The sequence below is a fragment of the Methylotenera sp. 1P/1 genome, assembly GCF_000384355.1.
GTDB lineage: Bacteria > Pseudomonadota > Gammaproteobacteria > Burkholderiales > Methylophilaceae > Methylophilus.
In genome coordinates, this window is sequence record NZ_ARWC01000001.1 from 979,282 (window position 1) to 1,902,027 (window position 922,746).

General features: G+C 46.0%; 865 protein-coding genes, 11 tRNA genes, 1 other RNA gene, 2 pseudogenes and 1 riboswitch (2 of these 880 cut by a window edge). Of the genes and pseudogenes, 352 read left to right on the forward strand and 527 right to left on the reverse strand.

Features of this window, described 5'->3' with window-relative positions; translation table 11 throughout:
- On the forward strand, positions 1-635 hold the 3' portion of the coding sequence (locus tag A3Q3_RS0104660; RefSeq protein WP_020182411.1) for a pentapeptide repeat-containing protein. It extends 394 nt beyond the left edge of the window; 635 of the gene's 1,029 nt are visible here — the last part of the coding sequence; its start codon lies beyond the left edge, outside the window; its stop codon occupies positions 633-635.
- Here A3Q3_RS0104660 and A3Q3_RS0104665 read toward each other — a convergent pair.
- Both A3Q3_RS0104665 and A3Q3_RS0104670 read right to left on the reverse strand, forming a co-directional pair.
- Positions 632-1,300: a Crp/Fnr family transcriptional regulator gene (locus A3Q3_RS0104665; RefSeq protein WP_020182412.1), complete on the reverse strand. Its 669-nt coding sequence runs from the start codon at positions 1,298-1,300 to the stop codon at positions 632-634. The two genes, A3Q3_RS0104660 and A3Q3_RS0104665, sit on opposite strands and share 4 nt — an antisense overlap.
- Positions 1,301-1,378: 78 nt before the next feature.
- Positions 1,379-2,080, reverse strand: a complete 702-nt coding sequence (locus tag A3Q3_RS0104670; protein WP_020182413.1) for an MBL fold metallo-hydrolase — start codon at positions 2,078-2,080, stop codon at positions 1,379-1,381.
- A gap of 63 nt (positions 2,081-2,143) precedes the next feature.
- Here A3Q3_RS0104670 and A3Q3_RS0104675 point away from each other — a divergent pair, with 63 nt between their 5' ends.
- The 4 genes from A3Q3_RS0104675 to A3Q3_RS0104690 are packed head-to-tail and all read left to right on the forward strand — an operon-like array spanning position 2,144 to position 5,035.
- Positions 2,144-2,479, forward strand: a complete 336-nt coding sequence (locus A3Q3_RS0104675; protein ID WP_020182414.1) for a metalloregulator ArsR/SmtB family transcription factor — start codon at positions 2,144-2,146, stop codon at positions 2,477-2,479.
- Positions 2,480-2,499: 20 nt separating this feature from the next.
- The gene (locus A3Q3_RS13650) at positions 2,500-2,943 is read left to right on the forward strand and encodes a TIGR01244 family sulfur transferase (protein WP_020182415.1); all 444 of its coding nucleotides are present in this window, start codon (positions 2,500-2,502) and stop codon (positions 2,941-2,943) included.
- A 40-nt stretch (positions 2,944-2,983) separates the two neighbouring features.
- Positions 2,984-4,216 (forward strand): FAD/NAD(P)-binding oxidoreductase, encoded by a 1,233-nt coding sequence (locus A3Q3_RS0104685; RefSeq protein WP_020182416.1) that lies wholly within the window; start codon positions 2,984-2,986, stop codon positions 4,214-4,216.
- 6 nt (positions 4,217-4,222) lie between these two features.
- A complete protein-coding gene (locus A3Q3_RS0104690) occupies positions 4,223-5,035 on the forward strand; it encodes a sulfite exporter TauE/SafE family protein (protein WP_081623266.1) in 813 nt (270 codons plus the stop codon).
- A gap of 8 nt (positions 5,036-5,043) precedes the next feature.
- On the opposite strand, the gene A3Q3_RS0104695 is transcribed toward A3Q3_RS0104690, so the two are convergent.
- On the reverse strand, positions 5,044-6,498 hold the full coding sequence (locus A3Q3_RS0104695) for a leucyl aminopeptidase family protein (RefSeq protein ID WP_020182418.1): 1,455 nt from the start codon (positions 6,496-6,498) through the stop codon (positions 5,044-5,046).
- Between the two features lie 266 nt (positions 6,499-6,764).
- Here A3Q3_RS0104695 and aceE point away from each other — a divergent pair, with 266 nt between their 5' ends.
- From aceE to A3Q3_RS0104720, 5 genes are all read left to right on the forward strand, one after another.
- Entirely contained in the window at positions 6,765-9,437 is a 2,673-nt protein-coding gene (aceE, locus tag A3Q3_RS0104700; RefSeq protein WP_020182419.1) for a pyruvate dehydrogenase (acetyl-transferring), homodimeric type, read from the forward strand.
- Positions 9,438-9,553: 116 nt separating this feature from the next.
- Positions 9,554-10,276, forward strand: coding sequence for a hypothetical protein (locus A3Q3_RS0104705; RefSeq protein WP_020182420.1), 723 nt, complete (start codon positions 9,554-9,556; stop codon positions 10,274-10,276).
- Between the two features lie 125 nt (positions 10,277-10,401).
- The gene (gene aceF / locus A3Q3_RS0104710; protein WP_020182421.1) at positions 10,402-11,739 is read left to right on the forward strand and encodes a dihydrolipoyllysine-residue acetyltransferase; all 1,338 of its coding nucleotides are present in this window, start codon (positions 10,402-10,404) and stop codon (positions 11,737-11,739) included.
- A gap of 11 nt (positions 11,740-11,750) precedes the next feature.
- Entirely contained in the window at positions 11,751-13,505 is a 1,755-nt protein-coding gene (gene lpdA / locus A3Q3_RS0104715; RefSeq protein WP_020182422.1) for a dihydrolipoyl dehydrogenase, read from the forward strand.
- A gap of 17 nt (positions 13,506-13,522) precedes the next feature.
- On the forward strand, positions 13,523-14,917 hold the full coding sequence (locus tag A3Q3_RS0104720) for an FAD-binding oxidoreductase (RefSeq protein WP_020182423.1): 1,395 nt from the start codon (positions 13,523-13,525) through the stop codon (positions 14,915-14,917).
- Positions 14,918-14,936: 19 nt separating this feature from the next.
- On the opposite strand, the gene A3Q3_RS0104725 is transcribed toward A3Q3_RS0104720, so the two are convergent.
- From A3Q3_RS0104725 to A3Q3_RS0104735, 3 genes are read right to left on the reverse strand one after another with little or no spacing between them, the layout of a single operon-like run.
- Positions 14,937-15,626, reverse strand: a complete 690-nt coding sequence (locus tag A3Q3_RS0104725) for an SPOR domain-containing protein (RefSeq protein WP_020182424.1) — start codon at positions 15,624-15,626, stop codon at positions 14,937-14,939.
- Positions 15,623-16,378 carry a type III pantothenate kinase gene (locus A3Q3_RS0104730; RefSeq protein WP_020182425.1) on the reverse strand — a complete coding sequence of 252 codons (756 nt, stop codon included), beginning with the start codon at positions 16,376-16,378 and terminating at the stop codon, positions 15,623-15,625. Before A3Q3_RS0104730 ends, A3Q3_RS0104725 begins: the two co-directional genes overlap by 4 nt.
- A complete protein-coding gene (locus tag A3Q3_RS0104735) occupies positions 16,375-17,352 on the reverse strand; it encodes a biotin--[acetyl-CoA-carboxylase] ligase (RefSeq protein WP_020182426.1) in 978 nt (325 codons plus the stop codon). The genes A3Q3_RS0104730 and A3Q3_RS0104735 overlap by 4 nt, the downstream gene beginning before the upstream one ends.
- 154 nt (positions 17,353-17,506) lie before the next feature.
- Between A3Q3_RS0104735 and A3Q3_RS0104745 the strand changes: the two genes are divergently transcribed.
- From A3Q3_RS0104745 to corA, 4 genes are read left to right on the forward strand one after another with little or no spacing between them, the layout of a single operon-like run.
- Entirely contained in the window at positions 17,507-19,273 is a 1,767-nt protein-coding gene (locus tag A3Q3_RS0104745) for a glutamine--tRNA ligase/YqeY domain fusion protein (RefSeq protein WP_020182428.1), read from the forward strand.
- Complete coding sequence (locus A3Q3_RS0104750) at positions 19,273-20,112, forward strand: putative phage abortive infection protein (protein ID WP_020182429.1); 840 nt, start codon at positions 19,273-19,275, stop codon at positions 20,110-20,112. Before A3Q3_RS0104745 ends, A3Q3_RS0104750 begins: the two co-directional genes overlap by 1 nt.
- Positions 20,109-20,696 (forward strand): flavin reductase family protein, encoded by a 588-nt coding sequence (locus A3Q3_RS0104755; RefSeq protein ID WP_020182430.1) that lies wholly within the window; start codon positions 20,109-20,111, stop codon positions 20,694-20,696. Before A3Q3_RS0104750 ends, A3Q3_RS0104755 begins: the two co-directional genes overlap by 4 nt.
- A gap of 18 nt (positions 20,697-20,714) precedes the next feature.
- A complete protein-coding gene (gene corA, locus A3Q3_RS0104760; protein WP_020182431.1) occupies positions 20,715-21,836 on the forward strand; it encodes a magnesium/cobalt transporter CorA in 1,122 nt (373 codons plus the stop codon).
- 11 nt (positions 21,837-21,847) lie between these two features.
- Here corA and msrA read toward each other — a convergent pair whose 3' ends face one another.
- Positions 21,848-22,384, reverse strand: coding sequence for a peptide-methionine (S)-S-oxide reductase MsrA (msrA, locus tag A3Q3_RS0104765; RefSeq protein WP_026361761.1), 537 nt, complete (start codon positions 22,382-22,384; stop codon positions 21,848-21,850).
- A 92-nt stretch (positions 22,385-22,476) separates the two neighbouring features.
- Here msrA and A3Q3_RS0104770 point away from each other — a divergent pair, with 92 nt between their 5' ends.
- A complete protein-coding gene (locus tag A3Q3_RS0104770; RefSeq protein WP_020182433.1) occupies positions 22,477-23,703 on the forward strand; it encodes a DNA-directed DNA polymerase in 1,227 nt (408 codons plus the stop codon).
- A gap of 2 nt (positions 23,704-23,705) precedes the next feature.
- Here A3Q3_RS0104770 and A3Q3_RS13655 read toward each other — a convergent pair whose 3' ends face one another.
- The 25 genes from A3Q3_RS13655 to A3Q3_RS0104895 all read right to left on the reverse strand — a co-directional run bounded on the left by A3Q3_RS13655 (position 23,706) and on the right by A3Q3_RS0104895 (position 60,381).
- The gene (locus tag A3Q3_RS13655) at positions 23,706-24,197 is read right to left on the reverse strand and encodes a hypothetical protein (protein ID WP_020182434.1); all 492 of its coding nucleotides are present in this window, start codon (positions 24,195-24,197) and stop codon (positions 23,706-23,708) included.
- Between the two features lie 127 nt (positions 24,198-24,324).
- The gene (locus tag A3Q3_RS0104780; RefSeq protein ID WP_020182435.1) at positions 24,325-24,816 is read right to left on the reverse strand and encodes a hypothetical protein; all 492 of its coding nucleotides are present in this window, start codon (positions 24,814-24,816) and stop codon (positions 24,325-24,327) included.
- Positions 24,803-25,189: a type II secretion system protein gene (locus A3Q3_RS0104785; protein ID WP_020182436.1), complete on the reverse strand. Its 387-nt coding sequence runs from the start codon at positions 25,187-25,189 to the stop codon at positions 24,803-24,805. The genes A3Q3_RS0104780 and A3Q3_RS0104785 overlap by 14 nt, the downstream gene beginning before the upstream one ends.
- Positions 25,183-25,674, reverse strand: coding sequence for a prepilin-type N-terminal cleavage/methylation domain-containing protein (locus A3Q3_RS0104790; protein ID WP_020182437.1), 492 nt, complete (start codon positions 25,672-25,674; stop codon positions 25,183-25,185). The genes A3Q3_RS0104785 and A3Q3_RS0104790 overlap by 7 nt, the downstream gene beginning before the upstream one ends.
- Positions 25,674-27,599 (reverse strand): type II and III secretion system protein, encoded by a 1,926-nt coding sequence (locus tag A3Q3_RS0104795; RefSeq protein ID WP_232418363.1) that lies wholly within the window; start codon positions 27,597-27,599, stop codon positions 25,674-25,676. Before A3Q3_RS0104795 ends, A3Q3_RS0104790 begins: the two co-directional genes overlap by 1 nt.
- 81 nt (positions 27,600-27,680) lie before the next feature.
- Positions 27,681-28,166 (reverse strand): hypothetical protein, encoded by a 486-nt coding sequence (locus tag A3Q3_RS0104800; protein WP_020182439.1) that lies wholly within the window; start codon positions 28,164-28,166, stop codon positions 27,681-27,683.
- Positions 28,166-28,711, reverse strand: a complete 546-nt coding sequence (locus A3Q3_RS0104805) for a hypothetical protein (RefSeq protein ID WP_020182440.1) — start codon at positions 28,709-28,711, stop codon at positions 28,166-28,168. The genes A3Q3_RS0104800 and A3Q3_RS0104805 overlap by 1 nt, the downstream gene beginning before the upstream one ends.
- Positions 28,699-29,205 (reverse strand): hypothetical protein, encoded by a 507-nt coding sequence (locus A3Q3_RS0104810; RefSeq protein WP_033424937.1) that lies wholly within the window; start codon positions 29,203-29,205, stop codon positions 28,699-28,701. Before A3Q3_RS0104810 ends, A3Q3_RS0104805 begins: the two co-directional genes overlap by 13 nt.
- 2 nt (positions 29,206-29,207) lie before the next feature.
- Entirely contained in the window at positions 29,208-30,095 is an 888-nt protein-coding gene (locus A3Q3_RS0104815) for a hypothetical protein (RefSeq protein WP_157355049.1), read from the reverse strand.
- A complete protein-coding gene (locus A3Q3_RS0104820; protein WP_051086441.1) occupies positions 30,076-31,809 on the reverse strand; it encodes a GspE/PulE family protein in 1,734 nt (577 codons plus the stop codon). Before A3Q3_RS0104820 ends, A3Q3_RS0104815 begins: the two co-directional genes overlap by 20 nt.
- 20 nt (positions 31,810-31,829) lie before the next feature.
- Positions 31,830-33,026 carry a type II secretion system F family protein gene (locus A3Q3_RS0104825; RefSeq protein ID WP_020182444.1) on the reverse strand — a complete coding sequence of 399 codons (1,197 nt, stop codon included), beginning with the start codon at positions 33,024-33,026 and terminating at the stop codon, positions 31,830-31,832.
- A 21-nt stretch (positions 33,027-33,047) separates the two neighbouring features.
- On the reverse strand, positions 33,048-33,476 hold the full coding sequence (gspG, locus tag A3Q3_RS0104830; RefSeq protein WP_020182445.1) for a type II secretion system major pseudopilin GspG: 429 nt from the start codon (positions 33,474-33,476) through the stop codon (positions 33,048-33,050).
- Positions 33,451-34,818: a TolC family outer membrane protein gene (locus tag A3Q3_RS0104835; protein WP_020182446.1), complete on the reverse strand. Its 1,368-nt coding sequence runs from the start codon at positions 34,816-34,818 to the stop codon at positions 33,451-33,453. Before A3Q3_RS0104835 ends, gspG begins: the two co-directional genes overlap by 26 nt.
- Before the next feature lie 2 nt (positions 34,819-34,820).
- A complete protein-coding gene (locus A3Q3_RS0104840; RefSeq protein ID WP_232418365.1) occupies positions 34,821-36,215 on the reverse strand; it encodes an HlyD family type I secretion periplasmic adaptor subunit in 1,395 nt (464 codons plus the stop codon).
- Positions 36,216-36,219: 4 nt separating this feature from the next.
- Positions 36,220-37,968, reverse strand: coding sequence for a type I secretion system permease/ATPase (locus tag A3Q3_RS0104845; RefSeq protein WP_020182448.1), 1,749 nt, complete (start codon positions 37,966-37,968; stop codon positions 36,220-36,222).
- Positions 37,965-39,671, reverse strand: coding sequence for a type I secretion system permease/ATPase (locus tag A3Q3_RS13660; RefSeq protein WP_020182449.1), 1,707 nt, complete (start codon positions 39,669-39,671; stop codon positions 37,965-37,967). Before A3Q3_RS13660 ends, A3Q3_RS0104845 begins: the two co-directional genes overlap by 4 nt.
- Before the next feature lie 65 nt (positions 39,672-39,736).
- Entirely contained in the window at positions 39,737-41,890 is a 2,154-nt protein-coding gene (locus tag A3Q3_RS0104855) for a calcium-binding protein (protein WP_020182450.1), read from the reverse strand.
- A gap of 84 nt (positions 41,891-41,974) precedes the next feature.
- Entirely contained in the window at positions 41,975-42,994 is a 1,020-nt protein-coding gene (locus A3Q3_RS14135; RefSeq protein ID WP_157355052.1) for a hypothetical protein, read from the reverse strand.
- Positions 42,995-43,130: 136 nt separating this feature from the next.
- Positions 43,131-43,757 carry a hypothetical protein gene (locus A3Q3_RS14510; RefSeq protein ID WP_232418367.1) on the reverse strand — a complete coding sequence of 209 codons (627 nt, stop codon included), beginning with the start codon at positions 43,755-43,757 and terminating at the stop codon, positions 43,131-43,133.
- Between the two features lie 581 nt (positions 43,758-44,338).
- Positions 44,339-47,905 (reverse strand): TonB-dependent receptor domain-containing protein, encoded by a 3,567-nt coding sequence (locus tag A3Q3_RS0104870; RefSeq protein WP_020182453.1) that lies wholly within the window; start codon positions 47,903-47,905, stop codon positions 44,339-44,341.
- Between the two features lie 238 nt (positions 47,906-48,143).
- Entirely contained in the window at positions 48,144-49,142 is a 999-nt protein-coding gene (locus A3Q3_RS0104875) for a FecR domain-containing protein (RefSeq protein WP_020182454.1), read from the reverse strand.
- Between the two features lie 7 nt (positions 49,143-49,149).
- Complete coding sequence (locus tag A3Q3_RS0104880) at positions 49,150-49,650, reverse strand: RNA polymerase sigma factor (protein WP_020182455.1); 501 nt, start codon at positions 49,648-49,650, stop codon at positions 49,150-49,152.
- 301 nt (positions 49,651-49,951) lie between these two features.
- A tRNA-Leu gene (locus A3Q3_RS0104885) sits at positions 49,952-50,038 on the reverse strand.
- A gap of 208 nt (positions 50,039-50,246) precedes the next feature.
- A complete protein-coding gene (locus A3Q3_RS14030) occupies positions 50,247-52,157 on the reverse strand; it encodes a TolC family outer membrane protein (RefSeq protein ID WP_020182456.1) in 1,911 nt (636 codons plus the stop codon).
- Positions 52,158-52,314: 157 nt separating this feature from the next.
- Positions 52,315-60,381 (reverse strand): retention module-containing protein, encoded by an 8,067-nt coding sequence (locus A3Q3_RS0104895; protein WP_020182457.1) that lies wholly within the window; start codon positions 60,379-60,381, stop codon positions 52,315-52,317.
- Positions 60,382-60,683: 302 nt separating this feature from the next.
- On the opposite strand from A3Q3_RS0104895, the gene A3Q3_RS0104900 reads away from it, so the two are divergent.
- Both A3Q3_RS0104900 and A3Q3_RS0104905 read left to right on the forward strand, forming a co-directional pair.
- Positions 60,684-61,334: a transglutaminase-like cysteine peptidase gene (locus A3Q3_RS0104900; RefSeq protein WP_051086444.1), complete on the forward strand. Its 651-nt coding sequence runs from the start codon at positions 60,684-60,686 to the stop codon at positions 61,332-61,334.
- 19 nt (positions 61,335-61,353) lie between these two features.
- Complete coding sequence (locus A3Q3_RS0104905; RefSeq protein WP_020182459.1) at positions 61,354-63,276, forward strand: EAL domain-containing protein; 1,923 nt, start codon at positions 61,354-61,356, stop codon at positions 63,274-63,276.
- A 70-nt stretch (positions 63,277-63,346) separates the two neighbouring features.
- Here A3Q3_RS0104905 and A3Q3_RS0104910 read toward each other — a convergent pair whose 3' ends face one another.
- The 10 genes from A3Q3_RS0104910 to A3Q3_RS13670 form a co-directional block, all read right to left on the reverse strand.
- The gene (locus A3Q3_RS0104910; RefSeq protein ID WP_020182460.1) at positions 63,347-63,964 is read right to left on the reverse strand and encodes a response regulator transcription factor; all 618 of its coding nucleotides are present in this window, start codon (positions 63,962-63,964) and stop codon (positions 63,347-63,349) included.
- An 18-nt stretch (positions 63,965-63,982) separates the two neighbouring features.
- Entirely contained in the window at positions 63,983-65,395 is a 1,413-nt protein-coding gene (locus tag A3Q3_RS0104915) for an HlyD family type I secretion periplasmic adaptor subunit (RefSeq protein WP_020182461.1), read from the reverse strand.
- A 12-nt stretch (positions 65,396-65,407) separates the two neighbouring features.
- Positions 65,408-67,558: a type I secretion system permease/ATPase gene (locus A3Q3_RS0104920; protein ID WP_025224624.1), complete on the reverse strand. Its 2,151-nt coding sequence runs from the start codon at positions 67,556-67,558 to the stop codon at positions 65,408-65,410.
- Between the two features lie 194 nt (positions 67,559-67,752).
- Positions 67,753-67,826 (reverse strand) — tRNA-Cys (locus A3Q3_RS0104925).
- A gap of 75 nt (positions 67,827-67,901) precedes the next feature.
- Positions 67,902-67,977: transfer RNA gene (locus A3Q3_RS0104930), tRNA-Gly, on the reverse strand.
- A gap of 117 nt (positions 67,978-68,094) precedes the next feature.
- On the reverse strand, positions 68,095-68,682 hold the full coding sequence (pgsA, locus tag A3Q3_RS0104935; RefSeq protein WP_020182463.1) for a CDP-diacylglycerol--glycerol-3-phosphate 3-phosphatidyltransferase: 588 nt from the start codon (positions 68,680-68,682) through the stop codon (positions 68,095-68,097).
- Between the two features lie 12 nt (positions 68,683-68,694).
- Positions 68,695-70,512 carry an excinuclease ABC subunit UvrC gene (uvrC, locus tag A3Q3_RS0104940; protein WP_020182464.1) on the reverse strand — a complete coding sequence of 606 codons (1,818 nt, stop codon included), beginning with the start codon at positions 70,510-70,512 and terminating at the stop codon, positions 68,695-68,697.
- A gap of 68 nt (positions 70,513-70,580) precedes the next feature.
- Positions 70,581-70,763: a 4-oxalocrotonate tautomerase family protein gene (locus A3Q3_RS0104945; protein ID WP_020182465.1), complete on the reverse strand. Its 183-nt coding sequence runs from the start codon at positions 70,761-70,763 to the stop codon at positions 70,581-70,583.
- A 70-nt stretch (positions 70,764-70,833) separates the two neighbouring features.
- Entirely contained in the window at positions 70,834-71,550 is a 717-nt protein-coding gene (locus A3Q3_RS0104950; protein WP_020182466.1) for a cation diffusion facilitator family transporter, read from the reverse strand.
- A gap of 95 nt (positions 71,551-71,645) precedes the next feature.
- A complete protein-coding gene (locus A3Q3_RS13670) occupies positions 71,646-71,960 on the reverse strand; it encodes a hypothetical protein (protein WP_020182467.1) in 315 nt (104 codons plus the stop codon).
- 131 nt (positions 71,961-72,091) lie between these two features.
- Between A3Q3_RS13670 and A3Q3_RS0104960 the strand changes: the two genes are divergently transcribed.
- Positions 72,092-72,937, forward strand: coding sequence for a 23S rRNA (adenine(2030)-N(6))-methyltransferase RlmJ (locus A3Q3_RS0104960; protein ID WP_020182468.1), 846 nt, complete (start codon positions 72,092-72,094; stop codon positions 72,935-72,937).
- Between the two features lie 49 nt (positions 72,938-72,986).
- A complete protein-coding gene (locus A3Q3_RS0104965) occupies positions 72,987-73,532 on the forward strand; it encodes a TIGR00645 family protein (protein WP_020182469.1) in 546 nt (181 codons plus the stop codon).
- Here A3Q3_RS0104965 and A3Q3_RS0104970 read toward each other — a convergent pair.
- Positions 73,529-74,590 (reverse strand): DUF2914 domain-containing protein, encoded by a 1,062-nt coding sequence (locus tag A3Q3_RS0104970; protein ID WP_020182470.1) that lies wholly within the window; start codon positions 74,588-74,590, stop codon positions 73,529-73,531. The genes A3Q3_RS0104965 and A3Q3_RS0104970 overlap by 4 nt on opposite strands.
- 25 nt (positions 74,591-74,615) lie before the next feature.
- Entirely contained in the window at positions 74,616-75,491 is an 876-nt protein-coding gene (locus tag A3Q3_RS0104975) for a cyclopropane-fatty-acyl-phospholipid synthase family protein (RefSeq protein WP_020182471.1), read from the reverse strand.
- Between the two features lie 563 nt (positions 75,492-76,054).
- On the opposite strand from A3Q3_RS0104975, the gene A3Q3_RS0104980 reads away from it, so the two are divergent.
- Complete coding sequence (locus A3Q3_RS0104980; protein WP_198288904.1) at positions 76,055-77,971, forward strand: ATP-binding protein; 1,917 nt, start codon at positions 76,055-76,057, stop codon at positions 77,969-77,971.
- A 30-nt stretch (positions 77,972-78,001) separates the two neighbouring features.
- Here A3Q3_RS0104980 and A3Q3_RS0104985 read toward each other — a convergent pair whose 3' ends face one another.
- A complete protein-coding gene (locus A3Q3_RS0104985) occupies positions 78,002-78,931 on the reverse strand; it encodes a crotonase/enoyl-CoA hydratase family protein (RefSeq protein ID WP_020182473.1) in 930 nt (309 codons plus the stop codon).
- Between the two features lie 98 nt (positions 78,932-79,029).
- Here A3Q3_RS0104985 and A3Q3_RS0104990 point away from each other — a divergent pair, with 98 nt between their 5' ends.
- Positions 79,030-79,290, forward strand: a complete 261-nt coding sequence (locus A3Q3_RS0104990; RefSeq protein WP_020182474.1) for an acyl carrier protein — start codon at positions 79,030-79,032, stop codon at positions 79,288-79,290.
- Positions 79,291-79,299: 9 nt separating this feature from the next.
- On the forward strand, positions 79,300-80,550 hold the full coding sequence (locus A3Q3_RS0104995; RefSeq protein WP_020182475.1) for a beta-ketoacyl synthase: 1,251 nt from the start codon (positions 79,300-79,302) through the stop codon (positions 80,548-80,550).
- Here A3Q3_RS0104995 and A3Q3_RS0105000 read toward each other — a convergent pair.
- From A3Q3_RS0105000 to A3Q3_RS0105020, 5 genes are all read right to left on the reverse strand, one after another.
- A complete protein-coding gene (locus A3Q3_RS0105000) occupies positions 80,536-80,961 on the reverse strand; it encodes a hypothetical protein (protein WP_020182476.1) in 426 nt (141 codons plus the stop codon). The two genes, A3Q3_RS0104995 and A3Q3_RS0105000, sit on opposite strands and share 15 nt — an antisense overlap.
- Positions 80,962-83,544, reverse strand: a complete 2,583-nt coding sequence (gene acnB, locus A3Q3_RS0105005) for a bifunctional aconitate hydratase 2/2-methylisocitrate dehydratase (protein WP_020182477.1) — start codon at positions 83,542-83,544, stop codon at positions 80,962-80,964.
- A 106-nt stretch (positions 83,545-83,650) separates the two neighbouring features.
- Positions 83,651-83,971, reverse strand: a complete 321-nt coding sequence (locus tag A3Q3_RS0105010; protein WP_020182478.1) for a hypothetical protein — start codon at positions 83,969-83,971, stop codon at positions 83,651-83,653.
- Between the two features lie 93 nt (positions 83,972-84,064).
- Complete coding sequence (locus A3Q3_RS0105015; protein WP_020182479.1) at positions 84,065-85,582, reverse strand: fumarate hydratase; 1,518 nt, start codon at positions 85,580-85,582, stop codon at positions 84,065-84,067.
- Positions 85,579-87,228, reverse strand: coding sequence for an acyl-CoA synthetase (locus tag A3Q3_RS0105020; RefSeq protein ID WP_020182480.1), 1,650 nt, complete (start codon positions 87,226-87,228; stop codon positions 85,579-85,581). The genes A3Q3_RS0105015 and A3Q3_RS0105020 overlap by 4 nt, the downstream gene beginning before the upstream one ends.
- Between A3Q3_RS0105020 and A3Q3_RS14395 the strand changes: the two genes are divergently transcribed.
- Entirely contained in the window at positions 87,227-87,370 is a 144-nt protein-coding gene (locus A3Q3_RS14395) for a hypothetical protein (protein WP_020182481.1), read from the forward strand. The genes A3Q3_RS0105020 and A3Q3_RS14395 overlap by 2 nt on opposite strands.
- 55 nt (positions 87,371-87,425) lie before the next feature.
- Here A3Q3_RS14395 and A3Q3_RS0105030 read toward each other — a convergent pair whose 3' ends face one another.
- The 8 genes from A3Q3_RS0105030 to A3Q3_RS0105065 all read right to left on the reverse strand — a co-directional run bounded on the left by A3Q3_RS0105030 (position 87,426) and on the right by A3Q3_RS0105065 (position 94,213).
- Entirely contained in the window at positions 87,426-88,556 is a 1,131-nt protein-coding gene (locus A3Q3_RS0105030) for a CoA ester lyase (RefSeq protein ID WP_020182482.1), read from the reverse strand.
- Positions 88,553-88,840 carry a succinate dehydrogenase assembly factor 2 gene (locus A3Q3_RS0105035; protein WP_020182483.1) on the reverse strand — a complete coding sequence of 96 codons (288 nt, stop codon included), beginning with the start codon at positions 88,838-88,840 and terminating at the stop codon, positions 88,553-88,555. Before A3Q3_RS0105035 ends, A3Q3_RS0105030 begins: the two co-directional genes overlap by 4 nt.
- A 37-nt stretch (positions 88,841-88,877) precedes the next feature.
- A complete protein-coding gene (locus tag A3Q3_RS0105040) occupies positions 88,878-89,630 on the reverse strand; it encodes a succinate dehydrogenase iron-sulfur subunit (protein ID WP_020182484.1) in 753 nt (250 codons plus the stop codon).
- 1 nt (position 89,631) lies between these two features.
- Positions 89,632-91,392 carry a succinate dehydrogenase flavoprotein subunit gene (sdhA, locus tag A3Q3_RS0105045; RefSeq protein ID WP_025224637.1) on the reverse strand — a complete coding sequence of 587 codons (1,761 nt, stop codon included), beginning with the start codon at positions 91,390-91,392 and terminating at the stop codon, positions 89,632-89,634.
- 5 nt (positions 91,393-91,397) lie between these two features.
- A complete protein-coding gene (gene sdhD, locus A3Q3_RS0105050; protein WP_020182486.1) occupies positions 91,398-91,748 on the reverse strand; it encodes a succinate dehydrogenase, hydrophobic membrane anchor protein in 351 nt (116 codons plus the stop codon).
- 6 nt (positions 91,749-91,754) lie between these two features.
- On the reverse strand, positions 91,755-92,144 hold the full coding sequence (sdhC, locus tag A3Q3_RS0105055) for a succinate dehydrogenase, cytochrome b556 subunit (protein WP_020182487.1): 390 nt from the start codon (positions 92,142-92,144) through the stop codon (positions 91,755-91,757).
- The gene (locus tag A3Q3_RS0105060; RefSeq protein ID WP_020182488.1) at positions 92,141-93,334 is read right to left on the reverse strand and encodes a malic enzyme-like NAD(P)-binding protein; all 1,194 of its coding nucleotides are present in this window, start codon (positions 93,332-93,334) and stop codon (positions 92,141-92,143) included. The genes sdhC and A3Q3_RS0105060 overlap by 4 nt, the downstream gene beginning before the upstream one ends.
- 144 nt (positions 93,335-93,478) lie before the next feature.
- On the reverse strand, positions 93,479-94,213 hold the full coding sequence (locus A3Q3_RS0105065; RefSeq protein ID WP_020182489.1) for a GntR family transcriptional regulator: 735 nt from the start codon (positions 94,211-94,213) through the stop codon (positions 93,479-93,481).
- Positions 94,214-94,473: 260 nt separating this feature from the next.
- Between A3Q3_RS0105065 and A3Q3_RS0105070 the strand changes: the two genes are divergently transcribed.
- The 6 genes from A3Q3_RS0105070 (at position 94,474) to A3Q3_RS0105095 (ending at position 101,151) form a co-directional block, all read left to right on the forward strand.
- Positions 94,474-95,355, forward strand: a complete 882-nt coding sequence (locus A3Q3_RS0105070; RefSeq protein WP_025224640.1) for a CoA ester lyase — start codon at positions 94,474-94,476, stop codon at positions 95,353-95,355.
- Positions 95,355-96,422, forward strand: a complete 1,068-nt coding sequence (locus A3Q3_RS0105075; protein ID WP_020182491.1) for a MaoC family dehydratase — start codon at positions 95,355-95,357, stop codon at positions 96,420-96,422. The genes A3Q3_RS0105070 and A3Q3_RS0105075 overlap by 1 nt, the downstream gene beginning before the upstream one ends.
- A 1-nt stretch (position 96,423) precedes the next feature.
- Positions 96,424-97,422: a CoA ester lyase gene (locus A3Q3_RS0105080; RefSeq protein WP_020182492.1), complete on the forward strand. Its 999-nt coding sequence runs from the start codon at positions 96,424-96,426 to the stop codon at positions 97,420-97,422.
- A 38-nt stretch (positions 97,423-97,460) separates the two neighbouring features.
- The gene (prpB, locus tag A3Q3_RS0105085) at positions 97,461-98,339 is read left to right on the forward strand and encodes a methylisocitrate lyase (RefSeq protein WP_020182493.1); all 879 of its coding nucleotides are present in this window, start codon (positions 97,461-97,463) and stop codon (positions 98,337-98,339) included.
- Between the two features lie 10 nt (positions 98,340-98,349).
- Positions 98,350-99,516 (forward strand): 2-methylcitrate synthase, encoded by a 1,167-nt coding sequence (prpC, locus tag A3Q3_RS0105090; RefSeq protein WP_020182494.1) that lies wholly within the window; start codon positions 98,350-98,352, stop codon positions 99,514-99,516.
- Between the two features lie 174 nt (positions 99,517-99,690).
- Positions 99,691-101,151, forward strand: coding sequence for a bifunctional 2-methylcitrate dehydratase/aconitate hydratase (locus tag A3Q3_RS0105095; protein WP_020182495.1), 1,461 nt, complete (start codon positions 99,691-99,693; stop codon positions 101,149-101,151).
- 90 nt (positions 101,152-101,241) lie between these two features.
- On the opposite strand, the gene A3Q3_RS0105100 is transcribed toward A3Q3_RS0105095, so the two are convergent.
- Positions 101,242-101,802, reverse strand: coding sequence for a hypothetical protein (locus A3Q3_RS0105100; RefSeq protein ID WP_020182496.1), 561 nt, complete (start codon positions 101,800-101,802; stop codon positions 101,242-101,244).
- 319 nt (positions 101,803-102,121) lie between these two features.
- Here A3Q3_RS0105100 and A3Q3_RS0105105 point away from each other — a divergent pair, with 319 nt between their 5' ends.
- From A3Q3_RS0105105 to A3Q3_RS0105120, 3 genes are all read left to right on the forward strand, one after another.
- A complete protein-coding gene (locus tag A3Q3_RS0105105; protein ID WP_020182497.1) occupies positions 102,122-105,829 on the forward strand; it encodes a PAS domain S-box protein in 3,708 nt (1,235 codons plus the stop codon).
- Positions 105,829-106,824: an HD domain-containing phosphohydrolase gene (locus tag A3Q3_RS0105110; protein ID WP_020182498.1), complete on the forward strand. Its 996-nt coding sequence runs from the start codon at positions 105,829-105,831 to the stop codon at positions 106,822-106,824. Before A3Q3_RS0105105 ends, A3Q3_RS0105110 begins: the two co-directional genes overlap by 1 nt.
- A 264-nt stretch (positions 106,825-107,088) precedes the next feature.
- Entirely contained in the window at positions 107,089-108,501 is a 1,413-nt protein-coding gene (locus A3Q3_RS0105120; RefSeq protein WP_020182500.1) for an SPFH domain-containing protein, read from the forward strand.
- Between the two features lie 111 nt (positions 108,502-108,612).
- Here the strand turns inward: A3Q3_RS0105120 and A3Q3_RS0105125 are convergent, their stop codons facing one another.
- Entirely contained in the window at positions 108,613-109,353 is a 741-nt protein-coding gene (locus A3Q3_RS0105125; RefSeq protein WP_020182501.1) for an SDR family oxidoreductase, read from the reverse strand.
- A 122-nt stretch (positions 109,354-109,475) separates the two neighbouring features.
- Here A3Q3_RS0105125 and A3Q3_RS0105130 point away from each other — a divergent pair, with 122 nt between their 5' ends.
- The 12 genes from A3Q3_RS0105130 to A3Q3_RS0105185 all read left to right on the forward strand — a co-directional run bounded on the left by A3Q3_RS0105130 (position 109,476) and on the right by A3Q3_RS0105185 (position 122,104).
- Positions 109,476-110,096 (forward strand): TetR/AcrR family transcriptional regulator, encoded by a 621-nt coding sequence (locus tag A3Q3_RS0105130; protein ID WP_020182502.1) that lies wholly within the window; start codon positions 109,476-109,478, stop codon positions 110,094-110,096.
- 88 nt (positions 110,097-110,184) lie between these two features.
- Complete coding sequence (gene purB, locus A3Q3_RS0105135) at positions 110,185-111,555, forward strand: adenylosuccinate lyase (RefSeq protein WP_020182503.1); 1,371 nt, start codon at positions 110,185-110,187, stop codon at positions 111,553-111,555.
- Positions 111,555-112,283, forward strand: a complete 729-nt coding sequence (locus A3Q3_RS0105140; protein ID WP_020182504.1) for an NYN domain-containing protein — start codon at positions 111,555-111,557, stop codon at positions 112,281-112,283. Before purB ends, A3Q3_RS0105140 begins: the two co-directional genes overlap by 1 nt.
- 33 nt (positions 112,284-112,316) lie before the next feature.
- Positions 112,317-114,173, forward strand: a complete 1,857-nt coding sequence (locus tag A3Q3_RS0105145; protein ID WP_020182505.1) for an autotransporter assembly complex family protein — start codon at positions 112,317-112,319, stop codon at positions 114,171-114,173.
- A gap of 3 nt (positions 114,174-114,176) precedes the next feature.
- Positions 114,177-117,488, forward strand: a complete 3,312-nt coding sequence (locus tag A3Q3_RS0105150; protein ID WP_020182506.1) for a translocation/assembly module TamB domain-containing protein — start codon at positions 114,177-114,179, stop codon at positions 117,486-117,488.
- A 48-nt stretch (positions 117,489-117,536) separates the two neighbouring features.
- A complete protein-coding gene (wrbA, locus tag A3Q3_RS0105155; protein ID WP_020182507.1) occupies positions 117,537-118,127 on the forward strand; it encodes an NAD(P)H:quinone oxidoreductase in 591 nt (196 codons plus the stop codon).
- A 7-nt stretch (positions 118,128-118,134) separates the two neighbouring features.
- Positions 118,135-118,842, forward strand: coding sequence for a HugZ family protein (locus tag A3Q3_RS0105160; RefSeq protein ID WP_020182508.1), 708 nt, complete (start codon positions 118,135-118,137; stop codon positions 118,840-118,842).
- Positions 118,839-119,204, forward strand: a complete 366-nt coding sequence (locus tag A3Q3_RS0105165) for a DUF2069 domain-containing protein (RefSeq protein WP_026361768.1) — start codon at positions 118,839-118,841, stop codon at positions 119,202-119,204. The genes A3Q3_RS0105160 and A3Q3_RS0105165 overlap by 4 nt, the downstream gene beginning before the upstream one ends.
- 176 nt (positions 119,205-119,380) lie before the next feature.
- The gene (gene surE, locus A3Q3_RS0105170) at positions 119,381-120,124 is read left to right on the forward strand and encodes a 5'/3'-nucleotidase SurE (protein WP_020182510.1); all 744 of its coding nucleotides are present in this window, start codon (positions 119,381-119,383) and stop codon (positions 120,122-120,124) included.
- Between the two features lie 5 nt (positions 120,125-120,129).
- Positions 120,130-120,801, forward strand: coding sequence for a protein-L-isoaspartate(D-aspartate) O-methyltransferase (locus A3Q3_RS0105175; RefSeq protein ID WP_025224654.1), 672 nt, complete (start codon positions 120,130-120,132; stop codon positions 120,799-120,801).
- Positions 120,802-120,807: 6 nt separating this feature from the next.
- Positions 120,808-121,731: a peptidoglycan DD-metalloendopeptidase family protein gene (locus A3Q3_RS0105180; protein WP_020182512.1), complete on the forward strand. Its 924-nt coding sequence runs from the start codon at positions 120,808-120,810 to the stop codon at positions 121,729-121,731.
- Between the two features lie 25 nt (positions 121,732-121,756).
- On the forward strand, positions 121,757-122,104 hold the full coding sequence (locus A3Q3_RS0105185; RefSeq protein WP_020182513.1) for a hypothetical protein: 348 nt from the start codon (positions 121,757-121,759) through the stop codon (positions 122,102-122,104).
- A gap of 62 nt (positions 122,105-122,166) precedes the next feature.
- Here A3Q3_RS0105185 and A3Q3_RS0105190 read toward each other — a convergent pair whose 3' ends face one another.
- From A3Q3_RS0105190 to A3Q3_RS0105210, 4 genes are all read right to left on the reverse strand, one after another.
- On the reverse strand, positions 122,167-122,529 hold the full coding sequence (locus tag A3Q3_RS0105190) for a co-chaperone YbbN (protein ID WP_020182514.1): 363 nt from the start codon (positions 122,527-122,529) through the stop codon (positions 122,167-122,169).
- A 174-nt stretch (positions 122,530-122,703) separates the two neighbouring features.
- Positions 122,704-123,303 (reverse strand): nitroreductase family protein, encoded by a 600-nt coding sequence (locus tag A3Q3_RS0105200; RefSeq protein WP_020182515.1) that lies wholly within the window; start codon positions 123,301-123,303, stop codon positions 122,704-122,706.
- Positions 123,304-123,313: 10 nt separating this feature from the next.
- Complete coding sequence (gene mutS / locus A3Q3_RS0105205; RefSeq protein WP_033425056.1) at positions 123,314-125,842, reverse strand: DNA mismatch repair protein MutS; 2,529 nt, start codon at positions 125,840-125,842, stop codon at positions 123,314-123,316.
- 86 nt (positions 125,843-125,928) lie between these two features.
- The gene (locus A3Q3_RS0105210; protein WP_020182517.1) at positions 125,929-126,741 is read right to left on the reverse strand and encodes an inositol monophosphatase family protein; all 813 of its coding nucleotides are present in this window, start codon (positions 126,739-126,741) and stop codon (positions 125,929-125,931) included.
- A gap of 102 nt (positions 126,742-126,843) precedes the next feature.
- Between A3Q3_RS0105210 and A3Q3_RS0105215 the strand changes: the two genes are divergently transcribed.
- The 10 genes from A3Q3_RS0105215 (at position 126,844) to fdx (ending at position 135,234) form a co-directional block, all read left to right on the forward strand.
- The gene (locus tag A3Q3_RS0105215; protein ID WP_025224658.1) at positions 126,844-127,599 is read left to right on the forward strand and encodes an RNA methyltransferase; all 756 of its coding nucleotides are present in this window, start codon (positions 126,844-126,846) and stop codon (positions 127,597-127,599) included.
- 78 nt (positions 127,600-127,677) lie between these two features.
- The gene (gene cysE, locus A3Q3_RS0105220; protein WP_020182519.1) at positions 127,678-128,421 is read left to right on the forward strand and encodes a serine O-acetyltransferase; all 744 of its coding nucleotides are present in this window, start codon (positions 127,678-127,680) and stop codon (positions 128,419-128,421) included.
- A gap of 108 nt (positions 128,422-128,529) precedes the next feature.
- Positions 128,530-129,006: an Rrf2 family transcriptional regulator gene (locus A3Q3_RS0105225; protein ID WP_025224660.1), complete on the forward strand. Its 477-nt coding sequence runs from the start codon at positions 128,530-128,532 to the stop codon at positions 129,004-129,006.
- Complete coding sequence (locus tag A3Q3_RS0105230) at positions 129,006-130,154, forward strand: cysteine desulfurase family protein (protein WP_020182521.1); 1,149 nt, start codon at positions 129,006-129,008, stop codon at positions 130,152-130,154. Before A3Q3_RS0105225 ends, A3Q3_RS0105230 begins: the two co-directional genes overlap by 1 nt.
- Before the next feature lie 64 nt (positions 130,155-130,218).
- Complete coding sequence (locus tag A3Q3_RS0105235; RefSeq protein ID WP_020182522.1) at positions 130,219-131,436, forward strand: IscS subfamily cysteine desulfurase; 1,218 nt, start codon at positions 130,219-130,221, stop codon at positions 131,434-131,436.
- 245 nt (positions 131,437-131,681) lie between these two features.
- Positions 131,682-132,080, forward strand: a complete 399-nt coding sequence (gene iscU, locus A3Q3_RS0105240) for a Fe-S cluster assembly scaffold IscU (RefSeq protein ID WP_020182523.1) — start codon at positions 131,682-131,684, stop codon at positions 132,078-132,080.
- Positions 132,081-132,082: 2 nt separating this feature from the next.
- Positions 132,083-132,406, forward strand: coding sequence for an iron-sulfur cluster assembly protein IscA (gene iscA, locus A3Q3_RS0105245; protein ID WP_020182524.1), 324 nt, complete (start codon positions 132,083-132,085; stop codon positions 132,404-132,406).
- A 40-nt stretch (positions 132,407-132,446) separates the two neighbouring features.
- The gene (hscB, locus tag A3Q3_RS0105250; RefSeq protein WP_020182525.1) at positions 132,447-132,971 is read left to right on the forward strand and encodes a Fe-S protein assembly co-chaperone HscB; all 525 of its coding nucleotides are present in this window, start codon (positions 132,447-132,449) and stop codon (positions 132,969-132,971) included.
- Between the two features lie 14 nt (positions 132,972-132,985).
- Complete coding sequence (gene hscA, locus A3Q3_RS0105255) at positions 132,986-134,878, forward strand: Fe-S protein assembly chaperone HscA (protein WP_020182526.1); 1,893 nt, start codon at positions 132,986-132,988, stop codon at positions 134,876-134,878.
- 14 nt (positions 134,879-134,892) lie between these two features.
- The gene (gene fdx / locus A3Q3_RS0105260) at positions 134,893-135,234 is read left to right on the forward strand and encodes an ISC system 2Fe-2S type ferredoxin (protein WP_020182527.1); all 342 of its coding nucleotides are present in this window, start codon (positions 134,893-134,895) and stop codon (positions 135,232-135,234) included.
- A 75-nt stretch (positions 135,235-135,309) separates the two neighbouring features.
- On the opposite strand, the gene A3Q3_RS0105265 is transcribed toward fdx, so the two are convergent.
- From A3Q3_RS0105265 to A3Q3_RS0105280, 4 genes are all read right to left on the reverse strand, one after another.
- Positions 135,310-135,951, reverse strand: coding sequence for a carbonic anhydrase (locus A3Q3_RS0105265; protein WP_020182528.1), 642 nt, complete (start codon positions 135,949-135,951; stop codon positions 135,310-135,312).
- 64 nt (positions 135,952-136,015) lie between these two features.
- Positions 136,016-137,596 carry a SulP family inorganic anion transporter gene (locus A3Q3_RS0105270; RefSeq protein ID WP_020182529.1) on the reverse strand — a complete coding sequence of 527 codons (1,581 nt, stop codon included), beginning with the start codon at positions 137,594-137,596 and terminating at the stop codon, positions 136,016-136,018.
- Between the two features lie 239 nt (positions 137,597-137,835).
- Positions 137,836-138,135 carry a hypothetical protein gene (locus tag A3Q3_RS0105275; RefSeq protein ID WP_020182530.1) on the reverse strand — a complete coding sequence of 100 codons (300 nt, stop codon included), beginning with the start codon at positions 138,133-138,135 and terminating at the stop codon, positions 137,836-137,838.
- Positions 138,136-138,173: 38 nt separating this feature from the next.
- Positions 138,174-138,446: a hypothetical protein gene (locus A3Q3_RS0105280; protein ID WP_020182531.1), complete on the reverse strand. Its 273-nt coding sequence runs from the start codon at positions 138,444-138,446 to the stop codon at positions 138,174-138,176.
- A 126-nt stretch (positions 138,447-138,572) separates the two neighbouring features.
- Between A3Q3_RS0105280 and A3Q3_RS0105285 the strand changes: the two genes are divergently transcribed.
- From A3Q3_RS0105285 to A3Q3_RS0105295, 3 genes are read left to right on the forward strand one after another with little or no spacing between them, the layout of a single operon-like run.
- Positions 138,573-139,367 carry a response regulator transcription factor gene (locus A3Q3_RS0105285; RefSeq protein WP_020182532.1) on the forward strand — a complete coding sequence of 265 codons (795 nt, stop codon included), beginning with the start codon at positions 138,573-138,575 and terminating at the stop codon, positions 139,365-139,367.
- Positions 139,368-139,381: 14 nt separating this feature from the next.
- Complete coding sequence (locus A3Q3_RS0105290) at positions 139,382-141,343, forward strand: ATP-binding protein (protein ID WP_020182533.1); 1,962 nt, start codon at positions 139,382-139,384, stop codon at positions 141,341-141,343.
- A gap of 43 nt (positions 141,344-141,386) precedes the next feature.
- A complete protein-coding gene (locus A3Q3_RS0105295) occupies positions 141,387-141,863 on the forward strand; it encodes a response regulator (protein ID WP_020182534.1) in 477 nt (158 codons plus the stop codon).
- A gap of 36 nt (positions 141,864-141,899) precedes the next feature.
- Here the strand turns inward: A3Q3_RS0105295 and A3Q3_RS0105300 are convergent, their stop codons facing one another.
- From A3Q3_RS0105300 to lysS, 3 genes are all read right to left on the reverse strand, one after another.
- A complete protein-coding gene (locus A3Q3_RS0105300) occupies positions 141,900-142,877 on the reverse strand; it encodes a trypsin-like peptidase domain-containing protein (RefSeq protein ID WP_020182535.1) in 978 nt (325 codons plus the stop codon).
- Between the two features lie 343 nt (positions 142,878-143,220).
- A complete protein-coding gene (locus A3Q3_RS0105305) occupies positions 143,221-144,624 on the reverse strand; it encodes a porin (RefSeq protein WP_020182536.1) in 1,404 nt (467 codons plus the stop codon).
- A gap of 181 nt (positions 144,625-144,805) precedes the next feature.
- Entirely contained in the window at positions 144,806-146,356 is a 1,551-nt protein-coding gene (gene lysS / locus A3Q3_RS0105310) for a lysine--tRNA ligase (RefSeq protein WP_020182537.1), read from the reverse strand.
- 261 nt (positions 146,357-146,617) lie between these two features.
- Here lysS and ppc point away from each other — a divergent pair, with 261 nt between their 5' ends.
- Complete coding sequence (gene ppc, locus A3Q3_RS0105315) at positions 146,618-149,395, forward strand: phosphoenolpyruvate carboxylase (protein WP_020182538.1); 2,778 nt, start codon at positions 146,618-146,620, stop codon at positions 149,393-149,395.
- A 12-nt stretch (positions 149,396-149,407) separates the two neighbouring features.
- On the opposite strand, the gene prfB is transcribed toward ppc, so the two are convergent.
- Together prfB and A3Q3_RS14515 are read right to left on the reverse strand one after the other, a co-directional pair.
- Positions 149,408-150,512, reverse strand: a protein-coding gene (gene prfB / locus A3Q3_RS14035; RefSeq protein ID WP_152604056.1) for a peptide chain release factor 2 whose coding sequence is annotated in 2 segments (ribosomal slippage) — positions 149,408-150,430 and positions 150,432-150,512 — 1,104 coding nt in all. Because the reading frame shifts where the segments join, the coding sequence is not laid out codon by codon here.
- A gap of 88 nt (positions 150,513-150,600) precedes the next feature.
- A pseudogene (locus A3Q3_RS14515) lies at positions 150,601-150,933 on the reverse strand (arsenate reductase).
- 168 nt (positions 150,934-151,101) lie between these two features.
- Here A3Q3_RS14515 and A3Q3_RS0105330 point away from each other — a divergent pair.
- The 5 genes from A3Q3_RS0105330 (at position 151,102) to pstB (ending at position 156,187) form a co-directional block, all read left to right on the forward strand.
- Positions 151,102-152,100, forward strand: coding sequence for a PstS family phosphate ABC transporter substrate-binding protein (locus tag A3Q3_RS0105330; protein WP_020182541.1), 999 nt, complete (start codon positions 151,102-151,104; stop codon positions 152,098-152,100).
- Between the two features lie 182 nt (positions 152,101-152,282).
- Positions 152,283-153,308 (forward strand): PstS family phosphate ABC transporter substrate-binding protein, encoded by a 1,026-nt coding sequence (locus A3Q3_RS0105335; RefSeq protein WP_020182542.1) that lies wholly within the window; start codon positions 152,283-152,285, stop codon positions 153,306-153,308.
- Positions 153,309-153,487: 179 nt separating this feature from the next.
- The gene (gene pstC / locus A3Q3_RS0105340; RefSeq protein WP_020182543.1) at positions 153,488-154,435 is read left to right on the forward strand and encodes a phosphate ABC transporter permease subunit PstC; all 948 of its coding nucleotides are present in this window, start codon (positions 153,488-153,490) and stop codon (positions 154,433-154,435) included.
- Entirely contained in the window at positions 154,435-155,385 is a 951-nt protein-coding gene (pstA, locus tag A3Q3_RS0105345) for a phosphate ABC transporter permease PstA (protein WP_020182544.1), read from the forward strand. Before pstC ends, pstA begins: the two co-directional genes overlap by 1 nt.
- A 22-nt stretch (positions 155,386-155,407) precedes the next feature.
- Positions 155,408-156,187: a phosphate ABC transporter ATP-binding protein PstB gene (gene pstB / locus A3Q3_RS0105350; RefSeq protein ID WP_020182545.1), complete on the forward strand. Its 780-nt coding sequence runs from the start codon at positions 155,408-155,410 to the stop codon at positions 156,185-156,187.
- A 90-nt stretch (positions 156,188-156,277) separates the two neighbouring features.
- On the opposite strand, the gene A3Q3_RS0105355 is transcribed toward pstB, so the two are convergent.
- Complete coding sequence (locus tag A3Q3_RS0105355) at positions 156,278-157,483, reverse strand: glycosyltransferase (RefSeq protein WP_020182546.1); 1,206 nt, start codon at positions 157,481-157,483, stop codon at positions 156,278-156,280.
- Positions 157,484-157,631: 148 nt separating this feature from the next.
- On the opposite strand from A3Q3_RS0105355, the gene A3Q3_RS0105360 reads away from it, so the two are divergent.
- Positions 157,632-158,495 (forward strand): zinc dependent phospholipase C family protein, encoded by an 864-nt coding sequence (locus A3Q3_RS0105360; RefSeq protein WP_026361772.1) that lies wholly within the window; start codon positions 157,632-157,634, stop codon positions 158,493-158,495.
- Between the two features lie 138 nt (positions 158,496-158,633).
- Here A3Q3_RS0105360 and A3Q3_RS0105365 read toward each other — a convergent pair whose 3' ends face one another.
- From A3Q3_RS0105365 to rlmE, 5 genes are all read right to left on the reverse strand, one after another.
- Positions 158,634-159,170, reverse strand: a complete 537-nt coding sequence (locus tag A3Q3_RS0105365) for a phosphatase PAP2 family protein (RefSeq protein WP_020182548.1) — start codon at positions 159,168-159,170, stop codon at positions 158,634-158,636.
- A gap of 120 nt (positions 159,171-159,290) precedes the next feature.
- On the reverse strand, positions 159,291-160,643 hold the full coding sequence (gene glmM, locus A3Q3_RS0105370; protein WP_020182549.1) for a phosphoglucosamine mutase: 1,353 nt from the start codon (positions 160,641-160,643) through the stop codon (positions 159,291-159,293).
- A gap of 118 nt (positions 160,644-160,761) precedes the next feature.
- On the reverse strand, positions 160,762-161,583 hold the full coding sequence (gene folP, locus A3Q3_RS0105375) for a dihydropteroate synthase (RefSeq protein WP_026361773.1): 822 nt from the start codon (positions 161,581-161,583) through the stop codon (positions 160,762-160,764).
- Between the two features lie 60 nt (positions 161,584-161,643).
- Positions 161,644-163,536 (reverse strand): ATP-dependent zinc metalloprotease FtsH, encoded by a 1,893-nt coding sequence (gene ftsH / locus A3Q3_RS0105380; protein ID WP_020182551.1) that lies wholly within the window; start codon positions 163,534-163,536, stop codon positions 161,644-161,646.
- 88 nt (positions 163,537-163,624) lie between these two features.
- Positions 163,625-164,242, reverse strand: a complete 618-nt coding sequence (gene rlmE / locus A3Q3_RS0105385; RefSeq protein WP_025224677.1) for a 23S rRNA (uridine(2552)-2'-O)-methyltransferase RlmE — start codon at positions 164,240-164,242, stop codon at positions 163,625-163,627.
- A gap of 54 nt (positions 164,243-164,296) precedes the next feature.
- Between rlmE and yhbY the strand changes: the two genes are divergently transcribed.
- Positions 164,297-164,605, forward strand: a complete 309-nt coding sequence (gene yhbY, locus A3Q3_RS0105390; protein WP_025224678.1) for a ribosome assembly RNA-binding protein YhbY — start codon at positions 164,297-164,299, stop codon at positions 164,603-164,605.
- A gap of 15 nt (positions 164,606-164,620) precedes the next feature.
- Here yhbY and A3Q3_RS0105395 read toward each other — a convergent pair whose 3' ends face one another.
- The 6 genes from A3Q3_RS0105395 to bamE form a co-directional block, all read right to left on the reverse strand.
- Complete coding sequence (locus A3Q3_RS0105395; RefSeq protein WP_020182554.1) at positions 164,621-165,058, reverse strand: DUF4149 domain-containing protein; 438 nt, start codon at positions 165,056-165,058, stop codon at positions 164,621-164,623.
- 1 nt (position 165,059) lies between these two features.
- The gene (greA, locus tag A3Q3_RS0105400) at positions 165,060-165,542 is read right to left on the reverse strand and encodes a transcription elongation factor GreA (protein ID WP_020182555.1); all 483 of its coding nucleotides are present in this window, start codon (positions 165,540-165,542) and stop codon (positions 165,060-165,062) included.
- A 91-nt stretch (positions 165,543-165,633) separates the two neighbouring features.
- A complete protein-coding gene (gene carB, locus A3Q3_RS0105405; protein WP_020182556.1) occupies positions 165,634-168,837 on the reverse strand; it encodes a carbamoyl-phosphate synthase large subunit in 3,204 nt (1,067 codons plus the stop codon).
- Positions 168,837-169,973, reverse strand: a complete 1,137-nt coding sequence (carA, locus tag A3Q3_RS0105410; protein ID WP_020182557.1) for a glutamine-hydrolyzing carbamoyl-phosphate synthase small subunit — start codon at positions 169,971-169,973, stop codon at positions 168,837-168,839. The genes carB and carA overlap by 1 nt, the downstream gene beginning before the upstream one ends.
- A 157-nt stretch (positions 169,974-170,130) precedes the next feature.
- Positions 170,131-170,931, reverse strand: a complete 801-nt coding sequence (gene dapB / locus A3Q3_RS0105415; protein ID WP_020182558.1) for a 4-hydroxy-tetrahydrodipicolinate reductase — start codon at positions 170,929-170,931, stop codon at positions 170,131-170,133.
- Between the two features lie 56 nt (positions 170,932-170,987).
- On the reverse strand, positions 170,988-172,160 hold the full coding sequence (gene bamE, locus A3Q3_RS14140) for an outer membrane protein assembly factor BamE (RefSeq protein ID WP_232418369.1): 1,173 nt from the start codon (positions 172,158-172,160) through the stop codon (positions 170,988-170,990).
- A 199-nt stretch (positions 172,161-172,359) separates the two neighbouring features.
- Here bamE and fur point away from each other — a divergent pair, with 199 nt between their 5' ends.
- Positions 172,360-172,785, forward strand: coding sequence for a ferric iron uptake transcriptional regulator (fur, locus tag A3Q3_RS0105425; protein ID WP_025224683.1), 426 nt, complete (start codon positions 172,360-172,362; stop codon positions 172,783-172,785).
- Positions 172,786-172,840: 55 nt separating this feature from the next.
- Here the strand turns inward: fur and recN are convergent, their stop codons facing one another.
- Together recN and A3Q3_RS0105435 are read right to left on the reverse strand one after the other, a co-directional pair.
- Positions 172,841-174,490 carry a DNA repair protein RecN gene (recN, locus tag A3Q3_RS0105430; protein ID WP_020182561.1) on the reverse strand — a complete coding sequence of 550 codons (1,650 nt, stop codon included), beginning with the start codon at positions 174,488-174,490 and terminating at the stop codon, positions 172,841-172,843.
- A 47-nt stretch (positions 174,491-174,537) separates the two neighbouring features.
- On the reverse strand, positions 174,538-175,419 hold the full coding sequence (locus A3Q3_RS0105435) for an NAD(+) kinase (RefSeq protein ID WP_020182562.1): 882 nt from the start codon (positions 175,417-175,419) through the stop codon (positions 174,538-174,540).
- Between the two features lie 90 nt (positions 175,420-175,509).
- On the opposite strand from A3Q3_RS0105435, the gene hrcA reads away from it, so the two are divergent.
- Genes hrcA through waaF form a run of 7 tightly spaced genes read left to right on the forward strand, consistent with a single transcriptional unit; the run spans position 175,510 to position 182,102 of the window.
- Positions 175,510-176,538, forward strand: coding sequence for a heat-inducible transcriptional repressor HrcA (gene hrcA, locus A3Q3_RS0105440; RefSeq protein ID WP_020182563.1), 1,029 nt, complete (start codon positions 175,510-175,512; stop codon positions 176,536-176,538).
- 21 nt (positions 176,539-176,559) lie between these two features.
- Positions 176,560-176,889 carry a hypothetical protein gene (locus tag A3Q3_RS0105445; protein WP_157355055.1) on the forward strand — a complete coding sequence of 110 codons (330 nt, stop codon included), beginning with the start codon at positions 176,560-176,562 and terminating at the stop codon, positions 176,887-176,889.
- A gap of 25 nt (positions 176,890-176,914) precedes the next feature.
- A complete protein-coding gene (gene hemH / locus A3Q3_RS0105450; RefSeq protein ID WP_020182565.1) occupies positions 176,915-178,024 on the forward strand; it encodes a ferrochelatase in 1,110 nt (369 codons plus the stop codon).
- 36 nt (positions 178,025-178,060) lie between these two features.
- Complete coding sequence (gene rfaD / locus A3Q3_RS0105455; RefSeq protein ID WP_020182566.1) at positions 178,061-179,050, forward strand: ADP-glyceromanno-heptose 6-epimerase; 990 nt, start codon at positions 178,061-178,063, stop codon at positions 179,048-179,050.
- Complete coding sequence (locus A3Q3_RS0105460) at positions 179,050-179,613, forward strand: SIS domain-containing protein (RefSeq protein WP_020182567.1); 564 nt, start codon at positions 179,050-179,052, stop codon at positions 179,611-179,613. Before rfaD ends, A3Q3_RS0105460 begins: the two co-directional genes overlap by 1 nt.
- Positions 179,613-181,070: a bifunctional D-glycero-beta-D-manno-heptose-7-phosphate kinase/D-glycero-beta-D-manno-heptose 1-phosphate adenylyltransferase HldE gene (gene hldE / locus A3Q3_RS0105465; protein ID WP_020182568.1), complete on the forward strand. Its 1,458-nt coding sequence runs from the start codon at positions 179,613-179,615 to the stop codon at positions 181,068-181,070. Before A3Q3_RS0105460 ends, hldE begins: the two co-directional genes overlap by 1 nt.
- Positions 181,071-181,085: 15 nt before the next feature.
- Complete coding sequence (waaF, locus tag A3Q3_RS0105470) at positions 181,086-182,102, forward strand: lipopolysaccharide heptosyltransferase II (protein ID WP_020182569.1); 1,017 nt, start codon at positions 181,086-181,088, stop codon at positions 182,100-182,102.
- Here the strand turns inward: waaF and A3Q3_RS0105475 are convergent.
- The 11 genes from A3Q3_RS0105475 to A3Q3_RS0105525 form a co-directional block, all read right to left on the reverse strand.
- Positions 182,071-183,033, reverse strand: coding sequence for a glycosyltransferase family 2 protein (locus tag A3Q3_RS0105475; RefSeq protein WP_020182570.1), 963 nt, complete (start codon positions 183,031-183,033; stop codon positions 182,071-182,073). The two genes, waaF and A3Q3_RS0105475, sit on opposite strands and share 32 nt — an antisense overlap.
- Position 183,034: 1 nt before the next feature.
- On the reverse strand, positions 183,035-184,243 hold the full coding sequence (locus tag A3Q3_RS0105480; protein ID WP_020182571.1) for an O-antigen ligase: 1,209 nt from the start codon (positions 184,241-184,243) through the stop codon (positions 183,035-183,037).
- Positions 184,244-184,245: 2 nt separating this feature from the next.
- On the reverse strand, positions 184,246-184,941 hold the full coding sequence (locus A3Q3_RS13685) for a hypothetical protein (protein ID WP_020182572.1): 696 nt from the start codon (positions 184,939-184,941) through the stop codon (positions 184,246-184,248).
- A 14-nt stretch (positions 184,942-184,955) separates the two neighbouring features.
- Positions 184,956-185,639 carry an HAD family hydrolase gene (locus A3Q3_RS0105490; RefSeq protein ID WP_020182573.1) on the reverse strand — a complete coding sequence of 228 codons (684 nt, stop codon included), beginning with the start codon at positions 185,637-185,639 and terminating at the stop codon, positions 184,956-184,958.
- A gap of 69 nt (positions 185,640-185,708) precedes the next feature.
- Entirely contained in the window at positions 185,709-186,335 is a 627-nt protein-coding gene (eda, locus tag A3Q3_RS0105495; RefSeq protein WP_020182574.1) for a bifunctional 4-hydroxy-2-oxoglutarate aldolase/2-dehydro-3-deoxy-phosphogluconate aldolase, read from the reverse strand.
- Positions 186,336-186,502: 167 nt separating this feature from the next.
- On the reverse strand, positions 186,503-188,317 hold the full coding sequence (gene edd, locus A3Q3_RS0105500) for a phosphogluconate dehydratase (RefSeq protein WP_020182575.1): 1,815 nt from the start codon (positions 188,315-188,317) through the stop codon (positions 186,503-186,505).
- A gap of 177 nt (positions 188,318-188,494) precedes the next feature.
- Positions 188,495-190,213, reverse strand: coding sequence for a carbamoyltransferase (locus A3Q3_RS0105505; RefSeq protein ID WP_020182576.1), 1,719 nt, complete (start codon positions 190,211-190,213; stop codon positions 188,495-188,497).
- A gap of 23 nt (positions 190,214-190,236) precedes the next feature.
- A complete protein-coding gene (locus A3Q3_RS0105510) occupies positions 190,237-191,721 on the reverse strand; it encodes a lipopolysaccharide kinase InaA family protein (RefSeq protein ID WP_020182577.1) in 1,485 nt (494 codons plus the stop codon).
- Positions 191,722-191,754: 33 nt separating this feature from the next.
- Positions 191,755-192,627, reverse strand: coding sequence for a 2OG-Fe(II) oxygenase (locus A3Q3_RS0105515; protein ID WP_020182578.1), 873 nt, complete (start codon positions 192,625-192,627; stop codon positions 191,755-191,757).
- Positions 192,628-192,648: 21 nt separating this feature from the next.
- Positions 192,649-193,440, reverse strand: coding sequence for a glycosyltransferase family 2 protein (locus tag A3Q3_RS0105520; protein WP_020182579.1), 792 nt, complete (start codon positions 193,438-193,440; stop codon positions 192,649-192,651).
- Between the two features lie 22 nt (positions 193,441-193,462).
- Positions 193,463-194,260 (reverse strand): lipopolysaccharide kinase InaA family protein, encoded by a 798-nt coding sequence (locus tag A3Q3_RS0105525; protein WP_232418371.1) that lies wholly within the window; start codon positions 194,258-194,260, stop codon positions 193,463-193,465.
- A 120-nt stretch (positions 194,261-194,380) separates the two neighbouring features.
- On the opposite strand from A3Q3_RS0105525, the gene A3Q3_RS0105530 reads away from it, so the two are divergent.
- Complete coding sequence (locus A3Q3_RS0105530; RefSeq protein WP_232418373.1) at positions 194,381-195,229, forward strand: lysophospholipid acyltransferase family protein; 849 nt, start codon at positions 194,381-194,383, stop codon at positions 195,227-195,229.
- Positions 195,230-195,250: 21 nt separating this feature from the next.
- Here A3Q3_RS0105530 and A3Q3_RS0105535 read toward each other — a convergent pair whose 3' ends face one another.
- The 8 genes from A3Q3_RS0105535 to A3Q3_RS0105575 form a co-directional block, all read right to left on the reverse strand.
- Positions 195,251-199,072, reverse strand: coding sequence for a TonB-dependent receptor domain-containing protein (locus A3Q3_RS0105535; RefSeq protein ID WP_020182582.1), 3,822 nt, complete (start codon positions 199,070-199,072; stop codon positions 195,251-195,253).
- Between the two features lie 77 nt (positions 199,073-199,149).
- On the reverse strand, positions 199,150-200,136 hold the full coding sequence (locus tag A3Q3_RS0105540) for a FecR domain-containing protein (RefSeq protein ID WP_020182583.1): 987 nt from the start codon (positions 200,134-200,136) through the stop codon (positions 199,150-199,152).
- Positions 200,137-200,140: 4 nt separating this feature from the next.
- Positions 200,141-200,659 carry an RNA polymerase sigma factor gene (locus A3Q3_RS0105545; RefSeq protein WP_020182584.1) on the reverse strand — a complete coding sequence of 173 codons (519 nt, stop codon included), beginning with the start codon at positions 200,657-200,659 and terminating at the stop codon, positions 200,141-200,143.
- A gap of 367 nt (positions 200,660-201,026) precedes the next feature.
- Positions 201,027-204,584 carry a TonB-dependent receptor domain-containing protein gene (locus A3Q3_RS0105555; RefSeq protein WP_020182586.1) on the reverse strand — a complete coding sequence of 1,186 codons (3,558 nt, stop codon included), beginning with the start codon at positions 204,582-204,584 and terminating at the stop codon, positions 201,027-201,029.
- A 225-nt stretch (positions 204,585-204,809) separates the two neighbouring features.
- Positions 204,810-205,847, reverse strand: a complete 1,038-nt coding sequence (locus A3Q3_RS0105560; RefSeq protein ID WP_020182587.1) for a FecR domain-containing protein — start codon at positions 205,845-205,847, stop codon at positions 204,810-204,812.
- Between the two features lie 3 nt (positions 205,848-205,850).
- A complete protein-coding gene (locus tag A3Q3_RS0105565) occupies positions 205,851-206,348 on the reverse strand; it encodes a sigma-70 family RNA polymerase sigma factor (RefSeq protein WP_026361777.1) in 498 nt (165 codons plus the stop codon).
- A 218-nt stretch (positions 206,349-206,566) separates the two neighbouring features.
- Positions 206,567-207,382 (reverse strand): lipopolysaccharide core heptose(I) kinase RfaP, encoded by an 816-nt coding sequence (rfaP, locus tag A3Q3_RS0105570; RefSeq protein WP_020182589.1) that lies wholly within the window; start codon positions 207,380-207,382, stop codon positions 206,567-206,569.
- Positions 207,379-208,554 carry a glycosyltransferase family 4 protein gene (locus A3Q3_RS0105575; protein WP_232418374.1) on the reverse strand — a complete coding sequence of 392 codons (1,176 nt, stop codon included), beginning with the start codon at positions 208,552-208,554 and terminating at the stop codon, positions 207,379-207,381. The genes rfaP and A3Q3_RS0105575 overlap by 4 nt, the downstream gene beginning before the upstream one ends.
- Here A3Q3_RS0105575 and waaC point away from each other — a divergent pair.
- The 5 genes from waaC to A3Q3_RS0105600 all read left to right on the forward strand — a co-directional run bounded on the left by waaC (position 208,544) and on the right by A3Q3_RS0105600 (position 214,026).
- Positions 208,544-209,530, forward strand: coding sequence for a lipopolysaccharide heptosyltransferase I (gene waaC / locus A3Q3_RS0105580; protein WP_020182591.1), 987 nt, complete (start codon positions 208,544-208,546; stop codon positions 209,528-209,530). The genes A3Q3_RS0105575 and waaC overlap by 11 nt on opposite strands.
- Before the next feature lie 87 nt (positions 209,531-209,617).
- Positions 209,618-210,142 (forward strand): nucleotide exchange factor GrpE, encoded by a 525-nt coding sequence (grpE, locus tag A3Q3_RS0105585; RefSeq protein WP_020182592.1) that lies wholly within the window; start codon positions 209,618-209,620, stop codon positions 210,140-210,142.
- Positions 210,143-210,268: 126 nt separating this feature from the next.
- Positions 210,269-212,185, forward strand: coding sequence for a molecular chaperone DnaK (dnaK, locus tag A3Q3_RS0105590; protein WP_020182593.1), 1,917 nt, complete (start codon positions 210,269-210,271; stop codon positions 212,183-212,185).
- 138 nt (positions 212,186-212,323) lie between these two features.
- The gene (gene dnaJ, locus A3Q3_RS0105595; protein WP_020182594.1) at positions 212,324-213,457 is read left to right on the forward strand and encodes a molecular chaperone DnaJ; all 1,134 of its coding nucleotides are present in this window, start codon (positions 212,324-212,326) and stop codon (positions 213,455-213,457) included.
- Between the two features lie 209 nt (positions 213,458-213,666).
- On the forward strand, positions 213,667-214,026 hold the full coding sequence (locus A3Q3_RS0105600) for a hypothetical protein (RefSeq protein ID WP_020182595.1): 360 nt from the start codon (positions 213,667-213,669) through the stop codon (positions 214,024-214,026).
- A 168-nt stretch (positions 214,027-214,194) separates the two neighbouring features.
- On the opposite strand, the gene A3Q3_RS0105605 is transcribed toward A3Q3_RS0105600, so the two are convergent.
- The 7 genes from A3Q3_RS0105605 to A3Q3_RS0105635 all read right to left on the reverse strand — a co-directional run bounded on the left by A3Q3_RS0105605 (position 214,195) and on the right by A3Q3_RS0105635 (position 219,055).
- Entirely contained in the window at positions 214,195-214,437 is a 243-nt protein-coding gene (locus A3Q3_RS0105605; RefSeq protein WP_020182596.1) for a hypothetical protein, read from the reverse strand.
- Positions 214,438-214,464: 27 nt separating this feature from the next.
- Positions 214,465-214,866, reverse strand: a complete 402-nt coding sequence (gloA, locus tag A3Q3_RS0105610) for a lactoylglutathione lyase (RefSeq protein ID WP_020182597.1) — start codon at positions 214,864-214,866, stop codon at positions 214,465-214,467.
- 9 nt (positions 214,867-214,875) lie between these two features.
- Entirely contained in the window at positions 214,876-215,124 is a 249-nt protein-coding gene (locus A3Q3_RS0105615; RefSeq protein WP_025224712.1) for a YfhL family 4Fe-4S dicluster ferredoxin, read from the reverse strand.
- Between the two features lie 7 nt (positions 215,125-215,131).
- Positions 215,132-215,626 carry a pantetheine-phosphate adenylyltransferase gene (coaD, locus tag A3Q3_RS0105620; RefSeq protein ID WP_020182599.1) on the reverse strand — a complete coding sequence of 165 codons (495 nt, stop codon included), beginning with the start codon at positions 215,624-215,626 and terminating at the stop codon, positions 215,132-215,134.
- 28 nt (positions 215,627-215,654) lie between these two features.
- The gene (gene rsmD, locus A3Q3_RS0105625; protein WP_020182600.1) at positions 215,655-216,215 is read right to left on the reverse strand and encodes a 16S rRNA (guanine(966)-N(2))-methyltransferase RsmD; all 561 of its coding nucleotides are present in this window, start codon (positions 216,213-216,215) and stop codon (positions 215,655-215,657) included.
- Positions 216,216-216,339: 124 nt separating this feature from the next.
- The gene (locus A3Q3_RS0105630) at positions 216,340-217,632 is read right to left on the reverse strand and encodes a pitrilysin family protein (RefSeq protein WP_020182601.1); all 1,293 of its coding nucleotides are present in this window, start codon (positions 217,630-217,632) and stop codon (positions 216,340-216,342) included.
- A 58-nt stretch (positions 217,633-217,690) separates the two neighbouring features.
- Positions 217,691-219,055 carry a pitrilysin family protein gene (locus A3Q3_RS0105635; protein ID WP_020182602.1) on the reverse strand — a complete coding sequence of 455 codons (1,365 nt, stop codon included), beginning with the start codon at positions 219,053-219,055 and terminating at the stop codon, positions 217,691-217,693.
- Between the two features lie 208 nt (positions 219,056-219,263).
- Here A3Q3_RS0105635 and ftsY point away from each other — a divergent pair, with 208 nt between their 5' ends.
- From ftsY to A3Q3_RS0105660, 5 genes are all read left to right on the forward strand, one after another.
- A complete protein-coding gene (gene ftsY, locus A3Q3_RS0105640; protein ID WP_020182603.1) occupies positions 219,264-220,277 on the forward strand; it encodes a signal recognition particle-docking protein FtsY in 1,014 nt (337 codons plus the stop codon).
- Positions 220,278-220,327: 50 nt separating this feature from the next.
- The gene (ftsE, locus tag A3Q3_RS0105645; RefSeq protein ID WP_020182604.1) at positions 220,328-220,996 is read left to right on the forward strand and encodes a cell division ATP-binding protein FtsE; all 669 of its coding nucleotides are present in this window, start codon (positions 220,328-220,330) and stop codon (positions 220,994-220,996) included.
- Positions 220,989-221,888 (forward strand): permease-like cell division protein FtsX, encoded by a 900-nt coding sequence (gene ftsX / locus A3Q3_RS0105650; RefSeq protein ID WP_020182605.1) that lies wholly within the window; start codon positions 220,989-220,991, stop codon positions 221,886-221,888. Before ftsE ends, ftsX begins: the two co-directional genes overlap by 8 nt.
- 261 nt (positions 221,889-222,149) lie before the next feature.
- Positions 222,150-222,225: transfer RNA gene (locus A3Q3_RS0105655), tRNA-Val, on the forward strand.
- A 61-nt stretch (positions 222,226-222,286) separates the two neighbouring features.
- A tRNA-Asp gene (locus A3Q3_RS0105660) sits at positions 222,287-222,363 on the forward strand.
- A 64-nt stretch (positions 222,364-222,427) separates the two neighbouring features.
- Here the strand turns inward: A3Q3_RS0105660 and A3Q3_RS0105665 are convergent.
- A complete protein-coding gene (locus tag A3Q3_RS0105665) occupies positions 222,428-222,952 on the reverse strand; it encodes a hypothetical protein (protein WP_020182606.1) in 525 nt (174 codons plus the stop codon).
- Positions 222,953-223,232: 280 nt separating this feature from the next.
- On the opposite strand from A3Q3_RS0105665, the gene A3Q3_RS0105675 reads away from it, so the two are divergent.
- From A3Q3_RS0105675 to rpoH, 3 genes are all read left to right on the forward strand, one after another.
- Positions 223,233-225,455, forward strand: coding sequence for a bifunctional (p)ppGpp synthetase/guanosine-3',5'-bis(diphosphate) 3'-pyrophosphohydrolase (locus A3Q3_RS0105675; RefSeq protein WP_020182608.1), 2,223 nt, complete (start codon positions 223,233-223,235; stop codon positions 225,453-225,455).
- A gap of 291 nt (positions 225,456-225,746) precedes the next feature.
- Positions 225,747-226,184: a hypothetical protein gene (locus A3Q3_RS0105680; protein ID WP_152604057.1), complete on the forward strand. Its 438-nt coding sequence runs from the start codon at positions 225,747-225,749 to the stop codon at positions 226,182-226,184.
- A 169-nt stretch (positions 226,185-226,353) separates the two neighbouring features.
- Positions 226,354-227,205 carry an RNA polymerase sigma factor RpoH gene (gene rpoH, locus A3Q3_RS0105685; protein ID WP_020182610.1) on the forward strand — a complete coding sequence of 284 codons (852 nt, stop codon included), beginning with the start codon at positions 226,354-226,356 and terminating at the stop codon, positions 227,203-227,205.
- A gap of 108 nt (positions 227,206-227,313) precedes the next feature.
- Here rpoH and A3Q3_RS0105690 read toward each other — a convergent pair whose 3' ends face one another.
- Positions 227,314-229,275 carry a dynamin family protein gene (locus A3Q3_RS0105690; protein WP_020182611.1) on the reverse strand — a complete coding sequence of 654 codons (1,962 nt, stop codon included), beginning with the start codon at positions 229,273-229,275 and terminating at the stop codon, positions 227,314-227,316.
- 235 nt (positions 229,276-229,510) lie between these two features.
- Here A3Q3_RS0105690 and A3Q3_RS0105695 point away from each other — a divergent pair, with 235 nt between their 5' ends.
- The 8 genes from A3Q3_RS0105695 to A3Q3_RS0105730 all read left to right on the forward strand — a co-directional run bounded on the left by A3Q3_RS0105695 (position 229,511) and on the right by A3Q3_RS0105730 (position 235,888).
- Positions 229,511-229,891, forward strand: coding sequence for a gamma-butyrobetaine hydroxylase-like domain-containing protein (locus A3Q3_RS0105695; protein WP_020182612.1), 381 nt, complete (start codon positions 229,511-229,513; stop codon positions 229,889-229,891).
- Positions 229,892-229,902: 11 nt separating this feature from the next.
- Entirely contained in the window at positions 229,903-230,667 is a 765-nt protein-coding gene (gene ubiE, locus A3Q3_RS0105700; RefSeq protein ID WP_020182613.1) for a bifunctional demethylmenaquinone methyltransferase/2-methoxy-6-polyprenyl-1,4-benzoquinol methylase UbiE, read from the forward strand.
- Positions 230,664-231,329 (forward strand): SCP2 domain-containing protein, encoded by a 666-nt coding sequence (locus tag A3Q3_RS0105705; RefSeq protein ID WP_020182614.1) that lies wholly within the window; start codon positions 230,664-230,666, stop codon positions 231,327-231,329. The genes ubiE and A3Q3_RS0105705 overlap by 4 nt, the downstream gene beginning before the upstream one ends.
- Positions 231,330-231,336: 7 nt before the next feature.
- Complete coding sequence (gene ubiB / locus A3Q3_RS0105710; protein ID WP_020182615.1) at positions 231,337-232,893, forward strand: ubiquinone biosynthesis regulatory protein kinase UbiB; 1,557 nt, start codon at positions 231,337-231,339, stop codon at positions 232,891-232,893.
- Positions 232,894-232,928: 35 nt separating this feature from the next.
- Complete coding sequence (locus tag A3Q3_RS0105715) at positions 232,929-233,372, forward strand: DUF2147 domain-containing protein (RefSeq protein WP_020182616.1); 444 nt, start codon at positions 232,929-232,931, stop codon at positions 233,370-233,372.
- Between the two features lie 33 nt (positions 233,373-233,405).
- On the forward strand, positions 233,406-234,875 hold the full coding sequence (locus tag A3Q3_RS0105720) for a sodium:solute symporter family protein (protein WP_020182617.1): 1,470 nt from the start codon (positions 233,406-233,408) through the stop codon (positions 234,873-234,875).
- Between the two features lie 162 nt (positions 234,876-235,037).
- On the forward strand, positions 235,038-235,439 hold the full coding sequence (locus A3Q3_RS14280; protein ID WP_081623268.1) for a GFA family protein: 402 nt from the start codon (positions 235,038-235,040) through the stop codon (positions 235,437-235,439).
- A gap of 68 nt (positions 235,440-235,507) precedes the next feature.
- The gene (locus A3Q3_RS0105730; protein WP_020182619.1) at positions 235,508-235,888 is read left to right on the forward strand and encodes a DUF5329 domain-containing protein; all 381 of its coding nucleotides are present in this window, start codon (positions 235,508-235,510) and stop codon (positions 235,886-235,888) included.
- A 27-nt stretch (positions 235,889-235,915) separates the two neighbouring features.
- Here the strand turns inward: A3Q3_RS0105730 and mutM are convergent, their stop codons facing one another.
- The 5 genes from mutM to A3Q3_RS0105755 are packed head-to-tail and all read right to left on the reverse strand — an operon-like array spanning position 235,916 to position 240,783.
- Positions 235,916-236,761, reverse strand: coding sequence for a bifunctional DNA-formamidopyrimidine glycosylase/DNA-(apurinic or apyrimidinic site) lyase (gene mutM, locus A3Q3_RS0105735; protein WP_020182620.1), 846 nt, complete (start codon positions 236,759-236,761; stop codon positions 235,916-235,918).
- A 3-nt stretch (positions 236,762-236,764) separates the two neighbouring features.
- Positions 236,765-237,661: a DUF4340 domain-containing protein gene (locus tag A3Q3_RS0105740; protein WP_020182621.1), complete on the reverse strand. Its 897-nt coding sequence runs from the start codon at positions 237,659-237,661 to the stop codon at positions 236,765-236,767.
- A 19-nt stretch (positions 237,662-237,680) separates the two neighbouring features.
- Positions 237,681-239,066: a GldG family protein gene (locus A3Q3_RS0105745; protein ID WP_020182622.1), complete on the reverse strand. Its 1,386-nt coding sequence runs from the start codon at positions 239,064-239,066 to the stop codon at positions 237,681-237,683.
- A 13-nt stretch (positions 239,067-239,079) separates the two neighbouring features.
- Positions 239,080-239,826, reverse strand: a complete 747-nt coding sequence (locus tag A3Q3_RS0105750) for an ABC transporter permease (protein ID WP_020182623.1) — start codon at positions 239,824-239,826, stop codon at positions 239,080-239,082.
- Positions 239,827-239,835: 9 nt separating this feature from the next.
- Positions 239,836-240,783, reverse strand: a complete 948-nt coding sequence (locus A3Q3_RS0105755) for an ATP-binding cassette domain-containing protein (RefSeq protein WP_020182624.1) — start codon at positions 240,781-240,783, stop codon at positions 239,836-239,838.
- A 256-nt stretch (positions 240,784-241,039) separates the two neighbouring features.
- On the opposite strand from A3Q3_RS0105755, the gene A3Q3_RS0105760 reads away from it, so the two are divergent.
- The 8 genes from A3Q3_RS0105760 (at position 241,040) to pth (ending at position 248,365) form a co-directional block, all read left to right on the forward strand.
- Entirely contained in the window at positions 241,040-242,734 is a 1,695-nt protein-coding gene (locus A3Q3_RS0105760) for a lipopolysaccharide assembly protein LapB (protein WP_020182625.1), read from the forward strand.
- A gap of 57 nt (positions 242,735-242,791) precedes the next feature.
- A complete protein-coding gene (lolB, locus tag A3Q3_RS0105765) occupies positions 242,792-243,382 on the forward strand; it encodes a lipoprotein insertase outer membrane protein LolB (protein WP_020182626.1) in 591 nt (196 codons plus the stop codon).
- A gap of 92 nt (positions 243,383-243,474) precedes the next feature.
- The gene (locus A3Q3_RS0105770; RefSeq protein ID WP_020182627.1) at positions 243,475-244,791 is read left to right on the forward strand and encodes a carbonic anhydrase; all 1,317 of its coding nucleotides are present in this window, start codon (positions 243,475-243,477) and stop codon (positions 244,789-244,791) included.
- Between the two features lie 87 nt (positions 244,792-244,878).
- Complete coding sequence (ispE, locus tag A3Q3_RS0105775) at positions 244,879-245,742, forward strand: 4-(cytidine 5'-diphospho)-2-C-methyl-D-erythritol kinase (protein WP_020182628.1); 864 nt, start codon at positions 244,879-244,881, stop codon at positions 245,740-245,742.
- An 8-nt stretch (positions 245,743-245,750) separates the two neighbouring features.
- Positions 245,751-245,827: transfer RNA gene (locus tag A3Q3_RS0105780), tRNA-Gln, on the forward strand.
- A gap of 104 nt (positions 245,828-245,931) precedes the next feature.
- Positions 245,932-246,867: a ribose-phosphate pyrophosphokinase gene (locus A3Q3_RS0105785; RefSeq protein WP_020182629.1), complete on the forward strand. Its 936-nt coding sequence runs from the start codon at positions 245,932-245,934 to the stop codon at positions 246,865-246,867.
- A gap of 196 nt (positions 246,868-247,063) precedes the next feature.
- On the forward strand, positions 247,064-247,681 hold the full coding sequence (locus tag A3Q3_RS0105790) for a 50S ribosomal protein L25/general stress protein Ctc (RefSeq protein ID WP_020182630.1): 618 nt from the start codon (positions 247,064-247,066) through the stop codon (positions 247,679-247,681).
- A gap of 108 nt (positions 247,682-247,789) precedes the next feature.
- On the forward strand, positions 247,790-248,365 hold the full coding sequence (pth, locus tag A3Q3_RS0105795) for an aminoacyl-tRNA hydrolase (RefSeq protein WP_026361778.1): 576 nt from the start codon (positions 247,790-247,792) through the stop codon (positions 248,363-248,365).
- Positions 248,366-248,418: 53 nt separating this feature from the next.
- Here the strand turns inward: pth and A3Q3_RS13690 are convergent, their stop codons facing one another.
- A complete protein-coding gene (locus A3Q3_RS13690; RefSeq protein WP_232418376.1) occupies positions 248,419-251,178 on the reverse strand; it encodes an EAL domain-containing protein in 2,760 nt (919 codons plus the stop codon).
- 256 nt (positions 251,179-251,434) lie between these two features.
- On the opposite strand from A3Q3_RS13690, the gene ychF reads away from it, so the two are divergent.
- Positions 251,435-252,520 carry a redox-regulated ATPase YchF gene (gene ychF / locus A3Q3_RS0105805; RefSeq protein WP_020182633.1) on the forward strand — a complete coding sequence of 362 codons (1,086 nt, stop codon included), beginning with the start codon at positions 251,435-251,437 and terminating at the stop codon, positions 252,518-252,520.
- A gap of 120 nt (positions 252,521-252,640) precedes the next feature.
- Positions 252,641-252,717, forward strand: a tRNA-Met gene (locus tag A3Q3_RS0105810).
- A 245-nt stretch (positions 252,718-252,962) separates the two neighbouring features.
- Here A3Q3_RS0105810 and A3Q3_RS0105815 read toward each other — a convergent pair.
- A complete protein-coding gene (locus A3Q3_RS0105815) occupies positions 252,963-254,813 on the reverse strand; it encodes an ATP-binding protein (RefSeq protein WP_020182634.1) in 1,851 nt (616 codons plus the stop codon).
- 281 nt (positions 254,814-255,094) lie between these two features.
- On the opposite strand from A3Q3_RS0105815, the gene A3Q3_RS0105820 reads away from it, so the two are divergent.
- The 5 genes from A3Q3_RS0105820 to A3Q3_RS14145 all read left to right on the forward strand — a co-directional run bounded on the left by A3Q3_RS0105820 (position 255,095) and on the right by A3Q3_RS14145 (position 260,836).
- A complete protein-coding gene (locus tag A3Q3_RS0105820; protein WP_020182635.1) occupies positions 255,095-256,030 on the forward strand; it encodes a retron St85 family effector protein in 936 nt (311 codons plus the stop codon).
- Positions 256,027-256,953: a retron St85 family RNA-directed DNA polymerase gene (locus A3Q3_RS0105825; RefSeq protein WP_020182636.1), complete on the forward strand. Its 927-nt coding sequence runs from the start codon at positions 256,027-256,029 to the stop codon at positions 256,951-256,953. Before A3Q3_RS0105820 ends, A3Q3_RS0105825 begins: the two co-directional genes overlap by 4 nt.
- 539 nt (positions 256,954-257,492) lie before the next feature.
- Positions 257,493-258,476, forward strand: a complete 984-nt coding sequence (locus tag A3Q3_RS13695; protein ID WP_020182637.1) for an integrase arm-type DNA-binding domain-containing protein — start codon at positions 257,493-257,495, stop codon at positions 258,474-258,476.
- 43 nt (positions 258,477-258,519) lie between these two features.
- Positions 258,520-259,670 (forward strand): IS3 family transposase gene (locus A3Q3_RS0105840; protein WP_369751682.1). Its coding sequence is split into 2 segments (ribosomal slippage): positions 258,520-258,757 and positions 258,757-259,670, totalling 1,152 coding nucleotides; the frame shifts between segments, so codons are not numbered across the junction.
- Positions 259,671-259,924: 254 nt separating this feature from the next.
- Positions 259,925-260,836 carry a hypothetical protein gene (locus A3Q3_RS14145; RefSeq protein ID WP_020182640.1) on the forward strand — a complete coding sequence of 304 codons (912 nt, stop codon included), beginning with the start codon at positions 259,925-259,927 and terminating at the stop codon, positions 260,834-260,836.
- Between the two features lie 15 nt (positions 260,837-260,851).
- Here the strand turns inward: A3Q3_RS14145 and A3Q3_RS0105850 are convergent, their stop codons facing one another.
- Positions 260,852-261,742 carry a nucleoside triphosphate pyrophosphohydrolase family protein gene (locus A3Q3_RS0105850; RefSeq protein WP_020182641.1) on the reverse strand — a complete coding sequence of 297 codons (891 nt, stop codon included), beginning with the start codon at positions 261,740-261,742 and terminating at the stop codon, positions 260,852-260,854.
- Positions 261,743-261,778: 36 nt separating this feature from the next.
- Positions 261,779-262,783 (reverse strand): nucleotide kinase domain-containing protein, encoded by a 1,005-nt coding sequence (locus A3Q3_RS0105855; protein ID WP_020182642.1) that lies wholly within the window; start codon positions 262,781-262,783, stop codon positions 261,779-261,781.
- Between the two features lie 189 nt (positions 262,784-262,972).
- Here A3Q3_RS0105855 and A3Q3_RS0105860 point away from each other — a divergent pair, with 189 nt between their 5' ends.
- Positions 262,973-265,447, forward strand: a complete 2,475-nt coding sequence (locus tag A3Q3_RS0105860) for a patatin-like phospholipase family protein (protein ID WP_157355058.1) — start codon at positions 262,973-262,975, stop codon at positions 265,445-265,447.
- Here A3Q3_RS0105860 and A3Q3_RS0105865 read toward each other — a convergent pair.
- The 5 genes from A3Q3_RS0105865 to A3Q3_RS14660 all read right to left on the reverse strand — a co-directional run bounded on the left by A3Q3_RS0105865 (position 265,444) and on the right by A3Q3_RS14660 (position 267,737).
- Positions 265,444-266,085, reverse strand: coding sequence for a hypothetical protein (locus A3Q3_RS0105865; RefSeq protein WP_020182644.1), 642 nt, complete (start codon positions 266,083-266,085; stop codon positions 265,444-265,446). The genes A3Q3_RS0105860 and A3Q3_RS0105865 overlap by 4 nt on opposite strands.
- Positions 266,086-266,087: 2 nt before the next feature.
- Positions 266,088-266,579 carry a TIR domain-containing protein gene (locus A3Q3_RS0105870; protein WP_020182645.1) on the reverse strand — a complete coding sequence of 164 codons (492 nt, stop codon included), beginning with the start codon at positions 266,577-266,579 and terminating at the stop codon, positions 266,088-266,090.
- Positions 266,580-266,665: 86 nt separating this feature from the next.
- Positions 266,666-267,259 (reverse strand): TIR domain-containing protein, encoded by a 594-nt coding sequence (locus A3Q3_RS13705; RefSeq protein ID WP_020182646.1) that lies wholly within the window; start codon positions 267,257-267,259, stop codon positions 266,666-266,668.
- 44 nt (positions 267,260-267,303) lie between these two features.
- Complete coding sequence (locus A3Q3_RS14655; RefSeq protein ID WP_198288906.1) at positions 267,304-267,588, reverse strand: hypothetical protein; 285 nt, start codon at positions 267,586-267,588, stop codon at positions 267,304-267,306.
- Positions 267,588-267,737, reverse strand: a complete 150-nt coding sequence (locus A3Q3_RS14660; protein WP_198288907.1) for a hypothetical protein — start codon at positions 267,735-267,737, stop codon at positions 267,588-267,590. Before A3Q3_RS14660 ends, A3Q3_RS14655 begins: the two co-directional genes overlap by 1 nt.
- Before the next feature lie 40 nt (positions 267,738-267,777).
- On the opposite strand from A3Q3_RS14660, the gene A3Q3_RS0105880 reads away from it, so the two are divergent.
- From A3Q3_RS0105880 to A3Q3_RS0105895, 3 genes are all read left to right on the forward strand, one after another.
- Entirely contained in the window at positions 267,778-268,173 is a 396-nt protein-coding gene (locus tag A3Q3_RS0105880; protein ID WP_020182647.1) for a DNA cytosine methyltransferase, read from the forward strand.
- Positions 268,174-268,206: 33 nt separating this feature from the next.
- A protein-coding gene (locus tag A3Q3_RS13710; protein ID WP_088177900.1) for an IS3 family transposase occupies positions 268,207-269,300 on the forward strand; the annotation gives its coding sequence in 2 pieces (ribosomal slippage) (positions 268,207-268,468 and positions 268,468-269,300; 1,095 coding nt in all).
- A gap of 228 nt (positions 269,301-269,528) precedes the next feature.
- On the forward strand, positions 269,529-269,966 hold the full coding sequence (locus A3Q3_RS0105895) for a hypothetical protein (RefSeq protein ID WP_020182650.1): 438 nt from the start codon (positions 269,529-269,531) through the stop codon (positions 269,964-269,966).
- Between the two features lie 500 nt (positions 269,967-270,466).
- Here the strand turns inward: A3Q3_RS0105895 and A3Q3_RS0105900 are convergent, their stop codons facing one another.
- Positions 270,467-271,954 carry a PLP-dependent aminotransferase family protein gene (locus tag A3Q3_RS0105900; protein ID WP_020182651.1) on the reverse strand — a complete coding sequence of 496 codons (1,488 nt, stop codon included), beginning with the start codon at positions 271,952-271,954 and terminating at the stop codon, positions 270,467-270,469.
- A 387-nt stretch (positions 271,955-272,341) separates the two neighbouring features.
- Between A3Q3_RS0105900 and A3Q3_RS0105905 the strand changes: the two genes are divergently transcribed.
- Positions 272,342-274,213 carry a PQQ-binding-like beta-propeller repeat protein gene (locus A3Q3_RS0105905; RefSeq protein WP_020182652.1) on the forward strand — a complete coding sequence of 624 codons (1,872 nt, stop codon included), beginning with the start codon at positions 272,342-272,344 and terminating at the stop codon, positions 274,211-274,213.
- A 56-nt stretch (positions 274,214-274,269) separates the two neighbouring features.
- Here the strand turns inward: A3Q3_RS0105905 and A3Q3_RS0105910 are convergent, their stop codons facing one another.
- Positions 274,270-274,596: a hypothetical protein gene (locus A3Q3_RS0105910; RefSeq protein ID WP_020182653.1), complete on the reverse strand. Its 327-nt coding sequence runs from the start codon at positions 274,594-274,596 to the stop codon at positions 274,270-274,272.
- Positions 274,597-274,808: 212 nt separating this feature from the next.
- Here A3Q3_RS0105910 and A3Q3_RS0105915 point away from each other — a divergent pair, with 212 nt between their 5' ends.
- Positions 274,809-275,330 carry an SRPBCC family protein gene (locus tag A3Q3_RS0105915; protein ID WP_020182654.1) on the forward strand — a complete coding sequence of 174 codons (522 nt, stop codon included), beginning with the start codon at positions 274,809-274,811 and terminating at the stop codon, positions 275,328-275,330.
- Positions 275,331-275,388: 58 nt separating this feature from the next.
- Here A3Q3_RS0105915 and A3Q3_RS0105920 read toward each other — a convergent pair whose 3' ends face one another.
- The 21 genes from A3Q3_RS0105920 to A3Q3_RS0106015 form a co-directional block, all read right to left on the reverse strand.
- Positions 275,389-276,300 carry an SdiA-regulated domain-containing protein gene (locus tag A3Q3_RS0105920; protein WP_020182655.1) on the reverse strand — a complete coding sequence of 304 codons (912 nt, stop codon included), beginning with the start codon at positions 276,298-276,300 and terminating at the stop codon, positions 275,389-275,391.
- A gap of 7 nt (positions 276,301-276,307) precedes the next feature.
- Complete coding sequence (locus A3Q3_RS0105925; RefSeq protein WP_020182656.1) at positions 276,308-276,652, reverse strand: hypothetical protein; 345 nt, start codon at positions 276,650-276,652, stop codon at positions 276,308-276,310.
- 230 nt (positions 276,653-276,882) lie between these two features.
- Positions 276,883-276,954 (reverse strand): pyrroloquinoline quinone precursor peptide PqqA, encoded by a 72-nt coding sequence (gene pqqA, locus A3Q3_RS14615; RefSeq protein WP_012777389.1) that lies wholly within the window; start codon positions 276,952-276,954, stop codon positions 276,883-276,885.
- Between the two features lie 146 nt (positions 276,955-277,100).
- A complete protein-coding gene (locus tag A3Q3_RS0105930; protein ID WP_020182657.1) occupies positions 277,101-278,030 on the reverse strand; it encodes a response regulator transcription factor in 930 nt (309 codons plus the stop codon).
- A complete protein-coding gene (locus tag A3Q3_RS0105935) occupies positions 278,027-281,458 on the reverse strand; it encodes an ATP-binding protein (RefSeq protein WP_020182658.1) in 3,432 nt (1,143 codons plus the stop codon). Before A3Q3_RS0105935 ends, A3Q3_RS0105930 begins: the two co-directional genes overlap by 4 nt.
- 201 nt (positions 281,459-281,659) lie before the next feature.
- Complete coding sequence (locus tag A3Q3_RS0105940) at positions 281,660-282,244, reverse strand: HupE/UreJ family protein (RefSeq protein WP_020182659.1); 585 nt, start codon at positions 282,242-282,244, stop codon at positions 281,660-281,662.
- 6 nt (positions 282,245-282,250) lie between these two features.
- Entirely contained in the window at positions 282,251-282,895 is a 645-nt protein-coding gene (ureG, locus tag A3Q3_RS0105945; RefSeq protein WP_020182660.1) for an urease accessory protein UreG, read from the reverse strand.
- A gap of 22 nt (positions 282,896-282,917) precedes the next feature.
- Entirely contained in the window at positions 282,918-283,628 is a 711-nt protein-coding gene (locus tag A3Q3_RS0105950) for an urease accessory protein UreF (protein ID WP_020182661.1), read from the reverse strand.
- A complete protein-coding gene (gene ureE / locus A3Q3_RS0105955; RefSeq protein ID WP_020182662.1) occupies positions 283,621-284,136 on the reverse strand; it encodes an urease accessory protein UreE in 516 nt (171 codons plus the stop codon). Before ureE ends, A3Q3_RS0105950 begins: the two co-directional genes overlap by 8 nt.
- A gap of 2 nt (positions 284,137-284,138) precedes the next feature.
- On the reverse strand, positions 284,139-285,842 hold the full coding sequence (gene ureC / locus A3Q3_RS0105960) for an urease subunit alpha (protein ID WP_020182663.1): 1,704 nt from the start codon (positions 285,840-285,842) through the stop codon (positions 284,139-284,141).
- 136 nt (positions 285,843-285,978) lie between these two features.
- Positions 285,979-286,290, reverse strand: coding sequence for an urease subunit beta (locus A3Q3_RS0105965; protein WP_020182664.1), 312 nt, complete (start codon positions 286,288-286,290; stop codon positions 285,979-285,981).
- 136 nt (positions 286,291-286,426) lie between these two features.
- A complete protein-coding gene (gene ureA / locus A3Q3_RS0105970; RefSeq protein WP_020182665.1) occupies positions 286,427-286,729 on the reverse strand; it encodes an urease subunit gamma in 303 nt (100 codons plus the stop codon).
- A gap of 45 nt (positions 286,730-286,774) precedes the next feature.
- Entirely contained in the window at positions 286,775-287,701 is a 927-nt protein-coding gene (locus tag A3Q3_RS0105975; RefSeq protein WP_020182666.1) for an urease accessory protein UreD, read from the reverse strand.
- Positions 287,702-287,760: 59 nt separating this feature from the next.
- On the reverse strand, positions 287,761-288,450 hold the full coding sequence (gene urtE / locus A3Q3_RS0105980; protein ID WP_020182667.1) for an urea ABC transporter ATP-binding subunit UrtE: 690 nt from the start codon (positions 288,448-288,450) through the stop codon (positions 287,761-287,763).
- Positions 288,451-288,475: 25 nt separating this feature from the next.
- The gene (gene urtD, locus A3Q3_RS0105985; RefSeq protein WP_020182668.1) at positions 288,476-289,219 is read right to left on the reverse strand and encodes an urea ABC transporter ATP-binding protein UrtD; all 744 of its coding nucleotides are present in this window, start codon (positions 289,217-289,219) and stop codon (positions 288,476-288,478) included.
- Positions 289,216-290,433 carry an urea ABC transporter permease subunit UrtC gene (gene urtC, locus A3Q3_RS0105990; protein ID WP_020182669.1) on the reverse strand — a complete coding sequence of 406 codons (1,218 nt, stop codon included), beginning with the start codon at positions 290,431-290,433 and terminating at the stop codon, positions 289,216-289,218. The genes urtD and urtC overlap by 4 nt, the downstream gene beginning before the upstream one ends.
- An 87-nt stretch (positions 290,434-290,520) precedes the next feature.
- Positions 290,521-291,438, reverse strand: a complete 918-nt coding sequence (gene urtB, locus A3Q3_RS0105995) for an urea ABC transporter permease subunit UrtB (protein ID WP_020182670.1) — start codon at positions 291,436-291,438, stop codon at positions 290,521-290,523.
- Between the two features lie 149 nt (positions 291,439-291,587).
- The gene (gene urtA, locus A3Q3_RS0106000) at positions 291,588-292,832 is read right to left on the reverse strand and encodes an urea ABC transporter substrate-binding protein (RefSeq protein ID WP_025224757.1); all 1,245 of its coding nucleotides are present in this window, start codon (positions 292,830-292,832) and stop codon (positions 291,588-291,590) included.
- Positions 292,833-292,928: 96 nt separating this feature from the next.
- On the reverse strand, positions 292,929-293,267 hold the full coding sequence (locus A3Q3_RS0106005) for an FmdB family zinc ribbon protein (RefSeq protein WP_020182672.1): 339 nt from the start codon (positions 293,265-293,267) through the stop codon (positions 292,929-292,931).
- Positions 293,268-293,278: 11 nt separating this feature from the next.
- Positions 293,279-294,502, reverse strand: coding sequence for a formamidase (gene fmdA, locus A3Q3_RS0106010; protein ID WP_020182673.1), 1,224 nt, complete (start codon positions 294,500-294,502; stop codon positions 293,279-293,281).
- A 47-nt stretch (positions 294,503-294,549) separates the two neighbouring features.
- Entirely contained in the window at positions 294,550-295,683 is a 1,134-nt protein-coding gene (locus tag A3Q3_RS0106015) for a hypothetical protein (protein WP_020182674.1), read from the reverse strand.
- A gap of 197 nt (positions 295,684-295,880) precedes the next feature.
- Between A3Q3_RS0106015 and A3Q3_RS0106020 the strand changes: the two genes are divergently transcribed.
- Entirely contained in the window at positions 295,881-296,543 is a 663-nt protein-coding gene (locus A3Q3_RS0106020) for a hypothetical protein (protein WP_020182675.1), read from the forward strand.
- A 50-nt stretch (positions 296,544-296,593) separates the two neighbouring features.
- On the opposite strand, the gene phoB is transcribed toward A3Q3_RS0106020, so the two are convergent.
- Entirely contained in the window at positions 296,594-297,298 is a 705-nt protein-coding gene (gene phoB, locus A3Q3_RS0106025; RefSeq protein WP_020182676.1) for a phosphate regulon transcriptional regulator PhoB, read from the reverse strand.
- 173 nt (positions 297,299-297,471) lie between these two features.
- Between phoB and A3Q3_RS0106030 the strand changes: the two genes are divergently transcribed.
- From A3Q3_RS0106030 to A3Q3_RS0106060, 7 genes are all read left to right on the forward strand, one after another.
- Complete coding sequence (locus A3Q3_RS0106030) at positions 297,472-299,142, forward strand: OFA family MFS transporter (protein WP_020182677.1); 1,671 nt, start codon at positions 297,472-297,474, stop codon at positions 299,140-299,142.
- A gap of 84 nt (positions 299,143-299,226) precedes the next feature.
- A complete protein-coding gene (ribH, locus tag A3Q3_RS0106035; RefSeq protein WP_020182678.1) occupies positions 299,227-299,676 on the forward strand; it encodes a 6,7-dimethyl-8-ribityllumazine synthase in 450 nt (149 codons plus the stop codon).
- The gene (gene nusB / locus A3Q3_RS0106040; RefSeq protein ID WP_020182679.1) at positions 299,673-300,140 is read left to right on the forward strand and encodes a transcription antitermination factor NusB; all 468 of its coding nucleotides are present in this window, start codon (positions 299,673-299,675) and stop codon (positions 300,138-300,140) included. The genes ribH and nusB overlap by 4 nt, the downstream gene beginning before the upstream one ends.
- 61 nt (positions 300,141-300,201) lie before the next feature.
- Positions 300,202-302,721 (forward strand): serine/threonine-protein kinase, encoded by a 2,520-nt coding sequence (locus A3Q3_RS0106045; RefSeq protein ID WP_026361784.1) that lies wholly within the window; start codon positions 300,202-300,204, stop codon positions 302,719-302,721.
- Entirely contained in the window at positions 302,718-303,554 is an 837-nt protein-coding gene (locus tag A3Q3_RS0106050) for a Stp1/IreP family PP2C-type Ser/Thr phosphatase (protein ID WP_020182681.1), read from the forward strand. Before A3Q3_RS0106045 ends, A3Q3_RS0106050 begins: the two co-directional genes overlap by 4 nt.
- Positions 303,555-303,558: 4 nt before the next feature.
- Positions 303,559-304,311, forward strand: a complete 753-nt coding sequence (locus A3Q3_RS0106055; protein ID WP_020182682.1) for an FHA domain-containing protein — start codon at positions 303,559-303,561, stop codon at positions 304,309-304,311.
- A 35-nt stretch (positions 304,312-304,346) separates the two neighbouring features.
- A complete protein-coding gene (locus A3Q3_RS0106060) occupies positions 304,347-305,972 on the forward strand; it encodes an HD family phosphohydrolase (protein ID WP_020182683.1) in 1,626 nt (541 codons plus the stop codon).
- A gap of 22 nt (positions 305,973-305,994) precedes the next feature.
- On the opposite strand, the gene A3Q3_RS0106065 is transcribed toward A3Q3_RS0106060, so the two are convergent.
- From A3Q3_RS0106065 to A3Q3_RS0106090, 6 genes are all read right to left on the reverse strand, one after another.
- Entirely contained in the window at positions 305,995-306,264 is a 270-nt protein-coding gene (locus A3Q3_RS0106065; protein ID WP_020182684.1) for a (2Fe-2S) ferredoxin domain-containing protein, read from the reverse strand.
- Positions 306,265-306,288: 24 nt separating this feature from the next.
- The gene (locus A3Q3_RS0106070) at positions 306,289-307,026 is read right to left on the reverse strand and encodes a UDP-2,3-diacylglucosamine diphosphatase (RefSeq protein ID WP_020182685.1); all 738 of its coding nucleotides are present in this window, start codon (positions 307,024-307,026) and stop codon (positions 306,289-306,291) included.
- A gap of 8 nt (positions 307,027-307,034) precedes the next feature.
- On the reverse strand, positions 307,035-307,526 hold the full coding sequence (locus A3Q3_RS0106075; RefSeq protein ID WP_020182686.1) for a peptidylprolyl isomerase: 492 nt from the start codon (positions 307,524-307,526) through the stop codon (positions 307,035-307,037).
- A 29-nt stretch (positions 307,527-307,555) separates the two neighbouring features.
- Positions 307,556-308,140, reverse strand: coding sequence for a peptidylprolyl isomerase (locus A3Q3_RS0106080; RefSeq protein WP_020182687.1), 585 nt, complete (start codon positions 308,138-308,140; stop codon positions 307,556-307,558).
- Positions 308,140-309,372 carry a murein L,D-transpeptidase family protein gene (locus A3Q3_RS0106085; RefSeq protein WP_020182688.1) on the reverse strand — a complete coding sequence of 411 codons (1,233 nt, stop codon included), beginning with the start codon at positions 309,370-309,372 and terminating at the stop codon, positions 308,140-308,142. Before A3Q3_RS0106085 ends, A3Q3_RS0106080 begins: the two co-directional genes overlap by 1 nt.
- 75 nt (positions 309,373-309,447) lie before the next feature.
- Entirely contained in the window at positions 309,448-310,482 is a 1,035-nt protein-coding gene (locus tag A3Q3_RS0106090; protein ID WP_026361785.1) for a tetratricopeptide repeat protein, read from the reverse strand.
- Positions 310,483-310,652: 170 nt separating this feature from the next.
- Here A3Q3_RS0106090 and cysS point away from each other — a divergent pair, with 170 nt between their 5' ends.
- Positions 310,653-312,059 carry a cysteine--tRNA ligase gene (cysS, locus tag A3Q3_RS0106095; RefSeq protein WP_020182690.1) on the forward strand — a complete coding sequence of 469 codons (1,407 nt, stop codon included), beginning with the start codon at positions 310,653-310,655 and terminating at the stop codon, positions 312,057-312,059.
- Between the two features lie 21 nt (positions 312,060-312,080).
- Here the strand turns inward: cysS and A3Q3_RS0106100 are convergent, their stop codons facing one another.
- Positions 312,081-313,187 (reverse strand): diguanylate cyclase, encoded by a 1,107-nt coding sequence (locus tag A3Q3_RS0106100; protein ID WP_020182691.1) that lies wholly within the window; start codon positions 313,185-313,187, stop codon positions 312,081-312,083.
- Between the two features lie 258 nt (positions 313,188-313,445).
- Between A3Q3_RS0106100 and argJ the strand changes: the two genes are divergently transcribed.
- The 3 genes from argJ to A3Q3_RS0106115 are packed head-to-tail and all read left to right on the forward strand — an operon-like array spanning position 313,446 to position 316,522.
- Positions 313,446-314,672 carry a bifunctional glutamate N-acetyltransferase/amino-acid acetyltransferase ArgJ gene (gene argJ, locus A3Q3_RS0106105; protein ID WP_020182692.1) on the forward strand — a complete coding sequence of 409 codons (1,227 nt, stop codon included), beginning with the start codon at positions 313,446-313,448 and terminating at the stop codon, positions 314,670-314,672.
- Between the two features lie 11 nt (positions 314,673-314,683).
- The gene (locus A3Q3_RS0106110) at positions 314,684-315,556 is read left to right on the forward strand and encodes an ATP-binding protein (RefSeq protein ID WP_020182693.1); all 873 of its coding nucleotides are present in this window, start codon (positions 314,684-314,686) and stop codon (positions 315,554-315,556) included.
- 6 nt (positions 315,557-315,562) lie between these two features.
- On the forward strand, positions 315,563-316,522 hold the full coding sequence (locus A3Q3_RS0106115; RefSeq protein ID WP_020182694.1) for a Nudix family hydrolase: 960 nt from the start codon (positions 315,563-315,565) through the stop codon (positions 316,520-316,522).
- Positions 316,523-316,538: 16 nt separating this feature from the next.
- Here A3Q3_RS0106115 and A3Q3_RS0106120 read toward each other — a convergent pair whose 3' ends face one another.
- The 5 genes from A3Q3_RS0106120 to A3Q3_RS0106140 form a co-directional block, all read right to left on the reverse strand.
- Positions 316,539-316,943 carry a copper chaperone PCu(A)C gene (locus A3Q3_RS0106120; RefSeq protein WP_020182695.1) on the reverse strand — a complete coding sequence of 135 codons (405 nt, stop codon included), beginning with the start codon at positions 316,941-316,943 and terminating at the stop codon, positions 316,539-316,541.
- A 103-nt stretch (positions 316,944-317,046) separates the two neighbouring features.
- Complete coding sequence (locus A3Q3_RS0106125; protein ID WP_020182696.1) at positions 317,047-317,244, reverse strand: DNA gyrase inhibitor YacG; 198 nt, start codon at positions 317,242-317,244, stop codon at positions 317,047-317,049.
- A gap of 24 nt (positions 317,245-317,268) precedes the next feature.
- Positions 317,269-318,024: a cell division protein ZapD gene (gene zapD / locus A3Q3_RS0106130; RefSeq protein ID WP_025224774.1), complete on the reverse strand. Its 756-nt coding sequence runs from the start codon at positions 318,022-318,024 to the stop codon at positions 317,269-317,271.
- A gap of 55 nt (positions 318,025-318,079) precedes the next feature.
- Entirely contained in the window at positions 318,080-318,688 is a 609-nt protein-coding gene (gene coaE, locus A3Q3_RS0106135; protein ID WP_020182698.1) for a dephospho-CoA kinase, read from the reverse strand.
- Positions 318,689-318,713: 25 nt separating this feature from the next.
- Entirely contained in the window at positions 318,714-319,586 is an 873-nt protein-coding gene (locus tag A3Q3_RS0106140) for an A24 family peptidase (protein ID WP_026361787.1), read from the reverse strand.
- Between the two features lie 168 nt (positions 319,587-319,754).
- Between A3Q3_RS0106140 and A3Q3_RS0106145 the strand changes: the two genes are divergently transcribed.
- Positions 319,755-320,162 (forward strand): hypothetical protein, encoded by a 408-nt coding sequence (locus A3Q3_RS0106145; protein ID WP_020182700.1) that lies wholly within the window; start codon positions 319,755-319,757, stop codon positions 320,160-320,162.
- A 63-nt stretch (positions 320,163-320,225) separates the two neighbouring features.
- Here the strand turns inward: A3Q3_RS0106145 and A3Q3_RS0106150 are convergent, their stop codons facing one another.
- A complete protein-coding gene (locus A3Q3_RS0106150) occupies positions 320,226-321,155 on the reverse strand; it encodes a polyprenyl synthetase family protein (RefSeq protein WP_020182701.1) in 930 nt (309 codons plus the stop codon).
- Between the two features lie 301 nt (positions 321,156-321,456).
- Here A3Q3_RS0106150 and A3Q3_RS0106155 point away from each other — a divergent pair, with 301 nt between their 5' ends.
- Positions 321,457-321,678, forward strand: coding sequence for a hypothetical protein (locus A3Q3_RS0106155; protein ID WP_020182702.1), 222 nt, complete (start codon positions 321,457-321,459; stop codon positions 321,676-321,678).
- Positions 321,679-321,728: 50 nt separating this feature from the next.
- On the opposite strand, the gene A3Q3_RS0106160 is transcribed toward A3Q3_RS0106155, so the two are convergent.
- The 5 genes from A3Q3_RS0106160 to A3Q3_RS0106180 form a co-directional block, all read right to left on the reverse strand.
- A complete protein-coding gene (locus A3Q3_RS0106160; RefSeq protein ID WP_020182703.1) occupies positions 321,729-322,790 on the reverse strand; it encodes a sulfate/molybdate ABC transporter ATP-binding protein in 1,062 nt (353 codons plus the stop codon).
- A 68-nt stretch (positions 322,791-322,858) separates the two neighbouring features.
- Entirely contained in the window at positions 322,859-323,758 is a 900-nt protein-coding gene (gene cysW / locus A3Q3_RS0106165; RefSeq protein ID WP_020182704.1) for a sulfate ABC transporter permease subunit CysW, read from the reverse strand.
- An 8-nt stretch (positions 323,759-323,766) separates the two neighbouring features.
- Complete coding sequence (cysT, locus tag A3Q3_RS0106170) at positions 323,767-324,600, reverse strand: sulfate ABC transporter permease subunit CysT (RefSeq protein ID WP_025224778.1); 834 nt, start codon at positions 324,598-324,600, stop codon at positions 323,767-323,769.
- A gap of 103 nt (positions 324,601-324,703) precedes the next feature.
- Positions 324,704-325,603 carry an EAL domain-containing protein gene (locus A3Q3_RS0106175; protein WP_020182706.1) on the reverse strand — a complete coding sequence of 300 codons (900 nt, stop codon included), beginning with the start codon at positions 325,601-325,603 and terminating at the stop codon, positions 324,704-324,706.
- A gap of 39 nt (positions 325,604-325,642) precedes the next feature.
- Complete coding sequence (locus A3Q3_RS0106180; RefSeq protein WP_026361788.1) at positions 325,643-326,623, reverse strand: sulfate ABC transporter substrate-binding protein; 981 nt, start codon at positions 326,621-326,623, stop codon at positions 325,643-325,645.
- A 261-nt stretch (positions 326,624-326,884) separates the two neighbouring features.
- Here A3Q3_RS0106180 and epsC point away from each other — a divergent pair, with 261 nt between their 5' ends.
- From epsC to A3Q3_RS0106195, 3 genes are all read left to right on the forward strand, one after another.
- The gene (epsC, locus tag A3Q3_RS0106185; protein WP_020182708.1) at positions 326,885-327,820 is read left to right on the forward strand and encodes a serine O-acetyltransferase EpsC; all 936 of its coding nucleotides are present in this window, start codon (positions 326,885-326,887) and stop codon (positions 327,818-327,820) included.
- A gap of 69 nt (positions 327,821-327,889) precedes the next feature.
- Positions 327,890-328,807 (forward strand): family 2A encapsulin nanocompartment shell protein, encoded by a 918-nt coding sequence (locus A3Q3_RS0106190; protein WP_020182709.1) that lies wholly within the window; start codon positions 327,890-327,892, stop codon positions 328,805-328,807.
- Positions 328,794-330,689: a family 2A encapsulin nanocompartment cargo protein cysteine desulfurase gene (locus A3Q3_RS0106195; RefSeq protein WP_020182710.1), complete on the forward strand. Its 1,896-nt coding sequence runs from the start codon at positions 328,794-328,796 to the stop codon at positions 330,687-330,689. Before A3Q3_RS0106190 ends, A3Q3_RS0106195 begins: the two co-directional genes overlap by 14 nt.
- A 65-nt stretch (positions 330,690-330,754) precedes the next feature.
- Here A3Q3_RS0106195 and A3Q3_RS0106200 read toward each other — a convergent pair whose 3' ends face one another.
- The 5 genes from A3Q3_RS0106200 to A3Q3_RS0106220 all read right to left on the reverse strand — a co-directional run bounded on the left by A3Q3_RS0106200 (position 330,755) and on the right by A3Q3_RS0106220 (position 334,815).
- Positions 330,755-331,249: a hypothetical protein gene (locus tag A3Q3_RS0106200; RefSeq protein ID WP_020182711.1), complete on the reverse strand. Its 495-nt coding sequence runs from the start codon at positions 331,247-331,249 to the stop codon at positions 330,755-330,757.
- Positions 331,250-331,310: 61 nt separating this feature from the next.
- Positions 331,311-331,649, reverse strand: a complete 339-nt coding sequence (locus tag A3Q3_RS13715; protein ID WP_020182712.1) for a DUF2325 domain-containing protein — start codon at positions 331,647-331,649, stop codon at positions 331,311-331,313.
- 111 nt (positions 331,650-331,760) lie between these two features.
- Entirely contained in the window at positions 331,761-332,768 is a 1,008-nt protein-coding gene (locus A3Q3_RS0106210; RefSeq protein WP_020182713.1) for a sulfate ABC transporter substrate-binding protein, read from the reverse strand.
- 41 nt (positions 332,769-332,809) lie between these two features.
- Complete coding sequence (locus tag A3Q3_RS0106215) at positions 332,810-334,540, reverse strand: alginate export family protein (protein ID WP_020182714.1); 1,731 nt, start codon at positions 334,538-334,540, stop codon at positions 332,810-332,812.
- 77 nt (positions 334,541-334,617) lie between these two features.
- Complete coding sequence (locus tag A3Q3_RS0106220; RefSeq protein WP_020182715.1) at positions 334,618-334,815, reverse strand: YezD family protein; 198 nt, start codon at positions 334,813-334,815, stop codon at positions 334,618-334,620.
- Between the two features lie 365 nt (positions 334,816-335,180).
- Here A3Q3_RS0106220 and katG point away from each other — a divergent pair, with 365 nt between their 5' ends.
- Positions 335,181-337,382 carry a catalase/peroxidase HPI gene (katG, locus tag A3Q3_RS0106225; RefSeq protein ID WP_020182716.1) on the forward strand — a complete coding sequence of 734 codons (2,202 nt, stop codon included), beginning with the start codon at positions 335,181-335,183 and terminating at the stop codon, positions 337,380-337,382.
- 84 nt (positions 337,383-337,466) lie between these two features.
- On the opposite strand, the gene A3Q3_RS0106230 is transcribed toward katG, so the two are convergent.
- Positions 337,467-338,225 carry an SDR family NAD(P)-dependent oxidoreductase gene (locus A3Q3_RS0106230; protein WP_020182717.1) on the reverse strand — a complete coding sequence of 253 codons (759 nt, stop codon included), beginning with the start codon at positions 338,223-338,225 and terminating at the stop codon, positions 337,467-337,469.
- Between the two features lie 118 nt (positions 338,226-338,343).
- Here A3Q3_RS0106230 and A3Q3_RS0106235 point away from each other — a divergent pair, with 118 nt between their 5' ends.
- The 8 genes from A3Q3_RS0106235 (at position 338,344) to A3Q3_RS0106270 (ending at position 349,750) form a co-directional block, all read left to right on the forward strand.
- Positions 338,344-339,240, forward strand: a complete 897-nt coding sequence (locus A3Q3_RS0106235; RefSeq protein WP_020182718.1) for a LysR family transcriptional regulator — start codon at positions 338,344-338,346, stop codon at positions 339,238-339,240.
- 147 nt (positions 339,241-339,387) lie between these two features.
- Positions 339,388-340,044, forward strand: a complete 657-nt coding sequence (locus tag A3Q3_RS0106240; protein ID WP_020182719.1) for a CerR family C-terminal domain-containing protein — start codon at positions 339,388-339,390, stop codon at positions 340,042-340,044.
- The gene (locus tag A3Q3_RS13720) at positions 340,029-341,579 is read left to right on the forward strand and encodes an efflux transporter outer membrane subunit (RefSeq protein WP_020182720.1); all 1,551 of its coding nucleotides are present in this window, start codon (positions 340,029-340,031) and stop codon (positions 341,577-341,579) included. Before A3Q3_RS0106240 ends, A3Q3_RS13720 begins: the two co-directional genes overlap by 16 nt.
- Entirely contained in the window at positions 341,576-342,712 is a 1,137-nt protein-coding gene (locus A3Q3_RS0106250) for an efflux RND transporter periplasmic adaptor subunit (RefSeq protein WP_020182721.1), read from the forward strand. Before A3Q3_RS13720 ends, A3Q3_RS0106250 begins: the two co-directional genes overlap by 4 nt.
- Positions 342,713-342,748: 36 nt before the next feature.
- Positions 342,749-345,865, forward strand: a complete 3,117-nt coding sequence (locus tag A3Q3_RS0106255; protein WP_020182722.1) for an efflux RND transporter permease subunit — start codon at positions 342,749-342,751, stop codon at positions 345,863-345,865.
- A 98-nt stretch (positions 345,866-345,963) separates the two neighbouring features.
- Positions 345,964-346,389, forward strand: coding sequence for a DUF2946 domain-containing protein (locus A3Q3_RS13725; RefSeq protein WP_020182723.1), 426 nt, complete (start codon positions 345,964-345,966; stop codon positions 346,387-346,389).
- A gap of 58 nt (positions 346,390-346,447) precedes the next feature.
- The gene (locus A3Q3_RS13730) at positions 346,448-348,523 is read left to right on the forward strand and encodes a TonB-dependent siderophore receptor (protein ID WP_020182724.1); all 2,076 of its coding nucleotides are present in this window, start codon (positions 346,448-346,450) and stop codon (positions 348,521-348,523) included.
- A gap of 12 nt (positions 348,524-348,535) precedes the next feature.
- Complete coding sequence (locus A3Q3_RS0106270) at positions 348,536-349,750, forward strand: PepSY domain-containing protein (protein WP_026361792.1); 1,215 nt, start codon at positions 348,536-348,538, stop codon at positions 349,748-349,750.
- 161 nt (positions 349,751-349,911) lie between these two features.
- On the opposite strand, the gene A3Q3_RS0106275 is transcribed toward A3Q3_RS0106270, so the two are convergent.
- Genes A3Q3_RS0106275 through A3Q3_RS0106290 form a run of 4 tightly spaced genes read right to left on the reverse strand, consistent with a single transcriptional unit; the run spans position 349,912 to position 352,536 of the window.
- Positions 349,912-350,217 (reverse strand): putative quinol monooxygenase, encoded by a 306-nt coding sequence (locus tag A3Q3_RS0106275; RefSeq protein ID WP_020182726.1) that lies wholly within the window; start codon positions 350,215-350,217, stop codon positions 349,912-349,914.
- A gap of 10 nt (positions 350,218-350,227) precedes the next feature.
- Positions 350,228-350,929, reverse strand: coding sequence for an NAD(P)H-dependent oxidoreductase (locus A3Q3_RS0106280; protein ID WP_026361793.1), 702 nt, complete (start codon positions 350,927-350,929; stop codon positions 350,228-350,230).
- Between the two features lie 21 nt (positions 350,930-350,950).
- Complete coding sequence (locus tag A3Q3_RS0106285) at positions 350,951-351,700, reverse strand: SDR family NAD(P)-dependent oxidoreductase (RefSeq protein ID WP_020182728.1); 750 nt, start codon at positions 351,698-351,700, stop codon at positions 350,951-350,953.
- Positions 351,697-352,536: an oxidoreductase gene (locus A3Q3_RS0106290; protein ID WP_020182729.1), complete on the reverse strand. Its 840-nt coding sequence runs from the start codon at positions 352,534-352,536 to the stop codon at positions 351,697-351,699. The genes A3Q3_RS0106285 and A3Q3_RS0106290 overlap by 4 nt, the downstream gene beginning before the upstream one ends.
- Before the next feature lie 120 nt (positions 352,537-352,656).
- On the opposite strand from A3Q3_RS0106290, the gene A3Q3_RS0106295 reads away from it, so the two are divergent.
- Positions 352,657-353,550, forward strand: a complete 894-nt coding sequence (locus A3Q3_RS0106295; RefSeq protein WP_232418380.1) for a LysR family transcriptional regulator — start codon at positions 352,657-352,659, stop codon at positions 353,548-353,550.
- A gap of 62 nt (positions 353,551-353,612) precedes the next feature.
- Here the strand turns inward: A3Q3_RS0106295 and A3Q3_RS0106300 are convergent, their stop codons facing one another.
- From A3Q3_RS0106300 to A3Q3_RS0106355, 11 genes are all read right to left on the reverse strand, one after another.
- Positions 353,613-354,773: an IS30 family transposase gene (locus A3Q3_RS0106300; RefSeq protein WP_020181889.1), complete on the reverse strand. Its 1,161-nt coding sequence runs from the start codon at positions 354,771-354,773 to the stop codon at positions 353,613-353,615.
- A gap of 130 nt (positions 354,774-354,903) precedes the next feature.
- Positions 354,904-355,740, reverse strand: a complete 837-nt coding sequence (locus A3Q3_RS13735) for an energy transducer TonB (RefSeq protein WP_020182731.1) — start codon at positions 355,738-355,740, stop codon at positions 354,904-354,906.
- A gap of 8 nt (positions 355,741-355,748) precedes the next feature.
- Complete coding sequence (locus tag A3Q3_RS0106310; RefSeq protein ID WP_020182732.1) at positions 355,749-356,228, reverse strand: biopolymer transporter ExbD; 480 nt, start codon at positions 356,226-356,228, stop codon at positions 355,749-355,751.
- Between the two features lie 6 nt (positions 356,229-356,234).
- Positions 356,235-356,876: a MotA/TolQ/ExbB proton channel family protein gene (locus A3Q3_RS0106315; protein WP_020182733.1), complete on the reverse strand. Its 642-nt coding sequence runs from the start codon at positions 356,874-356,876 to the stop codon at positions 356,235-356,237.
- A 157-nt stretch (positions 356,877-357,033) separates the two neighbouring features.
- Positions 357,034-360,822: an autotransporter outer membrane beta-barrel domain-containing protein gene (locus A3Q3_RS0106320; protein ID WP_020182734.1), complete on the reverse strand. Its 3,789-nt coding sequence runs from the start codon at positions 360,820-360,822 to the stop codon at positions 357,034-357,036.
- The gene (locus A3Q3_RS0106325) at positions 360,822-364,973 is read right to left on the reverse strand and encodes a TonB-dependent receptor domain-containing protein (RefSeq protein ID WP_157355060.1); all 4,152 of its coding nucleotides are present in this window, start codon (positions 364,971-364,973) and stop codon (positions 360,822-360,824) included. Before A3Q3_RS0106325 ends, A3Q3_RS0106320 begins: the two co-directional genes overlap by 1 nt.
- An 82-nt stretch (positions 364,974-365,055) precedes the next feature.
- Positions 365,056-366,084: a FecR domain-containing protein gene (locus A3Q3_RS0106330; RefSeq protein WP_020182736.1), complete on the reverse strand. Its 1,029-nt coding sequence runs from the start codon at positions 366,082-366,084 to the stop codon at positions 365,056-365,058.
- A gap of 19 nt (positions 366,085-366,103) precedes the next feature.
- The gene (locus A3Q3_RS0106335) at positions 366,104-366,649 is read right to left on the reverse strand and encodes a sigma-70 family RNA polymerase sigma factor (protein ID WP_020182737.1); all 546 of its coding nucleotides are present in this window, start codon (positions 366,647-366,649) and stop codon (positions 366,104-366,106) included.
- 212 nt (positions 366,650-366,861) lie between these two features.
- Entirely contained in the window at positions 366,862-370,443 is a 3,582-nt protein-coding gene (locus tag A3Q3_RS0106340) for a TonB-dependent receptor domain-containing protein (RefSeq protein ID WP_020182738.1), read from the reverse strand.
- Positions 370,444-370,612: 169 nt separating this feature from the next.
- On the reverse strand, positions 370,613-371,617 hold the full coding sequence (locus A3Q3_RS0106350) for a FecR domain-containing protein (protein ID WP_026361796.1): 1,005 nt from the start codon (positions 371,615-371,617) through the stop codon (positions 370,613-370,615).
- Positions 371,614-372,171, reverse strand: a complete 558-nt coding sequence (locus tag A3Q3_RS0106355; protein ID WP_020182741.1) for an RNA polymerase sigma factor — start codon at positions 372,169-372,171, stop codon at positions 371,614-371,616. Before A3Q3_RS0106355 ends, A3Q3_RS0106350 begins: the two co-directional genes overlap by 4 nt.
- A 284-nt stretch (positions 372,172-372,455) precedes the next feature.
- On the opposite strand from A3Q3_RS0106355, the gene A3Q3_RS0106360 reads away from it, so the two are divergent.
- The 3 genes from A3Q3_RS0106360 to A3Q3_RS0106370 all read left to right on the forward strand — a co-directional run bounded on the left by A3Q3_RS0106360 (position 372,456) and on the right by A3Q3_RS0106370 (position 375,118).
- A complete protein-coding gene (locus A3Q3_RS0106360; RefSeq protein WP_020182742.1) occupies positions 372,456-372,854 on the forward strand; it encodes a hypothetical protein in 399 nt (132 codons plus the stop codon).
- Positions 372,855-373,059: 205 nt separating this feature from the next.
- Positions 373,060-374,253 (forward strand): DUF3047 domain-containing protein, encoded by a 1,194-nt coding sequence (locus A3Q3_RS0106365; protein WP_020182743.1) that lies wholly within the window; start codon positions 373,060-373,062, stop codon positions 374,251-374,253.
- An 88-nt stretch (positions 374,254-374,341) separates the two neighbouring features.
- On the forward strand, positions 374,342-375,118 hold the full coding sequence (locus tag A3Q3_RS0106370; protein WP_020182744.1) for a hypothetical protein: 777 nt from the start codon (positions 374,342-374,344) through the stop codon (positions 375,116-375,118).
- Positions 375,119-375,320: 202 nt separating this feature from the next.
- Here A3Q3_RS0106370 and A3Q3_RS0106375 read toward each other — a convergent pair whose 3' ends face one another.
- Both A3Q3_RS0106375 and A3Q3_RS0106380 read right to left on the reverse strand, forming a co-directional pair.
- Entirely contained in the window at positions 375,321-375,875 is a 555-nt protein-coding gene (locus tag A3Q3_RS0106375) for a TetR/AcrR family transcriptional regulator (protein ID WP_020182745.1), read from the reverse strand.
- A gap of 43 nt (positions 375,876-375,918) precedes the next feature.
- Positions 375,919-376,701 carry a hypothetical protein gene (locus A3Q3_RS0106380; protein WP_020182746.1) on the reverse strand — a complete coding sequence of 261 codons (783 nt, stop codon included), beginning with the start codon at positions 376,699-376,701 and terminating at the stop codon, positions 375,919-375,921.
- A 150-nt stretch (positions 376,702-376,851) separates the two neighbouring features.
- Between A3Q3_RS0106380 and A3Q3_RS0106385 the strand changes: the two genes are divergently transcribed.
- From A3Q3_RS0106385 to A3Q3_RS0106410, 6 genes are read left to right on the forward strand one after another with little or no spacing between them, the layout of a single operon-like run.
- Entirely contained in the window at positions 376,852-377,898 is a 1,047-nt protein-coding gene (locus A3Q3_RS0106385) for a MoxR family ATPase (RefSeq protein ID WP_020182747.1), read from the forward strand.
- On the forward strand, positions 377,895-378,755 hold the full coding sequence (locus A3Q3_RS0106390; RefSeq protein ID WP_020182748.1) for a DUF58 domain-containing protein: 861 nt from the start codon (positions 377,895-377,897) through the stop codon (positions 378,753-378,755). The genes A3Q3_RS0106385 and A3Q3_RS0106390 overlap by 4 nt, the downstream gene beginning before the upstream one ends.
- A gap of 31 nt (positions 378,756-378,786) precedes the next feature.
- Positions 378,787-379,692 (forward strand): hypothetical protein, encoded by a 906-nt coding sequence (locus tag A3Q3_RS0106395; RefSeq protein ID WP_020182749.1) that lies wholly within the window; start codon positions 378,787-378,789, stop codon positions 379,690-379,692.
- Positions 379,692-380,660: a VWA domain-containing protein gene (locus tag A3Q3_RS0106400; protein WP_020182750.1), complete on the forward strand. Its 969-nt coding sequence runs from the start codon at positions 379,692-379,694 to the stop codon at positions 380,658-380,660. The genes A3Q3_RS0106395 and A3Q3_RS0106400 overlap by 1 nt, the downstream gene beginning before the upstream one ends.
- Positions 380,657-381,193 (forward strand): hypothetical protein, encoded by a 537-nt coding sequence (locus tag A3Q3_RS0106405; RefSeq protein ID WP_020182751.1) that lies wholly within the window; start codon positions 380,657-380,659, stop codon positions 381,191-381,193. The genes A3Q3_RS0106400 and A3Q3_RS0106405 overlap by 4 nt, the downstream gene beginning before the upstream one ends.
- A complete protein-coding gene (locus tag A3Q3_RS0106410; RefSeq protein ID WP_020182752.1) occupies positions 381,190-382,161 on the forward strand; it encodes a vWA domain-containing protein in 972 nt (323 codons plus the stop codon). The genes A3Q3_RS0106405 and A3Q3_RS0106410 overlap by 4 nt, the downstream gene beginning before the upstream one ends.
- Before the next feature lie 47 nt (positions 382,162-382,208).
- Here the strand turns inward: A3Q3_RS0106410 and A3Q3_RS0106415 are convergent, their stop codons facing one another.
- From A3Q3_RS0106415 to A3Q3_RS0106430, 4 genes are all read right to left on the reverse strand, one after another.
- Positions 382,209-384,413, reverse strand: coding sequence for an OsmC domain/YcaO domain-containing protein (locus A3Q3_RS0106415; RefSeq protein WP_020182753.1), 2,205 nt, complete (start codon positions 384,411-384,413; stop codon positions 382,209-382,211).
- A gap of 169 nt (positions 384,414-384,582) precedes the next feature.
- Positions 384,583-385,251, reverse strand: a complete 669-nt coding sequence (locus A3Q3_RS0106420) for a DsbA family protein (RefSeq protein ID WP_020182754.1) — start codon at positions 385,249-385,251, stop codon at positions 384,583-384,585.
- 56 nt (positions 385,252-385,307) lie between these two features.
- Entirely contained in the window at positions 385,308-385,511 is a 204-nt protein-coding gene (locus tag A3Q3_RS0106425) for a 4-oxalocrotonate tautomerase family protein (RefSeq protein ID WP_020182755.1), read from the reverse strand.
- A gap of 31 nt (positions 385,512-385,542) precedes the next feature.
- Positions 385,543-386,274: an SDR family NAD(P)-dependent oxidoreductase gene (locus A3Q3_RS0106430; protein ID WP_020182756.1), complete on the reverse strand. Its 732-nt coding sequence runs from the start codon at positions 386,272-386,274 to the stop codon at positions 385,543-385,545.
- A 137-nt stretch (positions 386,275-386,411) separates the two neighbouring features.
- On the opposite strand from A3Q3_RS0106430, the gene A3Q3_RS0106435 reads away from it, so the two are divergent.
- Positions 386,412-387,323: a LysR family transcriptional regulator gene (locus tag A3Q3_RS0106435; RefSeq protein ID WP_020182757.1), complete on the forward strand. Its 912-nt coding sequence runs from the start codon at positions 386,412-386,414 to the stop codon at positions 387,321-387,323.
- Here A3Q3_RS0106435 and A3Q3_RS0106440 read toward each other — a convergent pair.
- Positions 387,320-388,231: a LysR family transcriptional regulator gene (locus tag A3Q3_RS0106440; RefSeq protein ID WP_020182758.1), complete on the reverse strand. Its 912-nt coding sequence runs from the start codon at positions 388,229-388,231 to the stop codon at positions 387,320-387,322. The genes A3Q3_RS0106435 and A3Q3_RS0106440 overlap by 4 nt on opposite strands.
- A 92-nt stretch (positions 388,232-388,323) precedes the next feature.
- Here A3Q3_RS0106440 and A3Q3_RS0106445 point away from each other — a divergent pair, with 92 nt between their 5' ends.
- Positions 388,324-388,692 (forward strand): nuclear transport factor 2 family protein, encoded by a 369-nt coding sequence (locus A3Q3_RS0106445; RefSeq protein ID WP_020182759.1) that lies wholly within the window; start codon positions 388,324-388,326, stop codon positions 388,690-388,692.
- Between the two features lie 30 nt (positions 388,693-388,722).
- Complete coding sequence (locus A3Q3_RS0106450; protein ID WP_020182760.1) at positions 388,723-389,376, forward strand: pyridoxamine 5'-phosphate oxidase family protein; 654 nt, start codon at positions 388,723-388,725, stop codon at positions 389,374-389,376.
- 183 nt (positions 389,377-389,559) lie between these two features.
- Here A3Q3_RS0106450 and A3Q3_RS0106455 read toward each other — a convergent pair whose 3' ends face one another.
- From A3Q3_RS0106455 to A3Q3_RS0106475, 5 genes are all read right to left on the reverse strand, one after another.
- The gene (locus A3Q3_RS0106455) at positions 389,560-390,036 is read right to left on the reverse strand and encodes a cupin domain-containing protein (RefSeq protein ID WP_020182761.1); all 477 of its coding nucleotides are present in this window, start codon (positions 390,034-390,036) and stop codon (positions 389,560-389,562) included.
- Positions 390,037-390,253: 217 nt separating this feature from the next.
- Positions 390,254-393,934, reverse strand: coding sequence for an autotransporter outer membrane beta-barrel domain-containing protein (locus tag A3Q3_RS0106460; protein WP_020182762.1), 3,681 nt, complete (start codon positions 393,932-393,934; stop codon positions 390,254-390,256).
- The gene (locus tag A3Q3_RS0106465; RefSeq protein ID WP_198288909.1) at positions 393,934-397,986 is read right to left on the reverse strand and encodes a TonB-dependent receptor domain-containing protein; all 4,053 of its coding nucleotides are present in this window, start codon (positions 397,984-397,986) and stop codon (positions 393,934-393,936) included. Before A3Q3_RS0106465 ends, A3Q3_RS0106460 begins: the two co-directional genes overlap by 1 nt.
- A gap of 214 nt (positions 397,987-398,200) precedes the next feature.
- The gene (locus A3Q3_RS0106470; protein ID WP_020182764.1) at positions 398,201-399,169 is read right to left on the reverse strand and encodes a FecR domain-containing protein; all 969 of its coding nucleotides are present in this window, start codon (positions 399,167-399,169) and stop codon (positions 398,201-398,203) included.
- Positions 399,163-399,678, reverse strand: coding sequence for a sigma-70 family RNA polymerase sigma factor (locus A3Q3_RS0106475; protein WP_020182765.1), 516 nt, complete (start codon positions 399,676-399,678; stop codon positions 399,163-399,165). Before A3Q3_RS0106475 ends, A3Q3_RS0106470 begins: the two co-directional genes overlap by 7 nt.
- Before the next feature lie 791 nt (positions 399,679-400,469).
- Here A3Q3_RS0106475 and A3Q3_RS0106480 point away from each other — a divergent pair.
- Positions 400,470-402,422 (forward strand): bifunctional diguanylate cyclase/phosphodiesterase, encoded by a 1,953-nt coding sequence (locus A3Q3_RS0106480; RefSeq protein WP_020182766.1) that lies wholly within the window; start codon positions 400,470-400,472, stop codon positions 402,420-402,422.
- 144 nt (positions 402,423-402,566) lie between these two features.
- On the opposite strand, the gene A3Q3_RS14295 is transcribed toward A3Q3_RS0106480, so the two are convergent.
- The gene (locus A3Q3_RS14295) at positions 402,567-402,740 is read right to left on the reverse strand and encodes a DUF1328 domain-containing protein (protein WP_020182767.1); all 174 of its coding nucleotides are present in this window, start codon (positions 402,738-402,740) and stop codon (positions 402,567-402,569) included.
- Positions 402,741-403,051: 311 nt separating this feature from the next.
- Here A3Q3_RS14295 and A3Q3_RS13740 point away from each other — a divergent pair, with 311 nt between their 5' ends.
- Positions 403,052-403,366 (forward strand): hypothetical protein, encoded by a 315-nt coding sequence (locus tag A3Q3_RS13740; protein WP_157355063.1) that lies wholly within the window; start codon positions 403,052-403,054, stop codon positions 403,364-403,366.
- Between the two features lie 180 nt (positions 403,367-403,546).
- On the opposite strand, the gene A3Q3_RS0106495 is transcribed toward A3Q3_RS13740, so the two are convergent.
- The 25 genes from A3Q3_RS0106495 to epsL form a co-directional block, all read right to left on the reverse strand.
- Positions 403,547-403,623: transfer RNA gene (locus tag A3Q3_RS0106495), tRNA-Arg, on the reverse strand.
- A 222-nt stretch (positions 403,624-403,845) separates the two neighbouring features.
- Positions 403,846-405,033, reverse strand: a complete 1,188-nt coding sequence (locus A3Q3_RS0106500) for a glycosyltransferase family 4 protein (RefSeq protein WP_198288910.1) — start codon at positions 405,031-405,033, stop codon at positions 403,846-403,848.
- Positions 405,034-405,490: 457 nt separating this feature from the next.
- On the reverse strand, positions 405,491-406,603 hold the full coding sequence (locus A3Q3_RS0106505) for a glycosyltransferase family 4 protein (RefSeq protein ID WP_020182770.1): 1,113 nt from the start codon (positions 406,601-406,603) through the stop codon (positions 405,491-405,493).
- Positions 406,600-407,787 (reverse strand): glycosyltransferase family 4 protein, encoded by a 1,188-nt coding sequence (locus A3Q3_RS0106510; RefSeq protein WP_020182771.1) that lies wholly within the window; start codon positions 407,785-407,787, stop codon positions 406,600-406,602. Before A3Q3_RS0106510 ends, A3Q3_RS0106505 begins: the two co-directional genes overlap by 4 nt.
- A gap of 44 nt (positions 407,788-407,831) precedes the next feature.
- The gene (locus A3Q3_RS0106515; RefSeq protein ID WP_020182772.1) at positions 407,832-408,920 is read right to left on the reverse strand and encodes a glycosyltransferase; all 1,089 of its coding nucleotides are present in this window, start codon (positions 408,918-408,920) and stop codon (positions 407,832-407,834) included.
- Positions 408,921-408,946: 26 nt separating this feature from the next.
- The gene (locus tag A3Q3_RS0106520; protein WP_020182773.1) at positions 408,947-410,536 is read right to left on the reverse strand and encodes a hypothetical protein; all 1,590 of its coding nucleotides are present in this window, start codon (positions 410,534-410,536) and stop codon (positions 408,947-408,949) included.
- Positions 410,533-411,561, reverse strand: a complete 1,029-nt coding sequence (locus A3Q3_RS0106525; protein ID WP_020182774.1) for a glycosyltransferase family 2 protein — start codon at positions 411,559-411,561, stop codon at positions 410,533-410,535. The genes A3Q3_RS0106520 and A3Q3_RS0106525 overlap by 4 nt, the downstream gene beginning before the upstream one ends.
- Positions 411,554-412,432, reverse strand: coding sequence for a hypothetical protein (locus A3Q3_RS0106530; protein WP_157355066.1), 879 nt, complete (start codon positions 412,430-412,432; stop codon positions 411,554-411,556). Before A3Q3_RS0106530 ends, A3Q3_RS0106525 begins: the two co-directional genes overlap by 8 nt.
- 56 nt (positions 412,433-412,488) lie before the next feature.
- Positions 412,489-414,021 (reverse strand): MBOAT family protein, encoded by a 1,533-nt coding sequence (locus tag A3Q3_RS0106535; RefSeq protein ID WP_020182776.1) that lies wholly within the window; start codon positions 414,019-414,021, stop codon positions 412,489-412,491.
- A gap of 46 nt (positions 414,022-414,067) precedes the next feature.
- Positions 414,068-415,576 (reverse strand): O-antigen ligase, encoded by a 1,509-nt coding sequence (locus tag A3Q3_RS0106540; RefSeq protein WP_033424945.1) that lies wholly within the window; start codon positions 415,574-415,576, stop codon positions 414,068-414,070.
- A 2-nt stretch (positions 415,577-415,578) separates the two neighbouring features.
- Complete coding sequence (locus A3Q3_RS0106545; protein WP_020182778.1) at positions 415,579-416,757, reverse strand: polysaccharide pyruvyl transferase family protein; 1,179 nt, start codon at positions 416,755-416,757, stop codon at positions 415,579-415,581.
- Complete coding sequence (locus A3Q3_RS0106550) at positions 416,754-417,872, reverse strand: Coenzyme F420 hydrogenase/dehydrogenase, beta subunit C-terminal domain (protein WP_157355069.1); 1,119 nt, start codon at positions 417,870-417,872, stop codon at positions 416,754-416,756. Before A3Q3_RS0106550 ends, A3Q3_RS0106545 begins: the two co-directional genes overlap by 4 nt.
- Positions 417,873-417,983: 111 nt before the next feature.
- Positions 417,984-418,580: a CatB-related O-acetyltransferase gene (locus A3Q3_RS14620; protein WP_020182780.1), complete on the reverse strand. Its 597-nt coding sequence runs from the start codon at positions 418,578-418,580 to the stop codon at positions 417,984-417,986.
- On the reverse strand, positions 418,573-419,862 hold the full coding sequence (locus A3Q3_RS0106560; protein WP_157355072.1) for an oligosaccharide flippase family protein: 1,290 nt from the start codon (positions 419,860-419,862) through the stop codon (positions 418,573-418,575). Before A3Q3_RS0106560 ends, A3Q3_RS14620 begins: the two co-directional genes overlap by 8 nt.
- A 101-nt stretch (positions 419,863-419,963) precedes the next feature.
- The gene (gene epsI / locus A3Q3_RS0106565) at positions 419,964-420,638 is read right to left on the reverse strand and encodes an exosortase-associated protein EpsI, B-type (protein WP_020182782.1); all 675 of its coding nucleotides are present in this window, start codon (positions 420,636-420,638) and stop codon (positions 419,964-419,966) included.
- Positions 420,638-421,555 (reverse strand): exosortase B, encoded by a 918-nt coding sequence (gene xrtB / locus A3Q3_RS0106570; RefSeq protein WP_020182783.1) that lies wholly within the window; start codon positions 421,553-421,555, stop codon positions 420,638-420,640. Before xrtB ends, epsI begins: the two co-directional genes overlap by 1 nt.
- Before the next feature lie 18 nt (positions 421,556-421,573).
- Positions 421,574-422,446: a chain length determinant protein tyrosine kinase EpsG gene (gene epsG, locus A3Q3_RS0106575; protein ID WP_020182784.1), complete on the reverse strand. Its 873-nt coding sequence runs from the start codon at positions 422,444-422,446 to the stop codon at positions 421,574-421,576.
- A 15-nt stretch (positions 422,447-422,461) separates the two neighbouring features.
- Positions 422,462-423,856: a chain length determinant protein EpsF gene (gene epsF, locus A3Q3_RS0106580; protein ID WP_020182785.1), complete on the reverse strand. Its 1,395-nt coding sequence runs from the start codon at positions 423,854-423,856 to the stop codon at positions 422,462-422,464.
- A gap of 11 nt (positions 423,857-423,867) precedes the next feature.
- A complete protein-coding gene (locus tag A3Q3_RS0106585; protein ID WP_020182786.1) occupies positions 423,868-424,878 on the reverse strand; it encodes an SLBB domain-containing protein in 1,011 nt (336 codons plus the stop codon).
- Between the two features lie 127 nt (positions 424,879-425,005).
- A complete protein-coding gene (locus A3Q3_RS0106590; protein WP_020182787.1) occupies positions 425,006-426,016 on the reverse strand; it encodes an EpsD family peptidyl-prolyl cis-trans isomerase in 1,011 nt (336 codons plus the stop codon).
- 396 nt (positions 426,017-426,412) lie between these two features.
- Positions 426,413-427,258, reverse strand: a complete 846-nt coding sequence (locus tag A3Q3_RS0106600; protein WP_020182789.1) for a PEP-CTERM sorting domain-containing protein — start codon at positions 427,256-427,258, stop codon at positions 426,413-426,415.
- Positions 427,259-427,326: 68 nt separating this feature from the next.
- The gene (locus A3Q3_RS0106605) at positions 427,327-428,187 is read right to left on the reverse strand and encodes an FxDxF family PEP-CTERM protein (RefSeq protein ID WP_020182790.1); all 861 of its coding nucleotides are present in this window, start codon (positions 428,185-428,187) and stop codon (positions 427,327-427,329) included.
- Positions 428,188-428,621: 434 nt separating this feature from the next.
- A complete protein-coding gene (locus tag A3Q3_RS0106610) occupies positions 428,622-431,336 on the reverse strand; it encodes a TonB-dependent receptor (RefSeq protein WP_232418383.1) in 2,715 nt (904 codons plus the stop codon).
- 394 nt (positions 431,337-431,730) lie between these two features.
- A complete protein-coding gene (locus A3Q3_RS0106615) occupies positions 431,731-432,771 on the reverse strand; it encodes a TIGR03790 family protein (RefSeq protein ID WP_020182792.1) in 1,041 nt (346 codons plus the stop codon).
- 29 nt (positions 432,772-432,800) lie between these two features.
- Positions 432,801-433,976 carry an XrtB/PEP-CTERM-associated polysaccharide biosynthesis outer membrane protein EpsL gene (gene epsL / locus A3Q3_RS0106620; RefSeq protein ID WP_020182793.1) on the reverse strand — a complete coding sequence of 392 codons (1,176 nt, stop codon included), beginning with the start codon at positions 433,974-433,976 and terminating at the stop codon, positions 432,801-432,803.
- Positions 433,977-434,223: 247 nt separating this feature from the next.
- Between epsL and A3Q3_RS0106625 the strand changes: the two genes are divergently transcribed.
- Positions 434,224-435,696: an undecaprenyl-phosphate glucose phosphotransferase gene (locus A3Q3_RS0106625; protein ID WP_020182794.1), complete on the forward strand. Its 1,473-nt coding sequence runs from the start codon at positions 434,224-434,226 to the stop codon at positions 435,694-435,696.
- A 171-nt stretch (positions 435,697-435,867) separates the two neighbouring features.
- On the opposite strand, the gene A3Q3_RS0106630 is transcribed toward A3Q3_RS0106625, so the two are convergent.
- From A3Q3_RS0106630 to recA, 5 genes are all read right to left on the reverse strand, one after another.
- Positions 435,868-435,961 (reverse strand) — tRNA-Ser (locus A3Q3_RS0106630).
- A 79-nt stretch (positions 435,962-436,040) separates the two neighbouring features.
- Positions 436,041-437,276: an aspartate kinase gene (locus A3Q3_RS0106635; RefSeq protein WP_020182795.1), complete on the reverse strand. Its 1,236-nt coding sequence runs from the start codon at positions 437,274-437,276 to the stop codon at positions 436,041-436,043.
- Between the two features lie 99 nt (positions 437,277-437,375).
- Entirely contained in the window at positions 437,376-440,012 is a 2,637-nt protein-coding gene (gene alaS / locus A3Q3_RS0106640) for an alanine--tRNA ligase (protein WP_020182796.1), read from the reverse strand.
- Positions 440,002-440,457 carry a recombination regulator RecX gene (gene recX / locus A3Q3_RS0106645; protein ID WP_020182797.1) on the reverse strand — a complete coding sequence of 152 codons (456 nt, stop codon included), beginning with the start codon at positions 440,455-440,457 and terminating at the stop codon, positions 440,002-440,004. The genes alaS and recX overlap by 11 nt, the downstream gene beginning before the upstream one ends.
- Positions 440,458-440,496: 39 nt before the next feature.
- A complete protein-coding gene (gene recA / locus A3Q3_RS0106650) occupies positions 440,497-441,525 on the reverse strand; it encodes a recombinase RecA (RefSeq protein ID WP_020182798.1) in 1,029 nt (342 codons plus the stop codon).
- A 205-nt stretch (positions 441,526-441,730) separates the two neighbouring features.
- On the opposite strand from recA, the gene A3Q3_RS13750 reads away from it, so the two are divergent.
- On the forward strand, positions 441,731-442,066 hold the full coding sequence (locus tag A3Q3_RS13750; protein ID WP_020182799.1) for a hypothetical protein: 336 nt from the start codon (positions 441,731-441,733) through the stop codon (positions 442,064-442,066).
- 7 nt (positions 442,067-442,073) lie between these two features.
- On the opposite strand, the gene A3Q3_RS0106660 is transcribed toward A3Q3_RS13750, so the two are convergent.
- From A3Q3_RS0106660 to mog, 5 genes are read right to left on the reverse strand one after another with little or no spacing between them, the layout of a single operon-like run.
- Positions 442,074-442,556, reverse strand: a complete 483-nt coding sequence (locus A3Q3_RS0106660) for a CinA family protein (RefSeq protein ID WP_020182800.1) — start codon at positions 442,554-442,556, stop codon at positions 442,074-442,076.
- A complete protein-coding gene (locus A3Q3_RS0106665) occupies positions 442,544-443,032 on the reverse strand; it encodes a phosphatidylglycerophosphatase A (protein ID WP_020182801.1) in 489 nt (162 codons plus the stop codon). The genes A3Q3_RS0106660 and A3Q3_RS0106665 overlap by 13 nt, the downstream gene beginning before the upstream one ends.
- Positions 443,016-443,990, reverse strand: a complete 975-nt coding sequence (gene thiL, locus A3Q3_RS0106670) for a thiamine-phosphate kinase (RefSeq protein ID WP_020182802.1) — start codon at positions 443,988-443,990, stop codon at positions 443,016-443,018. The genes A3Q3_RS0106665 and thiL overlap by 17 nt, the downstream gene beginning before the upstream one ends.
- Entirely contained in the window at positions 443,980-444,369 is a 390-nt protein-coding gene (locus A3Q3_RS0106675; protein WP_020182803.1) for a VanZ family protein, read from the reverse strand. The genes thiL and A3Q3_RS0106675 overlap by 11 nt, the downstream gene beginning before the upstream one ends.
- A gap of 1 nt (position 444,370) precedes the next feature.
- Positions 444,371-444,973, reverse strand: coding sequence for a molybdopterin adenylyltransferase (mog, locus tag A3Q3_RS0106680; RefSeq protein WP_020182804.1), 603 nt, complete (start codon positions 444,971-444,973; stop codon positions 444,371-444,373).
- Positions 444,974-445,034: 61 nt separating this feature from the next.
- On the opposite strand from mog, the gene A3Q3_RS0106685 reads away from it, so the two are divergent.
- Together A3Q3_RS0106685 and A3Q3_RS0106690 are read left to right on the forward strand one after the other, a co-directional pair.
- Complete coding sequence (locus A3Q3_RS0106685) at positions 445,035-445,871, forward strand: PDZ domain-containing protein (protein ID WP_020182805.1); 837 nt, start codon at positions 445,035-445,037, stop codon at positions 445,869-445,871.
- Between the two features lie 118 nt (positions 445,872-445,989).
- Positions 445,990-447,981: a site-specific recombinase gene (locus A3Q3_RS0106690; RefSeq protein WP_020182806.1), complete on the forward strand. Its 1,992-nt coding sequence runs from the start codon at positions 445,990-445,992 to the stop codon at positions 447,979-447,981.
- Positions 447,982-448,002: 21 nt separating this feature from the next.
- Here the strand turns inward: A3Q3_RS0106690 and A3Q3_RS0106695 are convergent, their stop codons facing one another.
- Positions 448,003-448,236, reverse strand: a complete 234-nt coding sequence (locus A3Q3_RS0106695; RefSeq protein ID WP_020182807.1) for a sulfurtransferase TusA family protein — start codon at positions 448,234-448,236, stop codon at positions 448,003-448,005.
- 29 nt (positions 448,237-448,265) lie between these two features.
- Positions 448,266-448,784, reverse strand: coding sequence for a ribosome biogenesis factor YjgA (gene yjgA / locus A3Q3_RS0106700; protein ID WP_026361804.1), 519 nt, complete (start codon positions 448,782-448,784; stop codon positions 448,266-448,268).
- A gap of 86 nt (positions 448,785-448,870) precedes the next feature.
- Between yjgA and pmbA the strand changes: the two genes are divergently transcribed.
- Positions 448,871-450,196, forward strand: coding sequence for a metalloprotease PmbA (gene pmbA / locus A3Q3_RS0106705; RefSeq protein ID WP_020182809.1), 1,326 nt, complete (start codon positions 448,871-448,873; stop codon positions 450,194-450,196).
- A gap of 81 nt (positions 450,197-450,277) precedes the next feature.
- Here pmbA and A3Q3_RS0106710 read toward each other — a convergent pair whose 3' ends face one another.
- From A3Q3_RS0106710 to A3Q3_RS0106780, 13 genes are all read right to left on the reverse strand, one after another.
- Positions 450,278-451,039 (reverse strand): VacJ family lipoprotein, encoded by a 762-nt coding sequence (locus tag A3Q3_RS0106710; RefSeq protein ID WP_020182810.1) that lies wholly within the window; start codon positions 451,037-451,039, stop codon positions 450,278-450,280.
- Positions 451,040-451,254: 215 nt separating this feature from the next.
- Positions 451,255-452,700 carry a deoxyribodipyrimidine photo-lyase gene (locus tag A3Q3_RS0106715; RefSeq protein WP_020182811.1) on the reverse strand — a complete coding sequence of 482 codons (1,446 nt, stop codon included), beginning with the start codon at positions 452,698-452,700 and terminating at the stop codon, positions 451,255-451,257.
- A gap of 60 nt (positions 452,701-452,760) precedes the next feature.
- Positions 452,761-453,039 (reverse strand): hypothetical protein, encoded by a 279-nt coding sequence (locus A3Q3_RS0106720; protein WP_020182812.1) that lies wholly within the window; start codon positions 453,037-453,039, stop codon positions 452,761-452,763.
- 104 nt (positions 453,040-453,143) lie between these two features.
- Positions 453,144-453,611: a 23S rRNA (pseudouridine(1915)-N(3))-methyltransferase RlmH gene (gene rlmH, locus A3Q3_RS0106725; RefSeq protein WP_020182813.1), complete on the reverse strand. Its 468-nt coding sequence runs from the start codon at positions 453,609-453,611 to the stop codon at positions 453,144-453,146.
- An 18-nt stretch (positions 453,612-453,629) separates the two neighbouring features.
- The gene (rsfS, locus tag A3Q3_RS0106730; protein WP_088178166.1) at positions 453,630-453,992 is read right to left on the reverse strand and encodes a ribosome silencing factor; all 363 of its coding nucleotides are present in this window, start codon (positions 453,990-453,992) and stop codon (positions 453,630-453,632) included.
- Between the two features lie 43 nt (positions 453,993-454,035).
- Positions 454,036-454,416 carry an aspartate 1-decarboxylase gene (gene panD / locus A3Q3_RS0106735; RefSeq protein WP_020182815.1) on the reverse strand — a complete coding sequence of 127 codons (381 nt, stop codon included), beginning with the start codon at positions 454,414-454,416 and terminating at the stop codon, positions 454,036-454,038.
- Positions 454,417-454,467: 51 nt separating this feature from the next.
- Positions 454,468-455,328 carry a pantoate--beta-alanine ligase gene (panC, locus tag A3Q3_RS0106740; protein ID WP_020182816.1) on the reverse strand — a complete coding sequence of 287 codons (861 nt, stop codon included), beginning with the start codon at positions 455,326-455,328 and terminating at the stop codon, positions 454,468-454,470.
- Between the two features lie 12 nt (positions 455,329-455,340).
- Positions 455,341-456,153 carry a 3-methyl-2-oxobutanoate hydroxymethyltransferase gene (panB, locus tag A3Q3_RS0106745; protein ID WP_020182817.1) on the reverse strand — a complete coding sequence of 271 codons (813 nt, stop codon included), beginning with the start codon at positions 456,151-456,153 and terminating at the stop codon, positions 455,341-455,343.
- A gap of 137 nt (positions 456,154-456,290) precedes the next feature.
- Positions 456,291-456,671, reverse strand: a complete 381-nt coding sequence (locus A3Q3_RS14525; protein WP_020182819.1) for a VPLPA-CTERM sorting domain-containing protein — start codon at positions 456,669-456,671, stop codon at positions 456,291-456,293.
- A gap of 128 nt (positions 456,672-456,799) precedes the next feature.
- Entirely contained in the window at positions 456,800-457,447 is a 648-nt protein-coding gene (locus A3Q3_RS0106765; protein WP_020182821.1) for a deoxynucleoside kinase, read from the reverse strand.
- Between the two features lies 1 nt (position 457,448).
- The gene (gene folK, locus A3Q3_RS0106770; RefSeq protein ID WP_020182822.1) at positions 457,449-457,940 is read right to left on the reverse strand and encodes a 2-amino-4-hydroxy-6-hydroxymethyldihydropteridine diphosphokinase; all 492 of its coding nucleotides are present in this window, start codon (positions 457,938-457,940) and stop codon (positions 457,449-457,451) included.
- Positions 457,941-457,942: 2 nt separating this feature from the next.
- Entirely contained in the window at positions 457,943-459,322 is a 1,380-nt protein-coding gene (gene pcnB / locus A3Q3_RS0106775) for a polynucleotide adenylyltransferase PcnB (RefSeq protein WP_020182823.1), read from the reverse strand.
- Positions 459,319-459,870, reverse strand: a complete 552-nt coding sequence (locus A3Q3_RS0106780) for a cob(I)yrinic acid a,c-diamide adenosyltransferase (RefSeq protein WP_020182824.1) — start codon at positions 459,868-459,870, stop codon at positions 459,319-459,321. The genes pcnB and A3Q3_RS0106780 overlap by 4 nt, the downstream gene beginning before the upstream one ends.
- Before the next feature lie 110 nt (positions 459,871-459,980).
- Between A3Q3_RS0106780 and murI the strand changes: the two genes are divergently transcribed.
- Positions 459,981-460,787, forward strand: coding sequence for a glutamate racemase (gene murI, locus A3Q3_RS0106785; protein WP_020182825.1), 807 nt, complete (start codon positions 459,981-459,983; stop codon positions 460,785-460,787).
- On the opposite strand, the gene A3Q3_RS0106790 is transcribed toward murI, so the two are convergent.
- The 4 genes from A3Q3_RS0106790 to A3Q3_RS0106805 are packed head-to-tail and all read right to left on the reverse strand — an operon-like array spanning position 460,749 to position 464,700.
- Positions 460,749-462,026, reverse strand: a complete 1,278-nt coding sequence (locus tag A3Q3_RS0106790; RefSeq protein WP_020182826.1) for a leucine-rich repeat-containing protein kinase family protein — start codon at positions 462,024-462,026, stop codon at positions 460,749-460,751. The genes murI and A3Q3_RS0106790 overlap by 39 nt on opposite strands.
- 14 nt (positions 462,027-462,040) lie before the next feature.
- A complete protein-coding gene (locus A3Q3_RS0106795; protein WP_020182827.1) occupies positions 462,041-462,244 on the reverse strand; it encodes a zinc-finger domain-containing protein in 204 nt (67 codons plus the stop codon).
- Positions 462,245-462,289: 45 nt separating this feature from the next.
- The gene (locus A3Q3_RS0106800; RefSeq protein ID WP_020182828.1) at positions 462,290-463,753 is read right to left on the reverse strand and encodes a glycosyltransferase family 87 protein; all 1,464 of its coding nucleotides are present in this window, start codon (positions 463,751-463,753) and stop codon (positions 462,290-462,292) included.
- A 32-nt stretch (positions 463,754-463,785) separates the two neighbouring features.
- Entirely contained in the window at positions 463,786-464,700 is a 915-nt protein-coding gene (locus tag A3Q3_RS0106805; RefSeq protein ID WP_020182829.1) for a branched-chain amino acid transaminase, read from the reverse strand.
- Positions 464,701-464,863: 163 nt separating this feature from the next.
- On the opposite strand from A3Q3_RS0106805, the gene A3Q3_RS0106810 reads away from it, so the two are divergent.
- Entirely contained in the window at positions 464,864-465,439 is a 576-nt protein-coding gene (locus A3Q3_RS0106810; protein WP_020182830.1) for an SCO family protein, read from the forward strand.
- Positions 465,440-465,446: 7 nt separating this feature from the next.
- Here A3Q3_RS0106810 and A3Q3_RS0106815 read toward each other — a convergent pair whose 3' ends face one another.
- The 7 genes from A3Q3_RS0106815 to lnt form a co-directional block, all read right to left on the reverse strand.
- The gene (locus A3Q3_RS0106815) at positions 465,447-466,157 is read right to left on the reverse strand and encodes a M48 family metallopeptidase (RefSeq protein WP_020182831.1); all 711 of its coding nucleotides are present in this window, start codon (positions 466,155-466,157) and stop codon (positions 465,447-465,449) included.
- Positions 466,154-466,858, reverse strand: a complete 705-nt coding sequence (locus A3Q3_RS0106820; RefSeq protein WP_081623269.1) for a lysophospholipid acyltransferase family protein — start codon at positions 466,856-466,858, stop codon at positions 466,154-466,156. Before A3Q3_RS0106820 ends, A3Q3_RS0106815 begins: the two co-directional genes overlap by 4 nt.
- Complete coding sequence (gene gmhB / locus A3Q3_RS0106825; RefSeq protein ID WP_020182833.1) at positions 466,859-467,395, reverse strand: D-glycero-beta-D-manno-heptose 1,7-bisphosphate 7-phosphatase; 537 nt, start codon at positions 467,393-467,395, stop codon at positions 466,859-466,861.
- A 17-nt stretch (positions 467,396-467,412) separates the two neighbouring features.
- Entirely contained in the window at positions 467,413-469,620 is a 2,208-nt protein-coding gene (gene glyS / locus A3Q3_RS0106830) for a glycine--tRNA ligase subunit beta (RefSeq protein WP_020182834.1), read from the reverse strand.
- Positions 469,621-469,656: 36 nt separating this feature from the next.
- The gene (locus A3Q3_RS0106835) at positions 469,657-469,947 is read right to left on the reverse strand and encodes a GIY-YIG nuclease family protein (RefSeq protein WP_020182835.1); all 291 of its coding nucleotides are present in this window, start codon (positions 469,945-469,947) and stop codon (positions 469,657-469,659) included.
- Between the two features lie 34 nt (positions 469,948-469,981).
- Positions 469,982-470,908 carry a glycine--tRNA ligase subunit alpha gene (gene glyQ / locus A3Q3_RS0106840; RefSeq protein ID WP_020182836.1) on the reverse strand — a complete coding sequence of 309 codons (927 nt, stop codon included), beginning with the start codon at positions 470,906-470,908 and terminating at the stop codon, positions 469,982-469,984.
- Positions 470,909-471,050: 142 nt separating this feature from the next.
- Complete coding sequence (gene lnt / locus A3Q3_RS0106845; RefSeq protein ID WP_020182837.1) at positions 471,051-472,535, reverse strand: apolipoprotein N-acyltransferase; 1,485 nt, start codon at positions 472,533-472,535, stop codon at positions 471,051-471,053.
- Between the two features lie 185 nt (positions 472,536-472,720).
- Here lnt and mscL point away from each other — a divergent pair, with 185 nt between their 5' ends.
- Positions 472,721-473,134 (forward strand): large conductance mechanosensitive channel protein MscL, encoded by a 414-nt coding sequence (mscL, locus tag A3Q3_RS0106850; protein ID WP_025224888.1) that lies wholly within the window; start codon positions 472,721-472,723, stop codon positions 473,132-473,134.
- A 94-nt stretch (positions 473,135-473,228) separates the two neighbouring features.
- Here mscL and A3Q3_RS0106855 read toward each other — a convergent pair whose 3' ends face one another.
- The 3 genes from A3Q3_RS0106855 to ybeY all read right to left on the reverse strand — a co-directional run bounded on the left by A3Q3_RS0106855 (position 473,229) and on the right by ybeY (position 475,034).
- A complete protein-coding gene (locus A3Q3_RS0106855) occupies positions 473,229-473,630 on the reverse strand; it encodes a hypothetical protein (protein ID WP_020182839.1) in 402 nt (133 codons plus the stop codon).
- An 84-nt stretch (positions 473,631-473,714) separates the two neighbouring features.
- Complete coding sequence (locus tag A3Q3_RS0106860) at positions 473,715-474,575, reverse strand: HlyC/CorC family transporter (RefSeq protein WP_020182840.1); 861 nt, start codon at positions 474,573-474,575, stop codon at positions 473,715-473,717.
- Between the two features lie 12 nt (positions 474,576-474,587).
- Positions 474,588-475,034, reverse strand: a complete 447-nt coding sequence (ybeY, locus tag A3Q3_RS0106865) for an rRNA maturation RNase YbeY (protein WP_026361809.1) — start codon at positions 475,032-475,034, stop codon at positions 474,588-474,590.
- A 170-nt stretch (positions 475,035-475,204) separates the two neighbouring features.
- On the opposite strand from ybeY, the gene A3Q3_RS0106870 reads away from it, so the two are divergent.
- The 5 genes from A3Q3_RS0106870 to A3Q3_RS0106890 all read left to right on the forward strand — a co-directional run bounded on the left by A3Q3_RS0106870 (position 475,205) and on the right by A3Q3_RS0106890 (position 479,315).
- Positions 475,205-476,209, forward strand: a complete 1,005-nt coding sequence (locus A3Q3_RS0106870) for a class 1 fructose-bisphosphatase (RefSeq protein WP_020182842.1) — start codon at positions 475,205-475,207, stop codon at positions 476,207-476,209.
- A gap of 153 nt (positions 476,210-476,362) precedes the next feature.
- Complete coding sequence (locus tag A3Q3_RS0106875) at positions 476,363-476,677, forward strand: hypothetical protein (protein ID WP_020182843.1); 315 nt, start codon at positions 476,363-476,365, stop codon at positions 476,675-476,677.
- A gap of 97 nt (positions 476,678-476,774) precedes the next feature.
- Positions 476,775-477,746, forward strand: a complete 972-nt coding sequence (locus tag A3Q3_RS0106880; protein WP_020182844.1) for a DUF2157 domain-containing protein — start codon at positions 476,775-476,777, stop codon at positions 477,744-477,746.
- On the forward strand, positions 477,743-478,801 hold the full coding sequence (locus A3Q3_RS0106885) for a DUF4401 domain-containing protein (protein ID WP_020182845.1): 1,059 nt from the start codon (positions 477,743-477,745) through the stop codon (positions 478,799-478,801). The genes A3Q3_RS0106880 and A3Q3_RS0106885 overlap by 4 nt, the downstream gene beginning before the upstream one ends.
- The gene (locus A3Q3_RS0106890; RefSeq protein WP_020182846.1) at positions 478,794-479,315 is read left to right on the forward strand and encodes a GDYXXLXY domain-containing protein; all 522 of its coding nucleotides are present in this window, start codon (positions 478,794-478,796) and stop codon (positions 479,313-479,315) included. Before A3Q3_RS0106885 ends, A3Q3_RS0106890 begins: the two co-directional genes overlap by 8 nt.
- A 160-nt stretch (positions 479,316-479,475) precedes the next feature.
- Here A3Q3_RS0106890 and fba read toward each other — a convergent pair whose 3' ends face one another.
- The 3 genes from fba to miaB form a co-directional block, all read right to left on the reverse strand.
- Entirely contained in the window at positions 479,476-480,540 is a 1,065-nt protein-coding gene (fba, locus tag A3Q3_RS0106895; protein WP_020182847.1) for a class II fructose-bisphosphate aldolase, read from the reverse strand.
- A gap of 126 nt (positions 480,541-480,666) precedes the next feature.
- A complete protein-coding gene (locus tag A3Q3_RS0106900) occupies positions 480,667-481,620 on the reverse strand; it encodes a PhoH family protein (protein WP_020182848.1) in 954 nt (317 codons plus the stop codon).
- An 11-nt stretch (positions 481,621-481,631) separates the two neighbouring features.
- Positions 481,632-482,960 carry a tRNA (N6-isopentenyl adenosine(37)-C2)-methylthiotransferase MiaB gene (gene miaB, locus A3Q3_RS0106905; protein WP_020182849.1) on the reverse strand — a complete coding sequence of 443 codons (1,329 nt, stop codon included), beginning with the start codon at positions 482,958-482,960 and terminating at the stop codon, positions 481,632-481,634.
- An 89-nt stretch (positions 482,961-483,049) separates the two neighbouring features.
- Here miaB and cysG point away from each other — a divergent pair, with 89 nt between their 5' ends.
- The gene (cysG, locus tag A3Q3_RS0106910) at positions 483,050-484,432 is read left to right on the forward strand and encodes a siroheme synthase CysG (protein ID WP_020182850.1); all 1,383 of its coding nucleotides are present in this window, start codon (positions 483,050-483,052) and stop codon (positions 484,430-484,432) included.
- A 39-nt stretch (positions 484,433-484,471) separates the two neighbouring features.
- Positions 484,472-485,779 carry a diguanylate cyclase gene (locus A3Q3_RS0106915; RefSeq protein WP_020182851.1) on the forward strand — a complete coding sequence of 436 codons (1,308 nt, stop codon included), beginning with the start codon at positions 484,472-484,474 and terminating at the stop codon, positions 485,777-485,779.
- On the opposite strand, the gene A3Q3_RS0106920 is transcribed toward A3Q3_RS0106915, so the two are convergent.
- Complete coding sequence (locus tag A3Q3_RS0106920; protein ID WP_025224899.1) at positions 485,776-487,086, reverse strand: ATP-binding protein; 1,311 nt, start codon at positions 487,084-487,086, stop codon at positions 485,776-485,778. The two genes, A3Q3_RS0106915 and A3Q3_RS0106920, sit on opposite strands and share 4 nt — an antisense overlap.
- Before the next feature lie 22 nt (positions 487,087-487,108).
- Positions 487,109-487,834: a two-component system response regulator OmpR gene (ompR, locus tag A3Q3_RS0106925; protein ID WP_020182853.1), complete on the reverse strand. Its 726-nt coding sequence runs from the start codon at positions 487,832-487,834 to the stop codon at positions 487,109-487,111.
- 273 nt (positions 487,835-488,107) lie between these two features.
- On the opposite strand from ompR, the gene A3Q3_RS0106930 reads away from it, so the two are divergent.
- Together A3Q3_RS0106930 and A3Q3_RS0106935 are read left to right on the forward strand one after the other, a co-directional pair.
- Complete coding sequence (locus tag A3Q3_RS0106930) at positions 488,108-488,689, forward strand: EF-hand domain-containing protein (protein WP_020182854.1); 582 nt, start codon at positions 488,108-488,110, stop codon at positions 488,687-488,689.
- Positions 488,690-488,793: 104 nt separating this feature from the next.
- A complete protein-coding gene (locus A3Q3_RS0106935) occupies positions 488,794-489,942 on the forward strand; it encodes a GNAT family N-acetyltransferase (RefSeq protein WP_020182855.1) in 1,149 nt (382 codons plus the stop codon).
- 14 nt (positions 489,943-489,956) lie between these two features.
- Here the strand turns inward: A3Q3_RS0106935 and A3Q3_RS0106940 are convergent, their stop codons facing one another.
- Positions 489,957-490,652 carry an SDR family oxidoreductase gene (locus tag A3Q3_RS0106940; protein WP_020182856.1) on the reverse strand — a complete coding sequence of 232 codons (696 nt, stop codon included), beginning with the start codon at positions 490,650-490,652 and terminating at the stop codon, positions 489,957-489,959.
- Between the two features lie 74 nt (positions 490,653-490,726).
- Between A3Q3_RS0106940 and A3Q3_RS0106945 the strand changes: the two genes are divergently transcribed.
- From A3Q3_RS0106945 to A3Q3_RS0106960, 4 genes are all read left to right on the forward strand, one after another.
- Positions 490,727-491,827 carry a TIGR03790 family protein gene (locus tag A3Q3_RS0106945; protein ID WP_051086420.1) on the forward strand — a complete coding sequence of 367 codons (1,101 nt, stop codon included), beginning with the start codon at positions 490,727-490,729 and terminating at the stop codon, positions 491,825-491,827.
- A 100-nt stretch (positions 491,828-491,927) separates the two neighbouring features.
- Positions 491,928-493,244 (forward strand): phosphate regulon sensor histidine kinase PhoR, encoded by a 1,317-nt coding sequence (phoR, locus tag A3Q3_RS0106950; protein WP_020182858.1) that lies wholly within the window; start codon positions 491,928-491,930, stop codon positions 493,242-493,244.
- Positions 493,241-493,963, forward strand: a complete 723-nt coding sequence (locus A3Q3_RS0106955) for a hypothetical protein (protein WP_026361811.1) — start codon at positions 493,241-493,243, stop codon at positions 493,961-493,963. The genes phoR and A3Q3_RS0106955 overlap by 4 nt, the downstream gene beginning before the upstream one ends.
- 200 nt (positions 493,964-494,163) lie before the next feature.
- Positions 494,164-495,339: a diguanylate cyclase domain-containing protein gene (locus A3Q3_RS0106960; RefSeq protein ID WP_020182860.1), complete on the forward strand. Its 1,176-nt coding sequence runs from the start codon at positions 494,164-494,166 to the stop codon at positions 495,337-495,339.
- An 80-nt stretch (positions 495,340-495,419) separates the two neighbouring features.
- Here A3Q3_RS0106960 and A3Q3_RS0106965 read toward each other — a convergent pair whose 3' ends face one another.
- The 4 genes from A3Q3_RS0106965 to A3Q3_RS0106980 all read right to left on the reverse strand — a co-directional run bounded on the left by A3Q3_RS0106965 (position 495,420) and on the right by A3Q3_RS0106980 (position 500,012).
- A complete protein-coding gene (locus A3Q3_RS0106965; protein WP_020182861.1) occupies positions 495,420-496,085 on the reverse strand; it encodes an OmpA family protein in 666 nt (221 codons plus the stop codon).
- 96 nt (positions 496,086-496,181) lie between these two features.
- Positions 496,182-496,316: an entericidin A/B family lipoprotein gene (locus A3Q3_RS14300; protein WP_020182862.1), complete on the reverse strand. Its 135-nt coding sequence runs from the start codon at positions 496,314-496,316 to the stop codon at positions 496,182-496,184.
- A 735-nt stretch (positions 496,317-497,051) separates the two neighbouring features.
- Complete coding sequence (locus tag A3Q3_RS0106975) at positions 497,052-497,819, reverse strand: type I restriction enzyme HsdR N-terminal domain-containing protein (RefSeq protein ID WP_020182863.1); 768 nt, start codon at positions 497,817-497,819, stop codon at positions 497,052-497,054.
- A 63-nt stretch (positions 497,820-497,882) separates the two neighbouring features.
- Positions 497,883-500,012, reverse strand: a complete 2,130-nt coding sequence (locus A3Q3_RS0106980) for a molybdopterin-dependent oxidoreductase (RefSeq protein ID WP_020182864.1) — start codon at positions 500,010-500,012, stop codon at positions 497,883-497,885.
- A 117-nt stretch (positions 500,013-500,129) separates the two neighbouring features.
- Here A3Q3_RS0106980 and A3Q3_RS0106985 point away from each other — a divergent pair, with 117 nt between their 5' ends.
- The 3 genes from A3Q3_RS0106985 to A3Q3_RS0106995 are packed head-to-tail and all read left to right on the forward strand — an operon-like array spanning position 500,130 to position 502,602.
- A complete protein-coding gene (locus A3Q3_RS0106985) occupies positions 500,130-501,287 on the forward strand; it encodes a cupin domain-containing protein (protein WP_020182865.1) in 1,158 nt (385 codons plus the stop codon).
- The gene (locus A3Q3_RS0106990) at positions 501,284-501,790 is read left to right on the forward strand and encodes a hypothetical protein (RefSeq protein ID WP_020182866.1); all 507 of its coding nucleotides are present in this window, start codon (positions 501,284-501,286) and stop codon (positions 501,788-501,790) included. Before A3Q3_RS0106985 ends, A3Q3_RS0106990 begins: the two co-directional genes overlap by 4 nt.
- Positions 501,791-501,798: 8 nt before the next feature.
- On the forward strand, positions 501,799-502,602 hold the full coding sequence (locus tag A3Q3_RS0106995; protein WP_020182867.1) for a secretin N-terminal domain-containing protein: 804 nt from the start codon (positions 501,799-501,801) through the stop codon (positions 502,600-502,602).
- Between the two features lie 228 nt (positions 502,603-502,830).
- On the opposite strand, the pseudogene A3Q3_RS14665 reads toward A3Q3_RS0106995, so the two are convergent.
- From A3Q3_RS14665 to dapA, 4 genes and pseudogenes are all read right to left on the reverse strand, one after another.
- Positions 502,831-502,941, reverse strand: a pseudogene (locus A3Q3_RS14665) (hypothetical protein); the annotation flags it as partial.
- 179 nt (positions 502,942-503,120) lie between these two features.
- Complete coding sequence (locus tag A3Q3_RS0107005; RefSeq protein ID WP_020182869.1) at positions 503,121-503,894, reverse strand: MBL fold metallo-hydrolase; 774 nt, start codon at positions 503,892-503,894, stop codon at positions 503,121-503,123.
- Between the two features lie 2 nt (positions 503,895-503,896).
- The gene (gene bamC, locus A3Q3_RS0107010; protein WP_020182870.1) at positions 503,897-505,156 is read right to left on the reverse strand and encodes an outer membrane protein assembly factor BamC; all 1,260 of its coding nucleotides are present in this window, start codon (positions 505,154-505,156) and stop codon (positions 503,897-503,899) included.
- A 59-nt stretch (positions 505,157-505,215) separates the two neighbouring features.
- Positions 505,216-506,091, reverse strand: coding sequence for a 4-hydroxy-tetrahydrodipicolinate synthase (gene dapA, locus A3Q3_RS0107015; protein ID WP_020182871.1), 876 nt, complete (start codon positions 506,089-506,091; stop codon positions 505,216-505,218).
- 206 nt (positions 506,092-506,297) lie between these two features.
- On the opposite strand from dapA, the gene rsxA reads away from it, so the two are divergent.
- Genes rsxA through A3Q3_RS0107085 form a run of 14 tightly spaced genes read left to right on the forward strand, consistent with a single transcriptional unit; the run spans position 506,298 to position 516,961 of the window.
- Positions 506,298-506,882, forward strand: a complete 585-nt coding sequence (gene rsxA / locus A3Q3_RS0107020) for an electron transport complex subunit RsxA (RefSeq protein WP_020182872.1) — start codon at positions 506,298-506,300, stop codon at positions 506,880-506,882.
- A gap of 4 nt (positions 506,883-506,886) precedes the next feature.
- Complete coding sequence (rsxB, locus tag A3Q3_RS0107025) at positions 506,887-507,447, forward strand: electron transport complex subunit RsxB (protein WP_020182873.1); 561 nt, start codon at positions 506,887-506,889, stop codon at positions 507,445-507,447.
- 10 nt (positions 507,448-507,457) lie between these two features.
- Positions 507,458-509,419 (forward strand): electron transport complex subunit RsxC, encoded by a 1,962-nt coding sequence (gene rsxC, locus A3Q3_RS0107030; RefSeq protein ID WP_020182874.1) that lies wholly within the window; start codon positions 507,458-507,460, stop codon positions 509,417-509,419.
- A gap of 15 nt (positions 509,420-509,434) precedes the next feature.
- Positions 509,435-510,454, forward strand: a complete 1,020-nt coding sequence (rsxD, locus tag A3Q3_RS0107035; protein WP_020182875.1) for an electron transport complex subunit RsxD — start codon at positions 509,435-509,437, stop codon at positions 510,452-510,454.
- A gap of 2 nt (positions 510,455-510,456) precedes the next feature.
- The gene (gene rsxG, locus A3Q3_RS0107040; protein WP_020182876.1) at positions 510,457-511,113 is read left to right on the forward strand and encodes an electron transport complex subunit RsxG; all 657 of its coding nucleotides are present in this window, start codon (positions 510,457-510,459) and stop codon (positions 511,111-511,113) included.
- Positions 511,110-511,787 (forward strand): electron transport complex subunit E, encoded by a 678-nt coding sequence (locus tag A3Q3_RS0107045; protein WP_020182877.1) that lies wholly within the window; start codon positions 511,110-511,112, stop codon positions 511,785-511,787. The genes rsxG and A3Q3_RS0107045 overlap by 4 nt, the downstream gene beginning before the upstream one ends.
- A 15-nt stretch (positions 511,788-511,802) precedes the next feature.
- Positions 511,803-512,495 carry an endonuclease III gene (nth, locus tag A3Q3_RS0107050; RefSeq protein WP_020182878.1) on the forward strand — a complete coding sequence of 231 codons (693 nt, stop codon included), beginning with the start codon at positions 511,803-511,805 and terminating at the stop codon, positions 512,493-512,495.
- A gap of 7 nt (positions 512,496-512,502) precedes the next feature.
- Positions 512,503-513,627: an FIST C-terminal domain-containing protein gene (locus tag A3Q3_RS0107055; protein ID WP_020182879.1), complete on the forward strand. Its 1,125-nt coding sequence runs from the start codon at positions 512,503-512,505 to the stop codon at positions 513,625-513,627.
- Complete coding sequence (locus A3Q3_RS0107060; protein WP_020182880.1) at positions 513,614-514,057, forward strand: DUF1841 family protein; 444 nt, start codon at positions 513,614-513,616, stop codon at positions 514,055-514,057. The genes A3Q3_RS0107055 and A3Q3_RS0107060 overlap by 14 nt, the downstream gene beginning before the upstream one ends.
- A gap of 28 nt (positions 514,058-514,085) precedes the next feature.
- Complete coding sequence (locus A3Q3_RS0107065; protein ID WP_025224922.1) at positions 514,086-514,640, forward strand: sigma-70 family RNA polymerase sigma factor; 555 nt, start codon at positions 514,086-514,088, stop codon at positions 514,638-514,640.
- 25 nt (positions 514,641-514,665) lie between these two features.
- Entirely contained in the window at positions 514,666-514,917 is a 252-nt protein-coding gene (locus tag A3Q3_RS0107070) for a zf-HC2 domain-containing protein (protein WP_020182882.1), read from the forward strand.
- Between the two features lie 51 nt (positions 514,918-514,968).
- Positions 514,969-515,289 carry a hypothetical protein gene (locus tag A3Q3_RS0107075; RefSeq protein WP_020182883.1) on the forward strand — a complete coding sequence of 107 codons (321 nt, stop codon included), beginning with the start codon at positions 514,969-514,971 and terminating at the stop codon, positions 515,287-515,289.
- A 14-nt stretch (positions 515,290-515,303) separates the two neighbouring features.
- A complete protein-coding gene (locus A3Q3_RS0107080; RefSeq protein WP_020182884.1) occupies positions 515,304-516,209 on the forward strand; it encodes a DUF692 domain-containing protein in 906 nt (301 codons plus the stop codon).
- Positions 516,209-516,961 carry a DUF2063 domain-containing protein gene (locus tag A3Q3_RS0107085; protein ID WP_020182885.1) on the forward strand — a complete coding sequence of 251 codons (753 nt, stop codon included), beginning with the start codon at positions 516,209-516,211 and terminating at the stop codon, positions 516,959-516,961. Before A3Q3_RS0107080 ends, A3Q3_RS0107085 begins: the two co-directional genes overlap by 1 nt.
- A gap of 71 nt (positions 516,962-517,032) precedes the next feature.
- Here A3Q3_RS0107085 and A3Q3_RS0107090 read toward each other — a convergent pair whose 3' ends face one another.
- From A3Q3_RS0107090 to A3Q3_RS0107100, 3 genes are all read right to left on the reverse strand, one after another.
- Complete coding sequence (locus A3Q3_RS0107090; RefSeq protein WP_232418385.1) at positions 517,033-517,221, reverse strand: DUF1289 domain-containing protein; 189 nt, start codon at positions 517,219-517,221, stop codon at positions 517,033-517,035.
- Between the two features lie 7 nt (positions 517,222-517,228).
- Positions 517,229-519,955 carry a preprotein translocase subunit SecA gene (secA, locus tag A3Q3_RS0107095; RefSeq protein WP_020182887.1) on the reverse strand — a complete coding sequence of 909 codons (2,727 nt, stop codon included), beginning with the start codon at positions 519,953-519,955 and terminating at the stop codon, positions 517,229-517,231.
- A 123-nt stretch (positions 519,956-520,078) separates the two neighbouring features.
- A complete protein-coding gene (locus A3Q3_RS0107100) occupies positions 520,079-520,981 on the reverse strand; it encodes a M23 family metallopeptidase (protein WP_025224928.1) in 903 nt (300 codons plus the stop codon).
- 25 nt (positions 520,982-521,006) lie between these two features.
- On the opposite strand from A3Q3_RS0107100, the gene A3Q3_RS13755 reads away from it, so the two are divergent.
- Together A3Q3_RS13755 and A3Q3_RS0107110 are read left to right on the forward strand one after the other, a co-directional pair.
- Positions 521,007-521,453 (forward strand): DciA family protein, encoded by a 447-nt coding sequence (locus tag A3Q3_RS13755; protein ID WP_020182889.1) that lies wholly within the window; start codon positions 521,007-521,009, stop codon positions 521,451-521,453.
- 218 nt (positions 521,454-521,671) lie between these two features.
- Positions 521,672-523,705, forward strand: a complete 2,034-nt coding sequence (locus A3Q3_RS0107110; RefSeq protein ID WP_020182890.1) for a sodium-translocating pyrophosphatase — start codon at positions 521,672-521,674, stop codon at positions 523,703-523,705.
- A gap of 76 nt (positions 523,706-523,781) precedes the next feature.
- On the opposite strand, the gene ppa is transcribed toward A3Q3_RS0107110, so the two are convergent.
- From ppa to pepN, 9 genes are all read right to left on the reverse strand, one after another.
- Positions 523,782-524,330 (reverse strand): inorganic diphosphatase, encoded by a 549-nt coding sequence (ppa, locus tag A3Q3_RS0107115; protein ID WP_020182891.1) that lies wholly within the window; start codon positions 524,328-524,330, stop codon positions 523,782-523,784.
- An 82-nt stretch (positions 524,331-524,412) separates the two neighbouring features.
- Positions 524,413-525,051 (reverse strand): VTT domain-containing protein, encoded by a 639-nt coding sequence (locus tag A3Q3_RS0107120; protein WP_020182892.1) that lies wholly within the window; start codon positions 525,049-525,051, stop codon positions 524,413-524,415.
- Between the two features lies 1 nt (position 525,052).
- Positions 525,053-525,322: a YkvA family protein gene (locus A3Q3_RS0107125; protein WP_020182893.1), complete on the reverse strand. Its 270-nt coding sequence runs from the start codon at positions 525,320-525,322 to the stop codon at positions 525,053-525,055.
- Positions 525,323-525,328: 6 nt separating this feature from the next.
- Positions 525,329-526,228: a phosphoribosylaminoimidazolesuccinocarboxamide synthase gene (locus A3Q3_RS0107130; RefSeq protein ID WP_020182894.1), complete on the reverse strand. Its 900-nt coding sequence runs from the start codon at positions 526,226-526,228 to the stop codon at positions 525,329-525,331.
- A 62-nt stretch (positions 526,229-526,290) separates the two neighbouring features.
- Positions 526,291-527,736, reverse strand: coding sequence for a pyruvate kinase (gene pyk, locus A3Q3_RS0107135; RefSeq protein WP_020182895.1), 1,446 nt, complete (start codon positions 527,734-527,736; stop codon positions 526,291-526,293).
- 153 nt (positions 527,737-527,889) lie between these two features.
- Positions 527,890-528,954, reverse strand: coding sequence for a type I glyceraldehyde-3-phosphate dehydrogenase (gene gap, locus A3Q3_RS0107140; protein ID WP_020182896.1), 1,065 nt, complete (start codon positions 528,952-528,954; stop codon positions 527,890-527,892).
- Positions 528,955-529,118: 164 nt separating this feature from the next.
- Positions 529,119-530,321, reverse strand: a complete 1,203-nt coding sequence (locus A3Q3_RS0107145; RefSeq protein ID WP_020182897.1) for a phosphoglycerate kinase — start codon at positions 530,319-530,321, stop codon at positions 529,119-529,121.
- Between the two features lie 98 nt (positions 530,322-530,419).
- Positions 530,420-531,427: a type I glyceraldehyde-3-phosphate dehydrogenase gene (gap, locus tag A3Q3_RS0107150; RefSeq protein ID WP_020182898.1), complete on the reverse strand. Its 1,008-nt coding sequence runs from the start codon at positions 531,425-531,427 to the stop codon at positions 530,420-530,422.
- A gap of 344 nt (positions 531,428-531,771) precedes the next feature.
- A complete protein-coding gene (gene pepN, locus A3Q3_RS0107155; protein WP_020182899.1) occupies positions 531,772-534,378 on the reverse strand; it encodes an aminopeptidase N in 2,607 nt (868 codons plus the stop codon).
- A 195-nt stretch (positions 534,379-534,573) separates the two neighbouring features.
- On the opposite strand from pepN, the gene A3Q3_RS0107160 reads away from it, so the two are divergent.
- Entirely contained in the window at positions 534,574-535,689 is a 1,116-nt protein-coding gene (locus A3Q3_RS0107160) for an ImmA/IrrE family metallo-endopeptidase (protein ID WP_020182900.1), read from the forward strand.
- Between the two features lie 11 nt (positions 535,690-535,700).
- Complete coding sequence (locus tag A3Q3_RS13760; RefSeq protein WP_020182901.1) at positions 535,701-536,219, forward strand: hypothetical protein; 519 nt, start codon at positions 535,701-535,703, stop codon at positions 536,217-536,219.
- Between the two features lie 175 nt (positions 536,220-536,394).
- Here A3Q3_RS13760 and tkt read toward each other — a convergent pair whose 3' ends face one another.
- Both tkt and A3Q3_RS0107175 read right to left on the reverse strand, forming a co-directional pair.
- Positions 536,395-538,380: a transketolase gene (gene tkt, locus A3Q3_RS0107170; protein ID WP_020182902.1), complete on the reverse strand. Its 1,986-nt coding sequence runs from the start codon at positions 538,378-538,380 to the stop codon at positions 536,395-536,397.
- Between the two features lie 259 nt (positions 538,381-538,639).
- Positions 538,640-539,428 (reverse strand): SDR family oxidoreductase, encoded by a 789-nt coding sequence (locus A3Q3_RS0107175; protein ID WP_020182903.1) that lies wholly within the window; start codon positions 539,426-539,428, stop codon positions 538,640-538,642.
- A 135-nt stretch (positions 539,429-539,563) separates the two neighbouring features.
- Between A3Q3_RS0107175 and A3Q3_RS0107180 the strand changes: the two genes are divergently transcribed.
- Together A3Q3_RS0107180 and A3Q3_RS0107185 are read left to right on the forward strand one after the other, a co-directional pair.
- Entirely contained in the window at positions 539,564-540,505 is a 942-nt protein-coding gene (locus tag A3Q3_RS0107180; protein ID WP_020182904.1) for a LysR family transcriptional regulator, read from the forward strand.
- A gap of 124 nt (positions 540,506-540,629) precedes the next feature.
- Positions 540,630-540,938, forward strand: a complete 309-nt coding sequence (locus tag A3Q3_RS0107185; RefSeq protein ID WP_020182905.1) for a BON domain-containing protein — start codon at positions 540,630-540,632, stop codon at positions 540,936-540,938.
- A gap of 87 nt (positions 540,939-541,025) precedes the next feature.
- Here the strand turns inward: A3Q3_RS0107185 and A3Q3_RS0107190 are convergent, their stop codons facing one another.
- From A3Q3_RS0107190 to A3Q3_RS0107200, 3 genes are all read right to left on the reverse strand, one after another.
- Positions 541,026-542,057 carry a Gfo/Idh/MocA family protein gene (locus tag A3Q3_RS0107190; protein ID WP_020182906.1) on the reverse strand — a complete coding sequence of 344 codons (1,032 nt, stop codon included), beginning with the start codon at positions 542,055-542,057 and terminating at the stop codon, positions 541,026-541,028.
- Positions 542,058-542,184: 127 nt separating this feature from the next.
- Positions 542,185-543,183, reverse strand: coding sequence for a HEAT repeat domain-containing protein (locus A3Q3_RS0107195; protein WP_020182907.1), 999 nt, complete (start codon positions 543,181-543,183; stop codon positions 542,185-542,187).
- Positions 543,184-543,409: 226 nt separating this feature from the next.
- Entirely contained in the window at positions 543,410-543,961 is a 552-nt protein-coding gene (locus A3Q3_RS0107200) for a thioredoxin family protein (RefSeq protein WP_020182908.1), read from the reverse strand.
- Positions 543,962-544,162: 201 nt separating this feature from the next.
- Here A3Q3_RS0107200 and A3Q3_RS0107205 point away from each other — a divergent pair, with 201 nt between their 5' ends.
- The 6 genes from A3Q3_RS0107205 (at position 544,163) to A3Q3_RS0107230 (ending at position 549,171) form a co-directional block, all read left to right on the forward strand.
- Complete coding sequence (locus tag A3Q3_RS0107205; RefSeq protein ID WP_020182909.1) at positions 544,163-544,897, forward strand: 16S rRNA (uracil(1498)-N(3))-methyltransferase; 735 nt, start codon at positions 544,163-544,165, stop codon at positions 544,895-544,897.
- Between the two features lie 88 nt (positions 544,898-544,985).
- Complete coding sequence (argA, locus tag A3Q3_RS0107210; RefSeq protein WP_020182910.1) at positions 544,986-546,572, forward strand: amino-acid N-acetyltransferase; 1,587 nt, start codon at positions 544,986-544,988, stop codon at positions 546,570-546,572.
- Between the two features lie 46 nt (positions 546,573-546,618).
- Positions 546,619-547,503, forward strand: a complete 885-nt coding sequence (argB, locus tag A3Q3_RS0107215) for an acetylglutamate kinase (RefSeq protein WP_020182911.1) — start codon at positions 546,619-546,621, stop codon at positions 547,501-547,503.
- A gap of 124 nt (positions 547,504-547,627) precedes the next feature.
- Positions 547,628-548,260, forward strand: a complete 633-nt coding sequence (locus A3Q3_RS0107220; RefSeq protein ID WP_020182912.1) for a pyrimidine 5'-nucleotidase — start codon at positions 547,628-547,630, stop codon at positions 548,258-548,260.
- A 64-nt stretch (positions 548,261-548,324) separates the two neighbouring features.
- Positions 548,325-548,903, forward strand: a complete 579-nt coding sequence (gene slmA, locus A3Q3_RS0107225) for a nucleoid occlusion factor SlmA (protein WP_020182913.1) — start codon at positions 548,325-548,327, stop codon at positions 548,901-548,903.
- A 43-nt stretch (positions 548,904-548,946) separates the two neighbouring features.
- A complete protein-coding gene (locus A3Q3_RS0107230; RefSeq protein WP_020182914.1) occupies positions 548,947-549,171 on the forward strand; it encodes a DUF2788 domain-containing protein in 225 nt (74 codons plus the stop codon).
- On the opposite strand, the gene A3Q3_RS0107235 is transcribed toward A3Q3_RS0107230, so the two are convergent.
- The 23 genes from A3Q3_RS0107235 to A3Q3_RS0107340 form a co-directional block, all read right to left on the reverse strand.
- Entirely contained in the window at positions 549,168-550,376 is a 1,209-nt protein-coding gene (locus tag A3Q3_RS0107235; RefSeq protein WP_020182915.1) for a multifunctional CCA addition/repair protein, read from the reverse strand. The two genes, A3Q3_RS0107230 and A3Q3_RS0107235, sit on opposite strands and share 4 nt — an antisense overlap.
- Before the next feature lie 24 nt (positions 550,377-550,400).
- Positions 550,401-551,360, reverse strand: a complete 960-nt coding sequence (locus A3Q3_RS0107240) for a complex I NDUFA9 subunit family protein (RefSeq protein ID WP_020182916.1) — start codon at positions 551,358-551,360, stop codon at positions 550,401-550,403.
- Positions 551,361-551,368: 8 nt separating this feature from the next.
- Complete coding sequence (locus A3Q3_RS0107245) at positions 551,369-553,267, reverse strand: lytic transglycosylase domain-containing protein (RefSeq protein ID WP_020182917.1); 1,899 nt, start codon at positions 553,265-553,267, stop codon at positions 551,369-551,371.
- A gap of 80 nt (positions 553,268-553,347) precedes the next feature.
- Positions 553,348-553,530, reverse strand: a complete 183-nt coding sequence (locus A3Q3_RS0107250; RefSeq protein ID WP_020182918.1) for a hypothetical protein — start codon at positions 553,528-553,530, stop codon at positions 553,348-553,350.
- Positions 553,531-553,572: 42 nt separating this feature from the next.
- A complete protein-coding gene (lpxC, locus tag A3Q3_RS0107255) occupies positions 553,573-554,514 on the reverse strand; it encodes a UDP-3-O-acyl-N-acetylglucosamine deacetylase (protein WP_020182919.1) in 942 nt (313 codons plus the stop codon).
- A gap of 112 nt (positions 554,515-554,626) precedes the next feature.
- Complete coding sequence (ftsZ, locus tag A3Q3_RS0107260) at positions 554,627-555,793, reverse strand: cell division protein FtsZ (protein WP_020182920.1); 1,167 nt, start codon at positions 555,791-555,793, stop codon at positions 554,627-554,629.
- Between the two features lie 98 nt (positions 555,794-555,891).
- Entirely contained in the window at positions 555,892-557,130 is a 1,239-nt protein-coding gene (gene ftsA / locus A3Q3_RS0107265) for a cell division protein FtsA (protein ID WP_020182921.1), read from the reverse strand.
- Between the two features lie 30 nt (positions 557,131-557,160).
- The gene (locus tag A3Q3_RS0107270; RefSeq protein WP_020182922.1) at positions 557,161-557,892 is read right to left on the reverse strand and encodes a cell division protein FtsQ/DivIB; all 732 of its coding nucleotides are present in this window, start codon (positions 557,890-557,892) and stop codon (positions 557,161-557,163) included.
- Positions 557,882-558,835 carry a D-alanine--D-alanine ligase gene (locus A3Q3_RS0107275; RefSeq protein WP_020182923.1) on the reverse strand — a complete coding sequence of 318 codons (954 nt, stop codon included), beginning with the start codon at positions 558,833-558,835 and terminating at the stop codon, positions 557,882-557,884. Before A3Q3_RS0107275 ends, A3Q3_RS0107270 begins: the two co-directional genes overlap by 11 nt.
- Positions 558,828-559,715: a UDP-N-acetylmuramate dehydrogenase gene (gene murB / locus A3Q3_RS0107280; RefSeq protein ID WP_020182924.1), complete on the reverse strand. Its 888-nt coding sequence runs from the start codon at positions 559,713-559,715 to the stop codon at positions 558,828-558,830. The genes A3Q3_RS0107275 and murB overlap by 8 nt, the downstream gene beginning before the upstream one ends.
- Positions 559,715-561,109: a UDP-N-acetylmuramate--L-alanine ligase gene (gene murC / locus A3Q3_RS0107285; RefSeq protein ID WP_020182925.1), complete on the reverse strand. Its 1,395-nt coding sequence runs from the start codon at positions 561,107-561,109 to the stop codon at positions 559,715-559,717. The genes murB and murC overlap by 1 nt, the downstream gene beginning before the upstream one ends.
- Positions 561,110-561,127: 18 nt before the next feature.
- Positions 561,128-562,231, reverse strand: coding sequence for an undecaprenyldiphospho-muramoylpentapeptide beta-N-acetylglucosaminyltransferase (gene murG / locus A3Q3_RS0107290; RefSeq protein ID WP_020182926.1), 1,104 nt, complete (start codon positions 562,229-562,231; stop codon positions 561,128-561,130).
- Positions 562,228-563,394 carry a putative lipid II flippase FtsW gene (gene ftsW / locus A3Q3_RS0107295; RefSeq protein WP_020182927.1) on the reverse strand — a complete coding sequence of 389 codons (1,167 nt, stop codon included), beginning with the start codon at positions 563,392-563,394 and terminating at the stop codon, positions 562,228-562,230. The genes murG and ftsW overlap by 4 nt, the downstream gene beginning before the upstream one ends.
- Complete coding sequence (gene murD / locus A3Q3_RS0107300; RefSeq protein ID WP_020182928.1) at positions 563,388-564,755, reverse strand: UDP-N-acetylmuramoyl-L-alanine--D-glutamate ligase; 1,368 nt, start codon at positions 564,753-564,755, stop codon at positions 563,388-563,390. Before murD ends, ftsW begins: the two co-directional genes overlap by 7 nt.
- A 14-nt stretch (positions 564,756-564,769) precedes the next feature.
- Complete coding sequence (gene mraY, locus A3Q3_RS0107305; protein ID WP_020182929.1) at positions 564,770-565,873, reverse strand: phospho-N-acetylmuramoyl-pentapeptide-transferase; 1,104 nt, start codon at positions 565,871-565,873, stop codon at positions 564,770-564,772.
- Positions 565,864-567,261, reverse strand: a complete 1,398-nt coding sequence (gene murF, locus A3Q3_RS0107310; protein ID WP_020182930.1) for a UDP-N-acetylmuramoyl-tripeptide--D-alanyl-D-alanine ligase — start codon at positions 567,259-567,261, stop codon at positions 565,864-565,866. Before murF ends, mraY begins: the two co-directional genes overlap by 10 nt.
- Positions 567,258-568,691, reverse strand: coding sequence for a UDP-N-acetylmuramoyl-L-alanyl-D-glutamate--2,6-diaminopimelate ligase (locus A3Q3_RS0107315; RefSeq protein ID WP_020182931.1), 1,434 nt, complete (start codon positions 568,689-568,691; stop codon positions 567,258-567,260). Before A3Q3_RS0107315 ends, murF begins: the two co-directional genes overlap by 4 nt.
- Entirely contained in the window at positions 568,688-570,415 is a 1,728-nt protein-coding gene (locus A3Q3_RS0107320) for a penicillin-binding protein 2 (protein WP_020182932.1), read from the reverse strand. The genes A3Q3_RS0107315 and A3Q3_RS0107320 overlap by 4 nt, the downstream gene beginning before the upstream one ends.
- 5 nt (positions 570,416-570,420) lie before the next feature.
- Entirely contained in the window at positions 570,421-570,693 is a 273-nt protein-coding gene (gene ftsL, locus A3Q3_RS0107325) for a cell division protein FtsL (RefSeq protein ID WP_020182933.1), read from the reverse strand.
- A 2-nt stretch (positions 570,694-570,695) separates the two neighbouring features.
- Positions 570,696-571,697, reverse strand: coding sequence for a 16S rRNA (cytosine(1402)-N(4))-methyltransferase RsmH (gene rsmH, locus A3Q3_RS0107330; protein ID WP_020182934.1), 1,002 nt, complete (start codon positions 571,695-571,697; stop codon positions 570,696-570,698).
- Complete coding sequence (gene mraZ, locus A3Q3_RS0107335) at positions 571,694-572,140, reverse strand: division/cell wall cluster transcriptional repressor MraZ (RefSeq protein WP_020182935.1); 447 nt, start codon at positions 572,138-572,140, stop codon at positions 571,694-571,696. The genes rsmH and mraZ overlap by 4 nt, the downstream gene beginning before the upstream one ends.
- A gap of 485 nt (positions 572,141-572,625) precedes the next feature.
- An RNA gene (gene rnpB / locus A3Q3_RS14235) (RNase P RNA component class A) lies at positions 572,626-572,946 on the reverse strand.
- A 113-nt stretch (positions 572,947-573,059) separates the two neighbouring features.
- Entirely contained in the window at positions 573,060-573,572 is a 513-nt protein-coding gene (locus A3Q3_RS0107340; RefSeq protein ID WP_020182936.1) for a BON domain-containing protein, read from the reverse strand.
- A gap of 186 nt (positions 573,573-573,758) precedes the next feature.
- On the opposite strand from A3Q3_RS0107340, the gene nhaA reads away from it, so the two are divergent.
- Positions 573,759-574,937 (forward strand): Na+/H+ antiporter NhaA, encoded by a 1,179-nt coding sequence (nhaA, locus tag A3Q3_RS0107345; RefSeq protein WP_020182937.1) that lies wholly within the window; start codon positions 573,759-573,761, stop codon positions 574,935-574,937.
- A 17-nt stretch (positions 574,938-574,954) separates the two neighbouring features.
- Here nhaA and pyrC read toward each other — a convergent pair whose 3' ends face one another.
- Positions 574,955-575,995 carry a dihydroorotase gene (gene pyrC / locus A3Q3_RS0107350; RefSeq protein ID WP_020182938.1) on the reverse strand — a complete coding sequence of 347 codons (1,041 nt, stop codon included), beginning with the start codon at positions 575,993-575,995 and terminating at the stop codon, positions 574,955-574,957.
- A gap of 80 nt (positions 575,996-576,075) precedes the next feature.
- Positions 576,076-576,921 carry a 16S rRNA (cytidine(1402)-2'-O)-methyltransferase gene (rsmI, locus tag A3Q3_RS0107355; RefSeq protein ID WP_020182939.1) on the reverse strand — a complete coding sequence of 282 codons (846 nt, stop codon included), beginning with the start codon at positions 576,919-576,921 and terminating at the stop codon, positions 576,076-576,078.
- A 50-nt stretch (positions 576,922-576,971) separates the two neighbouring features.
- On the opposite strand from rsmI, the gene A3Q3_RS0107360 reads away from it, so the two are divergent.
- The 3 genes from A3Q3_RS0107360 (at position 576,972) to A3Q3_RS0107370 (ending at position 578,307) form a co-directional block, all read left to right on the forward strand.
- Entirely contained in the window at positions 576,972-577,328 is a 357-nt protein-coding gene (locus A3Q3_RS0107360; protein ID WP_020182940.1) for a YraN family protein, read from the forward strand.
- Positions 577,329-577,419: 91 nt separating this feature from the next.
- Entirely contained in the window at positions 577,420-577,989 is a 570-nt protein-coding gene (locus A3Q3_RS0107365) for a BON domain-containing protein (protein WP_020182941.1), read from the forward strand.
- A 24-nt stretch (positions 577,990-578,013) separates the two neighbouring features.
- On the forward strand, positions 578,014-578,307 hold the full coding sequence (locus A3Q3_RS0107370) for a DUF3579 domain-containing protein (protein ID WP_020182942.1): 294 nt from the start codon (positions 578,014-578,016) through the stop codon (positions 578,305-578,307).
- Position 578,308: 1 nt separating this feature from the next.
- Here A3Q3_RS0107370 and A3Q3_RS0107375 read toward each other — a convergent pair whose 3' ends face one another.
- Entirely contained in the window at positions 578,309-578,755 is a 447-nt protein-coding gene (locus A3Q3_RS0107375; RefSeq protein WP_081623299.1) for a TlpA disulfide reductase family protein, read from the reverse strand.
- A gap of 122 nt (positions 578,756-578,877) precedes the next feature.
- On the opposite strand from A3Q3_RS0107375, the gene A3Q3_RS0107380 reads away from it, so the two are divergent.
- From A3Q3_RS0107380 to A3Q3_RS0107400, 5 genes are all read left to right on the forward strand, one after another.
- Positions 578,878-580,407 carry a hypothetical protein gene (locus A3Q3_RS0107380; protein WP_020182944.1) on the forward strand — a complete coding sequence of 510 codons (1,530 nt, stop codon included), beginning with the start codon at positions 578,878-578,880 and terminating at the stop codon, positions 580,405-580,407.
- Positions 580,408-580,502: 95 nt separating this feature from the next.
- Positions 580,503-580,829: a thioredoxin TrxA gene (gene trxA, locus A3Q3_RS0107385; protein ID WP_020182945.1), complete on the forward strand. Its 327-nt coding sequence runs from the start codon at positions 580,503-580,505 to the stop codon at positions 580,827-580,829.
- A gap of 97 nt (positions 580,830-580,926) precedes the next feature.
- On the forward strand, positions 580,927-582,186 hold the full coding sequence (rho, locus tag A3Q3_RS0107390; RefSeq protein ID WP_020182946.1) for a transcription termination factor Rho: 1,260 nt from the start codon (positions 580,927-580,929) through the stop codon (positions 582,184-582,186).
- Positions 582,187-582,327: 141 nt separating this feature from the next.
- Entirely contained in the window at positions 582,328-582,528 is a 201-nt protein-coding gene (gene rpmE, locus A3Q3_RS0107395) for a 50S ribosomal protein L31 (protein WP_020182947.1), read from the forward strand.
- Between the two features lie 118 nt (positions 582,529-582,646).
- Complete coding sequence (locus A3Q3_RS0107400; RefSeq protein ID WP_020182948.1) at positions 582,647-584,299, forward strand: glycosyltransferase family 39 protein; 1,653 nt, start codon at positions 582,647-582,649, stop codon at positions 584,297-584,299.
- Positions 584,300-584,330: 31 nt separating this feature from the next.
- Here A3Q3_RS0107400 and A3Q3_RS0107405 read toward each other — a convergent pair whose 3' ends face one another.
- Genes A3Q3_RS0107405 through A3Q3_RS0107425 form a run of 5 tightly spaced genes read right to left on the reverse strand, consistent with a single transcriptional unit; the run spans position 584,331 to position 590,376 of the window.
- Positions 584,331-584,546 carry a formate dehydrogenase subunit delta gene (locus A3Q3_RS0107405; RefSeq protein ID WP_020182949.1) on the reverse strand — a complete coding sequence of 72 codons (216 nt, stop codon included), beginning with the start codon at positions 584,544-584,546 and terminating at the stop codon, positions 584,331-584,333.
- Between the two features lie 35 nt (positions 584,547-584,581).
- The gene (gene fdhD, locus A3Q3_RS0107410; RefSeq protein ID WP_020182950.1) at positions 584,582-585,418 is read right to left on the reverse strand and encodes a formate dehydrogenase accessory sulfurtransferase FdhD; all 837 of its coding nucleotides are present in this window, start codon (positions 585,416-585,418) and stop codon (positions 584,582-584,584) included.
- A 34-nt stretch (positions 585,419-585,452) separates the two neighbouring features.
- Positions 585,453-588,320 carry a formate dehydrogenase subunit alpha gene (gene fdhF, locus A3Q3_RS0107415; RefSeq protein ID WP_020182951.1) on the reverse strand — a complete coding sequence of 956 codons (2,868 nt, stop codon included), beginning with the start codon at positions 588,318-588,320 and terminating at the stop codon, positions 585,453-585,455.
- Between the two features lie 26 nt (positions 588,321-588,346).
- Complete coding sequence (locus A3Q3_RS0107420) at positions 588,347-589,897, reverse strand: NADH-quinone oxidoreductase subunit NuoF (RefSeq protein ID WP_020182952.1); 1,551 nt, start codon at positions 589,895-589,897, stop codon at positions 588,347-588,349.
- Entirely contained in the window at positions 589,894-590,376 is a 483-nt protein-coding gene (locus A3Q3_RS0107425; RefSeq protein ID WP_020182953.1) for a formate dehydrogenase subunit gamma, read from the reverse strand. The genes A3Q3_RS0107420 and A3Q3_RS0107425 overlap by 4 nt, the downstream gene beginning before the upstream one ends.
- 139 nt (positions 590,377-590,515) lie before the next feature.
- Here A3Q3_RS0107425 and moaA point away from each other — a divergent pair, with 139 nt between their 5' ends.
- The 9 genes from moaA (at position 590,516) to lplT (ending at position 599,489) form a co-directional block, all read left to right on the forward strand.
- Complete coding sequence (moaA, locus tag A3Q3_RS0107430) at positions 590,516-591,526, forward strand: GTP 3',8-cyclase MoaA (RefSeq protein WP_026361818.1); 1,011 nt, start codon at positions 590,516-590,518, stop codon at positions 591,524-591,526.
- Positions 591,526-592,110 (forward strand): molybdenum cofactor guanylyltransferase MobA, encoded by a 585-nt coding sequence (mobA, locus tag A3Q3_RS0107435; protein ID WP_020182955.1) that lies wholly within the window; start codon positions 591,526-591,528, stop codon positions 592,108-592,110. The genes moaA and mobA overlap by 1 nt, the downstream gene beginning before the upstream one ends.
- The gene (gene mobB / locus A3Q3_RS0107440) at positions 592,100-592,657 is read left to right on the forward strand and encodes a molybdopterin-guanine dinucleotide biosynthesis protein B (protein ID WP_020182956.1); all 558 of its coding nucleotides are present in this window, start codon (positions 592,100-592,102) and stop codon (positions 592,655-592,657) included. Before mobA ends, mobB begins: the two co-directional genes overlap by 11 nt.
- Positions 592,654-593,928 carry a gephyrin-like molybdotransferase Glp gene (gene glp / locus A3Q3_RS0107445; protein ID WP_020182957.1) on the forward strand — a complete coding sequence of 425 codons (1,275 nt, stop codon included), beginning with the start codon at positions 592,654-592,656 and terminating at the stop codon, positions 593,926-593,928. Before mobB ends, glp begins: the two co-directional genes overlap by 4 nt.
- Positions 593,929-594,099: 171 nt before the next feature.
- Entirely contained in the window at positions 594,100-594,786 is a 687-nt protein-coding gene (locus tag A3Q3_RS0107450) for an energy transducer TonB (RefSeq protein ID WP_020182958.1), read from the forward strand.
- Between the two features lie 6 nt (positions 594,787-594,792).
- Complete coding sequence (locus A3Q3_RS0107455; protein WP_020182959.1) at positions 594,793-596,244, forward strand: ATP-binding protein; 1,452 nt, start codon at positions 594,793-594,795, stop codon at positions 596,242-596,244.
- 113 nt (positions 596,245-596,357) lie between these two features.
- The gene (locus A3Q3_RS0107460) at positions 596,358-596,819 is read left to right on the forward strand and encodes a peroxiredoxin (protein ID WP_020182960.1); all 462 of its coding nucleotides are present in this window, start codon (positions 596,358-596,360) and stop codon (positions 596,817-596,819) included.
- 7 nt (positions 596,820-596,826) lie between these two features.
- Positions 596,827-598,224, forward strand: coding sequence for a PhoH family protein (locus A3Q3_RS0107465; protein ID WP_020182961.1), 1,398 nt, complete (start codon positions 596,827-596,829; stop codon positions 598,222-598,224).
- 92 nt (positions 598,225-598,316) lie between these two features.
- Positions 598,317-599,489, forward strand: coding sequence for a lysophospholipid transporter LplT (gene lplT / locus A3Q3_RS0107470; RefSeq protein ID WP_020182962.1), 1,173 nt, complete (start codon positions 598,317-598,319; stop codon positions 599,487-599,489).
- A gap of 38 nt (positions 599,490-599,527) precedes the next feature.
- On the opposite strand, the gene A3Q3_RS0107475 is transcribed toward lplT, so the two are convergent.
- The 5 genes from A3Q3_RS0107475 to A3Q3_RS0107495 all read right to left on the reverse strand — a co-directional run bounded on the left by A3Q3_RS0107475 (position 599,528) and on the right by A3Q3_RS0107495 (position 605,339).
- A complete protein-coding gene (locus tag A3Q3_RS0107475; RefSeq protein WP_020182963.1) occupies positions 599,528-600,898 on the reverse strand; it encodes an NAD(P)/FAD-dependent oxidoreductase in 1,371 nt (456 codons plus the stop codon).
- 28 nt (positions 600,899-600,926) lie between these two features.
- Entirely contained in the window at positions 600,927-601,472 is a 546-nt protein-coding gene (locus tag A3Q3_RS0107480) for a cytochrome c (RefSeq protein ID WP_020182964.1), read from the reverse strand.
- 116 nt (positions 601,473-601,588) lie between these two features.
- Positions 601,589-602,119, reverse strand: coding sequence for a c-type cytochrome (locus A3Q3_RS0107485; protein ID WP_020182965.1), 531 nt, complete (start codon positions 602,117-602,119; stop codon positions 601,589-601,591).
- 187 nt (positions 602,120-602,306) lie between these two features.
- A complete protein-coding gene (locus A3Q3_RS0107490; RefSeq protein WP_026361820.1) occupies positions 602,307-603,209 on the reverse strand; it encodes a quinoprotein dehydrogenase-associated putative ABC transporter substrate-binding protein in 903 nt (300 codons plus the stop codon).
- A 255-nt stretch (positions 603,210-603,464) separates the two neighbouring features.
- Positions 603,465-605,339, reverse strand: a complete 1,875-nt coding sequence (locus tag A3Q3_RS0107495) for a PQQ-dependent dehydrogenase, methanol/ethanol family (RefSeq protein ID WP_020182967.1) — start codon at positions 605,337-605,339, stop codon at positions 603,465-603,467.
- Between the two features lie 266 nt (positions 605,340-605,605).
- Between A3Q3_RS0107495 and pip the strand changes: the two genes are divergently transcribed.
- The 5 genes from pip to A3Q3_RS0107520 all read left to right on the forward strand — a co-directional run bounded on the left by pip (position 605,606) and on the right by A3Q3_RS0107520 (position 612,043).
- Entirely contained in the window at positions 605,606-606,562 is a 957-nt protein-coding gene (pip, locus tag A3Q3_RS0107500; protein ID WP_020182968.1) for a prolyl aminopeptidase, read from the forward strand.
- Between the two features lie 37 nt (positions 606,563-606,599).
- Complete coding sequence (locus A3Q3_RS0107505; protein WP_020182969.1) at positions 606,600-607,874, forward strand: YhjD/YihY/BrkB family envelope integrity protein; 1,275 nt, start codon at positions 606,600-606,602, stop codon at positions 607,872-607,874.
- A 36-nt stretch (positions 607,875-607,910) separates the two neighbouring features.
- On the forward strand, positions 607,911-609,431 hold the full coding sequence (locus tag A3Q3_RS0107510; protein ID WP_020182970.1) for a tetratricopeptide repeat protein: 1,521 nt from the start codon (positions 607,911-607,913) through the stop codon (positions 609,429-609,431).
- 259 nt (positions 609,432-609,690) lie between these two features.
- On the forward strand, positions 609,691-610,752 hold the full coding sequence (locus A3Q3_RS0107515) for an HD domain-containing phosphohydrolase (RefSeq protein ID WP_020182971.1): 1,062 nt from the start codon (positions 609,691-609,693) through the stop codon (positions 610,750-610,752).
- A 52-nt stretch (positions 610,753-610,804) separates the two neighbouring features.
- On the forward strand, positions 610,805-612,043 hold the full coding sequence (locus A3Q3_RS0107520; protein WP_020182972.1) for an OmpP1/FadL family transporter: 1,239 nt from the start codon (positions 610,805-610,807) through the stop codon (positions 612,041-612,043).
- Positions 612,044-612,107: 64 nt separating this feature from the next.
- On the opposite strand, the gene A3Q3_RS0107525 is transcribed toward A3Q3_RS0107520, so the two are convergent.
- The gene (locus tag A3Q3_RS0107525; protein ID WP_232418387.1) at positions 612,108-613,490 is read right to left on the reverse strand and encodes a diguanylate cyclase domain-containing protein; all 1,383 of its coding nucleotides are present in this window, start codon (positions 613,488-613,490) and stop codon (positions 612,108-612,110) included.
- Positions 613,491-614,001: 511 nt separating this feature from the next.
- On the opposite strand from A3Q3_RS0107525, the gene A3Q3_RS0107530 reads away from it, so the two are divergent.
- Positions 614,002-614,412, forward strand: a complete 411-nt coding sequence (locus tag A3Q3_RS0107530; protein WP_020182974.1) for a hypothetical protein — start codon at positions 614,002-614,004, stop codon at positions 614,410-614,412.
- A gap of 50 nt (positions 614,413-614,462) precedes the next feature.
- Positions 614,463-614,996 (forward strand): cytochrome b, encoded by a 534-nt coding sequence (locus A3Q3_RS0107535; RefSeq protein ID WP_020182975.1) that lies wholly within the window; start codon positions 614,463-614,465, stop codon positions 614,994-614,996.
- A gap of 229 nt (positions 614,997-615,225) precedes the next feature.
- On the opposite strand, the gene A3Q3_RS0107540 is transcribed toward A3Q3_RS0107535, so the two are convergent.
- From A3Q3_RS0107540 to rpsU, 5 genes are all read right to left on the reverse strand, one after another.
- Positions 615,226-615,304 (reverse strand) — tRNA-Ile (locus A3Q3_RS0107540).
- A gap of 30 nt (positions 615,305-615,334) precedes the next feature.
- Positions 615,335-617,284 carry an RNA polymerase sigma factor RpoD gene (gene rpoD / locus A3Q3_RS0107545; protein WP_020182976.1) on the reverse strand — a complete coding sequence of 650 codons (1,950 nt, stop codon included), beginning with the start codon at positions 617,282-617,284 and terminating at the stop codon, positions 615,335-615,337.
- A 201-nt stretch (positions 617,285-617,485) separates the two neighbouring features.
- The gene (gene dnaG, locus A3Q3_RS0107550; protein ID WP_020182977.1) at positions 617,486-619,216 is read right to left on the reverse strand and encodes a DNA primase; all 1,731 of its coding nucleotides are present in this window, start codon (positions 619,214-619,216) and stop codon (positions 617,486-617,488) included.
- A gap of 91 nt (positions 619,217-619,307) precedes the next feature.
- Positions 619,308-619,751, reverse strand: coding sequence for a GatB/YqeY domain-containing protein (locus tag A3Q3_RS0107555; RefSeq protein WP_020182978.1), 444 nt, complete (start codon positions 619,749-619,751; stop codon positions 619,308-619,310).
- A 9-nt stretch (positions 619,752-619,760) separates the two neighbouring features.
- On the reverse strand, positions 619,761-619,973 hold the full coding sequence (gene rpsU, locus A3Q3_RS0107560) for a 30S ribosomal protein S21 (RefSeq protein ID WP_020167545.1): 213 nt from the start codon (positions 619,971-619,973) through the stop codon (positions 619,761-619,763).
- A 173-nt stretch (positions 619,974-620,146) separates the two neighbouring features.
- Here rpsU and tsaD point away from each other — a divergent pair, with 173 nt between their 5' ends.
- A complete protein-coding gene (gene tsaD, locus A3Q3_RS0107565; RefSeq protein ID WP_020182979.1) occupies positions 620,147-621,208 on the forward strand; it encodes a tRNA (adenosine(37)-N6)-threonylcarbamoyltransferase complex transferase subunit TsaD in 1,062 nt (353 codons plus the stop codon).
- Positions 621,209-621,211: 3 nt separating this feature from the next.
- Here tsaD and plsY read toward each other — a convergent pair whose 3' ends face one another.
- The gene (gene plsY / locus A3Q3_RS0107570; RefSeq protein ID WP_025224986.1) at positions 621,212-621,820 is read right to left on the reverse strand and encodes a glycerol-3-phosphate 1-O-acyltransferase PlsY; all 609 of its coding nucleotides are present in this window, start codon (positions 621,818-621,820) and stop codon (positions 621,212-621,214) included.
- 67 nt (positions 621,821-621,887) lie between these two features.
- Between plsY and folB the strand changes: the two genes are divergently transcribed.
- Entirely contained in the window at positions 621,888-622,250 is a 363-nt protein-coding gene (gene folB, locus A3Q3_RS0107575; protein ID WP_020182981.1) for a dihydroneopterin aldolase, read from the forward strand.
- A 175-nt stretch (positions 622,251-622,425) separates the two neighbouring features.
- Entirely contained in the window at positions 622,426-623,745 is a 1,320-nt protein-coding gene (locus A3Q3_RS13765) for a bifunctional diguanylate cyclase/phosphodiesterase (RefSeq protein ID WP_157355075.1), read from the forward strand.
- Between the two features lie 75 nt (positions 623,746-623,820).
- Here A3Q3_RS13765 and xerD read toward each other — a convergent pair whose 3' ends face one another.
- The 24 genes from xerD to A3Q3_RS0107700 form a co-directional block, all read right to left on the reverse strand.
- Positions 623,821-624,717: a site-specific tyrosine recombinase XerD gene (gene xerD, locus A3Q3_RS0107585; protein ID WP_020182983.1), complete on the reverse strand. Its 897-nt coding sequence runs from the start codon at positions 624,715-624,717 to the stop codon at positions 623,821-623,823.
- A gap of 11 nt (positions 624,718-624,728) precedes the next feature.
- The gene (locus tag A3Q3_RS0107590) at positions 624,729-625,250 is read right to left on the reverse strand and encodes a methylated-DNA--[protein]-cysteine S-methyltransferase (RefSeq protein WP_020182984.1); all 522 of its coding nucleotides are present in this window, start codon (positions 625,248-625,250) and stop codon (positions 624,729-624,731) included.
- Between the two features lie 95 nt (positions 625,251-625,345).
- The gene (rplS, locus tag A3Q3_RS0107595; RefSeq protein WP_020182985.1) at positions 625,346-625,732 is read right to left on the reverse strand and encodes a 50S ribosomal protein L19; all 387 of its coding nucleotides are present in this window, start codon (positions 625,730-625,732) and stop codon (positions 625,346-625,348) included.
- 16 nt (positions 625,733-625,748) lie between these two features.
- Positions 625,749-626,507, reverse strand: coding sequence for a tRNA (guanosine(37)-N1)-methyltransferase TrmD (gene trmD, locus A3Q3_RS0107600; RefSeq protein WP_026361822.1), 759 nt, complete (start codon positions 626,505-626,507; stop codon positions 625,749-625,751).
- A gap of 27 nt (positions 626,508-626,534) precedes the next feature.
- The gene (rimM, locus tag A3Q3_RS0107605) at positions 626,535-627,038 is read right to left on the reverse strand and encodes a ribosome maturation factor RimM (protein WP_020182987.1); all 504 of its coding nucleotides are present in this window, start codon (positions 627,036-627,038) and stop codon (positions 626,535-626,537) included.
- Between the two features lie 56 nt (positions 627,039-627,094).
- Positions 627,095-627,559, reverse strand: coding sequence for a 30S ribosomal protein S16 (rpsP, locus tag A3Q3_RS0107610; RefSeq protein ID WP_020182988.1), 465 nt, complete (start codon positions 627,557-627,559; stop codon positions 627,095-627,097).
- Positions 627,560-627,674: 115 nt separating this feature from the next.
- Positions 627,675-628,301, reverse strand: a complete 627-nt coding sequence (locus A3Q3_RS0107615; RefSeq protein WP_020182989.1) for a helix-turn-helix transcriptional regulator — start codon at positions 628,299-628,301, stop codon at positions 627,675-627,677.
- A gap of 185 nt (positions 628,302-628,486) precedes the next feature.
- Positions 628,487-629,176, reverse strand: a complete 690-nt coding sequence (gene queC, locus A3Q3_RS0107620; protein ID WP_020182990.1) for a 7-cyano-7-deazaguanine synthase QueC — start codon at positions 629,174-629,176, stop codon at positions 628,487-628,489.
- Positions 629,173-629,811, reverse strand: coding sequence for a 7-carboxy-7-deazaguanine synthase QueE (gene queE, locus A3Q3_RS0107625; protein ID WP_020182991.1), 639 nt, complete (start codon positions 629,809-629,811; stop codon positions 629,173-629,175). Before queE ends, queC begins: the two co-directional genes overlap by 4 nt.
- Before the next feature lie 101 nt (positions 629,812-629,912).
- Entirely contained in the window at positions 629,913-630,722 is an 810-nt protein-coding gene (locus tag A3Q3_RS0107630) for a YbgF trimerization domain-containing protein (RefSeq protein ID WP_020182992.1), read from the reverse strand.
- Between the two features lies 1 nt (position 630,723).
- Positions 630,724-631,278: a peptidoglycan-associated lipoprotein Pal gene (pal, locus tag A3Q3_RS0107635; RefSeq protein WP_020182993.1), complete on the reverse strand. Its 555-nt coding sequence runs from the start codon at positions 631,276-631,278 to the stop codon at positions 630,724-630,726.
- 59 nt (positions 631,279-631,337) lie between these two features.
- Positions 631,338-632,633 carry a Tol-Pal system beta propeller repeat protein TolB gene (tolB, locus tag A3Q3_RS0107640; RefSeq protein WP_020182994.1) on the reverse strand — a complete coding sequence of 432 codons (1,296 nt, stop codon included), beginning with the start codon at positions 632,631-632,633 and terminating at the stop codon, positions 631,338-631,340.
- Positions 632,634-632,756: 123 nt separating this feature from the next.
- The gene (locus tag A3Q3_RS0107645; RefSeq protein ID WP_020182995.1) at positions 632,757-633,575 is read right to left on the reverse strand and encodes an energy transducer TonB; all 819 of its coding nucleotides are present in this window, start codon (positions 633,573-633,575) and stop codon (positions 632,757-632,759) included.
- Positions 633,576-633,600: 25 nt separating this feature from the next.
- Entirely contained in the window at positions 633,601-633,993 is a 393-nt protein-coding gene (locus A3Q3_RS0107650) for a biopolymer transporter ExbD (protein WP_025224994.1), read from the reverse strand.
- 148 nt (positions 633,994-634,141) lie between these two features.
- Positions 634,142-634,816, reverse strand: a complete 675-nt coding sequence (gene tolQ, locus A3Q3_RS0107655; RefSeq protein WP_020182997.1) for a protein TolQ — start codon at positions 634,814-634,816, stop codon at positions 634,142-634,144.
- Complete coding sequence (gene ybgC / locus A3Q3_RS0107660) at positions 634,813-635,241, reverse strand: tol-pal system-associated acyl-CoA thioesterase (protein ID WP_020182998.1); 429 nt, start codon at positions 635,239-635,241, stop codon at positions 634,813-634,815. Before ybgC ends, tolQ begins: the two co-directional genes overlap by 4 nt.
- Positions 635,229-636,266 (reverse strand): Holliday junction branch migration DNA helicase RuvB, encoded by a 1,038-nt coding sequence (ruvB, locus tag A3Q3_RS0107665; RefSeq protein WP_020182999.1) that lies wholly within the window; start codon positions 636,264-636,266, stop codon positions 635,229-635,231. Before ruvB ends, ybgC begins: the two co-directional genes overlap by 13 nt.
- Positions 636,253-637,134 carry a DUF4349 domain-containing protein gene (locus tag A3Q3_RS0107670; RefSeq protein WP_020183000.1) on the reverse strand — a complete coding sequence of 294 codons (882 nt, stop codon included), beginning with the start codon at positions 637,132-637,134 and terminating at the stop codon, positions 636,253-636,255. The genes ruvB and A3Q3_RS0107670 overlap by 14 nt, the downstream gene beginning before the upstream one ends.
- Positions 637,135-637,143: 9 nt before the next feature.
- The gene (gene ruvA / locus A3Q3_RS0107675) at positions 637,144-637,719 is read right to left on the reverse strand and encodes a Holliday junction branch migration protein RuvA (RefSeq protein WP_020183001.1); all 576 of its coding nucleotides are present in this window, start codon (positions 637,717-637,719) and stop codon (positions 637,144-637,146) included.
- Entirely contained in the window at positions 637,716-638,279 is a 564-nt protein-coding gene (gene ruvC / locus A3Q3_RS0107680) for a crossover junction endodeoxyribonuclease RuvC (protein ID WP_020183002.1), read from the reverse strand. Before ruvC ends, ruvA begins: the two co-directional genes overlap by 4 nt.
- 9 nt (positions 638,280-638,288) lie before the next feature.
- A complete protein-coding gene (locus A3Q3_RS0107685; RefSeq protein ID WP_020183003.1) occupies positions 638,289-639,014 on the reverse strand; it encodes a YebC/PmpR family DNA-binding transcriptional regulator in 726 nt (241 codons plus the stop codon).
- Between the two features lie 78 nt (positions 639,015-639,092).
- Positions 639,093-640,013 (reverse strand): DMT family transporter, encoded by a 921-nt coding sequence (locus tag A3Q3_RS0107690; RefSeq protein WP_020183004.1) that lies wholly within the window; start codon positions 640,011-640,013, stop codon positions 639,093-639,095.
- 36 nt (positions 640,014-640,049) lie between these two features.
- Positions 640,050-640,427 (reverse strand): DUF4440 domain-containing protein, encoded by a 378-nt coding sequence (locus A3Q3_RS0107695; RefSeq protein ID WP_020183005.1) that lies wholly within the window; start codon positions 640,425-640,427, stop codon positions 640,050-640,052.
- A 38-nt stretch (positions 640,428-640,465) separates the two neighbouring features.
- Positions 640,466-640,969, reverse strand: coding sequence for a MarR family winged helix-turn-helix transcriptional regulator (locus A3Q3_RS0107700; protein WP_026361825.1), 504 nt, complete (start codon positions 640,967-640,969; stop codon positions 640,466-640,468).
- Positions 640,970-641,090: 121 nt separating this feature from the next.
- On the opposite strand from A3Q3_RS0107700, the gene A3Q3_RS0107705 reads away from it, so the two are divergent.
- A complete protein-coding gene (locus A3Q3_RS0107705) occupies positions 641,091-641,525 on the forward strand; it encodes a CBS domain-containing protein (RefSeq protein WP_020183007.1) in 435 nt (144 codons plus the stop codon).
- Between the two features lie 151 nt (positions 641,526-641,676).
- Positions 641,677-641,748: a pyrroloquinoline quinone precursor peptide PqqA gene (gene pqqA, locus A3Q3_RS14310; protein ID WP_019899917.1), complete on the forward strand. Its 72-nt coding sequence runs from the start codon at positions 641,677-641,679 to the stop codon at positions 641,746-641,748.
- 66 nt (positions 641,749-641,814) lie between these two features.
- On the opposite strand, the gene A3Q3_RS0107710 is transcribed toward pqqA (A3Q3_RS14310), so the two are convergent.
- The 7 genes from A3Q3_RS0107710 to A3Q3_RS0107740 form a co-directional block, all read right to left on the reverse strand.
- Complete coding sequence (locus A3Q3_RS0107710; RefSeq protein ID WP_020183008.1) at positions 641,815-642,234, reverse strand: secondary thiamine-phosphate synthase enzyme YjbQ; 420 nt, start codon at positions 642,232-642,234, stop codon at positions 641,815-641,817.
- Positions 642,235-642,334: 100 nt separating this feature from the next.
- Positions 642,335-643,138, reverse strand: a complete 804-nt coding sequence (locus tag A3Q3_RS0107715) for a quinoprotein dehydrogenase-associated SoxYZ-like carrier (RefSeq protein WP_020183009.1) — start codon at positions 643,136-643,138, stop codon at positions 642,335-642,337.
- Positions 643,139-643,285: 147 nt separating this feature from the next.
- Positions 643,286-643,717, reverse strand: coding sequence for a VOC family protein (locus tag A3Q3_RS0107720; protein ID WP_020183010.1), 432 nt, complete (start codon positions 643,715-643,717; stop codon positions 643,286-643,288).
- A 68-nt stretch (positions 643,718-643,785) separates the two neighbouring features.
- Positions 643,786-644,313 carry an adenine phosphoribosyltransferase gene (locus A3Q3_RS0107725; RefSeq protein WP_026361826.1) on the reverse strand — a complete coding sequence of 176 codons (528 nt, stop codon included), beginning with the start codon at positions 644,311-644,313 and terminating at the stop codon, positions 643,786-643,788.
- 124 nt (positions 644,314-644,437) lie between these two features.
- The gene (gene aspS / locus A3Q3_RS0107730) at positions 644,438-646,225 is read right to left on the reverse strand and encodes an aspartate--tRNA ligase (RefSeq protein ID WP_020183012.1); all 1,788 of its coding nucleotides are present in this window, start codon (positions 646,223-646,225) and stop codon (positions 644,438-644,440) included.
- A 23-nt stretch (positions 646,226-646,248) separates the two neighbouring features.
- Positions 646,249-646,872 carry a DUF502 domain-containing protein gene (locus tag A3Q3_RS0107735; RefSeq protein WP_025225003.1) on the reverse strand — a complete coding sequence of 208 codons (624 nt, stop codon included), beginning with the start codon at positions 646,870-646,872 and terminating at the stop codon, positions 646,249-646,251.
- Positions 646,873-646,884: 12 nt separating this feature from the next.
- Positions 646,885-647,157: an FmdB family zinc ribbon protein gene (locus tag A3Q3_RS0107740; protein ID WP_020183014.1), complete on the reverse strand. Its 273-nt coding sequence runs from the start codon at positions 647,155-647,157 to the stop codon at positions 646,885-646,887.
- A 204-nt stretch (positions 647,158-647,361) separates the two neighbouring features.
- Here A3Q3_RS0107740 and A3Q3_RS14150 point away from each other — a divergent pair, with 204 nt between their 5' ends.
- On the forward strand, positions 647,362-648,795 hold the full coding sequence (locus tag A3Q3_RS14150; RefSeq protein WP_020183015.1) for a FecR domain-containing protein: 1,434 nt from the start codon (positions 647,362-647,364) through the stop codon (positions 648,793-648,795).
- A gap of 55 nt (positions 648,796-648,850) precedes the next feature.
- On the opposite strand, the gene A3Q3_RS0107750 is transcribed toward A3Q3_RS14150, so the two are convergent.
- Entirely contained in the window at positions 648,851-649,342 is a 492-nt protein-coding gene (locus A3Q3_RS0107750) for a single-stranded DNA-binding protein (protein ID WP_020183016.1), read from the reverse strand.
- Positions 649,342-650,736, reverse strand: a complete 1,395-nt coding sequence (locus tag A3Q3_RS0107755) for an MFS transporter (protein ID WP_026361827.1) — start codon at positions 650,734-650,736, stop codon at positions 649,342-649,344. Before A3Q3_RS0107755 ends, A3Q3_RS0107750 begins: the two co-directional genes overlap by 1 nt.
- 67 nt (positions 650,737-650,803) lie before the next feature.
- On the opposite strand from A3Q3_RS0107755, the gene uvrA reads away from it, so the two are divergent.
- Positions 650,804-653,620, forward strand: coding sequence for an excinuclease ABC subunit UvrA (gene uvrA, locus A3Q3_RS0107760; protein WP_020183018.1), 2,817 nt, complete (start codon positions 650,804-650,806; stop codon positions 653,618-653,620).
- Positions 653,621-653,641: 21 nt separating this feature from the next.
- On the opposite strand, the gene A3Q3_RS0107765 is transcribed toward uvrA, so the two are convergent.
- The 4 genes from A3Q3_RS0107765 to A3Q3_RS0107780 form a co-directional block, all read right to left on the reverse strand.
- Positions 653,642-654,472 carry an HDOD domain-containing protein gene (locus tag A3Q3_RS0107765; protein WP_020183019.1) on the reverse strand — a complete coding sequence of 277 codons (831 nt, stop codon included), beginning with the start codon at positions 654,470-654,472 and terminating at the stop codon, positions 653,642-653,644.
- A 124-nt stretch (positions 654,473-654,596) separates the two neighbouring features.
- Positions 654,597-655,331 carry a monofunctional biosynthetic peptidoglycan transglycosylase gene (mtgA, locus tag A3Q3_RS0107770; RefSeq protein WP_020183020.1) on the reverse strand — a complete coding sequence of 245 codons (735 nt, stop codon included), beginning with the start codon at positions 655,329-655,331 and terminating at the stop codon, positions 654,597-654,599.
- A complete protein-coding gene (aroE, locus tag A3Q3_RS0107775; protein WP_020183021.1) occupies positions 655,328-656,146 on the reverse strand; it encodes a shikimate dehydrogenase in 819 nt (272 codons plus the stop codon). The genes mtgA and aroE overlap by 4 nt, the downstream gene beginning before the upstream one ends.
- A gap of 19 nt (positions 656,147-656,165) precedes the next feature.
- Positions 656,166-656,615 (reverse strand): rhodanese-like domain-containing protein, encoded by a 450-nt coding sequence (locus A3Q3_RS0107780; protein WP_020183022.1) that lies wholly within the window; start codon positions 656,613-656,615, stop codon positions 656,166-656,168.
- A gap of 288 nt (positions 656,616-656,903) precedes the next feature.
- Here A3Q3_RS0107780 and glnA point away from each other — a divergent pair, with 288 nt between their 5' ends.
- From glnA to ntrC, 4 genes are all read left to right on the forward strand, one after another.
- Positions 656,904-658,313 carry a type I glutamate--ammonia ligase gene (gene glnA, locus A3Q3_RS0107785; RefSeq protein ID WP_020183023.1) on the forward strand — a complete coding sequence of 470 codons (1,410 nt, stop codon included), beginning with the start codon at positions 656,904-656,906 and terminating at the stop codon, positions 658,311-658,313.
- Positions 658,314-658,459: 146 nt separating this feature from the next.
- Positions 658,460-658,978: a DUF4124 domain-containing protein gene (locus A3Q3_RS0107790; RefSeq protein ID WP_020183024.1), complete on the forward strand. Its 519-nt coding sequence runs from the start codon at positions 658,460-658,462 to the stop codon at positions 658,976-658,978.
- 96 nt (positions 658,979-659,074) lie between these two features.
- On the forward strand, positions 659,075-660,169 hold the full coding sequence (glnL, locus tag A3Q3_RS0107795) for a nitrogen regulation protein NR(II) (RefSeq protein WP_020183025.1): 1,095 nt from the start codon (positions 659,075-659,077) through the stop codon (positions 660,167-660,169).
- 50 nt (positions 660,170-660,219) lie between these two features.
- On the forward strand, positions 660,220-661,608 hold the full coding sequence (gene ntrC, locus A3Q3_RS0107800) for a nitrogen regulation protein NR(I) (RefSeq protein WP_020183026.1): 1,389 nt from the start codon (positions 660,220-660,222) through the stop codon (positions 661,606-661,608).
- Positions 661,609-661,634: 26 nt separating this feature from the next.
- Here ntrC and A3Q3_RS0107805 read toward each other — a convergent pair whose 3' ends face one another.
- The 10 genes from A3Q3_RS0107805 to A3Q3_RS0107850 form a co-directional block, all read right to left on the reverse strand.
- On the reverse strand, positions 661,635-662,309 hold the full coding sequence (locus A3Q3_RS0107805) for a DUF6445 family protein (protein WP_020183027.1): 675 nt from the start codon (positions 662,307-662,309) through the stop codon (positions 661,635-661,637).
- 130 nt (positions 662,310-662,439) lie between these two features.
- Complete coding sequence (locus A3Q3_RS0107810) at positions 662,440-663,717, reverse strand: porin (RefSeq protein WP_020183028.1); 1,278 nt, start codon at positions 663,715-663,717, stop codon at positions 662,440-662,442.
- A 255-nt stretch (positions 663,718-663,972) separates the two neighbouring features.
- On the reverse strand, positions 663,973-665,109 hold the full coding sequence (locus A3Q3_RS0107815) for a deoxyguanosinetriphosphate triphosphohydrolase (protein ID WP_020183029.1): 1,137 nt from the start codon (positions 665,107-665,109) through the stop codon (positions 663,973-663,975).
- Positions 665,109-666,191 carry a 3-dehydroquinate synthase gene (gene aroB, locus A3Q3_RS0107820; protein ID WP_025225016.1) on the reverse strand — a complete coding sequence of 361 codons (1,083 nt, stop codon included), beginning with the start codon at positions 666,189-666,191 and terminating at the stop codon, positions 665,109-665,111. Before aroB ends, A3Q3_RS0107815 begins: the two co-directional genes overlap by 1 nt.
- A 2-nt stretch (positions 666,192-666,193) precedes the next feature.
- Positions 666,194-666,715: a shikimate kinase gene (locus A3Q3_RS0107825; protein WP_025225017.1), complete on the reverse strand. Its 522-nt coding sequence runs from the start codon at positions 666,713-666,715 to the stop codon at positions 666,194-666,196.
- An 85-nt stretch (positions 666,716-666,800) separates the two neighbouring features.
- A complete protein-coding gene (gene pilQ / locus A3Q3_RS0107830; RefSeq protein ID WP_020183032.1) occupies positions 666,801-668,990 on the reverse strand; it encodes a type IV pilus secretin PilQ in 2,190 nt (729 codons plus the stop codon).
- Positions 668,991-669,000: 10 nt separating this feature from the next.
- The gene (locus tag A3Q3_RS0107835) at positions 669,001-669,510 is read right to left on the reverse strand and encodes a pilus assembly protein PilP (protein WP_020183033.1); all 510 of its coding nucleotides are present in this window, start codon (positions 669,508-669,510) and stop codon (positions 669,001-669,003) included.
- Positions 669,507-670,142 (reverse strand): type 4a pilus biogenesis protein PilO, encoded by a 636-nt coding sequence (locus A3Q3_RS0107840; RefSeq protein WP_020183034.1) that lies wholly within the window; start codon positions 670,140-670,142, stop codon positions 669,507-669,509. Before A3Q3_RS0107840 ends, A3Q3_RS0107835 begins: the two co-directional genes overlap by 4 nt.
- A complete protein-coding gene (locus A3Q3_RS0107845; RefSeq protein WP_020183035.1) occupies positions 670,139-670,732 on the reverse strand; it encodes a PilN domain-containing protein in 594 nt (197 codons plus the stop codon). Before A3Q3_RS0107845 ends, A3Q3_RS0107840 begins: the two co-directional genes overlap by 4 nt.
- Positions 670,732-671,802, reverse strand: a complete 1,071-nt coding sequence (locus tag A3Q3_RS0107850; RefSeq protein ID WP_025225019.1) for a pilus assembly protein PilM — start codon at positions 671,800-671,802, stop codon at positions 670,732-670,734. The genes A3Q3_RS0107845 and A3Q3_RS0107850 overlap by 1 nt, the downstream gene beginning before the upstream one ends.
- A gap of 216 nt (positions 671,803-672,018) precedes the next feature.
- Here A3Q3_RS0107850 and A3Q3_RS0107855 point away from each other — a divergent pair, with 216 nt between their 5' ends.
- The 3 genes from A3Q3_RS0107855 (at position 672,019) to ybaL (ending at position 677,022) form a co-directional block, all read left to right on the forward strand.
- A complete protein-coding gene (locus tag A3Q3_RS0107855; protein WP_020183037.1) occupies positions 672,019-674,505 on the forward strand; it encodes a penicillin-binding protein 1A in 2,487 nt (828 codons plus the stop codon).
- A gap of 2 nt (positions 674,506-674,507) precedes the next feature.
- Positions 674,508-675,140 (forward strand): hypothetical protein, encoded by a 633-nt coding sequence (locus A3Q3_RS0107860; protein WP_020183038.1) that lies wholly within the window; start codon positions 674,508-674,510, stop codon positions 675,138-675,140.
- A gap of 184 nt (positions 675,141-675,324) precedes the next feature.
- Positions 675,325-677,022: a YbaL family putative K(+) efflux transporter gene (gene ybaL / locus A3Q3_RS0107865; protein ID WP_020183039.1), complete on the forward strand. Its 1,698-nt coding sequence runs from the start codon at positions 675,325-675,327 to the stop codon at positions 677,020-677,022.
- A gap of 4 nt (positions 677,023-677,026) precedes the next feature.
- Here the strand turns inward: ybaL and A3Q3_RS0107870 are convergent, their stop codons facing one another.
- Positions 677,027-677,929, reverse strand: a complete 903-nt coding sequence (locus A3Q3_RS0107870) for a LysR family transcriptional regulator (protein ID WP_020183040.1) — start codon at positions 677,927-677,929, stop codon at positions 677,027-677,029.
- A 158-nt stretch (positions 677,930-678,087) separates the two neighbouring features.
- Between A3Q3_RS0107870 and A3Q3_RS0107875 the strand changes: the two genes are divergently transcribed.
- From A3Q3_RS0107875 to A3Q3_RS0107885, 3 genes are read left to right on the forward strand one after another with little or no spacing between them, the layout of a single operon-like run.
- A complete protein-coding gene (locus A3Q3_RS0107875; protein WP_020183041.1) occupies positions 678,088-678,546 on the forward strand; it encodes a (2Fe-2S)-binding protein in 459 nt (152 codons plus the stop codon).
- A 10-nt stretch (positions 678,547-678,556) separates the two neighbouring features.
- Complete coding sequence (locus A3Q3_RS0107880) at positions 678,557-680,734, forward strand: xanthine dehydrogenase family protein molybdopterin-binding subunit (protein ID WP_020183042.1); 2,178 nt, start codon at positions 678,557-678,559, stop codon at positions 680,732-680,734.
- A 4-nt stretch (positions 680,735-680,738) separates the two neighbouring features.
- Positions 680,739-681,722, forward strand: coding sequence for an XdhC family protein (locus A3Q3_RS0107885; RefSeq protein WP_026361829.1), 984 nt, complete (start codon positions 680,739-680,741; stop codon positions 681,720-681,722).
- Positions 681,723-681,728: 6 nt separating this feature from the next.
- On the opposite strand, the gene A3Q3_RS0107890 is transcribed toward A3Q3_RS0107885, so the two are convergent.
- The gene (locus A3Q3_RS0107890; protein WP_020183044.1) at positions 681,729-682,310 is read right to left on the reverse strand and encodes an NTP transferase domain-containing protein; all 582 of its coding nucleotides are present in this window, start codon (positions 682,308-682,310) and stop codon (positions 681,729-681,731) included.
- Between the two features lie 52 nt (positions 682,311-682,362).
- Positions 682,363-682,863: a hypothetical protein gene (locus tag A3Q3_RS0107895; protein WP_020183045.1), complete on the reverse strand. Its 501-nt coding sequence runs from the start codon at positions 682,861-682,863 to the stop codon at positions 682,363-682,365.
- Between the two features lie 153 nt (positions 682,864-683,016).
- Here A3Q3_RS0107895 and A3Q3_RS0107900 point away from each other — a divergent pair, with 153 nt between their 5' ends.
- Complete coding sequence (locus A3Q3_RS0107900; RefSeq protein ID WP_020183046.1) at positions 683,017-683,535, forward strand: SRPBCC family protein; 519 nt, start codon at positions 683,017-683,019, stop codon at positions 683,533-683,535.
- 24 nt (positions 683,536-683,559) lie between these two features.
- On the opposite strand, the gene A3Q3_RS0107905 is transcribed toward A3Q3_RS0107900, so the two are convergent.
- On the reverse strand, positions 683,560-684,987 hold the full coding sequence (locus tag A3Q3_RS0107905) for a DHA2 family efflux MFS transporter permease subunit (RefSeq protein WP_020183047.1): 1,428 nt from the start codon (positions 684,985-684,987) through the stop codon (positions 683,560-683,562).
- 187 nt (positions 684,988-685,174) lie between these two features.
- On the opposite strand from A3Q3_RS0107905, the gene A3Q3_RS0107910 reads away from it, so the two are divergent.
- Positions 685,175-685,876: a class I SAM-dependent methyltransferase gene (locus A3Q3_RS0107910; protein ID WP_020183048.1), complete on the forward strand. Its 702-nt coding sequence runs from the start codon at positions 685,175-685,177 to the stop codon at positions 685,874-685,876.
- A gap of 63 nt (positions 685,877-685,939) precedes the next feature.
- On the opposite strand, the gene A3Q3_RS0107915 is transcribed toward A3Q3_RS0107910, so the two are convergent.
- From A3Q3_RS0107915 to A3Q3_RS13780, 20 genes are all read right to left on the reverse strand, one after another.
- Positions 685,940-686,380, reverse strand: a complete 441-nt coding sequence (locus A3Q3_RS0107915; protein WP_020183049.1) for a hypothetical protein — start codon at positions 686,378-686,380, stop codon at positions 685,940-685,942.
- 48 nt (positions 686,381-686,428) lie between these two features.
- Positions 686,429-687,649, reverse strand: a complete 1,221-nt coding sequence (locus tag A3Q3_RS0107920; RefSeq protein WP_026361830.1) for a beta-ketoacyl synthase N-terminal-like domain-containing protein — start codon at positions 687,647-687,649, stop codon at positions 686,429-686,431.
- 29 nt (positions 687,650-687,678) lie between these two features.
- A complete protein-coding gene (locus tag A3Q3_RS0107925; RefSeq protein WP_020183051.1) occupies positions 687,679-688,098 on the reverse strand; it encodes a hypothetical protein in 420 nt (139 codons plus the stop codon).
- 110 nt (positions 688,099-688,208) lie between these two features.
- Positions 688,209-689,435, reverse strand: a complete 1,227-nt coding sequence (locus A3Q3_RS0107930; protein WP_020183052.1) for a beta-ketoacyl-ACP synthase — start codon at positions 689,433-689,435, stop codon at positions 688,209-688,211.
- Positions 689,435-690,163: a 3-ketoacyl-ACP reductase FabG2 gene (locus A3Q3_RS0107935; RefSeq protein WP_020183053.1), complete on the reverse strand. Its 729-nt coding sequence runs from the start codon at positions 690,161-690,163 to the stop codon at positions 689,435-689,437. The genes A3Q3_RS0107930 and A3Q3_RS0107935 overlap by 1 nt, the downstream gene beginning before the upstream one ends.
- Positions 690,160-690,651, reverse strand: a complete 492-nt coding sequence (locus tag A3Q3_RS0107940) for a hypothetical protein (protein ID WP_020183054.1) — start codon at positions 690,649-690,651, stop codon at positions 690,160-690,162. Before A3Q3_RS0107940 ends, A3Q3_RS0107935 begins: the two co-directional genes overlap by 4 nt.
- A 20-nt stretch (positions 690,652-690,671) precedes the next feature.
- The gene (locus tag A3Q3_RS0107945) at positions 690,672-691,886 is read right to left on the reverse strand and encodes a beta-ketoacyl-[acyl-carrier-protein] synthase family protein (protein WP_020183055.1); all 1,215 of its coding nucleotides are present in this window, start codon (positions 691,884-691,886) and stop codon (positions 690,672-690,674) included.
- A complete protein-coding gene (locus A3Q3_RS0107950) occupies positions 691,870-692,448 on the reverse strand; it encodes a DUF3261 domain-containing protein (protein WP_081623272.1) in 579 nt (192 codons plus the stop codon). Before A3Q3_RS0107950 ends, A3Q3_RS0107945 begins: the two co-directional genes overlap by 17 nt.
- 10 nt (positions 692,449-692,458) lie before the next feature.
- Positions 692,459-694,855, reverse strand: a complete 2,397-nt coding sequence (locus A3Q3_RS0107955) for an MMPL family transporter (protein ID WP_020183057.1) — start codon at positions 694,853-694,855, stop codon at positions 692,459-692,461.
- A 2-nt stretch (positions 694,856-694,857) separates the two neighbouring features.
- The gene (locus tag A3Q3_RS0107960) at positions 694,858-695,511 is read right to left on the reverse strand and encodes an outer membrane lipoprotein carrier protein LolA (RefSeq protein ID WP_020183058.1); all 654 of its coding nucleotides are present in this window, start codon (positions 695,509-695,511) and stop codon (positions 694,858-694,860) included.
- Positions 695,504-695,929, reverse strand: a complete 426-nt coding sequence (locus tag A3Q3_RS0107965; RefSeq protein WP_020183059.1) for a thioesterase family protein — start codon at positions 695,927-695,929, stop codon at positions 695,504-695,506. Before A3Q3_RS0107965 ends, A3Q3_RS0107960 begins: the two co-directional genes overlap by 8 nt.
- On the reverse strand, positions 695,916-697,508 hold the full coding sequence (gene hutH / locus A3Q3_RS0107970; protein ID WP_020183060.1) for a histidine ammonia-lyase: 1,593 nt from the start codon (positions 697,506-697,508) through the stop codon (positions 695,916-695,918). Before hutH ends, A3Q3_RS0107965 begins: the two co-directional genes overlap by 14 nt.
- On the reverse strand, positions 697,489-699,150 hold the full coding sequence (locus tag A3Q3_RS0107975) for a glycosyltransferase (RefSeq protein ID WP_020183061.1): 1,662 nt from the start codon (positions 699,148-699,150) through the stop codon (positions 697,489-697,491). The genes hutH and A3Q3_RS0107975 overlap by 20 nt, the downstream gene beginning before the upstream one ends.
- A complete protein-coding gene (locus tag A3Q3_RS13775) occupies positions 699,140-699,508 on the reverse strand; it encodes a hypothetical protein (RefSeq protein WP_020183062.1) in 369 nt (122 codons plus the stop codon). Before A3Q3_RS13775 ends, A3Q3_RS0107975 begins: the two co-directional genes overlap by 11 nt.
- A complete protein-coding gene (locus tag A3Q3_RS0107985; protein WP_020183063.1) occupies positions 699,495-700,934 on the reverse strand; it encodes a class I adenylate-forming enzyme family protein in 1,440 nt (479 codons plus the stop codon). Before A3Q3_RS0107985 ends, A3Q3_RS13775 begins: the two co-directional genes overlap by 14 nt.
- Before the next feature lie 2 nt (positions 700,935-700,936).
- Entirely contained in the window at positions 700,937-701,491 is a 555-nt protein-coding gene (locus tag A3Q3_RS0107990) for a hypothetical protein (RefSeq protein WP_020183064.1), read from the reverse strand.
- Positions 701,492-701,526: 35 nt separating this feature from the next.
- Positions 701,527-701,772: an acyl carrier protein gene (locus A3Q3_RS0107995; RefSeq protein WP_020183065.1), complete on the reverse strand. Its 246-nt coding sequence runs from the start codon at positions 701,770-701,772 to the stop codon at positions 701,527-701,529.
- Between the two features lie 40 nt (positions 701,773-701,812).
- A complete protein-coding gene (locus A3Q3_RS0108000) occupies positions 701,813-702,109 on the reverse strand; it encodes a phosphopantetheine-binding protein (protein WP_020183066.1) in 297 nt (98 codons plus the stop codon).
- Complete coding sequence (locus A3Q3_RS0108005; RefSeq protein WP_020183067.1) at positions 702,090-702,875, reverse strand: 1-acyl-sn-glycerol-3-phosphate acyltransferase; 786 nt, start codon at positions 702,873-702,875, stop codon at positions 702,090-702,092. Before A3Q3_RS0108005 ends, A3Q3_RS0108000 begins: the two co-directional genes overlap by 20 nt.
- Complete coding sequence (locus tag A3Q3_RS13780) at positions 702,865-703,590, reverse strand: beta-ketoacyl synthase chain length factor (RefSeq protein WP_020183068.1); 726 nt, start codon at positions 703,588-703,590, stop codon at positions 702,865-702,867. The genes A3Q3_RS0108005 and A3Q3_RS13780 overlap by 11 nt, the downstream gene beginning before the upstream one ends.
- Positions 703,591-703,915: 325 nt before the next feature.
- Here A3Q3_RS13780 and A3Q3_RS0108015 point away from each other — a divergent pair, with 325 nt between their 5' ends.
- The gene (locus tag A3Q3_RS0108015; RefSeq protein WP_020183069.1) at positions 703,916-704,440 is read left to right on the forward strand and encodes a DUF3617 domain-containing protein; all 525 of its coding nucleotides are present in this window, start codon (positions 703,916-703,918) and stop codon (positions 704,438-704,440) included.
- A 59-nt stretch (positions 704,441-704,499) separates the two neighbouring features.
- Here A3Q3_RS0108015 and A3Q3_RS0108020 read toward each other — a convergent pair whose 3' ends face one another.
- The 3 genes from A3Q3_RS0108020 to A3Q3_RS0108030 form a co-directional block, all read right to left on the reverse strand.
- Positions 704,500-705,522: a trypsin-like peptidase domain-containing protein gene (locus A3Q3_RS0108020; RefSeq protein WP_020183070.1), complete on the reverse strand. Its 1,023-nt coding sequence runs from the start codon at positions 705,520-705,522 to the stop codon at positions 704,500-704,502.
- Between the two features lie 113 nt (positions 705,523-705,635).
- A complete protein-coding gene (locus tag A3Q3_RS0108025; RefSeq protein ID WP_157355078.1) occupies positions 705,636-706,223 on the reverse strand; it encodes an antibiotic biosynthesis monooxygenase in 588 nt (195 codons plus the stop codon).
- 56 nt (positions 706,224-706,279) lie between these two features.
- A complete protein-coding gene (locus A3Q3_RS0108030; RefSeq protein ID WP_020183072.1) occupies positions 706,280-707,182 on the reverse strand; it encodes a LysR family transcriptional regulator in 903 nt (300 codons plus the stop codon).
- A gap of 114 nt (positions 707,183-707,296) precedes the next feature.
- Between A3Q3_RS0108030 and A3Q3_RS0108035 the strand changes: the two genes are divergently transcribed.
- The 3 genes from A3Q3_RS0108035 to A3Q3_RS0108045 all read left to right on the forward strand — a co-directional run bounded on the left by A3Q3_RS0108035 (position 707,297) and on the right by A3Q3_RS0108045 (position 709,354).
- Entirely contained in the window at positions 707,297-708,160 is an 864-nt protein-coding gene (locus A3Q3_RS0108035) for a pirin family protein (RefSeq protein WP_020183073.1), read from the forward strand.
- A 40-nt stretch (positions 708,161-708,200) separates the two neighbouring features.
- Positions 708,201-708,827 (forward strand): isochorismate family cysteine hydrolase YcaC, encoded by a 627-nt coding sequence (ycaC, locus tag A3Q3_RS0108040; protein WP_020183074.1) that lies wholly within the window; start codon positions 708,201-708,203, stop codon positions 708,825-708,827.
- 257 nt (positions 708,828-709,084) lie between these two features.
- The gene (locus A3Q3_RS0108045; protein WP_020183075.1) at positions 709,085-709,354 is read left to right on the forward strand and encodes a hypothetical protein; all 270 of its coding nucleotides are present in this window, start codon (positions 709,085-709,087) and stop codon (positions 709,352-709,354) included.
- A 57-nt stretch (positions 709,355-709,411) separates the two neighbouring features.
- Here A3Q3_RS0108045 and A3Q3_RS0108050 read toward each other — a convergent pair whose 3' ends face one another.
- Positions 709,412-710,329 carry an AEC family transporter gene (locus tag A3Q3_RS0108050; RefSeq protein WP_020183076.1) on the reverse strand — a complete coding sequence of 306 codons (918 nt, stop codon included), beginning with the start codon at positions 710,327-710,329 and terminating at the stop codon, positions 709,412-709,414.
- A gap of 194 nt (positions 710,330-710,523) precedes the next feature.
- Between A3Q3_RS0108050 and A3Q3_RS0108055 the strand changes: the two genes are divergently transcribed.
- The 7 genes from A3Q3_RS0108055 (at position 710,524) to A3Q3_RS14155 (ending at position 716,165) form a co-directional block, all read left to right on the forward strand.
- Positions 710,524-711,567, forward strand: coding sequence for an NAD(P)-dependent alcohol dehydrogenase (locus A3Q3_RS0108055; RefSeq protein WP_020183077.1), 1,044 nt, complete (start codon positions 710,524-710,526; stop codon positions 711,565-711,567).
- A gap of 98 nt (positions 711,568-711,665) precedes the next feature.
- Positions 711,666-711,845, forward strand: coding sequence for a hypothetical protein (locus A3Q3_RS0108060; protein WP_020183078.1), 180 nt, complete (start codon positions 711,666-711,668; stop codon positions 711,843-711,845).
- 190 nt (positions 711,846-712,035) lie between these two features.
- A complete protein-coding gene (locus A3Q3_RS0108065; protein WP_020183079.1) occupies positions 712,036-712,251 on the forward strand; it encodes a CsbD family protein in 216 nt (71 codons plus the stop codon).
- A 292-nt stretch (positions 712,252-712,543) separates the two neighbouring features.
- A complete protein-coding gene (locus A3Q3_RS13785; RefSeq protein WP_020183080.1) occupies positions 712,544-713,422 on the forward strand; it encodes a PA4780 family RIO1-like protein kinase in 879 nt (292 codons plus the stop codon).
- Positions 713,423-713,580: 158 nt separating this feature from the next.
- Positions 713,581-714,444 (forward strand): bestrophin family protein, encoded by an 864-nt coding sequence (locus A3Q3_RS0108075; RefSeq protein ID WP_025225051.1) that lies wholly within the window; start codon positions 713,581-713,583, stop codon positions 714,442-714,444.
- Between the two features lie 25 nt (positions 714,445-714,469).
- Positions 714,470-714,706, forward strand: coding sequence for a DUF2789 domain-containing protein (locus A3Q3_RS0108080; protein ID WP_020183082.1), 237 nt, complete (start codon positions 714,470-714,472; stop codon positions 714,704-714,706).
- 199 nt (positions 714,707-714,905) lie between these two features.
- Positions 714,906-716,165: an HD-GYP domain-containing protein gene (locus A3Q3_RS14155; RefSeq protein WP_020183083.1), complete on the forward strand. Its 1,260-nt coding sequence runs from the start codon at positions 714,906-714,908 to the stop codon at positions 716,163-716,165.
- Positions 716,166-716,199: 34 nt separating this feature from the next.
- Here the strand turns inward: A3Q3_RS14155 and A3Q3_RS0108090 are convergent, their stop codons facing one another.
- The 4 genes from A3Q3_RS0108090 to A3Q3_RS0108110 form a co-directional block, all read right to left on the reverse strand.
- Positions 716,200-716,439, reverse strand: a complete 240-nt coding sequence (locus A3Q3_RS0108090) for a VF530 family DNA-binding protein (protein ID WP_020183084.1) — start codon at positions 716,437-716,439, stop codon at positions 716,200-716,202.
- 431 nt (positions 716,440-716,870) lie between these two features.
- Positions 716,871-717,758 (reverse strand): hypothetical protein, encoded by an 888-nt coding sequence (locus tag A3Q3_RS0108095; protein WP_020183085.1) that lies wholly within the window; start codon positions 717,756-717,758, stop codon positions 716,871-716,873.
- 18 nt (positions 717,759-717,776) lie between these two features.
- Positions 717,777-718,469: an NrdJb gene (locus A3Q3_RS0108100; protein ID WP_020183086.1), complete on the reverse strand. Its 693-nt coding sequence runs from the start codon at positions 718,467-718,469 to the stop codon at positions 717,777-717,779.
- Positions 718,470-718,767: 298 nt separating this feature from the next.
- Positions 718,768-720,939, reverse strand: coding sequence for an adenosylcobalamin-dependent ribonucleoside-diphosphate reductase (locus A3Q3_RS0108110; protein WP_020183088.1), 2,172 nt, complete (start codon positions 720,937-720,939; stop codon positions 718,768-718,770).
- A gap of 442 nt (positions 720,940-721,381) precedes the next feature.
- On the opposite strand from A3Q3_RS0108110, the gene waaA reads away from it, so the two are divergent.
- Positions 721,382-722,647 (forward strand): lipid IV(A) 3-deoxy-D-manno-octulosonic acid transferase, encoded by a 1,266-nt coding sequence (gene waaA, locus A3Q3_RS0108120; RefSeq protein WP_020183090.1) that lies wholly within the window; start codon positions 721,382-721,384, stop codon positions 722,645-722,647.
- Between the two features lie 7 nt (positions 722,648-722,654).
- Here waaA and A3Q3_RS0108125 read toward each other — a convergent pair whose 3' ends face one another.
- The 12 genes from A3Q3_RS0108125 to A3Q3_RS0108180 form a co-directional block, all read right to left on the reverse strand.
- Positions 722,655-724,688: an EAL domain-containing protein gene (locus A3Q3_RS0108125; protein ID WP_020183091.1), complete on the reverse strand. Its 2,034-nt coding sequence runs from the start codon at positions 724,686-724,688 to the stop codon at positions 722,655-722,657.
- A 1-nt stretch (position 724,689) separates the two neighbouring features.
- Positions 724,690-725,163, reverse strand: coding sequence for a YfiR family protein (locus A3Q3_RS0108130; protein ID WP_157355081.1), 474 nt, complete (start codon positions 725,161-725,163; stop codon positions 724,690-724,692).
- A gap of 35 nt (positions 725,164-725,198) precedes the next feature.
- Positions 725,199-727,121 (reverse strand): TonB-dependent siderophore receptor, encoded by a 1,923-nt coding sequence (locus tag A3Q3_RS0108135; protein ID WP_232418391.1) that lies wholly within the window; start codon positions 727,119-727,121, stop codon positions 725,199-725,201.
- 253 nt (positions 727,122-727,374) lie between these two features.
- Positions 727,375-727,962: a hypothetical protein gene (locus tag A3Q3_RS0108140; protein WP_020183094.1), complete on the reverse strand. Its 588-nt coding sequence runs from the start codon at positions 727,960-727,962 to the stop codon at positions 727,375-727,377.
- Between the two features lie 3 nt (positions 727,963-727,965).
- Complete coding sequence (locus A3Q3_RS0108145; RefSeq protein ID WP_020183095.1) at positions 727,966-728,517, reverse strand: hydrolase; 552 nt, start codon at positions 728,515-728,517, stop codon at positions 727,966-727,968.
- A gap of 2 nt (positions 728,518-728,519) precedes the next feature.
- Positions 728,520-729,887: a TolC family outer membrane protein gene (locus A3Q3_RS0108150; RefSeq protein ID WP_020183096.1), complete on the reverse strand. Its 1,368-nt coding sequence runs from the start codon at positions 729,885-729,887 to the stop codon at positions 728,520-728,522.
- 8 nt (positions 729,888-729,895) lie between these two features.
- The gene (locus A3Q3_RS0108155) at positions 729,896-730,570 is read right to left on the reverse strand and encodes a protein-L-isoaspartate O-methyltransferase (RefSeq protein ID WP_020183097.1); all 675 of its coding nucleotides are present in this window, start codon (positions 730,568-730,570) and stop codon (positions 729,896-729,898) included.
- An 80-nt stretch (positions 730,571-730,650) separates the two neighbouring features.
- Positions 730,651-733,851 carry an efflux RND transporter permease subunit gene (locus A3Q3_RS0108160; protein ID WP_020183098.1) on the reverse strand — a complete coding sequence of 1,067 codons (3,201 nt, stop codon included), beginning with the start codon at positions 733,849-733,851 and terminating at the stop codon, positions 730,651-730,653.
- Positions 733,851-734,951: an efflux RND transporter periplasmic adaptor subunit gene (locus A3Q3_RS0108165; RefSeq protein ID WP_020183099.1), complete on the reverse strand. Its 1,101-nt coding sequence runs from the start codon at positions 734,949-734,951 to the stop codon at positions 733,851-733,853. Before A3Q3_RS0108165 ends, A3Q3_RS0108160 begins: the two co-directional genes overlap by 1 nt.
- The gene (locus tag A3Q3_RS0108170) at positions 734,944-735,534 is read right to left on the reverse strand and encodes a TetR/AcrR family transcriptional regulator (protein WP_232418393.1); all 591 of its coding nucleotides are present in this window, start codon (positions 735,532-735,534) and stop codon (positions 734,944-734,946) included. Before A3Q3_RS0108170 ends, A3Q3_RS0108165 begins: the two co-directional genes overlap by 8 nt.
- 172 nt (positions 735,535-735,706) lie before the next feature.
- A complete protein-coding gene (locus A3Q3_RS0108175; RefSeq protein WP_020183101.1) occupies positions 735,707-737,092 on the reverse strand; it encodes a sigma-54 dependent transcriptional regulator in 1,386 nt (461 codons plus the stop codon).
- Between the two features lie 70 nt (positions 737,093-737,162).
- On the reverse strand, positions 737,163-738,845 hold the full coding sequence (locus A3Q3_RS0108180) for a sensor histidine kinase (RefSeq protein ID WP_020183102.1): 1,683 nt from the start codon (positions 738,843-738,845) through the stop codon (positions 737,163-737,165).
- An 81-nt stretch (positions 738,846-738,926) separates the two neighbouring features.
- On the opposite strand from A3Q3_RS0108180, the gene A3Q3_RS0108185 reads away from it, so the two are divergent.
- Both A3Q3_RS0108185 and A3Q3_RS0108190 read left to right on the forward strand, forming a co-directional pair.
- Positions 738,927-739,919: a hypothetical protein gene (locus A3Q3_RS0108185; protein ID WP_020183103.1), complete on the forward strand. Its 993-nt coding sequence runs from the start codon at positions 738,927-738,929 to the stop codon at positions 739,917-739,919.
- Positions 739,919-740,422 carry a hypothetical protein gene (locus A3Q3_RS0108190; RefSeq protein ID WP_020183104.1) on the forward strand — a complete coding sequence of 168 codons (504 nt, stop codon included), beginning with the start codon at positions 739,919-739,921 and terminating at the stop codon, positions 740,420-740,422. The genes A3Q3_RS0108185 and A3Q3_RS0108190 overlap by 1 nt, the downstream gene beginning before the upstream one ends.
- Positions 740,423-740,442: 20 nt before the next feature.
- Here the strand turns inward: A3Q3_RS0108190 and A3Q3_RS0108195 are convergent, their stop codons facing one another.
- The 3 genes from A3Q3_RS0108195 to cptA are packed head-to-tail and all read right to left on the reverse strand — an operon-like array spanning position 740,443 to position 744,565.
- Positions 740,443-742,086 carry a phosphoethanolamine transferase gene (locus tag A3Q3_RS0108195; protein ID WP_020183105.1) on the reverse strand — a complete coding sequence of 548 codons (1,644 nt, stop codon included), beginning with the start codon at positions 742,084-742,086 and terminating at the stop codon, positions 740,443-740,445.
- Positions 742,087-742,092: 6 nt separating this feature from the next.
- Entirely contained in the window at positions 742,093-742,848 is a 756-nt protein-coding gene (locus tag A3Q3_RS13795; RefSeq protein ID WP_020183106.1) for a phosphatase PAP2 family protein, read from the reverse strand.
- Positions 742,835-744,565, reverse strand: coding sequence for a phosphoethanolamine transferase CptA (gene cptA, locus A3Q3_RS0108205; protein WP_020183107.1), 1,731 nt, complete (start codon positions 744,563-744,565; stop codon positions 742,835-742,837). Before cptA ends, A3Q3_RS13795 begins: the two co-directional genes overlap by 14 nt.
- Positions 744,566-744,947: 382 nt before the next feature.
- Between cptA and A3Q3_RS0108215 the strand changes: the two genes are divergently transcribed.
- The 4 genes from A3Q3_RS0108215 to A3Q3_RS0108230 are packed head-to-tail and all read left to right on the forward strand — an operon-like array spanning position 744,948 to position 748,624.
- The gene (locus tag A3Q3_RS0108215; protein ID WP_033425110.1) at positions 744,948-745,592 is read left to right on the forward strand and encodes a thermostable hemolysin; all 645 of its coding nucleotides are present in this window, start codon (positions 744,948-744,950) and stop codon (positions 745,590-745,592) included.
- A gap of 9 nt (positions 745,593-745,601) precedes the next feature.
- Positions 745,602-747,128 carry an AMP-binding protein gene (locus A3Q3_RS0108220; protein ID WP_020183109.1) on the forward strand — a complete coding sequence of 509 codons (1,527 nt, stop codon included), beginning with the start codon at positions 745,602-745,604 and terminating at the stop codon, positions 747,126-747,128.
- Positions 747,125-747,799, forward strand: a complete 675-nt coding sequence (locus A3Q3_RS0108225) for a TenA family transcriptional regulator (protein ID WP_020183110.1) — start codon at positions 747,125-747,127, stop codon at positions 747,797-747,799. Before A3Q3_RS0108220 ends, A3Q3_RS0108225 begins: the two co-directional genes overlap by 4 nt.
- An 18-nt stretch (positions 747,800-747,817) precedes the next feature.
- Positions 747,818-748,624 (forward strand): SDR family oxidoreductase, encoded by an 807-nt coding sequence (locus A3Q3_RS0108230; RefSeq protein ID WP_020183111.1) that lies wholly within the window; start codon positions 747,818-747,820, stop codon positions 748,622-748,624.
- Positions 748,625-748,780: 156 nt separating this feature from the next.
- Here A3Q3_RS0108230 and A3Q3_RS13800 read toward each other — a convergent pair whose 3' ends face one another.
- Positions 748,781-749,008: a hypothetical protein gene (locus tag A3Q3_RS13800; RefSeq protein ID WP_020183112.1), complete on the reverse strand. Its 228-nt coding sequence runs from the start codon at positions 749,006-749,008 to the stop codon at positions 748,781-748,783.
- Between the two features lie 66 nt (positions 749,009-749,074).
- A riboswitch (TPP riboswitch) is annotated at positions 749,075-749,186 on the forward strand.
- A gap of 26 nt (positions 749,187-749,212) precedes the next feature.
- Here A3Q3_RS13800 and thiC point away from each other — a divergent pair.
- Entirely contained in the window at positions 749,213-751,096 is a 1,884-nt protein-coding gene (gene thiC, locus A3Q3_RS0108240) for a phosphomethylpyrimidine synthase ThiC (RefSeq protein ID WP_020183113.1), read from the forward strand.
- 163 nt (positions 751,097-751,259) lie between these two features.
- Here the strand turns inward: thiC and A3Q3_RS0108245 are convergent, their stop codons facing one another.
- From A3Q3_RS0108245 to A3Q3_RS0108255, 3 genes are all read right to left on the reverse strand, one after another.
- Positions 751,260-751,568 (reverse strand): DUF5666 domain-containing protein, encoded by a 309-nt coding sequence (locus tag A3Q3_RS0108245; RefSeq protein ID WP_020183114.1) that lies wholly within the window; start codon positions 751,566-751,568, stop codon positions 751,260-751,262.
- A gap of 279 nt (positions 751,569-751,847) precedes the next feature.
- A complete protein-coding gene (locus A3Q3_RS0108250) occupies positions 751,848-753,764 on the reverse strand; it encodes an AAA family ATPase (protein ID WP_020183115.1) in 1,917 nt (638 codons plus the stop codon).
- Between the two features lie 130 nt (positions 753,765-753,894).
- The gene (locus A3Q3_RS0108255; protein ID WP_020183116.1) at positions 753,895-755,454 is read right to left on the reverse strand and encodes an FAD-dependent oxidoreductase; all 1,560 of its coding nucleotides are present in this window, start codon (positions 755,452-755,454) and stop codon (positions 753,895-753,897) included.
- Between the two features lie 181 nt (positions 755,455-755,635).
- Here A3Q3_RS0108255 and creB point away from each other — a divergent pair, with 181 nt between their 5' ends.
- From creB to A3Q3_RS0108325, 14 genes are all read left to right on the forward strand, one after another.
- Positions 755,636-756,346 (forward strand): two-component system response regulator CreB, encoded by a 711-nt coding sequence (gene creB / locus A3Q3_RS0108260; RefSeq protein ID WP_020183117.1) that lies wholly within the window; start codon positions 755,636-755,638, stop codon positions 756,344-756,346.
- 9 nt (positions 756,347-756,355) lie between these two features.
- Positions 756,356-757,795: a two-component system sensor histidine kinase CreC gene (gene creC / locus A3Q3_RS0108265; RefSeq protein WP_020183118.1), complete on the forward strand. Its 1,440-nt coding sequence runs from the start codon at positions 756,356-756,358 to the stop codon at positions 757,793-757,795.
- Between the two features lie 132 nt (positions 757,796-757,927).
- Positions 757,928-759,988 (forward strand): VIT domain-containing protein, encoded by a 2,061-nt coding sequence (locus A3Q3_RS0108270; protein ID WP_020183119.1) that lies wholly within the window; start codon positions 757,928-757,930, stop codon positions 759,986-759,988.
- Between the two features lie 34 nt (positions 759,989-760,022).
- The gene (locus tag A3Q3_RS0108275) at positions 760,023-760,820 is read left to right on the forward strand and encodes an archaeosortase/exosortase family protein (RefSeq protein WP_020183120.1); all 798 of its coding nucleotides are present in this window, start codon (positions 760,023-760,025) and stop codon (positions 760,818-760,820) included.
- The gene (locus tag A3Q3_RS0108280) at positions 760,817-761,356 is read left to right on the forward strand and encodes a hypothetical protein (protein WP_020183121.1); all 540 of its coding nucleotides are present in this window, start codon (positions 760,817-760,819) and stop codon (positions 761,354-761,356) included. Before A3Q3_RS0108275 ends, A3Q3_RS0108280 begins: the two co-directional genes overlap by 4 nt.
- Positions 761,357-761,375: 19 nt before the next feature.
- On the forward strand, positions 761,376-762,650 hold the full coding sequence (locus tag A3Q3_RS0108285) for a biosynthetic peptidoglycan transglycosylase (protein WP_020183122.1): 1,275 nt from the start codon (positions 761,376-761,378) through the stop codon (positions 762,648-762,650).
- A gap of 86 nt (positions 762,651-762,736) precedes the next feature.
- Positions 762,737-763,171, forward strand: a complete 435-nt coding sequence (locus A3Q3_RS0108290; protein WP_020183123.1) for a heme-binding protein — start codon at positions 762,737-762,739, stop codon at positions 763,169-763,171.
- Positions 763,172-763,364: 193 nt separating this feature from the next.
- On the forward strand, positions 763,365-764,624 hold the full coding sequence (locus A3Q3_RS0108295) for a pseudouridine synthase (RefSeq protein ID WP_020183124.1): 1,260 nt from the start codon (positions 763,365-763,367) through the stop codon (positions 764,622-764,624).
- A gap of 31 nt (positions 764,625-764,655) precedes the next feature.
- Positions 764,656-765,045 carry a YidB family protein gene (locus A3Q3_RS0108300; protein ID WP_020183125.1) on the forward strand — a complete coding sequence of 130 codons (390 nt, stop codon included), beginning with the start codon at positions 764,656-764,658 and terminating at the stop codon, positions 765,043-765,045.
- A 74-nt stretch (positions 765,046-765,119) separates the two neighbouring features.
- Complete coding sequence (locus A3Q3_RS0108305; RefSeq protein WP_020183126.1) at positions 765,120-765,947, forward strand: undecaprenyl-diphosphate phosphatase; 828 nt, start codon at positions 765,120-765,122, stop codon at positions 765,945-765,947.
- A gap of 26 nt (positions 765,948-765,973) precedes the next feature.
- Complete coding sequence (locus A3Q3_RS0108310) at positions 765,974-769,000, forward strand: AsmA family protein (RefSeq protein ID WP_020183127.1); 3,027 nt, start codon at positions 765,974-765,976, stop codon at positions 768,998-769,000.
- Positions 769,001-769,012: 12 nt separating this feature from the next.
- Positions 769,013-769,570, forward strand: coding sequence for a peroxiredoxin (locus A3Q3_RS0108315; RefSeq protein ID WP_020183128.1), 558 nt, complete (start codon positions 769,013-769,015; stop codon positions 769,568-769,570).
- Positions 769,563-770,603, forward strand: a complete 1,041-nt coding sequence (gene mutY, locus A3Q3_RS0108320) for an A/G-specific adenine glycosylase (RefSeq protein WP_020183129.1) — start codon at positions 769,563-769,565, stop codon at positions 770,601-770,603. The genes A3Q3_RS0108315 and mutY overlap by 8 nt, the downstream gene beginning before the upstream one ends.
- Positions 770,604-770,617: 14 nt before the next feature.
- A complete protein-coding gene (locus A3Q3_RS0108325; RefSeq protein WP_020183130.1) occupies positions 770,618-774,295 on the forward strand; it encodes a DUF748 domain-containing protein in 3,678 nt (1,225 codons plus the stop codon).
- A 54-nt stretch (positions 774,296-774,349) separates the two neighbouring features.
- On the opposite strand, the gene A3Q3_RS0108330 is transcribed toward A3Q3_RS0108325, so the two are convergent.
- The 3 genes from A3Q3_RS0108330 to A3Q3_RS0108340 form a co-directional block, all read right to left on the reverse strand.
- Positions 774,350-774,580 carry a hypothetical protein gene (locus tag A3Q3_RS0108330; RefSeq protein ID WP_020183131.1) on the reverse strand — a complete coding sequence of 77 codons (231 nt, stop codon included), beginning with the start codon at positions 774,578-774,580 and terminating at the stop codon, positions 774,350-774,352.
- Positions 774,581-774,656: 76 nt separating this feature from the next.
- Positions 774,657-775,199: a formaldehyde-activating enzyme gene (gene fae, locus A3Q3_RS0108335; RefSeq protein ID WP_020183132.1), complete on the reverse strand. Its 543-nt coding sequence runs from the start codon at positions 775,197-775,199 to the stop codon at positions 774,657-774,659.
- Between the two features lie 93 nt (positions 775,200-775,292).
- Positions 775,293-775,730, reverse strand: coding sequence for a GNAT family N-acetyltransferase (locus tag A3Q3_RS0108340; RefSeq protein ID WP_020183133.1), 438 nt, complete (start codon positions 775,728-775,730; stop codon positions 775,293-775,295).
- A gap of 95 nt (positions 775,731-775,825) precedes the next feature.
- On the opposite strand from A3Q3_RS0108340, the gene A3Q3_RS0108345 reads away from it, so the two are divergent.
- Entirely contained in the window at positions 775,826-776,206 is a 381-nt protein-coding gene (locus tag A3Q3_RS0108345; RefSeq protein WP_020183134.1) for a DoxX family protein, read from the forward strand.
- Positions 776,207-776,287: 81 nt separating this feature from the next.
- On the opposite strand, the gene A3Q3_RS0108350 is transcribed toward A3Q3_RS0108345, so the two are convergent.
- Positions 776,288-777,211 carry a quinoprotein relay system zinc metallohydrolase 2 gene (locus A3Q3_RS0108350; protein ID WP_020183135.1) on the reverse strand — a complete coding sequence of 308 codons (924 nt, stop codon included), beginning with the start codon at positions 777,209-777,211 and terminating at the stop codon, positions 776,288-776,290.
- A gap of 138 nt (positions 777,212-777,349) precedes the next feature.
- Here A3Q3_RS0108350 and A3Q3_RS0108355 point away from each other — a divergent pair, with 138 nt between their 5' ends.
- Complete coding sequence (locus A3Q3_RS0108355; RefSeq protein ID WP_020183136.1) at positions 777,350-777,946, forward strand: cytochrome b; 597 nt, start codon at positions 777,350-777,352, stop codon at positions 777,944-777,946.
- Between the two features lie 262 nt (positions 777,947-778,208).
- Here A3Q3_RS0108355 and A3Q3_RS0108360 read toward each other — a convergent pair whose 3' ends face one another.
- The 9 genes from A3Q3_RS0108360 to rpe all read right to left on the reverse strand — a co-directional run bounded on the left by A3Q3_RS0108360 (position 778,209) and on the right by rpe (position 785,822).
- A complete protein-coding gene (locus tag A3Q3_RS0108360; protein WP_020183137.1) occupies positions 778,209-778,784 on the reverse strand; it encodes a hypothetical protein in 576 nt (191 codons plus the stop codon).
- On the reverse strand, positions 778,769-779,764 hold the full coding sequence (gene hemB, locus A3Q3_RS0108365; protein WP_020183138.1) for a porphobilinogen synthase: 996 nt from the start codon (positions 779,762-779,764) through the stop codon (positions 778,769-778,771). Before hemB ends, A3Q3_RS0108360 begins: the two co-directional genes overlap by 16 nt.
- 9 nt (positions 779,765-779,773) lie before the next feature.
- Positions 779,774-780,562 carry an indole-3-glycerol phosphate synthase TrpC gene (gene trpC / locus A3Q3_RS0108370; RefSeq protein ID WP_020183139.1) on the reverse strand — a complete coding sequence of 263 codons (789 nt, stop codon included), beginning with the start codon at positions 780,560-780,562 and terminating at the stop codon, positions 779,774-779,776.
- 6 nt (positions 780,563-780,568) lie between these two features.
- Positions 780,569-781,078 (reverse strand): DUF3465 domain-containing protein, encoded by a 510-nt coding sequence (locus A3Q3_RS0108375; RefSeq protein ID WP_020183140.1) that lies wholly within the window; start codon positions 781,076-781,078, stop codon positions 780,569-780,571.
- The gene (gene trpD, locus A3Q3_RS0108380) at positions 781,075-782,112 is read right to left on the reverse strand and encodes an anthranilate phosphoribosyltransferase (RefSeq protein WP_020183141.1); all 1,038 of its coding nucleotides are present in this window, start codon (positions 782,110-782,112) and stop codon (positions 781,075-781,077) included. The genes A3Q3_RS0108375 and trpD overlap by 4 nt, the downstream gene beginning before the upstream one ends.
- The gene (locus A3Q3_RS0108385) at positions 782,112-782,678 is read right to left on the reverse strand and encodes an aminodeoxychorismate/anthranilate synthase component II (RefSeq protein ID WP_020183142.1); all 567 of its coding nucleotides are present in this window, start codon (positions 782,676-782,678) and stop codon (positions 782,112-782,114) included. The genes trpD and A3Q3_RS0108385 overlap by 1 nt, the downstream gene beginning before the upstream one ends.
- 2 nt (positions 782,679-782,680) lie before the next feature.
- Positions 782,681-784,168 carry an anthranilate synthase component I gene (gene trpE / locus A3Q3_RS0108390; RefSeq protein ID WP_020183143.1) on the reverse strand — a complete coding sequence of 496 codons (1,488 nt, stop codon included), beginning with the start codon at positions 784,166-784,168 and terminating at the stop codon, positions 782,681-782,683.
- Between the two features lie 228 nt (positions 784,169-784,396).
- On the reverse strand, positions 784,397-785,065 hold the full coding sequence (locus tag A3Q3_RS0108395; protein WP_020183144.1) for a phosphoglycolate phosphatase: 669 nt from the start codon (positions 785,063-785,065) through the stop codon (positions 784,397-784,399).
- 49 nt (positions 785,066-785,114) lie between these two features.
- Complete coding sequence (gene rpe / locus A3Q3_RS0108400) at positions 785,115-785,822, reverse strand: ribulose-phosphate 3-epimerase (protein WP_026361838.1); 708 nt, start codon at positions 785,820-785,822, stop codon at positions 785,115-785,117.
- Positions 785,823-786,099: 277 nt separating this feature from the next.
- Between rpe and hemA the strand changes: the two genes are divergently transcribed.
- The 5 genes from hemA to A3Q3_RS0108425 all read left to right on the forward strand — a co-directional run bounded on the left by hemA (position 786,100) and on the right by A3Q3_RS0108425 (position 790,882).
- Positions 786,100-787,359, forward strand: a complete 1,260-nt coding sequence (gene hemA, locus A3Q3_RS0108405) for a glutamyl-tRNA reductase (protein ID WP_020183146.1) — start codon at positions 786,100-786,102, stop codon at positions 787,357-787,359.
- Between the two features lie 10 nt (positions 787,360-787,369).
- Positions 787,370-788,452: a peptide chain release factor 1 gene (gene prfA / locus A3Q3_RS0108410; RefSeq protein WP_020183147.1), complete on the forward strand. Its 1,083-nt coding sequence runs from the start codon at positions 787,370-787,372 to the stop codon at positions 788,450-788,452.
- A gap of 2 nt (positions 788,453-788,454) precedes the next feature.
- Positions 788,455-789,102 carry a hypothetical protein gene (locus A3Q3_RS0108415; RefSeq protein ID WP_020183148.1) on the forward strand — a complete coding sequence of 216 codons (648 nt, stop codon included), beginning with the start codon at positions 788,455-788,457 and terminating at the stop codon, positions 789,100-789,102.
- 110 nt (positions 789,103-789,212) lie between these two features.
- Positions 789,213-790,058: a peptide chain release factor N(5)-glutamine methyltransferase gene (prmC, locus tag A3Q3_RS0108420; protein ID WP_020183149.1), complete on the forward strand. Its 846-nt coding sequence runs from the start codon at positions 789,213-789,215 to the stop codon at positions 790,056-790,058.
- Between the two features lie 41 nt (positions 790,059-790,099).
- Complete coding sequence (locus tag A3Q3_RS0108425; RefSeq protein ID WP_020183150.1) at positions 790,100-790,882, forward strand: TIGR01458 family HAD-type hydrolase; 783 nt, start codon at positions 790,100-790,102, stop codon at positions 790,880-790,882.
- Positions 790,883-790,884: 2 nt separating this feature from the next.
- Here A3Q3_RS0108425 and A3Q3_RS0108430 read toward each other — a convergent pair whose 3' ends face one another.
- Positions 790,885-791,427 (reverse strand): gamma carbonic anhydrase family protein, encoded by a 543-nt coding sequence (locus tag A3Q3_RS0108430; RefSeq protein ID WP_020183151.1) that lies wholly within the window; start codon positions 791,425-791,427, stop codon positions 790,885-790,887.
- 56 nt (positions 791,428-791,483) lie between these two features.
- Here A3Q3_RS0108430 and A3Q3_RS0108435 point away from each other — a divergent pair, with 56 nt between their 5' ends.
- The 4 genes from A3Q3_RS0108435 to A3Q3_RS0108450 are packed head-to-tail and all read left to right on the forward strand — an operon-like array spanning position 791,484 to position 795,331.
- Positions 791,484-792,611: a homoserine O-acetyltransferase gene (locus A3Q3_RS0108435; protein WP_020183152.1), complete on the forward strand. Its 1,128-nt coding sequence runs from the start codon at positions 791,484-791,486 to the stop codon at positions 792,609-792,611.
- Between the two features lie 6 nt (positions 792,612-792,617).
- On the forward strand, positions 792,618-793,235 hold the full coding sequence (metW, locus tag A3Q3_RS0108440) for a methionine biosynthesis protein MetW (protein ID WP_020183153.1): 618 nt from the start codon (positions 792,618-792,620) through the stop codon (positions 793,233-793,235).
- Positions 793,236-793,256: 21 nt separating this feature from the next.
- Positions 793,257-794,510 carry an AmpG family muropeptide MFS transporter gene (locus tag A3Q3_RS0108445; protein ID WP_020183154.1) on the forward strand — a complete coding sequence of 418 codons (1,254 nt, stop codon included), beginning with the start codon at positions 793,257-793,259 and terminating at the stop codon, positions 794,508-794,510.
- 50 nt (positions 794,511-794,560) lie between these two features.
- Entirely contained in the window at positions 794,561-795,331 is a 771-nt protein-coding gene (locus A3Q3_RS0108450; protein ID WP_020183155.1) for a thioredoxin family protein, read from the forward strand.
- Between the two features lie 12 nt (positions 795,332-795,343).
- Here A3Q3_RS0108450 and A3Q3_RS0108455 read toward each other — a convergent pair whose 3' ends face one another.
- The 5 genes from A3Q3_RS0108455 to A3Q3_RS0108475 all read right to left on the reverse strand — a co-directional run bounded on the left by A3Q3_RS0108455 (position 795,344) and on the right by A3Q3_RS0108475 (position 799,281).
- The gene (locus A3Q3_RS0108455; protein ID WP_020183156.1) at positions 795,344-796,129 is read right to left on the reverse strand and encodes a DNA-binding domain-containing protein; all 786 of its coding nucleotides are present in this window, start codon (positions 796,127-796,129) and stop codon (positions 795,344-795,346) included.
- A gap of 3 nt (positions 796,130-796,132) precedes the next feature.
- The gene (locus tag A3Q3_RS0108460) at positions 796,133-796,984 is read right to left on the reverse strand and encodes a DUF692 domain-containing protein (RefSeq protein ID WP_020183157.1); all 852 of its coding nucleotides are present in this window, start codon (positions 796,982-796,984) and stop codon (positions 796,133-796,135) included.
- Positions 796,985-797,118: 134 nt separating this feature from the next.
- Positions 797,119-797,463 (reverse strand): hypothetical protein, encoded by a 345-nt coding sequence (locus A3Q3_RS0108465; protein WP_020183158.1) that lies wholly within the window; start codon positions 797,461-797,463, stop codon positions 797,119-797,121.
- A gap of 129 nt (positions 797,464-797,592) precedes the next feature.
- Complete coding sequence (locus tag A3Q3_RS0108470; protein ID WP_020183159.1) at positions 797,593-798,435, reverse strand: M48 family metalloprotease; 843 nt, start codon at positions 798,433-798,435, stop codon at positions 797,593-797,595.
- Positions 798,436-798,477: 42 nt separating this feature from the next.
- Positions 798,478-799,281 (reverse strand): exodeoxyribonuclease III, encoded by an 804-nt coding sequence (locus tag A3Q3_RS0108475; protein ID WP_020183160.1) that lies wholly within the window; start codon positions 799,279-799,281, stop codon positions 798,478-798,480.
- Here A3Q3_RS0108475 and pyrE point away from each other — a divergent pair.
- Positions 799,274-799,945 carry an orotate phosphoribosyltransferase gene (gene pyrE, locus A3Q3_RS0108480; RefSeq protein ID WP_033424952.1) on the forward strand — a complete coding sequence of 224 codons (672 nt, stop codon included), beginning with the start codon at positions 799,274-799,276 and terminating at the stop codon, positions 799,943-799,945. The genes A3Q3_RS0108475 and pyrE overlap by 8 nt on opposite strands.
- Before the next feature lie 44 nt (positions 799,946-799,989).
- Entirely contained in the window at positions 799,990-800,580 is a 591-nt protein-coding gene (locus A3Q3_RS0108485; RefSeq protein ID WP_157355084.1) for a DUF4124 domain-containing protein, read from the forward strand.
- A 61-nt stretch (positions 800,581-800,641) separates the two neighbouring features.
- Here A3Q3_RS0108485 and gatB read toward each other — a convergent pair whose 3' ends face one another.
- The 3 genes from gatB to gatC are packed head-to-tail and all read right to left on the reverse strand — an operon-like array spanning position 800,642 to position 803,878.
- Positions 800,642-802,087 carry an Asp-tRNA(Asn)/Glu-tRNA(Gln) amidotransferase subunit GatB gene (gene gatB, locus A3Q3_RS0108490; protein ID WP_020183163.1) on the reverse strand — a complete coding sequence of 482 codons (1,446 nt, stop codon included), beginning with the start codon at positions 802,085-802,087 and terminating at the stop codon, positions 800,642-800,644.
- A gap of 1 nt (position 802,088) precedes the next feature.
- Positions 802,089-803,573: an Asp-tRNA(Asn)/Glu-tRNA(Gln) amidotransferase subunit GatA gene (gene gatA / locus A3Q3_RS0108495; RefSeq protein ID WP_026361840.1), complete on the reverse strand. Its 1,485-nt coding sequence runs from the start codon at positions 803,571-803,573 to the stop codon at positions 802,089-802,091.
- A 17-nt stretch (positions 803,574-803,590) separates the two neighbouring features.
- On the reverse strand, positions 803,591-803,878 hold the full coding sequence (gatC, locus tag A3Q3_RS0108500) for an Asp-tRNA(Asn)/Glu-tRNA(Gln) amidotransferase subunit GatC (RefSeq protein ID WP_020183165.1): 288 nt from the start codon (positions 803,876-803,878) through the stop codon (positions 803,591-803,593).
- A gap of 148 nt (positions 803,879-804,026) precedes the next feature.
- Here gatC and A3Q3_RS0108505 point away from each other — a divergent pair, with 148 nt between their 5' ends.
- The 15 genes from A3Q3_RS0108505 to A3Q3_RS0108575 all read left to right on the forward strand — a co-directional run bounded on the left by A3Q3_RS0108505 (position 804,027) and on the right by A3Q3_RS0108575 (position 818,043).
- The gene (locus A3Q3_RS0108505) at positions 804,027-805,070 is read left to right on the forward strand and encodes a rod shape-determining protein (protein ID WP_020183166.1); all 1,044 of its coding nucleotides are present in this window, start codon (positions 804,027-804,029) and stop codon (positions 805,068-805,070) included.
- Positions 805,071-805,114: 44 nt separating this feature from the next.
- Positions 805,115-806,095, forward strand: a complete 981-nt coding sequence (mreC, locus tag A3Q3_RS0108510) for a rod shape-determining protein MreC (protein WP_020183167.1) — start codon at positions 805,115-805,117, stop codon at positions 806,093-806,095.
- Positions 806,082-806,555 (forward strand): rod shape-determining protein MreD, encoded by a 474-nt coding sequence (mreD, locus tag A3Q3_RS0108515; RefSeq protein WP_020183168.1) that lies wholly within the window; start codon positions 806,082-806,084, stop codon positions 806,553-806,555. Before mreC ends, mreD begins: the two co-directional genes overlap by 14 nt.
- Positions 806,556-806,568: 13 nt before the next feature.
- The gene (mrdA, locus tag A3Q3_RS0108520; RefSeq protein ID WP_020183169.1) at positions 806,569-808,527 is read left to right on the forward strand and encodes a penicillin-binding protein 2; all 1,959 of its coding nucleotides are present in this window, start codon (positions 806,569-806,571) and stop codon (positions 808,525-808,527) included.
- On the forward strand, positions 808,520-809,617 hold the full coding sequence (rodA, locus tag A3Q3_RS0108525; protein ID WP_020183170.1) for a rod shape-determining protein RodA: 1,098 nt from the start codon (positions 808,520-808,522) through the stop codon (positions 809,615-809,617). Before mrdA ends, rodA begins: the two co-directional genes overlap by 8 nt.
- 70 nt (positions 809,618-809,687) lie before the next feature.
- The gene (locus A3Q3_RS0108530; RefSeq protein ID WP_020183171.1) at positions 809,688-810,644 is read left to right on the forward strand and encodes a septal ring lytic transglycosylase RlpA family protein; all 957 of its coding nucleotides are present in this window, start codon (positions 809,688-809,690) and stop codon (positions 810,642-810,644) included.
- Positions 810,645-810,656: 12 nt separating this feature from the next.
- On the forward strand, positions 810,657-811,796 hold the full coding sequence (locus A3Q3_RS0108535) for a serine hydrolase (protein WP_020183172.1): 1,140 nt from the start codon (positions 810,657-810,659) through the stop codon (positions 811,794-811,796).
- 1 nt (position 811,797) lies between these two features.
- A complete protein-coding gene (locus A3Q3_RS0108540) occupies positions 811,798-812,079 on the forward strand; it encodes a YbeD family protein (RefSeq protein ID WP_020183173.1) in 282 nt (93 codons plus the stop codon).
- Between the two features lie 39 nt (positions 812,080-812,118).
- Entirely contained in the window at positions 812,119-812,736 is a 618-nt protein-coding gene (gene lipB, locus A3Q3_RS0108545) for a lipoyl(octanoyl) transferase LipB (RefSeq protein ID WP_020183174.1), read from the forward strand.
- A complete protein-coding gene (lipA, locus tag A3Q3_RS0108550; RefSeq protein WP_020183175.1) occupies positions 812,721-813,689 on the forward strand; it encodes a lipoyl synthase in 969 nt (322 codons plus the stop codon). The genes lipB and lipA overlap by 16 nt, the downstream gene beginning before the upstream one ends.
- 93 nt (positions 813,690-813,782) lie before the next feature.
- Positions 813,783-815,093 carry a glutamate--cysteine ligase gene (gshA, locus tag A3Q3_RS0108555; RefSeq protein ID WP_020183176.1) on the forward strand — a complete coding sequence of 437 codons (1,311 nt, stop codon included), beginning with the start codon at positions 813,783-813,785 and terminating at the stop codon, positions 815,091-815,093.
- A gap of 28 nt (positions 815,094-815,121) precedes the next feature.
- On the forward strand, positions 815,122-816,075 hold the full coding sequence (gene gshB / locus A3Q3_RS0108560) for a glutathione synthase (RefSeq protein WP_020183177.1): 954 nt from the start codon (positions 815,122-815,124) through the stop codon (positions 816,073-816,075).
- Between the two features lie 39 nt (positions 816,076-816,114).
- The gene (locus A3Q3_RS0108565; RefSeq protein ID WP_020183178.1) at positions 816,115-817,155 is read left to right on the forward strand and encodes an FAD:protein FMN transferase; all 1,041 of its coding nucleotides are present in this window, start codon (positions 816,115-816,117) and stop codon (positions 817,153-817,155) included.
- The gene (locus A3Q3_RS0108570; protein ID WP_020183179.1) at positions 817,148-817,531 is read left to right on the forward strand and encodes a NusG domain II-containing protein; all 384 of its coding nucleotides are present in this window, start codon (positions 817,148-817,150) and stop codon (positions 817,529-817,531) included. Before A3Q3_RS0108565 ends, A3Q3_RS0108570 begins: the two co-directional genes overlap by 8 nt.
- Positions 817,531-818,043: a Gx transporter family protein gene (locus A3Q3_RS0108575; RefSeq protein ID WP_020183180.1), complete on the forward strand. Its 513-nt coding sequence runs from the start codon at positions 817,531-817,533 to the stop codon at positions 818,041-818,043. The genes A3Q3_RS0108570 and A3Q3_RS0108575 overlap by 1 nt, the downstream gene beginning before the upstream one ends.
- Before the next feature lie 48 nt (positions 818,044-818,091).
- Here the strand turns inward: A3Q3_RS0108575 and A3Q3_RS0108580 are convergent, their stop codons facing one another.
- Genes A3Q3_RS0108580 through A3Q3_RS0108605 form a run of 6 tightly spaced genes read right to left on the reverse strand, consistent with a single transcriptional unit; the run spans position 818,092 to position 825,251 of the window.
- Positions 818,092-822,132, reverse strand: a complete 4,041-nt coding sequence (locus A3Q3_RS0108580; protein WP_020183181.1) for a pilus assembly protein — start codon at positions 822,130-822,132, stop codon at positions 818,092-818,094.
- Positions 822,133-822,145: 13 nt separating this feature from the next.
- Positions 822,146-822,763, reverse strand: a complete 618-nt coding sequence (locus tag A3Q3_RS0108585) for a hypothetical protein (protein WP_020183182.1) — start codon at positions 822,761-822,763, stop codon at positions 822,146-822,148.
- The gene (locus A3Q3_RS13805) at positions 822,757-823,872 is read right to left on the reverse strand and encodes a PilW family protein (protein ID WP_020183183.1); all 1,116 of its coding nucleotides are present in this window, start codon (positions 823,870-823,872) and stop codon (positions 822,757-822,759) included. The genes A3Q3_RS0108585 and A3Q3_RS13805 overlap by 7 nt, the downstream gene beginning before the upstream one ends.
- Before the next feature lie 15 nt (positions 823,873-823,887).
- A complete protein-coding gene (locus tag A3Q3_RS0108595) occupies positions 823,888-824,268 on the reverse strand; it encodes a hypothetical protein (protein ID WP_020183184.1) in 381 nt (126 codons plus the stop codon).
- A 9-nt stretch (positions 824,269-824,277) separates the two neighbouring features.
- Positions 824,278-824,832 (reverse strand): GspH/FimT family pseudopilin, encoded by a 555-nt coding sequence (locus A3Q3_RS0108600; protein WP_026361843.1) that lies wholly within the window; start codon positions 824,830-824,832, stop codon positions 824,278-824,280.
- 2 nt (positions 824,833-824,834) lie between these two features.
- On the reverse strand, positions 824,835-825,251 hold the full coding sequence (locus tag A3Q3_RS0108605; RefSeq protein ID WP_025225137.1) for a type IV pilin protein: 417 nt from the start codon (positions 825,249-825,251) through the stop codon (positions 824,835-824,837).
- Between the two features lie 194 nt (positions 825,252-825,445).
- On the opposite strand from A3Q3_RS0108605, the gene A3Q3_RS14410 reads away from it, so the two are divergent.
- From A3Q3_RS14410 to A3Q3_RS14460, 3 genes are all read left to right on the forward strand, one after another.
- Entirely contained in the window at positions 825,446-825,610 is a 165-nt protein-coding gene (locus tag A3Q3_RS14410; RefSeq protein ID WP_020183187.1) for a lipoprotein, read from the forward strand.
- Between the two features lie 24 nt (positions 825,611-825,634).
- Entirely contained in the window at positions 825,635-826,897 is a 1,263-nt protein-coding gene (gene lysA / locus A3Q3_RS0108615; protein ID WP_020183188.1) for a diaminopimelate decarboxylase, read from the forward strand.
- Between the two features lie 103 nt (positions 826,898-827,000).
- Positions 827,001-827,141, forward strand: coding sequence for a hypothetical protein (locus A3Q3_RS14460; protein WP_020183189.1), 141 nt, complete (start codon positions 827,001-827,003; stop codon positions 827,139-827,141).
- A gap of 58 nt (positions 827,142-827,199) precedes the next feature.
- Here A3Q3_RS14460 and purU read toward each other — a convergent pair whose 3' ends face one another.
- Positions 827,200-828,054 carry a formyltetrahydrofolate deformylase gene (gene purU, locus A3Q3_RS0108625; protein WP_020183190.1) on the reverse strand — a complete coding sequence of 285 codons (855 nt, stop codon included), beginning with the start codon at positions 828,052-828,054 and terminating at the stop codon, positions 827,200-827,202.
- Between the two features lie 81 nt (positions 828,055-828,135).
- On the opposite strand from purU, the gene ispH reads away from it, so the two are divergent.
- From ispH to A3Q3_RS0108645, 4 genes are read left to right on the forward strand one after another with little or no spacing between them, the layout of a single operon-like run.
- A complete protein-coding gene (gene ispH / locus A3Q3_RS0108630; protein WP_020183191.1) occupies positions 828,136-829,140 on the forward strand; it encodes a 4-hydroxy-3-methylbut-2-enyl diphosphate reductase in 1,005 nt (334 codons plus the stop codon).
- Between the two features lie 5 nt (positions 829,141-829,145).
- Positions 829,146-829,592, forward strand: coding sequence for a dihydroneopterin triphosphate diphosphatase (nudB, locus tag A3Q3_RS0108635; RefSeq protein ID WP_020183192.1), 447 nt, complete (start codon positions 829,146-829,148; stop codon positions 829,590-829,592).
- A gap of 31 nt (positions 829,593-829,623) precedes the next feature.
- The gene (gene nadA, locus A3Q3_RS0108640) at positions 829,624-830,721 is read left to right on the forward strand and encodes a quinolinate synthase NadA (protein ID WP_020183193.1); all 1,098 of its coding nucleotides are present in this window, start codon (positions 829,624-829,626) and stop codon (positions 830,719-830,721) included.
- Position 830,722: 1 nt separating this feature from the next.
- Positions 830,723-831,151, forward strand: a complete 429-nt coding sequence (locus A3Q3_RS0108645) for an HIT family protein (protein ID WP_020183194.1) — start codon at positions 830,723-830,725, stop codon at positions 831,149-831,151.
- Positions 831,152-831,162: 11 nt separating this feature from the next.
- Here A3Q3_RS0108645 and A3Q3_RS0108650 read toward each other — a convergent pair whose 3' ends face one another.
- The 4 genes from A3Q3_RS0108650 to metH form a co-directional block, all read right to left on the reverse strand.
- Entirely contained in the window at positions 831,163-831,477 is a 315-nt protein-coding gene (locus A3Q3_RS0108650) for a ferredoxin (RefSeq protein WP_020183195.1), read from the reverse strand.
- Positions 831,478-831,641: 164 nt separating this feature from the next.
- The gene (locus A3Q3_RS0108655) at positions 831,642-832,625 is read right to left on the reverse strand and encodes an energy transducer TonB (protein ID WP_020183196.1); all 984 of its coding nucleotides are present in this window, start codon (positions 832,623-832,625) and stop codon (positions 831,642-831,644) included.
- Positions 832,626-832,631: 6 nt separating this feature from the next.
- Positions 832,632-834,005, reverse strand: coding sequence for a UDP-N-acetylmuramate:L-alanyl-gamma-D-glutamyl-meso-diaminopimelate ligase (mpl, locus tag A3Q3_RS0108660; protein ID WP_025225144.1), 1,374 nt, complete (start codon positions 834,003-834,005; stop codon positions 832,632-832,634).
- 52 nt (positions 834,006-834,057) lie between these two features.
- Positions 834,058-837,846 (reverse strand): methionine synthase, encoded by a 3,789-nt coding sequence (metH, locus tag A3Q3_RS0108665; protein ID WP_020183198.1) that lies wholly within the window; start codon positions 837,844-837,846, stop codon positions 834,058-834,060.
- Between the two features lie 204 nt (positions 837,847-838,050).
- Between metH and A3Q3_RS0108670 the strand changes: the two genes are divergently transcribed.
- Together A3Q3_RS0108670 and A3Q3_RS0108675 are read left to right on the forward strand one after the other, a co-directional pair.
- Positions 838,051-838,419, forward strand: coding sequence for a CidA/LrgA family protein (locus A3Q3_RS0108670; RefSeq protein WP_020183199.1), 369 nt, complete (start codon positions 838,051-838,053; stop codon positions 838,417-838,419).
- Positions 838,412-839,152, forward strand: coding sequence for an LrgB family protein (locus A3Q3_RS0108675; protein ID WP_020183200.1), 741 nt, complete (start codon positions 838,412-838,414; stop codon positions 839,150-839,152). The genes A3Q3_RS0108670 and A3Q3_RS0108675 overlap by 8 nt, the downstream gene beginning before the upstream one ends.
- A gap of 3 nt (positions 839,153-839,155) precedes the next feature.
- On the opposite strand, the gene A3Q3_RS0108680 is transcribed toward A3Q3_RS0108675, so the two are convergent.
- Together A3Q3_RS0108680 and A3Q3_RS0108685 are read right to left on the reverse strand one after the other, a co-directional pair.
- Positions 839,156-839,509 (reverse strand): DUF4186 domain-containing protein, encoded by a 354-nt coding sequence (locus A3Q3_RS0108680; protein WP_020183201.1) that lies wholly within the window; start codon positions 839,507-839,509, stop codon positions 839,156-839,158.
- Positions 839,510-839,512: 3 nt separating this feature from the next.
- Positions 839,513-840,748 carry an MFS transporter gene (locus A3Q3_RS0108685; RefSeq protein WP_020183202.1) on the reverse strand — a complete coding sequence of 412 codons (1,236 nt, stop codon included), beginning with the start codon at positions 840,746-840,748 and terminating at the stop codon, positions 839,513-839,515.
- A gap of 454 nt (positions 840,749-841,202) precedes the next feature.
- Between A3Q3_RS0108685 and A3Q3_RS0108690 the strand changes: the two genes are divergently transcribed.
- Positions 841,203-841,700 carry a fasciclin domain-containing protein gene (locus tag A3Q3_RS0108690; RefSeq protein ID WP_020183203.1) on the forward strand — a complete coding sequence of 166 codons (498 nt, stop codon included), beginning with the start codon at positions 841,203-841,205 and terminating at the stop codon, positions 841,698-841,700.
- An 84-nt stretch (positions 841,701-841,784) separates the two neighbouring features.
- On the opposite strand, the gene A3Q3_RS0108695 is transcribed toward A3Q3_RS0108690, so the two are convergent.
- Positions 841,785-842,393 carry a DNA-3-methyladenine glycosylase gene (locus tag A3Q3_RS0108695; RefSeq protein ID WP_020183204.1) on the reverse strand — a complete coding sequence of 203 codons (609 nt, stop codon included), beginning with the start codon at positions 842,391-842,393 and terminating at the stop codon, positions 841,785-841,787.
- A gap of 67 nt (positions 842,394-842,460) precedes the next feature.
- On the opposite strand from A3Q3_RS0108695, the gene alkB reads away from it, so the two are divergent.
- Entirely contained in the window at positions 842,461-843,099 is a 639-nt protein-coding gene (gene alkB, locus A3Q3_RS0108700; protein WP_020183205.1) for a DNA oxidative demethylase AlkB, read from the forward strand.
- Between the two features lie 15 nt (positions 843,100-843,114).
- On the opposite strand, the gene A3Q3_RS0108705 is transcribed toward alkB, so the two are convergent.
- Positions 843,115-843,441 (reverse strand): cupin domain-containing protein, encoded by a 327-nt coding sequence (locus A3Q3_RS0108705; protein ID WP_020183206.1) that lies wholly within the window; start codon positions 843,439-843,441, stop codon positions 843,115-843,117.
- A gap of 169 nt (positions 843,442-843,610) precedes the next feature.
- On the opposite strand from A3Q3_RS0108705, the gene fae (A3Q3_RS0108710) reads away from it, so the two are divergent.
- The 4 genes from fae (A3Q3_RS0108710) to A3Q3_RS0108725 all read left to right on the forward strand — a co-directional run bounded on the left by fae (A3Q3_RS0108710) (position 843,611) and on the right by A3Q3_RS0108725 (position 845,995).
- The gene (fae, locus tag A3Q3_RS0108710; protein WP_020183207.1) at positions 843,611-844,171 is read left to right on the forward strand and encodes a formaldehyde-activating enzyme; all 561 of its coding nucleotides are present in this window, start codon (positions 843,611-843,613) and stop codon (positions 844,169-844,171) included.
- A 77-nt stretch (positions 844,172-844,248) separates the two neighbouring features.
- The gene (locus A3Q3_RS0108715; protein ID WP_020183208.1) at positions 844,249-845,211 is read left to right on the forward strand and encodes an L-threonylcarbamoyladenylate synthase; all 963 of its coding nucleotides are present in this window, start codon (positions 844,249-844,251) and stop codon (positions 845,209-845,211) included.
- 92 nt (positions 845,212-845,303) lie between these two features.
- Entirely contained in the window at positions 845,304-845,660 is a 357-nt protein-coding gene (locus tag A3Q3_RS0108720) for a hypothetical protein (protein ID WP_020183209.1), read from the forward strand.
- A 116-nt stretch (positions 845,661-845,776) separates the two neighbouring features.
- On the forward strand, positions 845,777-845,995 hold the full coding sequence (locus tag A3Q3_RS0108725) for a hypothetical protein (RefSeq protein ID WP_020183210.1): 219 nt from the start codon (positions 845,777-845,779) through the stop codon (positions 845,993-845,995).
- On the opposite strand, the gene A3Q3_RS0108730 is transcribed toward A3Q3_RS0108725, so the two are convergent.
- Positions 845,989-846,996, reverse strand: coding sequence for a serine protease (locus tag A3Q3_RS0108730; protein WP_232418395.1), 1,008 nt, complete (start codon positions 846,994-846,996; stop codon positions 845,989-845,991). The genes A3Q3_RS0108725 and A3Q3_RS0108730 overlap by 7 nt on opposite strands.
- Before the next feature lie 179 nt (positions 846,997-847,175).
- Between A3Q3_RS0108730 and A3Q3_RS0108735 the strand changes: the two genes are divergently transcribed.
- Positions 847,176-847,910, forward strand: coding sequence for a dienelactone hydrolase family protein (locus A3Q3_RS0108735; protein ID WP_026361846.1), 735 nt, complete (start codon positions 847,176-847,178; stop codon positions 847,908-847,910).
- A 124-nt stretch (positions 847,911-848,034) separates the two neighbouring features.
- Entirely contained in the window at positions 848,035-849,552 is a 1,518-nt protein-coding gene (gene gndA / locus A3Q3_RS0108740) for an NADP-dependent phosphogluconate dehydrogenase (RefSeq protein ID WP_020183213.1), read from the forward strand.
- A 123-nt stretch (positions 849,553-849,675) separates the two neighbouring features.
- Here gndA and A3Q3_RS14415 read toward each other — a convergent pair whose 3' ends face one another.
- Positions 849,676-849,855: a hypothetical protein gene (locus A3Q3_RS14415; protein ID WP_155930901.1), complete on the reverse strand. Its 180-nt coding sequence runs from the start codon at positions 849,853-849,855 to the stop codon at positions 849,676-849,678.
- Positions 849,856-850,150: 295 nt separating this feature from the next.
- Between A3Q3_RS14415 and thiS the strand changes: the two genes are divergently transcribed.
- The 4 genes from thiS to A3Q3_RS0108765 are packed head-to-tail and all read left to right on the forward strand — an operon-like array spanning position 850,151 to position 852,806.
- Positions 850,151-850,354 carry a sulfur carrier protein ThiS gene (thiS, locus tag A3Q3_RS0108750; protein WP_020183215.1) on the forward strand — a complete coding sequence of 68 codons (204 nt, stop codon included), beginning with the start codon at positions 850,151-850,153 and terminating at the stop codon, positions 850,352-850,354.
- Positions 850,355-850,375: 21 nt separating this feature from the next.
- Positions 850,376-851,167, forward strand: a complete 792-nt coding sequence (locus tag A3Q3_RS0108755) for a thiazole synthase (protein ID WP_020183216.1) — start codon at positions 850,376-850,378, stop codon at positions 851,165-851,167.
- 5 nt (positions 851,168-851,172) lie between these two features.
- Positions 851,173-851,556 (forward strand): Co2+/Mg2+ efflux protein ApaG, encoded by a 384-nt coding sequence (gene apaG, locus A3Q3_RS0108760; protein WP_020183217.1) that lies wholly within the window; start codon positions 851,173-851,175, stop codon positions 851,554-851,556.
- Positions 851,556-852,806, forward strand: a complete 1,251-nt coding sequence (locus A3Q3_RS0108765; protein WP_020183218.1) for a murein transglycosylase A — start codon at positions 851,556-851,558, stop codon at positions 852,804-852,806. The genes apaG and A3Q3_RS0108765 overlap by 1 nt, the downstream gene beginning before the upstream one ends.
- 89 nt (positions 852,807-852,895) lie before the next feature.
- Here the strand turns inward: A3Q3_RS0108765 and pqqA (A3Q3_RS14585) are convergent, their stop codons facing one another.
- The 11 genes from pqqA (A3Q3_RS14585) to A3Q3_RS0108815 form a co-directional block, all read right to left on the reverse strand.
- Positions 852,896-852,967, reverse strand: coding sequence for a pyrroloquinoline quinone precursor peptide PqqA (pqqA, locus tag A3Q3_RS14585; protein ID WP_012777389.1), 72 nt, complete (start codon positions 852,965-852,967; stop codon positions 852,896-852,898).
- A gap of 142 nt (positions 852,968-853,109) precedes the next feature.
- Positions 853,110-855,389: a lipopolysaccharide kinase InaA family protein gene (locus A3Q3_RS0108770; protein WP_020183219.1), complete on the reverse strand. Its 2,280-nt coding sequence runs from the start codon at positions 855,387-855,389 to the stop codon at positions 853,110-853,112.
- Positions 855,389-857,380, reverse strand: a complete 1,992-nt coding sequence (locus tag A3Q3_RS0108775) for an LTA synthase family protein (RefSeq protein ID WP_020183220.1) — start codon at positions 857,378-857,380, stop codon at positions 855,389-855,391. Before A3Q3_RS0108775 ends, A3Q3_RS0108770 begins: the two co-directional genes overlap by 1 nt.
- 92 nt (positions 857,381-857,472) lie before the next feature.
- Entirely contained in the window at positions 857,473-858,795 is a 1,323-nt protein-coding gene (locus A3Q3_RS0108780) for an MFS transporter (protein WP_020183221.1), read from the reverse strand.
- A complete protein-coding gene (locus A3Q3_RS0108785; RefSeq protein ID WP_020183222.1) occupies positions 858,792-860,027 on the reverse strand; it encodes an amidohydrolase family protein in 1,236 nt (411 codons plus the stop codon). The genes A3Q3_RS0108780 and A3Q3_RS0108785 overlap by 4 nt, the downstream gene beginning before the upstream one ends.
- Positions 860,028-860,042: 15 nt before the next feature.
- Positions 860,043-861,590 carry a YiiX/YebB-like N1pC/P60 family cysteine hydrolase gene (locus A3Q3_RS0108790; RefSeq protein ID WP_020183223.1) on the reverse strand — a complete coding sequence of 516 codons (1,548 nt, stop codon included), beginning with the start codon at positions 861,588-861,590 and terminating at the stop codon, positions 860,043-860,045.
- Positions 861,590-863,722 (reverse strand): bifunctional acyl-ACP--phospholipid O-acyltransferase/long-chain-fatty-acid--ACP ligase, encoded by a 2,133-nt coding sequence (gene aas, locus A3Q3_RS0108795; protein ID WP_020183224.1) that lies wholly within the window; start codon positions 863,720-863,722, stop codon positions 861,590-861,592. Before aas ends, A3Q3_RS0108790 begins: the two co-directional genes overlap by 1 nt.
- A 24-nt stretch (positions 863,723-863,746) precedes the next feature.
- Positions 863,747-864,052 carry a helix-turn-helix transcriptional regulator gene (locus A3Q3_RS0108800; protein WP_020183225.1) on the reverse strand — a complete coding sequence of 102 codons (306 nt, stop codon included), beginning with the start codon at positions 864,050-864,052 and terminating at the stop codon, positions 863,747-863,749.
- 147 nt (positions 864,053-864,199) lie between these two features.
- Entirely contained in the window at positions 864,200-865,714 is a 1,515-nt protein-coding gene (locus A3Q3_RS0108805; protein WP_026361848.1) for an ammonium transporter, read from the reverse strand.
- Between the two features lie 13 nt (positions 865,715-865,727).
- The gene (gene glnK, locus A3Q3_RS0108810) at positions 865,728-866,066 is read right to left on the reverse strand and encodes a P-II family nitrogen regulator (protein ID WP_020183227.1); all 339 of its coding nucleotides are present in this window, start codon (positions 866,064-866,066) and stop codon (positions 865,728-865,730) included.
- A 77-nt stretch (positions 866,067-866,143) separates the two neighbouring features.
- Entirely contained in the window at positions 866,144-867,112 is a 969-nt protein-coding gene (locus A3Q3_RS0108815; protein WP_020183228.1) for a TorF family putative porin, read from the reverse strand.
- 249 nt (positions 867,113-867,361) lie between these two features.
- Between A3Q3_RS0108815 and A3Q3_RS0108820 the strand changes: the two genes are divergently transcribed.
- Together A3Q3_RS0108820 and A3Q3_RS0108825 are read left to right on the forward strand one after the other, a co-directional pair.
- Positions 867,362-867,610, forward strand: coding sequence for an accessory factor UbiK family protein (locus A3Q3_RS0108820; RefSeq protein ID WP_020183229.1), 249 nt, complete (start codon positions 867,362-867,364; stop codon positions 867,608-867,610).
- Positions 867,611-867,616: 6 nt separating this feature from the next.
- Positions 867,617-869,116 (forward strand): YifB family Mg chelatase-like AAA ATPase, encoded by a 1,500-nt coding sequence (locus A3Q3_RS0108825; protein WP_020183230.1) that lies wholly within the window; start codon positions 867,617-867,619, stop codon positions 869,114-869,116.
- Positions 869,117-869,124: 8 nt separating this feature from the next.
- Here the strand turns inward: A3Q3_RS0108825 and A3Q3_RS0108830 are convergent, their stop codons facing one another.
- On the reverse strand, positions 869,125-870,195 hold the full coding sequence (locus A3Q3_RS0108830; RefSeq protein ID WP_020183231.1) for a rhomboid family intramembrane serine protease: 1,071 nt from the start codon (positions 870,193-870,195) through the stop codon (positions 869,125-869,127).
- A gap of 176 nt (positions 870,196-870,371) precedes the next feature.
- On the opposite strand from A3Q3_RS0108830, the gene A3Q3_RS0108840 reads away from it, so the two are divergent.
- Positions 870,372-870,878 (forward strand): DUF1993 family protein, encoded by a 507-nt coding sequence (locus A3Q3_RS0108840; RefSeq protein WP_020183233.1) that lies wholly within the window; start codon positions 870,372-870,374, stop codon positions 870,876-870,878.
- A 102-nt stretch (positions 870,879-870,980) separates the two neighbouring features.
- Complete coding sequence (locus tag A3Q3_RS0108845) at positions 870,981-871,592, forward strand: ParA family protein (RefSeq protein WP_020183234.1); 612 nt, start codon at positions 870,981-870,983, stop codon at positions 871,590-871,592.
- Positions 871,593-871,616: 24 nt separating this feature from the next.
- Here A3Q3_RS0108845 and A3Q3_RS13810 read toward each other — a convergent pair whose 3' ends face one another.
- Positions 871,617-872,033 (reverse strand): hypothetical protein, encoded by a 417-nt coding sequence (locus A3Q3_RS13810; RefSeq protein WP_020183235.1) that lies wholly within the window; start codon positions 872,031-872,033, stop codon positions 871,617-871,619.
- Between the two features lie 188 nt (positions 872,034-872,221).
- Here A3Q3_RS13810 and A3Q3_RS13815 point away from each other — a divergent pair, with 188 nt between their 5' ends.
- Together A3Q3_RS13815 and A3Q3_RS14420 are read left to right on the forward strand one after the other, a co-directional pair.
- Positions 872,222-872,656 carry a hypothetical protein gene (locus tag A3Q3_RS13815; RefSeq protein ID WP_020183236.1) on the forward strand — a complete coding sequence of 145 codons (435 nt, stop codon included), beginning with the start codon at positions 872,222-872,224 and terminating at the stop codon, positions 872,654-872,656.
- 124 nt (positions 872,657-872,780) lie between these two features.
- Positions 872,781-872,930 (forward strand): hypothetical protein, encoded by a 150-nt coding sequence (locus tag A3Q3_RS14420; RefSeq protein ID WP_020183237.1) that lies wholly within the window; start codon positions 872,781-872,783, stop codon positions 872,928-872,930.
- Positions 872,931-872,945: 15 nt separating this feature from the next.
- Here the strand turns inward: A3Q3_RS14420 and A3Q3_RS0108865 are convergent, their stop codons facing one another.
- Positions 872,946-873,770, reverse strand: a complete 825-nt coding sequence (locus A3Q3_RS0108865) for a hypothetical protein (protein WP_020183238.1) — start codon at positions 873,768-873,770, stop codon at positions 872,946-872,948.
- 229 nt (positions 873,771-873,999) lie between these two features.
- Between A3Q3_RS0108865 and A3Q3_RS0108870 the strand changes: the two genes are divergently transcribed.
- Positions 874,000-874,413 carry a hypothetical protein gene (locus A3Q3_RS0108870; RefSeq protein WP_157355087.1) on the forward strand — a complete coding sequence of 138 codons (414 nt, stop codon included), beginning with the start codon at positions 874,000-874,002 and terminating at the stop codon, positions 874,411-874,413.
- A 45-nt stretch (positions 874,414-874,458) separates the two neighbouring features.
- On the opposite strand, the gene A3Q3_RS0108875 is transcribed toward A3Q3_RS0108870, so the two are convergent.
- Positions 874,459-875,493 (reverse strand): serine protease, encoded by a 1,035-nt coding sequence (locus A3Q3_RS0108875; RefSeq protein ID WP_026361850.1) that lies wholly within the window; start codon positions 875,491-875,493, stop codon positions 874,459-874,461.
- A 654-nt stretch (positions 875,494-876,147) separates the two neighbouring features.
- Here A3Q3_RS0108875 and A3Q3_RS0108880 point away from each other — a divergent pair.
- Positions 876,148-876,318 carry a glycine zipper 2TM domain-containing protein gene (locus tag A3Q3_RS0108880; RefSeq protein ID WP_152604085.1) on the forward strand — a complete coding sequence of 57 codons (171 nt, stop codon included), beginning with the start codon at positions 876,148-876,150 and terminating at the stop codon, positions 876,316-876,318.
- 107 nt (positions 876,319-876,425) lie between these two features.
- Here A3Q3_RS0108880 and A3Q3_RS0108885 read toward each other — a convergent pair whose 3' ends face one another.
- The 3 genes from A3Q3_RS0108885 to A3Q3_RS0108895 form a co-directional block, all read right to left on the reverse strand.
- On the reverse strand, positions 876,426-878,552 hold the full coding sequence (locus tag A3Q3_RS0108885; protein ID WP_020183242.1) for a PhoX family phosphatase: 2,127 nt from the start codon (positions 878,550-878,552) through the stop codon (positions 876,426-876,428).
- A 127-nt stretch (positions 878,553-878,679) separates the two neighbouring features.
- Complete coding sequence (locus A3Q3_RS0108890) at positions 878,680-879,612, reverse strand: sensor domain-containing diguanylate cyclase (RefSeq protein WP_020183243.1); 933 nt, start codon at positions 879,610-879,612, stop codon at positions 878,680-878,682.
- A 99-nt stretch (positions 879,613-879,711) separates the two neighbouring features.
- Positions 879,712-879,954 carry a DUF3820 family protein gene (locus A3Q3_RS0108895; RefSeq protein WP_020183244.1) on the reverse strand — a complete coding sequence of 81 codons (243 nt, stop codon included), beginning with the start codon at positions 879,952-879,954 and terminating at the stop codon, positions 879,712-879,714.
- A gap of 117 nt (positions 879,955-880,071) precedes the next feature.
- Between A3Q3_RS0108895 and A3Q3_RS0108900 the strand changes: the two genes are divergently transcribed.
- The gene (locus tag A3Q3_RS0108900; RefSeq protein WP_020183245.1) at positions 880,072-881,868 is read left to right on the forward strand and encodes an ABC transporter transmembrane domain-containing protein; all 1,797 of its coding nucleotides are present in this window, start codon (positions 880,072-880,074) and stop codon (positions 881,866-881,868) included.
- 55 nt (positions 881,869-881,923) lie between these two features.
- Here the strand turns inward: A3Q3_RS0108900 and hemE are convergent, their stop codons facing one another.
- The 3 genes from hemE to gltB form a co-directional block, all read right to left on the reverse strand.
- Positions 881,924-882,985 carry a uroporphyrinogen decarboxylase gene (gene hemE / locus A3Q3_RS0108905; RefSeq protein WP_020183246.1) on the reverse strand — a complete coding sequence of 354 codons (1,062 nt, stop codon included), beginning with the start codon at positions 882,983-882,985 and terminating at the stop codon, positions 881,924-881,926.
- Positions 882,986-883,076: 91 nt separating this feature from the next.
- Positions 883,077-884,504, reverse strand: a complete 1,428-nt coding sequence (locus tag A3Q3_RS0108910) for a glutamate synthase subunit beta (RefSeq protein WP_020183247.1) — start codon at positions 884,502-884,504, stop codon at positions 883,077-883,079.
- A gap of 27 nt (positions 884,505-884,531) precedes the next feature.
- Positions 884,532-889,148 (reverse strand): glutamate synthase large subunit, encoded by a 4,617-nt coding sequence (gene gltB, locus A3Q3_RS0108915; protein ID WP_232418463.1) that lies wholly within the window; start codon positions 889,146-889,148, stop codon positions 884,532-884,534.
- 257 nt (positions 889,149-889,405) lie between these two features.
- Here gltB and A3Q3_RS13820 point away from each other — a divergent pair, with 257 nt between their 5' ends.
- Positions 889,406-889,705 (forward strand): hypothetical protein, encoded by a 300-nt coding sequence (locus A3Q3_RS13820; protein ID WP_157355090.1) that lies wholly within the window; start codon positions 889,406-889,408, stop codon positions 889,703-889,705.
- 10 nt (positions 889,706-889,715) lie between these two features.
- On the opposite strand, the gene hemL is transcribed toward A3Q3_RS13820, so the two are convergent.
- The 4 genes from hemL to A3Q3_RS0108940 form a co-directional block, all read right to left on the reverse strand.
- Positions 889,716-891,002 carry a glutamate-1-semialdehyde 2,1-aminomutase gene (gene hemL, locus A3Q3_RS0108925; protein ID WP_020183250.1) on the reverse strand — a complete coding sequence of 429 codons (1,287 nt, stop codon included), beginning with the start codon at positions 891,000-891,002 and terminating at the stop codon, positions 889,716-889,718.
- 11 nt (positions 891,003-891,013) lie between these two features.
- On the reverse strand, positions 891,014-891,649 hold the full coding sequence (gene thiE, locus A3Q3_RS0108930) for a thiamine phosphate synthase (RefSeq protein WP_020183251.1): 636 nt from the start codon (positions 891,647-891,649) through the stop codon (positions 891,014-891,016).
- A complete protein-coding gene (locus A3Q3_RS0108935; RefSeq protein WP_025225179.1) occupies positions 891,621-892,484 on the reverse strand; it encodes a hydroxymethylpyrimidine/phosphomethylpyrimidine kinase in 864 nt (287 codons plus the stop codon). The genes thiE and A3Q3_RS0108935 overlap by 29 nt, the downstream gene beginning before the upstream one ends.
- A 127-nt stretch (positions 892,485-892,611) precedes the next feature.
- Entirely contained in the window at positions 892,612-893,385 is a 774-nt protein-coding gene (locus A3Q3_RS0108940; protein WP_020183253.1) for a TetR/AcrR family transcriptional regulator, read from the reverse strand.
- A gap of 386 nt (positions 893,386-893,771) precedes the next feature.
- Here A3Q3_RS0108940 and A3Q3_RS0108945 point away from each other — a divergent pair, with 386 nt between their 5' ends.
- Positions 893,772-894,155 carry a DUF192 domain-containing protein gene (locus A3Q3_RS0108945; protein WP_020183254.1) on the forward strand — a complete coding sequence of 128 codons (384 nt, stop codon included), beginning with the start codon at positions 893,772-893,774 and terminating at the stop codon, positions 894,153-894,155.
- A gap of 33 nt (positions 894,156-894,188) precedes the next feature.
- On the opposite strand, the gene A3Q3_RS0108950 is transcribed toward A3Q3_RS0108945, so the two are convergent.
- Positions 894,189-894,262: transfer RNA gene (locus A3Q3_RS0108950), tRNA-Gly, on the reverse strand.
- Between the two features lie 89 nt (positions 894,263-894,351).
- A complete protein-coding gene (locus tag A3Q3_RS0108955) occupies positions 894,352-896,580 on the reverse strand; it encodes a primosomal protein N' (protein WP_020183255.1) in 2,229 nt (742 codons plus the stop codon).
- A 129-nt stretch (positions 896,581-896,709) separates the two neighbouring features.
- On the opposite strand from A3Q3_RS0108955, the gene argS reads away from it, so the two are divergent.
- The 3 genes from argS to A3Q3_RS0108970 all read left to right on the forward strand — a co-directional run bounded on the left by argS (position 896,710) and on the right by A3Q3_RS0108970 (position 899,728).
- The gene (gene argS, locus A3Q3_RS0108960; protein WP_020183256.1) at positions 896,710-898,368 is read left to right on the forward strand and encodes an arginine--tRNA ligase; all 1,659 of its coding nucleotides are present in this window, start codon (positions 896,710-896,712) and stop codon (positions 898,366-898,368) included.
- 10 nt (positions 898,369-898,378) lie between these two features.
- A complete protein-coding gene (locus tag A3Q3_RS0108965; protein WP_020183257.1) occupies positions 898,379-898,978 on the forward strand; it encodes an SPOR domain-containing protein in 600 nt (199 codons plus the stop codon).
- Between the two features lie 105 nt (positions 898,979-899,083).
- Positions 899,084-899,728, forward strand: coding sequence for a thiol:disulfide interchange protein DsbA/DsbL (locus A3Q3_RS0108970; RefSeq protein ID WP_020183258.1), 645 nt, complete (start codon positions 899,084-899,086; stop codon positions 899,726-899,728).
- Positions 899,729-899,818: 90 nt separating this feature from the next.
- Here the strand turns inward: A3Q3_RS0108970 and A3Q3_RS0108975 are convergent, their stop codons facing one another.
- Both A3Q3_RS0108975 and A3Q3_RS0108980 read right to left on the reverse strand, forming a co-directional pair.
- Positions 899,819-901,480: a TrkA family potassium uptake protein gene (locus A3Q3_RS0108975; RefSeq protein WP_020183259.1), complete on the reverse strand. Its 1,662-nt coding sequence runs from the start codon at positions 901,478-901,480 to the stop codon at positions 899,819-899,821.
- Positions 901,481-901,545: 65 nt separating this feature from the next.
- Entirely contained in the window at positions 901,546-901,920 is a 375-nt protein-coding gene (locus tag A3Q3_RS0108980; RefSeq protein ID WP_020183260.1) for a DUF6394 family protein, read from the reverse strand.
- Between the two features lie 112 nt (positions 901,921-902,032).
- Here A3Q3_RS0108980 and A3Q3_RS0108985 point away from each other — a divergent pair, with 112 nt between their 5' ends.
- The 3 genes from A3Q3_RS0108985 to A3Q3_RS0109000 all read left to right on the forward strand — a co-directional run bounded on the left by A3Q3_RS0108985 (position 902,033) and on the right by A3Q3_RS0109000 (position 903,861).
- The gene (locus A3Q3_RS0108985) at positions 902,033-902,827 is read left to right on the forward strand and encodes an SDR family oxidoreductase (RefSeq protein WP_020183261.1); all 795 of its coding nucleotides are present in this window, start codon (positions 902,033-902,035) and stop codon (positions 902,825-902,827) included.
- 531 nt (positions 902,828-903,358) lie between these two features.
- Entirely contained in the window at positions 903,359-903,601 is a 243-nt protein-coding gene (locus tag A3Q3_RS0108995) for a type II toxin-antitoxin system Phd/YefM family antitoxin (RefSeq protein ID WP_020183263.1), read from the forward strand.
- Positions 903,577-903,861 carry a Txe/YoeB family addiction module toxin gene (locus A3Q3_RS0109000; protein WP_051086422.1) on the forward strand — a complete coding sequence of 95 codons (285 nt, stop codon included), beginning with the start codon at positions 903,577-903,579 and terminating at the stop codon, positions 903,859-903,861. Before A3Q3_RS0108995 ends, A3Q3_RS0109000 begins: the two co-directional genes overlap by 25 nt.
- 103 nt (positions 903,862-903,964) lie before the next feature.
- On the opposite strand, the gene ettA is transcribed toward A3Q3_RS0109000, so the two are convergent.
- The 3 genes from ettA to A3Q3_RS0109015 all read right to left on the reverse strand — a co-directional run bounded on the left by ettA (position 903,965) and on the right by A3Q3_RS0109015 (position 908,552).
- Positions 903,965-905,629 (reverse strand): energy-dependent translational throttle protein EttA, encoded by a 1,665-nt coding sequence (gene ettA / locus A3Q3_RS0109005; RefSeq protein ID WP_020183265.1) that lies wholly within the window; start codon positions 905,627-905,629, stop codon positions 903,965-903,967.
- A gap of 51 nt (positions 905,630-905,680) precedes the next feature.
- Positions 905,681-907,204, reverse strand: a complete 1,524-nt coding sequence (locus tag A3Q3_RS0109010; protein WP_026361853.1) for a sulfatase-like hydrolase/transferase — start codon at positions 907,202-907,204, stop codon at positions 905,681-905,683.
- A 133-nt stretch (positions 907,205-907,337) separates the two neighbouring features.
- Positions 907,338-908,552 (reverse strand): EAL and HDOD domain-containing protein, encoded by a 1,215-nt coding sequence (locus A3Q3_RS0109015; protein WP_026361854.1) that lies wholly within the window; start codon positions 908,550-908,552, stop codon positions 907,338-907,340.
- A gap of 205 nt (positions 908,553-908,757) precedes the next feature.
- Between A3Q3_RS0109015 and A3Q3_RS0109020 the strand changes: the two genes are divergently transcribed.
- Both A3Q3_RS0109020 and A3Q3_RS0109025 read left to right on the forward strand, forming a co-directional pair.
- Positions 908,758-909,303, forward strand: a complete 546-nt coding sequence (locus tag A3Q3_RS0109020) for a YaeQ family protein (RefSeq protein WP_020183268.1) — start codon at positions 908,758-908,760, stop codon at positions 909,301-909,303.
- Positions 909,304-909,432: 129 nt separating this feature from the next.
- Positions 909,433-909,669, forward strand: coding sequence for a DUF2171 domain-containing protein (locus A3Q3_RS0109025; RefSeq protein ID WP_020183269.1), 237 nt, complete (start codon positions 909,433-909,435; stop codon positions 909,667-909,669).
- An 81-nt stretch (positions 909,670-909,750) separates the two neighbouring features.
- Here A3Q3_RS0109025 and glmS read toward each other — a convergent pair whose 3' ends face one another.
- The 15 genes from glmS to mnmG all read right to left on the reverse strand — a co-directional run.
- Positions 909,751-911,592, reverse strand: coding sequence for a glutamine--fructose-6-phosphate transaminase (isomerizing) (gene glmS / locus A3Q3_RS0109030; protein WP_020183270.1), 1,842 nt, complete (start codon positions 911,590-911,592; stop codon positions 909,751-909,753).
- Between the two features lie 27 nt (positions 911,593-911,619).
- Positions 911,620-912,987, reverse strand: coding sequence for a bifunctional UDP-N-acetylglucosamine diphosphorylase/glucosamine-1-phosphate N-acetyltransferase GlmU (gene glmU, locus A3Q3_RS0109035; RefSeq protein WP_026361855.1), 1,368 nt, complete (start codon positions 912,985-912,987; stop codon positions 911,620-911,622).
- A 105-nt stretch (positions 912,988-913,092) separates the two neighbouring features.
- Entirely contained in the window at positions 913,093-913,518 is a 426-nt protein-coding gene (locus tag A3Q3_RS0109040) for a F0F1 ATP synthase subunit epsilon (RefSeq protein WP_020183272.1), read from the reverse strand.
- 49 nt (positions 913,519-913,567) lie between these two features.
- Positions 913,568-915,016, reverse strand: coding sequence for a F0F1 ATP synthase subunit beta (gene atpD, locus A3Q3_RS0109045; RefSeq protein WP_020183273.1), 1,449 nt, complete (start codon positions 915,014-915,016; stop codon positions 913,568-913,570).
- A gap of 53 nt (positions 915,017-915,069) precedes the next feature.
- Positions 915,070-915,936 carry a F0F1 ATP synthase subunit gamma gene (gene atpG, locus A3Q3_RS0109050; protein WP_020183274.1) on the reverse strand — a complete coding sequence of 289 codons (867 nt, stop codon included), beginning with the start codon at positions 915,934-915,936 and terminating at the stop codon, positions 915,070-915,072.
- 24 nt (positions 915,937-915,960) lie between these two features.
- Positions 915,961-917,502 carry a F0F1 ATP synthase subunit alpha gene (atpA, locus tag A3Q3_RS0109055; protein WP_020183275.1) on the reverse strand — a complete coding sequence of 514 codons (1,542 nt, stop codon included), beginning with the start codon at positions 917,500-917,502 and terminating at the stop codon, positions 915,961-915,963.
- A gap of 50 nt (positions 917,503-917,552) precedes the next feature.
- Positions 917,553-918,089 carry a F0F1 ATP synthase subunit delta gene (locus A3Q3_RS0109060; protein WP_020183276.1) on the reverse strand — a complete coding sequence of 179 codons (537 nt, stop codon included), beginning with the start codon at positions 918,087-918,089 and terminating at the stop codon, positions 917,553-917,555.
- A gap of 24 nt (positions 918,090-918,113) precedes the next feature.
- Entirely contained in the window at positions 918,114-918,584 is a 471-nt protein-coding gene (locus tag A3Q3_RS0109065) for a F0F1 ATP synthase subunit B (RefSeq protein ID WP_020183277.1), read from the reverse strand.
- An 84-nt stretch (positions 918,585-918,668) separates the two neighbouring features.
- Positions 918,669-918,944 (reverse strand): F0F1 ATP synthase subunit C, encoded by a 276-nt coding sequence (gene atpE / locus A3Q3_RS0109070; protein ID WP_020183278.1) that lies wholly within the window; start codon positions 918,942-918,944, stop codon positions 918,669-918,671.
- 72 nt (positions 918,945-919,016) lie between these two features.
- A complete protein-coding gene (atpB, locus tag A3Q3_RS0109075; RefSeq protein ID WP_020183279.1) occupies positions 919,017-919,841 on the reverse strand; it encodes a F0F1 ATP synthase subunit A in 825 nt (274 codons plus the stop codon).
- A gap of 41 nt (positions 919,842-919,882) precedes the next feature.
- The gene (locus tag A3Q3_RS0109080; RefSeq protein WP_020183280.1) at positions 919,883-920,275 is read right to left on the reverse strand and encodes an ATP synthase subunit I; all 393 of its coding nucleotides are present in this window, start codon (positions 920,273-920,275) and stop codon (positions 919,883-919,885) included.
- Between the two features lie 164 nt (positions 920,276-920,439).
- Entirely contained in the window at positions 920,440-921,288 is an 849-nt protein-coding gene (locus tag A3Q3_RS0109085) for a ParB/RepB/Spo0J family partition protein (protein ID WP_020183281.1), read from the reverse strand.
- 21 nt (positions 921,289-921,309) lie between these two features.
- Complete coding sequence (locus tag A3Q3_RS0109090; RefSeq protein WP_020183282.1) at positions 921,310-922,071, reverse strand: ParA family protein; 762 nt, start codon at positions 922,069-922,071, stop codon at positions 921,310-921,312.
- Positions 922,068-922,703, reverse strand: a complete 636-nt coding sequence (gene rsmG, locus A3Q3_RS0109095; RefSeq protein ID WP_020183283.1) for a 16S rRNA (guanine(527)-N(7))-methyltransferase RsmG — start codon at positions 922,701-922,703, stop codon at positions 922,068-922,070. Before rsmG ends, A3Q3_RS0109090 begins: the two co-directional genes overlap by 4 nt.
- Positions 922,700-922,746 carry the final stretch of a tRNA uridine-5-carboxymethylaminomethyl(34) synthesis enzyme MnmG gene (gene mnmG, locus A3Q3_RS0109100; RefSeq protein ID WP_026361857.1) on the reverse strand. It continues 1,867 nt past the right edge of the window, so only the last 47 of its 1,914 coding nucleotides appear in the window; the start codon falls outside the window, past its right edge — the gene reads right to left on this strand; its stop codon occupies positions 922,700-922,702. Before mnmG ends, rsmG begins: the two co-directional genes overlap by 4 nt.

Genomic DNA, 922,746 nt, shown 5'->3' on the forward strand with positions numbered 1-922,746 from the left:
TTGGTGCTGAACTCAAAGGCGCCAATTTAAGTGGGGCCAATTTATCTGGTGCGTACCTTAATTTGGCGCGCTTAGAAAACGCCAACTTTACCGGTGCCAATTTAAGCAATGCCATTATCTTTCAAGCCATTTTTAGTAAAACCAATTTTAGTCAGGCCAATTTAAGCAATGCCAGAATGATAGGCACCTTAGGCAATGTGGATATGCATGAAGCTAATATTAGCAAAGGTCGCTTTGGCCTAGACATGGGCAATCAACCGATGGGACAAATGAAGTTTGACTCTGTGGGCGGCAACTTTGCTGGTGCTAATTTTGAAGGGGCCGATTTAAATATTGCAGCCTTTGCTTTTGGCGATTTGCGTGGCGCCAATTTGCGCAATACTAATCTCTACCGTGGTGATTTAAATAAAGCGGATCTAACAGGTGCGGATCTTACCGGCGCTAACTTAACCGATGCCGAAGTAGATGGTGCTATATTTAAAGATGTCAAAGGCTTAGCCTCGGTTAAAGGCTTTGACACCACCAAAGGTAAATGTATTGATTGTAAAGTGACGCTATCAGAGAGCGAAGCGCCTGCGGTATCTAAAACAGCGCAACTACAAGCACAAGCTTGCGTGATGCAAATACAACATTAATGATTGGCCATATTCAATAACTGCGCGCGGTCTTGGATATTGACCTGACCGCGCCCCATGGCCACCCAACCTTTTTGCTCAAACCGTTTTAATTGTCGGCTGACCACTTCACGCGCGGTGCCTAACTCATCTGCAATTTGCTGATGGGTGCGCGATACATTATTGTTGCCTGCATCTAATAATAGCTTAGCCAAACGTGCATCCAAGGTATGAAATGCGACCTCGTCCAGCAACACGATTAAATCACTGATGAGCGCGCCATAATTGGTCATCACAAATGTTCGAAACACTCTAGAGTCAATCATAAGCTGATTGAATGCAGGTGCTGGAATAACAACATCACGAATTGCCTCTTCGACCACGGTAGATGCCGGGTAATTGCTGTTCCCCAGTAAACAGGTAGTGGTTATGACGCAGGTTTCGCCTGCATTGACGCGGTATAGCAAGATCTCGCGCCCGCTAGACGACATTTTGAACACACGGGATTGCCCAGCCAAGCGCATGACATAAGCACCACACGCCCCGCCTTCACGATAACCCACCGTACCAATCGGCGCTTCTACGATACGTGCATATTGAGCCAATAGCGCTTTTGCTGGAGATTCTAATGCCTCCAAGTCCGGGAACATCGTTAACCACTCAAGCGAAATTGGTGCGTTTTGCATCGTTGTCTCCTATGATTGACGTGCATTGTAACGCTAATGATTCAGCTTGTGCACTCATACTGTGCGCACAAACGAAGCTTACCCCTGCAGCAGAGTATCCTCATCTACGCCACATTTGCGATTAGCCGGTACGGCAATATCAATCATCTTTGGTTTTGGCAAATTAAGCTGTTGCATCAGTGCAATAAATGCCTCTCGCGTTTTGCCAGACAAACGCGGATTAATCGCTTTCTCTTGCGCGATGCAACTCACCCGCCTACCTTGATAATCATGCGCCGGATACACCAAAGTCTCATCAGGTAGTATGAATAAGCGCTGTGTAATACTGTCGTACAGTGTACCGGCATCCCCACCTTGAAAATCGGTACGGCCACAGCCATTAATCAACAGCGCATCTCCGGTAAATACTTTGTCTTGCCATACATAAGAGACGCTACCAGGGGTGTGACCAGGGGTCGCTATTACTTTGACAGATTGCTGCCCTAACTTAAGTACGTCGCCATCATTGAGTTGCAAATCTGCACTGGTGGCACCACATTGTTGGCTGACCGCAGTTTGGATGCCGAAGCGTTGACGCAGTTTGCCACTAGCGGTGACATGGTCTGCATGTACATGGGTTTCCAAAGCATACTTCAACGTCACGCTTAACTCTTCTAATAGCGCAACATACACCTCCATCTGACAATCGACCGGATCGATCAATGCGGCTTCTTTTGTTTGGTCATCCACAATCAGATAGGTAAATGTAGAAGACTCTCTATCCAACAATTGCTTAAACATATACACTCCGATTAAAATATTGAAAAACATTATATATTAAAATATAATATAAAAATATTAACCATGACGATAACTATCACACAATCTAATATTAACTTTGACGAACTCCGTGCTTCGGCCGACAAAGCCTGCAACTTGATGCGCGCCATGGCCAACACGGATAGACTGATGTTGCTTTGTCAGCTATCGCTAGGTGAAAAATCCGTGGGTGAATTAGAAAGTATCTTAGGCATACACCAGCCCACGCTCTCCCAACAGCTTACAGTATTAAGAGAGGCTGGTTTGGTGACCACACGGCGCGAAGGAAAAAGCATTATTTACAGTATCTCTAGCAAAGCCGCCATGGCGGTCATGCAAGTATTGCACCAGCAGATCTGTACACAATATACCAACCCTTAACGATTGAAGGAACACGCGTTATGGCACTTAGCATCACAAAAATCTCTGATGATTACAGCACGGCACCGCAAATTAGCCCGAGCGATGTTGTAGAAATCGCACAATTAGGGTTTAAGACCATCATTAACAATCGTCCGGATTTAGAAGGTGGTGCAGACCAGCCTAGCAGCGATGCAATTGCTGAAGCTGCAAAACAGCAAGGCATTCATTACGTCTATATTCCGGTGATCCCTAATCAAATTCAAGCGAGTCAAGTGGATGCTTTCAGTGCAGCGCTATCCGTCTCAGCAAAACCAGTACTCGGTTTTTGCCGCACAGGCAATCGTGCATCTCAGATGTATACGCGCGCCATGGCCCAACGCAATACCCAAACAAACACGCCATTTCAGGCCATGTGTGCTTGGATAAAAAGCAAATGTTTGATTACCCGCTTTGTACGCTGGGTAAAAGCCAAGCACGCATAGCATCACCGTCATTTTATAATTATTAGAAAGCCCAAAAAAAATGGACGCACAAACGAATACTTTTGAAGTTGTGATTGTTGGCGGCGGCTCTGCCGGTTGTGGCGTTGCGGCCAGTCTATTAAAGCGCGACCCCTCGCTCTCGATTGCTATTATTGAACCGTCCACACAACATTACTACCAGCCAGCTTGGACATTGGTAGGCGCTGGTGAATTTGAAGCCAACAAAACAGTACGTGATATGGCAGATTGCATCCCTAGTGGCGTGACTTGGTTAAAAGCAGCGGCCACGACGTTTGACCCAGCTAACCACCAAGTCCATACAGATCACTTAGGCGCTGTGACGTATCAGTACCTGATTGTATGCCCGGGCCTCACTCTGAATTGGGATGCGATTAAAGGCTTGAAAGAGTCTTTGGGCATGTATGGCGTCACATCCAATTACCGTTACGATTTAGCGCCATACACTTGGGAGCTTGTGAAAAAATTTCACTCTGGCACCGCCATCTTCACTCAGCCTGCCATGCCGATTAAATGCGCTGGCGCACCACAAAAAGCCATGTATTTATCTTGCTCACACTGGGAGCATAGAGGTTTGCTAAGCGGTATCAATGTCGATTTTCATAATGCAGGTGGCGTGTTATTTGGCGTAAAAGACTACGTTGAACCACTCATGCAGTATGTGCGACGCTATGGCGCGCATCTTAATTTCAATAGCACATTGATTGAGGTCGATGGCCCGAAAAAAACAGCCGTGTTTCAAATCAAAGATGCAGATGGCAACACGACTATCCAGAGCAAGAGATTTGATATGTTGCATGTAGTGCCGCCACAAACAGCGCCCGCATTCATTAAAGCAAGCCCGCTTGCCAATGCAGATGGCTGGGTCGAAGTCGATCAGCACACTTTGCAACATGTACGCTTCCCCAATATTTTTGGGCTGGGTGACGCAACCTCTACCCCCAATGCCAAAACACTGGCTGCGGTGCGTAAACAAGTAGTAATCGTGGCTGAAAATCTTTTAGCGCTTAAAGCTGGGCAAGCAATGCCTTCACGCTACGATGGCTATGGCTCTTGTCCGCTGACTGTAGAAAAAGGCAAAATCATTCTGGCGGAATTTGGCTATGGCGGCAAACTGGTGCCCACCTTTAATTGGGATTCCACCAAGCCGAGATGGTCTGCATGGATATTGAAAAAATATATTCTACCTACAGTGTATTGGCGCTTAATGCTCAAAGGGCGAGAGTGGCTTGCCCGTTGCGGCGCCTGCGGCTAACCCGTTTTGATATCAGAAATTAGCTTAATCAGCGCTGGTTTAGGCGCACTAGTCGGATGCATCTTGGCCCTCACAGGCGCAGGAGGCGCGATATTAGCGATACCATTACTTGCGTTTAGCTTAGGGCTTAACTTACAACAAGCTGCGCCCATTGCTTTACTCGCCATCTTTACCGCAGCATCCATTGGTACTTTACAAGGGTTAAGCCAAGGCTTAGTAAGGTATAAAACAGCATTGCTGATTGCATTGCTCGGTATCATTTGCGCGCCGTTAGGTGTGATGTTGGCACATTGGCTACCACTCCCTTTACTCAGCGGGCTGTTTGCTGGGATACTGATTAGCGTTGCACTACGTAGTTGGCAATACGCAAAATTTGAGCAAATCGATAATAAAGATACGCCACCGCCTGCATGCACCATCAACCCAGCCACATCTAGGTTATTCTGGACAGCACGCTGCACTTGGCGACTGCTGTCTACCGGCGCATTGGCAGGACTATTATCAGGATTGCTTGGGGTAGGCGGCGGATTTGTGATTGTGCCTAGCTTGCAGCGCGCCAGCAATTTCAAACCTCAGGTGATTGTCGCGACGACGCTAGCCGCCATCGCGATGATTACAGCCAGCAGCCTGGCTTTGCATGGCGTTAAGTCAACTATCCATTGGCAGATAGCCCTTCCATTCACATTCAGTGCAACGATAGTTATGCTTGCACTAGGTACATTCAGTGAAAAAATCCCCAACGCTATCCGCCAAAAAGGGTTTGCAATACTGTGTATCGTTGCAGCGTTTTACTTGGCGGCCAATGCGGTTATTCTTTGAAAAAGTGTCTAATCGGCAAAACGTTTAAGTAGCTCTAAACTTAAGCCAACGCCAAAACCATTGATATCCGACAATACAGCGCCCAACCCGCCTTTGCGATTGTAGGATGACAAATCAATATGCACCCACGGTACATCATGCTCAATAAACTTGCTTAAAAAGCGTGCTGCATGAATGTGATCCGCGCCACCTTCTAACGTACATTGCTTAATATCGGCAATATCGCTGTCCAAATCCACATCGTAGTCCTCATCAAAAGGAAAGGCGACAACGCGCTCACCCACTGCATCACCAACACCTACAGTCTTGCAAGCCAAGGCTGGGCGATTACTCATAATACCGCTCATGCGATCCCCCAGTGCGGTCATCATGCTCCCAGTCAGGGTAGCAAAATCAATGATCAGTTCGGGCTTAGCACGACTTGCTAAGGTAAGCGTATCTGCTAATACCATGCGCCCTTCTGCATCCGTATGCACAACCTCAATGCTCATGCCATTGAGTGCAATGACGACATCATTTTGTTTGTAAGCCAATGGGCTAATGTGGTTTTGTGCAATCGCCAGCCAGCAGTCAATCTTAATAGGGAGCGCCTGTTGTGTTGCAGCTAGCAGCGTACCCACAGCCACAGCACTGCCATTCATATCTTCGTGCATGCCTTGCATATACTTTGCAGGTTTCAGGTTATGGCCGCCGGTATCAAAGCATATGCCTTTACCCACCAAGGCAATATGTTGCTTTGCGTCATTCGGCGCATACGTGATGTGCACAATCGCCGCATCTAGCGGGTCAGACCCTTGCGCTACAGCAACAAAAGCACCAGCGCCGATTTTCTTGAGGGCTACCATGTCAAACTCTTCGTATTGCCAGCCATGGGTATTGGCTAGATCCAGCAGTTTTTTTCGGTAAAGTGCAGGCGTCAACTCATTAGGGGGCAATATGGTCAAGCTACGGCATAGCGCATTCCCCGCCACTCTCGCATTCACTCGCCCGTAAGCATGCTTTGCTTGATAGCCATAAATGGCAACCTCAGTTAACATATTGTTTTTTTGGTCTTTTTTGCGCGTAGGTAGTTGTACCGCATTCACTGTCACCACGTAATAACTTGCACAGGCATTGGCCTCGCGTACAACCTCATCTCCATAGACAGCAATCGCAATATTGGCAGGCGACTCATCTAGCAGTGGCTTCACCGCCTTTGCTAATAGTGCTTGTTTTTGAAATACCGTTAACGTAGGCAACACTATCACCACGCTGGCTATGCCGCCATTCATAAGCTCAATTTGCAAGGGCGTTTTCTGCAAATCTTTCCATTCCCCTGCTGTACGTGCAAGTTTGGAAGTAACAATTTGTAAAAACGGGCAATCATTTTGCGTTTCATCCCCCAAAACAATCAATATGTGTTTTTCTAACGATAGCGACTGTTCGCTACCGATAGGTGCATGTTGTGATAATTTTAACGACATTCAATCCCTTTGTACTCTTATATAAGATGTATAGAAAAGCTAGCAAAACCAATTTTAAATCCGCCATAAGTCACTGTTTTAACTTGACCAAATGGCATAAAAAAGCCACACTAATGCTTAAGAACAACCCAACTCACGTTAAGTAGCTACCCCATTGAACACATTATATGCCTAGCAACAATACTCTTGTTGTAGGCGCTTGTTATAGACGCGCACTATTGCGCCTTGTTTTTAGCGCACAATAGCGCGATGGAGAAATCTCACGCATGGCAACAAACCCGAGTAACAATCACTTACAAGAAACAGATCCGTTAGAAACTCAAGAATGGCTAGACGCACTCACCTCAGTGATTGAAACAGAAGGCACTGAACGTGCACACTTTCTGTTAGAAGCGATGATTGATAAAGCACGACGCTCTGGTAGCAACTTGCCTTACAACGCAACAACCGCCTATGTAAATACCATCCCAACCCATTTACAAGCAAAATTGCCGGGCGATCCGGAAATGGAACGCCGCGTACGTGCGCTGGTACGTTGGAACGCCATCATGACGGTATTGCGCGCCAATGAGAAATCGCCAGGTGTAGGTGGACACATTGCCAGCTTTCAATCTGCTGCTACTTTGTATGACACTGGGTTTAACTATTTTTTCCGCGCTGCCAATGAGAACTTTGGCGGCGATTGCGTCTACTTCCAAGGCCACTCCTCACCAGGCGTATATGCCCGCGCTTTCTTAGAAGGCCGCATTAACGAAGAGCAAATGGATAACTTCCGTCAAGAAACTGGCGGCAACGGCTTATCTAGCTACCCACATCCTTGGCTGATGCCGGATTTCTGGCAATTCCCAACCGTTTCAATGGGCTTAGGGCCATTGGCTGGAATCTATCAAGCACGCTTTTTAAAATACATTCACGACCGTGGCATCGCTGATACCAGCGACCGTAAAGTATGGGTATTCTGTGGTGATGGCGAAATGGACGAGCCTGAGTCATTAGGTGCGATTTCATTGGCTTCTCGCGAAAAATTAGACAATCTTATTTTCGTCATTAACTGTAACTTGCAACGCTTGGATGGTCCGGTACGTGGCAACGGTAAAATCATCCAAGAACTGGAATCCGACTTCCGTGGTTCTGGCTGGAACGTACTCAAAGTGATTTGGGGTTCTTATTGGGACCCACTGTTGGCCATGGATAAAGATGGTCTACTCAAAAAGCGCATGGAAGAATGTGTGGACGGCGAATACCAAAACTTTAAAGCCAAGGGCGGTGCATACACGCGCGAAAACTTCTTTGGCAAATACCCAGAACTGAAAGAAATGGTCGCCGCCATGTCCGATCAAGACATCTGGCGCCTGAATCGTGGCGGTCATGATCCACATAAAGTATTTGCTGCGTATCACGCTGCAGTCAACCATAAAGGTCAGCCTACAGTAATTTTAGCCAAAACCGTCAAAGGCTATGGCATGGGTGACGCAGGTGAGGGTCAAAATACAACCCATCAACAAAAGAGCATGGATATTGAGTCACTCAAAAAATTCCGCGATCGCTTCGACTTACCACTGACTGACGAGCAAGTCGAAAACCTATCATTCTACAAACCAGCAGATGACAGCCCAGAAATGAAGTACATGGCGGAACGCCGTACTGCAATGGGTGGTTTTGTACCGCAACGTCGCCGTAAAGGTAACGAACTTACCGTGCCTGAGCTATCAGCCTTTGAGAACATGCTAGGTGCGACCGGTGAGCGTGAAATCTCGACCACCATGGCGTTTGTGCGTATTTTGTCTACATTGGTACGTGACAAGCAAATTGGTAAATATGTGGTGCCAATTGTGCCAGACGAAGCACGTACTTTCGGTATGGAAGGTATGTTCCGTCAGCTCGGCATCTATTCATCAGTTGGCCAGCTATATGAGCCAATGGACTCTGACCAAGTCATGTATTACAAAGAGTCTAAAGATGGTCAGATTTTAGAGGAAGGCATCAACGAGGCCGGCTCATTCGCCAGCTGGTTAGCCGCTGCTACGTCTTACAGCGTGACCGGCACACAAATGATTCCGTTCTACATTTACTACTCTATGTTTGGTTTCCAACGTATTGGCGACTTTGCATGGGCAGCAGGTGATAGTCGTGCACGTGGCTTCTTATTAGGCGCTACCGCTGGCCGTACCACATTGAATGGTGAGGGTTTACAGCATGAAGATGGCCATAGCCATTTGATGTCTGCAACGATTCCTAACTGTGTCTCTTACGACCCAACATTCGCCTACGAATTAGCTGTAATTATTCAAGAAGGCTTACGTCGCATGGTACAAAATCAAGAAGATGTGTACTACTACATCACCTTGATGAACGAAAACTACAGCCACCCAGCCATGCCAGAAGGCAGCGCAGAAGGCATTCTCAAAGGCATGTATAGCTTTAGCAAATCCAAAACCAAAGGCCCTAAAGTGCAATTGATGGGTTCAGGCGTAATTCTGCGTGAAGTGATTGCCGCAGGTGAGTTGCTAGAAAAAGATTGGGGCGTATCGTCTGATATCTGGAGCGTCACCAGCTTTACAGAACTGCGCCGTGAAGGTATCGATGTAGAGCGCTGGAACTTGCTCAACCCGGATCAAAAGCAAAAAACCAGCTATGTTGGCCAGTTACTTGCCAAAGCAGAAGGTCCAGTCATCGCCTCTACCGATTACATGCGTTCATTTGCCGATCAAATTCGTAACTTTGTACCTAATCGCTTTGTGACTTTAGGCACCGATGGTTATGGCCGCTCAGACTCACGCGAAGCCTTGCGTGACTTCTTTGAGGTCGATCGCTACCATGTTGTGTTGGCTGCATTAAAAGCATTGGCTGACGATGGCAAATTACCTGCAAGCAAAGCGGCAGAAGCCATTAAGAAATATAACATTAATGTTAACCGCCCCAACCCTGCGACCATTTAACGTAGAGTTTGCGAGTGTCGCGCATCGAAGCAATTCTTGTGCGCGGCAACTTTACGCTACATATGATTGCCCAGAATGATTGAGTGCGCTGCATAGTGCATAAATTGGATCTGTTAATGAATCTGAAACATCGGTTAATACGTAAAAGAAACAAGTACTTGCTATTATTAATGCTAATAATAAATACCTTTAGCATTACCTCAGCATTTGCACAACAAAGCTTATTTAATGTTCCTTCAGTAGAAACGACAGAAAAAAACAAGTACTTTTTTCAAGAGCAGGTGGACTTATTTTCTAAAGGGGTCGCCAACACCACCTTAGACTATGGCTTAGGACAAGGATGGGAAACTGGCCTGACAATCCCTGGCGTCAACTTTTACTCAGGAGACCAAGCCGATCCGATGCTATTAGTGAATGTGCAAAAAGGATTTTATGTAAACGAATCTTGGAAAGTAGGCGTCGGTACGCAAACTGGCTATACCGTGCCATTCCATGATTCCAGCACAGAATTCGCTACTTTTAACTATTGGAACAATGCCTTTGATTTAAATGATTGGGGCAAATATTACTTAGGCGTCTATTCAGCCAATAAAGCCATTACGGGAAACAGCGCAAATACTAACTTTTTAGCTGGCGTAGAACTGCCTTTTACTCAGAACGTCCACATCATGGCAGATTATATTGGTGGCAAAAATGATATTGGCGCAACCGCTATTGGTCTTGTTTGGTATGCCTCCAAAAAATGGCAATTTTCAGCGGGTGGTCAGTTTTCTAACGACCATCATTCTAAAGACGCCTTCCAAGGCGCTATTGTCGAGTTTACTTTTGTAGAGCAATAAAAAGCGTAAAATTCACATGAAAGTTTTATATAATTAAGGGCTATGAAAGCGTAATGACAATGACAGAAAACCTACCCTCCTGTTGCTTTTTAGTCTTACGCTTTTAAAAAATAAAAAGGTACTTTATGAGTTTGAAAGAAATTTTAGTCCCGGATATCGGTAACTTTGACAGCGTGGATGTGATTGAAGTACTGGTCAAAGTGGGCGACACCATTGCAAAAGAAGACTCGCTCATTACTGTAGAGTCTGACAAGGCTTCCATGGACATCCCCTCCTCGCTCGCTGGCGTGGTGAAAGAAGTTAGCATTAAAGTGGGGGATAAAACCAAACAAGGCGCTTTGATTTTAACAGTGGACACCTCGGCGGAAGCCGCGCCAGCAGAGAAACCTGCTGCGCAACCAACCGCAACACCTGTCGTTTCTACAGTCAAAGTGGACGAGAAGCCTGTAGCCATTCCACAGCCTAGCCACCCTGTTGCCGAGCCACCAGCAGTGATCCAACCGAAAGCCACACCTAATCCGGTGGCGGCTTCTAGCGTAGCAGCTGACGGAAAATTGGCACACGCCAGTCCGTCTGTGCGTAAATTTGCACGAGAGTTAGGTGTGAATTTAGCATTAGTCAAAGCCTCTGGCCCCAAACACCGTATTTTACAAGCTGATGTACAAGCCTTTGTGAAAGGCGAGCTTGCCAAACCACGTACCGAGACCATGGGTAGCGGATTATCCACATTGCCTATGCCTGTGATTGATTTCAGTCAGTTTGGCGAGATTGAAACCAAACCGTTATCACGCATCAAAAAACTATCCGGTGCTAACTTGCATCGTAATTGGGTCACTGCTCCGCATGTGACACAGTTTGACGAGGCTGACATTACCGATTTGGAAGATTTCCGTAAATCCATGTTGGCGGATGCTGAAAAACGTGGCGTGAAATTAACCCTACTTGCTTTCTTGATGAAAGCCGTGGTCAATGCATTACGCACCTACCCTAACTTTAACGCATCACTTTCACCAGAAGGTGATAGCCTGATTTTGAAGCAGTATTATCACGTAGGCTTTGCTTGTGATACACCTGATGGTTTAGTGGTACCGGTAGTACGCAATGTCAACCAAAAAGACGTGATGGATATTGCCCGTGATTTAGCAGAGCTCTCTGCCAAAGCGCGCGAGCGCAAACTTAAAGTAGAAGAGATGCAAGGTGGCTGTTTTACTATTTCTAGCTTGGGTGGTATTGGCGGCACCATGTTTACCCCGATTATCAATTGCCCAGAAGTGGCGATTTTGGGTGTGTCTCGTGCGTCTATGCAGCCAGTCTACAATGCAGAAATGAAAGGCTTTGAACCAAGACTGGTCATGCCACTTTCACTCTCTTACGATCACCGTGTGATTGATGGTGCAGATGGGGCGCGCTTTACTAGCCACTTACGTATGATGTTAAGCGACGTTCGCCGTCTCTTGCTCTAACAGGAATTTTCATGAGTAATATTGTAGAAGTTTTAGTACCAGATATTGGTAATTTTGAATCTGTTGATGTCATTGAAGTGCACATCAAAGCGGGTGACACCATCGCCAAAGAAGACTCGCTCATCACCGTAGAGTCAGACAAAGCGTCGATGGACATCCCTTCCTCACATGCAGGGACAGTCAAAGAAGTCAAAATCAATGTCGGCGACAAAGTGGCCAAAGGTACCGTTGTTTTATTATTAGAAGCGGAAGCCGCAGCGAGTGCACCTGCAAAAGCAGAGGCTGCAGCGCCTATTGCGACACCAGCGCAAGTTGCAGCGCCAACACCGGCAGTACCTGCTGGCAATAACGATTTATCTGCCCAAGTGGTCGTGCTGGGCTCAGGCCCCGGCGGTTATACCGCAGCCTTCCGCGCTGCTGATTTAGGCCTAAAAGTGGTCTTGATTGAGCGCTACTCCACATTAGGTGGCGTATGTTTAAACGTAGGCTGTATTCCATCTAAAGCATTGTTACATACGGCAAAAGTCATTACAGAAGCAGAAGAAACTGCACACCACGGTGTCGCCTTTGGTAAACCGAATGTAGATCTAGAGCAATTGCGTAACTGGAAAGCCAATGACGTAGTAGGCAAGCTCACCGGTGGCTTAGCTGCCATGGCTAAACAGCGCGGTGTGACCGTGGTCAATGGTGTAGGCAAGTTCACTAGCTCGCATCAAATTGCCGTGACAGCAGCAGACGGCAAAGTGACTACAGTTGGTTTTGAAAACGCCATTATTGCAGCGGGTTCTCAAGCCACGAAATTCCCAGGCGCGCCAGAAGACGAACGCATCATGGACTCCACAGGTGCATTAGCTTTGGCTGATATTCCAAAACGCATGCTTGTCATCGGCGGCGGGATTATTGGTTTGGAAATGGGCACCGTGTACGACGCCCTTGGCACCAAAGTCAGCGTGGTTGAGTTTATGGATGGGCTGATTACCGGCTGTGACCGCGATTTAGTACGCCCATTGCAAAAACGCATGGAGAAGCGCTTTGAAAGCATCATGCTCTCCACCAAAGTATCTAAAATTGAAGCTAAGTCAGACGGCATTCACGTGAGTTTTGAGGGTGAAGAAGCGCCCAAAGAAACACAAGTATACGACCGTGTGTTGGTTTCCATTGGTCGTCGCCCAAATGGCAAAAATATCGGTGCGGAAAACGCTGGCGTTGCAGTAGATGACCGTGGTTTTATTGCCGTCGATAAGCAAATGCGCACCAACGTATCGCATATCTTTGCGATTGGTGACATTGTTGGTCAACCTATGCTGGCGCACAAAGCCACGCACGAAGCCAAAGTAGCGGCGGAAGTGATTGCCGGACATAAAGTAGAATTTATTGCCAGCGTGATTCCAAGCGTGGCTTATACAGACCCAGAAGTGGCTTGGGTAGGGTTAACAGAAACAGAAGCCAAAGCCAAAGGTATCGAGATTGAAAAAGCCAGCTTCCCATGGGCAGCAAGTGGCCGTGCGCTTTCTATTGCGCGAACCGAAGGCACTACCAAGCTAATTTTCGACAAAGAAACCCACCGCGTGATTGGGGCTGGCATTGTCGGCATCAATGCTGGTGAGTTATTGGCCGAAGCAGTATTAGCAATTGAAATGGGTGCCGATGCCCATGATTTAGGCCTGACCATCCATGCCCACCCTACACTTTCCGAGACGATTTGCTTTGCAGCCGAAGTCAAAGAAGGCACCATTACCGATATGTTGCCGCCCAAAAAACGCTGATATTCACTTAGCTAATTATGTCCAATGATCATTTTTCAGCACAGGACTTATTACTAAGCTTAGAAAAGTTACTCCCAGCAGACAGGGTCTATACTGACCCTGTCGATTGCTTCGCTTACGCATACGACAACTCCCGAAATTACCACAGCCCAATCGCTGTGGTATTTCCGCTTAGTGCAGAAGAAGTCTCTAGCGTTATTCTGTTATGCAATCAGCACCATGTACCTGTAATCCCAAGAGGCCGCGGCACTGGTACAGCCGGTGGTAGCGTGCCAGAGATAGGTGGCGTGGTCATGTCGTTAGAACGCATGACCAATATCCTCAGTGTCGATGGTGATAACCGTATGGCCATTGTTGAGCCCGGCGTGCTTAACCAGACCTTGCAAGACGCCGTGAAATCAGCCGGATTTTTCTGGCCGCCAGACCCTTCCAGCGCCGCGTATTGCAGCATCGGTGGCAATCTCGCCACTTGTGCTGCTGGACCACATGCAGTGAAGTATGGCGTCACACGCGACCACGTGCTAGGTTTAAAAGCAGTGACTGGCAAGGGTGATATCATCCGCACTGGTTGCTACACCAGTAAAGGCGTAGTGGGCTATGACTTGACCCGCCTGATTATTGGTTCCGAGGGCACTTTGGCGGTGGTGACAGAAGCCACGCTCAAACTCACCCCACTCCCCAAGCACACTGGCGGCATCACGGCAGAATTTGTGGACACCTACAGTTGCGCTAAAGCCATCGCAGCCATTATGGCGCAGCCGTATACCCCAAGCGCGTTAGAGTTTTTGGATAATGGCGCGCTGAACCTGATACGCAACAAACACAAAAACTTACTGCCAGAAAATGCCAAAGCCTATCTGATGATTGAAGTGGATGGCAGCCAACAAGAAATTATTGAAGCGACCGAAGCGATTTTACAAGCCTGCCAAGTCAATGGCCTGATTGAAGCAAAACCCGCGCATGACACCAAAGCGTTGTGGGCTGCGCGTAAAGCACTGTCACCCCTGCTGAAAGATATTGCACCTAAAAAAATCAATGAAGATATTGCAGTGCCAGTATCACACCTGCCTGAACTGCTGACTGAGTTGGAAAAACTGAGCAGCCAGTACCAAATCAGCAACGTCAATTTCGGCCACGCCGGCAATGGCAATATCCATGTGAATTTACTGGTAAACCCCGATAACCCGGAAGAAATGAAACGCGCCTACGCCTGCTTGGATGAGGTATTTAGCTTAGTGCTATCGCTGCAGGGCACACTCTCTGGCGAGCATGGCGTGGGTATGGCCAAACGCCCGTTTGTATCACGCGAGATTGACGCCGTGACCATGCAGTTGATGAAGCAAGTCAAACTGACATTTGACCCCAATAACATTTTGAACCCGGGCAAGTTATTCCCGGCAGACAACACTTAAGCAAATAGGCAAAGCCTAACTAAACACTAGGGCAAGTCGCCTCTTTAATCGCAGTACCAGGAAAGTCTGGCTGATTCTTTTTAAGCTGGCCTAATAAAGTACGCGTCACCCCTTCTAGCACCAGCGTAGAATGGCCATTACCTTGATTGCGTACCGATTTCACGACTTCACGCACACCACGATGGCGTAAATCATTCACCAGATTGGTCGCCAGTTGCTCATCCCTAAACACGCCAAATGAGATTGCATTGCGCCATTTTGGCTCTTGCACCACAAAAAAATCTTCTATCCCCAACGTCTTTAATTCGTCTGCTTTTTCTTGTGCAGCGGCATCGTTGGGTAATGGTGGTTTATATACCCAATAACGTACAGCCTCTTGCGAGGATTGTTGAATGACTTGATGCTTGATAGATAAAGCGTTGATGACCGTGACTACATCGTTTAATTTTGCCGGCTCAAAAATCCCCCACTCGTAGCATGCAGTAGATTCATTCACAATGACAGCAGGTGCGGTAGAGATTGGCGTTGCAGAAATGGCCTCTTGTCGTTTTGGCATGGCTTCCACCTCTTTTGGTGTGAGCAGTTTCATTTTTTCCGGCTGAATATCCGGTTTGATTGCAGAGGCTTGTGGTGGCGCAATGACATCGATATTGAAGTAAATAAAAGCCACTATATTCACTAGTAGCAAAGCCCAAACTAACACTCTCATGCCATTTCTCTTTCCATGCGCATCAATCCACGTAAAACCAAATTATCCACAATAATTGTCTTTTCTGCCAAGTCAGCTGGCAAATGTTTAGCCAACAACTCGGCATCTCCACCACTGAGTAAAATAGCTGGGGCTTGCTGATCAAGCGCCTGCAACAATTGCCACTGCCGCTGAACAACTCCAATCACAGCTGCCAAGCAGCCGGTATGCATCGCATCCTGTGTGTTGGTAGGGAAATCCATCACACTCCCGTCCATCACATTCAGCTGTGCCGTTTTTTCTGCCAATGTATTCAGCATCACACCTACTCCCGGCATAATCACACCTCCCATAAAATTAGCGTGGTCAGCAGCTTTAGGCACGCTGAGTGCATCAATGGTCACCGCCGTGCCAGCGTTAATGACTAAGCAGCTCGCTTTTTGTTTATCGTACGCAGCAATCAGCGATACCCAACGATCCACACCCAACGCTTGGGGGTAATCGTATCCATTACGCACACCACAGGCCTCATGGCTGGTCTGCACCATTGTCACTGGCGCATCTACAGCTTGCATCACTTCGGCTAGTGTTTGCGCCATAGCATCCCCTGCCACGTTGGCAATGCTCACCTTATGCACCACTTCAGCTAAGCTAGCAATTGTAGAACTGGCAACATCTTGATTCAAACAGACGTCAATTTCCGTCAACATGTGGTTATTTTCGGCCAATACCCATTTTGTGCGCGTATTCCCAACATCCACCAGTAAGATCATGATGCACTCCTCAAACTAATTTCACCCGCAGAAAAACGTTGCAAGCCAAACGCGGTTTCCACCAATAAGATACCATCTTCGGCAATCCCCTTCACCGTGCCTTGGGTCTCCACGCCATTGGGCATGAGCATACGCACCGCCTGATGCTGATAGGCATGATGCCGCAACCATTCATCACGCAAACCCAAAAACCCCTGCTGCTCAAACTGCTGTAAGCAATCACTGATATGTTTAAGCGCCAATCCCAGCATCTCACTTGGGCTAATTGGCGTATCGCGCAAGCTCGCCACGTCCGTCGCAGGCTGATCAATACTATTGAGCACGTGTTTAGGTAAGTTTAAATTAATCCCTACGCCAATCACAGCAGCGCTTGGCCCTTCCATATCGCCTTGCAGTTCAATCAAAATACCCGCCAGCTTCTTGCCATTCACTAATACATCATTTGGCCATTTCAATTGCACCTCAGTCAGACCTAATTGATGAAAGGTACGAATCAACGCCACGCCCACCGCCAAACTTAAGCCGGACAATGCAGAAGCGCCGCACTGAAAACGCCACAGCAGTGAGAAGGTTAAGCTAGCCCCCAGCTGCGAAACCCAAGTACGGCCGCGCCTACCTTTGCCCTGTGTTTGCATGTGCGCCGCCACACAAGTAACATGCGCAGCACCTTTGGCCGCTTGCTGCATCAAATAAGTGTTGGTCGAAGCCACCTCATCTAATATCACCACATGAAACCACTCACGCTGCTCACCAATGGATTGCAACACTTGCGCGTGGTCTAACAACACAACCGGGTGCGGTAGTTTATAGCCACGTCCACGTACTGAAAACAATGTGATCCCCAGCGATTGCGCATGCGCCAGTGCATTAAAAATGGTGGCACGCGAGACATTAAAATGCTGCGCCAAGGCCTCTCCCGAATGGAACTGTCCATCGGCCAAGCGCTGTAAAATGGGGAAAGTAAGTTTGCTCATATGGAATGCCTAGCAGTGTAGCACAGCCCTTTTTGTTTATACCCGGCGTGCATTTGGGTAAATTGCTGGCTTCAGCGTTTAATCTATATGCTGATTTTATTTAATGCATGCCTGCATGGGTGTAAAATAATTAAAAATTTAACTAGAAATCATTATGTCAGCAGAAAAAGAAAATATCCCGTCAGGTTCCAATTTTATCCGTGCCATTATCGAAAAAGATTTGGAGCAGCACAAATTTAATCACAAAAAATGGGCAGGTAGCCCAGGTGGTGCTGAACATCAAAAAGCTGGCCAAGTAGATACGGCCAAAATCCGCACGCGCTTTCCGCCAGAGCCCAATGGTTACTTACATATCGGCCATGCCAAAAGTATTTTTTTAAACTTTGGTTTGGCGCGCGATTACGAAGGCATTTGCCATCTACGCTTTGACGATACCAACCCGGAAAAAGAAAGCCAAGAATACGTAGATAGCATCTCCGAGATGGTGAGCTGGCTTGGGTTTGGCTGGGAGAATGGCAAAGAGAATAACCTCTACTTTGCCTCTGATTATTTTGATTTTATGTACCAATCGGCAGAAGCGCTGATTACGCACGGCCATGCCTATGTCGATGCACAAACTGCCGAAGAAATGCGTATTAACCGTGGCTCACTGACTGAAGCTGGTAAAGACTCACCATACCGTAACCGTAGTGTGGAGGAAAACTTAACACTGTTCCGCGAGATGCGTGACGGTAAGCACCCAGACGGCAGCTTGGTATTGCGCGCAAAAATTGATATGGCATCGCCCAATATCAATATGCGTGACCCAGCCATTTACCGCATTCGCCGTGCGCACCACCACAACACTGGCGATGCATGGTGCATTTACCCCATGTACACCTTTGCGCACCCGATTGAAGATGCGCTGGAACAAATCACACACTCCATCTGTACGCTGGAATTTGAAGACCAACGCCCGTTTTATGATTGGCTGATGGAACGCTTGGTGGAAGCAGGTTTGCTCAGTAACCCAGTGCCGCATCAATACGAATTTGCACGCTTAAACCTCACCTACGTGGTACTTTCTAAACGCAAACTGATTCAACTGGTAGAAGAAAAACACGTGAGCGGCTGGGATGACCCACGCTTACCTACGCTGGCAGGCGCGCGCCGCCGTGGCTACACGCCAGCAGGGTTTAAATTATTTACCGACCGTATTGGCGTGAGCAAGGCCGATTCTTGGATTGAATACACCATTTTGGAAGACTGCATGCGTGAGGTGTTGAATATAGACGCCGAGCGCCGCATTGCCGTACTCGACCCTATTAAACTGGTGATTGATAACTATGACGATAATAAGTCTGAAGATTGCTTTGCGCCTAACCACCCACTTAAACCAGAGTTAGGCAAACGCACTATTCAACTCTCCAAAGAGTTATGGATAGAGCGCGAAGACTTTATGGAAGTACCGAGCAAAGGCTTTTTCCGACTCACGCCCGATGGCATGGTGCGCTTGCGCTATGGCTATGTGGTGAAATGCACGGGCTGCGAAAAAGACGCACAAGGCAATGTCACTGTGGTGCATTGTGAATACCTACCCGATACCAAATCTGGCACACCAGGTTCAGATAGCGTGAAAGTCAAAGGCAATATCCATTGGGTGAGCGCCGCGCATGCGTATGAGGCTGACATTAGAATGTACGACCGCCTATTTAAAGAAGCTAATCCGGGTAGCGGTGATAGAGACTTTTTAGATGACATCAATCCAAACTCAGTCACCACCATCAAGGCACAGCTAGAACTCGCTTTAAAAGACGCCAATCCCGCCGAGAGCTTTCAATTTGAACGCCATGGCTACTTTGTGGCAGATAGAAAAGACAGCGTAGCAGGTAAACCAGTATTTAATAGAACGGTGACACTCAGAGATGCTTGGCAGAAGTAATGACTAAACCTGCTGACAAATTCGATAAGATAGTAGAAGCGTATATTAAATATGTGCCCTACTTCGGCGTAACATTTATCGTACTTGTACTGGCATTTTATATATACCCAAGAGGCGGCTATTCGATTGGCACTAATCCTGCTTTTTGGGGAGCGTTTGGTGATTACGTAGGAGGAATACTAAATCCTATATTCGGGTTTATTACTTTGCTTGGTTTAGTAATAACCGTAGGCTTACAAAAGCAAATACTCGATGTTCAAAAACAAGAATTAGCTGAAACTAAAAATGAACTAGCCAAATCTGCAAAAGCTTTAGAAATTCAAAACAAAACGATGCTTACTCAGAGTTTTGAAAATATCTTTTTCCAAATGCTTTCTAAACAGACTAATCTTTTAGATAAATTATACTTCTCAGGTCATGCGGGCTTGCCTTCATCAAGTGGTATCGATGCAGCAATAAACTTAGCTCATGCTATGACAGCTTCTATGCGTAAAACGCCTGATCACATAAATGCATATGAATATCTGTATAAAAGAGACAACGTAACTCTTGGGCCGTATTTCAGGAATCTATTCCATACATTAAAGTTAATTGATGAATCTCTGGTATTAAGTGAGGAAGAAAAACTAAAGTACTCGAGTTTGGCTAGAGCACAATTAACTAGCGCAGAATTAACATTAATTTTTTATAATTGCTTAACTTCATATGGTGTAGGACTCAGGCCATACGTAATTAAATATAGGCTTTTAAAGCATATTGACCCTGCTCAACTTTATTCACCTGACTGGATTGAAAACTTTAACTTTTATCCACCAGAAACTTTTCAAGCAAGAAATTGAATTCCGTTAATCTTAAAAACGCCTACCGCCTTCTCAACCACGGCCCCACCACGCTCATCACCTCTGCCCACAACGGCAAGCGCAATATCATGGCGGCCGCTTGGGCATGTGCGTTAGATTTTGACCCGCCCAAAGTGACGGTGGTGATTGATAAAAACACCTATACACGCGAGCTGATTGAGGCCTCTGGCACGTTTGCCATTAACCTGCCTTGTGTGGCGCAGATTGATTTAGTGCAGAAGCTAGGTAACAGCTCTGGCGGAGATTTACCCGATACAGATAAATTTGCAGTCCACAATTTAACTACCTTTGATGCACAGCAGATTACCGTACCACTACTTGAAGGCTGTGTGGCTTGGCTGGAATGCAAAATCATCCCCGAGCCACATAACCAAAATACGTATGATTTATTTATTGCGGAAGTGGTCTCAGCGTATGCGGATGAACGCGTGTTCTCTAACGGGCGTTGGCATTTTGAGGGGGATGACCAAGAAACTTTGGATAAGTTACGTACCATCCACCACGTAGCAGGCGGCGCTTTTTTTGCGACAGGCCAAGCCATACAAGCTGGTCAACCCGATTAATTTTGTTAGGCTATAGGCATGAAAAAAACGCGCGCGAATAAGCTAAAAAAGCTCTCTAAAAAAATTGGCATGCCTCCGGGCAGCCTGATGTACATTGGCGATGAAGATACAAAAGCCATCAAACCCACCATTACCAAAATGGTGTACACCGCTGATGAGTTGGTAGAGTGCCAGTTAGATGCTGCGACATTAGCCAGCTTTAAGCCTGACCCGAATAAAAAGCTGTGGCTGAATATGCATGGCGTGCACGATGCAGAACTCATTAAACAGGTAGGCAAGCTGTTTCAGCTACACCCACTGGTGATGGAAGATATTTTGAACACCGAGCAGCGCCCGAAACTGGATGAGTTTGAGGATTATCTGTTTTTGGAAACCCGCCATTTTCATTACGATAAAGAGGCAATGGCGGTGAACTCCGAGCAAATCAGCATGATACTAAGCAAAAATGTGTTGCTCACCTTTCAAGAGCGCCCTACCGGTGCATTTGAGCCTGTGCGTGAGCGTTTGCGCACCAGCAAATCGCAAATCCGCACTTTGGGCGTCGATTACCTGGCCTATGCTTTGTTAGATAGCGTGGTGGATAGGTACTTTCATGTGCTGGAGGATGTGAGTGAGGCCAGCGAGCATTTGGAGCAACAAATTCTGACCAAGCCGAGCAATACTGATTTACAAAACATTCACCAATTGAAGCATGTAAGTATTGAATTGCGACGTGCCGTGTGGCCGCTGAGAGAGGTGGTGAATGGTTTGATTCGCAATGAAAAGAACTTGTTTAATCAGGCAACCCTGCCGTATCTGCGCGATGTGTATGACCATACCATCAGTTTTATTGAGGCACTGGAATCGATACGCGATTCACTGGTGGGATTGATGGATATTTATATGGCCAGCATGAGCCAGCGTGTAAACCTTGAATTACGCGCACTGACAGTAGTGACCATGCTATTTATGCCAGCCACGCTAATTACCGGCATATTTGGGATGAACTTTGACAATATGCCGTTTATTAAAGACAAAGATGGCTTTTGGTTTGCCATTGGCATTATGCTGATTATTGCCTTTTTGATGCTGCTGATTTTCTGGCGCCGGCAATGGGTAAACCGTAGCATTTTCTCTGCCGATGACGTGAACAACCGTTAAAAAAACCGACGCTATTTAAGCCATTGCGCGTATTTTTGGCGTATTTTGGCTGCCTTAGGCGCAGCCACTGCCACACAGTATGGCTGCGTAGGGTTTTTGGCAAAGTAATACTGGTGATAATCTTCTGCCGGATAAAACGTGGTGGCGGGCACCACTTCCGTCACAATCGGCGCGCTGTATACATGCGCTTCATCAAACTCTTGAATGATCTGTAATGCACTTTCACGCTGCGCTTCATCCAAATAAAAAATCGCCGAACGATATTGGGTGCCTACATCTGCGCCTTGGCGGTTAGGTGTGGTGGGATCATGCGCAACCAAAAACACCTCTACTAATTGTCCGTAGCTAATCTCCGCCGCGTTAAAGTGAATTTGTATGCCTTCTGCATGGCCGGTATCGCCATTACAAATGGTTTTGTAGGTCGGGTTAGGTGTATGGCCGCCAATATAACCAGAAACCACTTTGCTAACGCCTTTTAACTGTGTAAATACAGGCTCTGTGCACCAGAAACAACCCCCGGCAAAAATAGCAATTTGTTCGTTACGCATATCCATTTACCCTTTAAAATAAATAACTCAATTCCGTATTGCTTAGTCTGTTTTGTAGTCAAATCATTGCATATCTTTTTAAAATAATTAGCATGACCTTAAACGCTCTATATGTCGATTTCAACTCTTATTTTGCTTCTGTAGAACAGCAGCTCCGACCAGAGCTGCGCGGTAAACCTATTGGCGTATTGGCAGTGCTGGCAGAAACCACCTGCTGTATTGCCGCCAGCAATGAAGCTAAGGCCTTTGGCGTTAAAACCGGCACGATGGTGCGTGATGCACGTAAGTTATGCAAAGACATTATTTTTGTGGAGGCACGCCCGCCGTTGTATGTGGAGCTTCACCACAAACTGATTGCAATAGTGGAAAGCTGCACACATGTAGAAAAAGTGTTATCGATTGATGAAATGGTGTGCAAACTAACCGGCAGCCAAAAAGTAACAGAAAACGCACTTGCGCTTGCCGCCAAAATAAAGCGCGCAGTTTATAAGCAATATCCTTACATTCTGTGCTCTATTGGCATTGCGCCCAATACATTCTTAGCCAAAACCGCATCCAATATGCAGAAGCCTAATGGTTGTGTGGTGATTGAAGCGAGTGACATTCCCCATAAGCTATATCCGCTTAAATTGCGCAGCTTAAATGGCATTGGCCGCCAAATGGAAGAACGGCTCCAGCGCTACAAAATTCATACGGTGGAGCAATTATATGCACTGAACCGCGACCAATTGCGTAGTGCTTGGGGCAGTATTGAAGGCGAGCGTTATTACGATAAGCTCCGCGGCATAGAGCCTTACTACGTAAAAAATGCGCGTAGCAGCTTAGGCCATTCTCACGTATTGCCGCCAGAACAGCGCAATATTGCGGGCGCAAAGGCGGTATTACATCGCTTATTGCAAAAAGCCGCCATGCGCATGCGCAGCTATGCCCTATTGACCACACGGATTAGCGTCAAAGTAAAGTTTAGAGATCACCCTAGCTTTTATGGCGAAAGCGGCATCTCCGCAACCGATAACACCTTATCGCTTATACAATCTTTAGAAACCTTATGGCAACGCTACCCGCAGCACCTGACAGAGCCAGTGGCGGTAGGGGTAAGTTTTAGCGGGCTATCTAACACCAACGAAGCCGCTTACGATTTATTTGCGGAAAAGCCTGCCGAGACAGAGACGAAGCTGAACAAAGCCATGGATATGCTCAACTTGAAGTATGGGAAAAACACCGTGTATTTTGCGGGCGCGCATCAGGCGCTGAAAAGCGCACCCATGCGCATTGCGTTCAACCATATCCCCGATGTGGTGGTTGAGGATGACGAATAACTTTAATTGCAGCGACTGAGCGGCTCAGTATCTTTACCGCGGCTCAAATCATCGTTAACTCTACGCATGCTCAAGTCTTTGGAGTAATCACCTCGTGTTAGCTCTGCCGTACGCTTGCCAAAAGACAAATCTGCGGTGTGAGCACCGCGCGATAGGTCATCTCTTTTTTTGCTGAACACCAAGTCTTGCGTATAAGCCCCACGGCTTAATACATCGTCATAGCGGCGCATCGATAAATCAGGAGAATACTGCCCATGTGTCAGCGGCACATTGATTTTACTAAAGGTTAAATCATCACGCCGATGACTCGCACTGAGCTCGTCTGTTTTACGGCCCATAGATAAATCATCCAGTACGCGGTTATAGCTAAGGTTGTCTTGCGGACATTTGCTATTGTGCGATGTGCATGCAACACAGGCCTGTAAGTCTGCATCGCCAGCATTTGCAAGCGGCTGTAGCAGTATACTTAAACAAAAAAACGTGATGACTCTCATCCGCTTATCTCCAGTGAGCGATAGTTGACTATACCGCGCACTTTTCGCAATTTCAAGTTTATCTCTGTTTAACACCTTGGTTAAGTGATTCGCTGTTGTACTTTAGCTGCTACCCTAGAGTGCTGTCCTAGGGCACAGCAATCGCTTCCGGGATGTATGCAAAATACCATTCGCCATAATATTTTTTATTATTCAGATGGCGCAGATGTGGGCGAAATCCGGCAATTTTAAAAGGTGGTTTATCTGACAAACTATATACGCCCATGATGCCGCCACTCGGTGCTTCCACAATACCCCAACCTTCGCGTTGGGTAATCGGGTCTGTATATAGCTTGCGTATATGTTTTCTAGGGGTGGGGAAACGGTTGTCGGATAATAAAGCTTCCAGATTGGGTGGGTATTCTTTAATCACACTGGGGCTTTGGTTATAGTAGCGTCCAATGGCCAACCGATAGGCCTCTCCTACTCGAATAAGCCCCTGCTCTCTTTCTCGTTGTACAGCATCACGCCACTTCACGCCCGCTTGTGCCAGCGCAATACCACTCATCATAATCAACAGCAGCAGGCCAATTAAAATAAACCCACTGGCTTGGTCTAGCGCTGGCTTACCATGTTGCATAGGCAGTACCATCCTCTGCAATCTCGGCCGAGCCACTATAAATATCCGCTACAGCCCCCTGCTCATTTGGATCCGCCGGCGGCGTAATGATCCAAGTTAAGCTGCTATCAGTGATAGGGTCTGGCGGGATACTCCGCAGATATTTGTATTGCACTAACTCTTCTAGTGTATTGGGGTAGGTATTTCTATCGCTGTAAAACTTATCAATCGCTTCACGCATGGTATTTAAATCGTGCTTGAGTGTCGTTTCTTTAGATTGCGTTAAGTAGTGAAAGAAGCGTGGCGACACCACGCTTAATAACGTGGCAATAATGGCCAGCACGACTAAAATCTCGACCAGAGTAAATGCTTTGAGATGTTTTTTGGTTACCATGTGTTATACGGCTGCTGATTAATACCCAACTGTGTTGAGCGTGAAGAAATATCATAGACATCTGTGGCAAGTTCGCCTTGCGTACCATCGTAGGCGCGCACCAGCCAGGTTTCCTCATTCGAGATTTCCGGATTTTCTGCAAAAGGGTCTCTTGGAATACGTCGCAAAAAAACCAACTTCTTCTTGGCTGGATCCTGACTGTTTTCAACCCCATTGGCCAATGCGCGCAGCGTAGGCGGATAACCATTGTCGTTCTGGTTTTTTTTGATCAAACCGTCATCCGCTGCCTGCTTGTAAGCGTCAACCGCATCCCGCATTTGCCACAACATTCTGCGTAACTCTTGCTCTTTTTGTCGCTTGGCATTGATCTGCACCATAGGGGTTGCCGCCGACACCAATAACGCCAGCAAGGCCAACGCCACCAGCAATTCCACCAAGGTAAACCCTTGATAACGGTGCGATTGATGTCTAAGGTATAGCATCATTATGGGTTAACTGGCGTGGTAGAAACGGCTGGGTTAAACAACTGATTGGCAAAGTCTGCATCGGTTCTTGCCTGCCCTGATTGCGTGGCTTGTGGTGTGGCGACAGGTGGTGGAGTGACCTCTACGCCAACCACAGCTGGTCTGGCCGAGTTCACGGTTGCGCTATGGTTCACACCAGAAGGGAATAAAGTATAGGTGGCGCTTGCCGGTAAAATATTGTGCAAAATCCGTGGCGTAATCAGCAGCACTATCTCGTTCTTGCGCTTGTCATTGCTATCGTTACTGAACAACTTACCAATGATAGGCAAGCTGCCTAAACCGGGTAACTTTCTTTTGGTTTTTTGCTCATCATCGCGAAATAAGCCCGCCAGTATCTGTGTCTCATTATTTTTCAATTGCAGGGTAGTATTGGCGTTGCGACTACCTATGGTATAAGCCAGTACGCCGTTATCGGTTCTCACTTGGTCGGTGATATTGCTGACCTCCATCCCCACTTTAATGCTGACCTGATCTTGCAGTTGCACCACAGGCTCTACATCTAGCTTAATGCCCACCTCAATGTAATTCACCGTTTGCGACACAAAGCCCTGTGCATTGGCAATACTGGTCAGCACCGGTATTTTGTCACCCACATGAATTTTTGCCCTGTCGCGATTTTTAACGCGAATCTTTGGGCTGGCGAGCAAATTGGTGTCGGTATCTTGATGCAATAAATTCAGCACGATGGCGGGATCGTTCACCGAGAACACGCCAAAATCCCCATTAAAATGACGCAACTCCGTCAGCGTTAATTTGCCAGCCTGAGGGATGACGCCGCCAGCATTGCCAATGGCATTGCCTTGTACACCTAATCCAATCTGGCTTGGATATTGGATGCCCAGCTGCTCCAGATTACGGCGATTAATTTCCATCACCTCTACTTCCAGCATCACTTCTGGCTCGTTCAAATCTTGCGAAGCAATCAGCTTTTCGGCAACCTTTACATTGTCCAATGTATCGCGCATCACTAGCGTATTCAGCTTTTCATCGATATACACATCTTTGGCCTTCAGCACCGTTTTTACCAAATTCAGCGCGCGTTTGGCATCCATATTGGCCAGATAAAAACTCCGCACAAATAGCTCTTCGTACTCTTGTGCGCGACTCAGTGGATAAATGAGCAAAGTATTTGCGTTTAATATTTTTTTACCTAACTGATGGCTGGTTAACATCACGTCAATCGCATCTTCAATCGGCGTATCACGTAAGAACAGGTTGACGCGTATCGCCTCGCTCAACTCTTGATCGTACGAAAAATTGAGATTTCCAGCTTTGCCGATATATTCAAATGCATTTTTAATGGGTGTGTTTTTCAACTCCAGCGAGATCGTTTTTTTAAACGATGACTGCATATTAGGCACCACGCCATGCTTACGGTTTTTATTTTGTTCCAACTGCTCATAAAGCGCTTTTGCCTCTTGGTGCAAAGAATTTTCTGCCAAAATCGTACGCAACAAATAGTCGGCCTTGGACATATCTTGAGCAGTGAAAGCAGCCTGCGCGCTACTCAACAAGGTGGCATGCTGATGGGCTAAACGTGTTTTCTGCAACCCTTCTGACGCGGCTTTGCTGGTAGGGTATTGTGCTAAGGCTTGCTGATAAGCCGCTTCCGCTTCTGTATATTGTTGCGCGGCATACAAAGCATCTGCGCGTTGAATCACGGTGGTCTCTTGCTTATCCTGCAAGATTTTGAGCCAGTTTTTATACTGAGGATTATCTGGGTTCTGCGCTACCAGCGTCGTCAAGTCTTGCACGGCCTGATCGTAACTGCCCTGTGCAATTAAACGTTTAACACCCTCGAACTGCGTATCGGGTTGCTGTACCCGCGGCATATCCGCGCAACTGACTAACAACAACCCCATTGCAACTACTGCATATTTATTCATTAAAACGCTACTCCACTGTTTGATCATTCATGTGTGATCACTCATTTGCCTAAATGCTAATTCGCCCGAATACTAGTTTGCTCAATTGCCTAAAGACTCATTTACCAATTTAAGTGTGTGCTGTATTTTTCCGTTCTGCAGCACAAGCAAACTTTCTGTCAAACGACGGACTTTCCAACCGTTCGCAAAGTGATCTCCTTCGCGTAACGAAAACTGGTTGGTGCCATCGGTTAAAAACACTACCCACTGCCTACCATCCAATACCCGGCCATCATAAGTGTATGGATTCACTGGTTCCGGAATGCTCACTGGCGCAGTAGCTGTATCCATTTGCATGGTCAGTGGGCTAAACAAATCCACCGGTGGCGAGGTGTCAGCCTGACGTAACAAGGGCTGGGGGCGCTGGGTGTCCTGCGCTGTTAATACCGTTGGTACTTTGTGAGCCAATACCGCATGAGTTGACCTAACATCGGCAACCGGAGAAGCCTCCTGCTCTTGTCGATCAACCCACCAGCAGGCAACCAATGTCAGTGCCAACCCCACCCAAACCATCAATTGTCTGGACATTACGGCTGACCCTTACGCAAATAAAGGGTGAACTCAATTTGCGATTCCACTTGGTCACGCGTTGCATCATCGCGCTGCAATTTAAATTCGGTCAGCGCCAGACTGGGGTACGCATTGAGTAATGTGTTTAAAAATTGACGAATCTGAATGTAGTTACCTTTTAAAGGCAGCTTGATGTGTTGCACCACCAAATGCGCGTCATCGACTGGAATAGACTTAAACTCAGCATGTTCAAATACCATGCCGAGGCTATCAGCCGACCGTAGTATTTGTGCGCTGATTGCATCTGCCTGACGCTCATCCGGTAGCAGGTTATAAAATTTCTGCGTCAGCGCTGATGGCTTCTCTTTTGCCGTACTAGGCGCTAATGTGGGCAATGGCTGGCTCAGTTCGCTTTGAAGCTTGGTATGGCTTTGTAACGCTACCAGCACAAATATCAATACTACAACAGCGGCAAAGAGCATGCCGATGCCCAATTTGGTGTAAGTGTCCGTGTAACGGATTTTGTAGATGGCCGATTGTAGCTTTAGCGCTAAATATCCCATAAGGCCTCCACTTCAAAAGCAACCACTGGCATCCCATTCAAATGGGTGGATTCACTCGACTTTAGCTTCACTTCTTTCATCATGCCGAGTTGGCGCAGCCCTTCCATATAAGCCCAAATAGCTTCACGGTTGGTGGCCAAGAGCCTCAATTGAATGAGTTTTCTTTTCCACTGCGGGTCAAGCGACATCAGCCTAATATCGTCTCTATGTATGGATTCCATGCCTTTGAGCAACCCCGACCAAGGCAGAATAATATGGAGAATGGCTTGCTGTGCAGCTGCGCTCTCAGGCTTATGCACCACCACCTCAGCTGCGGATACTTTCTGCCGCAACTGATCGGCACGTAGTGTTAATCTTGCTTGGAGCATGTCGTTTTCGGCCAGTATTTTCTGCTGCCAAACCAACGTCATCAATAAAGCAAGCAGACCTAAAGTTAATACCACATAGCCGCCTGGCGTCGCTTGATGGCTGCGAATATGATTGAGTTCGAGCATGTTCATAGCGCACGACTTACTAATGAAGTTTGTGGATAACGGGGTGATACCGCCTGTGGTGGATGCAAGTCAATCACGCGGTATTGCGGAAGCTTGATGTTGCTTGCTACTTCAACATTGCTATCAACAAACACCGGCATGTTTGCTGTGTCTGGCGCGATGACAGACTCCCGGACAATCCACTTTTCTATCTGAATCGCAGCGGATGACTCCATGGGCATGCTATGCACAGCACGCCATATACCAGCCTCCATGCGCGCAATGGTGAATCGTGTAGGCTCAAGGCAAACAATCCACCCATGTGCTGGCAAACGATGTTGATGCATATGCGCCAACGCTTTATTGGCAGTGAGCATGAATTGCGGATACACCGCCTGGAGCGGCATGTTGGCCTTAGCAAATGCACTTTCCAGCCCACTCAACAAGGTCTGGTGGATTGCGCTGGCTAATGCAGGCTGTCTGTAGCCCGCGTGATGCGCTGTCGTATGCCAATCTGCACTGGCATCACCATAACTTTGCCCAAACAAGTGCGTCATGTACGCCTGCATTTCTGGCCTAGTGTTGATGGCATCACTCCAAGGGATCACCAGATAGCGGCTAAACAGGTTAGCTAAAATTACAACCGGCACCACTGGCTTACCTTGGTATTTTTCCAAAATGCTTTCAAGCGCAGCAAAGAGCGTTGGAGATGCCTCCATACTTTCCACTGGGTTTAATAAATCCAGCTGTTCGTGGGCCACAATCTCCGGTTTAAACCCTTGCAGTATCGATCGCTTGATCAGGAACACTTCAATGCAGTCAGCGGACAGCACCACTCTGAGCTCTGGCCTGAATAGCATGGCAAGGCTAGCCGGGCAATTAAGAAATAGATCAGACCAAGGAAGTAACACGGTTCATCTCCTGTAGTGTGGTTTCGCCAGCCTTCACCATATCCATACCCGCTTCACGCATGCTACGTGTACCATTGGTTCTAGCCATTTCCTTCAACTTACTAATCGGTTCTTTAGCAACAATCAGCTCACGAATTTTGTCGTTAAAACATAACAGCTCGGCAATCCCTTTACGTCCTTTGTAGCCGCTGCCGTGGCACTGCCCACAACCCTGCCCTTTTTTAAATTGAAAATGGCGCACAGCATCAGGATCCAATCCTGATTTTTTCAGTAATAGTTCGTCCGGTTGGTCATCCACTTTGCAGTGCGGGCAAATCACTCTGACCAAACGCTGCGCCAATATGCCGTTAATGGCGGAGACAAAGCTATAGGCATCTACCCCCATATTGGTAAAACGCCCAATCACATCAAATACATTATTGGCATGCACGGTGGTGAGCACCAAGTGGCCAGTCAAAGCCGATTGCACTGCGATTTGTGCAGTTTCACCATCGCGAATCTCGCCGACCATGATTTTGTCAGGATCGTGACGCAAGATTGAACGCAGACCACGCGCGAAGGTAAGCCCTTTTTTCTCGTTCACGGGAATTTGCAGCACACCGGGCAATTGATACTCCACCGGGTCTTCAATGGTGATGATTTTGTCCTGCCCACTGTTGATTTCAGAAATAATGCCGTAGAGCGTGGTGGTTTTTCCGCTACCGGTAGGGCCAGTGACTAACAACATGCCATAAGGCTCTTCGGCCAATGTACGGATGCTTTCCAGCATATTGGGTGCAAAGCCTAGTACATCCAAGCTCAGGCCTTGTGCCTCATCGCTCAAGGCTTTTCTGTCAAGGACACGCAATACGGCGTCTTCCCCAAATACGCTGGGCATAATCGATACGCGCAAGTCAATTTCACGCGGCTTACTATCACCCAGCTTGGCCTGCACCTTAAAGCGGCCATCTTGTGGAATACGGCGCTCAGCAATGTCGAGTTCCGACATCACCTTGATTCTGGAAATCGCCTGTTCGGCTTGCGTTAAGCCAGCAATGCCGCCAACCTCAGTCAACACACCATCAATGCGGTATTTCACCTGTAGCCCCTGCGGGCTGGTTTCTAGATGGATATCACTGGCGCCTGCTTTCAGCGCATCGTAAAGGGTTGAGCGTACAAACTTGACAACTGGGCTAGTGTCTTCGCTAATGGACTTTAAAGAGAGCTCTTCAATAGATTCCCCATCTTCGCTTTGTGTTGCATGCACATGCGCGACATTATCCAGCGCGCGCATAGTGATTTCATGATGCTGCAAATAAGCGGCTATGTCGTCAGTATGTGCCAGCGCCCAACGTACAGGCTGTTTGATATAAGTATCTAGCTGCGTGGGTAGTAATGCATCAAATGGGTCGGCACATACAATAGTGAGTACACCATCTTGCGCACTCAGCAGAACACAATGCAATCGGCTAGCCTCAGTAAACGGCAAGAGGTTAAACTGCGGTTGCAGCGCATGCAAATCAAGCGCAGCAAGTACCGGATATTGCATCAGCCTGCCCAGCGCACGTACAAAACCATCGGCTGGTAAACCGCTTTGTTCCTCTAATACATTTAATAGCGGCCTACCGGTTTCACCCGCCATCCTCCGTGCATCTTGTAACTGCTGTGCAGTAATAGCGGCCGTCTCATCCTGCAAGGCTACATGGGGGAAAGTCACCACTTGCGCAGAAGGCATTTGCTTAATGTTGACCGAACTCACTCTATCCCTCCTGCCAGTTCAAAAATAGGCATGTACATCAGCACCACCACCAACCCAACAATCAACCCAATGACTACCATCAATGCAGGTTCAAGCAGCTTGCTCAGCCATTCCACTTTGCGTGCAGTTTCTTCATCATAAAATGCGCCAATACGTTCCAGCATCTCGTCCATACGGCCGGTGCGCTCACCTACCCGTAACATGCGATTAGAAATAGAGGTCGTCATGCCATGCTGCTCCATAGCCATGGATAATGGCTTGCCGTCTTTCACATCATGGATAGCCTTTTTAAGTGCGATTTGCAGATTGGCGAGCAATAACGATTGCACCATCTGCATGGCCGTGGTGAGCGGAATACCGCCTTGCAGTAGCATGCCCAATGTGCGGTAAAACCGTGCTAATTGATAAATACGGATGGCTTCACCCATGGTTGGGATTTGCCATATTTTTTTAGCTATCCAAGCCCGGACGGCTGATCGAGACAACAAGAACATCAGCCCGGCACTGCTTGCCAAGGTAACCATGAGCACTTCTGAGCCATGCGTTTGCAACAGTTGCCCCCACTTGAGCAACATCTGACTTGCCCAAGGTAAATTTTGCCCGGTATTCTCGTAAATGCCGCTGAATCTAGGAATCACATAGCCCAATAAAAACAGTACGACCAATCCGCCCACCACCATCAGCAACGATGGATAAATGGAAGCGGCAATGATTTTTTTACGCACCGCATCCACCTGTGTTTGATAAGCCACATGCCGGCGCAATGCCTGCGGCATATCGCCAGTGCGTTCACTAGCCCGGATCAGCGCCACATACAGTGCGGTAAATGTTTCTGGCAAGCGCTCTAGCGCCTGGGACAGCGGCAACCCTTCGTACAGCGCCACTTTCATTTGCTTAAAAACAGCCACCGATTGCACCTGCTGTTCTTTTTCAGACAATGCTTCAATGGCTTCCATCAGGCTCATGCCAGACTCCAGCAATGCCAGCAACTCTTGGCTAAACAACATGACATTGAAGGTATGTTTCTCAAATCGAAACGCTGTGATATCTGCCAACTTGAAGCCAGCGCGCTGAATGCTCAGAATCTGCAAACCCTGCGATTCAGCTAGTTGCTTTGCCGCACTGACATTTGGTGCCTCTAATGCCAACGCGCTGACCTGGCTGCCCTGCATGACTTTCAGCTCAAATTTCATGGCAATACCCGTATGGCATGATTACCAGTTCCCAACATCTGTATCCGCATCTAGGCCACCAGCCTGACCATCGTTACCCAAGGTCCAGACATCGTAATCGCCATGCTCGCCCGGGTATTTATATTGGTAAGCCCTACCCCAAGGGTCATTGGGGACCTTTTTAGCAAGATAAGGGCCGTGCCACTTATTTTCTCCACTAGGTGCGCTGGTAAGTGCGGCCAAGCCCTGCTCAATGGTTGGGTAATGCCCCATATCCAAACGATAGGTATCGAGCGCTTTTGCCAGCGCCTCGACTTGTGCTTTGGCAGCTTTGGTTTCAGATTTACCCAATTGCGCAAAATATTTAGGGCCAACATACCCTGCCAGCAAGCCAATAATGACCATGACCACCAATAGCTCTAGCAATGTGAACCCTAAATGATGGCTACTGGATACTGGCTTGTGTTTCATGTTGGTTCCTTGGGGTTGTGGTAATAAACATCGCACTAATTTTTGTCAGCTCGCCTTGATTCAACAAGCCGCTGCTAAACTTTAAATTGACCAGATCATTGATCAGGCTATATTGCGATTTAGTGAGCTCAAGCTGATTGCTGAATAATTTCTGTTGTGCATCCAGCACTTCAATATTGGTTTTAAACCCGGTAATGAATCCTTTTTGTGTACCTTCCATCGCCACACGGGATGATTTGACGGCTTGCTGATACGCATTGATGGTTTGAAACTGCGTTTCTACACTGTTGTAGTATTTGCGTACCTGATACTCCACCTCACGCGTTTTGGCGGTCAGGGATTCTTCGGCTGCTGTCAGCTTATTGGCGGCCTGCCGTACATTGGCACTCACATATCCACCAGCAAACAAAGGCACATTCATCTGTAAAGCCACAGTTGTTGTATCAAAGCGAGAGCCCAAGGTGTTGTTACTATCATTCTCGCTGTAAGAACGTGCACCCACCAGATCCAATGTTGGGTAATGCCCGGCACGCCTTTTTTCGAGCTCCTGTTTTGCTACTTCAAGCGTATGTGTCGCCGCCGATATTTCCGGGTTATGTTGGATTGCCATTTCCAGCCAATACGCTATGTTCTCTTCCTTGGGCAAACTGATAGGCAACTTAGAAACCATCAGCTCTGCCGATAACGGGCTGGTTTCTCCTGTGAGTATTTGCAGCGTATTCAAATGCTCGTTCAAGTCGTTTCCAGCCTGTATGGTTTCTACATTGGCAATATCCAGATTGGTTTGCGCTTCGTTGATTTCCACCACAGTACCGCTACCTTGTGTGTATCGCTTCTCTGCTTGGCGCAGTTGTTGGCTAACCGCTGCTACCTTGGCATTGAGCAAATTGACCTTGGCGCGGGCATACAATATCTCTAAATAAGTTGACGTGAGTTTGAGTATCAATTTTGCATTTTCTTGACGCAATAGTGACTCTTGCGCACTGACAAAAGACTTTGCGCCACCGTAAATAGCCCAAGTTTCTTTATTAAAAATGGGCTGGCGTACCGTCAATCCATAATTCTCTAATCGGTAATCTAAGTTAGTTTCTATCGCACCAATGGCGGTTTGCGTGGTTCTATCGGTAATACCACGACCACGTGAAAGCGCCATCTGCACTTTGGGGTAGAACAAGGCTTTGGCTTTATTCAACTCTTCCCTGTCGGCTTCGGTATTTACTAAGGCCGCACGGTAATCGGCATTGTGTTCCACCGCTTTTTGATACAGGCTGTTTAGGTCTTCTTCTGCCCACGCTTGCTGGCCAATACACCATAGCAATACCATGACACTGATTCGCCACATCGTTATTCTTCCTTCATCGAGGCAGCAATGCGCTTACTGAGGGGATGCATCAAATACGCAAACAACGTGCGTTCGCCGGTTTTAATCACCACCTGCACCGGCATGCCGGGTTGTAGTTGATGCCCTTTTAAATCCTGCATGCCTTTCGGTGTAATAGAAACGCGGGCTAGATAATAAGTCGTTCCGCCATCTAGCGTGCCGGCTGGTTTGGTGAGCAAGTCTTTAGAGATTGTCATCAGCTTGCCTTCGGCCAATAATTGCGGGCTATTAGCAAAGGTCGAAAACCTAACATCGGCCGCCAACCCCACTCTGATCTTGTCTATCAGGTGTGGCTGAATTTGCGCATCAATAATCAATGGCTCGCCCGATGGCACAATATCCATTAACTTTTGGCCAGCCTGAATGACCGCACCTACGGTATGTACTTGCAAGCCGACGACTTGGCCAGAAGCCGGTGCCCGAATCTCGGTACGTGCCAACTCCTCTTGTAACGACTTTACCTTTTGCGCATCAGACTCTACTTGCAACCGCACTTGCGCCATGTCGCCATCTGTCTCTTTTTTCTCTGTTTGGATGCGCGTAGTGATTTGCTGGTTAAGTTCTAAAATCGCTTTATTGGCGCGCAAGATATTGGCTTTGGTATTGGCAATGTCGCCATATACTGCGGCCACCTTTTGCTCAAGATCGTTCTGCTGATTACGTGGCGCAAACCCCTCTTTGGTGAGCTCTTTGATACCGTTTAGTTGGTCTTGCAATAGCGCCAGCTGCGCTTGCTGGCTGGTGAGCACCCCTTCATACCCTTCAATCAGCGCCTTCTGCCCAGCAATGGATTCGCGTCTTGCCGCAGTATCAGAGGCCAATGCGCTACGCCGCGCCATTAACAGTTGAGATTGATTCTGCATGTGTTGCTGTATCAGCGGGTCTGTCTGCTGTGCCTTTAAATCCGGATGAAACTGAATCGAGGTCAAGCCAGCTTTTTCTGCCTGCAAACGTCCCTCTTGCGCACGCAACCCAGCATAGCGCTGCCTAATTTCTTCGTAACGCGCTTTCGTACTGGTATCGTCCAGCTTAAACAGCAAATCGCCCTGATGTACCTCTTGCCCTTCTCGCACCCATAGCTGGCTGACCATGCCACCGTTCAAGTGCTGCACTACTTTGTGATTCGTTTCTACGCTCACCACACCTTCTGTCGGCACCCCTTCGTCCAACGGCGCCCATATTGCCCAAGCCAGAAACCCAAGCAACCCGATGAGCAACACCCATACGCCTCTGCGTGTATGGTGGTGTACTTGTACGTATTGCTCAATGGAATGCACATTTTGCGGAGCCTGCACGGTTTCTGAAGCTGATTTGGCTGAAGCTATGTTGGCTGAAGCTATACTGGATTGTGTAGTCATAGTGTTATGTTGCATTCGCGACTGAAATGGTTTGAAGTTGGTTGAGATACGCGATGCCCGCGTCTCTTGGCCCGCAATGTGCGACCTCGCCCTGTTTTAAAATCAACAGGTCATCGGTCACCTTTAATAAGCTGGAGCGATGTGAGATCAATACAATGGTTTTTTGCTTGGCCTTGAGCGTTTGCAGTGCCTGCATCAAGCTGGCTTCGCCAAACTCATCCAAGCTGGCATTGGGCTCATCCAGCACAATCAAAGCAGACTCTTTGTAAATGGCTCTTGCCAAGCCAATGAGCTGCCGTTGCCCACCAGACAATGGTGCACCATGCTCATCTAAGCGTGTGTCATAGCCTTGTGGCAGATGCAATATAGATTCATGCATGCCCACCGCTTTGCATGCGGCGATAATATGTTCTGTCTCCAGCAAGCCAAAGCGCGCAACGTTTTCTGCGATGGTGCCCTCCAACAATGACACCCGTTGTGGCAAATAGCCCACGCTTGTATAGGCTGAGAGCCCGGCCTGGGTCTGTATCAATTGTTTGCCAAGCAGATACTGCCCACTTTCCGGCGTGACCAGCCCAACCAAGGTACGCGCTAGCGTGCTTTTGCCAGAGCCGGATGGCCCCATGACATTTAAGATACGCCCCGGCACAATTGTCATTGAAATATGTTTAAGCACTTCAGCATCGCCCAACTTCACGCTTAACGCTTTCAGTTCGATGTGATTAGCCGAATCAGCATGTGGCGCAGACGTACTTGGATGTATCTGTAAGTGTTGGTCATGCAAATGCTGGCGCTGCCGAGCTAATAAATCGCTTAGATTGCCCGCTGCGGTTTTTGCCGTGATGTATTGCCGCCAAGTATGCACAATCACATCAAACGGTTGCAGCGCACGCGCAATCAATACGTTAGAGGCAATCATGGAACCCACACTAATCTCACCGCGGATAGTCAGCACAGCAGCAATGGCCAGCATGAGCGACTGCATGGTGTAGCGCACAAATTTGTTTATAAACTGGCTACGGTTTTGTATTTGTTGAACACGCGCGTCTTGCTCACCCAATTGACGGTTTAATGCTTGCCAACGTTGAAACAACGCATTGAACATACCCATGACATGGCTGGTTTGTAGATGGCGAATTTTGTGATGTAAAAACAGGTCCGTTTGTTGCTGCGCCGCTGCATAACCCTGCAATGGCACTTGGCTTTGCCGCTGATTCCATAACGCAAGCACACACTGAATCAGGCAAAACACTACGGCGGTGGCCCCTAATACCGGGCTCAAAATAAACAATACGGCAATGTAGATCACACTCCACGGCATATCAAAAAATGCAAACAAACCATTGCCCGTCATAAACTGCCTCACGGCAGTTAAGTCTTTTAAGGCTTGCGCCGGTGCTTGTAAAGTGTGTCCGGCCGTAGAAAATGCTGCACCAAACACTTGCTTGCCACAAGTCATATCAAAGCGTACACCGGCTTTAATCGCATGCATCGAGCGAATCCACTCGGCCAAGGCCATCAGCGCAATCAAAAACACGGTCATGCATGTCACCGCAATCAGCGTAAGCGTGTTGCGACTCACCATGACGCGATCGTAAAGTTGCAGCATATAAATGGTGGGTACCAACATCAGCATGTTGGTCAGCATGCTTAACCACGCCATGTGCACAAAGGTTTGCTTAAATGGCTTCAGTAGCAAACTTGCATCCACTTTACTGTCAGACTGAAATAGATACGCTAAGACCTTGCTCATTTGCTGGCCACCTTTCCGCTTGGCGTTTGAAAGCTGGTCAATACCTCTTTAGGTTTACCAAAGCGTATCATCTGCCCTTGCATCATCACTAGCATCCAATCCGCTACGCTCAAGATATGCTGCAGGTGGCTGATGACGACAAACGTAGTACCTTGTTGCTTCATGCTAGCAATAGCGTGATATAGCGCTTTCTCGCCAGCAGTGTCCAGATTTGCATTGGGCTCATCTAGCACGACCACTTTGGGCGCACCATACAATGCGCGCGCTAGGCCAATCAATTGACGCTCGCCACCTGAAAGATAAGCGGCTTCGTGCCCAATCACTGTGTCTAGGCCATTGGGGAACCGGCTCAGCAATTCATTCAAGCCCAATAAAGTCACGACGTCATGCATCGCCTGCTCGTGATGCGCACCAAACCTGCAAATATTCTCGGCAATCGTACCGTCGAACAAATCGACTTCTTGCGATAAATAGCCAATGTGTGGCCCTAGCGATTGCTTGTTCCAAGCATAGACATCGACGCCATCTAAACGCACACGACCGGAAGTGGGCGGCAATAAGCCCACCAGTAATTTACCCAGTGTAGTTTTGCCAGAGGCTGATGCACCTGCAATGACTAGCACATTGCCCGGTGCTAATTGAAATTGCACATTGCGGATAAATAACGCTTGCGACAAGCTATCTACTGCATAGCTCACGTTGTCCATTGTGACTTCACCGCTGGGGGCTGGCAATGTCATGCCTGTCATCTTGGCTTCTGCCCTAGCGAATAAGCTTTCTAGGCGGATATAGGATGCTTTGGCTTGTACCAGCATTTTCCAGTGGCTGACCAATTGCACCAAAGGCGCCAGCACGCGCGCAGCCAGAATGGAGGCCACAATCATCATCGCCCCACCATTGAGCAGTTCACCCGCAATCATCAGATAACACGCCACGCCTAAAATCACACTGCTTTGCAGCGTTTGTAAAAACTTGGAGACAGCCGCATTTTTACCAGCCAGCTCAGAAGCCTGTGCCTGATTCCATAAAAAGCCGTGTTGGCTTTGCAACCATTTTTGCTGAATAGGCGCCAGCATATCCATGACTGTCACAACATCGCTATGCTGTGTCACGCTACTAAAATAACGCTGGGATTCAATGGCATGCTCGTTCGCCAGTTTCATTTGCGGCTCTATATGCAATTGACTATTGAGCGTAATGAATAACTGAATCGCTAGGCCGAGTAGGGTTAACACACCTAATACCGGGTGAATTAAAAAGACCACCACTAAAAAAATCAAACAGAATGGTGCATCCATCAGGCCTAAAAACGCAGAAGAATTTAATGTGTTTTTAAGGCTGGAGAAATCGGAAAAGACTTGCTGGATAGGGAAAGCCGGATTGCTTAACTTTGCGGCAAAACTGCTTTCGAACAACCTAGCCTGAAGGCTTTGTTCAAAGGTGTTTGCTGCGGCCTGTAGCATTTTTCTGCGCTGCCATTCTAGTGCTTCCATCACCACATAAATAAAGGTGACCAGCACAGTGAGCATTGCTAACGTAGTGATATTGCGGCTGTTGATGACGCGGTCATACACCTCCAACATATACCAGGAGGGTGCCAGCACCATTAGGCTAGTAAAAAAGCCAAACACAAATACTTTGCGCCAAATAGGCCAAAGCAAAGGCAAGGTCTGCTTAATCGTCTGCGGTTGCGACAACATCATGTTCACGAGGGATAACTATTTAACATGTGGGTGCAGGCAAGTTGCCTTGCCCGCGCCCTATCGCATTAAGCAATAATAAAGTCAGAAGTAGACAAGGTGCTTACGCCTGTCAACACTGCAATATTCACTGCCGCTCCGGCACCATTACCATCCGCATCGTAACTCAGCGTTTTGCTCGTGGTGTTGTATACCAGATAGTCATTTGCATCTTGTGCAGTACCGCTTGCATTCACACGCAGCATGCTTGAGTTAAAGCCAGCCAATTGGCTGTACTGATCCAAATGCAATTCCAACTTATCCGTACCACGGGTAAAGTCAGTAATCGTATCTACACCTGTCAGGTTAAAAGCTGTGTTGGTATACGTTTGCACGCTGGTAGATGAACCAGTAACGACTTGCTCATACACTTTGCCAAATACAAACTTATCCGCACCGCCATTACCAGTCAGCGTATCGTTACCGCCATTGCCCACAAACACATCGGCTTTGCTGGTACCAATAAATTTCTGTGTATTAGCGTTACCTTCAAAACGTAAACCGTTAGTCGTTACACCAGAAGCATCGACAACTACGTTATTGATGGTGCCGCTGTTATTACCCAAGGTATTTGATAAGTCAGAAACAGAGCTATTGGCACGATGGTAATAGTGGTCATTCAATAATTGAAGCGCTGAATCTTCCACATTCAAACGACCAACCGTACCACCCACTTGTACCACTTCCATGGATTGGAAGTTAGCGTTATTGAGCACAATCGTACCATTGGCTTGTGTGTTAGCGCCAATGCCGGTAGTAATACGCAATGTATCTACACCTGCACCACCCACAATCAAATCATGGTTAGCACCGGTAGCAATCCACTCTTTATTGCCATCATCCGCTTTAGAAGTTGTGCCTTGTACGCCACTGCCAAAACCACCGATGAGGAAAATGTCGTCACCATCTTCACCATACAATTTATCGGCACCACCGTGACCCACTAACAAATCATTACCATCGTTTGCGTAGTAAGTGTCATCACCTAAGCGCATCGTTGCATTGTCTACGCCTTCACTACCATACACAGTCTCGCTGGCACCAGCTGATTCATTGGCACCATCAATGCGCGTATAGCTACCAGCTTCACCTTCGCTGGCATCGTAAATCATATCGACGTTATGGAATAAATTAGCGATTGAATAGTCATCAAACTCAAGCGCAGCAGCATCGTAAGTCACAGGTGTAGCACCTACAATGGTAGCGGCTGGCTCAAATGTGGTTTCTTCATACTCCAGCTCAACAGTGACGGTTTCGGCATCACCACCAGCAACACCGTAAATGTGTAAACCTGGATTGATAAATTCACGATCCAAAGACTCACCATTATTTTCTAATTGCTCAGCTGAAAGAGTAATGTTGACACCATCTGCCAATTCAATGCGTTCAATTCCAGAAAATTGGATTTCCTCATATTCACCACTTTCTGTAAATTCAATAGTGTCTACCGCGTTGTAACCGGCAATAGTCGTAGCGAATGTGCTAATCGCACTAGATCCAGGCCTTGTTACAATATTCAAACGAACATCAGTTTCGGTTTGTTCAGCAATTTCTTGGTCCTCAAGCTCGACGAATTCATTGTTGACGGTATCAAATACATAAAGCTCTTCTGTCTCTTCGTCTTCCTCAACTTCAACATAACGAGCTTCATCACCAGCATTATCAAATTCTGAAACACCGCCATCAATCACTATATTTTCGCCATCTTCGCCAATCACGAAAGTATCATTACCGTCACTGCCAATTAAGATATCGTTAGAAGTTGCTAAATACAAGTCGCCTACCACCGTCTCATCACCAAGTGAGCTTTCCGTGCCAGAAATGAAATCAAAGCCATCTCCGCCATTCATTACATCATCACCTTCGCCTCCATAAATAGCGTCGTCTCCAGCCCCACCAAGTAAAACATCATTACCGTCATCACCAAATAAATTGTCAATACCATCACCGCCGTACGCTACATCATTACCTTCGCCTAAAATAATATAGTCATCACCAGCCCCTCCGTAAACGGCATCATTGCCTTCACCACCAAGTATAAGGTCATTACCAGACCCACCCCAGATAGCATCATTTCCTTCAGCACCATCAATAAAGTTACCTAGATTATTACCAATAATTAAATCATCGCTAGACGTCCCTGTATATTCAGTTTCTGTCGCGTTAAATTGTTTATAAGCCATATCAATACTCCTAAAATTAATTTAATCCACAGCGAATTAATCGCTAATTCGCTGTGGTATTTTTTGTTCAATAATTAAGTACAACTATGGGACAATTGTTGCAGGTGCACTTGGTGGTACAAAGCCAGTCGTCGTGACTGAAATAAATGGCGACTTTTCTTGACCAGTTTGACGTACGCGGATTGCGTTCGGACGTGTAACTGGCGCTGCAGTAGTACAAGCTGCTTTGACATAAGTCATTGCAGAAGAAGCCTGCGAACTACCATCATCATCCACAGCATTTGCATCAAATGTAAAATCAATCCAAGCATCATTTACATCAGCGGCTTGCTGAGTTGCTGTTGGGTTTGCAAGACAAGCAGGAGGAACAAACGTGATAGGAGCAGTACCGGTGAAGCGGCTTACCCCGTTGATATCTGCTGTACTACCAAACCCTGGCAAAGCCAAATACCCTGTACCAGCAGTACTACCCCCAGCATCGCCACAAACTGGCGAGGTCGCTAAAGCCCTATGTTGTACAGAAGTGTAAGTACGACCAATGCGATACACTGGTGAAGCATTAGGCGTTGTAGCCGTAATTGCATATCCTGCATCTATCACCAAACCATCAAAACCTGCGCGGGCAAGGTCATTCACCTCAAAAGTTTGGGTGCCTCCGTTCACGGTATCGTAATCTGAACTGTTCATTACTGTTTTTGCGCCATAAATACATATAGGGGTTGCTGTTACGGGCGCTGTTGCAGCAGGTTTACGCCACACATATTCATTAACTGTACCCACAGTTTTATTGGTACCACCTGTTTGGGCATTGTTCACCACAATTGAGCGTGCAGCTGTTGTCACTAGCGTATACCCGGTTTCTGGTGATGTAGGATCAGTTGCAGGCGCTGGATAGTAAGCGCAAGTATCATTAGTTCCAGCACCCGGTGCTACAGGTGCGCCAGCACCACTACCCGAACCAAAGTTACCTGTGGTATTACAAAGTGTGTAGGCCGTTGTTCCAAAACCAGTGGTTGGTATATTTACCAAACCCGGCAATGCTAATGCATAGGTAGAACAACTTAAAACTCCAATAATTGCCAACTTCATTTTAACGTTTATCATAATAATTCCTTTTTACGTTACAATTAGCAGGCATTTGTGGCTGCCTGCAACACCAATTCACCTCAATCTGTGTTAGCGCCTCGTGAGTACTAATTTTGATTTCAGTTGAATTCTTTTAAGGTAGCTGCAAATGCCTTTAATTTGGGGGCGTAATCACTGCTGGCGCAGTAGGTGGTACAAATCCAGTTACTCCAACTGAAATAAATGGCGAGATTTCTTGACCTGTTTGGCGTAAACGAATAGCGTTTGTGCGTGTAAGCGGTGCTGCTGTTGTGCATCCAGTTTTTATATACGTCACTGGAGAGGAGGATTGTATACTTCCATCGTTATCTACTGCGTTAGCATCAAATGTAAAATCGATCCAAGAACCATTTCCAGCACCTGATGGGTTTACATTCGCAGATTGCTCAGTTGCTGTTGGATTTGCTAGACATGCAGGTGCTACAAAGGTAATAGGATACGTTCCTATAAAACGACTAACCCCTGCAATTGCAGCTGAATTACCAAATCCTGGTAAAGCTAGATAACCCGTACCTGCCACTGCGCCTCCCGAGTCGCCGCATACAGGCGAAGTGGCAAACGCTCTATGCTGTACTGACGTGTATGTACGACCAATGCGATACACTGGTGAAGCATTTGGAGTTGTAGCCGTAACAGCATAGCCTGCGTCTACCACTAAATTATCGAAACCACCACGCGCTAGATCAGTGAGCTGAAAAGTTTGAGTGCCAGCATTCACAATGTCATAATCAGTGTTATTCAATATTACTTGGGCTCCGTAAATACAAATGGGTGTTGAAGTGATTGGTGTTGTAGCAGCAGGCTTACGCCAAATCCATTCTGTTACTGTCCCAATATTTTTATTCGTATTGCCTGTTTGGGCGTTGTTAACTACTATGGAGCGTGCCGCAGAGTTAACTAATGCGTACCCAGTTTCGGGTGATGCAGCGCTAGTTACAGGGGCTGGATAGTAAGCACAAGTATCATTAGTGCCAGCTCCTGGGGCCACCGGAGCACTAGCACCGCTACCAGAGCCGAAGTTTCCAGTAGTGTTACAAAGTGTATATGCGCTTGTCGCAAATCCCGCCACGGGGATATTGACTAACCCAGGTGCCGCTGACAAAAGTGTGGAACAACTTAATGTACTTAATATAGTTAGTTTCAAACTAATGCTTCTCATAATATTTCCTTTGCACTAAAAACATAAGCAAGCATTTCTGGCTGCTTGAAACACCACTTATTACAATTTCATCTAACCTTCTGTCTTAACCAGAATTAAATTTTTGAGCTGTTTCGTGAAGATTGATAATGTTTCTTAATTGATCTCGATCAACTAAATCATTATTATTTTTTATTCGGATCAAATTGCCAATTCAAACTAAACCAAATGCCTCTTGGTGCTCCCGGGGCAATAAAATTAGTACTTAACCAGTCGCCCGAATTATAGTTGTAACCGCTTGGCCCAATTGCACCGTTAATACTGGGTGAAAATGGGTTTCTCCCCAAACGCCCGGCACTGAAATACTCTTTATCAAACAAATTGTTTACTAACATTGTGGCGGTCCATTCAGAGTTAAATTTATAACTAGTCTGGAAGTTAAAGGTGGCATAACCGGGTACCTTTCCTGGATTGTTACTTGGTTGACGCGGCACTATACGAGTTATGGGCTGACTAGGATTGCTTGGGTCAGGTACCTCGACTGTTATATATTGCGTTACACCCTTTCTGTGTTCATTGTTCTCATTGCCACGCACAATGCTTTCGCTATGGACTACTGCACTAATACCCATTTGCCACTTTGGTGTTAGCTCGTAGCTAAAGCTGGCATTCAGGTTATGTAATGGCACACCGGGCATACGATCACCAGGCTTCACTGTAATCAATCGAAGTGTTTCTGAGTCAAAAACTAGATTACTTCTAAATGCAACCGAGCTACTATTATTCTCAGATATTGTGTCAAAGGTATCTTGAAAAGTAGCATCCGTTAGCGCGTAATTTATTTTAAATTGTGCTTTTCCAGCGATGCCAGACACACCTGCCTCTATGCCTTGACGGCGAGTTTTGCCAATTGTATTGAAGAGACTATTGTTCCCCCCTACAGATACCAAATAAATGTCATCTTTAAGATTTGTACGGTATGCACCTAAATTCCACTCTAAAGCATCTGCACCTAGCAAGTTATTAAAACTTCCTCTTAACCCAATGTCATAAGTGGTCGCTTTAATCTGAGGTAAATAAGGATCCCCAGCAAGAGTGGTAGGGAGTGTGCAAGAACGATTTTCGGCCAGACTTCTTGGCACTGGAATTTGATTATTGCTTGTATCAACTGCAAAAAAACCTGATGGCCTGTTATCAAACGCACAACCCAACTCAATCACGCTGGGAGTACGAGTACCTTGTGAGAAATTACTATATAAGTTTAAATTTTCTTTGGCTTGCCAAGTTAACCCCAAAGATGGGTTGAGTGAGTAATAGTTAAATTTCTCGGTTTCTGCTGGTTTAAGAAACTCATTTCCTATTAATGGAGCATATCCAGTGGAAGGGCAATTATCAGGACCACCTAAACATAAACCATAATAATTGGGGAAAGCACGATATTTGGCTAGATCATAAAATGTAAAAGCGGTGCGCGTGGCTACTTTATTTTTAATATCGGTAGCATTGTAACGGGCTGAACCAGTAATGTTTAAAGTTTCAATTGGACTCCAGGTTTCGCTTACATAAATACTTTTTGTAGTGGAAGTACCTTTGAAATTATTATTTGCAATATCTACAGTAGCCGCTAAATATTCGTCACGAATTTGCTCTGGTGCTAGGTAAGCTTTACGGCTTTCATCTAACAAACCTAAGCGTTGGCTATTTTTGTAACTTGCACTGGCTATATCAATTGAAGCTCCAACCATGAATTTGTGCTTTTCAAAGTTCCAGTTAAGTTGCACTGACCCACCATCAACCATCTGCTCTATATTATTGTCCGTTAACAAAGCCACGGGCGTACCATCCACTACTCCAGGCTCATTGTTTAAAACACCATCAGGCAATATTCCTAGGTTAGGGTTAGTTGGATTAGGCACTTCCAAGGGCTTCGATGGATTTGGCGAAGTAGCAATTGCTGACAAACATTCATTTTTGTTTACAGGAGCAATCGTCATCACAAGATGCTTTACCCCATCTGGCGTATAAAAATAATTTAAACCCCCTTCCGAAAGAGGATCTACAGCTAGCACATTTAGTCTTGAGTTAGTCCAGTTCAAATAGTCAGGAAACGAAAATGAGGCTTCCCCGTTAGAGTAAGGAGTCACATCACCTACTAAAGGCAAAGGCAAATTGGCAGCATTAAATACAGGGCCATAAAAATTTTGATAATATAAAAATCCATTACGCGCACCAGCTGCATAGTCTGCTGGCAAATCTGCATTCTTAGCATTAGGTCCCAATAACGCTAAAGAAGCATCAAGGTCATATGCTGGGTCAGCACTGTTTGTAAAATAATCAACTATAAATGGATTGGAACTAAAATCGTTAGGGTCAGCTAGATCAATAACATAATAGTCAGGTAGACCATATCTGTTGGTGCTCACAAAATTACAGCTAAATTGCTCACCTGGGGCAAGATTACGTTGAATCGTTTGAGCGTCCCCAAATCCATCGGTGTAAGCATCTGCACCTAAGGACTTACGTTTACTGTTACGTCTATAAATTTGACCTGTGACCGTAAAATTATCAGTTACAAAATAACTGCCACTTAGCTGAAACTGGCTCAATCTATTTTTTGTGGTGTCTTCGGATGTAAATGAAGCGTTGCGGTCTTGTGCGTACATTTCACTAGGTAACAGGCCATTCCCCACCAGATCCGTCCCCACCCATAAGGTGCTCAGGTTAAGGTCTAGCTTGTCTCCCCTGTAACTTGCTTTTGTAAATAGTTGGTTGACCTTACTCGGGGAGTTCTCTCGCCAGCCATCTTCTAAAAAGAAGTTGCCTGCAGCAAATAAGCCAATGGTACCGTTGTTCCAACCCCCTTCCGCTTGGAGTTGTTTTCTACCGAATGATCCTGTGAGCACTTCTGCATCTACACCAGCATTGTTAAAGCCATCTTTAGTTTTAAGAGTAAAGGCGCCACCTAGTGTGTTAAGACCAAAGATGGGATTAGAGCCGGGGAATACATCAACGCCTGCTAGTGCATTCATGGGAATCATGTCCCAGTTGACGACATCACCAAAGGGTTCGTTTATACGGATACCGTCAAAGAAGACACTTAAGCCTTGAGGAGTGCCGATCTGCGGGCCTGCGGTAAAGCCACGGTATTGCACATCCATCTGAAACGGGTTGCCTTGGTAATCATTCACAGTGACAGACTGGAGTTTCTTGTTCATTAAGTCGGTAATGCTTAATGAGTGTGAGTCTTTGATCTCTTTGGCAGAGATGCTTTGTACGTTGCCGGGGATCTGGTCTTTGGTTAACCCTAATCCAGGTAGCGGGCCTACTTCATAAAAGCGTTTGGCGCGGACTTCGACTTTATCTAGCTGAATATTCTTGTCGTCTTTTGAGGCACGTTCTATATAAGCATTCCCCTCATCAATTTTAGCGGCTAGCCCACTGTTAGCCAGAATGCGTTGTAGCGCCTCTTTGCGAGACATACGACCTTTCACCGCAGGGGATGTTTTCCCCAATACCAAATCGCTAGGGAACGCGATATTGAGATTAGTACTTTTGCCTAACTGATTGAGCGCAGCCGCTAGTGGCTGGCTAGGGATATCAACTGTCACGGGCACAGCAAATACAGCGTCTTGATCAGCCGGCAATTTAGTATTCAGTTCTGCAGCTTCTACGTGAAACTGCACAAATATCCAACACACGCACACCACTACGATGGCTAATATGGTTTTGTGAACCGCGCCCAAGATATCCATTCTTCTTCCTCAAAAACTATATATTTTTCTATTTATCGTTTGAGGAAAGAAAACCCTGACGTGGATAATAAAAAATAATTACTTTTTTATTATTTATATAAAGTAGCTAGAGGTTTTTTGCTAGAGAATAGCCCAGCATTTTTCGCCATGTATGCAAATACAGCAGCTGGATAAAGGTTGAAACGTGATTACTATTAGGTAAGGGGTGGTTACAGCGTAGGGGCAATCTGACTAAAATCTAAAGCTTCGTGTTTGCGCTCTCAATGACAGTCTGTTTAGTTTGATTGTGCACAATTACCGGGGCAATATTGGGTAGCCCTTGTAAGAACTCTTCTGCATCTTGCACGCTGACAATAGCAGAAATATTATGAGAAGACTGTCCATCAGCCACCACAGGCCGTGCGCGGTAGCGCGACAAGGTGTCTGCAACCTCATAAGTATCCGCCCACTCAAATACTAGCTTACCGTTCACAAACGCAAAGGCATCTGCTGCACGGCGCTGCGTAATAACCGCCGTCTGATTAGGATAGACTTCTACTACTTGACCATTAGTTAGCAGTTTGGCGTTATCTGCAGCCTCTGACTTAGGCATAATGGGCTCAACACGCACGCTACCGTGATCTACGCTAATCCGCACCAGTTTGCTTAACTTGTTGACCGCAAAGCGCGTACCCAATACCGTTACTTTGGCCAGCTCAGTCTCTACTACAAAGGGGCGATTGGCATCTTTGGCAACATCAAAAATTGCTTCTCCGCGCATAAGGTGCACGTGCCGCTGATGCCGATAAAATTTGACTTCCATTTGGCTATTACCACTTAAGGTTACACGGCTGCCGTCATCTAACGTACGCGTGGCTATATTGCCTACCGGCGTATCTGCAACGATTTGGGCGGTAGGCTGTTGCAGCCATACCTCGTATTGTTTGTTTGCAAACAATGCAAACAATCCCACAGCACAGATTGCGACCACATGGGCAATGTGCTTGACCACTTTTTGGCGTTTGGCGGATTTTTCCAGAAATGCATTTTGCTCCATTGCATCAGCTAATTTTGCTAACGACTTGGGCGATGCCAATTGATCCATGGTACTGCAGATGCTTTCGTACTCAGCTTGATGCACAGGACTCGTCGTTAACCAGCGCTCAAACTCCCCCCGCTCGGGCGCATCCGGTTCTGCATCTCGCAAACGGATATACCAAAGCGCTGCGGCTTCGCTGGAGTGAATGGCTTTCGACATGGTTAAACTATAGCAGTTTTTGTTTGGCCGCGCGCAAATCCAACATGGCGCGAATCATATGCTTCTCTACCATATTGAGACTAATGCCAAGCTTGTCTGCAATCTCTTTTTGTTTCAGGCCATCCACATGAAACAGCCAAAACACTTGCCGACATTTTTCAGGTAGTAAATCAACGATACGTTGCAAATAGAAAAGTTTTTGCTTGGTTTCATACAACTGCTCTGGTGAATAATCCGTTGTACTTTCTTCTAGCGCCACTTCATCATAAGGCACAAACTTAACCTCTTGGCGATATTGATTCACCAATAAATTGTTCACAATGCCGTTTAGGTAGGCTTGTGGCTCAGTATCGCGGTACGGGCTTCTAGAAACCGCAAAATAGACAATGGCATCTTGCAAAATATCAAATGCTTTATGTTTGCAAAATGTATGCCTGCTGATTCGGTTCAGCACATCCGAATAAGCCCATTGAAGATCTAAACCACTCCAAGTAAGTGCTTCGCTCATATTCTTCTTCTATTAAAACTTAAGAGTGCTATATAAATAGCAAAAATCGCTCCCACGATCAGGCTAGATTCAAGCTACTGATTTACTTTAAGAAATTAAAAGGTACCGAGACAAGGGAAGCCAAACTGGTTATATACAACCACAAGTAAAGCAAATTGGTGGTTCCATGGATAAAAACATTCAGGTTATCTATGACTCTGCTTAGGCTGACCATCCAATGCAGACAACCGGCATCGTAAAGAGGTATGTAAAGGATACTAATGGGCGTAAAAAAAGCCTTGATATTCAAGGCTTTTGTATTTGGTGCCCGGGGCCGGAATCGAACCGGCACGACCTTGCGATCGAGAGATTTTAAGTCTCTTGTGTCTACCAATTTCACCACCCGGGCGGGTGATTACTGCTGAATTTGTTGCGGAGCGTATTCTATCACTGTATCGCGCATTTTTACCGTAATCGGGACGATTTTTTTAATAATTTTGTCATTTATTTTCATATAAGCAAGATACAGTACGTGATCAATAGAGATATGAAAGAGTGATAATTCTAGATACAAAAAAAGCACCCTAAACTGGGTGCTTTTTTAAGCGGGCGTATCTTTATGGATTGACTAACTCACGCAAAATCTTCCACTCGCCACTGGAGTGTTCCAACTCCAAAGTTTTATTCACGTTATCGGCAAAGCCTTTTGTAGCAATTCGCTTAGCATTACACACATCACAGCCTTGGCTATTCTTTTGTTTTAATAGCTTATAGTTGGTCACACTATATTCTTGGTGGAATGTTGCTTTTGCCTTATCGCCTTCGCAAGTCACTTGTACATTCGACAATGCTAGGTTAATTTTCCCAGGGGAAGACAAACGTTGCTTACGTTGCTGTTCCCACGCTGTTCTTGTAAGTGGGGGCTCCGGGTTGAATTTTTCTGAGTAAGTTTTGATATAGGCGTCATAGTCTTTTTGACGCCATGCAGTTGCCCAATTGTTCACTTGTGCGGTTACCACTTCCGGTGAACATGCACCGGCTGCGGCAGGCGCTAATGCAGTGGTTCTTTCTATTGGTTTAATGAGCTGGCGATTAGTGACGTTGAGCGGTTTAGCATCTGCCAAAATAGCGGCTTTATCAATTGTCACCGGTACGGCTGCAACAGCCTGACAAACAGTGGCGGCATCTACATAGTCTTCACGCTTTACTTCCGGCAAGCCTTGTCTGGCTGAGCCAATTCTATTGACCAGCTGACCTTGCCCAGCAAACAATCTCGCATAGGCATTCATCAAGTCATATTCGGTATTGGCATAGCTACGCTTTGCCTGAAAATACTCATTTTCTGTATCGAGCAAATCCAATAAGGTTCTTTGACCAATATCAAATTGCTTTTGGTAGGCTTCCCGTGCGTTTTCAATAGAAGCACGATGTTGATCGCGATAAGTGATTTGCTCTTTTAATTGGCGGATATCGTTATAAGCAATGGTGACGATTTGACGCGTATCGATACAGGCTTTATCACGCAAATCATTGGAGCGATTGAGTTTTTCCAATGTTTGGCTAACAGCCGCTTTATCAGAAAAGCCATTAAACAGGTTAAAGTTCATGGTCAACTCTAGTAAATCCGCTGCGCTGGTACTGTTCTCACCATCAGAGCTGGTACCCAAATTTTTACGCGCTTGCAAATCAAAGCGGGGCAAGTAGCGCGCCTCTTTGGTTTTCACTTCTTTTTGTGTGGCTTGAATATCTTCTATGGTCGAGAGTAAATCTGGATTGGAAAGATAAGCCACTTGCAATGCCTCTGTTGGGCTAGGTGCAATTTCACCTGCTACAAACGCTGGCATTTCTAGCGTTTCTGGTGGCAACTCCCCTAACAAGCGTTGTACTCTGGCAGTCACTTCATACAAATTAGTGGTTTCTGTCAGCAAGTTAGCCTCAGCTAATGCTAAACGACCTGACGCCTGCTCTAAATCCACACGTCTCGCTACGCCAGCATCTACACGCTCTTTGATTTTGTCATGATATTGCTTGTGAATGACGTAGTTGGTTTTTGCATATTCGGTGAGTTGGCGGTAGCGCAACGTATCGATATAAGAGCGCACAAATTCCAGCGTAGTATTTTGCATGGCACTTTGTAACTCGTAATACCGTACTCTTTGCGCATGTCCTAAGCGACTGACTTCATTTGGCGTTGCAAAACCATCAAAAATCATCTGTCTGAGGACTAGTTCGTTGTTGGATCTTGGAATAGCAGTACCATTACGGCGGCTAAAGCCACCATCCATGTCTTCTTGCCTACGGTAGCTGCTGACAATATCCGCTTTAGGTAGATAACCGCCCTTGACCACATCGCGTTCGTAGCCCGCACCAGTGTATTCATGGTACTTGACTTGTACTTCCGGATTGGCGGAGATGACTTGTTCAACCATCTCTTTGAGCGTCGTCAATGTTTGCGACTGAGCGCTGAACGAAAACCATGAGAGTGTTGCAAATACAATAAACGGTTTCAGACTACTTATTTTTTTCATCAAGTGAGTTCACGGATCTTTATAACATTATAGAAATCATTAGGTTAGTAAAAAAACCTGAACTGAATATACTATACATAACTTTCCAAGTAAAGAAAAAGGGAGCAGCCAAATCGCGCCGCCCCCTCTAAAAACCATCAAACAGTGTTAATAAATGTTAATCCACAACTAAAGCACCATTGGCCAACATACGTTGTAGCAAATCTGTTTCATTGCCAGCTGTTGCGCCGGTCGCGGTATACAGGTTAATGCCTTGCAAGACAATACGTTGATCCTCTTGCGCTGCACTATAAGTGCCGCCAGTGAATCCACCTGCCGAGCTAATTCGGATTTCGGTATTGCCGCCATTGATATTAATATCAATATAATTCAGCAAGTTACCAATATTAGGAACGCTTCCGGTATTCAACAAGGTAGAGGCTTCGCCTTGTAGTAAATCGCGTAAATCTAGCGCATCTACTCTTGTTGCATTAAAGTCGGTCACTGTCGCATTGCCAGATCCACCGTAACGGAAATCAGTCACAGTATCGATGGCCGGTACACCTAACGTGCCTTTATCAGCAAGATTCCATTCAAAAATATCTTTACCAAGCGCGCCATTGGCAGGAGTGCCAGTGTCGCCCGTCAGCGTATCATTGCCTGCCCCGCCGACAATGCGGTCATCGCCCAGCAAACCAATTAAGGTGTTATTGCCATCATTTCCGATGATTCGGTTATTAACAGCGTTACCTGTCACGTTGGTATTAAATGATCCGCTCAAAGTGACGTTCTCAAAGTTGGTAGCAATGGTATAGGTGCCGGGATTATAAGTAGCGGCAATCTCGATATTGTCAGTACCCTCATTCGCATTCTCGACAATCACATCGCCAGCACTGTCTATGCGATAGATATCATCGCCCAAACCACCAATCATGGTATCGTTGCCAGTGCCGCCAATCAGAATATCAGCCCCATCACCACCATTTAAGGTGTCATCGCCATCACCACCATCTAAGTAATCCGCACCGCCGTAACCATTCAAAATGTCGTTACCGCCAAACCCTTGAATATAGTCTCGCCCTTCTGCACCAATTAATGTATTAGTGTTGTTATCACCGTCTAACACTGAACCGGTACGCAATTCGTACTGCTGATTGACAGAGGTTTCTACCACGTCCTGAATACGTGTATCCGTAATGGTTGGCAGGTTAGCTGCTGAGAAGAAGGCAATACTATCTAGCGAGAATGAAATCCAAGTATTACTGTCTGTTAACTTGAACTCAAATTGCAAGTTTGCATTACCGCCTTGCTCCCAATACAACAACTCAATCGACGTGAAACCGGAAATCAAGTCAGACACTTCCACGTTAGTAAATGTACGTGTGGTGGGTGGTTGATTACCGTCAAACTCAATTAACGTCTCACCGCCAACTTTTAATCTAAAGCCATCATCGGCATACACTCTAAAGTCGTAGTTACCGCGCTCTAGATAGGCAAACCCCGTCATGCGAATAATTGCATCCGTGGTTGTACCTAAGCCAGTTTGCGTGCCTACTGTTGCACCCACTGGGGTGCCTGTTTGCACTACGGCCGTTGCTGCATCTGTATATAAGAAATTGGACAACTCTCTATTGGTCAACGTGTAGTCATAACCCGGTAAGCTAGAGCCCGCTGCAGTGTTAGGGTTAGTGCCCAAGCTACCATTCACAGCTCGATCATTGCCAAACTCGTCTGTCTGCAAATCATTACCATAATTTAAACTACGTACACTAAACCTTACATCGGCCGCATTGGTTGCAGCTGCGTTAGACGTCCCTACGATATTGCCAGGGCCACCCATAGCCAAGTTACGGCCATTGATAATCGCGGCAACATCTTCTATCGAATCAATATTAGTGCTTCCGAATACGGTTGCAGTACTATCATCAGCATGTACACGATTACCTGCAATGACAGTATCGTTATACCCATAATATTCACCCATGAGACCATCCGCAATAATGGGCACTGGCACTGGGGTAATGGCCGTCAAATCTAGGGTGCCGAGTATGGCTACTGAAATAGTGGCCGTATCAAAGCCTCCGTTATTATCGGTAATTTTATAGGTAAATACATCACTCACCGTTTGCCCGCCCAAGATGTTTTGCGTCTGAATGCGGCTGTTGTCCAAGGTGTAGGTATAAGTACCATTAGAGTTAATCACCAACGTGCCATAAATACCACTGACTGTGAGTGCAGAACCCAATGGCACTGCGCCCACCACGGCACCTGTACCTGCCACTGCCCCAGTGATAAACAGCGTATCGTTATTAGGATCAGCATCGGCTACATTGCCACTGCCACCCAATATCGCGTTGCCCGCCAACACTGAGTTCACAGTGTCTTCCTGCAAGTTGCTAACCGGTACATCGTTGATTGCATCCGGTGCATTATTGACGTCCGTAATGGTGGCTGTACCCACAGCAGAGGTATTGGTAGTAACGCCTACTGTTCTGGTCGCTGTCAGCGTAAAGGTTTCACTGACTTCAGTAATGTTGTCTTGCGTAATTGGTGTACGCACCAATACATAAGTACCATTGATTGGGATAGTCGCAGTAGTCGCATTGCTCCAAGTAGCGCCATTGTCTGTCGACACTTGAATATTGGTCGCACCTGCTGCACCATAATCTACGCCGCCGCCAGTGGCTGTGCCATTAGCAAGCGCCAAACTGAAGGTAGTTGCCACAGAAGACGGATTGCTGAGTGACACAACGAATTGCGCAAAGCCTGCAGTTTGATCTGACACAGTGAGGCTAGACACGGCTAATGTTGGCGTATCGTTATCCGTACCACCTGCCCCTGCACCATCATCGCGAATCGTACCTATACCGATACCATCAGCAATCGTCGCATTGGTTGCACCACTCAAATTGACTCTAAAGGTTTCACTGCCTTCATATATATTGTCGTTCAGAATAGGCACTGTAATGGTTTGCGTGGTGACGCCAGAGGCAAAAGTTAAGGTACCAGAACTGGCAGTATAGTCACTACCAGACAATGCTGTTTGGTTGACCATGCCGTAATTCACGGTCACCGTATTACCGCTTGCTGCACTTAAAGTCACTGTAAAGGTCATTGTGCCAGCAGCCTCATTCACGGTGACATCGTTGATCGTTAAGCTTGGGGTAGGATCATTATCGGTAATCGTACCTGTGCCTGTCACACCGCCAACCGTCAGCAACAATGTTTCATTTGGCTCATCCAACGTATCATTGACGGTAGGTATGGTTACAGTAAAACTAGTTGTTGCCGCTGGAATAGTCAGCACACCCGTGCTTGAATTATAAGTTACGCCGCCGCTAAAAGTGAGCGCACCGTAATCGGTCGGGGAAGCTGTACCACCTAGCTCTAGTGTTGTGGTGATGATAATTCCAGTATGGGTACTTACATTGACGGTGTAAACTAAATTTGCCCCTTCTGTAGCCGTTGGGCTAGACACTGTAATGGTGTCGTCAATGATTGTTGCTGTACCTACTGATGTAGTGGCTGTAGTAGAGCCAGTGGCTGTACCACTAGAAATGGTTGCAGTTAAATTAAATGTTTCAGTTTGTGCTTCCGTCATAGTATTTGCATTGATAGCGGTACGAACCAACACTGATGTTTGCCCTGGAGCAAAAGTCGCTGTGTTCACACCTGATGCTGACCAAGTTGCGCCACCATCTGTAGAAACCTGCATCAGTGTATTGTTGCCATAATCTGTGGTTGTATTGTTGGCAAAGTTTGTACCACCAATTGCCGTGCCACCACCAAAACTAAGTCCAACTGTAACCGCAGTACTACTTGGGTTAGACAAGCTCACAGTAAACACTGCGTTGATATTATCCACTTCCGCGACTGAAATATTATTCACAGTCAAGGTAGGTGCGGCGTCATCATCATTAATCGTACCCACACCGGTTACGCCACCTACTGTCAAATTGTAGGTTTCATTAGGTTCATCTATCGTATCTTGAATTGATGCGATTGTTGCGGTAAAGCTAGTAACGCCAGCTGGCACAGTTAATATGCCGCCACTTAAAGTGACACCATTAGAGAAGGTCACTGCGGCATTGTAATCTACGCCTGAGCTGGCTGTGCCGCCACCTAAACTATAAGCATAAGTAGTCGCTACGCTAGAACCATTACTCAACGTAATGGTATGTAGTAAGCTACCACCTTCCGTTGCACTTGCAGCACTCACACTTTGAATTGTTGGAACTGCATCATTATCAATAATGGTGCCTGCTCCTTGTGAGTCTGCAATCGTCGCATTGGTCGCACCGCTTAAATTGACAAAGAACGTTTCATTCGGCTCATCAATCGTGTCATTGTTAATAGGCACGGTAATGGTTCGTGTCGTTTGCCCTGGCGTAAATGTCACGGTGCCTGTGCTATTAGTATAATCAAGTCCTACTCCAGCCTGAGCCGTACCATCTGCAGTGGCATAATTTACGGTAACTGTTTGTCCTGATGCCGCTGATAAGGTCACAGTAAACGTCGCTGTACCCGCTGACTCATTCACGGTCACATCGTTAATGGTCAAGCTAGGTGTTGGATCGTTATCAGTAATCGTAGTGGTAACGCTACCATTTGTACCGCTCACAACAATGCTTTCTAAATTGCCGCCAGTTGCAGATGCAATGGTCACCGTAAAGTTTTCCAAAGCCTCATCTAACAAATCATCTATTGTCGCAATATTAAAGTTAGCAGAGCTGCTACCAGCGGGAATAGTCACTGTAGCAACGCCTGTATAGTCCGTTCCGTTTGCAGCTGTACCACTATAAGTTAAGTTTACAGTTACTGCCGTTGTCTGCGCAGGATTGGTCAGCGTAACCGTATACGAACCAGATGCGCCCTCCGTCACATTAGCGCTTCCAGAAATACTCACAGTGGTCGCATCCGCATCATCCACTACGGTGTTGTTGACGGTACCAGTGGTGGTGACCGCTTCGTAGTTAGCGCCTGTGGTGCCAGTAATGGCGACCGCAGGTAAGGTGGTGGTGCCTTGCGCGTAAGCGTCATCGGCACGCACCGCAACCGTGGTCGAGGCACTGGTGGCGTTCACCGGAATGGTGATGGTGGCGCCATTGCTTAAGGTCACGACCAATGGTGTGCCTGTCACCGGGTTAGACACGGTGGCGGTATAGGTGATGCTGCCGCCTTCGGCAATGGCGGTGCCATTGGTGGCAGAGCTTAGGGTCACGGTGGTCGCATCAATCGTATCCAACACGTTAGTTACCGCAGGTGTAGGATCAATCGAGCTTAAAATTCCACCGCCACTTAAGGCAGTAATCGTCGCACTAACGGTAGTAGGGTCAATATATGGGTCGTCCGATCCGGCAATCGATAGACTGACCGAGCCCATGGTTCCTCCAGCAGGAATAACGATGCTTTGTCCATTAGACAAAGTCACAGTCAAGTTACTGGTCGGCGGTTGAGTGATAGTGGCGGTGTAAGTGATGACACCTCCAGCTTCTGTGATGCTCGGCGTGGCTGACAATGTGACGGTTGCAACATCGTTGTCTAACAAGTTAGTGGTAACGCTGCCATTTGCTGCGCTGACTACAAGATTTTCAAAATTGCCACCACTAATAGCACCTATCCCCACCACGATCGTTTCGCTACCTTCTGCTGCAACGTCATCTGTAATAGGCAAAGTAAAACTGACACTGCTAGCGCCTGCCGGAATAGTGACGACGGCTATACCAGTGTAATCACTGCCATTACTGGCTGTGCCAGCATAGGTGATGTTGATAGTCAGTGCAGTCTGTGCTGGGTTGGTGAGCGATACCGTATAGCTGGCTGTACCCCCTTCTGTAGCACTTGCACTGCCTGTAATGCTGATGGTGGTGGTATTAATCGTGTCTGTCACGTTGGTGGTAGCTGGTGCCGGATTCACGTTCAATTGCTCAAAGTTGCCGCCACTGGCACTGCTGATGGTTTTGCTAACAGATCCAGCATCCACGTACACATCGTCTGTCGGCGCTGCCAAAGTGGTGGTGCCGGTAGTTGCACCAGCCGCAATATTAATCACTTCGCCAGTAGATAAAGTGACAGTCACTGCTGACTGTGCAGGATTGCTCAAAGTCGCGGTGTATATAATACTGCCGCCTTCAGCTACCGTAGGGGTTGCTGTTAATGTTACCGTTGTCGCATCTACGGTATCTGTAATCGTCGTCGTCGCGGGGGCAGCATTGACTACAAGGCTTTCAAAATTACCACCTGTTGCAGAAGTAATCGTGAGTGAGACAGTGCCTGTATCGACATAAACATCATCCGTCGGTGCTGAGATTGAAAGCGTACCCGTTGTTGCGCCATTGGGAATCGTAATCGTGCTGCCATTACTCAATGTCACAGTGACTGCACCTTGCGCCGGACTGGTCAATGTTGCTGTGTATACAATGCTGCCACCCTCAGCAACACTTGGCGTAGCAGACAAACTCACAGTTGTGACATCAATAGTATCTGTAATATTGGTCACTGCAGGTGTAGGATCAATCGAGCTGAGGATACCGCCGCCGCTTAGCGTAGTAATCGTAGCGCTTACGGTAGTAGGGTCTATATATACATCATCACTCCCTACCAACGTGTAATTGCCTGTGGCAGAGGTCGCGCCTGCCGGAATAGTAATAACAACCCCATTATCAAGCGTCACGGTGAGTGGGCTGGTAGGTGCTTGCGTGATGGTCGCAGTATAGACAATGGTGCCACCTGCTTCCGTAATGCTAGCAGTTGCAGTTAGGCTTACGGTAGCCACATCATTATCAAGCAAATTAGTTGTGACAGAGCCGTTGCTGCCACTCACCACTAGGTTCTCGAAATTACCGCCAGATACAGAGCCAATACCCACCACTAAGGTTTCGGAGCCTTCTGCCAATGCATCATCATTCATCACAATATTGAATGTTGCACTGCTCTGCCCTGCTAGGATCGTCACACTGGTGACCGCAGTATAGTCTGCACCATTCGCGGTGCCACTATAGACTAAGTTAATTGTAGTATTGGTTTGCGCTGGGCTGGTCAAGGAAACCGTATATGTTGCCGTACCATTCTCAAGGACAGAAGCCGTACCGGTAATACTCACTGTTGTGGTGTCAGCCGTATCCGTAATCGTTGTATTGACTGGCGTAGTATTCACAGCCAAGTTCTCAAAGTTACCGCCAGTTGCACTTGCAATAGACCGAGTCACGATAGAACTATCTAAATAGACATCGTCAGTTGGTGCCGGAATGCTGATAGAAGCCGATGTTGCACCCGCAGCAATGACAATAACCTCGCCAGTAGACAAAGTCACAGTGACTACTGTACCTGCCGGGTTACTTAAACTTACTGTGTATACAATCGCACCGCCCTCAGCTACGCTGGGGCTTGCAGTTAAGGTTAGCGCAGTGGTGTCCACTGTATCGGTAATTGTTGTGACTGCCGGCGTTGTGCTTACAGTCATTGGTTCAGTGCTACCAGCCACAGTCGTGATTGTCGTGCTGATCGTAGATTGGTCTAAATAAGGGTCGTCACTCGGTGCAACGGTATAGGTTGCAGTGCCAGTGCTGGCACCTGCTGGAATCAATACAGTTTGACCATTGGAAAGCAATATTGACATGGGAGCGGTGGCAGCACGGCTCAATGTCACGGTGTAAATAATATCGCCACCCGCCTCTGTCAGTGATGAGGTAGCACTTAAGCTCACGCCCAATGGCGGAAGTGAAGGCGTTGTCGTTAATCCGGTATTATTTAAATCAAGGTTCAACTCATCTTGCGTACGCGCACGAATCGGCTCATCTTGTAACTCACCATCAATATTGTATTCGTATGCAAAGCTGAATTGATTGAGCACATCATTGATGCGAAGCAAATTAACGAAGCCAAAACCGTAAGAATTTCTGCCGCCAGCATTGCCTGCCGCCGTTTCTTCCAGCACTTCGTTCACGTCTTGGCCAGACTCAATGGCTTTGACTACACTCTCAATGGTGGCCAAATCCACAGACCCATCTAATTTATCTTGCGCAAAAATTGTGGCTAAATCTTCGGTCAGCGCCACAATTTGATTGGCTGGAATATTAATATTTCGGCCATCGTTCATCGATAGCTCGACCAGCGCGCCAGACATGGTCTGGATGGTATCGCCCAACTCAACGGAGTCACCTAACTGAAGCTCTCTCTTTTCACCATTGTCTTTAGTGATGTAAGCGGTTCCTGTTAATGCAACAACTTTTCCGATGAGTGCCATGGTTTTATTCCAAATAATTAATTAAAAACAGCAAGTCAAATTGACCACACTGGCATTAAACACAAGTTTTTACCAAAAAAATATTGTACTAACGGCCAATACGCCTACTTTTTAGAACTACCCAATAAAAGCCAGTTTGATTGTGGCTTTCAAATACGTCTGCCACTGTAAAAATAGCGAAAATGGGTTTTCCTTATGGTTAAATAGGTGCATTCTCGCTTAAGCGGTGGTAGCACCTTGTTTTGGAGCAAGTTATTTCAACACCTGTGACCAGCATTGTTCATGTTATCGATCGCGCGCGCATGTTGATATGCATCATGCTCGGATTCTGCTGCGTCGCATACCTGTATGCCGGTGGCGTGCAATTTAATCGCTTAACCGAACTTGCCAAACAGCGCTATGGCGACCACGCCGTGCAAAGCATAGGAGAGCTCAACCAAGCACTCAATCGCGTCAGTAACGCATCTGACGAAGAAAAGCTTATTGCGATTAACGGCTTTTTTAATCGAAAACTTGAATTTGTTGACGATTTAAATTTATGGAAGCAATCCGATTACTGGGCAACCCCGCTTGAATCGATTGGCATGCAAGCCGGAGACTGCGAAGACTTTAGTATTGCCAAATACGTATTTTTAAAAGCGCTGAATATTTCCAATGAGAAATTACGCCTGACTTACGTACGCGCGCAACTGTATGATCAAGATGTAAAAGTCGTCAAAGCCCATATGGTGCTGAGTTATTACAAAACCCCCACGTCAGAACCCCTTATTCTGGACAATCTGATTCCGGATATTTTACCGGCATCACAGCGACCAGATTTAAACCCGATTTTTAGTTTTAACGATAAAGGCCTATGGGTAGGCGGCAGCACGCAACCCAAAGCCAGCTCACAACAACATTTATCAAAGTGGCGGGATGTGTTGTTACGCATTCGTGCAGATGGAATAGAATAAAAGAGTTAAGGAAAAGACCATGTCACTCATTCATCAAATTCGAATCGCATTATTTCTTGTCATTATCGCAACGGCGGGTGGCAGTTTGATTTTTAGTACACTCGACAGCAAGCAATACCTTGAGGAAGAGTTGCAGAAGAAAAATCTGGACAATGCCAACGTGCTGGCACTTGCTATGTCACAAATGGAAAAAGATGCCACGATGATTGATTTATTCATTTCGGCACAGTTTGATGCGGGTCATTATCGCTATATCGGTCTGTTTGACCCCAATGGCAAACTGATTACCGAGCGTGTCAACCCCAACAGCAGCACCATCGCCCCTGATTGGTTCACACGCTGTGTGCCGATTAACGTCACCCCAGGATTCTCGAACATTCAAACTGGCTGGACGCAATACGGCACGGTGCATGTGGAAAGTGATGTGAACTTTACCTATGACCGATTATGGCATGCGGTCAAAAACATGTTGATTTGGGTGTTATCCATTAGCTTAATTGCCTATATTGCTTGCGGACAGTTGTTAAGAAGGATTTTGAAACCGCTGGATGATGTGATTGGGCAGGCGCAAGCAATTGGCGAGCGTCGCTTTATTAATATTCAAGAGCCCAAAACGACAGAATTTAAAGCCGTGGTAAGAGAAATGAATCAGCTTTCCACACGCGTCAAAGAAAATCTGAACAAAGAATCTGAGCGCTTGGATGAGTTACGTTTAAGAATCAATTATGACGATGCCACCGGCTTAATGAATCACGATTACTTTATGAATACGGTTGATTCAAAACTGCATCAAGAAAGCTTTGGTGAAGGCGCGCTCATTATCATCCGCATTTGCAATCTTGCTGAGATTGACCGCGATATTGGTTACCATCAAACCAATTTAATGCTCAAAAAAATCAGCGGCGCCATCACCTCCATTTCCAGTCACCAAGAAGGCTTGATTGCAGGCCGTATTAGTGGGCGCGATATTGCAATATTTTGCGACCAACCCAAAGATGAGTTTGTATTAGCACAACACTTTAAGGAAAACTTACTGGATGCGATGACACTCGCGCATACCGAGCATCAAGCACCGCTATTTGCGTGTGTAGTCACTAAGACTAAATTTACGGATGAAAGCCAACACTTATTTAAAGCACTCGATTTTATTCTAGAGCTCTCGCATCTCAACAACGCACAAAACTTCCGTATCGTAAATGCAAACAGTATTGTGGCCACTAAACACCAATACCTCAATGAGTGGAAAACATTACTCGGCAATGCCATCACGCATCATCGAGTCAAACTAGAACATTACCCAGTGCTCACCATTCACGGCGAGCTCATTCATTACGAAAGCCCCGTCCGTTTGCAGCTAGAGGAAAATAGTAAATGGCTATCTGCTGGCGAGTTTATTGACTGGGCCATTCAACTCGACTTAATTCAATCGATTGACACGCTTGCCCTAGAAACCGCAATAGGCTTGCTAGCGCAACATAACCTGCCCATTTGCTTGAATATATCCGAAAGCACAATGCGTGACCCTACTTACCTTAAAACAGCGGAAAAACTGATTCAACAGCAAGGCATCAACACTGATTTATTGAGTTTTGAAGTCCCGGAAACCGCCGCCTTTAACCATCTGAATGAATTTAAAACCTTTACCCGTCAACTCAAAATGCTGGGTTGCCGTGTGGGTGTGGAGCATGTGAGTTTACGCATTTCACGCTTGGGTGAGTTACACGACCTCGGATTAGACTATGTGAAATTTGATGCCTCTCTCATCCGTGGCATTGATATCAACGAGAGTCATAAATCATTGTTACGTGGGTTATGTTTAATTGTGCACTCAATAGGTATCTACACCATTGCCGAAGGGGTAAATACAGAAGCCGAAATCGCAGCGTTAACAGAAGTGGGCATGGATGGCCTGACTGGGCCGGGCATTCGTATGGACGAGTAAGCATACGCGCGCCAGTTAGAAATACAGTGACTATGTATACGCCAGGTAGATTGGCGTAAAAGCTGGTGTATTAAATTTGATAATTTTGGTTGAGAATTAACGCCAAGTGCAACCTATCTTTGACTTTTAGTTGCTCAAAAATAGAAGCCAAATGCGCTTTCACCGTACGGTCCGTAATATTCAAAATACGGGCAATCTCTTTATTGCTTAGCCCTTTGGCGGCCTCTACCGCCACTTCTTTCTCGCGCTGCGTCAGCTGATTCAACAAGCTGTTGACATGCGAGTTATGGCTAGTGGTCATTCTGGTCGATACTTCAATCAACTTTTGTAATAGCGTATTCCCCAACCACAGTCCGCCGTGTGCAATGACAGTTTTGATTTCAGCCAAGGCTTCTGCGGTCGCGTAAGCATGGCTGTACCCTACTGCCCCCAAACTCAAAGCATATAAGGCCTCTGCCTGATCCGGCGCATTGGCCAACACCACGACTTTTGCATTGGGATAATGCGTGGTAATGCGTTTGATTGCGCCTTGCATCCAATGCTGGCGGTCTTCGTTCATGTGTAGCCAAAATACCAGTTGTGCTTGATTGGCAGTGGTTGAGACCTCACGCACACACTGGCAATCGGTAAAGGCTTGTTGCCAGCCAGGTAATGGCTGAGACAGTGTGGTAACAAAAATATCTTGCATAGTTGTAAGGGATTCTTTTTATCGCTCGCTGAACGCGTAAGACTTTGCTTTTAATACTGGTTTTAACAGATACGATAAGACCGTTTTTTTGCCCGTCAATATGTCCACCTGCGCCATCATGCCCGGAATGATCGGCAAACCTTTGCCAATGACAGATTGCTGGGTACGCACTTTCACAATGTAATAGGCATTGCCTTTATCATCCACGGTTGAATCCGCAGCAATGCTATCCACCACGCCGTTTACAGTACCATAAATGGTGTAATCATAAGCGGTGAGCTTAATAATGGCGGCCTGCTCGGGCCTGATAAACGCAATATCTTTGATTTGGACTTTGGTTTCTAAAATCAAACTATCATCCGTCGGCACCACTTCCATTACTTCTTTACCCGGCTGTATCACACCGCCCACCGTATTGAAAAACAAGCGGCTCACTTTACCATTCACTGGAGACTTCAACATGGACTGCTTTACTTTATCGGTAAGCGCCACACTGGTTTGGGTGAGACTATTCACCTTGGCCGAAGTGTCATTGAGCTCAGTTCGCACTTTACTTAAAAAAGATTGCTCGGCTTCGGCAATTTTACGTCTAGCCTCAGAAATAGAGACTTGGATACGGCTAATTTGCGCGCGCGCTTGGTCAATGTCTCCACGTGCTCGCGTTGCTTCCCGGTCTAATCTTAAAATATCGATTTCCGATACCGCGCCACTGGCCAGCAAGGGCTTGTTCGCAGCCAACTCTTTACTGGCCGACTCATAAGTCTTTTCTGCAATTTCTTTTTTAAACTGCACTTCTATCAATTCCTTTTCACGCTGTACCATTTGGTCGCGCGCAATATTCACGGTGGAATCCAACTCTTCGCGACTGGCCAAATATAAAGCACGCTCTTGCTCATAGACTTGAGGCATATCTTGCTGCACCTGTGCAGGTGGACTATAACTGGTGCCATTCGCCAGTGCTTTTAATCGTGCCTCTTTTGCTAACAGCGCTAAATACTGCCCCTGATTCTCTTTGAGTGAGGAAGCCGCGCGCGTTTCATCAATCTTAATCAGCGGCGTCCCTATCTTCACTATATCTCCAGCTTTGACTAAAATTTCCGAAACAATCCCACCATCGAGTGATTGGATTACCTGCACTTGACGTGACGGCACCACACGTCCTTCACCACGCGAAATTTCATCGACTTGTGCAAATGCTGCCCATACCAACAACGCCACCATCACAGCCAAAATGGTGTAGAGCAACTTTTTGGCTTTAAGCGGCGTTTGCTCAACAATGGCAATATCCGCTTCTTGATCCCAAGCCAAACTTTCTTGCGTTTCCGCTGGAATAACTTTATCAATCATCGAATGTATAGGCGTTGCCAGCCAATTACGGCCGCCAAATACACGGGTAAACGCCCCAATCTTTTTAAATAAACCCTCACTCATCTCAATTCCTCATCAATGGGCTTTACCCACTTTGCCTGCGCGTAACGCTTCGATGACATCTTGTTTCTTGCCATCTGCCACTACGCGGCCAGCATCAATCACAATGAGACGCGTGACCAAATCAAATAATCCCGAACGATGGCTAATCAACACCATCGTGTGCTGGTGGGTAGCCTCAGCCAGTCGTTTTTTCACTGCATCTTCGCCAGAATGGTCCATCGCGCTGGTTGGTTCATCTAACAACACAATCGAAGGCCGTGTAATAAACGCCCGGGCAATGCCTACGCCTTGTTTTTGTCCACCGGAGAGTGTCTCGCCACGCTCACCTACCAACAAATCAAAACCTTTGGGGTGTGCATTGGCAAACTCATCGATGCCGCCCACATGCGCTGCCGCCAGTACAGCAGCATCATTGCTATGTGGCGCACGCATGGCAATGTTGTCGCGCAATGAGCCATAAAACAAATGTGTATCTTGTTGTACGTATCCTATACTGCGGCGCAACTCGGCCGGGTCTATTTGTCTAGAATCAATACCATCAATCAAAATCGCGCCTTCTGTAGGTTTATACAGACCCAAAATCAGCTTATTGATGGTACTTTTGCCTGAGCCCATGCGCCCCAATAAAGCCACATGTTCACCGGCTTTAATTTTGAAAGACACTTTAGTCAACGCAAGCTCTTCTGCGCCCGGATATTGAAAACTGACTTCTCTAAACTCAATATCGCCACGGAACGATGGACGCGACAAAAAGTTAGCATTAGCAGGACGCTCCACTGATTTATGCATGATCTCGTCTAACGATTGCAAGGAGGTAGATGCTGTGTGATATTGACTCAACAAGCCAGCTGTTTGCGCAATGGGTGCCAATGCCCGAGAAGCCAGCATCGTAGTTGCGATCAAGCCCCCCATCGTCAAATCACCACTCGTGACCATATAGACGCCTAGCAACACCAGTACCACAGTCAATATCTGTTGAATGGCATTAGAGCCGTTATTAATGGAAGAAGCCAGTAAGCGCAATTTACTACCCACCTCAGTGAGATAGCGTGCACTATGCTCCCACTTGCGTTGCATATTGCCTTCAATACCTAAGGATTTAATAGTTTCTAAGCCCACCAAGCTTTCTATCAGCGTGGCATTACGAATAGCACCAGCGCGGTACATGGTTTCTGATAGCTCATGCATCTTGGTCTGCACACTCAAGGCATATACCAGCATGATGATGGCGCCGATCACAACGGGCAAGACCATGACCCAATTAATCCAGGCAATGACGACAATAAAAATAATGCCGAACGGCAAGTCAATTAAAGCGGTGATGGTGGCAGAGGTAATAAAGTCTCTGACGCTCTCAAAGGAACGTAGGTTAGAGGCAAAAGAGCCTACAGAGTTTGGCCGCTGATCCAAATGTAGCCCTAGCACTTGCTCCATGATGCGCGCGCTTAGCTTGACATCAATCCGTGCACTGGCCCAATCTAGGAAAAAAGCACGCATGGTACGCAAAATCAAATCACCCACCACAATGATGAGTACACCCAAGCCCATGACCCACATGGTTTCAATCGCGCGATTTGGCACAATTCTGTCGTATACGTTCATCGTAAATAAAGGCATGGCCAGCGCAAATATATTGACCAGAAGAGCAGCCAACATCACATCACGGTAAATGCGCTTATTCTCTGCCAACGTACCCCAGAACCAATGTCTCAAGCGCACCTTACCTACCTCTGGCGCGCGTTGATCAAACATATACTTGGGCTTGACTGTAATGAAATAGCCGGCATATTTGGCTTCTAATTCAGCCAAAGGCAAATGCGTTTCTGCGTCGCCCAACTCAGGAAAAATCACATAGGCGGTATTGGTGGCGTAATCGATGCGGGCAAGCTTACATGCCTCATCATTATGCAGCAGTAGTGTGACGGGTAAGAATTCTTTACGAATAGACTGTAGCGGCTTTTTAAGCACGGTGACCGAAAGTCCCAGCCGCTCAGCTGCGCGTTTAAAAATCGCTGGCGTCATTTTGCCATTAGGCAATGGCAAGCCAGCAATCACCGCATCTTTAGTAGTCGTAATATGATGGGTTCGGCAGGCCAGCATCAAACAGCCTAAGAGTGAATCAAAACTTGCATCTTGCTGATCTGCCAGATCTTCTAAGTGCATTTGACTGTTTTCCAAATTCATTCAAGTAACCTGTTTAGTACGAAAATTCGCGTTGTTATTCTTAAACACGCACTAATGTAACAACATTTCTGGGGGACTGCCAGTAAATTACTATTGCGTACGAGACAGGATACATAAACTGGCGCAACACCAAAGCATTGAATAACGAGGTATTTACTACGGACTTAGGTATTTGGAGGCGCGAGCCGGAGTCGAACCGGCCTAAACGGCTTTGCAGGCCGCGGCATAACCGCTTTGCTATCGCGCCGTGTCTTTCAAACAAAGCTGAAAGATTTAAGCTAAAAAGGGAAAGCTACTTGTTGTGCTTTCCCTTTTTAATATTTGGAGCGGGAAACGAGTCTCGAACTCGCGACCTCAACCTTGGCAAGGTTGCGCTCTACCAACTGAGCTATTCCCGCATGAATCATTACGTCGTGTGCCGTAAAGAAGCGAGCATTTTAGCGATTTTAAATTTAGTGTCAAGGCGCATTTGCAGGTTTTATGACAATATCCTGCGAATTATTTGTCTTGACAATTTATTTCATCGAATCTTTCATCACCGGCCATGCCGCTTTTAAATAATAAGCCATTGATACCAATGTTAAAATTGCTGCGATAATAATCAGCACTTGCCCAACGAACTTGGTGTTGAAGTGTCCAATATTGTCGTAATAAAGTAGTAATAAAATCGCTAGCATCTGTGCAGCGGTCTTCACTTTACCAATCATCGCCACTGCCACGTTGCTACTTTTGCCAATATTGGCCATCCATTCGCGCAAGGCACTAATGGCAATCTCCCGCCCAATGATAATTAATGCAATCACTGCGCCTATACGCTCAAACTCCACCAACACAATCAAGGCAGCAGCCACCATCAATTTATCGGCCACCGGATCTAAAAAAGCACCAAAGCCGGACATTTGATTAAACCTACGTGCCCAGTAGCCATCAAGCCAATCGGTAACGGCGGCCAACGCAAATACGATAGTAGCAGTGAAGTTTACCCAGTGCGCTGGAAACGCAGCCAGCGTCATGGCATCTTTAGGTAGATAAAAAATTCCTACGAATACAGGAATCAAGGCAATCCGCAACACCGTTAAAATATTTGGCACATTCCACAACATAGTTTTAATCACTTAATGAAATTGATCATAGATTTTTTCTGCAAGAGACTGGCTCACACCATCTACTTTTGCAAGTTCATCTATGCTAGCATTTTTTACGCCGTCTAAACCACCAAAACGGGTGAGTAGCGCTTTGCGGCGTTTAGCACCAACGCCTTCAATGTCTTCCAAACTAGAGGTGATACGCGCTTTGCCACGTTTGGCACGGTGCCCTGTAATGGCAAAACGGTGTGCCTCGTCACGGATACGTTGTAATAGATGCAAACCTTGATTGTCCTTTTCCAAGTTGAGCATTTCGCCGGTATCCGAGAAGATCATGGTTTCCAAGCCCGGCCTGCGCTCCTCGCCCTTGGCAATCCCCACCAGCAAAATATCGTCCAACCCAACCTCTTGCATGACCTCAATTGCAATGCCTAATTGCCCTTTACCACCATCAATAAACACCAAATCCGGGCGCTTACCTTCACCAGCGGCCACTTTCTTATAGCGTCGTGTCAGCACATCGCGCATCGCAGCATAATCATCCCCCGGTGTGATGCCTGTGATGTTGTAGCGGCGATATTCGCTGTTTTGCATATCACCTTTATCAAACACCACACAGCTGCCTACGGTCGCCTCACCCATGGTATGGCTAATATCAAAGCATTCAATGCGCTCTACGGTTTCGGATAAGTTTAATGCTTCACGCAAGGCAATCAATTTGGCTGCCTGATTGGCAGACGATGCAGCGCGCTGCGATAACGCTAGTTCCGCATTGGTATCTGCCATTTTTAACCAGACACGTTTATCGCCAATGGGATTGGTAATAATCTTAATTTTGCGTTGCGCTTGCTCGCTTAACACCTCTTCAAAATCTCTGGCTGCAATCTCCATGCCACAGACAATCATGGGGGGCGTATTTTGTGCGGTGTAATGCTGGGTAATAAACGCTTCTATCGTTTCACTCAGTTCAGCATCCTGACTATTTTTTGGGAAAAAGCTTTTATCCCCCAAGTGACGGCCACCACGAATCATCACCAAGTTAATGCAATGCTGCCCCTCTAATGCTTGGCAGGCAATGACATCAGCGTCAGACACAGTGAAATCGCTCACAAACTGCTTGGCCTGCACTTGCCGTAAGGCTTGCATACGGTCACGAAACACCGCAGCAGCTTCGTACTCCTGATTGGCGGCGGCTGTGTTCATTTTATCGCCTAGCACATCCATCACCTCACTGGTTTTGCCTTCCAGAAACAACGCCGCATGGTGCACATCTTGTGCATAGTTTTCTTGATTGATGTAATCCACACAGGGCGCGGTACAGCGCTCGATTTGGTATTGCAAGCAAGGACGTGACCGGTTAGCAAATACCGTATTTTCGCAAGTCCGTAACTTAAACACTTTTTGTAGCAGTTGTATGCTCTCACGCACCGCCACTGAGTTAGGGAAAGGGCCAAAGTATTGACTGCGCCCTGTAGACTTGGTGGCTTGGCGTTGCGTCCCGCGATGAAATGCCAGCCTTGGAAAAGCATCACCTGTCAGTGCAATATAAGGGTACGATTTATCGTCCCGGAACAGGACGTTATAGCGCGGCATTAAGCCTTTGATCAGATTGTTTTCCAGCAATAACGCTTCGGCTTCAGACCGCGTCACCGTGGTTTCAATCTTGGCGATTTGCGACACCATCATACGTGTACGCGGGCTAGGCAGATTTTTATTAAAATAGCTGGAAACGCGCTTTTTAATGTCTTTTGCTTTGCCTACATAAATCACCACTTCTTCCGCATTCATCATGCGGTATACCCCAGGCAGATTGGGCAGGTTTTTTAAAATAGGTTTAGGATCAAACATCCTTACATTTTAGCATTGGCTTGCCGAGTTAAGCGAAATCGGCGTAACGACTATTCAACGTAACATGCCTACTCGTCCAGCAGCTTGCCACCTATCGCCCAGTCTTCGTATTCCACTTCTTCAAAGGTAATGTAAGTGTAATTAGCGGGTTTATGCGCTACGCGCGCCAAGGTTTCGGTGATTTCTTTGGCAATCTCCGCTTTTTGTTCGCGGGTGACAGCGCCTGCAAGTTTAATATTGACGTATGGCATGGTTAACTCCTTGTGGTTTACTCAACGGTATTACTGCGACCTAATAGATAAGCAACACTGATAGTAGCCATCAATGATGGTGTTCATGGCTGTTGTGTTGGCTTTCGCCACGAATATCTAGCCAAATATCTTTGATTAAACTCATGGTCACCAACAACAAGAGCACAGAAATCACCAAAGAAAGTAATGGATCAATCGCCAGCCAACCAGTGTAATAGATCACAACACCAGCCATCAGTGCCGCCACCGAGCCCAACACATCGCCCATCACATGCAACAAAGCCGCGCGATGATTGAGATTATCCTTACCGCCATGATGATGGGCGTGATGGTGCAAGCGCTGGGCGACGATTAAATTAATCACCAGCCCAAAAAATGCGATCAGCATCACATAGCCACCGGCCACCACATACGGGTGCTGCAAGCGATCAAACGCCTCAATCACAATCCATACTACCACTATCACCATGAGCGCCGCATTTAAGATAGAAGCGATGATTTCGGCACGACTATGCTTAGCCTCGCGACGCGCCTTGGCTGTACGATGGGAGGCATACATGGCTAAGCCCAGCGCGAACACATCGGAAAACATATGCCAGGCATCGCCTAGCAAAGCCAGCGACCTTGTCCATATCCCACCGGAAAATTCGATGACTGCAAACACAGCAATTAGAATAAAGGGTATCAAAAACGGGTTAGCATGCTGGTGGTCTTCTGCATGTGTATTGTCTTGTGGATGTGCATGCGTGTGATGCATGTCGGCGTCATGGTTGTGCGGTGTAGTCATGCCAATATGCTACCCCATGGCCAGCAAAGTTCCAATAAAAAAGCAGCTTTTTTAAGAAGCTGCTTGATTCAAAACCTTGCGTGATTTAGATGAGGTTAACGTGCTTTTTGCGCACATTTATCATGTGCAGCTTGGCGATGTGCACGCCATTTTTCTTTCATCGCATTACGCTCTACATCATCAATAAAGCCATCGTTATTCGTATCTTGACGTTTAAAGCGTTCTTGCAAATGCTGATCGCGTACAGATTTAAACTCATCAAAGCTGATTTTTCCATCTTTGTTAATATCGGCTTTTAATGCATCTTGCGCTGTCTTTTGCTCGCCACCTTCTTGATGATTTGCGTAAATGCTCATGGTGGTGAATGCAAACCCGGCTGCCGCTGCAAGTATTAATAATGTCTTTTTCATGTTCATCCTTTGTGTATAAAAAGAAGCCCTACAGCTAACAAAACGCAACCGTGCATTATTTGTCGACAATCTCACGTAAAGATAACGGTTTAGTCTTTTATAATAGCCATCATTTAATCGTTGAATTTTTTATGCTGAGTTACCGACACGCATTCCATGCAGGCAATCACGCCGATGTTCTTAAACACTATGTGTTGAGCTTAGTGCTAGGCTATTTCAATCAAAAAGAAAAGCCTTATTGGGTCATCGATACGCACGCAGGCGCTGGTATGTATGCGCTTACAGATGGTTTTGCGCAAAAAAATAGAGAGTTTGAAACGGGCGTTGCCCGCTTAATGGCTTCAGACGCTTTACCTGAATTAGTGCAGCGCTACTTAGAAGCGGTAAACGCAGTCAATACAGAAGGTTCGCTTCAGCTTTATCCTGGATCACCACAGATTTCTGCGCATTTTTTGCGCGACCATGACAAGCTGCGTTTATTTGAGTTGCACCCAAATGACTTTAAGCTGTTGCAGCAGAATTTTGCGGGTAAGCATCGTCAAATTAAAGCCGAGATGGTCGATGGATTTCATGGTCTTAAAGCCTGTTTACCGCCACCCATCAAACGCGCCGTGGTATTGATTGACCCGCCTTACGAGCTGAAAGAAGACTATCAGCGTGTCGTGAGTAGCCTGCAAGATAGCCTCAAGCGATTTGCAACTGGCACGTATTTGGTTTGGTATCCGTTACTGCAACGCCCGGAACCCGGCGCGATGGTGCAGGCACTGCAACAACTGAACACGCAAAATTGGTTGGACATACGTTTACAAGTAGAACAACCGCATGCAGATGGCTTTGGCATGTACGGAAGTGGCATGTTTGTCATTAACCCACCTTGGCAACTACCGGAAATACTCAGCAGCAGCATGCCCAGCATTACTGAGCTATTGGGTTTGGACGCATCGGCACAGTTTAATCTCGAGTATGCCATCACATAGTCATACACTTCAGGTAAAATCCAACTTTTGATTTCGAGTACATCGCACCATGCAAGAAAACACCAACATTAGCCCAAGCCAGTACAAACAAAGCAACATCATGACCAACATTTTGTTTGGTAGCCGCTGGTTACAACTGCCTCTTTACTTAGGCTTAATCATTGCACAAGCCGTATATGTTTACTTTTTTGCAGTAGAACTTGTGCATTTGGTGGGCAAAACCGCCACCATCAGCGAAGCCGATATCATGTTGATTGTATTAGGCTTAATTGATGTAGTGATGATCTCAAACTTACTGATCATGGTCATTGTGGGTGGGTATGAAACCTTCGTATCGCGCTTAAACTTAAAAGGCCACCCGGATGAGCCAGACTGGTTATCCCACGTGAATGCCAACTTGCTTAAAGTCAAACTGGCTACCGCGATTATCGGCATTTCATCGATTCATCTGCTCAAAACCTTTATTAATGCTGCAAATTTGAGCAACGATGTCATGATGTGGCAAACCATTATCCACATGACGTTTGTGGCTTCAGCGGTTTCGATTGCTTATATCGACAAGCTGATGACACACGCGGATGACAATAAGCACTAATATTTATAGCGAATATGGCGAGGAGTTCCTGTCTCCTCGCTCACAGTAAACGATTGAACGGCAATGGTTTTTTCATTCTCCGTTTCAATCCTCACCCGCCACTCCCCTAACGATATATTTTGCTTGTAGGTATAGCCGCGATAGCCATTGTTACGCCCACCGTTCAAATCAAAGCCAATGCGCGATTGTGTTTGCCAACCGTTTTTCTTTGAATACAATTGCCAGCGATGATACAAACGCACCTCTAGCCCTGCTGGTGCAAATATGGGGGAAAAGCAATAGAGCCGCTGTCCGGGCACTACTTTCAGGTGGTTACTTGTCTTGCGCCAAAACTGCCATATCGGGCCACGCTGCTGGATAATAAAGTAGTTGCCGTCTTCTTTTTTCACGTCATAAGCAATAGCAACGTCGCGTGTCACCAATGGCACCGGAGGAATCATATCCGCCGCATAGGCCAGCATGAGCACTCCGGCAATCAGCCACACCGGCAGAATGCTACCCAGATTCTGCGGAGTCTTGGAATACAGATAAATCACCAAACTCGCACCCAAAATCGTACTGAGATAAAACCAAATCGGATGCACGCTCCCGAATAGAAACGGCAACAGAAAGTTAAACAGTAAAATGGCGCACAAGCCAAACAGCGCCCAGCTTAAAGTAAATCGACGATACGCATTTTCTAAGAACTCATTGGCAATGAGCAACACGCCAAGAAGAATTGAGGTGAGGAAAGCCAATGCATGATTAGCGCTTTTAAAATACAAAATAAACAGCGCACTCAACAAGCTACCATACAAAAACTGAAGCGCTAGATAAGGCCAACCTGTTGTAAAAAACCAATGCAAACGTTTGGGGATAGTCGTTTCGTCTACCAAAATAAAACTTGGACGGCTCATGATATACAGCAACATGCCCGCCGCAAATAAATACCCGGTAAAAATCAGCAAGTCAGATGTGGCTACGCTACGGCCAATGGTGAGTGCATCCCATATAAAGCCTGAAAAAAAGAAGATAGCAGGTAAGAAGCCTGCTATTTTCTTTAAAATTAAGTTCAGCATTTGGGTAGTAACGATTGAAAGCTAGTTAGCCTAAAAACACTCTAATCGGCTTTGCTCGTTTAAGCGAAATTTGATATAAATCCGTATACTCCGTCTCGAAGCAGCGCCTTGCTGCGTCAAGATAATGGATATGATGGTCGTATACATCCTGACCATAGCGCCCCAGTACATCTGAGCGAGCTGCTTCTAGATTGCGTTTCCACTCAACAAGCGTGCGAGCATAGTCCATCCCGATTCTCGTTGCTGACGAGATTTCATATTTATCAATAATTGCTGCTTGAATGTCACTAATAGACGATAGCGCAGAGCCAGGGAACACCTTTTCTAACAAAAAACGCGAATCTCTTAACTCCGTAATATTGTTAGGCGGCCTAGTAATAATGATTGTTTGAAGACCAATCTGCGCGTCATCAGTGGATACCTCTAAGCACCAATCGAAAAACGATTTGTAAATATCGCGCTGTAAACTCTTAGACTGATCTTCTACTGTTGCAAAATGCTCCAATGCACAAACAGAAACGATAGCATCAAATTTTGTATTTTTCGGTTGGTAATGCTCCCATGAACGCGTTTCTGCTGTTACATTTTTGACATTCTCGCTTAGTATATGCTGAGTTTGCTTAGGGCTTAAAGTGAGCCCATGTACCGTAGTATCTGCGTAGTTCTCGACTATGTATTTCATTAGCCCTCCCCAACCACAACCAACATCAACTACTCTGTCACCATTTTGTACATTTGCAAACTTGCAAATTCTAGCCAGCTTAGCCTCCTGTGCCTGTTGAAGGTTTGACGCATTTTCCCAAACGGCACAGGTATATACTCGATATTTCTCATCTAAAAAAAGTGAGAAAAAATCATTATCAACATCATAATGTGACTCAATATCTAGTTGCGTTGCCATTTAATACCTTTCAATTTCATTGATTCATACGCCGTGAATATATTAACTTACAATCGCGTCAATAACACCTTCATGGTGCTTGTTAAAAGTGACTAAATTTTGATATGCCGATTTTCCATCACTAGTGATAATTTTTTATCACATCCCGTACTTTAGCAACATCAAAATTAAACATAACAATATGATATATATATATAAAATATAAAAATTTCACTGGCATACGCTTTGCTTATTATTATAAAAATATAATTATTGTGAGGAGTTGCATGATGATATTGAAACAATACCTCTCAGGTGGCCTCTTTTTTTTAATACAAAAATTAGCATCAAATATTAAAAACTCATTCAAACGGATTGAGTTTAATCAGCGTGGCGATGAATATCAACAGGCAGTATGGCGCTTAGTTATTAACACGCTTACTGTGATATCCGTCACTACGGCCTACGATAATATTTCAACCATTGCCTCAACGGTAATGTCTGTTTACACAGTTTTTGCAATTGCGATATTTGTTCATATTCGTTTAAGCCCAAAACTTAATAAATTAAGACTGCTAATAGCAATGCTTACTGATGTCCTCGTAACATCAATAGCTAGCTACGTCACACATGATATCGGCGCTGTATATATTGGCATATATCTCTGGCTCATTATTGGCTACGGCTTTAGATTCGGCCGTCAATTTCTGATTGCAACCTACATTGCCAGCCTGACTGGGTTTGTCATTGCCAGCCTTAATAGCCCATATTGGCAATCGCACATGACCGGCTTTTATGGCTTGCTATTCACGCTTGTATCTATCCCCATGTACGCGTTGACTTTACTCAACCGATTAAAAGAAGCCACTTACAAGGCAGAGGCTGCCAGCCGTGCAAAAAGTGAGTTCCTTTCACATATCAGCCACGAGATCCGCACTCCGCTTAACGGGATTGTGGGTGCATGCAGCTTGTTAGAGGCCTCTAACCTAGATAAAAACAATGCAACGCTCTTTAACGTGATGAAGAACTCATCTAATGTATTGCTTGAACTTGTAAATAACGTGTTGGATTTATCAAAAATCGAGAGTGGCAAAGCCGTTGAGCACAAAGAGGATTTTTACTTACAAAACCTGATTCTGACTACTGTCAACTTATTCGAGACGCAAGCCAATCATAAAGGCATTGTCATTGACTATGACATTGCGCAGGACACCCCATTAAAATTGCACGGCAATTTATTGCATACCAAACAAGTGCTGATTAACTTAGTGGGTAATGCCGTTAAGTTTACCGAACAAGGCTCTGTCTACGTAAGGGTGACCGCTGCTAAACATTCACAAGGTAAAGTGATTGTCCGTTTTGAGGTCAAAGATACCGGTATCGGTATTTCTAAAGAATCCTTACCACATATTTTTGAGAGCTTTACGCAAGCCGAAGAATCTATTAAATACAAATTTGGCGGCACAGGGTTAGGCACCACTATCTCTAAAAAGCTGGTGGAATTAATGGATGGTGAAATTGGGATTGAGAGTGAGTTGGGTCAAGGCTCTACTTTCTGGTTTGAGATTCCACTAGACGTTGTCACCAATGAGGACACTGAAGGTCAGGTTTCATCTGAAATCATTTCCTTCAAAAAAGCCATGCAAGCCAGCAAGAGAAAACCTTGCCGCATTTTGGTGGCAGAAGACAACGAGACCAATATTCTTATCTTGTCACAAATGTTGGCACTAGGTCAGCATCAGTTTGATGTTGTTAAAAACGGCCAACAAGCGCTGGATAAACTCGAAGAGACTACTTACGACTTAATGATTTTAGACTACAACATGCCAGTAATGGGCGGTTTAGAGGCGTTACGTATTTACCAAGCCATTAATGTTGGCTTGCCACAAATACCTTCCATTATTTTGAGCGCCGATGCCACACATAACACCATTGCCGAATTCGATGAGTTGGGCGTTGCCGCTTACCTCACAAAACCTATCCAAATTGATGCGTTGAATCTTGCCATTGAAGAGGTGGTTGCAAAATCCAAACAAAAATCTTACCGCGATGCCGCACCTGTGGTCTCATTTGCCGCCAGCAAAGAGCAAGTGCTCAGCGAAGAACCAAGTGCAATCATTGCATCCTACACTGGCAATACCGCACTTAACTTGGCACGTTTGGCAGAGTTAGCTTCTATTAGTAAAAATGCAGGGTTTGTTGAAAGCTTGATTCTAGGCTTTATTGAAGATACCGATAGAAACTTGAGCGACTTGAAAGTGTATGTGCAAGCGTTAGATTTTGCGAATATTCATGACACGGCGCATGCGATTGCAGGGAGTGCGACCAACATTGGCGCTGAGGAACTCAGTCAGATTTGTGTAGAGTTAGATGACATTACACCAAATGAGATTTACAAGGTGCCTACATTGTTTGCGCAAGCTAACCATGCATACCAAAACACCAAGCTAGCGTTTGCAGATTACCTTGCGACGCATACGCAGCAAGCTTCAGCAAATTAGTAGTGCAGAAAAACAAAAATAATCAATGAATTATGAAGCTGCGCGTTTGATAGAAACAACATTGTCCGCCACTGGCGAGGTATGTGGCATCGGTGCAGTTAAGTATTGCTTTTCTTGGCTGTAGATAAAGCGATCCATGATGCTAAATTCACGCTCGCCTAGTTTTAAAGCGGTATCTACCCAAATTTTGGTGATATCCAACAGCTCGTCATAAGTAATAGGGTTGACTCTATTTTTGGCACGTTGCGCAGCCAAATAACCGTTAAAGTAGCGTTTGTTTTTTTCAATCCATTCATACACCGCTTTTTCACCTTGACCGTCATCGACCAGCACATCGACCAAACCAAGCTCAAACGCTTGTTCGGCTGTATATTGTTTGCCTTTGAGGATCATTTCGTCAGCGACTTTCATGCCTGCTTTACGTGCAACTAAGCTATATCCGCCCATACCAGGGAACATGTTGAACAAAATCTCAGGAAAGCCAAAATAGCTTTTGCGTTCAGCAATGATGACATCGCTGGCCAACGCACCTTCCAAACCGCCGCCCAAAGCCAAGCCCTGAACCAAAGTGATGTTGACGATAGAGGAGTTATTGAACCGTGACAGCCTGCTATGCAGAATATCAATGCCTTTAATTGCGTAATAAAGTAAAGCGTCTTTGTTTTTATTTAAGGCTAATTCACGAATCAAGGCAAGATGTCCGCCTAGGTTGAATACATTGGGTGTGAGCGATGCTGCAACAGAATACTTCACTTGAAAAACACGGTCATTGGAGTACAACACGCCCGCGGCTTTTTCAAGCTCTTGCTGGTGTTGGGTTAACTCGTGAATAATTTCATGGTTGGCACAAGGAATGATATTTTTCTGATTAAAGTAGGTCCATAAAACCTCATGGCTTTCATCATATTTTAACGATAACTGCTTAAAATGATTACTTAAACCAAATTCAGAAATATTCATTAAAATCTCGCACTTTAAACAAAGCTTTATGGCATTATATTCTAGTTATTTAAAAATAATATAGCCGAAAAGGCGAATTGTGATAAGGATACCGTTGAATGAGCAAAGAAGTTGTCAATAAAGACGAAATTAAAACGTTTTTAACTGAAATATTTACCAAAGAAAAAAATATCCCCGCAGAAAAGTTAACCGCAGAACAAGCTTTAAAGGATTTAGACATTGATTCTTTCGGCTTTCTTGAAGTGATTTTTAGTATTGAGCACCAATACAACATTTCTTTCCCTAAAAATTATGAGCATATTGTGACGGTACAAGATTTAGTCAACGTCACACATGACTTAATTGCAGCAAAAAACTAAGTTTTTAGTATGAAACACCAACGTCGTGTAGTGGTAACCGGCTTTGGTCTGGTGTCCCCCTTGGGCAACACCATCGATGAGTTATCCGCAAATGTATTTGCCGGAAAATCTGGTATTCAACAATTTGTCGGCCCATATTTAGATAAACTCTCCTGCAAAGTGGCTGCACAGGCGGACTTTGACCCTACCCAACACTTTGAGAAAAAAAGTGACTATTCCATTCTCGACAGAAATGGGCAAATGGCGCTACATGCCAGCAAAGAAGCGGTTAAACACGCAAAACTTGATACTGATAGGCTGAACAAATTACGCACTGGCGTGTATGTAGGTACTGGCATGGGGGGTATCCATTCGGTAGAAGATGGTTACCAGACGCTATTTGTGGAAGGTGAAAACCGCTTAAAGCCTTACACCGTATTGATGTGCATGTACAACAGCGCAGCGGCAGCTATTGCTACCCATTTTTCCATTTCTGGCCCTAACCTTACTTTCTCAACAGCATGTTCATCCTCAGCAGTTGCTATCGGCCAAGCGATGAAAGACATTCGTTATGGCGAAATAGATGTGGCATTGGCTGGTGGCACCGATGCGATTTTGGCCTACGCCAGTATTAAATCGTGGGAAGCGATTCGCACGCTGGCCGGAGAAGACAAAGAAGATATCAGTAAATCCTGCAAACCATTTTCCGCCAACCGTACTGGCTTGGTGATTGGCGAAGGTGCAGCGACGGTGATTCTAGAAGAGTTATCCCACGCACAAGCCAGAGGTGCGCATATTTATGCAGAGATTGTGGGGTATGGCGCAGCCAATGATTTTAAACATATTGCCGTGCCGTCGGTCGAGGGTCAGGCCGCAGCCATGCAAAAGGCTTTGGATGATTCCGGATTAAATCCTCAATCAATTCAATACATTAACGCACATGGCACCGGCACAAAATTCAACGACGAAACCGAGACCAACGCCATCAAGCAAATTTTTGGTGATCACGCTTACCAATTAGCAGTCAGCTCAACTAAATCCATGCATGGTCATTTGATGGGCGCAGCGGGTGTGCTAGAAAGCATCATCACTTTACTAGCTATGCAGCGTAACGAGTTACCGCCTACTATTAATTTGCAACAAGCAGACCCTAAGTGCGATTTGAATTACGTACCAAATCAATCACAACAGGTCGATGATTTAGAATACGCTATGTCGAACTCATTTGCGTTTGGCGGCACTGGAGCAACACTGATTTTTAAGAAATCAGTGTCCGGATAGCATACTCCCGAGTACAAACCCAATCACAATGCCGATAATCAGTGCGATGGTGAGTCCGCGGTAGGTTAATACATCTTGGCTGTAACCACGGCGAATGGCTACATAGGACACAATATAGCCAAGTGCATTGAGTAACCAGATAACCGAGAGGCTAAGCACTTTGACGACCAGCGGGCCAATGATCGGCACTAGTCCGACCATTCCTACCAGCCAAGCAAATACACCCGAGATGAGGCCAATCACCACTGCCCCACCAGCAATGATTTTATAATCAATGTGGTAGTGGTTACCCAAATAAATCAGGACGGCAAGTAATAGTAAGACTGGCAACATCATACGCCAGTCTTTCCATCTAAATTTGCCGAAGAGGTTACTTTCTTGTTGTTTCAAATGATTACTTTCCAAAGCCACTTATTCAACAGCAGCAGCGATTGCAATCACTTTTTTACCTGAGCTCAAGGTATCTAACGCCGCTTTATACTCTGTCATTTGGTGGAAATTCAAATACTTATAAATTTCTGCCGTATTGGCCAATTTATTACCGACCGTTTCCAAGTATTCAGCGTGGGTAGGCATGCGGCCCAACTTAGCACACACAGCTGCCAGCTCTGCCGAGCCCAAGTAGACACGCGCATCTTTACCCATACGGTTATCAAAGTTACGTGTACTGGTAGAGAATACTGTGGCTTTATCTGCCACGCGCGCTTGGTTACCCATACAGAGTGAACAGCCCGGCACCTCGGTACGCGCACCTGCAATACCAAAGGTGGAGTACACACCTTCGTCACGCAGTTGCGCTTCATCCATACGTGTTGGCGGCGCAATCCATAAGCGTGTTGGAATACCACCTGCGCCATCCAGCACTTTGGCTGCTGCACGGTAGTGGCCGATATTGGTCATACAGCTACCAATAAATACTTCATCAATTTTGTCGCCCACCACAGCCGTCAATGGCTTGATGTCGTCAGGATCGTTCGGACAAGCTACTAAAGGCTCTTTGATTTCATTCAGATCAATTTCAATGACGTGCGCATATTCTGCATCTGCGTCCGGTTGTAGTAGTTCTGGTTTAGCTAACCATGCCTGCATATTCTCAATCCGGCGTTGTAGCGTACGCGCATCTTGGTAACCATTTTCGATCATGTTTTGCATCAACACAATATTAGAGTTGAGAAACTCAATCACCGGCTCTTTATTCAACAATACGGTACAGCCATTGGCAGAGCGCTCTGCAGAGGCATCTGCAAACTCAAACGCTTGCTCCACTTTTAAATCTGGCAAGCCTTCAATTTCTAAAATACGGCCGTTGAATACATTTTTCTTACCTTGTTTGCCAACCGTCAATGTACCTTCTTGAATCGCCGCATAAGGAATCGCATTCACCAAATCACGCAGCGTAATGCCTGGCTGCATGGTGCCTTTAAAGCGCACCAGCACTGACTCCGGCATATCTAAAGGCATGGCACCAGTTGCGGCCGCAAACGCCACCAAACCAGAACCCGCCGGGAAGGAAATCCCAATCGGGAAACGCGTATGAGAGTCGCCACCTGTACCTACGGTATCAGGCAAAATCAAGCGGTTAAGCCATGAGTGAATGACGCCATCGCCCGGTTTTAAACTCACACCACCGCGGCTGGACATAAACTCTGGTAGCGAATGTTGTAATTTAATATCGACTGGTTTTGGATACGCAGCGGTATGACAGAAGCTTTGCATGACTAAATCGCTACTAAATCCCAAGCACGCCAGCTCTTTCAACTCGTCACGCGTCATGCCGCCAGTCGTATCTTGCGAACCGACCGTGGTGGCTTTTGGCTCACAATAAGTGCCGGGACGCACACCCGCCACACCACACGCTTTACCCACCATTTTTTGGGCCAGCGTGTAACCTTTGCCAGTGTCTTTGGCAGGGATTGCTGTAATAAACGTAGTCGGTAAGGGCAAGCCTAGCGCCTTGCGCGCATTGGTGGTCAACCCACGGCCAATAATCAATGGAATACGGCCGCCGGCACGTACTTCATCCGGCAAAGTAATCGGATTCATTTCAAATGTTGCAATCACTTCACCAGACTCAGACAACACTTTGCCTTCATACGGTTGAATAACAATCACATCGCCCGTTTTCATTTTGCTGACGTCGCATTGAATTGGCAATGCGCCAGAGTCTTCAGCGGTATTAAAGAAAATAGGGGCAATCTTGCTGCCTATCACTACACCACCAGTACGTTTATTGGGGATGTTGGGAATATCGTTACCCATAAACCATTGCACTGAGTTAATTGCAGATTTGCGTGAAGAACCTGTACCCACAACATCGCCCACATAGGCAAGCGGCAGGCCTTTCTGCTTAAGGGCTTCAATGGTGTTTAAGCCGTCTGGCATTTTGTTCACCAGCATGGCTTTGGCATGCAATGGAATATCCGGACGGCTCCAAGCCTCTTGTGCTGGGCTTAAGTCATCAGTATTGGTTTCGCCATCGACTTTAAACACGACGACCTTGATTGCATTGGCCAGCACCGGCTTGCTGGTGAACCATTCTGCATTGGCCCAAGAGGTAATCAGTGTTTTTGCGTGGGTATTCCCTGCCTTCATCTTGGCTTCCACGTCATGAAAAGCGTCAAACATGAGGATGGTATTAGAAAGCGCTTTGACGACCTGTGCCGCCATATTGCTATCCAACAACTCTACTAAAGCTTGCACGTTATAGCCGCCCAACATGGTACCTAGTAACTCCACCGCTTTATCTGCAGATACCAAGGGTGAGCTGGCTTTACCTTTTGCGATGTCAGCCAAGAAAGCTGCTTTGACATAGGCCGCTTGGTCTACGCCTGCAGGAATGCGATTGGCTAGTAATTCAAGCAGCAAAGCATCTTGCCCGGCTGGGGGTGACTTGAGTAAATCAACCAACGCGGCCACTTGTTCTGCATTCAGGGGTAATGGGGGTAATTGTTGTGCAGCACGTTCCTGCACGTGGGCTTCATACGCTTTTAACATGTGTGTAGACTCGTTTCTTAATGGATGAAATCATTATAAACCAGCCTAATCTTGCAAGCCGTTTCACATTTGTAAAAACGCTTAAATTTAGGTAGCTAAAATAAGGCTAGTTTGTTGTGTTCTGGTAAGTTTTATCTGAGTACAACTCTTTGGCAAATGGGGTACTGCAACTCTTGCCACTGGCAGAAGATTCCCATTTATCCAACAATTCTTTTTGGTAGCCAATGCCATGCTGCTTTTCCAAATAGGCACGCACTTCAAACACGTCTGCAAATCCGTTGTGGTCTTTATCCATCAACGCCACCTGATCCTCTACCGAAGGACCAATATACTTGCCATTGGCATCGGTCAGGTAATCCAGCATGCTCTCTGCCTGCACATTGGCAGAAGCGAGTAGCACGCACAAAAAGTATAAACGTTTTAACATGAGTTTCTTATCCGTCATTTTACTTATAAGACCCATATTAAAACAAATCGTGCGGGCAAGCTATGTGACTTTTAACACATTAAAAATCATGGTTTACACCGCCCGAATCGCTATTTTTTGCTGCCACTGCGCAGGGCCAGTTTTATGTACCGATTCACCTTGCGCACTGACTGCCACAGTGACTGGCATATCGACCACTTCAAATTCATAAATGGCTTCCATACCCAAATCTGCAAATGCGACTACGCGTGATTTTTTAATGGCCTTACTCACTAAATAAGCAGCCCCACCCACCGCCATCAAATACACGGATTGGTAGCGTGCCATCACCGCAAGCGCCTCATCTCCACGCTCTGCTTTGCCGATTGAGCCTAACAATCCAGTGTTCAGCATCATCTCAGTATAATCGTCCATACGGGTTGCGGTCGTCGGGCCAGCCGGACCAACCGCCTCATCACGCACCGCATCTACCGGGCCTACGTAATAAATAAAACGATTAGTGAAATCCACTGGCAATGCCTCACCGTTAGCCAGCATATTGGCAATGCGTTTATGTGCTGCATCACGCCCTGTTAGTATTTTACCTGTCAGCAATAGCGTCTCGCCCGCTTGCCAAGTCAGCGTCTCTGCCTTGCTGATTGTGTCTACATTGACACGCCTTGCCTGCGCGCTCGGCTTCCAGTGTACATCGGGGTAGATATCTAAATTGGGCGGTGCTAACTCTGCCACACCGGTACCATCCAACGTAAAGTGCACATGACGGGTGGCTGCGCAATTAGGGATAATCGCCACAGGCAAACTAGCGGCATGCGTTGGGTAATCCAAAATTTTTACATCCAGCACTGTCGTTAATCCGCCCAAGCCCTGTGCACCAATCCCTAGCGCATTCACCTTTTCATACAACTCCAAGCGCAACTCTTCGATACGAGACAGCTTTTCATTTTGCGCACCTTTGGCTTTTAACGCATGCATATCAATGGGTTGCATGAGCGATTCTTTGGCCAGTAACATGGCTTTTTCTGCACTGCCGCCTATGCCTATACCCAATATGCCAGGCGGACACCAGCCGGCTCCCATGGTAGGCACCACTTCCAGCACCCAATCGACAATACTGTCGTTAGGGTTCAACATCGCTAACTTAGCTTTATTTTCACTGCCACCACCTTTAGCGGCCACGGTGACCTCGACCGTATTGCCTTGCACCAACTCCACATGGGTAATCGCTGGGGTATTGTCTTTGGTATTTTTACGTCCACCAGCAGGGTCGTTCACAATACTGGCGCGCAACGTGTTATCCGGGTGTAAATAGGCACGGCGCACACCCTCATTCACCATGTCTTCTAGATTCAAATCAGTTTCAAACTGCACCTGCATGCCCACTTTAACAAACACCACCACAATGCCGGTATCCTGGCACAGTGGACGTTTGCCCTCTGCACACATGCGTGAGTTGGTTAAAATTTGGGCGATGGCATCTTTGGCGGCTGGCGACTCTTCAATCGCATACGCCTCACCCAAGGCTTGGATGTAGTCCTCTGGGTGATAGTAGGAAATATATTGCAACGCATCGGCGATGCTTTGAATAAAATCTTCTTGCTTAACGATAGTCATCTTGAGCTTTTGCTGGTTGCAATATTCGGGCTAATATCTTTACGTAAAATTTTACCATTTTTTGTGCGTGGAAAATCTTTTGCCAAATACACCGTTTTGGGTGATTTATAGGCTGCCAAGTGTTGTTTGCCATAGGTAAGCAAGTCATCCGGTGTCACTGCTGCATCTGGTTTAGGGATCACGTAAATCACCACTAGTAACTTGTCTTTTTCAAGCTCTTCACCTACTGCTGCACAATCCGCTACTGCAGGGTGCCCTTTGTAGACTCGCTCGATCTCATAAGGGGAGACGCGATAACCAAAGCTTTTGATGATGTCATCCTTACGACCTAAAAACCAAATGTAACCATCTGCATCGTATTTGGCGTAATCTCCGGTGAAAAAGTAGCCATCATGCTTGTATTTTGCAGTTTCTTCTTCTAAATTCCAGTAACTCAGAAATAAGCCTGGGTCATGATCTTTCACGCAAATCATGCCCTCTTCCCCCACAGTCACTGGTTGCATGGTTTCTGGATTCAGCAAATGAATCTCATGCCCTGGCTGCGGAAACCCCGCTGAACCCGGGCGAATTGGACGATACTTGCTCTGAGAAAGATAGTAAGAGAATTCACTCATGCCTACTGCTTCATAGATATCCAAGCCAAAACGATCACGCCACTGCGCAAGCACTTCATCGGAGAGGTGCTCACCTGCGCTCATGTAGTGCCGCAAACTCGGGATATCGGCTTGTGTTGCACTTGTTTTTTGAATGAGCTGACGGTAAATAGTAGGCACGCCAATAAAAATGGTGGCTTGATGCTTTTGAATCAAATCCAGCCATTTCTGCGCATCATTCTTACCTTCATGCACGATGACCGTTTTACCCAGATAAAGCGGATCCATCAAACCGGTGCCCAGCACATATGTCCAGTTAAATTTGCCGGAATGCATGATACGGTCTTGTATCTGCTCGCTATAATTAAACCAAAATTTTGCCGCTGGCTGACGCCCCAGCAAAGCACGGTGTGCATGCAGCACCCCTTTTGGGTAACCCGTGGTGCCAGAGGTATACACCAAATAAGCCGGATCATCGGCTTTGGTCGTATGCGCTGGTGCTATCTTATCAATCGCCAGCATGCAATCTTCCAAGCGCTGCACGTTAAGTGCCGCCGCTTTCACCTCTGTCACGTTTTCTAGCTGCGTGACCAGCACATGGTTAAGGTTGGCAATATCTGCCGCATTTTGTGTAATCTGCCCTGCCATCACATTCCAAGCAGCGGCATCTGTTACCAGCACTGTTGCGCCAGAATCTTTTGCCAGATACGCGACTTCTTCTGCGGTAAGCAAAGTGGAGGTAGGCACAGAAATCGCCCCCATCTTCATAGCACCTAAAAAGGCAATCGGATAATCCAAACTATTAGGTAGACGAATCAACACGCGATCGCCCACCTTAACCCCTAAGTTACGCAGCACTTGTGCAAACTGATCAGTACGCAGCGCCAACTCTGCAAACGTAATACTAGACGTGCCCAATGCATCATCTTCCACAATCATCGCCACGGTTTCAGCGCGTGCCGTATTCAGGTGCGTATCGGTACAAGCCACGCCAATATTGAAGTAGCCTGGAATGTTCCAAATCCATGGTGGAAAATCAGTGAATTTATGCATGTATGACCCCAAAATATCTTTTACTTATTTTTTCCCTAGTGCAAACAATCTACGTATTGGCGTTAACCCGCACCCCAAAAATTCAGAATTTACCGATGAAGCGCAAGGCGCACAGCGCTCAGAAAGCGGGATGTACATGTAGTACATGAGCATTTTGAGCTCTGCGCAACATAGCGATTCGCGGTAAAAATGCATTTTTATAAAAGCACGCCATAAGGCCAGTTCTGACGTACTACTTGTGCTGGCAATAATTGCAAGACATGTAGGGCAAATTCCATATCGCTGGTTTTAAGTGCGCGCAACGCATGCGCACGTAGCAGCGTTTGCAAGGCTTTACCAAACATAGGCGGATCCAGCATCTCCCCTTCAAATTTAATGGCACCGCCTAGTAGCGCATCTGCCTCAATCGCCGCTTTTAAAATACTGACTTTCTGTGTGATATCCGTCGGCGATGGGGTGTATGCGGTTTTACACAAATGAATGTGGCCTGGATGAATCACTTGTTTGCCTGTGAGCCCCATTGCAGCTTCTTTACACGCATGCTTGTACACCACACGTGATTCGTTATCGCCATGCAAATCCAGCCAGCGGCGGACATCATGTGGCTCTAAAAACTTCTCTGGCATGATGTTGCTGCCAATGAGGGTTTCCACTCCGCCAATCACTCCCTTACCTGCAATCCGTGCTTCAAATAGCAATTGGTTGATGAAGTAAAACAGCTCTTCAATCCAGTTTTCAGGGGTAATGTGTATCCCCATCGCTTTGGAAAAGTCATGGATACCAAACACCACATGTTTGACGGTGTTGTATTGCATTAAATCTGGTGCAATTTTGAGCGACTTTGGGTGCTCGATAATCGGCTGAATGGTGATGTTGGGATTAATGCTAATCAAAAAGCTAGATAAATCACGCACCTCGGCTGCACCATATGCTTCGCCTGCTTTCGCGAGCATCACCACATCAATATATTCGCCCATATCACGTACCAGCTTCATGTCTTCCTCGTACTCATCGGTACGGAAAGAGTTGGCACGAATGGCAATCGTCACGCGTTCATTGATTTTTCTGAGCTGTGGCAGCTCTTTGCGCAGTAACTCGCGGCTCATTTCCTTTTGGCGGCAACCATCTTCCAAGTCAAAAATCAGCGTATGCGCGTTGGTAAAATGCGCATGCTTTTTCATACGTGCCGAGGCTTGTTCCATGTCTTCATAAATACCCAAACTTGGGGCATATTTCACTGGCGGGTAATACAGTTGTATGCCAGGCCAGTAATCCCCCAAAGCGCGCGCATCCAGTGCAATAGGCTCTTCACCAATGTGCTGTATCATGCTTCCTCCTGTTGTTTTTGCGCACTGGCTAAGCTTAGTTTTTGCAACACACCTTCCAGTGCCGCCTCATGCTTTACCCGTCCAACGCTTTGAATCATGGCCCAAAAATCGCCATCCGGTAATTCCAGCATCTCATCAAACACTTCCATTTCTGCCAGTGTGAGACCGCCAAATTGCTCTTTTATAAAACGCTGCAAGACAATATCTAGCTCCAACATGCCGCGTCTGCAACGCCAAGCTAAGCGCCTTTGTTCTGCATCTTGCATAATTTCTGCATTTAACATCGTATCCACCTCCAACACATGACGCCTATATTTTTCTCTATAAGACTTTGATACCAAAAATCTTTTTACCGGTTTTAGACTTGGCTTCTTTGTTTTCTTTGGCACGCTCGATTTTTAAATCTTTAATTTTTGCAATGGCCGCATTCGGATTCAGCTTTTTCGGGCACACATCCACACAGTTCATGATGTTGTGGCAACGATACAAACGATACGGATCTTCCAGATTTTCCAAACGCTCTTCTTCTGCTTGATCGCGTGAATCTGCAATAAAACGATAGGCCTGCATCAATCCTGCTGGTCCAACAAACTTATCAGGGTTCCACCAAAAACTTGGGCAAGAAGTAGTACAAGCACCACACAAAATACATTCGTACAAACCATCTAATTTCGCACGGTCTTCTGGGCTTTGCAGACGCTCGGTTTCCGGCAGCGGATCGTTATTTTCCAAATAAGGTTTAACGGAGTTGTAATGATCAAAAAACTGCGTCATGTCCACCACCAAATCGCGAATCACTGGCAAGCCCGGCATAGGGCGCAACACAATGGGCTGCTCTAAATCCGCTAGCTTGGTAATACAGGCCAAACCATTTTTGCCATTGATATTCATCGAGTCACTGCCACACACCCCCTCGCGGCAAGATTTACGCAAACTTAAGGTGTCGTCTACTTGTTTGATACGCACCAAAGCATCCAGTAACATTTGGTCGCTGTCTTCCAATGCAATATCGTAGTCCTGCATATAAGGCTTTTTATCGACATCAGGGTTGTAGCGATAGATGGAGAATTTCATACTAATACACCCTTTTCTTCGGCTCAAACGATTCAACAGTCAGCGGCTTTAATCTCACTGGCTTGTATACCAAGCGATTGCCTTCTTTGTAATGCAATGAATGTGTGAGCCAGTTTGCATCGTCACGCTCTGCAAAGTCCTCACGCGCATGTGCACCGCGACTCTCCTTGCGATGTTCAGCCGCATGCATGGTGGCCACAGCCGCTTCCATCAAGTTATCTAGCTCCAAAGCCTCGATACGTGCGGTATTGAATACTTTACTTTTATCTTTGATTTGCAAATGCGGGATGCGCTTGGCTACCGCATCAATTGCGCTGACACCTGTTGTTAGCAGCTCGGGAAATCTAAATACGCCACAATGTTTTTGCATGGTTTTGCGCATATCGGCACCCACTTCGGCCACGCTCTCGCCATTCTGTTGACTTTCCAGACGCGCAATGCGTGCAAGGGTTTTGTCTGTGGCGTCACTGGGCAATGGTTTGTGCGCTTTGTTCTCACGAATTTCGCTCAACATTTTGTCGCCAGCCGCTTTGCCAAACACCACTAAATCCAGCAATGAATTGGAACCCAAGCGATTAGCGCCATGCACGGACACGCATGCACACTCACCTACTGCATACAACCCATTGACGATTTGCTCTGACTGTCCATCATGCAAGACCACTTGGCCATCTAAATTGGTGGGAATACCGCCCATCATGTAATGCGCAGTCGGCACAACGGGGATAGGGTCTTTAATAGGGTCTACATTGGCAAAGGTTTTCGCGATTTCGCGGATACCAGGCAGGCGCTTATTGATAACCTCTTCACCCAAGTGGTCTAGTTTTAGATATACGGCATCTTTGTATTTACCTACACCACGGCCTTCTTTGATTTCTGTCGCAGTTGCGCGCGAAATCACATCGCGACTGGCTAAATCTTTAGCATTTGGTGCATAACGCTCCATAAAGCGCTCACCTTCAGAATTCACCAAATAGCCACCTTCGCCACGTACGCCTTCCGTAATCAACACACCTGCATTGAGTACGCCTGTAGGGTGAAATTGCCAAAATTCCATGTCCTGCAACGGCAAGCCTGCACGTGCCGCCATGCCCAAACCATCGCCTGTATTAATAAACGCATTGGTGCTGGCCTGAAAAATACGGCCTGCGCCACCGGTAGCAAGTAAAGTGGATTTGGCGTGAATTAGATGCAAATCGCCAGTTTCGATTTCCAGCGCAATTACCCCTAATACATCGCCATCAGTATCGCGAATCAAATCTAGCGCAAACCATTCAATCAAAAATTGCGTATTGGCGCGCACATTGCGTTGATAGAGGGTATGCAACATGGCGTGGCCAGTTCTATCTGCCACCGCACAAGTGCGAGAGATCGGTTTTTCACCAAAGTTTTGTGTCATGCCGCCAAATGGGCGCTGAAAAATCCGCCCATTGTCTAAACGGTCGAATGGCATGCCAAAATGCTCTAACTCAATAATCGCTTTAGCCGCATTTCTACACATAAACTCAATGGCATCTTGGTCACCTAGATAGTCAGAGCCCTTGATGGTGTCATACATATGCCACAGCCATTTATCCTCGGCCACATTGCCTAATGCTGCAGCAATGCCGCCTTGCGCTGCCACAGTATGAGAGCGCGTTGGGAATACTTTGGATAGCACCGCCACCTTGGCACCAGCCTCAGCCAACTGTAGCGAGGCGCGTAAACCTGCGCCACCCCCGCCAATAATGACTGCATCAAATGTATGTTGTTGGATTGTCATCGCCACTAATTCATCTTTATCAAAATCGTTACCATCCAAATCAAATCTACAATCAGTGCTAGCTCTACCAGCAACTGCATATAAGACCTGACGACCACATTGAACACATAATCTTTCAGCACATCACGCACACCTAGCCAAGCATGCATGGTCAAACAAATCCAAAACAACAAGGTTGCCAACCGCCACCACCAAGGGCTAAAAAAAGCATGCCATTCTGCATAGTTGGCAGGCTGTTGAATCGCCGCCAGCAACACAAGCACCAAGGTGTATATCGCCATCGCCACTGCAGACAAGCGCTGTGTCAACCACTGACGCATGCCCGGATAGCGATCGGTAAGCAACTCAATCAACATAAGCTGCTACCAGATGCACCAAGCAAATACCAACACGGCCACACCGACCAAGCCCAATACCACACGGCTTGAAAAACGCGCTTTCTGCAAACTCGTCATCCAATGTACATCCATGGCCAAGTGACGGATTCCCGCAAAGAAATGATGAAAAAACGCCCAAGCCAAACCAATTAATATTAGTTTGAACGCCCAATGCTGTAAGCCGCTTGCAATCGTCAGGTATTGCGCTTCACTTGCCAGCGATTGTTGCAACACCCATAACACTGCAGGCAGCATTAAAAACAGCATCACCCCACTTGCGCGATGCATGATGGAAACCACAGCATTGATCGGCAAACGAATCGTCAACAGATTCAGATTTTTAGGCCGCTTTTTGATCGGCTTGTTTGCAATCATTCTGCCGCCTCTGCTACTGCCGTGGAGACATACTTCATCAATCGTGGGTCAAACGGTTTGGGGATAATGTAATCCTTGCCAAAACTCAGCGCGCTTAACTGGTAGGCTTTTAACACTTCTTCCGGCACCGGCTCACGTGCCAGCGCACTCAAGGCTTTTGCTGCGGCAATCTTCATGTTCTCTGTGATTTTTTTTGCCTTAGCGTCTAAGGCACCCCGGAACAAATAGGGAAAGCACAGCGCATTATTCACTTGGTTAGGAAAATCACTGCGGCCAGTCGCCATGATCAAATCATCGCGCACTGCGTGGGCTAAACTAGGCAACACTTCAGGGTCTGGATTTGCCAAAGCAAATACAATGGGATTGCTGGCCATGCCCTTAATCAACGCAGGATCCAGCGCATTTTTGGCAGATACCCCGATAAACACATCCGCATCGGGCATCACATCGGCTAACACTTTATTGTTAGAAGGCACTACAGCCAACTCACGATTGTTGTCGTGTAAATCTGGACGATTGGAATCCAATACACCACTTCTATCTACCATGGTGATATTGGTCGCACCCATTAACTTGAGCAGTTTTGCACAGGAACAACCCGCCGCGCCCGCGCCTAAAAACACAATCTTGACGCGGGCTAGCGTTTTGCCTTGGAGCTCTAACGCATTGAGCAGTGCAGCAGCCACAATGACTGCCGTGCCATGCTGATCATCATGAAATACCGGAATATCCAGCCGTTTTTTTAGTTCGTTTTCAATATAAAAACAGTGCGGCGCTGCAATATCTTCTAAATTAATACCGCCAAATGTAGGCGCAATATTCACCACGGTTTGAATAAACTCGTCTGGCGTTTTTGCATTGACTTCAATATCAAATACATCAATACCGGCGAATCGTTTGAACAACACCGCCTTGCCTTCCATCACCGGCTTACTGGCTAAGGGACCCATATCGCCCAAACCTAGTACCGCAGTACCGTCGGTAATCACCGCCACCAAATTACCTTTGTTGGTATATTTGTAGGCATTTGCAGGGTCAGCATGAATTTCACGTACTGGCTCCGCCACCCCTGGAGTATAGGCTAAAGACAAATCATCCTGCGTGGCACATGGCTTGCTGGAGTCCACGCTTAGTTTTCCCGGTGTCGGAAATTGGTGATAGTCCAAAGCGCGCTTTTTTAAATCGTCCATTGCTTATTCCAATTGGTAGATATTTTAATTTTCAACTATTCGACAATCAGTGCTTTTCAAAATTTACTGCAGCTAAGCGGATGAGCGCAGACAGTGCAACTGGCACGGCAAGCGAACTCAACAACGCTGATGAAGATTTTTCAATTACTCCAACTCACTCATGTAGTGATGATCATCGGTGAGGCATAATCCTAACCGCCACTCCATTGGCTTATCGCCATAAGTAAAAGACACTCGCTCTATACTTAATAACGGGTAGCCATCCTGCAAACCTAGCGCCTTAGCCACTTCTTTATCAGCACCCACTGCTTTCAAACGCTCTTCTGCGCGAATCATGCGAATACCAAATTGCGATTCGTACATGCTGTACATGGAGCCATTGCTTTCTTCCACTTTGGCGCTATTTAAGCCTTTAAATGGTGCAGCCGGCACAATAATGTGATCATAAATAAGCGGCCTACCGGAGAAAGTCAGCAAACGCTTGACTTCAATCGTTGCCGCCCCTGCTTTAATATCGAGCACTTTTGAAATATGTGCACTGGCTTTGGTCTTTTCACAAGATAAAAACTCATTTTGCAGTATTTCTTTTTGACCATTCTCTGCGGTCAGACGTAAAAATCGCAGTTTAATGTCGTCTTCTTTGTGTGTAGCAACAAACGTGCCCTTGCCTTGACGGCGAATCAAAATGTTTTCGGTAGCCAGGCTATCAATTGCCTTACGCACCGTGCCTTGACTCACTTTATAGCGTTGCGCTAAATCCACCTCACTGGGAATCATTTCACCTGGGCGCCATTCGCCACCTATTAGGCTTTGTGTAATGAGCACTTTAATTTGATCGTATAGCGGCCTATAGCTAGGGGAGTTAAATTGCTTATCCATATTAATCGTCCTGTGCATTAAATTTTCGTGACCCATATTCTTTAATTAACACCTTCATTTGCAATTCAAATTAACCACTTGCAACACCGCTCAAAACTGCACACCGTTGCTTAAGCGTATTTATATCACGCACAATGTCCGCTGTCTACTGTTTTATATCTTATATAAGACATAAGATATATGTTGACACATTTGGAATTAACTCTATATAATCAATTTCAATTAACAACTCACCTGTAACCTACTACTGGATAAACATGATGGAATACTGCCTACGCCCCAGACGTTCTATGCTGTATGTACCCGGTTGCAACACGCACTATTTAGAACGTGCACGAACACTGGCTGCTGATTCTGTGATTTTGGATTTAGGCGATCCCATCTTAATCGACGCAAAAATCCAATCTCGCGAGAATGTAGTGGCGGCCGTAAAAAAAGGTGGCTACGGCAAACGCGAGGTCGTCGTCCGCGTCAATGATTTGGATTCGATTTGGGGTGCCGATGACATTAAAGCAGTGGCCAATATTGGCGCCGATGCCATCTTGTTTCCCAATATAGAATCACGTGAAGATGTATTAAGGGCGCAGCAGGCTTTAGACGATGCAGGTGGCAGTCATATGCCTATCATGGTGATGATTGAAAGCCCGATTGCGGTGTTGAATGCAAAAGAAATTGCTTCTGCTTCAGATCGTATTATCTGTATTGTGATGGCCACTTCGGATTTAATCTCTCAGTTGCACGCACACGTGACACATGAGCGCTCAGCCATACTGACCTCACTATCGTTAGTGATTCTAGCTGCACGCGCTTACGGGCGATGCGTGATTGATGGCATCACCAGCGATTTTAAAAACATGCATTCTTTTGAGTATGCCTGCCGTTTAGGCAGAGACATGGGCTTAGATGGCAAATCGTTAGTGCATCCGGCACAAATCGCCTACTGTAATGATGCATATACGCCAAAAGCCACAGAAGTCGCGCATGCGCGCGAAATCATTAAAGCGTTAAAAGAAGCAAACGCTTCTGGTCAAGGTACGGTGGTGGTCAATGATAAATTGGTGGAACACCATCACATCAAGGCTGCGCAGCGTTTAATTCAGTTGCATGAGTCAATAGCCGAATTAGAAGAGGAGTTCATCTGATGACACACTCTAACAAAATACATCACGGGCGATATTTTGAAGACTTCACACTGAATGAAGTCATTCAGCACGCCACACCACGCACCATTACCCAAGGTGATACCGCTTTATATATTGCACTGACGGGTGAGCGTAACCCATTGTATTGCAGCGAGCCATTTGCACAGTCACTGGGTTACAAAACAACGCCAGTGGATGACTTGCTCGCATTTCATATTGCCTTTGGCAAAACGGTGCCAGATATATCTGTGAATGCAGTGGCCAATTTAGGCTATGCCGATGTGCGCTTTTTGCAACCCGTATTTGTCGGCGACACGTTAAGCACTTCTAGCCAAGTCATTGGTTTAAAACAAAACTCCAATGGCAATAGTGGCGTGGTCTGGGTACGTTCTACCAGTGTAAATCAAAACAACATGCCGGTAATAAGCTGGGTGCGCTGGGTAATGGTGCACAAAAAAAACGAACACGCACCGGCACCAGATACTGTGATACCAACGCTACCTGAATATGTGCCAGCAGACCAATTAAGCATACCTAATGACTTTTGTGCACATAATGAAATCAGCGTCGCCACAGGCGGCCAATACTTTTGGGAAGATTATCAAATAGGCGAACGCATCCATCACCCTTCTGGATTAACGATTAACGAAAGTGACCACACCCTGGCCACGCACTTATATCAGAACAATGCGCGCTTGCATTTTGATGCACATATGATGAAAGACTCCGTCATGGGTAAGCGATTGGTATATGGCGGTATCGTCATTTCGGCTTGTCGCGCCATGAGTTACGAAGGCCTAGAAAACGTATTAAGTGTGCTGGCCATTAACGGCGGCACGCATGCCAACCCATGCTTTGCTGGCGACACCATTTACACACTGACCGAAGTGCTCGACGCATGGGCGTTACCCAATCGTAGCGATGTCGGCGCTTTACGTTTACGCATGGTGGGCCTTAAAAACTGTGGCCCAGTCAGCTTTGAATACATCAAAAAAGACACTGGCTATCACACGCATGTGTTGTTAGACCTTGATTACACAGTGTTAATACCACGGAGAGAGCAATAACATGAGCAACTCAACCAAACCACATCCCAGCGAGGCTTTATTTGGTGGAGAAAAGCCATTTCCTTTAATACCCGCTTGCGAGCATTTTGCTGGTAGCGAGAAACTCATCCTCAAGGCGCTTAGTCTGCAAGAGAGCATCGGCCAAGTGTTTGATATTACTTGTGATTGTGAAGATGGCGCTGCCAGTGGACAAGAGCGAGAGCATGCAGAAATGATTGTGCGCGTGCTGAATTCCGAAGCCAACAAATACCACATGGCGGGTGCGCGTATTCACGATTACACCCACCCAGCTTGGAAACAAGACATTGACATTCTAGTGGGCGGTGCGGGCAAGGTCTTAAGCTACATCACCATTCCCAAATGTACCGATATCAGCCAAGCCAAAGAGATGATTGCCTATTTACAAAAAATGGCCACCTTTCACGGCATTGAGCGTGTGATCCCTGTGCATATTTTGATTGAAACGCATGGCGCGCTCAACCAAGTACATGAGATTGCCAAATTACCTTGGCTACAAGTATTGGATTTTGGCTTAATGGATTTTGTCAGTGCGCATCATGGGGCTATCCCGGCCAGTGCAATGCGCAGCCCCGGCCAGTTTGACCACCGCTTGCTGGCACGTGCCAAAACAGAAGTGGTTTCAGCGGCACTCGCCAATGGTGTGGTGCCTGCCCATAACGTTACGCTAGATTTAAAGAATGTAGAAACCACCTATAGCGACGCATCCCGTGCACGCAACGAATTTGGCTTTATGCGTATGTGGAGCATTTACCCAACGCAGATTCAAGCCATTGTGGATGCGATGAAACCCAATTTTGATGAAGTGGCCGATGCCGCCAATATTTTACTGACGGCACAAGCCGCCGATTGGGGTCCTATCCAATACGCCGGTGAACTGCATGACAGAGCCACTTATCGCTACTTCTGGGAAATTCTACAGAAAGCAAAACTCACCAATGTTGCGATATCGGAAGAGGCCACCGCCGCATTTTTTAATTAGCCGCTTTTATTAACTAAGTACTGATCGAGTGAATCATCATGACACAAACACTTTCTGCTGGTGCCCGTTTTAGAGCTGCCCTAGCTGCCGAAAAACCGCTACAAATCATCGGCGCCATCAATGCTTATCACGCCATGCTCGCCACACAATCTGGCTTTAAAGCGATCTACTTATCTGGCGGTGGCGTGGCAGCAGGCTCTCTTGGCTTGCCGGATTTAGGCATCTCCAGCCTTGAAGATGTACTGGTCGATGTGCGCCGTATTACCGATGCCGTGGACACTCCACTGCTTGTAGATATTGATACTGGCTTTGGCGGTGCATTCAATATTGCACGTACCATCAAAAGCGTGGCCAAAGCAGGTGCAGCCGCGGTGCATATTGAGGACCAAGTGACTGCCAAACGGTGTGGCCACCGCCCCAACAAAGCCATTGTGAGCTTGGATGAAATGGTAGACCGCGTAAAAGCAGCTGTGGATGCCAGAACAGATGCTGATTTTGTCATCATGGCACGCACCGATGCATTAGCAGTTGAAGGTTTGCAATCTGCCATCGACCGCGCCTGTGCTTGCGTTGAGGCCGGTGCCGATATGATTTTTCCAGAAGCCATGACAGAACTGGGCATGTACAAGCAGTTTGTAGATGCCGTGAAAGTACCCGTGCTCGCCAATATTACCGAATTTGGCGCTACGCCACTGTTTACAGTAGATGAGCTGGCTGGCGCGGACGTGAGCATGGTGCTGTACCCGTTGTCTGCATTCCGTGCTATGAACCAAGCTGCGCTGAATGTATACCAAGCCGTGAAAAAAGACGGTACGCAAAAGCATGTATTAGACACCATGCAAACACGCATGGACTTGTACGACCACTTGGGCTATCACGCCTTTGAACAAAAACTCGACGCTTTATATAAAAAGTAGGGAGACCGAGATGAATACTACTACAGACCTCATCACGACAACTGATGCACCCAAAAAGAAAAAAGGCGTAGCGCTTGCTGGTGTATCCGCTGGTAGCACTGCGATTTGTACAGTGGGTCACACCGGTAACGATTTGCACTATCGCGGTTACGATATTATCGAACTGGCAAAACATGCCACGTTTGAAGAAGTCGCTTATTTGCTGATTCACGGAGAGTTGCCTAATCAAGACCAACTCATCGCCTATCACCAAAAGCTCAAAAAGCTACGCGGCCTGCCCAATGCGCTTAAAACAGTATTGGAACAGATTCCAGCCAATGCGCATCCAATGGATGTCATGCGCACCGGCTGCTCTATGCTCGGCACATTAGAACCAGAAGCGGCCGACCGGAATACAGAAGCGGCCAAAACCTTAGGTGATCGACTGATTGCCTGCTTTGGTTCTATTTTGATTTACTGGTACCACTACAGCCATAAAGGCGTGCGTATTGAGGTGGAAACCGATGACGATTCTGTCGCCGCACATTTCCTACATTTATTACACGGCAAAAAACCATCTGCATTGCATATCAATGCCATGAATACCTCGTTAGTGCTGTATGCAGAACATGAATTCAATGCCTCTACCTTTACTGCGCGCGTCATCTCCGGCACCTTGTCCGATATGTATTCTTGCATTACGGGTGCAATTGGTGCATTGCGCGGCCCCAAACATGGCGGCGCCAATGAAGCGGCCATGGAAATCATCGAGCGCTATAAAACGGCAGATGAAGCAGAAGCCGACATCATGGCGCGTATGGCGCGCAAGGAAATCATCATTGGCTTTGGTCACCCGGTGTACACCATTGCAGACCCGCGTAATGAATCCATCAAAGCTGTCAGCCGCGCATTGTGTGAAGCTGCCGGCAACATGAAGTTATTTGATATTTCTGCACGCATTGAAGAAACCATGTGGCGTGAGAAAAAAATGTTCCCCAACCTAGATTGGTACAGCGCCTCTAGTTATCACATGATGGGCATTCCCACCGGCATGTTCACGCCTATTTTTGTGATCTCACGCACGACGGGCTGGATTGCACATGCGATTGAACAGCGCATTGATAACAAAATTATCCGCCCGAATGCGGAGTACACAGGGCCAGAAAATAGGTCATTTGTCCCACTGAATAAACGTTAATTAAATCGCGGTACTCACCAATTAAGTTGCCTTTAGCAGTCAAGGTTTTGAGTTATAGCGCAAGGCGATAGCCATGCAAAAACCGAGATAGTACAAGTAGTACAGCGAGGCCTTTTAAATGACGAGCAACACCGCAATACACTCAAACACTTATTGATAAAGGTAACTAGCATTATGTCAGCGCATATCTCTAACGTCCGTCCCGCTCCCGATCAAGTAATTGTGGATATCGCCAACTATGTAGCGGATTACGAAATCAACAGTGATGAAGCCTTTGATACCGCCCGCAACTGCTTGATGGACACACTGGGCTGTGGATTTGAAGCATTAGACTACCCTGCTTGCACCAAATTATTAGGCCCTGTGATTGCAGGTACCATAGTGCCGAATGGCGCAAAAGTACCGGGCACCAGCTACCAGCTTGACCCTATTTTAGCGGCCTTCAATATTGGCGCGATGATACGCTGGTTAGACTTTAACGATACTTGGCTGGCGGCCGAGTGGGGCCACCCTTCTGATAACTTAGGCGGCATTTTAGCTGTGGCTGACTATATATCACGCAAAAACATTGCTGAGGGCAAAGCACCACTCACCATTAAAGATGTGCTGACTGCCATGATTAAAGCGCATGAGATTCAAGGTATATTGGCATTAGAAAATAGCTTTAACCGCGTAGGTTTAGACCATGTGATTTTGGTAAAAATCGCCTCTACTGCTGTCGTCACCAAGTTACTGGGCGGCAATAAAGAAGATATTATCAACGCCGTATCTAACGCGTTTGTGGATGGACAAAGCTTACGCACTTATCGTCACAGCCCCAATACTGGCTCACGTAAATCATGGGCAGCGGGCGATGCCACCTCACGCGCAGTGCGTTTGGCTTGGATGACACTACAAGGTGAAATGGGCTACCCCTCTGCACTCACCGCTAAAACTTGGGGCTTTTATGATGTGTTATTTAAAGGCAATGCCTTTAAATTCCAACGCCCTTATGGCTCTTATGTGATGGAACAAGTACTCTTTAAAATCTCGTTCCCGGCCGAATTCCATGCACAAACCGCAGTGGAGTGTGCGTTCCAACTGAATGCAGAAGTCGGCAATAAACTGCAAACATTAGAACAAATCGCACAGATAGACAAAATTGTAATTACCACACATGAATCTGCCATTCGCATTATTGATAAAACCGGCCCATTAGACAACCCGGCTGACCGTGATCACTGTATTCAATACATGGCAGCAGTAGGTTTGTTAAAAGGCAGCCTCACTGCGCAAGATTACGAAGATGCTGCGGCTGCAGATCCACGTATTGATGCAGTGCGTGCCAAAATGGCCTGTGTGGAAAAAACAGAATACACGGCCGACTACCATAACCCGGAAAAACGCTCGATTGCCAATGCCATTCAAATCTTCTTTAAAGATGGCACCAGTTCCAGCAATATCGCTGTGGAGTATCCAATTGGTCACCGCCGTCGCCGTGGTGAAGGTATTCCAGAGTTGGTGAAAAAATTCAAAGTCAATTTAGCACGCCGTTTTGATGCTAAAAAACAGGCTGACGTATTGGCGCTATGCCTAGACCAACACAAACTGGAGCGTACGCCAGTGAATACATTTGTGGATATGCTAGTGGCTTAACACATACTTGTAAGTGGTTTTCTTAAACACCTTGTTTGAATAGTGATTTAACGGTAGGAAGTAAAATTGTTTTGCCTGCCGTTAATTTTGCTAATGACTAAACGCAATTCCGGTAAAGTTTTTGCGATAGTCATAATTATAAGTTGGGCACACCGCACCTCCAACACGCTTGTAATCTAGCCAATAGCATTTCCCATCACCATCTACTGATACTATTTCTAACACCTCTCCAAGTTGACCTGGAATAACTTGCGCTTTGACAAAAGGAACGTTTTTGTCATGCATAAATCCTACGTATCTCAATTTATCCAAATTTGGAAAGTCTTTTTTAACCAAAGAATTAATACCCGTAGCACCACCATCCTCATAACTAAATTTAGTCCACGTAGTCACCAAAACATAGTCTTCAATGTGAGTACATCTCGGATCTTTATTATCAATAACCTTTTTGCAGATAGATTCTAGGGGATTAATTTTCACACCATAAATATCAACAAACTCATCGGAAACAGTAGCATCAATAACACTAGAGCCATAGACAATTCCAGATTGATCTGTATTATTTACCATGTTCTTAATAGCGCTGCCGGTAGTTCCGCACCCTGAAATCATGCTAAGCATTAGCATCAAAACTACATTCTTTACTTTCATAATGACATCCACTTCAATAATTAATCTAACTATACTATTCGCATTGCCATGCTGTTATTAGTAGTATTTATAACCCACAACATTATATCGGGTTAATTACAAAACTTAAGTTCGTGTGATTTTATGTGCTTTTATCTTTTCAACGTCTATGATAAAGCTAAGAACGCTAGCCTCTAATACCAAATCAAAATTAGCACTGTGATTTATCAAAATAGACTAGAAATAGCCTTTTAATACGCCAATCAATTTGCGCACGCATCCTCTACCCTACTAGCTTCCCACAAAATCGTGGGGCGATTGCAAGTAAACAGGTAGATTGATGATAGAGATTCAACATTTTATTTATCGCGATGGCGATCCCACTCCGCTGCTTTATGGCACTTATGACCCTTGGTTGGTTGCGTTATCCGTGACCATTGCCATCGGCACATCGGTGCTAGGCATGCAGTTGGCGCGCGTTGCGCGCAAGCAAACTTCGCTATTGCTCAAACAGGCCTCTATCATTGCGGGCTCTATATCACTGGGTGCCGGCATTTGGGCCATGCATTTTATTGGCATGATGGCACTCAACCTTTGCACGCGTGTCGATTACGATACGTTCACCACCATACTTTCCATGGCGCCTGCGGTAGTGGCCTCTTGGTACGCGCTACATTTACTCTCGGGCGACAAACTCACTTACCAACGCTTATGGTTAGGTGGCACGTTGGTGGGCGCTGGCATTGGTGCGATGCACTACACCGGCATGCTGGCCATGCAAATGGCGCCTGTTTTAAAGTTTGATATCCAATGGGTACTTGTTTCTGTTGTAGTAGCCGTAGTACTAGCCACCAGTGCGCTGTGGACAGGCTTACACCTCAATCAACAAAAACGCCTGTCTTCTCTCTACTCGCTAGTGTTAAGTGGCAGCCTGATGGGCATTGCCATTGCCGCTATGCACTACACTGGCATGGCTTCTGCGCGTATTCTGGGCACTGCCGATCAGCAATATAACGCGCTCAACAACCACTCATCTTCATTATCGCTGGGCATCTTTCTGGTCACAACGCTCATTGCAATTCTGGCTGCGGCCATCAATGCGCTGATTCACTACAAACAAATGCTGCATTCGCTGCAATATAACCAATCGCGTTTACGCACTATTTTAGAGACGGCGGTAGATGGCATCATTACGATCGATATGAACGGACGTGTCCTGTCTTTCAACCATGCCGCGGAGCAGTTGTTTGGCTGGCAAAGTGAAGAAATGCTGGGTAAAGACACAACTATCCTGATGCCCAAAGCATACAGTGTGCGCCATAACCATTTTTTAAAAAATTTTGGTAAGAATGGACAAGCCAAAATCTTAGGGGTTGGACGCGAGGTTACCGGGGTACGCAAAGACGGTTCAACTTTCCCCATGCGCTTAGCAATTGGCAAAGCTGATATTCCTAGTGAAACGGTGATTGTTGGATTCATCACCGACTTAACACAACGTAATGCCATGAAAACCGCAGTGCGGGAACGTGACGAACAATTACGTTCATTGATGTCAAATATTCCCGGCGTTACCTTCCGCTGCCTGTATAACCAAGACTGGCAAATGTTGCTGATTAGCGAGTCAGTGAAAGATCTTACCGGTTGGACGGCTGAAGATTTCTTGAAAAACAAGCTGTCATTCAGTTCATTTACCCATTCTGATGATTCCACACGCATCGCCACAGAAGTAGAGGAAGCACTAGCCAAAGGCGAGCACTATGCCATCGAATATCGCATTCGTCACCGAGATGGCCGTGAAAAGTGGGTCTCTGAAGTGGGTTGTGCGATTCGTGATAAAACGGGTGCTGTGCAAATGCTGGATGGCGTGATTTTGGATGTGACCGAAAACAAACTCAAAAATGCAGAGTTTGAAAGTATCGCGCGTGCCATCAATCAATCGACCAGTGTCGCCGAATTTACGTTGGATGGCATGATCCTAGACGCTAATCCTAGGTTCTTAACGCTTTTAGGCTACGAAAAACACGAGATCATAGGCCGACACCACTCCATTTTTTGCTCTGCGCAAGATGCAGCGTCTGAACGCTATCGTAATAAATGGCAAGCGCTGAACAGAGGTGAATTTGTACAAGGCGAATTCAAACGCCTCGGTAAAAATGGCTCCGAGCTTTGGATTCATGCTTCCTACAGCCCAATTTTAAATGCGGATGGTAAGCCCAGCAAAGTATTGATGTTCATGATTGATATCAGTGCGCGTATCCGTATGGAAAACGACCTAAAAGAGGCCAAATACAAAGCCGAGCAAGCTGCTAGCGCCAAGGCCACTTTTCTAGCCAACATGAGCCATGAGATTCGCACCCCCATGAATGCAGTTATCGGTTTCAGCGAAATCATGATGGACACCAACATGCAAGATGAGCAACGACGGTACATGCATACCATTAACAGCTCGGCAAAATCATTGCTGCATTTACTCAACGATATTCTGGACAGTGCGAAGCTGGAAAAAGGCAAACTAGAGCTGGAAATCGTAGATTTCTCCCTACATGAGTTGCTCGATAGCATTATTTCTACGCTGTGGGTGCAAGCCCGACGTAAACATTTAGAGCTACAACTCGAGTTGGCCCCTAACGTTGCTCCATATTATGTGGGTGCCCCCGATCGTATCCGCCAGGTATTGATGAACCTGCTTGGCAATGCGATCAAGTTTACCGAACAAGGCCATGTTAAGCTGGTCGTCACCCAATTGGATCACCAGCAAGTATCGTTTTCCGTCATGGATAGCGGCATTGGCATTCCTCAAGATCGCTTAGATGTGATTTTTGAACCATTCACACAAGCAGACTCATCCATGAGCCGTAAATTTGGTGGCACAGGATTAGGGACCACCATCAGCAAACAGCTAGTGGAACTGATGGGCGGGCACTTAGTGGCAAAAAGCGAGATTGGCTCTGGCAGCTGTTTTACCATGATTCTGCCGTTGCAACTTGGCACAGTCCAAATAGAAAAAACAAAGCATCAAGCCTATGCATTGCCTGCCCTACGTATCCTTGTGGCGGACGACATTCGCCAAAACCTGGATTTGATCAGCATTTTGCTGGGCAGAGATGGTCATCACATTACAACCGCCAGCAATGGGATTGAAGCGGTGCAGTACTTTAATCAGCAACCATTCGATTTGATTCTGATGGATGTGCAAATGCCTCAGTTAGATGGCTTGGGTGCTGCAACACAGATCCGAACCATTGAAACGGCGCAGCAGCTTGCACGCACACCCATCATTGCACTGACAGCCAGCGTGTTGCAAGAAGACCGCACTGCCGCTTACAAGGCTGGCATGGATGGCTTTGCAAGCAAACCTGTTGATATTGATGCGCTTACCCGTGAGATGATACGCGTACTCAACGGACATACTTCCACTGGCGCGGATACTCCGCCAAGTCTACAACTGCATACAAAAAATGACACCATAGACTTGGAAAAAGGGCTGGCTTTATGGGGCAGTAAACCGCTTTATTTTCAAGAGTTAGCGCGCATCGTCGCCGACATTCCACTGCAAATGGCGCGTTTGGATAGCACGCTTGAGCAGCAGAACCCTCAGCAACTTGCTGGCTTGGCGCATGCAAGCAAAGGTATTTGCGGCAATCTGGCACTGCCCGCACTGTATGCACAATTCGCCATACTAGAAAAACAAGCCATGGCCGGAGATTTGGTCAGCGCAACCGATACGTTGCATCACATTTCTACGGCTTGGCACACATTGCACACATGGCTAGCGGCACAACCAGCAACAACTCCTGTAAGCATGATGCAAGCAGATGCAGCAGCCTATGATATCCCTATGCTGCAGACACAATTAACAGCGCTGGCACAAGCGGCTCAACTCGCTGAATTAGATGACAAACGCATGCAAGCAGTCTCCACAATGGCGCCGGCTATATACCAACCTACTATCCAACTTATTTTGAATGCCTTTAACGACTTTGAATTTGAACTGGCGGCAATACATATCGTGCAGTTGCAATCGCAAATTCAAAGCGGAGCACACTGATGACACATCCTGCAACACGCCAACCAAGAGTGCTGATCGTTGACGATGAGCCCACTAATCTCAAAGTACTGAAACAAGTATTACAGCAAGACTATCGCCTGAGTTTTGCCAAAAATGGCGCCGATGCACTTGAGCTTGCCGCGCGTGAATTGCCTGACCTGATTTTGCTAGATGTCATGATGCCGGAAATAACCGGTTATGAAGTCTGCCAACAACTGAAGTTAACCGCTAGCACCCAATCTATTCCAGTGATTTTTGTCACCGCACTGAAAGACGAAGTAGACGAAACCAAAGGCTTTGCGTGTGGTGCTGTGGATTACATTACCAAACCTATTACGCCGGCTATTGTGAAGGCACGCGTGCGCACCCATCTTTCGCTAGTCCGTGCCGAGGAACTGAAAAAGACACATCTGCAGCTCATTCAAAGGCTAGGACGCGCTGCCGAATATAAAGACAACGAAACCGGTATGCATGTAATGCGTATGAGCCATATATCAAAAATACTGGCACTGGCATTAGGCTTTAATGAAGACTTTGCCGATAAGTTATTACAAGCCGCACCCATGCATGACATTGGCAAAATCGGCATCCCCGACCATATCTTACTCAAGCCAGGTCGCTTAGATGACGAGGAGATGCGCATCATGCAGCAACACCCACTGATTGGTGCTGAAATTTTGGCGAATACAAACTCAGAGCTCATCAAACTCGCACATTCTGTCGCGTTGCATCACCATGAAAAATGGGATGGCACTGGCTACCCAGCCGGCATCAAAGGTGAAGCAATTCCTATCGAAGGCCGTATTGTGGCGGTGGCTGATGTGTTTGACGCACTAACCAACAAGCGCCCCTATAAAGAAGCGTGGCCTGTGGACAAAACCATGGATTTTTTCAAAGAACAGCGTGGCAAACATTTTGACCCAAGCATAGTAGATGCCTTGGTGCGCGAGTTAGACCACATTTTGCAGACTGTCTCACAATGGCAGGATACCTAGTCATCATATACATATGGCAATAGGCTTGCTTGCTCTGGATTGTCCATAACGCCTCAAGCTGTAGATAACGCTAACGTGAAACACCGAGTTTCTTGCCTACTTCAACTTTAGAAGCATCGAGTAACTGAGATGCTTTTTTTTCATAAATACTAGCCAAACTTTGTGCTACATTATTTTTACATACAGCATGTTGCAATGCTCAATGTAATGTCTAATTTTTAGATACAATCAAGCACAACTCAATCAATAATAAAAAGGAAAACCATGGACTTTTTCAGCAGCGGCGTTTTGTTTAGCATCGCAGGTGTCATCGCTTTTTTACTGATATTCAAAATCATTATTTGGATTATCAATCTCCGTAGAGTTGTCCCCACTAACGAAGTGCATATTGTGCAGTCAAGCAAATTCACCACATCCTATGGCAAGGATACCGAAAACGGTAATACTTACTATGAGTGGCCAGCTTGGTTACCTATTATTGGTATTACTAAAATCATACTACCCGTGTCTGTGTTTGATTTAGATTTAACTGATTACGAGGCATACGACATGGGAAGACTACCTTTCCGCGTAGATATTAAAGCGTTTTTTAGAATTGTAGACTCTAACTTAGCCGCTCAACGCGTAGCTTCATTTGAAGATTTAAACAATCAATTAAAGGCTATCGTACAAGGTTCTGTGCGTACTATTCTTGCATCAAATGGTATTGAAGAAATCATGCAGGGCCGTGCAACTTTCGGCGAACAATTTACCAAAGAAGTCGCAGAACAACTGACCAACTGGGGCGTTTCTGCAGTTAAAAATATCGAGCTTATGGATATTCGCGACGCCTCTGGCAGCCATGTGATCTCCAATATTATGGAAAAAAAGAAATCTCAAATTGAGATGGAGAGCCGTAGCGAAGTTGCAGAAAATATGAAGAAAGCACAAATCGCAGAAATTGAAGCAAAACGTGAAACCGACATCAAAGCACAAGAAGCGCTCAAACAAGTTGGCATTCAAACTGCAGCCAAAGACCGTGAAGTGGGCATTGCCAATGAAAAAGCTACGCAAGCGATTAAAGAAGAGCAAAAACTCACCACCGAAAAAGACTTAGCTGTGCAAAAAATTGCTGAGGTGACCAAGGCTGGTATTGATAAAGAAGTACAGATTGTGAAAGCTGAGCAAGAACGTGAAACCAAAGTGATTAATGCAAATGCAGACAAACAATCACAAGTAATCAAAGCTGAAGCAGAGAAAGAAATGCTCACGCTAACCGGGCAAGGCCAGTTAGCCAATAAAGAGTTTGAGGCAAAAGGTATTACCGCGGAGGGTCTAGCAAGAGCTGAAGCAGAAAAAGCGTTGCAGTTAGCGCCTGTACAAGCACAAATTACGCTTGCAAAAGAAATTGGCAGCAACACCTCATACCAAGATTACTTGATTAAAGTTGAGCAAATCAAAGCAAATCAGACTGTAGGAATTGAACAAGCAAAGGCGCTTGAAAAAGCAGATGTAAAGATTATCGCTAATACTGGTGGAGATGCTTCTACTGCGATGACTGGCCTAGGCTCTGTAATTAGCCCTAAAGGTGGCACTGCTATTGGCGGCATGCTGGAAGCGCTAGCCAATACAGAACAAGGCAAGGCGATTATTAATAAAATTACTGGTGGTGAAAACGATACAAAAAAACCGGACTAAGATTTAAATAAATGAGTATATCAACGCAATAGCACCGCAATAACACCGCAATAATATTGCGTCAGCATTAGGCTGGGGTTGTTTGTGCCCAGCCTAATTTTTATTAGCCTATTACCAAGGCAAGCCTTCACCTTGGTGAAAGAAGCCACCACTTGGGCCATCTGCTGCCAATAAGGCCAATGCAACGCTGGTTTTATAGCTGTCTTCTACTTCCATCGGTGCACTATCGCCACCCAGTTCTGTTTTCACCCAACCTGGATGCGCTGAATTGACTTTAATAGCCGTTCCTTTTAATGCGTGTGCCAAATGTACAGTATAAGCATTGAGCGCTGTTTTAGAGGCGTTGTATGCGAATGATTTAGCGGGATCAATTGGAGAGCTTTCCATGCTATGCAGTGTGAGTGAGCCTAAAATGCTGGATAAGTTAACAATACGTCCGGCGGCTGAGCGCTGTATCAATGGCAACAGTTTTTGCGTTAACGCAATCACCGCAAACAAATTCACATGAAAAGTATGCTGCAATACTGCTAGGCTAACTTTGCTACTGTTGTTATCGCCCATTAGTTGCTCTTCACTAATACCCGCATTATTCACCAAAATATCCAACTTGCCATAATGCTGTTGCAGATAGTCATGCACCGTATCAATGGTATGCGCCTGATCTGCATCATACTGCACCGCAGTTGCTTCGTATCCTAGCGCTTGCAACTGCTTTGCAGCAGCCAGCCCTTTTTCTACATCACGCGCACCCAACACTACTGTTACGCCAGATGCCGCCAAATTTTTAGCGGTTTCAAACCCAATGCCACGGTTAGCGCCAGAGATAAATGCTACTTTTTTTGTGTTTTCCATGTTCATATCCTATATTATTTACCAATCAGTAAATAAATAATGAATGAATTTCATTCGGGCGTCAACAAATATTTTTACCAAGTGGTACAATATAATAAATATGACAGTGGATATCCATTCAATTGAGCAATCAAACACAAGACAAAGTAAGCAAACCGCGCGGACGCCCGAGTGAGTTTAATCACGAGGTGGCTCTGGAAGCAGCATTGAATGTGTTCTGGGCGCAAGGGTATGAGGGTACTTCGATGACCGACCTGACAGTAGCGCTTGGCATTAATAAACCGAGCATCTACGCAGCGTTTGGCAATAAAGAGGCTCTGTTTAAAAAGGCATTAGGCAAATATGCGCAACAGCATGTGCGTGTATTGCCAGAAGCGTTAAATGCCCCAACTGCCAAACAAACCGTTGAAGCCTTCTTGACACATGCTGCCAGACTATTGACCAATCCAGATACACCTAAAGGCTGTTTGATCGTACAAGGCGCGCTGGCGTGTAGCGAAGATGCGAATACAATCCACGCACTGTTAGCCGACCATAGAAAAAATTTAGAAGCCGCCTTTGCCAAACGCTTTGATTTAGCCAAAGTGCAAGGCGATCTCAACATGCGTACAGACAGTACGGCGCTTGCTAAGTTGGTGACCACCGTACAACAAGGCATGTCGGTACAAGCCAAGAGCGGCGCGAGCAAAGACGAGCTGCTAGCGGTAGCTAAGCTGCTATTGCAATCCAATGTGTTTGGGTAATCCAGCGCGCAAGCATTTCTCTCATCCGACATGTTCAGTGGCAAATTCATGTAAAATAACGGTTTTCCGAAATCGTTAGTTACGTGTTATGTCACTCACCACTTTAAATGCACTCTCCCCACTTGATGGCCGTTATCAACCCAAATTAGACACTTTGCGCCCGTATTTTAGTGAATACGCACTCATTAAACATCGCACTTGGGTAGAAATTGCATGGCTCAAAGCCTTGAGTGCAACAGCAGCGCTTAAAGAGATTGCGCCATTTAGCGCTGATACCATCAAAGAGCTAGATGCTGCCATTGTAAACTTTAGCGAAGCAGATGCCGCACAAGTAAAGGCGATTGAAGCGCGCACCAACCACGATGTAAAAGCCCTAGAATATTGGCTCAAAGAAAAATTCGATGGCAATCCAGAAGTCAAAAAAGCCAGTGAATTTATTCACTTTGCCTGCACTTCAGAAGACATCAACAATCTATCGCACGGCTTAATGCTCAAACACGCACGCGATAGTGTGATGCTGCCGTTTTTAGACCAATTGATTACACGTTTGACTACATTGGCGAACGAATTAGCAGCAACCCCCATGCTCTCACGCACGCATGGCCAAACCGCTAGCCCAACTACACTTGGTAAAGAGTTAGCCAATGTGGTGTACCGATTAAAACGTCAGCAAACACAATTAAAAAACAACGAAATCTTAGGCAAAATCAATGGTGCTGTGGGTAACTTCAACGCACATTTATCCGCCTACCCTGAGTTTGACTGGGAAAGTTTTGCCAAACAATTTGTGGAGTCATTAGGATTGACCTATAACCCGCTGACCATTCAGATTGAACCGCATGACTATATGGCTGAGTTGTACGACACACTCGCCCGCATCAACACCATTTTGATTGATTTGAATCGCGACATTTGGGGTTACATTTCTGTAGGTTACTTTAAACAAAAAGTAAAAGCGGGAGAGATTGGTTCATCTACCATGCCGCACAAAGTTAACCCGATTGACTTTGAAAACTCCGAGGGCAACTTGGGGATGGCCAACGCCATTCTGCGCCATATGGCAGAAAAACTACCCATCTCGCGCTGGCAGCGTGACTTAACCGACTCGACCGTATTGAGAAATATGGGTGTGGGCTTTGGCTACACCTTACTCGGTTATGATTCTTGCCTACGCGGTTTAAACAAATTAGAGGTGAATATTCAACGCCTAGATGAAGACCTGAACAATAGCTGGGAAGTCTTGGCGGAACCTATCCAAACCGTGATGCGCCGTTACGGCATTGAGAATCCGTATGAGCAATTAAAAGAACTCACACGTGGTAAAGGCGGCATCAATCAAGCGTCATTACATGCATTTATTCAAACGCTCGACATTCCAGCAGAGGCAAAATCAAACTTATTGGCACTCACACCAGCCAACTACATAGGCAAAGCTACTGAGTTAGTAAAGAAAATGTAATGGCAATCATCACTGAAGCAAATGCTACGCTTGCTGTCCTTATTGATGCAGACAACGCACAGGCATCTATTATTGAGGGTTTGCTTTCAGAGATTGCAAAGTTTGGTGTTGCAAGCGTCAAGAGAATTTACGGGGATTGGACAACGCCGAATTTAGGTCAGTGGAAAACTGTTTTACTCAATCACTCTATCCAACCGATACAGCAGTTTAGGTACACAACAGGCAAAAATGCTACGGATAGTGCCATGATTATAGATGCCATGGATTTGTTGTACACCGAAAAGTTTGATGGCTTCTGTATTGTATCAAGCGACAGTGACTTTACGCGTTTAGCATCTCGCATTCGCGAATCAGGGAAGCGAGTGTACGGATTTGGCGAGAAGAAAACACCCATGCCATTCGTGGCTGCCTGCGATCGCTTCATCTACACAGAAGTGTTCTCGATTGCAGAAAGTGCGGAAAAAGAATCCACTAAAATACCTAGTCATAAATTACGTCAAGACCCTAAGCTGATTAACCTGTTCCAAGTTGCAATAGATGCGGCTTCAAACGAAGATGGATGGGCGAATCTTGGTGGGGTCGGCAGTAACATCATCAAAAATGCCCCGGATTTTGACCCACGCAATTATGGCTATGCAAAGCTGGCTGATTTAGCAAAAGCCATTGAACTGTTTGATATAGAAAAGCACCAAACCCATTTGCTGCTTAGAAATAAACAGAAAAAATAATCTGTTTCATAACTTCCTAATTGTTTTTAAGGTGTGAAGCCTATCGTTTTAATCACGCACATTCAGTATTTAAAGCATCGTTGGGCGCTATTACGTGCTGGCGTGCGATTACTGTTGTGCGTATTTTGCTTATGCAGCACATCCGTCAGCCTTGCTGACACCAGCACACTGCTGCACATCAAAAAAAACTCACCATACGCAACCACCTTCAAAATCTCACTGGCGCCTGACCAAACAATAGATACAGACGCCCTGCAAGACTTGCTCAAAACGCATTTGACGATTCATGAGGCATTAGAAAACACACGGTTAAATCAGGCGGAATGGCTGCGACTTGTGCAAGAAGCGCCTAAAGAGATCAAAGAGTTACTGGAAACAGAGGGATATTTTTCAGCAGAGGTAAACATCGAATCCTCGCCAACGCAAGATACGAATGAAGCGGTTTTTGTGATTACCCCCAACCCAAGAACACAGGTGCAAGAGGTTAGCCTGATATTCAAAGGTGAAATTGCGCATGCGCCGGCAGATCAATCCCCATCATCCACCACATTAACGCAAGGCTGGCGGCTGCCCAAAGGCACGCCATTCACACAGCAAGGTTGGTCAGAAGCCAAGCGCGCATTACTGACTGCCATGCTGGGAGAGCGCTACCCCAATGCCAAGATTGAATCTAGCCAAGCCATCATCGACCCAGAAACGCATCAAGCCAAACTCAATTTAACTGTCGATAGCGGTATTGGTATACGTTTGGGTGATTTGGTCATTGAAGGTCTTCACCATTATCCGGAATCGCTGGTGCGTAATCTCAATCCCATTGAGTCGGGCATGCCATATAGTCAAAGTACACTGCTCAAACTTCAAAACACCTTACAAGAAACCGGTAAGTTTAATCGGGTGACTGTCAGCGCAACCACTCAGAAGCCTAACCAAGATGGGTTAGCCGATGTGGTGGTGAATGTGCAAGAGCGCGAACAACAAAGTGTGAGCATTGGCGTGGGTGCAAGCACTAACACCGGTGCACGCGTGGTTTTAAACTACACAGACCGTAACTTATTTGAGCGCGGCTTATTGTGGGATACCTCATTGCGGCTTGAACAGCGGCTGCAAGCAGCCACTTCCAGCATCAAGCTCATGACGGATGCCAGTGGCTACCGCGACAGCATTAACAACAGCTTGGTACGTACCAATGTAGAAGGCCAAATCACAACGGCCGTTAATAATGGCGTCAAGCGTAGCTGGGGCGATCGTAACTTTGAGCAGTTTATCGGTGCCAACTTGCTGTACGAATTTCTGTCTATTGATGGTGAGTCTACAGAGTTTAACAAAGCCGCTACGTTTGCTTATGGCTTAAGCCTGCGGCGTTTAGACCATGACCTGATTCCGACCAAAGGGGTGATTTTTAGCTCGCAGTTTCAGGTGGCGCCAATCGAACGCTTATCTGATGGGCGATTCTTACAATCACAAGCCAAGTTACAAGGCTTTTATCCGCTGGGCCAAAATACACAGTTTTTAGGTCGGTTAGAGGTTGGCGTGGTCACAGGTTCTGACAGCGTACCTGCGACTTATTTGTTTCGTGCTGGTGGCGATCAATCCGTACGTGGCTATGCGTTCCAGGCATTGGGCGTAAAAGATGGTGATGCCATACTGGGCGGGCGCGTACTGCTTACCGGCAGCACCGAGCTAGTGCAGTGGTTTACCTCATCCTGGGGCGCCGCAGCGTTTGTGGATTTTGGTAATGCAGCCAACTCTTGGCACGATTACAGACCTGCGTATGGTTATGGCTTAGGGGTGCGCTGGAAAAGTCCGGTGGGCCCGGTGGGTGCCGATATCGCCTATGGTGAAGAAACCAAAGACTATCGTCTGCACTTTAATTTAGGTGTGAGTTTTTAATAGATGAATTTACGTATACCACACTTGCAATCGCGTTCGCGCTGGCCGGTTATGCTTTACGCGTTGTTGCGCACATGCAGCGTATTTGCGCTGTGCCTGTCGCTCATCATCACGCCACAAATGGTACTGGCAGCCAACTTACTGGTGTATTCAAACCTCAGTGCGCTTGAAATGGATTTGGGCAACGCTATTCTGCGAGTCGATCGTATCGACTCCAATCTATCAATCAGCTTAAACACTGCTGGCGAGCTCACGGTCTCGCGGTTTCATGCCAAACGCGCCAGTCTGACGTTTAAGCCATCACCTAAAGCAGCCAATCCATCAACCTCCAATACACTTCCTGCCAATATTGCATTGCCCTTACCTATTCAATTGCAACAGGGGCTGATCGATGAGTTGACGATTGTACAAGCGGACGAATCGCAAACACTCAAGCAGATTCAATTCAATCTACACGCTAACGACCAAACGCTTGCGCTTGAGTTACAAGTCTCAGAAAGCCCATGGGGGCAATTACATACCGCAGTAGACATGGTGAATAAAAAGCCGTTTGCACTCAATGGCTGGCTGAGTGCGCAGAACACACAAGCCAGCACGCCTTATCAGCTCAAAGCCAATATCAGCGGAGACTTAGCGCAAATTCACGTCACTGCACACCATCTTTACCAGCCCGAAAACAGTGGTTTTGCCATCGTTCCGGCCGATCTCAATCTGCATCATGACAATCTCATCAAACTGACTGCAGACATTAGCTTGCAGGATCAGATGCCAGCGCATTTAGAGGTTGCATTGCAAGCATTAAATGCCGCGCATATCCACCCGCAACTGAATGGCCAACTCAATCTTTCACTCACTGCGGATGGCATGTTGAGTGGTCAACAACCACTCAAAGTGTTATTGCAAGCACATGACAGCCAATTACAGCAGCATCCGCTCATCCTGAATGCAGAAGCGACGCTCGTGGATTTTGTACTTTCATCACTCAATCTTGATGCACAATTAGCCAGTAACACCCTGCATGTAGAAGGTGGTTTGAATGCCAATGACCCATCGCATAACACGCTGCGTTGGCAAGCCAACTGGCCGAGTCTCAGCCAAGTTATGACGGGTCTCTCCGGAAAAATCAGCAGTCAAGGCGAACTCACACACAGTGGTGATGACTATCAAACGCATTACCAGTTGCAGGCTGAAAAACTTCGTCTTCCAGATGCAATACAGATTGGCAGTGTGCAGGCGCAAGGTCAGTTCTCTACCATAGCGCAGGCGCCTTTAGACAACAAAATTACCATCACTGGGCTACACAAAGGCGCCTCAGCAGATGCAACAACCCATGCTATTAACGCGCAGATAACACTGAATGGCAGCTTGGCCAAACATACGCTAACACTCTCCACAGAGAATACAGACACGCAGCAAGCAACATTTGGTTTAGATAGCGTGATCGAAGGCGGAATATCAGCACAAGGTTGGCAAGGCACGTTAAGCAAGCTCACTAGTCGTGACCAAACCTCCATACGTCTAGCGCAGCCTGCGCCTATGCGTTATAGCGCAGAGACCGGCTTTGCAATGCAGCAAATGCAACTCAAAGTGCAAGAAGGCATGATACAGCTCGACGCTTTGCACTACCTTTCGGCGCAGACGGCAACAGCCAACAGTCCTGCCCTAAAAGCGCGCTTCAATACGCAGGGCCGCATTGAGCAACTGCCAGTCAAAGCATTACAAGATTACCTTGGGTTGACCAATCCCAATGTAGAACAAAGTCTGACGCTTAACGGGGCATGGAACGTTGATATTGCCGAACAAATCAACGCAGAAATGACGCTTACACGTGCAGATGGCGACATTACATTGCATGATGTAATTCAAAAAACCAAACAAAACTTAGGGTTGAGTACCATCCACCTACAATCCAAGATTGTGAATAATCAGCTCAATGCCAGCGCCACAATAGAATCACAGCATGCCGGGAACATTCAGGCCAGTGCCGCCACAACCTTCACTAGCACTGCGCATGGCTTTGCACTCAACCGAAATGCACCATTGGCATTGCATGTAGAGGCAAACTTACAGCACCTGAATTGGCTAGCCTTGCATGATGCGAGCACCACCTTGGATGGGCAGTTGAATTTGAAACTGGATGGCCATGGCACGTTAGCTGCGCCAGAATTAGACGGCTATTTGCGTGGCGAGCATTTAGCTGTACAAATCCCTAGCCAAGGGGTGTTACTTAACAACGGCACACTCAGTGCAAGCTTTGCCAAGGAAACACTCACCATCACCCAACTGGATTTCGAAGGTAAATCAGGCACATTACACGCGCAGGGGCAAGCCAATCTGTTCAAAAATCCAGCGCAGCTCAATCTGCAGGTTGAGGCCAATCGCTTTACTGCGTTATCGCGCACAGATCGCTTTATCGTGCTGAGTGGTGAAGGCGATATGCAATTGGCAAGTGGGCGTGCGCTGATTAGCGGGCAATTTAAAGTGCACAACGGGCTATTTGAATTGCCCAAAGCAGGCAAGCCTATCTTGGATGACGATATCATCATTTTAGGCAAACAAACCGAAGAGAATCCGACCAATATTGCACTTGTATTGGATGCGCTAAACATTGATTTTGGGCGTAAGCCAACTGCGCCCTACGATGAAGCACATCACTTTTTACTGCGGGGACAAGGGCTTAACGGCGCACTCAGCGGACAAGTGAAGCTCTCAGGCAATCTACAGCAATTACAGGCGTTTGGTGCGCTTGAAGTCAATGGCACCTACTTGGCTTACGGGCAATTATTAGACATTGAAACCGGGCAAATCAACTTCAGCGGCCCTATTTCCAACGCGGGCCTAAACATTGTAGCGATGCGCAATTTAGAGCCGACCAAAGTAGGCGTGAAGCTCACAGGCGATATCCAGTCTCCAGAACTGAAATTAGTCTCGGACCCGGAGACCAGTAACGATGACAAACTTTCACTCTTAGTGCTTGGCCGCCCCATGTCAGAAGCAGGCAGTAGCGAACTCGCGTTGCTTTCAGTGGCCGCAGGTGCACTCTTATCGCAAGGAGACTCAGTACCGTTACAATCCAAGATTGCAGGTATCGTTGGATTTGACAGCTTGGATGTCAAAGGCACCAACGCCACCAACTACAGTGTTAACATCGGTAAGCGCATTAATCGTAAATTAGTAATTGGTTATGAAAAGAGTTTGTTTGGCTTACTGAATGTGGCTAAACTCACTTATCAGCTGACGCGCAGAGTGGCCATAGAAACCAAAGCCGGCTCTGAAAACGCGCTGGATGTTGTGTATAGTTTCGACTTTGACTAACGCAATCCAAAAGTATCATAGAAAAAAGCATGATAGAAAGTAGTGTGCATGATAGAAATTCTAGTGTTGTATTACTCTCAAGGTGGCGCCGTACGTGACATGGCGCAGCTGATTGCCCGTGGCGTGGAAAGCGTTAACGGCGCAAAAGCGCGTGTACGCACGGTGCCTAAAGTATCTGCCAACCATGAAGCTACAGAGCCGGATATTCCTACCAGCGGTGCACCTTATGCTGAGCTAGCTGATCTGGAAGCTTGCGCAGGATTAGCACTAGGTAGCCCTACCCGCTTTGGCAATATGGCAGCGCCGATGAAATACTTTTTAGACGGCACTGCTGGCTTATGGCTAAAAGGCGCACTGATCGGCAAACCAGCCGCCGTATTCACCTCCAGCGGCTCTATGCATGGCGGCAATGAAACCACCTTAATCTCCATGATGTTGCCTTTACTACACCACGGTATGCTGATTACTGGTCTGCCTTATTCCGAGCCGCAACTCAGCACAACCACTACAGGTGGCACACCGTATGGTGCCAGCCATATTGGCGGCAGTATGGATGACCGCCCGATATCGGATGATGAACGTAAGTTGTGCATTGCGTTGGGTAAGCGTTTGGCCGAAACGGCGTTAAAACTGAGTTAGCCTATATATGTCACTCACCCTAGAAGCGCAGCGGTTTTTATTTAGCACCCACTCCGGCATTCTCTCTACGCATTCTGCCAAGTTTACAGGTTACCCTTTTGGCTCTGTTGCGCCATTTGTGCTCAATCACCAAGGCATGCCGACTATTTTGATTAGCAGTATTGCCGAGCACACCAAAAATATCTCGCACAATGCGCATGTTTCTTTGTTGGTATTTGCCGGCGCCGAAGACTTGCAAGCCAATGCACGCCTAACATTATTGGCCAAGGCGGAGCAAACCGATAAGCAGAACCCACTGATGCGTGAACGTTATTTACGCTATCTGCCGCAAGCTGAACAGTATTTTGATATGCATGACTTTACGTTTTATACGCTGTACATCATGCAAGCGCGCTATATTGCTAGCTTTGGCAAAATGGGCTGGATGCATGGAACTGACATGCAATTACCCACGCATCCACTGATGATTGAAGAGCAGAGCATTATTGAACACATGAACCACGACCACGCACACAACCTATTGGCCTATTGCCAGCACTACCATGGTGTTCACGCCAATGCAGCAGAGATGATTGGTATAGACACCTTTGGCTTTGATGTGCGGGCGCATACCAAAACCGCACAACGTTTACGCTTTGATTTTGAAACACCTATCACCCATGCAGAAGAAGCAAGAACTGCGCTGGTGGCCATGGCTAAAGCGTGCCGCACATGATACGCCTACTTCATCTAGGGGCGAGCGTCAGCTTAATCGCCCTAATTATGCTGTGTGTGGCTTGGGAGCTTTGGCTAGCGCCGCTAAAAACAGGCGGCAGCATGCTTGTGCTTAAAGTGCTGCCGCTCCTAGTACCTTTGTTTGGCATTTTGAGAGGCAAGCGCTATACCTTTCAATGGGCCAGCATGCTCATTTTGCTTTACTTTACCGAAGGCACCGTCAGAGCATGGTCAGAGCATGGCTTATCGGCAAAGCTGGCTGGTTTGGAGATCATTCTGAGTCTCGTTTTTTTTGGATGCGCTATTTTCTATGCAAAATGGATAAAAAACCATTCAAACAAAAGCTTAGGAAGCAAGAAATAACCGGCGAGCGGGGAAAGTGCAAGGCGCACGGAACGCAGAAACCGAGATAGTATGCAGTATACAGCGAGGTTGCGAGTAGCGTGCAACGCAGCAATTTACCCGCGCAGCCACTTATTTCTTGCTTCCTTAAGTGATTTGCCCGCTGACAAGCTGCTTAAAACCATTATAATTAATGCATGCGAATTTTAATTTCTAATGACGACGGCTACTTTGCGCCTGGCCTTAGCGTCCTTGCTTCACACCTAGCCAAGATTGCCGACATTACCGTAGTGGCTCCCGAGCGTAACCGCAGTGGTGCCAGCAATTCGCTGACCTTAGATCGCCCACTGAGTGTACGCAAAACCAGTCATAATTTTTACTACGTCAATGGCACCCCTACCGACTGTGTGCACATTGCCTTAACCGGCTTGATGGATGAGATGCCGGATATGGTCATCAGCGGCATCAATGATGGCGCCAATATGGGGGACGACACGATTTACTCCGGTACCGTCGCAGCCGCCATGGAAGGCTATTTGCTGGGCATTCCTTCTTTTGCCATTTCGATGTCGCAGCATAACGCTATCCACTTTGAAACAGCTGCACGCATTACAGTAGAACTGGTGCAGCATTATGCCAAGACACCACTGACTTCACCCACATTGCTTAACATCAATGTGCCGGATCTGCCTTATGATGAGATTAAAGGGCGTGTAATCACTCGCCTAGGCAAGCGCCATAAGGCTGAGCCAGTAATACAACTTAAAACACCACGTGGGGAAACTGTCTATTGGGTAGGCGCTGCCGGACAACCCAATGATGGTGGTGAAGGTACGGATTTTCACGCCATTGCACATCAGCAAGTGTCTATTTCGCCTATTCAAGTAGATTTAACCAAACATACGCAACTTGCAGCACTCAACGATTGGATACAGAAGTAATTACCATGGCATTACTCAGGCCTACAACTAAATCTGGCATTGGCATGACCTCATTGCGAACACGTGATCGCATGCTGACTCGCCTGCGTGAGCAAGGCATTAAAGATGAAGTCGTACTCTCGGCCATTGGTGAGATTCCAAGACATATTTTTGTGGATGAAGCCTTGTCTATCCGTGCGTATGAAGATGTTTCCTTGCCGATTGGTTTTGGTCAAACCATTTCACAACCTTATATTGTGGCGCGCATGACAGAGGTGCTACGCAATGGCGGGCCACTCAATAAAGTATTAGAGATTGGTACCGGATGTGGCTATCAAACTGCAGTGCTGTCCAAAGTATCCAATGAGGTATTTTCGCTGGAGCGTATTCGCCCATTGGTGATGAAAGCACGCAGTCATTTACGCACGCTCAAATGCACCAATGTCAAACTGGATCACGCGGACGGTAGTATCGGCCTCACTGACTATGCGCCATTCAATGGCATCATTGTCACCGCCGCCGCTAGCCATATCCCTGAAGAGTTATTGGCACAACTCGCCATGGGCGGCCGCTTGGTTATTCCTGTTGGCACCACCACGCAAACCCTTTACCTGATTGAACGCACCCCTACCGAATTTAAACAAACCAAACTAGAAGCGGTCAAATTTGTTCCCCTTCTAGGTGGTACAAGTACATAAAGTCTCATGCTACAGAAATCTCTACTCGTTATACTCACACTGACTTTAATCGCTTGTGCAGGCATTCCACCCGCACCCGTCATCGACCGTGACACCTCTGCCAATAAACCAAGCGCTCCCGTTGCAAAAGAGCCTGCCAGTAGTGATTGGCGCCCAAACAGTTACACTGTAAAAAAAGGCGACACCCTATATGCGATTGGGTTGGAGTTTGGTTACGACTATAAAGAAATTGCCAGCGCCAATAACTTGACACCACCTTACCCTATTAGAGTCGGTCAAAAATTGATCTTGCCGAGCAACGGCAATGCAGAGAAAAATGTGAGTACGACTGAAAATGGTGTAGTGGTCACCCCCATTAAAACTGAGCCGGTTGCCGAAACCAAACCAACAGCACCAGCGGTGACGCCTATCCTTAACCAACCCAAGGCGATGCGTGAACCGTATAGCATAGAAGCGCTTAATCGCGCCTCACCCAAAGGTACAGAGCCTGCGCCAGCTGTAAAACCCAGTGCCACTGACACAGCTGCAACCAAGCCTACCGAGAGCAAAGTAACGGGCGACGATGCAGTGACCTGGTCTTGGCCAACCAACGGCAAAGTGATAGCAAGTTTTAACGAAGCCTCTAATAAGGGCATTGATATTGCCGGTACTGCAGGCCAAGCCATTGTGGCAGCCAGCGGCGGCAAAGTGATTTATAGTGGCTCTGATTTACGCGGCTATGGCAAACTCATCATCATCAAACATAATAAAACCTTTTTATCGGTCTACGCGCATAATAATAAGCTGTTGGTAAAAGAAGGTCAGCAGGTGACCGCTGGCCAAAAAATTGCAGAAATGGGCAATACCGACAGTAATACGGTGAAGTTACACTTTGAAATTAGACAGCAGGGTAAATCCGTTGATCCTGCTAAGTATTTGGCGCAAAATTAACGTAAGACTTTGCTGAGGCACATCTATGGATCCGAACAAGTACGCTAAAAACGCCAAAATAAACCCGAATAGCAAAGTCGGCACAGCAGGTTCCATCATCTCATTTCTACTGATGGTGATTGGGCTGATAGGTCTTGGTATTGAGCTATTTAAAGATGGTAGTGTCGTCAAATCTTGGATCGGCAGCCTGTTTGAGTCAACCGTAGGCTTGTTGATGATCCCTGTGATTATTGCGGCAGCTTGGCTCTTTAATCGTTGGACTTCTTCTCCGTCTAAAACTGAAAAAACAAAAGCAGGCGACATTCCCATGTATATCATGATGGCGATTGGCGCTTTTTATGTGTTTCGCATCATCACAACTGGCGGATTCTAATTGTTGATATAAGAAAAAAGCCACGCAGTTGCGTGGCTTTTTTATTCACATGTATCCGTAGATTATTTTTGATTGGCCGCGTAATACTCACGTACCGGCGTCATGTCAAACTCACGTGCCCATTTGATAATTTCATCAAAAGCTGGCGCACCAATTTCACCTACTTGGGCATGAATGCCAGCTTGCTCACGAATCACTAAAATGCCTGGGATTTGATTCACTTCAAAATACTCAGAAATTTCAGGGTCAGTCTCAGTGTTTACCATACCAAAGACAATATCAGGGTTTTTCTCTGCAGCGGCTTCAAACGTTGGGGTAAAAGCCACACATGGATCACACCATGGTGCCCAGAAATCGACAATCACAAACGGATTGTTTTCGATGGTTGATTTAAAGTTTGCTTTATTGAGTGTGAGCACAGCCATACCAAAAACCCCTAATATTTCTTAAAATAATTGTCTATTTTAACAGAGACCTACACAGAAGTAGGCGAACGCAGCGTTGACAATGCGAAAAATGATGAAAATCGGCAGTTTATGTACTGAAAATGCAGGTTTTCAAAGTGGTTTTTTGCGCACCGTATACACAAAAACCATCTATTAGAGGATGGCTTTATCCCATGCCCCATTAAAAAATAACTCACCTAATGGGCGACGCTCTCTTGGTGCCAATTCACGTTCACGCAAATCTTCAGGCAAGCTATCTGCAGACCCTGCATATCCAATCGTGACCATAGACATCAGCGTAAATTGTTCTGGTACCGCAAAAGCCGTTTGCGCTTTCGCAACATCAAATCCACCCATCTGATGCGCAGCTAAGCCAAGTGCGGTTGCTTGTAGGCATAGATTTTCTGTTGCCGCACCTGTGTCATAAGGCGCCCAACGATTCGGTTTTTGGTTGTGTCCAAACAAGGTATTTGCACAAATCAGCAGCAATACTGGTGCGTGTTGTGCCCATGTTTGATTACTTGGCACCAAGCAATCAAGTGCCTTTTTCCAAGCGTCTGGGTTGGTGGTTTTATCGCACACCACAAAGCGCCAAGGTTGATCTCCAAAACAAGAAGGCGCCCAACGTGCAGCTTCTAACAAGCTAATAATTTGTGTTTGGGAAACTGGCTTATTGGCATCATATGCACGTGGACTCCAACGGTTAGCAAGCACATCGTGAATCGTCGTTTGTGTAATGGCTGGTTTGTTCATGGATATCCTTTTAATGTAATGATTTTTTGAGTTGATACAGCAATTCTAATGCTTGTTTAGGCGTCAGGTCATCTGGTTGTAGCGCTTCAATTTCCGCCACAATTGGATGCATAGCCGCAGGCATCGGTTCCTCAATAGTCGTAAACATATCGGGTTGATGCGCATTTTGTGCAATTTGATTATTCTCTAATTGTAAAAGTTTACGCTTCGCTAGCTGCACAACACTTTTAGGAATGCCCGCTAATTGCGCTACTTGAATACCATAGCTTTGATTCGCAGCGCCCTCTTCTACCTTATGTAAGAACACAATGCCTTGGCCATGCTCCACCGCATCCAGATGCACATTGGCCGCATGTTTGGCATCATCCACAATGCGCGTCAGCTCAAAATAATGCGTAGCAAACAAGGTGAGTGATTTATTTTTATCCAACAATTGTTTTGCCACTGCCCATGCCAAACTTAATCCATCAAACGTACTGGTACCGCGCCCAATTTCATCTAAGAGCACGAGGCTTTTTTCGGTAGCATTGTGCAGAATATTCGCCGTCTCGGTCATTTCCACCATAAAAGTAGAACGCCCGCCAGCGAGATCATCCGAAGCGCCAATACGGGTGAAAATACGATCAATCTCACCAATATTGGCCACACTGGCCGGTACAAAGCAGCCGCAATACGCCATCAATACAATCAACGCTGTTTGGCGCATAAATGTCGATTTACCGCCCATATTCGGCCCGGTAATCAGCAACAACTGTCGATATGGATTCAGCGTTACATCGTTGGACACATAAGGCTGTGAGATGCTCTCGACCACAGGATGTCGCCCTGAGACGATGGACAAGCCAGCCTCTTGCGTAAACATAGGCTGCACGTAGTGCAATGCTTGCGCGCGTTCGGCAAAGCAGCACAATACATCCAAACTGGCCACCGCACCTGCATTCATATGCAACGCGCGAATATGCGGTAGCAAGGATTCCAGCACTTGCTCATATAGCATTTTTTCGCGCGCCAGCGCTCTGTCATTAGCACTTAAGACTTTGTCTTCAAACGTTTTAAGCTCAGGGGTAATAAAGCGCTCTACATTTTTGAGTGTTTGGCGCCTACGGTATTCTGGGGGCGCATTCTCAGCTTGTGCACGGCTAATTTCAATATAAAAACCATGCACACTATTAAACTCAACCTTTAGATTTTGTAACCCGGTACGTGCCTTTTCTGCGGCCTCGTACTGGAGTAAAAAATCGCCATGGTTGGTTTGAAGATTGCGCAACTCATCTAGTTCAGCATCGTAGCCATCTGCAATCACTCCGCCCTCGCGTAACACTACGGAAGGCGCTTCACGGATGGCATTTTTTAAAGTATCCACCACCGCGCTGGGTGCCTGCAAACTTGCGCCCAAGGTTTGCAGCAACGTACATTGCAAATTAGCGAGTGCAGCTTGCAACATAGGCAACTGTAATAAACTCTCACGTAATCCGGACAAATCGCGTGGCCTTGCCGTCTTCAGGGCGATGCGCGCAGTAATGCGCTCAATATCGCCTACTAGCTTTAAACTTGCTTGCAGCGTTTGCCACGCATGGGTTTGCAATAACTCAGCAACCGCATGGTGACGCATGTGCACATGCGTTTTGTCTCGCAACGGATGGTGTAACCAGTGGCGCAGTAATCTGGCGCCCATGGCAGTTTGTGTGGTATTGAGTAGGGAATACAACGTTGGTGAGGCTTCGCCTCGGATTGTGGTATCAATTTCTAGATTACGGCGGGTAGCGGCATCTAGCTGCACATATTGACTGGTTTGCTCAATCGACAAACCAACGATATGTGGCAATGCGGTACGCTGTGTATGCTTCACATAGTCTAACAAAGCGCCGGCGGCGGCAATTGCCGCGGGCATTTCATGACAACCAAATCCGGCTAGATCCAAGGTATTCAGTTGTTGTGTAAGTGTACGTTGTGCGGCATCCAAATCAAACTGCCAAGGCGCCAAACATTTTTTAAGTGCTTTATAGTTAGCCAATGCCGCATGCTGAAATGTTTCCTCACATACGATTTCCGCCGGATGGATGCGCTCTAGTTCTTGCGATAACTGGCCGGTAGCAACCTCACTCAATACAAAATCGCCTGAGGCTAGGTTTAGCCTTGCCAACCCAATGACGCCATCACCCGCATAGATACTGAGTAATGGCTGATCACGCGTTTCATCCAACAAAGCGGCATCTGTCAGCGTACCCGGCGTCAGGATACGCGCAACCTCACGCGCCACCGGGCCTTTGCTGGTAGCAGGATCGCCCACTTGCTCACAAATTGCCACCGCTTCGCCCATTTTGGCAAGCTTCGCTAAATACTGCTCGGCTGCATGATAAGGCACACCTGCCATTTTAATCGGCTCGCCATTACTGCTACCACGACGGGTTAAGGTAATGCCTAATAGACGCGAAGCTTTTTCTGCGTCATCAAAAAAGAGCTCGTAAAAATCCCCCATACGATAAAACAGCAACATATCCGGATGTTGTGCTTTAAGCGCCAAATATTGGCGCATCATGGGGGTGTGTTGTGCGAGTTGCTGCGCTGGCTCTAATGGCTCAAGCGACGTTAATGGTTCAGGGGCAATCGACACAAGCGTACGTACTACTCAAGTGTAGGTGTTTTAATACGTTCTGTGAGGTGTGGTGCAATCACTTGCAACATTTGTCCAAACACTTTGGGGTTGCCGGCGACAATATTACCAGTTCTTAACCAGCTTTCGTTGCCTTCAAAATCGCCGACAATACCACCAGCTTCTTGCACCAATAGCGCACCCGCAGCGATATCCCAAGGCGATAAGTTGATCTCAAAGAAACCATCGGTATACCCAGCAGCTACATAGGCCAAATCTAATGCAGCAGAACCTGGACGGCGCAAGCCTGCCGTTTTTTTGGCCATGTCTTTAAAGATTTCTAGATAAGTATCTAAATAACTGAAATCTTTGAATGGGAAACCTGTTGAAATTAAGCCGTCTTGCAATTTACTACGATTCGTCACACGAATGCGCTTGTCATTTAAAAACGCGCCACGGCCTTTTGTCGCGGTAAACAAATCATTGTGGACAGGGTCATAAATCACAGCTTGTGTGAGTACGCCTCGTTCTTGCAGTGCAATCGAAACGCAATAACAAGGAAAGTTATGTAAGAAGTTAGTGGTACCGTCTAAAGGATCAATAATCCAAATACTTTCAGCATCCACATTGGTTTTACCACTTTCCTCACCATAAAAGCCGTGCGTTGGGTACGCTTCTTTCAAGATGCTGATAATGGCATCTTCGGCCGAACGGTCTACTTCACTGACAAAATCGTTGTAGTCTTTGGTTTGCACTTTGAGCGCACCTACGTCTTGTGACGCGCGGTTAATAATCTTGCCTGCTTCTCTGGCCGCTTTGGTCGCAACATTTAATATGGGATGCATTATTGATGGTCTTTGCGTGATGTACTGTAAAATAGCATTTTAGCATTTAAGCCAGCTTATCCAAATATCTAGTTGACCAACGCCCAAGTTAACCAAAAACTTATGACTGAAGACCTATTGACTGATCGCATTTTTAATCACATACGGATTGTACTTTGCCAGACTAGCCATCCAGGCAATATCGGATCGACCGCACGCGCCATGAAAACCATGGGCTTGAGCCGACTCTACCTAGTACGGCCTAAGCATTTTCCTGATAGTGAAGCCAATGCTTTAGCAGTGAATGCAGCCGATTTATTGGATACGGCTGTGGTGACACAAACACTGGAAGAAGCCATTGCCGATTGCCAATTTGTGATTGGCGTCAGCGGTAAACAGCGTTCACTCTCACAACAAGTTGTGACCGTACGTGAAGCGGCTGCCGAAGTGAAAGACATTGCAGCGCATCAAGAAGTGGCGCTGGTATTTGGTACAGAAATGAGCGGCTTATCCAATGAAGAGGCGGACCGCTGCCACATGCTGGCCACCATTCCCGCCAACCCGGAGTACACTTCGCTCAATTTGGCGCAAGCCGTGCAAATTATGTGTTACGAACTGCGCATGGCGATCACTACAGGCGATCTGCACTACCAAGAAAAGACTGCTGAACTGGCCACGCAAGACGACCTAGAGCGCTTTTATGAACACATGCGCGAAGTGCTGGAACATATTGGCTATATTAACCCACGCGCACCTAAAAAACTCTTTGAACGTTTACGCCGCTTATACGGACGCACCCGCTTAGAAAAAGAAGAGGTCAATCTATTGCGCGGCATTCTCACCTTAAGCGTGACCCCAAAAAAACATACTAAATATTGATGCCGCTAATTAACCTAGTAATTTATTCAACTATTACTTTATGGCATAATAGCGGATTGATTTTTCAGCCGTGAACTTATGTTTAATCACTTAAAAGAAGATATCTCAATTGTATTTGACCGCGACCCAGCGGCGCGTACGCATTTTGAGATTCTTACCACCTATCCCGGTGTACATGCCTTGATTATGCACCGCATTAGTCACTGGTTCTGGACTAAACGCTTTTACTGGCTGGGCCGCATGCTGTCTCATATTGGCAGATGGCTGACTGGCATTGAAATTCATCCCGGTGCAACTATCGGTCGCCGTGTGTTTATTGATCACGGCATGGGCGTAGTGATTGGTGAAACCGCTGTGATTGGCGATGATTGCACGCTGTATCATGGCGTCACATTAGGCGGCACTTCATGGAACAAAGGCAAACGACACCCCACGCTTGAAACAGGCGTGGTGATTGGCGCAGGCGCCAAAGTACTGGGCCCTATTACAATCGGCAAAAATGCAAAAATCGGGTCTAATGCCGTAGTAGTAAAAGATGTCCCAGACAACGCAACTGCTGTAGGCATCCCAGCACGTATTCTAGAAGAGGAAAAGCAGAAAAAACGCGACGATACAGCGCAAAAAATCGGCTTCAGCGCATACGCTGTCGGCAACGATGAGAACGACCCCATTACCAAAGCTATTCATAGCTTGCTAGACCACGCCAATAAGCAGGACATTGAATTGACTGCACTCAAAGCAGAACTTGCCAAACTCAGTGATGCGCAATCTGAAACTGATGTAGGCCAGGCATTTGCTACCAAAAAGCCAAACGTTTCCTAGCCTCGCAGTTTTAGCACACATTGAAGGTGTGAACTAAGCCCAATAATAATTGACTAAATTAGTAGGTTATTATAAAATAGACTCTAATTAAAACGGTGTATTGATATTATGCGATTGACAACAAAAGGACGATTTGCGGTCACTGCAATGCTAGACATTGCATTGTACGAGGCAGACAAGCCAGTCACATTAGCAGGCATTAGTGAGCGTCAAAGCATTTCGCTCTCTTATTTAGAACAATTATTTAGTCGCTTGCGCCGCCAAGGCTTGGTGACTAGTGTGCGTGGACCTGGTGGCGGTTATCGCTTAGCCAAACCACATCACGAGATTTCGGTATCTAACATTATTACCGCCGTGGATGAGTTGATTGATGCTACGCAGTGTGGCGGTAATGAAAACTGCCACGACGAAGGCCGCTGCATGACACATGACTTGTGGACAGCGCTGAATGGCAAGATTTTAGAGTACCTGTCTGGCGTTACCCTTGCCGACATGGTGGATATGCAACGTAAAAATGGACAATGTGAAAACGCAGTGGTGTTTGCACCACGCAAATGTGCGACAACAGAGGCATTAAACGCTTAATGAATACTGTGTATTTTGATCACAACAGCACCGCCGCACTGCATCCGCAAGTGCTGGAAGTGATGTTGCCGTTCATGACTGCACAGCATGGCAACCCGACCAGTCGTCACGTATTTGGTCGCAATGCACGCGACGCAGTCGAGTACGCAAGAGCGCAGGTTGCTGAGACCGTGGGCGTACAAGCTTCGCAAGTGGTGTTTACCGCTAGTGGTACAGAGGCCAATAATTTTGCAATTCGAGGAATCGCTGGCAATTTAGCACCAAGCCAAATGTTGTATAGCAGCATTGAGCACCCATGTGTGTCTCGCCCGGCACTGGCATTGCAAACCAATGGCTGGCAAGTAAATAAAATTAAGGTCGATCCGCATGGGCAGTTAGACCTAGAACACCTGAATGCATTATTGCAACGCCCGACAGGATTGATTTCTGTGATGCTGGCAAACAATGAAACCGGCGCATTGCAACCACTGACTGCAGTAACAGCAGCAGCTAAACAGCTCAAAGCATTTGTGCATACGGATGCGGTACAAGCGTTAGGCAAGGTGCCTGTGGATTTTTATGACTTGGGTGTGCATGCAATGACCTTGTCCAGCCATAAAATTGGCGGCCCATTAGGCGCTGGCGCTTTAGTACTCGATAAACGTGTAGACATACAACCGTTGCTGTTGGGCGGCGGACAAGAAAAAGGGTTACGTAGCGGCACAGAAAACGTAGCTGCGATTGTAGGGTTTGGTGCGGCATGTGCAATTGCACAGCAACAATTGGCTGACTATCAAACACACACCACGTTGTTACGCAGTCAGTTAGAAGCAGGATTGCATCAGCTAAAAGCCACTGTATTTGGCGCAGAAAATGCGCAGCGTTTACCGAATACCAGCTTTTTTGCTTTTCACCATATTGAAGGTGAGACATTGGTCACCGCGCTAGACAAAGCCGGGTTTGCCGTTGCGAGTGGTTCAGCCTGCTCGAGTGATAGCACAGAACCCAGCCATGTATTACTGGCGATGGGCGTAGAGGAAGAACTAGCAAGAGGCGCTGTGCGGGTGAGCTTAAGTGCGCACAACACCGTACAACAAGTAGACGCATTTTTGGCGACGTTAGCGCAAGAAGTAAAACGATTAAAAGCCATGACCGCGATTGCGGCGTAGCAAGTTAGCATCACAGGTGATGCAATGACAAATTATTTAAATTGAAGCGATTGGAAAGTAAACAATGTCAGATAGAGCACCGATTTATTTAGACTACTCTGCCACCACGCCGGTTGATCCGCGTGTTGCAGCTAAAATGATTCCGTTTATTACGGAGCATTACGGCAACCCTGCATCACGTAGCCACCCGTACGGCTGGACCGCAGAAAAAGCGGTAGAAAACGCACGTGAAGAAGTAGCCAAGCTAGTCAATGCTGACCCACGTGAAATTGTATGGACTTCAGGCGCAACCGAATCCAACAACTTAGCGATTAAAGGCGCAGCAAACTTCTATGCCGCAAGTAAAGGCAAGCACATTATTACTGTAGCTACTGAGCACAAAGCAGTGATTGACACTGTGCGTGAGTTAGAGCGCCAAGGCTTTGAAGCCACTTATTTAGAGCCTGAGCCAAATGGCTTGGTTGATTTGGAAAAGTTTAAAGCGGCGATTCGTCCTGATACGGTATTAGCCTCTGTGATGCTAGTCAATAACGAGATTGGCGTGATTCAAGACATCACTGCGATTGGTGACATTTGCCGCGCAAACAATGTGATTTTTCACGTAGATGCCGCACAGGCAACTGGTAAGGTAGTGATTGATTTAGAAACGCTACCGGTGGATTTGATGAGCTTTTCTGCACACAAAACCTACGGCCCTAAAGGCATTGGTGCATTGTATGTACGCCGTAAACCGCGCATCCGCATTGAAGCGCAAATGCACGGTGGTGGCCATGAGCGCGGCATGCGTTCTGGCACATTGGCTACGCATCAAATCGTGGGAATGGGCGAGGCGTTTAGAATCGCACATGAAGAAATGGCAGCAGAGAACGAGCGCATCCGTATGTTACGTGACCGTTTGTTGCATGGCTTGATGGAAATTGAAGAGACTTATGTGAATGGCGATTTAGATCATCGTGTACCGCACAACTTGAACATGAGCTTTAACTTTGTAGAGGGCGAGTCACTCATCATGGCCGTCAAAGACATTGCCGTGTCATCTGGCTCTGCATGTACTTCTGCCAGTTTAGAGCCAAGCTATGTACTACGTGCATTGGGTCGTTCAGATGAATTGGCACATAGCTCAATTCGCTTTTCGATTGGCCGTTTCACGACGCAGGCCGATGTGGATTACACGATTGATTTGCTCAAAAGCAAGATTGGTAAGTTACGTGAGTTATCCCCATTATGGGAAATGTTTAAAGATGGGATTGATCTGTCCAAAGTGCAATGGGCAGCGCATTAAAATGCCTCTCTTTTCTCGCCTAGCGGCGTTGTCGAAAAGCTTGCATAGCAATGCTATGCGGCGCTTCTCTCCGCCTTGCTAGTCAATAAAATAGTGCGCATTTAGTAGTCAATAGAAGAGTTTTATAATTATAAAATTGAAAAGGCAAAACAAATTCAAGGCAGCGAGGCGAAGACAGTACGACTAGTACGGCAAGCCGAGCTAACGCAGAAGTTGTGAAGCATTTTTAATTTAAGGAGAACGGTATGGCATATTCAGACAAAGTTTTAGACCACTATGAGAATCCACGTAACGTGGGCTCTTTGGACAAAAACGCTTCCAACGTAGGCACCGGTATGGTGGGTGCACCAGCGTGTGGTGACGTGATGAAGTTGCAGATTCAGGTCAATGATGCTGGCATTATCGAAGATGCTAAATTCAAAACCTATGGTTGTGGCTCTGCCATTGCATCAAGCTCTTTGGTCACAGAATGGTTAAAAGGCAAAACCTTGGACCAAGCAGCAGAAATTAAGAACTCTGCCATTGCAGAGGAATTGGCATTGCCGCCAGTAAAAATTCACTGCTCAGTATTGGCAGAGGATGCGATTAAAGCAGCGGTGGCCGATTTAAAATCTAAGCAACCTGGATCAAAAGAAGCAGCTTAAGTATGGCGATAACACTGACAGAAACCGCAGCAAAACGCGTTGAAAAGTTTTTGGCCAATCGTGGCAAAGGCATTGGCTTGCGCTTGGGCGTCAAAACCACTGGCTGTTCCGGCATGGCTTACACGCTTGAGTTTGTGGATGAAATGCACACAGAAGACATGGCGTTTGAAAGCCATGGCGTGAGAGTGATTGTTGACCCAAAAAGCCTAGTCTACATTGACGGGACAGAGCTCGACTTTACCAAAGAAGGCTTAAATGAAGGGTTTAAATTCAACAACCCCAATGTGAAAGATGAATGCGGCTGCGGCGAATCGTTCACCATTTAGCAGCTGCGGCTGATCTCTACATCACGCGTAACGTCTTTTTATGTCACACACTGCCCATCACTTTTTTGAACTACTTGGCTTGCCGCAGCAATTCAGTATTGATTTAGAGGTGTTGCAACGTAATTACCGCAAAATCCAAGCAGAAGTGCACCCGGATAAGTTTGTGACAGCGACACCAAGCGAGCGCTTGCAATCAATGCAAACTGCAACCTTGATGAATGAAGCCTACCAAACCCTAAAGCACCCGACCTCTCGCGCAAGGTACTTATTGCACCTACAGGGCATTGAGACATTAGAGGACAGCAATACGGCGATGCCGGCTGATTTTTTAATGACACAAATGGAGTGGCGCGAAGCGATGGAAGATGCGCAGCATGCGCATGACATTGACGCGCTAGAGGATTTACTGCGCACCATGAAAGCTAGCGCCAAGGCGTTGCAAGAAGAGTTTGCAGACACCGTATCCGGGGACCCACAAGCAGCGGCGCAGTTGGTTAGAAAGCTCAGTTTTATTGATAAAGTCAGTGCTGATGTGCAAGAGATCATCAGTCGATTAGAAGATTAACGTAAAGAATTCACATGGCATTACTGCAAATTTCCGAACCAGGCATGAGCGCCGCGCCCCATCAACACCGATTAGCAGTGGGGATTGATTTAGGCACTACCAATTCTTTGGTGGCCACCGTGCGTAGCGGCATGAGTACGGTGCTCCAAGATGAGCACGGTCATTCGCTATTGCCTTCTGTGGTGCGCTATTTGTCAGAGAACGAAATTGTCGTGGGCCATGAGGCACAAGCCCAGCAAAGCAAAGACCCCGTTAATACGATTGTCTCAGCCAAGCGATTTATGGGCAGAAGCCTACAAGACATTGCTGATCGTGCGCATATCCCCTACTGCTTTGTGGCTGGAGATGGCGTACAGAGTATGCTGCAGATTGAGACACGCGCAGGCTTAAAAAGTCCGGTAGAGATCTCAGCAGAAATTTTAAAAACCCTCAAACTACGTGCTGAGAAAGCATTGGGCGGCGAGCTGGTAGGTGCAGTGATTACCGTACCCGCCTATTTTGACGATGCCCAACGCCAAGCTACCAAAGACGCTGCCCGTTTAGCGGGGTTGAATGTGTTGCGTTTATTGAATGAACCCACCGCAGCAGCCGTGGCTTATGGCTTAGACAATGCCTCTGAAGGCATCTATGTGATTTACGATCTTGGCGGCGGTACGTTTGATATTAGCATTCTGCGCTTATCCAAAGGCGTGTTTGAAGTGTTGGCCACCAATGGCGACTCTGCGCTTGGCGGAGATGATTTTGACCACCGTATTTACTGTTGGGTACTAGACCAAGTGCGCGCCAGCCAACAACACTTTAATCCGCTGAATGAGGAAGACACACGTTTACTTCTGACCAAAGCGCGCCAAGCCAAGGAATGGCTCACCGACAATCACGAGGCACAGATTCTATGTAAATTGAGCGATGGCAGCCTGGTCGATGTGACACTTACGGTGGATAAGTTTTTAGAGCTCACGCAAAATCTGGTGACCAAAACCTTAAGCCCGACACGTAAGGCCATGCGCGATGCAGGACTAGACATTGAAGCGATTAACGGGGTGGTGTTAGTGGGTGGCGCCACACGCATGCCGCACATCCGTCATGCAGTAGAAAATTACTTTAAACAAGAGCCGCTGACCAATTTGGATCCCGACAAAGTCGTCGCATTAGGCGCGGCTATTCAAGCCAATGTATTAGCAGGTAATCGTAGCGATGATGAATTATTGTTACTAGACGTCACCCCGCTCTCGCTGGGTTTGGAGACGATGGGCGGATTGGTCGAAAAAGTCATCCCTCGCAATAGCACCTTACCGATTGCACGCGCGCAAGAATTTACCACCTTTAAAGATGGTCAAACCGCCATGAGCATTCACGTGGTACAAGGCGAACGTGAATTGGTCTCCGACTGTCGTTCCTTAGCACGTTTTGAATTACGCGGCATTCCGCCGATGGTGGCTGGCAGCGCGCGCATCCGTGTCACTTTTCAGATTGATGCGGATGGCCTACTTTCTGTCAGCGCGCGTGAACAAACCAGCGGCGTGGAAGCCAACGTAGTAGTCAAACCATCCTACGGGTTGAGTGAAGACACCATCACGGGCATGCTGCAATCCTCGTTTAGCGCTGCAGAGAGCGATAAGCAAGCACGCGCATTACGCGAGGCCACCGTAGATGCCGAACGTTTGATAGAAGCCATTCAAGTTGCGTTGACGCAAGACGGTGCTCAACTGTTATCGGCAGAAGAGCAGAAAACGATTCAATTACAGATACAGGCATTACAAACGCTGAATCAGGGCAAAGATAGTCATGCCATCCATCAAGCTACCGAAGCGCTGAATCATGCTACCGAAGCATTTGCCGCACGCCGCATGGACGCTTCAGTCAAACAGGCGCTGGCCGGCCAAGATGTAAATACTTTAGAACTTTAAGCGGAAATTAAACCATGCCACAAATTATCGTATTGCCCCATGTTGAGTTATGCCCAGATGGTGCCGTGATTGAAGCCAACAAAGGTGAGTCTATCTGTGAAACCTTACTTGATAACGACATTGATATTGATCATGCCTGCGACAAAGTGTGTGCATGTACCACATGCCATGTGATTGTGCGTGAAGGCTATCGCTCACTGAACAACCCGCAAGAGAACGAAGAAGACTTGTTAGATAAAGCATGGGGGCTAGAGCCGTTATCACGCTTGTCTTGCCAAGCCATCGTGGGCGATACCGATTTAGTGGTAGAAATTCCAAAATACAGCATTAACATGGCCAAAGAAGGGCATCGTTAACGTTATAAGCACCCATTAAAAAACCGCCTCTCGGCGGTTTTTTAATTTACTGCGTTTGAATAAGCAAACTCAGGCTTAAACTTTGAGTGTGTCTTCCAAAAATTTCACTTTACCAGTTTCCAAATCATATATCCCGCCGATAATACCAATCTCGCGCGACTCAATCATGTCTGCAATGATATCGCTCATGCGGATAATGGAATCAATTTGATATTTGACATTCAAGGCATTAATTTTTTCAACAAAGTCTGGATTTTTGGAGTTGCGTTGCTCAGCCGCAATCGTTTTCTCATGACGGATGGAAGGTTTGATTAGATTAATAATCTCACCAATATGGCCATCTTTAAAGTCATCACATGCTGCTTTCACTGCGCCACAACTGGTGTGCCCCATCACCACGATTAATTTACTGCCCAAATACTTTGAGCTGAACTCCAAACTTCCCACCGCTTTGTCCGATGCAATATTACCGGCCAAACGTACGCTGAAAATATCGCCCAATGCCTGGTCAAACACCAACTCTACAGGTGCACGTGAATCGCTACAGCTTAAAAAAGACGCAAACGGATGTTGTTTATCACGCGTGATGCGCAACAAACTTTGGAAGTCTTTTTCCACAGAATAGTTGTTGATAAAACGGTGGTTACCTTCTATCAAAATATCCAGCGCCTCGGCCGGGGTCATTTTGTCACGATCAATTAAAGGATGTTTATACATATTTCCACTTTCTTATTAGTTGCATAGTATTAAGCGCGTTAAGACTTAGATTCAAGACTTAGATTTAAGACTTTGGCTCAATAAATGCAATGGTTTCAACATCAATGTTTTTGAGTTTTGCGTGCAGATGATAATCACGAATAAACTCAACCACATCATACGAAATCGATTTGCTATTAGAGCAATCAATAATCACTTTGGTATTGCGGGGAATCGCTTCTAACGCAGAGATAATACTCGCCTTGTTAAAAAACGAGACCTCTTCTGCCAACACAATATGATGCACCTCGCGCCCATCTTCGGTCTTAGAAGTAGATTCCTTCATATAGTGCGAATTGCGATAGCTGTGATGTAACGTAAAGACAATGCCAACCACTAAGCCAATGCCAATGCCAGTCAGTAGATCGGTGAGTAAAATAGCAATCACTGTGGCAATAAAGGGTGCAAACTGCTCCCAACCCAACTTATACATGCCGGTGAATAAAGAAGGCTTGGCCAATTTGTAACCGACCATAATCAGAATCGTCGCCAAACTTGCTAACGGAATCATGTTCAACAAACTGGCGATGGTAATTGCGCTTAACAATAACCATATGCCATGCAGCACTGCGGATAATTTAGATTTAGCACCAAAGGTAATATTGGCTGAGCTACGCACAATCACTTGCGTAATGGGTAGACCACCAATCAGCCCAGAGAGCACATTGCCTATTCCTTGCGCTTTTAATTCAGTGTTGGTCGGCGTCACGCGCTTAATGGGGTCAAGCTTGTCGGTCGCCTCTACGCACAGCAGCGTTTCTAAGCTGGCCACAATCGCCATCACAAATCCTACTTTATAAATCTCAATATTAGAAATTTGCGAGAAATCCGGAGAAGTAAATTGACCCAAAAAGTCTTTTAAACTATCGGCAACAGGTAACTCAACAATTTGATCCGGTGCCAATGTAAAGTTCAGCACACCGGTTTGGAATAAGTAGTTTAAAAGAATACCCAGTAACACCACTACAATCGGGCCTTGCAGAATCTGAAACACTCTGTGCTTTTTACTGAGTACGGTATCCCACAAAATTAAAATGGCAATAGAAATGGCCGCAATAAACAGTGCACCTGGGGTCAATAAATTCCAAGCATCCATCAGCGATGTAAACGTATTGCTGCCATCGGCCTGAAAGAAAGACTCATTGCCCTCGTAATCAAAGTCGTAACCAAGTGCATGCGGAATTTGCTTCAAGATAATCAGCAGGCCAATCCCCGTCAACATGCCTTTAATGACGGATGAAGGGACAAAATAGGCAATAAAGCCTGCTTTAAAAAAGCCTAGTAAAAACTGGATAACGCCTGCGACGACGACGGACAGTAAAAAGGCCTCAAACGAGCCCAAGGTACCGATTGCGGTAAGCACAATCACGGCTAAACCTGCAGCAGGGCCACTGACACCTAGCTGAGAACCACTGGCAATACCAACCACAATACCGCCGATAATGCCGGCAATGACACCGGAAAACAGCGGCGCACCAGAGGCCAATGCAATGCCCAAACACAGCGGCAGCGCTACAAAAAATACGACGATACTGGCAGGGAAATCACTATTAAAATCTTTAAAAAAACCGAAAAGCTTTGATTGCTGTGACAGGCTTGTTGACATTTATTCTTATCCTAAAACATTGAAATCAAAAGAATAACCATAGTGAAGCATCACCACGGCCGTGATGTACTTCATTATAGATTCTAAATATTAAAATTTAGTTTCTAAAACATATAATATTTGGTGTTCTGCCAGAAGCAAGAAATTATATACGCACCAAGGCGGCAATTCCGTCTTGGTGTGATGCAGGCCACGTATCCTATTCGCTACGGGATACGGCCTTAGTTTGGCCAATTGGCCTACTTATTGCCCTCCAAATAAGGACGCTGCCCCAGCATACGAATACGCAATTGCTGATATTGGGTAGGCCCTGCTTTCTCCTCATGCGCTTCGTCTTTCACCAGAGTCGCGCCTTCCCAGTGCTCCGCCTTATTGGCACTTGCATCCGAGCTAGGGGCTTGATACGGACGTTTAGAAATATGCTGGTTGATGATGCTGTGCTCATGATTCTCTTCAGCTTGCGCTGCACCTGCTGTCAACACACCTACTGTCAACAATAGCGCAGCTGTTACCGTACCAATCAAACCTATGCTCTTCATTACCATCTCCTTATGCATACTTAATTCATACCCATCAATTAGTATGGGCGTTTTGATAAATTGCTAAGACGCTGTGCTTGCTGTTTTTGATCTACAGCATTGCCATCTTCGTTCACTTCGCCACGTACCAATGTTGCGCCTTCAAACTCATTAGCTTTTTGATAAGCACTATCAGGAAGCGGTTGTGCATATGGGCGTTTTGAAAAATTTTGGTTATGGACATTCTTTTTGTACGCATCTTCAGCATGTACAGCACCAGATACCAATAAAGCGACTGAAGACACAATGACTGCTAAATTTAAACTTTTCATTTTCTCATTCTCCAAATTTTAGTTATCTCGGGCGATTGATTGCTTTCCCGATGAAACGCATTATGCATGGCGCCCATCAACTAAAAATCTACCATTATAGGTAGAACGGTATATACTACTTGGCATATGCCGAATGACCTACTAGACAACCAAAACCAGCCAATCGACACGGACCAGCCGACCAGTGCGCGTGCGCTTAGGCAAAGCGTTAAGCAAATACAGGCCAACGATGCGCATACGCGTACCTACCTTAGCCTAGGCCAAGCATTATTTGAGCGTGGCTGGGATATCAACACCGCCTCTAGTCTACTACGTTCACTTTGCACCTTGCTTTCTGCGCAACACGCGCTACTGGCTATTGAAAGCTCTGGCAAACTAGTCGTATTCAGTCAGCTTGGTCAAACACTCCCTGTGGGTGCCAGAATTCCTATGATGGGCGTGCTGGCCATGATGCTGAAAAATCCAGTGCGGTTTACTCTATATGAACATAAGCACACGCAACTCTGGACACATGGAGATGTCAACCACCACGAATGCCTGATTCCTATTGCTTTGGGACAGCATGGCAAAGGGGTGATTGGACTCTCTGGCAAAAAGCTCACGTTGGGCACGCCAGAGGTGGAAACCTTACAAGCCATTGCTGGCCTGCTAGGATTAGCAATCTCGCAACATCAAGGGCCGGCGCGCACAGAAGCTGACCTGACGATCCTTGAAGCGCTCACGCCTAGGGAACGTGAAATTCTGGCGCTACTACCTGCAGGATTCAGCAACAATGAACTTGGAGCGAAGTTGGGCATTGCGCCAGGCACGGCTAAAATTCATGTGGAGCGCATCTTGAATAAACTTGGGGTAAAAGATAGAACGCAAGCAGCCGTGAAAGCCGTCGAGCTTGGCTACAAGTCATCATTTAAGACTATTTAGCATACATTTTACTGATGAATAATACGCAACCACCTACCAAAGTAAAAACGTTCCAGCCGCTGAGTTGGGTGGCGCAGGCTTGGCAAGACTTACCTTTGGGCATCAAAGGCGTGTGCGTGATCACCCTGCCCTTACTTGTTTTATTGGCCTCACTTGGCTCTTTATATGTACGTGAGCAAGAATCCACACAATTAGAAAACAAGCTCCGCGTTGCCCTGCAAAACCAACGCGATATTCAACGCGTGCATACGCTGCTGATTGAAGCCTCTACTGGGGTGAGGGATTATTTACTGACTGGGGACAAACACTTCTTGGATATCTTTTTTCATGTAGAAAGTAAGCTTCCGGCAATATTGTCGGCGTTGAAGATTCAATTGGACAATGATGCACAAAGAGCGCGCCTAGCCAACATCAATCCCTTGGTTGAGCAAAATCTACATGATTTGAGAATACTCTCTGAATATGAGTCCAACATTGCTTCGGATGACCTCATCGCCAAGTTTAAATCTCAGGTGAGTACACTGGATAAATTACGATTCGAGATTGAACGCCTCAATGCAGAGGAAGCGATTTTAGTGGCCAAAGATCAGCAGGACGTGGTCGATCAGCGTCAGCGTCACATCAACATTACACTGGTTGCCGCAGTATCCGGCATCATTGGCTCTATTCTTGCCGTATGGATATTCTCTGGCACGATTGTCAGGCGCGTACGCTTGTTGAGGGATAGCGCAGGCCACCTTGCCAAAGCCGAGGCGCTGGACTTACCTTCTAGTAGCCGTGATGAGCTTGGGCAACTGTCTGACGAGCTAGATCACGCATCGCAATTGCTGGTTAAAAACATCACAGATGCTGTACAAGCCAGACAAGAAGCAGAAGAGGCCAGCGCATCCAAAAGCATGTTTTTATCCCGAACCAGTCACGAGTTAAGAACACCACTCAATGCCATTTTAGGGTTTGCCCAATTACTGGAGCAAGACTTATCGCCGGGAAAGCAGCGGGACAGCGTATCGCTCATATTAGGTGCAGGTCAGCACTTGCTCAAATTAATCAACGAAGTGCTAGAGCTTGCCAAAATCGAATCCGGCGAGATTTCTCTGGAGCTCACACCGACTGCGGTGAGTACCATGCTGGAAGAAGCCACGCGCTACATTGCACCGATAGGGAAAATCCGAGATATTGAAATCAAATGCGAGATTACCCCAGATCTTTGGGCACTGGCCAACCGACAAAAGCTGCTGCAAGTAGCGCTTAATTTGCTGTCTAATGCGCTTAAATACGGGCCTGCAAATTCTACTGTACGACTGAATGCATACAACCGTCATAGCAATATCATTATTGAAGTACAAGATGAAGGTGCAGGCATTCCCACCAAATTAAAAGAACGTTTATTTACCCCATTTGACCGATTAGGTGCAGAACAAACCAAGGTGGAAGGCACTGGGCTTGGGCTTGCGCTTTCCAAACACATTATGTTGGCCATGCATGGCAGTATTCATGTTGCAGATGATGTGAGCTTATTCTGGATAGAAATTCCAGCATGCGAGCCTAATATAACCACCAACGCGTTTTCACATCCGCATAACAAACAACAGGTACCGCTTAACCAAAAACACACCATATTGTATGTAGAAGATAATGTCAGCAACCGTGCACTGGTGGAAGCCATCATTCAGCGTCAGCGTGATTTACGTATCCATTGTGTGTCCACCATCAAAGATGCCAAACAGTATTTAACAGAAGCCATGCCATCGCTATTGCTGATTGATTTGCACCTGCCAGACGGTTCTGGAGAAAGCCTTGTCAGTTACATTAAGGAAGCACCAGCTTATCAGCATATTCCCATTATGATATTAAGCGCCGATGCCCTATCAAACACGATTGAGCGATTGAGAAACGCAGGTGTAGCGCACTATATTACCAAGCCCTTGGATGTGGCTGCGTTTAACAAAAAAGTAAGAGAATTGATTGAAACTTAGCAGACTAGACCATACTTAGACTAGACCACACTCAGAATAGAATATGAACGAAGCCGATATATTAAACGCCAAAATTTTAGTGATTGATGATGCAGAAGCCAACTTAAGACTGCTGGAAGACTTGCTGGCAAGAGAAGGCTTTCATCAAGTCATCAGCACTGCAGAATCCGCACGCGCTTTAGACTTGTTTAAAGCATTTGAGCCAGACCTTATTTTATTAGACTTAATGATGCCGGAGCTAGACGGCTATGCAGTATTAGAAATGCTGTCTCGCCATATCTCTAAAGATGAATACTTGCCGGTATTGGTATTGACTGCGGATGCAACTATTGGCGCCAAAAGAAAAGCGCTGGCGCTTGGCGCTAAAGATTTTCTGACCAAGCCGTTTGATAATATCGAAGCCATGCTAAGGGTATGGAATTTACTGGAAACGCGAATGCTGTATCGCCACTTAAAATCACTCAATACCGAGGTGCGACCTGTTCAACACGCACCGCAAGCACCTGAATCAGAGCAATAGACGGGGATAAGCGCTAGCCCCGCAACCAATGCATGTCTAGCGCGCTGGCTGCAACATGGCTACACGGCTCAACCCTTGTTGTACCTTGGCAGTTTTCTCTGCCAATTTTCCCAAATACTCCATGGCTTGGCTGTGCTGATGATTGAGTGCCAGCACTTGCTTAAAGTGTGCTTCTGCGCTGTCATAATCTTTGGTTGCATACTCTGCAGCAGCCAAATAGAACCAAGATTCTGCCGTATTGGGTTCGGTTTGCACCCATTGCGTAGCTACTTTTAATAAGGTGCTCCACTCTTGTGAGAGGTAAGGTTGTACCACCTGCATAAAATAAGGACGTTGCTTGATGTCCATCGCCCAAAAAGGTTTTTCACTTTTTGCACCTAATGCTTGTGCAGGTTTGCGCATCAAAGTTTGCACCCATTCCACTGGCATATAGTAGTAATACGCAGCATCGCCTCGGCTTTTGAGTGTAATGATACCAACCAAATTACCTGCATCATCAAAAGCACCGCCGCCACTTGCGCCCAATCTGAATGGAGTAGTAGCGCGAATAATCACACTGTCATCCATGGGAAACAAACCTTTCACCACGCCATACGTGTTAACTGGTGTTTTTGTTTCGTCCGGATAGCCGATAGTAAACAGTGAAGATTCGTATTCTAATGTTTTGCTGGCACCCATGTTGACAACAGGTGCATCTAGATTGTCTACAGTCAGCATGCACAAATCATGATGCCAATCTGCTTTGATTGCGGTAGCAGCATGTGGCTCACCATTCACAATCACAGACACATCGGTAGCATCAGTCACTACGTGGCAATTCGTAATCACTTCGTTTTTGGCAATGACCACTGCAGAGCCTAAACCTTGCTTACCATTAGGTAAATTAACAGTCACACGCAACACGCTAGCATTCAACGCACGCACCATATCATCTGCTGGCTTGGCCCATGCACTACCTGCTGCACATAGCAATAACAGTAGTATATTTAGTGTACCCAAGTAACGTTTCATCATTGCGCTTCCCTATCTGCAACCAAATCTGACTTCGTTTTTCAAATGTCAGGCCAAATGTCAGGTTTAGTGATGTAGTACAAACAATGTTGCTTTTAACGTTAGTTTTGCAATAAGTGTTCCAACTTGAAACCATATTCACCCATATGGCTGGGATGCGCCTATTGAAGCCACTTAGGTGGAATTTAACAGTTAGGCATTGGAAAATATTAAGTATTGAATCAAGCAGTTATGCACATTTTCAGTGCAAGGTAAATGCTGAATTGGTGCATGGGTATGAATTGCCAATACGCATAAAAAGGCCGCTAAGTAGCGGCCTTGAGGAGATACAACTATTTAAATTTGCTTAGAAGTTATATTGCAACTGCACACGTAATGCATCAGCATCAAACGTTTCGTAATCTTTTCTATTGGCAGTGTTACCGTTCACAAGATTCGTACGTTTCATTTTGTGGTATTCAGCACTAATTTCAACTTCTGGTGCAATTTGCCACTCAACGCCAGCTTCCCAATCATTCACATGGTTTTCAGGTGCATTGGTCTCAGCTTTGTTAAAGCCATCAAAGTATTGCCATTTAACAAAAGGAATAAACGTACCCCAGTTATTCCAGTTATCAATTTTATACATCGCCATCACATAACCACCATTGAGACTCTTTTCTTCAATGCGGTTTTGCGTAATATCTAAGCCTGGTGTTTTACCCCAGTTCCATTCAGCTTGTAAACCAAATGGTTGTGGATACATGATAAAGCTCACGCCTACACGCTCATCCGTAAAGCCGTTGCGGTATCTACCAGCCGCACCACCTTCAATGGTTGGCGTACTTCCAGATGTAGCACCAATCGCATTTCTGTTATAAGTACCTGTCGATGGTACATACTGACCATGGTAGCCCTGAATACTTGCTTCATAAATCTGACCAGATTCCGTTTTCCAAGGATAAGTGGCACGTGCTACAAAGTGGTAGTTATCATTGGTATCACGCGCGTTAGCACCTTGACCATTGTAGAAACCACCACCCAACATACCGTAGTTGCCTGAGTGTTTAAGTCCTTGCTTGCCAATTTCTTCAAACAAGGCTTGAATGTTTTGCGGGGTATAGTAGTAGAACACACCCAAGTCACGTTCATCTTTGACCGCACTATTCAATGCATCGTTACGGTCTGGTGTTAAACGGTTTGAACTTGATTGTAAGTTTTCAAAGCCGAAAGGCACTTTGGATTGACCAACACGGACACGGTGCACTTTGGTTGCATCAATATTAATATCGCCGTATGCGTCACGCAATTGTGCATAATTGAAACCGCCACCTGACGCACCCTGTGGGCTGCTGGCAAGGTCTGGCTGAATATAGTAACTTAAGTGATCGCCATAATCGCCATAGATAATCACGCGCGCACGACGGATCAATAAGTTTTTATCTGCACCACCTAATGAGCGGTCATCCCCCACAGAGCGGTCTGACCATAAGTTAACACCTTCATCACCGCCCAGCATTTTGGTCGCGCGTGTTTGTACATAACCGCGAATATTCACATGACTAGTCCAGTTTTTCTTTTCTTTTGTTTTTTGGACACTCATCTCTTCAGCACGGCCTTTGGTTAATAAAGCGCCTTCCTCTTCCGTCAAGACGCCTTTACTCACCAAGGCTTGTACTAAGTCACTAGTGGAGTCAGCAAGCGCATTCACGCTCATCAACGATGTACTTGCCAGCGCGATTGCTACCATGCCGCGTAACTTCAAATTCATTCAGATTCCCCTCTGATTAACGATCAATTTTTGATGAACGCATTTTGAGGGGGCAATATGACAAATTGATGACAAAGAGCTAATCAACGGACTAGTTTTGCACATTTACAACAAAAAAGCCGATGCACTATGATGCATCGGCTTTTGTTCTTACTACGCAGTCAAAAAATTAAGGGATTACTTAACTTTCCGCGCGCATATGCGGGAATAAAATCACATCACGAATACTTGGGCTATCGGTAATCAGCATGACTAAGCGGTCTATGCCAATACCACAGCCGCCCGTAGGTGGCATGCCATATTCCAAGGCACGAATAAAGTCCGCATCGTAATACATGGCTTCTGCATCTCCGGCTTCTTTTGCTTTCATCTGCGCATGGAAACGTGCTGCTTGGTCTTCTGCATCATTCAACTCGCTAAAGCCATTGGCCATTTCGCGCCCAGTAATAAATAGCTCAAAACGCTCGGTAATGTCTGGATTTTTATCTGAGGCTCTTGCCAGTGGCGATACTTCTACCGGGTAGTCAATAATATACGTCGGCTGCCACAATTGGCTTTCCGCGGTTGCTTCAAACAATGCTAATTGCAGCGCGCCCAAACCGGCATGGTCAAACGGTTTTGTACCGTGTTTTAATATTTCCGCACGTAAAAATGCTGTGTCATTTAATTGCTCTAGCGTGTATTGCGGTGCATATTTTTGAATTGCGCCGACGATGGTCAACCGCTCAAACGGCTTGCTTAAATCGACCTCTTTGCCGTCATAGCTTAATACCGCTGTACCGCGTGCCGCAATGGCCGCAGCGCGAATACATTGCTCGGTAAAGTCCATCAACCATTGATAGTCGGTATACGCTGCGTAAAACTCCATCATGGTGAATTCTGGATTATGGCGGACGCTTAAGCCTTCATTACGGAAGTTACGGTTGATTTCAAATACGCGCTCAAACCCACCCACCACTAAACGTTTTAAATACAACTCAGGCGCAATACGCATAAACATTTGCATGTCCAACGCGTTGTGATGCGTAATAAAAGGCTTAGCCGACGCGCCGCCAGGAATCGGATGCAACATCGGTGTTTCTACTTCTAAAAACTCGTTTTGAATCATAAAGTTGCGAATAGCAGACACCACTTTGCTACGCGCTTTAAATGTCTCACGCGTTTCTTCGCTGGTAATCAAATCCACATAGCGCTGGCGGTACTTGATTTCCTGATCTTGCAAGCCATGAAACTTCTCTGGTAGCGGACGCAAAGATTTAGTGAGCAGTTGAATCGCTGTCACGTGAATGGAAAGCTCGCCTGTTTTGGTCTTAAACAAACGACCAGTAGCCCCCATGATGTCGCCTAAATCCCAATGTTTAAAGCGCTCGTATAACTCCTCACCAACATCATCACGTGCTACATACAATTGAATACGACCGGTGGCATCTTGAATAGTAGCAAAGCTGGCTTTACCCATCACACGTTTGAGCATCATTCTGCCGGCGACAGTGGCTGGAATAGCTTGCGGGTCCAACGTTTCCTTATCAAAGCTATCGTACTGCGCATGCAACTGATTGGCTTTGTGTTGAGGCTTGAAATCATTGGGGAACACCGCTGTTTGGCTCGCCTGCGCTTCACTGCGCATGGTTTTTAATTTTTCGCGACGCTCGGCAATCACATGATTTTCATCTGCTAAATTGCTTTCAACTAGCGGCATTTTGTTTTCGTCAGAAGTTACTGGTTCACTCATGAAAGGGTCTCAACACTGTTTAGGTTAGCGCGTTAAACTTGGCGCAAATAAGCGCGTATTCTAACATTGATTGCTTTTTATTGCGTACGACCAATGCGACTTAGCCATGCGGCACTATAAATGTGCAATGTTGCTATTGCTGGGGCAAACCAATGGATTTTTCATGCCCATTAAATATGTAAATGATTGATTTATAGAATGTAAATTGATTGGTGCAGTTGTTGCTTAGTAATAAGCATTACGCTTATTCCGTGCAATGTTATGACTAACCTGTTCACAAAACAAAACCAGCAACTCAAAGAAAACATTCGCTATCTTGGGCGTGTACTCGGCCAAGTGATTATGCAGAAAGAAGGCGAAGATAAGTTTGATTTAATTGAGAACATTCGTAAGTCCGCAGTGAAGTTTCATCGTGAAAATGACCAGTACGCCTCGCTGCAATTAGAAAAATACCTGAAAGACCTGACGCCCGAGCAAACCATTTGCGTGGTGCGTGCATTTAGCTACTTTAAACATTTGGTGAATATTGCAGAGGATCTATACACCCAGCAACTGACTCGCCTGAATGAAGACAACCTAAGCCCGGGCATGTTGGCACATTCCGTGGATAAAATTACCCAACACCAACTCCCGTTTGACACCATTGATTCATTTTTTAAAGATGCGCTGGTTTCGCCAGTGTTAACGGCACACCCGACCGAGGTGCAACGTAAAAGCATTTTAGATATTGAGCACACATTGGCATTTTTGCTGGCCGAACGTGGCTCACTACTTTCAAAGAAAGAGTTAGAACGGAACCATTTATTGATAGAAGGCGCTATTTGCTCGCTCTGGCAAACTAGAATCCTGCGCTTTTCTAAACTCACTGTGGTCAACGAAATTGAGAATGCGCTGAGCTATTACGAGACCACTTTTCTCAAGGTGATTCCTGAAATTCTGCAAGATTTGGAACGTGAATTAAACACTCTCTACAAATCAGGTACCAATGCCAATTACACCTTGCCTAGCTTTCTCAACATGGGCAGCTGGATTGGCGGCGACCGTGACGGCAATCCTTTTGTCAATGGCACCACACTGCTACAAGCCATCCATTTACAAACGGCTGCTGTGTTTAAACACTACGTCAAAGAGTTTGATGCGCTGCGACGTGAGCTTGCCATTTCATCTCGCTTAATTAACATTGACGAGGCCGTACAGGCACTGGCCGTCCGTTCACGAGACCAATCACCGCATCGTCTGGATGAGCCTTACCGATTGGCGATCAATGGCATATTTGACAAACTATTGGTCACCGCTCAGCAGCTAGCACCGCAGGTAGAATTTAAGGACGTACCCACCAATGTTGCACCTTACCCAGATGCCGATGCACTATTGGCGGAGCTGGCGATACTGACGAACTCTCTGAAAGCCAACAAAGGCGAAAAGTTGGTCTATGCTCGTTTAGGCAAAATGACCAAAGCCATTGAAACTTTCGGCTTTCATTTAGCGACCATTGATATCCGCCAGTCTTCTGACGTGCATGAGGCCGTGATTAAAGAGTTGTTTCATAAAGCCGGCTATGACTTTAATTACGATGAGCTGACTGAAGACGAAAAAGTCAAAACACTGTTAGATGAGCTGAAGCAGCCACGCTTGCTGTTTTCAGCATTTCAACAATACTCAGAATTGGTGCACACCGAAATTGGTGTATTGAACCAAGCCCGCGAGATTCGCAAACGCTACGGTCAGCGCGCCATTCGCCAATACATTATTTCGCATACAGAAACACTTTCTGATTTACTAGAAGTAGCGCTGCTCCAAAAAGAGAGCGGCATGCTGCGTGGCATTTGGGGCTCACAAAAGATTCAAGTAGATTTAAATATTGTGCCGCTATTTGAAACCATTGCCGACTTGCGTCATGCACCACTCATCATGGGGCAATGGCTCAGTTTGCTGGGCATACGCCATGTATTGCGTTATCAAGGCAACGAACAAGAAATCATGCTGGGTTATTCTGACAGCAATAAAGACGGTGGCTTCTTAACTTCTAACTGGGAGCTCTACAAAGCTGAGATTTCCTTAGTCGAACTATTCAGCCAAGCCAAGATTAAGCTCCGTCTGTTCCATGGACGCGGCGGTACTGTTGGTCGCGGTGGCGGTCCAACTTATCAAGCCATCATGGCACAGCCACATGGCACGGTGGATGGGCAAATTCGACTGACCGAGCAAGGTGAAATCATTGCCAATAAATATGCAGACCCTAAGGTGGGCAGACAACATTTAGAAACCTTAATTGCCGCCACCATTGATGCGAGCTTGTTTCCGCTAGATGATTTAGAGGTACAGAAAAGGCGTGCGTTTGAGGGTGTGATGGAAGCGCTATCCACCACCGCCATGACCAGCTACCGCAGCCTAGTGTACGAAACCCCTGGTTTTGCCGACTATTTTTTTGCAGCAACACCGATTTCTGAAATTGCCGAGCTGAATCTGGGTAGCCGTCCTGCCGCGCGTAAATCTACCCGCAGAATTGAAGACTTACGCGCAATTCCATGGGGCTTCTCTTGGGGGCAATGTCGGTTACTATTACCGGGCTGGTTTGGCTTGGGCAGTGCTATTCACCAATACATTCATAGCGATGAATCTGGACAAGAAACGCGCATTCAAACGCTGAAAGAGATGTTGACCTATTGGCCGCTGTTTAAAACCCTGATTGCCAATGTAGACATGGTGCTGGCCAAAACTGATTTGGTGGTGGCCAGACATTACGCGCATCTGGTAGAGGATAAAGCATTACGTGAAAGTATTTTTAGCCGGATAGCACATGAATATCAGCTGACCACAGATGCGGTGAATTTGCTACAAGGTACCACTGAGCGCTTGAGTAGCAATCCCACCTTGGCTAACTCTATTCGCAACCGTCTGCCTTACTTAGATCCACTCAATCATCTACAGGTGGAATTGATTCAGCGCCATCGTCAAGGCGACACGGATGAGAAGCTCAAGCTCTCTATCCACCTCACCATTAATGGCATTGCAGCAGGCTTAAGAAATACAGGCTAAGACAGGTTAGTGTTATACGCCCTGCTTCAAACTCACTTGTATAAAGGGGTCTAGGTCGCCATCCAGTACGCCTTGCGTATTGCCAATCTCAACATTGGTTCGCAAATCTTTAATACGACCTTGGTCTAACACATAACTTCTAATTTGATGTCCCCAGCCGATGTCAGTTTTAGCGTCTTCCAGCGCCTGTTTCTCTTCGTTACGTTTGTTTAACTCCAAGTTATACAAAGCACCTTTCAGCATATTCATCGCCTCTTCGCGGTTGCGATGCTGTGAACGGTCATTCTGACATTGCACTACCGTGTTGGTCGGCAAATGCGTGATACGGACTGCAGAGTCTGTCTTATTGATGTGCTGGCCACCGGCACCACTGGCACGATAGGTATCAATGCGCAAATCGGCAGGGTTGATATCGATCTCGATCGAATCATCGACTTCTGGGAATATTTGCACGCTGGCAAAACTGGTATGGCGCTTGGCGTTTGAGTCAAATGGAGATTTACGCACTAAGCGATGCACACCATTTTCGGTACGCAAGGTGCCGTAAGCATAATCGCCAGAGACTTTAATAGATGCGCCTTTAATGCCTGCCACATCGCCCTCTGATTCTTCCAGCACTTCCACTTTAAAACCTTTGCGTTCGCAATAACGCAAATACATACGCAGTAACATCGCAGCCCAATCTTGCGCCTCGGTACCGCCGGAACCTGATTGAAACTCAATAAAGCAATTATTAGCATCCATGGGGCCAGAAAACATGCGGCGGAACTCCATCTCCGCAATACGTTGCTCCACTGCTAACGAGTCTGCATCTACGCTGAGCAGCGTCTCGTCATCATTTTCTTCACGCGCCATATCAAACAAATCGCGGCTATCCTGAATGCCTTGCTCCACGCTATTGAGCGTATTGACTACCAGCTCTAGCTCGCGCTTTTCTTTCCCTAGTTTTTGCGCTTTTTGCGCGTCATCCCAAACTTTCGGATCCTCTAATAAACCGTTGACCTCTTCTAGGCGCTGTGACTTTGTTTCAAAGTCAAAGATACCCCCGAAGGGCAAGGTTACGAGCGTTTAAATCATTTAAACGGTTGGCAATCTGATTGAGTTGTTCGGCTTCCATAGGTCTAGCAATTTAAGTAAAACCGCGATTATACAGGAAGCGCCGAATGCACGTTGTATGCGTGCTAAGTGCTATAGAGTTGGGTGCTTTAGGTTTGGATAACTTCGCCATATTCTTTGGTAAACGTGCCAATATTGGGATTTTCCAATATCGCCAATACCAACTAAGAAGGTCGACACAAGCGCGTGCCCTTGCTAGTGACGACTATCTGGCGGTTGATGAGAATAGGGCGTACCCTTCCCCTCAACAATTGTCTAGGGCTGATATTCATAGCAGCCAGTAAAGCGCACAGAGTCTCGCGGTCAGGCGGTGTTTTCAGATACTCAATCACTTCTGGCTCAACGCCACTGGCACGAATCATTCGCAACGTGTTTCGCGATGTGCCACACGCTGGATTATGGTAGATTTTTACAGTTTGCATAGTACGTATTGGGCTCAAAAAATATTCAAAATAGTCCCGCAAATATTGTCATATTGCTGTCACAAATATTTCATACACTCTCTCCAACTTACATTCGATTGAATCTGCTTTAGCAAGATCGAGCATAGTTAAACAAGATGTAATTCATTTTAATTCGGAGAGATTTTAATGCAAACACTGTTTGTTAAATCATTAAGCGTTGCTGCCTTAGTCACTGCAGCATTCAATATTCAACCTATTCAAGCCGCAGAAAAAATCATTAAAATTGACGGCTCAAGCACAGTTTATCCAATTACCGAAGCGGTAGCGGAAGACTATCAAAATGAAAAGAAAGTCAAAGTAACGGTCGGTATTTCTGGTACTGGCGGTGGCTTTAAAAAGTTTTGCCGTGGTGAAACCGATGTACAAAACGCATCACGCCCTATCTTGAAAAAAGAAATGGACGCGTGTAAAGAAGCGGGTATTCAATACATTGAACTACCTGTTGCTTACGATGGATTAACCGTGGTGATCAACAAAAACAATGATTTCGTTAAATCATTGAGCGTTGAAGAGTTGAAAAAAATGTGGGAACCGGCAGCACAAGGTAAAGTAAAAACTTGGAAACAAGTGAACGCAACTTTCCCAGATACGCCACTTAAATTATTTGGTGCAGGTTCAGATTCAGGTACATTTGACTACTTTACCGAAGCGATTGTAGGCAAAGCAAAATCTAGCCGTGGCGATTACACTGCATCAGAAGATGACAATGTATTGGTACAAGGCGTGAACAGCGACAAAGGCGGCTTAGGTTACTTTGGCTTTGCTTACTTTGAAGAAAACCAAGACAAGCTCAAAGCAGTGCCTATCGTAGCTAAAAAAGGCGCGCCAGCTGTGATGCCTTCTGTTGAAAGCGTAAAAGACGGTAGCTACCAACCACTTTCTCGCCCATTGTTTATTTACGTAAATGCCACTGCAGCTGCGTTTAAACCAGAAGTGAAAGCGTTTATTGACTTCTACCTACAAAACGCACCTACATTGGTAAAAGAAGTGCAATATATTCCGTTACCAGCCAATGAGTACGCAGCGGTGACCAAACACTGGAAATCACTCAAACCAGGTACGGGCTTTGATGGCACACCAGAAATCGGTGTAAAAATCGAAGACTTACTCGCACGGATTAAGTAATCGCGCTAGCTAGTACTACTTAAAAAACGACACTTCGGTGTCGTTTTTATTTTCCGTTCAATTGATCTCTGTCAAGATAGTTACTGACCAAACACCTGAATTATCATAAAATTGCGGCTGTAACATTTTGGTCATTGATGCATCAATGACCTACTCATTGTCTCTATTGTTAGGTTTAATCCATGACTTTTGTATACAAGCGTTTACCGTTCATCTCATTACTCACAATGACCGCATGCCTAGTCGCCTGCTCCCCTTCCAAAGACAACGCCGCTTCTGGAAACAACAAAAATGCCATCGTAAAGATTGATGGTTCCAGCACAGTGTTCCCAATCACCGAGGCCGTGTCAGAAGAGTTTCAAATTGAGACCAAGACCCATGTGACGGTCGGTATTTCTGGCACAGGCGGTGGCTTTAAAAAATTCTGCCGTGGTGAAACCGATGTACAAAACGCCTCTCGCCCTATTCTTGAAAAAGAGATGGCGGCCTGCAAAGCTGCTGGTATTGAATTTATTGAGTTGCCGATTGCATTTGACGCATTGACTGTGGTGGTGAATCCTAAAAATGATTTTATCAAAAGCATCACCGTGGCTGAGCTAAAAAAAATGTGGGCGCCGGAAGCACAACAAACCATTACCACTTGGCAACAGGTCAACCCAGCTTGGCCAGACACTGCGCTCAAGCTGTTTGGTGCAGGTTCGGATTCCGGCACTTTCGATTACTTTACCGAAGCGATTGTGGGTAAAGCAAAATCCAGCCGTGGTGATTTCACTGCATCAGAAGATGACAATGTACTGGTACAAGGCGTGATTAATGACAAAGGTGGCCTAGGCTATTTTGGCTATGCTTACTACGAGGAAAATCAAGATAAAATCAAAGCAGTGCCTATCGCCTTGGATGAAAAATCTGCTGCAGTATTGCCAAGTAAACAAAGTGTCATGGACGGTACCTACCAACCACTATCACGTCCATTGTTCATTTACGTGAGTGCAAAATCTGCGAAAGAAAAACCAGAAGTAAAAGCATTTGTAGACGCTTACTTGCGTGATGCGACGGCATTGATCGAAGAGGTTAAATTTATTCCCTTGCCAGAAAAAGACATGCAGGCGGTACAAGCGCATTGGGCGGCACTGAAAACTGGCACCGGCTTTGGCGGTAAGCCAGAGGTTGGCATTAAAATCGAAGATTTACTCAAGCGTATTCAGTAATAGTACGCACTTCAGTATCTCTCGACTTACAAGGCAGCTTTCTTAGCTGCCTTTATTGTTTATAGACGCCGTAAAACAAGCGTTATCTTATCCAAGTGTCATATGTAAAAAGCAATTTGACTTATTTTTGTCACATTTCTTTATTACAATCGTGTTAACTTTAAAAATAGAAATATATAATGTCGGCTTCCGCTCAAACTCTCAGCACAACTATGATGCAAACCATTAGCCCGCGTTTAGCCAAAAACATTAAACGGAACGTACGCGAACGTATCATCGAGTTCATTTTGATGCTTGCTGCGCTATCTGCAGTGTTGACCACTTTTGCGATTGTTGCGGTGCTGCTATACGAGTCACTCACCTTCTTTAAAGTCGTCTCACTCAAAGACTTTTTAACCGATACACAATGGACACCGCTGTTTGAAGATGCGCATTACGGCATCATGCCTTTGGTCTCTGGCACACTCACTACCTCAGCCATTGCATTGTGTGTAGCCATTCCAATCGGTACTGTTGGCGCTATTTATCTTTCTGAGTTTGCCAGTCATCGCGTACGTGAAACGGTCAAGCCGATTCTTGAGCTACTGGTAGGTGTACCAACCGTAGTATTTGGTTACTTTGCATTGTTATTTGTTACGCCACTTCTACAAAAAATATTCCCAGATTTACCCGGTTTTAATATGTTGGGCCCAGGTATCGTCATGGGCATCATGATCATCCCTTACATCTCTTCCGTTGCCGAAGACGCCATGCGCGCAGTGCCAATGAGCATGCGTGAAGGCAGTTATGCCATGGGTGCAACCCGTTTTCAAACGGCTGTAAAAGTGGTCACACCGGCCGCTATCTCCGGCATTATCGCTGCCTATATTTTAGGTATCTCACGTGCTGTGGGCGAAACCATGGTGGTGGCGGTAGCTGCAGGCCAACAGCCAAACCTGACCTTTAACCCGATGGATAGCGCCGCTACTATTACTGCCTACATCGTACAAGTCGCTTTAGGCGATTTACCGCATGGCAGTATTGGTTACCAAAGTATTTTCGCAGCAGGCTTAGTGCTCATGTTAATGACATTGTCTTTTAACATTCTAGGCCATGTCGTACGTAAAAAATTCCGTGAGAACTACTAATGAATGATACGCAAATAAAACAAGCCAGCGTGCTGGAAAACATTGGCGCTGTGCGCGCCATGATCAAGCGTCATAAACGCAATGATATTTTGTTTTCCATCATTGGTTTAATCGCACTGATGATTGGTCTGCTGACATTGTGTACGCTGTTTATTGATCTCATCATGGATGGCTATCAACGTTTCAATCTGAGTTTCTTTAGCGAGTTCCCATCCCGCCGTGCTGCACGCGCAGGTATTTTGTCTGCTTGGGTGGGCTCACTATTGGTGATGACGGTGACCTTTTTAACCGCGGTACCTTTAGGTGTAGCGGCAGGCTTATATTTGGAAGAATATGCAAAAAAAGGCTGGCTGTCCGATTTAATCGAGATCAACGTCTCTAACTTGGCAGGCGTGCCTTCTATTGTGTATGGCTTGCTCGCTTTAGGTTTGTTTGTGTACGGTCTGGGTTTAGGCCAAAGCATCTTAACTGCCGGCCTTACTTTAGGTTTACTGATTCTGCCAGTCGTGATTGTGTCTACCCGTGAATCGATTCGTGCTATTCCTGTGGCGATTCGCGAAGCTGCTTACGCCGTGGGCGCAACCAAATGGCAAGTGGTGAAAGACCACGTATTGAAGTATTCACAGGGCGGTATTTTAACTGGGGTAATTATTGGCATGGCGCGCGCATTGGGCGAAACTGCACCGGTCATTACCATTGGTGCATTGACCTTTATTGCGTTCTTGCCACCTTCTCCGATCAGCACCGAACCACCGTTTTTAAACTTTGAATGGCTCACTTCTGGCTTTACCGTGCTGCCGATTCAAATGTTCAACTGGCTGTCACGTCCGGACCATGCTTTCCATATCAATGCAGCCGCTACCGGCGCCATCATTATCGTTGTCACATTATTGATGAACGGTACAGCGATTTGGTTGCGTTACAAAATTCGTAAAAATATTAAGTGGTAATTTAGAAACTTTAGGAAACCCAATGGTGAATGTCACTACCCCTATTAAAGCCGAATCACGCGATTTAAACTTTTTCTACAGCACTGGTACCAAAGCACTCAAAGGCATTAATATGCCGCTGTACGAAAACAAAATTACCGCGCTGATTGGTCCTTCCGGTTGCGGCAAATCTACATTTTTGCGCTGCTTTAACCGTATGCACGATTTGTACCCTGGCAATAAATACCAAGGTCAAATTATCATGCACCCGGACAACACCAACATTTTGGATCAAGGGGTAGACCCGATTGAAGTACGCATGCGTATCAGCATGGTATTCCAAAAGCCTAATCCGTTCCCTAAGTCTATTTATGAAAACGTCGCCTATGGTTTACGCGTACGCGGTGAGAGCAATAAACGCATCATGGATGACAAAGTAGAAGAAGCGTTAAAAGGCGCTGCATTGTGGAACGAGGTCAAAGACCGTTTGCATGATTTGGCATTTAACTTATCTGGCGGTCAGCAACAACGCTTGTGTATTGCGCGTGCATTGGCCACAGATCCTGAGATTATGCTGTTTGATGAACCGACGTCTGCATTAGACCCGATTGCAACGGCCAATATTGAAGAACTGATGAGCGAACTGCGTGGCAAGCTGACAATCCTAGTAGTGACGCACAATATGCAACAAGCGGCGCGCGTGTCTGACTACACTGCCTATATGTACTTGGGCGAATTGATTGAGTACGGCGATACCGATAAGATTTTTACCAACCCTAGCCGTAAAGAAACTGAAGATTACATTACCGGTAAATTTGGTTAATCATTAAAGCAGCCACAAAAAAGCCAGCATATGCTGGCTTTTTTATTTGTGCTTGAGTGACACATCAATACATCACTCCAATATCACAACCTACTCCGTTTGTGGTGCAGAAAACACTGGCGTTTTTTGCTGTGCATGCTGCCGTTGAATCACCACATTGGTATATAGCGCTAACAGCTTCTCAGCCTGTGCTGCGGCCGACCATTTTTGTTGTGCATACGTTTTACCACGTAACCCCAACGCCTCGCGTTGCTGTGCATTAATGAGCAAGCTCTGAATCTTCTCTACAAAATCCAACTCATTTTCTTGTGCAATGCGTGCACCCAAGTCTTCTACCAACACCGAAGCAGTGCCCAATTCTGCAATTGCAACGACGGGCGTTGCTTGTGCCATCGCCTCTAGCAACACCAAGCCCTGCGTTTCACTTTTAGATGCAAATACAAAAATGTCTGCCGCTTGATAGCATGCATTTAACTCTGTGTTGCGATCCAAATAGCCTAAAAACTGTACGTACTTTTGAATGCCTAACTGGTGTACTTGTTGTTTCAGGCTGCCTTCGGCTGGCCCTTCCCCGGTAATCAACAATAGAATATCCGGCACTTCATCGGCCAAGATACGCACAACCTCTAACAAAAAGCTGATATTTTTCTCATGTGCGACCCGCCCCACATACAACAGCATAGGGCGTTGTGTTGGGATGCCATGCTTTGCTCTAAATGCCATGCCATCCGCCGGTGCAAAGCTATTGGCTTGTAAGCCGGTAGCAATCACTTCCGATGGCGTATGTACACCATATCTTCGCAATACATCTAACATAGGCTGAGATGGCGACACCAATGCATCGATTTGATTGCACTGGCTTTTCGAGATCATTCTGGCCAAACCTCGTGCCATGAACTGCGGAATCATTGGCAAATAGTGGTGCAAATAATCCTCAAAAAACGTGTGATAGGTTTCTATCACTGGAATATTGAGCGCTTTAGCCAGCTGCAACCCTGCATAGTGCGCAACAAAAGGTGTATGAATATGCAAAATATCGTAAGACTGCTGCTTTAAAATCGGTAACAGCGCTTTCACCTGGCTAAACTTCATCAGCTTATCTTCAGGGTCAAAATAAATACTACGTGATGGCACACGCGTAACCCAAGCCTCATCCGTTGTTTCTACACCGTAATCCGGTGCTATTAAATGTACGGTATGGCCCATTTGCTGCATTTGTGCAGCAAACGTTCTGATACTGGTCGACACACCATTCACGCGTGGGAAATAAACATCCGAAATCAGTAATATATTCATGTAGTTATCTATTTTAAATTAAGCTCCTTTGATGCTAACGTCATAATATGACAGCCATGTGAACACATCACATTAAACCTTATACAACGTCATAGAATGTTCATGCTTGTGTCACAGCACCTTCATTTCCTCATGTAAAAGTGCACGCATGCAGAAAAGAATAATGATTAAAGTACTCTGGGGGTTTCCGTTGTTGATCTATGCAATGGATGCCAATGCTTGGGGCCTGTTTACCCACATTTATTTTGCACAATACGTAGTGCTTGCCACGCCGATACTAGACCCAAGAGTACAAAATGCCATTAAGAAGTTTCCGCAACTGGTGATGGCAGGCGCTTGTTTGCCAGACCTCGCATTAATTTCAAAACACTTTAAAACCACCCATGAATGGCAACAAGCGCAGACGCTATTGACGTCTGCTAGTACCGATGAAGAATTGGCTATTGCTGTGGGCTATACCAGCCATTTGTTTGTGGATATTGTGGCGCACAATCACTTTGTGCCTGCGTTTGAAGCTAAGTGGCTTAATGCATCGATTGTCACGCACGTGACGTCGGAATGGGCGATGGATGCCTATATCCGTAAGCACTTGCAATATCGCCCGTTCAAACTACTCAGACAGCATATCGACACCATTGCACCGTTTATTGCCCAAGGCTTTGAATGCTCGCAGCAGCAAGCCTATCAAGCACTAAACCGCCTAGCCTGGGCCGATAAGTTGTTACGCTTTAGTCAGTTATCGCAGCTTTGCCTACATCGCATTAGGCATCGTGACGATGAGTTTGTGTTGAAGCTGGAATATTACTTACAGCAAACGCACGAGGCCTTGCAACAGTTTGAACCCGTATTGAAAGGACAAACGCCCGCCTTGTTTGCAGAGCTGACACACATGAGCGCGACAGAGATGGTGGTGTGGCGAGAGAAGTGTTTGATTGAGGCGAGATTACGTTTAACGACTGCGGTGAAAGTGTACCAAGATTACCAGCAGCAACTGACCACACCGCACGCCTAGCCTACCTTAGCTTAGCCTACAGAGTACTGGCACTACATTAAAATAGTAAGGCTATGTTTCTGTAGCCAGAACGCACAAAACGGAAAACGACTGCCTAGAATAGGTAGTCGCCAAATATGCTTGCTACACTTATGCTTCTTACACTAGCAAGAATGAGCAATGTACGATCAAGTAACCAATCATGGCGCCTGCTAATACATCACTTGGGTAGTGTAAGCCTAGAATGACGCGTGACATGGCCACCATCAGCATAAACGGGATCAGCAAGAATGCCAGCACAGGAAAGTAAGCGATAGCAATCAAGCCAAACACTACAGCGTGCAAAGTGTGGCCTGAAGGGAAACTAAAATGATCCAGCGGTTTGCCCACTACCCATACATCTTGTCGTACCTGAAATGGACGTGGGCGATGTGTTTTGAGTTTTAACCATTTGTAGACCAAGGTACCGGTGAGGCCCGCGGCCATCATATGTAGCACTGGCTTCAGCCCTTCGCCTTGCTCAACCAGCATAATGGCGGCCATCAATAGATACCAGAACAAGCCATCGCCAAGTCGACTCACTGCGCGGAAGACATCGCGAATAATGCGATATTGATTGGTATGGCTCACGCTTACACACAGCGCGCTATCCATTGCCTGCATCCGATGTAAATATAAACGCATGGTATTGTTCATCATCAATCCTTATGACTCTTATTGATGATGTCATCATGCAAGCCTACGATGAAGCAAGCATGACAAACAGATGAACTTTTTTTGAAGGCCCACACTACATCATGGGCTCTCTATCAAGGTTTATGCTGCAGCTTTTTTAACTTCTCCGGCAATATCTTCTGCCAACTGCTGCACTAGCACACGGTCTTGGCCTTCTACCATCACACGTATTTTGGGCTCTGTACCAGATGCACGTAACAGTACACGACCAGTCCCATTGAGCTTAGTTTCTGCCGCACTGACCGAGGCTTGAATACCTGCGTGACTTAAATCAAGCTTTTGCGCAGTGGTTACATTAATCAGCACTTGTGGGTACAACGTTAAGCCAGCACCCAACTCTGCTAAAGTTTTGCCACTCTCGCGCAATGACTGCAACACTTGTAGCGCTGCAATAATCGCGTCACCACTGGTATGTTTATCCAGCGTTAAAATATGGCCGGAGTTCTCCCCGCCTAATTTCCAATTTTTTTCGTTGAGCAATTCAAGCACATAACGGTCGCCCACCTTGGCACGTGCAAAGGGGATTTGATGTTGTTTGAGCGCATGTTCCAATGCTAAATTGGTCATCAAGGTACCCGCCACGCCGCCCTTGAGTTTGCCTTTGGCGTATAACCCCAATGCAATCACATACAGCAACTGGTCACCATCCAATAAAGCACCATGCTGATCCACCATCATCACACGGTCACCATCGCCATCAAATGCAATACCCAAATCCGCTTGATGTTCCAGCACGGCTTTTTGCAATGCTTGTGGATGTGTGGAGCCCACTTGTTCATTGATATTGATGCCATCTGGGTGATTACCGATGGCAATCACCTCTGCGCCCAACTCGTGAAATACATCTGGCGCTACATGATAGGTCGCACCATGTGCACAGTCCAACACAATTTTTAATCCGCGCAAATCCAAATGATTTGGGAATGTGCTTTTACAAAACTCGACATAGCGGCCAGCTGCGTCATCTACGCGTTTGGCTTTCCCTAAGTGTGCAGACTCCATCACTTGCATCGGCTGTGCCAACTCGGCCTCAATCGCATGCTCAACGTCATCTGGCAATTTAGCGCCTTGGCTAGAGAAGAATTTAATGCCGTTGTCGTAATAAGGATTATGCGATGCTGAAATGACAATCCCCGCTTGAGCGCGTAACGCACGTGTTAAATAAGCGACGGCTGGCGTTGGCATAGGGCCTGTGAGCAGCACATCCACACCTGCTGCCGACAACCCTGCCTCTAGCGCAGCCTCTAACATATAGCCAGAGATACGTGTATCTTTACCAATCAATACAGCTGGGCGCACGCCCTTAGGCAATGCTTCACGCTTGGCTAATACACGACCGGCGGCATACCCCAAACGCATGACAAAATCCGGCGTAATGACAGACTCCCCCACTTTGCCACGGATACCATCTGTTCCAAAATACTGTTTACTCATCCTAGAGACTTCATTCATTATGTAATTGTTATATTTTACCGCTTGTATACCTAGCAGACGAGCACAAAATGTCTCACCCCAGTTGCTAGCCAACAATCAAGCTTCGCCAGCTTAGCTTTTAAAGAATCGCCGTTACGACCTTGAGTGCTTCCACGGTCGCTTTTACATCATGCACGCGTACGATGTTTGCGCCCTTCATTGCAGAAATCACTGCAGCAGCCACACTGGCATGCAAACGCGCGTCCACATCCTGACCGGTTACTTGCCCAAGCACAGATTTCCGCGATAACCCTACCAATAACGGGTAGCCTAAATCCTGCAAGCTTGATAACTCTTGTATTAACTGAATGTTATGGGCTCTGGTTTTACCAAAGCCAAAACCTGGATCTAGCATAATCCGCTCTTTGGCTATCCCTGCCGCCAAACAAGCGGCTGCCCGTTCTGCCAAAAACAATCTCACTTCATCCACTACTTGCGTATAGACCGGGTCTATTTGCATGGTTTGCGGCGTGCCCTGCATATGCATTAAACACACACCTACTTTGCTACTGGCCACAGCTTGCATGGCACCTGGCTCTTGTAACGCACGTACATCATTCACAATACTTGCGCCCGCACGAATTGCTTCTACCATCACCGCAGGCTTATAAGTATCAATCGAAATAGGCACTTTGACGTGTCGCGACAACACTTCAATCACCGGGATGATACGATCCAATTCTTCTTGCAGTGCTACTGGTGTTGCATTTGGTCGTGTGGATTCGCCACCGACATCTAGAATATCTGCACCCTGCTCCACCAAAGCAAAGGCGTGCTCTACCGCAGCTGAAGTATGTACAAAATGCCCTCCGTCTGAAAAAGAGTCAGGCGTGACATTCACGATGCCCATCACGTGAGGGCGAGTGAGTGTTAATTCAAATTGTGCACAATGCAATATCATCATAAAAAAAGGGTTGGTCTAAATTTACATTTAGCCAACCCTGTTGTTCCAACTAATTAATTAGTCATTTTTTGCGGTAGGTTGCGGCGCCGGATTCACTACTGTTCCTGTGCCACCACCAGAAGATGGCTTGGTGCTCGCTTGGCGTGGTTTAGGTGCACGTACTGGCAACCCAGCCATGATGTCGTTGATTTGATCAGCATCAATGGTTTCGTGCTCCATCAATGCTGCGGTCATCGCTTCCACCTTGTCACGGTTATCTTCCAGTAACTTACGCGCAATCCCATATTGCTCATCCAAGATACGACGAATTTCTGCATCTACTTTTTGCTGTGTCGCTTCTGATACAGTCTTAGAGCTCATGCTACCAAAAAACGAATCTTGCTCATTGCCCGCATAGACCATAGTACCTAATGCATCAGACATCCCATATTTGGTGACCATATCGCGCGCCAGTTTAGTAGCTCGCTCAAAGTCATTAGAGGCGCCAGTCGACATTTGATGCATGAAAATCTCTTCGGCAATACGGCCACCAAACAAGATGGAAATTTCTTCCAGCATTTTGTCTTTGTAATTACTGATGCGGTCAAACTCTGGCAACTGCCAAGTCAAACCTAACGCCCAACCACGCGGCATGATTGTCACTTTATGTACTGGATCTGCCTTAGGCAACAATTTTGCCACCACAGCATGGCCACTCTCGTGATAAGCCGTATTACGACGCTCTTCTTCGCGCATCACCATGGATTTACGTTCAGGACCCATGAAGATTTTATCTTTCGCATCTTCAAAGTCAGCCATATCGACAGTGCGTTTATTGCGGCGCGCTGCGAACAATGCGGCTTCATTGACCAAGTTCGCCAAGTCAGCACCACTAAAACCAGGGGTACCGCGTGCCAAAATATCCGCTTTCACATCTGGATCAATCGGCACTTTACGCATATGCACTAACAAGATTTGCTCACGGCCTTTGATATCAGGCAAGCCTACCATTACTTGGCGGTCAAAACGGCCAGGACGTAATAAGGCTTTATCCAATACATCTGCACGGTTAGTGGCTGCAATTACAATAACGCCAGAGTTGGCTTCAAACCCATCCATCTCGACCAACATTTGGTTCAACGTCTGTTCACGTTCATCATTGCCACCGCCTGTGCCTGCACCACGGCTACGACCCACAGCATCAATCTCATCAATAAAAATAATGCATGGTGAGTTTTTCTTGGCAGTTTCAAACATGTCACGTACGCGCGCTGCACCCACACCGACAAACATTTCCACAAAGTCAGAGCCAGAAATCGTAAAGAACGGTACTTTAGCTTCGCCAGCAATGGCGCGTGCCAATAAAGTTTTACCTGTACCAGGAGGGCCTACCATCAAGACACCGCGCGGAATGCGGCCACCCAGTTTTTGAAACTTGCTTGGGTCACGTAAAAACTCAACCAATTCAGTCACTTCTTCTTTGGCTTCGTCGCAACCCGCCACATCGGCAAATGTCGTTTGGTTAGAGCTTTCGTCTAATTGACGTGCTTTACTTTTACCAAATGAAAATGGACCACCGCCTTTACCGCCACCTTGCATTTGGCGCATAAAGAAAATCCACACACCAATCAGCAAAATCATCGGGAACCATGACACAAAAATACTCATTAAAAGTGATTCTTGCTCTTCTGGCTTAGCCTCTACCACTACATTATTTTTCAATAAATCAGAGACCAACCATGGATCTGTCGGCGCATAAGTATTGAAGTTTTTACCTTGGTGCGTAGTGGCACGTAGCACGCGACCATCAATTTGCACTTTGGCAATATTGCCCGCTTTGACTTCTTGCATGAATTGGGAATAGACCATTTGGCTGTCGTTCTTGGTAGAACTGCCAAATTGGTTAAAGGCGGTCATCAGGACCAATGCAATAGCAAGCCAGATTGCAATACTTTTTGCGATATTGTTCAATTGTGTTCCTTCACCTAAGTATTAGGATAAGTAAATTTTATACCTTTTTATCGGCATCATGTTGCATAACTACAGTATTGATAAAGGATTATTTACGTTTTAATCCAAGCAAATAAACCTCACTACTACGATCTCGCGATGCCTTTGGTTTACGTGTTACCACTTTTTCGAATTGTTGGCGCATGGTTTTCACAATCTCATCAAAACCGCTGCCGATGAACACTTTGACCAAGAAATTACCGCCCGGTTTCAACCAATCTTGGCTGAATTCCAAAGCAAGCTCGGTCAGGTAAGCCGCACCCGCTTGATCTACATCTTTTACACCACTTATATTGGGGGCCATATCTGCAATTACAAGGTCAACTTGTTGATTATTTAAGGTGTGCTCTAGCTGCTTGAGTACGCTTTCCTCGCGAAAGTCTCCTTGGATAAATTCCACATGTGGAATAGGGTGCATCTCCAATATATCTAATGCAATCACGCGGCCTTGACCTTTGAGGCGTTGTACCACCACTTGCGACCAACTACCTGGGGTAGAGCCCAAATCCACCACAGTCATACCAGATTTAATCAGCTTATCTTTGTCATCGATTTCCATCAGCTTATACGCTGCACGCGCACGATAACCATCCTTTTGCGCCATTTTGACATAAGGATCATTCAGATGTTCCTGCATCCAAGCTTTACTTGTTCTTGATGGTTTCATAAGGAATTAGAGGCTTCGTGATAAAATGACTGCAATTGAATAGAAATGAATATTATGCAACTTAAAACCAAACAAATCGCACACCTTCGTGGCTTAGCACACAATTTAAATCCGGTGGTCATGATTGGCAACCAAGGCCTGACCGAAAACGTGATAAAAGAAATTGAATTGAATCTAAACGCGCACGAGCTGATCAAGGTACAAGTAGCCGGCGATGACCGTGATGCTCGCAAAGCCATTTATGCCGAGATTTGTGACAAAACCAATGCTGTGGCTGTGCATCACATCGGCAAACAATTGGTATTTTATCGCCCTAGCGAGACCATCAAAGAGTCCGCCAAGGTCGTCATTCCCAAACTATAATTAAACAGCACGCGCTCAGCGTGCTTTTAATACCACAACAAATCCCAACAGGCATTCAATCACGTACGCTACGCTGGATACGCCATGCCAGGTACTAAAACGGCTGGCAAATACGCTGTGCATCACATCGTTGGGGAACGCATTGGCTTTTAGCTGTGCCAACAATGGCTGAATGCCGAAATGCCCAGCCAGTACTAACAGCAGCATGACCATAATTGCCCAAAAATAGCTTTGTTTGAGCGCCACCGTACCAAATTCTATCAAACGTTGAATCAGTAAATAAAACGCGCTCGCCATGCCAATGTAGCTGACAAGTGTAAACAATCTACCGGCTACTTGACCAGCGGTCTGACGGTCTTGCAAGGTATCAAATAGCACATAGGCTGTGAATCCGGTCATCCACAAAGCACCGACCCACAAGGTAATGACGATTAAGGTAAGTTTGCGTGTCATATCAAACGTAAAGTACTTCGATAATTTCGTACTCTTTGATACCGCCTGGTGATTGCACCTCGGCTACTTCGCCTTCAGATTTACCAATCAGCGCACGCGCAATCGGCGAGCCTACGGAAATTTTTCCGCCTTTGATATCCGCTTCATCCTCACCCACAATTTGATAGATTTTGGCATCACCAGAATCTAAATCTTCAAAACGGACAGTGGCACCAAACACAACACGGCCTTCAGCATTAAGTGTTTTCGGGTCAATCACCTGTAAATTAGACAATTTGCTTTCTAGCTCGGCAATTCTGCCTTCAATAAAACTTTGACGCTCTTTGGCTGACTCATATTCAGCATTTTCAGATAAATCGCCCTGCGCACGCGCTTCAGCAATGGCCTGAATAATATTAGGTCTATCCACTGCGCGTAAACGTTGCAATTCTTCTTTAAGGAGTTCTGCACCGATGACGGTGACTGGAATTTGATTTACTGCCATATTAAAACCTTATCAATCGACTACAAAAAAAATAAACCACACTCAGCTTGAGCGTGGCTTTGTTAAATAATTCAATTAAAGTGAGTGTATTTTATGCAAGTCTTTTATGCAAGTCTTGAATCGACTCTACATTTAACTCCTGCATGTGCGTCATACCGATACACGCTGCCTTTGCACCAGCCAAGGTAGTGTAATAGGTGACCTTATTTTGCAATGCACTGCGGCGGATTTCATAGGAGTCTGCCACCGCTTTTTTGTCTTCGGTCACGTTCACAATAAAGTTGATTTCATTATTTTTAATCATATCAACAATATGAGGACGGCCTTCTGCCACTTTATTCACAGGCACCACCTTCAAACCATGCTCCGCTAAAGCCCTTGCCGTACCTTTTGTGGCCACCAATGTAAAGCCTAAGTTCGCTAAATCATGCGCGATATCGACTACCTTTTGATGGTCTTCGTTCCGTACGCTGATAAAGGCTTTACCGCCTTTTGGCAGTTTAGCAGAGGCGCCCAGTTGCGACTTCACAAAGGCTTCAGCAAAGGTATTGCCTACGCCCATGACTTCGCCGGTCGACTTCATTTCAGGGCCCAATATCGTATCAACACCCGGGAACTTGATGAAGGGGAACACGGCCTCTTTCACAGAGTAATATGGTGGAACAACTTCTTTCGTCACCCCTTGCGATTGTAAGGTTTGACCAGCCATACAACGTGCTGCGATTTTAGCTAATTGCAACCCGCAAGCTTTGGATACGAATGGTACGGTACGTGAAGCGCGTGGATTCACTTCTAACACATAGACCGTCTCACCTTGTATCGCAAACTGCACATTCATCAAGCCTTTTACACCTAAGGCTTTTGCCATTTGCACGGTCTGTTGACGCAACACATCTTGTAGCGCCTTACTTAGGCTGTAAGGTGGTAATGAACATGCAGAGTCGCCAGAGTGCACACCCGCTTGCTCCACGTGTTGCATAATGCCGCCAATTAACACCTCTTCCCCATCGCTAATCGCATCTACGTCAACTTCAATCGCGTCGTTCAAGAAACGATCCAGCAACACCGGAGATTCGTTAGAGACTTTCACAGCTTCACGCATATAACGCTCAAGCTGGCTTTGCTCATGCACGATTTCCATGGCGCGACCACCTAGCACATAGCTAGGACGCACCACTAGAGGATAGCCAATCTCTTCTGCCGCTCGAATGGCCTCCTCTGGCGCACGTGCAGTACGATTGGGTGGTTGTTTTAATCCTAAATCATGCAACATTTTTTGGAAGCGTTCGCGGTCTTCCGCACGGTCAATCGCATCAGGTGTAGTACCAATAATAGGTACACCCGCTTTTTCCAAATCACGCGCTAATTTCAAGGGTGTTTGACCACCGTATTGCACAATCACGCCCACTGGTTTTTCAATATTGACGATTTCTAATACATCTTCTAATGTCACCGGCTCAAAGTACAAGCGGTCTGAAGTGTCATAATCGGTAGAAACGGTCTCCGGATTACAGTTGACCATAATGGTTTCATAGCCGTCGTCACGCATGGCAAACGCAGCATGTACACAGCAATAGTCAAACTCAATGCCTTGACCAATACGGTTTGGGCCACCGCCCAATACCATGATTTTTTTCTTATCGGTCGGCTGCGCTTCGCACTCCTCCTCGTAGCTTGAATACATATAGGCCGTATTCGTTGCAAATTCAGCAGCACAAGTATCCACACGCTTATAGACTGGACGTACATTCAGGGCCTGACGATACGCACGCACCGCATGCTGATCTGTCGCCAACAATTTCGCCAAACGTCTATCAGAAAAGCCAATACGTTTAAGCTTAAACATGGCCTCTTTATTTAAATCAGCAATATGCTTACCACTTAAAGCGGCTTCATGTTTGATGATGTCTTGAATTTGCGCCAAGAACCAAGGATCAATTTTGGAAATATCGAAAATCTGCTCAATGGATAAGCCCATTCTGAAGGCATCACCCAAATACCAAATACGCTCAGGGCCAGGCTCACCCAACTCTTTGGTAATTTTGTCTAAATCTGTGGTGATTGGGTCTAAACCATCAACGCCTACTTCTAAGCCGCGCAACGCTTTTTGGAATGACTCTTGGAAGCTACGGCCAATGGCCATGACCTCACCCACAGATTTCATCTGTGTGGTTAAGCGGCTATCGGCTTGCGGGAATTTCTCGAATGCAAATCGAGGGATTTTAGTCACCACATAATCAATGGAGGGTTCGAACGAAGCTGGGGTCTGGCCGCCAGTAATTTCGTTACGCAACTCATCCAAAGTAAATCCAACCGCCAATTTAGCTGCAATTTTAGCAATGGGGAAACCTGTGGCTTTGGAAGCCAACGCAGATGAGCGTGAGACACGTGGATTCATCTCAATCACAATCATGCGCCCATCATCTGGATTAATCGCAAACTGTACGTTGGAACCACCCGTATCCACCCCAATCTCGCGCAATACGGCCAATGAGGCATTACGCATGATTTGGTACTCTTTATCAGTGAGCGTTTGTGCGGGCGCTACCGTGATCGAATCGCCCGTATGTACGCCCATGGGGTCTAAGTTTTCAATCGAACAAATGATAATGCAGTTATCTGCCTTATCACGCACCACTTCCATCTCATACTCTTTCCAGCCGAGCATGGATTCTTCAATCAGCAATTCTTTGGTAGGTGATGCATCCAAGCCACGTTCACAAATGGCCATAAACTCTTCACGGTTATACGCAATACCACCACCACTACCGCCCATGGTAAAGGATGGACGGATAATCGCTGGGTAACCTATATTGGCTTGCACTTGCAATGCTTCTTCCAAGCTATGTGCAATCGCAGACTTAGCTGAACCCAGGCCAATTTTGGTCATGGCTTCTTTAAATTTTTGACGGTCTTCCGCCTTATCAATCGCCTCTTTAGATGCGCCAATCAATTCGACATTGTACTTTTTCAATACACCGTGCTTGTCCAAATCCAACGCACAGTTCAATGCAGTTTGGCCACCCATGGTAGGCAACAATGCATCAGGTTTTTCTTTGGCAATGATTTTCTCTACCACTTGCCAAGTAATTGGCTCAATATAAGTGGCGTCCGCCATTTCTGGGTCGGTCATGATGGTGGCTGGATTCGAGTTCACCAATATCACGCGATAACCTTCTTCGCGCAGTGCTTTACAGGCCTGTGCACCAGAATAGTCAAACTCACACGCTTGACCGATGACAATCGGACCAGCGCCGATGATCAAAATACTTTTAATGTCGGTTCTCTTTGCCATTAGCTGGTTTTTCTTTCTTGCATTAATTCAATAAACTGGTCAAATAAATAACTCATCTCAGTGGGGCCGGGGCTTGCTTCCGGGTGGCCTTGAAAACTGAACGCCGGTTTGTCCGTGCGCGCAATGCCCTGCAAGCTACCATCAAATAAAGAGACGTGTGTTACTTTTACGTTGGCAGGCAGTGTATTCGGGTCTGCCGCAAAGCCATGGTTTTGGCTGGTGATATACACACGTTTGGAGGCCACATCTTGCACCGGGTGATTTGCACCGTGGTGCCCAAATTTCATCTTCATGGTTTTAGCGCCACTGGCTAGTGCCAATAACTGGTGGCCCAAACAAATACCGAAGGTAGGAATGCCTGATTCTACTAACGTTTTAATGGCGCTAATTGCGTAGTCACATGGCTCTGGGTCACCAGGGCCATTCGATAAGAAGATGCCATCAGGCTGATATGCCAATGCTTGCGCTGCCGTCGCTTGTGCTGGTAACACAGTGACCTTGCAACCACGTGCAGCAAGCATGCGTAAAATATTACGTTTCACGCCATAATCAAATGCCACCACATGGAATTGAGATTGATCTGGCTTTGTGTAGCCCTCACCCAACGCCCACTCACCTTCAGTAAACGAATATGGCTTCTCACAACTGACCACTTTCGCCAAGTCCATGCCTGACAAACCGGGGAATGCTTGAGCGAGTGACAGTGCTTTTGCTTCATCAATTTCGCCTGCCATAATACAACCAGCTTGCGCACCTTTTTCACGCAACACACGCGTCAACTTACGCGTGTCAATGTCTGCAATCGCCACCACATTATTGGTGGCTAAATATTCTGAGAGCGTTTGTGTACTGCGGAAATTACTGTGTAACAAAGGCAAATCGCGGATAATTAAACCTGACGCATAGACTTTGCCGGATTCCACATCCTCTGCATTGGTACCGTAGTTGCCAATATGCGGATAGGTTAATGTGACGATTTGTTGGGTATAAGAAGGGTCGGTCAGAATTTCTTGATAACCGGTCATGGAAGTATTGAACACCACCTCCCCAACCGTATGGCCTGCAGCACCAATTGCAATGCCTTTAAAAACAGTTCCATCTGCTAACACTAAAATCGCTGGAATTGTTTTTGACACCTTGGGCTCCTTTTGTTTTGACACGACACACATCTGTTACACACATCCAATATTTTAGATGTGCAAAACGGGAAAAGCTTTGCAAACTCTTCCCGTTCTTAGAATTGACGCATTATAGCCGAAATTCGACTGCGCCTCAAGCGCTAGGATTGTTTAACTAACGTAAACCGAGCACATCACGCATATCAAACAGCCCGCTAGAATGGCTGGCTAAAAACTTTGCAGCACGTAAGGCACCTTGCGCAAAAGTGGCGCGGCTGCTGGCTTTATGGGTTAATTCCACCCGCTCTCCCACGCCAGCCAACACCACGGCATGATCCCCTACCACATCCCCACCACGCATGGTCGCAAAACCAATAGTCCCTGCCTCGCGTTCGCCCGTTACACCCTCTCGAGCATAGACTGCGCAATCTTTTAATTGCTGTCCTAGGCCCTGCGCTGCAGCCTCACCCAAACGCAGTGCAGTGCCAGAAGGCGCATCAATTTTGTGGCGATGGTGCATCTCCACCACTTCAATGTCATATCCCTCATTGAGTACCCTAGCCGCTTGCTCTACTAAATTAATGAGCAAGGTCACACCCACACTCATATTAGGAGCAAATACAATCGCAATCTCTTTTGCCGCAACTTCAATGCTTGCGCGTTGTGCCTCGCTAAAGCCAGTGGTCCCGATGACATGTTTGACTTTAAGCGCACGGCAAACATCAAGATAATGCATACTGGCTTCCGGACGCGTGAAATCAATCAAGACATCCGCACCCTTGAGGGCTGCACTCACATCACTACTTAACTGCACTTGTGTCAGCTTCCCGAACTGCTCGCCTGCATCACGACCTAACTGCGGACTACCTTCCCGATCCAGCGCGCCATGCAACACCATATCCGCGTCATTGAGCACACCCTCTATCAGCGCATGCCCCATCCGCCCTGTTGCACCTGCTATCACTACTTTTACCATAATTCTCTTCTATCATTAATGACCAGCACCAACCTATGACACCACGCAGCAGCTGGTTAAAACCCAATTTTTTCAATGACACCATCTAAGTGTTCGCTAGACTCTTCGGGCGCCAGTATTTTTTGTTCGTTCGCACGTTTGCCATTGGCAACCACAAACTCTCTAACAATAAGCCAGCGCTGCGTAGCCGCATCAAACTGTAAATCAAGCTGCTTGGTGACTTCATCACTAAACACTTTAGACGCATATTTTTGGAAAAACTGCACGCTGGCTTGATTACCATGTTGCGTCACAGCCACATCCTCAAGCACCAGGCTGATATCGCCGCGCTTACCAGACAAACGCTGCTTACGTTGTGCTGCCCATGCGCTTTTGCTCAAACCATTTTCCGGCTTAAACCCATCGGCATAAGCAGCAAAATACGCCTTTACATTTTTATTACGCCAAGCGTCCGCCCATGCATTGACTGTAGCTTGTATCGCTTGCGCTGCATCACCCACTTCACCACCACTTGCAGCCGCCACAGCTGTCGCTGCTACAGCCTCACCTGCCCTCTGCGGTAGCGCTTCCGGTGCTATTTGCTCAGGTGTAGCTTCGGCTGCAACAGATGCCTGCGCCTCCGGCGCTTGCGGTAGCAGGTTCACACTGTCCACGCCAGCCATCTCTGGTTTTTTCTTGAGAATAGATTCAGTTTCGACTGCACCCTCATTGGCAATGTCTGCTGCGGCTGCGGCAGTAGCAGCTTCTGCACCTACTGGTGCTGGCGATGCTGCACTTGAAGCCACAGCTGCCGCGGCCACTGCTGCTGTTTCAGCAGGCAGATCTGTAGTGGCGGACGATGTTGCTGGAGCCGCCTCAGGCGCTGCAGCCGGCTCATCTGAACCCCAAAATTTAAACATATCAAACCAAGGTTTTTCCACTGGCTTTTTGGTGGTCGTGACAGATCTAGCAGAAGTATCCACCGGAGTGTCTGCAGACTTGTCGGTCGCAGCCACTACATCACCACGCACCGTCGTGAGTAACTCTTTATCAAAATCGAGAATCACTCTACGCTTTTCTATCACTTTGCCTTGCTGGCGCAACTGATAAAAATAATCCCAACGGTTGCCATGAAAGCTATCGACGATTAAAGGCGTGCCCATGATATATCGCACTTGCGACTTGGTCATACCCGGCCTTAACTGCAATAACATTTTTGAGGTAACAACGTTACCTTGCTGAATATCCATTTTGTAAGATTTTAAGGCAGGTAATTTGGAGCCACATCCGACAAAAAAACAGCTAACAATCAAGCATATGGGGGTGAAGATTTTCGAAAAATAACGCATTACGGTCACTTTAAATAAAGACTTGTTGTTGAATATTCATTAATATACCATGTTGATCAAGTATTCAAAAATACAGCTTAATGAATGGCGGATGAATAACATGCATGACCAGAAAGATTTAAAAAATGCCGGGCTAAAAGCTACATTACCTCGCTTAAAAATCTTGGAACTCTTCGAAAACAGCACTGAGCGTCACCTATCTGCCGAAGACGTATACAAGATTATGATTAACGCCGGCGAAGACGTTGGCTTAGCTACTGTCTATCGCGTACTTACACAGTTTGAACAAGCAGGACTACTGGCACGTCACCACTTTGAAAGCGGTAAAGCCGTGTTTGAGCTTAACGAAGGCAGCCACCACGACCACATTGTATGTATTAAGTGTGGCCGCGTTGAAGAGTTTTACGACGAAGAGATTGAAAAAAGACAAAAAAGTGCGGCGGATGAACATGGCTTTACCATGCACGACCACTCACTGACTATTTATGGTGTGTGCAAAAAACAACCCTGTACCAATAAGGGCTAAGCGTTACCAAAACCTTAGTGTTGGTAAAAGTCTTAGCCTTTACAAAAACCAAGCACTATTTAGCCAGCATTTCTTTTGCATGTTGGCGTGTAATCTCAGTAATGTGTAACCCACCCAGCATACGCGCCACTTCATCTACACGTTCTTCTGTTGCCAGCCGACGGATATGACTTAAAGTTGTCCCTGCGTGCTGTGTTTTGCTGACTTGTAAGTGGTGTTGCGCTTGCGCTGCAACCTGCGGCAGATGTGTAATCACCAGCACTTGTCGCGCATCGCCCAGTTGCTTGAGTAAAGTACCGACGACCTCGGCCACGCCACCACCAATACCGACATCCACTTCATCAAAAATCATACACGGAACCGTGCCGGAAGAAGCCGTAGTAACGTGTAGTGCTAAGCTGATTCTGGAGAGCTCGCCCCCTGATGCGACTTTAGCAAGTGCTCGGGGCGTTACGCCTGCGTGACCAGCCACTAAAAACTCAATCTGTTCCAAGCCATACACCGCTGGCTCACCGGGCAGAAGTGCGACTTGGAATTGTCCGCCTTTAAGAGAAAGGCGCTGCATTTGCTCAGTAATGCTCGCAGTGAGCGTCTGCGCTGCTTGCGTTCTTTTTGCCGTGAGTGTTTGAGCGTACTGCTGGTAAGCCTGCCATGCCTGCGCTTCTTGCTGCTTCAACATGCCGTCATCCACTGAGCTTTCTAGCACTTGCATGCGCGCAACACAGGTCTCTAGCTCCATAGGCAACTCTTCAGGTTTGATACGGTATTTACGGCTGAGCGCATGAATCGATTGGATACGCGCCTCCACTTCCGCCAGCCGTGCAGGATCTAACTCTGTGCGCTGCAAATAGCGGTTTAGAAAACGGCTCGTTTCCTCCAACTGAATAGCCGCGGACTCCACTGTGGACAATGCCTCTTGTAACGCAGCATCAAAATCCATTAACTGCGACAACTGATGCTGCACCTGCTCTACCATTGCACCAGCATTGGGTTCCGCCTCGGACAGTAGTGCTAAGCAGGACTCTACCCCTTGCAACAAACTGGCACCATGGCTCAGCCGACTATGCTCCTGCTGCAACGTGAGCCAGTCTTCCGCCTCAAAGGCCAACTGTTTGATTTCACGCGTTTTGTCTCGCAACTCAGCCAACTCTTCGGCATATGCTTCAGCATTAGTTTCTGCTGCCAGCCTTTGTTGATGCAGCTTACGCCACTGCTGGTAGCACTCAGCCACTTGACCTGCAAGCGCTTCTGCTTGCGCATATGCATCTAGAATTTCACGCTGCGTACTGTTTTTTAATAGCGAGTGATGGGCGTTTTGGCTATAAATATCTATCAATAACTCGCCCAATTCTTTTAATTGTGCGACAGTAGCCGAGGTGCCATTGATAAAGCCGCGACTGCGCCCATCCGCATAGATGACGCGACGTAAAATCAAATGCTCGTCCACATCAATTTCATGTTCGGCCAGCCATTGCTGCGCCAGCTTATTATGTGCAATGGCAAACGTGGTACTGATATCGGCTTTTTCAGACCCGGCGCGCGTGACAGCGCCATCGTTGCGCGCACCCAAGCTGAGTGATAGCGCATCAATTAAAATCGATTTACCGGCACCTGTCTCCCCGGTTAACGCCGTGAACCCGGCGTCAAACTCTAGGTCTAGTTGCTCAACAATAATAAAATCACGAATAGATAACGCTTGTAACATAGGCTTACTCAACACATTTCATGGTCATTACGGGCTGCATTGAAGAGTTATCCCCAGTTGAGCTTGTTGCGTAACATATCAAAATAGCAATATCCCTTTGGATGCAGCAACAAAATATCCTGCTTGGCACGCTGCACACGAATTTTATCGCCCGCATTCAATGTTTGCTGATATTGCCCATCTAAGCTCAGTTGTGCGTCATCTGCTTGCATCACGGTCACTTCGCATACGCTTTCGCTGGTGACAGTAATAGGACGATTACTCAATGTGTGTGGGCTAATTGGCACCAAAGAAATTGCCTTTAAATCCGGATGCAGAATAGGGCCGCCAGCAGAAAGCGCATACGCCGTGGTGCCAGTGGGCGAGCTCAAGATCAAACCATCTGCACGCTGCTTTGACACAAACTGACCATTGATTTCCACTTCCATTTCCATCAACCGCAGGGCGTTTTTGACCACCACATCATTCAGCGCTACACCGTGCAACACAGACGCACCAGCGCGGTAAATAGTGGCTTCTAACAGCATACGGCTTTCAGTCTGATATTCACCAGCAAGGATTTTATCCATCTCCACCAGCATATCTTCGGTACGTAAATCGGTTAAAAAACCAAGGCGGCCACGATTAATGCCCACCAAAGGTACCGGCTTAGGCAACTGACTTTCGTGCAGGCTTCTAGCGACGCTCAGCATCGTACCGTCGCCTCCCATCACCACAACCAAATCCACCAAGCTGCCAATATCAGCCAATGTTGCAGTGTTAAACCCGTTCAGCGCTGCGTGATGCGCCGTGTTTTCTTCTACCCATACCTGAATACCTTTGGTAGATAAATGGCTTGCCAGTTGTGCAAGTTCGTCTTGCATGTGTTGCAATGCACTGGCATCCATGTATTTGCCAATAATCGCAATCGATACAAATTGTTTTTTCATGGCAGAATTAAATCACAGAAGCGCCCAGCTTAAAAGCAAATGCCGCTGTTATCTAGGAACTAATTCGGGCAAAATAGCACCTTACTTAGCATGTTGAATTTCAGCTTGGACAAACGCGCGCAAATATTACTCAAGACCTTGGTGGAACATTACATCAGTGATGGCCAGCCGATAGGCTCGCGTACGCTCTTACAGCACTCCGGTTTGGATGTCAGTCCTGCGACGATTCGCAATGTGATGAGTGACTTGGAGCAACTTGGGTTTATTACCAGCCCACACACTTCTGCCGGACGCATACCCACACAAAAAGGGTACCGCCTGTTTGTGGATTCGTTATTAACGGTTAAGCCATTGGAAAACAACGCGTTTCAGCAACTCAAAGATGGCTTAAACTCACCCAACCAGACCGCTTTAATTAGCAACGCAGCTGACATGCTCTCGCAACTCACCCAATTTGCCGGCGTAGTGCTCACACCCAAGCGCAAACGCGTTGCGTTTAAGCATTTAGAATTTTTAGCGTTGTCCGAGAAAAAACTGCTGGTGATTATCGTGACGCAAGACGGCAACGTGCAAAACCGCGTTATCGTGACCGAAAAACCATATACAGCCAGCGATCTCACGCAAGCCAGCAATTACTTTAATGCGCATTATCAAGGCTTTACTCTGGAAGAAGTGCAGCAAAAGCTACATGCAGAACTCAAGCAGATGCAGACCGAGATGAACCAATTGATGACTGCAGCATTAGAAGCAACACATTTGGACGGCGACGAGAACAAAGATGCGGTAGTGATTGCTGGGGAACGTAACTTGTTACAGGTGGATGAACTCTCCACCAATGTCACCAGCTTACGTAAATTATTTGAGATCTTTGAGCGACGCACCTCACTGATGCAACTACTCGACAACAGCCAGCGTGCTGAAGGCATTCAAATCTTTATTGGAGGCGAGAGTGGTTATTTGCCGCTGGATGAGTGCAGCATGGTGACCGCACCGTACGAGGCAGATGGCCAAGTGGTCGGCACCTTAGGCGTGATTGGCCCAACGCGCATGTCTTACGAGCGTGTGATTCCTATTGTCGATGTCACAGCCAAATTGCTTTCTAATGCACTTTCTTCATGACAAATCAATTTGGAAACGATAATGGATGCATTTGAACTCTCATTTCTTATTTCTATTGCTAGTGGCTTCTTTAATTGTTGTTGGATAAGAAGGCAAATGAAACTCAACGAAGTAAAATTAAAAGATGCACAAAAGGCATTTAGAATCGTTTCATTATTTACCGTTATTTTTTGTACTTTTTTTCTTTACATTTCACTAGTTGATATTTTGGAGGTATTTGAAATATCTAGTGATTTTGCCCATGGCTTAGCTTATGCCGCCTCTACTGGTATCAATTTATTTTTATCATTATTGAGTGCGTTTTTTAGTTACTATCTTATCGATTGGAGCTTAGATTCGCTAAACCTTTAAATATATTATGAGAGTTTAACAACAAATGTCTTACTACCACCCCGAACCCCCTTTTCAGCATGGCGACCAACTTAAAGTAGGTATATTGCTTGCCAATTTAGGCACACCCGATGCCCCTACCGCCAAAGCATTACGCCCTTACCTCAAGCAATTTTTAATGGATACACGCGTAGTGGAGATTCCAAAGCTGATTTGGTACTGGATATTACATTGCATCATTTTAGTCATCCGCCCCAAAAAATCGGCTGAAAAATATGCGCAAGTATGGTCAAGCGAGGGCTCGCCTTTACTGGTGCATGCGCAAAAACAAACCAAAATGCTGGAAGGATTTTTAGCGCAACATATCAAATCGCCCTTTGCTGTTGCGCTAGGCATGACCTATGGCAACCCAAGCATGCAACAAGCTATCGATACGTTAAAGGCGCAACATTGCAATAAAATCTTAGTATTTCCGTTGTACCCACAATACGCAGCCAGCAGTACGGCCGCAGCTTTTGATGCGATATGGCGCATCTTGCTCAAAACACGCAACGTGCCCGCGATACGCACTATCAAACACTATCACGACCATCCAGCTTATATTGCAGCCTTAGCAGCGAATGTACGTGAACATTGGCGCCTGAATGGTGGTAAGCCTACTAAGCTGGTCATGAGTTTTCATGGGGTACCTAAATTCCATTTGATGAAAGGCGATCCTTATCATTGCGAATGCCACAAAACAGCGCGACTATTGGCAGAAGCGCTAGAGCTGACTAAAGATGAATATGTAGTGGCATTTCAATCGCGATTTGGTAAGCAAGAGTGGCTCAAACCCTATCTTGCCAGCACACTTGAGGCGCTAGGAAAAGCCAATACAAAACGCATTGATATCATCTGCCCTGGCTTTAGTAGCGACTGCTTAGAGACTTTGGAAGAAATTGCAATGGAAGGTGAGCATATCTTCAAAAGCAATGGTGGTGGCGACTACCACTATATTCCTGCGCTGAATGAGAGCGAACTGTGGATTCAAGCCATGACCCAAATCACACTTGAGAACTTACAAGGCTGGGTCAGCCCCAGTTGGGATAATGTCGCGGCTAAAAATACATCTGACATGACAAAATTACGTGCGCAAAGTTTGGGTGCAAAACAATAAGCGTTATACTTATGTTTTGGCTGATACATTAACATTATGATAGTAATTACTGGCGGCGCCGGCATGATAGGTTCTATGATTGCCTGGCATCTCAATACCAAACTCGGTCGCGATGATTTAATTATTACCGACCGGATTACCCACGAAGCACAGTGGCAAAACTTAGTGCATCGCCACTATGTAGAATATTTGGATAAAGACCAGCTGTTTGACTGGTTAGAAGACAACGATCACGTGACTGCTGTGATTCACATGGGTGCTATCAGCGCAACGACAGAGCGCGATTTTAACAAACTGGTGGCTGACAATATCCATTACTCGCAAGATCTATGGAGCTGGTGCGCTGAACATGAAGTGCCCTTCTTCTATGCAAGCTCTGCTGCCACCTATGGTGCAGGTGAGCGTGGTTACAACGATCTCAGTATTGACCACTTAAGACCACTCAATGGCTATGGCTACTCCAAACACTTTTTTGATCAATGGGTGCTCAGGCAAGTGGCTGATAAGCAGCCCACGCCGCCTGCATGGGCTGGCTTTAAATTTTTCAATGTGTACGGCCCTAATGAATACCATAAAGAGCGCATGGCAAGTGTAGCCTTTCATACATTTAACCAGTTTAAAGAAACTGGCACCATGAAACTATTCAAGGGCACCAAAGCGGGTGTGGAAGATGGCATGCAACTGCGGGATTTTGTGTATGTCAAAGATGCCGCTAGCGTAGTGGCTTACTTTCTGAATGCAGGATTAAGCAAACGTAACGCGCCCAATGGTATTTACAACATTGGTACGGGCGAAGCGCGCAGCTTTAAAGACTTAGCCACCAATGTCATGACCAGCATGACACGAGAGCCCCATATTACCTACATTGATATGCCATTAGACCTGCAAGGTAAGTACCAATACTTTACGCAAGCCAGCATGGATAAGTTGCGTAAGGCTGGCTACAAAACGCCTTTTACCAGCCTTGAAGATGGCGTAAAAGATTATGTGCAACACTATCTCATGCAAGAGGACCCCTACTGCTAATGAAATACGTTGATTATTTAAAAGGTGAACATGCTGCGCATATGGCCATGTTCAATGCACTAGAATCACTATTCCCATTGATTAGCGATGTCGGCATTCAGCTACAACAGTGTATCCAACGCGGTGGCAAAGTTCTGCTGATGGGCAATGGTGGTAGCGCAGCCGATAGCCAACATATTGCTGCAGAGATAGTTGGCCGGTTTAAGAAAGAACGCAAAGGCTTGCCTGCGATTGCGTTGACCACAGACACGTCTATTCTGACTTCTGTAGGTAATGACTACGGCTACGACTATATTTTTGCGCGCCAGATTGAAGCCCTATGTAGACCTGAGGATATCGTCATTGGCCTGACCACCTCTGGGAATAGCGTTAACGTTGTGAAAGCCATTGAAGCTGCAAAAGCAACAGGCGCGACCACGGTTGGGCTCACAGGCGGGACAGGTGGCAAGCTCACCGCCTTGTGTGATTACAACATCGTGGTGCCGTCCAGTGTCACCGCACGCATTCAGGAAGCACATATCTTTATCGGTCACTCGTTATGTGAAATTTTAGAGTCTGACTGATGCAACACACTTTAGTAAGCCGCGTTAAACAGTTTGGTCAAACAAAACAGCATGCGCTAGTCATTGGCGATGTTATGCTGGATCGCTATCTGATTGGTGAGGTCAGCCGCATCTCGCCTGAAGCCCCCGTGCCGGTGGTACTACTCAAGAAACAAAATGAGCGCGCTGGTGGAGCATCCAATGTAGCCGCTAATTTAGCGCTACTCGGTGTTCAAACACATATTCTGGGGTGTATTGGTCAAGATACTGAAGGCAAGTCATTGATGCAACTCATGCAAGCAAGTGGCATTGATACCCAAGGCATGGTCACCTCTTCGCACCGCCCCACCATTGCCAAAACACGTATTTTGGGTGGCCATCAACAAATGATGCGACTAGACCAAGAAAACAGTGGTGTATTTAATGCAGAAGAAACCAGCCAGATTCTGAATGCATTTCAACAAGCGCTCGCAAAAACACCCTCCATTGTTGTCTTATCTGATTATGCGAAGGGTCTGCTCAGTACAACCATTTGCCAAACAATCATTCAAGCCTGCCAACAAGCCAATATACCGATATTAGTAGACCCAAAAGGCGTAGATTACAGCAAGTACCAAGGCGCTACGGCACTCACCCCGAATAAAAAAGAAACGGCTGAGGCCTGTCACACCAACGTGAACGATGTTGCGTTGATTGAAAAAGCCCAGCAACTCAAATCTAGTTTGGGGCTTCAATTTCTAGCCGTCACCCGTAGCGAGGAAGGCATTACGCTATTAGATGACACCACACATCATTTGCAAGCCGCAGCACAGCAAGTGTTTGATGTCTCTGGCGCAGGAGACACTGTCATCGCCACTTTGGCGGCTGGGCTCATGCATGGACTAAGCCCACTGGATAGCTTGGAACTCGCCAATGTGGCAGCAGGTGTTGTGGTGGGCAAAGTGGGTACTGTTCCTATTACCAAAAGCGATCTGATTCATGCACTGGAAGACCAACGCTCTAATGAACAAGCGCATAAGATCTGCGATCTACCAGAGTTACTAGAAAAAGTGGCTGTTTGGAAACAAGCCAAACAAGCGATTGTATTTACCAACGGTTGTTTTGATTTACTGCATGCTGGCCATGTGACCTATTTAGAAGCTGCCAAAAAACGTGGCGACAAGCTTATTTTAGGGCTGAATACCGATCGCTCTGTGAGCGCACTCAAAGGACCAACACGACCCGTTGTCAATGAGAACGACCGTGCACGCGTACTAGCCGCGCTCGCCTCTGTGGATGCAGTGATTTTGTTTGATGAGGACACCCCGCTTAACTTAATCCACGCGATTCAACCCAATATCATTGCCAAAGGTAGCGATTACACTGCCGAACAAGTAGTGGGCGGCAAAGAGGTGTTGTCATGGGGTGGTGAAATTGCGCTGATTGATTTGGTTGAAGGCCGTAGCACCAGCAACCTAATCAAAAAAATGAATAGTTAGTTTGGTATATCAGTCATGCCAGAAAAAATTCTGATTCTTGGGCCAGCTTGGGTAGGCGATATGGTGCTTGCACAAAGCTTGTTTAAAATGCTTAAAAATAACAGACCAGATTGCACGATTGACGTGGCAGCACCCGCTTGGACACTTCCATTATTAGCACGTATGCCAGAAGTGTCTGAAGCCATTGCACTCCCATTTAAACACGGCGAACTGGCATTCTGGCAAAGAATAGCTTTTGGCAAAACGTTAAAACACAAAGGCTATACACAAGCCATTATCCTCACCAATTCGCTTAAATCCGCTATTCTGCCTTGGGCAGCCGGCATTAAAAAACGGACGAGCTTTTTGGGTGAAATGCGTTACGGACTGATTAACGATATCCGCCCACTGAATAAAGCCACACTTAAAATGACGGTGCAGCGATTTGTAACTTTGGGGCTAGCGCCTTCAGAAAATTTACCGCAAGTGCTGCCAAGACCTACATTAATGGCTGATCTGGCGCATGCGCATACACTCGTACAAACATTACATATCCCACCGCTACAGTCTCCAGTGCTGGGGCTGTGCCCTGGTGCAGAATACGGAGAAGCCAAGCGCTGGCCTGCCGAATACTATGCAGAAGTCGCCAATGCTGCGATTGCAAAAGGCTGGCAAGTGTGGCTTTTTGGCTCCGATAAAGATATTCCGGTGACTCAGCAGATCAATCAGCTGACACAAGATAAATGCATTAACTTGGGCGGAAAAACCAAACTGGGAGATGCGATTGATTTGATGGCGCTCTGCCATACGGTGGTGAGCAATGATTCCGGCTTGATGCATGTCGCCGCGGCCTTAGATAAGAAACTGATTGCCATTTTTGGCTCTTCCGACCCTTACCACACACCACCGATGCACCCCGATGCAGTGATTGAATACTTAAAGCTGGAGTGCAGCCCATGTTTTGAACGTCAGTGCCCGCTTGGACATTTGAATTGCTTGACACAGATTAAGCCGCAAACCATCACGAGCAAAATCGTCGCAGCACATCCATAATATCGGTCATGCGCATCGTTTGCGTTGCTTGTATCTCACGTCTGGCCTGTATCACTTCTGGCAACTTAGCACACGCCAAATAAAACCCTTTGAGGTTGACCTTATCCAGCAGCAATATCTCGCCCAGCAACTGTACGATGGAAGCTGGAATAGCGCCAAACCATAATTGGGTTGCAGACAAATGCATCCACTCTAATATATAGCGGTTTCTACGGCGGATGGTTTTAATGTGGTTCATTTTCACATTAGAGCGGATAGAACCCACACTCTGGTGCACAATATGCACACTCGGCTCAAAATAACTAGCCCACCCTCTGCGCCATGCGCGCAAACCTAAATCGTAATCCTCACTATAGAACGGCTTGAATATTGGATGAAAGCCTTGCAAGGCGTTGAACATAGACTTTCTCACCATAAATGAGCCGCCATGTGCATAGGCAGCAGGCAATTTCTCGCCTGCTGTTCGCTGTGTAAGTGCTTTTTCCAAGCGCCAGCTCATCAGTTTAAGCGTGCCAGCCTTGAATTGGCGAAGATTCCAAGAATGCCTTTTGACATCGCCGCGCTCGTCATATATTAAGGGATTGACTGAAAACGTATTGGGATCTTCAAAATACTGTACCAGTGGTGCAAATAGCGACTCAGCCACTTCTACATCAGAGTTCAATAAAAACAACAGCTCAGTTTCAGCGGCATTAACGCCACTATGGATGGCTTCGGCAAAGCCTTGGTTTTGCGCATGTACCACTACTTTCACTTGCGGGAAATGCTCTTTCAGCACCTGTAAACTGGCGTCTTGAGAGCCGTCATCCACCACAATTAAAGAGGACTTACCTGTGTAAGCCTGCATTGCTTTCAACACGGAAGGAATGTTCTTTTGGAGCAAGGTGGCCCCATTAAAATTAGGAATCACCACTGTAATGGGTGGCTGCATATTATGTATGCTCCCGTCTATCTAAATAGAACATGACGCCCATGACTAGCGCGACCACATTCAAATGAATACTCACAAAAAATGGCAGCGTGATGCTGACCGCCACCAAATCTACAGTTAGTATTGTGAGTAAAAATAGAATAATCATTGACATCTGATGTGTGGCTTGGTGACGAAGCCTCAAGTATCTAGAAAACAAGGCATAGTACAACCATAAGATAAAGGACACCACCACCGCTAGACCCGTCACACCAAATAAGTAAAGCACCTCTAGCACTGCATTATGTGGGCTGTTATAGGTAATGCCTTGCGTTGCGTAGTAGCGCGAATATGGCTGAAAATCTTGCACAAAACTCTCTGCACCATGCCCAAACAGCCATTGTTGTTTGCTACTATTTTGTTGCATCACCCAAGTGTCCTCCCAAATCGTCACGCGCTCTTCCGTACTTGCATGCATCACCAAGTCATCCAAACGTGTTTTGAAATTACCAGCATCGGAAAAGAACAAAAGTCCAAACACCACGCCGGCGACCCCGATCAACATGACTTTCGCGCGATGGCGCAAACATACAACACCAATCAGCGTCGCAATCATCAACGCTATCCACGTAGGCCTAGACGAAGTATTGAGCAATAAATAACCCAGTAGGACGGCTGATAACATCAGCCCGTAACGTTGAACTCCTCGGCTCCAGTTGGCCGCTAAAAATGCGGCCGTGACAAAAAACAATGCACTATAGATCGCTAAGTAATGTGGATTTTTGGTGGTGCCGTACATCTGCCCGAGCACGTGAATAAATACCCACTGAAATAGCGTATAGGCATAGACCGCCAATATCAGCGTAGGCAAAAAATAAGGCTTGATGCGATCATGATGGCGCGCCATCAATACAATCCCGGCCATTAACCCCGTTGCCAGTAGCATATGCCTTATTGTTTTAATATCCCATGGAAAATGTAGCGTTGCAATCCACTCCAAACCAATCAACGTGATGAGCGGCAGTAGACATCTCAACAATGCTTTACGCTCATCTTGATTATGTTGATCGGCTTGAAACAGATAAACACCCAAACCAAGGAACAATGCAAGATAAGCTAAGGAGCGATAAGCACTACCCCATGTCAGTGCCTGAAAAAAATAGCTAAGCACGACTATGCCGAACAAGGAGAAAATCACTCTAAAACTCAATACATTAGGAATAGTCATCATCGTTATTGCCTGAATAAGTAGCGCGCCACATCGGCTTCTTGCATATGCACACGTTGGCTAGCTGCACAGTAAGCACTGATCAGGACTTTTATATTAGATAAGCCAAAGTTTTCGGCTTCGGCTGCATTGCGCCAATAGCGGGCAAAATTTCTTTTGCGACGTCTGCGCTCTAAGCGCCACGGAAAAATCGTCATTTCAGAGATATCAATTAAGCCAAACTGCCCGGCTGGTGTCAGCACAATATTGCCAGAGTGTAGCCCACGAAAGTAAATGCCTAAATCGTGCAAACCTGCCATAAACGCACCTAACTTTTGTGCATGCTCAGTGGTAAGTTCGTGCCGTGTAAACAACTCTCTTACTGTCACACCTTCTAGCGGGGCGTACAGCACGGCAGATTTATGATCGCTACCAAGATGAAACAATTGCTTTACTTGGATGGTTGGAATAGCAAGTTGATGCAGACGTTTTTCATTTCTACAAAAACTTCTGGCATACGAAAAGAAATTAGCACTACTGAACGTACGCTTCACCCGAAATATCTTGAGAATGTCGCCATTGGTTAACCGCACTACTTTGATACCAAAATGGTCTTGCTCCAATATTTCACTGGTACTTAACCATTCAGCGAGTTGCGCATCAGACAATAACGTGCTGCGCTGGTACCAGTTTAAGAAAAATGCTTTGAACAGTGTATACATGCGCGATAAGTCAACTATTTAACATTGAGCAGGCTTGCAATAGCGGGCAATACTTGGATATTATTTTCTTCACAAAAGTCTTTCCAATCCGCAACCTCCGTCCAGTCGCTCAAGAATACGAAATCTAAGCCAGCATTTGTAGCCGCTTCATGATCATACTTGCTATCGCCCAAAAACAATGCTGGTAGACGTAAGTGACCGCTCGCTTTTTCCCGTGCAAGCACTTCATCTTTGTTATCAGGGCTACCGAATAAACCGCCAGCAAACAAGTTAGCCAATACCTCTCCGGATGGCAATGTTCTTTTATGAAATAAATCTCGAATTTCTTGTTGGTCACCACCAGACAGTATCATCCATGGGGCATTCGGCGTTTTTACTTTCAATGCTTCCAAACCATCCGCCATCGCACAAGCCATCAGTCCTTCTTCCAACTCTGCCGCAAAGGTATCTAACCACACTTGAATCGCTTCTTTAGTCACAGGCTGTTTTAGCACTTCCCGCAAATACCAATCAAACTTATGATACCGAGAAATACCACCTAACCGTACATGATAATCCACCAGTGCTTGCGCTTGCGCATCGGTGACACCTAGACGCTTGGCGGTACGAAAATACGCCTCTGTCTTGACAACATTCGAGTCCAAAACGACGCCATCACAATCAAACACAATGGTCTTATACTCAGCAATATTCAGCAAATTGATTCCAATAAAAAAGGCTTTGTGCCTATATGCACAAAGCCTTCATTATACCGTTTAAGTCGCTTATTACGCCGCTTTAATCGCGCTGGCTTCTTTCGCAAGCTTGGTAATATGCGCCCAGTCCCCACGGGATACTGCATCTGCTGGTGTTAACCAAGTGCCGCCACACACCACCACGTTAGGCAACGCTAAGAATTGCGGGGCTGACTCTACGGTCACACCGCCAGTAGGACAGAATTTCACATCACCGAATGGACCAGAAAAACCTTTCAGCAAGTTAATACCACCCACAGCCACAGCTGGAAATAGTTTTAAAAAGTAGTAATCGTCGGCATTGGCCATCATGATTTCTGAGCCAGTAGATACGCCTGGTAATAACGGCAATCCAATTTTACGTGCAAATTGACCTAATTCACTGGTGTAGCCTGGGCTCACCGCAAATTGGCAGCCAGCATCTTTAGAAGCTTGTGCATCTTTCAAGTTACGTACGGTGCCAGAACCCAAAATAGCATCAGGCACGTGTTTAGCAATTTGCTCCATACCCGCTAGCGCACATGAAGTACGCAATGTCACTTCTAATACCTTAATACCACCTTCAAGTAAGGCTTCTGCCATTGGCACAGCATCTTCAACGCGGTTAATCACAATCACTGGAATCACGGGACCGTGATTAGCTAAATCTAATGTACTCATAGTTTTCTCATTCTGCAAAATTAATCAATTCTAGTTTTAGTTTTAGTTTTTTGAGGCAACGGCTGAATAAACTTTGATAATCAAGCGAGAACTAAGCGCGAGAGCGCAGACAGTACACACAAGTACGGCAAGCGAGCGCAACAACGTTATCGCTTGATTTGCAAAGTTTACAACCAGGTGACTGCGCCCTCTTCAGCCGACAGCACATTACGACGCATGCCGCCAAACAACTCACGGCCAATGCCATGCGCATTATGCTGACGCTTGCTATCAGATAATTCTTCTACCTCACGCTCTGCCCATACGTCTTCATCCACCAACACGTTGACCATGCCCACTTTGGCATTCAAGCGAATAATGTCACCCGTACGCACTTTAGCTAGAGCACCACCGGCAGAGGCTTCCGGGCTCAGATGAATCGCCGCAGGAATTTTCCCAGATGCGCCACTCATGCGGCCGTCTGTCACAATAGCGACCATAAAGCCTTTATTTTGTAGCACGGCTAATGGTGGCGTTAATTTATGTAACTCTGGCATACCATTGGCTTTAGGGCCTTGAAAACGTACCACGGCCACGAAATCGCGCTCTAATTCACCGCGATCGAATGCTTCCAGCAACTCTTCTTGCGCATCAAACACAATGGCTGGCGCTTCAATAATGTGACGGTCTTCTGGTACCGCAGAAATCTTAATCACGCTACGGCCCAAATTACCTTTGAGCAAGCGCAATCCACCTGATTCGTTAAATGGGTGTTCAGCCGTACGTACAATCGTTTCGTCGCTGCTTTCTTTAGGCAGGTCTTTCCAAACCAGTTTATTGTCTTCTTGGGCAGGCAATTTGCCATACTCGCGTAAACCACCATAAGCCACAGTGAACACATCTGGGTACATATAACCAGCATCAATCAATTCACGAATCACGAAAGCTGGGCCGCCTGCAGATTGGAATTCATTGACATCGGCTTTGCCATTTGGGTAGACACTGGCTAAAAGCGGTGTAGTTTTTGCCAAGTGGTAGAAATCCGTCCAATCAATAATGATACCAGCAGCGCGTGCAATCGCTACCCAATGGATTAAGTGGTTAGTTGAGCCGCCTGTAGCCAATAAAGCTACCATGGCATTCACAATCACATGCTCATCGACCAACTTACCAATCGGTGTGAAATGATCACGCTTGGTGTTATGCAGCACCATTTTCACGGCTTCGCGCGTCATCATCTCACGCATGCCATCATGCGGGTGGATAAACGCAGAGCCTGGCACGTGCAAGCCCATGGCTTCCATCAACATTTGGTTGCTGTTGGCAGTGCCGTAGAATGTACAGGTGCCTGCACCATGATACGCGGCTGACTCTGAAGCCAATAACTCTTCACGCCCCACCAAACCTTGGGCATATTTTTCACGCACTTTGGATTTAGTCGTGTTATCAATCCCAGTGCTCATTGGGCCAGCTGGCACAAACACACATGGTAAATGGCCAAAATGTAATGCGCCAATCAGCAGACCCGGCACAATTTTGTCACATACGCCTAACAATAATGCTGCATCAAACACATCATGTGATAGTGAAATCGCGGTACTCATGGCTATGGTGTCACGGCTGAACAGTGACAGTTCCATGCCAGGCTCACCCTGCGTAATGCCATCACACATGGCAGGCACGCCACCAGCCACTTGTGCGGTAGCACCGTATTTATGGGCTTCGTCTTTGATAATATCCGGATAATTGGCATACGGCTGATGTGCAGACAGCATATCGTTATAAGCCGTTACAATACCGATATTCGGCGCTTTTTCCGCCACAATACGTAATTTATCGTTCGATGGCATGGCAGCAAATGCATGCGCCACGTTGGCACAGCCAAGGCGGTCTGCACCACGCTGGCGATTGGCAATTTCATCAACACGTTGCAGATAAGCAGTACGAGTGGGTCTACTGACTTCGATGATGCGTTCGGTTACTTCAATATGGGATTGTTTCATGCTAATGCTCAACTCTAATAATGGTGTCGCGCGAAAACGCGGATTGTTTTACTTCCTACCCTTGTGCTAGCTTTGATTATCCCTAAACTGGTGCATATCGTCAAACCAGAATAGAGCTAATATAGAAAATAATTTTTAAAATGAATACCTTACGATTTTAATATACTATTCAATGCGCTATTTTTTGGTGACCAGAATGTCTTCCAACATCAGGTATTCGAGATCGCAGCCATAAAACATATTGAGCGCATCGGTAGGACTACATATCATCGGCTCACCGCGGCGATTCAATGATGTATTCAACACCACAGCATTGCCACGCAGTTTTTCCAAATGTTCAATCAATTCGTAATAACGTGGATTCGTCTCACGCGTCACCACTTGCGCGCGCGCGGTGCCATCCTCGTGCACCACTTCTGGAATACGTGACTTCCAGTGCTCAGCCACATCAAAGGTAAAGGTCATATAAGGGGCTGGATGCTCTGTTTGTAGAATATCCGCTGCCACTTTGTCCAACATGCTTGGACAGAATGGACGCCAGCGCTCACGATACTTAATCTGCGCATTGATACGATCCGCCACACCTGGAAAGCTGGGATCACCCAAAATACTACGGCAACCTAACGAACGTGGCCCAAACTCCATGCGCCCTTGTAACCAAGCCAAAGGATTGCCTGCAGCCAATAACTCTGCGGCTTTCTGCGGAAAGTTTTCCACTTGAGTAAACATCGGCTTATTAGGGTGCGCTTCGCATGCAGCAATACACTCTTCACTCGTAAACGATGGCCCTAAATAGGCGTGTTCCATTTTATGGATGGTTTCGCCCGCCAAATGCGCTGCATACGTGGCGGCGCCTAAAGACGTACCGTTATCGCCAGATGCTGGCTGCACAAACAGCTCTTTGACATGTGGCATGGCGATAATGCGTTGATTCAACTTCACATTGAGTGCAACACCACCTGCCATCACGATTTTTCCAGTCTCGCGAATAATATCGCCTAGATAATACTCAATCATTTCCAGCGCAAGCTCTTCCAACAGGGCTTGGATAGAAGCCGCGTAATGAATGTACGGATCATCAATCTCATCGCCCTGACGCTTAGGCCCAAGCATCTTAATCAGCTCTGGCGTAAAGTAGTAACCTTTACCGTTTTCTTTATAGCGACGCAAGCCGACTACATTGACTAATTTGGTATTAACGATCAATTCGCCATTTTCAAATTTCATCAGGCCAGATAAATCATACTTTTTCGGATCGCCATAGGGTGCCATGCCCATCACCTTAAACTCGCCGTCCAGCATGTCAAAGCCTAGGTATTCTGTGATGGCACCATACACGCCACCCAATGAGTCCGGATCATAGAACTCTTTGATCTTATGGATTTTTCCGTTTTCGCCATAGCCAAAAAAGGTCGTGGCATATTCGCCTTTGCCATCAATTCCGACAATGGCCGTTTTTTCTTTAAAGCCGCTTAAGTGATACGCGCTAGAAGCATGCGCCAAGTGATGCTCTACTGGCACAAACTTGGCCTTGTTTAAGCCCAAGTCTGCCATGAGCTGCAAAGACTTATCACGGTTGCGACGAAAGCGACGATTACCATTGAACAAAGCGTCCAAAGCACGATCCGGCGCGTACCAGTGGCGCTTAGCATAATGCCAACGTGCGTTACTGCTTAATGGTATCTCTGCGTACGGAAATGCAACAATATCCACGTCTTCTGGCTTAACGCCTGCTTGCTTTAAACAAAACTTGGCGGCTTCGTACGGAAATTTATTTTTTGCATGTTTGTCGCGAATAAAGCGCTCTTCCTCTGCTGCGGCAATAATCTTGCCATCCACCAAAATAGCGGCAGAAGCATCATGTCCTAACGCGCCTGATAACCCTAATACAATCATCTAGTTAACTCTATTCAACGTGATTAATTACTTAAAATTTTTGCCTGAATGAGTGGTGTATGATCGGCATACACCACTTTAAAACTCTTCAAAAACGCATTATACAGGGATGTGTCATCTTTCCAATTTTGCATCAGTCTTTGCAGATCTTTGACATGCGCACGATTGGCGAAAAACGCATAACGGTGCTGTTGCATGCTATCCAAATCAATCAATACCGGCTCACCTGCCAGCACTTTGATATTGCTGGCCTTTAAATCGCCATGGGAGATTTGTAGACGCCATAGTCGATAACATAATTGCACCACCGCTTTGACCAGTGCTGCACGGCTTACACCGTCTAAACGACCGGAAAATGCCTCTGTCAGATCAGGCGCATCCAAATATTCGCTTAAAAAATAAGCTTTACCACGCAAGCCAGCGCAGCGTGTTTCCAACAATGCAATCGGCTTGGCTGTCGGCACCGCTAACAATTGCAATCGATACGCATTGGCCCAAGAAACTGCTGCACGTGATGGGCGCAACATACGGCTGAACCGATGTCCAAGGTTTTTAATGTTATACCGTTTAATCACTATGGTTTGCCCGGCAACAGACGTACTAGCTACCGTACACGTATTGCCGTCTTTCAGTAGCACAGATTGCTGCATCACGGCATCTAGCGCTTCAGCCGTAGCAGGTACTGGCAAGTGCAAAAAAGACGTGCTGCGTGCAAAAAAACCTTGGGAGTTTTGCATCACTTGTACATCGGTACATTGGCGGAATACCTTACGATCAGCATAGCGACTAGCCATCTCCGTACGCTGCTTTTGAATCATTTGATGTACATGCTGAACATCTGGTGAAGCTGACCAGCCCCGAGTCTTAGTATATAAGGCTAGCCAAGTCGGCAAATGCTGTTCTAATTCAATCACATCAATTTTGGACAACAGCGTGCTTAAGTTTTGTAACGCTTGATGTTGGCTTAAAGCCATTATCTTACGGATGCCATCGCCATCAATGCTGTAAATACGCTCAATAGCATTTTGGCCAGAAGATTGCACCAAAAAATTCTTCAAATACATATCGGTTTGTAATATGCCTGCCTGATGCTGTTGCGCGACGATTGCCACCAATTGGCTGAGCAAGTGCAAACGTGCTTTGGGTGAAGCCTGCGTGTAAAACACTTCAGCATTCTGGCTATCTTCAATCGCTTCAATCAACATCACGCGTACATCCGAGTGCTGCACTTGGTCAAACGCCAATATGTTTGGGGTAGCAATGTGTGCGGCCTGTAAAGCTAAAATGCCTTGTTGGTCGCGCTGTGCATAGCGGCTTGCCTGAGTACCAGCAAATAATTTTGCAAAAACGTTCTGCCCTTGCCATGTGGCTTTGGCAACCAATCGTTTACCAGGCACCACGCGGACATCGGACAGCAATTGCAATTGTGTGCCATTAGCTAAAGCGATGGCCTCAGCATGTAAGCCATGTTGCGCCAGCAAAGCTAGTGCAGAAGCAGACAATGCCATTAGTTACACCCTATGCCAGACATCAACATGCGTTTACTTAAACCAAGCTTTGATGCGTGTAAAAAAAGACAACTGATCATCTGCCTGCTGTTTTTTGGCGCGCTTATCGCGTTTTTTGCGTAGTTTCTCCACATCCGCTTTGGTTTTGTCATCATCATGCGGTCTTGCCACATAAAGCGTATGCCTTGATTCCCCTGTTTGATTTTGAATGGGCTGTGCTTTGTAGTAATACAGTGCGATGGATTTACGTGTAATGTGCGCTGGCGTCGTCAGTGGGTCTGGGTGACCGTGAAAACTATCGGCATCCGTATTAAAAATCACACATCGATTAAAGACTGGCGCAACTTCAACCACCTTGTGCGTCATGGCTTTATCCCAAAGTTCCAACTTACCGCCATACGCCTCTTGCCAATCTTTATTTAAATAAATCAATACGTTGACCCGTCTAAACAGTTGCAATCCCTCATTCACTTGAAAGTCCGCATGGATGCCTAATAACCCACCACTGCTCGTCTCGTGCAAACCCCCTCCAGCAAAATAAGGGTCTGGAATCAAGCCTTCAATATTGGTAATGCCTTCAATAAACCGTACAAATTGTGCTGAGTTAAAAAAGGCAAATGCGGCACGTAAATGCGCATCACAATCGTATGGTGAGATTTGCCGTTTATGGGTACCGCCATAGCCTTTTTCATAGACTTTATCGTGTTGTTTAGGTTCTGCTGGAAAGTGTGCCAACAACGACTCCGTCATGGCTTCTGGCAAAAAGTGATCCATCACCGCATGGGCAAATGGCTCGGCAAACGCATAGGCATCCATGCGCGCTTGGCCTAATTGAAAGGCAGTGTCTTCCTCCAAAGAAAATCCTTGGTCTAAACGGATAGGCAGTACGGCTTCTGATGCACTCATGTCTTTTTGATCCCGATGACTTTACCCTGACAATTTTTCTAGCAAGGATTTTTTGCGTTTAAACCGGCGATTCTGCTCGGTGTACCCTGCGTTTAAACCTACTGTACCGGCCTCTACGTGATCCAAGTATTTAAACAACTTTCTCGGGCTAATCAGCCCAATGGTGTAGCCTTTGGCCTTGAGTAAATCCTGTAACTCATAGCCTGGATTACGATTACCCATTAAAAAAGTATAGTCATGTTTACGCATGATTTTTACATTCCAGCAGGCAAAAAAGCTTTTGATATGTGCCTCCAAATAAGATTTGGGCGGCTTGGCATTCAAACCCAACCATAATTTGAAGCGTCTGGAATGACGTTTGAAAAAGCGTGACACCACACGCCAAACGGTGCGCACCAGCCCACGATCCAGCTGTTCCAAACAGCCCAGCGCAGCAATATGCTGGTGTTGGTGCAATAGCTGAATGGTCTGATTAAAAATGGATGCATCGTACACAAAGGTATCGGTATGCATTAAAAACACGTAGTCGGTTTCTATTTTTTCTAAAATGCTATCCAAACCCTGGCCATGCGCAACAAAACCTTTTTCTGCATAGTCTGCATCCCGTACAATCAAATGGATCCAATCTAGGCTACGCAAGTAAGTTGTGCTTTCGTCTTGCGAGTTATTATCCACCACCCACACTTGCGCATTCAGCCCGGCATCAATATGTTTTTTGAGCAAATCCAAACAAATCTTGGTGAGATCCGGCGTTTTGTAATTGACGATCGCAATACTAAACGCGGGGTTTGTATGATTGAATGATGATTCCAACTCGAGACTCCTATATCTCAAACTAAGTACTTTTAATACGCTTTTTAGCGCCGGCCTTTTGTCGTTTTGAACGTGCAATAATGCTCCGACAGAACCACTTGCTCGCCCATGTTAATCGCGAAATTTGACAGTATTGCTTAAAAAAGTATAAGCGACTTGTCTTACTCCAACCAATCGAGTGACGGTTTAATGCCGCCAAATCAAAGTATGCGTTATACCAAAAAAATGGACTGTAGCGGGCTTTTTCCAAATCAATCAATGCCACGCTAGGTGCTGCCTCTGCATTGCTTACAAAAATATGCTTGGGATACAAAGCACGATGCATCAAATGAAAGCCGTGCAATCTACGTATGGTGGTGGCCACGGCCTGTAACAACTGTTGCTTTATTTGCTTGGGTTTCGCAAAAAAATCCGTCGCTTCTGTGATCACATCCAATGGTTGATATTGCGCCAATTCTTTGGTCATTAAAATAGCGCACATTTTACCGTCTACTATTTGCTCACCATAAAATACCACTTCTGGCGCTGCAAATTGCTTGCCTTGCAGAAATTGCAGATGCTGAAATTCGCGACGAAATGTAGGCTCTTGTTTGGGAAAAGTAGCAAGACTCCAACGACCATGATTTTGCTGTTTTTTAATAAAAAAGCCATGCGCTTTGCCCTCATCCTCAAGCTGCATGCGGGCAACGCCACTCCAGCCACCCCGGCGATGATTGGGAGCCTCAAACCAATTGACTTCATGGTTCCACAGCTGCGTAAACCCGTCTAGCTGATGTAAACGCAGAAGACTGGCGTACTCGGGCGCGATAAACGTGTTCAAGACATGACCTTGTAAAAAAGCTGACATATGATTTTAGCAGGCTTTATGTCATGGCAATCAAATTGCACGCATCAAGCAGTGTTGACGAACTATTTTTGCAGATCCGTTTTTCAAGTTAGAATGCCCACCATCATCATGCTGCATATATTCTCAAGTCTATTAGCGAAACTCTCGCTTCCAAAGTTGCATCAATTTGGCGCTCGCCTAGGACGTATTTTATTTTTCATTTCGTCTGGCAGTGCAGCAGTGCAGCGCCGCAATCTATTACAAAGCCAATTAGTCTCTACTGATATCACAGCTGTGCTGAAAGCCAATGCAGAAGAAAGTGGGAAATCGCTGATTGAAACATTGGCGATTTGGCAAAAAAGTGACGACGCATTGCTCGGCTTAGTCAAACAAGTGCATGGCTGGCAACACATCACCGCCGCACTGGAAGCAAAAAAAGGGCTGATTTTCTTAACCCCGCACATGGGTTGTTTTGAAATCACCTCTATCTACTACGGCGCAAAACTCCCTATTACTATTTTATACCGCCCAGCCAAACTCAAATGGTTACAAAACCTGATGAATGTGGGGCGCGCCCGCCCGGGTGTGACGCTGGCGGAAGCCAACACGCAAGGCGTACGTAAGTTGATGCAAGCGTTAAAACGTGGAGAGGCGATTGGCATTTTGCCTGACCAGATTCCTGCCGAAGGCGAAGGCGAGTGGGCGCCGTTTTTTGGCAAACCGGCTTATACCATGACGCTGGCGAGTAAACTGGCAGTCAAAACAGGGGCTACAGTCATCATGGCATTTGGTGAGCGCCTCGCCGATGGCGAGGGCTACACAATTCATTTAACACTTGTGGAGTCTATTGCTACTTCAACACTGTTGAACCAAGCGATTGAAAAGCAGATTGCACAAAAGCCTGAGCAATATTTGTGGAGCTATAACCGCTGGAAGCAAAGACGACACGCAATTAAGCAGTAACGCCTTAATTACATAGCACTCCTAAATTTTATCCGGCACAAATTGGTAGCTCAAAGTAAAAAATGCCGATCTCGGTGCGCCAATCCCTAAAAAGCTGGTACCTTGCCAGTCAGCGCTATTGTAGTTAAAACCGCTTTCACCAATCGCTCCACGAATCGAAGGTGAAAATGCGTTTAAACCCAATCTACCTGCACTGGCATATTCTTTATCAAACAAGTTATTCACTTGCATCCCAAATATCCATTCTGGTGTAATTTTGTAACTAGTTTGAAAGTTAAACACGGTATAGCCTGCTGTTTTGCCTGGACCAAAACCAGTGCGTTCGATTGTGCATTGATAGCCACCGCATATAGGTCCCGTAATTGGTGATGCAGGTCCGGCTTTATGTTTGTTATTCTCATTGCCACGCACAAATGCCTCGGAATGCATCACCATATTGAGTCCAATATTCCATTTATCGGTCACCTCGTAACTGAAGTTAGCATTTAGGTTATGTAGTGGAATACCTGGCATGCGATTACCCGGTTTTACCTTAATTTGCTCAAAAGTACCCTCTTTATCGTAATTGATGTCATAGATACTGCCGGCACTGCTATTGTTAGGGCTAGCCAAGATAAACTTCGATTGGAAAGTGGCATCGGTCAACCCATAGTTAATACCAAAACTAGCTTTACCAGCTGTACCTTTTAAACCCATCTCCAGACCTTGGCGACGGGTATCGCCAATATTCTGAAAATAGCTTTGCGTCGCATTCACCGAAACAAAATAAATATCATCGGTTAAATCGGTGCGATACACACTGGCGTTCCATTCGATATCTTCTGTCAATTGCCCTCTAGCCCCAAACTCAAGGCTTTTGGAGCGCACTTGCTTCAAATAAGGGTCACCTGACATGGCCCCAGGCAGGTTGCAGCTACGTCGCTCACGCCAAGTTCTCTTAGCATACTTAGGGTTACCATTGCTATCGTAGCCATCAAAGACTGGACTATCATCGAAAGCACAGCCCAGTTCAATCGTGGTAGGCGTTCTGGCGCCACGGCTCCAGTTACCATATAAATTCAAATTCTCTTGTGCTTGCCAAGTCATTCCTAGTGATGGGTTGAATGAACGGTATTTGAACCGTTCTTTCTCACCTGTTGCCATGGCAAGAATATTTTTACCATCACTTCCTAAAAAGCCATCTCCCATATAACCGTAACTTGGGTCAAATGGCACAATATATCCATCCAATCCCGTCGGACATTCGCTGGCCTCTATGGTACCGTCGTTGTTATTGTCGGTACATAAAGCTGGATAGTTCAGTAAGTTTACAATTCTATTCACATCGCCAAATGAGCCAAGCTTGCTCACATCTAGCTTGTTATTTACTACAGTGTGGTTAAATCGTGCTGAAGCATTGATGTTCAGTGTTTTAGTAGGCGTCCAAGTTTCACTAAAGTACACGCTTTTGGTAGTGTTATCTCCTTTGAAGTCATTTAGCGCAAAACCTCGTTCTGGGCTGTTGGCTGAGTACTCCCATCCTAATTGGCTAGGGTCTACATATCCATGTCTATTTTTATCCAAAAACCCAAGATATTGTTTGCTGTCATAAGTGCTGTCTGATGTATCAAACGATCCGCCCACCATTAACTTGTGGTGATCCAGGTTCCAGTTAAGCTGTAAAGCGGCACCTTTACCCAGCTGATCAATTTTCGTATCGTTAAAAATAGCAGTTGGCGTACCCTCTATGTAGCCTGTGGCTTGATATGGAAATCCTGAACCATTATCAATTGCTGCAGCCCTACCATCGCGATAAATGTAATTACCGTTGGCATCTTTAACACAAGGCGTTGATCCTATGTTGCCTGTCCCAGTCATTGCACACAACTCAGAATAGAGACCTCTATTAATCGGTTCGGCTAACTCCCAATAGCTATGAAAAAAACCAGACGAATCGGTATATCCCCCAAACACCCCTCCTGCTGTGCCTGTAGGAACCACATCATAAATATAACTAATGTTTCCGGAACCTGGGTGTGAGGTATTTGCCATATGTGTAATCCCTGCGGATAACCCATAAAGATTATTAGTCGCTTTCATTGCAGCCCTGTTCTCCCAGGCAAACCGCACCAATCTGGCATACTCTGGGGAAGATACAGTAGCGTTAAACGCACCAGGGATGGTTGAAGCACCCATATTGCCCCCTGGGCCAGTAAAATCATTCCCTATGCGCGGATCGTAGGTCCAGTTCCATACCGGATTACTTGAGCCATCTGAAGCAGCCACCTGAACTTGATCTGTCACATTTTGCCATTGATTATTTTCATCAAGATATTGGGCCTGAGTACCGAAATTGGTGCCATAAATTAAATTATTTGTACAAGGATCATTAGGATCCGTACAAGCCGCTATAGTTACAGCGCCACTCACCGGGTCAACATACCTTGCCAACGGGTTGTAATTTGAATCGGCAGCCACATTCATCAGGTAATCGTTATAGTCGGGCAAACCGTCACGATTGATATCCGGTAACCCTGGCAATAATTGCCGACTGCGATCTCTAGTACTCGCAGTTGCCGGGATGTCGTCATCTCCCCCGAAATTTTCATTTACATCTGAGGTGTGGCTTTTGCGCTTGCTCTTACGATTGTAAATCTGGCCGGTAATGTTAAAAGTGTCAGTAACATCCCAAACGCCAGACAGCTGGAATTGCAGCAGATCATTTTTACTTTCATCGGGCGAGGTATATACCTGCTGGGGGTTTTGGTCGACCATTTGTTGCGGAAGCAAACCGTTGCCGGTGAGCTTGTTACCGGCATAGAGCATAGACAAGCCTAAACGAGTACGTTCGCTCTGCCATTCTGCTTTACCGAACACCTGATTGACTTTACTAGGGGAGTCATCACGCCAACCATCTTCCATAAAAAAATTGCCTGAGACAAAACCAGCAATTACTCCGTTATTGTTTCCCGCAGATAGTTGCAGTTGCTTACGGCCAAAAGAACCAGCAAGCACTTCAGCATCTAATGACTGGCCATCAAAACCGCTTTTGGTGCGCATGCTCAGCGCACCGCCCAAGGTACCTAGACCATATACAGGGTTGGAGCCGGGAAAGATATCAAGACTGCTGAGTGCGTTCATGGGAATCATGTCCCAATTCACCACATCCCCAAATGGCTCATTCACACGAATGCCGTCAAGAAAGACCGAGATGCCTTGCGCAGTGCCTAGTTGCGGTGAGGCGGTAAAGCCACGGTATTGCAGATCCATCTGAAACGGGTTGCTTTGATAGTCATTGACAGTAACCGATTGCAGTTTTTGATTCATTAAATCTGTAATACTGACTGAATGTGCTTCTTTAATGTCTTTGGCAGTAAGCGTTTGCACGTTGCCTGGAATTTGTTCCTTGGTGAGACCCAAGCCCGGTAGTGGCCCTACTTCATAAAATCGTTTGGCGCGTACGTTGATTTGGTCAAGCTGGATTTTTTTGTCTTCCGCCTTAATATCTTGTTTTTGAATCAGCACTTTTGTACCGTCGATCTTGCCTTGCAGCCCGCTACTTTCCAGCAACCTATTCAAGGCTTCTTGACGTGACATGCGCCCTTTCAAGGCACTGGCTTTTTTCTCCAAGATAAGGGCGCTATCTACAGTGAGGGATAAGTTGGTTTGTAGGGCAAACTGACGCAATGCCGCCCCCAATGGTTGGGCTGGCATATCTACGGTGATGGGGACTAAAAACTGCTCTTCCTGCTCGGCAGGCAGTTGTGTGTTAAGTTCTGCCGACCATAATGTTGGCACAAAAGTTTGGAGTGTTGCCCCGGCAACAACCGCAAACACCATACGTACAGCTTTGTTTTTTTGCATGATTCAATCCAGAAAACACATGGTTATACTGGGATGACCATTGAGGTGAGAAAACACCTGATATGCTTGCAAAAAAATTATGGACGCGGCTGAATAACAAGTTGCTCAGATGTCTGTTGCAATGTGACAGGTAAGGATTGTGGTAATCCGCGAATAAAGTCGTTGATTTCTTTAGTTTTAAGTACCGCATTCACGTTGGGTGAAGTCTGACCAAAGAATTTTGCTTGTATTGGCTGTTGGCGATAGCGTGAAAGTGTTTCAGCCACTTCCTGCATGTCGGCCTGATCAAACACAATCAATCCTTGGGCAAAACCAAACCCGTCCCCTGCATGGCGATTCACACGTTTTGGTACATCATTTGCAACAATTTCAGCCACTTCACCGTCACGTAGCAACAGCGGCGCTTGCGCATCATCAGCACGTGCTACTTGCACCCGCCCATGGTCTACACTCACGCGTACGCGGTTGGCAAGCTGATTGACGGCAAAGCGCGTACCTAACACCGTCACTTTGGCTTGCGCCGTTTGCACAATGAATGGTCGCTCGCTATCTTTGGCCACATCAAAAATAGCCTCTCCGCGCTTAATATGCACCACCCGCTGATGACGATAAAAAATGATATCCAACTCACTATTAGCATTGGCGGTGACTACGGAACCATCCTCTAACTTACGCTGGCTAATTTGCGCAACAGCCGTGTTGTGTGTGTGCTGCGCAATAGGCATGGCTTGCCAAGCTGCATATTGGATTTGACCAAACCAGCCCAGACCCAAACAAAGCAATAAAACGGCCATGCCTGAGCCCAGTTTGGTCAGCTTCCTGCTACGCTGAGTCTTTTCAAAGTATTGTTGTTGCGTCAGCGCATCAGAAAGATTTTTCAAACGATCTGTAGAAGTAAAATCTTCCATAGTGGAAGTGACTAAGCGATAAGCACTTTGGTGTCGCACATCTGCTAACAACCAAGTCTCAAACGCCGTGCGCTCTGGCGCATCGGGCGCAGCATCACGCATCTGCATATACCAGCGAATAGCCGCTTGTTTGATTGTGTCTGGCAGTTTGGACATGGTGCTATTCCATCTCAATCAATTCACGGGCATTGCTCAAATCCAACAGTGCGCGCATTGCATGCCGTTCCACCATGTTTTTACTGACTTCTAATTTTTCTGCGATTTGGCTGTGTGTATAACCCTCTACCCGGTACAACCAAAATACCTGACGGCAACGGGGAGGCAATTGATCTAAAATTTGTTGAATATATTCTAAACGCTGCTTGATATCGACTAACCTCTCTGTCGAAAGCGTTGGTGTGTCTATCCACTCACGGTTAAGTCCAAGCTCTCCATCTAACGAGACAAAGCGTTGCCCGGCATGGTATTCATTCACAATCAGATTACTGGCAATGGTACGAATATAAGCGTGCGGCTCTTTATGAAAGCGTATACCGTTTGAAACCGTATATCGAATCAGCGCATCATGCAGAATATCTTTAGCCAAATGCGGGCAAGCCACTTTATAGCGGATATAGCCCAACAAATCGGAATAGGCCCATTCCAGATTAATCCCACACCAAGTTAACGTCTTTTCCATAACTGGCTAAATCTGCAATATTTATGCCACCAAACAATATCAACTAACTCACTGATCTAATTAGGAGGCCATTGTCCACCTCTCTGAAAACAACCAAAAAATTGGTTGTAATCAACCAGCACTGCTCAGCTTTTTAGCCAAAGCTACGCTAGTATTTTATCTAATCAATACTCTAAAACATCATGTGCTAAATCAATTGAAAGTATCTCAACACCACGACCAGTTCAATCACCAACAATAAGCAAAACAACCCTGGCAAAATTAGTAACCACCGCTCATGGTTAAACAAGCCATTTAACCAATGTCTAGCCATAAAAAGAGCTTTGCTCATTGAGAATATTCTTTTCATTGGCATCGCTCAAAATCACTATTGTTTATTCGGGTCAAACTGCCAATTCAAGCTAAACCAAACCCCTCTTGGTGCGCTTGGTGCAATAAAATTAGTACTCTGCCAATCGCCTGAGTTATGGTTATAGCCACTTGGCCCAATCGCCCCTAAAATACTAGGTGAGAATGGGTTGCTGCCTAAACGCCCCGCACTAAAATATTCTTTATCAAACAAATTAATTACCTGCATACTCGCAGTCCACTCGCTGTTAAATCTATAGCTGGTCTGGAAATTAAAGGTGGCGTAGCCAGGCACTTTACCGGGGTTATTGGTTGGGGGTATGTCGCGTGTAGTAGGACCAATATTAGGATCAAATACTGCTATTGTTCTGACTACACCTTTTCTATGCGCGTTATTTTCATTGCCCCGCACAAAACTTTCACTATGCAACACTGCACTGAAACCCACTTGCCATTGGGGGGTGATTTCATAGCTAATATTGGCATTCAGGTTATGTAATGGCACTCCGGGCATACGATTACCTTTTTTCACCTGTATAACGCCTGGTCCAAGCGGTGCTATAAATGATGCACTACTATTATCTTCGCTATACAATAAAAAGTTATTTTGAAAAGTGGCATCTGTTAAGCTGTAATTAATGCCAAAGCCCCATTTGTCTTTTCTGCCAGATAAGCCAGCCTCTAACCCACGGCGACGGGTATCACCAATACTGTCAAAAAAGCCTTGTCCGTTTCCTACCGCTACAAAATAAATATCATCTTTTAAATCGGTTTGATAAGCGCCTAAATTCCATTGAAGCCCGTCAGTACCCAGCAAACCAGGCAAACTGCCCCGCATGCCTATATCGTAAGTAGTGGCTTTAATTTGAGGTAAATATGGATCACCAGAGAGTGCACTGGGTAAAGTACATTGGCGATTTTCAGCAAGGCTTTTTGGTTCTTGATACAAGTTTCCAAAGCCATCATCTAAAAAAGGTCCAGTTGGCGTTTTATCCAATGCACACCCCAATTCAATCACGCTTGGTGTACGCGTACCTTTCGACCAGTTGGCAAAAACATTTAGATTTTCTCTAGCCTGCCATGTTGCTCCTAGCGAAGGATTAAAAGAGTAATAGCTAAATTTTTCGGTTTCGGCTGGACCTAATGTATCGTTAAGCCGTAAAGGGCGATAGCCTGTTGGCACACCTGCACAGTCAGCAGCATCCACATCACCGTCATTGTCTATATCTGTACAAATATTATGTTTATCTGGATTTGCGATCAGTTCACCGATACCATAATTTAATAAGCCACTACGTGCCGCAATTTTATTTTTGGTTTTAGTTTGGTTATAACGGGCACTTGCGCTTAAATTCCATTCTCTTGTAGGCGTCCAAGTCTCGCTAAAATATATACTTTTAGTGGTATTAGTACCTTCAAAATCATTATTTCTTAGGCCTACAAATGCTCCTGCAAACTGAGGGTGAGCTTGTGCAGGGTCTAAATAAGCTTTTCTGTTGGCATCTAAAAAGCCTAAGCGTTGCTCGTTTTCATATGTGGCTTCAGCCGCATCGATTGATGCACCTACCATGAATTTATGCTTTTCAAAACTCCAGTTAAACTGCACTGATGCTCCATCCACGACTTGATCAATTTGGTTATCTGTAAATACTGCAGTAGGCGTACCTTGTACATAACCAGGCTGATTTAACCCGACACCATCTACATTCTGTGTCAAGAAAGGAAAATTAGGATCAGGAACATCTAAAATAGGCACCGTAGTACAGTCTGCCTCATTAATGGCTCCCAATAACATGACATAATTTTTAGTGATGATATTGGTGGCTGGGTCTTGTGTAAAAAAATAACTTTGATCAAAAACCACCCCGTTAATACTTTCGGCTCTTCCAGTAAGCGCATCTAAACCTGAATTAAACGTTGCCTCATCAAAAAATACGGGGCTTACAGGGCCGCTTAACTCTACAAACTGGTTATTACGATTGTAAACTTCCGACTCTGTGAAGTTTCTGAATACTTCAAAAGTTTTGCGATAGCCTGCCACAAAATCATTGGGCAGTTCTTGATTGATGTTGCCAATGTAGTTGTTTAGGTCGAATGTGCCTTGAACAAGCAATTCATCAAAAAACGTAGAGTTAATAATACTATTAGTGACGGGGTCATAACCTTCTACTGGAATCACTAAGTAATCTGGCAACCCATATCGATTGGCTTGACTACCAAGGCCATATTGATTGGCCTTGCTACTTCTGAACAAACAAGTAAAGACGCCATCTGCTCCAGCTGGGGGCAAGCTTTTTGCGGTTAATTCTTCGTCATAATTCCGCATAACATCTGCTCCTACCTGATGTCGCTTACTATTCCTCCGATACACTTGCCCGGTCACTGTGAAATTATCATTCACAAAATAACTACTCGATAGCTGAAACTGACTAAGCCTATTCTTAGTTGTATCTGGACTGCTGAATACACCATTACGATCTTGCGCATAAATTTCACTAGGCAATAATCCATTACCAGTTAAATCCGTCCCCACAAGCAATGTACTCAGGTTAAGGTCTAGCTTATCCCCTCTATAACTGGCTTTAGTAAACAGTTGGTTGACCTTACTCGGGGAGTTCTCACGCCAGCCATCTTCCAGAAAGAAGTTACCCGCAGCAAACAAGCCGATGGTGCCGTTGTTCCAACCACCTTCCACCTGCAGTTGTTTGCGGTTAAAAGAACCATAGAGTACTTCCGCATCGAAACCTGCATTGTTAAAACCATCTTTGGTTTTTAATGTGAATGCACCGCCTAAAGTGTTTAACCCAAAAATCGGGTTAGAACCGGGGAATACATCAACGCCTGCTAGTGCATTCATGGGAATCATGTCCCAGTTGACGACATCACCAAAGGGTTCGTTGACTCTAATGCCGTCAAAGAAAACAGATAGACCTTGAGGGGTACCAATCTGTGGGCCTGCGGTAAAACCACGGTATTGCACGTCCATTTGAAATGGATTGCCTTGATAGTCATTGACAGTAACCGACTGCAGCTTTTTGTTCATTAAATCGGTAATGCTTAATGAGTGTGAGTCTTTGATCTCTTTGGCAGAGATGCTTTGCACGTTACCGGGGATTTGCTCTTTAGTTAAGCCCAAGCCAGGTAAAGGGCCTATCTCGTAGAAGCGTTTGGCACGGACTTGGATTTCATCTAGCTGTATCGTCTCTGCTTTTTTCTCCTGATTAATTGCACCTTTGCGTTTAATGGCGTAGCCGCCCTTACCATCTGGCTGCGCTTCTAGCCCACTGCCTTGTAGCAAAGTCTCAAAACCTTGTTGGGTGGTATAGCTTCCTTTTAAACCAGTTGTCGATTTATTGAGTGCTAAATCAGGGTCAAATACTAAATCGACGCCACTTTGCTGCGCATATTGATTCAGCCTTTGGCTGAGCGTACCTGCCGGTATTTGGTATGGTTTAGCTTGTTGTAGCGATTGATAGGATTTTTTAAGTTCAGCCTCGGGCAAACCTGTTTCTGCTGTGGCAGCCTGCATAGAAAACAATGCTGTTAAGGCAGTGAGCGTAGAGAGTGATTTATACATGCGTTTTTCTTTCGCCAAATAATGGTGGTATTGATTACCTTGACGAAGCAAAAACAGAAACAGACAGTGCCTAAATAAAAAATTTTTAACTTTGAACGTATTTAAATATCAGGCCCAAAGACATGATTCATCTATTGATGAAATAAAACGATGACATTACTTGAGAGAACGTACATTTGCACACGGTTAGTTTTGTCGCAGACACATATAAGCACCAAGTATGTGTCATTGTTTGCGTGTTAATTTACGCGGATGCACTACAATGCCTTGTGCTTCTTGGGTTACTTGTATAGGTAAACGATTGGCAAGCAACTCCAAGCTACGGTTGACATTATCCGCAGGAAACACGCCGGACACTCTTAATTGCGCTACCTGTGGTATTAAGGTGATTGGTATAGGTGAATAGCGTTGTAGCTGCTGAATAACGCTTATCAGCGGCGCATTATCGAATAAAAGTTTGCCAGAAACCCAAGCATTCATTTGACTCACATCTACCGATTGTTTGGGTGAGACGTTTTGCGGTGTGATCTCTATAGATTCACCAGCGGAAATAACGACGCAATGTGCAGAATTCAGCTGATACCAACGTTGCAGATTGCACGCTTTAACTTGTGACTCTAATACGGCCACTTGCGTTTTAGTACGCTGCTCGTTTTTGCGATACACTGAGAATTGCGTACCCAACGCTTGTGCAGTGCCATCGGCCGTACTCACAACTAGCGGACGGCCAGTATCTTTTGCCACTTGTATAAATAACTCGCCATGCTCCAGCACAATTTCGCGCTGATGCGCACTATAGCGAATGTTAACCACGGTATCGGTATTGATGACCAACTTACTATGATCGGGTAAATCAATCGTTTTTTGCTGGCCTATAGGCGTTTGATATTGTGCAACCCATGTAGGTTTTATTTGCTGCGTGTGGTACACCAGCGCAGCACTCAGCCCAACCACTAGCATAGCTGCAATAGACTTTGCTGCTTTCCTGGCAGATTTTTTCTTCTTCAAAAATTCTGTCGCTGCTAAATTAGATTCAATGAGCGGTTTCGCCCCGGCTATGGTCTCTACATTAAATTGCTGCCACATCGATTGCACGCGCTGATAAGCTGTTGCATGCGCCGTATTACTTGCCAACCAAGTCTCAAACGCCGATTGTACGGCAGCAAATTCATCCGCAGCCGCATCATGCAACTGCATATGCCACTGAATAGCCTGCTCTACAATGGCCGTATCAGTGGAGGAGGATTGGTGCAGAGAGGTCATTGATTAATTTGCATAAGCAATTTGGTAGCAGTGCATCATTGCACGTGCTATATATTGTTTAACCATACTGGCAGATACCCTAAGAATGTCGGCAATTTCAGCATGCGTTAGCCCATCTAATCGATACAAAATAAAAGCACGTGCGGCTTTAGTTGGCAACCCTTCCAGCATCACGATGATCTGGTTTAAGATATCAATCGCCTCTTGGATTTGCTGAGGAGATGCAGCAAAATCCGGCTGTGCATCAAACAACATGGCCAAATACGCTTGCTCCAGCTTTTGTTTACGGCGGCTATCAATCAGTAAATGCGTTGCTATCGTTGTTAAATAAGCACGTGGCTCAATAATCGTAGTTAAATCAATGGCATTCAATTGCTGCTTATGCAGTAGCTTGGTAAATACATCTTGCGTTAAATCAGCTGCTTCAAAGGCTGACCCCAGTTTTTTACACAACCAATGCTGCAGCCAGCGATTGTGATTTACATAAAAAACTGCAGCCATATTTTGCATAATCTAACGCTATCTGACGAATCAAAAAAGTATTTACAGTGATTACTAGCAATTTTTATGCTTTGCATTACACGCAATAACTCATTGATTTGCATAGAGGCCGCAAACAGCGTGGCTGTTTATAGCCAGCTTTGGGCTGATTACAACCAGTTGGATTGGTTATTTAGGGAGAATACTTTTCGGTAGCGGCGTTAAACACTAGGTCAGATTTATTTAATGGCCTGTTTTTCTAGTGCTAACCGTTTCTGAAATTTTTCACTGTTAAATTTGGCATAGAGCTTTTGTGCACGTGCACAGACTTGCTGCCAGAACGCTTCATTTTGTGGCAAATAGTGCTGTTTAAATAGTGCAATATCATTAGCTTCCAAACCACACGCCATCGCTGAAAAATATAAACCGGCGATGTCTTTCATGACCGCTGTGCCTTTGGTAGATTGCTGCTGCAACATGCGATGCAAATCAATGAGATACAGCTTAACCATACCTTGCTTTAGCTCTGCCTGTTTCAATACAAAATGACACAGATAAAAATCACGGTGGCACATACCCACTTGATGTAACTTTGCCGCCAGTTCAGCCACGGCAATTATGAGCTTCTGTTTAAACGCTGCGTCCGGAGAATTGTTCACCCAATCGGCACACACCTCTTCCAACGAGACAATATCACCCAAATCTTCCGTCATCACAAACGATTGCAAGCTTGCAGGATTACGTCCGCGCTGACCATACGCAACCAATGGTGTGGTCGGAATACCTAGCTGCGTCAGCTGTTGAATCGCATTCACTTCTGTCATCGCCCCCAGAATAGGCTTTTTGAAGGTCACCAGATTTTTAATGATCTCAGCCCAGCCAACGCCAAAGTGCTGCTTAACAAAATAGGAGTGCTCGCCCAACTTGATTTGAATGGTTCTGCGCCCTTTGACATCGCGAAACGCTTTACCCTGCAACTGCATCATTGCGGCAAACGTATTCTTACGATTCAACCAACTACGGATGGATACGGGAACGTGGAGTAACTCTTTCATGCGTGTGTCTGCTCTGCTAACCGGATCAATATCTTAGCCTCTGCGCTACCATCATTGGCCCGCATAATCTGCTGTGTATGGTTTAGACCATTGCTGCCCCACGCCGTTCGCTGTTCGGCGGTCGCGGTACACATGGCTAACCACTGCTGGTTAAATAGTGTCTGATCAAATGGCAGCGGACTGACTATTCCCGCATCAACATCGGCGACATGATGCGCATAGCCACAACTTTCCGTCACCAACATGGGTGCACCACTGGCCATGCCCTCCAATATCACCAACCCTGTGTTTTCTCTATAGGCTGGGTGCACACAGACATCTGCCCCTTGCATCAACCAAGGGATATCCGAACGACCTTTTGAAATCACCACATGGGCTTGCAGGCCTAGTTTATTGACCATGGATTGAAACTGTTTAGGGTTATCTTGCCCCACTGCAACTAGCTTGGTATGTTGCAGCAGCTCTGACGGCAGTGCGGCCATGGCTAAGATGGCGCGGTCCAAGCCTTTCATGGCAAAACCGGATCCCGTCAGTAAATACACAAAATCATTGTCTGCAAAACCAAAGGCGTCGCGTAAATGCTGGCGCATCTCGGCTTTGTCTTGCAACACAAAACGTTCTGGCGATAAGAATGGTGGAATGTAATGAAAGCGCTCACTTTGCGTGCCATACCATTGTTGAAAGTTTGGCTTCTCAGTCAATGAAACCGCCAATATTTCCGTACTGACGTCTTGAGCAAACACTTCTTGCTCGCATTTAGCAAACCAGCGATAGCGTGGCGTGAGGCGGTACAGCCAATTGCGCTGCTGATGGGCACGCTCAATAAAACAGGGATCCGCAGCAAAATGTGCATCCAAATTGGCCATGCGGTTATAGCCAAACACAAAATCAAATTTTGCAGATTGAATGATAGCAAACGTCGCATCAATAAACTTTTGATAGCGCTGGAAATTGAACCAACCGGATTGTGGAAGCACATGCACCTTTATATTGGCTGGCACATCGCCTTGCCAACTGAGAGTGAACACCTCGACTTGATGCCCACGCTCTAATAGCTCGTTGGCTGTGCGCAGCATATCGCGCTGCATGCCACCAAAAGGGAAGTATTTAAAAATAATAAACGCAAACTTCATTTTTGGAATTGTATGCGAAAATACGCGGATGAAACGCATTCTGCTGGTTAAAACATCCTCACTAGGCGACGTCATTCACAACTTACCAGTAGTCAATGACATCTTGCAACACAATCCCAAAGCTCAGATTGACTGGGTGGTGGAAGAAGGTTTTGCGGATATTCCGCGTCTGCATCCTCGCATCAATCAAGTGTGGACTGTCGCCGTTCGACGCTGGCGCAAACAATTATTCAAAGGCGCCACTTGGCAGGAAATTCAAACATTTAAGCAAGCTATTGGTGCGCTACATTATGATGCGGTGATTGATACACAGGGCCTCATCAAAAGCGCGCTCATCACAAAATTGGCAAGCGGCCCCAGTCACGGCTATGACAAATACTCTATTCGCGAACCTATTGCCAGTATGGCCTATCAACAGTCCTATAGCATTAGCTATCAACAACATGCCGTTGCGCGCAATCGCACTTTGGTCGCTCAGGCACTCGCTTATCCAGTGCCTACCAACGCCCCAGACTATGGCATTCAAGCGAATGCTGCACAATTTCCAATGAGTTTATCGCTACCCAAACAACCGTTTGTGATTGGCTTACATGGCACCAGCCGCGACAGCAAATTGTGGGCTATCGACAGATGGGTTGCACTGGGAAAGCAACTAGAAAACGAGGCGACTGCTTTAGTATTGCCTTGGGCTAGCCTAGCTGAAAAGCAACGCGCAGAACAAATTCAATCGCATCTGACACACGCCATGGTGTTGCCTAAGCTCAGCATCGGCCAATTGGCGACCATCATCGCGCAGGCGCGCGCCGCAATTGGTGTGGATACCGGCTTATCCCATCTAGCCGCTGCATTAAACATTCCTACCGTTGCCATTTATACCGATACCAACCCAGCACTCACAGGCGTCATGGCGGGCGCGTTTGCACCAGCAATCAACCTAGGCAATATCGATGCCTCGCCCAGTGCAGATGACGTATACAACACATATCGCCAAATCATTGCATCATCAAGTCGGTAGTTCTGTTTAAAAAGTTTTCCATCAAGGCTTGAAACACCTCCGAATAACCCCACTTTAAAAAAGTGTTATTAATATTCGGGGAACCACATGCAAGAAGATCAAACAACGCCAGAGAACATGGCCGATACACAGGCGCAATCCACCACAGAACAAGCGCCAAATCCAGAAGCTCAAATTGCTGAACTTGAAAAAGCTTTAGAAGAAGCCAAAGCCCAGGTGTTATACATCAAAGCAGAAGGCGAAAACATTCGCCGCCGTGCGGGTGACGATATTGAGAAAGCGCGTAAATTTGCATTAGAAAAATTTAGCGGCGAGTTACTTGCAGTTAAAGATAGTTTAGACGCCGCATTAGCCATTGATAGTACAGATGTTGCCAGCTATAAAAATGGCGTGGATCTCACTGCCAAACAGTTACTCAGCGTGTTTGAAAAATTCAATATTGCGGAGATCAACCCAGTCAACGAGAAGTTTGACCCAAACAAACACCAAGCCATTAGCGCGGTGGATTCTGAATTAGAACCCAACACCGTAGTGAGCGTATTGCAAAAAGGCTATACGCTCAATGAACGCGTGTTGCGCCCGGCATTGGTGATGGTAGCAAAAGCAAAATAAAACCCTTTTTTAATTAAGGGCTTGAAAACAAAAAAAACACCCTCACCTAGCAGTTAAGCAAATAAGCCTTGTGTCACAAAATCAGACACAGCGCATGATAGAAATTGAATTGAAAAGGAATATGAAATGGCAAAAATTATTGGTATCGACTTAGGTACAACAAACTCTTGTGTTGCTGTCATGGAAGGCGGCAAACCACGCGTGATTGAAAACGCCGAAGGCGCACGCACCACTCCATCGATTATCGCGTATCAAGAAGATGGCGAAATCTTAGCGGGTGCTCCGGCTAAACGTCAGGCAGTGACCAACCCAAAAAACACACTGTTTGCAGTGAAACGTTTGATTGGTCGCCGTTTTGAAGAAAAAGAAGTGCAAAAGGACATTGGCCTGATGCCTTACACCATTGCAAAAGCCGATAACGGCGATGCATGGGTTGAAGTGCGCGGCGTCAAAATGGCACCGCCGCAAATCTCTGCAGAAGTATTACGCAAAATGAAAAAAACTGCGGAAGACTATTTAGGTGAAGAAGTCACAGAGGCCGTGATTACGGTACCGGCTTACTTTAACGATAGCCAACGCCAAGCCACGAAAGATGCGGGTCGTATTGCTGGTTTAGAAGTCAAACGTATCATCAACGAGCCAACAGCGGCTGCGCTAGCGTTTGGTTTAGACAAACAAGAAGGTGACCGCAAAATTGCTGTGTATGACTTAGGCGGCGGCACTTTCGACGTGTCTATTATTGAAATCTCTACTATCGATGGCGAACACCAATTTGAAGTGTTGAGCACCAACGGCGATACGTTCCTCGGTGGTGAAGACTTTGATAATCGCATCATTGACTTCTTAGCAGATGAATTTAAGAAAGAAAATGGCTTAGATTTACGTAACGATTTATTGGCGAAACAACGCTTAAAAGAGGCGGCTGAAAAAGCGAAAATCGAGTTATCTGGTGCACAGCAGACTGAAGTGAACTTACCTTACATCACAGCGGATGCGACTGGCCCTAAACACTTGGTGGTAAAAATCACCCGTGCAAAACTAGAGTCTTTAGTTGAAGACTTGATTGAACGCACGATTGCACCTTGCAAAACTGCTATTAAAGATGCGGGCGTATCGATTGATGACATCACTGACGTGATTTTGGTCGGCGGTCAAAGCCGTATGCCAAAAGTGCAAGAAAAAGTGAAAGAGATTTTTGGTAAAGAGCCACGTAAAGACGTGAACCCAGATGAAGCTGTGGCCGTAGGTGCAGCGATTCAAGGTGGCGTGTTACAAGGTGATGTGAAAGACGTGCTGTTGTTAGACGTAACACCATTGAGCTTGGGTATCGAGACGTTGGGCGGTGTGATGACGAAACTCATCAAGAAAAACACGACGATTCCTACTAAGGCATCACAAGTATTCTCTACGGCAGAAGACAACCAAAATGCAGTGACGATTCAAGTGTTGCAAGGTGAGCGCGAAATGGCTTCTGGCAATAAATCGCTAGGTCAATTCAACTTAAGTGATATTCCACCAGCACCACGCGGTATGCCGCAAATTGAAGTGACGTTTGATATTGATGCAAATGGTATTTTGCATGTGTCTGCCAAAGACAAAGCGACTGGTAAGGAAAACAAAATTACCATTAAAGCGAACTCTGGTTTGTCTGAAGCAGAAATTCAGCAAATGGAAGAAGATGCAGCGAAATATGCGGACGAAGACCGTAAATTGCGCGAATTGGTAGATGCGCGCAATGCAGCGGACGGCATGGTACACAGTGTGAAGAAATCACTCACTGAACATGGTGATAAATTAGATGCTGACGAAAAAGCCAAAATTGAAGCAGCAATTAAAGAGGTAGAAGATGTGTTGAAAGATGGCGACAAAGAAACCATTGAAGCCAAAACCAATGCATTGATGGAAGCTTCACAGAAATTGGGTGAAAAAGTATACGCTGAGCAACAGGCGCAAGCGAATACTGAAAGCGCTCAACCACAAGGTGAAAAAACAGTCGATGGTGACGTGGTAGATGCTGAGTTTGAAGAAGTGAAAAAAGACTAAGTCTCATTGCCCTGAAAAAGCACAGGTCGCAGAAAACATATGGTTTCTGCCCCTGTGTTTTTGTGGTTAAAAGGACTGAATTTAATTATTGAAAGAGTGCTTTATTAATTTCTAAAGTAACTCCATGGTGAACACATTATGGCTGCAGCAAAAAAAGATTATTACGAAGTACTAGGCGTCAACAAGGACGCATCCGACGAAGAGATTAAAAAATCGTATCGCAAGCTTGCGATGAAATATCACCCTGACCGCAACCCAGACAATCCAAAAGCAGAAGAGCAATTTAAAGAAGCCAAAGAGGCTTACGAAATGCTATCCGATGATCAAAAGCGTGCGGCGTATGACCAATACGGCCATGCAGGTGTAGACCCAAGTATGGGCGCAGGCGCCGGCGCTGGCTTTGGTGGGTTTAGCGATGCCTTTGGTGATATTTTTGGTGATATTTTTGGCGGTGGACGCGGCGGCGGTCAACGTTCTAATGTCTACCGTGGCGCAGATTTGCGCTACAACATGGAAATTTCATTAGAAGACGCGGCACGCGGTACGGAAACAAAAATCCGCATTCCTGTACAAGCGGCATGTGAAACGTGTGATGGCACAGGCGCCAAAAAAGGCAAGTCGCCTGTCACATGTACCACCTGTAACGGTCATGGCCAGGTGCGCATGCAACAAGGCTTTTTCTCTGTACAACAAACCTGCCCCAAATGTCATGGCACAGGCAAAATCATTAAAGATGAAGACCAATGCGGCACATGTCATGGCGCAGGCCGCATCAAGCAAAACAAAACACTCTCCGTCAAAATCCCTGCTGGAGTAGACGAAGGCGACCGCATTCGCTTAAGTGGTGAAGGCGAAGCAGGCGTGAATGGCGGGCCAACGGGTGACTTATATGTAGTGATTCATATTAAGCCACATGAAATGTTCCAACGAGATGGTGGCAACTTACATTGTGAAATGCCGATTAGCTTTACTACGGCAGCACTTGGTGGCGAGATTGAAGTACCAACGTTGGGCGGATCTGCCAAAATGAAAATTCCCGCAGAAACACAAACTGGCGGTGTGTTCAGGTTACGTGGCAAAGGGATCAAACCACTGCGCGCAAGTGATTATGGTGATTTAATGGTGCATGTCGTGGTAGAAACACCCGTCAAACTCACCGAACATCAGAAAAAACTGCTGAAAGAGTTTGATGCAAGTACGCAGGCAGATGCTGGCAAACACAGTCCAAAAAACAAAAGTTGGGTAGACAAAGCAAAAGATTTCTTTAGCTAACCTCAAGATAGGCTACGTGACACCCATGTTGTCACGTAGCTATAATCCTGCAGCATTTCCTGCTAAACTCTAGCAAAACCCTCAGAAATTCAAGCATTTACAAATCAGTTACAAAGTTTTTTGCACCCTTACACTTCTGTTACAGCTAGGTCATCAAACTGCAATATCTTCTTGTTAAAGTACATCAAACGTTAACAAAGGAGAAAAAAATGAACAACATCAAAACCATTACCAAATTAGTATTTGGCGTATTTATGGTGGCTAGCTTGGGTCTATCTGCAATGCATGGTCATGCAGCTGGCTTCAACAAAACCGGCCAAACAGATGGCAAAGTTTACTCTCCAATTAAATTTTACGATGTGGTTGAACACACCAAACCAAACGAAGTTGCAAAAAACTTCGGCGCTCCAGATGAAGTATTAATCTTAAAAGCCCCTAAAGGCGAAATGGCTGGTGTGGTATGGATTTACCGTGACGCTGTATTGAAACAACATGGCATGCAAGATGCACGCTTTGTGTTGATTAACGGTGAAATGAAATACGTGACATTGTCAGACGCGACCACTTAACCGCCAACCGAATACTTGCTCTATCCAAACCCCCTTTTGCCCGCGCCCGCGGGCATCTTTTTGTCCAGCAGCTTGATTGTAGTTTTTCAATAAATGGGGGGTACCTTCCCTCACTACTTTGCTCAATTAATGAATACTTTCTAGTAAAGTTAGGGCTACACATTACATCTATAAGCCATTGAGTATCACCCGCAACTCATCATACGCATCAGCGTAATCTTCGTATTGCTTGCCAGAGGTACGCGCATACCAATACTTGCTGTTCCACACATCGCCTTCAATTTTATGCAGAACAGCATGAATCCAATTGGCAGTGGTATCTGAATAGTCTTGTGCAATGTGATGTGAACCATCCCAATCGCCTGCCAGCGCAAGCTCGACTGACTGTTTAAGTAACGCGCGATTATCCATAGCACTTAAAGAAACTGGCGAATAAGTTTAACGCGGATATTCAATCGACCCTTTTTGGATGAATTCGATTTTGTATCCATCCGGATCTTCGATAAAAGCAATCACAATGGTACCGTGCTTCATCGGGCCAGCCTCGCGGATGACTTTACCGCCTTTGGCTTTCACCAATTCACAGGCTTTGTATGCATCGTCCACCTCTATCGCCATGTGCCCGTAAGCACCACCCATCTCATAGCTGGTTTTGCCATAGTTATAGGTGAGCTCCAATACTGTATTGTCATACTCGTTGCCATAGCCTACAAACGCCAGTGTAAACTCCCCATCAGGATAATCGCTGGTACGTAGCAATTTCATGCCCAGCACTTCCGTATAGAATTGGATGGAACGTGGTAAATCGCCCACACGCAACATGGTATGCAACACTCTCATGACTCACTCCTAACAGTTTGTAATACGTTGATATTTTTCTAATAATTCTACTTTGGTTTCCACTACATCCGGATTGAGTGGAATGCAATCAATCGGACAGACTTCCACGCATTGTGGCTGTTCAAAATGGCCCACACACTCCGTACACAATTGCGGATGTATGACGTAAATTTCTGGGCCTTGTGAAATCGCTTCATTGGGGCACACTGGCTCGCAAACATCGCAATTGATGCACTCATCGGTAATCATTAACGCCATAACTTAGTTATCTTTTATCTAGACTTAACTTCTTTAAAATCGCTGCCTCTACCGCCGGCGAGACAAACTGATGCACATCGCCACCAAGCCTTGCCACTTCGCGCACTAAACTGGACGATACGAACATATACTGTTCTGCAGGGGTTAAAAACAAAGTTTCTAATTTAGGATATAGCTTACGGTTCATACCGGCCAATTGAAATTCGTATTCAAAATCGCTAGCGGCACGCAAGCCGCGTATCACCATTTGTGCGCCTTGCTCTTGTACAAATTGCATCAACAAGCCACCAAAGCCCACCACCTGAATATTGTCTGCAGCAAATACCGATTTGGCCAAGGCTACGCGCTCTTCTAAGCTAAACAAAGTGGATTTACTAGTACTCCCGGCCACAGCCACAATCACCTGATCGAATAAATCGGCTGCGCGGCGTACAATGTCTTCATGCCCCAATGTAATGGGGTCAAAGGTACCTGGGTAAACAGCGATTCTATTTTTACTCATCTCAACGCCTATGCCTAAATTGTCATCTCTATATAACAGAAGAATAATTCAACAAATGATAATACACATTTCCGGCTTTGCTTTGTTTAAATACCTCCCAATGCGCTGTGGGTGCGATAGCAAACTCGGCTTCGACATAGACCACACCATTTGTTTTTAAGCATTTAGGTAAGTGCGGCAGCACCTGCTCGACCCATCCTTTTTGGTAAGGTGGATCACAAAAAATCACATCAAATTGTTGTTGTGTTTGCAGTAAATACTGCATGGCATCTTGGTGCAGAATCTGCGCATGTTCGGCCATTAGCAATGTTTTATTTTGCACTAGGCTCTGGTAAGCCGTACGCGACCTCTCGACCATGACCACCTCACGCGCATTACGGGAAAGCGCCTCAAAACCAAATGCACCAGTTCCGGCAAATAAATCCAAGCAAGTTTTGCCTGTCATCTCTTGCCCCAGCCAATTGAAGACAGCTTGGCGAACACGCTCTGGCGTTGGTCGCAAGCCTTCGGCATCCGGAAATTTGAGTAAGCGGCTACGCCAAACACCCGCATTGATGCGGACTTGATTTTGGGCTTGTTTAGATTTCATAGACGGCTGCTTCAATAAAACGCTTTGCTTCATAAAGGCGTAAGCTTAGCGAAACATCTCACAGTTGTCATGCTTTGCGATATGGCCAAGCGCAACTGACGCTCAGCCATACGATGTGTGTTGATTATTGCGCGCCGACGATCACAGTGACAAAGTGATCCGGTTTAACGCGACGTTGAAATGCATCTTTGATTTGCAGTGCGGTAACTTTAGCAATTTGCGTATTAAATTCATCCAGATAAGTCAGCGGCAATTGGTAAAAGCCTATCACGCTCAGGTAATCTAATATCTTGCTATTGCTATCAATACGCATTGGGAATCCGCCAATCAAGTTAGATTTAGCCGCTTTTAACTCTTTGTCTGTAACACCGTTTTGCACAAACTTTTGTACCACTTCATTCACCAGTTTTAATGCATCGTTGGCTTGCTCTTTCTTGGTTTGTAGGCCAATCTGAAACGGGCCTGACTCTGCCATTGGCATAAAGTAGCTATACACGCTGTACACCAGGCCACGCTTCTCGCGCACTTCTTCAGTTAAGCGTGAGACAAAACCACCGCCACCCAAAATATAGTTGCCCACATACAACGGAAAGTAATCGGCATCGCCACGTTTGATTCCCGGCTGACCCACTAGAATATGTGCCTGACTGGCAGGGTGCGCTACACTTTTCACCACTGGCGCACCCAAGGCCGGCACAGGCTCTAGGCGATCAATCGCTGCGCCTTGCGGCAATCCCGAGCTCATTTGGTCTGCAATAGCACGCGCTTGCGCGGGCGTCATATCGCCGATCAACGCAATCACTGCGCTTTTAGCTGTGTAATAAGTTTGATAAAAACGACGTAAATCTTGCACCTTAATCGCGTTAATTGTGTCGATTTCGCCGCTCTCATCCAAACTATAAGGGTGCTCGCCATACAATGCTTGCATAAAGAGTTTGTTGGAGATACTTTCTGGCTGCGTGGCAGACTCTTGCAAGCCAGATACGATTCTGACTTTCTCACGCTCCAACACTGTTGCTGGAAAATCCGGCGCATGCAGCACTTTATTAAAAGTATCCAAGGCCTTGTCTTGTTCACTGGTCAGTGTACGCAACTTAAATCCGGCACGGTCCAAATCAAACTCACCATTAAATACTGCGCCAATGTCTGCAAATGCATTGGTAATGGCCTCTTCATTCATACCACCTGCACCTAAGGTCATCATATAGCGCGTGACGCTCGCCACACCAGAATTGGCTTGAGTATCGCGTGCGCTACCTGCAGGGAAATTAATACTCACATCTACAATCGGCAAGTCATGATTCTCTACAAAGTACACACGTGTACCGCTGGCGGTTTGCCAATGCTGAATATTCAGCGCGGCATGCGCCGTCAATGAAAACAAGCACACCAAAATACTGATACTTAACTTAAACATACGTTATCTTTCTTGCTGGTTAGTCTTAATTGGAGTTGGCTACACAAATGCCGATAACTTAGTGCACATGCGGCTTACCTTGTGGTTTCGCGTTAGGGTCTATTGGCTGCGGATCCAAAGTCACTACGGTCATGTTGTCTTTGGTCAGATACTTTTTAGCAACCGCTTGAATCTGCTCTGAAGTCACTGCTTTTAATTTTTCCGGATACTCTTTAATCAGAGTCCAAGGGTAACCCATTGTTTCCAGTTGCCCTAGCTGCATGGCTTGATAAAACATAGAGTCTCGTTGATAGACATCTGCCGCAATAACTGAAGCTTTTACACGGTCCAGCTCGTTTTGTGTCACACCACCGGTTTTAATCAATTCGATTTGCGCAAGTAACGCCGCCTCTAACTCTGCCACGGTTTTACCTTCTGATGGGGTACCCACTAGTTCAAATAATGATTGCTGACCACGTGAAGTCGTATCGTATCCAGCGCCAACATCTGATGCTAGCGCAGTTTCTCGTACCAGTTTCTGATTTAGCCGTGCAGAATCATTGCCACTGAGTACCCCTGCCAGCACCTCTAGCGCATAAGGCTCCCAACTGGTTTCAGATTGCTCTGGCTTAAATACAAGTGCAGGCGCATGAAAGCCCATGGCCAAATACGGCAACTTACCAGGCGCTTTGACGATGGCACGACGTTCACCCAATTGCGCAGGCTCCACTTGTGGTTTGCGTGCTGGTAGTTTGTGCGACTTGATAGGGCCAAAATACTGCTTGGCAAGCTTGAGCACTTCATCCGTTTTGATGTCCCCCACCACGACTAAGGTAGCGTTGTTCGGCGCATACCATGTGCGGTACCATTCACGCGCATCTTCGGCGGTCATATTTTCCAGATCATTCATGTGCCCAACTACAGGCCGCGCATAAGGATGCGCACGGAAGGCAATGGCCTGAAACTGCTCGTTGACTTTAGATTGAGGTTTGTCCTCGGTACGCCATCTGCGCTCTTCCATCACCACTTTGATTTCTTTGGCAAACTCTTCATCGGTGATTTGCAGGTTTTGCATTCTATCGGCCTCTAGCCGCATGGATAATGGCAAGTTGGATTTTTCCAGCTGTTGAAAGTAGCAGGTGTAGTCCATACCAGTAAATGCATTTTCTTTACCGCCCGCGGCTGCAATCAAACGCGAGAACTGGCCGGCCGGCACTTGTTTTGTACCTTTAAACATCATATGTTCCAGCACATGCGCCACCCCGGTTTTACCATTCACTTCATCCAGCGCACCCGCTCTATACCATACTTGCGAGACCACCACGGGTGCGCGATGGTCTTCCTGTATCACGACTTTAAGACCATTCGCCAACGTAAACTCTTTTACCTCAGCCTGAGCCACCAAAGGCAGGAGCGTCAAACAAACCCATATCCAACGATTCATGTTCAAAACAATTCTCTTTCTTAATTTTTACAATAGCCAAACACTCAATAATGACAAACGGCCAATGACTTTAGTTCGCGCAGCAAAACCAGTGCGCCATATTCTTGATCAGCAATTTAGATACATTCTACATAGCATGCATGCAAGTTTACGTCTAAAATAGACATCAAGCCTATTTATCAGCACCTTATTATTTAATATTTTCAAGATGTTTAATATTTTCAAGAAAAAATCCGAGACAGATCAAGAAATTGCGCCAAGCGAAAAGGTAGCTCAGCCTGTAGTAAAAGCAGCTGATCCCACACCAGTTAGCTTTGCACAACGTTTAAAGCAAGGGCTTGCCAAAACAAGGCAACAGTTTAGCAGCCAGCTGGCCACCCTGTTTGGCGGCGGTAAAATTGATGCAGACACTTATGATGAACTGGAAACCATTTTACTGACCTCCGATATCGGCGTAGCCGCTACGGAAAAGCTGCTCAGCCAATTAAAAAAACGCGTGACGCGCGATCAACTTGAAGACACCTCCGCGCTCAAAGGGGCATTAAAAGCTGAGCTACTTGCTGTGTTACAGCCACTCGAAGTACCGCTTGAAACCGACACGCATACACCATTTGTGATCATGCTGGCAGGGGTAAATGGAGCTGGTAAAACCACCACCATTGGCAAGCTGGCCAAACATTTTCAAAGTGAAGGTAAAAGTGTACTGATTGCGGCAGGCGATACGTTCCGTGCAGCGGCGCGTGAGCAATTACAAGTATGGGGTGAACGCAATCAAGTGCATGTGATTGCTTCCGAGGGTGGTGATGCTGCTGCCGTTATTTTTGATGCGGTCAATTCGGCCATTGCCAAAAAAATTGATGTGGTAATTGCCGACACGGCTGGCCGCTTGCCTACGCAAATCCATTTAATGGATGAAATTAAAAAAGTACAACGCGTGATTGATAAAGCTTACCCTGGCGCGCCGCATGAAGTGTTACTGGTGCTAGACGCCAATACCGGTCAAAACGCGGTGAGTCAGGTGAAAGCCTTTGACGATGCTTTAGGCGTGACAGGCTTGGTGTTAAGCAAGTTGGATGGCACAGCCAAAGGCGGCGTGATTGCTGCCATTGCAGAGGCTAGACCGATTCCTGTGCGCTATATTGGGATAGGTGAAGCCATTGATGATTTAAGACCGTTTAGTGCGCAGGCTTTTGTCGACGCGCTGTTTGATGATGAGGCTTGACCTTTGATTCTTAGCTATAATCCTATTCATGTCTACGCGTACACACCATCATGATTGTGTTTGATCAAGTCACCAAACGCTACCCGAGCAGTGGCGATATTTTGCAACAACTCAGCTTCTCCATCGACGATGGAGAAATGGTGTTTGTCACCGGGCATTCTGGCGCTGGCAAAAGCACATTACTCAAACTCATTGCCGCCATTGAGCGTCCAACACACGGCACAGTACTGATTAACAACCAAAATGTCAGCAAAATCAGTGCGGCCGCTTTACCTTTTTTACGTAGAAAGTTTGGCCTGATTTTTCAAGACCATAAATTACTGTACGACAGAAACTGCTTTCACAATGTCGCGCTGCCGCTCAGCATCAATGGCATTACCGGAGATGAAGCTGCTAAGCGCGTGCGTGCTGCATTAGATAAAGTCGGCTTACTCAATAAAGAAAAAGCCATGCCTATCACGCTATCTGGCGGTGAGCAGCAACGCTTAGCCATTGCGCGCGCAGTGGTGAGCCGGCCAGCTATTTTAATTGCGGATGAACCCACCGGTAATTTAGATACCAATTACGCAGCCGATATCATGCAGTTATTTCAAGCATTTAACCAAGTTGGGGTGACCATGATTATTGCCATGCATGATGCCGCCACGACACAACAAACTGCAAACCGCATACTGCATCTAGACAAAGGGCGTTTGACCACGCTGACGCAACATGCATAAATGGCTCAATCAACACCAACAAGCGGCCATGCTGGTCATCGATCGACTGCGCCAGCAATGGCTAAGCACTGTATTAATTATCACTGTCATTGGCGTGACATTGGCAATCCCTAGCTTGATTTACGTGATATTACAAAATGCAAACACGCTGATTCACGATGTAAAACAAGATACGCAAATGAGTGTGTTTTTACAAAAAGAGGCCTCTCAAGCCAACATCGATGCCATTAAAACACACCTCAGCAAACAAGCTGACATTGCCGAATTCACCTTTGTCCCCAAAGAAACTGCACTCAAGCAATTGATGGAAACGACCAATAATCCAGAGCTGATTGCCTCGCTCAACCAAAATCCACTGCCTAATGCTTTCTTTATTACCCCTAAATCGCTACAACAAGAAGCCATGGCCACACTCAAAACATCGCTTCAAGATTTAGATGGCGTGGCAGAAGTGGTGATAGATAGCGCTTGGGTCAATCGCCTCAATAGCATTTTGAATATTGGCAGCAAGGCAGTATGGATTTTTGGCTGCTTGCTTGGCTTTGCATTGATTGCGGTGATTAGCAATACCATCCGCATGCAAATTCTCACGCACAAAGAAGAGATTGAAGTCAGCGAGTTATTTGGCGCCACACAAAGTTTTATCCGTCGCCCATTCTTATACCTTGGCACGCTCTATGGCCTAGGTGGCGGCATCATTGCTTGCTTGCTCTTGTGGTTCATTCTTTATCTGTTCAATCTATCTGTGGTGCAACTCGCGCGCGAGTACGCTTCTGACTTTACCTTGCAGATCAATTTTTCCGCGACTTACCTGTACATGCTAGCACTCTCGATTATCATCGGCTGGTTAGCAGCATATTTGGCCATCACGCTCAGAATTAAATCTGCATAAGACTCAACCCCCTAAACAGGGGATTGTTGATCTAGCATCAAACTTGTTAAAGTCCGCTTGCGCGTTTTTAATCAACAATAATTTAGCGCATCCCTCTTTAAAAAAGGCACTCCTCTAGGCGTGCCTTTATTTTTTGTGCGTAGCCAATGCCATCACAAGTCAGAAAATGTGCCTCGTACCATAAAAATAATTGGTATTTATCAATTTAAGTTTTCCAATCTTCAGAATATGTTGTAGAATGCGCTCCCTGTTGGTTAGGCAGGGTGCTTAGCTCAGTTGGTAGAGCGTCGCCCTTACAAGGCGAATGTCAGCGGTTCGACCCCGTTAGCACCCACCATTCAACACAGTAGTCGCAAGTCGCGTTTAATACACGCATCAGTGCCAAAGTGATAGTTTTAGGAGTGGTAGTTCAGTTGGTTAGAATACCGGCCTGTCACGCCGGGGGTCGCGGGTTCGAGTCCCGTCCACTCCGCCAATGAATAAAAAAGCCTGCACATGTGCAGGCTTTTTTATTGCCACATTAACCATTTAACCATGTGTCAAGGGAATAAGACATGCTCTGTCGGCCACACACCATCAAACGAAATCTCCGGGTGCTTCTCAGCCACTAAATCACGCACCTCCTGCACGCGTTGAAAGGGTGCAATCACAATCATGAGCACTTGCCCTTTTGCAATTCTGCTCTCAAACCGTTTTAGTTGTGTATTCGGTATATTCGTTGCAACAATTGCTGTCCACACACCGCCTGCCAACAACCCAACCAATACACAAATAAGTATCATGGCCACCATAGGAATCGGCTTTGTATACCACCAAGTTGGAATAGCAATAGCCACCAGCCCCGCTGCCAATCCGGCAAGTGCGCCCAGCCCTGTACCTATTTCCCAGCCTTCAATCAAATCGGTACGTTCAGACACAGCAGGCTCGGGTAAATCATCCATTGGCGTCCCCTGCTTGGCAAGAAAGTGGATGCGATTAGCGCTTACGCGCGCAAGTAACAAATCATTCATCATTGCATGCGCACTATCTATATTGGGTAACATAAAATACAGTCGACGATTCATGGTGATCTCCTTATTTAAGATTCGAGCTATCTACTACTCAAAGGTGGATACTGCCTAATTCGTGCACAAAGCGATTACGGTATATATTTTATGATTGCTGAATACGAACATCACTACATTGACTTCGGCAAATTTTTAATCAAAAAGTTCGGGCAATGTATTTTCTTGAGCATGGATATTGGCGCATATACGTTTGATTGACGTCTATTTACATGCGTTCGAAAATCTTTCAATATGCACTGTTCAACGCACGGCAAGCGCTTTGATGCGATAATATTTTATGGTTTCTGCACATCACTCCACTTCTGTTTCACTCAACCCCCATGCACAGGACATTGCCGCATGGGTTGCATCCTCTGCCAAACGCTTTTCATCCACCGAAATCGCGCTGATCCGTGACGCCTGCAATTTAGCCACTGCAGTCTACGCTGACCATCTTGAAGTGACCGGCACGCCATTGCTAGCGCATGCACTCGGTACAGCCACCATCCTCATAGAGATGAACATGGATGTAGATACCATTGCTGCCGCCATCTTGCACGCTTTGCCAACGCATATGGCTGACTGGCAAGCAACGCTAAAAGACCGTTTTAGCGCCAATATTGCAGATTTGGTCGATGGCATTTCACGTATGGAACAAATTCAAGCATTAAGCGAGATGGATGGCCTACGTGACCCAGAACGGAAAACTGACGATCAAGCGCGACAAATAGAGGGCTTGCGCAAAATGCTGCTAGCCATGGTGGAAGATATCCGCGTAGTGCTTATTAAATTGGCAGAGCGCACGCAAACCTTACGCCATTTATCTGGCGCCAGCCTAGATTTACAAAAACAGATAGCGCAAGAAAGCCAAGGAGTATTTGCACCTCTGGCCAACCGCCTTGGCGTGTGGCAGCTAAAATGGGAGTTAGAAGATCTCTCGTTACGCTATCTGGAGCCGCAACTATACAAAGATGTTGCTAAAAAGTTGGACGAACGTCGCATAGACCGAGAGCAATACATTATCGATGTCGTGGCACAACTTAAACATGAATTAAGCCAAACTGGCATTCAGGGTGATGTGAGTGGACGACCCAAGCACATCTACAGCATCATTAAAAAGATGAAGAGCAAGGGCTTGGACTTTAGCGAACTCTACGATGTTCGTGCAGTGAGAATTCTAGTTGAAGACATCAAGGACTGCTATGCAGCGCTAGGTCTTGTGCATAACCTATGGCAGCCTATCCCTGGCGAGTTTGACGACTACATTGCCCGCCCTAAAAGCAATAACTACCGTTCATTACACACGGCTGTGACAGGTCCGCGTGGTTTGGCGCTAGAAGTGCAAATCCGCACGTTTGAAATGCACCAGTATTCCGAACTTGGCGTAGCAGCACACTGGCGCTATAAAGAAGGTGGGAAATCCGATGCCAAGTTTGACGAGAAAATCGCTTGGCTGCGCCAGATATTGGCATGGAAAGATGAAGCATCCGATAGCAGTGACTTACTAGAGCAATTTAAAAGTGAACTGTTTCAAGACAAAGTCTACGTGCTGACACCACAAGGCAAAGTGATCGACCTACCTAAAGGCGCCACCCCTATCGATTTTGCTTATACTCTGCATACTGATTTGGGACACCGCACACGCGGCGCCAAAATCAATGGCAGCATCGTCTCTCTGAACACTAAACTTCAAAATGGCCAGCGTGTGGAAATCTTAACGTCAAAATATGGCTCGCCCAGCCGCGATTGGCTTAATGCATCACTGGGTTTTCTGCAAAGTCCAGGCGCACGCGCCAAAGTACGGCACTGGTTTAAATATCAGCACTTTGAAGAAAATGTTGCGCAAGGCCGAGCAAAACTGGACCGTGAGCTACACCGCACTGGTATTGGTGCTATTAATCAAGAAAAAATCGCCCAAAAGTTGCACTTTCAAAAACTCGAAGACCTGTTGGCGGCCATTGGTCGCGGAGATGTCAGTGAGCACCAAATTGCCCTGACCATTCAAGAAGAAATGGCGCCCAGAGCTGAAGAACCCCTGCCACCGGCCACCCCTAGACGCGTCACCGCACAAAAAGCGCAATCAGAGATAGTGCTGGAAGGCATTGGCAACCTGCAAACCAACACGGCAAAATGCTGCAAACCGCTGCCACCGGATGCGATTGTAGGTTACCTCACACGCGATCACGGTGTGACCATTCACCGCATGAGCTGCGCGTTTATCGTTCGACTACAGGAAGATCGACGTAATCGCCTACTCGGTGCGCAGTGGGGTAACTGCCAGAATGTCCGCACAACGATTGATATTGAGATAGAAGCTAACGATAGACAAGGCCTGCTTCGCGATATCAGCGATTTATTTGTGCGCGAAAAGGTCAATGCGACCAAAGCCAATACCATGACCAGAAATAATCTGGCGTTGATGCAGTTTTCCATTGAAATTGCGGATAGAGAACAGTTGAGCCGATTGTTGGCGCTGATTCAGCAGCTGCCAAATGTGACTACGGCAAGACAACGGGTTTGATTGTAATTGGCTGAATGACAAAACTCCACTGTTTCATACACTCACCTGATTGCGCATGTACTTGCTATTGCTTTCGACACGTCTGAATCAGTAGCTAAACGCAAGATTTAAAAAACAACATGTCAAAATTAACTCTCAAATAATATTATGCTTACTCAAACATCCAACTTCCTAGCGAGCATAAAAGCCTTAGTCATCTGGATAACGCTTTGGTGCATATCTTTTTACTTACTCTTATTCTCACCAGTTTTTCTTCGTTTCGGCAATCCCATACTTAATTACAGCATTTTTATGTTATTGGTACTGCTAATTCCATTCTCACTTTTATGGCTCAGTAGAAATATATATGGTTTTTGGCGGGGGCTTTTAATTGTTATCGCTATAGCTTGTTTTATTCCAATATCATTTATAGCCTTAATTACTTTTGCCACTACAAGTATAGACAACAATGGAAAAGACCTAAGTTTTGAAAAAATTGGCGAGCTTAAAAATAAAAATCATTATTATCGGCTGTATCGAACGAATGGCGGAGCAACCACATCCTTTGGTTTAGCGCTTAGGAAAGAAACGCCTTTATTCTCAGGCTTAATTATTGTTTCTCCCGTAAAAGGATTCAGTCCTGCATCTAAAGGTACGTTAGAAAAATTAAGCGCAGAGTCTGCTAGACTTGTTGTACAGCCTAATGGCTTTGGCAAAGGTGAGCAAATTTATAACTTCTCACTGGATTAGCACCTATCCCATTTCTATCAAATGTGACGTTTGGCGCACCCGTTCATTCAAACCTTCGTTTATATTTAGAATAAAAGCCTTTTCATGAACTTTTTTCCACTAGCACTCTCCAAGCGAGAGTGCTAAAATTAATTATTCGTCAATGAAAAGGAGTTTTACTATCAACGCTTTGACCATTCCTTCAGTAGCCTCTTTAGATAGCTTAGATCAATACCTGCGCACGATTAAAGTGTTCCCGGTACTGACAGCAGAAGAGGAATATGATTATGCGACCCGTCTTAAAAAAGATGGTGACTTGGAAGCAGCGCGCGCGTTAATCGTGTCTCACCTGCGTTTAGTAGCCAGCATTGCGCGTGGTTACGCAGGCTATGGCTTGCCGCAATCCGATTTAATTCAAGAAGGCAATATTGGCCTGATGAAGGCGGTAAAGCGTTTTGATCCTGACCGTGGTGTGCGTTTGGTATCCTTTGCAATGCACTGGATTAAAGCCGAGATGAACGAATTTATTGTGCGCAACTGGCGCCTAGTTAAAACGGCCACCACCAAAGCACAACGTAAATTGTTCTTTAATTTACGTAGCATGAAGCAAAGCTTTGACACCCTGAGTGCAGATGAAGTGCAGCATATTGCTAAAGAGCTTAACGTTAAACCAGAAGAAGTCATGGAGATGGAATACCGTTTAAACGGTCAGGAAATCTCTCTGGACGCGCATATTGATGACGATGGTGATGAATCATTTAGCCCAATTGCTTATTTGGAAGATGAAAGCCCAGAACCTGCACAGCATTTAGAAAACGTACAGACCGAGCAACGTCAATCTAGCGGATTGAGCAAAGCCTTGATGAGCTTGGACGAGCGTAGCAGACGTGTGGTAGAAGCGCGCTGGTTAAACGAGAATGCAACGTCTACATTGCATGATTTGGCCGCAGAATTTAATGTGTCAGCAGAGCGTATTCGTCAAATTGAGCAAAAAGCGATGCAGAAAATCAAAAGCATCATGACGGCTGAACTTGAGCACTAAGTGTTAATCACTGGGTGTTAATCACTTGATGCTTTAATGACGCAAATAAAAAAGCCGCCCTAATTTCTAAAAATAGGTGCGGCTTTTTTATTGTGCATTTATTGCCAACTAAGCTGCTTGGCTCTCCGCTTCTTCGTTATCAAAATCCAAAGCGTTGCCCATGTGCTGGCGCAATACTTTTAAATCCATCACTTGAGAACGAATCGCTTTTTCTACTGTTTCCAGCTCGGCAATACGGTCTTCTAAGGTATCGGTGGCTTGGTAAATACGTTTAATGCTCTCCAACCGGCGGCGCAATTGAATCTGATGCTCGCGCACTTGTGATTCCATTGGTGCAATCACTGCTTTTAACCAATTTTCTACATCACGGTTAGCCACTTCATACACATGTATCACGCGGCTGGCCAAGGTTTCAAAGAACTTGCTGGTCAACGTCATTTTCTCGTTAGCAATCATATTAAAAGCGGTATTGAACTGCTCTTTATAGGCACGCTCGTATTTAGCAAGCTCTTTTTGATAGCGTAAGGTAGAGAATGCCGGCGGTTCAGACTTGCGCAAGCCATGCTCTTTGGCAAATTTCTCGTACATCACGTCCATCATTTTTTTGATGTCTTGAATATGCTCATCCGATGACACCAAACGGCCTTTTAATTCCAAGAAAAAGTCATCCATGGCATCACGAATCGTTTTGGTGAAATTGGCTTTCACCATCGTTTCACGCGTATCGTGCACCTTGTGTTTCAGGCCATCCATGCCTAACAATGTGAACAGTTTATTGGTTTGTTGTGAGAACACGCTGCGTAATGCCTGAAAGCGTTGTAAACCTTTTTCAAAGTTTTCTTTGTCCACTTTCACTTTGTTCATCATGTGCTCAACAACGTCTTCGTTTTTACCGCGTAAGCCACGCAGTTCTTCCAGTTGTTCTAGCACACCACTGATACGTGATTCCAAAATCAGATTGGTATTGGTAATCAAATCATCAATCTCGTTTTTGGTGTTATCGCGTACGATTTCTTTTTTGGATGGAATCAACTCATCCGACAATGCTTTTTCCAACAGCGGCAGACGGCTTTGTTCAAGCAAGGATTCGTCGCCATTCACTTTTGCCAGCAGGCCTTTTTGTGCAGAAGTTGGGAAAATCTGTGTAGTTTCCAAGCCAAGCAGCTCAGCACTGACTTTCACTTGCTTCACTAGCTCTTTTTCGATTTCCACATCGTCTTTGAGCTCGTCCCACAAGCCATCAATCTTATTCAGCACCGCCATACGGCCTTTTTGTTTCCAACGTGTACCGCTAATGTATTGGCGCCACACATCAATCTCTGATTTAGTTACGCCGGTATCTGCACCTAAAATAAATAACACAGCATGTGCGTTTGGCAACATGTTCAGTGTTAATTCTGGCTCAGTACCAATCGCATTTAACCCTGGGGTATCCAAAATCACTAAGCCCTGCTCCAATAAAGGATGCGGGAAATTAATCATGGCATAGCGCCAGCACGGCACATCCACAGAACCATCTTTATTGAGGCTCATGGCGTCGTCACTGTTGTTTGGATCATACAGACCAAGCTTCTCAGCTTCTTCTGCTGTCACACGCTTAGTACGGCTGACTTCTTTAAACGCTTCCACCATGCTGTCGTTGGAGTTCACATCAAACTCAACCACGGTCCATTCTTCAGGATAGCGTTTGTATTCGGAGGTTGATACATCGGTTGCGCGCGTATCAATCGGCAATAATTGCAATGAGGTAGGCTTGGTTGCTTCGTACAGCAACTCGGTAGGACACATAGTGGTGCGGCCTGCGCTGGAAGGCAGTAAGCGTTGGCCGTAGTCGGCAAAGAAAATCGCGTTAATTAGTTCTGATTTACCGCGTGAAAACTCAGCCACAAAAGCTACATTGAGCTTATCTTCACGTAAACGCTCAAGTAAGTGCGTGATACGCTGCTCCACTTGAGAGTCATTTAATTCATGCTCATTCAGCCAATTGCGATAATCATTGATGCAATCAACTAGGGATCTTCTCCACTCAGAATAAGCTGCAAATTGATGTGCTAATCTATTTTCTGCCATACCCGTCCCGTATCACGCTTTTTTACAATAGTGACTCTAGCATGATTTATAAAAGCATCAAATAAATCAGCAGACTAAGATGTGTTTTTCAAAAAAATATCAGATAAGTGGTTAATTTTTTACTACAAACGGTCAACCGATGTTGTATTTTGAATAATTCGCGCTAAACAATCAGTCATCTATGATGTTCTGTTATCATTTCAGTCTTGATTAATTGCTTATTTTTGATATCGACATGAGCGGACTAACTCCAGACTCCCCGCGCCCGACAGCCATTAAACTTCATCAAGCGTCCAAGCTGCTAGAAATTCATTTTGATAACGATACCGAGTGCATGCTCTCTTGCGAAATGTTGCGCGTGTACTCGCCTTCTGCAGAGGTACGCGGCCATGGTGCTGGGCAAGAAGTGCTGCAAATTGGCAAAGAAGAAGTCAACATTGCGGCTATCGAACCCGTGGGCAATTATGCGGTCAAGCTAGTATTCTCCGATGGTCACGATACCGGCCTATACTCTTGGGATTATCTGTATTATTTGGCAGAAAATTATCAGGCATTATGGCTAGAGTACATCGGCAAGTTGGATGCTGCAGGGCACCCGCGCAAAGAAACTAATTAAGGATGTTGCACATGGAAAATAACGGCGAACACACCACCCATTTTGGCTTTAAAACTGTTGCCGAGCATGAGAAAAAAGCTAAGGTTGGCGAAGTCTTCCACTCTGTAGCACAAAAGTATGACGTGATGAACGACGTAATGTCTGCTGGGCTACATCGTGTCTGGAAGCAATTTGCAGTAGATACCAGTGGCGTGAAAGCGGGCGATAAAGTGTTGGATATCGCGGGTGGTAGCGGCGATCTATCCAAACTATTTGCTAAAAAAGTAGGGGTCAACGCCAGCCATAATCCTGGCGAGGTGATTTTGACTGACATCAATGCCTCTATGTTGGGCGTTGGGCGTGACCGCATGTTAGATGCTGGCTTAGCAATACCTGCCATGCAATGTAATGCCGAGCAATTGCCTTTCCCCGACCAAACGTTTGACTGTGTGATTGTGGCATTTGGCTTGCGCAACATGACACATAAAGACGTTGCGCTGAAAGAAATGCAGCGCGTACTTAAAACAGGCGGACGGCTACTGGTTTTGGAGTTCTCTAAAGTATGGCAACCGCTGGAAAAACTGTATGACCTATACTCATTTAAGTTGCTGCCTATGATGGGCAAGTGGATTGCCAAAGATGCAGACAGCTACCAATATTTGGCTGAAAGTATCCGCATGCACCCAGACCAAGAAACACTCAAACAAATGATGCTGGATGCAGGGTTCCATCGTGTGGATTATTACAACTTGTCTGCAGGTGTGGTGGCATTACACAAAGGATATAAAACAGCATGATCGCTCCACTGGTGACGCGCTTTTTACAGCATATTACCCAGCAAAATAACTGGGCTAGACCCCACTTAATGCCATTTGCCGGACAAATGATTACGTTTGATTTTGTATTGATGCAAGCGCACCTCATCATTCTGGAAGATGGTAGCTTAGCCATTGCGCCAGACCGAACACAGGCTGATGCCACCGTACACATTCCACCTAGTCTAAGCTTACGACTGGCAACGGGCGATGCTCATGCAAAATCGCTGATTAAAGTAGAGGGTGATCTGCATTTAGCCACAGAAGTCAGCAAAGTGTTGCAGCAAATGCGTTGGGATATTGAAGAAGATATCAGCCATGTGGTGGGAGACATTGCGGCGTTTAAATTAGGTGAAGTCAGCAAATCCATGTTTGCACAAGCCAAAAAGCAATCGACCGACTTAGCTGACATGGTGTCGGAATACTGGCAAGAAGAGAAAAACATTCTGGCCAAGAAAACGCACGTTACGCAATTTAACGATGCTGTAGACACGCTCCGCCATGATGTGGAGCGCTTTGAGAAGCGTATTGATAAACTGACGCAATCAATCACACCTGCCTCCACGTCTAGTGACGAAGCGCCTGCGGCCAAACCTAAAAAGCCACGCACGCGTCGCTCACCCCCCTCTCAAGAAAGCGCTTAAATTTAGCATGCACTATCTTCGTCTTTTTTATATTTTGTATGTACTGGCATGGGCAAGGCTGGATGAGTTTTTAGCCAACCAAGGCGCCTTTACACTGATTCACCGCGTCCTCAACGTTGTATTATTTTGGCGTAAACAATCTGCACCACGCGCAGTGCGTCTGCGCATGGCGTTAGAAAAACTGGGGCCGATTTTTGTGAAGTTTGGCCAAATGCTTTCTACCCGCCGTGATTTATTACCAGTGGATGTCGCTGACGAATTGGCCAAACTGCAAGACCGCGTGCCGCCGTTTCCTTTTGCCCAAGTCAAAACAACGATTGAAAACGCATTTGGCTTGCCGATTGAGCAAGTGTATGCAGAATTTGACACAGCACCCGTGGCCAGCGCATCTGTCGCACAAGTACACTTTGCCACGCTGGCCAATGGTCAAGAAGTAGCTGTTAAAGTGTTGCGTCCCGGCATTGCCAAAGTCATTCATCAAGACATTGCCTTGATTAAGAGTCTGGCTTGGTTGGTGCAAGCACTGTCTAGCGAAGGCAAGCGCTTGAAGCCATTAGATATTGTGGATGAATTTGCCAGACACACCGAGCACGAATTAGATCTAACACTGGAAGCCGCCAACTGCACGCAACTCGCTAAAAATTTCCCAGATAAGCGCTTGTTGATTCCAGAAGTGTATTGGGATGATTGCCGCAAGGAAGTCATGACCATGCAGCGCATGCATGGCGTGCCTATCAGCCAAATAGATGTGCTACGGGAAAAAGGCATCGACATCACGCAACTGGCGCATGACGGGGTAGAAATCTTTTTTACGCAAGTATTTAGAGATGGCTTTTTTCATGCCGACATGCATCCTGGCAATATACAAGTAGCGACCGAAGGCATCCACAAAGGCAAATATATTGCCTTGGATTTTGGCATTATGGGCAGCCTATCCGATACCGATAAATACTATTTGGCACGTAACTTTTTAGCATTTTTTAATCGCGATTACCGTGATGTCGCTGTTGCGCACATTGAATCCGGCTGGGTACCACCGAGCACCAATGTAGAAGAATTAGAAACGGCTATCCGCGCAATTTGTGAGCCGATTTTTGATAAGCCACTCAAGGACATTTCGTTTGGACGCACGCTGCTCAGTTTGTTTCAAATGTCGCGCCGCTTTGGTGTCATCATTCAACCGCAGCTAGTGATGCTACAAAAAACTTTGCTGAATATTGAGGGCTTGGGCCGCGAGCTCGACCCCAATATTGATTTATGGCAAACCGCTAAACCGTTCTTAAAAAAATGGATGAGCGAACAAGTCGGCTGGCGCAGCATCCTCAAGTCTGTACAAAAAGAGCTGCCATTCGTACTAAAAAATGCGCCAGAAATGCCAAGATTGGTACATCAGTTTTTACAACAAAATATTCAAGCACAGCAGCATACGCCTCAGCAAACCAAGCTTGCAGAGCTAATACAAGCACAGCATCGCCATGCTAAATGGCAAAAGTGGACGAGCTTGTCGATTGCGGTGCTGGTCTTGCTACAGTTGGCGAGTTTGATAATAATTCTGGTTAAGTAACCCTCACTAAGTAAACTTTCTATCAAGGAAAACATATGCGTAAATTGGGCGTCATCGGTGTGATGTTGAGTATGTTTCTATTGGCGCCGCTTGCATGGGCAGATACCACACCCGTCGGCCTATGGAAAACCATAGACGACACAACAGGTAAACCGCGTTCACTGATAAGGATTAGTGAAAATAATGGCGAATACAGCGCCGTGGTAGAAAAAGGCTTACGCGAGACCGATACTGGCGAGGCCGTGTGTGATAAATGTACCGATGAGCGTAAAGGCCAAAAGATCATCGGCATGACCATTGCCAAAGGACTAAAAAAGAACGGCACCAAATATGACGGCGGTGAGATTTTAGACCCCGAAAGCGGCAAACTGTATAAATGTAAAATGACTCTGGACGAAAGCGGCAACAAGCTTGAGGTGCGTGGTTACATTGGTATTGCGCTGATTGGCCGCTCACAAACCTGGCATCGCGTTGAATAGGAAATAGATTTAGTTAAATAACAGGAAGCGACTATGCTCATTTGGTTTGTCATCGTTTATCTCATGATTTCAATTGGGATTGGCCTAGTCGCCGCCACCCGCGTACACAACACCAAAGATTATGCCGTGGCTGGCCGCCACCTACCCTTGCCAGTAGTCATGGCCACCGTATTTGCCACTTGGTTTGGTGCAGAAGCCGTATTTGGCGTATCCGCCACCTTTGTACAAGAGGGCCTCAACGGCGTAGCTGCAGACCCCTTTGGCTCCAGCATGTGCTTGATTATTGCCGGCTTCTTTTTCTCCACACAACTCTACAAACTCAACATTATTACCTTGGGTGATTTCTACCGTATGCGCTACAACCGCAGCGTAGAAGTACTCACCACCATTGCCATTGTTGTATCGTATCTAGGCTGGGTAGCCGCACAAATCAAGGCGCTCGGCCTGATCTTTAATATGATTACGCACGGCGCCATTAGCGAAGAAGCAGGCATGATTTTAGGCACCGCCATTGTGCTCACCTACACCACGCTTGGCGGCATGTTATCTGTGGCAGTGCTAGATTTTGTACAAATGATCGTTGTCATTGGCGGCTTACTGTATATCGGCAGTATCGTTTCCGGCATGACAGGTGGCGTAGCCCCGGTGATTGAGCATGCACGCCAAGCGGGCAAGCTAGACTTCTTCCCCAAAGGGGCAGACGTTTGGGTGTGGATTACCTTTTTAGGTGGCTGGGTCACCATGATGCTAGGTTCCATTCCGCAACAGGATGTATTTCAACGCATCACCTCTGCCAAGAGCGCCAAGATTGCATTGTGGGGCTCGCTGTTAGGGGCAAGCGTGTACTTTTGCTTTACCTTTGTGCCCATGTTTATTGCCTACTCTGCCACGTTGATTGACCCGGCTGTCTATGGAAAACTGGTGGCAGAAGACTCACAACGTGTATTACCTACGTTAGTGCTAGAACACACGCCCTTGTTAGCGCAAGCCATTTTCTTTGGCGCAGTCTTATCAGCCATCATGAGCTGCTCCTCCGCCACCCTGCTTGCGCCGTCTGTCAGCTTTGCCGAGAATATTGTTAAAGGCTATATGCCTCACCTCACCGACAAAGGCTTTCTAAGGGTCATGCGCTTCTGTTTAGTGGGTTTTGCCATATGCGTTTTACTCTACGCACTCAATTCAGAGCTCTCGATTTTCGGCATGGTGGAATCTGCTTATAAAATCACACTCGCTGGCGCATTTATTCCACTTATATTTGGCGCATTCTGGAAGCGTTCTACCAGCCAAGGCGCGCTTGCAGCCATTGTTGGCGGCATTGGTAGCTGGGTGCTGATTGAAGTACTGATTGGCGAAGCAAGCCTGATTCCACCACAACTGATAGGCTTGGCCGTGAGCGCAGTGGGCATGGTGGCTGGCTCGTTATTGCCACAAAAAATTGGCGGCAACCCGGAAAAACCACAGGGCTATTTGCATGAGCATGCAGCAAGACCGCATCAGCATTAGCTGATGTATTGCATCATATTTTTAGGCTGTACTAAACTTAAATAACCCAATGAATATATTGAAAATAGTACGTATTTTTACAATATTAAAAACGTGTTTGACGGAATGTTTTACGTCAAATAGGATGTTACTTTACGTTAGGGGCGAAAGTGAAAGGCACATATGAAAGGTAGTTGTCTTTGCGGTGGGATTGCATATGAAGTGTCTCAGCTTGACACTCCAATAAGTCATTGCTCATGTCAAACATGTAGAAAAGCTCATGCCGCTGCTTTTAATACTGCCGCTGGTGTTAAACACTCAAACTTTCGCTGGGTGCGTGGTCAGGAACTATTAAAGTCATTTGAGTCATCAAAGGGCAAACTCCGTTTTTTTTGTTCAAATTGTGGCACTCACTTAATTGCCCAACGCACAGGGCAAGAGCATGTAGTTTTACGTGTAGCAACATTGGATGAGCCTCCTCAAAAAACCCCCGAATTTCATATTTTCAAATCTCACGAAGTTTCATGGCTTAAGTATGATGGAAAAATTCCTGCTTATTCTGAATGGCAGCCAGGCCGTGTTTAATACACCTATCCAATCATTCAAGCGGTACGCCTAACGGCGCCCCTAAATTCAAACGTTAGGCAGCAACAATGAATCGTCTAATATTCCTTCTGGTTTTAGCAGTCGCTAGCAGTACGGCAGTCGCCGCACCAACCTCAGCACCAGTTCGCGCTGAAATCGATGTCTTGCTGACCAATCTCCAAGCCTCCGGCTGTGAGTTCAGCCGCAATGGCGCTTGGTACAGCGGCGCAGAGGCCAAAGTTCACCTTCTCCGTAAGCTCGAATACCTAGAGGGCAAGAGCACGCTCCGCAGTACCGAACAGTTTATTGAGCTTGCTGCTTCGTCGAGCAGTTTCACCGGTCAGTCCTACCAAGTCAAATGCGGCAATACGCCGCCAGTTAAGAGCCAGCAATGGCTCACTAGGGAACTTGCCTCAATCCGCTCTTTAAGCAGCGGAGGCAAGCCATGAGTGCTGCCTGCATGCAGCCTAGCACTGTTAATGGGACGCCGAACGTGATGCCTTCTGACAAACGCCACAATAAAACGTAGAGCGCTGGCCTTGGCGGACACTTAAAATCGGTTTTCCGCACACTCTGCATGGCTCGCCAGTTCTGCCATACACAAAGTAACTTTGCTGAAAGTACCCTGGGTTGCCATCTGCGCCAAAAAAATCGCGCAAACTACTGCCGCCTGCTTTGAGCGCATCGCTGAGCGTGGCTTTAATCTCTTCTACCAAGCGTTCACACTGTTTGAGTGTAAGTTGATTGGCGGGTGTTTGCGGGGCAATACGTGCTCTAAACAGGGACTCGCTGGCGTAGATATTGCCGACACCGACCACTAGGTGTGCATTCATGATGGTAGTTTTGATGGCCGCGGTGCGTGTGCGCATATTGTGATGCAAATAGCGTGCGTTAAAAGCTTCTTGCAGCGGTTCTGGCCCTAGCGTAGCCAATAGCGGATGCTGATTGACATCGCCGTCCAGCCATAGCACAGCGCCAAAGCGCCTTGGGTCACGCAAGCGCACTACGCGGCCATCGCCAAAGCCAATATCTAGATGATCGTGCTTTTCAGGTGGGCTAAATTGTTCTAGCAGGCACAACCGGCCAGACATGCCCAAATGCAAGAGTAAAGTGCCGCTACGTGTGTCGTTTTGCATGGTGGCCAAAATATATTTGGCGCGGCGTTCTAACTTATGTAACGTTAAACCAGTGAGAATGCTGGGCAGTTGTGGCGGAACAGGCCAACGCAAGCCGTGATGACGTACCTCCACGTGGCTGATGGTTTGCCCGAGCACAGGCATGAGGCCAAGGCGCGTGGTCTCAACCTCTGGCAGTTCCGGCATGGCTTATTTCAGGTTGATGGGTGGGTTGGTCATGCTAAAGCCCACATCGTTAGGAAAGTGGTAAATAATACCTTCATCCGCGCGTGCCAACAGATATTCCGGGGATTCTTGCATTTTATCAAAGTGTATTTTCTTGCCGTCTTTTAGCTTCACTTCAAACGAGGGGAAGGTGGCTTTGCGGTCTGGCGTATAAAACTCGACTGACGTAGCTTGGCTTTGCTTCCAAGTAAAATCCAACCACTCGTTCATGTCGTTTTGTGTGGGCTTGGCTTTGGGCGTGCTGATTTGCCATTTGCCTTGGGTATCGATATCAACGTTCAGGCGAATTTCTTCCCATTGCTCTAAGCGCCCTAAGTCCATTCCAACTATTTGTTTGGCTTCGGATGGCGCGATTGGACGTTTATCCACAAGCTCAATGGCTTGTGCAGACGCTGCCTCACTGTAAGCGCCGGGTAATAAGTACACGGCATCGTTAAAGCCAACATACTGCTCTTCAGTCACGGGATTGTAAGCACCAAAGGCAAAGGTATGCGTTGCGCTGGCATCCGTCAGTTTGAGTTTGAGCGATGGGTTATCCAATCCGTATTTGGCTAAATCGGTCGTAGATAACTGCGTTTGGGATTTAGCCGCGATGATAGACAAAATGCGCTGCACCGACATTTGATCTGCACGTGCTTTGTATGGGGCAGTCATGCGCCATAGACCATCTACTTTTTCAAAGGCCAATGGTGCCTGAGTAGGAAACTCTACTTTGACTGTAGTAAAGCCGCCCATTTTGAGTTGGGAAATTTCATGCTCCGTTGCGGACTGTGTATTGTTCTGTGGCCTTAAATGCAAAAAGACAGAAATACCAATAATTATTGCCAATAAACTGAGATTTATTAACCAACCTTTTTTCATTGAGACTTCCTAAAATCCGTTAAGCTTTACGACGCTTCCACCAGAAAAATATACCAAACAAGAAAATAACCACTGGCAGTATAAATTGTGTACCGTAACCAATCACCATCGCACTGATGGAGCCTTGTGGAATACTGATATTCACGTCTTTCAGCGGCATTGGCTGTATGGTAATTAATCTATCATCGCCCGCTAGCCAGTTAATGATATTGATACCAAAATCTAAATTACCGCCATTAGTAATAAAGGTATTAGACAAGAAATTGGCATTGCCTATGACCACCACGCGTTGACCTTTTTTGCCGTATTCACGCTCAAGCGCTACGCCAATATTGATCGGGCCCGGCTTGTCTTTAGCGCGATCGAAAGTGACTTTAAAGTTTTTTGCATCCGCAGGTACTTTGTCAGACTCTAACCAGCCATTGGGCGCCACATCAACCAATCGGCCAACCTTCCAGCCTAAGTCATCCGAGGCTTTTGCATCGATTTCATGGGCTTCCGGAAACACCGTACGCAACTGAAAATTACGCGTAATGGTGTGATCCCCATAAAAACTGGCAAAGGCCACTTTAGGATCAGCGTTATATTGTTCAGCAGATTTATCTATCACAATGCCCGGAGAAACCGTTAAGCCTAAATAATCCGCCACCTCCTTCATGCCATGTAGGTTATTGTCATCCAACAACCAAAGTACGTTGCCACCAGCCTCAATATACGCTTTGATTTTTTTAGCTTCAATTTCACTCACATCAACTTGTGGGCTTGCGATGACCAACATAGATCCATTGGCTGGCACGCCTTGCGCAATGGTTAAGTCCGGATTAGCAAACTTAAAACCTTTGCTTTCCAGCTGTTTACCAAATTCGCCCAAATCATGATTCTTAATGCCTTGTAAGTGACGCTCGCCATGGCCATCCAAATACATAATCGGTTGATTATTAGTACGAGACAAACGCACCAGTAAATTGGTCATTTCTTGCTCGGCAAATGGTGGGGTGATGTGTTCGGTGCGTTTGTTATATTCCACAACGGTCTCGCCATCTACTTTTACGCCAGCATCTTGCGCAAGTTTGGGCTCTTTAGTTGGGTTTACAAATGTAAGAAAAATGTTTTTCTTTTCGCGTTGATAACGCGCCATGAACTCGATTAAACTTTTGCGGAAAGTATCTCCGTTATTGGCATCATCATTGGTTGCATACACGGTGATATTCACATCGTTTTGCATTTGTTTCAGTACATTCACGCTGCCTTGCGTCAGGATATTGCGATTGGCTTGCGTGATGTCTTTTGCGTAACGGTATTGGTGTGTGAGGTAACCTACCATCACCACCAATAATAAAAATACGACGACAAACATCCAGTTTTGCGCCAATATTTGTAATCTTAATTTGCTATTAATCTTCATAATAAAATCTGGATTAGCCTCTTAAACGGTCTGCATCTAAGCGACGGATTGTTAATGTTAAAAATGTAATCACGAACAACAGAAAAAATGCCACATCAGCCGTATCAATCAAGCCACTGGCAAACGAACCAAAATGCTTTAATAGCGAAAAGTTAGCAATGATACTGGTTGGATCCCCACCAAAAAAACGATCCAGCATCATCAACACAAACAACGCAACAAAACTCAAAATGCCTGCCACAATAGGCTGCGTTGTCACGCTAGAGAAATAGAGGCCTAACGCACAAAAGCTTGCCACCAGTAAAAACAAACCAACAGAGTTGGCAATAATGTAACCAAAATCAATATCAGACCAAAGATTGAGTGTTGATAAGGTAAGTGCGATATAGACAATGAGGATGCTTAAAAAACCTAATAGACCAGCAAATTTCCCTAACACGATTTCTGTGATGGAAAGCGGCGCACTAAACAAGAAGGGGAGCGTTTGGCTTCTACGCTCTTCTGCAATTAAGCGCATGGAAAGTAGCGGTACAGCAAATAGCATGACAAATGAAGCAGCACCATACACGGTTTGCGAAACAAACTGCGTAAGCCCAATACGCTCGGCTGGGCGAATCGCACCTGAGGCTACATCTAGATAATTCGTGACCCCGTTGGCAAAGTAATTGCCAAATATGCCCATCATCACTGCCAAAATAATCCAGCCCATGGGCGAGGCAAACATACTTTTGAGTTCTTTTCTTGCAATACTGAATACCATGATTGTTCCTTACGCTGCTTTTTCTTCTACTGCAGCGGCTTCTTGATAAGTGAGCTGCACGAATACGTCTTCTAAGCTGGTTTGATCGGGCGCGATTTGATACAGCCCCCAGCCCTCTTTCACAGCGGCTTCCACAATCGCTTCATGCGGGGCTTGCCCTTCGGCAAAACGTACGCGCACCATGCCATCCACTTGTTCTACTTCGGTAATGCCGGGGATTTGCAATAAAGCTGAATCGGTAGGTGTACGCTTAAAGCCTAGCAAGAGCTTATTACCAATGCGCTGACGTTTCAGCACATCAATCCCGCCATTAAATACCAGCTTACCTTTATCAATAATCTGTACATGGTCACACACCATTTCGACTTCTGGCAGAATATGCGTAGACACAATCACACTGTGTTCTTGACCAATTTCTTTGATGAGTGCGCGAATATCGCGGATTTGAATGGGATCTAAGCCAACTGTAGGCTCATCCAGAATCACAACCATTGGGTTATGAATAATGGCTTGGGCAATCCCCACACGTTGTTGATAGCCGTTGGATAAGTTCTCAATCAAGCGTTTGCTCATGTGCGATAAGCCACAGCGTGCTTTGGCAATTTCTACTGCTTTTTTAATATGTTTACCGCTCACGCGATGCAGTCTAGCAGCAATGGTCAGGTACTCATCTACTGTAAACTCTTTATATAAGGGGCGCATTTCCGGCAGATAACCAATCAACGCTTTGGCCTCTTTTGGATGCTCAATCATGTCGACACCACAGATTTTGACGCTACCTGCACTAGGCGCCAAATTACCAGTCAACATTTTCATGGTGGTAGATTTACCGGCACCATTGGGACCAAGAAAACCTAACACTTGCCCTTTAGCCAGATGAAAACTAACATCGCTCACTGCCGCCCTACCCCCGTACAAGCGCGTGAGATCAACTGCTTCTACTGTTAAATTATCCATAAATAAACGTATCTTTAATTGTTATATGTGTCAAAAAAACCAACCACCTATTGAGGCAAAACTTGTAGAAAAGTTTCTTGCAAAACGATATAGTCGTAATTAGCAGTGTTGCAACATAACACTATCATTTGACAAATGATTGCCTAACCTTTAATTATGGATGAACTTGCATAAACTGTCACGGACTAAACATCATTGTCGCCGATGCCGTATGCGTCATTAAACGTTGCAAGCCAACCTAACAGGAATTATTTTGATGCCAAACATTAGAAAAGTTGTTCTCACACTCGCGATTTGTTTTGCGAGTAGCCATGCCGCTTATGCTGAGAGCGCTTCTACAGTACAACCAAAAGTACAACCCAAAATTACACAAGCCAATGCCGAGTTTGTATATAAGTACCTACTGGGTGAAATTGCAGGACAACGCGGCGAACTCTCTTTGGCGAGCCAGTTGTTTTTAGACTTAGCCAAACAAACACGTGATGCTCGATTAGCCGAGCGTGCCGCTAGAGCAGCCGCTTATGCCAACCAACCCGCCTTGGCGTTGCAAGCCTCCACCTTATGGACAGAACTAGACCCTAATTCAACTGAAGCACAACAAGCCGCCAGCCAATTGCTGGTAGCCAGCGGCAACCTAAAGGACGCCAAGCCACAAATTAAAAAATTATTAACAAAAGAAGACACACGTGCCAATGGCTTTTTGTATCTCAATACCCTGCTAGCCAAACAAAGAGATAAACAAGAGGTACTAGAAGTCGTACAAGACTTGGCCAAGCCTTATCCCAAATTGCCGGAAGCGCATTTTGCCGTAGCACAAGCCGCTTTCTTTGCCGATAAAATGGATTTAGCCACGGCAGCACTGGCTGAAGCAGACAAACAGCGTCCGGGCTGGGAACCTGGCGCACAAATGCACGGGCAGATGCTATTTAAAGAATCTCCGGAAAAAGCGCTGGATTTTTACAGGTCTTTCTTGAAAAAATACCCCAATGCCAACGAAGTCCGCATGGCTTACGCCAAAACATTGGTTAATCAAAAGAAAATTCAGGAGGCTAAACCAGAGTTTATCCGCCTAGTGGAAAGCTCTAAAGGTAGCCCGGAAGTGAGCGCAGTGGTTGGGCTTTTATCTTTAGAGTCCGGCGAATACACAATGGCAGACCAATATTTTGAGCAAGCATTGAAAAATGGCTTTAAAGAGCCAGATCAATTGCATTTGTATCTTGGTCGCTCCGCAGAAAAGCAGAAAAATGATACGCGCGCACTCAACTGGTACGACAAAATCCAGTCGGGCGAGCTTTATTTAGATGGTCGCCTTGCAGCAGCGCAAGTGGTTGCCAGAACCAACAATGTGGATGCCGCCATCAGCATGCTGGATGACATCAACGATTTAACAGTAGAACAGCAAATCACGGTCATTCAAACCGAAGCCAATCTACTTGGGCATGCCAAACGCCATCAGGAAGCATTTGATCTGCTGCAAAAAGCCAATACCAGCTTTCCGGAATCGGCTGAACTCACCTATGACTTTGCCATGGCAGCAGAGCGTGCAGGCAAGTTAGACGTGATGGAAGACGCTTTGTATAAGCTGATTAAAATGCGTCCGGATTATGCCGCGGCTTATAATGCACTGGGTTACTCTTATGCAGACCGTAACATTAAGCTGATCGAGGCCAAAACCTTGATTGAAACTGCGCTTAAACTATCTCCCGGCGACCACTACATTATGGATAGTTTGGGCTGGGTATACTTCCGTTTAGGTGATTTACCGAATGCTGTAGAACAGTTGCGCCAAGCCTATGCCATACAAGCAGACCCCGAAATTGCAGCACACTTGGGCGAAGTCTTGTGGAAACAAGGCCAGCAAGAAGAGGCTAAACGCATTTGGGAACAAGCGCTTAAAGCTTACCCAGAAAACGATGTGTTATTGGCCACTACTAAGAAATTCAAATCTTAAGCCATCGGTGATTCGTTAATTCGTACCGTTCAATCATTGCCTATTTGCTAGTTTATCGTGCGCTTTTTTCTCGCCTTACTGTTGTTGAGCTTGGCAGGTTGTGTGACACAGCCTGCCATCAAACCAGCTGCCGATAGCACAACACACAAGCAACACCTGAATAGTCTAGGGCAAATTCAAGCCTTTAACCTTAAAGGTAGAATTGCCGTCAATGCCAACGGTAAAGGCTATTCCGGCAGTGTGACTTGGGCACACCAACAAGACAAAGACACCATGGATGTGTTTACCCCACTGGGTGGAAAAGCTGCACATATTGTCAAAAGCGCATCAGAAGTCAGCCTGACCAACACAAAAGGCGAAACCGTTTCAGCCCAAAGCGTAGAAGCGCTCACCGAGAAAACATTGGGCTGGCGTTTACCATTAAGCGGCCTGAGCGATTGGGCTGTCGGCAGGCCCACGGCTGCGCCGATTACGCATCAAGCCTGGGATGAATTGGGCAGGCTGACGCAATTAGAGCAGCAAGGCTGGCAAATCGAATATACGCAGTACACCGCCTACTTAAACACCGTATTGCCGCAGAAAATTACGCTTAAAAACCAAAGTCTGCAGCTCAGGTTGGTCATCGAACAGTGGTCGGCACTACCCTAATTAGATAATCTAAGCGCAAAACACCACCCTGTTTTCTCCTTCAGATTTGCTGGAGCTTGGCATAATAGACTATCCAATCATTCCGTATATTGATGATGTCGCCTATTTATAAAATATTATGCAGTGTACTACTGCTGGTGTATGCGCTACACAGCGAGGCCGCCACTTGGGTCAAACTGAAAGACAATACTTACTCAAGATTGATGCTGGACAGACAATCTGTCCTGACACATGAATCTTATACAAAAGCTTGGGTGAAGATTGAGTATAAAACGCCACAAAAAAATCCGGATTCCGTAGACAAGGAATACACCCTATCAAAAGCATTGTGGTATTTTGACTGCGCAGTGCAGAAAACCGCGACTACTCAAGTATTTCAATATTTACATCAAGAGTTAGTGTACTCGGCCGCTGTCGATCTCAAAAATGCTGAATTTACTGAACCACAGCCAGATTCCGATGTGGAAATTGCCATGCGTTATGTGTGCAAATCGGCCAGCAGTCATGCAGCTGCCAATGTAGCACCGCAACCTCCTGTGTCAACGCTGGGGCTAGATCCAAAAAAAGAAACCATGACCAATCTAGCGCCTCCCGCAGCTGGCAATGCTGCCGCAACGCCCATGAAGACAGCACCAAAAGCCGACAATGAGCCGCCTAAAAATGATTCACCTAAAAAAGCAGAAAAACCAGTGGCGGCTGAAAAGGCTGATGTCAGCAAGACCGCACCAGCCAAAGCAACCGCAGAATGGTCATACGAAGGCAAAACTGGTCCAGACCAATGGGGTAAGCTCGACGCTCAATTTAACACTTGTAGCACTGGCCTCAACCAATCACCAGCTCCGCTTGATAGCACGATTCATGCAGCGCTCAAACCGATTCGATCCATTCAGAAGTTTACTGCCAAAGATATTCAACGCTTGCCACATGGCATGCGCGTAAATTTTAAAGAAGGCAATATGATGGTGTTGGACAAATCTGCTTTCCAATTGAAATATATGGATGTGCACACGCCTAGTGAGCACCAAATCAACGGCCAGTCTTATCCTTTAGAATTGCAATTCCTTCATGTAGACAACAAAAAAAATGTTGCCATGATGAGCGTATTATTTAAAGCGGGTGACCCCAGTGAGGCGATGGAAAAACTATTGGTACAACTGCCTAAAACTGCTGGAGAAATCGCGCTACTCAAAGCACGTCTGACCCCAAGCGATTGGATGCCTACGAATCCTCAATATTATCGATACAGCGGCTCACTTACCACGCCACCCTGCACGGAAGGCGTACGCTGGATTATCATGAAATCACCAAGACAAGCCTCTAGCGAACAACTCAAAGCATTCGCGGATGCGATTGGCAAACCCAACCATCGCCCAACGCAAGCATTGAATGGCCGTACCGTGCTGGAATAAGCGACTCCAGCCTTTATCTGCATCATCCGCTAAAAATTACTCACCGTTAAGCCTGCATAGATTGCAGATGCGCTAAAATAAGCGCCTATGCACAGTCACCACACATTTTTGGCGCCCGCAAAAATCAACCTGTTTTTACATATTACAGGGCGACGCCCTGATGGATACCATACGCTACAAAGCGTATTCCAGCTGTTAGATTTTTACGATACTCTGCACCTATCGGTACGCCAAGATGGTCAAATCGTGCGCCAATCCGAATTAGCCAACGTACCGGCCGAGCAAGACTTGTGCGTGCGTGCTGCACGCGCGTTGCAAGACGCCACGCACTGCAAACTAGGGGTTGATATTTCCGTGGAAAAGCATATCCCAATGGGGGGTGGTTTAGGCGGGGGTAGCTCGGATGCAGCTACCACGTTACTTGCACTCAACCAGTTATGGTCATTGCATTTAAATCGCCAAACCCTGATGCAGATTGGCGTACGCTTAGGTGCGGATGTGCCTTTCTTTTTATTCGGGCAAACCGCTTGGGCAGAAGGCATCGGTGAAGAGTTAACCCCAGTAAGCGTACCCAATACGACAGACGAAGAGACATACTTGGTGCTTACGCCACAAGTGAATGTCGTGACTGCACAAATTTTTGCCAATTCTAGATTGACAAGAGACACGAAACCATTGAAAATAGCGGACTTTTCAAGCCAAGCAAATTCTAAGTTATTTAGAAATGACCTTGAAAACGTAGTGTGTGAAGAATTTCCATCAGTTGCAACTACCCTACAATGGCTAAACCAGTTTGGTGAGGCAAGAATGAGTGGCTCAGGGGCATCTGTGTTTGTGAAGGTTAATTCAACGCAAGTAGCGGCTGAACTTTTAGCAAAAAAACCTACTAATACCAATGGTTTTATTGCTAAAGGCTTAAATTATCACCCGCACTTCAAATTAGCCGATTAAAAGTTTTTTGGGGAATCGCCAAGCTGGTTAAGGCACCGGATTTTGATTCCGGCATGCGAAGGTTCGAATCCTTCTTCCCCAGCCAAATAAATGTTTAAGCGTGTAGATTTAATCAATTTACACGCTTAAATTTTTTGTACAATATAGCTAACTTCTTTTATAAAGGTTATCACATTGAGCAACGGCAGCATGATGGTGTTTACTGGCAATGCCAATCCTGTTTTAGCGCAAGAAGTAGCTAAACATTTGGGCATTGACTTAGGTCGCGCGGATGTAGGCAGATTCTCCGATGGAGAAATCATGCTCGAGCTACTGGAAAATGTGCGTGGGCGCGATGTGTTTGTACTGCAATCCACCAGCCACCCTACCAATGACAGCCTGATGGAAGTCATGGTCATGGTGGATGCGTTACGCCGCTCTTCAGCGGGTCGTATCACTGCTGCGATTCCTTATTTTGGGTATTCACGCCAAGACAGACGTCCGCGTTCTGCACGTGTAGCGATTACCGCAAAAGTAGTAGCCAATATGCTCACCAGTGTGGGCATTAATCGTTTACTGACGATGGATTTGCACTCTGATCAAATTCAGGGTTTCTTTGATATTCCGGTAGACAACATCTACGCGACACCGATTTTGATTGACGACCTGCTGATGCAAAAGCATAAAGACCTAGTGGTTGTCTCTCCAGATGTGGGCGGTGTGGTGCGTGCGCGCGCATGTGCTAAACAACTGGGTTCTGATTTGGCGATTATTGATAAGCGCCGTCCAAAACCAAACGTAGCCAAAGTAATGAACATTATTGGTGAAGTAGCCGACCGCACCTGTGTGATTATGGATGACATGGTCGACACCGCGAACACCCTATGTGAAGCGGCAGCAGCCCTTAAAAAACAAGGCGCTAAAAAAGTATTGGCCTATGCTACACATCCGATTCTTTCTGGTAGCGCTGCGGAACGCATTACCAATTCAGAGTTAGACGAATTGGTCGTGACCAATACCATTCCACTTAACTTGGCATCGATGAACTGTAAAAAAATCCGCCAATTGAGCGTAGCGCCGTTATTGGCAGAAACAATCAAACGCATTAGCCAAGAGGAATCTGTTTCCTCTTTGTTTATGGATTAAGTTGTAACGAATTAAAAAGTTAACGCATCAAAAATGACAAGAAGATAAGCCGCAGAAAGTACAACTAGTACGGCTAGTCGCAATCGACACAGTCAGTTTGGATGCGTTAACTTTTTCACCCTGTTTTCTGGTCGCGGAGAACAGTTTTTAACGCAGTAAGGCCCCAAAGGCTTAGCAGTAAATTTAGGAGTTTCAAATGAGTATCGAAATTAATGCAGTCAAACGTGACGTTAAAGGTACGGGTGCGAGCCGCCGTCTACGTCGTGCTGGCAGTGTGCCAGGTGTAGTATATGGTGGTGGTAAAGACGCGATTACTATTGAATTAAATCATAAAGAATTATTTTTACAATTCCGTCATGAAGCTTTCCACGCCTCTATTCTAGATTTGAATTTAGATGGCAAAAAAGAAAGCGTTCTATTACGTGACTACCAAATGCACCCAGTACGTAACACGATTCAACATATCGATTTTCAACGTGTTTCAACCACAGAGAAAATCCACGTGAAAGTGCCTTTCCACTTTATTAACGCAGACGTAGCACCTGGCGTGAAATTAGGTGGCGGCATTGTTGCACATATCTTGACCGAAGCTGACGTAAGCTGCTTGGCAAAAGACTTGCCTGAGTTTATCGAAGTAGATTTGGCCAACTTGGAGATGGGTCACTCAGTGCACTTGTCACAAATCAAATTGGCAAAAGGTGTTGAGTTTGTGCAATTAGCACACGGTAATGATGCCGCTGTTGCAGCAATTGCTAAGACACGTGGCGGCGTATCTGACGACGCAGCAGAAGCGACTGAAACACCAGCAGCTTAAGCTAAACCGCTGTAAAATGAACGCGCACTTAGTACTAAGTGCGCGTTTTTTATTGTGTATTCGCGGTGTTATGCCCAATTTTACTCATACATGAAAGTATGTTTGCAGATGCATGGAATTCGATTATTTGTAGGCCTAGGCAACCCCGGTGAAAAGTATGTGGCCACCCGTCATAACGCCGGATTTTGGTGGATTGACTTAATCAGCCAACAAACCAATAGCCCGCTTAAGCTAGACGCAAAGATGTTTGGTGAAACCAGCAAGATGAGTGGTCAAGCTGACACATGGTTACTAAAGCCAAATACCTTTATGAACGCAAGTGGAAAAGCGGTAGCGGCCATCGCCAACTATTACAAAATCAAACCTGCAGAAATATTAGTCATTCATGATGAGCTAGATTTGCCTGTAGGTACAAGCAAGCTTAAATTAGGGGGCGGCCATGGCGGGCATAACGGCCTGCGAGATATTCACGCAGCGCTGGGCACACCCGATTACTGGCGGCTACGGGTTGGCATTGGCCACCCGGGTGACCGCAATGAAGTAGTGAATTTTGTGCTGAAACCGCCACTTAAAGCAGAGCAGACGGCCATTGATGAAAGTTTGTACCAAAGCAGTAAGTTGCTTACACTGTTGCTTGCAGGTCAGTTTGAGCAGGCCATGCTGACATTGCATACCAAGGCCTAGAGTAGAGTTCAGGTTAAGCCACATGCGGTTTACGCATGCAAATATTACGCCGTTTATTGTACTAGTGCGGCTTGGTTCTGCTGCAGTGTGTAGGCTTCCAAATCCTTCGCCGACAGCGATTTAGCAAACAGAAACCCTTGCGCATAATCGCAACCGGCTCTAATCAGCAGCGCTCTTTGTTGTGGCGTCTCAATACCTTCCGCAATCACTTTCATGCCTAAACGGTGCGCCATCATGATGATGGCTTCGCACAAAATCAAGTCATCTGAGCCTTCTGACAAATTAGCGACAAACGATTTATCTATCTTCAAATAGTCGATCTTATACTTTTTAAGATATGACAATGAAGAGTAGCCGGTACCAAAATCATCTAGCGCTACTTGCATGCCTATCTCTTGAAATGCTTTTAAGCGCTGTTTTACCTCGCTAGAAGGATCGAGCAATAAGCGCTCGGTAATTTCCACCACAATAGCCTTACCTGGCGAATGCTCTGCCTTGGCAATATCAATCCAGCCATGTGCCTTATCATCTTCACTATTGAACTGTATAGGCGATTTATTCACCGTCACCTGAAAATTGGGAGAGAGATGCTCTCGCCAATGCACGGCTTGCTTAAGCGCCTCTCTAAACACCCAGTCACCAATTTCGTAGATCAAGCGTGTATCTTCTGCAATCGGAATAAACTCTGCCGGACTAATATCGCCGCGTGTGGGATGACGCCAGCGGCACAAAGCCTCCGCCTTGTGTACACGCCCAGTATGCAAATCAATAATCGGCTGGTATTCCAAATAGAGTTGATCATGCAATATCGCCTGTCTTAGATCATTCGACAGTTGCATGCGATGTTGCGCCACTTGTTGCATTCGCGCAGTAAAGTAGCTAAAACAACGCCCGCCCTTTTGCTTGGAGGCATACATCGCCTGATCGACGCTTTTCATCAAGTCGTCAATCAAGAGTGCATCATCCGGAAAAATCGCGATGCCAATACTGGCAGAAATATAGGCGGTTTCAAACGATAGCTGGAAAGGCTGCGACAAGGTTTGCAGTACTTTTTGCGCCACTATTTCCACATGATTAAGATCCTCATGACCGATATCTTCAATAATCAGCACAAACTCATCGCCACCTAGCCGGGCGACAGCATCGGATCCACGCATACACTCAACCAAACGATCCGCTGTGAGTTTCAGCAACACGTCGCCTTGATCGTGACCTAAGGTATCGTTGACTTCTTTAAAGCCATCTAAATCTAGAAAGATAAGTGCTACTTTTAGACCGGAGCGCTTGGCCTTTTGGATTTCCTGATCCAAGTGCGCATAAAACATACGACGATTAGGCAAGCCGGTGAGCGAATCAAAGTTGGCATGTTGCCAAATCGCCTCTTCCGATTTCTTTAAGCTAGAGATATCGGCATGCGTGCCGACCATACGTTCCGGAAAACCATTGGCATCACGGCTGACCACCATGCCACGGTCTAAAATCCATTTCCAGCTGCCATCTTTACACTGCTCGCGGTGCTCGTTTGAGTACACATCATTGGCACCCGTTAAAGTTGCATCAAGCGCCTGCATCACGCTTACATAGTCTTCCGGATGTACACGCTTTTTCCACTCTTCAATATCATCTTTAATCTCGGACTCTTCAAAGCCAAGCATCGCTTTCCAGCGTTTAGAAAATACCACTTGATTGCTTTTGATATCCCAATCCCATACACCATCACCAGCACCTTCTAACGCAAACTGCCAGCGCTGCTCGCTCGCATTTAACTGGTTGTTCACCTTATTCATGGCCTCAGCTGCGCGGATTCTGGCTGCCAGTAAAAATAAAATCCCGGTTAACGAAAAAGAAATAAAAATACCTAGCAACCCTATCTGGTTAGCCCGTTTGTAGTCTAAATTTTGTTCAAATTTTGGTAATGATTTTGCCTGTAACTCCCACTCGTAACCCATGGCCTTGATAGTGTACTGTTTAGAAAACATGGCACTGACTGACTTGTTTTGGAACTGTGACTCGTGCGTTTTATAAATAGCCCCATGTTGCTTATTCTCGGCGCCATCTAACACGGCATATCCCAGCAATCCATTTTCCGCTGGGGCAATCGCTTCTGTAAAAAACAATTCACTATTGATGGTGGCCAATACCCAGCCATAGATATGCTCACGGCGTAACGTCACGTTATTATTAGTGGTGTTATTTTGATAAATGGGCAATTGCATTAAAAAGCAATCATTGACTTGGGTACCCTGAATCGATTGCATTACAGGGGACACAATGACGGTATTCAAATCTGCCGACTTTTGAAACACTTCACGGATAGGCATCTCACCCAACGCATCTAGCAGTGTTTTGGTTTGCCGTGAAGCAATCAGCAAGGATGAATTAGGCGCCGCATACACAATAGGTGCATAGAATGTGCGTACTTCCTTTGGCTGCATTCGCTCCGCTAGCGATTGCCATTCAGTGCTCAAGGTTTCATACGTTTCGGGGCGAGTAGAATCGACATAGCGTGCAAACGCGATACTGCGCAAACCGGGCAAATGATTGGGCTGTAATAGCACGCTTACATAATCATTAAACTCGGTCTCACTCACAAAATTAGAAGCGCGAAAGAAACTTTGAATGCCGATCAGCGTATGCTCAAACTCTAGCAATTGGCGTTTGATTAAGCCAGTGGCCTCTTTTGCGTGATATTCAAAACGGATTTCTTGCTCAACATAGGCGTTATGTTTTTCATTCTGCCAAATCAAATAAGTAATGGGCAATGCCGCTAATAGAAAAACCCAAGGCAACCATGCATCAGCATGGCGTTGCATAATCCATTTGTGATTGAGCATATGCCCTAACATTATCCGATATTGTTGTGCACTCTAGAATTGCATTATGCGCAAATTTTTAACAGGTTAAAAGTATTTTCGCCCCAAGTTAGCGCATCTTAGCGACTTATTTATGCAAATAATTATTTTGGCGACAAACTAACGAAAAGGTTAAAATAACGCACTTTACGTCAATAGGCTTTTGCGCATTGCTATTCAAGCATAAGTCTCAAACAACACAATTAAGGTTATTCATATGAAATGCGGCATTGTTGGACTCCCCAACGTTGGAAAATCCACCCTATTTAACGCCATCACCAAAGCAGGTATTGCAGCAGAAAACTACCCATTCTGTACGATTGAGCCCAATGTAGGCATTGTAGAAGTGCCGGATACACGCATCCAACCACTGATTGATATTGTGAAACCGCAAAAAGTACAGCCCGCGATTGTGGAGTTTGTAGATATTGCCGGGCTAGTGGCAGGCGCATCTAAAGGTGAAGGTTTAGGCAATAAGTTTTTGGCCAACATTCGCGAGACCGATGCCATTGCACATGTAGTACGCTGCTTTGAAGATGCCAACGTCATCCATGTCGCCAATAAAGTGGATCCACTGTCTGACATTGAAGTGATTAATACCGAACTCGCACTCGCCGACATGGAAACCGTAGAAAAAACCATGCAACGCGAAGGCAAAAAAGCCAAAAGCGGCGACAAAGACGCCATCGCATTAATGAAAGTATTAGATAAAGTACTGCCAACCTTAAACGAAGCAAAAGCCGTGCGTACGCTAGGGTTAGACGCTGATGAACTGCAGCTATTAAAGCCGCTGTGCCTCATTACGGTTAAACCTGTGATGTACCTTGCCAATGTGGACGAAGGCGGATTTCAAAACAACCCTCATTTGGACAAAGTGGTTGCACTAGGCAAAGCCGAAGGTGCGCCAGTGGTCACCATTTGCGCGAAAATTGAAGGTGAGATTTCTGAGCTGGATGATGAAGACAAGCTGCTGTTTTTACAAGAGCTCGGCCAAGATGAACCTGGTTTGAACCGCGTGATTCGCGCCGCTTATGATTTGCTCGGCCTGCAAACTTACTTTACTGCAGGCGTACAAGAAGTACGCGCATGGACAGTCAAAAAAGGCGCGACTGCACCGCAAGCTGCCGGCGTGATTCATACCGATTTTGAACGTGGCTTTATTCGTGCAGAAGTCATTGCTTACGATGAATACGTTAAAAACAAAGGCGAGCAAGGCTCAAAAGAAGCTGGCAAAATGCGTTTAGAAGGCAAAGAGTATATTGTGCAAGATGGCGATGTGATGCATTTCCGCTTTAATGTTTAGTGGCAGGCAATCGAACACTTTAGAAAGCATTTAAGCGGATTTTAAGTGTTTTTGCTTTGACAACCACCCCGTAAAACACTAAAATTGCGGGCTTGCTTAAATCAAAGCAACCAGTTTACCGGTGATGTAGCTCAGCTGGTTAGAGCACAGGATTCATAATCCTGGGGTCGAGGGTTCAAGTCCCTCTTTCACCACCAGTATTTAAAGGGCTTCCGAGGATAGTAACCACTTCGGAGGCCCTTTGTCTTTTTTCCATAGGTAACACAATGGTAACAAATTCTGGATAAATACCTGAATTTATTATTGAAAAATAGACCTATTCCTAAGAAAACATCCCTAGATTTACACACCACAAACGTTTCAAACTTCATTGAATCGGGCCCATTGTTCAATGCAAACGGTGGATAACATTTTCTATAGGTGTGCCACTGACTTGTGAACTTTACTGAATTTTCTCTTTGATTTTGTTAAACCATCCTTCAACTTCGTTATAAACACCTAAATCAACTAATAGCTCTTTAGTCATAAGTTGAGCCCCATCTTTGGAAAGTTTCCATTTAATTGAGCTTGCAGCTTCATTGGATATAGCTGTATTTCCAGCAGCTTTAAGTCCTCTAAGAAATACAGAAAGTTCTTTGGGAATATCTCTTTGCTTCCAACCTGTTTGCCAATCTAAAGCTGGATCATGAAAGTCTTCAGTTATAGGATATACCTGTTTATAAATCGAAGGATGAATATAATTTTCAATTTCTCTCAGTTGGGTTAATGTTGCCCAACATCCATCTCTAGAATTAATCTCATCAACTGCTGTCTGATATTGGGAAACATCATTATCATAAATATGAATTTCTGGCTTATTCAATTTTTTTAGATAATTTTTATTAACCCAATGCATTAATGTTCCACCACCTAATGCAAGAACTAAAACCTTTTGTTCACTCTCAAGATCGATTTCAAATAATTTTGAACAACGGTTAAAAAATTCGATATCGTTTGGACCTTCAAGGCAAAGTATAGCTTTTATACTAAGGTCATTAATTACCATAGAAACATCTGGCAGCAATCCGAGTGTTTTAGCAATCTTTTCTAAATTACTTTCGTTGCCATATTCAAGAACAATTTTCTTGTCTTTTTTGTATATAAAAATTATTTTTTCAGGCTTTACCAAACCTGCAAGAGATGGGCTATGTGTAGTTGTAATAACCTGAGTAGCAGGATTGTCTGTAAGTTTAATCAATGCATTGAATAATTCAATTTGCCAATCAGGATGCTGAGATGTTTCAGGCTCTTCAATCGCATAAATGATATTTTTTGATGCTGTATTTTTTCTTTCTGCTTCAGCTCTAAAGTAATTTAGTAGAATTAACCTTCTAACTCCACTACCCCTTTTATTAATTGGTATGCCATCATCACAATTAAATGAAAAAGAGAATAGGCTATCCCAAGCTTTGCTACTCATCTGAGGGGCAAGAATACTTGCAATCTCTGGATTCATTTCACTCAGTTTAGCAATCGTTTCTTTTCCAATCTCTTCAGCTTTTTTAATTATTTCAATCTTTACCGCTTCCAAACGATCTTCTAACTGACTAATTGCAGTTTTAGTAATTGCCTTTAAAGGATCCTGTACTTCCTTATCAGAATCTTTATTTTGACGATCAGACTGAAATAAAAAGAATAAAGGTAAGTCATTTTTAAGAGCATCCCATATTTTTTTGCCATCTTCTTTATCTATTGCCACTTCAATTTCCGATAATTGCGATGTGTCAATCACTGAATAAATTGCTTGTCTAATAGCTGAGCTAGTATTCCTTTTAACTTCATCAACATTTAAAACATCTTTGTAGCTATCAAGTATTTTTCTGAGGTCTGTAATTTTTTCATTTATTAAAGGTTCAGTAATAATTGAAGGATAGTTTGAAACTAAATAAGTTTTTAATGATGTAGATGAAAGTTTATCTTTTGAGCAATCCCAATGCTTTTTTAGAGTTAAAAATCCATTTTTATCTAATAAGAATTCGCTCTTTAAATTGGTTGGTACTGTATCAATCGTATAATCTTTATCTTCAGGTAGAAAAGATACGGAAATTGACATCACTCTTTCTGTAGCATGAACATTACAATCATCAATGTCAGCTTTTATTGTTCCACCTTCAAAGAAAATATCTAAAGCTTCAAGAATTGTTGATTTTCCTATGTCATTTCTTCCGATAATCACATTAAAGTTTTTGTCAAAGTTAACCTCTAATAAATCATAACCTCGGAAGTTTTCAAGCTGTAGTTTAGATATTTTCATATTATTTTCTCGCAACTTAGTTTTTAGTATTTATTAATGTATTAGTTTAAATCTAATAATTTCCATTGAATAATATATCTTGAATCTGTAATCAACTGTATTCATAATGCAAATTCAATTACGCGAAGGTGGCTTTTGTATTGGCTATCAATGTCGGGCGTTTCGCTAGACTGAATTGCAGTGGATTATAATTTACAGCACGAATCCAAAATTTTTGTATCGTGCAAAATGCAGCCCAATCCAAAAATTTTGGATTCGTGCTTAATTTAAGGTAATTGAACTTGTCTATATCAAAAGAGATTGAAAGTTTTCACTTAACAATCTCAGCTAATAAAATTCATGTTGTATATCTCCCTCCTATAATTTTAGTGTTTGGTGGCATTGTAGATGTCAAGTTAGCTATTGATTGTTCATGCCGAAATCTATTTTTAACTGAAGCATTAAGACTAAAATTTCCTTATGGAAAAGAATTAAAGATTCCAGAGTCTTATCCAGAATGGAACACATTTGAGGGCTATCAAAATTTAATCGACTTTGAAACTGATGCAGGATGTTTATCACGAGCAATTGTATTATTTTTAGAAAGTCCTGGCTCACTTGCAGAGCTAGGTGCTTTTTGCATGGACGATGATCTAAGAAGGTTACTTTTTATTGTTGTTGAAGAAGAGCATTACACCAGCGATTCATTTATTAAGCTTGGTCCTATAAAAAAGATTGAAAATGATGATAGTGGTGATTCAATATGTGTGGTTCCAACACTAGAAAAACCTGCTGAATTTGCAACGGAAATTCCTGACATACTTGTATCACTCAAAGAGAAGCTGGATAAGGGTCATAAAAAACAGGGGTTTGATTGCAATCGTAATCGTGATAAATATTTATTGATTGCAGACCTTATTGATTTATTTTGTGCGGTAAATGTATCTGAATTACATACATTAGCAATTAACTTGGGAATGAATCTAGCTACAAAGGATATTAAGCGAATTTTAAGACAATTAATTTTATTTGAACTTGTAAGTGAAGTTCCAATAAATACACATAAATATTATGTAGCTAATAAGGGTTATAAAACTGACTATTTAGATTACAACTCCGCGATCCCAGAGAAAAAGTTTGATAGAACAAGCTTCAAGTTGCAAATGTATGAGCTTTTAAATGGAGATGCTCTACGAAAAAGAGCTTATGCTCAAGTTCATGGAGTAGCCAGTAAATGAAATTAATTACGGCCATTCAAAATGACTTACCTTTGAGCATATCGGAGATTCAATTATTACTCCTTTCAGCTCCACATAGATATAAAGTCCATGAAATCCAAAAAAGACATAACCGAGGCACTCGTGTTATTGCTCAGCCGACTTCTGAAATCAAGGTCCTTCAAAGATGGGCTACTACTAATATATTAGCTAAATTACCTATTCATAGTGCTGCAACTGCTTATGTTGCAGAATCTAACACTAAAAAACATGCTCAAGCTCATGCTAAAAATCGCTATTTGTTGAAATTGGATTTCAAGGATTTTTTTCCTTCAATTAAAGCTGATGATTATCTACAACATTTAATCAAATATGCAAAAATTGACATTGACGATGCAAGGTTACTTTGTCGTTTACTATTTTGGAGGGATCGAGTTAGTAATAGCTTAAAACTATCAATCGGGGCCCCAAGCTCACCAATGGTTTCTAATACTGTAATGTATGATTTTGATACATTTGTGTCTGAGTTTTGTTTAAAAATTGAAGTGGTCTATACAAGGTATGCAGATGATTTAGCATTTTCTACTGACAATCCTAAAGTGCTTGAAAGTGTTCACGAGTTCATAATTACACTATGCAAAAATTTGCCATATCCTAACTTGCAATTGAATGAAGAGAAAACTGTTTTTGTTTCGAAAAAGCATAAAAGGTATTTAACAGGGTTAGTTTTAACGAATGATGGCAAACCCTCTGTTGGCCGTGACAAGAAAAGACAAATTAGAGCAATGGTAAATACATATGCAAATGGGAATATGCCTGATGATGAACTAAATAGACTTCGTGGACTTATTGCTTATGCACATGGAATTGATGAAAAATTCATTGATTCATTAATTAGAATGGTAGGAACTGAAAATTACAATAAGTTGATATCTGGTAGATGATTTAAGCAATATTGAGTTTATGAGCAGCTACTAGATTGCTATATTAAGTTGTTTTGTTTGAATGACAATGTGCAGCATTTGGATGAGGTGGGATTAGTTACAAAACAAGGCTAATTATTGACTAAAGCCTTATGGTGAATGCCTATGGAATTACTGCTCCATAGGTAACATAAAGGTAACAGAATAAAAGTATTAAGGAGTATGTCAAAGTATGTAGAAGTATAAGGATGTTGTATTTATCCATTATTTAACAATGACTTAATATGCAATCCCTATATTCCATGCGGCTTCCAAGGCACGTAGTTACGGGATTCATAATCCTGGGGTCGAGGGTTCAAGTCCCTCTTTCACCACCAAATACCTGTCCTAGGAATATTATGACAGTATAAAAAACCCGCCTAAGTGCGGGTTTTTTATTGATTTTATATCCAATAGTGTCTATTGTCATCCAAATGTATCCAACAATATAAGGGGCAACCTTCGGGGCATGTTGGGGAAAATGCCCCCACCCACATTAAGTTGCCCCTCAGGGAGTTAGAATGGCATTAAATGACACAGCGATAAGATCCGCTAAGCCTAAAGTCAAACCTTATAAACTCGCAGACAGTGGTGGCATGTATCTTGAAATTGCCCCCAATGGAGGAAAATATTGGCGTTATAAATATCGGTTTTCTGGTAAGGAAAATCGACTTTCGCTTGGTGTATACCCAGATATTTCCCTTGCTAAAGCTCGAGAAAGACATAGGGAAGCCAGAACATTGCTGGCAAATGGTGTAAATCCTAGCGATTATCGCAAGGCTACAAAGGCTTCTGAAAAATTAAATGGGGCTAATAGCTTTGAAATTGTTGCTCATGAATGGTGGCTTTCACATATGAAAAACAAAGCAGAAAGTCATAAAAACAAAGTAATAAGACGTTTTGAACTATACCTTTTCCCTTATATCGGTAAAAAACCTATTTCAACTATAACTGCGCCTCAAGTATTAGAGGCTATAAAGCGTATAGAAAAGTTAAACATACTTGAAACCGCACATAGAACATTGCAAGCAACAGGACAAGTTTTTAGATATGCGGTTCAAAACGGCTACACCATTAGGGATGTAACAGTTGACCTTAAAGGTGCATTACCTCCCACAAGTACTAAACATATGGCTGCATTTACAGACCCTAAGAAGATTGGTGAACTACTACGTGCTATAGATGGCTTCACTGGAACTCTAACTGTCCAATGTGCGCTTAAGTTATCCCCTTTGGTGTTTGTACGCCCAAGCGAGTTAAGACAAGCTAAGTGGGCGGATATCGACTTAGAATTAGGCGAATGGCGTTACAAGGTAAGTAAAACTAAAACAGATCATCTAGTGCCTCTCTCCGTCCAAGCAGTTGATATTCTGCGAACCATACATCCATTATCGGGGCATGGAGTGTACGTGTTTCAAGGTGGGCATTCACCAAGGAGACCTATGAGTGAAGCTGCTATTAATGCAGCCCTAAAACGGATGGGTGAATCGCCACTAGTTTACTAGACGCCTTTGAGCCGTAATAATGGCGACCAAAGAAAGGCGACAAATGAGCGGTAAACGATATCCAGAAGAATTCAAATTAGCAGCAGTCCGTCAAATCACTGAAGGGGGGTATACAGTCTCCGATGTGGCAAAGCGACTTGATGTGACTGTTGACAGCCTCTATGCGTGGGTGAAGAAGTTCGGACCCGACGCAGCAACCCACCAAACCAAACATGCGGAACAAGCTGAACTCAACCGGCTACGTAAAGAGCTGAAACGTGTCACAGAAGAGCGTGATCTATTAAAAAAAGCCGCGGCATACTTCGCAAAGCAGTCCGAGTAAGGTATGCCTTTATCAAAGATCATCAGGACTGTTGGCCGACAAGATGGCTGTGTAGGATGCTAGAGGTGCATCCCAGCGGCTTCTATACCTGGTTAAAACATCCGCACTCAATTCGCCATAAGAACGATCAACGCCAAACAGGCTTGATTAAGCAATGTTGGCTAGAGTCCGGTGGCGTATATGGCTATCGTAAAGTACATAGTGATATGCGTGCACTGGGTGAGCGTATTGGGGTTAACCGCGTCTATCGCTTGATGCATGCACACGGCTTAAAAGCGCAGGTGGGCTACCGTAAGCCTAGGCATTATGGTGGCAAGCCTTATATAACCAGTCCCAACACGTTAAATAGGCAATTCAATCCCACATTGCCAGACCAATCATGGGTAACAGATATTACTTATATCCGTACCCATGAGGGCTGGCTCTATCTTGCTGTGGTCATGGATTTGTTCTCACGACGCATTGTGGGTTGGTCCATGCAATCGCGCATTACTAAAGAGCTGGTGTTGGATGCATTGCTGATGGCGGTATGGCGCAGGAAACCTAAACATAAAGTGCTGATACATTCTGACCAAGGTAGCCAATACACCAGCGAGGATTGGGATATATTCTTGAAGGCACATAACCTTGAGTCCAGCATGAGTAGACGCGGAAATTGCCACGATAATGCTGTGGCTGAAAGCTTCTTTCAATTATTAAAACGGGAAAGGATCAAACGCAAAATATACAATCATCGCGATGATGCAAGGCAGGATATTTTTGATTACATCGAGTTGTTCTACAACTCAAAACGACGTCATAATTCCAATAACTTGCTATCTCCGATAGACTACGAAAACCAATTCAAGAAAACGGCTGAAGAGTGTCTATAAAATTAGTGGCGATTCAGTGAAAATAGTTGAGGCTAGGCAAAAAGAATTAGATAGCTGAATTCATTGAAAACAAAATAGTCAATTAGATGTTCATTTTGAATCTTCAAAAAAAGCACAAGAGTTAAAGATTTACCGAGAAATTAAATCTTTGCGCAGATTCACTCCAGAAAAACATATATGATGTGGGAAATTGTAAAGTATGGTGGTTAGACAGGCGTATGGATATTTTATTGATTAATATGGGAATTTAGAATATGTCTTATTGGAGTGGTGAGAAACTGCATGAAAATATAAAGACATACGACCTTATTAAGCCATTTAATTCCGAGTCTATCGACTGTGCGTCCTATACTTTGCATGTAGGTGATGAGGCATTTGTAAGTAAGGATTTAATAAATAATGAAAATTCGATTGCGATTAAACAAAATCTTGCAGCTAACTCATCAGAAAATCAACTTAACATTAGACCCGGCCAGTTCGCATTCTTATTGACCTTTGAAACTGTGACAATGCCAGATGATGCAATTGGATTCATTTCTATTAAATCTAAATATAAATTTAAAGGTCTGGTAAATGTTTCAGGGTTTCATGTAGACCCTGGATATTCAGGAAAACTAATATTCGGCGTTTACAATGCTGGCCCAATGCCAATAATTCTTGAAAGATTGGAACCAGTCTTTTTAATATTTTATGCGGATTTGGATCGCACTTCAAATAAAACATATACATCTAAGTCAAAAACTCGTAAAGAAATTGGGAGCGATTTGATACAAAATATGGCAGGCCAAGTATTTTCACCGCTGATGTTGCAAAGAAAGATGGAAAGGTTAGAAGATGCACAAGTAGAACTTGATAAAAATCAATCTACATTAGTAGCTAAAACTAAAATTTTAAGTGGGATTTTTTGGTTTGGATTAAGTATTCTATTAGCAGCTGCTGCGTTTAATTCTATTCAGGCTATATTAGGTGGCTGGATAATTAAGGCTATTGAAGCCAATGTTGCCTATAGAAAAGATACATCCTTTCCAAATGTACTAACTATTCCAATACCTTCAACTACACCTCTTACATATCCTACATCTGCTTTACCTGCTACCTCGACAACTCCAGATGTCCAAGACACCCTCACATTACCTAAAAATTCAAACTCGAAGGCTCTACCTTAACCTAGTAAATAATTATTAATTAGGAAAAAACTCTAAAGTACGATTATTTAAATCACCTTTAATAATCCCATTTTGACTAACTTTAAGTTGTCGCCATACTTTAAACCCCATCAGAATCGCGTCCTCCCACTCCTTCATAGAACATCTATTAACTTCTAAATGGGCGGTTAGATCTTTTATCGTTCTCAAAATGCCATACTCTATAGTTTCTATACCTTCAAAGTAATTATTATTTTTTGCTTCGATAAAAATAATCGCAGCAATTGCTTCATCTATCACTTTCGCTCGTCCACCATCTTCATTTTCATCCAACAATTTATTTGATCTGCGTTTGCAATTAAATAACTTACGCATAACAGGTGACCATCCAAGAAATGTCATAAATGACAGGTGAAATACATCGTGTAATCTGTAGCCATCATCTATATATGCATTATCAGTTAGCTCGCTTCCAACTTGCTGTACTCCATTAAACAGCTGGACATGCGGCACATTATTTATATCCTTTGAGGTAATTACTTTTAGTTCAAATACTCTGGGGAATTGTTCATTAGCATCTAAATCTGAATCAAAAAGTTTCTTACCAGACATAGTACTAGATTGACTATGCCACCTATCACTAATTTTTCTTAAGTTACTCGATGCAATTTCTTCGAGTGATAAATTCTGTTTTGTAGCTATTGCAGAAACATACCAAAGAATATCCCCTAATTCTTCTGATATTTTTTCTTTAAAAATCTGGAAAGCCTCACCATCACGAATAAATTTTTTGAACTGTGTTGATAGTGATCCAACTTCTCCTGCAAGTCCTAATATGGGAAGCAAAATTGATTCAATGTCTTCCTTCCCATTTAAGGGCATCTGCTCTGTTTTGTTGGCGTGTTTCTGATAATCGTCTAATTGCATTCTCACCTCTACAATACCGCAATAGTTTCCACAAGTCTAACTTGAAAAATTAGTGTTGAGGTTCCACTTAGGCGGATAAAAAAATTGAATTGGATCACACTTTTCTTTGAATTTTTGCTTAATACGCATCCTTCCTGAAATCCCTGCTATCTCAGGATGCATAACTCGAGAATACTTGTCGACTTCACAGAATAAATTTTGTATATCTATCAACTGCAGTTTACGGCCCCATAGATTCTGAAATTCTAGACCAAGCCTATCAAATTCATAATCCTGCCTGTCTGCCATAAATCTAATAATATCCGTTTCTGATAGTCCACCCAATGATTTAAAACATTTCCTTATACCATCTTTAGCACCTGGACCCGGAACAGTAAAGTCCATCTCGCTAAAATTTGTAATTTCGGTGTAGTTGATATCTGTGATTAATTGATAAGCTAGAAAATCCCCAATGAGAGGATAGCTTTTTAATAACTCAAAACCTTCTAGCATTGACTTGCAATTTTGCAGCCTCTCAGGCAAAGATTCCTTCATCATTTTTTCTATTAGTTTTAAATGAGATTGATGCTTTTTTTCTACATTAAACAATTTATGGCCAGAAGCCATTATGTATGCTGCAGAATAGATCGCTGCCCCTGAGCTCATTGCTGCCGTTAACTGTTTTTCGTAATTTTCATATTGATATGAATGCCAGTTTATATTTCCAAGTTGCGATTTCAGCAACTCCCAAGTGTCGATTTTATTGAACAGCTTAAAAAGAATTGTTCTGAAAAATATCTCATTGATATCTTTTTCACCATTGTAGATTACTTGCTTGATGAGATACTGGCTTACTCTATCGGAAGCTCGGTAAGCATTAGTAAATTTGTACTCACCTATTATTGGATCATTTGTCCAAGGTAAAGGATTGTTATTCATCCTCGCAAAAAAAACCTTTTGCCGCTCTACAGCAAATTTCCAATAAGTATCAAACGCTAAAGACGGGATGGCAGAATCAAGTTTTTTGTAAACGGAGAAGCCAGTGGAATTTTTTTTTGTCATCTAACTTAATTTACGCTATTAATTTAAGATTACCACTAAACACAAAGGATATTATTGTCTTGAGAAATTGATTTTTGTTGCAATGAATTTTAATTTTAAAAATCAATATCGAATAAATATAGCATAAAATTATCCACTATAACGCCACATGAATTTAAGGATGTATTTCATATGACCCATTCCAAAAGTATGGCCAGCCCAGAAAAATACACTCCTGATCAGCTTGCAGCTCATAGGCTGCTAACAGAGTTGCGCACTCGAATTGCCGTTCAACCATTACCTTATCAATACGGCATTGAAGCTAGGGCTTTGGAAAGCCTTTATGAACTTTTCAAGATTGCTAGACAGGCAATAAAGGATTACCCAGGTTGTCAAAATTTCGCGCAGATTACAACTAACATACTAAATGTTGATATTAGGCCAATGACTGCCAAATGGCATCGAGCGTATAAAGCAGGAGTTTTAGATTCTAGAGATGGCGCGAACGAATTTAGATCTGAACTCGCAAAATTACAAATTAAGCTCGAAGATTTTTCTTTAGCCTTACAGATGATGGCATATCAGACACAAATTAAGGATGAATTGACCCCACCAGTAATTTCAAAAGATGAGATTGAAAGCATATTTCATCCAATTAAATATGGCATAGACATCTCTACCGATGATGTCATAGCGAATGCAAAAGAAATCAATAAGTTTGAATTCGACGATATTGTCGCTCGACGCGCAAATTATAATATTAAAAAAGAGGAAGATAAGGATGCTGTTGGTTTGGCTCTTTCCGGAGGGGGCATTAGATCAGCAACCTTTTGTCTAGGTGTTGTTCAAGTTTTAGCTGAACGTCGCCTAATGAAAGATTTCGATTATTTATCGACAGTTTCGGGTGGTGGATATATTGGCAGTTTTCTTAGCGCATTGGTAAGCGGTAAAAATGATTTCGAAAAAACCGCAAAACCGTATGGTCCTGATACTGACGATGTTCGGCATGTTCGTCAAAATGCAAAATATTTAAGCTCAGTCGACCTAAAACAGCGCTGGTCGATGGCGATTGGTTTGATCATAGGACTTTTACTAAATTGGACCGGACCACTAAGCGTTATATCTTTAGTTGCTTATGCCGTTAATCAATTATCTAATAGTCCTGAAAAATTACTATTTTTTTCTGCTTTTAGTGCTGCACTTATAAGTATTTCAATATTGATATACGGAATGGTACTTAATAATGACAAAGCAGTTAAAATCGGGCGTAAGGTTATTTTTTTTCAGCTAATAACTACCTTAGTTATTTTTACTTTTTATCTGGTTGAAAAGGGCTACTCATTATTTTTTCAAAGTTTCCATTGGCCTTATCTTTTATATATGTTAGTCATGGTCATTGGCATTCCAGCCATCGTTCGATTTCTACCTTTGTTTGGAACTCCCTCAAATAAAAAAATAATTCTTAATGGGATTGTGTGGTTAGCTGGCGCAATAGTTCCATTACTAATAGTCACAATTTATTATTACTTACGTTTACTTGGTTCATTGCAGCAGGATAATTCCTTATCTTTTTGGTCGCCTTTGAGTCATTGGAGTGGAAATACAATACTTTTAATAATTGGTGCCGTATTCGCGCTAGTTACTTTTTTTCTTAATGTTAACTTAACGGGACTGAATAAATTGTATCGCGATCAATTATCAAGAACTTTTATTCAAGATTTAGAGATTCCCCTGAGCAAACTAAATTCTAAACAATGGGCGCCTTACCACTTGATTAATGCCACAATAAATCTACCATCAAGCATAAATAGAAAGCTAAGGGATCGTAGAGGGGACTTCTTTATATTTTCAAAGTATTGGTCAGGCTCAGCAGCCACTGGATATCATAAAACAGAGAGTTGGCTCCCTAAAGTTGATCTTGGAACCGCTATGGCAATATCTGGAGCCGCTGCGTCACCACAGATGGGAACAAAATCTAAACCAACACTTGCCGCACTTTTAACACTTCTGAATGTAAGATTAGGTTATTGGATTTTGAAGTATGAATTTAAAAAGCCGTATTTTAAATCCCCGGGATTTTTATGTTTGCTTCGCGAAATGACTGGATTTTGTATGAGCGAAAACAGTAAATGGTTAAATTTGTCTGATGGTGGCCATATAGAAAATATGGGTATATATGAGCTTCTTAGAAGAAGATGTAAATTTATTGTTTGCGTAGATGGAGAATCAGATCCTCAATCAACTTTTGAAGGTAAATTAACACTTGTGCGACATGCTCAAATCGATTTTGGGATTCGACTAGAGCCAAAATTTGATGATATCAGATTAAATCCTGAATCAAAATTTAGTAGAAGTCACTCACATCTTCTTAGAATTCATTATCCTTCTAAAGGTACTGATCAACCAGCTGAAATAGGCTTGATGCTTTATCTTAAACTATCTTTAACAGGAGATGAAACAGAATTATTAAAACGCTACCGAATGATAAATCCTGATTTTCCACATCAGTCTACAATAGACCAGTTTTATGACGAGGAACAATTTGAAGTTTATCGACAACTAGGAGTACATGTAGCAGAGGGCGTATTTTCACCAGCACTGTTGACAAAAAATTCAAATCCTAAAGATATTGAGGAATGGTTTAGACAACTTGCAAGTAATATGCTTGAACCAACCAAAAGTTAATCAATTGTCACTTTGTCAGTTTCAGCAGAGTATCTTGCACCGGCAATTTTAAAATCATAAGGATTACTGTATAAGTAGTTCTGTCTGAAATTGTCCTCAAGAAATAAAATCAGTTCTTGAGCATTTTCTAGTTTAAATACTCTATGTTTACGGCCATTTTTATATCCCATTTTTACTAGTATTTCATCAGGGATATGAGCTGCATGAGATCCTAAATAATAAAAATTATCTGAAAGCAATACTGCATTTGATTTTGTATCATTGCGGACGTTATGCTGATTAGGTGTGCCGTCTGGGTGGCTATGATGGGAGTCTATCTGTTGCCACACCCCCTGAGATTCGTGGTAAATATTATCCCCAACAATTATTTTCCTACTCCCATTCCGTATAGGTTTTTTATCATTAAAAATTGGGTTATTCCAATATTCATTGAATGTAATTTTTTGAGAAATTTTCATTGCGAATATACATTTACCAGTAGCATTTAATCTGGTGCCACCCATACCAATCACCCAATCATTAACGTTAGCAACTCTTCTAATATCCGGTTTACAAGTTGCAAGAGTGCAATAACCGTGAAATGGATTAGGCGCAAAACCAAAATCGCGAGCTACTACATAAATATACACCTTCGGCATATTTAGCACTCAGAGTTTGCAGGCGCATGAACTGGAGAACGAAGTGTCCCATCTGGATTTTCAAAACTGTTTTCACCATCAAGTGCTTTAATAATGCCCGCCGCGTTCCAAGCACGAATGTTTGATGCATAATTTTCTAAACTAGTAGGAATCTCATAATTTGTTCCACCTTGTTCGTATACACCAATGATTCTCTTACCTTGCGCATTTGCTTGATCAATTTCCCAATTTACCCAAGGTCTTGAATGTGTTTTTTCTCCTATTAATACAACTACTGTTGATGCCCAGGAAATTTTCATTCGGAGTATTCGTTGAATTACCGAATCCTTAACAAGGCCTTTATCTAAGCGCTCTTGGTTTGCTGGCTTGGCTCTAATTGAGCTATTGCGAACATCAATGCCCTTTCCACCAAGTAAACTTGTGAATTTATCAACTAACGAATCATCTTTATGATGATGACTAATAAAAATATGCCGGCGTTCAAGTGTTGTCATTTCATTATCACTCCCAATCTATATCATTAAATCACTCATTTAGTTAGCGTGTATGATAAGTAAAGTTGCACTTATGCCTTAAAATTTTAATCTTGTTTCCAGACAATTTTAGAATTTGAAGTTGAGACCCAAGTATCATAAGAAACATAGTTGTTATTGTCCAACCTTGTCCAAAGAAGTTCTTTATTGGTGTTACTAGATTGTTTGACTATATAAGGATATAGACCAAGATATTCTTGGCCTGAGTATGAATTACTTGAAGACTCTTTAAGAACCGGGACGATTGCAACTTTTTCCTTCTTTCCATCAAAATAACCGCATTCCCATGGCATCCATTTTGAATTTTCAGAATTTGTGGTTGTAACATAAAACAACGATTTGCAAAAATTCATTCTCTGCCTAAGTATCTCAGCAGTTTTAGAACTAACCTTAGTTCTATCTAAAAATGGATCCTCAATCCAGTCGACGTAAATGGTATAACCCAGATCTTCAAGTACCCCTTTCATCCCTAAAATGAGTTCTGCATCATGAAAACTATGTGAAAGGAAAATGTCATATGTTGTTAGTTTTAAAGATGCATTTTCTTCCATGATTATTTCTGCTGCTTTTTTAGTAACACTTGACTTCGCTATTTCAACTTTAGCCCTTTGTCGAATAGTCCCTTCAGTAAATAAAGCCATACCCCCCCCTGTTTTTAATTATAAAGTCATAATAATTATAAATATCATATATAAAAAGAAACATTTGAGTTTAGATATAAAATACTATTTGAAACACCTAACAATGTGTCATGTGTTCTATATCTCAAATCGCACTCCCAAACGACTAATACTTTCCAATTATTATTGGCAAGATAAGTCATGATTTTATAATCACGTTTCACGTTACTTATAAATTTATTTTGCCAAGCTTCTAAATTACTTTTTGGAGTATAAGCGATCATCCAGCCTGAGTGTCGATGCCAAAAACAACCATGAACAAAGATAATAGTTCTGTGTTTTGGTAACACTATATTCTAGGCAGGCTGTGATCATGCAACTTATAACGAAACCCCATACAATTTAGGTAATGCTGGACAAGCATTTCTGGCTTGGTGTTTAAAGCTTTCATCCCAGACATCATCCGAGATCGAACTTTCATATCGACTGTATCAGTCACACCTGGTATCCTAGTATTATTAAGATTAAATATATCACTTATGCGTCAAAAAAAGCCCATTATCGTAGTCGACCTATTTGCAGGCCCAGGAGGACTTAGTGAGGGGTTCTCATCATTAAAAAACAGTAATGCATTCAAAATTCTTGTTTCAGCTGAAATGGAAACATCAGCGCATGCAACCCTTACGCTTAGAGCCTTTTACCGCATATTAAAAAAAAAGGGCAGTAGCGCACTTGATAGTTATTATAGTTTTTGTAACGGCAAGACCAATCTTCCATACAATGACGAAAATCTTGATGAATGGAATGAAGCTAAAAGTGAAGCTCGCCAGATTAAACTAGGCAGTGAGGAAGGGAATCAAGAGCTTAATTTAATACTTGATTCAGCGAATATTCGAGATGGAGTGACCTGCTCCCCGCTTGCCATACCAATCTAAATTGAAATAAAGTCCACTTTCAGGAGTGGCGTAATGAAGAAGAGCAGATATAAAGAAGAACAAATCATTGGTTTTTTGAAGGAAGCAGAAGCAGGATTTCCAATTGCCGACTTATGTCGGCGAGAAGGCATCAGTGTTGGTACTTTTTATAGTTGGCGCGCCAAATTTGGTGGTATGGACAGCACCGAAGCACAACGTCTTCGTGCATTAGAACGCGAGAACGCGGATCTTAAGAAACTGCTGGCAGAAGCGCATTTGGATATCTCCGCACTTAAAGTGGCTTTTGGGGTAAAGCGCTAACCCCACAAGCAAAACGAGTAGGCATACAACGTATCCTTGATGCTGGCATGTTGTCAGAGCGTAGAGCTTGTAGCTTGGTGGGGTTATCTAGATCATCATGGCGCAACCCGCCGCAGGATGAAGAAGCAACAGTATTACTTCGGCAGCGTATTAAGCAACTCGCTCATGAACGTAAGCGATTTGGCTATCGACGTATCCACGATATGCTCAAGTTTGAAGGATACGCGGTGAATCACAAACGCGTTTATCGTCTTTACACTGAGCAAAAGCTCACGGTAAAGCGACGTAAGAAAGCCAAGCGACCCATCACAGAACGTGCAGAGTTGCTAATACCTGATGAGCCTAATCAAGTGTGGAGTATCGACTTTGTGATGGACAGCTTAGCTAATGGACGCAAGCTCAAGTGTTTAACAATCGCAGATGACAAGACCCATGAATGTATCGATATTGCAGTGGATCATGGCATCAGTGGTTTGTATGTCACCAGAGTCTTAGAGCAAGCGGCAATATTTAGAGGCTTTCCACAGGCGATTAGAACCGACGGTGGTCCCGAGTTTACCAGTCGTGTATTTATGGGCTGGATGCACACCAACGGTATAGAGCATTTACTGATTCAACCTGGTAAGCCAACCCAGAATGCGTATATTGAGTCATTCAATGGTAAATTTAGAGATGAATGCTTAAATGAACAATGGTTTGAAACATTGGCGCAAGCTAGGAAGGTAATATCAGCCTGGCGCAGAGATTATAACGAAGTAAGACCGCATAGTAGCTGTGGGCGCATTCCACCAGCTATTTATGCACAAAAACTTAGACAAGCAACATGATTTTTAAACGGACTTTTTTTCAGAATCGGTTGGTAGTGTTACAGGGGGCAGGTCAGTTGGTGCAAATGTTGTTTTAGAAGAGCTGTCGGCCAATCTAAATATTGTTTATTACATAAACCAATCTGCATTGGAAGCAATAACAATTATAAGAAAGGAAGAAAAATATATGAATCGATACCAAATCAAATTTTAGAAGAATGGAATCAACGTCGAAATTTAAGAAATTTCTTGGAGAATGATCTTACATCAAATGTAAATTTATATACTCACAATGAAGAACTAAAAATATTTATTGATGCAACAATAAATAATGACTGGAAATTAGTTACAAATTACTGGGAATTGTTCTTTGAAAAAGATTTACCAAACATCAATAAAATTCTTAGTAAAAAAGCTAGTAATTGTAAATCTTGGGATGATTTTGTTAGTTCAGTTAGAAAAGATCTACAAGAAAACGTTGAAAATTGTAACCATCCATTTTGGTTTATAAACGAACTATTGGTTGCTGAAAATTGGTTTGGTTATGAAATTGAAAAGAATAAAAACTTAAGAAAAATGGAAGTAATTGAATTTTTAAATGCAGGTTTAAGTGTTAAACAAATAATGCAAAAAACCAGCTTTAAAAAATCACGAATTTATGAAATTAAAATTTTAAAAAATGAATAATATTTTGAATTAATAATTAATTTATGAAATTATTGAATTTGACGCAGAGAATCTTACATTGGGGGCATTATTGGGGGCACCTTAAAATTTCACAATCATTAAGTTTAGCTATAAATAGAATACAACAAAGTGTTTGGTTTCCTCTTTCCCACCAATAAAAAAGCGGTTTCCAGAAATGGGAACCGCTTTTTTCATATGTGTTTTCTTAGCTAGTCGCTGCTATATAAGCAATAAAAAAGACCATGACAACTTACGCGATTATCATGGTCAGAATACTGCGAGATCAACAAGCAAGTTGGGAGTCTACCCCTCTAATATTTATTGTTAACTCTTTATATTAAAGGTCCTAGTGATAGCTCTCCCTGATATTTGAAATGCAACTAGTATGCCAAATTTTAAAAACAATATTAACCTGTTGATTTTTAATAATATTTGTATGAAATTTAGTTTTTCACCAATTTTAGCTTTGGTTGATTGCAACCGATGTGGTGGATGTTGCTTCAACCAAATGCTGCATATTGCAATGGTTTCGGTTGTGCCAATATGCTTTTTTTCAAACGTTTGATCACGCTTTTTTGTTCTTCCAAATTAAGGTGTGCAAAGTAAATGCGCATACTGATTCGACCGGTTTGGTCATGTTGATACACCGTAGAGGTGTCTAGTGTTAATACGGCTTGCTGCATGCGTTCAACTAGCATGATCTCCGTAGCCTCTGTTTGCCATTGCACCCACACCGCAAATCCGGCACTCGGTATCTCGCATTTCACTGCATCTCCCAATGCTTGCTTGAGTAGCTGGCAAAAGTGATCGCGCCGCTCTAAATATATTTTTTGTGCACGTTTTAACTGCTTTTTAACCTCGCCAGATAGCAGCAGTTCTGTGAGCGCTAGTGTCTGCAACTGGTCATGGCTATCGTTTATCGTGTTCAATTTTTGCATAAATGTTTCATGTAGCTGTTGGGCTGAGATGATATACGAGGCTCTGTAGCTGGCGTTTAACATATGCGCCAAACTACCAAGGTAAATCACCCGCCCCGCTTGGTCTATGCTCGCGAGTGTTGGCAAGCTATGTTTAGCATACTGAAATGATGCGTGCGTATGATCTTCAATCACATAAAAATCATAGCGCTTGGCCAGTTTGAGTAGTTGCGCACGATTGTCCGTAGACATACGCCACGTGGTGGGCTGCTGACATTCCGGTGAGACATAGATAGCGCGCACCGGGTAATTGATGCATAGCTTTTCCAAATCGTCGATATCCACACCATGTTGATGATGTTTAACGGTTTGAATATGCGCATGATTTTTCTTAAATGCCGCAGCAGTCGCAGGGGCATGCAGTGCTTCTAGTACGACGTAATCACCTTTTGCAAACAGCGTGCTAGCTACAATCTGCAAACTGGTTTGTGCCGAAGGCGTGATTAGCAATTGTTCTGCTGCAACATCCATGCCCTGCTCAAAATTGAGCATATGGGCAATTGCTTGACACAATGGCGCTAGCCCATGCAGCTTGAGTGGGTGTTGCCGTTTGGTGGCAATCAACGCATGACGCGTAGCGCGCACTAAAGCCTGTAAGTTAAATAGGCGACTATCGCCATAGGGGTAGCTGAGATCAAATGTATCTTCACTCAGGTCATGATGCGCATACGCAGTCTGTTCCAAATGCAACGTAGTGGTATGTTGTTGGGGGAGCGCCTGCAATGAAGATAGAAAATTGGCTGATTCTACGGGTTGCTGTTGACGTACAAATGTGCCGCGCTTGTCTTCGCTATATAGCCAGCCTTGGGCGACCAACTCATCGTAAACTCTAATCACCGTTTTACGGTTAATGCCTAACTGTTGTGAAAGTTCCCGGCTGCCCGGTAATGGCGTGCCCACTGCAAATGCGCCAGTTTGAATGACATGGATGAGTTTATGCGTAAGCTGCTGATGAATCGATTGGCTCGATACTCTTGAAACAGTAAGATTCAATTCCCATGGCCTAAGCATACGTATTCCTTACAAAGCAATATCACTTAACCATGCTGACCCGCACGCACTGTCTAACTCACAATCTTGCAGATCAACATAATCGCTTTGTGGAAACCTAGGCTATGTCCACTGCACTATAGTATCAAAAATTTTCAAAAATTCACAAAATTGACTTGGACCCCTTTTTTATAACAAAACTGGATTAGTGTTTGTGTAAGGCAATTGTATTAAAGTTACAACTGCTTAACATATTGAAACAATCTACACGTAATGCGTTTGTTTTTTGTATGTTTGTTTCTTAAGCTGGGCTCCTAGTACCAGTATTATCTAAGCAAAGTGCTACGTTACATAACCTAATGTAATCAATACACTTCACTCACTATTAATATCTTTGGAGATAATACGATGACACACATCAAACGTACGATGGGGTTAGCGGCAAGCATTGCTTTAGCTTTCCCGTTATTCGCTTCAGCAGCAGCTGATCAAGAGGCAGCGATGAAAGATGCAAACAACTGGTTGCATCCACGTGGCCAGCATAACAACCAAGGTTTTAGCGCATTAAAACAAATTAACAAAACTAATGTTAAAAACATCAAAATGGCTTGGACATTCGCTACCGGTGTAAACCGTGGTCACGAAGGTTCTCCAGTGGTTGTTGGTAACATGATGTACCTACACACTGCGTTCCCAAACAACGTATACGCACTTGACTTGAACGACAATCAAAAAATCGTATGGTCATATTTCCCTAAACAAGACCCATCAGTACAAGCTGTTTTGTGCTGCGATAACGTTAACCGTGGTTTGGGCTATGGCGACGGCAAGATTTTCTTGCAACAAAATGACGGTATGTTGGTTGCTTTAGATGCTAAAACAGGCGCTAAAGTATGGGAAGTTAAAAACACAGATCCAAAAGTGGGCGCTACAAATACTAACGCTGCACACGTAATCAAAGACAAAGTATTGACAGGCTGTTCAGGCGCTGAGTTCGGTGTACGTTGCTTCTTAGCCGCTTACAATATTAAAGATGGTTCTTTGGCATGGAAAGCTTACTCAACAGGTCCTGATGCTGAAGTATTGATCGGTGCTGATTTCAACTCAGCTAACCCATCATACAGCGCGCTGTCTGTTTACCAAGACGTAAACGGCGGTAACAAACAAGGTGGTTCTTTCAAACCGCTTCCAAACGACCAATTAAAAATTGGCGAAAAAGAATTAGGTACACGTACATGGTTGAAACCACAAGCAGTTAAAGATGGTTGGCAACATGGTGGTGGCTCTGTATGGGGCTGGTGGCCGTATGATGCACGTACAAACTTAGTGTACTACGGTACAGGTAACCCATCTGTATGGAACCCAGATGTACGTCCAGGCGACAACAAATGGTCTATGACTGTGTTTGCACGTGACTTAGACACTGGTGTTGCAAAATGGGGCATGCAAATGACGCCACACGATGAGTGGGATTATGATGGCGTGAATGATGTGATTCTGTTTGATAAAGGCAGCAAAACATACGCATGGCACCATGACCGTAACGGCTTTGCTTACACTTGGGACGCACACACAGGCACCTTGATTGCTGCTGAAAAAGTACATCCATTTGTAAACTGGGCAACTGGCGTTGACAAGAAAACAGGTGTTCCAGCTAAAGATGCTAAAGCTTCAACACACCAAGACTACAATGCTAAAGGCATCTGCCCAGCTGCATTGGGCACTAAAGACCAACAACCAGCGGCTTACAGCCCACGTACTGGTTTAATGTATTCTCCACTCAACCATGTGTGTATGACATACGAGCCAGTTGAGTCTAAATACGTTGCTGGTCAACCATGGGTGGGTGCTACTTTAACGATGTTTGCTGGTCCTGATGGTGTAATGGGTGGCTTCGGCGCTTATGATCCAATGACCAACAAAAAAGTTTGGTACAACAAAGAACGTTTCTCAGCATGGGGTGGTGTACTCACTACAGCATCTGATTTAGTGTTCTACGGCACTTTAGACCGTTGGTTAAAAGCGGTGGATGCACAATCAGGTAAAGAGCTCTGGAAATTCCAAGTAGGTTCTGGCGTGATTGGTAATGCATTTACATACGGCAACAAAGGCAAACAATACGTGGGTGTATTCTCTGGTATTGGCGGCTGGGCTGGTGTAGCGATGAACCTTGGTATGACTAACGACACAGACGCACTTGGTGCTGCTGGTGGTTACAAAGAGTTAACCAAATACAACGCTGCACCTGGCGGCGGTGGTTTAAACGTATTTAGCCTGTAATCTATCACTACTAGTTGTAGCTACTATTAAAACACCCCATTTTGATGGGGTGTTTTTTATTGAGCTAACTCGCCTTTACGCTCAACAATCAGTGGGTTATTGGCATCCAAGTTCACATTACGTATTGAGCCATCTGCCGCTTCAAACCAGAGTGTTGTCTGTTTATTGGCTTGCGTCACCGTGACTAATTTTCCATAAGCTCTTGGTATTTGAAATTTGGCCCGTGTTTGGTTAAGGCTATTTTGCAAACCAAAAGACAGCTTATCTTCATAGAAATTGTCTGTTCTTAACGCACCAAAATCAAATTGATACGCCCAAACAACGCCAGAAAACAGGGCCGTAAATACAGAAAAAATTACAATTAGCTTTTTGATTATGCTCAATGAAGTCTCCTTACTTTTTCAAATAGATGGCAGCTTAACTACTCTTCTCTGACAGTGCAGTCATCAATTCATTCTTAAAATGATTAGATTGCATTTTATATTTTGTGGTGCTAGTATACAGATCGGTATATACCGATCTGTATACTTAACACTTATTTTATTCATGTATCTTAATTTTGGTAATTCTTTAAGATCACCACTAAGGAGTCGATATGAAATTTCACAATGCAATATTAGGTCTATTTTTCAGCGCATCACTGGTCGCAAATGCCGCAGATGCAAACAAACTCAAGGTTGAAGAAAAAGTTGAAGTCAATGCCAATGCTGCGCAGGTATGGGAAAAAGTGAACAAATTTGGTGATTTAGGCGCATGGCATCCAGCAGTGGCAAACACCACTATTCAATCTGGTGCTGAAGCAAAAGTGGGGACCGTACGCGTACTCACCTTGCAAGATGGCGGCAAAATTACAGAAGAATTGAAAGCCTATGATACCAACAAAAAAATGTTTACTTACCGCATTATTGAAGGCGTACTTCCTGTCAGTCATTATATCTCAACTGTACAAGTCACCTCTCTGGCACCTAATAAAACGCTAGTCACTTGGGTAGGGCATTTCCAACGCAAAGATTTATCTGCTACACCTGCACAGGGTCAAGATGATGCAGCAGCAGTGAATACAATCACTGCTGTATATCGTGCAGGCCTAGACAATTTAAAGAAAATATCTGAGTAGTTGGTATTCAATGCGGCAGATATTTGTTTGGGTTGATATTCAAGCAAATATCTGCTGATTATGTTGCAGGTTTAAATACATAAAACAAATTGGGCTCGCTCATAATATAAATACTTTTGTCTGATCCCACCGCTATACCTTCAGCTTGCGGCACATGCGCTTTTAGGCCATGAAAGCCTTTCCACAACGCCAATGCGCCCAGTGCATTGCCCTCTTCATCGTATTCTTTAATCAATCTGGACTCGTCACTTAACAGCAACAAATGTCCGGTTTCACTGTGAAACGTCACGGAGGACAAATCTCGCATTGACCACTTAATGGCCTTATCAAAAGCGTCTAACCGTTTGATATCAATATTCAATGGCCTGGATACATCCGCGTCAAAAAAACCACTCACGGACATAATGTATTTAGGATCACGCTCTTTTGCCACCAACAAACGGCTGTGATTGTCATCCCAAGAGACGCCCTCAAAATTTTTATTGCCTGAAGCATTGACGCCCAGCCTAAGTTTAGGCGCGTTAGTCACATCTAAAAACTGAGCATCATTGTCTAGCTCCGCCAAAATCAAGCGATTATCGCGCTCATCGGCAATCACATAACGGTTACCCGTCACATGCGTAATCCCTTCCATGTCATCCACGCCTTTCACATGCACTTCACGCACGATGTGCCCTTGTAAATCAAACTCAATAATTTTTGACTCTTGATTCAACACCGTGAATAACGTGTTGCGCTCTACGTTGTGCGTAAGCCCAGAAGCATTTTTTAATGCTGCGATTGGCAATGCATCGATAGTGACTTGGTAATTGCTTAGATGGAACGTATTGTCATGTGCAGCTGGTTTATAGCTATGCCATGCATACCAAGCCAGCGCCTCCAGCTTGAAGTAATACGCCAACGAAGCAAGTGCGAAGCATATCGCAATGATCCAACTCCATTTTTTAGATAGTTTAAAAGTAAATTTCATTTGTCGCTTATACGTCTTGTGTCCAATGGAATTTATGCATAATGCGATGCGCCACTGGCGCTAGAAACAACCCAACAATCACTAGAAAAACCAGCCCTGCATACAAGGCATATAGGCCTGCAAATAATTTTCCATGGTCGGTTTGTGGTGGATCCACCGGGCCCATACCTCCCAATAGCATCGCAGCATTTAAAAAAGCGCTGTGCCAAGACAGGTGCTCAAAATACAAATAACCCAGCATGCCAATAGCAAGTGAAAACAGCAACAGTAAGGCAGCCGTGATTGTATGCAACGCCATGCGCAATAGAAATTTTTGCTGAGAAATGGGTGGATGATGGCGGGATTCGTACATAAGGACTCCACAATAAGATGGACTGATGCCCATGAAGTTCAATGACTGGATGACCGCTGAATTATATTGGATTTACATGTGCGCAAGGTGAGCAAAACCAGTTGAGCAATACTAGCTGAACAAACCCTGCTGATAATGAATAAACGATATGCAATGAAACGATGATGGATGAGGTGCTGAAAACAAAAAAGCCCAGTAGTTAGCTGGGCTTTTGTTAAGGTAATTAAACCTTATTTGTTCATTACGTACATTGTTACTTCGAAACCGAAACGCATTTCAGTAGCTGCTGGTGTTGTCCACATAATAATCTCCTTTTGTTTAAACACATCCACATGATGTATCTGTATGACTCACACTATACCGACAGGTTTAAATAATGGCCTATGTGCTTGACGTATTGTTGCCTAATGATTTTACGTAAAAGACCTACTGTATTTTTTCAGGCTGACTACTTCATGGTTCTTAATTTTGAGGCCACATAAGAAGCAGCGGCTGTTCTGGTTTCCACCCCCAGCTTGGAAAACACATGTTCCAAATGCTTATTGACTGTTCTCGGGCTGGTGCCCAAAATATCGCCAATATCACGATTGGTTTTACCTTTGATCGCCCAATACAGCACTTCTGATTCGCGTTTGGTGAGACCAAAGGTGCTTGTCAGCGCTTGAATTTGGGCTTCATCAGACTCTTCACTCAGCAAAATAATCCACTGTTCATCACTGCTATCATCAGCAAGGCTCAAGGTTAAGCGGCTAGAGCCTTTAATCATGTTCAACGCTTGCGTACGCTCAGCGTTGGCTTGCTGCATATTTTGCAACCAATTCAACATGGGCTCTGGCGTGGTGTCTGCAGCATGCAACCCACTTTCATAAAAATAGCGTTGCATCCATTGTCTGGCCAGTGGGCTTTGCCAGACAATTTTTCCGTCTTGCGGTGTAATCGCAATAGCCGCTTGGCCAAATGCATCCAGCGCACTGCGCGCTTGGTTCATGAGCTTGACCGTTTGCAGATGCGAGGCAATCCTAGCCAACACCTCTTTAGGTCGAATCGGCTTGGTCACATAATCCACCCCGCCAGCCTCAAAGCCAGCCGCCACATGCTCAGCTTCAGTCAGCCCCGTCATAAAAATGACCGGGATATGCCGAGTCAGACTATTGGCTTTTAATTGGCGGCAGGTTTCAAATCCATCTATGCCGGGCATCATCGCATCCAGCAAGATAACATTGGGTTGCGCATCGTTCGCGCGTTGCAATGCCGTCTGCCCGCTATCGGCAACCAGTACCATATAGCCGGACTCATCCAGCGCATCATGCAAATAGGCCAAATTATCCAGCACGTCATCTACGATGAGCACCGTGGGTGTTTGTGTAAGGGTATTCATTGTTTTACGTCTTCAATATATTTTTTCACTGCTTCTAATTTAAATTGACCGACCAGTTGCTTCATTAATGCAATAAAGGATTGATATTGAGGGTTTAACTGCTCAATCTCATCCAGTTTTTGGTGTATGCCTTTGACATACCCCATGTTGACCAGTGACAAAATATCCTGCAAATGATGCGACTCTGGCATTGTAATCGTATCGTCGCTCATTGCGTCAATGGTTGGTACAACTAGGTTACGTGTATCGTGATTTTCTTTTATCCACTCAATCGCCAGCCTGCTGCCAATCCAATCCAGTAAGTCTTCTACATTCACTGGCTTCACCATAAAGTCTTGGCTATCGATCCCTGCCGCATTTTCCAGATTTTTGTCATATGCGTTGGCCGAGACAATTGCAATCGGGATATTGGAATGATGCACTTTACGAATGATATAAGAAGCCTCCCAACCATCCATCACCGGCATCGCCAAATCCATGAGGATGATATCCGGTTTAAACTGCTGATACATATCGACACATTCTTTTCCGGTTGCTGCTTGTGCGACATCAAAGCCTAAAGGCGCAAGAATATTGATCACCAGCTCCCGATCCACTTGCTCGTTATCTACCACCAGCACTTTGCGACGCAATCCGCGATACCCTACTCGCTTGCGGTAAACGGCAGGTTCTACCTCTACATCTTGTCGAATTTGCGATAAAAACAGGCGGATTTCAAACTGCGTGCCCCTACCTTGTTCGCTCTTAAAGTGAATCTCACCACCCATTAATTCTGTTAAGAGTTTACTGATGGTCAAACCCAAACCGGTACCACCGATATTGATTTGCTCTGCAGCACTGCCACGTTCAAATGGCTCAAATATCTTTTGATACTCGGAAGGTTTGATGCCAGGGCCAGTGTCTTGAATTTCGATATGGGCGATTTCACGCGCATAACTGACGCGGAAAGTAATGCCGCCCTCTTTGGTAAATTTAACCGCGTTGCCCAATAAGTTAATAAGGATCTGCGTCAACCGTTTTTGGTCTGCACGCACCAAAGCGGGTAATTCTCCACGCTGTTCAAATTTAAAATAGAGACCTTTATTACGCGCTTGCAGTTCAAACATGCTGACAATTTGGTGAATAAACTCGGGGAACTTGAGTGGCTTAGTATCAAATGTGAGCTTGCCACTCTCGATGCGCGCAATGTCTAATGTCCCCTCAATCAGCGATAGTAAGTGCTCACCACTTCGACTGATGACACGTATCGCTTGGCGGCGATGCTCAGGGATAGATGCATCATTATCGAGCAATTGTGCGTAACCTAAAATACTATTGAGCGGGGTGCGTAACTCATGACTGATACCCGTGATATAACGGCTCTTTGCTTTATTGGCTTGTTCGGCCAAATGTCTGGCCAACTGCAACTCAGTATCGGTTTGTTTATGCAGATCAATCTCACGCAATAGCAAGCCCGTTTGTCGGTTAGACTCTTCTTGCGCCACTCGCCGACTCTCGGTAGTGAGCACTAACCACCACGCTACAATTCCACTAGCAAACACCAAGGCGGCAAACACTTTGAGATAGCCGCTACGTAGTTGCGGCAACAGCTCAGAGGCAGTGCCTTCTAATATCAAGGTCTCATGGAAGTAAATCAAACCAAGCACTGCACCAAAAAACCCTAAAGCAATGGTCATCAGCAACAAATAATGGGCAACCCCGCCTTTGATATGTGGCCACAGCGACTTAGGCAGAATAAACTTGTTCACGTCTATCCATTGTTGCGAGAGTTTTGCATGCGGCTTGCACGCATCATTGCAGCGTGCATCTAGACAACAACACAAAGAGCAGATTGCACCCTGATATGCCGGACAGTGCGCCATGTCATCAGTCTCGTATTCTCGCTCGCACACTACGCACTTTTGCATGCGTTTAGTGGTGGGAAACACGAAGGGTTTACGCGCAATGTAGTAACGGCCCTTGGTCAGCCAAGCAATCAAGGGCGAAGTAATGAGCGCTGTACCCAAGGCAATAAATGACGAGAACGCGGTCAGCGTCTCGCCAAATACCCCAGAGAACGCTGCAATCGAAATCGCCGACGCCAGAAACATGGTGCCGACGCCAACCGGATTGATGTCATATAAGTAAGCGCGCCTAAACTCAATGCCTTTGGGGCTGAGTCCCAACGGTTTATTAATCACCAAATCTGCCACTACTGCGGTAATCCAAGCAATAGCAATATTGGAGTACAAGCCTAGCACTTGCTCTAACGCTTTAAATACATCTAACTCCATCAGCATGATGGCAATCACCGCATTGAATACCACCCACACCACACGCCCGGGGTGGCTATGTGTGAGCCGCGCAAAGAAATTAGACCATGCCAATGAGCCGGCATAGGCATTGGTCATATTCACTTTAATTTGTGATACCACCACAAATAAAGCGGTCACGGCCAAGGCTACATCGTAAGAGCTAAATGCATAGTTAAAGCCAACCAAATACATATGTGTGGGGTTTACTGCAGATTGAAACGACATATCGCTTTGGATCACTAGATAAGCCAGCAGTACGCCGCCTAGCATTTTGAGCATGCCTAAGAATACCCAGCCTGGCCCAGCCATGAGCACGCCAATGTTCCAACGCCATCGATTTTGCACCGTTTTGTCCGGCATAAACCGTAGAAAGTCGACCTGTTCACCAATTTGGGGAATAAGTGCCACACCAACCGCTGTGGCTGCACCAAACATGTGCAAGTTAAACTCGCCCGCTTGCCCAGATACACCGGCAAACATACTAAGTTTAGATAAGATATCCGGATCATGATGCAAGATGGCAATGAAGGGCAAAAACATCAGTACCAGCCAGATAGGCTGCGTAATCATTTGAATACGGCTAATCAACGTAATCCCGTGCGTCACCAGCGGAATCACCACCAACGCGCTGACTAGATAGCCGATATAGAGTGGCATTTGGAAGTACAACTCTAGCGCATACGCCATGATGGCGGCTTCTAAGGCAAATAAAATAAAGGTGAACGAGGCATAGATAAACGAGGATATCGTGGAACCGATATAGCCGAAGCTGGCACCACGGGTGAGCAAATCCATGTCTAAGCCATATTTAGCTGCGTAATAACTAATCGGCAAACCGGTAAGAAAAATAATTGCGCCAACTGCCAATATCGCCCAAAATGCGTTGATAAACCCATAATTGACAGCAATCGTGCCGCCAATTGCTTCTAACACCAAAAATGAGATTGCACCTAGCGCGGTGTTAGATACACGTAAAATTGACCATTTACGAAAGGAGCGCGGCGTAAAGCGTAAAGCATAATCTTCGATAGATTCGTTAGCGACCCAGGTATTGTAGTCGCGACGAATCTTCACAATACGCTGTGTGGGCTCTGCCTGCGGCGCTTCGCGCGCATTGAGTTCTGCTGTTGCCAAACGAGATTCCTCATGATGTAGAAGTGGTCTAACGCTTGTAAATAAGCAATATCTATTCCTTGGCCGAAATTCCTAGGCAGAACGAGGCCAGCCACATCTTAATCAATGAGCAAAAGTTGATATGTACGTTAAATAACGTATATCACGTGACGTGATGATTGAACAAGCGGTGCATCACACACCAACCATCGTTAAAGTAGGTTAAACCGTGAGCAACAGGTTAGCACCTAACCCTAGCATGAGTCCAGCCAGTAATGCTTGCGAGAGCGTGAGTAAGCGGTGGCGCTGCATGCCCAGCACATAACCCAAGCCATGTAATCCAGCGGTAGCAATCAGCATCCCCAACAAAGGCAGCGCCATATTGGCCATTTTGTCCTGATACAACTCCGTACCATGTGCCAAGCCGTGCATCAACGCAAATAGCGCAGTCAACAGCAGTTGCAATTCACGGTGAATAGCAAAACGCGTCATCAACACCACGCCCAACGCGATCAAACCAGCAGCAATGGTAGACTCCACGCCCCCTATTGCAATACCAGCCATACCTAGCAATGCACCTAACAACATTGTGCAGACAAAGGTCAGCGGCAATTGCCAGCGCGCTTTTCCACCCACATTGGCGGCCCATACCCCAACGGCCAACATCATCAATAGATGATCCCAACCTAATAGCGGGTGCAGTAATCCGGCAGTAAATCCGTGAGTCAATCCGTGTCCCGGGTGCGCCAGCGCAAAACCGGAGAATAGCGACAGTACAATACTTAGTGTGAATTGTTTTTTCATCATAGCCCTTTACAACATTAATCCTTGTTTTTCAATAAACCGCACTATCTCTTCTAAGCCTTGACCAATCTTGAGATTGGTAAAAATAAATGGGCGTTCTCCGCGCATGCGTTTCGCATCTCTATCCATGACTTCCAGTGAGGCGCCCACCATCGGCGCTAAGTCAATTTTGTTAATCACCAACAAATCTGATTTGGTAATACCAGGCCCGCCTTTTCTGGGGATTTTCTCACCAGCCGCTACATCAATCACATAAATCGTTAAGTCAGAAAGTTCTGGGCTGAACGTCGCTGCAAGGTTATCGCCACCGCTTTCCACAAATACGATATCTAAGGTTTGAAAGCGTTGACTGAGCTGCGCGACGGCTTCTAAATTCATGGAAGCATCTTCGCGTATCGCCGTGTGTGGGCAACCACCAGTTTCTACGCCAATAATGCGCTCTGGCGATAAGGCTTCGTTGCGGGTCAAAAATTCCGCATCTTCCTTGGTGTAAATATCATTGGTCACCACGGCAATGTTATAGACATCGCGCAGGCGCTTACACAAGGCCAAGGTAAGCGCGGTTTTGCCAGAGCCAACTGGACCACCAATGCCTACACGTAAAGGCTCTTGATAGCTAACTGCTGGCACTTTTTCTTTTAATTGCACTGTCATTTTCTAACCTCTACGAACTCAATTAAGACCTAAATAATCTGCTGTACTGCGTTTCGTGTCTGCACCCTGCGATACTTAACAAAGGATTAAAGTTGCTGATGGCTTCATCTGGCAACTGCATGGCATCTGCAACGACCTGTGGCAATGATTGCCCTAAATGCAGCAAGATTTTTTGCCCGGCCACTTGGCCCAATGGCACTGTTTTCATCGCGGCACTGGCCTGATTTTCTAGCCATCCCCACACATAGCCTTGTAACGCATCTTGCACATGAATTTGCCAATGCTGTGCAATGGCGGCATAGATAGTGGGGAAAGCCGGCGACTGCATGCTATGTATCTGCGCCATCAAAGTATCGGGCATTTCTTGCAAGTCATTAAGCAAACGACATAGTGAATAACCCATCTGGCGTGTCTCAGCCAGCGCCTCTACTGTATCCCGCCCAGCTTGATAAAAAGCATCCCAAGTTTGCACAGCTTGCATATCACCCGCCTGCCACGCGCCATATAAACGATGCAATACAGGCAACTCAAACTGCGCTTGGTAAATATGCAGCACATCACCAACCCAAGTTTCTGCACTGGCTAAATCATGCACATCGCCACATTCAATCGCCCATTCTAGGCCTTGCGAATAACTATATGCGCCTACCGGCAGCATGGGACTCGCCAATTGCAATAAGCGACTCAGCGCCAGACTTGATTTCAGCACATGTGATTGTGGTGCATTAGCCATGTTTGAGTCGACGCTTTGACTGTTGCTTTAATTGTTCCAGAGGACGTAGATTGGTCATCGCGTCGTCATCATGTCCATGGCGATGACCACCACCGTAAGCACCGGCTTCTGGCTCAAACGGCGCTTGGCTCTCTGTGACTTGCATGCCCAAACCCAGCAACATTTCTTTGAGTACATAATCTTGCTCTAAACGCAGCCAGCCATCGCCTACTTGCAGTGGCACATGGCGGTTGCCCAAATGATAAGCGGCACACATCAAAGCCTGTGTGCTTGCTGCGGTCACATCATATACAGGCTCTTGCGCAGAGACGATTTGTATTACCGTGCCGGATTCTGACTTCAATAAATTGCCACCACGCAGAATAATGCCCCGGTCTAAAAACAAAGCCGCTTCCGTGCCGGATTTCAATATGACCCGTAATCGACTTTTCTGGCGTTTATCAAACGGCAGTTCTAAGTAGTCGTCAATGTGCGTAGCTAGCGTAATGCGTTCAGTAATATGTAGCATGATTAAAATAAGAAGTAACGTTGCGCCATCGGCAATACTGTTGCCGGTTCACAGACCAAATCCATGCCATCGGCCAATACGCGATAGGTTTCCGGGTCTACATCAATCGTCGGCATCCAGTCATTGTGAATCATGTCTTTCTTTTTGACATGGCGTGTGCCACTAATACCCACCAATGGTTTTTGCAAGCCAAGTGCAGCTATTTCTGGATTGCTTAATGCGGCTTGCGAGACAAAGGTTACCGCCGTTTTCAAACCACCTGCATAGGCACCAAACATAGGGCGATAATGCACGGGTTGCGGTGTTGGGATAGACGCATTCGGGTCGCCCATGGCAGCGGCAGCGATCATGCCGCCTTTTAATATGGTAGAAGGTTTAACGCCAAAAAAGGCAGGGCGCCATAGCACTAAATCCGCCAGCTTACCGACTTCTATCGAACCCACTGTATGCGCAATGCCATGTGTCAGTGCTGGGTTAATGGTGTATTTGGCAATATAGCGTTTGATTCTGAAGTTATCGTTACGCTCAGAATCTTCTTTAAGTGGACCGCGTTGCACTTTCATTTTATGTGCAGTCTGCCAAGTGCGAATAATCACTTCGCCCACACGCCCCATGGCTTGCGAGTCTGAGGACATCATAGAAAACGCACCTAAGTCATGCAAAATATCTTCTGCTGCAATGGTCTCGCGACGGATGCGGCTTTCAGCAAACGCAATATCCTCGGCAATAGCGGGATCTAAATGATGACAAACCATGAGCATATCCAAATGCTCATCAATGGTATTCACGGTAAATGGCCGAGTCGGGTTGGTGGAAGATGGCAACACATTGGCATAACCAGCTGCTTTGATAATATCTGGCGCGTGACCACCGCCAGCACCTTCGGTATGGAAAGTATGAATGGTACGGTCTTTAAATGCACCAATGGTAGTTTCCACAAAGCCAGACTCATTCAAGGTGTCAGAATGGATCGCCACTTGCACATCCATTTCTTCTGCCACGCTTAAACAGTTATCAATGGCGGCAGGTGTGGTGCCCCAGTCTTCATGTAGTTTTAAGCCTATGGCACCTGCCGTGATTTGTTCACGCAAAGGTTCTGGCAAACTGGCATTGCCTTTGCCTAAAAAACCCAAGTTCATGGGGAAAGCATCGGCCGCCTGTAACATGCGGTGAATATGCCAAGGTCCTGGCGTACAAGTGGTAGCAAAGGTGCCGGTGGCTGGGCCCGTACCGCCGCCTATCATGGTCGTCACGCCCGACATCAACGCTTCTTCAATTTGTTGTGGGCAAATAAAGTGAATATGCGTATCAATGCCGCCGGCGGTGACGATCATGCCCTCACCTGCAATAATCTCAGTGCCTGCGCCAATCGCTATGGTCACTTCTGGCTGGATATCCAGATTGCCTGCTTTACCAATCGCAGAAATACGCCCAGCTTTAATACCAATATCGGCCTTCACCACGCCCCAATAGTCGATGATTAACGCATTGGTAATCACCGTATCAGCCACATCAGCAGACACCAACTGCCCTTGCCCCATGCCGTCACGTATCACTTTACCGCCACCAAACTTCACTTCCTCGCCGTACACGGTGTAGTCTTTTTCTACCTCCACCCAGAGCTCAGTATCGGCTAGGCGCACCCTATCGCCCACGGTGGGACCGAACATTTCGGCATAGGCTTGTTTGTCTATTTTTAAAGTCATTCAACTCAATCCTTGAAAAATCTCAAAGCGAAAGTAAGCGTAGGCGAAAAGGCAGCGACAACACCGGAGTTTACATAGAGTAAATGAGGATGTTGGCGGTGACTCTTTAACACCTGATGACTGAGCGGCTGATTTTTCATTCCGAAAGAGCACCCATCACTCTGCCTGCAAAGCCATATACTTTTCTATCACCCGCTAACGCTACCAATTCAACGGTGCGCGTTTGACCTGGCTCAAAACGGACTGCCGTACCAGCTGCGATATTCAAACGAAACCCATAAGCCGATTTCCGATCAAAATCGAGCGCATCATTGGTTTCAAAGAAATGATAGTGTGAGCCGACTTGAATAGGCCGATCGCCTTTGTTCGCCACATGCAAGGTAACGACCTGACGCCCTACATTCAAGAGAATGTCGCCGCTGTCTATTTTCATTTCACCTGGAATCATAACAACCTCTTATATCTAAAAATGATTAGCACTAAGCCAGACAAGACACGCGCAAAAAAGACCGATGCGGCATATACAAAATATGTAAGCAGGGATTGTTTGCAAGCAACGCAGTATGGTGACGTGATTATCATTTTTATGGGATTGGGTGATGAACGGTGACTAGCTTCGTCCCATCTGGAAACGTCGCTTCAATTTGAATATCGGGAATCATCTCCGCAATACCCTCCATGACATCATCACGACTCAGTAGTGTCGCGCCATAACTCATGAGTTCAGCGACCGTTTTACCATCGCGTGCACCCTCCATAATGGCGGCAGAGATGTACGCAATGGCCTCTGGGTAATTGAGCTTTAATCCACGTCCTTTACGACGCTCTGCTAACAATCCTGCAGTAAATATCAGCAGCTTATCTTTTTCTCTAGGAGTCAGTTCCATCTAACGCATCTCATGCTTCATGTTGATTGATTATGTATTCAAACTCTATGTATTCCAGATTCTTGGCCTAGTAACTTCACGACCCGCATACCAAGGGCGTAGTAGCTGCCACAATTGCTCAAAATACTGTTTGGCGGTTTGTGCAGATTGCCCTACATAGCGTGCTGAAAATACCTCTGGCAAAGTAGTGACTCCATACCGTGCTTGCAAATCCAATGCCAAATTTGGTTGTACTGCCTTGCACGCTTCAATCACTTCTACCGGTACAGTACCAGCCACCACGATAAAGCTTGCAGATACTGGATTGCCGCTTAATCCTACGATAGATTGCATACATCGACTATGTGGCGTCAATGCACCCACTTCGCGCCAAATGAGTTTTTGTTGCCGATAAATAGCAAGATTTTGGTGCATATGCCCAGTTTGCCAGCGCTCTTGTTGTGCTTGCCTGCCAAAACAAACAATATCCCATGCTGCGTAACGGGCATCTGCCGCTAAATCAATGCGGGCAGAAAAATCCACTTGCGCACCATCGAATAGAATATTCTCTTGTGGCAACCACTCTAGGCAAGCATTGTCTGCCAAAGAAAAATGTAAATGTTGACTGGCGGGCTGCCCATTGGCTTTGTACCATTTGCCTGCGCCTGGTGTGGTCAACAAAGCGTGCGCTTGTGGTTCAAGCGTTACCTCTAATGTTAGCGCATCACCACCCGCAACACCACCCGGCGGATGCACTATTACACCGTGACAGACGGCTTGCCCTTCTGGATGCAAACTCTTTTGCAATACCAAAGGGCCACGGTGCTGCTTAAACGCTAGAAAACTACGCGACCCTTGGTTTACGTCTTGCTGCTGCGCGACTTGATGATGCGCAAATCTAAGGGTTAAATGTGCCGCCCAATGCCTGGGAGGGGTACCTAGCACTTGGGCTAAGCATTCAGTTAACTCACTTTTGATTTGCGCATCATCCATCGCCACATCATGCCACAAAATCTAACTTTACGAGTACAGCCAAATACAACCACCCATGCTTAAACAGACAGATAACCTTTGATTTTGGCCGCATCGACTTCGCCACGTTTATCTTCATGAATGAACTTGCCTTTATCAATCACAATGATGCGATCCGCCACCTCCATGGTAAAGCTCAACACTTGCTCGGAAACGATAATGGTAATTTCACGCATCTTACGTATCTCATTCAACACGCGGGCAATGTCTTTAATAATGGAAGGTTGAATCCCTTCCGTTGGTTCATCCAATAACAGCACTTTTGGATTGGTGACTAAAGCACGTGCAATAGCCAACTGTTGCTGCTGACCACCCGACAAATTGCCGCCTTTGCGTTTACGCATATCAAACAAGACAGGAAACAACGCATAAATATCTTCAGGGATTTCACGCGATTTTGATTTTTCCAAACCCGTTTCAATGTTTTCCTGCACTGTCATGCTGGGGAAAATCATACGGCCTTGCGGCACATAGGCCAAGCCTCTCGCTACACGTTGATAAGTGTCCGCACCTTGTAAACTTACGCCATCGACCATGGCTTTTGTCGATTTGCTTGGCAGAATCCCCATCAACGATTTGAATAAGGTGGTTTTACCCATGCCGTTACGGCCCATGATGGCCAGTGTTTCGTTTTTATTGGCGGTAATATTCAAGCCATGAATGACTTGGCTTTGGCCATAGCTGACTTGCAAATTTTCAATTTCAAACATGCGGGTTCTCCTAATGACCTATTAATTAATGACCTAAATACACTTCAATCACTTTTTCATCTTCTTGCACTTTGTCCATAGAGCCCTCGGCCAAAATCTTGCCTTGGTGCAATACGGTCACTTTATGGGCGATCTTTTTGACGAATTCCATGTCATGCTCAATCACCAGCACAGAGCGGTTGTTGCAAATTTTATTCAGTAACTCGGCTGTTTGGTCACGTTCTTTTGCACTCATGCCCGCCACTGGTTCATCCAGCATCAGCAACTCTGGATCTTGCATCAGCAACATGCCGATTTCCAGCCATTGCTTTTGGCCATGACTCAATAAGGCCGCTTCTAAATCGAGTAAGTCAGTGAGCATGATTTCTTCTGCCACTTTACGTACTTGTGCTTCAACCTCGGCCGTGCGCTTAAATGTCAGGCTACCAAACACGCCACGCCCTTTGGGGTAGGACACTTCCAAGTTCTGATACACCGATAAGTTCTCGTAGATCGAAGGCGTTTGGAATTTACGGCCTACGCCTTCACGCACAATTTCGTGCTCAGAAAGTTTGGTCAGCTCTTTATTCATGAACTTGATAGAACCTGATGTAGATTTGGTTTTACCGCAAATCAAATCCAGCACCGTGGTTTTACCTGCACCGTTTGGCCCAATCACCACACGTAACTCATTCTTATCGATATACATGGTGAGGTTATCGACCGCTTTAAATCCATCAAATGAAACCGTCAGATCCTCAATGGACAATACAAAGTCTGTATTACTCATGCTTTAGCTCCCTTCATATTGGCCACTTTGGCGGGTTTCTCTTTTTTAGCTACAGGCGCTTCAATGTGTGACAGCGTAGGCTCAATCTTTACCGGTTCTGGCGTGTCGTCATAAAACCGTTTCATGAACTTGAGTTTTCTAGCATGTTGATCCCACAACCCTGCTAAACCATTTGGGAAGAACATCACCACCGCCATGAACAAACCGCCCATCAGGAACAACCACAATTCTGGATACGTTTCTGAGAAGAAGGTTTTACCGTAGTTGACTAACAAGGTACCGTACACCGCACCAATCAAGGAGATACGCCCGCCTACCGCACAGAAAATCACCATTTCAATGGATGGCACAATGCCCACAAACGAAGGTGACATGAAGCCGACCTGCAAGGTAAACATGGCGCCACCAATCGCAGAAATCATGGCAGCGATACAGAAGATAAAGATTTTGAAATCAGATACGTCGTAGCCAGAGAAGCGCACGCGCTCTTCTTTATCGCGCATCGCCAATAACAACATGCCAAACTTACTGGTTAAAATGTATCTGGAAAGCAAGATGCAACCGAATAACAAGATGCCATTGACGTAGTACAAGATGTATTTTGCACTATCGGTACGTGTATCCCAACCCAACATGGTTTTGAGGTCAGTAATACCGTTTACGCCACCAGTTAAGCCTTGTTGACCGACAATCAAGATACTTAAAATTAAGGCAATGGCTTGGGTAATGATGGCGAAGTACACGCCCCCTACACGACGCTTGAACATTGCAAAACCGATAATGTAAGCAAATAGCGCTGGAATCACCAAGATAGCCAATATGGTTAAAGGCAAGCTCTTGAACGGCTCCCAAAACCATGGAATGGAAGTCAACTGGTTCCAGTCCATAAAGTCGGGGATGCCTGGTGTGGTTTGGATTTTGGTACTAATCGGATCTGAGGCTTCTAACTTCATGAACATCGCCATGCCGTAACCACCCAGACCAAAGAAGATGCCTTGGCCTAAACTCAGAATCCCGCCGTTACCCCACAACAACACCAAACTCACTGCAACAAAGGCGTAGGTCAGGTATTTACCGACTAAATTCAGCCTGAATATATCGACACCAAGTGGTAGGGCGACAAAGATAACGGCAGCCAGCACCGCTAACCCTAATAACCCTTTCTTGCCTCCCAGCAGTTCACTCGAACTTAACTTACTTAATATGGCATTCATCTATGTTCTCCTAATCTACGTCAAACAAAATTTGTGGCACTACTTACTATTTGTAATACTTGCTTTTGATCACACTTGCTTGCAGTATTACTTACGTAGTTTCGAAGCAAACAAACCTTCTGGCTTCATCATCAAAATCCCTACAATCACCAACAATGTAGACACCTTACCCATCGAGCTAGTCATAAAGAACTGCAAGATTGATTGTGCTTGTGCAATACCGAACGCGGAGGCGATCGTACCCATCAAGCTGGCTGCACCACCAAACACCACCACCATAAAGCTATCTACAATATAGAGTGTGCCTGTGGTTGGGCCGGTAGAAGCAATCGTGGTAAACGCAGCACCTGCAATCCCTGCAATCCCACAGCCTAAGGCAAAGGTCATACGATCCACTTTACTGGTATTGATACCAACAGCGCCTGCCATCACACGGTTTTGCACGGTGGCACGTACACGTAGACCCCAGCGTGAGCGATACATAAACAAGTACACCCCAGCCGTGACAATGATGGCTAAGAACATCACGAATACCCCGTTAATGGGAATATCAATGTCTGGTGTTGGCTTAAACGAACCCAACATCCATTCTGGCAACTCAGCACTCACTTCTTTTGCGCCAAACGTTGAGCGGAAGATTTGTTGCATCACCAAACTCAAGCCCCAAGTCGCTAACAGCGTATCGAGTGGCCGTTTATACAGATGCCGTATCATGATAAATTCAATGAAGTACCCCACTGCAAACGCTAGGGCGAATGCGATGAGAATCGCAAACACGAAGTAATAGTTTACAAAGCCATAATTGGCCGCCAACTTGGAAATCATCACCGTGGTATAGGCACCAATTGCCATAAACTCACCGTGTGCCATATTAATTACACCCATTTGCCCGAAAATAATTGCGAGACCAAGTGCCATGAGGAGCAACACTGTAAACATGCTCAGGCCAGAGAAACCCTGCATCACCACAATATTGCCTATATCTGCCATTGAATAACCAAACATACCGGCCTCCTACTCAAAACCTACTAATGAAATAAACTGAACCCACACATCTCAACCTACTACTATTTGCCTGCAAATTGCGGCAACCTGATCACAGACTGCCGCATATTGACTACTCAGGTGCGTGGTCTAAACCACGCATCAGACAACTATTGATAACCTTTTGGGAATGGATCAGGTTTGATGTAACCAGAGGTGTAAACCACTTTCGCTTGACCATCTTTACCCCATTGACCAATACGTAATTTAGTCGTTAAGTGATGGTTAGCTTCTACAGTCACAGGGCCTTCTGGTGCATCTTTGAACTCATAACCTGGTAAAGCAGCTTGTACTTTGTCTACGTCAAAGCTACCTGCACGCTCAACCGCAGCTTTGTACAACCATGGGCCTAAGTAAGCAGCTTGTGTCACGTCACCAATCACAGAGTTAGGACCCCATTTCTTTTTAAACTCAGCCACAAATTTCTTGTTGGCCGGGTTATCTTGAGATTGGAAGTACTTCATGGCTGAGTAGAAACCAGCTAAGTTTTCACCGCCAATGCCTAACACTTCATCCTCAGTCACTGAGATGGTTAACATGGTTTGTTTAGCTGAATTTAAACCAGCAGCATTCAGTTGTTTAAACCATGCTACGTTACTACCACCTACTACCGCTGCGTAAATCACGTCTGGTTTTTTCAGTTTGATTTTGTTAATCACAGAACCAAATTGTGTATCGCCCAACGCAATGTACTCTTCACCCACCACTGTGCCTTTTAAGTGTTGCTCAATGTGTTTACGGGCAATTTTCATCGAAGTACGTGGCCAGATGTAATCAGAACCAATCAAGTAGAACGTTTTCGCTTTCTTCTCTTTAGCAATCCAATCCAACCCTGCCAAAATTTGTTGTGTTGCTTCTTGGCCTGTGTAGAACACGTTTTTAGATTGCTCTAAACCTTCATAGAACGTTGGGTAGAACAGCAAGCCATTCTCTTTTTCAAATACTGGCAATGCCGCTTTACGTGAAGCAGATGTCCAGCAGCCCATAACCGCAGCCACTTTATCTTTTACCAATAGTTTTTTAGATTTCTCAGCAAATGTTGGCCAGTCTGAAGCACCGTCTTCTTGAATCACTTCAATTTTGCGGCCCAAAATACCACCCATCGCATTGATTTGCTCAATCGCTAATTTTTCAGCTTGGATAGAACCGGTTTCGCTGATCGCCATCGTGCCGGTAGCTGAGTGCAAGATACCTACTTTGACTGTGGTATCCGTCACGGCTAAGCCTGTAGTGTTCACTTTAGCGGTTGGAAAATCCGCTGCCAAAGCATGGCTGGAAATCACACCCACTGCTAGCAGTGCGCCAACTAGCGCGCCACCCGCTTTCATAAAACTACGTCTGTTAAAGGTACTCATTGCTGTGTCTCCTGTTTAAAAAATCAAACTGTAAAAATTAAAAATATTTAAAACTAAACTTACTTCAACTCAATTCGCTTTACTTCATCGGCTTGACTAATGCCCAAGCATCCAAGGTCTAGCGGTTTTTTTGGTTTGTACTTGCAGCGCAGCTTTGCCAGTGTCTTCATTCACTTTAGTAGTGGTTTTGCAGGTGTGTGACCCGGTGCAACCGCAACTGGAACGTCGACCAACTTTAGGATCATGTGCAGATTTTTCATTGCGCTCATGCGCCTCACGTTGCTGCTTGCCCATGATGGCTAAGCGTGGGACTGACATAATGCGTGGGCTTTCAGCGCCGCACTCTTGGCAAAAAGCAGGTTCACTGCATTCACTCATTCTGCGTAGCGCACTAAACACGCCGCAGCTGTCACATTCATATTCATACATGGGCATTTGCAAACTCCTTAACTTGTTTTGGCGGTATCAACGCCTTGTTTCACCATGATTTTTGGTCCATCTGCGTTCGGCTTCATATCAAAGTCGAAAATCTCAGTCGGTAACCACAGCGTTGCACAAGCGTTAGGGATATCCACAATGCCGCTGATATGCCCTTCCACTGGTGCGGTGCCTAAAATCGAGAGTGCTTGGGCGCCGGTATAGCCAAATTTCTTCATGTACTCAATGGCATTCAAACAAGCTTGACGGTATGCCACATGCACATCTAGGTAATGCTGCTTACCTTGCTCATCGACAGAGATACCTTCAAAAATGATGTAATCGCGATAAGTCGGTGTCAGGACGCTGGGCTGAAAGATTGGGTTTTTAATGCCGTACTTTTTCACGCCGTCTTTGATTAAGCTGACTTTGATATCAAGATAGCCCGCCATCTCAATCGCACCGCAGAACGTAATTTCACCATCGCCTTGTGAGAAGTGCAGGTCACCCATCGAGAGACCGCCATCTTTCACATACACCGGGAAATAAATCTTAGAACCTTTGGTTAAGTTCTTGATATCGCAGTTACCACCGTGGTCACGTGGAGGTACCGTACGCGCGCCTTCTGCTGCTGCTTTTTTCGCATCATCGCCTGTCAATTTACCCATGACTGCAGATTGCGGATTAGGTGGCAATGCCAATGCTGGCACACGGTCTGGATCAGTGGCAATCAATTCCGCTTCGCGAGTATTCCACTTTTCCAACAACTCTTTAGAAGGCAAGCAACCGATTAAACCCGGGTGCATGATGCCCGCAAATTTCACATTCGGCACATGACGTGAGCTAGTGTAAATACCATGGAAATCCCAAATCGATTTGCGTGCTTCCGGATAATGGTCAACTAAAAAGCCGCCGCCATTTTCCTTAGCAAAAATACCGTTAAAGCCCCATTGCGAGTCTTCAAACGTACCCACATCTAAAATATCCACCACCATTAAATCGCCTGGCTCAGCACCTTCTACGCCAATCGGGCCACTTAGATAGTGCACTTGCGTTAAATCTACATCGCGTACGTCATTGGCGCTGTCGTTGTTGCCAATTTGGCCGCCAGTCCAGTCCATACATTCCACACGGAATTCATCGCCTGGCTTTACCATCGCCACCATCGGCAGATCAGGATGCCAGCGATTATGAATCTGGCCATCTTGCTCCCATGGTTTTTTGTCTAAATCTAACTTGACGATTGTTTTCATCCTTCACCCTCCATATTGATCAGTTAAGTTCCAAGAATGGATGTCAATTAAAATTGGAATTGCATTGCAACAGTGATTGCATTGACGCTGCTTGAACCAGTCACTTTGGTGTCTGAGTAAGCGGCTGTAATCGTTGCGTTATATGGCTCAATTACATAGTTAGTACCAATTTCATATTTCTTGGTGGTATCTGCTGTCGCTGCATCTGAATCAAATTTTTGATAGCGTGCAAATGGCATGAATTGGCCCCAGCCCACTTTAGAATTGAACAAATAAGCCACACCTGCTGAGTACGCTTTACCTTGCTCACTTAAGAACACGTCATCAGTGTCATAGTCGTAGTAAGCAGCTTCAGCTGAGAAAGTGCCTGGGCCTACGTCTTTTTTCTCTAAGAGAAAGTCCACGCTGTAAGAGCTGTAGTCACCCACATCAATCGCGCTGACTGCGCCATCGGTTTTTTGTCTACCGGCAATACCAATGGCTAAAATGTCTTTAGCGCCAAAGTAGTTACCTGTACCGTAATAGCCTGGCTCCGCATCCCACAAGTCAAACTGCAAACGACCGGCATACATTAATTTGTCTTTATCACCAGCAGTTTCTGATAACGCGCCTACACCACTGAATCTAAAAATCTTGTCGCCTTCAAACAGACCAAATGAGTAACCGATATGGCTATCCATTGCACTACCCACAATCGCTACACCTTCGTCACGACCAATGGTGCCGCCGTTCCAGCCATAGCGAGAAGCCACATTTGCCCAGTAGCCGCCACCCATTGAGTAGTAAGGGCCTGCCATGTTGGCGCGATCACTTGGGGAGAGGAAACGACCTGCCCAAATGGCAATGTCATCGGTGATTTGTAACTGCACGTTAGCGTCAATCACTTCAGTAGCGCCGCCAGTACCTGAGCTTTCTGTATTCAACATGCCTTTAATGTATTTATTCAGTGAACCTGAAATGTAAATACGCGCACTGTTCATGGAGAAATCGTTAGAGCGGTCATCACCATTAGCTGCACCATCTTCTACAGAGCTATAGCTACCAATGGTGCCAAAACCGATGCTCACGTATTTGTCTTCACCGAATGTAATCGTGCCTGCTGCGTGCGCACTCAGCGCACTTAATGAACATGCCGTTAACATCGCCGAACGTAATACGCTTTTCTTTAAATTCAAATTCATGTCTACTCTCCCATAGAGTCAAAAAAACAGGTTTAGAAAAATTTGGCATGTGCATTTCAACTTCAATGCATTTGTCACGGAGCAAGATTAACGATTGGTAGGAGTGAGTTAAATACGTCATATTGCGTAGTCAGTTTCTGCGCAACTGGCTGTATATTGTGCACATCAAAGATGAATAAAATGGAAGTACTACGTCAATGAATTTCTCAAAAAAATACTTAACAATCATTGTGTTAGCAATTACAGCAAGCGCGTGTGGCGAGGTGTCTTATAAACGCGGCGCATCTGTGAGAGACATTGAATCTGCGCATAAAGCTTGTCGCGGTGTATCTGAGGCAGAGTTCTCAAACTGCTTGCAAAAACAAGGGTGGGAAGTACAAAAATTTGATGATAGTGATCTGTTTGCAGAGACTTCTGTCACAGATAATCGCGGTACACCGCCAGCTAACGCTGACAAATCTGCTTTTGTGGAAGTGCAAGAAAAACCTCATGCAGATGCCAGCAATGCAGATAAAGTAGTGCAAAGCAAAGAAGCGCAAACGGAGCAAATGCAGAAGACAGAAAACACAGTCGCAAGCAATGCTAGCGAAAGCGCATCAACTGCCGCCAACACCCCTGCTGCAGAAACCAAAGTAGAAAAAAAACCAGCAACGGCGCCTGTAGACCCAATGAAGACTTACAAAATTAACTCTTGGTGGAAATTTGGCGGAACGCCGACACAACTCAAAGCCGATCAGACCAGTTGTGTTGCAACGCTTGGCGAAGCGCATCAGCCTGATATGGCAACACAAACTTACACACGCGGCTTGATAGAGTGCTTACATAAGACTGGCTGGAAAGCGTTGAAGGCGATTAAATAAATACAAAAAGGCCCTCTCCGGGCCTTTTTTGAATACTTAAATCTATTTAATTAACTTGCTTGCTCAACCACTTGTGCAGAGAAGCGATAGCCAGAACCGCGTACGGTTTGAATCAAATCTTGGTGGTTAGAAACCATCAGTGCGTTACGTAAGCGACGAATATGTACATCCACGGTTCTATCTTCCACAAACACGCGGTCGCCCCATACTTTATCCAGCAACTGCGTTCTGCTGTGCACGCGTTCTGCGTTGCTCATAAAAAAGTGGAGCAACCTGAACTCTGTTGGGCCCAGCGGAATATTCACGTTATTACCAGTGACGCGGTGGGTGGTTGGATCTAACGACAACCCAGAAATCTCAATCGGATCATCCGTCATTTGTGGCGCACGGCGTCTTAACACCGCTTTAATACGCGCATTCAACTCACGTGGGCTAAACGGTTTAGTCACATAATCATCGGCGCCCACTTCCAAGCCACGTACTTTATCGTACTCATCGCCTCTTGCTGTCAGCATGATGATAGGAATCGCTTTGGTTAGATTGTCCGACTTCAAGCGTCTGGCATATTCAATACCGCTCATGCCAGGCAACATCCAGTCCAATAAAATTAAATCTGGTAATGTTTCTCTCAATAATTGTTGCGCATGTTCTGCGCTGAGCGAGCGTAATGCGTTATACCCCGCTTGTTTGATATTCAGTGCCAGTAGCTCTTGAATCGCTGGCTCGTCTTCTACAACCAATATGTTTGCTGTCATTGCTTAAACCCTATTGTTTTTAAGTATGCTCATTCTATGACCGAAATATGACAAATTCATGACAAATATTAAACGCCCAATTGGCCCAAAATACAAAGGTTAATTGCCAATTCTGCAGATTTGTAACAATATGTTAATGGCATGTTGCTTATCAGAAATAATAAGGGTTGAGGATGTCTGACTTTTTATCAAAAGAACATATTACTGCAGATGCAAGTTTTAATCGTTGGTTGGTGCCCCCAGCCGCATTAGCAGTACATTTATCTATTGGGATGGCCTATGGCTTTAGCGTATTTTGGAAACCGCTGGGTAATGCGTTACTGGATGCCGAAGGCAAACCATTGGCTGCATGTGCGGCAGGCGCTACAAGTTTTGCCGAGAAGCTATCTGGCACCGGCAAAGCCCTATTTGCGACCGATTGCAACTGGACGCAATTTGATTTGGGCTGGATGTACACTTTATTTTTTGTTCTACTTGGCTGTTCTGCTGCCCTGTGGGGCGGCTGGTTAGAGCGCGCAGGTCCAAGAAAAGCAGGCTTAGTGTCAACACTTTGCTGGTGCGGCGGTTTGCTACTTTCAGCTTATGGTGTTTACAGCCACCAACTTTGGCTCATGTGGTTAGGCAGCGGCGTCATTGGTGGCATTGGGCTTGGGCTCGGCTATATTTCACCAGTATCTACCCTGATTAAATGGTTTCCAGATCGCCGTGGCATGGCCACCGGCATGGCCATTATGGGCTTTGGTGGTGGCGCCATGATTGGCTCTCCACTAGCGACTAAATTGATGAGCTATTTTGCCACCCCTACCGCCCCCGGTGTGTGGCAAACATTTGTGGTACTGGCTATTATCTATGCTGTATTCATGACATGCGGTTCGCTAGGTTACCGCGTACCAGCTACTGGCTGGAAACCCGCGAATTGGACACCTCCAGCCCCATCAACCAACACCATGATTGCAACCCGCCATGTGCATCTGGACAAAGCCCATAAGACCCCACAATTTTGGCTATTATGGTTAGTATTGTGCATGAACGTTTCTGCCGGCATTGGCATTATTGGCGCCGCCGCACCCATGCTGCAAGAGACCTTTGGCGGCGCACTGATTGGCCAACATACCGTTGGTTTTGCCGACATTAAGAAAGACGAAGCATTGACTGCAGCGGCAGCCGCTGTAGGCGCTGGCTTTGTTGGCATTATTTCACTCTTCAATATTTTTGGGCGATTTGCGTGGGCCACCTCATCCGATGCCTTAGGCCGCAAACGCACTTACTTTATTTTCTTTATATTGGGTGCACTGATGTACTGCGCCGCGACCTATATGGCAGGTCATAAATCACTGGCGCTATTTGTAGCAGCATTTTGTGTGATTGCCTCTATGTATGGCGGCGGATTTGCGACCATTCCAGCCTACCTTGCAGATATGTTTGGCACGCAGTTTGTGGGCGCCATTCATGGCCGTTTACTCACAGCATGGTCCACAGCTGGTATTGTCGGGCCCGTCATTGTGAATTACATGCATGATATTCGCTTAGAGGCAGGTGTACCATTTGACCAAATTTACGCCCCTATTTTTATGGTGCTAGCAGGGTTATTGGTGGTTGGATTTCTAGCTAATTTCCTAGTCAAACCAGTGGCAGATAAGTATTTTATGACCGATGCAGAACTGGCGGAAGAGCGCAAAATCAGTCATGAAAAATTTGCTCAGACACAAGCCAATATGCAGGCGTACACCGCATCCGTTCCTCAATCTTCGATGGTGGTAAAGTTGGCATGGCTGGCGGTATTGGTACCGATTAGCTATGGCGTTTGGATGACCGTGCAGAAAGCATGGGTGTTATTTAGTTAGGAATAGCAGTCAATCAAGTAGATTCGGTCGAGAATAAGGGTTATTGAGTTAAAATAACGCTTTTAGAAATCGTTAGGATTGAAATTGAACAAAATCGCTCAAGATTTAAACGGCGCAGGTAAAAAAATTGGGATTGTAGTCTCGCGCTTTAACAGCAATGTGTGCGACGCATTGTTAAATGCATGTCACCAAGAACTACTTAAACTTGGCGTAAAACCACAAGATATTAAAATTGCCACCGTGCCGGGCGCACTAGAAACGCCACTGATCTTGCAACACATGGCCTTGAGTGAACAATACGATGCGCTAATTGCACTAGGTGCCATTATTCGTGGCGAGACCTACCACTTTGAAGTCGTGGCCAATGAATCTGCGCGTGGCATTTCAGAAGTGCAGCTCAACACCGGCATTCCAGTGGCCAATGCAGTCTTGACCACAGAAGATGATGCGCAAGCCGAAGCCCGTATGCACATTAAAGGCGCTGAGGCTGCACAAGTAGCCATTGAAATGGCCAATTTGGTACGCGCGCTATGAGTGGCGAGCAACCAGCAAGCAAGCCGGTAAAGAAACCTAAAACCAGCCAAAATCGACGTAAATCACGCGAACTGGTGTTAAAAGCGATTTATCGCGGCATGATGAATGCAGGCGAGCTTAAGCAGATTGCGACCGATGCCAAGGATGACCCGGATTATATTAAAACGGACGAGGCATACTTTAAGCAGTTACTGGCAGGTGTCACAGAGCATGTTGAAAAGCTGGATCAAGAGATCTCAGCGTTTATTGACCGCAAAATTAATGAGCTCAGCCCGGTTGAACATGCCATTTTGCGTATTTCCAGTTATGAGTTGTTTTTTGATGTGAGCATTCCATACCGTGTCGCCATCAACGAAGGTGTTGAGCTAGCTAAATTATACGGTGGGGTAGATGGCCACAAATATATCAATGGCGTGTTGGATAAAGTCGCGGCAGTAGCAAGACCCATGGAATTTAGAAAATAAACTTTATCTCTTTCACGCTTTCATCCTATTGAGTTAGGCGATTTCATGAAATCGAAGAAAAGTGAAGAAAAGCCTGTTAGCGACTGATTGGATAATTGCACTCGGATTATCTCTTCTGTTATTGCTGAGCAGCCATAGCCAGTGGATGCAAGCCATTGAGCGCATGGCTTATGATATTGGCATGCAGTTGTCGCATCGCGAGCCTGGCCATGACATTGCCGTGATTGCGATTGACGACGAGAGCATCCACAACATTGGCCGCTGGCCATGGTCTCGTCAGGTGCATGCCACCCTCATTCAACAGCTCACCTCGGCCAAAGTGATTGGCCACACCGTATTTTTTCTAGAGCCGCAAGTCGATCAAGGCTTAGCTTACATCAATCAGTTGCAAACCAAGCTTCAGCACTCCTCCATAGCCAACAGCACAGATGGCCATGCGCTTAATACCATGTTAGAGGATGCACAACGCGCCCTTAACGCTGATGTGCGATTGGCAGACAGTATTGCGCAGGCCAATAATGTAGTGTTGACGATGCCCTTTAAACTGGGCGTACCTAATGGCAAGCCTGATGGCCCGCTGCCTGATTACATCACACGGCAGGCACTGACCAATGTGGTGGATCGTACCCATGCTATTCAACATCAACTGACGCCGACTTCCGCACTTAAAGCTTACCCGCCGATTGCACCAATCGCATCACAAGCACGTGCCATTGGTCATCTCAACCAAGTGACAGACGTAGATGGCGCTGTGCGCGTTGAGCCGCTGGTATTACAGTATTTTGACCAATATTACCCATCACTCGCTTTGCAAGTTGCAGCGCGCTACTTAAACCTGACCGCACAAGATATTCAAGTGCAACTGGGCCAAGGTGTACAAGTCGGAAAATTAAATATTCAAACCAATAATGCACTGCAGATGCATAGTTTTTTCTACACATCTCCGCTTGCGCAAACGCCCTTCCCAACGGATTCTTTTTACGATGTCTACAGCGGCAAAATCCCGGCGTCTAAATACCAAGGCAAAATTGTATTGATCGGCATGGCGGCTACAGGTGACGGCGGCGATACACAAATTACGCCGATCTCTGCCCATATGCAGCCGATACAAACGTTGGCACATCACATTGCCAGCATTCTGAATGAGGATTTTTTTATCACGCCAACTTGGGCACTGTTTTTGGAATACACTGCATGGCTGAGTATTGGCCTCTATTTAATGTTTCTGTTGACGAGATTGTCTGCCAGTACTGCAGCTGGTGTGAGCTTATGCTTAGGGCTGCTGTTAGTAACGATGCACCTTGTCTTTATGACGCAGTACGGCTGGTGGGTACAGCTGATGATGCCTTGCGTATTGTTACTACTCGGACATGCGCTGCTCATCTCTAAGCAATATTGGTTGACTGAGCGTGGCAAACGCCTCGCCGACGCCGAGTCCTCAGAAAGCAATCGCAATCTGGCGCTGATGCTACAAAGCCAAGGGCAACTCGATATGGCGTTTGATCGTTTTAGAAAATGTCTGCTAGAAGATAACTTGATGGATAGCCTCTATCACTTGGGGCTGGATTTTGAGCGTAAGCGGCAATTCAACAAAGCCACGCAGGTGTTTAGTTACATGGCACAACATAATCCACATTTTAAAGATCTGACGCAGCGTATCGCAACATCACGCCAGCTTTCTGAAACGATTGTGTTGGGTGGCCAATCAGGCTTATATAGTGATTTATCTAGCGCAGACGGTACACTTTCCAAGCCAATGTTAGGCCGCTATCAAATTGAAAAAGAGCTAGGCAAAGGTGCGATGGGTACCGTGTATTTGGGGGTTGACCCTAAAATTGGCCGTCAGGTTGCCATTAAAACCTTGGCGTTATCGCAAGCCTTTGAAGCCAGTGAACTGGAAGCCGTCAAAGCACGTTTTTTTAGAGAAGCAGAGACCGCCGGCAAACTGAATCATCCTAATATTGTCACCATTTATGATGCCGGCGAGGAACATGATTTAGCCTATATCGCCATGGAACTACTCAAAGGACACGATCTCAATCCATATACCAAATTGGGACAACTCCTGCCGCTGGATACTGTGCTAAATATTATGATCAAAGTAGCGGGTGCGCTGGATTATGCCCATCAACAACATGTGATTCATCGCGATGTCAAACCCGCCAATATCATGTACGAGCCGGACACCCAATCAGTCAAAGTGACCGATTTTGGCATTGCCAGAATTACTGACACATCTAAAACCAAAACAGGTATGGTGCTAGGCACGCCCAATTTCATGTCTCCGGAGCAATTGTCCGGCAAAAAACTAGATGGGCGCTCTGATTTGTTTTCACTAGGCACAACGATGTACCAGTTAACCACAGGAGAGTTGCCATTTGAGGGAGACTCGATGGCCAATTTAATGTATAACATTAGCCAAGCAACACCCAAAACAGCGATTGAAATTAACCCGGATATTCCGCTAGCAATCTCAAATATCATTCAAAAACTATTGGAAAAAGATGTTCAAGCCCGTTATCAAAATGGCCAAGCGCTCGCCGCCGATTTGCATAGTTGTCTGCAGTCATTAGCACGATGAGTGATCTGGAGTTCGCCTTACGCGTTGCGCGCCTTACCGACCGGGGCCTGCTGCGTTCTCGCAACGAGGATGCCATTGCCAGCGATGCCAGTATAGGCTTTGCACTTTTGGCTGACGGCATGGGTGGTTATAACGCGGGCGATGTCGCCAGCCAAATGGCGGCACTGAGTATTACTGCGGAATGTACAACCCAGTTTAACCAAGCACGACAAGCCAACCAGCCTGTGACTACACACATGGCTAGCAGATGGATGGCTGATGCAGTGGCCGCTGCCAACAGCGCCATTTTAGAGGTGTCGAATACACAAGCCCAATGCGCAGGCATGGGAACCACGCTGGTGGTGACTATGTTCGTCGATAACCAAGTAGTGATTGGCCACATTGGCGATTCCAGAGCGTATGTTTTACGTAACGCTCAATTATCACAACTCACCAACGATCACTCATTGTTACAAGAACAAATCGATGCCGGCCTACTCACTACCGAGCAAGCCAAATATGCCACTTATAAGAACTTTGTCACCAAAGCTTTGGGCGTCGATCCGGTGGCCGATTTGGAGATCAATACTCACACAGTACAAGTCGGCGACTTATATTTATTATGCTCGGATGGGCTCACCGACATGGTAGAAGACCATGAAATCGAGTCTATTCTCATCGAGCACAATGACGATCTGGAAGCCATCGTGCACCTGTTAATCAGAAAAGCCAATCAACGGGGTGGTAAAGATAATATTTCTGTGATATTAATAAGCGTGATTGATGATTACTCATTAAATAAAGCAAATTGGCTGCAATCACTCTATAAAAAAGTCACACATAATAAGGGTTAGGGGTATGTCAAAGTTAGTCTGTACATTGGATGACCGCGTGATCAATGAATATCCATTGACCAAGGAACGTATTTCTATTGGCAGAAGACAGAACAATGACATTGTGATTGATAACTTGGCCGTCAGTGGCTTGCACGCTGCAATTGTCACCATTGGTAAAGACTCTTTTCTGGAAGACGCCAACAGCACCAACGGCACGTTTGTCAACTTAAAGCCGGTCAGAAAACATGTACTGGTAGATGGCGATGTCATCGAAATCGGTCGGCACCAATTTAAATACGTACGCGGCAACAGCCAAGTATCCATCAGCAAATCGGCTACCCCGGTAAAAGAACAACATGGGAAAGAAGAACATGCAGGCTCTACCCCACTAGAGAAATCACCCCATACCCAGCCACCTTCACTTAAGTCGCTGATTCAAATGTCCAGACCGATGAAAAGTGAAGAAGAGTCGCTCTCTGAAACCACACCATCGCCTATTGAAGCGGTCAGCCTGCCCATTGGGAAGCTACGCATTTTAAATGGATCTAACGGTGGCAAAACCTTAACATTGAATAAAACGCTGACCACCTTAGGCAAACCCGGCATACAAGTGATTGTCATCACCAAGCGTACAAATGGCTACTTTTTGAGCCAAGTAGAGGGCCATGAGCATCCAAGCATCAATGGTAACCCACTACATACACTCTCGTATGGATTGAAAAATAACGATTTACTAGAGATTTCCGGCATTCAAATGGAATTTACATTTGCTTAAATGCTCACTGGGTAACCGCACCGCATCTAGTCACCATGTCATTTGATCAGTCTCTCGATCAGCTTGAGCGCTTAAATGCGATTGGCATTGCATTATCTTCCGAGCAAAACACCAACCGATTACTGGAAATGATTTTACTCGGCGCGCAAGCGCTGACGCATGCCGATGGCGGGACTCTTTACACCATCACGGAACACCAAAGTTTAAAGTTCGAGATTTTACGCAATGCGACCCTCAACATTGCACTGGGCGGTACCACTGGTCAGCCCATTCAGTTTCCTCCGATTCAGCTGTACCTTGGCGACGGTGCGCCCAATTTAAATATGGTAGCGGCTTACTGCGCAATCCAACAAACCACGATTAATATCGAAGACGCTTACGCCACACAACAAGGCTTTGACTTTTCGGGTACGCGCGCATTTGATGAGCGCACGGGCTACCATTCACAATCGTTTCTCACTGTGCCCATGCGCAACCATGAGAATGAGGTGATTGGGGTGCTACAGCTCATCAACGCAAAAGATCCTATCTCACAAGCCATCATCCCATTTTCAGCTTCACACCAACGCTTGGTGGAATCACTGGCATCACAAGCAGCTATCGCATTGTCTAACCACCATTTAATTGATGGGCTCAAACGTTTATTTGAGTCTTTTATTAAACTGATTGCCGATGCCATTGATGAGAAATCTCCTTATACCGGCGGCCACTGCCAACGTGTCCCAGAATTAACCATGATGCTGGCTGATGCAGCCATCAAAACCCAGCAAGGCGCGTTTCAAAGTTTTAACATGAGTGAGCAAGAGCTATACGAGCTCAAAATTGCGGCATGGTTACATGATTGTGGCAAAGTCACCACGCCTGAATCCATCATGGATAAAGCAACCAAACTGGAAACTATTTTCGATCGCATCCATTTGGTGGATGACCGCTTTGAGTTGTTGAAATCTCAACGTGAAGCCACGCACCTGCACAAAGTGATCGAAGCGCAGGCCAAAGGCAAAACCATTAGCCCCAAGCACCTTGCACATGAAATCAATGTCATCAAAAAGCAACTGGACGACGATAAAAATTTTATTCGCAAGGTCAATTATGGCAGCGAGTCTATGAGCCAAGCGGATCAGGCACGCGTACGCGAAATTGGCAATTATCAGTATCGCAATGAAGCGGGGCAATCGGTGAAGTTTTTAACCGACGATGAAGTCTACAATCTGACGATTCCCAAGGGCACACTGACGCCGGAAGAACGCCAAATTATCAATAATCATATTGTGGTGACCATCAATATGCTGGAGTCTTTGCCCTACCCCAAGGGTTTGCGCCGGGTGCCAGAATATGCGGGGGGCCACCATGAGCGTATGGATGGCACCGGGTACCCTAAAGGCTTAACGCGAGAGCAAATGTCTATCCCAGCCAGAATCATGGGCGTTGCGGATATTTTTGAGGCACTTACCTCAAAAGACAGGCCCTACAAAAAAGCAAAGACACTGTCTGAAACCTTAAACATTTTGGGCAATATGAAACTCAACCACCACGTTGACCCTGATGTATTTGATTTATTTATTCGCGAAAAAATTTACCTGCAGTACGCAGAAAGATTTTTGGATCCAGCGCAAATTGATGTGATTGATGAAAGCAACATCGCAGGATATCAGCCTTAACAGAATGCTGATTGAAATTTAACTAGGTGTTTAAAAATGCTTTTGCTGTACTCATAATCGTCGGCACTTGTTGCAGGTCTACATGATGGAATACTGGGCCACCAGGAATGAAGCGCAAATTAGGCCCAAGTTCGCACTCACCTAAGCATTGAATTTCTTCGACCTTTAACGGCAATCCATCTTTAGCCACCACCTCGAGCAGTGTTTGCTTGATTGCATTTGCCCCGCGCGCACCACAAGAAGGCTGATTGGGATTCCCCCGGTGGTGAGTACAAATTAAAATGCATTTCATATCAAGCGCCCATAATCAATTAGATTAAGTTGGGATAGTCTCTGCAACAAGATGGCCGCGATTGTCCATTTTCAAATAACTGCCTTGCTCATACCAATCGCCCAATACCCAGCGCTCACAAGCATGCCCGTCTACATTGAATGCGTGACGATTTGGCCGGTGGGTATGACCATGAATCAATACTGGTGGAAAATCATGCTCGCGCACTAACTGTGCAACTGCATCCGCATTCACATCCATAATCATGGACTCTTTTTGAGACTTCTCCACCTCACTGCGCGCCCTAGCCTGCGCAATAAATGCTTTTCGCTCTGCCAATGATTGACTTAGAAACGTGGATTGCCAAGCCGGATGGCGTACCTGCTCACGAAACGCAATGTAGCTTACATCATCCGTGCACAATGCATCTCCGTGCGTGAGCAATATGCGCTGGCCATGCATCACTGTTAGTAATGGATCCGCAATTAGCTGAACACCCGTTGCCTGAGAAAACGCCTCTCGGATTAAAAAATCACGGTTCCCATGCATTAAATACACTTGGGTGTTTTGCTGAGTAAGTTGATGTAATGCATGTAAAATCGGGCGGTGAAAATCATCCTGCATGGCATCATCACCTGCCCAATATTCAAAAAAATCACCCAAGATATAGAGTGCGTCAGCTTGAGCAGCCACCTCGGCTAACCATACAAGAAAAACCGAGGTGATATTTGGTCGTGACTCACATAAATGTAAGTCAGAAATAAAAAGGGTATCGCCCTGCATTCAAGGGTTTAGCTCACTGTAGCTTGTAAAATAACCACTGGCTCCACTGGCACGTCTTGATGACCTGCACGGCTAGTGGTTGGCACCGCTTTGATTTTATCAATCACGTCCATGCCTTCTACCACCTTGCCAAATACACAGTAGCCCCAGCCACTTGGCGTAGGTGCTGTATGATTCAAAAAATCATTATCACCCACATTGATAAAGAATTGGCTACTGGCTGAATCTGGTACAGAAGTACGTGCCATCGCAATGGTGTACTGGTCATTGGTTAATCCGTTATCCGCTTCATTTTTAATCTGTGCATCGGTTGGTTTTTGTTTCATGTTGGCATCAAAGCCACCACCTTGAATCATAAACCCGTTAATCACACGGTGAAAAATCACCCCTTCATAAAAGCCTTTTTCAACATAACTTAAAAAGTTGGCTACTGTAATTGGTGCTTTTTCTGCGTTTAATTCAATGGTGATATCACCAAAGTTGGTGGAGAGTTTGACCACAATATTTCCTTTAATAGATGATAGATAAATTATTTTGCTGCGACAGGTGACTTCACTTTGGCTTGTTTAATCACAATGGCTTTAATAGGTACGTCAGAGAATCCACGGTTATTGCCTGTAGGTACAATGCCGATTTTATGGACGACATCCATGCCGCTCACCACCTTGCCAAACACACAGTAACCAATGTAATCAGGCTCTGGGCTGGTGTAGTTAAGAAACTGGTTGTCTGCCAAGTTAACGAAGAATTGCGCTGTCGCTGAGTTTGGGTCTGAGGTTCTTGCCATTGCAATCGTGCCAGTTTGATTCAGCAAGCCGTTATCAGATTCATTGGCGATTGGCGCACGCGTTGGCTTCTCGGTTAAATCACGCTCAAAACCACCACCTTGAATCATAAACCGGCTAATCACACGGTGAAAAATCGTATTGTTATAAAAACCATCATTCACGTAACGTAAAAAATTCTCTACTGTTTTCGGCGCTTTATCCGGGTACACTTCCACCACAAAATTACCCGCAGACGTCTCAAACTCGACTTGTGTGGCGGCTGTAGCACTCGACATTAGGCCCAAGAACAACGTCATTGAAATGATGAATTGATTGATGTATTTCATTACACAGCACCTTCGTAAATAATTTTCCATTGGTTATTTTCATGTACCCAATACTGGCGTTTTTTCATGCGATTTTGTAACGACGCACTTTTAAAGTCCTGCTCAAAATTCACAACAACCATCGGCTGCTGCGCATTGGGATAGCTAAATATGCTCACGTTTTCAATACCTACCGAGACACGCGGCTTTTTAGCCTGTATCAAACGTTTGTAATTTGCCCATTGATTAAAATCACCATCACTATAAAAAAAGTGTGATGAATAATGTGCTAAATAGGCTTCCGAGTCCTGAGACTCCCAATCTTTACGCCAAGCTTCAATAGAGGTTTTTAGCGCTTGCTTTTGCGCCACCTGCACCTCGCTAGATGCTTCGGCCAACCATTCCACGCCGTTGGCAATAATTACCGGCGTATTGCCACGGTTTAGAATAGGATGTAGCGATTTGATATCCGGATTGGATAACACTACGCAACCATCACTCGCACGGGGTGGACGGCTATAGGTATCTGTTGGTGTACCGTGCAACCAAATGCCAGAACCGTTTCTCTTTTCATTGACATCGATTTCATTCGGATAATTCAGTGGATAAGCACCCTCACCATACATATCCGGCAGAGGCCCACTTAGTTTAGAAGAGGCAAAATATACGCCAAGCGGTGTGCGCTTATCCCCCTGCAATTTCTTATCAATGCCATTTTTACCAATGGTCACGTAATAGTCAGCAATATACTTTAGCTGCCCGTCTTCTTGCTTGGCATACAGAAATAATCTAGATTTTGAGGTATCGACAACCACCGCATAACGCTGGGAGGAATCTAACTGAATCAATAAGTTAGGTTGTAAATGGTCTTTATTTTTTTCTAAATAACTCTCTAAACGCTTTTCCGCCTCTTCTTTTAAATCTTCGATCTGGCGCGGATCGCGTACGGAGGTATCTCCAAATGCGCTCAGCATACGCGCTCTAGAGGCGAGCAAATCTCCACGAATAAGATAAGCCAGTTTGAAGTTGGGAGTATTCTGAATCAGTTGATTCACAGTGTTTAAAGCATCGCCAGTTTTGCCTTGTTTAATTTCAAACAAAGTCTTAGCCAGCATGCTCTCAATGATATTGGTACTGTATTTTTGCGCAAGAAAGCGAGAAGCAATGCCTTCTTGATTCACAGCAGTCGCATTCCATGGCAATACCGCGCCAAGCAATAGAATAACGACTGATAAATGTTTAATACGTACCATGGGTATAATTATACCCTCCAAACCTAAAACTTACCCCAAATTCAACCAGATATCTACTGCATTTGAGGCGAAACATTAACGTCCGGCGATTTCCTGCTGAATCAACCACGCACCGCCTATTTTGGTCATCGTCAACGTTTTACGTGTACTTTGTGGCTTACCATCTGCAACATAACGCTGACTAAATTGTACTTTGGCGGCATCACTGCCCTCCATCGTCACTTTGGCGTTATTCACTTCTACCACAATCGTTTTTGGACGACTTACGCGATCGCGCCGTGTCGCTTCCCACGCTTTACGTGGTTCGCCTTTCGGTGTTTTAAAGCTATCCGCATAGCTGGCCAAATATTGATTCACATCTTGTGAAGACCACGCTTTTGCCCAAGCATTCACAGCATCCAATACTGCAGTGTCATCGCTAGCCGCAGTTACTGGCTCTGGTTTTGCAGGCTCAGCCGGTTTAACTACTTCAGGTTTTTTGCTATCCATCGGCTTGGCAACAGACGTCGCTGGCTTAGACAACTCCACGGTTTTGACTGGATCTTTGCTTGCCACGGCTGGCTTATTAGCGCTGGCCTTACCACCAAACAAATCTGTAATCATGGATAGCTTGCCCTGTGCCCTTGAGTTTGAAGCATCTAACTTAAAGGCTTTGTCATACGCTTCTGAGGCTAGGCGTGCATAAATATCACCTAGATTTTCATGTGCTGTTGCATAGCTTGGGTGTGTTTTGATGGCGGTTTCCAGCGCTTTACGCGCTTTATCATACTGCCCTTGATCCGCGTACAACACGGCCAAATTATTGTAAGGCTCCGGCAAGTTCGGGTATTTTTCGGTCAAATCGGTAAAGGCCTTAATGGCTTCATCGCGCTTACCCTGCTCGACCAAAATCACGCCCTTCATAAACAGCGCCTCGGCGTCTTTCGGGTTGGTGTTCAAATAAGCATTTACTTTCTCTAGCGCCGCAGCTTGATTGCCCTGCTCGGAAAGCAAATTAATTTCTTTCAACTCTGCGCTTGCGTTCCCCGCCGCCATGCCCATGATCGAGAAATGCAAGGCAGAAAAACCGAGTGTCACGGCAATCAACGTTTTTATTATTTTAGTGTGCATGGGCTTTTTACCTTGAGAAGAATCGAAGATGTTCATTATGTTATACTTGAGACGATGATTAAGTGCCTAATTCTATCAATAGCCTAGGCCATACTACAATAGCTGGCTTGCTTAATCACTGATTAATTTTACTTTTTTCCTATTAGAACACGCTTTACATCACACTGCGCATGTTAAAAATTTACAACTCTCTTACCCGCGAAAAACAAACCTTTACCCCGATTGAGCCTGGCAAGGTGCGCATGTATGTATGTGGCATGACCGTATATGATTTTTGTCATCTAGGTCACGCACGTGTGATGGTGGTGTTTGACATGGTTGCGCGCTGGTATCGTGCCAGCGAATACCAAGTAACGTATGTGCGCAACATTACCGACATTGACGACAAAATCATCAAGCGCGCCAATGAGAATGGTGAAACGATTGATGTGCTGACACAACGCTTTATTGATGCCATGGATGAAGATTCTGCCAAACTTGGCATCATTCGGCCAGATATCGAACCGCGCGCGACACAGCATATTCAGGGCATGCTGGATATGATTGCCAAACTGATTGAAAAAGGCCACGCCTACCAAGCAAGCAATGGCGATGTGTTTTACAAAGTGCGCAGCTTTAACGACTATGGCAAACTTTCTGGCAAAAGCCTGGATGATTTGCGTGCTGGCGAGCGCGTCGAGGTAGATACCTTTAAACAAGACCCTTTGGATTTTGTGCTTTGGAAATCCGTCAAACCAAATGAACCTAATTGGGATTCCCCTTGGGGCAAGGGGCGCCCGGGCTGGCATATCGAATGTTCCGTCATGAGCGCAGAACATTTAGGGGCGCATTTTGATATCCACGGCGGCGGACAAGATTTGCAATTTCCGCATCACGAGAATGAAATCGCACAATCCGAAGCCGCCCACAGTTGCCAAATGGCTAACTACTGGATGCACAATGGCTTTGTGCGTGTGGATGATGAAAAAATGTCCAAATCACTGGGCAACTTTTTCACCATTCGTGAAGTGCTTAAAAAATACGATGCAGAAGTGGTGCGCTTCTTTATTTTACGTGCGCATTACCGTAGCCCTTTAAACTACTCCGACAAACATCTGGATGATGCGAAAGCTGCACTCACGCGTCTGTACACTGCATTGCGAAATGTGGACATCCAACACACAGCGATTGATTGGCAACAGCCTCAAGCCAAACGTTTTAAAGAGGCGATGGACGATGACTTCAATACGCCAGAGGCCATGGCGGTATTGTTTGAATTAGCCAAAGACAAAAGCTTGGAAGCGTTGACATTGATGAAGCAATTGGGTGCAGTGATTGGCTTATTGCAACGCAACCCAGAAGACTTCCTACAAGGTGAAGGATCAATCACAAACCAAAGTTTGTTAGCAATTACACAAGACGCCGCTGGAAGTGTGACTGGGTTTGGAAATCAGAAAATTAGCGAAATGATTGTTTTGCGAGTTGAAGCCAAAAAATCCAAAAACTTTGCCGAAGCTGACCGCATTCGCAAAGAGCTAGCCGATGCTGGCATTATTTTGGAAGACACGCCGCAAGGGACTACTTGGCGACGTGCTTAAGTGATTCCTAAAAGTACAGGCCTATTCAGCCTGATACTTGACCACGTGATTACGGCCGCCATTTTTGGCGCTATACATTGCCTTATCTGCGTGGCTTAATAAATCCTCTAAGGTTTCCCCAAAGTCTGTCACGCCAAAGCTGGCCGTAAGCGATAGCAGGTTTTCTTGTGCCAATATAATGGTCGAGTTCATCATAGTGCGTTTTAGGTGATTAGCTACTTCTTCCGCCTCGCTCACGCGCGTATTCGGCAACAAAACGGCAAACTCCTCGCCACCAAAACGACACAACACATCCGATTCTCTCAAATTATTTTTGAGTAGTTGCGCCAAACTGCTCAGCGCCATGTCGCCGCAAGCATGACCAAAACTATCATTAATATTTTTAAAGTGATCCACATCCAGCATCAACGCGCTGACAGGTTGCTGGTTGCTTTTGCAATAATCGAATAGTAATCGCGCCTTATCAAAAAAGGCTCGGCGATTATTCAGGCCGGTCAATGCATCCGTACGCGCCATGTCCTCTGCGCTCATTTTGGCTTGTTGTAAATCATAAGCAAGCTCTAGGTTTCCATTGAACGTTTTTTGCAACAATATGCTGGTGATAATGCAAGAGACATACATACAGCACGCCGCAACGCCCACCCAAAATGTTTGGTCGTACCCTAATGTCAGCAATACGATAATCATTGGCACCAAGGCCAGAGAAACCGAAGCAATTTGCAGATAACGTAGCGGGCTGTACCATGAAATAGCTGCGCCAGCTAAGCCAAGCGAGAAAGTATTCAGGATAAAGATGGCCGTTAAGTTGTCTCTGGGCATAATCCAAATAAGCCCAACGCTCCAAGAAAGAAACACCAGCAACAAGCTGATAGCAAAGGGTTGCTCCCAACGCAGTACATCAGTGCCTTGTGGGTTAGCCTGTTTGAATCGAGAGATAATGACAATCCGCATCAGTGCTAGCAAGAGCGTGATACCGAACCAGATGAGTAATTGCTGACGATTGGCAAGCTTCCATAACGCAGCCACCAAAAACAACCCAGCTATCGCACTCAGTACAATCGGAATAAGGCTGTGCATATACAACAGCTTGATTTTCTCAATATGAATATGCGTTTGTTTGGATTCCATCTTCTAAATTCCTGCCCTATGGACCAACACTTCACTCGTGTTTTTATTATATTTTTTTAGCATTAAAGTGTACCACAATAAGTATTTGGCGATAGTAAATGCCAATGTATCAATCACATAGCGCTAAGCAACGAATTATTTAGCAAAATAAATGCACCAGCTTTTGAACAATAATTCCGCATAGTGGTATACGCAATGCACCATCTTAAAGCGAATACGTTAAAATAAACTACTTCAAAATTCCATGGGAACATTGTAATGCCTGTTCAATTAAGCGCACCACAAGCCGCATCTCTTTTACCTGTTCGAGGTGTTCAGTTAGGCTATGCAGAAGCCTATGTGCGCAAACCTAACCGTAAAGATGTGCTCGTGATTACCTTGGCAGAACATAGCAGCGTTGCTGGCGTGTTCACACAAAACCGTTTCTGCGCTGCGCCTGTCACGCTATGTAAATCGCATTTATCACAGAATGAAGGCATACGTGCTTTGCTAGTGAATACCGGTTGTGCCAATGCAGGCACCGGCGAAGATGGCTTGCAACGCGCACAACAAACTTGTCAGGCATTGGGTCAATTACTCAACATCAAAGCCAGCCAAGTGCTGCCATTTTCCACAGGTGTGATTTTAGAGCCTTTGCCGGTAGACAAAGTGATTGCGGGCTTGCCCGCCGCGATTCAAAACTTAAAAGAAGATAATTGGCTGAATGCTGCTGAAGCCATTATGACCACCGATATTGTGGCCAAGGGAACGTCGCGCCAATTACAACTGGATGGCAAAACCGTGACCATTACCGGCATCAGCAAAGGCTCCGGCATGATCCACCCCAATATGGCGACCATGTTGGGTTATATCGCTACCGATGCAGCGGTAAGCCAGTCTGCGCTCGAAAGCATCATTCAATACGCAGTCAGCAAATCGTTTAACTGCATTACTGTAGATGGCGATACCAGCACCAACGACAGCTTGATGATGATGGCAACGCGCCTAGCTGGTAACGTAGAAATCACAGAACAAAGTGCAAACTTTACAGCGCTGCGCGATGCACTTACGGATGTTGCGGTTGAACTAGCGCAAGCCATTGTACGCGACGGTGAAGGTGCTACCAAGTTTATGACAGTACAAGTAGAAGGCGGAAAAGACGAGGCAGAATGCCGCAAAGTGGCGTATGCCATTGCGCACTCACCGCTCATTAAAACCGCATTCTTTGCCTCTGACCCTAATCTAGGGCGTATTCTGGCCGCCATTGGTTATGCAGGTATTGATGACTTAGACGTCAACAATATGGAACTGTATTTGGGTGATGTGCTTGTTGCCGAAAAAGGAGGTAGAGCCGCCAGTTATGAAGAGGCGCAAGGTGCTGCCATCATGAAAGAGTCGGATATCTTAGTGCGCGTAGTACTCAACCGCGGCAATGCAAACGTCACCATCTGGACCTGTGATTTTAGCTATGACTACGTCAAAATCAACGCCGACTATCGGTCATAAAGCGCGACTCAATGAATAATACAATAGAACACTTAATTACGCGTGCAGAAAGCTTGATTGATAAGCTGGAAACATTATTACCTGCTGCAAATGCGCCTATAGATTGGTCGGCTATCGCTTGGCGTTGGGTGGCCAAACTGGGCAAAGGTGAATTGCAGGCCATCTCGCATCCGCATATCATTCGATTAGAGAATATTCTGTTTGCTGATCGACAAAAAAAGGAAGTGGTACGCAATACGCGCCAGTTTTTACAGGGCTTACCGGCCAACAATGTGCTACTGACTGGTGCGCGCGGCACAGGCAAGTCTACCTTGGTCAAGGCATTGTTAACGGAATTTTCTGCAGCAGGCTTACGCTTGATTGAGGTGGAGCGTCACGATTTGACGCACTTGGCCGAGATTGTCAGCTTGCTTCGCGACCGTCCTGAAAAGTTTATTATTTTTTGTGATGACCTCACCTTTGAGGCCAATGATGAAGGCTATAAAGCACTTAAAGTGGTATTAGATGGCTCGATTGCCAACACCTCAGACAATGTGCTGGTATATGCCACTTCCAACCGAAAAAACTTGATGCCTGAAATGTTTGCCGACAATCTGCCCGCGCGCTACGCCGATGGTGAAATCCGCCCCGGCGATACGATAGAAGAAAAAACCGCGCTAGCCGAACGCTTTGGCTTATGGCTGAGTTTTTACGCATTTGACCAGGATGAGTATTTGCACATTGCTGCCAACTGGTTGAACACGTTTGATATTGCATTCGATGAGGAGGCACGGCTTGCTGCGCTCGATTTTTCACTGACCCGCGGCGCGCGCAGTGGTCGTGTCGCCTATCAGTTTGCGCGTGATTACGCGGGCAAGCGCAAGTTAACGCCAGTGCATGACTAAACCGTTATGACTAAAGTCGTGCAAGTCGCAGTCGCCATTCTACAAAAAACGAATGGCGATTTTTTATTAGCCAGCCGACCTCAGGGCAAAGGCTGGGCGGGCTGGTGGGAGTTTCCCGGTGGCAAAATTGAGCAAGGAGAAGCACCTGAGCATGCGCTTGCGCGTGAGTTACAAGAAGAGCTAGGCGTGACGCCAACAGCTGTTCAGCCATGGATAACGCGCCGTTACGATTACCCGGCTACCCACGATGCCAGCGCCAAAACCGTACTGCTCCATTTTTTCTTTGTCACCGCTTGGCAAGGTGAGGTCATGCCGCTAGAAGGGCAGTCCCTGTCCTGGCAATCTCCGCAACATGTACAAGTGAGCCCGGTATTGCCAGCGAATGCGCCTATTATGCATGCGCTGGCTTTGCCCACTATATATGCAATTTCCAATATAGCAGAAATGGGAAAGCCGCAATTTATGCGCGCATTGGCGCATGCGCTAGACCAAGGTTTGCAGCTTATTCAAATTAGAGAGAAACAGTTAACACGTGATGCACTCTCTGCTTTGTCACAAGAAATACTGGCCCAGTGTGCCCCGTATCAAGCAAAAGTCATGATCAATACAGACATTGCGCATGCCACACAACTCGGCGCACACGGGGTCCATTTAACCAGCCGTGATTTAATGCAGTTACAGCAAAGACCAGCACACTTGTTAGTAAGCGCTTCTTGTCACAACCCATTACAGTTAGCGCATGCTGCTGCATTAGGGTTGGATTTTGTGGTGCTGTCGCCAGTGCTCGCCACATTAAGCCACCCTGATGCACCCCCAATCGGTTGGGAGACGTTTGCACATTGGATTCAACACTATGCGTTGCCGGTGTATGCCCTAGGTGGCATGACCAGCCAACATCTAAGCAAGGCATTACAAAGTGGTGCACGTGGAATTGCCATGCAGCGTGGTGCATGGCTAGCTGATTAAAATCAACCAGTTGTGATTAATTGACTTCTTTGATGGGTAGCGTAACGCTTTGGTGCGTGATGTTATCTGCTTGATCTTTAAAACAGAGCTTTAGCGTGACTGTTTCACCTGCTTTAAGTGGTTTTTGCAAACCAAATAGCATTAAATGAAAGCCGCCCGGCGCTAGCTTTTCCGGTGTGTTCGGCTGCAAAGCCAACACATCTAATTTGCGCATTTTCATCACACCATTACTCATGGTCATGCTGTGAATTTCCACTTCATCCGCGCTGCTGCTTTCAACATACACCAGCTTCGCCGGCTGTGCACTCTTGAGCGTCATGTAAGCGGCACCTACTTTTTGCCCCGGCGCAGTGGCTCGCACCCATGCCTCTGAAATATCCACATCAGCCAATGCAATATGACTTACGGTTAACAGCAGCATAACAAATAAGTATGATTTGAACGGATGCTTCATTTCACTCGACTCTCTAACAACACAATTGGGGAAGACTACTGATATCAAGACTATCAAACATAGACAAAATTCAATTTGAATGTTGGTCTTCATCCAATTCCGGTGGCGTGTTATCCGGAATGCGAAAACGCTCATTGGCCCAATCGCCGAGATCTACCAATTGACAACGTTTGGAGCAAAATGGTCGATATGGGTTTTCGGGGCTGAATTCTGCTGGCTGCCCACACTGCGGACAATTGACTAAACGCTTTTTGGATGTATCTGACACGACTTACTCACACTCACTTTAAAACTAGAAATTACAAATGACCATGGCAAACTCAACATCATGGTCACATTGTTTGGGTTTTTGCACAAAATCCAAGCTGTTAAAACGAATGTTGATGGCGTATTTATTGGCACTGACCTCAGGGAAGCAAGGAGAGTCTTCCACTTCAATTCTTAATAACTGCGCAGGTCTCACACCGCCTAGCAACTGTTGAAATGCACCTTGACGTGCGACGTGTTTAATTAACTCACCACTGCCTCGAAGAATCTGCAGAATGGTTTGGATGGCTTGATGCATCGGCATCAGGCGTGACAACCATGTTTCAAAATCTTTACGCCTACGCTCCTCACCCAAATACAGCCAATGATGATAAGACGGCAAATCAAACTCACATACACCACCTGGAATATTGGCGCGTTGCTTAATGCTCATTAGCCAATCATTCTCTCGTAACGCCTGGCCTAGCTTGAGCGTATCACCTCGTAACGCAAGTGCACTTTTCTCTAGACTAGCAATCGTGGTGTTTAAAGCCTCTTCTGCAATATTGGGGTTACCGCGCAAATGTTGCAGATGGGATTTTTGACGTTCTAGCTCTTGCAGCAAATCCATTTTCAAGTCTGCGCGATCAATAATATCGAGCATTTGCAGAATGGAAATCAGAGCGGCGTGATGGTTGAATTCGTGCCCTACATTGACATGATGCAGCACTTTAGTGAACAAGTCCTCTAGGCGAAGATAAGTTCTGATACGCTCATTAAATGGAAATTCGTAGCTAGACACGATAGGGTATTAAGTCAGCTTACTTATATTTGTAAATTGCAGTGAATTATCAGATTTATTTGCTAACTATGCAAGTATTAATGTAATTTTTATGAAATTGATAAATATTTTCTTCAAATTCTGCCAGACCTGCGTCGTTGGTGATGATGGTATCTGCCATTGCAATTCTGCTTTGGCGTGACGATTGTGCATCGATAATTTGCTGTGCTTCTTGCGCACTCAATCCACTGCGTTCCATCACGCGCGCTAATTGCAATGATTCGTCACAATCAATCACCAGAACATGGTCAATATACGGCAAATAGCGCTGGCTTTCTTGCAACAGCGGAATGGCCAACACCACATAAGTCGAGGTCACTAACGCTGCAAGTTGTTTTACGGCCTCATCGAAAATCGCGGGATGCATGATGGCGTTCAATTTGACTCTGGCATCTGGTTGCGTAAATATCAGTGCACGCATCAGCGGCCGATTCAACGCCCCCTCCTCCGTGATAAATTCGCTACCAAACTCAGTAGCAATCTGCGGCACTAACGCGCCTCCTGCTGCAGTGAGTGTGTGCGCAATGACATCTAAATCGACGATCGGCACACCTAAGCTACTCAGCATTTGCGTGGTGATACTTTTACCGCTGCCGATGCCCCCTGTCAGTGCAACTATTTTCATGCATGCACCAAATCGTATACTTACGCTACTGTACCAAGTACAAAGCAGCGAGAGATTGCCCGTAAAATAATGCGGCCATCCCACCCAAGGCTAAAAATGGGCCAAAAGGAATTGCTGTCTGACGGTCTTTATTTTTGAACACAATCATACCAATGCCTACCACAGCGCCAATCACGGAGCTGAGCAGAATAACTGCCGGCAATAACTGCCAGCCAAACCATGCGCCAAGCGCGGCCAACAGTTTGAAATCGCCATAGCCCATGCCCTCTTTGCCCGTGACGAGTTTAAATAGCCAATAGATTGACCAAAGAATCAAATAGCCGGCCATGGCACCGATGACTGCTGACGACAAACTGACGAAACCGTTGTTTAAATTAAAAAACAGCCCCAACCACAGCAGTGGCAAGGTAATGTCATCCGGCAGTAATTGTGTATCAAAATCAATACAAGTTAACGCAACCAAAGCAAACACAAACACCCATGCAAACAAGGTAGTAGCGCTATAGCCATACTTTACGGCAACTGCACCAATCAACGCGCCGGTGACAGCCTCCACTATTGGGTAACGTGCACTGATAGGGGCTTTACACTGACGACACTTTCCTTTTAGAAACAAGTAACTCACCACAGGGATGTTCTCCAGTGCAGTGATGTTGTGCTGGCATTTGGGGCAAGCGGAGCGCGGTGTCACTAGATTATACTTAGCTTGCTCTGGCGCATCTTTTCCTTGTAATTCAAGGCAGTTAGCATGCCATTCGCGCTCCATCATGATAGGTAAACGGTGAATCACCACATTAAGAAAACTACCAACTAACAGGCCAAATACGATAGAAAGCGTGATAAAAAATGCAGGTTCGGCACGCAACAATTCCGAAATAGGCGCAAAAATTTCAAACATAATGACCTTATGGGTGATGTAAACTTTTGCCATCATCGCATCGTTAATATATGTGTGCAATATCGAAAATGATTTTGGTGTAAAAATTGCTAGTTCAATATTGCAAGGCTCTTGAATAGTACTTAACAGTCACCACATAATAGATGTAATTGAAGCAAAGGACTCTTGATGACAAACGACAATAAAGTATTCGATAGAACGCAAATTGACAAAACACAAGTTGAGCTCAATCAATTTGAGCACCCCGCATGGGATGAGCCCATCATTTGTCGCGTAGAAGTGGATTTGCCAGGCTGGTTAGCCCAACTGACTGGCGATCGCTCTTGGGAAATTTATGGTGAAGACGAAGAGGAAACCTGCATTAGTTTTATGATGCGTCAAAAGCAAGGTTCAGAGCACCACGTGATTAAACATAACGCTTTGAAACAAGCAGAGGTCACCTTATATCACAATGGGTACGCTGTGGTGGATGTAGATGGCGAAGCGCTATTTGATGGCTCCCTGACTACCGGTACTAGCGAGTGCGCGCACTTAAGCTATTACCATGCAACAGGCGAGCAAATCATGTTGAATTAACAGATGTTTAGCAGAACGATATACGGCTTATCAGCGATGCTGGTAGGCCGTTTTTATATGTGATTAATATTGACGTGTAACTGAAAATTCTGCCAACTCAACCAATGCGTGCTGATGTTGGTTCTGCGTAAAAGGAGCAATCGCCTCACAGGCCAGATCCGCCTCTTTTCTTGCTACATTACGCACATACGCCAATGCACCGGTTGATGTTAACACTTCCATCACCGCTTCCATTTGCGTCAAATCCCCTTGGCTAATCGCCTCTTTGACAAGCGTTGCCTCTGTAGCCGTACCATGCTGAATTGCATACAGCAATGGCAACGTCGGTTTTCCTTCTGCCAAATCATTGCCTAGCTTTTTACCGATTTGTGCTGGGTCGCCGCTTAAATCCAGCACATCATCAATCAATTGAAATGCTGTGCCTAAACGCATGCCGTACTCGGCCAAGCCTTGCTCTTGTTGACTGCTTGCGCCACTCATCACCGCACCCAAACGTGTTGCCGCCTCAAACAGTTTGGCCGTTTTAAAGTGTATGACCTTTAGATAATCCTGCTCGGTAATGTCTGCTTTACGCACATTCAGCAATTGCAACACTTCACCTTCAGAAATCGTATTGGTGGCCTCTGCTAGAATTTCCATCACCCGCATATTTTGTAGCTTGACCATCATTTGAAACGCACGTGAATACAGAAAATCACCCACCAGCACACTTGCCGCGTTACCAAATACATGGTTCGCTGTGGATTTTCCGCGGCGTAAATCAGACTCGTCCACGACATCATCGTGAAGCAAAGTTGCGGTATGGATAAACTCGACTATCGCAGCCAAATGATGGTGCTCAGCACGAATGCCTTGAAACATATTGGCTGATAGCAGCACCAACGCAGGGCGCAAACGTTTGCCACCACTATGGATAATGTATTCGGAGACTTGATTAATGAGCGGGACTTCGGAATGCAGCGACTGACGGATTACCGTATCGACTACGTTCATGTCGGTTGCGATATTGGTTTGAAATGAATTGAAAGCCACGGATGCGTCAACAATAAAGGTTCTAAATTACGCTGATTGCACAATGATCAGTTGCCATGATTTAGGTGAATGTGCGTTTTTGACTAAAAACAACGCTCAAACAATCACTTAACAAGGTTGGCTTTACTCAGCAAAGTGCGCATATTATCACGATTTAACCCTATGCGCATTAGTCATTGCCACTTCTCCAATGCATTAAAAAGGGGTAACATGAAATCGTCTGAAAGCGCTATTTTTGAGTGCATTTGCTAAGGAGTGAGTGATGATAAGAAGTTATTACATTGATTACCCGCAGGAACATATCGAAGGACAAGCCCATCGCTATCGTTGCCTTTTTTGCAAACAGGAAACCACCGCGATTAATGGTCATTTAGAGGGGCACGCCACGACCTGTACCTACCGTCTGCAAATGGAAAAAGCTGGGTTTGAATGCCAGCACAGTGATGCAGCCACACCAATGACAGAAGCAGACGATTACGATTAAGAAGTGAGGGCTATCGTTTTCAATACGTAGCAACCTCTCTCTTATAGCCTTTAGTGTTTTAGGAATACACGCACTTGTTTAGGTTGCAAGTATACCTGCGACCCTTCAATCAGTTGCAGTTGCAAGAATCGCTCTCTGGTCAACTCAGCCTCAATAATGCGTTCATCATCTTGGCGTTGTAGCTCCAACCTCACCAGCGGGCCTAGGGAGTGGATATAGTTCACCGTGGCAGAAAAACTAGGAGCGCCATTGGGTTCTTTGAGCACTTCAATATCATGTGGACGGATATAAGCCAACGCTGCTGCATCATCGACAGACTGATGCTCCACGCTATCCACCGTGACCTCATTGATACTTGCACGCCCCTTGTTAACGCGGCTTTCAAACTCATTCACATTGCCCAAGAATTGATATACGAACGGCGATGCCGGTTGATCGTACACTTGCTGTGGTGAGCCAATTTGTTCTACCTTGCCATGGTTCATGACCACGATTCTATCGGCCACTTCCAGTGCTTCTTCCTGATCATGCGTCACGAATACGCTGGTAATGTGTAATTCGTCATGCAGCCTGCGCAACCAACGACGTAAGTCTTTACGCACTTTTGCATCTAAGGCGCCAAACGGCTCGTCCAACAACAACACTTTGGGCTCCACCGCCAAAGCACGCGCTAAGGCAATACGCTGACGTTGCCCGCCAGAAAGTTGTGGAGGATAGCGATCCGCCAGCCAGTCCAACTGCACCAGTCCCAGCAATTCACGTACGCGGCGACGAATCTCCGCTTCTGATGGTCGCGTGGCTTTAGGGCGAACGCGTAAGCCAAACGCCACGTTTTCAAATACAGTCATGTGTCTGAACAACGCATAATGCTGGAACACAAAGCCCACTTGGCGCTCACGCACATTTTTATCTGTGGTGTCATCGCCATGAAACGCAATGCGCCCATCGTCAGCGGATTCCAAACCGGCGATAATTCTTAGCAACGTTGTTTTACCGCAGCCTGATGGCCCAAGTAATGCCACCAACTCACCAGAAGGCACATTGAAATTGATATTCTGTAAGGCGTGAAATTTGCCAAACTGTTTGCTGATATTGTTAATTTCAATACTCATATTTGCATTTCCCTATTTAATCCAGTTGTGCCCAGTTGGGTGCGTGTTGTATCCAATGACCGAAAGCATTAGCCGTTCGCTTCTTTCTCAAACTCAGCCGCATTCTTGGCAGACTGCCACTCAACAAATGTTTTGAGCGCCAACGTCACTAGTGCCAGCAACGCCAGTAGCGATGCCACAGCAAAGGCCGCTGCATATTGGTACTCGTTATACAAAATTTCCACATGTAATGGCATGGTATTGGTCATACCGCGGATATGACCAGATACCACAGACACCGCGCCAAACTCGCCCATGGCCCGCGCGTTGGTCAAAATCATGCCGTACAACAAGCCCCATTTAATGTTTGGTAGAGTCACACGCCATAAAATCTGCCAACCGGATGCGCCCAATACCAGAGCAGCCTCTTCTTCATCTTTGCCTTGTGCTTGCATTAATGGAATCAGTTCACGTGCCACAAAGGGAAAGGTCACAAACACTGTGGCCAACACAATGCCGGGGATTGCAAAAATCACCTTCATGTCGTTGTCTATCAACCACTCGCCAAACCAGCCTTGCAAGCCAAAGATCAGCACATAAATCAACCCGGCGACCACTGGTGAAACAGCAAACGGCAAATCAATCAATGTAATGAGGACACTCTTACCTCTAAACTCAAACTTAGCAATGGCCCATGCTGCGGCTACCCCAAACACTAGATTCAGCGGCAAAGCGATGGCCGCGGCAATCAAGGTGAGCCAAATCGCAGAGAGTGCATCTGGGTCAATCAACGCACTAAGGTAGGTGTCCCAGCCTTTACGCAGCGCCTCTGTAAACACAGCTGCCAGTGGCACAAACAAAAACAAAGTTAAAAACGCCAAGGCACTCGCAATCAGCGTCCAGCGAATCCATGCGGGCTCAGAAGTCGCGCGGCGATGCGCCACCTTGGTCTGATAGCGTACGTGTTGTGTAACGGTAATAGCGGTCATGAAACTTCCTATTCGATTGCTTCGGCGTTACGGCGGCTACTCCACCACTGCAAACCATTAATTGCGAGTAATAACAGAAATGAAATCAGTAGCATCACCACCGCCACCGCAGTCGCGCCGGTATAGTCATATTGCTCAAGTTTGGTGATGATAATCAGTGGCGTAATTTCCGACACCATAGGCATATTGCCTGCAATAAAAATCACCGATCCATATTCACCAATGGCACGTGCAAAGGCCAATGCAAACCCAGTCATGAGTGCTGGCAACAGTGCAGGAAAAATAATCTTGTAAAATGTTTGCCAACGATTAGCGCCCAAGCTGGCGGCGGCCTCTTCGGTTTCGCTTTCCAAATCCTCTAATACTGGCTGCACGGTACGCACGACAAATGGCAAACCAATAAATGTCAGCGCAATCACCACACCCACTGGGGTAAACGCCACATGGATGCCGTTAGGTTCTAAAAAGCTACCAATCCAGCCATTTTTGGCATAGACCGCAGTTAAGGCAATCCCAGCCACAGCCGTGGGCAAGGCAAATGGTAAGTCGACCAAAGCATCAATGAATTTTTTGCCAAAGAAATCATAACGCACCAATACCCATGCAGTAAGCAACCCAAATACAGCATTGATAGAAGCGCCAATAAACGAAGCGCCAAAGGTGAGCTTGTAAGAAGCCATGACGCGCGGCGCAGTCACCACATGCCAAAACTCAGAAAAACTCAGCTCTGTCGTTTTAATTAAAGCAGCAGAGAGTGGAATGAGCACAATCAAACTCAGGTACAGCAGCGTGTATCCTAGCGAAAGGCTGAACCCCGGTAAGACATTGGTTTTTTTGGACATAGTTTTTTTAATTGATGTAGGCGAAGGCAATATAACAAACTCTTTTATAACAATTAAATATTTATTTTTTATAACAATATTCAGTTTAATTATATTGATGTCGTTACGCGACCTGTTGTGCGAATTGTCGTTTAATCACTTCAGATGTACTGAGATGTCTGGCCGAGCTTGGCTGGCCAAATAAATACCCTTGAATTAACGTCGCACCGGCATCGACAGCCACATGCAACTGGGAGGAAGTTTCTACGCCGGTAATAATGGGCTTTGCCCCTAGCGTTTGTACAAAGTGCACCAAGCCAAACAACGCTTTACGCACCAAGGGGTCATGTTCAGCTTGCTGAATCAACTGTAAGTCAAATTTAACGTAATCAGGGGCGATTTTCCATAAGCGGCTAACAAACGAATTGGCACTGCCAAACCGATCAATCGCAATCTTATAGCCACGGTCTTGATAGTTTTGAATGGCGGCAGCCAGTTGCTGCTCATATACAGCCAACTCTGTATCTTGTTTAAACGTATCAAAATCACGCACCTCAATCACAACACGTTCTGTCGATACCGCGTGATCATGCAAAATGCGTTCAAATACTTTACCGTGCTCATTCACACGCATTAGCAAACTAGGATGCACATTTAAAAACAGCAAGCCATTTTCTTTAAAAATCTCGTGATAATTCAGTACATGCAGGGCCCTGCTAACGCGATCAAGCTTCACCAACTTGTCTGATTTATCGGCATAGGTAAATGCAAAATCCGGGGTGACTTCTTGAATATTGCCCAACTTGGGCCTGAGTAAAGCCTCATGTCCATGAAAATCACCTGACTGGATATCATAAATCGGCTGAAAAGCAGAGGCCAAATGCACGCCTGCAAACTCACTGGTGTATTCACCGGTATGATTGGCTTCCAAGTTAAAGTCATCCAACTCCAATAACAGAGATGACTTTAACTTTTCACCTAACGCCGCTAGGCGCGCTTTACTTTGTTTTCCACTTTGCGACATACGCTTTACTCTACTTCTCTACATCATTCCTGATTAATACTACTTTTGATAAATCTGGTCGAAAATTGCGCCATCGGCAAAATGCGTTTTCTCGGCATTGGCCCAACTGCCAAACAACTCTTCTACTTTAAAGAGTGAGATCGCATGAAAATCAGCTTGATGTTTTGCTGCCACTGCAGCGACTTGTGGACGCAGATGGTGATGCACAGCAATGGCCTGACCTTGCTCTGAGTAGTGGAAGTCCAAATATGCTTGCGCAACCGCACGTGTTTTCTTCTTATCCACGACTTTATCGACCAAGGCCACTGGATTCTCTGCCAAGATACTTAACGGCGGATACACCACTTCAAACTTGTCTGCACCTAACTCTTCTTGAATCAGAGTGACTTCATTTTCAAACGTCAGCAATACATCACCAATTTCACGTTGGGCAAAGGTAGTAGTCGCACCACGGCCACCAGTATCTAGCACTGGTACGTTTTTGAACAAGCTAGCAACGAACGCTTTTGCCTCTGCATCGCTACCGCCTTTTTTAAGCACATAGCCCCATGCAGCCAAATAACTATATTTGCCATTGCCCGAGGTTTTAGGGTTAGGGATAATCACTGACACATTGGCTTTCACCAAGTCGTTCCAGTCTTTAATCTTTTTAGGGTTGCCTTTACGCACCAAAAAGACAGAGGTTGAGGCGGTTGGCGCACTCTCATTGGGTAAACGCGCTTGCCAATCTTTAGGAATCAATTTACCGCGCTCATACAAGATATCAATATCCGGTGAGCGGTTCATGGTAATGACATCTGCAGGCAAGCCATCCACGACCGAGCGTGCTTGTTTGCTGGAGCCACCATGCGATTGTTTGATACTGACAGTCTCGCCGGTTTTCTCTTTCCAATATTTAACAAATGCTGGATTGAGTTCTTTATAAAACTCGCGCGACACATCATAAGACACATTCAAAATCTCTGTGGCTGCGAACGCCAAGCTTGGCAATGCCAATAAAACAAGACTTAGATACCGCATGCATTACACCCCTTAAATTCCCATAAGGTGCTCAATATAAACAACCATCAAAATAATGTAAAAGAATATAAAATTATATATTTATAATAAAATTGTATAAATAAACTAACACTTTTTTACTTAATTTTAGGGTTTTTAGCGTATATTAGGCCCTTATTCGTCAATTGCTGACCAGACAACTGGAAGCCAGTGCGCCTAACTTAGGCCGCTGGCTTTTTTTATGCCTGTCGCTTTAGATTGCAACAGATACGAGAGGACATAATGACGCAACCACTTAACCAAACATTAGGCATTGCAGACATTGTGAGTGAGTTACGTGAAGTACGCCTCACCTCGCTGGAACACCGCCACCGCCGTAACAACCCACCTAAACTGCCTTCTAGAAAATCTTTGCAATCCATTGTCGATGGCTTGTCTGCAGCGCTGTTTCCCAACCGTTTGGGCATGCCGGATCTACAAGAAGATGGTATTGATTATTTTGTTGGCCATACGCTAGACACGGCCTTACGTGATTTGTATGTACAAGTACAACTGGAACTCCGCTACGCATCCGATACCGAGCACTCTAAATCACCGAGTAACGCGACAGCACTAGACAAAGTACGCACATTCTCACAGCAATTGCCGCATATTCGTACGGTGCTGGATACCGATTTGAATGCAGCATTTGAAGGCGATCCTGCGGCACGTAGTTTGGATGAAGTGCTGGTGTGCTATCCGGGGATTGCTGCCATCATTCATTACCGTTTAGCGCATGAGCTACACAAACTGGGCCTGCCGTTGATTGCGCGGATTATCTCTGAAGTTGCGCACTCTGCGACTGGCATTGATATCCACCCTGGCGCCACGATTGGCAATGGATTCTTTATTGATCACGGCACGGGTGTCGTCATTGGTGAGACAGCGATTATTGGTCGCCACGTGCGCCTATATCAGGCCGTGACGTTAGGTGCAAAACGCTTTCCTACCAATGCACAGGGCCATCTCATCAAAGGCGATGCCAGACATCCGATTGTAGAAGACGATGTTGTGATCTATGCCGGTGCGACGATTTTAGGACGCATCACGATTGGTGCGCATTCTGTGATTGGCGGCAATGTATGGCTGACCAAAAGCGTGCCGCCCAACAGCAATATTACCCAAGCACAAACACAAGATGTGGCCAATGCCACACCACAACCATCTAACGCAACTTAGATAACGCAACTTAGATAACGCAGCTTAAGCAATCAAAATAGTAATCAAAATTTTTAACAGGAGAACACAATGACTGATATTCATCAAGCACACACCGCCCTAGGTGATGTTGCTGCACGCACGCTATCGAATGCGACCAAAACCGTACCCATGATGGGTACGATTACCCCTCGCTGGTTAGTGCATTTATTGCACTGGGTGCCAGTGGAGGCAGGTATCTATCGCGTCAATAAAGTCAAAGACCCAAGTGCAATTGAAGTCGACTGCTCGGCTAAAGATGAGCGTGAGATTCCTGCGACTTTTGTGGATTATGAAGAGTGGGGCCGTGAGTATGTGCTGAACGCTGTGAATACTGCAGTGGACGTGCATACCCGCGTTTCTGATTTATATAGCAGCCCGCATAACCAAATTAAAGAGCAATTACGCCTGACGATCGAGACTGTAAAAGAGCGTCAAGAGAGCGAGCTCATTAATAACAAAGAGTACGGTTTATTGCACAACATCGTCGATAGCCAAAAAGTGAAATCCAGAACAGGCTACCCTACACCTGATGATTTAGATGAGTTATTGGCTAAAGTATGGAAAGAGCCTGCGTTTTTCTTAGCACACCCACAAGCCATTGCGGCATTTGGTCGCGAATGCACACGCCGCGGTGTACCTCCGCCAACCGTTGCATTATTCGGCTCACAATTTATCACTTGGCGCGGCGTACCGCTGATTCCTTGCGATAAATTACGCATCACCAATGGCAAAACAAACATTTTGCTGTTACGCACAGGTGAAAGCCGCCAAGGTGTGGTGGGGTTATATCAACCTAACTTACCAGGCCAGCAAACCATGGGCTTATCTGTACGCTTTATGGGCATCAACCATAAAGCCATTGCTTCATACTTGATTTCTTTATATTGCTCATTAGCGGTATTGACCGATGATGCGATTGCCGTGCTAGAGAATGTAGATGTAGGCAACTACTATGACTATAAATAATCCACACGATTTGGCCTCCTATGAACCAGAGGCCATACTCGCAGCATTGCCGGGTGATCACCCGCGCATGGCAGCGGCGTTGGCGCTTGGTCGCGAGGCCAGCAATACCGGGCGCTTGGATGTGGCTGAACTCAGCCGTTTGGCCAATGAAATCTTTGCAGAAGGGTTTCCAGCTGGCTCACCGTTCAAGCAGCAGGAATCTTTTCCGTCTAATGCCTCGTTGAGCCATATTGCCAGTGACAGTGTGTTACCAAATACGCAGTCACCAGCGCTCCCTGATGGCGACTTACGCGCTGCACTAGAGAATAGTTTGGCTACGCAAGCGCTACCTAATCATGAAGCCTTGCACCCACAGCTTGCACGACCTATATCTACACAGCCTACATTTGCATTGCCTACATTTTCACAATTGGGGCTTGCACACCAGGTTGTAGACATTGATCAATTGCTGCTTGGCGCGGTAGATCCTTACCAATCTGAGCTAGCGCAGCTGTTTGGTAACAATGCATTGGCGGCTACGCCGCAAAGCGCGACTAGCCTTGCTTTGCCAGCTAGCGAGCAGTTACCGCTGTTACAAAATTCGCAGGCCTATTATTTTTTGGCGGAGACAGCTGCTCCAGCCACCAAATCCGTGCCTGCGTTTACCAGTGCACATCCCGCATTTGATGTGCATGCGGTACGCAAAGATTTTCCCATCTTGCGTGAATTGGTGAATGGCCGACCACTGATTTGGCTTGATAACGCAGCCACTACGCAAAAACCACAAGTGGTGATTGACCGCATCAGCCAGTTTTACCAGCATGAAAATTCTAATATTCACCGTGCTGCACATGCTTTAGCTGCGCGTGCAACTGATGCTTATGAAGAAGCCCGCGAAACCGTGCGACGCTTTATCAACGCGCCATCGGTGGATAATATTGTGTTTGTGCGTGGCACGACCGAGGCGATTAACCTAGTGGCCAAGACTTGGGGTAAAAAGCATCTGGGCGCAGGTGATGAGATTGTCATTTCGCACTTAGAGCATCACGCCAACATTGTGCCTTGGCAGCAACTTTGCCAAGAAACAGGTGCTGTGCTCAAAGTGGCTCCGGTGGATGACAGCGGCCAAATACTATTGGATGAGTACCAAAAATTACTGACCTCCAAAGTGAAATTGGTCTCGTTTACCCAAGTATCCAATGCCTTGGGCACTGTGACGCCAGCCGCAGAAATGATTGCGATGGCACAACGTGTGGGAGCAAAAGTATTGTTGGATGGGGCGCAGTCTGTATCGCACATGCGTACTGATGTACAAGCGCTAAATCCAGATTTCTTGGTGTTCTCCGGACACAAGATATTTGGGCCTACCGGTATTGGCGTATTGTATGGCAAGCAAGATGTACTTAACGACATGCCAGCATGGCAAGGTGGCGGCAATATGATTCAAGATGTGACCTTTGAAAAAACGGTCTATCACCAAGCGCCAGCCAAGTTTGAAGCTGGCACCGGCAACATTGCCGATGCAGTAGGGTTGGGCGCTGCATTGCAATATGTTGAACGTATTGGCATTGAAAATATTGCCCGCTACGAGCACGCATTGCTTGAGTATGCCACGCAAGCGCTGAGCCAAATCGACGGTATCCGCTTAGTGGGCACTGCGCAAGACAAAGCCAGCGTATTGTCGTTTCAGCTCAGAGGTTATCAAAGTGAAGAAGTAGGTGCCGCATTGAACGAGGAAGGCATTGCTGTGCGTTCCGGGCATCATTGTGCACAACCTATCTTACGACGCTTTGGTTTGGAAACCACAGTGCGTCCATCTCTAGCGTTTTACAACACCACGGCTGAAGTAGATGCCATGGTGCGTGTATTACGCAAGTTGTCCTCTGCACGTTATGTCGCCTAGTTTTATCTAAGCGATCATGCAAAAAAGGCTCAATCATCATGATTGAGCCTTTTTTATGTCCAATATTAAAGTGAGCTAAGCGCTTGCGAGAGCGCAACTAGATAATCCGTATTTTTTGTATCATGGTGTCCAGTTGCTTTGTGATAGGTTGTGGTGTGATACACGGCATTTGTGACAGCACGGACTTTCACGGTACGTGAAATTTCATGGCCTTGCTGATTAAAATAAATCACGGCTGGTAGCTGATCTTGGGCAAGCCCATAGCGTTTTAACTGCTGCTGAAAGCCAAGCCCCTCTGACGTAATGAATACGGGCGCGTAATAGCGATTACTTTCTACTTCGGTGAGCAGCTTATCGGTTAACGCGGTGGCATCCTCACCATGTGCGGCTATACCAAGAATAACGCCTTTACCGCTTTGCTGAATCTTAGCGACTACGCGCTGCTCGATACTGGGCGAGTTGGCAGGCTGGCCAACACTTTGTGCTGCCAGTAATATCCACGCCAAGATAAACACCGAGGCACTGAGTATTGTTTTAAATTGTACGGATTGGAAAGACATAGCAATCTCCTCACATCATGAATATTAAGGGGTTAGCTACATAGAATGAAGCTAAGTTAAACTAGACGACGATGAATGGTTGTAATGTCTTGCGACATCCAGACAACACAGCGCTGTCTTGCCCTAGCTGTTTCATTAAATGTTCGCGTGCATGTGTGAGATTGGTGGCATAGACAATTTTCAATTGTCGCTTGCTAGCCGCACGCTTAATTGCATACGTAAATGAGTGGTTGATCCAAGAAGTGACCAACACCACTAATTCGGTATTCTGTGGAATTTTTTTGTGATGGTCACCCGCCTTACGGCCAGACCAATGTTCAATATCATGATGACCATATTCGGAAACGATCTTTTTAAGACCATCAATCTGATCACCGCCTACGATTAATACTGTACTCATGATAAGAGTCTCCTAATAAGCCCGGACCGAATTGTGTTCGGAACCGGGCATGTCAATCTTAGCTAACTTATTGTTATTAAATAATCTTGTTATTAAATAATTTTTGTTACTTTACTTTTGATAGATCTCGTCAAACACACCACCATCGGCAAAGTGTGTTTTTTGCGCTTTTTGCCAGCCACCAAATACATCGTCAATTTTGATCAGGCTAATACTTGGGAATTGCTTCTCGTATTTTTTAGCCACAGATTCCAATGTTGGACGATAGTAGTTTTTAGCTGCAATTTCCTGGCCTTCTTCAGAGTACAAGTACTCCAAATACGCTTGCGCCACTGCACGTGTTTTACGTTTATCCACGACTTTATCAATCACGGTCACAGGCGGTTCTGCCAGAATAGAAAGCGTAGGCACGACGATTTCAAACTTGTCCGGACCTAACTCTTTTTGCGCTAAGAACGCTTCGTTTTCCCATGAGATCAATACATCACCAATACCGCGCTCCACAAAAGTCGTCGTCGATCCACGTGCACCGCTGTCTAACACCGGCACGTTTTTGAAGATCTTCTTCACAAAATCACGTGCTTTTGCATCGTCGTTATTGTTGTGTTTAAGCGCATAGGCATACGCTGCTAAATAATTCCAACGTGCACCACCTGATGTTTTAGGGTTAGGTGTAATGACAGAAATACCTGGTTTAGTTAAATCATTCCAGTCTTTAATGCCTTTAGGGTTACCTTTACGCACCAACAATACAATTGTTGAAGTGTAGGGTGAGCTATTGTGCGGTAAACGTTTTTGCCAATCTTTCGGAATCAACTTGGCTTTGGCACCAATTTCGTCAATGTCGTAAGAAAGTGCAAGCGTCACCACATCAGCCGCCAATCCATCAATCACGCCACGCGCTTGCTTGCCTGAACCACCGTGCGATTGTTTAATCGTCACGTTATCGCCAGTTTTTTCTTTCCAATGTTTAGCAAATGCTGCGTTGTAATCCACATACAACTCACGGGTCGGGTCATAAGAGACGTTAAGCAAGCTAATGTCTGCTGCCCATGTTGCCAACGGCACAAATAATGCGCCAATCAGCAAGGTCTTTTTCAAAATATTGAATGTTTGCATTATGTTTTATCTTTCTCTTTGTACTTAATTAAGGTGCTTAATTAAAAGCCCAATAAAGTGAGTTCGGTGTAGAAGAAGTTTGAGCTATCTGAGCGATTTTGGTCAAAGGCAGTGCGATTCGCTGCCGTAGCGCTTACCGCATCTTGTACAAAATCACCGGCCCAGAAATGCGCGTAGCCTAAGTTAAGCGAAGCATATTGATTCAGTGGGAAACGTACCCTTAAGTCATACTCTTTACCCAAATCTCTGCCAGACCTGCCACTTGCATCCTGTAAGTTGTTACCCGCAGCCCAACGGTCTGTCGCATCATCCAAGTGATACCAACTGAAGCCAGTGTCGACTTTTACGTTATCCAGGAAAGGTACTTTCGGATCAAACTCAACACGTACTTTGGCCGCACGGATATTGTTCATTTGCACATAGTCATTGTTGGACCAAGGGCGCGCAAACCCAAACAAGCGGTCAAAACCCTGCGCATCAGAAGTATCGGTATTCGTGTTACCGCCTGATACATGGTCACCACTGGCAACGCCGTAAGAAGCACTCAAACGTGGTTTCCATGACTGCTTGGCGAAGGTGTAACCAATTTCCGCGTTATAGGCATAAGCATCATGATCGACAGTAATATAGCGGCCAGCGGCTACCGTAGTGCCGATAAAACGCTCTACATGTCCCCATTGTTTATTGTAAGCAGCATCGTAGTCCCACTGTGTGCCTGGAATCACGCCATATACGCGGACACCACCAGTGCTCACTTCCCGATCAATACTCGCTCTTGCCTGCTGTATCGCAGTGTAAACAGTGCGATCGTTATACGCTGAGCCATTTCCGTCATACTGAACCTTGCTACCATCCTGCTTCAGATAGAAGTAGTATGGTTGTATCGTCACGTATTCAGACCAGCCGCGCCAATCGCCCACAAGACCGTAAAATTTCTGAGCGTGATCGATTTTATCCAACTGCGAAGTAAAGCGCTGTATCGGTTGTACTGCAAACGCCTCTAACTGCCAGTCATTTTTCTTCTCACCAATATTGGCACGAACACCCTGGAAAGTATTCGTTGTGTTGCGCCATTCGTTACGCGCAATCAAACGACGATCCAAGTCTTCCCAAGCTAAACGACCACCACGCACCCAGAATGGACGGCTATTCCCTAGATCATCTTTCCCGAAAATACTGTCTTTGTAATACAGTTCCAAGTAAGCCTGCAGAATGTCTGCATGGTCGATGTCCTTTGGATCGCTAGACAAGCGACGATCAGTGCTGTCGTTGTAATCACTGTGATTACGACGAGAATCTTGCAATTCAACGGCGAAACGGAATGGGTCAAGAATATTTTTCAAGCCCACATAAGCACGTGAACGCAGTAAGAGTGGGTCATCAATGTTTTCTCGTGCACGACGGAAATCGTTTTGGCGGCTCTCATAACGCGCACGATACTCAAAACCAACATCCAGCCAATCTACATCGGAAAATGCATCAAAATCTTTCAGCCAAGTTTTGTTGGCCTGTTTGACATACTTAGGTGGCTCGGTTTCTTTTTGTGTGCCATAACTGCGGCGCTCAACGTAGTAACCATTTGCGGCCTTGGCAGCGGCTTTTTCTTCGGCCTTGATTTCGGCTAAACGCGCTTTGACTTTTTCCTGTTGTGCAACATCCTCTTGCGTGGCCTCTGCGGTGACAGCAGCTGCGGCTTCCTCACTCCAGCCCAAAGCTGGGTTTAAGATCATCCCTGATAATGCTAATGCGCGAATAATTGTTTTATATTGCATTGTGTTCAACTCCTAATCGTCTTCCAGTGGTCTGGTCAATAGTTTTTAATGATTGGTTTAGCGCCAGATGCTGGTAGCTATTTTTTAAAAGCAGTTGATTTTGTTTCAAACCTGACTTTTTCACGACGCTCAATTTGCGTCACACGCCCATCGTGCACAGTGATTTCTATGGAGCCATACCCAGTTTGCTTTTGTATCAAAGAAATTGCATTGGCAATGGCTGTTAATACAGCTTCGTCATTTTCTTGCGTGAATTTTGGTTGAACTAAGCTCATGGGTTTGTATTCCCTTTAAATAATTTCTGCACTTTAGCAAACCCATTTAATAATTAAAAATACTTTATTGTAATAACCATATAACTATTAATAATATTAAAAACATACATGTAGTACCTATGCATAACGGTTTCAGCTACAACGATAAAAGCTAGCCCAACCCAAGCAATACAAGTGTTCATGATTTTTCTTAGCTGTCATTCATGAACAAAAACATACACTCGTTTTCTAATCGGTTCATGATGTCATTGTTGTTAAGCAATCAGTACAACACTGAACGTGTATCCTGTGACAATGGCATGCGTGAAAGATGGCTCAAGTACATGATGCTTTCATCAATAACGACTAACAAATAAGCAAAGGAGATGGCCTTGTCTACACAATCAAAATGTCCGTTCTCAGGCGGCGTACCCAAAAATGCGATTGCCGGTGCGCATACCAACGCCGACTGGTGGCCTAACCAGCTAAACACCAAACTTTTAAACCAGCATTCGCCATTACTAGACCCCATGGGGGATGACTTTAACTATGCGGAAGCATTTAAAAGTCTAGACTTGAATGCAGTGATTGAAGATTTACATGCTTTGATGACAGACTCCCAAGATTGGTGGCCTGCCGATTACGGACATTACGGTCCGTTTTTTATTCGCATGGCTTGGCATGCAGCAGGCACCTACCGTATTGCAGATGGCCGCGGTGGTGCGGGCTCTGGCACACAACGTTTTGCACCACTCAATAGCTGGCCTGACAATTGCAATTTAGACAAAGCACGCCGATTACTCTGGCCCATTAAACAAAAGTATGGCAAAAAAATCTCATGGGCAGACCTGATGATGCTCACAGGCAATGTGGCGTTGGAATCCATGGGGCTCAAAACTTTTGGTTTTGGCGGTGGCCGCAAAGATGTTTGGGAGCCAGAAGAGATTTATTGGGGGCCAGAAGCAGAGTGGATGGGAGACCAACGTTACACCGGTGACCGTGAGCTTGAGAATCCGCTAGGCGCAGTACAAATGGGCTTGATTTATGTGAACCCAGAAGGGCCGAATGGCAACCCCGACCCGATTGCCTCTGCACGTGACATCCGTGAAACCTTTGCGCGTATGGCCATGAATGACGAAGAGACTGTGGCACTCATCGCTGGCGGGCACACCTTTGGCAAGTGTCACGGTGCCGCTGCGCCAACGCAATATGTAGGGGCGGAGCCAGAGGGCGCAGGTATTGAAGCACAAGGGATTGGCTGGCAAAACAGCTTTGGTACAGGTAAGGGTGTACATACGATAACTAGCGGATTAGAAGGCGCATGGACCACGCACCCCACCCAATGGGATAACGACTATTTTGATATTCTGTTCAAATTCGATTGGGAACTCACGAAGAGCCCGGCCGGTGCACACCAATGGATACCTAAAGGCGGTGCCGGTGCTGACACTGTGCCCGACGCACATGACCCGACACTACGCCACGCGCCGATTATGTCCACTGCTGATCTCGCACTGAAGATGGACCCAGTTTACGAGAAAATTTCTCGCCATTACCATCAACACCCTGCCGAGTTTGCAGATGCTTTTGCAAGAGCTTGGTTTAAGCTGACCCATCGCGATATGGGTCCCATCTCACGCTATCTTGGCCCGCTAGTACCGAAAGAAGCGTTGATCTGGCAAGACCCTGTGCCTACGGCCAATCATGCATTGATCGATGAGCAGGACATCACTGGATTGAAAGCAAAGCTGCTGACATCCGGGCTTTCTATTGCACAACTAGTGACCACCGCTTGGGCATCTGCGTCTACTTTCCGTGGCACTGATAAACGCGGCGGTGCCAACGGTGCGCGTTTACGCCTTGCGCCACAAAAAGATTGGGAAGTAAATCAGCCGGCCGAACTCAGCGTAATCTTGCAAACACTATCAGCTATCCAAGCCGAATTTAACGCTGCGCAGTCTAGCGGTAAGCAAGTATCGCTTGCTGATTTGATTGTATTAGGCGGATGCGCTGCGGTGGAAGAAGCCGGCAAAAAGGCTGGCTATAATGTCAAAGTGCCGTTCTCACCCGGCCGAACTGACGCGACACCAGCGCAAACTGATGCTGATTCATTTGCTGTGCTGGAGCCGACTACAGATGGATTTCGCAATTATGCCAAAGCTGGGTTTGCATCCACCGCAGCAGAACGTCTGCTAGACAAGGCCAACCTGCTCACACTGACGGCGCCAGAATTAACAGTGCTGGTAGGTGGCTTACGTGCGTTGCATGCCAACTATGGGCATACTCAGCATGGTCTGTTTACGCAGCGTCCGGAAGTACTCACTAACGACTTTTTTGTGAACCTGCTGGACATGAGTACCCAATGGCAAAAATCATCTAGCGCTGAAGGCGTATTTGAAGGTTTGGATCGCGCAACCGGTAAAGTTAAATGGACAGCGACGGTAGTGGATTTAATGTTTGGCTCTAACGCCCAACTACGTGCCATTGCTGAGGTTTATGCAAGCAGCGATGCGCAACATGCTTTCTTGCGTGACTTTGTAAAAGCATGGGACAAAGTCATGCGCTTGGATCGCTTTGATTTGGCATAAGTATAGTTAGCCAGTTGCAATACAAATCCTAGGCGAGATACATACAGCATTTGCATCTCGCCTGGGCTATCGTTTTATCGTTTATTAGATGAGCATCCCTCCAGACACCTCAATTCTTTGCGCATTTACCCAACGATTATTTTCCGATAACAAAGCGGCAATCATTGGGCCAATATCATCTGGCACCCCTACTCTACCAAGTGCCGTTTGAGAGGCAATGTAAGCATTTACTTCTTTGTTATCACGCACCAAGCCGTCACCAAAATCTGTTTCAATCGCGCCGGGTGCTACGGTATTCACATTGATTCTGCGTGCTCCCAATTCTTTGGCCATATACCGTGTGAGCACTTCAATTCCACCTTTCATGGCGGCGTATGCGCTGTACCCCGGCAAAGCAAAACGTGCTAAACCACTGGAGATATTGATAATGCGGCCTCCATCATTTAACAGCGGCAACATTGCTTGGCTTAAAAAATATGTCGATTTGAGATGTATATTCACCATGTCATCAAACATCGCTTCGGTCGTTTCTGCAAAAGGTGCTGTCACACCAGTGCCCGCATTGTTGACCAAATAATCAAACCGTTCCGCTTGCCAATTGCTTTGCAACACTTGCCGTAAGCGCGCGGCAAAATCTGCAAATGATTTGGCATGCATCACATCTAACTGCAAAGCAGCTGCTTTGCGCCCCATGCGCTGGATCTCAGCCACCACGGCCTCCGCTGCATCTTTTTTGCTGTGATAGGTCAGCACTACATCAATCCCTTGTGCAGCCATCGCCAACGCCGTATTTTTGCCAAGACCACGGCTTGCCCCTGTAATCAGTCCAATGTTGACTTGCATGTTGTTTCTCCTATGGTTGTGAATCAATGAACGTCATTCTATTGATTAATTAATAAATGATAAATATGCAATATTTGATTACACTGTTCATAATAAATTAACAATAAACAGTTTCTATATGGACAATACCGAAGCGATTAAACGCTTTTTAAGAGTAGCCGAATTAGGCAGCTTTACACGCGCAGCAGAGGCATTAGGCTTACCCAAAGCGAGCATCTCACAAGCTATTCAACAATTAGAAACAAAGCTAGAAACGCAGTTACTACACAGAACCACCAGAAAAGTACAACTCACGCCAGATGGTCAGTTGTTCTATGAGCGCGGCAAAGATGTGCTCAGTGAGCTAGATGAGCTGGCATCGCTTTTTTTAACAGATGATCGCAGCGTGCAAGGGGTCATCCGTGTGGATATGTCACACCCCATGGCCAGACAGCTCGTCATTCCTCATTTGCCAGAATTTTTTAAAAAGTACCCCAATCTCCACATTGAATTAAACAGCAGCGATCGGCATGTCGACTTGATTTCAGAAGGCTACGATTGCGTCATTAGAACCGGCAATCTTGCGGATTCTGGGCTGATTGTGAGAAAAGTAGGCGAGATGCGGCAAACTAATTTTGTAAGCCCTGCCTATATTGCTGCACATGGCGAACCCAAAGAATTGAAGGATTTAGATAAACATCTACTTGTGCATTACAACGTGAGTGGTGGCCACAAATTTGACGCCTTTGAGTATTGGGATGGCCAACAATGCCAGAAAGTTTCTATGCAAAGCCGCATCACTGTAAACAACACAGATGCTTACCGAGCGGCATGCATCGCAGGGCTAGGGGTAATGCAATCACCACTACTAGGCGCACAAGAGTATCTACTTACTGGCCAATTGGTTGAGGTGCTGAAAAACTATACAGCACCGCCTATGCCTGTTTCTATTTTGTATCCACATCGGCGCAATTTATCCAAGCGCGTGCGTATCTTGATGGATTGGCTGAGTGATTTACTTGCTCAGCACTTATAAAAGTGATTCAAGGTGGCACGTAAGTACAAGCCACCTTAGTTATCAGCCCGTTACAAACACCTTTCAATCAACATAAAAATCGCTTGATTCAAACACTTGTTTGAATTTACACTACACTTTTAAAACAAACGTTTGATTTATTTTTTAATGTCCACACCTAATCCCGACATTCAGCCGCGCGAAAATATATTGCTGACCGCTCTCAAGCTGTTTTCAGAGCAAGGCTACGAACGTACCACCGTCCGGCAGATTGCCAAGACCGCTAACGTCAACGTATCCGCTATTTCTTATTACTTTGGCGATAAGAATGGTTTGTACAAAGCTGCTTATACCGAACCAATGGGCTGCCCTAGCGATGATATCCCCTTGTTTGACCAACAGGATATGTCACTGGAGCAGGCATTAACTGGCTTATTGAGTGGCTTTGTTGAACCGATGAAGCAAAACGAACTGGTTCGCCAGTGTATTCGCTTGCATATGCGCGAGATCATTGAGCCCACTGGTTTGTGGCGAAATACCATTGATAACGAAATTACCCCCCATCATCAAGCGCTACTAACCGTACTCAAACAACATTTGGGATTAGATAACGCAGATGACGACTTGCATCGTTTAGCGTTTTGCATCGTATCGATGGGTGTGCATTTATTTGCAGGGCGTGACGTGATTGAAAAGCTTTGTCCGCAACTGATTGAAACAGAAGCGGCGCTGGATATCATGCTAGCGCGCATGGTGATGTTTGCGATAGGCATGATAGAAGCTGAAACTGCGCGCAGAAAGGGGCTGATATGCAGCGACAGCTAATTTCACGGTTATCACCGGTCATCATCGCAAGTATATTAAGCGGCTGCACATTATTGGATGGGCTCACCCAAAAATATAATCCATTCAACACCATTGCCGCGACACAACCACCCACACAATGGCAAGCACCACTGCCACATGGAGGGCAGATTAAACATCTGAATGAGTTCTGGCAGCAATATCCTAATCCGGTGCTGCTAGACCTGATTACTCAAGCCCAAATGCAAGCACCGGATGTCGCCACCGCGGTTGCCAACATGGCCGAAGCGCGCGCTAACCGGGTGAAAGCGGGCGCTAACTTACTGCCTAAGCTAGATGGCACCTTAAGCGCCTCACGCAGCTTGCAGCAACCTAAAAATACGCAACTCAAAGGGGGTGGTAGCGCAGTCGGCGGTGGCGGATTTGGATTTGCCAATACCAGCCCAACCAATACTTATCAAGCCAATCTGCAAGCGTCTTGGGAGTTAGATTTATACGGCAGCAATAGCGCTTTACGCAACGCCACCATCGCCCAAGAGCATGCTGCCAATGCAAGCTGGCATGAAGCGCGCGTCTCAGTAGCGGCAGAGGTTGCCACCAGTTATTTCAATTATGTCTTGTGCCGCCAACAATCCACACTCCAGGATCAAGTATTCAGCTCTAGTGAATTCACAGCCAAATTGACAGAAATTGCTTATCAGGCCGGGTTTAAAGATGCCGGCGAACAATCTACGGCTATCGCCAATATGATGGATGCAAAGCAACAAGCCAAATACCAAGTTTCGCAATGCGAACTGGAAGTCAAAAACCTGACGGCACTCACCTATTATCCGGAGCCTGAATTACGCCAAAAGCTCGCCACTGCAGAAGCCAATACGCCACAGTTGGATTTGGACCGCTTATTCGTGATTGAAGAAATTCCAGCCACGGCCATACGGCAGCGCCCGGATATTTATCGCGCAGAAGTCGATGTGATACGTGCAGCGGCAGATATCAAGCAAGCGGTTGCAGACCGCTTACCAAGTGTGAGTTTGCAAGGTTCTATCGGTTGGCTTAAAACCACCAATATGACATTTGAAAGCAAAGGACGAGTATGGTCGCTAGGGCCGATTCAGCTGACCTTACCTATCTTTGATGGCGGCGCGCTCAAAGCCACGCAAGACACGGCCGAAGCACGCTATCTTGAAGCTTCTGCCAAATATCGTGGTGCTATTCAGAACGCTGTAAAGGAAACAGAAACAGCATTGGTAAACTTGCACGATACCGGAGAAAGACAGCAAGATGTGTTGCAGAGCTTAGACAAACTGGCTACCAGCCTGCATCTTACCGAGGCTAAAGAAAAGGCTGGTTTTGCTAGCAAACTAGAAGTGGAAGAAGCCAAACGCAATGTATTACAAGCACAAAAAAACGCCCTGACCTTACAGCAAACGCGCGCCAATGCTTGGCTCAACCTTTATCGTGCCGCCGGGGGTGGTTGGCAATCCCCAGCACAGCAAGCCCAACCTTTGGACAATGCATCTGATCAATCACATGCCGAAAAGAAAGAAGCCTCATGAGCTCGACACAAAAAAAGAAATACCTACGTACCTTATTCTGGATAGTTGCAGCGGGCATTGTGATTGTTGGCATTCAGCAACTGATAAGCCATCAGGCCGCAGCGCCTACCCCTGCGGATACCGACAAAACCACGCAAGCAGTAGGCAAGCCCGCATTGACTGTGGAGCAAGTAAAGCCGCAGCGCACCATGATGCATCAAACCATCATTGCCAACGGCAGTGTCGCGGCCTGGCAGGAGGCCATCATTGGCACAGAAGTCAACGGACTGGCCATTAAAGAAGTGTTGGTCAATGTAGGTGACACAGTCAAGCGCGGGCAAGTGATTGCGCGCTTTAACGACAGCACCATACAGGCAGATCTGGCACAAGCACAAGCCAATGTGGCTGAAGCCAAAGCGGCGATGATTGAGGCGGAAGGCAATGCGCAACGTGCGCGCAGTATTCAAGACTCAGGCGCACTGAGCAAGCAGCAAGTGGATCAATACTTGAGCACAGAGGCCAGCACCAAAGCACGCTTTCAGTCTGCACAGGCAGCTTGGGATGCACAGAACATCAAACGCACACAAACCTTGCTGCTCGCGCCAGATAACGGCGTAATATCCAAACGCGATGCTACCGTAGGCCAGGTCGTTTCTTCCGGGCTTGAGCTATTTCGCTTGATTAGGCTAGGCAGAATCGAATGGCGTGGTGAATTCAATGCAGAAAACATCAGCAAAGTGCAAGCCGGGATGGCCGTTAAACTCACTTTGCCAGACAGCAGCCAAATCACTGGCAAAGTGCGCACACTGGCGCCAACTGCGGACAGCAATACCCGCAACACACTGGTATATGTAGATATCCCTAATCAACAGGCTAGACCGGGGATGTTTGCTAAAGGTGAGATTCAATTGGCAGCGGCTGAGACCAACACCCTGCCCTACAGCGCAATTGTGATGCGTGATGGCTTTAATTATCTGATGCAGATAGACGACAGCCATCATATTCACCAAATCAAAGTCACACTGGGCAATAGAGAAGGCCATTTGGTGGAAATCCTAGACCTGCCGGATGCCAACGCAAATTATGTGGCCAGTGGTGGCGCATTTTTATCGGATGGCGATCTGGTGCGCATTGCTGAGACTGCTGCCCATTAACACTGCGGCCATTACGTTATTTTCTAAAGCATACCTATGAATGATATGACCCCAAGCCACACCGAGCCCACCAGCTGGAACATTTCCAACTGGGCCATTAAAAATCCGGTACCCAGCCTGATTCTCTTTATCTTGCTGACGCTGGCGGGACTCATGGGCTTTAAGGCCATGAAAATCCAAAACTTCCCGGACTTGGATTTACCTACAGTCACGGTTACTGCCAGCTTGCCCGGTGCATCCCCTACCCAACTTGAAAACCAAGTTGCCCGCAAGATTGAAAACAGCATTGCCAAGCTACAAGGCTTACGCCATATCACCACCAAAATCCAAGATGGTAGCGTTACTATCACTTGCGAGTTCAGGCTGGAAAAACCAGTGCAAGAAGCCGTGGATGACGTACGTTCTGCGGTATCGGAAGTGCGTGCAGACTTGCCGACCGATCTACGCGAACCGATTGTCAGAAAGCTAGATTTAGCTAGTTCGCCTGTGTTGGCGTTCACCATCGCGTCTAACAAGATGGATATCGAGGCACTGTCTTGGTTTGTGGATGACACGCTGACTAAAAAGCTACTCACCGTTAAAGGCGTGGGCAGTGTTGGGCGTGTGGGTGGTGTGACCCGTCAAATATGGGTGGCGCTAGATACAGAAAAACTACAGGCATTAAACGCCTCAGCCGCTGATATTTCACGCCAGCTTGGTATGACGCAAATGGAAACATCGGGCGGTGTGACCAAACTGAGTGGGAGCGAGCAACCCATACGCACCATTGCCACTGTTAAATCAGCACAAGATTTAGCAGAGACCACGATTACATTGAGTGATGGCAGACGCTTCCGGTTAGATGAAATTGCCAAGATTGAAGATACCTATGCCGAACCAAAATCAGCGGCCTTATTAAACGGCAAAAAGGTATTGGGGTTTGAAGTCAGCCGTAGCCGTGGCGCCAGTGAGCTTGATGTGGGTAGCGGCGTAGATAAAGTGTTGAAAGAGTTGAAGGCAGCACACCCCGATATTGAACTGACCGAAGCGTTTAATTTTGTGGCGCCCGTGCAAGAGGAGTTTGATGCGTCTATGACCATGCTTTACGAAGGCGCGCTGCTGGCAGTGTTAGTGGTGTGGTTATTTTTGCGCAACTTCCGCGCAACCTTTGTCTCCGCCATCGCCTTGCCGCTTTCAGTTATCCCCACGTTTATTGGCATGAATTACCTTGGCTTTTCTATCAACATCGTCACCTTGCTGGCGCTATCGCTAGTGGTGGGGATTTTGGTGGATGACGCCATTGTAGAAGTGGAAAATATTGTCCGGCATATCCGGATGGGCAAGACACCTTACCAAGCAGCCATGGAAGCCACCGAGGAAATTGGGTTGGCTGTGGTCGCCACCACCTTCACGCTGATTGCCGTGTTTCTGCCTACCGCATTTATGGATGGCATACCGGGCAAGTTCTTTAAACAATTTGGTTGGACGGCAGCTATTGCCGTATTTACCTCACTGGTAGTCGCGCGTTTATTAACGCCGATGATGGCGGCTTATTTAATTAAAGACGGCCAACAAGAAGAAAAAGACAGCCGTCTGATGCAGGCTTACCTTAAGCTGGCCAGCTGGTGCATCCGCCACCGCAGCATCAGCATCTTGTTTGCCATTGGGTTTTTCATCATGTCATTGATGCTGGTGCCATTGCTGCCTAAAGGTTTTGTGCCGGCAGATGACAACTCTCAAACCCAAGTGCAAATCGAATTAGCGCCGGGTGCCACGTTGGCAGAAACCACGGCCAAAGCAGAGCAGGCACGCCTAATATTGGCTAAAGTTAAGCACATCAATAGCGTTTACACCACCATTGGCGGTGGCAGCGCCGGTAGCGACCCATTTGCTGGCGGTGGCGCAAGCGAAACACGCAATGCAACGCTCACCATTCAGCTTGACCCGCGCGGACAACGGCCTAAAAAGCAAATCATTGAAAATGAAATGCGCAACACTCTGCAAGCACTGTCCGCCGCAAGAATCAAAGTGGGCTTAGGTGGCTCTGGGGAAAAATACATCATTGCCCTGACTGGTGACAATCCGGAAGCCTTACAACAAGCGGCCAGAGCGCTGGAGACTGATTTGCGTACGGTGCAAGGGTTGGGCAACATCGCATCAAGCGCATCTTTGGTACGACAAGAAGTCGTGGTCACGCCAGACTTTGCGAAAGCCGCCGACTTGGGGGTGACTACCTCTATCATTGGCGAGACCCTGCGCATTGCCACGGCAGGTGACTACGAACAAGCGTTGCCCAAGCTCAATCTGGATCAGCGCCAAGTGCCTATTGTGGTCAAACTCAACGAAGAAGCGAAAAAAGATCTAGAGGTATTGGGCAAACTGGCAATCCCCGGCGCAAAAGGTGCAGTGCCCTTAGACCAAGTGGCGACGCTGGAAATGAAGAGTGGCCCGGCAGTGATTGACCGCTATGACCGCGCGCGCAACATTCAATTTAATATTGAGCTGTCTGGTGCTGCCTTGGGCGATATCAGTACCGAAGTCAAAGCACTCCCTAGCTTGCAACAGTTGCCTGCGGGCGTGAGTTTTACCGAGGTTGGCGATTCTGAAATGATGGCCGAGCTATTTGGTAGCTTTGGCCTTGCCATGCTTACCGGCGTCATCTGCATCTACTTTGTACTGGTGCTGTTATTTAAAGACTTCTTGCAACCCATCACCATTTTAGTCGCCCTACCACTCTCCTTAGGCGGCGCATTTATGGGGTTGCTGATTGCACAAAAATCGTTCTCCATGCCATCCCTGATTGGCCTGATTATGCTGATGGGGATTGCCACCAAGAACTCCATACTACTGGTGGAATATGCCATCATGGCGCGCCGTGAACATGCCATGAGCCGCCTAGATGCGCTTATTGATGCCTGCCATAAGCGTGCGAGACCGATTATCATGACCACGATTGCGATGACCGCCGGCATGCTGCCGATTGCACTTTCCATGGGCACAGCGGATAACTCGTTTAGAAGCCCGATGGCCGTTGCCGTGATAGGCGGACTCTTGACTTCTACACTGTTAAGTCTACTGATTATCCCAGTAGCCTATACCTATGTGGATGATTTTGAACACTGGCTAAGCAAGTGGTTTCAATACGTAAAACGTAAGGTGGGCAACAAGTTTTAACCCACTAAGCATACTGGAGGCTGCTTAGAGGAATAAGCTGACCTTCATAGCTTAAAGGTCGGTTATCTTTTTTAGAGTAGTAATGTTAAAATTCATGGATGTTATCGGTCAAATTTCAGCAATTGATATGCAAGATCGCTCTCGCGGCGATTGTATTCGCAAGCTTTGCGCCCAGCATTTCGCATGCATTGAATGCCATGTCTGGTAGGAATTTCACGCAGGACGTATGTACCAGTGATGGCCGTAAAGTAAGTATTCAAGTCATGACAACGCAAGGTCGGCAACTAGTGACCGAATTTAACATTAAGCCTTCTAAATCAGACCATCAAGAGTTAGTGCATCATTTAGAGCACTGCCCATTCTGCAGCCATTCTGTATCTGATGTAGCCATTGTGCCATCACATGCAATTATCGTCTCGATTTTAACAGCCGTTGCTCAGCGTCAAGCGGTAATTGAACAACCTTTATATAGCGTTTTCACCTCTCTTCCACCGCACTCACACGCACCGCCGCTTTTTGCTTAAAAGTTAATTTTCACAACTCACTAGCTGAGTTGGTTATTCATTTTTTAAGGGAAGCAACATGAACAGATTAGTACATACATGCGTGTTGGGTGCATTCACTACGCTATCTCACCCCCTATGGGCTGCCGATGACGCCATCGAATTGGGAACGATTGAAGTCAAGGCTTCATCAATTGCGGATGCTTATCCATACAGCGCCAGCACTGCAACTAAAACAGACACACCATTAATTGAAACGCCACTTTCTATTCAAGTGGTGCCCGAGGAAGTGCTGGGAACACAAAATGCTCAAAAAATTGCCGATGTGATACGTAATGTAAGTGGTGTGCAAACACAGCACTCGTATGGTGGCGTAATGGAGCAATATAGCATTCGCGGCTTTCTACAAACTGCTAGTGGGTATCGCAATGGCATTCGCATCCCATTACTCAGGTTTGATCTGGCCAATGTCGAGCGTGTTGAGGTGTTAAAAGGCCCGGCTTCAATGTTGTATGGCCCAACTGACCCCAGTGGTCTGATCAATATCGTGACCAAAAAACCGCAAAAAGAAACTGCATATTCATTTCAGCAAAGCATAGGCTCGTTTGACTTTTTTAGAACGCAAGCCAGTGCCACAGGTGCAATTGATGATGCAGGAATATTAAGCTACCGCATTGATGCTGGCTGGAGCCAAACAGATAGTTATCGTGATGTGACGAATAGTGACCGTTATGTTATACCCATGGCGCTTGCGTTTAGACCAAACGATAAGTTGGAAATAAACTTGAGCGTGGAGCCACAACGTGACCGTATGGTGTATGACCGTGGTGTGCCTGTTGTGAACGGCAAGATTGCCGATGTACCCAGAAGCCGTAGCTTTAACCAAAATGATCACGATGACTACAAAAGCATGAGCACTGACTTGAACGGCTCATATCGATTTGATAATGGCTGGAAATTAGCTGCAGGCGTATTCAACAATGTGCAAGATAGAGATTTAAACATTATTTATTTTGGTAATGCGGATGCAAGCGGCAATATCAATCGCAATACTTACATTGGTGAAGAGCACTTTAAAACACGTACCAGCTGGGCAAATGTAACTGGTGATCTTGAAACTGGGCCAATCAAGCATAAGTTACTATTTGGTACCGAATACATCAACTCTCGTCTAAGTTTCGGTGTATTTGATCGCAGTGTAGACAGTGTAAATGTGTTTACCTACAAAAATAACTATATCGATTTAGACCCATTACTCACAGGTAGTTATGATGGCTTTGGAACTTATAAAGTCACTAGCCTTGGGTTCTATGCGCAAGACCAAATTAAGTTGAATGATCAATGGCAATTACATGCTGGGTTGCGTCACGATAACGTTAAGCAAGATTTATCATTTGCTTACTACAGCCCAACGGATATATATCATCGTAATGACAGCAAAACTACACCACGCATAGGCTTGCTGTATCAACCCGTGCAGTGGTTATCACTGTATGGCAATTGTGCGGAATCCTTTGGTATGTCATTTAACTATGAGGCCGATACGCTATACAAACCAGAAGAGGCGCGTCAGTGTGAAGTAGGTATGAAAGCAGAGGTTTTAGATGGGCGCTTTAGTGTCAACGTTGCCGCGTTTGATCTGACTAAAACGAATATCCCAACCCCCAATCCTGTTAACGCCAACCGTACCGAAGCTATAGGCGAAGCGCAGAGTAAGGGCTTGGAAGTAGATGTGCAGGGCAAAATCACAGATAACTTACGTGCAATCGGCTCGTTAGCATTAACCGATACAGAAATTACTAAAGACGGTAGGGGCAATCAAGGTAACCGCTTACCCTACGCACCCAAGTATCAATACAGTTTATGGTTAGATTACAACGTATTTGGTACACAACCACTTGGCTTATCTGTAGGTGGAGGGTTATTTGGCAGTGGTCAACGCTATGGCGATGCTGCAAATACATACAGCGACGGCAAATACACGACCGTTGATTTATATACTGCGTACAAGTTTATGTTAAATAAAACCAAGGTGACTACGCAAATCAATGTGAACAATGTATTTAATGAGAAGTTTTATTACTTGCGTAGCACATCAAGCAATCTGCCAAATGCACCTACCAATGCAATAGCAACAGTTCGTTTTGATTTTTAGACATCAAAACGAATGAACCGTAAACTGTGGGTAGTAATACACCGTTGGTTGGGGCTGATAATGGCAGGCTTTCTGCTCATTATTGGCCTCACCGGCAGTTTGCTTGCATTTTATCCGGAGCTGGAAGGCTGGATAAACCCTGAGCTTTACCCAACCGAACAGCAAGGTAAACCCATGATGAGCCTTGCACAACTAGCTTTACGCGCCGAGCAGTTACAGCCGCAGGCAATGGCAACCAGGGTTCAGTGGGGTGCAATCGGGTCACGGGCTGTGTACGTAGCACCCAAAATCAATCCTGAAACCAATCAGCTCTATTCTCTACCATTTAACCAAATATTTATTAACCCATATACGGGTGAGCAGTTAGGGCTTCGCCAATTCGGAGCCATCTCACAGGGCATGATTAACTTTATGCCCTTTATTTACCACTTACATTACGAACTCGCTTTGTCAGATTTTGGGATGTGGGCACTGGGCATTATTGCTCTAATTTGGACATTAGATTGCTTTATAGGGTTGTATCTTACTTTTCCGGCAAAATCATTTTCAATCAAGCGTCAACGTATTCACACTAAGAAAAGCTGGCTTGCCCGCTGGAAACCAGCATGGCTTATACGCTGGCATGCAAATGCTTATAAGCTTAATTTTGATTTACATCGTTCAGGTGGTTTGTGGCTATGGCTAATATTGCTTACGTTTGCGTGGTCGAGTGTGTATATGAACTTATGGGATACCGTATATACCAAAGCCACCCAAAGCGTGATGGAGTACAAAGCCTATTGGACAGAATTTAAACCAGTTGATGATACTACAAACTCACCACACATTGGCTGGTTACTAGCAGAACAAATCGCTCAGAACTTAATGGCAGAAAAAGCCACAACACAAGGATTTAAGGTAATTAGAGCAGTATCACTTTACTATAATAAAAGCCTTGGTGTTTACGATTACCGTGTGCGCAGTAGCCGAGACATTCAAGACCATGGGGGCCAAACACAACTATTTATTGATGCCAACACTGGGGCCTTCAAATTACTATTGTTGCCGACAGGGCAATATGAGGGGAACACTGTCACCACTTGGCTTTTTACGCTACACATGGCCAATATACTGGGCTTACCTTATAAAGTTTTTGTATCTGTTCTGGGTGTAGCTATCGTTATGCTTAGCATCACGGGGGTATATATCTGGCTGCGGAAAAGAATAAGTAGATCCGCTGTAAATTGACAATTACAACATAAATAATGTTATCTAAATCCTAGCTAAATGTCTGCTTTGGGGATTCTGCGGTGATGGGGACAAAGCTGTCCCCTAAGCTTAGGTTTTTTAAACTGCAGATATCGGCCCAAAGCAGATCTACGAAGTCAAACATCTCAAAGTGTAGTCTCTCAGCTTGGCTGTGATAGCATATCTAGATAATGTAATTCCAGCGGTGCCCGTAGCAAATCAGGCAAAGTTTTCAATATTTCCTGCATGTATGGCATATTAAAGTGCTGATCTAAATCGCTTCGATCATACCAATTTTCATACATAACAAATACTGTAGGATCATCTGAAGATTGGTGTAAATCATAATTGATACATCCTGGCTCAGATCTACTAAGGTCAATTAACGATTTCAGCCTAGTAGCCAACTCGTCTTTGCATTCAGGTTTTGCATATATAAATGCAACTAAAGTTAATTTCTTTTTCATGCTTTATCTTTTAAATAGTTTCAAATAAAGATGCATTGGTAGATTCAATCGAATTTTCATTTGGATAATTAGCTACAACACGGTCAATTTCTAAACGTAAACTTTTGAACATATTCTCGATGTCATTTTTGTTCATACGACTCACGGCTGGAGCTATAAAAGTCGAAGCCAAATTTATTCCACAGAATTTTAGAACTCCGCCAATGAAAGGCTTCAGCATTTGCTCAATTGATCCCGTGTACTTGCTATCAGCAATCAGCTCTTCTCTAGTAGCTCCGGTTGTCAAAGAGAGCATTGCGCGTTTACCTTTTAACAAACCGTTTTCAAACATGTGCTCATCATCATAGGCAAAACCATTGCTCAACACCCTTTCCACCCAGCCTTTGAGTATTGCTGGAACCGAATACCACCAAAGTGGAAATTGAAAGATGATTAAGTCAGCGTCTTTCACAACATTTTGCTGACTTAATATCTCTTGGTGATAGCTATTGGATACACTTGCATTACGCTGTTCATGAGCCAAGGAAAAACGCATGGGGTTGCTTCTTTGATTGAAGTCAGCTGGAGAAGGAGCCATTTTAAATCCATCAGCATAAAGATCAGATTTTTCAACTGACCATCCATGGAGCATCAACTGCTCAGTCATCACTGCCATCATTGAATGGTTCATACTTAGAGGCTCGGGATGAGCAATAACAATTAGCGCTTTCATGATACTTCTCCGTTAAATTGATTAGCCGTAAACTCGTTCCCAAACCCAAGCCTCTTTGGGTGAGGATTCCATATCCCAAAATATGTCTGCTACATCTCGGGATTCTTGCGAGTCTGAATCAATAAGCTTGCTAACCGTTACTGTGCCAATGTGTATACCTTTAGCTTTGAGCGGTTCGAACATGCCTTTTGCGAGAGCTCGAATGCCAGCTTTGCCAATACTGATAGGCAGAAAGTCGGGAGATGGATTGATGCCAAAGCCGCCTCCTGTTATAAAAATGGAACCTTCGTTCTGAAGTGACATGCCAATTTCTGCAGCGCGTACCGCAACTAGTGCGCTCGTCAAATTGATATTGATGTCTGATTCCAGCTGCTCTCTGGAGTGATCAGTCAATGTCATGGGCTTAAGATTGCCAGCTTCATCATAGCGAAGCACGCCAGCGTTATAGAGAACTGTCAGACGAGTCTCCTTAGCTAATCTAGCTACCAAGTTATCAATCTGGGTTGAATCATTAGCATCAGCGACTTCTAATGTTGCTTTTATCCCATATGTACTCAACTTTGCAGACTGAGCTTGCAGGTTTTTAAGATTGCGTGAAGACAACACAATTGCGTAACCTTCTCTAGCAAACCGTTGAGCTGTAGCCAAGCCAATACCTGGTCCAGACCCGATAATGAGTAAGGTGTTTTTCATAATGTATCCTTTCATTAAAATTTTCATATTCGATTGGTTAACAATCGCCAGCACTTTTGTGCTGGCGATGTAGTTCAAACAAAGTCAGTAGAAACTGCTAGGTCTTTCCAGGCATCCAACTCTTTCTGAACGAATTGATTTTTTTCAGTGATCTTTTGGACGGTATCTGAGCCTAGTGGCAATCTCAAAGGAGGATTCTCACTATCTACTAATTCCAAGATTGCTTTGGATAACTTAGTAGGATCGCCTGGCTGGGCATGATTAGCTGAAGCTGCAAAGTCACGCATAGCTCCCACAGTCTCAGCATATTCTGCAAAATTTTTCTTGGTAGAAACAAGTGAGGTACTATCTAAAAAATCTGTACGGAAGAAGCCTGGTTCGACAGTTGTAGCCTTGATTCCGAACGGTTGGAGCTCATATGCCAGTGACTCTGTAAGCGCTTCTACTGCAAACTTGGTAGCGCAATACACTCCCCAACCTGGGTAAGAGGCATAGCCGCCTATTGATGAAATGTTAATGATGTGACCACTAGCCTGTTTGCGCATATATGGTGCAACTGCACGAATAACATTCAGTACCCCAAAAACATTGGTGTTAAATAAATCTTTTACTTCTTGATCTCCTGATTCTTCAACTGCTCCTAGCAACCCATAACCGGCATTGTTAACAAGAATATCAATACGTGAAAATTGTTGGATAGATTGTTCTGCCGCCTCAATGGCAGCTTGCTCATTGGTAACATCTAATTTCAATGCCAACAAGTTAGGGTGACTGCCTAAGGCATTAATGACAGTTTGTGGGTTACGAGCGGTAGCAACCACCTTATCGCCGCGTGCTAACGCATCTTTAGCGATTAATGCACCAAAACCTCTTGATGCGCCAGTAATAAACCATACCTTTGAATTTGTACTCATGATGTTCTCCTATTATTAAATGTGCTGCGATATGCAGTACGTGGAAGTCATCATAGTTATTCTGGATTACTAATAAAATACACAATATAATTGTTTAATTATCAACTAAAGGTTGTTTATATGGAGTTAACCCGTTCTTTAACCATGTTTTTAGCCGTAGCTAATAAGTTGAGTTTTAGAAAAGCAGCCATTGACGAAGGTGTGTCTCCACAGGCAGTAAGCAAGTCCGTTAAGCATTTAGAGAAAAATCTTGGGGTGAAGCTTCTTCATAGGACTACACGCCATCTGAGCTTAACGGAAGAGGGAGAGCGTTTATATCAAAATGCCAATCCTGGTATGCAAATGCTGAATGATGCATTAGGCGATCTCCAGGAAAATAAACGTGGTATGAGTGGTCGCATTCGATTGGCAGCCCCTCTGGCGTTCGGCAATCGAGTTCTGGTGCCACTCATTCATGAGTTTCAATTGTCTTATCCAGATGTGCATTTTGATTTGATGCTGAGTGATGCTTTTGTAGACACCATCAGTCAAAGAATAGATATCGGTTTTAGGACAGGGCTTTCGCCTGAAAGAAACGTCATTTCTAGAAAGCTGGGAGACATCGTATCTGTTATCTGCGCAGCGCCATCTTATCTTGAGAAGTGCGGAATACCATCCAATATTGAAGACATTCAAAATCACCGATGCACAGGCTTCCTGCATCCTCAAACTGGCAAAGAAATGCCATGGGAAATACAGATAGATGGGGAACTTACGTATGTGCACGTGCCAGCAATTGCCAGATTCAACAACATTGAAGCTGAGATTGATGCAGTAAAACTTGGATTAGGTATAGGGCAGTTAAGTGAATATCTTGTTAAGCAAGAACTTGATACAGGGGCGTTAATTAGATTAATTCCAGAAGGAACAACTGCAAGATTGGGGATCTATATGTATTACACAGAAAGAACTCAAATCCCATTCCGAATACGACAATTTATTGATTACTGCCATAACAAATTTTTAAATAAATAAAATTTTTATAGAAATTTTGGCGAGGTGATTAAAACTTCCAACGTCAGCTTTGGGGTGTGAGTTCAACCGGTCGACGCAACACACGCTTTAAATCTTTCTGCTGGGGTCTCGTAATCTAATGTTTTACGAGGCCTTTCGTTTAACCGTCTAGCCACTGCGCTTAGTTTAGCTTGTGAGTGTACCGATAAGTCAGTACCTTTTGGAAAGTACTGCCTCAATAAGCGATTAGTGTTTTCGTTGCTTCCACGCTGCCAAGGACTGTTGGGGTCGCAAAAGTACACATCAATATTCGTTTCCACTTGAAAACGGCGATGTTCTGCAAACTCCGTACCTCTATCCAAAGTGAGTGATTTGTATAACTCATTGGGGAGTTTCTTTGCTTGCTTGATTAAAGCAGATACAACGCTTTCGGATTTTCGGTCTTTAATCTTACCTAACATTACGAATCGTGAGTGACGCTCGACCAATGTCACGATGTAGCTGTTTTTAGACCCCGCTATCAAGTCGCCTTCCCAATGCCCTGGTATAGCTCTATCCTCTATGGAGGCTGGGCGTTCACTGATTGATACTGTATCGGTAATCTGACCAAGCCCATTGCCTTTCAAGCTCGAATGCTTGGAGCGACGCATAATACGTTTCGTCCTCAGGTATTGAATTAACTCCTTTTTCAATACGCCACGAGTCTGAACATACAAGCTACGATAGATGGTTTCATGTGACACTTGATTATGCTCTTCTGTAGGAAACTCTCTTTTCAACCAACCGGCAATTTGTTGCGGTGACCAGTTTGATTGTAGCTTACATGTGATGGTTTTTATTAACTCTTGATTGCCTGATAGTTTGCAAAGCTTTGGACGTTTAGCACGATCCCAGGCAGCTTGATCAGCTTGTGTTGCCCGATATTGCTGATAACCATCGTTACGCTTGATTTCACGGCTAATGGTAGATGGAGAGCGTCCAAGCCGATGGGCAATCGAACGAAACGATTCTTGACTTGCCACACCTCTGGAAATTTCTTCACGCTCTGATAGTGATAAAGCTAGATGTGAACGTATTCTTTGTGGCGGTCTTATCCCACCTGTCAGAGATAATATACGCCCTACTGAAGAGTGATTTCTGTCAAATAAACGGGCTATATCATGCAGCGAGTCACCTTTTTTCCAGCGATCCCACATGATAGCTTTCTGCTCATCACTATAATAAATTCTTGGTCTGTATTTCATTTTTCAACACCTCATTCTTTTGTATAAGAATAACGTGTTGCATCGACCGGTTGAACTCACAGGATTTTTGAGACATTCAGTAAATTTTAGTAATACCTCTCATTTGGGCGTAACTACCATTAACTAATTATTAATTCAGCTTAAAGTCTACCGGCACCACCACGGTAAAGTTTTTACTGGCCAGCGCCCCTTTTACCGGGATTTGCGCCACCGCTTTTTTTAACATGCGCATTGCTTCATCATCCAGCGCTTGACGCTGGCTAGACTCCATAATCGTCACATCCACCAACCTGCCCGCAACAAATTTAGCGAGGAGCTTGACCGTGCCTTCCCAGTTGCGTCGGATGGCGATGGCAGGGTAGTTTTTATTTTTACCAACCAAATCTTGGAGCTGCTGACCATAGCCATCCCAGGCCTCTTCTGGACTGGCCTCCGAAGGTGTTGCATTCTCAGAGGTTTTAGTACTGTCGCTATTGCTGGCCTCACTGTTTGTATGCGCTGTTGTTGATGTAGTACTGCTTTGTGGTGTATTCGTGCTCGCTTGCGATTCACTCGGTTTTGCCTGTGTCGTTGGCACCTCGTAGTCTGCTGAGGCTTCCGGTGATTCGGCTGTCAATACGGGCGTGACTTCCCGTGGCTTGACTACAGGCGTGGGTTTGACCACTTGTTTTTGTACAGGAGGCGTCACTGGTTCTTGCACCGGCTTTGGCTGTACTGGCGCAGGATTGCTGGCTGGCTGACTAGGGGCTTGTGCTAACAGATTGCTGAGCTCTACCTCAAACCGTGTGGGCTTGGGTAGCGGAGTTTGCTTGAAGTAAGGCAACCAAAAATAAGCCGTAATATGCAGCACGAGCGATAGCAGTAACGCATAACGCAGTTGATAGTCTTTTTCTAATACTTGCGTGGGCTGCTTCTCTAAAAAGTCTAACGAATCATCATGCGGATGGGATAGCTTGCCTAAAGTCATGCAAACTCCTAGTGGTTTGTACTTGGCTCTGCACTTGGCAGATCTGTACTTAGCAGGTCCGTGCTTGGCAAATTAGTACTATTAACATCCGGCATCATGACAAACGTGAATTTGGCTATTTTCGCGCGCTGAATCGCTGCCATGACTTTTGCCACCACGCCATATTCCACTTTCTCATCAGCCATGATATCGACCGCGTAATCGGGCACTTTGGCAGATTGCTGCAACGCAGTCTCTAAGGCAGGTTGACTCAGTTTGACTTCATCCAAGTACAGGTCTCCTTGTTGTGTAATGCTAATGTGCGCGGATTTGATTTGTGTGGACACAGGCTCGGCTGAGGCTTTGGGCAGTTTGACCGATACCGCATTCATCAATAAAGGCGCCGTGACAATAAATACGGTGAGCAGCACCAGCATGACATCCACCAATGGCGTCACATTAATCTCGCTCATCATGCTATCTTGGTTATCGTTAGTGAGCATCGCCATGTTGAATTACTCCCTTAAACCGGACTTCATGATGAGATATTGGAATGTATCGCCAAAGTTATCCATCTGCGCATTGCTGGTTTTGAGCTTGCGTAAAAAGTAGTTATACGCCAACACGGCGGGTACGGCGGTGGCAATACCAATCGCGGTAGCAATCAGCGCTTCCCCAATCGGGCCGGCCACTACATCCAACCCAGCAGAACCAGTGGCCGAAATATCTTTAAGCGCATGCATAATGCCCCAAACGGTACCAAACAAACCAATAAACGGTGCCGTAGAGCCAATGCTGGCCAGCACAGATAATCCACTTTCCAGCTTGCTTTGCTCTTGGTATACCTGATTACGCAAAGCATGCAACACCATGTCTGTCTGGTATTGTTTATTGACTAAGCTGACATCGTGCTGCGTATGAAACAACTCATCCAAGCCAGCTTTACATACCCTTGCCAAGCTGCCCTGCGCATCTCTTGCAATGGTGACCACACCGCGCAGATGTTTCACTTCTTTAAGTGCATCTGCAAAATACTTGTTTTGTTGGTTGATTTTGTAAAACGCCCAACCTTTGTAGATAACCACGCCCCACACCAAAACTGAAAGCATAGCGAGAAACAACAGTACCAAATTCACAATATCCAACGTCATATTCATACCCATGTTCCATTCTGTAAAAAGTGTCAGTGAGGCGAACCTCTTATTTAAAAACACGGGTTCTTATTACCTATGTCGGTTTAACCACGCATTACCCTGATGTGTTAATTCAAAAAATTTTATTTATTGCCCTAAAAGCGCTTGCAAACGCCGTGAATTACTCATGCGCAGCGCTGTCTTCACTCACAATGAGCCATCTGCCGTTTTTATTTTCCATTTCAAGAATCTTTTCGGTCGCAACCTTATGCTGACCATCGTGAATGGTTTCAATGAACACGGCCAATGCTTGCGGACCTTCAGCCTCAATAGTTAAGTCTGATAATTGAATCGCTGTATTGGACGCTTTGCTTATTTCCACTCTGCGTTTACGTTCCCACTGTTGGCGAGAGCTACCTTCCTGCGATATAAAATTGGCTGCATAGGTATTAAAGTAAATATCTGTATTTTTGTTACTCAGCGCACTCGCCCAGTTATTAATCGCCGTATCAATTGCTTGTATTTCTTTTGCTTTTTGAGGATCGACGACGACACCCATGCTTTCTGACTGCGCAGCCCGACTCTCTTGAATCGACTTCATGACTTCGGCGCTGGGCCCGCCTCTTTTAGCCATCATTTCTGCTAGTTTTAACTTGGCTTTTTGTTTGTACTCACCAGCCTTGTCAAAGTCATAGCGCAAGCTTAGCGATACCGCTTGTCCAAAATACTTTTCACGCATATTGGCGTCATAGCTGGTAAAGAATGTGATCTGATCATTTTCGTCATCACTGCTGAGTCGAATACTGCCGCCAAATACAAAGTCATCACGTACTGGCTGAATCGCCGGGCTGACAAAGCTGTTGCCGCCGACCACAAATCTAGCTTGTGTAGCGGGCGCAATATCACCAAACTCATGTCGATACATGCCGTGTAACTCTAACTCCGCACCCCAAGTAGGCTCTTGCATGGCGTACACCAATTTGCCACCCAGCCCACCACGGTATGACTTAAAGTTTCGACTTTCAACTTCCAAGTTAGTCGGCGCTGGTACATTTTGGAATACCTGCATGCCATTCTCCGTAACGCCAGAATCATATGGGCTACCTGGCGCTCTATAAGTGAGTGGTCTGGACACTGTTGTGTTTTCTTTATAGCTATCCTCCCTGACAAAACTGTAATCCAACGCCGCCATCGGGATAAACGTAACATCATCAGAAAATGCCATGGGCATACCAGCGTCAACACGCCCGGAAAGTTGCCAGCCGCCGCGCTCGCCCACCGAGCTAAATTCAAATAACTGACGGCGGCTTTCGTAAGTATTGCGCCCTACACCCAGTGCTGCATTTAGGTAAAAGTCTTCAGTAGCCTTAGAGCCATAAGCCGCCACCAAGTAACTATTGCCATCAATACGATTATTGACGGTATGCCCAGTATTGACGATATTGCTGCGTGCATACCCTGCGGCGAACCCTAAGCGCATATCCGTGCCAACCACTTCTACATCACGGTCTATACCTGCAGAAAATCCAACGGATGAAAACTCATAGCCATCGCCTAGATCCATGCGCTGTTGTACGCCACGGTCACCAAAACCTTGCACCCAAATGCCAAGGTTTGCGGGCGATGCACCACCCTCCGTAGCATCTGTTGCACTATTGGTTTGCGCTTTGGCCAAACGCACTGGCACTCTACTGGCATAGTGTTGCGTTAAATAGCCATCCACCATGCGCGCGGTGGTCATGTTGAACAGCTTGTCGGTATTGCCAAGCACCATGCGAATACTGCCGTCATTCACTTCTGGGCGTAAACGTTCAGCGGAGCGAATCACATCAATCCCTTTCACAAATGCTAAGTCTGCCTGTAGTTTGACGGCCTGTTTGTTATCGCCTGTGTAACTAAAGAACGCATCTACAGCATTGGCCGCGCCTTCGGTGACGAGTGGCCTTAAGAAATCTGGCACAGCCACATCTGCCGTCATGATTAAGTTGCCAGCATCTTCACGTAACATCCATTGCAAAAAGCCATCGCCATTTTGCAGCATGGGCAATCCATTCACATTGGTGGCAATCACATATTCATTGCCATCTAACACGCGTGTGCCTACTTTGCTGGCGGGTATCAACAGGCTATTGCTATCAAAGTTGGTTGCACCGGTACTATTGATAAGCCCTGCACCTCTTGGCCCAACGGACAGCAGTAATACCGAGTTCGCGTTCATGGTGGTATCACCACTCACATCCAGAATGGCGTTGCCTAAGTTGAGGGTACCGCTATTGATTAAATTACCGACAATATCGCCAATCGCTTGGTTACCCACTAATCCTGATGCTTCAGGGACATCGCTATTACCAGGGTCTGCCATTAAAGTACCACTACTTGAAACCACCACATTGGCAGCATTGATAGTGATATTAATGGGTGGCGTGTATGCATTGGTGGCATATAAAATCACGGGGCTATTAATGGTCATATCACCAGAAACAGTCACGTCACGCTCTAGCCGCAGCGTTTTTTGCCCGAAGGTATTAAAGGCTGTCATACCAGTAAAGTTAATCTGCCAATTGTTACATCTGTATTGAGCAATACAGGTATAGTTGAGCGTGTTGGTGCCAAGCCCGTTCGTTTGAATGTTTGTATTAAAATTAGCGTCTGTCGTCACAATGTTAAAGGTATTGACTGCCCCCACGACATCATTGACGACCACACTGCCCAAACGCGCTGTCCCGATCGCTGCTGGTTCATGTAGGTAATTGAGCGTAAATACGCGATCACCATGTACCCTGTAAAGGGTAGTTGGCACACCGCCCACCACACTGACCACTTCGCTATCTGTTTGATCTACATAAATATTATTGATATAGGCATTGACGTTATTCACCTCGTGATTACCTGAGCCTAAGTAGATATTATTGATATAGATCCCACCAAACTGCGCAAACTCGCCTTCTGCAGTATTTGGGATTCTCTCTAATGCCAGCCCGATGTTATTAATCACACTGTTTCTTGGCCCTACTTCATCCGGGTTAATAGCAAGTGCCAGACTCGGATCTTGCTCTAATGCAGCGGCGGTCATAGGGTTACGATCTACGACATAAATATCCCCAATGGAGCCAAGGTTAGCAGCCCCAAGATTTTTAGGGTTAGTGACACTTCTCAACGATATATTATTGATAATGGTTGTGCCAGCAGTGACATTGGTAGCCTGCTGCGTGCCATCTTGCACGGCAGGAGGTGTATAAGTGGCGCCTGCGTAGCTAATAATATTACCGCCGCCGTAAGCAGGGTGACCAATATACGAAGTATTGTTGACCGTCAACAACGCGGAGTTACTTAAAATCGCTGCTGCGTATGGCCCAGTGGCTGATATCACGCTATCTAACCCAGAATAGGCATAGCGATTCGGATACGATACACCGTCATCAACATATTGATTATTCACGGTAAGTGATGAGACACTGGCTCCGGCACGCACAGCTGCTATATAGCCAGCCAGTACACCATCACTGTAAAGTAAACCATTAGCATCATTACTCCAATTGCCAGTAAATGCGCGTGCTGGATCCCCGATCATTTCAATGTTGCCAGCAACATTATTAATGACAACGGCATTGGGGCCATTTGCCTCAACGGTACTCAACACACCTACAGTAGTCGCGGTATTGCGAAGAATAGATCCATATTCCCCAGGCGTCACCACATAGCCATAATCCGGGTCCAGCACTACTGGCGAAATGGTAAAGTTTGGGTCTGTCGTCACATTAGTGAACGTTGCAGGCGCTGCCGTATTATCGATAATAAAACTACCTAGCGATAAACCATCTGTCACCGTAGAAGTGCCGCTACAGGTATACGTACCATCTCCGTTATCTACGCATGCCGCCATCACGGGCATACTTGGGATCATCACCGTGAGTGCCAATAGCACATGGGTCAGTAAGCGTTTTTGTTCAAACATTTGCGTATGATTCATTACTGTACCCCTGCACTTTCCAACCCACTGACTTGTAAGTTTCTCGTCGCCACTTGTTTACCTTTATCCGTACGATCAGATTGACGTGTTTTCTTGTTCATGGAGGTATTGATAGGTTTGGTTGATTTCACATCAAGATAGCTAGGCGAGGTGTTGCGCTCGCGCACAATCTTCCATTGCCCCTCTTTTTGTTCAAATGTCAGCACTTTACGCATGACCACTGGCTGCCCTGCACGCAATGCTGTTTGCGTAAATACCGCCGCCAGTTTCTTGCCCATTGGCGCAACCACAATGTCGCTGAGCGCTGAAGATTGCACTTGTTCTGTGCCTATCAACGTTTTCTGCTCATCGGCCCATCCATTATGGCTAGTGCCCGGTGGCGCATACCCTGCAGAATAGCTTTGAATATACGCATCAGCATTGTTATTCAGCATAGCCATATTCCAAGCTTCAACCGCCAGCTTCACTTGATGCTTGGCCATTTCCACACCATAAGGCGTGCGTTGTGTGACTGGTTGTGATTGCAGTTCATCGATTTGCTTCAGCAATGCCACTTCTTCCGAACTTGGACGAGCAACGTATGCCGCCTCTAACGTATCTGGCTCAATTCTGGTGATGCTAGAGGACGGTAGTTCGCCTTTTTGGGTGGCATCAAAATCGTAACTCAGGCTTGCCCAGACCCCTCTTGGCGCACCGGCGGAAATAAATTGCGATGAAATCCACTCATTGGAGTTGTAGTTGAACCCACTAGACCCAATAGCGCCATAGGTAGAAGGTGCAAACGGACTCACCCCCAAACGCCCGGCAGAATAATATTTTTTATCCAACACGTTATTCACCATTAGCGACGCAGCCCAGCCATTGCCAAAGTTATAACGCCCGCTCATGTTCAGTACGGCATAACCTGGTGCGGTACCAGAATAATTATTGCCTATCACGCCACCAGTTCCGCGCCCGATACCATCTGCTGTCACTCTTGGTAAGTTTGGCGTATGCGCGTTATTCTCATTCCCGCGTAAATATGAACGGCTATGCGCCACCATATTCATATTGAGTTTGAGGTTAGGGGTTAATTTATAGCCCCAGTTAAAGTTGAAGTTATTAAATGGCACACCTGGCATCACATTGCCCGGCTTCACATCAATCACATTAATCGGCCCAAAGAATGGGTCTCTGACTGCGGTACTGTTGGCTGTACTAAATGTTTTAAAGTGCGATTGAAACGTTGCGTCAGTTAAAGAGTAGTTCATCCGGAAATCAGATTTTCCATATTCCCCAGCCATACCAAACTCAATCCCTTGGCGTCGCGTATCACCAATACTCTGGAAGAAACTTAAATCGCCCGTTAATGCTGTTAAGTAAATATCATCCCGTACATTGGTGCGATACGCGGATACGTTCCACTCCAAGAAATCATTGAATTTGCCACGCGCACCCACCTCGTAGGTTTGTGCAACCACCTGTGGTAAATAAGGGTCGCCGGATAGCGAGCTGGGCAACTTACAACCACGACCTTCTGCCAAGCTGCGTGGAATTGCTGTGGTACTGGTAGGGTTACCGTAAATATCAGTGGGGATCACCAGCGTTGCATCGTAGGCACAGCCCAACTCAATCACAGACGGCGCACGCGTGCCTTGATTCCAGTTAGCGTACAGATTCAAGTTGGGTTTGGCTTGCCAAGTTGCACCAATGGAAGGATTCAACGAGTGATAGCTAAATTTCTCCGTTGCGGACTTTTCCAGCAGATTTAGCCCACTAGGGAAAAGCCCTGCCATGACTAATTCATTGAAATAGGTCTCGGCCGGAATAGGCGCATCTAGACTGTAAGGACACTCCGACAAATCCGTGCCCGGACAAATAATGCCATAGGCATAACGGTTTAAATACCTTAATCCCGTCAGTGTGCGATCTGCCTTGGTAGGCGCGAGTTTATTGATGATATTGGTATAGTTATAACGTGCTGAAAATGAAAAGTTTAAGGTTTGTGTCGGTGTCCATGTTTCACTAAAGTAAGCACTGCGCGTACTGGATTTTCCGGCAAAATCATTGATGGTCGCATCATGATCCGCGAAGTAATATTCCTCACCCAATAAATTGGGGTCATTGATTACGTTGCGGTTCTCATCCAAGGTACCCAAGCGCTGTTTACCCACATAGCTGGAAGTCGCCTTATCGATGGACGTACCCACCATAAATTTATGGTAATCGGTATTCCAGTTAAGCTGTAACGCTAAGCCTTTACTTACCTGCTGGATATTGGAGTCGGTAGTAATCGCAGTAGGCGTGCCTTCAATCACGCCAGTATATGGTTCAGCACCCAAGGCACCATCTCTAGAGACTCCACCACCTTCGGCAGCAATCATGCCCTGATTCCAATAGCCATTAATCCCTGTTCTACATACATCTGCATTGACTGGCACATGCGCAAATATATAACTGGTCGTACCATCGGCATCAAGATATGGCATACCACTACTTGATTGTGGAAAATCCATAAAGCTACTGATAGTACCTGCGCCATATGGCAAGTCATCAGTTCCTTGGATATACGGATTCACAAATACATCGTATACACCAGTTGCAAATATCGTTTGCAAAGCGTTAATCACTGGCTCTGGAACAACCACGCTACCTTCATTTTGAGTGAGCGACATATCAAACCCACCGCCCGTACCAGCACTAATGAGGAACGGCATATAATTAGCCTCACTCACCACAAAATAATTAGGGATGCCGTCCCGGTTATCATCCGCGTATGCACAGTGAATATTTTTACCAGTGCCAGGTAAGCGCGTCCCCTCATGGCTGTAGGTTCCATCCGGCTGAAAGTTTTCCAAGTCAATAATATCGCCAGTTGTGGAGTGGCGTTTACTATTACGGTAATACGCATGACTGGTAATGTTAAAGGTATTGGTCACATCAAAAATACCAGCAAGCTTGAGTTGAAACAGCTTATTTTGCGTTTCATCGGGCGAGGTAAATACCGCGCTTGCATCTTGGCGATACAACTCTTGCGGCACTGTGCCATTCCCTTTGAGCTTATTGATGACGCCTAAGCCGGACAGCGCGAGTGACGCTCTATCGCCTTGCCATTCCAGCTTGCCGTAGGCTTGATTCACTTCACTTGGTGAGTTATCGCGCCAACCGTCTTCCAGAAAAAAGTTACCGGCACCAAATGCCGCAAAATCACCAAGGTCCCAGCTGCCTTCTTCTTTATCTGCATTGTTAATACCACCGGAGACCTGTAATTGCTTGCGCCCATAAGAGCCTGCGAGCACTTCGGCAGAAACTCCCTCATCCGTAAAACCGCTTTTGGTACGCATGACCAAAGCGCCACCTAATGTGTTGAGGCCGAATAAAGGGTTAGAGCCGGGAAACACATCCATGCCACCCAATGCATTCAATGGAATCATGTCCCAGTTGACGACATCACCAAATGGCTCATTAACGCGCACGCCATCAAAGAACACGGACAAGCCTTGTGGTGTACCAATTTGTGGGCCTGCGGTAAAACCGCGGTAGCTCACATCCATTTGAAATGGATTGCCTTGATAATCGTTGACGTTGACGGATTGCAGTTTGGAGTTCATCAGATCAGACAAACTCAAGGCATGTGCTTCTTTAATCTCTTTAGCGGTAATACTTTGAATGTTCCCGGCAATCTGCTCTTTGGTCAGGTTCAATCCGGGCATTGGCCCAACATCGTAAAAACGTTTGGCCCTTACCTTGGTTTCTTTCAGTTCTAATTGCGTTTTATCTTTACGTTTGATGATGATGCTATCGCCACGTGACACACTTTCTAAGTCCGTTCCAGTCAGCAGTTGATTCAGAATTTCACTGCCAGTCATATACCCTTTAACGGCAGGTGCAATTTTTCCAGTGGTGATTTTGCTATCAAAGCTAAGGCTGACACCCGCATAATTGGCAAACTGTTGTAGTGAGGCCGCCAGTGCTTGCGAGGGAATATCTACATTCATCACCCTGCCAGTCATGCCATCACTAGGCAATGTGGTATTTAACTTTTCTCCGGCCGCGATGACTGGGACAGAATAGGTTGACAAGCTCAACAGCGCAGCAAGCACTGCCAGATAGCTTGTGCGCACTACCGCGCTTGCCGATGTGGGTCGATGACACCCTAGAACTGTTTTCATAATTTGCCTGTGATTAAAAATGTGCTTGTACTGCTATAACCAAGCAGGCAAAAAAATCCTGATGTCTTAATTCAACTATTTTTTATTTTTGCGGTTGCGCTTTTATCCATGTTGCTTCTGGGGTGGACTGCAATGTGACAGATGTGATTTCGGGTAAGCTCCATAAGAACTTTTCAATGTCCTTTACTTTCACCACGGCTGTGACATGCGGATTACCCGAGGGCATGAGTGTTGCCTGTACCGCAGGCTTGCGGTAGCGCGAGAGCACCTCGGCTATTTCATCCAAACCGGCATACTCAAAATTCAGTGCGCCCTGCTTAAAATTAAATGCCTCGGCGGCACTTCGCTGCACAATGACTGGGTTATTGCGCATTTTAATTTCCGCCACCTGGCCGTCATGTAACACCACTGCCTTGTGATTTTCAGGGTCTGGTAACGACTCTACACGTACACGGCCATGGTCCACACTCACGCGTACCATTTGCGCTAAGCGGTTCACAGCAAAGCGCGTACCCAGCACTGTTACCTTCGCGTAACCGCTATCGACAATAAAGGGCCGATCAGCATCTTTTGTCACTTCAAATATCACCTCACCACGGTTCAGTTTCACCAACCGTTTATTGCGGTAGTAAGTCACACTGACATCACTATTGCCGTTAATAAAGAGTGAGCTGCCATCTTCCAATGTTTGGCTCAACTGCTCGCCCACTTTGGTCACTTGTGCCATCTGCATGGTAGGGGTAGCTTGCCAGCGCTCGTAACCGGCAACGCCTAATAGACTGGTCACCGCAATCAAGGCAATGCCCAATAGATTGCTGACCATTTTTTGTGTTCTTTTGGTACGCGTGACTTGTTCGTAATACTGCTTTTGCGTCACCGCATTGGCCAACGATTTTAAATTCTCTTTGCTATCAAAATCTTGCCAAACATCCGCCACCGCATGATACTCATCAGCATGTGTGCGACTAGCCATTAGCCAAGCTTCAAAACGTCCTCTTTCAGGATGATCGGGCTCTGCATCCCGCATACGCAAAAACCACTTCACAGCAGTCTCTGTGATTTTTTGTTGTGTGGTTGAACGCTTGAGCGAGCTGAATAATGTGCTGGACATAAATATAGGTAGTAATGGCTTATGGATAGATCAACGCTTTGGCGGCTCTTAAATCCACAAGTGCGCGGATGATGTGTCGCTCCACCATATTCACACTGATTTGATAATGCACAGCAATCGCATTCTGTGACATACCTTCTATGCGGAACATCCAAAACACATCTCTACATTTGGGCGGTAGGCTATCAATGATTTTTTGCAGCAGTTGCAACCGCTGCTGAATATCCAAAAGACGTTCCGGGGATGGCGAAAGCTCCTCAACGGCATACGCACTATGCAGATGATCAAAATCACCACTCGACTCATTGCCTGACTCAATATGCATAGGCACAAACATCGCGGCTTCATGATGACTATCAATCAGCAAATTGCGCACAATCGTTGTGAGATAAGCCTCTGGCTGTGCATGCCTCTGCTCGTTTTTGGCCAGCGCAAACCTCACCAGCGCATCATGCAAAATATCAAATGCTAAATGCTTGCAATGAATCCGTCTAAAAATAGAAGGCAATAAATCATGGTATGCCCATGTTAAATTGATTCCATTCCACATTAGCGAGCTATTCATTTATGTACTCAATGCCTAAATGATTAACCCTAATGCAATAATCGCTCCAAAGTCATGCATCTATAACATTATGATTTATTTACATATTTGTTTAGCGTGTTGTTGAGTGTTGGTTTATTACAACCAATGCAGGGTGCTATCAACCAAATAGCTATCAACTGGGGTCAACCAAACCCACACATTGTTGTGCGGGCTTGATTGAAATGAGTGTGTTAAAAACTTGGTTTTGCATTAGGGTTAAACTGCCAATTCAGGGTAAACCAGACACCTCTAGGTGCTCCGGGAGCAATAAAATTCGTAGTCAGCCAGTCGAATGAGTTATGGTTATAGCCATCCGGCCCGATCGCTCCGCCTATGCTGGGTGAGAATGGATTAATACCCAATCTACCTGCGCTAAAATATTCTTTATCTAATAAGTTATTCACCAGCATAGTTGCAGTCCATTCACTATTGAACTTGTAGCTGGTCTGGAAATTAAAGGTGGCGTATCCCGGTACCGTTCCAGGATTATTGGTGGGTTGCGTATAGAACCGTTCGAACACTCCGGTAGCCTGGTTAAATACATCTACGTTTCTAACAATCGAGCCTTTTTTATGTTCATTATTCTCATTGCCGCGCACAAAGCTTTCAGAGTGCGCTACAGCAGTGAGCCCCACCGACCATTTATCGGTCATGTCGTAGCTCACTGTAGCATTTAGGTTATGTAGCGGCACACCTGGCATGCGGCTACCTGGTTTAACATCAATAATGCCTGTGCGGTCACCATCAATCAGCGTGGCGCTACTGTTGTCAGCGGCAAGCATCGTAAATTCATTTTCAAAGGTGGCATCTGTCAAACTGTAGTTCAGGCTAAAGCCCCATTTATTCTTTTTACCAGATAATCCGGCCTCAACACCACGACGGCGGGTTTTGCCTATACTGTTAAAAAAGCCTGACCCATTCACAGCCACAAAATAGATATCGTCTTTTAAGTCGGTTTGGTATGCACCAAGATTCCACTGTAAGTCTTCGACACCCAATAAATTTGTAAAAGTACCGCGAGCGCCGATGTCATAAGTAGTGGCTTTAATCTGTGGTAAAAATGGATCGCCAGACAGGGTGGTCGGCAAAGTACAGGCGCGATTCTCTGAGATCGATTTTGCTACGTAATTATTCGGATCTGCCAATTGAGCCGGTGTGCGGGTTGAAGGACCTTTATAAATCGGGGTTTTATCGAATGCACAGCCCAATTCAATCACACTTGGCGTGCGCGTGCCTTTTGCCAAATTAGCAAATAAGTTTAAATTCTCTTTTGCTTGCCAGGTTGCGCCCAATGAAGGGTTAAATGAATAAAAACTAAACTTCTCGGTTTCTGCAGCATCCAGCGGACGAGTAATATTCAGCCTTCTGTAATTGACCTCTGGCCTATTAGGGTCAGTTGCGCAATCGCCATTACATATATCATGGTAATAAGGAGCAGCAATCAAATCACCAATCGGATAGTTACCTCTAATGCCGTAGCGAGCGGCAATTTTATTTTTGGTTTTGGTCTGGTTATAACGGCCACTTGCATTAAAGTTCCAGCTTTCTACTGGTGTCCATGTCTCGCTGAAGTAAATGCTTTTGGTGGTATTGGTACCGCTAAAGTCATTATTTGAAACAGGGCTAAAAGCACCATCAAATTGGGGGTGCGCTTGTGATGGGTCTAGGTACACATTACGGGTTGCATCTAAAAATCCCAATTGGCTTTTATTGTTGTATTCGGCACTCGCAGCATCAATCGATGCGCCCACCATAAATTTGTGATGTTCTAAATTCCAATTAAACTGTATGGAGGCGCCATCAACGATCTGGTTGATGTTATTGTCATTGATAATACCTGTGGGTGTGCCTTCCACCACGCCTGATTGGCCCTTAAACCCGCCGTCGACTACTGCGTAATTACCGGAGCCGTCATCTTTAACATAGGTATAAGCGCTGCCTCCTTTTGAGTCGCCCGTCCTATCGGACTGTTGTGCCGCACCACATAGTTCATTGTTCGCCGGCGTACTTATAAATACCCAGTTTTTGGTGATATTACCGAGCTCGTCTGTTTTGTAAAACCACTCATCCCCGTAACTAGGTGAATTTTCACCTGCTGTTGTAAATGGACGCGAGTGACCATTATCGGCCAGGAATGCCTGGAATAGACCCAAAAAAGAGAGTTCATTGTTGTATTCTGGCAGTACTTGCCCACTAAGATCAGGCGTGCCGCCATACCCTCGATTATAAAATTCCGCTTCATACACATTTTTGTAGTTGTTAAACATAAATTGATAGGCAGTTAACATTTCTGAAGATAACGGTGTGTTCTTAAATGAGGCATATTTGGCCTCAAATGTTGCAGCATCCATCCCCGTATACCCTTGTGAATCGCTGAAAAATTCGGTGGAATAAAGATCAAAACCTGTACTTGCGTCAGTCGGTATCACATAATAATCAGGCACGCCGTTAGCACGGGCAAGACCATTACTGTTGAACAAGCAAGTGTATTCCTCACCCGGACCTGGCAAACGACGCGCGGCTGTTTCACCATCATAATCTGTGAATACATCCGCACCAATGCCATGCCGCTTACTATTCCTTCGATACACCTGCCCGGTCACACTGAAGCTATCATTGGCTTGGAAAGCCCCAGATAATTGAAACTGCTGCAACCTGTTTTTAGTGGTGTCTGGCGAACTAAATACTGCATTGCGGTCTCTCGCATATTCCTCACTGGGGATCAACCCATTCCCCACCAAATCTGTACCGACGATGAGCGTACTGAGATTCAAATCCAGCTTATCCCCCCGATAGCTCGCCTTACCAAAGAACTGGTTCACCTTACTCGGCGAGTTCTCACGCCAGCCATCTTCCAGAAAGAAGTTACCGGCTGCAAATAAACCGACAGTACCGTTGTTCCAGCCACCTTCTACTTGTAGCTGTTTACGGTTAAAAGAACCATACAGTACTTCTGCATCCACACCTGCATTGTTAAAGCCGTCTTTGGTTTTAAGGGTGAAAGCACCTCCCAATGTGTTTAATCCAAAAATAGGATTAGAGCCTGGGAATACATCCACACCCGCTAAGGCATTCATGGGGATCATGTCCCAGTTCACCACATCACCGAATGGTTCATTGACACGGATACCATCAAAGAAAACAGATAGACCTTGAGGGGTACCAATCTGTGGGCCTGCGGTAAAACCCCTATATTGCACATCCATTTGAAAGGGGTTGCCTTGGTAGTCATTCACAGTCACAGACTGCAGCTTTTTGTTCATTAAGTCAGTAATGCTGAGTGAGTGAGACTCTTTAATCTCTTTGGCGGTGATGCTTTGTACGTTGCCGGGGATTTGCTCTTTAGTTAAGCCTAGTCCGGGTAATGGGCCTATCTCGTAGAAGCGTTTGGCGCGGACGTTGATTGTGTCTAACTGAATATTTTCTGACTTCTCGACCTTTACACGCGCACGCTTAATAACAATGGTGTTGTCTTCTACATTGGCTTCAAGCCCCGTATTTTCCAGTATTTTCTTTAAAGTCTGGCTTTCGTCATAGCTACCTTTTATGGCTGGTGCCAGCTTGCCTTTTGCCAAACTGTTATCAAACACTATATTTTTACCCGTCTGTTTTGCGTATTGTTTTAATGATTCCGCTAACGGCTGAGCCGGCAGGTTAACGGTCACGGGAATTTCAGTATTGAGTGCACCAGCATACGCATTTAACGCAGTCATCAAACTCACTGAACATGCAGCAATACTTATTGCTTTTGGTTTTAAACGGGGGAGTTGCATACAGAGTCTCTCAAATAAATTTGGTTGAATACTGTATTGACGAGGCACAATTGAATTGCCTGATGTTGGAATATAAATATTTCTTAATCGCTAAGCTGGGTAAGCAGATTGTGCACTTGTGCAAATACCGCTTAAGCCTTAGCGTAAACGATACGGCGCAAATGCAAACCTACTGATTTCGATTGGTAGAGCGGTTTATCTCTGTTTTACTGGCTGAGTGTTTTACAGTCACATCCGCTACCTGTGGCAACGATTGAATAAATGCTTCCATCTCTTTAATTTTAATCACCGCATTAATGCCTACCGATTGATTCACGTGGGAGACTAAGGGGATGGCGCGATATCTGGATACCGTTTCAGCAACCTCGTTTAAGTCAGCATCTTCAAAAATGATTCTGCCTTGCGTAAACTCAAACATACTCAATGCATTGCGATCCAGCTTGTGCAACGATTGCGCCGTGGTAATTTCTGCAACTTGGCCATTGGTTAATACAATAATACTAGTAGAAGGTTTACCATCACTAGTTAGCGCCTCAACCTGTACTTTGCCGTGGTCCACCGCAACATATGTCTTTTCTTTGAGCCGATTCACCAAGAACCGGGTGCCTTTGACGGTAATTCTGGCATTAGCGCTTTCCACCACAAACGGCCTACTTTGATCTTTCACCACATCAAACACAGCCTGCCCTTGTTTCAGTTTAACAACACGCTTATGACGATAATAAATCACCTCAACATCAGAGCGAGCATCCAGCGTAAGTTGTGTGCCATCTGATAAGTATTGGCTAACAATATGTCCAACCTGGCTTGATTGTGCAATGTGCGTGAGTGGTTGTTGCTGCCAATCTTGCCAAGTTTGGTACGCAAACACTGCACAAAAACCCAATACCAAAACACTGGCAAACTTTGCTAACGAGGCAACCTTGCTTCTACGTTTGATATCCTCATCTAGCTTTTTGCGCTGCATTGCCTCCGCCAGCACTTCTATTTGCTTGTGCGAATCAAAGTCTTGCCATGCTTGCACAATAGCGCGGTAGGCATCTTGATGGGCAGCACTTTGCATCAACCAGCTTTCAAACTTGCTACGGTCAGGGTGATCTAGGTCTGCATGTTGCAGCCGCAAAAACCATTTAGCCGCTTCTTCACGCACACTTTTATGCAGAGTATTCATCATGCGCTCAGTAAGTAGTCTTTTGCCAGCGACAAATCGACCAGCGCGCGCATGACATGGCGCTCTACCATATTCAGGCTAATGTTTAATTGTTGAGCGATATCTATTTGCGACTTGCCTTCAATCCGATATAGCCAAAATACCTCTCTGCATTTTGCGGGCAAACAATCTATGATGTTTTGCAGTGCATGCATGCGCTGCTTGATATCAGCCAAGCGTTCTGGGGACTTGAGCCAGGACGCTTCCATATCAAAGCGGTCGTCGTTTATATCTTCCTGAAAGTTAAGTGCCTGTACATCCACATAGCGCGCATGGTAGCGATGATGATCCACGATTAAATGTTTCACGATAGACCGAAGATAAGCATGCGGCTCAAGAATGGATTCAACACTGTTACGCACTGCGAATTTGACGATGGCGTCATGTAGCAGGTCATTTGCCAAATGGAAATTGTTAGTCTGTGCATAAATCTTACGCAATAGATCCGTGTAAACCCATTCCAGATTCAGGTTATGCCAAAAGGTAAATGTATCCGGGCGGTTAGGTGTCAGGCTCATCACGTTGCTACTAACAGTTATTTTTGCTTAATAATGCAAGTTTCATTCCTTATAAAGCAGCGTCATAACCCTCTGATTTATCTATCAATAATATAAACTCCACCTACTTTGTAAAAAGCTTGGTTGATATAAACCCGAGCACTGGTTGATATCAACCAACCCAGTTGCATTCAAGTAGAGAGCATATGCTTTCCATTCCATATTAAAAGCACTTGAAAATGAACAGACCTGTCTGTATTATTTAATCGCTGTTTATTATTCAATATTTTTAAAGGGAGATTGATATGGAAGTATTACTAGTAGGCTCTGTTGCTTGTATTACGGCTTTAATTTCGTCGGCTTGGCTCATGACATTTGCAAAGTGGTTTCCAATTAAAGCTGTAGATGAATTTTTGATTGATTATAAAACCATGATTCGCGCCCATGTGGACTACGCATTGATGGGATTATTTGGGCTTGGATTTTATGCAGCGGGTAAAGCGGCAGGGTTAGAGTTGCCCAAAATCGCATGTGTTTGTTTGGCTGTTGGTGGTTTTTCAAACCCAACCGTATTTGTGATTGCAGCGCTTGACCCAGATTTTTGGAGTAAAACCATTTGGAAAGTGTATTCAGCCATCAGCTTTGTGGTTACAACCATTGGATTTACTTGGTTGTGTTACGAGCTTTTAAAGTTTGCACTTTAATTACACCTATTGGATTTACATACAAAAAAGCCTTTCTTAAACTCTTGAAAAATAGCTTTAATAAACCAACTGTAAATCCATCACAAATTTCCAAGCTTGCCAAAGTTAATAAATTTTAACTATACAGATCTGTATACTCTCAATATAATTTGACGAGATTAAGTATAAATTCCGTACTTATTTACATCAATTGAGGAGAATCCATATGATATCTAAAAAAATAACACTCACTTTCTTGGGATTGTTAATTACAACAACCGCTTATGCTGAACAACGTCAGACGGATATCCCTTCCCACCAACAATTTGAAAATCAGATTCGCTCAGATATCGGACCATTAGCTGGTAAAGAAGTGGCGAGCCTTAAAGTTTTGTATTTAAGTGGAGATATTGGACCTTGGGTGGATACAGGGTTAAATTTAGATTCAGGTGATCACGTAACTATGTTACTTAATGGGAAAATGTGGTTGTCGAGGTCACTTAATTTATCGTATCCAACACCAATATCCGTTTGGGCTAAACAAGGAGAAATGGGATCAATCTTTCATGGCACCCGTGATACTAATACCTTTGTCGCTTCACAGAGTAAAAGTAGTTTGAGACTCAAACTTTATCCATCAGAAAGATGGTTAGATACCACCGGTAAATATGCCGGAGAACCAGCACCAGTGAATCCCGATGCGGGCGGTGGAGTCAGCGTTGCACTTATAAAGTGGGCAAAGAATATAGATGTTGAAACAGAGTTAAACAAACTTACTACAAAAAACAAACCAGCATCATGGGCAGTAGCGGAACTGGATCGCCAAAAAAATCAGAAAATGCCGCCTGAAGGTTGGAACTATATTTGGGAGTTAACTCCATCCGAAATTTTCTATGACGTCCCAGCTGTCATGGGTGAAAATGCCCCTAAACGTGCAATCGAACTGCGTATGCATGATGATGTGACAATAATCGAAAAAGAGTCATCCTTCGAACTGACACCAGATACTAAGCTTGGATGGAAATGGAAGGTGGATGAACTTCCATCCGCAGCACCTGAAAACACCATACCCACACATGACTATATAAGCATTGCAGTAAAATTTGATAACGGTAAGGATCTTACTTTTTTCTGGAGCCGAAATTTACCTGTTGACTCATCGTTTCATTGCCCTCTCTCAGGCTGGACTGATAGAGAAACACACGTCGTAGCCAGAAGCGGAACAGCCGACCTAGGTAAATGGTTAGGTGAGGAAAAGAATATATTGGATTATTATAAGAAAGCGGTTGGGGGACCACTTCCTAAACGAATCACTCATGTCTGGTTAATTGGGGTGAGTTTCTTGCAGCATGGTAAAGGGCTGAGTCAATTTGGGGATATCAAACTTTACGATGGCAAGAATCAGCTATTAGTCTATTAGCTTTAACTACTATTATTTTCTGAGAAATAGTCCATAATTTACTTGAGTAATAAGCAAACGCATAGTGCAAAGGGAGAGGTATGTTGAGATGGACATATTAAATTCTGAATGGTTGGTTATGATGCTTTCAAAGGCCAGTAAAACTCCACAGGGGAGAATGCTGGCCCTTTTTGATATTTTAGAAAATTGGTCTAGCGCACCTCATCTTGACGTTGAGATTAATCGGGACCCAATGTCTAATCAAACCCTAATCCATTTTTTGACAGCGCAAGCTGTAGCTTATGGTGCCAAAGACCCAGAGATATTGACAGATCAAATTGTTTTGATTGCCTGGTGTGCTTTGCAGAAAGCCCTAAACTCACCTGACAGCACTCACTTGGCGCACGGCAAAGATGTAGTCAAAGCCCTGCTTTCAGCGCATACACGAAGCAACGAGCGGTCTTTCTGGAGGATGGGTAACTATAAGGCCGCAGTATTTGCCTGTGCAGCTAGTTTAGCGTTGATCATGGGTATAAGCATGACTGGGGCTTGGGACTACTTAGGCAGAACACATAATACGTCTAATCTGGCATATAAAATCGTTGGAAATGGCAAAAATGTAGCTGCAGTACAGCATAGCGACGCCACTGCATTATCGCCAAGTGAGTCAGCGAACTATTTTCGAAAATACGAGGAAACTCGGAGTGGCATTTGTCAATACCAAGAAGTGCTATCCTTGCCAGTTGCAGATCGAGTTGTTTATTTAAAAAATGTCGTAAATAACGAACTACCTGAGAATGCTAAAGAACTAGCGATTACGAATTACTATTTAAACAGATTAAATTGTTATTACTCGCCATTTCTGAATGCAAAGTTCAGGGCCTAACCAAAACCTAGTTAATTAAGAATTTTTCCAAAGTTGAGAGTCAACAACTGTTTTGTAGAAGCCAAAAATAGCTTATTTGATTATCCTGACCATATGGATTTAAAGTGCAGACAAAACAGCCCACAAGGCGAATTGAACAATATTTAGTGGCGCCTTTAGGCTGCAATGCACACTTGCCAACTGGCAAATCAACATCCAACAATTACAGAGATGTTTTAATCAGCGTAATCGCTGCACTCTTGGCACGGCTAGCCGCACCAGACCCTGGACTTAATCGTTCAATCAATGCAGCGCCCTCGAATAAAATGGTGAGCTGTTGACTCAGTGCCTCAGGCTCTTTAGCACCAGCTGCCGCTGCAATTTTAGATAAGTAGCCTTGTAGCTCTACCGCTAACACTGCTGAATACTGATTAATCGGGTGATCTGGGTCCGGAAATTCAACCGCCGCAATATGGAACGGAAAACCGTGAAATTCCGGGGTCATGATCCACTGCTCTACAAGCTCACACAGTAAAAACAGAATATCTTGAGAATCTGCTTTTTTAGACACCAGCTGTGCGTTTAGCCACGCATAAAATTTATCAGACTTCTCTCGGAGGTAAGCAGTAATGAGTTGATTCTTACTCGGAAAATGCTTATATAACGTGGCTTTAGCCACGCCAGCTTCCGCAATAATGGTATCTACTCCAGAGGCTTGTATGCCCCTGGTTTCAAACAGCGTGGTGGCTGTGGTGAGAATTTTTTCATACATATTCATCTTTATTTCCTTATCTAAGCTATCTAGGCAAAGCTGCGATAAATCATTGAACTGACAACGGGCGCATTAACTCTTGCGGGTACAAACAGTTGACATACCCTAAGGCCAACCTGAGGTTTTCGACATTCTGTACTTCTACTACTCCTTTGTTTACAAACAACAAAAAAGCATGGCGCTGTTCTTGTGGCAGCATGGCGGCTTGCGGTAGCTGGCAAGTACCTGCTTTCATTTTGTGGTACGCCAGTTGCAACATACTCATCGTGACAGGGTCTGCATCACTTTCATTTTCCACTGCCTCTGCTGGCACTAAGGGCGAATCGGCTACAGCATGATGGCTTTTGAGCACTTTAGAATGGTTCATAATTGTCGTGCTGAAGGCAATCAACAAAACGACGGTAAACAGCCCAAATGAAAACAACCGCCTTTCACGCCGCACATCTACATAACGGTGGATAGACTGCTCGACCAAGTTCCATGCTTTATCCGATCCAGTTTGTGCTTGCGTTTGTATGGCGCCTACGGTTAAAAATAGCAACTGATCGGACATGATTTCCGGAAGTTTGGATGGTGACTTGCCAATGGCTGCATGCACCATTTCTTTAATGGCATTGACATCTTCCAGCGTTAAATCCAAAGCTTGTTGCTGTGCAGTTCTATGTACAACCCTATCGCTATTCCAGCGCTTAAGTTGGCGGCAAAGCGCCACCAGCGCTGTGTTTTCAGGGTTTGCGTAGGCACGGAAATACTGAAAAAAATCTAATGAGAATAAGTAGCTGAAGTTGCAGTGCTTCAGAATTCCCGTAGAAAAACCCCAACCTTGGCTCAATGTAAATTACTCCCTAAAAATCTACTTGCACTTTTTATAACTCTTCAAGTAGACTGTAATTAAGTGAACAGACCTGTCTGAATACTACCTTGATCACGCACAAAATGCAATGCATTACCCACTAATACTTTTATTTTACACAGGATTACTATGAAAAATGCAACAAACGATATTCAGTTGGCCGATTGGCGCGACCACGCATTAACACTGGAAAATGAAGTAAAGAAGGTGATTGTTGGCCAAGACAAGGCAATTAGATTAATTAATCTTGCCATATTTGCACGTGGTCATGTGCTACTTGAGGGTGGTGTGGGTGTGGGTAAAACCACCTTATTACAATCCATCGCACGCTGTATTGGTGGTGCATATGAGCGTATAGAAGGCACCGTCGATTTGATGCCAAACGATTTAATCTATCACACCTATCTGGGTGAAGATGGCCGTCCAAAAATTGACGAAGGTCCGTTATTGCGTGCCGGTGAAAATTTGTCAGTGTTCTTCTTCAATGAGATCAATCGCGCACGCCCACAGGTACATGCGCTGATGTTGCGCGTGATGGCTGAACGTCATGTGAACGCATTCAAAAAAGAGTATCGCCTGCCGCACATGGTGGTGTTTGCAGACCGTAATCAGGTTGAAAAGAACGAAACGTTTGAGATTCCTTCTGCCGCGCGTGACCGCTTTATGATGGAAATTCCGATTGATATCCCAGCCGATAGAGAATTGCGTAAAGCACTCATGTTTAACGTCAAATTTCAACATGCGGAACATTTGACCAAGCAAGTGGCATCCAATGTACTGCAGTTTGATCAGCTCAATGCGTTCTCTGACACGCTGCAAAACCATATCAGCGCGAGCCATGTGCTAGAAGAGTACGCGCTAGACTTGTGGGAATCTACACAGCACCCAAGCAAATTTGGTATTCACTTGGATAGCGTAGACGTGAACCGTTTGATACACACAGGCGCAAGCCCACGCGGGATGGGCATGCTACTGAAAGCAGCGCGAGTCAATGCGTGGTTGATGAATCGTGACAGTCTATATCCGGAAGATATTCATGCGGTGTTCCACGAATTGATTGCACATCGCTTGGTATTTAACCCCATGTACGAAAACCGCAGAACGCAATTGGCACGCGAGCTCACCAGCAAGATTCTAAGCACAGTCGCCGTGCCTTCTCAAGCAAAAGCAGCATGATTCCAGCATACGCAAAACCGTTTTTTTACCAAACGCCGTGGAAATCTAGCAGCATCCATTTTGGTGAACATCTTGGTACACAGCGGGGCTTGGGCGAGGAGTTTAAGGGCAATGTGGATTTCATTGATTACCCTGATGCTAGGCGCATGGATTTGCGCCAAACATTGCGCGACCCCTATGAGCAGATACAGGTTAAGTTGTTTAATCAGGACAACACCACACCCATTTTTGCCGTGTGCGACCTGTCCAGCTCGATGCAGTATAAGGGGCAAAGCAGGAAGCTAGATTTGGCAAAAGAAATTGCCGCGTCCATTGCTTATTCGGCATTTGATACCAGCGATATGTTTAGCTTTATTGCCTACAACACACAGGTGATTGAAGAGCTCACGCTGAGTTTAAGTCATCACGTGCATCAAGCCTTTGAAGTGATAGACCAGCTGAGTGCCTACGAAAAAATGCGTGTTGGGCCAGAAGGCATTTTGGAGGTTCCGGAGTACTTGAGTCAGCACAAAGGCCTAGTGTTTTGGATTTCAGACTTTCATATGCCGATCAGCCTGATTGAGCAGGCGTTGAATGCGATGTCATCACATCAAATTATTCCCGTTGTACTTTGGGATGCGCACGAGTATACCAAGCTCCCCAAGTTTGGGTTTGGCAACATGATAGACCCAGAAACGGGCGCAAGCAGAACCATCTTCTTTCGTGAAGCAGTAAGAGCGCAGTTTGAGGCCGCGTTTGCTGCAAGAAAGCAAGCGCTAGACACTTTATTCACGCGCTTTGACAGCCAAGCCATTTATATCCATGGCAAGTACGATCCGGATGTGATGTCGCAATATTTTGAACACATGATGGCTTAAATACCAGATGGCTAAAATAACAAAGGGAATTATGCGTAATTCAATCGTAAAATCAATATTGGCTATTAGCCTTACACTCTTGTCACTACAAGGATTTGCGCAAGCGTCAGCGGTGAAAGTGCTTAACATCACCAATCCACACCATAGCAATGCCATACAGATTGGCGATGTACTGAATCGCACCATCGAGGTTGAGGTCAGCTCAGCCTACCACTTGCCTAAAACGTCACTCCCATTAAAAGGGGACAGCAAAGATGGTATAGAACTACGTGACATTGCCGTACAAAGTACGCAGCACGGTGATACCACTACCTACCACATTGCACTCAGCTATCAGGTCTTTGCCAGCGCCGCCAAACCAATGGTGATGCGATTACCCAATGTGCATTTCACACTGGCAGGTGGCACCACTTCAGCCGCTATTGAAATGCCTGCTTGGCAGTTTTGGTATTCGCCACTGGTAGCAGAAGGCATTACCAATGCCAAAGAAAATATGCAGCCACAATCCAAACCACCACTATTTGATGTGAGCACACACTATAGCTGGCTATGGCTAGCACTCTCCGTATTAGCTACAGGTCTGATCGGGCTCATCTATGTCAATGCAGATAAATCCTGGTTGCCTTTTATGAATGGTGCATTTGCGCAAGCGTATCGCCGCATTAAAAAATTAGGCCATAGCCAAGGCAGTCATCAGCATGCTTTGATGTATATGCATCAAGCGTTTAACCAACTGTATGGGGAGAATTTATTTGTACACGAGCTGGACAAATTTCTAGCGGCGCATCCTAAATTCTTAAAAATGCGCGCGGACATTGATGCGTTTTTTACGCAATCTAACGCTGCACTGTTTGGCAATCACGCATCGAATGGTCAGGAGTTACAACAGCTCAAGGCGCTCAGTAAACGTTTTAGAGATTGCGAGCGAGGCATTTAATGACGCTATTACATCCATGGGCACTTTTATTAGTGCCACTCGCAGCCGCGCCATTTATATTTAAGAGCCATCAAGGCCAAATGTACTCTTGGTTAGACATTGCACCCAAAGATAGGCTGTCAGACATTGCCAACCGCGTTGTCAAAACCATCATCGCCCTAGTCTTACTGAGTATTGTGCTTGCACTGGCCTCTCCACAAGGTGCCAGTAAAAAAGAGCAAAAGGTGGGCAAAGGCGCACAAACGGTTTTTGTGATTGACCGTAGTGTGAGTATGGACCATCCGTTTGCCGGGCAAAGCACTAGCGGGCGCGCTGCAGAGATAAAATCTGCCGCTGCACGCAGATTGATTACTGATTTTATTGACTCCCGCCCGGACGACATGATGGGCGTCGTTGGCTTCACCAACTCTGCCCTCTATGGCATGAAAATCACCACCAATCGTGATGCTATCCACGCTGCCATTAATGCAGCTACTGGCGCCGCACTCAATCAAACCAATATTGGCGCAGGTATTACCGAGGCGGTCAGCTTATTCGACAACATTCAAAGCTCTGGATCACGCGCGGTAATTTTGCTCTCTGATGGCGCAGGAAAACTAAGCCCACGTGTGAGATACAAAATATCAGAATACTTTGTGGGCAAAAAGTTAAGCCTGTACTGGATTGTATTAAGAGAGCCGGACGACATCAGCATCTTTACTAAAAATACTTATAGCGAAGATAGTGTTCCCGATTCTATTGCGCTAGACCGATATTTCAAATCACTCAATATCAAATACAAAGCGTTTGAGGCAGACAATCCGACGGCACTGCAATCTGCATTGCAATACATCGATGCGAAAGAAAAAAACATGATTCAGTACTCGGTCAATATTCCCGGCCATGACTACTCAAACAATCTTATCGTCATCGCATTGATACTCAGCTTGCTCATATTAGCCATTAAAAATCTAAAGGTACACGCATGATCAGACATATTAAAAATAGCAATGTGGTGTTTGGCGCATTGCTCACCATTGGTTTAGTGGGTGCCGGGTACGAGGCTTTTCAAATCCACAGAATTGAACAAGTGAACCGCGTGGTAGCGGCCGGGCAGCTGGTCACCAGTGACCGTTACCCCTATCTACAAAAATTTACTGCAGCCTATGACCAAGGCAATAAAAAAGACTACAAACATGCCGTGCAAACCTACGGGCAATTATTAGAAACCAAGCCAACTTTAGCTCAGCAGGCCAAAATCCAATACAACATTGCCAATAATCTGTTTGTGTTTGGGTTGATACGTAGAATCAATGACGATGGCACATTACAAGACGAAGCACGCTATGCCTATACCCAAGCCAAAATGGCCTATGAGCAATCATTAAGAATCACACCACAAGACCGTGCCGCCAAATTCAATTTGAATCTATTGCACTCGGTGATGGCAAATAATATGAAGCCTGCACCCAAAGACCAGTCCACCATGGAACTGAGCAACTTACCGATTGGTTTGCCATGAAAAAGATACGTGCATTTTTAACAAACAATCACGAGACTTTGCTGTTTACAGCAGCCTTTGCTTGTTTATTACTGGCATTGTTCAAGCCAGAAATTCAATTAAAGCAAGAGGTGCATAACTACTTACTGCTTGCTGATGTATCACAAAGCATGAATGCCGAAGATGAGCGCTGGAACAACCAACCGGTTAGCCGGTTGGCCTACACACGTCAACTGATGAAAAACATTGTGCAGACATCTGCCTGCGGTACTTATTTTAGTGTGGGCGTATTTGCTTCGGACAATGTGGCTTTATTGATTACACCCTTAGAAGTCTGTGCGAATTTAGATGTGATCACAGACTCCATAGACCATCTGGAGTGGCGCATGGCATGGAAAGGCAATAGCCGCTTAAGCTTTAGTATACGTGCGGCAGCCAACACGTTTGACTCGCTCAATGTGCCGGCACATTTGCTGTTTTTTACCGATGGCGATGAAGCACCGCGCGTCAACGTCACCATCAAACAAGACCTTAGCGGCATTCAAATTGGTAAAAACTTCACGTTTGTCGGTGTAGGCGGCAATACCAAAGTGGGCGTACCCAGATTCAATTCCGCAAATGAGCGGGTTGGTTATTGGCCGGTGAGTGATAACAACAATGCCGGCGCTGTTGGTGTCACTTATTCAGACCCAAGCCAGGATGAACCTGATCCGCCAGTGGCGTTTGCAGAATATGACCGCTTTTTATCGCAATTGGAAGAAGAGTACTTAATCTCGCTTGCTGGAGAATTTAAAGGCACGTATATCAAAGGGCAAGACAACAACGCGTTTTATGCCTTTGTGCAAAAACAAAAGCCAGCCGCTAGTTTTGTCACGGCGTATTCGATGCGCTGGGCATATTTACTTTTGGCCGCGCTACTCATCCTCGCTACCTTTATACCAAATGTGTTATACAAACTAGGTCGGGGTGCGAGACTTAGATTCAAATAAATCTGCGCTGGGGAGCTACCTCAGCGCAAACGTTATGACGCGTTACTTTAACTACCCGTAGCCAACATTTTGGCCCGCGCCGTATGCAACTTTCTGTAGCTGTCAATCAGGCGGTGGTGCCTATCCAGCCCTTCCAATTGCATACTGGTCGGCGTCAAGCCAAAGAAGCGCACGCTACCATCCACCGAACCCAGCACAGCATCCATCTTGGTATCACCAAACATGCGACGGAAGTTGACTTCATAATCGGCCAGCTCTAGCTCGTCATCCAGCACGACTTCCAGCACCACATTCAAGGCCTGATAAAACAATCCGCGTTCTAGCGTGTTGTCGTTGTATTGCAGGAAGGCACCTACCAATTCTTGCGTCTCTTCAAATTGCTGCAAGGCTAGATTTATCAGCAGCTTCAACTCCAGCACAGTGAGCTGACCCCAGGCCGTGTTCTCGTCAAACTGAATGCCGATCAGGGTGCCGATATCGCCGTAATCATCCAGTTCGTTATTCTCCAGATGGTCCAGCAGCGCTTCAAGGCTGGCATCGTCCAGTGTGTGCAGGTTCAAGATATCTGCACGGAACAACAAAGCTTTGTTGGTGTTATCCCACACCAAATCTTCTACTGGATACACTTCCGAATAGCCCGGCACCAATATGCGGCAAGCAGTTGCGCCTAGCTGGTCATACACCGCCACATACGCTTCTTTGCCCATGGCTGCCAGCATCCCAAACATGGTCGCTGCTTCTTCAGCGTTAGCATTCTCGCCTTTTCCTGAGAAATCCCACTCCACAAACGCGTAATCAGCCTTGGCACTGAAAAACCGCCACGACACAATGCCGCTGGAATCAATAAAGTGTTCCACAAAGTTATTCGGTTCAGTCACCGCTTCACTGGCAAAGGTCGGTTGCGGCAAATCATTCAGGCCTTCAAAACTGCGGCCTTGCAGTAATTCGGTCAGGCTGCGTTCCAGCGCGACTTCCATACACGGGTGCGCGCCGAACGAGGCAAACACACCACCTGTGCGCGGATTCATCAAGGTCACACACATCACCGGGTATTCGCCACCAAGCGAGGCATCTTTGACCAATACCGGGAAGCCCTGCGCTTCCAGTCCCTGAATACCAGCCACAATGCCGGGATATTTCGCTAACACTTCCTGCGGCACATCGGGCAAGGCGATCTCGCCTTCAATGATTTCGCGTTTGACCGAGCGTTCAAAAATCTCGGATAAGCATTGTACTTGCGCTTCGACGAGCGTGTTACCGGCACTCATGCCATTGCTGGCGTACAGGTTTTCGACCAGATTAGAAGGGAAATAAACCACCTCACCATCTGACTGCCGTACATAGGGCAGCGAACAGATACCGCGTTCGGCATTGCCAGAATTGGTATCGATCAGGTGCGAACCACGCAGCTCGCCATCGGGGTTGTAAATTTCTAGGCAGTAGGCGTCCAGAATTTCTTTCGGTAGCGCATCTTTACGGCCCGGCTTGAACCAGCGCTCGTTCGGATAATGCACAAATTCGGCATTGGCAATCTCTTCGCCCCAGTACGACCCGGCATAAAAATGGTTGTTACTCAGCCGCTCGATATACTCACCCAAGGCCGACGCCAGCGCACTTTCCTTGGTCGATCCTTTTCCGTTAGTGAAGCACATCGGCGAATGCGCATCACGGATATGCAACGACCACACATTCGGCACAATATTGCGCCACGACGCGATTTCAATCTTGATGCCCAGACTCGCCAGCAAACCAGACATATTGGCGATGGTTTGTTCGAGGGGTAAGTCTTTGCCGGTAATGTAAGTGCGCGTGTCGGCAGATGGATTCACCATCAGCAAGGCCTGCGCATCTTCGTCCAGGTTAGCGACTTCTTCAATAATGAAATCCGGCCCGGCTTGCACTACTTTCTTGACCGTACAACGGTCAATGGAACGCAAAATCCCCTGGCGGTCTTTGTCGGAGATATCAGAAGGTAACTCGACCTGAATCTTAAAAATCTGTTTGTAGCGGTTTTCAGGATCCACCACATTGTTGTGCGACAGGCGGATATTGTCGGTAGGAATATTGCGCGTGTTGCAGTACAACTTTACAAAATAAGCCGCACACAAAGCCGATGAAGCTAAAAAGTAATCGAACGGGCCAGGCGCCGAGCCATCACCTTTATAGCGGATAGGCTGATCGGCAATCACCGTGAAGTCATCGAACTTGGCTTCAAGACGTAGCTTATCGAGAAAGTTGACTTTAATTTCCATGGGAGCTTATTCCAAGTATGCTGCAAAAAATGCTGAGGGCGCTATTATCCCCCACAACGCCAGTGCCGTGTAATACATTGATGCTTTACACAAACGCTAGCGCATAAGAAGAAATGGCTAGCAAATCTTCTGGGGCAATTGGTTCTAGCAGGCGTACAACTTTTGCTGCCTAGCTGTGCTTTTGACACAAAACAGAGTCGTTTTGATTAGAGATTTTGTTCATTATTTCTTGCAGCATATTTGCAGCCATATAGCCTGCGCTAATGGTTTTAATTTCCCCATGATCCTCTAAAAGCAGCGCTGGAAAACTAGATATTCCAAAAGTGTGTTTGACTGTCTTGAAATGATTCTCCGTTTCTAATTTAATTTCCTCACTATTAAACATAGTTAAAATCAAATCACCATTAACTGGATAGCCCTCTAAGGCAAATGTGTTGGATAATATTTTTACCAGCTCGCTTGGGCTTGTCACATCTTTACCATCCACATAAAAACCATGCTGAATAGCCCTAAATATCTTAAGTATACTAATGCCAGCATTCATCTTAATCGCTGTGACGAGTGCTCTACAAGCTGGCCCAGAATCATAGACGAACCCTTCTCTTGCCATTAACGCTTCTCTGTTAAATGGCAGACCACTTATGGCCTCTACTTTTGACCAGTGCATCAATCTAAACCGCTTGCCGGCATCATCTAGCACTTTATTCGATCCAGCGCTTAGCCCACCCACCACTATTTCCAAAGAGATCTCTGGATTCATCTCCATTAATTCCGCCATTTCTTTGCTAAAGCCATAGCACCATGAGCACATTGGGTCGGCTACATAAATCAGTTTCATTTCTCATCCTTTCTTGGAGTAGCTGGATACGCTTTTACATATCCAGCTTTTTTAGATTAATGGCCTCTAAGGCGTCTGGCTGTGGTTGTTTCACCAGCGACTCCCCAGTTATCCGTTTCAACTTCGTCGATAATCACGAAAGTGGTAGCGGGGTCTTTATTCAGAACTTTTACAACGAGGTCAGTAGCACCTTGAATGAGCTCAGCCTTCTGTTTTGGAGTTACACCTTCTTTGGTTACCTTGATATTGATGTATGGCATGATTATTCCTTTCTATCATTGAATCAAAAAACTACCATTTACCTGAGCTGCTACCACCGTCTACTGGAAGCACGATACCCGTTGTAAATTGCGCATCTGCCAGATACATCACAGCATCCACAATATCTTTAGTGGTGCCCATTTTATTTGATGGATGTAAGGCCTTTAAGAAAGGATGGTTTTCTATGGAGTGCATAGGCGTATCTATAATGCCAGGCGCCACAGAGTTAACCTGAATATTGAATGGTGAAAGCTCCAATGAAAGCGCTTTAGTAGCGTGATCTATACCGCCTTTGATTAAAATAGCCAATGAAGCCGGCACATTGATATTAGGCTGAATCGCTACACTGGCAGTGATGTTCACAATATGCCCAGATTTGTTTTCAGACATATGCGCAGCAGCTTCACGACTTGGGTAAAAAAACCCTTTTAAATTGGTGTCGATAAGTTGGTTTACATCTTCATCTGTATAAGCAGTAATGGGCTTAGCAATAAATACACCTGCATTGTTAATAAGGATATCCACTTTGCCAAACCTAGCTTTAGCTTGGCTGAATAATTCTTTTGCAGTATCGGGTTTTGAAATATCACCCGCTACGCCTACAAAGTTTTGTGGACTTCCTAATTTTTTTGCAGCTTCATCCAGCCGATCTTGGGTACGGCCGTTCCCTACCACGTGATAGCCTCTTTTCAAATAAGCCTCTGCCAGTGCAAAGCCAATACCGCTTGAAGCGCCTGTAATCACCACTGTTTTTGTGTCCATGATTTTCTCCTAATGTAAGTTTGGTTGATCATCTACTCACAATTTACCTAGCAAGTGATGATGAAACGTACTTTACCTTTGCATTAAAAGTAGATAAATACTATATTTATCAAATTATTTGTTACATGGTGGAATATATGAAAAGACAATTTGATGCTGTGTTACTGGGGAGCATTGAGCTGTTCTGTCTGGCGGCAGAACTGAAAAGCTTTACCGCAGCGGCGAATGCAGCAGGCGTTACACCAGCTGCTGTAAGTAGATCCATCACCCGGCTGGAAGAAAGATTAGGAGTACGTTTGTTTGTTAGAACGACCCGACATATCAGGCTGACAGAATCGGGAGAGCTATATTTTCATCACTGCAAAGACGCATTGACTCAGTTAATGGAAGCAGAAACTGCGGTTGCTGGGCAGCAAATAAACCCTGCCGGCACTATAAGAATCAGCCTGCCAACTACCTACGGCCACTATAGAGTCTTGCCTATATTGGCTGATTTCAGAACCCATTATCCGAACATCCAATTTGAGCTACATATCACCAATAGAAATATCGATTTTTTGGATGAAGGCTTTGATTTGGCAATCAGAGGGCGAACACCTCCCGACTCAAACTTTATCTCAAGAAAGATAGAAGATGCAAAATTGGTAGTAGTCGCTACACCACAATATCTATCTCAAAAAGGACAGCCTCAAAAACTGGAGGACTTAGCCGATCACGATTGTATACAATTTGAATTACCGAGCACTGGCCGCCCAATACCCTGGCTTTTTTACAAAGACTCCATTGAGCACGAGATTTTGACAAATGGAAGCTATCGTTGCTCAGAAGATGTGTTGGGAGGCGTTACGCTTGCCAAGTCTAGTGCCGGCCTATTTCAAACCTACCACTATGTAGTTGAAAAAGAGTTGGAAAATGGCACATTAGTGGAGGTACTGAAAGAATTTTCTGGGAGAGCTCGCCCTTTTAATTTGATGTACCCACACGGTAAGTTTCTCTCAATTAAGGTAAGAACACTGATTGATTTTATAATGAATAGACTCAGTGTTTAATATGCGTCTGGAGAAGGTATCACGAGGTTCTTTTCCAGATACTCGATCAGTACTTTGGTTTTAGTCGGCAAATGTCGGCGCGATGGGTAAACCGCATATAGCGTTTGATCTCTACCCGGAGCAAACTCAGGTAAAGCAAGGACAAGTTCTCCGGCTTGTAATTCTTTATGTGCTTGCCAATAGCAAATCATGCCAATGCCTAAACCATCTTTAACTGCTTCTATTAATGCTTCACTATAGTTGGTTTGAAAACTGCCACTGACGCGCTGGTGTATGGTTTTTCCACCCACTTTAAACTCCCAGTTGTAGTGCTCATTCAATACAATGCAATTATGCATGGCTAGATCCTCTGGTGAAGTTAAAGGAGGTGCGTTATCTAGATACTCTTTTGTTGTGCAAAGCACTTCTGGGGATGGCCCCAGTTTTTTTGCCACAAGGGTCGAGTCGCTCATCTGAGCACCGCGGATAGCTAAATCAATGCCTTCCGCCACAATATCTAGCACCTTGTCGGAAAGCTCAAAGCTTATTTTTATTTTTGGATACCTCTTCAAAAACTTTAATATCAGTGGCATTAAATAAAGCCTAGCAAATGAAGCAGATGCAGTGATGCGTATTAGTCCCGCAGGCTCAGTTTTTTCACCCCAATCCATTTCATAATCGTCAACGGTTTCTAACAAATGCTGTGCTTGCGAATACAGCCGAAGGCCTTCGTCCGTGTGCTGAATGGTTCGGGTAGTCCGATGAAACAACCGTGCACCAAAATCCTTTTCGATTTGGGTTAATCGCTTACTAATCACGCCCGGTGTTGTTTGGTTGAGCGTAGCAACTAGCGTTAGACTTTTCTTCTCAAAAATTTGTACAAATATCCGTAAATCATCTAAAGAATTAAACAATTTAGCCTCGCTCATTTTTTCCAAATAAGCACAAATAATATTCTATATCTTGCATTTATTTCAATTTAAAAATAAGTCAAGATGACGCATCAATGGAGGATATCCCTATGTCAGTGACAAATATGAGTGATTACGAAGCGATTACTGGTTTAATTCAACATTATATTAATGGCGCAATTTCTGGCAAAGGCAGTGACATGAAACCTGCTTTTCACAATGACGCCACGATTTTTGGCTATGTCGGCCCTGACTTGTTTGCAGGGCCTATTCAAGGGCTATATGATTGGAACGATACGAACGGACCTGCTAAAAACTTGATCTTTCATATTGTGAGCATGGATATTGTCGGCACTATTGCCAGCGTGCGCGTAGAAACCGATGACTGGACCGGGCACAGATTCACAGATTTTTTTAACGTTTTAAAGTTAGATGGGGAATGGAAAATCATGAGTAAGATTTTTCATTTACATCAGTAGTTTTTTCAACATACTAAATTGGGGAAAATAATGGCATCACTATATTCAGCTGAACACCGTGCGTTACAAGAAGAATTCAATACAACAAAATTAGCTAATTTACTGGATAACGGTTGGATACATGAAAAAATATCTGACGATGAAAATAAATTCATCAGTAGCCGAGACATGTTTTTTCTTTCCACGGTAGATCCGCATGGCATGCCAACCGTATCTTACAAAGGCGGCCCTACTGGTTTCGTAAAAGTGTTGGATGAAAGCACTTTGGTATTCCCCGGCTTTGATGGAAATGGCATGTTTTACTCGGTGGGCAATATAGAAGCGCAGCATAAAGTGGGTATGCTCTTCATTGATTTTGAAACCCCTCATAGAGTGCGCGTACAAGGCACTGCTGAGTTGGTGAGAGAGCATGAGCTGCTGGCTGAATACACTGAGGCAAAATATTTGATCATGATCAAAGTCACTAAAATTTGGGTTAACTGCCCACGCTATATTCACAAATACAAAAAAATAGATCAATCCAAATACGTGCCAGAGCCTTGCAAGGTCACGCCCATTCCAACATGGAAGCGATTAGACATCGTTCAGGATGCTATTACGCCAGAAGAAAAAGCCATTGCTGAATCACAAGGGCTTGTAGATATCAACGAATACGAAGCTAAGGTAAAACGTGGGGAAGGATAATATTTGCCCGGTATAACAATACTTGCTCAACGTAACAATCAGAATGCCTGCTTAGGAGACTCTGTACATCATCAAATTGCAGTATGGGTGCGGGCGTAGTTTCATTTGTCAGCTTTCACAATAGGGATTGGAATTTCCATTTCCCTATTGTTTAAATTAACTTCACCAATATCTATTAAAATACTAATGACGAGGGTCATCTTTAGGATTGGTGTAGGTGATTGCCCAAGGCCCGGTAGCAATAAGCTCAACAATGGTTTCTTCATCGGTTGTCCATACATAATGTGTATGACCTGTCGGCAACACAAAACTCGAACCCGCCTTGAGCATCTCACCTTTTTTCTTATCTAAGACATTACCCATACCATTCCCCAACTTACCACTCAATACTGTAACCACCTCTGTAAATGGGTGCGTGTGTGGTGGAATAGGATAATTCTTTGGAAACTTAAGCCACGCAATGAATACCCCAGCTTTGGTAGGATCTCCAACAAGAATTGCGCTTTTGGCACCCTTGGGTAAAATCGGTTCATCTTTCCATTGCACGGTCTCAGGCGTAAATGATTGCATGCTATCCGCATGCATTCGGCTAATTTTATCTTCCGCTAAGGCTGGCCCAGCCAACGCAAAAACGATTGCAATACTTAACATATATTTCATTTGATTCCCCATATAAATTGATGATGAAAAATTCAATTCAATCATTTGACTGAACGAGTATACAGAACTGTATACATACTGTGATATTGCTCGATTTTCAGATTGAGCAGATGCCAAATTTCATTAAATAATCCTAATGATTTTGGTGAAAATGGTGGTCAGCACCAGCACTACTCACGAATGAAAAGCGCTGAAACGCTGACTGCGTCTCGGCGTATTACTCTTGAATTACAAAGCCGTCTTCGCTCACGATCAGCCAGCGACCGCCTTTTTCTATTAAATCAAGCGCCTTTAACAACGTTTGTTTTTTCCCCCCGTCTGTCAAGGTTTGCGTAAACACTGCAGTCGCTTGGTTTCCGTTGGGCGTAATGGTTAAGTACGAAGTTTTGATGGCAGCATTACCATCACGCGAGATTTCGAGTTTACGTTTTTTCTCCCATGCTTGACGTGTACTACCATCAGGCGGCGTGAACTCACTGGCATAGCTATTAAAATACATTTCTATATTTTTATTGGCTAAAGCATTCACCCATTTGCTAACGGCTGATTCAATTTGTACTTCATGTTCTGATTTAGGTGTACTTTGCGCCACGGAAGCATCGCTCACCGGCGCAATGGCTTGCTGTATTGCATTAATGTCTGCTTCTGTAGCATTGACCAATTGTGTTTGCTTAATCTTAGCCAACAGTGCTGCTTTGTTATGATTGGCGCGTTGGATGTAACTAGGCCCTTTGTCAAAGTCATACCGAATACGCATGGTCATATTGTGGCTGAAAAACTTATCGCGCATCTCCGCCTCATAGCTTGCCAATAAGCTTACTTGGTCGTTCTCATCATTACCTGTTAGTTGTACGCTTGCGCCTGCCACAATACTTTCACGCGCAATGTCCACGCTTGGGTTATTAAATGTGCTGCCACCTGCTAAAAATCGTGCTGTTGTCGTTTGCCCGATATCACCAAACTCATGCATCCAAAGCGCGTGTACACCAATATTTGCATTCCAGTCATCTTGTTGAAGATTCCATAATGCTTTTGCACCAATACCAGAGCGGAAAGAGTCTGTAGCCTTGCCATCCACAGCCAAGGCAATGGGGGTGCCTGGAGTGACTGTATAAGAAGGATCACCAGCACGGCCAACGCCATTCACACCAGCAATCGTTTTGCCTTTCTCTTTGTAGCCAGATTCATCTAGATGGTTATAACGTAAAGTAGCTACGGGAATAAACTGTAGCTCATCCGTCAATTGGAATGGATAGCCTGCATCTAAATGGCTGCTAAACTGCCAAGCATCGTGCTCGCCAGTCGCGACGCGCCCTAGTGCAAGCCGTCGCGTATCAATCACGTGCCTACCGCCCCCAATGGCTGCATTCAAGTACCAGTCCTGCATATCCCATGCACCATAAATAGCGGCAAAGTAGCTATTGGTATTGATTGTATTATTGTCTGTGAGGCCACTGTTATCGATATTGCCGCCAGCAAAACTAAATAGCGCACCCAAGCGGAATGTTTGATCAGCACCAATATCACGATCTGCACCGACTACAAACCCTGTTGAATGGAGCCTGAAACCATCGACACCCTCACGCTTATCTTGTGTACCTTGATAGCCAAACCCTTGCATCCAAATGCCTGTACTGGCTTTGGGCTTATCCACAGCGCCCGCGTTGCTGTCCAGGCTGGCTACGCTCACCTTTTTATCACCAGCGAGGGCCTGTTCAACCAAGCGATTTTCCAGAATACCGAATGTGCGATCCGTGTTACCCAGCACCATCCGAATAACGCCATCATGAATTTCCGGACGTAGACGCTCGGTTGCACGCTGTAACTCTTGGTTATCTAGACCTTGAATCTCTAATTGCAAACCTGCAATCACAGGGTCTGTGCTCGGCGCATTCATCAAAGCCATGACCGCATTGGTACCCGCTTTAGTCGGGTTAAGTATTTGGGGAATGGCATTGTTGGCGGTCAGCACGATATCCCCTGTGCTATCGCTACTGGTGAATTGCACAATGCCACTATTGATAATATTTGGCTGGCCACTTGAGTTGGTGGCCACCGTAAACGTATCGCCAGAGCGAATGTATATATCTCTAAACGTGGGAATCAGCGTGCTGTTATTGCTAAACGTACCAGTGCCTCCTTGTACATCTACCTTGCCGTTACCCGTAGGTAAAATACGGAAAGCTAAACTGGATGTATCGGTAAAAGTAGCATCACCATTCACCACTAGTGTTGCATCGCGCACCGTAATTCGGCCATTATTGATAAGGTTTGCATTTATCACGCCAATCGCATCTGGTGCTGCTGGAAATGGGGAGTTTGACGGCGTGTAATCATAATTGCCAAAATATCCGTAAAAATTATACCCTTGGCCAATCGTAACTGTATTGGCGGTAATTGCGCCAAATTCACTAAAGAAAACATTTGAGTTCAGGTTGACATTACCGCCAGCTACATTGAGTGTTCTGATATCGAAAAAAGTATTGGATGATATATTCACGGTACTGACTTGCAATGTCGCATCTGCTGTACAGCCCCCTTGAAGCGCGGGTGGGAAACAACGTAAATTAACGGTGTTGTCTCCCAAGCCATTGGTAAAAATATTGGTACTAAAATTACTAGGCGTGAGTGTGTAATAAGGGCCGCCATTAAACGCAGGCACCATCGAGCTCAAATTAAAATTAAACGTATTCAATGACCCTACAACATCATCAACACGTATTTCATTGCCACCGCCTTCATTAAATGTGCCGTTGTTAGTCAGGGTAAATGTTTTAGCACCAGATACCGTGCCAACAGTGGTCGCCACGCCGCCCACCACATCAATAATTTCAGCATCACGCTGGTCTATATAAATGTTACCCGTCATATAGCCGCCCGCCTCATTATTAATGACGTGCTCACCGTTACCGAGGTAAATATTGCCGTTAATAAAAGCTAAATAACCGTTATTAATCACGCTATTTCTAACACCAACTTCATTAGCCGCATGGGCCAGTACTAAAGAAGGGTTGTTTTTCTGCGCGGCCAGTAATAAAGGGTTACGGTCGACCAGTACAATATCGCCCTGTATACCACTGGCATCTTGATTGGGATTGATATTATTCAACGTCGTTAAGCCAGCGCCATAGTTAGCGATTGCCCAATGCCCCTCCCCCAAGGTATCCCCAAGGGTAAATGAATAAGAGGTATTGGCAATTAAAGATTTATTGGTAATGTTAATCTGCGCAGCATTGCCATAGAGCGCAGCAGAGTAATCACCTGTGGCCTGCACGCTAGGAAAGTAAGCTGAAAATATTGCAAAATTAGGGCGAGGGCCAATTTGGTTAATAAAGTTAAATGTGGCGGCATCTGCGTTGGCACGGATTGCACTGGCCACACCCACACTGGCGCCATTATTGAGCAACTGCCCGTTGCTATCAGCGCTGAATGCGCCTGAGTCTATCGTAAGCCCAGGCTCTATCACTGCAGGAATAATCACTGCCGGCGTAATCAGATTACCATCTTGGTCATAGACATCTTCACTTACAACGATCTCTTCACTGATGACCAAATCACCTCTATTCACAATAATATTGCCACTATTTTCGACTGTGGCTGCATTATTACCATTGGTTTGTATGGTGCTCACCGTGTCTTGTGTGATGGCACTGTGGTCATTAATGATCTTAATATTAGGTTGATTATTCAGGCTCGCCGCACCACTGGTGCTATCAAGTGTGACGCTGCCAGTGATAGGTGTACTGTTACTCGTATTACCAGTACAGGTAAAACTGCCACCGCCGTTATCCACGCAGTCAGCATGCGCATGCGCTGAAAAAACCATGAATCCAATACTGAAAATAGCACTGATTGCTGCAGCCATGGGTTTGCGTTCAAATAGAGTAAACATGTGCATTATTTGTTCTCCGCAGTCAGGCTAACCTGAATATTTTTAACTTTTACTGCACTATTTTTCTGTGTTTTTAACTGCTGCTCACTACTTATCAACTTAGCTTCACGCGCTTTAGCGGCATACTCACCCACAATCGTCCAACGCCCATTCTGTTGCTCAAGGTATAGTATTTTCTTAGTGGCTTGCTCTCCCTGCGCAGAAGTGACCACTTGCTTAAACACAGCCGCCATGCGCTTACCTTGTGGTGTCACCAGCAAGTCTTTGATGGTGATTGCCAAATTAGGCTCAGTGAACATGTCTATTTTTTGCTGCTCTTCCCAAGCGGCATGACTCATACCTTCTGGCGCAAATGTCGGCGCATAATGTTGCAGCACTTTTTCTGTATTGCCTGCCATCAGCGCAGCTTTCCACGATTCAATTGTGGCAGTGACCTCATCTTTAGCAATACGTGTAGATTGCTCAGCATTTAACTTGAGTACCGGGAGTGTGGATAGTGTTGCCATGGTTTTTTGAAGCGCCAACTCCTGCGCAGAGGGTGGTGGCGCTTCAGGTGGCAATGTGTCTGGCTCCGTGCCAAAATTAACGCGGGGTAACGCTTTTTTAGATGCATCAAAATCATATGCAAGTGTCGCCCATACGCCACGCGGTGCGCCTGCTGACATAAATTGTGTGGATGTCCACTCACTCGAATTATAGTTAAAGCCGCCTGGGCCAATTGCCCCATAGGTGGATGGTGAAAATGGCGTTAACCCTAATCGACCAGCCGAGAAATATTGCTTATCTAATAAGTTATTGATAATGAGTCCGGCTTTCCAGCTTTTATTAATCTCATAACTGGCTCTGAAATTGAGCACCGCATAGCCGTCAGACTTACCATTCCGCTTAAAGTCAGGTGTAGGGATAGTGATTTGTGCTGCCTGCCCTGTCGCATCTAATCCTGTCGTCACAATGCCTCGGCCAGGTCCTGCCGTATGCTCATTGTTTTCATTGCCACGCACAAACGCATCGCTGTGGCCAACCATGGTCAACCCCAATTTCAATGCGGGTGTCACCTTATATCCCCAGCTAACATTTACGTTATGCAATGGCACCCCTGGCATGCGGTCACCCGGCTTTACTCTAATCTGCCCATACAATGGATTTGTGGTCTCGTTACTTAAAAAAGAGCTATTATTGAGGCTTAACATCCTAAAGTCAGATTGAAATGTGGCTTCCGTCAGCGAGTAGTTGACTCTAAAATCGGACCGTCCATACTCGCCGGATAATCCAAACTCAATGCCACGACGGCGCGTTGCACCGACATTTTGGAAGAAGCTTAAAGTAGGGGTTGGCGATACTAAATACAAATCATCTTTTAAATTGGTTTGATACGCACTGACATTCCACTCTAATAAATCTCTAAATTTACCGCGTGCGCCAAACTCTGTCGTTTGTGCCACCACTTGTGGCAGATACGGGTCACCCGATAGAGAGCTTGGTAAATTACAGCCGCGCCCATCTAATAGGCTACGTGGCTTAGAACCAATCACACGCACACCTGGGTCGTTTGGATAGCGTCTTCGCAATTCTTCTATGTCCACAAAGTTGCCAAACTCATCCCTACCGTAAGGCACAATAGTTCCGTCATATGCACAACCTAGTTCAATGACTGAGGGCACCCGCGTACCTTGATTCCAACTTGCATAAAGATTTAAGCGTGGTGTGGCTTGCCAAGTGACCCCTACCGCAGGGTTGAGTGAATGATAATTAAATTTTTCTGTGATTTTTTTATCGAGACTATTCAACGTGCTGTTTGTACGCGCTAGCCTGTCTTCTAACGGGACAGGCGCAGACAAATTAATAGGGCAATTGCTGAGGTCTGTGCCTGGGCAAATCGTCACAAAATCATATTGGTTAAGCAGTTTTGCAATATCCGATCCCACACCATTGACTTTCTGTGGGGCCAGTCTATTTTGTACATCGGTGTAGTTATAGCGGCCAGAGAAAGCAATATTGAGCGTTTCGGTAGGCGTCCAAGTCTCACTAAAATAGACACTTTGCGTTTTTAACTCACCATCAAAGTCGTTAATGGTGACATCATGATCCGCCGCATAAAACTCTTTACCCAACTGACTGGGGTCGTTAAATACATTGCGCTGATCATCCACTTGTCCATATCGCTGTTTACCCAAATAAGTAGCAGAAGAAGCATCCACAGACGCCCCTACCATAAATTTATGATAGTCAGTATTCCAGTTAAGCTGGACTGCGCCCCCTTGTGTTGCCTGCTCAATATTAGAGTTAGTGATGATTGCAGTAGGTGTTCCCGCTACCACGCCTGTACCAGTGCCATTCACAGCACCGTTGGTATTCGTTAAAGCACCATCTCTACGCCGTCCTGCCGACGTGCCATCTGGTAAAGTATCGCCGAGTATTGCTACGCCATTGTCTTGTTCAATACGGTCTAGTGGATCTGTACAGTCAGCCTGATTGACAGGTGGTTTAAATAGCAAATAGGTTTGGGTGCCGTTGTTATCAAAACTAAAAAAGTCAGAGGCACTTAGACCCACATCTGCATTACTTTCCAAAACACTACTGCCATTTGGCGCGCTAAAAGCATTTATAAATCGTGTTAAATCTGCAGTGGGAATGTTTGCATTAAGTGGGCCAGCTAATGCATAGTTAGGGACAGAACCGCCAGTTGCATTGAAGTCTGCGTAAAAAGGGCTGGGGTTATTTGCATCCAAAGTATCAAGATAATAATCAGGCAAGCCATCTGCATTGGCATCGGTAAATGCACAGGTATAAGTTTTGCCGGGCGTGGGTTCACGTGTTGCGCGAAAAGCCTCTCTAAACGTATCAATATCAATAATATCGCCAGTGGTAGACACGCGATTACTACCGCGCTTATACACCATGCCGGTAATGCTAAACGTATCGCTGACATCAAACACGCCCGATAGTTGAAACTGCAATAACTTATTGCGCGTGACATCTGGCGAGGTAAACACTGCTGTTGAGTTTTGCTCATACAATTCAATCGGCACAGTACCGTTACCCACTAGTTTATTGACTGCGGCTAAAGAAGAGAATGCCAATGAAGCGCGCTCGCCTTGCCACTCTAACTTACCAAATGCTTGATTGACTTTACTTGGCGAGTTATCACGCCAGCCATCTTCTAAAAAAAAATTACCCGCGCCAAACGCTGCAAAGTCACCATTATTCACACCGCCGGATACTTGAAATTGCTTACGTCCAAAAGAGCCTGCCAACACTTCTGCGCTTACTCCTTCGGTGGTAAAGCCACTTTTGGTTTTTACCGCCAAGGCGCCACCCAAGGTATTTAAACCAAATAGCGGGTTAGATCCCGGGTAAACATCCATGCCCTCCAGTGCATTGGTTGGAATCATGTCCCAGTTCACCACATCCCCAAAAGGCTCATTCACGCGAATACCATCAAAAAACACACTGAGGCCTTGAGGTGTACCGAGCTGCGGTGAAGCCGTAAAGCCACGGTAAGTCACATCCATTTGAAATGGATTCCCTTGATAGTCATTCACGTTGACCGATTGCAGCTTACTGTTCATTAAGTCGGTAAGGCTTAGCGCGTGCGCCTCTTTAATTTCTTTGGCGGTTACACTCTGCACATTGCCGGGGATTTGCTCTTTAGTTAAGGCAAGCCCAGGCATGGGGCCTATGGCTTTATATCGCTTAGCGCGGACGTTAATGGTGTCTAACTCAACGGTTTTGTCTTCAGTGACAGATACATTCGCTTTTGGGGGCAAGCGTTTGAGTAAATATCCGCCCTTATTATCAGGCGTAGCCTCCAGCCCGGTGTCTTTCAATATCTCATTAAACCCTTCTTGCAGGCTGTAGCTACCTTTTAATCCATGTGTTGTTTTGCCTTGCGTGAGTTGCGGGTCAAATACAAGCGTTACTCCAGATTCTGCGGCATAACCACTCAGTGCCGTACCAAGATTACCTGCAGGAATACGGATATTCGTTTTGGGCAAAGTGGTATTCAATGCTTTATCTTCAGCATGGGCTTCTGGCAAAAACCATAGTACAAGCATCATGATTAGTAGGAGTAAAACAATGATGCCAATTGCCTTATAGGCATGCGCGACAAGTCTATTGCTGTCTATTTTTTGTGTGAAGTGCTGCCACTGCATGAGAACCCTCTAGCCATAACTGAAGTGATATTGCTGTTATGCCAATCGAGAATTAAAAAGTGCTAATGTTTTTTTAATTTTTTTAGCAAATATGGAAAATACGTTTAAAAAACCAGGATTAAAGCGCGCTGACTTTAGTAAAGAACTTTGTATAGGTCTGGATTTTTACTGGGAATTTTTCTGCAATATGCTGCAGCGTAATATCCGTATCATGTATAGGGAAAGAGCCGGAAATTTGAATGTCAGCTACTGCCGGGTCACATTGCAACAAGCCCGGACGGTAACGTGACAGCGCTTGAACAAACGCATCTAGCCGCATGTTATCAACAACGATAAATCCTTTTGCCCATAACGCATCTAACGTACTGGCATCTGCCTTTTGTGAAAGTTGACTTACTGAAAATTGAATCGACTCACCAGCCTGCAAAGTAATACTCTGCTGTGTATTGTTTTGTGGGGAAACGCGCACCGCGCCATCAAACACACTGACTTGTGTGTGACCACCAAAGTCCCTCACCGTAAAGCGGGTACCCAGTGCTACCGTCTTGCCGTGTTGGGTAGTGACCAACAATGGACGGTATGAACGCCCTTGCTCATGTGCAGTTTCAATCAGCACCTCACCCGCAATCAGTTCAATCCAACGCTCAGACTCTGTAAAGTGAATATTGACACTGCTAGCACTATTTAAGGTGAGCGTACTGCCATCTGCCAGCGTCACTTGCTGTGGTCCGCCCGTAGGCGTACGGTAATCGGCCAAGAGTGGTTGCCATGGCTGCGTTTGATACCCTGCATAACCTAACCCACCAGCGCCAATCAATACAGCTAGCTGTTTAAGTGCTAATCGACGCTGTGGAGACGGCGCGCTATATAGGCGCTGTAAGGTTTGATTAATCTCTTGATGGCTAGCAACGGTTTTAAAATGTTGTGTCGTTTGCTCAATTTTTTGCCAAGCCTGCTTATGCAAAGCATCTGCCTCTTGCCATTGCTTAAATGCAATGAAATCCCGCTCTTTTGCATCGCCTGAAGAAAGTTTGACAAACCAGTCACTGGCCTCATCTAGGGCGTGATTAAATGAGCGAGCTAGCATATTGATGCTTGTTGCAGCGCCACACAATGCAGCAATGCTTTTTTAATATAAAGCCTAACAGAAGCCACTGAGATACGTAAATCAGCCGCAATTTGCGCGTGCGTCAACCCATCCACCTGCGAAAGCAAAAATGCTTTCTGAGTCTTGTATGGCAAACCGCCCAGCAATGTATCAATTTTGATGAGCAACTCTAACGCCATTGCACGCGACTCTTCAGATGGGGCTGCAGCAGGGGAAAAGTGTGCCACCTCCTCTAGATACGCCCGTTCAATATCGCGTCTACGGATATGATTCACCATCAAGCCATGTGCAATGGTCGTGAGGTAAGCGCGTGGCTCTGCGATCGTCAATGGTTCTGATTTTTGCAGTAGCTTTACAAACGTATCTTGTGTTAAATCAGCCGCATCTTGGCTGGATCCCAGCTTTTTACACAGCCAAGCATAAATCCAACGCTGATGGTGTTGATAGGTATGTATAAAATCAATGGCGCTTGGATCTAATGCTGACATGAAAGGCTCAAAAATGGGGTTTTGAGCTATGTTGCAAGATTTGTACCGCCTAGCTTACAACATGTAAGTCATTGTTATCACTTTAATATTATTTTTTAACAATACACATCTGGTTGACTACAACCATCCGTTTGGTTGTAGTTGTCTGCTTTCCCATATGCTGCAGTCATTAGCTATAGGGTATAGAAGCAATTTTCCTTAGTAAAATCTGATAGGTTAAAACGCTCTCATTGCACTTGCTATGTCTCAGCTTTGGGGATTTTTTCCCGAGCCTAATTAGTACTTTCTGAAATGTGTATCGATGGCGGGATACGTGCTTACGCCACCAAACTACAAGACCAGTCGCACCAAGCATGGCTATAACCACTCATTAATGATCATGACCCACAACCTATATCTTGCTGAGACAAAAGGGATAATTACTCAAACAAAATCTACTTGTACAACCGATGAACACGCACACTATTTGGCCAAACACGTAATATTTGTGTGTGCGCTATTAGTTTTTGTAATATATATTTGCACCTCTATTCTTGAGTTATCAAGAGAGATGAAAAATGTATTATATAAATCAATGCGATATTGTGAACTGTCGATCCAATTGCTGTACTACTTTCAATAGTTTGTTTCAGCAATGAGGCGCTGCACAATTAGCGCGACCCTTTATTCTTACAACCAGCCTAGCTTGGTGTATTGGATTTCTCTGCATTTACCAGTACTAGAGACGGCTTTGAATGGTGAAAATGGTGTATGCATTCGTTAAATGGTTGAATACTTTAAGGAGTAAGTCAGTGATCAGTGTCTGGAGAAAAGCTCCATATACCCCACATTTAATTGCTTTACGCATTTTTGTTATCTACATTTTATCTGGTCTTTTTTGGATATTTTTTAGCGATAACATTCTAGAAGCGCTAGTCTCTTCGCAGGAGCAATTCACTGAATACAGTATTTATAAAGGTGGCGCATTTATTACGCTTACCGCTTTTATGCTTTATTTTTTGGTGCGTGGCAGCGTACAAAAACAGTTCGATGTTAAAACTTCTTTGCATGTAAGTGAGGATCGCTGGAAATTCGCTTTAGAAGGTGCTGGCGATGGCGTTTGGGACTGGGATATGGTCACGGACCAAGTGTTTCGCTCTGCGCGCTGGAAAGAAATCTACGGCTACACCAATAACGAGATTGAAGAAACGTCTAGCGCTGGGCGTCAGCTCGTCCATCCCGATGATTTAATGCATCAAATAGAAGATACACAAGACTATCTACATGGGAAAAAAGATTTGTATGTGTCCGAATACCGTCTGCTTTGTAAAGATGGTACTTGGAAGTGGACACTTAGCCGTGGCATGGTAATTAGTCGAAATGCCGATGGAAAACCTTTGCGAATGATTGGTACGCATACGGACATCAGTGAAAGAAAGAATGCAGAGAATCAACTATTTCAATTAGCGCACTACGATCAAATCACACGCCTGCCTAACCGAGTCTTGTTTCTGGATAGATTTCAACAGGTGCTCAAGTATGCCAAACGCGACCAACAACCCATTACTTTAATGTATCTTGATTTGGACCGCTTTAAAGAGGTCAATGATACGCTCGGCCATGATATGGGTGATGTATTGTTGAAAGAAGCGGCAGACCGTCTCATGAAATGTGTAAGAGCAGATGATACTGTCGCGCGCATGGGCGGCGATGAATTTACCGTGATATTGAATAATATCGACAATCAAATTAGCACTGAGCGTATTGCGCAAAGTATTTTAGATAAATTCACGGAGCCCTTTCATTTGGATGGGGAAGTTGTCTATATCAGCGTTAGTATCGGCATTAGCGCTTACCCAGTGGATGGCGATGAAGTAGAAGTGTTACTTAAAAATGCAGACCAAGCCATGTATGTGGCGAAACAAAATGGCAGAAATCGCTATCACTACTTCACGTCAGTCATGCAAAACCATGCGTTAAATCGTTGGAATCTAAGCAATGATTTACGTGGTGCAATAGCTGCCAATCAACTTACACTCTATTACCAACCTATTGTCAATCTCGCCACAGGGGATATTCATAAAGCAGAAGCGCTCATCCGCTGGCAACACCCGACGCGTGGCTTGGTGAGTCCTGCAGAGTTTATCCCCATTGCAGAAGACACTGGCATGATCATTGAAATTGGTGATTGGGTATTTACCGAGGCGGTAGAGCAAGTCATCAAATGGCGCATGCATCAACCCAATTTTCAAATCAGTATTAATCGCTCCCCTGTGCAGTTCAGGGCTAATCTCAAATACCATTTGAACTGGGTCAACCATCTACATGCACGCAACCTGCCTGGCAACAGCATGTGTATTGAGATTACAGAAGGGTTATTGTTAGATGCGCGCGATGCAGTGATTCAACAGTTGGATAGTTACAGTAAAACAGGCATTAAAATAGCGATTGATGATTTTGGCACGGGCTACTCATCGCTCGCCTATTTAAGAAAATTCGACATTGATTATGTCAAAATAGACAAGTCATTTACCTCCAATATCCATGCAGGTTCTAGTGATATGGCATTATGCGAGGCCATTATTGTAATGGCACATAAACTAGGCAAAAAGGTCATTGCAGAAGGGATTGAAACCCAAGCGCAATTAGATTTGTTGATTAAAGCTGGTTGTGATTTCGGACAAGGCTACTTATTCTCAAAACCAGTCCCTGCCGATGCGTTTGAAACGTTACTGGCAGAGAAGGCTGCATTTATCTGTGCGTAAATAAAGCAGCCAGCTTCATCATCCACTTTGCCACCATCCACTGCGCCCCGTTACCCAAACTGCTCTGAGCCACTTGCTCTAGTAGGTAGGTGAGATTGCGTTAAACATCTACTCCAGACAAAGTGTATCTAATTGCATCGTTCATTAGGCAAACAAACTCACTCCAAGAATGGCCGCAAGCACCACCAACAAAGTAAGCGCCAAGAATACAAAAAAGAACAATTTGGAAATTTTGGCAGCACCGGACTCTACTCCGCGAAACCCCAACACACCCGCGATAATAGATATCACCAAAAACAACAAAGCATAGTAAAGCATATCCTCACCCCTTAATTTGATAAGTTAATTGTTGTTAACAATCATGTAATCATCATATTCGCCAGATATCATTCTCTATATAGGTCAAACCCTCTACTTATCGTAAGAACCTACCTACGCCGGAAGTCACTTGCCTTTCAACACAAGTTAATTTGGCTTGGATTGGCTAAATAAGCATTGACCAGATTAGTAGATGAAATTGTTACGAAATGAAACTGAACAGAACTTTAATGCGTTTTATTGCATCAGAACTATGTATGCGCCAATAAGCACGTTGTTTATGCCGCTTTTAAAGTGGATATCAAGGTGTATTGGCCAAGCAATTTTTTGTATTAAAAAAATTAAACCATGCGTCAGTAAGGAGAAAAACGATTATGAATTGGGATCACATTGAAAATAACTGGGATGACTTTAAAGGAAAGATAAAGCAAAATTGGACAGAAATCAGTGATCAGCAGTTAGAAATGGTTGCCGGAAAACGTGACCGTTTCGCACGGGTAATTCAACGCACTTATCACATAGGTCCATCAGAAGCAGAGTTGCAGTTGTCCGATTGGCAAAATTCACAAATCAATATTGATGGTCACTTTTATGCTAAGCCACCCTTACTGCATAAGCATTTTTAAATCACACCATCTCAATTTTTCCGGCACCTAAAGTGCTAGATGACAACCCAGCGCAAATATATCAATACTGAGCATGCACTTAGTGGCGCTTGCTTCTAGCGCTCAGCCTTGTACTACAGATTATCGTATACAGATCATCAAATGACAAAGGGCTAGCCTAAGCTAACCCTTTGTTTTATTTGGCGCGCCCGAAGAGATTCGAACTCCTGACCCCTTGGTTCGTAGCCAAGTACTCTATCCAGCTGAGCTACGGGCGCGTAAGCGGTGCATTATACGCGAAACTCACTGATTTTCCCAGTAGAAAAACACTGTTAAGTGAGTGAAATCCATGCATTCCGTATGAAACGGTGGTACATGAATTAATGCGTTCTGCAACGAGCGGCGTATGTTACGCGATTATTATTCGTTAGTCACGTTTTTTTCACCGATACTGCCGAATAGATGCAACTTACACACAAGACCTGCAAAACAACTTAATGCTACTCAAACTGCCCCATCAACTTGGTATCCTGATTAGTCACTTTGATTACCGAATGTGACTTCATGACAGAGTGCGGTTTATCATCCATGACATCTTTGTATAGTTGCGCAGTATTTTCAGCAATTCTTTGCCAGTTATAGCGCCCAACCACCCATTGACGAACAAACTCGCGTTCACCTGGGCCGATTGGATTGAGCACACGCTCTTTCAATTTGGTCGCCAATGTATCAATGTCTCCAAGTGGGAAATAATGCTCTTGTGACAGCCCTACTTCTAAATTTGCAGGGATACCGCTCGCGATGGTGGGCAAACCAAAACTAAGCGCTTCCAGCATGACAATGGGCAACCCTTCGTGCGAAGATGGCAGCACAAACAAACCTGCATGCGCGTACAGCTCCCTAAGTGCCAAGCCTTTTTGAAAACCAGTCATCACTACATTTGGCGTCATCACAGCGCGATTCACCAAAGAGGTTTGATAACTATCAGGGTGATCTGACCCACCCACGATGACTAATTTCCAGCCGGGAATTGCAGCTTTAACAAACGCATCGATTAAATCCAAATGGCGTTTTTCTGGCACTAATCGGCCAACCAACAATACATAACGTTCTGGGATAAGTCCAAATTGGTTAAGTGCAACAGTAGATAGTGGTAATTGCGGCAATACCACGCCATTCGGGATAAGTGCTGATTCAACACCATGCTTATCACGTACCAGATCAGTAATGACTTTTGAGATAGCAACCCGTCCATTGGACCAGCGCATGCCAAACCGCTCGCCTAAGCGCAATACTAGGCGCGCGAAGCGTCCCCATTTTTGACGTTCATAGTCAGGGCCATGATGCGTCACGACTACGCGTAGACCAAGTAAGCGAGCTAATAGCGTCATCAGCCCAGGGCCTATTGCCTGAATATGCAGAATATCCGGGCGCTTGATGGCAGCATATAGCACGCCGATAAAGCTATGCAATATGGCCTCTAATCCTTTAGTTTTGGGTGCCCATAGAGGCTTAAACTTAACCCCCTGCCACTCTGCTCCAATCTGCTCCGATTGATAGGCTGAACGGGTGATTACCGTTACATCATATCCAAGCTTCACCAACAGAGGGCACAGATGCTCAGCATGTGTCTCTACACCACCCTGCACTTCAGGAAACGCGCGTAAACCCAACATCATAATCTTCATTGCTTTTACTACCTCCACACACTCGCTTATGCAAAATACTTAACAAACTTTTACTACAGCAACGTCTCCGAACATCGCACCACCTAATGCACTCAGCGCTGGGCATACGACTCACCTCGCTTGCCCAGCCACCAATCGGTTGCATACAACCAATCAATGGGTTTTATTCAACCAAGCCGCAGTGCGTCTAAGTATTCCGAGGGGAGCCAAAACGAATAAAAACAAATCAATTCATTCATCAAAACCCTTGCGGAATCTAGCTTGCAGCGTGATTGAAATTAATTTTCACAACACATCATTGATATCGCCTACAGATATATAGTGGCAAATACTATGCCCGCCACCGATGTCTCACGCGGTAGCACAGCATCATTCAGTCTCTTGGAATTAAGGTATTAAAATTACCTTGTTGAAAGCGCAACAGACAGTTGCGCAGAGGTTAAAGCTATGGCTCTTTCTAATCAGGCGTCTCAAACACGCGTAATACATCTTTTGCGAGCTTGGCCCAGTGATATTCAGCCTCCAGCAATGCACGTCCATGCTGGCCTAGCATTGACATCTGCTGCGGGTTAGCCAACAAAGCCAATGTTTTTTGCGTCATGGCGGCATAATCGTTAGGCGTAACCAATACCCCTGTATGACCTTCAACTACCAGCCCGCGATAAAACAAAAAATCCCACACCACGACAGGCAAGCCCATCGCCATCGCCTCCAAACAAGTGCCTGGTAGGCCTTCGTAGTAGGAGGTCGACACATAGACTTTGCTTCTGTTGTAATACGAAACCGTTTCTAAAAAGGACACTTTCCCAGTCAGCCATATATTGTTGGCATGTGGCAAAAGCTTGTCTTTCACCCAAGCGTAATCATCGCCATAGCCAACTATCGCAATGCGAATATCCGGTTTATTTGTAATCAGTTGTAGGCACAGCTCCACCATGGAACGGCTGCCTTTTCTCAACTCAATCCTGCCGCAAAACAGTACGTCAATATCTTTATCTACTGAAGTATCTGGCGTAAACAAAGCGGTATCAGCCCCGTTTGGAATCACCGTGATAGCGTTTTTAAATTCATAGGCAAGCACCTCTTGCCGCCCTTGTTCAGTTAAGGTAATGACTTTTTGCGTACGGCTAAAGATTCGATATTCCATCCATGCCTTGATCGCCAGAGAGTATTTCCCCCATTGGCTATCAAAATGCTTGGTCGTATAAAACTTGCCAGACATGCCTAGATAAGTGGTGTGCGCCGTTAATACCACAGGGATATCTTTTGGGAGAAACAGGCCGGGAATCAGCGGCGGAAAGTGCAAGTTAATCCACTTAATTTTACCGGCTTGGTATAAGTGTATGAGCTGCTTACGTGCCTGCCAAGACCAAACTACTAGACTGAGCCGATGCGCAGCCAGCGGAAGATGAATGATCTCTACGCCCGCATAGTGACGCGCTGTTTGATGCTCATCGCCCGTAATCAAATAAATCGGCGGGTGATCTGCTGGCAAATTAGTTAAAAAAGAATCTAAGTAACGCGCAATACCGCCAACGCCATAGAACTGTGGATAAACAATTGCAATCATGACAGTAGCCCTAACTTATTTCTCAGTTCGCCAACCAATCGATCCCATGTGTAACCGGCAACGATTTTATTCCGCGCATTGGTTGCTAACCGCCCGATGTCATCCGATGCCATTAGATCGCATACAGCTTGTGCAAGCAGCGCTGGGTTATTAGCTTCGACCAATACACCGTTCTTACCATGCTCGACTACTTCGGGAATGCCCCCTACCGCAGAGCTCACCAAACAAGTGCCTGATGCCATCGTCTCAAACACTACCAGCGGGCATGGGTCCTGCCATACGGAGGGCAGGACCACCACATCTACTGCGGAATACAGGTATTTAAGCTTGTCATGCGGCAAGTAGCCGGTAAATAGAATGGCCTCGCTCACAGGGGCAGCAAGTGTGATCAGACTGTGTTCGTAGCTGGTTTTAGCAGCGCCACCAAAAAATGACGACCCTGTAATAATAAGTCGCGTATTGGGTAAACGCCGGTGGATTGCTTGAAATGCTTCTATCAGCACATGCACCCCTTTAATAGGCGTTAAGCGCCCAACATAGAGTAAATAATGCTTGTCTGGAGCAATGCTGACGATATCTTGTAATTGACGTATGGCCTCATCGCCATAGGGCTTAAATACGTCAGGATCCGTGGCATTCAACACCACGCTGAACTTATGCGTATATTCAGGAAAGTTTGCCAGTGCCTGGCGACGAATGTAATCACTCACGCAAATCACATGATCGACTTTGGCTAATGCGCGTCGATACAGCGGACGAAACAGGCGCATAGAAAGATGATCATTGTGCATATGCAGTACAATTTTTTGGCCAGCCCGTTTGTGCATAAACAACAGTAAATTGGGTTCATTATGCAAATACACCACGTCGAAGTTGGTAATAACGCGCGCAACACGACGCCCATAAGAAAATACGTTTTGTATTTTGGCCAGATAACGCAATGGGTTTTTCCAAGTGACGCGTTCCTTTAGGCGATGAAAAAATCGCTCTATTTTTGTCCAAGGGATGCCGATATATTCAATGCCAGATTGCCCAGCACTATGCGCAGGCCTTGAGACAATGGCCAGCCTGACATCTGCACCATTTAACCGTCGACTGGCTTCATCCACCCAATGCTCTACGGCGCCGCCCTGCACGGGGGGCACTGGCAACAACTCAGGCACAACAATCACCAGCGATTTCACTGATGTTCCTGAAAAAAAGTTAACATGACTCCGTGTCAAAATAATTAACGCAAGTATTCAATATGTTGAATAGCAATGCGGTCCCACTGATATTTTTGTTTATTTTCATTCAAGCTCATCATAAAGTTACTGTAAGAAGTGCGCATTCCCGTAATCGCTGCTGCAAGGTTCTCAGGCAGGGTATCCAGTTTGATGAGCAGTCCTGACCAATCATGTAAGGTTTCAGCAAAATCACCCACATCACTTGCAATAATGGGTCTATCAAAAGCCATAGCTAACTTTACAACACCACTGGTGGTGCCCTCTAGGTAAGGCAAAATAACCACATGTGCCAATGTAAAGTAATGTTGGACTTGCTCCATAGGAATACTCTGGTCGTGCATCACAACATTCTTTTTATTTCGATAACTATCTAGCGTCACCGCCGCACTGCCACTCAGGCTGTTGCCACCAGCAACAACAAACTTAATATTGTCTTCTTTAGCCAATAACTCACTTGCGGATAAATACTCTAATATTCCTTTTCTTGTCTCAATATGCCCGAAAAATAGCACCACGAAATCACGTGTATTCACTTGCGGGAAATTTGGCAAAATAGCTTCTCGCGTTAGCTTGTCCAAGTTGAATATTTCATAAAGTCCGTGCGGCACGATTAAGGGTTGGGTCTTTACACCCATTGCATTGAGTCCATCCTCGGTACGCTTGGAGTGCACAATTAACCTATCAAAGCAACGATAATAGTAGCTAAGCACCCACTTGCTCCAAGGTTTTGGATAATGCGGCAATAGGTCATGAATAGTCAGTGCCGTGCGGATGCCAGCCAATTTAAATATCCATACCAGCAGCCATTCAAACGCCGGATATTTTATCCATGACTCAAACAGCAACACATCGGGTTTATGCCGCAACACATACAAAACAAATCGGATGATATCGAACGGATAATGTCTGGTTCTGTTAAACAACTTAGCCGACGGCAAATTCACACGGTATTGCGTTTCATCATAGCTTTTGGCAGTTAATAACGTAACGTCAGCGTGTTTCACCAACTCTTTGCACAAAGATACCGAGTAATCGGTAAGACCGGAATTACCGGTAAAACAAACCACTGCTATTTTCAATTGTTCACTCATGTTTATATATCTGTAAAAGGCATTCACTACTCTAAATTGAGACGTATCCCAACCTTCATTTTATGGCTGCATTTCAGCGTCACCTTACCCATCATCTCACTTAAACAAGATAAGGCATTTAACTGAGTTTTATTAAAGTAAGCATCCACAAACGTTGCACTCAATATCTTTTTACCCTTTAAATCAAGCTGCCCGGCAGTGGTCATAAACACCACATACATTTCATTATTCAGCGGGTTCACCCCATAAATCAGGTCATTAGAAAACCCACTGTTAGGGCTGTAATACGTATTTTTTGCCTTGGAATAAACTCTTGATTGCGTAGATACTTTGGCAAGATTCTCCCAGTTTGGGATAACCCGTAATAGTTGCATGGCGTTTGAGTGTATGAGTGTTCCCCGAGAATCCAACTTATCTACGGAAGTTTCGCCATACCAGCCAAACCATGAGCCTTGAGTAGCCGCAATACCCGCCGCCATATAGTGCTGACGCAAATAATCTGCCGCGACTTCTTGTTGATAATTTGCGGCCAAGCTATTCATGGTTTCAATATGCGTGCCCAAAGAAACCAAATGAGCTGGTATATATCCGCCCATTAGCGGCATAAAGGCTGGTAAGGCAGTTTCAGTATCCTGACCATTACTTGCCTGACCATTAAAGATATCCTCTCGCGCATAGCCGCCGGACTCAAAGTAATAATGGTCTAGGCGCAGCTTTTTATCCGCATACCATTGCGCAGATTTAACGTCCGCATAAGGGCTCCATAGATTGCCGAGAACTTTAATTTTCTCTGCTTGACGACCTTTCATGGCGTGTGCAGCATCTGTCACCATTTGTAAAAATGCTAACTGCCCCTCTTTCCATGATGCATAAGCGCCTTTACCGCCAAACGTACTATTCACACAGTTGCCTGGGTTGCGTGGCAAGTCATCTAAAAACAAATAATCGTATTTCCCCAGTTGTAACGTCTGTATGGTTTTTTTAGCCAAATCCTCAACAACAAATCGGCTCTGCCAGTTTGCAATTACCTTTCCGTAATCCTTATCAATACGAAACCACGATTTAGCATCTTTTAGTGACACCTGTTTAGTAGCACGCACATACTCTTTTGATTGCGCGCAACCGTAGCCTTTTAAAATCTCAATATCTGCGTTATTTAGTGGATAAGCGTTCCAGACCACTCTATCCGGATTCACCAAACTTCTGTTATTCGCACCAAGATAAGAAACTGTATATTTAGCCTGATGCTTATCAAAATCGATACTCAAGGGAATATAGTAAGCATTGTGTAAAAGAATGCGCTTTAAGCTATCCAAGTTGCCTGGCAGCGTGTTTGCAAGGTAGTGCGTAGTTGCATCATAAGACATTGCCAACGCATGCGCCTGCATTGCAAGATAGTTAGGTTTTGATTTATCTGAATCGTTAAAGTAAAAATTATGAATATGGTGGTGATACACGTTAGCAGAATCCACAAGCGCACTGCTCAGCAATTTATCTTGTACCCCTACCCCTGTACTTTCTGCCTCATCAGCCAACGCCAGAGGTGCAGAAATCAGCACTGTTAGCACCATAAAGCAAATGCGTACCAAGTATGAAACATCACTAAAATGCATCATAAACCCTTCGGTCCGCCACGCATTAAAATGCCATCCGTTAATGCTTTGGTCGTGGCATTTAACAACTTAAAATCTCTATACACCGTATGCTTTATCACATCACGCATAACGCGGATGACCGCTACAGGTAAAAGCCACCGCTTGCGTAAAGCATAAAACCTAATTAGGTTACGATTAAGATAGTATTGAGAAAGCACCGAGCGCTTGCCACGGCTTGCTGTACCAATGGATGCGCCCTCTTTATGATAAACAATGCTATCTACCGCGGTTGCAATTTTCCATTTACCTGCAGCACGCACTGCCCAGTCCATTTCCTCAAAATATAGAAAATAACTCTCTTCCATCAAACCAATGTCTTGCAAAAAACCTACCGGCATAAATAGTGAAGCACCTGCCACATAAGTAGGCGCCTGCTGTACCAAGTTCCTTACCCGCGCATCATCAAGCAGCAAACCATGTCCTAACTGCTCGCCACGCGCTAGCCAATAATTAAACCTAACCCCACCCACCGCTTGCACCACAGCCCTATCGTTGTAGTAACACAATATTGACCCACACATGCCAATATCAGGATTCTTTGCCACATACTGCTCAAGCGCCACCAATGCCTGAGATGCAACAACAGTATCGTTATTTAACAGCCACACATACTGACACCCAGCTTGCATAGCAAGCCGAATGCCCAAATTATTACCCGCTGCAAAGCCACCGTTAACAGAAGATTGGACATACACCCACTCGGTATCTCGCAAAGGGACACACCAGTGATCAATATCAACCTCTTCTACTACTGCAGTAAACCTTAAGTGACTCTCCGCACCACTCGCCCAAGCCAATAACTTTTCGCGTGAGCCATCTGTAGAAGCATTATCAACCACCACAACGCTGTAGTTTTCACCTGCTAACTCACTTAAACTTTGCAGACACTCAATCGTATCTTTCCAGCCGTTCCAGTTAAGAACAACAATGCATACGCTTACGACCTTATCCGCTGATGAATACTCTGCTGATAAATGATTATTCATGGCTAGTGCTTGCTACTGAGGGGATGAGTTGTGAAACGACACTTAGCCGCCCTTCATCATTCAGGTGCCCACACGCACACCACCTGTCTGCAAAATGATTCGCCGGCACCGTATGGGACATATCAACCACAGTAAAATTTTTCATTAAGTTCACTATATTGTTTTTATACGCAGACAGCCCTTGAATACTGGCGCTACCGTGTAGTGCACTAATATCTTCGGAGTTAACAGGTGCAATCCAAAAAACAATCTTAATTCCTTTATTGACTAGAGTTTGGATTCTGTTCATTTCTTGAGCAGCACTTGTGTCCGCATTTTTTTCCAGAAAGTTACGCCAGTACATAAACGCAATAAAATCTTTATCGACGCCCATGGTTTCCGGACACGTTCTCTGCTGTTTCTCTATCACAAAATATTTTTTTGAAAACTCCCCATAGTCCCCATAGTAATGTCCATTAAACGCTACCCGCTTCATGCTGCCGATTTGAGAGCCTTCTGTTAAATTGAGCTTATGCTTTAACTCAGAAAAATTAGTAGTAAAGAACCCCTTCACCCCAGAAATCTCATTCAACTGTGCGATGACATCTCCATCAAGTGGAACTTGAATGTATACCGCCTTAGGCTTTAGCCCTAAAGCAACCAGAACCTCAACAATATCCAGCATGCGCCCAGTACGCATACCACCGCGTGACATATCCACCACAGGCTGGTGAATAGCAGCAGCAAACAGATCAGAGATGGACCGATGATCTGTGTCACATTTTGAAGAGTGCCTAATGACTGAGTTGCCAAAAAACCAAATTTTCCCATGGCCATTTAGCCCTTTCACCAACCCCTCAAAATCCAGATACTGGAATGAATAGGTAGGCACGACTATCAGAAATAAGATAGAAGCTAGAAGTGAAACGGCTACTAAATAAGTGCGCATTAAAAGTTAAAGTATAAAAAAGTACTATCACTGCCAAGCCTGTTTAAGCTTAGCGCCAGTAAAACCGAAATTGTTAAAATCCATAAGATATTGGGAGACCATGCAAACGAAACCGAAGCCTTACCCTCTTGCACTTTATCAAGCGAAGGGTTAAATGATTGAAAGATCTGTTGAGTGTTAGGCATTGCAAGTACGCCTGCTAGCACAACCAAAATAAATAATATCGCCCTGATACCGCCAAGCTCACCAGACCAAACCTCACTACCAATCAATGGCCATCTTGGGCCTAAAAAGTCAATCATGGCATGTGGCACTGCAACACCTGCAAATCCCAACATGGACTGCAACATCAGTAAAGCCGATGTGAAATTGACTGCCCTAAAAAAGACCCAACCAATCAATACGGCAATGAATGTAATTAGCCATCCCAAAAGAGGATGAACTGCAATATTATGTCGCTCATAAAAATAGCTACGCCATAGGTGGTTTATCGTCAGGTAAACACCGTGCAGCACACCCCAAATGAGAAATGTCCATGAAGCGCCATGCCATAAACCACCCAAAGCCATGGTCACCATCAAATTCAAATAGCGGCGCAAATGCCCGGATCTATTGCCGCCGAGTGGTATATATAAATACTCTCTTAAGAATCGAGACAGTGTGATATGCCACCTCCGCCAAAAATCAATAATACTGGTAGCTTTGTATGGTGAATTAAAATTGATTGGAAGCCTGATTCCGAACATGAAGGAAATACCTATTGCCATATCGCAATAGGCTGAAAAATCAATATAGAGTTGCAGAGCGTAAGCTAAGGTCGCGCCCCATGCCTCAATAAAGGTGGGCGTCACTCCCATTCCAGCATTAGAAAAAACTGGGTCAGCGAAAGTTGCTATGGGATCCGCCAGTAAAACTTTTTTTGCCAGCCCAACAACAAGTATAGAAGCACCAACTGCAAAGTTTTGAACATCAAACTTTGTGATCAATTGTTTCGTAAACTGACCCATCATCTCCTTGTGGTGAAGAATCGGGCCAGCAATTTGATGTGGGAAATAAGAGACAAAAAGTGCATAGTCCCAAAACTTATACTCGCTCACTTTCTTTTGATATGCATCCACAAGAAACGCAATCTGCGTAAAGGTAAAGAATGAAATGCCTATGGGAAGAATAATGTTGGAGACACCTGCATTCAATCCTGTCCAGCTTTCAAAACTGGCAACAATCATATTGGTGTACTTAAAATAAAATAGTAAAGCTAAATTAAATGTCAGCCCAATGATTAAGTTACTTTTGGCCTCAGGTAGTTGGCTTGAATTTATTAGTTTAGATATTCTCACCCCTGCAACATAGTTCACAATGATGGAGCCCAGCAACAATGGAACAAATTGCCAATCCCAGTACGCATAAAATAGTAATGACAATAGCGCCAATAAAACCCTAGCGGTGGCTCCATTCTTACGGCCGACACAGAAATACACCAATAGGCTGATTGGCAAAAATATAAACAAAAAAACTGTAGAGTTAAATAGCATATTCGGTTAGCAAGGTGGCAATTTATTTTTCAATGACATTGCTTTTTTATTGATCGGTATTTTTGGGATTATTTGAAATAGACCGTAACACCATCCCTGCCAATAAGAACGAAAACAATAAGTTATAGGGCATCCATAACACCGTGCGCGTGATAGTTGTTACTACTAGTGCAGCTGCTACGGCAGCATAAAAATTTGCAGATGTCTGCTCCCCAGTCATTAGCTTATTAAAAATCACCCATACCGGATAAAGTAAGCAAGCCAAAAACAAGAAGAGTGCAGGCACACCACTTTCAATGGCTATAGCCAGCAAATAATTATCAAGCGTGCCTATGCCTGAACCAGTTCTAATGCCGGCAATAGCGCCAGAAGAACCAGGTCCCTTACCTAACAGCGGGTTGCTAAGTATGCTGGGTATGCCAAGCTCAAGCATATATATCCGCCCAACCGTGCTTGCTGCTTCGTTAGTAGTTCTACCTTTAACAAGCACGCTAGCCGCTGGAATAGCCACCGCAATTACGGCAGATAGCGTGAAGAAAAAAGCTATTTTACGGAACGTCTGCTGACGTTTTTTAAGGGCTACTTTTGGTGCAATGATGCGCAATAAGATAACAATTAAGCCACCAAGTGTTGTGGTAATGAGTGCACTACGTGAACCTGAAAGCAATGCAGCACCAATGGCAGCAACAATAGTAATGCCGCCCAGCACTCTAAACTCATCTTCCTTTTTTGACCAAAGCATGGCAGCAAGCCCAAAGCATAGCGTCATGGCAGAAAACTCAGCCAGCAATAGCGGGTGTTCAAAAGTACCTTGTGCTCTAAAAAAGCCTTCTCGTAACCTAGATAGCGCAAGTGCGGCTTTAAACTCCGTAAACTCTTTATTACTGGGTGCCAACTGTATCAGTATATTTTTTTCAAACAGCCACTCTACTGCAGCATAACCAGCAATCAGTACCGCCAGCACCATCAATATTTTCATCAACCATTGATGGTATTTGGCCTCACCAAACAGCAGTGCGCCCACAAAAAACATACTGTAGTAGTACAGTATTTCCCAAAAAACGATGATTAGGGACGCAAATGTATGCTCTGAAGTGAAGCATGAGGCAATACGTAAAGTGGCATAGCTCAATACTAAAAAACTGCCAACACGGAAATATCCGCCGGTGAATAACGCTTTTACAAAATATTTACGAGAGAGTAGAAAATATAGTGTAGCGCCCAAGGTAAGCCCAGCAACCACCCTACGCGCATCTAAGGCAGGTAACCCAGAAAACTTAATGAGTAAATAGGTAGGCCACAGTGCCATGGTAGACAACAATACCGCGAGCCAAATGTTGAGGGTTTTTTCGCTTAAGCGTTTATCATTCGCCGACATCAGTGCGGTGAGAATCACAATCACCAATATACCAATAGGCAGCAGCCTAGCTATTAACCATGGCGCTAAGGCAGTCATTGCACCTGCAATAAATAGCAAAAACACAACAAACATAACCACCGCAGCTTTAACGATGATGTTTAGCCAGTTCAGATGACGGAGATTGTTGAGGTTCATCGCTAAACCGCCCTCATACATGTAACAAGGTAGTTTTCGTATGTTTGCAAACGCGCATGCGCAATCTGATTTCCAAACTCAATCTCTTTTTTAAGCGCTGCGCGCTGGTTAAAGCCATCGATAATTTTTGAAAACGCAGTTTGTGTATCCGTCACTTTTCCATCGGCTACCCACGCGTAATTTAATGAGGAGAACAAGCCATTAAACTTTCTACTATAGGCCAGTGGCACCACCGCAACGCCTGATGAAAAAGCAGCAATGCAGGCATGCATACGCGCGCCAGTGACAAAGTCCATGCCAGAAATAAATGACTTTGCCTCGCTTGGGCTATTAAAACTGGGGGCTGCTTTGACTGTAGGAAACACTAACGCCAACTGAGCAATTGCCTTACGGTCATCCTCAACCGGCAAATCATCAGGAATCACATGCGGAATTAGCCACACTTGGTTGTTAGGGTCAATTGTCCAGTATTGAATGAGATCTTGTATCAGTGCTTGATAATTCAGCGTTAAGCCAAACTGATTATTTTCTGTGTAGCCGCCGGAATACAATAGACCAGACACATTAAGGCCAATGTGTACTTTGCTTGACTCACCATGCTTACTTTGCGTAAAGGGCAACCTAAACGCCACATCCACCACTTCATCTGCATTATCTACAATACCGCAACGCAATAAATAGGCAGATGAAAGACCATCACGCGCAAACACGCGTTTACAACGCTTCATCACAAAGGTTGCAATCCATCTTGTAAACCAATAATCAAAAGGCCCGATGGTTTGCGGGCTGAGTATCAGCGGCTTGCCTTTAAACAGCACCGCCAGTTTACTCACAATCAGAAATAGATAGCGCTTGATGCCATAAATATCTGCAAAGCTATCACCTTCACCAATATCTAGCACAAAATCACAGGCCTCTAGGTCTTTAAGAAACGCAGATTGGCCTTTGATCATTTGCTTAATGGATATTCTGCTACCAATGATGATGGGCACATCTTTTGGCAAGTAGTTTTTGCCACCAGCAGTGCCAAAAATAATATAACGCACCTCTACATTTGCCGTACGCGCAGCGGCTTGGCAAATAGCAATTTGAGATTCTGTTAATGCACCAACGCCTAAGTTATCAGAAGAAACGGAGTGCCACAGCAAACCAATTGTGATTTGTTTTTTTTGATGACTCATTGCACTTCACCTTTTACCCGTTTAAAAGTGCCCCAAGCATGCCTAAACCAGGTCACAGGATCAGTTGCAAGTGATGCAACGACTAAGCCCATATTTTTATATTGTATAAAATAGCGATGTGCAAGGCCGGCGGCCAGCACTCTGCCTAACACCACTTTTTTTCTGTTCACTTGATAAGGTTGCATCTTTGATATTTCACCCACATCTAAAGGGCTAACCTGAATGGATGCAGCGTGTATTGCCTCATTGATTAAATGTTCACCGGCTTCTGTTCTTGTCAGCAATAAACTTCTACCTTCGCGTTCAGCAAAATCTGGATAGCCGTCTTTGCCATACCAAGCATCTGCACAAACAATATCTGCAAACTCACCCGTGCCATCTGCACACAATTTACAACGAAACTGAATTTGTTTCCCCAGTATATTGCCCCAAGAACTGTTGTAATCCATCTCAAACGATTGTCCATCCGCCTGCACTGCGCGCGCTTTTCCTGGCCAGCCATCGCCACGATATCTAAATGAGACCAATTGATTGATATCTGCTCCCATCTTTGCGATGACTTCTTTGGAGCCATGAATACTTGGCACACCTGCACACATAAACGAAATCATGTATTTAATCTGATGTTTATATTGCGGATTTTTTGCAATATATGCCTGCAGCCCGGCAACATCACAAGGCTTACCAATAAAAGCAAATGTTTGACCAGACTGAAACAGCTCACGAATATTTTCCAGCGGTGATGAAGGTGCATATCTAGAGCCAGCTGCGTGCAACACATCTTCTCTAGTAAAACTTTTTTGTAAAACATTGACCAAAGGCGCTGTTTTACTGACCGCTGTTTGTGCAACAAAATCCACTTTACCTGATTCGAGCAAATACACAGCCAACGCTGATATCACACCACCCGATGAGCCAAGGTGCTGTATTTCTGCATCTTGTGCAAATCCTGTACGCACGTTAACTAGAGGCCCCCAAATTGGGTGTTTATTCTGCACTTGTGCGGCATGCTCCAAATGAATGCCCGGACACAAGTGTTTAATTGCAGCATCGGACTCTACTGAGATTGCATGTTGAATAACCGGCCTCAAAAAGCCAGAAGCATTGATCTTCATTTTAATTTGATTGGGTTCAGCTACAGACGCACATAAACCACAACCTGTGCAATATCCACTAGTTGTAATTTTTTCTAATAAGTTATTTGCAATCATAATAAAGGCGCTTACTTAATCTTTTAAATTGAAATAAGTCGCCGGCGAAAATAACAATTCAGGCGTTGAATCAATTATTTTCTTTAGCTCGACATCATCTTTAAGCCACCATTGAGTTTGGTCGATGGCTTCAATCAACTCAGCGTTAAATCTGTACTTAATGACCTTTGCTGGGTTACCAGCAACAACAGCGTAAGCTGGCACATTCTTAGTTACTACAGCGCCAGCAGCAACCACTGCACCACGCCCAATGTTAGTGACGCTTGGTGTAATGATTGCGTTATGTCCTAACCAAACATCATCCTCCACAACACACTTTGAACGCACGATTGTTTCCTCATGCACAAAGCCCAATGCAGGGTTATAGGCATAAGGATGTAAAGTCAAAAATGACAGGCCGTGATTACCATTAAAAATAACAGCCGTGTTCGCTATTGAACAATACCTTCCAATCTTTGTACCTTTTGCAATGCGATTTGAATCAAAACATCCATACGAGTACATGCCAACATCTATTTGAAATTTTTCGATGAAATATTGTCTTAAGGCTTTATTCTTAAACTCATCTTTCAATAATTTTTTTAATTGTAATTTTCTGAAAAAATTAAGCATTTTTAATAACCAAACAAATGAAAGTTACCGCCACCAATAAAGAAAGTGTAAATAAAACTTTATGATTTCTATACTTAATACCGTTCCTATTACCGTAAATTGAATAAACCAAAATTAGCGTTGCTATAGATGCAATTAAACTCACTAATATGCCTGCTAAATTAAACTGTTTGATTAGATAAGGTGCTGTAAGAATTAAAGCTCCCAATGCACAAACTTGAGCAAAAACTCTTACTTTTTGTAAGCCATATGCAGTAAGTAACACGCCTTGCGTGGCGGCAAAATATCGTAAAAAAATAAGTAATCCAATAAACTTCCAAAGCTCCGCCAGCGACTTGTAACTTTCACCATAAATTAAATCAGAAGCGTATTCTGCGAAGAATGTAAAAAACAACCATCCAAAAAAGCCAATAAATAACATAGAGTTACAAAGCTTTTCCTCCATGGCAACAGATCTTTGGCCATCACTCGAATGCGATGCAATTGTAGGCAAATACACATTAGAGAGCACAGGCGCAAACTGCATAGCGCCCTGCATCCATTTTGTAGCGGCCTGATACATACCTACACCAGCAAATCCCAAATAGTGATTCACAATAATAGTGTCCACTTGATAAAAAAAGTTTGTAAACCCTGCATCTGCAGCATAAGGAAAACCCGCCTTTAAAGTCTTAATCACCTCATTGCTGTTGATTGTAGTTTCGATGTTCCCAAGGTGTTTTTGATACGCATACCATGACATACACAAATAAATGCATCTAGAAACAACAAATGCAAAAGCTACCCAGTAAACATCTGGTTTAATCAACAGCATCGCTACAATTAAAGCAAAATGTATGATTGCCCCCAGCGTTGCCAGATTAGTTTCTAATTTAAACTGGCCTACCCCTCTAAAGCCTACGTTTAAAAACTCACTAAACGATGCTATTAATGATGAACATAACAGTGCTAAAAACACTATTTTAGTGGTGAAATCTTTCGGGAAAATGACTAAATAAATAGCGCAAATGGCAAGCAAAGCCAAACTTAATACCAACTTTGCAATGAGCACACGTCCCATAATTTTGTTGATTGCACTGGGGGTTGTGCCGATATCTCTTAGCAACTGCTGAGAAAACCCGTAATCTACTAGCAGTACAAAAATGGAGCCTAACGTAAACGCATAAATAACAACCCCAAAATCATGAGGCCCCAACACCCTTGCCATGATCACGAACACAGCGATGCCTGCTAGCAGCTTTGCTGCTGTGGTGATGCCCATATAGAGTGTGTTTTTAAGCAAGGGATTTAGCTTCTAAGATAATTAAGGTGCTAGCCTAAGCATTGAGTACATTTAACAATGCGCTATCGCTAATAGACATTAAAATGCATGCGTTTAGTGAGTTACAGCCCCATCAACTTGGCTCTAAAATCGCTTTTTAATGCGATTGAAAGATCTTTGACAAACAGCTTCTGTAGCGCAAATGCTCTATCTGTATCTTGCGTTACTGTAGATACTCTAAATAGCAGTCCATCCGGTATTTGGCCATTAAACCCATATTTAAGTTGAGCAAGTTTAGTTTCTTTACTACCCCTTACAACTTTGTCTGCTACCGTTGTCCAGTATGTCACCGGCTCAGTTCTAAGCCCTAACACTGCAATCAGCTGTTTAGTTCTAATCTCGCCAAATTGTGTGCTGATGCTTGCCTGATTTGTTTTTAGCAACTGAAAGCCTTGCGCCGGGTAACATACTTCAGGGTAATGCAGTTGGTTTGCATCGCTTTGGTCTGCACCGTAAGCAATAGATAACATAATGCGTTCCCCCGCACTATTCACGTAGGTTCGGGATAGCAAGGCCGTATAAATCTTATCTAATGTTTCTTTTACTTGTGGATTCACGATTTGACCGGTTTGCTGGGGTTCGTCTTTCCAGTCACCAAACGCTAGCGGAATCATATTTTCCAACACCACGGCAGGTCCATCATCGGCAATGCGGTGTGTTGGGTGAATGGCCATGGCTACTCCGGATGCCACAATCATGAGTATGGCCATAACGATATTTCTGACAGTGTGTTGCATTATGCGGTCACCCTTGCGTTTGCTGATTTTGCTTTAGCAGCATCCATGCGCTTACTAAAATACTGCAGCAATGAATCAACCGACATAATCAGAGTAAGCGCCACAATAAATAGCACCATTCCGGCAAAGCCATGCACAAAGCCTTGACCAGCTTCATCGCCAAAATAAAAGGTCACCAATGTGAGCACCATGACGCGAATCACATTGGCCGTAAACGAAATTGGAATAATCAATAGCGCCAGTACAAAGTTACGGAATAAAGAGTCATGCTTAACCAAATTCAGGTAGAGCAAGCCAAGTGCTTCTAACGAAATTAACGTGTGCATACCGGCGCAGGCATCTGCCACTAGCAGCTGATATTGCCCAATTTGTAACACCACGCCAGATCTGGCAATGGGATAACCCGCCCAATACAGAACTTGCTCGGCTACCGTAGATACTGCAATCTTCATGGGCAGAGTGACTGCATCTAAAAGAAATCCCGGTAGCGGAATCATAAACAGAATAAAAAACAGCGGGAACCACATAAGCTTGAGCGCCTGGGTACCACGGGTAATAAGTAATACGGCTGAGAAAACAAGCACTTGTGAGCCGATATCAAACGTTAAGATATCTTGTGAGCGACCAAGCACGTAACTGAGTAAGCCAGCAATCAGAAACACCCAGCCCACTAATGTCACAGCTACGGCAGGGGGCACTGCGGACTTATTGAGAATAGCATCTCGCTTTTGCCAAGCCAAAAACACGACCACCATCAAGACGATTGGGCCGTGCGCTTGGTCTTGTGATGTCCATAAACCGGTTAAAAGTGCGTAGTACATGGGCACATACAGCGCAAGCAAGCCCAAAATAATACCCCCCCACTCTTGTAGTACAGATGGGAGGCGATTTGCGCTGTGTGTGGGTTGTAAAATCATGGCAAGGGCTATATTTAATTAGTCATACTCATTTAATACGGCACCTACCACTTGCGCGCCGATGTCTTTAATTTTCTTACTCAACTCATCCAACTTAGCCAATTTGGTATAATTTTTACGCGCAACCAGCATTGCCCCACCAGTGCGCGCCACAATGGCTTGATAATCCACACTCTCATCCGCGGATGAGGTATCCACAATAATTACATCATATTCATTGGCAGCGTTGTTGAGCAGCTCGGTAAATGCGCCGCGGCTTAATAGCTCTTGTGGGTTTGGCGGAATAGTGCCCGCCCCCAATACAGATAGCCCCATAAACGATTCAATGCGCACAATAGCGTCATTATCGGCTCGGCCAACGATTATGTCCGATAGTCCTCGCTGCCCTTTTAGGTTAAAAATTTTATGCTGACGCGGCTGCCTTAAATTTGCATCAATCAGCAAGGTCTGCTCGCCTAGCTGAGAAAACACAACGGCTAAGTTTGCTGCAATATAACTGCTGCCATCACCACTTTGCACACCGGTAATCGCAATGGTCGAGCCATGCTCAGCAAACCAACGCAACACCAATTGTGTGCGTAGCGCACGCAATGCTTCCACCTGCGGGGTAAATGGCTGATAGGCAGCCACAAGCTCCCTGCTATAACTACCTTGCCCGGCTTGCAGGTACGGATAATCAAACTGCATGGAAACCACTTGGCGAATATCTTCACTGCTTACCAAGCCTAAGCTTAATGCAGCATCACCAAACCGCAGGCCTTTCTCTTTTTGCAAACGCAGAACGCGCTCGGCACCTTCTGGCGTTAACTTACCCAAATCAAGCAGTAAGCGCCCAATGCTGGTATCGCGTTTAATCATATTGTCTGGTACGGGTACTTGGATCAAATTCATAGGGTGACTCTCGAGTTAGGCCAACTTAAGAAAACGCAAAAATGAAAACCGCTTGGATTTTGTGGAAATGACACTGGAAAGCACACCCAACACAGGAATCTCGACTGACTCCTGAATATCCTCAACAGAACGCACGCGTCTATCCAACATTTCGGCCAACAGCCCGAAGCCAACACCTAACATGAGGCCAAGAAAAACCGACAGCAATATATTGAGTAGTATTTTCGGACTGGAATGCTCGATGGGCGCGACAGCCGGATTTAATATGGAAATATCTGTTTGGTTGGCCTGCCCCTCAAGATTAGACATCATAAAGCGCTGACTCACTGCATCTAGTGAGCGCTGTGCGTTTTCCATATCGCGTTGCAGTATCATTAATTGATCGCGTGTGCGATTCAGCTTGAGTACTTTCTGCTTTTGCGCAGCCACTTGTGCTGCCAACTCAGATTCACGCTGACGATAGATTTTAGCTGACCCGCCAACACTGGCACTGGTAGAACGAATCGCTTCTTGCAACTGTGATCTTAATTTACTGATTTCAGCCTGTGCAGATTGAATCTGTGGATGATTTTTATCTAATCGCTGAGATAAATCTGCTAATTTGGATTCAGATCTTGCAATGTCTACTTTCAAACCCTGCACTAAGGCATTGGAAGCCACATCGGGAGAGTCTGCCGCATTACTGGATACGCCAGCCTTGCGTGAAGAGGCCTCAATTGCCTGAGATTGCGCCACCACATATTGCGTGGTTAATTCATTCAACCGTGCGTTCTCAGTATCAAACTGCTCAATGCCGCTGGTAATGCCATTGTCTTGCTGATACTTAGACAATCTGGCTTGTGCTTTTTCCAGCTCTTCGCGCAGTGTTTTGGTTTGTGAGCTCAAATAGGTAGCAGCACCCTGTGCTGGCTCCGCTTTCAGTTGCAAGCTTGTTTGTTGATAGGCCGCTGCAAACGTATTAGCCACCCCTGCTGCAAAGTCAGGATCCGAACCACTGAATGAAATTTCAATGACGCTACTTTCACGAGAAGGCACTACGTCTAATTTTTGCAATAACAGATCAGCAAACCAATCACGAATATCGCCCTTGCCCTTAGTGGCTTCCATAAACTGTTTTTTTGCAGTATCGCTGTCTGCAAATTTAAGCGCATCCACCACTTTTCTGGCCACGCTATGGCTGGTAATAATATCGACTTGCGTTGCCATATAGCCGGGCATCAACTGTGCCGGCAATGCAATGCCAGTCACTGGGTCAGCCCCTTTGTAATTCAGCACGAGCGATGTACTGGCTTTATAGCTTTTAGGAATCAGCAAGCTGACTGCCACAGTGGTGAGCACCGTCAAGCCAAAGGTCACCAACACTATCTTGGAACGCGCTTTTAAAAGGAGTAGAAATTGCGTAAAGTTCATGGCTATTTTTCCTAAAACAAGCTTTCTTGCACGTAAATGACGTCTTCGGCCAGCACTTTATCGGTCAACTTCACTGAGATCACTTCCACATCCCCTTTTGCGTTACGACGATGCAATTTAATGCCACGTTGCGTACCACGTGCGGTTGGCCCACCACCTTGCGCCAAGGCCTGCACTACCGTCATATCGCGCTCAACGCGAAACGCGCCTGGACGCTGCACCTCTCCAAAGATATAGCCAATAGGTGCGCGCGGCACATAAATCATATCGCCGCTGGCCAGCGCAAAATTGGCAGCATCGCCACCAGAACGGAATATCTTATCCACATCGATTTCAAGATGCTCTAACTCGCCATTACGAAAGGTACTGAGAGAAATGGTATCCGAGCCCCCTTGCGCAATGCCGCCGGCTACGGATAAAAAGTCTGCCAACGTGCGCACACCATTGGTGACCGCGTATTTACCTGGGCGATTTACCTGACCCAGTACAGACACATCACGTGAGTGAATATAGACAATTTCACCCCCCGTTAAAGTTATGGTTTCTGCTTCAGAATTACCAATGATTTTATTTAAATCATATTGCGTTTTAACCGATTTATTGACGATGGTAATCAAATCCGAGCCGTCAACCGTCGGGCCTCCTGCTAACGCTATCAGCTCAGGCAATGTGGTGACACGCTCTAGCGGATAGCGCCCAGGCTTGTTAACACTACCCAACACCGACACCATTTTGCTTTGGAATTGCAACACCAATATATTGACCTGCGGCTGCTTCACAAAACCGCCGCTTTCCAACATGGTGGCAATTTTTTTCTCTGCCGCACTCGCAGTTAGTCCACCAACCGAGACATTGCCAATTAAAGGATATGAAATCGCACCATCTTCAGGCACCCGTGTCTCCAAAGATAAATCCGGATTATTGTGCACACTAATTCTAAGTACATCCCCCGCACCGAGCTGATAAGAGGAAGACGATTCTGCCAGCACCGGCTGTAGCCAAGTGCCAAGTACAATCGTCATCAAAACAATCAATATATTCCGCATGTATTTCGTATTCCCTATTGTTTAAATCTGGCCCGCGTTCTGCATGATGGCGTAACGGCATTGTGGCTTATCCATGCCAAATCCACTACACAGCCACGATAAATTACAATCCTGATAGCCCTTTTTCCACATGTTCAGCCAACGGTTTAGCTGGGTTTGCGCTTGGTGGGGTTGCAGCAGGCGCCACTGGCACCTCCGCCGACTTGGCTTCTAGGGGTGCCGCCGCATTGGCCTGACCCTTCGCAGCAGGCTCGTACGTTTTATCCAGATACACCACTTTAGCCGCCGCACGCAGATTCTTCATCTCCAACTCAGCCGCTGTTTTACGCTTGTTGCCTAGCAAAATTCTCTCAATTAATGGTGTTGAATCTTTTTCTGCTACCGGCGCGTCTTTCACTTCTTGAATGCGTGCAATTAAATTGGTTTCTTTAGCGCGTACAAAAATAATATCACTGACCTTCATTTTCCCTAACTGCTCCAGCAGTTGCTGAGGCAACGTTTCTGCTGCATGCGCCGCCTGTGTGCGTCTGTATTTAATGCCGCGCTTGTCTAACAGTGCTGTAATTTCTTCCATTGTTTTTGCTGCATCCACTTCGCTTTTTAAGGCATCGCTGTAAGTGCTTGCAGGCAACATGATTTCATCCATGATATACACTTTGCGATTCGCAAAAATCTGTGGATGTTGGTTACGATACGCTGCAACCTCTGCAGCAGTAGGCTTAGGTGTCTTTAATATTTTTTCTTCGATATATGCTTGTGCCAGTATTTGCGACTTTGCGTTTTCTAGTGCCTGCAGCACTTGTGGATTACGATCCAACTTCGCCTTGATTGCCTCTTGCACGATAATTTGGCGGTCAATCAACCCTTGCACGACTTGTTTAGCCGCCGCATCTTTCTGCTCTGGCTTAACATTTGCACGCTGCAATTCATTATTGATTTGATGCACGGTAATTTCATCGCCATTCACTCTTGCAATCGTTTGTGAAGAATGCGTCTCAGACGTTCCTTCTTTGCTACCACAAGCATTTAGCGAGACAAAAGCCACAACCATCACCAAACATTTAACGCCTAAGCAGGCATTCGCCAGCGGGGACTTTAACGAATCAATATGCATCCGAATTCCTTATAAACTATTTAAAACAACAAGTTACGAAACATTCGCCAATTAACAACACACGCGCTTTGCGGCCTGTTACAAAAAAAATTGCCCACAACGCCAAAGCCGTTGCGAGCAGACATGCCATCACAATCCAACGCAACAAATACATCATTTATAACGCGATTTGGATTGATTTTAACACAAACAAATAAGAACAATTCTCATTATCAATAAAAGCAATTTAAACGTAGCACAAGATATTCACGTTGAAGCGACGACACAACTGGAAGGCACTCTAACATCGTTAAGTTACATTTAAATGACCAATACTCTTTCAAATAACCCAAGCGCTTTAAAATGAATAGTGGCATTCAAATCCATGAATGCCACCAAAATCACACCATTACTGGATTATTTTTGTTTACGACGACGTGCAACCGCACCCATCAAACCCAAACCAGCCAAGAACATGGCATAGGTTTCTGGCTCAGGAACAGCTGTTACAGCCAACACATCTAAGCGACCGCCGTTATTGTTAGCGGTAGGCAAGCCCCACCAGCTATTAGCATTTTGCGCAATCCCTTGACCCGTTGAACGAATACGAATCCATGTGTAGGCATCAGGCAATGAAGCATTCTGATTATTTACACCATTAGCTAACAATGCAGCTACAGAGAAGCCGTTATAGCCATCTTCACCGTTCAAGAAATCTATTGTAGATGTCTTGCCATTGGTAAATGCACCAGCTGTGTAATTGATCTCCTGACCAAAAGCTGGATCTTCCTCTTCTGTGCCTGTTGGTGCATTACCCCAATTATTGCCTGCACCACTAGAAGTCAATGTACCATTTTCAGTAAATTCAATACCCGTAGTAGCTAAGCCACTCACATTTCTAAAACTATCATTAGATGCAGTATCAGTACCAGCAAAGTTAACCATAAAAGCCGAAATAAAAACAGAACCGGTACCTGATGAGAACTGATTCAGACCATTCAGGCTAATGGTAGTACGCACACCTGTGTAACCATCACCCAGATTCAGATCTGACAAATCGGTAAATGTAATAGTACCGACCGATGTTGCTGTACCACCGGAAGCTGTAGCAAAGTCACCTTTTGGCAATGTACTGCTAGTGGTAGCACCCCCATTGTTGGCTAAGTAATCAAAGTTAAATGTAACTGTTGCAGCATTCGCTGCAGCTGCTGATATTGCAAACATTGCCCCTAAAACCGCTTGTTTTAAAATGCGTGTTTTCATAGAAACCCTCTTAAAATAAATATTATTGTTAAGTAGGCGCAGAACAACATGCGCCCCTATTGTTTTAATTAAACTTTGCGACGGCGGCGTGCTACTGCACCCATCACACCCAAACCAGCCAACATCATGGCGTAGCTTTCTGGCTCAGGCACAGTAGTTACAGCAACATAACCGCTAATAAATGCGCCTGCTGGAGATTGCCCCTCTTCACCGGCCTGGAAAAAGCCCAGCGCATTGGCGCCCAAGGTGTAATTGATCGCATCGGTTTTGATGAGGTAGAAGGCGCTAAAAGGATTGCCTTCCGTAACGCTTAAATCAGACTTGATGCGTACCGAGTTAGGATCATAAGCAACTGAGCCATTAAAGGTAGTGTCAGTAGTTAAACCTGCTTGGTAGATACGCAAGCCGTTAGCATCCGCATATGTCCAAGCCACTGATGCGTTTGTACCGGCGCCTTGGCGAAACACATAGTTAGCCTCTTCACCGTTTTCTTGACGGTTTAGGAACCTTGAACCAAACACCAGCTTATTATCTGCGCTATCACGATATACAAAATCATACACATCAAACTGATCCGGACTACCAGCAGACAAGTCCACACCAGTAGTGACACGCCAATCTAATAGTGTCAATGTGCCTGTAGATGTAGTAGTCGACCCATTAAAAGCTCTGTAGTTTATTGAACTAGCTACCACATCGCCCGTTTCAAAGTTTGAATCTGCATCATAGCCATCAACAAAAGTAGCGCTTACTGTCTCAATATAAAATGGATCTCTATTTGGGTTAGTAAATGTGCTCGTCACCAATCCACCGTTGGCAGCAGTCAGCTGACCACCAACACCACTGGTGAGTGTTACAAAATTACCTGCATAGGCGGACGATGCTGAAGCCGCCAGCAAGGTCGCCAATGCAATTGATTTTAATTTCATTGTTACTCTCCTCATAATTTACAAACAAACCAATATTGTTTAATGAATTTTAGCCATTGCCTGACAGACTAAAATCCATCAATCACTTAAAATCACACACATCGGGCATGACTAAAGTGCTTACCGCGTTTAATGAATAGGCAAATTCCATGCCGATGATTTTCTGTTTTAGCTATTGAAACGCTGTTAATAATCCATCTCGTTAGGTTTAAATTGAAAAAATAATTAATCTCAATAAAAACAAACAGATACAATCAATCCAATTAATCAATCGAAGCCTCCAGCAGCATTCAATAGCCCAATCGGGTAGTCGGCTTCCCTCTTTTATAAAGCCCTTACAAAATAAATCATTTGAAATTGGTTATAAAAAATGAATTTTTTGGTTATTAATAGCCAACTTATTTTTTTACAACCACCACCTAAAAGCGCGGTAATTATTGTTTGGCATTCTGTGGCTTAACTTTTTTCCAGTCCAAGTCAAAATTCAGCCCAATCCATGCAGCACGTGGCGCCCCCGGGGCTATAAAGGTCGTATTGTTATAGACTGTCGTATCTGCTTGGAATACACCTTTAGCGGTGAATGGGTTAAGCCCTAAATCCCCTCCGTTTGCATATTCGCGGTCAAACAGGTTGTCAACTTTAGCGAAAATGGAAATGCCATGATCAAATCGATAGTTCGCCATGAGATTAAATACCGCGTAACCTGAAACCTTACCGTCGCCAATAAAATCATAAGCATCAGAACCAGGCAGACCACCAGGATTAGTGGCTGCTCGAGCTTGGTGTTTATTATTTTCATTGCCGCGGACATAAGAAGATGAATGCAGAATCATGCCTAAAGTGGCGTCAAATCGGTCGGTGAATCGATAACTCCAGTTGGCTTGTACGATATGATTAGGCATGCCAGGCAACTGGTCGCCCGGCTTTACATTCACATAAGCCTGCCTAGTTGCCGTTTGTGTATTAGTACTGTTAGCAGGGTTAATAATCTGCGCATCCGATTCGAAAGTAGCCCGCAAAAAGGTATAGTTAATACTAATCACGCTTTTACCAACCTCACCTTTCATACCCATTTCAACACCTTGACGTCGCGTTTCACCGAAGTTATCAAACACGCCACGGTTTTTTCGCCCTAACGGTACAAATAGAATATCGTCTGTCAAGTCTGTACGGAACAAGCCAAAGTTCCAATCAAAGCCATAGTCAGCGCCACGTAAGCCGGCCTCATAAGCGGTAGAGCGCACCTGTTTTAAATAAGGGTCAGAAGACAACGCAGTGGGAATAGAGCAGCCAAACTGAAAATTAGTACTCTTATCTCTTTTTTCAGCCTCACGATCTCGCGCACACCCCAACTCAATCACCGTAGGCGTACGCGCACCACGACTGACATTGCTATAGGCAGTGAGATTTTCCTTGGCATCCCACGCCACGCCAAAAGATGGATTGAAACTGCGGTAATCAAAATCACCTTTTGAACAGACAAATCTTGAACCATTCGCATATGACCCAGTAAACACCAATGGGTAGTCCGTATCATACACATCCGTTGTTCCAGCTCGCCTGAGGCAACGCTGTGCAGTTGCCAGAAAAATATCTGGTTCGAAGTTATATAGTTCTTTACCTCGGTCAGAGATCAGTTTATTTTTGGTATTGGTCCAGTTTGCACGAGCACCATAGGTGACATGCAACGCATCTGTTGGCGACCAAGTGTCACTGAAAAACACGCTTTCGGTCTTACTTGTTCCACTTAAGTTGTTTCTGATTACACCCGGAAAGCGTAGAACATTACTAAGCCCAATATCTTCATCCAACAGGAGCGGGTCGCTAGCCAGGCTAACACGATGCTGCGCATCAATGGTTGCCAGCGCTTGATACTGCTTGAACTTAATATTATTAGAATCTTGGGTAATCCCAGCAACCATTTGATGGTTACCTACATCCCAAGCAAACTGTAACGCAGCACCGTCAGACCGTTGCTTGGATTCAGAAAAATTCAAATTACCATTCAAGCTACTCACAGCAGCATTTAGCACAGGATCAGCACTCATGTACTTGGAGAGCAAACGTGCATATGCATTATTAATATCCCCACCTAACGAAGATTGATTTAAATTACGGCGATAAGTCAGTGCCGAGACTGTCATCGTGTCGTTGACATCCAAGCGCCCACTTAAATTGTAATGCGCGAGTTGATTTTCAACGCCATCGGGTGAGGTATACACCGCTTTTCTATCAATATCGGCGGTTTCGAAAGGAATCAAGCCATTCCCGGTGAGATCAGAGTCTACATTCAGCGCACTAAAGCTGATCTCTCCCATTGGCAACCTTAACGTGGCTTTATTGTAAAGTTGGCGTAGCTTGCTGGCAGAGTTATCACGCCAGCCGTCTTCCTGAAAATGGTTGTAAGCAGTAAATAATCCAAAGCCTCCCACATTAAATCCATTGGAGAATTGCGTTTGCTCTCGCCCCCAAGCCCCTCCCAATATTTGCGCACGCAGATGGGTATCAGTAAAACCATCTTTAGTGCGCAAAGCCAAAGCACCACCTAAGGTATTGAGGCCAAACATGGGATTAGAGCCGGGAATCAAATCCAAGCTTGCAAGCGCGTTCATCGGGATCATGTCCCAGTTCACCACCTCGCCAAACGCTTCATTGATACGCACGCCATCCATGTACACAGAGATGCCTTGTGGCGTGCCAATGGAAGGGGATGCGGTAAATCCACGGAAATTTAGATCTTGCTGAAACGGGTTGCCGTTGTAATCAACAAGCGAGACTGACTGCAATTGCGAGTTCATAAACTCAGTGACATTCAGCGCCTTGGATTCTGCAATTTCCTTACCAGAAGCGCTCTGAATATTGGTGGTGGACAACCCACGGTCGATAATCAACCCTGGTAACGGCGTGACGATACGACTTTTCTTTGCTTTCACCTCAACCTTATCAAGCACAATGGTTTTTTCATTCGCACCTGTCGGTTTTGCATTACCAGGCTTGGATTCTGTGGTGCTTGGTTTAGGGTCGGCTTTATTGACTTGCGGATTATTTTGATTGGGTTGTTTTTCTTCTGCCATTACCTGAGTAGCCAGCGCTGCAGCAAGCGCACACAGCAAGAAAATGTTACGAGGTACCGGCAATAAAGAAAACATTAACAACCCTTGGGCAAACCACATTATCTGAACAGGGTTTTCAGCAACTTCTATACCAAACGGGCCCACACACTCAGGCTTGTTGGGCCTTTCTAACAAGCGCCCTCTACACGTCATTGAGCGGCATCTATTCACGCGTACATCAACTACTTAACATTGCTATCAAAATAAGCAGTTAGCGCAGAATGTTCAGACAATACTTATCTATAGCGGCAGATGGACGCCATCAAACGTGAGAAGCGGTCATAAACAATGCAGCCTAGCGACAGCAGGCACGTATGAATAGATGGTTAAAACTGGCTGATATAAACCATAACTTGGTTCTTATCAGCCATGCGCAACCACCAACATTAAGTAGGTGTGTTTGGCTTTACGGATATTGATGGATATGAGGCTAGCGGCCAAATGGCGCCGCTAAGGGCTCACCTACAAACAGGCCTTGCATCGGCCAAGCCACGCTTTTCCAGTAGGCTTCAATGGCAGAGTTCCCCATGCTATACCACTTGAGCATCACCATGGGATGTGGAAATTTTTGCCAATGGTTACAAGGCTCAGAAACGGTACCATAACTTGCCGTCGCCCCTGCGTTCAGCCAATGCAAAGCAGTGGCCTGATGTTTCCCGTTCAAATCCCCGCCAAAAGACGTCAGGTGATCGGCCAATGCGCCGGGTAAGAACTTTAAAGTTTCCAAGCCCTCAACCCAAGGCAAACCAGTCTGATAAATCATCACATCCTGTGCACCCAGCAGCTTGTCTGATTGCATGGTCATGATACCCAATCCGCTGCCGGGAATACTTGCGCCATTGGGTGGAAAATACTGCGCTCGAATACTACGCACTTTATCTGAAGTATTCAGATAATACGCCGTTGAACGGAACACGCCCATATCACTGGCCACCCCTCGGTCGATTAGCGATTTCGCTTGCGCAAAGGTTTCGGTAGGCAGCAGCATCGTTAAGCGAATACCAACATCTGTGAACGGCTTACGTGAGGCAGTATTGAAATAAGGGTTCAGCTTGCCCGCAGCACATGTATTTTTGCATTGCTCAGGGTCATAGCCAAAACTCAGCGCCGACGTAATCGAATTACAATCTACGGCATAGGGCGTTTTCCATACCAATACCAAGGCCTGAATAGATGCGTTAAGTTGGGTTTCAATCTCCCACTTTAAGCGCGTAAAGTCGGCCAAACCCAACTTAGCCTTACCCGCTGTCGGCAGCATCACATGCACGATATTTTTTGCCGGAATGCCCCGTGCAACGCGATAATACTCACCTACCTTCACACTCAATGCATCCGCATCATTAACGACCACAGCCACTTCATCGGGTGTTAAGTGGCTGCGTGAAGGCGTTACTAGTAAGCTATTGCCTGCAGCGAAAACACACTGCATCACAGCCATCAACAAGCCAATAGAACATACAAAATGACGCATCAATGTACTAAAAACACAGAAACTATGGTCTAAAAGAAAAGCTGTGCCGAGAGGCTTGCACTGTTGTCACTAAAATCCAACGAAGACTCAGTAGACTCACGCGCACTGTGTTGCAAGCTACCACCCAAGGTCACACTGCGCCAAGGTTTCCAACTGAATGATAACGACAACGCTTTACCACGGTCTTTGCGGTTGATATCTGGCAAGCCCAGCACACTATTACCTTCAAACCGTCTATCAGAAAGACTTGCACTCATTTGTAATGATAATTTATCTGAGATTAGCCACGATGGTGACACTGCAAAAGTATCCATCACGGTGTAACTGCTGGTAAATGTTTGAAAACTGGCAAGCTCACGCGATGCCGTCGTAACTATCTGCAGCTTAGCGGTAGGCAACCAAATATAACTGATATTGCCGAACACACCAGAGTAGTCGCGATTTGAAAGATTCTCATATTCGCGATCAAGATACCCTAGCTTGCTACTAATTCTTGATTTACCTGTCAGCACCCAATCTAAAGTCGCATTGGTTTCACGCTCATCAAAATTAGCATCGAAAAAATTAGAGATAAGATTATTATTTTCACCTTTTTTACCAAGCAGCATCACGCCCATCGCACTGCCTGAGGGAAAGACGTACTTCAATCCGGCGTTTACAGAGTCTTGTGAGTAATCCGATTGCTCATTAAATACCTGACTGTTTCTCAAATCAAAATAAGAAATCCCTGCCAGTAAATGCCAGTTGCCATGAGGTGTCCAATCAATATCAAAACGATGTGATCTTGTTGTACGGATATTGGTGGCTCGATAGTCGCGATAATCCTGAAAGTTATTGAGTGATTCCGTTCGGTCTGAAGACAGGTTGCCGGTCAGGTAAGGGGTAAGCGCCCACAGCCATGCAAGCTTGTATTCGTTCGCATCAAAATCAAGGTAGTCATAATTCTGGTAGCGGTAAGCCGTTCTCGTGTAGTCGGCTTTAAAACGTTGTAATGAATACTGCTTATCAAAACGTACGCCGGCAAAACCGGTGGTAATGTTGTCCCAGCGCTCTTTACGGCCAGCCACTGTTCTCATATCACGGTCAGACGATACCCTGAATACATTGTCGTCATACTGACGATTCACACCTGCAACGATATTAAACGTATCTAATTCATCCGCAAGTGCACCGAGCGAAAATAGCAATACGCTTATATTCAGCATGTGAACAATACAATGTCTTCTCAACTTTACAACCTTTATGAATAACGAATTTCAGCGTTGATTTGCGGCCTGATTTACCACAAACGCATATATAAGCAAAAATCGTGCAGAGCAGAATTCAGTCTGCCTTACATTTGCCCTATGACAGCTTGATCGGCGGTCTGCCAATATCTTACTGGTACAGTTATTGCTATTTATGACGTTCATGCATATTTATTAAAAAATTCATTTAGCGCACGTTACTTTCATGCAAAATGACTTTTTATCGCCAACTGCCAACCCTACTTTCACCCTTTTATCGTTAATGAATGCTCACAACACCAATCCACCCGTGCATAAAACAACCACCATCACCATTGCACGCGAAAATACTATTCATATAGTAGAAGCTTTTCTTGACCCTCTTGTGACAGTTTTCACACTTTGGGCTATCGCTATTTATTTAGAGGGCACATTACCCCCCTCCTATCTCATTTTGTCGATTATTGTGTTTTCCGTGTCGTACCCAGGGCACTCCAAAATACAGCGCACTTCCTGGCAAATTGTCAAAAACACATTAGTCAGTTGGAGCTTATTTGCACTCCTGTTCTTAGGTTTTGGTCAGATGACCCACTCTATCAATTTGTTTCCCTATGAAGCGATTGTGTTGTGTATATTTTTAACCCCCGTACTGCAGCTCATGGCCAACTTCGGGTTACGTACGTTTGCCCCCGCATTAATTAAACTGCAAGGACCTGCAAAGCGCGCCATTATTGCCGGTATGAATGAGCAAGGCCTTGCACTCGCTGATCGCTTAACGCAATCCGAATATGAAGCCATCGAACTCAAAGGATTTTTTGAAGACCGCAGTGTGGATAGAATTCCTAGCCAGTCTCAATATGCCATCTTGGGAAAATTAAGCGAGTTGGGCGGCTACGCAAAAGACCATGACATCAATATCATTTATCTATCATTACCCATGGCCAGCCAACCCAGAGTACTCAACGTACTGGATGACCTCAAAGACACCACCGCCTCTATTTACTTTGTACCGGATATATTCTTAACAGACTTAGTGCAAAGCCGTGTCAGTGAAGTAGATGGCATTCCTGTAGTGGCAGTATGCGAGAGTCCTTTTATGGGATTTTCCGGCATTACAAAACGCTTAGCCGACCTGATATTTTCAATCATCATTTTGATACCGGCGTTGCCATTGCTACTACTGATTGCTATTGGGATTAAACTCAGCTCCCCAGGCCCAGTGATTTTCAAACAAAGGCGCTATGGTCTTGATGGCAAAGAAATTATCATCTATAAATTTCGCTCAATGTCGGTGTGTGAAGATGGCAATGCAATCTCTCAAGCGCAAAAAGATGATGTCCGTACTACACCATTTGGTGCGTTTTTGCGCAAAACATCGCTAGATGAACTGCCACAACTGATTAATGTACTACAAGGTAGAATGAGCGTGGTTGGCCCACGGCCGCATGCGGTTGCACACAATGAAATGTACCGCAAGCTGATCAAAGGCTACATGATTCGCCACAAAGTAAAACCCGGCATTACCGGCTGGGCGCAAGTCAATGGTCTGCGCGGAGAAACCGAAACCTTAAATAAAATGCAGTCGCGTATTGATTATGATCTTGAATATCTGCGTCATTGGAGCATGCGCTTTGACTTACACATCATATTCAAAACAATCTGGGTCATATTATTCAATAGACAGAAAAACGTTTATTAATACCCGCCTTCCATCGTGACTACTTACACTCAGGCAAAAGCTGCATTACCTATTGGCTGAAATAGCCAGCTCAAACAATCTGGTTGTACCATGACGATTAAAAGATCATGGACGATTACAAGATCATGCGCGCAGAATCAGGGCGAAAAAAATCCCCAATTAAGGGGATGATGGCGGAGAGCGAGGGATTCGAACCCTCGATACAGATTTAAGCCCGTATGCTTCCTTAGCAGGGAAGTGCCTTCGACCACTCGGCCAGCTCTCCGTTTACTACGCTAATTGCTTTTGCAATTTGAGGGCGTGATACTACTTGAATCATCCTCAAAAATCAATTTAATCTTTTGTTACGCGGCCTCTAATTCAAACGCTTTGTGCAATACACGTACCGCTAGTTCCATGTACTTTTCATCAATCACCACTGCAATTTTAATCTCACTGGTGGAAATCATTTGAATGTTGATGCCTTCCTCTGCCAAAGTGCGGAACATTTGGCTAGCAATGCCCACATGCGAGCGCATACCCACACCCACCACGGATACTTTAGCAATCTTATCATCGCCATTGATTTCACGTGCTTGGATATGCCCTTGCACTTTGTCACGCAAGATAGACAAAGCCTTGTTCATCTCGTTTTTATGTACGGTAAAGGTAAAGTCTGTAGTGCCATCAGCGCCCACGTTTTGGATGATCATATCTACATCGATATTAGCATCGGCCACTGGCCCTAGAATTTGATACGCAATACCAGGCTTATCTGGCACGCCTAATACTGTAATTTTGGCTTCGTCACGATTAAACGCAATGCCTGAGATAATGGGTTCTTCCATGCTGTCATCCTTACTATCTTCTTCAAATGTAATCAGTGTGCCATCGCCATCTTCATCAAAGCTGGAAAGCACACGCAACTTAACTTTATATTTACCGGCAAACTCTACAGAGCGAATTTGCAATACTTTACTGCCCTGTGAAGCAAGCTCTAACATTTCTTCAAAGGTGATTTTTTCAAGACGGCGCGCTTCTGGTACTACACGTGGGTCAGTCGTATAGACACCATCCACATCCGTATAAATTTGACACTCATCAGCACCCAATGCTGCTGCCAAAGCCACACCGGTGGTATCTGAACCACCACGGCCAAGTGTCGTGATGTTGCCATTGGCATCCACACCTTGGAAACCAGCCACCACACAGACATAGCCATCTGCCAAATCACGCTTCAGATTATGCTCATCAATATTGAGGATACGCGCTTTGTTAAATGCGTTGTCGGTCAAAATTCTAACTTGCGTACCAGTGTAGCTTTTCGCTTTAATGCCTAGCTCCATCAGTGCAAGTGCTGTCATACCAATCGTCACTTGCTCACCCGTAGAAACCATCACATCTAACTCACGTGGGTCAGGGTCTGGCATGATTTCTTTTGCCAAGCCAATCAAACGGTTGGTCTCACCAGACATTGCAGACACCACGACGACTACTTGGTGCCCCATCGCTTTGTAACGTGCCACGCGCCTTGCTACATTACGAATCCGCTCTGGATTCGCAACGGAAGTACCGCCATATTTTTGTACAATTAGTGCCATGTTTAACTCTTTTAATCACCCAAATAAAATAATTGTTATATTTGCATTACCACTAGTATGCCATTGACGCCTTACAGTAGGCTTACTCAGTTCTTTAATTTAGCCTAATTTGGCTTTTACCCAAGCTTCTACACTAGCCAATGCCGTAGACAGTTGACTTGGATCTGTGCCGCCTGCCATCGCCATATCCGGCTTACCACCACCTTTACCGCCCACTTGGCTAGCCACGTGATTCACCAAATCTCCCGCTTTGACTTTAGCAATCAAATCTTGCGTTACACCGGCAGCCAAGCTCACTTTTCCATCGTTAACAGCGCTTAACACAATCACTGCCGACTTGAGTTTGTCTTTCAGTTTGTCCATGGTTTCGCGCAGACCATTGGCATCAGCACCTTCTAGCATCGCAGCTAATACTTTGACGCCTGCAATATCTATTGCCTGCGCAACCAAATCATCACCCTGCGCGGATGCCAGCTTGGATTTTAAACGTGCAAGTTCTTTTTCAAGTGACTTTGCATGTTCGTTCAGTTGTGCAACTTTGTTGGCTAACTCATGTGCAGGCGCTTTTAAATCGTTCGCCAATTGTGTAATCAAGGCTTGTTGCGTATTGATTAGCTTTAACGCGCCTTCACCGGTAGTGGCTTCCACACGCCGTACACCAGCGGCCACACCACTTTCAGACGTGATTTTGAACAAACCAATATCACCTGTGCGGCTTACATGGGTACCGCCACACAATTCACGGCTTGAGCCAATATCCAATACGCGCACTTCATCGCCATACTTCTCACCAAATAACATCATGGCGCCAGTTTTTTGTGCTGATTCAATATCCATGACGCGCGCCTGTGTCGCAGCATTCGCTAAAATCTCTGCATTCACAATCGTTTCCACTTGCGCGATTTGCGCATCGGTCATGGGCGCATTGTGCACAAAGTCAAAGCGGGTTTTTTCAGTATCGACCAAACTGCCTTTTTGTTGCACATGCTCGCCTAATACTTCGCGTAACGCTTTGTGCATCAAATGGGTGGCGGAATGGTTACGCATAGTGTTGGCACGTGCTTGTGTATTCACACGTGCAGATACAATATCGCCTACGTTTAACGCCCCTGTTTTTAATACGCCGTGATGACCAAACACGGTGGCCTGAATTTTTTGGGTATCTTCTACGGCAAAAATGCCATCGCTTGCGCGCAACTCGCCACTGTCACCAATCTGACCGCCTGACTCTGCATAAAACGGGGTATCGTCTAATACCACCACACCCATATCACCTTCACTCAAGGTGTTAACAGAAGTGCCATCTTTATATAGCGCCAACACCTTAGCTGACGTTTCCAGTTTTTCGTAACCGTGGAAAGTGGTGGCTTGACCGTCATATTCCAGATTCATCGCCATTTTGAATTTGCCTGCCGCACGCGCTTGTTCTTTTTGACGCGCCATGGCGGCATCAAACGCGGGGCTATCCACAGTTACATTGCGTTCGCGACAGATATCCGCAGTTAAGTCTAGCGGGAATCCATAGGTATCATGTAATTTAAAAGCCAAATCGCCGTTGAATACACTTTGAGTATTAGCCAGCTCAGCTTCCAAAATCGTCATGCCATTTTCAATGGTTTCAAAAAAGCGGTCTTCTTCTTGTTTAAGAATGTCGGCAATACGTTTTTTCTCACTCACCAGCTCTGGGTAAGCACCGCCCATTTCTTTGACCAAGTCTGGCAACATATGATGAAAGAACGCACTACGCACACCTAATTTATAGCCATGACGAATCGCGCGTCGAATAATACGACGCAATACATAGCCACGCCCTTCGTTGCCAGGAATCACACCATCAGCAATCAAGAATGAACAGGCACGGATATGGTCTGCCAATACTTTTAGACTTGGGCTGGCTAAGTCAGCGGCTTTGGTTTCACGTGCCGCTGCTGCAATCAGCGTTTGAAATAAATCAATCTCATAGTTGGCATGCACGCCTTGCAATACTGCCGAGATACGCTCCAATCCCATACCCGTATCCACACTTGGTTTAGGCAATGGATGCATCACGCCCGCTTCATCGCGGTTGAACTGCATAAAGACGTTGTTCCAAATCTCAATGAAGCGATCGCCATCTTCATCAGGGCTGCCCGGAGGCCCACCCCAGTGTTTGTCGCCGTGATCGTAAAAGATTTCCGTACATGGGCCACATGGGCCGGTGTCACCCATCATCCAAAAGTTGTCTGAGGCATAGCGTGCACCTTTGTTATCGCCAATACGAATGACTTTCTCTGCGGGCACACCAATTTCTTTGGTCCAAATATCAAAGGCTTCATCGTCCTCTGCATAAACCGTGACTAGCAATTTCTCTTTAGGCAACTTGTAGACTTCGGTCAGCAACTCCCATGCGTATTGAATCGCATCACGCTTAAAGTAATCACCAAAGCTGAAATTGCCGAGCATTTCAAAGAAAGTATGGTGACGTGCGGTGTAGCCCACGTTTTCTAAATCGTTATGCTTACCACCAGCACGCACACATTTTTGGCTACTAGTCGCACGGGTGTAAGGACGTTTATCAAACCCCAAAAACACATCTTTAAACTGATTCATACCCGCATTGGTGAACAGCAAGGTCGGGTCACCATGTGGCACTAGCGAACTAGACGCCACCACTTGATGGCCTTTAGAGGCGAAGAAGTCTAGAAATGCTTGGCGGATTTCGTTACTGCTGGGTTTGCTACTGAGTTTAATTGTCATCTTCAAACTTACTATTCAATACGTTCTTTATAATGTCAAAACCAAAACCTCGGCTTTGTAAAAATCTGGCCTGTTTGGCCCACTCCTCGCGGTTTTGTGGACCTGCTTTAAATTTCTTGCGCCACACCTCTCGCGCATTGTCCAACTCAGTCTCTTTAAGTGTTTCTACTGCCTGCGTAATCAGCTCGTCTGCCACACCTTTTTCACGTAACTCATGTGCTACCTTTGCACTACCAAATTTGGCTTTACGCGCATGCACAATTTGCTCTGTAAATCTTGCATCACTTAGCCAACCACGCTGTTTAAAATCATCTAGTAGCGCTGGTATATCATCCGTTTCTTCTGCATACGCTTTAAGCTTTTGGCTTAACTCGGCATAAGAGTATTCGCGTTTAGCCAGATACTCCAGCGCGCGTTGCCTTAATGACTTCTCGACCATTGCCATTGGCTAACATGCAATTTTCTGCAGCTGACAAAAGATAAGTTAATCGTCTTCGCCACGTGCAGAAGGCATCACCTCTGCAATTTGTTTAGCATTGGCGCGAATTTTCGCTTCAATCTCTGCAGCGATTTCTGGATGCTCACGTAAATACTCTTTCGCGTTTTCTTTACCTTGGCCAATTTTCTCGCCATTGTAGCTGTACCAAGCACCGGCTTTTTCTACCAATTTAATATTCGCGCCTAACTCAATAATTTCACCTAAGCGAGAAATCCCCTCGCCATACATGATGTCAAATTCGGCCTGTTTAAACGGCGGCGCTACTTTATTTTTAATGACTTTGACACGCGTTTCGGAACCAGTGACTTCATCACCTTTTTTAATCGCGCCGGTACGACGGATATCTAAACGCACGGATGCATAGAATTTAAGGGCATTACCACCAGTCGTAGTCTCTGGGTTACCAAACATCACGCCAATTTTCATGCGGATCTGGTTAATAAAGATGACCAAGGTGTTGGTGCGCTTGATGTTACCTGTCAACTTACGCAAAGCTTGTGACATCAGGCGCGCTTGCAAGCCCATGTGGCTATCACCCATCTCGCCTTCAATTTCAGCACGCGGCGTGAGTGCAGCGACAGAGTCGACGACGACAATATCCACAGAGCCTGAGCGTACAAGCATGTCCGCAATTTCAAGCGCTTGCTCACCCGTATCCGGTTGGCTAATCAGCAAGTCCGGCACATTCACGCCTAGTTTGGCTGCGTATTGTGGATCTAGCGCATGCTCTGCATCAATAAACGCGGCCACACCGCCCACTTTTTGCATTTCGGCAATCACAGAAAGCGTTAAAGTCGTTTTACCTGAGGATTCTGGACCATAGATTTCAACAATACGACCACGGGGCAAGCCTCCAATCCCTAGCGCAATATCCAAACCCAAAGAACCTGTGGAAACCGCTTGAATATCTTCCCCGATATCGGAATCACCCATGCGCATGATGGAGCCTTTGCCAAATTGCTTTTCAATCTGAGAAAGTGCGGCTGCTAGCGCTTTGCTTTTGTTGTCATCCATGTAAATTTTGCCTTTATTTTAAACCACTTAAATTAACTGACCATTATTTCATAATTTGCTATTTATGGTAAGCACCAAGCACTGTTCGCTCGTCATTTACTTAAGAAAGCATCATGCCTAAGTTATTCAGAAAACGCTTGTAAACTTTTGCTAATTGAACGCGTTTTAACTGGTAGGGAGTGACCATTTATTAGATGGAGGAGATATGAAAATTTTAAAAGCTTTATTTGTAACTATCGCGATTACTGGTGCAACGATGTCGGTAGCCAGTGCGCGCGATTCATTTAGTCTAGGTGTAAATATTGGCGGGTATGGCTATGCGCCACCGCCTGCCGTGTACTATTACCCTGCGCCAAGCGCCGTCTATTATGGAGGGCCCGCTTACTATGGACCACCGCGTGCAATTCGCTACGCTCCTGTAGTGCAATATCGTTACTATAATAACGACCACTACCAAGGACATCACCGTGGATGGGACAGAGGCCGCGGCGATTGGGATCGTGGTCACAACCACGGTGGCAGAGGTCGTGGTCGCGACTAGCGCATTATTATTTAAGCATACCCATCAAGCCTAGCAACATATGTTCTGCGGCTTGATGTCGTATCTGCATCCGATCCCCGCGAAACAGTTGCGTTGAACGCTTCAGTCGGCCATCGGCATGTGCCCAAGCAAAACAAACTGTGCCGACAGGCTTTTGCTTGGTGCCTCCACTAGGCCCAGCAATGCCCGTGATACTGCCTGCTAGGGTTGCCTGACTGTTTTTTAATGCCCCCTGCGCCATCGCTACCGCGGTTTGCTCGCTCACTGCACCATACTCATCCAACGTCTGCGCAGACACACCAAGTGCATCCACTTTGGATTGATTGCTATACGTAACAAATCCACAATCAAACCAAGCTGAGCTGCCCGCAACACTAGTGATAGCCACAGCAGCTAGGCCACCAGTGCACGATTCCGCTAACGCCAGCACCTCTTTGCGTTGCTTAAGCTGCGCACCCATCTCTTCAGCCAGCAGCACTAATTCATCCATATCCATCCTTGTATACATACAATGGCATATAACGCTGCCAATAAGTCATCTAACATCACGCCTAACCCGCCTTTTACCTTGGCATCGCACTGACGAATTGGAAAAGGCTTCCAAATATCAAACAAGCGAAATAATAGAAATGCGGCCAGCCACCATCCCCATTGTTGCGGCGTAAACACAAGCACCAGCATCATGGCCACGATTTCATCCCAAACGATGGCGCCATGGTCGCTTACCCCTAAAGCAAGTCCAGTCTGATGACAAAAATAAACGCCCAAAGCAAACAACACAGCAATCAATAGCAATTGCTGAGACACCGCCAGATGCATGACGCCTAGAAAGAACGGAAAACCTACCAAAGTACCCAATGTACCAGGCGCTTTAGGGGATAACCCAGTGCCAAAGCCAAAACTTAAACAATGCACAGGGTGCGATAGCAACAATTTCAATGAAGGCGCACTAGCCAAAATGATCAAACCCCTTTCCGGCAAAAGATAATGGCTGGTTCTGAAATGTCAGTAGTAAGCCTGCGCCAGAAGTCACTTCACCAATGCAGGTCAAAGGCACGCCGCACCGCTGACTGAGCGCTTCAATCTCGGTACGCTTGTGTTTGGGTACGGTAAAGCACAATTCATAATCATCGCCACCGGATAATATCGCTTGCTGAAAAAGTGGACTATGTAACGATTGGTTTACCATAGATAGACAAGGTACTTTCTCTAAATCAATCTCTGCCCCCACATCTGACGCCTTGAGGATATGACCTAAATCAGCAATCAGCCCATCTGAGATATCGATACAGCTATGCGCCACACCTCTCAACCCCATGCCTACGGCCAAACGCGGCTGTGGCTGGTGCAACGCTTTTAAACAGTCGGCCAAGATCACATCCGGCACTATCAATTTTTTTTGTATATGTGCCAAGCCTAACGCTGCACTCCCCAGCATACCTGATACCCAAATATCATCCCCCACTTGCGCGCCGCTGCGTAACAACGCCTGACCAGTTGGCACCTCGCCCATGATTTGCACGGTAATATTGAGCGGTCCACGTGTGGTGTCGCCCCCTATCAAATCAATATCAAATTGCGTGGCGCAATCAAAAAATCCTTGTGCAAATCCTGCCAGCCAATGCGAGTTCTGTTCCGGCAAAGCTAGCGCAAGTGTGATCCATTTGGGCATCGCACCCATGGCTGCCATGTCTGATACATTGACGGCTAGCGCTTTCCAACCAATCCATGCCGGTGGGCAATCTGCGTAAAAGTGAGTGCCTACTACCGACGCATCGACCGATACCACCAGCTGACAATGTGGCGCAACACGCACTAGCGCGGCATCATCACCCACACCTAAATCGGCCTTGGGTGTGGGACGTGTAAAGTACCGCGCGATTAAATCAAATTCGCCGTGCATTTCAATCTGATTATTGGACATCTGGGACTACTTTACTTACATAAGGCAATCGCACGAGCCAACTGTACACGATCAAACTGATGGCAATACCGACAACATCTGCCAACCAATCTCCCACACTTGGCATACGGGTAATCGTCCACGCCCCCTGCGCCCATTCGATGACTGCGCCATACATAGCGAGCCCAACTGCCGATTGCCAACGCCACTTGGGAAATGCAAGTAACGCCAGCGAAGTGAGCATCACAAACACGGCAATGTGCTGCACTTTATCCCAATATGGCCAGCCACCCTCTTTGGGAGGTAGCTCAATTAACATGAGATAGGTAACCAGCGTGAGTAACAGCATAAATAGGTACGGCAAGCTTGCAACTACCCAGCGTTTAATGATTTGTATCATGTTATGTAGGCTTCACTGCTGACTTAGGTCTAAACGCAGTCACAATATCGGCATGCGTCTCTAAATAAGGCATTGGCGCATCCGCCGTAGCTAACAAATCCAAACAATAAGGTACTGCTGCAAAAATACCATGGGCAATGACTTTGCCATTGTTATCTTTCAAGCCCTCTAGCGTTTCCTGAATCGCTTTGGGCTGGCCTGGCAGATTAATTATCAAACTTTGTTTGCGAATCACGGCCACCTGCCTAGACAAAATTGCGGTGGGCACAAAGTGCAAACTAATCTGGCGCATCTGCTCACCAAAGCCGGGCATTTCTCTGTCTGCAATGGCAAGTGTGGCCTCTGGCGTTACATCTCGCAACGCAGGGCCGGTACCGCCCGTCGTCAAAATTAAATGGCACTTTTCCACATCGACCAAATCTACCAGCGTGCTGGAAATTAGCATTTGCTCATCAGGAATTAAACGTGCCTCCACCACAAATGGTGTCAGCAAGGCCTTTGTCAGCCACGCCTGTAAACTGGGGATGCCTTTGTCGTCATACACGCCTTGCGAAGCACGATCACTGATTGAAACCAAGCCTATTTTTATGAATTGTTTTACCATTTTGCTGTCACAATAGCCACATGAAGTGAAATCATATCATTTTCGACCTTAAAGGAAATTTATGCGCGACAATTCTGGCGTCAAGATAGTCAATATCACCGCCCCTCAAAATAAGCTAGCCCCACAATCCAAAGCATTAGCCATTTCAGCACGTCAACACATACAAAAAAAATGGATGTTACTGATGGCGTTTACAGTGTTAGCGCTTATTGTGAGTACGTTTGCTTCAGCCGACGAAAATTTATACGCCAAAAATTATAAAGCGCAGAATGCATATGGCTTGACCTCGGCACAGGCGAGCCCAGATACCAAAATGTATGTCAGCAACCATAAGGAAGAAGACAATATCAGCATGCTGGAAAATGGCTATGACATGATGGGCAGCAGTGGTTTTGAAGGCGGTGATGTGCCGGCAGACTTAGCGCTACAACATGGTAAAACGATTAAGGCCGATGTGGTATTGGTGTATAGCAAATATGGCTCAGCCAAATCGGCCAGTTCAAAAATGGAAATGATTCGCGAGGCAGTGAAATCTGGCAAATCGCTGACAGAAAAGGACATGGCGAGCGAGCCTACGGTGTATAAATACTATGCCAGCTACTGGGCCAAGCTTCCCACCCCAACTTTAGGGGTGCATGTCATCAAGTTAGTCCCTAAATCCGGCGATCCCGATCAGGCAACTGAAGTCCCCGGCTTACAACTGCTAGCTGTCATCAAGGAATCTCCTGCAGCCAAAGCAGGCCTGATCAGAGGCGACCGCCTATTAAAACTCAACAACGTGGTATTAGAAAAACCGGAAGACTTAACCTCTACCGTACGTCAATTAAAAGGGAAAGTCGTTAGCATCCAGTTTGTGCGTGATGACGTTGAACAAACGGCCACCGCGCAGTTGAACTAGCCATAAATTTACAACCATTATACTGGCTGTAAATTAGCCTGTTGCGGCTTCGGCGTGTGGCAGGCTTCCGTAAAATGTATGTTAAGCTGTGCTCAACAACCATCAAAATATACGCACAATGTTTCTAGATATCTTTAATAATTACAAACAAAAACTAGCCGCCTCACAAGCAGATACCACTGAATTTCTCGCCGCACTGATTGCCGAAATCCGGCCGAGTGACCCCAGTCACTATGAAGAAGCTGCGCACGCAATTCAGGCGTTATGCTTTACGTTGAATCAGCATGAAGAAGATGCCACGTTATTGAGAAACGCAATTCTTCATATTATCCAAGAAAAGAAATCGGTCTCATTGTTTGCGGATTCCGGCATTCAAACAAACCATGGGTTTTTTGCCGAATTATTCCGACGTATCTCCCACCGTATCTTGCCAGACGCAATAGACACACAGTATCTGAAAGACGTGTTCGGGCTCATCTTCCATGTATCTTCCGATGCTGAATGGGTATGTGAAGTAGACGATGCAATATGGAAAGATTTATTTGCTACGTTGCAGTTTCAACGCGCTGACCATACACTCAAAAGCAAAGTCAACAAACAACTAGTGGATGCCATTCAGGTGCTATCGTATCGGCTATCTGCCTCTGGACTTGACTCTGATCTCATTAAAAATCATGAGCATTTGGAAAACTACACCTCACCTTTTATCATCCAGAATGTTGAGCTACACAAGCTCTTGTCTGAACAGCAGTTAACGCAAGCAGACATCAATCATATGCATGTCATGTTAGACCAATGTCAGCTAGTGACAGATAAAGTGAGGAAGGGCTGCGAGCAAACCGGGACCAGCATCCAATTGACTGCTCTGATACAACGCATTCAACAACAAATCGCACGGTTACGGCAGCTCTTCCATATTTTCATTAGTGTAAGCAATCCCCAGCTGTCCGAGCCATCGGACGGTGAGCATGATGTGGCAGGCAAAGTCGTGCCATTATTTAAATCGCTGGTCGCCGCCGAGTGCGAGAAAAACAGTATTTCCAGTCACTGGCAACAAAACATGGAGTTGATGGCGTTACGTGTCACAGAAAACGCTGGCCGCACTGGGGAGCATTATATTGCGGAAAATCGTTCGCAATATTTTGCGCTGGTGAAATCCGCCATGGGCGCCGGACTTATCATCACCTGTATGGCGGTGCTAAAGGTGTTGATTACAACGGCGCACCTGCCACCACTGACAGAAACCATATTGGTAAGCCTTAACTATGGCCTAGGCTTTGTCATTATTCATGTACTACACTTTACAGTGGCCACCAAACAACCAGCCATGACTGCTGCCACGATTGCGGCGACGATTGGTGAAAGTGGTAGCAAAATCAAAAGTCTGGATAGCCTAGTGAAGATTGTTTCTCAAACCACTAGCAGTCAAACCAGTGCAGTTCTCGGCAATGTGATTATCATCATTCCATTTGCCATGCTGTTTGACCTGCTGATCCAATATTGTACTGGCCACCATTTTATTACGCCAGAAAAGGCACATGCACTGCTCAAATCGAATGACCCGCTACACAGTGGCGCAGTAATTTATGGCGCAATGGCAGGAGTGTGTTTATTTTTGGCTGGGTTAATTGCTGGCTTTCATGACAATTTATCGGCGTTTAATAAAATTCCAGAACGCATCAATGCATTGAAATGGCTCAAGAAAGGCTTGGGCGAAGCACGCTTACAAAGCGTTTCCAATTACATTCGGGACAATTTAGGTGCCCTAGCCGGTAACTTCTACTTTGGTTGCTTATTGGGCATTACTTCTGGCTTGGGGGTCATGTTGGGCCTACCACTGGACATTCGTCATGTCACATTTGTATCGGCATTTTTCAGTTTTTCAGTGAGCGCGCTAGATTTCCAAATCACTTATACCATGCTCGCACTGGGCTTACTTGGGATTATATTAGTAGCCACTGCCAATTTGCTAACCAGCTTCTTTTTAGCATTGTATGTAGCAATGAAATCCAGAAAAGTACGCTTTGAGCATTGGCGTATTTTCACTAGAACACTACTTTCGCGTTTAAACCGACACCCCAACGAGTTCTTTTTTCCGCCTAAGGAATAAGTGAGACCTGATAAAAGTGGGCTATAACTTTTTGATCAACAACACGTGTTGATCAGCTTCTTTTGTCACATCTAATAACTCGAAAGAGTTATTAGAAATCAAAGTTCTAATGTTCTGTACAGCAGAGTCGCGCGCGACTGTCACTTTTAGTACATCGTTCACGCTGAGCAAGTCCAGTGTTTCCTTGGTTCTAATCATTGGGATTGGGCTGTCTGCATCCCCAAGATTTAATTGTGCTTGATAGTTCATCTCCATAGCCCTTCCTTTTATTCTTCAATTACTAATTACTCTTCGATGCGCTCACTTTTAGCTTCAATCGTTTCACGAATCAGCTTGAATAGCTCACGACTACTTTTAGGCGGCTTTTGTGCCGCTTCTTCTCGCTGCACATTACGAATCAATGTACGCAGCTGCTGACTATCCGTTTGCGGATATGCCAATAAAAACTCAGACACCGCCTGTGCGTCTGCTAGTAGGCGTGTGCGCCAACGTTCCATGCCATGAAAGCGCGCATTCTCTTCATTGTGCTTACCTTCCCAGCGTTGCAACTGATCTACGATGGGCGCAGGATCAAGGTCTCGCATCAATCGCCCTAAGTATTGCATTTGGCGTCTAATCGCACCGTTGGCTGTAATGCGTTTCGCTTCCATCACCGCCTCAAACAGGGCTTCTGGCAAATTCAGTTTAAGCAGTTTGTCTTTAGGCAAATCCACCAACTTTTTGCCAATCGCCTGCGCAGCATCGGCCTCCGCCTTAAGCTTAGTTTTACTGATTACTGGGATAATTGCGTCTTTATCTTGCATGATTTTTGATTGAGTGCGGCATGAAATATGCCAATCACGGTATGATAACAGCTTTAACACGATCATTTAACCCTTAAAGACTGTTCATGGATTTAGATACCTTAAAGCAAATCGCGGAAGACGTACTGAAACAGGCCAAACTCGCAGGCGCATCCAGCGCAGAAACCGAAGTGAGTTATGGCACCGGACAAAACGTTTCGGTGCGGCTGGGCGAAGTAGAGAATATTGAATACAACCGAGACAAAGGGGTATCGGTGACAGTGTATTTTCTAGACAGAAAAGGCCATGCCAGTAGTTCTGACTTAAGTCCAAAAGCATTAAAAGATACGGTAGAGGCTGCCTGTAATATTGCAAAATTCACCGCAAATGATCCATTTTGCGGGCTCGCAGATGCTGCACTCATGGCTACGGAGTTTCCGGATTTATCGCTGTCTCACCCATGGAAAATAGGCGTTGACGATGCTATTGAGATTGCAAAGCAATGTGAGCGCGCTGCACTTGATGTGGACACCAAACGCATCACCAACTCCGAAGGCGCAAGTATCTATACCAACGCTGGCGTATTTGCGTACGCCAATTCACATGGGTTCAATCACGGCTACCCAAGCACACGTCATAGCATTAGCTGCTCAGTGATTGCTGAAGCAGAAGAGGCCATGCAGCGTGATTATTGGTATAGCAGTGCACGCGCCGCAGAAGACTTAGACTCAGCAATTGCAGTCGGCCGATGCGCAGGTGAGCGCACGGTGCGTCGTTTAGGCTGCAAACCAATTAAAACTGGCCAGTATCCGGTTCTATTTGAAGCACCGCTGGCTGGCAGCCTTATTTCCTCACTGATCAGCGCCATTTCCGGTGGTAGCTTATATCGTAAATCCTCATTTCTATTAGATAGCTTGGGCAAATCTGTAGGCACGCCTTTACTGAATATTCAGGAAGCTCCTCATCTACTCAAAGGATCGGCAAGCAGCCCGTTTGATAGTGAGGGTGTAGCAACGCATGCACGACAATTGGTGCAAAACGGGGTACTGCAGGGCTATGTACTCTCCAGCTACTCGGCACGGAAGCTAGGCATGCAAACCACAGGCAACGCTGGTGGTGTGCACAATCTCATTGTGCAAGATACAGAGCACAGCTTTGACGATTTACTGAAACTGATGGGCACAGGTCTGTTAGTGACCGAAGTATTAGGGCACGGGCTGAACATGGTAACCGGGGATTATTCGCGCGGTGCCGCCGGCTTTTGGGTGGAGAATGGTGTGATTGTGCATCCGGTAGAAGAAATCACCATTGCCGGCAACATGAAAGAAATGTTGCAAAGTATTATTGGTATCGGTACCGATGTGATTCCGCATAGTTCGAAACTGATCGGCTCTATTTTGCTTGAACGCATGACGGTAGCTGCCAGCGACTAAGATCATCCGGGTTGTTATACAATACAAAAGCCCCGAGTACGGGGCTTTTTTATTGTGCTAAATCGCGAGCTTGCGTGCTATTTACTTCGCTGGCTCTGCATCTTCTTCCGCAGGTTCAAAATCGCCATCGTCTTGCTTAATCAGATCTTGTGGCACTAAACCATCTTGCACTAAGCTAGCTCGGCGTTGCAAATAGGCATCACGTAAGAATGCATATGGGTCAATAGACGCGTTATCGACGATATCCGTAGCATCCAGCAACTGTGTACGTTTATCAATTAACTGAGCCGTGCGCAACTGATTGTGTAAGCGAACCTGACCAATGTTATGCGTATAAGTGATCGGGTCGGAAGTCACTGTATCTACCGCCAAACCAGCAGCATCTCTCACAGTACTTGGGCCAATAAATGGCAGCACTAGATAAGCGCCATTGCCTACCCCCCAGTGCCCTAGCGTTTGACCAAAGTCCTCGCTACGCTTTTCAATATTGTCCATGCTGGCTACATCAATCAACCCAGCCAAACCAAATGTGGTATTAATCACAAAACGACCGGCATCAGTAAACGCATGTGCGAATTTGAACTGTAATAAATCGTTAATGACAGTAGTGAGCGTGCCAATGTTACTAAAGAAATTGCTCACACCCTTGCGAATCGGTGATGGTGTCACCGTTTTATAAGCGGTTGCAACGGGCTTAATCAAGCCACGGTCAGCCACATCATTGAATTTGTAAATACCACGATTGACCCCTTCTAGCGGGTCTTTATTGGTTGCAGTTGCACATCCTGCGACCATACTGGTGAGCGCAACGGCAAAAAATACATGCTTTAATTGTTTGATCATTTGTTTTATCGCTTATTTTTAGTATTGGCAACAACCACCTAACACCAATATATGTAACACTACTTTAACAATTATTACTTACACTGGTGGGATTGTCCATAGCATCAAGCCAATACCTATCCCCTTTTTAAGTATGCCAAGCATAAATTAATCGCTTGTGTATGACAACCGAAACAAACCAAGCAATTCTCACACCAAGTATTGCATCATCACACTTATATCTTAGCCGATTTGTACAGATCCAGTGCCAGTGCTCGTTGTACGGCATGATCGACAATTGGATATGGGTAATCACGCCCGATTTCTAGTGCGATAAGTTGTTGCCTAAATGACGAAATTGTCCATGGGGCATGTATTTCTTTGTCACTACACATAGCAATTTCTGGCACATATTTGCGAATAAACTTACCTTGCGGGTCAAATTTCTCCGATTGCGAGACCGGATTGAAGATTCTGAAGTAGGGTTGCGCATCACACCCGGTGGAAGCGGCCCATTGCCAACCACCATTGTTGGCCGAAAAATCAAAATCAATCAGGTGTTGCGCAAAGTAGCGCTCACCCCAGCGCCAATCCACCAATAAATCTTTCACCAGAAAACTCCCAGCGACCATGCGCAATCGATTATGCATATACCCGGTCTGGTTCAACTGACGCATGGCAGCATCCACAAGTGGGTAGCCAGTCTTGCCTTCGCACCAGGCAAGGTAATGCGCTGGATTATTTGGAAAGTGCAACGCTTCATATTCTGCTTTATAAGCCTTACCTTCAGCCAAATCGGGCCGATGATACAAAATCTGAAAGTAAAAATCTCGCCAGATAAGCTCATTGAGCCAAGTTGTTGCACCTGCGCTTCCTTTTTGCCACGCGACTCTTGCCAAATAGCGGATGGATACCGTGCCAAAACGCAAATGTACCGAGAGATAAGAAGGGCCTTTCACTGCCGGAAAATTACGCGCCTCTTCGTAATAACTTATGCGCTCGAGAAAATCCTCAAGCAGCGCTTTTCCACCAGACATGCCTGTTGGCAGCTTCATGCTTTGCAGATTGGTGCGCGTGAATCCCATTTGCGCTAACTCGCGCAAGACATACTGCTGTGCGATTTCATCACTAGCTACAGCATAGTGATGGAGATAGGCATCAACCGGGTATGGCTTAACGTAGAAATCATTCAGCTTTTTGATATGCGCGTTACGATAGGGAGTAAACACACCATAAGGTTTACCGGCTTGCGACAATACCTCATCTTGCTCAAAAATGACTTGGTCTTTATATTGGTGAAAGGCAATTTTTTTGGCTTTTAAATGCGCGGCCACGGCGGCATCGCGTGCAATGGCAGCAGGCTCATAATCACAATTGCTATATACTGCATCGACTTGAAGTGTATGCGCCAACTGAGGAATAAACTGTTCGGCGAAATCATAAGCGACTAACAAATCGCCACCTTGCTGTTGCAAAGCCAACTTGAGCTCCCGCACACTCTCCCAAATAAACTCGACACGGCGATCTGCTTTGTTTGGTAGGGTATCTAGGATGTGTCGATCAAACACAAATACGCAGTAGACATTAGCGGCTTGTTTGAGCGCGTGATACAAGGCGGCGTGATCAAAATCACGCAAATCACGCCTAAACCAAACAAGTGCTTTTTGAATCTGTAAAGACATTGAGCAATGCGATGAATGAAAACCGCATTGTAAGCAATTTTGCTCAAAGATGTGCGGTCACTACCCTCGTGCACCAAAAAGATACTTAGCGGCGACTATTTCTTCTTTTTTGGCGGGTGCAGAAATAGGCACCACCTTTTGATCCAAAAAACCTAATTTATTTTGCAATTCTAGCGAAACCAGCAGCAGTTCTTCATCGCCCAATGTATCGGCTTGCTCAAAGACATGTCTCGCATATTCTTGATCTTTAACAACTTTTGCCGGATTAACAGGCCCAATCACCTTTCGCGCCGCAACAGAAAATTTTGACAACAGCACCAACAACTCATTATCCATCATTCAGAACTCTCCAAAAATTTTGGTAGACGCAATGCACAAATACCCTGAATTGCAACGACGCAACATGCACGATGCTGTATTAAGCAAAATGCATGCTAGATGGATTATTCTTTGTGATACGGATGATGTTGAATGACGGTATAACCGCGATACAGTTGCTCGCTAAGCATGACACGCACCAGGCCATGTGGCATAGTCAGCCGAGATAAACTCCACAGCCAATTGGCTTTTTGCTTGAGGCTATCATGCAAACCATCGGCCCCGCCAATGACAAGTGAGACATCTTTACCCAAGGTCTGCCAATGCTCCATTTTGGTAGCCAACTGTAAGGAAGTCACCTCTTGACCATGCTCATCTAGTACTACTAGGTAGTCTTTATCAGCAACCTCCAAAATACGCTTGGCTTCTGCTTCTTGCACTACCTCACTATTTTTACCTGAGGCACGCTTATCGGGTTTGATTTCGATGATTTCTGTTGCAAACTCACGTGGCATACGTTTTAAATATTCGGCACATGCCAACTCCACCCAATGTGGCATTTTATGGCCCACTGAGAGGATTTTCAGTTTCATACGAGAGTTAAAGCGTGGTTAAACTGCTGAGGGTTTCAAAACGTCTTGCGTCACATGACCGCTTCTACGATTCTCGGTCTCGCTCCATAACTGCTCCAAGTTATAGTAAGCGCGCGCGGTAGGTACCATGATATGCACAATAATATCTTCTAAGTCGACCAGTACCCACTCGCCCTCTTTCTCGCCTTCGACACCGCGAATATCAACGCCTTTTTCTTTCAGCTTTTCGCGGACATTATCTGCAAGCGACTTAGCTTGGCGGCTGGAATTGGCGCTACAAATAATCATGTAACTAGTGAGTGAGGTCATTTTTCGCACATCAAGCACGGAAATATCAAACCCTTTGATGTCTTCTAACGCGTCAACGACCGCGTCTTTCATGGCTGTAAGTTCTAACAAGAAATTCTCTTTTATCTGAATGGCATTAAGCTGCTTGCACGGGGATGGATTTTTTTTGCTCTACAATCCGATTTTGCGGATCGACATAGACAAGTTGCGGCGCATATTTTTCTAATTCAATTTCCGTGTAATGCGCATAGCTGGCAATGATGATGATATCTTTAGGATGTGCTTTATGTGCAGCCGCACCGTTCACAGAAACAATGCCGGAATGCCGGGCAGCGCGAATGGCATAGGTGCTAAAGCGCTCGCCATTGGTTACATTATAAATATTAATCTGTTCATATTCACAGATATTGGCTGCTTCCAATAAAGCCTCGTCAATCGCGCAACTGCCCTCATAATGCAACTCACTATGCGTGACATGCACTCGATGCAATTTGGATTTAAGCATGGTTCTTTGCATTGTGTTGACCTAACTTGGTTGCCTAACTCGGCGAAAGGGTTGCTATTATAATCATTTCAAGGGTTTAGCGCAAAATTCAATGTTATCAATCAAGCGTGTTTTACCTAATTTTGCGGCACCTAATACAACTAGTTGTGTATCTTGCGGCATAGCAGGTAATAAAGTCTGAGCAGACCGTATAGCCACATAGTCTACCTGCCACCCTTGCTGCGTCAACTGCTGCGTCGCTGCTTGCTCTAAGCTGACGTAATCATGCTGGCCCTGTAGGGCTTTCTCTTCCACTTCTTTTAAGGCACGAATCAATTGTGTGGCTTGCGTTTTCTCGGCAAAACTCAAATAGCCATTACGTGAGCTCATGGCCAAGTTACTTGACTCGCGCATGGTCTCACCCGCCACAATGGTCAACGGCAAATTGAATTGACGCACCAATGCTTGAATAATGTGCAACTGTTGAAAGTCTTTTTTACCAAACACCGCCACTTGCGGCTGTACCATATTAAATAGCTTCAACACCACAGTTGCTACTCCCATAAAATGCCCAGGGCGTGTTGCTCCGCACAAGACATTGGCGATAGGTGGCGGCTGTATGGTCATCGTTTGATGCAAATTGACGCCATCAAAATCCGGATAGACCTCACTCACCGTGGGCACAAACACATAATTGACGCCTAATTGCTGTAACTTCTCACAATCTGCCTCCAACGTGCGGGGATAATTGGCTAAGTCCTCATTCGCACCAAACTGCAACGGATTGACAAATATACTCACCACTACACAACTTGCATGTTGCTTGGCTAATGCAACCAAATGCAAATGTCCCGCATGTAAATTGCCCATGGTGGGCACAAATGCGATATCAGCATGCGCACTTAGCGCGTCTCGCAACGCTTGTACAGAATGAATCAATTGCATACGACTCACCTCTTAATAGCTATGTTGCGGCGCAGGAAATGTACCCGCTTTGACTGCATGTATATAAGCGCGCACCGCGCTTTGCACACTGCCGGTTTCGCTCAAAAAATTACGCACAAAGCGCGGCGCTTTAAATGCATCTGCAGGCTTATTAGCGGGCCCAGAGTAAATGCCTAACAAATCCTGCAGCACCAACACTTGGCCACTGCAATCCGCCCCTGCGCCAATGCCAATAGTTGGCGCGTTGATCGACTGTGTGATGGTTCTGGCCAATTGCGCTGGCACCATTTCCAACAAGACAAAACTCACGCCTGCATCACTCATCGCTTGCGCATCTTGCATGATGATATTTGCTGCTGATTCCGTTTTACCTTGAATTTTATAGCCACCCAATTGATTTACCGATTGCGGGGTGAAGCCAAGGTGCGCACACACCGATATGCCACGATCTATCAAGTACTTAGCCGTGTTTACCATTGCGCCACCCCCTTCAATTTTGACGATATGTGCACCGCTATTGATCAACTGTTGTGCATGTTGCAAGGCAAGCTCTTGGTCATGCTCATAAGTGCCATAAGGCATATCGGCCATGATGACTGTTTGCCTTGCACCAGCAGCCACGGTGCGGGTGTGGTAACACATGTCTTGCAGCGTTACTTGTAAGGTATCAGTCTGCCCATGCAAGACCATCCCCAATGAGTCGCCCACCAACAATATGTCTACCCCTTCAGACTCCATCAACTTGGCAAAGGTAGCATCGTAACAAGTCAGCATGGCAAGCTTATCGCCACGCTGTATTTTTTGTGAAATATCAGATAAAAGCATGCCCTATTTTACAACTAAACACTGCCGGTTTTTTTGATTGGTCAGTATTTTCATGGAAATGCCCATAAAAAAAGCAGCCTAACTTGGCTGCTTTAATCATAAACCTCAAGAGGTGCTGCGTTGTACCACAACGCCCCCTATTTAAATGTTTTCCGGCGACGTGTGATGCCAAAAATACCTAGTGCGGTGGCCATCAATGGTAAGGATGCTGGTACCGGTACTGCGCTCACGTTATCATGACCGCCCTCATTAGGCACATCAACACAATTCACAATCTCATTAATAAGTTGCTTTGTCTCTTCTGTGAAAATCACAAAATTCTGCTCAGGGATTGGTGTAGAAACGTTCTGTTCAGCTGCAGGTGGTGTCACGATATTAGCTGGTGGGGTCGACACAGGTGCAGGCGGCTTCAAGAATGTAATACTAGCCACTGTAATCTTACCTAAACTTCCAATGACGACCGCGTTAGCGCTTGTTGCAGTAATTAATAAAACAAATACGATTGATAGTTTTTTCATGTCACACCCCTTTAGTTGTTTATTAATATCATGGGTGCATCATAGATAACAATTTGCAACACTTCAATGACCCACATGGGCTGACCCATTTGGGCTAACGCTTTAAAAAAATACAAATAATCAAACACTTACTCAAAGTTAGGATTAAAGTATTCTCGACTGCCTTTGATCTGGCTGATACGTTTGACCAGCAATTCCAGTGCCGATTCATCTTTAATAATATTGAGCTTTTCATTGTTCACAATTAACAGGCGCGAAGCATCATAGGTGTGAAAAAACTCGCTATAGGCATCTGCCAAACGTTCTATGTATTCGCGTGGAATTTCTTGTTCATAACTGATATTGCGCTCTTGAATGCGGTCTGCCAACTCATCCACTGGCGTTTGTAAGTAAATCACTAAATCTGGCTTGGGCGATTTGAGCTGCAAATGGGTATAAATTTGATGATAGAGCGCATATTCTTCATCATCCAGATTCAAGCGCGCAAACAAAGGATCCTTCTCTAAAAAGAAGTCCGCAACTGTTGGCTTGGCAAACATATCACGCTGTGTCATGTCGGCAATTTGTCTGGAGCGCTGAAACAAAAAGAACAATTGCGTAGGTAGCGCATAACGTTGCGCATCCTGATAAAAGCGCGGTAAAAACGGATTAATCTCGGCTTTTTCGGTGAGCAGCTCTGCCGAAAATTTTTCTGACAGCATTTTAGCCAACGTTGTTTTGCCACTACCTATCGGCCCCTCTACTACAATGTAAGGGAATTGATTGAATATACTCATACTAAGCAGAAAGCCCTGATAAAGATTGAATGTCTGATTGCTGGTATTGTGTTGCCAATTCTACAACACTCTTTCCATTGGGTAAGATTAAATCCGGTGCAATTTCAGCCAATGGTAATAGTACAAAGCCACGCTCGTGCATTCTGGGGTGTGGCAAAATCAGCTCGGGCGTATGCATCGCTATTTGGTCATACAATAACAAATCTAAATCCAGCACGCGTGGCGCATTGGGAAATGGACGCTCGCGTCCAAAAGTGGCTTCCACAGCAAGCAATTGACGCAGTAATACAGTAGGCTCTAGCAAGGTATCTATCTTAGCCACTGCATTGATGAAATCCGGCTGATTGTCATACCCAACGGGTGCCGTTTTGTATAGGCTAGAGCGCAGTAGCAAACGCGTTGCTGGTAACTGTGCCAGTGCGTCAAATGCGCGGCTCACTTGCTTGACCGGGTCTTGCAGGTTGCTACCCAGTGCAATATATGCGATTGCCATGATTAATCGTGCGTAGGCTGTTGTGCGGCTGGCGAGCCAACTGTTTTCTTTTTAGGCCGTCTACGGCGTTTTTTAGGGCCGGTGTCCGGCAACAACATCGCCGTACGGGCTTCAGTGCTGGCATCGGCAAATGTCGTCCACCAAGCACCGATCTCTTCTGGCAACTCACCAGACTCGCACCTTAATAAGAGAAAATCATAAGCAGCACGGTAGCGCGGATGCGTCAGTAACGCATAGGGACGTTTACCAAAGCGCTGCTCAAAACGCGGCTGCATGCTCCAGATTTCTTTCATGGTTGCAGTAAAGCGATTATGGATTGCCATTTTCTCCGCTTGAAGATCAATGACTTCGCTCATCGCCAAATGCAAGGCCGGAATTGGCGGCTGCCCTTGTTGCTGATATACCTGCCAAGACGCTAGCACCTCATGCCACAGCAAGGTCGCAAATAAAAAACTGGGGTTAGACGATTTTCCGTTCAGAATACGGTCATCGGTATTTTTTAGTGCCAGCATCACAAAGCGCTCGCCCATCGGTTGCTCAAGTACCACATCTAACAGTGGCAGCAAGCCATGATGCAATTGCTGGACACGCAAGGCATTGATGCTCTCAATGGCGTGGCCAGATAAGAATAGTTTAAGCATTTCATCAAACAGCCGGCTCGGCGGCACATCTTGTAGCAGGTCGGCCATTTTACGGATAGGTGCTTCAGTCTTTGCCTCGATTTTCAAACCCAATTTGGCAGACAAGCGCACCGCACGCAACATGCGTACTGGGTCTTCTTGGTAGCGCGTGACCGGATCACCAATCATACGTAGCTGCTTGGCTTTCAAATCGGCAACGCCATTATGAAAATCCAAAACCTCGCGTCGTGCTGTGTCGTAATACAAAGCATTCGCTGTAAAATCACGACGCACAGCGTCTTCTTCAATTGTCCCAAAAATATTATCGCGAATAATCCGTCCGGAGTCCGAGGTTTGTGCATCTCCTTCGCTCAGGTGATGGCCGCGAAAAGTAGACACCTCAATAGTTTCATTTCCCCACATGACATGCACCAAGCGAAAACGCTTACCAATGATGCGCGAGCGCCTAAAAATCTTATACACCTCTTCGGGTGTAGCATTGGTCGCCACATCAAAGTCTTTGGGGGTGAAGTGCATCAGTAAATCACGTACCGCACCACCGACAATGTAGGCTTGAAAACCCGCTTTTTGCAGCCCTTCACATGTTTTGAGCGCGGCTGGACTAATCAGCGACTGATTGATTTTATGCGACTTCTCTGAGATGACATTCGCTGAGGTCACCGACCCTGGATCGGCCTGATTGATGACGATGGCCGCTTTCTCACGCTTGGAAAATACTTTTTGTAGGAATTTTTTAATCATTGATGGGTTGGGTTATTCCATAAAACATCAGGCACGCCGGCTTCCTGATTCAATTGACGACACAGGACAAACAGTAAATCGGATAATCGATTGATGTACTGTAGTGATACCGTTGTGAGCGTATCTTGCGCATTCAGCGTATGCATCGTGCGCTCGGCGCGACGGCATACCGTTCTAGCCAAATGGCAATAAGCCGCAGCACGGCTACCGCCCGGCAGAATAAATTCTTTCAACGGTGATAATGACTCATTCCAGTCATCCAAGGTATGTTCCAATGCCGTGACGCGCTCGGCCTTGACCATTGTATAGCCAGGCATGCACAACTCTCCGCCTAGGTTAAACAAATCATGCTGAATCTGCGTCAATGCTGTTTTAACTTGTAAAGACACAGGTTCGGTCAGCATCAGGCCAATCACGGCATTGAGCTCATCGACATCGCCCATGGCTTGCACACGCAAATGGTCTTTTGCAACGCGCGTGCCGTCGCCCAAGCCAGTGGTACCTGCATCGCCGGTACGGGTGTAAATTTTACTTAAACGATTTCCCATAAACCTGTTTGCACAATTGGTAAGCATACAATTGCTACCAATGCCCGCATGGATATGCGCCCTTTAATTCATCTATAATGCCAGTATTATAAAGGATGAACTCCTTCTTCATGTCTAAAAATAATACGATGTCTCAAAATCCGATTGGGGTGATGGATTCTGGCATAGGCGGCATTTCCGTGCTCAAGCATATACATGCGCAACTCCCGCATGAGGCACTGACCTATTTTGCGGACAGCCGCTATGCACCCTATGGCAACAGAAGCCCGCAAGAGATTCAGCAGCGTTGTTTTGCCACTGCAGATTTCCTCATCGCGCAACAAGTCAAAGCCATTGTAGTGGCATGTAACACAGCAACGGCCGCGGCCATCACTGAAATGCGCGCGCGTTACAGTTTACCGATTATCGGCATGGAGCCTGCTGTCAAACCTGCCGCAGCGGCCAGTCAAAATGGCATTGTGGGTGTACTGGCCACAGTGGGCACCCTCAAAAGCGCACAATTTGCGGCCTTATTGGAAAGTTATGGTCGTAACGTTAAAGTCGTCACGCAAGGCTGCGTAGGCCTAGTGGAGTGTATTGAACGTGGAGAGCTGCATGCCGCATATACACGCGATTTAATCCGACAATACACTGCTCCACTATTGGCGGAAGGCGCCGATACTATTGTCCTAGGCTGCACCCATTACCCATTTGTACGCACTGTGATTGAAGATATCGTCGGCAAACACGTCACACTCATTGATACTGGTGCAGCCGTGGCAAAACAGCTACACCACAAACTAACCGAGCAACAACTGCTTACAGACAGTAGCGACACGCCACACATTACGTTTTATACCAATAGCCAACAACCTGAGGCCGCTGCTGTCATTGAAACGCTATGGGGACAAGCCGCCCAAGTCCAATTGCTGCTTTAAGTGCTGGGCTGTTACCCCTGCGCGTTCAGCTAGCTCCTCTATCAATATGTCGAATGCGCGGATATCTAACTGCCGCAATTGATGTGCTAATACAGGCTGGTCTATTGGCAAAAACGATGCCCCACCCAGATCACTCAATACTACCCGCTTCTTACTCCACAAAATGTTATGTGCATAGACATCACCGTGCATCAATCCGCACTGGTGCAAGTGACAAAGTGCATCTGCCACGCCCTGCAAAATATGTAATGCTTGCGCCGGTGTTAACTGGCCACCTTGTGGATAGACATCTCGCGTACAACTATCAAAGCTCGGCGGATTGGCCAGTATGTGCAAATAAGGCTCCAGCAAAGGCATGACCAAACCAGAAGTTCCTTGCGGATGCTGATCTACCACGCCCTTCAAGCCAACCAAGTTTGGGTGCTCCCCTGCCAGCATATTGGCGTGCATTTCACACCTTGGTAGACCATCGCTAGTCACGCCGCCTTTGAATAATTTGACAGCCACGCACTGTGTAGATTGCGCAGTATCTTGCCATTGCGATTGATAAGTAACGCCAGAAGCGCCTTGGCCAAGCACAGATCCTAATTGCAGCGATGCCCAATCAATAGCACGTATTGGGCGCTGCGCCATGTGTGTACGTTCGGCTACATCCGAACATGGATTGCCTGCATACGCCAGCCATGTGAGCTTGGGTAAATTAAACAGCCAATCGGGTAAGGCTTCGAATCGATTGGCTGACAGTCTCAACAACTCTAAGGCATGACATTGCCGCATTGATTCCGGTAACACGCTGAGTTGATTGCCTGCCAACATCAGTTTTTGTAACTTGGCACACTCGCCCAAACTATCAGGCAAATGTTTCAGACGATTATCCGTGACGATAAACCAGCGCAAATGCTGAGTAGGAATGGCTGATGCCGGAATATGCTCGATTTGATTGGCTTTAAAGCCAATCATGCTGAGCTTGGCACACTGCCCCAACACCTCTGGCACATGGGTAAACTGGTTAGACGAGCAAAATAAAATGCGCAACTGCTTAAATCGCGTTAAATCATTGGGTAAATCCGTGAGATCGTTGCCTGTTAAATCGAGTATTTCCAGTGAGTCGGTGAGTGAGTACAGCGCTTGTGGAAAGCTGGTCAGCCCAGCATTGATTTTGATGTGCTTAGCCCCTTCCAACTTGCCCGCATTAAGCAGTGCAAGTGTGTCAAAGGACGAAGCTGTAGAATCTAGCAATGCAGTGTATCGGCTTAATGATGTGAAACCACTTCGCCTTCTTTGAGCTTGTATTTCGTTCCACAATAAGGGCAAGCGACATGGCCTGTTTTGGCTACATCTAAAAACACGCGCGGGTGCGATGCCCACAACGCCACTTCTTTGGTAGGGCAATGCAAAGGCAAATCTTTGGCCAAGATTTCAATCTCATTGTTTTCGAACTCTTTTACATCTGACATGGCGTCACTTTCTTAACAGTTTATTCTGTAATGATAACTTGAAAATTAACGCCCTGCATTGGCAATGCGGGGCTTATGCTGTTTCTGCGATAGCTTATATAGCAGCCACAACAACATGATGACGCCAATATATAAAGTGGATTGTAAAACGTTCCAATACGTATCTGCCAATGACGATGCGAAGTAGCCAAAATTCTGGCTAATCAATAAGTACATGACCCATATATAAGACACGGTCCATTGGCCAAGTGGCCGGTAGACCACAGACAAAGGTAAGATAATGGCTAGCAATAGAATTGCAATGCCATAGTGATGCTCCCAAGCAATAGGAGAGGCGATCGTCAGGCTCAACATCATAATCGACAGGTCAGTTGCATTGGGTTGACGCAGAAATTTCCAGAATAGCGCAACCGCCAACAGCAGCGCAGAGGTCAGCAAAGTGGTCAGATACACCCATGGGTGATAAGGTGGAAATGTATTGGAAAGCCACTCCAGATTGTTCCCATTCAACAATAACCGATGCATGATGCCATTGATGGATTGATTGGGATAAAAACTCTCGCCGTGTTGACTCAGAAAAGACAATACGGAGAAATAGTCTGTCCAGTTTTCAACGCCATATAGCGACACAGACACTAAAAAGATGATGGCTGACGAAATAGAAAACGTAATAAGGAAATGCCACTGCCTTCTGATGAAGGCCCATGGAATCAAAATAATCCATTGCGGCTTAAAGCTACAGCAAATGCTCAATAAAACACCTGCTGCCCCCAAACGCTTAGTCTGCCACGCCAATAAAGCCAGCCCTGCCAATAAGGTCATGAATGTTTGAACTTGGCCCAAGAAATAAGACCGTAATATAGGATAAAACATCGCCACAGTAGCAATCCCAGTCAGCAAAGCCAATACGCGCATCCAAACAGGTATTTGCTGCTGCGTCTCGCTAAAGAGTCGCGAAGTGGTGTGCCAAGCAGTGACCACGCTCTTATCAATCAGTTTGTAAAACACAATGCCCAATAACGGTAAACATAACCAACTGATGATGTTGGCGATGCCAACAATGGCCTCGTACGACAAGCCAAAAAAACGATGTGGTAGATCGAAAATGAGTAACGCGCTGGGGGGATATTGAAACTTAGTTTGGTCTTTTAAGATAAGCGCATCATAGATTGACTCACTTGGAAACGCATCCAGATGCGTGAGCGCCTTGACCATCACGCCCCAAGAATCTGCGCCTGCAATCGCATGCAGATATGTTGCAAAGTAGATGGTAGTTAACTCATTGCCATAACCAAACATGCGCTGCAAACCAATATTGATGACTACCGCACTTGCTACAAACATCAGCAACAATGCCAACGAGGTGCGCATCACTTCAACAAGACTTGAACTACTGTGGCTGTCTGCATTGAATATCATATGCAATGCAGATTTTGCAGAAAACCGCACTAACACTGCCACACCACACAGCACTAAGGCTAGTAACAATAACTGAACTTTAATATCCATTATTTTTTGTTGAGTGATGTGACACTAGAATGTTAAACCAAAGTGAGCCATCCCATGTGTTTCTCGGATTTACCTTTCACCACATCAAAGTACAGGCTTTGCAGTTTTTCTGTGATAGGGCCACGGGTGCCTTCGCCAATCGCACGATTGTCTAGCTCGCGAATCGGCGTCACTTCTGCAGCAGTACCTGTAAAAAACGCTTCATCTGCACTGTACACTTCATCACGCGTAATACGTTTCTCAATCACTTCCAGCCCTAATTCTTTGGCCAGTTGCACAATCGTGTCGCGTGTAATGCCTTCTAACGCACTGGTTAAATCCGGCGTAATCAGTTTACCGTTACGTACGATAAAGATATTTTCGCCAGAGCCCTCTGCAACAAAGCCGTCTACATCCAGCAACAACGCTTCTTGGTAGCCATCTTGCGCTGCCTCTTGGTGCGCCAAAATACTGTTCATGTAGTTACCATTGGCTTTGGCTTTACACATGGTGATATTGACGTGATGACGTGAGAAAGAGGAAGTCTTCACGCGAATGCCTTTGGTAATCGCCTCTTCACCCATATAAGCGCCCCAACTCCATGCCGCGACAATCACGTGCGTAGATAACGTTTTAGCAGAGATACCCATCGCCTCAGCGCCATAGAACGCCATTGGGCGCATGTAGGCAGATTCGAGCTTGTTATCCCGTACCGCCGCTTTTTGCGCTTCGATCAGCGTTGCTTTATCAAACGGCATTTTCATGCCTAAGATATGCGCACTGCGGAACAAGCGATCCGTATGCTCTTTTAAGCGAAAAATCGCAGGCCCTTTATCGGTTTTGTAGGCACGCACCCCCTCAAACACGCCCATGCCGTAATGCAATGTGTGCGTTAATACGTGAGTCGTTGCATCACGCCAGTTGACCATTTTGCCGTCATACCAAATTACGCCATCACGGTCTGCCATTGAGGTTGGTATTGCCATTTCGCTTGCCTTATCTTGTGAAAATTACAAAAGCAATATTGTAAACCAAAGCAGCGAATTTATTGCTTATGTTAGAATCAAAACCCTAGAATAAAGTCAAATCTTATTCGTAAGTGAGTGTAATTGTTACCAAAGGATACTTTTCATGCGTAAGTGGTTATTTTTAAGCCTATTTTTAATGCTGACTGCCTGTAATGCAGCCCCTAAAGCCGCCCATTTTATCGGCACCGATATTACAGGTGCAGAATTTGGTAAACCGCTCACATTAACAGATCATACCGGCAAGCTACGCGCCATGTCCGACTTCAAAGGCAAAGTGGTCATCATGTTCTTTGGTTATACGCACTGCCCGGATGTTTGCCCAACCACCATGAGTGATCTCCGCCAGACCATGAAGTTACTAGGTAAAGACGCGGATCAAGTACAAGTGCTATTCATTACCGTTGATCCGGAACGAGACACGCAAGAAGTACTGGCACAGTTTGTACCCTCGTTTGACAAGCGTTTTATCGGCTTGCGCGGCTCCCTGCAAGAAGTGTCCGAGAACATGGGCAGTTATAAAATCTTTGCTTCTAAGGTCGTCAGCAGCACCTCAAGCAACTACACGATTGACCACAGTGCTGGCTTATATGTGTTTGATAAAAAAGGCACAGCGCGCATCTACATGAGCTACGGGCAAAAGCCTGCCGATATTGCACATGATGTGAAACAATTGTTTTAACGAAATATTAAAGACGGTGTAGCTGCGGTGAAAAGCGCTTGAGCGCTTGTTCAACGATTGCATGTTCCGGAAACAGCTGCGTTAACACTGCGTAAAACTTGGCAGAATGATTCATCTCTTTCAAGTGCGCCAATTCGTGACAAACGACATGATTAATGATTTGCGGCGGTGCCTGTATTAGGCGCCAATTCAAACGAATTTGACCACGGCTATTGCAACTCCCCCAACGTGATTGAGCACTGGATAGCGCAATCGGCGGCGTGGGTACCCCCAACTTAGCAGAAAAAATTTCCACCCTGCGCGCAAAGTCCTCATAGGCCTGCTGTTGATACCAACGAATAATGCGTTTGGCGATGGCCTCTGTATTGCCAATGTCTTTGACCGTCAGCACTAGACGTTGCCCATCCAAACGGAGTATTGGCTTTGCACTGGTTTCCAGTAGCTGCAATTCAATGTCCTGCCCCAACAATAATAAGTGCTCACCATGCTGCCACTGCACTTTGTCTACTGCATTGACTTCGCGCAAGGCAAGTTTATTACTAATCCAAGCAGACTTTTCTAACAGGATTTGATTTAACTGGTGGGTCACCAAACGCTTGGGAGCGTGCACCACCAAACCTTGTTGCGTGATTTTCAAACCGACGGTACGTCGCGTACGATACTCTAGCAAATAGGCAATATGCTGACCGTTCGCAAGTGTGATGGTTTGCTCAATCAAAGCGATTGCATCTCCGCCTCAATCCAAGCTTCCACGCGCTGATTCACTTCATCTGGCTTCATGCCAGCCGTTTCAATCGGCGGCCCAATCACCACTTGAATCGTGCCTGGATATTTGATAAATGAATTTTTGCGCCAATAACGGCCAGCATTGTGTGCCACGGGCACTACTGTACTTTGCGTATGCGCAGCCAACCATGCGCCACCAACATGATACTTGGCGCGCTGGCCAGGCGCGGTGCGCGTCCCTTCCGGGAAAATCACTACCCACAAGCCTCTGGCCAAACGGTCTTTGCCATTGGCCACCAATTTTTTGAGCGCCTCGCGTCCGGCACTGCGGTCAATTGGAATCGCTGCCAGCGCCATAAAGGCCCAGCCTAAAAATGGAATCATCAATAGCTCACGCTTCATGACCCAAATCTGCGGCGGAAAAATGGTTTGCAAAGCAATGGTTTCCCAAGCAGATTGATGTTTGCAGAGAACGATAGAAGGATGATTTGGAATATGCTCACGCCCTTGTACAGACACACTCAAATTACAGGTGAGCTTAAGCCAATATACGGTGCAATAAGCCCAGCCGCTGGCAATGCGTGAACGTGTGACGTTGTTCAGCGGGACAAGTAAAATAGCAATAACAGAGAAAATGGGCGTGATGACAAGCAAGCCCAAATAGAACAGCAGTGATCGAAGCCTAAGTATCATTTAGTCAGCAATTATATGTTGTACGGCCTCTGCCAGGTCCGCTACCACAAGGGTATCCGATGGCAACTTTCCTTGAGCAAAAGTGTCTTCACCTTTGCCAGTGCGTACTAAAATAGGTTTGCAGCCAGCATGGCTAAACGCCTGTAAATCTCGCAGCGCATCCCCCACCCCATATACCTGATTTAGCTCAATAGAAAAACGCCTGCCGATTTCTTCCATCATGCCGGTTTTAGGTTTGCGACAATCGCACTGATCATCTGCCGCATGCGGGCAATAAAATAAAGCATCAATGCGTCCACCCATCTGTGCCAACGCGCGATGCATCTTATCGTGAATTGCATTCAGCGTGGCCATATCAAACAAGCCGCGCGCAATGCCCGATTGATTGGTTGCCACCACAACGCGATACCCTGCCTGATTCAGCGTCACAATCGCCTCTAAGCTGCCGGGGATAGGCACCCATTCGTTTGGACTTTTGATGAACGTGGCGCTATCTCGATTGATGACGCCATCCCTATCTAATATGACCAGTTTCAACAGTATGCTCGCAGAGTTTAACTTGCTAATTTGGATAAATCAGCCACACGGTTCATGGCTTGATGTAATTGGTTGAGTAACGCCAAACGGTTATTCCGTAAATCCACATTGTCCGCATTGACCATGACATTGTCAAAAAATGCATCTACAGGTGCTTTGAGTACAGCCAGTGCTTGAAGGGATGCTGTGTAATCGCCAGATTCAAATAGCTGATCGGCTTTCGGCTTCACTGCAGTTAACGCATCTGCAAGTGCTTTTTCTGCAGGTTCTTGCAGTAAGTTAGCATTCACTTCGGTCGTTAACTCACCTTCTACTTTTTTCAGAATATTGCCTACACGCTTATTGGCAGCGGCGAGCGCAGGGGCTTCGACTAAACTGGCGAAACTGCGCACCGCAGCAAGACGGGCGGGCACTTCACTAAGGAGCTCTGGTGTCAGTGACAATACCGCGTCTACTTCTTGCGAGCTGGAACCTTGCTCACGAAGATTATTAGCCAATCTATCAAAAATAAATTCTTTGATATTTTCTAGCGCACCTGGGGCCATTGCTCGCCCAACATATCCAGTAGCAACCATACGATCGCCTGAAGTTGCAGGTTTATTTGCTGCCTCTAGCTGAGACAGTTTTAAAGACCATTCTTTTTGGATTTGCTCACTACCGATAATTGAAATTGCCAATGTAGTTAAATCACTTAAGCTGACTTCCAGCTTACCATCAATCAACATACGAATAATACCTAATGCTTGGCGACGCAACGCAAATGGATCTTTATCACCCGTTGGCTTTTCACCTATGCTAAATAAGCCCACTAGCGTTTCAAGCTTATCGGCTAACGCGACAATCACACCCACTTGATGACGCGGCAAATCATCACCAGCAAAGCGTGGCTTATAGTGATCTTCAATCGCAAACGCAACATCATCATCCAAGCCTTCATGTTGCGCGTAATAGCGCCCCATAATGCCTTGCAATTCTGGAAATTCGCCCACCATATCTGTGAGCAAATCCACTTTAGATAAACGCGCTGCCTGTATCACTTTGGCCGTTAAACTTGGGTTGATTTGTTCAGCAATCGCTTTAGCAATGGCTACTACACGGGCATTGCGCTCGCCTTGGCTACCAAGTTTGTTGTGATACACCACTTTGGCCAGGCCATCGATACGACTTTCCAGCGTCTTTTTACGGTCTTGATCAAAGAAAAATTTAGCATCGGCCAAACGTGGGCGCACCACACGCTCATTCCCACCAATCACTTTGGATGGGTCTGCCGGTTTGATGTTAGAGACAATCAAAAATTTGTGCGTGAGTTTGCCGTTCGCATCTAGCAAGGGGAAGTATTTCTGATTGGCCTTCATGGTCAAAATCAGGCACTCTTGTGGCACTTCCAAAAACTCTTGCTCAAATTGGCCAAGCAACACATTTGGCAGCTCCACCAGCGCTGTCACTTCATCCAGCAATGCATCGTCGTCAATCGGCGTTAGATTTTCTTTTGCTGCGGCGGCAGTGAGTTGACGTACGATTTCCGCTTTACGCGCTCCGAAACTTGCAATCACAGCACCTTCATCGGCAAGTTGCTGCGCATAGCTATCCGCCGACTGAATGGTAATGGTCGCATTTTTTGCTTCAAATCGATGGCCTTGCGTGCTGTTGCCAGCTGATAGTCCAAGCACCGTTGCAGACACAATTTGTGTTCCGTGCAAGGCGACCAAGCCATGTGCAGGACGCACAAAATTGACACTTTCCCAGCCATCATTGATTTGGTAAGTCATGACTTTTGGAATTGGCAGTTTGGCTAAGGCTTCATCCAGTGCCTTTTGCAGTCCTTCTGCTAAGGTTGCACCCGCTTGCGTCGCATCTAAGAATAAAATATCGGCTTTGCCATCATTTTCTTTGCGCAGCTGAGCCACGGCAGATTCATCTGCCCCCAAGGCCTGTAGTTTCTTTACCAAGGCTGGCGTGACATTGCCATTGGCATCCAAACCAACACTAGCGGGCATCAGCTTTTGTGCCACTTGCTTATCTGCCGCTTTGGCAGCAACCGCTGTGACATGTGCAGCCAAACGGCGCGGAGTAGCAAAGTTGGTCACAACACTCTCGTCACTGACCAAGCCCTGTGCCTTCAGCGTTTCAAATAATACGCCAGCAAAAGACTCGCCTAATTTTTTGAGCGCCTTTGGCGGCAATTCTTCTACAAATAACTCTACTAATAAATTTTGCTTGCTCATTCTTCTCTCGTCATTCCCGCGCAGGCGGGAATCCAGTCAAGTCAGTTGTTGATATAAATCTTGCCAATCAGGATTGAATTGTTCAATCAATCTTAGCTTCCAAATTCTGTTCCATTTTTTCAGTGATTTCTCACGAGAGATGGCGGACTCCATTGTAGCGTGTGGTTCATACCACACCAAAAGATGTGTTTGATACTTCTGCGTAAATCCTTTAACGACTTCATTTTTATGTTCCCAAACTCGCTTGGAAAGATTGGACGTAACACCAATATACAAAGTCCCATTTTGTTTGCTTGCGAGTATGTACACACATGGTTGCATATCCATCTTGCCTAGATTCCCGCCTACGCGGGAATGACGGCTAGGCGGCTTTCTTATTTTGTTCTATTTGTGCTAACACTTCATCGGCCCACGCTTTGGGCGCCATGGGGAAACCCAAACGTGCACGGCTATCTAAATAACTGGCCGCCACACTACGCGCTAAATTACGAATACGCCCAATATACGCAGCGCGTTCTGTCACAGAAATCGCACCACGTGCATCTAGCAGATTAAACGTATGGGCGGCTTTGAGCACTTGCTCATACGCCGGCAATGCAAGCTTTTCTTCCATCAAATGCTTGGCTTGTTTTTCGTGCGCATTAAATGCGATCAACAGAAAATCGACATCGCTATGCTCAAAGTTATAAGCAGATTGCTCTTTTTCATTTTGCAAGAACACATCACCATATTTCACGCCGGGTGAGTAAGTGAGGTCGTATACATTTTCCACACCTTGCAAATACATGGCGAGACGCTCTAAGCCATAAGTGATTTCACCGGTAATAGGCTTACAGTTAATGCCGCCGACTTGCTGGAAGTACGTAAATTGCGTAACCTCCATCCCATTGAGCCACACTTCCCAGCCCAAGCCCCAAGCACCCAGCGTCGGGTTTTCCCAGTCATCCTCTACAAAGCGCACATCGTTTTGTTTTAAGTCAAAGCCCAATGCTTCTAACGAGCCCAAATACAGCTCCAAAATATTAGCTGGGGCTGGTTTAAGCACCACTTGAAATTGATAGTAATGTTGCAAACGATTTGGATTTTCGCCATAGCGGCCATCTTTAGGACGACGGCTTGGTTGCACATAGGCCGCTTTCCATGGCTCTGGGCCTAGTGCACGTAGAAATGTAGCAGTGTGGCTTGTGCCAGCGCCTACTTCCATATCGTAGGGTTGCAGCAAGGTACAGCCCTGTTTATCCCAATAGTCTTGTAGCGTTAATATAATTTGCTGAAAAGTCAGTGACATTTGTTCTTATTCCAAAAAATACGTTGTCAGCTTCGGCTTGTCGTACTTTAACCGTACTGCCTGTGCCTTGCCTCCTTGTCTTTTTTCTACAAAAACAAAGTTTAAAGCAGGCGTAAAAATGATGATTGCTAAAACCTCGATTTTACTTGGTTTTACGCCATAAAACAAAAGCAATTACACCAACACTGAATAGAATAAATGGCCAGTTTCCCCATGCAATATAGGGCGTGGTACCTTGGTAGCCCTGCGCATTTCCTTCCAATATCACCTGTGTATCGTGCGGTGCATGCGCTAGCACTACACCATGCTGGTCAATGATTGCTGTCGCGCCAGTGTTGGTGGCTCTGAGCATCATGCGCCCGGTTTCAATGGCGCGCGCCTGGCTAAATTGCATATGCTGTTCCGCAGCAAATGATTGCCCATACCATGCATCGTTACTCATGTTGACCAGCAAGGTGGCTGCTGGCAATTGCCGAATAATTTCTTCACCAAATACATCTTCGTAGCAAATATTCACGGCAACATGCTGATTAACCAACTGCATGGGCACTTGATTACCTCCGCGCGATAAATCACTCAACGGAATATTCAACCAATCGCGATAGATCCAGCCGAAGATTGCTTTGAACGGAATAAATTCACCAAACGGCACCAAATGGCTTTTAGAGTACGCCTGCATTGGCGCAGTACCAAAACTAATAGCACTATTAAAGTAACTTTCATTCGTAGCATCGTATTGCACCAAGCCCACGAGCACATCACCCTGATTTTGTTTACCATGCGCACGCAAGCGCTCTACTGTTGACGCATCCAGTTGCTGCGCAATCACTGGCAAAGCGGTTTCTGGCAATACAATCAGCTGTACTTTGCTTTGCTCTACCATCTCCAGATATTGGCGAATGGTCTGGCCAGCCACATCGGGCGACCACTTGATGGACTGACTAATATTGCCTTGCAGCAATGCCACACTTAGGGGCTTGCCAATTGGCTTGGTCCATTCCACCGCCTTGAGTAAAAAACCTGAAACAACAAGCACGACAATACAAGCAATCGCATTACGCTTCCAAATACTGCTCTGCTGCGGTTGCGCAAACCAATAAGCCACTATCGCAGCCATCAATGTAGTCAATGTAGAAGCTGCATACACGCCGAATATAGGCATGAATCCAACCAAAGGGCTATGCGGCACTTGGCTATAGCCCATGGTCAACCAAGGGAATCCTGTGAATATCCAGCTACGTACCCAGTCTGACACGCCCCATAGCACAGGCGCACTCAACCATAGATAGCCGATGCGCTTGCTTACATAGCCGACCATTGCAGGAAACAAGGCCATAAATGCACACAGGCAAAACGTACAAAACCCTGCGAACCACCAAGGCATACCGCCAAATTCATGCAGGCTGATATAAATCCAATAAATGCCAAACCCATACAGACCTAAACCAAAGCTTAGCCCTAACTTAAAAGCTTGCTTGGGTTGCTCAGATGTTTGCCATAAGTAAAACAGCACACCCAAACCAAGTAGCGGCGCAACAAATAGTCCGTAAGGCGCAAAGCCAAACACAGTCAGCGCGCCTGCAAGCAACGCCCAGATATTTTGTTTAAGACAGGCTGTTTTAAGCATATTGATGATTGAGTAACGAATTAAAACCCTCGGATTGTAACGCCTGCGCGCGCACTTCATGTACAAAAGTGGCAGCAAAAATGAATAATCACGAAGTTGATTGACACAAGAATTGCCAGCGGACTATATTAAACGGGTAGTTTAATGGTTACTAATTAATAATTGATACGAGGAGGGTTTACATCGTGAGCATGATGTCAGAGTTTAAGGAGTTTGCATTAAAAGGTAATGTCATGGACTTAGCCGTGGGTGTGATTATCGGCGCAGCCTTTGGTAAGATTGTGGATTCGCTAGTAGGCGACATCATCATGCCCGTAGTCAGCACATTGGTTGGAGGCTTGGATTTTAGCAATATGTACATTCCATTGAATGGCCAAGAAGCTGGTCTGGCCTTAATCGAAGCCAAAAAAGCCGGTGCTGTATTGGCTTACGGTAACTTTATTACAATCGCACTTAACTTTATCATCTTAGCGTTTATCATTTTCCAAATGGTACGCATCATGAATAAACTGAAAAAAGCAGAACCTGCCGCCGCACCAGCACCAACGCCAGAAGATGTAGTGTTGTTGCGTGAGATTCGCGACTCACTTAAAAAATAAGCCTGGATACGCAAAGGTTGAATAAAAAAGGCGCTTAAGGCGCCTTTTTTAACATTACTCATCCAAGCTTACATTAGCTTATTTATTCTAGAGCTTACATTTCCGGTTTAACTTCCGGCACTTCATATTTTTGCCCTGCGGGCACTTGCTCGCTACCATCATTATTTAGAAACACTACTACATTCACTTGGTCGTCAATAAAATCCAGCTCGGTTGTTTGATAATATTCGCCATCGGCCGCTGTGTTGATGTAATGATAATGCCATATAGACGCCACCACTCGGCCAGAATCTTTGAGTTTCACATCTTCCGCTTTTGCCGGTTCACCAAGCAACTCTACAATTTTGGCTTTGTTTAATTTGCCAATGGCATTCACAAACGCCTTCTCTTCTGTCGGCAACTCACCAGCCAGCGGCTCGGTTTTAATTTCGCCCGCATTTACATGCCATGCACTCAATGCAATACTTAATACACCTGCGGTTTGCCAAATTTTCATGACACTCTCCTATCAATGACATTATGAGAAGCGAATTTAAAATTAGTTCAACAGTATATTGCGCGCAAACAAAAGCTCGTGCTGTTATGTGTTTTCTATCGGATACGGCTCTTCCGGCAACACTTCCACCAAAATAGAATGTAAGCGCCTACTATCCGCTCTAACCACTGTGACTCTGATGTTATCAATATTGATGGCATCTCCACGTTTAGGCAAATGCCCAAATCGATTCACCACCAAACCACCAATTGTAGAGAACTCTTCATCACTAAATTGCGTACCTACCGCTTCGTTAAAATCCGTAATTTCCGTTAGCGCTTTTACCCGGTACTGCCCATCCGCATGATGAATGATATTGTCTTCGTCTTCATCGTAATCGTATTCATCTTCAATATCGCCGACAATTTGTTCCAGCACGTCTTCAATGGTGACCATTCCTGCCACACCACCGTACTCGTCGACCACAATCGCAATATGATTACGATTACTACGAAACTCTTTCAACAACACATTCAAGCGCTTAGATTCTGGAATAAATACTGCTGGACGCAACATATCGCGCACATCAAAATCTTCACCCGCGTAATACCTTAGTAAATCTTTAGCAAGGAGTATGCCAATCACATCGTTTTTATTGTCCTCAATTACGGGAAAACGTGAGTGTGCAGTTTCAATCACATGCGGAATAAATGTTTCTGGCGGATGGGTAATATCAATCACATCCATTTGCGAACGCGGGATCATAATGTCACGTACTTGCATCTCGCTGACTTGCAGCACACCCTCAATCATCGCGAGAGAGTCGCTATCCATCAGGTGATTTTCGTAAGCGCTATGCAGTAGCTCTACTAACTGCTCGCGGTCTTCTGGTTCGCGTAGTAAAAAGTGGCTTAAACGTTCTAATAAGCTAGGTTTATGTTGGGGTTTTTCCGACTCACTGGCCATGCTAAATGCGGGTTAGGCATCCTGTGTAAAGAGATAGGGATTAGAATACCCTAATTTTTGTAAAATTGTTACCTCAAGCGCCTCCATGAGCTCCGCTTGCGGCTCAGTTTCGTGGTCATATCCGTGCAAGTGCAATATGCCATGCACCGTTAAGTGTGCATAATGCGCTTCTAGGGATTTATTTTGTGCATGCGCTTCTGATTCGACTACCGGCGCACAAATAATAATATCGCCCATCAGATGGGGCTCTTCTGTCAGTGGAAACGTCAGTACATTTGTAGCGTAATCCTTGCCGCGATAAGCACTATTTAAGGCACGCCCTTCTTCTGCATCGACAATGCGAATGGCAACTTCTGTTTCCACACGCACCGCAGCACGCACCCAACGCTTAAGTTGCTGCTTAGTGGGTAAATGGGGCATATGCGTGGCATATTGCACAGAAAGAGAAATAGCTGTCATAACAAGATAGCGCACATAAAATTGAATTGCCTCCATTATAAAGACTATTTCTGTGTGCTCAAATCAAGCATTTACTCAGTCAATTCAATGCAAATACTTCATGTTCTTTTGTTGTAAAGGCATAATGCACATTCGATACCAAGTGGTTAGCAGATGATTAAGGAATTGTCATGACAGAAAAAATCAAAATAACAGACTATTTTTCAGCACACATCAATGGTGAGCACCGCACCGCACTCACAGCCATACTCAACGATGTCATCACTGCATGTAAAAAAATAGCGATTGCGATTGATAGTGGCGCACTAGAAGGCACTATGCACAACCTAAGCTCTGAAAACGTACAGGGTGAAGTACAAAAAGCGCTGGATGTGATTACCAATGAGATTTTTATTGAATCCGCGCAAACCAGTGGCTATGTCGTCGGCATGGCCTCCGAGGAAATGGAAGAAATCATTCAACTTGATGAAGACGTCTCGCCTAACGGCCAGTATTTATTGCTGTTTGATCCTTTGGATGGCTCTTCCAACGTCAATGTGAACATCTCTGTCGGCACAATTTTTTCTATTCTAAAAAGCCCAGGCGCAATGCCTGTACTGGCAGATTTTCTGCAACCCGGCACGCAACAAATCTGTGCTGGTTATGCCTTATATGGCACTTCCACCATGCTGGTACTCACTATTGGTAACGGCGTGCATGGCTTTACACTGGACAACGAGTTGGGTGAGTTTTACCTGACCCATGCCAACATGCAAGTGCCTGCGGATACGCAAGAGTTTGCGATCAATATGTCCAACTACCGGTTTTGGCAAGCGCCGATACAACGTTACATTGATGAGTGCTTACAAGGCGAGGAAGGCGACCGCGAAAAAGATTTCAATATGCGCTGGGTTGCTTCAATGGTGGCGGAAATCCATCGCATCTTAGTGCGTGGCGGTGTGTTTATGTACCCGATGGACAGTAAAATCAAAAAACAAGGCGGTAAGCTGCGCCTGCTGTACGAAGCCAACCCCATGAGTTTTATTATGGAGCAAGCAGGCGGTTTATCTACCACCGGACATATGCGTATTTTAGAGTTGGTGCCAAGTGCATTGCATCAGCGTGTTCCGGTCATCATGGGTAGCAAGCATGAAGTTGAGCGCATCGCAACCTATCACGGCAAAACCAAGCGCTAGACTGCTTTACTCAATAACGGCCCAAAGTAGACGTTCGTATCTTAACTTCATTATTGTTACTTGACTTAGTTGCGCCCCTACTTGCTATTAATTATTATATGGACAGAATAATAGCCAAGCCTAAGGCTTAAAAATAAAAACAAGGGGTAATAAATGTACGAAACAATCACTACAAAAAAACTATCTACTGGTTCCATTTTCAAGTTAATCGCCATCGGCTCGCTTTGCTCAATTGTTCCACTAAGTATATTTATGGGTGTTTTCGCTCTTTTTGGAGCAAATTCGATTACATGGAATGAAAAACCAATTACAGGCATCGCAGGACTAGTGGCGTCTCCTTTTATTGGTTTGCTTATATCACTAGTTTTTACGGCAGCATTCGGCATTTTTGTTGCTATTGGTCTCTGGGTATATTCAAAATTCCGCTCTATTCAAATTGAGCTAAAAGATGTGATTCGCGGTGGCTAAAAACGCAACCTATCACTCAAACGAGGCTGGCTAAAGTCAGCCCCTTAATTTTTAAGGTTCAACTGATAAATATTAACGAAGAGAAAAGGTTCAATTCATGAGCACACCTCGCGAGCAATTAATCGAACTGATAGAGCAGGGAGTCATAACAGAAGAAAAAATCGACACTGCACTCACTGTCTTAAAGATCGTACCCAACGGCAAAAAATGGCAGGCTTTTATCGATTATCTCCTACTTTGGCTAGGTGGTCTTGCGCTAGCCTTTGCAGTCATGTTCTTTATCGCATACAACTGGAAAGACTTAGGGCGTTTTTCCAAATTCGGCATGGTAGAGGGGGCTATTGTTTTGGCTGTTGTCGCATACTGTAAATTTGCGGAAGACTCCATCGCCAGCAAGGTCTCTATTCTTGTAGCAACAATCTCTTTAGGTGTGCTGTTAGCGTTGTACGGTCAGACCTACCAGACCGGTGCAGATCCCTGGCAACTGTTCTTCAACTGGGCTCTGCTAATGTTGCCATGGGCTATTGTCGGGCGTTTTTCCGCAATATGGATAGTCTGGATAGCACTTATCAACGTCTCTATTATCTTGTATTACCTGACATTTCGCGGATTGTTCGGTCTTGTTTTCAGTTCTGAGTCAGCCATGTTGTGGATCATATTTCTTTTTAACACCCTTGCTTTAATCACATGGCAGCTACTGGCAACGACATGGCAATGGCTGTCAGAACAGTGGGCTATTCGGCTACTGGCTATCGGCTCTGGTGTTCCATTGACTTGCCTAGTTTTACTCTCAATTTTTAGTCCTCAAGAGGTAGTCGGTTATCCTGGACTGGTATGGGGACTATGGTTGGCTGCAATGTATTATATTTATCGATATGTAAGACTAGATCTCTTTATGCTTGCTGGGTGCTGTTTGTCCACAATAACGATAACAATTTCATTCCTAAGCAACCACATATTGCACCATGATGATGCAGGTGCTTTTCTGCTTCTTGCCTTGATCGTTATTGGGATGGGTAGTGGTGCTACCTTGTGGCTTAAAAATATTCACCGGGAGAATCTATCATGAGTAATCAAGTGTGGGCTCTCTTACAGGAGCATGGAATCGTTGAGGGTGCGCAACCTGAAAGTGAAGTTTTAGAGTCTCCTTGGTATATCAAAGCTCTTTTAGCATTTTCCGGTTGGCTGGCAGCAATCTTTATTCTTGGATTTATTGGCGCTGCTTTCCAGTTTGTCTTTAAAACACCCGGAGCAGCTCTTATTTTCGGGGGGATTATGCTAGTAGGTGCTTTTGCTTTATTACGCATCCCCGCCAATGAGTTTGTTGAACACTTAGGGTTGGCCACAAGTATGGCAGGCCAAGCTTTAATTGCCTACGCAATATTCGACTTTGCCAATCATAATCAAATAGTGGTATGGCTTCTGCTCGCTATGCTGCAAGTCGCTCTGGTGGTGGTGATGCCTAACTTTGTTCATAGCATCGTATCTACTCTGGTTGCGGCAATAGCTATATCTATGGCGCTCACAGAACTGCATATCCCTTATGTGATTGGCGGGATTCTTATATTTGGCACTTCGCTCTGCTGGCTGCACGAATTCCACTATCCTCAACAGATGAAAAAAATAAGGGCCATCGGATATGGCTTGGTCCTCGCAATTATTGCACTGAAAGGAACAGCCCAATTTAACTACCAAACGTTCGGTGGGCTTTCCTCTGAAAACCATGAGTTCTGGGCACAGCCATGGCTTGGAGAACTCATGATAGGAGCAGTAACGCTATACGTTGTTTGGAGTTTATTGCAGCGTTATGGACAGCCAGTAAGAAGCCGTCTATCCATTATAACGTTGTTAGCCACTCTTCTCATTTGCGCGGTATCTATGAATGTTCAAGGCATAACTGTGGGGATGGTGATCATTAGCTTCGGTTTTTTCTGTGCAAACCGCGTTCTTCTCGGTTTAGGAATCGTTTCACTTCTGTTTTATATTTCTTCGTACTACTACCTGCTTGATACGACATTACTGGACAAGTCCCAATCTTTACTCATGGTCGGGCTTATTTTGCTCTTTGTCCGTTGGTTAATGTTCAGAATTTTCCCAATAGGCAATGAGGTGCACCATGCATAAGAAGATCGTGATTGGCTCGCTTCTAATTATTCTGGTTCTTGTGAACTGGTCTATTATCGGAAAGGAAAAACATTTAGTTGAAGGAAAAGAGGTATATCTTGAAGTTACTCCCGTGGATCCTCGTTCACTGATGCAAGGAGATTATATGGCGCTGAACTTTCGTCTTGGTGATGAAGTTTATCAGGCTCTGCCTAAAACAGAGGATCGCCGTCAGTGGAGGCATGACATAGCAGCATCGGACGGTTTTGTTATCGCCAGCCTTGATGAGCGAAACGTGGGTACATTCAAAAGCCTTTACATAGATCAACCGCTTTCAAACAAAGAGATACTTCTACGTTACCGTGTTCGTAACGGCACAGTGAAATTTGCTACCAATGCCTATTTTTTCCAAGAAGGTAATGGAAAAATTTATGAGCCAGCACGGTACGGACAGTTTCGCGTGGACGACAAGGGAGAGTTATTGTTAGCGGCAATGTACGACAAAGATCTAAAAGAGTTAGGGGTCAATGAGTAGTAAAAGCAAACTTGCACATTTACTCTGAGGCTTAATGGCATCGGTTATGCGACTCGTTGGTTGTCAGCCTTGGGCCGACAACTGCCTTTAACTTTATAGATATAACAACTACGGAGAGAATAAGCGAGCTCCAGCAAGTGGGAGCTTGAGTATCAGCCAGTCACTTCACTATCGCGCTTAGTTGCCCGGACTTATAACGCTCCGCCATGGCATCACACGATATCGGCTGAATACGTGATGCCTGCCCCGCAGAACCAAATGCCTCATAACGCGCCTTGCAAATATCACGCATGGCCACCGTACTCACTGTTAAGAATTTTCTGGGATCAAATTCCTGCTTATTCTCATCAAAAAAGCGGCGCAACGCACCAGTAGTCGCCATGCGTAAATCGGTATCAATATTGACCTTACGCACACCATACTTGATGCCCTCTACAATCTCTTCCACCGGCACACCATAGGTTTCACCCATATTGCCGCCATGCGCATTGATGGTTTTGAGCCATTCTTGCGGGACTGAAGAAGAGCCATGCATCACCAAATGCGTATTGGGGATGCGCGCATGGATTTCTTTGATGCGATGAATGGCCAAGGTTTGCCCAGTAGGCGGGCTTGTAAATTTATACGCACCATGCGAAGTCCCGATGGCAATCGCCAAGGCATCCACGCCCGTTTTCTTCACAAAGTCAGCGGCTTCTTCCGGGTCGGTCAATAACTGTTCATGACTTAAAATACCCTCAGCACCAGAACCGTCTTCCTCTCCGGCTTTACCTGTTTCTAATGAGCCAAGCACGCCCAGCTCACCTTCAACCGACACGCCAATGGCATGTGCCACTTCTACAATTTGTTTGGTCACGCTGACATTGTATTCATAGCTAGAAGGCGTTTTAGCATCCTCCATGAGCGAGCCATCCATCATCACGCTGGAAAATCCGGAGCGCATGGCTTGAATACATACGGCAGGGGTATGGCCATGGTCTTGGTGCATCACAATGGGAATATGCGGGTAAGATTCAATCGCTGCTAATACAAGGTGACGTAAAAACGCTTCACCCGCGTATTTTCTGGCACCTGCCGAAGCCTGCAATATCACAGGGCTATTCACTGCATCAGCCGCCTGCATAATGGCGTGCACTTGCTCCATGTTGTTCACATTAAACGCAGCCAAGCCGTACTGGTGTTCGGCTGCGTGATCTAACAATTGTCGCAATGATACGAGTGCCATATTCTTCTCTTTATTAAGATGCTAGCGAAATACCATCATCTTAAAACGTTGACCATACGGGCATATCGATAATTAACGCTATTTAACCGGTTTAATTAAGACGTTTATGCAAGTGTTGTACAACGGCTACTCCGCTGCATTTTTCTGCTCGTAGTTTTCATATGCATTGATAATTTTTTGTACCAATGGATGACGCACCACATCTTGCGACAAGAAATGTGTCATCGCAATGCCTTTGACATCCTTCAGGATTTTTTGCGCTTCTACCAAACCACTTTTCTGATGACGCTGTAAATCAATCTGCGTCACGTCACCGGTAATCACAGCTTTGGTGCCAAACCCAATACGCGTTAAAAACATCTTCATTTGTTCAGGCGTTGTATTTTGTGCTTCATCCAAAATAATAAAACTTTGGTTGAGCGTGCGACCGCGCATGTAGGCCAATGGTGCGACTTCAATGGCGCCACGTTCAAACATTTTATTCACTGTGTCATAGCCGGCCAAATCATACAATGCGTCATATAACGGGCGTAAGTAAGGGTCCACTTTTTGATTTAAATCGCCAGGCAAGAAGCCTAAACGCTCACCGGCTTCTACCGCTGGGCGCACTAACACAATACGCTTTACGCGGTCGCGCGTCATCGCATCCACCGCACTGGCCACCGCCAAATACGTTTTACCTGTACCGGCCGGGCCAATCCCAAACGTAATATCAAAATCTTGAATCTGCTGCAAATAAGATACCTGCCTTGGGGTACGCCCATGCAGGTCGCCACGCCGCGTCATTAGCACTGGCATGGCTTGGCTGGTGGTCACATCTTCTGGCTTTAGTTTATCTACCTCGACCAAGCCCAGCTGAATCTCTTCCAGCTCGATAGGTTTTTTGGCACGCACATAAAAGTTTTCTAACATTTGTGCCGCAATACGCACATTGTCTTGCTTGCCAGATATGTTAAACGTGCTACCACGACGATTGATGTTGACCTCAAGCGCCGTTTCAATTTGTTTAATATTCTCGTCTAACGCACCGCACAAATTGGCTAAGCGGGCATTGTCTTCAGGGCGTAATTGAATTTCCATGGTTTACTATCTCAACTAATGACTATCTCGCCTTGTAAGCGTTTTGGGTTGGTCACATCCGTGATTTTCACTTGCACAAATTGATGAATCAACGCAGGCGCTCCCTGAATATCCACCACGCGATTGTTATCGGTTTTACCCGCCAATAATGTACTGTCTTTCCAAGATACACCGTCAATCAGCACGCGCTGAATCGTGCCTAACATGCCACGGCTAATCGCATCACCCTGTGCTTCATTGATGCTTTGCAATGTTGCCAAGCGTTCCAATTTAGTGGTGTGCGGCGTATCGTCTTTGATAAACGAGGCTGGTGTGCCTGGCCTTGGGCTATATAAAAAACTAAAGCTGTAATCAAATCCAACGTCCTGCATCAGCTTCACAGTCGCATTGAAATCAGCCTCTGTCTCGCCTGGGAAACCCACAATAAAATCAGAGGTAAAGGTAAGATGAGGACTCGCTGCTTTTAGTTTGCGTATCGTACTTTTATATTGCAGCCCAGTGTAGTTGCGCTTCATTGCCATCAAGATACGGTCACTGCCGGCCTGCACTGGCAAATGCAATTGCACCGCCAACTTTGGCACACTCGCAAAACAAGCGATCAAGCGCTCATTCATTTCATTGGGGTGACTGGTGGTAAAGCGAATGCGTCCAATCTCGGGGATTTCAGCCAGTGTCTCAATCAGCATCGCCAAGTCTGCTTCTACGCCATCATACTCTGCACGATAGGCATTGACGTTTTGACCCAGCAAAGTAATTTCTTTCACCCCTTGTTCTGCCAACTGTACCGCCTCAGTCAAAATATCGGCAAATGGCCGAGAGACTTCTTCGCCACGCGTATAAGGCACTACGCAGAAACTACAGTATTTACTGCAGCCTTCCATAATGCTTAAAAAGGCAGTCGCACCTTCTATGCGCGGTGGCGGTAGATGATCAAATTTTTCAATTTCCGGAAAAGTGATATCGACTTGAGACTGCCCCAACGCTTGGCTTTGTTTGATCATCTCTGGCAAGCGATGCAAGGTTTGCGGGCCAAACACCACATCCACATAAGGCGCGCGCTTGATGATGTTGTCACCCTCTTGCGACGCGACACAGCCACCGACACCAATAATTAAATTGGGATTTTTTTCTTTGAGTGGGATAAAGCGGCCTAAATGGCTAAACACTTTATCTTCTGCTTTTTCACGCACCGAGCAAGTGTTAAGCAAAATCACATCCGCATCTTCTACCGTTTGCGTTTCCACCATGCCTTCACTGGCCGCCAGCATATCGGCCATGCGCGATGAATCGTATTCATTCATCTGACAACCAAAGGTTTTAATAAAGACTTTTTTGCTCACTGTGACAACATTTGACGTTAAAACAGTATTTTAGCTTATTTGCACCTAGCAAGGTAAAATGGGCGTATTCCAAATATTGAACTGAACACATGCAAGCACTACCGATTTTCCTGAATATTCAACAGCGTCCGTGTATCGTCATTGGCGGTGGCGATGTCGCTACGCGCAAAGTCACCATGCTGCTCAAAGCCAGCGCAGACGTCACCTTGGTATCCCCCAGTTTATGCCATGAACTGCAAGCCATGGCCGATGCGCGAAAAATTCACCACGTTGCGACTGCATTTACACCGGCGCAACTGACTGGGGCTTGCTTGGTCATTGCCGCTACCGATGATGAAGCAGTAAATGAAGCGGTATCCATCGCCGCAAAAGCATTGAATATTCCAGTCAATGTGGTGGATGCACCAGCCTTGTGTACATTCACCATGGGATCTGTCATTGACCGCAGCCCTGTCGTCATTGCCGTATCGTCTGAAGGAAATGCACCAGTATTGGCGCGCTACATCCGTACCAAAATCGAGACTATGCTACCTGCCAGTTATGGCCGTATCGCAGCTATTGCGGGAGAGTTCCGCGACCAAGTCAAAGCAAAGTTTGCCACCACGCAATTACGCCGCCGCTTTTGGGAGGATGTATTGCAAGGCCCTATGGTAGAGCGTGTGTTGTCTGGACAAGAGGAAGCAGCACGTGAAGTGTTGCGCGACATACTCAGCGACAACCCCAGCCAAGCCCCTAAAGGCGAGGTGTTTTTGGTGGGCGGCGGCCCTGGTGACCCTGACCTACTCACATTCAGGGCACTCCGTCTGATGCAGCAATGCGATGTCTGTGTGTATGACAAATTGGTGAGCCCAGAAGTAATGGAACTGGTACGCAGGGATGCAGAACTGATTTATGTGGGTAAAGCGCGTGACCAACACACCATGCCGCAAGAGCAAATCAATGAACTACTTGCAAAACTTGCACTTGAAGGCAAACGTGTATTGCGTTTGAAAGGCGGCGACCCGTTTATTTTTGGGCGCGGCGGTGAAGAGATTGAAACCCTGATGCAATATGGTGTGCCATTCCAAGTAGTGCCTGGTATTACCGCAGCCAATGGTGTCTCCAGCTATGCAGGTATACCGCTCACGCATCGCGATTATGCACAAGCGTGCCTATTTATCACCGGGCATCTCAAAGATGGCACCATTGATCTGGATTGGGATGCCATGACGCGCCCCCGCCAAACTGTAGTCATCTACATGGGCTTGGTTGGGTTAGCAGAAATCTGTCAGCAACTGATTCAACGTGGCGTATCACCTACTATGCCAGCAGCAGTCATCCAGCAAGGCACCACGCAGCGCCAACGTGTGGTCACTGCCACACTGGCTGATTTGGCCGAAAAAGTAACCATTGCCGAGATGAAGCCGCCATGCTTGACCATTATTGGCGAAGTGGTGTTACTCCGAGAGAAATTGAATTGGTTTCAACCATAGCCAATATAGCCAGCTATCTATTTAAACCCATGTCCGTGTATGCCAAATAGACATATCCGCAAGACATTACGCGACCCTGTCACCGCCGTGCAATTTCAAATTTTAGTGCTAGAGCAAGACGAGCAATACGCACATACCCTCAAGCTAGAAATCGAAAGCCAGCTACGAGTGCAAGTCGCTACAGTGCATTCGGCTGCAGCAGCAAGGTTATTACTTACCGAGCAGCCCAACACGTTCTTCTTGGGCATCACCAGCGCTATTCATTTAGATTCAGATGCCTTCGAGAAGGTCGATCTACTGGGTGAATTTAATATCCCAATCATTGCTATCGTCTCGCACTATGAAGATGAAATGCGTGACCAGCTCATCAAGCGCCATGTCATTGACTATGTGGTCAAAGGACAATCTGACGACATCACTTATATATGCGAACTTATCGTCAGAGTGCATAAAAACACCTCCATTAAAGTGCTGATTGTAGACGACTCTAAAGTGTCGCAATTTGTAATTGCACGTGAGCTTATGTTGCAAAAATTCAACGTGTTACAAGCCACGAATGGGATCGAAGCTTTAGATATCTTGCACCAACATGGAGACGTAAAATTGGTGCTGGTTGATCACCAAATGTCGATGATTGATGGCATCACATTTGTACAAAAAGCACGTGTTATTTACCCTAAAGACCAATTGCTCATTATCGGCATTTCCACTTCTTCTGACCCACGCTTGGCCGTTAAATTTCTGAAAGCAGGTGCTAACGACTTTATTTCCAAACCCTTCAATTATGAAATTTTGCTGTGTCGCATAAATCAAAATCTAGACATGTTAGATGCTGTTGAATTTGCAAAGCATTTGTCCAATATCGACTATTTAAGCAATGTGTTTAATCGTCGCTATTTCTTTGAGCATGGCGACAAAATATTCAAAACACTGCACGACAATAGCCCACTCACCGTCATGATGATGGATATCGATTTTTTCAAAAAAGTGAACGATGTCTATGGCCACGATGCAGGCGATGAAGTAATCAAACATTTTGCGCAGCAGCTAAAAGCACACTTTCATGGAGATATTGTGGCTAGGCTGGGTGGTGAAGAGTTCGCTGTGCTCAGCCAATCGCCTATCTATTTGACCAGCTTTGAACATATTGATGCGTTTAGGGCAAAGCTTGCGGGGCTATCAGTGTGCGTTAAACAACATGTCATTCAGTACACTTGCAGTATTGGCGCCACCAATATACTGCGCAAAAATTTAAATGACATGATGATTCATGCTGACAGATTACTGTACAACGCTAAGCGTAATGGCCGCAACCGAGTAGAGGGCAAACCAGCGGGCAAGCATTAGTGCATAATCGGCAGAGACAGTCTTGCTTCTAACCCGCCTTGTGGGCGATTGATCAGCTCCAGACTTCCGCGATGCAACTTGGCAATACGGTTACAGATGGCCAAACCCAAGCCACTGCCTCCTTCGTTTTTATTGCGTGCGCTGTCCATCCGCTCAAATGGCCTGAGCAGTCGTTGCGCATGTTCAGGCGGAATCCCCGGGCCATTATCCAAGACACTGATAATGATTTTGTCCGCAGTAATTTTACTGCTCACCGCCACCTCACCTTTGGCATAGGCATAGGCGTTACCCACCAAATTATCGAGTAAACGTTGCATGGCCAGCGGCCTGAGCGGGATATAGTAAGTAGCGGTAAGATTGAGTTTCAAGTTACGACCGGCACGGGCTTGCCGCTCTGCCAGCGAACGCAGCAATTCATTAATATCGACCATTTTGGTCGGCTCACCTTCCACACCGCGCACAAAATCCAAGAACTGATGGATGATGTTGTCCATATCGCTGATGTCTTCAATCATGCCTTGCTTCATGCTATCGCCGGTACCGCCAGATAACATCTCTACTGCCAATCTTAACCGTGCGAGTGGTGTGCGAATATCATGCGATACACCAGCCAACAACAACGTACGCTCAGCATCTAAACGCACCAGCGATTCCGCCATCTCATTAAAGGTACGGCTCACCTCGCGCAACTCTTCCACACTGTCTTCTGGTAATTTAGGCGCTGGCTCACCATTACGCAAACGCTCCGCAGCATGCACCAATAAATTAAGTGGGCGATTGATTCTGGAAGCAATAATATACGCACCTAGGAGTGACAGCAGGCCCACCACCGCCGCCCAACCTAGCCAATGCCATGGGAACGGGCGGTCCACCTGAATCTTAGGAATGACCACCCAGAAATCATCTTGCCCCACATTGAAACTTATCCATAAACCGGGAATGTCGTAATGGTTAACGGTGATGATGGTTTCATCGCCCAAACGCTCACGGATTTTTTGTGCAATCAGATTAATGAATGGGTCTTGCGGTAGCGGTTCAATGTCTTCTAAAAAGTCAGCCGCGTAAACGCGCACACCTTCTCGCCCAGACAGTTCTGACAACAATGCAAGACGTCTATTCTCATGCGAGGCGATGAGTGACGCGCGCGTGTAATTGACAATAGTGACCGCTTGTAAGGCGGCCGTGGTGGCGCGTGGTTCTCGATCGAAATAATCAAAGATCTTTAAAGAGGCATAGATACTAATCGCCAGCAGCAAGGCAATCAGCAATAGCAATCTAGATAGGAGTGTGCGTGGGAGTAATCTCAAAACAATCTGCTAAACGTGATGATTACGCGGCCTCACCATCAGGAATGAACACATAACCAAAACCCCACATGGTTTGCAAATAGCGTGGGTGCGCAGGATCTGCCTCTATAATGCGTCTTAAGCGCGAGACTTGCACATCAATACTGCGGTCAAATACATCCAGCTCACGTCCGCGGGCAAGTTGCATTAAACGGTCACGGGAAAGTGGTTGACGTGGATGCTCGGTAAACACTTTGAGCAAAGTAAACTCACCACTGGTAATGGTGATCGGCATGCCATTCCTGCTTAAACTACGGGTGTTCGCATCAAATACAAACTCACCAAAGCTAAATGCCTCGACCTTGCTACTATTGTCTGCATTAGGCGAATGCTCGTGACGTCGTAACACTGCGTTAATCCGTGCTAACAGTTCACGCGGATTGAATGGTTTAGGCAAGTAATCGTCCGCCCCCATTTCCAGTCCGACAATCCTATCCACTTCGTCACCGCGCGCAGTTAACATAATGATGGGGGTCGTCAAATTAGATCCGCGTAGACGGCGGCAAATTGCCAAGCCATCCTCGCCTGGCAACATCAAATCCAGCACTAACAAATCAAACGACTCCGCAGCCAACGCAACATCCATTTCTTTTGCGTCAGAAACTGCTTTGATACTGAACCCCTGCTCGGTAAGATAACGCTGCAGCAACTCACGCATGCGCAAATCATCATCGACCATTAATATTTTTTTTGTATTTTCCACGATCATTCATGCCCTTTTGGAGAGTATTGCGTCATGTTAATGACTGCCAATCGCCAAGTATATGGTTTAAAAGTGAATAAATCTAGAACCTGCAAAACTTAATACCTCTAAGGTTATCTAAATATACAAGCAGTATAAGTTGAAATTTTACAATTAGTTACAATTAAGCGATGATGTGAAACAAAATATTTACAATCATAATTCAAGATAACGCTCTTAAAACTTAGGTATTTAGCTGTTTCTGACCAAAAACAAGGTAAAGACTACACAAAAAAATCCATGGCTTTGAATTTCTCTCCCACCATCAGTATTAAATATTTGCTCGTTACCGCCGGGCTGATGCTTACGTCGCCTGTGATTGCAGAGAATAAAATGTTTTTTTCTCCGACCGATGATAAGCAAGTATCGACCGATAATGACGATGCAGGACTAGAGCAAACATTGGAGCATAATTTTAGCCCGGAAGACAGGGCGCGCTTACGCAAAGCGTTATCCGATTACGCCAAACATACTGATCCAGAACATAATCAGATAGAGCTTAAACGTAAAGCCATGAAAGACAGCATTACGCAGCGCTTTAATGACTGTAACCGCGATAATGACGATTCGCTAGACCGCGAAGAAACCACACAATGTCTTCCACAAATCGCACGACATTTTAGCTATGTAGATGTGGATGAAGATGGCGTGATTACGCTAGAAGAGTTAGAGCTAGCACAAGCCAAATCCATAGAGCGTCAAAAAGCTGCCGAAGCCCGCATGGAAGCGCAACGCATCCAAGAAAAAGAAGCGGAAATCAAAAATCTAAGTAAGTCCAAAGTCAACAAACAAGCAGCCAATGGTCGCAAACGCCCTAGCTAATTCCCTTTAATATCAGAGTCTAGCCCGAACTATTCGCCAAAACGCTGCTCCCTGTCTTTAAACTCACTTTCTAGTTTCAAGCTTTCTGGTTTAAAGTACACTTCATGCAGTTACCAAGTTCATACACCGCTAAAACAATCGCCAGTATGCAAGACATTGATGCGCTTGCTTGGAATGCGCTGACAGACGGCACACCATTTTTACAACATGCGTTCTTATTGGCATTGGAACAATCTAAATCCGTAGGCGAAGGCACTGGGTGGTCAACTTGCGCCATCACACTGCTCGATCAACAAGCGCAACTAATTGGCGCTATCCCCGCCTACTTAAAAACACATTCTTATGGTGAATATGTGTTTGATTGGTCATGGGCAGAGGCCTATGTACAACATCAAATCCCCTACTATCCCAAACTGGTGTGCGCCGTACCATTCACGCCGGTGACTTGCAGCAAGCTATTAAGCCATGATCCTGTCGTGTCTCAACTATTGGTTGCCGCACTGACGAATCTCCTGGATCAACATCAGCTATCGAGTGCGCATGCCTTATTTCCATCCGAAACATGCAGTCCATTTTTTCAGGAGGCTGGCTGGTTAAAGCGAGATGGTGTGCAATTTCGCTGGCAGAATAAAGCGTATCCAAACTGGGAAGCATTCTTAGCAACACTAAGCCACGACAAGCGTAAGAAGATTCGTCAGGAACGCAAGAAAGTAGTGGAAGCCGGCGTGCAATGCAAATGGCTAATGGGGACAGACATTAGCGAATCCGATTGGGATTTTTTTTACGACTGCTATTGCAATACCTACCGCGCGCATCACTCAAGCCCTTATTTAACGCGCGAATTTTTTAGCTTAATTGGCCAGTCGATGCCATCCAATATATTAATGATAGTTGCCGAACTGTATGGGAAACCAATTGCAGCGACACTTAATATCTATAATGCCAACACCTTATACGGCAGGTATTGGGGCGCATTACATTACGTGTCCAATTTGCACTTTGAGCTTTGCTATTACCAAGCACAGGCCTTTTGTATTGCGCAAGGCATCACCTATTTTGAAGGTGGCGCGCAAGGTGAACATAAACTAGCTAGAGGGTTTGAACCTAGGCCAACATGCTCATACCATCAAATTGCACACCCTGATTTTAAAGCTGCGATTAGCAGATTTCTGCAAAAAGAATCTAGCCATATGAGCGCATATACCAGCGAGTTAGAAGAGCGTGCGCCATTTAAAAAGACGCTTTTAGAATAGCGATTGCGTCTACGCTACCAGGCAATCTCTTTGCCATCATAAGCAAAAAACTTTCCGGAACGATTCAACGATAAATTTGCAATCACTTTGCGCAATCCACTTACGCTAGTCTCCGTATCGATCAAGCCATTCGGGCCGCCCATATCAGTTCTTACCCAGCCCGGATGCAGCGATGCCACCGAAATACCATATTTATTTAAATCGTGCGAAAGACTTTTCATGACCATATTGAGCGCAGTTTTAGATGAGCGATAAAGATACTCACCGCCACTCGTATTGTCGTCAATGCTGCCCATTTTGCTGGTCATAGCCACTAGCTTTGCATTACCGGCTTTCACTAAATGTGGAACAAACACTTCTGCTAATTTCAAGGTCGACATCGTATTGATCTTGAACGCTTGCATCCACTGCGCATAATCAACATGACGAAATGAGCTCTCTGGGTATATGCCTGCATTGTTGATCAATAACTGTATGGATTGATCAGCCAAAGTTCTACCCAACGCCTCTATTTGATCGAAGTCTCCAACATCCAAATGGTGGATTTCAATCTGTTGATTGCCTGCGGCCAGTCGCTGTAATGCACCGGCCTGCTCTGGCTGTCGGCAGCATGCAATTACCCGCCAACCGTCATCGGCATACTGACGTACATATTCCAGCCCAATCCCACGGTTTGCACCTGTAATCAATAAAGTTTGATGGTCACTCACCTCACACGCTCCTGTTATCTCTATACCTAAATTGTAGGTTATCATAAACTTATGACGACCATGATGAACATTCCATGCACGCGATAAAGATGCGTTTTATTTTCGGGTTACTGAGTCTGTGTGTGTTGTGTACCCTCAAGGCCACCGCAGCAGATTTGAGCAGCAGTGTGTTGTATCGCCCATCACAGCTCACTGCCAAAAATGTAGCGGTGGTGTTTAACCAGAACGACGCCAAGAGTATTGAAATAGCCAATTACTACATGGCTGCCAGAAATATCCCTAAGCAGAATCTGATTGGCATCAACATTCCCGCGGACACACAATCGTCTATTTCTCCAGAAAAATTTGCGCCTATCAAACAAGCGGTTGATGGGCAACTCAATACAGACATTCAAGTGATTGTGCTGGTGTGGACAACGCCATTTGCCGTGGGTTGCAACAGTATTACAGCCGCCATGACTTTTGGTTACCAAGCCAAACAATGCGAGAACACCTGTGGCGCCGGTAACCCAAGCCCTTATTTTAACCATGCCTCGTTACAGCCATTTCGCGATCTCGGCATACGTCTCTCTATCCTCATACCCACAGACTCTGTATCCTCCGCCAAAGCGCTGATAGATCGTGGTGTATTGAGCAGCTTTAGCGTCAATGAAGGCACTGCTTACTTTCTCAAAACAGCCGATAGCGCAAGAAGCAAACCAAGAGAGCGTTTTTTTCCCAAAGACCTGAGCACCATCCAAACCAGAAGATTATTTCTGCGCACACTGAATACAGAGTCCATACAGCACAAACGCGATGTGATGTTTTACTTTACCGGGCAAGTCTCCGTAGCCAATCTGGATACATTAAATTTTCTACCCGGTGCGGTAGGCGATCACCTGACATCATTCGGCGGCGAGCTCACGCCTGGCAATCCCTCGCGCATTACGCAATGGACGGAGGCTGGGGCGACAGGCAGTTATGGCACGGTATCTGAACCTTGTAACTACTGGCAAAAGTTTTCCAATCCACAGGTCTTGTTATCACATTACTTAGCGGGGGAAACCTTGATAGAGTCTTACTGGAAGAGTGTTGCATGGCCAACACAGGGCTTGTTTATTGGCGAGCCATTAGCAGCGCCTTATCAAAAACTTCCACTCAACGCTGACCCGCTCACCCCATCGCAACCTGAGTAATTGCATCCATTTACGCTGTTAAAAATAATTAAATATTGCGCACACGCTTGTCACAAAAGCTCGTTATAATTAACCACCAATTTTTTGAAGCGCTTAAATTGTGCAAGATATTCGCTGGAAAGCATTTTGGCTCATTCTTTCGTTAACAGCATTTTGCTTGTTAATTTGGCTGGTATATGACACCAAAACCGCACTCATTATTTTTAGTGTCGGCATACTGATTTATCTTGCTGGCCATCTCTATTGGCTGCACAAACTTTACACTTGGCTACTCAAACCTGTCTTGAATCACATTCCCAATGGCACTGGCATCTGGGAAGATGTATTTGCCATGTTGTACCAAGAACAACGCAAGCACTCCCGCAACCAAAGCCAATTAAGCACCGCGCTTGAGCGTTTTAGACACGCCACCAGCGCCCTGCCCGATGCCGTCGTGGTGCTCAACACACAAAATGAAATCGAGTGGTTTAATGATCCGGCAGAAAAACAGTTGGGCTTGAACAAACACCATGACGAGAAACAACCCATCAACTATTTGGTGCGTAATGGTGAGTTTCTCAGCTACTTACAATCCGACGACTACAGCTCGCCCATCAAGCTCAAGTCTTGGCGCAACCCTGATGTCACACTCGAGATTCAGCTGATTCCGTTTGGCACCAAGCAAAAGCTGCTGATCTGTCGTGATATTTCCGCATTGGAAAAAACGGAAGTCATGCGCCGTGATTTTATTGCCAACGTCTCACACGAGTTACGCACTCCGCTCACTGTGATTGGTGGCTTTTTAGAAACCTTGTCAGACATGGCGGGTGAAGTTTCGGAGACCGCAAAGCCCTACTTTAATATGATGCAAGAACAAACCGGCCGCATGCGCCGGATCATTGAAGACTTGCTGACACTATCGCAAATTGAAAGCAATGCAAAAGATACAGAAGACATTGAAATTGACATGAGCAATATGTTAAAGCTGGTGCAAAATGATGCAAAAGGCCTCAGTCAAAGTCATCATAAAATCCATCTGGAAACAGACCCAACACTCAATTTAAACGGCGCCCAAAGTGAATTGCAGAGCGCGTTTAGCAATCTGGTCAGCAACGCCATCCGCTACACACCCAAAGGTGGTGAGATTTATATCAGCTGGGGAATGCACGATGGCCAGCCTGTATTCAGTGTGCGTGACACCGGCATTGGCATTGAACAACATCATATTGACCGACTCACCGAGCGCTTTTACCGCGTGGATAGTAGCCGTAGCCGTGAGACGGGCGGTACCGGATTGGGGCTCTCTATCGTGAAGCATATTCTAAACCGACATCAAGCCAATCTGCATATCGAAAGTGAAGTCGGCGTGGGAAGTACCTTTAGCATCGTATTTCCCAAATCGAGGATGCTGCATAAGCAAGTCTCATTATTTGCATGAAGTCGCTACTGACTGCACTGACGATACTACTCACCGCATGTGCTAGTGCACCCGCTCCGTCCGCCTCCGAAGGCAAACCTATGCCGGAACGTGCTGAGAAAAGCTCAGCCAATCAATTTATTAAAACCGATTTTGACCGCATGGCCGATGTGGAGTATTCCGAAAATACACAAAGCTTGAAAATATTGATGCTCAAGCTCTACAAGCGCAATCCGCATGAGCTAGCCAAAAGCACCAGCGACAGCGCAGAAAAAATGGTGGATTGGGTGTTTGATGGCGCCCTACAACACCACTGGCAATTTAAAGAGATGCAAAACAAACAAGGGGTAGAGGCTATTCACCTCAGCTTTTCTCCTGATTACGCTGGTGATCGCGTGCTCTCATTTATTGTCGGTCTGCATACCATGTTGCAAAAAGCCCATGGCGGAAAAAATGCATTTTACTTAACCGATAGCATCCACCCGCAAAGCCTATACAACGTGGCACGTAATGTAGAAATTGCGGCGTGGAAATTGGCATCTAGCCGCAAACCCAACGGTGAACTGTACATACTCAGCAATGAATTTAACGCGCAAGAACGCAATTTAAGTTTTGAGCGCGAGTTTGGCAAAATCATCGGCAGAACCGATTTATTTGCCTTTATGTTGGCAGAGAAATCACAACGCCTCATTTCCAGAATCACCCAAAGTATCGCCACCGCAGCATTTCTGCCGTTTTAAACAAGCCACTCAACCAGCCGTATTTATCGCCATACGGCTTATCCGCCTACCCGTTAAACTGCGTATTTCATCGCGCCATTAAAACCAATAAAGCCTTGTAATTGCAGCACTTTTACCGCTTTAATTGTCCAATTGAATTGAGGTGATGGCGATTACACTTTAAATTCTCATTAAAGTCAGTAAGTGCATTCAAAAACAGCATGGCCAGTTATAAAACAGACACTATTCGTCCGCTATTGATTGCCTCTTTGTTGTTAGGCATTTCAATGCTATGGCTATGCTTTAACTTTTATCACATCATTGTTCTCTCGCAACAAAAAGATCAGATCGATACACAGCGCTACTTGCTGGTGACATTCCGCAGTGCGGTGGTAGATGCAGAAACTGGGCAACGCGGCTACTTGATTACCAATAATGTCTCGTTCTTTGACGCGTATACCGAAGGCAAAACAAAAGCATTAGAAACCTACCAAGCCATTGCAGATAACTACCAACTGTTTCCGGCCATCAAACCGCTTATGCTGCAAGTCAAAGCACTCAGTGACGAAAAATTCAATATCATTGAATCCTCCATCCAAGTACAGCTTGATGCAGGCGCATATGCATCACACTTAACGCTGAGTAAAGACAAAGGCCGAACTGTGATGAACGAGATTAAGCTCAAGCTGGAAAATGCAGATTTACTGTTGTTGGCACAAAGACAAACCTACGAAAAACAAATTAAAAAAGCCCTTGAATTTACGATCTTATGCGGCTTACTTTTGGTCATCATTATTGTCGGCATTCTGATTTTCTCTTACAAACGCACCATCAAGCTGTTTGAAACTGTATTAGAAACCAAAGAGGCTTCCGAATCGTTTGCCCATCAGGCTGAGCACGACATGCTGACTGGCTTACCTAACAGAAGAGGCTTTGAGCATTTTATTGAGCTCACCCACTCCAACGCGCATCAACGTAAGCTGCAATACGCCATTTTGTATATGGATTTAGATGGATTTAAAGCCGTGAACGATGACCACGGTCACAACATTGGCGATAACGTACTGGTAGAAGTAGCCAAAATTATTACTGGCTTGCTACGTGAGCATGATTTTTTAGCACGCCTGGGTGGCGATGAGTTTGCAATTGTGATTAACCATTTTCATCATCAAAAAAGTCTGATTGATATTGCATCAAGAATCATTGCATCGCTCAACAGACCTTTGAATATTGCAGAGCAAACCATCCAAATTGGCGTGAGCATTGGCATTGCCAGATTCCCGCATGATGCTATTCATAAAGAAACACTGATATCGATGGCCGATGCTGCTATGTATTTTTCTAAGAAAAAAGGCAAAAATCAATTTAGCTTTATCAGCGATACCTTAGCTGCTTAGCGCTACTGTCTCATCAACACATGCTTAATAAAAAAGGGCCCTGAGACCCTTTTTTATTGCAACACAAACGCACTACGCGATTATTGCACTGCTGCCGCTGGTGCTGGCTCAGCCACAAAAATCTCTACACGACGATTTTTAGCTTTGTTGGCCGCTGTATCATTGGCCACCAATGGCTCACGTGAACCGCGACCCTCAATTGCAACACGGCTTGAAGCCACACCACGTGAAGATAAATAATCACGTACGCTTGCAGCACGGTTTAACGATAAAGGGTTATTCACAGCATCCGAACCAGTGCTATCGGTATGGCCAATAATCGTGACATTGCTGCTAGGATTATTCACCAAGCCCGTTGCAAATGTATCTAAAATACTTCTGAAATTAGATTGAATATCTGCACGGCCAACCGCAAATGAAATATCGCTTGGAATATCCAACTTCAAACGATTATCCGCTGTTTGTGTCACTGCCACACCAGTACCTGCCGTTGCCTCTTCCATTTGGCGCTTTTGTTCCTCTTGACGCTTCGTCCAAACGTTACCAGCCACAGCACCTGCACCTGCACCTACTACTGCACCAATTGCCGCGCCTTTGCCTTTACCTGCTACCGCGCCTACTACTGCACCTACGCCTGCACCAATCGCTGCACCTTTAGCCGTACCTTTTTGCGTTTCTGTCATATTGGCGCAACCGCCCAACACAAACGCAACCAACACAGAACCGACGATCATTTTATTACGCATATTATTTACCTTATATTAAAAGTGCTACTTTGCTAAAAACTACTTCTCTTGATTGCTAAACGTCTTGTGTGGCATGTAGGCTGACTAGATGCACAATTATTTATTACTTTCTGCCGCACCCTCAATTTTTTCGCCACCTTTTTGAATATCTTTACCAGCGCCCGCCATGGTGTTACAGGCACTTAGTGAGAATGCAAATGCTAAGACTAAAATTGTACTGATTAATTTCATTTTGTTTTCCTTTTAAAAGTAAGTTGAATAACGATAGATTGCGCAACATTCCCTACCCACTACATGTACATAGTACATTTGCATTAAAACAACGCATATCAGCTAACGCTGATATTGCTGTCAGAGGATTCTTACAATCCAACTCTGTGCTACTAAATTTAAAATACTGAATTGCCATCTACAGCAATCTGAAAGCTCGTATGTCGGGGGTAGCCCGACAGCTAGTTACTTTCTTTTGTGTGTGCAAAAGAAAGTAACCAAACAAAAGCACACCCCACATCACGGCCTAACGGCTCCCTTGCGTTGCTCAACAAAATAAGCGGCTGCGCAACTCAACCTAGTAGCGCATAAAAACCATGCGCTACTGCGGGATTCAAACAAGTGCTCGCCTTGATCTTATTTTGTTTCCGCTACTCAGCGTGATGTAAGGGGATAAACAACTATGAGACCTACCAAAGAATACTTATTATCTTTTTGTGCTCGTATGGTTTTCTAGACCCCTCTGCTGCGCCGAGCAGCACAGTAAAATTGGGGTTAAGGCGAGGACTTGTTTGAGCACCGCGACAGCCCACGTTTTTTGTGGGTTGTTAGGGCGAGTTCCGCAGCCTCCCAATTTTATGAAGCAGCGCAGGAAACGAGCAGCAGGGGGGTGTCCTGTTCTTTGGTTACTTTCTTATGGACAAACATAAGAAAGTATCTCGCCAGTCGCGCGAGTGCGACTAGATGGCTAAATTATTATTGCTGTGGGGTTAGTTTGGCCTTTAGTTTGGCTTGCTGTTTATTTGCTTTCTTTATCACCTCAAACGCTGCCTTAGCTTCTTCGCTATCCACAAGCTCTCGTTTTAATACTTCATTTTGAAGCGTAGTTATAAGAAATTCATTATCAACTTTAATAGTTGAACTTAGCTTCTTCAGTTCCTTCTTCAAAGCGATTATTACGCTATCGCTAGTTAAAAGTGCAGCAAGTGAGAATTTACTTGTTGCCTGTTGCTGCTGAAAAAATGCCGTCATTGATGACTGCGTGAAGCCTTCTCTGCTTAATGTCCCAAAACATTCCAACAATTGAGCATTCTTAGGACTTGCAGACAACAAATCAACTTCAAAGATAAGTGATTTATCAATTGGTTGTTTAAAATGGATCTTGTATACCTGCCAAACTACACCATTTGTTAAAACAACCCACTCAATACCATGGTTCGCTCCATAGTCGATTGTCTGCTTAATATGATTGTCTTTTAAATCAACGTTAATGGCTTTAGCTTCGATAAGAAATCTGACATCATTGCCTACCTTTACGGCCAAATCCACATAGGTGCCGCGTATTGCAAACTCTGTCGTAATTTCAATATGTTTTTTATATCCTAATAGCTCAGCCAGCATGTCTGCCAGAATCATTACAGTATCAGACTCGCTAATATCTCGGCTTTTTGCATCTGAAAGTATGGCCTGATAACGCTTGAGATTGAGACTAATTCTGTCGCTCACCTTTTTCGGTATTGCCATACTTCCTCCGCTATTATGTTATTTGTAAAACCTTATATTAGCTTGAAATATTCAAACAGCAAATTACCCCAACGCCACTTCTACCAAATTATCACTAAACGTCGTCGAGTGCCCCATATCCCCAAACTCCGCGGCACTAATACAATTTACCGTGCCATTATTCAATTGGCGCCAATAGCCTAACGTAGCCACCACAATCCCAGGGTTCACATCTTTGGTAATCCGTGCATCCGCCTGAAATGCGCCACGGCCATTAAACACTTTAACTTTATCTCCTTCTTGAATGCCACGGGTAGTCGCATCTAATGGGTTAATCATGACAAACTGTTCGCCTTGCCCTTTGATTTTCTCGGTGACGTTGGCATAGCATGAATTTAAAAAGCCATGGCTCTTGGGCGAGATAATATTCAGCGGATATTGTTTGGCCAATGCTGGGTTGTTTTCCACGCTCTCACGATTCGCCACGTAATCGGGCAATGCATCCAAGTCTTCACCCGGCTGAAAGCCTTCATACATTTGACGGAACGGCCCTGCCACAAAGTTTTTAGCGCCTTCTACCATGAACATACATTTGCCAGTTGGGGTAGGGAAGTTGCCATGTTTATGCGGCGCGCGGTCGTCTTTGGTGCCCACTTTCAGTTTGGCAAAGCCGTGCTCGCGCATATACGCCAAATCATAACCATCACAGGCTGGGGCATCCCATGCCACATAATTTTCCAAGCATTCGCTGTCCGACCATTTAAAGTTATCCTCTTCAAAGCCTAAGCGTTTGGCCAAGCGGCGGAAAATTTCATTATTGGGCAATGCTTCACCCGGTGGATCAATACACTTAGCGTTGTATGTGAGGTACAAATGCCCCCAAGACAGAATCATGTCTTCCATCTCTGCGCCCATGGCGGCTGGCAGCACAATATCTGCATAGGCAGCGGTATCACTCAGAAAATGCTCCGCCACCACCGTAAATAAGTCTTCGCGCTCTAACCCTTTCACAATTTTATCGGTCTCGGGCGATTGTGTGACCGGGTTAGTATTCCACACCATCAGCGATTGAATAGGGGTATTGAGTTTAATCTCACCCAACAATACACGCCCCAATTGCAGGATATTGGCGACTTGCGTGCCTTCTGGAATTAAATCCGGGCGGGAAATCACATCAAAACGGTAAGGGTGCTCCCACACTGGGAACTGCAAAATGCCGCCGCCCACATGGCGCCACGCACCAATCAATGCGGGCAAACAGGTCACTGCGCGGATGGCTTGGCTACCGCCGTAATTGCGCTCCAAAGCTACGCCAATGCGAATAGCGGCAGGTGGGGTAGTGGCGTATTCGCGAGCAAATTTGCGAATATCATCAGCCGCAATGCCAGTAATCTTTTCTGCCCATTCTGGTGTGCGCGTTTTGGCACGTTCTGCCAGTTCTTTGTAGCCTACGGTGTAGTTGTCAATGTAGTCCTGGTCTTGCAAACCTTCGTCAATAATCACATGCATCATGGCCATGGCCAACGCACCGTCAGTACCTGGTTTGGGCGCAATATGCCAATCCGCTTCTTTGGCCGTTTTAGACGCATAAGAGTCCACCACCACCACTTTGACGCCTTTTTTCTGTGCCTCATGAATGATATGCCAATGGTGCAGATTGGTAGAGACTGAGTTGGATGCCCACACCACGATATATTTAGCATGGATAAAACTTTCCGGATCTACACCGGCAGTGGGGCCAACGGTGAGTAACCAAGCGGTACAAGAGCCCTCGCCACAGAAAGTACGCTCACATACTGTGGCACCCATGCGGTTAAAGAATGCATCGCCGCCATTGAGGCCATGCACCAAACCTTGGTTACCCAAATAGCTGGCGGGCATGATGGCTTGCGGACCATCTTTTGCAATGATGGCTTTCCATTTACTGGTGATTTCGTCTAAGGCTTCATCCCAGCTAATACGCTTAAACTGTTTGCTGCCTTTGGGGCCTGTGCGTTTGAGGGGATAGAGTAAACGGTCGGGGTGGTAATGGCGCTTTTCGTAATCTTTGAGCTTGACGCACAAACCGCCGCGCGTCATAGGATGCTCTTTGTTACCTGTCACCTTTAACAATTTACCGTCTTGCACATGGTATTCCATGCTACAAGTATCCGGGCAATCGTGCGGACAGCCGCCATGAAAGGTTTTAACGCCAGTGTCTGTCGGTGCATTCATCTTCATCCCCTAACAATAGTTTTTATGGTGCGATACGAATTAAAATGACTATATACCTACTTGTATAGCCGATGCAATTATTTTTATATTGCTGAAAAAGACGATTAAAATAGCCCCATGCAAATTCAACTTTCCCAACCGCTCACACTCCTAAACCAACTCACGCCTGAAGCTTTTCTGGCCGAGTATTGGCAGAAAAAACCGCTACTGATTCGCCAAGCTATACCGGGATTTACCGGCTTACTTGATCCCAACGATTTGGCTGGCTTGGCTTGCGAGGAAGAAGTGCAATCCAGATTAGTACAATTTGCAAAGGGCCAGTGGCGAGTCACGCAAGGCCCCATGTCGGAAAAAACATTTAAGCACTTGCCTGATCACGACTGGACCTTGTTGGTGCAAGGCGTGAACCACTTCCTGCCAGAAGCTGCCGACTTACTGGCGCAATTTAATTTTATTCCACATGCGCGTTTGGATGATTTAATGGTGAGCTATGCGCCCGATGGCGGTGGCGTAGGCCCACATTTGGATAGCTATGATGTGTTTTTACTGCAAGGTAGCGGTAAACGGCATTGGAAAATTAGCCAGCAAACCGATTTCACTTTAATTGAAGATGCGCCACTACGTATCTTAAAACACTTTGAAACAGAGCAAGAATGGGTGTTGGAGGCAGGCGATATGCTTTATCTGCCGCCACAAATTGCTCATTGGGGTGTGGCGGTCGGTGAAGATTGCATGACCTACTCGATTGGATTCCGTGCGCCAAAAACGCAAGAGCTCGCGCATGAGTTTATGCATTTCCTCCAAGACCATACGCAATTGGAAGGCATCTATCAGGATCCCGATCTCGCCGCACAAGCGCATCCGGCTGAAATTAGCCGCAATATGGTGAGCAAGGTCAACCATGCGCTACAAGCCATTGCATGGGATGACACATTGGTGGCTCGCTTTTTAGGGCAATACTTAACCGAACCTAAGCCGCATATTGTATTTGCACCACCACGTAAGCTTTCACTCAAGTCATTACATCAACGTTTGTCACAGACAACACTCCATCTGGCATTGGCCTCACAAATGTTATTCTGGCAAGACACGTTTTTTCTCAATGGTGATGCTATGACTGCACCAGCCATACTCACCCCAATCTTAACAACATTGGCAGACCAGCGTTATGTGGATTGCGGCACTTTAACGCCTGAACAGTTGTCTGTATTAGCAACGACACTATATGAGGCCTATTTAGCAGGCTATGTGCTGATGCGTGAGGATATGGAATGACCGATACCACCACGAATGACCAACTTACTCCCGATACCATTCTATTCGGTGAAGCATTGTATGCACGCGCTTTAAATCTAGTCATTGCTCAAGCCACCACTAGCCTGCTTATCTTTGACCAAGACCTGTCACGTGGTGATTACAAAAGCACCTTACGCTACCGAGCGGTTCAACAGTTTTTGAGTCAATCGCCACAGAGCAAGCTCACCATTATTTTGCATCAAGACGCATTTTTAACTACCCAATGCCCACGCCTGATGGAGCTGCTATTAACATACGGCCACAAAATGACGGTATATATTACCAATGACTCCGCCAGAATTGCCAAAGATTGCTTTGCTATTGCGGATGATGTGCATTACGTGAAACGCATTCATATTGACCACGCACGATTCAAGTATGCATTGGACGATGCAGAGTCTTGTGCCGGGTTACGTATGCGATTCAGTGAACTATTAGAAGAAACTTCACACACGATTTCTGCTACGCAGTTGGGGCTTTGAGAATTTCCATGAAAAAGTATTTGTGCATCATTTTATGCATTATCAGCTTTCAAGCGTTGGCACAAACCGAGCTGAGAGTGTTTACGCTACAGCACCGCTTTGCCCAAGACCTATATGCCGCCATTTCTCCATTGGTAGATGAAAGCGGCACAGTGACCGGCATGAATAATCAACTGATTGTGCGTGCCACCCCAGCACAACTGGCAGAGATAGAGGCTGTGATTGCGCAACTGGATGTCGCGCGCGTCAATCGCAGAATCACCGTGCAGTCACAGCAAAACCAGCAATCGACCATGGACAATACACAGATTTCTGGCAATGTGCGTAGAGGCAGAGTCATTATTGGCAACAACCCGAATGCAGCCCCCAATAGCGGACGTATTGATGTCACCCGCAATGAGCAACACACCACACAAAATAGTCAGCAATTTTTACAAGTGGTGGATGGGGAGCGTGCCTATATTCGTGTAGGCACCCTAGTGCCCTTTACCCAAGAATGGATTACGTTGACAAGACGTTATGCGCAAGTGACTCGCAGCACCGATTGGGTAGAAGTGAGCACGGGGTTTGCAGTCCGTCCGCGCACGATTGGCAATCAAGTAGAGCTGGAAATAACACCACGTATTTCCAATGGCTACGGACAACAATCTATCGACTTTGAAACACTTTCCACCATCGCCCATGTTTCCTTGGGCGAATGGGTCGATATTGGGCAAACGATGCAGCAACGGGATGATGTCAGCCGTAAAATTTTGGGCTCACAAACTGGCACTTCTTATCAAAAAAGTGGCCTCAGTATCAAAGTAGATTAGGTTTTGATGAGGTTTTCACGCTAAATTGTTGCAATATAACAATATTTTTCTTTCAAATTCACAAAAATCCCACTAAATAGATTTTATTTTCAATAAATTTGCTGCTACAATTTAAGCACTCGGAAAGCTAGTCACCTAGTGAACCGTACCCGATTAAACATTAGCTCATATACTAAGGAATTTAAAATGACACGTTCTGCTCTATTAGCCGCATTATTAGCACTTGCTTTAACTGCTTGTGGCGAAAAACCTGCTGAAGAAGCGCCAGCTGCTGAAGCTCCTGCTGCTGAAGCTGCACCAGCTGAAGCTGCTCCTGCTGAGGCTGCACCAGCTGAAGCTGCTCCTGCTGAGGCTGCACCAGCTGAAGCTGCTCCTGCTGAGGCTGCACCAGCTGAAGCTGCTCCAGCAAACTAATAGTTTAAAACTTTAGTTTACAAGCAAAAAAGCCGACGTAATGTCGGCTTTTTTTATTTCGTCTAGCATAGAGTATTTTGGATAGCTTTAGAGACTACGCCAAATTAGAGACTACGCCAATGTAGCCCCAACGTCTGCTCAGCAATGGCAACCCAATCGGGAGCACAACCCAACACAGCACTCAGTGCTGTTTGCGCCAATATTGGCGTATTATTTTTTTCACTTAAATGTGCCGCTACAATATGTTTTAGCTTTGTGTTGTCTAATTGAGACAATAGCGTTGCCGCACTTTGATTATCCAAATGCCCTAAACGCCCACCCACTCTGTCTTTAAGTGGTTTTGCATATGGTCCTTTTGCCAGCATGGCAAGGTCATGGTTGCATTCCAGCATCAACGCATCACAGCCAGAGAGAACGCGTTCAATATGTGCAGTCGTACTGCCTACATCAGTCAATATGCCTAATTTGGCACGACCATCAGAAAAGGTAAATTGGGTCGGCTCACGCGCATCGTGAGGCACCGGGAAAGGTGATACGCAGATGGCATCTACCGTAAAATCAGTATGGCTATCAATCAGCTGGATTTGAAGGTCGCTTATGTCTGAGGGTAGATAGCGCTCGCACATTTTATAAGTGCCATAACTTAACCAAACTGGGATACGGTATTTTGCTGCCAGCTTGAAAGCACCGCGTGCATGGTCGTCATGCTCGTGTGTGACCAAAATGCCACTGAGTTGCTCTGGCGTTAAATCTAATCTTGCCAAGCGCGTCACCATCTCGCGCACACTAAACCCGCAATCCAGTAGCAGACGGGTATTGTCCACTTCAATCAACGTGGCATTACCCGCACTCCCACTGCCTAGCGAGGCAAAGCGCATGGCTATTTCAATTGATCGTAAAGTAAAGAAATAATCCTATTCGCCGTGCTGGAAGGGTTACGTTTGCCTTCCGTGTCCACCACATTGACACTGGATGTACCATCTTCTAGCTCGGTTACTTTAATGCGATATTGCTTAGACGGATCGGTTTTTTCGTCTTTACCTTTCCAAAACTTAAGCTTTTCGGCCAAAGATTTATCATCTTTAGGTTTTGGATTATTCTTTTCTTCTTCGTCATCACCCCAGAATTTCAGCGTTTCCAACAGGCCTTTTTTCTTTTTGGGCGTGTCATCAATATCCACATCGGCATAACGTACAAAGAATAAACCTTTTGAGCGGTCCTTATCTTCAGTCACAAATCCAACGCGGTCTAATGCTAAACCGACACGGCGCCAGCCACGATCGAACGAATCATTGATATGTAACGTCACGCTACTATCTACCTCTTTGGCAACTGTTGCGCGCTGTGGGTTGACCGGATTGGCTGCAATTTGTTGTGCTTGTTTTTCAGCCACGCCCAGCTTCACCATCAGGCGACGGAGTAACTCCACATCCAAATCACTATCAAACTGTTCAGCCGTATTGATTTTTTTATCGGCATCTAGGCGATAGCCAGTATCTACTCTGCCCAGTTGGGTATCCACATAATTTTTGCCGTCATCCGGTGCGCCAGCCACAGTACGGTGTGTCATGTAAATTTCGGTAGTACCATCTTTTTCACCACGCTCTAAACGTGTACGGAATTTACGGCGATCCGCTAAACCGGACAATTTATCCAACCAAGCATCAAATTTATCACCTACATTGCGATTATCTTCTTTGAGCTTAATCGCATCTGCCTGTATCCACTCGGTTTCCATCACGCCGATTTCTGCGTTTTCCACGCGTACGGCAAAGCCTTGATCTAACCAAAATTCACGAATAGCCGGCCAAATTTTTTCTGCTGGTGCAGTCACAACCAACCAGCGCTGTGCGCCAGCTTTTTCCATCCGTACACCATCTGCATTTGGTAACACTTGCTCTACGCCTGGCTCTTGCCCTTCTTGATCTTGATTATAAGTGGAGTAAGTGGCGCTGCCTGGCACTGCATATGCATCACTGCTTCTCACGGCCGTTAAATCGGGAGGCACTTCTAAAGGCTTGGAACGCCCGGCACCTTTGTAATCAGAGGTGTTGTCGATAAAAGGAATTGAGTCGCACGCTGTTAGAGCAGATACCACAGCCAATACGCCAACTGCTTTTAAAAATAATTGTTGATTCATTGTTTCACCATTCTCGTCGTTTGACCATTTTCGTGTGGGTCTAAGGAATAAAAACCAAATTAAGCAATACCGGCACGCGTCATCGCATCACGCAATATGGCATGATATTGCGGTGACAAGTTCACTAGTGGCAGGCGAATTCCAGTCTGAATATGCCCCATTTGTTGCAATACCCATTTCACTGGGATCGGATTTGCTTCTACAAATAATTTTTGATGCAATGCGAATAACTTCGCGTTGATTTGACGTGCTGCCGTCACATCCCCCGCCATTGCTTTCACACACATGTCATGCATCAATGCCGGCGCAACGTTGGCAGTCACAGAGATCACACCACGTGCCCCCAATAGCAAGAGCGATAAACTAGTGGCATCATCGCCGCTATACACCACAAAATCCGCGGGCACTTTTAATAGTAAGTCCGTACCACGTTCAATACCGCCTGTTGCATCTTTAATGCCGACAATATTCTGAATAGCAGACAATCTCACTACGGTATCGTTCTGAATATCACAGCCCGTACGTCCTGGCACGTTGTATAAGATTTGCGGGATATCGACGGCTTGGGCAACTGCTGCAAAGTGTTGATACAAACCTTCTTGCGATGGCTTGTTGTAATAAGGCGCAACTAGCAAACATGCATCAGCACCTAATGCTTTGGCTTTACGGGTGAGCGCAATGGCCTCGCTAGTAGAATTTGCACCAGTACCGGCAATGACTGGAATACGCCCGGCTACATGCTCTACGGTGGTTTTAATCAACAGACAATGTTCTTCCACATCGACAGTTGGTGATTCGCCCGTAGTGCCCACAATAACAATACCATCTGTGCCAGCATCCACATGAAAATCAATCAGCTTCTTCAGTGCAACTAGGTCCAAATCACCGTTTTCATGCATAGGCGTAACGATTGCAACTAAACTACCTGTAAACATATTCCAACCACTTGTCCAAAAATTGCTTATATTTTAACCGATTATGCCGCATTGCGCTAAAGGCTATTTAGCCCCATGTGGTAAATCCAGTAAGGTAAATAATATTGCATTGAAATTCAGCTCTTTAACTGTATTTGGCGATTCAACAAAACCACGGCAAACGAGTATAATTGAGGCTTAGCAGTTTATTCAAATGGTCAGGCGAGATGTCACAAAGTTATATATTTATTTTAATTAGCACTGTGTTAGTGAACAACATTGTGTTGGTTAAAATTTTGGGACTTTGCCCGTTCATGGGCGTGTCCAAAAAACTGGAAGCCTCTGTTGGCATGGCAGCCGCCACGGCATTTGTGCTCACCTTGGGCTCTATGACCAGCTGGGCCATTAATCATTATCTGCTGGAGCCTAACCATGTGGAGTATTTGCGCACTTTATCCTTTATTGTAGTGATTGCTGGTGTGGTACAACTCACGGAAATGATCATGGAAAAAAGCTTTCCGTTACTGTATCAAATGCTAGGTATTTTTCTGCCGCTGATTACCACCAATTGCGCAGTACTAGGCATCCCTTTGCTTAACGCGCAAGCCAGTCATAACTTTGTGGAATCTGGCTTATATGGGTTCGGTGGTGCACTTGGCTTTTCATTGGTATTGATTCTATTTGCGTCTATGCGTGAGCGCATGGAAGCCGCCGACGTGCCCGCACCCTTTAAAGGTTCTGCCATTGCCATGATTACAGCGGCGCTCATGAGTTTAGCGTTTATGGGTTTTGCTGGCTTAGATAGGTATTAGCCACATGCTTATCGCACTCTATATCATGCTGGGCTTGGCCCTTGCGCTTGGTGTCTTACTCGGTTATTCCGCGCTCAAATTCAAAGTAGAGGGTGACCCGCTCATTGCCAGAATCGATGCCATATTACCGCAGACACAGTGCGGCCAATGCGGCTACCCTGGTTGCAAACCCTATGCAACTGCCATTGCCAAAGGCGAAGCTGATATCAATCAATGCCCGCCCGGTGGCGATGCCGGTGTGCATGCACTGGCCGATTTGCTGGGCGTTGAATACAAGCCGCTTAATGCAGAGCATGGTGAACCCAAACCAAAATCCGTTGCTTTTATTGATGAGAACACGTGCATTGGTTGCACTTTGTGCATTCAGGCTTGCCCGGTAGATGCAATTTTAGGTGCAGCCAAACATATGCACACCATCATCAGCAGTGAATGCACCGGCTGCGAACTCTGCCTTGCACCGTGCCCAGTGGATTGCATCAGCATGGGGCCGATTGCGGAAACTCCCGATAACTGGAAATGGAAATATCCAACCATTCCCATTAAGCCCATTGCATTAGAAAGTTAACATTCACAGCATGAATGCACTCGTCAATTTTGGAAAAATATTCAAGTTTAACGGAGGGGTTCACCCGCCGGAAAACAAAGCACAATCGACCCAACGGCCGATTGGCCAATTGACGTTGCCAGAACACTTAGTATTACCGCTCAGACAACACGTAGGCAATATCCCAAAAGTTGCCGTGAGTGTAGGTGATCATGTACTCAAAGGTCAATTGCTTGCAGAAGCAGAGGGCATGGTATCCGCAGCGATTCACGCCCCAACTTCCGGCACGATTACTGCAATTGCAGATGCCGTGATCCCGCATCCCTCGGGCTTGCCAGACCATTGCATTACACTCACGCCAGATGGCCAAGATACTTGGATTACGCACCAACCCATCGACTGGCGTAACACCGACCGTAAAGCTTTGGTCGCCAGCTTGCGTTTATCCGGCATTGTGGGCTTGGGAGGCGCAACTTTCCCCACCCAAGTGAAACTGCGCGCAGATGGAAAATCGGTCGTACATACTTTAGTGATTAATGCTGCCGAATGCGAGCCATACATCACTTGCGACGACATGCTGATGCGCGAACGCGCCGCAGAAATTTTACAGGGCATTGCCATCGCGCAGCATTTACTTGGCGCAACCAAAGTGTTGATTGGCATTGAAGACAATAAGCCGGAAGCGATCCGCGCCATGCAGCAAGCGGTGACTGGTACCACCATGGAAGTAGTAGTAGTGCCTACCTTATACCCCAGTGGGGATGCACGCAGATTGGTCCATTTGTTACTGGGCCAAGAAATCCCCTATAACAAGCGCTCAACAGAGGTTGGCATCCAAGTATTCAATGTAGCAACCGTGTTAGCGTTACACCGCTACTTCAACCACGGTGAACCAGCGATTAGTAGAATTGTGTCGATGACCGGCAATGTCGCACACCCTCAGAATTTTGAAGTGCTGTTTGGCACGCCACTCGCACATTTGATTCACGCTGCTGGCGGCGTAAAAGCAAATACCACACATTTCATCATGGGCGGGCCGATGATGGGATTCAACCTACCGGATACCAACATCCCCATCACCAAAGCCGCTAACTGCATTATTGCCGCAACGCCAGATTTGTTTGCACCACCGCCACCCGCCATGCCCTGCATACGCTGCGTACGTTGCGCAGATGCTTGCCCTGTAAGTTTGCAACCACAAGAGCTCTATTGGTTTGCTAAATCGGACAATTTTGAAAAAGCGCGCGACTACAAACTATTTGACTGCATTGAGTGCGGCGCCTGCTCGTATGTGTGCCCAAGTGATATTCCACTTGTGCAATATTATCGCTATGCAAAGAGTGAGATCATTGCTGCCGACAAAGCGAAAGAAGCTGCCGATTTGGCACGTGAACGCAATGAAGCAAGAATCGCACGTATAGAACGCGAAAAGCTAGAGCGCGCGCAAAAACATGCAGAACGCGCGCAGGGTGCAAAAACGGAGCCTAAGCAAGAAACAGCAACACCAGCCTCAACATCTGCGGGCGCTGACGATGCGAAAAAAGCAGCGATTGCTGCCGCGATTGAACGTGCGAAACAACAAAAACTGCAAAATGCACAAGCAACAGACACTGACACTAGTGAGCAGACAAAGCCTGCTGCGGACGACGCAAAAAAAGCGGCCATTGCCGCAGCCATAGAACGCGCCAAGGCACAAAAAGCAGCTGCCCAGCAAGCAGGTGAGACACCAAAAAATGTGGATTCCATCAGCACAATAGTGCAGCAAAAAATTGCTGAGATTGATGCAAGACGTCAGACTGTAGGTCCTGCCCCTGAGCCCGTTGCAAAGGTACAAGGACCGCCACCAGTCGCTGACGATGCCAAGCAAGCGGCGATTGCCGCTGCCATTGCGCGTGCCAAAGCGCAAAAGGCGGCAGCAGAAGCTGCGAAATCTGAATCACCAATGAAGTCTGATGTAGACAATCAACTAAAATCGCAACCTAAAAAAGATTAGCCAAAGAGGATTCACTTGATACGCTCACCTTATATTTCAGATGCCCCCAGCGTCAGCACCATTATGCTGAAAGTGCTGATTGCACTAGTACCTGCCATTGCAGTGTATGTGTGGGTATTTGGCGGCGGCATTTTGGTCACGCTGACCTTGGCAACCATCACCGCACTGGGCACAGAAGCACTGATGCTGAAACTAAGACATCGCCCGATCCAACCATTTCTCACCGACTATAGTGCCGTGATCACAGCATGGCTATTAGCTCTAGCAATTCCTCCGCTTACACCGTGGTGGCTCATTGTGGTGGGTACCGCTTTTGCCATTATCATTGCTAAACAGCTATATGGTGGGCTGGGCTACAATCCGTTTAATCCAGCCATGGTCGGCTATGCCGTACTGCTGATCTCATTTCCAGTACTGATGACCAAGTGGCCAGCCGCCTTGCAACTGGCACACACACCATTGAGTTTTGCCGATCAATTTCATTACATTATGTACGGCAAGTTACCGGAAGGCGTGTTACTAGATGCGGTGACATCGGCCACACCACTGGACTATTTAAAAACGCAATTAAAGCTAGATCATGCCATGGCCACCATACAAAGTGCGCCTTTGTTTGGCACATTGGGCGGCAAAGGTAGCGAGTACATTACCATAGCCTATCTGCTTGGCGGCCTTTACTTATGGCAACAGAAAATTATTTCATGGCATTTGCCCGTTGCTTTTTTAGGCGTACTTACAGTCATTGCCTCTTTATTTTGGATGAGCGATAGTGCGCACTTTGCTTCACCGCTATTACATTTGTTTAGTGGCGCAAGTATGCTCGGCGCGTTCTTCATTTTAACGGACCCGGTCAGCGGCCCCACCACCCCACGTGGCAAACTATATTTCGCAGGGGGCGTCGCCATCATCACTTACCTGATTCGTGTTTATGGCGGCTACCCGGACGGCATTGCGTTTGCCGTGATTTTTATGAATATTTGTGTACCTTTGATTGATGCGCACACACAACCACGCGTGTTTGGTCATGAGAAATAGCGATGCCTGAAACCATCATTAAACACGCAAGTAAAACCGCATTCACACTGATGGCGTTTGCGATTGTATTTACGTCACTCATGGCTTATGTGTACAGCGTGACCAAAATACCTATTGAGCAAAGTGAAGCAGCAGCGCGCATGAGTTTATTTAGACAAATCATGCCGGAGCATCTGCATGACAACGATTTACTCAAGGATACAGTGACGATCCCTCCTGACCCACTGCTTGGCAATACCCAGCCGACCATCGCTAATATTGCGCGCTTACAGCACCAACCATCGGCCATTATTTTGGAAGCCATTGCGCATGATGGCTACAGTGGCGACATCAAATTATTACTGGCCATTCAAGCAGATGGCGTAGTGAGCGGCGTGCGCGTAATCACCCATAAAGAGACACCGGGGCTGGGTGATTATATTGATATTGCCAAGAACAATTGGATTAAACTTTTTGATGGCGAATCACTCAACACTGCATCAGCGCTTGATTGGCATGTTAAAAAAGACGGGGGCAAGTTTGATTACATGGTAGGTGCGACGATTACGCCACGTGCAGTAGTAGGCGCCGTACATAAAGCGCTACAATATGTCGATCTTAATAAACAAACCCTATTTGCGGCACACGATAGCAGTGACCAAACGCAGGAGAAACCGTGAGTCAATTTAAAGAAATTGCCCATAACGGGCTGTGGAAACAAAACCCAGGCGTAGTACAGCTACTCGGTTTATGCCCAACACTGGCCGTTACAACCTCCGTGGTCAATGGTGTCAGCCTTGGCTTAGCCACTGCACTGGTCATGGCTGCCGCCAATGGCGCTGTGTCACCGGTACGTAGATTTGTACCGGATGAGATTCGCGTACCAGTGTTTATCTTGGTGATTGCTGCGTTGGTCACCATGATTGATTTAGCCATTCATGGGTTTGCAGAACCCTTGCACAAAGTACTCGGTATTTTTATTCCGTTAATTGTTGTGAATTGCATCGTATTGGCGCGGGTTGAATCTTTTGCAGCCAAAAATGCGCCTGCACCGGCTATATTCGATGGCTTTATCATGGGTATCGGCCTCACTATCGTGCTGGGATTGCTGGGTGGCATCCGCGAAGTGGTCGGCAAGGGTACTTTATTTTCCGGGTTGGATTTGGCACTGGGGCCACAATTCAAATCGTATATCCTGACGGTGATTCCGGATTATCATGGCTTTTTGCTTGCGATTTTACCGCCAGGCGCATTTTTAGGATTAGCGAGCCTGATTGCTTTACGCAACTGGGCAGAGATTCGCAAATCTAAGCCGCAAGCAGCAAGCACCAGTGCACTCAAACCTAGCCATTAAATCAGGTGGTGGGTCATGAATGCCGAAAAAAGAGAAGCTATTTTTAATCGTTTACGCGCGGCTATTCCTAACCCGACCACCGAGCTTGAGTACACCTCCACGTTTGAACTGCTAATCGCCGTGATTTTGTCTGCCCAAGCCACAGACAAAGGCGTCAATATCGCCACGCGCAAATTATTCGCCGTTGCCAACACACCGCAAGCCATTGCTGCATTAAGCATAGAAGGTCTAGAGCCTTATATCAAAACCATCGGCTTATACCACGCCAAAGCCAAAAATGTGATCGCGTGCTGCGAACAGCTTGTTACCTTGCATCAGGGAGCAGTACCAAACACGCGCGAAGCGCTGGAAGCACTGCCCGGTGTGGGTCGCAAAACTGCCAATGTTATTCTCAATACTGCGTTTGGCCAACCGACCATTGCGGTCGATACACATTTGTTTCGCTTGGGTAATCGCACCAAATTAGCAACTGGTAAAAACGTACTGCAAGTCGAGCAAAAGTATTTAAAAACCATCCCAAAGGCATTTTTGCAAGATGCGCACCATCTGCTTATTTTGCATGGGCGCTATACCTGTACGGCACGCAACCCTAAATGCGGCGAGTGCTGTATTGTCGACCTATGTGAATATCCCGACAAAACGATTCCTAAACCACATCTGATGGCGGGTGAAGGCCTACTGATGCGCAACACGCCTCTATCAGAGTAACACTAGCATGACTGCTGCATCACTTCCGTTAAAAGTAGCCACTGGCTTAGCGCACGGCCCAAGTGCAGACCCGGAACTTGCAACGCAAGCGGTACAGGCTGCATTAGAAAAAGCAGGCATAACATCGGCGCAATGTGTGGTGTTATATCTCACCTCTGAGTTTGCACACGCGCCACAAGCGGCGATTCGTGCTGCGTCTAAAGCCGCCAATTGCACACAGGTCATTGGCTGCTCTGCGCTAGGCATCTTCACCGAGGAAGATTGGATATTGGATGGTGCGGCGGTAGCGGCGCTGGTACTTTCTCAAGATATTTTCTCTAGCCACCCATTACATGTAGAGGGCAGTCAACATTTACTGACACTTGCTGCGCCCAGTGCAATCAATGCCAGCTGGTTAGCAAGCACGCATGCTCGGTTTGGCGGCATTTCCGGCGATGCTTCCGGCAGTGGTGCTTTCTCGGTATGGCAAGATGGCAAAGGCATCTCTCAAGGTTATTGTGCGTTGGCAATCCAGCACTGCGATGTCGCGATCGCGGCCAGTCATGGTCTTAAATGGTTGTCTAGCCCTAGAAAAGTCTCAACCAGCCTGCGCTTTGAGCTGCAGTCTATTGCCAACGTCACCGCATACACTAGCTTAAATATGGCCTATCAAACGCTTGATGTGGCCACCGAACCCCTGCCACTACATTTACTAAATGTGGCTTATGCACAGTCTTCCAAAGCGTTTGCGCAAAACCAATACGAGTTGGCCAGTATCATCATTGCAAACGAAGATACCCAAAGCCTGACGCTATCGCACCCAATACCTGAAGGCTACTGGATACGCTGGGCATTGCGCGATGCGGACAGTGCGCAAAGTGATTTACATAGCACGGCACAGCAACTTACACAAACATTACAAGGCGCACCAGCATTTGCTTGCATGTTTTCTTGTTTGGCGCGTGGCCCATATTATTATGGCGGCAATGATGAAGACTTACGCCTGCTGAAAGCCAACTTTCCCAACATGCCGATTATTGGGTTTTACGGTAATGGGCAGATTGCACCCATGATGCAACAAAATACGCTATTGCAGCATTCCATCGTGCTCGCATTATTTGGCCAACAAAAGGAAGCGCATGAGTCTGTTTAACCCTAGCCGCGATGAAGTCCGTGCATTTTTCTTTGATGCATGGGCAAAATTTAACACGCAGCAAACTCTGACAGATTTAGAAAAACTCGGGGTATCCATCATGCACATGCATCCGGAATACCATGGGATTTTAAACGACCCAGAACACTATCAACACCAAGCCTATTTTCCAGAAATGGGAGAAACCAACCCGTTTCTGCATATGAGTCTGCACCTCTCCATTCTAGAGCAGCTCAGCATTAACCAACCCACTGGCATTGTCGCCATCTACGAGAAATTAAAAGTAAAGCATCAAGATGAACATGAGGCACAGCACGATTTGTTAGAGTGCCTAGCCGAAACCATTTGGCTGGCGCAACGTAACCAAACACCGCTGGATGCTGCGCATTATTTAGCGCTCATGCAACAAAAAAGTGGCGCTATTGCGTAATCAGAATGAACATGATTGAATGCTTGCCATGAAAACACCTAATGTGCATGACTGGCTCACAGAACATAGCGATTACCTGTATCGTTTTGCACTCGCCAGATTGCGTGACCCACACCTTGCAGAAGATGTAGTACAAGAGACATTTATCGCCGCCATCAAAAGCCCCAGTTTTGCAGAACAGTCTGCACCGCGCACTTGGCTTACCGGCATCCTTAAACATAAAATCATTGATGTCATGCGTAAGAATATGCGTGAAGTGGTTGCAACTGATTTGATGCATGAAGAAGATGCCAATATGGATGAGTTTTTTGACGAGACCGGTCATTGGGCTGAAAAACCCTTGGCTTGGGATATTCCCCACGATGCGCTTGAGCAAAAACAATTTTTAGTGATTTTGCAGCAATGCATGGATAAGTTACCTAGTAAATTAGCCGCACTTTTTCTGATGCGTGATATTCATGAAACCGACAATGAAGAAATTTGTAAGGAGTTGAGCATCACGTCGACCAATGCTTGGGTAATGTTGTACAGAGCCCGGATGGGCATCAGAAAGTGTTTAGAAATTCATTGGTTACAGGCCTAAATATTAAGAAAGGAAGCAGACAAAAATGTTGAATTGTAAACAAACCAGTCAGCTTGTTTCTCAATCCTTAGACCGTCGTTTAAGTTTACGGGAACGAATTGCAGTACGCTTACATCTACTTATTTGTAAGTATTGCAAACGATTCAGCCAACAGTTGTTAGCTATACGCATCGGCTTACAACGCATGACAAAATCGATGGAAGAAGACACGCACCTGAATATGCCATCTGAAACCAAAGCACGTATCGCCAAGGCTTTAGAAGCTGAATCGAAGTAAGCGTGTGACAACAACGTATTACTTATTTATTTAACTCATAAGGAAATAATCATGAAATCAAATACATCTTTAGCATTGGCAATGACTGGCGCTATCGCACTGAGTTTAGGTGCAGCGAGTGTACAAGCAGGTGAAAATCCATTTGCGATTAAACCGCTATCTAGCGGCTACCAAGTGGCAGATCATCATGAAAAAGCCAAAGACGGCAAATGTGGCGAAGGCAAATGTAGTGCCGAAATGAAAGCCAAAGAAGGTAAATGTGGTGACAAAGCGAAAGACGGCAAATGTAGCGCTGAGAACAAAGCCAAAGACGGGAAATGCGGCGAAGGTAAATGCAGCGCTGAAATGAAGAAAGAAAAAGAAAGTAAATAACTTCTGCCTGTTCCATGTCTACATTGGCTGACATTCAAGGTGCCGGGTTGGGGTTAAAGCGCGAGCTGATTCCCCAATTCCAGCAGTTTTACCAAGACCCTCATATTGCCAATATCCAATTTGTTGAAATCGCACCTGAAAACTGGTTAGGCGTAGGCGGTAAAGCGCTGCATGATTTAACTTGGTTTGCAGAACGCTACCCCATGGTGTGTCATGGGCTTTGCTTATCACTCGGTGGGCCTGACCCACTGAATATTGATTTTTTAAAGCAGGTAAAGTCTTTTCTAAGCCATTATCAAATTCCGCTTTATACCGAGCATCTCAGCTATTGCAGTGATATTCAACATGGAGAAGCAGGCTACCTCTACGACTTACTGCCCATTCCATTTACAGAAGAAGCTGTGCATTACGTTGCACAACGCATACGCCAAACCCAAGACATTTTGGGACAACGCATTGCTGTTGAGAATACTTCGTTCTATGCAGCCTGCCCAATTTCAAGTATGGATGAGATATCCTTTTTGAATGCAGTGCTGACCGAAGCAGATTGCTGGTTGCATTTGGACATCAACAATATTTATGTGAATAGCGTGAATTTTGGCTTTGATGCGCACGCGTTCTTACAGCAGATTCCAGGTGAACGTATCGTCTACAGTCATATCGCCGGCCACTACCAAGAAACTCCCAACTTATTGATCGATACACACGGTAAAGATGTGATTGATCCGGTATGGTCATTATTAGATGAGGCTTACCGTTTATTTGGTACGTTCCCAACATTATTGGAACGTGACAGTAACATTCCACCGTTGCTGGATTTGGTGAAAGAGATCGACACGATTGCAGCGTATCAAAATCGTTACGGTTTATTACCTATTGCCAAGGCAACACCGCTCCAAGCAGCATTGGTTGCCGTGTAATGGCTGCACTTCCGGCATTTCAGCAATACCAACTGGCGTTCACCGCGCATATTCGCAACCCTAAAGTACATGCCAAACCAGCGGGCGTAGCAAACCAACGCATGGCCGTGTACCGCCATGCTATTTTCAATAATTTTTTCAATATCGTGTCAGCTTGCTTCCCGGTATGCCAGCAGGTGTTGGGGGTACGCGCATGGAAAAAACTCATACGTCGCTATGTCGCAGCACATGCGGCCAAAACACCTGTGTTTAGAGAAATTCCCGAATCGTTTGTGGCATGCTTGGTCAGCATGGAAGATGTTCCCGCCAATATCAAAGCATTGGCACATTACGAATGGGTAGAGTTAGCAGTGAGTCACCTACCGGCATCTAACTTGCCGCTGAGTGTGCAACACGATCTACTTGATGAAATACCGCTGCTTGCACCCCACCAGCTACTGGCTTATGACTACCCTGTGCACTACATTTCACGCCAATTTATTCCGAGAGACATCACGCCTACGTACCTACTGGTATTTCGAGACCCTCACTTTGCGGTGCAGTTTATTGAATTGAATGCAGTCACGTTTCGATTATTAAGCATACTTAGCAAACAAACACTTACAGGAAGACAGGCGCTGACCATGCTCGCAGAAGAGCTAGGGCAAACCGATGCGCAAGCCATCATTCAATTTGGCACAGGCATTTTGCATGATTTGCTGACACAGCAAGCATTGCTAGGTTCCACGACTAGTAACGCCAACGCTACCTAGATATAACCTTTAACGACCTCTATACAAAAAAAAGCCAGCATACGCTGGCTTTTCATACTGATATGGCTTACTTAATCACCAAACAATGTGGATGCTCTATCATCTGCTTGGGCAATAATGCTTTGTTTACTCGCGTCGTCCATATCCCACCAAGCTTGAATCTCTTCTATGGTGCGGTAACAACCTAAACATAAACCACTTAAATCATCCATGCTGCATACACCAATACAAGGTGATGCTACCGTTTTCTCACTCATCATGCTGCCTTTAACTTAATACGCCGTGGCAGTTTTTATACTTTTTGCCAGACCCACAAGGGCAAGGGTCATTGCGGCCTACTTTAGCGCCATCACGTACAACGGGCTGACCACTCGCTAGCTGCGCTTCTTCATCTGCACTCGGATTCGCTAATGCCTCATCATAATCAGCATGTTGGTATTGCACGTTTTCTACTTGTGCTACTGGTTCAACAGCCTCTACATCTTCTTGCGTACGCACCTGTACCAACATCGTAATACGTGTCACTTCACTTTTTACAGTATTCAGTAAGCCTTCAAACAATTGGAAAGCCTCGCGCTTATATTCTTGTTTAGGATTTTTTTGCGCATAAGAGCGTAAGTGAATCCCCTGACGCAAATGATCCAAAGCGGCCAAGTGCTCACGCCAGTGATTATCTAAACTTTGCAACATGACAGAACGCTCAAAGTTACGGATATTCTCAGGGCCTGCTAATACCTCTTTCTCGGCATAGGCTTTATCCGCGGCCTCAAAGATACGCTCACGCAAGGTTTCTTCATGCAAATCTGGATTTTCTTCTAACCATGTTGCAATCGGCAAATCTAAACCCGCATCTGCAAACAAGTTCTTCTCTAAGCTAGATACATCCCACTGCTCTTCTACACTGCCTGGCGGCACATAGGTTTCAAACACGCTGTTCAACACATCGTGGCGCATGGCCTGAATCGTTGCGCCTACATCATGCGCTTCTAACAATTCATTGCGTTGCTCGTAAATCACTTTACGTTGATCATTGGCCACATCATCAAATTCCAACAACTGTTTACGAATATCAAAGTTACGGCCTTCTACTTTACGTTGGGCATTCTCAATAGCACGCGTCACCATCGAATGCTCAATCGCTTCTCCTTCTGGCATATTCAATCTGGCCATAATGGCAGACACACGCTCGCCGGAGAAAATACGTAATAATTGATCGTCTAACGATAAATAGAAACGGCTAGATCCAGGATCACCTTGACGACCGGCACGACCACGCAACTGGTTATCCACACGACGCGATTCATGACGCTCCGTACCAATAATATGCAAGCCGCCTGAAGCCAGCACTGCATCATGACGTTGCTGCCACTCTGCTTTCAATTGCTCTGCTTTGGTTTGCTTTTGCGTTTCACTCAAGTCGGCATCTTGATTCACTGCGTGAATCGCCGCTTCCGGATTGCCACCCAGCACAATGTCTGTACCACGGCCTGCCATATTGGTCGCAATGGTAATCACGCCCGGACGACCCGCTTCAGCCACAATATGCGCTTCACGCTCATGCTGTTTAGCGTTCAATACTTGGTGCTCTAGTTTGGCTTTGGTCAGTAAATTAGAAATTAACTCAGAGTTTTCAATGGAGGTAGTACCCACCAGCACTGGCTGACCTTTTGCCTGACACTGTTTAATATCTTCAATGACCGCATTGTATTTTTCCATCGCTGTGCGATACACCTTGTCCATTGCATCTTTACGTTGCATCGGGCGATGTGTTGGCACTACCACGGTCTCTAAGTTATAAATTTGATTAAATTCATAAGCTTCAGTATCCGCCGTACCTGTCATGCCACTTAGTTTGGCATACATGCGGAAATAATTTTGGAAGGTGATTGAAGCTAAGGTTTGATTCTCTTTTTGAATCGCAACGCCTTCTTTCGCCTCCACTGCTTGGTGTAAACCATCAGACCAGCGACGTCCCGGCATCATACGGCCAGAGAACTCATCAACGATAATCACTTCATCATCACGCACCACATAGTGCTGATCTTTATTGAATAGATTTTGCGCACGCAATGATGCGTACAAATGATGCACCAAGGTAATATTGGCAGCTTCGTATAAACTTGAGCCTTCTGGCAATAAACCTGAACTGGTTAAGATTTGCTCAGCGTGCTCGTGACCTGCTTCACTCATGGTCACTGTTTGGGCTTTTTCATCCACCCAATAGTCGCCTTCACCCTCTTCTTCTTTTTGCGCTGTCAGCTGTAATGCTACGGCGTTAATTTGGTGATACAAATCAATACTGTGTTCAGCTTGACCAGAAATAATCAATGGCGTACGCGCCTCATCAATTAAAATCGAGTCCACTTCATCCACTAACGCATAACTTAATGTGCGCTGTACACGCTCTTCGCGACTAAACACCATATTGTCACGCAGGTAGTCAAAGCCAAACTCGTTATTGGTGCCGTAAGTGATGTCCGCAGCATACGCTTGTTGTTTCACATCATGCGGCATCTGCGATAAGTTAATGCCAACGGTTAAACCAAGGAAATTGTAGAGCTTACCCATCCACTCCGCATCACGCTTGGCGAGGTAATCGTTGACGGTCACAACGTGTACGCCTTTACCAGTCAATGCATTCAAATACGTAGGCAATGTAGCGACTAAGGTTTTACCTTCACCGGTACGCATCTCCGCAATTTTTCCTGCGTTCAGCACCATACCGCCAATCAACTGCACATCAAAATGACGCATACCTAAAGCACGACGACTGCCTTCGCGCACAACGGCAAACGCCTCTGGCAACAATTGCTCTAGCGTTTCGCCTTGTTGATAACGTTGTTTAAACTCTTCTGTTTTTGCACGCAATGCATCATCTGATAATGCTTCGATAGTAGGCTCTAAGGCATTAATGTCTTTAACAGCTTGGCTGTATTGTTTAATCAGCCTCTCATTACGACTACCGAAAAATTTTTTGAACAACGTGGATAACATGAAGAGGCACCAACTTTCCGTAAGGACGGAAACCTAAAAAATAGTGTTAAATTAAAATATTGATATACAGATGGGGATTAAATTAATAATTTCAAATTCATTGCGTTTTTCTCATTACGCTGATTAGCCTGCGCTTCTGTTTAAGTATTGGCGCGGGTCTAAAGCATTACCGTTTAAACGTATTTCATAATGCAAATGTGGGCCGGTAGATCGGCCAGTATTGCCTACTAGCGCAACTTGCTGACCCTTGACCACGCGATCCCCCACTTTCACTATGATTTTAGAGGCATGGGCATAGCGTGTTTCTAATCCTGAACCATGCTGAATCTTTACAATATTACCATAATCCGGCGTTTGCTCTGCGGCTGTCACAATTCCGTCAGCTGCGGCCAGAATCGGCGTGCCAGTATCCGCCGGAAAATCCAAGCCTTCATGAAACGCTTTGTGTCCGTTAAATGGATCGATACGCCAACCATAGCTGGAAGAGTTGTAGCCAGCGCGCACCGGGCTACTGTTAGGCAACATGTCTTTCAACACACTCTGCTGCAAGATTTTTGCTTCAATCACGCTTTGGTATTCATCCCGGGCATCTACGGTATTCATCAATTCTTCAATCGCCGCGATCAAGTCTGACTCAGACATAGGTTTTTCATGTATTAACGGACCACCACGGTTCGGGTCCAACACTTGGGGCGTCTGTTCAGTTTGTGGTGTTTGTTGAGGCTTCTCACCGGCCAGTTTCGCTAGACGTTGGTTCTGTGCATCCAAACGCATAATGCGCGCTTGTAACTCGCCGATTTGTTTGGCATACGCATCCAAATGGCTTTGTGATGAAAGGATAGTCCCCTTTAAATGCGGGGGCAACATGGCTTTAACGCCTTGCTCTTTAATGGTTTGCTTGGGGGTCAGAAATAGTAAAATCATCAACACTGGTAATAACACCAGTGCAGCCACCAAACTCCCTGCTTGCCATGCATTTAAGCTCTTGGCTTTTGCCATTTTGTTTGAAACTAAGATAATATTCATTGCTACCTATTGCCTCTGTAACGTTATGCATAAATTGAATGCGATTTTTGGTCAACACAACCAACTGAATCAACTCACGCAACAAGCGGGAGAGAAGGCGCTCATCAATGCGTTTTGGCTAACGTCTGTGCCCGATTTTTTAGCGGATCACAGTACTGCCAATATACTCAATGATGGCGTGCTAACCGTCTTTGCGACCAATGCCAGCGTTGCAAGTAAAATCAAACTTATGCAAGCTAGCCTATTGAAAGCATTGGAAAATTCCCAAAAAACAATTGGCCAATTCAAGCATTGTAAAGTTACTGTAATTAAGGTGAAAGTGCAAGTAAAATCTACCCCTAAACCACGCACCAAACGCGCAATCAAACTCAGTTCATCTGGCGCGCAACATTTGAATCGCTATGCCAATACGATTGCAGGCACCCCGCTTGGTGACATCCTGAAAAAACTGGCCGCCAAAAGCAGCGAGTAACGCTCACCTGCTGCGGATGCGGGCCAGTCCAAATACTCACCAACGCTCGTATTCTTCTTGCAATTTCTATCCAAAAATCCGTTGGTTGTCGCGCTAGTTGTTTAGTGCCATAATGAAATCAGTTGTTACATAATTCTTACAATTTCTTACAACTGGTTAGCAATTAATTAAGCATTTCAATTACGTTTCAAATTTACAACGATAAATTAGGAGAAGTCATGTCAGTCGCTTTAATGATTGCCATTGCTGCAGCTGTATTAGCAGTACTGTATGGCGTAGTAATGAGTAAATGGATTTCGGGGTTACCAGCAGGCAATGCGCGCATGCAAGAAATTGCAGGCGCGATTCAACAAGGAGCAGCCGCCTATTTAGCACGTCAATATAAGACAATTGCTATTGTGGGCGTGGTACTGGCTGTGTTGATTGCAATATTTTTAAATGTGAATACCGCAATTGGTTTTGTCGTCGGCGCCATTCTTTCCGGCGCTTGTGGCTTTATTGGTATGAATGTCTCGGTGAAAGCCAATGTGCGCACCGCTCAGGCAGCCACCAATGGCATTGGACCAGCATTAGACGTAGCGTTTAAAGGCGGCGCCATCACTGGCATGTTAGTAGTAGGCTTAGGCTTACTAGGCGTTGCCGGTTTTTATATATACCTAGGCGCAGAAAATGCAAGCGATCTTAACCCATTGATTGGATTGGCCTTTGGCTCATCATTAATTTCAATCTTTGCGCGTTTAGGTGGCGGTATATTTACCAAGGGTGCAGACGTGGGTGCAGACTTAGTGGGCAAAGTGGAAGCGGGGATTCCGGAAGATGACCCACGCAACCCTGCGGTGATTGCCGATAACGTCGGTGACAACGTGGGCGACTGTGCCGGGATGGCCGCCGACTTGTTTGAAACGTATGCGGTGACCTTAATTGCGACGATGGTACTCGGTGGCTTAATGGCGGCAGAAGCAGGTGCCAACGCCGTGATCTATCCACTGCTATTGGGCGCGGTATCAATTGTCGCCTCTATCATCGGCTGCTTCTTTGTGAAAGCTTCACCAGGCATGAAAAACGTGATGCCTGCACTTTATAAAGGCTTAGCCGTTGCAGGCGTGTTGTCACTGATCGCCTTCTACTTTGTCACACAGCACCTATTTCCCGAAGGCATCACGTATGGAGACAAAATAGTTACTAGCCAAGCATTATTTGGCGCTTGTGCCGTAGGCTTAATCTTAACAGCCGCATTGGTATGGATTACGGAGTACTACACCGGTACTGATTACGCACCGGTGAAGCACGTAGCCCAAGCATCTACCACTGGTCACGCAACCAACATTATTGCAGGCATTGGCGTGTCCATGAAATCTACGGCATGGCCTGTATTGGCAGTGTGTCTCGCCATTTACACCTCTTACCATTTGGGTGGTTTATATGGTATTGCTATTGCCGCTACCGCAATGTTGAGCATGGCTGGTATTGTGGTGGCACTAGATGCCTATGGCCCCATTACCGATAACGCTGGCGGTATTGCTGAAATGGCAGAACTCCCAAGTAGCGTGCGTGATGTGACAGACCCGTTGGATGCAGTAGGCAATACCACTAAGGCTGTGACGAAAGGGTATGCGATTGGCTCTGCTGGCTTAGCCGCGTTGGTATTGTTTGCCGATTACACGCATAAACTACAAGGCGCAGGCATTGATGTGAAGTTTGACTTGAGCGATCCGATGGTCATCATTGGTTTATTCATCGGCGGTTTGATTCCATTCTTATTTGCTGCGATGGCGATGGAAGCTGTTGGTCGTGCTGCTGGCGCAGTGGTGGAAGAAGTGCGCCGTCAGTTCCGCGATATCAAAGGCATCATGGAAGGCACGGCCAAACCAGAGTACGGCAAAGCCGTAGACATGCTGACGACCGCTGCCATCAAAGAAATGATGATTCCTTCATTATTACCGGTAGTAGCGCCAATTGCTGTAGGGTTATTGCTTGGCCCTGTAGCATTGGGCGGCTTACTAATGGGTACCATCGTCACTGGTTTATTTGTCGCCATCTCCATGTGTACTGGTGGTGGTGCTTGGGATAACGCCAAGAAATATATCGAAGATGGTCATCATGGCGGTAAAGGTTCTGATGCGCATAAAGCAGCGGTAACTGGCGATACCGTGGGTGACCCCTACAAGGATACTGCGGGTCCAGCAGTGAATCCACTAATTAAAATTATTAACATTGTGGCGCTACTGATCGTGCCGCTGTTGCATGTGTAGTCTATTTTTCTCGTAATAAAAAAGGCAGCTTAAGCTGCCTTTTTTATTGCTGTATCTTCAGATGAAGTACACAGGATTAGAACGCTGGTTTTACTTCCGCTGTGTTGTAGCGTGCAACGCCATCCATAATTTCTTTATGCGCCTCTTCAATGCCTTCCCAGCCTTCAATTTTCACCCATTTGCCTTTATCCAAATCTTTGTAATGTTCAAAGAAATGAGAGATCATTTCCAAACGCCATGGTGAAACATCTTTATAGGTTTTTTGATAAGCATATAGACCACAGACTTTTTCCACAGGCACTGCGAGCAATTTTGCATCGCCACCAGCTTCATCCGTCATGTTCAACATACCCAATGCACGGCAACGCACTACTACACCTGGTAACAAAGGCACAGGCGTAATCACCAACACATCTACCGGGTCGCCATCATCAGCCAAAGTGTGAGGGATATAACCGTAGTTACATGGGTATTGCATAGAAGTACCCATAAAGCGATCCACAAAAATCGCACCACTCTCTTTATCGACTTCGTATTTTACAGGGTCACCCTGCATAGGAATTTCGATAATAACGTTAAAATCATTAGGAAGATCTTTGCCAGACGGCACTAAATTGAGCGACATGTTAAATAGAACCCGTGATTGAGAAAAATAAAAGCGGAATTATAGGCGAAATTTGTTGCTAGATTATTGCCAATCTTCATCTTTACTGGGCTTTATTGGATTTTATCCAAACATCCCAGCCTTTTTTAAGCAAAACAGCCATTACTAAGCATGCTAAGCCCAACAATGTAATCAAGCCTAAGTGGTGTTGAATGATACCAAGGTGCCCAAAATAATAACCGGCTAACACGCACACTAGCACCCACACTAAGGAACCGATGACGCTTGAATAGAAAAATCGATGCAATTGCATATGAGATACGCCCGCAAGAAATGGCGCAAGCGTACGAATGACTGGCAGAAACAAAGAGAAAATAAAGCTTTTTTCACCATGTCGCTCAAAAAATTGACGCGTTTTTTTCAGCGCAGATTCATTCGGCCATGCTAGATACCGTGTGAATAATGCATGACCAACCGTGTTCCCCAGATAATATCCCAATAGACTGCCTAGTACGGCAGCTGATACTAGGACAACCAATAGTAGAATTAGGCTAAGTTGTGAGGCTGCCCACACTGCGCCGCATACAAATACAAAAGGGTTGCCAGGTAAGAAAAATAACGGCAGCACGCCCACTTCTAGGAAAACAACTGAGAAGACAATCAAATAAATCCAACCGGAATACATGCCTACCAAGGCCGGCAGATGTGCATCAAAGTTGGTGATCAGCTGCCAGAGTTGCACGCTACGTGACCGCTCTACATTCCGCCAATACAGTTTCTGGCGTAAGTTTGACCGCGCAATAGATTAACAGTGGAATAATGATGACTTCATCTAGCTGACCAATCACAGGCAGGAAGTCTGGAATCAAATCAAACGGTAACAGCAAATAACCAATGGCCAACCACAATAACGCTTTTGCTAATGCAGGCGTTTGTGGGTGCTGTTGTAAGCGCCGATAGAAATCAAACTCAGCCTTGAGTTTACCTGCGATTTCTTTTAGGCGCTGTAGCATGAATAATTAAACAGGTAGCGGCTGACCGGTAAGTTTTTCAAACGCTTCCAGATATTTATCAGAAGTACGTTTGGCAACATCGTCAGGCAACGCTGGGGCTGGTGGGGATTTGTTCCAGCCCATGCTTTCTAACCAATCACGTACATACTGTTTATCGTAACTGGGTGGATTACTGCCCACTTGATAACTTTCCAATGGCCAGAAACGTGATGAATCGGGTGTCAGCACTTCATCCATCACATGCAGGACGCCCTTCTCATCAAGCCCAAATTCAAATTTGGTATCGGCGATGATAATGCCCTTGGTCAGCGCATACGCGGCGGCTTCTGAATACAATTGAATAGCGACTTTAGCCACTTCTGCCGCACGTTCAGCACCAATCAAATCAGCACATTGCGCCAACGTAATATTCTCATCATGCTCACCTACTGCCGCTTTGCTTGAAGGTGTAAACAAGGGTGTCGGCAATTGTGAAGCCTCTTGCAAGCCTGTAGGCAATGCAATGCCGCACACTGTACCTTTGGCTTTATATTCTTTCCAGCCACTGCCTACTAAATAGCCACGTACAATCGCTTCAATCGGCAAAGGTTTAAGTTTTTTTACCACCACGGCCCTGCTACCTAATTGCGCTTTATCTTCTGGTGTCGACACCACATCATCAGGATCAATACCGGTTAAGTGATTAGGTACAACATGTGCCAGCTTTTTAAACCAGAAGTTAGCCATTTGCGTCAACATGGCCCCTTTGTTCTGAATCCCGGTCGGTAAAATCACATCAAATGCAGACAAGCGGTCTGTACTAATTAGCAACATGGTGTTTGCGTCTATATCGTAAATATCACGCACTTTGCCTTGATGAATGCGTTTAAGACTGCTGAGACTGGTATTCAGTAATGGTGATGTCATGATGAGTGATTTAGCAAGAAAGAACGTTATTATAAATTGCGCATGGCTTTGAAGCTATTTTTTTACGGTGCTGATGTGTTCACTTGTGGCGCGCCAATCTGAATCACCTTAAGCGAGTTTGTCCCACCCAAGGTGCCAAAGGGCTCACCATAGGTCACCAACACTTCATCTCCTGTATGTACCAGTTGCGCTGCTGTCAGCACAGACTCGATATCCGAAAATATTTCATCTCGACTGCGGTCTTGCTGGCAAATCGCAAATGGGAACACATTTCGGTGCAATGTCAGCTTACGACGCGCGTGTAAATCGGGCGACATGGCGTAAATAGGTACGGCGCAATCTGCACGCGATAACCACTGTGCAGAGTTGCCAGAGACGGTAAGCGCTACAATCGCTTTGACGCGATAGTTACGCGCAGTAAACACAGCGGCGGCGGCAATCGCTTCATCCACGCGGTGATGCTCATGCGCTCTGCGCTCAATATGATGCATACTTTCGTATTCTTTTTCGGCTTCCAAGCAAACGCGGTCCATCGCCTCTACCGTTTCCACAGGGTAATTACCACTAGCTGTTTCAGCAGACAACATCACAGCATCGGTGCCATCCAGCACAGCATTGGCGACATCTGACACTTCTGCACGGGTAGGAATTGGATTGTGGATCATGGATTCCATCATTTGTGTGGCCGTAATCACCAACTTATTACGGGCTCGTGCTAAGCGAATAATGCGTTTTTGCAAGCCAGGCACTGCGGCATCTCCAACCTCAACACCCAAATCTCCGCGTGCCACCATCACCACTTCAGAAGCATCGATAATGGATTCCAAGTGCTCAATCGCCTCGGCCCTTTCAATTTTAGCCACCAAACTGGCATGCCCACCGGCTTTTTGTATGAGCGTGCGTGCACGCGCCATGTCAGCTGCATTTTTAGGGAAAGAAATAGCAATGTAATCCGCATCGAGCGCAACGGCCGTTTGAATATCCGCAATGTCTTTGGCCGTGAGCGCCTCAGCCGCCAAACCGCCACCTTGCAGATTAATGCCTTTGTTGTTAGAAAGCTCGCCGCCGGCCAGCACCACGCAGTAAATTTGATTGCCGCGTACGCGATTCACTTCCAGCGTGATGCGTCCATCATCTAGCAACAAAACAGTGCCTTCTTTTACCTCACGTGGCAGGTTTTGGTAGTCCAATCCAACACGCTGCTGATCACCCAGCGCACAGTCGGCATCCAGCACAAACAAATCGCCACTTTTGAGCGTGACGCTTTGATGCTCAAATTTACCAATGCGCACCTTAGGCCCTTGCAGATCACACAGCACGCCCACATGCAGCTGCATTTTTTCTGCAATAGCGCGCACCAGCGCGGCACGTTCCATGTGCGACTCAGCAGTACCGTGGGAAAAATTGAGTCGCACCACATTGACGCCAGCACGTAGTAAACGCGCTATCTTTTCCTCGGAAGCACTTGCCGGCCCCAAGGTTGCCACAATTTTTGTTTTTCGTTGCATAGTCGTATTCCCAAAAGCCAAAAGGGAAGTAACATGACTTCCCTTGTTTGACCAGTATCTTTGCATTTAGATTCGCTACATTTGACGCATGTGCTCTTTATGTTGCTTTAGCATCAAACACACGCTTCAATGACAGGCACCCAGATAGATGCGTTAAACAGACTCGGCGAAATCTAAATCCTCCATTTGGATAATTCTGACAGGCGCTTTGTATTTTGAAATATGCTGCACCAACCGTATTAAATTAGAAGTATATCCATACTCATTATCGTACCAACTCACAATTTTGACAAAGGTTGGATCAAGCATAATGCCTGCGTCCGCATCAAAAATACTGGCGGCAGGCGCACCGCGAAAATCGGTTGAGACTACTTTTTCATCGGTGTAAGCCAGCACACTTTTAAGATGCGTGTCTGCCGCAGTTTGCATGGCCTCACAAATGGCCTCATAAGTGGTAGGTTGCTCTAGCTCAATCGTTAAATCCACAACAGACACATCTGCCGTCGGCACACGCATGGCCATCCCGGTCAGTTTTTTATTGAGTGCAGGAATCACTTTACCCACCGCTTTTGCCGCGCCAGTACTCGACGGAATGATATTCTCAAATACACCGCGGCCACCACGCCAGTCTTTGTTGGAGGTACCGTCTACGGTTTTTTGGGATGCCGTTGCTGCGTGAATGGTCGTCATCAAGCCACGCTTAATGCCAAAGGCATCGTGCAGCACTTTGGCAATAGGCGCCAATGCATTGGTGGTACAAGAGGCGGCGGAAACAATGGCCTCCCCTTTATAATCTGCATGGTTCACGCCATACACAAACATAGGCGTGTCATCTTTACCTGGCGCTGACTGCACCACTTTTTTGGCGCCTTGCTGAATGTGGGCTTGGCAAGTCGCTTGCGTTAAGAACACGCCGGTGCACTCTACTACTACGTCCACACCGGCAGCTGCCCAAGGAATATTGGCAGGGTCGCTTTCGGAAGAGAGGCGTATTTTCTTGCCGTCCACTACCAAGAACTCGCCCTCAAAATGCGCATCGTATTGAAACCGCCCATGCACAGAGTCATACTTCAGCATATAGAGCATGTATTCAGGGGCTTCGATACCGTTAATCGCAACAATATCGATGTCGCTGAACTCTTCTTCATTCATCACCGCACGTAAAAACATACGGCCAATGCGCCCAAATCCATTAATACCTACACGTACAGCAGCCATGATTGGTTCTCCAAAACATTCAGCATTACTACGGTTTAAGCAACTTTAATGCTAGATTCAAAAAAAATAGCCTCTATTGAGGCTATTTCAATATCAGGATTGTAAATTGCGTGAATGACACTCTAATGAATGAGTGCAAAAATTGAAGTAAGTTCGCAACAATCTTATCGTGATGACTGGCTACGCTGCTCTAAAATTTCTACCGCGGGCAGTTTTTTACCTTCTAAAAACTCCAAAAATGCCCCTCCTGCGGTAGAGATATAACTGACTTTATCGTACATATCGTACTTCTGAATCGCAGCAATGGTATCGCCACCACCCGCAAGGGTAAAGGCTTTGGTGGTTGCAATGGCATTGGCAATGATTTTGGTGCCAGCGCCAAATTGGTCAAATTCAAACACCCCTACCGGGCCATTCCACACCACTGTACCGGCGTTCATAATAATGTCCGCCAGCGCTTGTGCAGACTTTGGCCCAATGTCAAAAATCATGTCATCGGCTGCAACATCGGCTGCATTTTTTAATACAGCAGGTTCATTGGCATCAAATTTTTTGCCACAGACAACGTCCTCAGCAATCGGAATTGTTGCACCACGATTGGACATTTTTTCCATTAATGCCTTAGCAATGGGCACTAACTCATCTTCATTCAGTGATTTTCCGATTTGTTTTCCAGAGGCTTTTAAGAACGTGTTGGCAATGCCGCCACCCACCACCAATTGATCTACTTTTTCGGACAGGCTTTCTAGTACCGTGAGTTTGGTAGACACTTTACTGCCGCCAACAATCGCTACCATTGGACGTGCTGGACTCAGCAGTGCTTTGGTCAACGCTTCCAGCTCTTCTGTCAGCAGAATACCCGCGCAGGCTACCGGGGCAAACTTGGCAATCCCATGGGTAGAGGCTTCTGCACGGTGCGCAGTACCAAATGCATCCATGACAAACACATCACACAAGGCCGCATATTTCTTAGCCAGCTCATCATTATTTTTCTTTTCACCTACATTAAAGCGACAGTTCTCGAGCAGAATGAGTTGCCCATTTTCAACCGTCAAGCTATCTTCAGGGGCGTTGGGCGCGAGCCAATTTTTGACTAAACGCACTGGTTTTCCCAATTTGGCCGCCATGACATCCGCCACTGGCTGCAAAGAGTTTTCAGCAGAGTACACACCTTCTTCCGGACGACCTAAGTGCGAAGTCACCATGACTTTGGCCCCGGCTTTCAACGCAAACTCAATGGTCGGCATCGATGCAGTAATACGCGCATCCGACGTGACTTTACCATCGGCCACGGGGACATTTAAGTCGGCACGGATAAAGACGCGCTTACCTTTTAAGTCTAAATCCGTCATTTTGATGAACTGCATGATGTACTCCTAACATGTGAAGCAACGCATTTGCCGCTGCGAGATAGTCGATGAAGCAAGAAAGATGCGAGATACCGTGAGGCATCTCGCTTTTACCGCTATTTTGAAATATGTTGTACTAAACGCATCAGGTTGCAGGTGTATCCGTATTCATTGTCATACCAACCGATGACTTTGACAAACGTGCTGTCCAGCATAATGCCAGCATCGGCATCAAACACGCCAGCTTCTGGGCTGCCACGAAAATCCGTAGAAACCACTTTATCACTGGTGTACCCAAGCACACCTTTCATTTCACCTTCCGATGCCGCTTTCATGGCGGCACAGATGGCTTCATAGGTAGTTTCTACATTCAATTCAACCGTTAAATCCACTACGGAAACATCCGCGCTTGGCACACGCAACGCCATCCCGGTCAGCTTTTTATTCAGCGCTGGAATGACTTTGCCTACTGCTTTGGCTGCGCCAGTGCTGGAAGGAATAATATTCTCGAACACGCTACGGCCACCGCGCCAATCTTTTTTAGAGGTGCCATCTACCGTTAATTGCGAAGCTGTAGCCGCGTGCACTGTGGTCATCAAACCACGCTTGATGCCAAAGCTGTCATTCAACACTTTGGCTAGCGGCGCCAAGCCATTGGTGGTACAGGAAGCAGCAGAAATCACCGCCTGCCCTTGATACTCTTGATGATTCACACCATAGACATACATCGGCGTGTCGTCCTTACCCGGTGCAGATTGCACTACTTTTTTGGCACCACGCTTCAGGTGAGGACTACATGTATCTTGTGTTAAAAACGCACCGGTAGACTCGACCACGACATCTACACCTCCAGCCGCAGTCCAATCAATGTTGGCGGGATCACGCTCAGCAGTCAGGTATATCTTTTTATCGTTGACTAACAAGTGCCCGTTGTCTGCTTCTACCTTTGCGTTAAAGCGTCCATGTACAGAATCATATTTCAGCATGTACATGATGTATTCAATGTCATACGAACTATTAATAGCCACTATCTCAATATCACCAAACTCTGCTTCTAGAACTGCTGCACGCAATACCATACGACCGATACGGCCAAAGCCGTTAATACCAACACGAACCCCCATAATGACCCCTAACATTGCTTTTTTAATGAACTACTTTACTTACGCTCAGTTTACCAAATAATGGTGCGCTCTTACAGAGGCCCTTTTGGGTAATACCAAGCTAAATCAAAGTACTATTCATGTTTTTGGCACGATTTAGCAGCATGAACTACATTTTTTTACAGTGTGCCTACAAGGTGATTAGAAAATGTGCATCACTAGAATGGAAAACGTGTGATCAGCCGCACCCAGAATACGTTTGGTCGTAAGAGATGATGGTGGGCATACGCGGAAACATAACCGCACAACCATCATGAAAAAAGGCGTATGCCATATACGCCTTTCTCTCTTAGCAGTTGAATGAATTAACCTTTCAAGCTCTTGCTGACGATCTCAAATACATCATTCGACAAGTCTGGGGTATCTAGCACCACTTGCAGAGCGGCTTGCATGTGCGCCTGCAACGCAGGGGTATAGCGTTTCCATTCACGTAATGGCGTGACCATGCGCGCAGCGATCTGCGGATTAATCGCATTCAATTCAATAATCGCATCACGCAAGAAGGTGTAGCCTTCGCCGCTAGGATCATGAAATTTAACCGGATTGTTAATAGCAAACGCGGTATATAAGGAGCGCACTCGGTTTGGATTCTTGAGGTTAAAGTCAGCATGGTTACGCAGCATGGTTAGGTCATCAAAAATCTGCGCACGATTGGCAATAGCCTGCAACGAGAACCACTTATCCACCACCAAAGGGTAATGTTTAAAACGCGCATAAAAGTCAGCCAAGGCTTCCGCACGTTGTGGCTGACTACTATCGGCTAGGCAAGCCAAAGCAGTCACGCGATCCGTCATATTATCTGCAGCATCGTAATGCGCTTTGGCAAGCGCAGCACAACCGGTACCGTTAGTAGAAGTAATTATCTCCAGCACAGCGCTTTGCAAGGCACGGCGGCCCATGGCTTCTGGGGTAATCAAGAACTGGCCGGGATTACCATTGGCGTCATAAAGCGCTTTCAATGCCACTTTATGCGCACGTTTAATCTGATGAATAATCGCAGTACGCGCCGCATCAATGGCAGCAGGATCAATCACAGCCTGATGCTGACCTATTACGCCTATCATTGGTAAAGTCAACGCACGTGCTAGCAAGGCTTTGTCGCCCTTGCCTTCAAGCCCTTGCGCAACCAATGCACCAACGTCAGCCACATATTGTGAAATATCCGCATCCGGGTTGGCCATCACGCGTTCAATCGTACGCAACGCCAATGTTTGCCCGGCTTCCCATTTGTTAAAGCCATCGGTGTCGTGCACTTGTAATAAACGCAAATCATCGTCACTTAAATCTGTCACCAACTTCACGGGTGCCGAGAATCCACGCAAGATAGAAGGCACAGGCTTAGCGGCAATGTCATCGAAAGTGAATGTTTGCTCACGCTCGGTTATTTCCAGTACACGGGTGGGCAGAATTTCTTTTCCGGCTGCATCTAGCAGGCCTACGGCCACCGGAATATGTAGCGGTTGCTTATTGGTCTGCTCCGGCGTATCTGGCTGCGATTGCTGAAAGCTCAGCGTATAACGTTGCTGTGTAGCATCGTACTGGCTGCTGACTTGCAGCGTTGGCGTACCCGCCTGCTTATACCAGCGGAAGAATTGCGACATGTCGCGGCCGGAGGCATCGGCCATACATTGCACAAAATCATCGCAGGTGACTGCGTGGCCGTCATAGTGGTCAAAATACAAATCAGTCGCCTTGCGGAACGTCTCGGCACCCAGCAAAGTATGCTGCATGCGGATCAGCTCTGCGCCTTTTTCGTAAATGGTTTTGGTGTAAAAGTTGCTGATCTCAATAAATTGGTCAGGCTGCACCGAGTGTGCCAACGGACTGCCATCCTCTGGGAACTGCAAGCGACGTAAGCCGTTCACATCATCAATCCGCTGCACCGCGCGCGAATTCAAATCCGCACTGAACTCCTGATCACGGAACACGGTAAACCCTTCTTTCAAAGATAGCTGAAACCAGTCACGACAAGTCACGCGATTACCAGTCCAGTTGTGGAAATACTCGTGACCAATCACGCCTTCCACGCTCATAAAATCGCTGTCGGTCGCGGTTTCCTGATGCGCGAGCACCAGCGCCGTATTGAAAATATTCAGCGAGGTATTTTCCATCGCGCCCATATTAAAATCACTTACCGCGACAATATTAAATAAGTCGAGTTGATACTCGCGGCCGTACACTTCCTCGTCCCACTTCATCGACTTTTTCAGTGACGCCATCGCGTGGTCGCACTGCTTTTCATCGCCCGCCCGCACATAAATATGCAAATCCACCTTGCGGCCCGTCATGGTCGTAAACGTATCCGCCACGCGCTCCAAATCACCCGCCACCAGCGCAAACAAATAACAAGGTTTAGGAAAAGGGTCATGCCAAATGCGGAAATGACGGCCACCCGGCAAACCGCCCTCTTCTTGCAAATTGCCGTTAGATAGCAGCACCGGATACAACTTGGCATCCGCCTCAATGCGCACGGTAAACACACTCAATACATCCGGACGGTCTTGATAATACGTAATGCGTCTAAAGCCTTCCGCCTCGCACTGCGTGCAATAGTTACCTTGCGATTGATACAACCCTTCCAGCGCCGTATTCGCCGCCGGATCAATCTCACTGACAATAGTTAGCGTAAATTCATTGCCTGGGTTCGCTATCGTCATCTGTCCATCAGCCACGGTATAGCCATCAAATAGTTGACCATTTATTGAGACCGAAACGATTGTTTGGTCATCACCATCCAACATCAGATTACTTGAAACACCAGCCGGATTCTTTACGTACATCACTTCAGACGTGACCATAGTTTTACCTGGCAACAGGTTAAAACTCAAATTGACCTGCGTAGCTAAATATGGCGCAGGTGTGTAGTCTTTAAGGTAAATGGTTTTTGGTGCAACAGCGTTTTCGGTTCGCATGTGAAAAGACCTGAGTTAAGTATTAATTAATATTATATTTGAGAGTGCTTATTAATAAATTGGTTTTTCTCCCACAGGTAAATTCATTTGGCTACCAAGCTAAACTTTAAAACAGCATAACCGTTATACATATTAATTACCTTGCAAAAATTAATTTTGCAAGGTAAAATTTGCAGAGAGAAAGTGGGGGATTATATGAATATCGAAGTTAGGTCATTAGTGAGAAAGCGCTTAGTACATCTGCGTGAATCGCATGATGTTACCCAAGAAAAACTTTCGAAAGCTATGGGAATGGGTAGTCGCCAAAGTCTAGCAGAGCTAGAGGCAGGAAAGCGATCCATTCAACCTCAAGAGTTAATCGCCGCCGCTGACTTTTTCAATGTACGTTACTCTTACTTCACCGATCCACTGGAGCTTGCCGGAGAAGCAGAGTTTTCATGGAGGAAGTCATCTGCTTGTGAGAAAGAATCCATTGATGATTTTGAAAAAATGGCCGAAAAATGGATTGCCACGTATCGTCATCTTGGCAACAAAATGGTTGCCCCTGTGATCTCTTTACTACCAAGAGTAGAACTTTCAAAAAACAGCACTTTTGAAGAGGCCTACCGAGAAGGTAGCAATGTCGCTGTAGCATTGGAGTTAGGCGATATCCCAGCAAACAACCTCACATCTGTTCTAACAGAAAAATTAGGCATCTTGATCTTATTTTTAGACATATGCCCAGAAATTTCTGGTGCTGCTTGCAAACTGGGATCATTAGACACAATTATGATTAATCGGAACGAAACTCCTGCTCGCAGAAACTTCGACTTAGCGCATGAGTTTTTCCATTTAATTACTTGGGCAACTATGCCGCCAGAACGAATAGAGGACACAGAAAACAGTGCAGGATGGAAAAAATCTAGAATAGAGCAGCTAGCTGACGCTTTTGCTGCAGGACTATTAATGCCGGAATCGAGTTTACTAAACTACGTTAAATCATATGGCATGCCAAGTAAAGATAATATCGAATGGATTGTCCATGCAGCTGCCTATTTTAAGGTAAGCGGGTCTGCAATGAAGTGGCGTCTGACCTCTCTAGGATACTTTACGCCTGCAATTGCAAGGAAAATTGACGATACTTTGTTACGTTTTGAAATTGAAGAAGAACATCCAAAACTATTTAGCTATTCATTTACTCAACGAATAGGTTGGGCGATTGACCATGGTGTAATGTCAGTACGCAAAGTAGCCGACGCTCTTCGTATGACAATTGATGACTTAAAAGACTTATTTACAAGTCACGGCTTAATAGCGCCTTTTGACTTATAAGGTGTACGTAATTGTTTCAACCTCGCGATATCGTCTTAGTAGATACTAATGTGATTCTTGAAGCACATAGAGTTAAATGCTGGAAACAAATTGCAAATTATTTTCATCTGCACACCGTAGGAAAAGTTATTGAAGAAACTCAAACCGGTTACCAGAATAGACGTGAAGAACAAACAATAGACTACCAACTACTTAAGAAATCATTTGCTCATATTGAAGAGATTCCCGAACAACTTTTAGTAGAGTTTGAATTGCATAATAATGGTGACTGTGGTCTGCATGCTGGGGAAATGTCGTTAATTATTTACGCTCATGGCTACAAAGGTAATATTTGGTTTTTAAATAGCCCTGATAAAGCCACAGTAAACTATGCCTGTACCCAAGGATGGAAAGACAGATTAATCTCCTTAGAGGCTATGACAAAGCATTTAAACCTGAAACTATCTGTAGGTCTTCATCAGAACTACACAGATACGTGGCTTTCTCAACAAAAACTATTTTTCTTACAAAATATATCAAATAATAAATAAGTCTTTAATCTACGCCCAAGTGCGTTATATTTGGCTTAAATCTTCCTCACAAGCTCAGATTTCAACTTCAATCGCACCCAATCTATCAATCTTGGCTTGATAGATTGGAAACCTAAAGACGTAAAAAAACCGCCTCACTAGAAGGCGGTTTTTTATTTGCAGCTATCTGATCTAATTACAGAACAGATTTTACTGTGTTCACTACGTTTTCTACTGTGAAACCGAAGTGTTTGAACAGTGCGCCGCCTGGTGCAGATTCTCCGAAGGTATCGATACCAACTACTGCACCTTCCAAACCTACATATTTACGCCAGAAGTCTGGGTGAGCAGCCTCAACAGCCACGCGTACAACGCCTGGCGTTAATACGCTGTCTTTGTAAGCTTGGTCTTGACGGTCATATACGTTTGTAGATGGCATAGAAACCACACGCACTTTAGTACCGGCAGCATTCAATTCAGCAGCCGCTTTCACAGCCAAATCTAACTCAGAACCGTTAGCAATGATGATCACGTCTGCTTTACCTGCAACGTCAGAGAACACATAGCCACCTTTGCGGATTGCAGCAAAGTCTTTAGCATCGTGTTTAACGCCTGGCAAGTTTTGACGTGAAAGCACCAAGCTGGTTGGGCCTTCTGCACGCTCAACTGCTGCAACCCATGCAATGGTTGTTTCTGTCGCATCAGCTGGACGCCATACATCCATACGTGGGATGTAACGTAAGCCAGATGTGTTTTCTACTGGTTGGTGCGTAGGACCGTCTTCACCTTGGCCGATAGAGTCATGCGTCAATACGTAGATGACGCGTTGGTGCATCAATGCAGACATACGCATGCCGTTTTTCATGTAGTCAGAGAACATGTGGAAGGTACCGCCGAATGGCAATAAACCACCGTGCAATGCAACACCGTTCATGATTGCTGCCATACCGAACTCACGTACGCCGTAAGAGATATAGTTACCTGGCTCTTTACCACTGACGTGTTTGAAGCTAGCCGCCGCTGTTAAGTTAGAACCTGTTAAGTCAGCAGAACCGCCTAAGAACTCTGGCAATAATGGGGCTAATGCAGTAATTGCATTTTGTGATGCTTTACGTGAAGCAACACCTTCAGCTTTTTCGTTGATAGCAGCGATGATTTTGTCTGTTTCTGCTTTCCAGTTAGCTGGCAGCTCATTGCTCATACGGCGTTTGAACTCTGCAGCTTCTGCTGGGAATGCTTTAGCGTAAGCGTCAAACTTAGCGTTCCAATCAGATTCGCGTTTAGCGCCTTTGTCTTTTTGGTTCCAACCAGCGTATACATCTTCTGGAATTACGAATGGCTCTGCACTCCAGCCAATTTCAGCACGTGTAGCTGCAACTTCGGCTTCGCCTAATGCAGAACCGTGGCAATCGTGTGAACCGGATTTGTTTGGAGAACCTTTACCAATGATTGTTTTACAGCAAATCAATGATGGTTTGTCTGTTACTTTTTTAGCTGCTTCGATGGCTTTTTGAATTGCATCTGCATCGTGACCATCTACAGACTGAACGTGCCAGCCGTAAGCAGTGAAACGACCTGCAGTGTCATCGGTGTACCAGCCTTCGATATGACCGTCGATAGAAATACCGTTGTCATCCCAGAATGCAACCAATTTACCTAAGCCCCATGTACCTGCCAATGCGCAAGCCTCATGAGAAACGCCTTCCATCATACAACCGTCGCCCAAGAACACATATGTGTAGTGGTCAACAATGTCGTGGCCTGGTTTGTTGAATTGGCTAGCCAATAATTTCTCAGCCATTGCAAAACCAACACCGTTTGCAATCCCTTGGCCTAATGGACCAGTCGTTGTTTCAATGCCTTCTGCATAGCCGTACTCTGGGTGACCAGCACATTGTGAGTGCAATTGACGGAATGTTTTGATTTGTTCCATTGGCAGGTTGTAGCCTGTCAAATGCAACAATGAGTAAATCAACATAGAGCCATGGCCGTTAGACAACACGAAGCGGTCACGATTTGCCCATTTTGGGTTGTTTGGGTTGTGGCTCAAATTGTGGTTCCACAACACTTCTGCAATTTCTGCCATGCCCATAGGCGCGCCTGGGTGGCCGGAATTTGCTTTTTGTACTGCATCCATTGATAACGCACGGATGGCGTTGGCTAGATCGTTACGCGTTGCCATTGTAGTCTCCCGAAAAATTAGTAACTTGAGGTCTTATAGTTAATGCAATAAAACCTTGCTTGAATTCTTAAAAAAGCGGTGATGAATAACCACTTTTTTGCAAAGGCTAAATTATTGCTTAGATAGGCAATTTGGGCAAGCAGAACATCAGTGATTGACGTAGAAGAATTGCTCCCAAAGACGCATATTGCTGTACACCAATGCATTACTCCCGCCATAGATATGGTCGGGAGCTAATGTAAATTTTAATAATATGCGCTTATGTTCTATTTATGGATAAACCACCATCTACTAATGATGCTGTGCCGGTCACAAATGAGGCGTCATCGGAAGCCAGATAGAGTACTGATTGCGCAATCTCTTCTGGCTTGCCCACGCGTTTAAGTGCGTGCATACCAGTTAAAAATGCCTGTGCTTCTGCGGTATTGTTTTTCTCGCGATACATATCAGTATCTACAGCACCTGGCAACACCGCATTCACTCTCACGCCTTTAGGGCCATACTCGGTTGCCAACGCCTGTGTTAGCCCAATCAAGCCTGCTTTGCTCGCAGCGTAAGCTGCAAACTCAGGAAAAGCAGCGCTATAGCCCACAAACGTAGAGGTGAAAATGATAGAGCCGCCGCCTTGTTTAACCATTTCCGGAATTTGATATTTAGCCCCTAAAAATGCACTGGTTAAGTTGATTGCCAATGTCTCGTTCCAGCCTTGCTGTGAGACTTCATGTGTGGCACCGATCTCACCCAATGTGCCTGCATTATTAAAAGCAATATCTAGCTTGCCAAAACTTTGAACCGTGAGCGCTACCAGCGATTTGGCAAACGCTTCTGATTGCACATCTCCCGCAAATGCGATGGCCTCACCGCCATCTGCCACGATTTCTGCCACCAGCGCAGCCAACTCTGCCTCACGCCGTGCGGCTACCACTACTTTTGCGCCATGGCTGGCAAATAATTTTGCAGTGGTACGGCCAATTCCTGAACTTGCGCCGGTCACAATGGCGACTTTACCTGCAAGGCGTTGATAAGTGTTATTTGTAGCGTTTGTCATGATGAACTCCTTAAATTAAATGAATGATGTATTGCAACGACGAGTTCAGTATGCATGTTTGATTTGATTAAAAATAGCCACTAATAATTACAAATACTTTATACTAAAAGTATAAGATTGATTGGGCTATCCGCCATGGAAACATTAAGTAGCATTGAGTCATTTGTACGCAGCGCCGAGCTTGGAAGCTTTTCTGCCGCAGCACGCAGATTGAGTCTTACCCCAGGTGGCGTGAGTAAAAATGTAGCTAAGCTAGAGGCAGATTTAGGCGTCAGGTTATTTCACCGTAGCACCCGTAGCTTGACGCTCACCGAAGCTGGGGAGCAATTTCTAGCACAAGTGGCGAGTGGATTAGATGCCATTCAATCAGCCATTGCTAGCACGAGCACTGTGGCTGGGCAGCCTGCGGGCACGTTAAAAGTGGGGATGGCAATGGCTTTTGGACGCGACCATATTTTGCCTTTACTCGGGCAGTTTTTGGAGCGCTACCCAGCCATCAAACCTGATTGGCGCTTTGATAATCGTCAGGTCGATTTAATTGGCGAAGGCTTTGATGCGGCGATTGGCGGCGGGATCGATATTGCCCCCGGCGTTGTAGTCAGGGAGCTGGCTAAAATTCACTTAATACTCGTCGCCTCACCACAATATCTCGCGCGTAAGTTCACCCCGAAATCACCTGCTGATTTACAGCAGCTTGATGCACTGATCCGATACTCTCAAACAACCAATCGCACTACGCCTTGGCATCTTAAATCAACCACAGGCGAGCAAGTAAGCATAGAGCTTCCGCCACGCATTACATTGAATGATCCCGAAATGTTATGCAATAGCGCAATCGCCGGACTAGGTATTGCGCATGTCCCGATGCCACATGCATTACGACACTTGGAAAATGGCGTTTTGGTGCGAGTCTTGCCCGAGTGGTATACAGAAGCAGGCGCTATTTGTTTATATTTTGCAGCAAAAAAACTCATGCCAGCCAAAACCAGAGTATTTGTAGATTTTATTGTAGAGATGTTTCGGTCTCAACAGCTTGCTGAAAAGTGGTCAGCTATCCGCACTCAGCCGTCACTGTAGTCCAACGTCAGCCAATTCTTACGGCAATATCAGCCATTTTCTTATTCTGCATACCGTTCTATCGCCGTACATTGGCACTGTGTTTTACACACTATCTTTTTGAACCGTTAGAAAAGGAACTATCATGAAATTAAATTTGAAAAAACTTTTGATTGCGAGTGTTTTAACCATGCCTTTGATTGCTTTAGCTGCGGATGGCGATCCTGTCTCAACCAAGTTGAGTGATTCTGTGATTACAGCAAAAGTAAAAGCAGAGTTTGCCAAAGATAAAACCGTGAGTGCAACAGACATTAAAGTTGAAACAGATAGCAAAGGCTTAGTACAACTTTCCGGTACAGCTAAATCACAAGTTGAAGCAGAACAAGCGGTGAAAATTGCTAAAAACACCAAAGGTGTGACTGCAGTTAAAAACGATATTGTTGTGATCCAATAGTTACTATTGGATGGGGATTGTATTACGGAGAGGGTGAAACCACTTACGGGGCCATGTGCCCCGTCTTTTTTACGTAGCTACAGAGTTTTATGCACCTAATGCGGCCAATACCATTTCAATGGCACGGCAATTGCCTTTGGCATCATCAAACGTAAGTAAGGGCGCGCGCTTATTCAACACGCAATCGCTAAAGTGCTCAATTTCCAAATTAAAGTGATTGGCTTTGGGTAGTACTAGCGTTTCTGTCTTACCGCCGGCTTCCCAGCTCACTATTGGATCATCCGTTGGGTAAGCCCACATATTGTGGCATTTGACCCAACCTTTATCCCCAATGATTTCGTATTCCGCTTTGCGTCCGCGCTCAAAACTCACATCAAAATGACCATAACGTGCACGGCCTTGCGCATCCGCACCAAAATCCAAAATGCCACTCGTCACCACATCAGCACCGTGCTCGTTGAGTTTGCCGTAAGCCACGACTTTTTTCGGCTCAGCAGGTACACCGTTTTGGGCGCTATTGTTCAAACCCATCGCCCAGCGTAAAGCATGAATCGCATAAGGTCCAATATCCCACATCGCACCGCCACCATCCACCATGCTTCTAGTGATACGGTACATACGTGCTGGTTGCATTAGAAAGGAGAAACTGGCGCGGCAAGAGAGCACATCGCCAATTACCCCACTGTCAATCAACGCTTTGATCTTGGCATGCTGCGGATGAAAGCGATACATAAAGCCCTCCATCACTGTCACGCCCATGGCTCTAGCCGCTGCTTCAATCGCACCAATATCTGCCAATTGGGTGGTCATCGGCTTTTCAATCAGCACATGCTTGCCCGCTTGAATGGCCCTGAACGCCCACTCGGCATGCTCCTCATTCGACATCGGGCAATAGATGGCTTCCACATTGCTATCGGCAATTAAACTATCTAAATCGTCATAACAAGTCACACCATCTGTGCCCGGCTTATATTTTTCCAGCGTGGCTTTGGCGGCACCTGCACGTCTGCTTGCAATCGCCACCAATTGCGAATTGGATGCTTCTACGATAGCGGGAAGTAAGCGCTCATTAACACGTGCAGCCCCGAGAATACCCCATTTAACTTTTTGGTTATCCATGACAACTCTCCATAAAACTTCCCCATCTCAAGAAAAACCAGTCTGCATGTCTCAAAAACTTCAAATGGAGTCAAACGTTACTTGACTCCATAGAACTAAGACTTAAGACTTACATACACACGCCGCCCTACAAGTACAACGCTAAAATCTCTTTAGTCCAATTTGCTTCTTTATCAGTACGATTTTGTATCAATGCCCACTGATCTTGCAAATAAGCGCGGGTTTCAGCTGTATCGATATCTCCCAATGCTTTTAGTGCCATTGCACGATCCTGCCATAGGCCTGCTTTTGATGCATAGAGTTTTTTAAGAAAATCAACTTGATCAGACGCTTTTAAGATACCAAGAGATGAAATTGCAGCCAGGCGCACATATTCGTTTGAGTGCACACTATATTTCACCAACTCCGGAATTGCGAGCGCATTGTTACCAAAACCAAGTTGGTAGACATCCAGATAAGCGCCACCTTCATCAGCACCGCTGCTTTGATTGATCTTTTGTACTAAACTTTGCACTTGATCATCGCTGATTGCACTGTTAAACAACTGCTGGTTAAGCTTGGCTGCAAACTCCTTTGTTAACAAACCAAGTGGGGCGTTATATGTTGGATCAATGATTTCATCGAAACTCCAGACTGGCACTTTGCCACGCTTGATATAAGCGGTTACCCGTCGTGGGCCTTGTGGTGTTTCCACCTCAGCACGTAACGATGTAAATGTTACAAAAGGAGAAAAGCCATTAGACCGATAATTTTCGATATGCAGTCGTTTAATCAATATACTAGTAGCCGCTGTCGGCTCAGTAGCCAATGTCACCGGCAACCCTCTAGCTGCCATTTCTTTTACAGTATGTTGCGCAATCCACGGTATCGCATCAAATGGTTTGTTATCGTAAACCATTTGCATAGGAATGGTACCGCCTAGAAGCTTTGCTTTATCAGATGCGGCCTGGTCGTCTTTAAAGAAAAGTGCTGTTTGTTTAACTGCTTCAACCTGATGTGAAGCATTAGATGGTGAAGGATCTTTGATAGGCACCTTCATATTGAGAGCACAGCCCGACAATAAAAGTAGCGACATCATGGTAAGCATCAAAGAGCTGGATTTGTAGATATTTTTAAACGCATGCATAGTTGGGTCCTTTAGTATTTTTATTAAGTGTTTAAGCAATCGCCGCTTAGCCTCCTTACGACTGCGCTCACATTATAGGGACTGCAATGCAAACAATCTACCAACCTAACAGTGCGACAGTTACAGCATGTGCACTTCTGAGCTTGGCACATCCACATGCCAATTATCCCAGTAGGTAAACTAAAAACTTAAACAATACTGCTAGGTATTCCCTGAGAAAATTATGCTAAATTTTCCACTTAATGCTACAGCCTATACTCGCAATTTGTTCTTTTGGCCCTTGTCCAGTTTCTGCTATCAACTTCATCGCTTTGAATAGATCGCGCGTACTCTCAGGCGCGGTTTCTTTGCGGCTTTCGTCAAAGCGACCACGATATTGCAGCGCAAATTGGTTGTTAAAGCCAAAAAAATCTGGGGTACAGACTGCGTCATAGTTTTTAGCGATTTGCTGCGTTTCGTCCAACAAATAGGGGAAAGGAAATACCATTTCTTTAGCAATTGTCTGCATATGTTCAAAGCCATCTTCGGGATAATCGGTGGGATCGTTAGACATAATGGCTACCGTGTTCACACCCAAAACTTGCAGCTCCCTAACATCTGCAATCAGGCGCGGTAGTATGGCTTTAACATAAGGGCAATGATTACAGATAAACATGACGAGCAGCCCATGTTTACCCATGACGTCATCGCGTGAAACCGATTTCCCATCCACATTCAACAGCCTAAAGTCAGGCGCTTGCCAGCCAAATTCACATACCGGTGGGTTGATACTTGCCATACTCTACTCCAATCAATCGAGACCTATGCACGCATGTCTGCACTTGTGAATACATTGTTAAAAAATAGCGAAAAATCCTCATTTACCACTTGTAAACTCCGATTTTTGCTATTTTTCGCCTCGTCTTCACTGCGTTCGCCTATGCTTGCATAGGTCTCTCAAACTATAATCAGCATGTTACCATTTTTCACTTTATGCCACATGTCACAACACCGTTTTTACTGCCCTGACAAACTTGCTGCAGATGTGACCGTATCGCTACCAGAAACCGCTGCCGCACATGCAGCACGCGTGCTGCGCATGCAAGTAGGCGATACTGCGATTTTATTTAACGGTGATGGTTTTCATTACAATTGCCAGTTCACAGCCGTTCAAAAAAACTCCGTCACCGCCAAGGTTACTTCTAGCGTAGCAATCACCAACGAATCACCGCTTGATATTCTGCTACTACAAGGCATCTCCAGTGGCGATCGCATGGATTACACCATTCAAAAGGCAGTAGAACTGGGCGTGGGTGCGATTCAACCGATTGCTACCGAGCGTAGCGTAGTCAAACTAAATCAAGAACGCGCTGAAAAACGCGTGGCGCATTGGCAACAGATTGTCATTTCTGCCTGTGAGCAATCTGGCCGTGCATATGTGCCAGAAGTTTATTCACCACTGTCGCTGAACCAGTGGCTAGCGCAACATCCGCAGCAGACCACATGTCGCATTTTACTTAATCCATTAGGCGCAAAACAGTTAGCTAAACTACCCAAGCCTGCTAGCCAGATTCAGCTCTTGATTGGTGCCGAGGGTGGATTAAGTGCCAATGAAATTGAAACAGCGGTCGCGCATGGATTTCAATCTATTTTACTTGGCCCGCGTGTATTACGGACAGAAACAGCCGCACTCGCAGCGATTGCCAGCATGCACACGCTGTGGGGAGATTTTTAGCTGCATTTTTTGCTTCCCATTGAAATAATTTGTATTAATTACAAATTTTATATAAAATAATTGTATTAATTACAAATTGGGTTGAGAGATGTCCATAGGCAATCAAATTCGCAGCTTGCGCAAATTACAAAATGTAACGTTACAGCAACTTGCGCAACTGACAGAGTCCGATGCAGGCAATCTCTCGCGCATTGAGCGCGGGGAGCTTGGCGTATCAGAAGCACTGATTCGCAAAATTGCCACGGCACTTAACACGACACCGGCCATACTCTTTGCCGAACAGTTGGCGGCCAATGAAAAAACAACGCCCCAATTAAGCCAACAGGCGCCATATACGCTGAACAGCAGCAACACCAAAGACTTTGTGCATTGGTTCCGCTCAGCTGCGCCGTATATCCACGCATTTGGCGGCCGAACCTTCGTCATCGCATTTGGTGGCGAAGTGGTCAGCGAGCAACAGTTTATTGCACTCTCTCATGATTTAAACTTACTAGCCAGCCTAGAAGTAAGGCTGGTATTGGTGCATGGTGCGCGCCCACAAATTGAACAACGGTTGAAACGCGACAAGCTCACACCCGCTTTTCATAATGGCTTGCGCGTGACCGATGATGCCGCGATGGAGGCAGTGAAAGAAGCCAACGGCGCGGTGCGCGTAGAAATTGAAGCACTACTATCGATGGGTATTGCCAACTCACCCATGGCAGGCGCGGATATTCGCGTAGCGAGTGGTAACTTTGTGACCGCAAAACCGTTGGGGGTGTTAGATGGCGTCGATTTACAACATACCGGCGAAGTACGCAAAGTGGATGCGATTGGCATTCAAAAACGGCTGGATGATAACGAGCTGGTACTGCTATCGCCGATGGGTTACTCACCAACAGGTGAAGCATTTAACTTGAGCTTGGAAGATGTTGCGGTAAGTACCGCGATTGCACTGGATGCAGAAAAGCTCATTTTCTTAATGGACTCTGAAGGCGTGCATAACTTGCGCGGTGAATTACTGCGGGAGATGACTGCAGAAAAAGCGAAAAATCTGCTCAAAAACGTACAAGAAAGCGATGAGCCCATTCATTTTTCCGAAGACGTCAATTTTTATTTGCCGGCCGCAGTGAGTGCTTGCGAACATGGCGTGGCGCGTACACACTTGATTTCTCGTCATATTGACGGGGCAATCATCCAAGAGCTATTTACGCATAGCGGCATTGGCACCATGATTACGGAGTTACCGCTTGAAACCATGCGGCAGGCCAATATTGACGATGTCGGCGGCATACTCAAGCTGATTGAACCGTTAGAGAACGAAGGTATTCTAGTACGGCGCGGACGCGAGCGCATCGAGATGGAAATCAATCATTTCTATGTAATGGAACACGATAATCGTGCCATTGGTTGTGCCGCGTTATACCCTTTTCCAGATGAAAAAATGGCAGAATTTGCCTGCCTAGCGATTGATCCGCAATACCGTGGTGGTGGCCGTGGCGACAAACTATTCAATTATTGCCAAGCACAGGCCAAAAAACTTGGGTTCAATCAAATATTCTGCCTAACCACACGTACCGAGCACTGGTTTTTAGAGCGCGGATTTATTGAAGAGTCTATCGACGAATTACCGCAAGAAAAACAGGCGTTGTACAACTTCCAGCGTAAATCTAAAGTGTTTGTTAAACCGCTGTAAGATTTTTTCGATACAATCACACACATTCACTATTGCAGGAAACAACATGCTCACCCAAACCTCAGCCGCGCAAAAGGCACAAACCCTTGCAGAAGCCTTACCCTATATCAAACGCTTTTTTGATAAAACCATCGTCATTAAATACGGTGGCAACGCCATGACGGATGAGCATTTAAAGCAATGTTTTGCGCAAGACGTCGTGTTGCTTAAGTTGGTAGGCATGAACCCTGTGGTGGTCCACGGCGGCGGCCCTCAAATTAATGAGATGCTAGATAAGCTGGGAAAAAAAGGTGAGTTTATTCAAGGCATGCGTGTGACCGATGAAGAAACCATGGATGTGGTAGAAATGGTTTTAGGTGGCCAGGTCAACAAAGAGATCGTGAATCTCATCAACCGCCATGGCGGCAAAGCAGTCGGCCTTACTGGGCAAGACGGCAACTTTATTCATGCGCACAAATTGCTGATGGAAGATTTAAAAGACCCCAGCAAGATGATAGACGTAGGGCAAGTGGGCGAAATTTCTGCCATTGACCCTAGTATTATCAACTTTTTAGACAGCGGCGATTTTATCCCTGTTGTAGCGCCCATTGGCGTAGGTAAAGATGGCGAAACCTACAACATCAACGCTGATGTGGTGGCCGGCAAATTGGCTGAAATTTTAAATGCAGAAAAATTGATTCTATTGACCAATACGCCTGGCGTATTGGATAAAAGCGGTGAATTACTCACTGGCCTGACACCCAAGCAAATTGACGACTTGGTCGAGGATGGCACATTATCTGGCGGTATGTTGCCGAAGATTGGCTCAGCCTTAGATGCTGCACGTAGCGGCGTAAAATCGGTACATATTATTGATGGCCGTGTAGAGCATGCGCTGCTATTGGAAGTGCTCACCGATGAAGGCGTCGGTACACTGATTAAAGCTAAGTAACTTTAACGCGCATTATTTGCGGATACTTTGTTGGCTGCCTCAGAACCTCCTTGCCGTAGTATATCTACTGGCTGCGTCAGTTGTTCGTTGTCGCTTGGCCTCAGCTACATACTGAGGCTAAACCATGCCATCTAAAGTCTATATTTTTGATTTAGACGACACACTCCACAACGCCAGCGCACATATCTTTCCGGTCATGAATCGCGCCATGACGCAGTACATCATGGCTGAATTAAATATGGACGAAGCTGCCGCACATGCATTGCGGCAGCATTATTGGCAGGTATACGGTGCCACCCTCAAAGGCTTAATTCGGCATCATGGTGTGAATGCACACCACTTTCTCAAAGAAACCCATGCGTTAACCAATCTGCCGAGCATGGTGATTCAGGTAAAGCGAATGAGGCACTCGTTAAGACAGCTCAAAGGACGTAAGTGTGTGTTCACTAACGCACCGCGAGAATATGCGATACGCGTGCTACAACTGCTGGGCATCGACGACTGTTTTGAATTAGTATTCAGCGTTGAGTCTACCCGCTTTCATGCAAAGCCGAGTGTGCGCGGCTTTCAAATGCTACTGAACACCTTGAATGTCAATGCGCGTGATTGCGTGATGTTGGAAGACAGTTTACCGGCACTGATGACCGCCAAACGTTTGGGCATGCGTACCATTTGGGTGAGCCGTACCTTGAATAAACCAAATTTTGTGAATTATAGAATTAACTCAGTGTTAGCACTTACTGACCTTAGGCTATAATTGGCAACTAGACAAGATCATGTTCAGTACATTCACTGACAACAATAATAAGTAAGGATAATTTATGGCTTCTGATCGTAAACAGCAAATTCTAGAAACACTGGCCCAGATGCTGGAAACTCCCAAGCGCGAAAAAATCACCACTGCCGCGTTAGCTGCGCGACTGGATGTTTCAGAAGCGGCTTTATACCGTCACTTTGCCAATAAGGCGCAAATGTTTGAAGGGTTGATTGAGTTTATCGAGAATTCTATTTTCGGCGTAATTAACAAAATTACCAGCGATGAAATGGACGGTACCAAGCAAGTACAATTAATTGTGAGCATGTTGCTACGTTTTGCAGAAAAAAATCCGGGCATGACACGCGTACTGATTGGCGATGCACTAGTCAATGAAGATGATGCATTGCAGTTGCGTATTAATCAATTGTACGACCGCATTGAAACCAGCATTAGACAATCGCTTAAAATTGCCATTGCACAAGGCGAGAACAAGCAAGACCCAACAGCATTAGCAAACTTGATGGTGTGTTATGTCACCGGGCGTTGGCAGCAATATGCCAAAAGTGGCTTTAAACGCAAACCTTTAGAGTTTTCTACAGAACAGATTGCATTGATGCAACGTTTGATTCACTTTGTAAACTAAATACTTCAACCTTAAAACAACTCAATTTATACACTTAGCAGCTATGGACAATACGGTTTTTGGCTTTAACGAAGCACAGATCACGGAGTTTGGACTCACTTACGGCGTAGGCGGGCTGATGCTGTTGATGTTGTTCATTGTGGGGCATCTTGCATGGAAATGTAAGGCTGGCAAAACCGGTACCTTTATTTTGTTTTTAGCACTGACGTTTGGCTTATTAGGGTTTATTGCTAAATTCGCAATCCAGCATTACCTCAATATTCACTAAATAGCGTTTTCAATCGCACTTAATCTGGCATTAAACACAGCCTGTTTGATCTCTTCAGGCTGTGTAAACTGTTTGGCAATCGCCCCTGCATCCACTTGCAGTGCAGCTGTCAAAGTTTTATCGAGTAACTCCGCTTCATGAAGGGCGCAGTTTTCCAAGCCCGTTCTGCCGCGTGAGTCTGCTTCACAGGCTTGTAGAAATGATTGAAACCGTTGCGGTTGGCGTATGGCATCCAGCTCCATTAAAAAACTCAGCCGCGTAGCCGGTTTCATTTGCGTGACTGCATGTAATTTGCCATGAAATTGCGCCACCATTACTGCCAAATCGCGGCAATCATTTGGCACACGCAGCCTTGTCACCACATCTTTCAGTAGAGAAACACTACGCTGCTCATGCCCAATATGGCGCGGCAGCATATCTTGCGGTGTCGTTCCTTTGCCCAAATCATGTGTCAGCGCAGCAAAGCGCACCGGCAAGCTAAACTGTTGCTTAGCAGCATAATCCACCACCATCATGACATGCACGCCGGTATCGATTTCCGGGTGGTGTTTTTCTGGCTGCGGGACACCCCACAGGCGGGCTAACTCTGGGAAAATGCGTTCAAGCGCGCCGCACGCACGTAGCACCTCAAACATGCGGCTAGGCTTAGCTTCCATCAAACCTTTTGCCAGTTCTTGCCATACGCGCTCTGGCACCAATGCATCCACCTCGCCAGCCACCACCATGTCACGCATTAACTGCATGGTTTCCGCGGCCACAGTAAACTCTATAAACCGTGCAGCAAAACGTGCAAGGCGCAAAATACGTACAGGGTCCTCCACAAAGGCTAGACTTACATGCCGCAGCACTTTGGCTTGGATATCTTGTTGTCCGGAGAATGGGTCGATCAATGTGCCATCGGTAGCTTTTGCAATGGCATTGATGGTCAAGTCCCGTCGTGCTAAATCCTCTTCCAAGGTGACATCAGGCGCGGCATGGACGGCAAAGCCTTTGTAGCCTTTGGCTGTTTTACGCTCTGTTCTAGCAAGCGCATACTCTTCATGCGTTTTGGGGTGCAAAAAAACAGGGAAATCTTTGCCGACTGCTTTGTAGCCAGCATCTATCATGGCTTCCGGCGTGGATCCTACCACCACATAATCGCGGTCTTGGATCGGTAGTCCAAGCAGCTCATCGCGTACCGCACCCCCTACGCAGTAGATATCCATCTTGGTTAGCGTAATTAAAAACGACTAGCGTTTAGCATTAATTGCACGCCCAGCAGCACTGCGAAAACCATCGTATGCGCCACGCGGGGTTGCATTGGTTAGATACTCAGGCACGACGGCTTCTAATGGCATCAGCGATACGCCCAACTCTGATGGCAACGTTTGCAAAGTCACGCTATCCACACGCATGGAGCGCACATTATCGCGACTCATGAGTTTGACTGGCAGAAACTCCATCGCGAAGCCTTGCAAATAGGAAAGCTTATCGCTGAGCCCAATAATAGGGCGCGAAATACCCAACATTGTCATGACTTTTTGAATCAACTCACGGAAGCTATACACTTGCGGCCCACCCAATTCATAAGTCTTGCCATAGGTATCCGTATTTTCTAGCGCATTGACCATGCAACTGGTCACGTCTTCCACCCAAATTGGCTGGAATCTAGCATCTGGTTTTGCCAATACAATGACTGGCAACAGCTTCACTAGGCTTGCAAACAAGTTAAAAAAGCTATCGTGGCGGCCAAAGATAATCGAAGGTTTAAAAATAGTAATGTTCAGTTTTTTGCTGAACTCACCTACTGCGGATTCTCCCGCCGCTTTGCTACGCAGATACTGACTTGGCGCAGACTTGCTCGCTTGCAATGCACTCATATGAATCAAGCGCTCAATGCCTAACTCGCCACATACTTGCGCCAGTCTTCTTGGTAATTGATGATGGACTTGCTCAAAACTTGCACGCCCGGATTCATGCAGAATGCCTACCAGATTGATTACTGCATAACTGCCTTCCAGCATGCTTTTCAGTTTTTGCTGCTCAAAGATATCACACTGCACCACCTGTACATTAGGTAGCAATATCAGATGCTTAGCCGATTCTCGACGACGGGAGATGACAGTCACCTGATAGCCTGCCGCGTCTAACTTTGCTACTAGGCTGCTACCCACAAACCCTGATCCGCCTAATACTGTGATTTTTTTCATATGATGACCTACTCGTTCGAATTTAAATTAGAGTCTAGCTCACTGCTGTTCTTTGCAGGAATCACGCCTAAACGTTTTTTCAATGGAATACTGACCAAACCTAAGCGTTGGGTATACATATGCGCATTCGCCATGACTTTTTTAACGTAATTGCGTGTCTCACTAAACGGGATGGTCTCTGCATATATCGCACCCTCAAGCGGAATATTCCCCATCCATTTTTTTGCACGGCTTGGCCCTGCATTATAAGCCGCCGTAGCCATCGTTTCTTGGCCATTAAACTGATCTGCGGTATAGCGCATGTAATAGGTACCCAAAGAAATATTAGTATCTAAATCGTGCAGCATGCCGTGATTGTAATCGCTCCAGCCCACTTTATTGGCTACCCATTTGGCAGTAGCCGGCATTATTTGCATTAAGCCAGAGGCACCCACCCCAGATTTTGCATAGTGCATAAAGCGGCTTTCTTGGCGAATGATGCCATAAACCCAGGCCTCATCTACGTTCTGCTCACTGGCAGCATCTTTCATTAAGTCCCGATACGGCGTAGGGTAGCGCAAATTAAAATTATGCACCTCTTTGGTTTGGTCTGCCGTGATCACAGCTAGGTCATACCATTTATTTCTGGCTGCGTACTCAGCAGCCACAATCAACTGTTCGTCACTCAGGTTATCGGTCGCTACAGTCCATTCCAGCTTAGCTTCCCAACGAAATGCCAATCGCTGCAAGGCTTCTGCGCGTAATACCGGCGCTAATTTTGCAAAAGCATTTACCGCAATATCATCCGGCACATACTCTATTGGCTGCGCACGCATACTGGCTTCTAGCTCCTCCTGCGCAAGCCAGCCATAAAAATGACGCTCAGTCGACAACGCGGCAAATAAGCCATTGGCTTCTAGCATCTGATTCTGCACTTTGAGCGCGCGTGCTTTCCAATAGCGCCACGTAGCCTCATCTGACTGCTCGGTTGGCATCATGGCTACCACTTCCAGCAAGCCATCCCAATTGGTTTGGCGCAATGCGGCACGCGCATACCAATCGAGCTGATCTCGCGTGAGCGCAGTATTCTCTGCCAATCTAAACCATTGATACGCCTCTGGTTCATGGCGTTGTGCGGCCAGCAAAGCTAAGCGTCCATAAAAATAGCTTTTTTGCTCTGCATTGAACAAGCCTTCTATCTTTTTGAATGCACTCAATGCCTGCGCAGAGTCTGTACGCGCCAATTGATTAAGTGCGTATAAATAAAGTTCTTTTCCGTACGCAGTTTTTTGATTGGCTGTTTTCTTCGCTATCGTTTTGGATGGGCTGGCATTAACTGCGTCAATCTGTTTTTGCAGCGCGGCATCGCCTGCCGGGCTTCTTTTAGCGATGCCTTTTGCTAATGCCACGCGGTTTTCCGCCAACGCCATGCGAAAGCGCGCCACCAAGTCTTCTTCTGTAATGACATGAGCCGCCTGCATTTTATCAAACAGCACATTACAGTTAGTAGGCTGCTCTTTGGCTTGAAACCATAAGACCTTCGCCGATTCTAGCGTTTTGCCATCATTCACGGCAGCGTTGGCCTCTGCAGCATAACAAGTGATGGCAGGGTCTTGTAACTGGTACTGCGGATAGATGTCTAAAAAAGCCGCCCAATTTTGCTGCTTAGCCAGTTTTTTGAGCCATTCACCCCTAAACCTATCAGCAAACGGGTAGCCATCGTAGCGTGTTAAAAACTCGGAGACATTGGCCTGGCTCACATCATCCAGACTTAATAGCATCAGCCAATACTCAGCATAAGGCGCTAGTACATGCTGCATGTCCTTGAGTCTATTGACGCTATCGGCGAGTGCAAAGCTATTTTTTTTATCGTAAGCAGCGCGTGCCAGCAGCACTTCGTCATCGCCAGTATCGGCGTAGACAGACATCGCATGTGATGCGAACAGCAACGTACAAAGGAGGGAGCAATAAAGAAAGTGGCGGCGTAACATATCAGGGGCATCTCATCTTAAATACGCAACACGCGGCTCACAAAAAACAATAACATCACAAACAATAAGAACCAACCTGCCAATTGTGCAAGCCGTTTGAGTATGTGCAAGTATTTTTTATCTTGGCTATAGACATATAGCCCTAATAAAATAAATGCAGCAATAATCAGTACAATGACCGTTAGTCTAATCACAATCATGTGTACACCTCTTGTGAAATCGACTCAAAACCCATACAAGCGTTACCCGCTAAAATGCGGCATCAGTGCAGGTGTAAAATATTGACGCTGCTCGACAAAGCCAGCAGGCGCATCTTCAAGATGTTCAAACACTGCAAACTCCCACGCATCCGAATCTGCCAGCAAGGCGCGTAATAGCTGATTATTCATGGCGTGGCCTGATTTAAAGGCAGTAAACGCACCTAAAATTGGGTGCCCCAGCATGTACAAATCGCCAATCGCATCTAGCACTTTATGCTTGGCAAATTCGTCCTCATAACGCAATCCATCGGCGTTCAATACACGATATTCATCCAGCACAATGGCATTATCCAAGCTACCACCACGCGCTAATCCATTGGCCCGCAAGTACTCTACCTCGTGCATAAAGCCAAAAGTACGCGCACGGCTAATTTCTTTGATATAGGAATTATCGGCGAAATCAATGCTGACAGTCTTGCCGGAGTGGTCAAACACAGGGTGTGCAAAATCAATGGTGAATTCCATTTTAAAGCCATGATAGGGCTCAAACTTCACCCATTTATCGGCTTCTTTCACGTCCACCGTTTTTTTAATTCTAATAAACTTCTTCGGCGCATTCTGTTCCACAATCCCGGCGGATTGCAGTAAATAAATGAATGGGCCAGAACTGCCATCCATGATTGGAATTTCAGAGGCTGTTACTTCAATACGAATATTATCTACCCCCAAACCGGCAAGGGCAGACATTAAGTGCTCAACGGTGGCTACACGCGCGTCACCATGCTCTAGGGCAGAGCACAGACGCGTGTCTTTCACTGCGTCAGGGGTTGCTTGAATCTCTGGCGCACCGGGCAAATCGGCGCGACAAAAGACAATCCCCGAGTCAATGGGCGCAGGCTTCAGCGTCATGATGACTTTCTCACCATTATGCAGGCCGACGCCAGTAGCACTCACTGTTTTTTTCAGTGTTCTTTGTTTTAGCACTTAATGTTCCTACAACAATATGTTTTCTATGATGATACCTACTATACACAAGTAGTTTAACACCATCTACATTGCAGTTTCACCCGCTATTGCTACGCAAAAATTGAGCGGATTAATCTGCTTGCTTACGTAAAAATGCTGGGATGTCATATTCTTCCACACCAGACATTTTCATGGCCTCTACTTGTGCACGACGGTTGTTGCTTGTAAATACAGCCGGCGCTTCTTCCTCAGTTTCCATGCCTACATAGATAGGTTGGTTAGTGGTGCCGTCGCGTACGGTGGTCATCACTTTTAACTCAGGTTTTTGCTGGCGACGCGCAACCGCACCGTTCAAGCCAGTCGCTACCATGGTCACACGTAATTTGTCGCCCATGTTTTCATCCATCACATTGCCCACAATCACGGTGGCATCTTCTGCGGTGAACGCTTTAATGGTGTTCATGACATCGTAGTACTCTTTCATTTTAAAGTTAGTACTTGCGCTGATGTTCACCAATACGCCGCGTGCATTCGCCAAGTTAACATCTTCCAACAATGGGCTTGCCACTGCTTGTTCTGCAGCAATACGCGCACGATCCGGACCACTCGCTTCCGCAGAACCCATCATTGCCATGCCCATTTCAGACATCACGGTACGTACATCGGCAAAGTCGACGTTGACCAAGCCCGGGCAATTAATGATCTCTGCAATACCTGAGACAGCATTATGGAGTACATCGTTCGCAGCACGGAACGCTTCTAAGAACGGTACATCCTCGCCCAATACTTCCATCAATTTCTCGTTTGGAATCACAATCAGTGAGTCAACGTGTTGAGAAAGCTCTTCTAAACCGTCTGCCGCTACTTTGGTACGCTTGCCTTCAAACGCAAATGGCTTGGTCACTACAGCTACCGTCAAAATACCCATTTCTTTGGCGACTTCTGCAATAATCGGCGCTGCACCCGTACCAGTACCACCACCCATACCGGCAGTGATAAATAACATGTCTGCGCCATCGATAATTTCAGCAATACGATCACGGTCTTCTAATGCAGCTTCACGACCGATTTCTGGTTTTGCCCCTGCACCCAAGCCTTTAGTGATGTCTTGACCAATTTGCAATACCGTTTTTGCATGGCTTTTCTTCAAGGCCTGCATATCTGTATTGGCGCAAATAAACTCTACACCGCTTACGTTTTTGGTCATCATGTGTTCTACAGCGTTACCACCGCAACCACCCACACCAATCACCTTGATTACCGCTTCTTGTGAATCTCTTTCCATAATTTCAAACATCTTGAACCTCCTTTTGCCTTTTGTTTTTAGGTCAATTGAATGGATATTCGCTTAACCCAGCCCTAAATCAAACTTCTCACTACCAAACCTACTACTTACTAAAAATTACCTTGAAACCAACTCTTCATTTTTTCAAAAATCCTGCCTATGGAGCTCGATTGCATTTGTCCCATCAATTGACGTTCTAATTGCTGTTTACCCATGAGTACCAAGCCCACGCCGGTGGCATACCTTGGATTGCTAATTACCTCAGATAAGCCCGCCACATAACGTGGCATGCCTAAACGCACTGGCGTGTGGAAGATTTCTTCGCCTAACTCCATCATGCCTCGCATGGCTGCCGAACCGCCGGTAATGACAATGCCAGAAGCAATCATCTCTTCCATGCCGCTGCGTCTGAGTTCTTGCTGCACAAATTCATACAGTTCCACTACACGTGGCTCAATCACTTCTGCTAGGGTTTGAATAGAAAGCTGACGTGGCTCACGCCCGTCTACGCCTGGTACTTCCACTACTTCACGGGCATCGGCAAGCTGTCTAAGCGCGCAACCGTATTTCACTTTAATCTCTTCAGCCGATTGCGTAGGGGTACGGAAAGCCACTGCAATATCGTTGGTCATTTGGTCGCCCGCAATTGGGATGACTGCGGTATGGCGAATCGCACCGTTTTTAAACACAGCAATATCCGTAGTACCACCGCCGATATCGACCAAGCACACGCCTAGTTCTTTTTCGTCTTCCGTCAGCACCGCCACGCTAGATGCCAATGGTTGTAGAATCAAATCACTCACCTCTAATCCACAACGCTTGATGCACTTGACGATATTTTGTGCGGCAGCCACTGCACCGGTCACAATGTGCACTTTCACTTCTAACTTCATGCCGCTCATGCCAAGCGGCTCACGCACATCTTCCTGGCCATCAATAATGAATTCTTGCGTGAGGATGTGTAAGATTTGCTGATCCGCCGGCAAAGCAATCGCACGTGCAGTTTCCACCACGCGGTCTACATCCATCTGCGATACTTCTGCATCTTTAATTTTGACCATGCCGTGTGAATTCAAACTTTTGACATGGCTACCTGCAATCCCAGTGAACACCGTGTTAATTTTGCAATCGGCCATCAACTCGGCTTCTTCAATCGCACGTTGTATCGCCTGCATGGTGGAATCGATATTAACCACCACCCCTTTTTTCAGGCCTCTGGAAATGTGCTGCCCCAGCCCGATGACTTTCAAGGAGCCTTCCGGCAATAGCTCAGCCACAATCGCGACAATTTTGGATGTCCCAATGTCGAGCCCAACAATTAAATTTTTATCTTCCCGTACTTTACTCATGTGTGTTCCCCGCCTTTATTCTTTCGCCGCTCATGCTGATGGTTTAGGTGCTACCTTTTGCGTCATATGTGCTGGCTTACGTACCGCAAATCCGTTGGGATACCGCAAATCCGCATAAGTCACTTTGACATTGAGCTGACTGAGCGTACTGAGGTACCCTTTGGTAAATTTTTCTAAACGACTCGCCATGTCTACACGCCCAATTGCAATCTGCATTCCATCTTGCGTTTTAATTTCCCAGGCACGCCTTGGTGACAACTTCACCTGTGCAATCGTTAAATTCGCTTTCTGTAAAATGGGGTAATAAGTGGCATAACCTTTCGTCACCTCCAACACACCATCGCCAGGCCCGTAAAAAATGGGCAGTGTGGCATCAGATGCCGCATGAAAAATCTCACCATGCGTATTCACCAGCGCCAAGTTACCCCAGCGCGCTAATGCTTGATGCTCTTCTACGCTCACTACAATCTGATCTGGCCAGCGTCTTCTGACACTAACGCTACGCGCCCACGGCAACTTTTCAAACGCATCACGCGTGCGCTCAAGGTTCAATGTAAAAAAGTTACCCTTCAAATGTTTGGCCACAATCAGCTTAATCTGCTCTCTGTTCACGTGCGTTAACTTGCCTTCTACGCGTACCTCGCGCAGTGGAAAAATCGGCAGATGCACCACAATAAACAGCAGGCCGTACAACATCATCACGATCGATATCGCGAACAGAAAATTGGCAATCCAATTTAATAGTTGCGGCTTATTCCACACGCGGTGCATCCTTTAATGTCATGGCCAAAATACGTAACACCAATGCCTCAAAACTCAACCCTGCTACCTTTGCCGCCATCGGCACCAAACTATGGTCCGTCATACCCGGGCTGGTATTCACTTCCAAAAAGTAGTGATTGCCTGCCACATCCATCAAGAAATCCACACGTCCCCAACCACTGCAGCCCAGCACATTAAAAGCTTGTATTGCCTCTTGCTGAATCTGCGCTTCTTTTGCTGCAGCCAAGCCAGATGGGCAGTGATATTCAGTGTCATCACGCAAGTACTTGGCTTCGTAATCGTAGTATTCGTTTTTCGGCACAATGCGGATGATGGGCAACGCGACACCTCCTAAGATGCCTACGGTAAACTCGCCACCCCCTACAAACGCTTCTGCAATCACTAGCGGATCAGCTTTGGCAGCCACGGCATACGCCTCTGCCAACTCGCTGGCTTGCTTGACTTTACTGATACCGATGCTGGAACCTTCATTGGCCGGCTTCACAAACAAAGGCAAGCCCAAACGCGCCACTACTTGTGCAAAGTCGGTGTGAGCATCCAACAGTTCAAACGCTGGCGTTACTACACCACTGGCACCCCACAATAACTTGGTGCGCCATTTATCCATGCCCACCGCAGAGGCCATGACACCACTCCCGGTATAGGGAATGCCCATCAACTCCAGTGCACCCTGAATGGTGCCGTCCTCGCCAAATCTTCCATGCAAAGCAATAAAGGCACGGTCGTAATCCGCCAGCTCGCTTAGGCTACGTTCTGCCGGGTCAAAGGCATGTGCATCTACACCCTGACGCAACAATGCAGATAACACGGCATTGCCGCTCTTCAGCGATACTTCGCGTTCGCCGGACTTCCCGCCCAACAACACTGCGACTTTTCCAAATTGTTTTACATCCACTTGTTTTACCTCTACTGCGCTATGCATACTCACCAATCACTCTCACCTCTTGATGCAACGCTATTCCGCGTTGCGCCAATACGGTTTCTTTTACATGTTTAATCAATAACTCAATATCCAAGGCCGTCGCATTGCCTAAGTTCACAATAAAATTGGCATGTTTTTCAGATACCTGCGCACCGCCCATCGTGTAGCCTTTTAACCCGCATTCTTCGATCAACTTGGCAGCGAATGTCCCTTCAGGGTTTCTGAAAGTAGAGCCGGCACTGGGCATATTCAGTGGCTGGCTGGCCAAACGGGTCGCCAATAACTGCTTAATCTTTTGTGTCGATTCTTTTGCATCACCTTCTGCCAGCGCAAACCAAGCGCCCAAAAACCACTCGCCATCTGCTGGAAATTGCACGTGACGGTAGGTCGGCACATATTCGCTTTTGCTACGAATATGCACATGGCCGCCCATATCAATCGTTTTCACCTGATGCACAATTTCCCAAGTTTCTGTGCCATAACAACCCGCGTTCATCGCCAATGCGCCGCCCACGGTACCGGGGATGCCCGCCATAAACTCAGCCCCTTGCTTGGCTTGGTTCGCGCAAAAACGCGCCAACTTACCACAAGTGACCCCGGCATCGGCGTATATCCATTCGCCCTCTACAGCTAGCTCTCTCAGGGCTTGATGCATCACAACCACCGTGCCACGCACGCCACCATCACGCACCAGTAAATTACTACCCAAGCCAATAAAATGTACTGGTTCGTTTTTAGGCAAACTGGCCAAAAATACTTGCAATTCCTCTACACTATCTGCAATAAATAACTGGTCGGCATTGCCGCCCACACGCCAACTGGTATAGCGTGCCAAGGGCTCATGCTTAAGCAGTAGCGAACCTGTTTTGGCTTGTGCCATCACTGTGCTAACTCCTTAGTTTTAGCTGCTACCTGACCTATGCTGCCTGCACCCATCACAATCACCACATCATCGGCTTGGGCAATATTCAAAATCGCTTCTGGCAGCGCATCAGTAGTTTCCACAAATATCGGCTCGTTCTTGCCTATGACACGGATGGCGCGGATCAAACTACGCGTATCCGCGGCCACAATCGGTGCTTCACCGGCTGAGTACACCTCTGTCAGCAACGCCACATCAGTGGTAGATAGCACGCCTACAAAATCCTCAAAGCAATCACGCGTACGCGTGTAACGGTGTGGCTGAAACGCCATCACTAAGCGGCGGTTGGGGAAGGCACCACGTGCTGCGGCAATCACCGCTTGCATTTCTACTGGGTGGTGACCGTAGTCATCAACCAAGGTAAACGTACCGCCCGCTTTGGCCGCAATTTCACCATAGCGCTCAAAGCGACGGCCAACGCCTTTGAATTCTTTGAGTGCTTTGATCATGGCTGCATCTGGCACATTCAACTCACTGGCTACGGCGATGGCCGCTAATGCATTCAACACATAGTGATGGCCGGGCAAATTCAATGTCACATCAAAAGTAGTCGTCACACCGTTAATACGCTCTACTGTAAAGTGCATCTTGCCGTTATCTGCAACGATGTTTTTGGCACGGATACGTGCATCATCCGTTGTGCCATAGGTCATCACCGGACGCGTCACGCGGGGCAATATCTCACGGATATTGGCATCATCGGTACAAAGCACCGCCATGCCCCAAAATGGGATCTGTTGCAAGAACTCAACGAATGCACTTTTTAACTTCTCAAAACTGTGTTCATAGGTGCCCATATGGTCGTGATCGATATTGGTCACCACAGCCAGAATTGGACTCAAGTGCAGGAACGACGCATCAGACTCATCCGCTTCCACCACAATATAGTCCCCAGTACCCAAGCGCGCATTGGTGCTGGCTGCTTCTAACTTGCCACCAATCACAAAAGTGGGGTCCATACCGGCCTCAGCCAAAATGCTGGCGATCAAACTAGTGGTCGTTGTTTTGCCATGCGTACCAGCTACTGCAATGCCTTGCTTGAAGCGCATCAACTCCGCCAACATTAATGCACGTGGAATCACTGGAATATTTTTCTCGCGGGCAGCAATAATTTCTGGGTTCTGTTCATTCACCGCGCTGGAGACCACCACCACATCCGCATCTTGCAAGTGTTCTTTGGCATGCCCTTGATACACAGTTGCGCCGTATGAAACCAAACGTTTGGTCGTCGCGCTGCTGGCCAAGTCAGAACCGCTGACGTTGAAATCCAAGTTAACCAACACCTCGGCAATACCGCTCATGCCGGAGCCACCGATGCCAATAAAATGAATGTTTTTTACTTTATGTTTCATATGTAAGTCCTAGTATGTTTAAGCACCGGCGAAGGCGCACTCCATACAAATTTTTGCAACCGTCACGGTCGCATCTGGCTGTGCCAATTGCTTAGCGCGCATGGCCATGTCCAAACATTTTTCACGGGTTAATCCACGTAAAATTTCGGTCGCTTTTGTTACATCAAAGGCTGATTGCTGCACCAAAATGGCCGCGCCATTTTCTGCCAAATACTGCGCATTGGTGGTTTGGTGGTCATCCACTGCAAACGGGAATGGCACCAACACGCTGGCAATTCCCACGCAAGCAATTTCTGCTACGGTAAGCGCACCGGCACGGCAAATTACTAAATCCGCCCATTTGTAAGCAGCCGCCATGTCATGAATAAATGCTTTTGCATCCGCCTTTACACCCGCTTGCTGATAATTGCGCTTCAGCACTTCAATATGTTTTTCACCGGCCTGATGCACGACTTCCGGCCTCACATCCTCTGGAAATGTAGCGAGCGCCTTGGGTAGCACATCGTTCAACGCGGCTGCACCTAAGCTGCCACCCACAACCAATAGCTTTAACTTGCCCTGCTGCATGGCATACCGTTTTTCAGGCGGTGCTAACTCTGTGAGATCCTGACGCACAGGATTACCCACTAACTGCGCCCGCTCACTCAATACATTGGGGAACGCCACCAGCACACGGTTGGCAATTGCACTTAATACTTTATTGGTGAGTCCAGCGATGGAGTTCTGCTCATGTACGATCAACGGCTTACCCATCAGCTTCGCCATCAGTCCACCAGGAAACGCGGCAAAACCACCCATGCCGAGTACCACATTCGGCTGGTGCTGTTGAATTGCTCGTCTTGCCTGCATCAATGCCTTTGTCAATTTCACCGGTAATAACAGCCAGCCTTTTAGGCCTTTTCCTCGCACACCCTGCATGGTCATCATGGCTTTGGCGTAACCTTTGCCTTCAATCAGGCGGTTTTCCATACCGCCTTCTGTGGCTAGCCACACCACTTGCCAGCCATGCGCTTTCAAATAGTCAGCCACTGCCATGGCCGGATAGACATGACCACCAGTACCACCCGCCATCACGAGAATGGTGTGTTTATCGAAACGGGTCACGGCGTTATCAAGCATCATGCTGGCAACCCCTTCTGTAACCTGCGGTTCTCAAAATCTATACGCAGCAAAATAGCCATGGCAATGCAATTAGCTAAGATGCCGCTGCCACCAAACGAGAGCAACGGAAGCGTCAACCCCTTAGTAGGCAGCACACCCATATTGACGCCAATATTGATAATGCCTTGCACACCCATCCACACACCGATGCCTTGTGACAACAGCGCAGCAAAGTAACGCTCATTCGCCACGGCTTCTTTACCAATGCCAAAGGCGCGAATCACAATCCACACAAATAAACCCAGCACCGTCACCACACCCACAAATCCGAGTTCTTCTGCAATCACCGCCAATAAAAAGTCTGTATGCGCCTCTGGCAGATACAGTAATTTTTCTACACTTGCGCCCAAGCCCACGCCAAACCATTCGCCACGACCAAACGCAATCAGTGCATGTGACAACTGGTAGCCCTTGCCATACGGGTCAGCCCATGGGTCCATAAAGCCAATCACGCGCTGCATACGGTAAGGCGAGCTTTTAATCAGTACAACAATGGCCACTGGCAGCAGGGCAATCAAGCCTGCGAAGATTTTTCCGTTAATGCCACCCAACCATAAAATGGAGATAGAGATCGCGGCAATCACAGCAAATGCGCCAAAATCAGGCTCACGCAGTAACAGAAACCCTACAATCACCATCACCGCCACCATCGGCAAAAACCCTTTGGTAATGCTATCCATTTGCTCCGCTTTTCTCACGGCATAATCTGCTACATACATGGCGGAAAAGAGCTTCACAAACTCCGAAGGCTGCACATTAATCACAAATAACGGCAACCAACGCTGACTACCGTTCACATTGCGACCAATGCCGGGCACTAGTACCAGCACCAGCAAGCCCAAGCCACCCAAAAATAAATAGGGTGCCATTTTTTGCCAAAGCGCCACAGGCACTTGAAATGCAACAGCACCTGCACACAGGCCAATCAAAATAAACATGGACTGCCGGACCAAGTAGTAAGTGGTTTTATGGCCGGTGTCGATATCCGCCTCAGCAATCGCAATCGAAGCCGAGTACACCATCACCAAGCCTAAGCCTAGCAGAATCAGCGTGACCCATAACAACATTTGGTCGTAGTTAGGTGAGCTCATACGCTCACGTGTCAACATCACGGGCGCTAGCATGTGGCTACCTCTAACGCTTTGACCGCATCAATAAATACCTCGGCACGGTGCACATAATTTCTGAACATATCAAAACTTGCGCAAGCGGGAGACAGCAACACAGCATCGCCCGGTGAGGCTACTTTGTGTGCAATGGCAACGGCTTCTTTTAAATCAATCGCATCGTAAATCGGCAATTCAGAGGCCAGCAATACAGCTTCAATCAAAGGCGCATCACGTCCGAACAGCACGATGGCACGCGCATTGGCTTGTATGGCTTCTAATAGTGGTGAGAAATCCTGCCCCTTACCATCGCCACCAGCTAATAACACTACTTTTTGTGGCTTACCGGCTTTCATCATGCCTTTAATCGCAGCACAAGTAGCGCCCACATTGGTGCCTTTGGAGTCATCGTAGAAATCAATCTCGTTGATGGTGGCCACCCATTCCACACGATGTGGCAAGCCTTTAAATTGACGTAGCACTTGCATCATTGCCGCTTTGTCCACACCAATACTACTGCACAGTGCAATGGCGGCAAGCACATTGGCCACATTATGTTGACCATTGATTTTCAAATCCGCCACTGGCATCCATTTACGCTTGCCACTGGTGAGCCATAAGCCATTGGCTTCCATTACGCCAAAATCAGAATAGTTTTGCGCTTCATTTAAACCAAACGATAACGCCTCAGTCGTTGTTAGCCCCAAACTGGCTGGGTCGTCACGATTGACTACAGCCAAAGTAGCATGCTGATAAATACGTGCTTTGGCCGCAGCGTAATCTTGTATGCTGTCGTAGCGGTCCATATGATCTTCAGAAATATTCAACACCGTCGCAACATCCACTTTAAGGCTGTAAGTCGTTTCTAGCTGAAAACTAGAGAGTTCTAATACATATACATCCGGTGCACGCCCACTAAGGGTATCCAACACTGGCAAACCAATATTGCCAGCAACAATGGTATTGAGTCCGGCTTGTTTACAAATCTCGCCCACCAAAGTCGTCACAGTGGTTTTGCCATTCGAGCCAGTAATCGCAATCACTTTTGCACTACTTGGCCGATGCAATGCAAACAACTCAATATCACCTATCACGCGTTTACCTTGTGCAATGGCAGCTTGTACAGCGGGCTCTTGCAATGACACACCCGGGCTAATCACAATAAAATCGCATGCCATCAACACTGCAGCATCAAAGGGCCCCGTGTGCACTTTGACACTTGGGTACGCTTTGATTAGCGCATCTACACCTGGCGGGTTCAGACGCGAGTCAGCCATGGTCACCACAGCGCCTTGCTTCAGCAGCCAGCGCAACGCAGAGAGGCCTGTCTCTCCCAGCCCGAGCACTAATACATGTTGATTTGAATAAAGCATGTTCATCTAAGCTTGTGTCTCTATCTCAATTTCAATGTAGATAAGCCAACCAATACCAGCATCATGGTGATAATCCAAAAGCGCACCACCACTTGCGTTTCTTTCCAACCTTTTTGCTCATAGTGGTGATGCAACGGCGCCATGAGGAAAATGCGCTTACCCGTACCCGTAAGCCGCTTGGTGTATTTAAAATAAAGCACCTGTATCGCGACTGAAAAAGTCTCCATCACAAATACGCCACCCATAATGAACAGCACAATTTCTTGGCGCACAATCACCGCCACCACGCCCAGCGCAGCACCCAGTGCCAGCGCACCTACATCGCCCATAAATACTTCTGCGGGGTATGCGTTAAACCATAGAAAACCCAAACCAGCGCCTGCCATGGCAGCGCAAAACACCATCAGTTCGCCAGCACCTGCCACATAGGGAATCCCCAAATATTTGGAGAAATACAAATGGCCTGCCACATAGGCAAATATGGCTAATGCGCTACCCACCATCACGGTGGGCAATATGGCCAAACCATCCAAACCATCGGTTAGATTGACAGCGTTACTGCTGCCAACCACCACTAAATACGTCAGCAACACAAAACCTAGTGCACCTAGCGGCAAGGTCAGTGTTTTAAAGAACGGTACAATCAATGTGGTTTCAACCGGGGTTGCCGCGGTTTGATAAAGAAAAATGGCCACACCCAACCCGATTAAACTTTGCCAAAAATACTTGGCTTTGGCCGATAAGCCTTTAGGGTTTTTGTAAACTACTTTGCGATAGTCATCCACCCAACCAATGGCACCGAAGCCAAGTGTGGTGACCAATACCACCCACACAAAACGGTTATGCAAATCTGCCCATAGCAGTGTGGCAATGGCTATGGCCACCAAAATGAGCGCGCCACCCATGGTTGGCGTACCGGCTTTCACCAAATGCGTTTGCGGGCCATCATCACGTACCGCTTGCCCCACCTTATATTCGGTCAGTTTGCGAATCATGCTCGGCCCGACAATGAATGAGATCGCCAATGCAGTGAGTGTGGCTAATACTGCCCGTAACGTGATGTATTCAATGACGTGAAATCCGCGAATATCATGTGCTAACCAGCGTGCTAACTCTAACAACATGTTGCTCTCCCCATTGCTTCATTTTTTGTCTGTGGATGCTGCGTATCTGCTTCCAACAATTTCACCACACGCTCCATTTTCATAAATCTAGAGCCTTTGACTAATACGGTTACCCCAGGCTTCATCATCGGTTTGACGTGACTCGCCAATGCCTCAACATCATCAAAATGTTGCGCCTGTTGACCAAATGCTTTGCTCGCATGCAGGCTGTTATCACCTAATGTATAGAAGTACTTAACCTGATGATCACGCGCATACTCCCCAACGGTGCGATGCATAGTGGCCGCATCGGCGCCCAACTCACCCATATCACCCATGACAAACACACGCGTCGTATCTAAACGCGCCAGCACATTGATGGCGGCTTTCATGGAATCAGGATTGGCATTGTAGGTATCATCAATCAGCACCGCGCCATTGCACCCTTGCTTATATTCCAAACGCCCATGCACCCCAGTAAAGTTTGCAAGCCCTTGTGCAATATGCGCATTGCTAACACCTAGCGCCACTGCAGCAGCACTGGCAGCTAGGGCATTGTAAATATTGTGCACGCCCATAATAGGCAAGCTGAATTCCACCGTGCCACTTGGGGTTGTGAGCCTGATTTGGCTTGCACCAGTCAGCTCGGTATATTGCGCAGTGACATCAGCAGCACTATTCAGCGCAAATGTTACTACCTTGCGTGATGCATTGAGCGAACGCCAATAGTCAGCAAACGCATCATCTGCGTTAATAACGGCAATGCCGTCTGCTGTTAGGCCTTCAAATATCTCACCTTTGGCTTTTGCAATATTTTCGCGGGAGCCTAACTCGCCAATGTGGGCAGTGCCTGCATTGTTAATCACAGCGACATTGGGTTGCGCGATATGGGTTAAATAAGCAATTTCACCCAAATGATTCATGCCCATTTCTAATACGTTATATCGATGCTGTGCATTCGCTTTCAGCAGCGTCAATGGCATGCCAATATCGTTATTTAAATTGCCTTGTGTGGCATGCACAGCAGCGTCACTACCAGTCGCGCTTATCAAAATCGCATTCAGCATTTCTTTGGTGGTGGTTTTACCGTTACTGCCGGTAATGGCCACCACAGGCGCACTCAGCTGCTTGCGCCAATAGTGCGCTAACTTACCCAAGGCCAAACGCGCATCGCTTACTAGTACGGCTGGTTGTACATTGAGTGTTTCATCCGAAATTAACACAGCGGCAGCGCCCTGTTTTAAGGCTTCTTGCGCAAAGGTATTGCCATCAAAACGCTCACCCTTGATTGCCACAAATAGTTGTTTAGCTACGATACGACGGCTATCCGTATCCACGCTTTCAATACGCACATCTGCGCCGATAAGACGGCCACCGACTGCTTTTGCAATGTCTGAGAGCAGCATCATAAGGCGATCTCTTGATACGTTTCTAAGGCAAGCTCCGCTTGCTTTGCATCACTAAAGTAGTGTCTTACACCAGCAATTTCTTGATAATCCTCATGACCTTTGCCCGCAATCAGCACCACATCACCAATCTTTGCCGACATCACGCCAATCGCAATCGCTTTTGCACGGTCTAACTCCACTACGTAATGCGCGTCCATGCCTTCAAGAATATCATTCACGATGGCCTGCGGATTCTCACTGCGTGGATTATCCGTTGTCACCACAATGGCATCCGCATGCTTGCTTACCACTTTACCCATCTTGGCTCGCTTGCCTTGGTCGCGATCACCACCACAACCAAACACGCATACCAATTTCGATTTTGATTGTGCCTTGAGCGTTTTGAGCACTTTATCCAGCGCATCTGGCGTGTGGGCATAATCCACCACTACCATCGGCTTATTACCGCCGCCTAACATTTGCATCCGCCCATTCACAGATTTAAGATGGCTAATGGCATTCACAGCATCTTCAAACGGCACATCTGAAACTAACAATGCCGCCAACACTGCCAAGGTGTTGTACACATTGAATTCGCCAATCAAATTCACCACCACTTCCGCATCTCCGTAAGGGGTGGTCACCAACATTTCAAAAAAGGAGTCATGCAAGATAAGTTCTGTGGCACGCACCTCGCCCGATTCAATGCCATAGGTAATGACATGCTTGTGCTCTGCATTGAGTTTGTCTGCCAACGTTTTGCCAAACGGATCATCATAGTTAATGACGCTGGCTTTTAGGCTTGACCATTCAAACAGTTTTTCTTTGGCGGCTCGGTATGCCTCCATGGTCTTGTGATAATCCAAATGGTCTTGTGTTAGGTTAGTAAACACTGCCACATCAAACTCCACGCCATTGAGGCGTCCTTGATCCAAGCCATGTGAAGAGACCTCCATGGCCACCACATTGGCTTTGGCATTTAAAAATCGTGCCAGCGTTTTCTGTAACTCGATGGGGCCAGGCGTAGTATTCATCGTAGGCTCCAGTGCATCCAAAAAGCCGTTGCCCAATGTGCCCACCACCGCCGCACGGCGCTCAAGAAAATCAAACGCTTGCGCCAGCCAATGACTTACTGAGGTTTTGCCATTGGTACCGGTGACGCCGATGGTCCACAATGCAGCAGAAGGTTTCTTGTAAAACTGGCTGGCAATGTGTCCGGCTTGCAGCTTCAACTGGGGAATTGCAATATTTTTCACATCCCATTCAGGATTCCATGTGAACGCATCTTCGTCCCATACCACAGCCACTGCGCCTTTTTTAATCGCATCTGCAATATAGGTACGGCCATCAGAATATTGGCCAGGATACGCCACAAATAAACTGTTCTTCTCTACCAGACGGCTATCCGAGGTTATGCTGGCAATAGGTGCTTTAATCACGTAACGGGTCATACCACTTCCTTCACATCCACCACATCGGCTGGAATCACCACATTATTATTCGGCGCATCTTGCGGCACCGCGAGCATACGTAAGGCATCTGACATCACCGCACTAAATACAGGCGCAGCCACTGTACCGCCGTAGTAGTCACCCGATGTCGGCTCATCAATCATGACGGCCATGATTAAACGCGGATTAGAAGCAGGCGCCATGCCCACAAACGACCCCACATATTTATCTTTCTCATAACCCGCAGGCCCTAATTTATGCGCTGTACCCGTTTTGCCGGCCACACGATAACCCGCCACTTGCGCACGTAAGGCAGTTCCGCCGGGCTGCACTACTAGCTCCAACATGGCGCGTATATCATTGGCCACTTTTGCAGAAAACACTTGTTGCCCTACAGGCGCCTCATTCAATTTCAACAAAGAAACCGGCTTGAGCTCACCCTCATTGGCATACACGGTATAGGCGCGTGCCAGCTGTAATAATGTCAAGCTAATGCCGTGCCCGTATGACATGGTGGCTTGTTCAATAGGGCGCCAAGTTTTGTAGTCTCGTAAGCGGCCGGAAGCCTCACCAGGAAATCCCACATGCGTAGGCGTGCCAAATCCCAACTGATGAAACGTATTCCATAACGCTTCTTTTCTTAGGCTTAATGCCATTTTTGCAGAGCCAACATTCGATGATTTTTGAATGACTTCCGATACTGTGAGCATGCCATGTGGATGCGCATCATGGATTACCGCTGGCCCAATCGCCATATAGCCTGGAGCCGTTTGAATTTTGGTATCTGGTGTGTAATCCCCAAACTCCATGGCCGCCGCCGCCGTCACCGGCTTCAGTGTAGAGCCAGGCTCAAAGGTATCGGTAATCACGCGGTTACGTGTTTTCCCTTTAATATTGATGGGATTATTCGGGTTATAGGTAGGTAAATTCACCATCGCCAATACCTCGCCGGTTTTGGCATCCAACACCACGGCCGCACCTGCTTTTGCCTGATGCAACTCCACGGCTTTCGATAACTCTCTAAATGCCAGATACTGGATTCTGCGATCAATACTTAACACCAAGTCATGACCATCCTGAGGCACTTTGACTGCCTCTAAGTCTTCAACAATATGCCCTCTTCTGTCCTTAATCACGCGACGACTACCAGACTTACCGGAAAGATGCGTGTTTTTAGCTAATTCAAACCCCTCTTGGCCATTATCATCAATGCCAGTAAAGCCAACCACATGCGCCGCCACATCACCAGCAGGGTAAAAACGCTTATATTCACGCTGCATAAAAATGCCGGGGATTTCCAAGCTCATGACTTGCGCAGCCAAGTCTGGCGATACCCGACGTTTAATGTAGACAAACTCGCGTTGCGTATTGGCAATTTTCTTATCGAACTCTTTGGCTTTTAGCCCCAACAGCTTCACCAATGTTTGCTTTTTCTTGGCGTCAATCTGCACATCTGGCGGACTTGCCCAGATAGACTCGACCGGGCTGCTGATGGCAAGCAACTCACTATTACGATCAACGATTTTTCCGCGATAAGCAGGCAAAATCAAAGTGCGGCTATAGCGTGCATCTCCTTTTTTCTGCAAGAAATCTTTATGCAGACTTTGCAAATAAACCCCGCGAGCAAACAAGCCAACAAAACCTAGCAACACGCCAATAAGCAACAGCCTGCGTCTCCACGCAGGCAGCTTAACTAAACGATGCTGACTCTGTTTTAATAACATAACAATTACTGCGTACTCTCTAATTGAATCACTTGAATGCGTTTAACATCCGGTACCTGCATGTGCAATTTCTGCTGTGCATACTCTTCTAACCTTGAGTGCATCGCCCAAGTACTTTGCTCCAACTGCAACTGGCCAAGCTCTGTTTGATAATGCGAAGCCAACGCCTCTTGCTGCTCCAACTCAATATAAAGCTTGCGTGCCTTATGCTGCGCAGTAATCACACCCAATGCCACCATGATCAGTAGCGCAAACAGAATCAAATTAATCCGTGTCATCTTTACTGCTCTATTGCCACTGCAGTGCGTTCCGCTACACGCATCACCGCACTTCGTGATCTAGGATTACGCTTCACTTCGGCATCACTGGGCTTGATTGCCCGGCCAATCGCTAGCATTCTTGGCTGCGGTAAATCCTTGGCTTTAATCGGAAAGCGGCTGGGCAAATCATCCCGCAATACTTCGTTCTGAATAAACCGTTTCACCATACGATCTTCCAAAGAATGAAAACTAATCACCACCAATCGACCGCCTGTGCGCAAAGCCGCAAGGCACTTAGGCAAGATTAGCGATAACTCCTCAAGCTCTTGATTGATGAAAATCCGTAAAGCTTGAAAGGTGCGCGTTGCAGGGTTCTGCCCCGGCTCGACCTTGGGGATTGCACTTGCCACGATCTGGGCAAGCTGTCCTGTAGTGGCGATGCCATGCCCGTTTTCGCGCTCTTTAATAATCGCCCTTGCAACCTGCTTAGCAAACCGTTCTTCACCATAATGTTTAATGACCTCTCCCAATTGTTTTTCAGAAACAGTTGTCAACCACTCAGCAACCGTTTTACCTCGCGTTTGGTCCATACGCATATCCAATGGACCATCAAACCTAAAACTAAAACCGCGTTCAGCTTCATCAATTTGCGGTGATGAAATACCCAAGTCCAACAAAATGCCATCCACTTTATCCACACCAAACTGGCCAAGCACTTCTTCAATCTCAGAAAAATGGCGATGCGCGATCTGGAAACGCGGATCGTCAATTGACTGCGCTGACCTATAAGCAGCCATATCGCGATCCATACCGATTAACCGACCAGCCGGACCCAGCTTGGATAAAATTAAACGGCTATGACCGCCACGCCCAAACGTGCCGTCCACATACACTCCATCGGATTTAAGTGCTAACGCATCTACAGCTTCTTGCAATAAGACAGTAATATGCGGCGGAGCCTGTTCTGGAAGCGGCGCAGACACTGAGGCTGAGATGGGCGCCGAGTGAGCGCCCTTCATCATAGTGAAAAACCTTCTAATTCTTGAGGGACCACCAGATGTTCGGTGTCCATTAACTTCTCAAGTTGCTGATCCCAAGCCGCCACATCCCATAATTCAAAGTGACTTCCTTGGCCCACCAACATCACTTCTTTATCTAACTTTGCAAATTTTCTTAACACTGAAGAGACCAGCAAGCGGCCAGCACTATCCAGCGCCAATACATCTGCCTGCCCCACGATCATGCGTTGAATCGCACTGATTTGCGGATTAAAACTAGACAAGCTTGTGAGTTTTGCTTCAATAGGCGTCCAAGCTTCTTTCGGGTACAAAATCAGGCAACGATGCGGATGCGCAGTCAACACAACTTCACCAGCGCCTCCCGCCGTTAGTGCGTCACGATGCTTGGCCGGCACTGCTAGCCGCCCTTTTGCATCCATACTCAACTGTGTCGCCCCACGGAACATGACTTTTTTTACCTTTAGTTTTTAACGCAACTTGCCGAAAGATTCATGCGCGCATTATTGATGAAAATTCTCCACAATTCAACACAAAAAACCTCTTTTAACCACTATAGTTAAAAAAAAATCGCTTTGCAAGCGATTTTTAAGAATTTTCTTTATAAGACAATGACTTATCTCACTTTTATTTAAAAATGCAATAGCCATTAAAATCAACGAGATAACGATATATATGAATGTGCAGTGTAATGAGTTCGCAGTATGTGATTGAATTGAATAAAAGCAGGGAAATATGTGTAAAAAATCATAAAATTTTATAGGCACATACCTCCCATTTTGGGGATTGTGGAACGAGATGAGATTGGTAGTATCTGGGCGTGAGTTATTTAACGGTATTCATAGCTCATCCCTCCGCCGCACCTCCAAAAGGGGTGCGGATTTTTTTGTGCTCAGGAAAAGTAGCCAATGGGTAAGCAGGCCATATGAAATTTGAAAAAAGCTAGCCGATAAGCCGGGTTCTGTCGCACATTGCTGTGCGTAACAGTCATTCATCTAGGCATACAATTACTTGTACACTCAAGCAACCTACCCGCTGGTAACGCGAGCCACGCCTTATTCACCGAGGTGAATGCACCAGCCTATTTGGTCTTGCTGCAGATGGAGGTTACCGCGTTTCACCATAACTGAATATGCTCGTCTCTGTGGCCCTATTCCTCGCCTCACGGCGTACGGCCGTTAGCCGTCATCTTGCTCTGTGCAGCCCGGACTTTCCTCCCCTCACTTGCGTAAGCGGCGACTGTCTAGCTAGCTTTGTTTGGATTTTAACATGCAAACCGAAGTTATCGTGGCAATAACGCCAAGTAAAAAATCACAAATAAAGCAAGCCACACACACCCATCTTAAGCCAAAGACTAATTGCGATAGTTTACGGTTTCACCACTAGCGCGTTTTTAACCGCCCTCACGCCGCTGACTTCATAAGCGATCTGTTCTGCGCGCTTTCTTGTGGATTCATTTTCAACAAATCCGCTTAATACCACTACGCCTTCTTTGGTTTCTACACTCACGCGAAAGCTTCTAAAGTTTTTTTCAATCAAGTACTTAGATTTAATTTTGGTTGTAATTGTACTATCACTCGCCGCTTGCTTGGCCTGCTTTTGCTGTACTTTAGACTTATAGGTTGAAAACTCGTCCGTATCTAACGATTGATTGTGATTGGTATCCGCTTTACCAAAACCACCTCCATTAAACAATCCATCTTTACTAATTTCTTTGGCACTTAATTTGCCATTGGCATCAGCATCTAAAAACTTAAATTCTCGTTGATAACCCGTTTGATTGGCTGCATCCGGCGTCATAGCAAATACCGTTGCGTGCATACACATAAGCGCTGTTGCGCAGAGCAGTGCGCGGCGCATAGATTGAGATGTCTGACCCATACACACTCCTTTCATCGCGAACAAATCGCTTTATCTGAGTTAAGGATGACTATTGACTGATTACTGTCTGATTAAAAACTTATTTGCATCAGATTGCAACAACACACAGAGCATTTAAGACTTATTTACCTTCCGCCCATTAAACCGTTTTACAATCTACTTTTACGCACCACGGTTTTTGCATCAATGAATAAGACCATATTGCCAACCACCTTAAGTCAGACTTTTCAACGATTTTTCGATTCAGAGAAATCTGCCGGCATGGTATTGATTGCATGTACGCTACTCTCCATTGCAGCAGCAAACGCATCTTGGGGAGCCAGTTACTTAGCTGTTTGGCAGACACCCATTGCCGGCATGAGCTTGGAGCATTGGATCAATGACGGCCTCATGGCTATTTTCTTTCTGCTAATAGGCTTGGAGCTTGAACGCGAGCTTTACAATGGAGAGCTATCAAAACTCAGCAATGCGCTACTGCCCATGGTTGCTGCCATCGGCGGCATGCTAGCCCCCGCACTTATTCACTTTTACTTCAATGTGGGCACCGCAAGCCAAGCGGGTATTGGCATCCCCATGGCCACCGATATTGCTTTTGCGCTTGCCATATTGGCGCTACTGGGCAATCGCGTACCTACTTCTCTCAAAGTATTCGTTGTTGCGTTTGCCGTTATCGACGACTTAGGCGCAGCCCTGCTGATTGCTTTGTTTTATACAGCTAACCTTTCCATGCCAGCACTATTAAGCGCAGCGGGTGTCTTGCTTATCCTGGTGATGCTCAATCGCATGCGCGTCATGGCGCTACTGCCTTATCTTATTGGTGGGATAATCATGTGGGCACTGATGTTGAAATCTGGTGTACACGCCACTATTGCTGGCATTGCGCTGGCGTTTGCCATTCCATTTTCGGCCAAGCAAGATGACGCGATCTCACCTTCCCATCGCCTTGAACACTTACTGCACCGCCCTGTGGCCTTTGTGATTTTGCCGCTGTTCGCATTGGCCAATACTGGGGTGGTAATCCATGCAGGATGGACAGACGCATTATTGCATCACCCCAACAGCATCGGCATCCTACTAGGGCTGCTGTTAGGCAAACCCATCGGCATCACAGCACTATGTCTAGTTGCGGTAGCGTTAAATATATGCAAGCTGCCGGCAGATATTCACTGGCGGCATATTATCGGTGCGGGCATGCTGGGTGGGATTGGTTTTACGATGTCAATATTTATTACCAACTTAGCATTTGTAGGGCAGCTTGATGTGATTAACGCCAGTAAAATGGCTATTTTATTGGCGTCACTGTTTGCAGGATTGCTTGGCTATATCTGGCTATGCTTGATTAAAGCATCAAACAATAACGTCTAGCTATTAATGTATGGAAGCTAAGGCGACAGCAATTGCCATTGCACAGATTGGCCAGCGCGCAATGGCACCAACACATCGCCATCGTAAGGCACGGTTTCCGGCACAACCCATTCTGATTTTTGCAGCACAATGTTGTCGGTATTTCTAGACAAGCCATAAAAGTCTGCGCCATAGAAACTGGCAAACCCCTCTAGCTTATCCAAGGCATTAGCTGCTTCAAAGGCTTCTGCATACAATTCAATGGCGGCATGCGCCGTATACATACCGGCACAACCACAAGTCGCTTCTTTGGCAGATTTGGCATGTGGCGCACTGTCTGTACCCAAGAAAAATTTAGGACTGCCGGAAATCGCTGCCTGAATCAATGCCAAGCGATGATCTTCACGTTTCAGCACAGGCAAACAATAATGATGTGGACGAATGCCGCCAGCAAACATGGCATTGCGGTTCATCAACAAATGATGCGCAGTAATGGTAGCGCAGATATGCGCACCTGCTGCACACACAAAATCAGCCGCATCTTTGGTAGTGATATGCTCAAACACCACCTTCAGACCCTGAAATTTTTGCAATAAGGGCTGCATGATCTTATCGATAAATACTTTCTCACGATCAAACACATCCACATGAGCGTCAGTCACCTCCGCATGCACCAGCAGGGGCATGCCCACTTTCTCCATCGCTTCTAATGTTTTCACGCAATGCCCAAGATTGCTCACGCCTGAATCGGAGTTGGTCGTGGCACCTGCCGGATACAATTTCACCCCATGTACCAAACCGCTCGCTTTGGCCTTCACAATCTCTTCCGGCGCGGTATTGTCTGTTAGATACAACGTCATCAAGGGCTCAAATTGTGCGCCTGCAGGCAACGCTTGCACAATGCGCTCGCGATACGCTAATGCCAGTGCTGTCGTCGTCACTGGCGGACGCAAATTTGGCATCACAATGGCGCGCCCGAAGCGCTTGGCAGTATCTGGCAGCACTGCTTTTAATGCTGCGCCATCGCGCAAATGTAAGTGCCAATCGTCTGGACGGGCAAGGGTGAGAGTGGTCGTCATATCTTCTAACTCAATCTATTAACTCAATCTATGTAGATCAATGTTCAGTTAACTAAAATCTTGCTGCATGCGGCTTATTGCTAGACATCTTTAATCTTTAACGCTAAATCATATAGAGCGTTCTTTTTCGCTCCGGTAATCTCTGCAGCCAACTTAGCTGCTTGCTTTAGGGGCACTGCATCTAACAGCAAACGCAACACACGCTCAGCAGATGCATCTACTTCTACAGTCTCTTGTGGCGGCAATGCCTCCACCACAAGCACAAACTCGCCGCGCTGTTGATTGGCATCACCGGTTAACCAAGCATGGGCTTCATGCAAATAACAGCGGTGAATGGTCTCAAATGTTTTGGTCAATTCGCGCGCAATGGTCACGCGGCGCTCGCCCCCCAATACACCGGCCAAATCATGCATACATTCCACAATACGATGTGGTGCCTCATAAAACACCAAAGTAGTCTCTAGCGCCTGCAAACTCTCTAGTTTTTTGCGTCGCTGTGCGCCACTGGCAGGCAAAAATCCGACGAACATAAATCCATTTTCCGCAATGCCAGCAGCAGACAAGGCTGCTACCACAGCACTTGGCCCAGGGATGGGCACCACTTTTACACCGTGCGAAATCAACACATCCACCACCACCGCTCCAGGATCACTAATACCCGGCGTACCCGCATCCGTAATCAGTGCAATCTGCTCGCCTTGCTGAATCCGCTGTAACAACAATTGCGCAGATTGCTGCTCATTATGCTCATGCACCGCGATTAATTTTTTTGAAATCCCAAAGTGAGACAACAAACCAGAGCTATGCCGCGTATCCTCCGCAGCAATGGCATCCACCTGTTTTAACGTCTCTATTGCACGCATGGTAATATCGCCTAAATTACCAATGGGTGTAGCGACTACATATAATATGCCCGGCTGCTTCATCCAAGTATTTTAAGCGAAAGCCCGCCTAAAACCTATGAAAATCATCGTCTATGAAACTAAATGCACATAACCCCGGATTAGCTGCGGAGAAAATTGCTGCAACTTTTTTGACCCAACAGGGACTTAAGTTAGTGACAAGCAATTTTCATTGCCGTTATGGCGAAATTGATTTGATTATGCAAGAGGGCACCACATTGGTATTTGTAGAAGTCCGTTTAAGAACCAACCCAACCTTTGGCAGCGCCGCAGCCAGCATCACCCCGCAAAAACAGCAAAAGCTCATTAACACCGCGCAATTTTACTTGCAGCAACATGCACTTAACTTGCCGTGCCGGTTTGATGCAGTATTGCTCAACAAGGCTGATATGGCTCAGGTTGAATGGGTGCGTAATGCAATCGACACATAAAAAGCGTATCATTTCACCTAAGTGTGAGGGCATATGCGTCGAACAGAATCGCCACCCAATAACAAAACACTAATTTTTTGAGGAGTACACAATGCAATTATTGACCAAACTTATTTTATCTACCGCACTTGCCACCCAGCTCGTTGGATGTTTGCCTGCCGTAGTAGGTGGCGCAGCAGCAGGCGGTGCCATGGCTGCCGATAGAAGAAGTTCTGGTATTTTTGTAGAAGACGAAAATATCGAGCTAAAAGCTGTGAAAAAAATGGAAACCAATCTGGGTGAAAATTCTCACGTCAATGTGACCAGCTACAACCGCAACGTATTGCTGACCGGTGAAGTGCCAGACGATGCCAAAAAAACCTTGGCTGAGAGCCTGCTTAAGGAAATTGCGAACATCCGCCAAGTGACCAACGAAATCACTGTAGGGCCAAAATCCTCACTAGGCTCACGCAGCGGCGATACTTACATTACGTCTAAAGTCAAAACCCAATTCATCACCGAAAATCGCTTCCCAGCCAACTACGTCAAAATTGTGACTGAAAATAGCGTGGTGTACTTACTTGGCATCGTCACCAAAGAAGAAGGTGATGCTGCTGTAGAAATTGCAAGAAATACCGATGGCGTCACCAAGGTCGTCAAAGTATTTGAATACATGAACTAATCACACCTATTTACTGGATACATTATGGCAACACAAGAAATTATTATTCAGGGCCTGACCTTGGCCGGCAAACCGTTCCGCCCAAGTGATTGGGTGGATCGGATGTGCAGCTCTTATGCGAGCTTTGGCGAAGACAAGAAGCTACGTTACTCACCTTACTTAAAACCCAAACTGGTAGATAACGTGCGCTGCTTATCTGTAGACATGAAACTAAAAGATGTGAACCCTGAAGGTTTTGAGCAGTTGATTCAGTTTGCGAACGAAAATCAATTGGGGATATTGAACGAAGCTGGCGAGCAAATCACCATCACCGCGTGATTCATTTTTGTTTCATCAGGCTTTCTAAATAGTGTTTTGTGACTAGCCCGCGCTTGATTTTCACCAACTCACCGCGCGGGTTATACACATAGGTTGTCGGTAACACATCCGCACTCCCAATCTGCGCTTTGACTTGCTCGTCACCCAACACAATAGGATAAGACATCAACATATCATCTACGTACTCGAACACTTCTTTTTCAGAATCAAAATCAAACGCAACTCCAATCACCACAACGTCTTTGTTTTTTCTTGCATCGTAGAGTGCAACCAAGTCTGGCACTTCTTCCAAACACGGTGGGCACCAAGTTGCCCAGTAATTCACAAACACCCACTTTCCCTTGTATTGCGAAAGCACATGTTGTTTTCCTGCTGTATCTTTAAGCACGAACTCTTTAAACCCATGCGGGAGCTTATCTATCGCCAGTGCCGGCGTATGACTAAACATCAGCCATGCGGCTAAAAGCACTAATTTTGTTAAATTCAATATAAACCCCAGAAACGTCCACGCATTTAAGTGACAAATTCTATTCTTTTAATTACTATCTTAACAGTCCTCAGGAGCCTAGTATGACGTTAAGCATTAATCTCGCCCCGCTCGATCTAGCATCGGTTGCTACCGCAGAGATACGTCCACCAAAAATCATCGAATTTACCAAAAGCATCAGCCACATGGATACCTTTCATGCCGCTACACGCTTACTGGAAGAACTTAAAACGCTCAATCGTCAAAAAACAGAGGCTAGCCTACGCATTCAGGCACTTGAGTTGTATCGTAAAGTGACACACGAACTCACGCATGACTTGGAAGAAGTATATGGCAACACGCCTGTTCCCATGCCACTAGAAGCCAAAAACCATGCTGCACTAGCGGAGGCCATTTGGCTGGAAACCGGTTACGGTTACAAACGTGCGCTGGTAGATCTCAAGCAAAAGCTGATTAATTTTCAAGAAAACAGGCAGCATTCGCTCGTGATGCTGCGCATCATAGAAGCGCTTAAAAACGAAGCTTTAGTGAATTATCTAACATACCAGTTACCGTCGGATTCACTGTGGTCTGATTTACATAAAGTATATTTTCACGCCCTACAACTCTCACTAGAAGATGTTGAAGTGCCGGATTATGTAAATAGCCTGCACAGCAAGACGATTAACCAAGTCTATAGCCAAATGTTGCTGATGAACTTGGCCAATCCGCAACGGCTCAGCAAAGCCAGCATCAGAAAGATGTCGCACTATGTGGGGAGTCTAGCCAAATTTGCACAATTACACGGCATGGGATTGATTGAAAACCCCATGGGTGTGTTTTTGATTGAACTCGATTCCAAAAAACCGCCTGTGCCCTACTTAAAAAACAGGAATACACCGAATGTAGAAACCGATATCTTATTTGTAACTGTTGAGGTTGCGCGACACATTCACCAACAGCTCAAGTACATACAAGATGCCAAAGCCCAAAGTAATGAGCCACTCCCGACCGCCGCACTCGAAGTCGTGGATGAAGAACTGCTCAAGCACTTGATTAAGTACTTTGGTGTGTCTGCCTCTAGGGCTTTTTCAAGACACGAGAAAAATCAATCCGCAGAGCTCGCTATTGGCTTAGAAGCAGCCTCCATCTTATTCAGGTCTACTAAGCGCGCCAAAGAAGAAACCCGCTCATATTGGGAGATCATGAATATCAGCCCAGATGGCTATGCCATTAAAACCACGGACTTGGACAACCTGAAAATATTGGTGGGTGAGTTGGTGAGCATTAAAGAAAACGAGCACAGCGCTTGGGTCGTCGGCTATATCGTATGGCTAGTGACTAAATCGCAGCAGATTGAGGCAGGGGTTAAATTACTGGCGCCAAACGCTAAATCCGTCACCATCAAACCGGAATCGCAAAATGAAACGTTGAATGCGCTGTTACTGCCGCCGATACCGGCATTACAGCAACCGGTGAGTTTGATCGCCGAATATGGGTATATACAAGCACATACAATCGTAGAAATGAAAGAAGCCAACAAAAAATCTAAGCTAAAAATCAATCAGTTAGTAGAACGTACCGCCTGTTTTGATCGATTTGAATACAGCTTGATTCAAGACGATTTATCTTGATATACTACGATTAGTACCCAATATTCATTCCAAACACTTTAATACACTCTATTCTTTAACCTTTTACGGTTTAAATCATTTCTTACGAGGCAACAATGAGCGAACATATTATCCATTTAAGTGATGATGGCTTTGAACAAGAAGTTCTGCAATCACCTATCCCTGTTTTAGTTGACTATTGGGCAGAGTGGTGCGGTCCATGTAAAATGATTGCACCTATTTTAGACGACATCAGCAAAGAGTATGCTGGCCGTTTAAAAATTGCAAAACTCAATATTGATGACAATCAACAAACACCGCCTAAATATGGTATCCGTGGCATTCCTACATTAATGCTATTTAAAAATGGCAATGTAGAAGCTACCAAAGTAGGCGCATTATCCAAATCTCAACTCACAGCATTTATTGACAGCAATATTTAATTAGCACTAATATCACAATCTGGTTTCTTCATCTTAGAAACCAGATTCTTCAAAACCTCAATCATTCTCTTGTAGCACTCTTCTAGCGAGCATCCTCATGCATTTATCCGACTTAAAACATCTACCAGTCACAGAACTTGTTGAAATGGCCATTACCAATGAAATTGAGAATGCCAGTCGAATGCGTAAACAGGATTTGATTTTCGCGATTCTGAAAAACAAGGCCAAAAAAGGTGATAGCATCTTTGGTGATGGCACGCTGGAAGTATTACAAGATGGTTTTGGGTTTTTGCGCTCACCTGATACATCTTATCTTGCAGGTCCTGACGATATTTATGTGTCTCCATCACAAATTCGCCGCTTTAACTTGCACACAGGCGATAGCATTCAGGGTGAGATTCGCACCCCTAAAGACGGCGAACGTTACTTTGCACTCGTCAAAGTAGACATGGTCAATGGCGAAGCACCAGAGAATACCAAACACAAAATCCTGTTTGAGAACTTAACCCCACTATTTCCAACTAGCCCACTCAAGCTAGAGCGCGACATCCGTGGCGAAGAAAATGTCACCAGCCGTGTGATTGATATGATTGCGCCGATTGGCCGTGGTCAACGTGGCCTATTAGTGGCAAGTCCAAAAAGCGGTAAAACGGTCATGATGCAAAATATTGCGCATGCGATCACTGCCAATCATTCTGATGTTATTTTAATCGTCTTGCTGATTGATGAGCGCCCGGAAGAAGTAACCGAAATGACGCGCTCAGTACGCGGCGAGGTAGTGGCTTCTACATTTGATGAGCCAGCCACACGTCACGTACAAGTAGCAGAGATGGTACTGGAAAAAGCAAAACGTTTGGTCGAGCACAAAAAAGACGTGGTCATTCTACTCGATTCCATCACCCGTCTAGCGCGCGCTTATAACACTGTGATTCCATCCTCCGGTAAAGTACTGACCGGCGGTGTGGATGCAAATGCACTACAAAAACCAAAACGCTTTTTTGGTGCTGCCCGTAATGTAGAGGAAGGTGGTTCACTTACGATTATTGCTACGGCATTGGTGGATACCGGCTCTCGTATGGATGACGTGATTTACGAGGAATTTAAAGGTACTGGCAATATGGAAATCCATCTGGATCGCCGTATGGCCGAAAAACGTATTTACCCAGCCATTAACGTCAATAAATCCGGTACGCGTCGTGAGGAATTGCTCATCGAGAAAGATGTACTGCAAAAAATCTGGGTGCTACGCAAACTGCTCTACCCAATGGACGACTTAGAAGCGATGGAATTCTTGTTGGATAAAATCAAAGCGACGAAAAACAATGCGGATTTCTTCGATAGCATGCGTCGCGGCTAATCAAATCCGCTGAGGATGGGTTGTGCTAACGAGCAAAACACATTCTCATTCCAGTTGTTTTACAGCTTAGCGTTTGCAAAAGCAAAAAAAATAATACATAATACGCGGTTTACTGCAACTGCTTAATATAGAGAGAAAAGCATGAAAGCTGAACTTCACCCGAATTACCCAGAAATCAACGTCACTTGTAGCTGCGGCAACAAGTTTAAAACACGCTCTACACATGGCCGTGACATGAACATTGAGGTGTGCTCACAATGCCACCCGTTCTACACTGGCAAACAGAAAATTGTAGACACTGCTGGTCGTGTTGAGAAATTCCGCCAAAAATACGGCATGTAATGCTGATTGTTGGATTAAAAAGGCAGCTTAGCTGCCTTTTTTGTTTTTTTTCTATACTATTTAGCTATTCTGGCATTGCGCCACGTTAAACAAATATCATGCGATTCGACTTAACCTAATGAAATTCGACTTGGATCACGATTGGCAAGGCAATATGGCCACCCCGCGCGCGCGCGTAGGTGAGCGTGCTAAAACACACCTTCTTATTGTGTTGTGTGCAATCTGGTTAATCTTTGGCTTGGTTGGTCATTCGCCTTGGAAGCCTTTCGAATCGCAATCCATTAGTGCAATTCAACACATTTTGGATGGCGGTAGCTGGCTTGCGCCTATGGCACTGAGCCATACACAGCTAGAAAACCCACCGTTATACTACTGGGTTGCAGCTTTATTTTCCTCAACGCTCAGCCCCATCTTGTCTATTCACGATGCAGCCAGGCTGAGCTCAGGGGTGTGGATGCTCATCACCCTGCTGATGGTAGGCATGACAGGCCGAGAGCTTTGGGACAAAGGGATAGGCCGTCAAACCACGTTTGTGTTTATTGGCTGCTTAGGGCTAGTGATCAACGCACACACGATGATGCCGGCCGTATCTGCCCTGACTGGATTGACCACTGCGTTCTATGCACTGGCACTTGCCAAGCGCAGACCTTATCGCGCAGCGATTTTACTTGGGTCAGGGCTGGGCATCAGCTTTTTGTCTGCCGGCTTGCTACCCACTTTCATTATTCTCAGCACCTGTGTTTTACTCCCCATTTGTTTTAGTCATTGGCGCAGCCGTTTCTTTTGGGTGGTCAGCCTCATCGCATTGCTCGTGGCCAGCCCATTTCTTTTGATATGGCCGCTGTTAAGCTGGATATACGCACCGCAGTTATTGACCGAATGGTGGATATCGAGTCTTGCACAGTTTAATCAAAGCTTACATTTGTATTTTTTAAAAACCTTATTATGGTATGCATGGCCAGCATTACCGTTGGCTTTATGGGGCACTTGGCGTTTTAGGGCACAATTACTATCTAAGCCACGCTTTCAGCTGATTGTTGCTTTTTTTATTGCCGCATTATTCTGGATTGGTCTGGGTGCTGAGCGTAAAGAAGTATTTGCACTACCGTTGCTGATTCCACTCACCGCCATGGCAGGTGGCAGCATTGAAACGCTAAAACGTGGTGCTGCAGGTGCGTTAAACTGGTTCGGCTTGATTTTATTTGGGCTACTGAGTAGTTTGACATGGCTGGGCTGGATTGCCATGATGACCGGCAATCCAAGCAAAATCAAAGAACGGTTGATTTACTTATCCGGGCTGACGCAACTCCACTTTAATGTATTCGCATTTACAGTGGCATCAGCAGTGACGCTTATTTGGCTATTGGCCATATTTAGATCACAACACTCCAATCGCTCAGCTGCAACCAACTGGGCCATCGGCATGACTTGTATCTGGACATTATTGATGACGCTTTGGATGCCGATGCTTGAGTCCGCACGTGGCTATCAGGCAGTGTTCACCAGCCTGAAAAAAGCATTGCCTACGCAGTATGCCTGCATGAATAGCAACCAGTTGGGCGATGCACAACGCGATTTACTGGATTATTTTGCCGATGTGAAAACGCACGCACTGGAAAGCGGTCAACCACTAAGCTGTGATTTATATTTGGTACAAGACAATCGTGGCCGAGAAAAAGTAAATCCTGGGCAGGATTGGGCGCTGATTTGGCAAGGACGGCGTATTAGTGAACGTAGAGAGCACTTTAGGCTGTTTCAGCGCGTGCAATAATAGCGCTTTGAGTTGGCAGCCAAAACATTCATTATGAGATGTGCTGTTGAATTGCCTCAATCACACGCGGATGTAGCCCAACCCCTTGTTGCTGCTTGACGTGCGCAACAATAGATTTAATCATCACCGAATTCCAAAAGCGCTGTAAATGATTGGCAATATCCTTTTTAGCGAGTTCTGTATCTGGATATGCCTCAAAAAAATCACCAATTTGATTGGCCATTTTGATTAACTTTTCTATTTCCATCTTATCTTGTCTGCTTTAATAATTAAGTATTCTCACTAAGATTCCGTTAGTCGATCAGCGTGTGCATAAGCCACTAATTGCTGATCGCGCACAAATCCCAATAAGGTAATTCGATTGGCTTTTGCAATGCGTACTGCCAGTCCGGTAGGGGCAGAAATAGCAGCCAGCATATCAAAACCCGCCATGGCTACTTTTTGCACCATCTCATAACTTGCGCGGCTGGTCGTCAACACAAACCCGCCACGGCGATCTTGGCTGGCCAGCGCACCGATTAATTTATCCAGCGCATTATGCCGACCTACATCTTCCCTGACCATTTCAACGGCACCCGTTACATCTGCCCAAGCACATGCATGGGTGGCACCGGTTTGACGTTGCAACTGTTGCAACGCTTGAATCTCTTGATGCGCCCTCAATACACTTTTTACCGTAATCGGCTGCTGAGCGTGCTGGGTATCAACCTGTTCTGGTAGGCGGAACACCTGACTCAAACTTTCTGCACCACACAAACCACAGCCAGTGCGCCCAACCATGCTGCGCCTACGCGCTTTCAAATTCACAAACTGCTCGGTGGCAATTTCAATGTGCAATTCGATGCCGTTTGCGTGCACCTGCATTTCGACACCATACACATCACTTTTTTGCTGCACAATGCCTTCTGTTAGGGAAAACCCCAAGGCAAAATCTTCCAAATCTTGCGGACTTGCCAGCATCACGGCATGCGATACACCGTTATAGACCAATGCAATCGGCACCTCTTCAGCCAGCCGATCATCAACTGTGGCAAACTGGCCGTTACGCCATTGCCGAACGGCATAGGTCTGCGCACTCAATTGCTGACTCAGCGCATCTTCTGCAAACCAATCAGCCATGATTAGCACGCACTTTCAAAAAATACGTGGTGAATTATTCCACCACCGCCGGCTTGGCAGGCAAAATGCCAGTTAAGTGAATCTGCGATTCACTGAACTCTTGGTACTCTTGCTGCCAGTTAGAAAGTTGGTTGACGCGTGACACTTGTACCGCAGTGACCTTGTACTCGGGGCAATTGGTCGCCCAGTCCGAGTTATCGGTCGTAATCACGTTGGCACCAGACTCGGGGTGATGGAAAGTGGTATACACCACGCCAGGCTGTACGCGCTCAGTAATCGTTGCACGCAATACAGTCTCACCAGCGCGACTGGTAATGCCCACCCAATCACCTTCTTGAATACCACGATCTTCCGCGTCGTGCGGATGAATCTCAATTAAATCTTCTGGGTGCCACACCACGTTTTGCGTACGGCGTGTTTGCGCACCCACGTTATATTGAGAAAGAATACGCCCTGTGGTCAATATCAGCGGATATTTACCATTCACTTTCTCTTGGGTGGGCACATACTGTGTCACAAAGAATTTACCTTTACCGCGCACAAACTCATCCACATGCATGGTCGGTGTACCTTCTGGCGCTTCATCGTTACATGGCCATTGAATACTGCCTAACTCATCCAGTTTTTTGAAGCTTACACCTTTGAATGTTGGCGTCAACGCTGCGATTTCATCCATGATCTCACTGGCATGGTTGTACTTCATCTCATAACCTAATGCAGTCGATAATTTGGCTGTAATTTCCCAATCTTCATAGCCGTTTTTAGGCGTCATGACGCGACGTACTGGAGAGATGCGACGCTCAGCATTGGTGAAGGTGCCGTTTTTCTCTAAGAAAGAGGCACCGGGGAAAAACACATGGGCAAACATGGCGGTTTCGTTCAAGAACAAATCTTGTACGATCACGCACTCCATCGATTCCAGCGCATGGGTGACATGCTGTGTATCTGGGTCGGATTGCGCAATGTCTTCGCCTACACAATACAATGCTTTAAAGCTGCCTTCTGTCGCCAAATCTAACATATTAGGAATACGCAAGCCTGGATCAGCACTGAGTGGACGGCCCCAAGCCGCTTCAAACTCAGCACGGGTTTCATCGTCAGATACATGGCGGTAACCTGGGAACTCATGTGGCATAGAGCCCATATCACACGAGCCTTGCACGTTATTTTGACCACGTAATGGGTTCACGCCTACGCCTTCACGGCCCACATTACCGGTTGCCATCGCTAGGTTAGCAATCCCCATCACAGTGGTAGAGCCTTGACTGTGCTCAGTCACACCCAAACCGTAGTAGATAGCAGCATTACCACCAGTCGCAAACAGTCTTGCTGCTTCACGTACTTTTTGTGGGTCTACGCCCGTATCTTTGGCTAAGCTTTCTGGTGAGTTTTCTGGTTTAGCCACAAAATCACGCCATGCCTCATAGGAATCCCACTCACAACGTTCTCTGACAAAATCTTCTTTGACTAGGCCTTCCGTCACAATCACATGTGCCAGTGCTGAAACCAATGCCACATTGGTGCCTGGGCGTAAATTCAAGTGGTAATCGGCACGTACATGCGGTGAGTTTTCTACCAAATCAATGGCACGTGGGTCTGCAATAATCAGCTTTGCACCCTCACGTAGACGGCGCTTCATAATGGAGGCAAATACTGGGTGACCATCCGTTGGGTTTGCGCCAATAATCAAAATCACATCGGATTTCATCACGGAATCAAAGGTTTGCGTACCAGCAGACTCACCCAAGGTTTGTTTTAAACCATAGCCGGTTGGGCTGTGGCAAACACGCGCGCAAGTATCCACGTTATTGCTACCAAACACTGCACGTACCAATTTTTGTGTGACGTACACTTCTTCATTAGTACAACGTGAAGAGGTAATGCCGCCGACAGAATCCTTGCCATATTTAGCTTGAATACGCGTAATCTCGCTAGCTGCATAATTAATAGCTTCGTCCCAACCCACTTTTTGCCAAGGATCATGAATGCTCTTACGGATCATGGGTGTGGTAATGCGGTCTTGGTGCGTAGCGTAGCCCCAAGCAAAACGGCCTTTGACACATGAGTGGCCGTGATTAGCGCCACCGTCTTTATTCGGCGTCATACGGACGACTTCTTCGCCCTTCATTTCCGCATCAAAACTACAACCCACGCCGCAATAAGCACAAGTAGTGGTGACTTTATGTTCTGGTGTACCTGCCTCAATCACGGATTTTTCCATCAAGGTGGCCGTTGGGCAAGCCTGTACACAAGCGCCGCAAGAGACACACTCTGACTCTAAAAAGTCTTTATTGCCTGCAGAAACTTTGCTACCAAAGCCGCGACCTTCAATCGTCAACGCAAACGTGCCTTGCGTTTCTTCACAGGCACGCACACAACGACTGCACACGATGCATTTACTTGGATCAAACGTAAAATATGGGTTGGATTCATCTTTGGTAGACCCTAGATGGTTTTCGCCTTCGTAGCCGTAACGCACTTCGCGCAAGCCCACTGCACCGGCCATGTCTTGTAGTTCACAATCACCATTGGCTGCACATGTTAAGCAGTCGAGCGGATGGTCTGAAATATAAAGCTCCATCACACCACGGCGTACATCTGCCAATTTGGATGTTTGTGTTTTGACTTTAATGCCTTCAGCCACAGGTGTTGTGCAGGATGCTGGGTAACCGCGACGGCCTTCAATCTCCACCAAACATAGGCGGCAAGAGCCAAACGGCTCAAGCGAATCGGTTGCACACAGTTTGGGCACAGTCACACCACCCAATTGTGCCGCATGCATAATTGAAGTGCCTTCCGGCACGGTAACTGACGCATCATCAATGGTGAGCGTAACCATTTTCTCGCTCACTATTTTCGGCGTACCATAGTCTTTATTAGGGTCGTATTTAATGTCATCCATGATGTCGTATCCTTTGCTACTTATGGTTAAGCAGCAACTTCCTTCTTATTTAAACCAAAATCTTCAGGGAAATGATTCAACGCGCTCAACACCGGATAAGGTGTCATCCCGCCCAATGCGCAGAGAGAACCATTTAACATAGTATCGGACAAATCTCGCACTAATTGAATGTTTTTTGCATGATCTTTGCCCGAAGTAATTTTATCCATCACTTCTACACCGCGCGTAGAGCCAATACGGCAAGGTGTGCATTTACCACAACTTTCAATGGCGCAGAATTCAAACGCGTAACGGGCCATTTTTGCCATATCCACAGTATCGTCAAACGCCACAATGCCGCCATGGCCTAATACGGCCCAAAGTTTAGAAAACTCTTCGTAATCTAAAGGGGTATCAAATTGGCTTTCTGGCAAGTAAGCGCCTAGCGGTCCACCGACTTGTACGGCACGAATCGGCTTACCAGAAGCTGAGCCGCCGCCAAAGTCATACAATAGCTCGCGCAACGTTGCACCAAAAGCCAACTCTACTAAACCGCCTTGCTTGAGATTGCCCGCAAGCTGAATCGGTAGCGTGCCACGTGAACGTCCCATGCCGTAATCGGCATAAAACTGCGCACCTTTATCCAAAATAATCGGTATCGTCGCCAAAGAAATGACGTTATTGACTACTGTTGGCTTGCCAAATAACCCTTCAATAGCAGGCAGTGGTGGTTTAAAACGCACCAAGCCACGCTTACCTTCTAGACTTTCTAATAGTGAGGTTTCTTCACCACACACATAGGCACCAGCTGCGCGACGCACTTCTAGATGAAAAGCTTTACCTGAACCACAAATGTTGTCGCCCAAATAGCCAGCCTGATTTGCTTTTTCAATCGCCTCGTTTAAGACTTTGAGCGCGTGTGGATACTCGCTACGCAGGTAGATATAGCCTTGGGTTGCGCCCACAGCCACACCTGCAATCGTCATACCTTCAATCAACACATAAGGATCATCTTCCATCACCATACGGTCTGAGTAGGTACCAGAGTCGCCTTCATCCGCATTACACACAATATACTTCTGATCTGCAGGCGCATTCAATACGGTATTCCACTTAATACCAGTTGGGAAAGCCGCACCGCCACGACCACGCAGTCCAGAATCAGTGACTGTTTTCACAATGTCTGCACCAGACATCTTGAGTGCATTGGTCAGGCCTTTATAACCATCATGTGCGATGTAATCATCTAATGAAACAGGATCGGTAATGCCGATACGCGCAAAGGTCAGGCGTTGTTGTTTTTTAAGCCAGCTTAACGATTCTGTTAAGCCTAAATTGAGGGGGTGGGCACCTGCATGTAGAAAGTCTGCGTCGAACAAGCTGGGGACATCTTTTGGCTGCACCGGCGCATAGGCAACACGGCCTTTGTCTGTTGCCACCTCTACAAATGGCTCTAACCAAAACAAACCGCGCGAACCATTGCGTACCAGTTCAATTTCAATACCACGTTTTTGCGCTTCTGCCGCAATGGCTTTGGCAGTTCGGTCTGCGCCCAAAGACAGCGCAGTAGAATCACGAGGAACAAATACTTTAATCATGATGCGACCCTCGCTTCATGGATAATCTCTGCTATTTTTTGACTATCAACACGGCCATACAGTTCCTCATCCATCAGCACGGCAGGCGAGCAAGCACAGTTGCCTAAGCAGTACACCGGCTCTAATGTAATCGCACCATCCGCAGTGGTTTGGTGGTAATCAATCCCTAGTGTAGATTTGATGTGGGCTTCCAGCTTTTCTGCACCCATCGCTTGGCAAGACTCTGCTCGGCATACTTGTAGTACATGCTTGCCTACAGGATGCGTTCTGAAATGATGATAGAACGTCACCACGCCATGCACCTCTGCAACAGACAAAGCTAACGCATGCGCGATTTGCGGATACGCCGCTTCAGGCACATAACCGAGTGTATCTTGTATAGCATGCAACACTGGAAGTAACGCACCAGGTTTATCGCGATGCACTTGAATTTGCGCATCGATCTGAGCCGACTCGTGCGAAGAAAGTACTGTCGTCAAAACATTCCCCAAGCTTAACTTAAGCTAAAAATAACCACATCATCATATACCTAATCTAAGGCTTGTTAAAGCCAAAAAAGGGCATAGAATATAGGCTTATTCAGTTTAATGTATCATTTTCATTAAAACCATTAGTCAGATGCCGAACGCTCATACCACATCCCCCAAATTGATCGACCAGTTTGGGCGTCAAGTAGACTACATTCGGTTATCCATCACGGACCGATGTGATTTTCGTTGTGTCTATTGCATGAGCGAGGACATGACGTTTTTATCCCGTGACGAAGTCCTCAGTTTAGAAGAATGTGCGCGCTTGGTGCGCATATTTGTACAACTGGGTGTGTCCAAGGTACGCATTACCGGTGGCGAGCCTTTGGTGCGCAAAAACGCACTATGGCTATTCAATGAAATAGGGCAACTCAAAGGCTTACATGAGTTGGTGCTCACTACCAATGGAAGCCAGTTAGCAAAACAAGCCGCCGCGCTAAAGCAGGCAGGTGTAAAGCGTATCAATATTTCGGTAGATAGCCTGCAACCAGAACGATTTAATAGCATCACGCGCACTGGACATCTAGCGCAAGTGCTGGATGGGTTACGTGCCGCGATTGCCGCTGGATTTGAAGGCATTAAGCTCAATACGGTGTTGATGCGCGGCACCAACGACGACGAAGCAGAAGATTTGGTGGCCTTTGCAATCCAACACCAAATCGACATTAGCTTTATTGAGGAAATGCCTTTGGGCGAGGTGAACCATACCCGTGACAGTACCTTTGTCAGCAATTTGGACACACTCAAGCGACTTCAAAGTAAATACTCACTCATCCCAAGTACACACAGCTCTGGCGGGCCAGCGCGTTATTGGCAAGTGGCCAATGCAAACACTAAGATTGGGTTTATCTCACCACATAGCCATAATTTTTGCGAAAGCTGTAATCGTGTACGCATCAGTTGTAAAGGTGAGTTGTTCCTATGTTTAGGGCAAGAAGATAAAGTCGAGCTGATGCCGCTATTACGCGCTAACCCAACGAACGATGCACCCGTGATTGAAGCCATATTAAATAGCATGTCCATTAAACCTAAAGGGCACGACTTTGACCTGAAGCGTGCTGCACCCGCAGTGGTGAGGTTTATGTCACATACAGGTGGGTAATGTCTGTTTCCGCCATTATTTTATCGGGCGGCCGCGCCACGCGTATGGGCGGCATAGACAAAGGGTTAGTGCCACTCCACAACAAGCCGCTGATTGCGCATGTCATTGACCGTATCCAACCACAAGTAGACGAAGTGTTCATTAATGCAAACCGTGAGCTTGCGCTTTATCAGGCGTTTGGCTTATCGGTCCTGACAGATGAGCATCAAGATTTTATCGGCCCTTTGGCAGGCTTTTATATTGGCCTCAAGCATTCAAAGCACGCATATTTACTCACCGTACCGTGCGATTCTCCAAACCTTCCGCAGCACTTGGTGACTAAATTATTAGACGCACTGGCTGCGCAACATGCTGATATAGCGGTCGCCACCAGTGATGGTCACGCTCACCCGGTAGTGAGTTTATGTAAAACGACGGTTCTTCCTTCGCTCGCTACCTTTATTGCCAAAGGTGAGCGCAAGGTGAGCTTGTGGCAGAAACAACAGGCATATGTCGAGGTGGATTTCAGCAACCAGCCCGATGCATTTATCAACTTGAATACCCACCGTGATGTGCAATGGTTGGAGCAACACCATGTCGCTTAACATGCCGGCACTCAATATCCCTGTGCTAGGCATTTGTGCCGCCCAAAGTAATGCGGGTAAAACAACACTGATTGCGCAATTGATTCCTGTGCTCATGCAGCGTGGCGTCCGTGTTTCAGTGATTAAACATGCGCATCACCAATTTGATATTGACCATCCTGGGAAGGATAGTTACAAAATCCGGGAGGCGGGTGCGGTGCAAACCTTGATTGCCTCTGGTAAACGCTGGGCACTGATGACAGAGATGCAGCGTACGCCTCAATACAGTGACGAAGCCGATTTAACTAGCTTGCTAACGCAACTCAATACCGAATACGCTGACCTTATTTTGGTAGAAGGCTTTAAATATGCAAAGATTCCCAAAATAGAAGTCTATCGCCCTAGCCTGCAGTTACCGTTACTTGCCACCAAAGATGCCAGCATTATTGCGGTGGCTAGCGATGCACCCTTGACACTCTCGATACCGGTATTGCCATTGAATGTAATCGACAACATCGCTGAATTTATTATTCAACAATTTTTACCTCAGCAACTCATATCATCATGACCACACCCAGCCTCACTCAGTTAGCCACCGATCCAAGCTGTATGGAAGACTATGACCCAAATGCCATGTCTGTATCACAAGCAAAGAACTACATTAAACAGTACCTTAAACCGGTGTCTGAGAAAGAAGCACTGCCTATTCACGAAAGCTTAGGGCGCGTCTTGGCTGACACCATTGTGTCACCTTGCAATGTGCCTAATCACGACAATTCAGCCATGGATGGCTTTGCTTTTCGTCATCAGGATGGTGCGCTACCCCTCAACATTATCGGCACCGCATTGGCCGGCCAGCCATTTCAGGGGGCGCTGAACCAAGGAGAATGCATCAAAATCATGACGGGCGGCGTCGTGCCATCCAGCGCAGATTGTGTAGTGATGCAAGAGCGGACATCGGTTCAACAAAATTTACTGACCATCACGGAGCTGCCCAAACTCGGTGCAAATATTCGCAAAGCTGGTGAAGACCTGATGCTGGGCCAAACCGTATTGCCACAAGGGCACCGCATGACGCCTGCAGACTTAGGGCTAGTTGCCTCATTAGGCATCCCAACAGTGACGGTGTATCGCCGACTAAAAGTAGCTTTTTTTAGCACTGGGGATGAGTTAGTCGGTGTGGGTAAGCTATTGGCAGAAGGACAAATTTACGACAGCAACCGTTATACCTTATTTGGCATGCTAACTCGACTAGGTGTGGAAGTGAGTGATTTAGGCGCAATACCAGATAACCCGACCCTGCTGGAGCAGACACTGCTTAAAGCAGCAGCGACACATGATGCCGTGATTACTAGCGGCGGCGTGTCCGTTGGCGAGGCTGACCACATGAAAACGCTGCTCGCTCAGCATGGCGAGGTTTTATTTTGGAAAATGAACATGAAGCCCGGACGCCCACTGGCTTACGGCAAAGTGCATACTGCAAGCAATAGTGCGCATTACTTTGGCCTACCTGGCAACCCAGTGGCCACCATGGTGACTTTTTATCAATTTGTCCGTGATGCCCTGATCCTCATGATGGGCGCATCGCCCAAACCATACCCTACGCTCAAGGTTGAGTGTACAGAATCCATCAAAAAAGCCGCGGGTCGTACTGAGTTTCAACGTGGTGTCATGTACGAGGTTGATGGAAACTGGAAAGTCAAACCACTACCCAATCAAAGTTCAGGCGTATTAAGCAGTATGAGTTATGCCAATTGCTTTATTGTACTAGGTGAAACCGTAGCCAATTTGAATGCTGGCGAGACCGTTGAAGTGCAATTATTTGAAGGAATTATTTAACATAATATAGGGTGATTGGCTGCTATTAACCAACATCTTTCACAAGGTTCGCTTAAATCTTACCTATAGTATAGAGTGATGAAAATTTAATTCCCCTAGCAAATTTTGAACGCCTTGATTTCACATTCAAAAAGCAATGAACACCTGCTGATATGGACACTTGTCTGCTCCATGTTGCTGCACGCATTGCTTGCACTGATCGTGCCTAATTTTGATTTTTCTACCAAACAACCGCCAAAGCAAGAGTTGACGGTTGAGTTAGTCCAGCCCAAAGCGCCAGAACCGCTGCAGGAAGCGCCACCCGCACCGCCTACCCCGGTTGAGCCAGAGCCAATCACGGAACCTATTAAAGAGATTCCAAAACCTATTAAAAAATTAGAAACTCCGGTAGAGCGCAAGCCAACCACGCAACCCGTCACAGAGGCACCATCACAGCAAGAGGCAGCACCCCCTCCAGAGGTGATAGCAGCAGCGCCTAAAGCCGAGTCCAAGCCAGCCTTTGTGGCACCGCCACCACCAGCAGAACCGCCAAAGCGTTCAGGACCATCCGATAGTGATATTCAAGCGGCCAGAGATGCTTATCGCAACCAAGTGCAACAAGAACTCAAACGCAACCAACGTTATCCCCGAATTGCCGAATCACGCGGGATCGAAGGGGACGTGGTGCTGGAAATCAGTATAGATCATGATGGCAACGTGACCCATGTAGCCGTCACGGGCTCCAGTGGCAACAATGCGCTGGACGAAGCTGCAATGGCCGCCGTCAAACGCTCAAACCTCAAGCAATATATGCAAGAAGTTTTACGCGGTCATATTGATAAAATCACCGTTACCGTAGGCTTTAAGCTAGAAAACTAAAACCGCATGCAAAAAACGCAGAATTCTAAATCGTTACGTGATCTGCTGTTAATGCATGAGCTTATTTTTATCGCCCTGATTTTGCTTGCTGTCATCAGCGGCGGCTATGGCATACATATCTGGGATAAAACTTCTAAAGAGTCACAGCGTATTAACTTATTGGTACAAGAAATTTACCAAGTGCGCGGCGATTTATACCGCCAAATGAAAGAGTTATTTGATGCCTTCTTTTTGCAAGATGGTGAAGCGCTCGCTGAATATAACGCTTACACACAATCCATACTGACCCACTTTAATGGGCTCAAAGGAATTGCGCGCGGTGACGAAGAGAAACAGGCAATTGCCGAGATTGAGCAGAATTACCGCATCTTTGTGAATGAGGCACCGTCGCTGTTTTATCGCTATCAAGCACGTCCGGATCGGGACTCTCAGAAATCGCTCTATAAGGACATTGAAACAGGCATTTTTTCTCGCTACGAGGATGTCTCCAAGCGTGCAGAAATGCTACTTAGCTTAAAACAAGTAGAGCTCAAAACAAGGCTTGCCGATGCCAAATCCAGCTCGATTGCCATCTTGAGCATTCCAGTCTTACTTGCGGGGATTTTGCTGTTTTTTTCTAGGCTCTTTCTCAAAAAATCCATCGTCAACCCGATCAATGCCATGATGCACGCAACACAAGAAATCAGCGCGGGCAACTTAAACCATAAAGTACCGGAAACCGGCGCTAAAGAGCTGGCTACCCTCTCGCAAGAAATCAACAAAATGGCTGAGGACTTATCACTGAGCCGTGATGCACTGGTACGCACCGAAAAGCAAGCTGCGCTTGGGTTACTGGTTCCCATGCTGGCACACAATATTCGCAACCCGCTCGCCAGCATTCGCGCGACTGCGCAAATTATAGATAGCCCCGAGCACGACAAAGATACACGTGAATCACTTCAAGGCATCATGAACACCGTAGACAGGCTAGAACGTTGGACGGGGGCGCTGCTAGCGTATCTCAATCCCATCAAACCACAGCTCAGTCCGGCCAAATTAAGCAATATCATCCAAGGCGCAACTGGACCACTGGTCCAGAAATTAGCGGAAAAAAACATTCAGATCGTGACCGATATCAGTGATGTAAAGAGCGCCATTCTTACCGATGAGCACTTGCTGGAACAAGTGCTTTACAACCTGATTCTGAACGCCATTGAAGCCTCACCAAAACAATCCTCTATTTACATTAATGCAAGCTTGTTCAACCATGTACTCGAAATGACTATCCGCGACGAAGGATCCGGTATGCCATTTGTACCTGACCCGCATGCCTTAAGCCCAGGCCCTACCACGAAGCGTTTTGGTACTGGCTTAGGCATTCCATTTGCCTTCAAAGTGTGCGAAGTCCTCAATGGCCAAGTAGAATTTATGACAGCACAGCCTGTCGGTACCATCATCAAAATCAACCTGCCCCAATAGCACTCACCACAGGCAATTGCATCGTGGCCAGCAGTCATAAATTTATTTACGATTAAACTTGCCTTATTTGCGTTTTTTTAGAACAATGGTCATATCAAGATATGATGAACACTATGCTAAACCAACCCGTTCCAGACTTTGCACTTCCTGCGACTTCAGACAAAACCATCCAGCTTTCTGACTTTTTAGGTAAATATGTAGTCGTATATTTTTACCCCAAAGACTCCACGCCCGGCTGTACCACGCAAGGCATGCAATTCAGAGATGCGTATGCCGATTTCCAACAGGCCAATACCGACATTATAGGTATCTCGCGTGACTCCGTGAAATCGCATGAAAACTTCAAAGCAAAATTCAGCTTCCCGTTTGAGCTATTGGCGGACACCGAAGAAATCGCCTGTGGCATTTTTGGGGTGATGAAAATGAAGAACATGTATGGCAAGCAGGTACGCGGGATTGAGCGCAGCACATTTGTCATCAATCCGCAGGGCGAGCTTATTCGCGAATGGCGTGGCGTTAAAGTTGACGGCCACGCGCAGGAAGTACTCACTTTTATTCAATCTTTATCACGATAAATCGATTATGGTCAAAAAATCAGCAGCTACAACCAAACTCTTTGTATTAGACACCAATGTATTAATGCACGACCCTTCGTCGCTGTTCCGATTCGAAGAACACGATATTTATCTGCCCATGGTAACGTTAGAAGAGCTGGATAATAATAAAAAGGGGCTGACAGAAGTTGCACGTAATGCACGCCAAGCCAGTCGTTACTTAGAAGAAATTGTTGGCACAGATCTGACCAACCTAGAGCTAGGCTGTCCACTCGCCATCAATAATAACCGCCACTTAACCGGACGTTTGTTTTTACAAACCCAACAAGTCATTAAAGAGCTGCCTGGCCTAGCCGGCAGCAAAGCCGATAACCAAATTATCGGCGTTGTGCTTGATCTGCAACAACGCCACCCCAATCGTCAGGTGATATTGGTCAGTAAAGATATCAATATCCGCATTAAGGCGCGCGCCATGGGCGTGCCTGCTGAAGATTACTTTAACGATAAAGTACTGGAAGATAGCGATTTACTCTACACAGGGATTCGTGAACTGCCACAAGACTTTTGGGAAAAACACAGCAAGGCTATGGAATCCTGGCAAGAAGCAGGCCGCTTGTTTTATCGCATCTCTGGCCCACTTGTAAAATCGTTCCTGATCAATGAGTTTATCTATTATGAGTTTGATAAACCGTTTAACGCGATTGTCCGTAAGATAGAGGACAACACCGCCGTACTCGAAGTGGTGCAAGACCATACCAATCCTAAACATAGCGTATGGGGTATTGTGGCAAGAAACCGCGAGCAGAACTACGCGCTTAACTTACTGATGGATCCGGAAATTGATTTTGTCACCTTGCTTGGACAAGCTGGGACAGGCAAAACGCTGCTCACGCTCGCTGCTGCCTTGACACAGACACTGGATAAAAAAATCTACTCTGAAATCATCATGACGCGCGTGACCGTGCCAGTGGGTGAAGACATAGGTTTCTTACCCGGCACCGAAGAAGAGAAAATGGCGCCATGGATGGGCGCGCTGGAAGATAATCTAGACGTCTTGAATAAGACTGATGAAGATGCAGGAGAGTGGGGGCGTGCTGCAACGCAAGACCTGATTCGCACGCGGATTAAAGTCAAATCACTCAACTTTATGCGGGGCCGCACCTTTTTACATAAATTCCTGATCATTGATGAGGCTCAGAACCTGACACCAAAGCAAATGAAAACACTGATTACGCGTGCCGGCCCGGGCACCAAAGTCGTTTGTTTAGGCAACATTGCACAGATTGACACGCCCTACCTCACAGAAGGTAGCTCTGGGTTAACTTACGTGGTGGATCGCTTTAAAGGATGGGAACACAATGGGCATGTCACCTTGGTACGTGGCGAACGTTCAAGGCTTGCAGACTTTGCTGCAGAGTCATTATAAGCCTTGCCAACACTGAACTATGCTATGCTCTGAAAGCACGAGTATTAAAGGATTAACCCTGAAGTAGCACCCAAAGCTATTTCATAAAAATAATGCAATCTGGTTTTTATATTATATTAATTGCGCAGTTTTTGTCTGCACTTGCCGACAATGCGCTGTTGTTTGCTGCGATTGCACTACTGGCAGAAATGCATGCACCCAATTGGCATACACCGCTGTTGCAACAGTTTTTTGTGATTTCTTACATTGTACTAGCACCATTTGTAGGCTCAATTGCCGATGCATTTCCCAAAGGCAGCGTCATGTTTGCCTCCAACTCCATTAAAGTCGTTGGCTGTATTTCCATGATTTTTGGGCTACCGCCACTCTATGCCTATGGCATTGTAGGCATAGGTGCGGCAACCTATTCACCTGCAAAATACGGCATTTTGACAGAGTTATTACCTAGCCATTTATTGGTAAAAGCCAATGGCTGGATGGAGGGCTCTACTGTCACAGCAATTATTGCAGGTGCCATTATTGGCGGCAAGTTAGCCAGCACTAACCCGCATTTTGCCTTGTATGTGATTACTGTCTTATATATAGGGGCCGCCATCTTTAACTATTTTATTCCCAAGATGCCCATTGAGCTTAAATTAGAAAGCAAGAGCGCTTTTTATATGGTGAAAGATTTTTGGCACGCTTTTGTCTCGCTTTGGAAAGATCCATTAGGTCAAGTGTCGCTTGCGGTGACCACTTTATTTTGGGGTGCTGGTGCCACATTAAGGTTGGTAGTATTGGCATGGGCGGCGCTCGCACTCAACTTCGATATCGAGGCGTCCACGCAGCTAGTCGCCACGGTAGCAGTGGGGATTGCAGTAGGCTCAGTGATTGCATCCAAATACATTAAGCTAGAAGAGTCTACCAAAGTATTGCCAGCTGGCATACTCATGGGTGTATTGGTCATTGCGATGGTATTTGTTACTCATTGGGCAGTCGCAGCAGTTTTGCTGTTCTTCATCGGCGTATTAAGCGGCTATTTTGTGGTGCCGCTTAATGCCTTACTACAACACCAAGGTCACCATTTGATAGGCGCAGGCCATTCCATTGCCGTGCAAAACTTTAATGAGCACATAGGCATCCTAGTGATGCTAGGCTGTTATTTGCTCATGGATAAAGCCAATATGCCGATGAACTACATCATCATTGCATTCGGCACGTTCATTATTTTGAGCATGGGCCTCATCAATAAGGTGTACCACAAAAAAATTTACGCGCCCAAATGAGCGCGTAAGTCTATTCAACAACCTAATTTGAATTGCAACTAATGCAATTTCACATGCGGCTCGGTTCTGCGGGAAATCAAACGCCCAATGGTGTGGATAATCACTGACAACACACCATGCAATGCCATCAAATGCATTTTGTATAGCGATCTGTACATTAGGCGTGCAAACAGGCCTTGAATATACATACTGCCGCCTGACACTGCACCCATCAAGCTACCTACCGTAGAGTATCTACCTAGATTCACTAACGAGCCATAGTCGGTGTAATGGTATTCAGGCATTTCCGTTTTGTTAGCAACACGCGCCTTCACAGATTTCACCAACAAAGAGGCTTGCTGATGCGCCGCCTGCGCACGTGGCGGTACATTGCCATCATGTCCAAGCCATGGGCATGCTGCGCAATCACCTAATGCAAAAATATTGTCATCTAAGGTAGTTTGCAGTGTTTGTTTGACTACTAATTGGTTAATGCGGTTAGTCTCTAAGCCATCAATATCTTTTAAGAAATCTGGTGCTTTAATACCAGCGGCCCACACCACTAGCTCTGCTGGAATTACACGTCCGCTATGAGTTGTCACGCCTTTGTCCGATACCTCCGTCACACGCTCACCCGTAAATACATTCACACGCAACTTGCGTAATTCTACGTCTACCGCCAATGACATCTTGACTGGTAAGGCCGGCAAAATTCTATCGCCAGCTTCAATCAATGAAATTTTCACATCACGGTCTGCGTCAATTTTATCCAGACCATAGGCTGCTAACTCACGTGTCGTATTATGCAATTCAGCAGCCAACTCTACGCCTGTTGCACCCGCCCCAACAATCGCCACTTCCAGCTGGCCTGGTTTTAATGGCGTGGTTTGGGTTTGTGCACGCAACAACGCATTGTGCAAGTAGCGATGAAATTTTTGTGCTTGTGCTTGCGTATCTAATGCCATGGAATGTTCACGGGCACCTTTGATACCAAAATCATTGGTGGTACTGCCTACCGCCATAATCAGCGTGTCATACTTGAATGTGCGCCGTGGAATCACCTCATTACCATCTTCGTCAATATAAGGCGTAATGGTAATCTCGCGTGCGCTACGATTTAAGCCATCCATACGACCGAAGCGGAAATTAAAGTGGTGCCAATGGGCTTGTGCCAAGTATTCCAGCTCATGTCGGTCTGGATCCATACTGCCTGCAGCAATTTCATGCAACAAAGGTTTCCACACATGCGTACGTGTGCAGTCGATTAAAGTGATCAGTGCTTTTTTCTTTTTGCCTAGACTGTTGCCTAAGCTCGTGGCTAACTCTAAACCACCAGCGCCGCCGCCAACGATAATCACATGATGTAAATCGGTCTCTGAACTCAAAATATAACCTCTTGATATAAACAAAAACGCGCCTGCCATATACATGCAAGCGCGTTATATACGGAATACGCGGTTAGCTTGCTGCCGGAGCAGGTGCGCCCATACTGCGAATCCATGCAATAATTTTTAACAATTCGTCTGGTGTAATCCCATTTTTAGGATCTGTCGGGTCCATCAAGCCAACACCTTTTGCACCCATACCACCATTTGTACCATGCCAAACTGTCTCAAACATACCTTTATCTGTAGAGTCTTTAGGATAACGATAGGTTGGGCCGGTTAAACCAGGACCTACTTGACCTTTTGCTTCCGGGCCATGGCATTGCGTACAAGAGTACAACTGGAATACTTTTTTACCCTTAGCAATCGCTTCTTCGTTACCAATATATGGGTTATTACCTGTGGCCAAAAATTCTTTAGCTGCAGGCGTATCAAATAAAGCCGCATCGATTACCAATGGCTTGCTTTCTTGTGTGTCTACAAACTCAATTGCCTTACCTGATGGAGCAGCTGCAGCGGCTTTGTCGCCACCGGCACTGCTTGCGCTGTTGTCAGCGTTACACCCTGTTAAACCTGCCACTAGCATCATCGTCAACATGCCAAGCTTGTAACTTTTCATCTTCTGCCCCTATGCAAAATATAATTATACTGATCAAGAAAAAAGGTTGCTGTAATTATACAGCAACCTTTTGATTTTGTTACCTCACTGTAACTTGACCGTTACAAATGTGTGATTTATTTTTTAGGTGTTTCGTTTAACCAAGGAGTGTCGCCACCACCTTTGTATTGTGTACGCAACCATGCTTCAATTTTTAAAATATCATCAGTCGCTAAGTTTTCTGGGTTACCTAATTGGTTATGCCATGCAAACATACCGCCGTTACTACCACCTGCAATCGTTTCAAACATGCCTTTATCAGTAATATGTTTTGCATATTGCCATGTGCTGTCAGTAATGTTTGGGCCCACTTGACCGCCACCATTTGGACCATGACATTGTGTGCATGAGTAAAAACCAAATTTTTTCTTACCGGCTTTAGCTGCTTCTGGATCTTTTGCAAACGCTTTTGTATAAGGGTTTACGCAAGTTGCCAAAAATTCTTTAGCTTGTGGTGTGTCAGTATCCACAACTTTAACGCCTAATGGACTGCCATCTTTTGTAGAAACTAAATCACACGCTGCACTTGCTTGAAATGAAAGCGTAAGACCCGCTAATGTCAACATACCAACAAATAAAGTTGACTTTAATGCTTTATTGCCTAACATGTTTTCTCCTAATCTATATAACAATAATGAGCTACGTTTTGTTCATGCTAAGCGCACTGCCCAACGTATGATCATTTAACGAACTATTACTTGTTTGGTTGACACAATTTATTCACAAGATTCTGTTAGCAAACAATCGCGAGATTCTACTTGTTTTTTAAAACTGTGTCACTCATAAATGATTAGTTTAATTACCTTTTTTGAACACATTATCACCTTCAACCACTGGCACTGTTGGGATGCCGTAGTCCGCTAGGATTTTTGTGATTTTATCTTTGTTACGCTCTAAAGCTGCATCAATGTCTGCCATGCGTGCTTTATCTTTTTTACGCACGCCAACAGAGATATTCCAGTATTCCTTGCCTTTCAAATCTACGTTGTTGTATTCCGGAATAAACACCACGTCCATAGGCACTGGAGATTTCTTGGCATAATAGCCAGCAATCGGCCCCCACATGATTGCAACATCAATTTCCTTCTTAGCTAAATCGTCAATCATAAAGCTAGTAGGCAAATTCAAATCACGCTGCATACGATAAGGTTTTGAGTATGCAATTAAGTCATGATCTCTTAATGGAATAGTGGCCGGACTTTGACCAATCACGCCAATCACGCCTTTTTTCAAATCGGGCGAATCCCAATTGGTAATATTAAAACCGCTCTCCTTGCGCCACACAAACACATGGCCAGAGCGATAATATGGTTTAGATGTTCGTAAGGCATCGTAATCTGAAGTAGTACCGATGACTACATCACAGCGGCCAGCATTAATGGTATTTCTGAGAAAGCCTTGACGATTGTAGGCATATGCAAATGTAAGTTTTTTACCTAAGTCCTTTGCCAACACTTCAGCAATCTTGTCTTCAAAACCTTCTTGTTTCAAATTTGAATACGGCATGTTGTCTGGGTCTGCACAAACCTTGAACTCAGTACCATCATCTACACGACGCACCTCACCAACGCGACCTTCATCTGCATTTAAAGATGGCAGCTCTTTATCGTCCAGCACTTTCTCAATGGTCTCTTCAGCCAACACATGATTGCTTACCAACACCAAGCTCACCAATACTACTTTTAATTGTTTTAACATCATCTCAACCCTCATATTATTAAGTGACATACATCTACCACACTGTCTTCTGAGTACCACTAGGTTCAAAAGTTCTTTCTCATAGCAAATCAGAAAGAAGCATTGTAACCAAATGCTTCGCTTTAGCATACCAATCTGTATACATCTAAGTTTTATTCTCTACATATAAAAAAACACCCCACCGAAGTGGGGTGTTTAGTTTAGCTAATGAAAGCTGAGTTAACGTATTAACGTTATAACTTAAGCAAGCCTAAATTATAGTGAGAATACTGTTAATGCACCGCCGCCAGGAGCAGCGTTGTATTTTGTCAACTCTTTGTAACCACCAGCAGCACCAAGTGCGTCTGTGTCGTTAGTCATACCAAGGTTCATCGCTACACCAGCCCAGCCACCGATACCTGATAGCACGCCAACGTGTTGTTTACCTTTTAAGCCGTATGTGAATGCATTACCAATCACGCCAGAACCTACTTGGAATTTCCAAAGTTCTTTACCTGATTGTGCATCAACAGCTTTGAACCAACGATCTAAAGTACCGTAGAACACCAAGTTTGAAGCAGTAGTTAAAGCACCACCCCAAGCAGAGAATTTCTCTTTGTTGTACCAAACTTTTTTGTTGGTCATTGGATCATAAGCGCCGAAGCCACCCATTACGCCGTCAGGACCAGCAAACATAGTTAAAGTAGCACCAACCCATGGTTGACCAGCAACGTATTTAGACTCAACTGGCTCGTATGTCATACACACGTGGTTCAATGGAGTGTAAATCAAACCAGTTTTTGGTGAGTATGCAGCTGGTTGTTGATCTTTAGTACCCAATGCAGCTGGGCAAACGCCTTTAGCATTGTAGTCTTGGTGTGTTGAAGCTTTAGCGTCTTTATGTGGCACGCCTGTTTTCATGTCAACGTGTGTTGCCCAGTTTACGAATGGGTGTACTTTCTCAGCAGCAACTAAAGTACCGTTACCAGCTTGGAATGTGTACGCAAAACCGTTACGGTCATGGTGCCATGCGTATGTTTTGCCACCTTTGTCGAACAAGATTACTTCGTTGATACCATCATAATCCCACTCATCGTGTGGAGTCATTTGGTAGCCCCATTTTGCAACACCAGTGTCTAAGTCACGTGCGAAAATAGTCATAGACCATTTGTTGTCGCCTGGACGTACATCTGGGTTCCATACAGATGGGTTACCTGTACCGTAGTACACTAAGTTTGTACGTGCATCATACGGCCACCAGCCCCATACAGAGCCACCACCATGTTGCCAACCATCTTTAACTGCTTGTGGTTTCAACCATGTACGTGTACCTAATTCTTTTTCGCCAGTTTTGATTTGGCTAGCATCTAGTGCTTTGAAAGAACCGCCTTGTTTGTTACCACCGTTAACGTCAGCATATACTGATAATGCGCTGTATTGTGGGTTAGCTGAGTTGAAATCAGCACCGATCAACACTTCAGCATCAGGACCTGTTGAGTAAGCTTTCCATGCCAAAGAACCATCTTTGATGTTGTATGCTGCGATAAAGCAACGTACGCCGAACTCAGCACCTGAACAACCTGTCAATACTTTGTCTTTGATTACGTGTGGAGCGTTAGTGTTTGTAGCACCAACTTTTGGATCTGTGTTTTTAACTTCCCAAGCTTTAGCACCTGTTTTAGCATCTAAAGCAACCAACATACCGTCATTTTGTTGAAGGTAGATTTTACCGTCGCCGAAGCCTAAGCCACGTGAAACGTTATCGCAGCACAAAACAGCTTGTACTGATGGGTCTTGTTTAGGGAAATATGACCATACGATTTTTTGATTGTCGTTTAAGTCAAGTGCGTATACGTTGTTTGGGAATGCTGTATGTACATACATCATGTTACCAACAACCACTGGAGAACCTTCGTGACCACGGTTTACACCAGTAGCGAATGTCCAAGCAGCTTTCAGGTTTTTAACGTTACCTTTGTTGATTTGCGCTAATGAGCTGTAAGCTTGGTTAGTATGGTTACCACGTGGGTGAGCCCAGTTGTTTGCGTTTGCAATTGCCGCGTCTTGGTCTGCAGCTGCAGAAGCAATCATTGGCAATGCCATTGATGCTGCAACTAAACCTAGAGCTAATTTGATTTTATTAACTTGCATGTTGATCTCCAAAGTTATATTACTAAGGGTTAATTGAAAGCAAACTCGAATATTAAGGCACTAACTAGGTCTAGCGATTACCTCAATCTTAGAGCATACTTTTCATCACATTTGCATGTGAGGAATGCAATATAAAACAACTTGTTTCTAATTGCAACAGTTTAGTTACAATTTATTAACAAATATTCGAATATTTTTTACAGCTATTTTTATCCAAAAATTAATACGGCAATTTATTCAATAAAATCAAAGAGAAAGAATTTTTAATGTCTGCAAAAATCCAATCTGACTTGTATCCAGAAATTCAACCTTTTCATAGCGATTGGTTACAAGTGGATCCTATCCACCGGGTTTATTTTGAACAATGCGGCAACCCAGATGGTCCAGCCGTTATTTTTCTGCACGGCGGCCCAGGCAGCGGATGCAATCCGACACAGCGTCGTTTTTTTGACCCCAAGCATTATCATGTGATTTTGTTCGATCAGCGTGGTTGCGGGCGCAGCACACCGGAAGGTGAAGTCATCAATAACACCACTGATGACCTTGTTGCAGATATAGAGCAAATTAGAAAGCATTTGAATATTAAACGCTGGCATGTGTTTGGTGGCTCATGGGGCAGCACGCTAGCACTAAGTTATGCGTGCACACATCCCAGCGCTGTCATCAGCCTAGTACTGCGCGGCATTTTCTTGAGCCGCCCATTTGAGCTCAATTGGTTCTTAGGTCAAATCAATCTGTTTTTCCCAGACCAATGGCAAACTTTGTGTCACTACCTACCAGAGGCAGAGCGTGAATCGCCACTACATGCGTTTGAACGCTTGGTGTTTTCCGAAGACCCGAATATCAATATCCCTGCTGCGATTCATTGGAATGCTTACGAAAGCAGTATCATGAGTTTGGTTAATAATCCAAGCAGCAATCCCGTCAATGGCAAAGTGGAACTGGCGCGTGCACGCGTTCAAATCCACTATATATTGCATCAATGTTTTGTCGGGCAACGTGATTTGCTTCAAGAGGCATCAGAAAAACTTGCGAATACCCCAACGACGATTGTGCAAGGCCGCTATGATATGGTGTGCCCACCACAAACAGCATGGGAGTTGCATCAAGCAATGCCGCATGCGCAGTTTGTGATGGTGCCTGATGCAGGGCACTCCGCCATGGAAACTGGCACCTGCAACGCATTAGTGGCTGCAACAAACCGCTACAAACACTTAGAATAGCTAGCACGCATTTTTATCGGCCGCTTTATCAAACTATATGCAGATTAAAAAGTTACCTGACTTTAAAAAACTCGCGGATCACCCGGTGGTGACCACGCCGCTGAACTCTTACGCCAAGCAAGAATATGCAACGCCGTTATTTGTGCTGCGCGAGACACTGGCAGGGTTTGGCCGCCACAACATCATGAGCTTGTCGGCTTCGCTTTCGTTTTATGCATTGTTTGCATTAATTCCCCTGGTACTGCTGATTTTCTTTTTACTAAGCCATCTGGTGTACTCATCCGATTATGCCATTGTTAAACTAGCGATCCTTACTGGCAATCTGGTCCCTGATTTAAGTAGCAAGATTATGGTGGAAGTGTATAACGCCACCCAAACCAAAGCCGCTTGGGGTGCATTGGGGCTGATTGTGTTACTTTGGAGTGTCACACCACTGGCCAGCGCTATGCGCGCCTCCTTTTACACCATTGCCGCAAAAGTAGAAATGCCATCCTTTGTGATGCGACAAGTAAAAGACATCCTTTCCGTATTGGGCATACTGTTACTTTTTTTCTTATTTACCTCTGCAGGCTTTTTACTTGAACGTGTAGTAAGGTTTTTAGCCAATCACTTCTCCACCTTTCAGCTCAATGTATTAGGCTCTATATTTACCTTACTACTCACCACGCTATTAATTACTGGGTTCTATCGTGTGTTTTTCCCCATGCGGGTAGCCTTTACACACTTGTTCATTGGTGCGTCGGTCACCGCACTACTGTGGCTAGCCATGCGGCCAGCCTTTGGCTTGTTTTTATCCATTAACGAAAACTACGGTGCGATTTTTGGCAGCATGAAAGCATTGTTTGTCTCCATCACCTGGCTGTATTTAAATTTTGCCGTATTTTTATTAGGGACAGAGCTAATTGCCACGCTCAGAAAAAAAGATGTACTGCTGCTCAAAGGCTTGTTCGACAACATCCCTAACAAGGCCAATTACATTGATGCACTGATGCAGCGCTATGGTAAAAGCTTTAGTCAACATGACACAGTCATCGAGCAAGGCAATATTGAACGAAATCTATATTTCATTGTGGATGGCACTGTACACATCACGCAACATGGCACAGTTAAGCATGTTTTAAAATCCGGCGATTATTTTGGCGAGATTGCCATGCTGGCCGATCTGCCCGCCAACGCCGATGCAATCGTCGCATCGGAACAGGCGCAGATTATCGTGATTTACGCAGAGAATATTGATACCATGCTGGCAGAAGACCCCAAGGTGGCCATGCAACTATTAAGGCATTTGGCCAACCGGCTACAAAACAATTAACCCAGATAACTACACACATATTTTTACCGACTCATCATGGCTAAATCTTTCTCCAGCAGCCCACAGCCAAGCGTCATTCAGCAATTGATTCAACTGTTGAATCAAGGTCATCTAGCAATGGCCGAGCAAAAGGCAGTGGCACTGATTGCGCAACATCCACGCGAGTTTATTTTGCATCACGTATTAAGCCTAGCGCTGGACCAGCAACAAAAATATGCCGAGGCGGCGACGAGCTATCAGACGGCGATTCAGCTTCAACCCAATATGCCAGATTTACATTTTAATTTGGCGATTGCGCACACCCAACTCAATCAGTTACAAGAAGCCGAGCACGCCTATCGCAAAGCAATTCAACTGCAGCCTGGCTTTTTTGAGGCGCATGGCAATTTGGGTACTATTCTGCAACGACAAGGCAATCTAGATGGCGCCATTCAGTGCTATCAAACCGGGTTACGCATTAATCCACAAGATGCGCGTGGCCACTTTAACTTAGGCACCGTATTACGTGACAAAGGCTTACTACATGAAGCGGTGAAGCATTATCAACAAGCTATCCAACTGTTTCCAAACTATACCGATGCCTACAATAATTTAGGCGAAACATACCGCGATTTGGGCAATATGTCAGAGGCGATTCAGCAATATCAGCGCGCGCTATCACTCAACGCGCAACACGCCAGCGCCAACTACAACATGGCAGAATTTTTGTATCTGGCCAAACGATTTACAGAAGCCATCCCCTATTTTGAGCAATCACAACTGGATGATTGGCAAGAGCGCATTCTCTACTGCCTATATAAAGCCGAACAATTTGATGCATTTAAGCAAAAGCGCGATGCACTGATTCAACAAGCACCACATACCTCCCCTTTTTTGGCAACGCTCTCCACACATTACAGCATTAACTTTAACGAAGCAGATCCATACAATTTTTGCAAAGACGGATTACAGCATGTCTACCATCGCGCCATTCCAGCGCTTGCACCGAACAGCGCGCTACTCAACGCGCTGCTACATGATATTCACCATGCAGATATTGCAGAGCGTAAGCAAGCACGGCTGACCAATGGCAAGCAATCGGCGGGTAACTTATTCAAACGCCCAGAGGCTTCCTTTAGGCAATTGGCAGAGTTGATTCAGCAGGAGTTTGTCGCGTATCGCGAGCATTTTGCAGGAGCTGACTGCACTTTAATCACCGCCTTCCCGCAAACATTGGAATTTACCAGTTCATGGTATGTCAGCATGCGGCAAGGCGGCCACTTAAATGCGCACATCCATGAAATTGGCTGGATTAGTGGCGCAGTCTACCTTGCCATGCCAGAGACCGAGGACGAAAAAGAAGGCGCGTTTGAATACGGTACACATGGCGATGACTACCCGCAACAACATACAAACTTCCCCACCGCATTCATCAAACCCAATGTTGGCGATATCGTATTATTTCCATCGTCACTGTTTCATCGCACCATTCCCTTTAGCGCACAACAAGCCCGTATTTGCATTGCGTTCGATCTAAAACCACAAAACCAATTCATGCATGCACGATCAAATTATTAACATCCATAGCGCATGTAAATATCGCGATAATAATTTGTGTGGTACCATTTAACTAAACAATGTAATGCATTGTTTTATTTAGTGTTAGCGCGATATAGGCTTCGGGTGGTCGTTTATTAACAATACCATTCCAAGTAACTGATTTTTATAAATAAAATAAAAATTCATCCGTACGCACTCACATCGCCTTTTTTTTGCTAGACTGTGTATTCTTTAAATTAAAAAAAGCGTGTGTTTTGCTAAAGCAATGAGGGACCTCATGAAATCGATTAACATGTTCGACGACTCAACCGTACTGATCATTGACGATCAGACGACCAGTCGAACAATCCTTTCTCAAGTGGTAAAAAGCATACATCCCAAGATGCATGTCATTGAGAAAACCAATCCTGAGCGCGCGTTAGAGTGGGCCACACAAAACACGGCCGATCTCATCCTGATTGACTATGTGATGCCGGAAATGAACGGCATTGATTTTGTCAAAATGGTGAAAACCATCCCCGCCTATTATTTCGTACCGATCATCATGATCACCATCAAGAAAGATACGGAAACACGCAATACCGCTTTGGATGTAGGTGTCACCGACTTTTTAACCAAACCGATTGATGTACAAGAGTGCACGGCAAGATGCAAAAACCTGCTTACCATGCGCCAACAACAAATGACGTTGGAAACGAAAAGCAATTTACTTGAAAGCTTGGTGCAAGCAGCTACCGCTGAAATTCGCGCACGTGAAAAAGAAACCTTGATGCGGCTTGCGCGGATTGGTGAGTATAAAGACTATGAGACCTCTCGCCACTTGGTACGTATGGCACTGTATGCCAGAATCTTGGCCGAAGCCGCTGGATTTTCTGAAGATGAAGCTGAGACTATCGAACTCGCTGCGCCGCTACATGATATTGGCAAGGTAGGCATACCAGACCATGTGTTACTCAAAGCCGGTCCATTGAGTGAAGAAGAAACAGCCATTATGCGCAAGCACCCGATCATTGGCTTTCAAGTACTGCAAGACAGCCCTTCTAAGTATTTGCAAAAAGGCGCAGAAATCGCGCTTTCCCACCACGAACGCTTCGATGGCAATGGCTACCCTAAAGGCTTGTCTGGTAAAAAAATTCCTGTTTCCGCACGCATCGTCGCAATTGCGGATGTGTTTGATGCGTTGACCAGCAAACGTCCTTACAAAGAGGCTTGGTCAGTCGATGCCGCGATCCAGTTTATACAAAGCGAAGCAGGTAAGCATTTTGACCCGGACTTGGTCAAAACTTTAGTTAAAATTAGACCTAGATTAGAGAAAATTCACGCCGAATATTCAAATTAATGCATCAACATAAATATAACTAAATATCACCAATATTTGCTCAGGGGGCTTTATGAAAAAATCGTTACTGTCCGCAGCGCTGTTTGCTGCACCTATCGTCACGCATGCGGCTGGTTTTGCGTTAGTTGAGCAAAGTGCCAGTGGCTTAGGAAATGCTTATGCAGGTGCGGCGGCTTCGGCGGAAGATGCAAGTACTATTTTCTTCAACCCGGCAGGTATGACGTATATTGATGGCACACAAATCGTCGGTGCACTCCATATCATCAAATTAAGTGCCGATTTTAATAATGAAGGCTCCGTAGCTGGTACAGGCCGCCCACTTGGTAGCGAAGGGGGCAATGCTGGCAGCACTGCATTTGTACCCAATCTGTACTTTAAAACCAGCTTGACCGATGCATTGGATTTCGGGCTTGGCATTAATGCTCCGTTTGGCCTTAAAACTGAATACGACAAAAACTGGATTGGCCGCTTTCAAGCCATTAAATCTGACCTGAAGACCATCAACATCAATCCGGCGCTGGCATTTAAAGTGAATGACCAACTGTCTTTAGGGTTTGGCCTCAATGCCATGTGGATTCAAGCCGAATTAACCAGTGCAGTCAACTTGGTTGCGGCAGAGCGTTCATCCAAAGTAAAAGGAGATGACTGGGGACTAGGCTACAACTTCGGTGCTATTTATCAAGTGACAGAAGCCACCAGATTTGGCTTGGCTTATCGCTCAAAAATTGATCAACACCTGAAAGGTGACGTCAAATTCTCTACTTCTGGCGGACCAACCCCTAACGGCGATGTGACTGCTGATGTTACCTTACCAGAAACACTGTCATTTAGTGTGTTTAGCCAACTCAACAGCTCTTGGGATTTACTTGCTGATGCCACTTGGACACGCTGGAGCAGATTCCGTGAGCTTGCTGTGTACAGGGAAAGTGGTGCTTTACTGACATCAACCACAGAAAACTGGGATAACACTATGCGCTACTCGCTAGGTGCGAATTATCACTACAGTGATAAGCTCGTATTACGTGCTGGTATTGCCTATGACGAAGAGGCATTTGGTGATCAGTATCGTACTGCTCGCATCCCTGGGAATGATAGAAAATGGCTGTCATTGGGTGCCGGCTGGAAAGCAACAGACCAAACAAAACTAGACATTGGCTATACACACTTATTTGTGAGCGATATTGATATTGATGACAACCAAACTACTGTATTCCCAAGCCGTGGACGAGTACGTGGCGATTACGACGGTAGTGTGGATGTGCTAAGCGTGCAAGTGACCCACAACTTCTAGTTGTTTTCAACAATATAAAACGCGCAATGGCGCGTTTTATATTTTGAATGACTGGTTAGGACCTTCAGCTATCAAATAAGCTTTTCTGTTCCACTTCTGTAAACACCCTAAATTGATTTCTACCAGCGCCCTTTGCTTCATACAGCGCAATATCTGCTTTCTTTAGCAAGCGTTTAGTTGTTTCCTCACCATCCTGACCAAAACTAGCCACGCCGATACTCACACTCATGGGCACACGCTCGCCCAATACTTCGGCCTGCTCTTTAAACAAGTGGATAATTTTGCCGGCAACCACATTGGCATCGTTAATGTCATTGAGTTCGTCTAGCACAATGACAAATTCATCTCCGCTAATGCGGCTAACCGTGTCCACATCACGAATCGCCGACTTGAGCCGCGTCGCAATCACCTTGAGCAAAGCGTCACCCACATCATGGCCGTAGGTGTCGTTTAATTTTTTGAAATGATCGATGTCCACAAACAATATGGCCAAATTACGTTTAAAGCGTTTTGCATGCGCAAGCGCCTGTTCTAACCTAAAGTCCAATAAACGACGATTAGCCAGCCCAGTTAAACTATCATGCATGGCCAACGCGGTGAGCATTTTCCGCTCGCGCAATAAAAAGTAAACCAACGCTGATAATAGCACCGCAATGACAATCCCCATCAGCCTGGCAATCACAATCAATTGCGGAGCTTTTTCCGTTTTTTGCAACACCACCCATTCCCATGCTGCATCCGGGAAATCACTAGTAGAAATGATTGCGCCCTGACGATGAAATAAATCAGAATCACCATACACGGCTTTTCCATGTTGATCACGGATAGCAAAATCAAACTCATCATTAAGTAACGGCCGAAAGGCCGAATCAAAAAAAGCATCGGAGTTAATAACGGTAGACAACAGCCCCCAGTATTTTTGATCGATGTAGACTGGGTAACGATAAATCAAGCCCCTGCCACCTTGCACCAAGTCCAAAGGCCCAGTTAGCACGCCCTGATGGCGGTCTATCGCCTCTTTTACTTTGGGCCATTGTTGCGGTAAATTGCGATAATCTACCCCTATCGCTTTTTCGTTGGATTGTATAGGGTACATATAGGTGATGGTGTACCCTACGGCGATTGCTAGATTTCTAACATTATTTGTTCTAGTGTATAAATCTGCTAGCACATTTTGTACACGCTGATGGTCCAACTCGTGATGATAGATGGTTAAATAGCTAGACAAACCATTCGACACGAATAGTAAGGTATTGAGCTCTCGATCGACCTTTGACTTCAGCGTTGCCACATAGTGGGAGGCCGCCACCCGAAGCTTGGCATCGGCTTTTGCAGACTCTGCACTAATCAGCACCTCAAACATCACAAAAAACACAATAAAGACGGCACTAGCAATCGCCATTGCTGAAAGGTTGTTTTTGATCTCGCTGAGTAACTTAGTTGTCATTTGCTTCGAATTCATCATTTCGTTGCAACACTTTGTGTATCCACACGCATATGGTATCTATATATGAGCAAAACCACCCGTCTTTTTTGTGATTTAATCACTTGCTATGCCAATTTCATGTACTCAATGTAGTAGCCCCCATTAATTCATGAATACATTCAGCTAGCCATACCAAAAGTGTTTAGGTGTGTGCTGATAACGCTGAAAAAAGTCGGTTTAAGTATTTCCAACTATGCTGTTGATTTCAAATGGTGAACATCTGTGATGTCGAACACAGCACCAACGCATCATGTTGGCCTTTAATATCCTTGCTCAAATGTTGAAGTTGTAATCCAGACCTCTGACCAACCTCATGTTGCATTACCAAAAAAATAACTATAAACTGCACAAAAGACAGACCTGTCTTCCTATTTATGTCAATTTAACATGATATGGATGTATTGGACTAGCTTTGATCAGGCAGCATTACTAGTGCAATTATTTAAAACAAATATTTCAAGGGGAAATAAAGATGACTGAAGATAACCATGCAGGCAATGTAATTTTACTTAGGACAGCCTGTATTACATTGCTTTTAGGGTTGGTCCTAGCGTGGTGCCTTGTGATGACTAGAGGCATGAAAATTCCTTACATGCTCAATATATTTACTAGCACTGACAACCTTTTATCAGGGCATTTAGATTTTCTAATGATGACGATGTTGCTATTAGGCTTTTATGCGTCAAGAATTAGATTGCCCAAGTTTGTGATTTGGCCAATGGCCCTTGGTTCTATAGGTAATCCAACAGCTTTTGTAGTATTGGCGATTTCTCCCAAAATTCACTCACTTCCTTACATATTATTTCTATACACCACATTATCGTTAACGACTTTCGGTTTTGGAATGGCCGCAATTAAAGCGCTCAGATACTCCTTCAAATAATCGGCAATTCGTTTTGAGTGTAAATCTAGAAATTGGGGTTCAAAATCGCGATGGGTATCGATCTTAAAAATTCAAACACACAATATGGTTTGATCGCTAGAACATTGCATTGGGCCAGTGTGGCGATGCTGTTAACTATTGTAGTGTTGGCTAGCCAGTTTGCAGGTAAAGTACCCGGACCTGAGAAGGTGCAGTTAACCACACTGCACTCTTCAATAGGTATCATTTTTCTTGTGTTGATGATTGCTAGATTGACATGGAGAAGCCTGAATCCCAACCCTATTCATTCTTACAGTATTAAAACCTGGCAAAAACTGCTGGCTATTTCACTTCACAGGTCGATATACATCATCATCATTACACAATGTTTTTTAGGTATATTGGTATTACTCTCAACTGACCAAACAACTTATTTTTTCGATTTGTTTGAGTTCCCGCCATTGCTTGAGAAAGCGAATCCAATTCATACAATAGTGTTAGGGATGCATTATGCAATCTCTGTGATGATTTACCCCTTATTCGCTGTCCACATTATGGCGGCCATTTATCATCAAATTTTTGGCTTAGTAGAGGACATTAATTAATAGAAAAGATTATCAGGTAGTGTGTCTCTGTACAAATGGAGCCCCCCCTGTGATGAGCCTAGTCATAACGCTTAGCAACTTCTGGCTAATCAATCCAAATCCCCACAACAAGCTGACATACAGCCATCAGTTTAGGCTGAAATTACCGTCATCTGTCATCTGTATTTGCTTGGCTACCTCACCAAAAACAAAAAAGACCCAAGGCGTTAACCTTGAGTCTCTCTATATATGGTGGCCCCTCTGTGAGTCGAACACAGCACCAACGGATTATGAGTCCGCTGCTCTAACCAAGCATGAGCTAAGGGGCCGTAAGCTTTATCTAATTACCTCTAGCCAGATTAGTCTTGACCGGTTTCCAAGAAGCTTCTTAAACGCTCCGAGCGTGTTGGATGACGCAATTTACGCAAGGCTTTCGCTTCTATCTGGCGAATACGCTCACGTGTCACATCAAACTGTTTACCCACCTCTTCCAATGTGTGGTCCGTGTTCATCTCAATACCAAAACGCATGCGTAACACTTTAGCCTCGCGCGGGGTGAGTGACTCTAACACTTCACTGGTCGCATCGCGCAAGCTTGCGTATACGGCAGCATCCATTGGCGCCAATGTGGTGTTATCTTCAATAAAGTCACCCAAATGTGAATCTTCATCATCACCAATTGGTGTTTCCATCGAAATTGGCTCTTTGCTGATTTTTAAGATTTTTCTAATCTTATCTTCAGGCATTTCCATTTTCTCAGCCAAGGTCGCTGGGTCAGGTTCTAAACCCGTTTCTTGCAGAATCTGACGACTGATACGATTCATTTTATTAATCGTCTCAATCATATGCACTGGGATACGGATGGTACGTGCTTGGTCAGCAATAGAACGTGTAATGGCCTGGCGAATCCACCAAGTAGCGTAAGTCGAAAACTTGTAACCACGACGATATTCAAACTTATCTACCGCTTTCATCAAGCCAATGTTGCCTTCTTGAATCAAGTCCAAGAATTGCAATCCACGGTTGGTGTATTTTTTAGCAATCGAAATCACCAAACGTAAGTTAGCTTCAATCATTTCACGCTTAGCACGACGTGCGCGCGCTTCGCCTGTGGTCATCTGCTTGTTGATTTCTTTCAACTCTTTGATAGGAATACCCACGCGGTTTTGCAAAGTCATCAAGCGATCTTGCTGATCTAAAATAGAGTGTCTATAGCGTGATAAGCGTTCTGCGTATGGTTTGTTTTGTGCCAGCTCATCATCCAGCCAAGCCATGTTAATTTCATTGCCTGGGAATGATTTAATAAAATGCGGACGTGGCATGCCCGATTTCTCTACACAGAAATCCATCACTTTACGTTCATGGCTACGCACTTCTTCTACCATTTCACGCACTTGATCACACAACGCCTCTACTTGTTTTGCAGAGAAACGGAAGGCGGTCAGCTCATCCAGCACGCTTTGGTGCAAGGCTTTATATTTTGCATCTTGTGAGCCCTTGGTATCACGGATGACATTCATTTCCGCATTTGCAGTGCGGATGATTGCAAAGCGTGCCAACACTTCTTCTTTGAGCTTGGCTAGCGCTTCTGCAGAAATCGCTGCGGCTTTTGCACCATCTTCGTCATCATCTTCTTCGTCATCATCGGAGACTTCTTCTTCATGCTCGGCATCTTCAACTGCCAATGCATCTTCTAGACCAATGTCGCTATCAATCAAGCCATCCACTAGGTCATCTACACTGATTTCGTCTTTTTCTACTTTATCGACCAATGCTAACAACTCAGCGATGGTGGTCGGGCAAGCGGCAATTGCCTGCACCATGTGTTTGAGGCCATCTTCAATACGTTTGGCAATTTCAATCTCGCCTTCGCGGGTGAGCAAATCCACCGTACCCATTTCACGCATGTACATACGCACAGGGTCAGTTGTACGACCAAACTCTGAATCCACAGTAGCTAACGCCTGTTCTGCTTCTTCTACTGCGTCTTCATCGGCTACAGGCGGTGGCGCATCAGACATCAATAACACTTCAGCATCAGGCGTCTCTTCATATACCTGAATACCCATATCATTGATCATGCCAATGATGCTGTCGATTTGCTCCGTGTCTTGCACATCGTCCGGCAAGTGGTCATTAATTTCAGCGTAAGTTAAATAGCCACGCTCTTTACCCAACACAATAAGTGATTTAAGGCGGGTGCGACGCGCTTCTGCATCCATGGCTTGGAGCGCAGGATCTATCGGCGTTTCCGCCTCAAGTTTAAGGCGTTCTTTTTCTAAAGTTTTGTCTGATTTTGGTCTGGCCATGCCCGATCCTATCTATAAAATCTTAAACTGTGTGAATCTTGAAGTTGCAATCAATGCTTTTGCCGTGCCTAATGACGATTGACTGGTGATCATTCATCATCGTTTTTGACGTTTGGCGCATTTACGGCGAACCTTAGATTATATCTTAAATCACCCTAAAAATTAAATGGTCTATGCTTAAAATTTAAGCAAAGCAACCACTTATCTTTTTAAAGTCAATTTTTTCAACAACTCACGCTCTTCGTGAGTGAGCTGCGCAAATGGCTTTTCCTGGAGTGAACTCAACAATTGGTTGTCTCGCACATCCGTCATCATCTCTGTTAATTGGGCACAAGCACCGGAAAATTCAAGCGCAATGTCTAAACTTTCATCCAGTAAGTGCAATTCCCGCTGTATCTCACTCAATAACTTTGCATCAACTTGTGACGCGATACAGTGCAGCAAAGTTGCAGGCTTTGACTGCGGCTGGCCTAGGGCAGCATGTATCACAGCATTAAGTAACACGTCTTCTTCGTTTGTATTTTGCACAAATTGCAAATGCTCAGCATTGGCCAATTGCGGCTGCATTAACAACATCAACACAAAGCGCTTTTTAATCGATAACGGCGTACGCATTTGACGTGCCATGGCCTTGGGGGCTATCTTTTGTGGAGCAGGCAACCGCAGCATGCTTTGCATTTCTTGTTCTGTCACTTGTGCCAATTCTGCAATCCGCTTACGCAATAGCAACGCAAACCTAGGTGCAGAAATTTGCTTTAAGATAGGTTCGGCCTCATTCAAAAACGTCACTTTATCCTCTTGCGAGTTAAGCGGATTACTTTCACCCAAATGCTGAATAATATACTGCGATAACGGCATCGCATTTTGCATTTCACGCTCAAACGCTTCTTTGCCAAACTCACGCACATAACTATCAGGATCATGCTCTTTAGGCAAAAATAGAAAACGCAACTTCAGTCCATCTGTCAGTGCTGGCAAGGCATTCATGGCGGCGCGCCACGCTGCGGTTCTACCAGCATTGTCGCCATCAAAACTAAATACAATTTCATCGGTTTGGCGCATGAGCTTGGTGATATGGAAAGGCGTGGTTGCCGTACCCAATGCCGCAACCGCGTACTCAATCCCGTATTGCGCTAATGCCACCACATCCATATAACCTTCAACTACCAAGACACGCCCTGCATCACGGATGGCACGGCGCGCAACAAACAAGCCATACAGTTCGTGGCCTTTTTGAAACAAAGGAGTTTCGGGCGAATTATAGTATTTAGGCGTATCTTCGGGATTAATCACGCGACCGCCAAAGCCAATCACTTGGCCTTTTTGGTCATGAATAGGGAACATAATACGATCACGAAAACGGTCATAGCGCTTACCTTGCTCATTGGTGACCACCAGCCCGGCAACACCTAATGCCTCGTTCTCATACTGCGGAAAAACAGTTTGTAAGTTCTGCCAACCGGCAGGCGCATAACCAATTTGAAATTTAGCCGCAATTTGCCCACTTAAGCCGCGCGCTTTAAGATAAGCAATCGCACGCTCGGATTTTTTTAACTCAGCTTTATAGTAACTAGCGGCCTGCTGCAACGCTTCCTGCAAGCCCACCACAGCTTTTTGTGGGACTCTATCGGGATCGCGTGTCTCTTGCGGCACAATCATCCCTACGCCCTTGGCTAGCTCGTGCACCGCCTCCACAAAACTAAGGCCAGCATACTCCATTAAAAAACCAAGTGCAGTGCCATGGGCGCCGCAACCAAAACAGTGATAAAACTGCTTGGTCGGACTAACAGTAAAGCTGGGGGATTTTTCGTTGTGAAACGGACAACATGCGGAGTAATTAGCGCCTGCCTTCTTGAGTGGTACGGACTTATCGACGACATCGACAATATCAACGCGATTGAGCAACTCTTGAATGAAGCTTTCTGGAATCATAAGCCTAAGTATCGCATAAACTTCTCTAATAAAAAAAGGAGCTGTACGCTCCTTTTGTCATTGCTGCATGTATTGCGGAAGACGGGATATCTTAACTTAAACGCGCTTTGATCAGCCCAGAAACCTTACCCATATCAGCTACTCCGGCAACCAGTGGTTTTACCAAAGTCACCACCTTACCCATATCTTTAGCGCCAGAAGCACCAGTATCGGCAATCACCTGCGTGATAATTTGGTTCACTTCATCGTCCGTTAGCTGTTTTGGCATATAGGTTTGAAGTACGGTGACTTCAAATTTTTCCACGTCCGCCAAGTCAGTACGATTCGCTGATTCATATGCAGTGATTGAATCACGACGCTGTTTCAGCATCTTTTCAATCACCGTAATCACCGCAGCGTCGTCCAACTCAATACGCTCGTCGACCTCACGCTGTTTAATCGCGGCTTGCAACAACCTAATTGCACCCAAGCGCGCCGTATCTTTAGCACGCATGGCATTTTTCATGTCCTCAGATATCTGAGCTTTTAATGACATGAAAAACCCTTAGTATAATTTGGCTGGAAGCGTTTGATTGCGTAAACGACGGTATTGACGTTTTACAGCAGCCGCAGCTTTGCGTTTACGTTCCCAAGTTGGTTTTTCGTAAAATTCGCGGGCGCGCAAGTCGTTCAATAAACCTGTTTTTTCAATCAAGCGTTTGAAACGACGCAATGCTACGTCAAATGGCTCGTTCTCTTTAACACGTACACTAGACATTAAATCACTATCCTTAAAATGTGTTGCTCTCAACTGCAAGCTAAACCTTGTTTAGAATGCAACATTAAATGCGATGCTCATTGATGCAGCATCGAAAACCGCGTATTCTAGCGCGTTCATTTGCTTTAATCAATCATTTATTTGTATCAATTGGATATGTTAGTACTTAAAACATGCTAGTGCTTGGCTTTGAATCTTCATGCGATGAAACTGGCATCGCGCTTTACGACACGCATCAAGGCTTGCTCGCCCATGCACTGCATTCTCAAGTAGAAATGCATGCAGAATACGGCGGTGTAGTGCCAGAACTCGCCTCGCGCGATCATATCCGCCGCGTATTACCACTAACTAAACGCGTGCTGGCCGATGCCAATAAAACGCTTGCCGATATTGACGGCATTGCTTATACACAAGGACCAGGCCTAGCCGGAGCTTTGTTGGTCGGCACAAGCGTGGCGCAATCTATTGCCTATACACTCAAGGTTCCCAGCATTGGCGTGCATCATCTAGAAGGGCATTTGCTCGCCCCCTTATTAGAAGACAACCCGCCTGCATTTCCATTTGTTGCATTATTGGTGTCGGGTGGACATAGTCAACTCATGCGCGTAGATGGCATTGGCCAATACCAGCTGCTGGGCGACACCCTAGATGATGCAGCAGGTGAAGCCTTTGATAAAACGGCCAAACTATTAGGATTGGGCTACCCAGGCGGCCCAGCATTGGCCAAGCTGGCAATGCAAGGCAAAGCGCGTTTTAAGTTGCCACGCCCCATGCTGAATAGTGGTGACTTGAATTTTAGCTTTAGCGGATTAAAAACAGCTGTACTTACGCTCGTGAATCAACAAGCCTCCAGTCAAACGCAACACAGCAACCAACAAAGCATGGCCGAGTCGCTCGATTTGGCCACAAAGGCTGACATTGCATGGGAGTTTCAAGAAGCCGTGACTGAGATTCTCACCACCAAATGCATGGCCGCATTGCGGGAAACCGGGCTAGACAACTTAATTGTGTCGGGCGGAGTGGGCGCTAACGCACGTTTGCGTGAGCGCTTAAACTTAGCCACCAAACGTAAGTTATGCAAAGTCAGTTACCCACGCTTAGAATTTTGCACAGACAATGGCGCCATGATTGCATTTGCAGGCGCCAAGCGTTTGGAAGCCATGCAAAATCACTCGCAAGACTATAGCTTTAGCATCAAAGCACGATGGGATTTGGCTGAGCTAGTGAAACCTTAACGCTTATTTTTTAAAGCTAGACTCTGTACCCGCCAGCAATTTTTGAATATTGCTCTTATGGCGAATCACCAAGAAAATTGCCATCACCAACACCACCCCCACATAGACTGGGTAGGGCGAAAGAAAATACCATGCCAGAAAAGGTGATGCGATGGCGGCGAGCAATGCAGCCAACGAAGAAATACGAGACACCGCAAACACCAGCACCCACACCAGTACAGACGACAATGCCAACCAACCGGAAATCCCCAGCATCACGCCCAGCGCAGTGGCCACACCTTTACCGCCTTTAAACTTGTGATACACCGGGTACAAATGCCCTAGAAATACCGCCAAAGCTACCGCAGCCACCACCCACATCAACATATTCGCTTGCAATGCCATCCATACCGGAAACCAGCCTTTAAATGCATCGCCAAGCAAGGTTAAAATTGCTGCTGACTTTTTACCGCTACGCGCTACATTGGTAGCGCCAATATTGCCGCTACCCACCGTACGCGGATCGGGCAGACCATATACCTTGCTCACAATAATTCCAAAAGAAATTGAGCCGATTAAATAGGCTGCTACGACCCAAATCACCGACTCCACATTAATTCCTAGCTCATTCATCATAAGATGCTCTAAAATCCGATAACCACATTCTAAACCATCGCAAATCACGTAGAAACTTAAATTTATGGACACCATCTTTTTAGAGCAGGTTAAAGTACAAACCAAACTGGGTGTACCAGAGTGGGAGCGCATGGTGCCACAAACCATTATTTTGGATATTGAAATCGGCTACGACTTGAGTAAATCCTGCCAAAGCGATGCGATTGAAGACACCATTGATTACGGGCAAGTGGTGAGCCGGATTCGCGAGACGCTCGCAGCACACAGCTTTCAATTGGTAGAAGCATTGGCCGAACATGTATGTCAGCTGATTTTAAAAGAATTTCAAGCAGCAAGTGTGAAAGTGAAAGTGGCTAAACCTAGCGTATTGTCTGGGCTAAAAGCATTAGGTGTGGTGATTGAGCGAACAAACTCAGTTAAACCATAAAGAAACTTGCAATATCTACATTGACTCAAATCAAAATCTATTTTTTAGACGCTATTAATTTGCATAGTCGCTGCACGTAAATGATGTCCATTTTTTGATTTTTTACAAAAAATTATAGTTTTATGCTCAAGTAAATGTTATGAATCACTCTTCATTTTCATACATGAAGATAGTCATGGCGATTGAGAGCAATCCGCTGATAAAGCATCAAGATAAGCTGACTTATCTATTAATTATTGCCTCCATCGTAATCACTGTGGTTGCTATTGCTTGGACGATATTCTTTATTAGCATTCGAGACTGGTTAAGTGTTGGTGTAGAGTCCATCCTCATCGCACTCGGATGTATCGGATACAACTCCGCCAAGCGTAACAATACCAAAGTAATAGCGCACATATTGTTTCCCCTATTATTTATCGTGATGTGTATTGTCTGTATATTTTTTGATGTTCCCAATACTGCGGTTCCAAGGTCCAATCATCACTACTTCCTGCCCATGGTCTTATACGCTTATGTGCTATATCAGGATGAACATCCCTACTTAAAAATAGCCGCTCCTGCGCTAATATCTCTCGCCTTTTTGATGTTTGCCTCTACACATACCGGCATCAACCTATCCGGCATGACAAACGATCATCGATTAGTAGGTGTGTGGATCACCAATAGTGTTGCACTTATGATGCTGTTTCTAGTAGCGCTGATTATGCAATCCGACTTTAAAGTACGCCATACACTTGAGCTAGAACTAAGTAAAGCATTGCTAAAAAATGAAATTGAACTCTATTTTCAGCCTCAAGTAGACGAACGTGGTAGAACATTGGGGGCTGAAGCCTTAGCTAGATGGCAGCATCCTACCTTTGGCACAATAGAGCCTGACGTATTTATTCCATTAGCTGAAAAATCTGAGCTGATCTTACATTTGGGTAAGTACGTATTAGCATCTGCGTGCCATCAACTGACCCTCTGGGCACAAAACGAGGCAACCGCACAGTTAACACTCTCGGTCAACATAAGCGTCAAGCAGTTCCAAAGTACTGAGTTTGTACCGCACATTATCACGCTCCTTAATGAAGCAAAGGTGAATGCGCATAAATTACAACTGGAGATCACAGAAAGTATTTTTGCACATGATTTAGAAACTATTCAGGTAAAAATGACGCAGCTAAAATCCTATGGCATCAAATTCTCACTAGATGATTTTGGTACCGGCTATTCTAGCCTTGCGTATGTGAAAAAACTGCCGCTAGATGAATTGAAAATTGACAAATCTTTTATCAAAGAAGTATTGACCAGCGTAAATGATGCTTCTATCACCAAAATGATTATCTCGTTAGCACATGAATTACACATTGCCATTATTGCAGAAGGTGTGGAAACACCCGAGCAGCAACAGTTTTTGATCAACAATGGCTGCCTCAATTTTCAAGGCTACTTATATAGCCGCCCCCTGCCCATAGCTGAGTTTAATGCATTTGCATTAGTCAACAACCAATAACCAACAACCCCAGCCATACTTTCAATACCCATAAGATGCCTATATAGCTGATATGGCTGGGCATCATTATGCTAATCAGCCTCTAGGATGATGCACCGAATGTAACTGCTTCAAGCGCTCTCTCGCTACATGCGTATAAATCTGTGTGGTAGAAATATCCGAATGCCCCAATAACATCTGCACCACCCGCAAATCCGCACCATGGTTTAATAAATGCGTTGCAAACGCATGGCGTAATACGTGTGGAGAAATATGCTTAGCAATACCCGCCAGCGCTGCGTACCGTTTAATAATGTGCCAAAAAGCTTGGCGCGTCATGCCTTCTGCACGGCTAGTCACAAACATGGCATCACATAAGCGCTTTTGCAACAACTCTGGCCGCGCATAGCGCATATAGCGGTCTATCCAATCGGCTGCCTCAGCACCCATCGGCACCAAGCGCGTTTTACTGCCTTTGCCGGTGACGCGCACAATGCCATCTTGCGTGCTGACTTCTGCAACTGTCACCCCCACCAACTCTGAAACGCGCAAACCGCTGGCATAAAGCAATTCAAGCATGGCGCGATCACGCAAGCCCAAAGGCTGCGACACATCAGGTGCTTTTAGCAGATCTTCCACCTCCTGCTCATTAAGGCTTTTGGGCAAACTACGTGGCAGCTTGGGAGATTCAAGATGAAGGGTTGGGTCCTCTTTAAGGAGTTGCTCACGCAATGCGTAGCGATAGAACCGACGCAAACTGGCGACCAAGCGACTAATACTACGTGCTTTTGAAAGCGGAAAACGCACTGCCAAATATTGCTGAATATCGGCGTTAGTCACTGCCAACATATCGATACTTTGTTTGGATGCACACCAATTGGCAAAAGCCGTCAAATCAGCACGGTAGCTATCCAGCGTGTTCTTAGATAAGCCATCTTCAAGCCAGAGATGGTCAATAAAATTATCCAAATACTGTTGATGTTGAGTGTGCACCACACACCCTATCAGGCAAATTGACGCTGCGTCTTTAATGCGCCTTTGTAATTGATGGCACCTTCGTGCCGAAGCAGCCATTTTTTGACTTTAAGCCCATGGTCCATTCCCCGCATAAAGCCACCCAAACCAGTTTTGGCTACTACGCGATGGCAAGGCACCACCAAGGGCAAATGATTTGCGCCACAGGCATTGGCGACTGCACGTGGCCCGGAGCCCAACTGCTCTGCCAGCTCACCATAGGTACGGGTTTGACCGCTAGGAATTGCGCTGATCATGCCCCAGACTTTACGCTGAAATGGCGTGCCCTTAAACACCAATGGCAAATTGAAGTTGGCGTTGGGGTTATCCAGATACGCTTCTATTTGCAAGGCTATTTGAATTGCAATTTTTGAAGGCTCTGCTTTAACGCTGGCTGATTCATTTAAAAAATCGATATTGACTTGCATACCGTGAGAATAAATACCGATAGAGCCAAAAGGGGCGGTGACTACCAAATCATATTCTTTTAGTAATTTTGATTGTTTTTGCATTGTAATAATTTAACTTAATCAATTACTTTAATGCAAATAAAAAAAGCCTTGAAACTAAAAAGTTTCAAGGCTTTTAATTGATACTCACAAAAAGATTAACTTTCTGCTGTAATCTCTTTCTCACGCGCTACTAATTTCTCTTTAATACGTGCAGATTTACCTGAACGCTCACGCAAGTAGTACAACTTAGCACGGCGTACATCACCACGGCGTTTTAGCTCGATAGATGCAATCAATGGTGAGTAAGTTTGGAATGTACGCTCAACACCTTCGCCAGAAGAGATTTTACGCACGATGAATGATGAGTTTAAGCCTTTGTTGCGTTTTGCAATCACAACGCCTTCATAAGCCTGTACACGTTTACGTGTACCTTCAACTACGTTTACACCGACTACCACTGTATCGCCAGGGGCGAAATCAGGAATCGTTTTGTTTAAACGAGCAATTTCTTCTTGCTCTAACATTTTAATAATGTCTGCCACTTGTAGCTCCTTTTAATTATGAAGATGCTTGTTCCTGCTCACTATCTATTGCTTGTAGCAGCCGTGCTTCTTCTTTCGTCAACGACCTTGCGGCCAATAAATCCGGGCGTTTAGCCCTTGTTAGCAATAACGATTGTGCTAATCGCCATTCTCTAATCTTTGCATGATTACCTGACATTAATACTTCAGGCACGGTTAAACCTTCATACTGCTCTGGCCGTGTGTAATGCGGAAAATCCAGCAAGCCATTTACAAACGAATCTTCCACGGCTGAATCCGCATCGCCCAATGCACCTGGCAATTGCCGAATCACTGCATCCAACAACACCATAGCGGGCAACTCACCACCACTTAACACATAATCACCGATGGAGATTTCTTCATCCACCTGCGTATCCAGCAAACGCTGATCTACACCTTCATAACGACTTGCCAGTATCACCAAACCCTTAAGCCGGCTCAACTGCATGACTTTTTCATGCATCAACGGCTTGCCTCTGGGCGACATGTGCACCACATGTGGCTGCACACCATTCGCGGCTAACCGCTGCTTAGCCGCGGCAATCGCTTTGGCTAACGGCTCTGCTAACATCACCATACCGGGTCCACCGCCATAGGGCCGGTCATCTACCGTTTTGTGATTATCCGAGGTAAATTCTCTAGGATTCGTCACTTGTATTTGATACAACGCACGGCTTAACGCACGTGAGGTAATGCCATGCTGCGTCAACGCATTGAACATCTCGGGAAACAAACTAATTACTTCTACTTGCATGGCTTGTTTCAACCTAGTCAATGATGTTTAAAAATCTGCGTCCCAATCGACCAACATCGTTTTTGCTACAACATCTACCGCGATGACCACTTGGTCAATAAAAGGAATCAAGCGCTCAATATTGCCGTTTTCTTTTCCAGTTTTAACAACGAGCACATCATTCGCGCCCGTTTCAAACACATCTGTCACATAACCAAAATCAATATCCTGTTGGTTTTTGACTGCCAGTCCAATCAAGTCAGACCAGTAATATTCATTGTCATCAGGCACTGGCAGCGCATCTCGCGGCACTGCCACTTGCAAACCTTTACAAGCAAATGCCTGATCTCTATCGTCAACACCAGCTAACTTAACGACCAATACATCATTATGAATTTTTGCTTGCTCAACAACGACTTCACGCCAATTGTCCTGCTTGCCAATCCACCACGCGTCATAGTCAAAGAGACCATCCAAGACTTCTGTATCGGGTAGCACTTTAAGCCAACCATAAACGCCATAGGGCGCAACTATGCGCCCCATCACCACCATACTACTCAACGTGTACTCTCATCAGCATTCCCTCGACTATTAACGAGGGAGTGACATTATTCAGCGTCAGCAGCTGGCGCTTCTTCAACAGCCGGTGCAGCTGCTGCGGCCGCTTCAGCTGCGGCTTTTTCAGCTTCTGCCGCTGCTTTGGCATCAGCCTCTGCTTTAGCTGCATCTGCTGCTGCTTTGATTTTAGCCGCTTCTGCTTCTACTGCTTTTACCTTAGCTGCTTCTAATTTAGCAGCATCTTTAGCTTTAGCAGCAATCATTGCCTCTGGACCTTTAGCGTGGAATTTCACCAAGCGAGCCACTGTATCTGACAATTGCGCACCATTGCTTGTCCAATGATTTACGCGTGCTTCATCAATACGCAAACCTTCAGCGCTTGCACGTGCTGATGGATTGTAAAAACCTACGCGCTCGATAAAGCGACCATCACGGCGATTGCGTGAATCGGCTACAACCACATTGTAGAAAGGGTTCTTTTTAGAGCCACCACGTGATAAACGAATAACGACCATAATCTTGTTCTCTATAAAATTAATTCTGTGCAGAAAGGCGCGGATTATACGTTATTTAGTAGATAGGTTGCAAGTAATTTATTTTACTTTGCATATAACAGTAAATGACCGATCTTTAACGATTTCTGCGGTATTCCAACGCCAGACTAACTAGCTCGTGCTGTTTATGTACGCCCATTTTTTTGTAAATATTTTTCATGTATTGGCGTACCGTTTCAATCCCGATCCCCATCAGCTCGGCTACGTCCTTTAAGTCGCGGCCTTCGCTCAGCAAGGACACACACTGCACCTCTCTGGGCGACAGCCGATACTCGTCTTTCAAACGATCCGCCCAGAACTCTTGATTCAGGTTTAAATCTTTAATCAAAATCAAGACATGATGCCCATGTCTGCGCTCTTGATCATTCTTACTCATCTTGCTAATGGTTAAGCTAATGGGGCGCACATAATCATTGCGATGCACATACACGTTAAATACGTTGCAAGCACCTTGCTCTTTAATTGCAGCGTCTACCGCATCTTGCAAGCGCTTATTATCTGCCGCCAAATCGGCCACCAGCTGACTGTCTTTGAGTTTAAGGCCGCGATCTGCAGCCAAGATAGATTCTGCAGCTTTTGACGAAAACACCACTTCACCTCGGCTAGAAACGATAAGCATGGCCTGCCCAAGCTGCTCAAGCCCCTGCTCTAACAGTTTTGCCTGCCACAGCTGCTGGTTCGCACTTTCAAGAGTTGCTGACATATCGCATCAATACTTTCTATCGTTTGTCTGGTGATTGATTTTTATGATGATTGCCGATAATGATGATATCCCAATGACAGAGGATAAGCACGCAACGCACTGAATCTCTGCTATCGACAACAGTTGCGAATTATTCATCAATCCCACCACAGACAATATCCCCCAAATAAGGGAGGCATTACGGCTTACGGGTTTAGATATATAGTAGGGTCAGCCAAACCAGCACCTTCAAAGCCTGCGCTGCGCAAGCGACAAGAGTCGCACTGCCCACAGGCGCGCCCTAGCGCATCCGCCTGATAACAGGACACAGTGATGCCGTAGTCCACACCTAACGAGGTTCCCAACGCGATGATTTGTGACTTAGTTAAATCAATTAGTGGCGCATGGATGGTGATGCGATGACCCTCCACCGCACTTTTGGTCGCCAGATTGGCCATGGCTTGAAACGCATGCACATATTCGCCGCGACAATCTGGGTAGCCGGAATAATCCAATGCATTCACGCCAATAAAAATGTCTTGAGACTGCAACACTTCAGCCCACGCTAAGGCCAACGACAACATAATGGTGTTGCGGGCAGGTACATAGGTGACTGGAATGCCTTCCGTCGGTGTCTGCGGCACATCGATGCTATTGTCGGTGAGCGCTGAGCCACCAAACAAACTTAAATCCAGTTGCGCCGTTTTGTGACTACATGCACCCAGTGCCTGTGCTACGCGGTTAGCGGCATTGAGCTCGGCAATATGGCGCTGATGATAGTCTAAACTGAGGCAATAACACTCAAAGCCTTGAGATTTAGCAATGGCCAAACATGTGGCAGAGTCCAATCCGCCGGACAATAGCACTACTGCTTTTTTGGTCGAGTTCTGCATCATACACCCGGTTTCTCGCCCCATAGTACTTTGTGCAGTTGCACTTGCATACGCACGGGCAGATGATCTTCTAACACCCAACCTGCCAACTCTGTTGCCGCTAACTCATGGTAGCTAGGAGAAAATAGAATTGGGCACTTTTCGTTTAACTTTAACTCTTGTACCTTTTGCTTGGCCCAATCGTAATCGGCGCGGTTGCACAGCACAAACTTGACTTCATCCGCAGCTTTTAAATAGGCTAAATTGCCCCAGCGATTATTTTCAGACTCATTGGATGCTGGTGTTTTGATATCTAAAATAACAGAAACACGTGGATCCACCACTGAAATATCCATCGCACCGCCCGTTTCGATGGAGACGCTGTAGCCTGCATCACATAAAGCCTGCAGCAAATCTCGACACTCTTTCTGCGCAAGCGGCTCACCCCCGGTAACCGTCACATAGTGCGCGCCGTAACTCGCCACCTGCTGCATAATATCGGCAATTTCCATATTGCTGCCACCGTTAAAAGCATAGGCAGTATCGCAATAGGTGCAGCGCATAGGACAACCAGTCAACCGCACAAATACAGTGGGTAAGCCGATGCGAGAAGTTTCGCCTTGCAAGGAGTGGAAAATTTCGTATATTTTTAATGCCATGACTATGAGACGCCGGAAATAATAATGCCAACTGTGAAGTTGGCATTATTTTACCGCAAAAAAGTACTTTTAAATGAAGGTTTTAGCTACAGCCATATAGACTACTTCAACGCCTCTAATGCTTTTAAGCGTTTTTGCGCTGTTGGCGTCACATCCGCATTCGGATGCTTAGCAATCAGGTCCTTTAACGTTTTTTTGGCATTCGTCACCTGACCCAGCTGAATTTGGCTATTGGCTACGTTGTACATTGCATCTGCCACTTTAGGGTGGTCTGCATGGCCATCAATCAGCTTCTGCTGCGTTGCGATAGATGACTTGTAGTTTTTAAGCGCAAATTGCGCATAACCCATGCCATATAGCGCATCCGGCACTAGCTTGCTTGTAGGATAGTCTTTTAAAAACGCATCATAAGCTGCAAACGCTTCTTTATGCTTACCTGCTTTTGCCAGTGCATCGGCTTCAGCATAAGGTTTAGCATCTTTATCTTCTACCACTTGTACTGGTGCTGGCTCAGGCTGTGAAGCCTGTACCGGGCCAGCTTCGATTCTACGCAGACGCGTGTCTGTATCTGCGTATAAATCTTTTTGACGCTGCTGAGCGGCTTCCAGATTATGTGAAGCCAGCTCCAAATCACCTCTCAGTTGTGCAACCTCTTGCTTCAAGAACTCGATTTGGTTTTGCATATCTGCCAAACCTTGGCCTTGAATCACAGCCTCAATAGCCGCCAAACGCTTTTCAATGGCGGCTTGTGATTTTTTAAGCTCAGCAATCCCTGCCTGGCTTTTAGCTTCTACATCTAGAATTTTCTTGCGAGCCTCAGTGTCATCAAACAAAGCTGCATGACTTGCTAGAGAAACCCCTAGCAAGCCAGTTGCCAATGCAGTGGCTAAGATGCGATGCATCCATTGCATCTTACTCACCTTGGTATACAACATCTACGCGACGATTTTGTTGGAAGCAATCTTCATCAGCACAATTCACGTTAGCTTTTTCTTCGCCATAGCTCACTGTTTCGATTTGTGTGTCTTGTACGCCTAATAGGTTCAAAGCTTTTTTCACAGATACTGAACGACGTTGGCCTAAAGACAAGTTGTATTCACGTGTACCACGTTCATCCGTATTGCCTTGTAAAATTACTTTGGCATCTTGATGTGATTTCAAATACTGTGCGTGCGCTTCAACAATCGGTCTGAACTCTGCTTTGACAGCATCACTATTGTAATCAAAGTAGATATTGCGTTTTGACAAGATATTGTTTGGATCACGTAATGGATTATTAGCATCATTATTCGCGTTGCCATCGATATTGACTTCTTTAATGCCATTTGCATCTGAATCATTACCAGTTGGCGCCGTTGTATTTGCACCTGAGCTCTTATCTTCTACTTTGGCTGGCGTCACTGGTGCACTTTTACACGCTACCAAAAATACTGCCATTGCTACGGTCATCCATAATTTGTTATTCATCTTTATTTCTCCTCTTTGTGTTGTTAACGATTATTTCAAAAAACTTAAATTGATCAAACTTATTTTGCAAGGGGCGCCCATGCTGGCTCTCTGACATCCCCAGTAGATTCACTTAGGCGCTGGCGCACTTTTCCATCTGAAGAAACTGCAGCCAACGTACCCCTTCCACGCACTTTGGTGGCATATAAAATCACGCGACCATTGGGTGAAAAGCTTGGCGACTCGTCTTGCGCACCTTCACTCAGCAACTGCACTTGTCCTGAGCTTAAATCTTGTAACGCTACTTTAAACCTACCACCGTCGTTGCGAATATACGCCAAATAACGGCCATCCGGGGAAAAATGCGGGCTGAGATTGTATGCGCCGTCGAAGGTAACACGGGTTGCATCGCCACCACCACTAGCCACTTTGTAGATTTGTGGTTTACCGCCACGGTCCGAGCTAAAGTATATAAACTTACCATCTGGCGAGAACGCAGGCTCGGTATCAATTGCATTGCTTTTGGTCACCTGTCTTAAATCACCACCATCGGCATCTATGGTATAAATTTGTGAGTTTGCGCCATACGTCAGCACAATTGCCAGCCTACTGCCGTCAGGCGACCATGCGGGCGCACTGTTATTACCCTTATAGTTCGCAATAATTTTACGGTCACCTGTGGTAAGTGATTGTACATAGACAATCGGTTTTTTCTTTTCAAATGACACATAAGCCATTTTGGTGCCATCTGGTGACCAAGCTGGAGAAATAATTGGCTCATTTGAAGACACCACATTTTGTGCGTTATAGCCATCGGCATCAGACACTTGTAGCGTATAACGCTTGCCTATCTTATTGATATAAGCAATACGGCTGCCAAACACGCCACGCTCGCCAGTTAACTTCTCATAAATCGCATCGGCAATTTTATGCGCCGTTGCTCTGATTTGCGTAGGGGCAATTTGATAATCCATGCCAATCAACTGATTTTGCTTGAGTACATCCATCAATTGAAATGTCACTTTAAGACGACCACCGCCCAGACTCTCTACATGTCCCACCGTCATCGCTTGTGCTTGCAAGGCATTCCACTCTGCATATTTGATTTGTGAAGCGGCTGTGGGCAAATTGGCCATGCCGCGCGTATCTAACACACGAAACAAACCACTGCGCTTCAAATCCGCTGCGATAATTTCATGAAGACTGTCTTTGGAAGGAATACCCGCCGGCTCTGCAAATGGCAAAATCGCCACCGGGATTTGCTGCGCACCACCCCCGCTGATTTCGATTTCTAATGCTGCATTTGCTTGAAGACTTGTAAAGACGCTGGCGACTAAAAAAACCAGCCCGAGCATGTGTTTATTGAATACTGTCATGGCTAATTGGCTACAACTTATTTAAAAAGTTCCGTCAAATTTTAATGCAATTTAGTTTTGATAGGCTTTTAATTACACTTTGTTACAACTGTTACATTTAAGAAACATGCCGCAAGCAGGGAATTATTCGCCATTGGGCTTGAATTTAAGCTTCAAATTTCTAAACTGCGCCTTGGCCGCAGTATCCTCTGGCAGCGGGAACGGTTCGGAAGCGATAATCGCCCGCTCTACCGCTTCATCACAAGTGGCATTACCGCTTGACTTCACTAGCTTGGGTGTCCCCGATAGCTCGCCCGTAGGCAGCACACCAATATCAAATCGCAACTCCGGATTGCCATCACCACACAACGTTTTATTAACGTTGCCGCGAATTTTGGCTTTGATTTTCTCGGTGTATTCACCAATCACACTGGGGCTGACACTGCTGGCTTGCTGTGCAGCAGAAGGCTTATCGTCTCGCATTAAGGCTTGCAAGTCTTTTAGTTTTTTTTGTTCGGTCTGTTCCGCAGTTTTTTCCTGACGCAACTCTTCTTCACGCATCTCTTTCTTCAGTTTCTCAATCTCAGCTTTTTTCTTCTCTTCTTTCTTTTCTTCTAAGAGCTTTTTCTGTTCGGCTGCTTTTTTCTTTTGCTCCAACTCTATATCCACTTTGGGTGGCTGAGGCTCTGGCTTCTCTTGTACAGGCTCAGGTTTGGGTTCAGGCTTGGGTTCTGGTTTTGGCACTTCCTGCACAATAGGTTTGGGTGGCTCTTTAATTTCTACCGGCTTAGGTACACTCTTGTTTGGCAACTGCTCCCAAAGCTCTACCTCAGTGATGTTCATAGGCGGATGCGCAGCTTTCCAGTTAATGGACAGCACCATGGCCACAAACAGCACGCCGTGCACGGCAAATGCCAGCAGGCCTGCTTTCCATGAAACATCGCTTTCGTGCTTTCTAATCATGTGCGTACTTTGCCAATCCTATCCATCACGTTGCTGGCTTGAACAACAAACCTACTTTTTCCACCTTGGCTTGTTTGAGCAAGTCCATAATGGCAATCACTTTGCCGTAAGGTGTTTTTTCGTCCGCCGCTACGACTACGGCACGTGGTGATTTTTGTAATTGCTGCTTGATTTCCACCAGCAATGCATCGCGCTCTAATCGTCTGCCTTCCACTTCGGCACCGCCATCTTTTCGTACTGTGACAATAATCGGCGCGCCTGTTTGTTTGAGTGATTGGCCTACTTTAGGCAACTCTACAACGCCAGGATTCGTCATGGGCGCAGTGACCATAAAGATGACCAATAGCACCAAGGTGACGTCAATATAGGGCACCACATTGATTTGGTTCATCATCCGACGTTTACGGGTTCTGCTCATGGCAACTCCTCTTTATTCCATCAATTAAAGATTGTGCGAAAGGATGCTAGCGTTAGGCGTGCGCTGCACAAAAACCGCAGACAGTACATGAAGTACGGCAAGGTTTTGATCACAGCGCACAACAACGCGATACATGCTTGCAGCCAATCTAAATTCTGCGTTGCAGAATATTGGTAAACTCTTCCATAAAGCTTTCATAGCGTACCGATAAACGATCGACGCTAGAAGCAAAACGGTTGTAAGCAATCACTGCCGGAATCGCAGCAAACAAGCCAATGGCTGTCGCCACCAGCGCTTCTGCAATACCCGGTGCCACTTGGCTCAATGTCGCTTGCGCCACGTTGGACAAGCCACGGAACGCATTCATGATGCCCCACACCGTGCCGAACAAACCAATGTAAGGGCTCACTGACCCAACCGAAGCCAAGAAGGGCAAATGCGCATCCAAGTTGTCCAGCTCGCGGTTGTACGCTGCGCGCATGGCACGGCGGGTACCTTCCATCACATCGCTCACTTCCATGCGGCCTTGTTGTTTATGACGCACAAACTCCTTAAACCCAGCCTCAAAAATACTGGCCATGCCTTGCGATTTACGACGCCCTGTACTCAAGCCATCGTATAGTTTATTTAAATCACCACCAGACCAAAATGACGCTTCAAATTGCTCTGCATCCTTAGACGCATTTTTAATGGTGAATACTTTGATGAAGATGTACCACCACGAAAATAATGAGGTGATGAGCAAAATAATCATGACAATTTGCACAGGCAAACTTGCGCCTGAGACCAAAGAAAAAAACGACATGTCATTGGCTACATTCATTGTGACTCCATGCTTTGTTTAATAGGGGCAGGTATGCCCATCGGTTTAAAAGTAGTTGCATTGACACAAGCAATTTTGACGTCAGCTTCAATCAAAATATTTTGTGCATGTGTTTCTGGGTGGGGCTTGAGTATAGTTTGACGACATTCAAAACTACCACGCCCTAATACCAGCAATTGATTGCTGACGATTAACGCATCATCGAATCTTGCCGGTTTTTTAAATTGAATTTGCATACTATGCACTACAAATAAGATATTTAAATCATCTCTTAAGTGTGTTTGATGAAAACCCAAATGCCGTAACCATTCGGTACGTGCACGCTCCATAAAGTTCAAATACTGGCTGTGATACACCACGCCACCAGCATCGGTATCTTCATAGTAAACGCGTACCGGCCAATTGAATATACTTATTGCTGCCAAAGCTCTCCACTCGCTAAATTGGTTGGTACAGGTAGGCCAAAATGCTGATAGGCTAGGCTGGTCGCTACGCGTCCACGTGGTGTACGCATGAGATACCCTTGTTGAATTAAATAGGGCTCCAGCACATCTTCGATAGTGTCGCGCTCTTCGCCAATCGCTGCAGCCAAATTATCCAACCCCACCGGGCCGCCGCCAAACTTTTCTAGCACCGCCTGCAACAGCTTTCTGTCCATCACATCAAAGCCCAGCTTATCTACATCCAGCATTTTCAATGCCGCATCTGCAATATCACTGGTCACAATACCATCGGATTTTACTTGCGCGTAGTCGCGTACGCGACGCAACAAACGATTAGCAATACGCGGTGTGCCTCGTGAGCGGCGTGCAATTTCAAAGGCACCGGCTTCTTGCATGTTCACCGCTAACAAATTGGCGGAACGATGCACGATTTTCGCGAGTTCTTCATTGGTGTAAAACTCTAGCCGCGCCACAATACCAAAACGATCACGCAAAGGATTGGTCAACATACCTGCTCTCGTGGTTGCACCAACTAAAGTAAACGGCGGCAAATCCAAGCGCACACTGCGTGCAGCTGGGCCTTCACCAATCATAATATCCAAACGATAGTCTTCCATCGCCGGATATAAAATCTCTTCTACCACCGGGCTTAAGCGATGAATCTCATCAATAAACAGCACATCGTTGGGCTCAAGATTCGTCAGTAACGCTGCTAAATCGCCTGCCCGCTCTAGCACCGGGCCTGACGTTTGCCGCATGTTCACGCCCATCTCTTTAGCAATAATATGGGCAAGCGTGGTTTTACCCAAGCCTGGCGGACCAAACAATAATACGTGGTCTAAAGGCTCACTGCGACCACGTGCCGCGTTGATAAAAATCTCTAACTGGCCACGCGCTTTTTCTTGCCCCACATACTCGTCCAGCACCTTGGGGCGCAAGGCGCGCTCTAAGGCTTCTTCTTGCGGACTCGCTGTATCTGGGGCGATGAGGCGATCAGTTTCTATCATTGCGCAGTAGCTTTACTTTCACTTTTTTCCACAACTTCACAATCAGCAACAATAATGGAATCCCAATAATCAACCAAGGCAGTGCGCTCATCACAAAGGTAATCAATGCCGCCAAGCTCTCCATCATGACACGCCCGGCATCTTTTAATGCGCGCGCTACTGGAGAGAAAAATCCTTGTTCTGTAATGCCTTGCTTGGCAGAAAAATCAATATTCACCGCCACTAAATCCGTTTCCAAACTTAGCACTTTGCGGATACTCATGATGCTATCCAACTGGCTTTGCGTATTCGCCAGCTCGCGCTCCACGTCAATAATATCTTTAAATTTGGCGGATTTGTCACCGAGCATTTGGCGCAAACGGTCGCGCAATTCCGTGAGGTTTTTAATGCGCGCATCGGCATCCACCACTTGATTGGTTTTATCTTCCGCATCGCGTGCATGTTGAATAATGTCACCACTTTTTTCCAAACCACTCAAAAACACTTCGACATTCCGTGGTGGTAAACGCACGCTCAATGAAGCAGATGGCGGATTGTAAGGCGTTTCTTTATTAAAATTGGCGCTCAGTACTTGGCAACTCAAGGCTTCGCAATGCTTCAATGCAGCATCAAACCCTGCTTGCAACGTATTCGCGGGCAGCTCCACATTCAAATGATGACGCAACGCGATGTATTTTCTTGCTTGTTGTTGCCCGGCTGTCGGTTCGCTCAACTCCGTCATGCTTTGCTCAGCGCCGCCTAGCACGTTATCTGCCGCCATTTTGGCCATAGGTGCTGCTGCACGCGCCATATCGGGCTCGCTCGCAGCCCGCTCTTGTCCACAGGCCACCAGCAACACGCTACATATCAATATCCATATTGTTTTCATCGATATCCTTTATTTGGAAAGGCTTTTCAGCGCTTGTTTGATACCATCCGTTACGGTCACTTCTTTATCCAGCAGTTTGACGGCGGCCGACGCTTCGCGTTCATTGTAGCCTAAAGCCACCAATGCATTGAGTACATCATGCGCAGCAGACTTAGGTTGCGCTTGTATGGTGACCGATCCAATGACATTAAACTTATCTTTCAGCTCAAGTAGCAAGCGCTCGGCCGTTTTTTTACCAATCCCAGGAATACGTGTGAGCATCCCCACCTCTTGCTGACTTACTGCGGTCACTAGATCATCGATACTCACGCCACTTAAAATTGACAAAGCGGACTTTGCCCCAATGCCGTTGACTTTAAGCAGTTGTTTGAACGTATTTTTCTCTTGCTCACTGCCAAATCCGTATAACAATTGTGCGTCTTCGCGCACCACAAAATGGGTGAGCAATTGTACCTTTTGCCCTAGCTCAGGCAGGTTGTAAAAAGTGCTCATGGGCACTTCCACCTCATAGCCTACGCCTTGGCAATCCACAATCACGAAAGGTGGCGATTTTTCAATCAATATCCCGCTTAGTCTTGCAATCATACCAACCTTCCATTTTTTACTCTAAAGCCTGCCGTGGCTAATTTACCTAAGCCTTGACCACCATGCGCATGACAAATCGCACAGGCCAACGCATCGGCGGAATCAGGGCTGGGTGTGGCAGGTAAATTTAACAATCGTTTCACCATTTCTTGCACTTGCTCTTTTTGCGCATGGCCATTACCCACCACCGATTGCTTGACCTGCAACGCAGTATATTCTGCCACGATTAGATTTCGGATAACCGCAGCGCTGATGGCAGCACCACGCGCCTGCCCTAATAACAAAGTAGACTGTGGATTGACATTGACGAAGACTTTTTCAACGGCGACTTGGGTAGGCTGATAAGTATCAATCACCTCAAACAACCCCTCTAAAATAACCTTTAAACGGGCAGGCAGCTCCTCACGGTCATCCTCACCTTCCACTGGATTCTTTTTGGCCGAAGCTGTTTTAATGACACCACTAGTGACGTAGCTGAGTTTATTATCTTGCGACTCTATCACCCCAAAACCAGTGATGCGCAGGCCGGGGTCAATGCCTAATATTCGAATGGAATTCAATTGGCCGTTTTATTCTTCAATAATCGCCGTCGTGTACACGTCTTGTACGTCGTCTAAATCTTCCAGCATATCCAATATTTTTTGCATTTTAGCAGCGTCATCACCCGTGAATACAGTTTCCATCGTAGGTTTCATGGTGACTTCTGCCATGGCAGGTTTCAAGCCTGCGGCTTCTAACGCTTCTTTTACTGTCAAAAAGTCCGCCGGTGGGGTAATCACTTCGATACTGCCATCTTCATCGGTAACAATATCTTCTGCCCCTGCTTCTAAAGCGACTTCCATCACGGCATCTTCGCTTACGCCAGGTTCGAACACGAGTTGACCACAGTGTTTAAATAGAAAAGCCACGCTACCATCAGTGCCTAAATTGCCACCATGTTTGGTGAGTGCGTGACGTACATCCATCACGGCACGTTGTTTGTTGTCGGTTAAGCAGTCGATAATAATGGCCGCGCCATTGATGCCATAGCCTTCGTAACGAATCTCTTCGTAATTCACGCCTTCTAACTCACCCGTGCCTTTTTTAATGGCGCGCGTGATGTTGTCGGAAGGCATGTTCTCTTCTTTGGCTTCTGCCACCGCGGCACGTAGGCGCGGATTCATGGCGGTATCGCCTCCGCCCAGACGAGCAGAGACGGTAATTTCTTTGATAAGTTTGGTGAAAATTTTACCGCGTTTGGCGTCTTGACGTCCCTTGCGGTGTTGAATGTTTGCCCATTTACTGTGACCTGCCATGCTCTATTTCCTCGGATAGCTAACTTATCCCAGTATTTTATCATAGGCTTGCGCATGCCTCAGTGTTTGGCAAAATCTCTAAAGCTCTTGCCCTTCGGCGCAATCGACTGGCTTATGTTTACGCATGGTGATCACAGATATTTGCACCAATGCCAGAGAAATGAGCAGCATACCGATCAGCTCATAGCTATTCGGCACTTCGTTTAGCTGTATCCATGCTGCAATCACACCAATGACTGGTGCGAGCATACTCGTCATACTAGCCACGCCAGCTGGCAATATTTGTAATGCATATAGCCATAACAGCCATGCCAAGGCGCCACTTAAAAATACATTAAACAGCACTGAGCCAATCAAATAACCAGTCCATTGAATAGGTGCCGCCGGTACCAAAAACGCGATCAACACCATGGGGATAGACCCCAACAACATTGGCCAGGCAGTTAAATTGAGTAAGTCCAACTCCGGGCTACGACGATGTAGTTTTTTTGAAATAATTGCAGATAACGCCCACGATACCCCTGAGAAAATGGCCAAAAACATACTGAAGCCATCGGCTTTGATATGCAGTGGATCAAAAATCAGCACCATGCCAAACACCGCTGAAATGACGGCTAACCACTGCCAACCTTGTACTTTTTCACCCAACATGGGCCAAGCAAATAGCATCACCCAAAACGGCATGGTATAGGTGAGCACTGCGGTTTTTCCAGCGCCGCCTTCTACCAATGCCCACAGCAGCACACCGGTAAAGCCCACCGTTTGCAATAGGCCTAGCACCAGCATGGTGGGGAACTCTTTCAATCCCATCGGACGTTTGGTTAAATAGATCACGACAAATAGCACAATGGCCCCAAAAAACGTACGCATGGCAGCAAATTGAAAAGGCCCCGCATATTGCAAGGCGCTCTTCATCACTACCCAGTTGTAACCCCAAATTAAGGTGAGCACAATCAGTGCAATCATGGCGCTGATATTTTGTTTGGTGCTATTCTCCATTGAATGTCCAATCATTAAGTACTACAACATGTCCGGTTAATTCCAGATGTGGGTCACTGCTTTCCAACCACCATCACTTTGCTTGCGGTATACCAAATGCACATTGCCGCCAAATGTTTGTTTAGTGCCATCTGCATTGAACATTGCCGCCGCCCAATTACCACGTTGATACGCAAGGTTTCCATCGGCAACCGCTTCTGTCAGTGTCAGCTGATGTTCAACGACCCCTGCCTGAATCAGCCCGTCAAAAAATACTTGAATCGCCTGCGCACCATTCACTGGTGCACCGGCTGGCGCTGGCATCACTGTTGCATTGACATCATAAAGCCTGCCGATTTCAGCTGCGTTTTTGGCATTAAACGCTTGATCAAATTGCGCATTGATAGCTTGAATTTCTGCTTGAATAGTTTGCATTATGTTTCCTTTACTTTCATTGAGTTAGAACGGTTCATTTAAATCAGTGCTGGAATCCCCAGTTGGATCAAGCCTAATATATTGTTTAATTCTTCACGCTTAGTGGCATCTAGCCCCTGCATGCATTGCCTCAACCGGCGATAGTAATCCGGCATCACCACGTCTAGTTTGGCTTGGCCTGCATCGGTTAATCGAATAATCACACTGCGTCGGTCTGCCTTATCGAACACCCTGACCACCAAACCGCCTTGTTCTAAGCTATCAATCAGGCCAGTCATTGTGGCGCGTGTGACACCCGTTTTCTCAGCCAAGATGGAGGGCGTGGACGATACGTTTTCTTCTCGCATCAACAAAATAAGCACCCACCAGCGCCCTTGCAATAAATCATGTTTGCTTAGGCAGGCATCTAATGCCAACGATAGTTCGGTAGCCACCCGCAGCAGATTTAAAAAGCTGGCAATCGCTGTCACATCCGCATCCGGATAGCGCTCGGCGAATTTTTCCAAGACTTCTGGGGTAGGGAGATCTCTAAGTTGCAGCATGATTAGCATCATTATAGTTAGCTTCCTAACTATGTCAAGTGCAATATTTTTAAGGGTGGGATATTGGCTAAAATTTTTATCGGAGTATATTTAAATGTGCGCACTCGCTGGGGGAGACATCATGAAAACACTCAAACAAATTTTGAATGAAAAAAAGCATCAAGAAGTGATTAGCATTGCGCCGAACCGCCCGGTATTTGATGCATTGGTGATTTTGGCAGAATACAAAATTGGTGCACTCGCCGTCATAGATGAAGGTCAATTGGTCGGCATTTTCTCGGAACGTGATTACGCACGTGAAGTGGTGCTCAAAGGCCGCTCCTCCAGAACTACACTGATTAACGAGGTGATGACCGCCAAAGTCATTTCTGCCAGCCCGCAAGACTTAGTGGACAGTGCCATGCAAACGATGAGCGATAGACGCATTCGCCACTTGCCGATTGTGGAAAACGGTACGATTTTGGGCATGCTGTCGGTAGGAGACTTGTTGAAGGAAACCATTGCTTACCAACAAGGCCTGATCGAACAATTGGAAAATTATATTCAAGGTAATTAGGTGGATACGGCTGTATCCTTAGCCAGTGCTCATGATTTACATGATAGCTTTATCATGAATGGCGTCTGTTTGGCAGCATACGAACGCTGCATAATGCTTCTCACGGACATGCATTTGCAGCCGTGAATGTTAATCAAATAAGGAGACTATTATGTGGACAGCACCAGCAGCTACTGAAATGCGTTTTGGCTTTGAAGTCACTATGTACGTAATGAACAAATAATTTTGTTCATACTAAAAAAGGGAGCATTGCTCCCTTTTTTATTGGCATATTTGTAATAAAACTTAACTACTCACCAATGATTTTAATCAATACGCGCTTGTTACGCCTGCCGTCAAACTCACCATAAAAAATCTGCTCCCACGGTCCAAAATCTAACTTACCTTCAGTCACCGCAACCATGACTTCACGCCCCATGATTTGGCGCTTGATATGCGCATCTGCGTTATCCTCACCGGTGTCGTTATGGCGATAACCACTAACCGGCTCATGCGGCGCAAGTTTCTCTAGCCACACCTTGTAATCGTGGTGCAAGCCGCGCTCGTCGTCATTAATAAATACACTGGCAGAAATATGCATGGCATTAATCAAGGCTAAGCCTTCTTTGATGCCACTTTCTCGCAAACAGGCTTCTACATCAGCCGTAATATTTTTAAAATCCATGCGTGCTGGAATATTAAACCATAGCTCCTTACGATAACTTTTCATTTTTCATCTCCTCCAAAGTTTTATTTATTCTAGCACTCAACACCATAAAAAAAGGCCTCCGTAGAGGCCTGAATGACACGTTTGTATCACCCTTTTTATCCTACCCTTTAACATCGATGGCTTGAGAAAACACCTTACCTTCATTATCAGTCGCCACCACTTCTAACTTGCCAGGCGCATCTGGCGTAAATTTAAATTTCATATAGGGATTCTCACTAGTGCCCACACCTACATCCACCGTCATCACTGGTTTACCATTGTAAGTAAATGCGGTTTTATTGATATAAAAGGCAGGCACAAAACCTTGTGATACTAAGTCGCGCTGCAAACCAGTACGCATCACATGGCGAATATTAAACACCGCTTGGTTGGGACTACCAAACTGCACAGGGCTTTCTACGTTCATTTTGATTTTACCGGCTTCTGCGCGTACAGCAGCTTCGTCATTGTCCACAGTGCCACCACATCCACCAGCTGCACGAATCTCACGCTTGGCCATATACAACTTACCATCTGCCGTCTCACCCACTAAGCGGACATACGAATCAGTTTCCATACGGATGCGCGTTTCCATGATGAAGTTACCCAACAGATCGGTGAGGTGATAGGTCGAAGCTAATTGAATTGGGTTTGCATCCACTAACACGTAGATTTTCTTAATATCCACGCCATTGGCAGCCGCTTTGTCGTAGCTAAATGTCACTGGCACTTGCGCACCACTTTCGGCGCGGCGCGGCGCTTCTATCTTAATAAAATCGACTTCTTGAATATCGCGTTTGGCAAAGAACGCCTCTTTTACCACAGACCATAATTTAGGATCCGCTTCAGCATGCGCAATGCCCATCATACCGCCTAGCATACTGGCAGATATTGCTGTCACAATCCATAATCGATTTAGCTTCATATACACTACCCCTATTTCACTCTTGTCTATGTTCTTATGCTGTAACGTATCTTAAAAACTGCCCAAATATTATGTTAGATAACGTGATGCTATTTTAGTTTATCGCCACATGAAGTATGTGACCGGCATCACACTGCGGCCTACACATTACACAGGTGCGTTAGGATCACCGGACGGACGCATCACATAGTTAGGATCAGCATACTCCTCAAAGTTTAACTCCACACCATTACCTGCCGGGTCTTTCAAGTTGATTTGCTTGGTACCGCTGGCGAGCGTTCTGCTGGTATAAGGCACATTGTGTGCTGTTAAATGCGCTTCCATTGCTGGCATATCGGTGCAAGTAAATGACACATGGTCATAAGTGCCATGCACATGTAGTGCTGGCGCCGTTGGCGTTTTATATTCAGCCAGATGCACCACGTCATTATTACCAACACACAGCCAGTAACCATAAGTAGTACTGGCGACGCGCTTGCCTACCGTAAGCCCGATAATGTCACAGTAAAAGTCTTTTAACTTGCGCATGGTCTCGCGGTCAGAGCGAAAATTCACATGGTTGATTTCGGTCACTGGCATATTCTTATCCGATGATGATTAAAGTACTGCGAAAGTGCTGCATAAGCCCAGCAGTATAGTATAAACAATTACTCGCCTTCAAATTGACATAGCGCAAATGTTGGTAAGCCCAAGTGCTGCAATCGTTGCATACCACCTAAATCAGGTAAATCGATCACGAATGCGCATCCAGCAATGATGCCCCCCAACTGATCGATTAAACTGACTGCGGCCATGGCAGTGCCACCTGTCGCAATCAAATCATCCACTAGCAACACCTGTTCACCCTGTGTGATGGCATCTTGATGTATTTCCATCACATCAGTGCCATACTCCAGCGCATATTCCTGCTGAAAGGTTTGTGCAGGCAACTTGCCTGATTTTCTAATCGGCACAAACCCTACACCCAACTTGTAAGCCACCGCGGCACCAATCACAAAACCACGCGCTTCTATCCCAACAATTTTATCAATTTTTTGATGAGCATAATGCCCTGCAAGGCCATCTACCAACAGCTGCAAACCCGTTGGGTCTTTCAGCAGGGTAGTAATGTCGCGAAACATGATGCCCTGTTTAGGGTAATGTGGGATAGTGCGGATTAATGACTTGAGATGCATGAGCAGTCTACAAACGCGTCACTTTGCAAAGAAAAACGCGCTGCGTCGGGAAGACACAAGCGCGAATACATGACCAACTAATACAACAAATGCCTGCCACAAAATCTGTGCAAGCAAGCGCATATTAAGCCGCCGTGTTTTGGGTGCGAACGCGAATATGCAGCTCCCTTAATTGTTTCTCATCCACTTCATTTGGCGCATTGGTCATTAAACACTGTGCACGTTGTGTTTTTGGGAAAGCAATTACATCACGGATAGACTCGGCGCCAGCCATCAACGTCACTAAGCGGTCCAAGCCAAATGCTAAGCCACCATGTGGAGGCGCACCATATTGCAAGGCATCTAATAAGAAACCAAATTTTTCTTGCGCTTCTTCTTTGCTGATTTTCAATGCATCAAATACTTTGGATTGCACGTCTGATTTATGAATACGCACAGAACCGCCGCCCACTTCCCAGCCATTGAGTACCATATCGTACGCTTTTGACAGTGCCGCACCCGGGTTAGAAACGAGCAAGTCTTCGTGACCATCTTTAGGCGCGGTGAACGGATGATGCAAAGCCACCCAGCGGTCATTTTCTTCATCGTGTTCGAACATAGGGAAATCCACCACCCACAATGGCGCCCAAGCACGACCATCGACGTGACCTTTATCGTGGCCGACTTTTAAGCGCAATGCGCCTAATGCTTCGTTCACGACTTTCAATTTGTCAGCACCAAAGAATACGATGTCACCGTTCTGTGCACCTGTGCGCTCAATGATGGCTTGCAAAGCATTCACATGAATGTTTTTGACGATAGGGCTTTGTAAACCTTCCTCGTTCAATTTGGTAATGTCATTAATCTTGATGTACGCCAAGCCTTTGGCGCCGTAGATTTTGACGAATTCAGTATACGCATCGATTTCAGAACGGCTAATGGCAGCGCCGTTTGGCACGCGCAGAGCGGCAACACGGCCACCCGCCATGTTGGCAGCGCCCGCAAACACTTTAAAGTCCACGTCTTTCATCACATCTGAAAGCTCGGTGATTTCTAAGGTCACACGCATATCTGGCTTGTCTGAGCCATAACGGTTCATGGCCTCAGCAAAACTCATGCGTGGGAACGCAGCAGGTAAATCGACATTTTGAATTTTCTTGAGCATGCGACGGATCATCTCTTCGACGATGTCCATGATGTCGTTTTCTTCTAAGAAAGAAGTCTCGATATCCACTTGCGTAAATTCTGGCTGACGGTCAGCACGTAAATCTTCATCGCGGAAACATTTGGTGATTTGGAAATAGCGATCAAAGCCAGACACCATCAATAATTGTTTAAACAATTGCGGTGATTGCGGCAATGCAAAGAACTGACCATGATGCACACGCGAAGGCACCAAATAATCACGCGCGCCTTCTGGCGTTGAGCGCGTTAACATCGGTGTTTCTACTTCTATAAAGCCATTTTCGTCTAAGTAATCACGCAGATTTTTAGCCACTTTGTAACGCAGCATTAAATTCTTTTGCATGGCGGGGCGACGTAAATCAATATAACGATGCTCTAAACGCACAGTCTCTGTGAGGTTATCGTCGTCCAGCATAAACGGCGGCGTGAGGGATGGATTGAGGATTTCAATCTCGGTCGCCAACATTTCCACCTCACCAGTTGGAATATTCGGATTCACGGTGCCTTCTGGGCGTGCGCGTACTTTACATACCACTTTGAGCACAAACTCATTGCGTACGGTTTCTGCTGCTGCAAACGCTTCTTTTGTATCTGGGTCAATCACAATCTGCGCCATACCTTCACGGTCGCGCAAATCAATAAAAATCACACCACCGTGATCGCGGCGGCGATGCGCCCAACCACAAAGGGTAACAGTTTGACCAATATGTTCGCGGTTTAAGTGCCCGCAGTAATGTGTACGCATCATAGTTCTTCGTTAATGTAATTAAGTTAATCTGTATAGTCGGTTAAAATTTTTGGCGGTACTTCGTTAGGGGCAACAACCCCCATCGAAATAATATATTTAAGCGCTTGATCTACGCTCATATCAAGCTCAATGACGTCTGATTTTGGCATCATTAAAAAGAAACCGGAAGTTGGGTTAGGCGTAGTGGGCACGTATACGCTGACATACTCACCGTGCAAATGGTTAACTACATCGCCACTGGGGGTACCCGTTAAAAACGCGATGGTCCAACTGCCTTGGCGTGGGTATTGCACTAATAAGGCTTTACGGAAGGCATTGCCAGAATCTGAAAACAAGGTATCGGACACTTGTTTAACGCTAGAGTAAATGGATTTGACCACTGGCACGCGTGAGAGCAAGCCCTCCCACAACGCAATCAACTGCTGCCCGAAAATATTGGTGGCAATTAAGCCGGTCACAAAAATCGTCACCAAGGTCAGCACTACACCAAAGCCAGGTATATCCTGCCCTAAGAACTCTTTTGGGCGCCAAGCGGCGGGTAATAGCAGCAAGCTTTGGTCTAAGGTATTAATTAAAGTGGCCAGCACCCATACCGTGATAATCAACGGCACCAAGACGAGCAAACCTGTGAAGAAGTATTTTTTAATCATAAACAGACCCTAATGGCAGGCGCAACCTGGATTACATGCGGCTGGCTTGGATTCACTTTCTGTTGGTGTTGACTCTGGAGACTTGGTCGATCCGTTATTTTTATTTTTAAAATCAGTGGCATACCATCCGCTACCAGTGAGCTGAAAACTTGGTGCGGATAATTGTTTGGAAAATGCCAAGGTTTGACATTGCGGGCAACTCTCAACGCTAGGTGCACTGACTTTGCGCATCACTTCTTGTTTAAAACCACAACTTGTACATTGATAATCGTAAATCGGCATATGGATGACTATTTATTTTAAAAGATGAATAGATTCGGTGTATTAAAATCAACAAGAGCGCTATTATAACTGATGTTAAGTAATTGTTTCATTGATAATTATTTTATGTTTTATTGATAATTATTTTTAAAGCGTAGTCATGCTTGAAGTGAGGACACGTCGATGAAAAGCCTTCAGCACGCTCTTACTGACATTGGATGGTTAATGATTGCCTTAATGCTGCCACCGCTGGCAGCGGCGCAGTCCGCAGGCACTATTTTGTTTAAAAGCGGCAATGCCATCATCACGCGCGCAGATCAATCTGTGCACCCCATACTTCAGCACGATGCCGTACTTAATGGCGACACCATAGACACTAAAGATGGGCGCGTACAAATCGAGTTTATTGATGGCGGAAAAATTTCACTACAGCCCGAAACCATCTATAAAATCAATCAATACAGCTTCTCTGGCGCACAAGACGGCACAGAGTACGCCTTTACCGAGCTAATTAAAGGCGGGTTGCGCGCAATCAGCGGATTGATTGGCCATCAAACACCTGACCGCTATCAACTTGCTACGCCAGTGGCCACCATCGGCATCCGCGGCACGCAATTCACTGCTATATTTTTGGGCAATAAGCTCGTCATGACCACCCAACAAGGCAGTGTGGATGTATGTAATGCCGGCGGCTGCCGCAATGCCATTGCGGGGCAATCCATCAGCACATCAAGCAAACAAAGCCAGCCAGAGCATACGCATGAAACGGCCAACATTAGCACCGCACCACCTTCAGTCAGCAAACCCGTGTTTGTACAGGCCGAGCACTTAGGTAAAGACAGGATCAGTGCCGTGGTCACGGACAGCGTGACGCAAGCCTCGCTCACCGACCTTTCTGGCACCGGCAATAATCCACCAGGCACACCGCCAGATCTGAATGCACCAACCACCAACACTCAAACGGATATTTTGCTTAGCGGCATTATGCAGCAGGGAGCAGTTAACTACGCCTTGCTGGATGGCACACTTGCCAGCAACGCCAACAACAATCTCAGCCGTTACCAAACGCAAGACATAGACTTACAATTGATTGCCGCCAACCTTAATGACTTTTATAGCGATGCCTTTGTCAGCATGGGACAAGTCAGGGGCAGCATCAACAATCAGAATGTTGGATTGCTCAGCTATATTGCTGGTGACGCAACACAGCCCGCAAACCTGTTGCAGCTCGCTAATCTGAACACACCCTTGCAATACAACGTGCTGGCCTCTACTGCGCCAGTACTAGGCAATCAAGGCCGAACAGTTGCTATCGGTAACGCAAATACGGTGACCGGAAATTTGAGCGTTAACTTTGCTACCTATGCTTATAGTTACGGCCTTAACATTCCACTCGGCCCACTCACTTACACGCTGGCTGGCAACAATACCTTGATGGCAGGATCGGCCGAATTCGCTAACAATGGCTCCATCACTTCAAACTTCAACAATATTGGCTGTATTGCCGGCTGCAATGGCGTGATGCGAGACGCCAGCGGCAATCCGGCCACCATTGTCGGGAGGTTCATTGGACCTGCTGCCGAGCGGGCAGGCATTCAATATGGGCTTAATATCGGCCAGACACATGCACTGACGGGCAGCATTGTGCTTGGCAGGTAGCCTCCAGCAAAAAGCCCACAACATGTGTGGGCTTTTATTCATACACGCTATCCAATTAAAACGGGATATCGTCATCAAAGTCATCAAAATTGCTACCACCCGCTGGCTTTGCTGCAGGCGCTTGTGCAGGTGCGCTGGCTCTTGGCGGTGCTTGGCTGTAGTCCTCTGGTCCTGAGCCTTGTCCCATATCACCATCATAGCTGGCACTGCCGCCATCACGACCACTGCCCAGCATTTGCATTTGGTCTGCCACGATTTCAGTGGTGTAGCGTGTCACACCATCTTTTTCCCATTTACGCGTTTGCAAACGGCCTTCGACATATACAGGGCGACCTTTTTTCAAATACTCACCCGCAATTTCAGCCAAACGACGGTACATGACAATATTGTGCCATTCCGTTTTTTCTTGTTTTACGCCGGATTTATCTTTCCAATTATCCGTAGTGGCAATACTAAAGTTAGCTACCGCTTCACCATTCGGCATGTAGCGCACTTCCGGATCGCGCCCTAAGTTACCCACCAAAATTACTTTATTGACTGATGCCATTATTTGCTCCCTATCAGTTTTAATATCGTTTGTTCTGTCTCTATTTGCGTTGCTTCTGGCAATTGATTATTCAATTTCACAATCAACATGTGCTCTTGTGCAATAGCAACCGCTTCATGCACACCGGCGAGCACAGCCACTTGCTGCTGCAAACTGCTCGCCTGTGCGCCGTCAAATCCTTGCATATGATACATCTTTGTCTTCACGCTGAGGGGTGTTTTCATGCCAAGTGCTAATAGAAACCAAATCATCATCAGCGCCGCGCAAAACAAAAACACAGCAGCATAATCAAAGCGATGCGATAAGTAACCGCCCACCGTTGCCCCTAAAAACATGCCAAATGACTGGGCTGTATTATGCACCCCCATTGCCGTACCTTTGGCCGCAGCCGGTGCCATCTTTGAAATGAGTGAAGGCAATGAGGCTTCTAAAATATTGAATGCGACAAAGTACACCACCAATGAAGTCACAATGCCCCAAAAGTGGTGAATGTTGTAGGCAAAAATCAATTGTGCCGCAAACATCAAGCCAACCGCAGCAATAAACACCGGTTTAAGCTTGGCCTTTTTCTCTGCATAAATAATGGCTGGCACCATCAGCAGAAACGAGAGTATCAATACTGGCAAGTACACCTGCCAATGTAAGTTCTCACTCATGCCGCTCGTCTCTTTTAACGCGAATGGCACCACAATAAACATCGCCATTTGCGCGCCATGCAGACAAAACGTACCAAAATTCAAGCGCAGCAATTGGCTGTCTTTCAGCACATCTTTCATCAGGCTAGGCGCCGCTTGTGCATCTGAGTGAAACCCGCTGTGCAACGGCGTGGGCACTGCATATTTGACCACCAAAATTGCCAGTAAAGAAAGAACACCCGTCATCCAGAAAATACCCGGAACGCCAATCCATTGATTGAAAATAGGCCCGGCTACCAGCGACACCGCAAACGTCAAACCGATCGTGGCGCCTATCATGGCCATGGCTTTGGTACGGTGTTCTTCACGCGTGGAGTCTGCCACCAGCGCTGTCACCACAGCGGAAATAGCACCCGCACCCTGAATGGCACGCCCAAGAATCACGCCATAAATAGTGTGTGAAAGCGCGGCAACCACGCTACCCACTGCAAATAAAATCAGGCCAACATAAATTAAACGTTTGCGACCAAAACGATCTGAAGCCATGCCGAAAGGCAATTGCAATAGCACTTGCATCAAACCATAGGCACCCAGCGCTAAACCGATAAGTGTGTGGTTACTACCACCCTCTAATTTTTCTGCGTAAATGGCAAAAATGGGCAAAATCAAAAACATGCCCAACATACGTAAACCGTAAATGGAAGCCAAACTGACTGTCGCGCGAAGTTCTGTGCGCGTCATTTTTTCTGAAAACTGCATTAATATTTGGAAGTCTTTCGAATAATTGCGTATATTATCAGGTTGCCTCACTTTTCGTTAAAGTATCATGGAATTTATTAAAATCCGCGGTGCGCGCACCCACAATCTCAAGAACGTTTCACTGGATATTCCGCGTAATCAACTGGTAGTGATTACTGGCTTATCCGGCTCCGGGAAATCTAGCTTAGCCTTCGATACGCTATACGCTGAGGGACAACGCCGCTACGTGGAAAGTTTGTCTGCTTACGCACGCCAATTCTTGGCACGCATGGACAAGCCGGATGTCGATCTCATTGAAGGCTTATCGCCCGCCATTTCCATTGAGCAAAAATCCACCTCGCACAACCCGCGCTCTACTGTGGGTACCGTTACAGAGATTCATGACTACTTAAGATTACTATTTGCGCGTGCCGGCGACCCTGAATGCCCTGATCACGGCATTAAGCTAGAAGCACAAACTGTTTCGCAAATGGTAGATGCCATTTTGAAATTGCCCGAAGACACCAAACTGATGGTGTTGGCACCAGTGGTGTCTAACCGTAAAGGTGAGCAATTAGATTTATTTGACGAACTCAAAGCACAAGGCTTTGTACGCTTACGTGTTGACGGCAAAATTTATGAAATGGATGCGTTGCCGCAGTTAGCTAAAACCACCAAACATAGTGTAGACGTAGTGGTGGATCGCTTAAAAGTACGCGAGGATATGAAACAACGGATTGCGGAATCTATCGAGACCGCGCTACGCTTGGCCGATGGCAAAGCCATCGCCTTGGAGATGGATAACGAGAAAGAACACTTATTCTCAGCCAAATTCTCTTGCCCGGTTTGTGATTACTCACTTGCTGAATTAGAGCCTCGCCTATTCAGCTTTAACAATCCCATGGGCGCATGTCCGAAATGTGATGGTTTAGGCAATGTCACTTTCTTTGATCCAAAGCGGGTCGTGGCATTTCCGCATCTATCGCTCGCCAGTGGCGCCATTAAAGGGTGGGATAAGCGCAATCAATTTTACTTCCAGATGTTGGCCAGCCTGAGCCAACACTACAATTTTGATTTGGAAGTTGCCTTTGAAGAACTGTCTGAGGACATCCAAAACATCCTGCTATTTGGTTCTGGTAAAGAGCAAATCACATTTAAATACCTCAACGAACGCGGTACGTTTTTTGGTAAAACCCATAGTTTTGAAGGGATCATTCATAACTTGCAGCGCCGATATCGCGAAAGCGATTCCACAGCTGTGCGAGATGAGTTGGCCAAGTACATCAATGCCACCACTTGCCCAGATTGCACAGGCACGCGTTTAAGACGTGAAGCAAGACACGTCAAAGTGGGCGAGAAAAACATCCATCAAATTTGTGAAGTGCCACTTAAGCAAGCACTTACTTTCTTTGAAACCTTACAACTGCATGGCGCTAAGTTGGCGATTGCGGACAAAATTGTAAAAGAAATTGAGAACCGCTTAAAATTTCTAACCAATGTGGGTCTGGAGTACTTATCGTTATCTCGCTCCGCTGAAACGCTGTCCGGTGGAGAGGCGCAACGTATTCGCCTAGCCTCTCAAATCGGTAGCGGCTTAACCGGTGTGATGTATGTACTAGATGAACCTTCCATTGGCTTACACCAGCGTGACAATGACCGCTTATTAGATACGCTCAAGCGCCTGCGTGATATCGGCAATAGTGTCATTGTGGTCGAGCATGACCAAGATGCCATTATGATGGCCGATTATGTCGTCGACATTGGCCCGGGCGCAGGTGAACATGGCGGACAGATTGTGGCAGAGGGTACCCCTGCACAAATTCAAGCCAACCCCAAATCACTCACCGGGCAGTATTTAAGTGGCAAAAAACAAATTGAATACAAAAAAGCACGCACCAAAGCCGACCCTGCACGCTGGATGAAATTGACGCATGCTACTGGCAACAATCTGCGCGATGTGTCAGTTGAAATCCCTGTGGGATTGCTCACTTGCGTGACTGGGGTCTCTGGCAGCGGCAAATCTACGCTGATTAACGACACGCTGTACCGCGTTGTTGCCCAGCATTTGTACGGCAGCAATACCGAACCAGCAGCGTTTGGCGAAATTGATGGCTTAGCTTTTTTTGATAAAGTAGTGGATGTGGACCAAAGCCCGATTGGCCGCACACCACGCTCTAACCCTGCAACATATACCGGCTTATTCACACCGATTCGTGATTTATTCGCTGCGGTACCGGAAAGCCGTGCGCGTGGCTATGGTCCAGGTCGCTATTCATTTAACGTGAAAGGTGGGCGCTGTGAGGCTTGCCAAGGCGACGGTGTGATTCGTGTGGAAATGCACTTTCTACCAGACGTCTATGTGCCTTGCGATGTCTGCAAAGGCCAGCGCTATAACCGCGAAACATTGGAAATCAACTTCAAAGGTAAAAATATCCGCGAAGTATTAGAGATGACAGTTGAGCAAGCGCACACTTTCTTTAACGCGCAGCCTGTGATTGAACGCAAACTAAAAACATTATTAGATGTTGGTTTGGGCTATATCACATTAGGCCAATCGGCCACTACGTTATCCGGTGGTGAGGCGCAACGTGTGAAGCTAGCGTTGGAGTTGAGCAAGCGCGATACCGGCCGCACGCTCTATATTCTAGATGAGCCGACCACTGGTTTGCATTTTGCCGATATTCAATTACTGCTGGATGTGATTCATCGCTTACGCGATGCGGGCAATACCATCGTCATTATTGAACATAACTTGGATGTGATTAAAACCGCAGACTGGATTATTGATATGGGGCCAGAAGGCGGTGACGGTGGCGGTATGGTGGTGGGCGTAGGCACCCCGGAAGCTGTGGCCGAAATTAAACAAAGCTATACGGGGAAATACCTCAAGCCCATGCTTGGCTAGCGGATGCAGTTACGCGCAGTGCTATAAATAGCTTTGTGCTTCGTGCACAAAAATACGGTAGTGCTCGATGCGCTCAATCAATGCATCTGCATCATTCCAGTTAAGTGCCTGCATCACTTCAGCGTCTAACGATGCCGCGATTTCCGCTGCCGTTTTTTCACGCTCGAACTCAGATGCAATATAGACAGCTGCATACACCACTGGCGCAAACTCACTCGCACCCGCTTTAAATGGCTCTACATAATGACGCAACACGCACAAAATCTCTTCCGGAAAGTTCCACATTTTGGCGAGCATCTCTCCAATCTGGCAATGATCAATACCAAGGATCGATTGCTCTGCCGCTTTTCTCTCAAGCACACTGCGACCACGGCACATCTCCGTCACTTGTGCGCCGGCGGCAGGAAACACCAAATGAATAGGCAATTGACCAACGCTGTGCAGCAACCCAGCAATGTAAGCAGTGGCAGCGTCCAAGCCTGAATCACGGCTGATTTGACGGGCAATACTAGCGGTGACCAAACTATGTACCCAGAAATGCTGTAAATTCAGCCCCGGCACATTGGTGAAAGTAGTGGTAACCCCAGAAGCTACTACAAGTGTTGCTACATTTTCTAAGCCTATCAACGCCACTGCATCCTCTACAGTTTTAATACTGCGGCTGCAGCCAAAATAAGCTGAGTTAGACATGCGCAGTACGCGCGCCGCCAACACCTGATCATGATTAATGCTGGCCGCGAGGGCTTTTAAATCCACATCCTCATTGTCGAGCTGTGCGGCCACTTCCTGTACTACTTTTGGTAGCATCGGCATGCGGTTAATCTGATCTAAAAAATTGTCAATTACGTTCATGTTATTGTTGGGTCCATAGACAGTTTGTCCTAAGACTTTAACGCATCTCAATGAATTTAAACCGGATAACAGAGTGGAAAAACCAACTTAGTTTATGACCAAATCAGCTGTATATGGCAGGATACTAAGGTACTTCTGCAAACCGCATACGCGCTTGAATCGTCGCTGTTCTGCGGTTTAAATAACGTGTATTGCGGTGATCATCATAAAAACGTGGGTTGGGCACCATGGCTGCCAGCTTGGCCGCCTGTTGACGATTCAATCCAGCGGCGCTGGTTTTAAAGTAATGTTTAGCTGCGGCCTCGGCCCCAAACACACCATTACCCCACTCAATCACATTCAAGTAGATTTCCAAAATGCGTCGTTTGCTCAGCATTTTTTCTAACATCAAAGTAATCAGCGCTTCTTCTGCTTTGCGCCAAGGTGTGCGTTTACTGGATAAAAATAAATTCTTAGCCAGTTGCTGACTAATCGTGGAGCCGCCGGCCACCAGTTTGCCTTTTTTCAGGTTTTTCTCGTAGGCTTTTTCAATGCCTTCCCAGTCAAAACCTTCGTGGTTAACAAATTTTGCATCTTCGCTGGCAACCAAAGCACGCTTGAGATGGTTGGAAATTTTCGGATAATCTACCCATTTGTATTTTAATTCGGCATCAGGATTTTTCTCCTGAATTACCGCCAAACGGTCTTCCATAAACGCACTTGTGGAGGGGTTGAATTTAATCCACCAGACTATGTGCAAGAAAATCCATAGCTGATAAACAATAATCCACACCAACAGAAATGCCAGTATGCGCTTGAAATAGCCACCCACGCCTAAAGCGTGCGCATTCGGTTTGCTATTGAAAAACCAGCGGATCAAGCGCTTCTCAACTGCTGAATCACTGGCTGTGTACGTGGACGCACACCGCGCCAAATATAAAACGCTTCTGCCGCTTGCTCAACTAACATCCCAAGGCCGTCCGCCACTTCCGCACCCGCCTCTCGCGCTTGTTTCATAAAAGGCGTTTCACGCCCGTACATCATGTCGTAAGCTAAGCAGCCGTTTGCAAATACACTGCTTGGAATAGGCAGGGCCGTATCGGTTAAGCCTGTAGAAGTGGCGTTGATGACAATATCAAATTGCGCATCAGCCAAATCATCGAATGCACTTGCAGTTAGAGAAAATGCGTTATGGTCTTTGGACAATATTTTTTTCACCATTGTTTGCGCTTTATCCACCGTGCGATTAGCAATCACTAACGAAGCCGGCATTTCATTAAGTAACGGTTGCAGCACTCCATCTGCTGCACCGCCTGCGCCTAAAAGAAGTACTCGTTTACCTGCTATCTTGATGCCTAAATTTTGCTGAATGTCGCGTATCAGACCCGTACCATCAGTACTATCGCCACGAATCTCACCACCCAGAAATCTGAGTGTGTTAACGGCCACTTCATCTAAAGCACGATTGCTAGGATAAACCAAATTTAAAGCTTCAAACTTAAATGGCACAGTAACATTCGCGCCTTTATAACCCTGCGCAATCAATGATTGAATTGTCGCTTCAAATCCATCTAGTGGCGCCAGTATCGCCTCGTAACTAATATCCTCACCGGTCTGCTCCGCAAAGGCTTTGTGAATGATAGGCGATTTGCTGTGCCCGATAGGGTTGCCAATCACTGCATACTTATCTACCATCTGTTTTACCTATTGTCGTTTAGTTTGTCCAAGGCAACCCGGCATGACGCCAGCCATTGATCAGCGTGCGCTGTTTCAGGCTATTGGCCTCACCTTCAAAGCCCTCTACCATGTTGTAGGCTTTTTGATAACCGAGTTGTTGCGCCAATACAGCCGCATTATGACTACGGCCACCAGTGCGACACATAAAGATGACCGTGAGTCCTTTATCTATATTCGCCTGTAGTTGCGTTGCAAAATCCGGGTTTGCTACCATTCCAGGATAAAATGCCCATTCAATATGGGTAGATTGCGGTACACGCCCTACCAACTCCAACTCCGCACGTGAACGCACATCCACCAAGGTAGCTTCAGGATTATTTTGTAACACTGCAAATGTTTCCTGCGGCGTCAGCAGACCCGCATAAGCAATCTGATTTTGTTTTGCGCGCTCATGCGCAAGTTCTAAAATTTGAGATGGATTATCCATCAGCACTCTCCCGTTTACATCGCTTAGTTTTATCTGATAGTTTCAAGTATATCGCGAAAATGAAGGCAAAAATTCACCAGACATGCATTGCACTTTTTTTGTGCATAAAATATCTTTACGCACCATTTTGGTTCATCACAAAAATCGCTATTTTAGTGCGTTATCGGTTTAATGCGGTGTTTAGCTATTTTTCGCTGGCACAGTTCCTGCTAATATTACAGCTTAGGATTTTTGTTTTATCTCAATAATAATTCCATCATCAATACACACTCACATTAGGAGAAGGTAATGTCTGTTGCAAATGTAATGAAAATGGTAAAAGAAAACGACATTAAATTTGTTGATTTTCGTTTTACCGATACGCGTGGTAAAGAACAGCACGTCACTGTGCCTGTTTCAGCTTTTGACGAATCAAAATTTACTGAAGGTCACGCGTTTGACGGCTCTTCAATCGCCGGTTGGAAAGGCATTCAAGCCTCTGACATGCAATTGATGCCTGATGCATCAACAGCAAACATCGATCCATTCATGGACGAGCCAACATTAATTTTAACCTGTGACGTTGTAGACCCTACCGATGGTAAAGGCTACGACCGTGATCCACGTAGCTTGGCCAAACGTGCTGAAGCTTACTTAAAATCAAGCGGCTTGGGCGACACTGCTTATTTTGGTCCAGAGCCAGAATTCTTCATTTTCGACTCTATCAACTGGTCTGTAGACATGAGCGGTAGTTCAGTCAAAATCAACTCAGAAGAGGCAGCATGGTCATCTTCAGAGAAATTCGAAGGCGGCAACACGGGTCACCGTCCAGCAGTAAAAGGCGGTTACTTCCCAGTGCCTCCAGTCGATTCATTACATGACATCCGTTCTGCGATGGTGATGACTTTAGAGCAAATGGGCGTGCCTGTTGAAGTGCACCACCATGAAGTAGCGACTGCTGGTCAATGTGAAATCGGTACTAAATTCAGCACATTGACACAACGTGCTGACTGGACGCAAATCTTAAAATACGTAGTATTAAACACGGCACACGCCTACGGCAAAACAGCGACTTTTATGCCTAAACCAATGTTTGGCGATAACGGTTCTGGTATGCACGTTCACCAATCCGTATGGAAAGATGGCAAAAACCTGTTTGCTGGTAGCGGCTACGCTGGCTTAAGTGATTTCGCTTTGTACTACATTGGCGGCATCATCAAGCACGCACGTGCATTGAACGCGATTACCAACCCAGGTACTAACTCATACAAACGCTTAGTGCCACATTACGAAGCGCCAGTGAAATTAGCTTACTCGGCTAAAAACCGTTCTGCTTCTATCCGTATTCCATTTGTACATTCAGACAAAGCACGCCGTGTTGAAGCGCGTTTCCCAGATCCAATTGCTAACCCGTACTTGGCATTCTCTGCATTGTTAATGGCAGGTTTGGATGGCGTACAAAACAAAATTCACCCAGGTGAGCCAGCAACTAAAGACTTGTACCATCTTCCACCAGAAGAAGATGCAAAAATTCCAACCGTCTGTTCTTCATTGGAACAAGCGTTGGAGTATTTGGACAAAGACCGTGAGTTCTTGACGCGTGGTGGTGTATTTACGGATGACTGGATTGATGCTTACATTGGTCTAAAAATGGAAGAAGTGACCAAACTACGTCAAACTCCACACCCAGTTGAATTTGGCTTGTACTACTCTTGCTAATTTCAACATAGTCTTGCTAATCACCGTTTAGCAACGCACTAAAATAGGGCAGCTTAGGCTGCCCTATTTTTTTATATATACATCCCCGTCAACCAAATCTATAATACCTCGTTGCTAACTATAAGACTCTCATCTAAACTATTGGTATGAATAAACAATTTACATTTGTAAGCATTGTAGTTTCTACCCTCATCTGCGCGGTGGCACATGCAGAAATATACAAGCATGTAGATGCTGATGGGCGAATCACTTATTCAAACGTCAAAATCAAAGGCGCCAAAAAACTAGATTTGGAGCCGGCTGATACCAGTTTTGGCAATACTGCAAAGCCTAACGCCAAGTCTTCCGATGAGTCTAAATCTGGCACACCTAGCAACTTTCCAAAAGTAGATTCCAACACGCAAAACCAGCGCGATGCCAAACGTAAAGACATTCTAAAATCTGAATTAGAGTCTGAAAAACAAGCACTTGAGCGCGCTAAGCAAGCCTATGCTGAAGGTCAATCAAACCCAGAGGTCTATCAAGTCAAGAACGCCAATGGCACCACATCTACCTTCCGCAACGTACCCAAGTTTGAAGAGAAAATGAAGGGCCTTCAAGCCGAGGTAGATGCACACCAACGCAATATTGAGCTGCTGACCAAAGAGCTGAACCAAATTAATTAATCGCCGAACCACGCTTTTTCTTTAAGATTAAAGCTGGCTTACCTTTTGCTTTATTACAAGCAACAACACTATTGATTGCTATGTTTTATTAAGTTTATGGTTCAGCATACACCCTCAAATTTTTCTGGCTTAGAGCATCTTGCAACTGCAGTGATGCTACTCGACTCATCGCTCAAGGTGCTTTATACCAATCCAAGCGCAGAGATACTATTTGCGTTAAGCGCCAATCAGATTTCCGGCAACCATATTTCCGAGGTCTTTTTAAACTGCGAAATATTGCAACTGGCCGTAGACAATGCGCTCACCACTAACAGCCCTTACCGCGAACATGAATTTGCGCTCACTACAGTACGCCAGCATTCATTTGCTGTGACCTGTACAGTGACGCCAATCATGTTTGAGAATGTCACACTCATTTTAGAGTTTCAACAAATGGATCAGCAATTGCGGATTGCCAGAGAAGAGCGCATGCTCATTCAACAACAGGCAAACTCAGAATTATTGAGAAATTTAGCGCATGAAATTCGCAACCCATTAGGCGGGCTGCGCGGGGCAGCGCAATTGTTGGAACATGAGCTCCCTCAGATTAATTTAAGAGAATATACCCAAGTCATTATCAAAGAAGCTGATAGGTTGCACAGCCTGATGGATCGCCTGTTGGCACCGCACCGTGTACCGAAGTACGAGCCCACCAATATCCATGAAGTACTTGAGCGTGTTAGAAGCCTGCTATTGGCTGAATCGCCTCACAACATTATCGTACAGCGCGACTACGACACCAGCCTACCAGAGTTAATAGGTGATAGAGAGAAGCTTATCCAAGCGGTCTTGAACATTGCGCGTAATGCGGTACAAGCTATGCAATCAAAAGGTACCGACAGCGCAAAAATTATATTAAGAACACGTTCCGAGCGCCAAGTAACTCTAGCTAGAAAACGTTACCGTGTCGCTATCAAGCTACAAATTATTGATAATGGCCCTGGCATTCCTGTCGATATTCGAGAGAAAATATTTTACCCACTGGTTTCTGGTCGAGAGGGTGGCACTGGATTAGGGTTGGCACTTGCGCAAACGTTTATTACGCAACATCATGGCATGATAGATTGTGAGAGCCAGCCAGGGAAAACATGCTTTACTATATTGCTGCCCATTGAAAGCACCTTACTTAAACATGCGGTCATTACACAGTAATTTTACATACATAATATTAAGAATATTTTTGAATTAACATCGAGAGAAGTATGAAACCTATTTGGATATTAGACGACGACAAATCAATCCGCTGGGTGTTTGAAAAGGCATTAGCACGCACGGATTTAGAGTTTAAGACCTTCTCATCCACGGCTGAAGCGCTCAATGCATTGCATCGAGAGCAACCACAAGTAGTAGTCAGCGATATTCGCATGCCCAATGGTTCTGGGCTAGATTTTCTCTCAGAGATTAAACAAAAATTTCCAGACATCCCTGTCATCATCATGACCGCATATTCCGACCTAGAAAGTGCAGTGGCGGCTTTTCAAGGTGGTGCATTTGAGTATTTAGCCAAGCCATTCGATGTAGACCAAGCCATCGACATCATCAAACGTGCAGTAGACGAAAGCATGCGTCAGGCCGTAGACAATGTGGTGATTGAAGAAACCCCAGAAATCATTGGACAAGCACCCGCCATGCAAGAAGTGTTTCGCGCCATTGGCAGACTCAGTCGTTCACACTCTACAGTACTGATTAACGGTGAATCGGGCAGCGGCAAAGAACTAGTCGCCAGTGCTTTGCACAAACACAGCCCGCGGGCGGATAAACCATTCATTGCGATTAACACCGCCGCCATTCCTAAAGACTTACTAGAGTCTGAATTGTTCGGACATGAGCGTGGCGCTTTTACTGGGGCTGCTGCTGCAAGACGTGGTCGCTTTGAGCAAGCCGATAACGGTACGCTGTTCTTAGATGAGATTGGTGATATGCCAGCAGACTTACAAACGCGCCTGTTGCGCGTGTTAAGTGATGGCCAGTTTTATCGCGTAGGCGGTCACCAACCACTAAAGGTGAACGTCCGTGTCATTGCCGCCACCCACCAAGACTTAGAGGAACGCGTGAAGTTAGGGCTATTCCGTGAAGACTTATTTCATCGTTTAAACGTCATTCGCTTACGTTTGCCTCCTTTAAGAGAGCGCAGAGAAGATATCCCGTTACTCACAAAACATTTTTTAGCGCATAGCGCCAAACAACTAGGTGTTGAACCTAAGCAACTCTCTCAAGCCGCCCTGCGTTACCTCACCTCAGTCAATTGGAGCGGTAACGTTCGACAATTAGAGAATGTGTGTCATTGGCTCACCGTCATGGCACCTGGTCAAAACGTAGATGTAGCTGACTTACCGCCGGAATTGAAAGAAGAGTCGGCCAAGCCATCCAGCTCAGGCACTTGGCAAGAGTCTTTGGCCAAAGAAGTCATGGATGCGCTGAATCGTGGTGAAACCAATATTTTGGATACCAAAACCAAAGAATTTGAGCGGACCATGATTACCAAAGCGTTACAACATACTGACGGTAGGCGTATTGAAGCTGCCAATCAATTAGGTATGGGCAGAAATACGCTCACTAGAAAAATTCAAGAGTTAGGGATAGATGAGTAAAGCCAACACGGATAGTGCAGTGGCTGCTATATCTGAATCGCTTGTGCTCTTTTTAATGGAAACGAGCTGTATTTTTGCGCATCTATCTTGCTAACAAAAAACACCTGCGCTAGCCTTGAGTCCTTTAGGGTTTTACCAAAAAACTCGTTAGCCGCGTGATAATGTCTACCCTCATACAATATTAACGTATTGTATACATTATTCACGCGTACAATCTCGTCAAACATACTGTGATAACTTGTATCCATCACTAGCTTACCCTCATCAAAGCGCTTGTCATTTTCCTTCAAGCACCATTGATATTTTTCTTCATCAAAGCTGGCATTAGGTTTAAACAGCGAAGTGCCTGATTGCAATGGTGCATTTGGTGCTAAATAGAGCACCGCTGCAAATACGGTATTGTGATCCGTATGAATTACCCCACGCCCATAATCTTCCGACACACTCTGGAAGCTTGTTGTAATAGACCAACGCATATAATCATGTTCGGCATTATGAAACAAGGAAATGATTTTTTTGCTTACACTTTCAAACAATGGTTTGTTAATCAGTGATATGTCTTTGGTTCTACATCCAGGAAATACATAGTTAGCATTCTTAATTTGATGCCTAAACTGATATTTCTGATTCAGTGCAAATGTTCTCACACTATCCGGATTGTCGTAAAAGTTTTCTACTATGGTAACTGGATATAAATTCATACAAATAATGATGTTAATTGATTAGTCTATTAGTTGAGGATTACTATCCACATAATAACAAAAACGGCAACCGAAGTTGCCGTTTTTAGTTTATTACTTATTAACTCAAGCAGGCTAAGCCTGCATTAAATTAGAAGAATAAGATTGCGCCCAATGAAACAGTTTTTGATTTACCATCAACATCGCTACCAGCTGGAACGCTACTATTGAAGTTAACTTCATCTTTAGCAGATGAGTACTCAGCAACTAAATTAAGATGCTTTGTAAGTGGGTGATAAACACCAACTGTCCACATACTGTGTTTCCAGTCATCCAAGTAATCAGTAGCTGCGCTGTTACCATCTAATGTAGATTTACCATATGCAACACCTAATTTAGTACCTGCGCCTGGAATTGTGTAAGTACCTTGCACATACCAGTCATCTGAGTCACGTGATTTACCTGAAGCATCGAAACCATCGCGTAATTGAATGATTGTACCTAAGCCATCACCATTACCGTAGTAACCTGTCAAACCAAAGCCAGCAACATTTACTGTTGCGCCAATGTCAAAACCAGTCGCACGGTCATCAGTTAAAGCACCACCATTAACAAAATCTGTTAAATCTTTAACTTTTTGTGTAATACCAGAAACCCATACTTTACCAGCAACATCACCTGTCCACTCGTAGCTAGCTTTAGCTTCGAAAGCTGGAGTAGAACCTGAACGGCTTTGTGAACCTTGAGAGATACCAGCACCAACAGCTGTATCTAATGCTTCTTGAGCATTCCAACCTTGAGTAACGCCAGCTGTGAAGCTGAAACCATTCCAGTTTGGTGATGTGTAAGCAATTTGTGATTTCCAATCAGCATAGATGAAACCTGTACCGATACGACCTAAAGTTGTTGTATTACCAGCTAAACCACCAGCAGCAGAACCAACACCTAATAATGTCATGTCATTCAAGATAGCATCAGAAGCGAAAATGCCTAAATCTTTACCTAGTTTGATAGAACCCCATGAAGCATCACCAAATGTCAAGAATGCTTGACGATTTTCTTGGTTTAATGCTGGTGTACCATTTGAACCGTTCTGAATACCTGAACGAGTTGTTGATGCGCCTGGGTTGATGCTGATAGTGAAACCAACATCTAAGTCGTTTTGACGTGTTTTACCAGAAACTGATAAGTAGTTAGGTAACAAACCAGTAGTGATGTTTGATTGTGAATCATCACCTGATGCTGTATCAGTTACACCACCGATTACTGAAACGTTATCACCGCTTGTTCTTGTGTGTGTGTAGTAAGCGTTAACTACGCCGCCAATGTCCAATGTCCAATCGCCAGCTGGAATTGTGATACCAGCGTTTGCGCTTGAAGCGGCAGCTAATAAAGCTGAAGCAACTGCTAAACTTAATTTAGTTTTCATTTGAATCTCCAAAATATTGTTACTAAAAGTATTGCTACTAAAATCACCCTCATCTTTATAGCTTTTTTTATCAATCGCTAAAAAACAAGAAAGTTCGCGAACTCACTCCACAAACAAATGTATTTGTTCTTAAGGAAGGTGATGAAAGTATGCCAAAGGCTAGGTTTACGGGGCAAGCGATTTGTCGCTTTTTGTTACATTTAAAGTACTTTGTTGCAATTGTGCAACACTAATGCTGCAAAAATGTAGCTTAAACTAGAAATATTCTTCCACCGCAAATAAACGGCGATGCTCGCGAATGGCAAAACGATCAGTCATACCGGCAATATAGTCAGCCACTGCTCTTGGCTGATCTGCTTTTGCAGCCGCTTGGTGCTCATCGGGCATCAGTTCTACATTTTGCATAAACGCGTGAAACAACTCTTGAATAATGCGCTCTGCTTTTGCGCTCATGCGGTTAACTTTGTAATGGTGGTATAGATTTTTGCGCAAAAACTGTTTGAGTGCCTGATTTTTTTTAGCGGTTGCCTCACTAAACGCAACCAAGTAGGGCGCATGACGAATATCTTCAATCGTTTGTGGTTTCAGTTGCTGAATATTTTCCAATGTGGTTTCGCACAAATCAATCACGAGCTGATTGATCATCCTGCGGATAGTTTCAGGAATTAAACGTTTCAATTCGATATTCGGATACTGTGATTTCACCACAGCCATGTTTTCTGCAAACAATTCAATTTCTTTTAACTGCTCGATGGTAATGAGCTGTGAGCGCAAGCCGTCATCTACATCATGGTTGTTGTAGGCGATTTCATCGGCAAAATTGGTGACTTGTGCCTCCAGGCTTGGGCTTTGTTTTTTAATAAAGCGTTCACCAACATCGCCAAGTAGGCGTGCATTCTTGATGGAGCAGTGTTTTAAGATACCCTCGCGCAATTCAAACGTTAGATTCAAACCGTCGAACTCTGCGTAGCGATTTTCCAGCATATCCACCACGCGCAAAGACTGCAAATTATGCTCGAAACCACCATGGGCGCGCATACATGCATTCAGAGCATCTTGGCCTGCATGCCCAAATGGTGTGTGACCTAGATCATGCGCTAGTGCGATACCTTCGGTTAAGTCTTCATGTAAATGTAAGGTTCTGGCGATACCGCGTGCCAATTGCGCAACCTCTAAACTATGCGTCAGGCGCGTTCTAAACAAATCGCCCTCATGATTTACGAAGACTTGTGTTTTGTACTCTAAACGCCTAAAGGCTGTTGAATGGATGATGCGATCACGGTCGCGCTGAAATAAATTGCGTATGGGTGCGCCGTTAATCAAAGGCGCCGCTGGCTCGTTAAATTTACGGCCGATCGATTGTTCCGGATGTGCTGCATAACTGGCTAGCATCACGCAGCAATCGCCTCTAATGTTTGATTTAGTAACGCTTTATCATAATCAGCCGTCATTACTGCTTTGCCTATGCCCTGTTGTAGCACCAATCTAATTTGCCCATCGGCCACTTTTTTATCTAGCTGCATTAAGGCCAAATACTTTTCTGGGCTGAGTTTAGGTGGTGTTAACGGCAAATTGGCTGATTGGAATATGGCTGAAATTCTAGCTATCTCTTGTTCACTTAACCAAGCTAATCTTTGTGACAAGTCGGCCGCTAGCATCGTACCCGCAGCCACAGCCTCACCATGTAACCAAACACCGTATCCCATCGCATTTTCAATGGCATGGCCAAAGGTATGGCCTAAATTAAGCAGTGCACGCTCGCCAGACTCATGCTCGTCAATAGCCACCACTTCAGCCTTGTTTTGACAAGAGCGATAAATAGCATAGCTGACTACCTGCTCATCTAGCGCCATCAATTGCGGCATATTGCGCTCCAACCAATCAAAAAAATCTGCGTCTCTAATCAGGCCATATTTAATGACCTCTGCCACCCCTGCTGAATACTCGCGTGGCGGCAACGTTTGCAATGTATTGATATCGGCCAACACAACTTTAGGTTGATAAAATGCCCCTATCATATTTTTGCCAAGTGGATGGTTAATGCCCGTTTTCCCACCTACGCTAGAGTCCACTTGTGATAGCAGTGTGGTGGGTATTTGAATAAACGGCACGCCTCTGAGGTAAGTCGCCGCGGCATACCCAGTCAAATCGCCAATGACGCCACCACCTAGTGCAATCAATGTGGTGCTACGCTCACAACGATGCTTCAATAATGCATCGTAGATTAAATTCAGTGTCTCCGTGTTTTTATATGCTTCGCCGTCCGGCAAAATAATTTGGATAACATTGACTCCAGCAGTTTCTAACGCTTTTACCAACGTTGGCATATAGAGTGGCGCCACGGTGGTGTTACTCACAATCGCAACTTGCTTACGCTTCAGATGTGGCAATACTAAATCCGCTTGCTCTAACAAGCCTTTGCCAATATGGATAGGATAACTTCTATCTCCTAGCTTCACTTCTAATGTCTGCATAGTCATTTCTTTAATGCCAATTCAATTTGATTGAGTATGTTCGCAACCGGTTGATTCCCAGTATCGATAATCAATGAGGCTGTTTCTGTGTACAGCGGATTGCGTGCCTGATAAAGATGCTCTAATCGCTTACGCACATCCACATTTTGCAACAGTGGGCGATGCTTATCATTGCGCATTCTCATCCACAGCTCATGTACGTTTGCACGCAGATAAATCACATAGCCATGTTGTTTTAATAGCGCACGGTTTTCAGCTGCGATTACAGCACCACCACCAGTGGCCATGACAATATTATCAAGTGCGGAAAGCTCCTCGATGGTAGCCGTTTCTCTTTTACGGAAGCCAGCTTCGCCTTCCAGCTCAAAAATGGTGGCTATTTTCACCCCAGTACGCTGCTCAATCACTTGGTCGGTATCGTAAAACGTTTTACCCAAATGCTTGGCTATTAATTTCCCTATCGTAGTTTTACCTGCGCCCATCAAGCCAATAAAGAAAATGTTGTTAGGAATCTCTGCCACAATAAAAAATGCCCATCGTTATCTGATGGGCATTTTAAGCGAAACTGACATTCCTGTCAGCGCAGAATGGTATTTATCTCAAACCCTATTATCTTAAACCCAGACTTTCATCCATGATTTTAGGTGTGATGAAGATCAGCAATTCTGTTTTGTCTTCTTGTTTTGTTCTACGTTTGAATGCATGACCAACAATAGGAAGGTCACCGAAGAACGGCACCTTATCGACATCATTACGCTCAGTTTGCTCGTAGATACCACCAAGTACAGCTGTTTCACCATTCGCTACCAATACGTTAGTTTTAACGTTTTGCGTATCAATAGACGGCGTACCAAAGAATACTTGGCCTACACGGTCTTTTTTCACCTCGAGCTCCATGATGATCTTCTCATCCGGTGTAATTTGTGGCGTTACATCCAGGCTTAGCGTTGCGTCAATAAATGAAATATTGGTCGCACCACTACTACTTGCTTGCAAGTACGGAATTTTAGTACCTGATGCAATGCTTGCTTTTTGTTGATTCGCAGTCGTTACACGTGGGCTGGATACCACCTTACCTCGCTTATCGGACTCCAATGCTGACAATTCTAAATTCAACAAAGTGTTAGCTGAGAGCTTGAATAAACTCAAAGCAAAACTGCCGAAGGCATTCGCCACTGGTAGGTTTGACATTAAGTCAGGCAAGCCATCTGAACTGGTTAAAATATTGCCGCCATCGGTTGCCGTTTGAATCGAACCGTTGTGGGTACCTTGTGTAAGTGTCGTTGCACTGGATTGTGTGAATCGATTACCCAAACTACCACTAATAGTTGCAGTCGCAGAACCTGGTGTCCCAGTTTGTGTCACGCCAAAACGTGCCCCTAAACTTTTCGCAAACTTATCATCCGCAATCACCAAGCGTGATTCAATCATCACTTGTTTGACTGGAATATCAATCTTGTTGATAACAGATTGAATCTCTTCTAGTTTTCTTGCTGTATCTTGAATAAATAGTGTATTGGTACGTGGGTCCCAAACTGCGCTACCACGTTTAGACAAGATGCTTTTGTTTTTATCGCCAGAGTTACCTCCTGAATCATCCCCAGATAAGATTTTTTTGAAGTTTTCCGCTTTTTGATACTTCAGTGTAAACACCTCTGTACGCAACGGCTCCAAATCTTCAATGGCTTGATTTGCTTCTAGTGCTGCTTTCTCTTTAGCTGCTAGCTCATCCGCCGGAGCAATCGAAATCACATTACCTGAAACACGTTTATCCAACCCTTTGTTTTTCATGATGATATCCAGTGCCTGATCCCACGGAACATCTTTTAATCGCAAAGTGATGTTGCCAGTTACGCTATCACTGGCCACAATGTTTTTACCGGTAAAATCAGCAATCACCTGCAGTACTGAACGCACTTCAATGTTCTGAAAGTTTAACGACAACTTCTCACCAGCGAACCCTATTTTAGAGCCTTGCACTAATTTATTTGGATCTTGAATAATTGGTCTGACATCCACAATAAATTTCTTATCAGCTTGATAAGCAGACTGCTCCCAATCACCTTTAGGCTCAATGATAATTTGACCGTTTTTACCACGCTTAATAGTATCGATATACAGCACAGGCGTATTGAAATTAATCACGTTTAAACGACGCTGAAGCTCTGCAGGTACATCTGTATCTACAAAATCAACAACAATCGTTTTTCCTTTGTTCTTAATGTTGATCCCAGAACTTGCGTCAGACAACTCGACAATGATACGACCCTCGCCATTTTTGCCACGTGCAAAATCCACATTGGCAATCGCATGCCCAGCACTGCTGCTACGTCCTTCAGCAAAACGCGTCTCCGCTACAGTATTGTTCGCGGCAGTCTCGCTACCTTGCAAGCTAATCACAACCTCTTTACCATTAACGCTCGTGTTATATCCAACGCTTTTAGATAAATTCAATACCATACGTGTGCGGTCTTTTGCTTGTGCTAGCGACACACTTTTAAGTGCACCCTGCTCTGCAACAATATTCGACTTATTCAACCCATTCGCCGTTTTTGGAAAGTCCAAGGCGATTCTCGCTGGACTGTTCAGTGAAAAACCAGGAGGTGGAAACTCTAAAGGCGACTTCAATACTACTCGAATATTGACTCTACCACCTGACAAAGAAGTGAAATCCACACTCTCAATTTCATTGGTCAATAACGAGTTACTCTCAGCCGCAAAAGCAACATGGAATAGCGATTGACTTATCAACAAGACGAATGCTAAAAATACTCGATTTAATTTTTCTACGTGTTTCATATTTTCACCCTTATTCCTGCAAACTTAAGCTTGAAATGCGCTCAACCCAATCGCCAGAAAGCTCATCTTGTATAATTTCTTTTAAGGACACTTCCGTATCCGTAATTGAGGTAATGAGTCCAAAATTCGTACCTAGATAATTACCTACTTCAACTTGATGCACCGTATTATCCGGTGTCTTGATTAACGCAAAGCGTGATTTGGTCTTACTAAGCAAACCAACATAATTGAGGTTTTCCAGCGGGTAAGACTCTAGCGGTTGCTTCGGTCGATTTAAATTAGGCTGAAAACTCCCTTTGCTGAGCGCTTTCCTTGGCTTAAACGGATCCGAAATACTCCCGTCCACGTTGAACTGCAGCGGCACATAAGCTTGCACTTGAGGTAGCGGCTCAACTTTGGTGCTCATGGTTTTTGGTGCATCTGCCATAAACTGATCCAAGTCATCGCCCTCACCACCACTGCAAGCAACCAGAAGTAGCGAGATTCCACCTAAGCAAACAGATTTGATGATCGAATTCATTTCACACTAACCTTTTTATCAGCAGATTTTCTTGCACTAATTTCTGATGAATCTAAATATCGATACGTTTTCGCCACCGCTTCTAATACTAGGCGTCCGTCTTTAGTTTCTTTGCTCGCTGGCTGAATAATTAAATTATTCAAAGTAACAATTCTAGGTAACTTCGATACGTCTGTGGCGAATGCACCCAAATCGTGATACCCGCCTAAGACTTTGATTTGAATTGGCATTTCAGCATAGAATTCAGCCACTGTTTCTTGCCCTGGCTTGAATAGCTCAAACTCCAAACCACGCCCCAACCCCGCTTGGTTAACATCAGTCAGCAAACCGTCCATTTCAGATTTGTCTGGCAACTGTTTGAGCAATGCACCAAAGGTTTTTTCAATCTCTACCATTTGCTGTCTATAGGCGTCAATTTTGATTGCTTGACTCTTTTTTGTAAGAAAAACTGTTCTTAGCTCTTTTTCTTTCTCAACCGACTGATCCAACTCATCTAGCGCAGGACTCCACATAAACCAATACCCAAGCCCAACGAGCACCAAACCAAGCACACCAAGCAACACCGCCTTAATTGAAAACGGCAGGCTTCCAACATTTTGCAGGTCTATATTATTAAAATCTTCTAACTTCATGGGTTAGCCCCCTGTTTTTTTGCTTGCGCATCTTTCTCGGCATCCACTTGTGGTGCCCGCAAATTCACATTCAGCGTAAATTCATTTTGCTTCAAGTTGTTGACTGTAACGGCCTTGATTTCAACAAGACTTGGTGACTCCATCCATGTGGAGGCTGTTAAATTACGCACTAAGGTGGCTACACGTGCATTGGTATCGGCAGACCCTTGAATTTCAATGGCACTGCCTTGCTGCTTAATGCTGCGAATGAATACACCTTCAGGCAACTGCCGCGCGACTTCGTCCAGCACAACAACGGCCTGACTACGGTTAGTCTGTAAGTTTTCTACGATTTGTTTACGCTCTAGTACCGAGTTAATTTGGTCTTTCAGTGCTTTGATGTCTTTAATCTCGCTATCTAGCTTAACAATTGCATCATCCAATCTTCTGTTGCGATCATCTTGGGCATCTTTTCTGGCATTGATAACTGACCAACCCATAAATACCAATGCAGACGCAAGCACCACAGTACCCAGCGCCATCAGGCCGAATTGTCTTTGTTTCTCAGCACGCTTAACCTGGCGATGTGGTAATAAATTAATACGAACCATTAATCTACCCCTCTCATTGCCAACCCACATGCAATCAACAAGGCAGGGGCATCCACTGCAAGTTGCTGTTGTTTAACACGACTGCCCATGGCCATTTTTTGAAACGGGTTCGCAATCATCACATTGACTTGCGTACGGTCTTGTACTGCCACATCCGCGCCTTTAATAGAGGCACATCCACCCGCCAGTACAATATGGTCTACTTTGTTGTATTGAGTAGAGCTCGTAAAAAATTGCAGCGCACGCGCCACTTCAGTAGAAAGCGATAATACGAATGGATTTAACACTTCCTCTTCGTAGCTCTCTGGCAAGCCACCTTTGCGTTTTGCAATCTCAGACTCTTCTGTCGACAAGCCAAAGCGACGTTGAATTTCTTGTGTGAGTAAACTGCCGCCAAAATTCTGTTCTCGAATATACACAGACTGATTATCGTGCAAGACATTGATGTGCATCATGTTGGCACCGATATCGACAATCATCACTGTTTGATCTTTACCGGCATTTGGCAATTGACTTGCAATGAAGGTGTAAGCGGACTCTGTTGCGTAAGTTTCAACATCCATCACCATGACTTTTAAACCCGCTTCCTCTGCGGCAGCCACGCGATCTTCAATTTTTTCCTTGCGGGAAGCTGCAATCAGCACTTCAACTTCATCCGGGCTATTGATAGCGGGACCGATGACTTGAAAATCAATATTGACTTCATCTAACGAGAATGGGATGTACTGATTGGCTTCAGCTTCCACCTGAGACTCCATCTCATCTTCACGGAGCCCAGATTGCATCAGCACTTTTTTAGTAATCACTGCGGCGGAAGGCAATGCTAAGGCAGCACGCTTTTCTCGGCTGTTCAGCAGTTTCCAAGCAAGTCGAACAGATTCGGACACTTGTTCCAACCCACTGATATTGCCTTCAACAATTGCGTCTTTCGCAATAGAGGCTACAGCATAGCCTTCTAATCGATAAACGCCTTTTGCACTTGAGGACAATTCAACCATCTTGACGGCAGATGAACTGATATCAACGCCAATCAGCGGAGGGGTTTTGTCGTTAAAAAAGTCGAATTTCAAATTGAAATTCCCTTTCATTTATCGTTAGTTACGAACAATTGCAATAATTTACATTAAATCCTAACAACAACATTATGCAGTGTAAAGCAATTTATTTCTAAGCAAAGTTTAATTATGGTTTTTTTGTGAAAGTGTTAACAATTTGCTACAGTCTAAAATTGCTAAATTGCATTACAATTACAGAACTAGATACAGTTTCAACTCAAGAAGCAGTTTATGAGCCCAAAAAAGTGGTGGCATTTTTTAATTTTGTTTGTCGTTGTTGGCACCCTAGTGTTAACTGCATTAACAGCTCTTGCTGTTTCTATTATCTATCCGACACTTCCTTCTTTAGAAATCCTCACCAACTATCGCCCCAAGCTATCACTTAAAATCTACTCGGCTGAAGGCGCATTGATTGGTGAGTTTGGCGAAGAGCGGCGCGCATTTGTCAAAATTGAGAATGTACCCGCTTCCATGAAAGATGCAGTACTTGCCATTGAAGATCGCCGCTTTTATCAACATAACGGCATTGATACCAAAGGCATCGTCCGCGCTATCCGCAATAACGTGATGGGGGTGAGCCATGAAGGTGCCAGTACCATTACCATGCAAGTGGCTAAAAACTTCTTTAGCCAACCCGGTGGCAAGCGTGACATGATCACCAAAATCAAAGAGGCCTTGCTGGCCATCAAAATTGAGAAAACTATCAGCAAAGATCAGATTCTTGAGCTATATCTCAATCAGATTTATTTGGGCCAGCGCTCATATGGCTTTGCTGCTGCTTCTCAGGTGTATTTTGGTAAACAACTGAAAGACCTCAATTTGGCTGAAGCGGCGCTATTGGCGGGCATGCCTAAAGCACCTTCTCGCTACAATCCATATACGCATGAGAAACGCGCAATGGTACGTCAGAACGAAGTATTGCGAGACATGTTGCGTTATGGCTTTATCCAGCAAAACGAATTTGATAAGGCCATGAATACCAAATTAAAATTCAAACCGGCCAAATCAGTCAAAAATCTAAGTGCGGATTATGTTGCGGAAATTGTACGTATTTCCATGTTCAACCGTTACGGCGAAGACATTTACCAGAGCGGCTATAAGGTCTACACCACCATCAAAAAATCCAATCAAGAAGCAGCTAATGCAGCGGTAGTGCAAGGCATCATTGATTACGAACTCAGACATGGTTACCGCGGACCAGAAAAAACCATTGCAATCAACACCAATGGCGACCTGAAAACGTTTGCAGTGACTGCACTGGATGAGATTGAGGAATACAATCGCTTTGTGCCCGCACTGGTCACACAGGTCAGCAAAAAATCCATTTCTGCCATTACTAAATCCGGTGATAACCTAGAAGTCACTGGTGCAGGCTTAAAACTGATTGAGAAACATCTGCTGAGTAAAGTGGAAACTCCACAGGCAGTGAAAGTCGGTGCCATTATTCGCGTAACCAAATTAAATGGTGAATGGATTGTGGTGCAATTGCCACAAGTGGAAGCTTCGCTGATTGCGCTGAATCCTGAAACTGGTGCGGTCAACGCTTTGATTGGCGGTTTTGATTTTACGCGCAGCAAGTTTAATCACGTCACACAGGCATGGCGCCAGCCGGGCTCTAGCTTTAAACCTTTTGTCTATTCTGCGGCCATCGAAAAAGGATTCACGCCCGCGTCTGTTGTGGATGATGCACCATTCTCACTTTCGGCAGAAGAAGTTGGCAGTCGTGAAAGTTGGGAGCCGCACAACTTCGATGACAAATATTCCGGCCCAATTCGCTTACGTACTGCACTGACCAAATCTAAAAACATGGTCTCTATCCGTGTGTTGCAAGCGATTGGTCCGCGTTATGCGCAAAGCTACATTACAAAATTCGGATTTAATCCTAAAGATCACCCCGCGTATTTGGCCATGGCACTGGGTGCAGGTTCCACTACCTCATGGCAGTTGGCAGCCGGTTATGCGGTATTTGCCAACAGCGGTTATCAGGTTAAACCGTATTTAATCAGTAAAATTGTGGATAGCGATGGCCGCGTGGTTGAGTCAGTCGACCCAACCAAACATATTTCCGCTTACCGCGTCATAGATCAACGTAATGCCTTCCTCATGACCTCCATGATGCAAGACGTGATTAACCTAGGCACTGCAAGGCAAGCCAACGTTCTGGGTAGAAGCGATATTGCTGGTAAGACTGGCACCACCAACAATCAAATGGATGTTTGGTTTGCAGGGTTTAACCCAAAAGAGGTCGCTGTGGCTTGGATGGGTTACGACAGCCCTAAATCACTGGGTAGAGATGAAACCGGCGGTAAAGCGGCCTTGCCAATTTGGATTAAATACATGGAATCTGCTTTAAAAGGCGTACCTATTTACCAATATAAAATTCCGCAGGGCGTCGTCAAACTCAAAATCAACCCTGACGATGGCACCTTAGCTGGCGACTTTGATGAAGGGGTGGATGAATATTTTTACCATGAAAATCCACCGCCATCGGCAAGCTACGATATCCCATCTTTAGAAGGCACCACCGAACAGGATTACGCGCGCCCGAATAGCATGGACATGATTACCAACCCGATGCAACCCAATAGCCGTGCTGCGCCAGTTGAAGAACGCAGGCTGGATGGCGCTCAAAAAACAGAAAAACCACGGCGTGAACCAAGTGCCGATAGCGAGACAGAAAGCAATCCCCTCAGCCGTATTTTTAATTCTGGGCGCTAAACATGGCCAGAGAGAATGTCGAACAACTGCGCCAATTGATTGCTCAAGCAGCAGCACGCATGATGGCTGAAGATGGCATTCATGACTTTGCCTATGCTAAAAAAAAAGCAGGGCGTCAGCTTGGTGTGATTGAGAATGGTGCACTGCCCAGCAATGCTGAGATCGAACAAGAAATCCGGCTGTATCATGAAATCTACAATGCAGACGAACAACCGCTAGAGTTAAATAAGCTTAGAAAAGCGGCACTCGCGACCATGCAATTATTCGAGCGATTCAATCCACATCTGACCGGTAGCGTGCTAGATGGTACCGCGGGAAAATACGCACAGACCGATATTTATCTATTTGCAGACAGTGCTAAAGAAGTTGAAATCTTCTTGCTCAACCAGCAAATCCCTTTTGAGAGCAGCGAAAAGGCTTATCGAATTTCTGACAAACCCAGCAAGGATAAAAAAGATAAAGTCCGTAAAACCGTACAAGTCTTTACGCTGGAAACTGAATTCGGGATTCAAAAACTCAGCGTGTTTGAGTATGATGATATGCGCATTGCCACCAAACGCACCAGCGATGGCAGCAACGCAGATAGAGCAGCCATTCCAGAAGTGATGGAACTGCTGAGACAACCTGTGCTCTAATCGCTGATTGCTTTGTCTCAAATGGTGAGCAACATATATCGCCATGATGCGTTTTAGCCAATTATTCGCAATCAACCTTATCCGCTTTAACAACCCATTACACGTTTTAATTTGTGGTGTACCATCTTTATCAGCACTACTCTCAATCTTTACGATGCGCGTGTAACCAAGAAAATAATAAAACATGGAACATAATATTACACTCATTTCTACCATTGCCTCGGGCTTTGGGCTTGCCTTAATTTTTGGCTTCATTGCCGAGCGCCTAAAACTGTCTGCATTGGTGGGCTATTTAGTGGCGGGTATTTTAATTGGTCCTGCCACACCAGGATTTGTTGCCGATGTCCATATTGCCTCACAACTCTCTGAAATTGGCGTGATGCTGCTGATGTTTGGCGTAGGCTTACACTTCTCAATCAATGACCTCATGGCCGTGCGCCGCATTGCTATCCCCGGTGCGATTGTACAAATGACGATGGCCACGTTGCTTGGTATGTACCTTACCCATCTATGGGGTTGGACACTCGGTGAAGGGCTTGTATTCGGCCTAGCATTGTCCTGCGCAAGCACGGTTGTGTTGTTACGTGCGCTTGAGTCCAGAAATATGCTGGAGAGCATGAACGGTAAAATCACGGTGGGGTGGCTGGTGGTAGAAGACCTGCTCACCGTATTGGTGTTGGTGTTGCTTCCGCCAATGGCAGGCTTGCTGGGTGGCAGTGTTGCAGAAGCCTCTGACACGCCACTATGGCAAACCATCGGCATTACCCTGTTGCAAGTGGTCGGCTTTATTCTGATGATGTTGGTTGTTGGTAAGCGCGTGCTGCCTTGGCTGCTGTGGCACATAGCCAAAACCGGCTCACGCGAATTATTTACCTTATCGGTTATCTCTACCGCCATTGGCATTGCCTACGGCGCTTCCGTGTTATTTAACGTCTCATTTGCACTGGGTGCGTTCTTTGCCGGCATGGTGATGCGAGAATCAGAGTTTAGCCATCGCGCCGCCGAAGAATCGTTACCGTTACGCGATGCGTTTGCCGTGCTATTTTTCGTCTCGGTCGGCATGTTATTTCAGCCATCGATTCTTATTGAGCAACCATTGAATGTATTGGCAACCGTGGGCGTAATCATCATTGGCAAATCACTGGCAGCCATGGCCATCACACTGGCTTTCCGCTATCCGCTGAATAGCGCACTGATTGTTGCCGCCAGCCTGGCACAAATTGGTGAGTTCTCCTTTATTTTGGCAGGACTGGGGCTATCATTAGGCTTGCTTCCGGCAGAAGGCATGAGTTTGATTTTGGCCGCAGCACTGATTTCGATTGCGCTTAACCCATTGCTATTCTCCGCCATCCAACCCTTTAAGAAATGGCTCATCGACATTTCCAAAACTGCCAGTGATTTGGAAAAGCGCACCGACCCATTTGCCGAACTACCGATGAGTACCGAACGCAAGTATTTGGAAGGGCAGATTGTATTGGTTGGCTATGGCAGAGTAGGCAAGCGTATCGCCAACGCACTGCTGTCCAGCAACATTCCGTTTGTGATAGCTGAAGAGAATCGCGAAATCGTCGAAAATTTGCGTAAAGCAGGTATCCCAGCGGTTTCTGGCAATGCGGCTGACCCCAGTGTGCTGATTCAAGCACATATTGCTAACGCTTCTATGCTGGTAGTGGCCACACCCGATACCATTGACGTAAGAAAGATGGTCACCACGGCTAAATTACTGCGGCCGGAAATTCAAATTGTATTGAGAACACATAGTGAAGATGAGTCAGAACGTCTCCGCAAAGAAGATATCGGCCGTGTATTTTATGGCGAGGAAGAGTTGGCCAACGGTATGTGCAAACATATTTTGGCGCAGTACGCACCTAAATCCGCTTGATACATCAAGACAATCTAGCCTCCGCCAGCACGCTCACTAAACGATCAAATACCACTCTGACGCGCTCTGACACTGGGCCGCGTTGCGGGCGATAGACATACACACCCCAAGGGCTAGGCGACTGTTCTGGTAGCACAGCCACCAACTTTCCAGCACGTATATGCTCAGCACATGCAAAATCTGGCAACTGAGCAAAGCCGATACCCGCCAGCACTGCTTGTAATTCGGCCTCTGGGTCATCGGTAGAAAACACTGGCGCGGTAGGCACACACTCCGGCTCACTGGCAAAATACCAAGGCCACATTCTGCCAGTGTTCTGATCAATTAACCCGGTATAAGGCATTTGACATAAATCACTGACTTGCTGAGGAGTGCCATAGCGCTCAATGAGTGCAGGTGCGCCTACGATAGAGAACTTTACATCTCTAACCCGCCTAGCCACATGGCGACTATTACCAAACACACCCACACGTACGCCAATATCCATTTGGTCAGCCACCACGTTATCAATCAAATCAGAGAATCTTAAATCCAATTGAATACTGGGATATTCTTGGGATAACGCAATTAAGGCAGGTAACAGAAATTGGCGCCCAAACGCATTGGGCATGGTGATTTTGACCGAGCCCTCGATACTCTGTTTAGCTGAGCCCTTATTCGTCTCGAACAAAGCATCCACTTGATCAATCACGCCGACACATTTCTGTGCCATTTGTCGGCCAAATTCAGTAATAGTGGTATTGCGTGTACTACGGTAAAACAACGGCTCGCCTAATTGCTCTTCAAACTCTTTAATGGCACGCGTGACTGATTGCGGCGACACGCCCAAACGCACAGACGCATCCTTAAAGTTGGCAGACTCTGCGACCACCTTAAAAATTCGCAACATCTCTAACTGGTTTTGCATGGCAATTCATCCGAAATATGGAATTATAAATTCCAAATTATTCCATATTATGAAGGCTTACACTATGCGATTATCTTGTTTACTATGATGCCATGACCAATTTTCCATTTGTCATGCTAGGTAAAGTGTGACAAATCAAAAATAAAGGATAACGCACAATGATCAAACTGAATATTAACGGTAAAGATGAAAGCCTAGATGCACCGGAAGACATGCCGATTCTGTGGGCATTAAGGGATGTGCTGCACATGACCGGCACCAAATTTGGCTGTGGCATGGCGCAGTGTGGTGCCTGCACCGTACATCTGGATGGCCAACCGATTCGCTCCTGCATTACACCAGTTTCCATGGCAGCGGGTAAAAAAATCACCACAATCGAAGCCATGCAAGAAGATCAAGTAGGACAAGTGGTACAAGCAGCTTGGCGCGAGATTGATGTAGTACAGTGTGGCTACTGTCAGTCTGGTCAAATCATGGCGGCTACTGCCTTGCTCACCACCAATCACAAACCAACAGACGCAGACATAGACGCCGCCATGAGTGGCAACATCTGTCGCTGCGGTACCTATCCGCGTATTCGTGCAGCCATTCATGCCGCTGCTGAAAAATTAGCATAAGGAACCCACCATGAATGCGCCATTGAATATTTCCAGACGTACCTTTATCAAAGCCACCGCATTGGTAGCAGGTGGCCTTGTCATTGCCTTTGCGATTCCACAAGCCAAGCGCTTTTTATTACCGGGTGAAACAAAAGCACCTGCCGATGCCAGTGGTAGTAAGTTACCTGCACCAAATGCTTTTCTACGCATAGGCACAGATAACACCATTACCGTCCTACTTGCCCACAGTGAGATGGGACAAAGCATCTGGACGACGTTACCGATGCTGATTGCCGAAGAACTGGATGCCGATTGGAGCAAGATACAAGTCGAACATGCAGGCGCTGCGCCGCAGTATGTACATACTGCTTATGGTATTCAAATCACAGGTGGGTCATCCACCACTTGGTCAGAGTTTGACCGCTACCGCCAAGCTGGCGCTTTGACACGCGCGCTCCTCATCAACGCAGCTGCGCAGGAATTAGGCGTGGCCAAAGAAACATTGCGTACCGAAAATGGCTTTGTAGTGAGCGCGGACAAAAAAATCAGTTATGGTGAGCTAGCAGAAGCCGCGGCCAAACTAGAAACCCCTACCACCGTTGTGTTGAAAGACCCTAAAGACTGGAAGATTATAGGTAAAGCGACGAAGCGATTAGATAGCGCCGCAAAAATCAACGGCACGGCAAAATTTGGTCAAGATGTACAATTCGAAGGCCTCAAAACGGCCATGGTGGCACGCGCTCCCGTGTTTGGCGGCAAAGTAAAATCTTTTGATGCTAGCGCAAGTAAGCAGATCAAAGGCGTACAGAATGTAGTACAAGTGCCGACTGGTGTAGCCGTGATTGCTGACAATTACTGGTCTGCGAAACAAGGCCGCGATGCGTTGAAGATTGATTGGGATTTGGGCCCGAATGCAGGGCTAGACTCCAAAAAAATGGTAGAGGATTACCGCGCACTTGCAGCGACTACGGGTACCGTAGCTGCCAAAGCCGGCGATAGCCAAGCCGCACTCAAACAAGCCAAAACCGTGGTGAAAGCAGAATATGTTGCGCCTTATTTGGCACACTCGCCCATGGAGCCACTGAATTGCACTGTGAAGATAGACAAAGATGCTTGCGAGATTTGGACAGGCACCCAGATGCAAACGACGGACCAAGCCGCTGCCGCTAAAATACTGGGACTGAAGCCAGAGCAAGTGACCATTCACACTTTATTTTTAGGGGGTGGCTTTGGCCGCCGCGCAAACCCGGCTGCCGATTTTGTATCGGAAGCTGTACAAGTAGCCAAAGCTGCAGGTGTGCCAGTCAAAACCGTATGGAGCCGTGAGGATGATGTGAAGGGTGGTTATTACCGCCCTATGTTTTTACACCAAGCCAATATTGCGCTGGATGACAAGGGATTGCCTATCGCCTGGGAACATACGGCCGTAGGACAATCCATCATGCTGGGTACGCCATTTGAAACTGTCATGATCAAAGATGGCGTAGACGCTACTTCGGTCGAAGGCACTGCTGACTCGCCTTATCTCAAAAGCATTGCTAACCATCAGGTGCAATTGCATACTGTAAAAGCAGACATCCCCGTACTTTGGTGGCGCTCTGTTGGCCATAGCCACACAGCTTTTGTGATGGAAAGCCTGATTGACGAACTAGCAAATGCCGCCAAACGTGATCCGCTGGAATACAGACGTGAGTTACTGAAAGACCACCCGCGTCATTTGGCGGCGTTGAATTTAGCAGCCGAAAAAGCCGACTGGGGAAAACCACTCCCTAAAGGCGTGTTCAGAGGCATTGCTGTGCACGAATCTTTTGGTAGCTTTGTGGCACAGGTGGCAGAAGTATCTGTAAACGCCGGCGAAGTGAAGGTACACCGTATGATCTCGGCCATTGATTGTGGTTTAGCAGTGAATCCGGAATCACTCACGGCACAAATGCAGTCATCCGTTTCATTTGGTTTGGGCGCTGCCCTGCAAAGTGAAATTACGTTTAAAGACGGGCAAGTCCAGCAATCTAATTTTCATGATTACCAAGTGTTGCGTATGAAAGACATGCCAAAAGTCGAGGTCTACATCGTCCCCAGCACTGAGAAAATGGGTGGCGTGGGTGAACCCGGATTACCTCCGGTCGCACCAGCGGTAACCAATGCCATTTTTGCGGCAACAGGCAGGCGCATCCGCACCCTACCGATTGGCACGCAACTCGCCTAATATGCTGAAATCAGCCGATTGGGAAGTGCTGCACCGTGCGCAGACATGGCTAGCGCAAGGTCACAGCGCGCATTTATTCACCGTGATACAAACCTGGGGCTCTGCACCACGTTTGCCCGGCGCCATTTTGGTGGTGCGCGATGATGGCCATCTGATTGGCTCTGTATCTGGCGGCTGTATTGAAGATGACTTGGCTGACAAAGCCAAGCATGGGCAGCTACCCACAGCGCCTACGGTACTTGAATATGGTGTGAATCAAAATGAAGCACAACGCTTTGGCATTCCCTGCGGTGGTCGCCTCACTGTTTTTGCTGAACCGCTGAGCAGCGCGGAACAACTTACCCCATTACTACACGGCATTGAGCAACGCACGCTCATTAAGCGTTCTGTTTGTCTGAGTAGCGGTCAGGTAAAAATCACAGCGGTACTGCCAGAGGGGTTACCGCGCATAGAAGGCGATTGGTTTCACAGTTATTTTGGGCCACAGTGGCGCCTATTGATTATTGGCGCCAACCAATTAGGCAGTGTGCTGGCCAGCATGGCGCAAGTATTGGAATTTGATGTACTGATTTGCGACCCGCGCGAGGACATGCAAAGTGAATGGCATGTAGAAGGCGCCACTTGGGTGTATGGCATGCCGGATGATGTAGTGCTGGACATACAACCAGATGCCCGTACCGCGATTGTAGCCGTGACACACGACCCTAAGCTGGACGACATGGCGCTACTAGAAGCATTAAAATCTGATGCGTTTTATGTCGGTGCGCTAGGCGCACAAAAAAATCAGGAAAAACGCCGTGACCGTTTGCGCATGTTTGATTTGAGTGAGTACGAAATTGCCAAATTGAACGGCCCGGTCGGCTTGAATATTGGCAGCCGGACGCCTGCGGAGATTGCGGTTGCCATTCTTGCGGAGCTCATTCAGATACGTGCACAGCAACAGAAAAATGGCATTGCCATGCCTGAAGCACTGCGTTGTAGCGCCTGATTTTTTCTAGCGCTCGCTTTCTAAATCGGCTGGCGTATCAATATCTGACAGAACCCCAGCATCGTCACATGCAAGTAGATATACCTCATCTTGATGCTGCTGAATAATGGCACGTGCTCCCTGATTACCCTGTAAGTGCGTCAATGCATCCGCAAACTTTGCAGAAAATCCTACCGGGTGCCCACGCTGCCCATGATAAGTTGGTACCACAATAGCCGCGCCCTCTTGCATGGTAGTGATCACTTGCTTAATGGATGTAGCGGTAATATATGGCATATCGGCTAAGGCGATGACAAACCCATCTTGCGCTGCCGTTAACTGGCTGGCATAACGCACAGCAAAAGATAAGCTATCCGCCATGACCTGTGCCTCTTGCGGACAGCCAATCACCACTAAACCAGCGGCTGATAGCAACGCTTTTAACGCATGATTATCCTCACGCACCACCGCCACAGAAACCGGCACCGCACTCACCAAAGATTGCGCCGCCGCCAGTGCGATAGGCCGACCATCAGGCAGGCACTGCAACAGCTTATCTTGTGTGCCAAACCTGCGAGAAAACCCTGCTGCTAATAAAATCCCTACCATCTCGCAAGCTTAGCACAGCGCCGGTGACAAACACTCATCATGCATTTGCAGATTAACGATTGTATTCAATACTGACACCAACCCCAGCCGGGCGATGGCGAACATCGGACCAACGGCCTTGATGTGAGCCTTGATGAATGAATGGTTTTTGGGGGCGGTAGCCATGGCCCCGTACACGCGGCCAATAAACAAAAACAGGGCGACTGTTCTCCAAGGCTTGCGCTTCTAATTGGGCCAACCGCTCTCTTTCCACTGCCAATGCTAAATTCTGCCTTTGTTCTTCCAACGCCATTTGACGCTCTTGCTCAACCATCTGCATTCTTTGTATATATTGTGCATTGGCAGCCGCAATGCTTTTTTGCACACGTTGCTGATCTTCTAGCGGCGCCTCCGGTACATGTGCTAACTGACCAATAGTGCGCGTTGTACACGGGCTATCCTGATAGACCTTATTCTGACGCCCATCTGCTTGAGCTGTGCCTTGGCAAATATAAATCGCAGCCTGCGCCTGCATCGTCAGCATGCACCCGACCATCGCTAATGTATATTTCATGATCCGCCCCCCCTTACTGATATGTTTCATCAACACCAAGTGGCTTGTTACATGTCGTTTTGATCTACATGCTAACTGCATAGTTCATCACCCTTGTGCAAATTGCAGTATTCATTTTATAGTACTCCAAATCGATAGTAAGGAGCATACGTGATGACGAACACTACGACTTATGACCCAGCGCTGGATTTAATGTTCGAGCGTGTGATTGATGTGCCGCACCAGCTAGTTTGGGACGCATGGACCAAGCCGGAGCAGCTGATGCAGTGGTTTTGCCCGCTGCCGTGGAAAACCGTAGACTGCACTATTGATCTGCGGCCAGGTGGTGCGTTTTTTACCGTCATGCGTTCGCCAGAAGGGCAGGAATTTCCAAGCACAGGCTGTTATTTGGAAGTCGTACCCAATCAAAAACTGGTCTGGACCAATGCACTGGCCCCAGGCTTTCGTCCTGTTGAACGCCCACAGGCCAATCCCGATCACGAATGTGCAGAACTATTATTTACCGGCATCATTTTGCTGGAGCCGCATGCCAATGGTACACGCTATACCGCCTTTGCCATGCACACAGACGAAGACAGCCGTGCCAGACATGCCCAAATGGGATTTGAAGAAGGCTGGGGAGCAGCACTTGACCAAATGATAGCCATGATTAAAGCCAAACAAAAGGCCTAGTATTTACATGAGCGCATACAATAACTAGTGAACGCTCACATCTGCTAGTGTTTTTGGCGTACGTAAAAACACGGCGCTTAGCAAGGCCGCCAATGCAGCAAATGATGCGCCCAGCACAAAAGCCAATTGATAGCCGGCATTGAGTGCAAGTTTGGGGATTTCGCCCGCTTCTAACAGTTGCCCTGTACGCATGGCGGCTAAGCTAGCCAACACAGCCAGACCCAAGGCGCCACCCATCATGAACGATGTATTGACGATGCCAGATGCCAAACCGGAATCTGCCGGATCCACATCACTCATGGCCACCAGCAACATCGGGTTAAACGCAACACCGGCACCCAAGCCCAGCAACACCATGCCGGGCAATACATCCCACATAAAATCTCCCGCCAAAGGTGCCTGTGCAAATAGCAATAAACCTAATGCAGCCACCAACAGCCCCCCTACCAGCGGCGGTTTGATGCCAAAGCGTGTCACCAATTTGGCAGAGATACCTAGCGAAAAGGCCGCCATGATTAAATTAGAAGGTAAAAATGCCAAGCCAACTTGCAAAGCACTATATTCCAACACCAATTGCAGATATAAGGCTGAGATAAAGAACCAGGCAAACATCGCCGCCGCCCAAAGCACTGCGGCAATATTGGCAATCAGCAAGTTACGTAAACGAAACAGACCTAAAGGCATCAGTGGTAGCGCCACGCGCGTTTCTATGACGATAAATACGGCAAACAGCAACACTGCCAACGCAAGCAAGCTTAGCGTCTGTGTGGATAACCAGCCCGCCGCATTACCATTGATGATGGCATACACCGCCAACATCAGCGACAACGTAATGGTCACGGCGCCCGCAATATCCAGACGCTCTCCAGCTGCATGGGTGTGGCTTTCCGGCAATAATTTCAGGCAACACACATACACGGCAATCCCTATGGGTAGGTTCACTAAAAATATCCAATGCCAGCTCAAGGTATCGGTCAGCACACCACCTAATAACACCCCAATACTGCCGCCGCCAGCACAGACAAATCCATAGACACCCATTGCTTTGGCGCGGTCATCCGGCGCGGTAAATAAATTCATAATGAGCGATAACGCCACCGCAGACACCACCGCAGCCGCTAGGCCTTGAATGGCTCTGGCAATAATCAAAATCTCCTGACTGTTGGCCAAGCCGCAGCCCAATGAAGCGACTGTAAACAATGTCACACCCAGCAAGAATAGCTTGCGTGGGCCATAGAGATCACCTAACTTACCACCCAATAGTAAAAAGCCACCAAAGGTGAGCATGTAAGCATTCACTACCCACACCAGCGCGGTTTCTGTAAAGCCTAAATCTGCATGGATAGAGGGCAAAGCAACATTCACGATGGTGGTATCCAGCACAATCATCAACTCGCCAAAGCAAAGCAAGATCAGTGCTAACCAGCGCTTGCTGTGTTCAATATTATGCATAAAGCAAATTCCTCGTCTAAAGTCGATGCAATACTATATTTTCCCACACGATAAATACACGAAAATTTTCATCCGCATGTAAAATAAACATGTTTTAAGAATACTGCGCACATCTTTCCTACCTGAGTTAAACACCGCTTAGGAGAGGAGATGTGCGTGTGTTTAATTATAAAAATCGGATTTAAAAATGCAATTAAACGCACCTTTTGTTAAAGAAACACGATTTGGTGATTGGTTTTTAAAAACCAATATGTGGAAAGTCCGTGTGCTTGATCGCGCACTGAATGACTTGCTCAAGCTTCTAGGCAATCATCAGCGACGCTATACCAATATATTAGATGTAGGCTGTGGATTTGGATACTCCTTTGAAGCACTCTCCAAACGATTTCACCCTGATTTAATTATCGGTCTGGACGCTGACCCGGCAATTATAGAACGCGCTGGAAAAGCCGCGAAACATTGCAGCAGCAACGTACAATTACACGCAGCCAATGCAGCCAACACGCACTTAGAGAGCGCATCCTTTGACATGGTGTTTTGCCACCAAACGTTTCATCATATTGTGGAACAAGAAGCTGCCATGGCTGAGTTCTTTCGTGTGTTAAAACCCGGTGGCGTGCTTTTATTTGCAGAGTCTACCAAGCGCTATATATATACGCCGCAAATCAGATATTTATTCAGACACCCTATGCATGTGCAAAAAACAGCAGAGGAGTATATCGACATCATTCGTCACGCTGGATTTGATTTACCAGAGTCTAGAATTTCACTGCCGTTTTTATGGTGGAGCAGACCAGACTGCGGTATGTTTGAATTTTTTGGGTTCCCAGTCCCCAAAAAACGCGAAGAAACATTGGTCAATGCAGTTGCTTTCAAACCATTAAATTAACTGAGACTTGGCACGGAATGCGCCCGTACCAAGCCTTGCTAGCCTTATTTCAACTTGACTACTTTATTTCAACTTGACCACTTTGGCTTTAAACGCAACGCCTGACATTAAGGCGCCATTGCCGCACATATATTCGGTTGTGCTACTGTGTTCAACGTCCTTATAGTTGCTGACAATGCCGACTACCGCATCGCCACCTTCTTTAGTCGCGCGTTCTTGTAGCTCTAAAATGGCACTTAAAAATGTCCACTGACAGGCTTCTTTATCAGACTTATTGAAGGCGTTCGTCTTTTTATTGGTTTTCCACTCACCTAACTCTTTGGCCACTTTGGGAGATGACTGCGTTGCAAAATATAGCTTGATATTAGGGTTAATCTTTTCTTTTGCGGCAGGTGTATTCAGTGCCTCTTCGATGGAGTATAAGTTGTGATCATCGCGAGCAATGGCTTGATGACTCAACACTGTGAACAATAAAGCAGTGGATGTAAGTATTATTTTTTTCATTTTTATTAACTTCCTTTAGTTAAATAGCAAATAGTGACATAACAAAATTTAAATTGAACAGCGGCTCAATATCAAACTGACATTGGTGCCGCCAAAACCAAAACTATTGGTCATCATGGTATCTACCGACTGATTCAGGGTGTGCGTAAGTATAGGCATGCCTGTAAGTACTGGATCCAACTGGGTAAGGTTGGTGCAACCCGCCAGAAAGCCACCATTCAGCATGAGCATTGAATAAATAGCCTCATGCACGCCTGAGGCTGCGATAGGATGTCCGGTTTGTCCTTTGGTGGACGAGATCGGCGGGATTTGATGGCCAAATACATCTGATATTGCGTTTATTTCACTGACATCGCCTATCGATGTAGAGGTTGCGTGTGCGTTAATGTAACCCACTGGTGTATCACGTAGGGCGCTGTGTTGTGACAATGCCGCTTTCATGGCACGGGCCGCACCCTCTGCAGAGGGCAATACCATATCTGCACCATCGGAACTCACACCAAACCCAGTAATTTCGGCATATATCTTTGCGCCACGTTTTATTGCATGCTCATAGGCCTCTAGCACCAAAATACCAGCGCCTCCGGCAATCACAAAGCCATCCCTTGTCACATCATAAGGCCGTGACGCAGTACCATCAGGGTAACTGGTGGATAACGCGCCCATCGCATCAAACATGGCAGTGGTGGTCCAGCGCACCTCTTCGGCACCTCCCACAAACATCACATCTTGTTTACCAAACTGAATAAGCTCGGCACCATAGCCAATACAATGTGCAGAAGTTGCGCAAGCAGAACTCATAGAACAACTGATGCCATGGATGCCAAAAGCCGTGGATAAACACGCAGAGGTTGTGCTGCCCATGATTCTGGGCACCGCATAGGGAATGACTTTTGACAGACCTTTCTGACGCAACACATCCACAGCTTCCATGTGCTCGTAAGGCGACCCGACGCCAGAACCCACCACCAAGCCTGTACTAGGCGATGATATTGTGTTGGCATCCAGTTGACTATCCATCAACGCATCCTGCATTGCGTGGTAGGCATAAGTTGAGGCATCCGCCATAAAGCGTCTGGTTTTACGATCGATGGCCGGCTTATGACTGATATCTGGAATGCCGGCCACTTGGGAACGCAGACCGAGATCTGCATACTCCTGCACAAACCGAATGCCAGAGCGCCCTTGTCGTAAAGCCTGCGTAACCGTCTCCATATCGTTTCCAATACAAGAAACAATACCCATGCCTGTGACTACTACACGGCGCAATGTTGCGTCCTCTTAAAACAACACGACCATTAAAGTTTAGATAGCTCTAAACGAATGGCATCATTTAACGTTGCTACCCATTTATTATAAAAAGGATGAATGACCTCATCGCCACCACTATTTTTTAAATATTTCATATTCACGCTGTCTTTGTAATGAATCGAATACTTGTCTGCATCGTAAATAATATCAACAATCACGGTGTGTTTTTGTCTGACCAGAATACTGGCGGTAACCACGCCATCGGCAACATTAGACACTGTCCAGCCTTGAGAAATGACTGCGGCTTTAATAGCTTGCAATACTTGTGCTGCACTCAATTTTTTAGCCTCAGCACTGACGACTGGCGTATTGTCGATATTGACAATAGGGACTGTTTGGCGTGCCATCGCTGGTAGCGCAGCAAATGTAAGTAGGCAAAGAACAAAGGCGAGAATTTTATTATGCATGTTGGTATCTTTCTTTTTCTAATTTTAAAGTGAGTGTAAGTTTAAAGTTAAGTGCAAGTTGAATAGTACAAGTGCAACGCATAGACTACGCAAACACTGCGAAGTCTGTTTTAAGTCATTCGTTTGAAAATAAGTGACGTGTTGATTCCTCCAAAAGCAAAGTTATTACTCATCATATATTCTATATCCAGAGCACTTCCAGCCCCTGTAATATAGCCCAACTGCCCACATGCTGCATCGACATTTTCTAAGTTAAGCGTAGGTGCAAACCAGTGACGACGCATCATTTCTATCCCCCACCAAGCCTCAATGGCGCCACAGGCACCCAAGGTGTGTCCTAAATAACTCTTCATTGAACTGATGGGTACCGGGCGATTAAACACCGCTTCGGTCGCCTGCGTTTCAGCGACATCGCCGCGATCCGTTGCTGTGCCGTGCGCGCTGACATAACCTACCGCTTGCGACGGAATATTCGCATCATCCAATGCCATCTGCATTGCAACAGCCATGGTTTCCATCGCTGGCTGTGTTACGTGGCGCCCATCGGAGTTGCAAGCAAAGCCGATGATTTCGGCATATATTTTTGCGCCACGCGCTTTGGCATGCTCATATTCTTCCAGCACCAAGGTTGCGGCACCCTCGCCAACCACCAAGCCATCACGCTTTTGGTCAAATGGACGTGGCGTTAATGCTGGTGTGTCATTTTGGCTACTGGTGGCAAATAAGGTATCAAACACGGCTGAGCTCGGTGCTGACATCTCTTCGGCACCGCCGGCGAGCATCATGGTTTGTCGACCAAAACGAATGGCCTCATACGCGTAGCCAATGCCTTGACTGCCTGAAGTACATGCACTGGAAGTGGGGATGATGCGTCCTTTTAAACCAAAAAATAAGGCAATATTGACGGCAGCGGTATGCGGCATCATCTGAATATAACTGGTCGACGTCACATTTTCCATAGACCCCGTTTCTAGCATGTGGGCAAATACACGCACCGGATCAACGCTTCCAGACGAAGACCCGTAAGCCACGCCCATTTGGCCGTTGGTAATCGCTGGGTCGTTCAGTAAATTGGCATCAATAAGCGCAAGCTCACTGGCGCGTACGGATAACATTGCCACGCGCCCAACGCCTCTCACGACTTTGCGTGGGTAATGCTCTGGCGTGACGAAATAATCAACGGGCGCTGCAATCCTTGTATTGAGCGCTTGAATATAGTCCCACTCAGGCATATAGCGTACCCCATTTTTTCTGGCACGCAGGGCCTTATCTATGGCGTCCCAATCATCACCCAACGCCGTAATGCCAGCCATTCCTGTGACAACAACACGCTTCATCAGATAATCCCGCCATTGACGCCAATGACTTGGCGGGTAATGTAAGAGGCATCGTCCGACATTAAAAATGCAACCGCAGCGGCCACTTCTTCCGGCTGACCCACACGGTTCATCGGCACCATTTTAAGCGCCTCGCTGATTGGCAAGTCATCTGTCATGCTGGTATCGATCAACCCCGGCGCAACGCAATTAACGGTGACACGCCTGCTTGCTAGCTCCACAGCCAATGCCTTGGTGGCACCAATAAGGCCAGCCTTAGCGGCGCTGTAATTCACCTGCCCACGATTACCCATCACACCGGATACAGACGCTAATGTCACAATGCGCCCGCCCTGTTTTAAGCGTAACATGGGCATGGTCAGTGGATGCACTACGTTAAAAAAACCATTCAAGCTAGTGTCCAACACGCTATCCCAATCGCTTTCAGATAGCGCAGGGAAAGCAGCATCACTGGTAATCCCTGCATTACATACAATGCCGTAGTAGGCTCCATGTTGCTCGATATCTGCTTCAAGAATCGTCTTGCACGATGCACGATCGCATACATCGAACTGTAGCACTTGCGCTTGTCCACCTTCACCAATGATTTGGCTAACGACTGCATCTGCTTCTGCGCGACCGCTCCTGCAATGCACAGTAATGGCAAACCCTTCTTTAGCAAGCCTGAGCGCAATGGCTTGGCCTATGCCCCGACTAGATCCGGTAATAAGTACGCGACGAATGGTCATGATGCGTGATCCTGCAAAAATTGTTGAAAATTGTCTGGCTCAAACACTTTTAAGGTTGCTTTAGCCAATAGATTGGGTGCGCTATCATCTGCGAGAGTTTGTTGATAGTAAATACGACAATCATAAGCCCCTAAACCACTGATATCGCGATAGACCAACGTCACATGAATCATGAGCGCTTGATTGACCACAAACACAGGCTTAAACGCTTGATAACTGCGCGTGCCTAACAATGCGCCATGTTTAGGCAACGTTGTACTGCCGTATTTTAGCAAACCAGCATGCGCGGAAATGGCCTGCGCCATGAGCTCTATGCCTATCCATGCCGGCATATTGCCTTCTTGGTCTGCATACCAAGCACCTAAAACCGGCGTGTAAGTGGCAATAGTAAACTCTGCATCGTAGTCAACAATACTATCCAATAAACGCATATTGCCGCTATGCAACAAAACATCTGCAATATCAGGTATGACTTTTAACTGTTTCATCTCACTGTTTCACGCAATATTTAAATGATTGAATTCACTTGCTCACCAATGATTAAACTCACATTACTACCACCAAACGCAAATGAATTACTCATACAAATACGTGGCTTGCTTGGGCCAAACGTATGGCCTGCACTGATCAGGTTAATGTGTGGCAACGCCGAATCCGCTTCACCATCCCACACATGCGGCGGCAATTGATTGCGCTGTATCGCCATCCAGCAAAAGGCGAGTTCTGTTGCACCTGCGGCCCCTAATGTATGACCGGTCATCGGTTTGGTGCCACTACAAGGCACACCATTGATGAACACGCGCGCGACAGCACGACTTTCCATCTCATCATTCTTAAGCGTACCTGTTGCATGTAGGTTAATGTAAGCAATCTCCTCTACCGTTTTCCCTGCATCTTGCAGTGCCGCTCTAATGGCGGCTTCTGCACCCAAGCCTTCTGGTTGAGGTGCTGATATATGATAAGCATCACTGCTTTCACCAACCCCTAACAAGACAATATCGGATGCATCGGCCAAGCGCTCTTTCGTCATCAAAAAGAGCGCTGCGCCCTCGCCAATATTAATGCCTTTGCGATGCTGGCTCATCGGGTTGCTAATCTCTTGTGTCGTCGATTCTAGCGAGGCAAACCCATTAATGGTTGTCTTGCACAGTGAGTCCACCCCGCCCACAAGCACTGCATCGCACAAGCCATGTTTGAGTAAATTACGTGCAGATTGAAACGCTTTTGCACTTGAAGTGCATGCCGTAGAAACGACGTAGGCTGGCCCCTTAAGCGCTAGGTATTTGGTAAGAAACTGTGCGGGCATCCCCAACTCTTGTTGCAGATAGTGATAATGTTCAGGCATCACACCAGCCAACTGCTGGGCTTTTACGGCTTGCTCACTTTCGGCAATACCAGAGGTGCTCGTCCCCAGCACCACGCCTATCCGCTGTGCCCCATATTGCGCAATAGCGCTTGCCACCAATGCCTGTATTTGCGCTAAGGCGCCAAGTAGCAACCGATTGTTATGACACGCATATTGGGAGAAAGCAGCGGGAATTTCTGGCAAACTAGATTGCACACGGCCCACGCGTGCCTCACCGTCTGCTTGCCATCCATGCTCTAATACCAGCCCGCTTGTATCGCCAGAGAACAGCTTGTGTGATATCTCATCCACACCATTGCCAAGTGCGTTAACGATACCTAACGCTGATAAATAATAGGCATTATTGTGCAATTGCATCTGTACTATCCACCAAAGTGCTAATGTTTAAACTGAATTGCATACGTGGCATATCAATACTTAATTGTTGATAGAGTACCAATTTATTCGCATATTGCATGTGTAAAATAACCTGATTTCCAGAAAGTACAGTGCGCTCTGCCCCAGCTTCCATGAGCGTTAACGAAGGGCTTAACCCTTGCTTGACAGCATCGCTTGGCCACAACGCCAATTGCAACAATGCGACCAGCATGGCAGGATCTAAGCGGGCGCCAAGCGGGTTTTCCGCAACGATGTTGACGTTATTATCGTTCACTTGCATGAGCTTCTGACCAAAGGGCGTAAAGGCAATCATTTGTAGCCCACTTTGACTGACATCCAAATCCGTAATCATGACTTCATGTACATCACGATAATTTATTTCTACCGTTTGCTGCACCGCAAAAGGCTCAACCAGGGTAGATGGCTGTAAACAATATTGCCCTGTACTCGACGGCAGTTGCACACAGCGCGAGGGCGTGTGCGTACAAGCCGTTGTACACAGCACTATCCATAACATCATGTATTGAAGAGTATTTTTCATTTATAGATACTTAGCGCTCAATACTCAACACCATCAAAGATAATAATGCAGCAAAGCCCACGCCCATTAGCATGGTCAAACCAAAACTAGATAATACGGGCATCTCACTCAATATCAACATGCCATAGGACAACAACATGGTACCCGCCGATAACAATACGCCGGCTAATAGCGCCGCTTGATGTGTTTTGACATCCACCATGATCCCCTCACGCATAAAAATGGAGTAATTGACGCCTATGCCTAATACCAACATAAATCCCATCATGTGAAAAAAGCTGAGCGGTATATGGAGATACCCAAACAAGCCTAATGTAAACATGATACCCAACAATGTAGGCAGCAAGACCACCAACCCAACGCGCGGACCGTAGCGGAAGCTTAGCACGCCATAGATTAAGACAATGGCACATACCAACCACACCGCGCTCCAAAGACGATATGTATGAAACAGTGTGGACACACTCTGCGCTTTATCCACATAGGTCACCGCGTTAATATTTTGGTCGTCAGCCCATCGCGCTAATAGCTGCGGATTGCTGATGCCTTGCAAAAGCACGATGCTGGCGTAATGCCCTTGCTGGGTTTTGCCCAGCCATAAATGGCGGAAAGGCGTAGAAAATGAGGTTTTCAGCCAATCATCCACATTCAAATTTTTGTTGCTGTGCTGAAAGTCATTCTGTAGCGCCCCTGCGATATCATCGCGCAAACCAGCCTCAGCCAATGTCTCTTTCAGCAAGGTCGAGTGCTTAAAAACGTTGGCTTGCCATGCCGCTTGATGCTTACGCTGCTGGCTTTCGGAAGGGACAAACGTTGAAATCGCGCTATAGGCAGCAAGCGCTCCGCGTGCGACTAGCTGATCCAGTTGCTGAGTGAGCGCCTCTTCATGCATCAATAACTGCTCCGTCGTTTCGCCTTCCACCAAGAAAAATTGATGCTGGTTACTCATTCCGGTAATTTGACGAATGCTAGCCTCTTGCGCAACCAACTCAGGCGGCTGCGTGACTAATAAGCGGATATCATCATTCCCTTTTAATTTAAATAAGCCTGGCACGGAGATGACGAGTACTGCTAACACAATCATGACGCAGCTACGTTTCGTCATATAACGTTGCCATATATTGAGAAATCTCTGCGGTATGTCTACTGCCGCTTCTGGCGGATGTGAATTTGGCTGCATCAGCGTGGCTGGTAATAATAAATACACCGATAGCCATGCAGCCACCAGCCCAATAATGGCAAAAAAAGCGATTTGCGTCAGCGCCGGGAAAGGCATGAATGCTAATACACAGTAACCAAGTACGCTGGTAGTAAGTGCTAACATCAGTGCCGGGCTCACCCGGCGTAGACCACTTACAGGATCCCAATCTTTGCCTGCGCCCAAGTGCGCAGAAAAATATTGAATCGCATAATCAATCGCCTCACCGATTAAACTGGCGCCAAACACCAAGGTAATCAAATGAATTTCACCATAGTAGTAAATGGTGGCCGCAAGCGCTGTACAAATACCAAAGCCCACTGATAAAAAGCCTAATACCAATGGTCGAATGGACCTGAACATTAAATAAAGCAATACCAACATGCCTGATAACGAAACCAAGCCAATGATATGCATTTCTTTTTCGGCAGATTGGCGCGCTTTGCTTGCATAAAATACTGCACCGGCACGCAGTAATTCGACACCAGGATGCGCCTGTTTTAAGCTTGACTCTGCCGTGGTGATAGCGTGCATGACTTGGTCTTGGGTAACATCACTATAAGCCGAGCCTTCCGGATCTACCGAAACAAACACCCATGTTTTATCTGCGCTGTGCCCGACTAGCAACCCATTTTCAAATTCCAATTTAAAATTCTTCAATGGCAAATGTGAAAACCAGCGGTCAGCAAAACCAAAGGGGTCTTGCTCTACCGGCAAGGCAAGGCCAAAACGGAATGGCGCATATAGCTTTTGTTGCAGCTGATCGCTTAAGTGCAAAGGGCCATCAGACAACCCTTTGTAATCTTCATGCGTCAGCAATCTGTAGCGATAAGGCGCATAAAAATCAGCGATTTGATTCGTATCTAGTGCGGGGACTTCCAAAAACACCTGTTTAAACATAGCGGGTTGGCCGCTGCTTTTATTCAATGCTCTGAGTTGATTAGCAAAGCTGTGGGCCGCTGTAATCGCTACTTCCTGACTACTTGCACCCACCAAGAACAGCACCCGGTTTCCTGCCGAATTGACTAATTGCGTGACAGCCTCTTCGGCGACTGCATTACGCTCGGTCTTAGGTAGCAACGCAAGTAAATTCGTTTGTAGTGGAGACTGGTTTGAGAATTGTGCGATACAACTCACGACACTCATAGCTGCCAATACTAGCCAAATAAAGGCATGCAGCTTCAGTCTTTCAGGGCTTAACAGCTTCATGCCTATTTTCCACGAAACAACGCTAGCTCTGCGTCACGCAATGTCGGCGCTGCCTCGGTATTGCTGAACAAAATGGCCGTGCTGGCGGCGTTGGGCTCATGAATATGAATAGATGTCACAAACTGGTCGCCCGTGACCACGATTTCTTGAATAAAACGTGATGTTTGCGTTTGCTTGGGTGTCAGTTGCAGCTGCCAAGCCGTTTGGTTAGGCTCAGCCTGCACTGTGTTCTCAAACACTTTGCTCTCGAAATAAGCATTCAACGCATTCACATCACCACTTAGCATGGCTTTAAAAATACGGCTGATTTGCGCAAATCCAGGGATATCCTTCACGGAGCGCTCTTTACGATAGCCATCCGCCGATACTTCTATGACCTTATCCTCACTTAAAATATAAGTGATCGGGTAGGGTTTAGTAATCTGCCAAACAACCCCGTGGACTTTGCTGTACAACAATTTTCCAGAAGTGATGAGCGGCCGCTTTAATGCAGCCATTTGTTTGGTTTGCGTAAAATCCGCCCGCAACACTGCGTGTTGTTCTACTCGGCTTCCCAGCTGTTTTAACACGTCTTGTTGTTCAGCATGTGCAGCATTCAAACTGCCCATGGTCATCCATAGCATGACTATCCATCTCAGTGCGTTCCAATTAATCATGCGAAATCAATCCCAAATTAGCCAACACAATGGGCGGCGAGACAAACTGAAGTTCATGCGTCACGGCATCTACTGCTACTTGGGTGGTATGGCCTTTGGTTAACCTTGTTCCGCTCACTGCATCAAATATCTGGTAACCCACTTTGATTCTGTTCTCATACTCTAACAAGGTAGCCTCCACGCGCAACTGCTGCCCATAAGTAGCGGGTTTCACATATTTAAGATGGCATTCCACTACCGGCCACAAATAGCCGGAAGCTTTCATTTGCGGATAATCATAGTCAAAAGTACGCAGTAATGCGCACCGTGCAATTTCAAAATATTTAATGTAATGGCCATGCCAAGCCACATTCATGGCATCCACATCATGAAACGGTACCTCAATATGCACGTTTGCAACCAGTTTAGGTGTTGTCATAAAGCTCCCAAGTGCCAAGCTTAATGAGGTTGGTCAGTGTGGCCAACTCAACGTCCAGCGGCCTGTCTTCATCTAAGAATGCGCTATGCGCGGAGATTTTTTCCATAAAGTCCACAACAACAGGTTTGAGTTGCGTAGGTGTCTCATCAGCAGTCTCCATCCTCAATTTAACGCCTTGTACGGTTGCCATGAGCAGTGCAGCCGCCACTTGTTCCGTCAACTCAAGCACGCGTAAACAGTCACGCGCTGCAATCGTCCCCATGCTGACTTTATCTTGGTTGTGACATTCAGTAGAGCGTGAAAATACGCTGGCCGGCATGGTCAGTTTCAACGCTTCGGCTGTCCAAGCGGAAGTACCGATCTGCACCGCCTTAAATCCGTGATTAATCGCCGCACGTGCATCTATACTGCCAGATAGGTTTTGTGGCAGCCCGTGGTTATATTTGCTGTCCACCAGCAAAGCCAGTTGCCTATCCATCAAATCGGCAAGGTTCGCTACCGCTGTTTTCAACGCATCCATTGCAAATGCAATATGGCCACCGTAAAAATGGCCGCCGTGTAACAACACTTCAGCATCCACATCAATGAGCGGATTATCATTTGCGCTATTTAACTCGTTTTCAATGTCTCGACGCATCCACGTCAGCGCATCACGCGCGACACCAATCACATGTGGCGCACAACGTATTGAGTAGCGGTCTTGTAACCGTATGGTTTCTGCAAACTCGTCACTTAAATCACTATATATCCACGCTGCAGATTGGTTTTGCCCAGCATGCGGCTTGGCCGCAAATAGCCTTGCATCAAAGTGACCACGGTTACCACGTAAAGCAATAGAAGCGAGCGCAGTAATGCGGCTGCATAATTGCGTTAAGTAGTCAGCGCGTTTCCATGCCAAGCAAGCTAAAGCAGTCATTACCGCTGTGCCGTTCATAATGGCCAGACCTTCTTTGGGCGCAAGTGTGAGCGGCGTTAACCCAGCCGTAGTCAATGCCGCCATCGCTGGTTGGGTTTGCCCGCGATAGGTCACATTGCGTTCACCCACCAAAGTAGCCGCCACATAAGAAAGGGGTGTTAAATCGCCACTGGCCCCTACCGACCCTTCTGAAGGAATCATCGGTAAAATGCGATGATTGACCAACGCGGCCAGTTGTTGCAATAGCGTGATACGCACGCCAGAGTATCCTTGTGCCAATGAGTTAATGCGGCACACCAACACAGCAAGCGTTGCTTGCTCATCTAACATTGCACCCAACCCGCACCCGTGATAACGGGTTAAATGGAGCGGCAACTCTGCAACCAAATGGGGTGGAATACTGACCGTGCAAGAATCGCCATACCCTGTGTTAACCCCGTACACCACGCCACCATCTGCCAATAGGCTTTCCAGGAACGCAGCGCCTTTTTGTATCCGCGATTCAAAAGCGTGTTCTGTTGAGATAGCGACTGGAGCATCACAAAGCGCTACGCTTAATACATCTTCAATACTTAAACGGCCATTGCCGATAATGACCGCTTGATGACGATGCATTGATTGTTTGTTATCCATATGTTCAATATCACTTTTGCCAAAAATCATAAAAATTAAACCATTGCAGCGGGGCTTTTACGCAGTACGCTTGTAGCCTTTCTGCATAGCGTTGAATATACAATTGCAAACTAGATTCACGCGTTTTTCTAGGTAACTGAACACGGTCTGCAAAATGCTCGAAGTGGACACGGTAACCGCTGTCCTCACGTAAACAAAACAATAAGTACACCGGGCAAGCAAGCAAGCTGGCCAATATCATCGGGCCTTGCGCAAAAGGCGCTGGGCTTCCAAGAAAATCAACGTAGCTGACACGTCCATTTTCTGCCGGTGGTGTACGGTCCCCCACAATGACGATGAGCTCACCACGATCAATCTTTTCCTGAAATAAAATCGCAGTAGCTACCCCAAAATTCGACACTTGCACCAAGTTAATATTAAACGCAGCATTCGCTTCTGTAAGCATTTGATTGAAGTGTTGTGCATGATCGGTATATACCACGGCATTGATCACCGTACCAGGACGCTGCACAGCCAGCGCCCTAGACATTTCCAAATTACCCAGATGAGAGCCAATCAGCAATGCCCCTTTGCCCGAAGTAAGCACTTGCTCTAATGCTGCCCGATTGGGAAAATCCACTGTCTCGTTGGCCATATGGCCGACCCATGCGGATAGCTTATCTAAGCCCGATTGTGCAAATGCCAACATATGCAGAAAAGACATAGACCAACCCACATTTGGGATTGCCCCTAGCGTATGCATACGCTTGAGATAGGCCTGTGATGCACGTCTTGCTTTGGTGCCGGTGATGTAAAAATAAGCGACCACGGGATACAACAATACCGTAGCAACACGCTTACCCAGAAAACGATAGCTCATCACCAGCGCGCGTAACCCGAGGCTAGAGCCGCGCTCTTTACGCTTAGACCAATGTTGCTGTGTAGCGGCGGGATGCGGAAATACTTTCCGCCATAACAAGCATGGCAACCTTAACAACATGCCACAACATAATCGCGTATGCATTTTTGTAATACGGACGTTGTCATGCCACATATTAAAGTGCGAGAGCCCGTTGTCCGGATAAATCACGCGTGTGGGAATGTTAATAAATTGCACACCACGCCACGCCAAGCGTACCGCGATGGCTGTATCAAAATCCATACGTTTAGGCAACTCTACATCGTCAATTAATGCACAACTAGCGGCCAAAGGGTACAAACGAAACCCGCACATTGAATCTTTAATGGCGAAAGATAAGGTTTCTACCCACACCCAAAAATGCGTCACATATCGACCATACAACCGACCTTTAGGCACGGTGTCATCGTATATAGGCTGACCACAAATGACACTATCAGGATGCAAAGCTCCCTCTGCCAGAAACCGTGCAGCATCCGGTATATGGTGCTGCCCATCAGCATCAATTTGCAGCGCGTGACTAAAGCCTAACTGATAGGCCTGCAACATGCCATGAATCACCGCCGCGCCTTTTCCACCATTGACGGGCAAGCGCAACAGGTGAATGCTGTTGTAACGCATGGCCAATGCAGCAAGGACTTTTTGTGTCTCGGCATTACTGCCATCATCCACAATAAAAATAGGTAGCTGATACTGCGTGAGCTTTTCCACCGTATCCCCAATGGTGGCATGATGATTAAAGATAGGGATGAGAAAACAAGGATTAAACTGCATGTGTTTCAGTCATCCCTTGGTGAAATACGACTCTGCCTGCAGAGTATTTTTTATGCGCATTACGATAAGTAAAATCCAAACAAGATGTATCTGCATGCCATTGCAGCGTCAATTCGAGCTGCGTTTCTGGCAATATCACGGCATGAAATTTTAGGTTGTCTAGCTGCAAAAATACGCCATCAATAGAAAACTGTTGGTTTGCAAAGTGCATGGCCCAATGCACTTGCACCACGCCAGGCAATACAGGCAAGGTTGGGAAGTGCCCTTTAAAGTATTCCAGTTCTTTGGGGACGTTGAATGAAAACACCCGCACTGTGTCTGCTTCACTTTGTATTAACGTGACCTCAGGCAGCAGCATGTTTACGCTCCACTTCTGATCCAGCTTCTGACTCAACTTGAGGCTCCACTTCAGACTCTACCTGTGATTCGACTGTGGACTTCATGGTGACATTGTCAAATAAAGCCATCATCTGTGCATGCGTGACTTTGCCTACACTATTCATAGGAAACGCCTCAACAAAGCGCCAATAACGAGGCAGCAATACCGACTCATAATAGAGGGCAAGATATTGTCTGAGCGCTTTAATTAAGGCATTACGCCCATCACGCAATAACATCTCTCGACCAGATGTACTCAGTACCGCAACAACCGCCACATTCTCACGACGGGTTGTCACCACCAGCGCAGCTACATGTGCTATGCAAGCGTGTTTCATTAATACCTGCTCTAGTTCCGTTAAAGAGAGACGCTTTTGCTCCACTTTGACGACTTTGTCTGCCCGGCCACATAGCCTAAAAGTTTGATTGGGCAAGCACTCAATTAAATCGTCCATGAGCACAACTTGCTCATCGAACAAGAATGGTGAATGCAAGGTCGGCTGGCTTGGTAGGGCAGATGTTTCTACTTGCAAGTGAACGCCTGGCAGCACTGCCCATGCATCTGTATCAGTTTGGCAACGCCACGCAATTCCGCCCGTTTCAGTACTGCCCAGCACCTCTGTCGGCGCACGACCCAACGCTTGTGAGAGCTGTGTTGCAGCTAAGGCAGACAATGCGCCACCGGAAGAGAAAATCATGCGTGGCAATGACTTCAACGTAGTTAAAGTCGCAAGCTCAGGCAAACGCGCTAGTTGTGACGGGCTTGAGATCAACACTGTATGATCAAACATGGCAATGCGTACTGCAATATCGTCCGGATGGCTACAGGTCACGGTATCAAATACTCTGCGCGCCGCAAGTGGCCATAAAACACGAAACAGCAAGCCATAAATATGATGGTGTGGCACGGTGGCAATCACCGTGGACTGCCCGATCGAACTGCCCCACAGCGCTTCTAACACATCCAGTTCAGCCTCAAGCTGCCTAAGCCGCTTAGGCACGGCCTTAGGCATGCCGGTACTGCCAGAGGTATACAACACGACACTGATCGCATCGACATCTAATGCTGATAATGCATTGCTGTCATCATCCAAATGCGTGGGCAAACTTTCCGTGACAATTGCATCGTAAGCACCCGCTAACTGGCTCAGCGTTCCTGGTAGCCCATTGGCAGGAATAATCACTTGCTTGTTTGCATGTAGCAGCGCAAAGAAAAGCACCGTAAAATCCAATGGATTTTCATTCACCAATAGCCAGCGCTGCTCAGTACGGCTTTTAAGTACCGCTGTTTGTGCACGCACCCGGGCAATCCACACGCGCCAGGTCACAAATGCCTGGCCATCATGACAAACATTGAAGTCAGGTTCATTGTGCTGTATCGCAAGTTGATGTAGCGGAATCAGCATGACTACTCTTTGGTAGTGCTTGCTAGCTGTTTGGGGCGGACAAGCCACTCTCCAGCAAACAAAATACCCATCAACACATAAGCAATTAAGCCGTTGTATAACGCCCACACATGTTGACTGCAAAAGTAAGCGGTATAGAGCGAAATTGCGCCGTTGGCTATAAAAAACAGACACCAGATTTTAGTCACGGTATTTGTGTATTGCACACCATCGGGCGAGAGATCCGGAGACTTCAGCCGTGCAAAACTTTCAATCATAGAAGGCGGGAATAGAAGGGAGGCACCAAACAAAACCAGCATCCCCAGATTGACCAATGCTGGGTATAGCCGTAGTAGATACTCGCTATTCAGGACAAAAGTCAGCAGGATGACTGTAAGCAACATAAAGAATATCGCCACATTTATATTGGCCAAACTTTTCAGCCAAACATGCGCATCTCGACGCCACTTTACCAAAAGCAATAGCGCCAGCAACAATGCGACATACCTTGGTGTTAAGAATTTTAACCCAAAGAAAATGATGAGTGGATAAGCAATCCAAACACCGAATGCGGCCATGCATCTAGATATTGTAGATAGCTGCACAGCAATATTTAATGCGCTAGTAGTAGATGTACGGCACCCACCACATCTCTTACCGTGCGTACATTTTTAAAATCTTCTGGCTTAATGCGTTTACCGGTCATGTTTTGCAATTTGATGGCGAGATCTACGGCATCAATGCTATCCAAATCCAGCTCTTCAAACAAATGAGAATCCAATGTGATATTGGATGTGTCCATTTCAAAAGTATCCGCAAAAATTGCTTTTAATTTTATTAAGATTTCCTCATCAGTCATTTTATTATTTCCCCTAATTTTCTAACTGTATGTATTTGATTTATTGATTGTTCAATTGTGTGTCTTTTAATTGCGCAGCTTTTAATTGAGCATCTACCAGCTTTGCTAAATTACTAATTGAATAAAAATGCTCCCGATTATCTGCATTATTGGCTTCTATCGTTAAATGATACTTTTTACGCAATGCCACGCCAATTTCAAGCGCGTCTATGGAGTCCAGCCCTAGCCCAGTTGCGTCAAACAAAGCCATGTCATCTGCAATATCATCTGGCGTGGTATCCTCAAGCGCCAAAGTGTTGATGATCAGATGTTTAATTTCAAGCCGTAATTGTTCCATGCTTATTGATTGCCTCGGTAAAGTGTTGTTCTAATGTGTTTGTCAATTGCCGTGCAGTGACTACTTGCTGGTCATCATGCGCGTTAACAAGATGATGGATGGATTGTGACTCAAAAACCTCGATATACAAGTGTGCTTTTTGTGAGGGAATTGTATACCACTTCTCACCTTTCGTTAACGTTGAGGGTTTACAGCTAATCACAATCGGCATAATGGGGACATTACTATCCAATGCCATATGCGCTGCGCCCCGCTTGAATTTCAAAGGTTTGTTTGGCGTAGTGCGCGTACCTTCCGGAAAAATCACGAGCGGGTTCCCCACTCTCAAATCGGCTGCACAGTCCTGAATCAAGTTATCCGGATCAGAGTTGCTAATGTATTCGGCAGCACGTACAACGCCACCCACAAAAAAATTGCTCCACAACGCGCGCTTAACCACGCAACTCGCATTCGGAATATGCGCAATCAATGCCACCACATCAATTAATGTGGGGTGGTTTGCCAGAATGAGCACATTGCTGCATTGTTTTAGTTTTTCAGCGCCTTTGATCTCAAACTTTAAAACGCCGCTGGCTTGCATCAACCAGAGAAACCCAGCAAACCCTTTGTGAATGACCCATCTTGCATACTTTGCTTTGTTTTTTCTAGCAAGCAGACTCACTACCGGGAAAATAATCACCGCCATGATGAGCGCACCCACTCCAAACACAGCGAAACAAGCACCTGTCGCCAACAAGCGCCAGTAATAATTGATTTTAGCGTTCACTATAAGTCCAATCCCAGCGCATGCCTTCGCCTTCCCAGTGCGCGTTGTGATGGTTTAACAAACCATCCATAAACGAAACAGATTGGGCAGTCGTAGTGACAGCATCACTCGCACTCGCCGTCATTTGACAGCTCACGTTGACCGTTGCATGGTCTGCAATTAACACACCGATGGCATGCGCGCTGGTCAACATACGCGCTGTATCACCATAAACAGAGGGGGGTGTTTCGTCCACATAAACATAAATCACCGGCGTATCCGGATGATTCAGATGGTGGAACGCACCTTCTAACAGGCCATAGCCAAAACTGGATGCGCCAGCGGATATTGCAATGGAAGGGGAGTGATCTCGTTTTGCAATAGAGTACATGCCCGCACACGCATTTAATACAGACATGCTAAACACGGTAGGCGATAACTCTTCTTGCCTTGCCAAATCGAACAGCATCTCTGTTGTACGTACAATATCCCCATGTTGGGAAGCGAACACAAAATGGGCTTGAGGCACATCGTCGCTACAGTCGTGTGCAACCTTCAGTGCCATTTTGGCAAATCTGCTTAATTTTCTACGGGAGTTTGCATCAATGAAACTAACATCCGGCGTGGTATGTTGATCCACACCATCCTGCCAGATAGCCCATTTTCGAATCGGAATCGTCCACTTTGCAAGCTCCGTGCTGACTTGCGTGTTTTTTGTTGTTATTTGGTCAGACATATTGAAATTGTAAGTAACATTTATAGAAAGATAATGATGTGCAGCCAACCAAATAGCACATACACAATCTAAATATTGTTACTCCAAAATTAAGACTGCAGCAGCTCTAATTGAACTGGCATTTTATAGTGAATTGCCGTAAATGTCTTAAAAAACAGCATGGTATTCGTGAACGCATGTATAAAAACCGCATCTAAAAGCCACTAAAAATGGCTAGCTACATTGACCATGACAACGCAGATAGTCCATTACAAGCCACATTCAGATGAACTTATATCACAAGCCCGTTCTCTAAAATTGAGTTAAATTACATTGTAGGTACCGCATGCATTCATTACGTTTTGGCTTATCACTGTCAGCGCTACTATTTGTCACCATTGCCCACGCCGCTGATTACAATATGCAACCCGGGCTATGGGAAGTCACTACAAGCTCTGATTTGTTGCGCTTGGTTCCACATATTCCATCTGGTCAAATGCAAGACATTGAAGCGCTCGCCAAAGACTATGGTGTGGATATGCCTCAAATCGCAAATGGCGCAGCCATTTCCAAAGTATGTATCACGCAAGAAATGGCAAATCAGAAAACCCTGCCCAACTTCTACCAGGCGCAGGCGGGTTGCACCACACAAAACGTTAACCGCTCCGGCAATCACTACCAGCTGGCGTTTAGTTGTAATGGCGCAGATTTAAAAGGCAATGGTTCCGCAGAAGGCAATCTCACGAGTGCGCAACACTTTACCGGTCAATCCCGATTTAGTGGCACATTACAAGGCAACCCGGTGAATGAAAAAGCGGACATTCAGGCTAAATGGCTTAACACCAGCTGCGGCGATACGCCGCCGATGTAATCGCTACCTAGTTGGCTATATTTGAATAGGATAATGCAAACGGCTACCGTCTAGCTTAATTAGCCACCTAGTTTCAACTGCTTTATTTTTAAAGCAATGCTCTCACCTTCATCTTGGTTAAGATCTTTCACAGGGGCTTCCAGTGATTCCAATGCCATGACATCTTTTTGTGCGAATGCCACGCGCGACAATGCCAGCATGGCATCCAAATCTCGTGGATTGAGCTGATACGCTTTATTTAAATGTGTCTTGGCCATGCCCAGCTCACCATTACCTTCTTCCGCCACGCCCAGAAAATACCAAGCGTCCACTGAGCTAGGCTCTTGCGCTACCCACTGGCTTGCAATGGTTTGCAACGTTGTCCATTCTTTGTTTTGAAATGGGATCACCACCTGCATAAAGTAGGGACGCTGCTCTAGCGGTAACGCCCAAAACGGCACTTCTTGCGTTTTAAGGCTAAACGTTTCCGGCGCGTTCATTAATTCTTTAATCCATTCCACGGGCAAACTGTAGTAGAAACCGTCATGACCTGGGCTCTTAAAAGTAGTAATACCAATCAAATTGAACTGCGCATCAAACAGCGCACCACCGCTAGAACCCATGACAAACGACGCGTCTGTGCGCACTACTAGGCTGCCATCGTACATATACTTACCTTTGATATTGCCATAGGAAGGTTGCGGCACGTTAGCACCCGCTGGAAAGCCAAGGCTAAACACTTCTTCTTCGTATTGCAACGTGCTGCTATCGCGCATGGGGATAGGCGTAAATGGTAGTGGGTCAAATTTAAGCAAACATAAATCCCTCCGCCAGTTTGCTTTAATTGCAATTGGGCGGTAGGCATCCATAAATTTTGCAATACTCGTGCCGTTGGTGTTGGCGATGATATGGCAATTGGTCGCCACATACTCAGGGCTGACCACTACACCGGATGCCTGGCCGTTTGATCCCCCAGGCAACTCTGTGGTCACCATTACAATCGAATGTCCCAATTGTAAGGTATCGACAATCGTGGGTCTGGCCATGGCCAAGTTTGTACAGGCAATTAACGCTATATACACTATCGGTTGACGCACAATCATTCCTCTCGCTGTGTTGGGTGACGCGTTCTTAGTCAGTTATGACAGGCAAATTTCGACTGCGTTCTAAAGCATTATCTTCGTGTGAATAGGGTGACAGCCCTATACCTCGCTTACTACTTAAACAGCCAATTTCGCACCCACTTGGTATAGCGCGGCATCACAACGTACACCATCATAAAGACCAGAATAGCCGTTAAAATCAAAGTATCTATGTAATGATTGGCCGGCAAACCTGACTGCCTTAATAGCGGAATCAATACCAACGGTATAAAGGTGACCATTGGATAGATGGCAGACCATGTGATTAGAAACTGCTTCCACCGCACTGGGATTTTGGCTTTGGCACCCTCTGGGGCAAACCAGAAATCTAAGCCACTTCTGATATAAAAATCATCACTTCCAACACGCATGTTTTCTGTTTTAGCAATTAGTTGCTTACGTGCATCAGACGTCATCCACTGCTTTAGGTGTTGTTCTGTGTCATAACGGATAATGATGGTGTAAGTATCAGTAATACCGCTGATTGGGCGAACCACGTGCAAATCTAGTAAGCCCTCTGAGGCTTTGCACACTGGACCAATCTCGTTTAGCCAAGCCTCATACTCTGGCTGTTTGCCTGCCAGTACGCGGTGCGTAATGACGACAGATGCCCCTTGGGCTCCATTTTGGTCTAATAAGCGTTCTGGCATTGATTTAGCCATGCTGACGATTTCCCTTCATGATCAAATATATTCAGTCTTATTGATGTCTTAGTATTTTATGCTATCTGCGCATCTTGAAAGCTGACACTTAATATAGTGTGTGCCAAATCAATAAACGCACGCAGCTTGGGTGGCATATAACGCTGTTGCGGGTATACCAAATGCAACGGATCTTTGCGACCTTGCCATGCAGGCAGCACACGCTGCAAACGCTTATCAGCCAAGGCTGTTTTACAAATATACGTGGGTAATAAAGCCACGCCTTGGCTATTACTGGCCATGGCATGTACAACGCCTATGCTATTGACCATGGTTTTGCCAGAAAGCGGAATGGTCATGCTGCCACCCACCTGCTGTAAAGTCCAACTCTCACGCCCCATCGGGCTAAATTGAATGCAGCGGTGCTGAATCAGGTCTTGCGGCTCGCGCAACGCTGGCGCTTGCGCCAAATAGTCTGCGCTGGCAAAGGCAGCCCATTGTATATCGCCTAATGATTTAGCAATCAGGCTAGAGTCTTGCAGTTCTCCTGTGCGAATCGCCACATCCACACCCTCGGCGATCAAATCCACATAACGGTCGGTTAATAACAACTCCAATTCCAATGCCGGGTACACCGCTTGTACCTGCTGCACTAGCTCACCCAATAAGTTATCACCTAAATCGGCAGGGGCTGTAATTTTTAACTTACCTTGCGGCAAGGCTTTGGTGGCACTGACTGCCGCCTCGGCTTCGTGCAGGTGGCCTAAGCCCAAAACAGCATGTTCAAAATAAGTTTTACCTGCTTCGGTCAAGTGCAAGCGCCTGGTGGTGCGCTGCAATAAGGTCGTGCCCAAGCGTTGTTCTAGTCTGGCCACGCGCGTACTTACTGTAGAAGTAGGCAACTGTAACTGCCGTGCTGCCGCACTAAAGCTGCCCACTTGTACCACTTTAACGAACATGGCGGTTTCGTTCAAATCCATCTGCGTTGATCCAATTGTTCATTTAAATGAAAAATGTTTTCACATTTAACCATCTATTCAAATAAAAGTCATGCGCCTATAGTCACACCATCAACAGCAAATAAGGAGCGCACAATGAAAAAACTAGCTTTTATCAAACGTAGCAATGGCAACCATTGGGTAGGCGATGGTTTTCCAGTACAGAGCATTTTCTCTTATCGCGATATTTACCAAGAGATGTCACCGTTCTTGCTGATGGACTACGCTGGCCCAGCCAACTTTGAGCCTACCACTGAGCGCAGAGGCGTTGGCCAACACCCGCACCGTGGTTTTGAAACGGTGACCATTGTGTATGAAGGCGAAGTATCACATCACGACTCCACCAATGCGGGCGGTACGATTGGCCAAGGTGAGGTGCAATGGATGACGGCCGGTGCTGGTATTGTGCATGAGGAATACCACGGCGACGACTACGCTAAACGCGGTGGTGCGCTGGAAATGATACAGCTTTGGGTGAATTTACCGGCCAAAGACAAAATGACCAAACCTGGCTACCAAGGCATTACTCGCAGCCAAATTCCAGAAGTCGCGCTGGAAAACGGTGCTGGCACTGTGCGTGTGATTGCAGGTGCGCTTGATGGCCATCAAGGCCCAGCCAACACTTTTAGCCCGATGAATGTGTGGGATATGCGCTTGCAGGCAGGTGGTAGTACACGACTCACTTTTAACGAAGGTGAAACCACTGCGCTGTTTGTACTGAAAGGCGCCATCAAGTTGGGCGATGTACACATCATTCGTCCATCTGAATTGGCCGTGATGCAACGTGAAGACAGTGAGTTAGTGATTGAGGCACAGCAAGATTCTGTTGTGCTATTACTCAACGGCGCACCGTTGAACGAACCAGTTGTTGGACATGGCCCATTTGTGATGAACACTTGGGAGGAAATTGACCAAGCCGTTAACGATTACAACAGCGGCCGCTTCACATTAACCGCATAAGATTAAATGCAATTAACCAAATCACCACAGGAGAATGAAAATGAGCACACCATATGTACGTTTAGATAGAAATAATGCAGCGGTATTACTGGTAGACCACCAAGCCGGGCTGTTGTCACTGGTACGTGATATCGACCCGGACCGCTTTAAAAACAATGTATTGGCGCTGGCCGATGCGGCTAAGTACTTTAACTTGCCCACCATCTTAACTACAAGCTTTGAGACTGGCCCTAATGGCCCGCTCATGCCAGAACTCAAAGCCATGTTCCCGGATGCGCCTTACATTGCACGCCCCGGCCAAATTAACGCCTGGGATAACGAAGATTTTGTCAAAGCCATTAAAGCCACAGGCAAAAAGCAGCTGATTATTGCTGGCGTGGTGACCGAGGTCTGCGTTGCTTTTCCGGCACTCTCTGCGCTGGAAGAAGGCTTTGAAGTATTTGTTATTAGCGATGCTTCCGGTACCTTTAATGAACTGACACGTGATGCAGCTTGGGATCGTATGTCTGCCGCGGGTGCGCAGTTGATGACGTGGTTTGGTGCGGCTTGTGAACTACACCGCGATTGGCGTAATGATATCGAGGGTTTGGGCACCTTATTCTCTAACCATATTCCGGATTACCGCAACTTGATGACCGCTTTCAACACACTTAACACCCAAAAATAACTGAGCACGTTTAGCTCAGCGCAAAACTTGATTAACGAGGTGCACTGGCAGACGCCAGTCCCTCGTCATCAAAGCGATGCCGCAATCGTTTTGCCAACACGCCAACAAATGAATAAGCCTTAGCCCACCTTTTATTGCACAACCAAGTCTGAGAAGTTAGTCATAAAAGGTTCATGCAACTTTCGCCCACACTCGCTTATCATACCTATGTGACAAAATGATGAAATAAATTCAAAAAAGAACAAAGGAAACAAATCATGAAAAAAATTTTACGTTTTGCACCCCTGTTAATGCTTATTTCTTGCGCCAGCGTACAATCCACCACCATTGATCATAACGGCATACAAACGCATACCTTCAGTTGTAGTGAGTTTAATAACGGTGTAGAGAAATGTAAGGCCAAGGCACAAGAACTTTGCGTCAATGACTACAAGACGGTATCGCAACATAAAGAGGTATACCCCGATGCAGGCGATGGCATTTACATGCCGCCAAGACACCACTTTGTGATTCAATGCAAAACCTAACGCAGCGTTTTATCACACTGGCTTGAATATTATATTAGGCGGATTCACCCGCCTAAACTAACCTGAGAGCACGTGAAACCAAATGGTTAACGTTGCAATGCTCAGTATGCTGGTTAAAAACACCGCGGCCGCATATAGCGCGCCATCTAGCTGGTAACGTTCACAAATTACAATGCCAAAAATCATGGTTGGCATGGCGGCAAGCAGTACCACCGCGGTTAACGTGCTGGATTCCAACCCCAGCGTACTACCAACACCCAACGCCACCAGTGGCGCTATTACCAAAGCAATCACGCATACCGGCAACAGCATGGGGATAAAACGTGTCTGCAAGGTATCCCAACGGATACTCATACCCAAGGCAATCAACATCAATGGCACCACACCGCCAGATAAAGTCTGTAAAGCATGTGCAAGCAATTCTGGCTGGGGCGTATGGGTGACATTCAGCACACTGGCAATCGCCAGCGCCCACAATGGGGGCACTCGCATCAGCTCTTGTAATGGATGAATCTTGTCCTGTGTGTTGCCAAAACGATGCGCGATTAATATGCCTACAGTTAACAACACGGGCGTGCAGGCAAGCAAATCAAACTTCAACACCACCACCTGCGTCCAATCACCAAGCACTTGCCCGGTGACCGGCAGCCCCAAGTAGGTAGCGTTAGGAAAAGTAGCGGCCAACAACAATGCGCCTTGTTGCGGACGCGACACATTCAGGCATTTCAAACACAGCCACATCAACAACATGGATACTGCCAGTGTGGACAATGCAGTCAGTGAGATTTTGAGGCTGCTGGCGTCAAATGGTGCTTGCCAGATCACATGTAACACCAAGGCTGGCAGCAAGATATAAAACACTAAATCGGTAAGCGCACGCCGATGCGCAATGGCTGCAATATGTGCAGGCGCAAACCGTTGCCAAAGTACGCCTACGGCAATCAGCAACGCCATTTGTAGCATGACCATTAACATCAAAAATTCCTAATCACTATCAAACCAGATGTTAGCAACAGCACGCATAAAGCGATAGCTATTGCATGTACAAAATCAATTAATCACAGAATGTGCGATTCTGAATTCCTGCAAATCATCTCATTTAGGCGAACAATACAAAGCAAACTCTGTCATTCTTAGCAGCGTTAGCTTTTTGTTTTTAAGGAGATAGAATGAAATCAGTCGCCTATGGTGTGCAAAACGCCACCTCACCCGTGGCCCCTATGAGTATTGATCGCCGCGAACCCGGCCATCACGATGTGCTCATTGATATTTTGTATTGCGGCATTTGCCATTCCGATATTCATCAAGCCAGAAACGAATGGGGTGGCAGCTCGCTTTACCCCATGGTACCAGGCCATGAGATTGTGGGCAGGGTTAGCCAAATAGGCAGTCATGCCACTAAATTTAAAGTTGGCCAATTGGTGGGCGTGGGCTGTATGGTGGATTCTTGCCGCCATTGTGAAGCCTGCCATGATGGGGTAGAACAATATTGCGATGACTCCGTGTTTACCTACAACGCCAAAGACCCCAAACACGGCGGACTGACGTTTGGTGGTTATGCCGAGCGCATTACTGTGGATGAAAACTATGTAGTGAATGTGCCGGAAAATCTGGATACCAAAGCGGTTGCGCCTTTACTATGTGCAGGCATTACCTTGTACTCACCCCTCAAACACTGGAACGTACAACCCGGCCAAAAAGTCGGCATTATCGGCTTGGGTGGTTTAGGGCACATGGGGGTAAAACTCGCCGCTGCCATGGGTGCCAAAGTGGTGATGATTACCACTTCTGCCAGCAAAGCCGTGGATGCTGAACGCTTAGGCGCAAGTGAAGTGCTTATTTCTAAAAATGCGGATGACATGGCCAAACATGCTGCCAGCTTTGACCTGATTATTGATACCGTGCCTGTCGCGCATGATTTAAACCCGTATATTGCTTTGCTTAAACGTGACAAGACCTTGGTATTGGTCGGTCCGCTAGACCCATTAGAGATGCACGGTGCCAATTTGATTACCAAACGCCGCCATGTGGCAGGTTCTATGATTGGTGGCATTGCAGAAACACAAGAAATGCTCGATTTCTGCGGCAAGCACAATATTGTCAGCGATGTGGAGATGATTGATGCCCAGTACATTAACGACGCTTATGAGCGCATGCTAAAAAGTGATGTGAAATATCGTTTTGTAGTGGATATTGCGTCACTAAAGCAGTAGGCTTAGAAGTATCAACAGCGTCAAACAAAACACACTTCAACCTTACGGGCTGGGGTGTGTCTAAGCAAGAGTGCTAGCGCTAATAAGGAGAACACGCCATGGCAAACGACCTAAAAGACACCAAGCTTGAAGCACATTTAGATGCACTTGAAAAACATAAAGCGCTACTGGAGCAACTGCACCTTAACTCCAACGTCCACCTCAACGAAGTCAGTGAATCACTAGAGCAACTCACGCTTACGCTAGAAGAGTACCTCAAAATTATTGGCATCCCCTAATGTACGGCGTTAGTGAATAGTCATTAAGGCTGGACTGATATTCAAGCCGCTTTCTTCAACTACCCTTTTATATGCGTATAGGCGCTTTCTTACACACAATTAAGAATCTGCCTTATGTTTCTAATGGCTCGATGAGCGTTAAATATGGCTTCGATGTACTCATCTTTAATCAATGTTTTAAGGAGCTATGATGAATAGAAATCAAATCGAAGGAAACTGGAAACAACTAAAAGGTAAAGTGAAACAACAGTGGGGTAAATTAACTGACGACCAACTGGATGTGATTGAAGGAAAACGCGATGAGTTGGCTGGCAAAATCCAAGAAGCCTATGGATGTAGCCAAGAGGAAGCTGAAAAGCAAATATCTCATTGGGAGAAAGTGCAAAAAGACTCTAATCGCCATTAATATGGGTTTGATTTAAGTGTGATTGCTCAAAATACAAAAGCCGCAGATAGCGGCTTTTGTATTGTATGGCATGCGCCATGGATTGCTAGGAGCTATATCACTTACTGACTGCATTACTCAATCATGGCCAAGTCTACACTTTCTATTAGTTTTGCCTTGAGTTTCACCCACTTGTTTTATACCAACATTTCCTAATGCATATCTCAATTGAATGCTTGGCTAAATAAACAATTTCACGTTATCAATCATTAAAATTTACGGTCACCCCGTTAAACACGTATGATCCACCCCTATGAAAACTCCCAAAAGACTAGAACCCTTGATCGAAGATGGCCTCATTGACGAGGTTAGCCGCCAATTGATGAGCGGTAAAGAGGCAACTGTATATGTAGTACGTCGAGGTGAAGAAACACTGTGCGCCAAGGTGTATAAAGAAGCGAATAAACGTAGCTTTCGCCAAAGTGTGGACTACACAGAAAACCGTAAAGTCAAAAGCAGCCGTCAGGCGCGCGCCATGGCAAAAGGCTCAAAATACGGCAAACAAGCGCAAGAAGAAGCCTGGCAAAGTGCAGAGGTGGATGCCTTGTATCGGCTTGCCAACGCTGGCGTGCGTGTACCAACCCCCTACAACTTTTACGAAGGCGTACTGTTGATGGAGCTGGTGACGGATGCAGACGGAAACGCAGCGCCTAGACTCAACGATTTAACCTTTACTGCAGAAGATGCGCGCAAACATCATCACACCCTCATTAGGGAAGTCGTACGCATGTTGTGCGCGGGTATTGTGCATGGTGATTTGTCTGAATTTAATATTTTATTGAGCAACGACGGCCCAGTGATTATCGACCTACCCCAAGCCGTAGATGCCGCAGGCAATAATCACGCAATGAGCATGTTAGCCCGAGATGTTGGCAATTTATCCAGCTTTTTTGGCCAATTTGCGCCCGATCTACTCAACACACAATATGGCAAAGAGATTTGGGCACTCTATGCGCATGGGGCACTTAGCCTTGAGGTTGAATTAACAGGGCAATATCAAGAAAGCAACCAACCTGTCGATTTAAAAAGTGTGATCCGCGTGATTGATGCGGTGCGAGACGAAGAAACAGCAAGACAAACGCGCATGGCTGAAATTGCCAGTAAAAACGCACCACCTAAAACCAAACGGTGATTTATACGCAGCTAACTTTTATGCCTAAAATGGAGTCTGACACTAGTGACTATTATTTCAAAACTCAATCAATCAATTTGTCAGCAGCCAGTTTGGAGTAATCCGTTCAAGCATACTTGCCATGTTAAACTGGCCTCAACATCTCAATACATACAAACATGATTCAATACAACCCAAAAGACTGGATTACCTTTATCTTCCGATTTCACGAATCGGACACCTTTCGACAACTCATTCCCATGATGATATTCATCGGCTTGTATGCCGGTGGCATTGCGTACTTGGAGATAGAATTCTGGCAACTTTCTGATAAAAGCCATGTGAAAAATATCCCATTAATGCACACCACCGTCGGTTTTGTATTGTCATTATTATTGGCTTACAGAACCAACACCGCGTATGAGCGTTGGTGGGAAGGCCGCAAAGCATGGGGCGCACTGGTTAACAACAGCCGCAACCTAGCCCTTAAACTTTCCGCCTATTTATCCATTGAAGCTGACAGAAATTTCTTCAAAAGCGCGATTCCAGCATATGCCTCGGTGCTCTCTAAACACTTATTGAATGAAGATGCTAGCAAAGTATTGTTTGAAGGTTTAGATTTAGACATAGACCACCGCAAACACAGCCCAAACCAAGTGGCTAAACACTTGTTTCAAAAAGCCAACGAACTCTATACATCAGGCAAAATCACGGGCGACCAGTTCTATATTATCAACGCAGAGCTGCAATCGTTTACCGATATTTGCGGCGTGTGCGAACGCATTAAAAACACGCCAATTCCCTATTCTTACAGTGCGTTCATTAAAAAATTCATCTTCTTCTACATCATGACATTGCCGTTTGGCTACGTGTTTAGCTTGGGCTACTACGTAATCCCAATCGTGGTGTTTATTTTCTATGTGTTAGCCAGCTTAGAACTGATTGCCGAAGAAATTGAAGACCCGTTTGGCGGTGATGATAACGATTTACCCACTAGAAAAATCGCTGCCAATATTAAAAAGCACGTGGAAGAATTACTTTGAAATTACGACTTTAGGAGTCAGCATCATGGAATCTTCACTACACACACTCAACAATCTATTCGCCCAACTCGGCTTACCTGCTGGTGATGAAGAGATCGAAAACTTCATCAAAACGCATAGCCATTTAGCGGGCTATATTTCATTGGCTGACGCACCGTACTGGACGCCAGCACAGGCCACCTTTTTACGTGAAGAGATTCTGAAAGACGCCGATTGGGCAGAAGTGATAGACCAGCTCAATGCTAGGTTGCATGCGAAGTAAATCAAAAGGGTTTGTGGAAGAGTTGCTTTAGCGCATAGCGTGTTGTTGCAGTCGAGGCTAGCCAAATAACTAGTTGCTTTTCGTACAAAAATTAAACACCTGGCTAATTCATCAAAAGCAAATTAAAAAACTTTACGCACTAAATAATATTCATATTAAGCCGTTATAAAAAATACAGTAGTTATGTAAAGTAATAGTTATGACGAATCATGACGATACAAGTAACAATATCATTGAAAATATTATCTCAGCATCTGAAGATGCCGAGTTCTATTTATCTGAAGATGTATTTGATCAGAGTGGGAATAAACTCTTGGGTAAAGGCTATAAGATTACTCGAAAAATTAAGGACAAACTGATTAGTAGAGTACTTAAAAAACCACTTGAAACATCTATCACTTCCATTCCGTCACTCACCGTCGATGTTCTTTACACAGAAGCTAATGCGTTAATTAAAGATAATCCTTTTCTGCAAAATTTTAATCCTGAAATACAGCTTGATGTTTATGCCATCAAAGAGCTAGAACTTGCACCACTCGCATCATTGCTACTAACGGTGCAAAGAACTAATCGTATGGAGGCGTTTCAACACACGCTATTTATGACCCTCATCGCAAGACTTATTGCTAAGAAGCTGAATTTCGATTCAAGTCAAATCTACGATTTAACGATTGCATGCCTTCTTCACGATATAGGTGAGCTATATTGCGTAATTCCTCACACGCAAAATCTATCGCTAGAGCAGTGGCGAAGTATCATGACGCATCCTATTATCGGTAGCACAGTCGTTCGGCAGCATATGCACTATTCTGCAAATGTATCAGCTGCAATCCTAGAACATCATGAAAGAAACGATGGTTCTGGCTACCCCAATCATATTTCGGCAGAGGAGGGAACGGATATTGGTAAAGTAATGATTGTAGCCGAGGCATTTTCTGGGATGGCTAGAAGAGATTACAACGTACGAAATTTATTTACTACACTTAAACTAGTATGTCATGACTTTCCTTCTGCACCATACAATGCCCTGGTAGATTTATTACTTTCTGTGGCTGATTATGAAAATGTAAAGGAATCTAACCCAATATTAGATCAGCTTTTAACGCAGTTAAAAAACATTGAAGAGATAATTGAACAGCTTAAGCCTCTAAAAGCAAAAAATTCAGAACACTTCGAACTCTCAAACTATTTAATAGTAAGACTCAAAAAGATATGCCAGATTATTTATGTTTCTGGGCTTACAGATTGCATTGATTTGGGCTTATGGGAGCAAATTAAACTTGATAAAGAAATCAACCAAGAACTGTTCATCACAATTAGTGAGGTGGAATGGAAGATGAAAGATGTTCTTAGAGATATAAGTTTAAGGATTGTGAAAGATGATATTCGTGTTAGTGATGAGTTATTAGCCATCATTCAGAGAATGAAAGGCAGTGATGAAACGGTTGCAATTGCTTAACGCCAACTTCCAATCCATCATCGTGAGCTGATGCTTACTCTTTTACTTCGCTTACCATTTGCAGATAAAGCGCTTCAACCCTTTCTCTCGCCCATGGTGTTTTACGCAAAAACGTTAAGCTCGATTTAATGCTAGGGTCATGACTAAAGCAATTAATGGGAACAGACCGCGCTAAAGACTCCCAACCATAATGCTCCACTAAATCAGTGACAATTTGCTTAAGCGTGATGCCATGTAATGGATTATTGGGTTGTTCGGGTGATGGCTTGGACATGCAACTTCTCTTTTCATGAATCAATAGATTCTAGCGCACTACTGCTAGTCAATTAGCGAAAAGTTGAAACTACATCATGCGGTGGACTTTAACATTTGAAATAGTTGCATGTCGGACTAAAAGCACAACCATCTAAGCCAAGCCCAAGCGTGCTCGTATGGTTTTCTAATCCCCTCTGCCGCGCCTGAGGCTTGAGCGGCAGATGCTAGGTGACGAGGACTGTCTGAGGATTGAAAATCCGAGTTCCGCAGTCACCACGCAGATGCGGCGCTAAGACCGAAGGATGAAGCGGCAGTGGGGTGCTCTTTTATTTGGTTACTTTCTTTTGAGCAAGCAAAAGCAAAGTAACTCGCCTAGAGGCGAAAGGAAACTTTACATACGGCTCATAACTCGCATCTAATATGCCCAATTCTTGCCAACTCCAGTTATTTTTAGTCTTGTAGATTTGAGACGAATGTGTAGTGATAAATTGGAAGATTTGCTAACCTAGTTTCGTCTATATTTCCTTTTGCGATTTTACGAAATTTATCTACTGCTACCGAGTCTGTAACAGCTTCTATTTCTACAGAAATGAGGCGATTTCTCAATTTATCACCAAACTCGGTTAGATATATATCGTATACGTTGCCTCCTTTACCTCTTGGAGGCAATGAATTAACTACTAAGTTATTTTCTAACCTATCTATTGTGTTTGCTTGAATTTTTTGTGTAATTGAATCCAGAACTAGAAATTTTGTAGGTTTTACAGTTATTTTATTTATACCTTTATTTTCAAAAGAACAATTTAGTTTAACAAGGCGCTGTGTGAATTTGATAGTACTGCAACCAACTTCGATTGTTGGGATTAAGTCCACTTCTGCTCTTGATAATTCAGAAGCTAATCGTATCTCTTCATCTTTTCTACGTCTTTCATCGATTTCGGCCTTCTTAGATTCGTTTTGATTTGCTACTTGAGCTATTTGCCGCTGTAAACCTAGACGGGAATTATCTATTGTTACTGTTTGACGTTGTATATCTAATCGAGCGTTCTCAATTCCGGCGGCCTGCCTCTGTAACTCTAATCGTGTGGCCTCTATAGCAACTGCAGTTGCTGCTGTTTGTTGCTGAGCCTTTGCAATATCAACCTTGATTGCTTCTAATACTAGTAGTTTTTCACTTATTTGATTTTTAACACGTTCAACAAAGTAGTAAGTAAAAATCGTGGACGATAGGCTGGATAAAGCAGCTATTACTGCCACAGATATGGCAACTTTATTATTGCTTTTATTTAATGCACCCGGCCGAGATTCATGATTATATTTTTTTAAAAGCTTTCTCATAGACTGAGTTTTACCAAATTAACCACACTTACTCTCACCACAATTCAAGCAAGTCAAACATCCATCCATAATAATACTGGCTTTGGTATTACACTTTTTACACAGGCTTGCCCCTTTAGGAAAACCTTCATCATTCATTTCATCACCGCTTTTGGCGTGCTTTTCTAAGTACTCCGCTTTTTTCTCTTGTACCAATTTTTGTTGGTGTTCATCCAAACCCGGTTTTTTTAGCATGCCAATTTCTTGCAAGTGTTGTTCTACCACTTCGCCAATCTCGGCCACCAAGCTCGGTACAAATTTGCCACCTTTTTTAAAGTAGCCACCACTTGGTTCAAACACGCTTTTAAGTTCTTCTACCAAGAACGTGACATCGCCACCTTTACGGAACACAGCCGACATGACACGCGTGAGTGCGACGATCCACTGAAAGTGATCCATGTTTTTGGAGTTGATAAAAATCTCGAACGGTCGGCGGTGCTCTTGCGGTGTGCCCTCGTTCATCACCACATCGTTAATGGTGATGTAGAGCGCGTGCTCGGTGACTGGTGTTTTTACTTTGTAGGTTGAACCCGTGATTTTTTCTGGGCGGTCTAGCGGCTCACCCAGTTGCACCACTTTGGCATTGGCTTCTTTCAGCTCTGCTGCTTGGGCTTTGTCTTCATCGCTCACCAGTTTGTAAGCGGTGATCTTTTTTTCTATTTTAACTGCCATAATATTTCTCCTAAATACTTGAGCTCTTGCAGCGGCGACCACTCAGCCTTAGTGTTTGCAAGCCATGTTTTAATTGTTTGAACGTGTGTTTGTAGTGCATGTGCCATGACAACCCCTCCCACTTTGATTCAATTATTTTTTTACTATCTTTTAACCTTTTTAATTTTAATCAGCTAAAACGTAGCGAGCGATGTGAGTGCTAGGCGAAAATCAGTGTTGAACCGGAATGTACAAATAGTACATGAGGATTTAATACTGGTTTTTAACAACGCAATCACAAGCGCAGCCGTTTTAATGATTAAAACTTACCGTAGTAGCCTTCTTTTAGGGCATCGTATAAGTTCGCCGCGCTGTGAATCTCACCATCGTACTCAATCTCTTCGTTGCCCTTCACTTCAATCTCGGTGCCATCTTCTAGCGTAAATTTATAGGTGGTGTTTTCCAAATCTTTCTCGGTCACCAATACGCCTTGGAATGCTTCAGGATTAAAGCGGAATGTCGTACAACCTTTCAAGCCTTTGTCGTAGGCGTACAGATAGATGTTTTTGAAATCTTCAAAATCATAATCGGTCGGTACGTTAATGGTTTTAGAGATAGAACTATCAATCCATTTTTGTGAGGCGGCTTGAATATCCACGTGCGCTTTGGCCATGATGGTGGATGAATCCAAGAAGTAGTCAGGCAATTTCTCATCTTCTTTATCGCTAAACGGCATGGCTTTTGGGTTAATCAACTCACGGTACGCCAACAGCTCAAATGAGAATACATCGACTTTCTCTTTGGATTTTTTGCCTTCACGAATCACGTTACGTGCATAGTGGTGGGCAAAGCTAGGCTCAATACCGTTGCTGGCGTTGTTAGCCAAGCTCAATGAAATGGTACCGGTTGGTGCGATAGAGCTGTGGTGCGTAAAGCGCACGCCCTTGGTGGCGATTTGGTTGCGCAAGCCTTCTGGGAACTGTTGCATATAACGGCTGTATTTACCTAACAATACTTTGCCAGCGATTTTCTGACCGACTTTAATACCATCGGCGGCCATTTCCGGGCGTTTGGCTAACATGTCAGCCGTCACTTCAAACTTCTCTTCCATGATCGGTGCGGCGCCTTTTTCATCGGCCAATTGCACACCAATTTCCCAGCCTACTTCGGCCATCACACGGGTCACTTCTTCGGTAAATTTAATGGAGTCTTCTTCACCGTATTTCATTTTCAGCATAGTAAGGCTGGAACCTAAGCCTAAGTAGCCCATGCCATGACGGCGTTTACGTGCGATTTCGTCACGTTGTTGTTGCAATGGCAAGCCGTTGATTTCTACCACGTTATCTAACATACGGGTAAAGATAGCGACTACGTTGCGGTACTCATCCCAGTCAAAATAGGCGTCATCGGTAAACGGTTTGCGCACAAATTTAGTGAGATTGACTGAGCCTAACAAGCAAGCGCCATAAGGTGGTAATGGTTGCTCACCACATGGGTTGGTGGCGCGGATGTTCTCGCAGAACCAGTTGTTATTCATCTCATTCACGCGGTCAATCAAGATAAAGCCTGGTTCAGCAAAATCGTAAGTGGAGGACATAATCACATCCCACAGGCGGCGTGCTTTAATGGTTTTGTACACGCGGCAGGCTACTTTACCAGCATCTTTGCCCTCAGTTTTGGCCAAATACTTGCCTTTCACTGGCCACTCGCGCCATACCACATGCGCTTCATCGTTCACATTCAAGCCATCAATAATGGCTTCTTTTTCAGTCACAGGGAAAGCCAATTTCCACTCTGCATCGGCTTTCACTGCTTCCATAAATTCTTTGGTAATCAGGCAGCTTAAATTGAATTGGCGTAAACGACCGTTCTCACGTTTGGCTTTAATAAAGTCCGTCACATCTGGATGACTAATATCAAACGTAGCCATTTGCGCACCACGACGACCACCCGCGCTAGATACGGTGAAACACATTTTGTCGTAGATATCCATAAAGCTTAGTGGGCCGCTAGTGTAAGCACCAGCGCCAGCGACAAACGCGCCTTTTGGACGTAGTGTAGAGAACTCGTAACCAATACCGCAACCGGCTTTTAGTGTTAAACCCGCCTCGTGCACTTTACCCAAAATATTGTCCATGCTGTCTTCCACCACACCAGACACGGTGCAATTAATGGTAGAAGTAGCAGGTTTGTGCTCTAACGCGCCTGCGTTAGAGGTGATGCGGCCAGCCGGAATCGCACCGCGGCGCAATGCCCATAAAAATCGCTCATGCCATTCTGCTTTTTTCTCTTCGGTTGTTTCTACATCGGCCAATGCACGCGCCACGCGGCTGTAAGAATCATCTATGTCTTTGTCTACATGGTCACCGTTTTTGGCTTTGAGGCGATATTTTTTATCCCAAATATCTAAGGAGACAGATTGAATTGGAATTTGCGCAGATTCATCTGCTGCTTGATCGGCTTTTTTGGTGGATTCGACTGCTTTTAGCATCACTTGCTCCCGTTACGCTTCATTTTTATTGTTACGTTATTTTTAGTACATGCATGGCCTAAAATGTATATTTAAACCATGCAAACTGATTGAATTTTTCTAACTTACTGATTATTAATACTTCGGTAGTTTTTTAGTGTAAAAACTTACCATAAACACAACATATTGTGCACTTGGTGCAAATTTATGCCTTTATTTAGTGTTCGTCAACAACAATTTTCAGGTTTTTTTGCACCAAATTTGCGCATTTTTTAGTTGCATTTTTCAAGCTGCGATGCCTGCTTGGATTGAGGCGAGGTGAGCGGTTACTTACCCCCAATAAATTCGCAAAAAATATTTTGGTGGAAAATAGTTGACTATTCACAGCACTCAATACGCCTTCGCACCCGCAAATCAACATAAAGCGTACTCAACCCGCTGCTGTTTGTGAGAAAATAACGCCATGCCGCACGCCCTGTATACTTTATTGCTGTATTTAGCCCTGCCGTTCGTCCCACTCAAGTTATTATGGCGCGGCATCAAGCAGCCTGAATATCTGCAACATTGGGCAGAACGCTTTGGTTTTTATAGTACGCAATCGCGCAAACCGATTATTTGGATACATTGTGTCTCCGTGGGCGAGACCCGTGCAGCAGCACCGCTGGTCAACATTCTGCTGACACAATATCCGCAGTACCAACTTTTACTCACACACACCACCCCCACAGGCAGAGCCACCAGCGAGCAGTTGTTTGGTGACCATATATTGCGCGTGTATTTGCCCTACGATGTGCCGTTTGCAGTGAACCGCTTTGTGAAGCACTTTAAGCCCAAGCTAGGCTTAATTATGGAAACAGAGCTTTGGTTTAATTTGATTGATGCGTGTGACCGCCACCAAGTACCCCAGCTATTACTCAATGCGCGTTTGTCAGAAAAATCGGCCAAAGGCTATGTGCAACTAGGCCGATTGGTGCAAAATGGGTTAAGCAAGTTTGCACTGATCGCAGCACAATCAAACGAAGATGAAGCACGCTTTAAACTGCTAGGTGCACCACACACCATGGTAGCGGGCAATTTAAAATTTGATGTGACTGCACCAGCAGAAAGCGAAGTGCTCGGCCAGCAACTACGTGCCTTATTTGGCAACACACGTACCGTATTTGTGGCGGCCAGTACGCGCGAGGGTGAAGAGCCTTTGATTTTAGATGCCATTGCAAACTTACCGTTGCTGACCGTGATTGTGCCGCGCCACCCGCAACGGTTTGATGAAGTTGAACAGCTACTAAAAAGCCGTCACATTCCTTACATCCGCCGCAGCCAACTCACAACCACGCTCACAGAAGACATTCAAGTGGTATTGGGCGACAGCATGGGCGAGCTCTACACGTATTATGCCGCGAGTGATTTTGCCTTTATTGGTGGCAGCCTGCTCAAATACGGTGGGCAAAATTTGATTGAAGCAGCCAGCATGGGCAAACCGATTTTGATTGGCAAATACACTTACAACTTTGCAGAGGCCACCAAAGGCGCTGTGCAATCTGGTGCGGCAACGCAAGTGCGCGATGTGGACAATCTGCGGGCCAAAATTCAGTATTTGATAGACAACCCGAGTAAGCGCGAAAAAATGGGGCTTGCGGCATTAGACTTTAGCAAAGCATCTACCGGCACCACGGTGCGGATGATGCACCTGATTGGGCAATATCTGCAATCAACCGATACGACAACTTAGCAGTGGTTTAGTGGTGGGCTAACTTGCTGGATTTTGCTAGATAGCTTTCGATCTTTTCTGCAGAAACTGGCTCACTGAATAAATAGCCCTGCACTTTTGAGCAATGCTTATGTTTTAAGCAGTCCAATTGCTGTACTGTTTCTACCCCTTCTGCCACCACATCCAGCTTCAGGCTTTTTGCCAACGCAAAAATCGCTTCCACAATTGCAGTGTCCACACTATCCACAGGCAAGCCACGTACAAAGCTCTTATCAATTTTGATGGTATCTACCGGAAATTGCTTCAAATAGCTCATGGAGGAATGACCTGTACCAAAATCGTCAATGGCAATGGCGGTGCCCAACTCTCTTAATTGCGTGAGCATATCTACGGCTTTTTCCACGTCTTCCATCAACATGGATTCTGTCACCTCAAAATGTACAGTGGCAGGTGCTACTTGTGTCTCTTGTAGTGCTTCTCGCACAATATCAATCACGCGCTTATCAAAAAATTGGCGTGCCGAGATATTCACATTCATAAACAAGCTAGGGTGATACGTTGCCTGCCAGCGACTTAACTGTGCAAGTGCCTGTTTGATCACCCAACTACCAATGGTCGTAATCGCGCCAGTATTTTCGGCAATGGGAATAAACACATTGGGGCTAATCATGCCTTCTACCGGGTGGTGCCAACGTAACAATGCCTCAAAGCCTATAATTTTAGAGGTTTGCACATGAATAATCGGCTGGTAGTACAGCTCAAACTGCTCGTTTTTAAGCGCAGTTTGTAAATCGGTAGTGAGCTTTTGATGATGAAAGTTGGCCTTCTCAATCTCTTCTGAATAGAACTTATAGGTATTTTTGCCGGCCGATTTAGCCCAATACATCGCCACATCTGCATTTTTAATCAGATTAGATTCTGAACCGCCATTTGAGGACTGGGCAATGCCAATGCTGGTGCCAATGGCAATTTCTTGCCCATTGATAAGAAATTTTTGCGAGATCGCATGGATAATACGTTGACAGATTTTTTCCACATCGCGAATCGTGGTCACGGCATTGAGTACGATCGCAAACTCATCGCCACCGATTCTGAATACCGTATCGTCCTCATCCAAAATCCTGCGCAAACGCTGACCGCACTGCGCAAGTAGTTGGTCACCTGCCTCATGTCCGTGCGTATCATTGACGACTTTAAAAAAGTCCAAATCCAGCATTAGCAAATAAAAGTGCGCGCGGTTTTTACCCGTGGCCTGATTAATGTGCTCGGTGAACGCATGACGATTAGGCAATTTAGTCTGGCTATCGTAATACGCCAGTTGATCTAATTTCCGCTCGACCACGATGCGATGTTTAAGCTCTTCCACCAGCTTATCGTCGCGCATCTTGATGTTGTCCAGCATGCTGTTGATACCGATCGACAAGGCGCCAATTTCATCTTCTGATTGAATCGTGGAACGTTGGCTGTAATTATTGAACTTGGTAACATTGGTGACCAACGATTCAAGATAAGTAATCGGCTCGGTCAGAATCTGGTTGATGCGTTTAGACACCACCCTTGCCAATAGCATGGCAAACATCACCGCAAAAAACAGCGCCAAGGCAAACACTTGGATACGCGCATTGACACGATCTACGTTGGCATTCAGATACAACACGCCGACTTGTTGATTATTCACAGTGATGGTTTGTTGCAGATGGATATCGCTATTGCTGGCACTGCTGGTTTGATTACCCACGTTAAGTTTGTCGGCATCATAGCCTGCAAACCTAGTGTGATTGTTGAGCACAATATAGGCTTGATCTACACTGGGGTTGGTACTGAGCGACTGCAGTATCTCACCTGCTGCCAGACTATCATCAAACGCAATCGCAGACCCCACATTGTTTTCAATCAGCGCCATTTGCGCATGTAAATCTTGCATCAATTCACGCTGATAGCTGATGTATTGATAAGTGACTGTGGCGACAAACACAATCAGCATGCCAATCGCTAGCACCGACAATTGCATGAACAGCAATTTTTCTCGTATCACCAGCTGATTAAAATAGGGTTTAAACATATCAGTACACCCTGGCTGCTAAGCGCAATAATTTAGAACTTAGCATTAAATTCGCTTCTTTCACTGCCTGATGATGAATCACAAAATGGTAGCGTTTATCTACCAGCTCAATCTGTATCATACCCGTCTGCGTGGGATTTTGTGCGGTATCCACCAAAAGTACGGAATATTTTTTCACCAAGTCAAATAGTCGTCTATCGTGGGCTTTGGTCGTATCTTCTACAAATAACACTTGGCAATTTTTCAACTCATCCAGCTGGCGAATATGCGTGACATGCACCGGTTTGCCATTGATGGTTTTACGCTCTAACAATTGCTCGTTCAGATTATCTTGATCGTCCTCAAACGTGCACACATGAAACGTTTTGGCGGTGTCTTCCGGCCAAGTGGTATACACAGAAAAATTATAGATCAGCGCTGCTTTCATGTCGCGCTCATCCACAGAGCCAGCAGCACCCGGCTGGGTTACTCCCATCAATAGTCCAGCAAAAATGAAATGAGCGCGGCGCATTATTTAAAATCGTAGGTAATCTGTACCCAGATATCGCGTTGATCTTGTTCAAAACTATCCGGGCGATAGAAAGTAGGGGTTGGCACAGCATAATCCCGGTTAAACAAGTTTTTGATGCTGGCTGACACCGTCGTATTTTTAAATAGTGCACTGGTGTGCAGGGTGAAGTTGACAACCGTATATCCACCCAATCGATCTGACAACTCCGTTAAGCGGCTGCCCACATATTGCAATTCCAGCCCAAGATGTAGCTGATCTTGCAGCACACTGTGTGCAACATTCACGTTAGCTAAGTGTTTAGGGGAATTCACTACCCAGCGCCCTTGACCATCCGTGGCATATTGCCATGCATAATTGGCTCTTAAACGCGTGCTGGGAGACCATTTCTTTTCATACTCAATATCCAAACCTTTGGTCTGACTGCGCGGCCAATTCATTGCCTGAAGAATGCCAGGCATCGTTGCTAAGTCATCCATCGCGATTAAGTCTTTGGTTCTGTAGTAATACATAGAGCCCAGCCATTTACTGGTGGCATCAGGCCGATGTTCTAGCACTAACTCCGTGGCGGCAATACGCTCTTTCTTCACTTCCGGATTGGCGATTTGCGTTGTGCCATCTTCATAGTATTTCTCAAACGCATTGGGGCGTCTAAACGCAGTGGCGTATGACGCTTTGACATCGGTGTGTTCGCTTGGGGAGTAAATAACCGCGACTCTAGGGCTCAGATTTCTAGCTTGATGGCCGCCATCATCTAAACGTGCGCCTGCGTTCACCGCCCAAGTAGGGCTCCAACGAAATTCATCTTGCACATAAGCACTGGCCATATAAATGCTATGTTCTAGGTGCGCATTGGGAAGGTAAAAGTCCTGCTGGTAATCGTTACGGTACTCTGCACCATACACAATTTGGTGCTGATCAAAGCCGGTATAGACAAATTTAGACTCCGTACCCCACCAGCGGCCTAAGTTGTTTTCTTTATACAACGCGCCGTTGTATAGGTTTCTTGCAGCGTAACCATAGTGTCCGTAATACACCTTAGTGATATTGGTTAGCTGTGAACTCAACGCATCTTCATAACTCAAATTAATGTAAGCATTGGTATCGCGCAGGACATTTGGTTTGGCATTAAACTCAGTGTCATAAGCAGCAGCTGGGTCTTCTTTTTTGCGATCCACATACGCTGTTTCGAGTGACCACTGCTGGTAATTGGCTTTGAGAAACAAGCGCTGATTGCGCTCTTGATCCAGATTGTTAGCAATGCCGTTGTTAGTTGCCGGCGAGTCAAACGCACTAAAATAATAATCCTCACCCTGCCTTTTAAAACCAGAGGCCGAAAGCAATATATCCGCGCCATTATCCAACTGGTCGCCGTAGGTCAATCGCCCTTTAAAACCACCCTGGCTGTAGCCATCCACAGCCATTTGCGCACCATCAAATTGCGTGCCTTTTTTAGTGATGACATTGATGATGCCGTAAAACGCGCCATTGCCATATATGACAGAACCCGGTCCGGATACGTACTCCACGCGATCTATCAACTCGGTATCTAACAGGCCATCTTGTCCTAAGTAAGAGGCATTGTATAAATTATCATTGGCTTGGTGACCGTCTATCAGTAGCATGATGCGGCCAGGATAATCGCCGGGACGACCAAAACCACGACCACTCATATAAGTGTAAACATGGTCGCTTGTGGTGTTAAGCCCGCGCATACTGCTGATAATTTCGGCTAAGGTACGATAGCCATACGATTGAATATCTTTAGCGGTGACGATACTGACGGCGGAAGGTGAATTACTGACTTGTTTGGCTAATTTGGAAGCGGTTCTGACTTCTTTTGTCAGCAAATCTTCCAAATCCATGTCTGTCAGATTCTCATTGTTATCGGCAAATGCGCTGCCTGCACCCAACAACCATAACAAGAAAGTAAAGCTTACACTTAACTTTCTTTTTAAATCAATTAGATAAGCAGATTTTAACTGCTGACATCTAAGACAAATTGGCAACCATTGCTTCATATACAACCAAACACTTTTACTCAATTACTACTCGATAATATGAGTTTAGCAACTAATATGCCAAACCTATTGCAGCATGCTGCCGATGCTTGAGTGTAACGGGAAATAGTTGGGATGCCCACAAAAATGCTTTGCAAGCAAGTAAATCAGGCGTGAATTATTCGACTATCAACATTTTTACAAAAACCAGCTCACATGCGCCGGCACCGGTATCATCCCGTGTCAGTGAACTCTTCCAATAAAAACCATCTGGTGCGTTGGCTTGTACCAAATAGCCTTGTAATTTGATTTTCTGACCAGCCCGTAACGCCTTTAATTGTGCCTCGATGGAGGGGTTGGCAGGAATCATATGCATATTGGCACTGTGCGTTTCAATGGCCTGACGCGGGATGGGAAAAGCATCCACATGCCAAAAATAGAAGCGGTTACTTTGTGATATCTGTATCTGGCTCAACACCTGACTATCTGACATCGGCCCCCAACCTAGCGCCAAATCCACCGGTGCCAGATCGGCTCCGCGGTCAAACGTATAGGTCTCTTGTGATAGCACGCGGGCTTCTAGCTCAAAATTTGCTAGGGGCGTCAGCGTATAGGTTTTAAAAGTAAATGGCGTGGTATCGGCAGATGCTTGCTCTGGCAGTGTTTTAACGAGCGCCCCAGCAGGTATTTCAATGGCGCGCTGCGAAAAGTGGTGATATGCGCCATAGGCGATAAGTACAATAAAAACAAACTGCTTCCAGTTCACACACTACCTGACTAGTTTAGCGATATCTTTGAATGCTTCATGCTGCGCGTTGCCTATCCACTCAAACAGCACAGACTCTGTATTGGTGATGATGCAACCAGCTTCGCGCATTCTGGCAATTGCATTGGCATGATTTGTCGGGGCACGTGAAATAATCGCATCCTCCACCACAAACACTTGCTTATGCTGCGCCAGCAAATCGAAAGCTGTTTGCAGTACACAGATATGCGCCTCCATGCCTACCAAAATCACTTGGGATTTGTCACGACTAAGTTTTGCATTAAATTTAGGCGCTGCACAGGCAGAAAACGCGGTTTTCTCAATTACCGGTGCTTGCGGGGCATGCTGTAAGATTTCTGGCAGGGTATGGCCTAAGCCTTGCGGATATTGCTCGGTCAGCAATAGCGGCACGGACAAACGTTGTGCCGTTTGTGCCAAGGCTTGCACTTGCTTGCTCACAGCCTGCATCGCTTCTGTCTGCATCGCCAAGCTTAGCTTGGATTGCATATCGACAATCAGCAGCTGGCTCGCGTCTATGCTGACAATACTCGCCATGGCTAAGGATTTACCGCAACCAACTGTTGATTAATATCGACCAAATCACCCTCACTAATCACACCGGATGCAGATTTCAAGCGAATGATATTCACCAAATAATTGTAGCGCGCCTGCAATAAATCACGCTTTGCGCTATAGAGCTGTTGTTGTGCGTTCAGCACATCTACACTGGTGCGCACACCCACTTCATATCCCAACTTAGTGGAGTCCAACTGGCTTTGACTACTCACCAACGCCTGCTCCAACGCTTTGACCTGCGCAATACTGCTACTCAAATTAAGGTAAGCGCGCTGTGTTTCCAGATCGGTTTGCCGTCTGGCAAGCTCAATATCATCTTGCGCTTTTTGCTTATTGTACGCTGCTTGACGGACGCGAGAGCTCACCGCACCACCTTGATACAACGGAATTTGCAACTCAAACCCTACCGTGGCATTGTCCAAGTCACTCCCAAAGCCATTGGCACTGCCATTGCTATAGGTATTGGTAAAGCTGGCCACAGCATCCAAGGTTGGCATGTGGCCGGCATTGGCACGCTCAATGTCTTGCTCGGCCAGCTTAATGGCATCTTGCTGAATTTGAATATTCAAATTACTTTGCAAGGCTACATCTTGCCAATCTTTCATGCCTTGGCTCAGCTGTACTACTTGAATATCCGATCTCACCGTTGCCAATTTGTCCGGTATTCTCCCGGTAATTGCTTGCAACGCACGCTTAGCGATTTCAAACTCATTCTCTGCGGCGATTTCTTGCGACAAAATTAAATCGTAACGCGCTTGCGCTTCATTCACATCGGTAATGGTGGCAGTGCCAACTTCAAAAGTGGCTTTGGCTTGGTCCAACTGGCTCAAAATAGCGGCTTTTTGTGCCTGAATCAGCGCAATACGGTCCTGCGCAATCAGTTCATCAAAATACGCTTGGGTGGTACGTAGCATGAGATTTTGCTGCGTTAAATGTAGTTGCTTGTCGGCTTGGCTCACCTGCACTTCGCTTTGGTCGATTTGCACCAAGCTATCTTTACGGTAAATAGGCTGGCGCGCCTCAAACTGATAGTTATAACCTTGGAAATTAGAACGTCCAGCGGAACGGAACACACTCGCACCGATAAACTTAATATCGGTGCGCGAGCTAGTCGCGCCAGCACTGAAATTCACATTGGGGCGATAACTCGCTTTCGCCTGCTCTATGACTTCTTGTGCCGCACGGTTTGCACTGGTGGCAGAAGCCAAGGTTGGGTCATTGGCCATGGCCTGATGATAGATATCTAACAAATTATTTGCTGGCAAATTGGCAGAGAACTCAGCAGCCGATGCCGCAGTACCAAATAGCAGGCCTTGCAACAATAGCGCCAAGAGGGTTGGTTTAATCATAGGCATTCTTAAAATTGAAAAGGTTGTGCCTGCGAGGCATTGGTGAGCGGCGCAATGCAGGTTTCAAATAGGACATCTTCTCTAAATGCATGTTCAGAAATTCTTTGAATCAGTGTGGCTCGCATGACTGGTGCACTACCCAATATGATCAACATACGTCCGCCAATAGTGAGTTGCTGACGCACTTGCGCCGGCTCGACCGGAGAAGAAGCGCCAAACACAATCACATCGTACGGCGCTTGCTTGCTCCAACCTTGGGCAGCATCACCAACTTCCAATATCACGTTTTGAATATGCTGTGCTTTTAAATGCTGCGCGGCGACTGCACTCAATGCAGGTTCGATTTCAACAGAAACCACATCTTTCGCTAGCTTAGCGAGTAAGGCTGCAAAGTAGCCGATGCCTGTGCCAATGTGCAATACATGGTCAGTCGCTTTAAGGCTTAACGCCTGGAGCATACGTCCTTCCAGTTTTGGGCTCAGCATCCACTGGCCATACCCAATCGGAATGTCTAAATCGGCAAACGCCAGCCCTTGATACGCCGCCGGTACAAATTGCTCGCGCGGAATATCGTTGAGCAATTGCAACACGGTAGGGTCTAACACCTCCCATGTGCGGATTTGTTGCTCAATCATATTAAAGCGTGCGGTTTCTTTTTTTGTACTTTCTGTGACAGCGTTCATGCTTAACCTCATTATTTCATACACTTAAAATTATAACTGAATTGCTTTGCCTGACGCATTTGCGTTTCGCTAAGTCAGCCCTATCTTTCACTCTGGTCTTTTACCTGTACACCATACCAAAATGCGTAGAGCGCTGGTAGAAATAAAACGGTCAGGATAGTTGCAGCCGTTAACCCGCCCATAATCGCCACCGCCATCGGCCCAAAGAACACGCTACGGGTAAGCGGAATCATCGCCAAAATAGCGGCGGCGGCAGTGAGCACAATCGGTCGGAAACGACGGATGGTCGATTCTACAATCGCTTCCCAATCTGCCAATCCGGCAGATTTGTCCTGATCAATCTGATCCACCAGAATCACTGAGTTACGCATGATCATGCCTGATAACGCAATGGTGCCTAACATAGCCACAAACCCAAACGGCATATTAAAGATAAGTAGTGCCGCGGTCACGCCAATCAAGCCCAATGGCGCGGTGAGCATCACCAGCAACACGCGAGAAAAACTTCTTAATTGAATCACCAATAAGGTCATCACCACCGCGATAAACAACGGCACCCCTTTGGCTACCGAGGCGCCACCTTTTGCAGACTCTTCTACCGCACCACCGGTTTCGACTGTAATACCCATGGGCAAGTTTGCACGTATCGATTGGATTTTCTCCTCAATTTGCCCGGAAACGACAGGCGCCTGCACATTGCCTTTGAGATGTGCACGTACTGTTAGCGAGGGCACGCGATTGCGGCGCCAAATCACGCCTTCTTCAAACGAGGAAGTGATGGTGGCGATTTGAGAAAGCGGTACGCTCTTGCCTGTGTTGGTGTAGACCATTAAATCCGGCAAACGCGATAAATGCGCACGCTCTGCAACCGGACCACGCGCCACGACATCAATGCGCTCGTTACCCTCTCTAAACTCAGTCACATATAACTCGCTCATGGCACCATTGAGCATATTGGCAATATCCACGGAGCTCACACCGAGTAATCTGGCTTTGGATTGATCGATATTCACATGCATGACTTTACTAGGCTCTTCCCACCCCAGTTGCACGTTGGTGAGGTTAGGGTGCGCACGCATCACTTCTGCAATTTGATGCGCTATCGCCCTAACTTGCGGAATATCCGCACCATCCACCCTAAACTGCACCGGGAAACCAACCGGCGGACCGTTTTCCAAACGCAATACCGATGCGCGCAAATTAGGAAAGTCTCGCTCAAACAAGTGGAGCATGTCACTGCGCAAACGCTCACGCATGTCTAAATCTTTGGTCAGGATGACAAACTGTGCAAACCCACGATGCGGCAGCTGCACATCTAACGGCAAGTAGTAACGCGGTGCGCCGGTACCAATGTAGGCCACAAAATTATCAATGGCATGATGTTGCTGATTCCATGTCTGCAGCCAATGCTCCAACCGCTTCACTTCTGCATTGGTAGCGTGGTAAGACGACCCTTCTGCCAAGCGCAAGTCCACCACCAATTCCAGACGTGTAGAATCTGGGAAAAATTGCTGCTGCACTTTGCTAAAACCAAGCAGAGATAACACAAACAACGCCACAGTAATCAGAATCACCGTTTTTTTGTAACGGACACAGGCCGTTACCAAACGCCTAAACGCCTGATAAAAAGCAGTATTGTAAATATCATGATGGTGAACGTCCGAGACGGCTTCACGTAGATTCAACCGCTGTCTTATCCAAACAATCCAAGCGGGTGTCGTCGATTTTTTGCTGTAATCCGGCAATAAGTGATACCCAAGGTAGGGCACAAAAATCACTGCGGCAACCCATGAGATAGTCAGCGCTATGGCCGACACCTGAAAAATAGAACGCGTATATTCACCGGTAGAAGAAACGGCAGTGGCAATAGGCAAAAAGCCAGCGACGGTCACTAAGGTGCCGGTCAACATTGGCATGGCGGTGGAAGTATAGGCAAAAGAGGCGGCTTTGACGCGATCCCACCCTTGTTCCATTTTAGAGGACATCATTTCTACGGCAATAATGGCATCATCCACCAGCAGCCCCAACGCTAATATCAATGCCCCTAGTGAGATCTTATGTAAGCCGATATTAAAGTTATGCATCACTAGAAACGTGGCGGCCATAACAATTGGAATAGCAATCGCCACCACAATGCCAGTCCTCAAGCCTAATGACAGCAGACTCACGCCAAGCACAATCACCAAGGCTTCGAGTAAAGATCTGACAAAATCCTGTACGGAATTTGCCACAATCTTGGGTTGGGAGGTGACCGTACTCAATGTCAATCCGACTGGGAGCCTTGCTTGAATATCGCCAATATGCTGATCTAGATGCTTGCCCAACGCAATCACATCGCCACCATCACGCATGCTGACACCTAGCAATAAGGTATCGGTGCCGTTGTAGCGCACGGTGTCTTGTGGCGGGTCTTCAAAACCACGATACACACGCGCAACATCACCCAATTTATACTCTTGTTTTTGCGCGCGTATACGCAAGTTGCGCAAATCCTCTAACGTCAGCAAGCGGCCGGATACATCAATACGGATACGCTCATTCGGCGATTCAAACGTGCCGCCGCGCACCACTGCATTTTGCGTTTGTAGCATTTGCAGTAACTCTGTAGCACTAATGCCTAATGTGGTCAGCTTGGCATTTGAGATTTCTACAAAAATACGCTGCTCTTGCTCGCCAAAAAAATCTACTTTGGCAACATCTTTAATGCGTAGTAGCTCCGCACGGATACGCTCAGCTTGCTGCTTGAGGGCAAAGTTATCAAAGCCGTCGCCGGTCAGCGCGTACATACTGCCGTAAACATCACTGAACTCATCGTTAAAGGTCAAGCTTTCCACATTTTGTGGAAGCGTATGGCGAATATCGCCCACTTTTTTGCGGACTTGATACCAAATATCGGGGATTTCTTTAGAGAAAGTGTCGTCTTTGATGACAACAAAGATAAGCGAAAGACCTGGGCGGGAATAACTGCTTGAGTAACCTAAATGCGGTACTTCCTGAACCTTCTTTTCAATTTTATCGGTAACCTGTTGCTCAACTTCTAGCGCACTGGCACCTGGCCACGTCGTTCGGATCAGCATCACTTTAAATGTAAATGGTGGGTCTTCCGATTGCCCCAGCTGGGTATAGGAAAATATTCCGGCGACCGTCAGCATCAACATTAAATACAGGACGATGACCTGATTGTTAAGTGCCCAAGTCGATAGATTAAATCCGCCGCTAGAAGGCTGACTGGCAGCGTCTTGCACGTTACCCGTGTCTTGCGAGCTATCCGTCGGCTTCATTAATGCACACCCTCTACCGTTGCCTGCGCCATATTGGGTGAAGTCAATTGTGGTATCACTTTTTGTCCTTTGACCAAGGTGTGCACCCCAGCAACTGCAATCATCTCACCGGCCTGTAGGCCTTGCGTAATCTCTACACCGTGCTCGGTAAACATGCCTGACGTCACTGTCCGGGGTGATGCAACGCCTTGTGTATCAATCACCCACACTTGATGTTGACCATGGTCTTGCGTCAGTGCCGTACTGGGCACAACGATGGCTTGTGTCTCACTACCGCCTAAAGCCACACCTGCGGTCATGCCAATTTTTAATTGTTGATCGGCATCCAGCACTGCAATCCGCACATCAAATGCGCGTGTCGCGGCATTGGCAGCAGGCGCAATCTCACGCACCTTGCCTTGATAGGTTTTTTCAATATTTGCCCAAAGCTTTACCTGCGCAACTTGGCCAACTTGCAACGCTGCCATGCGCGATTCCGGCACAGCGATCAGCACTTCGATATGCTGGTAATCAACAATCTGTGCCACCGTTTGGCCAGCGGCGACCACTTGACCTGGTTCAGCTGTAATTTGCGCAATGATGCCATCGCGGTCGGCGACTAATTTGGTGTAATTGGATTGATTGCCTGTGACTGCAGATTGCGATTTCACTTGTTTCAGACGCGCGACAGACGTTTTGAATTCGGCCTCACGTAAATCTAACGCAGATTTGGAAATGAATTGTTTATCAAACAATAGACGCTGACGATCAAGCTCTGCTTTAGCCAAGGCATAATTGGCCTCTGCTGCTTGCACATCTGCGTTGGCAGCTTGCATGCTCAAATTGGCATCATTAGCATCGATGGTGGCCAGCACTTGGCCTTTTTTGACTTGCGCCCCCACATCTACCAATCGTGCCGTAATTTTTCCGGCAATTCTAAACCCCACATTGGATTCGTAGCGTGATTTCACCTCGCCCACCAACACTAGATCGCTCTCGGATTGTGTGTGTGCACCCACTTTCATCACCAGCGCAGGACGGGGCGGGCTAATAGGCTCTTTGGGCTGTTCACAAGCACTCAACAGTAGCGGCAACAGCAATAAAAGGTATTGTTTATTCATATTTTTCTTTCAGTAAACCCGATAGCATGAGTTGTTGCATCACGTTCAGTCTGTCTTCAATAGGTCGCCATTGAATCCAGTCATCCTCCGCCATGATGATTTGTAGCGCACACACTCCGTGCATACCCGCCCATACGGTTTGTGCGATCAACTCAGCATCTTGCAACGCATCTTTAAAGCCACCAGCCAAATATACATCGTTAATCACCATTTTTAGCTGAAAATAGGCATCTTGTTCTGCATTATTTTGTTGGAGTGCGGTTTGCGATGGCGTATAGGGCAAATGCGGTGTCATAAACATCAGCCGATAGTGATTTGGGTAGGTCAATGCAAACCTTGCATAACCTTGACCAAACGCAATCATGCGTTCAATTGGGTCTGCTATGGCCAAGATTTCTTTAAGGGTTGTGGCGAGCCTGAGAAAATCCGTATCGCAGATGGCTCTAAGCAAAGCTTCTTTATCGGCAAAGTGCAAGTAAATGCTGGTAGCAGAATAGCCAATGCGTTTGGCAATCTCGCGCATGGTCACAGCCTCTATGCCTTTACTCACAAATAAATCACGGGCGTGATCAATAATCAGCATTCTAAGCTGTTCGCGCGCTTGTTCTGTTTTAGGCTTGGGGGGCATAATAAATGACGATAGTACCTACTTACTGACCAATCTCTTTTCACATCTATTGCTTAGGTCAGAATACGTTATTAACAGCGTTAAGTTAACACCGTTAATTATTTGTGTCAACGCCATGCATATATGATTACTTTAGCTGATATTGTTCTAACTTATACCAGAGTGAGCGCTCGCTGATTTCCAGCAATTTAGCTGCTTTGGCCTTGTTGCCTTTACATGCCTGCAACGCTTCTTCAATGAGATGCCGTTCCAGTTGCCCTGTCGCATGCGGGATTGAATAAGTATGCGCTAAAGACCCCTCACCTTGTGGTGTAACCCCGCCCAACAAGCCTGCATTTAGCACAGCCATGGCGCCGCCACTTTGGCCCACAATATCCGCAGGCAAATGGGCCGGCGTAATAGGGTTACCGCCCGATAGAATGGCAGCACGCTCAAGTACATTTTCCAACTCACGTACATTGCCAGGCCAGCGATACGCTTGCAAACACGCGAGCGCAGCATGGCTCAAGGTTGCGCCGCGCTTGGCTAAAAAATGGGGTGCAAGCAAGGCAATATCCTCTTCACGATCCCGCAAGGCGGGCGAAATCAACTGAAACACATTCAGTCGATAATACAAATCTTCGCGCAGCTTGCCCTCTTTCACTGCTTGCAATGGATCGCGATTGGTGGCTGCCACCACACGAATATCCAAGCTCAGTTGACGATTTCCGCCCAGTTTTTCGACCACGCCTTCTTGTAGCACACGCAACAATTTTGCTTGTAAATGAATCGGCATTTCGGTGATTTCATCTAAAAACAGTGTACCGCCATCCGCCAATTCAAACTTACCTATCCGTTCTTTAACGGCGCCGGTGAATGCGCCTTTTTCGTGACCAAATAGCTCTGATTCCAAAATATCGGCTGGAATGGCGGCGCAGTTCACAGCCACAAATAACGCGTCTTTTCTGGGGGAGACTGCATGCAAGGCTTTGGCAATCAATTCCTTGCCGGTGCCTGTTTCACCGGTAATCAATACCGTGGCTTTTTCTGGCGCTACTTGCTGGATGTATTGCTTCAGGGCAAGCATCGGTTTGCTTTGCCCAATCAATCCACTTTCTGTAGGCTGCTGATCTGCCTTCAAATAGCGGTTTTCTAATGCAATACGGTTATTCGATAGCGCTTTTGCAATCGCGATTTCCAAAGTTTCCAGCTCAAACGGACGCAAAATATAATCGGATGCGCCCAGCTTCATGGCCTCTACCGCTGTTTTAATTTCGCCTTGCGCAGTCACCATAATGACTGGCAACTGTTCAAACTGCTGACGAATCTGCGCAAGCAACTCCAGTCCGTTCATGCCCGGCATATGCAAATCACTGACCACACAATCTACGCTGTGCTCCGCTAGCGTGCTGAGCGCTTGTTTGCCATCAGCAGCTACCAAGGCTTTATAGCCAGCTTGGCGCAGACTAATTTCTAGCAATCTGCGCATATGCGGCTCATCATCTACCGCTAAAATTGTTTTTAATGTTTCCATGTATTTACTTTAACTTGGCTTCACTTTAACTTAGCTTCACTTTAACTAAGGCTTCACTTTGAATAGCGCTTCACTTTACTTCAGATTCATTTGATGAAGCTGGCTGCACTGTCGGCAATACAATAGTAAATTCCGCACCACCCATTTCACTGTTGCGATAACTGATCTCGCCGCGGTGCGACTGTACAATTTGTCTGACCACGGCCAAACCCAGCCCTACACCACCCGCACGCTGCGTAAAAAATGGCTCAAACACTTGCGCCTGATCTCCCACCTGAATGCCCGGCCCATTATCCGATACCGTCAACACCATATTGGCATTGAGCCTTTCTAAACGCAACGCAATTTGGCCTTGTGCCGGTAAAATCTGAATCGCATTCATCAATAGATTCATTAACACTTGCGTCATTTGGTCTTGGTCTGCCCACACCTGCATCACTTCGGTTTGTGCAAAACGCATGGTGATTTTTTTTGCAAGCGCCTGACTTTGCAGCAACGCCATTACGCGGTAAATCAATTGCGTTAAATCCAATGGATTAAAGTGTGGGGTGCGTGGCCTAGCAGCGTCAATGAGCGTAGAAACCAACTTATTCAAACGCTCGGTTTCAGAAATAATAAACCCCAGTACCTCATGCCCATCTGCGGACAACTTAGGTTCGCGCAACAACACATCGGCCGATGAACGTAAAATGCCCAATGGTGTACGCACTTCATGGCTCATGGCCGCCGCCATCTCACCTACCACAGCCAGCTTGGCAGCACGTGTGAGGTTGTCTTGTGATGTTTCCAAATCTTGAATCAGCTTTTCAAATGCCTGTGCCAGTTCTTGTAATTCTGGCGGCCCGGCTTTGGGCGGCAGCGCTTGTGCATGCTGGTGAAAACCACGCACAAATCGTGTCAGGTTTTCTAATGGCTGAATAATGGCGCGACCAATTGGCCTGACCAACAGCAAAGAAAATAGCAATGTTGCCGCCAGCAGTGCCAAAAAGACATAAGCTAGCCGATGCACAGGTGCCACCGCGACTGAGCGCGCACGTTCAATATGCACATGCCAGCCTGGCAAGCCCACCTTGCCTTGCACTGCGTTGCTCACATGTAAAGAATGTCTTTTCTCACTCCAATGCACGGAAGCCGCCAACACTTGGTTTTGATCATCTAATAATGCAGCAGCCGCTTGCTGATTCACGGCATCATTTAACAGTTTTGTCACGATGCTCCAATTAAACTCTGCCACTAAATAGCCGATGGGTTGCTGCGTGCTGCTGTCTTGAATGGTCTGCGTCATCATCAATATATTTTGCGTAATTTTGGATAATTGCAGCTGGCGACCCCCTACACTGACCGAAAACCAAAACGGCGGGCGTGATAAGGTACGGCCAATTTGCGCGGCGCGGCTGGATGCGATCGTATGGTACTGTAAGTCCAACACGTGCAAGGCACGGTATTCTTGATGGTAACTTTTTTGAGATTCGCTTAAAAAAACAGATAGCCGCTTGTCCACGTCCCCAATCAGCACCTCTTGCATCAGCGCCAACTGACTCCAAGAATGCACGTTTTGCAAGCGTTCAAACATCACGCGATCCACATCCGTGGCCACCGTGGCGCCCGAGGTTTGCAAGTCGCGCAATATCTCTTTTCTCAGCGCGTTACTGGCTTGGCTAAAACTTAAAAAACTGACCAGCATGGCCGGCAATAATCCAGCCAGCAGAAAGGCCAGCAACAGCAATTGTTTAATGGAAAGTGCTTTTGACATTAGGGCTTAAATGAGACAATCTGCCATCGCCATCTGCGCACAATCGCTGTACTGAGTAGATGCCAAATGCTGAGGTTTTTTATGTTTAAACGATTCATATGTGTGATTGCCAGTGTAACTAGCCTGTTCGGCCTGTGCAAGCCAACATGGGCGGAAGACGATAGCAACTTTACCGATAATTTCCATTTAGGCGGCTACTCCAGTGCAGGCATTGAGATCCCACGTGATAGCAAAGCGCGTGCATTTGTAAATGAACTGAGCTTAATCCTGACTTGGGAAAATGAAGGCCGCCTAAAATTCTTTGGTGAGTTTGAGTTAGAAGAACCACTATCATGGAATCATACCCAAGGCTTCACTACACGCGATGCCTACCTCGATTTAGAACGCTTTTATTTTGATTACAACCTCTCAGAAAAACTCAATTTACGCGCTGGCCGTTTTTTAACACCCGCAGGCCGCTGGAACCTCATTCACGCCGCCCCTTTAGTTTGGACATCTACACGCCCGGTGGTCACAGAGCTGCTTTTCCCCAGCTCCATCAACGGCCTAATGCTTTATGGCAGTGTGCCCTACCAAGATTATGCGTTTGAATATTCCGTATTCCTAGAAGCCTTAAAAGATCAGGTAAAAGAAGATGACGAAACTATTTACAAGCATGTCAACGGTGCTCGCTTTACGCTGAACGCGCCCATCAGCCTTGGCCTGACGATTGCGAGTTTCAAAGAGGATACTGCACTCTCACCACACTACCGTATGGTGGGCCTAGACTTTGTTACCCATTTAGGCGATTGGGAGTTGAGCGGCGAAGGCTTTTACCGCGAAACCAATAAAGGCAAGCAGGCTGGCAGTGGTGCTTATCTACAAAGTGCGTATCACCTAGGCAACGAATGGTATTGGCTGACACGACTGGAAACCTTTGAACACCCCGCTTATGGCAGTGCAGAACGCTGGGTATTGGGCGCAACCAAACGACTCAAACCCAACCAATTACTCAAATTTGAATTTGTAGGGGGCAGCGGCGATATACCAGAAGCACCGCGCGGGTTCATTGGTACATTTGCGGTGCTATTCTAATGCGTCACTTGTCTGCGCCTTTTTCAACCGTATGCGTGCTGCTGGCACTGTTTAGCCTGCCGATTCCGCATGCTTATGCGGAAGACAATACGGTGATTGCCGTGATTGTCTCTAGCAACGCCGAAATAGCGCCTGTTTCCAGTATCGCTATCAGCGAGCTACGCCTGATCTATTGGCGCAAAAAACAATACTGGCAAGGCGGGCTTCCCATGCAACCGGTCAACTTGCATGCAGAGCATCCGCTGCGGCTACTATTTTCTAAAGCTGTACTCAATAACCTGCCTAGAGAGCAATCCGACTACTGGAATGAACAATACTTCCACGGCATCAGACCCCCGCGCAGCGTGCAATCGGAGGAGGCCATGCTGCGTTACGTGACTGACACCAAGGGCAGTATCGGCTATGTGGATGCCTGCCATGCCGACCACCGTGTACGCCCAATATTGTGGATAGCCAAAGATCAAATTTCAACAGATGCACCTGAGCGGCTTAACTGCAAATAAGTAAGTACGGTTACTTAAGGTTACTTTAAATGTTTGTTAGCAAACAGCACCTGTTTCTTAGCGTTGCATGTTTCCGAATCCAATTCATACGCAATCAACAAACTGCAAAATACATCATCATGGCTAAACGGGTAATCCTGATAAGGCCTGAGTTGGTCTAAGCTGTAATCAAACCCTTTGCCCATCCACATAATCGCCGGTACATGCGTTTGCTCTTTAGGTGCAATCATATACGGTGCCGCATGCAGGTAAATACCATGCTCCCCTAATGATTCGCCATGATCGGCCACATACAACATAGCGGTTTCGTAACGGTCATCATATTTTTTCAAAAACTGAATCACTTCAGACAAAAAGTAATCCGTGTACAAAATCGCATTGTCGTAGGCATTGTCAATTTCCTGCTGCGTACAAGTGCTCAGCTCACCACTCTGGCAAGCGGGTTTAAAGCGCTCAAAGGCTTTGGGATAGCGGCGGTAATATTCCGGGCCGTGATTGCCCATTTGGTGCAGCACGATCAAAATGTCTTTGTCTTTTTTAGATTGGATATACGCATCTAACCCTTTTAGCATACCCACATCTCGGCATTCAGAATCACACACGGTATTAAATGTAGGCGTCTTAAAATCCTCGTAGCGTATGCGCGTGGCCACGTCTTTAGAGTCAGAATTATTATCTCGCCACAACACCTCTATGCCATTGTCCGCCAACACATCCAGTGCATTTTCCATGTGTTTGGCTTTTTCTTTATCAAATTGCTTACGCGTGAGCACCGAGAACATGCAAGGCACGGATATACCAGTGGAGGTGCCGCAGGAAGTCACATTACGCAAACTCACCACATCCTCTTGCTGCAATTTGGGGTTGGTCAGCCGATGATAGCCATTCAGCGAAAAGCGATCTGCACGTGCGGTTTCCCCCACTACCATAATCATGAGCTCATGCTCACGTTTTACATCCATTTCCACAGCATCTTTCGCCACTTCTGTCAGTGTTTTCACTTCAGAAGACTGAAACGCCAACACGACATATTTAATGGCCGAATACGCAAAAAATGTGGGGTTTGCATACATACGCGTGACCTTATGCTCCCGAATAAACGAAGCGTAGTGCGCCGTGAGTGGTGCCACAACCACCACCAACAATAGCAGCAACATGCCCGATATTTTCAATTTAGCCATGCATTCTTGACGCAAAGACTGCGGACTAGGCATGGCTTTTAATACAAACCAAGCGGGGATTAGCCCCATCACCACTGTGTACATCAACAACTTGGCACTCAATAGCCCAGAAGCCTCCTGAGCGCTGGTTTGCAGAATATTGTCGATCATGACGGTGTCCACAATCACACCAAACTGATCCATGTAATAGGCCGCTTGCGATGCCAATAGCAATAGCAATGCAAGCACCCAGCGAGCAGCACGACCAAACGTGATCCACAACAAAAACAAGGCGGTGAGTACAGTAAAGAAAATCGCAACAGAAACCAAAAATGGCATATTCGCCGCTGTCAGCGGATAAATCTCTAACACATGGCTAAACAAGGCATGGTTGGCAAACAGCATTAAAAATATGGCCACACATAATGTGATGACTTGTGTAGATTGCAAGCGCCAAGTAATTGGCCAAAAGTGCGATGTGGTCCGTTGTATCAATTGCAGCATAAATGTCTATTTCTTATTGAGTGATGGAGTAAACATGAACTGGCAGAACAGAATGAAACAAGCTATCCAGACCGTCATGAGGGTGTGTGATAAAAAGTGGGCACCACGCATTTGCTGCACCCAACCCAAGGCAATGCCAACGCTCAGCCCGGCTAAACCTACGCGCCACGCAACCTTGGGTTGATGCGGCAACCAGAACACACAGCAAGCAGCCAACCAAAGCCCGGTGGTGGCATGCCCGGCAGGAAAGCAATGGCCTGCAAGGTAGTGCAGGGGTGTGGCATCAAAGAATGAAAGATGGTGGTAAGCACCCCCATAACGATCGATATCCCACGGGCAATGCAATACGGAGGTTTGTTTAAGCAAGGTAGTGATGCTAGAAATCAGCACTGCGGATAAAGCAATAAAGCGCAACCTGACACGTAACAATGGCGCATTCAGCCATGGTTTCACACCATCAGACAACACAGCTAAGCACACCAAAGCAGCCGCCACTTGCAATATGGTTTTCACATAGCCATGCATCAAGGTTTTGGCAAACCAAGTGTTTTTCCAAGGAAAAATCTGCTGCTGTGCATCAAAGTAATAATCGGCAAAGGCAATATCAATGGCATCAAAGCGCAGGGTGATGAGCACTAGCACACCCAATAACAGCAAACCCCAAAGTGCTTTGCGCTGCCACGCAGTGAGGTGGCGCATACCGCGTATATCAGTAGCTTGCACTCGCATAGATTTGGACTGTATTTGACTAATCGTAGTCATGGCGCGTTAATGCCTTGGTATCAACCAACTGTTGCAGCGACCTGCCATAAGGGTTGCCTACCAAGATGGGGTCTTCCAAAAATGCACTATTCACTACACTTTCATGCGGCATAAAGCCGTCATAGCGCAAACCAATCAGGTCAGAAAAAGCGTAAATAAAGTCTGCATTATCAAACTGGCGATGCAGTATTTCAGGAGAGGCTAACAAGGGTGCATTGACCCAATTAGGTGAGTGCCAAACCACAAACGGAATGGCATACATAGCGTAAGTCGGGCTGGCTTCATTGCGGCCTTGAAAATCATGCTGTGCAGAGTCGTAGACATCTTCACCATGGTCAGAAAAGTAAACCAGCAAACTATGCTGTTGCTTATGTTTCAGGCGATCAATCAGGGCATACACAATGCTATCGTTGTAACGCACGGCATTGTCATACGCATTAATGGTCTCCACTTGGTCTGCTGATAAATCTTTGGGCAGGCCTTTGTCATCATGAAAGACGTCATAAGCTTCCGGGTAGCGATACGCGTATTTCATATGCGTGCCCAGTAAGTGCACAACAATGAGCTTTTTCTCATCCTGCCGATTAAGAATTTCCGTATAAGGCGCCAATACTTTTTCATCAAAGCTATAGGCATTTTGTTGGCGTGAGGTATTTAAAAACACCTGTTGATCCGCCTGCTTGGCAAAGGTGGTGAGCATGGTGTTTCTGGCCGTGAGCGTTTGTTGATTGCTCACCCAGTAAGTGCGATAGCCGGCTTGCTTCATCATGGCCATCAACGATGGTTTGGTTTTGTATACATCCGGGTGATGCTGATTGGCAAAAGTAAGCACTTGCTCCAAGCTCTCAATCGTATTGGGGCGAGAGGCAAATACGTTATCAAACACACTGAGCTCATTCTGAATGCTGCTGAGCTTGGGATTGGTATCGCGATGGTAGCCATACAAGCCCATGTGCAAACGATTGGTGGATTCACCTATGACGATGACAACCGTGGTAGGTAAGGGCTTGGCCTGCTCCGTTAAATGCGTCAATGGTGGAATTTTCTTAAAACTCAGCAAATTACGCTCAATCTCGCCCAACTCACGCTCGTAATGCATGTATCCCAACAATAGCTGCCAAGGAGAAGACACAGCGAAATGGCGATCTATCGTGCTATAGGCCACTCCAATATCTCTGGCCTTGATGGCCTTAATCATGGGATATGCAAACACCACCAACAAAATACCTAGCACAGCCGCGTAGGCAGTGGTTTTCTTGATGGTGAATGCATCAATTTTGGACCATAGATAGACGGGGATAGCGGTAAATAGAATGAAGCCTAGCCCAATGGTCCAAGAAAAATAATTCTGGAAATACTCTCTGGACTCCGATTGATTCGACTCAAAAATAATAAAGATTAGGCTTTGTGTGATCTCTTGCCGATACACCAAAAAATAACCGAAGCCAGGCAGTGCCAGCAACCAAACCAATACGGCAAAAAGCCCAGTCACTTTTTTTGCATGCTTAGGTAACAACAATAATGGAATCAACCAAAGCAATGCCGTAATCGTGGCGTCCTTGAAGCCCTCAAACGAAGCGGTACGCGACATGCCTATTAATAGCTGCGTCACGCCAGTGAGATACCAGAACAAAACATAGGTCCACATCATGGACTGTTTGGCCTCACCCGGCTGGCTGGGCAAGTTGAATGTTGTTGCAGGGACAGTTGACTGCATAAGCAATGGGATTCTTCTTTTGTATTTGGAATAAACAAACACGCTGGATGCAGCAATGCTTGTGTGCAGATATTCGCAAGGGATATGCCAACTACTTGAAAAGCAAACAACAACCGTTTAAATATTAAAATTTATCTTTATTAAACAGTGAGTTATAAAAAATAGGCACGCCTTATGCGTACAAGCACTGCAGCATGTTTGTCATGCCTACTGCAAAAACCCTACGTTTTTTGCAGGCAATTAAAATAGCCTACCTGATGAATCGTGCAAAATTTGCATGATATATATGGTGAAAATAGGTTAACCATATGATTTATATCGACAAAAATAGATGGCACATGGCTTGCATCTATCCATTCAAGTCATTACTAAAAGGGCGCCTATGCTTACCACAGCCATTGCAACATCCACGATGTATACTGCTGATACTGCTTATCAACTGAGGGATTTCGCCCAGTCGAAACGCTATCAAGTGAACGAAATTACTGCACACACTGTTGCCCCTGATGCGCCATGCCGTGCCGAGGTAGAGCGCTTTATTCAAACAGTGTTTAAGCAAGTGTATGGCGCCAATATCACACAATTTATGCCGGATTTAGTCGCCCTACGCGATACCAATGGCGTGCTGATGGCAGCCTTTGGTCTACATGCTGCAGCGCATGAAAAATTGTTTCTGGAACAATATATCGATGTGCCGATTGAGCAACTGATGTCCGAACGCTTGGGTAGAAGCATTACCCGCCATGAAATCACTTGTATTGGTAATTTGGCTGTTGCCAATCCACGTAATGCAGGCGTACTCATCGCACACGTGATTCAACACAGTTTGAATATTGGTATTGAGTGGTGCGTGGCTACGGCGCATCACAGCTTACAAAATGGATTAATCAAAGGTGGGCGTGATGTGTATGCGTTAGCACCTGCCAATCCAAACCGACTCACCCCCGAAGCATTAAGCCAATGGGGTACGTATTATCGCCATCTGCCGCAAATCATTGCCATACGTGGAGTAGCTAATTCGCTTTAATCCAGCCTTATGATTCATTCAGCCATTATTCAACATGCAAGGCAAGCGCCTGACCGCGTTGCCTTGCATGGCCTAGAAAGCACGCTCACGTATGGCATGTTGAATGCCTGCATTATTAAAGCCAGCATTCATTTAGCCAAATTTGCAGACCATACACGCATTGCCATTGCGCTCCAGAACCAACCTGCCTGGGTAGTGTTGGATATTGCAGCGTTGCAGCTCAACCTGCCGCAAGTGCCACTGCCCGCTTTCTTTTCAGATGCGCAACTGCAGCATGCCATTCAAGATGCAGGGGTTAACGTACTGATCACCGACCAAGCTGCGCGCTACGATGCTATTTTGGGTGATCGCATCATCCATAAAACCACCACGCAAATTGCAGATGTAGAGCTGACGGAATATCAACTCATGACTGTTGACACACCTATAGCGGCAAATACCGCCAAAATCACCTATACCTCTGGCACTACCGGCGCACCCAAAGGGGTATGTTTAAGCCAGCAAGCCATGCTACAAGTGGCACAAGCCATTCAGTCTTCGGTCAAACTCACCCCAAATGACCACCACTTATGTGTGTTGCCACTGTCCACCTTGTTAGAAAATGTAGCGGGGGTGTATGCCAGCCTGATTGCGGGTGCGACCGTACATCTCTACCCTGCCGAGCAAGTGGGATTTGCCGGTGTAAACTTTGATGTGAAAAAGCTGTTTTCGGCACTGGCTTTAAGCCAAGCATCTACTGTCATTCTGATTCCAGAACTGTTGAACGCGCTGATTAAATTGTGCGAAACCGAAGCAGCACATGCCTATGCAACAGCGCTCATACATTTACGATTCATTGCCGTAGGCGGCGCGCATGTATCGAGCGCATTGCTACACCGCGCTGGCGCACTCGGCCTGCCGGTGTACGAGGGCTACGGCTTATCAGAAAGTGCTTCTGTCGTGACCCTCAACACACCAGAAGCAGAAAGAATCGGCAGCGTAGGTAAACCGCTGCCACATATCAGCATGTGTGTTGCCGATGACAACGAAATCTTAGTCAAAGGCTCAAACTTTCTTGGCTATACCCACGCACCCGCCAACTTTGAAGGCGACGGCTGGATGCCCACCGGAGACATAGGCTATTGCGATGCAGATGGCTTTTGGTTTCTACAAGGGCGCAAAAAAAACATGTTCATCACCTCGTTTGGACGCAATGTATCGCCAGAATGGATAGAACTTGAATTGCGCCACTTGCCCGGCGTTCAACAAGCCTGCGTATTTGGCGAAGCCAAACCTTGGAATGTGGCGGTGATTACCCTGAGCCAAGACTTTATCTCTCAGAAATCCACAGACAACACTACATTGGCGGGCAGCATTGCCGCGCTGAATGAGCAACTACCGGATTACGCACGGATTGGTCATTGGCTGATTAGCCGCGACCCATTTAGCGTGGATAACGGACAACTGACGCCCAATGGCCGCCTCAAACGTGAGGCTATTTGGCAGTCATACCAACACAATATTGAAGCACTCTATGCAGAAAAGGAATATCTATGACGTTTTATCATCAACTCATTGCCGCTACAGAACAAGAGCGCAATACCCTGATGAGTCTGCCCCTGATTCAACAAGGCGGCGCTGGCAATATCTCGTTACAAACCTACATTGCGTTTCTCACACAAGCGTATCATCATGTCAAACACACCACACCGTTGTTGATGGCATGCGGCGGTCGTTTAAACGGTCAATACGAATGGCTACGCACCGCCATTGGTGAATATATTGAAGAAGAGATGGGGCACCAAGAATGGGTGCTGAACGACATAGCAACATGCGGTGCCGATAAAGAAGCAGTGCGTAATGCAAGCAATGCCGACTCCAGCCCGAGCCAAGCGACTGAACTGATGGTGGCCTATGCTTACGACATGATTTACCGCGTTAATCCAGTCGGTTTTTTTGGCATGGTATTGGTGCTAGAAGGCACCAGCACAGCGGTGGCTACACAAGCAGGTGAACAGCTAATGTCCAGTTTAAATCTACCTAAAAAGGCGTTTAGCTATTTGCTGTCTCATGGCTCCTTGGATATCAGCCATGTTTCGTTCTACGAGAGTTTGATGAACCAAATCACGGATGAAAAAGACCAAGCTATTGTGATTCACGCCGCAAAAATGTTCTATAAACTGTATGGCGATGTATTTAGAGATGTTGCAGCCCGCACCATGTCATGATTGATGAAGGGAAACATTATGCAATTATCGCAACAACGCATCTTGCTCACGGGTGCAACTGGTGGCTTGGGCCGTGAGGTCGCTTTACTGCTAGCCAAAAAAGGAGCCATTCTCGGTTTAGTGGGGCGTGACGCGCAAAAACTCAACGCACTTAAACAGCAAGTTGAGCAAGCCGGCGGCAGGGCCGAATGCCTTGTGGTCAACCTGAGTGATGAAGGTGCCAGCACCGCACTCATTCAACAGGCCAAGGCTGCGCTGGGTCATATTGATATATTGATCAATAACGCTGGTGTACTGGATTTTATTGAGCTACAAGACCAAAGTGATGCGCGCATCGCAGAGATGGTCAATACCAATGTCACAGCATTGATTCAACTCACACGCGCAATACTGCCTGATTTTCAGTCAGCCAATAAAGGCCACTTTGTCTTTATCGGCTCTATTTTCGGCTCACTGGGCTTTCCGCACTTTGCCACCTACTGCGCCACCAAGTTTGCCGTGCATGGCTTTTCACAAGCGTTAAGACGTGAATTGGTTAATACCAACATTGGTGTCACTTACGTTGCCCCCAGAGGGATTGATACGCCTATGAATGCACCGAATGTAGATGCTATGTGGAAAAAATCCGGCAATGCGGTAGATAAGCCGGACAAAGTGGCCAGCTTGATTGTGAAAGCGCTAGAGCAAGAGAAACAGGAGCTGTTTATTGGGCAACCGCAAAGCTTTTTTGCTTGGCTCAATGGCGTATTTCCAAGCGCGGTGAATATAGGGCTTAAACAACAAACGGCATTGGCGGCAGAATTTCTAAAGAAACCGCACCTATAAAATAGGCTTCAAAAAAGCAAAAAACTTCGTTAAGAAGTTTTATAAGTGCGATTTGAGATCAGTTTTTTCTGTAAGAAATTACAGACTAAGAAATTACAGACTAAGAAACTATAGGATATATAAGCTATAGAATATATATACTCTAGAATTAATACGCTATAGATAAAGCACAGCTGGGAAAACAGTTGCAGCAAACACAAATACCAGCCATTCCATTCCCCAGCGCTCTAAGTGGCCGGTGAAATGCAGCGTTAGCACAGCAATAGCTAACAAGTAATAAATGGCGATTAAAATCATAAGTGATAAAAATGAATGTTCTGTTTTTTGTACAAGTGTATTTATATCATTTTTTACTAAAAAAGTATCTACTCTCTCCACATTCATAACGACAACACAATCGTATTCTTTAACGTAAATTCTTGCTTTTCAACGATTTTTCGCGTACATTTCGCCTATTGCTAGGGGTCTGTAAATCCTTATTTTTATATGGTTTTTGCAGTGAGAAACACCCTTCGAACCTGATGCGGGTCATACCGCCGTAGGGAAGCGCCTTTATGCTCCTTACGCTATTAATTTTTGGAGCATGCCTTGAACGCCACCGATAAAAATCTAGTTAAATTTCTTAACGAAACCGCCTCTGTAGATGAAGGCGCAACCAAACCTTTTGCCAAATCACGCAAAATTTATGTAGAAGGCAGCCGCCCAGATATTCGCGTACCGTTCCGTGAAATTTCTTTAAGCGATACGCCTTCTGCTTTTGGCGCAGAAAAGAACCCACCTGTCGTGGTTTACGATACATCAGGTCCATACACGGATCCAGATGTCAGTATTGATATCCGTAACGGCTTGCCTGCGCTGCGCGCTGGTTGGATTATGGAACGTGGCGATGTAGAACAACTGGATGGCCCAAGCTCAGAATTTGGTCACCAACGCTTGGTAGACCCAGAACTTTCTGAAATGCGTTTTAACTTGCACCGCAAGCCATTGCGCGCAAAAGCCGGCCAAAACGTCAGCCAAATGCATTACGCACGTAAAGGCATCATCACGCCAGAGATGGAATACATTGCCATTCGCGAAAATCAACGCCGCGAGAACATGAGCGAGTTGCTACAAACGCAACACCCAGGCCAACATTTTGGCGCCAGCATTCCTAAAGTCATCACGCCAGAATTTGTACGTGACGAAGTTGCACGTGGCCGCGCCATTATTCCTCTAAACATCAACCACCCGGAAATCGAGCCGATGATTATTGGCCGTAACTTCTTGGTGAAAATCAATGCCAACATCGGTAACTCAGCATTGGGTTCTTCCATCTCAGAAGAAGTAGAAAAAATGGTGTGGGGTACCCGTTGGGGTGGCGATACCGTGATGGATCTATCCACCGGTAAAAACATCCACGAAACACGCGAGTGGATCATCCGCAACTCACCTGTGCCGATTGGTACCGTGCCTATCTACCAAGCCTTAGAAAAAGTAAACGGCAAAGCCGAAGACTTAACCTGGGAAATTTTCCGCGACACTTTAATTGAGCAAGCCGAACAAGGTGTGGACTACTTCACCATCCATGCGGGTGTACGTTTAGCTTACATTCCGATGACCGCAAAACGCATGACTGGTATCGTGTCACGCGGTGGTTCGATTATGGCGAAATGGTGTTTAGCACACCATAAAGAATCTTTCTTGTATGAGCATTTTGAAGACATCTGCGACATCATGAAAGCCTACGATGTGAGCTTCTCATTAGGGGATGGCTTACGCCCAGGTTCTATTTACGATGCCAACGATGAAGCGCAATTTGCAGAACTCAAAACATTGGGCGAATTGACACAAATCGCTTGGAAGCACGACGTGCAATGTATGATCGAAGGCCCAGGGCACGTACCGATGCACCTGATTAAAGAGAACATGGACTTGCAACTTGAGCATTGCGGTGAAGCCCCGTTCTACACCTTAGGCCCATTAACCACTGACATCGCACCGGGTTATGACCACATCACCTCAGGTATCGGCGCCGCCATGATTGGCTGGTATGGCTGTGCAATGCTGTGTTACGTCACGCCAAAAGAGCACTTGGGCTTGCCAGACAAAGAGGACGTACGTGTGGGCATCATCACATACAAAATCGCAGCCCACGCTGCAGACTTGGCCAAAGGCCACCCCGGTGCGCAAATCCGTGACAATGCATTAAGTAAAGCGCGTTTTGAGTTCCGTTGGGAAGACCAATTTAACCTAGGCCTAGACCCGGAAAAAGCCAAGGAATTCCATGACGAAACCTTGCCGCAAGAAGGTGCAAAACAAGCGCACTTCTGCTCAATGTGCGGCCCGCATTTCTGCTCCATGAAAATCTCACAAGATGTACGTGATTACGCAGCTGAGCAAGGTGTTTCTGAACAAGAAGCCCTACACAAAGGCATGCAAGAAAAAGCCATTGAGTTTGTGAAAAAAGGCAGTGAAGTGTATCAAAAAGTGTAATCGCTTTTAGATAGCTTTAACCCATAAAAAAGCCAGCGCATGCTGGCTTTTTTATGGGGCTTGAGCCCAGTTAGGCTTATCCCCCAGACAATAATAACTGCTGTGGGTTATTCATGCTCTAAGGCATACCAATCGATAAGCCTAGGCACTGGCTAACGTGCGATTATTTTTTACCACATTTGCTTGGCTTGGCAGATTCAATCTCTTTCACCACACCTTTTTTGTGCTCAACCTCAACGCATGAGCCGACCACCAAAGGGCCATGATCATTATCAATGTCTGTTTTATCAGTGACTTCGACTTGCTGACCACTGATCACCCAAATACCAGGGTTTTCAGCAGGGCGGCTCTCAACCGTGCCGTAAAATTCTTCATCAGCAAACGCTAAGTTGCTGGATGCAAAACAACTGGTTGCAACAATTAATAGGGCAACTCTTAAAGTAACGAATGGTTTTGTTTTTGCGATATTCATAACATACTCCTCATGATTAATTATGTGTATTGGCTAGGATTTAAAATCAAGCCCATAAAAAATCATAACGAGTAATGTGTGCTTTACACATAGGACAAATGCTTATTGTTATGTAGGAATTGATGAAGAGATAAAACACTTACTTTAATGCATGGAGGAAAAAACCACCGACTTTATCTTTAAGTTCGAGCCCTGTGCGGCTCACCGATTCTAACAAAACAGAGAACTGGGTAGTAATAATTAGTATGTAGTGAATATGTTCACATATATAACTCAAACTTAGTTCTGTTTAATAATGTTTGCGCAAATAGTCCTTAATTCTTTCTTTCTTGATTTGGGTATCTTTTCCCAAAAAACCTTTGTAGATAACAGCTTGATAAGTTTCTCTAAGTCCTTAGATAAGTAACCATCTGGTAAATAGCTTTCTAAGTTGCCTTCTCTCAAAATATTCACGCCTACACTTCTTTGATTTTTTAGAAAAGCATCTAATTTATTGGATTCATCTTCTGACAAATCTTTTCGGACTATTTTTCGCTTAGATTTTATATATTCCCATACTTCGGCTGTGGTACCCCATTCTTTAGTTTTAATAGCTGTTTCAATAGCATTTACTAGTGTCTCTCCGTCAATCGATTTTATATTTTCAAGTACATCACTTTTTATTTCAACAGTGTTTGTTTTAAATAGTTTTTTGAGGTCGGCAGTTCCAACTTGTTCTATATAGTCAAAATCTGCAACTATGTAATAGCTAATTTTGCTTGCAATAAGAATTTTTTTATATGCCTCGAAAAGACCTTTCCCACCGACACTTATTACTTCAATTATTCTTCCACTAGATTCTGAGCGTCCAAAATGATCTAGTAATTTTTCAAAAAAAATACGATCTGACAATCCTTCAACCAAAACTACCTTATCAGCAAAGAATAATCTTTCGTTATTTTGACTATTAACTATATTTAAAAGATGTTTAGCCGATGGTAATGTTTCTGCGTCTAAGCGTGCTACATGACTCTTCTGATTTTGGTTATAAACTCTAGATACGTAACTTATAGATTCAGGCGAAATAAAAGTTGCTGAATGAGTAGCAAATAAAAACTGGTTGTTAGTTGATTTTGATAGCTTAATAAACAATTGAAGTAGTGTCTTTTGCCATTTTGGATGAAGATGTAATTCTGGTTCATCCACAATAATTAATGCATCTCTAACATTTAACGCAAAAATTGCAAAAAGATATGTAAGAAGCTCTTTTTCTCCTGATGAAGCATTGTTAACAAGAAATGTGGTGCCGTGCTTGTTTAATCTAATGTTGTAGCTATTTTTTAGAGCATTGATTGTTTCTAATGACCATTGATAACCCAGATCACTCAGAATATCAGTAAGCTTTTTAAGATTTGCATTTTTATAGAATTCAACCTTTGCACTTACATTATCTTTCTCTTGTAACAACCGAAATTTTTGAGCTAGCCTACCAATAGCTAAGCTAACTATAGATGTTTGATTCCTTGAGCTAGCTGCATTGCTATGTCTCTTCGTCTCAAAATCATTATAGCCCGCAAGTTCTACGTGTGATTGAAAACCTGAGGCTGAACGATTTACTGGAAGGTATACCAGCGGCATAGCTAAAGGTTCTAATTCATACTCTTCTCTCAGTTTATCAACCATTTCAAACATTCTAAGATATTGTAAGAAATAGTCAGCTTCAACTGACTCTGGATTTTGTATTCCTCCGTTCAATACTCTATACGTGAAGACTGTTTTTTCTTTAATCTTAGTCAAATCCCAAGCTAGTGAATTAGCTATCTGCAAATTGATATATTTTCTACTTGCTTTTTCAATAAGACTTTCAGCGTCGGTCTTTATGGTATTCATATTGTTCATATCTTTTTTTGTAACTTGAACACTAATTTCAACCAATTGCTCTAAGTTCATACCGTCAGTATGTTTATCCAAAACCATATTATTTAAGGCATCGTTATGCCTAAATTCGTACCTATCTGGATTGTCGGCTGTTGGCACATTTACGGCATACATGGATGAGAAAAGATGTCTTTGAAGCATTATGACTATGGTATCTAGTAGATTTGTTTTTCCTCCACCATTGGGCCCAATGATTATTGTTATGTTGTCATCGACCAATAATTCCTCTCGATCAAGAAAGCTTCTTACATTTTGAATGACAATTTTCTTTATTAGCATAGGGGGCTACATACTTTATTGGTTTACCCCGTTTATGTAACACGGGGGGCTAAAGTTACATTATCTTTGCAGATTAACAGGTATTTCAAATTGTGCAATTTTCGATACATTTAGCTTTTACTATCCATTATTAAAAATGAATTCCAGTATTGGATAGATACGCTTCCAGCATAGAAATAGTTAAGTGATTTCCAACCAGTCCGATATAACCATCCGGGCGCATCAAATAAAATGCTGGTGCTGAAACTCCCACACGCGCAAGCTCTTGCATGTTGTATGTGCCATCTGGAATCACGTGAATAAATATTAGGTCATTCAGCTGACCTAAATCAGCTGGCACTGGCTGACCAATTACAATCAGGTTGTAGCGCGTATCGTCCATTTTTTGGAATAAATCTTCGACAGGACCATTCGACTGAAACTTGAGCTGTAACCATGGAAAGCGGTCGCCCGCCTTTGGGGCATTGGGTGGCTGACTGGTAAGCGTTTGTGATAGAGGGCTTTGCCGATAGTGAATGCCGATTTGCGAGATGGTTTGGAAGGCAAGCCGCTTAGTCCACTCAAACGTCATGGCAAACGCGGCGATGTTAGCTAGAATACGCGTGCGGAAAATCCCTGCCAGCCAATGGTCGGAAACCAGCATGGTGAAGGCTCGGTCTGTGGTTTTAAGTAAGCGCTGTGCGACTGGCAGGCGTTCGGCCTCGTAACTATCTAGCAGACTTTCACTCGCTTGCCCTTTTACCACCAGCGCAAGTTTCCACGCTAGATTATAAGCATCTTGCAAACCAGTGTTCATACCTTGCCCACCCATAGGGCTGTGGATATGCGCGGCATCGCCCAGCAAAAAGCAGCGTTTATCGCGAAATTTTTCTGCCGCGCGGTGCGCAATGCGATAGGTAGAAAACCAACTACACGCTTTGAAGGTTAGATCAACGCCAGCCTCACGTTGGATATCGGGGCTAAGTTCGCCAAAGCTGACATCCTCTTTATTTCTCAACCATTTGGGCAGAATACCAATGACGCGCCAACGATTGTTACCCACCATGGGGAAAAACAGATGAAAACCGTCACGCCATAAATACACGTTGAGTTCATCTGGCACCATATTGCCGGTGGCTTCTGTATCTGCCACAAAAAATACGTGCTCGTACGGTGCGCCGGGAAATTTGATTTCACAGAACTCGCGCACTGCGCTATGTGCACCATCGCAACCCGCAACATAGGCGGCACAGATTTTACTATGGCTGCCATCTGGCAATTTGAGGGTTGCATAGACGCCATCGGCCATTTGTGCGAGCGCAATTAACTCGGTATTCCACTGTATTGAAATATTTTGCTGATTGAGTCGCTCACCCAGAATGCGCTCGTTGTCATCCTGACCGAGCATCAGTACAAAGGGGAATGGGCTGACAGTTTTGCCAATATCACCGAGCGGGATGCGCGCCATGCGCTTGCCTGTTGCCCACATATTGGCGCCATTGCCACGCCGACCCAGTGCGAGTGCGCGTTCTGCAATACCTAGTTTTGCATAGATTTCCAACGTGCGTGCGTGCACGGCCATGGCGCGCGTTTGCTGTGCGGGGCCAGAATGTCTATCGATAATCATCACTCGGATGCCGCGCCGCCCAAGTTGATTGGCCAGCATTAAGCCAGTTGGGCCAGCGCCTACAATAAGCACATCAATATCCATAGAAATGCTCCTTGCAATTACATAATCGAATAATACTCTTTTGCCACGGCGACCCAACTATGTTCGACAACACAAAAGCATCACCGTTAAGATAATATAGACGACGCTAATGCGTTATAGAATATGCATACTTAGCTAATGAGATTAGCGTCACTTACTTAAACAAGAATAACGGCACACCATGGTACAGCGCATATTAGTGATAGAAGACGAGCCGAGCATTGCGGAAACCACCACCTATGCGCTGAATACCGATGGCTTTGAAACGGTATGGGCAAGCACCGGCCAGCATGCCATTGATATTCTGCAGCAGCAAAGTTTTGATCTGGCGGTATTGGATGTTGGCCTGCCGGACATCAATGGCTTTGAAGTATTCAGGCAAATTAACCATTTGTTGCCGGTGATTTTTTTAACGGCGCGCTCGGGTGAGATTGACCGTATTGTGGGGCTGGAGTTGGGCGCGGATGACTACATTGCTAAGCCGTTTAGCCCACGTGAGTTATGCGCACGCATCCGTACGGTGCTGCGGCGTGTACAAAAGCAACAAACCCAAGCACAAGAGGCAGTGCCTACTAACCACACACGTGCCAATCACGCCAATAAGCAAAACAACTTTTTTATAGATGAAGAGCGCAAGTGCATTCAATACCTTGGGGTGATGCTGGAGCTTTCGCGCACGGAATACCGCTTGCTTAAAGTACTGTGCGAGCGACCCGGGCGTGTGTTCACACGTGAAGAATTGATGAACCAAGCTTGGGAACATCCAGACGTGAGTTTAGAGCGCACTGTGGATGCGCATATTAAGCTTATCCGCGCCAAGCTGCGCGTAGTGAATGCAGAGACAGATCCCATTTTGACGCACCGCGGCTTGGGTTATTCGCTTAAAGAATAGCCTGCACACATGAGCAAACGTAACCGTATTTTTTTAAGTGTGATATTGCTGTTTACGCTGGGCGTGGCTGCTCTGCTGTATACGGTGAGTTCGGGCTTGGATATTCGCTACCGCGAATCTGCAGAGGAAACCTTAGTAGACACCGCCTATATTATGGCGGCATGGATTGAAGCCGACGCGTCCGAGTCGTTAATTGATGCCTCGCGCATGAATCACGTATTCGACAACCTATATAGCCGCCGCTTTACTGCCAAAATTTACGCCATTACCAAGCACAACGTCAATTTACGCGTGTATGTCACCGATAGTAATGGCACCGTGGTGTATGACTCGAAAGGCGAGAAAACAGGAGAGGATTTTCGTGCTTGGCACGATATTCACATGACCTTGTCTGGCCAATATGGCGCACGCACCACACGCACGGACGAGAACGACCCCAAAAGTAGTGTGATGTATGTGGCCGCGCCCATCCACGATAGCAACAATCAAATTATTGGCGCAGTCAGTGTGGGTAAAGCGGTGTCATCACAACATGAGCTCATTACTTCTGCGCAACAAAAACTGGTGAATGTTGGCCTGATTACGTTGATGGCCTTTTTAATATTGTTGATTGTGATCACGGTATGGCTGGCCAGCCCCACGCAGCTCACGCACGATATTGTGCAGGTATTTAAGCAAGAAAAGCTCACCCACCCAGTGAGGATATTACGCAGATTACGCACCATTTTTAAAAGCGCATTTTTAGATATGCGCGATGCGATGGCTGGCCGCAGCTATACCGAGGAATATGTGCAAGCGCTTACACATGAGCTGAAAAGCCCACTGACAACCATCAGAGGCGCTGCCGAATTGTTGCGTGAACCGATGGCCGAAACGCAAAAAATACGCTTTGCCGATAACATTCATCATCAGGCGCTGCGCCTGCAAGAGCTGGCCGATAAGCTACTTGAGTTATCCAGCCTGGAAAAACGCCACACTTTAGAAGAAGCCAATGCTGTAAGCATGCTGCGTTTGACGCAAGAGCTGATGCAAGCGTTAGCACCGATGGCCGAGCGTAAAAAAATCAAACTGGAGTTGATCGCGCAAGAAGATGTCACCGTAATGGGCGACGCTTTTTTACTGCAGCGCGCACTTACCAACTTGCTGGCCAATGCACTTGATTTTTCACCTGCGGACAGCAGCATCACAACCCAGATTGAAACCCAAGGCAAGCAATGCGTCATCAGCATCCGCGACCTTGGGCAGGGTATTCCGGAATATGCGCTAGACCGGATATTTGAGAAATTCTACTCGTTACGTCGCCCGGATTCCGGGCAAAAAAGTACAGGCTTGGGCCTGCCATTTGTGCGTGAGATTGCACATTTGCATGGCGGCGAAATTGTGCTTGCCAATCATCCGCAAGGGGGCGCAATCGCGCGTTTGACCCTGCCAAAAATCAGCAATACTTAGCATTAAACCTCGTTTTTCAGTCAAATTTCACACAGATTTCACACGCATTTCTCACGGAGTTCCCAGTGAGTTCTCGCTAGCAGCGCATGCTTCACCTTGTGCAAATTGAGCACCAATTAACAGGAGTGAATCATGAATATACTAAAAGGATGCGCATTCATACTGGCATCCACCGCCTCAGCCAGCTTGATGCTGTTATCGAATACAAGCTATGCAGACACCAACCCCAGCACTGATACCGAAAAAACCTTATCTCCTTACTTTTTTGTCAAAAGCAACGACCCCAGCATTGATCAATTGCCGCTGAAATCCACCGACGTTAAAGTCAATATCACAGGGGTGATTGCCGATGTGGTGGTGACCCAGCATTACCGCAATGAGGGCACCCGCCCGTTAGAAGCCAAATATGTGTTCCCAGCCTCTACCCATGCCGCGGTATATGGCTTGCAAATGCATATTGGTGACCGCGTGGTAGAAGCAAAAATCCGTGAGAAAAAGCAAGCCAAAGCCGAATATGAGCAAGCCAAGTCTGAAGGCAAAAGCGCTTCTTTGTTAGAGCAGGAACGTCCCAATGTTTTCCAGATGAACGTGGCCAATATTTTGCCCGGTGACGATATTGCGGTGGTATTACATTACACAGAAACCATTATCCCAACCTCTGGCAAATATGAATTTGTGTACCCAGGTGTGGTTGGGCCGAGATATAACGGCGCCACGGAATCAAATAACGGCGAGGCTCCTAGCGGCGTAAAAGAGCCATGGGTGCAAACGCCTTATTTGAAGGCTAATGTGGCTAACAATAATACCTTTGCAATGGATGTGAATATTCATACGCCGATTCCATTGCAAACCATCAGCAGTAGCTCGCACCAAGTCACCATTGCGCAGCCGGATAAGCAACATGCCAGCTTAAAGCTAGCCGCTAATACCACCAATGGTAACCGCGATTTTATTTTAGGTTATAGCTTGGCTGGCGACAAAATTCAAACAGGCACTTTGCTCTACCAAGGCGCTGACGAAAACTTTTTTATGACGATGATCGAGCCGCCTAAACGCGTGACAAGCACGCAGATTGTGCCACGTGAGTACATTTTTATTGTGGATGTGTCTGGCTCGATGGGTGGCTTTCCTTTAGATACCGCCAAAACTTTACTGCGTAACATGGTCGGCAATTTACGCCCGACCGATACCTTTAACGTGATGTTGTTCTCTGGCGGTAACACTGTGTTAGCACCGCGCTCCCTACCTGCCAATGCCGACAATATCGAGCGTGCGATTGCTGCGATTAATCAACAAAATGCAGGTGGCAGCACCGAATTATTACCTGCGCTAAGAGCAGCCTTGAGCATGGATAAAACAGACACACGATCACGCAATTTTGTGGTGATTACCGATGGTTATGTCACCGTAGAAAAAGAAGCGTTTGATTTAATCCGCAACAACCTAAACAAAGCCAATGTGTTCTCGTTTGGGATTGGTTCGGATGTGAACCGCTTTTTGATGGAAGGCATTGCCCATGCTGGTGAGGGCGAAGCATTTATTGTGACCAACGATGCTGAAGCAAAATTAGCTGCGACCAAATTTAAGCAATATGTAGAAAGCCCGGTATGGACGCACTTAACGCTCAATATCAAAGGCTTGGACACCTATGACGTACAACCACAAAAATTGCGCGATTTATATGCAGACCGCCCGATTGTGGTGATTGGTAAATGGCGTGGTAAAGCGCAAGGTAGCATCTCTGTATCTGGCTTAACCAGCAGTGGTCAAGCGCACTATAGCTTAGATATTAAGGAAAGCTTAATTTCAAAAGACAACGCAGCATTACGTTATTTATGGGCACGCGAAAAAATCGCGGAACTGGATGACTACAGCAAATTATTTGCTGGGGAAAACGACCAAGAAATCAAGCAGATCACAGACTTGGGCTTGCAATACAACTTACTGACGCAATACACCTCGTTTATTGCAGTTGACCACATTGTGCGCACCAAAGACGCGGCTGATACGGTGAACCAACCATTGCCGTTACCGCAAGGTGTGAGTGAGTTGGCAGTTGGTGCCGAAGTGCCAAGCACGCCTGAGCCAGAGTTTTACCTGATGTTTGCCTTAGCCGGTGGTATGGGCGCTTATTTACGCCGCAGAAAACAACAAGTGCGTAAACATAACGACAATCAAACAAGTGCTAAATAAAGCCATGTTGACTCAAACTATGTATCTAAAAAACATGACATCCAAAAGCTGGCTGATTAGCGGGTTACTGGCGGCCACTCTCCTAGCCGCTTGGCCACACTGGTTATGGATGGTGCGCCGCAGCAGCGACGGCTCTGATGACCCTTGGGGTATCGTCGCGCTGCTTACCCTTGTCGCGCTGATCTATATCGACAAAGATAAGCTCCGCGCACCTCAAGCGTCTGCACTCAGCGCAACAGCGCTATGCATGATCACGGCAACCGCAATGTGGGGGTGGTTGCCACCCATCATTGCAACGGCTTTTGCACTAATTGGCATCAGCATGCTCATCGCAAACCTATTGCCCGCCAATCGTAAACTGATGCCTTTACTCACGCTAGCAATACTGTCGCTACCGCTTGTAGCCTCGCTTAACTTTTACTTGGGTTACCCATTGCGTTGGTTTTGCGCACAAAGCACCAGTGTGATTCTGTCTTGGTTGGGTACCGACACCACCCCTGCGGGTGCCAGCCTGTGGTGGAACGGCAAAACCATTTTGATTGATGCGCCTTGTGCTGGCATTGCCATGTTGTGGATAGGTTTATATTTTGGCGCGTTATTTTCTTATTTAAATAATGCCCGCACATTAAGAACGTGCATCAACTTGGGGTTGGCAAGCACCTTAGTCATCATCGCCAACGTACTACGCAATACCTTATTGTTTTATAAAGAATCCGGCATGGTGCACTTACCCCATTGGACGCATGAAGCGATCGGTTTAGTGATTTTTGCGCTGTTTGTGCCGAGTGTTTATTTTGTATGCCACGCCATGCAAACAAAGGAGGCAACATGAAAACGAGTCATGTATGTCAGGCGTTATTTGTAGCCATAATGCTGGCGTGCACTACCCGTCCATTTTGGCTGCCTGCAAATCACACCACCAACCAAGCAACAGCAAGCCTTGAGCAACACTGGGCATTTGATGCATGGCACACTAGCCACCAAAAATTGTATAAACTACCACTATCAGAAGTAGAGCAAAGCTTTGCCGCCAATTTTCCAGGCCATATTGCACGCTTTACCGATGGCAATACTGTGTGGGTGATTCGTTACACGGTGAAACCTACGCGCATGCTGCATTCCTCGATCGACTGTTATCGTGGCTTGGGTTATAACATCAGCATGCAACGCGTGGTAGAGAATGCACAACATCAACGTTGGCGTTGCTTTGATGCCACGAAAGGGCAGCGCTTGCAAGTGTGCGAGCGCATTGTGGATAAGCAAGGCAAGCAATGGACGGATGTGTCCGCTTGGTACTGGGAAAACATATTCAAACAAAACGATCACGCATGGTGGGCCATTACCCAAGTCAGCAGTATCGGGAATTAAGAGTTAACTTTAGCCATATATGATCACATTTAGACGCGTATTTTTTCTAGCATTATTGGGTTTGCTTGGCTGTGTGATTAGCGTCATTGCTTGGTTATGCAACCCATTTGATAAAACCGCCTGGCGCGTACCGCTACACTTGCCCGTTGTTGGCGTGGTGCATTTACGTGCCTGGCCACTCATGCAATTAGGCACCTCAAGTACGGGCCGCAAATTGCTCAACCATACCCAATGGCGCAGTAAACATGGGCTCGTCACAATAGAAAACCAAACTGGGCCGGAGAAAGCAGGGCAAGTCCAGCTGCGCTGTGAAACCTGTCTGTTTACTATCAAAGAATTGAGTTCAAAAGCCATTGTGTTTGATGCAGTCAACCTCACGATTGATCATGTGAATGACCACTTTACTGGCACGCTAGAAATGACGAGCGATCAAACCTCCATTCGCGTGTTATATAGCGCACATGCGCAGATGCAAGGCATTGATTTAGAGTGGTCATTGCCCACCACGGCCATTGCAGATTTGCTCATCCCACTTAAAACACATTCTGTCACCATCCAAACCGCGCGCGTGACTGGTCATTTATCTGCGAATGGCACACTACACTGGCCTAGCAAACGCTGGAGCGCAAAGCCGGTGATTCAACACTTTGATGTCACCGGGCTAGGCACAGAAAAAATCCGTACCGCGAATATACAATTTACCTGCCCGCAGCCAAATGAGCGTGCCAGCAATAATGAAGCCCCACCGCATATTTGGCTGGATAAAAAAAGAATGGGGCGCTGGTTGCCAATGGCGGTCATCATTGCGGAAGACGCTCAGTTTATGCATCACCACGGCTATGATTTTGAGACATTGAGTTATCTACTTGCACAGGAAAACCCCAACAAGCAACTGGGTGGCAGTACCATTAGCCAACAGCTGGCCAAGTACCTATTTACCGGCGGCGAGCGTCAATGGAAACGCAAAATTGAAGAGCTGCTGTATGCGGTGGAAATGGAAAGTACCTTAGGTAAACAGCGGATCCTTAACTTATATCTGAATACCGTCGATTGGGGGCCTGGCATTTGTGGCGCAGCCGATGCAGCGCAATATTACTTTGCATTGCCCCCGCAAAAGCTCTCCCGCACACAAGCGGCATGGCTAGCAGGTATTATCAGAAACCCTCACCGCGCTTGGCAGGAACAGTATTTAGCAAACAATCCCGATATGAAAAGAATCGCATCTATCACACGCTTTATGTCGACCAAAAGCAAGCAAGCACCGACCAAACTAGCGTTTACTTACGCGCATTAAAGAACAACCTGAAACTTTAAGTTAATTTGGTCATCAAGTATCATGGGGCTCAACCTCGTTTCAACACAATAATATTGGAGAATTGCATGCACGTATCTTTTGAAGAAGCACAACAAATTGTCGATAGCGCAGTAAAAAAATCCGTCGAGCTTGGCGTAAAAATGTGTATCGCCGTACTAGATTCAGGCGGCAACATCAAAGCGTTTGCACGCATGGATGATGCTTGGGTAGGCAGCAGCGACATTGCCATTAAAAAAGCAAAAACGGCTTGTTACTTTGCCATGCCCTCTGGCGAAATCGGCAAACTCTCTGTGCCTGGTTCACCGCTTTACGGTATCGAGCACTCTAACGATGGCTTAATTACTTTCCCGGGTGGCGTGCCTATTGTGGATAAAGAAGGCAACTTGATTGGGGCTGTGGGCGTAAGCGGTGATACGGTAGAAAATGACCATATTGTGGCAGTGGCTGGCGCTACACGCTGTGGTGAATGCGATATGCCTAAACACCCTTGGAGAACATAGTAAGCGTTAAGTTGCTTTAACTTTAAAAGCCAGCTTTGCTGGCTTATTTAATTAGACCCGAGCCCTATCTGCTTCACCAAGTTTAGATAATCGAGGTAGACCAATCAGAGGTTTTTGGCTTGAATTATTCAATAGGGTCATATGTAATTGTTTGTTAAAATAAGCACATTACACAAAACGCGTTAGCCTAATTTTGACCACAATTAAACTCAGCAAAACACCCATCAATACGCCATCTACTGGTAAAGCGCCCGTGCGCCGCGCAGACCCGACTAAACGCGATAGGACTAAAGCACCGCCAAAGCCAGTGATTCAGTCAGACAACGCAGAGGAAACGCCTCGCAGCAATACCGCAAAAGCACCGGGTAATAAGCCAACACGTGACAGCAAGCCAAACAACAGAACCACGCCATACACCAGCAACAAAGCACCTAGTACAGCCAAACCAGACAGCGCGCGCCAACGTAATCACAGGCATGACGGTAGCTTGCGTGAAGATAGTCAAGCACGCCCAGCGCGAAGCCAAGAAAGCACTGAAGCCAGACCAGCAAGATCCCCCAATGTAGACACACGCACCACACCGCGCGGAAGCCGTGAAGAACCGCAATATCGCCAAGCGCCACGCCGTGGCGGCAAGGCGCGCGATGGATATGATGCCAATGCACCTACTTACGGCGCGGCGGCCAAGGCAGCTTATAAACCTGCCGCAAGCACTGTAAGTGACGACTTACCGCGCTTATCTAAGCTCATGGCAGAACGTGGTTTATGTTCCCGTCGTGAAGCCGATGAGTGGATTGTGAACGGCTGGGTGAAAGTCAACGGTGAGATTATTGAAACACTAGGCACCCGTGTGGCGCCCGATGTTGAAATTGTGATCAGCGGCTACGCCAAAGAGCATCAAGCAGAAAACGTCACTATTTTGCTGCATAAGCCAGTGGGCTATGTTAGTGGTCAGGCAGAAGATGACTATGAGCCAGCCATCGTATTGGTACACCCGGAAAATCAATGGGAAGAAGACACTACCCAAAAAACTTTTCAACGTGGTTTTTTAAAAGGCCTTGCACCAGCTGGCCGTTTGGATATTGATTCCACCGGCTTGTTAGTACTTACGCAAGATGGCCGTGTAGCACGTCATTTGATTGGTGAAGACTCCACTGTAGAAAAAGAATATCTGGTACGCGTAGAAGGCGAATTAAGTCACGATGGTTTAACAAAACTTAACTATGGTTTAAGTTTAGACGGCGTTAAACTCAAGCCCGCCAAAGTCTCTTGGCAAAATGAAGATCAATTACGCTTTGTGCTAAGAGAAGGCAAAAAAAGACAGATCAGACGCATGTGCGAAATGGTCGGGCTAAAAGTGGTCGGGCTCAAACGTATTCGCATCGGCAGCGTCACACTTGGCAAGCTGCCTGTGGGTGAGTGGCGATACCTGCGTCCGGATGAACGTTTTTAGCGATTACTACATTTAACCTTGAGGATATAACATGGGATTATTAGATAACTTAGCAGGTGGCATGCTGGAAAAAATGATGGGCGAAAAAGGCGCCATGGCACAAGTGGCGATGGACATGCTCAACCAGCATGGTGGATTAAGTGGCGTATTAGACAAATTTAAAGAAAGCGGCTTGGCTGAGCAAGCGGCTTCTTGGGTAGGCAAAGGCGAGAACTTGCCGATTTCTGCCGATCAAATTGCCAGCGTGCTAGGTAATGGTCAACTTGCCGAGATGGCGGCAAAATTTGGCATTGATACCAATACATTAAGCGCACAAATTGCGGAACAATTACCCACGATTGTGGACAAACTCACGCCGGACGGTGAAGTGCCGACAGACTCAGGCAACTTGCTCAAGACAGTATTGGGCATGCTAAAGTAAGCATTGCTGACCATTCGCAAGGGGCTAGCAGCCCCTTTATTCATTTGTTAACCGTTAACATTTTCTAAGGCAACATGGACATACTTTTACTCCTTAAAGCTGCCATCATGGGCATTGTAGAAGGCGCAACTGAATTTTTGCCCATTTCTAGTACCGGCCACCTGATTTTGGCGGGCGATTTACTCAACTTTATGGATCACGACAAACGCAGTGTATTTGAAATTGCGATTCAACTTGGCGCGATTCTAGCGGTGGTATGGGAATATCGTCAGCGTTTTGTCAGCACATTTGCGGGGATCGGTCGTGACCCGATTGCCAACCGGTTAATCATCAATTTAGCCATTGCATTTTTGCCGCTGGCTATATTAGGCTTATCGTTTGGCGATAAGATTAAAGCCGCATTATTTAAACCGGTGCCGGTTGCCATTGCATTTATTGTGGGCGCACTGATTATTTTATGGGCAGAAAAACGTCAGCATACGGTGACCATTGAAACGGTGGACGAGATCAAGCCAATCGACGCATTAAAGCTGGGCTTGGCACAAGCGGTTGCATTAATTCCTGGTATGTCGCGCTCCGGTTCTACCATTATCGGCGGGCTATTTTTTGGGCTATCCCGCAAAGCAGCGGCTGAATTTTCTTTCTTTCTCGCAGTCCCAACCTTAGGTATCGCTTCCATTTACTCGATGTACAAAGACCGTGCATTATTAAGCATGGATGATATGGGCGCATGGATAGTGGGGCTTATTTTTGCGTTTATCAGCGCCATGATTGCGGTACGTGCACTGATTCGCTATGTGAGCCATCACGACTTTACGATTTTTGCATGGTATCGCATCGCATTTGGTGTGATTGTGTTGGTGACTGCCTATACAGGATTAGTCGACTGGACAGTACAATAGTGTTTAGCCCATTTTAGGGGGATACAATGAATAAATATTTAAAAATAGGGCTGATAGGGCTAGGCAGCATTGTCGGCCTAATGCTATTGCTTGCGGTGTACTTTGCGCTGACGTTTAACCCCAACGATTACAAACAGCAAATCATTGATTTGGTAAAAGAAAAAAAAGAACGCACCCTGACCATTGAGGGCGATATCAAACTCTCTTTTTGGCCAAAAATTGGTGCAGATTTAGGCAAAATTGCGATTTCTGAACACAAGGGCAGCGCAGAGTTTGCTTCTGTGAACAGCGCAAAAGTAGCGTTGGCCGTATTGCCGCTACTCAAAAAAGAGCTGGTGGTCGATACCGTGTATGTGGATGGCGCCAAAGCCAACATTATCAAATATAAAGATGGCACCACCAACTTTGACGATTTGCTGAGCAAAGACGAAGAAGAGTCTACCGAGATTAAATTTGATGTACAGGGCGTCAAGGTCACTAACTCCGCCGTGCAATATAAAGATGAAAGCACAGGCGCAAGCTACGCCATCAATCAATTCAACCTGACCTCTGGTCGCATTGCCTTAGCAGAGCCGATGGATATCGCCACCGACTTTAAAGTGAATGCTAACCAACCTGTGGTGGCCGCAAATGTAAAGGTCAAAGGCGTGTTTTTGGTGGATCCGGAAACCAAACATTTTAAAGTGTCTGGCTTAGATACTTTAATTACCGGTGATATGTTCAATGGCAAAAATGTAGAAGTGAAAGCCAGTGGCGATGTAGATGCCAAGCCGGAGAAGCTTGAATTTTTAGTTGATAGCTTGAAGCTTGCAGCAGCAGGCAATTTTGACGGCGCACAACAAACGGTTGAACTCAACGCGCCTGCGCTCAGCATTTTAAAAGATCAAGTCAGCACCAAAAAAATCACGATCAATGTCACACAACAAAAAACCGATGCCAACTTAAAACTGAACATGGTGTTGGCAGACATGAAAGGCTCGCCTAAAGCCTTACAAAGCAGCGGCATTAGCGGTGACTTGAATATGACGCAAGGTAAACGTGTGGTCACTGGGCAGTTTTCATCGCCCTTCAATGGCAATATCGATGCTTTGATTTTTGATATCCCCAAACTGGTGGGCAAGCTCAATATTCAAGACCCAAGTTTGCCCAATGGTGCGATCCAAGGTACGTTTAATTTGGGCGCGCATGCGGATATTAAACAAGAAAAAGCAGACAGCACATTTAGCTTAAATGTGGCAGAAACCAAGCTTAACGGCAATGTAGACGTAGCGGGTTTTAAAACGCCAAATATCAAATTCAATGTCAGTGCAGATAAAATCAACCTCAATCAATTACTCGGCAAGGCTTCGGCTGCACCAGCCCCTGCCAGCAAAAAATCCGCCAGCAAGCAGCCTACCGATTTATCTGCGCTTAAATCTCTACATGTGGATGGCAAGCTCAATATTGGCAGCATTATTTACGACCCATACCGCGTGACTGGGCTAAACGTAGGCATTAAAGCCGATGGACAAAAACTGTCACTCACAGGGCTAGATGTCAAAGTGGATGACAGCCGCATCAAAGGCAATTTTGCCATCAGCCAATTTAATAAGCCGTTGTACACCTTTGATATTGATGTAGACCAAGTGGATTTGGATAGATATGTCGGCGCTTCTACAGGCGATGCTAAACCAGCCAAAACCAGCACTGAGTCAGCCAAACCATTAGATCTATCTGCGCTGAAAGCATTGAACGCAGATGGCAGCATTCGGGTTGGACAATTGAAATATGGCAAAACCAAAGCCAGCAATATCAACATCAAACTCAATGCCAATGGCGAGAAATTAAGTTTAAACCCACTCAGTGCCAAAGTGGATGACAGCCAAATTAACGCCAGCTTGGGTGTGACACAGTTTAGCCAGCCAGCATTTAGTTTTAATGTGAATATCGATAAGTTGGATGCAGACCGCTATATCACCAAAAGCGAACCAAGCGCCGCCCCCAAAACCACGCAGGCCAGCGCAGAGACGCCGATTGATCTGAGTGCTTTAAAAAAGTTTAACGCCTCTGGCGAGGCCAAAATTGGCTGGCTAAAAATCGCCAACGTCAAAACCGAGAACGTGAATATTGGCCTGAACGCACAAAATGGTGTGGTTAACGTATCGCCATTTGCAGCCAATTTATACCAAGGCAGCATGAGTGGTGCGCTGAAAGTGGATGCACGCGCCACGCCAGTGATCACATTCAAGCAAGCCATGAAAAATATTTCCGTAGGGCCGCTACTGGTTGATGCAATCAACAATGACATGCTGGCGGGCAAGGGCTCAGTAGATATAGATGTAACTACACAAGGCAACACAGTGTCTGCACTCAAAAAAGCTTTGGCTGGCAATGCCGCACTTAACCTAGCGGATGGCGCTGTGAAAGGCATTGATATTGCCGGCACATTACGCGACATGAAAAACAAATTGAATGTATTAAAATCCAAAGATGCACTGGCCAGCGATAAAACCAAAAAGACCGACTTTAGCGAGTTGACCGCCACTTTTACCATTAAAAATGGCGTGGCTCACAATGAAGACCTAGAGATGAAGGCGCCAATACTGCGTTTAGCCAAAGGCGATAGCAAAGGCGATATCGACATTGGCAATGAAAAAATCAACTATCTAGCCAAACCCACAGTGGTTAAATCCTTAAAAGGACAAGGCGGCGCAGACCTCGACCAATTGAGCGGTTTATCTATTCCGGTAAAAATTACCGGCACCTTTGCTAGCCCACAATTTGGGATGGATTTTGCCGCGATTGGCGCTGCCATTGCTAAATCCAGCCTGCTAGATAAAGTAGGCGGCGAAAAAGGGGCCGCTGTAAAAGAACTGCTTGGTAACGAGAATAAAGCGGATGCACTGAAAAACATCTTGGGTGGCAGTAAAAAATCTACTGCCCCTGATGCAGACAAAGGGAATGCTGCCTCTAGCACAGAAGGTGCGCCTGCTGACGCAGCACCAGCAGAGAAACCTAAATCACTCAAAGAACAGGCAAAAGAAGAAGTCTTGAAAAAGCTGCTCAAGTTTTAGCATTACCGTTACATGCCACAATTTCAAACGCTTCCTGCTAATCTACCTGCGCCTGTAGACGATGGTGCTTGCCGACACTTGCTGCACGCCACGCTGCCTAATGTGGCACTAGCATCTACACAAGGACCCGCTGTTAACTTATACAAGCTGACAGGCTGGTCTGTGATTTATGTTTACCCAATGACTGGACAGCCAGATAAAGCGCTACCGGATGGATGGGATAGTATTCCCGGTGCCCGTGGCTGCACTCCACAATCCTGCGCATTTCGTGATCATTATGCAGAGCTACAACAACTAGGTACCCACGTGTTTGGTTTGAGCACACAAACCAACACCTACCAAACTGAAGCCGCTACACGTTTGCACCTGCCTTTTGCATTGCTAAGCGATCACCAGTTTGTCTTTGCCGAGACGCTCCAACTACCAACGTTTGAAGTCGATCAGATGCGACTAACGAAGCGCGTCACTTTACTCGTGCTGAACGGCAGGATTGAACATTATATTTACCCGGTCTTTCCACCAGACCAAAATGCAACGCAAGTGATGGATTGGCTGACACGCCATGTCTGATTTCGCACTGCGCATTATTGCTTGGCAAAAACAGCATGGTCGCCATGACCTGCCTTGGCAGAACACGCATAACCCGTATGTCATTTGGGTGTCGGAAATCATGCTACAACAGACGCAAGTGGCTGCGGTGATTGGCTATTACCAGCGTTTTATGACGCGCTTTCCAACCATTCAAAGTTTAGCCGCCGCTGAACAAGAAGAAGTCATGCAGTACTGGAGCGGCTTGGGTTACTACTCTAGAGCACGCAATTTACATCACGCTGCACAAACCATTGTGGATGAATTTGCCGGCGAGTTCCCACAAGATTTTACAGCCATGCAATCACTCTCAGGCATTGGCCGCTCCACTGCAGCTGCTATTGCGGCATTTGCCTTTAACCAAGTACACACCATTTTAGATGGCAACGTAAAACGCGTATTGGCGCGTCACTTTGCAATTGAAGGCTGGCCTAGCGCACCTAAAATAGAAAAGGCCATGTGGGTGCTGGCAGAATCTTTGCTACCCAACGCTGGCATGGTGGCGTATACGCAAGGGCTGATGGATTTAGGTGCAACGCTATGTACCCGCAGCAAACCCACATGTAACGCATGCCCGCTGAATACTAGCTGCTTAGCGTATGCGCAACATCGCGTGCACCTACTACCAACGCCTAAACCCAAAAAAATCAGCCCGCAAAAGTACACCACCATGCTTATTTTGCAACATGGCCAAGAGGTTCTGCTCGAAAAAAGACCATCTAAAGGTATTTGGGGAGGCTTGTGGAGCTTGCCTGAAATTGATATGCAAACCATTGCCACGGAAGCGGCGCAAGCCAAGTTTGGACTGACAGTTGAGACGCAAGAGCCATTACCATTGCTACAGCATGCCTTTACGCATTTTAAGTTAGAAATTTTGCCCCAACCATTAGAAGTCTTAAGCAAACCACCCAACCCCAATATCCCCAATACCATTTGGCTCCCCATCGAAGATGCTATTGGTGCAGCAATCCCCACACCTGTCAGAAAAATTTTGATAAGCTTGCGTAAAGCTTAACCACACACATCCATATGCTACAAACGCTTAAACAATGGCTATACAAAAAGCCCACAAAAATATTGCTGGGTGTATACATATTCTATGTGCTGTTCAGCTACATCGCCATTAACCCGCTCGCCAAGCGCCTTGTACCTTGGATTGCAGAGAAGCAGCTAGCAAGCCAAGCCAGCGTTGGGCAAGTCCGTTTCAATCCATTTATTCTGATAGCCACCATTGACCAGTTTCGCCTAAAAGACCAACAAGGTGCGCCGTTAGCTGGTTTTGATCAGCTCAAGGTAGATTTGGAGCTCAGTGGTATTTTTAACTTGGCGTGGAAGTTCAAAGAAATCAACCTGCGTGCACCGCAAGGGCTGATTGCCATTGACGGCAATGGCAAACTCAATTGGGATGATTTAATCGCCAAACTCAACGAAGACAAAAGTCCACCTAGCGATACGATGCCACGTGTGGCGATTGCGCATTTGGTGATTCAACAGGGGCAAATACGCTACAAAGACAGCCATCGTGCCAAACCATTTGTGGCAGAACTGACACCGCTTAATTTTGAATTAGATGGCTTTTCTACTTTGCCAAAAGACCGCGGCGATTATTTGATTGCAGCCAAATTTGCAAATAATGGCGGCACGCTCAAATGGAAAGGCAATATGGGCGTCAATCCGGTGGCCTCTAAAGGCGATGTTGCATTAGAAGGTATTGCACTACCCAGTTTATTACAAATCGTCAAAGACTCAGCGCTCCCCTTCAAGGTACAACAAGGGCAACTGCAAGCGCATTTTGGCTATGATTTGACCATGCCAAATGACCAGCCTAGACTTGCCCTTAACGGTATCACCGCTGAGCTGAATGCACTTGCGCTGACTCTCCATGCATCGAATACGCAAGGCACCCAAGGTACGTCTATCGCATTAGCAGAACTTACCGCCAAGCTACCGCAGCTAACATTTGCGCAACAACAGCAAACACAGCTGACATTTGAACAACTGGCTATTGAAGGTCAGCAGTTGCGTATCCAACATGGTGAACAAACCTTATTAAATGTACCCAATATTGCCATACAAAACATCGGCTTGGATTTAGCCAAACACCAAGCCACGATTGCACAAATTCAATTAAAGCAGGGTGCCATTTCTGCCAAACGCGCGCGCGATGGCAGCGTAGATTGGCAAACAGCATTTACGACGCCAGAAGAAGCCAAGCCTACAGAAACAACCACGGTTGAAACCAAAGCGGCAGAAACAACAGCGACTGAAACAACACCCAAAGAAGCCACGCCGTTTGCTGTCAATATTGCTGCTGTGCAGTTGCAAGATTGGTCACTCAATGTGGAAGATCAGACTTACACAGACCCACTCAGCCTCAACGTAGAAGATATTGATATCGGTTTTAGTGTCCATCATCCAGAAAGGCAATGGTCGATTCAGGAACTACAAACACAATTTAACGCTGTTGCACTGAAATCTACGGCCTTTAAAAAACCGGTGGCTACGCTCAAACAAATAGCGCTCTCGCAAGGTGATATCAGCATCGATAAACAGCAAGTCGCCATAGCGTCCATTGTATTGTCTGGGCTCAAAAGCGAAGTCATTCAACCCAAACAAGGTCCATTGAATTGGCTAACCCTGTTAGAGAACAAAGCTCCCAGCACCAGCGGAGCAAAACAAGATAAACAACAGACATCCTCTGATTGGGCCGTGAGTCTTGGCAAGCTGGTACTCACCAATAGCCAAATACATATTGAAGACCAAACACCAAGCAAAGCAGTACAACTGGATCTAGAAAAAATTGGCCTAGAATTACGCAACGTATCACTCAACATGAACAAAGCTGTGCCAGTCAATGCCAGCTTTAGCATTAAGCAAGGCGGCCAGTTTAGTACGCAAGGTACGCTCACGCCGGCGCCATTCAAAAGTACGTTGAATCTCAAATTAAGCAATGCTGCGTTTAGCCCTTTTGCCCCGTACATCAACCAATACGCCAAGTTGCAACTGGCCTCCGGCGCTGCAAGCGTAACCGGCAAAGTGTCTATGCAGCAACAAAAAGCCTTTGCGCTCAATTTTGATGGCGGCTTTCAGGTACGCCAGTTAGCGCTTAATGAAGAATCCAGCAACGCGCCATTTTTAACTTGGGAGCAGCTGGCGAGTGAGAATGTTGCATTCTCGCTATCCCCCAACAAGCTGCATTTGGGGGCGCTCAAAGTACAACATCCTGCCGGAAAATTTATTATTCATGAAGACAGAACGACCAATCTCAGTCGCATTTTGCGTAGTGCAGACTCAGCTGCGCCTGCGCCCATCGCAAGCCCAACAGAAAAAGCTGCTGAACCCAAAACAAACGCAGTAGCTGGCAATGCTATGCTGGCACAAGCAGCAACGGCAGTGCCAAAAACGAGTGAGTCAAAAAATAAAACCGTGCCGGTGGTTGCGCCAACTGCAAGCACGAGCAGTGAAGATAGCTTTCCTGTGACAATTGAAACCACACGCATTCAAGATGCTGAACTAGAGTTTGCCGACCTCTCACTCACCCCACAATTTGGCACCAAAATTCACTCACTGAACGGGGTCATCAATAATATTTCTACCAATCCGGAAGCCACAGCGCAGCTAGAGTTGGATGGTAAAGTGGATGAGTATGGTGCAGCGAAAATTCGTGGTGCGCTACAACCCTTTAAGGCCACAGAATATACCGATGTCAAACTGGCATTCACCAACTTGGAAATGAATAGACTCACGCCGTATTCCGGTAAATTTGCAGGCAGACGCATTGATTCGGGGAAGTTGTCGGTCGATTTGGAATACAAAATCAAACAGCGCCAATTGGCGGGTGAGAATAAATTTGTCATCAACAAACTCATTCTTGGCGAGCGCGTAGACAGTAAAGAGGCAGCAGATTTACCATTAGATTTGGCCATTGCCATTCTGGAAGACAGTGATGGCGTGATAGATCTGGACCTACCGATCTCTGGCAGCTTAGATGATCCGCAGTTTAGCTATGGCAGCATTGTGTGGAAAGCCATTAAAAATGTACTCACCAAAATCGTAACCTCGCCATTTAGAGCACTAGGGAAACTATTCGGTGGCAGTGCTGACAATCTGGATGCGATTGTGTTTGAGGCAGGAAATGCTGCGCTTGCGCCACCGGAGCAAGAAAAACTCAAGGCAGTTGGCGAAGCACTTGGCAAACGCTTAGGGTTAGCACTGTCTATTACGCCTGGCTACGATATAGCATTAGATACGCGCGCGATTCAAGAACAAACTTTACGGCGAAAAGTGGCTGAGGAAATGGGCGTTGTACTAGAGCCTGGACAAAAAGCTGGCCCCATTGATTTAACTAACCCCAAAGTACAAAAAGCGATTGATGCCCTGCACGACGATTTAACCAAGAAAGGCTTGCTGAAACGACTTGCCTCTAAGTTTGAAAAACCTGAAGCCGGGCATTATGAAACAGCACAAGAAAAACTCACCTTGAGTATCGAAGTAAAAGAAAGTGATTTACTTGCATTGGCGCAGGCCCGCGGAGAAGCCATTCAAGCATCTTTAACAAAAGCCGGGGTGGATGCGCAACGCATACATATTGCAAAAGCGACGGCACAAACCGGCAATGCAAAATCAAACGCAACGCAAACCAAACTGGGCTTGGAAGTCAATAAACAGGCACAAAAAACAGAAACCAACGAGACAAAAACACCATAGCAGTGACAATGATGAGTGCCCATAAAAAAGCCGACGTGATGTCGGCTTTTTGATTTAGTGCATTCTCGATTGTAAGATGCGGTCTGCGAGCATTTGAAAACGCGGCGATACAAACTCACGCGTTTGGTTGCCGGTATCTGCAATGTTCAGCAACTCTTCAATCGCAGATCGAAAACCCAATTCAAATAACCAGTAATCTTCTTTATTAATTTCTGATTTTTTATCAGAATTCACATCCGCACATAGGCGCTCGAACGCTTCCATACATACATTACGATCTGGCATGTTAGCCTCCCCACAACACACAATAATATTCATCATAGCAAATATTTGTGTCAGTGGGGAAATCTAGGCGATAAGACTACTTTTGATCCCAGCTATCTTCCCACATGCAGTGTTTGATTGTGTGACGGTTTGCAATCAACTCATCAATGCTAGGCTCGTCATTCAATGCACGTTTTAATGCTAACTTAATCGCATCGTAGTTGTTTTTGTATAGATCCGCTTTATCCAAATTGGCTTCTTTTGCACAGCCTGGATCAATCCACAACAAAGCAATAATACATAAATCGTTCACTTGGTCTTTAGGGATGATGCCTTCAATCACTGCATCCAAAATACCATCGGCTACACCGGCTTGCACCACACCACCAAACAATTCAATGTTGAGTGAGTCTTTTAATGTCACTTTTGGCACCATCATGCAAGCTGGGCGTACCAATTGGTTAATATCGCGCACAGCAAACATCGCGGTATGGCCTTTGGTTTGCGCCATCATGTTGGCAAATGCTGTACCTACTGGGCCATCCACTGCACCAATCAGGATTTCTGGCATGGCAGCAGTAACGTCTTTGCCTTCGCTAAATACAGTGGCTTCGCCTGCTTTAAAAATGATTTTTGACATGGTTTTTCCTTAATGAAGAATATGAAATGAAACGAGTTTGAGAGACATGAAAGCTAATCCAGCATTATACAATTTTAGGCATACAACATAAAGTCATCCCCATTTCAACACCATGTCCTTATGCCAAATGTTGGCATCAATATAGGCATCACTAGTCACCACAAACCCAGCCTTTTCATAAAACTGGATAGCATGCGTTTGCGACGACAATTGCAGCTGCGTTAGGCCCTGCGCTTTACAAATGGCAATCGCTTCCATTAATAGTGCATAGCCCACGCCCTTTCCACGCCATGCTTTCAGTACACCCATGCGGCCGACCCGACCTCTTTCTAATAAAATTCTGGCGCAACCAATCGCCTGTTGTACATCATCAAGAGCTAATAAGTGGATGGCAGATTCGTCATATTCATCCCACTCAATATATTCTGGTACAGATTGCTCAATGATAAACACTTGCTCACGCAGAGCTTTGAGCATGGCTTGTTTGGGGCTCTGCCAATGGAGTTGTTCAATATTAAACTTTGCCATCATCTCTCTAGTCTCTTAACAGTGCATGTGATTGCAATTCGCAAGCCATACAGGCATTATGCTCACTTACATTTTGTTTACATTTTATAGGGTTTTTTATGCAAAGTTATCAAACCGTCATTGCCAGAGTATTACTGGCTTTAGTGTTTTTAGGCCTCGTGCTATTGCGCTTAAGCAGCATCACGTCGAATCCCGATGGTTACTTACAATACCAAATGACATTAGGGCAATTTGGCTTGCCGGGCATCTTTGCACCGTTGTTGATTTTAGTGCAATTGGTGGGTGGCGTAGCGCTGTTGGTAGGTTTTAAAACAAAAATAGCGGCACGCGTACTGGCCGTATTGGCACTATTCTTAGCCGTAGTGCTTGGCCGTATGATTCCAGAAGTGTTCTTTTTATACTTAGGTATCGCGGGTGGCATGCTATTACTGAGCACTTACCCACAAACTGCATTCAGTGTAGATAACATCAAAAAGTAAGCTTATCCACATTATCAGCAGTCTCAAGCTGTTCATATCAACAGGTGAATTGCATCAGCACTTCACCTGTTTTTGTATCGGCTATTCCCACTCCAGCGCTGTAAAAATCGTATTCACATTCCTGCGGTTGGCAATATCAAACAGCTGCCACTTGTCTCGTTCGCTTGCAGCTGCTGTGCCCATCGTCTTTTCCATGCTATCACCTTTTTTAATGGCCGCTCGCACATCAGTCAGTACTGCGTTTAAATAACGCTGTTCGTTATCCAAGGCTTGTACCCAGTTTTTTGCCACCGGCCCATGCCCGGGTACTACTTGTTTTGCCGGATATGTTTTCAATGTATCAATCGCCGAAATTAAGCCTTTGATATCGCCCTCTACCACTGGTGTGCGCTCAATAAATAATAAATCGCCGGTAAATAATGTGGCGGTTTTGCTATCCAATACCGAGATATCGGTGTTGGTATGCGCGACCGTATACGGCACCACTCGCAAGGTTCTGTCGCCCAAATCCAAATCCACACCCTCTTTAACTGCCAATGTGGGTAGCACTTGTACGGTACCTTTGGCATCATTTCCCAAATATTGGGCATTGAGTTTGTCATAGGCCTCTTTGCGTAGCTGCATGGCAGAGGCAAGCTTGGCATGCCCTACAAACTGTGGCTTATCTTCTAAAAAAGCTGCATTTCCATAAATATGGTCAGGGTGCACATGGGTATTAATCACATACAGAATAGGCTTATCTGTGATTTGACGAATAGCGGCGCGTAACTCTTGGCCCACTTTCAAACTACCGCCAGTATCAATCACCGCCACGCCTTTGCTGCCCACCACAAAGCTTGTATTGCAGATGTCACCTTGGTAACCAGTATCAATATCCAAATGCGCTCCATGATGCACGTAGATACCATCGCCCACATTTTCTAACGAAAATGCAGGGTGGCTAACCTCTGCCTGCGCACAAGCAGCCAGTAATGATGCCAATAAATACACAAATAGACGTGTCATGCGTTTTCCTTTTTAATGATTTTACACACGGTATATTCCTGAGAATACGCTAATATTATGGGTGTTAGGCAACAAATGTGTGTGACCGCTGTCACACCAAAATAATAAGCCAAGAAAATAATATATTAGGAGTCATGCATGAATGTAAGTAATCGCTATACCAAAACCGCCATTGTGCTGCATTGGTTAATCGCAATCGCCATTTTCGCCATGTTTGCGCTGGGCTGGTATATGAGCGAGCTACCGAAAGAAGGCCCTAAACAAATGGGGTTCGATTTATTCGACTTAGGCATCTACACGTGGCAACTATCTGAAGAAGCTACCCTACGTACGTTCTACTTTAATTTACATAAATCCGTAGGCGTGACCTTATTAGCGCTGGTCATTTTCCGCCTACTGTGGCGCATTACACACAAACCACCGGCACTGCTCAGCTCCTATTCCGCCTTTGAGCGCAAACTGGCCACTGGTGCGCACCACCTGCTGTATTTACTGATGGTAGTGCTGCCTGTGAGTGGCCTATTGATGACGCTTTACAGCAAATACGGCCTTAAATGGTTTGGCTTGAATTTCCTCCCCGGCTTAGACAATAAAGATTTGCGTGATGTGTTCAAAGAATCACACGAAATCATTGGTATCGTAATCTTAGTGGTCATTGCTATCCATATCTTAGGTGCGTTGAAACATAAGTTTATTGATAAAGACACTACCTTGCAGCGCATGACTTTGAAGTAATAAGCATAACTTAACCGTACAGTGACGACCTGCATACAAAAGCCCGCAATCGCGGGCTTTTAATTTCCCCTTTGCCCCGCCTGAGGCTTGAACAGCAGGTGTAAGGTGACGAGAACTGTTTGAGTGCTGAAAACATGAGTTCCGCAGTCACCACGCAGATGCGGCGCTAAGACCGAAGGGAAAAAGCGGCAGGGGGTGCTCTTTTGTTTGGTTACTTTCTTTTGAGCAAGCAAAAGTAAAGTAACTCGCCTAGAGGCGAGACTTAATTTGATACATTGTCTCTTGGCTTGATTCTATTCAAATATTTTAGACAGGTTTCTTTATTGTAAGTGTAAACATAAAGCCCTTTATGACATCTAACACCAATTAACTCGCCTTTTGGGTCAACCTTCATCCCACAATTTTTACGTTTAGCCAACCTCTCAGGTGTATCGAAATATTCTGGTCGTTCACATACATAGGTATTGTTTTTGATTCCCATTAGCCAATATTTATCAGAGTAAATAGGAAAACCTAAAGCACTAGATAAAGTGGATGCTAATAACGGCAAGTGCCAGAGCCACTTAAACACATTAATAATGACAACTAATCTTGCAAGCCATTTCCAGTATCGGCTCCCAAGATAAAGTTTAGAAGCATTCCATACAGCAACTACAATTAGAACAAGATGAACTAACGTAATAGTTACAATGAGAACCACTTGCCAAAGTGTAGTCGCTTTTGAAGTTAAGAAATCTAGCGTTAATGCAATTAGAACGCCATATAACCAAAACGTAATAGGTAAGCCTAAGCGGCCTGAGATAAAATCTCGGAAGAATTTTCTTAAGCTTTCAACCAACGCGCCACATCCATCGCATAATACGTCAACACCCCATCCGCCCCAGCACGTTTAAAGCCCAGCATCGCCTCCAACACACAGGCTTTTTCATCCAGCCAACCATTTTGCGCAGCGGCTTTCAGCATCGCATATTCACCGCTGACATGATAAGCATAGGTCGGCACGCCAAACTCTTGTTTGACGCGACGCACAATATCTAAATACGGCATGCCCGGTTTCACCATCACCATGTCCGCGCCTTCTTCAATATCCAGCGCCACTTCTTTAATGGCTTCGTCCGAATTGGCTGGATCCATTTGGTAGTTGTATTTGTTGCCTTTGCCTAGATTGGCAGAAGAGCCTACGGCATCTCTAAATGGGCCATAAAAGGCAGACGCATATTTGGCAGAGTAAGCGAGGATGCGCGTATAGATATAGCCAGCTTCTTCCATCGCATCACGGATTGCACCAATACGGCCATCCATCATGTCCGAAGGGGCTACGACATCTGCACCGGCTTCTGCGTGACAAAGCGCTTGCTTCACCAGCACTTCTACCGTCTCATCATTGAGTACGTAACCCGTATCATCAATTAAGCCATCTTGGCCATGCGTGGTGTATGGGTCTAAAGCGACATCGGTAATCACGCCCAATTCTGGAAAGGCCTGTTTCAAGGCTTTCACTGTGCGCGGTACCAGCCCGTTAGGGTTATACGCTTCTTTGGCATCTAAACTTTTAAATTCCTGTGGCACCACCGGGAAAATGGCGAGGGCTGGAATACCTAAATTGACACACTCTTGTGCGGTCTTGAGCAATACATCAATACTTTGGCGTTGGACACCCGGCATTGAGCTGACCTCTTCGGTACGCTGCTCACCTTCCAGCACAAAGACTGGGTAAATGAGATCATTGGTAGTGAGTACATGCTCTCGCATTAAGCGCCGCGAAAACTCATCTTTACGCATACGGCGTGGGCGAATAGCTAAGAATTGATTACTCATAGTTACCTCTTAAGCAAACACTTTAGAAAGTTCAGCGCCAGGATCTTCCTGACGCATAAATGCCTCGCCTACCAAAAACGTATGCACCTGATGTTTGCGCATAAGTGCCACATCATCATGTGTGAAAATACCAGATTCTGTCACCACAATCTTGTCTTGCGAAATACGGTCAAGCAAACCAAGTGTGGTATCCAATGTCACCTCAAAAGTACGTAAGTTACGGTTGTTGATACCGAGTAATGGTGTGGTCAGTTGCAAGGCCAAATCCAACTCTTCGCCATTATGCACTTCTACCAATACAGCCATGCCAAGCGCATGTGCAACGGTTTCCAACTCTTGCATTTTAGGCAGGGTGAGTGCGGCAGCAATCAATAAAATACAATCTGCACCCATCGCGCGCGCTTCGTACACTTGGTAGGCATCTATCATAAAATCTTTGCGCAACACGGGTAACGCACAGGCCGCACGTGCCTGCTTAAGATAGTCTGCCGAGCCTTGAAAGTATTGCTCATCGGTCAGCACAGATAAGCATGCTGCGCCGCCCAATTCATAGCTTTGAGCAATGTCTGCTGGCTTAAAATCCGCACGAATCACACCTTTGGAAGGGCTGGCTTTTTTGATTTCTGCAATCACAGCCGATTGCCCAGCCGCAATTTTTTGACGGATACTGCCCACAAAATCACGCGTTGGCGCTTGTTCAGCTGCAAATTGTTGAATGGCTTCCAAGCTAATTTTGGCTTTGGCTGCGGCCACTTCAATTGCTTTGGTGGCTAAAATTTTATTTAAGATATCGCTCATGTTCTGTTACTCAAATGTGTTTCCTTGATGTTTAATCCAACCACCTTGGTGCTGCCCTTTGGGGTCACGATGTGTCCAATGCATCACACCACCCTTAGGATTAAATACATATTCACCTTTAAATTCAATGCTGTCGCCCACTTTTAACGCATCAATCCTCGGTGATAAATCAATATTATGTGCAAACAACAATGTCTGCGTTGCATTGATGCGCACCAAAAACTTTTGATGGCGTGCGCCGCGATTATCGTCCGGCAGTAATTTAGTCACTTCACCAGTGCCTTGCACCCACACATTACTTTGCTTTTGTGCAAAGGCCTGCTTAACAGCCGTATTGTCTTGCAGCGCAAGACCAGCAGATAGCGGTTTTAGGTCTAGCGTTTTAACCTGCGATTTTACTTCGATTGCTGATTGTGACGGATTGTTCTCGGCATCCTGCTGCGGCGTTTGCAGGCACGCTACTAAACTCATGGACAGTAGCAAAATTGATGCTGCAATCAACGGGTGGCGCTTCATGCTGCCTGACTCAATGCCTTTAGCTGTTGCAGTTTGTTCAGGGCAGCGCCAGAGTCTAGAGCATGCGCCGCTTGTGTTATCCCTGTCTGCAAATCACCCGCAAGGCCAGACACATAAATAGCTGCGCCCGCATTCAATAGCACAATGTCACGCGCCGGTCCGGTCTCACCAGATAGCAGCCCGAGAATAATCTCGCTGGAATGCTGCGCACTTTCCACACGGATGCTATTGATATCATGCAACGGCATGCCAAACTGCCTAGGGTTGAGTGTGTATTCATGCACTTCGCCATTTTTAAGTTCGGCAACGTAAGTATCTGCTGAAAAGGAGATTTCATCCATTTCATCGGCGCTGTGTACCACCATCACATGCTCACTGCCCAGTTTCTGCAATGTCTGCGCCAGCAAAGGCACCAAATCACGGTGGAATACCCCCATGACTTGTCGCTTGGCACCAGCAGGATTGGTCATCGGCCCTAATAGATTAAACATGGTACGTACGCCAAGCTCACGCCGCACAGGTGCTGCATACTTCATGGCAGCGTGATGATTGGGGGCAAACATAAAGCCAATACCCGCCTCATTCACACAACGTGCAACCTGTTCTGGCGTTAGGCTAATGTTGACACCCAGTGCCTCAAGCACATCTGCCGACCCACTTTTGGAAGATGCTGCACGCCCGCCATGCTTGGCGATTCTGGCACCTGCGCCAGCCGCCACAAATGCAGAAGCTGTAGACACATTAAACGCTTTGTTGGGTGCGCCACCAGTGCCACAGGTATCAATCAGGTGGCGCGTATCAGTGACCTCAACCTTGCTGGAAAGCTCGCGCATCACTTGCGCAGCCGCAGCAATCTCGGTCACGGTTTCGCCTTTTACGCGCAATGCAGAAAGAAAGCCGGCAATCTGTATCTGGGTAAATTCCCCACCCATGATTTGCTGCATGATTTCCAGCATTTCCTCATGGGTGAAATCGGCATGGTCAATCAGCCGTTGCAATGCCAACTTAGGCGTTATGCTCACTGTCATACTCATTAGTACGCTTTCAGGAAGTTATCCAGCAACGCATGGCCATGCTCAGTCAAGATAGACTCAGGATGAAATTGCACGCCCTCTACCGGCAAGGTTTTATGACGCACGCCCATAATTTCATCATCTTCGGTCCATGCCGTGATTTCTAAACAATCAGGAATGGTCTCACGCTCAATCACTAATGAATGGTAGCGTGTGGCCGTGTAAGGGTTAGGTAAGTCGCGGAATACGCCCACATTCTCGTGATGAATCAATGAGGTTTTACCGTGCATTAAGGTTTTTGCTTTGATAATCTTGCCGCCAAACGCTTGCCCAATACTCTGATGACCCAAGCACACGCCCAGTAACGGAATCTTGCCAGCAAACTCATGAATCAGCGGTACCGAAATACCGGCTTCATTGGGCGTGCAAGGGCCTGGAGAAATGACAATATGGCGCGGTTTTAATTTCGCAACGGTATCTAAATCAATTTCATCATTGCGGTACACCTGCACATCTTGGCCAAGCTCGCCAAAATACTGCACCAAGTTATAAGTAAATGAATCGTAGTTATCTATCATGAGCAACATGATTATGCCCCTTTACTATCTAGACCAGCTTGGACTAATTCAGCAGCACGAATCACTGCTTTCGCTTTATTTTGGGTCTCTTCCCATTCCGATTGCGGTACAGAATCTGCCACAATACCAGCACCGGCCTGCACATAGAGCATTTGGTCTTTAATCACAGCGGTACGGATCGCGATCGCTACATCCATATCACCATTAAAACCTAAATAGCCTACCGCGCCTGCATAGATGCCGCGCTTGCTTGGCTCCAGCTCATCTATGATTTCCATGGCTCTGACCTTGGGTGCGCCTGACACGGTACCCGCCGGGAATGTGGCTTTGAGTACATCAATCGCATCAAAACCAGGTTTGAGCTTGCCTTCTACATTGCTGACAATATGCATTACATGCGAGTAACGCTCAATCATCATATTGTCTGTCACCTTCACCGTGCCCACTTGCGCCACACGACCGACATCATTGCGCCCCAAATCCATCAGTTGCACATGCTCTGCACGCTCCTTCGGGTCTGCCAACAGTTCTGTTGCAAGGGCTATATCCGCTTCACGCGTTTTACCACGTGGGCGCGTGCCGGCAATCGGGCGTGATGTCACAGTATCATGCTCCAAACGCACCAAAATCTCTGGCGAAGCGCCCACCACATGATGATCGCCCATATCGTAATAGAACATATAAGGAGATGGATTTAAACTGCGCAAAGCACGGTAAAGTGAAAGCGGTGGCGCAGCAAACGATTGCGACATGCGTTGGCTCAACACCACTTGCATAATATCGCCTTCTAAAATATAGGCTTGCGCTTTTTTCACTGCCGCTTTAAATGCCTCTTCACCAAACTCTGAGGCGGCCTCTGTTTTAGGCAAAGGCAGCGATTCTGGAATCGCGACTGTTTTACGTAACATGCCCAGCAATGACTGAATACGTACACATGCATTGCTGTAGGCATCGGCTTCATCTGGATTAGCATATACAATAAAATAGAGCTTGCTGCTTAAATTATCGATAACAGCTATTTCTTCGGACACCATCAACAGCACATCAGGCACGCCCACAGCATCTGGCTTATTGGTATTGGCTAAGCGTTTTTCGATATAACGGATGGTTTCATAACCAAAATACCCTGCCAAACCGCCAGTAAATCTTGGCAGACCTTCGTAAGGTGGCGTTTTAAAACGTGCTTGGTAGGCTTTGACGAAATCCAGCGGGTTGACATCATCATGGGTTTCAATCACTTGTGTATGTTGGATCACTTGCAGTTGCTGCCCATTGGCAACAATTCTGGTTTTGGCAGGCAAGCCGATAATGGAGTAGCGCCCAAAGCGCTCGCCGCCTTGCACGCTTTCTAATAAATAAGAAAAAGGCTGATTGGCTAATTTAAGATACAGGGATAACGGCGTGTCTAAATCGGCAAAGGTTTCAAGCATCAGCGGTATGCGGTTATAGCCTTGTGCCGCTAAGGCATTAAATTCTGACTGGGAAATCGTGGTTAACATGGTTCTACACTTTCTACATAATTTTCTATTTTGGTCGCCCATCACAACCCGGTGCGATGGATAAGTCTGATGACTACACAGACATGAACAAGTCGTGTCTTAGCTTCGCCAAGAACTGCGCCAGCTTATTTGAGGCTGGAATGGAAAATTACTTTGTTGAGAACACATATCAATACACTTTAAGTTGGTTGAGTCAAAAGTTGGTTTAGTGAACTAAAAAATTTGCTATTACATCAGTATAGACGGCAATTCAGTTAAATCTCGAATCATCGCGTCCACTTGGCTTTCATCAATGGGTTTTCCTTGATTATACCCATACGGCACCGTCACAATAAAACAGCCGGCGGCTTGTGCTGCTGCAATGTCCGTGGCGGAATCACCCACTAACATCGCTTCCATCTCCATCACATCGAATTCTGCACAAATGTGATGTAATTGTATAGGGTCAGGCTTCTTCTTTGGCAAGGTATCGCCCGACACCACGATTTCAAAAAAATCAGCCAAACCACTTGCCTCTAACAACGGGCGCGTAAACTTTTCTGGTTTATTCGTCACGCAAGCCAGCTTTAAATTGCGCTGCTTTAAGACCGCTAGGCCATCTTGCACGCCATCAAACGGCAAACTGTCTGTCACGTTGTTAGCATAATGCGCAAAAAACAAATGCTGTGCTGTCGCCTGTAAAGTTTGGTCTGGTACATCATGCAACGCACCAGCCAAACAGCGCTGTATCAATACTTGCGCACCCTCACCGATATACCCTTTAATTTGCGCATAAGGCAATGGAGGCAATCCTAACTCCGTTAACATTGCATTCGCTGCGTACGCAATTTCCGGTGCAGTATTGAGCAAGGTGCCATCCAAATCAAACATCAATGCGCTTACTTTAAATTGCGACATTGAACGTTACCTTACTCACGCACTGCGAATAAACTACACGGTTGCCAATTTATACCGTGGCTAATGAAGCACGAATTTGACCAACGACCGTATCGTAACGGTTAGGGTCTGTGTCTTTTGGCGAACCAAAAATCGCACTACCTGCTACAAACGTATCCGCACCAGCACGTGCAATATCTGCAATGTTTGCTGCGTTCACGCCGCCGTCTACTTCTAACCAGATTTGGCGGCCAGTTTTTTCGTAATAAGCATCAATGCGTGCACGCGCCAATTTTAACTTTTCCAGCGTTTCTGGAATGAATTTTTGACCGCCAAACCCTGGGTTTACAGACATCAACAAAATCATGTCCACTTTGTCCATCACATGGTCAAGGTAGCTTAATGAAGTAGCTGGGTTAAATACCAAACCTGACTTACAGCCTAAATCACGCACCATGGCCAAGCTACGGTCAATATGATCGGATGCTTCTGGGTGGAAAGTGATGATATTGGCACCCGCTTTAGCAAAGTCAGGAATAATGCGATCCACTGGCTTCACCATTAAATGTACGTCAATCAACGCGCCCACATTTTTAGAGATTTCACGAATCGAATCACACACCAGTGGGCCAATGGTTAAGTTAGGCACGTAATGATTGTCCATCACATCAAAGTGCACGATGTCTGTGCCTGATTTAATCACATCTTCAATTTCTTGACCTAATTTGGCAAAGTTGGCTGAAAGGATACTCGGTGCAATTCTAAATGTTTTGTCCATGCTCATGATTCCGTCTGCTTAGTAATAGTAAATAGTGTCCATGGGAGTGTGTCATATACCCAATACATCATTAGGCATACCCTAACAACGCACTTCCATTTTGGTTTATAAGGATAATTTACTATTTTAACGCTATTTCTTGCCTAAGATAAGCCAATCCTTCAAAATTACGCATGCTTAATCTCACCAACACGCTTTCATGCATGCATTGCAGGCAAAATTGATCTTTTTTTGATGGTATTTCCTATTTCAATCAATGCCTTGGTAAAATAGCCACATGCAGCTTTATACCATTGGTGTGAATCACACCACCGCCCCTATCGCCATTCGCGAGAATGTTGCCTTCAACGGTGAAACATTACGCCATGCGTTGAGCGACCTCACCGCACGAAATGCAGCGGAAGCAGCCATTTTATCGACCTGCAACCGCACAGAAATTTACGTGCAATCTGAGCGACCTGAACCTGTGATTGACTGGCTAGCCAACTACCACAAACTGGCGCTGGATAAAGTACAGCCTTATACCTATACATTTTCCAACCAAGAAGCCGTCAAACATGCGTTCCGTGTCGCTTCTGGCTTAGATAGCATGGTACTGGGCGAGCCGCAAATCCTGGGGCAATTCAAGCAATCCATCAAAGTTGCGCAAGAGGCCGGCACGCTAGGCACCATGTTGCACAAGTTGTTTCAGCGCACGTTTGAAGTCGCCAAAGAAGTGCGCACCAATACCGACATTGGCGGCAGTTCTATTTCTATGGCGGCAGCGGCCATCAAGCTAGCGCAGCGTATTTTTGGTGATATTGGCCAACAAAAAGTATTGTTTATTGGCGCGGGCGAGATGATTGAACTGTGTGCAGACCATTTTGCCGCACAGCGCCCCAAATCTATCACCGTTGCCAACCGCACCATTGAGCGCGGCATGCAACTGGCTGAAAAAATGCAATCGCAAGGCGTCTACGCACACGCCATTCTGCTTAACGATTTACCGGATTGCTTTGCCGAGTTTGATATTGTGATTACCAGCACCGCCAGCCAACTGCCGATTGTCGGGCTAGGTATGGTGGAACGCGCGATTAAAACACGCCGTCATCGCCCTGTGTTTATGGTGGATTTGGCAGTGCCGCGCGATATTGAACCAGAAGTCGCACAATTGGATGACGTGTTTCTGTACACCGTAGACGATTTGGCACAAGTAGTGGCCGATGGCATGGGTAGCCGCCAAGAGGCCGCGGTCAATGCAGAAATGATTGTGGCCGCACGTGTTGAGCACTTCATGCACTGGCTTAAAAAACGTGAATCGGTGCCCACCATCAAAGCGCTGCGTGACCAAGTGGACGCAATGCGCCTAGCTGAGTTAGAAAAAGCACTTAAGCTGATTCAAAAAGGGGAATCGCCAGAAAAAGTGCTGGAAACCCTGAGTAATGCGCTCACCAATAAATTTTTGCATGCGCCCAGCCATGCGCTCAACCAATCACACGGTCAAGAACACACCCATTTAGAAGCAGTCTTACGGCAGCTTTACAATATTAAATCTTAAAGAAGTCAGCATGAAATCCTCCATATTACAAAAGCTCGCCAGCCTGAGTGAGCGCCTTGATGAAGTCAACCGCCTGATGTCTTCCGAAGACATCACCAGCAACATGGACAACTACCGCAAAATTTCGCGCGAGCACGCGGAAATCACGCCTATCGTTGAGCAATATCATCTTTACGTGCAAACAGAGGCCGACATTAAAGAAGCACACGCCATGTTGAGCGACCCGGACATGAAAGAGTTTGCGCAAGAAGAAATTGAAGCCGGCAAAAATAGATTAGAAGAAATTGCGCTGGAACTGCAAAAACTGTTGCTGCCCAAAGACCCTAACGACGAAAAAAATATCATTCTGGAAATCCGCGCCGGCACGGGCGGCGACGAATCCGGCTTATTTGCGGGCGACTTATTCCGTATGTATAGCCGTTACGCAGAACGCCAACGCTGGAAAGTGGAAGTGCTCTCAGCCAACGAAGGCGAAGTGGGTGGCTACAAAGAAATTATTGCCAAAATCGAAGGGCAAGGCGCGTATTCTAAAATGAAATTTGAATCCGGCGGGCATCGCGTGCAACGCGTACCCGATACCGAAACACAAGGGCGCATCCATACTTCTGCTTGTACAGTCGCTATCCTGCCAGAAGCTGATGAAGTGAGCGACGTGGTGATTAATCCTGCTGATATTCGCTTGGATACCTTTAGAGCAAGCGGTGCAGGTGGTCAACATATTAACAAAACCGATTCTGCCGTACGCATTACACACTTCCCTACTGGCATTGTCGTGGAATGTCAGGATGGCCGTAGCCAACATGCCAACAAAGCACAAGCGATGATGGTGCTGGCCGCACGCATTAAAGCCAAACAAGTGGATGAGCAAAACAGCAAAATCGCTTCTGAACGCCGCAATTTGATTGGCTCTGGCGATCGCTCCGAGCGCATCCGCACCTACAATTATCCGCAAGGTCGTATTACCGACCATCGTATTAATCTCACCTTATATAAGATTGACGCGATTACTGAAGGCGATATGGACGAACTGATAAGTGCGTTAGCAACAGAGCATCAGGCGGACTTGTTGGCGACATTGGGTGAAGAAGGTTAATTGTGACTGTCCAATACTCAAATGATGTACTGGACAGTCTTATTGCACCAAGTGTTTCACTTTTTGAGTCAGCAGAAATTCCTGACATGTCAAACTACGCTAAAGAGTCTGCTCATTGGATGAGTAATTACTTTCTGAACTCTTTATTGCGGGCAAAGTATCAATTTCCCATGAGCGCCTATGCCTATAATTTTCTTCGCAGGGCACAGTTCGCTTTTAGTGAGCATGAGCACGCTAGGCAAGCAACAGCAGAATTCCTTAGCAAAGGCAAGCAATCCCCAGCAATATATGCCAAAGCTTTATTCCATTGGGAATGTTTTTTAGGCCAAGCATGGCATGCTTATGCCTTACTAGTAACAGCATGGGAGGCCAGCGCTTTTAAAAAGAATGATGGCTCAATTGAGCAACGTCTAAATTCCATCTATAACCAAATGAAGCATGTCGAGTCAAGAATTGAAAATGGTCAAATATTAGCCAACGCTACAGTCCCAGTTTGGCTCGATAACAGTGGACTAAGAAGCATAGATAGCACGTTGTCATACGAAGAAACAGCCGAAATACTCAGAGACTTAGCAAAATATGCTGATGCACTCTCAGACCCATTTACTGCCAAAGACAAGTTGGATGAGTCTGATGAAGATGCAATTTAATGCAAACTCACAGCCAAGTAGGGTGGCAACTAGTTTGCCCACACGGTCAGCACCAGCTACTTAAATTCAAAAATGGATTCCCGCCTTCGCTGGAGTGACGAACATAACGGATGAAAATTAAAATCACGCTTGCTGATACCGCCTCTAAGCTTGGCTCAGACGAAGCTACGCTTGAAGCACGACTTTTATTGCAACAAGTTTTAAACGTTAATCATGCTTGGCTAATCGCCCACGCAGATGACACACTCACACCAGAGCAATACGCAGCCTTTGATGCGTTACTGCAACGCCGGCTAAATGGCGAGCCCATTGCCCATATTTTAGGCGAGCGCGAATTTTTTGGCCTGCCATTAAAAGTCACAGCAGACACCTTAATTCCACGGCCAGATACGGAAACATTGGTCGAGCAAGCCTTACAAACGATTCCAGAACAAGCAGTGTGTCAAGTTTTAGATTTAGGTACAGGTACAGGTGCAATTGCCTTGGCAATTGCCAAATATCGACCACAGGCAACAGTCACAGCTGTCGATGCCTCGAAAGCAGCTCTGGCTGTTGCTACCGAGAATGCAAATAATCTTGGCTTAAATAACGTCTCTTTTCAATACAGTGATTGGTTTAGCCAATTGCAGGTACAGCGCTTTGACATGATTGTGAGCAACCCGCCTTATATTGCCGAGAATGACCCGCATTTATCACAAGGTGATGTACGTTTTGAGCCAAAGTCAGCACTTACTTCTGGCGCAGATGGCTTAGATGATATTTGCCATATCGTATCGCATGCAGCAGGCTATTTAAAACCCAATGGCTGGCTATTGTTAGAACATGGTTACGATCAGGCACAGGCAGTGGCTGAGTTACTGACGCAAGCCAATTTCACACATATTGGCCATGCTTTAGATTTGGCAGGCATTCAACGCGTGACGTTTGGCATGGTTTCACCTATGATTTCCACTTAACATCACTCACTTAACACCGCTATACAACGATGGAGAATCTCATGGCCGATTTCTCAACCATCAAAGGCATCATGTTCGATTTAGATGGCGTGCTATATGTTGGCAGTACGCCTATCGACGGCGCAATCAAAGCCGTTCAGCAAATTCGGGACGCAGGTTATATTTGTCGGTTCGTCACCAATACCAGCACACTCTCTTTGGCATCGCTACAGAAAAAGTTGCACGGATTAGGATTTGATGTCGATCAATCTGAAATTTTTAGCGCACCGCAAGCCGCACTCCACCTACTTAAGCAACAAGACAATCCCATCTGCCGCCTATTGTTGGCAGAAGACGTCAAGCGAGACTTTCAGCAATTTCAACAATCCGATACCGATGCGCAGTGGATTGTGATTGGCGATATCGGCAATGCATGGACCTACGCCATGTTGAATGAGGTATTTCAGTGCGTGATGGGTGGTGGAAAATTGCTGGCGATTCACAAAAACCGATTTTGGCAAACCGAACAAGGCTTACAAATGGATATCGGCGCATTTATTGATGGCTTGGAATATGCCACCAATACGCAAGCCACGATGATTGGCAAACCTTCTGCGGATTTTTTCTCTGCGGTGCTGGCAGATATGCAACTGACACCAGAACAAGTGTTGATGGTTGGCGACGATATTGATGCGGACGTAGGCGGTGCACAAGCAAGCAAGATTCGCGGTGTGCTAGTGCGCACGGGTAAGTACCGTCAGGCGTATGCGGAGAGTTCTGCGGTTCAACCAAACGCCACGCTCAACAGCATTGCCGATTTGCCAGCGCTACTCAGATCAGCCTAGCCTTAGGTTTGGGCTTCATCTAAATACACTTGCTTGAGCTGTACGTACATGGCAGCAGATTGCTGCAACTGCCTGATTTCATCAATAGTGAGTGCACGCACCTGCTTGGCTGGCCGTCCCATATACAGGTAACCGCTTTCTAGCACCTTGCCCTCTGGCACCAAACTGCCCGCAGCCAATAATACATGACGCTGCACCACGGCTTTATCCATGACAATGCTGCCCATCCCAATGAGTGATTCATCTTCTATCGTACAGCCATGTAATATCACCATATGGCCAATGGTCACACGGTTACCGATCACTAATGGCGCACCTTGCGGGTCTTGTGGTGAACGGTGATTGACATGCAAGCTACTGAGTTCTTGAATATTCGACTCCGCGCCAATTTGAATAAAATTCACATCCCCGCGAATCACGACACCGGGCCATATCGAACTATCCTCACCAATCGATACTTGGCCAATTAATGTTGCAGAAGCATGCACGTACACTTTGTGCGCAAGTTGTGGCACATGTGATTGAAATGCCTGAAGATTCCGCATGTTGTCCTTTCGCACGAGAAGTGATTTTTTAAAGTATCACATAGTATAATCACGAAATGTCTGAAAATAACTCCGTAGGCCTTGTTGCCCCACAATCCGCGCATTTTGACACCCCGTTGCCGCTCAAAAGTGGTGAAGTGTTGCCGCAGTACCACCTCACTTATGAAACTTATGGCGAGCTGAATGCAGACAAATCGAATGCGGTGTTGATCTGTCACGCGCTGTCTGGCAATCACCACGTAGCAGGCAAATATAAAGAGTCTGACAAATCAGCTGGCTGGTGGGACAACCTAGTCGGCCCGGGCAGACCATTAGACACCAATAAATTTTTTGTGATTGGCGTCAATAATCTGGGCGGCTGTCATGGCAGTAGCGGCCCATCCAATACCAACCCAGCCACCGATCGCCCTTACAGCGCCACCTTCCCAGTCGTCACTGTTGAGGACTGGGTGCAATCACAAGCGCGCTTAATGGATTACTTGGGCATACAACAACTCGCAGCAGTGATTGGCGGCAGCTTAGGTGGTATGCAAGCACTGCAATGGGCGATTGCATTTCCTGATCGCGTAAAACATGCGCTGGTCATTGCCTCTGCACCCAACCTCACCGCACAGAATATGGCGTTTAACGAGGTGGCGCGCCAGGCCATTATCACTGACCCGGAATTTCACGATGGCGATTACTACAATTATGGGGTAGTACCACGCCGCGGCTTACGTATTGCACGTATGCTGGGGCATATTACCTATCTGTCCGACGACGTGATGGGTGCAAAATTTGGGCGAAAATTGCGTGACGGCACCATCAAATATAGCTTTGATGTGGAATTTGAAATGGAATCTTACTTGCGTTATCAAGGCGATAAATTCGCTGGCGAGTTTGATGCCAACACCTATTTACGCATGACACGTGCGCTAGATTATTTTGACCCAGCGCTGGATTATGGTGGCAACCTGTCTGCAGCACTTGCGCATGTCAAAGCCAAATTCTTGGTGGTATCGTTCACCAGCGATTGGCGTTTCTCCCCCGCACGCTCCAAAGAAATTGTAAAAGCACTGCTGGACAATGAAATTTCTGTGCGCTATGCCGAGGTCACAGCCGCACATGGCCATGATGCATTCCTCATGCCAGACCCACATTACCATGCCATTATGCGTAGTTATTTGGCGAAAGTGAAAGTGTAAACACCTATGAGCCAGCCCATACAATCGAGCACAGACCATACTGCAATTCGCCCTGACTTTGCCTTAATTAGCCAATGGATAAAACCACATGCCAAAGTACTGGATTTAGGCTGCGGCGATGGCGAGTTACTCACCCATCTGCATCATCAGCATGATATTCGCGGCTACGGCGTAGAGAAAGATGACAGCAACTGGCTCACCGCCATGGAAAACGGCGTAGATGTATTACAGATGGATTTAGAGTCTGGCTTATCCGGGTTTGAAGACCAGTCGTTTGATACCGTCATACTCTCGCAAACACTGCAAGCCATGCACAATACAGAAGGCATTGTGCAAGAGATGCTGCGCGTTGGGCACGAAGCGATCGTCACCTTTCCCAATTTTGGTTACTGGCGCAATCGTTTTCAAATCGTATTCGGCAATATGCCGGTTTCCAAAACCCTGCCATACCAATGGTATGACACGCCCAATGTACATCTATGCACGATTGACGACTTTGATGCATTTTGTACCAAACATCACATCGCCATTATTGAGCGCAGGGTAATTACAGACGGTCAAGATATTCAATTCTTACCAAATTTCCTCGGCAATTTGGCCATGTACCGGCTTAAAAGTGCCTAGCATCCTTTCAAAGCAGGATGCATGACCTCTCCCCGAAACTTTAAAGAAATCATCTTTAATAAGCGCATGCTGATATGCGTGTTCACTGGCTTTAGCTCTGGCCTGCCGCTGTATATTTTAATTAGCCTGTTACCAGCATGGCTACGTTCCGAAGGCGTAGACCTGAAAGCGATAGGCTTATTCTCGCTCATCAGCTTGCCGTTTACGTGGAAATTTATCTGGGCACCATTATTTGACCGTTACTCACCACCATTGGGGCGCAGGCGTGGCTGGCTACTCATCACACAATTGGCGCTTTTATTCAGCATCCCAGCATTTGGCTATTTGCATGCGCAATTAGATATTTGGACTGTGGCCTATTTAGCAGCAGTGGTAGCGTTTTTTAGCGCCAGCCAAGACATTGTATTAGATGCTTACCGCCGTGAGATATTGCCGGATATTGAGCTGGGCTTAGGCAATGTCATCCATGTCAATGCATACAAAATCGCGGGCTTGATTCCGGGTTCTGTTTCTTTGATTTTGGCAGATCACCTACCTTGGCACAGCGTGTTTGTCATCACCGCACTGTTTATGTTGCCCGGGCTTGCCATGACGCTGTTAGTGAAAGAGCCTCTACTTAAAGCTGGTGCGCCTAAAACGCTCAAACAAGCTGTGGTGGAGCCGTTTCATGAATTTATCTCACGGAATGGTATCCGCACTGCACTGACTATTTTGGCGTTTATTTTCCTGTATAAACTGGGCGATAGCATGGCCACTGCGCTGGCAACGCCGTTTTATTTAGACATGGGGTTTAGTAAAACCGAGATTGGTCTCGTTGCTAAAAACGCGGGGCTTTGGGCAAGTGTAGCTGGGGGCATTTTGGGCGGACTCTGGATGATACAACTGGGTATTAACCGCGCACTGTGGCTGTTTGGGTTGGTACAAATGGTGGCGATTTTGGGCTTTGCCTGGCTGGCGGTTGCCGGACACGATGTGCTGATATTGGCATTAGTGATTGGTTTTGAAGCATTTGGCGTGGGCTTGGGCACCGCCGCATTTGTGGCTTATATTGCGCAAACCACGCATCCGCTCTATACCGCCACTCAGTTTGCATTATTCACCAGCCTAGCCGCCGTACCACGCACTGTGGCCAATGCAGGTACGGGCTTTATGGTAGAGCGCATGGGTTGGTTTCACTTCTTTATTACCTGTTTTTTACTGGCGATTCCGGGCATGCTACTGCTGTACAAAATCGCCCCTTGGAATAGCATCAAAGAAAACGAACAACCGTTGTAAGCACAGCGTCACTTCTCCGACTAATGCATCACATAGTCAGGAGAATCGCCATGCGCCAAATTCAAGCTTTTAGCCTTGTACTTCCATTGTTATTTTCCAGCATTGCACAAACCTATGCAGCTGAATGTACCGCCAAAAGCGGCGAAAACATAGTGCCACTACTGGAGCTATATACGTCTGAAGGCTGCAGCAGCTGCCCACCAGCCGACAAATGGCTCAGCCACTTAGATACAGACATTACTAAAGTGACGCCATTGGCGTTTCATGTCGATTATTGGAACTACATTGGCTGGCAAGACCGCTTTTCCAAAGCAGAGTACAGCAACCGTCAACGCAAGACCGCTGCTTTTAATGCTGCGGGCTTTGTCTACACGCCGCAGTTTGTGCTAAATGGCAAAGACCTCAGAGGTTGGGAAAGTGGCCGGTTACGCAAACTCACCGAACAATCCAAAATGACACGTTCGTCCGCACAATTACAGTTAGACGCAGTGCAGTTAGGCAACGGTGAGATTACACTCAAGGCATCAGCAACGATCCCTGATAGCAAGTTGGCCAAGCATGCCGATGTATTTGTGGCTTTATATGAAAATAAATTGGTGAGCAAAGTGAATGCTGGTGAAAACAATGGCAGTGAACTCCACCATGATTACGTGGTACGTGAGTTATTTGGTGCATACCCTATGCATGCGCTCAACGCGTTCAGTAAACAGTTTAACTTAAGCCATCCTTGGAAAGAACGAAATGCTGGCGCCGTGATATTTGTACAAGACAATCAAACCGGCGAAATTCTACAAAGTTTGTCGTTGAAGTTTTGTAGTTAAGCTAGACAGATTTTACCGATGAATGTCGGCAATCATTTCCGTCTCTAACCAGCCGGCCAAATACTGCGCCGCTTGTAATGTGGCATCTTCGCCCACGGTCTCAAATAGCTTCTCACATAACGCACCAAAGCTTAGGCCGTCGCAAGCTTGTGCCAATAATGTTGCTTCAGTGTTATCCAGCGAGCGAAAATTCGCATCCATTTGCTGACGCCAAATCAGCCAATGTAGATGCTGTTGGTCATCAGGTTGAGGAGGCGCCTCATCGTCATTCAATGCTTTCCAAGTGGGCACAGCGTTAGTTTGTAAAGCCAAAAGTTGCAAGCCCGGTTGAAATACAAATGTTAACTCGCCCCATTGTGCAGGTGGAATCTCAGCCAAGTCTTGCAGTGTCACGACCGTGACATCAGGCGCATCAAACGCGGCAGCAAGTGCCCACTCAAATGTCGCCATTTCTGTCGCTACAAGATTGTGAGGCAACACCGTCTGCAAGTAGTCCGCCATCTTGCTGCCATACCAGCGTAGATTGGGGTAAGTGGATGGATAACGATTCAAATACCCTAGCGCGATGGCTTGAAATTGAACCGGACCTAGTAACTTTTTTAGTCCACCATACGGGCTTGCCAACGCTTCAATAATGCGCATGCGGTAGGCATTGTGATATATGCCCAAGCGTTTTGTTGCGCCAACTTTTGTATCATCCACAATCCAGTTGTTATCCAACGCATGACTATCCACCGCCTGGCTATCGTCCATCAAATAGCGCTGAAAATGTTGCTGTAACTGTGCTAACTGTCTCATGGTTTAAGCCGCATTTCGCTGTGAAAAATCTTGTGTATGTTTGGCAGCTAACTGCCTTGCAATGTCCAGTTCTTCTACCAATACACCCAGCGCAGGAATATCATCATCGCGCTCGATCATGGTCGACACTGCGCCAAACCGCTGTATGGCGTGGGCATACAAATCCCATACCGGGTCTATCACCGGTGCATCATGTGTATCAATAATATAATCACCATGATTGTGATGCCCCGCCAAATGGATCTGACGTACGCGCTGCTTGGGCACGCCATCAATAAAGGCTTTTGCATCAAACTGATGATTAAAACTGCTGACATAAATATTATTCACGTCTAATAACAGCAAACAATCTGCTGCGTCAGATACTTGCTGAATAAATTCCCACTCAGTCATGGTGGAATCCACATAGCTGGCATAGCTAGAGACATTCTCCAACAGAATTTGACGCCCTAAATAATCTTGTACAATTTTTACGCGCTCTGCCACATGCTTAGCGGCTTCTTCGGTATAGGGCATGGGCAATAAATCATGCATGTTTTGCCCATGTATGCCGGTCCAGCATAGGTGATCGGAAATCCAAGCGGGTTGTATGCGGTCGGCTAATTGCTTTAATTCTTTTAAGTAATCCAGGTTCACAGGAGCTGTCGAACCAATGGACAACGACACACCATGCATGACCATCGGGTAATCGGCACGAATCCGATCTAGAAAATAGAGCGGTTTACCGCCAGGCACCATATAGTTTTCAGAAAGCGCCTCAAACCAATCGACTTTAGGCTTGTTTTCTAAAATCTCATGGTAGTGCTCTGTACGCAGGCCCAAACCGAACCCTAAAAAACTAGCGTTATCTGTCATTTTTACCTCATGGCGTGATGTCATTGATGGGTATTTTTGAGTGAAGCAAGTAGAAAGCATATATAACCCATACACTTTCTACTTTACTTTGCATTACACAACCTAAGTATTAACCTAAGTATTAAAAACCATCACTAAACAGCATGTCCACCTTTAGCATCACACTCAGCGCCAGTTAAAGCCAAATGTCCATGGCCGGCACAATCATTTTGGCCTTTACATGCATTGGCTGGATTTGCACATGACCCTTGGCCTTTACATGCATTTTTTGCAGTTTTACATGCGTTGTGCCCTTTGCATTCGTTACCAGCAGTTTTGCAAGCACTAGTACCTTTGCATGAGTTTACGCCCACACAAGCAACCGTTGCCGAATTACCAGCAGTTTTTGCACCGCCACTGGCGCAGCCTGCCAAAATCAATGCTGCAGCCCCTAGTGCCAACATGGTACCTTTGCTCATTTTTGATGTTTCAATAGTCATTTTTATTCCTCTCGAGAGTCATGTGCGTCAATATGCGCCAAACAGAAAGTAACCATCTAGATGATTACCTGACTTAGTCGCGAGGGAAGAGGCTTCCTTACAAAAATAAGGAAGCCAGAGAGAAAAACTTTAGATAGGCGCTTGCGCGAGGTCGATGACCTGCGTATCCATAAATGTTGCTAGGCTTGTCGTGCTGGACTGCAAATCCTTTAGCCATGCGGTAGTGGCTGTATCGGCACTCGGCAATCCATCTAACACCATTTGCATGTCATAGCCCTGATACAACATCAGATTCAGCGCAATACGATCCGATTCAGCTAATTGATTTGGCTTTGCTTTTTTAAGCGCGACCTCTGAGCCCACAAAACTGGTCACAGAAGAAGCTGCGCTCGTCACAGCGGAGGTTGCTGTAGATGCTTGTGCTGCAGTGGATGAAGCGCTGACAATGGCCAACGCTGGAAACACAATACTGGCAATGGCTGTAATCATGAGTTTGGTTGCAATATTATGTGTGTGGTGCCGGCCAATCACATGCCCCATTTCACGTGCCAACACATAGCTTAATGCCTCATCACTTAATGTCAGCTGTTGCAAGCCGCGAAAAACCACCACACGTCCGTTAGCAGTAGACGTAGTGGCAGCAGCCACTTTATCTATTACCTTAAACTGAAATGCAGGAATACGCTTTTTCAAATCCGGATACACGGTATAGGCAGCCAAGGCCAAACGCTCACCTAATGTGACAACACGTTCGTCAAACTGCTGTCGTGCAACACATTCGTCCTCTACACACGCCTGCGCATTTTTCTGTGTAACCAGCCCCATGCGCATATCGACATCTGAATATGCTGCGCTAATACGATGTGTCACATCAATCAGCGCATTGCCTTCTGCATTGGCTATGCCAAGTGCAAACGGTGACAATGTCAACATGATGAAAATCGCCAATGCTTTCAATAAAAATTCCAACATCGCAACCCTTTCTACCGCTAGCATCAAGCTAGTCTCGGTAACCTAATCTAGGTAGTCAATGATGAGTGGCGCGTGATCGCTGAATCGCTCTGTTTTATAAATACTAGCTTGTGTTGCCTTGGCCGCAAATGCTGGCGTTGCAATTTGATAATCAATACGCCAACCCACATTTTTTGCCCAAGCCTGGCCGCGATTACTCCACCAGGTATAACACGCATCCGTTGTGTCTGGATGTAGCCTGCGATACACATCTACCCATCCCACGCGATTGAATAAATCGGTCATCCAAGCGCGCTCTTCCGGTAAAAATCCGGAATTTTTCCTGTTGCCCTTGTAATTTTTTAAATCAATTTCTTGGTGTGCAATATTCCAGTCACCGCAAATGACGACTTCATAGCCCTGACTGATGAGCTTTTCTAAATGAAGCATGAAGCGTGCCATTACACTGAACTTGAATTGCTGCCGCTCTTCGCCACTAGACCCACTTGGCAGGTACAAAGAAATGACACATAAGTGACCAAAACGGCACTCCAAGTAGCGGCCTTCCGCATCAATATCGGCCACCTCATGGGCGATTTCTCCCAAATGCGCGCCAGCTAAACCTTCTATCACCACATCCGCTTTCTGCTTGCTGTAAATGCCAACTCCGCTATACCCTTTCTTTTCGGCATAGTGAAAATAACCGTGATACCCGCTCGGCGTTAGCATCTCCAATGTCATATCCGCAGCTTGGGCTTTTACCTCTTGCATACAAATAATATCTGGCTGCACTTGCTGCAACCATGTGTAAAAGCCTTTATTTGCCGCAGAGCGGATTCCATTTAAATTCAACGTTATAATGCGCATTATCTATACTTTCTTATCGATTCCAATGAGTGACCTAAGCCAAGAGTTTATCGCGTTTTCTGTTAAAAAACAGGTATTAAGATTTGGTGAATTTAAAACCAAAGCAGGCCGTTTAAGCCCATATTTCTTTAATGCCGGGCTGTTTAACGACGGCGAGAGTTTATTAAAGCTGGGTGAGTTTTATGCAAAGAGCATTCAAGCCTCTGGCATTCAATTCGATATGTTATTTGGCCCCGCTTACAAAGGCATTCCACTTGTTGCGGCCATTAGCATTGCATTTGCGCGCGAAGGCAAAAACTACCCGTACGCCTATAACCGCAAAGAGGCCAAAGACCATGGCGAAGGCGGCACTTTGGTCGGTGCACCGGTGCAAGGCCGAGTATTAATTATCGATGATGTGATTTCTGCTGGCACTTCTATTCGAGAATCCGTCGACCTTATTGTGCAGCAGCAAGCTACCCCATGTGGCGTGAGTATTGCGCTGGATCGCCAAGAAAAAGGACTGACCGAACTCTCTGCAGTACAAGAAGTAGAAATGAACAACCGCATCCCCGTTTCCAGCATTGCCAAGCTGTCAGATCTACTTAAATACATTGAGAACAGCCATGATTTGGCACAGTACTTGCATAAAGTCGACCTATACCGACAACAATACTGTGTTTAACACATTGATACCACATGATTAAAACCATTTTATGCTGTATCGCAATGCTTTGTTTCAGCGCTGGTGTACAAGCCGAAGGCAAACGCATTGTGAAGTGGGTGGACAAACATGGTGTTACCCATTATGGCGATCAAGTACCGCTACCAGATAGCACCAACAAAACTAGCGAGCTTAACAAATCCGGCATGGCGGTTAAACGTGTTGAGCAAACAGCCACACAACATGAGGCCGAGAAAGTCTCCTCAGAACAGAATAGACGCGATTCAGCCTTATTGGCTTCTTATAACTCGGCTGAAGAAATTGATATCGCCTGCGACCGCAATACTAGAATTGATAAGTCGGCGCTCGAAAGTCTTGGTCAGAAACGTACCAACTTAAAAGATCAGCAGCAAAAAAATGCCACTAAAATGGCAGATTTGACCAAACGCAAACGCCCGATACCGCCACAATTAGTAGAAGACAATCAAAAATACCAGACAGATATTGCTGATACAGACAAGTTAATCGTTACCAAGCAACATGACATCGACAATATACGTAAACGCTACGACAACGACAAACAGCGCTATTTGGAATTAAAAGCGCAAGGCTATACGTTAAGCAATATCCGAAACGCGGCCAAAGCAGCGCCTTAATCCACAAGCTTTGCCAAGGCTTCCCAATCACCGCATGATTGAAATGCCTGTCTCGAAATCATTAACCCAGCTTTTTCTTCAAGATTTCGTTTACTTGCGCAGGATTAGCCTTGCCTTTAGAGGCTTTCATGGCTTGCCCGACCAGGGCATTAAATGCTTTTTCTTTGCCCGCTTTAAACTCTTCTACCATTGCAGGGTTTGCATTTAACACTTCATCGATAATGGCTTCAATCGCACCAGCATCAGACTCTTGTTTTAAGCCTTTTGCAGCAATAATCGTGTCCACATCACCTTCACCAGCCCATAACGCCTCAAACACCTGCTTGGCCGCATTGTTAGAAATGGTATTGTCTTGAATACGCTTTAATAACTGTGCCAATTGCGCCGCTGAAACGGGTGAATCTGCAATCACTTTTTCTTCCGCGTTTAATTTAGCGGACAAAGCGCCCATTACCCAGTTGGCTGCGGGTTTGGCTTCTGCGCCTGCCTGTACCACGGCTGTAAAATAATCGGCAGTGCCTCGGCTGGCCGTTAAGGTAGCCGCATCATAACTGCTTAAGCCATGCGCCGCTTCAAACCTTGCTTTCATCGCCTCAGGTAATTCAGGCATATGCGTTCTTACACGCGCCTTGTCTTCCTCGCTCACCACGAGCGGTAACAAGTCTGGGTCTGGGAAGTAGCGATAGTCATTCGCTTCTTCTTTAGAGCGCATCGCGCGTGTTTCACCTGTGTCTGGGTTAAACAAGACGGTGGCTTGTTGAATTTTTCCACCGTCTTCTAATGTATCAATTTGCCATTGTGTTTCGTACTCAATGGCTTGCTGCATAAACTTAAATGAGTTGAGGTTTTTAATCTCACGGCGCGTGCCTAGCTTCTCTGTGCCTTTGGGGCGCACGGACACGTTCACATCACAGCGGAAGCTACCTTCCTGCATGTTGCCATCACAAATTCCAATCCACTGTACCAGCTCATGCAGCTTTTTAGCATAGGCCACTGCTTCAGCCGCACTACGCATATCTGGCTCGGTCACAATTTCTAGCAAGGGTGTACCAGCACGGTTTAAATCAATGCCAGACATGCCTTCTACGGCGCCATGCACTGATTTACCGGCATCTTCTTCCAAATGCGCACGGGTAATGTGAATGGTTTTTTCGTAAGCCTCGCCATGCTTGCCTGCGGGCACTTGTATCGTTAGCTTGCCTTTGCCAACTACCGGCAATTCGTACTGGCTAATTTGATAGCCCTTAGGTAAATCTGGATAAAAATAGTTTTTACGTGCAAATACTGAGCGTGGTGCAATGTCCGCATCCACGGCCAGGCCAAATTTAATCGCGCACTCTACGGCTTCTTTGTTTAATACTGGCAGCACGCCTGGTAAAGCAATGCTCACCTCGCATGCTTGTGTATTAGGCTCTGCCCCATAGGTGGTGGAGGCACCACTGAAAATTTTAGTATTTGTTTTTAATTGAGTGTGGGTCTCTAACCCAATCACGACTTCCCATTCCATACTATTTCAAACTTTCCGGCATTTGCAGATGCCAATCTGTGACTTGTTGATATGCATGCGCCACATCCAACATGCGCGCCTCATCAAAGTAATTACCCACCAATTGCAACCCCACTGGCAACGCTTTGCCATCAGTACTTGGCGCAAAGCCGGCTGGAATACTCATGCCTGGCAGTCCAGCCAAGTTGGTGGCAATGGTGTAGACATCTTGTAAGTACATCGCCACTGGGTCATCCGCTTTCTCACCCGCCTTAAACGCAGTAGAAGGTGCCGTTGGCCCCATGATGACATCACATTGCTTAAAGGCTTCGGTAAAGTCTTGTGCAATCAAGCGGCGAATTTGCTGTGCTTTGAGGTAATACGCATCGTAATAACCCGCGCTTAACACATAGGTACCAATCAAAATACGGCGTTTGACTTCGGCGCCAAAGCCTTCAGCACGGCTCTTCATGTACATATCCAGCAAATCGTCGTATTCTGCAGCACGGTGACCGTAACGCACGCCATCGTAACGAGAAAGGTTGGAACTGGCTTCCGCCGGCGCCAACACATAGTAAACCGGAATCGATAACTGGCTGTTGGGTAGTGAAATATCTACGATTTCGGCACCCAATTTGCGGTATTCGGCGATGGCTGCTTGCACTACTTTAGCCACATCTGCATCCAAGCCATCTGCAAAGTACTCTTTAGGCAAGCCAACACGTAGACCTTTCAATGGCTGCGCACCCATCATATTGGCTAACCCACGTGTGTAGTCTTCTTTCGGGCGATTTAAACTGGTCGAATCACGTTCATCAAAGCCCGCCATCACGTTCATCATCAACGCACAGTCTTCTGCCGATTTTGCCATAGGGCCAGCCTGATCCAAGCTGGATGCAAAAGCGATCATGCCGTAACGTGACACCAAGCCATAGGTTGGCTTCAACCCTGTAAACCCACACAAACTGGCAGGCTGGCGAATGGAGCCACCTGTATCGGTACCTGTGGCGGCTGCACATAAACGTGCTGCCACTGCCGCTGCAGAGCCACCGGAGCTGCCTCCTGGCACACGGTCAAAATCCCAAGGATTTTTAACGCCGCCAAAGTAACTGGTTTCATTAGAGGAACCCATGGCGAATTCATCCATATTGGTTTTGCCCAAATTGACTGCACCCGCTGCATCAAATTGGCTAATCACATGGGCATCATAGGGCGCCACAAAATTGGCCAACATTTTTGAACCACAAGTGGTTTTCCAGCCTTTCGCACAGAAAATATCTTTTTGTGCGAATGGGATGCCCGTCAGCGCCTCTGCATTTCCGGCCGCAATCCTAGCATCGGCGGCACGTGCTTGCGCAAGCGTTTTGTCTGTATCCAACGCAATGTATGCATTAATGGCCGGATTGTGCTGCTGAATACGCGTCAGAAATGTTTGCGTCAGCTCCACGCTGGAGATCTGTTTACTTGCCAACATCTGGCTAAGTGTTTTTAGGCTACTATTAATCATAAACTTGTCTGAATTCGTTATTCGATGACTTTAGGTACCAGATACAAACCATGCTCGGTCATGGGTGCAATGGCTTGAAATACTTCGCGCTGATTGGTCTGCGTGACTACGTCTTCACGCAAGCGTTGTGCAAGGTCTTGTGAATGCGACATGGGCAAGATGCCTTCTGTGTTCACCGCTTGCATTTGCTCGATGAGCCCCAGAATGCCAGAGAGCTTAGTGAGAGTGGAGGCGGCTTCTTGTTCGTTAATTTCAATACGCGCCAAGTACGCAATTCGATGGATATCTTCTATATTGAGTGCCATACAATTTTCTGTCGTTTGTTTGTAACAATCTGTAATAACATCTTAAATTTAGATGTGATTTAAGCTATTATACCTTGATTTCAATCCACGCTTTTAAAAGCAAATCGATAAAATCGTGGGTCATCATTCGTCAATATCGGGATAAAACATGTTCGGTTCAATAAACAGTTACTTTTCTAATGATTTAGCCATTGACTTAGGCACCGCCAATACGCTGATTTACGCACGTGGCAAGGGAATCGTATTAGACGAGCCATCCGTTGTAGCGATTCGATTAGAGGGCGGTCCCAATGGCAAAAAAGTGCTGCTGGCCGTAGGTTCCGATGCCAAAGGCATGTTGGGTCGTGCGCCTGCCAACATTCAAGCTATTCGCCCGATGAAAGACGGCGTGATTGCCGACTTCACCATCACCGAGCAAATGCTTAAGTTTTTTATCCGTAAAGTACACGAATCTCGCTGGTTTTCGCCTAGCCCACGCATCATCATCTGCGTCCCGGTAGGCTCTACCCAAGTTGAACGCCGTGCGATTAAAGAGTCTGCAGAGCGCGCCGGTGCTAAACAAGTATTCTTGATTGAAGAGCCAATGGCCGCTGCAATTGGTGCTGATATGCCAGTTGCAGAAGCCACCGGCTCGATGGTGGTGGATATTGGTGGTGGTACCACAGAAGTGGGCGTGATTTCTTTAGGCGGTATCGTCTACGCTAAATCCGAGCGCGTAGGTGGTGACAAGTTTGACCAAGCCATTATCGATTACATCCGCCGCAATTACGGCATGCAAATCTCTGAGCCTACCGCCGAGGCCATCAAGAAAAAAATCGGCTCTGCATTCCCTGGCTCCGAAGTACTGGAAATGGAAGTCACCGGCCGCAATTTGGCAGAAGGTTTACCGCGTAAATTTACAATTTCCAGCAACGAGATTTTAGAAGCGCTGACCGAGCCATTGAACTCAATTGTGGGCGCTGTGAAATCTGCACTAGAGCAAACGCCACCTGAATTGGGCGCGGACATTGCCGAAAAAGGCATGGTACTCACTGGCGGCGGCGCATTGCTGCGGGACTTGGATCGTTTATTGATGGAAGAAACAGGATTGCCAGTGATTGTGGCGGAAGATCCGCTCACCTGTGTAGCACGTGGCTGTGGTCGCGCGCTTGAGGAAATGGATAAACTGGGTAACGTGTTTGCTAACGAGTAATCGTTAGTCAGCCTTTGTTGATCATTATTCATTCATAAATTGGCATGCTTAAGGGCGTACACCAGAAACTAGAGCCACAAGAATCCCCAGCGTTTTTTGTCCGTGGCCCCAGCCCGTTTTCACGCATCATGTTTTTCTGTGCGCTGTCGATTGTCTTGATGGCTGTGGATTCGCGTCTCGATTACCTTAGCCAGTTTCGTCAAACCTTTATTGCTGCCTTGCATCCGCTGGAAATGGTAGCCAACGCTCCCAGTGAGTGGGGGCTCAATATCCGCCAGTACTTTACCGCGCACAGCCGACTGCTGATTGAAAATCAAGCGCTCAAGCAGCAAGCGGTGGAACACAATGTCATGCTGCAGCGACTGGCCACGATTGAGCTTGAAAATGCGCACCTTAAAACGCTACTAAAAGGCAATGCGCCCATGATTCCCAAAGCCATTTTGGGTGAAATTCTGCACATGGGACGCGATCCATTTAGCAATGTTGTGGTGATCAACCGCGGCAGCCAGCACACGGTAGAAGCAGGTCAGGCCGTGGTAGACGCGCAAGGCGTGGTCGGGCAAGTCACCCGCGTGTTTCCGTTTAGCGCAGAAGTCACACTGATTACCGATAAAAATCTATCCATTCCCATTCAAGTAGAGCGCAATCAATTACGTGCGATTGCTTTTGGTGAGGGGAAAAGCAATACCATTGACTTGCCGTTTTTGCCCACGAGCGTAGACATTAAAGTGGGTGACAAGCTGGTGACTTCTGGAATTGATGGCGTGTATCCGGCCGGCTTGGCCGTGGCCAAAGTCACCGAGGTGCGCCAAAGCCCGGACTCTCCTTTTGCAAAAATCATTAGCACGCCGATTGCTGGCGTGAACAATCACTTACAGTTGCTGATTTTGAGCATGCCAACTCCGGCGGAACATATAGAGGCAGCTCCGGCAAGTGTTGGCGATGCAGCCGCGCCGCCAGCTACCGCAACTACTTCTATACCGCCAGCCAAACCCCGCAAAGAGAAGCCGCATGCGTCCCGCTAATCTCACCACCGTGTTACTGACGCTGATTGTGGCACTCACCTTCCAGCTCTACCCATGGTCTGGCCAAGGCGTGATTCTGCGCCCAGACTTTTTGCTGGTGATTACGCTGTACTGGGTGGTGCGTGCACCCCATTTATGCAATGTGGGGGTTGCTTGGTTTGCAGGGTTAATTGTGGATTTATCTACCGGCAGCTTACTTGGGCAGCACGCACTCGCCTTTGCCTTTACCGCCTTCTTGGCACTGTTGTATCAACGTCGATTAGTGTTGTTTAACCGTTGGCAACTATCGGTCTACCTATTTGCGTTGCTGTTTGTTGAGCGTACGCTGGTGTTAATCCTTAAGCTATTTGCCGACAATGAAAATCCTGGGCTTTCCTATTTCTGGCCAGTTCTCACTAGCATCATCCTATGGCAGTTTATGGTATTGATGTTTGGTGCGCCTACCCGACCCAGACATTAGGCAATCTATTGGCATGGCATATAGCGCAGAACTTAAAAATCACCAAAATGAACAGCATAATTTCCGTGTTAGGTTATTGATTGCTGGCGCATTAGCATTGTTGGCGTTTTGCGCGCTGGGCTTACGTTTTTATTATCTACAAATCAACCGTTACGATTACTACCATACACTGGCAGAAAGTAATCGCATCTCGATCGTGCCGATTTCACCTAACCGCGGATTGATTCTGGACCGCAACGGCGTAGTGCTTGCACACAATTTTTTTGTATACACGCTGGAAATGACCCCCTCAAAAATCACCGACCTTGACACCACGATTGGTGACTTGGCACAACTGGTGGAAATCAGCCCAGTGGACCTGAAGCGTTTTAAGAAGCTCAAAGCGCAAAGCCACTCGTTTGAGAGCATCCCGATTCGTACCCATCTGAATGAAATTGAAGCAGCAAAATTTGCGGTTAACCGCTACCGCTTTCCTGGTGTAGAACTTAAGTCGCGCCTATATCGTCATTATCCGCAAGGCAAACTCGGCACACACGCCATTGGCTATATTAGCCGCATTAATGAGCGTGATTTGAAACAGCTTAAAGACAGCAATGCCATTTCTAATTACAAAGGTACCGACCACGTGGGCAAGGGCGGCGTGGAACAAGCCTATGAAAGCGAGTTGCACGGCATTACCGGATTCCAGCAGGTGGAAATTGACGCCGATGGCAAAGCTGTGCGTGTACTTTCAAGTGCCGCACCTACTTCTGGCAATAACATTGTGCTATCTATAGATGCCAAGTTGCAAGCGATTGCAGAGAAAGCCTTTGGTGAGCGCAGAGGTGCTATGGTGGCCATTCAGCCAAACACCGGCGAAGTATTAGGCTTTGTCAGCATGCCAACATTTGACCCCAATTTATTTGTGGATGGCATTGATTACGAGAATTGGAACCTGCTCAATAACTCGCTAGACAAACCACTGATTAACCGCGCACTCAAAGGCATTTACCCACCCGGTTCCACCTTTAAACCCTTTGTGGCCTTGGCTGGCTTAGAGGCTGGCAAACGCGAGCCCCCCTTTAGCATTCAGGACAGCGGCTATTTCACTTTGCCCAACAGCCGACACCGCTATCGCGATTGGAAACCCAGCGGCCACGGCAGTGTGGATATGCGCAAAGCCATTACCATCTCATGTGATACTTTTTTTTATGGTTTAGCCATGGAGTTGGGCATCGAACGCTTAGCAGAATTTGTCAAACACTTTGGGTTCGGTCAAAAAACCGGTATCGACATTCACGGAGAAGTCTCCGGCTTAATGCCTACGCCGGAGTGGAAGAAAAAGCGTTTTAAACAGCCATGGTACATGGGCGAAACAGTGATTGTGGGCATTGGACAAGGCTATACTTTGGTGACCCCAATGCAGCTCGCCTACGCAACTGCCACGTTGGCCAATCAAGGTACCGCCATCCGTCCACACATGGTCAATGCCGTTGTCAACGCAACCACCCATGTGATGACACCTATCCCACATACGGTGCTGGATAAAATAGAGTTGAAACCACAGAACCTAGACATTGTGAAAGCAGGCATGGTGGATGTCACTCTGCCCGGGGGAACGGCGGTGGTGGTAGGCGCCAATGCTGGCTATAACATTGCTGCAAAAACCGGCACGGCACAAGTGATTGGCATTAAGCAAAACGAAAAATACAACGAACATAGCATCAATGAGCGCCACCGTGACCACGCCTTGTTTATTGCCTACGCACCGGCCGAGGCACCTAAGATTGCCATCGCAGTGATTGTAGAGAATGGTGGGCATGGCGGTTCCGCTGCAGGCCCAATAGCGCGCAAGGTGATGGACTATTTTCTGCTGGGAAAAGAACCTATTGAGGAAGCGCCAGCCGTAGCCAAACAACCAAGCACTGCCACTACACGCCCAGATGGCGCAACCATGCCGGAAACGCTTTTGGAAGAAGAACAGTATGATTAGCAAATTTATCACCAGTTTCTTTAAGCACATTGATTCCGTATTGCTGGCCTGTATTTTATTTGCCATGCTGGTAGGTTTATTGGTGCTGTATAGCGCATCGGGCCAGCAATTTAGCAGAGTCAGCGCGCAGCTGATTAATATGTCCGTGGCATTAGCGGTGATGTGGGCCGTTGCGAATCTTCAGCCACAACACATAGAACGTATTGCCGTGCCCGCCTATGTGATTGGCGTCCTGCTATTGCTGGCGGTGGCCTTATTTGGTGATATCAGCCACGGCGCCAGACGCTGGCTAAATATCGGCATCACTAAAATCCAACCTTCTGAACTACTAAAACTCGCCGTTCCCATTATGTTGGCATGGTATTTCTCTAAACGAGAATCCAATCTGACCGTAGCAGACTTCTTAATCGCAGGCGCCATTCTTGCCTTACCGGTACTATTTATCGTCAAACAGCCAGATTTAGGCACGGCCATGTTGGTGGCCGCCTCCGGATTTTATGTGATCTTTTTAGCAGGCCTAAGTTGGCGCTTTATACTCGGCGGTATCGCGCTTATTGGTGCGCTCAGCCCAGTGTTCTGGTCTTTACTACACGATTATCAGCGCCGTAGAATTGAAATTCTCATTGATCCAACACAAGACCCGCTTGGCTCCGGCTATCATATTATTCAATCGACTATTGCCATTGGCTCTGGCGGCCTCACTGGCAAAGGCTGGTTAAATGGCACACAAACGCAATTAGACTTTTTGCCGGAGCGCACGACTGACTTTATTTTTGCCGTGTTTGGTGAGGAGTTTGGCATGATTGGCAATGTGATGCTTTTAGCATTGTTTGCCATTATCATTGCACGTGGCTTCTACATTGCATCACAAGCCAAAAATACATTCTCACGACTACTGGCTGGGAGCATTGCGATGACCTTTTTCACTTACTGCTTTGTCAATATGGGCATGGTCAGCGGAATTTTACCGGTGGTAGGCGTACCATTACCGCTCATTAGTTACGGCGGAACCTCCATGCTCACACTCGGCCTAAGCTTTGGCTTGCTGATGAGTATACAAACGCATAAAAAACTGGTCGCGACCGGATAAACGTTAATGGCTAGACATTTTTAACAGCTAAGTATTTCTAATAGCTAGCGTATTTTAAACAGGCGGTACAATGAATCATTTTTTTTACATCGTAGTAGTCACACTCTTGCTTTCTGCTTGCGGTGGCCAACAGACGACACGCCCAGCACCGCCCAGCCCACCTGCAGAACAGCCGGATAACTCAACTGGTCAGCCTCCCACCAAAGCACCTAGTACACCACCTGCAGAAGTCGATACCCCTGGGGGTTACTATATGGATGACGGCCCAGAGGCCAATCCGCCAAGCAACTTAGACGACATTCCGGACGCAACACCCAAAGAGGAACCGATTAATCCTGCGGCCATGCGCCCCTATCAAGCACTGGGCGAGACTTACGTGCCGATGAAGAGTTATGCGCCGTTCAAGCAAGCCGGCATTGCCTCTTGGTATGGCAAACGCTTTCACGGGCGCAAAACATCTAATGGTGAAACATATAATATGTACGCCATGACAGCGGCACATCCCACACTACCTTTGCCTAGCTATGTCAAAGTCACCAACCCCAAGAATGGCCGCACCGTCATCGTACGGGTGAACGATCGTGGGCCGTTTAAGCATAGCCGTATCATCGATTTATCCTATGCCGCTGCATATAAATTACGTATCTTGGATCGCGGTAGTGCGCATGTGGAAATTGAAGCCGTCAATGCTGCCAGCTATGCCGCGCAAAATAAAAACGCTACGCCTGTACCCAAACCGGTAGAAACAACTGCAAACCCAGCCAATAGTAGCAGCGAGACTGTGCAAAACATCACCACTCCGTTCTTTGTACAGGTAGGTGCGTTTAAGCTAGAGGCCAATGCCAATGCGCTTAGGCAAAAAATCCAAAACCTAGGCATCGCCAGCAGCAAGGACATTAACCACGTGTATAATAGTCAACTATACCGCTTAAAATTAGGCCCTTACCCGTCAAGAAGTAAAGCCAGCCAAATTGCGGCGGACATCAAGCAACGACTCAATATCAACAGTATTATTCACACACAATAACGACCCAACCATATGATGCGCACACTGACCCAATCTTTACTTTTTACATTCGGCTGTTTGATTGCCGCTAGCAGTCATGCGGAAGTCACACCGCCACCAAACTTGGCTGTGAATGCCTACATTCTGAAGGACTTTAACAGTGGCAGCATCGTCGCTGGCTATAAAGAAAATGAGCGTGTTGAACCCGCATCGCTGACTAAAATCATGACGGCTTATCTTGCGTTTGAGGCGATTCAAAATAGATACTTAAAATTAGACCAGACGCTGCCTGTGAGTGAAAAAGCATGGAAAGTCGAAGGCTCCAAGATGTTCATTGAGCCTAACAAACCTGTGGCGGTTGATGAATTACTACATGGCCTGATTATTCAGTCTGGCAATGACGCGTCGATTACGTTGGCAGAAGGCATTGCCGGCTCTGAAGAACAGTTTGCCGACCTGATGAATAAAAAAGCTGCAAAATTAGGCATGAAAAATACGCATTATATGAATGCAACCGGTCTGCCAGACGCGCAACACTACACCACTGCGTATGATTTATCCTTGTTGGCCAGTGCGCTGATTCGCGATTTTCCTTTGGACTACAAACGCTTGTATTCGATGAAAGAATATACTTATAACAAAATCACGCAGCCTAACCGTAACCGCTTATTGTGGCTAGATGCCAACGTGGATGGCATGAAAACTGGTCATACCGAATCCGCTGGGTATTGCCTAATCGCCTCATCTAAGCGCAGCGATTCGCGTTTAATTTCTGTGGTGTTGGGGGCAGTGTCCGAAGCATCGCGTGCGATTGAAAGCCAAAAATTACTCAATTATGGATTTCAGTTTTTTGAAAGCACGCTCGTTTACAGACAAGGTCAGCCGATTAATGCCTTGCGCGTATGGAAAGGCAATGAAAAGTTAGTGAATGCGACTGTTGCACAAGATGTCTACTTCTCATTACCCAAAGGTGACTATGCCCGCGTAAAAGCCAGCATGACCAGTCAACAACCATTGATTGCACCGGTCAAAGCCAACCAAGTGGTCGGTAAAATCACATTCACATTAGATGGCAAGAAACTGACTGAACGCGCACTGATTGCGTCAAAAGCAGTAGAGAGCGGCGGTTTCTTTAGCCGTATATTGGACAGCATCAAACTGATGTGGCAATAATATGGCCGATATTGACCCATCCCAGCAAGAAACACTGATTGAGTTTCCGTGTGACTTTCCCATCAAAGTGATGGGAGAAACGCACCCGGATTTTACTACGGCTATTACAGAAGCCATTCAGCAACATATTCCCGATTTTGGCGCACATTTAATTGAGATGCGTGGCAGCGTGGGCGGCAAGTACATTAGCCTCACTTGCTTGGTCTATGTCACCTCCAAACCACAGCTGGATGATATTTATCGCACACTGACTGCTCACCCCATGGTGAAAGTGGTGCTCTAACCACATTGGGCTAGATGTTTTCATATTCCGCCACGATTCATGGATATCCAACTTAAACGTTTAGCACTGACCAATTACCAAAACACATTGCAGGCTATGCAAGCGTTTACTGCAGCCAGAGACGCGCACACTACTGATGAATTATGGCTGACTGAGCACCCACCTGTGTATACATTGGGGCTCAATCGTAAGGGCGTACGCCTACCGCATAACGATATCCCTGTCGTCATGGTGGATCGCGGGGGTAAAATCACTTACCATGGGCCGGGGCAACTCATTGTCTACTGTTTAATTGATTTAGCACGCCGCGGCTTGAATGTGCGACAACTTGTCACCATCTTAGAAACGAGCTTAATAGAAGTACTGGCATTGTATGACGTGTCATCCGTAGCTAAACCAGATGCTCCGGGTGTTTATGTCGATACAAAGAAAATCGCTTCACTAGGGTTACGCTTGAAAAATCAATGCTGTTATCATGGCTTGAGCTTAAATATCGACATGGATTTAGCGCCGTTTGAGGCCATCGATCCATGCGGGTATGCCGGATTAAGCATGACGCAAACCAAAGCGCTTGGCATTCAAGCCACACTTACAGAAATAGGAGAGGCTTTACTCTCCATATTAGAAAAGAAATTAAACGCATGGCCGACCCGATAAATCCAGTGACGCCGCCTGCTAGAAAAATTGCAGGGGTAAAGGAAGTAGATGCCGCTAAAACGGCGCGTATTCCTATTAAAATCGTGCCACAACCCATGTTGCGCAAACCTGAATGGATTCGCATGAAAGTGCCGGATTCGGCGCGTTTTCAAGAAATCAAACGTGTGCTACGTGAGAACAATTTACATACGGTGTGTGAAGAAGCCAGCTGCCCCAATATCGGCGAGTGCTTTAGTGGTGGCACTGCTACCTTTATGATTTTAGGCGACATTTGCACACGCAGATGCCCGTTCTGTGATGTTGCCCACGGCAAACCATTGCCACCCGATGTGAATGAGCCGGAAAACCTTGCCCGTACCATCGCGCAAATGGGCTTAAAGTATGTGGTCATTACCTCTGTAGACCGCGATGACTTAAAAGATGGCGGCGCACAGCATTTTGTGGATTGCATTCACGCTGTTCGCCAGCAATCCCCGCATATTAAAATTGAAATTTTAGTGCCAGATTTTCGTGGACGTTTAGACGTCGCACTAGAAATACTGCGCAAAGCCCCGCCAGATGTCATGAACCACAATCTGGAAACCGTGCCACGTTTATACAAGCAAGCGCGTCCTGGCTCAGACTATCAAAACTCACTGAACCTGCTTAAAGCCTTTAGCGAGATGTATCCGCATATCCCCACCAAATCTGGCCTGATGCTTGGCTTGGGCGAAACCGACGATGAGATATTAGCGGTGATGCGTGATTTAAGAGCACACCAAGTGAGCATGCTCACATTAGGCCAATATTTGCAGCCTAGCGTGCACCACTTGCCGGTAATGCGCTATGTAGAACCTGCCATATTTGACCACTTAAAATCACAAGCAGACGCCATGGGCTTTGATAACACAGCGAGCGGCCCGATGGTCCGCAGTAGCTATCATGCCGACTTGCAGGCACACTCAGTGGTCTAAACACAACAAAAGGAGTACGCTAAGCACGCTTGAATTATCGACGTGCAGTCTCCATCCATCATCAATAGATCAATTTTTTGGATTATCAACATTATGGTGCCTCACTTAACTACTGCATTAAACGGTCAATTGCTGGATTTAGAAAAACGCATGCTGGCGGCCATGCCGCAAATCGAGCATTGGTTTCGTAGCCAATGGCAAGAGTACGCCTCACCGTTTTATGCCAGCGTCGATTTAAGAAATGCAGGATTCAAGCTCGCCCCAGTTGATACCAATCTATTTCCCGGTGGATTTAACAACCTGAATCCGGAATTCTTGAGTTTAAGTGTGCAGGCAGCACAGGTCGCCGTAGAAAAAATCTGTCCGGAGGCTAGGCGTTTATTGATTATTCCGGAAAATCACACGCGCAATACCTTTTATTTACGCAACGTGTATGAGCTAAGCAATATCATGCGTGCCGCAGGTTTAGACGTCAGAATTGGCAGCATCTCGCCTGAGATTACGGCTATCACACGGCTCGAAACGCATGATGGCCATAGCATCGTGCTAGAACCTGTGGTGCGCGAGAAAAACCGTATCATGCTCAAACAAAGTACGCTGGATGGCGTGACTTATGAAGCATTTGATAGTTGTGCCGTGCTCTTGAATAACGATTTGTCCGGTGGTATTCCGCCAATTTTAGAGCACCTAGAACAAAACCTAATCCCACCATTGCATGCCGGCTGGTCTACGCGTCGTAAATCACAACATTTTGCAGCCTATAACCGTGTCGTGGATGAGTTCTCAACATTGCTAGACATAGACCCTTGGATATTAAACCCATATTTTGACACCTGCGGCGAAGTAGACTTTCATGCCCGCACCGGTGAAGAGTGTCTGGCGCAAAAAGTGGAAGAGTTACTGCATAAAATCAAACTGAAATATGCCGAATATGGCATTACCCAAGAGCCTTTTGTCATTGTGAAAGCCGATGCCGGCACCTATGGCATGGGCATCATGACAGTCAAATCACCAGATGACGTCCGTGATTTGAACCGCAAAACCCGCAATAAGATGTCAGTAGTCAAAGAAGGCCTGCAAGTGTCCGAAGTGATTATCCAAGAAGGTGTATATACCTTTGAGAGCATTAACGATGCAGTGGCCGAGCCCGTGGTGTATATGATGGATCACTTTGTGATTGGTGGCTTTTACCGCGTACATACCGGACGTGCTGTCGATGAAAACCTTAATGCTCCAGGCATGCATTTTGTGCCACTGGCCTTTGAGAAATCCTGTTCGTTGCCAGATTGTGCAGGTAAGCCGGACGCACCGCCAAATCGCTTCTATGCATACGGCGTGGTAGCACGCTTGGCCTTACTGGCAGCGGCCATTGAACTGGAAGAACAAGATCCATTGAATCAATAATCAGCGACATCTTTATGCAAGGCGCACAATGAAATTACTATTCATTATTGACCCGATTCAACAGCTTAAATCTTATAAAGATACCAGCATTGCCATGATGCGTGCCGCTGCGGCACGTGGTCATGCACTATTTGTTTGTGAGCAGCATGATTTTTATTTACAGCAAGCCACTGTGCACATTCGTGCCACCGCGTTGACGCTGCAAACAGGTGAATCATGGTATCAACTGGGTACCAGTGAAGACTACCTGCCGAGTGCCTTTGATGCGGTGCTGATGCGCAAAGACCCGCCTTTTGATAACGAATATTTGTATAGCACTTATTTATTAGAGCTCGCATCGCAACAGGGCGCACGCGTGCTGAACAATCCAACTGCGATCCGCAGCTGGAATGAAAAACTCTCTGTGGCCAAATTTCCGCAATTTGCACCCGAGTTTTTGGTGACCAACAGCAATGCGCGCATCCGTGATTTTTTAGCGCACCATCACGACATCGTCGTCAAACCATTAGATGGCATGGGCGGCAGTGGTATTTTTCGCCTGACTGAGCAAGACCCCAATATCGGTGCGATTCTAGAAACCGTGACCGAGTATGAACAGCGCACCATCATGGCACAGCGTTATTTGCCTGCCATCAAGCAAGGCGATAAACGTATTTTGGTCATCCATGGTGCACCAGCCCCGTATGCATTGGCACGCATTCCTAAGCCTGGAGAAACGCGTGGTAACCTTGCCGCTGGCGGCAAAGGCGTGGCGCAACCACTGACCGAGCGCGATTGGGAAATCGCACGTACTGTGGGCCAATCGCTGAAGGCAGAAGGCTTGTTTTTGGTAGGCTTGGATGTGATTGGCGAGCACTTGACCGAAATCAATGTCACCAGCCCAACCGGCATGGTGGAAATTGCCACACAAACTGACTGCAACCCAGCACAGCTTTGGATAGAAGCACTAGAAAGCATAGTTGCACTAGAGAAGATACCGTAGCGCTGGAAGGATTGCGTTAGTCCAGTTATCATAGCGCGCATGCGCTATTTATTTTTGTTACTCGTCAGCTTTACCCAGCTCAGCTGCAGCATTCAATTAGACCCGCTTTACCACACTCAAAGCTACGTCTTTGGCACGTTAGTCGACATCTCCATTTATGGCGAAAAAGAACCCGAAGCGCAATTCATTGCCAGTGAAATTACGCGCCAATTTCAAGCCATACACAATCGCCTACACGCATGGAAACCCAGCGAGCTCAATGGCATCAACAAGACCTTTGCAGAAGGCAAACCCAAACTGATTGAACAAGACATGGTGGACTTGATTGCAGACGCCTCACAACGCTCGCTACAATCGGAAGGGCTATTCAATCCAGCGATTGGCAACATCATTCATTACTGGGGATTCCAGAGTGATGACTTTCCTGCACGTACACCCGATGAAGCTGAGCTGTCCGCATTGCTTGCACAACACGCAAGCATGTCGGATATTGTGTTGAATCAACATCAAATATCGAGCAAAAATCCCCATGTAAAATTAGATTTAGGCGGCTATGCCAAGGGCTATGCGCTGGATGTCGGCTTGAAAATTCTTCAAGAATTTCATGTGCAAAATGCACTGATTAATATCGGTGGCAACGTGATTGCAGTCGGCCAACATGGTGATCGGCCATGGACTGTGGGCATTCAACACCCCAGAAAACCGGATGCTATTGCCACCGTTGCCCTTGGTAGTGGCTGGGCCATTGGTACGTCTGGTGATTATCAACGCTTCTTTATGTTGGATGGCAAACGTTACTGTCATATCATTGATCCACGTACCGGTTATCCGGCACAGGGCACGCAATCGGTCACAGTACTCATTCCCCCAAGTAAAGATGCTGGCGTACGCTCGGATGTCAGCTCCAAACCTATTTTCATCAGTGAGCCCGCTCGCAAAGCTGAATTTGCCAAAAAAATGGAGGTATCTCACGTGCTGATCATTCAAGAAAACGGTGAAATACTTGCCAGCCCAGCCATGCAAAAGCAATTGAATTGGCTAGATAAAGAGGCGCAAACGCGTGTTCGGACGCTTGAGTAATTTCAAGCATTTCCCTAAACCATTATGGGGAGATTGGCTGGTAATTGGCTTCAGTTTGGGCTTGGTCATACTGAGTTTTTTTACACTGTGGTCACAGCAACCCGCCACCACATTACGCATACGTACAGGCAGCACTGTGTTTGGTGAGTTCAGTCTGATGCAAACAAAATCATTGAAGATACTTGGCAAAATTGGCGTTTCCGCCATTGATATTCAGCAAGGTAAAGTACGATTTAAGCAATCCCCGTGTAATAGTCAGTACTGTGTACACCAAGGCTGGCTGCAGCATGCAGGGCAGGTGGCTATTTGCATCCCCAATCAAGTGAGCATAGAGTTAATTGGCGCAGTGCCAACCATGGACACGCTTAACTACTAATGGCTATCATCCACTTTCAGGCTTCTGAGGAAGACCACCGCATTGCAAAACTCACCGCGTTTGCCATTGGTTTGCATTTAATAGAGTCTGCATTTCCATCGCCCATCCCCGGCGTTAAACCTGGGTTAGCCAATATTGTGATTTTGTATGTACTCGCACGCTACGGTATTAAAACTGCAGCGTGGGTAAGCCTACTACGCGTATTCGCAAGCAGCTTATTGCTCGGGCAGTTTTTATCCCCCACGTTTTTGCTGAGTTTGAGCGGCGCAATCATGAGCCTATTGGTTTTAACACTGGCCTGTCGACTACCCAAGCAGCATTTCAGCGTGATCAGCTTAAGCATACTAGCTGCGTTTGCACATATTGGCGGGCAGCTTATTGTGGTCAGACAACTCTTGATTCCACATGCCAGCGTGTTGTACTTAATCCCTATTTTTGGACTGGCCGCCCTATTTTTTGGGGTGATTAATGGATTGATTACAGCAAGGCTACTATTTGCTGAACAGCAATAAAAAAACGCCTTGTTGCCAAGGCGCTTTTAAGTACTATATCTACGTTTCTTACTTTACGAGCTCTCGCCAAATAGAACGTCTGCCGTAAGTACCATCTTCAAATAGCTCAAATATAGTATCTCTAGATGCACTGGAATTGGCCGCTACATCTTTGTTTTTTAGATGATGTGGTGTTGGATCATTACTTTCCACCACTGACACCACCGGCTTTCCATTCTTGTCATACAGAATATTAAAGCCTACAGCTGGCGTGTTCAGTTTTTCAGACACAATACCACCTGCCAAGCCTGGAGAGCCACCTGTTTTATAGTTAAAGTAGTTAAACCAGCCATAGCCGCCGCCTAGACAACTCGTACTGTTAGGCACCGTTGTTGGCATCAACAACACACCATTTAACAAGAGCGGATCTACATTGACACGCTCGCCAGCAGGGAAATCCACCAACCAGCCATAACCCGTTCCAAAATCAACGCTATTGGAACTTGCCGTACGGAAATCTCCTGTCGAACTCAGTGTTTGTGCAACCAACCCACCGCTTCTTAAGCTAGTAATTTCAGCTGAAATATTGTCGTCTTTAATTGCATATACGGTTTGTACTTGCGTGCTAGTCAAATCAGTCTCTTCAAGATACTTGCCCGTACCTACAAATAGCACACGTTTTTTATTAATCAATCCAAGTTCTGGCATCGTAGTAATCGGCTGAGGAACGCCGCCACCATCTCTCAATGTCGCAATTTTTACTGCCACACCATCATCTAAATCAAAACGCCATAAACCACCTTCTAAGTCCCCACCATACACATATTTTGCAAAGTTATTTCTAAAAGTATCGTCTACATATGCCGTTATTTTTGCTAGTCCACTAGGGGATGACGAAGTACCAGCACCAGTACCGATCTTTTTGATGAGTACACCATTATAGGCATTCAGCGTATACAAATAGCTTTGTCCATTGCCCGTGGGGCTGTTGCTGGTGACGCCATCACTATCCAAGGTACCATTGTTATAACCTGAAGTGAGTAACACCACCCATTTACCAGCGTTGACGCCTGAACTGAGTTTTGTTACTACTGGCTCACCAAAGCTATAGCCAACACTACTATCTTGATCGGCAGTAAACTCCCATAATAAAACTGGGCTAGTCGGGCTGGTCACATCTAACGCATAATAACCACGTCCACCGCCGTTTAATCCACCAATCAAAATAGTTTTCCATATCGCACTTGCCGTATCACAACCCGATATGCAGATATCTGCTAAAGCGGGGTTGCCATTCACATAATTGGCATGTTTGATTGCATAATCTCTATCTGCAAGCTTTGGCAGATTTTTAATGACAGGGGTTGGAATATACGCCCACATCTCTATGCCAGTATCTGCATTAAATGCGTGCAACATACCATCATTGGCACCCACAAATACCGTACCTTGCCGACTGGCAGTAGCATCCTTAAACGCGGTATAGCCAGGATCCACATAAAGCGAAGTAGATTTCTTCAAGTAGGCCGGTTTAGATTGAGTAATATCACCCAACACCGCTTCACGTGGACGAAACAATTTTTTTTCTGGATCAGGATTTGATGTGCGATTATCGTACTGTGTTTGACCACGTAAATAACTGACCAAATTAGCCACTTTATTTGCATTACTTTGTTGTGTTGCGCTGTAGTCAGAGTACTGACTTAAAGCATTATAGCCATTTACAAAAGCAGTCTGAGCACTAGAGCTCAAAGCGCCCGCTGTAAAATTAGTTAAAGTGCCGCCGCTATTCACATAAATTTTTCGTGAATCGCTCGTTTGTGAGACTAATGAAGACATGGTGCCAGTGCAAATGGTTGGCACCTCCACATAGCACGCATTGGATGTTCCGCCAATACCAAGCTGTCCACCCAAGTCACCACATGTATCTGTATCAGATGATGGCGTCTCGCAATAGAATGTTTGCGTACTACCTGATGTGACTGCTTTTAAAACAGCTGGTGATGTGCACGTTCCGCTGGCCACGTTCTCTGCACACCAAGTCGCTTTTTGACTGGTTTTAAGCGTGTCCACATCAACCGTTCTAGCCTCTAAGTTACCCGTCCACTTTACAGTGCTATAGCTCGCGACATATTGAAAGTTATCGCCAGCAGTTGGTGCCAAGCTACTGGCAGCAGCAGCAGAACCAGCACCATACACGCTCTTAATTTCAGACAAACCTTTAATTAGTGAGTCTCTCAACAACTTAGGATTTTTTGCACTGTAATAGGTACCACCTGCATTCACTGCTGCATGCCACAGGTCATCAATGCGGGTACCATTTTCTGTTGGCATTGGGTTAGACCAATTGGCAGAACCGCTCTTGATATCAGCATAATTGCCGGATGTTTGCTCTTTGTAATCATCTGAATACAATAACGTACCATCAATTCCCAAGCCCAAGGTCAAGGTCACCATGTTTTGTTTGGGATGGTCATTCTCACTACCACAGACATTGCTACCTGCCGTGCCATTGCTGCAATTATCAAAATCCGCTTTGTTACGAATATCAGTATCGTAATAGTACTTGGCAACATCGGCCAAACTACCAGAGGTAGCTGTAGGGCCTTCGTATAGCGGTCTTGGAGAGGTCTGATCTAAGTTACCAACAGCATTGCCTTTAATATCTTTGACATCCGTTGCGGCATCGGTATTCCAATACCCATCAGTAGTCAGTAACGTAAAGTTTTGTTGACATGAGTACTCTACTGGGTCTGCTGTACCGACTGGCTTCTTGCCCGCGTAGATCCGCCCAACGATGGACAATGCTGACCTTAATGGCGTACCGCCACTTGGCGTAGTCGCATATAACTTTTTATACCAATTACTTTTTTGCCCAGTGCTACCAGATTCAAATTTGGCAATAGGCAAATAGTTATTCGACTGATTTGAAATGGTGATGAACCCAACGCGATAACGATTATCAATACCTTTAAAAGCAATGGTTGCAGCCGTTTTCATCGCTTGCATACGGATGCGATAATAAGTGTACCAGTTGGCGTAGTTAGTCATTTCTTGCTCATACGTACAAGTGCTTGAGCAGTCAGTACGGTCAGTTGCTTTTGTCGTTTGACCGGGTAACGGATAGCTATTATTAGTGGAAACGATATCTACATAAACCATTTTTCCTGGTGTACGTGTTGCAAAAGCTGCGACTGTCGCAGTCATTGAGCCTGATTTTGTCACGGCTGCTGATACTGGTACATCGACCTCCCCCCATGCAGACACAATCGTGACTATCGAACCAGAGCGAGAAGCACTGTAGCCAATCGTACTACAGTTACCTGTCACGGCCTTAGTACAAGCATTGATTGCATTGGCCACATTGGTAGCTACAGTACCGCTGTTAGTACTGGCAGATGTAGTCGCTGATAATATTTCCTTACCACTCACTTTAATGCTTGAAATGCTAGTACTGTTGGAGCCACTGAACGTAATTGTAGCTGTTGCACTTGGGGCGCGTAAATTAGTATAAGTGCCTTCGCGAATAGAGCGGCACACATCAGCAGTTGCTGGCTGTGCAAAAGTAATTGCTGCTGTACTATTATTACACCAACGGATAGGCGCAGCATATTTATAGGTTGCTGTGGCCGTAGCACTGGCAATACAAGTGGTGAGTGCCGGTGTCGTACAGTATTCACCCGGTATATAAGCATAATAATCTGCATTGCCTACTAAACTGACTGTGCCGCCCTTAGCCGCACCTGTTTCTGTCACATCATTTTTTACTGCTGTCCAAGGAGAGGCTTGGTTGCCCATCGATACGCCATCATATTTAACAGCTGCCGTATAGGTAATTGAAGGATTATAAAATTGCGTATTGTAAGCACCATTGTTAAACAACCATACTGGTGGTGAATTATCATCAACCCAGTCAGGTGTATAGTTATAGCCCATACTGCCAGAGTTATCGAGCACAAACATGATGTTAGGTAACACATCAGATGTCCCTGAATTCACCAAAGGCTTCTCAGCAATTTTTACGTTGCCCGCATAAACATTGGCAGACAGCACAATGCCGACAGCAATGCACAAAGGAATCAATATATGCTGTTTGAAGGAAAAACTCATGTTGTATACCTCGTTAAGAAACGAACGCTTGCACATAGGACACCGTATTTCTAGGCCCAACAATACGCACGGTGACACGATAAATAGGTAAAGGCTCAGCGACAGGCGGTAAAGTTAGACAAAAACCGCAACCTCTCTTAGTACTATCTGGATCAGGACTGGCGGCCATCATGCAGCGTTCTTTGCTTACATCGCCATTTTGGTTACACATGCGCTCAACCACATAGCGAATGGTATTGCCGTAGGGGTCTTTGCCATTCGCTATCCCAGCACCTGTCGCCAACTTACTGTTGGCATCAGACCATGTTGTGCTAAGCGTTAAATTTTCACCATTACACTGCCCAGTGGCGCCACTATCAAAGGTGGTACACACTGCGTAATAACCATTGCTAGGGTCATTAGTAAAAGCATACGATTTAAGTTGGCCACCAATGGTATCGGCCATCGCTTCTAAGCCATAACTTGAGGTAGTCGCCGTACTTTGTTTAAATGCCAAGTTGCCTGTAATTTGACTGCTGGTATCCACAGAGCGAATCAGCGCCACACTGGCTAAAGACATCACCACCAATGCAATCAATGCAACAAATAATACAAGCCCTCGCTGAGATGATTTAGATGCAACGACTAACATGGCACACCCCCGCATAACGCTTGCCTATTCCATAAGATGTTTCTGAGAGGCACCACCGTTTCATAGACTTTATAACGGTAGTTTTGCCAGTTGGCGTTAGCCGATAAATTTACATTGGTCGTATCACCCCATACACACACTCTGGCTAGCCCACTGACAGCGCCATCACAGTTTTGACTCACCACTACACGCTCTTGCAATGGGTTACGTGCCACCACTGCCACTCTTACCGCTTTAATGCGATTACGATTACCCACGCTCAGTGCAGCAGGCGCCCAGATACCAGTAGCATTCACCCACTCTGTGACCGTATTGCTAGACTGTATGGCTGACACGCCATATTGGGCTTGGATATTCACAATATCATTGACAACAGGAAAGGACAGCGCATTCGGCATGGCTGTCTCATCTAAGTTGGCAGTGGCTGAAAAGCCACCGGTTCGCATCAACTGATTACCGGATAACGTAAAGTTAGTCTCGTTCCATCCTCCCAAGCATGCCAACTTGAAACCGGGAGATACTGGCACCGCAGTCCCTGACGCAGAAATATTGGTGATTTTAATTCTTTGTGAGACCGCAGTAATGTCAGCAACCCGCCCCACTGCACACCTAAGAGTAGTAGCAGATATTTCTTGCATAATCAGTGCAGTATCGTTTTTTGTACAGCCTAGTGTTGTAGGCACTTGCACGGTTGGTGTCGGATCTGGTACCGAGATAATCTCGACGCTTGCTCCGCTCTTCATGGTCGAGCCAGAGCGCACAACCACACTATCGCTGTTGGTACCGCCGTCAGTAATGACCAGTGGTGACAGTCCAATTTCTGGCGTTGCCCCCACATTATCATGATCAAACGTTACATTGACAGGGCAGTTTAGAGGAGTAATTGCACTATCGTAAAAAGGTAATCCGTAACCCGCATTTTCAATTTCACGTCGCATAATATAAAGTGCGATTGCGCCATTGGTTTGCGCATCTGCTCCACCAGTAGTGACGCGCTTTTGTTGTTCAAACTTACTAAATACATTAGTAATGACCAATGTGGCTATCAGCCCAATGACCAAACCAATCATCAACTCAATTAAACTAAATCCACGTTGTGTATTTTTCATATTCGATGATCTTAGTTATTTTGCATCACTGATATAAGCAGAGGTCACATACTGATGCTTATCCATCCCCGGGGCTTCCCAAGTCACAGTTACCGTAGCAAACCGTCTAGGGCCAACTGTCACCGAACGTGTACCATTGGGTAGCTGTGTTATGGGAGTTGCATCCTCAATATAATTGGCGACATTGGTAGGATCTGTCCACATACGACCTAAACGTTCTTGCGCAATAAAACTGGCATCCGATCTGAATTTAGCATCCGAGCTATTTTTGATCATGGCGCCCTGTAAGCCCACTAATGCAAGAATACCCATCGAGAAAATCAAAACGGCGACCAATGCTTCCAACAGTACAGAGCCCGATTGTTTTGTTTTATATATAGATATGTGTTTGCTCATCATACCAACCTAACATTTTCTAGGGTCTGTCGGCGCGGTAATCGCCGGTTCGCACATACGAATCGTGCCGCTACCCTGCGGGAATCGCACACTAACTTCCCTTAAATCAGACCCACTTAAATTAGAATTTTTGATATCTAGTTGCTTCAATTGCCCGCTAGCACTTGTTTGCGTACCAAAACTATTGAATATGACATTATCATTACCCGTTTTAGTCACCACAATTTTGGAGCTGGATCCTTCTTTAGCGGCTTTCTGGCTGATAATTGCCGGGCAATCTTCCACCCCGTCTCCATCTGTATCACCTACTACGGTAACGCAGCCCACCTCCCAAGAGTTGTCTGCGTTTATCTTAAATCTAACTTGTTGATTACGTTTAACAGCTTCTGCGCGCGCTAATTGCAAACCATTTCTAAATGACTCTCCCACCGTTCTGATTTGTGCATTGCCTATCGTCGACATAAAACTTGGGAATGCAACCAAGCTGACTATAGCAATCACACTCATGACCACGGCCAGCTCAATCATATTGAACCCATGCTGTAGGTTTTTTGAACGCAGCATTATTAGCATGACCCGCCTTTTTTGGTAATCCAGCATGTACTGCCAACAGTGCCATCATATTTAGAGGTTTTAGCATTGCTTTGGTCAATCGTAAATTCAAAGTTATTTAAGCTGTGATTCGATTTACCAGCCGCTGTAATCTTAAATGTTGCAGCAGCTCTATCACACGTATAATCAAAATACTGTGTGGTACCTAAAGCTGGCGTACAAGGTGCATCTACATAGGTACGAGTATCTTGAAAATACTGCTCTGCTCTAATTTTCAAATCAGCCAGTGTAGAGGTTGCTTCTGCCACCTTGCCTTGTTTCACATATTCCGAGTAAGCAGGAATAGCAATCGTTGCTAGAATAGCGATAATTGCGAATGTAATCATCAACTCTAGCAAGGTAAAACCGCCTTCGACATTTTTGTTTAACATGGTACCTGCCAACATAGTTAGCCCCTCTCAGTTTCGCAAACTTATCATGCCAAACCCCTTCATTACATGTCTATCACTATCCGATAATCGGTGAATTAACGGGAGTAAACGGTTCTATTCTCGATATTAACCACCGTTTTTTGCATTAATGTTAAAATTCACGCTTGTTCGTTTGCCGTCAGGGTGTTTCTGCCATGCGTGATATTTATACCAAAATAGCCTGTTTCTCTGCCTTACTCATGCTGCTTACTGCCTGCGGGACTAAAGGGCCGCTCTATATTCCTGAGCAGCAATATCCGCAAGACACCCCAGAAACTGCACCTCAACCTGCAGCGCCGGCACCTGCTTCCAGCTACTAACCTCTATTTATATAAGCCATTATCGTGAGTTCATTCCATTTTAAAAACGGCACATTATGTGCCGAACAAGTTTCCTTAACTACCATTGCCGAGCAATATCAAACGCCTTGCTATGTCTATTCCAAAGCGGCTTTGACTAATGCATTCAAGCAATTTCAGGCAGGGCTGACGCAAGCGGACCATCTGGTTTGCTTTGCTGTGAAAGCGAACCCTAGTTTGGCCATTCTGAATTTGTTTGCCACATTAGGCGCTGGGTTTGACATCGTATCTGGTGGCGAACTCGCGCGCGTGCTAGCGGCTGGTGGCGATCCGAAAAAAGTCGTGTTCTCTGGCGTGGGAAAAAGTCATGAAGAAATGCGCGCAGCATTGAATGCTGGCATTTTATGTTTCAACATTGAATCCGAAAGTGAGCTGCACAGACTCAATGCCGTAGCAGGCGAGATGGGCAAAGTCGCGCCTGTATCTTTGCGGGTGAATCCTAACGTAGATGCAAAAACACACCCTTATATTTCTACCGGACTTAAAAATAATAAATTTGGTGTGGCGTTTGAGAGCGCAATTGCGCTGTATGAGCAAGCGGCAGCCATGCCAAACATTGCGGTGCATGGGGTAGATTGCCATATTGGCTCGCAAATTACTGAACTCTCACCGTTTTTAGATGCGCTGGATCGTGTACTTGGCTTGGTCGACCATTTGGAAAGCAAAGGCATACACATTACCCATATTGATGTGGGTGGTGGCATTGGCATTACTTATTCGGATGAAGCACCACCAGCGTTTGCTGAATATACGCAAGCTATTTTGCAAAAACTGGCTGGCCGCAACGTCAAAGTATTATTTGAGCCCGGTCGCGCATTAGTAGGCAATGCCGGTGTCATGCTGACCAAAGTGGAATATCTCAAAATGGGCAATTTGGACGACGCAGACAAGCCTAAAAACTTTGCGATTGTCGATGCTGCCATGAACGACCTGATGCGCCCAGCCTTGTATGATGCTTATCACGATATTGTTGCCGTCCAGCCGCGCGATGGAGAAGCACGCACCTATGAAATCGTTGGGCCAGTTTGCGAAAGCGGTGACTTTCTTGGGCGCGACCGCACACTCAATCTTGAAGAAGGCGATCTGCTAGCGGTCAAATCTGCTGGTGCTTACGGCATGAGTATGGCCAGCAATTACAACACGCGTCCACGTGCCGCAGAAATCATGGTAGATGGCGATAAACATCACTTGATTCGCGAGCGCGAACAAGTGAAGCAGTTGTTTTCATTGGAAAAATTAATCCCTTAACTCCAGATATTGCAGGTTTGGTGTGATTGGCGTAGATTTTACGTTTAAGCAATTGATCGCTTAAAAAACTATCAATGTTCATACTATAAACAACGGAGATAAAATGAAAAGTTTGCTCGTATTGTTGTTTGCTATCATGACATTTAACGCTTTACCTGCTTTCGCCGACGATGCGCCATTACCTGAAATTGCGCCTGTGGACGAACCAGCGATTCCACCATTGGATGCTCCAGCAACGGAATAACACAAAATAAAAAAGCGAGCATAAAGCTCGCTTTTTCGTTTTCATATCCACTCACACACTAATCAAAAATCACCGTTTTATTCGCATACAATAAAATACGATTTTCAATATGCCAGCGCACAGCTTTGGACAGCACCACACGCTCTAAATCCCGCCCTTTTTGAATCAAATCTTCCACTTGGTCGCGGTGCGAGATACGGTCAATGTCTTGCTCAATAATCGGGCCTTCATCCAACACTTCAGTCACATAATGACTGGTTGCACCAATCAACTTCACGCCACGTTCAAACGCGCGATGATAGGGGCGTGCGCCAATAAATGCAGGCAAGAATGAATGGTGAATATTGATGATTTTTTGCGGGTAGCGCGCCACAAAATCGGGTGACAAGATTTGCATATAGCGCGCCAATACGATTAAGTCGATATTGTAATCAGCAAACAATTTAAATTGCGCCGCTTCGGCCTCCGCTTTGTTTTCTTTGGTCACCGCAATATAATGAAAATCAATGCCATAAAACTTCACTAGCGCTTCCGTATCACGGTGGTTACTAATCACCAGCGGGATTTCACAGGCCAATTCACCGCTTTTGTGGCGATGTAGCAAGTCAGCTAGGCAATGATCGTATTGGGACACCATAATCGCCACGCGCGTTTTGTGCTGTGACAATTTCAATTGCCAAGTCATATTGAATCTGGTTGCAATGGGCGCAAACGCTTGGCCAAACGCAGCTTCGTCCACATTAAAATTGGCTAAGTCCCATTCCACGCGCATCAAAAACAGATTATTTTCTGCATCCTGATGCTGGTCTGCGTGTAAAATATTGGCATTGTGCTGGTACAGAAAATCAGCAATCGAGGCCACGATGCCTTTGGCATCTGGGCAAGTAATAAGCAGTGTTGCAGTGTTTTTCATCGCAATCGTAGGTCAGCCATCAATAAATTGGTGTGATTATACCCGATGCAACCGTACACTGATAAACGAGAGTAAACAAGCATGAGTCAAACGAGTCCATCAGAGCAGTCTAGCCAGCCTAATATTGTGCTCGCCAACCCACGTGGGTTTTGCGCTGGGGTTGATCGCGCCATTATCATTGTAGAACAAGCGCTAGAAAAATTCGGCGCCCCTATTTATGTGCGCAATGAAGTGGTCCACAACAAATTTGTGGTGAACCAGTTGCGTGAAAAAGGCGCTATTTTTGTAGATGATTTGGAAAAGATTCCCACTGGTAGCACAGTCATCTTCAGTGCCCATGGCGTCTCTAAAGCCGTGCGTGCAGAGGCCGAGGCACGCGGCTTAACCGCCTACGATGCGACTTGTCCATTGGTCACAAAAGTACATATCGAAGTGGCCAAAATGCGCAAAGAAGGCTTGGAAATCATCATGATTGGCCATAAAGGGCATCCGGAAGTGGAAGGCACCATGGGCCAAGTAGAGGGCGACCCCAGCAAGCAGGGCATGTACCTGGTTGAAACGCCCGAGGACGTTGTCGCATTAGCTGTCAAAGACAGTGAGAAACTAGCGTTTGTGACGCAAACCACACTCTCGATGGATGATGCGGCGCAAGTGATTCATGCCCTCAAAACACGTTTTCCTAATATCCAATCGCCCAAAAGTGATGACATCTGCTACGCCACACAAAACCGTCAAGATGCCGTCAAAATCATGGCCAAAGACTGTGACTTGGTGATTATTGTAGGTTCTCCCAATAGCTCCAACTCCAATCGCTTGCGTGAGGTTGCGCAGAACCAAGGTGTAGAAGCCTATATGGTCGACAATGCCAGTTACTTAAAACAGGAATGGTTGATTGGCAAGCAGAAAGTCGGTGTCTCTGCTGGCGCTTCCGCACCAGACATTTTAGTGAAAGAAGTGATTGCGCAATTGCAACAATTTGGCGCGCAAGGTGTCCATGAACTACAGGGTGTGGTGGAAAGCGTCGTGTTTCAATTGCCTAAAAACTTGGTGAATGCACCGAGCAAAGTGACGCAAAAAACGACTTAAGCCAGATGCATAAGATTCCCGTATCTGCACTTGTACTCATCCACACGCCTGCATTAGAGGTGCTGATCATGGAGCGTGCAGACAAACCGGGCTATTGGCAATCGGTGACAGGCAGTATCGAGTTAGGCGAGACACCAGAGCAGGCGGCGGTTCGTGAAGTGAAAGAAGAGACTGGGCTGGATGCATTAGCCTACAATTTTCAAGATTGGCACACTAGCAACGTCTACGAAATTTATCCGCACTGGCGTTACCGCTATGCTGCCGGCGTTACCGAAAACATTGAGCACTTATTTGGCCTGATGCTGCCGAGTGCTTTGCCGATTACACTTGCGCCGGATGAACACACGCAATACGTTTGGGTAGATTGGCGGGAGGCGGCGCAACGCGTATTCTCTTGGACCAATGTGGATGCACTGAAAAGATTAGGTGAAAGACATGGACTTAACTTGTAAAATAGACGGTATACATTTTTAATTGATAGATATGCAAACCGCCACTATTAAATTTGAGAAATTTCAATCCACTAAGGACGACGATTGTCAGGCCAGAATTCTGGCTGCGCGCGAAAAACTGGGCAAACGCTTAGTCATTCTTGGTCACCATTATCAGCATGAAAGCGTGTACCGCCATGCCGATTACACCGGTGATTCGCTCAAACTATCTAAGTATTGCGAGAGCTTAGATGCTGAATACATTGTGTTTTTGGGCGTGCATTTTATGGCAGAAGTGGCTGATATTTTGAGCCGCCCTGAGCAGATTGTCATCTTGCCTGACCTAGCAGCAGGTTGCTCCATGGCCGACATGGCCAACTTGGCCAAAGTAGAACGCAGCTACCGCGAGCTTAACAAAGTACTGAACTTTGATGAGGAAATCACGCCGATTACCTACATTAACTCTGCTGCAGATTTAAAAGCGTTCTGTGGCGAACATGGCGGCATTGTGTGTACCAGCACCAATGCGCCAAAAATATTGGAGTGGGGCTTTAAACAACGCGAGAAGGTACTGTTCTTTCCAGACCAAAACTTAGGACGCTGGAGCGGCCATAAAATGGGCATCCCCTTAGAGCAAATGCCTGTATGGGACCCAGACCAACCATTGGGTGGTTTAACGGTAGAGCAAATCAAAAATGCCAAAATCCTGTTATGGAAAGGGCATTGCGCAGTGCATCAAATGTTCCGCCCACAAAATATCGAGCATTTTAAGAAGTTGCATCCGGATGGCTTTGTCATCTCTCACCCGGAAGCACCGTTTGAAGTTTGCCTAAACTCAGATTATGTAGGTTCTACCGAGTACATTCTCAGAACCGTAAGTGAGGCACCACCCAACACCAAATGGCTGGTGGGCACCGAGTTAAATCTAGTCACACGTCTGGCCGAGCAAATGAAGCCGCAAGGTAAACATGTGCAGTTTATGAGCCACGTGGTGTGTGAGTGCTCTACTATGGCGCGTATTGATCCACAGCACTTGGCATGGTGCTTGGAAAATCTAGCAGAAGGTAACATCGTCAATCAAATCAAAGTACCCAAGCATGAAGCAGAACTGGCTAAACTTACGCTAGATAGAATGCTACAAGCCTCATAGTATGAGCGCTTGCCCGCTTTGCCAATCCAGCCCGCACGCCATTCTTTGGCAGGATGATTTTTGCCGAGTGGTATTACTGCAAGATGCAGACTATCCGGCTTATTGCCGTGTTGAACTGTTAGCACATGTGAAAGAAATGACCGACTTAGCGCCGCAAGCGCGTGCCCGCACCATGAAAGTGGTGTTTGCGGTTGAAACCGCCATTCGCGAAGTCATCCAGCCAGACAAAATCAATCTAGCCAGTCTAGGCAACAAAACACCACATATGCACTGGCATGTCATTCCACGTTTTGAGACGGATAAGCACTTTCCAAATAGCCATTGGGGCGAGGCAGTAAACAATAGCCAAGCACAGCCACTGACTGCATTACAAGTAGAAACGCTGACTGAAAAAATAAAAGCACATGTGACATGTGCTTTATCTTCTTAACGTTATCGCACTTACTCTATCACCAGCCGCTTAACCACTTTGCCATTGATTAAATGGCTCTCGATGATTTCATCCACATCTTCGTGGTCCACAAAGGTATACCAGACCGCTTCTGGATACACCACCATCAACGGCCCTTGCGCACAGCGGTCTAGGCAACCTGCACGGTTAATACGTACTTTGCCTTCGCCATTTAAGCCCAACTTTTTCACGCGCAATTTCATATGGTCAAATGCAGCTTCAGCGCCTTTGTTCATGCAGCAATCTTCACCGTTTTCGCGTTGATTCAAACAGAAAAATACATGGTGTTTAAAGTGGTTGGTCATGTGTTGATACCTTATTCGTGAACTCTATATGTTTGATTGAAAAATTATTCGCCATCAGCATCAGATCATTTAGCTTTTGTTTTTAGGCAAGGCGTTTGAGCGCAAACAGTGCAGCGAGTACGGTAAGCGAAAACAACGCAGCATAAAAGCAAAAACTAAATGACCTATTCGGTGGAGAGGGCGTCTTCTTGCGTAAATGTCCACGTCCTTGTCACACTTAAAATGTCAGCATCCCGCTTAATATCTGCCGGAAACGCAGAAAAAGGTGCAGATAACTCCACAATTTTCTTGGCTGCCAGATCTAATATTTTATGCCCTGAACTGCGGTTAATTTTAATCTCTTCCAAGCTACCATCGGCTCTAATAGAGACCGTCATTTGCAGCTGTCCATATAGTTTTTGATGTTTAGCTGCCTCTGGGTAATTCAGGTTACCGACACGCTCAACCTTTTGCCGCCAAGCTTCGATATACATGGCGTAACGGTATTCTTGCGTGCGTGCGCCGATGAATTTGCGCTTTGGCCGCTTTTGATATTCATCTTGCTGCTTGGCAATCAATGCCTCCAAGCGGTCAATTTCTTTAGCCGATGCCAATAAATCTTGCGTATTCAGTGCTTTCAGTTTGACGGATTGTTCGCCAGTCTCCGGCGTAGCTGCGGCCGCTTGCTGTGTGGGTTTGGATTGTACTTTTTGTAGCGCATTGATTTGTGTCATCAACTCTTGCGCCTGCTTCTCCAAGGCTTCTACACGCTTTTGTTCTTGTATTTGTTCTGCGCTCAATTTTGCCGCTTTTGATGCGCTGCGCGGCTCTGCGTGCTGTTGCAGTTTCACTTCTTGTGTTTTTTGATTAGGGGAAGGCAATGCCGTTTTCAGCTTGCGATTTTCATCGGTATTGCCGCCACGGTCTAAATTCGCTTGTGCTAGCACCTCTGCTTTTTTGGGTGCCTCTTTGGTTTTGGCGTTCACCAGCATCACTTCTAAAGCAGGCAAGCTATCTTTAAACTTCTTTAACTCCGGCTGAAATTTGATACTCAGCGCCACCAAATGTACCAGCACAGAAATCCACACAGCAATCATCAGTGGACTCTGTGAAGTCTTTTTGTTCACAATCGTCCTTGCTTTAGCTGCCTGTGGTTTTTTCTCAGCCAAACCTGATTACCTCTTTAGCGCATCGAGTATCTTTTGATGCACGCCACCAAAGCCGCCATTACTCATCACCAAAATATGGTCGCCCGCAATGGCAATCCCTGCGATGGCATTGACCAATTGATCTAAGTCATCAAAGGTGTGTGACTTATGTGCAATCGGCTTGAGTGCTTCGGCAGCATCCCAACCCAAATTGGCTCCGTAGCAAAATACTATATCTGCCTGTGCTAAGCTGGCTGGCAAGGCATCTTTCATTACGCCCAGTTTCATGGTGTTACTTCTAGGTTCAAGCACAGCCAGTATTCTTGCGACACCTACTTTGGCGCGCAAACCTGCTACCGTCGTTTCAATGGCGGTAGGGTGGTGCGCAAAGTCATCGTATACCGTGATTTGATTGACCACGCCTTTGGTTTCCATACGGCGTTTTACATTTTTAAACGCACCTAGTGCCTCAATACTAGTAGCAACAGCCACGCCTGCATGGCGTGCGGCAGCAATACAAGCCAGCGCATTCATGCGGTTATGCTCACCCAGCAAATCCCAAGTCACCCGGCCTTGTAACTGGCCTTGGTATAGCACATCAAAATGGCCATCACCGCTGGCATTGGTCGCTTGCCAATCAGCATCGGTACCAAATTGCTCTACTGGCGTCCAACAACCTTTATCAATCACGCGTTGCAGGCTCGCCTCTTTACCATTGCGGACGACCAAGCCTTGTTGCGGCACGGTTCTGACCAAATGATGGAATTGCTTTTCTATGGCAGCCAAGTCTTCAAAAATATCGGCATGGTCATATTCTAAATTGTTCAGAATGGCAGTACGCGGACGGTAGTGGACGAACTTGGAACGTTTATCGAAAAAGGCCGTGTCGTATTCGTCGGCTTCGATCACAAAGAAAGGGGAAATACTGCTTTTGTCTTGGGTCGGCACCTGCGGCAAACGTGCAGATACAGCAAAATTCTCCGGCACACCACCAATCAAAAAGCCTGGTGCTAAACCTGCAAACTCTAATATCCATGCCAACATAGAACTAGTGGTGGTTTTACCATGCGTGCCTGCTACCGCTAGCACCCATTTACCTTGCAGCACATTTTCCGTCAGCCATTGTGGGCCCGAAATATAAGGAAAGCCTTGATTCAGAATGGCTTCCATCAGCGGGTTGCCACGGGTAACGACATTGCCGATCACATACATATCCGGATTGAGTTTGGTCTGCTCCGCTGCAAAGCCTTCAATCAGTTGTATGCCCTGCGCTTCTAACTGTGTGCTCATGGGCGGGTACACATTGGCATCACACCCCGTGACGGTATGACCGGCTTGTTTTGCCAGCACCGCGATACCACCCATAAAGGTGCCACAAATACCTAATATATGAATATGCAATTGATAACCTTAATATATTTGCTTATAAAAACTGACCTGCCATGTAAACCCATTAACCCAAATTCGGTGCCAACCAACGCTCTAAATAAGCTTTTTCTAAGCCGCGCCGTTTGGCCATATCTTCTAATTGATCCATACCAATTTTATCGACACTAAAATATTTAGCTTGGCGATGCGCAAAGTAAAATCCACTCACCGCCGCCGCTGGCAACATAGCAAAGCTGTCGGTCAATTGCATGTCAATTTCCTCAGCCTGCAATAGTTTAAACATATCTGCTTTCACTGTGTGGTCTGGGCAGGCGGGGTAACCAGGCGCTGGACGAATACCAGCATATTCCTCTTTAATCAGTGCATCTTTACTGAGCGCTTCATCCGCAGCGTAACCCCAAAAATCTTGGCGAATACGCTCGTGCATATATTCGGCAAAGGCTTCCGCCAAGCGGTCCGCCAATGATTTAAACATAATGGCATTGTAGTCATCATGCTGCTTTTCGTACTCAGCCAGACGTTTTTCCATGCCTAATCCAGCCGTCACCGCGAATAAACCGATGTAATCCTCTGTATCCTTTGGCGCAATAAAATCGGCCAAACACTGGTTAGGTCGGGCCACACCCTCTATCACCGGCTTAACGGTTTGCTGGCGCATGCCGTAGTAGGTAAATGCCACTTCCTGCCGCGTATCATCCGTATAAATTTCAATGTCATCATCGTTGACTACGTTGGCCGGCTGCAAAGCAATCACGCCATTGGCGGTAAGCCAGCGCCCCTCAATGATTTTTTTGAGCATGGCTTGCGCTTCGGCAAACACTTTGGTGGCGGCCTCACCCACTACTTCATCGGTCAGGATTGCGGGATAGAAACCGGCTAGATCCCAAGTCTGAAAGAACGGACCCCAATCGATGTATTGCGCGATTAAGGCTAAATCGATATTTTTAAACACGCGGCGGCCAATAAACTTAGGTTTCACAGGCGCATACTCACCCTCAAAACTCAACTTGGTTTTGTTGGCACGCGCATCGGCTATGGTCAACATCGGCACACCTTTTTTATTGGCGTGTTGAGCACGTGCTTTTTCATAATCGGCCTGAATCTCCGCCAAATACGCACCGCGGGTTTCTGGCGTGAGCAGGTTTTGCATGACCGAGACTGAACGCGAAGCGTCAGGCACATAAATCACTGGGCCATCATAATTTGGCGCAATTTTAACGGCAGTATGTGCACGTGAAGTGGTCGCGCCGCCAATCAATAACGGTGTTTTTTGGTCATAAAAATGCGGATCCCGCTGCATTTCTTTGGCAACATAGGCCATCTCTTCAAGCGAGGGCGTAATCAAGCCGGACAAACCAATGATGTCGGCATTTTCCGCTTTCGCCATGGCTAAAATCTCGGCCGCGGGCACCATCACGCCCATGTTCACCACCTCAAAGTTGTTGCATTGCAGCACCACGCTGACGATATTTTTACCGATGTCATGCACATCGCCCTTCACCGTGGCAATCACCACTTTGCCTTTGGGCTTAGCGACAATGCCGGTGCGTTTTTCTTCTAACGCTTTTTCTTCCTCAATAAAAGGAATGAGATGCGCCACTGCGGACTTCATCACGCGTGCTGACTTCACCACTTGCGGCAGGAACATTTTGCCTTGCCCAAATAAATCGCCCACCACGTTCATGCCGTCCATCAACGGGCCTTCAATCACATGGATTGGGCGGCCGCCGTTTTGCATCACTTCGACACGCGCTTCTTCCGTATCTTGCACAATAAACTCGGTAATACCATGCACCATGGCATGCGCTAAACGCTTTTGCACCGAGACTGGGTGCTCTGGGGTGCCACGCCATTCTAAAGTGGCTTCTTCTTTCTTGCCGCCTGCTTTAAGCGTACCTGCGATTTCAATCAGGCGCTCAGTCGGCGCAAGCAAGTTATTTGGGTCGGTGACGCGGTTCAGTACCACATCTTCGACACACTGCTTGAGCTCCGGCGCCAAATCATCGTACACACCCATCATGCCAGCATTGACAATGCCCATGGTCATGCCCGCTTGAATGGCATGGTAGAGGAACACAGTATGAATCGCTTCACGTGCCGGATCATTGCCGCGGAAGCTAAAACTCACATTGGAAACCCCGCCAGAAATTTTGGCATGCGGCAGGTTTTGCTTAATCCAGCGCGTAGCTTCAATAAAGTCCACCGCGTAGTTATTGTGCTCTTCAATCCCGGTCGCAATGGCAAAAATATTGGGGTCAAAGATAATGTCTTCTGGCGGGAAATCCATGCCCACCAATAAATCATAGGCACGTTTGCAAATCTCAATTTTGCGTGCATAGGTATCGGCTTGGCCTTTTTCATCAAAGGCCATCACAATCACTGCGGCGCCATAACGACGACACAATGTCGCTTGGCGCAAAAACTCGGCTTCGCCTTCTTTCATGGAGATGGAGTTGACAATGGCCTTGCCTTGTACGCACTTTAAGCCGGCCTCAATCACATTCCACTTTGAGGAGTCAATCATGATCGGCACGCGCGCAATATCTGGCTCGGATGCGATTAAGTTCAAGAAATGCGTCATCGCTTTTACAGCATCCAACATGCCTTCGTCCATGTTGATGTCGATGACTTGCGCACCGTTCTCTACTTGCTGACGCGCGACACTTAGCGCCTCTTCGTATTGCTCGTTGATAATCATGCGCGCAAAGGCTTTAGAACCTGTTACGTTGGTGCGCTCACCCACGTTCACATACAGTGAATTTTCATCAATGATAAAAGGCTCTAATCCAGACAATTTGGTGACCGGGACCTGTGTCGGTACAGCGCGCGGAGGCAACGCTTTAATGGCGTTATAAATCGCGTTAATGTGGGGCGGTGTAGTTCCGCAACAGCCACCCGCAATATTCACAAACCCACTCACAGCAAATTCTTTGACTAAGCTGGAAGTGACATCCGGCGTTTCATCAAAACCGGTATCACTCATGGGGTTAGGCAAGCCGGCATTCGGATAAATACAGACGAAAGTATCCGCCACTTTGGAAAGCTCTTCTGCATAAGGCCGCATCAAGGTTGCACCTAGCGCGCAATTCAAACCCACTGTGAGTGGTTTAGCATGGCGTACAGAATGCCAGAATGCCGTCACCGTTTGCCCGGACAGAATACGGCCGGAGGCATCGGTCACGGTACCCGAAATCATCAAGGGCAGGGTATAGCCCACTTCTTCAAAAAATGTGTCGATGGCAAACAATGCCGCCTTGCAATTGAGCGTATCGAAAATGGTTTCCACCATCAGGATATCCGCACCACCTTCAACCAAGGCACGCGTTTGCTCCAAGTAGGCAGCCACCAACTGATCAAAGCTGACGTTACGTGCGGCAGGGTCATTCACATCGGGAGAAATACTTGCGGTTTTAGGGGTAGGGCCTAATGCACCCGCCACAAAACGCGGCTTATCCGGCGTGCTGTATTTAACGCACGCCGCCTTGGCCAGCTTGGCCGATTCCACATTCATCTCATAGACAAGATGCGCCATATGATAGTCGTCTTGCGCTACGCTGGTTGCACCAAAGGTGTTGGTCTCAATAATATCGGCACCAGCAGCCAAATATTTTTCATGAATCTCTTGAATCACTTGCGGTTGCGTCAAGGTCAACAGTTCATTATTGCCTTTGACAAACAACTCACGCTCACCAATGGGTGCTTTGAAGTCGACGAAACGCTCGCCACGATAATCGGCTTCGGTCAGCTTGTATTGCTGAATCATGGTACCCATCGCGCCATCCAAAATGAGAATACGCTCTGCCAATAATGCACGCAGCTGGGTTTCCGTAGCGCTGATTTTGTTTCCCGACATAAAGTGCTTTCAAATCCATATGACTAACTGCGCACATTTTAGCATGTTGGATTCATTTGCACTTTTACTGTGTGTGATTGCTGCGTGTGCTGTGTACTGTTTTCTGCGTGATTCTATGTAGATCTGCAATAAATTTCGCACCGCTTCAAAAATTCAAAATAAAAGTGTGATAACTTAAAACTTTGCATTCATCAAAGCACAGACATGATAGAAGGTTTAGTTCAGTTATTTTTATGGCAAGGCTTGGGCGAGTTGGCTTCTAAGTTTTTGCTACCAAGCATCCCCGGGCCAGTATTAGGCTTGGTTTTCCTGGTGGTATTTCTAATGATAAAAGGCGAGGTAAATCAACCGCTTGGCCAAGTAGCCGATCAGTTCAGACAACATCTGGGCTTGTTGTTTGTACCAGCCTCGGTAGGTGTGGTGCTGTTTTTGCCAGAACTCAAAGCCCATGCACTTGCTGTTTCTACCGCGTTGCTGGTCAGCGTGGTACTAACCATTGGTGTCACTGCCGTCGTACTCAAGGTGTTTTGGTATTTTTCACTCAAGTTCGGCAAGGGGCAACGCCATGAATAAGCGTATACCGATTTCCGAAATCTGGGTCTATCTGTCTGGAGACCCGCTGTTTGCATTGATCATCACTCTCGCCACTTATCAGCTTGGCTATATGCTGTACGTACGCGCTAAGCGTAACCCTGTCGTCAATCCGGTTGCCATTTCTGTGGTGCTGACTTGCTGCATCATTAGCGCGCTGGATATGCCCTACGAAAAATATTTTGAAGGCGCACAGTTTGTGCACTTTTTACTGGGGACAGCTACTGTTGCTTTGGCTGTGCCCATTTACAATGGTTTTAAACGCATGAAAGGCAAGATCTTTCATATGTGGGTGGCACTCACTGCAGGTAGTACCGTCTCCATTGTCAGTGCCGTGGCCATTGCGCAGTGGATGGGCGCAAGCAACAATATGGTGGGCAGCATGTATGCAAAATCGGTCACCGCCCCCATTGCCATGGGTATTGCCGAACGCATCAACGTATCGCCGACCTTAACAGCCGTGTTCACAGTCATTACCGGCATGCTGGGTGCAATATTGGCGCCTTATATTTTAAATGCACTCAAAATACAACAATGGTGGATTCGCGGCACAGCCATTGGCGTAGGGGCGCACGGCTTAGGTATTACCCGTGCCTTTAGCGTGAACGAGGAAGCGGGTATTTTTGCTAGCATGGCGATGGGCTTAAACGGCGTGATTAGCGCGATTGGTTTGCCGATTGTGCTCACGTATTTACGCCCACATCTCGGCATATAACCATTACTTTACGTAGGTTTGCAGCCAGCGCTCCAATACCACAACCACGTAGGCTTGCTCATCTAAAGTGAGTTCGCGCCCTTGTGGAATGGCATGCCACTGTTGCAAGCAGCCACGGCAGCAACAAGCCGTAGCATGCTGCGCTACAAATACAGGGTGACCACGCATCGGCGTTTGTTTGCCTTCATTTTCAATGACGGCGGGCGCCAAGCGTTTTTGCACAAAATCCTCGGCATGTGTCAGCACTTGCGCCAAACCTTTTTCTTGCAGATACGCTAAATCACGTGCGTTCAATTGAAAGCCCGCTCTGAATGTCGATTTTGCCAATACAGCAAATAATGTATCCAGATTGCGCATGGATTACTGCAGTTGCTTCAGCTCTAAATCGCGTAACTTGGGGGCAAGCTTAGCGGTAACGCCCACAATACCAATCGTCATCAGGCCGCCAAAAACCACGGAAGGCACTAGCCCGAATAGTTTTGCTGCAACACCAGATTCAAATGCGCCCAACTCATTGGATGAACCAATGAATATGCCATTAATGGCCGATACCCTGCCGCGCATGGCGTCCGGCGTAGCCAGTTGCAATATGGTTTGCCGCGTCACCACAGAGATGCCATCCAGCACACCAGAAACCATTAACAAAGCCACGGCCAGCCAAAAATAAGGACTAAGTGCAAACCCAATCATGCATAAGCCAAACCCTGCCACTGCAGCCAATAACCAGCGGCCTGCATGTAAATTGATGGGGTGCCGCGTAAGCCATAATCCAGTCAGTATCGCACCCACCGCAGGGGCAGCCCGCATCAATCCGAGCGTTTCTGGGCCCATATGGTAAACATCCTGAATAAAGGCGGGCAACAACGCAACCGCGCCACCAAACAATACGGCAAACATATCCAGCATTTGCGCGCCAAACACAATTTGGTTACTCCAGACAAAGCGCAAGCCTTCGCCAATACTTTTGAAAACCGGTGGGCTTTCTGGCGCAGGCGGCTCTTTCACTTTTAACATCCCCATTGCGACAGCCGCGCCTACGCACAAAGCGCTGGCTAGCGCATATGCCATGGTTTTACTGGCAAATCCCACTAACAAACCACCTAATGCCGGCCCCAATATCAACCCTATTTGGAAAATAGAACTGCCAATGCCTGAGCCACGCGCATAAGATTCCCTGGGCACAATAATCGCAAATAAGGTGGTATAACTGGGGGCAATAAATGCACGGGCAATGCCGGTAAATGCAATTGAGCCATAAATCCAGACACTGGGATTGCCTGTAATCCAGCCCATCGTCACACAGGTCAACGTTAAGGCATTTAGGCATAACAAAGTAGCGGCTAAGATGCCAAATGCGCGGCGCGAATAATAGTGATCGACCGCATGGCCAGCGAATAAAGTGCAGGAAAAGTAAGGGATCACTTCCGCCAAACCAATCAGCCCGAGCGCCAATGGATCATGAGTGAGTTCATAAATGTGCCAACCCACCACTACCGCCATAATTTGGTAGGCCAATACCATTTGAATACGAAACGCCAACAACTTTACAAAGGCAAACTGATGGTTACTGAATAACTGCTGAATAGAAATATGCATCACGCTATTATAAATTTAAATTCTGCCCAATATCTCTATGGATGTGTAAAGAAGCAGGCTCAGTTACAATGTGGCGTTAGTGCAGAGAATAAAGCAGTAAGCGTGTGCAAACATGCCGATGAGTCGTCGTTGACCTAGTGCGATTCTGCTGAAATAGATTAGGCGCACTAACCTTTTTTTGACGCGTTTTTTTTCCGATCTTGTACCTTTGGTATCACTCTTACCTAGAATTTAACAAGCATGGGCACAATCTAGCCACAAAAAATATTTATTTTATCGTCAACGTCATGCTTTGCCGTGGCGTTATCCCAGTAAGCTGAACAGAATTTCACAATTAACAATGATTGCCTAGTTACATTGTTAGGCAACTTGTGTAAGCTCTCGCAGCTATCCTAGAGCAACCATCAGCAAGCTTGCTGATATTTAAATAGCACTCAACAATTTAAGGAAAGTTATGAAAAAAGTATTACTAGCATCACTGTTTGCATTGTCTGTTTCTAATGCTGCTTTTGCAGATGATATTATCGACTCAGCCGCTGCTGATGGCTCACTCAAAACATTGCTGACAGCACTGCAAACGGCTGGTTTAACAGACACACTTAAAGGCGAAGGCCCTTTTACTGTGTTTGCACCAAGCGATGCCGCATTTGCCAAGTTACCAAAAGACAAACTGGAAGCATTGCTCAAAGATAAAGACGCACTCGTAAAATTGTTGAACGCACATATCGTTGCGCACAAAATCACTAGCGATGATGTTACAGCTGGTAAAGTAAAATCCGTTGAAGGCCATGAGTTGAAATTAGACGTGACTGCCGGCATCAAAGTAGATGGCATCCCAACAGTGGGCGGCGGCGATATCAAAGCGGATAACGGTATGATCTACGTACTAGACACGGTGTTGTTGCAAGAACACGAAGGCAAAAAGAAAGTAAGCAAAAAGAAAGCGGGTTAATACCCTGTTAGCATTCAAAAGCGGGCGCTATCACTAGCGCCCGCTTTTTTTGTGATGTGAATCTAAACTCAGTCTAAGCACAGATTATTTGGGCACACGCCATAAATACCAACTGGCTACCGTGCGATAAGGCTGCCAAGCCAAACCAATCTCTGCCAAGGCTTTAGGCGTTGGCGCATCCGTTAAAGACTTCAACCGCTTATAACCTTCACGCACACCAAAATCATCCACCGGCAAGATATCCGGACGTTGTAATGTAAAGATCAGCATCATTTCCACTGTCCAACGCCCAATCCCTTTTAGTGCAACCAAACGCTCAATCAAATCTTCATCGCACATGTGTTCAGCTTGCGCAAGTGTTGGCACCAATCCAGTCAGTGCGCCTTGTGCAATGCCTTTGGTCGTCTCAACTTTTCGGCCAGAGAACCCACAAGCACGCAAGGCATCAAACTCTGCATGTGCGAGCTGTTCTGGCGTTGGAAATTTGCCTCCAAAATGGGCTTTGAATTTTGCCAAAATAGCATCACCCGCTTTAGTGCTGAGCTGTTGGTAAGCCACAGCGCGGACCAATGCCTCATAAGGGTCACGCTCTGACTTGAGTATAAGTTGGCAATCGCCAATCTCAGCAATAAGCTTGGCAAAGTCTGGATCTTGCTCACTTAAAAAAGTTTGCGCTTGTTGATAACGGTGCATGCATTCATTATAACAGTGTGCATTTAAAAGCTAGTACCAAGAGCCGGGAAGCAAATAACACATCACCATGGATTTATTGAGTTCTCTTGAAAGCAGTCAGCGATTAGACTTAGATGGACTGGTCTATTTACGTGGTTATGCGTTGCCTAACCAAACACAATTGCTGGATGATTTACATGCCGTTATCTCCGCCGCACCCTTGCGGCAGATGATGACACCGATGGGATTTGCCATGTCAGTGGCCACCACCAGTTGTGGCGCATTAGGCTGGGTATCTGATCAGCAAGGTTACCGCTACTCGCCTATCGACCCAATACGCCAAGCGCCATGGCCCGCAATGCCAGAAAGCTTTTTTGTACTCGCTAATACGGCTGCTAATATTGCCGGCTACACTGATTTTGCGCCAGATGCTTGCCTGATTAATCAATACCAAATCGGCACCAAGATGGGCTTGCACCAAGATAAAAATGAACGTGATTTCACACAACCCATTGTATCCGTATCATTAGGCATTGCTGCGCGCTTTCAATTTGGTGGCAAAAAACGCACCGATAAACCCACGCAATTGCGCCTTGAACATGGCGATGTGATTGTGTGGGGCGGTGATGCACGTTTGAATTATCACGGCATCATGTCCATGCAATCCGGGTGTCATGCAATATTAGGTAACACGCGCGTTAACCTCACTTTTAGAAAAGCAGGTTAACGCGGCAATATAGAATTACAGTTTAAGCGCTGCTTTAATGCGGCGGAACGTTTGGCTGAGCAAATTACCATCCAATTTGTAATGCTTATGTAATGGTTGCTTCACTTCCCAACTGGCGGTCATGCCTGCTGGAAACGTCACCAAATCGCCCTTACCAAAGGACACAGATGCGCCGCCTGTAGGTGTAATCACGCACTCACCCTCTAAAATATAGGCAATTTCTTGTTCTAAGAATGTCCATGGAAAAGTAGAGACCTCCTTTTGCCAGGTTGACCATTTGCTCACCCCTAAACTGTCTAAATGGGCTTGGCTAGGATTTTTTTCTACGATAATTTGACTCATGCTTTTTCTTTAAAAATGATAATGGTCAGCCATTCTATACCAGTTAAATAATTGCAACTATAGCGGCTATTCCTTGTCTTACTTTTGAACGCAAAATTGTTAGCTTTTAAGGTTTGTCCATCTATTTTTAACGCCCAACGGGGCTTGAAAGCAGAAAGGAAGAACTATCATGAAAACCTTAAAAATCAACAAATTACTAGTAGGCGAAGCATTGGTCGGTGAAGGCAATGAGGTCGCCCATGTGGACTTAATCATGGGGCCACGTGGCAGTGCCGCCGAAACCGCTTTTGCTTTAACGCTCACCAATCAAAAACGTGGTGACAATGCGTTGCTAGCCGTAGTAGCACCCAATCTCATGGCAAAACCAGCCACTGTGATGTTCAACAAGGTCGATATCAAAGATGCAAAACAAGCGGTGCAGATGTTTGGGCCAGCGCAGTCTGGTGTGGCTAAAGCCGTGACTGACTCAGTCAAAGAGGGCACCATTCCGTTAAAAGAAGCCGATGATATATTTATCTGCATTGGTGTCTTTATTCATTGGGATGCCGCAGTTAGCACCAAAATCCAAGACTGGAATTATGCAGCGACCAAGCTCGCCATTCAACGCGCGGTGGCAGGCTTGCCAAAAGCAGCAGAAGTGATTGAAAATAGTGTGAAGACTTCTCACCCACTCGCGGCGCATGATTATAAAACTGCACCTGAAATACAGCCTTTACAAAAAGCGGCTTGATAGATGGCATGAGACAGTAAACCACGAGGTAACAAACCAGTAGTAAAATAGCACTTTTACTACTGGTTGGTATTGGCATGCAGGTCAATTTAGCAGACGCGATGACGTTACTTAACAACGGCGAAGTGGTCGCGATTCCTACCGAAACGGTGTATGGATTAGCGGCAGATGCTAGCAATGAAGCTGCTTTACTCAAGATTTATGCCACAAAACAACGCCCAGCCAATAATCCGCTGATTGTCCATATTGCAAACATTCATCAAGTGAGTGGCTATGCTGACGAATTTTCGGCTTTGGCCAAAAAACTCGCAATAGCGTTTTGGCCTGGGCCATTTACGTTGGTACTCAAAGCCAAACCGCATGTGTCTAATATATTGCGCGCCAATGCGCCGACTGTTGCACTGCGCGTACCTGCCCATCCGCTCACGCTGCAATTGCTCAAAGAAAGTGGCCTAGCCTTAGCCGCGCCCTCCGCCAATCGCTATACCCAGCTCAGCCCCACCACAGCAGCGCATGTCGAAAACAGCTTGGGTAAAGATATTCCGGTACTAGATGGCGGCCCATGCCAAGTGGGCATTGAATCTACTATTGTGAGTGTGGATGGCGACCAATGGCAGTTGTTACGCCACGGCATGATTACGGAAGCGCAAATTGAAGCCATTGCAGGCAAGCCAGCACAACCACTCACACAAGACATTCCCAAAGCACCGGGGCAACATTTATTGCATTACTCGCCACGCACACCCACGCGCTTGTTTGAAGCATTTGCCGACTTACAAAAATACGCGCAATTGCATCCGCACTGTGCAGCATTGCTAATCGGCCAAAGCAATACAGCACTCCATGCGCAGGTGCACAGCGCCCATTGCATTGCGCTACCCAGCACACCTGCGCAAGTGGCAGAACACTTATACGATGCGCTGCATCGATTAGATGACTTGCAAGCCAGTGCGATTCTCATTTTGTTGCCTCCAGACCAGCCAGCGTGGGCAGCTATTCGAGACCGCTTAACGCGCGCAGGCTATCAAGACGCACCTTAAACTAGAAGCATCCTAAATGAGATGAGTCATTGTCGGTCTTGGCATAAGATGGCAAAATGAACCCATTGAAATTTTTACCGTTAAGGCAACACATGAACTATCAGCACGTCACCGCCATTGCACTTACCTGCGTCATTCTATCGGCATGTAGCATGGTAGCGCCCCTTAAAGTGTTTAAGTCTGAAACCAAAGAGCGTTCTAAAAATCCGGAAAACGCCACCGAATATGTATGTGAAGGCAACAAACGCTTCTTTCTGCGTATGCTGAACAAGGACAACGATGCCTGGCTTATTTTTCCAGACCATGAAGTGAATCTGGCAAAATCCAGTACCGAGAAAAATCGCTATGTATCCGGCTCCATTACACTGGCATTAGAAGGCGACCAGACGACGCTGACGGACGGCGATGTATTGTCCTATACCGCATGCAAAGCGCAATTAAAGAAATAGTATTGGGTTCTACACTAAGCTGAATTACATCTTGCGATGCCCTTCAAAAGAGGGTAAGTTAAACACTTAAGCAGTTGCAATTAGAAATGGCTATCCCTGTTGAGAGGACCATACCCATGGACAACAAATACGGACTAGGCAGCACCAAAGTAGCGACAGAGCAGCATACCTTACACCACAAATCGGAGAGCTCGACACAAGCTGTGTGCAAATTCTGTAACAGCACACATCTTGTGTTTAGCCCCACCATGCATGACCACCGCTGTGACGACTGCGGCGAATGGCAGCAAGATGTACCACAAGGTTATTCCACGGGTCGCAGCAGCGATTACTGAGCTTGCTCTTTAAGCGCGAGATTAAACGCCTCGTCCAATTCCACATGAATGGCCTGTAACGCTGCGTGCATCCGCGCCACCTCATCCGAATTGCCGGCACGGCTAGCCAACAAACCCAATCCGATCAGACTACTCGGATGCTGCGGTTGCAATACTAATGTCTGCTGAAAACTCTTCTTAGCATCGGCATCACGGCCAAGCTTAGCTTGTGCCACAGCCAGATAATAATGTGCTTCGGCTGTGCTTGGTTCTTGCTTGACCCAAGCCTGAGCAACACGTGCTAATTCTGACCAATCCTCATTTTGGTATGGCAACACTACTTGCATAAAGTAAGGTGCTGCCTCGGGTGGTGCGTCCCAAAATGGCACAAGGTCTGATTGTAACGAGGTGGTTTCAGGCGTATCCAGCAATGCTTTGACCCAGTTGACCGGAATATTATAAAAATAAGCACCACGCCCTGGGCTCTTAAATGTACTAATGGCAATCAGCTTACCCGCTTCATCAAACACCGGGCTACCACTGGCCCCCATGATAAATGAAGCATCGGTACGTACAATGACGCTGTCGTCGAGCGGATAAAGCGCTTTGATTTTGCCATAGGTCACTTGAGGTTTGGGCGGCCCACCGGGAAATCCAATGGAGAACATCGGCTGTTCGTAGCGCAGCTGCGAAGCATCACCCAGTTCCACTGGTTTTAAATCTAGATATTGAAAACGTAGAATACATAGGTCATGTTTCCAGTCCGCTTTGAGGCCAACCGGCGCAAAGCTATCGCCAAATTTAGTGATATTGACCCCATTGGCATTGGCCAATACATGGCAGTTAGTCGCCACCATGTCTTTGGCCACCACCACACCGGTACCAACGCCATGCCCACCGGATTTAGTTACCACATGCACCTTGGCTACTGAGGCTTTAAGTTGATAAGTCAAGTCAGCACTTGGCTCTGCCGCCGCAATGCATGCAAAACCAGCCAGCCATATCATCAAGACGAATCGCATGATAATCCCCACATGTTTTGGTACTGAAGATGACATCATATCGCGCAAATAATTCTTAACATGCTGACTATTTGCATGCGCTGTTAAATAATTCTCAATTCGCCCACGATTTGAGATGAAAATGCCATTAAAGCACTGTAAAATATTGGGTTCAAAAATATATTTTCTGGATGCATGCCATGCTCATCAAAACTGAAATCGCAGATATCTCAACACCTACTGGTGTAATGCGGACTTATATCCATCGCCCGACACATACTCAAAAAGTACCTGCGATTTTATTTTATTCTGAAATTTTTCAGCAAACAGGTCCTATCGAACGCGCTGCCAGATTCATGGCCGGCCAAGGATACGCCGTCTTGGTACCAGAAGTATTTCATGAACTTAATCCGATTGGTACAGTCCTTGGTTATGATGATGCAGGACGTGATAAAGGTAACGCTGATAAAGCTGCCAAAGATGTGCAAGACTATGATGCTGACAATCGCGCCATGATTGAATTCTTAGGCAAGCAAAATTGGTACGATGGCAACGTAGGCGCTATGGGCTTCTGTATTGGTGGTCACTTGGCGTTTAGGGCTGCGCTACAACCGGAAGTTAAATCTACCGCCTGCTTTTACGCCACCGATTTACACACAGAAATCATCCCAAACAAACCTAACCAACACTCCATGGATCGCCTGAGCGACATTAAAGGCGAGTTATTGATGATTTGGGGCAAACAAGACAACCATATTCCTACCGCTGGCCGCAGCTTGGTGTATCAAAAACTGACAGATGCCAACCTGAGCTTCACTTGGCACGAGTTCAATGGGCAACATGCCTTTATGCGTGACGAAGGCGAACGTTATGACCCGCAACTAGCCATGACTGGCTATCAACTGGCCTTGCAAATGTTTGGTAACACACTGTAAATCGCCCAAATTGAACAGCATTGTTTTAGCAGTAGAAGTAGCGTAGTACGAGCTCTAGCCACAAGCCAAGGCTCTAATTTTTGATTTAAATTACCCATTTAAGAAAGCTTAAAGAGAGAGAAGCATGACCACCACAAAAAACGCTGACATTGGCCTTGTAGGCCTTGCTGTGATGGGCCAAAATCTGGCCTTGAACATAGCCGACCACGGCTACACCATCGCTGTTTACAACCGCGACCCGAAGAAAATGCTGAACTTTATTGAGGAATGCAAAAACAATGAGCCATCTCACGAGCGCGTGGTTGGTCATGCAGATTTGGCTTCTTTTGTACTAAGCATCAAACGCCCACGTAAAATTGTATTGCTAGTGAAAGCAGGTAGCGCAACCGATGTCACCATCAACGCGTTATTACCATTCCTAGAGCAAGGCGATATCATCATTGATGGCGGCAACGCATTGTGGACAGACACTATCCGTCGCGAAAAAGAATTGGCTGCCAAAGGCATTGAGTTTATTGGTTCAGGCGTTTCAGGCGGCGAAACTGGTGCGCGTTTTGGCCCATCGCTCATGCCATCTGGTACACGTAAAGCATGGTCTAGCTTAGAGCCAATCTGGCGTGATATTGCAGCCAAAGTAGACCCTGTGACCGGTACACCGTTAGAAGGCGGCACCCCAGGAAAACCAGTCGAAGGCGGCTTCTCTTGCGCAGAATACATTGGCCCGGACGGCGCTGGCCATTATGTGAAAATGGTGCATAACGGTATCGAGTACATCGATATGCAATTGATTTGTGAAGCCTACTGGTTGATGAAAAACTTGCTAGGCATGCCAGCCGATGAAATCGGTAAAGTATTTGCCGAATGGAACAAAGGTGAACTCTCTAGCTTCTTGATTGAAATCACTGCGGATATCCTGCAACAAAAAGACCCAGCAGGCAAAGGTTTCTTGGTAGACCAAATCTTGGATACTGCCGGCCAAAAAGGGACTGGCCAATGGACTGCAGCCAATGCGCTTGAGCTAGGTGCGCCTGCCAACGCGATTGCAGCAGCGGTATATGCACGTGCGCTTTCTAGCTTGAAAGAAGAACGTGTTGAAGCAAGCAGAATCCTAAAAGGCCCTGTGCTAGTGAAAGAAACTGATAAAGCAGCCATTATCGAAGCGATTAAAAACGCATTGTATTGCTCAAAAATCTGCGCTTACGCACAAGGCTTCCAACTGATTGATAAAGCACAAGTGGCTTATAACTGGAAACTGAACTTTGGTGAGATTGCACAAATCTGGCGCGGCGGTTGTATCATCCGCGCGCGCTTCTTGCAAAAAATCACCGATGCTTATGCATTGAATTCACGTTTGAAAAACTTGATGCTAGACCCATACTTCACCAATGCGATGAACGAAGGTCAAGCTGGCTGGCGTAAAGTGATTGCCTTGGCGGTGACGAATGGCATTCCAGCACAAGGTTTTGCGGCTGCGCTAGCATATTACGATGGTTACAGAAGTGCAGACCTGCCTGCAAACTTATTGCAAGGTCAACGTGACTACTTCGGTGCGCATACTTACGAGCGTAAAGATCAACCACGTGGTCAGTTCTTCCACTTGGATTGGCCCGAGGCTGGTCGTCCGCAATTGACGATTGAATAAGCGTTTTTGAGGAAGAAAACTCTAGAGAGAGGGTGGCCGATGCCATCCTCTTTTTTTATAGCTTGATGTTGTGGTTGCCTGATGATTAAACGTTAAAAACGCTTAATACCAGACGGTACTACATTAAACGCAATCGCAACTTGCTTCTAAAAATCTGTTTAGATTTTTATTTCTTTGCAATATCAACACACTGGCTTCTTGCTCTTTTACCTTTGCTGATTTCTCAGTAATTGAAGGGGCGTAGATTTCATCCAGCAAAGCATCTTGTTTCTGTACTTGTACTCGTTCTGTTACTTGCATCATCGTTTCCTTTTGGGAGTTAAAAACCGCACGAATTGTGTTCGTACGGGGTAGAGCATCAATCGTTAAAAAAATTCAATTTCCACATGCTTTAGTCGCACAATCATGAAAATCATGACAACTTAAATCAAGCGCTTAACACTTTGCGCTTACTGCTATTAACGCACAAATCAATTGCAAGATGACAAGCATAGACTGTGCCATACATAAATTTTCATTTAAATAATTCATTATTAACGCCCCATGTGACAGCATAATTACGTAAAATAGCACTCTTTAATGGCCGCAATATTTCGCTATGCATTTAATTATCAACGGTAAAGACAAACATTTTGACGACGCTGCACTTTCGGTCAGCGCGCTTGTTGTTGCAATGGACCTCGCTGGCAAGCGCATCGCTATTGAGCGCAATGGCGAAATCGTGCCGCGCAGCCTGTTTGATGCTGTACTATTAAACGAAGGTGACCAGTTGGAAATTGTAGGCGCAGTTGGCGGCGGCTAGGGTACAAACGAGAATATAAAGATGAATGATGCATTAGTGATTGCTGGAAAAAGTTACCAATCAAGATTACTGGTAGGTACGGGTAAATATAAAGATTTTACCGAAACACGTGCTGCCATAGACGCAAGTGGTGCCCAAATTGTCACAGTAGCAATCAGAAGAACCAATATTGGTCAGGTCGCTAACGAACCTTCGCTACTGGATTATCTGCCACCAGAAGAATTTACCTACTTACCTAATACCGCAGGTTGCTACAGCGCAGATGACGCTGTCAGAACACTGCGTTTGGCACGTGAGCTATTAGACGGTCACAAGCTTGTGAAATTGGAAGTGTTGGGTGACCCGAAAACACTGTATCCCAACGTCATTGAGACCTTGGCCGCAGCCAAAACGTTGGTCAAAGAAGGCTTCGATGTGATGGTCTATACCTCAGATGACCCGATTATTGCTAAACAGTTAGAAGACATTGGCTGTTGCGCTGTGATGCCTTTGGCATCACTCATTGGCTCTGGCATGGGTATTTTGAACCCTTGGAACCTGCAGATTATTATTGAGAATGCCAATATCCCCGTATTAGTAGATGCGGGTGTGGGCTGTGCGGCCGATGCTGCTATTGCCATGGAGTTAGGCTGTGAAGGCGTGCTGATGAATACAGCCATTGCCGCTGCGCAGAACCCAGTATTAATGGCGGGCGCCATGAAAAAAGCCATTGAAGCAGGCCGCGAGTCTTATTTAGCTGGCCGTATGCCGAAGAAACTGTACTCTGCCTCGCCCAGCTCGCCGACCACCGGGCTTATTTCAGGAAACGGATAATCCGCGTGGAAGAGAAAAAACGCTACGCTTGCTTGGTCAAGGTGAACACTACTTTTCTGGAAGATCAATCTAATCCCGGCGAGTCAAAATACGCGTTTGCCTATACGGTAACCATTACCAATACTGGCACGGTTGCCGCCCAATTAATTAGCCGACATTGGATCATCACCAACGCGCACCATGAAACTCACGAAGTGAAAGGGCTTGGTGTCATCGGCGAACAACCGTTGCTGGAACCTAATGCGCAGTTTGAATACACAAGCGGCACGATACTCAGTACCGCTAGCGGTGAAATGCAAGGTACCTATCAAATGGTGGCAGAGGATGGCACCTTATTCGAAGCCAACATTGCCCCTTTTCAGCTCTATCAACACAGGGTGTTACATTAATGACCACTTTACGCTTACGGCACCACTGGTTGATTATTTTCTTAACACTGATGATGATCACCGCATGCGGTAAAAAAAACATCAAAGATCCAATACCATGCCGTTGTGAGCCGACCACATCACAACCCAGCAAACCCATTCCCGAACTAGTAACACCGGAAACCAAACCAGAAGCGCCGGGCAGCAAAATTCCAGAATACGGCTTACTCAAACTTGCTAACTGGAGCGAGATAGACGCTTGGAAACAAGATAATTTGAGCGCGGGCTGGCCAGCTTGGCTGACCAGCTGCTCTACATTAAAAAACAAGCCTGAATGGCAACCTGCCTGCCAAGCCGCAGTGTCACTAAATGCTCCTGATAACACACAAATTATCGAGTACTTCACCCGCTACTTTAATGTCTACAGTACTAGTACTATTGCCGGGAGCAACACCGGACTAATTACTGGCTACTACGAGCCAGTGTTAAAGGGCAGCCGCACCAAGTCTGCACAATATGCCTTCCCACTCTATGCACAGCCTAAAGATCTGATTACGGTGGATTTAGGTACGCTGTTTCCAGAGCTCAAATACAAACGGGTACGCGGTAAACTAGATGGCAATCGCTTGGTACCTTACTTTACACGCGCAGAAATCGAATCGGACAAGCCGCCTTTGGCTGGCAGCGAGATTGTTTGGATTGATGATGCAATTGATGCATTTTTTCTGCAAATTCAAGGCTCTGGCCTAATCCAATTAGATACTGGCGAGCAATTACATTTAGGCTACGCCGATCAAAATGGACATGCTTATAACTCGATTGGCAAAGTGTTGATTCAACGCGGCGAGCTCAACGCCAGCCAAGCGTCTATGCAGGGCATTAAAGACTGGGGGCGTAAAAACGTTAGCAAGCTGCGTGAGCTGCTGAATACCAATCCTAGTTATGTCTTTTTTAGAGAGTTGCCTGCTAATCTACCCGGCCCTTTGGGTGCGCTGGGCGTTCCCCTTACTGCGGAACGTAGCGTTGCCATTGACCCCAAATATATTCCGCTAGGGGCACCCGTCTATTTATCTACGACCTACCCAAATACCACCAAGCCATTACAGCGATTAATGATTGCCCAAGACACCGGCGGTGCCATTAAAGACGGGGTACGTGCAGACTTTTACTGGGGGAGTGGCAATTACGCTGGAAAAATGGCGGGGGCGATGAAGCAATCCGGCACGATTTGGGTATTGCTACCTAAAGAATTCAAATTGCCTGTGCCTTAAATATTAAGACCAAGTAAGAATTAAGACTAATAAGAACCACAAAAACAAAAGGGTGCTATAAGCACCCTTTAGCATACGTTAAACAAAGATTATTTGTTCATTACGTACATTGTAACTTCAAAACCGAAACGCATTTCAGTAGCTGCTGGTGTTGTCCACATAATGATTCTCCTTTAGTTAGAATTCGTTTGGGTTACTTTGCATGACTGCCAGTACATCTCCATAACGTAGAGTTACTATACCTTGTGCTTTAAAATATCACCTGTCTAAACTGCTTAAAACTGTCTCATGGTTTTCATTAGATTACCCTGATGCAGCATGCGATGTGCCCACCCCTTTTAGCTTTTTCATCAGACGTTTCCAACCTTTGCGCCCAATCGTCTTTTTCAAACGTACTTTGAAATCGTACAAATGAAATGCTAGGCGATGACGCCAAGTGAACTGACGCCCAATCATGCCAAAATAGATTTGCATGACACGGTCACGACCTGCCCAATGCAGCTTGTGGCAAGCACGCGTCATGTCTGCCAGACGATATTTTTCCGGAAACGGCGTCAAAGGGAAACAACGCAAACGCGCGGTATCGATTAATGAAAAACCAAGCTGCTTATCAGCCCCAACATTGACTAGAATATTACCGCCGGAGAAGTCTCTGAAGTAAACCAATCGGCCATGCATGTCATGGCAAAATTGCGCAAATTGAAAATATACTTCTTCTGCCTGCAAGCCATTAAAGTGGCTTTCTCCTTGTGCAAAAGCAACAAATATTTGCCCGATGCTGGCCTCTGATTGCACATATTCGCACACATAAAAATTTTGCTTCAGACTGGTATCGCCCACTTTTTCAAAGTAAGCTACTGGCATGGCCGTGCCGATACCGCGACGCATAAGTTCCATGGCTCCGTTCCAGCTGCGCTTGGCTTTGCTGGGTTTGAAGCGATCTAAAAAAGCTTTGTGCGGATACATTTTGACTGGCTGCTTGATCGTCAGCTGTGCTGTTGGATTTCTAGGGTCGGGCACCGCCCAAATCGCATTACGGGCATGGCGCAAAGCACCTTCTTTTTGCGGTGCCTGTAACCGTGCCGGATGTAATTGCTGCGCCAATAATGCAGCTTCTTCAGCATTGCTGGCTAGTACCAAGCCTTGCCAACCATCTTCATCCAAGCGGAAATACTGCAAGCCCTGTTGGTGCGCGTGTATCGTCAGGTCTTTTGCTAAAGTGGGAGTGGCCTGCACAAGTGTTGTATTGTGCCAAATTAAATACATGGGCGATTCAGTCACAAACGCATGTGTGTTGGCCAACACTGTGCCATCTCGATGCACCATCACGGCTTGTGTCAAAAGCGCTTGTGTGTAGATTGCGTCCAAGAAAGCTACCTTGCCATTTTGTGTCCATATGGCATGAATGGTATGGCCATCTTTTTCAAAATGATGGTGCTCCAAGCCGTTACCAGTAGCCAGTGCACGCACATACTGCGCACCTTGAATTTGGGCAGCACACGTTTTTACCGCAGCAAAGCTTGGCTGAAGCTGGTAATGTTGCAGTGCGCCATCAGCATGCTGGTAGTGCGTCACACGCTCAAGCGCCGGGTAGTCATGCTCAGTCAAACCGTCGCTAATCAGGCCTTCACGCTGGCAAATCAGCGCACCCCAATTGGCTTGTTTTAATGCGCCAGAAGCTGCTAATAGCAGAAAGTAACGTGCAGCGTAATCGGCTTGTTTTTGCAGCGCATCGGGATAACGACGTTGCACACGAAATATTGCCCAAAATGCCACGGGTGAAATGAGCGCAGAAACACCGAAATCCTGATTGATTTTCTGTAGCAAACGCGCCTTTTTGATTAAGTTATAGTCAAACCAAGTCGTCCACTGATACTTAAAAATACGGTGGTCATTGCTTTCTGGCTCTGGTACGCGCTCACAAAACAAGTTGTTGCTAAAAACGTCCGGAAGCTGCTGGCGCGCCTTTAAATGCTTGAGCAAGCTCACGTTATAGAACGGCTCAAAGTCTTGTATATTCGGCCCTGCAATAGTGATATTGCGCGCTTTAATCAGCGTGTAAGCAATATCCCAGGTGGCAAGAAAACCATCAAATGTATAACCGCTCCAGCGTTTGCGGTTGATGGTGGAACCGATTTCAATATGGGCTAACTGATGACCAAAACGGTCTAGTAAATTGACAATAAACTGCCGCCAGATGACTTGCTCGGCAGCTAACAACATATGTTTGGCAGACTGAAAAGGTTGTACCAAATGCAAATTGACGCGAAAACCTGCTGCAATCAATGACGATAAAAAGCGTGCATTAGGTGCTTCCACCTCATCATTACCTAAGTCTCCATAGGTAAAATCTAAGCGCACACGTTTAACACCCAGCGCCTGCAACTGCGCAATGACATAGGCATCCACTGCCGGATCTTGCTGCGTGGCAACACACACGCCGATAAAGTCGTCGACAATGGTATGGCCAGAGACAGGCAAATGCGCATGGCGTAACCACATGCCGCCCCGCAGAAAATAACTTAACCCGTCACGGACCACCTGCTTGGTGAGCATAGAAGGCTGATACGACGCACCCGTCATTACGGCAACCGGTAGCGCTGTTCTGTATACAGCAAAGATGGCAACAGTGAGTTGGCCAATGCGCGCTGCTCAATTTGCACAGCATTTGCAGGAGAGGGTACCTCATTCAAATGCTTATGCTGTGTATCGTACTTACCATGTGCGGGCGCTTTGCCTTCACGCAATACCACCACCTGATTGGCTACCTCTTTATCTGCTTTTTGTTGGGTTTGCTCCATCCAACCATAGTTATAGTTGTACTGCATCATGGCGCGGCCCAGATAATCTGCCGGCAGATTGGACATATCGTGCCCTGTCATCGGGTGCTGTGCTTGCACGCCCATTAAAGACAATACGGTCACCGGCAAATCGATTTGGCTAGCAATGGCCGTGATCGTTTTAGGCTGAATGTCCGCACCCAAAATCAGGCCAGGGATGTGGAAATGCTCAATGGGCACTAGTGTCTCACCACGCACACGAATATCGTGATCGGCCACAATGAGAAACACTGTGTCTTGCCAATAAGGGCTGGCTTTGGCCTTTTTGAAAAACTCACCAATAGCATAATCGGCATATTTCACTGCATTATTATCGGTGGCTTTGGGCTGCTCATACAGCTCGATACGCCCATCCGGAAATTCAAATGGCGCATGATTAGACGAACTAAATGCAAGCGTGAAAAATGGTTTGCCACTGGCATGATGCGCCAATAACTGTTCATGCGTTTTATTCAGCAAATCCTCATCCGAGGCGCCCCAGCTCCCTACAAACACTGGGTTTTTATAGTCTTTTTGATCGACAATATGTTGAAAGCCGTTGCCCATAAAAAAGCCGCGCATATTGTCAAAATGAGACTCCCCACCATAGATAAACTCTGTGGAGTAACCTTGTTTTTCTAACAAAGCTGCCAAGCTAAAAAAGTTTTTCTGGCTAAGTGATAGCTTCACTGTACTGTCTGCCGGCGTAGGCTGAAAGCCTGTCACCACCGCTTCAATGCCACGTACCGAACGCGTACCGGTCGCATACAGCTGCTCAAACCAAATCCCCTCTGCTTTTAGTTTTTCAAGATTAGGTGTGACCGGTTTACCGCCTAAGGACTCAACAAAGCCTGCGCCTAAGCTCTCTTGCAGAATAATGACTAAATTCAGCGGCTTATCGCGTTTAACCGATGGCACCAAAGTAGTTAATGTCGGGATATCAGTATCTTTGGCCTGCGTCAGTTTAAATATGTCCGCTTTATCCATCTTGCCGTAGATCTCACTGGATTTGGCCTCATGCTGCAAACTATAAACAGCATAGATGACCGAATAGCCGGAATTTAAAATCAAGCTGTTGACCATGCTGTCTTGGGTAATTGCAAACAGCGCCGGGTTAGCAGGGCGGTGGCCAAGTGTGGAGCGGATACCAAACAGTGTGAGTACTAACACCAAAGGCCAGACAACCCACAAACGTTTGTTTGTCCAAGTCGATGTTGCAGACTGCCATGGTTGCAGCCAGTAACGCATGCCCACAATGGCCAGCACCGTAAAGCCAATACCAGCAAAGATATGTACTTTGAAACCACGCCACAGCATGCCCATGACCTCATGTGGATATTTCAAATACTCCACAAACAGGCGATTCGGGCGTACATCGTATTCCATGATAAAGCCAGGCGTAGCCGCTTCTAAAAACACCAACAGCACCACCGCAATCAACACCCAGCCGTAAGTAAACCACTTCCATGTGGTAAAAAACTGGCGTGTAGCCAATAGCGGTGCCAATAGTACTGGCACAAGCGCAATCAGCGCCAACTGAATGATATCGACACGCACACCTTGGTATAGCACGGCCAATAATTGCCCTGTGGATTCCACACGACCAAATTTCCATAGCACTAGACCCAACCGCGACAGTGACAACACGACCAAGCCCAGCAACAGCATGGAAAATAACGGGGCAAAAGGGCCTGCTTTATTGGCAACCTGCCAAACTGCACGGCGAAATGGATCGAACAAGGATTTGATTTGCATAAACGCAGATTAAAACATCAAGATGAAAGGGCTCATTATAACGATAAAGCCTGCATTGATAGTAGCGCGCTGCAAATTCCACTATTCAGCATTCAAGCATCTTTAGGGCGGAACCATGCCTTAAATGTTGTGTAGTAATTGGGCTGACGCATACACAAATAGCCCATGACCAACACATTGACAAGCGCAGTGATTAGAAACAACTGCGGGATACTGTAACCTAGCTTAAACAAAGCGATTGAAAATAGGGCAGAGACCACCATAAACAAAGCGTTCATAATATTATTGGCGGCTATCACACGTGAGCGATACGCGGGCTCCGACAAGGTTTGTATCAACACATACAAAGGCACAATGTAAAAACCACCGAATACGCCTATCAATGCAATGTCTATCAATAAACGCCAATGGTTAGCGTGACTTAGAAACTGATGATAATCATAAGGCTGCATACCACTTACCGTTGCAAGATGCGTGGCCACCCAATAAATATCCAACGTAAAGCAACTTAAGCCTATGCCACCAATCATCACCAAACCCAGCATGGCTTTGTTGCGTGAAAGTTTCTCGCAAAGCAAAGAGCCAATACCCACGCCAACAGAAAATACCGTCAACATCAAAATAAACACGCTTTCATCCCCATGCAGCACCAGCTTGGCCATATTGGGGAATTGCGCCAGCAATGTCGCGCCAAAAAACCAAAACCAAGAGATCGCCACAATGGCTAACCACAGTGGTTGCTGCGCCCAAATCAACTTTACATTGCGGCAAGTTTCTATGATCGGATTCCACTGTATTCGCAACGCGGCGGAAAGCGCTGGTGTCACCGGTATTTGTCGGCTCGATACATAACCAATCATAGCAATACCAATCACAGCAACGCTAGTCAGCAAAGCATAATCAGGCTGAATTGCTAGCCATGCCCCCAACACTTGGCCCAGCAAAATAGCCACAAAGCTGCCCATTTCTACCATGCCGTTACCGCCTACCAGCTCTTGTGCATTTAACTGCTGAGGCAGATAGGCGTACTTTACCGGACCAAATAGAGTGGAGTGGACACCCATCAAGAATAATGCTGTCGCCAATAGCCACAACTGATGCAGATAAAAGCCAGCGGCAGCAAATACCATAATCCAGATTTCCAGTACTTTGACTAAGCGAATAATGCGAGACTTCTCATATTTATCTGCAATTTGCCCAGCAGTTGCAGAAAACAAGAAAAAAGGCAGGATAAACAAACCCGGGAGCAGAGTCGCCATGGTCGCGCCATCTAGATTGCCCAGTGTACTGGCGTGAAAGGCAACTAAAGTAATGAGTACAGTTTTAAATAAATTGTCGTTAAAGGCCCCTAAAAACTGCGTTAAAAAGAAAGGCAAAAATCGTTTTTGTTTTAAGAGCTGGAATTGGTTACTCATGATGTGCTGCTTGCATGGGAATGATTAAAGAACTTACGTGTTTCAAACACGCTATTTGCAAAACTATTGTTTTTCGATCGCATTAATCTTTTGACTGCAAAATCAAACATCAGTGGATTATATTGTTTTAACGCGTGTAAAAATGGCAAGTGCGCATCCTCCAATAGACCTAGCTGATTTAATTGCCTTGTATTAATGAGCGGGAAAATACCGGGCAAAGGATAATCCGATCCATTTAATAAACGGCCATGCCAATCTGGACGGGCTAAAATAGAGTGAATTACCCAAGCATGATTGATTAATGTAATGGCAGAAATCTCGCCGAATACCAAGGACTGATACTCTGGTGCATCCATTAGCCGTTCAAACAGTTTGAAACTTTTGACGCGTTGATTGCCGTGATCTAAATCAACATCTTCACCATCGCTCGCACAATGCGCTAACACAACGCGTACGCCTGCATCCAGCGCACGACGCATTTTCAGCGGATTGCCAAACGATTGATCGCCGCCTTGCACGGCACTTTCTCGCCCAGTATGGCTGATGATGGGCATGTCCAATTGCGCGGCTTTTTTATAAAAAGTATCACATTTTGTTGACCCCGGATCTATGCCCATCCCAGAGGGCAGCCATTTGATTACACGGGCGCCTTCTACCTTGGCTTGCTCTAGCGCATCTATGGCATCTGCACGATACGGATGTATGGAGGCGACCCACTCAAAATACTGCGGATACAACTGAGCAAGCTTTGACGCATAGTGATTTGAAACATAAAAGATCGACTGCTCAGTCAGTGGCCGTCCCTGCGCATCTCGATACCAATCGAACGCAAACAACATGGATTTATAACCTGCAGGCATTTCAGCATGCAAGCTTAACAAACGCTCTACTGTGCTTGCGTCCACATTGCCATCTTCGGCGCACACGCCATTCATATAAAACTGTTTTTGTAACTTCAGTATCGGATGTGAGTAACTATCCATGTTTGGGTTAAACCATACACCACTGGCACTATCGCCCGTGCCGACTAGGTGCACATGGCTATCCCAGACCTTACTGGCGTCTATGCCATCCCAAATTTTTTGCATCAGTGGGTGTTGTGCTAGTGCATCTGGCATTGCGCTCAAGCAGGGATTAGTTAGCCCAGCATCTGGCCAGTACTTATAACCTGCATAACTTAAACTGCTGAGCCCGAACACACCCAACCCCAGCAAAAACTGTCTACGATTCATGCGCTTTATTGCCTTTTATTGTCTTGCGATAAAGCCATCAAAAAATTCTTTGTTTTGCTTTGCCGTTTGATTGCTTTCCGGCCGCACCAATGAGGCATAAAGCATTTGTCCATTCTGATTGGTTTGCTGATCCAGCACTAATTGTCCATCGTGCGCAAACACCACCAACTCCAGTGGGTACGACTCGGCTTCGCCTGCTTGCAGTGCAATGTCATCTGGCGAGATAGTGTAACTGTGCAGCACACGCTTGGTCACAAAATCAATATGTGGGTACACCATATACACCAGTTCAGAGCACACAATGGTTTCGGTTGTGTTTACATCAAAATTAAAGTCATAGTGTTTACCGATATTGCCCAAGGCAATTTTAACGGCTTTGACTTGTTGCTCTTTGGATAAGTGTTTAGGTCTTAACACCGCAATATCATCAATATTCATAAACGCTTGTAAGCTATTAAGCTGCACACCGCCTCTTAGCGCCTCTACCACACCTGCCCCGCTTTTAATGCTGGCGAGGTGCTTTTTTATTTCTGGCAAATCGTGCATACCTAATGCTTGCAGCTGTTCTGCCGTTCCTACATACACGGCGGCGTGCCCAAAATGCCCTGGAATGGTTTTATCCGTTAGCGTAAAAGGGGTTTTCTCTAACAAGATATCACCTGGTTGCAACTGTACAATCAAGTTCTGTACAAGCGCTGCATTGTTTTTTAATTTACCGTCACGCCAGCGCACCAGCCCCAGTGTATTACCCATTACTTTTGAGGAATTAAACTTGAGCTCTTTCAGGCCTTCTTTAGGCAGTTCGATGAGCCCAGTGACGGCTTTTTTTGGTAAACGCAACAGCTCGTTAAAGACATTAGCGCCTTGATAGCTTTGTAATAAACTGCTTTGTGAAATATAACGGTTTAACGCCTGCACAGTGTTGGAACTGATCGCCATATGTTGCTTAATTATGTCTTGGTTATCATTAAAAAACTGTATCGCATCGACCATCGCCTTACGGTATTCAAGATTGCCTGCACGCGTAACGGATGACTGATAAAATCCTGGTGCAATGCCTAGTTCTGGATAACCTTCATTCAGCTTTTCACGTAATAACGCATGCGCTTTGAAATTCTCTCGCATTACTTGATGATTTTCATACAGCAACACGGCTGCCGACATTGCAATCATAATTTCCGTTATTCGTTCTTGATCACTGATTTGACCGTCCACACGATACAGTGCCGAGCGATGATTCAAGGCCTGCTTAAACAATTGATTACGTATCGCATCGGCTTCATAAATCGTTTCAGCCATATTCAACGCTAATGCGGCGGGGATAGCGCCTTTGTGTTGCTTAATTGCAGCATTGGCTTCAACTATTAATACTGGGATTTTTTGCCTTAACGTCTCTGAGTGTTGAATATGCGCAAATACTTCTTGTGCATCAGCCTCAAGCTGCGTACTTAACGAAGTCGCCTGACGCTTGACGATGTCTACTGTCTCTTCCGCCGAGAGCAACTGTATTTGCATGACAACAAGTAGTGTCATCACGATAGCCGCATATGTTCTTCTCATCATTAAACTGCCTCTGCTTTTTCTTTTAACATCACATAATCGGTTTTACCTGTTCCCAATAACGGAATCTCATCTAGCCGAATGATTTTGCGCGCAATGGCTAACTCTGGCGTTCCCAAATTTTTGGCGACTATTTGTAAATCTTCTCGTTTCAGGGCGGGGTCGGTCGTGAACAGCACGATATTTTCACCACGCTGTAAATCTACTTGCGTGGTCGCGGCATGTTGATGCTCGGGCGCTGCGGTATGTGCAATTTTCTCCACCACCTCAAGCGATACCATTTCCCCCGCCACTTTGGCAAAGCGTTTGACGCGCCCCTTGATAAAGATAAATCCTTCATTGTCTACAGTGACCACATCACCGGTGTTGTACCAGCCTTGTTCTGGCACTTCCAGCTGTGCCGGCGCATCATACTTATAATAGCCCAGCATCACATTCTCGCCTTTTACATGGAACACGCCACCCTGTTCAATCCCAGGTACAGGCTCCAGTTTATAGTCAATTCCCGGCATCAATTGGCCTACACTGCCATGCCGATTGGCCATAGGCGTATTGGCTGAGAGTACCGGCGCGCACTCTGTAGTGCCATAGCCTTCTAAAATGCGTATGCCAAATTTTTCATGATAGGTTTTACGCACCTCTTCATTCAGTTTTTCAGCGCCGGCCACCACAAATCGTAATTTATAAAAATCGTAAGGGTGTGCAAATTTGGCGTAGTTTCCTAAGAAGGTACTGGTCGCAAACAATACGGTACAGCCTTTATCATAAATGACCTCTGGGATAACTTTGTATTGCAGTGGCGATGGGAAAATCATGATTTTGATGCCGCCTAATATTGGCAATAGCGAGCCAGTAAAGCCAAACGCATGGAACATGGGCAATACCATCATAAATTTATCGGTTGGATTAAAATCCAGCACAGCCATAATTTGCGCAATATTGGCCAAGATGCTTTTATGGGAATGCACAACGCCTTTAGGCTTGCCTTCCGAGCCTGACGTAAACAGAATGACCGCAATATCTTCTGGGCGCGTTTCATCCATAGCTGCTCTGGGATAATGCAGCGCATAGCCCATTAACCATGCGCGATCCCTCACGCCAAACTGACTTCTCAAATCTTCCAAATACACTATATTTAAGCCTTGGAACTGTGCTACTACTTGTTCCAGCGCGGCGGCTTCAATAAACTTTCTGGAGGTGATAATGGTTTTGATATTGGCTGCGGTACACGCATTTTGCATGCCCGCAGTGCCCGAGGTGTAATTGAGCATGGCTGGAATTCGGTTAAACGCGCTCATACCCAGTATCAGCGCCAGCGTGTTGGTCACATTGGGCATTAAGACGCCGACCACCTCTTTAGGTGTGCTGACTTTACAAGCAATGCGCCCTAAGGCCAGACTCTTTTTCAGCAACTCCTGATAAGTCTCTTCGACCTCATTCATGTCCTCTACAATTTTTGTGCTTCTACCAAACTTATCCACGGTATCTAAAAAAGCTTCAAAAAATGTGCGGCTTTTTTGCGCTTGAAACAGCATTTTTTGCATGACGCCACGCATGCCTTCGCCAGCAATGCGTCTGCGTTGCTTGGCAGATAGTGGCGCATGATTGCTTGGGTTTTCAATCACGATTTCCGTACTAGGCAATACCGTAAGCGTGACACGTGGAAATAGCTTTCTCGGATGCGCATCTGATAAGCGCCCAAAGTAGGATTGCGCCGCGCCTTCTACCCGCACTGGCAATATACGTGCGCCAGTTTTGGCCGCAACAAAGCCAGGGCCATCATAGACTTTCATTAAGCTGCCGGTCAGCGTAATTCGGCCTTCGGGGAAAATCACTACATTCTCACCTAAATCCAAACGACGGATGACCTGCTTCATGGCCAATGGGCTCACCGGATCAACCGCTAAATGGGGTGTTAATCTTAAAAACTGGCGGAATATTCTGTTTTTTAATACGCCTGTGTGCACTACAAAGGTAGCGCGTTTGGGCAAAAATAGCCCTAGCAATAGGCCATCCAAAAAGGATTCATGATTAGCCACGATCAACAAACGATCTTCTTTCGGCACGTGTTCTAAGCCATTGACCTTGACGCGAAAGATAATTTTACAAATGCTACGTAGTATTGCTGCCAGCATCTCAACCCCCGTTAAATCTATTCTTTATAGTTCTTGTTGGATGTAATTTAATACATTTTCTATGGCTAACGTGATTTGGCTTTTGTTCACCCAAAAGAACACTTCTTTGCCTATTTTTTCACTGTTAAGCGCACCACTATGCTGTAACGTTTTTAAATGGTGCGTTACCGCGGTTCTGCTTAGCTTGGAATGCTCTGCTATTTGCAAAATATTTAACCGCTCATCTTTATCGAATGCTAACAGAATTCGCTGCCGCTGCTCATCGCCTAACGCAACAAACAAGGCTGAGATAGCTTGCCACTCATTTGGTATGGATTGAATTGTTTTCATCACTATATAATTAGTTATGTAGTGATGTTTGTCAACTATTTTTTATTAAAACAATACGACGACGACTGAATTGTATTCAATGATAATAACGGACGTAAAAAAACGGCCCGCAAGCGAGCCGTTTTTTATATTACTATGACTGACAGATTAAGCGTGATATGCGCGCTCACCGTGTTCTGTTGTGTCTAAACCTTCACGTTCAGCTTCTTCAGATACACGTAAACCGATCAACACATCAACGATTTTCAGTGCGATGAATGATACGACTGCTGATAATACAATCGCGGTCACTACTGCTGTGACTTGTGCAGTCATTTGTGCGCCGAAATCATAAGCAGCCACACCATTTGCAACGTAATCCACAACACCTGCGCCGCCTAATGCTGGGTTTACAAACACACCCGTAGCTAAAGCACCGAAGATACCGCCGATCGCATGCACACCGAATACATCTAACGCATCATCATAACCAAGCATGTATTTCACTTTAGTTACAAAGAAGTAGCAGATTGGTGATACAAGTAAACCGATGATGATTGCACCTACTGGGCCTACGAAACCGCAAGCTGGCGTAATGGCAACCAGACCAGCAACAGCACCAGATGCAGCACCCAACATAGATGGTTTTGATTTACCAAACCACTCAACAAACATCCATGAAAGTGTAGCCGCTGCAGTTGCAATGGTAGTGTTTACCAACGCTAATGCCGCATAACCGTTTGCTTCTAAGTTTGAACCAGCGTTGAAACCGTACCAACCCACCCACAGTAATGATGCACCTACCATCGTTAATGTCAGGCTGTGTGGTGTCATGGCTTCTTTACCGTAACCAATACGTTTACCTAATACGAAGGCAGCCACTAAACCAGCAACACCCGCATTAATGTGCACAACAGTACCACCAGCAAAGTCTAGAGCACCTTTAGCCCACAACCAACCAGCATTAGCTACAACAGTTTCTAAAGAGGCTGCATCAGTGATGGCATCAGGACCGTCCCAGTACCAAACCATGTGTGCCATTGGCAAGTAAGCAAATGTGAACCAAATCACCATGAAAGCTAATACAGCAGAGAACTTCATACGCTCAGCAAATGCACCGATAATCAACGCAGGGGTAATAGCAGCAAACGTTAATTGGAACGCTACGAAGAGGTACTCAGGAATGTACACGCCTTTGCTGAAAGTTGCTCCCAGTGATTCTGGTGTTACACCAGCTAAGAAAGCTTTGCCAAGACCGCCAAAGAATGGGCTACCGCCAGTAAACGCGACACTGTAACCATATACAGTCCACAGCACCGCCATCAGTGAGAAAATCACAAATGTTTGCATGAGTACAGACAGCATATTTTTTTGGCGTACCAAACCGCCGTAGAACAGTGCCAAGCCTGGGATAACCATTAATGTCACCAATATAGTGGCCACGATCATCCATGCACTGTCACCCTTGTTTGGTACTGGTGCAGGTGCTGCTGCGGCTTCAGCTACTGGCGCAGCTTCTTCTGCAGCTGGTGCTGGCACCGCTTCAGCCACAGCCGCTGCTGTATCTGCAACCGCCTCTACTGTAGCAGCAGCCGCTTCAGGCAAATCTTCTGCAAAACTATATGGGGTAGCACCCAGACCAAGCACGGCTACTAATGATAAAACTGAAAGGAATTTTTTCATGTCCATGCCCCTCTTATAATGCATCTGGACCGGTTTCACCGGTACGGATGCGATAAACTTGTTCTAAATTGAACACAAAAATTTTGCCATCACCAATTTTGCCTGTCGCTGCAGATTTTTCAATCGCATCTACAACCTGGTCTAGCATGTCATCTTTAATGGCTACTTCCAGCTTCACTTTCGGCAGAAAGTCCACCACATATTCTGCACCACGGTAAAGCTCAGTATGGCCTTTTTGACGACCAAACCCTTTCACTTCGGTAACGGTGATCCCTTGTACACCAATGTTGGACAAGGCTTCACGCACTTCATCAAGCTTAAATGGCTTGATTATTGCGGACACAAATTTCATGTTTTTCTCCTGTTGGTAGGTTAGTCGGTAAGCCAATTAGTTGCTTGGCTTACCTTTTTGTAATGAAACTTAACTACTTAGAATGTACGGCCTAATGTAAAGACTAAGCGACCATCATTCAAGTCTTTACTTTGTGCTTTAGTAGCAGTGCCTTTACCGTTAAAGCTTGTACCGCCGTAGCCTCTGTCGCTCCAGTAGTCATCGTTACTTGCTTCTACGTAATAAACACCTGCATTCCAACCTTCAGACTTAGCAATGCTGAATGACTTGCTCAAACCAACTTTCCAGTCTGTGTAGTCTGGGTTTGTCTCGTTACTGATAGAGGTACTAGGTAAGTTACCGTTGCCATCAGCGTAAGCCAAGTTCAATTTACCCGCTACGTTCAAATGACCTACGTGACCAATCAATGTTAAACCGCCAAATGGCAATGGATAAGCAGCATTTAACTCAACATACGTAGAACCACTTGTGCCGCCATCCCAGCCTGTTTTTTTCTCAGCGCCAAACCAGTCACCTAAAGTAACGGATACTTTTGCACTTAACCATTTGTAAGATACGCCAAAGTTCGCCTCATAAGTATCCCAACGGCCGCCACGTGGTGTTAATACATCATTTGGGTTAACTGCGTTAGATGCTCTGTATTTTTTCCAGCTACCGCCCGGATAGAAATAACCAATCACGCCAGCTGAATAGCCTAAGCCTTCAACAGCTGAGATAGTACCGCTGTAGCCGCCATATAAATCTAGCTCAACGGTTGCATCTGGGAAAGTGTTAGGTGTTACGTTTGAACCCCAAGCACCTACGAAGAAGCCGCTTGAGTGGGCAATATCAAAACCACCTTGTAATGCTGGTTTATGCCAGTTTTGTGAGATACCACGTGTATAGTAATCAGATACGATACCGATGTTAGAAGTCGCCGTCCATGCAGACTCTGGCTCTGCTGGTGCAGCAGCCGGTGCGGCTTCTGCTGGTGCTTCTTCTGCGTATGCAATGTTAGCCATTGCAAGTGTGCTTAATACAGCGGTTAGTAAAATTGATTTGCGCATTATTCATTCCCCTCGTTACAAAAAATAGATACAACAAAAAAGATACAACATAAACGCTTGAGCAAAACGCATGCCAACAATTAAAATATATAAAAATCATATAGTTATACTAATAATATAAAGCTTTGTATTAATAAATATAATTAATTTATTGATTTATAATAAATATATGCACTATATTGATGCGTATAAGCACATTGCACCGTATATAAACGATGTTAAAATGCATCACATTCAGGAGATAAACCGATGTTAAATTCAGAGCTTTTTCATGATTTGTCTATTAAAATCAAAGAGTTAACTATAAATAGTCCGATTGCCGACCTAGACAAGAACATTCACGCACTAATTCAGGGCGCACTCACCAAAATGGAGCTTATTTCACGCGAAGAGTATGATGTGCAAACAGAAGTACTCAAACAGACGAAAGAGAAGCTGAATGCACTGGAAAAGAAACTGGAATCCATCGAAAATTTGTTGCAAAAAAGTCAAAAATAATCGCGTATGACGCTTGCAGTGTTGTATAGCCGTGCTTTAAATGGCATGGAAGCGCCGGAAGTCGTTGTGGAAGTGCATCTCGCCAACGGGCTGCCGAGCTTTACTATCGTGGGTTTGCCTGAGGCAGAAGTCAAAGAAAGTAAAGATCGGGTGCGGGCCGCCATTCAAACTGCACAATTTGAGTTCCCAGCCAGACGCATCACGGTGAATTTAGCCCCGGCTGACTTACCGAAAGAGAGCGGTCGCTACGATTTGCCTATTGCTCTAGGCATTTTGGCTGCCTCCGGTCAAATTCCTGCAGCGTCTCTCAACCGCTATGAAATTGCCGGAGAACTGGCGTTAACTGGCGAGCTCCGGCCGATTCGCGGCGCACTGGCGATGGCTTACCATATGACGCAACGCAAGCATGATGTACAGCGTGCGTTTATCTTGCCCCAAATAAGTGCACAAGAAGCGAGCCTAGTCAAAGACGCGATTATTTACCCGGCGAAATCGCTGCTAGAGGTATGTGCACACTTGAGCGATCACACCTTGCTGATGCCTCACACCGGAGACGCACCAAATCAAAGCGCCAGCTATCCAGACTTTAATGAGGTAAAAGGGCAGAGTAGGGCCAAGCGTGCGCTAGAAATTGCAGCAGCGGGTGGACATAGCGTGCTGATGAGTGGCCCGCCAGGTACTGGCAAAAGTATGTTGGCCAGCCGCTTTGCCAGCATTTTACCCAGCATGAGCGAGCAAGAGGCGTTAGAAAGTGCAGCTATCCAGTCGCTGAGTGGCCGTTACTCGTTAAAACAATGGAAACAGCGCCCCTATCGTGCGCCGCATCATACTGCCTCTGGCGTCGCACTCGTTGGCGGTGGCGGTATCCCGCGACCGGGAGAAATTAGTCTTGCCCATCATGGCGTATTGTTTTTAGATGAGCTACCTGAGTTTGATCGCAAAGTACTCGAGGTATTGAGAGAGCCACTAGAAAGCGGACACATCACGATTTCGCGCGCGGCGCGGCAAGCAGATTTTCCTGCTAAATTCCAATTGATTGCTGCCATGAACCCGTGCCCGTGTGGTTACCTTGGACACTATCACCATCAGTGCCGCTGTACGCCAGATCAGGTGTCGCGTTACCGTAGCAAGATTTCCGGGCCGTTCATGGACAGGATAGACTTATTGATAGAAGTCCCCGCACTGAAGGAAGATGAAATGATACAGGCTGCAGTGGCTGAGAGCAGCGCTGACATTCGTGTACGCGTAGAACAAGCACGCAATATACAGCTAGCGCGTCAGCAAATACCAAACGCCAGTTTAGGCAGCTTGGACATTGACCAGCATTGTGCTGTGGATGAGGCCGGACTCACGCTATTAAAAACAGCGGTGAATCGCATGGGCTTATCGGCACGGGCGTATCAGCGCATTCTTAAAGTAGCGCGCACCATTGCCGACTTAGCCAATGCGCCAACCATTCAATCTGCGCATATTGCCGAAGCCATTCAATACCGCCGCGTGGACTAACTCAGATGCTAGGGACTTGAGGGTTTAGCGCGCTTCTGTTGCTGCCGCAATCCTTGTACCAACGCTTCAGACTCTTTTTTACGAGTCTCCGTATATTGCAGCAACCCTTCCAGTTGTTGCGCAGACGGCAGCGCAGGGTCGTGCGGTAATTTGGATAGTTTTTCCAAATGCGCCTGATAAGGCTGAAGGATAGAAAAATCAATTTTACTCGCGAGTGCATCAAACGACTGGTTGCCTTGCTTACTCTCATGCACAATTTCCAGCCAAGAGCGGTTGATGGCTTGATTTTCATACAAAAACGCACTGATTTCGCTACGCAATAACAGCTCGTCACTCCAGCGGTATTTGGGCTTGGGAATATTATTGGCCAACACAAGGCAGGCAAGCACCAATCCGGCGATGGCCATACCGCGATATTGCAGTGGCATGACTCTGGCCGTTAATGATTGCGCTAAACCAATGCTCATTAACGACCCGGCAATAAAACCGCCAATATGCGCCGCATTATCAATACCAGGAATGACAAATCCCAAGATAATGGTAATCACGGCAAATACACTGCCGCCGCCAAACAGCCATCTAAACTCATGTGGTGCAATAGCGGCACGTTCACGCCATAAAAAAATCAGCGCCGCGCCGTAGATACCAAAAATAGCGCCTGATGCGCCACCGGAGACTGCGTTATTGCCCTGTATCACCAGCGAGAGCAAATTGCCGCACAATCCTGCAATCAAATAGATCGTCACGAAACGCCAGCGACCATACATGCGCTCTACTAACTGACCAGCATCCCATAACGACAAACTATTGAGCAGTAAATGCATCACACCAAAATGCAGAAACATGGCGGTGCCTAAACGCCACCATTCGCCATCTTGCGTGGCAGGGCCAAAGTTGGCACCCCAGCGTAATTGCACATCATTGGGAGAATGCCAAAAACCGGCGCCACCCACCAGCATGGCCACAAATATCAACACATTGAGCGCGATCAGGATATAAGTGACTGGCGTAGATTGGCTTCGTTGTGCCAAACGATCGTAAATAGACAACAAAACATCACCTTTTAATTCTTGATTCATCGTTATATGTAGTCGTGAGCGTCACTATTCAATATTAGCAACATACTAACCCGATTATTGGACATGGATTGAATGCGAGATATTGCGCGCCCAAAAAAATATTTGGCATTTAGTACGCAGGCCATGCTTGCACAGGTATTATCGTCGCAACCCATCATGAATGAAAAGGAACCACCATGTTAAGCATGTACGATATCAGCATTCCCCCGCTCAAAAGAACACTGACTAACTTGTCACAGTTGCTCAAAAAAGGCGAGGCATATGCGGCGGCCAAAGAAGCAGACCCTGCTGTGTTGATAGAAGCGCGCTTATTTATCGACATGTATCCACTAAAACGCCAAGTACAAATTGCAACCGATATGAGTAAAGGTGCAGCAGCCAGACTGGCTGGCGTGGATATTCCCGTCTATGAAGACAATGAAACTACATTTGAAGCATTGCAGGCGCGCATTGAAAAAACCATTGTCTTTTTAGACAGTGTAGACCCCAAGCAGTTTGAGGGCAGCGAGAGCAAGTCCATCACGATTACCATACGCAAAGTTGATATCCAGTTCATAGGCATCGACTATCTGCAAAAATGGGTACTGCCCAACGTCTACTTTCATGTCACCACGGCATACAACATCATGCGCCATCAGGGTGTCATACTTGGTAAATCTGACTTTTTAGGTCCTAGAAAATAAAATTTATATTGAATTTGCGCAGATAAGGTAGCGCCGATTTGTATTTTTAGTCACTATTTGATTTAACAGTTAACGCACGCTGTTTTTGTTTAAGGTGAGCCTATGAAACACATTTTGGTGGCAAATGCGAAAGGTGGCAGTGGTAAAACCACACTGGCCACCAATTTGGCGGGATACCTGGCATCTCAACAACAGCAGGTGATACTGGCAGATTTAGATAGACAGCAATCAGCCACACAATGGCTGAAACGCAGACCGAAAGATGCGCCAAAAATACTCACTGCGAGTACTGACCATGCCGCGCAATGGAAAGTGACGGATTCACCAGCCGGCTTGCGCGATGAGAAACTGGCAGATGCTGTGAAAGAAGCGGATTTGGTGATCGTGCCTATTCAGCCTTCCGCGTTTGATATTGGCGCAGCCGGGGATTTTCTGGAGGTGCTGATTGCAGAAAAAACCATACGCAAACATAAAACCTTTGTGGGCTTGGTGGGCTCACGCGTCAATAGTCGTACCCATGCTGCATTAGGCTTGGCAGAATTTATGACAGAAACTGGATTGCCCGTGTTAGCCTATCTGCGCAACTCACAGGTGTACACAACGGCTGCCGAGCAAGGGTTGAGTATTTTTGATATGCGCCCGTCATTGGTCGCACAAGATATTGAACAATGGTCAGTGTTGCTGGATTGGATTAACGAGAACAGCCAATCCTAATAGCACCAACACACCATACGTAGGCTATGGTTTGGCAGGTATCCAATACAAAGGGGTATTTGCTGGTGCATAAAACGTTTTCAATTGGCTTCTTCTCAAGGTTTCATAAGCTTCGTCCATTGAAATATGTTGCGCCTCAGCTTGTTTAGCAGCAATCGGTCTTGCATACTTAACCCAAGCTGGATTTTCTATATAGCCGCGATCATTCATGCAGGTTTGCAATACGCGCGATTTTCTCGCCAACTTTTCTAGCTTTTGAAATGGCAGGGCCTCAGGTAGCGCGATGGCCGCTTTTTCTGCAATCAATTCACATTCATCGCCCACATGCTCCAATACCGTCATTGCGCGCGGTGCTTGTTCCTGCTGGTTATTGGTATACCAATACGCCCCCAAGCCTAACAATATCAGCAATCCAATCACATAGTATGCGTATCGTTTCAATGCGTAATCCTTTGCGTTTTAGTTGATAGAGCATGCGCAATCACTGTGAATACCCATCCATGCACATATCGAAACGGTAGCACAATTTACATCAGAAATGCACGATTGGCTCACACTGCACGCTCTACATGTCATGAATGACATCCATCATCGACTAACCATCTGTAGATCATGAAAAGGAGCGTCTTATGTATAAAAGAATGAATGTCATGCAGCAAATTAAAACACATATCGTTGCGCTAATTAGCTTGGTGACCGCACTAAGCGGACTCCTTTATAACAACTGGCGCGATCACCAGAATGAGCTCAACCACAACATGCGTAACGCTGCGTTTGAGGTACTAAAAGACTTAGGTGAACTACAAACCATTGTTAACTATGCGCACTTTGAGGCAGACAGTACACGTGGCAATCCAATCGAAGGCTGGAAATACGCCATTCAGGTCAGAGATCTTAGCCGCTTACTTTCACCCGCCAGTCAACAAAAGGGCAAACAGTTGTATCTGGTATGGGAGAAAGACTGGGACACGTTAAACGAAGACAGTGTAAGTGAACAACGAATTAGCCAACAAATCGCTGAGACCAGAAGCGCGGTGCTCACTGCTATCGACACCCTACAGTAAGTCACTGCACGGTCTATTTTTCAATTACAGAAACTGCCACACCAACCCATGGTTGCTCTAAAGAATGTTTGCATTAGGCCGATGTAATAATTATCACAACACAAGCCAAAAAAGGGGGTGTGCGATGACAGTGTATCAAGTATTGAATGAAGAGAATTTAGCCTACGGTGAGTTCTTTGATTTGCAAGAAGCGATGTACAGCGCACAGGATTTTACGGTGTGGGACGACGAACACTACTATCATGTGGAAGAACTAGAGTTGGAAGTGGTCTAGCTGCTTACTGCTGTATTAAATAGAATACTCTGTGTGCTGATTTTGGTCTGCATTGGCATTCCAAAAGTAGTAAAAATCACGGGAAACCTGTACAAAAAATGCTTTTAAATCATGCTTGTTGATTAAGGCTTGAATTTTCTCAACCGTTAACCGATAGTCAAAGTGTGTTTTTGCTTGATGATTTCTAAGCTCAACCGTTAAAATTTTAGCGATTTTTTTGCGTGAATCTACCGCATCATTGGCAATTTCTTTTTCTAGCATATCCTTCGTAAAGTGACTTAACAGCATCATCTCTGCATCTGAAAGTAATTCAGACTCGGCTTTTTCCCATAAATCCAATAGTGATTTAGGTGTTTGCGTAAGATTCCTAAAGTCGATTGAGTGTATTGAAAGCTGTTGGCTGCCTTGATATGTGAACTCCGCCATCCAATAGGGGTAAAACGCCCGTATCATTTGTGTGCAGAAAGGGCGTTCCATTTCTTCCAACTGCGCTAAATACTGACTGACCGCACGTCGATATGCCACGCCTTCTGCCGGAATATCATAAATAAACTGTGCGAATTGATGCAGATAATATTCGACTTTGGCTAAGTCCTGCGTTTCTATATATTCATTCAAAAAGTGCTCAATTGCATTTAACAATTGATGATTGATATTGAGCGTCAGGCTTACTTTTTTAGCCAAATCTTTTAAGTCTGCATTTTTACTGGCGTGTGCACTCAAAATGGTTTGAATGGCATAGGCATGATCCGTAGACATTTTAGTCACATTGACCACGCCAATAAATCGCCTTGCTTGTGCGGCAAAGCGGGACAGCAACACTAATTTATTGTTATTCATTGTAAGATTTACTCGTTAATCACATCATGTATTTAACGCTGGAATTATGCTAGCACGCAAACTATTAACCTGCAAATATAGTCATCGTGAGTAAGTCGTTAGATTCCGCGCGTTGAAGCGCGGTTTTCTAAAGCAATCGCTAGTTTAACAACACACGTCCTGTATAGCGATTGATTGTATTAGGGTTTAAGTGATTAAATACAATTTCATCAAAACTTTACAATTGGTCATGTCTCTAGCTACTACATTGACACCCCCCGCATTGCAAGTCGCCAGCAATCAATACTGGCGTATAGGTTATCTATTATTGCTGGCATGTTGTCCGTTATCCGCATACGCAGAAATCACGGCCGAACAACTGGTCAACGATGCTTATGCCGATGGCGCATTGATTGCTACTGCAAACGCTTGCCGAATTGAAAAGGCGCAAATCAATCAGCTCATTTTTAAGCAGAAAAAAACTTCTTTAGATTTAGCCAAACAACACCAACTACCATTCGTGGCAAAAGATTACGATGACTATGTGGTCTCAGGGTTTGAGTCTGCCATGCGCGTACTATCGGATCAACCAGAAGATAACGATGCACTGGCGGCTATTTGTGCTGGTGTGCAAGAAAAAATAGCCAAAAAAATAGCGCCCTAAGCGCTATTTTTTATCACGTCTTTAACTCATTTACTCTTCATTCACTTACTTTTCTGTAGCAGGTGTTAAGCCCATTGCTACTTTTAGCTGCATCGCAGCCACTTCATCCAATTTATTCAACGCAGCCACATTCATCATCGCCTCGTTGTGCTTGCCGCTTTCTTCCGCAATCAAACCTAAATAATAAATGGCTTGGCTATGTTGCTCGTTCATCGCTACCACACGGTACATATGCTCTTCAGCTTTTTGATAGTTTTTAGCAGCGTACTCTGCAGCCGCTAAATAAAACCAAGCTTCTGTTGTATTGGGCTCTTTGGTTGCCCATTCACTCGCAATACTCAGTAGCGCATTCCAATCCTCAGTTAAATAAGGATGCACAATTTTCATGAAGTATGGCCACTGTTCTGGCGCTAATGCCCAAAATGGTAACTCGCTTTTTGCGTTGACGGTTTGTTCAGGTAATTTCAACGCTGCTTTTACCCATTCCACTGGCATGTTGTAGTAATAGCTATTATGACCTGGACTTTTTAACGTAATCACACCCACCAAATTACCTTCACGGTCAAATACGCCACCGCCGCTGGCGCCCATATTAAATGAACTGGTGGCACGCACAACCACACTACCATCCATAGGGTATAAGCCTTTTACCACACCAAATGTACTGGTAGGGATAGGTAAGAAGCCTGGATAACCGATGGTGAATACAGGCTGCTCGTATTTCAGCGCCTCGCTGGAGCCGATACGTGCAACTGGCGCATCTAAGCCTTCTGCTTTCAAGATACAAATATCATGGCGCCAATCTGGTTTGATTGCACTGACATTGAATGAGGCGCCGTTGCTGACTACGCTAATGCTGGCTGCATTGGCGACAACATGACAATTGGTCACAATTTCATCTTTGGCCACTACGACGCCTGAACCCAAGCCGTAGCTGCCATTTGCTAACGCTACTTGTACTCGTAATACTTGCGCGTTGAGCTGATGAAGCAATTCTTGTGAAGGTTCGGCCTGAGCAACCGAAGCTACTCCTAAATATACCAGTGCCGAATACAATATCTGAGCGTAAAACCTTGTCATGATAAATCTCCAATCTACAACTACATTAATCTACAACAGCATTTGATAAACCCCGCAAACCTAAAATTTTAAATAAACATGCTTTAGTATTTATAAAGCAATTCCCGTTCCAAGCCATTTGAGTGCACTTACTTTGACGAGCACCCAGTGCAAATAGCTGAGTAGGGCACAATGCAAGATTAATAGAAGACATCAAAAATCAATTGCTGGAAAACACTTAATAATATTGTTTAGTTTTCGCAATGACATGGTCACTCGGCAATTACCACGCGGGGAAATTTAAAATAAAATTCATTAAAAACAATAGGTTGGTAAATTAATGCTATTGCACTGCTACTGGCAATACAGCTTAATCTTATGCGTAGTATCAATATTTTTACAGGGGCAATGTTAAGGCGGTTGTACGTTAGATCACGTATTCAGCTACATAACGGTGCTAAGTGAATGCTAGGTGCACACATTTTGAAAATCGCATCGTCACACAATGCACACATTTGGTGCAAAAGTAAGGGTTGAAATTGCAATGAACCAATCATGTAGAATAAAAGTCACATCATTAAGCACTAAACTTTATCAACCAAGAGAAAGTGATTTACGATGCGTAAAAAACTATATATTGGAAGAGCTAAGCCATTGATTATTGCCGTTGCATTGATGGTGGGATTAAGTGGGTGTAGTAGCATGACCACACGTAACAAGAATACTGCAATTGGTGCTGGGGTAGGTGCTGTTGCCGGTGCAGTACTTACTGGCGGTAGTGGTATTGGTACAGTGGGTGGCGCTGCGATTGGCGGTATTATTGGTAATCAAGTCGGCAAGCATTAACATTCCTGTTACCCAATAAAAACGGCGTGCTAGCACGCCGTTTTTACATGTCATTATTATTAGTAGCGCAATCCAACTGCGCGAGATAGCAGATCTAGATAGCCAGATTAAGTGCCAATCACGCCACCATCGTCTTTCGTAATCACAATCACACTAGAACGTGGCTTCGCCACGCCTCTGCCACGGTAAGTTGTAGGACCGTTGGCACCGTTGTCTGGCCAAGTTGAATGATCGGTAAAGCTGGTTGCCCAATCTTCACCAGGGTGCTGAATACCCACAAACATCGTCTTACCATCTGGCGTGCCAATCAGCCCCGTGACTTCTGCATGCGGTGGTGCCGTTAAAAAGCGACGTGTTTCGCCAGTCGTCGGGTCTGCGCATAGCATCATATTGCCACCGATGTTGGCCCAATCGCCTTTTGCATCTCCGGGCTGATCCGTTTGAATCCATAGTCGGCCATGTTTATCAAACCATAAACCATCTGGCGCGCCGTAATCATCGCCATTGATATTGCCTTGATAACCCACGTTTTGGCCATCGAACTCTGCATTGGTATAAGAACCCGCCAATGCTTTGGTGGTGGCTTTGTCTCCGCATTGCACAAAAATATCCCAGACAAAACTCGTCGCGGTGACGGTGTCACCATCCTCACGCCAACGAATGATATGTCCATAATCGTTATCAGGTCTTGGGTTAGCTGCATCTACCACTGGGTTAGCGGTAGCAGCAGTGGTGGTCCCATCTGCTTTATTGGACGACACAGGCGTATTGCCACGGCGGCTATTATTGGTCAATGTTAAATAGACTTCGCCAGTACTTGGATGCACTGAAGCCCATTCCGGCCTATCCATCATGGTTGCGCCTAAACGGTCGCCGGCCTGGCGTGCTTTAATCAACACCTCAGCTTGGTCAGCAAAACCATTTTCCGTGGTTAATCCGTTTTGTCCCCAAATCAGGGGCAGCCAAGTGCCTGAACCATCGGCATTGAATTTTGCGACATATAGCGTGCCGTTATCTAACATATCTCGATTGGCGTGTTGATTACGCTTGTTGTATCTGCGTGCACACACAAATTTATACACATACTCGTTGCGCTCATCATCACCCATATATAAAGCTACGCGCTCGTCAGCATCTACAGAAATGGCGGCACTTTCATGTTTAAAACGGCCTAATGCGGTGCGTTTAATCGGCTTGCTTTTAGGATCCCATGGATCAACTTCAACTACCCAGCCAAAGCGATTTGGCTCGTTACGATTTGCGCTTAACTCAAACCTCGGATCGGCCTCATGCCAACGGTAGCCGAATCCGGCACGGCTTAGGCCATAACGATTTTCATGTGCGGTTGGCACAAAGCTAGCATCTACAGAACCAAAATAGCCATTGAAGTTTTCTTCGCAAGTCAGGTAAGTGCCCCAAGGTGTATAGCCATTTGCACAATTATTCAACGTACCCAACACTAAGCGGCCTTTGTTGTCGGCTTCTGTACGCAACATTGCATGACCCGCAGCCGGGCCGCTGACAACGATAGGTGTATTGCCGGTGATACGGCGGTTAAACGGAGAATTGCGACGGACTTCCCAATCTTGCTTTTTCTCCTGATAAATCTCCACCACGTTCACGCCATGGCCAGCCTGTTGCGCTTTGACCATTTCTGGCGTAATGGCGACTTTGGCATAATCAGCGGCCGGTGCAACGCCACTCAACAATGCTGGGTCGACGTACTCGCTATTGGTCACTAACAAACCTCGTTTGCTAGCTAACGCGCCATGTCCTGTAAAGGGGAATGCAAAGTAATGCATGCCATCAGTATGGCCGCCATAGCATCGCACTTGTGTGGCTTCATCCATAGGCGTAGAGGGATCCCAATGCGGCGCCTTGGTGAGAGAATCTCCCCATGACACTAGCACGCGTGCGGTATAGCCAGCAGGCACTGTCACCGCATCAGTCATTGGAATCACATTGGGCGCAACTGGGGTAAATCCAATGTCTGGTTGCTGATCAACTGGCTTGTGATCGCCTTTGTATTTGTGGGCAGAAGCATCATTGGCGACACAAGATAAAAGTGAACCGCCTACAGTAGCAAGCGCAGTAGCGCCAAGTGAGCCTTTGATAAAAGTGCGGCGTGTAAACAGACGCGTTTCGATCAAATCACGAATGGTCTCGTGACTGCTCGGGTTTGCAATGGTGTCGGCAGGGTTTAGCTTGCCATCCGGGTGTAGTGCACTACTCATGTCATCTCCTAACAATTTTAAAATTTTGTATTATTGTTAAGATTGTCTGCATTGAATATGACATCAGAATGACGTGGGCAAATAGCCCTGATGCGTCTAGCTTACACACTGAGCTAAGTGTATCAACCTAAACGATAGTATTTCTGCCCGCTTGCTTGGCTTGATACAACTGCTTGTCTGTTTTTTCAATAAACGCAAATAAGTCATCTTTTTGAGATGGAATAATCGTATTCACGCCTTGGCTAATGGTCAGGATATTGGCCACTTGCGATTGCTGATGTGGAATATTGGCCTGCTGTATTAAATGCTGACAGCGTTCTGCGATCGTTCTTGCCGCCACCGCATCGGTTTCTGGCAATACAATCACAAACTCTTCGCCACCAAACCTTGCAATCAAATCGCGTGAACGTGTCACCGCCTGACTCAAGACTTGTGTCACCTGCTTCAAGCAAGTATCGCCTTGCAGGTGGCCGTAACAATCGTTGTATTGCTTAAAGAAATCAATGTCTAAGATAATTAATGACAGGGGATGGCGATGCCGTTTTGCATTCAGCCATTCCAGCTCAATCACCGAATCAAACATGCGGCGATTCGGTAAATCGGTTAGCCCATCTTTAAACGACAGGTGCTCCAGCTCTTTTTGCAGACGCAGTATTTCCTCTTCGGATTTCTTGCGTTCGCTAATATCAAACATAAAACCAATCAGCGAGGTCACTTCACCTTGTTCATCACGCACCACATGCACCACATCACGAATCCACACATAGTGACCACTTTTGGTCAAGGCACGATAGTCGGCCTCGTGATCATGGCCAGCCTTAGATTGCGCGATACAATAACCAGGCACAATTTCGCGATCTTCCGGATGCATTCTGGCAATCCAATCTTCCGCGCTGACCCAGCTATCGACAGTCCAACCCAGTAGTTTTTCAATTTGCGGGCCGATATAACTGAACTGCATAGTGCGCCAATCGATTTGCCAAGGAATGGCTTTGGTGGACTCAAGCAAGGTTTTATATACGTCTTGATCGGTGGTTTGGTTCTGCGGTTGATTTTGCATGATGACTTTGTGACTCTTTATTCTTAAGCGATATTTTATACGGATATTTAAATCTTTAACGGCATGAGTTACCAATATATTTAATTATTCACGAATAAATTACTCGCGTAGCTTGTTTGTCACTGAAGATTTTTCTTGCCTGAGTGGTGTGAGTAAATCGCTTAACCCATTATGGTCAATTTCTTGCATCAATTGTAATAAGCGCCCTAGCTCACCTTTAGGAAAGCCCTCGCGTGCAAACCAATTTAAATAATGGCCGGGTAAATCGGCCAGTAAACGCCCTTTGTATTTGCCGTATGGCATGGGAAAAGTCACCAACTTTACTAAATCTTCATCGTGCATATGGTTATGTTAAAGCAATTGCTCTGTGAATCCACGTAATTATTTATTCACTTGATGCACTTTAAACATGGCATCATGGTCTCCAATATATAGGCACGATGAACGAAAAAGACAACAATGACAGAAACCAAACGCTCCTCCAATAACACGCAGACCAAAAACGTCGCTTCACTTAAAGATTTATGGCCTTTTTTAAAACCATATCGCCTGCAGGCCAGCATCGCCTTTGTGTTGCTGTGTTTAGCATCCGGCGCATTACTATTGGTGCCATTGGCGTTTCGCGATTTGATTGACGTGGGTTTTGGCAGTGCAAAAACCGCTAACCTAGCCAGTCATGTCAACCTTAACACACAGTTTGGCGTGCTGTTTGGCTTGGCTGCTTTCTGGGCGTTGATGGTCGCCTCGCGTTATTTCACAGTCTCGTGGATTGGCGAGCGCGTCACCGTTGACTTACGTAGCGCGGTCTACGGACGTGTAATGCACCAATCGCCACAATTTTTTGAGACATTACAAACGGGCGAGGTGCTATCGCGCCTCACCGGCGATACCACACTGATTCAAACGGTGGTGGGTAGCTCCGCATCCATGGGCTTACGCAGCTTATTCCAATTTATTGGCGGCATGATCATGCTGGCCGTCACTAGCTTTTACCTGTTCTCCATCAATATCGGGCTGATGATCTGTCTGATTCTACCAATCATGATGATAGGCCGGTCTGTAAAAAAGCTCTCGCGTGAATCGCAAGATCGTATCGCGGATAGCTCTGCCATGGCGGGTGAGATTTTAAATGCCATGCCCACCGTGCAATCGTATACCCAAGAGCAGCGCGAGATTAAACGCTTTACCGCCTCTGCCGAGCTCAGCTTCAAGACTGCTATCCGCAGAGTACGCGTGCGCGCCTTACTGACCGCCATCATTATCACTGCGGTCATGGGCACCATTATCTTTGTATTGTGGCTAGGCGCACGCCAAGTCAGCCAAGGGGTGATGACGGGAGGAGAGTTAGCCTCGTTTGTACTTTACGCAGCAATGGTAGCGGGTAGTGTGAGCACCATGGCCGAAGTATGGGGCGATATCATGCGTGCGGCGGGGGCAACGGAACGCTTGTTGGAGTTATTACACACTACATCCCTCATCCAGGCATCTGAAAATCAGCTTGCTTTGGCAAATCACCTGCAGGCGTCGATTTCCTTTCAAGATGTGCATTTTTACTATCCATCCAGACCATTAAGCCCGGCACTTAAACAAATCAACCTAGAAATTAAAGCGGGAGAAACGATTGCCTTAGTCGGGCCTTCTGGTGCGGGTAAAACCACCATGTTTCAACTGTTATTGCGTTTTTACGATGTCATTTCTGGCAGCATTCAGATCAATGGTCAAGATATTCGCCAGCTTTCACTGCAAGACTTACGCGGCATGATGGCGATTGTGCCGCAAGATCCCGTCATCTTTTCAGCCAACGTATTAGAGAATATTCGCTATGGACGTCAAAATGCGACTGATACTGAAGTGATGGCCGCCGCAGAAGCAGCACAAGTCGCACAGTTTGTGACACAACTACCTGAAGGTTACCAAACCTTTTTAGGCGAGCGCGGCACCCGTTTGTCTGGAGGTCAGCGCCAGCGCATTGCCATTGCGCGCGCCATTTTAAAAGATGCCCCCATCTTATTGCTAGACGAAGCCACCAGTGCATTGGATGCAGAATCCGAAATTTTGGTGCAACAAGGCTTGAACGCCGCTATGCAAGGCCGCACTACCTTGATCATTGCCCATCGTTTAGCCACCGTGCAAAAAGCAGATCGCATCATTGTGATGGGGCAAGGGGAAATTGTGGAAATGGGTAGCCCAGAACAGTTACGACTGCAGTCTGGGCTGTACGCCAAGCTGGCTAATCTACAGTTTGATGCAAGTTAGACTGTCAAAATTGACGACGCCAGCCCCTGCAAAGTAGTGGCCCGAGTGTCATGAATTAAACGTGGTACTGCTTACTGTGCTTGTGAACAGCGGCAATAAACGCTGCAGCATTTTCTGGTGGCGTCCATTGCGTAATGCCATGACCCAAGTTAAACACATGGCCATGGCCATGGCCGTAACTGGCTAAAATACTTGCCACTTCTTTCTCAATCGCTTCTGGTGTACTTAACAAAATGGCTGGGTCCATATTGCCTTGTAGCCCCACTTTGTTACCCACACGCTGACGTGCTTGACCAATATCCACTACCCAATCTAAGCCTAAAGCATCTGCACCAATGGCAGCTTGTGCTTCTAGCCACAGCGCACCGCCCTTGGTAAATACAATGCTAGGCACTGTTTTCCCATCTGCCGTTTTGGTTAAACCCGCCACGATTTTTTGCATATAATTGAGTGAGAACTGAACATAGGCGTTGTGCGATAGTGCGCCACCCCATGAATCAAAGATCATGACCGCTTGTGCACCTGCAGCAATTTGCGCATTGAGGTATTGAATAATAGTTTGCGCATTCACCTCTAAAATATGATGCAGCAATTCCGGACGCGCATACATCAGCTTTTTAGTGTTTAAGAAGTCTGTACCACCTTTGCCTTCCACCATATAGGTGGCAAGCGTCCATGGGCTACCAGAAAAACCAATCAGTGGTACGCGCCCATTCAAGGCTTTTCGGATGCTGCTGACTGCATCAAACACATACTGCAGCTTGGCCATGTCTGGCACTTCTAGTGCGCGGATAGAAGCTTCATCACTGGCAGTGCGCTCAAACTTAGGGCCTTCACCTTCGGTGAAATATAGCCCCAAACCCATGGCATCTGGCACCGTTAAAATATCCGAAAACAGAATGGCGGCATCTAATGGGTAGCGGTCTAGTGGCTGTAAGGTCACTTCTGTAGCAAAGCTAGGGCTTTGACATAACTGCATAAAACTACCAGCTGTTTTGCGGCTTTCACGATACTCTGGTAAATAACGCCCCGCTTGACGCATCATCCATACTGGCGTGTATGTAGTGGGTTGGCGCATCAGCGCTTTTAAAAAAGTATCATTTTGTAATGTGGTCATTGCTTATGCTCAAAAAACTTGGGGATACATCGTATCCCCAATTCAATTATCAAACACTGATGAATATCAATCTAACTTATCTTGCTATGCACTATCTAGGCAATGCAGAAGCGCCCATTAAAAACTCATCCACAGCACGTGCTGCTTGACGACCTTCACGGATGGCCCATACCACTAATGATTGACCGCGACGCATATCTCCAGCCGCAAATACTTTGGCTTTAGAAGTCTTGTAGCTGCTGTCACCCTCAGTAGCCGCTTTGGCATTGCCACGGTTATCTTTTTCCACGCCAAAGGCATCCAATACCTTTTGTAAGGGGGAAACAAAACCCATGGCCAACAATACCAAATCTGCTTTCATGATAAATTCAGAGCCAGGTACTTCAGCCATTTTGCCGTCTTTCCATTCTACACGTGCCGCTTTTAAGCCGACTACTTTGCCGTTTTCGCCAATCAGCTCTTTGGTGGTGACAGACCAATCACGGTTTGCACCTTCCTCATGTGAGCTAGAAGTACGTAGCTTTAATGGCCAGTTTGGCCATACCAGCTCTTTGTTTTCTTTTTCTGGCGGTTGTGGCATCAGTTCAAACTGGCTAATACTCAATGCGCCATGACGATTTGAAGTACCGACACAGTCAGAACCGGTATCACCGCCACCAATCACCACCACGTGTTTGTTAGTCGCCATGATGCGATCAGGGATCGTATCGCCTGCGACTACTTTATTTTGTGGTGTTAAAAAGTCCATGGCAAAATGTACGCCATCTAATTCGCGACCCGGTACTGGCAAATCACGTGGGTGTTCCGCGCCACCAGCCAAGATGACAGCGTCATATTGATTGACTACATCATCTGCGTTGACATTCTCACCTACGTATTGATTGACTTTAAACGTCACACCTTCGGCTTCCATTTGCGCCATACGACGATCAATATGGGATTTTTCCATTTTGAAGTCAGGAATACCGTAGCGTAACAAACCACCAATACGGTCATTTTTTTCTAATACAGTCACTGCATGACCGGCGCGTGCTAATTGCTGTGCAGCAGCCAAACCAGCGGGGCCTGAGCCCACGACTGCAATTTTTTTACCGGTTTTATTCGGGTTGATTTGTGGTGTGACCCAATCATTTTCCCATGCTTTATCAATAATCGCATGCTCAATGGATTTAATGCCAACTGCATCGTTATTGATGTTGAGCGTACAGGCTGCCTCACACGGTGCTGGGCAAATACGTCCAGTAAATTCTGGGAAATTATTGGTGGAATGCAATACATCAATCGCACTGTGCCAATCTTGGTTGTATACCAAATCATTCCAATCCGGAATGATATTGTTGATTGGACAGCCAGTAGTACAGAATGGAATACCACAATCCATGCAACGTGCACCTTGTTGCTTGGCTTGGTCATCGGTGAGATGTAATACAAACTCTTTATAGTTTTTAACGCGATCCTGTACTGGCAAATTTGCCTCAGACAGACGCTCGAACTCCATAAAACCAGTTACTTTACCCATATCTTTATTTTCTCAATCAATACGTTATTAGGCTGCTTGTTTTGCAGTGGCTGCTGCAAGTTCTGTCAAGGCGCGCTTGTACTCATTAGGCATGACTTTTACAAATTTTGTTCTCGCATTAGTCCAATCTGCCAATAACGCTTTTGCACGTGTACTGCCTGTTAACTGTGCATGGTTTTCAATCAAACCTTTTAGCGTTACTTCATCTGGCTGACCCAAATGCTGCACCTTGCCTACATCTGCATCGGCGGCTTCTACTTTCTCAAGTGTCACCATGCTCATATTGCAACGTTGCGCAAACATACCGTCTTCGTCATACACATAAGCTACGCCACCACTCATGCCCGCAGCAAAGTTTTGACCTGTTAAGCCAAGCACCACCACGGTACCGCCTGTCATGTATTCACAACCGTGATTGCCCACGCCTTCTACCACGGCAGAAGCACCTGAGTTACGTACACAGAAACGTTCACCAGCTACACCGCTGAGATAACTTTCACCTGTGGTTGCACCGTACATCACGGTATTGCCTACAATAATGTTCTCATGCGAGATACCACGGAAAGTCACTGGCGGTTTGATGATGATACGGCCACCACACAAGCCTTTACCTACGTAGTCATTACCTTCACCGGTCAATTCAAACGTAATACCTTTGGCTAAAAAGGCTGCAAAACTTTGGCCAGACGTACCTGTAAATTTCACATGGATGGTGCCATTTGGTAACCCTTGCGCACCATAGCGGCTGGCAATTTGGTTAGACAACATGGTGCCGACGGTACGATTCGTGTTGGTGATAGCAATATCAATATTCACTTGCTCACCTTTTTCTAACGCTGGTTTCGCTAAGGCAATCAGCTTGTTATCCAACGCATTCACCAAGCCATGGTCTTGCACATCGTTATTTTTGCGTGAAACGCTCGCTGGCATCGCTGGTAAGTGGAACACTTTGCTGAAATCCAAACCATTAATTTTCCAATGTTCGATACCAGCCTTCATGTCCAGCAAATCTGCACGGCCAATCAAGTCATCAAATTTCGCAACACCCATGCTGGCCATTAGCTCGCGCAACTCTTCAGCCACAAAGAAGAAGTAGTTCACCACGTGTTCTGGTTGGCCAGTAAATTTCTTACGTAATTCAGGGTCTTGTGTCGCTACGCCAACTGGGCAAGTGTTGAGGTGACACTTACGCATCATGATACAGCCCTCCACCACCAGAGGTGCTGTGGCAAAGCCAAACTCATCTGCCCCTAGCAATGCGCCTATCAATACATCGCGGCCTGTTTTCATTTGACCATCCACCTGCACGACTACACGGCCGCGCAGTTGATTTAATACCAGCGTTTGTTGGGTTTCGGCTAAGCCTAATTCCCAAGGCGTACCTGCATGCTTAATCGATGAAATTGGTGATGCACCCGTACCTCCGTCATGACCCGCAACCACGATGTGGTCTGACTTGGCTTTGGCCACACCTGCAGCCACAGTACCAATACCTGTTTCTGACACTAGTTTCACAGAAATAGACGCTTTTGGATTCGCGTTTTTTAAGTCGTGAATTAGTTGCGCTAAATCTTCAATGGAGTAAATATCATGGTGTGGTGGTGGTGAAATTAAACCAACACCCGGCACGCTGAATCGCAATTGTGCAATATAAGGTGATACTTTATGGCCTGGTAATTGACCACCTTCGCCTGGTTTTGCACCCTGTGCCATTTTGATTTGAATTTGATCGGCAGAAGCCAAGTAATTCGCTGTCACGCCAAACCGGCCAGACGCCACTTGTTTGATGCGTGAGCGCATAGAATCGCCGGCTTTGAGCGGAATATTGGATTCAACTAAGTCCTCGCCAATAACTTGCGCCATGGTCGTTGCATTCGCAACTGGAATAAAGCGTTTCGCATCTTCGCCACCTTCACCTGTATTGGATTTACCCCCAATACGGTTCATGGCAATCGCCAAGGTAGCATGTGCTTCTGTAGAAATGGAACCTAATGACATCGCACCGGTTGCAAAACGTTTCACGATTTCTTTAGCAGACTCTACTTGCTCTAATGGAATTGCATTGCCTAATGGCTTGATCTCGAATAAACCACGCAATGTCATATGACGACGTGTTTGGTCGTTAATCAGTTTTGCGTATTCTTTATAAGTGTCGTATTTGCCGGTACGTGTTGCATTTTGCAGTTTAGAAATAGACTCCGGTGTCCACATATGCTCTTCACCGCGTACACGGAAAGCATATTCACCACCAGCATCCAATGCATTGGCAAGCACGGGGTCATTGCCAAATGCTGAGTTGTGTAAGCGCAACGCTTCTTCAGCTACTTGCTCAATACCAATCCCTTCGATTTGGGTGGCCGTTCCAGTGAAGTATTCATTCACAAACGCAGTGTTCAAGCCAATCGCTTCAAAAATTTGCGCACCACAGTAAGATTGGTAAGTTGAAATACCCATTTTGGACATAACTTTATACAAGCCCTTGCCAATCGCTTTTACAAAGTTTTTCTGTGCTTTATAGGCATCATCGCTTAAGTGCTTGATGGTTTCAAACGTTAGCCATGGGCAAACGGCTTCTGCACCATAACCAGCGAGCAATGCAAAGTGATGCACCTCACGTGCTGAACCCGTATCAATCACCAAACCTGTACTGGTACGCAAGCCTTCTTTGACCAAGTGTTCATGTGTTGCAGAACAGGCAAGCAGTGCAGGGATAGCAACACGATTTTTTGCGATAGCGCGATCAGACAAAATCAACACGTTGATGCCGGCATGCACCGCTTTCACTGCTTGCTCATGTAGCGCTTTAATGGCATTGGCCATGCCGGCTTTACCTAAAGCAGCATCGTACGTAATATCTAACACCAATGATTTATATTGGCCTTTGGTAGAAGACTCAATATTTTTCAATTGCTCCAACTCTTCTAGCATCAATACGGGCTGGCTAGCTTCCAAACGCAACGGCGGATTGGTTTCATCCACGCTCAATAAATTAGGTTTAGGGCCAATAAACGTGACCAAAGACATCACCAACTCTTCACGGATCGGGTCAATCGGTGGGTTGGTCACTTGCGCAAATAACTGCTTGAAGTAGTTATAAATTTGTTTTGGTTTGTTAGATAGTACGGGCAGGGCAGCATCGTTACCCATCGAGCCGGCACCTTCTTCACCGTTAGCCACCATAGGCTGCAATACAAACTTAATATCTTCTTGTGTAAAGCCAAATGCTTGCTGCGTATCTAGCAGCGTTTCGTTCAGCGTTAAGTTCACTTCGATTTTTGGCAAATCGCTCAAATGGTAGCGTGACTGCTCGATCCATTGACGATATGGCTTAGCATTGGCTAACTGTTTTTTCGCCTCATTGTCGTCAATGATGCGGCCTTGCTCCATGTCGATCAGCAACATTTTGCCTGGTTGCAGACGCCATTTTTTGATAATTTTCTCTTGTGGGAAAGTAATTACCCCCATTTCAGAAGCCATCATCACGATGTCATCTTCTGTCACCAAATAACGGGCAGGGCGCAAACCATTACGGTCTAAAGTTGCACCAATCATCTTGCCATCGGTAAACGCTACTGCTGCCGGGCCATCCCATGGCTCCATTAACGCTGCGTGATATTCGTAGAATGCACGTCTATCTTCATCCATCAGTGCATTGTTATTCCAAGCCTCTGGAATCAACATCATCATGGCATGTGGCAAGCTGTAACCACCAGCCACCAACAACTCTAAACAGTTATCAAAACAAGCTGAGTCAGATTGGCCGTCTGCAATCAATGGCCATAACTTGTCTAAATCTTCGCCAATCACTGTGGATTTCATCGTCTCATGACGCGCAGCCATCCAGTTGACATTGCCTTGCACGGTATTGATTTCGCCATTATGGGCAATCATGCGGAAAGGATGGGCCAAATCCCAAGCAGGGAAAGTGTTGGTAGAAAAGCGCTGATGCACCAAGGCAAGTGCCGAAACGACTGTTTCATCTACTAAGTCTTTGTAGTACACGCCTACTTCATTTGCCAACAGCATGCCTTTGTAGACGATGGTACGTGACGAAAATGAAGGCACATAGAACTGTGCTTTGTCCTGCAAGTTGAGTGCACGCACTGCATGCTCAATACGTTTGCGAATCACAAAACATTTACGTTCAAAAACGTTGTTGTCTTTGGCTGCACTTGCCACGATCACTTGACGCATACATGGCTCTACTTCACGCGCTGCATCCGCAATATTGCCATTGTCGACCGGTACATCACGCCAGCCTAATAACGTTTGATTCTCTTCTGCAATGATCTTAGCGATGATCGCTTCACATTGCGTACGATTTTTCTGATCTTGTGGCAGGAACAAGTTACCAACCGCATATTGGCCGACTTCCGGCAATTCGATGTTCAGTTTAGCCGCCTCTTTACGCATAAACGCATCTGGCATTTGCATTAAAAGACCAGCACCATCGCCCAATTTAGGGTCGTAGCCAGTGGCGCCACGGTGGGTAAGATTGGTTAAGAGCTCCAAGCCTTTTGCGACGATATCGTGGCTTTTCTTACCTTTGATGTGCGCTACAAATCCAACGCCACAGCTATCTTTTTCATTGCGACGATCGTACAAACCTTGCGATTTTGGCGCCAATCCAGTGTGGGCCTGCATGGTTGCTTGAGTCTGCTCCAGGGTTTCGGGTGTGTTTACGGCTTGCATATTCTTTGCCTAATAATTCAATTACAAAACATTTAGCGGAACCTTCAATAATACCGTTAAACATGTGCAAGTTCAATCATTTAAGCATGATTATAGTGATAGTAGCCAAGTTTTTTATACGCCAATGTACGTATTTTGTTGACTCTTCAAATGAGAATGATTATCATTTGCAAACAGTGCATTTAATCTTAATCACTTTTTAGGAGTGGATGATGAACCAAACCCCTGATAATGCTGCTTGCGAAAAAATCATTTTGGCCGATAGTCTGGGCGTGAGATTGTACTATTGCCCCAATTGCGAAGTGGTCGAACTGGAGCTGGGCTCCATTTCAATCAGACTCAGTCCGAGCAGCATTCAAAGCATCGCTAACATCATGATGAAGGCCAGCTTGCGCCTAGATGCGGTCTACCAACATCCAAGACAAGCAAGAACGACACAAGTAGAGCGCAGGGAAGAGCCTGATCTCAATGAGGTGCAGCGCACCGTGACACCTCAGCTAGTCCATTGATTTCGGCAGATTAACGCAGTGATGCAAAAGCCTTAGCAGCAGCTTCGATGGTGTATGTGATGTCTGCATCGGTATGTGCGGCTGATACAAAACCTGCCTCGAACGCAGAAGGCCCTAAATAGACACCGCTATCCAGCATGCTGTGGAAAAACTGGTTAAAGTGCGCCTTGTTGTTGTCGCGCATAATTTCCGCATAGCTACTTGGGCAAGTCTGGCTGAAGTACAGGCCAAACATACCGCCTACACTCTGCGCAGAAAAAGTCACGCCTGCATGCTGAGCAGCTTGCATCAAACCATCCATCAATTTTTTGGTTTGCGCAGTGAGTTTGTCGTAAAATCCAGCAACTTGCACGAGTTTAAGCGTGGTCAATCCGGCAGAGACTGCGACAGGATTACCGGATAACGTACCAGCTTGATACACTTTACCTACTGGCGCTAGGCATTGCATGATGTCTTTGCGTCCTCCAAAAGCGCCAACTGGTAAGCCACCGCCAATGACTTTGCCCAGCGTTGTCATGTCCGGCTGAATGTTATAAAGCGCCTGCGCACCGCCTAAAGCGACACGGAAGCCTGTCATCACCTCATCAAATATCAACACCGCGCCGTGTTTGGTACATAGTTCGCGCAATGTAGTCAGGAATTCCATGTGCGGCACGATTAGGTTCATGTTGCCGACCACTGGCTCAATAATCACACAGGCAATTTCATCACCCATTTGTTTGAATATATCTTCTAATTGCTGCGTATTGTTGTATTCCAACGTGAGCGTATGTGCAGCCACACTTGCAGGCACACCGCCAGAATCCGGCTCACCAAATGTCAGCAAACCAGAGCCCGCTTTTACCAGTAAGCCATCAGAATGCCCATGATAGCAACCCTCAAACTTAATGATTTTATCGCGCCCGGTAAAACCACGCGCTGTGCGAATCGCACTCATGGTTGCCTCGGTGCCGCTGCTATTCAAACGCACTTGCTCCATGCTAGGCACAAGCTTATTAATCAGCTCTGCCATTTCCAACTCTAAGCCAGTCGGTGCGCCAAACGATAAACTATTGGCCGCCGCTGCCTGTACTGCTGCCACCACCTCGGGGTGCGCATGCCCTAAAATCATCGGGCCCCAAGAGTTGATGTAATCAATGTATTCTTTACCATCGACATCCCACAGCTTGGAACCCAACCCTTTTTTAAAGAATACCGGCGTGCCGCCTACCGAGCGAAATGCACGCACCGGTGAATTCACGCCACCGGGAATAAGTTGTTGAGATTTTTCAAACAGGGTTTGGTTAGTGGTTGTCATAGTAGAAAATGTTAAGCATGAAATAATTGGGTGTAACGTTGGGTTATGTGACGAATATCGTCGTCATAAAAAATATCCGTAATCACTGCAAGCGCATCTGCGCCGGCATCAATGACTTGATGAGCATTGTCGATATGAATGCCGCCTATGCCCACCAGCGGTAACTTTACCTTTTGCTTAGCCTCTGCAAACAAGCTCAGCGGCGCATGTACGGCATTCGGTTTGGTTTCGGAAGCAAAGCACGCGCCGAACGCCACATAAGACGCGCCAGCAGCTTCTGCCTGAATGGCTAGATCTAACCAGTTATAGCAAGACGCACCAATGATTTTATGCGGGCCCAGCAAGCGACGCGCTGCGCTTAAGTCACAATCTGAAGCGCCCACATGCAAACCATCCGCATCAATTTGCGCACACAAATCCAGATGATCGTTAATAATGAGTGGCACACCGAAGCTGCGGCATAGTGCCAACAGCGCAGTCGCCTGACGTAACAGTAACTGCTTGTCTGCAAACTTGTTTCGATACTGCACAAGTGAAGCGCCACCTTCCAGTGTTAAACGCACTTTCTCACACAGCAGCTCTACTTCCAAGATATCCGGCGTGACTGCGTATAAACCTTTAATGTTGTAGCGAGATGGCTTTGTCATTTGGATTGTCATCTTCACGCGCCCAGAAGAATCTATCTGGGATAAATTGCCCCATGCCTGGGCGGAATGCGTGTTTGAGCGTTTGCCATGTGTATTCTTGCGCTTCCTGCACCGCTTCTTCCATGGTCAAACCATGCGCCAAACAGGCAGCAATGGCACTGGTCAACGTGCAGCCGGAACCATGATAGCTACCAGCCAGACGCTCCCAATGGTAGGCTTTAATCAAGCCATTGACGCCAGACATTTGCATGCCATACAGGGAGTTCACCACATCAGTCGAGCGCTCATGTGTGCCGGTAATGAGCACGTACTCGCAACCCATTTCCAGCAAACGCTGCGCAGATTCATCCAAAGTAGTATGTTTGACCTCTTCGCCTTCATCGTAATAGGCCAGCCGACGCGCTTCCAAACTATTGGGCGTAATCAGGGTGGCTTGCGGGAACAATAGCTCGCACATGGCGGCCTGCATTTCCTCATTACTCAACTCATCGCCACGGCCAGAGGTCAAAATCGGATCTATCAACAATGGAATATCAGGATAATCCGCCACAATTTCCGCAATCACCGCTACATTTTCTACACTGCCGAGCAAACCCAATTTAAAAGCAGCCACCTGCACATCTTCCAAGATGGTGCGGGCTTGATCATTGATCCAATCTGCATCCAAAGGCATGACACTTTCCACGCCCACAGTATCTTGTACAGTAATGCCTGTGATGACTGACAACGGATGGCAGCCTATACTGGCCAACGCCAATACATCGGCTTGCATGCCTGCACCACTACTAGGATCTGTGGCGGCAAACGTCATAACGGTGGGAGGGGTAGGTGCCATAATGCTCTCTAACGAAGCGTAAAAATTAAAAAATGTATCGCAATAGACCAAGTAGCAATTGCTACAAAGTGCTTATTATCCTACATAAATGCAATTGACTCTAATGTTAACGCGCTGCGTATATTGGCTAAATATCGAACACCTGCTCGGTAATTGAAAAAGGCTGAATTGTGGTATGCATTTTTTTTGCTAGATTACGCTCTTGCTTGTAAAAAGCAGTAAAAATGTGATTCAACACACGCTCGTAGTTAATTTCTTGCGAAAGTGGTTTCCACTGCATATTGTCTAAACAATAATTGGTGTAGCGCTTATATTTTTGCGTTAAATCGTCATCGCCATGTTCCATTTGAAAATTGTACGAAGCCACGGTTGCACCATAGCGATTCGCCCAAATAAAAAAGGCTAATTCTGGAATCGATAAACTATTCGGAACAGTTAAGTTATTTTCGGCAACCGCCTGTGTAATACATTCTGCAATAAATGCAATCAGGTGATTAATCCTGTCGTCTAAAATACCATTCAGTTCCGGACTGACCGCCAACCTGTTCACTTCGGAATTTGCAATAAAGATACATTGATAATTAATGGGTTTGAGTCGGTGACACAACACATGTGTTGCGTACAGCACCAATAGGCGCTCCCTAGAAAGGGCATCATAGCCTTTTGCCAATTCCATCAGACCGGACCAATAGTTAAGCCCTTTGATGCCTAAATAAGTAATGAGCGTTTCTTTAGAGGGAAATTGTTTATAAAACGTCCCTCTGGAAACACTGCTTTGACTAATGACTTCTTGCAGCGTTAAGCCATTAATCCCTTTTTTGGCGACGATTTCCTCGGCGATCAAAGTGATTTCTTCTAACCGCTTTTCATCTACTTGCCGCTTGCGAGATCTTTTTTCCATGACCAAATCAACCTGAAGAATTTAACAAAAATATACAATTGTATAAATAGCTGTGCTAATATATACACATGTATAATAATGGCGCTATTTTTAAGCTATTAACAATAGTTTACATTTTAATGCAGATAACGGCACTAAGACCGATTAGCTTTTGATGATTAATTTGCACATACCAGCTATTGATTTATTGAAGAAATTTCCACTTGAGGGAGTGATTTTGAATAAAGTAATGACATCGCATACTCATACAGTAATGCATCTATCAGCATATACACGGGCTAATGGTTAGCCCAGTTCAATCAAAACATTTGCGCCTGCAAATAGCTTACTTGTTTACAAAAATCTCCACACTTTAGCAAACAACCATTTAAGATCAAGGACAATAGATGTCTAGCTCGAAAACGCCTTCTTTAGATGAAGTTACCATTGCGTACATCCGGGCAGGCAATGTGTATATCAACGCCAGAATTACCGGCGGATTTTTTGCTAATCTCAAAGGACTCTTATCTGGGCCGCCATTAAACGATAGAGAAGCGCTAGTACTTTCCCCTTGTAATAGCGCGCACACCTGCGGTATGCAATACGCCATTGATCTGATTTTTTTAAACAAACAATTCCAAGTACTTAAAATTGTACATGCGCTACAACCTTGGCGTTTTACTTATTGCAAAGAAGCCACCCACACCATGAAAATGCGAGGGGGCCAAGCCATCAATTTGGACTTGCAAATAGGTCAAACGTTTATTTTTTACCCGACGACGACTGATTGAAATCACTCAGCAGCTGGGCACAATCGGAGAATTTGGAGCGGCTGACGGGAATCGAACCCGCGTATCGAGCTTGGGAAGCTAGCGTTCTACCATTGAACTACAGCCGCAAAAATTGATTTTTTACAGGACGCTATTTTACTGTATTTTAGAGGTGCTGTAGCGGTCATCTATACAATTAAGTAGCAGCGTCGTTTGCTTAAAACTCTAGTGGATCGATATCCAGCGCCCAGCGTATTTTAGAAGATAACGGGTGCGCGCGTAATTGTGGTACCCACACATGCAGCAAACGTTGTAGGGTTTGGCGTTTTTCTGCCTGCAATAATACATAGGCTCTCTCCAAGCCTTTTAAGCGCTCCATCTGCGGCCGAACCGGATCATATAGCGTCACTTCGTTGGCATGTTGCCTTGCATAGGCGGCAGCACTGTTTAAAAACTGCTGTACCTGCTGATAATCGCTGGCTTCGGCTTTCAGCAGCACAAAAAAGCGGCTGGGCGGTAACTGCATGGCTATGCGCTCTTGTAGCAAGGTATTGGCATAAGCGGCATAATCTTGCGCACGCAATGCATGGAACAAATCATGCTGCGGAAACGCTGTCTGAATTAACACTTCTCCTGCCACAGCAGCCCGGCCAGCGCGACCAGACACTTGCATCAACTGCGAAAATAAACGTTCACTGGCTCTAAAATCAGGGCTGTATAGCGCAGTGTCTGTGTCTATCACGCCGACCAAAGTCAGATTAGGGAAATCATGCCCTTTTGCCAACATCTGTGTGCCCACCAAGATATCAATCTCGCCTGCATGTACCTTGCTCAATAATGTGGTCAAGGCATCTTTGCTACGCATGCTGTCGCGGTCTACACGCGCAATACGTGCGGTGGGGAAAAGTGATTCCAACGTTTGCGATAAACGCTGTGTGGCTTGACCAATGGGTTTTAAATCTGCGTTGCCACAGCTTGGACATTGCAACGGAATCTTTTGCTCGTGCCCACAATGATGACACTTTAATCGGCGCTGACTTAGATGGACGACCAGCTTGGCCGAGCAGCGTGTGCAACTGGAATGCCATAAACAAGCCGAACAATGTAGCACCGGGGCATACCCACGCCGGTTAATAAACAGTAAACTTTGTTCGCCCCTGGCTAAGCGCTTGCGCATGGCCTCTATCAGCAAGGGGGACAAGCCATTCTCGAGTGGTGATTTTGCTGAATCTATGCAGAAAATCTTGGGTAGCTGCGCCTGTGTAACTGCGCGCTGCGTTAAAGTCAGCAAGCCATAACTTTGTTTCTTTTCTGGCTGCGTGGTGGTATTGGAAGTTGTGGCGTTATACCAAGTTTCTAACGAGGGCGTTGCACTCCCCAATACAATCGGAATATTCAACTGCTTGGCGCGCACCATCGCTACATCGCGTGCATGGTAACGCATGCCTTCTTGCTGCTTGTATGAACCATCGTGTTCTTCATCCATCACCATCAGCTTTAAATGGGGCATGGGGGTAAACACGCTTAGCCGTGTACCAATCACAATTTTGGCTGCACCGGATTTTGCCGCCAGCCAATTTTGTAAGCGCTCACTCTCACTCAAATTACTGTGTAGCGTCACAAGCGGATATTGACTTAACCGACTCCTAAATCTTGCTTCTAGCTGTGGTGTTAAATTGATTTCTGGCACCAGCACCAGCGCTTGCGTATGTTCTTCCGCCAGAATATTGGCTAACAATTGAATATAGACTTCGGTTTTCCCAGAGCCGGTAATGCCATATAGCAACCATGGCTTAAATTGTTTGGGCGCGGCTAAAACCGCCTGAGTCGCATGCTGCTGTTCGGCATTGAGCGTTGGTGCCTGATGCGAACTTGGCACAGAAGGGCGAATAGCGATGACTTCTTGCGCTTGAATAAATCCTTCTTCGATGAGTGGTTGCACCCACTTGCGCCAACCTGTCGCAACCTCCGATAACTGTTGTTCTGACAGGCTGTGCTGTACAGTCAATGCAGTCACAATGCGCTGCAGTACAATTTGGCGCTTTTGAATGCGCTCCGGTGGAATCGGCTTTGCGTAGCTGTAAACAAAGGTCTTACGCGATACCGCAGGTTTAATTTGGCGCAAGCGCAGCGGCAATGCGCTAATCAGCATTTGACCTAACGGGTAGTGATAATAAGCTGCACAAAATTTCAGTAACTGATAGGTTTGCGTATCTAGTGCAATATCATCAAACACATGCAGCACGGTTTTTAGCTTATCCACCGGCACTTCGCTTTGTTGATGGATTGCCAGTACCACACCGACCAATTGGCGGCCGGCAAATGGCACCACCACGCGCTGCCCCACCTGCACCTGAAAGCCTGCATTCAGATAGTCAAATGTGCGGTCTAAAGGTACATCCAAAGCAACACTTATAATGTTGGGCTCGATTAGTGGTGCTGACATGAATTCGGACAAGTAGGATTAATCATAGGAAATGGAAAATAGCGTGAATCACTACTTAATTAAGGTTAAAATAACGTTTTCTACACCAAATATTGTTTAAATAGTCATTAAACAGCGAAATCACCCATCTTGAAACAAATTATCTCAGATTTATTACGCCAAGCAGCAAAATCTATTGTCGACGACACTGCCAATCTCACCATCACGCTCGATCGCCCAAAATCCAGTGAGCATGGCGATTTTGCCAGCAATTTGGCCATGCAATTGGCTAAACCATTACGCCAAAACCCACGCGCAATCGCCGAGCGCATTATTCAAGCGCTTCCTGCTAGCGAGTACATTGCAAAGGTAGAGATTGCCGGCGCTGGTTTTATCAACTTCTTTTTAAGCGCAAATTCCAAACAGGCCGTGGTCGTAGATATCTTAAAGTCTGGCACCGCATTTGGCACAAGCAACGCAGGGCTGGGCCAAAAAGTGCAGGTGGAGTTTGTCTCTGCCAACCCAACGGGCCCACTGCATGTTGGGCATGGCCGTGGCGCAGCAGTGGGCGATTGTTTATGCCGCTTGTTAGATGCCAATGGCTGGGCTGTGACACGTGAGTTTTATTACAACGATGCTGGCGCACAAATTGATAACTTAACCAAATCAGTGTTGGCCCGTGCACAAGGTGTTGCCACTGACAGCACGGAGTTTCCGGCAGATGGCTACCGTGGTGACTATATCATGGACATTGCACAGGCTTTTGTTGCAAAAAGCACTGTGGTTGCCGACGACATGGAAGTGACTGCTAGTGGCGATTTAACGGACACAGATGGTATACGCAAATTTGCAGTGGCGTACCTGCGTCACGAGCAAGACATGGATTTACAAGCCTTTCAAATCAAGTTTGATGTGTTTTCATTAGAAAGCGCCTTGTACACCACGGGTAAAGTTGAACATGCCGTCAGCGCTTTGATTCAGAGTGGCCATACGTACGAACAAGACGATGCGCTGTGGCTACGTACTACCGATTTTGGCGACGACAAAGACCGCGTGATGCGCAAAAAAGAAGGTGGTTATACCTATTTTGTGCCGGATGTGGCCTACCACTTAGACAAATGGAACCGCGGCTTTAAACGTGTGATCAACGAACAGGGCGCAGACCACCACAGCACCATTACGCGTGTACGCGCAGGCCTGCAAGCTTTAAATGTGGGCATTCCACAAGCTTGGCCAGACTATGTGCTGCACCAAATGGTCACCGTGATGCGTGGTGGCGAAGAAGTCAAACTATCCAAACGTGCAGGCAGCTATGTCACCTTGCGCGACTTGATTGAAGAAGTAGGCTGCGATGCCACGCGTTACTTTTTGGCAGCACGCCGTGCCGACTCACAATTAGTGTTTGATATTGATTTAGCGCGCGCACAAACCAACGACAACCCGGTGTATTACATTCAATATGCGCATGCCCGTATTTGCAGCGTGCTTGCACAGTGGGGCGGTGAAGTGAGCGCATTGCAACATGCTGATTTAAGCCCACTCGACACTAATAGCGAGACTACGCTGATGCAAAAACTGAGTGAATATCCAGAAGTAGTGAGTAATGCCTGCCAGGAGCTATCATCGCACAGCATTGCCACTTACTTAAAAGAGCTGGCGAGTGACTTACACAGCTATTACAATGACACCAAATTTTTAGTGGATGACGTGCCGACAAAACTAGCACGCATGGCACTGATTGCGGCCACCCAGCAAGTATTGCGCAATGGGTTAACCTTATTAGGTGTTTCCGCACCAGAAAAAATGTAGAGGAAATAGCATGAGTAGAGATTACAAACCAAGCCCACAAAAAAGCAACGGTGGCAGTAAAGGCAGCCCTTTCTTTTCTGGCTTACTGGTTGGCTTATTATTAGGCGTGGGTGCATCAGTTGCGCTCACCTTATATCTAAAAGGCGATGGCAATCCATTTGCCGAGCAAAAAGGTGATCAGGTAGTCAAACAACAAAAATCTTCCAAGCCTAAGATATCTGAAGAAACGGTGAAGCCTAATGCTGCTGATGGCCAAGGGTTACAAGATCCCAATAAATTTGATTTTTACACCATCCTGCCTGAGACCGAAAGCAAAGTGACTGAGCAGCAGGTCAAAGACAATACGACGATTAAATCCGATAGTTATTTCTTGCAAGTGGGCGCGTTTGAAAAAGAAGACGACGCGGACAATATGAAAGCAAAACTGGCACTGCAAGGGTTTGAAGCGGTAGTACAAACTGCGGAAATTCCTAGTAAGGGTGTTTGGCATCGCGTAAGAGTAGGGCCATTGAGTGATGTCGATCAAATCAATAAAATCCGTGGTGATTTAATTTTGAACGGATTTAATGCAGACCTTATCAAAGTACATACGGAAACAAAAACAGAGTAGGGTTGTCATCTAAACTCAACGAAGATACGTTACTCTGATGAACCATTTGTATTGACGATTTATTCATCTAACTATTAATCTTAGGAAAATACCTTAGGAAAACCCATGAAAACATTCCTCACCAGCTTACTACTATTATTAAGCACCCATGTAATGGCAGAAGAGCCGCAAACAGGCCAACAATTTGATGCCGTTGCCCAAATTATTCCAACCGATACACCAGCCAAAATCGAAGTGATGGAGATTTTCTGGTATGGCTGCATCCACTGCTACCAAATGGAAAAGCCATTGAATGCATGGGTTAAAAAACTGCCTGCCGATGTGTATTTTAAACGCGTACCAGGCTTACCTAATGCAAGTTGGGCGCCGATGGCCAAAGCTTTTTACGCCATGGAAACACTAGGCGTTTCAGAAAAATTGCATGCGCAGTTATTTGATGCCATTCACAAACAAAAAGTATTGAATCCTGCCGATGAAAAAGCAGCGATTGAGTGGGTAATCAAAGCCAGCGGTTTAGATCGCTTAAAAGTTGAGCAAGCGTTTAAATCTTTTACTATTAACACGAACTTGAACCGTGCTGCGCAGCTGTTCAGAGCCTCTGGCGCAACAGGTGTACCAAGCTTGATTATTGATGGTAAGTACATTACTTCTAGCACCATGAGTGGCGGCAATGAAGAAGCGTTGAAAACAGCCGACTTTATTATTGATAACGTACGTAAAGACCGCGCTGCTACAGCAAAGAAAAAGTAATGCCGCACCAGTTTAAGTGTGAATTATAAAAAAGCCCGTGAATACACGGGCTTTTTTATTGCGCTGAGATAGTCCTAGCCAATCCTAGTGCTAATGCTGCTTTCGCCTTAATAATAAACGTCCAATGTAAGTTTCCGGTAACTCTAAGCCCGTCACCAAATAGCTCATATTACGCATATCATTGAGCAAGAAATTCTGCGTGGATTTTGCACTGTCCTCGCCACAACACAAATAGCGGTCGCCTGGCTGCACTTCCATATTTAAATCCGGCAGCAAGATTTTTTCATCACCACGCACCAGCATAATCGGCACAATCGCTAAGTGCTCCGTACCATTGGCCGGGTTTAACAATAGGTGTTGCAAACGAATGGTGTGGCCTTGTTCTAGCAACTGGCAAATAGCACTGGCATGCGTAGGCAAGATACGCACCCCCCAAGTATCGGGCGCTTTTTCGCCTACCGCCATTACCAACCGGGCAATCACCGCATTGGCCCAGCTATTACTTTGCATACGCGATAAGTTTAAAAATGCGGCCAACATGGGCGATACCATATAAGACAAACAGGCATGCGCAATAATGTCACTGGGCTGCATGGTAATGTCCGCATTAAAATGTGAAAACAGCGGCTCGTTTAGGCGGCGATTTTTACGAATCACCACAAACAAATTCGGATTGATTTCCAGAGCGGTCATCACAATCGATAAATTGTTAATGTCATTATCCGTACCGGCCACAATGCCCACGGCATCCTCTATGCCTGCCTCTTGCAGCACATGCGCCTCAACGCCGCTGCCGACAATACACGCTTCACAATTGGTGCCCTTGGGGTCTGCCTCAATAATCCGGATATTCAGATTCTCTTGTTGCAAACTCTTGACGACCGCCTTACCAAAGCGGCCATAACCACACACAATCCAATTACCTACAGGCACCGCAGGTGGATTTTTGACAATATCGCCGGGCACGCTGGTTAGCCATTGGTGCAATAAATAAGTGCCTAGCGAATTCACTTCCATCGCCAAGTGCTCACCAAAAATCTTATAGGGATTAATAATATGATCCGTGCCAAATGAAGCCATATTGGCCGCCACTACATCGTTTTCTACACGCGCCAGCATCCGCAATTCCGGCTTAATCAATTTCACCGCGACTGCAATCGCTAAGTTGGCGTGATCATCATCGGTCAATGCAGCCACGCCCTGACACATCGGATTATTTAGTCCTGCGCACAATAACACATCCGGATTTTTAGCATCTGCGCATAAATTAGGCACATTGAATTGATAATCCGTCATCCCCAGCTCATGGATGCGTTCTTGGTTAATTTCTACCACCACTACACGCAACTCGTTTTTGTCTAAAGCGCGCACCAGCTCACTGCCGGTTTCTCCGTAGCCACAAATCAAATAAAACGGCTCATGCAAATGGGTGATTGCACGCTTAAAACTTGCCGCAGTAATCGCTTGTTTTAAGGCTGGGTCTTGAAACAAAGAAATAATAGTACCAATGGCATAGAACCAAGCCACGACTGTCAGGTAGATGCTGAAGGTCATCCATATGCGCTGATCATTGGTAAATGGATAGGGGATCTCCCCAAAGCCAATGGTGGTGGCGGTATAACTTAAAATGTAGAACGCTTGAAAGAAGGTGAGATGAATGGTTTTACCCACCTCGTTCACGCCGGGGATCAGCACAAAGCCAATCAGCGCAATGGCGTAGCTCACCACCAATAGCAATAAAGGCGCACGCATGCGCCTTAAAATTAAGAAGATGATGTTATTGAGATTCACGTCTCGCGCCGACTAAGCCACAACCATTAACGGCGTAACGTAACAGTCTCATAAATAAGCAATACCACTGAAGTGATATTGGCTAAAAACGCACCGCCAGAGAGCGATACAACGCCTACGATGACCTCCGGATTTGCACCACTATCACCTGCTGCTGCCCAGATAATAGCGGCGGCAATCAACTGAATATCCGCCACCAAGCTTGTGGCCAAATGAATCGCGCCAATCTGTGTTCTATCGCCAAATTTTAGAATGGTGGCAATCAGATTCACCACAATGGCAACGTATAGCTCATAGTGCAAATGGTGGTTAGGGTTATCAATATCCCCCACAAAAAAGCCAAAATTCAGCGTCATTGCTAAGATAATAAAAAACCCGAAAATGACTTTCTCTAAATTCATATTCTCCCCAATCTTTTTATCGAGACAGCGCGACTGTTTGCCACATTCTAACCCAAACCATTCAACTTACACACTCACCCATGTACCGTGCACTATCCCTTATACTGATGGCATGAAGAAAATATTTATCACAGGCGCTTCCAGCGGCATTGGTCAGGCGCTGGCTATCGAGTACGCTAAACGTTATCAGTACACAGGATTGACTATTGGGTTAGTTGCTAGACGTAGTGAGCACTTACAATCACTCACGGAACAGTTGACCAAACAATACCAAGCCAAGTGTTATCCTTATGTATGTGATGTACGCGATGCAGCTGCTTTAAGTACTGCCGCACAAGATTTTATACAGCAAGCCGGTGCGCCCAATATTGTGATTGCCAATGCTGGCGTGAGCGTAGGTACGCTGACTGAATACGCAGAAGACATCAGCGCATTTCAAGCTGTGATGGATATTAATGTGATGGGCATGGTGCATACTTTTCAGCCGTTTATTGCCGCTATGCAGCAAGCCCGTGCAACAGGCGCGCAAGCACAATTGGTGGGCGTTGCCAGCGTGGCCGGCATACGTGGCTTGCCTGGGGCCGGTGCTTATAGCGCCAGCAAAGCCGCTGCAATCACTTACCTAGAAAGTTTGCGCACCGAGATGCAACATCACGATATTGCTGTGACCACCATCGCCCCTGGCTATATCCGCACGCCAATGACCGATATTAATACTTACACCATGCCGTTTTTAATGGATGTAGACGTGTTTGCCAAGAAATTTGTAGATGCCGTGGAACAGCAAAAGCGCTTTACCGTCATCCCATGGCAAATGGGCGTGGTGGCAAGGCTGCTACGGCTTATTCCACCTGTACTATGGGATAGACTGACTAAACACGCGCCGCATAAAAGTCGTGCTTTATGAGTATAGTGTAAATAGATAGGGTTATGGATCGGTACATACGAGTAACATTTGCAGACGTCATCACTCTGGTTCCTAAGAGACCGGGTTTGTATGAAATATATACTCTAGATGGAATTGCATTGAAGGTTGGCATTAGTTCCAATCTGAGGAAAAGACTCATTCAACATGGAGAGTCAAAGCAAAAATATCTTCTCTGTACAAGTGGTGATTGGTCAGATCCTAATAGCGTGACTAGCAAGCGATCAATACTCACGAAGCATCTTTACTTCTCTCAAGCGGATGGATATGACCTCAAGCTGGAAAGCGACCGACGCCGATTCTTAAAACAAGAATGCTATATTTTGTTTCTTGCTACAGCTAGTCGAGAAGAGGCACGAGACCTAGAGCGGCGGTTAGAAGCCGAAGGGAAATTCCAGTTCGTAGGACGTGCTCGCAACACTGTTGTGGGTAATTTATAACTTTAATTTCCATTCCCATTTGCATAACGTACGTTTTAACGTACAATTACTTTCTGTTTTGGAGAAATCAACCATGCAAACTCTCACTGCTAGCGAAGCACGCTCTAATCTTTATCGATTAATGGACGAGACTGCTGCGTCACATCAGCCGATTACCATCTCTGGCAAACGCAACAATGCGGTATTGGTCTCCGCCGAAGATTGGTCTGCGATTCAAGAAACTTTATTTTTGTTATCCGTTCCGAATATGCGTGAGTCTATTAAACAAGGCATGGACGAACCCATAGAAGAATGCAGTCAGGTGCTCGATTGGTAGCTTGGACATTCGCTTTTACTAAACAAGCACAAAAAGATGCACAAAAGCTCGCGCAATCCGGTTTAAAAGACAAAGCGCAAATTTTGTTGGAAATCATTGCGCAAAACCCTTTTCAAAATCCACCACCTTATGAAAAATTAGTAGGTGATTTGTCTGGCGCATATTCTCGACGCATCAATATCCAACATCGGCTAGTGTATCAGGTGCTCTCTGAAATACACACTGTCAAAATATTGCGTATGTGGACGCATTACGAATAAAACAAACTGGACGTAGTTTGTCTCAAATAAGCTGAGTACTATGCATCCCGACGTAGACAGTACAATCAGTATGGCAAGTCGGGATAGCAATGTAATCAGCTTATCATCTAGCAATAGGTCTGTAGCGAATCCGTTTAGGCTTAGCCCCTTCTTCACCCAAACGTTTTTTCTTGTCAGCTTCATACTCTTGATAGTTACCGTTAAAGAAAGTCCACTGCGAATCGCCCTCGGCAGCCAGAATGTGTGTGGCAATACGGTCTAAGAACCAACGGTCATGCGAGATGACCATGACGCAACCAGCAAACTCCAGCAAGGCATCTTCCAGCGCGCGTAAAGTTTCCACATCTAAGTCGTTAGACGGTTCATCCAGCAATAATACATTGCCGCCGGAAATCAGTGTTTTGGCCAAATGCAGCCGTCCACGTTCACCACCAGACAGTTGACCGACGATTTTTTGCTGGTCGCCACCTTTAAAGTTAAAGCGGCCAATATAGGCACGGCTTGGCGTTTCGTATCGGCCGACTTGCAGAATATCGGAACCGCCAGAAATTTCATCAAACACGGTTTTGCTGTCACTCAAGGCATCGCGACTTTGGTCTACATACGCCAATTGCACGGTTTGGCCGATATTCACTTCACCGCTATCGGGTTGTTCTTTGCCCGTAATCAGTTTAAATAAAGTGGATTTACCCGCACCGTTGGGGCCAATCACGCCGACAATGGCGCCTGGTGGAATACTGAAATTGAGGTTATCTAACAATAAACGGTCACCAAAGGCTTTGCTGACGTTTTTAAACTCGATGACTTGATCACCCAAGCGCTCACCTACAGGGATAAAAATCTCCTGTGTTTCGTTACGTTTTTGGTATTCGGCACTAGCAAGCTCTTCATAACGGGCAATACGCGCTTTACTCTTAGCCTGGCGGGCTTTGGGGTTCTGGCGTACCCATTCCAACTCTGTATTCAAGGCTTTACGACGTGCAGATTCTGCAGATTCTTCTTGTTTTAAGCGTTCTTGCTTTTGGTCTAACCAGCTGGAGTAGTTACCTTTCCATGGAATGCCATGGCCGCGGTCTAGCTCCAAAATCCATTCTGCGGCGTTATCTAAAAAGTAGCGATCATGCGTTACGGCCACAACGGTACCGGGGAAACGCACCAAGAATTGCTCTAGCCATTCAACTGATTCCGCATCCAAATGGTTAGTCGGTTCATCTAGCAATAGCATATCTGGCTTAGAAAGCAGCAGTTTGCATAAGGCCACGCGACGCTTTTCACCGCCCGACAATGGGCCAATTTTGGCATCCCACGGTGGTAAACGCAGTGCATCCGCTGCGATTTCCAATTGATGCTCTACATCAGAGCCACTGGCGGCGATGATATTTTCATATTTGGCTTGTTCTTCTGCCAGCTTGTCAAAATCGGCATCGGGCTCAGCATATGCAGCATAGATTTCATCTAACTTTTGTTTGGCTTCCATCACGGCACCCATGCCGCTTTCTACTTCCTCGCGCACGGTTTTGTTGGGGTCTAGCTGTGGCTCTTGCGCCAAATAACCAATAGAAATATTGGGCAAATGCTGCACTTCTCCCTCAAACTCTTTATCCGCTCCGGCCATGATGCGCAGCACCGTAGATTTACCTGCACCATTCAAGCCGAGCAAACCAATTTTTGCACCCGGAAAAAACGATAAAGAAATATCTTTAATAATTTGGCGCTTAGGCGGGACGATTTTGCTCACACGGAGCATGGACATGACATATTGGGCCATCTATTTAATACTTTCTATTCAATTAACTACGCCATTACAGGCTTAGTAGCGTTAAGGTGTTTCTTTGGGTTTCCACAAATCCAAATATTGCTCCGAGCTATTGAGCAAGTTCTCTTCCATTTCTTCATAGCTATCGCTTGGCGCGGGTACATTGTTGCTAATTGCGCTGTAGCCTAAGCCTAAACGCCCGCCTATGATTTCAAACCCTAAAAACTCTATGATGGTGGGGTACATATCAAAATGTAGCACTTCGTCACGGTTTTTTTGTATGGGTCTGCGCGAGATAAATTGATTATAAATGTGGCGCTGTTTTATTGTATCAATCTTTTCAAACACAGGATTTTCCATGGCTAAATGGTCGCCCATAATCACCACTTGTGTATTTTTTAAATAACCGCGCTTTTTCATCCATTGCACAAACTCAGCCACGTTGCCCGATGTGCATTGCACAATACCAGAAAAATCATGCACGCCTTGTTTTATACAGGTGTTTGAATAATAACCATCCGGGCCATGTGTATCAATTGTGGTCAATACAAAGCTATAACGCTTTTTTGTGGCATGCAATTGGGCTAGCTTAGTTTTGGCATGTTTAAGCAAAGTATCATCGTACAAGCCCCAATAGTTCATTTGCTGCTTACTTAGCCTGCCCTTGAGCTCTTCCCGGCCATACACTTCATCGTAATGATGGTCTTGAAAGAACTTACCTTTGCCAGAAAAGGGCAGGGCATCGCTGCCCATATAGACATTGTAATACCCAAACTCATGCAAAATATCGCCTAAGCACACCGCGCGCGGTAAAAAGCTTTTGATGTTTTCACCCACGCCATTACCATCGTACAAGCTCACACTCTTAAGCGGCAGGCCACATTGCGTAGCGGTAATGCCTGCAATGGTCCACCCAGTACCTGGCGCTTGCCGGTATTGATTAAAACTCTCGCCGCCTAATGCATCTAGCTTTGCCAATAGGTTCTGCCCAAATAGCGCATTATCTCGATATGCATTTTCCAAACTTTCTACATAAATCAGTACGAGATTTTTAGGCGCTTTGGCTTGGATTTCGACCTTTTCCGGATACACATAGTGCGCAGAAAAGTAATCCTTACCAAATTGGTGATGAATAAACGCAAGGATAGAAAACTGCATAGAGAAATAAATAATGCCCGCCACCAACATATAAGCGGGCGCGCGATGCCCAATGACCCAATAGGTGCCTTTGAGTAAACGTAAATTAAGCTTGCCGGCCATTTGCGCAAGAAAATAATGCTGATGGTTTTGACTTAAAAATAAGGCAATCGCGGTGTCTATCAGTACAATCAATAGTGCCAGCCCGATAGGCCAGACTAAGCAGGTTTGGACAAAGCTGTGAATCAGTGCAGTATCGGTATCGACCAAGCCATCCAAGCCAAACTGCAGGTGATACAGTACTTGCTCCAAGGGGGGTGCACCGAAATTTTCGCTGACCCAATAGGCCAAAGCAGCCAAAAAGAACGCCACAAAATAGATGAAGAATCTAAACGATGACCGTAACGTATGCCTAAAACGTATATGAAATTGATGAATGAAACGCAACATAGGCGCTAGTGTAATGCAACTGTCATATTCGGTGTACGCATTTGTGCACATCGTGTTATGCAGCGCTTTACATGCAATAAAAAAGGGGCATTTTGCCCCTTTTTTTATCACTGCTGTGTAGTACGCAGTGGTACTAAATACCTAAAGACTCCGTCCATGCTAATGCCGCAATATGGCTTTGATTGACCTTGGAAGCATCTAATTGTAAAGACTCTGCCAACGCGAGAATTTCTGTGCTGTTAGCGCCTTCGCACGCTTCGGTCAATTTTAAAAATGGGCCATAAATACCTTCACGCGATGTCAGCGCATCGGTAATCGAATCGGTTAACTGCAGTTTTTCTAATACCGATTCCATCGGCATTTTTAAAATAGCATCTAACAATGAAAACACACCGACAATAAACAGGTTATCGCGATCGCGTTTTTCAAAATAGCCTTCGCCCAGCAGCTCGGTTAAGCGGCCACGCGTAATAGAAGTTTTCATCAATACCGGTGAGGTCGAATTGTCACCCGCAGTCACCATCAATAAAGTCAACCAGCGATACAGCTGATTTCTACCTAAGATAGAGAACGCATGGTTGAGCGACTGCACCTCGCATGAGAGGCCAAACCCAACCGAATTAATATAGCGCAGCAACTTGAAAGAGAGCGTGGCATCGCGTTTAAAACCCGCTTCAATCACATCATTGTCAGCATCTTGGCTCACCAAGTTTAAGATGTGCAAGACGCTATCAAACGATGGGTTAATGACTTTTGCCGTGATGGTCTCAGGCCTAGAAAAATAAAACCCCTGATAGCATTTAAACCCAATTTCTTGGCATGCTTTGAATTGCTCAAACGTCTCTAATTTTTCAGCCACTAACTTCACAGAGGTGTTGTTGTAGTGCATATAGAGCTTACGCGCATTGGCAATATCTACATTTTGGAAATCAATTTTAATAAAATCGGCCAATGGTGCCAGTGCATCTGGCGCATTACTTAACTGTGGGTTATCTAGGGCAATTTTATACTTTAACGCTTTTAATTCTTTGCAACGCGCAATCATGGCATCGTTAATCACCACGTGATGCAAAATCTCTAGCACCGTTTTTTGTGGCGGCATCAACTCTAACAACTCGCTGTTCAGCATTTCGGCATTGACGTTAATGAATGCCAGTTTTTCACCCAGTTTCCACTCGTCATGCATTTGATCTATGGTGGACTGCAGCACATTGGCGCAGTTTTTAATGTCCGCTTCAAACACAGCCGTTTGCGCATCCGCACTATGTCTAAAGAAAAATTCATAGCCGATAATTTGCTGTTTTGCATCCATTACTGGCTGGCGCCCAATAAATGTTTGTTCTTCCATATTCAACCCAATCATTACGCAAGTGTTTAAAGACTTTTACATAGCGTTATCCTACGCTTGCATACATACAATCACTTCTTTAAATAGAGTGGTTTTGCTGGCTTTATTCTTGGTTTATAACTGATGATTGGTTACAAATGGCGCATTGGCAATGTGTAAATTCCCTGTATCATTCCACCACTTATTTCTATCTACTTGCACACATATGGCACTCAAATCCACCATCTACAAAGCAGAATTACAAATCGCTAATATGGATAGGCATTATTACGCGCAACATAGTCTGACTTTAGCGAAGCACCCCTCCGAAACAGAAGAACGATTAATGGTGCGTTTAATTGCTTTTGCCTTATTTGCAAACGATGCACTGGCGTTTGGAAAAGGCTTGAGTGAAGATGATGAACCTGATTTGTGGCAAAAAGATCTCACCGGGGCGATTGAGTTATGGATAAACGTGGGGTTACCGGATGAGCGCGAAATCCGCAAAGCGTGCGGGCGCGCCAAACAAGTAGCTGTGGTGTTATATGGTGGCCGAGTGGCCGATATGTGGTGGCAGCAAAACAGCAAAGCACTACTTAAATTGCATAATCTATCCGTGATTAACCTGCCAGATACCGAAGCGCTGATACAAGCATGTACACGCGGCATGAACGTCAGCTCCACCATACAAGACGGCCAAATGCTAGTAGGGCACGATACCGGCAGTTTTGATCTCACCCCTGTATTACTCAAAGAGCCTAGCACTTATTAGACTTAGCCATTAAATCAAAAGCTTCGTATTGTCTGACAGACATATAGGACATACACCGATAATCAGTGCGAACAGAATCTTGTTTAATAGTGCCTAGGATATTTTTCCTGATCAATATTGGAGAAGCACATGATTAATACAAATGCGATTAAACCTGAAATGCCTGTGGTATGTTCATTGGATGGTCAATTTGCAACAGTGGACCATATGGAAGGTGCAAAAAGTATCAAGCTCAACAAAGATAAGAATGGTCAGCACCACTATATTCCATTAAGTTGGGTGGTTTCTACAGAGGATGGAAAAGTTAAAATTGACCGTCCTGGCGAAGAAGCCATGCAAAAGTGGTCAACAACACCATTGCATTAAACTAATGCATAAACTAAGCGTGAATGCATAAATAAAAAGCCTAGTGAATACTAGGCTTTTTTGTTTTATAGCATCAATTAACTACTCGACTGTCACACTCTTCGCCAAATTCCTCGGCTTATCAACATCCGTGCCTTTTAACAGGGCAGCATGGTACGAAAGCAACTGCACAGGAATGGTATGTAAAATAGGGGAGAGCACACCCACATGACGTGGCGTACGGATCACATGTACGCCCTCAGACTCTTTAAAGTGACTATCGGCATCGGCAAACACAAATAGCTCGCCTCCACGCGCTTTTACCTCTTGCATATTAGATTTTACTTTTTCCAACAATGCATCGTTTGGTGCAATCACCACCACAGGCATATTGTTGTCTACCAATGCTAGCGGGCCGTGTTTCAATTCACCGGCTGGATAAGCCTCTGCGTGAATATAGGAAATCTCTTTGAGTTTAAGTGCGCCTTCCATGGCAATTGGGTAGTGAATACCGCGCCCTAAAAACAGCGCATGCTCTTTGTCACCAAAGCGTTTGGCCCACTCTCTAATTTGCGGTTCAAGATTCAGCGCAAACTGCACACTACCTGCCAGCTGACGTAGCGCACTTAAATGGTCTTGCTCTTGCGACTGACTCAATAAACCTTTTTGCTTAGCCAATGTAGCAGCAAGTACAAATAACGCGACTAACTGTGTGGTGAAGGCTTTGGTTGAAGCCACACCAATTTCTGCACCGGCGCGCGTATAAAAAATGAGTTTAGAGGCACGCGGAATGGCGCTTTCTTGCACATTGCAAATGGCTAGGCTTAGTTCTTGACCCAAAGATTTAGCATGTTTCAGTGCCTCCATCGTATCCAACGTTTCGCCCGATTGAGAGATAGTCACAATCAATTGATTCGGGTTAGGGACCGATTCACGATAGCGATATTCACTGGCAATCTCTACATTGCACGGTATTTTTGCGATGCTTTCTAACCAGTATTTAGCCGTTAAGCCTGCATAGTAGCTAGTGCCTGCCGCCAAAATCAATACACTGTTGACTTGCTTAAACACTTGCTCAGCCTGATCGCCAAACAATTCAGGCCTAAAGGCACCGTCGTCAATCAGCGCCTCAATCGTATCAGTGAGCGCACGTGGCTGTTCGTGAATTTCCTTTTGCATAAAGTGGCTGTATGGGCCCAGCTCTAGCGATGCCAGTGAAACATCACTCATGTGGATTTTTCTTTCCACCTCTTCATCATTTTTTCCGTAAATCGTCACGCTGTCTGTGGTCAATGCCGCCACATCACCATCTTCTAAATAGATGACTTTTCTAGTCACGGACAACACGGCAGAAACGTCTGACGCGATAAAGTTTTCACCTTCGCCCAAACCAAGCAGCAGAGGGCAACCTAAACGTGCGCACACCATCAAATCTGGACGATTAACCGCAATCACGCTGATGGCAAATGCACCTGTCAGCTCAGCAACTGTTTTTTTGACTGCTGCAAGCAGATCTATCCCTTGTTTGGTGTGATAATGTACTAAGTGAGCAATCACTTCTGTATCGGTTTGTGAGGCAAACAAATAGCCTAATTTGATTAACTTATCACGTTGCTCATCATAATTTTCAATGATGCCGTTATGTACCACCGCAATTTCCGGTGCATCTTGTGAGGGTGAAACATGTGGGTGTGCGTTACTTTCTGTCACACCACCATGGGTTGCCCAGCGTGTATGGCCGATGCCAAGCAGCCCAGTCAGCTGTTCTGCAGTCGCCTTATTTTGTAATTCAGAAACGCGGCCAACAGCGCGTACGCGTTTTATTTCTGTGTCCAAAATAGCAACACCTGCCGAATCGTAACCACGGTACTCAAGACGGCTTAAGCCCTCTATCAACACTGGCACAATATTTCGTTTAGCAATGGCTCCAACAATTCCACACATAGGTGATTTCTTTCTACTGCATAGTGATTATTTTTTGATTTTTTGTGGTCGTTTCCAACCTACAATGGATTTCTGCTCTTTGGCACGGCACAATGTTAAAGCATCTGCCGGTGCATTTTTGGTAATGGTAGAACCTGCTGCTATGGTTGCGCCTCTGCCAATGGTGACTGGTGCAATGAGCTGCGTATCGGAGCCAATAAAGGCATCATCTTCGATTACGGTTCTAAATTTATTCGCACCATCGTAATTACAAGTAATCGTACCTGCGCCGATATTCACGTTTTTACCTACCGTACTATCGCCCACATAGCTCAAATGATTGATTTTGCTACCTATATCCACTTGCGCATTTTTGAGCTCAACAAAGTTGCCTACATGGGTATCGGCCGCCAATGTTGTGCCTGGACGTAAACGTGCAAAAGGGCCTATGCGGCTTTGCTCACCCACAATACTGTCATCGATATGCGTAAAGGGTGCAATCTGTGCACCTGTGTGTATGATTGCATTCTTAATTACACAATTGGCGCCGATACGTACGCGATCACCAATTGTCACGTTGCCTTCAAACACGCAATTGACATCAATTTCTACGTCACGGCCACACGTTAAGCTACCGCGGATATCAATACGGCTAGCGTCTTTTAAGGTCACGCCTTGCTGTAATAGCTTTGTGGCTAAACGTGACTGATAGACACGTTCGATCTGCACCAAGTCTGTTTTAGCGTTGATGCCTGTAACAGACCACTCGTCATCGGTGATCACCGCCTGTACTGCTACTTGATCCCTTACGGCAAAGCCTATGATATCGGTTAAATAATACTCACCTTGGGCGTTGTTGTTGTCTAATGTACTCAACCAGCTTTTTAACCGTGCTGTGGACATGGCCATAATGCCAGTATTTACTTCTTGTATTTTACGTTGTGCGTCTGTGGCATCTTTATGCTCCACAATCGCATTCACCTGATGGTTTGCATCACGCACGATTCGGCCATAACCTGTTGGATCTGCTTTGATAAAGCTCAATAGCGCTAGCGATTGCTGTGATTGTTTGAGTAATTGTGCACAAGCATGCACATCCACTAAAGGCACATCACCCAACAGTATCAATGTTTGGCCATCATCCAAGTAGGGTAGGGCTTGCTGCACGGCATGGCCGGTGCCTTTTTGCTCAGCTTGGTTCACCCAGACGATATTCTCTTGTGCGAATGCCTGCTTAACCTGCTCACCACCAAACCCATATACCACAATGATGTTCTGCGGTTGCAATGCCTGCGCACATTGGATGACATGTGCCAGTATCGGTTGGCCGCCGACATGGTGTAGTACTTTGGGTGTATCAGAATGCATACGAGTACCTTTACCCGCAGCGAGAATAACGATGTTAAGTGATGCCATGTTAATAATGTGTTGTATGAGTGGTGAATCGATGTGTAAACATATAGTGAAAGTATAAACAAAAAGGCAGCCAAAGGCTGCCTTTTATATACACAGATAACTTACTTAGTGTGATGTTTTACGTAATTTTTGAATTGCTTGAATTTGTGCAACTGCTTCAGCCAGTTCTGCTTGCGCTTTTGCATAATCCATATCTGAGCTACGATTTTTCATCGCTTCTTCAGCCGCTTCTTTTGCTGCGATTGCTTTCGCCTCATCCAAATCATGACCACGAATAGCTGTATCGGCCAACACCGTAATCATGCCTGGTTGCACTTCTAACATGCCACCAGAAATAAAAATTAGCGTCTCTTCAGCTTCTGAAGATTGTTTAATACGTAAAGCACCTGGTTTAATGGTAGTAATCATCGGTGCATGGTTAGGATAAATACCTACCTCACCACCACCCGCAGGCGCTACCACAAACTCGGCCTCGCCAGAGAATATGCTTGCTTCTGCGCTTACTACATCGATATGTACAGTATTTGCCATTATTTATCCTTAAGCTGTTGTCAATAAACTAACTTATAGTTTCTAACTACTAGTTTAAAGTTTTGGCCTTTTCTACAGCTTCTTCAATGCCACCCACCATGTAGAACGCTTGCTCAGGCAAGTGATCGTATTCGCCAGCAACAATCGCTTTAAAGCCTTTGATGGTTTCTTTTAATGGCACATATTTACCTGGTGCACCTGTAAACACTTCTGCCACGTGGAACGGTTGTGACAAGAAACGTTGGATTTTACGTGCACGGCCCACTGCCAATTTATCTTCTGGTGACAACTCGTCCATACCCAGAATCGCGATAATGTCACGCAACTCTTTATAACGTTGCAATGTTTGTTGTACTGAACGTGCTACTGAGTAGTGCTCTTCACCTACCACTAATGGGTCTAATTGACGTGATGTAGAGTCTAGTGGATCCACCGCTGGGTAGATACCTAAAGAAGCAATGTCACGTGACAATACAACGGTTGAGTCCAAATGTTGGAACGTAGTCGCTGGTGATGGATCGGTCAAGTCATCCGCAGGTACATAAACCGCTTGGATAGAAGTAATAGAACCTGTTTTAGTAGAAGTAATACGCTCTTGTAAACGGCCCATTTCATCAGCCAGAGTAGGTTGGTAACCTACCGCTGAAGGCATACGGCCTAACAACGCAGATACTTCAGTACCGGCCAATGTGTAACGGTAGATGTTGTCTACGAAGAACAACACATCACGGCCTTCGTCACGGAATTTTTCAGCCATGGTCAAGCCTGATAACGCTACGCGTAAACGGTTGCCCGGTGGCTCGTTCATTTGACCGAACACCATCGCTACTTTTGATTCTTTCATGTCGTCAAGCTTAATCACGCCAGCTTCTGCCATCTCGTGGTAGAAGTCGTTACCTTCACGAGTACGCTCACCCACGCCTGCAAACACGGATAAACCTGAGTGTTGTTTTGCAATGTTGTTGATTAGCTCTAGCATGTTCACGGTTTTACCTACACCCGCACCGCCGAACAGACCCACTTTACCGCCTTTAGCAAACGGGCAAACCAAGTCAATCACCTTGATGCCTGTCTCTAACAGGTCAACAGAAGGGGAGAGCTCTTCAAATGTTGGTGCTTTTTGGTGGATAGAACGACGCTCGTCACACTCGATAGGACCAGCCTCATCGATTGGGCGACCCAACACGTCCATAATACGGCCCAAAGTACCGGTACCTACCGGCACTTGAATTTGTGCACCAGTTGATTTAAACGCTGTACCACGTGCTAAACCGTCAGATGAACCCATGGCAATCGTACGTACAATGCCATCACCTAATTGTTGTTGCACTTCAAGCGTTAAACCTGCTTCTGCCTGTGAGTCTTTGTCATCAATAATCAATGCATCAAATACTTTAGGCATTTGATCGCGTGGGAATTCAACGTCAACCACCGCGCCGATACATTGCACTACTTTACCTACGATTGCTGCATTTGCTTTGCTTTGTGCTTTTGCCATTTTCTATTCCTAACTTCTTTAGTCAGATGTAATTAAATTCTTTTGGGCTTGGATTAAGCCACTGCTGCCGCGCCACCAACGATCTCTGAGATCTCTTTGGTAATCGCCGCTTGACGCGCTTTGTTGTAAACCAGTTTCAATTCGCCAATGACGTTTTTCGCATTGTCAGAGGCTGATTTCATCGCCACCATACGCGCAGATTGCTCAGATGCCATATTTTCTGCCACTGCATTATAAATAAGTGACTCGATATAACGCATCATCAACTCGTCAATGACTGGCTTAGCTTCTGGTTCGTAGATGTAATCCCAATGGCCTTTCGCGCTACCTAATTGCTCACCACTGAGTGGTAGCAATTGTTGCATGGTTGGCTCTTGCTTCATCGTGTTGATGAATTTGGTATAGCAGATATACAACTGATCAATTTCGCCAGTAGTATAGGCATCTAACATCACTTTGATGGTACCAATCAGCTTTTCCAAATGCGGTGTGTCACCCAAACCGGTGATGTGTGACTTCACGTCCGCACCCACACGGGTCATGAAACCAAAGCCTTTGTTGCCAATGGCACTCACTGCGATTTTCTTGCCTTCGGTTTCCCAAGTTTTCATTTGGTTCACAGACAAACGCAATACGTTGGTGTTCAAGCCGCCGCATAAGCCTTTATCTGAGCTCACCACAATCAAACCCACATTCTTTACCACATCACGTTTGATTAAAAACGGATGTTTGTATTCAGCTTGCGCGTAAGAAAGGTGAGCGGCAACGTTACGAATCTTCTCAGCATATGGACGGCTGGCACGCATTCTGTCCTGCGCTTTACGCATTTTAGAGGCGGCTACCATTTCCATTGCCTTGGTGATCTTACGTGTATTTTCTACACTTTTGATCTTGGTTCTAATCTCTTTACTACCAGCCATTTTGTGTCCTAGATAGTCGTTAAATTAGTAGGCGTTGGTTGCTTTAAAGTCTTGAATCGCTGCTTCAACTGCTTTTTCGTTATCGCCGCTTAAGTCTTTACTCGCTTCAATGCCATCCATCAATTTAGCGTATTTAGAACCCATGAAACCGTGCAATGCATTTTCAAACGCTAATACTTTATTGGTTGGTACGTCGTCAAAGTAACCTTTGTTCGCCGCAAATAAGGTAATCGCCATTTTAGAAACGCTTAAAGGTGCGTATTGCGCTTGTTTCATCAGCTCGGTAAACATACGACCACGATCCAATTGCTTACGTGTAGCTTCATCCAAATCAGAAGCGAACTGCGCGAACGCAGCCAATTCACGATATTGCGCCAATGCCAAACGTACGCCGCCACCTAATTTTTTGATGACTTTAGTTTGCGCTGCACCACCTACGCGAGATACTGAAATACCGGCGTTAATCGCTGGACGGATACCGGCGTTAAATAAGTCAGTTTCCAAGAAGATCTGACCATCGGTAATCGAAATCACATTGGTTGGTACGAATGCTGACACGTCACCAGCTGCTGTTTCAATCACTGGCAACGCAGTCAATGAACCGGTTTTGCCTTTAACAGCACCGTTAGTGAATTTTTCTACATACTCTTCGTTTACACGCGCAGCACGCTCTAACAAACGTGAGTGGATGTAGAACACGTCGCCTGGGTAAGCTTCACGGCCTGGTGGACGACGTAATAGCAATGAAATTTGACGGTAAGCAATCGCTTGTTTGGTCAAGTCATCGTATACGATCAATGCATCTTCACCGCGGTCACGGAAGTATTCACCCATAGTACAACCCGCGTATGGTGCTAAGAATTGCAATGCAGCAGAATCAGAAGCAGAAGCAGCCACCACGATGGTGTAGGCCATTGCGCCGTTTTCTTCCAGTTTGCGTACCACGTTAGCAATGGTAGAAGCCTTTTGGCCAATCGCTACGTAGATACAGGTCATGTTTTGACCTTTTTGGTTGATGATTGCATCTACTGCAACCGCTGTTTTACCAGTTTGACGGTCACCAATGATCAATTCACGTTGACCACGGCCAACTGGCACCATGGAGTCAACTGATTTCAAACCGGTTTGCACTGGTTGTGACACCGATTTACGTGCAATCACGCCTGGTGCCACTTTTTCAATCTTGTCTGTTAATTTAGTTTTAACTGGACCCTTACCATCAATTGGTTGGCCCAAAGCGTTCACCACGCGGCCAATCAATTCAGGGCCGACTGGCACTTCCAAAATACGGCCTGTACATTTACATACATCACCTTCGGTAATATGTTCGTAGTCACCCAATACCACGGCGCCCACTGAGTCACGCTCTAAGTTCAGCGCTAAACCGAATGTATTGCCAGGGAACTCAATCATTTCACCTGACATCACGTTGGACAAACCGTGAATACGAACAATACCGTCAGTCACTGAAATCACTGTGCCCTGTGTACGTGCTTCAGCTGTGGTAGAAAAATTTTCTAATCTGCTTTTAATCAGTTCACTGATTTCTGATGTAGATAACTGCATTGTGGCTCCTAATTTTCTCTTTGCCTAAAGTTTGCTTAATATCATGTGCCTTACGCGGTGAGCGAGTAGGCTAAATTTTGTAGTTGTCCTTTAACAGACGCATCGATAACGGTATCGCCAACGATGATTTTGAAGCCACCAATCATTTCTGGATCAACAGAAACCGTTGCTTCGATTTTTTTGCCAAATTTGGCTTCTAAACGCTTCACCAAGTCTTTGGTTTCTGCAGCACTTGGTTTTGCAGAAGCAATGATCTGTGCATCTAAAGTACCTTCTTCTTGCGCTTTCAGCGCTTCAAACGCCTCAGTAATCGCTGGCAGTACAGATAAACGACCATATTCCACCAATACCTTAATCAGGTTTTGACCATGCTCATTTAACTTATCGCCACACACTTTTAAGAAAGCAGCTTCCAAATCCGCACTCACCACTTTTGGGTCTTGAATGTAGGCTTGCATGTTCGCGTCATTGATGACGGCAGTTGCAAAACCTAACATTTCAGACCATTTAGCGAGCGCTTTTTTCTCTTTTGCCAACTTGTAAGCGGCTACAGCATAAGGTCTTGCGATGGTTGATAGTTCAGCCATGTTATATATTCCCCAAGTAGGCGCTTATAGTTCTGCTGCAAGTTTAGAAAGCATATCGCTATGCGCTTTGGCATCAATTTCTTTACGTAAGATTTTTTCTGCACCTGCTACGGCAAGGCTAGAAACTTGCGCACGTAAACCTTCTTTTGCACGGTTTACTTCTTGATCGATTTCAGCTTTTGCACCTGCAATAATGCGATCACCTTCAACCTTAGCATTGGCTTTCGCTTCTTCAACAATTTGCGTAGCACGTTTTTCTGCTTGACCAATGATCTCGCTCGCTTTTTGTTTAGCTTCTGTTAGCGCTGCTTCAGATTTCTTTGCAGCAACTTCCAAAGCACTTCTACCTTCTTGTGCTGCGGCTAAACCATCAGCAATTTCCTTTTGGCGTGTTTCAATCGCTTTTAACAGCGGCGGCCAAACGAATTTCACCGTGAACCAAATCAGCACAGCAAATGCGATAGCTTGTGCGACTAGTGTAAAGTTAATGTTCATTTTTGATCCAAATTAAATATCAATAAAGCATGCGTCATTAAAGTGGTTTAAGCCCATGCTTAAACCAAATCATTCACTACTTAATTATTGTGCAACTACGCTTAATAATGGGTTTGCAAACGCGAACATCATGGCTAAACCAACACCGATAATGAATGACGCATCGATCAAACCTAATAGCAAGAACACTTTACCTTGCAATGCTGGGATCATTTCTGGTTGACGTGCTGCGCCTTCTAAGAAGCTAGCACACATGATACCGATACCCACGCAAGCGCCTAAAGCACCTAAACCAATAATCAAACCAATGCCAACGCCTGTGTAAGCTTGAATCATTGCTAAAAGTTGTAAGTTTTCCATTTGTAATACCCTTATAAAAAAATTAAAAACAACTACTATTAAAACTAACTACAAAAACCTTGCTTCAATCACTTAGTGTGATTCATGCGCCATGGCCAAATACACCACAGTCAACATCATAAAAATAAACGCTTGTAACGCCACAATCAGAATATGGAAGATAGACCAGCCAGCACCCAAAATTGCTGCAGCTACTGTACCGGTTAAGCCTGTAGCAGCCCATAAACCCAGCAACAAGAAAATTACTTCACCGGCATACATATTGCCGAACAAACGTAGAGAGTGAGAAAGTGGTTTTGACACATATTCAATCATGTTGAATAAGAAATTAGCTGGCCACACCCAGACTTTGCTGCCAAATGGCGAACAGAATAGCTCGTGAATCCAACCACCCAAGCCTTTAGCTTTAATAGAGAAGAAAATCATCAAGAACCAAACAGCCAACGCCAAAGCAAAGGTTGTATTAATATCGGAAGTAGGGACTGCACGCCATTTTTCGAAACCCAAGCTATGCATGAATTTTGCAAAAATATCGACAGGTAAGAAGTCCATGGCATTCATTGCGAACACCCATAAAAAAACCGTCAATGCTGTTGGGGCAATAAAGCTATGACGGTCACCGTGGAAAATATTTTTAACTTGGTCATCCACAAAACCAAACACTAACTCAACAAAGGCCTGACGTTTAGTTGGCACGCCAGCAGTAGCGCCACGGGCTACCCACCATACCAGACCCATGACCACTAAACCCAGAAACACTGACATTGCCAATGTATCAATATGCAATGTCCAGAAACTACCATCGCCAACTGGCTGCGCATTAAAGCTTAAATGGTGGGCAATGTAACTAGATGGCGTTAGCGCATGTTCAGCTTGTTGTGCGTGTTCTGTCGTCATAATGTTCTTAAATAACCGTTAATTAATTCTTCGTAGATAAATCAAATCGATTTATCTGTTTTTGCTAATGCTGCACCAGAAAATATTGCTGCAGCCGCCAAACCGGCAATTAGCGCAAAAGGCACTAACTGCGCATATACTTTAAATACCACAAACAATAAAGTTGCAATCACTACAATCTTGACTGCTTCTGCTTTCAGCAAATTAACCAGCACAGAGGAGGGCTCTTGATTCCCCTCATTTCGCGCTAAAATTCGCGACGCAATGTAAGCACCCACTAACACGGATAAGCCGCCAGCAAGCACTGAAAAGAATGCATGCATCCCACTCAGCAATAAGGCCAGCACCGCCACCACTGCTGTCGCGGACATCTGCCATCGCATCATATTGCTAACCATATTATTTGTAGCTAAGCCGTTGTTCGTAGTGTTCATACTTTTTTCATTTCAATGGTATTGAAATGGGCTTTAGCCAAAGGAGCCGCGATTTTGAATTATTACAGCCTTTTAGTCAAGCATTTAATGTACGTTAAATAACTGAATGTACTAGCAAAATGAAATACTTAGCACGTGTTTTATACTTTCGTATTGCATTCACCTTATTTGCGCGAGAGTTTTGCTATGATGTCGTCCAGTTGGTCTAGGTGACTATACTGAATCTTCAACGTACCGGCGCCACTTGCTTTAGCTGCAATCGAAACCGTGGCGCCAAGCGCATCGCTCAAGCGCTCCTCCAATATCGCCACATCATCACGCACCTGTGCTTTTTGCTTGGTCGAGGACAATGCAGGTTGTTTTGCTGCACGTTCCACATCACGCACGGATAAATCATTTTGTATGGTCTTATTGGCCAGCATCACTTGCTGTGCTGGCTCCAAACCAATTAACGCACGCGCGTGGCCCATATCCAATTGATTGTGCATGAGCAACTCTTGCACTGGCTGGCTTAAGGTCAGTAAACGTAACAAATTAGAGACCGCAACACGTGAACGTCCAACCGCCTGCGCAGCTTGTTCATGCGTCATCGCAAACTCATCGATTAAACGCTTAATGCCCAAGGCCTCTTCTAGCGGATTTAAGTTTTCACGTTGAATATTTTCAATCAAGGCCATCGCCAGCGCGGACTCATCAGCGATGGCACGCACCAATACTGGCACCTCATCCAAGCCCGCCAATTGAGAAGCACGCCAACGACGTTCACCTGCAATAATTTCATAGCGCTCATCGGCAATTTCGCGCACCAAAATAGGCTGCATGATGCCTTGCGCTTTGATGCTCTCCGCCAATGTCTCGAGCGCGGCATTGTCCATATAAGCACGCGGCTGATACTTGCCTGGCTGCAACTGACTCACGCGCAACATGCGCAGCGCATCTGCCTCACCAACGGTGCCCATGTCACCCGCCAACAACGCATCCAATCCTCGACCCAAACCTTTAGGTTTTACCATCACACCGACCTTTTAAAATAGTTATTGTTTTGTATGAATAATTTCGTTCGCCAACTCTAAATAAGCCATCGCACCTTTAGAGGTTTTGTCATACATCAGCACTGGCATGCCGTAACTTGGCGCTTCTGCCAAACGAATATTTCTTGGAATCACTGTTTGATACACTTTTTTGCCGAAGTGACTCACTAACTGCGAAGACACTTGGCTGGCCAACATATTGCGGTTATCAAACATGGTGCGCAACAGCCCTTCAATTTCCAGCACCGGATTTAAATGCGCACGCACTTTTTTAATGGTGTTGACCAAATCAGACAAACCTTCCAGCGCATAGTATTCACACTGCATGGGGATCATCACTGAATGCGCTGCCGTCAATGCATTGACCGTGACTAAATTGAGGGCAGGGGGGCAATCCAACAACACGTAATCATATGCACCATCCAACTGAGCGATGGCTTGCTTTAAACGCGTCTCGCGTGCCATCTCATTTACCAGCTCAACTTCCGCACCGGCCAGCTCGCGATTGGACGGCGCAACGTCAAACCCGCCTTGCTCGCTAGGCACAATAACTTCCTGCAAGGTTTTATCATTAATTAACACATGATAAATACTATATTTCAAATGCGCTTTATCAATACCACTGCCGGTACTGGCATTGCCTTGTGGATCCAAATCCACCAGCAATACTTTTTTGCCGCGGTGTGCCAAGCTAGCCGCCAGATTCACGCAGGTAGTGGTTTTACCCACACCGCCTTTTTGATTTGTAATTGCCAGAATTTTCATGCATGACCTTCAAACACAACGCTATCAAATATAATCAGATGTCTTTCCGCTGCCAAACCCGCTACCCGTAATGGAATCACCGCCTTGGGCTGCGCAACTAACTTTTCCAGCTCAGGCGCGGGCATCAGGCCTTTCATGGCCAGCCATTCACCAGGGCTTGCAATTAAGTGTTGGGCGAGCTGAAACAACAACGCGATTTCAGAAAAAGCCCTTGAAATCACTTGATTGAACAATTGCTGCGGCTGAAATGTTTCTACCCGCGCATGCACAACTGTTAAGTTGTCCAAGCCCAACTCACCTTTGACTTGCCGCATAAAGATGGCTTTCTTTTGCACCGTATCAATAGTGGTCACTTGTAGGTCGGGTCGACAAATGGCCAATACAATTCCGGGCAAACCAGCACCACTGCCAACATCTAGCAAATACGGCCCTTTAACGTATGGCAGCACACTTAAACTATCCAACAAATGTAACGTCACCATTTGTTTGGGATCACGTACCGCGGTCAAGTTATATACTTTGTTCCACTTTTGTAGCAAAGCCAAGTACTGCAACAATGTGTGTTGCGCCTGTTCACTGACATCCAAACCCATCTGGCGGATGCCATCGGCCAATTGCTCCGCCTCTGTCATGCTGCTTCGATATTAGTCTGCGCTGCTTGCTTTTTATGTTTGC

What these genes read in the sequence shown, in the direction of transcription:
- A3Q3_RS0104665 (WP_020182412.1), bottom strand. Translation starts at nt 1,300, where the DNA reads ATGCAAAACGCACCAATTTCGCTTGAGTGGTTAACGATGTTCCCGGAC.
- A3Q3_RS0104670 (WP_020182413.1), bottom strand. Translation starts at nt 2,080, where the DNA reads ATGTTTAAGCAATTGTTGGATAGAGAGTCTTCTACATTTACCTATCTG.
- A3Q3_RS0104675 (WP_020182414.1), top strand. Translation starts at nt 2,144, where the DNA reads ATGACGATAACTATCACACAATCTAATATTAACTTTGACGAACTCCGT.
- A3Q3_RS13650 (WP_020182415.1), top strand. Translation starts at nt 2,500, where the DNA reads ATGGCACTTAGCATCACAAAAATCTCTGATGATTACAGCACGGCACCG.
- A3Q3_RS0104685 (WP_020182416.1), top strand. Translation starts at nt 2,984, where the DNA reads ATGGACGCACAAACGAATACTTTTGAAGTTGTGATTGTTGGCGGCGGC.
- A3Q3_RS0104695 (WP_020182418.1), bottom strand. Translation starts at nt 6,498, where the DNA reads ATGTCGTTAAAATTATCACAACATGCACCTATCGGTAGCGAACAGTCG.
- aceE (WP_020182419.1), top strand. Translation starts at nt 6,765, where the DNA reads ATGGCAACAAACCCGAGTAACAATCACTTACAAGAAACAGATCCGTTA.
- A3Q3_RS0104705 (WP_020182420.1), top strand. Translation starts at nt 9,554, where the DNA reads ATGAATCTGAAACATCGGTTAATACGTAAAAGAAACAAGTACTTGCTA.
- aceF (WP_020182421.1), top strand. Translation starts at nt 10,402, where the DNA reads ATGAGTTTGAAAGAAATTTTAGTCCCGGATATCGGTAACTTTGACAGC.
- lpdA (WP_020182422.1), top strand. Translation starts at nt 11,751, where the DNA reads ATGAGTAATATTGTAGAAGTTTTAGTACCAGATATTGGTAATTTTGAA.
- A3Q3_RS0104720 (WP_020182423.1), top strand. Translation starts at nt 13,523, where the DNA reads ATGTCCAATGATCATTTTTCAGCACAGGACTTATTACTAAGCTTAGAA.
- A3Q3_RS0104725 (WP_020182424.1), bottom strand. Translation starts at nt 15,626, where the DNA reads ATGAGAGTGTTAGTTTGGGCTTTGCTACTAGTGAATATAGTGGCTTTT.
- A3Q3_RS0104730 (WP_020182425.1), bottom strand. Translation starts at nt 16,378, where the DNA reads ATGATCTTACTGGTGGATGTTGGGAATACGCGCACAAAATGGGTATTG.
- A3Q3_RS0104735 (WP_020182426.1), bottom strand. Translation starts at nt 17,352, where the DNA reads ATGAGCAAACTTACTTTCCCCATTTTACAGCGCTTGGCCGATGGACAG.
- A3Q3_RS0104745 (WP_020182428.1), top strand. Translation starts at nt 17,507, where the DNA reads ATGTCAGCAGAAAAAGAAAATATCCCGTCAGGTTCCAATTTTATCCGT.
- A3Q3_RS0104750 (WP_020182429.1), top strand. Translation starts at nt 19,273, where the DNA reads ATGACTAAACCTGCTGACAAATTCGATAAGATAGTAGAAGCGTATATT.
- corA (WP_020182431.1), top strand. Translation starts at nt 20,715, where the DNA reads ATGAAAAAAACGCGCGCGAATAAGCTAAAAAAGCTCTCTAAAAAAATT.
- msrA (WP_026361761.1), bottom strand. Translation starts at nt 22,384, where the DNA reads ATGCGTAACGAACAAATTGCTATTTTTGCCGGGGGTTGTTTCTGGTGC.
- A3Q3_RS0104770 (WP_020182433.1), top strand. Translation starts at nt 22,477, where the DNA reads ATGACCTTAAACGCTCTATATGTCGATTTCAACTCTTATTTTGCTTCT.
- A3Q3_RS13655 (WP_020182434.1), bottom strand. Translation starts at nt 24,197, where the DNA reads ATGAGAGTCATCACGTTTTTTTGTTTAAGTATACTGCTACAGCCGCTT.
- A3Q3_RS0104780 (WP_020182435.1), bottom strand. Translation starts at nt 24,816, where the DNA reads ATGCAACATGGTAAGCCAGCGCTAGACCAAGCCAGTGGGTTTATTTTA.
- A3Q3_RS0104785 (WP_020182436.1), bottom strand. Translation starts at nt 25,189, where the DNA reads ATGGTAACCAAAAAACATCTCAAAGCATTTACTCTGGTCGAGATTTTA.
- A3Q3_RS0104790 (WP_020182437.1), bottom strand. Translation starts at nt 25,674, where the DNA reads ATGATGCTATACCTTAGACATCAATCGCACCGTTATCAAGGGTTTACC.
- A3Q3_RS0104795 (WP_232418363.1), bottom strand. Translation starts at nt 27,599, where the DNA reads ATGAATAAATATGCAGTAGTTGCAATGGGGTTGTTGTTAGTCAGTTGC.
- A3Q3_RS0104800 (WP_020182439.1), bottom strand. Translation starts at nt 28,166, where the DNA reads ATGTCCAGACAATTGATGGTTTGGGTGGGGTTGGCACTGACATTGGTT.
- A3Q3_RS0104805 (WP_020182440.1), bottom strand. Translation starts at nt 28,711, where the DNA reads ATGGGATATTTAGCGCTAAAGCTACAATCGGCCATCTACAAAATCCGT.
- A3Q3_RS0104810 (WP_033424937.1), bottom strand. Translation starts at nt 29,205, where the DNA reads ATGCTCGAACTCAATCATATTCGCAGCCATCAAGCGACGCCAGGCGGC.
- A3Q3_RS0104820 (WP_051086441.1), bottom strand. Translation starts at nt 31,809, where the DNA reads ATGCCTTCTGCGCAAGTGGTGACTTTCCCCCATGTAGCCTTGCAGGAT.
- A3Q3_RS0104825 (WP_020182444.1), bottom strand. Translation starts at nt 33,026, where the DNA reads ATGAAATTTGAGCTGAAAGTCATGCAGGGCAGCCAGGTCAGCGCGTTG.
- gspG (WP_020182445.1), bottom strand. Translation starts at nt 33,476, where the DNA reads ATGAAACACAAGCCAGTATCCAGTAGCCATCATTTAGGGTTCACATTG.
- A3Q3_RS0104835 (WP_020182446.1), bottom strand. Translation starts at nt 34,818, where the DNA reads ATGTGGCGAATCAGTGTCATGGTATTGCTATGGTGTATTGGCCAGCAA.
- A3Q3_RS0104840 (WP_232418365.1), bottom strand. Translation starts at nt 36,215, where the DNA reads ATGACTACACAATCCAGTATAGCTTCAGCCAACATAGCTTCAGCCAAA.
- A3Q3_RS0104845 (WP_020182448.1), bottom strand. Translation starts at nt 37,968, where the DNA reads ATGAGCAAGGTCTTAGCGTATCTATTTCAGTCTGACAGTAAAGTGGAT.
- A3Q3_RS13660 (WP_020182449.1), bottom strand. Translation starts at nt 39,671, where the DNA reads ATGATGTTGTCGCAACCGCAGACGATTAAGCAGACCTTGCCTTTGCTT.
- A3Q3_RS0104855 (WP_020182450.1), bottom strand. Translation starts at nt 41,890, where the DNA reads ATGGCTTATAAACAATTTAACGCGACAGAAACTGAATATACAGGGACG.
- A3Q3_RS14135 (WP_157355052.1), bottom strand. Translation starts at nt 42,994, where the DNA reads ATGATAAACGTTAAAATGAAGTTGGCAATTATTGGAGTTTTAAGTTGT.
- A3Q3_RS0104870 (WP_020182453.1), bottom strand. Translation starts at nt 47,905, where the DNA reads ATGGATATCTTGGGCGCGGTTCACAAAACCATATTAGCCATCGTAGTG.
- A3Q3_RS0104875 (WP_020182454.1), bottom strand. Translation starts at nt 49,142, where the DNA reads ATGTCGAAAGCCATTCACTCCAGCGAAGCCGCAGCGCTTTGGTATATC.
- A3Q3_RS0104880 (WP_020182455.1), bottom strand. Translation starts at nt 49,650, where the DNA reads ATGAGCGAAGCACTTACTTGGAGTGGTTTAGATCTTCAATGGGCTTAT.
- A3Q3_RS14030 (WP_020182456.1), bottom strand. Translation starts at nt 52,157, where the DNA reads ATGAAAAAAATAAGTAGTCTGAAACCGTTTATTGTATTTGCAACACTC.
- A3Q3_RS0104895 (WP_020182457.1), bottom strand. Translation starts at nt 60,381, where the DNA reads ATGGCACTCATCGGAAAAGTTGTTGCATTAACAGGAACCGCTTACATC.
- A3Q3_RS0104900 (WP_051086444.1), top strand. Translation starts at nt 60,684, where the DNA reads ATGTTGATATGCATCATGCTCGGATTCTGCTGCGTCGCATACCTGTAT.
- A3Q3_RS0104905 (WP_020182459.1), top strand. Translation starts at nt 61,354, where the DNA reads ATGTCACTCATTCATCAAATTCGAATCGCATTATTTCTTGTCATTATC.
- A3Q3_RS0104910 (WP_020182460.1), bottom strand. Translation starts at nt 63,964, where the DNA reads ATGCAAGATATTTTTGTTACCACACTGTCTCAGCCATTACCTGGCTGG.
- A3Q3_RS0104915 (WP_020182461.1), bottom strand. Translation starts at nt 65,395, where the DNA reads ATGAGTGAGGGTTTATTTAAAAAGATTGGGGCGTTTACCCGTGTATTT.
- A3Q3_RS0104920 (WP_025224624.1), bottom strand. Translation starts at nt 67,558, where the DNA reads ATGCACTTAGAAGATCTGGCAGATCAGCAAGATGCAAGTTTTGATTCA.
- pgsA (WP_020182463.1), bottom strand. Translation starts at nt 68,682, where the DNA reads ATGTTGTGGAATGTGCCAAATATTTTAACGGTGTTGCGGATTGCCTTG.
- uvrC (WP_020182464.1), bottom strand. Translation starts at nt 70,512, where the DNA reads ATGTTTGATCCTAAACCTATTTTAAAAAACCTGCCCAATCTGCCTGGG.
- A3Q3_RS0104945 (WP_020182465.1), bottom strand. Translation starts at nt 70,763, where the DNA reads ATGCCATACGTCAATATTAAACTTGCAGGCGCTGTCACCCGCGAACAA.
- A3Q3_RS0104950 (WP_020182466.1), bottom strand. Translation starts at nt 71,550, where the DNA reads ATGACTACACCGCACAACCATGACGCCGACATGCATCACACGCATGCA.
- A3Q3_RS13670 (WP_020182467.1), bottom strand. Translation starts at nt 71,960, where the DNA reads ATGAAAAAGACATTATTAATACTTGCAGCGGCAGCCGGGTTTGCATTC.
- A3Q3_RS0104960 (WP_020182468.1), top strand. Translation starts at nt 72,092, where the DNA reads ATGCTGAGTTACCGACACGCATTCCATGCAGGCAATCACGCCGATGTT.
- A3Q3_RS0104965 (WP_020182469.1), top strand. Translation starts at nt 72,987, where the DNA reads ATGCAAGAAAACACCAACATTAGCCCAAGCCAGTACAAACAAAGCAAC.
- A3Q3_RS0104970 (WP_020182470.1), bottom strand. Translation starts at nt 74,590, where the DNA reads ATGCTGAACTTAATTTTAAAGAAAATAGCAGGCTTCTTACCTGCTATC.
- A3Q3_RS0104975 (WP_020182471.1), bottom strand. Translation starts at nt 75,491, where the DNA reads ATGGCAACGCAACTAGATATTGAGTCACATTATGATGTTGATAATGAT.
- A3Q3_RS0104980 (WP_198288904.1), top strand. Translation starts at nt 76,055, where the DNA reads ATGCTTACTGATGTCCTCGTAACATCAATAGCTAGCTACGTCACACAT.
- A3Q3_RS0104985 (WP_020182473.1), bottom strand. Translation starts at nt 78,931, where the DNA reads ATGAATATTTCTGAATTTGGTTTAAGTAATCATTTTAAGCAGTTATCG.
- A3Q3_RS0104990 (WP_020182474.1), top strand. Translation starts at nt 79,030, where the DNA reads ATGAGCAAAGAAGTTGTCAATAAAGACGAAATTAAAACGTTTTTAACT.
- A3Q3_RS0104995 (WP_020182475.1), top strand. Translation starts at nt 79,300, where the DNA reads ATGAAACACCAACGTCGTGTAGTGGTAACCGGCTTTGGTCTGGTGTCC.
- acnB (WP_020182477.1), bottom strand. Translation starts at nt 83,544, where the DNA reads ATGTTAAAAGCGTATGAAGCCCACGTGCAGGAACGTGCTGCACAACAA.
- A3Q3_RS0105010 (WP_020182478.1), bottom strand. Translation starts at nt 83,971, where the DNA reads ATGTTAAAACGTTTATACTTTTTGTGCGTGCTACTCGCTTCTGCCAAT.
- A3Q3_RS0105015 (WP_020182479.1), bottom strand. Translation starts at nt 85,582, where the DNA reads ATGACTATCGTTAAGCAAGAAGATTTTATTCAAAGCATCGCCGATGCG.
- A3Q3_RS14395 (WP_020182481.1), top strand. Translation starts at nt 87,227, where the DNA reads ATGTATGACCCCAAAATATCTTTTACTTATTTTTTCCCTAGTGCAAAC.
- A3Q3_RS0105020 (WP_020182480.1), bottom strand. Translation starts at nt 87,228, where the DNA reads ATGCATAAATTCACTGATTTTCCACCATGGATTTGGAACATTCCAGGC.
- A3Q3_RS0105030 (WP_020182482.1), bottom strand. Translation starts at nt 88,556, where the DNA reads ATGATACAGCACATTGGTGAAGAGCCTATTGCACTGGATGCGCGCGCT.
- A3Q3_RS0105035 (WP_020182483.1), bottom strand. Translation starts at nt 88,840, where the DNA reads ATGTTAAATGCAGAAATTATGCAAGATGCAGAACAAAGGCGCTTAGCT.
- A3Q3_RS0105040 (WP_020182484.1), bottom strand. Translation starts at nt 89,630, where the DNA reads ATGAAATTCTCCATCTATCGCTACAACCCTGATGTCGATAAAAAGCCT.
- sdhA (WP_025224637.1), bottom strand. Translation starts at nt 91,392, where the DNA reads ATGACAATCCAACAACATACATTTGATGCAGTCATTATTGGCGGGGGT.
- sdhD (WP_020182486.1), bottom strand. Translation starts at nt 91,748, where the DNA reads ATGTTGATTGAGTTGCTTACCGATCGCTATCCGGGCATGCGTCAGTGG.
- sdhC (WP_020182487.1), bottom strand. Translation starts at nt 92,144, where the DNA reads ATGATTGCAAACAAGCCGATCAAAAAGCGGCCTAAAAATCTGAATCTG.
- A3Q3_RS0105060 (WP_020182488.1), bottom strand. Translation starts at nt 93,334, where the DNA reads ATGGACGATTTAAAAAAGCGCGCTTTGGACTATCACCAATTTCCGACA.
- A3Q3_RS0105065 (WP_020182489.1), bottom strand. Translation starts at nt 94,213, where the DNA reads ATGGATAAGCAATTTAACTCCCCTAGCTATAGGCCGCTATACGATCAA.
- A3Q3_RS0105070 (WP_025224640.1), top strand. Translation starts at nt 94,474, where the DNA reads ATGGAATACTGCCTACGCCCCAGACGTTCTATGCTGTATGTACCCGGT.
- A3Q3_RS0105075 (WP_020182491.1), top strand. Translation starts at nt 95,355, where the DNA reads ATGACACACTCTAACAAAATACATCACGGGCGATATTTTGAAGACTTC.
- A3Q3_RS0105080 (WP_020182492.1), top strand. Translation starts at nt 96,424, where the DNA reads ATGAGCAACTCAACCAAACCACATCCCAGCGAGGCTTTATTTGGTGGA.
- prpB (WP_020182493.1), top strand. Translation starts at nt 97,461, where the DNA reads ATGACACAAACACTTTCTGCTGGTGCCCGTTTTAGAGCTGCCCTAGCT.
- prpC (WP_020182494.1), top strand. Translation starts at nt 98,350, where the DNA reads ATGAATACTACTACAGACCTCATCACGACAACTGATGCACCCAAAAAG.
- A3Q3_RS0105095 (WP_020182495.1), top strand. Translation starts at nt 99,691, where the DNA reads ATGTCAGCGCATATCTCTAACGTCCGTCCCGCTCCCGATCAAGTAATT.
- A3Q3_RS0105100 (WP_020182496.1), bottom strand. Translation starts at nt 101,802, where the DNA reads ATGAAAGTAAAGAATGTAGTTTTGATGCTAATGCTTAGCATGATTTCA.
- A3Q3_RS0105105 (WP_020182497.1), top strand. Translation starts at nt 102,122, where the DNA reads ATGATAGAGATTCAACATTTTATTTATCGCGATGGCGATCCCACTCCG.
- A3Q3_RS0105110 (WP_020182498.1), top strand. Translation starts at nt 105,829, where the DNA reads ATGACACATCCTGCAACACGCCAACCAAGAGTGCTGATCGTTGACGAT.
- A3Q3_RS0105120 (WP_020182500.1), top strand. Translation starts at nt 107,089, where the DNA reads ATGGACTTTTTCAGCAGCGGCGTTTTGTTTAGCATCGCAGGTGTCATC.
- A3Q3_RS0105125 (WP_020182501.1), bottom strand. Translation starts at nt 109,353, where the DNA reads ATGGAAAACACAAAAAAAGTAGCATTTATCTCTGGCGCTAACCGTGGC.
- purB (WP_020182503.1), top strand. Translation starts at nt 110,185, where the DNA reads ATGTCACTCACCACTTTAAATGCACTCTCCCCACTTGATGGCCGTTAT.
- A3Q3_RS0105140 (WP_020182504.1), top strand. Translation starts at nt 111,555, where the DNA reads ATGGCAATCATCACTGAAGCAAATGCTACGCTTGCTGTCCTTATTGAT.
- A3Q3_RS0105150 (WP_020182506.1), top strand. Translation starts at nt 114,177, where the DNA reads ATGAATTTACGTATACCACACTTGCAATCGCGTTCGCGCTGGCCGGTT.
- wrbA (WP_020182507.1), top strand. Translation starts at nt 117,537, where the DNA reads ATGATAGAAATTCTAGTGTTGTATTACTCTCAAGGTGGCGCCGTACGT.
- A3Q3_RS0105160 (WP_020182508.1), top strand. Translation starts at nt 118,135, where the DNA reads ATGTCACTCACCCTAGAAGCGCAGCGGTTTTTATTTAGCACCCACTCC.
- A3Q3_RS0105165 (WP_026361768.1), top strand. Translation starts at nt 118,839, where the DNA reads ATGATACGCCTACTTCATCTAGGGGCGAGCGTCAGCTTAATCGCCCTA.
- surE (WP_020182510.1), top strand. Translation starts at nt 119,381, where the DNA reads ATGCGAATTTTAATTTCTAATGACGACGGCTACTTTGCGCCTGGCCTT.
- A3Q3_RS0105175 (WP_025224654.1), top strand. Translation starts at nt 120,130, where the DNA reads ATGGCATTACTCAGGCCTACAACTAAATCTGGCATTGGCATGACCTCA.
- A3Q3_RS0105180 (WP_020182512.1), top strand. Translation starts at nt 120,808, where the DNA reads ATGCTACAGAAATCTCTACTCGTTATACTCACACTGACTTTAATCGCT.
- A3Q3_RS0105185 (WP_020182513.1), top strand. Translation starts at nt 121,757, where the DNA reads ATGGATCCGAACAAGTACGCTAAAAACGCCAAAATAAACCCGAATAGC.
- A3Q3_RS0105190 (WP_020182514.1), bottom strand. Translation starts at nt 122,529, where the DNA reads ATGGCTGTGCTCACACTCAATAAAGCAAACTTTAAATCAACCATCGAA.
- A3Q3_RS0105200 (WP_020182515.1), bottom strand. Translation starts at nt 123,303, where the DNA reads ATGAACAAACCAGCCATTACACAAACGACGATTCACGATGTGCTTGCT.
- mutS (WP_033425056.1), bottom strand. Translation starts at nt 125,842, where the DNA reads ATGATGCGCCAATATTTGGCGCTTAAAGCACAACATCCGGATATGTTG.
- A3Q3_RS0105210 (WP_020182517.1), bottom strand. Translation starts at nt 126,741, where the DNA reads ATGCATCCCATATTAAATGTTGCGACCAAAGCGGCCAGAGAAGCAGGC.
- A3Q3_RS0105215 (WP_025224658.1), top strand. Translation starts at nt 126,844, where the DNA reads ATGACTGAAGACCTATTGACTGATCGCATTTTTAATCACATACGGATT.
- cysE (WP_020182519.1), top strand. Translation starts at nt 127,678, where the DNA reads ATGTTTAATCACTTAAAAGAAGATATCTCAATTGTATTTGACCGCGAC.
- A3Q3_RS0105225 (WP_025224660.1), top strand. Translation starts at nt 128,530, where the DNA reads ATGCGATTGACAACAAAAGGACGATTTGCGGTCACTGCAATGCTAGAC.
- A3Q3_RS0105230 (WP_020182521.1), top strand. Translation starts at nt 129,006, where the DNA reads ATGAATACTGTGTATTTTGATCACAACAGCACCGCCGCACTGCATCCG.
- A3Q3_RS0105235 (WP_020182522.1), top strand. Translation starts at nt 130,219, where the DNA reads ATGTCAGATAGAGCACCGATTTATTTAGACTACTCTGCCACCACGCCG.
- iscU (WP_020182523.1), top strand. Translation starts at nt 131,682, where the DNA reads ATGGCATATTCAGACAAAGTTTTAGACCACTATGAGAATCCACGTAAC.
- iscA (WP_020182524.1), top strand. Translation starts at nt 132,083, where the DNA reads ATGGCGATAACACTGACAGAAACCGCAGCAAAACGCGTTGAAAAGTTT.
- hscB (WP_020182525.1), top strand. Translation starts at nt 132,447, where the DNA reads ATGTCACACACTGCCCATCACTTTTTTGAACTACTTGGCTTGCCGCAG.
- hscA (WP_020182526.1), top strand. Translation starts at nt 132,986, where the DNA reads ATGGCATTACTGCAAATTTCCGAACCAGGCATGAGCGCCGCGCCCCAT.
- fdx (WP_020182527.1), top strand. Translation starts at nt 134,893, where the DNA reads ATGCCACAAATTATCGTATTGCCCCATGTTGAGTTATGCCCAGATGGT.
- A3Q3_RS0105265 (WP_020182528.1), bottom strand. Translation starts at nt 135,951, where the DNA reads ATGTATAAACATCCTTTAATTGATCGTGACAAAATGACCCCGGCCGAG.
- A3Q3_RS0105270 (WP_020182529.1), bottom strand. Translation starts at nt 137,596, where the DNA reads ATGTCAACAAGCCTGTCACAGCAATCAAAGCTTTTCGGTTTTTTTAAA.
- A3Q3_RS0105275 (WP_020182530.1), bottom strand. Translation starts at nt 138,135, where the DNA reads ATGAAGAGCATAGGTTTGATTGGTACGGTAACAGCTGCGCTATTGTTG.
- A3Q3_RS0105280 (WP_020182531.1), bottom strand. Translation starts at nt 138,446, where the DNA reads ATGAAAAGTTTAAATTTAGCAGTCATTGTGTCTTCAGTCGCTTTATTG.
- A3Q3_RS0105285 (WP_020182532.1), top strand. Translation starts at nt 138,573, where the DNA reads ATGCCGAATGACCTACTAGACAACCAAAACCAGCCAATCGACACGGAC.
- A3Q3_RS0105290 (WP_020182533.1), top strand. Translation starts at nt 139,382, where the DNA reads ATGAATAATACGCAACCACCTACCAAAGTAAAAACGTTCCAGCCGCTG.
- A3Q3_RS0105295 (WP_020182534.1), top strand. Translation starts at nt 141,387, where the DNA reads ATGAACGAAGCCGATATATTAAACGCCAAAATTTTAGTGATTGATGAT.
- A3Q3_RS0105300 (WP_020182535.1), bottom strand. Translation starts at nt 142,877, where the DNA reads ATGATGAAACGTTACTTGGGTACACTAAATATACTACTGTTATTGCTA.
- A3Q3_RS0105305 (WP_020182536.1), bottom strand. Translation starts at nt 144,624, where the DNA reads ATGAATTTGAAGTTACGCGGCATGGTAGCAATCGCGCTGGCAAGTACA.
- lysS (WP_020182537.1), bottom strand. Translation starts at nt 146,356, where the DNA reads ATGAGTGAACCAGTAACTTCTGACGAAAACAAAATGCCGCTAGTTGAA.
- ppc (WP_020182538.1), top strand. Translation starts at nt 146,618, where the DNA reads ATGACTAACCTGTTCACAAAACAAAACCAGCAACTCAAAGAAAACATT.
- A3Q3_RS0105330 (WP_020182541.1), top strand. Translation starts at nt 151,102, where the DNA reads ATGCAAACACTGTTTGTTAAATCATTAAGCGTTGCTGCCTTAGTCACT.
- A3Q3_RS0105335 (WP_020182542.1), top strand. Translation starts at nt 152,283, where the DNA reads ATGACTTTTGTATACAAGCGTTTACCGTTCATCTCATTACTCACAATG.
- pstC (WP_020182543.1), top strand. Translation starts at nt 153,488, where the DNA reads ATGTCGGCTTCCGCTCAAACTCTCAGCACAACTATGATGCAAACCATT.
- pstA (WP_020182544.1), top strand. Translation starts at nt 154,435, where the DNA reads ATGAATGATACGCAAATAAAACAAGCCAGCGTGCTGGAAAACATTGGC.
- pstB (WP_020182545.1), top strand. Translation starts at nt 155,408, where the DNA reads ATGGTGAATGTCACTACCCCTATTAAAGCCGAATCACGCGATTTAAAC.
- A3Q3_RS0105355 (WP_020182546.1), bottom strand. Translation starts at nt 157,483, where the DNA reads ATGAATATATTACTGATTTCGGATGTTTATTTCCCACGCGTGAATGGT.
- A3Q3_RS0105360 (WP_026361772.1), top strand. Translation starts at nt 157,632, where the DNA reads ATGCAGAAAAGAATAATGATTAAAGTACTCTGGGGGTTTCCGTTGTTG.
- A3Q3_RS0105365 (WP_020182548.1), bottom strand. Translation starts at nt 159,170, where the DNA reads ATGAACAATACCATGCGTTTATATTTACATCGGATGCAGGCAATGGAT.
- glmM (WP_020182549.1), bottom strand. Translation starts at nt 160,643, where the DNA reads ATGAGTAAACAGTATTTTGGAACAGATGGTATCCGTGGCAAAGTGGGG.
- folP (WP_026361773.1), bottom strand. Translation starts at nt 161,583, where the DNA reads ATGATATTGCATTGTGCACAATTTGAATTAACACTCACTCGCCCTCAC.
- rlmE (WP_025224677.1), bottom strand. Translation starts at nt 164,242, where the DNA reads ATGAAACCATCAAGAACAAGTAAAGCTTGGATGCAGGAACATCTGAAT.
- yhbY (WP_025224678.1), top strand. Translation starts at nt 164,297, where the DNA reads ATGCAACTTAAAACCAAACAAATCGCACACCTTCGTGGCTTAGCACAC.
- A3Q3_RS0105395 (WP_020182554.1), bottom strand. Translation starts at nt 165,058, where the DNA reads ATGACACGCAAACTTACCTTAATCGTCATTACCTTGTGGGTCGGTGCT.
- greA (WP_020182555.1), bottom strand. Translation starts at nt 165,542, where the DNA reads ATGGCAGTAAATCAAATTCCAGTCACCGTCATCGGTGCAGAACTCCTT.
- carB (WP_020182556.1), bottom strand. Translation starts at nt 168,837, where the DNA reads ATGGCAAAGAGAACCGACATTAAAAGTATTTTGATCATCGGCGCTGGT.
- dapB (WP_020182558.1), bottom strand. Translation starts at nt 170,931, where the DNA reads ATGGTAAAAGTAGTGATAGCAGGTGCAACAGGGCGGATGGGGCATGCG.
- bamE (WP_232418369.1), bottom strand. Translation starts at nt 172,160, where the DNA reads ATGGATATTCAGCAAGGTAACGTTGTTACCTCAAAAATGTTATTGCAG.
- fur (WP_025224683.1), top strand. Translation starts at nt 172,360, where the DNA reads ATGCATGACCAGAAAGATTTAAAAAATGCCGGGCTAAAAGCTACATTA.
- recN (WP_020182561.1), bottom strand. Translation starts at nt 174,490, where the DNA reads ATGTTACAAGCGTTATCTATTCGTGATTTTATTATTGTTGAGCAACTA.
- A3Q3_RS0105435 (WP_020182562.1), bottom strand. Translation starts at nt 175,419, where the DNA reads ATGAAAAAACAATTTGTATCGATTGCGATTATTGGCAAATACATGGAT.
- hrcA (WP_020182563.1), top strand. Translation starts at nt 175,510, where the DNA reads ATGTTGAATTTCAGCTTGGACAAACGCGCGCAAATATTACTCAAGACC.
- A3Q3_RS0105445 (WP_157355055.1), top strand. Translation starts at nt 176,560, where the DNA reads ATGGATGCATTTGAACTCTCATTTCTTATTTCTATTGCTAGTGGCTTC.
- hemH (WP_020182565.1), top strand. Translation starts at nt 176,915, where the DNA reads ATGTCTTACTACCACCCCGAACCCCCTTTTCAGCATGGCGACCAACTT.
- rfaD (WP_020182566.1), top strand. Translation starts at nt 178,061, where the DNA reads ATGATAGTAATTACTGGCGGCGCCGGCATGATAGGTTCTATGATTGCC.
- A3Q3_RS0105460 (WP_020182567.1), top strand. Translation starts at nt 179,050, where the DNA reads ATGAAATACGTTGATTATTTAAAAGGTGAACATGCTGCGCATATGGCC.
- hldE (WP_020182568.1), top strand. Translation starts at nt 179,613, where the DNA reads ATGCAACACACTTTAGTAAGCCGCGTTAAACAGTTTGGTCAAACAAAA.
- waaF (WP_020182569.1), top strand. Translation starts at nt 181,086, where the DNA reads ATGCCAGAAAAAATTCTGATTCTTGGGCCAGCTTGGGTAGGCGATATG.
- A3Q3_RS0105475 (WP_020182570.1), bottom strand. Translation starts at nt 183,033, where the DNA reads ATGCAGCCACCCATTACAGTGGTGATTCCTAATTTTAATGGGGCCACC.
- A3Q3_RS0105480 (WP_020182571.1), bottom strand. Translation starts at nt 184,243, where the DNA reads ATGATGACTATTCCTAATGTATTGAGTTTTAGAGTGATTTTCTCCTTG.
- A3Q3_RS13685 (WP_020182572.1), bottom strand. Translation starts at nt 184,941, where the DNA reads ATGTATACACTGTTCAAAGCATTTTTCTTAAACTGGTACCAGCGCAGC.
- eda (WP_020182574.1), bottom strand. Translation starts at nt 186,335, where the DNA reads ATGAGTACATTAGATTTAGCTAATCACGGTCCCGTGATTCCAGTGATT.
- edd (WP_020182575.1), bottom strand. Translation starts at nt 188,317, where the DNA reads ATGAAACAATCCCATATTGAAGTAACCGAACGCATCATCGAAGTCAGT.
- A3Q3_RS0105505 (WP_020182576.1), bottom strand. Translation starts at nt 190,213, where the DNA reads ATGATTGTATTAGGGTTATCAGGCGCGTTAGGACATGATGCTTCTGCC.
- A3Q3_RS0105510 (WP_020182577.1), bottom strand. Translation starts at nt 191,721, where the DNA reads ATGGCATTGTCTGCTTCTGCACTAGCTTTGCTGGCGCAACATGGCTTA.
- A3Q3_RS0105515 (WP_020182578.1), bottom strand. Translation starts at nt 192,627, where the DNA reads ATGAGTGCATCAGAAGCCGTACTGCCTATCCGTTTAGACCAAGGATTT.
- A3Q3_RS0105530 (WP_232418373.1), top strand. Translation starts at nt 194,381, where the DNA reads ATGCCCACCATCATCATGCTGCATATATTCTCAAGTCTATTAGCGAAA.
- A3Q3_RS0105535 (WP_020182582.1), bottom strand. Translation starts at nt 199,072, where the DNA reads ATGCAAAAAAACAAAGCTGTACGTATGGTGTTTGCGGTTGTTGCCGGG.
- A3Q3_RS0105540 (WP_020182583.1), bottom strand. Translation starts at nt 200,136, where the DNA reads ATGTCCAAACTGCCAGACACAATCAAACAAGCGGCTATTCGCTGGTAT.
- A3Q3_RS0105545 (WP_020182584.1), bottom strand. Translation starts at nt 200,659, where the DNA reads ATGGAAAAGACGTTAACTTGGTGTGGGATTAATCTGGAATGGGCCTAT.
- A3Q3_RS0105555 (WP_020182586.1), bottom strand. Translation starts at nt 204,584, where the DNA reads ATGTATAAATCACTCTCTACGCTCACTGCCTTAACAGCATTGTTTTCT.
- A3Q3_RS0105560 (WP_020182587.1), bottom strand. Translation starts at nt 205,847, where the DNA reads ATGACCTCTCTGCACCAATCCTCCTCCACTGATACGGCCATTGTAGAG.
- A3Q3_RS0105565 (WP_026361777.1), bottom strand. Translation starts at nt 206,348, where the DNA reads ATGGCTGCAGTTTTTTATGTAAATCACAATCGCTGGCTGCAGCATTGG.
- rfaP (WP_020182589.1), bottom strand. Translation starts at nt 207,382, where the DNA reads ATGAAAGAGTTACTCCACGTTCCCGTATCCATCCGTAGTTGGTTGAAT.
- waaC (WP_020182591.1), top strand. Translation starts at nt 208,544, where the DNA reads ATGAAACGCATTCTGCTGGTTAAAACATCCTCACTAGGCGACGTCATT.
- A3Q3_RS0105575 (WP_232418374.1), bottom strand. Translation starts at nt 208,554, where the DNA reads ATGCGTTTCATCCGCGTATTTTCGCATACAATTCCAAAAATGAAGTTT.
- grpE (WP_020182592.1), top strand. Translation starts at nt 209,618, where the DNA reads ATGCAAGAAGATCAAACAACGCCAGAGAACATGGCCGATACACAGGCG.
- dnaK (WP_020182593.1), top strand. Translation starts at nt 210,269, where the DNA reads ATGGCAAAAATTATTGGTATCGACTTAGGTACAACAAACTCTTGTGTT.
- dnaJ (WP_020182594.1), top strand. Translation starts at nt 212,324, where the DNA reads ATGGCTGCAGCAAAAAAAGATTATTACGAAGTACTAGGCGTCAACAAG.
- A3Q3_RS0105600 (WP_020182595.1), top strand. Translation starts at nt 213,667, where the DNA reads ATGAACAACATCAAAACCATTACCAAATTAGTATTTGGCGTATTTATG.
- A3Q3_RS0105605 (WP_020182596.1), bottom strand. Translation starts at nt 214,437, where the DNA reads ATGGATAATCGCGCGTTACTTAAACAGTCAGTCGAGCTTGCGCTGGCA.
- gloA (WP_020182597.1), bottom strand. Translation starts at nt 214,866, where the DNA reads ATGAGAGTGTTGCATACCATGTTGCGTGTGGGCGATTTACCACGTTCC.
- A3Q3_RS0105615 (WP_025224712.1), bottom strand. Translation starts at nt 215,124, where the DNA reads ATGGCGTTAATGATTACCGATGAGTGCATCAATTGCGATGTTTGCGAG.
- coaD (WP_020182599.1), bottom strand. Translation starts at nt 215,626, where the DNA reads ATGAGTAAAAATAGAATCGCTGTTTACCCAGGTACCTTTGACCCCATT.
- rsmD (WP_020182600.1), bottom strand. Translation starts at nt 216,215, where the DNA reads ATGAAATCTAAACAAGCCCAAAATCAAGTCCGCATCAATGCGGGTGTT.
- A3Q3_RS0105630 (WP_020182601.1), bottom strand. Translation starts at nt 217,632, where the DNA reads ATGTTTAAGTTAAGTATCAGTATTTTGGTGTGCTTGTTTTCATTGACG.
- A3Q3_RS0105635 (WP_020182602.1), bottom strand. Translation starts at nt 219,055, where the DNA reads ATGAATCGTTGGATATGGGTTTGTTTGACGCTCCTGCCTTTGGTGGCT.
- ftsY (WP_020182603.1), top strand. Translation starts at nt 219,264, where the DNA reads ATGTTTAATATTTTCAAGAAAAAATCCGAGACAGATCAAGAAATTGCG.
- ftsE (WP_020182604.1), top strand. Translation starts at nt 220,328, where the DNA reads ATGATTGTGTTTGATCAAGTCACCAAACGCTACCCGAGCAGTGGCGAT.
- ftsX (WP_020182605.1), top strand. Translation starts at nt 220,989, where the DNA reads ATGCATAAATGGCTCAATCAACACCAACAAGCGGCCATGCTGGTCATC.
- A3Q3_RS0105665 (WP_020182606.1), bottom strand. Translation starts at nt 222,952, where the DNA reads ATGAATCGTCGACTGTATTTTATGTTACCCAATATAGATAGTGCGCAT.
- A3Q3_RS0105675 (WP_020182608.1), top strand. Translation starts at nt 223,233, where the DNA reads ATGGTTTCTGCACATCACTCCACTTCTGTTTCACTCAACCCCCATGCA.
- A3Q3_RS0105680 (WP_152604057.1), top strand. Translation starts at nt 225,747, where the DNA reads ATGTTATTGGTACTGCTAATTCCATTCTCACTTTTATGGCTCAGTAGA.
- A3Q3_RS0105690 (WP_020182611.1), bottom strand. Translation starts at nt 229,275, where the DNA reads ATGGCAGAAAATAGATTAGCACATCAATTTGCAGCTTATTCTGAGTGG.
- A3Q3_RS0105695 (WP_020182612.1), top strand. Translation starts at nt 229,511, where the DNA reads ATGAGCGGACTAACTCCAGACTCCCCGCGCCCGACAGCCATTAAACTT.
- ubiE (WP_020182613.1), top strand. Translation starts at nt 229,903, where the DNA reads ATGGAAAATAACGGCGAACACACCACCCATTTTGGCTTTAAAACTGTT.
- A3Q3_RS0105705 (WP_020182614.1), top strand. Translation starts at nt 230,664, where the DNA reads ATGATCGCTCCACTGGTGACGCGCTTTTTACAGCATATTACCCAGCAA.
- ubiB (WP_020182615.1), top strand. Translation starts at nt 231,337, where the DNA reads ATGCACTATCTTCGTCTTTTTTATATTTTGTATGTACTGGCATGGGCA.
- A3Q3_RS0105715 (WP_020182616.1), top strand. Translation starts at nt 232,929, where the DNA reads ATGCGTAAATTGGGCGTCATCGGTGTGATGTTGAGTATGTTTCTATTG.
- A3Q3_RS0105720 (WP_020182617.1), top strand. Translation starts at nt 233,406, where the DNA reads ATGCTCATTTGGTTTGTCATCGTTTATCTCATGATTTCAATTGGGATT.
- A3Q3_RS14280 (WP_081623268.1), top strand. Translation starts at nt 235,038, where the DNA reads ATGAAAGGTAGTTGTCTTTGCGGTGGGATTGCATATGAAGTGTCTCAG.
- A3Q3_RS0105730 (WP_020182619.1), top strand. Translation starts at nt 235,508, where the DNA reads ATGAATCGTCTAATATTCCTTCTGGTTTTAGCAGTCGCTAGCAGTACG.
- mutM (WP_020182620.1), bottom strand. Translation starts at nt 236,761, where the DNA reads ATGCCGGAACTGCCAGAGGTTGAGACCACGCGCCTTGGCCTCATGCCT.
- A3Q3_RS0105740 (WP_020182621.1), bottom strand. Translation starts at nt 237,661, where the DNA reads ATGAAAAAAGGTTGGTTAATAAATCTCAGTTTATTGGCAATAATTATT.
- A3Q3_RS0105745 (WP_020182622.1), bottom strand. Translation starts at nt 239,066, where the DNA reads ATGAAGATTAATAGCAAATTAAGATTACAAATATTGGCGCAAAACTGG.
- A3Q3_RS0105750 (WP_020182623.1), bottom strand. Translation starts at nt 239,826, where the DNA reads ATGGTATTCAGTATTGCAAGAAAAGAACTCAAAAGTATGTTTGCCTCG.
- A3Q3_RS0105755 (WP_020182624.1), bottom strand. Translation starts at nt 240,783, where the DNA reads ATGGATAATTTAACAGTAGAAGCAGTTGATCTCACGCGCTTGTACGGG.
- A3Q3_RS0105760 (WP_020182625.1), top strand. Translation starts at nt 241,040, where the DNA reads ATGCCAAACATTAGAAAAGTTGTTCTCACACTCGCGATTTGTTTTGCG.
- A3Q3_RS0105770 (WP_020182627.1), top strand. Translation starts at nt 243,475, where the DNA reads ATGATGTCGCCTATTTATAAAATATTATGCAGTGTACTACTGCTGGTG.
- ispE (WP_020182628.1), top strand. Translation starts at nt 244,879, where the DNA reads ATGCACAGTCACCACACATTTTTGGCGCCCGCAAAAATCAACCTGTTT.
- A3Q3_RS0105785 (WP_020182629.1), top strand. Translation starts at nt 245,932, where the DNA reads ATGATGGTGTTTACTGGCAATGCCAATCCTGTTTTAGCGCAAGAAGTA.
- A3Q3_RS0105790 (WP_020182630.1), top strand. Translation starts at nt 247,064, where the DNA reads ATGAGTATCGAAATTAATGCAGTCAAACGTGACGTTAAAGGTACGGGT.
- pth (WP_026361778.1), top strand. Translation starts at nt 247,790, where the DNA reads ATGCATGGAATTCGATTATTTGTAGGCCTAGGCAACCCCGGTGAAAAG.
- A3Q3_RS13690 (WP_232418376.1), bottom strand. Translation starts at nt 251,178, where the DNA reads ATGCAACGCCATGCTGATGCATGGTTGCCTTGGGTTTTTCTATTAGCG.
- ychF (WP_020182633.1), top strand. Translation starts at nt 251,435, where the DNA reads ATGAAATGCGGCATTGTTGGACTCCCCAACGTTGGAAAATCCACCCTA.
- A3Q3_RS0105815 (WP_020182634.1), bottom strand. Translation starts at nt 254,813, where the DNA reads ATGAAAATATCTAAACTACAGCTTGAAAACTTCCGAGGTTATGATTTA.
- A3Q3_RS0105825 (WP_020182636.1), top strand. Translation starts at nt 256,027, where the DNA reads ATGAAATTAATTACGGCCATTCAAAATGACTTACCTTTGAGCATATCG.
- A3Q3_RS13695 (WP_020182637.1), top strand. Translation starts at nt 257,493, where the DNA reads ATGGCATTAAATGACACAGCGATAAGATCCGCTAAGCCTAAAGTCAAA.
- A3Q3_RS14145 (WP_020182640.1), top strand. Translation starts at nt 259,925, where the DNA reads ATGTCTTATTGGAGTGGTGAGAAACTGCATGAAAATATAAAGACATAC.
- A3Q3_RS0105850 (WP_020182641.1), bottom strand. Translation starts at nt 261,742, where the DNA reads ATGCAATTAGACGATTATCAGAAACACGCCAACAAAACAGAGCAGATG.
- A3Q3_RS0105855 (WP_020182642.1), bottom strand. Translation starts at nt 262,783, where the DNA reads ATGACAAAAAAAAATTCCACTGGCTTCTCCGTTTACAAAAAACTTGAT.
- A3Q3_RS0105860 (WP_157355058.1), top strand. Translation starts at nt 262,973, where the DNA reads ATGGCCAGCCCAGAAAAATACACTCCTGATCAGCTTGCAGCTCATAGG.
- A3Q3_RS0105865 (WP_020182644.1), bottom strand. Translation starts at nt 266,085, where the DNA reads ATGCCGAAGGTGTATATTTATGTAGTAGCTCGCGATTTTGGTTTTGCG.
- A3Q3_RS0105870 (WP_020182645.1), bottom strand. Translation starts at nt 266,579, where the DNA reads ATGACAACACTTGAACGCCGGCATATTTTTATTAGTCATCATCATAAA.
- A3Q3_RS13705 (WP_020182646.1), bottom strand. Translation starts at nt 267,259, where the DNA reads ATGGCTTTATTTACTGAAGGGACTATTCGACAAAGGGCTAAAGTTGAA.
- A3Q3_RS0105880 (WP_020182647.1), top strand. Translation starts at nt 267,778, where the DNA reads ATGCGTCAAAAAAAGCCCATTATCGTAGTCGACCTATTTGCAGGCCCA.
- A3Q3_RS0105900 (WP_020182651.1), bottom strand. Translation starts at nt 271,954, where the DNA reads ATGCTTAGGCCATGGGAATTGAATCTTACTGTTTCAAGAGTATCGAGC.
- A3Q3_RS0105905 (WP_020182652.1), top strand. Translation starts at nt 272,342, where the DNA reads ATGACACACATCAAACGTACGATGGGGTTAGCGGCAAGCATTGCTTTA.
- A3Q3_RS0105915 (WP_020182654.1), top strand. Translation starts at nt 274,809, where the DNA reads ATGAAATTTCACAATGCAATATTAGGTCTATTTTTCAGCGCATCACTG.
- A3Q3_RS0105920 (WP_020182655.1), bottom strand. Translation starts at nt 276,300, where the DNA reads ATGAAATTTACTTTTAAACTATCTAAAAAATGGAGTTGGATCATTGCG.
- A3Q3_RS0105925 (WP_020182656.1), bottom strand. Translation starts at nt 276,652, where the DNA reads ATGTACGAATCCCGCCATCATCCACCCATTTCTCAGCAAAAATTTCTA.
- A3Q3_RS0105930 (WP_020182657.1), bottom strand. Translation starts at nt 278,030, where the DNA reads ATGAATACCCTTACACAAACACCCACGGTGCTCATCGTAGATGACGTG.
- A3Q3_RS0105940 (WP_020182659.1), bottom strand. Translation starts at nt 282,244, where the DNA reads ATGATGAAAAAACAATTCACACTAAGTATTGTACTGTCGCTATTCTCC.
- ureG (WP_020182660.1), bottom strand. Translation starts at nt 282,895, where the DNA reads ATGACAGTGCAATTAAAAGAAAAAGTGCCAGCAGTTAGCTATCAAGAG.
- A3Q3_RS0105950 (WP_020182661.1), bottom strand. Translation starts at nt 283,628, where the DNA reads ATGGCTAATGCACCACAATCACATGTGCTGAAATCAAGTCTGGCGCTG.
- ureE (WP_020182662.1), bottom strand. Translation starts at nt 284,136, where the DNA reads ATGCTACATATTACTGAACGCATTACGCTAGCTACGCACATTGACGAC.
- ureC (WP_020182663.1), bottom strand. Translation starts at nt 285,842, where the DNA reads ATGACTTTAAAAATAGACAAACAAGCCTATGCCGAAATGTTCGGTCCC.
- A3Q3_RS0105965 (WP_020182664.1), bottom strand. Translation starts at nt 286,290, where the DNA reads ATGATTCCAGGTGAAATGAAAATAGACAGCGGCGACATTCTCTTGAAT.
- ureA (WP_020182665.1), bottom strand. Translation starts at nt 286,729, where the DNA reads ATGGAACTGACTCCTAGAGAAAAAGATAAGCTGCTGATATTTACTGCA.
- A3Q3_RS0105975 (WP_020182666.1), bottom strand. Translation starts at nt 287,701, where the DNA reads ATGGATGATGCGCAAATCAAAAGTGAGTTAACTGAATGCTTAGCCCAA.
- urtE (WP_020182667.1), bottom strand. Translation starts at nt 288,450, where the DNA reads ATGTTTGAAATTGAAAATTTGCAAGTCAGCTATGGCCAAAGCCAAGTC.
- urtD (WP_020182668.1), bottom strand. Translation starts at nt 289,219, where the DNA reads ATGAGTAATACAGACTTTGTATTGTCCATTGAGGATCTGACGGTTTCA.
- urtC (WP_020182669.1), bottom strand. Translation starts at nt 290,433, where the DNA reads ATGAATGCCATATTAAGTAAGTTAAGTTCGAGTGAACTGCTGGGAGGC.
- urtB (WP_020182670.1), bottom strand. Translation starts at nt 291,438, where the DNA reads ATGTTTGGTTATTCAATGGCAGATATAGGCAATATTGTGGTGATGCAG.
- urtA (WP_025224757.1), bottom strand. Translation starts at nt 292,832, where the DNA reads ATGAGTACCTTTAACAGACGTAGTTTTATGAAAGCGGGTGGCGCGCTA.
- A3Q3_RS0106005 (WP_020182672.1), bottom strand. Translation starts at nt 293,267, where the DNA reads ATGCCCATGTATGAATATGAATGTGACAGCTGCGGCGTGTTTAGTGCG.
- fmdA (WP_020182673.1), bottom strand. Translation starts at nt 294,502, where the DNA reads ATGAAAACAATCGTCAAGTTAGATTTAGACAAAAAACCATGGGAGCAA.
- A3Q3_RS0106015 (WP_020182674.1), bottom strand. Translation starts at nt 295,683, where the DNA reads ATGAATTTGAATTTAAAGAAAAGCGTATTACGTTCGGCGATGTTAACG.
- A3Q3_RS0106020 (WP_020182675.1), top strand. Translation starts at nt 295,881, where the DNA reads ATGAATTTCTCAAAAAAATACTTAACAATCATTGTGTTAGCAATTACA.
- phoB (WP_020182676.1), bottom strand. Translation starts at nt 297,298, where the DNA reads ATGACAGCAAACATATTGGTTGTAGAAGACGAGCCAGCGATTCAAGAG.
- A3Q3_RS0106030 (WP_020182677.1), top strand. Translation starts at nt 297,472, where the DNA reads ATGTCTGACTTTTTATCAAAAGAACATATTACTGCAGATGCAAGTTTT.
- nusB (WP_020182679.1), top strand. Translation starts at nt 299,673, where the DNA reads ATGAGTGGCGAGCAACCAGCAAGCAAGCCGGTAAAGAAACCTAAAACC.
- A3Q3_RS0106050 (WP_020182681.1), top strand. Translation starts at nt 302,718, where the DNA reads ATGAGTGATCTGGAGTTCGCCTTACGCGTTGCGCGCCTTACCGACCGG.
- A3Q3_RS0106055 (WP_020182682.1), top strand. Translation starts at nt 303,559, where the DNA reads ATGTCAAAGTTAGTCTGTACATTGGATGACCGCGTGATCAATGAATAT.
- A3Q3_RS0106060 (WP_020182683.1), top strand. Translation starts at nt 304,347, where the DNA reads ATGTCATTTGATCAGTCTCTCGATCAGCTTGAGCGCTTAAATGCGATT.
- A3Q3_RS0106065 (WP_020182684.1), bottom strand. Translation starts at nt 306,264, where the DNA reads ATGAAATGCATTTTAATTTGTACTCACCACCGGGGGAATCCCAATCAG.
- A3Q3_RS0106070 (WP_020182685.1), bottom strand. Translation starts at nt 307,026, where the DNA reads ATGCAGGGCGATACCCTTTTTATTTCTGACTTACATTTATGTGAGTCA.
- A3Q3_RS0106080 (WP_020182687.1), bottom strand. Translation starts at nt 308,140, where the DNA reads ATGAAATACATCAATCAATTCATCATTTCAATGACGTTGTTCTTGGGC.
- A3Q3_RS0106085 (WP_020182688.1), bottom strand. Translation starts at nt 309,372, where the DNA reads ATGGTACGTATTAAACATTTATCAGTCGTTATTCTATTGCTTGGCGCG.
- A3Q3_RS0106090 (WP_026361785.1), bottom strand. Translation starts at nt 310,482, where the DNA reads ATGCACACTAAAATAATAAAAACGTTGATTGCCGTGACACTCGGTTTT.
- cysS (WP_020182690.1), top strand. Translation starts at nt 310,653, where the DNA reads ATGTTAAAAATTTACAACTCTCTTACCCGCGAAAAACAAACCTTTACC.
- A3Q3_RS0106100 (WP_020182691.1), bottom strand. Translation starts at nt 313,187, where the DNA reads ATGGAATCCAAACAAACGCATATTCATATTGAGAAAATCAAGCTGTTG.
- argJ (WP_020182692.1), top strand. Translation starts at nt 313,446, where the DNA reads ATGCCTGTTCAATTAAGCGCACCACAAGCCGCATCTCTTTTACCTGTT.
- A3Q3_RS0106110 (WP_020182693.1), top strand. Translation starts at nt 314,684, where the DNA reads ATGAATAATACAATAGAACACTTAATTACGCGTGCAGAAAGCTTGATT.
- A3Q3_RS0106115 (WP_020182694.1), top strand. Translation starts at nt 315,563, where the DNA reads ATGACTAAAGTCGTGCAAGTCGCAGTCGCCATTCTACAAAAAACGAAT.
- A3Q3_RS0106120 (WP_020182695.1), bottom strand. Translation starts at nt 316,943, where the DNA reads ATGCTGCTGTTAACCGTAAGTCATATTGCATTGGCTGATGTGGATATT.
- coaE (WP_020182698.1), bottom strand. Translation starts at nt 318,688, where the DNA reads ATGAAAATAGTTGCACTGACAGGGGGCATCGGCAGCGGTAAAAGTATC.
- A3Q3_RS0106140 (WP_026361787.1), bottom strand. Translation starts at nt 319,586, where the DNA reads ATGTTTGAAATTTTTGCGCCTATTTCGGAATTGTTGCGTGCCGAACCT.
- A3Q3_RS0106145 (WP_020182700.1), top strand. Translation starts at nt 319,755, where the DNA reads ATGACAAACGACAATAAAGTATTCGATAGAACGCAAATTGACAAAACA.
- A3Q3_RS0106150 (WP_020182701.1), bottom strand. Translation starts at nt 321,155, where the DNA reads ATGAACGTAGTCGATACGGTAATCCGTCAGTCGCTGCATTCCGAAGTC.
- A3Q3_RS0106155 (WP_020182702.1), top strand. Translation starts at nt 321,457, where the DNA reads ATGATAAGAAGTTATTACATTGATTACCCGCAGGAACATATCGAAGGA.
- A3Q3_RS0106160 (WP_020182703.1), bottom strand. Translation starts at nt 322,790, where the DNA reads ATGAGTATTGAAATTAACAATATCAGCAAACAGTTTGGCAAATTTCAC.
- cysW (WP_020182704.1), bottom strand. Translation starts at nt 323,758, where the DNA reads ATGACCGCTATTACCGTTACACAACACGTACGCTATCAGACCAAGGTG.
- cysT (WP_025224778.1), bottom strand. Translation starts at nt 324,600, where the DNA reads ATGTCCAAAAAAACCAATGTCTTACCGGGGTTCAGCCTTTCGCTAGGA.
- A3Q3_RS0106175 (WP_020182706.1), bottom strand. Translation starts at nt 325,603, where the DNA reads ATGTCGCAAAGTGGAAAACAAAGTAAAGCGCGCCTAGCGGCGTTAGGT.
- A3Q3_RS0106180 (WP_026361788.1), bottom strand. Translation starts at nt 326,623, where the DNA reads ATGCGGTATCTAAGTCTTGTTTTATTGGCATTGCCAAGCTTGGCGTTC.
- epsC (WP_020182708.1), top strand. Translation starts at nt 326,885, where the DNA reads ATGACGCAACCACTTAACCAAACATTAGGCATTGCAGACATTGTGAGT.
- A3Q3_RS0106190 (WP_020182709.1), top strand. Translation starts at nt 327,890, where the DNA reads ATGACTGATATTCATCAAGCACACACCGCCCTAGGTGATGTTGCTGCA.
- A3Q3_RS0106195 (WP_020182710.1), top strand. Translation starts at nt 328,794, where the DNA reads ATGACTATAAATAATCCACACGATTTGGCCTCCTATGAACCAGAGGCC.
- A3Q3_RS0106200 (WP_020182711.1), bottom strand. Translation starts at nt 331,249, where the DNA reads ATGTCTTTCCAATCCGTACAATTTAAAACAATACTCAGTGCCTCGGTG.
- A3Q3_RS13715 (WP_020182712.1), bottom strand. Translation starts at nt 331,649, where the DNA reads ATGAGTACAGTATTAATCGTAGGCGGTGATCAGATTGATGGTCTTAAA.
- A3Q3_RS0106210 (WP_020182713.1), bottom strand. Translation starts at nt 332,768, where the DNA reads ATGCAAACATTCAATATTTTGAAAAAGACCTTGCTGATTGGCGCATTA.
- A3Q3_RS0106215 (WP_020182714.1), bottom strand. Translation starts at nt 334,540, where the DNA reads ATGCAATATAAAACAATTATTCGCGCATTAGCATTATCAGGGATGATC.
- A3Q3_RS0106220 (WP_020182715.1), bottom strand. Translation starts at nt 334,815, where the DNA reads ATGAGCTTAGTTCAACCAAAATTCACGCAAGAAAATGACGAAGCTGTA.
- katG (WP_020182716.1), top strand. Translation starts at nt 335,181, where the DNA reads ATGGCCTTGTCTACACAATCAAAATGTCCGTTCTCAGGCGGCGTACCC.
- A3Q3_RS0106230 (WP_020182717.1), bottom strand. Translation starts at nt 338,225, where the DNA reads ATGCAAGTCAACATTGGACTGATTACAGGGGCAAGCCGTGGTCTTGGC.
- A3Q3_RS0106235 (WP_020182718.1), top strand. Translation starts at nt 338,344, where the DNA reads ATGGACAATACCGAAGCGATTAAACGCTTTTTAAGAGTAGCCGAATTA.
- A3Q3_RS0106240 (WP_020182719.1), top strand. Translation starts at nt 339,388, where the DNA reads ATGTCCACACCTAATCCCGACATTCAGCCGCGCGAAAATATATTGCTG.
- A3Q3_RS13720 (WP_020182720.1), top strand. Translation starts at nt 340,029, where the DNA reads ATGCAGCGACAGCTAATTTCACGGTTATCACCGGTCATCATCGCAAGT.
- A3Q3_RS0106250 (WP_020182721.1), top strand. Translation starts at nt 341,576, where the DNA reads ATGAGCTCGACACAAAAAAAGAAATACCTACGTACCTTATTCTGGATA.
- A3Q3_RS0106255 (WP_020182722.1), top strand. Translation starts at nt 342,749, where the DNA reads ATGAATGATATGACCCCAAGCCACACCGAGCCCACCAGCTGGAACATT.
- A3Q3_RS13725 (WP_020182723.1), top strand. Translation starts at nt 345,964, where the DNA reads ATGTTATCGGTCAAATTTCAGCAATTGATATGCAAGATCGCTCTCGCG.
- A3Q3_RS13730 (WP_020182724.1), top strand. Translation starts at nt 346,448, where the DNA reads ATGAACAGATTAGTACATACATGCGTGTTGGGTGCATTCACTACGCTA.
- A3Q3_RS0106270 (WP_026361792.1), top strand. Translation starts at nt 348,536, where the DNA reads ATGAACCGTAAACTGTGGGTAGTAATACACCGTTGGTTGGGGCTGATA.
- A3Q3_RS0106275 (WP_020182726.1), bottom strand. Translation starts at nt 350,217, where the DNA reads ATGAAAAAGAAATTAACTTTAGTTGCATTTATATATGCAAAACCTGAA.
- A3Q3_RS0106280 (WP_026361793.1), bottom strand. Translation starts at nt 350,929, where the DNA reads ATGAAAGCGCTAATTGTTATTGCTCATCCCGAGCCTCTAAGTATGAAC.
- A3Q3_RS0106290 (WP_020182729.1), bottom strand. Translation starts at nt 352,536, where the DNA reads ATGAGTACAAATTCAAAGGTATGGTTTATTACTGGCGCATCAAGAGGT.
- A3Q3_RS0106295 (WP_232418380.1), top strand. Translation starts at nt 352,657, where the DNA reads ATGGAGTTAACCCGTTCTTTAACCATGTTTTTAGCCGTAGCTAATAAG.
- A3Q3_RS0106300 (WP_020181889.1), bottom strand. Translation starts at nt 354,773, where the DNA reads ATGAAATACAGACCAAGAATTTATTATAGTGATGAGCAGAAAGCTATC.
- A3Q3_RS13735 (WP_020182731.1), bottom strand. Translation starts at nt 355,740, where the DNA reads ATGACTTTAGGCAAGCTATCCCATCCGCATGATGATTCGTTAGACTTT.
- A3Q3_RS0106310 (WP_020182732.1), bottom strand. Translation starts at nt 356,228, where the DNA reads ATGGCGATGCTCACTAACGATAACCAAGATAGCATGATGAGCGAGATT.
- A3Q3_RS0106315 (WP_020182733.1), bottom strand. Translation starts at nt 356,876, where the DNA reads ATGAATATGACGTTGGATATTGTGAATTTGGTACTGTTGTTTCTCGCT.
- A3Q3_RS0106320 (WP_020182734.1), bottom strand. Translation starts at nt 360,822, where the DNA reads ATGAATCATACGCAAATGTTTGAACAAAAACGCTTACTGACCCATGTG.
- A3Q3_RS0106325 (WP_157355060.1), bottom strand. Translation starts at nt 364,973, where the DNA reads ATGAAAACAGTTCTAGGGTGTCATCGACCCACATCGGCAAGCGCGGTA.
- A3Q3_RS0106330 (WP_020182736.1), bottom strand. Translation starts at nt 366,084, where the DNA reads ATGTCCAGCACATTATTCAGCTCGCTCAAGCGTTCAACCACACAACAA.
- A3Q3_RS0106335 (WP_020182737.1), bottom strand. Translation starts at nt 366,649, where the DNA reads ATGAATAGCTCGCTAATGTGGAATGGAATCAATTTAACATGGGCATAC.
- A3Q3_RS0106340 (WP_020182738.1), bottom strand. Translation starts at nt 370,443, where the DNA reads ATGCAACTCCCCCGTTTAAAACCAAAAGCAATAAGTATTGCTGCATGT.
- A3Q3_RS0106350 (WP_026361796.1), bottom strand. Translation starts at nt 371,617, where the DNA reads ATGATGAATACTCTGCATAAAAGTGTGCGTGAAGAAGCGGCTAAATGG.
- A3Q3_RS0106355 (WP_020182741.1), bottom strand. Translation starts at nt 372,171, where the DNA reads ATGAGCCTGACACCTAACCGCCCGGATACATTTACCTTTTGGCATAAC.
- A3Q3_RS0106360 (WP_020182742.1), top strand. Translation starts at nt 372,456, where the DNA reads ATGGAAGTATTACTAGTAGGCTCTGTTGCTTGTATTACGGCTTTAATT.
- A3Q3_RS0106365 (WP_020182743.1), top strand. Translation starts at nt 373,060, where the DNA reads ATGATATCTAAAAAAATAACACTCACTTTCTTGGGATTGTTAATTACA.
- A3Q3_RS0106370 (WP_020182744.1), top strand. Translation starts at nt 374,342, where the DNA reads ATGGACATATTAAATTCTGAATGGTTGGTTATGATGCTTTCAAAGGCC.
- A3Q3_RS0106375 (WP_020182745.1), bottom strand. Translation starts at nt 375,875, where the DNA reads ATGAATATGTATGAAAAAATTCTCACCACAGCCACCACGCTGTTTGAA.
- A3Q3_RS0106385 (WP_020182747.1), top strand. Translation starts at nt 376,852, where the DNA reads ATGAAAAATGCAACAAACGATATTCAGTTGGCCGATTGGCGCGACCAC.
- A3Q3_RS0106390 (WP_020182748.1), top strand. Translation starts at nt 377,895, where the DNA reads ATGATTCCAGCATACGCAAAACCGTTTTTTTACCAAACGCCGTGGAAA.
- A3Q3_RS0106395 (WP_020182749.1), top strand. Translation starts at nt 378,787, where the DNA reads ATGCGTAATTCAATCGTAAAATCAATATTGGCTATTAGCCTTACACTC.
- A3Q3_RS0106400 (WP_020182750.1), top strand. Translation starts at nt 379,692, where the DNA reads ATGACGCTATTACATCCATGGGCACTTTTATTAGTGCCACTCGCAGCC.
- A3Q3_RS0106405 (WP_020182751.1), top strand. Translation starts at nt 380,657, where the DNA reads ATGATCAGACATATTAAAAATAGCAATGTGGTGTTTGGCGCATTGCTC.
- A3Q3_RS0106410 (WP_020182752.1), top strand. Translation starts at nt 381,190, where the DNA reads ATGAAAAAGATACGTGCATTTTTAACAAACAATCACGAGACTTTGCTG.
- A3Q3_RS0106415 (WP_020182753.1), bottom strand. Translation starts at nt 384,413, where the DNA reads ATGGAAATTAAAGTCAACTTTCTCGATAAGCTACGTCTTGAAGCCAAG.
- A3Q3_RS0106420 (WP_020182754.1), bottom strand. Translation starts at nt 385,251, where the DNA reads ATGAAACTGATTTATGTAGCCGACCCAATGTGCTCATGGTGCTATGGC.
- A3Q3_RS0106425 (WP_020182755.1), bottom strand. Translation starts at nt 385,511, where the DNA reads ATGCCATACATCAATATCAAGGTAACCAAAGAAGGTGTAACTCCAAAA.
- A3Q3_RS0106430 (WP_020182756.1), bottom strand. Translation starts at nt 386,274, where the DNA reads ATGGACACAAAAACAGTGGTGATTACAGGCGCTTCAAGCGGTATTGGC.
- A3Q3_RS0106435 (WP_020182757.1), top strand. Translation starts at nt 386,412, where the DNA reads ATGAAAAGACAATTTGATGCTGTGTTACTGGGGAGCATTGAGCTGTTC.
- A3Q3_RS0106440 (WP_020182758.1), bottom strand. Translation starts at nt 388,231, where the DNA reads ATGAGCGAGGCTAAATTGTTTAATTCTTTAGATGATTTACGGATATTT.
- A3Q3_RS0106445 (WP_020182759.1), top strand. Translation starts at nt 388,324, where the DNA reads ATGTCAGTGACAAATATGAGTGATTACGAAGCGATTACTGGTTTAATT.
- A3Q3_RS0106450 (WP_020182760.1), top strand. Translation starts at nt 388,723, where the DNA reads ATGGCATCACTATATTCAGCTGAACACCGTGCGTTACAAGAAGAATTC.
- A3Q3_RS0106455 (WP_020182761.1), bottom strand. Translation starts at nt 390,036, where the DNA reads ATGAAATATATGTTAAGTATTGCAATCGTTTTTGCGTTGGCTGGGCCA.
- A3Q3_RS0106460 (WP_020182762.1), bottom strand. Translation starts at nt 393,934, where the DNA reads ATGCACATGTTTACTCTATTTGAACGCAAACCCATGGCTGCAGCAATC.
- A3Q3_RS0106465 (WP_198288909.1), bottom strand. Translation starts at nt 397,986, where the DNA reads ATGATGCTTGTACTATGGTTTTTGCCAGAAGCCCATGCTGAAGATAAA.
- A3Q3_RS0106470 (WP_020182764.1), bottom strand. Translation starts at nt 399,169, where the DNA reads ATGCTAGCTCGCTCATTTAATCACGCCCTAGATGAGGCCAGTGACTGG.
- A3Q3_RS0106475 (WP_020182765.1), bottom strand. Translation starts at nt 399,678, where the DNA reads ATGTCAGCATTAGATCCAAGCGCCATTGATTTTATACATACCTATCAA.
- A3Q3_RS14295 (WP_020182767.1), bottom strand. Translation starts at nt 402,740, where the DNA reads ATGCTTTACTATGCTTTGTTGTTTTTGGTGATATCTATTATCGCGGGT.
- A3Q3_RS0106500 (WP_198288910.1), bottom strand. Translation starts at nt 405,033, where the DNA reads ATGAAGATTATGATGTTGGGTTTACGCGCGTTTCCTGAAGTGCAGGGT.
- A3Q3_RS0106505 (WP_020182770.1), bottom strand. Translation starts at nt 406,603, where the DNA reads ATGATTGCAATTGTTTATCCACAGTTCTATGGCGTTGGCGGTATTGCG.
- A3Q3_RS0106515 (WP_020182772.1), bottom strand. Translation starts at nt 408,920, where the DNA reads ATGAGTGAACAATTGAAAATAGCAGTGGTTTGTTTTACCGGTAATTCC.
- A3Q3_RS0106520 (WP_020182773.1), bottom strand. Translation starts at nt 410,536, where the DNA reads ATGATGCATTTTAGTGATGTTTCATACTTGGTACGCATTTGCTTTATG.
- A3Q3_RS0106525 (WP_020182774.1), bottom strand. Translation starts at nt 411,561, where the DNA reads ATGAATAATCATTTATCAGCAGAGTATTCATCAGCGGATAAGGTCGTA.
- A3Q3_RS0106535 (WP_020182776.1), bottom strand. Translation starts at nt 414,021, where the DNA reads ATGCTATTTAACTCTACAGTTTTTTTGTTTATATTTTTGCCAATCAGC.
- A3Q3_RS0106540 (WP_033424945.1), bottom strand. Translation starts at nt 415,576, where the DNA reads ATGAACCTCAACAATCTCCGTCATCTGAACTGGCTAAACATCATCGTT.
- A3Q3_RS0106545 (WP_020182778.1), bottom strand. Translation starts at nt 416,757, where the DNA reads ATGAGTCATCAAAAAAAACAAATCACAATTGGTTTGCTGTGGCACTCC.
- A3Q3_RS0106550 (WP_157355069.1), bottom strand. Translation starts at nt 417,872, where the DNA reads ATGAAGATCAATGCTTCTGGCTTTTTGAGGCCGGTTATTCAACATGCA.
- A3Q3_RS14620 (WP_020182780.1), bottom strand. Translation starts at nt 418,580, where the DNA reads ATGCTTAATTTTTTCAGAAAATTACAATTAAAAAAATTATTGAAAGAT.
- epsI (WP_020182782.1), bottom strand. Translation starts at nt 420,638, where the DNA reads ATGCAACACACTGTCAGAAATATCGTTATGGCCATACTCATGATTGTG.
- xrtB (WP_020182783.1), bottom strand. Translation starts at nt 421,555, where the DNA reads ATGATTTTACAACCCACACACAGCGCAAATCGCCTCCCATCTGTACTA.
- epsG (WP_020182784.1), bottom strand. Translation starts at nt 422,446, where the DNA reads ATGAATTTGATCCAAGTACCCGTACCAGACAATATGATTAAACGCGAT.
- epsF (WP_020182785.1), bottom strand. Translation starts at nt 423,856, where the DNA reads ATGAACTTTACGCAATTTCTACTCCTTTTAAAAGCGCGTTCCAAGATA.
- A3Q3_RS0106585 (WP_020182786.1), bottom strand. Translation starts at nt 424,878, where the DNA reads ATGACGATTGTACTTGGCACTTGGCTACAGCCGGTGCTGGCAGAATCG.
- A3Q3_RS0106590 (WP_020182787.1), bottom strand. Translation starts at nt 426,016, where the DNA reads ATGCATATTGATTCGTTAAAGTCCCCGCTGGCGAATGCCTGCTTAGGC.
- A3Q3_RS0106600 (WP_020182789.1), bottom strand. Translation starts at nt 427,258, where the DNA reads ATGAAAACACGCATTTTAAAACAAGCGGTTTTAGGGGCAATGTTTGCA.
- A3Q3_RS0106605 (WP_020182790.1), bottom strand. Translation starts at nt 428,187, where the DNA reads ATGAAATTAAAATCAATTGCATTGGCGACCTTGCTGGCGGCTTCAGCA.
- A3Q3_RS0106610 (WP_232418383.1), bottom strand. Translation starts at nt 431,336, where the DNA reads ATGTTTTCTTTATTGCCGGTACCTCGTAACATTTTCTTGCTGTGTGCG.
- A3Q3_RS0106615 (WP_020182792.1), bottom strand. Translation starts at nt 432,771, where the DNA reads ATGCGTCATTTTGTATGTTCTATTGGCTTGTTGATGGCTGTGATGCAG.
- epsL (WP_020182793.1), bottom strand. Translation starts at nt 433,976, where the DNA reads ATGCTGAATATAAGCGTATTGCTATTTTCGCTCGGTGCACTTGCGGAT.
- A3Q3_RS0106625 (WP_020182794.1), top strand. Translation starts at nt 434,224, where the DNA reads ATGCAAAATGACTTTTTATCGCCAACTGCCAACCCTACTTTCACCCTT.
- A3Q3_RS0106635 (WP_020182795.1), bottom strand. Translation starts at nt 437,276, where the DNA reads ATGGCACTAATTGTACAAAAATATGGCGGTACTTCCGTTGCGAATCCA.
- alaS (WP_020182796.1), bottom strand. Translation starts at nt 440,012, where the DNA reads ATGACAATTAAACTCAGTAGCAAACCCAGCAGTAACGAAATCCGCCAA.
- recX (WP_020182797.1), bottom strand. Translation starts at nt 440,457, where the DNA reads ATGGCAATGGTCGAGAAGTCATTAAGGCAACGCGCGCTGGAGTATCTG.
- recA (WP_020182798.1), bottom strand. Translation starts at nt 441,525, where the DNA reads ATGGATGACAACAAAAGCAAAGCGCTAGCAGCCGCACTTTCTCAGATT.
- A3Q3_RS13750 (WP_020182799.1), top strand. Translation starts at nt 441,731, where the DNA reads ATGAAAATTTTAAAAGCTTTATTTGTAACTATCGCGATTACTGGTGCA.
- A3Q3_RS0106660 (WP_020182800.1), bottom strand. Translation starts at nt 442,556, where the DNA reads ATGGATGAATTAGTGCTGCTGGCTGAAGAGATGGGTGCGCAGCTTAAG.
- thiL (WP_020182802.1), bottom strand. Translation starts at nt 443,990, where the DNA reads ATGTCCAATAATCAGATTGAAATGCACGGCGAATTTGATTTAATCGCG.
- A3Q3_RS0106675 (WP_020182803.1), bottom strand. Translation starts at nt 444,369, where the DNA reads ATGATACAAATCATTAAACGCTGGGTAGTTGCAAGCTTGCCGTACCTA.
- mog (WP_020182804.1), bottom strand. Translation starts at nt 444,973, where the DNA reads ATGGTAAAACAATTCATAAAAATAGGCTTGGTTTCAATCAGTGATCGT.
- A3Q3_RS0106685 (WP_020182805.1), top strand. Translation starts at nt 445,035, where the DNA reads ATGCGCGACAATTCTGGCGTCAAGATAGTCAATATCACCGCCCCTCAA.
- A3Q3_RS0106690 (WP_020182806.1), top strand. Translation starts at nt 445,990, where the DNA reads ATGTTTCTAGATATCTTTAATAATTACAAACAAAAACTAGCCGCCTCA.
- A3Q3_RS0106695 (WP_020182807.1), bottom strand. Translation starts at nt 448,236, where the DNA reads ATGGAGATGAACTATCAAGCACAATTAAATCTTGGGGATGCAGACAGC.
- yjgA (WP_026361804.1), bottom strand. Translation starts at nt 448,784, where the DNA reads ATGCAAGATAAAGACGCAATTATCCCAGTAATCAGTAAAACTAAGCTT.
- pmbA (WP_020182809.1), top strand. Translation starts at nt 448,871, where the DNA reads ATGGATTTAGATACCTTAAAGCAAATCGCGGAAGACGTACTGAAACAG.
- A3Q3_RS0106710 (WP_020182810.1), bottom strand. Translation starts at nt 451,039, where the DNA reads ATGATCAAACAATTAAAGCATGTATTTTTTGCCGTTGCGCTCACCAGT.
- A3Q3_RS0106715 (WP_020182811.1), bottom strand. Translation starts at nt 452,700, where the DNA reads ATGTCTTTACAGATTCAAAAAGCACTTGTTTGGTTTAGGCGTGATTTG.
- A3Q3_RS0106720 (WP_020182812.1), bottom strand. Translation starts at nt 453,039, where the DNA reads ATGATGGATAATGAGTTGTTGGTGCTGTTGTCAAAATTTTCTGTTGCG.
- rlmH (WP_020182813.1), bottom strand. Translation starts at nt 453,611, where the DNA reads ATGAAACTGAAAATCCTCTCAGTGGGCCATAAAATGCCACATTGGGTG.
- rsfS (WP_088178166.1), bottom strand. Translation starts at nt 453,992, where the DNA reads ATGAAAGACGCGGTCGTTGACGCGTTAGAAGACATCAAAGGGTTTGAT.
- panD (WP_020182815.1), bottom strand. Translation starts at nt 454,416, where the DNA reads ATGCAAAGAACCATGCTTAAATCCAAATTGCATCGAGTGCATGTCACG.
- panC (WP_020182816.1), bottom strand. Translation starts at nt 455,328, where the DNA reads ATGCAATTGATTCATTCTGTACAAGCGTTGCGAGACGCGCTAAGTGCG.
- panB (WP_020182817.1), bottom strand. Translation starts at nt 456,153, where the DNA reads ATGCTTTTATCTGATATTTCACAAAAAATACAGCGTGGCGATAAGCTT.
- A3Q3_RS14525 (WP_020182819.1), bottom strand. Translation starts at nt 456,671, where the DNA reads ATGAAAAAACTATCAATCGTATTTGTTTTATTAATTACTGCAACAAGC.
- A3Q3_RS0106765 (WP_020182821.1), bottom strand. Translation starts at nt 457,447, where the DNA reads ATGAGTATATTCAATCAATTCCCTTACATTGTAGTAGAGGGGCCGATA.
- folK (WP_020182822.1), bottom strand. Translation starts at nt 457,940, where the DNA reads ATGGCAATCGCATATATTGCACTGGGTAGCAACCTGCAAGACCCGGTC.
- pcnB (WP_020182823.1), bottom strand. Translation starts at nt 459,322, where the DNA reads ATGATTAAAAAATTCCTACAAAAAGTATTTTCCAAGCGTGAGAAAGCG.
- A3Q3_RS0106780 (WP_020182824.1), bottom strand. Translation starts at nt 459,870, where the DNA reads ATGGGAAATCGTTTAAGTAAAATTTACACCCGTACCGGCGATGCAGGT.
- murI (WP_020182825.1), top strand. Translation starts at nt 459,981, where the DNA reads ATGTCTAAAAATAATACGATGTCTCAAAATCCGATTGGGGTGATGGAT.
- A3Q3_RS0106795 (WP_020182827.1), bottom strand. Translation starts at nt 462,244, where the DNA reads ATGTCAGATGTAAAAGAGTTCGAAAACAATGAGATTGAAATCTTGGCC.
- A3Q3_RS0106800 (WP_020182828.1), bottom strand. Translation starts at nt 463,753, where the DNA reads ATGGATATTAAAGTTCAGTTATTGTTACTAGCCTTAGTGCTGTGTGGT.
- A3Q3_RS0106805 (WP_020182829.1), bottom strand. Translation starts at nt 464,700, where the DNA reads ATGGCAGACCGTGATGGCGTAATTTGGTATGACGGCAAAATGGTCAAC.
- A3Q3_RS0106810 (WP_020182830.1), top strand. Translation starts at nt 464,864, where the DNA reads ATGCGTAAGTGGTTATTTTTAAGCCTATTTTTAATGCTGACTGCCTGT.
- A3Q3_RS0106820 (WP_081623269.1), bottom strand. Translation starts at nt 466,858, where the DNA reads ATGATACTTAGGCTTCGATCACTGCTGTTCTATTTGGGCTTGCTTGTC.
- glyS (WP_020182834.1), bottom strand. Translation starts at nt 469,620, where the DNA reads ATGAGCAAGCAAAATTTATTAGTAGAGTTATTTGTAGAAGAATTGCCG.
- A3Q3_RS0106835 (WP_020182835.1), bottom strand. Translation starts at nt 469,947, where the DNA reads ATGGATATGCAACCATGTGTGTACATACTCGCAAGCAAACAAAATGGG.
- glyQ (WP_020182836.1), bottom strand. Translation starts at nt 470,908, where the DNA reads ATGTCACTGACTTTTCAGCAAATTATATTAACGCTACAAGACTATTGG.
- lnt (WP_020182837.1), bottom strand. Translation starts at nt 472,535, where the DNA reads ATGCTTAAAACAGCCTGTCTTAAACAAAATATCTGGGCGTTGCTTGCA.
- A3Q3_RS0106855 (WP_020182839.1), bottom strand. Translation starts at nt 473,630, where the DNA reads ATGAAAATTTGGCAAACCGCAGGTGTATTAAGTATTGCATTGAGTGCA.
- A3Q3_RS0106860 (WP_020182840.1), bottom strand. Translation starts at nt 474,575, where the DNA reads ATGGCCAGTGAGTCGGAAAAACCCCAACATAAACCTAGCTTATTAGAA.
- ybeY (WP_026361809.1), bottom strand. Translation starts at nt 475,034, where the DNA reads ATGACAGCTATTTCTCTTTCTGTGCAATATGCCACGCATATGCCCCAT.
- A3Q3_RS0106870 (WP_020182842.1), top strand. Translation starts at nt 475,205, where the DNA reads ATGACAGAAAAAATCAAAATAACAGACTATTTTTCAGCACACATCAAT.
- A3Q3_RS0106875 (WP_020182843.1), top strand. Translation starts at nt 476,363, where the DNA reads ATGTACGAAACAATCACTACAAAAAAACTATCTACTGGTTCCATTTTC.
- A3Q3_RS0106880 (WP_020182844.1), top strand. Translation starts at nt 476,775, where the DNA reads ATGAGCACACCTCGCGAGCAATTAATCGAACTGATAGAGCAGGGAGTC.
- A3Q3_RS0106885 (WP_020182845.1), top strand. Translation starts at nt 477,743, where the DNA reads ATGAGTAATCAAGTGTGGGCTCTCTTACAGGAGCATGGAATCGTTGAG.
- A3Q3_RS0106890 (WP_020182846.1), top strand. Translation starts at nt 478,794, where the DNA reads ATGCATAAGAAGATCGTGATTGGCTCGCTTCTAATTATTCTGGTTCTT.
- fba (WP_020182847.1), bottom strand. Translation starts at nt 480,540, where the DNA reads ATGGCACTCGTATCATTGCGACAATTGTTAGATCACGCAGCCGAACAC.
- A3Q3_RS0106900 (WP_020182848.1), bottom strand. Translation starts at nt 481,620, where the DNA reads ATGGAAATTCAATTACGCCCTGAAGACAATGCCCGCTTAGCCAATTTG.
- cysG (WP_020182850.1), top strand. Translation starts at nt 483,050, where the DNA reads ATGCAAGCACTACCGATTTTCCTGAATATTCAACAGCGTCCGTGTATC.
- A3Q3_RS0106915 (WP_020182851.1), top strand. Translation starts at nt 484,472, where the DNA reads ATGCCAAATAGACATATCCGCAAGACATTACGCGACCCTGTCACCGCC.
- ompR (WP_020182853.1), bottom strand. Translation starts at nt 487,834, where the DNA reads ATGATCGTGGAAAATACAAAAAAAATATTAATGGTCGATGATGATTTG.
- A3Q3_RS0106930 (WP_020182854.1), top strand. Translation starts at nt 488,108, where the DNA reads ATGGCTTTGAATTTCTCTCCCACCATCAGTATTAAATATTTGCTCGTT.
- A3Q3_RS0106935 (WP_020182855.1), top strand. Translation starts at nt 488,794, where the DNA reads ATGCAGTTACCAAGTTCATACACCGCTAAAACAATCGCCAGTATGCAA.
- A3Q3_RS0106945 (WP_051086420.1), top strand. Translation starts at nt 490,727, where the DNA reads ATGCACGCGATAAAGATGCGTTTTATTTTCGGGTTACTGAGTCTGTGT.
- A3Q3_RS0106955 (WP_026361811.1), top strand. Translation starts at nt 493,241, where the DNA reads ATGAAGTCGCTACTGACTGCACTGACGATACTACTCACCGCATGTGCT.
- A3Q3_RS0106960 (WP_020182860.1), top strand. Translation starts at nt 494,164, where the DNA reads ATGGCCAGTTATAAAACAGACACTATTCGTCCGCTATTGATTGCCTCT.
- A3Q3_RS0106965 (WP_020182861.1), bottom strand. Translation starts at nt 496,085, where the DNA reads ATGCGTAATAAAATGATCGTCGGTTCTGTGTTGGTTGCGTTTGTGTTG.
- A3Q3_RS14300 (WP_020182862.1), bottom strand. Translation starts at nt 496,316, where the DNA reads ATGAAATTAATCAGTACAATTTTAGTCTTAGCATTTGCATTCTCACTA.
- A3Q3_RS0106975 (WP_020182863.1), bottom strand. Translation starts at nt 497,819, where the DNA reads ATGGCAATACCGAAAAAGGTGAGCGACAGAATTAGTCTCAATCTCAAG.
- A3Q3_RS0106980 (WP_020182864.1), bottom strand. Translation starts at nt 500,012, where the DNA reads ATGAATGCACCGACAGACACTGGCGTTAAAACCTTTCATGGCGGCTGT.
- A3Q3_RS0106985 (WP_020182865.1), top strand. Translation starts at nt 500,130, where the DNA reads ATGCAAATTCAACTTTCCCAACCGCTCACACTCCTAAACCAACTCACG.
- A3Q3_RS0106990 (WP_020182866.1), top strand. Translation starts at nt 501,284, where the DNA reads ATGACCGATACCACCACGAATGACCAACTTACTCCCGATACCATTCTA.
- A3Q3_RS0106995 (WP_020182867.1), top strand. Translation starts at nt 501,799, where the DNA reads ATGAAAAAGTATTTGTGCATCATTTTATGCATTATCAGCTTTCAAGCG.
- A3Q3_RS0107005 (WP_020182869.1), bottom strand. Translation starts at nt 503,894, where the DNA reads ATGCGCTTTGCCTCGCTAGGCAGTGGGAGTGCGGGTAATGCCACGTTG.
- bamC (WP_020182870.1), bottom strand. Translation starts at nt 505,156, where the DNA reads ATGAATCAACAATTATTTTTAAAAGCAGTTGGCGTATTGGCTGTGGTA.
- dapA (WP_020182871.1), bottom strand. Translation starts at nt 506,091, where the DNA reads ATGTTTACAGGTAGTTTAGTTGCAATCGTTACGCCTATGCATGAAAAC.
- rsxA (WP_020182872.1), top strand. Translation starts at nt 506,298, where the DNA reads ATGTCACAAAGTTATATATTTATTTTAATTAGCACTGTGTTAGTGAAC.
- rsxB (WP_020182873.1), top strand. Translation starts at nt 506,887, where the DNA reads ATGCTTATCGCACTCTATATCATGCTGGGCTTGGCCCTTGCGCTTGGT.
- rsxC (WP_020182874.1), top strand. Translation starts at nt 507,458, where the DNA reads ATGAATGCACTCGTCAATTTTGGAAAAATATTCAAGTTTAACGGAGGG.
- rsxG (WP_020182876.1), top strand. Translation starts at nt 510,457, where the DNA reads ATGCCTGAAACCATCATTAAACACGCAAGTAAAACCGCATTCACACTG.
- nth (WP_020182878.1), top strand. Translation starts at nt 511,803, where the DNA reads ATGAATGCCGAAAAAAGAGAAGCTATTTTTAATCGTTTACGCGCGGCT.
- A3Q3_RS0107055 (WP_020182879.1), top strand. Translation starts at nt 512,503, where the DNA reads ATGACTGCTGCATCACTTCCGTTAAAAGTAGCCACTGGCTTAGCGCAC.
- A3Q3_RS0107060 (WP_020182880.1), top strand. Translation starts at nt 513,614, where the DNA reads ATGAGTCTGTTTAACCCTAGCCGCGATGAAGTCCGTGCATTTTTCTTT.
- A3Q3_RS0107065 (WP_025224922.1), top strand. Translation starts at nt 514,086, where the DNA reads ATGAAAACACCTAATGTGCATGACTGGCTCACAGAACATAGCGATTAC.
- A3Q3_RS0107070 (WP_020182882.1), top strand. Translation starts at nt 514,666, where the DNA reads ATGTTGAATTGTAAACAAACCAGTCAGCTTGTTTCTCAATCCTTAGAC.
- A3Q3_RS0107075 (WP_020182883.1), top strand. Translation starts at nt 514,969, where the DNA reads ATGAAATCAAATACATCTTTAGCATTGGCAATGACTGGCGCTATCGCA.
- A3Q3_RS0107080 (WP_020182884.1), top strand. Translation starts at nt 515,304, where the DNA reads ATGTCTACATTGGCTGACATTCAAGGTGCCGGGTTGGGGTTAAAGCGC.
- A3Q3_RS0107085 (WP_020182885.1), top strand. Translation starts at nt 516,209, where the DNA reads ATGGCTGCACTTCCGGCATTTCAGCAATACCAACTGGCGTTCACCGCG.
- A3Q3_RS0107090 (WP_232418385.1), bottom strand. Translation starts at nt 517,221, where the DNA reads ATGATGAGTGAGAAAACGGTAGCATCACCTTGTATTGGTGTATGCAGC.
- secA (WP_020182887.1), bottom strand. Translation starts at nt 519,955, where the DNA reads ATGTTATCCACGTTGTTCAAAAAATTTTTCGGTAGTCGTAATGAGAGG.
- A3Q3_RS0107100 (WP_025224928.1), bottom strand. Translation starts at nt 520,981, where the DNA reads ATGAATATTATCTTAGTTTCAAACAAAATGGCAAAAGCCAAGAGCTTA.
- A3Q3_RS13755 (WP_020182889.1), top strand. Translation starts at nt 521,007, where the DNA reads ATGCATAAATTGAATGCGATTTTTGGTCAACACAACCAACTGAATCAA.
- A3Q3_RS0107110 (WP_020182890.1), top strand. Translation starts at nt 521,672, where the DNA reads ATGTCAGTCGCTTTAATGATTGCCATTGCTGCAGCTGTATTAGCAGTA.
- ppa (WP_020182891.1), bottom strand. Translation starts at nt 524,330, where the DNA reads ATGTCGCTCAATTTAGTGCCGTCTGGCAAAGATCTTCCTAATGATTTT.
- A3Q3_RS0107125 (WP_020182893.1), bottom strand. Translation starts at nt 525,322, where the DNA reads ATGCTACAGCGCCTAAAAGAAATCGCAGGTAAACTCAAGGCTGAGTTT.
- A3Q3_RS0107130 (WP_020182894.1), bottom strand. Translation starts at nt 526,228, where the DNA reads ATGACATCACCATTACTGAATACCAGTCTCAGCAGTCTTAAACGCATT.
- pyk (WP_020182895.1), bottom strand. Translation starts at nt 527,736, where the DNA reads ATGCAACGAAAAACAAAAATTGTGGCAACCTTGGGGCCGGCAAGTGCT.
- gap (WP_020182896.1), bottom strand. Translation starts at nt 528,954, where the DNA reads ATGGCTGCTGTACGTGTAGGTATTAATGGATTTGGGCGCATTGGCCGT.
- A3Q3_RS0107145 (WP_020182897.1), bottom strand. Translation starts at nt 530,321, where the DNA reads ATGCAGTTCATCAAAATGACGGATTTAGACTTAAAAGGTAAGCGCGTC.
- gap (WP_020182898.1), bottom strand. Translation starts at nt 531,427, where the DNA reads ATGGGGGTTCGTGTTGGTATTAACGGCTTTGGCCGTATCGGTCGTATG.
- pepN (WP_020182899.1), bottom strand. Translation starts at nt 534,378, where the DNA reads ATGCGAACCGAAAACGCTGTTGCACCAAAAACCATTTACCTTAAAGAC.
- A3Q3_RS0107160 (WP_020182900.1), top strand. Translation starts at nt 534,574, where the DNA reads ATGAATATCGAAGTTAGGTCATTAGTGAGAAAGCGCTTAGTACATCTG.
- tkt (WP_020182902.1), bottom strand. Translation starts at nt 538,380, where the DNA reads ATGGCAACGCGTAACGATCTAGCCAACGCCATCCGTGCGTTATCAATG.
- A3Q3_RS0107175 (WP_020182903.1), bottom strand. Translation starts at nt 539,428, where the DNA reads ATGACAAACGCTACAAATAACACTTATCAACGCCTTGCAGGTAAAGTC.
- A3Q3_RS0107180 (WP_020182904.1), top strand. Translation starts at nt 539,564, where the DNA reads ATGGAAACATTAAGTAGCATTGAGTCATTTGTACGCAGCGCCGAGCTT.
- A3Q3_RS0107185 (WP_020182905.1), top strand. Translation starts at nt 540,630, where the DNA reads ATGAAATTAAATTTGAAAAAACTTTTGATTGCGAGTGTTTTAACCATG.
- A3Q3_RS0107190 (WP_020182906.1), bottom strand. Translation starts at nt 542,057, where the DNA reads ATGGATAACCAAAAAGTTAAATGGGGTATTCTCGGGGCTGCACGTGTT.
- A3Q3_RS0107195 (WP_020182907.1), bottom strand. Translation starts at nt 543,183, where the DNA reads ATGCATGCGTTTAAAAATATCTACAAATCCAGCTCTTTGATGCTTACC.
- A3Q3_RS0107200 (WP_020182908.1), bottom strand. Translation starts at nt 543,961, where the DNA reads ATGGCAAGTATCAACCCACCGGTATGTGAATTTGGCTGGCAAGCGCCT.
- A3Q3_RS0107205 (WP_020182909.1), top strand. Translation starts at nt 544,163, where the DNA reads ATGTCACAACACCGTTTTTACTGCCCTGACAAACTTGCTGCAGATGTG.
- argA (WP_020182910.1), top strand. Translation starts at nt 544,986, where the DNA reads ATGTCCATAGGCAATCAAATTCGCAGCTTGCGCAAATTACAAAATGTA.
- argB (WP_020182911.1), top strand. Translation starts at nt 546,619, where the DNA reads ATGCTCACCCAAACCTCAGCCGCGCAAAAGGCACAAACCCTTGCAGAA.
- A3Q3_RS0107220 (WP_020182912.1), top strand. Translation starts at nt 547,628, where the DNA reads ATGCCATCTAAAGTCTATATTTTTGATTTAGACGACACACTCCACAAC.
- slmA (WP_020182913.1), top strand. Translation starts at nt 548,325, where the DNA reads ATGGCTTCTGATCGTAAACAGCAAATTCTAGAAACACTGGCCCAGATG.
- A3Q3_RS0107230 (WP_020182914.1), top strand. Translation starts at nt 548,947, where the DNA reads ATGGACAATACGGTTTTTGGCTTTAACGAAGCACAGATCACGGAGTTT.
- A3Q3_RS0107235 (WP_020182915.1), bottom strand. Translation starts at nt 550,376, where the DNA reads ATGGATATCTACTGCGTAGGGGGTGCGGTACGCGATGAGCTGCTTGGA.
- A3Q3_RS0107240 (WP_020182916.1), bottom strand. Translation starts at nt 551,360, where the DNA reads ATGAAAAAAATCACAGTATTAGGCGGATCAGGGTTTGTGGGTAGCAGC.
- A3Q3_RS0107245 (WP_020182917.1), bottom strand. Translation starts at nt 553,267, where the DNA reads ATGTCTGTCTACGCCGATACTGGCGATGACGAAGTGCTGCTGGCACGC.
- A3Q3_RS0107250 (WP_020182918.1), bottom strand. Translation starts at nt 553,530, where the DNA reads ATGATTGTGATTAGACTAACGGTCATTGTACTGATTATTGCTGCATTT.
- ftsZ (WP_020182920.1), bottom strand. Translation starts at nt 555,793, where the DNA reads ATGTTTGAAATTATGGAAAGAGATTCACAAGAAGCGGTAATCAAGGTG.
- ftsA (WP_020182921.1), bottom strand. Translation starts at nt 557,130, where the DNA reads ATGAGTAAAGTACGGGAAGATAAAAATTTAATTGTTGGGCTCGACATT.
- A3Q3_RS0107275 (WP_020182923.1), bottom strand. Translation starts at nt 558,835, where the DNA reads ATGCATAGCGCAGTAGAGGTAAAACAAGTGGATGTAAAACAATTTGGA.
- murB (WP_020182924.1), bottom strand. Translation starts at nt 559,715, where the DNA reads ATGGCACAAGCCAAAACAGGTTCGCTACTGCTTAAGCATGAGCCCTTG.
- murC (WP_020182925.1), bottom strand. Translation starts at nt 561,109, where the DNA reads ATGAAACATAAAGTAAAAAACATTCATTTTATTGGCATCGGTGGCTCC.
- murG (WP_020182926.1), bottom strand. Translation starts at nt 562,231, where the DNA reads ATGATGCTTGATAACGCCGTGACCCGTTTCGATAAACACACCATTCTC.
- ftsW (WP_020182927.1), bottom strand. Translation starts at nt 563,394, where the DNA reads ATGCTAGCGCCCGTGATGTTGACACGTGAGCGTATGAGCTCACCTAAC.
- murD (WP_020182928.1), bottom strand. Translation starts at nt 564,755, where the DNA reads ATGAACATGCTTTATTCAAATCAACATGTATTAGTGCTCGGGCTGGGA.
- mraY (WP_020182929.1), bottom strand. Translation starts at nt 565,873, where the DNA reads ATGTTGTTAGAGTTAGCACGCTGGTTAGCACATGATATTCGCGGATTT.
- murF (WP_020182930.1), bottom strand. Translation starts at nt 567,261, where the DNA reads ATGATGCTGCTCTCAGACATTGCAAAAGCAGTCGGTGGCCGTCTTATC.
- A3Q3_RS0107315 (WP_020182931.1), bottom strand. Translation starts at nt 568,691, where the DNA reads ATGACCCGTTACGTGATTAAAGCACCTATTGCCAGCATAACCTCGGAT.
- A3Q3_RS0107320 (WP_020182932.1), bottom strand. Translation starts at nt 570,415, where the DNA reads ATGTTATTAAAACAGAGTCAGCATCGTTTAGTTAAGCTGCCTGCGTGG.
- ftsL (WP_020182933.1), bottom strand. Translation starts at nt 570,693, where the DNA reads ATGACACGGATTAATTTGATTCTGTTTGCGCTACTGATCATGGTGGCA.
- rsmH (WP_020182934.1), bottom strand. Translation starts at nt 571,697, where the DNA reads ATGATGAAGGGCGCTCACTCGGCGCCCATCTCAGCCTCAGTGTCTGCG.
- mraZ (WP_020182935.1), bottom strand. Translation starts at nt 572,140, where the DNA reads ATGTTCCGTGGGGCGACACAGTTGAGTATGGATGCAAAAGGGCGGCTA.
- A3Q3_RS0107340 (WP_020182936.1), bottom strand. Translation starts at nt 573,572, where the DNA reads ATGGGTCAGACATCTCAATCTATGCGCCGCGCACTGCTCTGCGCAACA.
- nhaA (WP_020182937.1), top strand. Translation starts at nt 573,759, where the DNA reads ATGAATAAGACCATATTGCCAACCACCTTAAGTCAGACTTTTCAACGA.
- pyrC (WP_020182938.1), bottom strand. Translation starts at nt 575,995, where the DNA reads ATGACGACCACTCTCACCCTTGCCCGTCCAGACGATTGGCACTTACAT.
- rsmI (WP_020182939.1), bottom strand. Translation starts at nt 576,921, where the DNA reads ATGAAGCAGCCGGGCATATTATATGTAGTCGCTACACCCATTGGTAAT.
- A3Q3_RS0107360 (WP_020182940.1), top strand. Translation starts at nt 576,972, where the DNA reads ATGAAACTAAATGCACATAACCCCGGATTAGCTGCGGAGAAAATTGCT.
- A3Q3_RS0107365 (WP_020182941.1), top strand. Translation starts at nt 577,420, where the DNA reads ATGCAATTATTGACCAAACTTATTTTATCTACCGCACTTGCCACCCAG.
- A3Q3_RS0107370 (WP_020182942.1), top strand. Translation starts at nt 578,014, where the DNA reads ATGGCAACACAAGAAATTATTATTCAGGGCCTGACCTTGGCCGGCAAA.
- A3Q3_RS0107375 (WP_081623299.1), bottom strand. Translation starts at nt 578,755, where the DNA reads ATGTTTAGTCATACGCCGGCACTGGCGATAGATAAGCTCCCGCATGGG.
- A3Q3_RS0107380 (WP_020182944.1), top strand. Translation starts at nt 578,878, where the DNA reads ATGACGTTAAGCATTAATCTCGCCCCGCTCGATCTAGCATCGGTTGCT.
- trxA (WP_020182945.1), top strand. Translation starts at nt 580,503, where the DNA reads ATGAGCGAACATATTATCCATTTAAGTGATGATGGCTTTGAACAAGAA.
- rho (WP_020182946.1), top strand. Translation starts at nt 580,927, where the DNA reads ATGCATTTATCCGACTTAAAACATCTACCAGTCACAGAACTTGTTGAA.
- rpmE (WP_020182947.1), top strand. Translation starts at nt 582,328, where the DNA reads ATGAAAGCTGAACTTCACCCGAATTACCCAGAAATCAACGTCACTTGT.
- A3Q3_RS0107400 (WP_020182948.1), top strand. Translation starts at nt 582,647, where the DNA reads ATGAAATTCGACTTGGATCACGATTGGCAAGGCAATATGGCCACCCCG.
- A3Q3_RS0107405 (WP_020182949.1), bottom strand. Translation starts at nt 584,546, where the DNA reads ATGGAAATAGAAAAGTTAATCAAAATGGCCAATCAAATTGGTGATTTT.
- fdhD (WP_020182950.1), bottom strand. Translation starts at nt 585,418, where the DNA reads ATGGCTGATTGGTTTGCAGAAGATGCGCTGAGTCAGCAATTGAGTGCG.
- fdhF (WP_020182951.1), bottom strand. Translation starts at nt 588,320, where the DNA reads ATGGATGACATTAAATACGACCCTAATAAAGACTATGGTACGCCGAAA.
- A3Q3_RS0107420 (WP_020182952.1), bottom strand. Translation starts at nt 589,897, where the DNA reads ATGATTAAAGTATTTGTTCCTCGTGATTCTACTGCGCTGTCTTTGGGC.
- moaA (WP_026361818.1), top strand. Translation starts at nt 590,516, where the DNA reads ATGCCGAACGCTCATACCACATCCCCCAAATTGATCGACCAGTTTGGG.
- mobA (WP_020182955.1), top strand. Translation starts at nt 591,526, where the DNA reads ATGTCTGTTTCCGCCATTATTTTATCGGGCGGCCGCGCCACGCGTATG.
- mobB (WP_020182956.1), top strand. Translation starts at nt 592,100, where the DNA reads ATGTCGCTTAACATGCCGGCACTCAATATCCCTGTGCTAGGCATTTGT.
- glp (WP_020182957.1), top strand. Translation starts at nt 592,654, where the DNA reads ATGACCACACCCAGCCTCACTCAGTTAGCCACCGATCCAAGCTGTATG.
- A3Q3_RS0107450 (WP_020182958.1), top strand. Translation starts at nt 594,100, where the DNA reads ATGTTGCTGCACGCATTGCTTGCACTGATCGTGCCTAATTTTGATTTT.
- A3Q3_RS0107455 (WP_020182959.1), top strand. Translation starts at nt 594,793, where the DNA reads ATGCAAAAAACGCAGAATTCTAAATCGTTACGTGATCTGCTGTTAATG.
- A3Q3_RS0107460 (WP_020182960.1), top strand. Translation starts at nt 596,358, where the DNA reads ATGCTAAACCAACCCGTTCCAGACTTTGCACTTCCTGCGACTTCAGAC.
- A3Q3_RS0107465 (WP_020182961.1), top strand. Translation starts at nt 596,827, where the DNA reads ATGGTCAAAAAATCAGCAGCTACAACCAAACTCTTTGTATTAGACACC.
- lplT (WP_020182962.1), top strand. Translation starts at nt 598,317, where the DNA reads ATGCAATCTGGTTTTTATATTATATTAATTGCGCAGTTTTTGTCTGCA.
- A3Q3_RS0107475 (WP_020182963.1), bottom strand. Translation starts at nt 600,898, where the DNA reads ATGTATATGGCAGGCGCGTTTTTGTTTATATCAAGAGGTTATATTTTG.
- A3Q3_RS0107480 (WP_020182964.1), bottom strand. Translation starts at nt 601,472, where the DNA reads ATGAAAAGTTACAAGCTTGGCATGTTGACGATGATGCTAGTGGCAGGT.
- A3Q3_RS0107485 (WP_020182965.1), bottom strand. Translation starts at nt 602,119, where the DNA reads ATGTTAGGCAATAAAGCATTAAAGTCAACTTTATTTGTTGGTATGTTG.
- A3Q3_RS0107490 (WP_026361820.1), bottom strand. Translation starts at nt 603,209, where the DNA reads ATGTTAAAACAATTAAAAGTAGTATTGGTGAGCTTGGTGTTGGTAAGC.
- A3Q3_RS0107495 (WP_020182967.1), bottom strand. Translation starts at nt 605,339, where the DNA reads ATGCAAGTTAATAAAATCAAATTAGCTCTAGGTTTAGTTGCAGCATCA.
- pip (WP_020182968.1), top strand. Translation starts at nt 605,606, where the DNA reads ATGTCTGCAAAAATCCAATCTGACTTGTATCCAGAAATTCAACCTTTT.
- A3Q3_RS0107505 (WP_020182969.1), top strand. Translation starts at nt 606,600, where the DNA reads ATGCAGATTAAAAAGTTACCTGACTTTAAAAAACTCGCGGATCACCCG.
- A3Q3_RS0107510 (WP_020182970.1), top strand. Translation starts at nt 607,911, where the DNA reads ATGGCTAAATCTTTCTCCAGCAGCCCACAGCCAAGCGTCATTCAGCAA.
- A3Q3_RS0107515 (WP_020182971.1), top strand. Translation starts at nt 609,691, where the DNA reads ATGAAATCGATTAACATGTTCGACGACTCAACCGTACTGATCATTGAC.
- A3Q3_RS0107520 (WP_020182972.1), top strand. Translation starts at nt 610,805, where the DNA reads ATGAAAAAATCGTTACTGTCCGCAGCGCTGTTTGCTGCACCTATCGTC.
- A3Q3_RS0107525 (WP_232418387.1), bottom strand. Translation starts at nt 613,490, where the DNA reads ATGACAACTAAGTTACTCAGCGAGATCAAAAACAACCTTTCAGCAATG.
- A3Q3_RS0107530 (WP_020182974.1), top strand. Translation starts at nt 614,002, where the DNA reads ATGACTGAAGATAACCATGCAGGCAATGTAATTTTACTTAGGACAGCC.
- A3Q3_RS0107535 (WP_020182975.1), top strand. Translation starts at nt 614,463, where the DNA reads ATGGGTATCGATCTTAAAAATTCAAACACACAATATGGTTTGATCGCT.
- rpoD (WP_020182976.1), bottom strand. Translation starts at nt 617,284, where the DNA reads ATGGCCAGACCAAAATCAGACAAAACTTTAGAAAAAGAACGCCTTAAA.
- dnaG (WP_020182977.1), bottom strand. Translation starts at nt 619,216, where the DNA reads ATGATTCCAGAAAGCTTCATTCAAGAGTTGCTCAATCGCGTTGATATT.
- A3Q3_RS0107555 (WP_020182978.1), bottom strand. Translation starts at nt 619,751, where the DNA reads ATGTCATTAAAAGCTCAGATATCTGAGGACATGAAAAATGCCATGCGT.
- rpsU (WP_020167545.1), bottom strand. Translation starts at nt 619,973, where the DNA reads ATGTCTAGTGTACGTGTTAAAGAGAACGAGCCATTTGACGTAGCATTG.
- tsaD (WP_020182979.1), top strand. Translation starts at nt 620,147, where the DNA reads ATGCTAGTGCTTGGCTTTGAATCTTCATGCGATGAAACTGGCATCGCG.
- plsY (WP_025224986.1), bottom strand. Translation starts at nt 621,820, where the DNA reads ATGAATGAGCTAGGAATTAATGTGGAGTCGGTGATTTGGGTCGTAGCA.
- folB (WP_020182981.1), top strand. Translation starts at nt 621,888, where the DNA reads ATGGACACCATCTTTTTAGAGCAGGTTAAAGTACAAACCAAACTGGGT.
- A3Q3_RS13765 (WP_157355075.1), top strand. Translation starts at nt 622,426, where the DNA reads ATGGCGATTGAGAGCAATCCGCTGATAAAGCATCAAGATAAGCTGACT.
- A3Q3_RS0107590 (WP_020182984.1), bottom strand. Translation starts at nt 625,250, where the DNA reads ATGCAAAAACAATCAAAATTACTAAAAGAATATGATTTGGTAGTCACC.
- trmD (WP_026361822.1), bottom strand. Translation starts at nt 626,507, where the DNA reads ATGCAAGTAGAAGTAATTAGTTTGTTTCCCGAGATGTTCAATGCGTTG.
- rimM (WP_020182987.1), bottom strand. Translation starts at nt 627,038, where the DNA reads ATGGTGGTGATGGGGCGCATAGTTGCGCCCTATGGCGTTTATGGTTGG.
- rpsP (WP_020182988.1), bottom strand. Translation starts at nt 627,559, where the DNA reads ATGGTCGTTATTCGTTTATCACGTGGTGGCTCTAAAAAGAACCCTTTC.
- A3Q3_RS0107615 (WP_020182989.1), bottom strand. Translation starts at nt 628,301, where the DNA reads ATGTCAGCAACTCTTGAAAGTGCGAACCAGCAGCTGTGGCAGGCAAAA.
- queC (WP_020182990.1), bottom strand. Translation starts at nt 629,176, where the DNA reads ATGATGCAGAACTCGACCAAAAAAGCAGTAGTGCTATTGTCCGGCGGA.
- queE (WP_020182991.1), bottom strand. Translation starts at nt 629,811, where the DNA reads ATGGCATTAAAAATATACGAAATTTTCCACTCCTTGCAAGGCGAAACT.
- A3Q3_RS0107630 (WP_020182992.1), bottom strand. Translation starts at nt 630,722, where the DNA reads ATGCAATGGATGCATCGCATCTTAGCCACTGCATTGGCAACTGGCTTG.
- pal (WP_020182993.1), bottom strand. Translation starts at nt 631,278, where the DNA reads ATGAATAACAAATTATGGATGACCGTAGCAATGGCAGTATTTTTGGTA.
- tolB (WP_020182994.1), bottom strand. Translation starts at nt 632,633, where the DNA reads ATGACAGTATTCAATAAACACATGCTCGGGCTGGTTTTTTTAGTCGCC.
- A3Q3_RS0107645 (WP_020182995.1), bottom strand. Translation starts at nt 633,575, where the DNA reads ATGATTAGAAAGCACGAAAGCGATGTTTCATGGAAAGCAGGCCTGCTG.
- A3Q3_RS0107650 (WP_025224994.1), bottom strand. Translation starts at nt 633,993, where the DNA reads ATGAGCAGAACCCGTAAACGTCGGATGATGAACCAAATCAATGTGGTG.
- tolQ (WP_020182997.1), bottom strand. Translation starts at nt 634,816, where the DNA reads ATGAATGTAGCCAATGACATGTCGTTTTTTTCTTTGGTCTCAGGCGCA.
- ruvB (WP_020182999.1), bottom strand. Translation starts at nt 636,266, where the DNA reads ATGATAGAAACTGATCGCCTCATCGCCCCAGATACAGCGAGTCCGCAA.
- A3Q3_RS0107670 (WP_020183000.1), bottom strand. Translation starts at nt 637,134, where the DNA reads ATGAAAACAATATGGATATTGATATGTAGCGTGTTGCTGGTGGCCTGT.
- ruvA (WP_020183001.1), bottom strand. Translation starts at nt 637,719, where the DNA reads ATGATTGCAAGACTAAGCGGGATATTGATTGAAAAATCGCCACCTTTC.
- A3Q3_RS0107685 (WP_020183003.1), bottom strand. Translation starts at nt 639,014, where the DNA reads ATGGCAGGTCACAGTAAATGGGCAAACATTCAACACCGCAAGGGACGT.
- A3Q3_RS0107690 (WP_020183004.1), bottom strand. Translation starts at nt 640,013, where the DNA reads ATGGAGAATAGCACCAAACAAAATATCAGCGCCATGATTGCACTGATT.
- A3Q3_RS0107695 (WP_020183005.1), bottom strand. Translation starts at nt 640,427, where the DNA reads ATGCAAACTATTCAAGCAGAAATTCAAGCTATCAATGCGCAATTTGAT.
- A3Q3_RS0107700 (WP_026361825.1), bottom strand. Translation starts at nt 640,969, where the DNA reads ATGCTGCAACTTAGAGATCTCCCTACCCCAGAAGTCTTGGAAAAATTC.
- A3Q3_RS0107705 (WP_020183007.1), top strand. Translation starts at nt 641,091, where the DNA reads ATGAAAACACTCAAACAAATTTTGAATGAAAAAAAGCATCAAGAAGTG.
- A3Q3_RS0107710 (WP_020183008.1), bottom strand. Translation starts at nt 642,234, where the DNA reads ATGAAAAGTTATCGTAAGGAGCTATGGTTTAATATTCCAGCACGCATG.
- A3Q3_RS0107715 (WP_020183009.1), bottom strand. Translation starts at nt 643,138, where the DNA reads ATGAAGCTAAATCGATTATGGATTGTGACAGCAATATCTGCCAGTATG.
- A3Q3_RS0107720 (WP_020183010.1), bottom strand. Translation starts at nt 643,717, where the DNA reads ATGCCAGTGACCGAAATCAACCATGTGAATTTTCGCTCTGACCGCGAG.
- A3Q3_RS0107725 (WP_026361826.1), bottom strand. Translation starts at nt 644,313, where the DNA reads ATGCATCTCAAGTCATTAATCCGCACTATCCCACATTACCCTAAACAG.
- aspS (WP_020183012.1), bottom strand. Translation starts at nt 646,225, where the DNA reads ATGATGCGTACACATTACTGCGGGCACTTAAACCGCGAACATATTGGT.
- A3Q3_RS0107740 (WP_020183014.1), bottom strand. Translation starts at nt 647,157, where the DNA reads ATGCCGATTTACGATTATCAATGTACAAGTTGTGGTTTTAAACAAGAA.
- A3Q3_RS14150 (WP_020183015.1), top strand. Translation starts at nt 647,362, where the DNA reads ATGATTGCCTTAATGCTGCCACCGCTGGCAGCGGCGCAGTCCGCAGGC.
- A3Q3_RS0107750 (WP_020183016.1), bottom strand. Translation starts at nt 649,342, where the DNA reads ATGGCATCAGTCAATAAAGTAATTTTGGTGGGTAACTTAGGGCGCGAT.
- A3Q3_RS0107755 (WP_026361827.1), bottom strand. Translation starts at nt 650,736, where the DNA reads ATGCAGTTTTCAGAAAAAATGACGCGCACAGAACTTCGCGCGACAGTC.
- uvrA (WP_020183018.1), top strand. Translation starts at nt 650,804, where the DNA reads ATGGAATTTATTAAAATCCGCGGTGCGCGCACCCACAATCTCAAGAAC.
- A3Q3_RS0107765 (WP_020183019.1), bottom strand. Translation starts at nt 654,472, where the DNA reads ATGAACGTAATTGACAATTTTTTAGATCAGATTAACCGCATGCCGATG.
- aroE (WP_020183021.1), bottom strand. Translation starts at nt 656,146, where the DNA reads ATGGTAGATAAGTATGCAGTGATTGGCAACCCTATCGGGCACAGCAAA.
- A3Q3_RS0107780 (WP_020183022.1), bottom strand. Translation starts at nt 656,615, where the DNA reads ATGGATAATCCATCTCAAATTTTAGAACTTGCGCATGAGCGCGCAAAA.
- glnA (WP_020183023.1), top strand. Translation starts at nt 656,904, where the DNA reads ATGTCTGTTGCAAATGTAATGAAAATGGTAAAAGAAAACGACATTAAA.
- A3Q3_RS0107790 (WP_020183024.1), top strand. Translation starts at nt 658,460, where the DNA reads ATGAATAAACAATTTACATTTGTAAGCATTGTAGTTTCTACCCTCATC.
- glnL (WP_020183025.1), top strand. Translation starts at nt 659,075, where the DNA reads ATGGTTCAGCATACACCCTCAAATTTTTCTGGCTTAGAGCATCTTGCA.
- ntrC (WP_020183026.1), top strand. Translation starts at nt 660,220, where the DNA reads ATGAAACCTATTTGGATATTAGACGACGACAAATCAATCCGCTGGGTG.
- A3Q3_RS0107805 (WP_020183027.1), bottom strand. Translation starts at nt 662,309, where the DNA reads ATGAATTTATATCCAGTTACCATAGTAGAAAACTTTTACGACAATCCG.
- A3Q3_RS0107810 (WP_020183028.1), bottom strand. Translation starts at nt 663,717, where the DNA reads ATGAAAACTAAATTAAGTTTAGCAGTTGCTTCAGCTTTATTAGCTGCC.
- A3Q3_RS0107815 (WP_020183029.1), bottom strand. Translation starts at nt 665,109, where the DNA reads ATGCTAGCCAGTTATGCAGCACATCCGGAACAATCGATCGGCCGTAAA.
- aroB (WP_025225016.1), bottom strand. Translation starts at nt 666,191, where the DNA reads ATGCAGACATTAGAAGTGAAGCTAGGAGATAGAAGTTATCCTATCCAT.
- pilQ (WP_020183032.1), bottom strand. Translation starts at nt 668,990, where the DNA reads ATGAAACACGTAGAAAAATTAAATCGAGTATTTTTAGCATTCGTCTTG.
- A3Q3_RS0107835 (WP_020183033.1), bottom strand. Translation starts at nt 669,510, where the DNA reads ATGAATTCGATCATCAAATCTGTTTGCTTAGGTGGAATCTCGCTACTT.
- A3Q3_RS0107840 (WP_020183034.1), bottom strand. Translation starts at nt 670,142, where the DNA reads ATGAAGTTAGAAGATTTTAATAATATAGACCTGCAAAATGTTGGAAGC.
- A3Q3_RS0107845 (WP_020183035.1), bottom strand. Translation starts at nt 670,732, where the DNA reads ATGGTTCGTATTAATTTATTACCACATCGCCAGGTTAAGCGTGCTGAG.
- A3Q3_RS0107855 (WP_020183037.1), top strand. Translation starts at nt 672,019, where the DNA reads ATGAGCCCAAAAAAGTGGTGGCATTTTTTAATTTTGTTTGTCGTTGTT.
- A3Q3_RS0107860 (WP_020183038.1), top strand. Translation starts at nt 674,508, where the DNA reads ATGGCCAGAGAGAATGTCGAACAACTGCGCCAATTGATTGCTCAAGCA.
- ybaL (WP_020183039.1), top strand. Translation starts at nt 675,325, where the DNA reads ATGGAACATAATATTACACTCATTTCTACCATTGCCTCGGGCTTTGGG.
- A3Q3_RS0107870 (WP_020183040.1), bottom strand. Translation starts at nt 677,929, where the DNA reads ATGCAAAACCAGTTAGAGATGTTGCGAATTTTTAAGGTGGTCGCAGAG.
- A3Q3_RS0107875 (WP_020183041.1), top strand. Translation starts at nt 678,088, where the DNA reads ATGATCAAACTGAATATTAACGGTAAAGATGAAAGCCTAGATGCACCG.
- A3Q3_RS0107880 (WP_020183042.1), top strand. Translation starts at nt 678,557, where the DNA reads ATGAATGCGCCATTGAATATTTCCAGACGTACCTTTATCAAAGCCACC.
- A3Q3_RS0107890 (WP_020183044.1), bottom strand. Translation starts at nt 682,310, where the DNA reads ATGGTAGGGATTTTATTAGCAGCAGGGTTTTCTCGCAGGTTTGGCACA.
- A3Q3_RS0107895 (WP_020183045.1), bottom strand. Translation starts at nt 682,863, where the DNA reads ATGAAATATACATTAGCGATGGTCGGGTGCATGCTGACGATGCAGGCG.
- A3Q3_RS0107900 (WP_020183046.1), top strand. Translation starts at nt 683,017, where the DNA reads ATGACGAACACTACGACTTATGACCCAGCGCTGGATTTAATGTTCGAG.
- A3Q3_RS0107905 (WP_020183047.1), bottom strand. Translation starts at nt 684,987, where the DNA reads ATGCATAATATTGAACACAGCAAGCGCTGGTTAGCACTGATCTTGCTT.
- A3Q3_RS0107910 (WP_020183048.1), top strand. Translation starts at nt 685,175, where the DNA reads ATGCAATTAAACGCACCTTTTGTTAAAGAAACACGATTTGGTGATTGG.
- A3Q3_RS0107915 (WP_020183049.1), bottom strand. Translation starts at nt 686,380, where the DNA reads ATGAAAAAAATAATACTTACATCCACTGCTTTATTGTTCACAGTGTTG.
- A3Q3_RS0107925 (WP_020183051.1), bottom strand. Translation starts at nt 688,098, where the DNA reads ATGCATAATAAAATTCTCGCCTTTGTTCTTTGCCTACTTACATTTGCT.
- A3Q3_RS0107930 (WP_020183052.1), bottom strand. Translation starts at nt 689,435, where the DNA reads ATGAAGCGTGTTGTTGTCACAGGAATGGCTGGCATTACGGCGTTGGGT.
- A3Q3_RS0107935 (WP_020183053.1), bottom strand. Translation starts at nt 690,163, where the DNA reads ATGACCATTCGTCGCGTACTTATTACCGGATCTAGTCGGGGCATAGGC.
- A3Q3_RS0107940 (WP_020183054.1), bottom strand. Translation starts at nt 690,651, where the DNA reads ATGAAACAGTTAAAAGTCATACCTGATATTGCAGATGTTTTGTTGCAT.
- A3Q3_RS0107945 (WP_020183055.1), bottom strand. Translation starts at nt 691,886, where the DNA reads ATGCAATTGCACAATAATGCCTATTATTTATCAGCGTTAGGTATCGTT.
- A3Q3_RS0107950 (WP_081623272.1), bottom strand. Translation starts at nt 692,448, where the DNA reads ATGAAAAATACTCTTCAATACATGATGTTATGGATAGTGCTGTGTACA.
- A3Q3_RS0107955 (WP_020183057.1), bottom strand. Translation starts at nt 694,855, where the DNA reads ATGAAGCTGTTAAGCCCTGAAAGACTGAAGCTGCATGCCTTTATTTGG.
- A3Q3_RS0107960 (WP_020183058.1), bottom strand. Translation starts at nt 695,511, where the DNA reads ATGATTAATTGGAACGCACTGAGATGGATAGTCATGCTATGGATGACC.
- A3Q3_RS0107965 (WP_020183059.1), bottom strand. Translation starts at nt 695,929, where the DNA reads ATGACAACACCTAAACTGGTTGCAAACGTGCATATTGAGGTACCGTTT.
- hutH (WP_020183060.1), bottom strand. Translation starts at nt 697,508, where the DNA reads ATGATTTTTGGCAAAAGTGATATTGAACATATGGATAACAAACAATCA.
- A3Q3_RS0107975 (WP_020183061.1), bottom strand. Translation starts at nt 699,150, where the DNA reads ATGCAGTTTAATCCTTGTTTTCTCATCCCTATCTTTAATCATCATGCC.
- A3Q3_RS13775 (WP_020183062.1), bottom strand. Translation starts at nt 699,508, where the DNA reads ATGCTGCTGCCTGAGGTCACGTTAATACAAAGTGAAGCAGACACAGTG.
- A3Q3_RS0107985 (WP_020183063.1), bottom strand. Translation starts at nt 700,934, where the DNA reads ATGCTGATTCCGCTACATCAACTTGCGATACAGCACAATGAACCTGAC.
- A3Q3_RS0107990 (WP_020183064.1), bottom strand. Translation starts at nt 701,491, where the DNA reads ATGGCCGCATTCGGTGTTTGGATTGCTTATCCACTCATCATTTTCTTT.
- A3Q3_RS0107995 (WP_020183065.1), bottom strand. Translation starts at nt 701,772, where the DNA reads ATGACTGATGAGGAAATCTTAATAAAATTAAAAGCAATTTTTGCGGAT.
- A3Q3_RS0108000 (WP_020183066.1), bottom strand. Translation starts at nt 702,109, where the DNA reads ATGGAACAATTACGGCTTGAAATTAAACATCTGATCATCAACACTTTG.
- A3Q3_RS13780 (WP_020183068.1), bottom strand. Translation starts at nt 703,590, where the DNA reads ATGTCTGACCAAATAACAACAAAAAACACGCAAGTCAGCACGGAGCTT.
- A3Q3_RS0108015 (WP_020183069.1), top strand. Translation starts at nt 703,916, where the DNA reads ATGCATTCATTACGTTTTGGCTTATCACTGTCAGCGCTACTATTTGTC.
- A3Q3_RS0108020 (WP_020183070.1), bottom strand. Translation starts at nt 705,522, where the DNA reads ATGATTGTGCGTCAACCGATAGTGTATATAGCGTTAATTGCCTGTACA.
- A3Q3_RS0108025 (WP_157355078.1), bottom strand. Translation starts at nt 706,223, where the DNA reads ATGGCTAAATCAATGCCAGAACGCTTATTAGACCAAAATGGAGCCCAA.
- A3Q3_RS0108030 (WP_020183072.1), bottom strand. Translation starts at nt 707,182, where the DNA reads ATGGATTTGAACGAAACCGCCATGTTCGTTAAAGTGGTACAAGTGGGC.
- A3Q3_RS0108035 (WP_020183073.1), top strand. Translation starts at nt 707,297, where the DNA reads ATGAAAAAACTAGCTTTTATCAAACGTAGCAATGGCAACCATTGGGTA.
- ycaC (WP_020183074.1), top strand. Translation starts at nt 708,201, where the DNA reads ATGAGCACACCATATGTACGTTTAGATAGAAATAATGCAGCGGTATTA.
- A3Q3_RS0108045 (WP_020183075.1), top strand. Translation starts at nt 709,085, where the DNA reads ATGAAAAAAATTTTACGTTTTGCACCCCTGTTAATGCTTATTTCTTGC.
- A3Q3_RS0108050 (WP_020183076.1), bottom strand. Translation starts at nt 710,329, where the DNA reads ATGTTAATGGTCATGCTACAAATGGCGTTGCTGATTGCCGTAGGCGTA.
- A3Q3_RS0108055 (WP_020183077.1), top strand. Translation starts at nt 710,524, where the DNA reads ATGAAATCAGTCGCCTATGGTGTGCAAAACGCCACCTCACCCGTGGCC.
- A3Q3_RS0108060 (WP_020183078.1), top strand. Translation starts at nt 711,666, where the DNA reads ATGGCAAACGACCTAAAAGACACCAAGCTTGAAGCACATTTAGATGCA.
- A3Q3_RS0108065 (WP_020183079.1), top strand. Translation starts at nt 712,036, where the DNA reads ATGAATAGAAATCAAATCGAAGGAAACTGGAAACAACTAAAAGGTAAA.
- A3Q3_RS13785 (WP_020183080.1), top strand. Translation starts at nt 712,544, where the DNA reads ATGAAAACTCCCAAAAGACTAGAACCCTTGATCGAAGATGGCCTCATT.
- A3Q3_RS0108075 (WP_025225051.1), top strand. Translation starts at nt 713,581, where the DNA reads ATGATTCAATACAACCCAAAAGACTGGATTACCTTTATCTTCCGATTT.
- A3Q3_RS0108080 (WP_020183082.1), top strand. Translation starts at nt 714,470, where the DNA reads ATGGAATCTTCACTACACACACTCAACAATCTATTCGCCCAACTCGGC.
- A3Q3_RS14155 (WP_020183083.1), top strand. Translation starts at nt 714,906, where the DNA reads ATGACGAATCATGACGATACAAGTAACAATATCATTGAAAATATTATC.
- A3Q3_RS0108090 (WP_020183084.1), bottom strand. Translation starts at nt 716,439, where the DNA reads ATGTCCAAGCCATCACCCGAACAACCCAATAATCCATTACATGGCATC.
- A3Q3_RS0108095 (WP_020183085.1), bottom strand. Translation starts at nt 717,758, where the DNA reads ATGAGAAAGCTTTTAAAAAAATATAATCATGAATCTCGGCCGGGTGCA.
- A3Q3_RS0108100 (WP_020183086.1), bottom strand. Translation starts at nt 718,469, where the DNA reads ATGGCAGTTAAAATAGAAAAAAAGATCACCGCTTACAAACTGGTGAGC.
- A3Q3_RS0108110 (WP_020183088.1), bottom strand. Translation starts at nt 720,939, where the DNA reads ATGCTAAAAGCAGTCGAATCCACCAAAAAAGCCGATCAAGCAGCAGAT.
- waaA (WP_020183090.1), top strand. Translation starts at nt 721,382, where the DNA reads ATGCCGCACGCCCTGTATACTTTATTGCTGTATTTAGCCCTGCCGTTC.
- A3Q3_RS0108125 (WP_020183091.1), bottom strand. Translation starts at nt 724,688, where the DNA reads ATGTTTAAACCCTATTTTAATCAGCTGGTGATACGAGAAAAATTGCTG.
- A3Q3_RS0108130 (WP_157355081.1), bottom strand. Translation starts at nt 725,163, where the DNA reads ATGGGAGTAACCCAGCCGGGTGCTGCTGGCTCTGTGGATGAGCGCGAC.
- A3Q3_RS0108145 (WP_020183095.1), bottom strand. Translation starts at nt 728,517, where the DNA reads ATGGCGAGTATTGTCAGCATAGACGCGAGCCAGCTGCTGATTGTCGAT.
- A3Q3_RS0108150 (WP_020183096.1), bottom strand. Translation starts at nt 729,887, where the DNA reads ATGATTAAACCAACCCTCTTGGCGCTATTGTTGCAAGGCCTGCTATTT.
- A3Q3_RS0108155 (WP_020183097.1), bottom strand. Translation starts at nt 730,570, where the DNA reads ATGAACGCTGTCACAGAAAGTACAAAAAAAGAAACCGCACGCTTTAAT.
- A3Q3_RS0108160 (WP_020183098.1), bottom strand. Translation starts at nt 733,851, where the DNA reads ATGAAGCCGACGGATAGCTCGCAAGACACGGGTAACGTGCAAGACGCT.
- A3Q3_RS0108165 (WP_020183099.1), bottom strand. Translation starts at nt 734,951, where the DNA reads ATGAATAAACAATACCTTTTATTGCTGTTGCCGCTACTGTTGAGTGCT.
- A3Q3_RS0108170 (WP_232418393.1), bottom strand. Translation starts at nt 735,534, where the DNA reads ATGCTGATTATTGATCACGCCCGTGATTTATTTGTGAGTAAAGGCATA.
- A3Q3_RS0108175 (WP_020183101.1), bottom strand. Translation starts at nt 737,092, where the DNA reads ATGGAAACATTAAAAACAATTTTAGCGGTAGATGATGAGCCGCATATG.
- A3Q3_RS0108180 (WP_020183102.1), bottom strand. Translation starts at nt 738,845, where the DNA reads ATGTCAAAAGCACTTTCCATTAAACAATTGCTGTTGCTGGCCTTTCTG.
- A3Q3_RS0108185 (WP_020183103.1), top strand. Translation starts at nt 738,927, where the DNA reads ATGTTTAAACGATTCATATGTGTGATTGCCAGTGTAACTAGCCTGTTC.
- A3Q3_RS0108190 (WP_020183104.1), top strand. Translation starts at nt 739,919, where the DNA reads ATGCGTCACTTGTCTGCGCCTTTTTCAACCGTATGCGTGCTGCTGGCA.
- A3Q3_RS0108195 (WP_020183105.1), bottom strand. Translation starts at nt 742,086, where the DNA reads ATGCTGCAATTGATACAACGGACCACATCGCACTTTTGGCCAATTACT.
- A3Q3_RS13795 (WP_020183106.1), bottom strand. Translation starts at nt 742,848, where the DNA reads ATGACTACGATTAGTCAAATACAGTCCAAATCTATGCGAGTGCAAGCT.
- cptA (WP_020183107.1), bottom strand. Translation starts at nt 744,565, where the DNA reads ATGCAGTCAACTGTCCCTGCAACAACATTCAACTTGCCCAGCCAGCCG.
- A3Q3_RS0108215 (WP_033425110.1), top strand. Translation starts at nt 744,948, where the DNA reads ATGCTTACCACAGCCATTGCAACATCCACGATGTATACTGCTGATACT.
- A3Q3_RS0108220 (WP_020183109.1), top strand. Translation starts at nt 745,602, where the DNA reads ATGATTCATTCAGCCATTATTCAACATGCAAGGCAAGCGCCTGACCGC.
- A3Q3_RS0108225 (WP_020183110.1), top strand. Translation starts at nt 747,125, where the DNA reads ATGACGTTTTATCATCAACTCATTGCCGCTACAGAACAAGAGCGCAAT.
- A3Q3_RS0108230 (WP_020183111.1), top strand. Translation starts at nt 747,818, where the DNA reads ATGCAATTATCGCAACAACGCATCTTGCTCACGGGTGCAACTGGTGGC.
- A3Q3_RS13800 (WP_020183112.1), bottom strand. Translation starts at nt 749,008, where the DNA reads ATGAATGTGGAGAGAGTAGATACTTTTTTAGTAAAAAATGATATAAAT.
- A3Q3_RS0108245 (WP_020183114.1), bottom strand. Translation starts at nt 751,568, where the DNA reads ATGAATATCGCAAAAACAAAACCATTCGTTACTTTAAGAGTTGCCCTA.
- A3Q3_RS0108250 (WP_020183115.1), bottom strand. Translation starts at nt 753,764, where the DNA reads ATGCTAATAAAGAAAATTGTCATTCAAAATGTAAGAAGCTTTCTTGAT.
- A3Q3_RS0108255 (WP_020183116.1), bottom strand. Translation starts at nt 755,454, where the DNA reads ATGGATATTGATGTGCTTATTGTAGGCGCTGGCCCAACTGGCTTAATG.
- creB (WP_020183117.1), top strand. Translation starts at nt 755,636, where the DNA reads ATGGTACAGCGCATATTAGTGATAGAAGACGAGCCGAGCATTGCGGAA.
- creC (WP_020183118.1), top strand. Translation starts at nt 756,356, where the DNA reads ATGAGCAAACGTAACCGTATTTTTTTAAGTGTGATATTGCTGTTTACG.
- A3Q3_RS0108270 (WP_020183119.1), top strand. Translation starts at nt 757,928, where the DNA reads ATGAATATACTAAAAGGATGCGCATTCATACTGGCATCCACCGCCTCA.
- A3Q3_RS0108275 (WP_020183120.1), top strand. Translation starts at nt 760,023, where the DNA reads ATGACATCCAAAAGCTGGCTGATTAGCGGGTTACTGGCGGCCACTCTC.
- A3Q3_RS0108280 (WP_020183121.1), top strand. Translation starts at nt 760,817, where the DNA reads ATGAAAACGAGTCATGTATGTCAGGCGTTATTTGTAGCCATAATGCTG.
- A3Q3_RS0108285 (WP_020183122.1), top strand. Translation starts at nt 761,376, where the DNA reads ATGATCACATTTAGACGCGTATTTTTTCTAGCATTATTGGGTTTGCTT.
- A3Q3_RS0108290 (WP_020183123.1), top strand. Translation starts at nt 762,737, where the DNA reads ATGCACGTATCTTTTGAAGAAGCACAACAAATTGTCGATAGCGCAGTA.
- A3Q3_RS0108300 (WP_020183125.1), top strand. Translation starts at nt 764,656, where the DNA reads ATGGGATTATTAGATAACTTAGCAGGTGGCATGCTGGAAAAAATGATG.
- A3Q3_RS0108305 (WP_020183126.1), top strand. Translation starts at nt 765,120, where the DNA reads ATGGACATACTTTTACTCCTTAAAGCTGCCATCATGGGCATTGTAGAA.
- A3Q3_RS0108310 (WP_020183127.1), top strand. Translation starts at nt 765,974, where the DNA reads ATGAATAAATATTTAAAAATAGGGCTGATAGGGCTAGGCAGCATTGTC.
- A3Q3_RS0108315 (WP_020183128.1), top strand. Translation starts at nt 769,013, where the DNA reads ATGCCACAATTTCAAACGCTTCCTGCTAATCTACCTGCGCCTGTAGAC.
- mutY (WP_020183129.1), top strand. Translation starts at nt 769,563, where the DNA reads ATGTCTGATTTCGCACTGCGCATTATTGCTTGGCAAAAACAGCATGGT.
- A3Q3_RS0108325 (WP_020183130.1), top strand. Translation starts at nt 770,618, where the DNA reads ATGCTACAAACGCTTAAACAATGGCTATACAAAAAGCCCACAAAAATA.
- A3Q3_RS0108330 (WP_020183131.1), bottom strand. Translation starts at nt 774,580, where the DNA reads ATGCCAGATCGTAATGTATGTATGGAAGCGTTCGAGCGCCTATGTGCG.
- fae (WP_020183132.1), bottom strand. Translation starts at nt 775,199, where the DNA reads ATGTCAAAAATCATTTTTAAAGCAGGCGAAGCCACTGTATTTAGCGAA.
- A3Q3_RS0108340 (WP_020183133.1), bottom strand. Translation starts at nt 775,730, where the DNA reads ATGATGGCAAAGTTTAATATTGAACAACTCCATTGGCAGAGCCCCAAA.
- A3Q3_RS0108345 (WP_020183134.1), top strand. Translation starts at nt 775,826, where the DNA reads ATGCAAAGTTATCAAACCGTCATTGCCAGAGTATTACTGGCTTTAGTG.
- A3Q3_RS0108350 (WP_020183135.1), bottom strand. Translation starts at nt 777,211, where the DNA reads ATGACACGTCTATTTGTGTATTTATTGGCATCATTACTGGCTGCTTGT.
- A3Q3_RS0108355 (WP_020183136.1), top strand. Translation starts at nt 777,350, where the DNA reads ATGAATGTAAGTAATCGCTATACCAAAACCGCCATTGTGCTGCATTGG.
- hemB (WP_020183138.1), bottom strand. Translation starts at nt 779,764, where the DNA reads ATGAGTAATCAATTCTTAGCTATTCGCCCACGCCGTATGCGTAAAGAT.
- trpC (WP_020183139.1), bottom strand. Translation starts at nt 780,562, where the DNA reads ATGAGCGATATCTTAAATAAAATTTTAGCCACCAAAGCAATTGAAGTG.
- A3Q3_RS0108375 (WP_020183140.1), bottom strand. Translation starts at nt 781,078, where the DNA reads ATGAAGCGCCACCCGTTGATTGCAGCATCAATTTTGCTACTGTCCATG.
- trpD (WP_020183141.1), bottom strand. Translation starts at nt 782,112, where the DNA reads ATGAGTATGACAGTGAGCATAACGCCTAAGTTGGCATTGCAACGGCTG.
- A3Q3_RS0108385 (WP_020183142.1), bottom strand. Translation starts at nt 782,678, where the DNA reads ATGTTGCTCATGATAGATAACTACGATTCATTTACTTATAACTTGGTG.
- trpE (WP_020183143.1), bottom strand. Translation starts at nt 784,168, where the DNA reads ATGTTAACCACGATTTCCCAGTCAGAATTTAATGCCTTAGCGGCACAA.
- A3Q3_RS0108395 (WP_020183144.1), bottom strand. Translation starts at nt 785,065, where the DNA reads ATGTCGCAATTTAAAGTAAGCGCATTGATGTTTGATTTGGATGGCACC.
- rpe (WP_026361838.1), bottom strand. Translation starts at nt 785,822, where the DNA reads ATGGACAAAACATTTAGAATTGCACCGAGTATCCTTTCAGCCAACTTT.
- hemA (WP_020183146.1), top strand. Translation starts at nt 786,100, where the DNA reads ATGCAGCTTTATACCATTGGTGTGAATCACACCACCGCCCCTATCGCC.
- prfA (WP_020183147.1), top strand. Translation starts at nt 787,370, where the DNA reads ATGAAATCCTCCATATTACAAAAGCTCGCCAGCCTGAGTGAGCGCCTT.
- prmC (WP_020183149.1), top strand. Translation starts at nt 789,213, where the DNA reads ATGAAAATTAAAATCACGCTTGCTGATACCGCCTCTAAGCTTGGCTCA.
- A3Q3_RS0108425 (WP_020183150.1), top strand. Translation starts at nt 790,100, where the DNA reads ATGGCCGATTTCTCAACCATCAAAGGCATCATGTTCGATTTAGATGGC.
- A3Q3_RS0108430 (WP_020183151.1), bottom strand. Translation starts at nt 791,427, where the DNA reads ATGCGGAATCTTCAGGCATTTCAATCACATGTGCCACAACTTGCGCAC.
- A3Q3_RS0108435 (WP_020183152.1), top strand. Translation starts at nt 791,484, where the DNA reads ATGTCTGAAAATAACTCCGTAGGCCTTGTTGCCCCACAATCCGCGCAT.
- metW (WP_020183153.1), top strand. Translation starts at nt 792,618, where the DNA reads ATGAGCCAGCCCATACAATCGAGCACAGACCATACTGCAATTCGCCCT.
- A3Q3_RS0108445 (WP_020183154.1), top strand. Translation starts at nt 793,257, where the DNA reads ATGACCTCTCCCCGAAACTTTAAAGAAATCATCTTTAATAAGCGCATG.
- A3Q3_RS0108450 (WP_020183155.1), top strand. Translation starts at nt 794,561, where the DNA reads ATGCGCCAAATTCAAGCTTTTAGCCTTGTACTTCCATTGTTATTTTCC.
- A3Q3_RS0108455 (WP_020183156.1), bottom strand. Translation starts at nt 796,129, where the DNA reads ATGAGACAGTTAGCACAGTTACAGCAACATTTTCAGCGCTATTTGATG.
- A3Q3_RS0108460 (WP_020183157.1), bottom strand. Translation starts at nt 796,984, where the DNA reads ATGACAGATAACGCTAGTTTTTTAGGGTTCGGTTTGGGCCTGCGTACA.
- A3Q3_RS0108465 (WP_020183158.1), bottom strand. Translation starts at nt 797,463, where the DNA reads ATGACTATTGAAACATCAAAAATGAGCAAAGGTACCATGTTGGCACTA.
- A3Q3_RS0108470 (WP_020183159.1), bottom strand. Translation starts at nt 798,435, where the DNA reads ATGTTGGAATTTTTATTGAAAGCATTGGCGATTTTCATCATGTTGACA.
- pyrE (WP_033424952.1), top strand. Translation starts at nt 799,274, where the DNA reads ATGCGCATTATCTATACTTTCTTATCGATTCCAATGAGTGACCTAAGC.
- A3Q3_RS0108475 (WP_020183160.1), bottom strand. Translation starts at nt 799,281, where the DNA reads ATGCGCATTATAACGTTGAATTTAAATGGAATCCGCTCTGCGGCAAAT.
- A3Q3_RS0108485 (WP_157355084.1), top strand. Translation starts at nt 799,990, where the DNA reads ATGCTTTGTTTCAGCGCTGGTGTACAAGCCGAAGGCAAACGCATTGTG.
- gatB (WP_020183163.1), bottom strand. Translation starts at nt 802,087, where the DNA reads ATGGAATGGGAAGTCGTGATTGGGTTAGAGACCCACACTCAATTAAAA.
- gatA (WP_026361840.1), bottom strand. Translation starts at nt 803,573, where the DNA reads ATGATTAATAGTAGCCTAAAAACACTTAGCCAGATGTTGGCAAGTAAA.
- gatC (WP_020183165.1), bottom strand. Translation starts at nt 803,878, where the DNA reads ATGGCACTCAATATAGAAGATATCCATCGAATTGCGTACTTGGCGCGT.
- A3Q3_RS0108505 (WP_020183166.1), top strand. Translation starts at nt 804,027, where the DNA reads ATGTTCGGTTCAATAAACAGTTACTTTTCTAATGATTTAGCCATTGAC.
- mreC (WP_020183167.1), top strand. Translation starts at nt 805,115, where the DNA reads ATGCTTAAGGGCGTACACCAGAAACTAGAGCCACAAGAATCCCCAGCG.
- mreD (WP_020183168.1), top strand. Translation starts at nt 806,082, where the DNA reads ATGCGTCCCGCTAATCTCACCACCGTGTTACTGACGCTGATTGTGGCA.
- mrdA (WP_020183169.1), top strand. Translation starts at nt 806,569, where the DNA reads ATGGCATATAGCGCAGAACTTAAAAATCACCAAAATGAACAGCATAAT.
- rodA (WP_020183170.1), top strand. Translation starts at nt 808,520, where the DNA reads ATGATTAGCAAATTTATCACCAGTTTCTTTAAGCACATTGATTCCGTA.
- A3Q3_RS0108530 (WP_020183171.1), top strand. Translation starts at nt 809,688, where the DNA reads ATGAATCATTTTTTTTACATCGTAGTAGTCACACTCTTGCTTTCTGCT.
- A3Q3_RS0108535 (WP_020183172.1), top strand. Translation starts at nt 810,657, where the DNA reads ATGATGCGCACACTGACCCAATCTTTACTTTTTACATTCGGCTGTTTG.
- A3Q3_RS0108540 (WP_020183173.1), top strand. Translation starts at nt 811,798, where the DNA reads ATGGCCGATATTGACCCATCCCAGCAAGAAACACTGATTGAGTTTCCG.
- lipB (WP_020183174.1), top strand. Translation starts at nt 812,119, where the DNA reads ATGGATATCCAACTTAAACGTTTAGCACTGACCAATTACCAAAACACA.
- lipA (WP_020183175.1), top strand. Translation starts at nt 812,721, where the DNA reads ATGGCCGACCCGATAAATCCAGTGACGCCGCCTGCTAGAAAAATTGCA.
- gshA (WP_020183176.1), top strand. Translation starts at nt 813,783, where the DNA reads ATGGTGCCTCACTTAACTACTGCATTAAACGGTCAATTGCTGGATTTA.
- gshB (WP_020183177.1), top strand. Translation starts at nt 815,122, where the DNA reads ATGAAATTACTATTCATTATTGACCCGATTCAACAGCTTAAATCTTAT.
- A3Q3_RS0108565 (WP_020183178.1), top strand. Translation starts at nt 816,115, where the DNA reads ATGCGCTATTTATTTTTGTTACTCGTCAGCTTTACCCAGCTCAGCTGC.
- A3Q3_RS0108575 (WP_020183180.1), top strand. Translation starts at nt 817,531, where the DNA reads ATGGCTATCATCCACTTTCAGGCTTCTGAGGAAGACCACCGCATTGCA.
- A3Q3_RS0108580 (WP_020183181.1), bottom strand. Translation starts at nt 822,132, where the DNA reads ATGAGTTTTTCCTTCAAACAGCATATATTGATTCCTTTGTGCATTGCT.
- A3Q3_RS0108585 (WP_020183182.1), bottom strand. Translation starts at nt 822,763, where the DNA reads ATGTTAGTCGTTGCATCTAAATCATCTCAGCGAGGGCTTGTATTATTT.
- A3Q3_RS13805 (WP_020183183.1), bottom strand. Translation starts at nt 823,872, where the DNA reads ATGAAAAATACACAACGTGGATTTAGTTTAATTGAGTTGATGATTGGT.
- A3Q3_RS0108595 (WP_020183184.1), bottom strand. Translation starts at nt 824,268, where the DNA reads ATGAGCAAACACATATCTATATATAAAACAAAACAATCGGGCTCTGTA.
- A3Q3_RS0108600 (WP_026361843.1), bottom strand. Translation starts at nt 824,832, where the DNA reads ATGCTGCGTTCAAAAAACCTACAGCATGGGTTCAATATGATTGAGCTG.
- A3Q3_RS0108605 (WP_025225137.1), bottom strand. Translation starts at nt 825,251, where the DNA reads ATGTTAAACAAAAATGTCGAAGGCGGTTTTACCTTGCTAGAGTTGATG.
- A3Q3_RS14410 (WP_020183187.1), top strand. Translation starts at nt 825,446, where the DNA reads ATGCGTGATATTTATACCAAAATAGCCTGTTTCTCTGCCTTACTCATG.
- A3Q3_RS14460 (WP_020183189.1), top strand. Translation starts at nt 827,001, where the DNA reads ATGAAAAGTTTGCTCGTATTGTTGTTTGCTATCATGACATTTAACGCT.
- purU (WP_020183190.1), bottom strand. Translation starts at nt 828,054, where the DNA reads ATGAAAAACACTGCAACACTGCTTATTACTTGCCCAGATGCCAAAGGC.
- ispH (WP_020183191.1), top strand. Translation starts at nt 828,136, where the DNA reads ATGAGTCAAACGAGTCCATCAGAGCAGTCTAGCCAGCCTAATATTGTG.
- nudB (WP_020183192.1), top strand. Translation starts at nt 829,146, where the DNA reads ATGCATAAGATTCCCGTATCTGCACTTGTACTCATCCACACGCCTGCA.
- nadA (WP_020183193.1), top strand. Translation starts at nt 829,624, where the DNA reads ATGCAAACCGCCACTATTAAATTTGAGAAATTTCAATCCACTAAGGAC.
- A3Q3_RS0108645 (WP_020183194.1), top strand. Translation starts at nt 830,723, where the DNA reads ATGAGCGCTTGCCCGCTTTGCCAATCCAGCCCGCACGCCATTCTTTGG.
- A3Q3_RS0108650 (WP_020183195.1), bottom strand. Translation starts at nt 831,477, where the DNA reads ATGACCAACCACTTTAAACACCATGTATTTTTCTGTTTGAATCAACGC.
- metH (WP_020183198.1), bottom strand. Translation starts at nt 837,846, where the DNA reads ATGTCGGGAAACAAAATCAGCGCTACGGAAACCCAGCTGCGTGCATTA.
- A3Q3_RS0108670 (WP_020183199.1), top strand. Translation starts at nt 838,051, where the DNA reads ATGATAGAAGGTTTAGTTCAGTTATTTTTATGGCAAGGCTTGGGCGAG.
- A3Q3_RS0108675 (WP_020183200.1), top strand. Translation starts at nt 838,412, where the DNA reads ATGAATAAGCGTATACCGATTTCCGAAATCTGGGTCTATCTGTCTGGA.
- A3Q3_RS0108680 (WP_020183201.1), bottom strand. Translation starts at nt 839,509, where the DNA reads ATGCGCAATCTGGATACATTATTTGCTGTATTGGCAAAATCGACATTC.
- A3Q3_RS0108685 (WP_020183202.1), bottom strand. Translation starts at nt 840,748, where the DNA reads ATGCATATTTCTATTCAGCAGTTATTCAGTAACCATCAGTTTGCCTTT.
- A3Q3_RS0108690 (WP_020183203.1), top strand. Translation starts at nt 841,203, where the DNA reads ATGAAAAAAGTATTACTAGCATCACTGTTTGCATTGTCTGTTTCTAAT.
- A3Q3_RS0108695 (WP_020183204.1), bottom strand. Translation starts at nt 842,393, where the DNA reads ATGCACCGTTATCAACAAGCGCAAACTTTTTTAAGTGAGCAAGATCCA.
- alkB (WP_020183205.1), top strand. Translation starts at nt 842,461, where the DNA reads ATGGATTTATTGAGTTCTCTTGAAAGCAGTCAGCGATTAGACTTAGAT.
- A3Q3_RS0108705 (WP_020183206.1), bottom strand. Translation starts at nt 843,441, where the DNA reads ATGAGTCAAATTATCGTAGAAAAAAATCCTAGCCAAGCCCATTTAGAC.
- fae (WP_020183207.1), top strand. Translation starts at nt 843,611, where the DNA reads ATGAAAACCTTAAAAATCAACAAATTACTAGTAGGCGAAGCATTGGTC.
- A3Q3_RS0108715 (WP_020183208.1), top strand. Translation starts at nt 844,249, where the DNA reads ATGCAGGTCAATTTAGCAGACGCGATGACGTTACTTAACAACGGCGAA.
- A3Q3_RS0108720 (WP_020183209.1), top strand. Translation starts at nt 845,304, where the DNA reads ATGAACTATCAGCACGTCACCGCCATTGCACTTACCTGCGTCATTCTA.
- A3Q3_RS0108725 (WP_020183210.1), top strand. Translation starts at nt 845,777, where the DNA reads ATGGACAACAAATACGGACTAGGCAGCACCAAAGTAGCGACAGAGCAG.
- A3Q3_RS0108730 (WP_232418395.1), bottom strand. Translation starts at nt 846,996, where the DNA reads ATGCGATTCGTCTTGATGATATGGCTGGCTGGTTTTGCATGCATTGCG.
- A3Q3_RS0108735 (WP_026361846.1), top strand. Translation starts at nt 847,176, where the DNA reads ATGCTCATCAAAACTGAAATCGCAGATATCTCAACACCTACTGGTGTA.
- gndA (WP_020183213.1), top strand. Translation starts at nt 848,035, where the DNA reads ATGACCACCACAAAAAACGCTGACATTGGCCTTGTAGGCCTTGCTGTG.
- A3Q3_RS14415 (WP_155930901.1), bottom strand. Translation starts at nt 849,855, where the DNA reads ATGATGCAAGTAACAGAACGAGTACAAGTACAGAAACAAGATGCTTTG.
- thiS (WP_020183215.1), top strand. Translation starts at nt 850,151, where the DNA reads ATGCATTTAATTATCAACGGTAAAGACAAACATTTTGACGACGCTGCA.
- A3Q3_RS0108755 (WP_020183216.1), top strand. Translation starts at nt 850,376, where the DNA reads ATGAATGATGCATTAGTGATTGCTGGAAAAAGTTACCAATCAAGATTA.
- A3Q3_RS0108765 (WP_020183218.1), top strand. Translation starts at nt 851,556, where the DNA reads ATGACCACTTTACGCTTACGGCACCACTGGTTGATTATTTTCTTAACA.
- A3Q3_RS0108770 (WP_020183219.1), bottom strand. Translation starts at nt 855,389, where the DNA reads ATGACGGGTGCGTCGTATCAGCCTTCTATGCTCACCAAGCAGGTGGTC.
- A3Q3_RS0108775 (WP_020183220.1), bottom strand. Translation starts at nt 857,380, where the DNA reads ATGCAAATCAAATCCTTGTTCGATCCATTTCGCCGTGCAGTTTGGCAG.
- A3Q3_RS0108780 (WP_020183221.1), bottom strand. Translation starts at nt 858,795, where the DNA reads ATGAGTAACCAATTCCAGCTCTTAAAACAAAAACGATTTTTGCCTTTC.
- A3Q3_RS0108785 (WP_020183222.1), bottom strand. Translation starts at nt 860,027, where the DNA reads ATGAATCGTAGACAGTTTTTGCTGGGGTTGGGTGTGTTCGGGCTCAGC.
- A3Q3_RS0108790 (WP_020183223.1), bottom strand. Translation starts at nt 861,590, where the DNA reads ATGATGAGAAGAACATATGCGGCTATCGTGATGACACTACTTGTTGTC.
- aas (WP_020183224.1), bottom strand. Translation starts at nt 863,722, where the DNA reads ATGCTGGCAGCAATACTACGTAGCATTTGTAAAATTATCTTTCGCGTC.
- A3Q3_RS0108800 (WP_020183225.1), bottom strand. Translation starts at nt 864,052, where the DNA reads ATGAAAACAATTCAATCCATACCAAATGAGTGGCAAGCTATCTCAGCC.
- A3Q3_RS0108805 (WP_026361848.1), bottom strand. Translation starts at nt 865,714, where the DNA reads ATGAAAAAATTCCTTTCAGTTTTATCATTAGTAGCCGTGCTTGGTCTG.
- glnK (WP_020183227.1), bottom strand. Translation starts at nt 866,066, where the DNA reads ATGAAATTTGTGTCCGCAATAATCAAGCCATTTAAGCTTGATGAAGTG.
- A3Q3_RS0108815 (WP_020183228.1), bottom strand. Translation starts at nt 867,112, where the DNA reads ATGCGCAAATCAATTTTACTAACCGCTGTATTAAGCACACTTGCAATG.
- A3Q3_RS0108820 (WP_020183229.1), top strand. Translation starts at nt 867,362, where the DNA reads ATGTTAAATTCAGAGCTTTTTCATGATTTGTCTATTAAAATCAAAGAG.
- A3Q3_RS0108825 (WP_020183230.1), top strand. Translation starts at nt 867,617, where the DNA reads ATGACGCTTGCAGTGTTGTATAGCCGTGCTTTAAATGGCATGGAAGCG.
- A3Q3_RS0108830 (WP_020183231.1), bottom strand. Translation starts at nt 870,195, where the DNA reads ATGAATCAAGAATTAAAAGGTGATGTTTTGTTGTCTATTTACGATCGT.
- A3Q3_RS0108840 (WP_020183233.1), top strand. Translation starts at nt 870,372, where the DNA reads ATGTTAAGCATGTACGATATCAGCATTCCCCCGCTCAAAAGAACACTG.
- A3Q3_RS0108845 (WP_020183234.1), top strand. Translation starts at nt 870,981, where the DNA reads ATGAAACACATTTTGGTGGCAAATGCGAAAGGTGGCAGTGGTAAAACC.
- A3Q3_RS13815 (WP_020183236.1), top strand. Translation starts at nt 872,222, where the DNA reads ATGTATAAAAGAATGAATGTCATGCAGCAAATTAAAACACATATCGTT.
- A3Q3_RS14420 (WP_020183237.1), top strand. Translation starts at nt 872,781, where the DNA reads ATGACAGTGTATCAAGTATTGAATGAAGAGAATTTAGCCTACGGTGAG.
- A3Q3_RS0108865 (WP_020183238.1), bottom strand. Translation starts at nt 873,770, where the DNA reads ATGAATAACAATAAATTAGTGTTGCTGTCCCGCTTTGCCGCACAAGCA.
- A3Q3_RS0108870 (WP_157355087.1), top strand. Translation starts at nt 874,000, where the DNA reads ATGTCTCTAGCTACTACATTGACACCCCCCGCATTGCAAGTCGCCAGC.
- A3Q3_RS0108875 (WP_026361850.1), bottom strand. Translation starts at nt 875,493, where the DNA reads ATGACAAGGTTTTACGCTCAGATATTGTATTCGGCACTGGTATATTTA.
- A3Q3_RS0108880 (WP_152604085.1), top strand. Translation starts at nt 876,148, where the DNA reads ATGGTGGGATTAAGTGGGTGTAGTAGCATGACCACACGTAACAAGAAT.
- A3Q3_RS0108885 (WP_020183242.1), bottom strand. Translation starts at nt 878,552, where the DNA reads ATGAGTAGTGCACTACACCCGGATGGCAAGCTAAACCCTGCCGACACC.
- A3Q3_RS0108890 (WP_020183243.1), bottom strand. Translation starts at nt 879,612, where the DNA reads ATGCAAAATCAACCGCAGAACCAAACCACCGATCAAGACGTATATAAA.
- A3Q3_RS0108895 (WP_020183244.1), bottom strand. Translation starts at nt 879,954, where the DNA reads ATGCACGATGAAGATTTAGTAAAGTTGGTGACTTTTCCCATGCCATAC.
- A3Q3_RS0108900 (WP_020183245.1), top strand. Translation starts at nt 880,072, where the DNA reads ATGACAGAAACCAAACGCTCCTCCAATAACACGCAGACCAAAAACGTC.
- hemE (WP_020183246.1), bottom strand. Translation starts at nt 882,985, where the DNA reads ATGACCACATTACAAAATGATACTTTTTTAAAAGCGCTGATGCGCCAA.
- A3Q3_RS0108910 (WP_020183247.1), bottom strand. Translation starts at nt 884,504, where the DNA reads ATGGGTAAAGTAACTGGTTTTATGGAGTTCGAGCGTCTGTCTGAGGCA.
- gltB (WP_232418463.1), bottom strand. Translation starts at nt 889,148, where the DNA reads ATGCAGGCCCACACTGGATTGGCGCCAAAATCGCAAGGTTTGTACGAT.
- A3Q3_RS13820 (WP_157355090.1), top strand. Translation starts at nt 889,406, where the DNA reads ATGATGAACCAAACCCCTGATAATGCTGCTTGCGAAAAAATCATTTTG.
- hemL (WP_020183250.1), bottom strand. Translation starts at nt 891,002, where the DNA reads ATGACAACCACTAACCAAACCCTGTTTGAAAAATCTCAACAACTTATT.
- thiE (WP_020183251.1), bottom strand. Translation starts at nt 891,649, where the DNA reads ATGACAAAGCCATCTCGCTACAACATTAAAGGTTTATACGCAGTCACG.
- A3Q3_RS0108935 (WP_025225179.1), bottom strand. Translation starts at nt 892,484, where the DNA reads ATGGCACCTACCCCTCCCACCGTTATGACGTTTGCCGCCACAGATCCT.
- A3Q3_RS0108940 (WP_020183253.1), bottom strand. Translation starts at nt 893,385, where the DNA reads ATGGAAAAAAGATCTCGCAAGCGGCAAGTAGATGAAAAGCGGTTAGAA.
- A3Q3_RS0108945 (WP_020183254.1), top strand. Translation starts at nt 893,772, where the DNA reads ATGTCTAGCTCGAAAACGCCTTCTTTAGATGAAGTTACCATTGCGTAC.
- A3Q3_RS0108955 (WP_020183255.1), bottom strand. Translation starts at nt 896,580, where the DNA reads ATGTCAGCACCACTAATCGAGCCCAACATTATAAGTGTTGCTTTGGAT.
- A3Q3_RS0108965 (WP_020183257.1), top strand. Translation starts at nt 898,379, where the DNA reads ATGAGTAGAGATTACAAACCAAGCCCACAAAAAAGCAACGGTGGCAGT.
- A3Q3_RS0108970 (WP_020183258.1), top strand. Translation starts at nt 899,084, where the DNA reads ATGAAAACATTCCTCACCAGCTTACTACTATTATTAAGCACCCATGTA.
- A3Q3_RS0108975 (WP_020183259.1), bottom strand. Translation starts at nt 901,480, where the DNA reads ATGCGTGCGCCTTTATTGCTATTGGTGGTGAGCTACGCCATTGCGCTG.
- A3Q3_RS0108980 (WP_020183260.1), bottom strand. Translation starts at nt 901,920, where the DNA reads ATGAATTTAGAGAAAGTCATTTTCGGGTTTTTTATTATCTTAGCAATG.
- A3Q3_RS0108985 (WP_020183261.1), top strand. Translation starts at nt 902,033, where the DNA reads ATGAAGAAAATATTTATCACAGGCGCTTCCAGCGGCATTGGTCAGGCG.
- A3Q3_RS0108995 (WP_020183263.1), top strand. Translation starts at nt 903,359, where the DNA reads ATGCAAACTCTCACTGCTAGCGAAGCACGCTCTAATCTTTATCGATTA.
- A3Q3_RS0109000 (WP_051086422.1), top strand. Translation starts at nt 903,577, where the DNA reads ATGCAGTCAGGTGCTCGATTGGTAGCTTGGACATTCGCTTTTACTAAA.
- ettA (WP_020183265.1), bottom strand. Translation starts at nt 905,629, where the DNA reads ATGGCCCAATATGTCATGTCCATGCTCCGTGTGAGCAAAATCGTCCCG.
- A3Q3_RS0109010 (WP_026361853.1), bottom strand. Translation starts at nt 907,204, where the DNA reads ATGTTGCGTTTCATTCATCAATTTCATATACGTTTTAGGCATACGTTA.
- A3Q3_RS0109015 (WP_026361854.1), bottom strand. Translation starts at nt 908,552, where the DNA reads ATGGAAGAACAAACATTTATTGGGCGCCAGCCAGTAATGGATGCAAAA.
- A3Q3_RS0109020 (WP_020183268.1), top strand. Translation starts at nt 908,758, where the DNA reads ATGGCACTCAAATCCACCATCTACAAAGCAGAATTACAAATCGCTAAT.
- A3Q3_RS0109025 (WP_020183269.1), top strand. Translation starts at nt 909,433, where the DNA reads ATGATTAATACAAATGCGATTAAACCTGAAATGCCTGTGGTATGTTCA.
- glmS (WP_020183270.1), bottom strand. Translation starts at nt 911,592, where the DNA reads ATGTGTGGAATTGTTGGAGCCATTGCTAAACGAAATATTGTGCCAGTG.
- glmU (WP_026361855.1), bottom strand. Translation starts at nt 912,987, where the DNA reads ATGGCATCACTTAACATCGTTATTCTCGCTGCGGGTAAAGGTACTCGT.
- A3Q3_RS0109040 (WP_020183272.1), bottom strand. Translation starts at nt 913,518, where the DNA reads ATGGCAAATACTGTACATATCGATGTAGTAAGCGCAGAAGCAAGCATA.
- atpD (WP_020183273.1), bottom strand. Translation starts at nt 915,016, where the DNA reads ATGGCAAAAGCACAAAGCAAAGCAAATGCAGCAATCGTAGGTAAAGTA.
- atpG (WP_020183274.1), bottom strand. Translation starts at nt 915,936, where the DNA reads ATGGCTGGTAGTAAAGAGATTAGAACCAAGATCAAAAGTGTAGAAAAT.
- atpA (WP_020183275.1), bottom strand. Translation starts at nt 917,502, where the DNA reads ATGCAGTTATCTACATCAGAAATCAGTGAACTGATTAAAAGCAGATTA.
- A3Q3_RS0109060 (WP_020183276.1), bottom strand. Translation starts at nt 918,089, where the DNA reads ATGGCTGAACTATCAACCATCGCAAGACCTTATGCTGTAGCCGCTTAC.
- A3Q3_RS0109065 (WP_020183277.1), bottom strand. Translation starts at nt 918,584, where the DNA reads ATGAACATTAACTTTACACTAGTCGCACAAGCTATCGCATTTGCTGTG.
- atpE (WP_020183278.1), bottom strand. Translation starts at nt 918,944, where the DNA reads ATGGAAAACTTACAACTTTTAGCAATGATTCAAGCTTACACAGGCGTT.
- atpB (WP_020183279.1), bottom strand. Translation starts at nt 919,841, where the DNA reads ATGACGACAGAACACGCACAACAAGCTGAACATGCGCTAACGCCATCT.
- A3Q3_RS0109080 (WP_020183280.1), bottom strand. Translation starts at nt 920,275, where the DNA reads ATGAACACTACGAACAACGGCTTAGCTACAAATAATATGGTTAGCAAT.
- A3Q3_RS0109085 (WP_020183281.1), bottom strand. Translation starts at nt 921,288, where the DNA reads ATGGTAAAACCTAAAGGTTTGGGTCGAGGATTGGATGCGTTGTTGGCG.
- A3Q3_RS0109090 (WP_020183282.1), bottom strand. Translation starts at nt 922,071, where the DNA reads ATGAAAATTCTGGCAATTACAAATCAAAAAGGCGGTGTGGGTAAAACC.
- rsmG (WP_020183283.1), bottom strand. Translation starts at nt 922,703, where the DNA reads ATGACAGAGGCGGAGCAATTGGCCGATGGCATCCGCCAGATGGGTTTG.